The following is a 922,746-nucleotide window of genomic DNA, read 5'->3' on the forward strand; positions in this document are numbered from 1 at the left end:
CGTTGTTCGATCTGCTTTGGTATCGGCATAGTTACCTGGCAGTCATATTCGTTCTGCTGCTTCTTCACATGGCACATGATCAATTGATCGGTTCCGGAAACCTCCAGCATGATGTCCATAGACTCCTGATGTGCCAGTCCTGCTTCAGATGCTTGGTGTGCTGCAAGTGCCATACAGGCATTGCCACAGAACTCTCCTCCGGCCATTTCCAGGCGGGCCACAGCTTCCGGTCTCCTCGTTGGTTCAATGAATCCCACTTGTTCAGCGTAAACGTTATCATACGACATTAGACGAGTTGCAATATGATTGTATTTCTCTGCTGCATGATCCGTTTTAACCAGAATCGTCATGTTTTGGGTGGGACTGAACTTGATAAAATCGATCTCCTGTTTCATCGCAGCGACTACTCCTGTTCTTCTTTTTATCTAATAGTAATAATTACGATTAAAGGTCGAGAAAAATATAGCACATCTTTTTGGGGAGCGTCAACAAATATTTCCATTTAAAAAAATAAAATTTCATAATACCTTTAGCAGCACCTCCTGTAAGAAAACCCAAACAGAGCTGACGCTTCTACGCCAGCCCTAGCCATAATTACACCATCTGATAAGATTCAACGAATCGTCGTTCCTACCTCGCTCTCACTAAAAAAGGGAATACGAAAAACGGTTGCCGTCGAACGGAACCGTTTCGATCTGGATATGATCCAGTGATTCACTGTACTCATCACTCTTGATGTGCTTGCACATTGTGCAGTGCTTTCTCAGCCAGTGCAGCCAGAAGATGTGCTCCCAGCGACAGAGCCCGTTCATCCACATCAAAGCCAGGGTGATGCCACTCATGCGGGCCAGAGGTGCCCAGGAAGAGGAACAGGCCGGGAACTTCTTTTTGATAAAAAGAGAAGTCCTCACCTGCTGGAGAAGGTAGCGGTCTAAAACTGTTTAATCCAATCTCACTTGCAACTTGCTCCGCCGCAGATGCCAGAGACTCATCGTTGACCACGGCAGGAGGTCCCTGAATCCAGCGGACCGTAGCCCGTGTGCCATAGGCTGCCGCCACACCGGCGACTACCTGATTGAAACGCTCGCGAATCCGTGCACGCACTTTCTCATCAAAGGTACGCACTGTGCCATCGAGAATCGCTTCATCCGGAATAACGTTCCAGGCTGTGCCACTGTGGAGCTTGGTGACACTGATTACAGCACTCTCCTGTGCTCCCACATTGCGACTCACAATGGCCTGTAATGCCGTAACAATATGTGCGGCAACCACAATTGGATCAATGCCGGCTTCAGGCACAGCTGCATGGGTGCCTACACCTTCCACTTTGACAACAAAACCGTCTGCTGCTGCCATCAATGCGCCTTCCCGAATGCCCACCGTACCTACCTGGAGATCAGGCTTGTTATGCAACCCAAATACGGCCCGAACATCGGATAATGCGCCGCTCTGGATCACTTGCCGAGCACCCGTTGCTTTTTCCTCTGATGGCTGGAATATCAACCGTACTTTTCCCGGTAGGATGGACTCGCGCTGTTTCAGTAATCGTGCAGCACCGATCAGAATTGCCGTGTGTGCGTCATGTCCGCATGCGTGCATCTTTCCATCTACCTGGGAGGAAAATTCCAGCTTTGTCTCTTCCTGAATGGGCAACGCATCAATATCTGCTCTTAGGGCGACAACAGGACCGTCCCCTTGACCCACTTCAGCGACAAGCCCTGTCCGCAGCGCATATTCGTCTGCAATACGGACGCCTTCCTCTTCCAGCCAACTGCGAATGGCTGCCGTCGTCTCCTTTTCCTCGCCGGACAATTCCGGGTTACGATGCAGATGTCGCCGAATGGTGATTAATCTTTCCACGAATTCTTCCGCCCGTTCACCGTGAAGTTCATGCTCGGGGCCCTGTACTTGTTGGTCAGAATGCTGCTTGGGCTGTTCCAGATCACTTTTCATCACATGGCCTCCCATTCGTATATATTCACTGTTATATTAACTGCCTAACTCTATCCGATTGCAGCTTCCTGTTCCTTGGATTCCAGTGCAAATTCACTGAGTCCCTGCTCTGCCAGAATCTCACGCAACAATTCGAATGAACGAATTCGCTTGGTAAAGTCCCGTGTAGCTGTAGTCACAATGAACTCTTCCACAGCAAACTCCTGCTGGAACTTCAGCAGTGCCTGACCTACGCTTTCCTTCGTACCCCGGGTCACACTTGGCTCCAAAATCTCGATCCGATAGGTTTCGTTTGATTGACGGCCGAATTCTTCCGCCTGTTCCACAGAACCGACAGTGAGTACTTTCCCACTCTCCAGATGGATCTTCACCAGCATATGCTCGCTCGCAAGTCCTTCCGCTTCCTCCTCACTCTCGGCCACAATTAACGATATGGCTAGTGCAGCGTAGGGCTCTCGTCCCTGGGAACGATCAAATTGTTCACGATATACACGGATCGCTTGAAGCGCTACCTCTATATTACTGTTAATGAACAGTGAAAAGACATATGGGAGTCCCAGTTCCGCAGCCATGCCCGCACTATCGACACTTGCTCCAAGTACGTACAGCTCCGCTGGAATGTCCGACACTGGCGAAGCGCTGAGACCTGCAAGTGGATGCGACTGATCTTCAAGCGGCTCATTGTGGATGTATCGTTTCACCTGAACAATTTTCTCTTGAAGAGATGCGGCTTCCTGAATACCTTCCTGCAACGCCTGTGTCGAACGTGGTAACCCGCCTGGTGCACGACCGATTCCCAGGTCAACTCTTCCTGGTCCGAGCGCGGCGAGGATATTGAAATTCTCGGCGACTTTGTATGGACTATAATGCTGGAGCATTACTCCGCCAGACCCCAGCCGAATCCGCTTTGTATGCGCAAGCAAGTGGGAGATGAGTACTTCCGGGGAGGAACCTGCAACATGCCCTGAATCATGGTGCTCCGACACCCAGAACCGATGGAATCCAAGTTGCTCTGCCCGCTGTGCCAGCTCAATCGTATGCCGAAAAGCATCCACCGCCGTTTCCCCTTCATAGATGGGAGTCTGATCCAAAATGCCAACACGAATACTCATATCCTTCTCCTCCTTGATTGTGCTGAACCTCTGTTCTTGGATCACTATTAAGTTGAACTTGAGATCTTACACTTTATCACTCCGATTGCAGTACCATCTTCCGATCACGCTTCGCTTCTTCAGATTGGTTCTGCACTCTCCGTTTTGGTGTAAAAGTCAGATTCAACGTTAGACGCTCTATAACTTCCGCAGCAGTTCCCCGAAGGGCTCTGCCAATGGCGAATATTCTTCTTTTAAAGTAACGACGCTGATCTGCAACGATACACCTGCTACCTCATGTACCTGAATGGGGAACAGCTCCTGATTCTGCACTTCCTTCTTCACCGTGAGTCCCGGGAGAAAGGCAATGCCTGCCCCTTGCATAACCAGTTTCTTCGCCGTCTCCGAATTATCGACATGGTATGTAATATTCGGCGGATGTTCCAGCGAGTCGAAAGCCCGGTGAATGCGAAGCCAGTCCAGTGAACCACATTCGAAAAAGACCAGTTGCTCATTCCGGATAGCTTCCATGCTGACATGCCCGCTCTCAATGAATGGATGCCCTTTGTACACATAGAGCTGGATCGGATCTTCATAAAAAGCAACCGTACGGATCGCAGGATGCATGACCTTGCGGACAAAAGCAAGATCGATCTCCTGACCAAGCAGTTTGGCAATCAGCTGATCCGTCGTTGCGGTCGTCAATTTGATATTAATTTCGGGGTAAGCTTCCTTGATCTTGGGTAAAAAATCGGGAATGACATAGTTGGATACCGATACTGTACTACCAAGTCGAAGAGCATCCGGTGTTGATCGCCGTTGCTGAATCTTCTGCTTGCCCTTCTGAATCACTTGCAGCACTTGCTGCGCATATGGCAGGAATTTCCGACCTTCATCTGTCAGCACAATTTGTTTGCCAAGCCGATCAAACAACTTGCAGCCCAGCTCCCTTTCCAGTGACTGAATGCGAGCTGTGACCGAAGGTTGGGACAAGAAGAGTACTTCGGCAGCCTTATTGAAGCTTCCATAATGATTGATATATACAAATGCTTCAATATTCTCGATATTCATGAGCGCCTCCGTATCCACGTCCGCAGACGTTTGATTTTATATTGATTTATCCAATACGCTTACTTGGTTTTATGATATCGTAATCCCATCCTTTTCCAGTGTCAATATCAATTCATCCAGCGAGCGATCCAAACGTGTAGTCACATCTGCCGAGAGTACAAATTTTCCATCATCCAATCGCTCAATTCCCTGATCCACAGCATACACGCCACCCAAGATATGTCTTCCACCAAGGGCTGCCAGAACAGGTTTCAATACATAATCAATGGCGAGCAGATGAGCAATGGAGCCACCGATAACGAGCGGAAGTGTCAACTTGCCCCGCAACCCTTCTTGCGGAATCAGATCCAGGAACAACTTGAGCACTCCTGAGTACGATGCCTTGTATACCGGTGTAGCCACAATAACTGCATCCGCCGCTTCCACGACAGCAAGTGCATCACGAATGAATGAGCTGTCAAACCGGGCTTGCACCAGATCCTCAGCAGGCAGATCCACAACATGAATGACTTCAACGGTGATGCCTGCCTCCGTTAATTTCTGGCTGCTGTAATCCGTCAGACCTGTCAAACGCGAACGTTTGGAAGGTGATCCTGCAATAATGACAACATGTGACATGAATTTCTCCTCCTCAAGCGTAAACGGCTGTCGCCGTCCTCTGGTGGCACAGCTACCGTTTCGCAGTGAAATATAAAAATGGAAAGGGTGAAACTTATAAATTCTTATATTTTGGAATAGCGGTCAAGCCGCTCCTTTTACTTTAGGGTCCAGCCGATCGCGAATATCGTCTCCAATCAGATTAACCGCCAGTACAAACAACGTGATCGCCAGACCCGGGAACGTACATATCCACCAGGCAACCGTCAGATAACCTCTACCTTGCGAGAGCAATGCGCCCCAATCCGGAATTTCCTTCAACACCCCAAGTCCCAGAAAACTGAGTCCGGAGCCCGTCAGGATTGATGTCCCTACGCCCAGCGTAGCCATGACCAGCAAGGGTGACAACGAATGTGGCAGTACATGTTTCCAAAAAATACGGGTATTGGAACCGCCCAGTGAACGTGTTGCTGTAATGAAAGGGAGACCTTTGACTGATATGACCTGCCCACGCATCACCCGTGCGTAGCCCGGAATGGAGGAAACCGCAACAGCCAGTGCAATGTTCATCAGTCCTGGCCCAAGAGCAGCTGCAACAGACAATGCAAGGAGCACGCCGGGTACAGCCATCAGAATATCGACAGCCCGCATCGTGACAGTATCAACAATTCCTCCGGCATAACCGGAGATAATACCAAGCGCACTACCGACAATACCGCCCACTAGAACGGAAGCAAATCCAATGAGCAGCGAATCCCTGCTTCCATGCACAACCACACTGAAGATATCCCTGCCAAAATAGTCCGTCCCGAACAGATGCGCAGCAGAAGGAGCCTGCAGAATGGCATCCGTCATCATCTGAGTTGGATCATAGGGCGCAATCCAGCCCGGTACAATCGCACATGCCACGGTAAACACCACCACCAGCAATGCTACATAAAAGAATAATCGGGATACCGCGAATGAGACGCGATAACGCCAAGGGCGGCGATTCCACAGATGGATACGTCCTACACTGCCGGCCCATGCTTTTTTGTCACCAGCCAAAGGTTTCATGCTCATGAGCAACAACTCCTCCTTTCATACTCCGTGTCAGGACACTTCTGACTGTTCTATCCGATATCATGTTCGGACTGCACGCCGAACCCGGGGATCAATGTACGAATACGAGATATCCACCAGCAGATTCAAGACCACATAGATAATGGATGTAAAGAAAACAACCCCTTGCACCACTGGCAGATCCTTGGCCATTAGCGCATCCGCAATAATTCGGCCGATCCCCTGTCTGGAGAAGACGGTCTCCACCACAACGGTTCCCGCAAGCAGATCACCGATCAGCATGCCGATTACCGTTACAGCAGGAATAAGCGCATTACGCAGTGCATGGCTATACATGATGGCACGCTCCGAAAGTCCTTTAGCCCGTAATGCCACGATAAACGGTTCATTGATGACTTCCAGCATGCTGTTCCGCACCATTCGTACGATAAACCCTGCACCAACGAGACCCAGCGTAGCTGCCGGAAGAACCAGTGAGCTGAATCCGTCGGAACCCATCGCAGGGAACCAGCCAAGCTGTACTGAAAATAACAGGATGAGCAGTATCCCCGTCCAGAAGGTTGGCATGGAGATACCGAACAGTCCAACGAGCCTAGCGACGAAATCAATCACGCCATTGCGATGAATCGCAGACAGTACACCAAGTGTAATTCCAATCGTGATGGCAATGATTGAACTGAGTGCGGTCAAAGCCAGTGTCGCTGGAAAATGTTCCAGGATTTTGGGCAATACCGGATCCGAATTGATCATTGATTTGCCGAAATCCCCACGCAGCATATCACCAAAATAGTTCGCAAACTGGATGTAAAACGGCTGATCCAGTCCAAGCTGAACCCGCAGATTCTCGATCATCTCCGGGGTAGCCGAGGACGGGTCCAGCATGAGCAGAACCGGATCACCCGGCAGAAGATACATGATGCAGTACACCAGCACCGAAGCTCCGAAAATAACCAGAAGCGATGTTGCGAGTCGTGACAGTATCGTTTGAACCATACCGGGATATCTCCTTCCTGAATCTGGATTGGTCGTTCCTATAGTACGTGTTCAAAAAGACCAGTTTTCAGTACCGAGAAGATGGAATGAAGCTAGAAATGGAGTAGCGGAGCGTAGGAAACTACGTGAGCAACTGAAATGTTTCCGAAGGAAACATCCTTCGTAAGCCCCCCGCTTATTTCGGCTGAATTTCATATTCGATGCTGATCATGCCATTAGGCATGACTCGTAATCAAAAGTGGACTTTTTGAACAACCTCTGTTAGGGCTGAATGCGGACGTCGTTAAAGAGTGGATACCCCAGTGAATCAAACTTGATGCCTTCGACCTTTTTGGATGCAGCGACGGTATACGGGAATACATAGATCGGCAGAATTACCGCTTGCTCAATCAGGTATTGCTGGATTTGATTGTAGATCTGAACACGTTTATCAGGATCCGTCTCGACCGCTCCCTGCTCCAGCAATTCATCGATCTTTGGATCAGACAAACCGGACAATGTCGGGCGCTCGCCCTCTGCACTCGTATGATAGAAAGCGTACAAGGCATTAGGATCAGAATTGACCTGACTGTTGCCATAGAGATCATAATCCCAGTTCTGATAGATGACCGTTGCTACGTCTTTTGTAATCTCGACTTCAACAGCAATGCCAACCTGTTTCAACTGTTGCTGGATAATGGCGGCAATGTCATTGCGTTTCTCCCGATTGGGCGAACCATCGACATAACGCAGGATCAGTTTCTGGCCGTCTTTGGCACGAATACCGTCAGCGCCTTTCACCCAGCCTTGTTCATCGAGCAGCTGATTGGCTTTGTTGATGTCCGGGTTAATGCTACCTTCCAGCGATGCATCATAACCCAGGATTCCAGGAGACAGTGCGGACCATGCACGTTCGTAGTTGCCCAGATACAATGTTTTGACAATCGATTCCACATCTACAGCGGATTGTACCGCCTGCCTTACTTTCACATCATCCCAAGGCGCTTTGCGCAGATTGAAAAAGAGTGTGTATGGCAACCCAACCGTATTGGCCTGCAACAATTGCTGGTTCGGATCGTTTTTTAATGCAGCGATATTCTGCGGTGGAACCGTCTCGGCAGCGAGTACCTGACTACTCTGTACACTTCCGATACGCGTCGCTTCTTCCGGTACAATCTTGAATGTGATCGTATCCACATGGGGCGCGGCTTTATTTTCAACCGTCTCAGGTCCCCAGTTGTAATCCTTGTTTTTGGCAACGACGATATCCGCATTTTCATCCCATTTCACAAAGGTATACGGACCTGTGCCCACCGGATTTTTACCTAGCTGGTCACCATATTTTTGGGCAGCTGTAGGGGATACGATCCCCAGAAGTGCCTGGCTCAAGTTGCCAAGAAAGGCTTGTGATGGTGCTTCCAGATTTACCTTGATGGTATATTCATCAATGACTTCGGAGGAGCTATACGGTCTAATCAGGGCCAGAGAATTGGCAGCTTTGGTGGCCGGATCAATCACCCGGTCCAGATTGTATTTCACGGCTTCCGCATTAAACGGTGTACCATCATGGAACTTCACACCTTCACGCAGCTTGAACGTATAACTCTTGCCGTCCTCGGATACGCTCCATTCCGTGGCAAGCCACGGTTTGATGGAACCATCAGGCAGCTGCACAACCAGATTGTCGTAGATCGTCCGGATGGCACGCACCGTTACGGCAAGCCCACTGCGATGAGGGTCCAGCGTATCGGGTGAAGTTGCAAGTGCAAAAGTCAGGTTGCCTCCTTCGGCTTGCCCGGCCTGCCCCCCGCCTGATGCCTGTGCCGTACTGTTCGTGCTGCCTCCCGCCGCTCCGCAACCGGATAATACCATCACCAATACTGCTGCCAATGCCATATATTTCATCCATGAGATAGACCTGTTCATATCGCTTCCCCCTCTGTGTATACAGGTGTCATTAAATTGATGTTTATACCAATACTCTATATATCCTATGAGTTAAGTCGGTTTTAAGATAGTACGAAACGTAGTGATTACTTTAATACCGTTTGGAGAACACAACAGACAAAATCAAATGCTCGTTCGCTCCCTATCCGTTATGCCAAATCAGATACAACTTGCTTCTTCGCAGCCGTATAACGGTTAACCGGAATCTGTACCCCAAGGTTACCTCGCAATGTATCGTGTTCATAGTCCGTACGATACAGACCGCGTTCTTGCAGAATCGGAACAACCAGTTCCACAAAATCAGACAATCCACTCGGCAGTTCCGAAGCAATAATGAAGCCATCCGCTGCTTCCGTCTCGAACCATTCCTGAATCTTGTCAGCAACCTGCTCCGGTGTGCCCAGGAATTTGCTACGCGGTGTTGCTGCCCGCAGAGCCACTTCACGCAAGGTCAATCCCTGCTCTTTGGCATCCTTCTTGATCTTGTCGGTTCCACTGCGGAAACTGTTGCTTCCAATGCCATTCAGCTCCGGGAACGGTTCATCCAGCGGATATTGGGAGAAATCATGGTGTTCGAAGAAACGTCCAAGGTAATCCAGCGCTTTATCAATGGTAACCAGACTTGCGATCTCCTGATATTTCTGTTCAGCTTCCTCTTCCGTCCGTCCAACAATAGGATTGATGCCTGGCAGAATAACAATATCCTGTGAAGAACGTCCATAGGAAGCCGCCCGTGTTTTCACATCCTTATAAAATGCCTGTGCATCTTCAATCGTATCGTGTCCGGTAAAGACAGCATCCGCTTCTTGCGCCGCCAGCGTTTTGCCATCTTCCGATGAACCTGCCTGGAAAATCACCGGCTGTCCTTGCCGTGAACGGGCAATATTGAGCGGACCTTGTACGGAGAAAAACTCTCCTTCATGATTAAGCGTGTGCAGCTTGGATGGATCGAAGAAGACACCGCTCTCTTTGTCTCTCACAAAGGCATCATCTTCCCAAGAGTCCCACAACCCTTTGGTTACCTGTAAATATTCCGCGGCAATGCGATAACGTTCTGGATGCGAAGGGTGACTGCTCTTGCTATAGTTCTTCGCTGTACCTTCCAGCGGAGAAGTCACGACGTTCCAGCCTGCACGGCCATCACTGATCTGATCGAGGGAACCGAACTGTCTGGCTACGGTGAACGGATCACTATAGGATGTCGAGAGGGTGCCTACCAGTCCAATATGTGAAGTAACGGCAGCCAAAGCGGAGAGGATACTGATTGGTTCGAAGCGATTGAGGAAATGCGGAATGGATTTCTCGGTAATATACAGACCGTCTGCGATAAAGACCAGATCGAACTTGCCTTCCTCCGCTTTCAGTGCCTGACGTTTGTAGAATCCAAAGTTAACGCTGGCATCCGACAGAACCTCCGGGTGTCTCCATGTGGTGTTGCTTCCTCCAACCCCATGAATAATGGCTCCAAATTTCAAACTGCGTTTCGCTGTCATATGCACTCCGCCTTCCTTGGATTAGAATCTTCAAAAGAATGATCAAGGGCCAACTGAACTGATTACGTATGCGAAATAACTTAAAAGTTAACTATTCCTATGAGTTTGGTTTGTTTTAATTTCACAAATCTTATCACTGCCCCGTAAAAGGGTCAACAGCGTGACTAATAGATTTTTTCTATATGAACATTGAAGATGTAAATAAGACCATTTACATCCCAAGAGAGCTATAACTTATTGAACGTTCCGGCTGCTGTACAAATGCGATCTTGCATCATGCAGCAACCGGAACGGCTTGCTCCAAAGGTATATATCAACTCCCGTTAGACTGCTGCCGCTTCGTCCGCTCGTGCCAGAAGTTCAGCCAGCTTCTCCAGATCAGGTTCCAGCAAGGCTTCAAACTTGCCGTCCCCTCCCACTTCAATAACGGGTACATGCCGAATGCCATATTTTGCTTCAAGCACATCACGCAGCACGTCATTGCCCTGCACTTCAATGTTCTCAAAAGGCTGGTTTCGCTCTGTCAAAAATGCTTTCACTTCCCCGCAGAAATGACAGCCTGTTTTGCTCCACAGCACGACTTTTTTGGTTGATGATGACATCGACATACCTCCTGATTAGTTTTAAGATCAAGATCTGGGCGATTGAATATGAACGCCCTAGACCTTCAATTCCTATCTGTTAAATAAGAATTATGGCTCTAAATGTACTCCTGTGCCCTTCCTGCGTCAATGGATCTGCTAATAGAATAAACCTATAACCAAATAGAAAGATTAAATTATAAATTTGAAAGATGGCTTATTTTACAGGAATGAATCGCTATTGCTTCAGTAGTCTAGCTACCAACTCATATGTAATATTCGGATGCGGAATGAATCAGAGCGATTACACAGGGTACCGCTACATTTTCCATTCCGCATCATGCTGCTGATTCGCATAAACAGATCGCCTGACATTACAGATCTGGGTTCAAGAGTTGAGGTGGGGCGATAATGGGCCAGCCTTCTTCCATCGAATTCAGTTGGTCCGCAGACACGCTGATTATATTCCCAGAATGTACACCCCAACGTTCTGCCGCATAGACCGAAACAAATCGTCTCCGCTTGTCTCCGCTGATCTGATATCGAATCTCGGGTGCATCCACTGCGGCAACAATACTTCCTTCTGCCCAGCCATTGTGAGAACCATGAACCGCTGTCGTATGCACCTGTTGTGATTCCCTCGGCCATCTTTGCACGTCCCCCGCTGATATCAGTGCTTCTCCGGCAGGAATGGCGAGCAGGTCCGGTTTGGCAACCTGAACAGGAGATATTCCACGCGGTACAGGGATGTTCAACTTACGCCGCCGACCGCCAGTTAAAGTATAGACCTCTCCTTTGGCATCGGACAGGAACGAACCTTCCGGGTAGAAGTCATAACTGTGTCTGAACTGTAATGCTGGATCTTGGCTGCCCTGCGTTGAGATTCGCTGACGCGGATCCATTGGGTTTGTGTCACCCTCCTCTTGTTGACCGGATGGGGTACCAGAGGTTTGTTGTCTAGCCAAGCGGGAGGTTTCGGCAACCAGCGCATGGGGATCTCCCCACTTTTGGCTATAAAACTGCTCGTTATCCTTATTCACTACAGCAAAGTCTTGCTCACCCAAGGCTTTCATACTGACACTTCCGAAGTGGTGGATAAAAGCATCCCCGGCTACCGCAAGCTGGTATCCTGCCAGCTTCACCCGAATGATCCAGTCATCATCTTCGAAATTGCCCACCGCGTACCCTTCGTCCAGATAACCTACCCGTTCCAGCAGCTCCCGTGAGAACAGCCAGCAGAATCCGACCAGGCGATCGGTTATTCGATGTTTGTCTGCATCCGGACGATTATGTGTGGCGGCAAAAGGCCACATCTCTTCTACCTCACGGTACGGAACCTGAATCTGCTGATCCCCGCCAATATAGTTGGTCACCGGACCCACTACACCAATCTTCGGATCACTGGCAAGACAAGTCATCATGTTATCCAGCCAGCCTGGAGTAACGAGCGTATCGTTGTTCAACACGATGATATGTCGTCCTCTCGCCATCATCAGCCCATGATTGACACCTCCGGCAAACCCCCGGTTCTTATCCAGGGATGCCACCCTCACCATGCCGCCTTTGCGGAGCATGGCCTCGGCAGTTCCATCCTTGGAGGCATTATCCACAACAATGATTTCGAAAGGGGCAGGGGTATGTTTCTCGATACTGGACACACATTGCAGCACATACTCCCGCTGATTGTACGTGGGGATAATGATGCTAACTCCTTCAAAAACAAGACCAAACGAGCTCTGTCCCTGGCGGACACCTTCGTTGTATCCTCTGGTATACCCCTGTTTGTAGAGCCTGGCGCCTTTGGGTGTGCGCCTGCTTTTGCCTTTACGTCTGGATTTCCGTATTGAGCGACGACCTGCTGCATGCAGGACTGCCATGTCAGATCGCGAGACATCGTGTTGTGTGGCACGGCAGGCCGCTTTTTTTTCGCTGCTTATGCTGCCATTCCTGTTGTTTTCACTGCGGCTGTTGTCACTGTGAGTGCTGATATTTGGAGTGATGTTGTGATGACTGTGACCTTTTCGACGGACAACATTTCGAGCATTAACCTTGTTGTTACGACCATGACGTCCTTCCCCGCGCTGTTGATCGGGTGTGTTCATGTTGCTCCCTCCATTTCCACTTGTCCGTGAGGCCAACACGCACATAACCAGCCCCCGGACGGTCCACTAGAGTTGAAGCTCTCCTGTTACCAGTTTGTCAGCCAAATGTCCAAAATCCAGAGCGACCTTGCCGAGTTCACCTGCAATTCGCCGACACAGAATGACCGCCGGAATTCCCGCCGCCACCAACGCGATATCAAAAGCATGTTCTGCGGTTTGCTGCATCACCTTTGGAATATCCATGACTCCCGCCACAGAACCAATGATGCCTGTGACATGAATCCCCCGGTTATGCAGCAGTGCCGCAAGCTCTGGTGCCTGGCTGCCTATGAGCAGAACCCGCCGTCCTTGCAGTAAGGGCAACACCAGGCCGGACTGATGCAGACTGTAATTGATCGTGGAGCTGGTCAATTTCAACCGGGACCAGTCGATCCCGAAGTGGCGCAATACCGGGAATAACAGCCCCTGGAATGTCGGTGCCCGCGAGATCGGCACGCCAACCCAGTCGGCGGCCTGTATGGCTTCCGCAAGCATCGCGCGGATGTCGGGGGTTGAGCATGGCACCCCTGCATAGGGCAGAAACGGTGCCAGCTCCTGCACTTCGTGGCCTGGCAGCACCGTATCGGCTGCCAGCGTGAGCAGTTCGCCATCTCCGAGGCGAACGACAGACAAAGGGCGCTGCGCATCCAGCGCCGCCGTGATGTGTCCAGCCATCTCATGCGGGCTGGACAGCCGGGCCAGGCTGGGCGCGTATTGGCGGAATCCCGCCGCGATCAGATCTGCCGCCGCCACGGCAGGCAGAATGTGATCCGGCGGGATGTGCTGCGCCACCAGCGCCTCCCCGCCGGCGAATACGCCGTCGCGGTAGCCCTCGGCGTAGCCGCCGGGCACAGCCTCCGCCTGCACTGCGTGCTCCGCGGGCGGAGGCGGCAAGCCCTTCGCGCCGGCAGCGCCTCCCCGCCCTGCGGGGGCGACACCCTTCGGGTGTGTCGCCTGGCGCGGGGCGGGGCCAGCACCGCTGGCAGGCATCGCCGGTGGCGTGCTGGCTTGCGGTGCTGGCAAGGGCGCACGGCGCATCGCCGTGCGCTGCTTGGCGCGGGCAGCGGCACGCCGGCCCCGCGCTGATGCAGGCCTGCGCCCAGCAGTGGCCCGGCGCAGGCCGGCTTTGCCTTTGCCGGTGCGGCTGGCTCTTGCCGCTCTGCTCGCGCCCGCAGACCCAGCTTTGCCTGCTCTGCCAACAACACTGCCTGTGCTGCTCGCTTTCCTTGCAGCAGCCTTATGCGATGCGCCGGCAGATGTACCCGCTTTGATCGGGGTACTCCGTTTCCCTGACTTCACACCTCTGACCCCAGCAGACCCTGTACCTGCTGCTGCCGGAGTGCCACTGCCCATAAATACGGCCGGGTGGATGCCCCGGGGCTTACCCGACACGGAGGCCTTAGCGGCCCCGGTGCGTGTCACTACTCTCACGCCATTCCCTCCTTTGGCATGCACGAGGATTGTCGCTGCGCAAAGCGCCGGAGCATCCTTCCAGCTCCGGCGCAGAGTGTTCTGCTCCCATGGGGCACCGCACAGCGGCAGCATCAGTCGCATATATTTTAGGGCAATTGTCCTTTCATACGGACAGCTGCTTCCTGGAGCGATTCAAATGTACCTGCATCACTCCAGTATTTCTGCAAAATGTCGTATTCCAGTCCGCCAGCAGACGCGTAGTGATTATTCACATCCGTAATTTCAAGTTCTCCACGCGCAGACGGCGCAATGTTGCGAATCAGGTTAAATACATGATCGTCATACATGTATATGCCCGTCACACAATAAGAGGTTTTCGGGTGGCTTGGCTTCTCCTCAATGTACGAGATTCGCTCTGGATGCTTTGAATCAAAAACAGGCACCCCGTAACGTCGTGCATCATCCACCTCTTTGAGCAGAACTCGTGCTGTACCAGCAGGTTGCTGCATGTAACGATCCACATAAGGCTTCAGATCATCGCTGAAGAGATTATCACCGAGAAGCACAACGAATTTTTCGCCAGGAAGGATAAAAGTGGTCGCCAGATCCAACGCTTCCGCAATCCCGCCTGCCTTTTCCTGAATGCGATAAGTCAACTTGACCCCATGATCCGCTCCCCCACCAAGATACTCTGTATATAACCCGGCCGAATGTTTGTTGATTACAATCAATAGTTCATCAATGCCTGCCTGGCGGAGCCTGTCGATGCCATACATAATCATCGGATGTTTACCGACTGGAAGCAGATGTTTGTTAATGAGCCGGGTCAGCGGATACAGTCTAGTTCCTGTTCCGCCGGCAAGAATTACACCTTTCATTCCACGTTCCCTCCTTCATCGGATATGTCCATATATTCAAGCGGATCGACATGCCATTTGTTCATAAAAATCGAACGATTACGCTCAAGCAGCTGTTTCCACGCTACCGGATCTGTCTTCTGGAAGCTGGCACTTCCCTGATGGTGCACGAGAACATCTCCACATACCAGCAGGCGATATCCCTGCAATCTTGCTCTATAACAATAATCGTCATCCTCATAGTGTCCCGGAGAATATGCCTCGTCAAGCAGTCCAACCGATTCCACGACATCTCGTTTCATCAGCATGCACAGACCGACGATCCGGCGTACTTCCCTCCACCTTGAAGAATCCGCAACATTATTGGAATTGGCCAACTCCTGAAAATGTTCCATGTCCCGAAACTGCAGTTTAATCTGCTGGATGCCGCTTGCATAATTCGTAACAGGACCCGTGATTCCAATACTTGCGTCACTGTACAGAGCCGTTCGCAGGTTCTCCAGCCAACGGGGCGTGACCGTAACATCATTGTTCAACAGCAACAACTCATCCCCGCAAGCTGCACGAAGTCCAGCGTTACACGCTGCCGGAAACCCCCGATTGTCCGGGAACCTTACAAATCGAATTCGCTCCAGCGCACAATATTCAGCCGTTCCATCCGTCGAACCGTTATCTACCACGATAATTTCATATGACGCAGGATCGCCCGAGTATTGACGTATGGCATCGATGCAGGGCCTGATCAGATCCAGCCCATTGTAAGTTGGGATAATCATACTCGTCAGTGTCATTAGGCGTTCCTCCTGTAAGCGACTTCTACACGGGAGAGTGTATGTGCCTGGGCTGGATTCCAACCTGTACCCAGCAATGTAGCCAGTGCCTCCAGATGATCTCCGATGATCAATTTGGCGACATCATTCCCACTTCCCGTGTTACCAGGACGCAACCGATTGGAACGAATAACATCCACCTGACTTGGTGCCGAGACGTTCATTCCATGCTGAATAGCTAGACTTTGTGCCTTAGGTGGAACGGCCAGTGATGCTGGCTTCACGGTCTGAATCATACGACGAGATAATGCATGAGGCACGGCTGTCATGGAATTGGAACCCAGATCTGCCCTGCCTAATGTTCGGTTCAGATATGCTTTGATCCGGCTTACCTCATCCTGCCCTGCAAACGCAGGCAGCAAAGACGTCAAATTATTCAACGCCACATCCTGTCCCCGATCAACCGCGAACAGAAAGGGTGCAAGCTGTTCAGCCGATACGACCATATCTCCATCCACAAAAAGTACCGTCTCCGCATCCGTCATCTTGGCTCCAAGTGCCCGGCCCACATCATGTCCTGCCCGATCCGGTTCATAGATTACTGTAAGTCCCGGCTGCCTTAGTACCTGCTTCAAACTGTCATCTGTCGTTCCATTCAGTACCACAATAATATCCGTCAGAGGCAACCGCTTTAGTTGCAATAACACCTGCCCCAGTGTGTGTTCTTCATTACAGGCACAGACAATGGCAGCAGCCGAATGACGAAGAGGTAGTGGCACGATCTGGAATGAATGTCCCGAGGCCTGAGCATAACCTTGCATAAATGCCTTACCTGCCTTCAGAGCTAGCTCGAAATTGCTTAGCTCCGCAACGTTTGACGCGTGTGCATTCCATACGAGACGTGCATGTTCTTCTGATACTGTGTTGTTTGCCTTTGCCTCGCTTCCTGCAACTTGCCCCGCTTTCCACATCAAGTGCAGATTTACTGGGCCAGACTTTGCTCGGCTTCTTCTTTTTTTTTGAATATCTACATGTTTCTTGTTCCTATGACGCTTGTTCATTACTGTTCTTCCTGCTGTCGTTGGTCTACTTGTTGTCCGCCTGCGGCGGACAACCCCTGAACGTCCCTTCATTTCCTCACCTCCAGCATGCTGCATCATCCGATGCGACATGCTTACCTCGCCAGGTTGCGAACACGTTGCAGATCGGTATAACCTCCGCGGGGACCGAGCGTATCCGTAATCCACTTAATCGCTGCCATATGATCATTCAGTACCACTTGACTTAGCAGATCAGGTCCGCTTCGCTTCTTGATTCGTACTGCATTCATTCTACCCACAGGTACGTGATGAACAGCGCGTACCCGAAGTCCTCCGATCACTGCCTTCGCTTGTGCGAGTGGCGGAACTTCCAGTGAGGATATCCCCATGACCTCAAGCCCTTTTCGGCTTATTGCATGTGGAATTGCTGTCATGGATGCCCCCCGGAGATCGGATCTTGCGAGTATGCTGTTCAACATGTGTTTGGCCTCCACTACCGGATGAACGGGATGATGAGTGACCGGCCCATGGTAGTCGTTAAGCGCCACATCCGTTCCCTTCAGCACAGCCTTCACGTAAGGTGCAAGGTGCTCTGCGGGAATTGCGATATCTGCATCAGTAAATAACAATACCTGACCGCGCGCCTCCGCTGCGCCTACTTTTCGTCCTCCATCATGCCCCAGTGCTTCGGCATACGTGAGCACTCGTGCTCCAGCCCGTTTGGCTGCGTTTGCCGTACCGTCTGTTGAACCATTCACAACGACAAGCACTTCAGCATCACGGCATATCCGCAGCGCTTCACGGACAACTGCACCAATCCTTTTCTCCTCATTCATAGCAGGGATAATGACCGAGAGCATCGGTCCCTGAGAAACATCTCTGTGTGAAGGAGCATCACTCATGCCATTTTCCGCTCCATTCTCTCCTCCATCCTTAGCCTGTAACATCAGCTGTTTGGATGGAATAACGAACGTATAGGCCTTTGTACCCTTTTTGTGTCCAGACTTCCATCTTCGTTTCTTCAGCACTGTTTTTCTTCGTGTCACATTGGATCGGGTTGCATAACGTGCTGTGGTACGGGTTTTGCGCAACAGTTTCACCTCCCGCATTCGATCATCGGCATGCCAAGGGAGTACACGTTATTCTATGTATTCGTGGAGCAGTGGAAACGGCGTTTGTCCTTGCACTAAGCAGGTTCTCCCTGTGAACACGAGGGTACAGGCCTTTCTTTTAGACAAAATACGTCAAAATATGTGAAAAACGCTACCTCTCCCCTACTTCAGACACAAATTTAACAAAAATCTAAAATTGTATCTTTTCCAAAGTTTTACATTGTGATAATATACGTTCCAAGCAGTTTTATTTACAAAAATAACCTTGTGGTGAACATAAGTTCCCCTATATTTTTTAAATCAATTTATTGACCTTAGGTTGATTAGATTATGACCTCATTCACAGATCTTGTTAAGCAGATACATTCTACTCTTGAGAGGAGTGATGCCGTTCAGAACACACTGCCTTTGTCATTTACGTAAACCCGGATTGAACACCCCAGTTTTCCGTGAACGTATCTTCTACCTGCGCAATTGGACAACCCCCGGCTTTCTGAAAGAGGAACACAATAGACGATTCAACCTTCGGGTTGAACTGAATAAACGGTTATCCTTTTTGTTTGGTGTCGTGCTTAACACTTCCCGAGCTAAGGCCAAGCCGATTTTGTTCCAATCGTTTCTTGTCTCATTCCACGCTTCAGGTCTAGCCCCACGCTCCGCGCTGCCCAAGTTGCAGACGGAATTCCAACCGAGACTGGCATGAACATTTTCCAACCAAAAATAAGTTTAAGAATGGGAGAGTTTACTATGAAATTTGCCAAAGTTATGCCAACAATTCTTGGAGGAGCTCTTTTGCTCGCTTCCGTGTCCTCTGCTACTGCAGCTCCAGTGTCTGATCAATCCATTCTACTTCAGGCCCCTTATGCCTCTGAGGAGGGTATTCCATTGAACAGTGGAACAGATGACACTATCTTTAATTACCTCGGACAGCAGGAACAATTCCTGAATTCCGATGTGAAATCCCAGCTCAAAATTGTCAAAAGAAACACAGATACATCTGGCGTAAGACACTTCCGCCTGAAACAGTATATTAAAGGTATCCCGGTTTATGGTGCAGAACAGACGGTCCACCTGGACAAAACCGGAGCCGTGAGCTCCGCACTTGGCGATCTTCCACCGATTGAAGAGCAGGCCATTCCGAATGATGGTGTAGCCGAGATCAGCGGAGAAGACGCGATCCGTATTGCAACCGAAGAAGCAACCTCCCGGATTGGAGAGCTTGGTGCCGCGGAAATCACACCTCAAGCTGAATTGAACATCTACCATCATGAAGAAGATGGACAGACGTATCTGGTTTACATTACGGAAGTAAACGTACTGGAACCTGCCCCTCTACGGACCAAATATTTCATTAACGCAGTGGATGGCAGTATCGTATCCCAGTTTGACCTCATTAACTTTGCTACTGGAACAGGTACAGGTGTGCTTGGAGATACCAAAACCCTGACAACCACCCAATCCGGCAGCACCTTCCAACTGAAAGACACCACTCGCGGCAATGGCATCCAAACGTACACGGCGAACAATGGCTCCTCACTGCCTGGTAGCTTGCTCACGGATTCGGATAATGTATGGACCGATCGTGCAGGTGTAGATGCTCACGCTCATGCGGCTGCTACGTATGATTTCTACAAAAACAAATTCAACCGTAACGGTATTAATGGTAACGGATTGTTGATCAGATCAACCGTGCACTACGGCTCCAATTACAATAACGCCTTCTGGAACGGGGCACAGATTGTCTTTGGTGACGGCGATGGAACGATGTTCCGATCCCTGTCAGGTGATCTGGATGTTGTGGGCCATGAATTGACGCATGGTGTTATTGAATATACAGCCAACCTGGAATATCGCAATGAACCAGGCGCACTCAATGAAGCCTTTGCCGATATTTTCGGTAATACGATCCAAAGCAAAAACTGGCTGCTCGGTGATGATATCTACACACCTAACACTCCAGGAGATGCTCTGCGCTCCCTCTCCAACCCTACATTGTATGGTCAACCTGACAAATACAGCGATCGCTACACAGGCTCACAGGACAACGGCGGTGTCCATATCAACAGTGGTATCATCAATAAAGCCTATTTCCTTGCTGCTCAAGGCGGAACACATAATGGTGTGACTGTTACCGGAATCGGTCGGGATAAAGCGATCCAGATTTTCTACAGCACACTGGTGAACTACCTGACACCAACGTCCAAATTTGCCGCTGCCAAAACAGCTACCATTCAAGCAGCCAAAGATCTGTACGGAGCAACTTCCGCTGAAGCTACTGCTATTACCAAAGCATATCAAGCTGTAGGCCTGTAAAATCTTATTTTATTGTAATTGAACTTATAATGTACTCTTCATAATGGTAACAAAACGTTCAGACACCCCTCACCGTCCGAACGGATTAAGCTGATATCAATCAAAAGCGGTGTCCCGGACAACTCTGGACACCGCTTTTGTCATTTGTTTATTACGGATACAATCCTGCACTATCCTTGCGAAGGTCCCGCAGCAATCCATGACAACAATCCGTACGTATGCTTGCAATCTGCCGTACGTGACACTTCAAGAACCGCTTCATCCTCACTCTGCGAGAGCAGGGAAATCTGGAATCCCCGATCATTACTCATGCCCACAATCACATAATGTTCTGAAGCAAATGATTCTTCAAAAACAACAGTTACCTCTGTGCATACTTCACTCTCTGGCAGTACAAAAGCTTCCATCCCGAATTGTTGTACAACCGGTTGTTTGCTTACGCTGCGAACGGGCTGAAAGGCCAGATGTTTGACCTGAACTGCCCCCGATTGCAACTGGTTGCTGCCCACGGCATCATCACACAGATGCTCCTGTTTAATCGATTGTTCACTTAACATAAACTCCGTAGTTCCAGCGATCTCCTGTGACTGTTCTAGCTGTGGTTGCTGAGCCTGTTCTGCCGGCTCTGTTGTGAACAAAGCTGCCGGTAGTTCGCCAAGCTGATCTGTTTGGGATACCAGCTCTTGTTGTTGCTCCAGACCAGCACTCGGTAATGCCTCGACGATTACCTGCTGTGATTGCTGTACAACCTCATTTTCTGATTGAAGCAATCCCTCTTGTCTTTTGATAGCTGCCAGCTGCTCCAGCGTTTCTCCACTGAACTGACGAATCGCATTCCATATCTCTTCGCTCAGATGCGCTGGACCTACAATCCCCGCATTCAAATGATTAGAGGTAATACTCTGCTCACTCAGTTTGCTGCCGTTCACGCTGCCATCGGCCAATTTGGCACTGGTGACAGACCCATTTTGCAGATGAATCCCGCTTACTGCTTCCTCTTCCAGATGAGTTGTGCGAATACTGCGTTCCTGAATATGATCAGCAAGAATGGTTCCATCCTGGATATGACGAGTTTGCACACTTTTGTCGGCTATGTGGATAGCCGATACCGCACCTTCAAGCAATTTATTACCGTTTACACTGCCGTCAGCCATTTTGGCACTTGTTATGGAACCATTGTGCAGATGAATCGAACTTACCGATTCGGCTTTGAGGTGGGAGATCCCAATGCTTCGCTCTTGAATATGGTCAGCATGTATGGCTTTCTCTTGGATATGACGGGATTGCACACTTCCATTGGCAATATGGACATCCGACACCGCATCTTCAAGCAGTTTGTCGCTGCTCACACTGCCATCCGCCAGTTTGGCACTCGTTACAGATTCATTTTGCAGATGAACCGCACTTATTGCTTCCTCTTCCAGATGGAACGTACCAATGCTGTGCTCCTGAATATGATCAGCAAGGATCGCTCCTGCCTGGATATGGCGAGTTTGCACACTTTCCGACGCAATATGGCTCCCCAATACAGTATCTTCGAGCAATTTGCTGCCACTAATGCTACTGTCAGCCAATTTGGCACTTGTTACGGACCCATTTTGCAGATGAACCGCACTTACGGCTTCCTCTTCCAGATGGGCTGTGCCTATGCTTCGCTCCTGAATATGACCAGCATGAATAGCTCCTGCCTGAATATGCCCGGATTGCACACTTTCCGATGCGATATGAATCCCGGATACCGTACCTTCGAGTAACTTGCTGCCAGTTATACTGCCATCCGCCAGTTTGGCACTCGTTACAGATCCATTTTGCAAATGAATGGCACTTACAGACTCCTCTTCCAAATGTGCTGTGCCGATGCTCCGCTCTTGAATATGATCAGCATGAATGGCTCCTGCCTGAATCTTACTGGATTGCACACTATCGTCTGCAATGTGGATATCTGATACTGCTCCTTCGAGCAACTTGCTGCCGGTTACACTGCCGTCGGCCAACTTGGTACTTGTTACAGATCCATTTTGCAGATGAATGGCACTTACTGCTTCCTGTTCCAAGTGAAGCATGCCAATGCTGTGTTCCTGAATATGGTCAGCAAGGATTACTCCTGCCTGGATATGGCGGGATTGCACACTTTCAGAAGCGATATGGATTCCCGACACCGCATCTTCGATCAACTTGCTGCCGGTTACACTGCCGTCGGCCAGTTTGGCACTGATGACAGATCCATTTTGCAGGTGAATCGCACTTACTGCTTCCTCCTCCAGATGGGTTGTGCCGATGCTCCGCTCCTGAATATGGTCAGCATGAATGGCCCCAGCCTGAATATGCCCGGTTTGCACACTTTCGGACGCAATATGAACCCCCGATACGGTTCCTTCAAGCAATTTGCTGCCGTTGATACTGCCATCCGCCAGTTTGGCACTTGTTACAGATCCATTTTGCAAATGAACTGCACTTACAGACTCCTCATCCAGATGAACTGAGCCAATACTGCACTCTTGAATATGATCAGCAAGGATTGCGCCTTCTTGGATATGACGGGTTTGCACACTTTCATTGGCAATGTGAGTAGCCGATACGCTTTCTGCGGCTAATTTGCTGCCATCCACACTACCCGTTGCTAGTTTGGAGCGTGTTACAGATTCATCCTGCAAAATAATCGTACTTACCGCTTCTTCTTCCAGATGAGATGTTCCGATGCTGCGTTCATGGATATGATGAGGAAGAATTTCACCATCTTGAATATGACGGGAATGCACAGCTCCTTGCTGTAGGTGAACAGCACTTGTCGACTCTGCCTGAAGATGCAAACCACTGATCAAACCTGGCTGAAGGTGAGCCGCTGTAATGGATAAAGGTGCCAGATGGTCTGTTTCGACAGATCCAGGTGCCAAGTGATGCGATGTGACCACCTGTTCAGCAATATGCTCCTCATGAATGATGTCTGGCTTCAGATGCTGTGAGCTCACTACTTGAGTCCCCAAATGGTCAGATTTCACGCTGCCTTCAGCCAGATGGACGGATTGTACAACGGATGGCTGCAAGTGCTCGCTACCTACAGCAGCCTGTTGCAGTTCTGTCCCGGATACCGAGTCTGCTGTCAAATGGTCCGCACTTATGGAGCCATGTTGAAGTTTGTTGCCGGTAATACTGCCATCAGCAAATAATTCCGGCGAGCGTATTTCTTCCGACAAATGTTCCAGTGAAACGGCATGCTGCTTCAGGTGATATCCGCGGATGGTTCCTGCTGGAATATGTTTGGCGTTAATGCTCTCTGCCATAATTTTGGAAGAAGTCACGCTGCCGTCTGCCAGTTTAGCTGACGTGACAGCAAAATCCGCCAGTTTATCTGTGGCAACACTTTCTGGTGAGAGCTTGGGGGAGGTAACCGCATGATCTGTTAGATGAGGCGGAAAAATGGACCCGCCAGCCAGCTGGGCTGAAGTTACACTATCAATAGCCAATTTGTCTGTTGTGACCGCGGCCCGTGCAATCGCATCCGTTTCAACACTGCCCGGCTGAAGATGAGGTACACCTACGGCATGTTCTGTCAAGTGTTCCGATTTCACTGCATAAGGTCTCAGGGCCTCGGAACCCACGCTGCCTGGAGCCAGATGTGTCCCTGTGACTCCACCACTCGCAAGATGCGAGGATATAACACTTCCCGGGGCAAGCGCTCTGCTACTCACCGATGCCGTTCCAAGCTTTTCTGTTGTCACACTTCCATCCGCAAGTTTAACGTCTGTAACGGCAGCATCCTGCAATTCATACGTACCCACGGCCGACTCTGCAAGATGCCGCTCACACACCACGTCGTCTGCAAGAGCGTCTCCGGACACACTTCCGGCAGATAGATGAGCTGCCTCGATGCTTCCACTTGCAATGTGAATAGAGTGAATTGCGGAATTGTCCACATGTACCGGCGTAATTCCCCGATTTGCAATGTGTTCCGCACGAATGGACCCTTTGGCAAGATGTTTACCCTGTACGGCTTCATCCGCAATTTTGGAAGAAATGACGCTCTGATCAGAGATCTTGGATGCCGTAATGGACTGCTCCAGCAATTTTGCTGTTCCGACAGACTGGTCTGCCAGTTTGCTACTGGTTACTGCACCTTCTGTCAAATGCTCACTGCCCACTTCTCCATTACCAATCTGCTCCTTGCCAACGGAATGAGCTCGAATCTGACTTGATCCGATTGAACCGTCCAGCAGATGTCTTCCAGTTAGTGAACCCTCAGCTAAATGTCTTGTTTGTATGGATCCATCCTCTATCTGGTCACTTCCAATACTGCCATTTAATAGTTGTGAACGACCGACAGACCCTTCTGCCAGATGTGTCTGTTTAACAGCACCTGCCTGAATATGGTGAGACTCGATGGAGTGTTCTTCGATTTTGCTGCCTGTGACAGCAGCCTCACGAATTTTGGTTGTAGTCACTGCATCGTCAGCCAGTTTGGAGGTATTCACAGCTCCTCCCGTGAGATGCCTTGTATCCACCCCGCTAATCGCGATCTTGTCTCCAGTTACGGCATGATTCTTGATTAATTCTTCCGTTACCAGCATGCGGCTGAGATGTCTTGTGCTGATGGAACCGTCGGCAATTTTGGCCGAATCGATGGCCTGGTTGCCAAGCTTCTGAGAAGTAATACTGCCATCTCTGATTTTCTCGCCTGCAATAGAAGCATTTCGTATTTTGTGACCAGACACAGAACCGTCAATCAGGTGCTCCTCAGATACAGACGCTTCCGCAAGTTTCGCTGAAACAATGGCCCCGTCTGCAATGTGAATGCTGGTCACCGCATAATCCTGCAATGCTTCACTGCCGACCGCATCCGGTTTCAGCTTGGAGGCATCTACAGAGAAAGGAGCCAACTTGCTCTCCGTAACAGCAAATTCACTCAAGTCGTCCGTGTAGATGTAATGTCCGGTATGACCCGGCATCTGGTTCTGGTTCAGGATCTGCAGCCGGTCCTTGTTTGTTGTTTCTTGCTTGATGATACCCACCTCTTCTTCCAGAACAAGCGGAGCCACGCTGCTAACCTGAATCTGCTTATCCGAGCTATCTTCTGTCTCGATTTCCTTGCTATCAGACTCTACGGGTTCCGGCTTGATTTCGGCTTCGATCTCTAACTCTTCCAGCTCGTTTGTTGAAGCAGGTAGCTCCATTGAGTCGAATAGGAATTCTTCCGACTCCTGAACAACTCTCGAATCCCTTTTATTCGTATTCAAGCGTTCTTCCCTATTCACAGTGAAACCTGAGTTCATCTTGTCTGCCCGGCGATCAGTCAGTTCCAATTCCTTGTATTTCGGGCTCACATGCCGCAGTTTCGGCGTCGGAACCTTCTTTTTGCCATTTTTACTCATGCAGCTTGCTCCTTCCTCTAACGTTCGTCTCCGGCATCATATGCTTCCATATGGGCATCTGCCACTTCATTTATGACTTTTGCGGATTCCAGAGTACGAATGTACAGGCGTCAAGACAGGAAGGTTCGATGATCTTCGTGGAAATAGGCGTGTCAGGGCTGCAGAGGAAAGGCGGCTGTCCACGCCCCCGTCCCAGTCATGTCATAGGATATTATATCTAGGTCGTGTCTGAAAACTCGCTGAAGTGCATCTTTCACCGTCTTTTCGCCCCCTGCTGTGTCACTTTCCCTAGCCGTGCCCCGGCACGCCTGCGGAAAACCTCCTTGCTTGGAACGAAGATTCGGCAAAACCTGCTTCCTTCAGAGTTTTAGACACGCCTTGAGCAAGCACTAGTGCTTGGCGATGCATCTTACACACCGGTCTGCGTTATCGCGATGTCTGAGCCATGCGGTGACAGGCCGGCATTCCATGAATGGACGATCCATGGTCGCGATAACATCGAAGGAGGAACGGTCATGCTCCAAGAAACGATCGGCATTATGTTCGATTCACGCATGTACCGGGGGATACCGGCCGGAAGGACCGGTCAGGAATCACTCGCGAATTATGAACAGGCAGCGGCCAGTTATGGATTAACCCCCTGCTTTTTGAGGCTGGAAGATATCGATTCGGATCAAAAAACATGTCTTGCCTATGTAAAAAAAGAAGGCAGATATGTTCGCGAGCGCATGCCACTGCCCTCCGTCATTCATAACCGCTCACTCCAGCTTCGCCGGACGGAACAGCATCAGATTACCAAGCTGATGTTGCAGGGTATTCAGGTATTCAACGTTCGCAACCGGTACCGTAAAGATCACATTCATGACATGCTTCAGCAGGACCCCGCCTTGCGAGAACACTTGCCCCATGCAGTTAAAGCTACGCCAGAGTCTCTGGCCTATATGATGCAACAATATGATGACCTCGTCATCAAACCATGCAGCGGTAGCATCGGTCATGGGATTATGCGAGTCTTCGAGCGAGATGGACAGTGGAAACTAACGTGTGAGACGAAGGCGGCACGCAAAGGGTGGGCTACCTTCCGATTGAGCAAAGGACAGCTTCCTTCCGCCACCCTAAGGCGGATCTTTCGCCATGCTTACCTCATTGAAGAGCGTATCCCACTGGTACGTTATGAGGGCAGGCCAGTAGATTTGCGGGTATCTGTACAACGTGGCGGCGATGGTCTCTGGGGAATAACAGGCATGTTTGCCAAAGCGGCTCCTGCCCATACGTTTGTCAGCAATATCGCCCAGGGCGGTAAAGTCATGAAGCTCGCAGAGGCCCTTGGATTAGGGGAATCTGGCTTCGACTTGGCTCGACTGGAATACAGAATCGGACTCGTTGCACTTCGGATTGCTCAGAACCTGGCGGCCAGTCTGCCACATCTGGCTGATCTGGGTCTTGATCTCGGGATAACGCGCAGCGGCCAGATCTATTTTATTGAATGCAATGGACGGGATCAGCGTTACGGTTTTCGCAAGGCGGGAATGTCGGAACACTGGAAGGCAACGTACAGCAAACCGATGGCTTATGGGCGTCTGCTGCTGGAACAGAATTCAAGAATTCCGAGACAACCGCAGACATACGATAGGAGACTATATTGATTTCGTGTGCATTCTGTGTCAATATTATGCAGAACGGCCGGTCTTGCCGGCCTTGAAGTTCGCATTAACCCTAAGGGGGATATTCATGGCAAAAACGCTGTTGCGATTAATGACCGAGCTTTCTTCGCGCAAATGGATCTCCCGGACCGTGGGAGCCTTCTCCAAAAGCCGGGGAAGTAAGGCATTTATCCCTTATTTTGTCCGGACCTACGACATCCCTGTTCAGGAGGCCGAGAAAGACTGGAAGGAATACCGTTCACTGAACGATTTCTTTACCCGCAAATTAAAGCCGGGCATGCGCCCGTTGGAACTTTCAGAGCATGCACTGATCAGCCCGGTAGATGCCAAGATTACGGCAGCCGGTCCAATATCTGCAGGGACACTCCTGAATGTTAAGGGACAAAATTATACACTTGCTGAATTATTAAACCATTCTCCCCATCTGGAGAAGTACAAGCACGGGTACGGGTTCGTCCTCTATCTCAGCCCTCGCGATTATCACCGCATTCATGCACCTGTCAGCGGCCGCAAAATAGAGAGCGAACACATCAAGGGCAAAGTTTATCCCGTGAATGACTTTGGCCTGACCCATATGAGATCCGTGCTTAGTCGAAACGAACGACTCATTACGTATATCGCACATGATTACGGTGAAGTGGCGGTTGTCAAAGTAGGTGCGATGAACGTGAGTAGCATACAATATGCTGATACGGACACAAGTACCTGGGCACAAGGCGATGATCTGGCCTATTTTGAATTCGGTTCCACCGTTGTTCTGCTGACGCAGAGTGGCACATTCGAACCAAACCCGGGCTTACAGCCAGGCGATTCGGTCAAAATGGGTGCATTGCTTGGTCGTTTGAAACCGAAGAACTAATGAGTCCATACGCAAATAAAGAGGATGGCGCAACACCTGTAACCAGGTATTGCGCCATCCTCTTTATGAATTCATATTCATCCATATATACATGCAATACGAAGCCTCGCTCCGTCGTTATTGGTCTGCTGAGTTCTCCTCAAAACCACACATCTTGCAAGTCCTCTGCCGGTTTGAAGCGACGCAGACGGTTCCGGAAAATATTGCATCCCTTCGTAGAGCATCCCCGGTTGCGGACCCGACGTTTTCCGTTCATCACAAGTTCCCCCTTTTGGTCATCTGGAATGCTAGATAATTACCCTTGCATTCCAGACTTGAAACGGTTTCCTGTTTTTCTCATTAGAATTTTAACGAATCTCGGACGGGCTTTTGCCGGTATACTGCTTGAACTGACGACTGAAGAAGAAAATATCCCGGTAGCCCAGAGCATCCGCCACTTCGGTCACATTCATGCCGGTATGCACCAGCAGATGTTCCGCCCGTTCAATACGCATGCGGATAATATAAGATTGCACCGATGATCCCACCAGTTCCTTGAACTTGATCGAGAAGTATCGGGGCGATAAGCCAGCCCGCGCAGCCAGATCTTCCACCCGATGCGTAATCCCCGGATGCTGACGCACATAATTGGCGACCTCCTGGATGACATCGGACAACTGGTTGCTTACCTTTTTCTCCACAGGTTCTTCCGTATCAGCGCGAAGCAAATGAATCATCAATTGTTTCAGAATCAATCGGCTCTCTTCATCACGTCCGTACACATCCGATAAGAACAGTCTTACATAACGTGCCAGCAAGTGCTCAAACTCTACCGTTTCCTGTACCTCGCGATAGGACTGGGGAACGTCAGCAACAGGCACGTCCACATCAAAGTGAATATACGTAAGTACCAACGGTTTTTGCTTATTATGTGTTGCAGTAGGATGATCTCCTGGCCTGAACAAAAAACAACTCCCCTTGCCAACTTCATACGACTGGTCATTCAGTACAAGCGTTCCTTCACCACTCCATACATAAAATAAATCATAGTTTTGCATCGGTTTTTCCCGTTTCTGCCACTTCCAGCCCGGTTCACAGACAATTTTGGCGACAGCGGGCAAAATAACAAATGATGACGGCGATGCCTGCAGCATGTCGCCACTCCCCCTTGATAGTTAATCTCTCTGCATATGGCATCATTCTGATCTGAATCTCACTTCTTCAATCAAGGCCATATGTATTTCAGTATCTATAGAAATTGAACTAAAGAACATTTACACTTGCCACTTCGATGACAGAACAACCTTCCGATCGCTGTTATCCCCAGATTTTTTGATTCACTTTTACAAAGGTGAAAATCTGACGATAGCGTATGCTTCCGATGTAGCTTTCCTTCAGAAAGCTTTTAGGCGAACGCTCCGCTTCTTCAGGTTATTTCTGCCCTCTACGTTTTCGTGTAAATAATTTGTTCAACTTGTATAGCATGATTAAATACAACTTGCTCATATATGATCTCTGCTCCTACAGGAGCGAAATGTCTTATCCCATTATACAGCGGAATTCACCGAAACGAAAATGTGCACTTCTCCCAGGCTAGCCGCATTCGCCGGATTCCCTCTGTCATCTCTTCTTTCTCCAGATGTGCAAAAGCAAAACAGGCCGCCGGATGACCTGAAGTCAAACGATATCGCTCTGCATCACGGAACAATACGCCATCCTCCTCAGCAAGCTTTTTAAATCGCTGATAACTGTCCACATCCCCATTCCAGGTAGCGTAGATATGCAGTCCTGCATCACCAAGCTGCATCTTGAATGCTTCCGGCAACTGTAGTTCCATCTCTCGGACAAAAAAATCATGCCGTTCCCCATATAACCGGGTTAACCGCCGTAAGTGTCTCAGGTAACCTCCTCTGGTCATAAACTTTGCCAGTGCGCGTTGCTCCAGCAGTGCCGGAGGTACCGGTTCATACAACGCCTTGGCGGCAAGCAGAGGTTCTACCAGACCAGGTGGCAGGACGGCGTAGCCAAGTCGAAACGAAGCCACCATCGTTTGTGAGAATGAACCAACGTAGATGACGCGCTGTTCACGATCAAGCACTTTGAGGGGTTCAATTGGTCTTCCACCCCATCGGAATTCACTGTCATAATCATCTTCAATGATGACCGCATTCCGCTTTGAGGCCCAAGCAAGCAAGGCACGTCTTCTGTCCAATCCCAGCACGGCCCCTGTTGGAAACTGCCGGGTAGGGGTGACAAATAACGTCTGTGCCTCCCAAGGCTGAGGTATAATGCCTGCGGTATCCACCTCTGCCGAGATGATATGCCCACCACAGGACTTGACGGCATGGGCGATGCCTGGATAACCCGGATTCTCCAATACAACTGCTGTATTCTCCGTAATCAGCAGTTGAGATAGCAGGGTGATGCCTTGCATTGAACCACTGAACAATACAATCTGAGATGGTTCAGCCTGAATACCACGTGTCCATCTGAGATGGGAGGCGATGGCCTCACGCAGCTCCGGATCACCGGCTACACCGCTTGATTCTCGCCAACCACTGCGATGAACCGCAGCGAGTGCACTCTTCCACTCCCCTAACGGGAAATGTTCTGCAGGCATGCGCTGCATTTGAAAATTAATGACGGACGCCTTCGGTGAAGACATCTGAGTCCGCAGGATTTCATGTTGCGTATTCAACCTCTGTACTCGTTCGCCCCAGGGAGACAACTTGAGAACGGCTTCCTGTTTTTCATTTTCCTGAGTGGATAATGTTTCGGTGACAAATGTACCTCTTCCCCGATGTGCATGGACATAACCATCCGCAAGCAACATGTCGTATACCTGAGCTACCGAACCACGTGACATCTCATATTGCCTTGCCAACTCACGGGTGGAAGGAAGCCGCGTGCCTCCCACCAATGTGCCTGCATGAATGGCATCACGTAACGCATGGTACAGTGCCTCATACTTGTATCGATGCTGAAGTTCATAGGTATCCATCGGCAGCCACAATTCCATCATGCACCTCTCTTCATTTGTCTTCATCTGTTATCCCTGACTAATTGGCCTACTAAAGTGAATGTAAATTGGATCTATTTCATTGTCAATGTATGAACTATTGTTATCCATAAGATATGGCGTTCTATTATACATTCAATGATGGGGGAATACACATGAGACGGAAAGAATTCACAGTAGATGAAGAACAGGAAATTACCGCATTTCTGGATCAGTGCTCCTTCGGGTTTCTGGGCACGGTCAGCCCGGAAGGACAACCACGGGTTACACCGCTGAATTTCGTATATATGGACGGTTGCTTTTATTTCCACGGCAGTCTGGCTGGTGAGAAGATGAAACAGATCAAACAGGATTCGTCGGTCAGTTTCACAGTAGCTGAAGAGTTCTCCCTGATTCCATCCTACTTCAGTGATCCTGAGCTGGCTTGTCCGGCAACTTCTTTCTTCAAAAGTGTCATGGCCTTTGGTCAGGCTGAACCGGTTAAAGATCTGGACATCAAAGGTAAGGTACTGCAACGATTTATGGAAAAACTCCAGCCGCAAGGCGGATATGTACCCATTGACGCTACTGACTCGCGTTACACAGGAAACCTCAAAGCTGTAGCCGTAGTCCGAATTAGTCCTGAACGGATCAGCGCCAAGTTTAAATTTGGACAAAACCTCTCGAGTGAACGATTCGATCATATCAGTGGTGAACTGGAACAGCGCAATGAAGGAAGAGATGCCGAAACTGCTGAAATGATGCGGAAATACTGTCCATTTCATCAGCAATAAGTTTCATTTCTTGAGGATTACTCCAAGGTCGAATACAACGATAACCCACCCGAAAACCCTCTGCAACAACGCGGTAAAGTGATATAACTGTCATATTGCGTAATTTCCGTGACGGGGGCATGTCAAGGTGATATAATGTTAGGCAGTTGAATCACAAAGACTTGGAAGGATGAAAAGAATGAATCCACTGGCTGAACAGTTGAACGAAAGTATTCAGACAGGCAGCAGTCACGTCTACTCCATGCTGTCACAGCTTGGCAAAGAAATTTATTTTCCTAAAGAGGGGATTTTGAGTCAATCTGCTGAAGCAGCAAGCTTGGCCAAGACCCATAATGCCACGATTGGTATCGCCCTGGAGGGTGGTGTGCCGATGCATCTTCAGGTTATTCAGGAGAAGCTGTCTGCATTCCAACCAAAGGATCTGTATCCTTACGCTCCACCTGCAGGCAAACCTGAATTGCGGACCGTTTGGAGAGACAAGATGCTGAAGGAAACACCTTCTCTGGAAGGCAAAACGTTTGGCAATCCAATTGTAACCAATGCATTAACCCATGGACTAAGTATCGTAGCCGACCTGTTCGCCGATGAAGGGGACGCTGTCATATATCCGGATAAAAACTGGGAAAATTACGAGCTGACCTTCGGAATTCGTCGTCATGGCCAGTTGGTTCATTATCCCCTGTTCGATGATCAGTTGAACTTCAACAGTGAGGGTCTGCTTCAGGCTTTGCTTGATCAAAAGGACAAAGGTAAAGCGATCGTTCTGCTCAACTTCCCGAATAACCCAACAGGTTATACGCCTGGAGCCGAAGAAGCAGATGCCATTGTGAACACGATTCTTCAGGCAGCTGAAGCCGGTGTTAACGTGGTTGCTGTAACAGATGATGCCTACTTCGGACTGTTCTTCGAAGATTCCATTCATGAATCCCTGTTTGGCAAACTTGCCAACATTCATCCACGTGTGTTGACCGTAAAAGTGGATGGTGCAACCAAGGAAGAATTCGTATGGGGCTTCCGCGTTGGATTCATTACGTATGCCCATGAAGATGCAGCTGTTCTGCATGCATTGGAGCAAAAAACACTCGGTATTATCCGGGCAACGATCTCCAGTGGCCCGCATCCTTCCCAGACTTTTGTACTGGATGCGCTCAAAGCACCGGAGTTTGAAGCACAGAAACAGGAGAAGTTCGAGATTATAAAAGGCCGTGCCAATAAGGTAAAAGCCATTCTCGATAGCGGCAAGTATGGAGATGCATGGGACTATTATCCGTTCAACTCCGGTTACTTCATGTGCCTGAAGCTGAAAGAAGTTGGCGCTGAAGAACTTCGAAGCCATTTGCTGCACAAATATGGTGTGGGTACAATCGCGCTGGGTGAATCGGATCTTCGAATCGCCTTCTCCTGTATTGAAGAATCCGGGTTGGAAGATCTGTATGAAACCATCTATCGTGGAGTTCAGGATCTGCGGACGACTTAATTAACAGACCTGTACCCTAAATAATATAAGAACCCTTTGTATAACGGCGACGCTTCATGTCACTGAATATACGAAGGGTTCTTTTGTGTTTTATCAGCCCAAAAGCTTTAATTTCTGGCTTTACCGGGCATCGGCCCAATCAGCCTACCCCCATGGCACATAATATACGATGTACGCAAGGGCGTGCCAAACAACCACTTGAAAGGGGAATGACCATGTCTGGAGTTGAAGATACAAGAGGCGGTTATGGATGCGGCGGTTACGGCGGAGGATTTACAAACACAGGTGCTATTCTCGTTCTGTTCATCTTGCTCGTAATCATCACTAAATCGTTCCTCTGTTAGTACCAATACACACTTGCGCAGAACCAAGTGATCTGATTGCATGATTCCATTACAGCACAAAGAAGGGTATACCGGGATACAGCCCGGCATACCCTTCTTTTGTTATCTTTTGTACCTCTCACTGATGAACCCAATGTAATAATCCGAGTTGGTCAGGTGTCCGATCGTTTACTCGTCCTCTTCTTCCTTCAACCACTTGTTACCTTGCGAACGCCGCATGATCACAATCACCAGTATACCCAAAATAAGCGCTACTCCGGTGACAGTCAGTCCGCTTGCTCCGGCAGCCAGCATAGGCAACCACATGAGCAATGCAGCCAGTGCATGTAGATGGAATATGAATCCCAACACCTGAGAACGACGACTCTCACCCGAGATTGGATAGATCATAATCCAGAACGATTCACTATGACTGCGACGCAGCGCACCTAACTGAACACCTGCAAGCAACAGGAAGAACAGATACACCCCGACACCAAAGTAGCTGCCTGCTGTCCACCAGGATAGTAACATGCCCAGTACAACTAGGCGTAACACGATTGAGAACACTTCGGTTCGAACAAACGTTTTGGTTATCAAGTAACGGTAAGCTTTCCCTGCATTCCAGGGAAGACCACTCCCCAATTTGCTAAGCCAGCGACGCGAACTTACTTTCTGTCCGGATGAAGGTACATCCACAAACCAGCCAAGCGTCCGCATAACCCTGCCAGCCTGACCCTGCTCTACCTGAATCAGTCGTTCCCACGCTACACGATGTTTCACCGGTATACGCAAGGCGACGATGTAGACAACAGCCAGCAACAGCAGGAACCAGACGCTGCGCTGCGGTGGCTGCCACAGCCAAGCGCCAACCGCCAGCACTGCCAGAGCCCATCGCAAGAGACGATATCCTCTTGCCGCACCGACCTGAACCATTCTTAGCTCTTGCCATGCTCCATAACTGGACAACCCTTTCCACAGCAGCAGGAACACAATGAACCAGCCAAATGGCCGTGCATCCAGATCTGCTCTGACATAGAGCGGCCACAGTGTAACAAATACAAGCAGCAAGCCCAGAGTTTTATAGATGATGCCCCGGGCAAAGCTGTTCTTCAAATACTCCTGCATCCGGTATTCCTGTGGTCGCAGGAACACAATATCTGCCGGAAGCAGATATGTACGATAACTGCTAAACAGCACTAGTGGTGCCAGCAGCAGCAATGCAACCCAGCGAATCGGAAATTCCGCCGGAATGTTCTGGACAAACGATGTATACCAGGCGGAGAACGCAATGACAAGAAATAAAAAGACCATAGCTACACCGCTCTGGATCACATAACCCAGATAAGGAAGAATTCCGTTCCAGAATCCTGTGCGTCTTTGCTTCCATAGCAGCTTGAGATCCATGCTCAATCCCTGCCTTGTACGAGGGAATAGAACATGTGCTCCAGCGTGGCATCCGATTCCCCGAATTGGGAGCGCAGTTCATTCAGCGTCCCTTGAGCAATAACCTGCCCACGGTGCAGAACGATAAAACGATCACAGTAATTTTCAATCGTGGACAGAATGTGTGAACTGAGCAGGATGGATGATCCCGAAGCTTTCATCTCCAGCATAAAATCAAGCAAAGAGCGAATACCCAGCGGGTCCAGGCCCAGGAAAGGCTCATCAATAATGTACAGTGGTGGTCCTGCCACAAAAGCACACATGATCATGACCTTTTGCCGCATCCCCTTGGACAGGTGAGTCGATAAACTTGTACTTTTCTCATTCATACGGAACAGTTCCAGCAGTTTCTCCGTACGTTGTTTGAAATCAGCCTCTGACACATTGTACGCTCTTGCCGTAAACTCCAGGTGCTCCATCACTGTCATCTCATCATACAGTTCGGGTGATTCCGGTACAAATGCCATAGCCGATTGGTAGATCTGCGCATCCTCGTCCCGCTTCTTGCCCATCACTCGCACTTCGCCCTGTTGAGGGGTCATCAAGCCGAGGATATGTTTCATGGTTGTGCTTTTGCCAGCACCGTTTAAGCCGATTAGTCCGACCATCTCTCCACGTCCAACTTCCAGATTGATTCCGTGAAGGACTGGCCGTTTGGCACTATAACCTCCGCTTAACCCGCTGATTTGCAGAACAGGCGATTGAACGTTTTCCATCTATCCCTGCACCCCTTTCGTCAGATTCTATTCTTCGGAGCGTGGCGTTTTATCTTTACTCCACTTGGGTGCTCCTTTGTTTTTACGATCCTGGTCGCGCTCCGTGCGGCCTGTATTACCCGTTGGTTTGCTACCTGCCGGACGCGAATTGGAGATTGTAGCTTTGGTTCCCCCATTACGATTGCCCTGACCTGGTTTGCGATCTCTGGATTGTCCTGGTTTTCTGGAGAACGAATGTCCCTCAGGCCGCGTGTCCGGACGCGGGTCAGCCTCCAGTACTTTACCGCCAAAGAGTACACGTTCTGACAGTTCGATTCCGAGTTCGCGTGCGAATTTACGCATAATAAAGATCTGTGTTTCATCCACAATGGACAAAACGATACCCGAGCGTCCCATACGGCCTGTACGACCTGCACGGTGAACATAGTGCTCCGAGTCAAAGGCAGGGTCATAGTTAATGACCATTGGCAAGCCTTCAATATCCAGTCCTCTGGCAGCCACTTCGCTGGCAATCAGCAACTGAAGTTTGCCATTACGGAAGGCAGACAATACGTTACTGCGGGTCACTTTATCAGCATCCCCATACAGCGCAGCAGCGGACAAGCCCAGATGATTCATTTTTGCTTCAACTTCACCAATATCTTCAGTTGCATTCACAAATACGATCGCCCGATCCGGATTGTACTGTCTAACCAGACGACGCAGCATGTCAATTTTGTTACGGTTTTCTTCTACAAAATAATAATGCTCAAGGCCCGCAGCCGTAGCTCGATCCGGTTCAATTCCGATCTGAACAGGCTCTTTCATCTCACGCTTTGCGAGTCCAGCCGTATGCTCATCAATGGTTGCTGACAGGAAGATCAGCTGACGGTCCCGCAATGCGCTCTTGAGTACAAAGTTCACGTCACTTACGCCGCCAAGTTGGAACACTTGGTCCGCTTCATCGATAACAATGGTGGAAACGTTGTGCATTTTCAGTTTTTTGAGTGTAATCAATTCCTTCAGTCGTCCCGGTGTACCCACAACCAATTGTGGATGCTCACGTAGCTTCTCGATCTGACGTTTAGCCGCTGCACCTCCAATTAGACCCAATACGCCAATCTTACGTTCTTCCGCATAACGCTGCGCTTCACGTACAATTTGCATCGCCAGCTCTTGCGTAGGTGCAATAATGAGTTTCTGCGTACCTTTGATATCCATTTTGATGGATTGTAACAGTGGCAACAGATATGCCAGCGTTTTTCCTGTTCCCGTCTGGGATTTGGATACGACATCTCGGCCTTCCAAAATAACCGGGATCGTCTGAGCCTGTACAGGTGAAGGTTCGTTAATGCCATGTTTGGCCAAAACGGCCTCCAGATCCTGTTCCACGCCAATTGAAGCAAATGTTTGATTCGTCATGTATGTCCATCCTTTTAATTTATTCATTTTGATGTTAGCCTTGCTTGTACGGATATAAAACCGAAGCCTGTCATCACATTACCTTTCATTATATGCGAAAAAAGCCTGTGTACCAAATCTTATTCCAGAATTGTATGTATACACGCAAAAAAAAAGAAAAGCCCCTCGGCGGAGCCTTTCTTTCATTCCGTATATGATGCCTCGTATCACATTTACTTCTGATTCATTACACCGTGCGACAATCGATCTGCAAGACGAGGAAATAGCTGGTACAGCCATATGCCAGCAGAAGCAAGTCTTGGCAGATTCACTTCTTCCTTGCGCTTTTTCATCGCCCGAATCATATGACCCGCAACGTCTTCCGGTTTCAACATCATCCAGCGTACATTATTCACATAATTGCCAGAAGGGTCAGCCCGATGGAAAAATGGTGTATCAATCGGACCCGGATTAATCGTTGTCACCATGACGCCAGTCTTGCGAAGCTCTTGACGCAGCGCATTACTAAATCCGAGGACAGCATGTTTCGTAGCCGTATAGGAAGCGGATTTGGCTGTACCGATTTTGCCAGCCATGGAGGCCACGTTCACAATCTGACCTTTGCCACGTTCTAGCATTTGTGGAAGCACTGCTTTGGTGCAACGTACAATGCCCATGTAATTAACGTCCATCATCTCATCGAATTCCTGTACAGACATCTCTGTCATCGCTGCGAATTTCCCGTAACCTGCATTGTTCAGCAAAATGTCGATTCGTCCGTATTTATGCAATATCGCATCCACAGCTGCCTGAACCTGCTCACTATCCGTAACATCAAGTGTGAGTAATTCATGCGGCCCTTTCAGCGAGGCACCAATCTCTTCCAGCTTGTCCCGTGAACGGGCAGCCAGAATTGGGATGGCTCCTTCTTCTATCAGCATCTTCGCACACAGCGCACCGATACCACTCGATGCACCTGTGATAAACACTACCTGATCTTTCAGCATCCGTGATGTCCTCCCGTATTGAACACATATTGCCTTTTGAGGCGTATGGTTCTATTCTACGAGATCATGACCTGAATATCCATCTCACCAATGCCGTCCATCAGCAAAGGAATACTCAGTGCTTTCGTTGCACTAAATGTAGTCAGATGTTCGGACTTCATCACTTGTGGAGGTGTAATATCGACCACAACACCCTGGTTTGACAGGATCGTGCTGGCGTTACCACTGATCATATTCCCCAGTTCGGAAATCGCACTTTTGCTCATTTCATCCATTTCTGTAATGACAAAACCACCCATCATCGCAGATACAATTTTCAATGCAACTTGTTCATTAATTCCAAATACAATGTTTCCGCTAAGTTGTCCGGTCATTCCGATCACGATCCAGACATGGTCTGCAATGTACTCTACATTTTTCACGCCAAGACTCCCGGTGGAAGGCGAAACCTGGATGAGCTGTTCGAATACGTTCCGTGCCGATTCCAGGAAAGGATTAATCACTTCCGCTTTCACTGTCTATGTCCCCCTCGCACTGGGTTATTGGTCACACACCAAAAGTCCCATATTCATTAAATTTATTATACTTTATCACGTACAAGAATTCATTAAGAATTCGTTAAACCATGTGTACTATAATTTATCGTCATCCGTGGGGCAAATGTTTATAGCTGATTCTAGCGAATAAACAGCGCTTTTCACTTCTTTTGAAGAAAGCTTTTCGCTCGTTGTGCGTGGCATAAGGCATTTAGGACTTTATTACTGCTTTCTCACAACTGTAAAAAAAATCAAATTCTTGTATTCGCGTTTTTTTCACAGTCTCTTGAACTACTTTTGATCCTGATCATTACCTTCATTGCTCTGCTGTCCTGAATCACCTATAATTTAAGATAACGGAACAATAACCAGTTACGGGATTACATCACACCAAACACTACATAATCAAGAAATTTTGCCTGCAAGGAGGTCACCTATGAACATAAGCCAACTGGAGACACTAATTACCATTTCCAAAACGATGAGCTTCCGCAAAGCGGGAGAACTTCTGAACCTGACCCAGCCTGCCGTCTCGGCCCAGATCAAAAGTCTGGAGGACGAATTCAGCACCGTTCTTGTGGATCGAAACCAACCCGTTACCCTGACAGACCGTGGACAGGTATTCCTGGAGCACGCTGAACGGATGCTCGACATCGTTGATGAGTTGAAACAAAAATTGTCTGATCTTGATGAAACGCCTCAGGGACGTATCGTATTAGGCACAACAACTTCCATTGCTATTCAGATCTTGCCAAGGGTGTTATCCTATTTCCAAGATCAATTCCCGCTGATCAAAACCAGTATCCAGTCCCTTCCTTCATCACAGATCTATACCCAGGTCGAAAATGGTCTGGTTGATATTGGTATCGGTTATCTCACGGAGCGTAATCCCAACCTGAATACATCTGTGCTCTACTATGACACATTTGAACTCGTGGTATCTCCTTCCCATCCGCTGGCAAAGAAAAAACATGCTGCAGTGGATGTGCTCCGGAGTACACCATTGATTCTGCTGTCCCCTGATACCGTAGGACGAAGGTTTACGGAAACGATCTTCAAGAAACATAATATTGAACCTAATATTGTAATGGAGTTGTCGAGCAGCGAAGAAGTGAAACGGATGGTCGAGATTGATCTCGGGGCAGCTGTCATCTCCAAACAATCTGTTGCGCATGAGTTGCGTCAAGGTACATTGCGAATGATACCCTTAAGTGAGCTGGAGGTCAGTCACCCTGTTGGTGTCATCTATAAGTCCAGTCGATACCTTAACTCAGCAATGCAACAATTCATAAGTGACCTCAAAGGTATGCCGGAAACCCAATTCATCAGTTCAGAATGACAATGAGCCATGAGAAAGGAAGGATTCCATATGAAATTTGATCTTCATACACATCATTTTCGTTGTGGTCACGCAGACGGCAACATCCGCGATTATATAGAGGCAGGTATTAAGGCAGGACTTCAGGCCATCGGTATCTCGGATCATACGCCGTACTTTGGCAGTGAGCTTGAGCAGGCATTTCCCCGGATCGCAATGGGCAAGTCGGAATTGCAGCATTATGTGGAAGAAGTCCTTGCTTTGAAAGAAGAGTACGCTGGTAAAATCGATGTGCTGCTCGGCATTGAATCCGACTACTTCCCTGTTCATGCAGAATTGTACCGTACCACACTGGGACAGTATCCTTTTGACTATATTATTGGTTCAGTTCATCATACCGAGGATGTGAGTATCTTCAACAAAACCCGGTGGAATGGCCTAAGCAATCCTCGCAAAGTTGAAGTGAAAGAAAGCTATTATTCATTAATTCGGGAATCGGCTCGCAGCGGTATGTTCCAGATTCTTGGACATATTGATGCGATGAAAGGAAACTATCCACCTTTCTCCGATATTATCGCTGATCAGGCCATTGATGAAACGTTGCAGGTCATTGCAGAATCCAACGTAGCGATCGAAATTAACACATCTGGCAAAACCAAACTCAGCGGTGGCTGGTATCCCTCGGATGCCATTCTGGAACGCGCCCATCATTATGGAGTGAAGGTGACATTTGGATCGGACGCTCATAAACCACAGCGGGTTGCAGACGAGCTGGATGACGTTCGTACACGTCTCAAGGAGATCGGATTCACCGACTGGGTATACTTCAAGCAGAAACAGATGCAGGTTGTTCCACTGTAAAAAATAGCAAACTAAAAGGCCCCCACAGCGCGCTTGTTCACGCCGTGGGGGCCTTTTATTGCCCTATATAAGGAAATATAATTATATTTTACACGATAACGGAGAGGACAGAAATAACATGAAGAAGCGAAGCGGTCGCCTAAAAGCTTTCTGAAAGAAAGCTGCATCGGAAGCATACGCTATCCCCGGATTTCCCCTTCTAAAATATGGGAATCAAAAAAATCTGGGTATAACAGCGATCGGAAAGTTATTCTGTCATCGGAGTGGCCAGTGTAAATATTCCACAGTTAACTTATATGGACAAAAAAAATGAACCCGCTCGCGCGGGTCCCAACAGCATTATCTATTATCAAAAAGGGGGTCATGAGATAAGTTTACCCCCTGTCTGTTAGAGTTCAATTGCAACTATATTTCAATTGTGTAACAAATGATTGAAGTTCGATTCATTCACGTTTGACTACTCTTACTCTATGTCATTGCGGCTTGTCAGATACCAGGGTTTGCAGGTCTTTTTCCTGAAGCGGTCTGACGTATTGTTCCCGGTACATACTGTACACTTTAACATCCATCAGGGATTCGGATCCCTCGTCATCCTCATCATTCAGTCCGAACGAGGGAAGACTCCGCTCATAGGACATCCCTATTTTGCTTAGCACCCGTTGTGAAGATACATTGGCCTCATAACAACGTGCTTCCACCCTCCCCAGATGAAGATCGTCAAATCCAAACTGCAGCAGCCGCTGTACCGCCTCGGTAGCCACACCCCTGCCCCAACAGGACCTGTTCAGGATATAACCAATCTGTGCGGTACCATTCAGATCATTCCAGTGTTGGAATGAGGTGATCCCAATCACTTGTTCCTTGCCTCTCCAGCAGATCCCATAATGTAACGAATCCAGCTTGGCGCTGCTGCTCCGTATCTGGTTCAATAACCGTCTCGCTCGGATTGGCGTGGGCTGGCTTCCCCTGTTCACATATCTTATGACTTGAGGATCGGTAAAGAGTTCCGATAATGTGCTGTAATCACTTTGACGTAATGATCGCAGGACAAGACGCTCTGTCCACAAAGCCGGCAGACCTTGAACCAGCATTTTTCGGGTAAGCATGACAATCGCTCCTTTTGCCTAAACGGGCTCTAGTCCGGTAAGACAAGCATGCTCTGATGATGATCCGGCGTAATACCATTTGAACTGATCCACGAACTTTAGTATTCGCATTTTAGTATTAATATATTGCATCATTCAATTCCTCACGCTAAAAGGTCCAGATGCTGACTACTCCTGCAGCCCGCGATAGATACCCGTACGAATCTCACGAATATAGAAATCCAATGCAGGAACATTCGCCGACTGTGCAACCTGTACTTCTCGCTCAATATCATAAGGCACCCGCACAAATTGAACATTGAACGGGGTATTGTTATCGTTGCTGTCTTCACCCTCCAGAATACAGTAGGAAGCCTGGGGAAGATCGAGTGGATTACCAACACTGCCTGCATTAAACAGTAACTTGCCGTTCATATACTGCAAGTATGCGTTATGCACATCCCCATAACCTACAACATCTGCAACACCTTGCTCAGGCTCATCAGCCGGAGGATCAAACATTGCCAACCTCTTTTCCATCGCGTCCCACGGCTGGACACGATGGTATACACTTTGAGGTGAAGCATGGACCAGACGGATGGTGCGACCGCTCAGTTGAAATTGATGACTGAAGGGTAGGCCCGCCAAGTACGCCAATCGTTCCTCACCCAGCCGTTCTGCTTGCCACGTAAAGTTCTCATTGTCTTGGTTAACCGCAACCAGTTCATCCCAATTGCCACGGATAACAAGTTCGCACGTTGCTCTCACCTGATCCACAACCTGTACCGGTTCTGGCCCCTTGCCCACGAGGTCACCAAGACAAAAGATTCGCTCCACGCCACGACTTCGGATATCTTTTAACACTGCTTCCCAGGCAGTCATGTTGCCATGAATGTCGGATACAATCGCAATTCTTTCCATCTGGATAACCTCCATTCATGTTGAATCCTTTATGTTTTATATTCATCTTATATTCTTTTATGTGGTTGATCCTTTAAGCTCAAAAACCGTTAATTCTGGTCTGCACAGAAAACGAATGGGCAGTTGAGTCATGCCAAAACCACGATTCACATACACCGGCATCTGTGTCTGGGTGGTGTAATATACCCCCTGGACATCCGTGTAATACAATCCTTGAACATACTTGTGTGAACCTCGCGGAGTTGTCAGTGCCCCGATCCAGGGAAAACGTACCTGTCCACCATGGCTATGACCGGAAAGTTGTAATCCGAAACCATAGGGAGTGGCAATGTCGGCATAATCCGGTTCATGCATAAGTAACAATTTCCACACATCATGATCCAATCCCTTGATAGCTTGGGCAGGATCAGGCCTGCCTGTAAGTGCGTCATCCAGTCCAGCTATGGCCAGACGTTCGCCCCCTTGTTCAATCACCACATGTTCGTTCCGTAACAAAGTGAATCCAGCTTCACGGAACATGGTTGTCACTTCATTCTGCTGTCCGCCCCGATAATCATGATTCCCCAAAACAGCAAATTTGCCATACTTCGCTTTCATGGAGGCGAGTACCGGAATACATTCACGCATCGGCTCTGCTTCCCTCTCGACGATGTCTCCGGTAAAACAAATCAAGTCCGGTCGCTGCTCCTCAATCGTTGCTGCCAGCTTTTTCAGCTCTTTCACCCCGGTATGAAAACCAAGATGGGCATCGCTGAACTGAACTACACGCAAACCCTCAAATGCCTTTGGAAACTTCGGAAGTTTCAGCTCTACTTGCTTGATCTCCAGACGACGCGGTTCCCATAACCAGGCATAACCTCCTGTAAGCAAACTGGCACCCGCTGTCATCAAAACCATGCGCAATAAGAAACTTCGGCGAGAGGGATCATGATCCTTTTCTTCTCCAGGAAACACAGACTCTTCTGCACCTGATGCTTTGTGCGAGCGCTGGGACGGCGAGTTGTTGCTGCCCTGACGCGGTGTCTCTGCCATATCTCCCCCTCCTTCTACGCTCTTAATCCATCCCCTTAGTATATCATATTCTGCATGGGTAGCCCGGTTCCTCTGCTTCATTACAAAAAGAAGCCGGGATCTCCGGCATGTTGCTGCACGGGATCACGACTTCTTCTAAGTTGCAGATTACACTTCTGCACATGTTATGACGAGATTATACACCCAACCAGCGTTTGAACATATGCTTGGTCGTTTGTTTGTTCATTTCGGCAATGGAGGTTGTCAGTGGAATGCCTTTTGGACAGGATTGCACACAGTTCTGTGAGTTACCACAGCCCTCGATGCCTCCGTCTTCCATCAACGCTTCCAGACGATCGTCGGCGTTCATCTCCCCTGTTGGGTGAGCGTTGAACAGACGCACTTGAGACAGTGCTGCTGGACCGATAAAGTCTGTTTTCTCATTGACGTTCGGGCATGCCTCCAGACATACACCACATGTCATACATTTGGACAGCTCATATGCCCACTGACGCTTCTTCTCAGGCATCCGTGGACCTGGACCGAGGTCATAGGTACCATCGATCGGAATCCATGCTTTTACTCGTTTCAGGGCGCTAAACATCCGGCTACGGTCGATGACCAAGTCACGAACCACTGGGAATGTCTTCATCGGTTCGATACGAACAGGCTGTTCGAGCTTGTCGATCAGGGCTGCACATGCTTGACGTGGCTTGCCGTTGATGACCATGGAGCAGGCACCGCAGACTTCTTCGAGACAGTTGGAATCCCAGCAAACGGGAGCAATGGATTTGCCATCTGTATTGACCGGGTTCCGCTGAATCTCCATCAGGGCGCTGATCACATTCATGTTGGGACGGTACGGAAGCTCAAATTCTTCGTTGTACGAAGATGACTCCGGGCTATCCTGACGGGTGATGATAAACTTGACGGTTTTGTTGGCTGTAGCTTGTTCCGCCATATCGTAGTCCCCTCCTCTGGTGACGATGATTGGTGTTGCTGATACGCAAAGTTACTGGTTTGGTGCACGGGAGACGCTTCGTCAGCGGAATGCCCCTCTGATCGCTGTTATCCCCGGATTTTTTTGATCAACCCTTCCCAGGGTTAAAATCCGGTGATAAAGGCGAGCGCTTCGCTTCTTCTGGGCATTTCCGCTTCCTCCGCTACGCCGTGCACTGGGTCACTTTGCTGGAAACTGCACTCCATTCATGCTGGAGGCAGTATTGAAGTGCTGAAGCATCGCTAGGCGCTTTGCTTCTTCTGGGTATTTCCGCTTCTTCCGCTATGTCGTGCACTGGGTAACTTTGCTGGAAAACTGCACTCCATTCATGCTGGAGGCAGTATTGAAGTTCTGAAGCATCGCTAGGGCTTTGCTTCTTCTGGGTCTTTCCTTCACTTTGATGGCAGTAACTTTGAAGAAGCTTTGCTTCTCCAAAGTTGTCCTGCCTCTTCGTTCAGGTGCTTAATATTTAACTTTATAAATAAATCCGTGATATTTAATCCTTGGAGTAATCCCGGATACGTGGTGGGATCAAGGATACGTCTACTGGCTCGTACGAGATTTTCGGGCCTTCCTTCGACCAGCTTGCGATGGTCGTTTTCAGGAACTCTTCATCATTACGTTCCGTGAAATCCGGTTTGTAATGCGCGCCGCGGCTTTCGTTACGCAGCAGTGCACCGAGAGTCATTGCTTCTGCCAATTCAATCATGTTCCACAGTTGGCGAGTGAATGCTGCGCTTGGGTTATTCCAACCGGAGCTGTCATACATGTTGATTTTGCCATAACGCTCTTTCAATTCCTTGATCTTGCCAATCGTGGCTTCAAGCTTGTCGTTGTAGCGCACAACCGTCATGTTGGCTGTCATCCACTCGCCAAGCTCTTTATGAATGACATAGGCATTTTCCGTGCCCTGCATTTTCAAGATGCCTTCGTACTTGTCGCTTTGTTGTTTGGTGTGTTTCTCAAATACGGAAGATGGGATATCAGCGGACGACTTTTTGAGTCCTTTGATATATTCAGCCGCTTTTGGTCCAGCCACCATACCACCATAGATCGCAGATACCAATGAGTTTGCACCCAGACGGTTCGCACCATGGTATTGATATTCACATTCACCAGCTGCGAACAGCCCCGGAATGTTAGTCATTTGGTTGTAATCTACCCACATGCCGCCCATGGAATAATGGACTGCCGGGAAGATTTTCATTGGGATTTTACGCGGGTCATCACCCATGAACTTCTCATAGATCTCAATGATTCCGCCGAGTTTAACATCCAGTTCCTTCGGATCTTTGTGCGACAGGTCGAGATAAACCATGTTCTCGCCGTTCACACCCAGACCCATATCTACGCAGACGCTGAAGATTTCACGAGTCGCGATATCACGTGGAACCAGGTTACCGTAGGATGGATATTTTTCTTCAAGGAAGTACCAAGGTTTTCCGTCTTTGTACGTCCAGATCCGTCCACCTTCACCACGCGCGGACTCAGACATGAGACGCAGCTTGTCATCCCCTGGAATGGCTGTTGGGTGAATCTGAATGAACTCCCCGTTTGCGTAATTTACACCTTGCTGATACACCGCACTTGCCGCTGTACCTGTGTTAATTACAGAGTTGGTCGTTTTACCGAAGATGATCCCCGGACCACCACTCGCCAGAATAACCGCTTCTGCAGGGAAGGTCTGTACCTTCATCGTTTTCAGATCCTGAGCCACGATCCCGCGACATACGCCTTCATCATCCAAAACTGCCTGCAGGAACTCCCAGTTCTCGTATTTCGTAACCAGCCCCGCCGCTTCCCAGCGACGTACCTGCTCGTCTAATGCATAGAGCAATTGTTGTCCTGTTGTCGCTCCGGCAAACGCCGTACGGTGATGCTTCGTTCCCCCGAAACGACGGAAATCAAGCAAACCTTCCGGTGTCCGGTTGAACATTACGCCCATACGGTCCATCAAGTGAATGATGCCAGGTGCTGCTTCGCACATCGCTTTAACCGGAGGTTGGTTCGCAAGGAAGTCACCGCCGTATACCGTATCGTCAAAGTGTACCCATGGGGAGTCACCCTCACCCTTGGTATTTACCGCTCCGTTAATGCCGCCTTGTGCGCATACAGAGTGGGATCGTTTAACAGGAACCAGTGAAAATAAATGAACATGGACTCCGGCTTCAGCCGATTTGATCGCCGCCATCAATCCCGCGAGACCGCCGCCCACAATAATTACATTCGTTGATGCCATTGCTGTTCACTCCCTTATAAGTCAGCATTTATACGCTAAATGCTTAAATTAGAACTGTTTTTACTGCGTCAATCATCGAAGTAGCTGTTTGGAAATCAATGCTCCGGAAAGCAAATAGTGAAGCAATAAACATGATGGAAACAATAGCGAACAAGCTCATACATACGTAAGAGGATACACGTTGCGCACGCGGACCAACCGTAATTCCCCAGCTAACAAGGAACGACCACAGACCATTGGCAAAGTGATATGACGCCGCAACCACACTGATCATATATATCGCAAAGGTTATCGGATTCGTCACCGCATCATGTATGACGCCGCCAATCTCTTCATGGGATACATTACCCAGCGCAATCTGTACTCGCGTCTCCCATACGTGCCAGATGACGAATACAAACGTAATAATACCGCTTACCCTCTGTAACGTGTAGCGCCAGTTGCGCTCATTACCGTAACGCCCAACGTTAGGCTTGGCCTGATAGGCAATGTAAAGACCATAAACACCGTGATAGAACAACGGCAACCAGATAAGTAATGCCTCAATTACAATAACAAGAGGCAAACCGTTCAGAAATGCAACGGCACCGTAAAAAGCTTCTTTGCCGCCTTCAACTGCCGTGAAGTTCGTCACCAAATGCTCAACAAAAAACAAACTGAGCGGAATGACGCCAAGCAAGGAGTGCAGCTTTCTGGAGTAAAACCCTTTCATAAAATGTCGATCCCCTTTCGCTAAATACAACGTTTTCATAAATGATTTCACTTATCATGACACGAATCCTTTTCCATGAAAAGGTTCGACAAATTGTTCCGTTTTCCCCAGGTGTGAACAACTTGTGTCACGGTTCATGTTACTCCATTTTTTCTTATAAGGGAATTGCAATATAATTATTAAATGTTATAACCTATAGGTATAAGCAGTGAAACATTGGGTTTACGGGCTATACAACATGGAAAACGATTGAGCAAGGGCAAGAATCACATTCATGGAAAAGAGGTTATGGTTCATGTTTGAGGAGTTAAACGCATTTGCAGCGGTCGTGGAGCAGTCCAGCCTCAACCGTGCATCCAAGTTACTGAACTTGTCCCAACCCGCACTCTCACGCAAAATTGCCAAATTGGAGGATGAACTCGGGGTTGCCCTGTTCCACCGCCGTGGCAAACGGCTGGAGTTAACCAGTGTGGGCCAGTTCACCTATACCTACGCTGTAGAACAGAAGCAGCAACAACAGAAGTTCCTCACCATGCTGGCCCAGTATAAAGACGAAGAACAGAGCACCATTACACTCGGAGCCAGTCTGACGACGCTTCAAACTACGTTACCACCTCTCGTCAATGCCTTTATGGAGAAACATCCAAATGCCGAACTGAAACTGTTGACGGGAAAAACACATGAGATTGTGTCGTTTGTGCGTGACAAAAAAGCCGATGTGGGCATTGTCGCCTCCTCCATCAGTGAAGTGGGACTTAACTGTGTGCCGCTCTTTGACGATCACCTGGAACTGGTTGTGCCGCTTACACACCCCTTGTCCGGTAAGGAAGCCGGGATGGAGCATTTGCAGGATCTGCCGATGATCACGTTCTCCAAAGGCACCTGGTATCGCAAATTAACGGACGATCTCTTCCAGCGCTGTGCCGTGATGCCGGATATTCGCATGGAGATTGATTCCTTCGAAGCGATCATCCGACTTCTGCCTTCCGCCAAAGCTGCTGCTCTATTGCCCAAGTCATATCTTCGTCCACAATTGCTCGCGGACAATGATCTTGTTTCTGTTCATTTGCCTCAATTACAGCAGACCCGCAGAACAACTTGTATGATCTATGGGGAAAAAGAGGACCTCAGCGAGACCTCCAGACAATGGGTCAAGGAGACGGCTGCACTCTTTACAGCAAAGGCGCCATTGCCCTCACGGAGGGCTACGACGCCTTTGCCTTGATCTGAAAAAGCCAGGCTCTAACGTCTGGCTTCCATATTTAACTCATGATAATTATCAGCTCTCTTGGCTGATAACCTCTTCTTCAAATCGGTCGATATCTGCATTATTACCAATAATGACCATGATATCCCCCATTTGAAGCGAATCCAGTGCTGTCGGAGCAATAATGACCCCGGCTTCTTTCTGTAACGCTACAATGCTGCAACCAAAACGTACACGTGCATTCAGGGTCGAAAGGGTTTTGTTGTGCAGACACGCGGGAACCTTCATCTCGACAATACTGTAATCATTGGATAATTCAATGTAATCCAGCAAGTTCGGGGTAACCAGCTGGTGGGCAACCCGAATGCCCATATCCCGCTCAGGATAAACGACACGATCAATCCCCAGTTTATCCAATGCGCGTCCGTGAAGGACGGATATGGCCTTGGCCACGACCGTCTTGACGCCCAGCTCTTTTAACAGAATCGCGGTGAGAATGCTCGTCTGAATATCATCCCCGATAGCAACGATACAGCAGTCAAAATTTCGAATACCCAGGGAGCGTAACACTTCCTCATCTGTGGCATCGGCTACAACGGCATGGGTGACCAATTCACTAATGTCTTCGACGACTTCTTCATTTTTATCGATCCCGAGCACCTCGTAGCCGAGTTCCATTAATTCCTGTGCCAGACTGGAGCCAAACCGCCCAAGCCCAATCACCGCAAACTGCTGTGTTTTCATTGTTCTTCACGAACCCCTTATCCAAATCAATTTCAAAACTCACTAAAAATAGATTTATCCAATAATCATTTTGCCTTCCGGATACCTGTATAACTCTTTACCCTTTTTCTGCCCAAGTGCATACGCTAATGTAATCGGTCCAAGCCTTCCAGCAAACATCGTAAAACAAATCAGGAGTTTGCCCAATGTAGTCAACTTCAGCGTTAGTCCAAGCGATAATCCTACAGTACCAAAGGCCGATGTCGTTTCAAATAAGATCATCATAAAACTGGCTTCTTCTGTGGTACTCAGTGCCATCGTTACAGCTATGATGAACAAAAGCGCCAGCAATGTAATGGTAAGCGCCTTGAAAATCCGTTCCTGTACAAGCCGATAGCGGAAAAACACGATATCTTCACGTCCACGCATCATGGCGATGACCGCTCCAGCCATAATCATAAATGTCGTTGTTTTGATCCCGCCTCCGGTAGAACCCGGCGAAGCACCAATGAACATCAGAATGATCATAAAGAACTGTGTTGCCTGTCTCAGCCCTGCAATATCTACCGTATTGGCTCCTGCTGTTCGCGGCGTAACGGACTGGAAGAATGAACCGAGAATTTTGCCACCCCAGTTCAGGCCACCCAGTGTCCGTGGATTGCTGAATTCAAATACGAAAATGACAAGTGCACCAAACACAATTAACAATCCAGTCATTAACAGTACAACTTTGGAGTGCAGAGACAGCTTCCGCGTTTTGCGGTAATCCACCAGGTCTGACAACACCACAAAACCGATACCACCAGAGACAATCAGGAACATTGCTGTAAAATTAACCAACGGGTCATACACATAACCGGTTAAACTGCGGAAATCCCCAAACATATCAAAGCCCGCATTGTTGAACATCGAGATCGCATGCCAATAGCCATAATAGATCGCCTGCCCAACCGGCATGTCGAACGACCAGCGGATGGCAAACAGTGTGCCACATATGCCTTCGATAATGAGTGAGTAGATCACAACTTTACGAATGAGCCGGACGATGCCCTCCATCGTGCTCTGATTCATCGCTTCCTGTAGAATCAACCTTTCCCTGAGCGAGATCCGCCGTTTGAACGCAATGGCAACCAATGTGGACATTGTCATGAAGCCCAGTCCGCCAATCTGAATCAGAATCGCGATCACAACCTGACCCAGCACCGAGAAATGAGTCCCTGTATCGACCACAACCAAACCAGTGACACAAACAGCCGAAGTTGCTGTAAAGAGCGCATCAATAAATGCAAGACTGTCACCGTTACGGTTGGATGCCGGAAGCATTAACAACAGTGTGCCTACCAATATAATGCCAGCAAACCCTAACACAAGAATACGGGGTGGCGATAATCGCATCCATTGCACATTCAGTTTCACTTGAGTATCTTCCACCTCTTCTAAAATGAAAATAACTCCACACCCGTGGAGCCTTCTTCATTTGAAATGCTGTTCCCAAACGTTAAACAAGTATGATTCAGATTAAAACGACATATATAATGAAGTTGGAATATATCCTATTCGTTCCCTTGTTGGGCGAAAGACATGCGAATCATTGCACATTTGTTTCAAAATTATAAGCGCTGCGACGTTTGTAGACAAAACGTTTTTTGTGTAAATCGGATCGAATTCAGCCAAAAAGGGAAGAACTCAGATATGGCGACGGATGGATCAGATTCTTTCGGTCCTTTTCATTCATTTTCAAGGATTTACACCTGTTTTCGTTACATCATTGGCATTCGGTGCTTGGCCTGTGCTATGTTAACTTTAATATCCATATTAGTGCGTGTTCAAAAAGGGCGGTTTTCAGTACCAAGAAGATGGGATGAAGATAGAAATGGAGTAGCGGAGCGTAGATCGAGCTACGTGAGCAACGGACATTTCGGCTGAATTCCATATTCGATGCTGATGATGCCGTTAGGCAACCTTCGTAATCAAAAGCGGACTTTTTGAACTACCTCTATCAATAAAGGAGGAACACCATTACATGAATCCCTTAGGGCAGCCTTTGCAACTCAAGGCTAACTTCAAGCGGCTGGGGTTGCTTGCGGCGATTGGCCTGATTCTATTTTTTGTATTTCAGATCTTTCCTGCTACCTCATCACAAACGACAGAAATTTCGTCTACGTCCTTCATAACCAAGGAGCAGGCGAAGCAATCCGCACGATCATTCGCAGCTTCTGTGAATGACTATACACTGCCAAATGATGATGCAAAAACCCTGGTCACCTACCAGACACATTCGGATATCTACGGGTATATGGCCAAAACCAAACAACTTGATACCTATAACCAGAAATGGGAAACAAGCTATCCTTACGATGTATTCCGCGTTCGTTTGCCTGATCAACACAAAGGCGGATATCTTAATGTTGACGTACATATGAAAACAGGAAAAGTCGTCGGCTTCAAACGGGAACTGCCTTCTTCTCTCTATACTGCCATTGAGGCGGAGCAGGTTAGTGGACGAGTGACCACATCGCAAGTACTTGCTGAAGGCAATATATCTTTGGACGAGAAACAACAGCTTGCTGCTGGCGTTCTGACCGAATTCGGTTATGAAGTGCCGGCACTTCAACTGGAGACTCGCGATGGTGAAGCCGGACTGAAGTATGTGGATTCTGCAAAAGCCATTGGAGACTCCAAGCTTGAATTGAATTTTACGTTTGAAGAGGGTGCGGTACGATCCTTCGATCCTGGATTCTCTGTCCCTGAATCCCATACCGATTATGTGAAAGATCAAACGCGTCAAGCCAATTGGATGACCTATGGCGGCTATGCATTCCTGACCTTTGTTCTGGGCGTGCTGGCAATCATCTATAGCATTCTGACCCGAGCATATACGTCTTTCAAACGCGGGATCATTCTCTCGCTGGTGTATTTCGCAGCTTCGGTAATTGGTACGCTGAACATGATTCCACTCTTTCAGGCACAAGGGCTCTCCAGCTTCATGTTAGCGTTCCTGATGTTAATGCAGACGGGTATTACACTGGTCATGAGTGCAACCATCTATCTGTCCCTTGTTGCCGGTGACGGCATGTGGCGTAAAATAGGTCTGAACCCATGGCCTCGTGCGAAAGAACCCGGATATGGAAAATATGTACTTCACAGCATGGTTGCTGGTTACCTGTGGGCATTCATTCTACTGGGTGTGCAATCCATCCTGTTCTTCATTCTGGAGCGAAGCATCGGCACATGGTCAACGACGTCAGCAGATCAATCTACTTTTAATATGACCTATGCCTGGCTCTTCCCGATCATGGCCTGGATGGCCGGTATTGGTGAAGAAACTGTTTATCGACTGTTCGGCATTCGTATGATGCAAAAGATTGTGCGTAACACGTTTATTGCCTGTCTGATTCCAACCATCATTTGGGCACTTGGACACACATTGTATCCGATCTATCCAGTAATCACCCGTCCCATTGAGCTGTTGGTGATTGGATTGCTGTTCAGTCTGATCATGCTGCGTCACGGCTTCATTGCCGTTGTATTCGCCCATGTGATCTTCGACAGCTTGCTGATGGGACTCAGCTTGGTCTTTATGGGCGATGCCCTGAATATGGCTGCCGGACTCTTCTGGATTGTACTGCCGGCCATCGTTGGATATGTGGTCTACAAATTCAATCCAAAACAAAAAGAGAAGCCGTATGTTACGACTCCTCATCACGAAGTGCTGCAATAATCTGATTTGCCAGTTTGTCACCAATAGATAGAGGCCGGAAGTCTTCAACGCTGGCCTCTTTTATTTTGCGCAAAGAGCCAAAATGCTTCAACAACAACTTACGCCGCTTTTCTCCAATACCCGGAATGGCATCCAAACGTGATGTCACCATCGATTTGCCACGCTGTTCCCGGTGGAACGAGATCGCAAAACGGTGGACCTCTTCCTGTATCCGCTGCAACAGGTAGAATTCCTGACTATCCCGAGGCAGGGAGATGACTTCCGGTGGATTACCGATCATCAACTGCGAAGTCTTATGCTTCGCATCCTTCACCAGACCACATACCGGAATAAACAGCCCCAGCTCATTTTCCAAAATATCGACCGCAGCCGAGATCTGTCCTTTACCACCATCGACCACAATCAGGTCAGGCTGGGTCAGGTTTTCTTTTAATACCCGTTCGTAACGGCGACGGATGACCTCTCTCATCGTTTCATAATCATCCGGCCCTTCAACCGAACGGACCTTGTACTTCCGATATTCCTTCTTATCCGGTTTACCATCGGTAAATACAATCATGGCAGATACCGGGTTTGTACCCTGAATATTCGAGTTATCAAACGCTTCAATACGGTGAAGCTGATCCAATCCAATAAAACGTCCCAGTCCTTCGGCAGCTTTGGATGTACGTTCTTCATTTCGCTCAATCAAACGGAACTTCTCTTCCAATGCCACACGTGCGTTATCCACAGCCATCGTGATCATCTGGCGTTTCAATCCACGTTGCGGAATGAGCACTTTGATCTCCAACCACTCCTGTAAAGCAGCAGCAACCTGAGTTGGGTCTTCCAGTCCTGATGGAAGCTTTTCAGTTGAAGTAGTTGTATCCATTATTAGAGCATCCTCTTGCATACTGTCAGGTTGTTCACCTTCTGCCTCAGCGGAAGCTCCGTAAGTTGCACGAGTCTCAGCAACCAGTGGCTGGGAAGCGTTACTATGCTCCACTTGTCCCGCCTGATCGAACTCTACCGTAACTGCGGCAGGTACCGATCCATCAGTATCAGAACCCGTATCAACACTATCATTATCTGTTGCAAGATCCTTGGGCATTTCCGGCAACAAAATTTCTTGTGGCAATGCCGGATTATCGCTGTAATACTGTGTTACATAGGACATGAAGTCACTATACGCCTCACCGTAAAACGGGAAGGTTGATACGTGACGTTCAATCATTTTACCCTGACGCATATATAGAATCTGGACACACATCCAGCCTTTATCAATGGCAAAACCAAATACATCACGGTCTCTGGCATCGGCCATCGTAATTTTCTGTTTTTCCATCATCGCATCAATGGCGATTACCTGATCGCGCAGCTCCTTGGCACGTTCAAAATAAAGATCCTCCGCAGCCTCTTGCATCTTACGCTGCAAATCCTTCTTGATCTCTTCGTGACCACCGCTCAGAAATGAACCAATCTCTTGGGAAATCTGGTCGTACTGCTCCTTCTCAACTTCCTTCACACAAGGGGCAAGACACTGTCCCATGTGATAGTACAGGCACACTTCTTTGGGCATTACACCACATTTGCGCAGTGGATACATGCGATCGAGCAATTTTTTCGTTTGGTGTGCCGCATACGAGTTCGGATAAGGTCCGAAATATTTGGCTTTATCTTTCAGCACACGCCGGGTTACTTCCAGCCGGGGGTGCTTTTCATTTGTAATTTTAAGATATGGGAATGTCTTGTCATCCTTAAGCAACACGTTGTACCGCGGCATATGTTTCTTGATCAGGTTACACTCCAGAATGAGTGCTTCCATGTTACTGCCCGTCACGATATATTCGAAATCACGAATTTCAGACACCAGACGCTGGGTCTTTCCGTTATGACTGCCGATAAAATAAGAGCGTACGCGGTTCTTCAACACTTTAGCCTTACCAACATAGATAATGGTGCCTTCACTGTTCTTCATCAGGTAACATCCAGACATGTCTGGCAGCAAAGCGAGCTTGTGGCGAATCTGCTCCAATGCCTTCTCCTGATCCTGCAAATCATTGATGAATTGATCCATAATTCGGTGAATCCTCCTTCCCGAAAAAGCTGAAATCCTCACCTTACATGAGTTACTCCGATGACAGAATGACCTTTCGATCGTCGTAATTCACACGAACACTACGATAACAGAACAACCTTCCAATCGCTGTTATCCCCAGATTTTTTGATTCCCTTTTACAAGGGGAAAATCCGGTGATAAAGGCGAACGCTTCGCTTTTTCAGGTTTTTTCTGTTCTCTCCGCTATTGTGTGAGTAATTAGTGCAATACATATTAAAAAGTGAAACTCGGATAAAAATTGCAACGGCTATGCTTCTACAGTTCATTTCTGTCTTCTTCGTTAAACATGTAAATTTCCAGTTTCATTTTATATAAATAGTATACTTTATATTGTCCTATATAAAGGTATTCGACGCAAAACGCCCCCGGCATGTAAACCGGAGGCGTATGTGTAAACCTGTAAATTATTGGTGTTTTTCGATAATTCCTTTGAGCGCATCTTTCGAGTTCAGACCAACCACTTTATCTACCGGTTGACCGTCTTTGAAGAAGATCAAAGTTGGAATGCTCATTACGCCAAAGCGGGAAGCTGATTCCGGATTTTCATCCACGTTAACTTTAGCAATTTTCACTGCATCGCCAACTTCTGTGGACAGCTCTTCCAGGATTGGAGCGAGCATTTTACAAGGACCACACCAAGGCGCCCAGAAATCAACAAGAACCGTTCCTTCGCCTTCTACTTCAGCGTTGAAGGATTGATCGGATACGTTAACAATAGCCATGAAATTGTCCTCCTTATATATACTTACGGTTTTATTTTAACCTGTAACGTCGTGAACGACACTTCCAGTATAACACAGGTACGTCAAACTTGTGAATTGAACGCTGCAATGTTCATCTTCCCAACATCAAATCTTCACAATTACAGGATGTAGCATACTAACTGCAAAATCTTTACAAACGCTTTCTTTTCCAAGTATACTAAAATTACTCCGGGTTTCAGCCCCTCCCATACGGGCAAGCTGTTTCCCCATAAGGAGGCAATAACATGGATGCAAATGTGCGGATCAGCGACCCGCGTGAACATGTGAACGAGGAACCCCGCAACGATCTATTTGATCTGATCGCGGGTGTTGCCGGCATGGCTGGCCTGATGACAGTGATCTTTTTCGGTATGGTTATCTTCAAATTCCTCACCGAATAGGACACTCACAGGTCTCACGCAGGACCAGAAAAGCCCGGTTTTCGCGACAATGCGAAAGCCAGGCTTTTTTTGGGACTACTTTAGCTTTTGATTGCAATCAGCTCAGCTTCTAAATCAAAAGCTTCACCGATAATTTGAAGATTAACCTTGTCCAGAAATGTTTCGTTCAAAATAGATCGGTTCAACGTTTGCCGCGCTGATTCTCACCCCGAACGGAGATAACATCCACAAATGGACGAATACGGTCCATCAAACGTTGACCTTTATTCATTTCCTCGCCGTCCCGATTGGTGAAACTAAGATGTTTCTCCAGCCCATCCAGATTGTAATTGGACGTATAGAACGTTGGTTTGCGATTCATCCGATAGTTCAGAATGGACCCCATCACATGATCCCGAACCCAAGGGTTCAGATTCTCTGCCCCGATATCATCAAAGATGAGCAGATCACAACTTTTCAAAATATCCGTCATTTCCTTCAGCTTCTGCCCTTCACTAATCATGGATTTCAGATCCTCCACAAAGTCAGGCATATAAATAATGACACCCGTGTGGCCTGCAACCGCCAGTTCATGCAACAGGTAACACATCAGAAACGTCTTGCCTGTCCCGAATGTCCCTTCCAGGAACAGTCCTTGCGGAGATAATCCGTTCTCCTTGGTCTCCCTAATATAACGAAGCACCTGATTCACTGCCGGAGCACGCATCCGATCCTTGCCCATGATCTCCACGTCGTTGTATCCGGCACTGAGCGCACGCTCGTCCACATAGAAACTGCGAATGCGTTGCTTAATGATATGTTCATTTTGCCGGGCGATATGTTTGGAACAAGGCGCTTTTATATCTATGATTTCGGGTTTACCGTTAAAATGTTCTACTTCCAGTTTGCAAAAGTGGCCCTGAAAATCGTTAGGGCAGTTGTCGAGTCCTGGGCAATTCGCACAGTTCTTTGAGTCTTTGGCGTACTGAAACAGCTTGCTCAGATCGGTCATGAGCTGTGCATCTTGCAGTTCAGGATGACCTGCGCGGAATTCACGTACATACGGATTTTCCATCAATTCCGCCGCAATCCGCCGCGATTGCTCACGAAAGGCAGGGTTCAGCTGCTGAAGCAGTCCTCCCAAGGATTCCATGGCTTCAAGCCCCCTTAATGTTTCAATATAGAATGAACAATGAAGTGTACCTGTGACCATCTTGATGGCATAGGAACTTTCGATCATTTGCAATTCTACTGTTCATTCTATAGAAAAACAACCAATAACTCAACTCATAGATCTGGTAAATAGCGTAACCCTTCTGCCACCGTACGTAATGCCTAGTTTATAGTACACTTGCAGTCCTGTACCTTTTAGTGTGTGTTCAAAAGTCTGTTTTTCGACTCTTTAAACAACTTTGATCAGCGGCGCAAGCCGACAGTAACGATCTCGCATGAATCTGTCTGTATGTTCCATTCCTTGGTGGCAAATGATAATGTTGATGCCTCTTCTATGCTGTTGAGATGAAGTATTTCGCCCTCTTCCTCCAGGATGTTGCTTTTGTATGCCGTTTCGAATGGCTGCGGATTCGCTTGTGATGTTGCAAGCTTCAACGTGGCAGAGTCGGTGGTCATATTGAACCAGCGTAACATGACATCGCCGGAATCCTCATTTACCTTGAGTGAAGAAAATGCTAAACCGTCTCCTTGCCATGCAAACGGTGTGTTACTAGGTGTCAGATAACCTGGGTGTACTCCAGTCTGTGCCAGCGTCCAAGGAACCTGGAACTGATAGGCCTCGATATATGCACCTGACGCTGCACCATTGCCATCATGCGGAATGATCTCGATCTGAAATGTATGTTCACCAAGGCATTGTGCTTCAGGTGTCGGGAACAAACCCCAGTCTCCGAGTTCGCCCACAGCACGAAGCAGCGTTACGGCGATGGTGTTACGTCCATCTTGAAGGACTTCATATTCATTCAGACCCAGATTGGCTACGACCAATCCGGCGTCCTTTTCACTCACATCCACAAAATTCTGTTGATGCTGTGTATTGCTTGGATTTTGCCACTCCGGTGCAGGCTTGTTATCACGCGTTGCAACTTCGAACATGGAATCCACATGATGAACCCCAGATACCAGATCGGTTGGGAAAAGAGAACGTACCCGGTGATCCTTCGCCTGATTGTTGAAGGTTGTTTCTATTTGCACGCCTTTTCCACTACGACTAAGCGATACAACCGTGCGGATCTGGAGCGGAATCATTTTAGTTGAACGCTGGGCTTTACGGTATGGATAATAAATCAGCTCCCGTTGTTCCTGATCCAGCATCTCATCCGCAGACTCCGGTATTTCCCAATGATGAATCACTTCAAACGAGGCTAAGTATGATGTATCCTCTAGGACCCGAATCTCGGCCTGAAGCTCGTGTGTTGTTCGCGCCACTTCATTCTCTGGTTGCTTGAACATGTATTCATTACCGATATCACCCACATTTTCGTATACGCCAAGGTCCTTGTAAGTCCGGCCTGTCCGTTTATCTGTGAGTATGAATGAACCATTGTCTGCAATCGTGACGATCAAATATTGATTCTCCATGCCACGTTCACCACGCAACAAGGTATTTATTTTCGATGGAGAGCCACTCTTTGAATGATCCACAAAGTTGACCAATGCATAGGTTTTTAGTCCAAATGCAGCTACATTTTCTGTTTCAAAACGAATACGTACTCGCCGACAACTATACGGTTGGCGGAAGCGATCATCCGGCAGATCATAGCCAAATTGCAGACCCAGATCCTCCACCGTACATGGAATGGGGTTACCATTTTCATCTACAAGTACGCGGTCTGACAGGTCAACGGCTTTCATCTGCGTCGCCATCTCTTCCAACGTATGTCCATCCCGGAAATACAACCGAGCCGCGTCCAGTTCCATCTGAACTACACCGCTGCGTTCCCAACCCGTTGTATTAAATACCACAACAGGTCGAGCCTGCTCGCCGTAACGCTCAAATATGGAGGTATCGACAGCTGTAGTAATCTGGCTGGTGCTCTCTTCAATTAAAACCTCTGCTACATGACGGCTCTTATCAAACCGTGTCACCATCTCGCGATGCACCTCATCCACACTGCATCCACAGATGCTGTCATGCGGATGATTTTGCATCAGCGTTTTCCAGGCATACGTCAGTTGATCATGTGGATAGGCATGTCCAAGCAGATAGGCGTAGGATGCCAGGGGTTCAGCCACTTTTTCCAGCATAGTCTGGCCCAGCTGGTTCATCTGTTTCAGATACACACGAGCCGAGGCGGTGTTCACCAGGGTTCCCCAGCCATCGGTACGCTGACTGCGCAGTTCGCCTTTGACCGTGGACAGTTCATGTTCAGACGATGCTCTCAAAGCTTCCAGATAATTCGGAAAGTTGGAGTGAATGAACTCGATATCGGGATGTAATTGTTCAGCCATGCGAATCGCTTCTGGCAGATCTCGCTGAATCGGCTGGTGATCACATCCGTTCATGTACAACAACTCATTGGTCGATGCATATTTCTCGGCATCTGCAAGCTTGGTTTCCCAGAACTTGCGGGCCGATTCCTCGTCTACAGGAACTTCATTTCCGTTGGAGTACCAGTTGGCAAACAATACGCCGAGCACTTTTGATCCGTCTGGTCCTTCCCACATCAGCTCCGAGAAGCTTGATTCATATCCGGCATCCGATACCGTATTATTAAATCCCGTCGGCTTCACACCACGTCCAAAAAACACATTATCAATGCCTGATTGCTGCATCAGCTGTGGAGTCTGCCCGACCAATCCAAATGTATCGGGAAAGTAACCAATTTTCGAAGGGGTGCCGTAACGTTTGGCGTCCTTATGTCCAACCTGCATGTTGCGCACATTGGCTTCTCCGCTCGTCAGAAACGCATCCTGCAAAATGTACCATGGTCCAATCACAATCCGCCCATTGCGGATATGTTTCTCCAGTCGTTCCTTCTGCTCCGGTCGAACCTGAAGATAGTCATCGATAATAATCGTTTGTCCATCCAAATAAAAGCTTTTATAGTCCGATCCCTCATCAAGCTGATCCAACAGTGAATCGACGAGCCGAATAAGACGCATATGATGCTTCTCATACGGCAAGTACCATTCCCGATCCCAGTGGGTATGCGAAATAATATGTGCTCTCTTTTTTTTGGTCATCGTGTTATCCCACCTCTTTCCTCTTGTTGTACAATCTCAACCTCATCAGGGCGATACACCGCAGTCAGCTTTCCGGAAGTATCCGTGGCAAACAGCACCGAACGATTTTTCTCCAGTTGGAACGCATACGATACACCTGTACGTTGATCTCTCACATGAACTTCATGGTTAAAGGCAAACTCCGATACAAATACATACAGATTTCCTTTTGGAAAACTCAGCTTCCGGCCATAGATCCCTGCAATATCTCCGCCAGATATCCATTCTAACTCCTGTTCAATGCCCGAAATTTCAGTCGCATAACGATACAATTCAGCAAGTGGCTCGTCCCGTCCATTTAACTCGAGCGGCAGTGGAGTCCAGATTAATTTCCCTTTGCCCAAAGGCAGAACGTGTACTTCATCTGCTGTACCTTTATCCCCATGAAGCAACGTCTCCTTTGCCACCTCGGCGATACGACGCCGTCCATAGGTCACCCGGTGATTCACGCCATTAATATTCAGCAATTCTTCCCGTTGCACATTACCCAGACTCCGTTTGCCTACGATATGATCGGCCCGGTCAGTTGCCTTCCAGTATGCGTCCAGTCCCAGCGGCCCTGTAATGAGCAGGCTCGTGCCTTCCTTCTCCGCAAACGTGAGCAATTGTTGAAGTGCATCGCTCTCCATATTGTGCGGACTCGGTACGATAATCAGCTTCGGCGGCTGCTGCTCCAACGCTTCCAGATGATATTCGGATAACGCACGGAATGGAAATTTCAGATCATAAGACATCACGCGAGTAAGCTTTGTTGTGGCATCATAGGCGAGGGCACGGTTGGAGAAGTCATTGGAATACGGGAACACCACTGCAATATCCTCCAGATCGCGGTCTTCAAAGAGATCACGAATGCCATCCATGAATCGGCCAAAATCATAAGACACATCCGCCTCGGGTTTCTCCGTACCATCTGCACGAAGGGCCCCAATATGGGACTCATTGGCATTATCCATATAGAAGTTGGTGTTCCAGATCCATTGCACGGCGCCAGCGCCACCTGTCGAGAAAGCATAGGCGTACTTGCGTTCGAGAATGCCACGAAGCTCTTCTTCCGTACGTTTGGCTCGCCCATCCGGGGTTTCCACATACATGATGCCCGTCTCCTGAATGAGATTTGGTTTATGTGGCGTTTTAGCGAAAATACCATCCCAGATCAGATCATCGTTCAACCACCAGGAATGCACGGTTGTATAATCCACTTCACGTTCATAGAAGAACGGAGAAGGACGCTGTGCACCAAGGGCTTCGTCCTGTCCCACGGTAACCAGATGATTCGGTACCATATCCTTGATCGTACCTACAAGCTCTCTCGCCCAACCATTGTGCATCTCCATAGAGAAGAGACAATAATCGAGCCAGCGTGTTCCTTTTTTGGCCTTGTGCATGTCCTGTACATCAAAGTTAATCTCTTCTGCCTCCGGGATCACCGCGGCTGCAAAATTGGGGAGCTGTTTCGGTGACATGTTCCATGCCTCCTGCAACGCTTCAATCGTCTCATGACGTTGCTGAAGCCACTCGACATAAGCCTGCTGTTCATACGAATCTCTTGCCGAGCGTGGGCCAGCCGAGAAGATACGTACTGGATCAAACATCGATGGCTCGTTAATCAGATCCCAGTCCACATGTGTTGTATGCGTGTGACGACTAACGATGCTGCGGATAAAACGTTTCTGAGCCTCGACACTCTGCGGGTCCAAATACGGATTCGTGCCTTCCCATGTCTCTGGTGTAAAGGAGAAGAAAGTGAACGTGACCTGTAAGCCGTGACGTTTCGCCGTTAAAATAAATGCATCAATGGCACGAAGCACATCCTCTGCCATATGTCCGTCCACCTGCATCATGTTGCGATAGGCGGTCCAGATTCCCGTCCGAATCCAGTTAATGCCGGCTTTTGCCATCTGGGCCATGTCTCGATCCCAAACATCCGTATTCGGCAGAAACAGAAATTTCCGTGCCACATCGGAGGTCATGTAGGTCATGCCCACAACTGGGAGAGGACGTCCGTCTTTTACAAAATAGTCCCTGCTGCGGGTAATCACTTCCCCTTCTGCCAGCAGTGCAGCATCCTGTCCCCAGAAGCCTTGACGCAAGGTCCGAACTTCACCGTCAGGAGCCTGCGCGTGGCATACGATCCGATACAGCCCACTTTCAATGGATACCGGGAGAAGTATACGTTCGAAACGCTGCTCACCGGAAAGTTCCATCTCCAGTCGATGGCTCCATACCTTCTCCGTCGTGCCACTTGTGCGATCTTCATGCTCGACTGTTATGTCGAATGCCCACAGCTCGGACTCGGTAAGTCTGTTGCCTGCTCGCTGTAAAATCTGACCTTGAAGTGTGAGTACCGCCCGCTCATCTGGCTCATACGAAGCATAATTCGTTTTGAGGGATAACTCAGTTACACCTTGCGCACAGAATTGCGCCCATTTCACAATCTCGGCAGCGCCATCCTGCGTCCAGAATGAGGTGGTCAGCGGCAGATGTACAAACATCCAGCGTGAACCTACGAAAGTCCCGCGCGAGTTTTCCCACAGAACGACCGGAGCGGCGACACTGCGCCCGTCTTTACTCATGCCACGAAGCAATGGATAAATCTGCGTACTCATCGGTCCTGATGACCCCATCTGGTGGGGCAGATCACTTGTTTTGGTTGTATGTGGAACCAAATTCCATGTATCTGCCTTCTCAAACAGCCCCTCTTTCCCAGTGAGAAGCGGGATCTGTTCGGATGAAGTGTACGATTGCACATTGGCAGAAGATACGTTCAGTGCCTCATGAATATAGAGTTCCTGATGATACGCGGTCTGCTCGGACTCTACAACCCATGCCCCATTTTCATATCGAACCGGACGTTTGAAGGGTGCGCCCCACACACTGATCAGGCTTCCGCCCTGATGCAAGTAAGCTGCAATCTTCGTCCAGGCGGACTTGGGAAAATAGGGTGCATGCAGATTGACCAGACATCCTTCACCTGCTGTGGTCTTCAAAGCCTCTGCGAGTTCTTCGGCGTTTACAACGGTGATCTCTTTGACTGCTTTCCATGTATTCAGAGCCTGTTCAGTTGGAAAAGCACCATCCAATGGAAACGCAGGATCAGCGAAGATTATCAGCTTTTTATCATGAGGTTGCATACTCATAACAGGCCATCCTTCATGGATCTATAGACCAACTGGGAGAACAGGCTGTTGGACCATGCAAACCATTTTCGTGTAAAAATCGTTGGATTATCGGCATGGAAGCCTTCATGCATATAACCTGTATCTGCATCTGTCGCTTCAAGCATGCGAATAATCTCCAGTTTCTCCTCGGAAGACTGCGCAGTCAGTCCTTGCATGGACAAGCCCATATGCCAGATATAATTCGGCGGGGTGTGCGGGCTACCGATTCCTTTGGCAACCTTGCCTTCATAATAGAATGGGTTCTCTTTGCTCAGGGCAAAACGGCGCGTATTCTGGTAGATCGGATCATCCGCTGTGACGTAACCCAGATATGGGATGGACATGAGTCCCGGTGTACCCGCATCGTCCATGAGACAGTGGTTGCCATAACCGTCCGTCTCGTACGCATAGATCGGTCCAAATTCCGGATGACGATAAATACCATACAACTGAATGCCGTGATCCACGTCCTGCTCCAGATCCTTCAATTCCTGCAAAAGTTCCATATCCCGGAACACCCACTCGGCAAACTCCTGCATTTGACGCAGAGCGACAACCGCGAACATGTTGCCAGGGATATTGTAGTGGAAATCACACGCATCATCACTGGAACGGAAACCGGACCAGATCATCCCCGTGTAGTTGACTGGCATACCTTTTCCGTGATTGCGCAGGGAATCTGTTGGGATGCCGTTATTACGAGTAAAGCGATATGGAGATTGTTCCATGTGATGCTGTTCGACTTTGAACAGGTCCACAATTTTACGCATCGCTGCCTTGAAGCTTGAATCGAAAATGTCGGTCAGCTCGGTTTCCTTCCAATATAAATACGCCAAACGTACAACAAAACATAATGAGTCAATCTCAAATTTGCGTTCCCACACCCAAGGCGACATCTCGGTTTCGTCCGTGGTGTTCCAATGCCAGTCGTTAGCAGTCTCATTGAAGGCATTGGCATATGGATCGATGTGAACATACTGGATATGACGTTTAATCAGCCCACCAATAATGCGTTGCAGGTCCTCATCTTCTTTTGCAAACGGAATGTAATGTACCACCTGCTCCACGGAATCACGCAGCCAGGAAGCCGGAATATCTCCTGTGATCACAAACGTAGTGCCATCCTCCATCAACTTGGTTGTTGTTTCGATGGTATTGGGGAAGCAGTTTTTGAATAATTGAAGCAGCTTCGGTCGGTGAGCCAGTTTCTGTTCTGCTTCTTCGAGCACGGCCTGAATGGATTGTGGCAAAGCAACAGGTGGCATGGGTATTTTGGGTAATCTGAACTGTTCCATGGATGAGTGCAACTCCTTAAACAAATTGAATGGTATAGCTAAAAAGATAAACCCATTAACTGTACACTAGGACACTACGATTGCAGTACCATCTTCCGATCGCTGTTATCCCCAGATTTTTTTTGATTCCCTTCTCTAAAGGGAAAATCCGGGGATAAAGGCGAACGCTTCGCTTCTCCATCTGGTTCTGCACTCTCCGTTATGTGTACATGTTTAAGTTCATCTTATATAGCTCAAAAATATTTCAAAAAGGTTTACCGCAGTAGCACGGTTTGTATTTCGTAAGGTTTAAAAGATAATGTAATCTGGCCATTGGTATGGGCCAGTGGTTGGACGGGTTCTTCCAGTGCGTTGGAGTGATACGCCTGTTCAAAGGCATGTGGCCATTGCAATGTGATGGTTTCGCGTTTGCCTGATGATTCATAGAAACGAAGGACTGTTCCGTGCCCATCCTCTGCCATTTTGACCGTATCGAGAATGACGTGATTACTATTAAAGTTAATCCAGGAGCCTGTTGCTGGACTTACAGGTGCCTCAATTGCAGTTGTATCTGCAATTAGATCGACTCCAGTCCCTGTGCTTGGCTGTACCTGCTCTATCTGGTGCTCTTGTTGTATCTGACCCTTTTGTTGCACTTGGTTCACCTGCTGTACCGTCACCTCATGATTTAACTCGGCAGCCTGACGTACGGTGTGTGCAGTTCGCCAGTCACCGTCGTGTGGGTAGAGGGAATAGGTGAATTCATGTTCTCCCAGATCGGCTGTGCGATCAGGCCATTTGGGTGCACGCAGTAGGGACAAACGAATAGTGCTTCCCTGCACGTCGTACCCGTATTTGCAATCATTGAGCAGACTCACGCCGTATCCATATTCGGACACATCCGCGAAGCGATGTCCACAGACTTCATACTGCGCTTGTTCCCAGCTTGTGTTGCGATGTGTTGGGCGTTCCAGTGAGCCAAATGGAATTTCAAATGTTGCCTTGGAGGTCACCACATCAATCGGGAAACCAACTTTCAGAAGTTTGTGATTTTCGTTCCAGTTCACCTGTGTCTGGAAGTCGATACGTCGTGAATCATGATAAAAGACGATATCTTGTGTGATTTCCGATTGATGTAGCTTCCAATGGAAACGCAGGATATCCTTCGTTGTACCCGCCAGCACCAGCTTTTTCTCCAACAGTTCCACTTCGCCAGCAATCTGTTCTTCATAACGACTGTCGATATCCCATGCATCCCAAAGCGTTGGACGATCGTGGAAGAAGTGAAGTTGATTGCCTCGTTCACCCGGCTTCAACATCTCACGCTCTGCGGTTTTATCCCACAGGCGGGTGATCTCCCCACGTTCATTGAACTGCACATGATAAAAGGCGGTATCCCATGTATCATTAAAGGTTGGTTGTGCGGCAAGGGCGGTCATTTCCCGTACATTCGTTTCCCTTGTATTTTCCGGTACAAGCCAAATCGTTTTATATCCAAACGCCGGAATGTCTGTCACGAGAATAGACATGCTGCCATCCTCCCAATCCATCCGCAAGCGCTGGCCTTTTTCATCGATGCCGTAGCGATCCAAGCCATCCTGCACAGGAAGTTGAACGACTGCACTCCGTTTCCAGCCCAGGCTGTTGAATACAACATAGGCTACTGAACCTTCCGGTCCCTCTGTGTTGATACCCGTTGTCAATGCAGCAATGCCTTGATCCAGTCCGGTTCTGCCCAATTCAAATACCTGAACATATTCCTCATTCGAAGTGACGTAGGACTCCGTAATTGCCGAGCCCGGTATAATATCGTGGAATTGATTCAGCAAAATTAATTTCCAGCCTTCATGCAGTGCTGAACGCACTTCAGCTTCTGCATCTGCCTCCATATCTGGCAGAGCGAGTGTATTCCACAGCTCAGCTTCTCGATACAGAACCTCCGCTTTCCGGTTGTTACGCTTATTGCGCGCATGGGTCGTATAGGTTCCCCGATGTAACTCCAGATACAGATCGCCATGCCACTTCGGAAGTACAGGTTGCTCCTTTTCAATTCCGGCAAAGAAAGCTCCAGCTGTGCTATATCGGCTCGCAGGCTGACCTACCATCAGGTCTGCGCGATCCACATACTCCAGCATCTCGCGTGTTACACCACCGCCGCCATCACCGTGTCCGTATAGAAGCATATGCTCCGGATGAGTTGCTTTCTCACGGTAGGACTGCCAGTGATCATGAATGTCCTTCGGCAGGGTGTGTTCGTTAACCCCATGATTGAGGTAGGACAGGATCGGTGTGCCGTCAATACCCACCCAGTGGAAGAGATCGTATGGAAACACATTTGTGTCGTTCCATCCGAGCTTTGTTGTCATGAAATATTCCACATTGCCATGCTTCAAAATCTGTGGCAGGGAGGCACAATACCCAAACGTATCCGGCAACCATTCAATCTGTGATGTCTTGCCAAACTCCTCCATATAGAAACGCTGACCATATAACATCTGGCGAATCAGGGACTCCCCGCTCGGGATGTTCAGATCTGGCTCAACCCACATGCCGCCAACCAGTTCCCAGCGGCCTTCTACAATCCGCTGCTTCACCCGCGCGTAAAGCTCGGGATCATGCTCCTTCAGAAACGCATATAGTAAGGGTTGGCTCTGGGAATAAACATAGTCCGGATATTCATTCATGAGTGCATCCACGGTGGAGAAAGTACGGCTCGTTTTGCGTACCGTCTCACGTACAGGCCACAGCCAGGCAATATCAATATGGGACTGTCCCACCATATGCTCCAGACCTTCCGCGTTTCCGCCAATCTCACGCACATGATGCTTCAGATTATTCTCAATCTGACGAATACCCTCTCCCTGCTCAATCTCTTCTGCTGACATGCCTACAAATTGATCCATCGCACGATACACCAGTTCTAACAGGCGAACCCGCCGAAAGTCACTTTCCGGTAGCAACACAGCCGAATCACGGACAATAATGACGGTATACATCAGACTACGAACCGCTTCATTGGGTCTCACCAGCAAGCTCGTAATTGATGTGATTGGCGGCTGAATAACCGCCTGTTGATTCAACGGGTCTACAGGTTCAGGCACCGGATCAAACATCTCGATCTCCAGTTCTGGAGCGTTTCCGACTTTGGATGGATCAAGCGTGACGTAGGTATGATTGCGATCAAGGCCCTGATAAGAGTTCCCATTTACCCGAAGCAAGCCTTCTCCGCCTGTCTCAAATACAAGCCCATAAGGTGTTTGCTGCCATGTAGCAGGAATCTCCAAACGTGTTCTGAAAAAATAAGTCGTTCCCTGTTTGCTCGGAAAACGCTCAAAATCTTGCCCTTCGGGGTACTCACCCTGATCCTCATACTGTCCTGGCACATGATAATAAGCGCGGGTAATGTCCCAGTTGCGCAGCTGTAATTGCTCCAGCCACTGATGTTCGGACAACTCGCGAATAAATCGTCTGATACGTTCCAACGTCTTACGCCTCCCTTACAGTCAGTTCGGCTATTTGCGTATCGTTTACGCTGCTGCCGATATGAATATGGAATTGTCCAGGTTCAACGACAGGCTTCAAATCACGACCAATATACTGCAGCTGCTCGGCCCCGATGTGGAATTCCACGGTCTGTGTCTCTCCCGGCTCCAGGTTCACTTTTGCAAACCCCTTCAGTTCCTTGGCCGGACGAGTTAGTGAGCTGACCATGTCAGAGATGTACATCTGTACAACTTCTGCACCTGCATAACGGCCAGTGTTGGTCACATTCACCGATACCTTAACTGAATCACCAGCTGTCATGGACGCAGCACTCAGTTTCGGCTCGCTGTACTCAAATGTGGTATAACTCAGTCCGTATCCAAATGCATAACGTGGCTCCAAATCCTCTTCCAAATACCTTTTGCCTCGGGACCGTTTGCCGTTATAGTAGATCGGTAACTGACCGACATGCTTCGGAATGGAGATCGTCAATTTACCCGATGGATTCACATCACCGAATAAAATATCTGCAATGGCATGCCCGCCCTCTTGGCCCGGATACCACGCCTCCAGAATTGCATCGGCATGTTCATCCACCCAAGGTTCAGTGATGGGACGACCATTAATGTAAACAACGACAAGTTTCTTGCCGAGCTTGTGAATCTCCTGAATGAGTTCCAACTGTACTCCGGCAAGCCCCAACGTCATCCGGTCGATCCCTTCGCCACACTCCATATCATTCCAAGAATTATCGGACACATTGGAAGCACCCGTCTTCAGATCGATCGTTCCTTCTCCAAAGTCACGCGCACTGGAGCCACCAACCACCATAATGACTGTATCTGCCTGGCTGGCAACTTCAAGGGCACGCTCGAATCCTTCTTTCGAATCACCTTTGATCCGGCAGCCTGGTGCATATAACACCTGATCTGTACTGCTGTCACCAGTCAAAGGGCCAACAGAACTCTTCTCCGTTTGCCCATCCACATGATTAGCCAGCTTACTGCGAATCCCATCCAGTACCGTCGCCACTTTCGACTTCGGTTGCGGAGATGTGTAATCGCCCAGTTGATTGTAGGCCTGATCCGCATTTGGGCCGATCACAGCAATCCTGCCCACATTTGCTAACGAGAGAGGTAACGTGTCAGCCTCATTTTTGAGAAGTACAACCCCTTCCGCAGCCAACTGGCGTGCCAGTTGAATATGCGCTTCACTTCCAATTACTTCTGCTGCCCGATCGGCATCCACATAAGGCTGTTCGAATAAGCCCAGTCTGAACTTCAACGCCAGCACGCGAGAGGTAGCCTGATCCAGAACCTGCATATCAAGCTTGCCTTCTGCCACCGCCTGCACCAGATATTGCCCAAACATCTCACCGGACATTTCCATATCGATGCCTGCCTCAATCGCCTGTACGGAAGCTTCCATTCCATCTGCCGCGACATCATGCCCACTTGCCAGCATGTTGATCGCACCACAATCCGTAATGACCAGACCGTCAAAGCCCCAATCCTTACGCAAAACATCTTCCAGCAATTCCGTATTCACGGTGCAAGGCGTGCCATCAATTTCGTTATATGCTGGCATGATCGACGCAGCGCCCGCTTCCACCGCTTTGCGGAATGGATAGAGATCCACTTCCAGCAGCTCGCGCCAGCCCATATGTACAGGCCCTGCATTACGTCCGCCTTCTGAGCTGCCATAACCAACAAAATGTTTCAGCGTTGCCGCTACTGTATCTCCACGGTCAAGACTTTCACCCTGAAGCCCTTCTACGGAAGCAACTGCCAGCTCTCCAATGAGAAACGGATCTTCACCGAAACATTCCTCCGTACGTCCCCAGCGCGGATCACGCACAACATCCAGTACCGGAGAATAGGTGACCGCGCCACCTTGGGCACGTGTCTCCCTTGCTACTGCCTGGCACATCTCCCGATACAGATCCACATTCCAGGTGCTCCCCAGTAAAAGAGGGACAGGATAGACCGTTCCGTCAATAGCCATATGACCATGCGAGCACTCTTCCCCGATCAGAATGGGAATCCCCAGTCTGGAATGTTCTATTGCATAACGTTGAATCAGATTGACCGCCTCAGCGCCTTCTCTGGCGGATAGTCCATTTTCCAGCGTAACGCCCGTCCACGGATCTGCGCGAAGTGCACCATAGAGGGAGCCGATGCCCCCATTTTCCACTTGCTGTTTAAAGGACTCATTTAACGTGATGTTCCCTTGATCATTCGTATATGTTTGCCAGCCAAATGGCTGCGTAAGTTGGGCTACTTTTTCTTCCGTAGTCATCAGGCTAAGCAGGTGTTGTACCCGTTCCTCTACGGATTTGCTTTGGTCCTTATAAGTCATCAATCTGCATCTCTCCAATCCTATAACGTGATCCGGTTATTCTTTGACCGCGCCCACCGTCAGACCCTGTACGAAATAACGCTGGAAGAACGGATAAGCGAATATAATTGGCAACGTAGCAAGCACAACCATCGCCATTCGGGACGTATCCTGCGGAATGGACTGCATGGCTGCCAGACTCATCGAACTGTTAGCAGAGTTCTGCTGGATAAATTGAATACTCGACTCAATCCGCATTAACATAGATTGCAGTGGTACCAGATTCGGATTATCGATGTATAACAGCGCATTGAACCAATCATTCCAGTAACCGAGTGTACTGAACAACCCGATGGTTGCCAGTCCCGGCAAGGAGAGTGGAACCACGATTTTCATAAAGGTATAGAACTCACCGGCGCCATCAATCTTCGCCGATTCAATGACTGCATCCGGTACACTGGTGGAGTAGAATGTACGCAGGATCATAATATAGAAGGCATTCATCGCCAGCGGCAGAATCAGTGCCCATAACGTATCTTTCAACCCGAGCAGCTGGGATACGACCATATAGGTTGGAATCATCCCGCCGTTGAACAGCATGGTAAGAATTGCAAAGATGGAGAAAAATCTCCGATATCTGAAGCTCTTGCGGGAAACCGCATACGCATACAGCGACATGAGAATCAGACTGATGATGGTACCAAGTACCGTCACCAGGATGGTAACTCCATACGCCCGCAGTAGCGTGTCCCCACTCTGCCAGACAAACTGATATGCCGCGAGACTCCATTCTGCCGGAATCAGACGATACCCATCACGGGCCAGTGCTTTCTCGTCTGTAAACGAGATGATGACTACAAATATAAAAGGAAATACACAGATCAGAGCGAATAGACCTGCGATGATGTTCATGATCACGTTCCATCCGTTGGATACGTGGTGGAAGTCGCGTTTTTTAACGAGCCTTGCTTGAGCCATAGTGGTTCACTCCTTTCCCTGTCCTAGAATAGGCTGCTGTCTTTATCTACTTTGCGAACAACATAGTTGGAGATAATAACAAGCACAAAGCCCACCACGGATTGATACAATCCCGCTGCTGTACTCATGCCGATCTCACCACTAGTTTTCAAACCTCGATATACATACGTATCAATAACATTTGTCACGGAATATAGCGTACCCGAATCCCTTGGCACCTGATAAAAGAGTCCAAAGTCGGCATAGAAAATGCGGCCTACGGCCAGCAAGGTCATAATCGTGATGATGGGCGACAGCAACGGAATCGTAATATTGCGAATCTGCTGCCATTTGCTTGCTCCATCAATCATGGCTGCTTCATACAGTGATTTATCAATTCCCAGAATGGAAGCCAGATAGACAACGCTGCTATAACCGATGGTTTTCCATAACGCTACGAATACCAGAATATACGGCCAATATTTCGCCTCAGAGTACCACTGAATTGGTTCCATCCCAAACCAGCCGATAATCTGATTCAACATCCCGCGGTCCATGCTCAAGAAGCTGAATGCGAAGTAACCAACGATAACCCAGGATAGAAAATACGGCAGAAACATGCCGGTTTGATACAGTTTGGCGAGTCGTTTATTCACAAGTTCCGAGAGCAGGATTGCCAATGCCACAGCAAATACCAGTCCGAGGAAGATAATGGCGATGTTATAAAAGAGGGTATTGCGTGTAATGAGCCATGCGTCACTAGTGCTGAAAAGGAATTTGAAATTGTCCCAGCCAACCCATTCACTCTTCATCAGACTTGCCCAGAACCCTTCACGGCTGAATCGATATTCTTTGAAAGCAGCCACTGTACCCACGAGTGGCAAGTAGGAGAAGAAGAAGAACCAGATGGCGCCTGGTAGCACCATGAGCAACATGACTCGGTTTCTAATCAGGTTTTTCAAAAATGTAGTCATTGTGGAGATCCTCCTTCAGGCTTGAATGAAAAAGGACCGGACGCGATAAGCAGCCGCCCGATCCTTACGATGTACTGTTACTTGTTTTCCGCTCTCCAGGCATCCAGCTGGCTTTGGGCTTCAGCCATTACTTTCTCCAGTCCGGCTTGATTGAACTTCTCAATCACTTGATCCAGATTGGCTGCCGGGTCCAGTGTACCTGTCATCAGTGCTGCCCAATATTGCTCTTTCACGTTCTGTACCGCCGTCAGTTCGGACGATACATTGCTTGCATCAAAGTTAAAGCTGAGGATCGGGGAATTGACACCTTCAGCGTTAAACTTCTTGAACTCATCCCATTTGTTATCCGGGTCATTGCTGTTCAGATAGAGCAGCATGTTGTTCCCAAGGGAGTATGAAGGCATATCGTAGTTTTTCGATTCAGGCAGATTTTCCATATGCGTGTCATCCACTTTTTTGTAGTGTGTGCCCTCAATACCGGAGTCCACCATATTACGCAGCACAGGATCTGTATTGAGCAGGTTCAGGAATTCCATCGCTTTCTCCGGATATTCCGAGTTGGCCGAGATGGCCATGATGGAGCCTTGTACAGATGTATTCGTTATAATTGCTTCACTTGCAGGTGTTGAAACGACTTGATAACCGTAACTTGCAGACCATTGATTGTCCGCGAGCGGCTGAGTCTGTGCACGATCCAGGAACCAGTTACCCGATGTTGTCAGGTCGTTCGTGGAACCTGTTGTCGCCGCTTCTGCCGATACATAACCAGCCTTGTAGTATTTGTGCATCGTGGTAAGTGCTTCTTTCATTTCAGGTGTTTCCAGTATGTTTACAAGCTTATAGTCTGTTGTATCCAGCTTGATTGCCATTGGCAGATTCTGAATGACATAGTCATAAGGCACGTAAGGAACATAGTTTTTATCCATGGCAAATGGTGTTACACTCGCCTCGTTTTCCTTAATTGTTTTGAGCAGAGGCTCCAGACTGTCTAACGTACGAACGCCAGAGATGTCCAACTTGTATTTATCAACCAGCATTTGGTTAAAGCGCCATACCTCTTGTTGTGGCAACTCTTTGTTGGCTGGAATTCCGTAATTGTGTCCATCTACCTTGGAGCCGCTGAGGAATGCAGGATCAATGGTCTTGGTAAGATCCTGACCGTATTCAGCAAGCAGGTCATCCAGTTCGAGGAATGCACCTTTTCTGGCATTTTGTACATAATCGAATCCACCAGAAGAAGTGAACAGAATGTCCATTGGCTCACCGGATGCTACGTTAACCTGCATCTTCTGCGGGTAGTCACCCCAGTCAACCATCTTCATCGTTACCGTGGCATTAATTTTCTCTTTGGTATACTTGCTCACTTCTTCCATCACTTTGTTGACGTCTTTCTGAGGGGTACCGATGGTATACCAGATCAACTCTACCGCGTCATCTCCAGCTCCCCCGGATTCTGAAGCATCTTTGCTTCCTCCACAGGCACTAAGAACAAGTGTAACGGCCATTAACAATGCAAGAACGAGTGAGAAGCGTTTTCTTTGTTTACTCATTTCTTTGATCCTCCCTTTTCGTGTTCCCTTAGGCTCTACTTACTAACTGCTTTAACCTTATCGAATGAAAGCATTTACAAAAAGAAGATAAACTTAAGTTTTCGAGGTACAAATTAAAGAGAAATCGTCCTTGGGCATCTATTTTGTACCTATTTAAATAAATCGCTTACATGAAAGAGACATGCCGGGTAACGTATGCCATGATTTTCATCCATGCCATTCCTGTTCCCGATATGTCTCTTGGCTCTCTGTCCGCATGGTTGGATCTACCCGTCACCGAATTAACCAAACACCTTGAAATCAGTCGGTGAAATTCCTACATATTTGCGGAACTGTTTATAGAAATACCCCGTCTCCCAATACCCTACATTTCGGGCGATCTCATGTACCTTCAGATTGGAATTGCGTAGTTGCTCCTTCGCACGTTCAATCCGGTATTTGTTGATATATTCGGCAAACGTCTCCCCGGTCTCCTTATGGAACAATTGTCCCAAATACACCGGATGCAGATGATAGTGGGCACCCAGCAGCTTCAGGGAAAGTTCTTCTGCGTAGTGTTTGTCGATATGCTGAAGCACCTGGTTTACAATTGGATTTTTCAGATCCTGCAATAGGGATTGGATCGTCTGCGACCCAACCTGCTGAAGCGCCCGCACGAGTTCATCAAAAGTACCACTGTCCAGTACAAGTTGAAGCCCTTGTTGGTATATGGCAGACTCATCCGAGTGTTTGATGCTCTCCAGTTCCATTTTGAAGCGAATCACAACTTCCAGTGCGGTATTCTGTAACTCCCCAGGTGTAAGCCCATCGCGATGCTGTTCAAAATCCATGCGAATCCGGTCGGCAAGTTGTTCTGTATTGCGGGATAGAATGAGTTTGGCATACTCCCTCCATTCAATGAAAAAGGTCGCCGTTGAACTTCCGCACCTTTCCAGCATGGCATGGTCGATGACTTTAAGGTCGGGATAAATCATCACATACTGGAGTGCTTTTTTGGCCTCGGCATAACTGGTCGGCGCATGGTATAACCCTTTCATCAATCTGCCTGCTCCAATGCGTGCCGCCGGATGGGTTACGGTTATCTCATCAGATAATGCCTGCAAGCCATCCATCAACTTCTGTTCCTCGTCACTCGTACCCTGAATATTGGCAATAATGACGATGTCTCCATCGATATCATGAAATACGTTCAGATGGCGTCTGTCTCTCAGCATCTCTTCTACACGTTCAAACATGCCAGGTACTTGCCCTTTGTCACGCAGAATGGCCACAGCAACGTCCGGTGCATCCAGCGAAAGGTTCATGAACTGGGCACGTTCTTCAAATTCGGTAGCTGCAATCTGTCCCGTAAGCCATCGATGAAGAATGTTATCTTTCAGAATCTGGATGCCATACGCATCATCGGCTTGAGGTGATACCGTATGATCCAGCTTGGAGGCGGTGTTGCTCAGCGTGGATTCCAGTTCCTCTACATTAATCGGTTTGAGCAGATAGTTTTCAATCCCCAGCTGCATGCCTTCCTTCAGATATTCGAACTCATTGAAACCACTGAGGATAATGACCTTAATCTCAGGTTTCACTCGCCTTGCTTCCCGAATCAGGTCAAGACCATTCATGAGTGGCATGGATATATCCGTGATCAGAATGTCCACAGGCTGAGAAGAGAGCGCTTGTAACGCCGCTTGTCCATTGCCCGCATGACTAACAATTTCCATTCCAAACGAAGACCAGTCCACAATATCGTATAAACCTTCAATGATGAATGGCTCATCGTCCACAATAAACACCTTGTACATATTACACACCTGTCCCTTCTGTATGTGGATAACGCACCCTGATTCGTGTTCCTTCTCCGAGGGTGCTCTCTATGGTGATACCGAACTCTGGCCCATACAGGAAGCGCAATCGACTATGGACACTGCGTAGCCCGAACATCTGACCAGACTCTTCAGGACGTTCCAGTTCTTCAAGGATTTCCGTCAGGCGTGCCGGATCAATGCCTTTGCCATTATCTTTGACTTCCACTTGCACCACATTATCCGTCTCTTCCACAACAATGGATAATCGGTTATCCGAACGTTCTGTTTGAATGCCGTGTACGACATAATTCTCAATAATGGGTTGCAGCGAAAGTTTGACCACAGGGTGTTGATAATATGCAGCATCGATCTGGATCGTATATATGAAAATATCCTTGTAGCGGATTCGGAATAACTCCAGATACAAGCGGCAAGCTTCCATCTCATCCTTCAGCGTATAATTTTTCTTTTGCTGTACCAGGCTCTTGAACAATACGGATAAACTATAGATCATCTCGCCAACATCTCTCGCCCCTTGGGATATCGCCCTCATCCGAATCACTTCAAGCGTATTGTAGAGAAAATGAGGGTTGATACGCGCCTGTAACGCGACCAGTTCGGTCTCCTTCTGTTTGATTTCGGCTTTGTAGACCCGTTCAATGTACAGATTCAGCTCGTCCAGCATATCGTTGAAGCTATGTGAGATCTGCCCCAGTTCATCATCTCGCGGATCGTCGATTCGAGCCGTCAAATTGCCATATTTCACTTTTTGGGTGAAGCGGATAATTCGACGGGTTCGTTTGGCAAAGTTAATAATGAAAAATGCCGGAACCAGCACGGCAAACAAAATACATACGATACTGATCGAGATGATGGTATTGCGAATACCCGCATAGGTTTCAGCCATCTCTTCTACCGGAACGGTGCCAATGACCACATACCCCTGATCAGCGGAGACAAACTTGTTCACATACATGTTCTGCTCCTTTTTCATTGAATCCATATCCGTCTGATCAAACAGGGAATCGGCTACATTCACGTAGGGGTACTTCTTCCCGTAATAATGATTGTTGGAGTCAAATAACACTGTCCCTTTCGCCGATAACACCACGATGTCTCCCTTGAGATTACTCTCGTAGTTATCCAGCGCATTACCGATTCCCTCCGAGTCAAAGAAGACAAGAAATTGGCCCAGATTCCGAAGAGTCTGTGTATTGTTAATTGGTACGCGGATGGAGTAGATCGCAGGGTCCCATTGATTAACCTCTTTGCGAATCCAGTAGTTGGGTGCACTGATATTGGGCGTTTCCATCGCCATTACGTCCGGAATATAGGAATGAGCTACATTGGCGTCCAGCTTGCGGAACTGCTTGTGTTGATTAAAGGTAGACAGATCCTGCTGCTCAGCGCTATACAACATGAGTTGGTTAATCTGCGAATTGCGATCCATAATATTTTGAAAATGTTTCAACACATCGGCCGAATAGTCATCCTGATTGGCGTAATATCCATTGGTCATGTGCTGAACATATTCAGCGTACGAATGATTCATCAGATAAGTAATGTTGGCGGAAAGCGCCTCATTCTGATGCATATCCCTCACCATGTTTTGCACCGATTCATACTGCTGATGAATGTACCGATCCACATGTTCCATCGCCGCTTTCTGGATCGCCAGTTCCCGGCGAATCGTGGAGTCGGACACCGACAGGAAGATGATATAAGACAATGTAATGATCGTGACAATCGATATCATCGAGAAAATCAGGAGCATTTTCATAAACATATTATTTTTGAAGAAATTATTGTAAACGCTAACAATTTTCAATTCGCATGTTCCCTCCGATGCTGTTTTCCTGACTTGAATTATACCATCAGGCTTCTGACATTAACTTGTCACCTGCAACTTTTCTTTAGTTTATATCTGTGTTTCTTTAATTTCACCCTATTTAAAAACGCTTTCATCCACTATCGTTAACCATAAGTTTAGCTTTGTGTAAAAGAATACCTTACATTCATTCCACTTGAAGGAGGAACAGCATGACACGCAAACTCAAAGCAAAAGGCATCATTCCCAAGGTCACTGCCATGGTCCTGACTACGGCTCTGCTTGGACAAGTTGTTGCATCATCCGTTTATGCCGGAGACACGCTCCCTTACACCGGTGAAAGCGCCAAAGGGATGAATCAGCCCTATCAACACGGGTACACCTCGGCCCAGATTCTGAACTGGACACCAGAAAGTGATATCCATGGTGATCTCCTTCGTGCCCATGTTCCCTTGCAGCCCCGTAATGAAGCGTTCGCTGCCACACAGGCTTATCCTGAGCTTAGCCCGGACACCCAACTGTTCACAATGAGTGGTGATTATGGCAATGCATTCTTCGATAGCACACCTTATACCAATGAATTCAGCCAGTACCTCTTCAATTATTGGCAATATACAGACTACTACAGCTATTGGCACGGCATGGCCTCTGCGGGAGTACCTGAGGAGCTATACGATCCGAGTAAAGAGTGGACGGAGAAATACTTCGAGTTTGGCATTTTGAACATTCCGAATCCGGCCTACACCAATGCAGCCCACAAAAATGGCGTTAAGTCCATTGCTAACATCTTTTTCTCGGACAATGACCGCGGGCCACAAACCTATAAACAAATGCTGATCCAAGATGAAAACGGTAATTTCCCTGTGGCCGAGAAACTGGCCGAGATGGCAGAATACTACAACTACGATGGATATTTCTTTAATCAGGAAGAAGTTGCCCGGGGTGTAGCCCCTGAAGATATCGCTTCCTACAAGAAATTCATGAAATATCTAAGAGATAAAGGCCTGTACGTTCAGTGGTATGATTCCACCATCAATACAACAGGCAAAATTCAATACCAGAACCAATTCAATGGGCTCAACAGCCCCTTTGTACAAGATTCCGTTCTCGGCAGAGTCTCGGATTCCATCTTCCTGAACTATGTGTGGAACCACAAGATGCTCCGCGATTCCCGTGATCATGCCCTTAGCCTGGGACTGGATCCACTGGAAACCGTATTTGCTGGTGTCGAAGGTGGACATGACAAATTCGGCCGCTGGAAGCAATCCTATGACCTGCGCCATAACCTGGATGAGAACGGTCAACCGATGAACAGCATCGCGACATTAGGTGCCGACTTCACCCACAACGCTCTGGATGAAGAGATGGGCGATGGCAGCACCAATCATCGTGCGGAAGATGAGTACCAGTGGATGACCTTTGTACGTGATCGTGCCTGGTGGTCTGGTCCAAATCAAGACCCGACAGATGCACGTCGTAATGCGTCTGCCGATCTGTCGGATGTGTATGCTTCCGGTGCAAATTGGGATGGGATTGCCGCTTATCTGACCGAGCGTTCCGTCATCAACGGCTCCAATTTTGCAACCAACTTCAATACGGGCCACGGCCTGAAATATTATGAAGACGGTGCTGTCTCGAACGATAAAGAATGGTCGAATATCAACATTCAGGATATCCCTGTCACTTGGCAATGGTGGATGGATAGTAACGGTGACAAGCTCAGTGTTGATTTTGACTATGGTCCCTCTTATGAGAAAGGCGCAAGGTACAACTATGACTCCATTGGCGCGTTTAATGGCGGCAGCTCTCTCGTGGTGAACGGTACACTGAACGCGGAGAACTTCCTTCGCCTCTACAAAACCGACCTGTCCGTCAACGGACAATCGAAACTGGAACTGACGTATAACAAACCGTCGACTAGTGACGCTTCCTCCCTGCATGTTGGGTTGATCTTCGAAGATGATCCATCCAACGTGGTCAACGTAAATGTGCCTAATGCAGGCCAGCATACAGAAGGCTGGAAGACCGCTTCACTGGACTTGAGCGCCTATCAAGGCAAAACCATTGCCGCTATGGGATTATCTTTTGACCCGAATGGCAAAGCGATTGAGAATTACCAGATGAATATTGGCGAGATCCGCATTTCCGACGGTTCAGCGGCTGTACCGGATGCACCGACCGGATTCCATATTGCCAAAGCACTGACCAATACCGACGAACTGGTTGTCGCATGGGACATGAAAGACTATTCTGAGGTCAAACAATACAATTTATATGAAAATGGCGCCTATGTAGGCGGCGTGTATGATTCCACTTTTTATATCAAATCACTAAAACAGCCATCTGGTGAACTGTCTATCCGTGCGGTTGGTGCAGATGGTACCGAAAGTGAAGCAACCGTCCTGCCTTACGATCTGAATGCATCTGTTCAGAATATAGATGTGAAATTCAAAAAGAATGGCGATGCTATTGTAAGCTGGAAAAACCCGAAAAAGGCAAAAGAATCAGGCAAAGACAAAGATAAGAATACGGATAAGGACAAGGATAAAAATAAAGACAACGGTAAAGGCAAAGAGTCAATTCAGCTCACACTAGAAACAGAATACACGAAAGAACCTTTCACCAAGTCACTTCAGGTCAAAAAAGGAAAACAGTCTGCCGTCTTGACCGGACTTCCGACCAATGGTGAACATTACGTGCTGAATATCGCCATTGGCGGGCAGAACCCGGTTACCCATACCGGACAGCTCGCAGATCTTCAGATTACACCATACGCCAAGGAAAAGGTCACGGTAAAAGATGGAAAGTACACATTAGCCCTCCCGGATCTGGAGGACTGGTATAAGATCTATGTATATGAAAATGGGGTACCACGCGAGTTCGGAGTCACTTACGTTTCGCAGAAATTCCCGTATATCATTCGGGGAAGAACAAAGCTGAGCGAACTGACTTTCACGCCAGCGTCCAGCAACAGCTCTTTGAAGCTGGTCATTGAGGATTATGCAGGCAATCAGGCCGCTACGATTTTGAGATAATACTGCAAAGTATTTTTTTGTTCTCGTCTGCATAACAGTTGAGATAAAAACGTACAGCCCTTCACTTCCAAAAGGAAGTTGAAGGGCTGTTTTTGTTGATCTAACAATAAATATTCAACCCAACAGCTATTAAACAGCATTCCCGTTAGCATAGTCCTTCGGATGAAATTGAGGATAGATGCTTGCGCAACTGCTTTTTATCTATTTTATCCACGGCTGTTCTCGGCAAAGTATCCACAATGAACAGTTGAGTCGGCCATTTGTACGGAGCAAGGTGTGGCTCACAAAACGCCCGCACCTGCGTCAGATCCATACTTTCACCATCCTGTAACACGATGAAAGCGACAAGTTCCTCGCCTTCGTCAGGAAGAGGATGTCCGATTATGGCCGCCTCGCTTACCGACTCATGGCTCACAATAACATGCTCCACTTCGGCACAGAACACATTGGAACCGTCCACAATAATCATATCCTTCAAGCGATCAAACACATAAAGGTAACCTTCGGCATCCAGACAACCGACATCCCCAGTTCGAATCCAACCATCGGACATGGTCTCGGCAGTAGCCTCCAACTGGCGCCAATACCCCAGCATGGTCTGTTGACCTCGAACAACGATTTCTCCAGCCTCGCCCGTAACTGTCTCACTTCCGTCCGTATCTAATATCCGAACTTCGAAGGCCTGCTCACCTTGGGCAGCCAAGTCAGCAGGACGACCTACGGATCGAAGGCGATGGGGATCGCCCATATGCTGAGCAGGAAAAAGGCGGCTTATGGACATTCCACATTCCGCTTGTGAGTAGTTGTTCACAATGATAACTTCAGGAAATTGCGATACAACCTCCTGTAGTGTATCCGGGGAAATAATGGACCCTCCGCAGCCAATAAGCGATAGACTCTTCAAGTTTCTACCTCCTACGGATGCCTCGCGGGTAAGATCACGAAGCAGTTGGCCTACTGTGCTGAGTTGTGTAATCTGATCACGTTCAATAGCTTCCATAATGCGGTGTACATCCGCCGGGTATTCGTCTAGAAATACAAGACAGCCTCCGGCAGCCATGGTCGCCCACAGCTGGAACTGACCTACCAGATGGGACAAGTTGAGCACTAACACACGACGCTTGAGATCATGACCGAAGCCTGCAGAAGGCGTAAGTTGATTCCAAGCAGCCATACCACGATGCGAATGCATGACCCCTTTTGGCCGACCAGTTGTCCCACCCGTATAAATCAGGACTGCCCTATCGTCTAAACTTCGTTTGGAATGGTCTTTTGGAGAGAACGCAGGTTCCTGCTGTAAAAGAGCAGCGAGCGAACTGCTATTCGTCCCTTCTTCGTCTATCGTGAACAGTTTTGGACAATACCCAAGAAGCTTTACCGTGGCAATAGCTACTTTAGCATGTTGGTCATCATGAATAACCATATGTGGTTCTGCATCCTGAAATATGGCAGCGAGATCAGGTACTGTTAGCATAGGAGAAGGAACGAGTGGTATAGCGCCGATCCCAACTGCTGCATAAAACGCAACAACGAGCTGGGGATCTGGATCACCTAAAAGGGCAATACGATCACCGGCCCGGAGTCCTTCAACATACAGGGTATGACTGAATCTTTCAACCAGACCGTAAAGCTCCCCATAACTCATCGTTTGCCCATGTCTCATTAACGCAGGTTCCTCAGGGTACAGACTTGCTGCAATTGGCAATCGTTCGGATAGAAGCAAGCAATTACCCCCAACATTTAAATTTCCATTTCTCCGTTAAGAAAACTATGGAATAAAAAGAGAGTAGCATATATCTGGAATAATAAGTAATCATTATCCTCTATTAAAACCATAAATTCTCCTGATATTACAGTTCTGCTCACAGACGATCCTTGCCGTTAACCTACTTGCTAGCTTAATTAGGCAGATCAAATTTGGCTTCTTTCTAAACTGAAATACAACATTTCTGTTTATCATTACGTTTATTTAGGAAACGAGTACCCAGGAGGGGATTGTCATAAAAGTACAGACAATGCATTTTATTTTCAGTGTTGTAGCGTTATTTTTACTATCAGCTTGCGCAGGTGGTGTTACTGGCTCTAGCCAGCAGAATGAACCAGGTGAACCTTATCGTATGGCGTTGGAGGAGTTAATTTCAACAGATACGGCTCTTAATGAAAACATGGAGTATATCTCATTGGATTTTGATAAAGGAATTTCATTAAAGGATTCTGATAAGAAAAGCATTGACGATTACCTTCACAGCAAATATAACGTAAAAATTTATAACCTAACCTATGAAGAATTGATTGAAGAAGGACTGTCTGAACGGTCTGATAATACGCTAAAAGGGATTTTACTGAAAATTGAAAAGCAGGAGAAGCAATCAGATAATAACATTGCCATAGAGGTCAGTAAGTATCGTGCCAATGAGGGGTCGCTCTCTGCAAAAATAACTTTAACCTATGAGGAAGGTAAATGGAAAGTTGCTACTCATACTCCTACAAGGGAAAGTTAAGGATATAATTTTTTTCCAGTGAGAGTACTAGGAAAAGTTTACTATGACAATTATCGAAGTAGCCCTTTTGGGCTTTTTTTTGTCCGTATTTTCTGGAGTACATCCCCCCTAAAGGTATACCAATAAGGATTGTTAGCATTTTTGCACGATCCCTATTGTCATCCGTTAGTTCTAAACCGCAGTTGATTACGTCGATTCTTTGAGCATTAAGCTAACGTTTCTCGTTAGTATAATGAATTTCAATTATGCGTTTGAATAATTAATCGAGACCACTCCTGGTTAACTACGGAACGAAGGAGTACCCCAAGTACCCGAAGAAGAACTTCGGCTCGTGCTCCTAGTTTGTATCCTCCCATAGTTGAACGGAAAAGAAGTATCTTTATATACTAAAAGTGAGACCTTTACATCTAAAGTAATCTTCATCTCGTTTAACAAAAAGTTCATAACGTCTCTTTAACCATTTAAATAACCTACTCATGATGTTGATGTTTGTAATTATACATGTATGAGCGATCCGTTAGGACGTCCAAATTTTAAAAAAATAATCCCAACCTTTATTTCGCCTGGCACACTATATAATTGTCAGGAATTACAGATGCAACTATGGAGGCAAAAGATGGATTCAATTGGTAAAAACGGAAAAGAAGCAGCGGAAGCAATTCGGAGCTATGTCAAACCGATTTTCGGTTTTGCATTAAACCGGGTCAAGCAGCGGGCCGAGGCGGAGGATCTGGCTCAGGAGATTATGCTGCAGTTGTTGAAATCCTTCTCTGGGGTGCGGGACATTAGAAGCCTTGACGCTTACGTCTGGACGGTTGCTCGATACACTTGGGTGAATTGGTTGAAAAAGCGTGCACACGCTCCCCAAGCGATCGAAATCAACGGCATGTCCGAACTGTCGGCCGCCCCTTCTCGGGAACCGCTTGACCGGTTGCTGGTAACCGAAGCTTACCGCGAGCTCCGCCGAGAAGTCGCGTTTCTGTCCGACATCCATCGCCGGATCGTGGTCATGCATTACTACGACGAGCTTAAAATCGGCGATATCGCGATTGCTCTGAACATTCCTGTCAACACGGTGAAGTGGCATTTGAGCGAGGCCAAAAAGAAGTTACGGAAAGGGATGAAACGTATGCGTGCAACAGGAACTTTAAGTGTCAATCCGGTCAGCATGGGGGAAATGGGCCATTCCGGTTCGGCCGGCAGCCTGGGCGAAACCAACGATTTTCTTGGACGCGCCTTGGCGCAAAATATCGTTTACGCGGCTTATCATAAGGCGCGTACCGTACATCAAATCGCGGAGGAGCTCGGAATGCCGCCGTCTTTGCTGGAAGGCGAAGTCCGGCACCTGGCCGATTACAATTTTCTCATCCAAACCTCTCCCGGCAAATATCAAAGCAATACCATCGTCTGGGACCTCTTCGAGTTAGCCGTAGCTGGTCATCAATTCTGGCAAGATTGCGCCGCCGAAGTGGCCGATGTTCATTTCGACGCAATAATGGAAGTTCGCCGGCAAGTCGAGGATAGCGGAGTTTACGTTCCGGACGGCGACTATAATTTCCTGCTCTGGACCTTGCTGCCCAAGAACATCGAGGAGCAATCTTGGCGGAGCATGCCGGCTGGCGAAAACTTCGATGCGGTCGCACCAATGCGAAAGGACGGAGGTCAATATATTGCCTATGCGGCGTTAAATCGGAGCCACTATGCCGATCCGGGTTTTGATATGAGTAGTTACGTCACCTTCGGTCCGTCGCTCCGCTACGTCGAAGACTCTCCTTTATACTTGTGGCAATTCAATACGTACTGGAGCGACCGCCAGATGGATTGGCGTTTGCTGGAATATCGGAATGTCGAGATTTGTCATGCGTTCCAACAAGGGGAACTGCCCGACAACGAAGAGAACGCTGAGCAATATTCGTTCCTGCTGGAGAAGGGGTACATCCGCAAGACGAAGGAGGGGTACAAGTTCAATGCGGTCTGGATGGACTCTCCGCAAACGTTGGATCGGTTGAACAAAGCAATGCCGGATTTGTCCGCTCTGTATGCGCCTGCTGTCGGCAAGCTCTACGACAAAATGCTCAACCTGTTCCTGCAAAATCAGCCGAAGCATTTGGAGCCGCAGCTTGCTTACATGGTGAGAGGCAACACCGGCGGAGGCCGGCTTGTCGCTTATATTTTGAAGCATTTGATCGATAACGGGAAGTTAAAACCGCCGTTGCCGCACCAGCAGAAGACGATTTCAACCTGGATGGGGCCGGTCAAGTAAGTCAGTTCGGAAATGTATACGAAGAATAGCCGTTCCCGGATGGTGGCCGTTTTTACACAAAACTCTGTCTGTCCAACGAAGTGATTAGGACATCGCTATTTCACACGGCCCCCTCCTGAACGTATGGAAATGATTAAACGTAAAATACGTTTCTTCAGTTCAACTTATATAGCAAAAAGGCGAGTCTCCATTAATCGGAGGACTCGTCTTTTTGGCTTTATTAAAAATATTTAAGAAGTGCCTTTTTGCTTACTCGCCTGCATCTGCTGGGCAAATCGCATCATCTCTTCGAACTCTTCCTCGGATACGGCGTCTCCATCGGTGCTTATGTCTTGTACAATCGGAATTTCGGGCTTGGCTTTGGTTCCTTTGCCGTATGTACGGGTACGGGTTCCAGCTGCACCAGCAGCCTGTTTGCCTTTGACCTTGGCCTGATCACGAATATATTGAACAGCTTTCTCGTAAGAGTTCACCTGCTTGAGCAACATGTTGGAGGCGATCGCCTCAACGAAGTTACGGTTAATCCGCTGCTCGCCGCCGGATACAAGCAATGCCATCAAATAATGAATCAATACATTAATGACTTCACCCGGCAACTTGTAACTCAGATCAATTTTCTCAAATATATCGATGAGATTGTCCGGTACTGCACCTGGGAAGAACGTCTGCAGCAGACGTGTGTATGGCTCATTACGCAACATCATATTATATTGATGAATATCACACTTGGTCATAAATTGCGGAGGTACTTCGACGTAGTATTCCATCTGTACCCCATGCTCAACAGGTGGTTCACCGGAGTCCTCTTTCCGTTCAGGCTCCTCCATATGCTGTCTCAGTGCCACGACCTTGGCTGCCTGTACAGTCTGTTGTTCATGACGCTTCTTCGTCTGTCTGAACTGCATGCTCGCCTTATGCTGAAGATCATCCAGAATCAGCTGGCCCTGTGGACTGAAGATATCATCTTCGTCCAGGAGTCGGCATACATCCTGCACACTGAGGTTGAACTTATTCACTACATAATTTACAATGCCCAGTTGTTCGTGATCGAACCGCAATTGTTCTACATGGCGGCGATTGACGGACTCCCGCGGGAAACGCAAAATAATGTCGGCATAGTTCAAACTGTTTTCTTCCGCTGCATCGTTCGTGCCTGTCCGCTGAGCCGTAGTCGATACTTCCGACAATGCTTGCTCCAACTCGTAATCAATCACATGGGTATTCAATTCAAATATATCGTAAAAGGGAACGGAAATATTCTCTTTATTGGCTGCCGGATAAGGTGCGTCCCCATTTTCCACCGCCGAGAAACCGGAACGCAGGGAAAGGACAGCGAATTTGCCAATCTTGTCACGAAGCAACAGTGTCAAATGCTGTGTCCGGAAAAATTCTACCGGAGAGAGCGGCGGTTGCAGCTCATATTCGTAGATGTAATCATCATTTTCCGGTATATATAGCCGTGAAGTCTGAAGTAGCCCCACTGCCTCAAGCTTGGATGTCTGCTCTAACAAATATTTGCGCCCTTTCTCACTTGGCTCCAAGCCAAGCGTCATGAACAGCCTCCGTTGCTGTTCAAGCGGCGAATAACCGACCTGTTCACCGGGAAGATGCTGAAACAACAGCCGATACAAGCCAACCGCAAAAGCACCTACCATGGGCTGATATGCTCCTGTAAGCATACGGTCATCCAGGGCGCTAAGTCCAAACTCCCTGTATACGCAGTAGCGATGATGTTCAGTATAATGGTGCAGATTCTTCATGCGCATAGCCTGATCTCCTTCTCCCCAAAAGTATGTTTATCTATTCTATCATAAATGTCTGATCCTCAAATGCTCAAAAACAGGTAAAAAGATGGCCTGTTCTCGCTCCGTTTCGTCCTAGGTCGACATCATTCACGTTTTCGCCGAATTCAGTAAATTTCTAAATAAAAATGTCGAGAGCCGCTAGAATACTATAAAAGCTGTAGCCGCAGAATACAAGGGAATATCTAAAGAGAATGTTCTCCAGATGTATATGAAGTACAAGTGTACAATAATCCTTCTAATATAAATGAATAGCAAAAAAGCCTTCCCTTTGTAATCGTAAGCGTTTACGACAAAGACAAGACTTTCACGCGTTTACAGTGGCATGTGTTACCTCTTTCCAACAATCTAAAACATTCTGTACCCACCCAAACGCAACTTCTGGATCGTCCAGCCACTGATTATCGCACCAGCCAGTCCAGCGATGCCCGTCATATAGTCTACAAGCTGGAAAGAACCCAGATGTGACATCAGAGATGACGACTGATCCCATAGAGAGTACACAACAATAGGCAGAATTACAATAATGAACAGATAGGAAGGAAACCAGGTTGTCTTCATCAGCATGTTCAGAATGAAACCGATACCAAACATCATAACGAAGAATAATACCATCAATACCAACACAGGTATAAATTGCATCGGGCGACATTCACCTCTTCTTTCACACATTCAGGTTTCACTTCTGGATAGTAGTTAGTGTACCGCAAAAAATGTGGCGAAGCAACGAACTTTCTGGACAAATTTCCCTATATTTATACTCTGTTCATTTGCCCTTCTGCTTCATGTTGGGATACAATGTAAACGATAAAGCACTCACCCGTCCCTTATAGGGGATTTGGAAATATACCTTGCAGGAGGAACACAACCAATGAACGAAGCCGCATCAACACTGGAGGGCTGGTATGCCCTGCATGATTTTCGCTCGATTAACTGGGCCGCCTGGAAAGCAGCAGATGATGAGGAACGTGCTGTAGCACTGGACGAGCTGGAAGAATTCTGGAAGGAATGGAAAGAAGTCGAGAATTCATCCCAAGGAAGCACGGTCGTTTATACCGTAGTGGGACAGAAGGCTGACCTTTGCATGATGCATCTGCGTGAAACGCTGGAAGATCTGAAGGCTGTTGAGAACGCGTTTAACAAAACGATGTTTGCTCAGTACACGACCAAATCTTATTCTTACGTCAGTGTAGTGGAACTTAGTAACTACCTTGGCAAAGAAGGCGAAGACCCGATGCAGAATCCGGAGATTATTGCCCGTCTGAAACCAGTTCTGCCACAACGGCAATACATCTGCTTCTATCCGATGAACAAAAAACGTGAGCTGAATGACAACTGGTACATGCTGTCTATGGACGAGCGTCGCACCATGATGCGTAGTCACGGCATGATTGGCCGCAGCTATGCGGGTAAAGTAAAACAGATTATTACCGGCTCCGTCGGTTTCGACGATTGGGAATGGGGCGTTACGCTATTTGCGGATGACGCACTTCAGTTCAAAAAACTCGTCTATGAGATGCGTTTCGATGAAGTTAGTGCCCGTTATGGCGAATTCGGTTCGTTCTATGTGGGAAGTCTGTTGAACGAAGGAACACTGGAAGACATGCTTAAGCTGTAGAAACAGCACAAAGCACAATAAAGCACCGCGACATCTCCTGTAAAGGATATTGTCAGCGGTGCTTTATTATCTATCTATATTCTACTACCTCAAGCTTGATTTAGATCTATATTGTTTGAACTATTTATTTACACAAAAACGGAAAGGACAGAAAAAACCTGAAAAAGCGAAGCTACAAGCTTTCTGAAAGAAAGCTGCATCGGAAGCATACGCTATCACCGGATTTTCCCTTTAACAAAAGGGAATCAAAAAAATCTGGGGATAACAGCGATTGGAAGGTTATTCTGTCATTGAAGTGTATGTGTAAACATCTTTAGTTCAACTTATATCGTCTCTAATCCTCGTCCTCATCATCTACCGCTTTCAGCGATTCGAGGAATTCGGCTGTGGCCCGATCACGGTCACGCCCCTTCTCTTTAAGCCGCTCAATCGCAGGCATAATGAGAATATCCACTTCTTTCTGCACGATGTAGGCCAGATCATACTGATCCTGTTCCTCGAGATAACCACCGACCTGCATCAGGGCGTTGTAACGATCCAGCTCTTCACGTGTTAATAGTCCCCGGACCTGAACACTGCAATGTCTCATCCAAAAAACCGCCCTTTCTTCAGGACTAGCGGAATACCACCAATGATGAACAGATAACGCAGATCAACCAGCTTCTTCAGCTGAGCCGCTTTCCAGCCTTTGTATTTCTTGCCGCCTACAACGGCAATAGCTTCACCTTTACCCAATGAGGCAACCGTGCCTTTGCTCGTAAATACAAAAGGTTGTGGCTGTTTCTTGCGAATGGATGCCACAACGTTCTTGGCGCAGTTCACACCCTGCTGCATCGCAATCTGGGCTGTTGGTGGATAAGGCCGTCCTTCAGCGTTGAAGACAAGTGAATTATCACCAATGACATAGACATGCTCATGCCCTGGAGCACGCAAGTAGTCATCTACTTTCACACGTCCTCGCATCACTTCAAGACCTGCCTGTTCAAGCAGTGAGTTACCGCGAATACCGCCGGTCCATACGACTGTAGCTGCATCGAGCTTTTCACCTTCACCCACAATAACCCCGTCCGGGAGACATTGCTTGATTGGAACACCAATTTTGAAAGTAACACCCTTTTTCTTGAGCACATTCATTGCATGTTCTACCAATTCCGGGTCAAATCCAGGCAAGGCCGAAGGCGCTGCCTCTACATTATAGATGTGCACATGTTTCGGATTCACGTCGAACTCCTTGCACAGCTGTGGAATACGATCTGCAAGTTCAGCTACGAATTCAACACCACTGAAACCCGCTCCACCTACGACAAACCGAATACGATTTCGTTTGTTATCGTTTTTGTACATCGCAAATTGATATTCGATGTGTTCTCGAATCAGTCTGACCGAGTTAATGCTGCGGATTGTCATGGCGTGATCGAGCATCCCTGGAATACCGAAAGTCTCAGGCTCACCGCCTAGTCCAATAATCAGATAATCATAGGATAACGTGCCGTCCTCCAGAATAATCTTCCGATCCTGCAGACGAATCTCCTTCACGGACGACTTGACCAGATCAATCTTGAACTCATCAATCAGCTTGGAAATGGGCACTCTTGCATGCTCAATGGTATCCGTGCCGGCTGCCGGCATATGTAGATGTGTAGTAATATAATGATAATCATGCCGATTCACCAGTGTGACGTCGGCCTCGTTATAGTTCAATTCCTTCTGCAGCCGCTGGGCTGTCAGAATCCCGCCATAGCCCGCGCCGAGGATGACGATTTTGGGAATACTGCTCATGTCTATACCCCTTCCGGTTTCACTTGCATCAGCCCGATCTTGGGTGAGATACAAAATGCACATACTTACAAATATTGATGAGGTCTTGCCCATTATGACGACAAATGTTAACTTCGCGAATTTATTTAAACGTTTGCATCAATTTCATAACTCACTAAAAATGGATTTTATGAAACTAGATATCGACGTATCGAACCGTTTTGATCTATATCTAGACTTGATTGAAGCAACTAAAGGGTTTATGAAATTGATACGTTTGCACGCAAGTTATCGTTTCAAGTTGTGAAATTAACCACAAGATTCTACAAAACACGGGATCTGTCTCCATATTACATATTGACTCTAAATTAGACAAAAAAACACATAGTACAGGTCAAGGATATCTGTATTTCTAGTAAAGATCAAGGTTTTTTTTGTTATTTTTCATAACCTTTCATTTCCAATTTCATCCTATTCTCATCTGATCTTCATCAATTGTTCCCAGTTTCGTGACGCCGCTAACTTTGCAACCCTGAATACACCGTTTATAATAGGAAAGACAGTTCAGCACCCATGCCGGTTACGATACGTAGCCTGCACATTCTTTCTGTTAACTACCTATTAAAATATGAAAGGTGTTGTTGATTCTTGACTGCACAAAATTCCAGTCATGATATGACTGATTTACTTATTATCGGTGGAGGCCCTGCGGGTCTGTTCGCCGCGTTTTATGGTGGGATGCGTCAGGCATCCGTTACACTGGTTGAAAGTATGCCACAGCTTGGGGGACAACTTGCCGCTCTTTACCCGGAGAAATACATCTATGATGTAGCCGGATTCCCGAAAGTAACAGCTCAGGAACTGGTGAATAACCTGGTTGAGCAAATGAATCATTTTAACCCGAACATCCGCCTTGAAGAAAAGGTTGTATCGGTGGAGAAAAAGGATGAGCAACATTTCGTCGTGAAGACGGATGAGAATGAATATCATGCCAAAGCCGTCATTATTACAGCTGGTGTAGGTGCATTCGAACCACGTCGCCTGGAGCTTGAAGGTGCTGCCAAGTTCGAGAAGAGCAACCTGCACTACTTCATCAGTGATCTGAATGCCTTCGCTGGCAAAAAGGTACTGATCAGTGGGGGCGGTGACTCCGCGGTAGACTGGGCACTTATGCTGGAGCCTATCGCTGAGCAAGTAACGCTGATCCATCGCCGGGACAAGTTCCGTGCACATGAGCACAGTGTCGAAAACCTGATGAATTCCAAGGTGAATGTGGTTACACCGACCGAAATCACGGAACTTCATGGGGATGACACGATTACCAAGGTAACCCTTTCCCATGTGAAAACCAAAGAAACACAGGAAATCGAAGTAGATGACGTGATCGTTAACTTCGGATTTGTCTCTTCTCTCGGCCCGATTGCCGAGTGGGGTATCGAAATTGACAGCAATTCCATCGTTGTTGATTCCCGCATGGAAACATCCATTCCAGGAATCTTCGCTGCCGGAGATATCACAACATATCCGGGTAAACTGAAGCTGATCGCTGTCGGATTTGGCGAAGCTCCAACAGCCGTCAACAATGCGAAGGTATACTTCGATCCGGATGCCAAGTTGTCCCCAGGACACAGCAGTAACATGAAACGCTAGTTTTGCTGAAATAACATATATTGATACAAAAAAGGGTATCTTACTCCTGAGTGAATCCATATCAGGAGGGATACCCTTGTCTTATATATGCCCGCTGTGTAACGGTCTGGTTGTACCGGAGCAGGCTTGCCCCCACTGCCTTCAGGGACTGTTAGAATGCGGCAAATTGGATGATTACACCGGACCATACAGCCCCTACGTATTCCAAACTTCCTCTGACACGGCAGACGAAGTCGAAAACGTTTGCAATCATGTGATGTACTGTCACCATTGTCAGACGAGCACGCCATGGCCAGTCTCACTATGGGACTTGTCCGGAAACCTGTAACATTGCCTGCAATGAGGATCTCTAGTGAAGAATGGCAGATACGTCGGTACCCAGTTTGCGCTTATGGATTTCTGCCAACAGCAGTGCGATGAAATCTCGTTCGAGATTCAACTCAATCGCTTTATGGTAGGAATCCAACAACATCTCATCGGATAACATAGCCATTTCCCGCCACAACCTTTCCTTTTTTTTCCTCAAAACTATCATATCAGAGATTCATATAGAGAACAAGCGTTCTTGTTATCCACAACGATATGTGGAAATCCTGTGCATAGTTTGTTGATAATTGGAAAAAATGTAGAGTAATCAACGTGTATAGTGTGGACAATATTTATGCACAGGGAGTTTGTACTACTGTCAGAACGTTTATCAGCGTATTTTTTTTGGAATAAATTCATAGTTTCAAGACTTGTTGCGAGTAAATTACCCGGTAATGTAAAATTTCAAACGGTTTTCATACCGTTTTCTTTTATATATTATCGGTTTTTCTTGAATTTTCTTGAGTTTTCCCATTCATTTTCTATTGGGGTCTGGTATTCACTTCCAGAATCCAGATCTTGCCTGAATAATCCAGTCCATAATCAAATCCAAGCTGACCTACACCAGGGAACTGACTTTCCATAATGTACGTACATGTCAGTGTAAGTGAACGCATCTCCCGGCGTTTGTGCCGACCGGATATATGTGGCAGGGATAAACCAAGAGCTCGCCTTCCTGATAACATGGTGCCACCCTTGCTCAGATTCGTCACACAGAGTCCGGGACGAGCGAGTCGCCCTACTAATGAACGGAATACCCAGCCTCGTTGGGTTTTGACAACTTTGACTCTGTAATCAACAGGTCTCCCTTGAATTGTTGCCAGATGAATGCCTTGCTGGATCAAGTACTTGCGTCTAGCCTTTACACGCACCAGAGAGCGATACATCTGGCTGAAACTGGCGAAAGAACGGGTCGTTTTCATATGGGTGTATCGATAAGCTCCACCACTGGCCGATACCCGGATAACACCGTAACCTCCGCCTCCTACAATAGGTTTGACATACACCATTCCATAACGACTGAGCATTTGCAGCAGATTACCCGAGTTGAATGCCTTGGTCTGTGGGATATGGACAGCAGCTACCGGGTATTTCATCAGAGCCGCTGTCTTCCGCCATTTGCTTGCAAGTTGTCTCGACATGGGTTGATCTCCTTCCTTGAAACAATAGTCCTTCCTTATACATACTCAACAGAAGCCTTGCTTTCTTGGATGTCTGTCCACGGCAAAGGCCCCTTTTCCATGTAACCTGTCCCAGGGGTGATGGCGGAAACGGGAACAAGCGCCCGGTTTACTTTTCAAACAAGTCAATCTGTCGTATGCTACTAAGGAATGGCTTGGAAGGGCTTAAATATGAGGATCTAAGGAGCGTTAAGAACAAATGGAAGCATTTTTCAAATCACTTTATGGCGTAGCCTATTTTGCAATGTCGATCGTTCTGGTAGCTGTTACGGTACTTCTCTTTGTCACAGGTATTCGACTGTTTATGCAAAAGCGTAATCGCGGCTTTGCCGTGAGTTGTCTTATATTTGCCTGTTTCATCGTCTTTATCATTGTTGTTATGTTAACTACGCCCTTCTCTGCCACACCGCCGGGTTCACCGGAAGCCATGGCTGCCCTTCTTCACTTTGGGTAGTTGAACCTCTGTAGAAGGAGATGCTTATGACACGTACTAATGAAACCTTAGGAATTATTGATATCGGCTCGAACTCCATTCGTCTGGTTATCTATGAACTGGACCAAGACGAAGCCTATCGCATCATTCATGAAGACAAATACGCCGCTCGTCTGAGCAGCGTTGTTGAGTCCGATGGAACCATTCTGCGCCATTCTCTGGATAAAGCCATCACCATCTTGAGTCAATTCAAAGCGACCTGTGAAGCGTATCAGACCAAACTGATTCGCGCAGCAGCTACCGCAGCTATTCGTAATGCAAGCAATGTCCTGGAGATTATTGAATGGCTGGAGACAGAGACGGGGCTTACCATTGAATGTGTATCGGGAGATCGGGAGGCCTATTATGGGTTCCTTGGTGTCACTCAATCCATTGATCTGGCAGACGGTTACGTCGTGGATATTGGAGGCGGCAGCACAGAGATCACGGTCTTTCGGGATCGGAAAAGGTTACATAGCATCTCCCTCCCTATTGGTGCTGTGAATTCACATGCCCGTTACGGGGGCGAAGATCAGTGGACTGAGGAGAATGCAAATGCATTATGCAACGAAGTCACTGAGGCTCTCCGTGGACAGGATTGGATTCGTGAGCATCCTGGTCTGCCACTCATCGGACTTGGCGGCACAATGCGTACACTCGCCAAAGTGGAACAGAAGCGCACCCAGTATTCTTTGCCTGTCAGCCATCATTATGAGATCAGTGAGGAAGCGATGGAGAACATCGCTCGCTCCTTACCACATCTCACCTCGGCACAGCGCAAAAAGGTACCTGGGCTCGCCAAAGATCGCGCTGACATCATTGTGCCCGGCGTACTGATCCTACGAACTGTCTTCCAGATAATACAGGGAGATCGTTATGTGGTTAGTGGCGCGGGTCTACGAGACGGGTTGTTGCGTGATTACATGGCTGAAGGTCAGCCGGTCGTTCCGGACGCGCTGAAAGACAGTATCCGCAACTTTATCCATTTTGGTCCGCCTATTCCAGAGAAACGTCTGCAACGGATTCATCAGGATACGGTTACCCTGTATACGGCATTACAAGGTACCCCTCCTGATCAAGCAGATGCCCGAATCCTGTATGCAGCCTCCATGCTGCACATGGCAGGTAAACAGATTAACTATTTCCGTTATACACAGCACTCGGCCTATTGGATCATGAATTCAAGCATTTATGGACTTTCTCATCGGGAGACCATTCTAAGTGCCAGTGCAGCTGATTATCATCCCAAAAAAAGAACGCCCCAACTGCTGAATAAGCACCGGGACATTCTGAAAAACTCGGATGAGCGGCATGCTCATCGTTTAGGCTCTCTGCTGCGCGTAGCTGAAGCCATCAATCGATCCGAGAGCATCGCTGCGATCAAAGCAACAAAAGAAAACGACTCGCTGCAGGTGCAATTCACCTGTACAGCTGAGCCGTTACTGGAACTTGATGGCCTGGAAGAGGCCGTCAAGGATCTGAAGGAAGCCTGGGGAGTTACGTTAACGCACTCCATTCAGCAGGCTTCCAAGGGATAATACCCATGGCCTCCGTCTGACTTCTCAGCGGGGGCTTTTCATTTTCTACAAATACATAATTGCCACCAGGCATAAGTTGTCTCGCTTTGACATTATCCATAAGGGACAGATTAAGGATATCCACTAGCATCTTTTTCAGCTCTGGATCAAATACGGGACACATCAGTTCAATTCTTCGATTCAGGTTACGTGTCATCCAGTCTGCACTGGAGATGAATACATCGGGGTTGCCGCTATTTTCAAAATAAAACAACCGTGAATGCTCCAGAAAACGATCCACAATGCTAATGACCCGAATATTCTCACTGAGCCCCTCTACCCCCGGACGCAGACAACATACCCCACGCACAATCAGATCGATCTGCACGCCGGCTTGAGAAGCCTCGTACAATTCATCAATCATTTCCTGATGGGATAAGGAGTTGATCTTGGCAATGATTCTGGCAGGTTTGCCTTTCAGCGCATGCTCCGTTTCTCTACGAATCAGCGCAAACAGCTCATCCTTCATACCATCCGGAGCTACGCGGAACGCCTGCAATGCCTTCGGACCGGAGTATCCGGTAATCTCATTGAACAATTCGGATGCATCTTCCCCAATAATCGGATTAGAGGTGAACAGTCCCACGTCCGTATACACTTTGGCTGTACTCTCATTATAGTTACCGGTTCCTACATGAACATAACGTCTCAGCCCCTGCTGTTCCCTGCGTACGACAAGAATAATTTTGGCGTGGGTCTTGAGTCCAACCAGTCCATATACCACGTGACATCCGGCCTTCTCCAGCTTACGGGCCCAAGCAATGTTGCGCTCTTCATCAAACCGGGCTTTCAGTTCCACCACCACCGTGACCTGCTTACCACTCTCAGCGGCAAGTGCAAGTGCCGGAATAAGGCGTGAATCGCCATTGACCCGATATAATGTCATCTTGATGGCCAGAACTCTTGGATCTTCCGAAGCCTCCAATATAAAATCAGTGACCGGTTCAAACGATTCGTACGGATGGTGCACCAGTACATCGCGTTTGCGGAGCAGCTCAAAATGACTTTCTCTTGGCAGAAACTCAAGTGGGTAGACTGGCTTCACCGGACTATATTTCAGATGTGAGAAACTTTCCAGACTGTCCACGAATCCCGCCAGAAAACTCAGATCAAGTGGTCCATCAATTTCATATACCGGGTCGTGAATATCAAATTCATCCTGCAATTCCAATAAGGCATCCTGACGAAAATCCTTGCAGACTTCCAGTCGTACAGGAGCCCCGCGGCGTCTGCGTCGTAATTCTTTTTCAATAGCCTCAAGCAGATCTTCCGCTTCTTCTTCATTAATAAACAGATCCGCATTACGGGTCACTCTGAATTCCTGTGCAGCAAGCGAGATATATCCGCTGAAGAGCGTATGGATATGATGTTTGATAAGATCTTCAATCAGTATGAATGTTTTCTTTTTGCTATTCGCCCGAATGGGAGCCTGAACTACCCGCGGCAGATTGGAAGGCACCTGAACAATAGCCATAAACGGCTCGCCCTCTTGCTCCCCTTCCTTCTGTAACATCACGGACAAATAGACAGACTTGTTGTGTACCAGTGGGAACGGACGACTCTGGTCAATCGCCATCGGTGTGAGTACCGGAAAAATAATTTCATGAAAGTACTGGTCCATTGCGCGCTGCTGTGTCACATTAAGATCTGTATATTCCTGAATGTTCACGCCTTTCTTGGCGAGTAGACGAATGAGTTCACGATACGTTTTATACTGTTCGGCGACCATGGTCCCGGTTCGTTTGATCAATCTGCGGTACAATCCCGAAGGCGTGTATCCTGTAAAATCTTTTTGCGTGAATCCGGCCTTGATCTTCTCTTTTGTCTCTGCCACCCTTACACTGACGAACTCGTCCAGATTACTAGCGACAATGCCGAGAAATCTCATGCGTTCCAGCAGAGGCGTTGTTGGATCCTGGGCCTCCTGAAGTACGCGCCGATTAAATTCAACCCAACTCAAATCACGATTAACGTAGTTGCCTGTTTTGACGTCTCTATGCATGTATGGCCTCCGAATGTGTTGCATATCTATTCTTGGTTAGAAGTTCTCATATAATTGTACTATTCGTAATCAACATCAAGCGTCAGCGCAGTGTAAACGCTACGTAAAATTTATGTAAATGATACCTCATGGGCGCAACTTTTTCCATCCCTTTACAAAGGTCAATAGACAGAGTAAAGTGAAGTACAGTGTGATTTGGTCCGGTTGCTTGTTCTCATTCCAAATATAGTTGATCAAAGGAGTATATAATGAAATCCAACAAACCTAGAACATTACAAAAAAATATAGAGTTTTTCACGGCTGCACTATCCCAATGTATGGTAAGCGCATGGCAGGAAGACCCGGCTGGCGTCTATTGCGAGGTCGGTTGTGGCATTGTGGAGCGGATCAGTGAAGACAGCGTGCGCATCCGAAACAATGACGGAACAAAGAGCCATTATGCACGAGATATCACAATGTTCCAGACCGAAAAATAATTTTGCTTAAATACGTAAAAAAGACTAGCTTTCCCAAACAAGGTGTTGTATACTCTTGCCACAAGGAAAGGAGGTGCGTCAACATTTCTAATGTCATGTTGAACGTGTCCCTTACCCGATCCACTAGCTCAAATTAAAAGAGTCTGGTGGAGGCGCGGGATACGGATCAATGTTTCAAAAAGCGCCACGGGTAGAAAAGCCGTCTTCGGACGGCTTTTTGTTTTCTCTTTTTCTGTAGAGAGGTTGAGAAAACACCCAAAATATTGGAAATGGACCCTTTAGTAGAGTAAACCAGGATGGCTATAATTAGGATGCAACTCAACCTAAATCCGAGGAGGCATCTTGTAATGTTCAAAAATGTAAGGGGTTTCAAGACATCCATCATGTTGGCTTTTGTTTTGTTATTCACCTCGATCATGTTGCCCGCAGGTCAGCATGCCAGCGCAGCACCAAGTTTCGCCAAAGGAGCCGACATCAGTTGGGTTCCCGGAATGGAAGCCCAAGGCTACAAATGGAAAGATAAAAACGGCGTACAGCGCGACATCATTGATATTTTGAAAAAAGACTATCAAATCAACTCCGTTCGCATTCGAGTATTTGTTAATCCTTCGAATGATTATGGGAACGGTTACATGAATAAGGATCGTGCGGCTGCACTCGCACAACGTGCCAAGAATGCTGGCATGAGTGTGATGCTTACCCTGCACTATAGCGATTCCTGGGCAGACCCTGGTCAGCAAACCAAACCTGCTGCCTGGAAAAACTATACGTTCCAACAGCTCATGGATGCGGTATGGAACCACACTCGTGAAGTTATGACGGCGATGCAAAGCAAAGGCGTTACCCCTGACTGGGTACAGATCGGTAATGAAACAAGCAACGGTATGTTATGGGAAGACGGCAAAGCATCCACCAACATGAAAAACTATGCGTGGCTGGTGAATACAGGCCATAACGCAGTGAAATCCCTGAGCAGCGGCACCAAAACCATTGTGCATCTGGCAGGTGGGGATGATAACGCCCTCTATGTATGGAATATTGGTGGTCTGATTAATAACGGAGCTAACTTTGACATGATCGCCATGTCCCTCTATCCTTCAGCTTCCGGCTGGAACACTGCTGTGACAAATACGGTAAACAACGCCAAGGATATGATCAACCGTTATGGCAAAGAGATCATCATCTCCGAAATTGGCATGGACAATAACCAGGCTGCAGCTGGCAAAAGTTTTGTTGCCGCGATGAAAAACCAAATCCGCAATCTGCCAAATGGCAAAGGTAAAGGTGTATTCTACTGGGAGCCTCAAGCTACACCAGGATACAACAGTGGATATGGTAAGGGCGCTTGGCAGTCGAATATGATGCCAACTGTTGTCATGGAAGGATTTATTGACTAGGTACGTTGGGTAGAAGTGCGGGCTTTGGGGGGCAGCGTGGTGGGCGTTCCGGTGGCGGATCGTTCTTATGATCGCTGTTATCCCCAGATTTTTATGAATTCCCCTGATAAGGGGAAAATCCGGGGATAAAGGCGAACGCTCCGCTTCTTCAGAATCGATTCCGCCCCCTCCACTACGTTGCTGCTCCTTGAGACACTTCTAAAACCGTGTGTAGGCAAATGGATTAGGGTAATGAAGGGCATAAGGCGCTATTCCTGGTGGGAGTAGCGCCTTTTGTGTGTTTGCGGACAGCGTGCTGGGCGCTCGGGGGCGGATCGTTCTTATGATCGCTGTTATCCCCAGATTTTATGAATTCCCCTGATAAGGGGAAAATCCGGGAATAAAGGCGAACGCTTCGCTTCTTCAGAATCGATTCCGCCCCCTCCACTACGTTGCTGCTCCTTGAGACACTTCTAAAACCGTGGGTAGTCAAATAGACTAGGTAGCAAGGTAAAACAAGGGCTTGAGGCGCTGTTCCCGGGGGGATTAGCGCCTTTTGGCGATGAAGTGTGTTGAGGGGGCTGCCAGTTTCTGTTCCAGGGCGGATGGTTCTTATGAGCAGGCTAAATGCAGAATGGTTTTTTCGCTTACATATGAATATAATAAATAAATCATGCAGAACATCGGTTAGCTATTTTAAGAGCGGGGGAAAATGGATGAGTTTTTTAAAAGGGCTCGGTCAGTTAGCTGGGGAAGTTACCGGGAAAGTGTTGGGCGGCAGCGTGAGGGTTGTTGGTGAAATTGCGGGAAGCCCCTTTATCAAAGAAATTGGGAACGGCGTAGAAAAAGCTACGATTAATACAGGCAAAACCGTTGGACAACTGGCTAGTGGTACATATGATCTTGCCAGTGGTGCAATTCGAAAAGATGATACTGCCATAGACGCGGGGCTTGCCGATATTGGAGGTGCTGTAACCAATACTGCAAAAGGTGTAGCGATATCAGCAAAGTACGTATATAACAGCGGTAAAGATGTTGTTGTGGGCATGAAAGAGGAAGATAAGGACAGAGTGAAGCTTGGTGCCAAGAATCTTTTAGCTGCTGCTGCGGTAACAACACTCGCTGTCGGTGTCATTGATGCAGTTGATGGGGCTGAAGGTGTAGATACGTAGGATTTGGATTAGATCACCAATAACATAACAACTGAAGAAATACAGCCTAGCAGGGCAACCAAAATATGGAGAAAACTAAATGAGATTTTTTCAAGAAAAATCCGTTGTTTCTTCTGAATAAAACACGAGTAGATGAACACCGTAACCACAACGGGCAGATATAAATGAAGATCCGGACCATCCGTGCTCGGTAATAGTTTATTAATATATCCACCTATCGTCTCGTTGACCATCATGAACCCATATATAATACCGATTATCGCTGAAACTGCAAACTGAAATAGTATCTGAACTACAGCCTTCTTTACAAAGAATGGATCACGTTTGCGGTAACGGTTATTAACCATCATATATCTGTCGCCTCCTCGTTTTTCTATTACTCTTTTTGGTTACTATTTTTGATTACTACTCCTGTATTTTACCATAACGTTGATCAGCCTTCCTTTTTAGTTTTTATCGACCTATCGCTCCCCCACAAATAAAGAATTGCCCTCTCCACCTCATTGGCAGAAAGGGCAATTATGTCGATACCAGATACCTCTGTTCAGCTTACCTTAGCGAGTCTCGTAGCACGTATCGATGCGGCAGCGTATACGACAAGCGCTGTCCAGATGAGAGCGAAACCAACAAGCAGAACTGGCGAGACCGTTTCCTTGAACACGAACACACTCAGGATCAGCATAATTGTTGGCCCAATATACTGTACAAAGCCGAGTGTGGACAACGACATTCGAGCAGCCGCCCGTGCAAAGAATAAAAGCGGCAACGCCGTCACCACACCGGAAAGCAGCAGTTCGAAGAACATCGGTGCAGGCAACGTCCATGCCGTTGCTTTTCCTACAACGGCCAAGTAGATCCAGTAGCCGAGTGCGACGGGCAGAACTACAGCTGTCTCCGAAAATAAGCCCACTGAAGCGTCTTGCTTGATCTTCTTCTTCGCTAGACCGTACAAGCCAAATGACACGGCCAATGAGATCGCAACCCATGGGAAACGTCCGTAGTCGATAGCGATGATAAGCACCGCGACACCAGCGATGGCAATCGCGAGCCACTGTCCACGGTTTGGCTTTTCATGAAGAAAGACAACCGCCAGCAGCACATTCAGCAACGGGTTCAAATAATAGCCCAGACTTGTCTCAACGACATGACCGTTGTTAACCGCCCAAATGAAGATAAGCCAGTTAATAGCAATTAGCAGCCCACTCGCGGTAAGGGACAGCAGGGTCGAACGACTGGTCAGAATGCGTTTCATGTCACTCCAACGACGTTGGACGGCAACGAAAATCCCCATAAAGACAAATGACCAGACAACCCGGTGCGATAAAATCTCGCCTGCCGGTACATTTTCAAACAACTTCCAATACAGCGGGAGAACTCCCCACATGATATACGCAATGATCGCGTTGATTAATCCACTATTCATAACTGTATCCCCTCTTATTGCTCTGATATCTCAACGGATTATACGCCTCGATCCTCATTTAAGTAAAGGGGGTAATAGGTCATACAGGAATCCATGCCTAGTTCAAATGACTTTTTCTTTGAGCAAAATTCCCCGTTTAGCGCTACCAAATTATACTTTGCGCTTTTTCTTTCTTACTCTCATGATGAAGGTAAAGATCACCGCAAATACAACTACACCTACGATTAAGAAATCAATATCTTGTTCAAACATAAACCACATTTTGTGTTCTACGTTCACTTGTTGTTTTGGTGGAAATCCTTCCCCGAATAGCTCAGTTGCTTGGTTCAAATGATTCATTTCGATGGTCAAACTGCACGGACTACTGCTTAACTCGCCATCCATTTCGCTAAAGTATATTAAGTATTTGTTGCCTTCCTTAAAATCAAACCCCCAAGTGTAGTTAGTTGCAATAATGAGTTGAGAGTCAACTTCAGTATTCCAACTCCTTTCAGCCTCCACTAAAATATATCTAATTTTCTCTTTGGTCCCCGTAAACCCCTCTTGCTTTAAGTCGACCTTTATTTGCTTTACTTCACCATAAACAGCTCCATCATATATTTCTAACTGTTCTTGGGGGCTTCCCGATTCTACACATGACAAAGCGTTAACATCTTGTGCATTTGAGATAAAGAACACGCTAGATATAAAAAAAATTAACGTGATTATACGAAGCTTCAGTTTTTCCACCTTCTTCTCATAATGTTATTTCGTACATCTTTATTGACCTGTTTAACAGGAAAAATGTTGCATTTTCCCTTGCCGTTAGGTGAATAAACAACGAAGCAACCAATCGGACACAGTTGGTTGCTCCATTTGTCTTTATTAAGTTATTATTCAAGACTGATCTAAAAGAAATAAAACTAAGATATTTTTCTTACAGCAAACCATAGCTCAACAAAATTCAGTCCATCTTTACCACCAGTAATTTCAAATTCCATTCCGTCGACCTGTTCATATCCTGTAGTAGGAAGCCATTCAGAAAAGAATCGTCTATATAAGGTTTCAATGGTTGCATCGAATTTATCCCATGTAAAGGGATCAGAGGAAAAGATCGCCCACGTGTGTGCTGGTATCGTTATACTTGTGTAACCATCGGGTTTACTTGCTTCACCTTTAAATGCACACAACATGTATGGGAAAGTATCCTCCTCAGTTTTTTTGTAGCTACACACAGCATGCACTTTATGATAATTCGAATTCAAAGAGTTTGGTAGATCACCGGCATTTGCAGCAAGTCTTTCAACCTCGCCATTTTCGTGGCTTTGCTTCCATAATTCTGCTGGTGTCTCTACCCCGTTTAATTGAAACACTTTCTCAATTCCAAATATTTCGAAAGATTCTTTTGTTTCGATACGATAGTTCATAGGCTCTTCCCCTTTAATTGAAATAAGGAAGGAAAGCCGAGGATAGGCTTTGAGGGCAGTCCCTTCTTCACGAGCCATCGCTGGATTAACACCATGCAATGATTGAAAAGCTCTTGCGAATGATACCGGTGATTCATACCCATACTTTATGGCAATATCAACAACTCTCCTATCACTATTCTGCAATTCAATTGCAGCGAGAGTCAGCCGTCTTCTTCGTATATATTCCGCAAGTGAAACATTGGTAATGAACGAGAACATTCTATGAAACTGATGTAAAGAACAATAAGCACATTGAGCAACTTCCTTCAATTCGATCTCGCCGACTAAGTTCATTTCAATATAATCCAATGCCCGATTCATCCTCATAAGCCAATCCATCTCGTCCCTCCTCTCAACAAAAGTATAGTTTCGTTAGGTTTTCGTATCGCAACTATTTGTGCGCAATTAAGTTTCGTTTCCGTCGAAAGATATATGTTGAACATGTTGTCCGTTAGCTTTGACTTTTTAAGTACCGTATTTCTTTCTCCATTCTTCACTCCATATTTGAAAACTTTTTCCCGTTACTTCTTCCAATGTTTTACCATCCAACGAATATGGTGCCCCATCCATTGCTGCATTTGGGAAGGATGTCCCCCCTATAACTTTGCCTTCGCAAAGCAATATTGAAACTTTGGATTTACTATCGTCAAACGTTCCCAGAGGATGGTTTGTTACTGTAAAGCTATATACCGATATTTCCATTCCGAAATACTGTTCGGGTTCTACTTTTTGAACCCCCCATGTCTGTCTATATGGTATCGTTTCCGTTATCCCGTAGAGTAGTTTGTCTTTGTCTAGAGTGTATTTCTGAACTTGACCATCATACGAAGAAATTTTATAACCTTTTGCCTTAACATATTCTGTGGCAGTCTTTTGATCACCTGTGATCGTGAGCTCATCTGTACCCAACCTCGTGACCTCGTTATTGCACCCAGCAATGATAAAAAAAACTAGCCCCAATACAATACGGATAGGTTTAAAATACATCAAGTTCCCTCCAATGTGCAGAAGTATATTCATCATTTTGATGATTCGTTCATTTACTGGTTGCGTTATTCTGCCATTACATAAACTAGGAAACAGCCAATTCCTTTGATCAGGAGTTTCCTTGTTTTATTGTCCTGTTATTTGAATCACTTCTCTTTTTCAGTTCCCAATTGGATGTCTCCAAATGGTACGTATTTATTCAGTTCAACTTCTTTATATACGTGTACATAATTGACAGCAAAGGTTGGAAAAGGAGCCAATTCCTTAATTGTTAAGAGTTTCATTTCTTCTATCTCAGTCTCGTTCATACCCCAATAGGTTTGCCCCAAGGTTAAATGAGGATGATATTTATCCATTTCAAAGTAACGGTCTAAAAGTTCTTGTGATGGAGAAATCGCTTTTACCAAATTTCGATGTAACTCAATGATATTGCTCGTTTCAACACTAAGAAATGTAACAGCACTTCCAAACGATCCCGGTTCTGATAATGATAATTGAAAACTTGGCATTAAAGAGCATGTCTGTCTCACACTTTCTAACCAATGAAGATCAACGGTAAGACCACCCTGCGCTTTTACAGTGATATGAGGCTCGACTACATCATTAAGACGATTACTTGCCCAACGATCACGAAATGCCACAATCTTTTCTTTATAATCATCTGGAGGGGTAATTCCAATGAAGTATTTCATATTACCTTCACGTCCTTTACCAAACTAAATAAAGCTTAAAATCAAAAAGCAGCCGACCCTTTTGATCAACTGCCGAATGGTGTTCATTTCAGTAACGTTTCACTTTCCTCCAACATGAAACACACCGATTACGGTTTCACCATCCTTGTCATACAGTGGAATATCACGACCATCTGGTGATCTGCTGTTCTGTATTGCAATAGCTTCTTCAGGTGTTTTGGGTTGCTCGCCATCCATGTCTTTTTTCAGCAGATATCCGTCTGTACCATCCACACCAGTAGCCAAGATTAAATCAGGTTCCGTTTCTGGAGAAGTCGCATATGCGGCAGAACCATATGTCTGTCCATTCTTATTTTTCGGATAAAAAGAAGTGATGTGAAATTGATTCATCGTATCTTTAACGTTTGTATATTGGGATAACCCTGAACCACTCGATACACTAATCATAAAAACTACAAAGATCAATAATATAACTCCTTTAGAATACATCTTCACAACTGTTCACTCCCTTATACTTTTGAACTCGCAGAAATTCCAATGAAGAGAAGATGGTTTTCACATAATCACATTTACTACCCATCTTTAGAATAATATAACATATATTCAAAGGAGTAGTTGGAAGTAAGTTGAACGATAATCATCTAACCTGTCTAACGTTATTGCGGAACTTCCTCTTCGAAAACATAAAAAAACGGACACCGATCTGTGGAGATCAGCGTCCGTTTGTATGTCCCATATTATAATTTTAAAGTATTACTTCACTTCGCCAACAACGGTAAAGCGCTCATTTTTGTGTTGCGGGTTCTCGATCTCGTCTACCAAAGCAATGCTTTTGAAGTATGAAACTTACTCGTGTATGATTTTAAATAACGTTAACCGCGTTCTCCCTCACAGCATTCACCAAATCAACAAGCTGCTTTTGCTTCGTACTATCAAACAGCTTAATGAAACTTTGCGGTCGATCAAAAGGTGCCTTCATTAGAGAGGATGTAGCTTCAATATACCCATTCTCTGCTATATAATCAATCAACTTACGTACAAACACAATCTGTGCTTGCGTAAGAGACTGATCATTAATAAAAGTAGAGAATGCCTGCATCGCTGCTTCATGCTCCAGCTTGGCAATCTTACGAACAAGCAGGCCGAATGGCGTTTTCTTGAACTCACGTTCGTAATCTGATGCTGTGCCTAACTCACCAGTGAAGATATGCTCCAAGCTTTCATAATCACCCGCAGTTAATGGCAGATTGTTTCGCAGTTTATGAATCGCTAGATGATCCTTATTGTTCTCGATATACCGATTAACCTTCAATCTATAATTCTCAAAATCATACGCTGCACCCAGTGCTTCGCCGATACGTTCACCCAAAATCTCATCCTCAAGATTCGTATAGATGATCCGACTGCTACCTTCGTCCACTATAAACTTAATGAGATCACGCAGTTCTACACGAACCTTCTCAAAATCTAATATCCCTGACTCCGACCAAAATTCGTCTGTATCTATCGCTTTAATAAGCGTAATTTTAGCTTTAACCTGCGGAATAGTAGCCTTGGTTTGTAGTGCTTGACCCAACTCCACCAATTGCTTTTTATTACGTTTAAATTGTTTATTCGCTCCGAATGTACCGAGCATTAAGCCATACAAGAGATTGTCGAATCGCTTGGCATATTCATCACGATCATCCATAAATACTAAAGAAGCAAGATTCGTATTCAGTTCAAATACATCGGTCTCAGAGAGGCAGATAAATGCTTCTTTATGCTTAAACTTCTCAATGTATTGAAGCTGCATTTTGACCGAAATCAATTCAAGATTCAATGCATTAATTTGACTCCACACGTCATGAATGAGCTGCTCACGTAATGCTTGATACACTTCACCCATATAATCCATATGCTGCAACTGCTGAGTCAGCTTCACGCGTTTGGAAAAAATGAACTCGGACAAGCTCAATGTCTCTGCACCTTGTAAGCCTTCTTTATTTTGACGGAAGAACTCAAAGTTACTTAGATAATCAAAAATCATGAAATGAGTTTTATCCTGGCCTTCACCAAACAAGTCTTTCCTTAACCGCGTACCACGTCCAATCATTTGCCAGAACTTCGCTTTGGAGCGAATACGTTTGAAGAAGACCAGGTTCACGACCTCAGGCACATCAATCCCTGTATCCATCATATCAACAGAAACGGAAATATATGGTGCTTTATCAGCTAGTTTGAATTCATCAATGGATGACTGAGCATAGGTATCTTCATAGGTGATTTGGCGAATCAATTGACCATGATATTGCGGATATAGCTTATTAAAGCGTTGCACGATGTAGTTGGCATGCTTTTTATTTTGAGCAAAAATAATGGTCTTGCCGATGAGATCGCCACCGCTAACTTTTATACCACGAGTCATCAAATCTTCTAACACCCGATCAACCGTATTTTGATTGAAAATAAAATTATTGAGCGCCGGAGCTGGAATTTCCTCAGGCAGTTCACCGTCTTCATCAACAAAATCATCTTCATAACGGTTGCGGTCTTCTGGAGAGAGATCATCATACGTAATACCTTTCTCCAAAAATTTCGTTTGCACCTCAATATTGTAATAAGGAACTAATACTTTATCTTTCTCCACCGCTGTCTCATAATCATAGGCATAAGTAGGAACATCGCGTTCCATTTCAAAAAACTCATATGTATTACGGTCCACCTCTGACTTCGGAGTGGCTGTCAAACCTAACAATACAGCATCAAAATACTCAAATATGACTCGGTACTTTTTGAAAATACTACGATGGGCTTCATCAATAATAATCAGGTCAAAATGGGCAGGCGTATAGAGACGTTGTCCATCATCAGACCTCGCTGTATCAATGGCATTAAGAATCGTAGGATACGTCGAGAATACAATTCTTGCTAACCTATCATCTTTGTTGCTCAGCAAATTACATAGGGTCATATCTGGAAGGTATTGCTTAAAGTCGTCCTTCGCTTGCTTAACTAAGGACTTACGATCAGCTAAGAACAACACATTCGTCACATGCCCGCTTCGAGATAACACATCCGTTAAACTCGATGCCGTACGTGTTTTCCCTGTACCTGTCGCCATCACAGTAAGCGCCTTACGATGGCCTTCTTCAATATGCTTACCAACCGCGCGAATCGCTTCTTTCTGATAATAGCGGTCTGTAATTTTATCGTTAATGACGATTTGTTCTAGTGGCTTCTTTTGTGTACGTCGCTTGATTAGCTTTTCTAGATCATTGCGTGAGAACATGCCACTGACTCTGCGTTGAGGAGAAGATTGATCATCCCATACGTAGGTGTCAAAGCCATTGGTGTTGAACATAATGGGGCGCTGGCCATACTTGTGTTCTAGGCAATCCGCGTACAGCTTTGCTTGCTGCAATCCGACTAAGGGATTAACCGATGTACGTTTCGCTTCAATTAAAGCGAGCGGAAGCCCATCACGACCATAGAGCACGTAATCGACAAAGCCAACATTTTCGCCATTAGGCATGCCTTCCACTTTGACTTCTTCCCGAGCATCTTCACCCAAGGTCCAACCTAATAATTTAAGATCAACGTCAATATATTTCTTACGTGTGAGGAATTCTGAGATGTCTTGAGGGGTGAATGTTCGCTCTTCTATATGTTGCACTTTGTCTTGCGTTAATTGCTTGCTTAGTGCCTCCACCTGAGCACGAAGCTTTTCAATTTCACTTTCTTTCTCAGACAGAAGCCCTTGTGTTTCTTTAATCCGTCTAACATCTATATGAACCTGTTCTGTTGGAACCAACTGCTCAACAAAAACGCGTTCTTCATATTGATTCCCATAGCAGTAATCGATCCATTGAATAAACTCAAATAATGCGGCTAAGGCAAGCATAGCTTCACTATTGGTAATGTTCTTGTTCGTATGGACACCTAGATTTCCTAGCTTAATAATATATGGAAGCTTGCTCCACGTCTGTGAATCCACTTCGAAACGAAACGATGGCTCGTGTATTAATGACTGTAAATTATCTTTATACGGTGTCTGCATGGATTGATCTGCTGCATACACCCACTTTACCGCAAGTTCTAAAGCCTTCCGGCTCCCCACAGCGGACATCGCAGGAGATGTCGCACATACACGTTCAGCTTCTATACAAGCATGTGCAAACATCTCATATTGCGCTTGCACACTCAAAAATGTAAAATTTGCAGTCATTTCATTCACCTCTCTAATAATAATCGAATATAAAAGAACACTCTCATTGTTCTTGAAGACTATAAATATATGTTAAAAAAATCCGAAAAACCGGAAATTCTCTAGATAGATGAAATTTTGTGACTTCTTGCCTATCCTTGATAAAAAGTAGTTGTTTATCGCGAGAAGCTGTTGAATTTAAAGTTTCTCTATGCAAGCAAACAAACAAGTCAATTTGTATGTTAACCCCCTCTCTATTCTGGCTATATGATTTTGATATTCTCTCATATCTATATCCGAATTCAGAATATAAGGTTTTCTTAGCTACACGAGTTTTATATGCAAACAAAGCAAGTTGGATGTGTTCAGTTTCACTAAACCTGGTGAAAAATTGATTTTTTCTACTTGTTTCATTAATATCACGTAAAGTTAGATTTCCCTTCACCTCAATTACCATTAAACAATCTGCTGGATCTACTAAATAAAGATCTCCACCTAAACACCTTTTATACATATTTTTCCTACACACTAAAATATCACATTGATTGCTTCACTCTCCATCACAGACTATAAATCCACTAATAAACTCTAACATTCCAAATCTTTCTCGCAATTCTTTTATTAAAATATTCTCACCACAACGTCCCATTTCTGCATTATGATTTAAATATTCTGCGATAAAATACTTGCAAAATAAAATTTGCTCAGAGTACTCTTCATAAATTTTCAGAATATCTGATGCCAAGCCATTCACCTACTCTATTAATATTAAACTAATTAAAATATTGGCTCATTAAAGAATCGAAGAGCGTTTGGGTTTCTTCGATGGACTGCTTGACTAGAGATTTTTGTTCTTCAATTTTGGTTACGATGGATGCGAATTGGTTTTGTAGAGATAGTGGTGGAACTGGTAGTGTAAATTCCTTAATCATTCCTAAATTCAAATTTTTTTGACGCACGCCTCTACGATTGGACAAATAGGTATTCTTCATTATTTGACAAACATCATACATCCAATTAATGTTAATCTTATTTTCATTAACTATCAAATTGGCACACGCTTGATTTGAAGAAGAATCTTGAGTAAGTATGCCTAATTTAAATGCGGCGGTATCATACATACCTATCAACATGCTACCTTTAGGAAATATCTTCGCAGAACTTTCTTGAATAGCTTGCCCAGTTATTTTTTCAGTTGATTCATATAAATATCTAGCATTAAGCTCTCCAGCAGAAAACCAATTTATATTACCTGTAAAGTATTGTGCCTGACTTCTTGAAGGGGTGCCTCCGCTAGTTAACTTTCCAATACTTTCAAATTTCTGTATTTCCCAACCCATGTCATTCGTAACAGGATCACCAAACATGTCATAAAAAACAGACTGGATAAGCCCATCTAATTCGTCGAATTGTTTTTTCCGTAAAGCAAGAAGTTCAGAAACGGTATCAAGATTTTGGGCGATTCGTTTTTGAACTTCAAGGGGAGGGAGTGTCATTTCCAGCTCTTTTAGTGAAGTTACGTTAAAACTAGCTTGGTTAACAGATTTTTTTATTATCTTAGGAATTTGAATTTTAAATTGATCAGATAAAAAGAAATACCTACCAAATTTATAGTTTAATAGTTTACTATTTGATCTAAGACACAATAAATTCATTCCGTGAATTATTTTTTCATTCTCTTCTAATTCACAGACAGCACTTTTTCCTAAGTGTTTTTCACTATTAATATGTGACATAAGAATATCGCCTGTATGGAGAATGTAGTCTCTATATTTTTCTAAATCATTAATTCCTGCGTAACCCATTTTATTTCGATCTACTATTCCATTTGCAATTGTCTCTATTCTTGTAATCGGATACCCACCATCAATTTGACCTTGTTTTATGCTAACCCCATTACGTATAAAACTAAAGACTGACTTAAACTTCAAATATTTTGTCTCACTCACCAAGAAGCCCCCTTAGTTCCTGCATCTTAGAGGCAATCTCCTGATCTAGCTTCTCCAGACGATCCATAATAACCGCTGGAGCATCATATTCAACCTTCTCATATACAATCTCTTTATATCTATTAATAGATAGATCATAATCCTTATCTGCTATCGCGGCTTTATCAACCATAAAACTTTGTTCCGTTGGTTCATGGTCTAACTCAGCTTCGAGATTGTGGAATCGAGCTATAATATCCGGGATATCATTCGCTTCAATTGCCGCGCGCTTATCATCTAGCGAGTATCCATCCGCCTGCATATCATAGAACCATACTTTATCCGTACCACCAGCATCTGTTTTCGTAAAAATCATGATCGCTGTGCTAACTCCTGCATATGGCTTAAATACACCGCTTGGCATCGAGATGACCGCTTCCAGTTTATGATTCTCGACTAACTCTTTTCGAAGAGATTTATGAGCTTTCGTTGAACCAAATAATACGCCGTCAGGAACAATAGCAGCACAACGTCCACCTTTGCGAAGCATGCGTAAGAATAGAGCTACGAACAGCAACTCAGTTTTCTTCGTATTACAAATCGATTTCAAATTATCATTAATACTATCGGCATCCACCGTTCCTGTGAATGGAGGGTTAGCTAAAATCATCGTATATTCGTTAGAAATGCTATTTTGCTTCGAAACGCTATCTACATAGTCAATATTGGGGTTCGTAATGGAGTGGAGCATTAAGTTCATCGCAGACAGACGCAGCATCGTGCGGTCAGTATCGAATCCAGATACGATGTCACCTGCATACGTGTCCCATTGCTCCGTGGTCATCGTCGCTTCATATTGCTCACGAATATATTCAGCCGTTGAAACTAAGAAGCCTGCTGTACCACAAGCAGGATCACATACTCGATCATCTGGCGTTGGAGCCAATAAGCGAACCATTAAGTCACGAATATGCTTCGGTGTGCGGAATTGTCCATTTTGACCAGCAGTAGCAAGTTTGCCCAACATATACTCGTATAGATCACCCTGCATATCCAATTCTTTAATATCATGCTCATACAATTCATCTAATCCTGTAATCATCTTCTGCAAAACTTGAGGTGTAGGCATGAGGAAGATGGCATCCCGCATATAACGTGCGAATGCAGTCGTTGAGTCTTCGCTCATCCCTTTAATAAATGGGAAAACTTCATTACTAATCGTATCGAATATGATACGTGGATCTTTGTTCTTAAAATTACTCCAACGCATCGCCTGTCCAGCTTCTGTCTGAGGGAATATTTTCGGAAGCTTGTCGCCACCAAGTGCCTCAAAGCTTTCAGCAACTAAATCCTTCTCGTCTAATGAACGGATAAACATTAAGTACGTTAATTGTTCTATAACCGTCAGTGGATTCGATATCCCACCCGCCCACAGATCAGACCAAATTTTATCTACTTTATTACGAATTTCTCCTGTTAGCATATCTAGTTCCCGACCTCTCATCTGTAGCACATGTATACATTTTTTCAAAAAAAACAATATGAAATTAACTTTCTTAATAATACCATGATTGCGTAATTTCAACCAAACAACAAAGAATCTTTGTGTTTCAAAACGGAGAAGACCAGTAGACCTATATACCCCTGTTCGTTCAAAACTATGAATTTCCTGTACTTGCTCACAGCCGCACCTTTAGTAGCACAGGCCCATTGTGCTAATGTGTCCTTAACAGACAACATAGAGCACTTCATCCAATCGCCGATGAAGTGGTAACATTCACCAAAGTACGTCTGTTGATTTTACGAGTTATACGTACGACCGCTGATAAGCTACATGTCAGTTTATAAATAGGTCTCTATTCAGTAATCCGTGCCTGACAACTTGTGTGATTTTCGAAAACATAAAAAACGGACACTGATCTGTGGAGATCAGCGTCCGTTTGTATGTTCCATATTATCATTTAAAAGTGTTACTTCACTTCGCCAACAACGGTAAAGCGCTCGTTTTTGTGTTGTGGGTTCTCTATCTCATCAACCAAAGCAATCGCATAGTCTGCATAGCTGATGTAGCTGTTGCCTTCGCTATTCACGAGAATAACGTCGTTGCCTGCTTGATATTTGCCGGTGCGTACACCTTCTGGATTAAAGAATCCAGCCGGGCTTAAGAATGTCCATTGAATACCCGAAGATGCTTGCAGATCCTGCAAGTTTTGGCCTTGGTTCGTTGCAGTTGCTTTGTAAGCATCCGGGAATCCTGGGGATTCAAAGACACGCAATGTTTTGGACTCATCTGTGAACAGGCTTCCTGCTCCACCCACCACGATCATACGAGTGTTTGGTGCATCTTTCAGGATGTTGATCAACGCCTGTCCTACTTCCACATGCAGGTTTTCTTTACCAGCTGGAGCACCAAATGCATTTACAACCACATCAAACGCTTTAACATCTTCAGCTGTAAGATCAAATACATCTTTCTCCAGCGTATTCAGGCTTTTATCTTCCAATTTGGATGCATTACGAACGATTGCCGTTACTTTATGCCCTCTGTCTGCTGCTTCTTTCAAAATTACACTTCCTGCTTTGCCTGTTGCACCAATGATTGCAATGTTCATCATGATCTCTCCTTTAAATTATCGATATTGTTTATGTTTGAACTTTATATTGTAACTATAGTTGTTACAACTAAGTTTGTCAACCTTTTCTCTTTCCAAAAGGAATCCGTATTCAGCTGCGAACTCTTTTGTTAGAGTTATTGTGATAGTAAAAGGGCTCTTGACCTTGTTTTTTTAAAAGTACATTCTGTACAGTTTGTCCACGTGGGTGATGGTTCTGATCTAAGAGAAGACGGTCCAGTTGCAAGTTAAAGTCACATCGCTCAGGCACACATAACAAAATTCGTGTCAGAAATTCCAGCGCGTCCATGCAGCGCAAGCGAGTAACAAGCTCGGCCGTCATATGATGCACATTACCTTTAACATTATTCCCAATCGCTATCCCTCCACTCTCTCCGTCAATATACTGATTGGGATCATTCGGGTCCTGCTGAACTTCACGAAGCCATAATACATTCTCGTCGATGAAAAATATGTAGCGTTTGTTTAGTACACATCCATCGTAATGGTAGTACTCATCATCATCAAATGGTGCGATAGCAACTGAAGCATGTTCGAGGAGGTCATGGCTGTTCATAATTCAAATGCTTTCGTAATGATGATAAAAGCATAGATGAATTGGCTCATTTCTAACCATTCGAAGCAACATGAAAACTTCATTATTCCCTTGTTATGCGAAGTTAATATACTGATGATCACAATCATGATTTGTTCTCCCTTCCATTCTGGATATACTATTTCGGGCCCAGCAACTTCCCGCCTTATTCCTTCCTTTACGAGTGATTTTGTGAGAGATGATTCGTTCGAGTAAAACGTTGCAATTTTTAACAGTTTTACCTTCTAAGTAGTACTCAGAAAGTAAAACTTTTAAATGAATAATACTACTCTGGAAGTAGTACGTAAATAGTATTTACTGAAAAGTTTTACTCGCCGCGTGTGATCCTTTATAATTGTGTTGTGACTACTCCGAGGGGGCGTATCAAGTGTCAACTAATCAAATCAAATTTAACTTAAATGAAGTCCTTGCTGAGATCAGCACAACGCGAAATAAAGTAGCTGTCGAGTCTAAGACCCGTCCTGCTACGATCTTGGATCTCGCGAGTGGAGATACACGAACCATTAAGCTCGAAACAATGGTAGAAATATTGAACGCGATCAATCGTATTGCAAAGGAAAACGGAAGCACGCGTCAGTTCGGTATTGAGGCACTAATAGAATATATACCGCAAGACAACGAAGAAAGTGGTTAACAATACGATTTTTTTTGCGTGTGTTTACCTTTAGAATATGTATCCGGGGGACATACGTCACTGATATAAAGCGTAAAACTCCGGTTATTATCTACGTTGATCTACGAAAAAAGTTATAAAACTAGGAGCACTTCTTATAAAATCGCGCGGTAAAATTATTCATTTATCGACCAAACTCCGTCTGTGAACGCAGAAAAAGCCCACCTCCGAAGAGAAAAGCCGGGGTTTGCCTTTGAAATTCATGAACCAAATGAATTAAATATCGCTCTGGGGTGTTTTTTTGTAGTAAACGTTTTAATTCCGCTTAGTTCAGCAGAACAAGAGATTATTTCTAACTAGTTCGTTGTAAACACTAGAAAAAATACCATAAAATCAAAAAACATAATTAGAACAAGGCTGATACGCCGCAGAGGTCGTCATCTGGAACATATCAACAATCCTTATCCGGTAACCCCGCATCATCCTTCGTATGGAAGGATGATCCACAGCCTCATGTGGCCACTGCATTCGGGTTATGAATAGTCAATCTACATACGCGCTTTTTCGCAAGTGAGCGGGATTGTTAATGCGCAAAAGCTCGTTAACCAGGTTCAACCCTCATACAGTGTCTAAAAACAAGTATGAAAAAAGCACATCGTCAAAATATTACTTGAGAGATGTGCTATATTTATATGTTTACATCATTTAATTAAAAAGTTACAGAATCTAAATTTAATTCAACTGCAGTCTTTACGCGAGTTGCGAAGATCTTACTATCAGCACCATTCATAAAGGATTCTTCGCATCCTTCACATACATATACAGGAACATTAAAGACTGTAACTAATTTATCGCCCAATCTGCCTAATTTCGCCTTATGAGTAAGGATTGGATGCTCTCCACATATGCATTTTATGTTTGATGTTTGCATCGGTACCCCCGGCATGATAGTTGATAAAGTTGCACTCATAATGATTCCCTCCTTATTTAGTATATGCGCAGAATAAAAGTTTATACCTGTTTATCATAACATTATATAATAGTTACAGCAAGTATGAGACCACTGTCGTCTTTTATGAAAGCAATTGAGACTTCACCTTGAGAACCATCTACTTTAATACCTATGACAGTGAATGTAAATGTAGGCATCGATTGTTCCTTTATTTTATGGAATTTCAATTTTGCTTTACGCACATCATCAGCTTGTTTAATGACGTTTATAATATCATCGTAAAGCTCTTGTACACTGTCTCTATACCAGCCTCTCTTTTGCAACAGATCAGGATTAAGAGCATGGTCATCTGTTATGTGTTCAGACAGCCGTATTAGGTTTTCACCCAATGGATCATCAGATTGATCTAACCTTCCTTTTATTTCTGATAACACATTACTGATCTGGTCTTGATTTAAAGAAGCAATATCAACTCCATCTTTTCTTATGTATTCTGCTTTTTTTCTTAGTACATTTAGCGCAAGTGCATTAAATTGCTCTTCAGTTAATTCAATGACATCGTCAGTCGACACTGTAAACTCAATACCATCTCTAGTAGTTACTTTCTTCTCATAACCTTCTACAGATGAAATGATATCTCCACTTTCTGTAATTGTTTCTAAGTCCTCGGACACTCTCCTAATACCCCTTTCAACTTCCACAGATATTTAACGAAAATCTTATCATATATTGGAAAAAAGAGATAGTAAAACGATTTAACCATAGTCTCACTAGGACGTCTCTGAAAACTAATTAGTGATTCGATTTAAAAATGGCAGCCACGTATACAAATGACAAGAATGGTTTGGATAGCTTGCCGGACGAGTAGCTACGCGGCGAAAGTGTTTGATTCTAAGTGGCATTCTTTGTACAAAAACTAATTGACTTTCCATGGATTTAGACTGTTAGCTTTAAGTGGAATAACATAGGATGCCTGTTTGGCCTTAATCTAATTCCGAATAGCTTCTGAGCTACAAGCTGTGTCTTTAAGAATATAGCTTCATGTAATATCAAATTCCTGAAATAAATCTATCGCAAGAACGGAATCATAAACTCGGCCACCCATCAGAAGAAAAGCCGTATCGGATCCGATCGTATTTCATATACGAAATGTGGTCGCGAATAGTACTGACGTCGATATGCTCAATCAACGTGATATCCGGATGAAACTCATTAAGCCATTTCACGAAGTATCCGTAATGTTTCGTGTAAGCCTTAAGGCTCCTTTCGCATACCCCCTCCACCTTCTTCGCGCTGAATACAAAATCAAGCGCCTGTTCAAATGTAAGCTCCGGGAACAACTTTACATCACGCGCGCCGACCGGAGCACGTCGTTCTCGTTTCTTTAATGCCATAACAAAAAGACCTCCATAACGTAATTAGTACGAGACTAATACGCCATAGAGGTCGTGATTCACAACCCTGAAATGCCATTTCAAGGATTGATAACGTTCATCGTCCGGGGTTGTTAACCTACCGAAATACTTGCGCAATTCACAATCTGCATCGTTAAGGCTACCGTTACAGGCTTGCGTCCGTCATCCGTTACCGAATGCGCTCAAACCCGCGTCAGACTAACAATCCTTATCAGGCACACCCGCATCTTCCTTCGTACGGAAAGAAGATCCACAGCCACAAGTGGCTACTGCGTTCGGATTATGGATGGTGAACCCACCCGTCATACCGGACTCTTCAAAATCAATTTCGAGACCATCCAGATACTTCAGGTTTTCCTTCTCGACTACAACCTTCATACTCTGAATATCCATATACAGGTCCTCATCGGACTCTTTATCGTCAAAGCCCATGGCGTACGAAAATCCGGTGCAACCGCCCGGTGCTACGCCAAGACGCAGGAACATACCAGGTGTCTCTTGCTGTGCAAGCATCTCTTTCAATCTGTCAGCAGCCGTTTCGCTGATGTTAATCATGCCAGGTCACTCTCCTTTTTCATATAAGATCATGTTCAAAAAGGGCGCTTTTCAGTACCAAGAAGATGGGATGAAGATAGAAATGGAGTAGCGGAGCGTAGGCAAAACTACGTGAGCAACGGACATTTCGGCTGAATCCCATATTCGACGCTGAGATGCCGCTAGGCATCCTTCGTAATCAAAAGCGGACTTTTTGAACTACCTTTCATTAACTCTTCTTTAAATTATACTCCACCCCGTCAAGGGTCTCAAGTCATGTTTGCCTCTTTCCGCGTTCCCCCTGAACTCCTTTTTCTTCCCAGTGTATTGAACCCCCGCGACACGAGGTTTATAATGAATAGGTGGTCGCACTGAAATGTCGATATTTTGCCATGACTTATTCAGGTGACGATCATATATAGAGTTGTAATTTTTTTCACATTTCGAGACTGTCCGCAGTCCCCAATGCATATAGAGTCAAAAGACTCACTTTAATGAAAAAATTAGCTTTACGTACGCAGCACACGCTGCACCGGGTAAATAAGAGTTAGTCCATATAAGAAGGCGGCAGTTGACCGCATCTTTGCTATGTAGTTCTGTATACAGATCCTACACACAACTCAAATCCGGTTAAGAACAGGAGGAAACAGTATGTCTACATTGGTAACACCGTTCACAGACAAAAGAATGGCTGAAATCGTTGAGAAAGTGCAGAACGGCGTAAGGCTGAACGTAGAAGACGGCGTATATCTGTATGAAACAGATGATCTGCTAACTTTGGGCCAGCTGGCCAATGAGGCCAACTTGCGGAAAAATGGTAAGAAAGTATATTTCATCGAAAACATGAGTCTTTATTTTACGAACGTATGCGAAGCCCACTGCGCTTTTTGTAATTTCCGTAAAGACCAGGGTGAAGAAGGCTCCTATACATTATCCGGTCAGGAAATGATCGATTATGTGGAACAGCATATTCATCCAGGCGTACGTGAGTTCCATATCGTAGGCGGACATAACAACCATGTTCCTTTTCAATATTATGTCGATTCCCTGCGTGCTTTAAACGAGAAATATCCGGATGTTACGCTGAAAGCCTACACGGCAGCCGAGATTGATTTCTTCACCCGGATTAGCGGACTCAGTATCAAGGAAGTTCTGCAAGAGCTGCAAAAAGCAGGTTTGAAAACATTGACTGGTGGCGGCGCTGAGATTCTGTCGGATGAATATCGCAAAAAAATGCGTGTAGACAAAGCGAACGTGGATCGTTATCTTGAGGTGCACCGTACTGCTCATAACCTGGGCATGCGTACCCATACAACGATGCTGTATGGATCAATTGAATCCTATGAGGACCGCGTCAACCATATGGTGCAGATCCGTGAATTGCAAGACGAGACCAACGGATTCATGGTCTTTATCCCGCTTTCCATGCAGCCAAAAAGTAAAAACGCGAGCATTATGCGTCGTAACTCGGCTTATGAGGATCTCAAAACAATTGCGATCAGCCGTCTGATGCTGGATAACATCGATCATATCAAAGCATACTTCATTAACATCGGTCCACAGCTGGCTCAAGTTGCTCTTGGATTTGGTGCTTCGGATGCACACGGCACAATCGTTCGCGAACGGATTAGTCATGCGGCAGGTGCACTCACACCTGAAGGCCTTACACGTAAAGAGCTCATATGGCTCATTAAAGGTGCAGGACGTATTCCGGTAGAACGTGATACGTTCTACAATGAAATTCAAGTGTACGAATAGGATATAACTCCATTCACAACCAATATTGCACCAGCACCACTCCAGAACGCAGCTTTCATTATAGGGAGACGTTTGAATTCGAGTGGTGCAAACTGCTGATTAATATCTTCAATTTTCAATATCTACTTTTCAATTATTCAAATCATAACAAAAGGAGCAGCTATGTTATTGCATAGCTGCTCCACAGTTTACAGCCCCATTTCAGTGGGACTGATGCAGAAAGGAAGCCGAGTCATGAAAAATTTCGTCATTCTTGGAGGCGGTTATGGCGGCCTCACCATCATCAAGGAACTTCTGGAGGGTAAAATTCCATCCGATACACAAATTATTTTGGTGGACCGCAGCCCCTTTCAGGGATTAAAGACAGAATATTACGCACTCGCAGCAGGAACCGTATCTGATTATGACCTGCGTATCCAATTTCCAGTGAGCGATAAAGTCACTTACCGTTATGGAGAAGTTACTTCGATTGACCTGGAACAGCGTCAGATTGAATTTGAAGGCCAAGACCCGCTCGTGTACGACAAACTTGTCATTGGACTTGGTTGTACAGACCGTTTCCACAACACGCCAGGCGCCGAAGACTACAGCTGTACCATTCAGAGCTTTAGCAAAACACGCGAGACCTACCTGCGCCTCAATGAAGTCAAAGCCTATGGCAATGTGCATATCGTAGGTGGCGGATTAAGTGGTGTCGAGATCGCAGCCGAACTTCGTGAGAGCAGACCGGATCTGAACATCAGCATTTTGGATCGTGGTGAACGTGTATTATCTGCTTTCCCGCAACGTCTATCCGTGTATGTGCATGAATGGTTCAACGAACATCAGGTAGAGACACGCGGGCATATCGCCATTTCACGTGTTGAACCTAATGCCATCTATAACCGGGATGAACAGATTCTAACAGATGCTGTCGTATGGACTGCAGGCATTCAGCCCGTAAAAGTGGTACAGGATCTGGACGTAACCAAAGACCCTCAAGGACGTGTCGTCTTGAATGAATACTACCAAATCCCGGAATATACCGATGTGTATGTCGTTGGTGACTGTGCCAGTGTACCTTATGCACCTAGTGGTCAAGCTGCGGAAGTACAGGGTGAGCAGATCGCCCATATTCAGCATGCCCTCTGGAAAGGCGAAAAGCCCAATCCACATCCACTCAAGCTTCGTGGCACACTGGGTGCACTCGGCAAGAAATCTGGGTTTGGGCTGATGGGCAAAACGTCCATGATGGGACGTGTACCTCGTATTTTGAAAAGTGGTGTGCTCTGGATGTCCAAGCGCCATCTCGGTTAGTCGAGATCGAGCTCGTCCCAGACATCGGCTTCGGCAATTTTGGCCAGAATGGCGTTATATAGATCTTCCACTTTGTCCGTGATGACAACTTCACCATTCACCAGTGCAAAAGGAGTCATAGAACATTGGCCGCAGTTGGTGAGGCAGCCGTATTCAATCACGTCATAGTCTGGATTTTCTTCCAGTTGATCCATGACTTCATCTGTGCCAAAATGCATATTATTGGCACAAAATTCAATAATCGGTCTCATATAGGTTCACCTGCTTTGTTTGACCATTTTAATTTGTGGCCATTTGTAATATAATATAGGGGAAAGGAGTTGAAAAAAATGAGCGAAAACGCACAAAGCACCATGTATGATGAAGTAATTGATGTGCTTGACAAACTTCGTCCGTTTCTGCAACGCGATGGCGGTGACGTGGAACTGGTCGACGTGGAAGACGGCATTATTAAGCTGAAACTGGTCGGTGCCTGCGGCAGTTGCCCAAGCTCCACCATTACCTTAAAAGCCGGGATTGAACGTGCCCTTCTCGAAGAAGTTGAGGGTGTACAAGAAGTCGTACAAGTATTCTAATCAATCCTTCACGAAATAAACCTCAAGAGCCTTTCGCTTCGCATGAAGCGGAGGGCTCTTTTTTTTGTGCATATGCAGAGAGTCCATGTTCACAGTCAGCTTGACCCGTTTCCACGTACAACCCTTCAATTCACCTTTTAAGTATCCTCGCGCTGTATGGTCGGACGAATCGGATCAAGTCCTCCAGATACATCCATAATGTTGCCTGTTATAAAATCGGAATGATCAAGGCACAGATAAGTGATCACTCGCGCAATATCTTCACCGCTGCCTGGGCGCCCTCTTGGCGTTTCCTCGTCCGTTATGCCTGCCATCTCATCAATCGTTTTCTCTTTGTTAGCACCACGAATATCCCCTGGACATACCATGTTAACCGTAATGCCATAAGGAGCTTCCTCCACAGCAAGTGTCTTTGTGAACGAAACCAGACCTACCTTGGCAGCAGCATATACTGCACGATGAGGCCAAGATCTCGCTTCTCCAGCATGACTGAAGCCAAAATGGATAATGCGTCCCCATTGCTTGCGTCTCATCTCTGGCAATACACGCTGATCCAGTAACATCGGTCCCAACAGATTTCCCTGCACAAGCATCTGGACCTCAGCTTCAGAATAATCCGCAAATAATCGTCGTTCACGGACAAATGGACCCGCGTTATTCACCAAAATATCAATGCTGCCCAGGTTGCCTTCCACATGCTCAACCAATGAAGAGATATCTTCCACCTTGGATATATCAGCCTGAATGGCAATGCACCGCACACCCTTGGCTATAATCTGAGCCTTTAAAGCCTCAGCTTCTGTTCTGCTGTGTACATAGTTGAGGGCAATATGACACCCTTGATCTGCCAGACTGAGGGCCGTCATTTTACCAAGACCTTTGGCACTTCCCGTTATGAGGGCAATCTTTCCCTTCACGTTCATCCCCCTCTTCAAAGAGCAGTCACTATCCAGTATAAAAGATTTATCGTCCTGCTACAACTCGCTTATCCACAAGGGATTATCCACCTTTAATTCCAAATATATCTTGATTGAAAACAAACACCTATGGTACTGTCGAGGATATAACCCGAAAGGACCTCTACATGAATATGAAGAACAAAAGATGGATAGCATTTCTTACACTTTTAATGTTGAGTTTATTCACAATCTCTAGTGCCTTACAGGTATCAGCGGCAAGTGAGAATGAGCCAGCACCTGATGAGTACGATTGGATTACTGGACCAGCATCTGTCTCTCTGGACGGTAAGGCCACCCTGGAAGTCCCTGAAAGCCATTCCTATCTGGATAAGCCCAATACCCAACGCTCGATACTTAACAGTGATGGGAAGCCTAACGGGAATGAAATCGGAAGCCTAACCAGCAATAGCGAATTCGGCTCGTGGTATGTTGTGTTCGAGTACGTGAAGACAGGTCATATTCATGATGACGATCAAAATTTGAGTGCTGAAGAACTGTTAAGCAGTTATATCCGAGGCACAGAAGAAGAAAACAGAGAGCTTGATCCTGAATATAGAACGTACATAACGGGGTGGGAAATCGAACCGGCATATGACAGTACCAAACATCAGTTGGTTTACTCCCTTGGTTTCAAGAATGCTGTCCAGCAAACCATGGTGAATTACAATGTAAAACTCCTGACACGCGAAGGGTACATCACAGCCATTCTGGTTACAGATACGGCCAACTTTCAACAGAGCCGCCAGGCATTCGAGGAAACCGTAATTCATAAGCTTAGCATCAATGCAGGATACACCTATGAGGAGTACAATGCTTCGACTGACAAAACATCCACCATAGGGCTCAACAGTCTTCTGATGGGCGGGATCGGGTACACAGCTTCCCAGAAATTCAGTGCTCTTCTTTTGCTCAAAAAAGGATGGGCTTTGATCCTCGTTGTCGTCCTTGGGTTAATCGGTTGGATCAGATACAAGATCAAAAGCTCACACGGAGAAGAAGAAACACTCTCTCCCTCCGAGAGAACGTACCTGCAAGAAGCAGATGAGCAGCAGTATGCTGATCAGAATGAATTATCCTACTACCGCCAATCTGGGCGTCCATCCAACGCGGATAAACCGGAAAAACTCTGACTTATGTTGATCGCCACGTCAGCACAGATTAGGAAACATAAAATAAGCCGTATATCTCTTCAGAAGAGATATACGGCTTATTCTTAATAGCTTCACATCATATCATACATATCGTGAATTATTCAGTTGCAGGTTCAACTGCACCTTTATAACGTTCTTTGATGAATGTTTTCACTTCTTCGGAGTGCAAAGCAGCAGCCAGTTTTTGGATTGCATCTGCATCCTTGTTGTCCTCACGGGAAACGAGGATGTTCGCGTATGGGTTACCTTGCAGATCTTCGATCAGCAAAGCATCATTCGCCGGATTCAGGTTCGCTTCGAGCGCATAGTTAGCGTTGATGAATACCAGATCCGCTTCATCCAGTTGACGAGGCATCATGGCTGCATCCAGCTCAATGATATCCAGGTTCTTCGGATTGGCTGTGATGTCTTGAATCGTAGATGAGATATTTGTGTTGTCTTTCAGCGTGATAATGCCTTCCTTCGCAAGTAACAACAGTGCACGTCCACCATTGGATGGGTCATTTGGAATTGCTACTTTTGCGCCGTCTGCCAACTCATCCAAAGACTTAATCTTTTTGGAGTATCCACCAAAAGGTTCAACATGAACAGGTGTTACAGAAACGAGGTTGAATCCACGTTCTTTATTCTCTGTATCCAGATAAGGTTGGTGTTGGAAGAAGTTTGCATCCAATTTTTTGTCAGCAAGCTGCTGATTGGGTTGTACATAGTCGTTGAATGTAACGACTTGCAGACGAATACCTTGTGCTTCCAGTTCAGGCTTGATGCTTTCCAGAATCTCTGCATGTGGTGTAGGTGAAGCTCCAACTTTCAATTCAACCGTGCGTGGTGCACCTGCTGAATTGTCTGCGCCGCTATCGGCGTCCTTGTTGTTTCCGCAAGCTGCGAGAACCGCAATCAACATAAGACTAAGTAGAGCAAAAGACCATTTTTTCATGTGTAAAACCCCTTCTCTAATCATTTTTGTCATGTGGTGTCCGCATTATTGCATAACCATCATGTTATCTATGTGTTATTTCCTGGTGAAAAATGTAACCAAGCGATCTCCAGCCATCTGGAGAATTTGCACTAAGATGACCATAAATACAACGGAAATGATCATAATTTCATTCTGATAACGATAATACCCATAGTTGATTGCCAGCGTTCCTAGACCTCCACCGCCAACCATGCCCGCCATCGCCGTATAGGAGACAAGCGTAACAATGGTGATCGTTATACCCGCAAGCAGTCCAGGCAGTGCCTCAGGCAGTAACACCCGTCTTACAATCTGTCCGGTCGATGCACCCATCGACTGTGCCGCTTCAATGACACCCCGATCAACTTCTCGCAACGTCGTCTCCACCAAACGAGCAAAATAAGGAGCTGCTGAAATAACTAAAGGTGGTATAACACCTAACACACCTGTAGCAGTACCGACGAGTGAACGAGTGAACGGTATAAGAGCAACAATCAATATGATAAATGGGACTGAGCGCAAAATATTCACAATCAAGGACAATATAATGTACACCGTCCGTGACTTGATCGAAGCAGAACGGGCTGTCATGAACAGCAGCACTCCGAGCGGTAAACCAAAAATTACGGTGAACAAGCCTGATACACCCAAAATTTGCAGTGTCTCAATGGAGGCTTTACCAACCTCTTCCCAGCGAACTGTTGAAAAATCCATCTAACGAAGCACCTCCACATCAAGTCCCTCAGCGGTTAATTCTGATATCGTCCGATCAATCGCATTTGAATCACCCTCGAACCGAACGGTCAGCTGCCCATAAGGAACCTGTTTGATCGTAGAGATTGTTCCCTGCAGGATGGCAAAATCCACTCCTGTCTTACGTACCGTTCTGGACAAAATCGCTTCATATGTTTTGTTACCCAGAAAGGATATCTTCACAAGTTTGGAAGCAGCACCTGCCTGCAATTCAACGCCTGCATTTGCCAGAGCGGTCTCTTCCAGAGCAAGTCCAGCTTCATGGTCACGCATCATGAAGTCCCGCGTGATCGCATGCTGTGGCTTCAGGAACACGTCTGTTACAGGTCCTTGTTCCACAATGCCACCTTGATGAATGACAGCCACCTTGTCACAGATGTTCTGAATGACATGCATTTCATGTGTGATCAGCACAATCGTTAGGTTGTACTTTTCATTAATGTCGAGTAATAACTTCAGGATTGAATTTGTCGTCTGCGGATCAAGTGCCGAAGTAGCCTCATCACAGAGAAGTACATTTGGATCACTTGCAAGTGCTCTCGCAATCCCTACACGTTGTTTCTGGCCACCCGATAATTGAGCCGGATATTTGCTGCTGTGGTGCTCCAGACCAACCAGTGCAAGCATTTCCTTCACTTTGCGATCAATGGCTTCCTTGGGTGTATTCACAAGCTTTAGTGGAAAAGCTACATTGTCATATACCGTTGCCGAAGATAACAGATTAAAGTGTTGAAAAATCATTCCGATCTTGCGTCTCTGTTGCTGCAATTCGGTTTTGCTCAGTTCAGTCAGGTTAATTCCGTCAACCCATACCTCACCCTCCGTAGGCCGTTCCAGCAAATTAATACAGCGAATCAATGTGCTTTTGCCCGCTCCGGAATGGCCAATCACTCCGTAGATTTCGCCCTTTTGGATGCTCAAATTCAACTCGGATAACGCTGTTGTAGATTTTGTTCCTTTGCCGTACGTTTTCGTTAAACCTTTTAATTCAATCAATCGCACTTGCCCCTTTCCAACCACCTACATGTATCTTTACCCGATCTAAAGGAAAACTCCCCTTAAAGTACAAAAAAAGAGCCCTTTGCAGATACAAAGAGGGCTCTTCACGTGAAAGAATATACCTTCTCATCTGCCAAAATCGTGTCTTGCACCATTTTGTAGGAATTAGCACCTAACATCTATAACGAATGATACATGTATCATGTCATTACAAATCGGTTGCCGGGCTTCATCGGGCCTGTCCCTCCGCCGCTCTCGATAAGAAATATGTTGTTGTAGGATTTTATAAGTTCATGTAGTTTATGCTTTATAATGTGAACGTAACTTCCAAAAAATCAGTTATATCCGTGTAACATTCGATTGAAACTCAGTATATTCCAAGTATTCCGATTTGTCAAAGGGAATTATTTCTTTTCCATATTTTATTGATATAACTATAAGAGGCTGTTAACGTTTCACAGACCATATCGACACCCTGACGCATTTCCTGCACATGCTGATTCAGATCCTCCAATTTCACTTTACCTTGCAAGGTCTGGTGTAACTGCCACAGGTCATCGTGCATTTCTGAGTTCATGTAGTGAATTTCCATATTACGTCGTTTGCGCAGCTTGCTCATCGGCTCACGATAAGAGTCCTTGATCTGTATTAATTGCAACGCAAGATCATGATGTTCCCTCGCATAGTCGAACTGCCTTAACATTGTGAAATAAGAAAAATGCGCTTTGGTATTTGAAGTATTCAACTGGAATATTTCATTTAATACCGTGCCGACTTTATCCAGAATGGCAAAGCAGCGGATAAAGCCATCTTTGTAGAAATACACATACCGTGCATACTCGGCTTTTTCAGTCGGCGTCATATCATCCGTTGATCCTGCAACGACCTTTTTACGAAAATGAGCAGCAGCGAAACAGCTTTGCTCCAGTTCATCCAGTGAGGAGATGAGTCCCTGAGTCCACACATACAGTTTCCGATAGTCATGCGTGGGATCATGGTCCACATGCATTTGTCGTTGAAATAGCTCAAGCGTATGCGCCATTGCGTCCATCGCTGCCTTCAATTTACCTTCGTTTATACGTGGCTTTTCCCCCAACAACGTTCGCAGCATATCTAACCTCCTCTTTTCCAAATCAACAAGAATTCATCACCGTAAACGAAACATCATTCATTCCGTGTAATTGCTGCTTGCCATAGGTTGCCCTGATCCCTCTGACATCAAACAAAGTCCACCTGTCCAATGATGTACATCACTGGATGGTGGACTTTCATATTTAAAAACGATTAGCCGGGCGATGTAGCTTGTACACCAGGAAACTCATATACGTTAAGACTCCGAACAATATGGCGATATCCAGCATATGAGCAAGAGCTACGAACATGTATACTTCCGGACGGTTCATTGTCACCATCATGAAAATACCAATTACTACTTGCATCAGAATAAGAACAACGGATACCACGCCAAGGGTACGCATTTCCTTGTTGTCCGGATGATTACGGTAAGCGAAGTGACCCAGAATCGCGATAACAATCACGAGCGACGCAGCTGCTGCACGGTGAGCAAAAGCAACCGCTACCCCACCCGAAAGCTCAGGAATAATCTGACCGTTACAAAGCGGAAATCCAGAACATCCGCCGGCAGAATCCGTGTGACTCACAAATGCACCTGTGTATACCACGAGATATGTGTAAATGGTGGAGAACCAGACCAGATTCCTGAATTTTTTGCTAACCCGAGGGTATTTATTCAGGCGCTCCAATCCGCCATCTTTGGCCTCCTGCCTTATGCCCAGCGCCATCATTAGAGAACTGGCAAAAGCAATCAGTGCAAAACCAAAATGCAGTGCCATGACTGCTGAAGATTGGGAGAAGACAACGGCAAAAGCCCCCATGATTCCCTGGACGATAACAAATACCAGAGTTAAGAAAGAAAACAATTGCAGGTCACGGCGTGACTTGCCAAACCGCAGAAAAGCAACAAACGAGGCAATGGACAACAGTCCAGCCAGTGCACTTACAGCGCGATGGGAATATTCAATGAGTGAAGCCACAGTATGTGCGGGAACGAGTTTTCCGTTACATAAAGGCCATTCTGTTCCGCAGCCAAGGCCTGATTCCGTTTTGGTTACGATGCCTCCACCAAAAGTGGCCAGAAACATGACAAGACAGGTTAATACGGTTAACCATTTAAACAAAGTTAAGTGTTTCAATTTTTTCTCACCCGCTGTTGGTTTAAGATGGCGAAGAATATTCTCCGCTTGTTTCGGTACTTTGACACTTATTTCACAACTAAATTCATTATACCGGATAAAATGTTCATTGACGTCGCGCTTTGTGACAAAATGTTAACGTCTGGTGAAATAATGACCCGAAGGTCATTGAGGATATGTACAGAAACGTTTCTTACATAGAACGTGTCGAACACACAAACGCCATTTCCCTATTTCAAGAGAAATGGCGTTCTTTTTATTATACCCTTTTACAACATGAACCTGTCATACTTTTATATAAGTTCAATGAAACATTTACACAATAACGGAGAGGAAAGAAATAGCCTGAAGAAGCGGAGCTAAAAGCTTTCTGAAAGAAAGCTGCATCGGAAGCATATGCTTCGCCTTTATCCCCGGATTTCCCCTTTATAAAAGGGATCAAAGAAATCTGGGGATAACAGCGATCAAAAGGTTATTCTGTCATCGGAGTGCCTGTGTAAAAGTTGAGCTTGTATAACATTATTTATGAATCGTGTTGTACACCTCAACTGCGCGATCCAGGAACTGCTCAATCTCTTCTCTCGACTTGCGCAGCTTGTTCACATACCGTACGAGTTCGCGGCCATCTGTATACGCCACAAAGCTTGGAATGCCAAGAATATTCTGCTCTTCACTAACGGTTCCAACCTGATCCACGTCGACCTCAATTAAGGTCAGTTCACGTGCATATTTCTCTTCAACCTCAGGCATAAACGGATCGATGTATTTGCAGTCACCACACCAGTCTGCCTTGAATACGGCAATCGTCAAACGTGGGGATTGGATGGCTACATCAAAAGCCGGTTTGGAAGTAATCTGTTCCATTCGGTTCATCTCCCTTTCTGTACCTTGTCTTACCCTAAGTGAAGCAAATTGGCGAGTGGAAGTCAAATAATCAGCGCATACTTAGAATAACCACATGGTCTGTGAAATTAAACCCAGAACATCATGAAAGGATGTCACATCATGACTTCCACCAGAACCGATTCTTCCAGCGAACAACATCACGGGTCCCTCCTGCAGATGGTCCGTTCCATTCCGGGTGCTGCCCGGGAAATCTGGCGTGGCAAACAGGCTGCATGGCTAGCTTCTGCACAGCTTCGTCACCCTTTGCGTGACATCGAGTGGGATACAGATACGGCAGCTGCCTTACAGTCTGAGGTGGAGCGTTTGTTACCTGCCAGCAACAAATCTTTTGCACGCACGGACCAGGTTCAAAGCGCACTCGTCTGCGAAGAAGATTGCATCATTCTGGAAGAGATTAAGACACTGACTCAGGAGCACAATCGGAGTAATATCACCCGCACGGCAGCCTATCTGGAATGTTATGAGCAATATCCCGAACTGCATTGGGCACTACTGGCCCATATGGTCTCTCGCAACGGCGGATATCACATGACAGATCTTCAGAGTGACTTAATGCATAATCTACAGAATCAAAGCGATCGCGAGCATATGTATCGGCTGCTGGAGCGGTGCAATGCACTCATTTTCCAGGATGCATATCCACAGCTTCTGCTGTATATGAACAGTCGCCGGATCGGACGTAGCTGTTTCCATCTCTTGTCGCACTTTCACGTATCGGCGTTTATGACGCCGTTTTGGGAACGCTTTTGGCTGGAACGATGCAGTTCACTGCTAAGTGTGGCATTAATTATTAATGAGCAGAACTATATCGAGAGCCGGGTGGTGCAGCATCCTTATTTTCAAAAAGAAGTACTTTCCAAACCCGCATTCCATCTGCATAATCTGGCCGGTCTGAATCATATCGTCTTTCCTCTTGGACAGGGAGCAGGACTCGCAGGACGCGTCATTGAACATTTTGGCAAACTGGATGAGCGAATCATGTTTGGTAAAGGCCTATATGCACTATTGTTTGGCGTGGAGAAAGTACACACACAAGTGTTGGAGTTCGCACGCTTGGTTCCCCATCGTGGCTCGCGCGCTGAATATTGGCCTGGGCTGTTTACCAATCGTGAAGACGAGGCAGGGGAACATACACTTTATGCTCAGGAGCTAATGGATGAAGAATGGCTTCCAGAAGGGCAACGATTATATAGTCCGGAACTGCTCTCCGTATGGGGGGACACGCCTTATGAACCGATTACCAGACAGGACTGGCTTCAGACTCGGGATTGTCTCGGTTATCTGACGGCACCGCGTCGCCCATGGCTGTTTGAGATGAGTCACGAACACCGGTATGGCATGCTGAAAACAGCACTGGCTCATGATGCGAGAGCCATCACACACTAATGTTGAAGACTATATAGAGCAGGCAAAGACGGATGATGTGATATCCGATGTACCGCTAATCCTCGCTTGCTGGGCTAATGTCGAGTTCAGTCGCTCAGCTCTCCTTAGCTAAACAAAAAGCCCTGTCCGCTTCAATAGCAGACAGAGCTTGTATCCTATTTTCACAAAATATTGGAGCATGGATGATGCTCCTTGCATGTTTAACCTCTTTGCCCAGCTCCACGTTGAAGACGCATAAGTGGACGAAGAATTTTTTGCAGAATACGGGGGTAACTGCCCAGCTCGTCCTTGCGCAGTACACGCAGCACAACCATGAGAACCAGATACACCACCACAACAAGCACACCAACCACAAGGCAGGTAAGCAAGAAGGATACACGCGCTGGCAGGAACAGTCCAAAGATCGTATTCCCAATCCAGTTCGTTGCAAATCCTACACCTGCTGCAAGCAACACTGTAATGATAAATCCTTTCCAACGATCTCCCATGATGGAGAAATCAACGATTTTACGAAGGACCCGCAGATTCAGGTACGTGATGACCAAGAAGCAGAGGGCCGTTGCAATAATGATGCCGTAAATGCCGAAGATCGGCGCCAGAATCAGACTTGCGATCAGTTTGATCACAACACCTGCTGCGACACTGATCATCGTAATCCGCGGTTTCCCTACCCCTAGTAAAATAGAGTTGGTGGTCATCATCGTAATCTGGAAAATGGTACCGAATGTTAACAAGGCAATGATCGGCGTTCCATCCAGATTGGTAAACAGCAATCCGTTGACCGAATACGCTGCCGCACAAAGTGCAATGACAATCGGCATACCAGTCAGAATCGAAATGCGCAAGGCAAGTGTAACCTGACTTTTCAGATGCGCTTCATCCTTGCGGGCAAATGCTGCCGATATGACAGGCACCAATGATTGACTCAAAGCGATAGCAAGAATCGGAGGAATACCCGCAATACTTTGGGCTTTCGCACCCAGGATCGCAAGTACACCAGTCGCTTCTTCGAGTCCGATCTGGCCACTAAGCAGTGGTACCACAAGGGATGAATCGATGAAGTTAATGGCTGGAACCGCAAGTGAAGACAGCACAATTGGAATAGACAGCTTAAAGATATCACTGTAGATACCTCGCATCGGTAACTGCTCTGCACGCTCGTAATTCAATTGGGCCGCACGGTCGCTACGACGTAGCTTCAAGGTGAAGTACAGCATGACACCGAAGGCACCCACACTTCCTAATACCCCACCAAATGAAGCACCTGCAGCAATCGTCTGGTCATCATAATTCCATTGTAGCATGACATAAGCCACGATAATGGCTGTACCTACACGGGCGAACTGTTCAACAATCTGTGAAATACCACCCGCTGTCATGTTGCCGCGTCCTTGGAAATATCCACGCATCATCGCAATAGCCGGGAAAAGTAGTAACGCTGGAGCCAAGGCGCGAATGGCGCTGACCGACTCCGGTACTTTGGACACATACGTAGCATAATAAGGTGCCGCGAACCACAACAAAGCAGACATGACTACCCCGGCCACAGCGGCAAAGATCAGGGCTGCACGGTAGATCTGTTGGGCTTCACTCGCGCGTCCGAGCGCATAGCGTTCCGATACCATCTTACTAAGTGTACTCGGTATGCCCGCCGTTGCTACAGTTAACAGCATTAAATATACCGTATTGGAGATGGTAAACGATGCGTTACCGATATCGCCGAGGATATGCTCCAGCGGCACCCGTTGAACCAATCCGAGTACTCTTGCGATCAGTGCAGCGGCCGCCAGTATGAGCGTACCCCTAATGAATGTTTCTTTCTTAGACAAACGAATTCCCCTTCTTTCCTCCACACCGGACGTGCATCCCGTTGAAGCTAATCCTGAACGTTTAGGCGAATCTTACCACCCAGATAATAAAGAGAACAATCATGACGATTTGCAAAATAATTTTCATCACAGTACTCGTAAATAGCCCCACAACGGAACCAAATCCAACTTTCGACGCTTTGGAAGGTGAAGACCCTCCGATCAGTTCCCCGATAAATGCACCGATAAATGGTCCCAGCACCAGTCCAAATGCCGGAATGACAAATGGGCCAATGATAACACCAATGGTACTCAGCGTTGTTGATAACTTGGAGCCACCGAACTTCTTCACGCCCCATGCACTGACGACATAATCAGCCACAAACAACACAACAACAATCAGAATCTGAATGATCCAGAACCACACACCAAACGGATCAAAGCTGAAGAACCAGCCGTAGACCAGAAACGCGAAGAAAATCGCTACAGCACCAGGCAGTATGGGATATACCGTTCCAGCCATCCCCACTGCAAACAGCAGCACAATTAAAATCCAGGCAACGGTTGCGAGCAAAGGTTACTCCCCCTTCAAAATATGTTCACGGATCACTTCGACGATGCCGTCTTCATTGTTACTCGCTACGATCAGATCAGCCGCTTCCTTCACCTGCTCCTGCGCATTACCCATCGCTACACCAAGACCCACGGCCTCAATGACAGCCAGATCATTCAAACTGTCTCCGACAGCAACAACTTCGGACATCTCGATGCCCAGCAGCTTGCAGACTTCAGCTACACCACTGGCTTTGGATACGCCGGCAGGGTTGATCTCAATATTAACGGGTGAGGAGTTGGTCATTTGCAGACCGCCCATTTGTTGCAGTTCCATCATGATCTGGTGACGCACTTCATCCACTTCCGTATTGAAACCGAATTTCAACCATTCCAGACCTTCAATATTGTCCGTCCAGCGGTCACGATTGAAGAGTTCTTCCACGGAGTATGCCCAGTACCAGCTGTTATATTTCTCACCAATTTCCTGCATTTTGCGAATCAATGCCGGGTCCATCAGATGACGCATATGCAGATCATGCGGTGCTTTCCAGACCTCACTGCCGTTAACGGTAACCATCGGTGTCTCCAGCCCAAGCTGGACCGCATAAGGCATCGCGTGGAATACCGCTCTTCCCGTAGAAAGGCACACATGTACACCCCGACGAATGGCAATTTGAATCCACTTGGCGGTCTCCTGTGTAATTTCATGATTATCGTTAAGTAATGTTCCATCCATATCCAATGCAAGCAATTTGTATTTCAGTTCACTCATACAGTATTTCCTCCTAGGTTGTCTCTCTCCAAATTGAACTCATGGATATCCATTCAGGCACTACGCGGGCCCTTTCCGTTCCACAATGGTTCTCCAGTTCAACTTAAAGGTTCTCTTTATCTATTTTAAACATTCTTTCACAACAAGATCGCCCGGCATCCGTAAAACGGACGCTCCGGACGTCACAGCTAACGACATTTTACCACAGATCATCTGTATGCAACAAAATAACCCGTAATCGGCAGGATGACGCTACATTATCATTTATATTGCATATGTTATATCCGGTTGCCCTTGTAAAAGTAATACGATCAGATACGCAAAAACCGCCTGCGATGCAGACGGCTTCTTAAAATTTTGTTTATTCACCTGTTATCTACTTAAACTTCCATTACCTTGCCGCGAATTTGCGACGAGCGTAACGGAATACGATGCCATGTTTCGGTGACAGCAGCAGTGCAAGAACAAACAGAATTCCAGCAACAGCTACCATACAGCCCGCAATGGAAGCATCCAGGGCGTATGCCATGATGTAACCTCCAACCGAGGATGCTGCTCCGATTAGGACGGCATACAGAATCATTTTGCCCAGACGATCAGTGAGAAGGTAAGCCGCCGCCGCAGGTACAATCAGCATGCCCACAACGAGAATCGAACCAACACTTTCAAATGAAGCTACGGACGTCATCGAAACGAGTCCCATGAGCAGATAGTGGAACAGCACTACTGGAATGCCGCAGGCCGCAGCCAGCGCCGGATCGAAGGCACATAACTTGAACTGTTTGTAGAACAGCCCAATAACGACGAGGATGACTAGCAAAGTGATACCCAGCATCCAGACCGCCCTCGGCCCGACATCCGTACCTCCAAGGGTTAGCGTATCCCACTGTACATAAGCGATCTCACCGAACAAAACACAGTCCAGATCCAGATCAATATGCTGGGCGTTCAGACTAATCAGAATGACACCTACTGCGAAGAGTGCTGTAAACACAATTCCGATCGAGGCATCAGACGAGAGTCCACCCGCCTGCAAACTCTGTATGAAGAACACCGTCAGTAGTCCAAACACCGTTGCACCAAGTAGCATCCATAATGAATCTCTGGAACCGCTCCACAGGAAAGCAATCGCAATACCGGGGAGAACCGCATGGCTGATCGCATCACCGACCAGAGCCATTCGCCGCAGAATCAGAAAACAACCGAGGATGGCGCAGGCGGAAGAAACCAATACGGCCGTTAAGATAATCCAAAACGTTGCCATTATATCTCCCCCCGTTCCTGCTGATTTCGCTGTGTGGCGAGAGTCTGGAGTGTAGCCCGCTCTTCACGCATATACGCCGATTTTGCCTGAATACTACGCAAACGTCGAGCTAATAATCCACGACGCGGAGCCAGCAAGGCTGACCCGGCAAACAACACCGTAGCCGCAAGAACGGTTACAGGTCCTGTCGGCAGATTAGGTACAAGCGTACTGAAGATAGTCCCTGTTGCACCACTCAATGCACCAAATATGCCAGCCAATACCACCATCAGTGCGAGTGAGTCGGTCCAGCAACGTGCCGCTGCTGCTGGGGTTACCAGCAAGGCTGCAACAAGTACCACACCAACAGCCTGAATTCCGGCAACCACCGCGATCACCGTTAAGAGCAGGATAAGCTGCTCTAACATGGCAACTGGCAGTCCCATACCACGTGCAAATCCCGGGTCAAAACTCACCAGTTTGAATTCCTTGAACCAGGCAAGACAGGCAATCAGTAATACGAGACATACGCCACCCATGACATACACATCCGTCATGACCATAGATGCCGCCTGCCCAAACAAATATTTATCGAGTCCGCTTTGACTTCCGCTCGCCCCATGCTGGATGCGCGTCAGCATCACTACCCCAACCCCGAAAAATACGGTCAGCACAATTCCCATCGCCGCATCCTGCTTGATTCGGGAGTAGCGCGTAATCCACGAGATTCCGAAGGTAGCGACAATGCCAGCCACCAGAGCACCGAACAGGAACAATCCGACCGACTTCGTTTCCGTCAACATAAATGCAATACAGATCCCAGGCAGAGCAGCATGAGCAAGGGTGTCCCCCATCAGGCTCTGTTTACGAAGAAAGGTGAAGGAGCCAATAATTCCGCTACTGAATCCTAACAACAGACAGCCAAGCAATATCCAACGTGTATTGGGGTCAGATAAGATGGCAACGATCCAGTTCCACATGCACTACACCTGGCCTTTCTCCGTCCGGCTTCCGATCATCGCAATCCGGCCTCCGTACGTCTCTTGCAGTGTATCCGGTACAAATACTTCACTTGTCGGCCCACCTGCCACCAGTCGTCCATTGAGCAGCAGCACATGGTCGAAGTATTCCTCGACTGTCGCCAGATCATGGTGAACAACCAGTACGGTCTTGCCTTGTTTCTTCAACTGTTCCAAAAGCGAAATGATCGCTTTCTCTGTGGTGGCATCCACACCTGCAAATGGCTCATCCATGAAATACAAATCTGCGTCTTGCACGAGTGCCCGCGCCAGAAAGACACGTTGCTGCTGTCCACCGGACAACTGACTGATCTGGCGGTACATGTAATCACCCATGCCGACTTGCTCAAGGCAGTGTGCCGCCAGGTCTCGCTCCTTTTTCCCCGGACGACGGAACCAGCCTAGATGACCATACCGTCCCATCATCACCACATCGAGTGCATGCGTTGGAAAATCCCAGTCCACCGATTCCCGTTGGGGCACATAACCGATGCGGCGACGTTGTTCCCTGTACGATTGACCGAAGATCCGTACCTCTCCATGCATCTTCGGTACCAGTCCCAGAACAGCTTTGATCAGGGTCGATTTCCCCGCACCATTCGGTCCGAGGATTCCGATGAGTTGTCCTTCTGGGATATCGAAGGATACGCTGCTAAGCACCGGCTTTTTGTGATACGCAACAGCCAGATCCCTCACACTAAGAGGAGCCGATGTTGGCTGCGTTCCCTGCAAGTGACTGTTGTTCAGTTTCGTAGGAGTTTGTTTCAATAAAGTTGTATCTTCCATAATCCTGTACTCCTCTCTTCATGTGATTCATTATTTCAGTGCTTCTACAATCGTCTCAACATTGTGGCGAATCATACCGATGTATGTGCCTTCTTCCGTTCCCTCAGCCCCCATGGCATCCGAGAACAGTTCTCCGCCAATGCTGACCGTATGTCCTTTTTGAGCTGCTCCGGCAATGATGGCTTCCATCGCTTTTGCAGGCACACTCGATTCAACAAATACTGCTTTGATATGGTTATCTACGAGATAATCCCGCAGTTCGCTAACATCTTTTGCTCCGTATTCGGCTGCAGTACTGATGCCCTGAAGCCCCATCACTTTCATGCCATAAGCCTGACCGAAATATCCAAATGCATCATGCGCCGTAACCAATACCCGGCTTGCTTCCGGAATCTCCAGAATCTTCTCACGCACCTCTGCATCCAGTGCTTCGAGCTTCGCCAGATACGCCTCTGCCTGAGCCTTGTACTCTTCTGCATGGTCCGGGTCCGCCTCCACGAGCGTATCGCGTACGGCTTCTGCCGCATGCATCCAGTGGCTGACGTTAAACCAGACGTGTGGATCATATTCGGTGCCGCCTGTATCTTTGCCTGAGTGTAACTCCTCGACTGGAATAGTCTCTGTAACAGCAGTAACCAGCTTGCTTGAGGACATTTTCTCCAAAATGTCTGTCATTTTGCCTTCAAGATGCAGTCCATTATAGAAAATGACTTTTGCTTGTTCCAGCTTGCGAATATCACCTTGGGATGCCTTGTACAAGTGGGGATCAACGCCCGGGCCCATTAGCCCGGTAACATCAACATATGCCCCGCCTACCTCACGTGCTACGTCAGCGATCATTCCTGTTGTAGCGGTTACTTGTAGCTTGCCATCACTGCTTGTCTCTGCATCACTGGAACATGCCGTAAGTACAACAACCAGAACCAGAGCCGCTAGCGTAATGACCCCCCTCTGAATACTCCTCATTTTCACCATTAACAATTCAACCGACCCCTTTCCCTTTCCTAAAATACTTGTCTACATCTAATTTTGTTGTACAAGGTATTAAATTTTAATCAAGACTAATAATGTTTCCCTTGTGCAAATTTTATCCGAAGCCAAAAAAAAAGGCAAGGGATTATTTCCCCTGCCTGTCCAAATTCATATGTTGTTCACTTCATTAACCTGTTAGATGTGATGTAAAAGCGCTACATCTGCCTCGTTTCTTTTACATTACTCTTTGTCTTTCCCTTTGTCTTTCTTACCTTTCGGCGTTCCATCGAGACCATACACTTCATCATATGCATCGAAGATTTTCCGTGCTATTGGTGAAGCACTGACTGACCCGAATCCACCTTCAGGTACAACAACGGCGACAGCAAGCTTCGGATTATCTCGTGGTGCAAAGGCAATAAATACACCATTCTCTTTTTTGTTCGGTCCGGTTCCCTGCTCTGATGTTCCTGTTTTCCGAGCATAATCGTAAGGGAAACCGTCAAATGCACTTACTTTGGTAACCATTCCTTTGTGCACTTCATTCCAGTGCGCATCGGCAAAATCAACTTCATTAAGCACCTTAGGTTTGATCTCTTTCACCACATTGCCGTCCGCGTCACGTATTTCCTTCACCAGATGTGGTTCCATCCGCTTGCCCTTATTGGCAAGCATGGTGGTATATTGTGCGAGTTGCATCGTAGTGTACTTGGCTTGTTGCCCAAATGAGGCAAATGCCAAACGTGTTAGAGCTGATTCGTCTTTATTAGTATATTCTAGCCTACCCAGAAATTCGTTAGGCAGATCTACACCAGTGGACACACCCAAGCCAAATTCCTTCATGTGTTTGTCCCAGATATCAATTCCTTCCGAGCCATATTTGCTTAACAAACGTTTACCTACCATATCGATCATAAACGCATTGGAGGATTTCTCGATCGCTCTTCTCGCCGTGATAGAACCATTATACGCAGAATGTGAGTTCTTCACTTGTCGTCCGTCTTTCCCCAAGATAGCATATCCCTGATCGTGATAAGTCTGTCCTGCTGTAAATAATCCCTCTTTCAATCCAATCAGCACACTTAGCGGCTTGATTACTGATCCAAGAAGTATAACGGATTCCGCGCGACTAGGCTTGGCATCATTCGGTGGGAACGACTCGGTGGTTCCATTCCGGAACACATATTTGATTTTGTCATAATCCCAATCGTTCGGATCATAATCCGGCATACTCGCCATAGCCACCACATTCCCCGTATCCACTTCCATGGCTACTGCGTATCCGGTAATTGCCTTAGGGAGTCTGCGCAATTCGTCCGTTATTGCTTCTTGTGCGGCCATCTGAATTTCCTTGTTAATGGTGGAGACCAGACTGTAGCCTTTCTCCGGTGGTGTTTGTAACATCGTCCCATCTGGCAGATTACGTGCGTCAATATCAATGGACTGATATCCGCTTCGTCCACGGAGTTCTTCCTGGTATTGAAGCTCCAGCCCATCGAAGCCAACCTTTTCTTCTTCATGGTACACAAGACCAGGATCACGCTGGGTACTTGCCCCCTCACGGATGGCCTTATATTTGGCAATGGAATCTGGTGCTCGCTTGAACTCTCTTGTGTAACCCACAACCTGAACGGCTACACCATCCGGGTCATATTTTCTTATGTTTTCTTCCAGCACCATAACGCCCGGATAATCTGCTTTTTTCTCCATGAAAAAAGCAATTTCTTTGGTCGATAGATCCGATTTCACAAGCCTCGGCACATACCCAAACGTTTTCTGGTAATCCAGATCCAATCGTTTGATGATCTCTTCCCCGTCCGGCTGCTCTTTGTCCCCTGGATTAAACTGCTTAAACACAGCCGCCAGATCATGAGCCAGTTCCTCTGCTTCCTGTCTACGTTCATCATTCCGATAATCCTCATATAACAGCACATAGAGGGACTGTACAGGTTCGGAATAAGCCAGCGCGACTTTCCCTGTCGCATCATAAATGGGACCACGAACAGGTGCGAGTGGAATGTCTTTGGTATTACGACTCGTTTCCATATACGTCAGTTCAGGACCCTCCACAAATTGCACAAAGGCTAATCTGAAAATAAGGATACTGAATATGACAAATGCCGCGAAAAAAAACAGATTCAGCCTTGCGGTGGAAGGCTTGTTGACGGGTGTATCTTCCTCAGTCATGGGTTTCTTCCTCAATCGGTTAAACATGTTTTAAGCCTCTCCCGTTCCTCTATAAAAATAAAATACTTAATCCGTCTTGTGAACGCGTTCAATCCGATATTTAATCCTTTCTCAACCAAGTCTACCAAAGGTTAGCTGTCACGTCTTTCAATATTTAGTTACATTTTCGTAAACAGAACTTTTACACTACCCCATCTACCGATTTCAATGTAAACACTGACATATCAACGTTGTCCCGCTCTCCAGATCGCGTTTACCCTTCCCTTATATAAACGTGGTACAGCTCATATGGTTACATATTAATGCAACTAATTAGTTCACTCTTACGATCCATTCTCCACGTAAAAACAAAAAAGAGGACCCACGAAGGGTCCCCTCTGTAACCAATGCCTCACATTACTGTGTGCCTGATTCCGAATCTGAATCTTTATTTTTGTCCTTTTTCGGTACACCGTCGAGACCGAACTCCTCGTCATAGGCATCGAAGATCGCACGTGCAACCGGAGCCGCACTGCTCGATCCAAAGCCCCCTTCGGGGATAACCACAGCGACAGCAAGCTTTGGATTATTACGTGGTGCATAGGCGATAAATACACCGTTATCCACCAGTTTACCGCCTACTACCTGTGTCGATGTTCCTGTTTTTCTAGCAAAGTCATAAGGGAATCCGCTAAATGCAGATACCTCGGTTGCCATGCCTCGTTGTACTTCATTCCAGTAGGCATCGTTAAACTCCACCGTGCTGAGTACCTTCGGTTTTACTTTCTCGACCACGTTGCCTTCCGAATCCCGGAACTCTCTAACCAATTGTGGCTCCATCCGTTTTCCTTTGTTCGCCAGCATTGTCGTGTACTGTGCTAACTGCATGGTTGTGTATTTTCCCTGCTGTCCAAAGGAACCATACACGAGACGAGTCAGCGAGCTTTCCGTGTCGTTCATGTAATCCCGTATGCCCAGGAATTCATTCGGCAGATCAACCCCTGTAGATACACCAAGGCCGAACTGCTTCATGTATTCATCCCATTTGTCAATTCCGGTCGCACCGTATTTTGAGTACATCTTCTTCCCAATCTCATCAATCATGAATACGTTCGAGGAATGACGAATCGCATCACGAGGATACATTGCACCATACACATGCCCTGATGAGTTCTGCACTCTGCGATTGTCCCCACCAAAGGTCGTTGAACCTCTATCCGAATAAACCGTATTGGTAGTGAAGAAACCTTCTTTCAAACCGATTAAGACACTAAGCGGTTTGATGGTGGAACCGAGTAGCACGATCGATTCAGCTCGCTTTTTAGAGTCATCCGGAGGGAATGAACGAATCGTACCATTTTGATACACATATTTGATATCATCATACTGATCATTTGTGATACTGCCTGTTCTCCAGATGTTGGTATCATAATCTGGCATACTGGCAGCAGATACGATTTTCCCCGTATCCACTTCCATCGCAACTGCAAATCCGGTCTTGGCATTTGGATGTAATCGACCGGAAACCGGATTCCGATGAAGCCAACTCAACTGATCCAGAATGGCCTGTTCTGTTTTCACCTGAACGTTCTTGTTAATGCTGGAAATCAGGTCGTACCCTTTCTGCGGCGGGGTAGAACCTGCTACACCTTCAGGCAAATTACGCAAATCAACATCAACGGATGTATATCCACTTTTGCCGCGGAGAGCATCCTGATATTGCAGTTCCAGTCCATCAAAGCCTACAAATTCATTCTCTGTATACACCAGGCCCGGATCCGTTTGCGTTTTATTGGCCTCATCCACCTCTTTGTATTTGTTCAAGGACTTCGAACTTCTGAACTTTTTCAGATAACCGATGGTCTGAACCGCTACCGTATCCGGATCGTAGAATCGCACACTCTCTTCGACGATCTGAATACCTTTGAACTCGTCCTTATGTTGCAGGAAATAAGCTACCTCTTCCTCGGACAGATCACTCTTGATCAGACGCGGCATAAAACCGTTCGCTTTGCGGGAGTTCAAGTCCATCTCTTCTATAATTTTCTCCACTGTAAGTGACTCTGAATCCTTCAGCTTGTACTGTTCAAACACATCATGCAACCGGGTTGCAATATCTTGCACTTCCCCTATATTAGGACTCGGTTTCCCATCAACATCCCCATAGTTTTTATACAGCGTCAAGTATAGCGACTGAATGGGCTTGGAATAAGCCAGCTTCACTTCACCTGTAGAATCATAGATCGTGCCTCTCACAGGAGGAAGTGGTACATCCTTGGTAATGTTACTTGCTTCTTCCTGACTAAGCTCAGGCCCTTCGACAAATTGTAAAAAGGCCAAGCGTACAATAATAACGCTAAAAATAACAAAGGAAGCGAAGAAAAATACGTTCATTCGGTAACTGAAGCGCCGTTTGTCCGTAAGTTCATCCTTCTCATTGGAATGTTTTTTCATCCATCCTACCTCTTTCATGACTTGATGCATACCGCTCAAACTGATTCTCCGCGGCATGATAACCTGGCAACGTCGTCATATTCCGGACCCATGTCCGTTGTATTGCTAAGCTGATTGATCCTTTAGATGGGTGTCGGCAAAATTCGGAGGATTAAACCAGTCTCCACTGATCGCCCATGTCGGGTCAAGCGGAACCCAGCTCTCGGAACCACTCAAATACACCTCATTCCACGCATGCGGACCATACCCTCCCTGGCCGTTATAACCAAGTCCTGTAACAACTTTGACTTCAAGTCCTTGTGAACGGGCCATCACGGCATAAAGACGGGCATAATCAATACATACGCCTTTGCGTGTATCAAATGTATTCTGTGGATTTTGTTCATGCCATATGCCCTTTTGCTCATAGTCATCCACTTTACCATAGTCATACTGAATACGTGAACCTACCCAGTCGTAAAGCGCTCTTGCTTTGGCTTCATCTGTCGATTGGCCTTTGACAATCTCACTCGCTGCAGATTCAATATCCGTCGGAATATTGTGGTCGATGACTTCATATTTGCGTTGCAGGATGCCGCCCAGTTCCTTCTGCACAGCCTGCGTAAATACGGGTAGCTTGTCCTTGATAAACGTGCCGGACAACGGTTCGATAACCGATTTGGCCCCTTGCATATAGATCGGAGATGCTTCCACATATCGGCTGAACATGCTCCCAGGGTAAAGACTGACAATCATGAACAAAACTGCGATGACAATCATTCCGCGGACGGAGCCTATGATCGTGCCAATGAATGCACCCGTCAACCGACTAAACATACCTTTTGGCGCACTTTCCTCGGCTGACCTCTGCCTGCTGCTAAAAATAAATGAAGAGAGAAACCCGAGAATCAGTCGGATGAGTCCATAGCTAAGTACAAATAATACAGCGAACCGCATCAGCGGAAAATCTGCAATCGCCGTAACCAACGTATAATACATCTGTTCCCACCGGTTCAACTCACGGTTAGGCATGGCTGAAGCATACTCAGACAGCCACTGCTGTACATATGGCGCAAGCCACAACGTTAAACCGATCGACAACAGAATACCAATGACCGCCATAATGCCATCCATCAGGAACCCAAAGAGTCTGCCTGCTGAACGTGAAGCCCCTCTGGACCAACCCTGCAATAATGAAGCAGCCACAATCAGCAACAGCATAATCGTGATGCCATTCAATTCCTTCAGGCTGTCCAGCCAATTCTGCAGCACGTACCGATTCCCCCTTTACTACGATGCTGGTGCTGTTTTGTTCTCCTGTGCCTGTTCGACAAACGTACGTATAGTTTCATTGTCGAGTTTCCATTCGCCAAGTGAAATTCCGCGGAAGGTCACATCAACTTTATCCGATTGAGTTCTGCCCTTAATCTCCACATTGGGACTTGTGATGGTGAACGCTCCATCCTGTCCTTTGACGTATTTCGCTTTGGAAGCCTCCTTCAGCATCATGCTGGTTGCTTCCTTCTTCAATGTGTCCATCGTGCTGGATTGTACGTCTGTCACTGTCTGTTTGATCTGATCAATGGAGATGCCGCTGTATATCAGTAGAGCCGCAATAATGATGATGGCAATCGCCCATTTCAATACGGTTTTGACCACATTCAGAACAAAGAACAATATGATCAATGCAACCACGATCACCAGCCAGTTCTGCATCACAAACTCTTTGATTACTTCTATGTTCATGACTACACCTTCCGTATTAGAATTCATTCGTAACACTCCCGAATATTATACATGATTTCCGAAGCTGCTGTCAGCTAAGCCCTCTCCCTTAAAAATAAACGGTCTAAGTTCGTCCCGCCGGGCGTACAAGTAGTACCATGAGGTTCTGCCGGGCGAACGGGGAACACGTTCAAGACCTGTAGTTTGAACATGCATCGCTTAACAAGGAGGGGCTTATGTGAAAACGGCCATCTGGCTATACCTGTTTTTGTTCCTTGCCGTATTTGATTTGCACGCCCAGTATCCCATTCTGACTCCTTTTGCCATCTCGCTGGGAGCCGCCCCTACTTTCATTGGCTGGATGATGGGCATCTATTCCTTAACACATCTTCCTGGCAATCTGATTGCTGGAACACAAATCGATAAACATGGCAGTCGCCGCTACATTGTATTCAGTCTGCTCGGTGCAGGATTCATCCTGCTCCTGCAAGCCTATGTCCAAACACCATGGCAACTGCTGGCGCTGCGTTCCATCAGCGGTTTTGTACTGGCCTTCCTGTCTCCTGCTTGTCTCGCCCTGCTAGCACAGTTATCCAGCGATCCGGTGAAACAAGGGAAGTATATGTCGGGGCACGGGGTAGTACATACCCTCGCTTCTGTTGTATCGCCAGCAGCCGGTGCGATCATTGTGGGTTCCATGGGATTCTCGGCTACATTCTCAGGTTTGGGCTATCTGCTTATTCTCACAGGTGTCATTGCTTTCATGACCATGCCCCGTGGTATCGTCAAACAGCAGGAGAGAGTAACTGAACCTGCTAAACCTGACGCTTCACCAGCAGATGCCACAAGTGCATTCCTGCCGGTGTCCTGGCGATACTTTGCCTTGCCTCTGGTGATTGCCTGTGCCCAAGGGATTCTCTTCTTCGAATTACCCCTGCGGGGCGGAGGACAATCGTCCATCATGTCTACCGGACTGCTGTTCTCTATAATAAGTATTGGGGCACTCTTCACCCTCAGCATGTTATTTCTCAACCGGTATTCCCCCAAGCTGCGTCTGGTTGCGGGCGTGCTGTTAATGTCCTTGTGTTTTTTTGTGATGGCAGCCATTCCGCAAGTTCCGTTGTCTACTGTATTATTTGTACTTGGGATGTCCAAAGGCATCATCTTTCCAGCTATGGCAACCCTATTTATCCGTCTGAGCGGAGGAAGCAAGTTGGGCCGCATTTTCTCGTTGCAATCCATTGCCACCTCCATCGGCTCTTTCATCGGCCCCATCACAGCCGGGCAACTTCGTGTCGGGTTATCACCCTATTTCATCGCGTTTCTTTTGTTAATGATTGGTATGCTACTGCTTCCATACTATACATCCAGACGCGAAGCTCCCCTGTCCGATCCGAAAAGTATATTGAATTAAATTCCGATCAGACTCTGTGTCCTTACCGTAATGGCATCAATTAGGCCAGTATTTTCATTAGCTTTGCATCATTCCCCCATTTACAGCTAAACTATATAAAATGGACTAACGTTTTACACGTTAATAAAAGCTAACTGGGAAATCTATCTTTTACAATCACCGAAGGTTTTATCTTATTGAAGATCATTAAGGTTGAACAATTAGCCAAAAGTAGTGAAGGGGACGGAATCGATTTTGAAGAAGCGATAGCGTTCGCCTTTGTCTCCAAATATTAACTTTATAAAAGCAAATCAGAAATATATGGAGACAACAGCGATCGGAAGAACGATCCGTAACCGGAACGGCCACTAAAGCTATTACTGACCTAATGATGCATTTATGAAATAAGACCTCAAACTTGATGTGTTGTTCTATCCAGTTAGCAGTCGTGTAAAGAAAGGAGTCCATTTTATATAATCAGTCGATTTTCGCTGCAACATTTCCCGGGGAATGTCGACATAAGCTCTCGAACAAGAGGTGAATATCATGCCTATTCATGTCATTGTGGAAGGTAAGAATGACCGAAGCAAACTGAAACGTCTGGTTGGACCCGAAATCAACATTCTATGTACGTTTGGAACACTTAATTCCCTCAAGCTGGAGACTCTGCGCAAGCAGGTCGGTTATGATGAAGTCTTTTTATTTATGGATAATGACAGTTCCGGCAAAAAAATTAGAGGTGTACTTCGGGATGCTTTCCCGGATGCAGTACAGATGTATACACGACGAGGATATGCGGGTGTGGAAGGAACACCTGATGAGTATATCATTGCCCAGCTGGAGAAGGCCGGGTTAGAGACATACATCCAATACCCTGAACATCCTTCCTATTAAAATGAAATACCAAAAGGCTGCCTTTGGTTGGATATCCAACCAGAAGGCTGCCTTTACAGTATGATGATCAGATGATTATTCCTTAATCAGATTGCGAATATCCTCGGCAATGACAGCAGGCACAACGTCCTCTGTATTAAATGCATTATATACCTTGCGCAGCTGGTTGTTCTCATCCACCAGACCAATCATATTCATATGGGCAAAATCGTCCTTACTCTCCCCATCGATCAGGATCTGGAATGATTCCTTGGCAAACTGTTTGGTTTTGTCCATATCCCCTCGCAAGAAGTACCATCCGGAATAATCCGCGTGGAAACGGTCTGCAAACGTCTTAATCTTCTCTCTTGTATCGACTTTGGGGTCGAATGAAATAGATACAAATGAGACATCTTTACCAAAGGTATCGTCCTCTTTCAACAGATCCTGCACCTGGGATAACGTAAAGGTCGTAATAGGGCAGACATCCGGACAACTGGTGAAATAAAAGTAGAACAATCGGACTTTCCCTTGCGTATCCTCCAGTGATACTGTACTGCCATCTACATTTTCCATAGAAAAGGATTGGATTTCACGAATCTCTGGTAATTTTTCCTTACTGGCAAATACAGTGCCCCACATCAGATACACAGCCATAATCAGTGCTAGCCCGAGCAGCATCCATGTCCATTTGTACTTTTTCAGCATCTTCCTCGTCCCTTCTGTATCTCCTCTTATGAATACGCATACATATGTGAATCCAAAATCACGTTTGTTTCGCTTTATCCATCTACTGTGACATATGTATTCAAAGAAACCTACTTTTTATGAGATTCTATATTATTGTAACGGTTTAAAGGAACAATGCCCATAAATTATTTTAGCGTTGTATATCATTCGAATAGTATCGTACGTTCTCTGGCGATTTTCTCACTGTATCCGATATAAAGTTTATCATAGGAAATGTCAAAATAGTTTGACAAACTACGTACATTTATTGGGTATGGCACAGAAAATTGTCATAACTTTGAAATTAGGGATGTTTTGCATCCTGACAAACGGATATTATACACTATATATGGGTATCACCTAGATAGAGAAGTAATATGCCTTAGAACGATATACCACACAAAGGAGACGTTTATGGATACCTCTACACATTTTGTCATGGGGATTGGTCTAGCCGGTCTGGCTTATGTCGATCCTGTCGTCGCGGCGAGTCCCATGCTTGCAGCTGCGGTAATGGTTGGCACGATCGCCGGTTCCCAGGCCCCGGACATTGATACTGCGTTACGTCTCAAAAGCAACTCGCTTTACATTCGGAATCATCGGGGCTTGTCACACTCTCTGCCATTTCTCCTGTTATGGGTTTTGCTCATCACCGGCGTCATTGCACTGATATTCCCTGGTGTCCCTATTGGACACGTTGCCACCTGGACCGCTGTGGCCGTAGGCTTTCACGTATTCACCGATCTGTTCAACACCTATGGAACCCAAGCCGCCCGGCCTTTTACGGAACGCTGGATCGCCTGGAACATCATTCATATTTTTGATCCGTTTCTATTCACTACACATGTCATAGCTATCCTGTTATGGGCCTTTGATCTGATCGCCCCTGCACCACTCTTCGTTACGTTGTATAGTTTGACCGGTTTATATTATATATGGCGAACGATTGCTCGTGCACAAGCAGTCAGAAAAGTTAGACGTCTCGACAACAGCCCAGAGCAGGCAAGATACATCGTCATTCCAACGATATCCTGGAACCGCTGGCATGTGGTTAAACGAGTTGAGGACGGCAGTTATGTGATCGGTAAAATGGATGGTTCTAATCTGGTATGGAGTCTGCACGCCTCGTCTTCTACTCACGCGGCCGTTGCTGCTTCACGCAAATCGCCGGAAGTCAGTGCCTTCCTCTATTTCACCTCCTATGCGGTGGCAGAGGTTGAAGAACTGCCTGCTGGTTACAAGGTCCGCTGGGCAGATGTACGTTATCGACACCGGAAACAATATCCATTTGTCGCTGTGATTGTGATGGATCGGAATTTTGAGACGATTGATACGTATGTAGGCTGGTTAAGCGATGAGAAAATGGATAAAAAACTTTTATCTGCACGCCCTTGACGAAGTGAGCATGGCAAGGCACAATCAGACATAGGAACTGATACGCGAGAAAGCCCGGAGCGTTTCCGCTCCGGGCTTTCCGTTTATCCTGTTTTGTTGCTGTTGGTTAAAATAAATTATTTGCCAGACCCAGCCAGAGACTGCTCAGCGATTTGTACCAGACGTTTGGTGATATATCCACCCAAAGATCCTGTTTCACGGGAAGTGTAGTTACCATAGTAACCGTCTTGTGGGATAGTTACACCCAGTTCCTGTGCAGCCTCGATTTTCAATTGTTGCAGTGCTGAATTTGCCTGAGGTACCACCAAGTTGTTAGAACGAGATCCTTGAGCCATATTTATAATCTCCCTTCAATCTGTGTCTGTAATGTAATTGCAAGCTTGCAAGATTATTATGGCTCGTAGGCTACAGGTTATACGGAGTTTTACTAAATTTGTAGATGGAGGTTTTTCCCAATGAGTAAAGGCTTGTCTTTATGGTTCGCATTCTCTTCGATTATCTTGTTAACGGTTTCAGCAATTATGATCTCCTACTCCGGTTGGTTTGCTGCACTACTGTTTGTCCTGTCCATTGCCAACATTGGCTGGGGATTTGTGATTCGCGCCAAAAAAGAACGTCAGGAAGTTCGCTCGGCTGCTTCAGAGCCCACTTCTTGAGCAGGTCATTTGATAGTTCAATAATGAACACATGAATAAAGAGGAGTCCTTCAATAGGGCTCCTCTTTATTTATGTTAACTATTCATTGCATGAAATGAAGATCTTTGTTCAGGACTACTGTTTACGTCTCGGAACAAATCCCATACGTTCTTTAACTGCATCCAACGTTTGAGCAGCAACTTCTTCTGCACGACGGGCTGACGTATCCAGAACATCCGCCAATTCGCCAGACTCACGAATCTCATTATATCGTTGTTGCAGCGGTTCAATCACAGATACAACCACTTCAGCCAGTTCCTTTTTGAACGGACCATACATCTTGCCTTCATAACGCTCAGCTACTTCCTTAAGCGTCATACCTGCACATTCAGCATAAATACTCATCAGATTGCTGACTTCCGGTTTGTTTGCCGGATCATATACGACTTCACGTCCCGAATCTGTAGTAGCACGACTGATTTTTTTGCGAATAACATCCGGCGGATCCAGCAGGGCAATATAGCTGCCAGCGTTAGGGTTACTTTTGCTCATTTTCGAAGAGGCATCATCAAGTGACATTACCCGTGCACCCACCTGCGGGATATACGGATCTGGAATGGTGAAGTACTCCCCATAACGGTGGTTAAAACGTCCTGCCAGATCACGTGTCAGTTCCAGATGCTGCTTCTGATCTTCACCTACTGGTACAAGGTCAGCATTGTATAACAAAATATCAGCCGCCATTAATGATGGATACACAAACAGTCCGGCACCAACCGAATCTTTACCGGATGATTTATCCTTAAACTGAGTCATGCGTTCAAGCTCACCCATGGAGGTCAGCGTTGTCATCAACCAGCCCAATTCCGCGTGCTGCGGTACATGGGATTGCAGAAATACGTTAGATTTCGACGGATCAATGCCTGCTGCAATAAACAGCGCAGCTACCGCTTCCGACTGTTCACGCAATGCTGCTGGCTCCTGAGCCACGGTGATCGCATGAAGATCAACCACCATGAAATGACATTGATAGTCATGCTGAAGTTTTACAAAATTTTTGATTGCACCAATATAGTTGCCCAATGTGAGCTTACCGCTTGGCTGAATACCTGAAAGTACTGTTTTCATTACACATAACGCCTCCCTGATTGTATATAAAAAAACTCCTGCCATTCTCTGCGAACGCAAAAAGGCCCCACATCCGCAAGGGACGTGAGACCGTGGTGCCACCCTTATTCGCTTTTCTTCGATTGCTCCTGACCCTGAATCAAGTCAAGCCGAAGAAATGCCTTCATTGTTCCGTAACGTGGATTATACGGCAGACTCTAGTGGGGCAAGCCCATCTCTGGCTTAACCTGTTCAAACCTACACTCAAGGGTCCATTCGGTAAAGAGCTCACACCGGTTCACATCAACCACCGGCTTTCTGGAGAGGATTCTCTTGGCCTACTTATCCCTGTCATCGATTTCATGTCATTTAATTCTAATAAATGCTTTTAGAGTTCCATCTTAATGCGCACAGGCGTGAATGTCAAAATGAGTTGAACTTTTTTACCCGAGACATCAAAATCTGTTATGATGGAATTGCTTATCCTGTTGCCTGCTTCACACGAAATAGCGCAGGAAATCGCTGGCATGTACACAACGACACGCCTGCAGCAGTAGCTTCATCACAACTGCTTGCAGACAGATTTCAAGTGGGAAAAGGAGCATCGATATGAAACAAGTGACCAAAGGCCAATGGAATGGTTACGACACGTATATCCTACATAGCCGTGAATTGGAAATCACCCTGCTGCCGCGTCTTGGAAATAATATTATTTCGATTCGCGATTTAGTGCAGGACAGAGATGTCGTCCGCCGTCCGGATGAAGACGATCTTGCCTTTTATCTGCAGAAGCCGTACCATTTTGGCGTTCCTCTCCTGATTCCACCAGGGCGCATTCATCGTGGACAATTCGAATATGAAGGCGTTCGTTACCAGTTTGATCAGAACACGGCGAATGACAACCATATTCACGGTCTCCACCGTACCCAATCCTGGTGTGTCAGTGACATTGAGGAAGATGAAGACGGCTGTGCAATTACGACTGAATTACTGACCGAAAATGAAGAGCATTGGATGGCCCAATTCCCGATTCCCCTAAAACTTGAGATGACGTTCAGTCTGCAAAACGCTGTATTTAGCCAGCGTCTGAGAGTGACCAATCTGAGCTCAACGCCTGCTCCTTTTGGGATGGGATATCATACATGGTTTTTGTTAGACGGCAAACCTGCCGACTGGACACTGCAACTGCCTGTTTCCGGAATATACGGACAGAATGAAGAACAACTACCGACAGGTGAACTGGAGTCCCTGGGTGAATGGTCTGCTCTGAACGAAGGCATCAATTTGCAGGGACGTAACTGGGATACCCTGTTGAAAGCTACCGAAGGTGAACCGGCTACGGCTTACTTACGTAGGCAAGATGGATATACATTGAAATATTCAGCAGATGAAGCATTTTTCAAACATTGGGTTCTCTTTACCAAAGGTGAATCCGATCAGTTCTTGTGCATTGAACCGTACACTTGGCTCCCGGATGCACCTAATTTGGCTTTATCGGATGAACAAACCGGGTTGATTCGCTTGGAACCGGAACAGCCTGTTGAGTTATTTACACGTATTGAGGTTATACCTCCTACAGACTAAGCGAGCTGATCATGCTCTATTTTGCTTTTACGTATATCACCCTATATTTTGATATCCGAATACAACTTGCCGACCCGCATTGGGTCGGCTTTTTTATGTGTCCTGTGCACTGATAGTTATCCATATTTTCCCTTACGCCATATCATGTATATTTCCGTATTCTCTAACCATACTAACATCACCAACCCATAAGGAGGTGACACATATGTACGGAAGTCAAAACCAAGGTAGCGGTAGCCGCTCCAACAACCTGGTCGTTCCCCAAGCAACAGCAGCATTGCAACAATTGAAAATTGAAGCTGCTCAAGAGCTGGGTGTAACTATTCCACAAGATGGTTACTACGGTAACTATACTTCCCGTGAGACAGGTTCTCTGGGTGGATACATCACTAAACGTCTGGTGCAAATCGCTGAGCAGCAATTATCGGGTCGTTCGTAAGCTCGTAATTATTGCTTGAGCCTAAGCAGAATCCAAAAGTAAAAGCGGCCTTCTTCGGAAGTGCCGCTTTCTCTTGTGCAACGAATTATGAGCTCGACTCCATATCTGAATCCTTGTATGTATTGGTTCTAGGGTAACGAATCATCAGGCTCGCCATATTGTAATTAGACTCCATTGTTGCATCTACCAAAATCATACCTTGTCTTACTGTGAAGTCGTACGATATTTCGCCATGTGTCCAATTACGTTTGAATTTCAACGTCTCCAGTGCCATTGCCCGGAAAGAAGTTCTCTGGGTTTCGTTTAGCCCCCCTTCCTCCATATCCATCTGCCCATCTCGTCCAGCTATCGGATTATGTCGAATACCGAATTTCCCAATTACGTTGTTTCGTATTTGCACAAAAACTACCCCTGAATCTAACCCTGACAACTCATGATCAAGTTCTTTGAATACCAGATCCAACTGTCTCGCTAATGAAAGCTCATCAATTTTCATATTAACACTCTCCTTATATGCTTATAGTCCTATACAGCAAGGACTTACGACTCATTATATGACATCATATGTGCTCATTCAACAAAGAACGGCAAAGTTGGGTATTTCTAACTATGAATTGCACAATTAATTGCCATTCCACTCCCTTAAACTGAGCTTTTTCAATTAATTACGACAAAATCTTCGATAATCAAAAATGAGGATTCTGTACAAAAAAAGGCTGCAATCCTGTGTCTGTTAACACGGATTTGCAGCCTTTTCATATATATTCAACCTATTATATTCAACTTATTTTTCGGTTGCTGTCATCTGCAGAAACTGCTCAATATCGGCAATAACCAAGTCCGCAGCATTTTGCCAGAATTCCGGTTGTGTCAGGTCCGTACCCAGATGTTTCTGAGCAAGTTCTTCGACCGTCATACGCCCTGTATCCCGCAACAAATCATCGTATTTATCTGCAAATGCTGTACCTTCCTGCTGCGCTCTTGCATAGATTCCCGCACTGAACATATAACCGAACGTGTATGGGAAATTATAGAATGGCACACCCGTCAGATAGAAATGCAGTTTGGATGCCCAGAAATGAGGATGATCTGATGCAAGCACACCGCAGAACGCTTCCTGCTGGGCCTCCACCATTAATTTGGATAATTCATCCGCGTTGACCAAGCCTTTTTTGCGTTGTTCATAGAAACGATTCTCAAACAGGAAACGGGCATGGATGTTCATAAAGAAAGCCACACTTCGCTGTATCTTGTCTTCCAGCAAAGCCAGCTTCTCTTGCTCATCTGTTGCCGCCTGCACCAGGGCATCTGCTACAATCAGTTCAGCAAATGTGGACGCTGTCTCAGCCACATTCATCGCATAACGTTGATTCAAGGCAGGCAGCTCTTCCATAATGTGTTGATGATATCCATGACCAAGTTCATGCGCAAGAGTCGACACATTAGATGGTGTCCCAGAGAAGGTCATGAAAATTCGGGTTGCTTTGCTAAGTGGCAAAGACGTACAGAATCCACCTGGACGCTTGCCAGGACGGTCTTCTGCTTCGATCCAGCGTTTCTCAAAAGCCATCTCTGCAAACGAGGAAAGTTTAGGACTGAACTTGGCAAACTGTTCAACAATATTGATGGCTGCCTCATCGTAAGTGATTTTGCCACTCGATTTACCTACAGGTGCATCTACGTCGCTCCAGCTGAGCTTGTCTACCCCCAGCAGTTCTGCCTTGCGCTCCAGATATTGAACAAGCGCAGGTTTGGCACCGTTAATCACATCCCACATCGTATCCAGTGTCTGACGTGACATCCGGTTGATGGCCAGAGGTTCTTTGAGGATATCATCCCAGCCACGTTTCTCATATAACTTTAAACGGAATCCCGCGAGGTGATTCAGCGTGTCAGCACAGAAATCTTCGACATCGGTCCAAGCCTGCTCCCAGTCTGCGAATACCGTCTCGCGTACATTCCGATCACTATCACTCAGCTTGTTGGCAGCCTGTCCTGCGGAGAGCATCACCGTTTCCCCATCTTGCTCAAATGGAATGTTCACCTTGCTGACAATCGTGTTGTAGAATTTGCCCCAACCATGGTAACCATCCACACCCAGATCCAGAGCAAGACCTTCCAGTTCAGGCGACAGCTTCTCACGAGCCAGCGTGCGACTCTCGTTCAATACAAATGCCAGCGGCTGGATATCTTCCCGAGCAATCCAAGCGTCCCACACCAAATCCGATGTCTGACTGAGTGTATTATCAAACTTCGATTTGCTGCCGTTCAGCATCGCTGCAATAGAACTGATGGCGCCCTGAAGCTGCGTTGCCTTTTTGTCCTTCTGGTTTTGCGATGAGAGGCAGGATACAAACGCAGATCCTTCCGATATGCGGACATAGCAGCTTTGCAGCAGTTCCAAAATGGGATCAAATGCAGCCGTCTCTTCTAATGAAGTCGGTGCAGCTGTTTCGTTCAACAGATGTTGAAGTTTACGTACATCCTCTTCCAGTTCAATCAGATACGCAGCAAATGTCTCGGAGGAAGAACCTCCACTAAAAATGGACTCCAGGTCCCATACGGGGTGTAATGGCGTTTTCATTTAATAAGGCACCTCTCTCTATAAATTGGATGGTTAGGATTTGAATTAAAAACTGGTTTTCTGTGAGCCATATCTCTATACTAGAGAAATAGCTACAGAGGTTGTTCAAAAAGCCCACTTTTGATTACGAATCATGCCTAACGGCATCATCAGCATCGAATATGAAATTCAGCCGAAATGTCCGTTGCTCACGTAGTTTGCCTACGCTCCGCTACTCCATTTCTAGCTTCATTCCATCTTCTCGGTACTGAAAACCAGACTTTTTGAACATGTATTTATAGTAACTTTCAGGAGGTAAACGTATGAAACCTTTACAAGTATCGGCTGATACAGCCGTCAAATTAGCAGAATCCCTGGGCGTACCTTTGGAGCACCTGATGCACATGCCCCAACATATCCTGATGCAGAAGATTGCGGAACTCGCCAAACAAGAAACCTCCAAACCTTCCGCACCAGAAGGCGAACAAGAATGATTCCGTTTGAGAACAGCTGGCCTTACGATATTGTGATGGGAGACATCTATGTACAGCAATGTCCCTACTGTCACGCAAGCAACGTGCTGCTCCCCCTCAAACCCAAAGAGCTTGTGCTCATTCGCGAAGGCAAAAAGAAATTACTGGTCTTTCCCTGCTGTAATACAAGCATGACCGTGATCGACAACGACAGTGACTATTTGTTATCCAGCCGTCCTGTCCGTAACTAATGTAAGATCAACCTAGAGGGGGCTGCGCTTTGCAGCCTCTTTGTCTGTTTCCAGCATCTCTTCAGGGAGTTCCAACTTACTTGAAATCATCTGCTCACGCAGCACGGCCCACTGTTCCCTTGAAGCACGAATCATGGCCGCATCTGTGATCCGCTTGTCATGAATGACCTTGCTGAACCATTGCACTGCTTCATTAAACCGTCCTACCCTGCGGTTCAATTCCCCGAGCAAATACAACAGTTTGGCTTCATTGCCACCCGTTCCTTCACGTTCGAACACCTTCACATAGGCTTCCAGGCTAAATTCAAGAAAACGATGTTCCTGTGCATGGTCCTCCATATAACGATACAACCAAGCTATATGATGCAACAGACCAGCGACGACACGATCTTTCTCCCGGATAACCTGTGCGCACAGCAAGGCAAGCTTGTACGTTGCCAGCGCCTGTTCCAGTGTTCGTGCTCCGCTATAATCACGTTTAACCCAGCGGTTACCGATCTGTTCCTTAAAAGCCTTGCGCTGAGCATCATTTAGATGCTCCGTTGCGTTCTCCGTCGTGGCAAACCCGCACTGCGGACAGATGCGAACCACATAAAAATCTGGATTCTCCAGCTTGTAGTAAGCACAAAAATCCGAATCCGTCCGGTAGGGCCTTTTCAAACTCGGTCTTACCCGTGAGGTTTCATACTCGGTTTCGCAATAATGGCAGGTCACTTTCACCTTATACAGCGGCTCTAATTCCAATCTATTCCATCCCTCTCCCGTACGCTTGTAATCATATTCGGATCTACGGTGTATTCACAAAATGATGTGCAGGCCCGGATAAACGCTGCAGGATAAACGAATGCAAGGGCTCCTCCACACCAATCTGTGTTAAGGCTTGATCCATACATGCAAGCCAAGCCTCAGCCCGTTCAACCGTCACTTCAAAATGCATATGACGGGCACGCATCATCGGATGTCCAAACGCCTCGGAAAACAGCCCTGGTCCTCCAAAAAACTGAGACAAAAACATATACTGCTTGTCGATGACCGGCTGAATATCTTCCGGGAAAAGCGGAGCCAGCTGCTCATTCTGCTGAACGATCGGATAGAAAGCCTCGACCAATGCGCGAACACCTTTCTCACCGCCAAGATTGTCATAAATACTCAAACTGGGATTCATTCGTCTGATTCCCCTTTCTGATGTCGAATTTTGCCATATATTACACGTTCCGTGAACATTGTGAAAACAGTAACAATATCCAGGCCACAAAAGCCTTTATCTCCATTCTATCAAAAAAAACCAAAAAGTCCTATATAACATGAAATCATCAGGACATGTAACCTGCCATCTGTGTATAGGACCTTATTCAAAATGTAACACAAAAAAAGCGCCAACCGCTTGGGTTGGCGCACTAGATATTTCATTAATAACTCCGCCAGTCCTCTTCCTCAGAGCGTACCAGCGAGGCACGTATCACATATACAAAAGCACAGACCAGGATTCCGGTGACAAGACTCATGATCATCACTCCATCCGAATTGAATTCCACCTTGGAGACAATTAGGTGACGTTCAGGCGTTTTTCTCATTTTAGCACACATCACTCAAAAACACAGCCACTTTTGCAAGCGCTTTCTACGTATAATTTTGTACTGTTTGTCCACTTTTTTTCATATATTGATGGCAATAACACCACAGACTTCCGCACACCGACCATTCCAAAAATAAAGGAGAAGAATTCATGGCTGCTTCACAACGACTCACCCATGTCCTGGTCACACTCGCTCTCCTGACCCTTTGTGTGTTAATGGTCTTGTATCCAGCGGAAACCTGGCATGCAGGTGTACGCGGACTGTCCATCTGGTGGGACGTATTGTTTCCCTCCCTTTTTCCTTTTTTGGTGCTGTCCGAGCTGCTGCTCGGCTTTGGCATTGTTCATTTTCTAGGTACCTTGCTGAATCCACTGATGCGTCCATTGTTTCGTGTTCCCGGAAGCGGTGGTTTTGTATTTGCCGTGAGCTGTGCATCCGGTTATCCTACAGGGGCGAAACTGACCGCTCAGTTATGGGAACAAAAGCTGGTTACCCGGGAAGAAGGAGAACGGCTCGTTGCCTTCACTACATCATCCGATCCGATCTTCATGATTGGAGCGGTATCGGTTGGGTTCTTCCATAATGTCGCCATTGCTCCAGTATTGGTTGCGAGCCATTACGCTGCAGCTTTTCTGGTGGGTATGCTCATGCGTTTTCACGGGGGTACAGCAAAAGGCTCACACCCAGACAGTTCTTCTGGATCTCCATCGGAGGGGATACCTAGAAACAGACTGGTCCGGGCCATCTATGCGATGCATGAAGCAAGAAAAGCTGACGGACGTGCATTCGGTGAACTGCTGCGCCAGGCAGTCTCCTCATCCCTTCGCCTTATTATTATCGTAGGAGGGCTGGTTGTATTCTTCTCGGTCATGATGGAGCTACTTGTCCAGACCGGTTGGCTTGGCGGATTATACGGGATAACCGAGCAATTGTTACGACATAGCGGACTGCCTCCATCCTTATCTCCTAGCTTGGTCGGTGGGCTGTTTGAAGTAACGCTGGGGAACAAAGAGGCTGGGAGTGCCGGGGCATCCATCCCACTCGTCTATAAAGTAGCAGCAGCAGCCTTTGTTCTCTCTTGGGGTGGATTATCCGTCCATGCACAGATTATGAGTGTTCTTAGCAACACACCCATGAGATACGGTCCATTTCTATTTGCCAGAGCAATCCATGCGCTAATCGCACCTGTGCTGGTCCTGCTGTTATGGACACCCATGATGGGGCGTTCCTCTTCACCCGTTCTCATGGAGCCCGGTTTCATCCCATCGTTATCAACGTATACACCGGACTGGGGACTGATTTTCTTATCCGGAATGATTGTTTTTGTAAGCCTCATCGTGTTGTTGTTATTCCTTGCAATATTAAGTTCCATTCTCAAGCCTAGACGACATGCCAAAAAATAAGTGAACGATTCATCTATATTTAACTGAATATGCGCCCAAACGTTGTGTTCTTCCGCGGAATTGATTATCATCGGTAGTATAATGACCACAAAGGAGCTTTCATCTTGAGATACTATGTTCAAGACCGCGGAGACCAGTTATCGATTGATCTCAGTCAGCAGTTTCACGCGCTGGCGAAGGAAGAAGGGTTCAAGCTGGATGCAGAATCGCCGGAGATTGTTATCTCCATCGGGGGCGATGGTACGATGCTACAAGCATTTCACAATTTCATCGACCGCATTCCGGATATTGCTTTTGTTGGGGTTCATACAGGCCATCTCGGCTTTTACGCCGATTGGAAGAAGGAAGAATTACGCGAGTTAGTCAGGCTGATGAGTGGCAAGGGAGATCCGGAGCGTCTCAAACCACGTATTGTACAATACCCACTCTTGGAGCTTGAGATTCGTAAAAAGTCGGGGAATTCCTCTTACATCGCCCTTAATGAATTTACGTTAAAAGGTGTAGACGGTACCGTCGTAGCCCAGGTCGATATTAACGATGTGACATTTGAGATGTTCCGTGGGGATGGCATCTGTGTATCCACGCCATCAGGCAGCACGGCATACAACAAGGCCCTTGGCGGTGCCATGGTTCATCCAACCATCGAGGCGATTCAGATTGCGGAGATTGCATCGATTAATAACCGGGTCTATCGTACACTTGGTTCACCGGTTATTTTGCCCAAGCATCATCATTGTGATATTTTCTCCCGCAAGGATCAGCGGTTATTGATGACGATTGATCATGTGAATGTGATGGTGGAGGATCTGATCTCCGTCCGTTGTCAGGTATCCAGTCACAAGGTCAGTTTTGCACGTTTTCGCCCTTATCCATTCTGGAACCGGGTTCGCACGGCATTTCTTGACTAAAATAACACACCAAAAAAGCGGTCCTTCTCAGGAACCGCTTTTTGCTTTGGCTTGAGGTTGATCCTTGCTCTTCTGAAGCACAAAGTACGCACAGCCAAAGTTACAATATTCATTGATATAATCCACCATACTGGCGATTGTGGAATCCTTTGTCGCTTTTGGATGGTTATCACGGTAAAACCCTTTTAACCTCAGCTGGCTATAACCCCAGTCCCCGATAATATAATCATAACGCTCCAGCACTTCACTGTAACGATCACGGAAGACCTCTGGATTCCAGCCCTCTTTGTGGTTCTGGACGATTTCATAATTTTTGCCGCCGATCTGTACAATGACCGGTTCTTTGGGCTTTTCCTCAACTGATTCAACAACTGATTCCTGAACCGGCTCCTGGATCTGCTCCTGAAGTTGGTCCTGAATCTGTTCTGTGATTTTTTCTTCTTCCAATCCGGTATCCTCCATCACGCGTGTGTTGCCGCCTGTTCAGCATGTTTGGTAGCCGATTTCACCTGTTCATGCGCATGGTAGGAGCTGCGTACCATCGGGCCGGATTCGACGTGGCTGAACCCACGTTTTAATCCTTCCTGTTTCAATGCAGCAAACTCCTCTGGCGGATAATACTTTTCAACATACAGATGTTTCTCCGATGGCTGCAAATATTGACCAATCGTCATAATATCACAGTTCACCGCACGAAGATCATCCATTGTTGATAAAATTTCATTATATTCCTCACCTACACCAAGCATGATGCTTGATTTCGTAGGGATGTTAGGTTGCATTTCTTTGGCACGAGCAAGCAATTCCAGTGAACGTTTATATTTTGCCTTGGCACGCACTTTGTCTGACAACCGCTCAACCGTCTCAATATTGTGATTCAGAATGTCCGGTTTGGCATCCATTACAATCTGCAAAGATTCCCGATCGCCCAGAAAGTCTGGAATGAGTACTTCAACGCTGCACAATGGCAACCGTCGTCTTACGGCCTTCACGGTCTCTGCAAAAATCGTAGCTCCCCCATCCTTCAGGTCATCACGGGCTACACTTGTAATTACGCAGTGTTGCAGATTCATCTGCTCTGCTGCTTCCGCCACACGTTCTGGTTCCTGCAAATCAAGCTCCGTTGGCAAGCCTGTATTCACCGCGCAAAAACGGCATGCCCTTGTGCAAATGTCGCCCAAAATCATAAAAGTGGCCGTTCGATTGGCCCAGCATTCATAAATATTCGGACACCGTGCTTCCTCACATACCGTATGCAGCGTTTTGGAACGCATCATCGTTTTCATTTCCTGATAGTTATCGCCGGTTGTCAATTTGATCCGAATCCAATCCGGCTTCGGTTCTTTAACACGTTTAGCCAATGCATAAACCTTCTTTCTACTGAAGTTAGGCTGTTGCTCGGAACATATTATACCATGAAAGCGCTGGAAAAACCCCCATTTGTCACATCTTGTGCATTCATGCCCGATATGGACAATTTGTATAATTGGATTCCCCCCCAAGAGCTTACATGGATAAAATGAGAACTTTTGAAGAACGCTAACCTTTAGCTTGGTTCATCGGGTACCTTGTATCATTCTAATGGAAAGGGGCTGCATCCCAGTGCAACAACGCTTGACCTTCAGGCACACGTACCGCTTTTGGATCAAAACATTACTTGCAGGTACTCTGCTTCTCCCATTCTTGCCTGTTGAAGTTTACGGTGAACCCGCCCAGGCCGCTCCCAAACCACAGGCTGCCGAGTTAAAACCCGCAGAAATTTTCGCTGCACGTCGCCATTTATATGAAACCATTGGTCAGATGACCCAGATTCCCTGGTACAGGCTTGCCGCCATTGATCAGTATGAACGTACGATTACTCGTGCACACCCAAAGGATCGCAAGCATCCGGAGCGGCTTACGGGTATCTTCATGACCCCTCCGGCCTGGAGAGGATGGCTAAATCCCGATGAGACGGATCAACATCCGGAATCCATTCTTTTTTTCAAAGGATATGGACGGGATGGTTCAGGAGACGGTATAGCGGATGCCAACAATGATCAGGATGTGTTGTACAGCATGGCTTCTGTTATTCAAGGTTACGGGAACAAACAAGAGGACTTCAACATTGCCTTGTGGGAATATTATCACAACTCCCGTGCTGTGCAGCGGATACAGCAATTCGCGAAGTTATATGAGCATTTTGACAATCTGGATCTATTCGGACATGCCTTTCCGGTCCCACTCGGAACCAACTACTCCTATCGCAGTACCTGGGGGACAAAAAGAAGCTGGGGCGGTTATCGTATTCATGAGGGAACAGATATTTTCGCTCCGCATGGCCTGCCTGTACGCAGTACCTGTTACGGTGTCGTGGAGATCAAAGGCTGGAACCCGTTTGGCGGCTGGCGCATCGGAATTCGGGATTTGAACAACCATTATCACTATTACGCCCATCTTTCGGGTTTTGACAAAAGTGCACGCATCGGTGAAGTTGTGATCCCCGGTCAGGTTGTAGGTTGGGTTGGCAGTTCGGGTTACGGGAAACCTGGAACACAGGGCAAATTTCCTCCGCATCTGCACTATGGTATCTACCGGGACAGCGGACTGCACGAATGGTCGTTCGATCCTTATCCACAACTGAAACATTGGGAACAGGATGAACGCAAACAAAAGAACAAGAAAAGTAAGTGAGACGAGGATATGCACGATAAGTATTCGAAAAAGGGACCTCTTTAATAGAGGCCCCTTTTTCGAATGCTTAGTAATTCAAATTTGTGTGTATCATGGGTGCGCGTCCTTATTGAGCTGTAATCCCCCATTCACATCAGGCAGATCATCCGGCTCAATTTCTTCAAGTTCATTCCCTTGCAAATGGTCTGACGGCGTCTGTTGCTGGTTCTGGCTAGGGGGATTCGTAGTTACTCCATTACCGCTTGATACACCCGTATGACCTGATGGCAGCGCAATAGCTGGGGCATTACTACCGTTACTGCCCACTGGCTTGCCCTGATTATCGTAATAATACATTGGCACATCCCCGACAACCAAAAGGTAGGAAATCGGGATTTCCGTATCAACCGTTTCGGGTTCCATGTCGAAGGGCACCACGACCGCGACCTCAGCAATAATGTGAATGTACACTTCCACCAAAATCATGTTAATACCCGCATTCTGCTGACGGGTGTTCAGATCCACTTTGACAGCGCCTTGGGGCTCAATACGAACCGGTATACTCGGGCCAAATGAAGCCAACACCGGACTGCCCAGCGCCTGCCCCAGCGGGATTTTTTCTTTTAACATGTGTACATTCTGCAGCGTGGATTGCACAATATTCATCGTACTTGCGGTGATTCGCATATGCTCATTGTAGTTCAGCATGAAACCGGACACTTTCCCGGCGGTATCCGTCTTCCAGTCAATCAGTCCTTCGTTGGTTTTGCCATCTGCAACCTGTGCTGTAATCGCCTTGTTGATCGCTTCAGTCGCAATCTGCTTCACTCTGATCTTGGCCAAGTGCATGATGGGGGGCTTCATCTTTTTATCCACATAAGCAAAGCCCTGCATCAAACAAAACGCGGTGACCAATAAAATGATCAACCACATTTTGCGTTTGCCGCTTGGCGGCTTACGGCGTCTCCGGCTTCGCCATTTTCTTCTCATCATCGAAGTGTCCCTCCCCTACGGGATGAGCTATAGGCTATATGTTAACCTTATGCACCGTTGTCCCGAAAAAGAAGGACAGCACATGGACACTGGATAAAAAGTAACAACAACATGAAAGGGACAAGCACTCCTCATTGGCTAAACTAACCTCGAATCGGAAACTACATAAAAAGAGATAAAAAAACCTTTCACCCGCAGATTACTCTGCAAGGCGAAAGGTTTTATGTTCAGACCACCCAAAGATTCAGGCCATGTCTATCCTTTTATTTCGGAACAGATTCCCAGTCTTTCAGGAAACGTTCAATCCCGCTGTCCGTCAGTGGGTGTTTCCAAAGTGTCGGCAAAAGCGAACCCGGAATGGTGGCGATATGCGCACCGGAAAGGGCTGCATCCTCTACATGTTTGATATTGCGAATGCTTGCTGCGATAATCTCGGAAGGCAGATCATACATGTCCAGAATAAGACGCAGATCACGAATCAATTTCATACCATCCACCGCAATATCATCCAAGCGACCAACGAATGGACTGATGTAGGTTGCACCGGCTTTCGCCGCCATCAGGCCCTGTGCTGCAGAGAAAATCAGCGTAACATTGGTCTTAATCCCTTTTTGCGTCAACTCATGACAAGCGTACAGCCCATCTTCGGTCATCGGCAATTTAATGACTACATTCGGTGCCCATTCTGCAATTTCATAAGCTTCCTTCAACATATCCTCGGCTTTGAGACCGATGACTTCAGCACTGACCGGGCCTTTAACAACGCCACAGATCTCCTGAATGACTTCTTTAAATACGCGACCTTCTTTGGCAATCAAAGACGGGTTAGTCGTGACTCCATCCACCAGACCCAGACGTTCGATCCGTTTGATTTCTTCCACATTCCCTGTATCCAAGAAAAATTTCATGATATGTTCCCTCCACTTGATGAATTCGTAAACACGATATAAGTCATTACCCGATGTTCATCATATGTTAACAGTTATATATAAAATTAATTTTTCTCTACAGCGTGACCGCCAAATTCATTACGCAATGCTGCTACCACTTTACCTGTGAATGTGTCTGTTTCCAGGGAACGGTAACGCATTAACAAGGACAAAGCGATAACCGGTGTAGCGGTTTGAAGGTCAAATGCCGTTTCTACCGTCCAGCGTCCTTCGCCGGAAGAGTGCATTACACCTTTAATTTCGTCGAGGTTTGCATCCTTGGAGAAGGCACGTTCTGTCAGCTCCATCAACCAAGAGCGGATAACGGAACCGTTGTTCCATACGCGAGCCACTTGTTCGAAGTCGAAATCAAATCCACTCTTCTCCAATACGTCAAAACCTTCACCGATGGATGCCATCATACCGTACTCGATACCATTGTGAACCATTTTGAGGAAGTGACCGCTGCCCGCTTTACCAGCATACAGGTAGCCATTCTCCACGGAAGTATCTTTGAATGCCGGTTCAACGATTGCCCAAGCTTCCGGGTCTCCACCGATCATATAACATGCGCCATTACGTGCGCCTTCCATACCGCCAGATGTACCTGCATCCATGTAGTGAATGCCTTTAGGTTTCATCTCTTCGTAGCGACGGATGGATTCTTTGTAGTGGGAGTTACCCGCTTCAATAATGATGTCGCCTTTGGACAACAATGGGCTCACTTCAGCCAGCACAGCATCTACCACGTTGTGAGGGACCATGATCCACAATACACGTGGGGATTCGAGTGAAGCCACCATCTCTGCGTATGAAGATACGCCTTCAGCGCCGTATTCTTTCATTTCATTTACTGCTTCAGCGTTCAGGTCAAAAGCAACCACTTCGTGTTTGTGATCAATCAGGTTTCTACCCAGGTTCAATCCCATTTTTCCTAATCCGACAAGTCCAAGTTTCATTTCAAAATCCTCCTGTTATGAACAATGTTTAATTTTTATTTGCGTTCAAAATTAAAAATAAGTGCTTAACGTTTGGCGAAGTAACCGTTCCGGTCACGAATCGTTCTTTTGATCGCTGTTATCCCCAGATTTTTTGAATCTCCTATATAGGAGAAAATCCGGGGATAAAGGCGAACGCTATGCTTCTACAGAATCGATTTCGTCCCCTACACTACATTCTCAGCGTTCAAGCCAACCATTTTCAAAACTGAACAGCTAATCTATATTCAAAAATTTTCACGGCCTTCCGACAAATATAACCGGAAGGGCTTATGCAAAATTGGAACGGTATAATTCACAATAGATACTGTATATATCAGCATTTTGCACATTCGATCCAACTTGCTCCTGAGTACAAGCTCTAGGGGAATAAAACATTTCGTTCTATATCCTGTTGACTTGAAAAGGTTTGTTTGGATTTGTGCAAATGATTATTTGTGAGCAGAACGGATTGAACTGTTGTTTTTACTGTTGTGTTCTCTTATGCTCACTTTTTCGTTTCACTTACCACCAACGGTAGCCGTCTGCTGCGGTCAGACGATCTGCTGACTCTGGTCCATGCGAACCTGCGCTGTACGTATCCAGTGGCACGCTGCCCGCTTCGAATGCTTCCTGAATCGGTTGTACCCATTGCCATGCCAGCTCCACTTCGTTCCAGTGTGCAAAGAAGGTGGAATCTCCACGCATCGCATCAAAGATCAGATTCTCGTAAGCTTCAGGGATGTTACGTTTACCTGAGTTGAAGGTCATATGCATTGGTTCCACTTCACCATGGTTCAATGGATTCTTCGCATTTAATTGAAGCGAGATGCTTTCTCCCGGACCAATTTCAATCGTCAGCAGGTTAGGTTCCGTTGTATTTTCGGATTCATGACCGGTCTTCAGTGGTGCCTTGAACTCAACAACGATTCGGGTGGATTTCTCAGCCAGGCGTTTACCTGTACGGATATAAAATGGAACCTCGCTCCAGAATGGATCATCGATCCAAAGTCTTGCGGCAACATAGGTCTCGTTCTGAGATCCGGCTGGAATGCCAGGCTCGTCCAAATATCCAACAACCGAGGAACCTTGCAGCTCACCTGCTGCATATTGCGCACGAACAACTTCAGAAGCGATATTTTCTATTGTCAACGGACGAAGTGCTTCAGCAATTTTTTGCTTTTTGAATTGAATTTCTTCCGGTGTGCAACGTTTTGGCAAATGCAAACCAATCATCATCAGCAACTGAAGCATATGGTTTTGGAACATGTCACGAAGAGCACCACTTTGGTCGTAATACGCGGCACGTTCTTCAACACCCACCGTCTCACTAGCCGTGATCTGTACATTGGCAATATAACGGTTAGACCACAACGCCTGAATCACCGGATTTGCATAGGTGAGCGTCTCAATATTTTGAACCATCGGTTTACCGAGGAAATGGTCAATGCGATAGATTTCTTCTTCCGCAAAGGTATTGCTCAGTTTTTCGTTCAGATCACGAGCCGATTGCAGATCGTGTCCGAATGGTTTTTCGATAATCAGTTTCTTCCAGCCTTTGGTGTTACCCAGGCCACTTTCTTGAATGTTTAATGCGATTGGCTCAAAGAATTCCGGTGCCACCGACATGTAGAACATGCGGTTTTCAGGAATGTTAAGCTCTTGTTCACGCTGTTGAACCAGTTCCAATAGTTTGGTGTAATCTTCAAGCTTCGTATTATTTAAAGAACAATAACGGAAAGCTCCAATGAAATCACGAACCTGAGATGCTTCTTCCGGCGTCTGACGTGAGAATTCATGCAGTGACTTTTCAACATTCGCTTGGAAGTCCGTATCCGACAATTCACGTCGTCCCAATCCGATAACGGAGAAAGATTTCGGCATTTTCTGATCCATGTACAAGTTATATAATGCAGGGTAAATCTTGCGTTTGGCTAAATCGCCTGTTGCCCCGAACAGGACAAATGTCATTGCATCCATTGGAGTGCCTCCTGTGATCTGTGCAGTATAGTATATGATGTTGCAAAATGTTCAAATCCAAGCATGACAAAAGACGGAATAAGTGGGTGTGTTCCCCGCCTTGCCTCCGTTTATATAACAAGCCTGAATTCAACCATGGAACATTCCTTCTCTCCACAACCTGTGTTTAGGTTATAAATTGTAACCATTTGAATTAACGTTACCCATATTACACCTGTCGTCACAATTCGTCAATAATCGTGTCGAACCTGTGAACTCCAGTGTTTATAGGGTTTTTATTTGATGATAACGCTTTATGTGGTAACATTAAGAACAATTGGTATGTGACATTTTACACATATGGCCTGTGGACAAGTAGGTTACAATAAGTATACTAATGATATTACAAGCAATACTAAATCAAAGGAGTACAATCATGAGCGATGATGAGAATGCCAAGCAAATATGCACAAAAGTGGAACAATCTTATCAGATCATTGGCCGAAAATGGGTAGCCCTCATTATCCATGCGTTGATGGAGGAACCCAAACGTTTCAGTGAGATTCACGCTTATATCCCTGACTTGAGCAAACGTGTGTTAAATGAGCGAATGAAGGAACTGGAGGAAGAAGGACTTGTGGTTCGCCATGTGGTCACGGAACGTCCAGTTCGGACTGAATATATGTTGTCACGAAAAGGAACGGAACTGGGGAGAGCGCTAAGCGCCGTGGAACGTTGGGCTGATAAGTGGCTGTAACAGCTTGAGGAAAACCTTAATGTTTATTTAGCTTGAAGGTTACCGATGTGTAATCCCGGAGGTGAGTATCGCATTTAGCAACTGGCTAGTGCAATCCACAGCCGGGATTTATTTACTTCAAACGGTAAATACTAATTGTGTATAGAGACGTAATAACGCTATTATTTTGCAAACTAAAATAATGCTTGTTGCACCGTTCAAACTTTTTCCGATAATACAACGGGCTCGTCCCGGCAGATTTGCGAAATAACTGGATGAAATACATCCGTTCGGAAATCTGGCACGTCTGCCAATCTCCTCCACCGAAAATGTTATTATATATCAAGGCGTAAGTAGTCCTGCTTCAACCTTCGAGCTGTGACGTAATCCGTAATGCTGCTACCTGTCTCTTGATGAAAAATACGGTAAGCATACGATTTGGACAGGTGAACATCTGCCGCCATCTGGTCCAATTTGATCTCATATTTGAAATGCTTTTCAATCCACTACATCTTCTTCTCCGAGTGTCTCAAATGACGTGAATCCGCTAAATGTGAAAGCGTTTCATTTGCGCCTTCTTTCTGTTGATCCAACCGACTCAAAATCTGAAGCAAAACAGCACTGATTCTTCCTATTCTCCCTCACACGACTACGAGACTGATTGTAGCTCTCATCGATCCAATCCCTGACTATGGAGATTATGATCTTGAAGCGATTGCGAATTAAATGGATGGAAAAACCGGGGGTATTATTTTTTATGGTGATGTAGGTGTAATCGACCTAGTACAAAAAAAGATGCCCATTCTCACTTATGTGAGGAGCATCTTTTTCACGTAAAATACTACGAATCCAACTTGCTCCCGAGTGTAATACTCGAATCCTCGAAGTTGTCCACAGTCGTCTTTTTTTCATAAAAGTGTACGGCATGTTGCATAATTCCTTCTCTTGTGTAAAACGCGTCTTCCGACCCAAGTGGAAAAACAACCTTTTCTCCCGTACTTGCCGACTTATAGATACCCACAATCAGTTCAAGCGTATTCCGACCACTTTGGCCATCCACCAGAAGGGGAGATCCTGTCTCAATAGCATTTAACACATTCTCAACTTGCCCAGCGTGACCGACATGAATAACATCTGGTAATTCGTCGGCGAGCTTCTGAATCTGGTGTTCCAACTCTCGATTCGGTTCCGGAAATCCGTTATTCCGCGCGGTAGAAGCAACGACTTTCCAAGGTGCAGATACCCGGGCTTCTTTGCCCTGAAAAATTAACTGCTGCTCCTCTCCGTGATGTACGACGGAACTGGTAATCATGCCAAGCGCCCCTTCCTGGAAGCGAAGCATCGCCATGGATATATCCTCAACTTCGGCATTATCATGTGCCGTATTTGCCATCATCGCCTGTAGTTCCACTGGAGGTCCCATCATCCAGAGCATGGCATCAATATGATGCACCGCATGATTAAGGGTACAGCCTCCGCCTTCTTTTTCCCATGTCCCGCGCCACCACAGATCATAATAATTGTGGCCACGCCACCAGAACGAATCAACCTGCACATGTACAATCGGTCCCATCCGTTTACTGTCCAGCACACCTTTTAACTTCATCATTGGTGTCGTAAAACGATTCTGTGCTACTACGGATAACAACTTGCCACTTGCTTGCGATGCTCTCAACATCAGATCCGCTTCCTCCAGGGAAGAAGCCATCGGTTTTTCAACCAACACATGTGCACCTGCTTGCATGAAGTCACACGCAATGGGAGCATGCGTATACGGTGGTGTACAGACTGATACCAGATCAATGTTTTGGGCAAGTAACTCTGTGTAATCCGTGACAGCTTGTGCACCTTCCAGACCATATTCATTAATTCGCTTCTGTGCTTTTTCCACGTAGATATCGACCACAGCAACAATCTGACATCGCTCAGGGAACGCCATATATGCTGAGATATGTGCTCCACTAATTGCACCTGCTCCGATAATAGCCACTTTTAACATCGTTGCATACCTCCCTTATTCCCTTCACAATACACAATAATAAAGCGCTTTTATGCGTTCATCTTGTGCTAAAATAAAACTATCTTGCGCATGATAAGGGAGGCATTCATGAAGTCCATCTTTCTGGGAGAACAATTTAATCTGGTCTGTCGTCGTACATCCAACACTACGTCTCGCGAAGTGTTCCATGCTCATTCGCAGCTGGAGATAACCTATATTCACGAAGGATATGGGCAGTTGATAACCGAAGGTCAGGTTTTCTCCCTTGAACCCGGTATGCTCATGATTTTTCGACCTTTTCAATTGCACCACATCCAGATTCAAGTATCCAGACAGCAGCCTTTCATTCGAAATGTACTCATGGTTGAACTTGATCTACTGAAGGCACATTGGCCCCAATTTATCGTTACTCACGACTTCATACAGGATCTGCTGGAAGAGCAATCCCCCATTCAGCCCATCCGACTTGCTGCCACATCCCCACTCGTTGAACGAATGGAACAATATGCAGATTCGTATCCAGGTCTGCTACCTCACGAAGTAGAGGAGGATACACGCCTCTTTTTATTGGATCTGCTCGTACAACTTCGCTATCTTTGGCGGGAGGGGCAGCAACACCGCTCCCAAGATGTACTCTCGTCCAGTGCAAACGTTCTTCACCCTCATGCCGAAGCCATCATGCAATGGATTGAACAGCATTACCATGAGCCTTTTCGTTTGGGGGATATCGCAGATACACTTCATTTATCTCCCTATCATCTGTCTCATGTTTTCAAAAAAGCGACCGGAACCACAATCGTTGCTTATGCTCAAGCCACCCGCATTCGTCATGCCTGTGTGCTGCTCACTCGGTCCTCGCTCACCGTTCCCGAAATCGGTCACCGTGTCGGTATGACCAGCCCCTCTTACTTTTGCAAATTATTCCGTTCTACCACAGGCTCTACACCACATCAATATCGGCTGAAGGTGCAGGGGAGGAAGTAATGGATCACAACAACAAGAAAGAAGCGAAAGAATTCACTTCTCCGCTTCTGCTCCTCTTCACAGTTCACCCGATTCAACGCACATTGAGCTCCAACCGTTTCAAATAGGGAATTAGGCGTCTCTCTAGCTGCCTTAAATCATCCTTCTGTTCCGCTGACAATCGTTCCTCATGGGTACTTCCATCCTTGTCCATCACCATAACTTTGTATTTTTTCATTTGTTCATAGACAGACTTGAACTCACGATATTGTTCCTTGGTGAATGTCTTCTCTGCCTGTTCCAACTGTTCCGTCCAAAATTGCTGCTCGTCCATCAGTTTTTTGGAGGACCCTACACTCACAGCTTCCAGCTTCTCAAAAAACGGTTCCAACTCAGCTACAAGAAGGTTATATCGTTCCTGCTCCACTGTACTCCACTGCTCTGGATGCATATTGCCCTGAGAATCGGCATACTTCACGGCCATTTGCCCTAATTGCTTCAGCAAGTCCATATATTGAACAAATTCTTCTTCGCTGAAATGGGCCTTGGCCGTCTGCAGCTTTGCTTCCAACCTCATATAATCCTCAGCTGTTCCCCCCATAGCTTTGATATTCTCCTGCGAACCATATATTCCGTCTGCGAGATAGGTGTATCCTGCGTAGGCTCCGGTGGGAATAATGAGCACAACAGCTAATAGTCCAGTGATCAGCCATTTTTTTCGATTTCTTCTGATGTGCGAATTACTTCGAATACCATCCATCATTTTATGTTTAATCCTCGTAGGAACGGACCAGTCTTTGGTCTCTTCCTGGTAGGCTGTTCGCAACTGTTCATCGAGTTTCATGCAGATCCTCCACCTTTCCCCGCAACCTTGGATTCATCTTCTCTTTCTGTCTTAACTTCGCCAGCGCCGCATGTATGCGCGATTTTACGGTTCCAAGCGGAATCTCCAATATGCCAGCAATCTCCTCTTGCGTGTATTCATTCAAATAATGAAGTGTAACCACCTGCTGCAGCTTGTACGGCAAACGGTGCACCTGTTCCAGCAGAGGACGATTTGCCAGTTTGTTGACCAGATCAGTGGAAAAATCATATTCCATACCAACGTCAGATTTCTCGATCCGCTTGCCAAAACGAAACTGCATCAATCTTTTGCGTCGATAACTCTGAACCTGTCGCATCGTCACCCCCATTAACCAGGGACGAAAAGCACGCTCCGCATCATATCTCGCCAATGACCGATACGCCTGAATGTAAATCTCCTGTACGACATCCTCCGCGTCAGACTTGTCCTTGATGAGAAATCGCACAGTTTGATATATCCTCGTCACTGTTTTCTCATATAATTCTCCATATGCTTCTTCATGCCCCGTCCGTATTAACGTTACAAGTTCTATGTACTCATCTTGTTCACTCATTATCCATTCCCCTCCTCCTTACACTATATATTGGCATGCCAGCATCATATCGTTCGATTTATTTATTGAATGAGTAGGTATGGCTGAATCTGATACAAAAAGGTCCTCTGGTGTTTATCATGATATAATATAACTAATTTTGATATAATTGGAGGTTTTTCGTCTGAGTTATAAGATCCGCCTTTGGTCTTTTGATATTATCTTATTTCGATCATCGGATTTGTAATCGCCAGAAGTAACCTCGAGGCCTACGCCACGGTATACAGACTTATTGGGATCTTGGTTATCTTATCGTCTCTTTTTCTTTCGAAAGCGGATATAAGGGAGTAACTTAGCAGGGGTGGTCACTACTGTAATGAAACTTTTCAGCAAATTGTACTCAGAATATCTCCTGATTCCACGACCTCTACGTTTGTTGTTTTTATGGGGATGGATTGTTTTGTTTATTGTTGCTGGTACCAAATTCAGATGGTTCTACTTCCTACAATAAGCTGATTCAAAGAAGTCTGATCCCCTGGGACATAAAAAAAGAGCTGAGTCGTCATTATGACGTCTCGGCTCTTCTTTGATGCTCATCCTCTTCCTTACAGATAAAGATATAGGTAATCAACTCGAGCTAGCTTATACGTTCCTTTTTGAGGCATACTTTATTTGATATTCAGAAATTCATATCACTTGATCACCGCTTCTGAATAGTTCTACCTGTTCAAGTCTTGCCAGTACGTTGGCAAGGCTTTTTTCTCTTAAACATAAGTTGTTTGGCTTTGCTTATGTATTCTTTAGATTTTCTTCAGAAATATGCTCATTAATTCCTTAGTTTTTTTCATTATGATGTCAATATCAACAAGAGAGGAGGCAAAACAATGATCAGTAATACGATCTTAGAGCTACTTCATCAGTATGGTTATCTGATTTTTTATTTTGCCCTCTCATTAGGGCCTTTCGGTATTCCAATCCCAAATGAAATCACGATTATTAGCGGTGCCATTTTGAGTCACACGGGGGTTATCAATTCATGGATCACATACTTCTGTATTTTATCAGGACTATTAACAGCCATTACCTTTGCCTATTTTGCAGGGAGGTTATTTGGAACCAAGATAAAACACAGATTTCAACATCATAAACACTTCGTCAAGGCCGAACTGATTCTGAATAAAAGTGGCAATTGGGCAATGTGCATCGGTTTGTTCATTCCAATCGTGCGATATGTTCTCCCTTTGGTCATTGGACTGAGCGGCGTGCAGTATAGAAAATTTGCTCTCATCTCCTATTCCAGTGCTTTGTTATGGACCATAACGTATTTTACAGCGGGAATCTACTTCGGCGGTCCCATTCTTTCTACGCTTCAATTATTCCATTTCTAACTGGTTTGGATAACATACCATCACATATACGGAGGAACCACAAACATGAATTCCAATGAATCCATTTTATTTCTGAAAAGCTTTCTGCAAAGCCCTAAACATGTTGGCAGTGTCATACCCAGTTCCCGGTTTCTCGCCAGCAAAATGGTGAAGCAAGTCTCTTGGCTAGAGGCAAAAGCAGTCGCCGAGCTTGGATCGGGTACAGGTCCGATCACTCGTTATATTCATCAACAAGTACACGATTCCACCAAAGTCCTATTGTTTGAGATGAACGAAACGATGAGGAATACTCTTAAGACGACATACCCGGAGTTCTCCTGTTATGCAGACGCCGCTCGATTGGTAGAATCCATGAATCAAGAGGGCATTCAGCAACTGGATTACATTTTTAGCGGATTGCCGTTTTTCAACTTTGAGCCTGAATTAAGAAATACGTTGGTAGACCAGATCTATAAGGCACTCAAACCTGGAGGATTATTCATCGCCTTTCAATATTCACTTCAAATGAAAAAAACATTATCCGAACACTTTATCATCGAAAAAATAGAATTCGTGCCTTTGAATATACCTTCTGCGTTCGTTTATGTCTGTCGCAAAAAGGAAACAATTTAAACATTCCGGACTATCGTTTACACTGATGTTATCCAAATTTTTAAGGAGTGTTCAATTATGAATACCGTTCTTGTTGTTGATGATGAACCCGATATCCGGGATGTCATTCATGTCTATTTACGTAACGAAGGATATCATGTCATAGAAGCAGCCAATGGTGAGGAAGCGCTAAATATTATCAAAACAACATCGGTCCAACTCGTAATACTGGATGTCATGATGCCCATTATGGATGGAATCAAAGCCTGCTTCCAAATAAGAGAAGTATCACCCACTCCCATTATTATGTTATCCGCTAAGGAAGAAGACATTGATAAAATCACGGGCCTGACTACCGGGGCCGATGATTACATGGTCAAACCGTTTAATCCACTAGAATTGCTGGCTCGCGTTAAAGCTCAGTTACGACGTCAAACACTGATCGGAAAACCAGAATCCAATTCACTTATCCTGATCAAGGACCTTGTCATTGATACCAGTAAACATTCTGTGAAGCTCCAAGATAATGACATTTCGCTTACACCACTGGAGTTCTCCATTCTGGTGTTGCTTGCCAGCCATCCTGGACAAGTATTTAGCTCCGAGAAAATTTACGAAACCGTATGGAAAGAACCTTACGGGTATTCAGATAATACGGTGATGGTCCACATTCGTAACCTGCGAGAGAAATTGGAAGTAAATCCGCGGGAACCTCATTACATTAAAACGGTATGGGGAGTGGGATATAAAATTGATTAAACGATTACCACATTTTAAAAAAAAGATACAGATTAACATCCTATATCAAATGTTGATCAGTTTATTGATTTCGTTTGTTGGCTCTGTGGGTGTAAATAATATGTTGATCATAGCTGCCGCAAAAATTAGTGAAAGATTTAATTGGCCTTCGCTCCTCTACATTTTCCCTTACGTTCTAACACCAATCTTTATCGTAATTTTCACGTTATTTTTTTTGTTTTCCACACGAAAAATTGTGAGAGATCTCATTACATTAGAGCAAGGACTTCAAATCATATCTGAAGGAAATCTGAATTATAGGGTGCCCGTTAATCGACAAGATGAACTTGGACGCGTTGCTTCCAACATCAATCATATGACAGAACAGTTAAAGCAACAGATTGCTAAAGAACGCGAATTGGAGCAATCCAAGATGGACATGATCACTGGCATCTCACATGACCTGCGTACACCGCTTACCAGCATAATTGGCTATATTGAGCTTCTCAAATCAGAATCATTTCAAGACAAAGCAGAGTATGATCGTTTCATCCAAAATACCTATAACAAAGCAACGCATTTGAAGAAGTTACTCGATGATTTATTTGAATATACGCGTCTTAACGAAGTGAACACCCAATTGGATTTGAAAAATATTGACTTCTGTCAGCTATTGGACCAATTGTTGTTTGAATTCGAACCTTTAGCTCAGGAGCATGGGATTCGTATTGAAAAAACACTCGGTAATGCTCCAATCATGGTTTCCCTGGATAGTGATAAGATCGCTCGAGCCATCGACAATCTCCTCATGAATGCACTCAAGTATTCCTTTAAACCGGGCACGATTCATGTTCGAATGAGTGTGCAGCATAATCACGTTACCATTGAAGTAGAGAATAAAGGCATACCACTAACGATAGAACAAAAAAACAGACTGTTTGATCGCTTTTATAAGGTGGATTATTCGAGGAATAGCGAAGGTATTCAATCAGGATCTGGTCTAGGACTTTCTATTGCGAGAAATATTGCGGATTTACATCAGGGGACTTTAACACTAAAACATACGCGTAACGTATTTATATTCCAACTAAGCTTGCCTTCTAACATCCAGTGATACATCAATAGCATTGATAATGGAGGATACCGCGATGAAAACATTCGAACCACTTCTTTTTCTGCAAGGATTTCTGAGGAACCCCAAACGAGTAGGCAGTGTCCTCCCCAGCTCCAAATATTTGGCTAAGAAAATTGTCCAGTCTGTACGATGGGATGAGGTAAGAACCATTGCTGAGCTGGGGCCAGGAACAGGGGCCGTCACACATCTCATGAGAGCACATTTACCGAAATCTGCAACCGTGTTTTTATTTGAAAGAGACCCCAAAATGAGAAGTAATCTGAAGAAAACATATCCTGAATTCATGTTCCATTCCAATGCATCCTATCTATTAAAAAGGATCAATCAAGAATATATCCATCAGTTGGATAGCATCATTTGCGGACTGCCCTTTTTTAATTTTTCCAGAGAAATGAGACAAAACATCCTGTCACAGATCCATACAGCGCTCCGACCTGGAGGCACGTTAGTTTTATACCAGTACTCCCTTCATATGAGGAAACAATTAGCTGAGTTATTTGAGATGGAGAAAATTCAATTTGTGCCTTTCAGCTTCCCTCCTGTTTTTGTGTATGTTTGTCGTAAAAGACAAGATGAAGGACAACGTGTATCGATCGACTTGAGGAGGACTTGATTTATCCTCTTTATATGTTTAATGTCCTGTCTTGTCCTGTGAGGATCTAATTATGCGAGTCATCATCTTACGCGGCAACAACCGCGGCATAAACGCGATGAATCGGTTCCGAGCTCCAGGCATAATTAACGTCTTGCCACGTAAGAAGCCTCGATACCCTTCTTCGGCCACCTGTCCAGCTTCCATAATCGGACCCTGCAACATCTTCGAGACACCCATACCCGAACGATCCACAAATCCGGTAGATGTCAGACCTGGACACAGTGCTGTCACCGTAACACCAGTACCGTTTACTTCATTCTCCAAAGCTTCAGTGAACGATAGCACATACGCTTTCGTCGCATAATATACCGACATCATCGGTCCAGGGAAAAAGCCTACCAATGAAGCCACATTCATCACTCCGCCTTGTCCACGTTGGATCATATCCGGCAAGAATAGCTTTGTCATGACGGTTAAAGCCTTGATATTCACGTCAATCATATTAACTTCTTGTTCCATATCCGTTTCCATAAACGTCCCGAACAGACCGAAACCTGCATTGTTGACAAGATAGTCAACAACAATGCCCTTTTCCTTCAGCTCATGATAAATCTCCTGTGGTACCCCAGGTGCCGCTACATCTTTGGCAATAACCGTTGTCCGAATACCATACTTTTTCTGATACTCCTGAGCTAGATCCTGTATTTTACCCTCGCTTCGTGCTACCAGCACAATATGATGTCCACCTTTGGCAAACCGATTTGCTAACTCTTTACCGATCCCACCCGATACCCCTGTGATTAGAACTGTCTTTCTCATATCGTGACCTGCCTCTCTTTTCTATAAAATATGTTTCATCTGGAACATCAATTAGAATGAACATTCTATAATAGTAACAAATAGACTACCTTAGTATGAGATCCATGGATAGCATCGCTATACGAAGCAGTTTTTCCTTGGTCATCGAAGTCTTGGCCATCCCCCTTAACCCAATGCTTACGTTATGCAGATATTCCGCCAATACCTCGGCGTTGTACTCCGTTGTGAATTCACCTTCTTGTTGTCCCCACACCATAATGTCCTTGATTAGTTTCTCCGTATTTGCAAACATCTCCGTCGATCGGTGGTTCATGTCTTTATCACGTGCCGCCAATTCTACCGTCGAATTAACAATGAAGCAGCCTGATGCTGGAGATTCCTCTCCATGAATTAAAGAAAGAAATATAAACTGAAGTGCTTCCGTTGCCGTTTTAGAACGCTTTACGCCTGCTGCAAGAGCGGAGCTGATTTTGTGATCATACAGATCTACTGACTTTAGAAACAAGGTATGTTTATCACCAAATGTGTCATACAAGCTTTTACGATGAATTCCCATACGATTAACCAGATCCGTCATAGACGTCTTCTCATAACCTTGTTCCCAAAAAAGTCTCATCGCTTTATCCAGTACAACAGACTCTTCGAACTCTTTGCCTCTCGCCATTGCCTTCCCTCCTGTTCAGAAAACGAACATTAAATAGCATAAGCATGATCTTATCGAGCCTTTAAAAGGTAACAATGACTTTGCCCTGAGAGTGACCCGTGGACACTTTAATCAATGCCTTTTCAATGTCATCAAACGTATACGTAGAATCGATCGAAGGTTTAATGTCTTCTTTTTCTACAAGAGCTGTAATCTCTTGCAATTGAACTCCACTGGATTGCACAAATAAAAAACGATATTCATTTTGATTCTTACGCGCTAAAGAATCCAGGCGTGCACCTACGAGACCAAACAATGCTCTTTTCCACAACGGGAATTGACTGTCCACTGCAAAGCGATAATTGGGTCCTGCCTTCAAAGAGACTAATTTCCCCTGTGGTTTCAAAATGCTCAGTTCATCTTTGATCTCGTCCGCACCCAAGGTATCGATCACATAATCAATATTCGACAGAATATCAGCATACTGCTCGGTCTTATAATTAATGAATTTATCTGCTCCAATGGATAAAGTACGTGCTCTGCCCCGTTCACTGCCACTTGTAATCACCGTTAATCCCATAGACTTGGCAATTGGGATAGCCATCGCACCGAATCCCCCGGTTCCGCCAGGAATAAACAACTTTTTATTCGGTTCCGCTCGGAGCACATCATGCAATGCTTGATACGCGGTCAAGGCAGTAAGGGGTACTGCAGCAGCTTCGATAAAAGATAGATTTTCAGGCATCATGGATAAAGCATCCTCATGTACAGCCGCATATTCAGCAAAAGCACCAATTTTATTCAGAGGTAACCTTGTATAAACCTTATCACCCACTTTAAAATTCAAAACATCATCACCGACAGCTTCAATGACACCCGATAATTCATTCCCTAAAGTTAAAGGTAACGTATAGTCGGCAATCATCCGAACACTGCCATTCATATTCAAGATATCCAGTGGATTTACACCCGCTGCTTTTACTCTGACAAGAACCTCATGGCTCTGGATCTGAGGTGTCGCAATATCATTAATTTCCACCTGGATTTTTTTAGAGTATTTCTGTATTTGAACTGCTCTCATCATATATATCCTCTTCCTTTGCATATTGACTAGGAACATGGCGCGCAGTATTCAGTTGTACGCCATGCTCCATGCTTTGTGCTAGTGTAGCCCCTCTTGCGACTTTAATTCTTCCAACGTAGGGTAATCCGTGTAGCCCTTACTTCCCAATCCAAAGAATGTTGTCGTATCTGCTTCATTCAGTGGCGCACCTTGTCGAAGTCGTTCCACCAAATCTGGATTAGCTAAGGACCATACACCAACCGGTACCACATCAGCGAGACCACGATCTAAATCGACACTGAGATCCTCCAACGTTCTTCCAGCCCGATTGACCAACAATGGATTTTGCCAGATCGAACGAATGTCTTGGAGCAGTTGTTCATCTCCAAGATGCATAACATGAAGGTAAGCCAAATCCAATTGAGCCAATTCTTCTACAAGATAGCGATACAGTTCAGGACCTTGTTCGCCATCTTGAATTCCACCCAGTGGTGTGCCTGGTGAGATACGGAAGCCTGTCCGTTCTGCACCTATTTCCTTCACAATGGCTTTGGTTACTTCAATCGCAAAGCGAGCACGATTTTCAATAGATCCGCCATACTCATCTGTGCGTGTATTCGAATTTTCTCCTAAAAATTGATTGATCAAGTATCCGTTGGCCCCATGAATTTCAACGCCATCCGCCCCTGCTTCGATCGCTGCGGCTGCTGCTTTTCGGAAATCGGCAATGGTCGTTTGAATATCCTCCTGACTCAATTCCCGGGGAACGGGGATATCCTGCATCCCTGTAGCCGTAAACATTTCTACACCCGGTGCGATTGCTGATGGAGCAACCGGTTGACGATGATGCGGGGTATTGTCCGGATGTGACATGCGACCCGCATGCATTAATTGGATGTATACATATCCGCCAGCTTCATGCACCGCATCCGTTACCTTTTTCCATCCATCAATATGCTTATCGGTGTAGATGCCAGGTGACCACAAGTATCCCTGTCCATCATCGGAAGGTTGCGTTCCTTCCGTAATCAGAAGTCCCATCGTTGCGCGCTGAGCATAATAAAGTGCCGCCAACTCTCCAGGTGTACCATCTTCTTGTGCTCTACTGCGTGTCATAGGTGCCATTGCTAGTCGATGAGACAATTCCATGTTACCAATCTTTGTTTTACTCCATATCTTTTCCATTTGGATGTACTCCTCTTCTTATTTGAGATTTTGTAGATGTATCCTCTGGATTCTGCTGTATTAATTCAATTCTGAAATCACCGGGTAGATTGCACCTGTCAGCTGAAAATCATAGTTCTGATCTACAATCCCTACAACCACTTCATTGTGATCATACAGATCGATCATGAAGCCTGCCATTTCTTTAGCTGTGTGATATTTGGGCATATTCGCTTTGTAATCAAATCCTTCAGCATCTATTGATTTTTGCACAAATTCTGTTTCCGTGATCGCTGGTGCCAGGATCTTCGCTTTTAGTTTTGCACCTTTCAGTTCCAGTTCTTTGGCAAGACCTTCTGTGAAGGCACTAACGTAGTATTTCGATGCAGAATAAGCAACACTGCCTACAGCAATGGCATATCCGAGTGCGGATGAGACGTTGATCAATTGAGTGCCTTCCACATTCGCATAATCTCGCACATACAGTGTAGATAGAATGGTCAAAGATTCGATGTTAACACGCAGCATCGTCTCCACTTTATCCAAATTCTGTTCAGCAATGAACGAGCCTTCTCCGAGCCCTGCATTATTGATCCAAGTCTCAATCTGATATTCCTTCAAATCGTTATATAGCGTGTACGCCTCTGCGGTAACAGACAGGTCGCTTGTGTGTACGACAACATTCACTTTAGGATCGATACCCTGAATAGTCGATTTAAGTTCTTCAAGCTTATCCAATCTTCTAGCTACCAAAATCAAGTTTTTACCCCGTGCTGCAAATGCCAATGCTGTTTCATATCCAATTCCTGAACTTGCTCCTGTGATTACGGTGTATTTCATCTTATTCTCTCCCTTATATTCTTCAGATTAGTGTAATTTCAGTTTTTAGAACGATCGTTCTTTATTGTGCAAAAAAAAGTAGTTAGATCTAACTTGCTGTTAGCATATCATTTCTAGAACGAACAGTAAACAATTATTTTATATATAGAAAATATGCTTGGAACACACTTAAATGAGACTAAAATCACGCTATATATACCATTTTTTATATCATAAATTAAGAATTCCTATATCGTTTCATAAGTTCTTTAATTTAATAATCTAATGTCAGGCCGCTGGCCACAAGTATAACCATCAACCTTTCCTAGCTACGCTAATCTGAATTCGACATCATCCATGCCAGAAATTCTCCAAACGAATCGGATACCTTTTCAACCTCTTCAAATTCCGGCTCACATCCACGTACAATAGCCCCATTGTCGGTTGTTAAGTCAATGGCATAGAAGGAATATCCATCCTCCACAGACATTACGATCGGTAAGTGATGATCCCACCAGGCCGTTATCTCTGACTGCCAAATAGAATCACCCTCTGCTGCCTCCAAACTAAGCATTTCAAATTCATTCCATTGGAATGCGGTCTCCGTGCTATTGTTGAACTCAGCCTCACAAATAAACCAGGTTTGCTCATCCGGTGCAACGCATTTTTCAACTACATTTAGAAATTCTAAATATTCATCTGGAAGTCCTTTATATCTTGAAGTAATGCTGCTGTTTAAATGTGACTGCGAACCGGATTTACTCATTATGTCCCAGCCTTTTTCCCCGGCCCAAGTCATAAATTCCCTAAAGTGAGTGTTTCCTTTTCCATTATTCACTTCCAATTCATACACCTGCCCATCAGCTTAAGAAATAGAAACTATATCACCTATTCGGGATTTGAATGGAAAATCCCTGCTGTGGTGCTTCAAAAAGAAAGACAAAAAGACTGGGAACATGGCCCGAGAAAAGCGGCAACCAGGTTCCAGCCTTTGGTGAGTTGCGGAAAGTTAATTTTAGTTAGGGACAGTTAATTGGGAAATGGACAGGAATTATTAGTTAGTTAAATATCCGCTGTCTCATCGCCTCAAACAACAAAATCGTTGCCGCCATTGCCGCATTAAGTGACTCAGCCTGTCCTTGCATCGGAATCGTAATCGCATCATCCACCAAACGTGCCGTAGAATCCGAGATACCCTTGCCTTCGTTACCAATGACAAGCCATACCGACTGCGTAAAATCATAACTATAACATGAATGCTCTGCCTGCAAAGAAGTACTTACCAGCTTCACGCCCGCAGCCTTCGCTTCGGGAAGCAAGGATTCCAACTGGCCCTCCACAATGGGCAAATGAAACAATGACCCCATCGTCGAACGAATCGTCTTTGGGTTATACACATCAGCACAGCCCGCGCCAAGTACGACCCCAGCGGCTCCAGCTGCGTCCGCACTACGGATGATCGTCCCCACATTACCCGGGTCTTGAACTCCGTCCAGCACAACGACAAGCCCACGTGCTCCTGCGATCAGGCTTTCCAGTGGCTCACTGCCTTTACGCACAATCGCGAATACAGGCTGTGGCGTCATCGTATCCGTACATTTGGCGATAACCGCAGGAGATACACTAACCCACTCCACACGCTGAAGCGGGTTTTCAAGCCCGGCAAGCTCATTCGGTACGCCTTGCTCTCCATCGTACACAATACACTCCAGATCTGCTCCGGCGCGCAATGCTTCCTGTACCAGATGAATGCCCTCAATGATATATTTATGTTGACGGGTACGATGCTTTTTCTCCAGCAACTGCGCCCATTCTTTTACACGTGTATTTTGCGGTGATACAATATCCATCTTTCCATCCTTCCCATCTGCATCCATCACTTCGGATACGCAAGCTCCATTTTCGTCAAATGATCCTTGTGACCCACAATGATCAGCACATCTCCAGCTTCGATCCGATCCTCAGCGTACGGCGAGATGTTCATCGAGTTCCCACTGCGGATCGCCATCACGTTACAACCAAAACGTGCACGGATGTTTAATTCCATCAGGTTTTTACCGATCATTTGCTCGGAGGCTCTCATCTCCAAAATGCTGTAATCCTCAGATAACTCGATGTAATCCAGTATATTAGGCGAGGTCAGATGATGGGCTACGCGCAGTCCCATATCCCGCTCAGGATAGATGACTTTATCCGCCCCAATCTTCTGCAATACCTTACCATGAAGCTCATTTTGGGCTTTTACGATCAGAACGGGTACACCCATATCTTTCAATATCAGGGTTGTCAGAATACTCGCCTGTATATCTTCACCAATCGCCACAACGACAACGTCGAAATTCCGTATGCCCAGCGCACGCAGCGCTTCTTCATCTGTTGAATCTGCCGATACCGCATGGGTCACCACATTGGACATTTCCTGAGTCCGCTGCTCGTCCGCATCAATTGCCAGCACGTCGAATCCCATGCCACTCAGTGCATTGGCAACACTTGATCCGAATCGTCCCATACCAATTACGGCATACTGTTTCTTGGCCATTAGGGTCTTAACCTCCCGCTGCTCTTCAGCATGACGCATCATTACGGATACCCATGCTAACGTAAATAATCCTTCGTAGTATACCACAAAGCCCGATAAACTTGAATGCGCTCGCGCTTCCCAGGGAACAGTATTAGAGCAGCCGAATATACGAGGAGGGAATTGCGATGCCCATTACATTAAGCCTGCGTGAAGCGATTGTTCATAAAGTTCATGACAAGAGTGATGATCAGCTCCGGGAGATGATTGAAGGTTCAGTAGATGGACCGGAAGCTGCATTACCTGGACTTGGCGCCATTTTCGAGATGATCTGGAAGAACACAGAACCTGCCAAGCAGGAAGAACTCATTCAAATCGCGCAGGAGCATCTGCACACCATTCCCGTTCAACCGCTTCGCTAAGTGAAGCATTGGAGGGTAAGGTAACCATCATTACGTTTGTTCTGTCTGCAAAAGAAAGCTTTCCCTTATTCGGCTGGATCATACCCGCCTCCAGGTAAGGTGTATAGCAATAGATCCCTCCGCCAATTGGCGGAGGGATCTTATTTTTAACAAGCTATCTCATCACATGAGCTTGTCACGTTTAACTAATTTTTTAACAATTCCCACGAAATACTTTTGTCTTCACTTAAGGCGCAGTCTCCAGGAATTGAGCTGTAGGATTTTTATCCATAGCCGTTCTCATTGCGTACTCATTTTCGAAGAGCACTACATAATTTCCTTTTTTATCTTTTACAAGCGCAGAGTTAATCCGGAATTTGCTTGGGTCCAGATTCTCGTCCACGATCCAGCGAGCGAACTGATAAGGCATGCGTTGTAATAGTACGTCTACCCCATACTCGCCTTTCATCCGGTATTCAAATACCTCGAACTGAAGTTGACCAATTACGCCGAGGATAGTCTCGTCGAAACTTGCCGTCTGGAACACCTGAATGGTTCCTTCCTCCGTCAACTGATCAATTCCCTTTTGGTACTGTTTATGTTTCAATGCATTTTTCACAGTAACTTTGGCGAAAATCTCTGGGGAGAACGTTGGCAATTCCTCAAAAATAACTTCGCTGCCTTGGCTCAGTGAATCGCCAATCCGGAAAATACCCGGATCGAACAAACCGATAATATCGCCAGCATATGCCTCTTCGACAATATCCCGGTCTTGTGCCAGGAATTGCTGTGGCTGTGACAGCTTGATTTCTTTGCCCACACGAGTATGCTTCACACTCATTCCACGTTGGAACTTGCCTGACACAATACGAAGGAACGCAATACGATCCCGGTGTGCCGGGTTCATGTTTGCCTGAATCTTGAACACATAACCGCTGAATTTTTCATTCGTTGGCTGAATCTCTCCTGCCGTACTGCGACGTGGTTCAGGCTTCGGTGCCAGTTCCAGGAAGTTCTCCAGGAAAGTCTGTACGCCGAAATTGTTAATCGCACTACCGAAGAAAATAGGTGTCAATTCGCCGTGTTGAACTTTCTCCATGTCGAATTGGTCGCCCGCGATATCCAGCAACTCCAGATCCTGACACAATTGATCATGCAGGTATTCTCCTGCCATCTCACGGATAATCGGATCTTTGTAGCCATCTACCTTTTGTACTTTGATCGTTGAGTGATCGTCCCCTTGGAACAACTCCACCTGATTTTTCATCCGGTCATAGACACCACACAGCTCGCGACCTGTACCAATAGGCCAGTTCATCGGAACCGAACGAATACCCAGTACATTTTCAAGTTCTTCCATCAGGTCAAATGGGCTTTTACCCTCACGGTCGAGTTTGTTGATAAACGTAAAGATTGGAATGCCGCGCTTCGCACATACCTGGAACAACTTGATCGTTTGTGCCTCGACACCTTTTGCCACGTCAATCAACATCACCGCGCTATCGGCAGCCGTCAGTGTACGATACGTATCTTCACTGAAATCCTGGTGACCCGGTGTATCCAAAATGTTGACGCGATGATCCAGATAATCAAATTGCATTACGGAAGAGGTAACCGAGATCCCCCGTTGTTTCTCAATTTCCATCCAGTCACTTGTTGCGTGTTTGCTGGCTTTCCGAGCTTTTACCGTTCCCGCAAGGCGAATCGCGCCCCCGAACAGCAACAGTTTCTCGGTCAATGTAGTTTTACCCGCATCCGGGTGAGAGATAATGGCAAACGTCCGGCGTTTGTCCACTTCCTGTTGAAGAATATCATTTGCAGCTTTGCTCATAGGTTTAATCCCTTTCGTCCGTTCATTCACGTTAATCCGGCATGGCCGGTCCATCATTCAATCTTTATGCAATCCGGCGAGGCCGGTTGATTGTACACGAGTTTTTACGTACTAGGTTTTTACACACTAGATTAATTTTACACATTTACAATGGAGTTCATCCTCCTCAAATCTGTGCTTTCATGTATACCGTGAACTGCTTCTTAACCCAACTCTCCTATTGTACCATAATCTGTACCGAAAATAACCGATTACTACCGCAGATTCTTCTCTTTTCACTTGCAAAAAAAGCACCCTTCAGCCATTTCCATGGCATCCAGGCACTCCTCATTCATTTTTATTTATCGGTTTTAGAAAATCAATGCATCCAGCGCGTATTGTCCGCCACCTGTCAATGCCAGCGCTACACCAATCACCAGAATCGCGAGATTATATTCGAATCCGTTCTGTGTGGACCAGTATCCGTTCGCTCCATGGACTTTCACAATGGCAATGACCATCGTCAATGCAATCAGAATGCCACCTACTGGTGTAAGCAGACCCAGAGCCAACAGCAATCCGCCACCGAATTCCGCGAGTCCAGCCAGCAACGCCACCAATGCACCGGGCTTCATGCCCATCGACTCAAACCAGCCACCTGTACCCTTGATCCCGTAACCTCCGAACCAACCAAACAGCTTTTGAGCCCCGTGCGCCATGAACGACAATCCAATCACCAAACGAATCAACAACAATCCTACATCCAACATCATTTTCTTTTTCCTCCATTCGATATATACAAAATAGTATTCTTAGATTAAAGATATTATGCACATTTTTTCTTCATGATTCTCTGTGACGTAAACCCCTTCAACTGGTTTACATTTTATCTCATGAATGATAACTTATCCGAAACGTTTGCCCGAATGAAGTTTGTCATTTGCGTAACTCTTTAACTCATGTGTTGAGTATAAGTTACATACTTACTTTTTGTCAACAACTTAATTTAAATTACTTATTTCCTTATGATGGATACCTACCTTTTCCCCCACTAAAAAGCCTGGGTACACCGCAAAATTTGCGATTTCCCCAGGCTCAGTCATGTTGTGTATGTTGTTAATACTGTTGTTAATGCCCTTACCCTACCCTAACCATTCACTTGCCAGATCACGCTGTCCTCATCCTGACCATTCACCGGCCACCAGTGGAATCCGTCCTGCTCCAGCAGCTTATCTGTCGCTTCTGGCCCCCATGTTCCAGCAGGGTACGTATGAAGCTCTCCTTGATTCTGCCCCCAGGCTGCTGCAATCCGATCCACAAAAGACCAGGCTGTTGCCACTTCATCCCAACGGGTGAAGTACGTAGAATCCCCTTCTGCCGCATCGTGCAGCAGACGTTCATATGCTTCAGGCGAGTTAATTCCAATCATGCAGCTCTGACAGAAATCCATCGCGAGTGGCTGAATCTCGGAATCCGAGCCTGGTTTCTTGGCATTGATTTTGATATATATGCCTTCCATCGGATTCACCCGAATGACCAGCAGGTTAGGTTCGAGCTTATACTTTTTCCCAAGGTACACGTTGTTTGGCATCGACTTGAACTCAACTACGATCTCGGTCGTTTTCACCGGAAGTCGCTTGCCTGTCCGAATGTAGAATGGCACACCCGCCCAGCGGAAATTATCCACGAATACACGTGCTGCAAAATACGTCTCCGTATTCGACTGCGGATCAACCTTGTCTTCCTGGCGATACCCCGGAAGCTGCTTGCCACGGTACTCCCCTTCGGCATACTGCCCCCGCACAACGTTGTTGCTCACTTCCTCATCCGAGGTGAACGCCCGTAGAGAGCGTAATACCTTCACCTTTTCATCCCGAATGTCTTCCGGGAATAGGCGACTCGGCGGTTCCATCGCAATCATCGTCAGCATCTGGAGCATATGATTCTGCCCCATATCACGCAGTGCACCGGAGTGATCATAATAACCACCACGTTCTTCCACGCCTACCGTTTCACCAAGCGTAATCTGAACGTTGGCAATATGTTTGTTATTCCAGAGCGGTTCAAAAAAAGCATTTCCAAACCGAATCACTTCAATATTTTGCACCATTTCCTTGCCCAGATAATGATCAATACGATAGATTTCCTCTTCACGGAATACCTCACGAATCTGCTCATTCAGATGTTCGGCGGATTGCAGATCATAACCAAATGGTTTTTCGATCACCAAACGGTTCCAACCCTTACTTTCTAACATACCACCGTCCCGCAAACTGTACGAGACACTGCCAAACAGCTCAGGTGCCAGTGCCAGATAGAACAGCCGGTTCCCCGGCGTGTTAAACTTTGATTCCAGATGCTCCGTCTGCGCACGCAGCTCTTTGAATCCTTCCACATTATTGATATCCAGTGCTTTGTATTCAAAATGATCGACAAAAGCGTTCCACTCATCAGGTTCCCCCGCTGGATAACGGCAGAACTCTTTAATGGATTCATAGATGTCTTCCCGGAATTCTTCTGGGGACCTCGGACGACGTGCTACGCCAATAACCGCAAAGTCTTCGGCAAGCTTGCCTTCACGGTAAAGACTGTAGATAGCCGGAAACAGCTTCCGGCGGGCCAAATCACCCGTTGCTCCAAAAATGAAAAATACTGCGCCTGGTGTCTGTACTTCATCTTGCAATTGTTTTTCAACCATGGGCTCCTCTTTCTTCCGGGAAGATAACCTTCATGCTCTCCCCGAGCTATGTAATGGTGTTATATATGCACGACATACAACTGTCAATTACCAGCAAGTTCCTTCTTGGATGTGATGCCATTTTAGCATATCAACTGAATGGATGCACTATTTCAAACTCATTTTTCTGATAAAGATTCTCAATATTGGGTCCTAATTCATGAAAAAACCATTCCTTAATATTCAATCGTAATCACCGGAAACCCCACTGTAATTCGATTGTCGGCCTCGTCTCCAACCTGGTGAACTGCGAGTTGCATATTCAACATGTGCGAGCCACTCTTGATCGATAGGGGCAGCTCAGCCGCCTTATAAGAGACACTTCCGCTGGCTACATCTGTATAACGTTCAACTGAGGCGATATCCACCTTTGTGGACAGCTGTTTTTCGATCAGTTCCAGTTGCTGACTCGCATCATGTTCAGTAGCAGTAACTGCTGTACCTTGCACAGACATATTCCAGGTTGCCTTCATCCCTGAGTCTACAAGCAGTTGATCGACCTCTTCATGTAATGTCATTAATGCCTTCCGATCCGTGTGTGCATCCCCTGAGAGTTGTACGATGGCATAGTAACCATTGTCTCCTGTATCGACGACATTGACCAACATGCCTACGCCACCATTAGCTGTATCGACAATCTCTTCACTACGGTAAACATCATGACCCGTCTGGCGTACCCGCACAGGTTGTTCCAGTCCCAAGTGACCAGCCAGTAACACGGCCTGCGCTTGTGCATCTCCCTTGCCTTCTCCTTGCCATTTAATAACTAGACGATCCACATTATCAATCACGCTGTCAGCAGTATAGATTAACTGTTCCAGTTGGGCTGCTTTGGATTCATTCTTCTCTGCATATACCTGTGTCACACCGATAAGAATAATGATTGCCATTGCCAATATACCTGCTGTCATCCAACGATTTAACATTTGAATCCCCCGCTTCTTTCTTGCATTCTATGAATCTATCAACAGCATGCCCCTTTCGCATATTTGCTATACTTCTTCTGCACACAACAAAAAAGCCCCACCCGCCACTTGCATGGCAGATCAGAGCTTTCCATTCATCTTTTCTATATAAATTGAACTACACAATATTTACACTCGCCACTCCGATGACAGAACAACCTTCTGATCGCTGTTATCCCCAGATTTTTTGATTCCCTTTTTCAAGGTAAAAATCCGGGGATAAAGGCGAAGTTTATGCTTCCGAAGTAGCTTTCTTTCAGAAAGCTTTTAGCTTCGCTTCTTCAGGTTCTTTCTGTCCTCTTATCTATAACTTCCGCACATGAAAGCACGGTTCTTTGGCTTCATTATGTTATTACATATGATTCTTATTACTCTGCAAGTCCATTTTTATAAGCATAGATCGCGGCCTGTGTACGGTCGTCTACGCCCAATTTTGCCAGTAAGTTTGTAACATGGAACTTGACTGTTTTGATACCAATGATCAGATCATCAGCGATGTCCTGATTTGATTTACCTTTGGCGAGCAACCGCAGCACATCCATTTCACGGTCTGTTAATTCATCGTGCAAAGGAGCTGCTGCCTGTGGCTGCCGGAAGCGATTCATCATTTTCGAAGCCACCTGTGACTCCAGAACGGATTGCCCGCGAGCTGCTGCGCGAATCGCATCTGCCACTTCATTGGCTCTTGATGTTTTCAACAGATAACTGAATGCGCCTGCTTCAATGACAGGATACATTTTTTCATCATCCAAGTAACTGGTCAATACAATGACTTTGCACTCTGGATACATTTTAAGTACCTGACGAGTAGCCTCAATGCCGTCCATTCCTTCCATAACCAGATCCATCAGAACAACATCAGGCTTATATTCCTGTGCGAGCCGAATGCCTTCCTCTCCACTACCTGCTTCACCAACAACTTCAATTCCATCTTCGGTATCCAGTACCGCTGCAAGACCAATACGTACCATCTCATGATCATCCACGAGCAATACTTTGATCGACGTTTCCGTCTCCGTTTCGACTTCCGGTTCCATTGACATGTTCTTCCTCGCTTTCATCGTTCATCAAAGGTATCGTAATCTCAATCCGCGTTCCCTTACCAGGCGCTGTTACAAAATGTATGGCCCCGCCAATCTCCGTAACACGTTCACGCATGTTAGCCAGACCGTAAGAAGCTTGTTTATTCTCATCCAGATCAAAGCCTTGCCCATCATCACGAATCAATACCCGGATCGCATCAGTACGGCGCTGGATCCGTATCTCCATTTTTTCCGCTTTTGCATGCCGTAACGTATTGGACATAGCCTCCTGAACGATCCGGAACAGATGATTCTCGATGCCTTTGATCAGATCAATGTCTTCGTCCATTTCGAGCACAATGTCCATGGGTACTTTTGTTTTCAGTTCCATCACCAGATCACGCAGACCTTGTTCGAGATGTTTACCCTCCAGATAGACTGGACGCAGATGTAACAGTAACGCACGCATCTCGGACTGGGCTACCGAAGCCATCTCCTCAATCAAAGCCACCTGCCGCTGAGCACGTTCAAAATCCTTCTCCATCTTCCGTCCAACGGCCGTTGCTGTCATGGATATCGCAAACAATTGTTGCGATACCGCATCATGCAGTTCCCGTGCCAAACGTTGCCGCTCTTCCACAATAGCCGTAATTCTGGCTTGTTCAGCAAGCTGTGCATTATGAGTAGACAATCGCTGGAGCGTAGATATCTGATCTTCCCACTTTTTGCCGATTCGTCCGAGTTGCTCACTTAAACGGCCCACATCATCATCGCCCAGATCAGGTACAGTGCGTGATAGAGAGCCCTTCTCCCACAGTAGAAGTGTTTCCCGCAGCAGTTCAAGCCGGCGTTTAACCCGGTAACTCTGATAGAACCCAAAGACCGCACCAATCCCAATCAGAAGCAGCAATAAGGCCAGACCCGATTGAATCAGATGCCGCCAGCCTGTAAACGGAGCAAGATAACCATATGTATACAATACATACAAAATAACAGCTAGCACAATGAAAACCAGGAGGATCCCTTCACCCATACTTCGGGTTACCATGTCGGTATGTCGTTTTGTCTTCATCGGGGTCTCCTCCTTCTCTTCATCTATTTTACTACGGATTACTGATGTTTAGGTCGCCAACAATATAAGAAATGACAAATTTTGCTTTATGTTCACTGGATTCATATCCAGGCGTTCTCCATACTAATTTGTTCATCATGCCGCTATCTTGTTCTCCAAGAAGATTAATCCGGCCGAAAAGAACCGATGCTTCAATCTCCACACCATAATCTTCTGGTAGTGTAAGGCGAACATTACCCATAACTCCTTGCAGCAGCACAATTGTTTGTTTCTCCTCCGGAATCGAAAGAGATAGATCCGCGTTAACCTCACCTATGGCATGCCACAGACTCATACTACGTAACGTCCAGGATGATTGATCCCAGTAGTACCGAGCCATGAAATTCTGTTTCTTCATAACGCCTTCGTCCAGATGAATCTTTTTGTTTTTCGAATAAAAGTAAGCTAAAGAAGCCAGTACAATCAAAAATACAATCATTAAATTATCCAGCAATAACAGTGCCGCACCAATGCCAAGATACCGATGACCTTTGCGGGTATCCCCATTGCGGACTTGAAGCATTCCAACCGTTAACAGAATCAGTGCGGCAGCGGTCAGGAAGTTAATATTGTCATTCAATAACATCATTGTGCCAATAATCATAATGACAACTGCAAGCCATTTACTCTTTTGATTCATCCCCGCCGCACCTCCTCTGTAAGTTAATCTCTCTTTATTCAACGGAAAAGCCATACCAGGCAATGAAGTCCTGTATGGCTTAACTTTTGTTCTACCAACCGTACATTATACACGATTTATAGAATATCATATTGTCCACTAAGCGAACAGTTATTCTTTTGAAGTTCCGTTCGCTTCATTCTTGGAACCATTGCCCATTTTGTTTTTGAGGGCTTGTAATTGCTGATCCACTTTGAATTGTTTTTCCACATCTACAGGATTCGTATACGTGGATGATGTGTTGCGATAAGGTGCACGAGCTACGTCAGCTTCAGCTTCCAGCTGCATAATTTTCTCTTCCATGCGGTGGAATCCAAGTGATGCGCCGCCACTTTCGATCGAATGCAAGCTGTTGATAGAAGACATTTGTTTTTTAGCTTTTGCCATTTGTGCACGGGATACAAGTTCATTACGTTTGTTACGCATTTTGTAGAACTCATCTTTCATATCATGCAACTGTTGCAACAGATCTTTTGCTTGTGCTTCGGACTGTGCATGCAGTTCGCTGTACTCCGTAATTTTTTGATCAAAGTAGATTTTCTCTTCCAACAATTTGCGTGCCACTTCTTCCTGACCGTTAGACAGAGCAGCTTCTGCTTGGGACTCACGTTGTACCGAAGTACGCTCCGCTTCATCCAAACGTTGTTTCATGCGGCGCTCATTTGCCATTTGTTTAGCAACAGTTACCTCTGCCTCATGAATCTCAGCCTCCATATCACGCAAGTACTGGTTCAACATTACAATCGGGTCCTCTACTTTATCCAACATATCATTTACCGATGCTTTCGTCATATCCTTAATCCGTTTAAATACTCCCATTTTACTTTTCTCCCTTCTCGTAACGAGATAATTTTTGGCGAAGCTCTTCAACTTCTTTTTTCAGTGCTTTTTTCTCGATATCTTTCATCATGGAATCAAGTTCACTTTCTTGCGGTGCTCCTGCTCCGTAGGCGTTGTTGTCATAAGAACGGGGACCAGATTGAGGTCTGCCGTTGAATCCAGGGCCGGGACCGAAGTTACCAGGACCTTGTTGGTTGTGATTATTTTGAAAAGGACCTCTTGGTGGCTGATGATCATAGTTGTCGTATCCTCTGCCAGGACCAGGGCCTTGGCCCGGACCGTAGCCATATGGATCATAAGGCAGATACGGTTCTTTTGGTACCACCAGTGCTGCAATAAAGTATATTAACAACGACGTGCCGCCAGTTACGAAGATACTGATAACAAAGATGATACGCAGCAGGGTGGAATCCATTCCGATGGTTTCGGAAATTCCGCCGCACAAGCCGGTTAACATCCGGTCACGCGTTGAGCGGTATAATTTGCTCATGTGCTTGCTCCTTTCGTTTACTTGTATCCTCTTACGTTGGAATCATAAGCATATGGATCAACGTGATTGGATTCCTTTGGTACCACCAACGCAGCGATGAAGTAGATCAACAATGATGTACCTCCCGTAGCGAAAATACTGATGAAGAAAATGATACGTAGCAGCGTAGTACTCAATCCGAGATTTTCAGAAATGCCACCGATCAAACCTGTTAGCCTTCGATTACGCGCCGAGCGGTATAATTTATTCATTGTGACTACTCCTTTCTGTCATTGTTCAATTTTTGTCTTAAGCGTTCCAGTTCCTTATCCAGCGTAGAGGATGACATGCTGCCAGTCACTCCTGAACCATCTTGATTCATCCGCCGGATATCGCGGAGACTTTGTGCTTCATATTCGAGATCAGAGACTTGATCATCCAGTCGGTTGAACATACGGGGTACATTCTGACCGTTGTGATTGCCCCTCTGGTTCATACGTTGCTGTAACTGAATCGTCTGCATACGAGCGTAGTAATATTGGCGTTTGCTGTATACATTCTGATATTCAACCTTCAGCTGATCGATCTGTTCATCCAGCTCCTGTAATGCCGCATAACTTTGTGCATACAATTCATTGTACTGTTCCATTTTTTCCTCGTGGAGGATTTTCTCCTGCAAGGCCAGCTTAGCAAGATGTTCTTCCCCTGCTTTCAGAGCCATGGATGCCTGTTCTTCCCGTTTGTTCACCATACCTGCTGCCTGATCGGCTTGTTGTTTCATTTGTCTGGTATGGCTTGCATATTGATGACGAAGTTTCTCGGCTTCACCGATGTCTTGGCGGGTCGAGACCAGGAACTGATCAATCAGTTTGACTGGATCCTGACTTTGCTCCAAATGTTCGTTCAGATTGGCTACGGTAATATCCCGCATTCGACGAAATACACTCATTATGTTCTGTCCCTCCTTTTCATAATCGTGAAAGCTTAGTACCGTCCACGATGACTGCGGTTATTGCTTAGCATTGAGATACCAAAGATGATTAACCCGATCGCGATGATCGGTCCGATCAACCATGCTAGTTTACCCATCAGTGAGATGATACCGATGATGAGAACAATCCAGCCAAGCATCACATTCCCTCGTTTAACTCCGTAGTATCCCAGTGCAATCATCAGGACCGGAATCAGATAACCCATTAAGTGTCCAAGAAGTGGAGTTAACTTTCCGAAGAGGAGTAGTGCACCCAGCGCAATCAATACAATCGCCCAGCCATTTCCCTTATTCAATCTCATAATTGTTGTTCACCGCCCTTTCCATTCGTTCCTTTTAATGTGTTGAGTCATTTGTTCGTTTGTTTCTTGTTTTTTGTTTCCGTGTTTCTTGTTTAACCTTATGTCCTTATTCTAGGGGATTCCGCGACTTTTCAAAACAGACCGTGGACGGTTTTTCATCCTAGACTCAGGTCGGGGATCTAGTTGGACCTTTGTCTGTCCCTATATAAGACCAACGTTCCACCTAAGCTGAATAGCACTCCAGATACCTTCTATTACCCGTATTCAGGCTACCCTTTAGCAGATGTCGACCTGTAGAGAGAATGTTGTCCATGTCTCTATTTACGTTCACACTGCAATTTCGTTTCTCATGATTCCGTATTGGATAGTCAGTCCAAGCCATTTCTCTAACCTTTTCTGCAAAATCATCTATCAGCAATCCCTTATCTCTACTTCTATACACTTTTGTTAAATTACTTATTTATCCACATAAACAAAATTTAGATTGTTCTATATGTAAGCGTTTACTAAAATAGAAAGTGTTACTATTTCTAATGTCAGGGGTGGAACTGAAACTGTGCGACCAATCAGCTATCTCCATAAAATGATCATCTTCGGAATCCTGTTAAGCACCCTGCCCATTTTGTTAACGGGAATTGCCGCATTTATCTATTCATCAAACCAAACAGAGCTGCATCGTACGCAGGCTAACAGACAGTTGCTGGAACAAATGCAATCCAACGTAGAACACAAACTCGCTACAGTTAGTTATATGCTTGATCAGGCCGTTCGCTCTCCAGTAACCCTTCGCTCCCTGTCTGCTTCTTCTTCACTAGAGGGGAAAGGGCCTTTGCTTGCCGACAAGCTACAGAGCGAATTTCAGAATATGAGGTCATGGGAACCTTTGCTGGATATTACTCTGGTGAATCAATCTCAGAATTGGCTTATTGATCATGCCGGATTATATCGTAATACGGATTTTCCACTGGCTCTTCCCATGAAAGAATTGATATCGGATACGTTAACTTCTGGATGGCAGCTCTCCCCTTCATCGGTGTTCAGCAATGATGAGCGTTCACCCGGTACAGGCTGTATTTATCATATTGCCCTTGCGAGATCTATTCCGAATCTGAATACGTCTTCCGATGCTGCCCTGATTGCCGGAATCCCTGCCTGTTCTTTGCAAAACACACTAGGAGAAGCCTCCATAGGCAATGCTGCCTCAGGACTGATCATTTTGAATCGGGAACAACGTATCTTGGTCCATCCCGATCCTGTATACATTGGACAACCGTTGTCTGCCATTGGATTACAGGATCGGGATACGGAAGCCAACATAACCAAACTATCACCCATCACATTTTCAACAGGCTTTGAAAAACGGGAAGTTAAGATCGCCGATACACATTATTCTCTAACGTATAGCCCTTCTACCTTAAAAGGATGGACTTATGTTCTAATCTCACCTACGAATATTCTGACACAAGAATATATCGATATCGGATTGCACACCTTGTATATCAGTATCTTCTTACTTTTACTTTCATTATTACTCGCCTGGCTCGGCTCCAAGCGAATGCATGTCCCGATTCGTAAACTTTTAACCCAACTTGGTGACAACCATCTGTCCAAAGAAGGAAACACATTAGCTCAGCAATCACCACCATTTTCTGATGAGTTCGAACAGATCAGAGCAGGGGTCTCACAATTATCTGCCTCTCGCTCCCAATTAGAGAACACACTTAATGTGCATCTATTGCAGATTCGCAATCATTTTATGATGAATCTGTTCCAGGGTAAGATCCCTGTTCATACTCTTCCTGACACCCTGAGTGAATATGGCTACACGCATCAGGTTCGGGAATGGCAACAAATTGCTGTTATTACACTACAGGCCGATCTTGTTAATCATACAAAATATAGAGCTAGTGATCGTGACCTCTTATTATTCGCTATTCAAAATATATTGGAGGAAACCGTTGTGCATAACCAACAATTGCTTCCCATTGTGCTGGAACATACAGTAGTCACGGTGATTGGCACCGTGGAACAGGATCAGTTTATTTTTTCACAGCAGCTATATGTATTAACAGACCAGTTACAACAACAGATGGATAAGATTCTGGCTCTTCAAGTCAGTATAGGATTCAGCCAGTCGCACAGCTCTCTACATCACATCCCTCAAGCTTACACAGAAGCCTTGGAAGCACTGAGGCATCGGATGAAGCTGGGAACAGGCATTATTTTTCAATATGAGAACATAGATCATCACACTCCCACTTGGTCCATGACCTACCCGGAATCATTGGAATATTCGTTGATCCAAGCTATTCAAAGTGCGGATGAAGTCCAGGCCTCTGCTCTTCTGAAACAACTGCTTGAAGTAATCTTTGGTATGGAGGTTACACCCGAGGAGTATGAGGTGGCTCTTACGAGGCTGCTCACGCATATTTTGCAAATGACTCAGGAATCCGGCATACGACTCGGACAGATCTCCCAAGGTCGTGGCTCGATGTTTCATGAACTTCATAGTTTGCAGTACGCTGCTGAAGTTGAGGATTGGTTTAAATATCAAGTCATCTTGCCCGTCATTCAGGTTTTTAAAGCGAGACAATATGCCCAGTATCAGCATATATCTGAGAAAATGATTGCCATGATTCATCAAGATTATGATAAGGATCTGACGCTTGAGGAATGTGCCTTGAAGCTTCACTACAATGCCAACTACTTAAGTAGTGTTTTCCGCAAAGAGACAGGCTGTGCATTTAGTGAATATCTGACCAAGTACCGATTTAACATCGCTAAAAAATGGCTGGACGAAAGTGATCTAACCGTTAAAGATATCGCAGCACGACTTCGGTACAACAATCCGCAAAACTTTATCCGATCATTCCGTAAATGGGAAGGAATCACCCCCGGCCAGTATCGGGAGCGTAAGCAGAAAGCAGAAGTATCGAACATCTCTAAATAAACGAGGGTCTGGTTCAAAGCGGTCGATGAATTAGTGGCTTCAAAAAAGAGGGAGCACATAACCTGCTCCCTTCACTTACAACTTTACTTCTGCAATCTTAACTTCATATGTTTGACACGTGTATCTTCTTGTTTTGCAGTATGATGCTTCCTAGTGTCATCTTAGAGGTTAGACTACATTGTCCGTCTCAATTCCTGATTATTAGTACACTTGCCACGCTTATGCGATTTATCGCTTATCCTTAGTGCGAACTGTTTTCATATTGGGCTGTTCAAGTTGGATTAGAATTTTACCAAATCTTCCTCCACGTGAGAAGGTCACCGTACTATCCTTGTACGTATCGTTAATGTAATCCTCAGCCAATCTGAGGGAATCTTCATCCGATGGTAACTCATACGTATTAAGCCATTCTGGTAGCTTCTCGATAATCTCTTCCACCGGTACTTCAAATGAGTTAACTTCTCTCGTAATGATCATCGTATAAGAATAACCCTTCAAATACAGCAACTGTTGGATATACCCCATATCACCGGCCTTGTATGAAGAAGTTACCCCCAGTACATCCTTAAGTTCATCCATTAGTGTGTGTTCCTTCTGTCCCGCCATAGTACTTATATACACATACTTCCGGGCACAATTGATCGCCTGCTCAATCGTTTCCCAATCCGACATCGCCGGACACATGGATGCAAATGCAAAGTCATATTTCTTCTCCCAGCCTTTATCCTTAATGGAGATTTCTTCATATCGTTCGTTTACGATTTCGATTTTGGATTCCAGAGCTGGAGGTATCGTCTCTTTCATAAGGGAGACAAGCAACTCAGAAGGCTCAACTGCGGTCACACTTGCCCCCTTTTCCGCAAAAGGAATGGTAAATATGCCTGAGGCTGCTCCAATGTCCAAAATGGATAACCCTGCGAATTCCACACCCTGGTTTTCAATCCAGCCCATAATGCGTTCAGAACGCTGCTTTCCTTCTTCAGTGAACGACTGTGCATGATAATCCCTGGCCCATCGCTCAAAAGCTTCTTCTATATTAGAGGGGACGCTTTTCTTCTTATATTTTGAACTTCTCGGACGATTCTTCCATGCCTCTTCCCATACAGAAAGATCAAATAACAGATCGGTATCCGATACATTTTTTCCATTAGTCACTCTACTTCACTCCTCCATATTAAAGACTTTACTTATCTACAATATACTCAATATAATCATACGTCAATCTTTATTAACGTCCATCTTCTCTTACTCTAGATTTTCTTACTGCACATAAATCGTTTCATATAAAATAAAAATAGCCCTACACATTGCATAAGCAACATGTAGGGCTATTCAATATACCGGCGAGAGGACTCGAACCTCCACGGTTTCCCACTCGATTTTGAGTCGAGCGCGTCTGCCATTCCGCCACGCCGGCATATGCTGGAGGCGCCACCCAGATTCGAACTGGGGATAAAGCTTTTGCAGAGCTGTGCCTTACCACTTGGCTATGGCGCCATATTTTGGAGCGGACGACGGGAATCGAACCCGCGACCCTCGCCTTGGCAAGGCGATGCTCTACCGCTGAGCCACGTCCGCATAATGGCTGGGGATATAGGATTTGAACCTATGCATGACGGAGTCAAAGTCCGTTGCCTTACCGCTTGGCTAATCCCCAATAAAAAATGAAAAAACAAAGGGGCGATCGAGGGGAATTGAACCCCCGAATGCCGGATCCACAAACCGGTGCGTTAACCACTTCGCCACGACCGCCATAAAAGGTTATTTTCTAAAAATTTAATTGGCAGGGGCAGCAGGAATTGAACCCACACCAACGGTTTTGGAGACCGTTGTTCTACCTTTAAACTATGCCCCTAAAAACTGGTGGAGGATGATGGATTCGAACCACCGAACCCGTACGGGAGCAGATTTACAGTCTGATGCGTTTGGCCACTTCGCTAATCCTCCAGGATTACATGGTGCCGGCGAGAGGACTTGAACCCCCAACCTACTGATTACAAGTCAGTTGCTCTACCAGTTGAGCTACACCGGCATATTAAATTATTTTAAAAATGGTGGCTCGGGACGGAATCGAACCGCCGACACGAGGATTTTCAGTCCTCTGCTCTACCGACTGAGCTACCGAGCCATAATAAAGTCTAATCTTAATTCCTTACACTTTATATAGGGCATCAGTGCCATACAGCAGATGTAGTGAACAGTTTGCCTCATGTAAAGATTAAATGGCGGAACCGACGGGATTCGAACCCGCGATCTCCTGCGTGACAGGCAGGCATGTTAGGCCAACTACACCACGGTTCCAGATCACTTTCTCAAAGGAAAGTATAATTGCGGGGGCAGGATTTGAACCTGCGGCCTTCGGGTTATGAGCCCGACGAGCTACCGGGCTGCTCCACCCCGCGTCGTTATAAAGTTTATATGGTGGAGGCTGAGGGGATCGAACCCCCGACCCTCTGCTTGTAAGGCAGATGCTCTCCCAGCTGAGCTAAGCCTCCGAACAACACATTTATGATCATACCATAATCTTGTTGTAAAAATCAACTTCTTTTTTTGAAGTTATTATGACCCGTAGGGGATTCGAACCCCTGTTACCTCCGTGAAAGGGAGGTGTCTTAACCCCTTGACCAACGGGCCTTAATATTATGGCGGAGAGAGAGGGATTCGAACCCTCGAGACGCTTGTGACGCCTACACGATTTCCAATCGTGCTCCTTCGGCCAGCTCGGACACCTCTCCATATGGCTCCCCGAACAGGGCTCGAACCTGTGACAACTCGATTAACAGTCGAGTGCTCTACCAACTGAGCTATCAGGGAATATGCTTCAGAGATCGTTCTCTGAAAACTAGATTCGAAACGAAACACGCGAATTACAACTTGCTATTGGATAAGCCCTCGACCGATTAGTACTGGTCAGCTCCATGCATTGCTGCACTTCCACCCCCAGCCTATCTACCTCGTCGTCTTCAAGGGGTCTTACATACTGGGAAATCTCATCTTGAGGGGGGCTTCACGCTTAGATGCTTTCAGCGTTTATCCCGTCCGTACATAGCTACCCAGCGGTGCTCCTGGCGGAACAACTGGTACACCAGCGGTACGTCCATCCCGGTCCTCTCGTACTAAGGACAGCTCCTCTCAAATTTCCTACGCCCACGACAGATAGGGACCGAACTGTCTCACGACGTTCTGAACCCAGCTCGCGTACCGCTTTAATGGGCGAACAGCCCAACCCTTGGGACCTACTTCAGCCCCAGGATGCGATGAGCCGACATCGAGGTGCCAAACCTCCCCGTCGATGTGGACTCTTGGGGGAGATAAGCCTGTTATCCCCAGGGTAGCTTTTATCCGTTGAGCGATGGCCCTTCCATGCGGTACCACCGGATCACTAAGCCCGACTTTCGTCCCTGCTCGACTTGTAGGTCTCGCAGTCAAGCTCCCTTATGCCTTTGCACTCTTCGAATGATTTCCAACCATTCTGAGGGAACCTTTGGGCGCCTCCGTTACTCTTTAGGAGGCGACCGCCCCAGTCAAACTGCCCACCTGACACTGTCCCCGCACCGGATTACGGTACCAGGTTAGAACCTAGATACGATCAGGGTGGTATCCCAACGTTGCCTCCACGCAAGCTGGCGCTCACGTTTCAAAGGCTCCCACCTATCCTGTACAGATCGTACCCAAATTCAATATCAAGCTGCAGTAAAGCTCCATGGGGTCTTTCCGTCTTGTCGCGGGTAACCTGCATCTTCACAGGTATTAAAATTTCACCGGATCTCTCGTTGAGACAGCGCCCAAGTCGTTACGCCATTCGTGCGGGTCAGAATTTACCTGACAAGGAATTTCGCTACCTTAGGACCGTTATAGTTACGGCCGCCGTTTACTGGGGCTTCGGTTCACAGCTTCGGATTGCTCCTAACCACTCCCCTTAACCTTCCAGCACCGGGCAGGCGTCAGCCCGTATACTTCGCCTTACGGCTTCGCACAGACCTGTGTTTTTGCTAAACAGTCGCTTGGGCCTTTTCACTGCGGCCCCCTCGTGCTATTCACACTACCGGGGCACCCCTTCTCCCGAAGTTACGGGGTCATTTTGCCGAGTTCCTTAACGAGAGTTCTTCCGCGCGCCTTAGAATACTCTTCTCGCCTACCTGTGTCGGTTTGCGGTACGGGCACCATCACCTGGCTAGAGGCTTTTCTTGGCAGTGTGAGATCATGACCTTCGCTACTATAATTTTCGCTCCCCATCACAGCTCAGCCTTACAATGTGCGGATTTGCCTACACATCAGCCTTACTGCTTAGACGGACATCCATCAGTCCGCGTCACTACCCTACTGCGTCCCCCCATTGCTCATAACGGCTTACGGTGGTACAGGAATTTCGACCTGTTGTCCTTCGACTACGCCTTTCGGCCTCGCCTTAGGTCCCGACTTACCCTGAGCGGACGAGCCTTCCTCAGGAACCCTTAGGCTTTCGGCGGATCAGATTCTCACTGATCTTTTCGTTACTCATACCGGCATTCTCACTTGTATAATGTCCAGCGCTCCTTACGGTACACCTTCAACCCTTATACAACGCTCCCCTACCCCTGATGCAAAGCATCAAGCCATAGCTTCGGTGGTGTGTTTAGCCCCGTTACATTTTCGGCGCAGAGTCACTCGACCAGTGAGCTATTACGCACTCTTTCAATGATGGCTGCTTCTAAGCCAACATCCTGGTTGTCTGTGCAACTCCACATCCTTTCCCACTTAACACACACTTGGGGACCTTAGCTGATGGTCTGGGCTGTTTCCCTTTTGACAATGGATCTTAGCACTCACTGTCTGACTCCCGGAAGTAAGTCTATGGCATTCGGAGTTTGACTGAGCTTGGTAACCCTTGCGGGCCCCGCACCCAATCAGTGCTCTACCTCCACGACTCTGTTTTCCGAGGCTAGCCCTAAAGCTATTTCGGGGAGAACCAGCTATCTCCGAGTTCGATTGGAATTTCTCCGCTACCCCCACCTCATCCCCGCATTTTTCAACATGCGTGGGTTCGGGCCTCCAGTGCGTGTTACCGCACCTTCACCCTGGACAGGGGTAGATCACCCGGTTTCGGGTCTACGTCCACGTACTAAGTCGCCCTATTCAGACTCGCTTTCGCTGCGGCTCCGGCTCTTCACCTTAACCTTGCACGGGAACGTAACTCGCCGGTTCATTCTACAAAAGGCACGCCATCACCCCTAAAACGGGCTCTGACTTTTTGTAAGCACACGGTTTCAGGTTCTATTTCACTCCCCTTCCGGGGTGCTTTTCACCTTTCCCTCACGGTACTGCTTCACTATCGGTCGCTAGGAAGTATTTAGCCTTGGCAGATGGTCCTGCCGGATTCATACGGGGTTTCACGTGCCCCGCACTACTCGGGATCCGTCTCGGAGGGAACCAACTTTCAACTACAGGGCTTTTACCTTCTTTGGCGGGCCTTTCCAGACCTCTTCGCTTAACCGGTTCCTTTGTAACTCCATGTGAGACGTCCCACAACCCCAAAGAGCAAGCTCTTTGGTTTGGGCTTCTCCGCGTTCGCTCGCCGCTACTGACGGAATCACTATTGTTTTCTCTTCCTCAGGGTACTTAGATGTTTCAGTTCCCCTGGTATGCCTCTACACAACCTATGTATTCAGTTATGAGTAACTGGAAATTACCCCAGCTGGGTTTCCCCATTCGGACACCCCCGGATCAAAGCTTGCTTACAGCTCCCCGAGGCAGTTTCGTTGTTCGCCACGTCCTTCATCGGCTCCTAGCGCCTAGGCATCCTCCGTGTGCTCTTAGTAGCTTAACCATTTTGTTCCGGTTTCGGTCGCTCGCTTCCCTTGTTTTGCTTGCGCAAAGCCAAAAGTCGCTCTCACCCGATACCATCACAAAAGCAATTTAACTACCTTTATACACTTGACTTGTTTGCACAAGTTCAGCTTAAAGGAATGTTCTAATTCGCGTTTGTTTCGTTTCGATATCTAGTTTTCAAAGAACAAGCTCCATGCAAAAGCAAGCTGTTTGAGAGTTTGAGCTCTCAAAACCGAACAACGAGTGAGTGTTTTGCAGCTAAGCTGCGTATTTGAATGTTTCCGTTGCAGGAAACGATTCTCCATAGAAAGGAGGTGATCCAGCCGCACCTTCCGATACGGCTACCTTGTTACGACTTCACCCCAATCATCTATCCCACCTTCGGCGGCTGGCTCCTTGCGGTTACCCCACCGACTTCGGGTGTTATAAACTCTCGTGGTGTGACGGGCGGTGTGTACAAGACCCGGGAACGTATTCACCGCGGCATGCTGATCCGCGATTACTAGCAATTCCGACTTCATGCAGGCGAGTTGCAGCCTGCAATCCGAACTGAGACCGGCTTTGTTGGGATTGGCTCCATCTCGCGATTTCGCAGCCCGTTGTACCGGCCATTGTAGTACGTGTGTAGCCCAGGTCATAAGGGGCATGATGATTTGACGTCATCCCCACCTTCCTCCGGTTTGTCACCGGCAGTCTATCTAGAGTGCCCACCCGAAGTGCTGGCAACTAAATATAAGGGTTGCGCTCGTTGCGGGACTTAACCCAACATCTCACGACACGAGCTGACGACAACCATGCACCACCTGTCTTGAATGTTCCGAAGAAAAGGTACATCTCTGCACCGGTCATTCAGATGTCAAGACCTGGTAAGGTTCTTCGCGTTGCTTCGAATTAAACCACATACTCCACTGCTTGTGCGGGTCCCCGTCAATTCCTTTGAGTTTCAGTCTTGCGACCGTACTCCCCAGGCGGAGTGCTTAATGTGTTAACTTCGGCACCAAGGGTATCGAAACCCCTAACACCTAGCACTCATCGTTTACGGCGTGGACTACCAGGGTATCTAATCCTGTTTGCTCCCCACGCTTTCGCGCCTCAGCGTCAGTTACAGCCCAGAGAGTCGCCTTCGCCACTGGTGTTCCTCCACATATCTACGCATTTCACCGCTACACGTGGAATTCCACTCTCCTCTTCTGCACTCAAGTCACCCAGTTTCCAGTGCGATCCGGGGTTGAGCCCCGGGATTAAACACCAGACTTAAATGACCGCCTGCGCGCGCTTTACGCCCAATAATTCCGGACAACGCTTGCCCCCTACGTATTACCGCGGCTGCTGGCACGTAGTTAGCCGGGGCTTTCTTCTCAGGTACCGTCACCTTGAGAGCAGTTACTCTCCCAAGCGTTCTTCCCTGGCAACAGAGCTTTACGATCCGAAAACCTTCATCACTCACGCGGCATTGCTCCGTCAGGCTTTCGCCCATTGCGGAAGATTCCCTACTGCTGCCTCCCGTAGGAGTCTGGGCCGTGTCTCAGTCCCAGTGTGGCCGATCACCCTCTCAGGTCGGCTACGCATCGTCGCCTTGGTGAGCCGTTACCTCACCAACTAGCTAATGCGCCGCAGGCCCATCCCCAAGTGACAGATTGCTCCGTCTTTCCAGTTTCCTTCAGGCGAAGAAAACAATTATTCGGTATTAGCTACCGTTTCCGGTAGTTGTCCCAAACTTGAGGGCAGGTTGCCTACGTGTTACTCACCCGTCCGCCGCTAAGTATCAAGGAAGCAAGCTTCCTATCAACTCCGCTCGACTTGCATGTATTAGGCATGCCGCCAGCGTTCGTCCTGAGCCAGGATCAAACTCTCCAATAAAGTATTGAAAAGAGCGATAAGCTCATTTTGAATCTGACGAGATTAAAAATCTCATTTGTGCTCCAGTCGATTCAAGCCAAGGCTTGTCTCAAACTTTCGCGTTCATTCTGCAAGCAGAATGTTTACTCACTCGTTGTTCAGTTTTCAAAGATCAAACACGATTTGTTTTACTTTTTTTCGTCTCAACCAAGTTTCGGCGGCGACTTAAATAATGTAACACATTTCGTTTGTTTTCGTCAAGAACTTTTTTTGAGTTCTTTTTTGAAGCTTTAGTTCTTCACTTTTCCTCTGAAGAATTTATCGTTTGTTGACGATAATCTCGTTTAAGGAACGAAATATAATGTATCATATATCGTGAATGAGAGTCAACATCTTTTTATAAATTATTAAACAAACAAAAAAGGAAGGTTTCCCCTCCCTTATGTGATCAATATAATGTCAGGCCTCTGGAAAAGGTTATGCCTCAATCCAATACCGAATTTCCCGGCCCTCTCCTCCGATTGATGGCCATCCTGCCGATTCTTTTACAATAGAACGAAAGACCAGCTTACGTATTACCAAAGGCAGATCTTCTCGAACAAATCTTAACTGTGGATGATGAACAAGTTCATTCATGCTCCACGGCTCCTTGCGACTTCTTAACACACGCAGCAGCAGTTCTGAGCACTCACTCATTTTGGACATTACGGAAAACTCACAGGCAAGCAGGACAAGCTCTACTCGTTGCTCCAGCGTCTCCGAGCTTACGGTAAGCTCTTGATAAAGTTTCCATAAAGCGCGATCCAGATTCTGCACATGTGTCCAGACGGCATGATCCGGGTATATCCCCTGTTCAATCAATACAATTCTTGCCCAGTTCCCCAGAGCCTCTAATACATTGTAGTAGGCGTCTACAACATGACCTTCCTGAATATGACGTTTGGCCTCCACATACATTCTCAAGAAACTGGTGAATTCATGAAGCAGCTTCTGCTCACGCAATTCTGCCCCAAAGGTAGACAGTTCTTCTCGCAAATCACTTAAGGCGCTGTCCGCTTCCCAGATAATCTCACCTTCAATCAGACACTGGGTGAGATTATTATGATTCCCGGTTACTACACTACTCTTTAATTCATGACGGCTCGCATAGATCATCTGATAACGAAGATCACCATATCTGTAATGTCCGACCGTCGACTTCAATTGATCATCATTATGAACAACAAGTACTAATAATTCGAAATCTTGAATTAGGGAGCCGTGGAATCGCTCTCCCGGGTGGGAATAAGCGATAGCCCCAACTGCCCCTGTCTCTTCCGACTGTTCGGACAAAAAAGCAAGGTTCTTTAATTCCACGATTCCCTCCATACATTTCATGGCAGATAAGCGCCAAGTCAGTTATAATGTAATTCTACATCCAGACTGAAGTTTCCTTCTTTTCCAGGTCCAATACTACTCATACGATAGGAGCATTTTTCATGATTTTTAAATCAGCAAAAATTAATGCTTTTCGCACTTGGGGATTACTACTGACCATGCTAGGTATGGGCCTAATGATACTGGGAACAGCCGGGATTGTTTTCTGGGGACATGCAGGCAAGGTATTCGCAGCTGTAGGGCTCGTCATCGGACTGATTGCCATGATGGCCAGTCTAGCCATTTATTTCTGGGCGGGTATGCTCTCCACCAGCGCGGTACAAGTCGACTGTCCGGAATGCGGGAAGTTAACCAAAATGCTTGGCAAAACGGATCGTTGTATGTTCTGTCATACCATCCTCACCCTGGACCCTAATAAGGCCAACATGACCAGTCAACAACTGAAAGCGCCTTCTACACAAGCTCCCCCCACCGATGGTTAGCACGATATGATCTCCAACCGCTAAATGTCTTTTACCTTAATTTCATTGAAGAACAAAAAAAGGCCCGGTATGTTTACCGGACCTTTTTGGACTTGGCTTATAAGTGAGCCCTGATTGCAGTTATCAATAGCTAAAATATGAAATTAAGTTATAAGTTCTACGACCAATAAAACGGTATACTGTACGTATGATGGTATCCAATGAGAAACTTTGAACTTAGTGAAAATAAATTGGAGCAAGCAGACACTCTGAGTTCGAGTAAATTATTTCTGGTACCCGGCCTGCTTCAATACCTCCCATGCAGAAGCATTAGCAAAACTTCGATTCCATGCTGCTACTCCGCCCAGCTTCAGCGAAGCAATCAAATCCACACGCGCCTGAAGGGACACGGCATCTTCGATCCATATTTTCTTGGTAGCTCCGTCTTCCTTATATTCCACATAGTTCTGTCCACTTGCCTGATCCAGTTCAGGTTTGAGTTTCTTCTCTTGAATCAGCTCCACAATGGCATTCATGCCCACCGCTTTGGAAGACACTTTAACCTCACCCTGATCATTCGTCTCTTCCGTCCATATCCGGGTATAGAGCGGAACCGCCATGATCAACTTGTTAGAAGGGACTTCATCCTCCTCAAGTATGCGTCTCATGGAAGCCTCGGTCCAAGGCAGAGATGCTACCGAACCTGCCTTGGGACTGGCCGCCCAATGTTCATCATAAGCCATCACAATAACATAGTCTGCAAAAGAACCTAATGCACGGCGATCCAGAAAGGCAGACCACATCTCACTGTTTGATTTTGGTGTTACATCGATTGATAACATCAATCCATGTATACGAGCCATCGCCTTGATCTCGCGCACAAACTGCGTAATATTCGGCCCGTCATCGGTATACACGTTCTCAAAATCGATGTTGATACCATCCAGTTGATACGTCTGTGCATACTCTAACATTTGCTCAATAATATGAGTGCGTGTCTCGTAAGAAGCTACAGCTTCTTTTGTAACGTCCGGATCAAAGCTGTTATCCATGAGTCCCCATACTTCCATACCCGAACGGTGAGCCCAGTTCACATAAGCTTGGTTTCCCTTGCTTTTCACGGTGCCCTGTCCATCCGTAATATGAAACCATGTGGGGCTGACCACATTCACACCTGGCATTTTACCGATAGAGCCCACATCAGGCTGACGATTGTACACGGCTTCCCAAACCAGATTTACCGGTTTATTCTGCCACTTCTTCTCTACTGCAGTCAGCGTATACTTGGGCAAGTCCACCTTCTTTTTCTCGGTGAGGACAATATAATCATTATCTACATATCCGGCGTATCCATTATCGAGTTGAACAAAACTCTGTTTATCACCCGTCTGCCAAACACGTACCCGTGCATCCTTTTCCATGTCGGCAATGATTGGTGAGGATTCTCCCCCACGTTTATATAACGGCACCGTTTTGTCGGCTTTGGATGATAACGTATCAATCTCTGCATACTGTATCATGTCTCCACCACGCATCAGCAGCACAGCACCTGTTACTGAATCTTCCTGTACGGTTATGCCATATACTTCTTTCAAAGGTTTGAGCGGAATATAGGCTTCTCCGTCCTTAACCTCAGGCTTAACTGTCATAGGATAATCTTTGTGATTAAGTTCTGCTTGTGTGCTTCCATCTTTCATATGAAGGACTCGCTGAGGAGAGGCAATAATGATATCTCCCGATTCTGATTCATAACGTATGCCTGCATCAATCGCTTCTTGCAGCACATCTACAGGCAACTTGAGTTGATCTCCTGTACCCAGAGCGTCTCCATCCATCAGTTGCCCATCTACAAAAATAGGCTGGCTTCTTCCTACCCAGTCGGGGTCTTCATGGGTCTGGTTCAACCATACATTTGTTATAAGCCAGTAAGCCCCCCCGGCGATCAGACAAGCCCCGAGAAAACCGGGCCAAAATGAACGTCGCTTCTGACGTGTATATCTGCTTTTTCTACCCAAACGTCTACCTCCGTTAATTATGCTGATCATAAGGATGTGCGCATAAGTTGTTATAAAGATGAGCATTTTGCATAAATGCTAAAAAAAAAAACGTGAAGAATCCATACTGAATTCTGCACGTTAATATTGTAATTCAACTCTCTTAATCCCTGCAACTTTTGCAAACGCCATATACTTCCAATCGGTGACCGTGTACTTCGAATCCTGTACTAGACTCCGCCTGAAGCTCTACACTTTTGAGTGAAGGATAGCTGAAATCTTCAATCTTGCCGCATTGATCACAGATAACATGATAATGATCCGTCACATTGGCATCGAAGCGACTTGAATTATCTCCGTATGTCAATTCCCGGACCATGCCAGCTTCCAGAAACATCTTCAAATTATTATATACCGTTGCCACGCTCATACTGGGAAATTGGGGTTCAAGGGCTCGGTAAATTTCATCGGCTGTCGGATGCCCCATGGATTCCATCAGATAGTTCAATATGGCATGACGCTGGGGTGTAATACGGACACCGGTCGTTTTCAGATGCTCCAACGCATGTTGGACACGTGTTGCCATAAAACCCACCGCCTTACCTTTCATTCTCTGGTGAAGAGTAAGTTACCGTCTCCTCGCTCAGAGTTGATTCCCGGCCATTAAGAACGACAATCCATCTTTCATGCCGTGTAATCTTGCCAGTGTACATTTATTGTACGGCGATTACAAGTTTATTGTCAACGCGGCAGTCAAGGAACCTCTGTAGAATCCTCCTGGGAATTTGCTCCGTCTTCGGTTGTCTGTTCCAGATTCTCAGCCGTATCTTCAGAATCAGGTGTAACTGTTTCAGGCGTAGATACAGCCGGGTTACTCTGAATGGTGAGATCACTGTTGCCTTCAATTTTCACCCTGTACTCGCCCTCACCGAGCTGGCCTTCTATGGTTTTATTCTGTACTTTGAACGGCAGATCCGTACTTAGATCTCCATAACTGCTGGAACCCGCAAGACTATAGTCTCCACGATCAGGAAGTAATACGTTAATGGCTCCCACCGCACTGTACACATCCCAGTCCCCTCCGACTTTGGTAGATACGATGTTAATACTGCCATTAAGTGATTGGGCTTTGATTCCCAGATTGGCTCCATCCAGCGTAATATTACCGTTGCGTGTCTCTGCGATGAATTCACCAACGGAGTCCGCAATACTGATACTTCCCACTTGTGTAGCAAGATCTACATCGCCGGAAATACCGCGAGCCTTCATATCTCCACGGTTACTGTCCAGATCGACATTACCTATGGCGTTGGCTACAATGACATCCCCGTTCAACGTTTTCCCGGAGATATCTCCAACAGCATTGGTAATCCGGATACGTCCGTTACCCGTTTCGGCCAGTATGGTACTAATGGCTTCCGGACGGTTTAATAATATGGCTCCATTGGAAGTTCGAATATCCAGATTAAAACGACGATCATCCGGGATCGTTATGGTAAGATTCATACGCGGCTGCGTTTTTTCATTGTCTCCATACGTCTTGCCTGTAGCTTTGATATAAATCACTTTTGTACCATCGGCCTCTACAAAAGAGGCTGCTGCAACGGCCTTTGCCTGTACTTCCGTCGTCTGATCTACCCAGATCACCGTCCGTACTTCAATCTCATCCGTATCTCCGCGTTGTACCGAGATATCTCCGTTGACACCTTCAACCACTAGGTCTGACGTATCCATGCGAACAGGTACACGAATCGTGCCCTTATCCTCCATATATCCTGCCGCTTGACTGTAGTCCATGGATGCCGCTCCGAGATTTAGACTCACTCTATTCCATAAGTGCATGTAATGATCCTGCTCGGTGACGATAAATACGGAAGCTGCCAAAATCAGTGAGGTTAGAATGCCTTTGGCATCGGGTCTGAAACGCACTTTGATTTGCTCATCAGGATTGCTCGGGTTATCCGATTGCACCTTGTTTCTTCTGCGTGTCCACAGGAACAGCACAATATATTCAACACCCAAAACAACGAGCAAAAATGGCCACCAGTCCACCATCTCATATACGTAGTCAGTTCCCCACCGTTTATCCAAAATCAACAGCACACCGACCGCTATGATTAAGGCGGCAGCCGTATAGCGGCCAACCCGGACTTTACGGTTCATCACGTTCCCTCCTTGTATCGTTTCCACTACATTTTTTTCTTGTTCAACATCACCCAGAACTCACGACCAAACAGAAGCAAACCGCCTACGATCATGAGAACCGCAAATGAATATCCGCCGTACATGGCGAGAAGCTCTTGAAACCAACGTGGTTTGCGGAAAAACAGTACCATCAAAGACCCTCCCACAATCAGAAGTAATCCAAACGATATGCCTCTCTCCCAGACCATCATTGCATCTCGTGTAGAACGTTCATTGGATATCGGCTTGTCCGAAGTTGCCTGGGTTACGGCTCTACGTCTGCGCATCATGACCCAATCCGCAGATTGCAATACATCATATACATTGTAAAAGTAAATAACCGGAATACACAAAGCCAGTAAGATGAGCAATGGCACATTAATCTGTATACCAATAGATGAGAAGTACAACACTGCTGACAGATCAAGCAAAACAAGCAGCATAAAGGTCAAACCCCTCATGTACAATCTCAGATAAATATGACCCAGGCCAGGAATAATGGCACTCAGTAATCCCGCAATAAACTTGTGAGTCCGATTTCTGACCGGTTTGGTCTGAACTGTACGAGTATTTTGGTTCAATTGACGTCTCCGTTTCATAACATACTCCTCTCTTCTGATCTGACCTTCCGCTCTTCATGCATTTGGTTAGATAGTACCCTAAAGAGCAAGGAGAGTAACTGGAAGAAATATGGATATGACCAAAAACCCTCCGGCACTACTGGCCTGGGGAGGGTTGTAATTCATTATTCGATCGACACCTTGGTAACGTGTTCCCATTGTCTTAACTTGGATACCAAGCCTACCGTTTGGAAATCATGCGGTACCTGAACATGTAACACAATCTCAATTTTACGTTCAACCGACACCATCTCTGCATAAGCCAAGTCTTGTTCATTCACGGTAATTTTACGAATTTTGATCTTCTCCTGCTCCATACATGAAGACAGTTGTTCGAGAAAACCGGGTTCTGACAAGGTATGAAGTGTAACAACATGCAGTTTGTTCCCTCGTAGATACCTTAGCTCTAATTTGTTAAATACCCAGAGATTAAGCAATACCAGAACGGTGGATACGATAGAGGCAAAAAAGAATCCCGCACCTGCTGCGAGCCCAATGGCTGCAACAACCCAGATTGAAGCAGCTGTAGTCAGTCCGGTAATGGATTTTCCCGTGAAGAGAATTGTCCCTGCTCCCAGGAATCCGACACCAGTAATTACAGCAGTAGCCAGACGCGCTGGATCGATCCTTACATTTAATTCATTAGCAAAATCTTTAAAGCCATAAACAGACAACATCATAATCAGTGCAGAGCCAAGACATACCAGGATATGGGTACGCAAACCGGCAGCATGATTGGACCGTTCCCGCTCCAGGCCTACGAGCCCTCCAAGCAGCATAGCCAGCAATAATCGTAATAAAATGTGCCACTCATCAATGAACCAGGGATCGCCCAAAGTCGGTATTCCTCCTCAAGTTGTTAATATTATTAAAGTTTATTCTTGTGAAAAGTCGTTAATTCCACTCCAGGTGCAATCTGTGTGACCTCCACGGGATTAAAACCAAATTTGGTGTACAGATTCACTGCGGGCTGATTCAGCGTTCCTGTGGAGACGATATAACGCGGAAGATCCGCATGCTGTTCCAACACATACGTCATCAAAGAGGCCGCAATTCCCTTGCGAAAGTGATCCGGGTGCACCATCATTCGTGTAATGGTCAGTGTATTCTCCTCTTCCTCCGCTACAGCGACAGCCCCTATAAGCTCTCCGTCATCATGGATACTACCATAAAAACTCTCTCCACAATCCCGAAGTGTCTCCATCGTATCCATCAAAGGAGGAATCTCCTGAAATCCGATGATTTCAGCTTCCAATCGATAAGCTACATGTTGTAGTCTCCATAACTGTCCCAACGTCTCCAGATCACTCAGTGACAATGGTTGAATGTTCATATCCGTTCCCCCGTCCGAAATACATTTGTATCTATCAATACCAAAAAGAGGCTGTCACAGGGACGAGCCTCTTTCTGTCCGGCCTCACCGGAAGGATTAGCGGTTCAGTACATCTGCAAGCAGTTGGTTGGCTAGAGCGGGATTCGCCTTGCCTTTACTTTCTTTCATAACCTGACCAACAAGGAAGCCAATGGCTTTTTGTTTACCAGCTTTATAGTCTTCCACGGATTGAGGGTTATTGGCTACAACTTGCTCAACGATGGCAAGAATGGCGCCTTCATCACTAATCTGCACAAGGCCCTTCTCTTCAACGATCTGCTGTGGAAGCTTGCCGCTCTCCAGCATTTCCTTGAATACCGTTTTGGCGATTTTGCTGTTAATGGTGCCCTTCTCAAGCAGGCCAATCATCTCACCCAAGCCTTGACCTGTCAGTGGAACTTGAGTCACTTCAAGGTTGCTCGTATTCAGGTAACCCAGTAAGTCGCCCATGATCCAGTTGGATACGGACTTCGCATCCTGAGTGTATTTCAGACTATCTTCAAAAAGATCTGCCACAGCTTTGGAGGAGGTAATAACCTCTGCATCATAGCTAGGCAATCCATAATCAGCCGTGTAACGCGCCTTGCGCTCGTCTGGAAGCTCAGGTATGGTAGCTCTGATCCGCTCTTTCCAGGCTTCGTCGATATGCAGCTTCACGAGATCAGGGTCTGGGAAATAACGGTAGTCATGCGCTTGTTCCTTGCCACGCATCGACAGTGTTTTCCCTTGAGCTTCGTCCCAGCGACGCGTCTCCTGAACCACTTCACCGCCATCATCCAGAATCTCAGCCTGACGATATTGTTCATATTCCAGACCACGCTGAACACCACGGAAGGAGTTCATGTTTTTCAGCTCGGCTCTCGTTCCCAGCTTCTCCTGTCCATGTGGACGCAAACTGATGTTGGCGTCACAACGAAGTGATCCTTCCTCCATCTTCACGTCCGACACATCACAGTACTGCATGATCGCACGCATTTTTTCAAGATACGCACGCGCCTCTTCCGGAGAAGAAATCTCAGGTTCGGATACAATCTCAACGAGTGGAGTACCGACACGGTTAAAGTCCACCAAAGAAGCGTATCCGCCATCAATATGTGTAAGCTTCCCTGCATCTTCCTCCAAGTGAAGACGCGTGATGCCGATTCGTTTCGTTTCACCATTTACTTCAATATCAATCCAGCCGTTCTCACCAATCGGTTGATCGAATTGCGAGATCTGGTAGGCCTTTGGTGAATCGGGGTAAAAGTAGTTTTTACGGTCAAACTTGCTGACATCAGCAATCGTACAATTCAGGGCCATCGCTGCCTTCATGGCGTAGTCTACCGCCTGACGATTCAATACAGGCAGTACACCCGGATGTCCGAGACAGACCGGGCAGGTATGCGTATTCGGCGGAGCTCCAAAAGCTGTGGAGCAGCCACAGAAAATTTTGGAGTTAGTATGCAACTCCACGTGGACTTCAAGTCCAACGACCGTTTCATATTTAGATGCGGACATTTCTATATTCCTCCGTTCCGGGCAGTCTACAGCTGCGGACGCTGCTTGTGGAATTCTGTATTTTGTTCAAACGCATGCGCTACACGCAATACGGTTGTTTCATCAAAGGCTTTACCGATAATCTGCAGGCCAACAGGCAATCCATCCGAGAATCCACATGGAATGCTAACAGCAGGTACACCAGCAAGGTTAACCGGAATAGTCAAAATATCGTTCAGATACATCGTAAGTGGATCATCCACCTGTGAACCCAGTTTGAACGCCGTAGTTGGCGCAGTTGGTCCGATAATCACATCATATTTGGCAAATACATTGTCGAAATCCTGTTTGATCAAAGTACGTACCTTCTGTGCTTTCAGATAATAGGCATCATAGTACCCCGAGCTGAGTGCATACGTTCCGAGCATGATACGTCGTTTCACTTCTGGACCAAAGCCTTGACTGCGGGACTGATGGTACAGATCCAGCAAGTTATCCGGATTGTCAGCACGCACGCCATAACGTACACCATCAAATCGAGCCAAGTTGGAAGAAGCCTCTGAAGATGCCAGCAGGTAATACGTAGCCACCGCATATTCGGTATGCGGAAGGGATACTTCTTCCCATGTTGCCCCGAGCCCTTCAAGAACTTTCAATGCAGACAAAACTGTCTCTTTCACTTGTGGATCTACGCCTTCACCGATGTATTCTTTCGGAACGGCAATGCGAAGCCCTTTAACATCACCTGTCAGTCCACTCAAATAATCCGGGATCTCTACTTTTGCAGATGTCGAATCTTTGGCGTCATAACCAGCAATGGCATGCAATACATAAGCAGAATCTTCAACATTTTTCGTCAAAGGACCAATCTGATCCAGGGATGATGCAAATGCAACCAATCCAAAGCGGGAAACAAGTCCGTACGTCGGCTTCAATCCAACAACACCGCAATACGAAGCAGGCTGTCTGATGGAGCCACCTGTATCTGATCCAAGCGTGAAGTACGCTTCTCCCGCAGCCACAGCTGCTGCCGAACCACCGCTGGAACCTCCTGGAACACGATCAAGTGCCCATGGATTACGTACAGGGGAGAAACTTGAATTCTCATTGGAGCCGCCCATGGCGAATTCGTCCATGTTGAGTTTACCAATAGTTACGGTGTCCGCAGCTTTCAATTTCTCGACAACTGTCGCGTCATACACCGGGTCGAAATTACGAAGGAATTGGCTACCACACGTCGTGCGCAGTCCGTTCGTAACGATGTTATCCTTAATACCTACAGGCAGACCAAAAAGCAAACCTTTCTCCTCGCCGCTAACCAGACGGTCATCCAGTTGACGTGCACGAGCGCGTGCTTGTTCTTCATCCAGTGCCAAATATGCCTTAACTTTATCGTCATGCGCGCCAATGTTCTGATACGCCTGATCCACCAAATCGCTGACCGACAGCTCTTTGGCATGCAGCTTGTTATGTAACTCAGGCAACGATTGTTCAAATAAACTCACAGTTTTTGTCCTCCTTCCAGTTATCCGTTATTCCATTACTGCAGGCACTTTAAACTGCCCGTCTTCTTCTTCCGGTGCATTGCGCATCACCTGTTCAATCGACAGGCTTTCTTTGGTCTCATCTTCACGCATAACATTGCTTACGTGCAGAACGTGAGTGGTGGGCTCGATGTCTTCTGTATCCAGCTCATTCAGCTTTTCTGCATATTTTAAAATCGCGTTCAGCTGACCTGTCAGGGTCTGTTCTTCTTCAGCAGTCAAGTTGAGCCGGGCCAGCTTGGCCACATGCTGAACGTCATTATTCGAAATACTCATTAGCGGATGCCTCCTTCATTCGTTCTGATTCCCGAAACGACCTGAAACGAATCGCTCGTTTAACGGGCTAAAGTCTCAAGATAACTTTTTTCATTATAGGTGAGATAGTTCGACAATTCAATGCAAATGACCTGACAGGCTTCCGGGAAGCTAAAATCAAACTTATAAAATAAAAAAGAGCCGGCATCAGCCGACTCTTAAAATTCTAAATCCATGCACGCAGATTAACCTGCTTTATAAAATCCGCCTGTGACATAACATCGTTCGCGGTTTCCTCTTCCTCTTCCACAGCTTGAAAATCTCCGTTCATCAGATGATGAAACAGCTTCTCATTGTGTGTCGCAAGGGCGTAATCTATCAACGCTTCTCGCTCGACCCGCTCAGCTTCCTGCTTCAGCAGAACCTCTTCCAGATCGACGTCGCCGGATGGAACAAAAAAGTTCCGGTTTACCTGCGGCACTCGAAGCACGTAATCGAACGCATTGTCCGGATTCCGGTCATAAGCGATGATGAAACCATATTCCCCCACAGGAAGATTCTGCTCAAACGCATCCGCGACGATGACAACCTTCTCTCCTAATCGCAGCATCGTCTAACCTCCTGGTAGTCTATCATTAATATTTATTTGTATAGTCTACTAGAAAAGAATAACGATGTCTAGGAATACTAGAATTAAACAACATATTTGTGCAAAATCTTTTTTCCATTTTTAAAATGATGTTATTTCTGATTCCGTACACCTGGCTTGCGCTGTGATCGAATCACGACAAACCAATATATGATGAGCGGCGTAGGAAATCCTGTGATGCCCCATAATCCCCATAACCAAGGGAAACGTCCACGTCTGCGTGCGTCCTGAAAAATCCATGTGCCCTGAACCAGAAGAAAAATGCCAAGCAATGTAAGCCACAGTGGAGAAATCTCATCCAATGAATAATGCATTTTATTCATGATGAACCTCCTTCCGGCGCCATCCGGCCCAGATTACAACCAAAATCACCGCAACAGCTGTACCAAGAGCCTGAATTCCCAGATATAGAGCTGGAGCAGATACGAAAAATAATGCACTAAAGGTAATGGCAAGCAATCCAACCAACCAAAAACATATCATCTCAATCCAATTGGCTCGACGTCTAATCTGTCTCCGTTCCCTGACTTGGGCTTCAAGTGCACCCAAAGAAGGAATGCTTGTCGGCTCAAATGCATCATCCAGCACTTTCATGTGTTGCTGCAATCGTTCTACAACTTCTTGTTCTTGTGCATCATCTGATCTGCTCATCCTTACTCCAGCTCCTTTCTTAACTGACGGAGACCATAAGCTGTGCGTGACTTCACCGTTCCCGCAGGAATACCCAGCATTTCCCCGATCTCGTCATATCCGTATCCATAATAATGCTTCAGTAGCACTGCTACACGATGTTCGGGTGTCAGTCTTGTCATCGCATCCATGACATCTGTCCATTCTTCATTCCGAGTCTCAAGCTGCCAGCGGAATCGACGTACAGCCTGATCCCGAATGAGAGAAAGCCAGTTCTGTTCTCTCTTCTTACGTCTTGTCTTATCGATATAGATGCGAGTCGCAATGGTGATCATCCATGATGAAAAGGCAGACGTGCCATCATATCGATGGATATTTTCCATACAACGAATCATCGTATCCTGCACCGTCTCTTCTGCGAGGTTAGCGTCCATCGTCACTTTGACAAGATACTTATACACAAACGTGTAGTGACGTTGCAACAACGCTGCGAGTGCGCTATCGTCTCCCGATACTGCTCTGCGTACCTCTTCCAGCTCAGCTGCCTCTATCATGAAATCACCTGCTTCCCGTTCAATCTGGAGTTAATACGACAGGCTCTGCAAAAACGTTCAATGAAATCAAAAAAAATCAAACCCGACAATTTCCCGGGCAATCAGACTTGATTCCGGTAATCTTGCAGCTTGTCGAACCACGGTTGGTTGCGGGCTCCGTTTCTTAAAACACGGCTTGCCCATATATTCTGCTGAGACTTCACCACTTCATTGGCCACGCTAGGGTTATGTATTAAAGCTCGCTCAGTACCTGTTTCTCTTTTCCCACTTTCCAATATGCGACGGTTTTCTTCAATGATCGGATACTCGACACGCTGATTCAACGGAATAACTCTTGTTTTCTCCACTTTGATATTCCCCACTCTCATGATCTACTATTTCTTAAATTCATCGCTTTAAACAATCTGTACTTGCTGCTAACTTGCTATTGGTCTAAAACTGGCTTGTGATGAAGCGCATCTTGCATCTCTATGTAGCGTAAAAAAGGCTAATTCTGTGATAAAAAGGGGCTGAAAACAAAAAAAGAACGCAAACCGGGTATAGACCACAGTCTGCGTGCTTCGCGAGGTTGGGTGTTTCTTGGTAATGCTTCAGTTAGATGATGCCTTAACGCTTGTAACAACTAATTGCTATTCTAATGAAAAAGTTGTCACTTGTCCAGACTTTCTTCACATATCATGTCGGATTATCTTGCGGACACGTAAGGATTGTTCTGTTTCTCATAACCAATGGTCGTTTTGGGACCATGACCTGGATATACTTTCACTTCATCAGCAAAGGTGTAAAGCTTGTTCTGGATTGAATCAATCAGATCCCGTTCACGCCCTCCTGTCAGGTCCGTTCTGCCCACACCCATGCGGAACAGCACATCACCGGCAAACAGGTCGTTATCACAAAGCAAACTTACACTGCCTGGGGAATGTCCAGGTGTATGGAACACTTTAAACGTATGCCCAATCAGATTCAGCTTCTGCCCTTCGTCCATGGCATATTCAGCAGGATCTGTCGAAAGCGGTGGTGTCGCCTGCGGCCAATTCAAAGATCCATTTAATTTCGGGGTGGTGAGCCAGTCACTCTCCAAGTCATGAAGATAAACGGGACATCCCTTCAATTTACGGATCTCATCTACCCCGCCCATATGATCAAAGTGAGCATGAGTGAGGAGAATCGCTTCAATCTCCAAGTCTTGGATCGCCTTAAGCAGCGGCCCTGGATTCATGCCTGGATCGATAATGACGGCTTTACCCGGATCATCTCCTTGTAAGAGATACGCATTGGTCTGAAGCGGGCCTAGTGTAAACGTACGAATGTTAAGCATATCGGCTTAGTAACCCGAAATCAGTTCACGCAGCTCACGGATAATGGCCGCATGTGACTCCGTTCCTTCCCCATAACGTTTACCAATCTCTTGACGTGCTACAGCCAAATTTTCTTGATAATCTGCTGCTTCACGATCTGGATTAAGGCGTTTGAATTCAATCATGACTTCCTGTACATGCTGCGGACGAGGTCCCCACTGACCTAACACATGACCACCTGTATCTGCAAAAATAACGACTGGCACGGAACGGCCACCCATCGTCAGGAACTCATCCATCACTTCCGGATGGTTCTCCATGATCAGAACTTCAGTGGGGATTCCTGAGATTTCAAGCGCCTGGAACACAACCGGAATATTACGGACAACATCCCCGCACCAGTCAGCAGCCAGAATTAACACACGCAGATCATCGCGATGGTTCAGGCTCTCAAAGAACTCACGATCCTCTTCGTTCGACCAAGTAAAGCTATCATAGTTGGCCTGGAATTCACTTTGGTTCTTGGTCATACTCTCGATAAAATCTTTCGGTGGAAGACCTTTACCGAATTTGTGAGACAAGTTGGGTTTACCCATGACTAGACACTTCCTTTCTTTTTACGAACATTCATCCATTTAATAAGTACATAAACGATCATAAGGGCGAGAGCGACAAGCAAAATAGGCATAACATATGGTGCCGCTTTCTCATCAATATGCTTCCATTGATCTCCAAGAATCATCCCTAAATATATAAACAATGCAGTCCAAGGTATAACAGCGAGTGTAGTAAGCAAGATGAATTTGCCTGTGTGCATTTTCGTGATGCCAGCCGGGATGGAGATTGCATGTCTTACCACCGGAACAAAACGAGCCGTGAAAATGACACCTGTACCATACTTGCGGAACCACTCCTCGGAATGGTCGATGTGTTTTTTCTGGATGAGTATGTATTTACCGTAGCGTTCAAGCACAGGTCTGCCGCCATAACGGCCAATCCAGTAAATAAATAACTGGGCAATCACACCGCCCACCGTACCAAAAATCATAGCACCGAAGAAGTTGATATTACCTTGTGAAACGAGAAAACCTCCATACGCCAGCACAATTTCGCTTGGGATAACTTCCAACATTAATCCAAGCATGATTCCAAAGTACCCAAGACTTTGAATCCAATCGAACAATTGGCCAACAAGGTTATGAATAGCGTCCATCTCAACCCTCTTTCTCCATCCTGATTGGCGGTGCCCCTCCGCACCATGGATGTTCGTCCCTATTTTATCACAGGGCTGTGGACGTTGCTACTTCACGAGGTTGGGATAGTGTCCCGTTCGCAGCAGTCCGCATATGGTATGGGGAGAGGAGCGTGAGAAGATGTCACACAAGTCAATACCCGGTTCTCCGCCGGTCAAACATACGCAATCTGGTCAAAACCTTCCTTCCGCCAGAGGAATTCGCAGGGCATGCAGCAAGGAATTGTACCGGACAGCCAAAAGACTAAAAGTATATGTCTCTCCCGAACGGATGAAGCAGGCGGAAGAATATTATTACGGTAAGGTGATCACAAATCTGCTCTGGATTGGGGAGAATCGCGACAACCGCAAGAAATTATGTGAGTGGTGGAACAAGGATGTCAGTGCAGAGATCGCAGCGATGTGGGAAGTAGATGTTGAACCATTAAAAGATGCGTTTCAGCATGCATTTGGCGGTTATCGTCTGTAGATATGGAGGAATGAGGCAGATAGCTGTGTCTTCAAACCTACTGAAAGACGCAGCAAAGCTGAAGCGAATCTGAACATGTTAGGAACAGGCACGGGCACTGTGTCCTTAAACGTGTGATGTTAGTGCCTCCCTTCACGTACGAGCAAGCGATAGAGACAACATAAATGCGAATTGCTCACTTATGATGTAAAGCTTCGCTCTGGGCGGAATTCAGGGTCGTCCTCTGGCTTACGGATCGAGCAGAGCATGGAGCCGACCACCATGGGGAGCATGAACATAAGCTGAGAGTATATTTTCATGCTCATGCTCATGCTCATACTCATACTCAAGTTCAAGCCCATGAGCGGTAACGAATCTTAGGCGTCTTATTCGAGGATTTGAAGCACTCTTAGAAATCTAAGGAATCTGAGACACGTTATATCGGAATTTTTGGACTTTTATAGGGTTTTTGTTAGGGAATTTCCGGAAATAACGTGTCTGATGTTCCTTACAATTTAAAAGGAGGAGCTAAAGGCCAAATAAGACGTCCTGTGTTCCTTAGAAAATCGCATACCCATCCGCGAGGAGCAGCCAGCTTGGACTCCCAGAATTTTTAGACGTTGACATCCATCATCATTTCGCTTGGGTTAGCGTCAAGATCCAGCAGTGATTCAAGGGCTCCGCTTAGTCAACTCTGGAGTAAACGGAGGAGAAGAACCCGAAGCAAGCCTGCGCAGGTTCTCTCCATAGCCTGGAGCATGTTCTTCCAGTACAAAACGACGATCATTGCGAACGTTTCCTGCTTCCACTTCCTCAGCCAACAGTTGATACCGTTCATACATCTGTACACCAGCGGCGGCAGTCTGTCGGGCTCGATCCGTGAATCCTGCCTTCCATTCCCGCCGCGTTGCCTGCTCCATCCAATACAAAGCCGTGGATTGGCCAATGCCATCATACCGATTCAATGCGATCGCTTGTTCAAAATATTCTCCAGCTTGCTGTCCTTCGTCGAATTGGGCTGCCAATCGTCCCAGTTCGATGTAAATCTGAGGGTGCATCGGGGAATGGGACAAGCTGTTTAAAAGGAGTGTTTCTGCTTCTCGTACCGGGAGCGTTCGCGCAAAGGATATCACGATATCCGCTCGATTCGGGTTAGACTGAAGAGCAGCCATAAGATGCACCTTCTGCGCTGGAGTGCCATCCGGTTCAGACATCGCCTGACGGTACTGCACTTCTGCTACGGCATATCGAGAGGTCAGCCAGACTGTTCCACCAATCCAGAAAAGGATGATCATCACTGTGGATACCCTTATTAGCCGAGCAGTTACTCGCTGAAAAATATGAAAGAAGGAACGCATCGGGACAGCTGATGGGTGGGATTGGGTTGATAAATATCGCAAGAAAAGAGATCTGGTTTTAGATCTCAATTTAGATCCCGATTTGGATCTGACAGGAGTGTATTTCACAGTTACGCCGGATCGCTGGCCCCCCTCTGTTTCCGTCTTCAATGCGACTGCCCAAGCACCGAGCCAGATGAAGAGCATCCAAAATAATGTAAAGCTCCAGTCAAAGTCCATCACCCCATGCAGGCCAAAAACAAGCACGGATGGCATGAGCTGCGGTGCAAAATAAAAGATGCTTCGCAGGGTGAGGAGAAACCACCCTGCGACAAGCAGGATGCCGATCATGCCCGTGTCCAGGGCGAGATCGAGCAGGCCGTTGTGGACCTCGCCTCCAACATAAGGCGAGGATTGAATGGCGCGGAACATGTTGCGCCATGTATCCCCACCGTGGCCGAGCCATGCGGCCTCGGTCCACAGCTGGAGGGCGTCCCGCCACATCTGTAGGCGGGACATCCCAGTGCCGACACCCGCCGCGAGGCGATCGGCGGTGGAGGCCACGGCCATCAGTGCAGCGGCGGCTCCCGCCAGCACAATGGCCGTCAGAGCAGCGGCGCGCGGAGCCTTGGCGGCGCCGCTGTGCCATAGACGGCACAGCAGCAGCGTGCCGAGCAGCGCAGCTGCCCATGCCCCGGCCAGTGCCAGCAGGCCGGGCACGGGTGCAGGCGCCAGCTGGGCAGCAGCCAGCTGGCGGTACAGCCAGGCCGCGCACGCCAGTGGCGCGGCCATGGCCAGTAGCAGCGGCAGGCGGGCACCGCGCCGCTGCAAAGCAAAGGCGGCGACCGCGGCGCAGCCGGTCGCCAGCCAAGCGCCGCGCGACTCGCTCAGCAGGAGCGCGGCTTGCGCAGGCATGAGCGGCATCACTGCCGCGATGAGTCGCCCGGCCGGTACAGGCCGGGCTATGACTCGCGCGGTGGCTGTCAGCCGCTCCAATGCGTACATGCCAACAACGGCACCGTACGCATTCGGGTACTGCAATAGTCCGCCGAGCCTTGCTCCGGCGGAACTGATCTCGGGGTCAGCAGTCCGCATCACCCCGAAGGGCAGCGGCAATATCCCGCACACGGCAAAGATGCCGCTTAGCACAAGTAAGCCGCCTGCCATCTGCCAACCGCAGGCTAACCAACGCGCACCATTCGTGCGCGCAGCCAGTATTGCAGTGAGCAGCGTAAACATCGCAAGCAGGCTCCACCGCAGCATCTCATCCATGCTGCCCTGTTTACTCACTGAGCCTACCCATGCATGTAGCCCAAAACATGTCATCATCCCCAGCGGCCATAATACCCGCCACATTCCTGGAAATCGAAAAATTTTCTCAACGATTCGTTGGAGTCTCCCCCGACCCTGTCCCAATGACATGGGTATTCGTTCACTCGCCTTCTGCGGACGAATACCTACAAGGAAAAACAAAAACATAATCAATATGCTTCCTCCTGCGATCAAAAGGACAGGGTACAGATCCGCTGAATAGTACAGCCCTCGACTCAGACATCCTGCAAGCAGCAAGACAATGGAGAGTATGCCTACCCCAACAGTCCAACCCCATCCTGAATAACGTTTACACCTCAAACTTTGAGAAAAACGCCCTGACGCATCGGTCTGAATAGCTCCATTTGAATTATTTTTATCATCTTTTTTATACGTACCATCTTTGTTATATGTATCTTCCCTATTATATGTACTGTCTTTACTACCCTTACTGTCCCCATTACATAAGTCCCTGTTATCTACATATTCTGTACCATTTGCGTGGTGAGACCGTTCAAACGCCTGTTCCATCATTTCCTCATTCGCCGCATACCCTCGTCTATACTTTACAACTCCCTTATGCATTGTCCTATTCTTCATCCTTATACACCCTCCTTCCTTCCACCGCTCCATATGCATAACAAAAAGACAGAAGATCCCGATAACGGGTCCTTCTGCCTGATATACATCTGACAGTTATGATGTTGCTTGCTACGCAGTATGTGCATTGAATATCATTTTACATTCAGGGACCCTAATTGCAGTATGTCCCTGGATTGGCGTTGGCACACTCAGCAAAGGTCGCAATTTGCGGAATCTTGAACGGTTTCTTTGCTCGAATTTGATTTCCCATCGGCCTGCTTGCCATCGCCAGGAAGCAAATCGGCACAAGCCCGCTCCAAATATGGATCAGCATGAATGAAATCACGGAAAGCCGTATATTCATTCCACATCTCCGTCACTTCGCCAGCCTGACCGCGAACAGCACGAATCAATATGTTTTTAGGCGTATTCTCCATATCGATGAATTCAAGCAATTGTGTCTTGTATCCCATCAGATCAAGCAACTTGGCACGAATCCCATCCGTAGCCAGTGCGGAAAAACGTTCCTTGAGGATGCCATGGGACAACAACGGATTCATCACGGAAGCCTCTACTTGGTCAAACAGTTCATGCTGACAGCAAGGAACAGACAGAATAACAGAAGCCCCCCAACGAACTGCCTTCTCCAAAGCAGCATCGGTAGCTGTATCACAGGCATGCAGCGTGACAACCATATCCACTTCATTCAATTCATCGTAGTCCGCGATGTCTCCAACCAGAAACTTCAGATCGCCATAATGCAATCGATTAGCCAGATCATTACAGTGTTCAATTACATCTGCCTTCAAGTCCAACCCAATAATCTTGAGTGAACGCCGTTGTTGTACAGACAGATAATGATATAACGCAAATGTCAGATAAGACTTGCCACAACCAAAGTCAACGATGGTCAGTGGACGTCCTTCCGGCAGATGTGGTATGACATCCTGCACCATTTCGAGGAAACGGTTGATCTGTCTGAACTTGTCATACTTGCGGGCCAGCACACGACCTTCTTCGTTCATAATACCAAGTTCAACGAGGAACGATACGGGTACGCCTTCTTCTAATACATATTGCTTCTTGCGATTATGCGACAGATCCACCGCAGTTTTGGAAGCAGATTTGGTCAGAATGGATACTTTATATTTTTTGCTGATCAAAATTTGATAGTCTGCCTCGGTCGTACAGAGCAGCCCTTGACGAAACGTCTCTTCGCATAACAAAGTCATGCGCTCAGCCGCTTCAGCCGGAGTCAAATTCTCGTGCAGCACTTTGTTGTTATAATGAAATGCAAATTGATAATGCAGCTGATTCTTCAGTGTCACCGGCTTGACTTGCACTTTGGTATACGAGACATTGTCCCGTCTGCGCAGCTGGCTCCAGGTCGCTGTAATCAGCGAATTCTGTTCAAAGATGTCTTGTATAAGCTTTCGCAATGAATCCACGGGGTACATCTCACTTTCGATTTGGTTTGGTCAACCGTTACCATACCACAATTCCGTTCCCTCTCCAAGTAAAGGCATGTAACAGGCCTTGATCCAATCCATATTTTATGAGTTCATCTCTTGACGACTTAGTTCAGCTAGTCCCTCTTCAACTTCGTTCCGTGGCAGACCGCCCTGCTCCAGTTGTTCATCCGTGAGTGGGCTCAACCTTTCATAGAACGCCTGTACATCATCTCGGTAGCTCACCGGGAATTCAGCACCAAGCTGTAGCAGCCTGTACCAACTGTTCTCTGCCTGGTCATAACGCCCTTGTTGTTCACGATAAAGGGCAAGCTGTCTTTCGGTTCGAGCAGGGAGTTCATATTCTTTCGTAAGCCCCAACACACCCTCCACCCGTTCCGGTGCGTCCAACAACTTGGGATTAGCGCCATGATTCAATGCATACAGGTAAAAATGAAGTGATCTCATCAATCGAATGAGGGCGTCATCCTCTGCGTCCATTCTCTCCTGATCATCGATGCCTTCCACTTTGGCCTTCTCTTGATAGATGTAAGCCTCTTCTTCAATCAGCCTCGCGGCTTGCTGCAGATTATCTACCTCAATTATTCCGCGAAAACGGAACATTTCAATAACATCCTCTGCTGGCAATGAGTTCAGTAAAGATAAGTTCAACCCAAACTGCCTGCGCATCAACTCATCCAGTTCAGACAATGCCTCGGTGTGCTTACGCTGCTGTTTGAGCGTGAACACTTTGCCTATTGCTTCAGTCATTTCCTCCATCATGCGGAGCAGATAATCTTTTCTGAACATGCTGTATGCCCCCTCATCATTCGACCCTATACATTCAATCGTTCTCATATCGTTCCTTTATATTTATTTTAATTCATGCCATGACAAAAAGCCAAAAACAAGACACACGTGTCTTTGCTCTGGCCATGAACACACTAAACCCCTGCCTATCCCAAAGGGACGTGGCAGGGGCTCGGTTGAAATGGAACTGGGTACTCCTCCTCCACAAGAGGTTGAATCATCCAGGAACCAAACTATATTCTAATTATATCAACATAAATCACTTCATCAATTACTTCGATAATCCAGCCATAAATTGTTTAATGACCTGAATTAATTCTTCAGGAGCTTCATACATGCTCATATGACCTGCACCCGCAATCACGGCTTGCACGATATGTGGCTTGTCACTTGTAAATGTGCGTTCTGGCGGGATAACCGCATCCTTCTCTCCCGCAACCAGCAATACAGGTAAAGGTGTAGCCGATAACACATCGCGGCGATCCGGGCGTTCTCGCATAGCAAGTGCAGCACCAACAGCACCTTGAGGAGCAGTCTGGTATCCAATTTCCTTCACACGTGTTACATGCTTAGATAGCGATTCCACATGTTCCGGTGCAAACAGTCCGGGAACCAGTCCATCTACAAAATTCACGATACCTTCGGTCTGAATGGTGGATACAGCGCGCAGGCGTTTTTCCTTGGCTTCTTCACTGTCCGGATAGGCTGTCGAATGAATCAGACCAAATGCATTCAAACGCTCCGGGTGACGTTGTGCAATCGAGAGCGCAATGTATCCCCCCATCGAGTGTCCCAGAAGGACCGCTTTTTCCACATTCAACTCATCCATCAACTGTAATACATCGTTGCCCATCTGTTCGATGGTATAACTTCCTACAGGTGCATCTGTTTTTCCGTGTCCACGCAGATCAGGTACGATACAGCGATAACTGCGTGCCAGTTCAGGTACGACCTCATCCCAATACGATGAACTGCCACAGTATCCGTGGAGCAAAATGAGTGCTTCTCCCTTACCTTGTTCGGCATAACAAATCGTCGTTCCATCACACATCACTTTTTCCATATGAATCCCTCTCTCTGCGCGAATTAAATAATTCAGGTTGTATATTATTAAGCCTACATATCATGAATGAAACGTTTGTCTACATTTCCATGCTTCAATTGCGGCGTCTGCAATCGTTCGGGACATCCCCATGACCAAGTGAAGCGAGGTCATCTGCAAAATGGAATAGGGCCTTGGTCCATTCGCATTAACCACAGCTGCTACACTGTATTGTCCAACAGGGGGTAGCTTGCCTCCGACCGATTGGGCCGGAATGAGTGGGTTATTCGAGAGATAGTATGTACCTACCGCCTGCTTTGGACCCAGACATGCATCAATCGCTATGATGGCATGGTGTGCAGGAATAAGTGCCAATTTCTTTTCCAGCGTATCTGCATCACAAGGGGAAGACAGCGTGCCAATCACGTTCTCCATTCCGCTCTCTTGCAGTAAACTTCCTGTCAGTGGACCCAGAGCATCCCCGGTGGAACGATCAGTACCGATGCAGACAAACGTGATTTCAGCTGGAGAATGAAGTTGAACGATGTTTTTGAAAAATAAGACCAGATTCTCTGCAGGCACGCCTTTGCGGACTTCCCTTCCTTGATGGCGAACCATTTCTCGCTTATACGCTGCCAAGCTGTATTCCCTCCAGTGCACTCAGGTTTCCGTTAAATCCTGTTGTTGTATCCATCATTGTAACCGATGCTTGGTTTCCTCGCAAAAGCATTAGCCTGAGCGCTTCCAATCATGATACAATAACAAGAGTTTCCGATACGGAAGGGATGAACTTAACGATGGATTTAACACAAGCAACAGCAGCCAATATGGAATATATGATTGAAGCGATCAAAACCAAACTTCGTATGGCAAGCGGTGCCGCCATGCAAGCTTCTTCATTCCCACTTGAGAAATATGAAGATCTGTTTGACCTGTATGAAATGATTTTGAGCAAGGAACATCTCAGTATCTCTGAAGTGGAAGCTGTCGCTTCGGAACTGGGTAATCTTCGTAAATCTTAAGCCAAAAAAGGACCTGTTTTCCACATCACCGTGGGAACAGGTCCTTTTTCGCATGTTTATCCTTAAGGCAGGTCAACCAAAACAAATTCGGCAGGTTCACTGTCTGTACTCGTGATTTGCAGATCACAGCTTTTGCGAATTCGTGCGGCATCCCCCGGCTTGAGGTTGAAGTTACCATCCGAACAATGAATCTCCACATGTCCACTGATCAGGAAAAGATGTGTCCGTCGATCTTCGTGTTGCGGGTACATCAACTTTTTCCCGGACTCCAAATGGGACAGATAACAGGTTACATCCTGGGAAATAGGCAATGCGCCTTCGCTTCCCTCGCCCCCTTGCCCGGATACAATCGGACATAGACGATTCAAATGCTCCTGCGGCTCTATTCTCCGATTCGTATAGGAAGGTTTCAGCATACGCTCCGATGGCAAAAACCACATCTGGAGGAAACGTACCGGTTCATCCGCTGACGGATTGGTCTCGGAGTGTTCCACTCCCGTACCCGCACTCATCACCTGGACCGTTCCCGGTTCAAGCAATTGTTCTGTTCCCATACTATCCGTATGTTTGAGTGTACCTGATATGACATAACTGACGAGTTCAAGATCATGATGTGGATGTTTCTTAAAGCCTTCTTGCGGCATCAGCGTGTTTTCATTATGAGCCAACAGACAGCCAAAATGGGCATTGCTTGGATCATCATAATCCGCAAAGGAAAAGCTGAATTCACTGTGTATCCAACCTCGATCCGACGTGTGCCTTTCTTCCGATGTCACCACTTTAATCATGTTCATCCACCTCCAAGGGTTTAGAGCTGCCACATTACCGCGGCAGTCCATGCGTGTATATGAATTGTATAGATGAATACCAGTTGGTATGTCATCTTTACCCGGGGTCCGGCAACTCTAATCACGCCCCTTCTTAAGGTTATACGCTATCTTCAAGTGAGTGAAGAATGAACTCACTATCTGCATGACCTACAAGGGTACCCGCATCATTTCGGATGTCCGAAGGGAACACTTCAGCCAATCGTGCAATGGTTCTCTCATTGGAATAACCAATCTGTCTTAGGATGGATTGAGTGATGAAAGCCCACTCTTCCTCGGAACCATCAAGCACCTTGAAGGTGATTCCCAGTCTTTCTTTTTTCAGGCCAAAACCGAATACCCCCTTGAATCCACCCTTCGCTACAATGTTATTGTCTTCCAGCAGCACTGAATCTACACGCTCCGTGCCACCTACCATCAACGGATGTTCATTCATAGCTGATGTTATGGTCTCTACAGCTGTTCTTGTGGAAGGATCAGCGATAAGATCCGGACAAGCGAGCTTCAGATAAGCGTTCGACAATGCCGACAACGGCAAAGAAAATACCGGAAAGCCGCAGCCATCCGTCCCAAGCTTAATCTCTTTTTCCTCAATACCTGCCAGGTCGGCAAAGGTTTCAAGAATTTCTCGTTGTACCGGATGTTCCGGTTCAGCGTAACTGCCCAGATCAACCTGCTTCATCTGACTGTACCCCAGAATTCCCAGATGTTTTCCGGAGCAGTTGTGCAAGATGCGTCGTTTCTCTCCTTGTGCACGTAACCATTGATTACGGCTTTCTTCATTAAGCGGATAGCTTGGTGCACAGATCAGGCATTCTTCTCCCAATCCAATTTTACCGGATAACTGCTCCAGCACCCGAATGTGTTCCGGTTCCGAACGATGCGAAGAGGACATGATGGCAATCTCCTGTGCTGATAGGCCATAGTGACTGGCAATTCCTGCCCGAATACCTGGAATGGCTTGAAAAGGTTTGGCAGATGAGCGAGTGAACGCTCTAAAATGAGGGTCACCAGCCGAGTATACGATTCGGCCATACTCATCCGTAATACTTATGTGTCCGTAATGGGCGCATTCCATAACGCCTGCACGGTATTCTTTAATTAACAAGGCACTCTCCATGCGAGTTCTCTCCTTTGTGCTCCCGATTTCATCTCTGCTTTGCGTCACGACGCCGCATGGGATATCTTAAATAGTATAGTACAAAATCGACGTTTTTACAGTTTTTTCGACAGGCGTTTCGGGTATAGCTTTATCATCTATGTTCATCTACTACAATAACTGAAGGAGAAACTCATTATGCCGCGCAAAACGTATTCACCAGCCTCATTCAGTTCAAATTCCGGTACGTTATTACGTCCACTCTTCAACTGGGGGTTGGCTGGTCTGGCCCTCAGCGCATCGGTCGTATTTATCCTGGCAGGTCTGGGTGCCTGGTTGGGTGCTGATGTTATTATTCGTCTGGATGATCAAATTCAGCAATTATTTTATCTGAATTCAGATTCACGTCTTCATCTATTCCCTTACACTGCATTCATAACCGCACTGGGCTCATTCAAAATCTCTGCTGTGGCTGCAGGAGGTTTTGCTCTTCTTTTCTTCATTCAACGCAGTCCAAGGTTTGTTGTATATGGATATGCGCTCACGGGAAGTTTTGCCATGATGTGGATTCTGAACACCTTATTGAAGGAATTTTTCAGACGAAGCAGACCTGAACTGGATCATCTGCTGGTCGTTCACGGGTACAGCTTTCCAAGCGGACATGCCATGATCTCCATGGGCTTTTACGGCATGCTCTTTGTAATCTGGGCCATTGAACGACAGCGACATAACTCTTCCGGTGTGTGGCTTCCTGTTCTATGTGGTATTAGTTTTATTTTCTTGATTGGCCTCAGCCGGATCATGTTGGGCGTTCATTATCCTACAGATGTATTTACTGGATTTACTGCTGGATTGGCATGGATCTTCTGCATGGTTAAAGGCATTAAACAAAGCCACTAAAGAATCAATTCCTCTGATTTCCAGTTCATTCATCCTCATCTTTATTGTTTCACAGGGTTGCACGGGGTTTATATACGAAGTAAGCAAACGCGAACAGACAACATCCTACATCAAGTTTAAAGGAGGCGGTTGTTATGTGGGGCATCATTATCAGCATTGTGATGGCTGTCATCATCGGTTTGATCGGAGATGCACTTGCCGGTCACAACATGCCTGGAGGCATAATCGGTGCAATGATTGCCGGATTTGCCGGAGCCTGGCTGGGAGCACTCTTGCTTGGTAACTGGGGACCAGTTATCGGTAACTTTGCCATTATCCCTGCCATCATTGGTACAGCGCTCTTTGTTTTCTTGCTGGGGCTTGTGTCCAGACTGCTAAGACAGGCTGCCTGATTCGGGCAACAAGGTGTTCGTTGTTTCGTATTTGTTTCTTAAATTGAAGAAGGAGTGATTAGACATGAATAAAGCAGAAGAGCAATATCCTGTACAGACGGGTTCGACTTTCGCAAAAGGTATTTTCATCGGGGGTTTGCTGGGAGCTGCAGCAGCACTACTCTTTGCGCCTAAACCGGGACGTGAATTGCGTGGTGACCTTTCCGAGAAAGTGGGCATCGTTACTGACCGCACCAAAGAAGTGGCAACTGTTGTAGGTGACAAAGCCTCTGAACTGGCTAAAACGGTCTCTTCCAAAACTTCCGACATTGCAAAAACGGTAAATCAAGGCCGCAATGATGTAATGGACTCTGTGAGAAAAGCGTCCGCTGATGTGGCTAACGAAGCATCCCGTGCATCTGATGAAGTGGCTGCCGCTTCCGTTGAAGCGAAGGAAGATGCACGTAAAGAACTTAACTCGACTAGCCTGTAAGGCGATACAGATCGAGTGACTAATAGCCAGCTGCACTCCAGCTGGCTATTTTTTATCCAATGAGAGTTGAGGAGGACAAATAATATGAGTAAAGTTACAATCAACGGTAATACTCCAATTACGGGAGGAACACCGGCACAGCAGTATGATACAAGCGAGCACCCTTTTGAATTGCGTCATGAGGTAAAGCGATTGAACACCCGTCTGGACCAGATTGCGGACAGTCTGGAGAGAGCACAGATCAAGGATATTATTGAGAATTACAGCAGTCCCAAAAAGCGGATTATTACCAATTTTACAGCGGGCATGGCACGAGGTCTCGGTCTGACTGTGGGTACCTTTGTTGTTCTCGGTTTGCTGGCATTCATTCTCAGCCAATTCGTGAATATGCCAATTGTGGGCCAATATATCGCTGACTTGCTTGGTTATATTGAAGATTACAAAAACTAAGAGGACTAACCAACAGTAGGCTATCCCTTACGTTTTTCCGTTGCTCCTTTTTTCTCTGTCTCTTCAGCTGAAGGCTGTGAGGATTTCACTTTGAGCAGATCTCCTGTCCAGCCTTTCATCATCAGCCATACATACATGCTGATCATGCTTAAGATAATGACAACAAGGACCAGTACAACTCCCCATGATTTGTCGATAAAGGGCAGGTTCTCAAAGTTCATCCCCCATATCGCGCCAGCTGCCGTGGCAGGTATGAACACAGCAGTAACAATGGTCAGCGTCTTCATGATCTCATTGCCACGTACACCGGAGATCGCATTATCAATGGAGATTAACGTATCGATCTCTTTCTCGTAGTGACTAAACAAACGTTCCATTCGCTCTACTCGATGTTGGAGCTGCTGGAAATATCGATTTTCGTTGATTTCACTGAGATAAGCCTCATGGGCAGCAGCCATCAGTTCCGAATAGGGGATAAACAGATTGCTCCAGTATAACAGTTCAAATCGGGCGGCCAAAATCTGGTCCATTAAAGTTCGGGCATTGCGGGATTCCATCTTCCGTTCCAGATCACGCAGGTTCATCTCAAAATGATCCATCCCCACATGGTAGTAATGCAGTATAGCTCGAAAAAGTACAAACATCCCGTCCCTGGCTTCACTACATTGCTGTAACATATGGGCACGTTCATCCGTCTTCATAATGCCTCGTGTATTGTCATCCATATTCAAGGTAACCAGGTTATTGCGATCGACATAGAAAAACATCTGATTATCTTGACGTTTGTCATCTCTCTCATTCTTGACTGCATACAACAATGAACCAAATATGACTGGTTCTGTACCATTCACGAAACGGACGGACAAATAATTCGATTCCACTTCCGGAATCTTATGAAGCCAATACCGCATATCCGGAAACGCCTCTGTCAGCTCCCCCAACGCATCGTTCATGCTATCGGTGTCAGGCGCAACCCAATCCCACCATTGCCAATGGCCCGAGCAAGATAACTTGTCGCGGCGAGCTTCCAACTTGATTTGGTTCACAATCACAATATCCACTCCTGCACTCATGTTCTTCATTGCATACCCATCTTTTTGATCCCAAAAAGGACACGTATGCATTTCAGCGCATTGACGTGTCCTTCTTTATGCCGTACTCAACAACATTAGGGTTCCATTTTTCATAACATTGAAGCATTAGACATGATCTGTTTCAGTTTCTCTGTAGCTCGCTTCTGAATCCGAGATACACTCATCTGTGAAACACCAAGCTTCTGGGCAATTGCCCGCTGAGATTGGCCATCCTGGAATGCTAGAATAAGTACCTGCTGTTCTTGTTCCTTCAATTGTCCCAATGCCTGTTGCAAGTCCATCCGTTTTTCGACCGAATCATAGTCATTCACATCTGCACTGATCAGTTCTCCCAATGTTGCTGCACTGTCATCCTGAGATAAAGGAGAATCCAGTGATACATAGTGGTAACATTCCCGACCAGCCAGAACTTCAATTGTCTCTTCTGCAGTCAGATCAAGGTATTCAGCAATTTCGTTCACACCGGGTGAGCGCTCCAGCTTAACGGTTAACTCATCGATGGCATGTTGCACAAGGGCTCCCTTTTCCTTAATCCTCCGGGGCACCTGAATATACCAGGATTTATCACGCAAGTAGTTCTTCATATGACCGATCATGCTCTTCATGGCATAAGGTTCAAACGGAATACCTAGGTTGATATCGTATTGCTTAAGCAAACGAATCAAAGCCATCTGCCCGGTCTGATACAAGTCTTCGTATAGATCGGGGCGATTCCGAGCGATTTTACCTGCTGCCATCTTGACCATTGGTTCATATTTACGGATGAGAACTGTTGCAATTTCATTATCTAGGGTCTGCTGGTATTCCCAGATCAAACCTATAGCTTCAGACATGGACTCTGGGGGAGTCACTTTTTCATTCATACTTTCTCCTCACTTCTTGCAAGACGTTTTACGAGTACTACTTTCGTACCTTTGCCCGTCTCACTTTCCACACTGACATCATCCATCAAGGCTTGCATCAGGTAGAACCCAAGTCCGCCAATCTGTGCTTCCGTCAGTTCTTTGTCGTGTAGACCGGCACGTGACACAGCAGGGTTCATGTTCTCGAAGCTGGCACCTTCGTCCTTGACAATAATGGACAATGTTTCGCCATCCACTTCGAATACAACTTCAACCATGCCGCCTTCGTGTGAGTAGGCATACAATACAGAGTTGTTACAGGCCTCGGATACAGCAACTTTCATATCCTCAATGTCTTCGTAGGAAAATCCCATTTTGGATGCTACTCCATAGAGATTGAGTCTTACAATATCAACGTAATCAGCTGTCGCAGGTAAATTAAGGGTGACTCTTTGAACTTCTGCATTCATTCCTTTTTCGATCCTTTCCTATTGGGAATTCTTCTGTGTGACAAAGAATTTGGCGATGCCCGTCATGTCAAAAAGTTTCTGAATCTGCGCAGGAACTTCCTGTACTTCAAAGCGAGCTTCCATTCCATGTCTGGCCTTCAGAACAGATAACAGGATACCAATCCCTGTACTATCGATATACTTCAATTCTTTCATGTTAATCACAAGATCCTGTTCCTTGTTATCCACGAGCGGCTCCATCACCAAGCGGAAGTCAGGAGCAACCGACAAATCCAGTTCGCCAGTCAGATACACCGTACACACGCCGTCCTGAGTTTCAGTTCTTGCATTGAATTTTTCATTTTTATTTGTATTCATTAGACATCTCTCTCCTGATCAATGGTTTCCTTACCTAATAACCCAACTTCAGCACGAGTGAATCAGAAAGAAGTTTGGAAAATGTTTCAATTGGCCTGATTCATGGCTGAAGGGCCTGGGTCTAACATTTGTCGTTGTTTCTGAAACTGGGCTATTTTCTGTTTTACATTGCCCATTTTCACCGGTTTACTAATATAATCATCCATGCCGGCAGCAATACAGCGTTGCTGAATACCTTCCATCACGTTAGCAGTCATGGCTATAATGATTGGCTGATTAGACTGGGACAGACTCTCTCGAATCCGCCGTGTACATTCCAAACCGTCCATCACAGGCATCTGCAGATCCATAAACACATAGTCATAGGGATAACGGCTGCCGTTTACCATATCGAGTGCGCTCTGTCCATCTTCAGCAATGTCTGAGAGCAACCCCAGCTTACCAAGCATAATCGCCATCAACTTCTGGTTGATCGGATGATCATCCACAATTAATACCGTAGGATATTTATTCTCATTTTTCACATCCGTTGGTTTCTCTTCCCCGTTCCCCTGGACCAGTTCAGTTTCTACATAACGTTTCGCCTGAATTGTAAATACAAACGTTGCTCCCCGTTGCTCTGTTGTATCCAGATAGATCTGTCCACCCATCATTTCAACCAGAGTCTTGCATATTGCCAGTCCTAAGCCAGTTCCACCGTATTTACGTGTCATGGATGTATCCAGCTGGGAAAACGGCTGGAACAGGCGATCAACTTTGTCTGAAGCGATACCTATCCCGGTGTCTTTAACGGCAAACTCCAATGCCATTTCTCCATCCTCTTCTTCCTTAACTGACACGATCAGATAAACTCCACCCTGATCGGTAAATTTGATCGCATTGGCAATAAGATTCAAGAGAACCTGACGGAGCCTTGCCATATCTCCATAGATTAATTCAGGCACAGAATCTTCCAGGAAATAATCCAGTTCCAGATTCTTTTTGCCTGCTTCTGCAGCAAACAATCCCAACACTTCCCGAATACAGGAGACAATCTCAAAAGGATGCTCTTCCAGTTCCATTTTGCCGGATTCCATCTTGGTAAAATCAAGAATGTCATTGATAACCGTGACGAGTGCATCTGCACTGCGACGAACGATGTCTGCATATTCCTTCTGATCTTCCCTCAGTTCCGTCTCCATCAGCAGATCAACCATACCGATAACTCCGTTCATCGGTGTACGAATCTCATGACTCATCATTGCCAGGAACTCTGTCTTTGCATTGGCTGCAATTTCTGCTTCTTCCTTGGCCTGAATGAGTTGTTGGTTCATCTTCTCCAGTTCCTGTGTCTTCTGGTGAAGAAGCATGGTCTGTGTCTTCAAACGTTTATTGGTGATAAACATCTCCACAAAGCCCTCGATTTTGGATTTCAAAATCTGAGGAATAAATGGCTTAACCATGTAATCAATGGCCCCGGCTGAATATCCGGCAAACAAGTGCTCCGCTTCTCTGCTATTGGCAGAGATGAATATAATCGGCACATCCTTGGACTTGTCCCGTGCCTTAATTAACTTTGCTGTCTCAATTCCGTCCATTCCAGGCATCTGCACATCGAGAACGATAACCGCAAATTCGTCTTTTAGCAGACAGCGGAGTGCCTCTTCTCCGGAAGTTGCCTTAACGAGTTTATATTGTTCCGATTCCAGAACTGCTTCAAGAGCAAGCAAGTTCTCAGGGCGGTCATCTACCAATAATATGTGGATTGGTTCATTGAGCCCCATGGCTACCCCTAACCCCCTATTTGATCTTCCGGTATATTTTTTCGGTCCGGTCTAACGGCTCATAGGTATCACTGAACTCTGTAAAATGTATCGATTCTTTCGACCCCAGAACCAGAATACCAAAGTGGCTCAAGCTCTCATGAAACAGCCCATGCACATGGTTCCGCAGTTCATCATTAAAATAAATCATGACATTACGGCAAAAGATAACATTAAACTCGTTAAATGACCGGTCTGTTGCCAGGTTGTGCTCGGCGAAAATGATGTTCTTCCTTAGAAAAGGATGAAATATCACCGAATTGTATTTCGCTGTATAGTACTCGGAGAAGGCTCTGGTACCCCCTGCCTCCAAATAATTTGTAGTAAATAGTTTCATTTTCTCAATACCATATACGCCTTCTTTGGCCTGTTGCAAAGAGCGATCATTCATATCCGTTGCGTAGATTCTTGCCTTGTCATACAGTCCTTCCTCATGCAACATGATGGCCATGGAATAAACTTCCTCTCCTGTAGAACATCCCGCATGCCATATTCGGATATACGGGTAGGTTCTCAGGATAGGAATAATCTGTTCCCGAAACATTCGGAAAAGCGAAGGATCTCGAAACATTTCCGTTACAGGGATGGATAAGTTCTGTACAAAACGTTCAAACGCGGAACGGTCATGAAGAACACGCTCCTGCAAGCCGGATATGCTCTTAACACCTTCAGCATGTGCATGATGCCAGATTCTTCGTTTCAGGGATGGCAGTGCATAGTTTCTAAAATCATATCCATATAAACGGTGCATGCCTTCCAACAGCAACTCAATCTCGATCAGCTCGCGTTCTTCATCTTGCGGCATACGGACCAAATCTGCCCCCGTCTCGGTAGGTTCCCACGGTGTCATAAGTTCTCTCCACTTCTTCATTTGTTACTTGCGTATTCGTCGTATTGTCTTTCATTACCCAAACAATGAGCATACGAATAATGAACTTACGAATACAGCCATACGCGCATTAAGGATAACAATTGATCTGTCTGGATCGGTTTTTTCACATAATCAGATGCTCCGGCCTCAATACATTTGCCGCGATCCTCTTTCATGGCTTTGGCCGTAAGCGCAATAATCGGCAACTTTTCAAACTGCGGGATCTGTCTGATTCGTGTCATCGCTTCATAACCGTCCATCTCTGGCATCATCATATCCATCAGTACCAGATCAAATTCCGGATTTTTGTCTAAAATCTCCAAAGCCTCTCGGCCGTTCTCAGCAAACGTCACATCCATCCGATAGCCTTCAAGAACACTCGAAAGGGCAAATACGTTACGAATATCGTCATCTACAAGCAATATTTTCTTGCCTTCAAACAACGTTTCTTTGTTGTGTAGTTTCTGTAAGATTCGACGCTTGTCTTCCGGCAAATTGGCTTCTACCCGATGCAGGAACAAAGTGGTCTCATCCAGCAGACGTTCCGGTGACTTCACATCTTTGATAATGATGGATTCCGCATATTTGCGCAGCTTCATTTCTTCCTTGGAATCCAGTTCTTTGCCTGTATAAATTATAATCGGCAGATCGTTCAGATATTCATCATCGCGAATCTGGTCGAGCAACTCAAACCCGGTCATATCCGTTAACATCAGATCCAGTACCATACAGTCATAACGCTGGCTGTGTAATTCATTTAACGCCTCACTACCTGTCGACACAGCAGTGATTGCAACATCATCATGACCAATCAATTCAATAATGGCTTTACGCTGAATTTCATCATCTTCGACGATCAACAATCGTTTCAATTGATTCTCAGTATATGATTTGATATGTGAGAATGCTTTATCCAGTGAATCCTTGCTCGAAGGTTTTTTCAGATACGCAATGGCGCCCATCATCAGACCTTGCTTCATATCATCAATGACTGAAATCACATGAACCGGAATGTGGCGTGTTGCCGAACTGCTCTTCAGCTCGCCCAGAATGGTCCAACCATCCATCACCGGCAATTGAATATCCAGGATAATGGCATCCGGCAGATATTGACGTGCCATTTCAAGTCCTTTATCCCCTTGAAGGGCAACAAGTGCTTTGAAGCCTCTTCCTCTCGCCATATCCGTCAAAATATGTGCAAAGTTCACGTCATCCTCAATGATGAGCAGGATTTTGTCACCTTCCATCAGATTCTCCCGATCATCTTCGATCTGCGTGACATCTGGAGTATGGGAAGGAGAAAGATCTGTACCCACGCTACGCTCCGGATCAGGAGAGAGAATGGACTGATGACTTGAAAGCATGGTCCGTGCTTCGATGGACTTTTCATAAAGATCCTCTGAGGAAACAGCCGCTTCTCTTGAAGCACCTTCCTCCGCCAAGGCTTCCTCTTCATGATTATCCGGCAGGTATAAGGTAAAGCAGCTACCTTCTCCCTCGGATGATTCCACCTGTATTGCACCACCAAGCAAACGTGCCAGTTCCCTGCTAATGGACAATCCCAGACCAGTTCCACCGTATTTCCGACTTGTGGTCCCGTCTACTTGCTGGAACGCTTCAAAGATCAGATCCGTCTTGTCCGATGGAATACCAATGCCGGTGTCTTTTACACTGAATCCGAGATATTCCTGATTGGTGTTCATATAACCCGGCAGTTCTTCCGGTTTCATCCGTCGTCCAATTAGACTAACCGAACCTCGATTGGTGAACTTAAATGCGTTCGACAACAAATTCCGTAAAATCTGTTTGACGCGATGGCTGTCGGTGTACACCCATTCCGGTAGATCGCTGTCGAAATCAATATTCAAGTTCAGTTCCTTTTTGTTCGCCATCGGTCCAAAGTTCTGCTGAACAAAGCTGGTCAGCTCTTCCATTCGTACGGTCTCATAATTGATATCCATCTTACCTGCGTCCACCTTGGACAGATCCAGAATCTCATCAATCATCTTCAGCAGATCCGCGCCCGACATGTAGATGGTTTGCGCATATTCCTGCTGTTTGTCAGTCAGATTTCCACCTTTGTTCTCCGACAATAACTGGGACAATATGAGCAGACTGTTCAATGGTGTACGGAGTTCATGTGACATATTCGCTAAAAATTCGGACTTGTACTTGCTTGTCATCGACAGCTGTGTAGCTTGCTGTTCCAACTGTGTCTTCGTTTTCTCAATTTCGTCATTTTTCTCTTCAACTTCACGCACCTGCTCTTCAAGCGCCCGCGTCTTGGCAATGAGTTCCGTATTAAAATGTTCCAGTTCTTCCTGCTGACGCTGTAGCAACTCCTCAGATCGTTTAAGCGCCTCTGTCTGCTCCTCCAGATTCTCATTGGAACGACGAAGTTCTTCTTGCTGTGTCTGCAATTCTTCCGATTGAACCTGCAGTTCCTCAGTCAGTGCCTGGGATTCACGTAGCAGCTCCTCCACACGCAAACGACGTCGAACGTTGTTCAAAATTACGCCCAGGTTCATAATCAGTTGTGTGAATAACTGCTTGTGCAGTTCATTGAAACCTTCAAAGGAAGCCACTTCAACTACACCAATCAGTTCATCTTCAAACACGACAGGATAGATCATGATACCCGCAGCACGTGTTGAGCCTGAAGCTGAACCAATATGCACGTAATCTTCGGGCGTATTTTCCAGAATAATCGGTGTCATATCCAGCGCGGCTTGACCAATCAGGCCTTCCCCGATGCGATACATTTCCTTACCAACATCTTCGTTCTCTTCAAATGCGTATGCACCGTAACGTCTCAGTTCGTCGGGATGTTTCTCCTCATCGATCAGATAGACGACACCCAACTGAGCACCAAGCACAGGTGTGAACTCACTGATAAACATCTGTGAAATTTGGCGAATGGAGCCAATCCCCCGAAGCAGCTCCGGGACTCTTGCGATGTTCGAACTCATCCAGTTTTGATCCTGCTGAGCCTGCACATAAGCCCTCTCGATCTCCAGTTTTTCTTCCAGATCACTGGATACATCTTTGAACACACTGGCAATCTGACCAATCTCATCGGTTGATTTGACCTGTATGCGCCGAATGGTTCGGTAACGCCCTTTACCAAAGCTGGTAATCATCATAGATACAGTGTTCAGACCCCGTGTAATACTCGGCAGCACCCACAGAATGACACCCAATGCAAGCAACAACCCGGCAATCATGATACTTATCGTGATCTGTACTGCTCTCGTATACGCTTCGTTAGCGTTCTTGATCTCAGCATCAATCTCTTGGTCCTGATAACGTGAAAGAGCATTCAAACTATCCACAGTTTCTTTTTGCACCGCGAGTCCTGTTGAATTGCGGTAGTTATTCGCATCTTCTACCCGGTTTTGGGACATCAGGTTGATCTGTCTCGTTGCATAAGATGTATAAGCGGTCCACGCCGTATTCACACGATCCACCAGTTGATGTTCAGGTGCACTGTCTGCCCGGTTTCTCACTTCTGCGAGGTAACCATCCCCCCGATCCTTCATCTCCTTCAGGTCACCCTCAGCAGCATTAATCGAATTGTTCGGATTCAATAACAAGTTAGCCAGCACTTTGGCAATATCATTGACCTCTCCACGTGCAGCAGAAGTGAACCTTACTTTGAGATAACGTTCCTGATACATCTGATCAATCTGTTGATTACTGCTGTTTAACCGTTCATAACTCACAAACGTGAGCACGATCAAAATGGCCATCAGAGCGGTAAAACCAATCAGCAGTTTATTCCTGATCTTCATTCATCCCCCGCCCCTTTATTCAAAGTAATCCAGACCAGACATTTATCATCATCCCGCTCTTGGGGAATTTCGTCGTCAAAAAACATGGCCTGCATAGCAGCTTCATTCCACTGATGTGAGCCAGTCAGTTTTTCGATCAGGAATTCATGTTGTTCTTCCTGCCCGCCCTGAACAGCTTCCAATAATCCATCCGTATAGAGTGCAATATGCCCGTCACCCTCATAATGGATCGTTTGTGGTTCAATATCCATCTTGTCAAATAAACCAACAGGACAGCAGACGCTGTCAAATGTGGTGACACTGCCGTCGTTTCGGAAAAATAAAGCAGGTGGATGCCCCGCATTAACATAATCAATACGTTTCATCCGTGTATCAACGACCAAATAAATTGCCGTGAAATAATACTGCACCAATTGTTTTTCCAGATGGAGCTGGTTAAAACGACGGTTCAACTCCTGAATGACCTTCTCTGGATCCACATAAGTGGTAACCGTATCTTTTAACACAGAAGCGATAAACATGGTAAACAGGGATGAAGATATCCCGTGTCCCATCATGTCGAGCAGCAGTACTCCGTAACGGCCTTCCCCAAGGGGGTACCAAGAATACAGATCACCCGCAAGCTCAAAGGATGGTTTATAGATGGCATGCACTTGGAACAACGGGTCCCTAATTGCCGGACTTAATACAGCATTTTGGACCATCGCTGCCAACTTGAGCTCATCCTGAATACGTTGATCACGCTCTTTATGCCAATCCTTCTCCTGTTTCAAACGAAGTGCGAGTCGAATTCTGGCCATCAGTTCGACTTTATTAATCGGCTTGGTCACATAATCAGATGCACCAGCATCCAATGCTTCGGCAAGTTTCTTGGAGTCTCCGATGGCAGTCACCATAATAATCGGTATATCCTTCAGATTCTCAAATTTCTGCACAATACTGCAGGCTTCGATACCGTCCATCTCAGGCATCATCATATCTAGCAAAATCAGGTCAATATCCGACGGTCTTGGACGAAGTTCGTTGCTTTCCTCCCCAATTCCTAACACTTCAAACATTTCCATGGCGGAACTCGCCGTTACAATGTCACGATAGTTTTCTTTTTTCAGAATTTCTCGAATGATAATGACATTCGTCGGATTGTCGTCAACAATAAGTATTCTCATTGATATCTCCTTATCTGTGGCGTCCGGGTTTGTCGATTCTTATTAGGTTAAAACAAACGTTGATTATACAAATTTTGCATACAAAACGGCAGTAGACATAATAATTCCTAGTATAACTATAATCGTAAAAACAAAAAACTTCTATCAGTAAATGGCACCATCGTAGGGGAATATCCCCGCGACTCACCCTGTTTTTGCAGCGTCCTGATCCCGCTTCCAAACTTGCAAAAACATAGATAAGGAATGGGGAAAGCCCCATTCCTTATCTATGTTTTTGATTAAGCATTTTACATAAATGATTCAGAAGCTTGTCCATGTTCAGCAAACTTCAACTTATCGAGTTAATCTTTCTTTTTAGCAATAACGAGTACTTTACCCTTGTCGAGTTCACTCTCGTAGAAGTCCGCTTCGGCTTCGGTAAAGCCCATCGAAACAATTTTGGCCCGGAGTTCATCACCACGTGAGCGGAACAGATTCGCCAAGGAATCAAATACGCCTTCTTCCTTTATGCCAATTTCTTTGGCATCTGCTGTATCGGCAATTCGATCTGTACGATCCTTCTCATGGGCGAGAACAAAGATTTGATCAGCAAGGTATCCGGTAATCTGCAATTCTTTCACCGCTTCTACCGCCTGGACTCCGTTTTCTACCACTTTTGCATAAGCTTGCTCATTGGTTGAATTCATCGTTTCCACTCTCCTCTGATTTAATCTTCTGTATCGAGCTACTTAGTATATAACCATACTATATGGGTTTGAAACGATTTGGTAATAACCAATCCTAGGAAACTGTGTCATCAAAAAGATCAATGCCTTCAATCTGATGAGATCCTGACTTCATATATACCTTCAGAGCCTGGTCTCCACGGAGAAACACTTCTCCGTCCTCTGCCACATAATAAGGTTTCCCTAGAGCATGATGGATCGCTTCAATATTCATCTCAATTCTCTTTCCGTTTAACATGATGTGATTCTCAGATGCATCGATATGCACATATTGAATGACATCCGTATCTTCACACAAGCCAACCTTCACATCATGAAAGTGATATTCAGGACATCCCAGATAAGGATCTTCCTGCTTATGCCCCGGCTGGCCCTTATTGGCCAACAAATCATCCATGGTGTCATCCAGAGAAATGCCATTCAGAGTCCGAAAATGCTGGAAAGTCTCGGATCGATCAACAGCCAGAGTTACCTCTGACGCCTTCTCTTCCATTGCCGTCCATTGCATATCGTGAGCAGCGGGTACCGCTGCCGGTTGAACGGAAAAGGGAGAAATTACGCTAAACATCACAAGCAGTAGTTTCATCATGATTCTCACCCTTTCATCAGGTTCATCACCGCTCTGAAGGCTTCTTCATGGGTTACAAAGCGGTCATGTTACTTGCGCATCCGTTGCCATACGTTCGCTGCAACATCAACATACTTCATCCAGTTTTTCCCGCCCTTAGCTTCACCATTATATGTAGCTTCATAGGATTGCAGGGTACGATCCGTTGATGTAGCAGGCGGTGCAGTTACATGAACCGCTTCAGCATGCTTGGTCTGTTCAGCGTTGTTACGTTTGGTCTGAAATTTCGCCATCAGCGTTGTGGAAACTTGTTTGGCTGCTGCCGTCACTTCATTTAACACTTCTCCCAGATTTTCAACAGATTCCATAACAGGATCAATTTTTTTCATTTTGTGTTGTACATCCACCGTAATATCATTGGCATGTCTTACCGTCTGCTTCACTTCATAACTAAGTTCGTCAATGGTTTTCTGTACCTCCTGCAATGTCTGTGAGACATTGTCCAAAGAACCCTGAGCGGATTTCAAGGTACGAATTAAAAAGAATACCAGTACTGCAAATGCCACTGCAATCAGGGCCACGCTAATTTGATAGATCATAGAAGAACCTCTCTTTCCATATGTGCATCAGTTTGTTATTGCTATAGTTACCCGGCGATTTCCCGGACGAAACAATATTATATATCCCTTCATATATGCCTTCGCTTGGAAAAAAAACCAATGTTTCAAGCGGTTAGCACTCGGTTAAAGTTAGACTACACAAGGCGGTGAGGTGAACACAACTCACTCCACAATCAATTATACGAAAGGATGAATACTTATGTTGAAATGGTCTGTATTATTTCTAATTATTGCACTGGTAGCAGGTATTTTTGGATTCTTCGGTATTGTTGAAGCAGCTGCTTCAATCGCGAAAGTACTCTTCTTCATCTTTGTTGTACTGTTCGTAATCTCCCTGATTACGGGACGTAGCCGAATGCGATAACCTCAGGCTCTGATATGACTGAGTGTTTACTAAACGAAATACATACAAAAGCCGATCGTGCTCCCAAGCCGATTGGCTTTTGTGCGTTCAGGCATAGGTCAACTTTTCTATATTATGTATTGCACTCCCTTCTGCTTTATTCCAATCCGCTCTCGTATGAATCCCAAAAAAAACAGGACCTTCTTGAGATAGCCAACCCGGTTTTATCCCACTGAAGTATGATATTTACAGGCTTGCTATATACCCACATATGAGCCAGTTGACACTGGAGAATGCAAGAAAATATTGTTATAATTTGTGATTCATAAGGGTGCTTGCTTGGTTACTTGTAATCAGGACAACATTTTACATACCTACCGAGGAGGAAAAACAAAATGAAAAAAATCGTAAGTTTTGCCGCTGCTTTAACGTTGATGGGTTCGATGGCTGCCGCTGCGGGTGCTGAGGAAGCGGTTACTGGAACGGTAAATCCGGAAACAGGAACTGAGGCTACAACAACGACAACGACCACAACAACTCCAGCTGTTGAAGTGAACAAACCTGCTGTAGAAACAGTAGAAGGTACTGCTGAGACTGTAACAGGTACAACAGTAGACACTACAGGTGCAGAAGGTACTTCAACTACAACTGAAACGCCAGCTACGACTACAGATGAGAAAATGTTTGAAGAGCCACTCGTAAAACCAGGTGATGAAGTACTGGCACCAACGATGTTGCTGAACCTTCTGGAGCGCACTTGGTTCTATGATGCACCTAACGGTAAACCAATCGGTGCATTAGGTTCCCAAGTCATCGATACAACAGGTGAAGTGGTTGATGGATTCGATGGCGGCGAGTGGGTACAAGTATACACTTGGAAAGGCAAAGCGTGGATCCACGTTGCCATTCAATAACATCGTATAATCGTTCTAATGATAAGTAAAGAGGACAGCACGCACAATTGCGGCTGTCCTCTTTTCATTTTCCAAGATGTTCACTCCCTGTTCAAGGGTTCCTTGTGACTTCTTCCGTCTTTGGTTCCACATGTACATGTACATGCATGATGTTATGCGATCGCTTCAACCGCTCTTCAACACGGTCACAGATCTGATGGCCTTCAATCAAGCTTAGGCCTCCGTCCACTTCAATGACTACATCCACAAGTACATGACTGCCGTGCACACGTGCCTTCACGTCCTTGATCATCTCAACACCGGGAACGCGTGCTACGGAGGATCTGAGATCCGTCAGTTCCTTCTGGTCAAATCCGTCGGTAAGACGATGTGTAGAATCCCGAAAAATCTCCCAAGCCGTTTTGCAGATCAACAGACCTACAGCAATGGCAGCTACTTTATCCAGCCATGGAAGTCCAAACTGCGCACCTATAATTCCAATTGCAGCGCCTATGCTGACCCAGGCATCGGAACGATTATCTTTCGCCGCAGCCATCAGAGCCTGACTATTAATTTGTTTTGCCAGACGGTGATTGTAACGGTACACGCCTAACATCACCACAGCACAGACTACAGCCACCGCTGCCGCCCACAGGTTTGGAGCAACAAAGGCTCCTTCATACCAGGAGCGAACGGCTTCAACCAATACTTGCAGCCCAACCATAGCCATAATAAATGAAGCTACCAAAGCAGCAACCGTCTCCGCTCTAAAATGACCATAGGCATGATCCGAATCAGGTGGTTTCTGGGAGATCCGAAGCCCAATCAGTACAGCAATGGATGCTACAATATCTGTAAGGTTATTAAAACCATCGGCCAGCAAGGCGCTGGAAGCAAATAAATATCCACAGATCAGCTTAAAAGCGGACAAGACGAGATAGGCTACGATACTAACCCAAGCCCCTCGCTCCCCTTTTCGAATTTCTTCATAAGCGTTCAAACCGGGCGACACCCCTTTAACGTTTCGTATTACGGTTTTTCCATGTTACCAAATGCGGAGCGTGTGGGTCTACAGAAACAGTGTTGCCAGGTTGCATTGCTGTAGGCAAGCCGAAACAAAGTTGCCAGACGGCAGGGCTGTAGTTATTGAGAAAAAATGTTGGCCTGGGTAAAACCAAAGGTTTTGAGCATTTTATCAGGTTGCCCTTGTAGGGCTTTTGTAAAACGTATAAAATAGGTACATCCCGTCCAATCTGGACGGCTCACTGTAAGACCGGGAGGGAAATAACGATGAGCGAAAATAACGAACCGAAAAAGGTCAGTTTGCAGGATGCTATACGCCAAAAACTGGCGCAAAAGAAAGAACAAGCAAATTCTGGTAACCAATCCAGCGCCTACTTTGAAGGCGGACCTAAAGCGATGAAGAGTCAAAACAACAAAAAGCCTAACAACCAACGTCGCCGTACTGGTGGATCTTAGGTCTTAAAGCCGCCGAGAAACCATTGAATTACAAAAAGAACCGCAAGCCCTCTTCACAGAGGCTTGCGGTTCTTTGGTGTTCCTATAATCATGTGCCGCAGATGATGCTTAGATTAAGCTTCTACCGGATACATTTTATTGCGCAGTTCTTTGATTTCATCACTTTCCAGATATTCGTCATAGCTCATTTGGCGATCAATGATGCCTGTTGGCGTAATTTCGATAATCCGGTTAGCAATCGTTTGGATGAACTGATGGTCATGGGATGTAAACAGCATTGTGCCGTCAAAGTCAATCATACCGTTATTCAGTGCTGTGATGGATTCAAGATCTAAGTGGTTCGTTGGCTCATCCAGAATCAGTGCGTTTGCACCTGTCTGCATCATTTTCGCCAGCATACAACGAACCTTCTCCCCCCCGGAGAGTACGCTAGCCTTCTTCTGGGACTCCTCACCGGAGAACAGCATACGGCCCAAGAATCCACGCAGATACGTTTCATCCTGATCTTTCGAATACTGACGGAGCCAATCCACGAGAGTCATGTCTACACCGTCAAAATATTGGGAGTTGTCTTTCGGGAAATAAGCCTGAGTCGTCGTTATACCCCAAGTATATTCGCCGCTATCTGCTTCGGTTTCACCCATGAGAATATCAAATAACAGTGATTTGGCATTTCCGTTCGGGCCAACAAATGCAATTTTGTCACCTTTGTTCACCACAAAGCTCACATCATTCAACATTTTCACACCATCGATGGATTTGTCAATACGATCTACCGTCAGCAATTGTTTACCTGCTTCACGTTCAGGCTTGAAGTTGATAAACGGGTATTTACGGTTGGATGGACGAAGGTCATCCAATGTGATTTTGTCGAGTGTTTTCTTCCGGGAAGTCGCCTGTTTGGACTTCGAAGCGTTCGCAGAGAAACGTTGAATAAAGGCTTGTAGCTCTTTAATCTTCTCTTCTTTTTTCTTGTTGGCATCCCGCTGCAGAGCAAGTGCCAATTGGCTGGACTCATACCAGAAGTCATAGTTACCTACGTACATCTGGATTTTACCGAAGTCAATATCTGCGATATGCGTACATACCTTGTTCAGGAAGTGACGGTCATGGGATACCACAATAACGGTACCTTCATAATCCATCAGGAAGTTCTCCAGCCATTGAATGGATTCGAGATCCAAGTGGTTGGTAGGCTCATCGAGCAACAGGTTGTTTGGACGGCCAAACAACGCTTGTGCCAGCAATACACGGACTTTTTCGTTTCCGCTCAGCTCTATCATTTTTTTGTCATGCATGTCACGAACAATGCCAAGACCGATCAGGAGCGCCGCTGCATCTGGTTCAGCATCCCAGCCGTTTTGCTCAGCGAATTCCCCTTCAAGCTCACCTGCACGCAAACCGTCTTCTTCTGTGAAGTCTGCCTTCGCATACAAAGCATCCTTCTCTTTCATGATGGAATACAGACGACTATGACCCATAATTACCGTTTCGAGAACCGGATACTCATCATATTCAAAGTGGTTTTGCTTCAAAACGGCCATACGTTCGCCCGGGGTGATGTGCACCTCTCCCGAGTTGGCTTCAATCTCACCAGACAAAATTTTCAAGAATGTTGATTTGCCGGCTCCGTTGGCGCCGATCAGGCCGTAACAGTTCCCTGGCGTGAATTTGATATTTACATCTTCAAAAAGTGCACGTTTTCCGTAGCGGAGCGTGATGCCGCTTGTACTGATCATTAAGCATACCATCCTTTATTGGTTAATCTGCATACTGCATGAATAGCAAGTTGCGTAAATCATGGATTCAATATCCCGATGCCTATTCTGGCACCATATTATAACACAAAAAAGCGGCAAATTCGAAAATTGGCCGCTTTTTACTTATTAAAGATTTGGTAAATACACTGTTCATGCAGGCATATCCCTACATTAACATATTTGGCTCACTTTTGTTAGCCCCGTTTACCTTCCTCGTGGTGAATGCGGAGTGTCTCGCCATGACCAAGCACCCGAATCCGCTCTTTACCAATGCCTAGCCGTTCACGTTCGGCTTCCAGCCGATCCAGCGCTTCCTTGGGCGTATCATCCGCCAGCTTGAATGTGCCGTAATGCATTGGCACCATGAGCTGTGAGCCGGATTCAACGAACCCCTGCAGCGCTTCTTCGGGTGTCACATGCTGAGAAGTCATGAACCATTCCGGATCGTAGGCACCGATGGGCATCAGGGTAACACCAATGTCAAAGCGTTCTCCAATTGTTTTAAAACCCTGGAAGTAACCTGTATCACCCACAAAATACAACACAGGCGGACCGCCTGATGTTTTGGATGTATCGTTCTTCCCTGATTCCGTGGATGATTCATCCTGATTGCTCGTTGTTGCAGCACTTTCCGCTGCTGAAGTCGTTGCCGAATGATGCGATTCCAATACATAACCGCCCCAATGGGACGTATTGGTGTCAAACAACGTTCGGCGCGTCCAGTGCTGTGCAGGAACAAAAGTTATTTTGACTCCGCCAAGTGTCATATGATCCCACCATTTCATCTCCTGGCATCGATGGAATCCTTTGCGAATCATCTTGCGCTTGAGACCATCGGGTACGATCAGCAACGTCTTGGCTGTAATCAGCTTACGCAAGGAAGCCAGATGCAGATGATCATAGTGGGAATGGGATATCAGAATCACATCCAACGGTGGAATATCCTGAATCGGAATGCCGGGGGCACCGAGCCTTCGTTGAAATCCCATTTTTTCGGCCCACACCGGGTCAGTCACGATGTTCAATCCATAATATTGAATGAAAAACGTGGAGTGTCCAATCCAGGTAATACTTGTGTCATCCCGGTTGGCATGCAGATAATCCAGTTCAGGCGGGTGTTTGGGCACGGTGTAGGAGTAGTCCTTCACTTTGCTCCGCCGTTGCTCCCTCCATTGTTTGAATTCCTTCAGCGTTTTGTCCGTACTTACATTATCGATATTGTTATAACGGATTTTCGGCATGAAAGGGCCCTCCTCCCTTCCTCATTTCTTAACAACAGATTACCCCAAACGGGAATGGACGTACCAACCAATCAATCCTTTGGGTTCTTATATACGGCCAGATATATAAACAGAAAGACAATAGCAGCCGCAATGATCAGTGGAGGGGCGTACATAATGGTGAATGTCTCAAAAAAGCTCAATCCGGTTATACCGGGTATCCCCGTGACTCCCTCAGTAGTGACCATGAACAGACTCATCCTTTCTTTTTACCAGAATTACCGCGCACATAATTGGCATCAAACAGGAACAGCTTCATAATCAGCACAAGCGAAGGAATGAGCACGAGTAACCCCAGACTAAACGCTGTAATGAGCGCAATCCCCATCGTGCGATTCGTAAAGCCGTCGTAAATATTGATGTAAGGATACAATATGTACGGAAGGTGAGATCGCCCGTAACCATACCAGGCAAAGGCAAACTGAAGCATGACAGCAACAAAACACCAACCCAGATATTTACTTCTCCACACCAGCGACACAGCAATGACAAAACAAATAAACGAAGCGATGAACATCCACGAAATATTTACCATCTGCTCAAAGTGTTCGGGATTCTGTTTGTTAATCTGCAGAAAAGCCAGAAAGCTTGCAAAAATGGTAGGCAAACTCCAGAGCAGCGCGTACTCTCGAAGTACCTCATATGCCGGCTCATCCCCCGCCCGTTTTGCATAATAGGAAAGAAACATCGCCGAGATGTACAGCACACTAACCAGTGCAAGCAAAACAACCGACCAGGTATAGGGATTCGTTAAAAATTCACGCCAGCGAAAAAACACCTGATCGCCCACCTCTTCAATGATCCCGCCTTCGGATATCGCCAAAATGGTGGAAAATACCGCCGGAATCAGCAATCCCGTCGCCCCGTACAATGCCATATAGATCCGGCTGTTCTGCCCATGATTGCCATAGGTATTGTAGGCGTAATACACGCCCCGGATCGCAAGCAGTACAATGGCCAAGGAACCTGGAACCAGCAAAGCCGTCCCGTAATAAAAGGCGCTGTCCGGATAAAACCCGACCAGTCCGACCACAAAAAAGATCAAAAATACATTCGTCACTTCCCACACAGGAGACAGGTAGCGCTGAATGATGTTATGAATTTTGTTCTCATGCCCGGTCAAAATGCTATAAAAGCTGAAGAACCCGGCGCCAAAATCAATCGACGCAACGATCAAGTAACCGAACAAAAACGTCCACAATATTGCGATGCCTGCAATTTCGAAACTCAATGCACGATCCCTCCTTCAAGCCCCAGAGACTCTAGTTCCTTCTCTGCTTCCTTGTTGCGGAACAGCTTGCTGAGTACCCGAATGCACGAGAAACACAGGATCAGATACAGCAAGATGAACAACACTAACATCCATCCTACCGAAGTTGACGTCGTGGCCGCTTCCGCCACCTTCATATATCCGCGTAAGATCCAAGGCTGCCTGCCCACTTCAGCGAACATCCACCCCAACTCGATCGCAATCATGGCCAGAGGCCCCAGCAAGACGATGCCAAGCAACAGCCATTTGGGGTATGGCTTACGCCCTGGCAACCAGCGCCGCAATACATATAACACAGGAATCATCAGGATGATTACTCCCGTTGTGACCTTCAGGTCGAACATATAATGAATGGACAGTGGTGGCCTCAGATCCGCCGGAAATTCTTCGAGACCTTTCACTTCCGTATCGGGACGATTCCCCGCCAAAATGCTAAGTGCATAGGGAATCTCAATCGCGTATTTCACTTCATTGTTCTCATCCAAAATACCCCCATAGACGAGCGGTGCCTTCTTCATTGTCTTGAAATGCCATTCTGCGGCAGCCAGCTTCTCCGGCTGATATTTCGCCAGAAATTTACCGGAGGAGTCTCCGATCATGACGGTGCTGATGGCAAATACGAGCGCAGATACCGTCGTGAGTTTCAGTGCTTTTTTGTAATACACATGATCCCGTCCCCGGAGCAAACTAAAGGCGGCTATCCCCGCCAGGATACCTGCACTCAGGGTGTAGGATGAGGCGAGTACATGGGACACCTTGGTTGGCGTCGCCGGATTCAACATCGCAGCAATTGGATGGATATCCTTCATGATGCCATTAATCAGGGTGAATCCCTGAGGCTGGTTCATGAAGGAGTTCACCGTTGTAATGAAAATCGCAGATGCAGATGAGCCGAGAGCTACCGGAATCAACAGCAGCATATGCGTATATTTCTTTTTGAAACGATCCCACGTATAGAGGTAAATCCCAAGAAAGATCGCCTCTATAAAAAAGGCAAACGTCTCCATGAATAGCGGCAGGGCGATTGCCTGACCTGCTACCCGCATAAACATCGGCCACAGCAGACTGAGCTGTAATCCGATCGAGGTGCCTGTAACAACGCCAACGGCAACGGTGATGACAAAACCTCGCGCCCACCGGCGTGCCAGCAAGGTGTAATGCATATCATTGGTTCGGAGTCCTCGCCACTCGGCCAAGGCAATCATAAGTGGAACACCTACACCGATAGAGGCAAAAATAATGTGTACAAACAGGGTAAGGCCGGTTAGTATCCGGCTGAGCAAAACAGGGTCCAGGGATGACATGGTTACACTCCTCTTTCACATAATCGTTATGTACGACAGCAGTTCCTCTGCTTGAACATGTATCTCAATAACTCATGATTCGGATGATGCTCTTCACAACGGCATACAGCACAACCACAGCTGCAACCAGACAGACGATAATGAGTGTTTTCTCTTGTTTACGGAACATATACCTGCCGTCCTCCTTTTGCATGGGATGCAAATTATGGCTCTATAGACAGTTTGCAAAAGAAGTTGTTTTTTTATCCGGGGAAATTGAAAAACAAAAAAAAGCCTTTCCCCTTATCACGCTCACGCGCTGAAGGGCAAAGGCTCTATCCGTAGGTCTCGTACATAAACATTATTCATAAAAAAAGTGGAATACATTTCTTCATTCTTCATTAAATTCAGACCAATACGTCCTGCTTGGGCAGTCGAACCTTGAAGGTACTTCCTTTGTGCGGTGCAGATATAAAAGTCAGCGTACCCTTGTGATCCTCTACAATTTTACGGGAAATGTACAAGCCAATTCCTGTTCCACCAATCTGCCGATGATCCGAATTATCGACCCGATAGAATTTATTAAACAGCATGTCCTTCTCTTGCTCCGCAATACCTATTCCGTAATCACGCACATCAAGACATAACCATTCCTCTTCTTCCCATAACGTAATATCAATACGATCGGCTCCCGGAGAATACTTGACTGCATTGCCCACCAGATTATGTAGAACCTGAACCATCCTGTTCTGGTCAGCATAAGCAAAAAAGTCTCCATTAAACGTATGCACGTAGATACGTTGGGCAGACTTCATATTCCACTGTTCGGCAACCCCTTCTACCAACTCAACCAGCGGTACATACGTCATGTGGTAAGTCATACCTTCGTTGTCGAGACGTTGAATATCCAGTACATCATCGAGCAAACTGCTCAGCCGCTTGCCCTCCGAAGAGATGGTCTGCATGAATTCCCGCTGCTGAGCTGCCGGAAGGTCATACATCATCATGAGTTCCACATACCCCATTATGGTGGCTACAGGCGTTCGAAGCTCATGAGATACCACACTGATCAACTCATTTTTCATTCGATCCAGCCGTTCTTCTCCTGTCCGGTCACGGAACACCAGCAGAAACCCATGGTTTTTACCCGGGACATCCATCTGCTTCATGTACAAGGAAAATACACTTTTATCCACATTATTGAATATAAATTCGGTCTCGATAAACGCCGTTTCTCCATTCAGGAATGCTCTCGTCTGTTCCATCAGATTGAAGTTGTCCGTTAATACCATCGTATCAATCGCCTGCGCCAAATCCTCAATGGATCTTCCCATAAAATCACCCAAACCAAACATCTCTTCTATCCTTCGGTTGACGATGGTTATGGTCCCTGATCGATCAGACATCACGAGCCCTTCTCGTACGGATTCAATAAATTGCTCACTGATATCTCGCTGTTCCTGGATCGCAATCTTCTCATTGAACAACTCCGAGTTCAGCTTCTCCAGCGCAAGGGCATGACGTACACGATCTTCTTCTGCTCTGGTCCGCTCCGTAATATCCTTAATAAACAGGTTATATAATGTCTCATTTTTGCCCAACTGGATCTCAACAATTTTGTACTCAATCGGAAATACGGAACCATCCCGCCGGATACCTGAAATTTCTTCAACGATGGTGTATCTTTTACCTTCGACATATTCAAATCGCTCCAGCAAATTCTTGATCTCCTTGCAGCTGGCCCCTTGAAAAAGAGATGGTGCTTCCTTGTGCACGAGCACTTCTTCCCGACGCAATCCAAACATTCTTTCAGCCTCTGGATTAAACTCAACGATCAGCCCATTGGAGTCCACAGCGATAATCGCATCAATAGAGGATTCAATAATGGCACGTTTGACCTCTTCACTATTCTTGAGTTCCTTGGTACGCTCAATAACCCTGTCCTCCAGCGTTAACTTGTCGTGACGAATCTGTTCGAATTGTTCCAGCAGCACATCGGCCATTTTGCGCAAATTACCAATCAGGATCTGTACTTCGGTTACATGGCTGGTTGGCCACTCCATCTTCCCATTTCGAAACAGCAGTCTCGGAAGAGAGCCTGTCATTCGGGTCAGTCTTAACAACGGGCTAACAACCTTACTGCTGAGAGGAGCCGCTACGATCATGGAAGCCACGATGATGATGAACAGGGATTGCAGCGTGGTCAGATAAATGGATTCGATTCGGGGGTAATACTCGGACGAGTCAGTCACAATGAATACCCGATAAGGTGTTAACCTTGTCATTTCTGCTTCATAGATAAAAGAGGCTTGTTTCCAATGATTCAATACATCGCTGTAATGGATATTTGCGGAACTTAACAGAATGAGGTTATCCTTCGACTTCAGAAGACGGAATCTGTCCATGTCCAGATACTCGCCCACCTGTAGTGTATTCAAACCAGAAGCAACGACTGTATCATTGCGATTCAGCAGAATCACATTCACACCCAGTAGATGATGATAACGCGCCATATTCTGATCCATATTCTCAGAGGTAACGTACTCTTCATCAAGATCCTGAACAACCGCGGTTGCTGCATATTTCATATCACGTAATATGGCATCATTCATTTGACCCAATTGTCTGCGGCTATCTGCGGATAACAGTACGAGAGAAACAAATACCACAAAGGCGACTACGTATTTAAACGCAATTCTTGTTAGTGGAATGGTTCCCATGCGTTTTGACTTGTGTTCACCCGTGGTGATCCAAAAATCAACTACAATTCCCGCAATCAGCGCATTCACCATACCAATCACAGCAATATACATATACTCATACTTCAAATCGTCTATATTTAGACCCAACATAAAATGCCCGCCATAGATAACAGGAAGTAACATCACTACCCAAAAGACAGCATTAGCCTTGATTAAGCTGCCATTCTTCCAGCGGATCTGCCAACCGAGCATCCAAATTAATTCCATGAAGTGGGCAAGCATGACAGTTAAATTGTGCGGCACAATGCCGACAAAGACGGTATTCAGGAGATGGATAACTGTAAGGGTGACAAATCCATAGATGGCCCCATGCAAACGAAGAGCAATGAGTGCTGCCGCGCTACCAATCATAAACTGTACACCATAGAATAAAGTAAACGGAAAAATAGTGCTTAGTGAGCCCAGAATGATCAGAATGCTGGTCCCAATCCAGGGTATTCTCAGCTTCAACACGACCCAATCCAGCATTTGTCTTGCCTTTATACGATCCATAAGCAATTGCCCTCATGGATCATTTTTTCTTCTGTTTTCAACAACAACGTTGGTTCCCCCTATAAACTTAAGCGGATACAATATTACTTTTTTCCCCTTAACTCGTTCTGATCCATTATACTGTAATTAATACTTGGTGTAGCTTTGGGAAATTCTGATTGATCGGCAACCAAACTGCATTCATGCTAGAATATTGAAGTTCATTCAAAAAGCGTATTCTTTCTCTACATATACATCCTATATTTTGGGATAGAAACATTAAAAAATTTGCGGCATTTATTCGCAATTCACCTTGTTTTTTTAGCATTTTCTTAACATATTATTTTCACCAGGAGTGTGACCCTATGACTATCAAAGTACTTCTTATAGAAGATGAGAAAAATCTGGCCGACATGATTGCTTTCTTTCTTGAGGAGGAAGGATACATCACTGAACGGGTTCATCATGCCCGCGAGGCACTTCAACTGTTTCCACAATTCCAGCCGGATATTGTTGTAACGGATCTCATGCTTCCTGAAATGGATGGAAATGATCTCGTAGAAGCCTTTCGCCAGCACTCCACTGTGCCCATTCTGATGATCTCGGCAAGTACCATGCTAAATGATCGACTGCGCGCATTGCATAATGGTGCGGATGACTTTCTGTGCAAACCATTTAGTTTGAAAGAGTTGGATGCCCGGATTAAAGCACTGCTGCGAAGATCAATCATTTCCTATCAGGATAAACCGGTAAAAGAAGACAAGCAGGCAGAGGTTACTGGACATGTGAATGTGAATGAGTACAGAAGAACCCTGTTTGTGGATGGCGTTGAAATCGAGGTCACTCATATTGAGTTTGAGATTATGAAGGAATTGTACCGCAATCCGGGTAAAGTGTTCACCCGCAATGAACTGATGGATCGGATCAAAGGCTCCGAACGCGCCTATCTGGATCGTACCATTGATGTTCATATCTCAAGTCTACGTAAAAAAATTGAGCCTGACCCCAAGAACCCACGTTATATTAAAACGGTTTGGGGAACAGGCTATAAATATGTGATCTAATACGATCGTAACGATTAAAAAGTTAAACATTCTTTGGCCATATCTCTCTTTTATCTCATGGATAAGATGGGTGGTATGGCTATTTTTGAGTTATGGATAGACGAAGAATGAAACCAATTTTCCATATCCTTGATTAGTTGATTCGGGTCTTGCTCGTTCCAGAGAATCATCTTCATCTCACCCGTACCTGTAATTTCTTGCAGGTGACGCTTACGAATAAGGGATTGGAAATCCGTAATGACTAGTAACGGAAGTTGTGGCATAAAAGCCCGAATGGCATTTGCTGCTGACACCGCTTCTTCGGCAATCTGATAATCAACAATACAATAACGGGCATTTTCCCAACTTCCCCGATGTGTTTCTATCGCAGAACCAGATGTTGAGTCCTCAATCCAGTTCGTGAACAATTGAATAATATTCTCATATGCAATACGACGTTTTCCATCCGAGAGCACGGTAATGGGTTCCATAGGTATACCTCCAGTTGATTCTTATCTTTATTGTGCCAATTTTCGTTTAAAAATGTTTGTGCGTGAACATGAAAGAAGTGTTAACAAATTTCGCACTTCTTCACATTAAGTGTTAGACACGTCCACTTCACTTCTGGATGATTTCGCAGATTCCACACATTGATGTAAAATAGAGAAATACCCGTGTGGTTTAATTTACGGGAAGTTAAAGATGAATCTGGTACTATAGGAGGTTACATTGATGAATATTGTTTCCATTGAACCAACACCGAGTCCAAATACGATGATGTTACATCTCGATGAACGTCTGGAGGACGGAATTCGCAAAACATATACACTGGACAACGAACGATCTGCTCCGGCGTTCATTCGCCAGATGCTTCATATTCCCGGTGTAAAGAGTGTGTTCCACACAACAGACTTTGTGGCACTTGATCGTAAAGGGAATGCCGACTGGTCCGTTATCTTGGGCGAAGTCCAAAATCGCCTTGGACAGCACGGCATTGATCTGGACTGGATTGAATCCGAAGATGGTTCAGGCGAGCACTTCGGAGAAGCACAGGTATTTGTACAATTCTTCCGAGGTGTACCGATGCAAATTAGGGTCAAGGCCGGGGTCAAGGAAGAACGAATTTCGTTGTCAGACCGCTTTGTCAAAGCCGTAACAGAAGTCGCCAGTGCAACAATGATCAAAGAACGCAAACTGAGTGATTACGGTGTTCGATATGGTGAATTGCCTGATATTGCACGTGAAGTCGAGCAGGAATTGGAAGCCGCTTACCCGCCGGAACGGCTAGAGCAAGTCATTAAACAGGCCATTGAACATGGTACCAAATCCGAAGAGTTCGTCGAGCGCCGCCGTGAATTGGATGGAGCCGAACTTGAAGAGGCTCTGCGAAACGAAGACTGGAATGTTCGCTATGCGGCATTTGACAGCATGGAGCCTACGGCAGAAAGACTGCCTCTCGTAGCCCATGCCTTGCATGACAACAAAATGCAGATACGTCGCTTGGCTGTCGTATACCTGGGTGACATTCGTACACCGGAAGCGATGGAACTGCTGTATGAAGCACTTCAGGACAGTTCTCCTGCGGTACGCCGGACTGCCGGGGATACCTTGTCGGATATCGGTGATCCTGCCGCCACTCCAGCCATGACAGCTACGTTATCCGATAAAAGTAAACTTGTACGCTGGCGTGCAGCACGTTTTCTCTATGAGGTCGGAACTGAAGAAGCAGAGCAAGCGTTGCGCGTTGCAGCCGATGATCCTGAATTTGAAGTCAGCCTGCAGGCCAAGATGGCTCTGGAGCGGATCGAATCGGGCGAACAGGCTGCTGGAACGGTATGGCAGCAGATGGCTGGCCGTAATAAAAAAGAGGAATAGTCGTCTCTCAGACCTCACATCCAACAATTGTTATTGCACTGGAAAACCATGCGCGTTATACTGATTGTCTGTTTACTAAACAGGACACACGGTGTTAAGTTGTGTTGTTCATAATTTCATAGACAATAGATACACCTCATCCATTGATGGTGAGGTAGAGGTCGCGGGTGCGATCAGTACGCTGATGGAGGCGCTAAGGAGCCGCTTATGAGATCAGCCGAAAGGTGTACCCGCCGAAGCTCGCTGGACGTTCCTTATACGGTCCAGTGAGCTGGGGCTGCTGTCGAAAGGCGCAGAACTGTCACGGAAGTACATTTCCTTTATATAAAGGTATGAATTCTTCTGTGTTGAGCTATCTTAATCATCTGGGACATGGTGCGGACATTGAAATATTAAAGACCGCAGGCTGATGCCTGTGGTCTTTTTGTTTTTATGAATTCAAGTATCGCAAACATCAGTATATCGAATGAAGGAGTGTTCCCATGCAAGACCGCAATAACCCAACAACAACTGGACCTTCCCTGAAAAAAGGATTACGCGCACGCCATATGACGATGATCGCCCTCGGTGGCTCAATTGGTACCGGGCTGTTTCTCGCAAGTGGTACCGCCATCTCAACCGCAGGCCCTGGTGGAGCATTAATTGCCTATGTGGCCGTTGGCATCATGGTTTATTTCCTAATGACCAGCCTTGGTGAGCTTGCTACCTTTATGCCGGACTCCGGTTCATTTAATACGTATGCCGCACGTTTTGTCGATCCTGCTCTCGGGTTCGCCATGGGCTGGAACTTTTGGTACAACTGGGCGGTAACCATTGCAGCAGAGCTTGCTGCCGCTACTGTACTCATTAAATACTGGTTCCCCGACAGTTCATCCATGTTATGGAGCTTATTGTTCCTCGTGCTGATCTTTTCCTTGAACGTGTTGTCCGTTAAAGGTTATGGAGAGTCCGAGTACTGGTTCGCCATTATCAAAGTCGCTACTGTTATCATCTTCCTGGCCGTTGGTGTGCTCATGATCTTTGGTATTATGGGCGGAGAAGCCGTTGGTTTCAGCAACTTCACCATCGGTGATGCGCCCATCCATGGCGGATTCTTCGCTGTGCTTGGTGTGTTCATGGCTGCTGGATTCTCATTTCAAGGTACCGAGCTTATCGGAGTAGCTGCCGGTGAAAGTGAAAACCCGCGCGAGAATGTCCCTCGTGCAATTCGTCAGGTATTTTGGCGCATTCTGATTTTTTACATTTTGGCGATTACCGTGATCAGTTTGATCATCCCGTATACTCATCCGAATCTGCTCAAAGGTGACCTGGAAAATATCGGTGTCAGCCCGTTCACACTGGTGTTTGAGAAAGCTGGCCTCGCCATTGCGGCTTCCGTCATGAATGCCGTTATTCTGACTTCTGTACTCTCTGCCGGTAACTCAGGCATGTACGCTTCGAGCCGTGTTCTCTATGCCCTTGCCCGTGACGGTAAAGCCCCTCGTTTCTTGGGCAAGTTGAACAAAAAGGGTATTCCAATGAATGCACTTTTGCTTACAACAGCCGTTGGTATGTTGGCATTCCTTGCCTCGCTGTTCGGTGATGGGATTGTGTACACGTGGTTGCTGAATGCATCCGGTATGTGTGGTTTTATCACTTGGCTGGGTATCGCTATCAGTCATTATCGCTTCCGTCGTGCATACGTTGCACAAGGCAGGGATCTGAGCGATCTGCCTTACCGTGCACGCTGGTTCCCGTTTGGTCCGATCTTTGCCTTTGTCCTGTGTATCATCGTGATCATCGGACAGAACTATCAGGCATTCACGGGTGATCAGATCGACTGGAGTGGAGCCATCGTTGCCTACTTGAGCGTACCCCTGTTCCTGGTGTTGTGGCTCGGTTACAAATGGATCAAAAAGACCAAAGTGGTGCCGCTGCAGGAATGTGATTTCACACCTACCGATTCACCAACTGGTAAGCACTAACGAAGCAATATTTACACTTGCCACTTCGATGACAGAATAACCTTCCGATCGCTGTTATCCCCAGATTTTTTGATTCACTTTTACAAAGGTGAAAATCTGGTGATAAAGGCGCAGCGTATGCTTACGAAGTAGCTTTCTTGCAGAAAGCTTTTAGCTTCGCTTCTTCACGTTATTTCTGTCCTCTACGTTCTCATGTAAATGGTTAGTTTAACTTATACAGCTGATACGATTTAACTTCATATAAAAAAAACCTCCCCGTGGCGTTGCAGTCTTCCTACTGTAGCGAAACGGGGAGGTTTTGTTTGGATCGGCTTCCCCCTTCGAACATTTCTGTACGTCCTTTCGTCCCTGTCCATATTTTGTATAGGTCGGTAAGTAAAATAGAGAAAGGTATACTATTTTTCTTGGACAACGGGAGTTGATGTATAATGAAAAAATTCTCTATTCTGCTCGTTCTACTGGGCATCCTGATCATCAGCTTTCCTTTCCTGCGGGAAACGTATTATGACTGGCAGCAAACCCGTGTCATGAACGATCTGGAGCAATTGCAAAACGGCTTGTCTAAGCTTAATCACTCCTTCGAACAAGGCATGCAGGACGCAGCTTCCGCCGAGCCGACTACTGACAATACAGCTACAGTGCAAGAGCTCTCTTCGGATACGTTAGGGATACTATCAATTGACAAGATTGATGTCCGCTTACCGATTCTGGAGGGTGCAACGGAGGCTAACATGAAGGTAGCTGCAACCCATCTTGTTGAAACCACTAGTATCGGGAACAAAGGTAATGCTGCCATAGCCGCTCATCGCGCCCACAAAAAAGGACGACTATTCAATCGTCTGGGAGAACTCCAGATTGGTGATTCAATGGAAGTCACCCTGGCAGATCGAACGATTATCCAATACAAGGTAGATCAGATATCCGTTGTGGAGCCAACTGACTTATCTGTGCTGGAGGATCCCGGGCTTGGACAGGTCCTTACCTTGATTACCTGTGATCCACTCGTCAATCCAACACATCGCCTAATTGTAAGAGCTATTGCAGTGAAACCAAATGTTACGGGGACCTGATCCTCCCTAAATATCACCAAAAAATACCCTCTAGCATATTCACACGTCGACGCTAAGTCTTCGTAGTGATTGCTAAAGGGTATTTCTATCTCACACGATGAATTTTAGATACTGCGTGTTTCGATCTAGCGATGAAGCTGTTGTCTGCGGCGGAAGTACATGAATCCCGCGCTACCTAGCGCCATCAGCATCATGCCCACAGCAGTGTAAGCCATTGTGCTCTCTTCACCTGTTTGTGGCAGCATTCCCTGAGATCCAGAATTTCCGTTTGGCTGTGATGCAGAATTTCCATTGCCCTGTGATCCATCTGTATCCGTTCCAGCAGGAGGTGCAAGTGCACCATCCCCATCAGGTGCATCTGTATCCCCAACTGGAGGTGCAGTATCGTCACCGTTGGAATCGCCTGGTGTCGGTGTCACTACCCCGGAATCTTCATCTGTCGGACTTTCGCTTCCTCCCCCAGACTCTGTAGGTTCAGTTACAACCGTGCCTGGAACCGACGGATTTGGTTTTCCTGGTTCCGGAGTTACTGGTTTCTCTGGATCTGGTGTTACACCCGTAGTAGGTGTTCCCGGATTATAAGGTCCACTAGACCCACCACCCGATACCGGGATAGCTTGATTCGTTTTTTCCACAACTACAGCTTCGGTTTGTATGTTCGTAATTTCAAATGGTACGGGTGTTGTTTCCAACATGTATCCGTTAGGCGCTTTTATTTCAACCAACTGATATTTATTGATATCCAAGCCTTCAAGTACAATTTCACCTTGTTGATTGGTTGTCAGTGAAGCTTCATCTAGACCTGTTACCTTGTGGAATTCCCAATTCCCATTTGCATCCATCAATGCAGTTTGAGCTCGTAATTCAAATACAGCTCCTTGAAGGTGCTGAGTTCGGCCCGCATTGGTTTTAATCAATTTAACAGAACGATCATTTTTTTTATTTTCAATGGTTATTTGAGTTTCCGGTTTGATAATAGATACAAGGGTCTCCGGCTGTTCAATAACAAAGCCTTCTGCCTTGGTCTCTAACAATGTATATGAACCATAGTCCAAACCATCGAATTCAATGACCCCATTTAGGTCGGTTACTTTTGTATCGATGACAATGTTGGAACGATCACGCAATTCGAATTCAATTCCGCTTAATACGGACTTATCCTTGGCATTTACTTTGGTAACGACAAGTTTACCACCTGCACCCATTGCATTAGACTTCGTCAATGTAATACTCTCCGTCTGATTCTCTACAATCGTAAACGGAATTGGTGTAGCATCCAATTGATAAAACTCAGGTGCCGCGACTTCTACCAGCTCATAATCCCCTGGCGACAGTCCACCTTTGGCGATCTTCCCATCTTCCCCTGTCGTTAACTCATCGATTTTCTCTCGCGTTGCGCCGTCCTTGGAGTACAATTCGAAAGTTGCACCCTTAAGTGTCTTGGAGGAGTCCATCGCATCTACCTTGGTTAATTCAAACCCTTGACGAATCTTTTTATTTTCAATTTCAAAAGCGATATCCGCATCCTTGAATTCAATCGTTTTACCTGAGGCAGAGCCATATTCAGGATCAACCAAATATCCTGCCGGTGCAGATAATTCTTTTAACTTATAAGGTATACCGTTGGTTAGATTGTTTAATCGATAGTTTCTGGAGCTTTCAACCACACCATTCTCGTCCGTTGGGTTCAATGTTTCCAGAAGCGTAGTTCCAGACGCATTATAGATTGCAAATATTGCACCCTCCAGCGGAACTCCTGCATCACTGACTTTGTGAATTTTGATTTTGCCCAGACCTGTAGAGGCTCCTCCACCTGCTCCAGCCAAGGAAACTTTGATTCCCGACTGATTACCTTCCCCGATTACCGAGGAAGATTGGCCTGCAAATTCAACCTTATTCTCAATTCGGGCGCCATGATCGGCATTAATATAAGACTGATATTCCAAAATGAATGCAGTATGGATATCTTTCTTGAAGGTGAAGGTAAATGTATTGCCCTCCACGTCCAATTCATAATCAGCCGGATCAACAAGTCCAGCTTTGGTGGATACATTGCCTGAATTGTTGGCAGGTAAATTGGTTGCATATAATTTCAATGAATCAGCCAATAAAATCTGGTTCTCTGACAAGGTATCTGTTAATTGGTTACCCGCAGGAATGAAAGATTGACTTGGATTGATATTTACCGTCCATGATGCTTTATCCGTTGTACCTTCTTGCTTCCCTGTTTTGCGCACGTATACACCACCGTTGGCAGGTGTAACACTGGCTGATCTATTAAATCGTATTGCACCACCCTCACCATCCGTCAGAACAGCCTGGTTGGCATATGCGCCTGCGACAGAATATGGTCCATCCAGACTTGTTTGGTACTGAATGCGATAAGCCATTTTGCCCATGTTACCCAGATCCAACGCAAAACCCTTACCGTCCGGGTTCAACTGGAATTGACCAGGTGTGAGCAGAACCTCGCTACCTACAGCAGTAACATTATTGGCTCCCTGCAACTCTAACTCATGAACTTTCAATGAGCCGTCTACGAAAGATTGGTTTCCAGTGTAAGCATCCTTAAGGATTGCATCCTGAATATCAAACAAATTGTAGTTTACATCGATTGTCCAGGTGATCTTTTTATCTTTGGCGCTATATTCACCCTTTTTGTTACCATTTTGAATCGTGTAGTCTTGCGGTTTGACCGCAGCAGTTTTGGTAATCGCAGTCTGTTTTACATCAGACTCTTCCCAATCGATCTTGGCTGAGTTGCGATATTCATCATTCGTTGGCATACCCGCTGTGGGATCAAAGCTTGTCTTATAAGTAATAACATGCTCCGTACTGAGCGTTACGCCGTCCTTCAAGCGAAGTGAGAATCCTTTTTCATACGTTGGATCAGCCGGGTCTGGAGTCAGTTCAAAGTCCTCTTTGTTAACACCACTTACTTGAAGACTACCCGGAATCAGTTTCATATGTCTGCCTTCGTAATTGTCGGTGATGACGATATCCGTCATGTCCTGCAAATCACGGTTCAAAACAATCTGCCATTCGATTTCTTTTGTGTTGAAGTTTTCACTTTTTACACTCTTTGCAAAAATGACTTCCTGAACGTCTCTTCGGCCTGTTTTGGAAGTACCATCATACATGTTCACTGTGTTCGTAATGGTGTCGTTTGTATAAACACGATGAATAGATTGAGTATCATATTCGATCTCATAGGCCTTTGTAATATCGTTCTTAAAATGTAATTTGAATCCATCATCGAACCCTGTACCCATCGCTTCGAGTGTGTATTCATTCGGATTGATCAGTGTTCTATTCGAAGCCGCCCCACTTGCATTAATGTCCACTTGATACACTTTGACGGAATTGTTGATCAGTTGCTGTTTTGCCGTATCAAAGCGGTCTTCAATCCATGCATTCGTTTGCATAATTTCTTGCTGATTGTAGTTATATTGCACTTTCCATGTGACCGTCTGTGTCACCGGATCATACGCACTATCTTGCCCTGATTTGTTCAAAGGCTCATTAAAACTCACACGAACTCGGCCAATATCTGTTTCGTTGTGCTCACTCTGATCCGTTGTAAGCGCAACCTGGTTTTGATACTCCACGTTGGTGAACGGAGCAGTGGTTGGTGCTTTAACACTTGTTGTATAGGTTACACGATAGGCCTTATCTGTGTCTCCCAATTGAATTGGAAACTGTGGTTCCGTTTGAACTACTGGGCCTTCTTTTACAGATCCATTCAATTGCACTTCCAATTCGCGAATTTCGATATTGCCCTTGAGCTCCAGCTCTGCTGGGAACGTGTCTGCAAGAACAGCATTTTTCATTGCCTTCTCGCCTTGGTTAAAATCTACGGTCCATTTAATTTCATCCGAGTTGAAGTTATTTTTGTTTGCGCTTCCCGATTTCTTCAACTTATCTACGGCTGTGTTGGCAAAATGCACATCAATGATGCCCTGCCCCACGGAACTAAAGTCTATCTGTTGTTTCAAGCCATCTTCCATCTTGCTCTCATCGAACTTGATCCACACGTAGAAGTTACCTTCCAGCTTCGCATGCTCGATCAGTTCATTAAAGGTAAAGATGATTGTGCCATCTGGATTCACCACATACTCCCCAACACCGCCATCCAGATTACCCTTAAGCTGCGATCCGATGATGAATTTATCGGGCAAGTTAAAGGTGAACGTAGAGCCATCGCTGTAGTTGTGGTTGTCATCTGCAAGTCCCCATGTAAAGACTACAGCCACCTCATCCTGAATGCGTGGTCGAATATCTTTGATCATATCTCCTCTGACTTCAATCGTGCCATTCCCGTTGTCTTCTGGTGCCTGATTGTACATCTGCACACTGGTAATCAATTGATCTGTAATTACCGGACCTGCAGCTGCCATTGCTAAACTGCTCTGGTTGAGGTTTCCCTCCCCCTCTTCTTCCGGAGTGGCAGCAACGTCAACGTTGTTGACCTCTTCCGAATCTGCCAAACCTTCTTCTGATGCTGTATCGCTGATTGCACTGGCTGGCAAATTAGTTAATTCATCCTGAGCATGCATTGTTGGTATAAATATCCAACCCTGCATCATTTGCGTGACCAGTAACAGAGCAATGATCACTATGCTCACTTTTTTCCTCATTGTTTGCATATCCTCCTCGTACGTAGTGTTGGCATACGCCGAAGATTAGAATAGCAAAGCGACATATACAAAAAATAGACAACACCAAAATCCTCGTTTTTGAACACAAAATTGAACGCAAAATTGAACGCAAAAAAGGATACTCCTCAATCGGAGCATCCTGTTCAAACGGTTGTTACAGTGTCCAGTTAATTTTGACGCGCAGATCCGTAGTACCTTCCATTTTGGATACATAATAAGATATCGATTTCATGCCAAGCTGGTACAAATCCTGCAAATCTTCAATCAGTCCAGCCTCCGTACCCTTGTACCTGAACGTGAGCGAGGTTCCGCCTTCCTTCAGCTTACTCTGAACTTTGGTCTTCAGCGCAGCATGGCCTTTAACGGCATCCTGTTCGTCATACAGTGAATAGTCCAGAGCATGGTACAGCTTCTGATATGCGGCTTTTTTGCTATCTCCGGCCTTCACCAGCTTTAATAAAGCTTCTCGATATGGGGCTGGCGCAGCGGGGTACTTGCTTTTGCCTGTCCAGATATGGTCACGTGCCATCTCATCATCACTCAGCAAATAATAGCTGTGGCTAACCTTACCTTTGCGGTCAGGGGTAGGATCATCCCAAGTGGTGTCCATGTGATACCACTTGCCGTCCAGGTTCACGATATTCCAGGCATGAAGCTGCCCCCCTGCTGTACCTTCCACAATCCGGTTATCGATACCTACTCGCTCCAGCATCCGATAAGCCAGCAATGAATATCCCTGACAGACGGTACTGCCTGTAACAAGCCCGTCGTAGGCCGTATATTTCTTCAACGAAGTATCGTAGGAAAGGTTAAGTACAATCCAATCATGGATGACCTTGACCTTCTCATGATCCGTCATGCCTGGTTTGATGATTTCTTTCAACACGTTTGTGACTTTACGATTCACATAATCGGTCTGCTCCTTGGTCTCCCGATAGGAGAGAGTCACATGCACCTCAGCCGACACATTGGAGCCTTTATAATTAAATGCATAACTTTTAACGGTATATTGGATATAGGGGTCACTCTTCATTGCCTCATCGATGGAGGTTTGTAATTGTTTTTTGAGGCCTTTCACATTGCCTTTGTATGTAAAAACAAGTTCCTCCGTTCGCTGTGACATTGCGGTAAGCAAGGTCTGGCGCAAATCTGTTGCCGTGGATATATCTGATGTTCCTGATGCAGCATACAGTTGATCCAGATCAACCGTACGTGGTAACGCTACAGCAATCAGACAGCCTGCCAGCAGTATGGTGATAATTCGTTTCCCGTTCTTACCCATGAAAGGAACCCACCCTTCTTTGCAAAGTTCTCACGCCCTATTGTATCACAAAAGGCTCTGTCGTCATTGTAGTTTTGTCAAAGCAAATCAAAAGAGACCTTCTATGGAAGGTCCCTTTGATATCTTTAGTTCATTGAATCACGATTACCTGTTATCTTCATCCTATGATTCGTTTGGTCACGATATGAGTGGTTCATCATCTAATACAGACGATTACCACTCATAAACGTATCTGTTTTACCTTGAAGCTTCGCCAACCGTTCCAATACCTGTGACGCTTCAGCTACCGTCACTTTGCGTGCAGGCATGAATCGTCCTTCAATCGAAGGAAGCAATCCCAGCTTCAGACTCAGGGAGACCGCTCCCTTACTTGTAACGGCACTGGCATCCGCAATGTTGGGAAGATCGGATGGCAACGTATAGAATCCGGCCAGCTTCTCATAGCGTAAAATACGTACAAGCAGCACTGCCAATTCTTCACGTGTCATCTCTTCCTGCGGATTCAAATTCTGTTCAGGGTCCGCTCCGGCAAGCCAGCGCTGATCGATTAATGCCCGAACTGCCTTATAATACGGGCTGTCAGGTTTCACATCAGCGTATAACTTGTCATCTCCGTCCCCACTGTAGTACAGATCCATATTTGGATTAATCGCTCTTGCCAGATAGTTAAACCAATCTCCTCGGGTGATCACACGATCCGGGAATACGCGTCCCTGCTCATCAGCAAGCAATACGCCATGCTGTGTCATATTGCGTAAAGCTGCTTCGGCCACATGACCCAAGATATCCGTAGGTTCGGCTTTGGTTGCAGAGCTTGTGTCCCCGTATAAAAGCTTCCACTCTCCTGTGTTCGCATCCAGCGCTTCATAGTTGCCATAGATCGAATTCTCATCACGTGTGGGCATATAAGCAAGGTTCACCCCCGCTGGGATGACTTGACCACCGTTCATACCATATCCGCCATAACGGGAATATGCGAGGATCAGCTTGAACTCCTCCAGATAGAGTGCCTTGGCCTCTTCATAACTGATGGCTGGCTTAACATCTGCTGGCAGTTGTTCAGGCGTTGCCGCAATACGTGTATAGAACTCGTTAATCGTCCCGTTGTTTAACACCTGTACTTGTGCCGTATCTTCCTTAACCGGAATTCCGTTCAGATAACGCTGGAACAAAAATGTGCGAGCATCATCCACCTCAATCACGTTAGCCAGTCGGAACTGCTCCGTTGCGTCTGGAACTAGCGCAATCACCGTGTCCATCGCCAGTTTCTCAGCCTGCTTCCGGGTTACCAATTTGCCTGCCTTCTCCTCAGCCGGCTTCTCCTGTTCCATCTCCGGACCCATTCGTTGCATCATCGTATAACTGTAGATCTGCCCGGTAACTGCATCTACCTGTGCTGAGATATCCCGCATGAACATATAGGACATATTGGCACTTCGATCGCTCCAGCTCAGACTCCACACCTGATTGTTCGGACTTGAGTAATATCCCTTGCCCAACTGGTTATGCTCCAGCTTATAACCCTTGGGAATATCAAAGTTTGTTGCGACCCGATTGGCGGCCTGCTGAACATTTAACCTCGTACCATTGGCCGGGACAAAAGGCGTTACATCACCTTTCAACTTCTTATCCTGCTGCAAAGAATCTTCATCTACAGCTTTACCTGTTAATGTATTAATCCGTTCCAACGTATTGGCTTCAATCGGAATGATACTGATATTTTTGGGTGTATATGCAAGGTAATACTGCTGACCCTGTTTGGAAGATAGACGATCTTTGGCGATATAAGCCAGCTCCACATCGAACTGTTCTTCAAACTGCTGTCTGGCCTTCTCTTCTGAAGTTGCCGGTTTCGATGAGGGATACTTGGCTTCAATAGTACCTCGGGAGTAACCTGTCACCAAACCACTTTCATCCACATTAATGTAGACTGTCTCTGCGTCAGTTAACAATCCATCATGTTTTAACTGGTACCCGTATCGGTACTCTGTTCTGCCAAACAATGACTCTTGTTCGATGGAAGAATACAGATCTCCAAGCGGAGCATATTCACTTTCCTTAAGACCTGGAATCGCTTGGTACAACAGTGCCACGGCCTTTTCTTCAGCTTGAGCTTTGGTTAACTTCACATCTGATTCCGAGACATGTTTATCCAGGATATCCGACGGCAAATGTACACTTAACACTTCCCCTGTGCCTGCATGTACAGTTCCACTGAATCCCGAAGTATGATTGCCTTGTGTAATCTGGAACCCGATCTCCCACGCCTTGTATTCTGGCGGTGGATAGGAATTAGGTGAATCGAATCGTGCAGATGAGATCGTTGCTTTTTTTAATAATGGAAATAATTTCAGTATATTTTCACTGGCTTGCCTGGATGAGATTTTCGCTCCCTCAGGCACGTCATTGCTCGTTGCGTCTAGTTGTTCATTTTCCCCCGTTGTCGCTGCGGTCGACTGCTCTGCTTGCGCGGCTGATGCACTGCCTGCAAAACCTGGTGTTTGCGAAGCAAGCAGCAGTGTTGCCATCGCTGCGGTTGTTGCTTTGGTTGCGAACATTTTCAAACGTAGATTAAACTTCCAATTCAAACTCAAATCTGGACCTCTCCCTTCAATTTCATACAAAGAAGCATAACAAATAACCTCGCATGAATATTGCCAGTCTATTCTATGATACCATAAGCTTCCTTTTTAATCGTCGTTTTCGGGGCAATTTTACAAATGTGAATTTCTGCATATTGCTAATAACAGCAAAAAAAACGCCAATTACGTTGGCGTTTCCTCTGTTAGCCTGCACTCTTATGTAGGCTGAATCTACATTGTCAACTACTCGCTTTAGACGAATCGTTCAACTTCGCCTGACCTTGGACATGGGTTTTCAAAAATGGAATAACGGTGTCCCAGAAGGCGGGATCTTCCTCGGAACAACTGTGTCCTCCGCTGTTGACCCATAGATGTTCAACAGGCGGATCGGCTTTGGACATAAAATATTCAAGCTCACTCGGGGGAATGAAATTATCTCCCTTGGAGTGCACCATAAGCATCGGCAGTTGCATCCCCCTGCGCCGTTCATTCAGCATGATCACCGGATCACGCTGACGATAAGATTTCAGAGATTCACCCAGTCGCCAGAACCAGATTCTCGGAATTAACTGGGCCAGTGGAAACAAGGGCAGACGCCGGCGTCTCAGCTCTGAACTGACGATTACCTCAAATTGCGATGGCATCGAGTCCGTAATCACTGCTGATACAGGAATTCCCTCCGTCACTGCAAGAATCGTACCCAGTCCACCCAAAGAATGTCCAAGTACTCCGATGGCATCCGCATCAATCTCTGGTCGTGCAGTCGTATACTGCAATGCCGCCAGCAGATCATCCCGGAACAGGTAGGCAGATGCAGCACGAACCGGATCACTGGCCCCATGACTACGCACATCATACATAAATAAGGCATATCCAGCTTCCCAGATCGGACGTGCGTAACGAAGAACACGGGAGCGATTGGAGCCCCAGCCATGTGCAATAATAACGAGCGGCCATGGGTTCGGAATGTCGGCTCTGGCCGGGATGAACCAGCCATGCACCCGACCTCCCCCACTGTCAAAGGTCACATCCTCAAATGGCATTGGGGGTATCAGTGTGATTGGAATCTTCTTGGGTGTCTGGCTCTTTACCGCTGCCTTCCATAAACCACCTGCCGTTACTGCGGCCACGGCGAGCATGCCGCCTATCATTGTTTTAGCTTTCACAGGGCATCTCTCCTCTCCGAATTCTGGCATACATCCATCATAAAACAATAGAATGAACGGCACGTTAAGCGACATGGGTTTTTATGATAAAGATTGATCCAACAATTAATCTAAAGGCACCTTCATATATATACCCAAGTATACATATCCCTCATCTGATGCTGGAATCCTAGGCTTCAGCTGCTTCCACAAATCTCCGTGCACATGCTGCAATCTGCTCATGATCTCCTGCCACAAGAGCTTCTCGTGGTAAAAGTGCACTTCCCAGACCCACTGCAGCAGCGCCTGCTGCGTAATAATCAGCAATATTCTCCAGTGTGGCACCACCTGTTGCCAGCAGTGGAATATGATTCAGTGGAGCTTTGATCTCCCGCAGATACGGTATGCCCAGGCTCGCCATCGGAAACAACTTCACAACTCGTGCTCCCGCTTCATGGGCAGCGACAATCTCCGTAGGTGTCATGGCTCCAGGCCAGATCTCGACACCATGTTCTACAGCATATTCAATGACAGACAGATCGACATTGGGAGACACCAGAAATTGTGCACCTGCAGCGACGGCTTCCTTCGCCATCTGCACATTCAGTACCGTACCCGCTCCAACATAAGCCTTTCCTTCATGCCGCTCACGCCAGTCTGCAATAATATCATGTGCTCCAGGTGTGTTCAGTGTGACTTCCATCAGCCGGATGCCACCACCTGTCATACCTTGTCCAGCTGTTACTGCCGCTTCGCGGCTTATACCGCGCACAATCGCGACCAGCCTCGACTCCAATAGTACTTCCGTCAAATTCATATCCAGTTCCCCTTGATTCATCAATTCGGCAGCCGAAGACAGGCAATCATCGTCACCGCTTTTCCGTTATTCATTATTGTAAAGCATATCCTCTCCTGGATGAAATCATTTGATCCAATATTCACTTCTTCCTTTTAAAAAGACATTGAATTCAACTTGGCTTTGTAGTTAACCTGAAGGAAACAAGGGCAATCGCCAACGCCAACAGCAGGACCATACCACCAATCCACCCCAAATTTTGAACGGAATTGTATTTCACAACTACACCTCCCAATCCGGCACCGAAAGTCATACCTATGTTCATTACTGCCGTATTGTAACTCAGGACTGTTTCAGAAGACTGTGGTCTCAATGTTATCAAATAGAACTGATTCGCGGGCGTTGTTATCCAGGCAGCTGTGCCCCAAATCATGATGGTCAGAAGAATACCTATTGTGGAACCTGCTGTGATGGGCAAAATAAAGAGGGCACCAGCATGAATAATCAAACTGATTGGAATCGTGCGAACAGGTCCCCATCGATCTACCGCATAGCCACCAAGACGGGAACCTATGAATGCAAATACACCCAATACAAGTAACGCCGTACTAATCATTTCTATTGAAAAATCGGCTACTGAACTTAAAAGTGGAGCGATATAAGCAAATACCATGGTGTAACCCAGAATCCAGAAAACAGTCGTTAATAATCCGGTGATAACCTTTTTATCTTTGATAATCAATAATTGTTGCTTCAGGGAGAGAGACGGGTTACCCTCCATTCGAGGAATAAATCTGTACAACAGCATGAAATTAATAAATGCGATAATTGCAATCATGATATAAACGTAGTGCCAATCCATGTAGGCAGCAATGAAGGTACCAATCGGCACTCCTAATACCAATGAAACGGTGAATCCTGTGATGACAGTTGCAATGGCACTACCCTGTTTGCCAGAAGGAGCTAGTCTTGCAGCATAGTTCGTGGCTAGGACAAAATATAGACCACCACTCATGGCCAATACGATGCGTGAGAACATAAGCATGCCAAAGTTCAAACTGAAGAATGCAATGATATTTCCCAAGATAAAAATAAGCATGGAATACAGAAGTACTTTTTTACGTTGTAACTTGGAAGTCAGCATGACCAGAGCCCAGGCTCCCAATGCATGAGATAGTGCATATACGGTGACCAATTGTCCCGCTAATGAGATCGAAACCTGTAAATCGCGGGCAATGATATCTAAAACACCAGATACGACAAATTCGGCTGTTCCCACAACAAAGGCTCCTAAAGCCAATAAATAGATAATAAATGAATTCATTTCAGTCTCCTTTATTCAAAAGAATAGTGTGTGAAATCTTCTGGATATATTCGTTTGTTGAGTTTTTTTAATAGATATAAAAGACAAATTATATCTATTAAAAAAACAAAAAAATACTTAATGCATCATTGATATTTTACCGGCAATCGAAGATAATTTTCGATTTTTAAACACTTCTTCCATCTGTCCTTCGGCAGTGATCATGGTTTCTTGAATTAAGCATCCCTGTTTATGATGACAACAATCAAACAGAGAGGTTGTACCCTCAATGGCCTGGATGATGTCCAAAAACGTAAGATCCTCCCACTTCTCCTGAAGTGTATACCCGCCATGGGCACCAGATGAAGAATGAATCATCCCCTCTTTCGTCAATTTGGTTAAAATCTTGGACAGATATGTGGGTGAAACATTCTGCCACTTTGAAAGTTGCTGCACACCCACAGGTTTATCTGAATTGGATGCCGCAAGAAAAAGCATCGTGTGCAGGGCGTAATTGGTAGCTTTGGAATACTTCATCATCTCATTCCTCCCTAATAAAAGACTTAATATATCTACAATAACTCCTTTAATGCAATTACGTCAATAACCCCCTCTCATAAAAGTGGCACATTGCGTCCACTCTTTTATCAGAGGAGGCTCTTGTTACAAACAACTGTTCCAGCAATATCTATACCTACAGTTCCAATCTATATGCATGCTTTAGGCATTTTCCAATACGTTATCCTTCTCCAAATCTTTAAAGTATCGATCGTTATATAACATGCTTGGATGTGTTGGATGATAGGCGAGTGCGATATCATTATGTTCCCGGGCCTTGGCACGGTTACCCATCCGGTCATAACACACACATAGTTGCAGATGCGGCATCCAGGTCCAAGCTGCTTCATTCAGCACTACCATAGGGTCATCAGGACGTACAGCACGAGTCGCCTGTTCGTACCAGAACAGGGCCTTGCGATAATCTTCACGGTCGGCAAAATAACCACCCAATCGACAGCAAATCTCGGCTCTTGGCAAATCATAGGCAAATGATCGGAACAACGCCGTGACTTCCTGTTCCGGATGTTCAAGTGCAGCTTCACAATCCGCAATTTTCTGGCAAGCAGCGATCTGATCTTCCACCCAGCCCAATCCGGTATCCAGAAACTTCTCATAGTACTTCACCGCATCCTCATGCTGTCCATGGTCCTTCAGCTCATTACCGAAATAGTACAAGTCACGCGGCCCGAATTCCTCTCCGGCCTGTTCCCTTTTGCGATAGATCCGCAGATTACGATCGGTATACACCTTATCTTTCTTGTGGGTAACCGCTATATCACTATGCAGCAGATTGCCCGCTACAGCCAGATATTCATGGACCGCGCCAATCCAGCGAAATTGCCGATCCCGACGCACCAGACGATTCCGGCGCAGGCTGTAGGCTACCTTGCCATCTGCTGTGAATGACAGATTATAATCCATTGTAACACTATCAACATCCGGGTCCAGCGAACGTTTCAAGGCGATCAGTTTCGCCCGATCTTCCGGTTCGAACACATCGTCTGCATCCAGCCACAGAATATATTCACTCTTTGCCTGATCGAAGGCATAGTTGCGTGCTGCTGCAAAGTCATCCACCCATTCAAAATCAACGATACGATCCGTATATCTGGAAGCAATCTGACGGGTACGATCCGTTGATCCGGTATCCACGATTACAATCTCATCGGCGATACCGTTGACCGAGTCCAGACATCTGGCGAGGGAAGCTTCTTCATTTTTCACAATCATACACAGGGTAATACTGATCGTCTCCTCACCTCTTCTCGCCCTGCGATTAAAGGCGGAAACCCCTGGCAGTTCGGACAATCGATAGATGTGGTACGCAGGGAAATGAGTATCAACGAACAAACGAAAACCCAGTGCCTGAGCACGGATGCAGAAATGACGATCTTCGCCCCAGAAGGATACATTGGGAATCTGGTCATATGAGACTCCTGCTGCCAGAACATTTTTGCGAATAAGAGTACATGCCCCTAGCCCTCCAACTTCATAACAACCCGGGATCCGTAGCTGATTTAGAAAAGCAGTCGTTTGCGTGCCCTCGTCCTCCGTCTCGGTTCCGTCTACTGTTTTGCCACCGCGGCGAAACAAAGCATACTCATCTTGCAACCATACCTGCGGCATTTCCCTGGCATCCGGCTGCCAGCGGGTCCAAAAAATATTGGATACAATGTCTTTGCCACTCGATACAAGTTGCTCCAGCGTCCGCGGATGCAGCACCAAGTCAGAATCAATCAGGAACACCGCATCGTAGTGATTGTCGCGTGCATATTGCAATATGCGATTTTTCAAACCGGCTACACGCCAAATCTGCTCATCCTGCCAATAGTGTCCTCCCTCATCCTTGCTGTACACCCCTTTGTTGTCAGGACTACCGCTACCATGTTCATCTGCTTGAATAACCGTCCCTTCATGCAGAAGCACAAATTCATGCAATATATTCGATGCGGCTTCTTCCACGTTATCGTCAACAAACAGATAATCCGTCTTCACTGTTGTTCGTTCCAGTGCATGCAGAGAATCCAGAAATTCACGGAGCACCGGAGTTGTCTGGCGAATCGGGCTGGCGATCAGTATTCTTTCTTGCTCAAACGCTTCATGCTCTTCCGATTGGCGGGTTTCCAGCGAATTATCAGAACGTCTGGACGGTCGATGATTACTCTGGGTCTCATGTTGCTCCTCTTTTTGATGTTCTTTCTCATTCTCTTTTTCTTGTGAATTCAGCTCTATTTGAGGTTGGGATTCTTCTTGCGATTTGCGTAACGGTTCTTTCTTCAACGTGCTCACTCCCCCTCTCCTTATTCGAACCATGCCAACAGTCGTGGCTCTTGATCCAATATCGATTCGTACTGTTCCTTCCAACCGTATCTTGCTTCAGGGTCCAGTGTTTGATAGCGTTCATATTTGCGGATGCGGTCTTCTTCCCGCGCCCAACCATAGTGCTTCACCCGGGGAGCATGACATCCATAGGACCAATGCTGGATTGTTAACGGAAAACGACCACAATGCTGGGGTGTCTCCTTCCATTCATAGTTCATCCCCGGGTGATAACGAATCAGAAATGGCCGATAATAGGCATGCGCCTGCCAGAACTCATCTTCCCGGTAATGCGTCTCACTCCACATATCAAACAATCTGAAATAGATCGCATCTTCATTGCCACTGAGCAGCATATCCCGTACCAACCCAAAGTCACTGGTTAGAATCTCATCCGCATCCAGATTCAAAATCCACTCCGGATTGGTCGCCACCGTCTCTTCCCATTGTTGTTTTCTCAGGCTTACCTCGTCTGCAAAACGTGAAGCAGCGTTCTCCACTAATACGAGTGGAATACCGTCCAGAAGTTCCCTGCACAGCCCGACCGTTGCATCCGTACTTCCATCATCAATGATTACTGCGCGATCAATCCAGGGACGATGTCTCTCCAGTGCCTGCCTGAGATAACGATTCTCTTCATTACGAACGATCATCGATAAGGTAATATGTGGTCTTCCATGTTCCTCATGTCCATCCAAAGCTTCACCCCCATGCTCAAGCTTCTACCTATTAAAATGTCGGACACACGATGCCTGGACGAATCACAATCCTCTATTTCCAATCTATGCAGAGCCTGAATGCGGATATGCAGGCCAAAGAAACCTTTCATGGGGTTAATCTTGATGAACGACAAAAAAGCACCCGCCTTCGCGGATGCTTTTAAATGTAATCATAAGATTAATGTAGTGAAATAAATGAATTAACGGTATTCAGCCAAACGATCATTGAGACTACGAGTCTGTCCGTAGACTTCCTGGTACAGTGCGAACAGTCCATCATAGACGGCAACCGTTTCCGGGTTCGGCTCATAGGACTTCGCTGGACGAATAAACGCTGTTGCACATTCTTGCAAAGACGGGAACCAGCCACAGCCATAGGCAGCCAGCATCGCTGCACCCATCGCAGGACCCTGTTCGCTCTCCAGCTTCACAATCTTGGCATTGAAGACATCAGCCTGCATTTGCAACCAGGCTTCGTTCTTGGCACCGCCACCAATGGAGATGACTTCATTGACTGTTTTGCCTGCACCACGCAGAATATCAATGGACTCGCGCAGCGAGAAGGTAATGCCCTCCATCACCGCACGTCCAAAGTGCTCCAGCTTGTGCCCTGCATCCATACCGATGAAGCTGCCACGGATATTCGCATCCGGATGAGGGGTACGCTCCCCAACGATATATGGTGTGAACAACAATCCGTTGCTGCCCGCCGGAACCTGATCGATGCCCTGCAAGAGCACATCAAACGATTTGTCCGCTGCAAACGTATCCTTGAACCAGGACAGGCTATATCCTGCGGCAAGCGTTACACCCATAATATAGAAGGCATCTTTCTCTCCGTGGTTAAAAAAGTGTACTTTGCCTTCGAAGTCGAGATCTTTACGCTCTTCGTAGGAAAGCACAACCCCGGACGTTCCGATGCTGCACATCGTCTGTCCTTCACTCAGAATGCCTGCGCCAATGGCACCACACGCATTGTCCGCACCACCTGCATATACTTTCGTCGCAGTCGCCAGCCCCGTTTGATCCGCAATCTCAGGCAACAATGTGCCCACTTCCTCAAACGATTCCACAAGACGTGGACAAAGGGAGATCGGCAGCTCAAATGCTTCTGCAATCTCGTTGCTCCACTGCTTGCCTGCAACGTCCAGCAGCAAAGTTCCCGCTGCATCGGAATAATCCATAGCGTAATCCCCGGTCAGGCGATAACGTACATAGTCTTTTGGCAACAGGAACAAGGATGCTTGCTGTAACAATTCAGGCTCGTTCTCCTGAACCCACAGAATTTTCGGCAAGGTAAAGCCTTCCAGTGCACGGTTCCGGGCAATGCTTAACAGCTTGCCATCCAGCACTTTTTCGATCCGGCGGCACTGAGCCGTTGTGCGTGTATCGTTCCACAGGATTGCGTTACGCAGCGGTTTGCCTTCAGCATCTACCAAGACCAGTCCGTGCATCTGACCGGAGAAGCTCAATCCTTCGATTTCCGAAGGCTGCACGCCAGACACTTCCAGCAATTTACGCAAGGAAACAATGGTCTGCTCTACCCAATCTTCGGGATTTTGTTCGCTGTATCCAGCCTTGGGCTGGTACAACGGGTATGCCTCGGATGCTTCAAATGCCACTTTTCCTTCACGATTGACCAACACGGTTTTGACCGCGCTGGTTCCAAGATCGACGCCAATTACGTAACTCATAGGTTAACTCCTCTCGTTTGTAACAAGATTGTATAAATGAAACCTTTGATGCTCATATGGTCACTTCGTGATCAGAAAACCCTTGGATCGCCGTTACCCCCGGATTTCCTTTAATCCCTTTGACAAGGGAGAAATCCGGGGATAAATGCGCACGCTCCGCTTCCTCGGGTCCTTTCTGCTCACTCCGTTTTGCATGCACCATCTTAGACAACCATTTATATCAAAACAGTAAAAACATACTCGTTCTTATAACAGAAAGATTGATCCAATGACCTTGATTCGTCATTGGTTATAAATGAAACCTTGATGCTCATGTGGTCACTCCGTGATCAGAAAACCCTCGGATCGCCGTTACCTCGGGTCCTTTCTGCTCACTTCGTTCTGCATGCACCATCTTAGACAAACATTTATATCAAAAATTTTAAAAAATCGCGTTGTTTAACCAAAAAACCGCCCCCGTCTTCCCAAGGGAAAGTCGGGGACGGTCCGAATGTCATGCTTGTTCAGGCGTTCCATGGTACAAGCTAATCTTGTGCATAGGCAAGCTTGGATACTAATGATCAACACATATGAGTTGAGTAACCATCGGTGGTCGACGTTCACCAACCCTGCCTAATCCGCTATTAGTCAGCCAAGATGTACTGGTTGAGTTGTGCTCTCAGCAATTCCTGACGTCCGGATTGGTTTTTGCGTGGGCTTTCGTTGTTGAGTGCATACTCAGCAAGGGAAGCCAGTGTTGCTTTACCTGCAACTACATCTGCACCGATACCTTCGCTGAAGCTGCTGTAACGTTTTTCGATGAAGTCATCGAATACGCGATCTTCAATCAACTTCGCTGCTACTTTCAGACCTTTTGCATACGTGTCCATACCTGCGATGTGTGCCAAGAACAGATCATCAGCTTCGAAGGAACCACGACGTACTTTCGCGTCAAAGTTCACACCACCACGGCCGATACCGCCGTTTTTCAATACTTCATACATTGTCAATGTAGCATCGTACATATCAACCGGGAACTCGTCCGTATCCCAACCGATCAACATATCGCCTTGGTTTGCATCGAGGGATCCGAGCATGCCGTTTGTACGAGCAACGCGGATTTCGTGATCAAATGTATGACCAGCCAGTGTAGCATGGTTTGCTTCTAGGTTGAGTTTGAAGTGTTTGTCCAAACCGTATTTTTGCAAGAAAGCAATCGAAGTTGCTGCATCATAATCATATTGGTGTTTCGTTGGCTCTTTTGGTTTAGGCTCGATCAGGAATTGTGCATCAAAGCCAATTTCCTTCGCGTAGTCTACAGCCATGTGGAACATGCGAGCAATGTTGTCTTGCTCCAGTTGCATGTCTGTGTTCAGCAATGTGTCGTAACCTTCACGACCGCCCCAGAATACATAGTTTTCAGCGCCCAGGCGTTTACCAACTTCCAGACCTTTTTTGATCTGTGCTGCAGCGTGAGCATACACGTCTGCGTTGCAAGTGGATGCTGCACCAAACATGAAGCGTGGGTTCGAGAACATGTTCGCCGTGTTCCAGAGCAGTTTTTTGCCGCTGGATTTCATATGATCTTCAATCAGATCAACAATCGTATCAATGTTGCTGTAGAACTCACGCAGGTTGTTGCCTTCTGGTGCAATGTCCACATCGTGGAAACAGAAGAACGGGAGATTCATTTTTTCCAAAAATTCAAATGCTGCTTCCACGCGTACTTTCGCGAGGTCCAGACCCGAGTATTTATCCCACGAACGAACAGCTGTCTCCGCACCAAACGGGTCACTGCCGCCTGCAGTTAATGTATGCCAGTAAGCCATGCCAAAACGGAAATGTTCTTCCATCGATTTGCCGGCTACCACTTCTTCCGGATTATAATGTTTAAAAGCAAAAGGATTCTTGGAATCTTTACCTTCGAATGCAATTTTATTAACGGATTCAAAATAGGCCATGTGTAAAATGCCTCCTCAATAGTTTTAAGAAATCGTTTACACCGTTATCCTATCACATCGAATTTACTTTGTCTATTGGTTAAACAAAGTAAAAATAAAAATGTTTTTTACACGGTTGTTTACGCTATAATAGTCGAATAACTTGTTTCGGATGTGGGTCAGAACCCTTTTATCAGAAGAATAGGAGTGCCTTAATCATATGAAAATTACCGGAGACCAGATGCTGGTCAAAAAAATAAACAAGTCGATCGTTCTCGATACGATCCGGCGCCATGCCCCTCTTTCTCGCGCACGAGTGTCCGAGGTTACGGGGCTGAACAAAGCAACGGTATCCAACCTGGTTGCTGATCTAATCAGTGATGACCTGGTGCAGGAGATTGGCCCTGGGGAATCCAGTGGCGGACGTAAACCACTCATGCTGCTGTTCCGAGGGACATCAGGCTATGCAGTCGGTCTGGAACTCAGTGTGACCCACTTGAAAGGCGTGCTTACAGATCTGGAAGGACACATCATTACAGAGTACGCAGTGACCTTGGAACATCATGACGTGTCCTCTGTACTGGAGCAATTGAAATTGGCAGCAAAACAGCTCATTGAAGCAGCTCCTGCTTCCCCTCATGGAGTCATTGGTATTGGCATCGGGGTGCCCGGCATGGTGGATGAGGCAGGAACGGTCCTGTTTGCACCCAACCTGGGGTGGGAGAAGGTAACTCTGCGCTCGATGCTTGAAGAAGAATTTCAACTGCCTGTAACGATCGATAATGAAGCCAACGCTGGTGCTCATGGTGAGCTGAATTTTGGTGCTGGTATCGGTGTCCGTCACATGATCTACATCAGTGCAGGCATGGGGATTGGTTCAGGCATCATGGTAGATGGTGAATTATACAAAGGCGCGTGGGGCTACGCAGGAGAAACAGGCCATATGTCCATTGAAGCGGAAGGTCTGCCCTGCTCCTGTGGTAATCGTGGTTGCTGGGAGTTATATGCATCGGAAAAAGCCTACGAACACCCGGATCACCAGCTAAAATTACCTGCTCATACCACACGCGAACTTATTCATTATGCGGAGCAAGGCCACGAGGCTGTTCAAGAATTATACAACACGATTGGACGCAAACTGGGGATTGGCATTACCAATATCGTTAACAGTTTCAACCCGGAACGTATTATCATTGGCGGTCCGCTCTCTGAAGCAGGTCCATGGATTGAAACAGCGTTAAAACAAGTTGTCGAGGAACGTACATTACCTTATCACCGCCGCAGTTTGCAGATTGAATGGGCAGCTCTGGGCAGCCGTTCCACCCGCGTTGGTGCCGCTTACTCTGCGATATCCCAGTTTTTAGGTAAAATTAGGGTGTCTGTCTAATAACAGATGAAAATTGACATCATTTCGCCCCATTTCCTCCCTTTTTGTTAAAGAAATCCAGATGTATAATGGGGTTATGTGATTTTTGTCATGGCTGTGTGAATCAAGCTGTGTTAATTCCGATAACGAAACGGAGTGAAAAAAAGCGTGACCTACGTGGATACTTCAGATATCTCGGCGCAAATGTTTGTCACCGTCCTCCTGTTCCTGATTGTGCTTGCGCCCCTGTTCAGCCTTGGCATACTCCGATTGTTCCAGAGCAAAAAGAAGGCTGGTTTCATGTACATGCTGTCAGGATTGCTGGTGTATGTTGTATTTCAGACTTTCATGAGTATTTTTTTCTAGATGTAATTATTTGTTTTCATGCAAAATCCCCTTTCGCAGTAATTCATGGGTACACGTTATCATGTACTCTGATTACAGACGCAAGGGGATTTTTCTGCATATTTTTGCCCATTCTTAACATCGATGCTGAATTATGGACAACTCGAACTTTCTTTAAATCGTTCTTCAATCATATAAACGATATTCTGGATTGAGTACCTATATATTTAATACGTTTACGTTGTTTTGAGATCTGACCTCTGCAGAAGATAAGCAATGGAGTTTTTTGACTTACTCTTTAATCCTAGTTAACGGAACAAAAGTAGTCAAACCAGTATGTTTTTTTTACTTTTTCAATGTAAAATGATTGTTGGTTGGAAATTAATATTGGATTTACCACTAGATTAGAGAGGAGCTTTAATATGCTTAAAAAGACATCTGGTTTCCTGTTTGATTTTATACTTTGTTCTATTCTTTATTTTATTGGTATAACCCTACTATGGGGTATAGAACTGCAAGTTTATCCTATGATGAGTGTTAATCCAAAAGATTATATTTTGATATTCTTTGTAATTAATTCTTTGATAACTTTTCTTATTCATTCTAGATTTTATAATTTTGGAAATTGGTATACCTCACGAAAACTAATGATCAAATCCCGAACTAATAAAAAAGTAATGTCAGTTATTATTATAATGGCCTTAATTCCAGTTGTTTTAACTAGTATGTGAGCATGGATATCTCGTATATTCGCCTGCTCCCAGAAGCGAAAATGCTCCTCCTGATCTATAATCATGCTGCTTGTTCACCTCAATTATGCTCTGCGACTTAAGAAAATGATATCGCACTTCTGTACATCGGACAATTGCGAATGATGTTTGTGACCAGATACCAATCTATCCGATTCACTCATAGAAAACGCACAAAAAACCGTACCCTTCCGGGTACGGTTCTTTCTATATCCTAACGGCTCGCGAAAACCGGAATTGCATATGAATCGAAAATTTCTTTCAACACATGATGATCCAGATGATCAGCCAGATTTAAGCGTCCAATGCTTTGGCAAATTGGGTTTTATTCATACCCAGAATGCGGTGTTCACCAATGACAGTCAATGGCACGGCACGTACACCCATGTCCCATACTTGTTGTGCAAATTCATCGCTAGTTTCGATGTTGCGCTCTTCATAAGAGATACCTTTGTCAGCCAGGAACGTTTTTACGGATTTGCAGTTCGGGCAGTTCGTTGATGTATATACAATTACGTTTTCCATGTTTAATTCACCTCATATGGTTTTATATTAATCTATAGTTTGTTTGGAATCAGCTCATTCTATTACAGAACAACTGCGCTGTGCTCCAAGCTCTCAATGTATTTCTCTGTGTCCATGGCAGCCATACATCCGCTACCTGCAGCTGTAATCGCTTGTTTGTAACGTGTATCCTGAACGTCACCACATGCAAATACGCCTGGGATGTTTGTCTCGGATGTACCTGGTGTAGTCAGGATATATCCATGTTCGTCCGTAGTGATCTGTCCGCCAAGGAAACCAGTGTTTGGTGTGTGACCGATAGCTACGAATACGCCACTTGCCGGAATCACTTCTTCTTCACCTGTTTCGTTGTTTAACACTTTCAGTCCGGTTACGCCGTTGTCGCCAGCAAGTACTTCGAGTGGTGTACGGTTCAAAGCCATTTCTACTTTTTCGTTACTGCGTGCACGATCCTGCATGATTTTGGAGCCACGCAGTTCTTCACGACGGTGTACCAGTGTTACTTTGGAACCGAAACGGGACAAGAAGCTTGCTTCCTCAAGGGCAGAGTCGCCACCACCGATAACGATGATTTCTTTGTTACGGAAGAAGAATCCATCACATGTTGCACATGTGCTGACACCGCGGCCTATATTCGTTTCTTCGCCAGGGATACCCAGGTATTTAGCAGTTGCGCCTGTGGACAGGATCAATGTTTCCGATACGAGTTCACCCATACCTTCAACTTGAATCTTGAATGGACGCTCGCTCATATCGATGTTGTTCACCCAGCCTGTGCGGAATTCAGCACCGAAGCGCTCAGCTTGTTTACGCATGTTGTCCATCAGTTCAGGACCCATAATACCATCAGGGAAACCTGGGAAGTTCTCCACTTCAGTCGTTGTTGTCAGTTGGCCACCAGGTTGTGGTCCTTCAATAACGAGTGGGTTCATGTTGGCACGTGCCAGATAGATTGCTGCTGTCAGCCCTGCAGGGCCTGTTCCAATAATAATTGATTTATACATGTATAGTTCCTCCCCCGGGTTCTGCAAAAAGGTTAGACCCTCCGGCATCAAAAGCTTAGGCTTTTGCATACACTAGAACGAAAAGCCTACATCATGTCCACAAGTCCTGCCTGTGAAATGACAATGGCCCTATGCAGAAACGGAATTCTAATTTATAATCATTCTAATCTGTTGTTCATTATGATCTCTTTTATGTACGGTGTCAATGCTCGGCAGCGATTATGAAGAAGTCTTCATCAGGAGGGAAAATGGAAGCATGAACGATGCACTCATTGGCAGTTTTATATCAGCCATGTCTACCGGCCTAGGGGCCGTACCGATTCTATTTATGCGTAAAATATCACACCGTCTGCGTGATATCTTGCTGGCATACGCCGCAGGTATTATGACCTCAGCCTCGGTGTATAATCTCATTCCGGAAGCGCTTGGCCAATCGAATCTCTTTGTACTTGCATTTGGTATTATGCTTGGTAGCCTGGTTCTACTGGTGCTGGAGATGAAGATTCCACACGTCGATCTGGAGAATCCCGAGAAAATGCCTTTTAAAATTGAAACCAAAGCCTTCATGATTATTGCAGCCATCACCATGCATAATCTGCCGGAAGGGTTATCCGTTGGAGTCAGCTATGCAAGCTCGGATGAGAACCTTGGCAATCTCATTGCCTTTTCCATTGGATTGCAGAATGCGCCGGAAGGATTTCTGGTGGCCCTTTTCCTAGTAAACCAGAACATTGGCCGCTTCAAAGCGCTGGGTATTGCCACCCTGACCGGAGCGGTAGAGATTATTACAGCTATGATTGGTTACACCTTGAGCAGTCTCGTAGCTGGTCTTGTGCCTTATGGTCTGGCCTTTGCAGCCGGTGCGATGATGTTCATTGTTTATAAGGAACTTATTCCCGAGAGTCACGGCGATGGCAATGCACGTGTAGCGACGATGTCCTTTTTACTCGGGCTCATCACGATGATTGGTCTGACCGAACTGTTTTAATTGAAGACTAAAGAACCCGGCGAACAGTCCAAGACTGTCGACCGGGTTCTTTGTTTAGCCACAAATGAAGATTCCATGAAATTACTAGGATCGTCTGTCAGAGGTATTATGCCCTCTCCTGATCAGGATTGGATGAAACGAATCAATTCCGAATTGAATTTTTCCAATTCATCATAGAATGCACCATGACCACTCTCTTCAAAAGCAATCAGTTGAGACGAAGCGATGCCTTGGTGCATCTGCTCGGCGAACTCAAACGGACAGATCTCATCTTTTTTCCCGTGCAAAATGGCTGTTGGCACCTGAATGGAACTCAGGTCACCTCGCAAGTCCTCGTCCCGCAACGCAATTGCACTGCGAATGGTACCATAAGATGAAGCTTCCATGCCGAGGGCGTGGAACCAATCCATGAATGGCTGGCTGTGTTTCTTCGCGAAGAACATGCCACCAAACGTCTCCAGTAACTTCGGACGATCTGCGAAGATCGGCTCAATGATCTGCTCGTTCAACTGCTCTGGAGTCAATCCATACGGATATCCTTCACGCTGTGTGAACACAGGTGCAGCCGCAGATAACAAGGCCAGCTTGGAGACACCATGTCCCTTATGGCGAGCCATGTAATGTACTGCGATCGCTCCACCCATAGAGAACCCTGCGAGTACCGCGTCTTTCAGCTCCAGATCATCAATAACGGCACGAACATCGTCTGCCATGCGATCATAATCATATCCTGTGGAAGGCTTATCCGATAAGCCATATCCTCTAAAATCTATCGCGATGGCACGAATGCCATGGTTCGGCAGTACGTTCAATTGGTATTCAAACATTTTATAATTAACAGGCCAGCCGTGCAAAAAGACAACCGGGGTTCCTTCGCCAATATCTTCAACATATACTTTTACATTTGGTTCCACTTGTACATAACGTCCCATATTTCACAGCTCCCTTATTATCGAATCGTCTCTTCGAATCATTACCCGCTGACCCAAGGTTCAAACGTAAGCTGTTCCACCAGCCGCATACTACCAGCGAAACCAATTACTCATTTTCCTCTTCAAATCTTATTACCGTAGCAGTCTAAGCCCATTTAGAATAACCAGAATTGTACTGCCTTCATGACCTACCACACCCAGAGGCAATGCAACGCCTTGGAGGAAGTTACCAACAATTAAAGCCAGAATAACGGTGATGGCAAAAAACATATTCTGCTTCACCGTGCGCTGTGCTCGACGAGCCTGCCCAATCACCCAAGCGATCTCTTCAATGTTATCGTTCATAAGTACCGCATCAGCGACCTCCAGTGCAGTCCCGCTGCCGGACAATCCCATCCCCATACCCACAGTAGCTGCTGCAAGTGCCGGTGCATCATTGACACCATCCCCTACCATCAGCACAGGACCATACTGTTTGCGGAGTGCTTGTACCTGCTTCACCTTATCTCCAGGCAGCAAGTCTGCATAGACCATGCTTACTCCAGTTTCACGCGCAATTACAGAAGCTGATCTGGCTCGATCTCCTGTTAACATGGCAACTTTTACACCCATCGCTTCAAGCTTTTTCACTGCAGCTGCTGCCTGTGGCCGTACCGTGTCCCGCATCGCGATCAGCCCGACTAATTCACCATCAGCCATAACAGCAGATACGGTTTTTCCCTCCCCTTCAAGACGAGAGCATACATCACCCCACTCAGAAGATACTTTCACAGGGTTAACATCATGTTCATCTGAATCATCAACGTTAGCGTCCTTTATCTTCTCTAACTGCAACGATTCCATTACATTTGTTTTGCCAATGCTCCAGACCACATCGTTTACCGTTCCTTCGATGCCCCAGCCTGTTAGAGCCTGTACGTGCTCTGCTTCCTGAAGTGTAATGTTTTCCTTGTTCGCCTGATCTACGATGGCACGAGCCAAGGGGTGCATGGAGAGGTTCTCAATCGCCGCTACCGCAGCTAACAGCTGGGTACGATCTACATGTTCAGCCGTAATAATATCGGTGACTTGCGGGGTGCCCATGGTCAATGTACCTGTTTTGTCAAAAGCCACGACCCGCGTGCGAGCCATATTCTCCATATGGGCACCACCCTTGAAGAGAATGCCACGGCGCGCACTGCTGGACATCGCGGACAACATGACAGGCATGATGGCAGACACCAATGCACAAGGTGAAGCAACAACCAGAAACACCATCGCTTTATAAAATGCCTCATTCCATGTCCAGCCAAACACTAGTGGAGTTCCTGCAATGACAAGTAAGGTCACTATTACAACAATACGTGCGTAAATTCCTTCAAACCGCTCCATAAAACGCTGGGAATCCGGCACTTCTGCCTGCGCTTCTTCCACCATTTTAATGATTTTGCCAAACAGTGACCCTTCAGCCGATTTTGTAACCTCTACGTATAAAGCACCCTCCCCGTTTACCGTACCTGCATAGACTTCATCCCCCGCAACTTTGTCCACAGGCAGGGATTCTCCGGTGATGGACGACTGATTGATAAAAGAACTCCCACGGTACACGACACCATCTGCTGGGATGAGTTCTCCCGGTTTGACCAATAGCAGATCACCAGGTTGCAGATCATCAATAGCCACGAGGTTCATCTGTCCATCCTCAATACGCAGTGCAGTCTCTGGCTTCAGCGCCAGTAAAGATGAGATATCCATATGACTGCGCTCTGTCGCATAACTTTCCAACGCACCACTGAGTGCAAAAATAAAGATCAGCATCGCACCTTCATTCCAGTAACCGATGGCTGCTGCCCCGAGGGATGCTGCAATCATCAGCAGGTTTACATCCAGATCACGTTCCTTGACCAGTGTCTCGATGCCTTCCTTCGCTTTGGTCCAACCGCCAACGGCATACGCTACAATGTAGAGCATGATGGATAAGGTACCAAAATAAGGTGCAGTTCCCCAGGCAATCAGCATCAACAGCCCGCTGCCCAATGCAGATTGCATCTCTTTATTCTGCAACATGGCTCGGAAATCAGGCTTCTTGCTCCCATTGGAGCCGGGTGTTTGGGATGAGCGCTGTCCCGCTTGTTTCTGTCTGTGTAGTGGTTGATGTATCGCTTGCATATGAATCACGTTCCTTTCGAATGGTAGGTTTGCGGATGAAGAGTCTGCTAAATTCCGCTCCCAAAAATGAAGTTGTATTGAGAATGAGAGCCATTGTTAATGCCCTAAAAATGACACATGCTGCTGCGGGAATCCCGCAGCAGCATGGTTTTGTGAATGATTTTGACATAATCTCGAATGAGAATGATAATCATTTTTGCACTTATGCAATTGTGTTTACTCAATACAACTTTTAATCAGTATATGCCTGCGATCCACATTTGTAAATGGGCTTTTTTCGATGGATAGTCATACATGCGTGTTCAAAAAGACAAAAAGCCGCTGTCCCGGAGGACAACGGCTTTAACCATCTATTGATACTCATATGACCTGTTTATGGCATATCACTTAAGTGATTGTTTACACATCCACCCAAATGCCATTTACGCGCCTACACTTGCTCCCTGACTTGCTTTGATGGCTTGCTCCAGATCATAGATAATGTCTTGAATGTTCTCCGTACCCACAGAAAGACGAATCAACTCCGGATTAACGCCTGCTGCAGTTTGTTCATCTTCGGTCAACTGCGCGTGAGTTGTACTTGCCGGGTGAATAATCAGTGACTTGGAATCGCCCACGTTTGCAAGGTGAGAGAACAGTTTGACACTTTCAATCAACTTGCGACCCGCGTCCGCACCACCTTTGATGCCAAAGGTCAGAATCGCACCCTGCCCTCTTGGCAGATACTTCTGTGCAAGCTCATAAGAACCGTGGCTCGGTAGACCTGCATAACTTACCCAAGACACATCCTCATGTTTCTCAAGGAATTCTGCAACCGCAAGGGCGTTGCTACTATGACGCTCTACGCGCAGATGTAATGTCTCGAGTCCTTGCAGCAACAACCAGGAGTTGAATGGAGAGATCGTTGCACCCAGGTCACGCAGAAGTTGTACACGAGCTTTGATAATATAAGCAATCGGTCCAACCGCTTCCGTATATACAACACCGTTATAACTGGAGTCCGGCTCCGTCAATCCAGGGAACTTGCCACTTGCTTTCCAGTCAAATTTCCCGCTGTCCACGATAACGCCACCAATGGATGTACCATGACCGCCAATAAATTTCGTTGCAGAGTGAACGACAATATCTGCTCCATGTTCGATTGGACGAAGCAGGTACGGACTTGGGAATGTGTTATCCACAATCAAAGGAATTCCATGTTCATGAGCGATGGCTGCCACCGCTTCAATATCCAGTACATTCCCCTTTGGATTACCAATCGTTTCGGCATACAATGCTTTCGTTTTCTCCGTAATCGCTGCCCGGAAATTCTCAGGATCACTGGAATCCACAAATTTTACGTCCAGACCCAGTTTCGGCAAAGTCGTCGAGAACAGATTGTATGTACCTCCATACAAACTCGCCGAAGATACGATCTCATCACCTGCACCAGCAATATTCAGAAGTGAAAACGTAATGGCTGCCTGACCGGAAGCTGTAGCCAGCGCTCCAGCTCCGCCTTCCAACGCCGCAATCCGTTGCTCAAACACGTCGGTTGTTGGATTCATCAGACGGGTATAAATGTTGCCAAACTCTTTCAAACCAAACAAGTTAGCTGCATGCTCGGTGTCCTTGAATCCATAGGATGTTGTCTGATACAAGGGCACAGCTCGTGCGTTGGTGGTTGGATCAATCTCCTGGCCTGCATGAATTGCCAATGTTTCAAATGAAAGCTCACGTTCGTTTGACATAAATCTGAATCCTCCCTCAATGTATACGTTCTTTAAGTTCCTGATGTCTTCGCATGGTAGCGTATGTTTTCCATATTCTCTCACAAGATGTCGCATTTGAAAAGAATTATTTCCGATTTTTCCGATAAGAAATATTAAATATGTATATTATCAATTTCTGTACCAAAAAAACCTTTGCACTCGCAAAGGTTTTTCAGCTACTTTGGCTTCGGTATGCAATACCTCATCCTGGGTTTGGTTAGACCCGAACTGCACTCCATACTTCACGCAAATGTTTGGCCGCAGGTACAGCTTCCTCCGCAGTTACGCCTTCAAGTGAAATATCGATATGTGGCTTATACGTTTTTAACAATTCAAAAAATAACGGGTAATCCAGTATCCCTGCCCCAGGTACCGGATTGTACTTCTCTCCCTGTGCATCAAAGGCTACATCTTTGGCATGGATCACAATCATGCGCTGATACAGCGATTCCATCACCTCGCGCAAGAAAGCCCCTTGATCTGTTGCATGTGGTTGTTTGATCAGATTACACGGATCGAACAGCATCCCCAGATTCGATGAAGGAATCTCTTCAAACAAACGTGTCATATGTTCATGGGTATGAAGAGTATGTGTCGACACAGGCTCAATCGCCGCATGCACGCCCCATTTCTCCGCTTCCTCAGCCAACTCCTCAACCGTTTCTTTCAGCACACTCCACGCCTTCTCTTCATATCCATCCGGATGTGTATCCTGATAAGTGTCCAAGCCCCCGGTCTCCGTTGCAACCATGCTGCAACCAAAATCCCGGGCATAACGCAGATGCTCCTTGAATCGATCAATGTCCGCTCGTCGTCTTACCGGATCAGGGTCAATCGGATTAATATAACAACCCAGTACTGCAATCTTCACCCCGCGCTGGGCAAATTGATCTCCAATCTCATTCGCTAGCCCTGGGCTCAGCTTGCCATTCGATGAGTCCACATCGGATAATGCTTTGGCCAGCGCCAGCTGTACGGAATTAAATCCGTTATCCGCAATCGTCTGCGCAAGCTGTGCTGTAGGCTGTTTGCCAAATGTATGTGCCAGGATACCAAGTTTCATCTCACTGCCTCCCTATGCTAATCCGATTATCAAACGATTAACGTGCCATCCAGCCGCCATCGACATTCAGCACATGACCATTCAGATAATCCGAAGCGGCAGATGCCAGAAAGACAACCGGGCCTTTCAGATCTTCAGGTGTTCCCCAACGCCCCGCAGGAATACGGGCTGTAATATCCCGGTAACGATTCTCGTCCGCACGGATCTGGGTAGTATTATCGGTTTCCATATAACCAGGTGCGATACCATTAATCTGGATTCCTTTACCTGCCCATTCATTGGCGAGTGCTTTGGTTAAACCGGCAACGCCATGTTTACTGGCTGTATACCCTGGCACATTGATCCCACCTTGATAGGACAACATGGATGCAATATTAATGATTTTGCCACTTCCACGTTCAATCATATGTCTGCCTGCCAATTGGCTTAGGAAAAATACAGTGTTCAGGTTCAGACCAATTACATCATGCCAGTCCTGAACTGCATGATCAGCCGCAGGTGTGCGACGAATGATTCCGGCATTGTTGACGAGAATGTCAATTCTGCCCTGGAACGCAAGCGCCTGTTCGAACACAGCCGACAACTCATCTTCACGACTTAAATCCGCTTCAATCACATAAGCTTTGCGTCCGAGTGCTTCAATGGCACTTGCCGTTGCCGCAGGCTTGGAATAAGAGACCAGCACCACATCAGCACCTGCTTCTGCCAAACCAATGGCCATCCCTTGTCCAAGTCCTCCCGAGGTACCTGTCACCAATGCAACTTGTCCGCTTAAATCAAATGGGTTCATGAATGATTCCTCCGCATGGTTTTGATATGCAATCCTTAGATCCGTCCGTTCTTTAATGCCATGAATAATGAATGAGGTTAACTTTGATAATCCACTGTGACACCGCTCTGCTTGTATGAGGCAGCCGTCTCTTCATCCAAACGACTATCGCTGATAATATAGTCCAGTTCCGAACACTGGGCGAAAGTTCGCAGTGCAAATTGTCCGAATTTATAATGATCCACAACGCCGTATACTTGCTGCGAGGCAGATATCATTGCTTTTTTCAAAGGAACCAGATCTCCCGTGTATATGGATAATCCAAATTCCGGATGAAGGGCTGTCGTGGATATAAAGGCTTTATGAATGTTAAGACTGGATATAAACGCAGCCGTATCATCCCCAACCAACATATTCCGTACACGAGCCCCGCCAGGCACAACCAGTCGCACTTGCTCCTTTTTGGTCAACTCCGCAATGATGAATAGATCATTAGTCACCACCGTCAGCGGTTGATTATCGAGACGTTTGGCCATCTCTAGCGTAGTGCTGCCACCATCGAGGGCAACGATATCTCCAGGTCGAATGTAAGCAAGGGCACGTTCAGCAATCTCCGTCTTCTCCGTATGATGCTTCTCGGTAACTCCGCGGCTATTCAAGATGCCGTACTGGTCATTCTGAGCCAGCATAGCACCACCATGGACACGTACGAGTAACCCCATACTCTCCAACTTGTCGAGATCCTCTCGCACAGTCTTCCCCGTCACCTGCAACAACTCACTCAGAACACTGACGGTTACTTCCTGGCGTTCCAGCAGAGCCTCCATAATTTTTTCATGTCTTTTCAATGGATTCATCATAATCAACTTCCTATACCACCTGAGTTAAATGGTAGTTTCGCACTTACACTTCGGGTACAGAAAACCTTCCGATCACTCTTATCCCATATTTCCTTTGATCCCTTATTTAAAGGGAGAAATCTGGTGATAAAGGCGCACGCTTCGCTTCTTCTGGTCCTTTCTGTACCCTCCGTTCTAGTGTCTACCCTGTCAATTTAACTCAGACATCTGTAATTTATTATTTCAGGTCTTTCATCGCTACGCCGTCCATATCTTCGAACGTCTGGTTCTCACCAGCCATCGCCCAACAGAAGGTGTAATTGCTTGTACCCACACCACTGTGAATGGACCAGCTTGGGGAAATGATCGCCTGACGGTCGCGTACAACCAGATGGCGTGTTTCGTTCGGCTCGCCCATCATGTGGAATACAACGCCGTCTTCAGGAAGATTCCAGTACAAGTATACTTCGGAACGGCGATTATGGGTATGTGCAGGCATCGTGTTCCACATGTTACCCTTGTCGAGTTCGGTAATGCCCATCACCAACTGACAACTCTGAATTCCACCTTCTCCTTGGTGAATGTAACGATAGATCGTACGCTCATTGGAAGTTTCGATGCTGCCCAGATGATTCGGCTGAGCTTGTTCTTGCGTTGCTTTTACTGTTGGATAGGTGTGATGAGCCGGTGTGGATACAAAATAGAATTGGGCAGGTTGAGCCTTGTCACTGCTCGTGAACACAACTTCCTTCACCCCTCTACCGATGTAGAGACATTCCTTCGCTCCAATCTCATAACCTTGTCCGTCCGCTGTCACTGTTCCGTGACCACCGACATTAATGATACCGATTTCACGACGCTCCAGGAAAAAGTTCGTTCCGATATCTTTCAGGTTCACTTCAAGGGTAATGTCCTTGCTCTCAGGTACAGCCGTTCCCACAATATAACGATCCACATGAGAATACACCGTTACCAATTCATCGGTTGCAAACAGTTGCTCCATCAAAAATTCCTCACGCAGGCGAGATGTATCATACGTTTTCACTTCATTGGGATGTGCAGCATAACGATTTTCCATTATTAATCCATTCCTTTCGTCATTTAAATTAGTTGGGATTGAGTTTGATAATGTTCATATAAGTTCATTTTAGTTCATTATGTATCTTTTGTGTACCTTTATTTTCGAAAAAGTAATTTATGTGATAAAACATTTATGATTCTAACTGCCTTCGATATAATACAAGACATGGTCAGTCAAAGGAGAGATGCAAGTTATGGATTACCAATCGTGGATCGGAGTACCTACTCCTCCCAAGAAAATGGTTAGTACCACAGATCAGATTGTTCAGTTCACACAAGGCTTTCCAGAAGAATTTCGTCCCGACGCAAGATCCATTCCTCTCACCTTTCCGATGATATGGTGGCAACAGACACACTTACCCTGGATGGAGCTTCCTGGGAAAATTATGATCCATGGCCAACAATCGTTTACATACGAACGTAAATTGAAGTATGATGCAGCTTTATTTTACAGGATTGAACTTGCAAACGTACGCGAAACAACTGGATCTTTGGGGAAGATTCAGCTCCTTGATTGTACAATGAAGGTTACGAACGTCATGAAACAACCCGTACTCGTTGCTAACACCACATTAATACTTCTAGACTCTCCAGCGTTGCAGCCTTCGTACTCCGAACTCGAGCCTGTGTATCCGCAATATCCCTCGGAGATTTATTATCAATGGGATGGGAAACACCGTCTCTCATCTGGTGAACTCCTGTTCGACGCTTGTCTTGGAACCATAACCAGTTCTATGCTCATCGCCTATGCAGCCGCATCGAGCGATAACAACCCAATTCATCTGGATGTTCTCAAAGCACATGAAGCAGGTGCACCTCGCCGAATTGCACAAGGTATGCTTATCGGTGGCATGATTGGAAACCGACTACAAATGCTGGGGTTGGATAACTGGATTATATGCGATATAAAATACCGATTTCGCTCACCCGTGATGGAAGGGGACGTCGTCCGTGTCCTCGTGAGTGTCATCAACACGGATACCCTCTCCCATCTGGCATGCAGTATCACAGTCTATATTGAACATCGAGCGGGTGTTACTTCTAACTTGCTAGCCTATGAAGGATCCGTTCGTTACACGGCCCGTTAATCCCACTCTCCAATTCGGACATGACCCTTAAGCAGATTGCGGGAAATAATCATGCGTTGAATCTCGTCTGTGCCCTCGAAGATTCTCCATACTCGCATTTCCCGATACCAACGCTCGATCGGCAAGTCCTTCGAATATCCGATTCCACCAAAAATCTGAAGGACCCGATCCACAATATCGTTTGCTCTACCTGCACCGTACAACTTGGACATCGTTGCATGATGTCTTGCATCCAGCCCCTGATCCACCCTCCAAGCAGTATATAATACCAGCCATTTCAGAGCCTCCAGCTCAACCGCAGAGTCGGCAATCATCCATTGGATGCTCTGCCGACTTGCCAACTGCTCTCCAAATGTCGACCTTTCTTTAACGTAATCAATGGCCATATGGATCAGCCTGCCAGATGCACCCACAGCAATAGCCGGAATCACCCAACGCCCTCGACTGATCCACTGCATCGCTGTTGTTAACCCCTGCCCCTCTTCACCGAGCACATTTCCGTTTGGCACGAACACTTGGTTAAACGTAAGTACAGAAGGGCTTTTATCCCCACCCATCGTAGGAATCGGCTCTGACGTCCACCCCATGTCCCGGTCCACCAGAAAGCAAGTGATCCCTTTGCCCGGCTCTGCCTGGACATCAGTCACTGCAAAAACAATTGCAAAATCCGCCTCGTTTCCGTTTGTGATAAATACTTTCTCTCCATTGAGTACCCAACCATCCGCTACACGCTCAGCACTCATCTGAATTCGACTTGCATCGGAACCTGCCGAACGCTCCGTTATTGCAAAACAGGACTGTCTCTCGCCCGCAATAACGGGAAGCAAATACTTGTTCTGTTGTGCCTTGCTGTTGCAAAGGTACAGAATATTGTCCGCTTCCCCCCCGAAGACAAACGGAATACATGTGCGTCCTAGCTCCATTTTCAGGAGTGCACTAGTGACCGTCCCAAGATTTGCTCCCCCATACTCTTCTGGTGTCTCAATACCCCATAGGCCCTGTGTTTTCGCCTTTTGTTGAAGCTCTCTAATCTGTCTAAGTTCGATTCCGGGTCTTCCCTCACGCTCGTTACGCAATAAATCAGGTTCCAACGGAATCAGTAGCTCGTCCACAAAATGGCGTGCGGCGGATTGAATCTGCTTCTGTTGCTCTGTCAATTCAAAATTCATGTCAACCTCCCGTATAAAATGTCATCATTTGGGGCCAGAACAGCTGATCCATGATCACTTGAAAATTTCATGTTTCACAATTCCCCTTACTGCATACTGATGGTACAAGTCAATTAACTGATCTTCCGAAGGATGCTTGTAATACAAAACATCAAATTTCTCGTTAATACATTGGCACAAGATATCCAGGTCCGATGATGGTGTCTTATCTATAACCAACACTTCTCTATGGGCAGCTTCTGCCGAAATGGTCTGGATCAGTTCTGGGCCCTCGGCATAGACAACAATGATGCTGACAGGTAATCGATCCCCCTCGTAACCCTGATGTGCTCTTACAACCTTCTCAAAGCGAATATAACAATCCCACCATGATTTTCTAATCTCTGGGTCAAAAAATTCCTTTAAGATGCTTTGCGCCTGTACTTCAAACATCGGATGACATTCGAGGAAATAATCCAGATTCGTTTTCCAACCATCATAACGATTCTCATCAAACTCGGAAGGGTGAAAGATATGGAAGGTTAACGCTTTTTTGTTCAATACGAACGTTCCTCCAGCCTGTTGCAGACGATAGCCAAGCTCACTGTCTTCCAACCCCCATCCCTTGAACCCTTCGTCAAACATACCCGATCGGATCAGTACTTCTCTGTTTACCGAGAAATTGCAGCTGAAAGACAGATGCCACGCTGTACGGAATACGCTTCCATTTTCCGAAAAACGTTCCATGAGCTGAAATCGTTCATCTGCTTCTGATGATGTAATAGCAGCATGCACCCATCCCGGATTTAACGACGTTATATCGATGCTCTCTTCACCCAAATATCTTCGAAACCCTATGACAAGTTTCCCCTCGGCTAGCTTGTGCACTCTCAAATGCTCATAGATAAAGTCCGGTCCGGCGAGTTGATCTCCGTCAAGGAACACGATCACATCTCCATTCGAGATAGTAATCCCCTTGTTTCGTGCCGCTGCCCGACTTGATTGCTCCGTAGAAGGAATGTAATTATATCGTATAGGAAAATCATACGTAAGCCTGCCGATCATCTCGCCCGTGCCGTCTATAGACCCGTTATCGATAACTACAACTTCGTATTGATCGCCTTCACACAAACGCTGTCTCGATAAGGAAGACAAACAGGCCTGAATCACTTCTTTCTGATTATGCGATAGAATAATTACACTAGCTTTCATACGTATCTCCTCCCACATGCCGGACTACCTTTTTATTTGCGTTTGGCACCAATAATAGTACAAATCCCAGGAAGGCAAGTGCTGCCGAACAGGCAATCACTATTTTAAAACCAAAATAATTTCCGACTGCTCCGGCTAGTAATCCACCACCCATGGAACCAATGATGTTTGCATTGTTGTACAACGTTGTGGCCGTACCTGTCATTTTAGGAACCAAATCCTGAAAAAAAGTCATTCCAACTCCAAGTACAATCGCGATAAAAATGGCACTGAATATCTGGATAGCAATGATCTGCCATCCCGATTGGGTAAACCAAAATAGTGAAAAATAGGCGACTCCAAACAATCCCGCGCATTTCATAACTGTGATACTACCAAACCTTTTGGCCAGTATTCCCAAAATGATCATGGTGGGAACCTGCAAGGCTGCGTTAACTCCCGAGATCATGCCAACGTCCAACTTCCCGCCTTGCAACTCTTGCGTAACATATAAGGGAGTTACAATGCCCCCCATCGTATTAGCCAACTCAAATGCCATGAAAGCAAGTAATGAAAATACAATCTGCGGTGCCATCAGCAGGCGCTTGAAGCTACGTACTGAGTCAGATGATAATTCCGTTCCGCCCCCCGGTTCCCGACTCTCGTCTGCTCGAATCATCAGTACAAATACGGCAACGAGCATGTACATCAACGAAACAACCAGAAACAGGCCTGTGTACGAGAACTGGTAGATTATAAAAGACGCCATTACAGGACCAAGAATCCAGGCCAGAGACACCAGAGCTCGCAATACAGCCATAACAACGGTGACATCTTCACTCGCCTCCCTCTCGACTACTTCTCTCGCAAGAGCAAATAATTGCGGAAAGGCCGAGAATGACAAGGCCATGAAAGTACAGGAAACCAGCATTAACACAATGTAACTGTCCGTATTTGCATAGAATACATAGCCTACAGAAGCAGATACACATGATCCAACAATGATCCACTTGCGCACAGGCTTTTTATCGGACAATCGACTAAACAGCGTACTAATGATAATGCCGCTTAACGATCCACACGCCATAAAGATCCCTAATGATAAGGGGCTCATTCCAGCCCGTTCTACTCCGAATAATGGCATGAATGGTAGCGTTAATCCGTATCCCAAACCAATAAAAAAAATGCATACGGATAATAAAAGTAAGGCCGGGCTTCTCAGGACAACCAAAAGACTTTTCAATAGAACCTTGCCCCCTCTTTACAACAACCGACGAATGAGTTCAGCTGCACGCTCGGCTCCTCCGTACTGCGAAGTACAGACGTTTTCCTTCAGCGACATAGCCTTATCCATGTCTCCATTAGTCATCATCGCGTTAACAGTCTCAGCTAGAGCGGATCCCGTAACCTCATCTGGGGACATTACTCTGCCACCGCCAACGTCCTGTAACTGCTTGGCGTTAAACTCACGTTCTGCCCAGGTCGGAATGACCAACGACGGCGTGCCTGTTAAGATCGTCGTCATGCAACTTCCATGTCCGCCATGGTGAATCATGACATCGCTATGCTCGGCTGCCATAACTCCCGATACATATGAGGTGAAGTGTACATTAGGGGGAACTTCCACGCTGTCCCCTTCCAATGGATTAAAACCAGTAGCAATCAAAAGCTCCGTCGAAGTGTTACCGAGTGCTCTAACGGCTTCCCTGAAAATATGACCACCACTCTCCACACCCCATTCCACGAGACGACTTGTGTACACAAATACACGTGGCCTCCTGTCGTTGTCTGATTTCTTCAACCAGTTCGCAGGCATTCCTGTCTCATTTGTATCTCTCCATACCACGGGACCGATATATTCAATTGGAACGGGCAGCTTCCCGATCTGTACCGGATCAAAATCCGGTATGCTCGGAAGAAGGGCAAGATTACCCGCCAGAAATGTGAGAAGGTTGTCCGTTTCAGGCAGACCATACTCAACCAACGCTCCGTTCAACACATTCGTGACATCTGGTATGTCTCCATATAATCCATAATTCGTTGTAAAAGGAAGACCACCTGGAAGTGTGCTGGACTGATTCATAGAAACGAGAGGAATGTCCAGCTTACAGGCAATGAACGCTGCGGGGACACTCGAATCGGAAATAACAAGATCCGGTTTAAAACCGATGGTTACCCGTAGACGAGCTTCAAGCTCATTTCGCATGTAAACAGGGTCCGAGTACCCCATCATGGACAAAAAGTGATTCATATCCTTGAAGTTTGGGTGGAAAACCTGTCCCTTGGGAGCAGGAATAACTGGAATCGGAATATAGGTAAAACCCATCTGTTCCATCGCCACCCCGGCATTTCCCCAGATTGTGAACGCCACCTCATGTCCCATCTCTCGTAACTTTAGTGCTATGGGAAGACAACGATTCACTCTCCCCATCCCGGCCATCATCCCAATAAAAATGCGTTTTTTCTTCAACAAAATTTCCTCCATCAATTCGTATATTTCGGAAATAGTTCTACACTTTCACGTAGGCTGACAACACTTGCTCAAAGAGTTCGCCTGCTTCCCAACCGTTCTCCCTACTGGATTGGGTGGCAACTATACGGTGCTCTGGAGGGGACCACACACCGATCTTTCCACCATTAACAGAGAAGATCTGACCGGTAACCTTACGGCAACGCGGCAGACATAAGGAAAGCATCAATTCGGCCACATCTTCCGTTGAACCTACTTTCCAGTACTCGGGAAACGACTCACCTTTCATTTCGGCGGTCTGCTTCGCCCGTTCGATATAGGGCATTGTCATGTCAGTACGCGCTGCGGGAGAAACTGCATTCACATTAATGCCATAAGATTCAAGTTCCAGCGAAAGTGTCCACGTCATGCCTATCAATCCGGCTTTGGCAGTACTGTAATTTAATTGCCCGATCATTCCGGTCAAGCCCGCCACGGAGATCATATTAATAATGCTGCCTTCCCTTCGTTCCCTCATGCCCGGCAGAGCGGACCGGATACAAGCAAAGGCTCCCTTAAGATGCGAATTCAATACAAGATCCCACTCGGTTTCACTCATTTTATGGGCCATCTTATCGTGAACAACTCCGGCGTTGTTCACCAGGATATCAATCTTGCCAAATTCGCGAAGACCCTCCGATATGATGCGTTCACCACCGGCCATGCTTGCGACGGATTCAACGACCCCAATAGCGGTCCCTCCCTGATTCCGAATCAACTGAACAACGTCCCATACCCCACCTTCTTGTACACCGTTGACAACTATCTTGGCTCCTTCTTGTGCCATACGTATTGCGGTTGCACGCCCAATTCCGCGGCTGGAACCCGTAATGACTGCTACCTGTCCCTCTAACAACAACGGCTGTTTCCTCCTATTCGCACTTCTCCCACAATGATGCAAGCCCGATCCCGCCACCAATACCCAGTGTTGTGATTCCCCGAGCCCCCTTTATATGCCTCATCTCGTTGAATAGGCGTGTAACCAGGATGGCTCCCGATGCACCGAACGGGTGTCCAAGCGCCAGTGCCCCGCCCCCCACATTAACAATGTGAGTTGGAATATGCAGTTCTCTTAAAGAGGCCAGAACTTGTGAAGCGAACGCTTCATTGAATTCCACAAGATCAATGTCTTCCATTGCCAAACGATTTCGGCTGAGCAACTTGGTAACGGCAGGAACCGGACCGATACCCAAGTAGTTCGGGTCAACGCCCACTGCCACACTGTCGATAAATTTCATTAGTGGTGTAAGTCCTAACGATAATGCTTTTCCCATTGACATGATTAAAACGATAGCGGCTCCATCATTCAATGGACATGCATTACCAGCCGTCACTGTACCATCCTGTTCGAAAACAGATGGCAATGCTGCAAGCTTCGTAAGTGTTGTATTCGCCCGAGGACATTCGTCTGTATGAATGATTCTAAGTTGCTTACCCTCCGGGATAGACAATGGAACGATTTCGTTGTCGAAACGCCCGCTTTGTATTGAAGCAATCGCTTTCCTATGACTGGAAAGCGCATATTCGTCCTGGTCCATTCGAGTCACACCGTACTTCTTAGCAACGTTGTTAGCCGCCTTCCCCATATCCGGATCTCCGATCCATTCCGGAGAGAATCGTGTGCGAGTGATTACTTGAGGTACTACACTCCCGTACAGAGACAAGGGTTTCTCCAATCTCCAGGGTGCACGACTTGTGCTTTCGACACCACCAGCCAGATACACTTCCCCGGCACCTGATTGAATCAGCCTCGCTGCTAAATGAATGGCTTCAAGACCAGATCCGCATTGACGATCAATCGTCACGCCAGGGACCTCTACTGGGAGTTTGGCTTGTAACGCGGATAACCTGGCGATGTTACCTCCCCCGCCTACTGCATTCCCCAATAGAACATCATCAATGTCACCGGGAGGGATGGGAATTTCGCTTAAAATGGCCTGAATGACTTCTGCAGCCAGTATCTCCGGCGGTGTCTCCTTAAACATCCCCCCGTATTTGCCGATTGCAGTTCGCTTCGCGGAAAGAATAACAGGAATCAACATATTGTTCATATCTTTATTTTCAGTAACTCGTTCAGTTTTGTTCGCGAAATCTTTCCACTCGTTGTATAGGGGAAGGCATCCACCCGCATAATTTCCTTTGGACACTTGTAGGTAGCAAGCTCACGACGGCACAATGATACAATCTCATCATCACTAACCTCGCTACCCATTCTGAGCTTGATAAGTGCGCTCACCTTTTGGCCCCAGTATACATCGGGTACACCTACAACGATGACCTCCTCAATGCCTTCCAATGTTAACAACAGCTTCTCGATTTCCTCCGGATATATATTAAGCCCTCCGCTAATAATCATGTTTTTCTTTCGACCAACCAGATATAAATAACCTTCGGAATCTCGTGTTGCAAGGTCTCCCACAGTTGCCCATTCACCATGTACAACTTGGCTGGTTTCTTCCTCGGAACCATAATATCCGGCAAAGATCATCGGGCTCTTCACAAACAATTGTCCTACTGCGCCTTCGGTTACTTCCGTACTATCCGCTTCACGAATGGATACCTGCACACCGGCAAACGGTTTACCGATTGAATCAGGCTTATACCGATTTCCTTCCGGATCAAGTACTGTGACAAAGCTTAGCTCGGAGGCACCATAAAATTCATACAAACCTGCATTTTCAAATACCTCTGTCACCTTCCGTTTGGATTCTGGCGACCATTTATCACCTGACGTAATGAGAGATCTGACAGATGGCAGCGCAATAACTGAATCAGAAGCCATGAACGCTTTGTAGAGTGCTTCAAACATCGTAGGTACAAGATAAAGATGTGTAACCGCATGTGTTGCTAACGTCTCCAATACGTATTCCGCTCGGAATTTGCTTGTTAGATGGAATGTCCCGCCAATATACAACGTTTGAATGCACGCATATAACGTAAGTGAATAGACCAAAGAACCCGGTGCCAATACATGGTCTCCTGCATCATGCACGAATGTTTCACGCGCATATGCAAAGCTCTCGATCCATGAACGCTGAGAACGGAGATAGCCTTTCGGTCGTCCGGTCGTCCCGGAGGTATATCCCATGTAGAACAGGCTATCTTCAGTTGAGGATCGCTGTGGTTCGGCTTCTTCCCTTCTGAGAGAACGAGGTTCACCTGTATCCACAGTAATCACCCTTGTTGACGATGGAATATGAGGTATTCTGGCTTTGAACTCCACATCTATGACAAGCACACGAGGTTCACATTCATTAATAACCTCCGTCAGATTTGCATCGCTCCACTTGGGATCAAATACAGCAGCACACATTCCAATTTTGGTGGCTGCAAGAAAGTATTCGATCATCACGGCACTATTGTTCATCAGCAGGCCGACAAGAGGAAGTTCATCGGCTTCGAAATCTTCCTCAGTAGCCAGAATTGTATTTGCTGCCAGCTTTATTCCATGGTATAGCTCGGCGTACGAAATCTGCCGGGCATCATCAAAGATGGCAGTTTTCTCAGGATTCTGGGAAGCATGCATGCGTATCGCATCAGCCAGTAACATCATTTCACCTTCCTTACTGTATTAACTAAGGGGGTAGCCGGGAGCACTATCTCACCTGTTTTAACCAGATACAACCCTTTGTCCGATACACGAATATGCGGCAAATGTGAAGCTGTCAGAAATAAAAGAGAATACAGAGGATCACCAAATCGGTAACCGTGGACACGCATTTTCTCATTGAAATGATCCACACTAGCGCCGATTGATGCCACGCTCTCCAAGCTCATAGCTCCACTGAGAGGAAGAGGAATGTACAGTTGCTCCCCATCCACGAAATATACTAATATTCCTTCCCCGCGAACTTCCAACTCCTGAGACGCTTCGCGCATGGCAGACAGAGATCGCCCAAGTAAAAGTGTATCGTTCGAAGCGTTGTAAGTACTTGCTAATGCCTTGATCCCACACGCTAAACCTTTGATTCGGGTGTTAATCATCCAACTTCCGTTAACATCCAGCAATGTCATCCAGTTCTCATCCGTTTCTAATTCAGCTCGGGGATCAAAATGGTACGATTGGGTGATGACATCGTTCACCAGTTCAATACCGGTGTCGGTTCGAGTTTCCATCTGGTCCATCCTCAGGTTGACGATCGTTCGACGAGACGGAAAAGTGGAGCGCAACCAAGTGTGTATCTCTGCTTCATCTGGCTCTACTACTCGCCTTTGATTTTGGACCACCCACTCACCTCGTTGCAGGACATGTAGTGGATCAGGTTCATTTATGGAGGTTAAGACGTTCAAACAAGCCAGTCTGCCTGGTGCAATCCCGCCTAAGTCTTCATCCAGACCGTAATATACTGCCGGATTTAAGGTAGCAAGACGATAGGCATCCGCTACAGATATTCCCGTCTCCATACAGATCTTAATCATGCTGGCACAGCTCGTCCTCTCCACATAGTTTGGTGACGGGCCATCGCTGGTAAGCATCATTCGGTTCATATTGAACCGGGAATCACCTTTCATCCCTTTAAGGAGGTGTGGCAAATCAGGACGAATAGATGAGTATCGAAGAGAGGCGTATAGCCCCGCTTTTAATCGTCTAAGTACATCTTCGGCATGGAGAGCTTCGTGGTCAGCTGAGATGCCCGCTGCAGCCATAGTACTTATTTTTTCATAAGATACGCCCGGCAAATGTCCTTCCGCCCTCATCCCATGATGAGCCTTCGTTAGATAAAGTTGCTCTACCAATACTTCGTCGTTCGCCAGCAGTTTGGGCCATTCGGTCAGTTCCCCGCTCTGTATCACAAGGTTATGTTGTAGCCACTTGTCCATAGTCATTGGATCAGCTCGATCAGGACGGTCAATGTTACACCACCATAGGAACATATGGTGACTTGTCTCCTCCAGCTTCTCAATGAATGACAAAGCTTCAGTTCCTAGAAACGTTAACAAAGACAGATTATCATTAATGGACAAGACCGTACCCTTCTGTAACAGAGCTTCTCCCCATGTATAAGGATTGTACATTTGACATGGGTGTGCATGAGGTTCAATATATCCTGGAACAACAACATGACCTTTCTCCAATTCAACGACCTGGGTCTGGTCTGAAGTGGGTAGTTCCTTGGCTCCAACGTAGGCAATACGACTTCCGGACAGATAGATATTCGCTTGTTCAACTTCCCCTGTGTATACGTTCAAGTAAGATGCCTGTCTAAACCACATTGTCGCAGGCTGATCACCTTTAGATACTGAAATGAGTTTGTGATATTCATGTAGATTTGTCGGGTAAATCCTCATAGCTTACCTCACTTTCGTAATGCCAACAAAAGTGCGAAACAAAAAATGGATATGATCAGCACTTGATAGTCGAGCTTTTTGAAAGCTAACGTTCTCAGTTGCGTTCGATTCATGCCAGGGCTATATCCGCGTGCCTCAACGGCCAGTGAAGCGCTTTCGGCTTTCTGGAATGCTAACAGAAGGATAGGGACTACAATTGGGATAAAACTTTGCAGACGACGAACGATATTACCGGAATTAAAACGAACACCTCTTGCTCGCTGTGCCTTCATCACGTTGTCGGTTTCATTCAACAGGATTGGAATAAAACGGATCGTCCAAGAGATCATCAACGCAAATTCCTGTGTAGGAACACCCAACCGCTTGGTAGGCTTCAACAGATCTTCAATAGCCTGTGCGAGATCACCCAGCTTTGTCGTAAGTGTCAACAATGAAGCGATGACGAGAAGAAGAATGATGCGAATGGCTATATTACCTGCTTTAATGACACCCTCCTTGTAGATCGAAAACACTCCCGCTTCAAGCCATAACTGCCCCCCTTGTGTCAGAAAAATGTGAAACACAGATGTGACAATGACTATTAGCCAAACAGGTTTCAATCCTCTAACAATATAGGAGGGTGGTATTTGCGATATAGTGACTACACACACCACAAACACCGCAGACAATACGTATGAAAGCCATGAGTTCAACAGCATGACAGACAACATGAACAGGAACGCGATGACGAGTTTAGCTCTTGGATCAAGCCGGTGAATGATGGAGTTTCTGTGGACATACTGACCAATGATAAAGGATTGAGATAAGGACATAACTACAATTCCTTCCTCTGAAAAAAATCAGCAATATATGACAAAATCCATTCTTTCTTTACCGACTCCAGCTGCAATTCAACGTTCAATTTTACATTTATGGCTTCCACGAGCTGGAGCGCTTTAGGCAGCTTTAATCCCATATCTTTCAACTCAACTTGATATTCAGTGAACAATTGGAGCGGAGTCGTATGTCTTTGCACTTGACCACGTTCAAATATAATCACTTCTTCGGCGTACTCGGCAACAGTCTCCATATCGTGCGTCACCATAATGATCGTACTCCCCTGTTCCTGCTGCCAGGAACAAAAGAGTTCCATCAGCTGCTCTTTCCCTTCCGAATCCAACCCTACGGTTGGCTCGTCGAGAATAAGCACCTCCGGGTTCATCGCTAACACACTTGCAATTGCCACTCTCCGCTTCTCTCCGCCACTTAATTCAAACGGTGATCTATTGCAGAAAGATTCGTCCAGACCTACCATGTGTAATGCATCCAAGCATGTACTACGAACTTTTTCAGCTGACCAGCCCAAGTTCTTGGGACCAAAGGATATGTCTTTTATTACCGTATCCTCGAATAATTGATGCTCCGGAAATTGGAATACAATACCCACTTTATCGTAGAGAACGTACGTTTTCTTTCGATCGGTTGTCATTCGAAAATCCCCTATATCAACTGTTCCATTTGTAGGTTGCAGAAGCCCATTGAGCAGCTGTACAAAAGTTGACTTGCCAGATCCCGTTTTTCCCACAACAGCAAAAATGCGATTATCGCCCATGGTGAGTGTAATGTTGCTCAATACGTTGTTCTCCAGTGGTGTTCCAACATGATACGAGAAGTCCACTTCTTTTAGTGTAATTTGCATAAATCATCCACCAAATCTTCCAGAGTGAGTGCCGAAGAAGAGTGTAGCCCCTTCCGGTTCAGTGCCTCTCTTGCCTCGACAATAAAAGGAGCCGTTATCCCGGGAAAACGCCAGTATTCACCCTGAAACAAGGCCTCGGGCGATCCATCATAACAAATGTCACCCTGATCAAGTACAATAACCCTCGAAGATGCTGCAATCTCCTCTAAGTCATGCGTAATTGTTACAATCGTAATTCCTTGTTTATGCAACTCTCCCATCAGCAATGCAATCTGATCTTTGCCTTCCGGGTCGAGCATTGAGGTAGATTCATCAAAAACAATAACTTCTGGTCCCATAGCGAGAACTCCCGCAATAGCGATACGCTGTTTTTGCCCTCCTGATAACGAATATACATCAGAATTATAATAATTCAGCATCCCCACTTGGCTCAATGCCTCTGTTACATGACGCTCGATATCTTCAGTAGGGACACAAACGTTTTGCAGGCCAAAGGCGATATCTTCAAACACTGTAGATGCTACAATTTGATTCTCTGGATTTTGAAAGATCATTCCAATTCTCTGACGAATGATACTTAAATCATTTTCATTGGATGTCACATAATCATTAAAAGTTACTTGGCCTGTGGTTGGAAGGAGTAACCCGTTCATTAACCTAGCTATGGTGGATTTCCCTGCTCCATTCCTTCCAGCAAACGCCACATATTCACCAGAACGAATATGAAGGTTAATATCGTTTAACATTGTTGCTCGGTTTGCATAACCAAACGTTACATTGGAAAAATGAATCACTGTAGTACCTCCATCACTTGGCGCGATTTACTTGTATAGAAGTGCTTAAGAATGTGCAGTCTCTGAATATCATAATGTTAGACCCCCGGAGTTTGCCTTTTCGTATCCTGGATCATTGTAGGACTTACCTTGAGAATTCTAACAGCAATAAGTGAAGCAAGCACTGCTTTGAGCAGGTCACCTGGAATGAAAACAAGGTTGCCTATGATAGCCTGTGTAATTGGTACATCCGTTATAAAGGACAGGAATGGAATACCCACTGCATACACAACAAGGATTCCGCCCACGATGTTGCTCAGTAGAAAGTTCCAAAATTTAATGCCTGCAACGGATGTACGTTGAACTAACAACCCAATCACAAAAGCAGCAATCGGATAACTAAGAACATACCCGCCTGTAGGTCCAACCAGAACACCCAAGCCCCCTCTGCCACCGGACAACAATGGAGCTCCTAAACCGATCAGAACAACAAAGAGCAAGAGACTTACCCCTCCCAATCGAGCACCAAGGATACTGCCTGCCAGCATCACGCCCAGCGTTTGGACTGTAATTGGCACAGGTATAAATGGTAGTGGAATCGGAGGTAACAGTCCAAGTACTGCAATAACAGCTGCCATAATCGCAGTAAACATCATATCTTTAATCTTCACAACAAGGCCCCCAATATGAATTAGTTATTAACTACGCATCCTTTATGTTGAGTTTTTCCAAGTCTTATGTACTACTGTATTAAGAGAACCTTCCCCTCGATACCCGATTCAGCCGCTGCAATAGCCTGTTGTACATTCGTTAGTTCATACGTCGCCCCAATGTTTGTCATGACAAGCCTCCCTGCTCTGACCAACTCCATTACCTCATGAAATACCTGTTCCCAGCGTTCTTGCGTACAGCGTTCCACCCAATGTTTTAACCAGAAAAGTTTCACATGAACTTGTGTTCCCCGGGTAACTTCATGCCATAACGGTGTGATCCCCGAAAGCAGTCCTACACTGATGACCGTGCCATTTGGCTTAAGGCAACTCACCAACTGTTCCCCATCTGTCCCTCCAATACAATCCACGGCTGCATCAGCACCGCACCCCTCTGTTAATTCCGTGATCCTAGCCTGGAGCAACTCTTTCGTTGTATTGATAACAGAAACTGCTCCAAGACGATACAGTTCAGCAGTATGACGATCATCTCTCGTAAGCGCAATCAATTTAAATCCATAGATTTTTGAGATCTGTGCAAAGATTCGCCCGATTGCAGATCCCCCTGCATTCACAATCAGGGTATCACCATACGTAAGCTTAAGCACCTCTGTACAGATCAACCAAGCCGTAACCGGATTAATATAGAGCTGACTTGCTGAGTGATCATCGATATCATTCGGCACAATAATCGTATGTTGCTCCAAAGTCTTCACGACGTCCTGCCAAGTATTCTCACCTTTTAGTGGCAAGACACGGCGACCCAACATTTGATTGGAAACTCCCGGCCCTACTGCTTCTACCACCCCCACACCCTCAAACCCGGGAACAGCTGGTAATCGGGTACGATGCGGGTAAGCTCCTCGAACAGGAATAATATCGGAGGGATTAATAGGTCGAGCATACATCCTCACTGCTAATTCACCGGGGCCAGGGGGTATCACATCTTTTTCTTCCATACATAATACTTCACTTGGTTCGCCAAAACGATAATAACGGATTACCCTTGCTTTCATTAGTACATCTCCTAAAATAATTTTGCTAAAATTGCTCTAACTAAAATATTGAATATATTTCCAGAGTGTATAACAATAGTATCACTGGTAAATTATTTCATCAACGACTTATTATGATATAATACAACTTTTTTTTCATTAAAATATGCGATAACTTCTGCTTAGAAAAAAAAGAGCCCCACAACCTTGAATTCCAAGGTCGTGAAGCTCTTTCATCATATCAATTAATGTGCAACAGCATTGTTAAGCATAATCCAGATCGAACCAATTACGATGGTCATCATAATCAGCAAACCGAAGATAAGAGCCATCACATTCCAGCGTGGTTTCTCTGTTTCACGGATATGCATGAAGAAGAAGAGTTGAACCACAAACTGAAGTGCTGCCGTGCCAAGAACAACAATGAGTGTTCCTGTTCTTTCCATCATATCATTGAGAACCACCACAAGTGGAATGATTGTCAGAACGACGGACAGAATGAAGCCGATGACATAAGACTTCAGTGAACCATGTTGCTCATGACCGTGGGAATCATGTGAGTTGTGCTCTGACATCTACATCACCCCCATGAGATAGACGATCGACAGGAGGAAAATCCATACGACGTCCAAGAAGTGCCAGTACAAGCTGATGACGTTAATTTTACCGCGAGTAACATCGGTAATACCACGTTTTTTCAGTTGTAACATAAGTCCAATCATCCAGATCAGACCAAGCGATACGTGAAGTCCGTGAGTTCCCACAAGGGTGAAGAATGCGCCAGAAGCAGCACTCGTTGTAAAGCTGAACCCTTCGTGAATCAACTCAATAAACTCATATACTTCCAGTGCGATAAAGCTTGCACCCAGAACGGCTGTAACTGCCAGCCAACTGATTAATTGTTTTACTTTGCCTTGATTCATCGCCAGTACGGCTAGTCCGCTCGTAAATGAACTTGTGAGCAAGATAAACGTTTCGGCAATAACACCAGGCATTTTGATCAATTCAGACAAAATCGGTCCGCCCGCCGTATTGTCACGCAACACAATGAAGGTTGCGAACAATACGGAGAACAGGATAACGTCGGAAATCAGGAAGAACCAGAAACCGAGAATTTTCATTTCCTGTGGATCATGATGTCCATGGTCGTGACCATGTGCATGATTCTCACCGTGCTTAGCGGCTGCTTGAGCCATCTATACCGACCCCCTTAACGACGCTTCGGTACGTTTAATTTCGTCAACCGGAATGTAATAATCCGTATCATATGAGAATGAACGGGCGATCATACAGATCCCTACGCCAGCGAGTCCGAGAATTGCCATCCACAACCATCCGAAGACAAAGCCGAAACCGGCGATGAACCAGAAGACAGACATGATGAACGGAATTCCAGAGTTCTTCGGCATATGAATCGGCTCAAGCGGTTGCTCTGGCGGATAGATGCCTTTGGCACGACGTTCTTTCTCTTCCCACCACTCATCAATATCATCTCCGCGCGGTGTAACGGCGAAGTTGTATTCAGGAGCTGGTGAAGGAATTGACCACTCCAGCGTACGGCCATCCCATGGATCGGCGGAAGCTTTGAGTGATTTGTATTTGCGAATACCGTCTGCGATTTGTGCAACTTGGAACAGGAATCCGACACCCATCAGGAATGCCCCGATTGTGGATACGAAGTTCAGTTCCCACCAGCCAGTATCCCAGCCGTATGTGCTCAGACGACGTGTCATACCCATTAGACCGACAGCGTACTGCGGCATGAAGCAGACATAGAAACCAATATTCCAAGTCCAGAATGCCCATTTGCCCAGTTTCTCTTCGAGTTGGAAACCGAACATTTTAGGCCACCAGTAGTACAGACCTGCGAAGTATCCGAAGACAACTCCACCGATCAATACTTGGTGGAAGTGGGCAATCAGGAAGTAACTGTTGTGGAACTGGAAGTCAGCAGGAGCAACGGATAACAGAACGCCTGTCATACCCCCGACAATAAAGCACGGGATAAAGGCAAGTGTCCACATCATCGGAGTCGCCATGCGAATCCTTCCTCGATACATGGTAAACAGCCAGTTGAATATCTTAACCCCTGTTGGAATAGCAATCAACATCGTAGTTACGGCGAAGAATGCATTCACGTCTGCTCCGGAACCCATCGTGAAGAAGTGATGCGCCCATGTGAAGAAGGACAGGAAGCTGATGATCAACATCGCGAATACCATCGATTTGTAGCCAAACAGTTTTTTCCGTGAGAAGGTACTCACAATCTCGGAGAAAACACCGAATGCCGGCAAGACGACAATGTATACCTCAGGGTGACCCCACATCCAGATCAAGTTTATATACATCATTGGGTTACCGCCCAGATCAAGTGTGAAGAAATGCGCCCCGGCAAACCTGTCGAGGAATAACAATGCAAGTGTCACGGTCAAGATCGGGAAAGCAAACAAGATAATGATACAAGTGGAGAATACCGACCATGTGAACATCGGCATTTTCATCCATCTCATGCCTGGCGCACGCATTTTAATGATGGTAACCAGGAAGTTGATACCGGTAGCCAAGGAACCGATACCCGATATCTGTATACCCCATATATAGAAGTTCTGTCCTACCCCCGGACTGTGTGACAGCTCCGATAGAGGCGGATAACTCAGCCATCCTGCATCCGGTGAACCACCGATAACGAATGACAGGTTAAACAGCATTGCTCCCAGGAAGAATAACCAGAAGCTCAGTGCATTCAGGAACGGGAACGCAACGTCCCTTGCTCCGATCTGTAATGGCACGATAACGTTAAATAGACCAAACATAAATGGCATCGCCATGAACAAGATCATGATCGTACCGTGAGTTGTGAAGACCTGATTATAATGCTCAGGATTCAGAAATTCATTGTTAGGCATAGCTAGCTGAAGGCGCATCATTAGCGCATCCACACCACCACGGAACAACATGATAATGGAAGCAATGATATACATGATACCGATCTTTTTGTGATCGACAGTCGTTAACCAGTTACGCCAGAGCCAGCCCCATTTTTTGAAATAAGTTAGCACCGCTACAATAGTAATCATGGTAATTCCGATAGCTACCATCGCACCATAAATGAGCGGATCACCGGTTACGAAAAACTCCGATGCAAACTCTTTAAGTCCCTCTAACATTGGGGGCCTCCTTTCGAATCTTTAGTTAGCACTCTTGTCCTCGTCTTGATTGGACGTATCAGTTGCATTTTGAATGGCTCCAGAAGCTTCTTTTGAAGTTCCATGCTTACTGTGAGCACTTTGACCATCTACTACATACTTGGTCACAATATTTTGGAACAATCCTTCTGGGAAGGCAGAATAATAAGCAACGTTGCTTGTGCCTGGCTCAGCCAGTGCTTTGTAACCTTCTGTAGTCAACGCCTGAGAACTCTGTTTCACTTCAGCTACCCAATTGTCAAAATCTTCGTCCGATGTAGCATTCACATCAAAACGCATTTCTCCAAAATGCTCACCTGTGAAGTTAGCGCCTGAACCCCAGTACTTGCCTTCATGATCTGCCTGCAGATACAAGGTCATCGCCATACCCGACATCGTATAAATCTGTCCTCCAAGTTGCGGAATCCAGAATGAGTTCATCGGTGAATCCGCAGTGAGTTCAAATTTCACGGGCCGGTCTGCCGGAATATTCAACGTATTAACCGTTGCAATTCCTTGTTCTGGATACATAAACAGCCATTTCCAGTCCAGTGAAGACACTTGGATGGTAATTGGTGCTTTCTCGTGAGCCAACGGCTTCGAAGGTTCCAAAACATACGTGTAACGAATCGTTACAATTGCAAGTATTCCAATAATAATAATTGGAATGGTCCACCATACAACCTCCGCTTTGGTGCTATGAGCCCAGTTAGGTTCATATGCTGCTTTGTTGTCCGGTTTCTCACGGTAACGCCATACGATTACGGCAGCCAAAATGAGTACTGGCACAATAATGACAGCACACAAAATTGTCGAGATGACAATCAAATCTCTCTGCGAAGCGCCAATTGGCCCCTTCGGATCCAGAACAACGTACTGTCCGCCTGCCAGCATTGGCCAGACAATCAATGCAATTGTAACCAACGTCAGGACAACCGGAATGATAATCCGGATTAGCGACCTAGGTTTCTTGTTCATTTTGATCCCCTCTCCTTAAATTCGCTCATACTGAAAAATCAGTATACTACTCTCTTCCTACTAAAGATATCAGAAATGAACAACTTTTTTGTTCTTGTTAACAAATTTGTCGATTTTACACCTTAAATGTGTGAATTTTTTCTCACAAATCGCTTGCATGCTTGATATTTGTACTTCGTAATCTTTACACATCAAGTCACAAAATAAAACCCTTTGCAGTCCCGTTGAACAGTGTCAACGAATCCGCAAAGGGCTTTATTGACTGGATTCCGGGAACTTATCCAGTCTTATTATGAACGAATTAACGCAGGATTATAATCAATCGGCGCCTTCGTCTTCCCGGCGTGTATGAACAAGGCCAATCGCTTTGGCAATAACGTAAATAAACACACTACCTACAAGGAATCCAATACCAACCATCAAGCCAAGATTACGATCATTAAATTCGTTCAGATTGATCAGACACATGATCACTCCCGTAATGAGTGCGACCCATGCCAGAACTGTCATCGTCAAGACGGCGCGCCGCATATTTTTGTCTTTGCGCTCCAATTGGCTGACCATTGCTGTCTTCGATGCCATAGTAAACACTTCCTTTTCCCTTTTTGTAAGTGCTTTCCTTATACCAATATACCACATCAGTATGATTTTTAGTCAACAAATGTTCAAATTTTATTCGCAATTTGGACACTTTATTTTCATTTCGACCATTGACAAAACATTATTAAATTCTTTCATACTTCTTATAACCCAAAAAACGTCTCTTCATAACAGGAACTGCACTTGACCTTATGAAACCTTTATGAACTACTCATTTCCAACGGTAAAAACAAAAAAAAAAGACGGCACATTGGAATACTCCAATGTTACCGTCGTTCTCAGCTTTAATAAGGGAACCATATATAATGTGGACCTGCTCTACCCTTAAAACCTGCCACCCAAACTATTGGGGATTATGTTCGTTCCGTGTCTCCAACCAATTATTCTTGATGACGCTCTGATACCAGTAATAACTCTCCTTCGGTGTTCTCACGAGTGAACGATAGTCCATATGAACAAGACCAAAACGCATTCGGTAGCCTTCTGCCCACTCGAAATTATCCATCAGTGACCATGCCATGTACCCTTTCAGGTTAATCCCGTCATTAATGATGCGGTGAATTTGGGCCAAATGCTGCTCATAATATGAAATCCGGCGATCATCGTTAATCTTCCCGTTCTCCAGGTCATCATTGATGCAGGCACCATTCTCTGTGATATATACATCCACATTGCCGTACTTTTGCAAGTAATGCATAAATTCATACAAACCACGTGATTCCACAGGCCAGCCAATATCAGTTTTGGTGAGGCCCATATCAACTTCTTCCGATTGCAGAGCACCTGCCTCCGGATTGAAGCGATTGATGCCCATCGTGTAATAGTTAATGCCGAGCAGATCGATTGGTTGCGAGATAATCTCCATATCGCCTTCCTGAATTGGCACAGTAGCCCCCGCTTCTGCGAACCAATCCACCATAAACTGCGGATATGAACCTTTGTAGATTGGATCAAGGAACCAATCGGTATTAAGCGCAATTGATCGGTCACACGCAGCTTGGTCCTCGGGGGATTTGCTGTACGGCTCAGCCCAGCACACGTTCGGAGCAATACCAATCTGACCGGTTGTTCCCAAGCGACGGAAAGATTGAACAGCTTTACCATGAGCAACCAGCAATCCATGAGCAACATTGATTGAAGTTTGCAGGTCTTTGTTTCCTGGCGCATGAATCCCGAGAAGGTTCGACAGGAACGCGATACACCATGGTTCGTTGAATGTCAGCCAGAAGTTGATTTTGCCAGAGAATTCTTTGAAGATCACTTCGGCATATTTCACAAAAGCATCCACAGTTCTGCGGTTACCCCAGCCCCCGTCATCCTCCAGCGTTTGCGGAAGATCCCAGTGATACAGTGTGAGGAACGGTTCAATTCCAGCCTCGATCAATGCATCCACGAAGCGGTGGTAGAAGTCCAGTCCTTCCCGATTGATCTCTCCATCTCCGTCAGGAATAATGCGCGGCCACGCAATGGAGAACCGGTACGTATTAATCCCGAGTTTCTTCATCAGTTCGATGTCTTCCTCGTAACGGTGGTAACTGTCACATGCGACATCCCCATTGTCTCCGTTATATACCTTGCCAGGTGTGCGCGCAAACGTATCCCAGATGGATACCCCGCGTCCACCTTCCTGTGCCGCTCCTTCTATTTGATAGGAAGCTGTTGCTGTACCCCAGCGAAAATCTTGCGGAAATTTAAAAATCGTCATGGTTTACTCCTCCGTCTCATGATGACACGCGGATCGTCTGTCCTGCGGTCATGGTTAAAATAATTACATAATCGCCCTGAGGCGTAAGCTCTGCCTTGGCTTGTTCATGTCCTTCCACTCGCAGCGGATAAGCACTGCGAAGGGTCAACGACTCATTTCGATCTGCCTTAATAACCGCTGACACAAGCTTGTTGTCCGTCCACGTTATTGCTACCGTATAACCACCTCTTGCACGAAGCCCTTCAACACGACCTTGAGTCCAGAGGTCAGGCAATGCCGGAAGTAAATGTAACTCGTTCAAGTGGCTCTGCAACAACATCTCGGCCATGCCAGCCGTGCCTCCAAAGTTACCATCGATCTGGAACGGCGGATGGTCATCAAACAGATTCGGATGTGTGGACCGGGCCAGCAACGTGCGCACAAACTGATGTGCCTGGCTGCTATCCAGTAGTCGTGCATACAGATTGATCAACCATGCACAGCTCCATCCTGTATGCCCGCCACCTTGTGAGATACGACGTTCAAGTGATACCCGTGCTGCTTCTACCAATTCCGGTGTGTGTACTCGATTGATCTGCTCTCCCGGATACAGTCCATACAGATGGGAGACGTGACGATGCCCTGGCTCGGATTCGGCAAAATCCTTAAACCACTCCAGCAATTGTCCTTCGATTCCAATTCGGAATGGATAGAGTTTCTCCAGAGCCTCACTCCACTCGCTTGCCAACGACTCATCTATATTTAGTTGCTTCGAGGCCTCAATACAGCGGCTGAACAGTTCACGAATTAACGTCATATCCATCGTTGAAGCCATGGATATACTGCGTGCCTCCCCAGCATCTGTGAGAAACTTGTTCTCTGGTGAAGTGGATGGAATCGTAACCAGATAACCATCGGGCCCTTCCACCAGCCAATCGAGACAGAACAGCGCCGCCTCTTTCATGATGGGATACGCACGTTCCTCAAGAAAACGCTGATCCCCGGTAAATTGGTAATGCTCCCATAGATGCGAGGTCAGCCACACACCACCCATCGGCCAAAAAGCCCAGCTTGCATCTCCGCCTGTCGGTGTAGAGGTTCTCCAGATATCCACGTTATGATGGGCAGTCCATCCACGGGCTCCATACAGAATCCGCGCCGTTCTTCGTCCTGTATCACTGAGATCGGTCAGCATATCAAACAGCGGCTCATGACACTCACTAAGATTGCAGACTTCTGCCGGCCAGTAATTCATCTCCGTGTTGATATTGATTGTGTAATCACTATGCCATGGCGGCTCTACCTGATGGTTCCAGATTCCCTGCAGGTTGGCAGGCTGGCTGCCCGGACGCGAACTAGCCATTAACAGATATCTTCCATATTGAAAATAAAGTGCCTCCAGTCCAGGGTCTTGTTGCCCTGTCTGATAAGCCTGCAGCCGCTCATCTGTAGATAATTCGGCGTTAGCCGATACCCCTAAATCAATAGAGACTCTGTTAAACAACGCGCTATGATCCTGAATATGTCGGTCACCAAGCGCTTCCGCGCCATGTGTGGTCGCTTTGGAGATCATCTCCTTGCATTCCTCTTCCAATACAAGATGGTCCTTCACAGGCAAAACATCATAACTTTCAAAGGACGTAGCTGCTGCCAGATAAAACACAACCTGATCAGCACCCTGAATATGTAACTTGCCTTCCAGATTGGAGACCTTCACCTGATCACCAGATGCCGTAAACGCTACACGGACAGCATAAGCCGTCCCCCGATCCTCTTCATAGAGGACGGATTCCGGGTGATCCCTGAAGTAATTGGACTCCACATGACTTGGGCACCGACTAAACATGGTTAGAGCATCTCCCGAAGTCTCAACGCGATAAGGATGGAGACTGTCTAGCGTAATACTTACACTCACAGCGTCCTTCTGATCAGCAGTTAATGTGCAGACCATTAGATCATCCGAAGCACTGGAATACACTTCACGTACGTATTGAGTTCCTTCCAATGAGTAGGTTGTGGTTGCAATACCCGATTCCAGATCAAGCTCCCGTTCAAATGCATCATATGAAGGATCATCCAGACCCTCATGGTGCAATAAAAAATGACCCATCGGCTGGTAGGCCTCTACATCACGACCAAGCATTTCACGGTTCAACAAATCCTCAGCTTCACCATACTGCCCAGACATGATCAACTCTCGCGTCTGCTTCAAATACCGCTGACTGCTGTATTGAATCGTATCCCGTGGAAACCCTGACCATAATGTATCTTCATTGAGCTGAATTCGTTCATCTGCTGCGCCACCGTACACCATGCCTCCAAGACGGCCGTTTCCGATGGGCAATGCTTCTTCCCAGCGTTTTGCCGGTTGTTGATACCAAAGACGATTGATTTTAGTTTGTTTATTGTGTTGGGACATGATTAGCTCCTGTTCCTGAATCAGCTGTATATTCCTCATGACGTAAAACGTTTTCGGTAAGTGCTTACAATAATAAAATTATATGTGATTTCAAAATTTGCGTCAATGCAAATCATCACATCATTCCACAAAAAAAGGCCCCATATAGGGCCCCTTCCTTGTGTAACCATGGATCACAGACAATCCATATTATTTTACGTCTTTTCCTGTCCACAGAGAGACACGTTCCTTAACCCAAACCGTAAATTGTTTCTCCATTTCAACTGCACCCGCTTTGTCCAAATCAGCCAGTAAAGCATCATAGGTTGCATCAAAGTTGGCTGGTGTAGTCAGAACAGCTTCCGGAATCCGTTTACGGATGATATCCTGCGTTTTCTGGAACGTTACCTCATAGTCTGTACCGGAAGGTACGGACATGTTATACGCTGCGCCCCAATCCTTAACTGGCAGATCTTCTTCAGCCGGATAGAACTCTTTCCAAGTCGTGATACCATAAGCTTTCAGCGTTTCTTTCTCTGCAGCCGTGTAACCAGCTACAATCTGCTCAGGGAAGTTTGTTGTGTAGTAGTTATCCGTAGAATCTTTTACACCATCACCGTATCTTGCGCTAAATATGTTATACATCCCAATTCCTGTTTCCTTACTGAAATTGGAGTTGTCATTCGTTTTGCGGTCTTGAACGTCTTCTGGAATCACTCGTTTACCATCTTCTACGTTGTAATGTTCACCTTCGATACCCCAGTTTCTCAGAACTTGTCCTTCATCGGAAGCAAGCCAATCCATGAATTTGATGATACGCACTGGATCTTTGGCCGAAGTTGTAATCCCGATGCCATAACCGTCAAATCCGGCTGGTTGGAACGTATGATCCACAATCTCATCGTTAAGTGATACAGAGAAGTGAGCGTATGTGGCATCATCCTTACCTGATGATTTAAGCGCGTTCTCCGCTTCTTGATAGTTCCACTCTTGGTCAATCAGACCGAGGACACGGCCACTGGCAATTTTGGACTTGTATTGGTCATCCTTTTGAACAAAGGCATCTTTGTCCAGTAGGCCTTCATTGTACATTTTATTCAACCAGCGGAAATATTCTCTTTCCTCTGGACGTTTGTAGTGCAATTTGGCTTCATACGTTTCAGGGTCAATGTAATATTCACCATCATCCGGTGCACCTGTTGCCTGGAAAGCCGGGTTCGTTACCGTGATCATGATTTTCCAATCATCTGCATTCAATGTTAATGGAATGGTTGGTTGACCATCAATGGTTGGATGTTTTTCATAATAGGCTCTAAGTACATTCTCGTAATCCTCAAGTGTCTTCACTTCAGGGTATCCAAGCTCTTTCAATACTCTTTGCTGAATTTCAAATCCACCTGTAGCGTCAAACGTAACATTATCAACACCCATATTGGTTGGAATGGTATAGATCGCTTGATCTTCCAAACTGTATTTCAAACGGTTCATCTGTTCTCCATAGATTTTTTTCAGATTGGGAGCATGCTCCTCAATCAGATCCGTGAGATCCAGCATCGCGCCTGCATCCACAAGCTTAGATAAGTTACCTTTAGGGTAGATCATATCAGGAAAGTCACCACTGGCAGCCATTAGTGCAATCTTCTGGTTACCACCATCGTTTACATCATACTCTGCTTCAATGGTAACGCCTGTTTGCTCCGTAATCTTTTTACCAACAGCATCTTGCATCTTGTTCCAGGTCGGACTAGCATCCGCCCCGAAGAATGTAACTGTGATCGGTTCGGTTCCGCTGGACTCCGAAGTCTCTTTGGTTCCCGAATTCCCACAACCAGCTGTAACCAACATTGCACTTGCGAGCATCAACATTGCAAACGTCTTGGGTGTATTGCCTTTCATTTTGCCTCTCATTGTCTAGTTCCCCCTATTATTTATGAAGGTTTTATCTGTATAACAGGCTTTATGCCTGAGGATACCACTTTTTTGAATGCGCTTTCGGTATCGTTCATTCCGACGTATTTACTGAAGCTGACGTTTCGATTCTGCCAAAAGAAAGATTCTTCTTCTAACGGACGTAAAACGTTTTCGTAAATGGAATAAACCGCTTACTGAAAGTGCTTACATGATAGATTATAGGCTATCCATCTCCTCACGTCAACAATAAAAAAAGCCCTTTCTCAAGGGCTTTTTTTGCTATGAAAATCCTTAACTTTAATGCTTGGTTTTCAAGCTTATTTCACATCTTTTCCAGTCCAAAGAGCTACACGTTCTTTGATCCAAACCGTGTATTGTTTCTCCATCTCCACTGCACCCGCTTTATCGAGTTCAGCCAGAAGACTATCATATACGCTGTCGAAGTTCTCAGGTTTGGCAAGGATCGCTTCTGGAATACGTTTACGTACAATATCCTGTGTTTTCTGGAACGTTACGTTGTAATCCGTGTCAGATGGTACAGGCATGTTGTATGCTGCACCCCAATCTTTCAGCTTCAGATCATCGTCGGAAGGATAGAAATCTTTCCATGTTGTAATACCATAGGCTTTCAACGTTTCCTTCTCAGCGGCAGTGTAACCAGCTTGAATCTGTTCAGGGAAGTTCGTTGTATAGTAGTTATCCGTGGCATCTTTCACACCATCACCGTATCTGGCGCTAAATATGTTATACATGCCTACGCCTGATTCTTTGGTAAAAGCAGAGTTATCATTGGTTTTGCGATCCTGTACGTCAGCCGGAATGATGCGTTTCCCATTCTCGACTTGGTAATGTTGGCCTTCAACGCCCCAGTTTCTCAGGACCTGACCTTCATCGGAAGCAAGCCAATCCATGAATTTGATAATACGTACCGGATCTTTGGCCGAAGTTGTGATTCCGATACCATAACCGTCAAATCCTGTCGGTTGGAACGTATGATCCACAATATCCTTGTTCAGGGATACGGAGAAGTGGGCATATGTTTTGTCTCCACCGTTAGATGATTTCAAAGCATTCTCCGCCTCACCATAGTTCCACTCTTGGTCAATTAGACCAAGTACACGGCCACTGGCAATTTTGGATTTGTATTGGTCATCCTTTTGAACAAATGTATCTTTGTCAAGCAGACCCTCATTGTACATTTTGTTCAACCAACGGAAATATTCCTTTTCTTCAGGGCGTTTGTAGTGTAGAACGGCTTCATAGGTCTCAGGATTAATATAATACTCACCATCATCCGGTCCACCCGTAGCTTGGAATGCAGGGTTCGTTACCGTAATCATAATTTTCCAGTCATCTGCATTCAATGTTAACGGAATCGTCGGTTGACCATCAATCGTTGGATGTTTTTCATAATACGTTCTCAGTACGTTCTCGTAGTCCTCAAGCGTTTTTACTTCAGGGTAGCCAAGCTCTTTCAATACTCTTTGTTGAATTTCGAATCCGCCCCTAGCGTCAAACTCAACGTTATCTACACCCATATTCGTCGGGATCGTGTAAATGGCTTGATCTTCCAAACTGTATTTCAGACGGTTCATCTGATCACCATAGATTTTTTTCAAGTTGGGAGCATGCTCCTCAATTAGATCGGTCAGGTCCAGCATCGCGCCTGCATCCACAAGCTTAGACAAGTTGCCTTTAGGATAGATAATATCAGGGTAATCACCACTGGCAGCCATCAAAGGAATCTTTTGGTCACCGCCATTATTCACATCATACTCAGCTTCAATTGTAACTCCCGTTGCCTTAGTAATTTCTTGACCGACAGCATCCTTCATGTTATTCCAGTTCGGACTCGCGTCTGCACCAAAGAATGTAAAGGTCACTGGACTGGTTGTATCTCCGGAATCAACCGGTTTCTCTGAAGCGTTAGTTCCTCCTCCACTGCCGCTGCATCCTGCTGTAATTGCAAGAGCACTGGCTAACAGAAGCATTGCGAATGTTTTTGGTGTTTTGCCCTTCATGTGTAATCCCCCTTATGGATATTAATGAAGCTGTATATTTGTATAACAGGTTGACCTGCAAATACCGTAACCAGATGAAACAAATGTAATTTTCTTGTTTTTATAACATTAGAAGCGTTTTCTTGAAAATAAAAAAATGTTCTTCTTGCCTTATTTCCTCTTCATTCTGCAAATGTTTACTTTGAGATTCAGGTGTATGCCACGTGTTGTACAAGCAAATGTAAGTGCTTTCATAATTGAATAATAATCGCTCCTATATCCCTTGTCAATAGTGAATTTATAAAATTGAAAACGTTTTTTAGAAAACGTTTTAGATAAAAAAAGAACCCAAATATTCTGGGTTCTTTTTCGTTTTAGATCTGAATTGCTAATCGTTTATTTAGCCTCTTCACCGCTCCACAATTGAACACGGTTTTGAACGAGTTCTGTATATTGTTTCTCCATATCCTCTGCTCCTGCTTGGTTCACTTCTGCAATCATGCCGTCATAGATCGCATCGAACTGTTCAGGAGTACTCAGAATGGCTTCCGGGATACGTTTCCGAATGATATCCTGTGTTTTCTTGAAGATGACGTTGTAGTTGGAATCACCTGGTGTTGGCAGATTGTATGCTGCTCCCCATGGTTTGATTGGGAACTCATCTTCACTCGGGAACAGATCTTTCCACGTCGTAGCACCGTAAGCTTTGAGTGTTTCTTTCTCTGCATCGGAATATGCTGCCACGATCTGTTCAGGGAAATTCGTAGTGTAGTAGTTATCCGTTGAATCCTTCACACCGTCTCCATAGTGACCAGACATATTGGTGTACAGACCGATACCCGTTTCTTTCTGGAATACAGCTGCATTATTGGTTTTCTGATCCAGAATGTCGGCAGGAATGACACGTTTGCCGTCCTTCACTTCATACTGTTTGCCCTCAATTCCCCAGTTCATCAGCACTTGCCCTTCTTCAGAAGCCAGGTAATCGAAAAATTTGATCGTACGAACCGGGTCAGGATTCGATGTTGTAATCCCTACACCCCAACCGGATACAAAACCAGGGTCTTGGTAGGCATGATCCTTGATATCCTCGGACAGGGTTACCGGGAAGTGTGAATACGTTGCTTCAGTCTTACCAGCGGATTTCAATGCATTTTCTGCATCGGAATAACCCCAATCCTGGTCAATGACACCCAGAACACGTCCACTTGCAATTTTGGATTTGTATTGGTCTGTTTTCTGGATAAAGCTGTCCTGATCCAGCAATCCAGTGTTGTACATATGGTTCAACCAGCGGAAGTACTCTTTTTCCTCTGGACGTTTGTAATGCAGACTTGCTTCATACGTCTCTGGATCGATATAGTATTCACCATCATCCGGAGCTCCTGTTGCCTGGAAGGCAGGGTTCGTTACAGTAATCATGATTCTCCAATCATCCGCGTCCAGTGTTAACGGGATCGTTGGCTGACCATCAATCGTTGGGTGTTTCTCTTTGTACGCCTTCAATACATTCTCGTAATCCTGAAGTGTACGTACTTCCGGGTATCCGAGTTCTTTCAGTACACGGTGCTGAATGCCAAATCCACCACCTGCATCAAAGTACTTTTGGTCTACCGCATAATACGTTGGCAGCACATAAATAGCCTGATCTTCATTACTGTATTTCAACCGGTCCATGTAATTACCATACAGCTTCTTCAGATTGGGAGCATATTGGTCGATCAGATCTGTCAGATCGAGCATTGCTCCGGCATCCACCAGTTTGCTGAGTTCTCCTTTGGGGGAGACAATATCCGGATAGTCTCCGCTCGCCGCCATTAAGGATATTTTATCTTGACCACCACTAACGGCAAATTCACCGTTAAGGGTTATCCCTGTTTTTTCCGTAAGGACTTTACCTACTTCATCCTTCATGCCATTCCAGTTCGGACTGGGGTCAACGCTGAAGAAATCAAAAGTAAGTGGAGTTGTCTCTGCGCTTGTATCCTTGAACGACGTATCACTGCCGCTTCCTCCACCGCAACCTGCGAGTAAAGACATTGCAAGCACTGGTGCCAGTGCAATCTTCATTTTGGAACTTGCCATAATGGTAATCCTCCCTGTTTCATATGTCTGTCTTATCCGGGACTTTTTTGTCCCTGTCTATAGCTTCATGAATACCACACCGCAGCCCTATACGGTGAAGCGCAGACCACATGGCTGCGCTTCGGGTATCCTGATGCTTCATTTGTAGATGTACGGCCGCTCTATGTGGCAGCCTGTACCCAATTGTTTAACCTTTTACTGCGCCCAGTGTCATACCACCAACAAAGTACTTCTGAAGGAATGGATATACAATGAGGATTGGAACCGTTACAACGATCGTAATCGCCATTTTGATCGATTCCGGTGAAATCTGTGTCATTTGCTGCGCCATATCATTGGCATTTCGTCCAGCACCTGAGCCCTGCTGTGTACTTTGCAATACTTTCATCAGCTCATATTGGAGCGTGGTCAAATGTGCCTTTGAACCATTATACAGGTACGTATCGAACCACGCATTCCATTGACCTACAGCCAGGAACAATGCGATGGTAGCAAGCACTGGTTTACACAGTGGCAAGATGATTCTGTAATAGATTGTAAAGTCATTCGCTCCGTCCAGCTTCGCGGATTCCTGCAATGAGTATGGCAGGCCATCAATGAATGAACGGATAATGAACACGTTAAATGCACTGATCATGCCAGGCAATACATATACCCAGAATGTACCGATCAGGTTCAAGTCACGCATCAGAATGTACACCGGAATCAGACCACCGGAGAAATACATCGTGAGCGCGAGCGTTGTGGAAACAAATTTTCTAAGTCCAAAATCAGGTCTGCTCAGTGTAAAGGCGATCATGGATGAACTGATCAATCCGAGCACGGTACCTACAAGTGTACGCAGAATGGAGATCTGCAAACCTTGTAACAATCCATCATATTGGAAAATCGTTTTGTAGTTCTGTAATGTGAATTCGCGAGGCCACAAGTAAATTCCGCCACGTACTGTATCTGTCGAGTTATTGAGTGAGATGGCTAGTACGTTAAGGAATGGATAAAGTGTTACAACCAGCACCATGGTCATCGCGAGGATGTTGAATATATCGAACAGTTTATCGCCCCGAGTAGCATTGAATGCTTTGTTCGCCATAATGTCGTCCCCTCCCTACATGATGCTTTCTTTTGTGAATTTTTTGAACAAGCCGTTCGCAGTAAACAGAAGGATGATACTGACAACGGAGTTGAATATACCTATGGCTGTACCATACGAGAATCGTCCCATATTCAAACCATAATTGAGCGCGTATAGATCAAGTACTTCCGAGTAGTCTGTGACCAGACTGTTGCCAAGCAAGAACTGCTTCTCGAAACCGATACTGATAAGATGTCCAATCGACATGATGAAAAGTACAGAAATCGTGGTCCGTATGCCAGGCAGCGTAATATGCCACATCTGTCTCCAGCGGTTGGCTCCATCTACACGGGAAGCTTCATACAACTCATTGTCGATACCTGTAATCGCCGCCAGATAGATGATGGCATTCCAACCGGTTTCCTTCCACATATCTGAAGCGGTTACAATGTACCAGAACAAGTTCCCCTTGGCCATGAATTGGATTGGCTGATCGATAATGTTCAGTCCTACCAATAGATCATTGATAATCCCTCCATCGGTGGAGAGCATCTTCGTAATGATCCCGGCTACAACAACCCAGGATACAAAGTGAGGCAGATATGATACCGTTTGCACGGCACGTTTGAAGAACATGCCTCTCATTTCATTCAGGAGAATAGCGAAGAATATCGGTACGATAAAACCGACAACTAGTCCCATCAAGCTCATTGCAAGCGTATTACGAAGTACCAGATAGAAACGATCATCACTGAACAGCTCTACAAAGTGTTTAAAACCAACCCACTCTTGATCACCAAATGATCTGGCAGGTTTATAATTTTGGAAAGCCATCGTCCATCCCCATAGTGGCAGATAGTTAAATACGAAAACCCAAGCTACGAATGGCAATGACATGAGATAGAGATATTTCTGCTGTTTCATTCTGTCCCAAATTCCGTTCCGCCGATTCTTTAAAGGCGGTTTGGGGTCACTGCTTCTGTTCGCGGAAGCGGATTTTTTTGTTAGCGTTTCCATCTCCGTTCCCCCTCCTCTGTTTTATAAAATAATCATACTCGATAGAGCGTTTTCAAAATACCATCTGGATTTTAGAGAAAATCATATAAAAATTAGATATAGACATATATAATCAGACATTAATTCGTTAAAATCAGTGATAAATTATACTTTTAAATGATATAAAAGTAATATTAAGGTAAAATACTATTGGAAGTGGTAAATATCGAAAACGTTTTATAGTAATCGTTTACTTCAACTACATGTCATGCAAAAAGGACCCTTTCGGGTCCCTATGATTACAATGTAAATTGAATGGTTTGCAGTTTAACGATGCCGAGTAGTTGCGCTACGGATATGGAGGTTGCTGGACGGAATTGATCTCCATTCAGATAGGCAAGTATCTCCTTAAATAAGTAGGCGGCTTCCGGACGCTTCATTACAGCCAGATTGGCAAACGGAAGTGAGGATACCAAAATCTTGCCCTTCCCTACTTTTGCCTCAAAGGCATAAGCGAGTCGTTTGGCCCGATGGAAATGGTCCAGCACTTCGATCAGCGGCTCAACCCCGGGCAACGTATCCAAACATATCGCTGGTGTACCGTTCACCAAGTGATACCAATGCCAGTCCGAAGCCCCATCATGCGGGAAGGTGCCTAGTAGTGCTAGCCGATCTCTCAGATACATGCCCATCGTTGCACCAGGCTGCGTAGCAAACATCAGGTAATTCCAGAATACAGGCAGATACTTGGTCTCCACTGAATCATATAACCCTTCTGCGGTTGGCTGTAGCCAAACACTTCCCCCGTTGACCACATAATCAACGACATTGGGTGTTAACGACTGAACGATAACCAAGTCAATCTCCCGATTTTTCAACAACTGGAATCCATCGATGCGATCTACGCAATCATCATGCGCTTCACCTAGGAATGGCTTCAACTCTGCCACGGTATTCCAGAACCGATTCGAACTCGGATGAGACTGATAAAAAGGAAACGACCAGCCATGCCATACATTCGCTACAGTTCTTTCCAAATCGCCTGATATCAGCTCCGCCTCGATCCGAAAAGCTGCTGCCCCTTCATGAGGAGCGGTAGCGACGATACTTCCCAGTGATATGACAGACCCACATTGGATATTTCCGGTCTTCCATTCCCCTTCATTAAGTATCACATCATTGCTTATTAACCTCCACTGAATGACCGCGTCCTCAAGCGGCTCCTTACCGTAGTGAGAGATGCGTACATCGACATGAATGGATTCTCCGGCGTAAAATGTACGCTCTTTGCAGCTTAACAACAGCACCACATCTGCGTTGAAACACATGAATTCTTCTGGTGTTGTAATGCCTTTGTCATCCCAAAACACATCCAGAATGCCCGTCGTAGCATGTCCCTGTCCTGGAAAATCGCGAATGTCCAGAAGTTGTACGCCCGCAGCGTCCGGTGTTCGCCGAATCCGCTCCATGGCTTCTTTTAAGGAACGTACCAGATGGGTACCACTGACCTGTTGAAAATGCTCCAGATCCTCGATCATGCCTTTGTTTGTTAACGATTCTTCGATCGGTCGTAACCAGCTAGGACGCAATACGCCAGTATACTTCGCTCGCTCTTGGGGCCGCACATACATGGTGTACTGTGCATGTTCGTGCCCAATGACGGGATGCTCCGCGAGCCGAGTGACTGCATGATAGTCCAGCGTGGTATCCGGCACAGCAGAATATGCGGATTCCAACGGGGGATGCCAGTTCAACGACTGAATATAATAATCACCTTCCCGCCCTTGCGCCGGAAGCTGTCCAAAACCTGTATTGTCCGTATATAACCGGGTCGGGTCCATATCCCTTGCCCTTGAGACCAATGCATTGAGTTCTGGGTGGCCATTCGGACCAATAAGTTCATTCCCCATGGAGAACATGACGAATGAAGGATGTCTATGCAGCGACTGAAGCAACCCGTCCAGTTCTTGTGTCAGATAGGACAATACTTCAACTGGCGCAGACTGATCCGATTGCTCAAAGAAACGAGACCAATGGGGAAGTTCAGCCTGCACCAGCATGCCCGCTTCATCAGCAGCATCCCAGAAAGGCTCCGGCGCGCTCCACCCATGCAGTCGGACATGATTGAAGCCATACGATCTGGCGATTCGAAATTGCTGAAGATAATGCTCCTTGTCCCAGACGGGATAACCCGTCAGTGGAAAGATACAGCAATCGACGTATCCACGCAAATATACTGGTATCCCATTCAGTTCAAGCTGCTTCCCGTTTGTTGCAAAGGAACGTACACCAAACGATTGCTCCAGCCGATCCAGTTCCCGTTCACCGTCATAGAGACGGATCATAGCCTTGTATAATTCAGGAGATTCATCCGACCATCTTGCGATAGACTTTTCTGTTCCAAGTTCCAATCGCCACTGAGTTATTACAGCGTTACTTTCAGTTAAACCTGGTGAGCTTATATCCACATGTGATGGATCACTCAGATTCACATTACAACTATATCGATCAAGCCAGGTGCCGTCCGGTTGCTGGATATCCACATGTAATTGCATCGATCTAGCGGAATCATCTGCGGGAGCGCTTACAGTACAATCAATCAGAAGAGTTCCAGTTTCAGCATCTGGTTGAATACGTAACGTCTGTAATCGGCATGGGGGCAGACTGTCCAGATAAACACCACCCGTGATGCCACCCCAGGCTGTGGCCGTATGCAATGAATGAATATGGCTACCCGCCAGCGGAAGTTTCATCGTATTGTCCACGCGGATCTCCACACGATTCACTTCTCCCTGCTTCACCAGAGAGGTAACATCCCACTTCTGTTGATTCACCAGACTATCCTGCTGCCCGGCATACTGTCCATTGATCCAGAGATACGTTGTCCATCGGACACCTTCCAATCTGAATACATAGTGGCATCCAGGATCGTCTGATGGAACATGAACATCCTGAGCATACCAGGCTGAGCCTTCAAATTCGCGTACCTTGGTCCAAGTATCGAGCCTTTCGTATTCAGGCTCATCTCCGTATCCTTGCTCTTCCCATGAACCGGGAATCTGAATGGTCTCCCATGATGTATTTTTACACTGTGAAGGCGGTAATATCTCTTGTTCAACGAGTATATCGGACTCCAGATCCAAACAAAACTGCCATGTTCCATTTAAGTTCAATGTATGACGTACAGCGCCTATATCAGACAAATTCATATCGTATAGCCATCCCTTCATCTGGATTCTTGTAAATCCAGTCTAAAATGTGAAACATTCGGTGACCATTGCTTATCATGGGAAGTGCATGGACAATATGATGAATCTGGAATTTTCTCAGGAGTATCGAAAACGTTTTACACAATAGGCAGGGGCAAAGCCCAGCACTCCGTACTTATTCCTCGTTTATATCTGTAGCCGTTCCTTTAATTGATGATTGGGTTCTGGCCTGTTTGTAAGCGGAAGGGCTCTCCCCTACATACTTCTTGAATTTGCCGTGGAAGTAGTCCACATTAGCATATCCCACTCTCGCCGCGACCTGATGAACCTTCAGTCCTTCGTCCAGCAATTCCTTGGCCTTTTCCATACGAACCTTGTCCAGAAATGCATTGAAATACTCTCCAGTATGATTCTTGAACAACTTACCCAAGTAACTGCTGTTATAGTTAAACACTTCTGCTAGTACTTCAAGCTTGAGATTCTCGCCAGGGTTACGCTGGATAAATTCAATCATCTGTTTCAATACAGTATCCTTGCTTCCCCCACCCATACGTTGAATAAGTCGATTCAAATGTTCCGATGCCATGACTTTGAGATCAGACATTGTAAATTGATGATAGACTTCATTAATCAGAACCGAATGTTCCTGCATAATGGAGTGCATATGTTGATTCGTCGCCGCAAGCTTGTTGAACGCCAGGGAAAATACCTGTGAGAACGCCGTCTTGATCGCTTGCTCTGTTCGGTGATATGGAACAAGGCGCTCTTCCATCTCACCCAGCACCCGCATAACGGACTCACTACTGCGGATGTCTAACGCATAATACAGTTTGTCCGCGAGTTCGTCCTCAACTGGCTCATGTGCTCCGTCCACAGCTTCAACTTCTGGTCTAACAACGCCTTCGCCTTCGCTACCTTCAGTCCACAGAATGATGCGTTGCTCCGTGAACAAGAAGCGTTCCCCGAGTAAACGATTCGCCTGCGTGTATGACCGCGCAATTTCAGAAGTGGAATGTACAGGTTCTCCCGCAGCACCGTACATGTGAACCTCCCATTCTCCTAGCAGTCCTTCCAGCTCATCATACAGATTTCTTGCTGATGACTCGGATGTGATTATTTCCTTACTTAACAGCCCCAGACCAGAATGGAACGAGAATACAATGCCTCGGTCTTTATGGTCAAATGCTTCAATCAGTTTGCGTTTCATAACACTTCCCCGTTGCAGATCAGGGGTTACATGCATCTCAAGCAGCACAATCTGATAGTGAGGCCAGTGCAGCCCCAGGCTATCTTCTTCCATGCTACCCGCACCCTCCAGACTGTCAAAGAGCAAAGCCTCGATCTGATGCTCCCTAAAGACGGTATCTTCACCAGCATGACGTGCCATTGTCTCCCGTTCACGGGTCAGGATTGTAGCAATACGCTCCAGTTCACCAATAATCTCTTCTTCATCCACCGGTTTGAGCAGATAACCATCCACACCAAAACTGATGGCTTTTTTGGCATAATCAAAATCTGCATAACCACTTAATATCAAAAAGTGCGAATCCGGATGATTCCGGCGCACTTCTTCAATCACATCCAGCCCGGTCATACCGGGCATGCGAATATCAATAATCGTCAGATCAGGCTCCAATTCCTCAAACCGGGAGATGGCCTCACGCCCGCTGGCAGCTGTAGCGATGACCTGGAATCCGTATTTTTCCCACTCAATAATGGTTGTCAGTCCCTCACGTATGCTCGGTTCGTCATCCACCAAAAACACTTTATACATGTTGGTCCCCTCCTGCTGGCAAAGTGAAAGAAACCTCTGTTCCTTCCCCATATACACTCTTAATCTGTATTCCATATGGCTCGCCGTACGTCAATGTTAAGCGTTGATGTACATTACGCATGCCGATCCGACTCTTCTCCTGTTCCTCCGGTCCACAGATAAACTGCATCACCTCAGCCAGTCGTTCTGGCGTTATACCTGCACCATTGTCATCCACACGGATCTGCACGATGTTCTCTACTAAACGAATACTTATATGAACACGGACTGTGCCCTCTTTGTTCTCCAGACCATGGACAATCGCATTCTCAACCAAAGGTTGAATAATCAAAGGCGGAATGTACATCTTCTCCACCTCGGGATCGATATGGATCTGGAATGCAAGGCGGTCGCCGTAACGAAATTTCTGAATTTCCAAATAAGAACGTACCATTTCAAGTTCAGCCCGGAAGGTTGTTTTTCCACTGCCAATCTCCAGACTCTTGCGCATCAGCTTGCCCAACAGCCTGACGATGTTAGCAATCTCTGCTTCTCCCTTAATATGCGCTTTCATCCGAATGGACTCCAGTGCATTAAACAAGAAATGTGGATTGATCTGGCTCGCCATCATTTTCAGTTTAATCTCTTTTTGGGCGATTTCCAATTGATTGTTCTGTTCGGTCGCTTCTACCACCTGCGTCATGAGTTCATTGATACTTTTCACCATATAGTTGAACTGTCGTGATAGTTGCCCAATCTCATCGTTTCCATCAATTCGTGAAGTCACGTTCAGGTCTCCTAATGCAAGCTTGTTGAGGTGTTTACTCAGCCGGAGCAATCGATTGGAAGTGAGGAACGAGATGATATATACGAATAGTAGGGCGATCACCAGCACCAGTATAATAAAAATCATGCCGATCAAGCTGACCGTGTTGGCGTCTTTGACGATATTTTTGGTGGCAAAAACCGAAATCACCTTCAGGCTGTTCATACTCGATCCAGGGCCCAGCTCATCAATAACAATATTAGATGGTTCCCCCCGGAAATCACCCTCTATGGTGCCTTTCGCCTGATTCTGCAGATCAACGCCAAAATCAAGCTCGTCCAGCGTTTTTCCTACCAGTTCGGTATTCTTGGCTGCAACCACATACCCCTGCTCGTCCGTAATCATCGTCTCAAACTGTTCCTGACGCAATAATCCATTCAGCTCATCCTGATTGATCACAATCATCAACACGCCCTCGGTCCGATACTCGGCAAAAGGTACTTTGCGCACCAGGCTGAGCTTGTGTACAGGATTATCTTCCTTGTCTGGGATGTAGAACCACCCGATGCTGGTTGTTTTCAGTGCCTGTTGGTACCAGTAGCTCTCTTCCGTCTGCTTGTCTACCGGGATGAATTCGAGGTTGTTGATCAATGTTGGGTTAGTCGAGTAAAAACGAATGCCTGCTATCTCACGGTACAAACGCCTGTACTCCTGAAAGTCTTTGTATGCAAGATACGCTGAGGTTAACTCCACAACGCTCTTGTACCGTTTATTTACGATCTCCTTAAGATCCGCATTAAACATTAAAAGATTGGATATATCGGTTGGTACACGAAGCATGGTTGCCGTCTGGCTCTTGATCTTGTCCACATTGATGATCGTCTGTCCTATCGCATTGTCCAGGGCTTGCTGGCGAAAATAACTGGTCACAGCAAGACCAACAATCAGGACCGGAATCATGACAACCAGTACATAGGAAATGAGCAATTTATGCTTTAATTTGAGATTATTAGTGGTTCGTATCAACCTTTTCAACATGTCTGCACCTTCCGTCATCTGTATAAGCGCTTACATATAAACAGCAGGATCAGGATGTTCTGTCCTCAGAATTAATCATACCACAGAACCGTCAGAATTCGGATTGTCATTGCAATGGGTACTATATTGCCAGGCTGCAAGCCAACCTACCTCTAGTAGAAGAAGCCGCCATTAACATGGCGACCGGGCTTACCGAATTATTTTCTACTGACAGAAGTTTAGTGACTCCTAGATGGGCGAAATCCCTGTTGAAGTGTTGGAAAAGCAAAAAAAGGCACTCCCACGATTGGAAGTGCCTCTCAGTATCAGATTTACTCATATGTTATTAAGGACGAGGTGTACTTACCCCATTGAGGATCAGTTTAGGATGAATATCGGCGCTCAGCGAAGCGGAAACTGCACAATATTTTTCCTCAGCCATCTGGATGGCTTTCCAGATGCGATAATCCGGGATATCGCCATCGACTTTGAAGATCAGATCAATGGATGTGAAGCCTTTGGGCATCTCTTCACTGCGTGTGCCTTGCGCTTCAATCTCAATCGACTCAATTTTGTCCAGGAAAGCGTCCAGAATCATCGTAATATCGATTCCCATACAGCCCCCGAGACCCGCCAGCAACAATTCCATCGGGGTCGCACCCTTGCTGTCACCACCATAAGCAGCAGTGGCATCCATGCCAACGGCGTAGCCAGAGGGTCCTTCGGAAGTAAACGCGCGTTTGCCTTTCCATACGGTTGTTACATTCATGATGTTATCCTTCTTTCTTACAATAGTTTAAGTTCAAGCGAAAAAGGTTTGCACTTGCCACTCCGATGACAGAATAACCTTCCGATCGCTGTTATCCCCAGATTTTTTTAATTCCCTTCTTCAAGGGGAAAATCAGGGGATAAAGGCGCACGCTCCGCTTCTTCAGGTTTCTTCTGTCCTCTCCGTTCTTGTGCAAAAAGTTTAGTTGAACTGATATCGTTCATGACCTTAAATATCCGCTCCGAGTACGTTCGTTCTTCCGATCGCTGTTATCTTCATCAAAATTCAGTAATTTGTTGCAAGAAACGACGGGTGCGTTCTTGCGTTGGATGTTCAAAAAAGGCTTGTGGACTTGCTTCTTCCACAATTGACCCGTCCGCCATAAAGACGATTTTGTTCGCCACATTACGGGCAAACTTCAATTCATGTGTCACAACCAGCATCGTCATGCCTTCCTCTGCCAGTTCCTTCATAACGGAAAGCACTTCTCCGACCAATTCAGGATCAAGAGCTGAAGTTGGCTCATCAAACAGCATCACTTCCGGCTCCATCGCGAGTGCACGCGCAATGGCGACCCGCTGCTGTTGTCCACCGGACAATCGGGATGGATACGCATCCTGCTTGTCCGACAAGCCGACCCGATCCAGAAGAATCCGGCCGCGTTCAGCCGCCTCGTCCCTTTTGATTTTTTTCACCGTAACAAGGCCTTCTATCACATTACCCAGCACTGTCTTGTGCGGATACAGATTAAATTGCTGGAATACCATGCCGGTCTGGCGACGAATCTCCAGTACCCGGGCACGTTGGACTCGCAGCGGATCTGCGCTGTTGACCACAATGCCGTTCACTTCGATCTGTCCTCCGGACAGCTCTTCCAGCCCATTCAGACAGCGCAGCAAGGTACTTTTGCCTGAACCACTTGGGCCAAGCAATACAACAATATCTTTGGCATCGACATGCAGATCGATGTTCGTAAGTACTTCATTTTTCTGAAAACGTTTGGTAAGTCCAGTTGTTGTAATCATCGGTTCTCTCCTCCCATCAGTAAGCCCGGGCCAACCGGCGCTCCACTTGTTCCAGAATGGCCGAGAAGCCGATACTCATAATCCAGTAGATCACACCGATGGCCAGATAAAAAGGCATATTCAATGCATATTGGGATACCAGCAGTTGTGCTGAACGCAACAACTCGGTAACACCAATCGCCGCCACAAGTGATGTTTCCTTCAACATGCCAATAAACGTGTTCCCCATCGGCGGAATCGCAATGCGCACAGCCTGCGGGAAGATAATCCGTCTCATCGCTTGAGCCGGGGTCATTCCCGTTGCATATGCAGCTTCAGTCTGTCCTTTAGGCACAGCCTGAATGGCTCCACGGAACGTCTCCGATAGAAACGCACCTGCATTCAGACTCAGTCCCAGACATGCTGCGGTGAGTGATCCCAAGGTCACTCCATAATCGACCAATCCGTAATAAATAACGAATAATTGCACCAGCAGCGGGGTTCCCCGCATGATGGATACATAAAACCTTGCGATCAACCTAAGCCACATCGGTCCCTTCAGACGAGCAATCGCAACAAGCACCCCGATGATGAACGCAAAAAACATGGAGATCACAGTTACATACAGCGTATAATAAGCCCCCTTCAGAAAGAAGGGGATATTCTCAAATACCAGTTCCATGGGTCAAATCTTCCCTTCGCCTTGCAGGTTCATTATTGCGCAGGCTCTTCACCAAACCATTTTTTGAAAATGGTATTGTACGTGCCATCATCTTTCATGCCTTTGAGAGCATCATTTAATGCTGCTACAAGTTCCGGATTGTCTTTGCGAACAGCAATACCTGCCTGGTCACTCTTAATAGCTTCACCTACAGCTTTGATTTTCAATCCGTTGGCATCCACAATCGGTTTCAGAGCGTACATATTGTTGATTGTTGCATCAATCCGCCCAGCATTCAGATCTTTGAGTGAAGAGATGACATCGTCATAGGTTTTAATCGTGAAGTCTCCCACTTTTGGCAACACTTCATTACGCAGATATGATTCATCATTTGTACCCAGACCTACGCCAATCGTCTTACCTTTGAAGTCTTCCAGCTTGGTAATATCGTTATTGTCTTCTTTTACAATAATTTTAACTTGGTTCGTAATATACGGATCACTGAAATCCAGTACTTTCTTACGATCATCGGTAATCGTCATCTGGCTGATAATGGCATCAAGCTTCTTCGCTTGCAGACTTGGTGTCAGACCGGAGAACTCTTGGGATACAAATTCAACCTCTACACCCAGACGCTTCGCAACTTCACGTGCGATATCGGCATCATAGCCGTCCATTTCTTTCTTATCGTTCAGGAAGTTGTACGGTGCGTATGTGCCCATCATGCCCACTTTGATAACGCCAGCAGACTTGATTTGCTCCAGTTCATTGCTTGCCTGTGCACCATTTGTACTTCCATTGTCTGCTGCTTTACTTCCACAAGCACTAAGTACCAGCACGGTCATCAGCAGAATTGCTGTCAAAGACCAGCCTTTACGAGTTTTCGATCCATATGTGTTGTTCATTACGTTAACTTCCTCTCAGTCGTGTATTAATCTGGATGTACATTGGGTTACTTTATTGTGACTAAACCGCAGTTGTACCCATTATTCCCTGCTATTTGTTTAATCATGTGAATCTTATGTGCCTAGCAGTCCGTAAAACTCAAAGCTTGCTGCTTCAGTTGCCAGCGATGAAGCTGTCATGGCTGAAAATTTGCTGTGTAACTCATCGGAACCGAACAACCAGCGTGATATCATGCCTTCAATCATGCTTACCAATAGGGCTGCTCGAAGTGGAACATCCATGCCCTTAGGCAACATGCCGAGTTCGATGGCACGTTCCATATTGTGACGAAACGCAGTTTCCACGGCATTACGTGTCTCCTCGACCAGGCGTTGTACGGACTCTTCCGTCACGATGCCTTTGAGCAACAGTTCCATAAAATAACGATTCTGCGCGGCAAACAAAAACAAGTCAGTGAACAGCCTTTCTGATGCTTTCACCATATCCTCTACTGATCCGGCATCCTTGCGGTACCCTTGTCCAATCGACTCAAGTAACTTCTCCTTGCCCGTTAAGACAATCTCCGAAGCAATGGCTTCTTTACTCTTGAAGTGCCAGTAGAATGTCCCTTGCGCCACACCAGCCTCGCGGACGATATCGGAAATTTTCGTCTGATGGTAACCTTGGGTTGCAAAACGTTCCATCGCTATGCGTATTATTTGGTCCCGGCGTTCTTCACCGGGTTCCAAACCGTTAATTTTGGTCATTCATGTAACCCTCCCGATTGATCAGTCAGTCAGTTAAGTTATATCCTATGGGATAACTAGGTTTTTGTCAATATAGTTTTAAACAAATGGTTACAAGCATAAGTTGAAGTTGAGTGCATTTGTGATCATAATAGGTGATAGCCTTGTTCAAATGAACAGGCATGGTCAAGCAGGACAGCCTGTGCTGTCACCTGCATTTCAAGGAGGAAGAGAATTGGACATTATATCATCCATTATTATGGGCATCATCGAAGGTTTGACTGAGTTTTTGCCCGTGTCCTCTACTGGACACATGATTCTGACTGCCCATTTGCTGGGTTTATCGGAGGACAACGAGTCAGTCAAAACGTTTGAGGTGGTTGTTCAACTCGGAGCTGTACTTGCTGTTGTTGTACTGTATTGGAACAAATTCATTGATATGTTCCGCTTCACCGGAGGGAGCAGGCCTTACTCCCGCCGCCTCAATCTGGGACATATTTTCCTGGCGATGGTTCCTGCCGTAGTCATCGGACTTGTATTCCGCGACTGGATCAAAGCACATTTGTTTGGTCCGGAAACAGTGCTGTACAGCCTCGTTATAGGTGGTATATTGATGATCGTAGCCGAACGCTGGAGCCGGAAGAGTGGGCGGATTACTACCCATGATGTCGATGATATTTCCTACAAACAGGCATTCGCGGTGGGTATATTTCAGATCTTGGCGTTGTGGCCAGGCTTCTCCCGTTCCGGGTCAACGATCTCAGGCGGTCTCTTTGCAGGGGTAAGCCGTGTAGCCGCTGCGGAGTTCACATTCCTCGTGTCTGTGCCAATTATGATTGGTGCTACGGGATATGACCTGTACAAAAGTATCGATCACCTGAACGGCAGTGATTTCCCAATCTTCGCGATTGGATTCATCGCTGCTTTCATCGTCGCCATGCTTGCGATCAAGACGTTCCTGTCCATTTTGAAAAAATTGAGCCTGACCGTCTTTGCTGTGTATCGCTTTGTCTTGGCAGCCGTGTTCTTTATTATTTTGATGTAAGCATTACAATTCAAGTAATTAGACAGGCAAAATCAATGGCGGCCTCACGTTCCCTTGGGAAGCGAGGCCGCCATATTTTATATTGCTATACTTCCTTTACTTCATGTTTCTGTTGCTTCACGATTCTGTTACTGCTCCAGAGACAGGAACATCCGTAATTAGAAGAAGTCTGATTCTTCATTACTTCCTTCTTTAGTGGGTTGGATCATTGGTGATGCCGACTAGGTTTACTATGTATCATGGACAACCATATTTATGTTCACTTCTGAAAAGCAGTCTGGCTAGTACCACTCTTTTACTTGAAAGTTCCGGTGTTTCTTTCGACTCTTCAATCTCTCACGCAGATTATATCTATTCTCCTTTTGTTCCTGCAGCAATTGCTTCACCCCGATCATCAACAATCGGTATCTTCGGTCATCATTGTGACTTAATTGGTGCATTTCTTCAAAAATTTCATTCTTCATACGGATCTTGTTCACTCCAAATATTCAGTTTGTTCTCACAGTATACATGGGAGCACTGAACAAATTCTAAACAAGCGCTGTTTCTCAACTTCAGTTATTCAAATGCACATTTGAATGCACATCATGCGGGCTGGAATGAAACAGAAAAACCCCTTCCTGTCGCAGGACAAGAAGAGGTCTCCTTAGCTAAATTAATTAGACAAGCTGCTGAGTCTCGTACACTTAAACTTTGGATTCAAGCGTCTCCAGATACTCGGAGATTTGAGCAGGTGTTTTAGCCCATTTGCTATGCAGATGTGCGATTTTCTTGCCGTTCTGGAAGACGAGCAGGCTTGGAATGCCGCGTACACCATTCTCTTCGGCAAACGGCTGGAACTTTTCTGCATCCAGGGCATAGAAGGTTTTGTCCGTATGTTGGTCGATAACATCCCCGATAAAACGATCCAGGTTTTTGCAATCCGGACACCAGGTTGTATCAAATTTAATGACGGTAAAACCATCAGAGTTAATTGTATCCAAATATTGCTGTTCACTTTGAATTCTTTCCATATGTCTTCTCTCCCTTATATGTTCCTTTTTTGGCTGATCTTCATTGTACCTCGTATAGTTACAATTGAAAATAGGCTTAATGGAGTTAACGATGCTGCTTGTACAGATTAGCGGGACTGAGTTCTCGTATTTCCTGAATTTCCGCAGGGGTGAGTTCAGGCGAATTCGAAGCAGCAATATTATGCAACAACTGTTCTCTTGAACTGGCACCAGGGACAACAGCTGCTACGGCAGGATGGGATAACGCGTAGCGAATAGCCGTCTGAGCCATACTGCGTTGGTCTGTAACAAGACGACTTAGCCCTTGCCGAATGGTATATAGTTGCTCTGGCGTATAGTCCAGATAACCTTTGTCTGCCTTGGCAGATCCGGAATCGGCAAGCACACCGCTAGCTACTGGTCCACGGGCAATTACGCTGATCCCCTTTTGTTCCAATAAAGGCAGCACTTCTTCTTCCGCTCTGCGGTCAGCAATGCTGTACTGGTTCATCACACTGACGATGGCTGCCCTCTTTACATACTCCCGAATCACATTGGGACGAATGGAGGAAATTCCGTAATATCGGATAAGTCCTTCCTTCTTCAGTTCCTCAAACGCTTCGATCGTCTCTTCGATGGGGTCGTCCAAGGTCCCGCCATGTAGCTGATACAGATCGATGTAATCGGTCTGCAGACGCTTCAGACTTTCATGTACAGCCTGCTTAATGTAGGCTTTGGACGGGTCCCATGACCAGCCCTCTTTGCCAGGCAGACGACGATTACCTACTTTGGTCGCCACAATGACTTGGTCCCGACGCCCTTTAATAGCTTGTCCTACAATCTCTTCATTACGCCCTTCGTCATACAGATCGGCTGTATCCAACAGATTGACCCCATGATCCAGAGCCTCATGAACCAGGCCCACAGCGTGCTCCATTTCAGTTCCAAGTGACATACATCCCAGCCCAATCTCAGACACCATCAGTTCGGATGTACCCAGACGATTTTTCTTCATATGTGCATCTCCCTCCATACGTTCTGCAAGTATCCATTGTATCATTCTTGCTGGCAAAAATCGCATGCCTCACCGAAACAAAGGGTAGTTTTCAACTGCACAAAAAAACCTGGAACGACTTCATCTCCAGGTTTCTCGTGATCATCATTTAAATTCAATCGATAAACGAACTATCGCAATCTATTTCACTTCCACACGTGGTCTGGTTTTACTTGTTCCATTGGACGAATTGGGGTTTTTCATCATACCCGAGACAGTGCTAAACAGCTTATCTCTTGCTTGTTTGTTCCTCATCAGATAAGTCACACCTGCGCCGATAGCCGTCATGAGTATTCCTCTTCTTTTAGACATGTGCTTCTCCTCCTTCAGGATAAATGTACATCGTGTCTTGTTTGACAATTACCCTGTGGGAGCAAAACGAAACGAAGTACAGGCTTGATCGCAGAAAAAAAGATGACCTCCGAATTCAATTCAGCGGTCATCTTTCAATCGTCCTGTTGAAACATCAACCGAACGAGATAAATCATACAAGCTTTCGTACAATCAAGACATACGTCCATGTCCAATTAATCAGATGGCGTTGCCACATGGGTCATTTCTTCATGTTTGTAGGTCGAACCATCGGCGGTCAGATAAAAGTGTCCGATGGGATGCAGATCTTCATCCAATTCGTAGACAAGCGGAATGCCTGTCGGGATATTGAGCGCCATCACGTCTGCTTCGGACAATTGGTCCAGATGCATGACGAGTGAACGAAGCGTGTTCCCATGCGCAGAGATCAGCACTCTTTTGCCAGCAGACACCATCGGTTTAATCTCCGCATTCCAGTACTCCAGAACACGCTTCGAGGTATCCATCAGGTTCTCCGTAAAAGGGATGGTGCATCCGAGCCGCTTGTACTTGTCCAGATCCTGCACATATCGGTCATCGGTTTCGTCCAGTGCCGGGGGAGATACGTTCACGGATCGTCTCCATTCCTTTACTTGGTCTTCCCCATACTTCAGAGCAGTCTGCTGTTTATTCAGTCCTTGCAGCGCACCATAATGGCGTTCATTCAGCTTCCAAGTCTTCGCAATGGGAATCCACATGAGGTCCATTTCATCCAGCGCAATATCGAGTGTTCGGATAGAACGTTTCAGCACGGATGCATAGGCGTAATCAAAATCAAATCCCTGTTCCTTCATGATCTTCCCTGCTTTACGTGCTTCTGCGTAACCATCCGTCGTCAGATCCACATCAGTCCATCCGGTAAAACGATTCTCTACATTCCACATGCTCTGTCCATGGCGAATCAAAACAACTCTGTACATAAACGTGAACCCTCCTTCCATGGAAACATTACCCACAAGTCAAACTAATTAGCACAGTGAAACGTTCATCACATTAATAATATGGTGCCATCATCAGGTATACTACGACACCTGTAGAACTGACGTACAGCCAGATTGGCATAGTCCAACGTGCAATTTTGCGGTGTTTCTTCAATTGATTTGTCCAACCCCACACAAGTGTGAACAACGCCAATGGAACAATCAGGGCTGCCAGTATACTATGGGTAATCAGAATGAAGAAATAAATGGAACGAATGATGCCCTCGCCGCCGTATTTGGACGTCTCTGGTGAGAGGTAATGAAACGTCAGATAGGTCACGAGGAATAACAGTGTTGTTGAGAATGCAGCAAGAATAAATCGTTTGTGCAGCTTCACATTTCGCTTGATAATCGCAATAAGCGCTGCGAGCAGGAAGATAAAGGTAAAGCTGTTAAACACGGCATTAAACCGCGGCAACACCGTAATATCAAAGGTTACATCACCTTTGTAACCAATCGACGGTGCGAAGAACAATAATAAAATAATGACATTAGCGAGAATGGAAATCGTGATAATGATGCCTGCGAAATTTTTATTACTCGTCGGGGACTGAATGTTCCGCTCCCCTTTGTTATTTTTGCCCAATGCAAAATCCTCCTCATATCCTAACTTCTATGTTCTATATCATTATATCTCGCCAATTCCGGGCTGTTAAGTGACAACACTCTGAACAAAAGCCGCTGCGCCCCACTATAAAATGCCCCTTTATGGCCGTTTTCAATCAAATCCAAACCGGCTCCCATTTACCCGAGTCCGTATTTGTGGTATAATTAATGCAATTAATCACATACGCGTTGAAAACTGGAGGAGCCTGTCACCAAGGGCCCCTCTTTGTCTTTTTTCAGGCACAGAACGGCACTTTCTTAATGCCTTTCTGTGCCTTTTTGTCTGTTTGAAGCGGAGGATGGATCGCCCTTGGGCTGGTTAACCTATTGACGCTACTACTGGAGGGAAGAACACCTATGGAATTTATTTTGGTTCTTGCACTGATTTTAATCTTTACCAAACTCGCTGGTGATTTATCCGTAAGATTGGGTCAGCCATCGGTTCTGGGGAAACTGATTGTGGGTGTCATCCTTGGGCCTGCAATTCTCGGTTGGGTTCAGCAAAGTGATTTCGTACATTATATGGCTGAGATCGGGGTATTGCTGTTAATGTTCATTGCGGGACTGGAAACCGATCTGGAACAGTTAAAGAAAAACTGGAAGGCGGCCTTTGCGGTAGCGGTCGGCGGTATTATTTTGCCTTTTATCGGAGGATACGGTTCAGCCATAGCATTTGGTATGTCACAGACACACGCGCTGTTCTTTGGACTTTTATTCTGTGCTACTTCCGTCAGTATATCGGTTCAGACGTTGAAGGATATGGATCAACTCAGCTCTCGTGAGGGTACAACCATCCTTGGAGCAGCTGTCGTTGATGATGTCCTGGTCGTTGTCATTCTTGCCGTTATGATGAGCTTGCTGGGTACTGGTGGAGGAGACACTTCGATTTCTCTGCTTATCGGCAAGAAGCTGTTATTCTTTGTGATCATCATCGCTGCCAGCTGGTTCCTTGTTCCACGCATCATGAAGTGGATGGCACCACTGAAAGTTACCGAGACCGTCATTACTGCGGGATTGATTATTTGTTTTGGCTTCTCGTACTTTGCAGAGTGGATGGGTGTTGCTGGAATCATTGGTGCATTTGCCGCTGGTATCGCGATCTCCCAAACCAAATTCAAACATGAGGTTGAAACTAAAATCGAGCCGATTGCTTACGGAATATTTGTCCCGGTTTTCTTTGTCAGTATCGGCTTAAATGTCACTTTTGATGGTGTGGGTTCACAGATTTGGTTTATTGTTGTTATAAGCCTTATCGCTATTGTTACCAAACTTATCGGTGGTGGAGCTGGTGCCCGGCTGACCGGGTTCGACCGTTCCTCTTCTATTGCTATTGGTGCAGGCATGATCTCCAGAGGGGAAGTTGCTCTAATTATTGCTTCGACCGGACTTGCTTCGGGCTTGCTTGATTCGGAGTACTTTACCAGCGTTGTGATCATGGTTATTGTGACTACACTGGTTACTCCGCCACTCCTCAAAATCACCTTTGCACGTAAAAAAGGGGAGCAGCGGGTTGAAAAAGGAATTGAAGACTCTCATTTGAACGGGTGAGGTATGTCTCAGTTCAAAACTTAACAATAAAGATTCCATTGTGGCACTCTGAACTCTAGACTTCAGTTGTGTCCCTAGAATTACTATGAGTGTCTTGCGACTCAGGTAAGCTGTGTCTTGATGATATGCTGCACTTTTAGCTTTTCGCATTTGGCACACCCAAGGCATCCAGTCGTCACACATACTAACACGGTCTTGAAGCATCAACGGGCGTAAAATTCCTGAAATGTAGGCCGGCTGCGCCTTAAGAATAACCCTTCATTTTTTCTAAGGAACCCAGTACATCTTATTTGGTCCTCTGGCTCTCTTTTTCAATTGTAAGAAACATCAGACACCTTATTTCCCAAATTTTCATAACAAAACGCTGAAAATGGCTGTACATTCCGAAATAACGTTTCTCAGGTTCCTTACATTTCTGCGAGTGCTTCAACGCCCTGAATAAGACGTCTCAGATTCCTTAGCTCTTATTGCCCGCTCTACGCTTCTTTCCAAGCATGAGCAAGAGAAGACGCATACCCCGCGGTACGAAGAACTTAATTTAAATGTAAACAGCCTTGAAGGCGAGAATAATCTACTTTTACAGCGTCTATATCGCTTACTCGCACATTAAGGGACCCGTTCTCACACATTTAAAGTGTAGCACCTACTAGCTCGGAATACGTCCAGTCTCGTTCTGGCATTCAGACCTTGGCTTGAGATATCCTCTATTGGAAAAGGTATTGAAATCATTCCATATTTAAAGCTATACTTGATCTAGAAATGTAACATATTGGTCGTGAAGCACACGCCGCTTTGATCCATTCTCCCCTTCAACGCGAAGGTTGGAAATGGTCAGAGCGGCTTTTTGTATTTTGACATGACGAACTGAAGCCTGTTCACGTTCGTTTATTTTATTTTTAGAGGAGATGAAGACGATGAGCATTGATTTTGAGGAGGCTTACGAAGTTTGGATGCACTCCCTTCTGGAGAAGGAAACGAACCCCAGAGTGCTGTCCAGACTAGAAAATGGACTTGAACATGGCACATTTGAATTTTTGCGTTCAGTCTGGTTTCCGGTGATGAAAAACTTTAATCATTTGCAACCGGAATGGGAGGTACGGGACTTTCATAACGGCTATCGGTATCTGGATCTTGCATATATGCCAGGTAACGGCGTTAAAGGAGGTATTGAAATCCAAGGATACGGGCCACATGCCCGTGATCTGGATGTACGGCGTTTTAAAGATTTATGCTGGCGGCATTGTCTGCTAACGCTTGATGATTGGATTTTTCTGCCGATCGCGTATCTCTCCATTAAAGACGAACCAAAACGGTGCCAACAGCTTGTGCTCTCTTTTATGGGAAAATTCATTGCTACGGACGTTCCCACATCCTTAAATTGGCTAGAAGCCGAGACTGTTCGTTATGCCAGACGCATCATCCGTCCATTTGCCCCCTCGGAACTAGCAACACACCTGCGAATCACGGATCAACATGCTCGAAGAGTTCTTCACAGCTTGATCGATCAACAAGTATTACATGTCGCTAGTGGCGCTCAACGATATCGAACGTATATCTTACGAACATGAGACACTCTATTTCGCCGATATCGTACATATCCATTTTTTAACGAACTCAGGACACCTTATTGTGATGATATGGAGTAAATCAGGGCACTTTTTCGGGCTTTTTCGAGAAATAAGATTGCTGGGATTCGTTAGAATTCCAACATGCCTCTTATCTCGATAATAAGCTCACCTGAGTTCGTTAGAATTTTAGAAATGACTCCGAAACTTTTGGAGTTACTACTATTAAACCTAATTGCGAACCACTTTAGCTACTGGAGTGTCAGATACTTGCGTCACTAACGAGTTACATGGAGAGTTACATCGAGAGTTACATGGAGATTTAAACGGAGGAATAGCTCTGAGCTTGAGTTTACTTTAAATAGCTTGCGGGCTAGCCTACAACTCCAAGAATAAATTACTTGTAGTCGATTAAATCACTTAAAATGAGGTCCCCGACCATATATAGAAAAACAAAAAAAGACCACCTTACACTCAAGAGGTCTTCGATCTTTTCCTGTTGTTACAACAGGCTGTCCCATTTTAAGTTAACACGCCAACATAAAAACCAATCGAGATAAAGACAACACACCAGACGAATGCACCAATGCCCGATACAACTACGTACCTGCCAATTGCCATCTTGCTAATTCCGGAGAAACAACACATCAGATGACGAATGCCTGGAATGAAGTAACCCAGGATGATGGACCAATACCCATATTTGAGGAACCACGACTCCACCCTGCTGAATCGTTTGGCATTAACGCCAACCCACTTGCCGTATTTTTCAACCAGCGGCCTGCCCGCTTTTTTGCCAATCATGTAGCTAAGCAGCCCTCCGGTAAATGCGCCACCGAAACTGACGGCGATGGATACGGAGTAATTCAATACCGAGATGGAGGCGAGATAACCGACAAAAGTCATCATCACCTCATCCGGAATCGGCATGCCAATAACGCCGAGAGCCAGTAGTCCGTATATTGCGAAATAACCATATTGACCAATAAATTCTTTTGCAAATTCCATACTGACTCGCTCCTTATTTCGGTTCCACAATATCCTTCTCATGTGAGGCTAACACTTGTTTTAGAGACGGGAATCGGATTTGGCTCACCATGAGACCGGATAATACAATAATGACAAGATAGGCTACACCATGTGTGAAATAAGGACTCCAGAGTGCGAAAAAGGACATCAGACCTCCCGCAAATGTAATCGGCATTCCGACAAAACCACTGCTTGCTGTCTTCTGACAGTTATAACGGGCCAGACGCAAAGCACCGCAAATCGGAAACAATGCAGTCAGTGCCATCCCCAGCACACTCACTTCAATCATGGAATTCAGGTACAGAATCAGCACGGGTGCTGTTCCGAATGAAACTACATCCGCAAGCGAGTCCAAGGACTTGCCGAACTCACCCTCACAATGCAATTTACGAGCCGCATACCCGTCAAACAGATCAAAGAACATCGCTACCCATATCATCATCACAGCCAGGGCAAATTCACCATGAATAGCCATAATGACTGCCAGCATGCCTGAACTCAGATTCCCCAAGGTTAAAATCGATGGTAAAGACTTCATAATATTTGACTCCCTTTCGTACTAGGCTTTAGGAAAAATAATATAAAAACGGACTCCATCCGGTGTATTCTCCACTCCATAACTGCACCCATGCAGATCAAGAATCTGCTTCGCAATGGCCAGACCAAGCCCGGTCCCCCCCATTTTACGATTACGTGAGCGCTCTACCCGATAGAACCTCTCCCATATATACTGCCGCTCAGTTTCAGCTATCTGCTCGCCCTTGTTCTCAATGGAAATATGGACAAAACCTTCACGCCTGCTGATCTCAATAGTTATATCGGTATGTGGTATCGCATGACGTATAGCATTCATCATGATATTGAAAATAACTTGCTCCAGCTTGCTTCGGTCACCCTCAACCGTCTGTTCTGTTGTGGATACAAGCACCACATCCAATCCTTTGTCCTTCAGTTGCGGGCCCAGACGGCCGGCGATATCTTCAATCATGTCTGCCAGAGCAACAGCATCCGTATTCAATTGAACCGCTGAGGATTCCAGTCGCACCAGATCCAGCATCTCTTCAACCATCGTTTCCATTTTGATCGCCTCATCGGCAATGATCTCAATGTAACGCTCCCGTTTGCTCTCACTCACGCCATCTTTCAGCCCTTCAGAATATCCCTTAATAATGCTGATTGGAGTCTTAAGTTCATGTGATGCATCGGCAAAAAACTTGCGCTGACGCTGTTCAATCTCCTGCTTCATTTCCATATCTGTACGCATCTGCGAGTTGGCCTGCCTCAGCTCTTCCAGTGTCTGACCCAAGGTTCCCGATAAGGCATTGAGGCTGTTAGACAGACTCCCGATCTCATCATTACGCCGGATGGGTGATTTCACCGTGAAATCCAGCGTAGACATTTTCTTGGCGACATGGTTCAAGGCCAAAAGCGGCTTCGTTATAATTCGGGACAGGAGCAACGCCAGCAACAGAATCAATATAAATGCCCCTATGCCAAAATACGCATAGAACAAACGTGTTGCCTCATTCGCTTCCCTCATCTCCTGTAGAGAGGTGAGCGAAAAGATCAGTTGTTGCTCGGGTCCGGAACGATGCACTGGAGCAATGGTGATGACATTGCGAACACCGCTCCAGCTATCCATCCATTCTTCATTGAGCATTTTGCCATTCGCCAACGCAAGTTGGTCTTCGGTGGACAACGGGAACCGGCTATCCAGTGCTTGCACCAGCAGTCCCTGCCTTTGACTCCACGTTGCCAGATTGGGAAGAACGACCTCGGTTAATACGCCTGACCATTCCTTTACCGGTTCAATCGATTCCTGAAAACTTTCTGTTCCCCATGCGGCAGAAGTGGCATCCTGGATTTTGAATGGATAGACCATGGATTCGCTGGCCGGACCTTTCACCGTCAATTCTTGCCCATATTTCAGATGGGATGTGATCCAGCCAGCATTCTCACTATTGATAAACAAGGACAAGGACACTTTCACGTGACTTCCATCCTCTTGAAGCAACGTAATGTGGAACGGGTCATTAACCAATCTTCCGGTATTCGTCAAAATGACCAGATGTGATTGATTCTGACGCATGAACTTCCCGGTCTCCTTGGCTAGCTGTAAATCACTCCAATGCCCATTGGAGTATTGCTGTTCGAACTTGGACAGCTTTTTCTTCATACTGCTGACCTTTTGATGCTGATAGAAGTCGGGGAACCAGACCAACTGAGCAAAAACCGTCGTCCCATATAGAAGTACCAGACATCCTGCCATGACCAGGAAAAGCTTCATCGTTACGCCATTTCTTCTCATGCTTCTGCCTCGAAACGATATCCAGTACCAATCACCGTCCGGATACACTTGGCTTCATCACCCAATTTGCTGCGCAACTTCTTGATGTGGGTATCTACAACACGTGAGTCCCCTTCAAAATCAAATCCCCAGATCCGATTCAAAATGGCATCCCGGGACAACACAATGCCTGCATTACGTACCAAATAAAGCAACAGATCATATTCCTTTGGTGCAAGTTCCACTTCAATTCCGTCCTTCTCCAGACGTCTGGCCCATGGATCAAGGGTTACCTGTCCGAAGCGAATCACACCCTGCTCTCGTCCAAATGCACCTTCAACACGCTTCATTAATGTCTCTGCACGTGCAACCAGCACACGTGGACTAAACGGCTTGGTAACGTAATCGTCTACGCCCAGCTGAAATCCATGAATTTTATCGTCATCCTCGGACCGTGCAGTCAGCATGATAATAGGTACGGTGGATTGGGATCGAATATGCCCACATAACGTCCATCCATCCATTTCAGGCATCAAAACATCCAGAATAACCAGATCTACCTCATGCAGAGCCAACAGTTCCAGTGCCTGTACTCCATGTTCAGCTTCTATGACGTTCCATTGTTCTTTTATGAAATAATCGGCCACAATCTCACGAATGCGGCTTTCATCTTCCACCAGAAGCACTGTTCTGATCATGGCCGACTCTCCTTTTAGATTTCTGATGATAACATACCTATTCCATGTGTCGTTCATGTGTCCACACATGTTTTGGAATGCTCCCATGATATATACGATTAATATAAGCCAAAAGTTACTAATTTTTATAAAAATTCGCATAAAAAAGAAGCCATCAACGAGCAAGCTCCTGCTCATTGACAGCCACTTGAATGAAATCGAAGTGTGTTATCCAGAATTGATGCGCTACTGTGCGCTCCCTGGCAACACTTAACGTTGTTGCTCCAGACGGTGTGCCACATGCAGTGTCGGACCAACAAAACGGTTCAGCGGGAATCCGCCGGCAATCGCTTTGGTCACGAAGGCTTTACCTTCACGAACAGCCTCTTTCACTGAAAGACCACGAGCCAATCCTGCGGTAATCGCCGCAGACGTTGTGCAGCCCGCACCATGAGTATACCCGGAGCCGACAACATCGGCTTCAAACCATTCGTAGTTGGTTCCATCATAGAGTAGATCCATTGCTTTACCCGGGCTAATGACACCTCTGTCCTTGATCAGAACATGTTTCGAGCCATGGGCATGAATTGCTGCTGCCGCTGCTTCCATTTGTTCCTTGGAGCGAATAGGTCCGCTCTTCGCCAGTTGGGATGCTTCGAACAGATTAGGTGTAACCAGATCAGCACCTGGCAACAGGAATTCGATCATCGCTTCCGTATTTTCCGGTTGCAGTACTTCGTCTGTACCTTTGCAGACCATTACCGGATCGATAACGATCTGTGGCAGACCGCTGCGGCGAATATGTTTTGCTACCAGTTCAATAATATCTACAGAACCGAGCATACCTGTCTTCATTGCATCGAAACCGATGCCGTCCAGAACCGTGCGAAGCTGCGCTTCAACCACATTTAATTCAACAGGAAAGACTTGGTGATCCCATGTTTCGGGCTCCATTGCCACAACCGTAGTCAGTACGGTCATGCCATACACACCCAGCTCCTGAAAAGTTTTCAAATCAGCTTGAATACCTGCACCGCCGCTCGTGTCCGAACCAGCTATTGTTAATGTTTTTGGAATCGTCATGGTAGTTGCATTCTCCTTCGTGTCTCAGTTGACATTATCCTATCCCTTGTACGAGCGGATGTCAATGGCATCTGAAGCCATACAGAGCATGGTTTTCCGAATGATTCAGTTCACATCTTTTGTCTCCAGACGAACCATGGACATCGAAGCAATCCATATCCCTATTGCTCCAAGGGTCAGAGGGATAATAATAAGCGAATGAATGGAAACTTCCGACCCGTTGAATCCGGAGCAGACAATCGAAACCAGCAAAATGGACGAGACCATTGTAGTTGTAACAGAATGCTTACGCATACCGAAGAATAGGGGAATGAGTGCCATACACGCAGCCGATAAAGAACTTATACTGTACTTCACCAGAAGTCCCAATATATCCCGATTCGTCAGTGATTCAGGAATGAAGGAGTAGAATTGATTAACAATCAACAATAGTGAGCCCATGAACAGATCGTTAACCATAATCATCACAAATGTAAAACCAAACACGATAATCAATTTGGCAGCGATGATTTTATGACGCTGGATGGGATAGGTGAACATGACGTTCATCGTTTTATTTCTATACTCACTGATCACCAGCTTGGATAATAAAGCTCCTGCAAATATGATAAAGGTCGCTCTCACAAACGTATCAATAATCATAAAGGCGGTCTGGTAATCGGCATAGGCATAATCTTCTGCTCCCACATCCACGAATCCAATCATGATCAGGAAAAGAAGAATGGCTATGCTGGCAATACCTGCACCTGCAAAATTACGTGCAAAACGGTGCTTCCGCATCTCAAGTCTGATTAGTTTAAGCAACGTCTTCATCCCCTTTCACAAGCTTCATGAAGTGTTCTTCCAGGGAATGAGCCCGTTTGGATATCGATTCGATCTCAATGCCGTGTTGGATCAGCTTGGTGTTCAGTTCTGATGGAATAATTCCCGGATCATAGATGCGTAACGTTTGGTCATCAACCAGTTTATAATTACTCAAACCAAGCTGGTGTTCAATGACATAGGTCGCTTTGCGGATATCCACCGCCTGTAACTCGATGTACTCATTTTGACTTCCACGAATGCTCTCCATCGATACTTCCTCCACCAAACGACCGCCGCGAATGACACCAACTGTGTCCGCAATCTGCTCTATCTCGCCAAGAATGTGACTGGAGACCAACAGGGTAATGCGATACTCATTACTAAGGCGCTTGAACAAATCTCGCATCTCCCGGATCCCTACAGGGTCCAATCCGTTGATCGGTTCATCCAGAATGAGCAGTTCAGGTGTGGTTATAAGTGCACGAGCCAGTCCCAGCCTCTGCTTCATGCCCAAGGAGAAGTCTTTGACCGGTTTCTTGCCCGTATCCTTCAGCCCTACCATTTCCATCGTGTTGTCGATGATCTTTTTGTTGTAAAATCCCATGTATTCACAGTGAAGTTCCAGATTCTCGCGAGCAGACAGCCTATCGTAAAAAAAAGGGTATTCAATAATACTGCCCATTCGCTTCAGCACTTCATAGGAGGTCGGCGTAAGCTTCTCCCCAAACAGTTCAATCTCCCCTGTGGTTGGTTTGACGAGATTGGTGAGCATCTTCATGATGGTTGTTTTACCAGCACCATTCGGACCGAGGAATCCATAGATCTCACCTTGCTTAATATTCATATTGACGTTGGATACAACCTCCACCCCTTCATATACTTTGGTCACATCTATTGTTCGTGCGATATAATTCATCGTCCTTGTTCTCCTTTACGTCCCCTGTCCGGGTTCCTATATCTATATTGTAAAGAGAAAAGTCTTCTTTTTTATTAATCAAATCTTACAAAAACCTTAAGTCTGACCGGACACGCCAACGCAGGGTCTACCAAGCCTTTAAGGTAACCGAGAATACAGTCCGTTGATGTGGCACACTATGCAAGTGAATACTTCCACCCATCCGCTCAACTAGCCGTTTCGTAATGGTCAGACCCAGGCCGCTGCCTTGATAGAGTCGATTGCGGGAATCCTCCAGTGTATACATGCGTTCAAACACACGACTATGCTCGCTCTCAGGAATCCCTTTTCCTTGGTCCCAGATCTGTAACGTCACAGGTGCACCTATCGCATGATCAAGTGAAAGCCCCAGTACCTTACCATCTGCCCCGTATTTCATTCCATTGGTAATGAGATTATCCAGCACACGGTCCAATGCTTCTTCATTCGCTTGCACGAAGATATCACCCGCAGGTATCTCCAGCTCCACGTACAATCCCAGATTCGTCAACATCTCATAAAAGGAAAGCATCTTCAACCGGCATAGTTCACTTAAATTCACCCGACTAAGCACTAGCTCCGTGTCTCCAGATTCCAGCTTTGCCAGATCAAAAAAGGAATGGATCAAACGCAGCACTTCCTGCGCCTTATCTTGTATTTTCTCCGTCATAATCTTACGTTCCTGATCGGTCAGTGATGAACTGTGCAGCAAGGTCTCACTATAACCCATCACAACCGTGAGTGGCGTTTTCAGATCATGAGAAATGTTGGAGAGCATATTACGCATCTCCTTCTCCTGGTTCGTATAACCAGCCTTCGCGCGGTGCGCATAGTCCAGCAGCTGGTTCATATCTTTCAGAAGCTGGCTAACTTGATCATCACTGTTGAATACGAGTAAGCGCTCAAAGGTGCCTTGATCCAGGATATCGGATATTTTGTGATGAATATAGGACAGGTGTTGACTGCGTTTCCGCAATCTCATCCACAACCCAATGACTACAATGGCCAGAATAGCTGTTGTACTGGCAAAAATCAGTGTCATCCCTGCTCCGCCTCCAGCTTATATCCGATGCCCCAGAGTGTCTTGATATACTGGGGAGCCGAAGGGTCTGCCTCCAGTTTCTCACGCAGACGACGCATATGTACGTTAATGATATTTTCGTCTCCATAATAATGATCGTTCCAGACGGAAGCGTAGATCTGGGCCTTGGTGAACACTTTGCCAGGATGGGTAACCAACAGCTTCAGAATTCCAAATTCCTTGGATGTCAGTTTGACGGGTGTCCCTTCACGCTCCACCTCGTACGTCTCCATGTCAACTACAAGTCCTCCAATGTGAATACGCTGATCCTTAGCCACTTCAGCCACAGGCGGAGTGGTATAATTGGCGCGGCGAATCGCAGCTTTGATGCGGGCAGTCAGTTCTATTAACGAGAAAGGTTTGCTCAAGTAATCATCTGCACCGAACCCCAGACCTAATGCTTTGTCCACCTCCCCATCCTTCGCAGACAGAATGAGCACAGGTACCAGACTGACTGCCCGAATGGTTTGCAGCACATCCATCCCACTTTTGCGGGGCAGCATCAGATCCAGAATAACCAGATCATACCCGGGTTGTGACTGGCTGAACTGACGTTCTGCCTCTAAGCCATCATATGCATAAGTGACGTCGTAGCCCTCTTTTTCCAAGTACGGCCCGACCATCTCACTAATTGAACGATCATCTTCAACAAGCAACAAGCGGTGACTTAACACATGTTTCCCTCCAACATGAACAGTTTTCTTTATTACCTCACAGTTTGTTTGAATTGGCAATGACATACGAAAAAACCTGACAGGAGCACCACTTTGGTATAAGTGTGTTTCCTGCCAGGTCTATGAGTGTCTGTAGATCAATGCTGGTGCTTCTAGTCTCTATATCCGTTCTCGCTGTGTATCCAGCACAGCCCAATGGTTCCTGCACCTGCATGAATACTCACCACAGGAATAAACGGCATGATTTCGGTCTTTAATTTAGGGAGCAGATTGGCAATCTGCTTCTTGATCGTGACGGCTTCTTCCTGATTGTTCGCATGCATAATGCACACATGTTTTACTTTCTCCACATCCAGCTTGAGCATATCCAGCATGCGCTCTTTTGTCCGCTTGAACGTGCGAATTTTCTCATTCACAACCACTTTGCCCTCTTCAAATCGAAGCAGCAGATGGATCTTGAGCAGTTGACTGATGATCAGCTGTGTGCCCGACACCCGGCCACTGCGGTGAAGATGTTGAAGACTGGCCGGTATGAGGTAAAAGGACATGTTATCAATCATTTGTTCAATGTTTACTTTGATCTCGGCAGCTGAACATCCCTGCTTCTGCCATTCCAGTCCTTGCATAATCATCTCACGGTGAGGATAGGCACCTGCCTTCGAATCAATTGCGGTCACCGTCACTCCTGCAATCTCTGCAGCCTGCATGGACGTATGCAGCGTTCCGCTAAGCTCTGTAGAGCAATGAATCGTAATAATCTCATCGTACTTGTCTTTGAGCGACTCATACAGTTCAATGAATTCGCCAATGGGTGGCTGCGAACTGCTCGCACGTGAAGCCTCCGCAAGTTTCTCATAGAACATTTCAGATGTAATGTCATCGGTTTCCCGGTAACATTCCTCTCCAAATACGATGCGCAGCGGTACGATGTAGATATGATTTTGCTCCGCAAAAACGGGATCCAGTGTACTGGTACTATCAGTGACCCATGCAATTTTCTTCATGACATCCTTCTCTCTTGCCGGATTGTTCGTTCTGTATCTTCAATCGTCAAGCACAAGCCCGGCGGTTTATTTAAAATTTGAATATTTCACATTGTAAACGTTTGCGATACTACCTCTCAATTATAAATGAACGGACAGACCGTTGTCTTGTGGCGCAATCATGAACACCCCTGTTAATACCATTATTAGCTAAAAAAATGTCTTGCCTGTGAAGGAATAAATTGGTATGCTGTTGTCCTTCTCTCTTTTTCGCCTTGACTGAAGTGAACGGAAACGCCGTTCAATCCACTTATCGGAGGTGTCACATGCTTTATTTCACTCTGGCTTCCAAAGCCTACTCCCGGAATCTGCAATACCGCGGGGCACACATGGTACATAACTTGGCAAGCGCCATGTTTGGTTACATGTATGCCTGCCTCTGGATCGGCATCGGGGCCGACCATACTCTCGGAGAATACGGGACACAGGGGATGATCAGTTACATTGCGTTCACGCAATCCTCTCTCTGGATCTCGGGTTTTCTCACGAACGGATTGGGTATTCCCTTATCCGTCAGGACAGGGCAGATCGCACTGGATCTGATGAGGCCTGTTCATCTGTTCACCCACCTGATGGCACGCGAATGGGGGCAGATTGCCTACCAGTTCGTGTACAAAAGTATTCCGATCTACCTGCTCTTCTCCATTGTCTTTTCCCTACATTGGCCCTCAGACGTTTCAACACTATTCTATGCCGCACTTGGTCTTGCTGGCGCCGCATACTTGTCCATCTGCATGAACTACATCATTGGTGCCACGTCGATGTGGACCACGGAGTCCTCTTGGCTTCACTGGGGCAATCACGCGATGATGAATCTGCTGGCTGGTTTTTTCATTCCGCTGGAATGGCTACCGAACTGGCTTGAACAACTTGCCTGGATATCACCCTACCCTTTCCTGCTCTATGTACCTACCCGAATCTATCTTGGTTTCGAAGATGGCTCCTTGTTATGGGGAACCTTGCTTTGGTGTGTCTTTATGACGTTGATCTGTCTTGCCATCACCCAAGTGTTACGTCGTAAAGTGGAGGTACAAGGAGGATGAAACGGACTTCCTGGTTCAATTTATATAAAATGCTCATTCGAACAAGCATCCGCAGTCGGATGCAATACAAGTTCAATTTCATCATGGCGTCCGTACTGGCCGCTTTAATTCAGATCTCCGAGTTTCTGATGGTTGCTCTCGTGCTGCACAAATTCGGAGCAATTAAAGGCTGGTCCCTCCATGAGATCGGTTATCTCTTCGCCATCATGACGTTATCCAAAACACTGTATCGCACATTTGGCAATGAGGTTCACCATCTGGAAAAATACCTGGTTAATGGTGAGCTTGATCAACTGTTAACTCGTCCCATGCCCGTATTGCTGGCACTGCTGCCGCAAAACTTCCGCATCATGGCTGGGGAAGTCCTGCAAGGCGGGTTCATTCTCTGCTGGTCATTGGCAGGCATGATGCATAGCGGACAGATTGGCTGGATAGCCATTCCCTTCTCCCTGTTCATTATCCTGACCGGTGCAGTCATTCTCTTTTCCATCGGACTTGCTACCGCCACATTGGGATTCTGGACCACACGTATCGAGGAATTACAGACGATCACTGAAGATGCCGCTCGAACGGCTGCCCAATATCCGCTAACGTTATATCCCAAATGGATGTCTGGCATTCTGTTAACGGTGATTCCGGTGGGATTCGTCAACTACATTCCGTCACTGTACCTGCTACGGGGTGAAGGAGGAGCGTGGATTCTTGTTGCTGTTGCGGCGGTTGCCGTACTGAGTTTGGCTGCAAGTCTGCGTTTCTGGCAATTCGGCATGACCAAATATCAAAGTACAGGTAGCTAAGGAGGCGTAACGAATCATGAACATGATCACAGCAAGGCATCTGCAAAAGGAATTCAAAACTCCTGTTATTCGCGAAGGACGTTTCTCCGGTCTACGTACGTTATTTTCACGTGAATATGTGTCCAAGGAAGCGGTACGCGATATCAGTTTTGATATCGGCCCAGGGGAATTTGTGGGTTACATCGGTCCGAACGGGGCTGGCAAGTCTACCACGATCAAAATGCTGACAGGTATCCTGCACCCAACCTCGGGTGAGGTAAGGCTTGACGGTATGAACCCGCATCAGGACAGGCGCAGGACCGTTGGTCGACTAGGCGTTGTGTTTGGACAGCGCAGTCAGCTCTGGTGGGATCTGCCCGTGAAAGATTCATATGATATTCTGGCCGAGATGTACGGCGTTCGTGCCGAGGATAAAAAGAAACGACTGTCCCAGTTCGCCGAGCTGCTGGACCTTGAATCGTTCTGGGCCACGCCTGTCCGCAAGCTCTCGCTTGGACAACGCATGCGTGCCGATCTCGCAGCTTCCATGCTGCATGATCCCGAACTGCTTTTTCTCGATGAACCAACGATCGGACTGGATGTGAATGCAAAGCGGAACATTCGTCAATTTCTACGTACATTAAATGAAACGTTTGGCAAAACGATTTTGCTGACCACACATGACATGGACGACATTGAGCAGTTATGCAGCCGGGTCATGGTGATTAACAATGGTCAACTGACCTATGACGGTACGATTTCGTCACTTCGCGAAACCATCGGACTACCTACGCTGATTCGGGTAACGTTCCGAGGAGCGTTTCATATCCCGGATGTTGTGTCGTCCGCGATACATATTACTGGAGTGGAAGGACAGATTGTCACCGTCGAAGTGAACCGGAAGGAATGGAGCACAATGGACATTCTGAAACAGTTGGAGCACTGGGGTGAGATTGAAGATGTAGAGATGAAAGAACCCGATTTTGAAGATATCATTCATCGGGTGTATTAGTCGGCCCATTTTGTGAGGAAATAGGATGAAGACCTGTTCTTACGCCGTTACATGAAAGAGGGACATGGCGTACTGTAATAACGGAGGTGAAGCGTCATGCTTGTGACCAAACATGTCCTTCTAGCATCCACCGTACACGCTACTCCCTACTTCATTGTACGTGGCATGATGCCGGGACCCGTGATGTTCATTACATCCGGGGTTCACGGGAATGAAACGGCGAGTATGGCCGCTGCGCAAAAACTCGCAGATGATATTGCGACAGGTCGTCACGCCATTCAGCGAGGGCTGTTAATTATCGTGCCACGCGTGAACCAGCAAGCCTACGCTAAGAAAATCAGAGGCAAGCCAGATTTGAATCGTACGTTTCCACGTCGTATGTCAGGCAAGGCCAAGCATCCGCTCGCTGCGGCAGTTTTTCAGCTGGCGCGTGAACATCGGGCCGACTGGTGGCTCGATCTGCATGAAGCCAATGGCCTGTCACAGCTTAGTTCACGGGTGCTTGGACAGACGTTGATCACCAATCCCGGCAGTCGGACGATTCCAGCTTGCAGAAGAGTTATCGAACAGATGAATCGGTCGATTGCCATTCGTGATCGTCATTTTAACCTCAAGCAGCATGAATTGCCGGGATCTGCACGTACAGCGGCTTCAAGAGTATTACAAGCCCGTTCCGTCACGGTGGAGACCTGTTGGAGTCTGAAACGCTCGACCCGTATCAAGTATCAGACGAAGATTGTGCACCATTTTCTGCGTGAAGCGGGTATGTCATGATCAAGACTATTAAGATAGAACGAAAAAAACCTCCAACAGAGAGCGCCGAAGTACATCCTCAGGCGATCTCTATTGGAGGTGTTAAATTTTGTTCCTCATTTCCCATTACTCTAATGGCACTTCTGCGTTTATCTCTGCATCATGGCTTCCAGTATTTTATTACCCACAGGGTCTAGCGGCATGAGTGGATAAAGGTCTTTTTTAGTTATAAACTTGAATATCGCATCCAGATACTCATCCACAATAGAGGCTGATCCAAAACAATAATTGGACAATAATACGATGCCTATACCCTGTTCCTTATTTATAGCCAAATAACTGGAGAAACCAAATGTGCCACCGTTATGCCAGAGTATATTCTGATCCGAGATGTTATCACTAAACCAGGCGTAATGATGAGTTGAATCTCCAATCATCACAGGCATATGACTTTGTTGTATTGCAGAGGCTGGCGGATGATCTTCATTCAGATTGGCCTGTACAAATAAACTCATATCGTGAAGAGATGACTTGATCGCCCCTGCGCCTTCATGTACACCCGTATCCCAGTGAGGCATCTTTTTCCCCGTTGACGTATGTCCATCTACAAATCTGCCATTCTGTTCTGGATTCAGCATAGCTGCTGTCTCCGTCATCTTTAATGGACCTGTGATATATTTTTTCAGCAAATCATCATATGTACTGCCTGATACTTTACATAGGATATAGCCCAGTAAGCCCACGCCGGTATTGGAATACTCGAATGAACCCATCTGATCCGCAAAGTCAGCATCCGATAAAAAAGCAAGTAAATCATCCTCCGTATAATTTGAATACGGATTGTATCGATTTTTCTTCGAGGACAGGTTTGTGGCAACTCCGGGTAATCCAGACGTATGCGTCGCAAGACTTTTTAAGGTAACCTTATTCAAATAATCGTTTTTACCGTTGGATATGTACTTGCCAACCGTGTCATCCGTGGAAAGCTGCTGTTGACGCTCCAATTCTAATAGGAGGATCGATGTAAAAAGTTTGGTTACAGAGCCGATTTCGAACAACCTGTGTTCAGGAGCAGCCACACTCTTCTTTTTGGGATTGCCCAATGAATGATATTCGATATCTCCCTTTGTAATGATGCCAATCTCAAGATGCAGATGTTTCTTTCCTTTGATGTAATCGGATACAAAACCTTGTAAATCCCTCATAGAAAATGTTACTCCTTTTGTGGTGTGAATTTCATTATTGAAATTATTGAAATCACGTTAACCACCATTATGTATTGGCAAACTAAACTATGTATTCTTTCTAAATCTCCGATTCCCTGCTCAATAGTCCACGCCTGTTTTCTGCTAAACAGGAAAAGAGCCGCGATTACGGCTCTTTCTTCTGCACCCTGAACGATTGAATATAATTGTCGATATCGTCCTCCGGTGTATGCAACAGTCGTGCCAGATTAATCTGCAGCTGTTCCAGATGGTCAATATGCTTCTGAATGTCAGTAATGCGTTCGCGTACAAGGGTTTTTAACGTTTCCTTTTCCATGTCTTCCTGACTGAGTAACTGTAACGTATCCTGTATTTCCTTTAGAGAGTAACCCAGCGACTGGGCATCCTTAATAAATTTAATCTTCACCAAATAATCCTCAGTATACACCCGGTATCCGTTGGAGGAACGACCGGGAGCGGGCAGAATCCCGCTGTCCTCATAATAACGGAGGGTTGCCATACTTACACCGGTACGCTTAGCCAGCTCTCCTCTTGTCATGGTTTCCATAGATACTCTCCATCCTTCTGCTGGGTTATTCCGCTTTTTGGTGACGTAGCTTGGTATACTTGGTATCATAAGTGGCCTCAGGGAATTTAGATGAAGGGCCTTGCAACAACGGCTGCTCCTCCCCCTTCAAATAACGGTCAAAGAATGCCAGCGCATAGGATCTGGTTATATCCACATTATGTTCTGGCGTCATGCCTCTGGCAAACATTTTCGGTGAAATTAACGAAATATCCGTAAAGCTTTGATGAAATAAATTCTCCACTGTCAGATAATAGGTATCATTAAGACTGTTTGACATCACCCGATCCAAATCAGGCTCAAACTCGGGATAAAATACTTTATCCTTGGCAGTGGCGTCCGGGTCCAGACTTTTGGCTGTCCCACCCGACATGATATACATAAACGGCTGTTTCAAGTCTGTTGTGGATACTTTACCCCAGAAACCGCCTTCCAAACTAAGTCCTGCTTTGAAACGGTCATCCTGAGCCAGCGCTTCCGCCGTGGTTGCACCGCCGTAGGAGTGACCCAAGATACCGACAGAATCCAGATCAAGCCTGCCTTCGAGCAATTGATTCGGATCATGTGAATTCCACTGTGTGAGAGTGTCCAGTACAAAGCTAGCATCCTCTGCACGAATACCTATACCTTTTATATTATATTGATATAGTTCCCCTGACGTTGCAAATTCAGGGTCAGCCTGATAGGAGACTGCACGTCCATCGGGGAATGTCACTTGTGCTGACGTATAAGGGTGATCTATCCCCACCACAATGTAACCGTGGCTAACCAGCTCCTCAATCATCGTCATGCTCTGAAAACGGGCTGAGCGGATACCCGGCGAGAATAGCAAAACCGGATACTTGCTTTGGACGGCGGACATCTCAGCTCCTTGCACCACATGTGTTGGAATGGTATCCAGATAACTGAACACCTGAGACGGAATGCCAAACACCAGACTGATCGCTTCTCCCAGTTCACTAGGGTAATGCTCCAGCGGCAGCCCTTGGGCGGTTTTTTGATCCACCGGATACCACACATTAATCATAAGTTCGCGCTTATCTCCTGTCTCGGGTGTTTTGGTCTCTTCGCGAGATTCATCCACCAGGTGTTGAGAGAACGTGCCAATGGTATATGTGCCGGTTGGTTCAGGCATCGTAAAAGCAGGTAAGAGCCAGGTCAGTATGATTGAACCTGCACTGAAGGCCAGAACCAGGATCGATACCAGCGTCATTTTTATTCTTGAAAGACGGTTGGGTCTCCGCACGCTCTGAACATAACGATCACCGCGGTATGATTTCATGACTTGAATGATTAATGTAATGAATAATACAAGTGTGACGATATAGGTTGGTATCATCTGCACGCGAAATGAATTGATTAAGCCATGCAGAAGCACTGTCAGAACCAGAGCTGTGAGCGTCCCCATTGTCATTGCCCGGCGCTTCGGAAACACCAGTATGAGTACCGTAGCAGCTATGGTTACCAATACCAAAATCCATTCTAAAATTCTCATTATTCAGCCTCCAATATTTCTTGATAAAAAAAGAATAAACCTTGAAGTATACTTCAAGGTCAAGGCTGAATATATGCGAAAAATCGTAGACACACTGAAACACCCGGTAAATATACCGTACCACTTGGAAGAGCTTGCACGGTATATTCATCGGGTGAACTACAACGATTACTCCACGGTTACCTTTGTTCGAGGCATGGTATGCATCGCTCCTGAGGTTACATGCGCCTGAACGACATACACTCCGGGTTCCTGAAACGCATGTTTTACTTCATATACACCATCGCCTATAGATACAGCCTTCGTCGCTCCTCGAGATTCAAGTTCTTCGGCACTCATCATTCCTTGATCGAATGAAGGGGCTTCGGGTTCATCCTGCTCATTCCATACCTGAAACTGCACATGATCCGCATCATTTACAGGCTGTTCTCCCTGTGTCAGCTTGATCTGCAAAGCGACCTCTTCATTCACTTTTGCCTTATCCGGCATCATGAGTTTCACCCGGATCATCTCCGGCATCTCCCCAGAAGCAGATTGCTCCTCATAGGAGCAGCCAGCGACCAAGAGGATTAGCACCAGGAAGGGCATGAACCAACGAGCTTGTCCGCTCATCACCATCTATCCTTTCTTATTAAGAAGATTTTGGTGTTTTGCCGATACCCCACAGCATCACGATGATGATAATAAAGGCGATCAGTGCCAGTAATGGAATCGTGATGAAACCAAACCAGTTCAAATAGTCGGTATAACATGGAACCTTACCGCACGCGACGGCATTACCTGTAGCTGAAAAAATACGCTGGATCGTTACATGATATAACGAAATGCCACCACCGACGAAACTCAGTGGGAGTACGTATTTGGTGATGCCCACGTCATCCTTAAAGTAGGCAATGCCCAGCAAAATCGTTAGTGGATACATGAATATACGCTGGTACCAGCACAGATCACATGGAAGAAAGCCCTTGATCTCACTGAAATAGAGACTCCCCCCTGTTGCGATAACGGAAACGGCCCAAGCAACAAATAACCGGGTATCCACATTTCTCGCTGGACGCTCCGATTTTGATGATGTACTCATTCCTCTGTCCCCCTTTTCATTTTGCTTATACCAAATTATCATACATCATTCTAGACTCCATCGGCTATTCAAGCTGTTATGTAGGTCATTACTCGATGATTATACCAAATATTTGAACTTTTGGGTGAATACAAAAAAGCTGCCGTATGGGGCAGCTCTTTTGTTTGATTCATATGAAAACTTTATATTACATCGATTTAGTCAGCGTAATGGAACCATCTTTTTGTGCCCATTTCACGTCCCAGTTCAGAAGTTCAGCAATGAAGCGCAGAGGAACTTGCGTACGTCCATCTTTGTTTACAAATACAGTTGCACCCACATTTTTCTTCACGCCGTTTACTTCCATAACGTTGTTGTTCACCCAGAATTCAAGGGTATCATCGCCAGCCATTACCGTTACTTGTTGTGCTTTTTTGTCCCATTTCACCGTTGCACCGATACCTTCACTCAGGAAACGCAATGGAATGTATGTTGTGTTTTTCCAAAGCACTGGTGTGGTATCCATGTTGGTTGTTTTATCGTTAATTTTCAGCATTTTGCTGTTCAGTTGCATCCACACCGTTGTCATATCTGGCGCTGGTGCTGGTGTTGCTGGCTCTTGGAATTTGTCGTTGAATTGAGTCACGATGGCGTTACCCAGAGCTTGACCTACACCAAACATCACTTTGAAGCCTTCACGATTTGTTGTGTAAGAAGCATCATAGTTACCTGCTGCATATTGATTCAATACGTTTTGTACTTGATTTTCATGTGTTGTCAGTGCTTGTTGTCCTGCTGCTTTTGGCAGATTACCAGCTGTTGCAGAATCCAGGAATGTAGCGAACTCTGTTGTGAATCCAGCAATACGTTTCTCTACTGCTGCACGAGCAGTAGCATCGTTGTTTTTAACGGCTTTTACATAGTCGCTTTGTGCGTTAACGTGGTTCGTTACCCAAATTTTCTCGAAAGCATTGGCACCATCGTTACCGTAAACGGAAGCAATTGCTGCTTTGAAGTCAGCTGTGTTTCCAGCTTCAGTTGTAATCAGTGCGTTGGAAGCGGCTGTACGTCCATCAAATTGCTCTTGCATTTGCAGAGCCGAAAGTGCAAAGTGTTCGGAAGCCAAGTGGTTGAGTGCAGATCTCAGATCAGCTGCTTTTGTATCCGCTTTGGTATTTTCGAATTTCTCAGGCATTTGTGTCGTAATTGCTGTGGAGAGTGCTTTACTTACGTCGAACATTTCTTTGAAACCTTCACGGTAAGCCTTGTATGCATCAGCGTAATCTCCAGCTACATACTCATCAAATACTTTTTGCACGAGATCTTCATGTACTTTCAGCGCCTGTTTGGCTGCTGCTTTTGGCAACTTGCCTTCGGTAGCTGTGCTCAGGAATGTGGAGAACTCATCCACGAAACCGTTGATGTTTGCCTGTGCTTGTTTGATTCCAGCCTGGTTGCCCATTTTGGTTGCTTTCACCAGATCATCTGTGTATTTGTTATGAGCGCGGAAGATGCGTTCGAATTCTTTGGCACCTGCGTCACCGTATAGGGAAGCGATTGCTGGTTGCATATCCAGTGCATTCTGGTCGAGTGCTTTGTAGGCTGCATCTGCATCTTTTGCTCCGTCATAGGCTTTCGCCATTGCCGTTACGGCGAGTGCAAAGTGCTCGGACAACAGGTGGTCCAGGTTTGCTCTCAGGTCAGCCGCAGGTGTGTTCACGGATGCTTTCATCATGGTCATTGGTGTCTGTGGTGCGGCAGCTGCTCCAGCGATCCCCGGCATCAACAGTGTCAAGCTAAGTACAGGTGCGATAAACTTCTTCATCTTCATTTTCATTACGTGTTCACTCCTCGATTATGTTGTGTGTATAATTTCTTTCCTCGTCGTCGTCTTCATAGGGTGTAACGCAGGGTTCTCTATTCTGGATCACTCTGTGGGCAAAAAAAATTCACAGCTTTCAGTGAAGAAAGCTGCGAACGCCTGTTGTATCAAGGTTTTTTTGAATTAAAAAAATATAAAATTGTAGTGATCTTTCCGATTCAAGACCACATACATACTGTAATATAGATACTTCATTTTCCTTTATTTCTCAACTAAAGCTTACATCAAAGGTTATCCTGAAGTACAATAAGGACATATCATATTATTCGCGAAGGAGGTCCATTCATGACCTGGTTGCCTTATGTTTTAATTGTGGGTATTGCCTTGTTTGGAGGTATTGCTACCATGATCATCGGAAATTCCAAAGCCAATCAGACCAGCAACCCCGAATATGATCGCCGCACAAAGCAAAACCTTAGCAAACTTTCCTATGTATACGTTGGTGCGATTGTACTTGGTTTTGGCGGACTAATCCTCTATCTTTTTAACTAAAATGTTTCGATTCGGCAAAGAATACGTTCAACACACCAAGCAGCTTCCGTTTTCGTTCTACATTCTCCGTTTATATACACATGTTTACAAGTTGGAGATAATTCAGAATTATTCTGGATATGTTCGGGGTTTAATATAAAGCCATAAGGGACAGCGAGCCCATTAAACAAACCAAACCCCAACTTGAAGGAGAGATATAGGATGAAAAAAAACATGAAGAAATCCGTAGCAACGATGATGGTACTGGGCATGACTTTAACAGGAGCAACGGGTGTATTCGCCGGAACACAGCTGGAGAAAATCTCCGCATATCTTAACCATGGAATTAGCTTCAATGTCGATGGCGCGACTTACTCACCAACGGATGGCAATGGCAACAAACTTGCGCCAATTACTTATAACAACTCTACTTATCTGCCTGTACGTGCGCTTGCCGATGCACTGCATGTACCCGTATCCTATGACGGCAAAAAAGGACAGGTCATTATCGGCCAAGCAACAAGCAATCCATCAGCTTTGACAAATGTAACGTATAGCGCAGCACAAAAAGAGGCGATTCAAAAAGCTTTTGCACAATTCGATGGGTTCGAGACCGCTTATGCCCCTCAGCAGATGATCGCAGGTGACACGTTCAAAAGTGTAGGTGCGGGTGGCGACGGCGTCAGTTTTGTTTTCAACCATATGAAAGTGGATGTGTCTCCAAGAGATTATTCGGACGGTTATACGAGCAAAGACGTGAAACTGTCCAATGGCGTGATCGCCAAATGGTACACACCAGATCAAACGGGCATGCTCACATTCCAACTGGATGATCGCTACGTTACGCTTAGCTCCCCGGATCATAAGCTGAGCCAAGCTCAGTTGCAACAAGTCGCTGTCTCTGTTCAGAAAGCCAACAGCAACAATGAAGGGATCACTGCATTTGCAGATGTGAACTATAGCAAACAACAATTGGATAACATTCGCAAAGCATTTGCGAAGTTTGACGGGTTCACAACAGCCTATGCCCCACAACACATGGTTGCTGGAGATACGTTCAAAAGTGTAGGTGCGGGCGGTGATGGTGTAAACTTTGTTTTCAATCATATGAATGTAACGGTATCCCCTAAAGATTATTCGTTCAGCTATGATGGCAAAACAGTAAAACTGCCTAATGGCGTATCAGCCAAATGGTATACACCAGACCAAACGGATATGCTCACATTCAAGCTGGATGATCGTTATGTAACCATCAGCTCACCGAATAACCAATTGACTCACACTCAACTCGAGCAAATGGCGGTATCCGTACAAAAAGTGAAATAAACAAAAATAAACACACATCATTTCGGTCCCACTCTATGAGCTGGGGCTGATTTGATGTGTTTTTTGTATGCTCAAGCTTTGCAACAAAGGGCTCTTCCCCATCTGTATATGCAACTATAGCTTGATAGATACGTTTCGTCATAATTACAGTGTCATTTCCGTTAAACGAACAACCCTGCGATACATCATCGCATCCATCAAATCCTCCCAGTCAAGTTCGCTGGCATTCATGTCTCGATAATAGACCGCAGCAGCAGGCATGAAACCAACCAGCGGTCCTGTACCGCCACATATCAGGCTACCGCCGTCTCCGCCTTTGGGCATCACATCTCCAACCGAATCCAGTGTAAGCTCATACTTGTAGGGATCACCGGCAAATTGCACTCCGAAGAAATTTGGCAGTTCCAGATCATAGGGACAATCATCCTTTTCTTCAACACGTGAAGAGGCCGTCTCTGCTGATCCATCCACAATTTCATCCACGCCTTCCAGACTTCCAAAGTGCTTCAATCTCATCGTATAGTCGAAGCTGTCACCCCAGGGAAATAACGTGCGACAACCGCCGCCATAGATATACTCCCATTCGTCTTCAGTCAGCAAACCAAAACCCGCCGCAGCTTCCTCCCTCACAACGTCTTCCAACTCTATTCCTTCGTTGAACCACAGGATTCGGACTTCATTCTCACTTTGGCGAATCAGACGAAACTGTTGATGCAGTTCATATTCACGGATCTCCGACTGCTTAAACTGCTCCAGTGCTGAAGGGAAATCAGGATTTTCCTGTGCAAATGCTTCCTCCTTGGACACTTCAATCCAGCCAAGTGAGATCAGTTCGCATTCAACAAGCATCGGCGCAATGTTGACCGTTCTTACAGGCGACATTTGACTCGCCAGAAAAGAATCCACGTCCTCCACACCATACTCACTGACCGTTTCATGCAGGTCGGCTGATGTCTCTTCGTTCATACCATGCTGCCAACGATCCCAGCCGAGTGTTACTTGATCCCCAGGCACAAACACAAATCTCAGCCCATCCTCCGTAAATACACCTGTCTCTATTCGCTGACCAAACCGTTCAAATGTCTCGAGACCCTCATATACCATACCGTCTGGTAACTGACGAACAAGCTTACGCATCCAAGCCTCTTTGTCCTGAGCATTCAACCCCTGCCAGATGTCTCGTCTCAATGCTTCCATAACTTTCTCCACCCTCCTTATGCACATTCACTTTTCTAAAATGCTTTACTGGCTGGCACAGCACAATCTTACTTGTGTTGTTTACATTTTTATTTCTCTGCGGCCTGCAAAAGTTCCATCAATAATTCCTTCCGTCTTCCCTCGGCCTTGCGAGCAAGCGTTGAGAGCTTCTCCACTTTGCCAAAGATCGGATAGAGTACACGTTCCGCTTCATAATACTCAAGTTCTTGAATTTGTCTAACCAGCAGTTCGAGTATTTCCTCATTCTCCAGTTCGGGCTGAATCTTCAGCTTCAGACTATCGGTCGAACGACGCAAGCTGGCGACTAACGCAGGTATGGCTTGAGCCGTGACACCCTGTTGTTCTACAAATGCCGCAATGAACTTATCCTGAATCAACTGATGCTCATCATCCACTTCACCCATGTAATATTCAACCAACGGGAAATACTGCTCATCCACAAGCCCCAGTCCAAAGGTTGCATAACTGCCCGGCATACAGCTTTTCTCTCCCTCGGTATCCTCGTAGAACTCAAACTCCTGGATAGCCTCACGCGCATACTCTTCCAGAAGTGGATGCAACTCCGGGTACTCCAGTGCATTGGCAAAGAATCGGTGGGTATCCGACTTCGCAAGTCCTTTGATCGGCAAATACTGCTTTACGCTGGACTTGAGCTTGATCTTATAACTTTTCGGAAAGCCCTGTTTCAATAAATGAGTGATAAAGGTAAGTGCCTGCTGATAGGCACCCGGCTCTTCCTTACGAATGTGAATGGTCATCAGAGCAAATACATCATTTGCTTTGCATTCTACTTCTTCCGTTTTCACATGAATATCGTCCTTCGCATACGTCCCGCTACCTTCTGTCATCATGCTTGCTGCACGTTTGCTACCGAGTTGCTTCGCGAGCTCCAAGAAAGTCAGACCTTTGGATTTGCTATAACTGGGCTCAAAACGTAGAATCATGACCGCCGCGTATAATAGCAGATCGATTGGTTGAGTTTCGGATGTTTGCGCCTTCCCAGGCTCGTCCAAATGTTGGCCTTCCTGTGTCTCAACGTTCGACTCCAGCGTTGCTCCGGGCTTTAGTGAATACTCATTGGTACGATAAGGCGAAGACTGAACATCATAATACTGTGGCAAAAACTGATTCTCCGCCCATGCCGTCACCGCACGAGTTATCTCAGCACGATGTTCCGCAAGTGCCTCCGGACGACCCTGATTCAACTCTTGAATCCGGTCATACTGTCTGGTGGTCCATGCTACATCCAACTCAGGGAACAGCTTTGGATCGAGCAGATGACTTGTCAAAAAGAAGGATTCCAATGGCTTCGTTGGATATGTACTGTTCTCCAGATTCTTGTCTACATAGGTATGAATACGATCAAGGAGCAGCTTTCTTTTCTCTTCGTTTATCCATTCCAATAAAGTCAGTTGCAGCTTACCTTCGGTTGTTGGGAATTTCCCTCGCAAGGTGAAGCGGTAGTCAATCAACGGAGTATCTGCCAGCTTGTCCAATCTTTCCTGAACAACCTCAACAAGCTTAGGCCCGATCTCGTTCCGTACCTGTTCCTCGGTAAAGGCTCCTGCCTGCTTTGATTTCACATCATCATCATCATCCAAACCCAGATCTAGGCTGTCTACCGTGGTCCGTCCAGGTCTGTAATCCAGCACAATATCATTAAAAATACCCATTTGCAGCGTGGTTCGCTTCACAACACTTTCCAAGTCATCCCGCTTTTCCTGTTCATCAAACCATTCATGGATCGTCGTCATCATCTCTTCCATCGCCTGATCATAAAGTGTACTCATCTAATCTCCTGCCTTCCCATGCATCTAAAGTTCACCAACTACACTTGAACCTCTATTCATCCCGGATTAGTCCGAGGTATCTATGTTATAAATACGTATTGATGTTCGCATATTACCTATTATTTTACTCTCTCAAGTACAATCGGAACAATAAGGCTTACGCACGGTTGTTCGCTAGTCAAAGAGATCTACGGATTCCTTTTTTTTCATAACTATGTACGCTCTCGGTATGCCCTCGCTATCGTCATCCCCACGTTGTATAATCATTGTATTCCTTTTCAGGAGGTCTGACTAAATGAGCTACAGCAAATACTTCCCCTTGGAAAACTATTTGAATCAAGTTTCAATCACCCTTACATATGCAGAGCTTGAGGAGATTCTCGGATTTACGTTACCCCCTACAGCGTATAATCGCGAACAATGGTGGGTGAATAATTCCAATAATCATACACAGGCACTATCCTGGTTAAATGCCGGATGGAAGGTTGAGAATGTGATTCTAGGAAAACAAGTAACTTTTGTCCGCTACGAGTCATAATCGATCTGTACGATATAGATTGAACTAAAGGTTATTCACACTTACCACTCCAATGACAGAACAACCTTCCGATCACTGTTATCCCCAGATTTTTTTCATTCACTCTTACAAAGGTAAAAATCTATGGATAAAGGCGAGACTATGCTTCCGATGCAGCTTTCTTTCAGAAAGCTTTTAGCTTCGCTTCTTCAGGTTATTTCTGCCCTCTTCGTTCTCGTGTGAATGTTTTAGTTCAATATATATAGATTATTGGTATCCACTTCATAGGCTCTATTTTTCTTATCCTTGTTGTTTTTTGTCATTAAAATGCCTACTAAAAAAGCAGGGTAAACTGATGAATTCATCAGTTCTCCCCTGCTTTGTAAATTAATTAACTGTCTTATACCACTCGTTCACTTCGGCGGTAATATCATCGCCGCCCATGGATTTCCACTTCGTCACAAACGCATCAAATTCCTCAATGCCTACCTGACCATAGATGATCTTGCTGAACGTATCTTTCTCCAACTTGTCGATTGCGTCCTTCTTCATTTTCATCGTCTCGGTTGGTGCCCCGGTGAACTTATTCTTAATGGCGTTATCTTTATTCGCAACGACCACCTCAGCGGCTACAAATACTTCCGGTTTGTTGGCAATCTTCGTATTTTTCTCAAAAGGAGTCTCCGGTTCCTTGCCCTTCGCAAGTTCCGCCAGCGTATCCATCATGAGATTCGGAATCCGTGCACCATCATACGTAATCGTATATTTGAGTGGTGATACGCCGTCCTTCACTTCAGCTTCACCAACGACTTTGCCATCCACGATGTCATAATCATATCCTTGCGCGAAGCCATGTTCGAACTCGCTGCCCACTTCCGGATTAGCAAAGTTGTCGAATAGATAATTTTGATACGTGAAGAATATCTCCGGGTTCGCCATATCCTTGTTAATCAGTACAACGCCGTTACTTGCACCAGATCCATGTTGGTGGCTCTCGCCTGTTGGCCCGGTAGGTAAAGCAATGGCCTTGTACGTGGCACCGTCCACATTTTTCTTCACATCATCAATCGGCCAGTTTGGCATCCAGTGTGGTCCCACGATAATGCCTGCTTTACCTGCGGTGAACAGTTCTGCTGCCTTGATCTCATCATAGACACCCGCTTCTTTGGGCAGGTAACCTTTGGACAACCAATCTTTCATCGTTGCAAGACCTTCCTTCACACCTGGCTGAATGGAGCCATATTGCAGTGTTCCATCTCCGGCATCATTCCACTGTCCAGGCATGGTGTTGTACATGCCGAAGATCCAGCCGGATTCCGTCATCCAGGTATTGAGCGCATTTTTCATGCCCACGGTCAGACCATACGTATCTTTCTTGCCGTTCCCATCCGGGTCTTGATTCGTAAAAGCATCCATGACCGTAACCAGCTCATCCATGGTTTTTGGTTCTTCCAGTCCCAGCTTCTTCAGCCAGTCTTCCCGGATAAACATGACCGAATCGCCGTTGTAAGCATAATCGAAGATTGGAATGCCATAACGCTCGCCCTCATACATGTATGGATACCATTCCTCGGATGCTGATTCGGATGCCTGTTTCCATGTGTCCGAAGCATATTTGTCAAACAACTCGCCTGCATTGGCAAATTTGCCGGACTCAATTAATTCCCGGACCAGATTGTAGTCTCCCCGAATGGAGACGATATCCGGCAGTTCTTCGTTAGCGGACAGGGACAAGCGTAATTTCGTGTAAAATGCATCATTGGTCACCGATACAGCCCATGGCGTAGTCAGATCGATGCCAAGCCGTTCCTTGGCCCATTTGGTATGCACGTTGTTCTGGGCCGTTTCTCCATTCTTGAACTTCGTGTCATCATTCCAGGCCCGCAGATAACTCATCTGTACCGCCGGTTCATACTTCCCATCTTGCAGAGCAAGTGGTGCAGCGGCTTCCTTCGCCGGTTCTTCCTTGGCCCCCGAACTACATGCCGTTACAGCAACCATCGTGATTGCGAGCAATGCCGTCATCATTTTTCTATACATGAACTAACCCCTCCTCAGGTAACTTGGATACCCTTATGTGCCAAATGCACCTTACATGAAAAGGATAGTGCAGCCGGGGAGGCAAACATATATCACAATTTCAATGTTCATATTGATTTGTTAACCGTTCCGAAAATCCTGCGGGGTCAGTCCATAATGTTTGCGGAACACCTGAATGAAATAAGGCGTGTTGTTGTACCCCACTTCCTGACCGACTTCATAGATCTTCATCGCCGTATGTTTCAGCAAATGAACCGCACGTTCCATTCTGGAACGGATAATATAATCACTAATGCCTTCACCTGTGGATTGTTTGTACATTTTCGACAGATATACCGGGTGCAGATGCACCTCTCCGGCAATGACCTGCAACGATAGATCCTCACCCAGATGATGGTCAATCCATTGCTGCACCTGCCGAATCAGCGTTGATCCGGCATCCTGTCCCGCATCGCTTGTGCTCTCTGCCCACTGCTGCATTACAGACCGAGTCCACGTTTCCAGACTACGCAGCGAGATACCATATCCATCCTTGAGCAGCTGCTGGTATTGCTCGCCAAGCACTTCGGTTAACTGCCTTCCTTCCCGATGAGCCATATAGGAGAATGCTGCCGCCAGATAATGAAAAGCCACATACACATGCTCCGGGAACACACTGTTCGACAGTTCGGTAAAGATCTGATCAATCTTACGGTGTGCATCTTCCATGCGCCCCGCTTCCAGTAACGTCGTTAGACCCGGTGGTTCATACAGCGCTGCAAGAGACTTCAACGTGGCCCCATTGGTTCCCGCCGCCGCATTCAGATGTAATCCTTTGCCCGCCTCGGCCTGCTTGCGAAGTGCACTCACAGCTTGATGATATAGCTGCGACACCTGATCTGGGAAACGCCCCATACGACTAACGGACAGGGAAATGGTCGCGTTCAGATACTGCCTCACACTGTGGATCAACCGCTCTCCAAGTCGGCCCATTAACATTTCTGGTTCGGCCTGAGTTTGTTTGGGACTGGCCATGAAGACCAGATCATCATAGGCATCATCCGTATGGCAGAGATGATAGGTACTGCCGTAGATCTCTTCCACTACATTCGAGATGGCGTACTTCATCAATCGAAACGCTTTATGTGTAGGTTGATGGTCATCATACCGGATGAGCAACAGTTGCATTTTATCCTGTGGACGGAACCCGATCTCCAGTTGCTCCAGCTTGCCTTCGAGTTCAGCATCCGCAAATTTATGCCCTAACAATACATCCTTCATCAGCTCCGCCCGCTTCTCGGGTAGATGTTCCCTCACTGAATACATGGCCCGCTGATGCAGCATTTGTTTCTCACCCTCAAGGCGAATCTGCACGGCTGCCTGCTGCACGGATTCGATCAGTTCCTCATCCCTGACCGGTTTGAGCAGGTAACTGACTGTCCCATGTTTGAGCGCCTGCTTCGCATAATCGAAGGAGGCATGCCCCGATAAAATAATACATTTGGTCTGTTCCCACTTTTGCCTGATGTGACTGACCAGATCCAGACCGGACAGACCCGGCATACGGATATCCGTGATAATAATATGGACCTGATGTGATGCCATATGTTCCAGAGCTTCTTTGACTGAATAGGCTTTGAATACCTGCCCAATCCCGTGTTCTCTCCACGGTATCGAGACAGCGATCGACTCTACTGCCGAATGTTCATCATCCACGACCATCAGATTCATCATGCGGTTGTTCCTCCTCAAACCATCGAATTTCTACACTAAGTCCACCATAAGGAATCGCTCCAAAATGAAGCCCGGACGACAGCCCATATCGCGTAACGAGACGCTGGTGCACATTCCATGTGCCTGTTCCAATCTCCTCACCCATCGGTTCATTGATCTCCCGTTCCAATTCGGCAATCTCTTCCGCTGTCAGCGTGACACCATCATTGTCAACAAACAGGCTATATCTTGTATATGTCCGACCCTCAATATGTTCGGGTACCGCCATCCCTGTTACGACGACATGCCCACTGCCCTCCATCGGCTCAATGCCATGGATCACCGCATTCTCTACGATGGGTTGAATGAGCAGTCGCGGAATGTGAAGCAACATCAGTTGCTGCGGTACGGCAATCTCGTAGGTCAGCCGGTTGGTCCGCATCTGTTGAATGGACAAATAATGGTCCAGCAGCCGGATTTCTTCCTCTACTGTCGTCATATCATTCTCGCCCCGCGTAATGTAGCGATAGTAGTCTCCCAGACTTAGCGACATGGCAATAACGGCTTCACGGTTGCCGAGCTGGGTCATATTTTTGATATAAAACAGGCAATTGTACAGGAAATGCGGATTAATCTGTGATTGCAGATGTTTCAATGTCGCTTCCCGTGAGCGGATACGTTCCTCGTATACCTTCTCGATTAGTTCCTGAATCTGCTCTGCCATATGGTTGAAGCTCTGGGTGAGATACGCGAATTCATCACGAGAGTGATCGACCGGAATCCGTGTGGACAGCTGCCCTTTGCGAATCTGTTGTAGCCCTCTCATCAAGCGATGGATGGGCACCTGAACTTTTCGATACAAAAGCAGTGCGGCCCCGATACTCAGCACGAGCAGTAACAGAATGGAGGTAATAAACATATTTCGGCTCTTGTCCATTGGGGTCAGCAAATCATCCAATACCACAGGGTTCACGTATACCGCTTGCAGTTGTTTGGAGTGCACGTAACTGACCAGATATTGTTTACCGCCCACCTCCAATTGATGATTGCCTTCCCTCTCCGGCCCGTTAAAAGGCATATCACGCATGATCGCTTCGACCAGTTCGGGGTCCGCCGTACGGTTCAGCAACGGATCGTTACCTGGTACCAGCAAGAAGGGATCTCCTCCCTGCGTTTCTTTAAAATCATCCAACATGGCAACCACGTTCATCGGGTCAAAATTAATCTCCATCACCGTTCGCACGCCTGTATTCATCGGTTTTTCATTCCACTCGTAGTTATCCGTGAAAAAGTAGGTGAAACTCCCCTTCTCCAGCTGCCATTGGCCAGGTTGCGGGAACGTCAACATCTTCTCATCGTAGACCGTCCGGCTGGACATGGTGGATAACACAAGTTCCGCTTGTGGCAGGACAATGGTAATATCGTTCTTCCAGCGGCTGGTGGACTGGTACAACGATAATTTGTCGAGAATATCCAGATAGATACTGTTCTTCTCATATTGGCTGGTGGAGTCCGTCATGTAACGGTAATGCAGGATACTCGGATCTCGCAGCAATGTCAGGCCATACAGCGAGAGCTGCTCGATATTTTTATCCACCTGCGAACTGAAATAATTGAACTGGTTCAGACTCGACTGTTGTTTCTCTTCAACGACCATGTCCACATTTGCCTGATTCGCGTATGTATAGAGCAGCAGAATGGGTACGAGCAGGCAGATTAAAAGAATGACCGTCTTCGCAAATACTGTGAATTTCATTGTTTCACCCTGTCCCTGAATTTGAAGTCGTTCTACACCGAAGTCCTATTTTATATTGAAAACCCTTACATTTCTATATGATTTTATGTTCTCCCGTTTTCATGTGACTTGAAAACCTCTGTTTCCATCAACAAGTTAATATTTCAACATCCGCATTGAAATGTTGTTCTATAGTCGACCCTTCTCCGTTGCTATAATTCAGTTGCTCCACTCTGTGCAGAGGTTTGCTCGCCTCATGTTGCCTGGGCTGGACGAGATAAAGGAGGGACCCTGATGGCTATGGAACAACCGTTAACAACCAATACGCCGGTACGAAAAATGACACCCCATTCACGCAAACGTACCCGCTGGAATTTCAAACGCACATGGCCGCTGCATCTGATGCTGCTGCCTGCTGTACTCCTCACTTTACTGTTCGCCTATGTGCCCATGGGCGGCATTATTATTGCTTTTCAAGATTTCAAACCGTGGCTGGGATTCACTGGATCCAAATGGGTGGGCTGGGACAACTTCCGGTTCATGTTCGAATATCCCGACAGCGTTCAGGTCATCTGGAACACGGTGCTGATTGCTTCGATGAAAATTGTGGCCGGACTTGTGGCCCCCGTGGTGTTCGCCATTTTGCTGAATGAGGTTCGGAACTCTACGTTCAAACGTTTCTCACAGACCTTGGTGTATCTGCCCCATTTCCTGTCCTGGGTTGTCCTGGGCGGCATTCTGCTCGATATGTTATCACCGGAAGGTGGGCTGGTAAACCAGGTTTTAGCCGCGGCTGGTGTTGAACCGATCTTTTTTCTGGGAGATGGCGACTGGTTCCGTGTAACGGTGGTTGTCAGTGATGTGTGGAAGGAGTTTGGATTCGGAACGATTGTATTTCTGGCAGCACTGGCGGGTATTAACCCGGCATTGTATGAGGCTTCGGAGGTGGATGGGGCAACACGGCTTAGACAGACATTACATATTACCCTGCCTGCACTCGTACCGATGATTATCGTGGTAGGTACGTTATCGCTGGGCAACATCCTGAATGCAGGTTTTGACCAGATCTTTAACCTGTACAATCCGCTGGTATATGAAAAAGGCGATATTATCGATACCTTTGTTTACCGGATGGGGATTCTAAATGGCAAAATGAGCTTTGCCACCGCTGTTGGACTATTCAAATCATTTGTCGCGATGTTCCTGGTCATCTCTGCGTACCGGATGGCGTACAAAATCGCCAATTACCGTATTTTCTGAGGGGCATTTTGCATAAATCCAGACAGCGACTTTCAATAAGCAAGATAGAGATCGAAATGGTTCAGTTCGTCTATATCTTATACACGCGAGCGATTCAAATCGAATTATGCAAAATGCAAAGGAGGAATCAAGGTGTATCACAAAACAACCGGGTACCGTATATTCAATGGTTTTAACCTGATATTCATCGCGGCCGTCTCGATCCTGTGCATCCTGCCGCTGGTCCATATTCTGGCGGTTTCCTTCAGTGGTAAAGCGGCAGCATCCGCCAATCTGGTAACACTGTGGCCGATTGATTTTACGGTGGACGCCTATACCAAAACATTTGGTAACAGTAACTTTATCAGCGCACTCTGGATTTCAGTCCAACGTACCGTTCTTGGCACACTGCTCAGTATGACACTTGTTTTCCTGACGGCTTATCCGTTATCCAAGGAGAGTCTGCACTTTAAAGGACGTTCGTTATATGCGTGGTTTTTCATCTTCACGATGCTGTTCAGCGGGGGATTGATTCCGTCCTATATTTTGATCCAGAAGCTTGGATTGATGAATACGATGTGGGCTCTCATTTTGCCGGGAGCGGTGGCTGTCTGGAACCTGATTCTCATGATGAACTTTTTCCGCAACGTGCCAAAAGAGCTGGAAGAAGCCGCATTTATCGATGGAGCCAACCATATCACAACCCTGTTCAAAATCTATCTGCCTGTTTCCATGCCCGCCATTGCCACGATCTCCTTATTCACCATGGTAGGTCAATGGAATTCCTGGTTTGACGGTTTGATCTATATGAATGATGCTTCCAAATATCCACTCGCCACGTTAATGCAGACCATAATTGTACAGCAAGATTTCTCCAACATGAACGTGGATGCAACGCAGCTCCAGAACATGTCTCAACGTACGGTGAACGCGGCTCAGATCTTTATTGGGGCTCTGCCGATTCTGCTCGTATATCCGTTCTTGCAGCGTTTCTTCGTAAAGGGGATTGTGCTCGGGGCGGTAAAAGAGTAAGGCAAACACACGGAATCCCTTCTTGGAATTCTTTGTTCAGAAAGATCATGATTTCAGTTGATTCGAGATCGTTCTCCCGCGAGTTGCATTGTTATATTCATTAATTAACTCATCCAGCACCATGGATTGGCGAATAACCTCCGGATGCCATAGTTCCGGGTATTGAGCTGCAATCTGGTAGAGCCTTTGCCGTGCATGTTCGATACATTCCTGAATGGTTTCCGGATTATGTACCATACTCCCGCCCCCTGTTGTCCTTGAATATCATCATCCAAAAAAGACCATCTAATATAATATTCGGAACAAGAGGGGATTTGGATTACCCCAAAATTAAAATTTTGGTTATTTTTTCTTGTAAAAGTTATGATTAGCGTGGATCACATGAGTTGATGTGCATATATGTTCAATACAAATAAACCGGATCGGCTGCGCCTGTCCGGTTTTATTCCTGCTGAGTTTTTCAATTTTCTCTATCATGCTCCATTCATCTTAATCCAACATCCTTAAAACGATTGCCTATCGTCTCTGGAAAGACATGTTTAATGGCATCAATGGCACGTTGTTCCGTAGCCCCTGCCTTCCGGATAAGCTCAATTACTCTTTGCACACATTCCGGTTCTCTCGAATCCCAAGAGATGGAGTTGTCTATTTCCTCAATGATCATTGTGTACAGGTTTGCGAGTAGCTCATACTCGTCTATGACCTGGTCCATTTGAATGGACAGATGCTTAAGTCCTGCAACATAAGAGGCAATATCCAATCTTGATTTGGCATAATAGCGAAGTACAGTTGCCGCTTGTTCAGCGTCATATGTTCCTGACTGCAAAGCAGCAGCAACAGCGGCATACGCAGCCGCCCCACAGGCATAATCTTGGGGCGGCAGCATATAGTCATGAGTTTCCCATTTGTACACGGCCTGGATTAACGATTCCTTGCAGACTTCCCATAAATCGATAGGTGCACAGTCTTCCAGAACCTGATAATACCAGTAGGGTGTACTGTTCCTACCAAACGAATCATAGGGCAGACGAATGATTTCATCACCTTGACTTTCACAGATGAATAAGACCCGTTCCACATCATCATATCCAGTAACAATGACAAATTGATCGTGCCAGAGAATCGCACCTACGCCCCGGTCAATGGAAGCTTTGATATCCAGCAGAGCCTGCTTCTGATAGAGCGGAAAAGTCGGTTCAAATGAAAATCCACCATGTTGTCCCGTTGTCACACCAATGAAGTCTGCTGCGACAAAGTTCTCTGCCATCCAATTGTATGCGGAGATTGACTCTGACGTCAGACGCCGATCCACCACTAATCGGAATGCACTTGCTGTCATACCTGCAATCATGTGGTGTGGGAAAACCGTCCACTGTTTATGTAATAAAATGCGAAACAACGCATCTGTATATGCGCTCACACCGCTCCATGATCTATATTCATCAGCAAAACTCGCAGCTTGCGGGGATTGAAGCCAGTCCTGCAATACTACTTTTGTCGCCATCATCCTTCACTCCCTTCCCCTCTCATCCTATCGTGCGGAATGTGCTCCCCACCGTGGTATAGTGGACCTTTTACGGTCAGGATACTTCCTGGATATCACTCGAAAATAATCAATGGCCTGCTCTTCCAGTGCTTTCGCCTTCACGAGTACTTGTGCTAAATCTTCTGTGGTGTCTGGTCGCAAGACACATCTATTCTCCTGCTGAACCATATATCCTTTCATTTGGTCAATTAACGTCCCAAGTTGTTCATAACATGCACAAGCCTGGTCCAGTTCGTTCCATATCCCTCGAACACCCTGCAAATACATCCTTATTTCGGTTCGCGAATGGCAGAAGGATTCCAAAATATAACCTGCACCGGTTTCATCGAAATCCCCACTCCGCAGGGCCTCCACCCACACATCATATGCCTTTCTACCTGAAGTAATATTCTGATCAGGTAACAGACGATAGGGAATATCCCAATCCTCAATCGCCAGTCGCAGGGATTCCAGCAGCATCTGCTGTTCAGGGATACGGACCTGATCACCAAACACCTGACAATACCAAAATCCGGTAAAGTTCAAGCCGAAATTATCATATAGCAAAATCTGCGGTTCCTTGCTCCATCCGTCTTGCACATAAAAGATGCGGTCACTGTCATCATATCCATGAATAACACCGAACTCAGGAATCCAGTAAATCACACCAGTGCCTTCATCAATACTCCGTCTCACCCAGTTCACTGCATCCTGCTGGTAATAACCGAACGTGGAATGACGTGTACGTCCCCCATCCCAGATCGTGAATATCCCCAGGTTATCAATTCCGGGACGATGCGCTTCCCCCCATTGTCCATACGCTGTAACCGACATGGGAAGTAGTCTGCGATGCACCGACAGCTTAAAAGCCATGCCCGTATATCCGGCAAGTACAACCTTGGAACCTTGAAACTGGCCCGTATGGGTTAGTATCGCATGCAGACTATCCACGTATGATTTGGACTCCCGCTTCATGATGAGGTTATCTAAAATATTCTCAGCCAAGGACGGATCTTCTCCTCTCTATGCTGCTTTATTCCACGTTTTGCTTACGTTGTATCGCGAGCCTGTCAATTAATCCTTCTGCGCTTTGCTGAAGCTTGCGTCTAAGCCACCCAGGAGACAAAAGTTCCTCCCATTCGCTAATAAACAAATGCTGTAAGAAAGCATCCGTGTCATAAAATTCAATTGAATAAATCTGATCGTGCCTAGCCTGGATACGATACCCTTGCCATAGGTCCATTTGCTGCAATTCCTTCAAGCGAACCTCAGCTACAAACGGTTTACGCACAGGCAGTGGTTCTTCCCATCCACCTAGGAGGGTATCTGACCTGTACTCAAATCTCTCATCCAAGATCGATACATGAACAATGCCCTCCAAGCGAATCGCCACTTGCTGCACAGGATCTGCTTCATAACCCACCACGTAATCGGCGTTAAACTGGGATATCATCTTTAATGGACACAAGGAAAACTGCCGTTCTCCATCATGATCCCTGTAATGAATATGTATTCTGCGCAAGTCGGTTATGGCATGGGACAACAATTCAAAGAATTGCAGTTGCTTCGGTTGCGCCGAAAACACTGGGAGCTCACTACTTCCCATCTGTTGTTCCTCCAACGTAAAACGCTCCAGCAAATGCGCTACACGTTTCACCGCATCCGATTGATCATAATCGTAATGCCGGTAACGATGCGCCAGATATTTCAGCACACGCTGCTCTTCTTCGGTCATATACAAATGGGGCAATCGAAAAGTCTGATCCTCATAACAATAGCCCCGATATTTTGCCATATACACCAAAGGGGCTCGCAAGGAACTTGCCATATATTCAATATCACGCTGAGCCTGACGACGGGAGATTTCAAATTCACGGGCAAGCCAGCTGCTATTCGGAAAACGTCCACCCCGAATCTGTTCGTCAAACCAGTGAATCCGATGCATGTTACTCATCTTCCCGCCCCCATCTCATCCATTCTTAATATATTCGATTATATCAAAAGACATGGCCCGTTCCGAAGAACAGGCCAGTTATGTTATACATGTGCCTTATCCACTCTGGATTGCACGGCTTTGAAGCATTTCTTGCATACTTTCAGACTTGTACCGTCTGTTTTTGTTTGCGTATACAACAATTTAATTCGGGTACTGCTGCACACCGGGCATGTTCCCCGGCCCCTGGAAGGAAGACTCCACAAAACGCGTCCTCTTTTGGTTTTTGCCAATGGTTGTGAACCTCTTTTCGATATGGTTTGTGTGTTCACCGTTATTATATAGGGCATGGTACGACACAGAATGTCGCATCAGTATTAGAAGTATTTCAAAAAATAAAAATGTCCCCTCTTCGACCTGAAGAAAGGACAACATTTAGGAAGGATCTGTTCTCGACTGAGCTGCGGCCTGCAATAACGGTTGCAGGAGTCCTGGAAAGCGCGTTTCCAAATCATCGGATCGCAGGGTGAGAAAATGCTGTGTACCCTGCACTCTGACCCGAATGACTCCAGCTTCTCGCAGGGTACGAATGTGATGCGACATCGTTGACTTCACAACAGGTGCATGAAAATGACTGCACGGCTGTTCTCCGCTTCTCGCTGCTTCCGCAACAATCCCAAGACGGGTTGGGTCGCTCAACGCATACAATACGGAGGAAAGTTCAATATCTGACACCTGTGGATGATGTAAAATTTTCATACTGTAGTCCCCTTTTCTCAGACTATCCATTGTATTTTAACACAGATCCATGATATATTTCTAATGTTCGACACCAATCGAACTTTAATGATTTCGTTATGTAACCCCTGCCTGTTTGGCACGGGATTGACATCATACTACATTTTGCAAATGTTACACACCGTTTCTGAAATGTTGCGAAATACACATCACTCTAGGAGGTTTTTATGAACAACACCGCAACCGCATCATCAGGGGAACGGACTGGAATACAGGAAGGATTAATCGTAAGCTTGCTTGGCTTCACCGTTGTACTCGTTGTTATGAATACAATGATGTTTAATCTGGCCCTGCCCAAAATTGCAGCCGAATTTATGCTTACATCCGTCGCTTCCTCATGGATTGTTACAGGGTATTCCATTGTATTTGCCATTTCCTCGATTACGTTCTCACGTCTATCGGATTTCATACCTATTCGTACATTATTCACAACCGGGCTTACGTTACTTGGTGCGGCATCGGTTCTCGGGTTCTTCAGTAATCATTTCATCATTTTGCTCATTGCACGTCTGATCCAGGCTGCGGGTGCTGCTTCGGTTCCGGGGCTTGCCATTGTGCTGATTACCCGATACATTCCACATGATCGCCGGGGTAAATCGATGGCTGTCATCATGTCCGCCAGTTCGCTGGGGCTTGGACTTGGTCCCGTCATCGGCGGAAGTATCACACAATTTCTGGGTTGGCATGATCTGTTTATCGTTACAGGATTAACGTTATTCTTGATTCCTGTATTTTTCAAACTGCTTCCTCGGGAAACACCGCAAAAAGGTTCATTTGACCTGCTGGGTGCCGTGCTTCTCGCCATCGGTACTACGGGTGTGCTGTTATTCCTGACTTCCCGTCAGTGGTTCACTCTTGTTATCGGTGCTGCGGCACTGCTTCTGTTCTGGCTCCGAATTCGGCGCGCGGCAGATCCATTTGTTCAACCTGCTTTGTTCAAAGACAAAAAATATATGATGCTCAGCTCGCTGGGGATTGTATCGTACATTAATAACTTCTCAACGTTGTTCCTGTTACCTCAAATTTTGGCGCATCTATATGGACTGACACCTGCTCAATCGGGACTCGTCATCTTCCCGGGTGCAGTCGTGTCCATGCTGCTGTCCAACCGGATCGGCCGCATGATTGACCGACATGGCAATACGTTGCTGCTGAAGTTTGCCCCATGGCTACTACTGGCAGCTGCCGGATTGTTCGCTTTATTTGCAGACAATAACATCTACGCCATTATGGCCGTGTATGTCCTGCTTAGCGTTGGCTTCTCTTCCCTAACCACCAGCGTGTCCAATGAATTGTCTGGCAATCTGACCATGGATCAGGTGGGCGCAGGTATGGGACTGTTCCAACTTAGTCAGTTCTTCAGCGGTGCCTTCAGTGTTGCTGTCACTGGTGTAGCATTGACGGCGATGCAGAACATGCCACTGTCCTCAGCGTACACCAATATTTTCTGGGGCATGACTGTGGTCGCACTGGCATCCGTTATTTTCTCTCAGGTGTATCTGAGAATGCAGTCACGGAAACAAGCTGCTGCTTAATATGAAGCAAGTCATAAAAAAGGCCCATAAAGCGATGTTCGCTTTATGGGCCTTTTTGCAAATTCCGTAAGGTTTCCTAGACTCCTAACTCGCAACCAGAATCTTTACCATGTTATGCGCTTCTTGTTCTATACCTATAATTTCTCCAATTTTACTCAACACTCGGTTCAACATGTGATAACGACTATCCATATCCAGGTACTGACTTTTCAATGTCATATTAGCGGCGAGATTCCATCGTTGCGCAGCATATTCGTATGCTTCCACCAGTTGATGAATATCCGGATTATATGGCATTCCCTCTCTTAGGAAGTGGCCATACAAATATCTGTTATTACTTATGCCAGCCAAGTCGCCATACATATTGTCCAGATATTCTTCGGTCAACACTGATGAATCTTGCATATGCTGACGTGTAGAGTCTATATATCGTTCAATTGCAGGCAGGCCTACATGCGGATTAACTAATTCATACCACTCAACCTGATTAACCAGTTGCCCGGATTTTCCATCCATTATTTCATGATTTTGATGAAGCATATCGTAGAATTCTCTCTCTTTTACCTGTTGGACGGCACTCCCAACATCTAATATAGCATAACGATAACGCGTGCCCTCACGAATCAACGATGTCTGACCTAGATCAAGAGCTTCAAATAACGTCTGTTCATCCATATTGCCTTTCAAATGATAAAAATCATCAATAAACTCAAACTGTCCATCTGTATAGTCGGACAATACAATACAATGCGACGAATGAAGTAATTGATAGAGTGAATTATACTGCATATAAAATACATCAACCCATACAATAACTGCTTCTTTTTGCTGAAGCAACGTCATGATTTCCTTTATAACCTCGGCCCGATCATTTTTTCTGACGATATTCAAATCAATATGATGAATATGTTGAAACTCATTTTCAACCGACATATACGTGGGAACAAGCTTCGGGGTGCCCCTCTCCGGGTCTTCATGGTACATCATCCCGCATTGTTTCCACACTGCAAGAAAATTCGTAATTTGTTTATAGTTGAGAATGCTGCTTACACATAAGGTAAAGCAATCTTCACCTTCTTCATGTGCTTCTCTGGGCTGAATATTCATATACTCCACTCCTTCCCCAAGGTTAGTGCAAAGATATGCATGCATGGATTGTCCGGCAATAGGATCTTGTCAAATGAAATGGGTTCTTCGAGTGTAATCTTCTGAAACCAGATAATAGGCTGTTTGGATGTCAGTAAGGCCCCCTTTTGGGTACACACCCCACTACATTGAAACATCATTTCCTCATTATAATGTGGAACCGTCTCGGTCCAGTTGGTCAGGTCCAATGATGCTCTCCCCATCCGCTCTCCATTTCGTTCAAAATAAATGAATTCATGGTATGAACCATTATCTGCTGCACCCAGAATGTATAGTGTCGAATATAGATCGATAGGTACCGGAATGTGCTGGCTATCCAGTTCTATATTATTAAACGCCTGTCTGTGTAGAGGAAAATGAAACGGAACATCCTGCCATTGTACCTTCTCCTGATCAGGCAGTTCGTCTCCAGGGTACGAGGAACCAAAGGTCGTGAAATTACCAATTTGGTTTGCAGCAAGATAACTGAATCCATTGTTGTTATAGTGTTCTTCCAAATGTAGTGGACAATAGATGGTCATGTCATAAACCTCCTAGGATCGTTCTACTTATTTCAGGTGACCACTGACCCGATACCTTGACGCTGATCCTTGAATAACGTGTCATACACCTCATGTCGTCCAGCCAGCTCCAGATGAGTGCCCGTAGCAACGATCTCTCCCTGATCGAGCACAATAACTTGCTCGGCATCCTGAATAGCTGAATAACGGTGTGCGATTACAAGCACGGTCATATCTTCTGCGATCCCGCGGATCACCTCATTTATTTTCCGTTCCGAGTCATTATCCAGTGCAGATGTTGCTTCATCCAGAATCAGCATTCGGGGTCTTGTTAACAGCACCCTGGCAAGAGCCAAGCGTTGCTTCTGCCCTCCCGATAGCTTAATACTTGACTCACCCAGGATGGTATTATACTGGTCGGGCAACCCTTCAATGAAATCATCCAGTAAAGCCATACGACATACCTCTCGTACCTCTTCTTCTGTTGCCAGAGGCTGTACGAGTCTGAGATTATCCATGATGGACATACTGAACAAGGCATTCTCCTGCATAACGACCCCAATATGTTGATAAAGATATTCTGATCCCAAGTCACCAATGGGCTGTCCGTCAACAAGAATGGCCCCTTGCTGTGTTTCGTTCTGCCCCAGAATAAGTTTGATTAACGTGCTCTTCCCCGAACCACTTCTGCCTACGATAGCCGTATAATCACCGGGCTGGATGTTCAGATTAATCTCATGCAAGACATTACTTTGATTCTCCTGATAATGAAAGGAGACATCCCTGAATTCGAGATGCCCTTGGAACTCTGGCTGTAATGCGAGCTTTCTCTGTGGTGTAACCGGAAGTTCCAGCAATTCAACGATCCGTTCAATGGAAGGTGTCACATCATGGAGTTGAACATTGGAGGCATTAATTTCATTAATGTTGTTAATCATCTGTTGATAGTAGGTCAGAAAGACAAGCAATCCCCCGATCGTTAATTCCCCCTGAAAAATTAGCAAACCACCGATAAAATAAAGATTCATCTTATTAATAAAGTCATCCTGGAAGGTATAATACAGCTCATTGGCGTAGGTGTACGCCAGATGCCGGAACTTGATTTTTCCAAATCTCTTCCAATATCCCACAAACTTAATGGATTCTTTGCGCTGCATATTCAGTGCCTTGATTTCCTTCCAGTGTCTGAAGCTGTTCGATATCCATGTCTCATATTCTCCGGTAGTCTGACGGAATTCGGAGACCAGCGCCTTGGCCTTTTTGCCCAATCGGGAACTGATGACGAAGGAAATAGGTAGCATGATAAAACCCAGCAAAGCCATCTTCCAATTCAGCGACAACAGAATAACCGCATATGCCCCTACGCTGATCCATTTGAACGTATAATCAATCAAATGCAAAAAGATAAAGTCTTTGACCAGTGTGACGTCTCCATCCAGCCTGTTCTTCAGATCTCCCGCACTATAGCGCTCATATAAAGTCGGCTTCATGCGCACTAATCTTTTCCACATATTCAGTTGTAAATCCAACTTGGTCCGACCTAATAACCGGTTACTGAACAGGGTTTGCAGCCCCAGAGCGGTTGTCTCCAACGCAAATAAGCCCAGGTATCCGGAAAGGATATAGGGTAACATTCCAAGCTCCCGTCCAACCATGACATGATCAATGAGCAGCTTGTACAGATAAGGAATCATGAGGGCAATAGCGGTCAGGGCCAATTTCAGTGCACCCAGAATAAAGATTTGACGGTTCGCATTTTTGATAAACGGCTTAATCTGTTTAAACAGTGCATACCGGGAAGTTGACGGTGCCTTGGTCACGACATCAGTCCCTCCTTCCGGATGAAATCTTCTGCAAATAACTCACGGTAGTGCTCACTATTCTCCAGCAGATATCCATGTGTGCCTGTAGCTACAATGCGTCCCTCATGCACAACAGCAACCCGATCAGCATTCAGGATAGAGGATAAGCGATGGGCGATGACAATCGAAGCCCGATCCTTGCTCAATTGCTGCCAGGAACGCTGGACCGCTTGTTCAGCTTCATAGTCCAAAGCGGAAGTGGCTTCGTCGAATATAATCAATTTGGGTTGCTTTAGAAAAATTCGTGCAATAGACAGACGTTGCTTTTGTCCTCCAGAGAACTCCATTCCCCCTGCGCCAATAACGGTGTCCAGACCCTGAGGAAGCGAACGGATAAAGTCTCCAATAAAGGCCTGATCACATGCCTCCAACAAGTGGTCGTCATCCGCATGAGCGCTGCCAAGCATCAGGTTGTAACGAATGGTTTCGTTGAACAGTATGGCTTCCTGCTGCACGATCCCTACTCTCTTACGCAGTCGAGACAGAGCATAGTCATCTATATGCCTGCCGCCAATGCGAATCTGCCCTTCTTCCGGGGCATAGAAACCGAGCAGCATGTTCACAATCGTTGTTTTGCCCGAGCCACTTTTTCCTACAAGCGCAACGGATTCATGGGCACCGATCTCCAAGGTGAGACCGTTCAGCACATAGGGACCCTGTTCCTCATACCGAAACCTTACTTGCTCGAATGACGTCTCCCCATCTTCCATATCCACTTCCGAGTGACCACCGCTTCTTTCCGTCTCTTCATCCAGAAGTTCAAAGACTTTGCGTGACTGTACCGTCAGCTTGGGCAGATTCACAACCGCCTCGTAGATCATCATCATGGATTGATTATTCTTGGTCAGATACGACATAATGGCAACAAAGGCTCCTGCCGTAAGCTGTCCCTGAACAATAAGCACACCAGCAATGGCGTAGATAGACAGATCCGATAGCAAAAAAATAAATGCATTAGAGCGGGTCGACATCCATTTCATGACTTCTGTCTGATTGTCGAGACGAATCACATCTGCACTCTGTCCCGTAAACAGTGTAGTGACCCGTTTACCACTCCCCAACAAACGAATATCTCTCATGCCTTGAAGCATCTCCAGCATCCAGCTGACAAAATGCCCGTATTTCTCACGCAAAATCGTCTGCTGCTTGGTCATCTTACGATTAAAATACTGTGATACCCAGACCGAAACCGGAACTAACACCATCATGGCTAAGGCGATATACGGATTTAGATAAAACAAAAAAACAAACGATACCAGCAATTTCGTGAACGGAGCAGCCATCTGAAAAATGATTAACTCTATTAACTGCATGACAGAATCCGTGTCTCTTGTTAGACGTGTGACCAGATCACCGGTCTGGACTTTTTGAAAATAAGACGCTTTAAAATGAAGAATGCGATCAAATAAACTTTTTCGAATATCAAACAGAAATTTAACATTCAAATAAATCCAGATGGATTTAATGATCCAACTCAGAGCCCTTACACCTACATACAAAGCAATATAAGTCAAAATAACATAGCCGAAGAAATGAAGATTACGGTGATAGAACACTTCGTCGATCAAAATGGCAAAAATAAGCGGTCCAATCAGATCCACCACCACCATGATCAGCTCGCAAAACAGCATGGTAATCAAGCTGATCCGGTAAGGTTTGGCGAATGTACGGATTCGTTTGCTCAGTGAAATATTCTCCATGCCATCCTCCTCTAGGATATCCAGCTCTCAAGTACGGTCTGGCTCTGGGACTGTACCTCCGTAACAATCGAGATCTCGGTTGTATGGGAGGACTTCATCCGCTCCCCCAGCTCTTCATTCCATACACCTTCGGCTGTAATACGAGTGGTAGCTGATGTGGGGTCTTGATTAACCTCAAGAATCTGCGCAGCATAACGTTTACCCTGTTCTTCTGTGTACCAGATCAAGGAGTCGCCTTTCTTAAATCCCGAATCAGGCTTTTCTGTAAATTCAGCTATAATGTGTACTTTGGTGTTCTCCCCTTGCAGAGATTCAGCCACTGCACTTGCACTGGCGGTCTCACTGCGCAGATAGGAGGTCGTATGGAATTGCATGGCTAGTGTCACTAATGCGGTTACGGTTAATCCAATAATAACAAGTGCCGCCACGGGTAATTGAATAGAAAGCCTGAACCAGATCTGTCCTATTCGTCTAGTCCGGCTCATGTTCCGAATCTCCTTCAATGAGACTGACCAGATAATCCCTGAAATCGGCAATCGTATCGGTTTGCACAAAGGTCAATCGGTCGTCGTCTATTTCAATGTCGAATTCTTTCTCCATCTCAACCACAATTTTAATGTAATCGAGCGAATTCGTCCCCAGTTCGCCCCAGGCTTGATCCATCTGAGTATCCGTTCCACACGCCATAACCTTGTCGATGACCTGTATTATTCGGGTCTCCAATGTCATGATTTCACTCATTCAGATCCTCCCCATCATGTGAGATTTAGCCAACTCATCGTAATACTCCCGTTCAAGCAAGCTTATATTCCTGTATATCTCCGGGAGTTTATGAAACGATGTTGGTTTATATGAAGAAGTAAGCACGTACTTGGCCAGAACTGCGCGAATATCACTCCACTCCATGACAATACGCTCACGAATATGTGTCAATCTGGAATCCGCACCCGTTAGATTGGCACAACGATACACCTCTGCCTTTTTGGCACTAATCAATTTATGAAGCGAAATGACCCAATCCTCAGCCATTGAAGACACCAGTTGTTGATCATGAACAACGGCCTCGAACTGCGGCACACTCTCCACCAGCCTTGCCAAACTGCTCTCCACCCGCTCCTGTTGCTCTTCCATGTGACTCACATAGATCTGCCAGTATGCCTCCAACTGCTCCTGACTGGAATCTCTTCGATGTATCACCGGATTATGCTTGTTGTAGAACGTATAGAAGGTGTTTACTTCCATATTAAAATGATCGATATAACCATGATAACTGTCCATCAGATCCTGGTAACTGACGGTTCGTTCTTCATATGACAAGTTATCATGATGCTTATGCTCCATCACGGTAAACGTCTGGTTGATCGGATCAACACCGTATACAAGCCAGGTATGTGGAATATGCTTTTTGAGATAGGTATCATTGCGTATGGATGTGTAATAGACGTCAACCCAGACAATAACCGGTCTGGCATTCAGTACAGCTCGACTGACATCCTGTATAATGTCCTCGCTGATTTTCACCATTTCATAGCCAATGCCCAGATCGTCCAGAATGTCCGTATCTTTGCGGCAGGAGAAGAAACCATTCACAAGAAATTGCTCATTGTCAGACCATAGATACTCGTCCACATGATGGATGAAGAACGGATGTATGCTTTTTTTCTGCTGCAATACAATCGGGAATAAAGAGTTATAGAAACATAATTTGAAGAAGACATCGTTAAAAGGATGGTATCCATCGGAATGGGCTCCCCATGAATGCTCCATGCCTATAGATGATGATAACGTCTTGTTAACCTGTACAACGTCAGATGCCTGCCCGTTATTTTCACTTTCATCTGAATCTGCAAGCCCGGGATTATCTTTCAGAACCGTTGCAAGCATCCTTATGGTCGGATTGTCATACAAAATGGAAGGCAGTACCCGAATACCGAGATTCTCCAGTTCGACCTCCATTCGAATCACAAGCAGGGAGTGCCCTCCAAGCTGAAAGAAGTCGTCGTCGATACCGATCCGTTCCATTTCCAGTAATGTACACCAGACATGTACCAGTTGGTGCTCCAGCTCACTCTCAGGCGGTGCATAGTTCATTCCAAAATGTAAAGACTGCTTCTGGTTCAATAACTCTCGTGTATCTATCTTCCCGTGGATCGTCCGCGGCATATGTGATATTTGAATGTATTTTGAAGGCAGCATATATTCGGGCAACAATGACATCAGATATTGGCGAACATCCATGACATACAGCTCCGTATCTGCCACGATATAAGCGGTTAGCACCTTTTCACCTTCGACTCCAATCGTCAGTACAACACATTCGCCAATCGGACCGTAACGGTTCAGATGTCGCTCAACTTCTGCCAATTCAATCCGATGACCTCTGATTTTAACCTGCTTGTCCATCCTTCCCAGAAACAACACGCGGCCTTCCGCTGTCCACATCCCCGTATCGCCTGTGCGGAACATCCGCTCTCCTTCAACAAACGGTGACTCGGCAAACTTCTGATCCGTCAATTCCGGCAATCCTACATATCCTCGGGATACCCCTTTGCCTGAAATACATATTTCTCCGGGTACGCCCACGGGTAACATTCGTCCATGCCAATCTCCAATATGTACGAAATAACCCTGAATGGGGCGACCTACCGGAATCGGATCAACAGTCTCTGATGACAGCTTCTCATAGAGCGCACATACCGTCGTCTCCGTGGGACCATACGTATTGTATACATTGGTATAGGTGAGCAGATGTCCAATGTCCGCCATCTTCAACACATCCCCACCGCTGATAAAGGTGCGAACACTCGCAAGATTGGGCATCCGGTTAAGCTCCCTCAGAATATGAGGTGTAGTACTGACAAGGGTGACCTTGTGTCGGTCCAGTAACTGCACCAGTCCGTGAATATCTAACAGTTGTTCCCGCTGAACCACAACAAGTGTTGCCCCCGCAGTTAATGCAGGAAACACTTCCTCCATATAAGTATCAAAGGTACTGGCGGCTTGTTGAAGCACCTTGTCTGTTGAATTTAGTTGAAACTCGGCTTGAAAAGCGTTCACGTATGCACTCAGATTTCGTTGCTCTACTCCGACCCCTTTGGGCTGACCCGTTGATCCGGAGGTGTATAGAATGTATGCTAGACCACTCATATCAGGTAAGGTACTTAAACCACTTCCATCTTCTGCTCTCCATGGGGCATCATCCAGCTTAATCATTTCTATGCCTGAGCCTGAGGGCATAGCCAATGTCATCTCCTCTAGAGCCTGTTGTACCTCCGTTTCCAACTTTCCCGTCAGGAAAATACGTGCATCCGATTCCATTAAAATATGACGTATACGCTCCAGGGGATATTCAGGATGAAGAGGAATATAGGTTCCGCCTGCCTTGAACACTGCCAGGATCGTAATGATTAATTCCACGGAACCTGCCATCATGACAAGCACTGGACTTTCGGCAGTCACTCCAGAGGCAAGCAAGAGACGGGCCAGTTGATTGGATTGCTCCTCCAGGGACTGATACGAAATTTGGCGATCTCCCTCTATAACCGCAGTCTGGTTGGGTATTCTGTTCACTTGTTCAAGAAATAAAGTACAGACAGAACGTTCCTCTGGCAGGGAAGAACGTGGACTTTTGTTCCAGCTTTCCATGATTTCATTCTCCTCTTCCGAAGAAAGGAGCCAACTTATGGATAAGGGTTGGTCTGGTAAGGCTGTTGTCTGTTCCAGCAATCGTATGTAGTGGGAACATAAACGCTCGGGTTGACTGGGTTCAAGAGGTATTGCACCATAACGGAGGGTCATGTGAAGTCGTTGGTCTACGCGATCAAACTCCAGTGAACAATGGGTTCCTTCATCCAGAACAGGCTCCTCATGAATTCCTTTCATATACAAAACCGTCTTCAACTCGCACTCCTCGGGAAGTCGTCCCAGCTTCTCTGCCATCTTATCGTAAGGAAAATGCCAGTACGTTCGGGCCGACATGACTTCAGCCTTGGTATCCAATACCAGTTGTCTGAACGATGCTGCCTCGTCTACTTTTCCACGAATCGCAAGCAAGTGAGAACTGCGAAAATCCTCGACTTGTTCTGGAGTTAGAGGCATACCCAACAACACATTCTGGTGTCCGTAATAACGATACAACAGATGTTGAAATCCCGATAAAAGCAATATATACAACGCCAGATTCGATCCCCCGCTCATGCGGATCAATCTTGCGGACAGTTCATCTGGAAAGGAAAAGGAAAGAACCTGTACGTTTGGTTCCCCAGTCTGGATCGAAGGTTGTAGAATTCCGTCAAACAAAGTTCCTATATGAATATCGCCATCTAGTTGTTCCTGCCAGTACGTTCGTTCTTCCTTAAATTTATCACTCGACATCATAACATTGAGTAGATGGATATCCATGATCTCACCCCGAATACATAGTAAACCGGCACAACAAGTGTTGATCTCACCTGTCATGCCGGTTGATTGGTGTACACGCACTTGTTATGCCGTAGGAACTTTATCGTCACTCCACAAATAATACTGTCCCGTCTCGTCCAGGATCTGGTGGAACCAGTCATCCCGCTCTTCCTGCTCTACTTGTTTGGTTTCGAATATGGTACCCAGCCATTCCAGAGACAATTTCATCTGCTCCGTAGTCGGTGCCCGATCCGCTGCCTCAAGTTCTTCTTGAAGCTGCTGGATTCGTTTATAAGGCTCAACGACTCCTTTTTGATATTGCTCCTGATCCCAATTCCGGTTCGGTGTGGCTACCGCCGCGGCCATACATTTGGTCACTACCGTTGGTCTCGGTCTGGATACAACAGCCTGATCCAGCAACTCCTTCAATGCTTTGCGGTCCTCTTTCTGTCCATAGGCAAAAGACTTCATGCCCAGCTTGTCCAGCTCCACCAGTCCGCTCAGGACATTCTTTGGTCCAAGTTCAATCGTCAGCGTGACACCATGCTTTTTGAGATATTGCATCGTCTGTGTCCACTTCACCGGCTGGGATAATTGCCTTTGGAGCAGTCCCTTAATTCGCTCAGCTTCGGTATACGGAGTAGCGGTCACATTAGATACGACGGGCCACTTGAATGGGTGGAAACGATAATTGGCAAGTTCTACCGCAAGCTGTTCACCGGCCGGCTCCATCAAACGGCTATGAAACGGCGCACTCATCATCAACGGGGTCGTCTGGGCATCTTGATCCAGCAAGAGGGATTCAACTTGTTCAATCGAATCCTGATGACCGGATATGGCATACTGACCTGAAGCATTGTAACAGGAGATCGCAGACCAGGCCGTATCGGTTGACACTTGCTCACAGGCTCTGCGGATCATACCCTCATCTGCACCATCAATGATGGTCATTCCCCCATCTGCTTCATCTGCGATGAGTTCGGTCAATTCGCCACGCCGCTTGGTGATCCGCACAGCATCACCAAATGTCATGGCACCGGAGCATGTTAGTGCTGCATATTCACCCAGGCTGTGACCCGCGCAGAACTGCGGGTTGATCCCGATCTCCTCCATGTAGACACGATAGGCAACAACACTTGCTGTCAGCAATGCCGGCTGCATATTGGAAGGTTTGTTCAGATCAAACAGGCTGCCTTCAAAACTCATTTTGGCCAGATCAAAGCCCAGAATATGATTAGCTTCTTCATACGTTTGTCTTGCAATCTCGTACTGATCATAGAAGTTTTTCATCATACCTATATATTGGGAACCTTGCCCTGGAAACAGAAATGCTATTTTTTCCATTGATTGAACACCTCGCCTCTTAGATTGGGTTTACGCGATAACTTCCATGGACACATACGCAGGCTGATCCTGAATCATGCTTAGATCACTCTCAAACAAATAAAAATCTCCGTTCTGCTCAATCTCACGGAATCCAGCAAATTTGTAAGTGATCATCATCGTACGATTGCGATCTGTTGATACAAACTCGGCCTGCAAACGGACGTTCGCTTCCTTAGCCATACGCATCACATGATGCAGCAGCAACGTACCTGCTCCTCTAGACATAACGCGACAGGAGACCAGTAGTAGTTTAAGCGTCCAAACTTCGTCATTTAATTCGAGCAGAGCCAGTCCGATTTTTCCATATGTGCCGTACTTGTCCTCCAATCCTGCAATCAGCAGTTTGTGACGTGGAGAGTACCGGAATTGATCGAGTTCCTCGTAAGAGTAGGTATAACCTGTGGCATTCAGTTGATGTGTTCTCACCGTCAGTTCTTCTGCACGCTGTAGATCCCCTTCCTTCACCTCGGAGATCGTGAAGATCATGCCAAGAGAGGCCAGGAATTCATCTTGAGTACCTTCAAATTCCTCCTCCTTCTCATTGCGGGCAATATCATTCATGTACATCTTTCTGCGTAAGGCAGAATCCTCGGTAATGAAACGTGGGTTCATCTCATCCATATCCGTTAATTCAAGGTAGGCCAGCGCATCGATACAGAGCACGTCGGGGTGAGTGAATAATACTTCCTCCCGTTCGAAAGGCTGATCATCGATAAAGGCAATCGTGTCCATTCCGATATTGATGGACTCCACAATCGTTTTTACCGATCGGGATTTGGCATTCCAATTGATTTGTGGATAGATGAAATATTCACGCAATCCGAATTCTTCCAATTTGGCCATTGCCAGTTCATGATCGTTACGGCTGGCAACCGATTGTAGAATGCCACGTTCATCCAGTGTACGGATGACTTCTACAATATTTTCTTTCAGCGTGACCTCTTCATCCTCCAGCAAAATTCCGTTCCAAATGGTATGGTCCAAATCCCAGATCACACATTTAATTTTTTTCATGACAAAACAGCCTCCTCTTGTACGGATTCATGGGTACTCGCAGCGTATGAAGCAATAACCATCTCATGCATTTGTGTGGTGCCCTCAATAATCTCATTCACGCGGGCATCCCGATAGAAGCGCTCCACTGGATACTCCGCACTACAGCCCTTGGCTCCATGAATCTGTACCGCGCGGTGCGCTACCTTGTTGACCATATCAGCTGCATAATATTTAGCCGTCCAGGTCTCCATAATGGAATCCGGGTCCATTACTTCTTTCAGATAACCGGATTGATAACATAAGAGCCGCGCTGCTCTCACATCCACAATGATTTCTGTCAGCATTTTCTGAATTAACTGATTTTCCTGCAAAAGAGTTCCGAACTGACGGCGGCTGCCTGCATAACTCAGTGAAGCATCCAGACAGGCTTGTCCCAGTCCAATACAGCCCCAAGCTACGGTGTAGCGACCATAATCCAAACAATGCAAGGCTACCATGGAAACACCGATACCTGGGCTCCCTACCATACGATCCGGGCCAACATAACAATGCTCCAGATGCAGTTCCGCGAGCATCGAGCCTTTAACCCCCAGCATTCCGTTGATCGGCTGCGTCTTCAATCCCGAATTATTCCGTTCCACCAAGAATGCGGTTGGTTTATCATTCACTTGGGCAAAGATGAGAAACAGGTCAGCAAGCTGACCCATCGTGATCCACTTTTTCTTCCCGTTCAGCTGATACCCATCTCCATCCAATTCGGCAATAGTCTCGATGCTTTTGGCATCACTGCCCACTCCCGGTTCGCTCAGTCCAAAGGCTCCAATGACTTCACCCGAGGCCAGTCGTGGCAACCAATAGGACCGCATATCTTCGGAACCAAACTTCTGAATGGCTATGGCTACCATACCGTGAACAGTAAGCAGACTCCGGACGGATGAACATCCTCTTCCGATCTCCTCATTCAGCACCCCAACCGATATCGGATCAAGCCCCATGCCTCCATACTCCCTAGGAATCATGGAACCCAGATAACCGGAGGATTTCAGCGAATCGATAACCTCTGGATGAAGCCGTTCCTCTCTATCGTGCAAGCCTGCATATGGGACGATATATTGATTGGTAAATGATGCAGCATCCTGCTTGCATTGGAGCTGCTGTTCGCTCAATTCCATTTTCAACACGTTAACCTCCTTAGAATGGGACTGGATGAATGCAAACGGTACACTGGACTGTGGACCGAATCGGCTTCCTAAGAACTGACCATCTTGCTCTCAATAAGCTCAACGATGGCGTTAATGGACTTGAAGTTCTGCAAATCCAGATCTTTATTGTCGACACGAATGGAGAATTCCTTCTCCAGAAACATAACTAGTTGCATCGCAAACAACGAATTCACAAAACCAAGGGCAAAGATATCCTCGTCGTCCTGAAGCTCGTGCTTTTTGAAAAAACGACCCAGAAACTTGCGAACTCTACCTTTAACTTCTTCCATGTGTATTACTCCCTTTCCCTCATTAAAATGGTGTTTTGAATACGCAATAAAGCTTTTCATGCCATGAACGATTCATGCAGTTGATTAGTAACTATAGAAACCTTCCCCCGACTTTCTTCCAGTCTGTCCGGCGTGCACCATCTTTCTCAGTAAAGGACAGCAACGGAATTTCGGGTCCTGATAGCTCTCATACAGCACATCGAGCGAATCCACAACAGTATCCAAGCCGATTAAATCTGCTGTCTCCAGCGGTCCCATCGTGTGTCCATAACATTTCACAAAAATATCATCCACCTCACGTGCTGTAGCCACCTGATCCTGTAGAACAAAAGCAGCTTCATTCATAAACAGATGGGAAATCCGGTTCGAGACAAATCCGGGAAAGTCGTTAACCAGAATCGTCTCTTTACCGATGGATGACAATAGTTCAGTTACTTCTTCAATGGTACGATCCGAGGTGTGCATACCCTTGATCACTTCAACTGCTGATTTCAGGGGAACCGGATTCATAAAATGAGTACCAATGACCCGATCAGGCCGCTTGGTTAGTGCTGCAATTTTGGTAATGGAGATACACGAAGTGTTCACCAGAAATATGCATGCCTCATGACAGATCGGATCGATCAGGCTGTACACTTCCTTTTTGATGTCCCACTGTTCATTCACATTTTCAACGATAATATCAGCTTCACGAAGCATCTCCAGTTCCGTCGTCATATGGATGCGCTCCATGATGATCTCCGGGTCTTCCAGTCCCTCTACTTTCTTGAATAACCTCAGCATCCGGATATTGTTATAGATCTCTTCTCCAGCGCTCTCCAGCACTTCATCCTTGATATCCACCAAGACAACCTCATGACCTGTCTGTGCAAAACTCTGGGCTACACCGCGGCCCATCACGCCTGCTCCAATTACCCCGATCTTCTTCATTGTCCCTGTTCCTCCTGTTTGTGGGGGAGAGGCTATGCTCTCCCTGATCAGAAATTAAAATCAAGATCTTCTGAGGCCGTATCGTAAGAAACCAGCATATGCTTGCTGCTTTCCAGTTCAATCTCGCCAAGTTTTTGTTCCGGATGAAGCAATAACTGTTGCAGCAGCTCTACATAATCGTGAAGCATTTTCTCCGCCGTTTCCCGCTTGAAGAGCTTGGTACGATACTCCAGATTAAATCGCAGCTTGTCATGCTTCTCGATGATTTCGAGATACACGTCATAACGGCTTTCCGCAGCTCCAAACTCATATGGAGTCGTAGTGAATTTGCCCACAGTAACGTCCACTGTACCTACATTCTGAAGGGCAAACATCGCATCGAATAAAGGATTACGGTGTCTGTCTCTGTTCAAGTTAAGCTTCCGCACCAGGTCTTCAAACTGAAATTGTTGATTCTCATAAGACCTCAAGGCGCCTTCCCTAACTTCAGCCAGCAGCTCCAGGAACGTTTTCCCGGATTGTGGCTTGGTACGAATCGTGATGATGTTAATAAAAACACCAACGACATCCTCCAGATCGGCGTGAGATCTGCCCGCAATGGGAGAGCCCACAACGATATCCTCCTGATCTGCATATTTGGCCAGTAAAACGTTATATGCTGCAAGCAGCAGCATAAACAAGGTTGTTCCTGTCTTCGCAGCCATACGTTCCAGATCCATAGTCAAGGTTTCATTGCCGATAAACACGACCTGATCTCCTTCGAATTCATTAGCCAAAGGACGAGGATAATCGGTAGGCAATTTGAGCTGTGGAATGGAATCCTGATACAGGTTCAACCAATACTCTTCCTGTTTGAGCAGAGCACCAGAGGAGAGCAAGGCATTATGCCACACGGCATAATCTTTGTACTGAATGGTGAGTGGTTGCAGTTCACGCCCTTCGTACAGATCAATGATTTCCTGCATAATGATGTCCATGGACATGCCATCTGTGATGATATGATGCATATCAAAAAATACGGCGTGTACACGATCTGCAAGCTTAACCACTTCAAAACGGAATAATGGTGCCTGATCCAACTCAAAAGGTTTCACAAAACCAAGGAGCTTCTCGGTCAGTTGTTCCCGGGTACACTCTGAATAACCCACGTTGAAATCGACCTGATCCCATACCTTCTGATAAGGAATACCGTCCAGAATCTCAAACGAAGTCCGGAAGGATTCATGACGTTGAATCAGCTTGCGAATGATCTGTTCAAATGCCCCATGCTCAAAGTCCCCCTCCATGATGGAGGCTCTTGGTATGTTTGCATTGGTGTTTTGACCCTCCAGCCGGTCCAGAACGACGAATCTCTTCTGTGCAGAAGAGACTGGGTAATACGGTTGGGTCTCCACGCGAGTCAGAGCAGGCAGCGCTCCCACGGAATCTTCACCTATGGAAAGACCGTAAGACTCCTCCAGATAGGCAGCCGATTCCGCAATGGTTGGATACATCAGGATCTCTGCTGTGTTCACAAGAATCGACAACTCTTTTGTGAGACCATTGGCGATCTTGAGACCCAGAATGGAGTCTCCACCCAATTCATAGAAATCATCATAAATACTGAGTTCATTGACCCCAAGCGATTTACTCCATAGTCGGCCTAAGGCGCTCTCAATGACGGAATAAACTTCATCCATCCTGCCCAGCAACTTCATCTCGCCTGATGATTCATGTGAACGACTTGAATCTCCCTTACGTCCTGTCTCAATGGCCTCGCTAATATCGGAAGAAAACAGCATGAGCGGCATATCATCAGAAACATGCTGATAAATCCCTTCCCGGTTGAGTTCCCCGATCAGAACCTGGGTTATATCCTTGCGCATGGCTTCTTGCAGCCCTTGGATGCCCCGGGCTGTTGTGATCGCCTTGAATCCTCCATCTGAATTGGCATGAAAATCCCGGGCCATGCCGGTCTCTTTCCATGCTGTCCAGTTCACGGCAAGAGTGGACAAACCTGATTGCCTGCGATGAGCCGCGAACGAATCCATATAGGCATTAGCAGCGGTATAATCCCCCTGTCCAGGTTCACTAAAGAACGTGGTAGCCGTGGAGAACATGACAAAGAAGTCTGGCTGATCCGCACGTGTCAGCTGATCCAGACTCCATGTCCCCAGCACCTTAGGCCGCATAACGCGTTCAAAGGCTTCACGGTCTTTATTCATCAGGAAACCTTCGCCAGCCACACCAGCGCCGTGGATAATACCAGACACCAGACCATGTTGCTGTCTGATTTTGCTGAGCACCGAAGCAAGCTGAATGGGGTCAGCAATATCTACGCTGTATAGATGTACTTCTGTGCCCTGAGCTTCCATCTCTTTGATCCGTTGAATCTGAGCGGTTAACTTCGTTTCCTCACCTGAGGACAGCACCTCTTCCCATGTTGCCCGTTCTGGAAACGGTGAGCGGTTCATCAATACAAGTTTGATTTTCTCCGGCGCTAAAGATAGTGCACTCGCCGTCTCCATTCCAATTCCGCCTGTCCCTCCAGTAATGAGATACACACCGCCTTCACGCATGTGTATCGGTCGTTCCGGCAGCAAGGACATCGGGATTTCGCCCAACTCCTGAACATATCGCCGCCCCTTCCGGTACGCAGCAAGATATAACGTGTCCGGGTCGCGAATTTCCTGTAGCCATTGCTCCATCGGTGTCTCGGCATCAATATCAATGCTTCGGCAACGGAATTGATTCATCTCATGACAGATGGTCTTGCCAAGCCCAACCATGGGTGCGTGTTCTGGACGAATGTACAGCTCACTGCCCGTAACGCTTTGTGTACAAGATGTCACCAGTACCAAGTCGACCGGGCGTTTGAAATGAACCCTGGACATCGCTTTGGACAAATAAAACAGACTGTACACGCCACGATCAAGCGATTCTTCCAATTCCCCTACAGTACCTTCATCCGCATCCTGATCCAGTGCAAAGAAATGAAGAAGCTGCGAGATTTTATAAGGCTCTACCGCTCGGATTAACCGTTCATAATCTTCTTCACATGATCGAATGGTAAATTCGGCATTGGCTTGATTGGTGTAGGACTCTCCGCGGTAAACCTTGATCACAAGCCGGCCTTCCGCTTCCAGTTTCCCAGCTACGGATGTGGCTGTGCCATTTCTATCCATTAACATTACAACCGGTTCTGTACTGCCACCCTGTTGACCAATCGATATTCGATTCATTTCTTTCCACATAGCGGCATAGTGCAGAGGAGCCGGGACCTCTTCTATCGAGACCTCACGCAGCTGTGGACGTTCGGGAATGTTAATCCAGCAGCGCTTCCGTTCCAGCGGATACGCGGGCAAGCTGACTTTACGAGGGTGTTCACCTGCGTACAGTTCTTCCCAGTCCGCATCTGCTCCCTGTACATACAGATGGGCGATCTGCTTTAACAAATACTCCGACTCGCGTCCATCCTGTACAAAGCTCTGGATCGCTGAACGCATTAATTGGCTCAGACCCATTTTTTCCGATTCGGTCATTTCACCAGCAGCCTTATCCTTCTTGCTCTTGGGAACAGTCCGATGTTCACCGAACTCTACACCTAGTTGTGCAATGGATTGAAACGGTTTGTTCTCCAACTGTCTAAGCGTGTTCAGCAGCCCTTCCGTATCCCGCCCCATAAGTGACAACCGGAACGGGTAATGCCCTCGTCCCGTGCTTGCTGTACTGCAAATATCTGCGAGTGCAAATTGCTCGTTCCGTTCAAGCAGGCGAACATAGTCGGCAACCAGCCGCTGAAGTGCCTCTTCGGATCGGGCAGACAATACCAGCAAATGAGGACGTGCTGTTACTGGTGCAGATACGGGTATTGTCACCGGGGGTTCTTCCAGAATGACATGGCAATTCGTACCACTAATACCGAACGCACTGACACCACAGCGACGCGGTCCGTCCTTCACTTTCCACGGTCGTAATCGTGTATTCACATATACAGGCGATGCATGAAAATCAATATTCCGGTTCGGACGATTGAAATGAAGATTCGGCGGAATCACACCATGTCTGACAGCCAGTGCAGCTTTGATCAGACTGATCATGCCTGCTGCCTCAGAGGTATGACCCAGATTGGTTTTAATGGAACCGACCGCGCAGAATTGGCGTCTGTCCGTGAATTGTCGGAACGCATTTTGGATGCCTTTGATTTCAATCGGGTCACCCAGTGCGGTTCCCGTGCCATGCGTTTCCATGTAAGTAATGGTCTCGGGATGAATACCCGCCTGTTTCCAGGCCTTGGTGATGACTTCCTGTTGAGCCGCTGGATTGGGAGCCGTAATACCGGCTGAACTGCCATCCTGATTCATCGCAGTGCCTTTGAGAACGGCGTATACCTGATCCCCATCCCTCAAGGCATGATCCAGCCTTTTTAGCATCACTACCCCGATGCCCTCACCAAGCCCAGCACCATCGGAATCATCATCGAATGCCCGGGTCTTTCCATCACCGGACTCCAGTCCCTGGAGCATGTTTTCATTCTTTTTGGTGATCGGCATGGTTGAGATTTTGATTCCACCGACTGCGGCCATGCTACACTCTCCACTTAACAGGGCACGCGAAGCAATGTGCACCGCTGTGAGAGACGAAGAACAGGCCGTATCTACCAACATGCTTGGCCCTTTCAAATTCAACAAATACGATATGCGGGCCGGAATGATCGATGGTGTGTTACCCACCACAGCATCCGGCAGAGCACCCAAATCCGTCTCATATATGAATCGTGAATACATATCGACTGTGTTGGTTGAATAACCCAAATAGACACCGGTATCTGACCCGGCCAATTTCCCGCCGCCATAACCCGAATCTTCAATGGCCCTCCACACCGTCTCCAGGAAGAGACGTTGATTCGGATCTGTCAGACTGGCTTCCTTAGGTGATAATTTGAAAAATGAATAATCGAATAAGTCAATGTCTTCAATAAAAGCTCCCGCTTTGGAATCCAGTTCCGGGAGATCCAGCCTTGTATTTTGCAAATACCAGTCCAGATCCTGTTGTCTTCGTTCCGGGAGAGGACGGATATGATCTACCTTGCCTTGAATATGCTCCCAGAATTCGGATACATCAGTTGTGGAAGCTACATTCAGAGCCATCCCTACGATGGCTAAATCTCCTGACAAAGGTCCAGGCACAGTTTGTCCTGGACGCTGCTGATCTTGGGAACCTGCCTCTGCTTGCTCCGCAACATGCGTGGATTCCTGTTTTTCGCTGGTCGCATATGCATCATCTATATCACTCAATACAGGATTAGCGTCTTCTTCCGATTCACCATGTTCTTTGAAAATATATTCAGCCAGCTTATGGATCGTAGAAAATTCAAACAAATCCGTCACGGCAAGAACACCAGAGTACCTCTTGGAGAGCCCCGCGTGAATTTTCAGCAGCAGAATGGAATCCGCACCCAACTCAAAGAAATTCTCATAGATATCGATTTCATCAAATCCAAGAACTTCTTTGCATACGCTGGCGACATGGAGTTCGGTAGCCGTATATCCGCCCCCGCTCTTGCCTGATAATTTCACTTCACCATTTGAAGTGCTGCCAGCCTTCTTGGTCGACCTCGTTTTGGAAGCAGCGCTTTGCAGATATTCGGCCACTTTGCCGCTGAGTTCTGTTGACAACCGAACCTGCATTTTATCCAGCAAGCGAACGCCGCCTCCACTGAAGTTCAGTTGCCCGATCAGCACCCTGCGGATCGAAGAGTTCATCGCCTGTGCCAAACCCTGTATTGCCTCTGCCGTAAGGACCGTTTTGAAGATGGTGTCTGCGGTAAAACCGGCATCCACCGACATGCCCGTCTCTTTCCATGTGGTCCAATTCACGGTGAGCGTGCGTTTTCCTCTTAAGGTACGCTCATCAGCAAAGGCATCCAGGTAGGCATTGGCTGCCACATAGTCTGCTTGCGTTACACCACTGAACATCGTGGCTACAGAAGAGTACATCACAAAGAAATCCAGATCATCACTGCGGGTCAGTTCATCCAGATTCCAGGTACCATATATTTTGGATGCCAGCACTTCGCTGAATCGTTCTTCACTCCGATCCAACAGAAGTTGATCTCCTCCGACACCCGCCCCATGAATAATTCCATGAATGGCCCCATAACGTGTACGCATATCCCGAATCACCATATCCATGGCTTCCCAGTCAGCTACATCCGCACTGTACCAAGACACTTCTGAACCTTTAGCCTCCAGCTCCGTAACGGCTGTAATGAATCGCCGAAGCTTGGCTTGACCGGGCTGGTTCATCAAGTTCTCCCAATGTATACGATCCGGTATCGGGGTCCGATTGATCAGAGCCAGGCGCACAGGTGCTTTGGAAGCCAGAAAACGCGCAGTTTCCAGACCAATACCACCGCCACCCCCAGTAATCAGATATACGCCCTGATGGCGTACAGATAATGGGGTATCCTCAGCAACCTGCACACGCGTAAATTCTTCAACGTAACGTTGTCCACCACGGTACGCGACCAGATAATCCCCCTGACCTTCTGTCTCCAGCGCTTCCTCCATCCAGTCATCTGTGGCGGTGTCTGCATCTACGTCTATGGAGCGGAAAGAGATGGATGGATGCTCACGGCTCAATACCTTGCTTAGACTCAGGAATGGCGCATGTTCCGGCCGCTGAGCGGATTCGTCTCCCGTAATATTGTGGGCGTTCAATGCAATCAGTGTAATACCAGCAATCTCGGCAAAATCACTTCTCATCAGAGCACGCACTAAATAATACACACTGTACACACCTTGGCGCTGGCTGTTCTGCAATTCATTCAGACTGTGAATACCCGATTGCGGGGTATCCAAAGAACAGCCAACATGAATGATGTGATCCACCGACTTGTCCCGAAGGCTTGCGAAGAGACGGTCGTAATCCGCTTCCTCGTCACCAAGCGTATACCGATTGTCGCTCACATGTGCATAAGCAGAGCCCACTACAGCCCGGATTATATTCACGCCCGTGCGCTCAAGCACACGAGCTACAGAATCATCTGCACCAGGCTTGCCTTCAATCAGTAATACCGTTCCCGGTAAAACGGAGATCCCGCTGCCTGAACGTTTCCGTTCAGCAACTCTCCATTGCATCGTATAATGAAAATCTTCTGTCTGTTGAACAGGCACTGCTGCACCTCTATCGATACGACTCGAAACCAGATCCTCGGGCAGATCAATCCAGCAGCGATGGGATTCAAAAGGGTATACGGGCAGGCTGACCCGATGCACACCGGTACCTTTGTACAGTTCCACCCAGTTCACGTCTGCACCTTGTACGTATAACGAACCAAGTTCGGACACGCCAGCCTCATCAGTCCACTCGGAGAGGGTAACCTCTTGCGTAAGCTCCTGTACCCGTCGATCAAGCTTCTTCCGTGACGCTTCCGTCATATCACCTGGCTCAAGCTGTGATTTACTGGCAGGAACGATTTTATGCTCCCCGAAGCTAAACCAGGACTCAGGCTCATTCCACGTTTCCGCCAAAGATAGGACTTGCAGCTTCAGTCCCAGATCCGCGAGACTTTCTGCTACTACAGCCAATCGGAAGTTGTAGTGTCCTCTGCCAACACTCGCGGTATAACACAGATCCTGCAGATGACATGCAGGCGGTTTTTCCTGCATTAATCGGCTATATGTGGCGACCAGTTCCCGCAGAGCTGGCTCAGACTTGGCGGACAACACGACCAGCCCTTCCTTCGCATAAGAAGAGTCATCATCTGTAGCAACCGGGGCTTCTTCCAGCACCAGATGACAGTTCGTTCCGCTAAAACCGAAACTGCTTACTGCACAGCGCATCGGAGATCCTTTTGCTTCCCATTTGCGAAGTCTTGTGTTTACATACACGGGTGATGTCTTGAAGTCGATCTGTGCATTAGGTCTGTCAAAATGAAGAGATGGCGGGATTTCACGGTTTTTGATAACCAGTGCCGCCTTGATCAGACTGACCAGACCTGCCGCTTCATAGGGGTGACCAATATTCGATTTCACGGTACCGATCGGACAAAATTGCTTTTTATCCGTATACTTCTGGAAAGCAAGCTCTAAGCCTTCAAGTTCCAACGGATCTCCCAGCTTCGTACCCGTTCCGTGTGTCTCAATGTAAGACAGGGTCTCCGGGTGAATTCCGGCCTGATCCCACGCTCTTGATATCACATCGGCCTGGGCCTCCGGGTTGGGAGCGGTGATCCCAATAGAAGCTCCGTCCTGATTGATGGCGCTGCCTTTAATAACCGCATAGATCTGGTCCTTGTCCCTGAGCGCTTTGCTCAACGGTTTCAGTAATACCGTAGCAACCCCTTCGCTGATTCCAGCCCCATCCGATGAATGGTCAAAGGCTCTTGTTCGTCCATCCGATGCTTCAAGCCCCCCACGGTAATATTCCGTATCCAGTGGCATCAGGTTCACACGTAATCCACCGGCAAGTGCCATATCACAATCGCCATTCCGAATGGATTGGCAGGCGAGATGCACGGCAACCAATGAGGATGAACAGGCCGTGTCCACCACCATTGAAGGCCCCTTCAGATCCAGAAGGTACGAAATTCGTGCAGGCATCATGGCGGCAATATTGCCGACGGCTGCATCGGAAGTTAATTGAATATCGATGTCCTGAATCATTCGCAGATAGCTGTCCTTAATGTTGCTGGCGAATCCCAGATATACGCCTGTACGGCTGCCAGCCAGACTTTTCCCACCATATCCTGCATCTTCGAGGGCACTCCAGGCTGTTCGTAGAAACAGTCTTTGAAAAGGGTCCATCAGCGCCGCATCCCGCGGCGGAATCCGAAATAATTTGTAATCAAATTGGTCGATGTCTTTCAGATAAGAACCATCACTGTATTTGATGTCCTCTCCATATCCTGCATATTGGAGATATGCATCAATATTTTGACGACGAGAGTCCGGAAAATTGGCAATGGAATCACAGCGATCACGGATGTTGTCCCAAAACTGGCCAATATTGTCCGCGGACGGAAGCATGGCCGATATGCCAACAATGGCGATTCCCTCAGAGTCGTTCCGCCTACCCTCCGATTTCAATCCTTTGAGCAGCTGGCCAGCAACCTGCTTGTCAATTTTGCCCGCGGCTGCATTCTCAATAATCATTCTCAGCATTTGGCTTGTTTGGTTCATCGGGTTCTCCTTCCTCAACGATCCTCGAAGCTCTTGACTGCATCGTCAATGCTCAGACTACCGGCTTCAATATCTTTAAACAGCTGTTCAAAATCATCCACCGGTTGGACTGGCTCAGCAGCCGGTTTTATTTCCAGCTTGGTCATTACAAATTGGGATAGCGCATGTACACTGGTGTACGAAAATAGATGGATCAGTTTCATCTTGCCTGGATAGGCATCTTCGAGCAGAGAAAATAAACGGTTTAACAGGATGGAATCTCCGCCCAGATCAAAAAAGCTGTCGTGGATATCCAGTTCTTCAAAACCAAGTACTTCGTTATACATGCCTGCAATCTGCCGTTCGATGCTGTTGTAATCCTCGCCGTCTTTCCCTTTGAGCTCAACATGTGCATTCGCCGATTTGTTTCGTTTGGCTGCAACAGGAGCCACCTGCCGCGACTCTTCCAACTTCTCGGCTTCCTTCAGCCTGTTCGTCATCTCTTCCGAGAATCGGAATGGAAACTTGGTCAATAGCGCTTTGGCAAACCGTGGATGGTATGTAAATTCCCCGATTAACACACGCGGCACCTCTTTGTTCAATGCTGCCAAGAATCCGGCCGTTGCCTGTTCGGTCGGAAGGGCTTTCGTAATGGCGTCCACATTAAAACCGTAATCAACAGACATACCCGCTTCTTTCCAAGAAGACCAGTTGATAGACAAGGTCTTCAGACCACTTTTGCTGCGTGAGTAAGACAAAGCATCCAGATAGGCATTTGCCGCTGAATAATCCCCTTGTCCAACTTCACTTGACAGAGACAGACCGGAAGAGAAAAAGACCATAAAATCAAGCTCATCCTGCCGAGTCAGTTGGTCCAGTATCCAGGCCCCTTGCACTTTTGGATGAAGGACTTCGTCAAACGTTTCCTGGGTTTTGCGGATCAAATATCCAACCGCCGGTACCCCTGCACCGTGAATCACACCCGTGATGGACCCGTGCTTCTCCCTGACATCGGCCAGTACATCCTGCATCGCTGCATAATCCGACACATCGGCTGCATAACAGGATACTTCCGAGCCCTGTTGTTCAATCGCCAGGAAATTATGGAGAAGAGCCGCCATCTTGGGTTCAAGTTCGGGGTCCTTAAGAAGAGTCTCCCATTCCGATCTTACTGGAACTGGGGTGCGACCAATCAGTACAAGCTTAACGTCTGCTTGGGCAGCAAAGAATTTTGCCATTTCCTGACCAATCCCGCCTGTACCTCCAGTAATGACGTACACGCCATCTCTTTGGATATGGACAGGAGAATCCTTTAACTCATTGGCTGGGACTTCACCCAATTCCTCGATATATCGAACCCCATTGCGGTATGCAGAGGTATAACTCTGATTTTGGGAACCCATTTCCTGAAGCAGTTCAGCTACTCCTGTACTCTCGTCCAAATCAATGCTTCGACACGTAATATGCGGATATTCCAGGGCGAGTACTTTGCCCAGACCGTATAACGAGGCCGCTTCGGGAGAAAGCCGACTCTCTCCGGTTGTGACTTCGTAGACCTGTTCGGAGACCAGCATCATATTCAGCGCGCTGTCACTTCCGTGCTCAATCAAGGCACGAATCAGATAAAACAGGCTATATACCCCTTTTTGCTGACTTTGTTCCAAAGCCTGAAGTGTACGAATTTCCGTGGAAGCCGGGACTGCAAAGAGATGCACAATGTCACTGATGGACGTTTCTCCCAACGCTACAAACAACTCCCCAAAGTTGCCTTCCGAACCATTTACCGTAAATGATCCATCCGGTTCCTGATTGAAAGATTCTCCATAACAGACCTCAATCACTTGGCGCCCTGACTGCTTAAGGCGTTCAATCAATTCACTTCCCCGGTTACCCTCATCCTTCAAAACCAGCACTGCACCTGTTCCTTGAATCGGCTCCGGCTCTGTTAGATCTGCTCTCCTCCAGTTCATCCGATAGAATCGGGCTGGCGTCGGTTCTTCCGAGTCCGCATTGCTGTAATTCGCGATAGCGGCGGTACGAGCTGCCTCAGGAACTTCAAACCAGCAGCGAGTCCGGGTAAATGGATAGGTCGGCAGACTTGTTTTGCGTAGCCCGTCCCCTGTATATAGAAGCTCCCAGTTCAGTTCTGCACCCTTCACATAATGCAGGCCAATCCGGTCCAGAATATCCTGTTCGACCTGCTGACCTTTGCCTATCTTCGCCAGTTCCGGATTCAGACTCATAGACCGATGGCCCGTATGCCCTTCTTCTCCACCTATGGCTGGTGAATCTGGACGGTTTTGATCGTTGCTGACCTTGTGATAACCGTAATAAATCCCTGGACTTCGATGTACATTGGGTCCTACACTTTTGCTTAAATTCTCATCCGCCGATCCGATCATTCGTCCAGCCTCAATTAAGCGAAGCTGAAGCTCCTCCGCATCCTGCCCGGTGACCAGTAAACGGTATGAATAGTGGCCCCTTCCCGTGTTGGCGGTATAACATACAGAAGGTACATGCTGAGATTCAACTTGAGAGAGCACGTTAGCATATTCCGTAATCAGGGTCTGGAGAGCTGCCTCCGTTTTGGCCGATACGGTTAGAAGATGTCCTCCCTGCACTTCCTGCACTTTAACCGTAGTGGTCGGTGCCTCTTCCAGCACGATGTGACAATTGGTTCCACTGATACCAAATGCACTAACACCGCTACGTCGTGGTGTTGCATCGGTATCCCATTCCCGCAACCGGGCATTCACATAGACCGGGGAATCCGCAAAGTCGATGGCCCGATTCGGTCTGTGAAAATGTTTGGAGGCAGGAATCTGTTTGTGTTGCAGTGACAGAGCAGATTTGATCAAACCCACGACCCCAGCCGCCTCCGACAGGTGGCCGATATTGGTTTTGACCGAGCCGATCCCGCAAAATTGACTTTTACCGGTGTGACGCCGGAATGCCTGCTCAATCCCTTGTACCTCTAGGGGATCACCCAGCATGGTGCCACTGCCATGCGTCTCAATATAAGAGACCGTCTCGGGATCGATACCCGCATCTGCCCAGGCTTGAAGAATCGCTTCGGTCTGCGCCTCTGGGTTCGGGGCGGCGATACTAATGGATTTACCATCCTGGTTTACGCCATAACCTTTAATGACAGCGTAGATCTGGTCACGATCTTCCAACGCTTTATCCAGCGGTTTGAGCATCACTACTCCTGCGCCTTCACCAATGCCCGATCCGTCCGAATCGTCATCAAAAGCTTTGGTTCTCCAATCTGTCGACTCAATCCCGATTTTGATATGATCACTCTTTAAAGGAACCAGATTAATCTTGATTCCCCCAACGAGTGCCTGATCACATTGCCCCTCCTTGATCGCCTGACAGGCCAGTGTAATGGCCACCAGAGAGGATGAACAAGAGGTATCCACCACCATGCTCGGCCCTTTCAAATCCAGTAAGAAGGATAACCGACCAGCCGCTACAGAAGCCAGATTACCCACAAGCGAGTACGCAAAGGATTCCGGTTCCGCATCGTAGATAAAACGTGAGTACAAATCCCGAATATTGTTGGACAGGCCCAGATATACACCGGTACGACTGCCCGTCAGTTTTCCGCCTCCATACCCTGCATCCTCGATCGCCTTCCATGCCGTTTCCAGAAACAGTCTGTGGTTGGGGTCTGTAAGACTAGCTTCTTTGGGTGACATTTTAAAATAGGCGTAATCAAATTTATCAATCTCATCCAGATAGGCATTTTCATTAAATTGAATTTCGTCTGGCGACATGCCCAAATATTGCAGATACGACTGGATGTCCGGCACTCTGGATTCGGGAAAGGAACGAATGCTGTCCGTGCCACTGACGATGTTATCCCAGAATTCGACAGGAGATTCAGCCTGCGGCAGCTTCAAAGCCATGCCCACAATGGCAATATCTTTGGCAGCATTGGTTGACCCGGACGCCGTATAAGCGTCCTCTTCCGCTTTGAGCTTTTTGAGTAGCTGCACGGCCACAGTTTTATCCAAGCTTCCGTCTTGCAGATGTTCCATGACAAACTTGTATACACTCTCCACCACAGTTCCTCCTTTACAGGTTAATCAGGTTATTCAATGCCTGCTGCAGCGTAACGTCGCCGCTTTCCATCTGGTCGATTACACGCTTCAAATCCTGCTCCATGTCTTGTGGCTTCGAAGTAGACTTCTCATCCATAAAACGAGCCAACCTAGTAATATTGGAGTTCGCAAACAAATCCGTGACTTTGGTCAGACCAGGAAACTGCTGATCGATCCGGGACTGTACCTGTATAAGGACGATGGAATCGGCACCCATTTCGAAGAAACTATCCCCTACATTAATTTCATGAAAACCAAGCATCGTTTTACAGATGGTGGCGAGTGCCTTTTCAGTCGGTGTATAGGATGCATCTGATTTACCTGTCAAAACGACTTCTCCGTCAGGAGTCTCTGACGAGGATGCTAGAAGACGCTTGCTTGCCAGCTGCTTCATCCGTTGGTCCAGTTGAACGCGAATAGAGGAAGAGAGATCAAACGGACTTTTGGCCAGTGCGGATATCAATTGACCCTCATAATGAATCTGGCCAATAAGTACTCGGCGAACCGAGGATTTCCGCATCACCAGAGACAATTGATTCATCGCCTGCTCTGTCGGCATGGCTTTGAACAACGTATCTACAGCAAACCCGTGCTCGGCTGACATGCCGGTCTCCTTCCAGGTAGACCATTGCACAGTCAGTGTGCGCTTGCCCATCATCGATCTGTAGTCAGCATACGCATCCAAGTAGGCATTCGCCGCAATGTAATCCGCCTGTCCCGGGGCGCTGAAGACCGAAGCAATCGATGAATAGAGCACCATGAAATCGAGATGATCCTGTTCAGTAAGTCGATCCAATACCCAGGTGCCATGCACTTTGGGAGAGAAGACCTCGGTGAATCCTGCCTGAGAACGGCTTGTGATCATTTCAGAGCTTCCGACCCCTGCACCATGGACAATCCCTTTGATTTTCCCGAACGTAACCCGAAGCTGATCCAGAAGTACAAGCATGGCATCTAGATCCGACACATCTGCAGCATGGCAACTAACCTGATGTCCCCGGCTCTCCAGTTCACGAATAACTGTGATTTGATGAATCACTTTGAGTTTGGATTGTTCTGCAACAATGGCATCCCAATGCTCACGTGCAGGCATCGGTGTACGGCTGATTAATGCAAGATTTACTGGAGCATCGGAAGCCAAATACCGCGCGGTTTCCAGTCCAATTCCACCTGTACCGCCTGTAATGATGTATACACCATCGTTGTCAAAAACAAGTTCGTCTTCAGGAGGTGCTGATTCATTCAACGCTCTGAACTCCTGAACATACCGAGTTCCATTTCGATAGGCTACCTCATAATAGGAAGATGAAGTGCCGATCTCTTGCAGCAACAGATCCAGAGACGAACCTTCATCGATATCAATACAACGGCAATGAATCTGTATGTTTTCCTTAGTTACCACTCTGCCCATTCCAAAGGCAGAAGCCAGATGAGGTTTCATCCGCTCCGTACCGGTAATGGAATTGACCTCACGGGAAATCAGAACTAACTCGATGGGCTGACTCAGAGAACTGGACAACAACGCTCGAATAAACCGGAAGAACCCATACACACGTTCATTTAGAACAGACTCTAATGATTCCATGTCACTGGATTTACTTGCTGAATGTTCCTCACTACCAACACCGTTCAGATACACAATTCTTGAAAGTTGGTCTAGGCCCACCTGTTGCAGCACACGCTCATAGGCTTCCACTTGTTCCACATTTCGACTGTCCGGGTCAGATCGCAGAACATCCGTCTGAAGTACGGAATATACCTGCATCCCCGACTGCTCCATACGTGCCGCTATCTCAGCTGCATAATCGGACCCATCCAGAAGTACCAGTGTTGTGCCGTCGCTCACTTCGATCTGCTGATCGGAATCCCCTTTCGCTATCCCCTTCTGTTGCCATACCAGCTCGTAGGCTTCCGGTACCGCTCTGGTGCTCACTTGCGTGTATACCGAAGACTGCTCGGGAAGATCCACCCAGCAGCGTGTATTATCGTATGGATACAATGGAAGACTGATTTTACGAATTTCTTCTTCCCTGTACATCAGGCTCCAATCCACGTCACTGCCTGTGGTGTACAATTTGCATAATTCATGTAGTACTCCCGGATCTGAAGATTCCATGTATCGGGATAGGCACTCTCTACCCTCCTGCTTCAAAATGGACTTCTCCTGGCCCGTCAATTCGTAGTTCTTCCCTTCGTTCTTCTCTGTTACGACCTTATGCATTCCGTAATAGAGCTGATGCTCACCTACGGATTCGAGATCTGATGTAGCGAGTCGTCTCAGCTTCACGAGCAGATCGGACGTGTCCGTCACGCCAAAGGCGACACGATAAACATGATGCCAGCGCCCCGTATTCGCGGTATAACAGATGTTTTTGAGCGGAAGTTCCTGCTGACGTTCCGAGATAAAACGAATATAGTTATCAACCAGCGCAAGTAACGACTTGCGGCTCTTGGCACTTAGCGTGAATACTTCCACTTCTCTCGAAATCTTCCGCTCCTGAATAATAGGCGGCTCTTCCAGTACCAGATGGCAGTTGGTTCCGCTAAACCCAAAGGCACTGACTCCGCAGCGAAGCGGCTCGCCGTTTCCATCCCATGGTCTCGATTTCGTATTGACATACAACGGTGAATCCTGAAACGAAATGGATGAGTTGGGCTTATCAAAATGAAGCGTGGGTGGCAATATCCGATGTTTCAAGGCCATAGCCGCTTTAACCAGACTGCCCACACCAGCTGCTTCAAACAAATGGCCTATATTGGACTTGACCGAACCTATAGCAACAAACTGATTCTTGTCTGTATATCGGCGCAGGGCCGTAGTAAGTCCATCCATTTCAATTGGATCACCAAGTTTCGTCGCTGTACCATGCGTTTCCACGTAACCAATGGTAGATGGATCAATACCGGCATCCTGCCATGCCTTCACAATAACATCCGTTTGCGCTTCAGGATTCGGAGCCGTAATGCCAATCGAAGCTCCATCCTGATTAATGGCACTTCCTTTGATGACTGCATAAATATTGTCTTTATCTGCAATCGCTTTGCTTAGTGACTTCAATACCACGGCGGCTCCGCCTTCACCAAGCCCCGAACCATCTGCTTCCTGATCAAATGGCTTGGTTAATCCATCCGAAGACTCAATGCCGACTTTCAAATAATCATGATCCAACGGACTGAGGCTGATCCGTGCACCAGCGACAATCGCCATCTCGCAATCACCATTACGAATGGCCCGGCAGGCCAGATGGGTAGCGACAAGTGATGCAGAACATGCCGTGTCGATGACCATCGTAGGCCCCTTGAGATCCAGTGGATAGGCAATACGGGTCGGCATCATGGCTGTGATATTCCCTACAATGGACATCGGATATTGATAAGGATCAAGATCACAGATCATTTTGAGATAAGAATCGTTCAGGCTACTGGCAAAACCCATATAGACACCCGTATTTGTTCCTTCGATGCGTCCCCCGTAACCTGCATCCTCTACCGCATGCCATGACGTCTTCATGAATAACCGCTGAATCGGGTCCGTTAATCCGGCCTCCTTCGGAGACAAGCGGAAATATTTATAATCGAATTGATCAATATCATCCAGAAATGCACCCTGAAGGTACTGTACTTCTTTGTCCGAACCCAGTCTGGCATTCATCCATTGATGATAGGCATCCATGTCTTTTTTGCGTCCCTCTGGAAAATCCGTTGTACAGTCCACACCGTTCAGGATGTTGTCCCAATACTGCTCTGCCGTATCTGCCATTGGCATTTCAGCAGCAATCCCAATAATGGCGATGGCCTCATCCTCTTCAACAGTTGTTTTCTTTTGCTCCAGAGGAGCAGCAGCTTTTGCTTTTACAGCCGTCCCGTTACCCTGATTCACATGCAGAGCCAGCTTATGAATAGACGTGTGGGCAAATAAATGAGCAATCTTCACTTGACCCGGAAACTCCTCGTTCAGTCTTTCATGCATACGGATCAGCATGATGGAGTTGCCCCCGAGATCGAAGAAGTTATCGTAAATGTTGATCTCCTGATAGCCCAGTATCTCACTGTATATGCGCGCAACCTGCTGCTCGGTTTCCGAATAGCGACCTTCCTCATTCCCGGAAAGATCTACGGGCCCCGTATGTTTCTCCTGTGGTATGGTCCGGTTCGGACGATGTTGCGCTCCTTGGTCAGCGATTTCCTTGCTGCGCTTCACTCCGGCTTCCAGCTTATCGGACAACCGGAACGGGAACTGCCCAAGTGCAGCAAGATGTTTGCTTCCATAATTCATTGCACCGATAAACACTCGGGAGAGCCGTCTGCTCATGGCCGCTTCCATCGCTGCAATCCCATCCGTTGTCGGAATGGTCTTGAACATGCCATCCACATTGATCCCAAATTCCACGGACATTCCAGTTTCTTTCCACGATACCCAATCAATGGAGAGTGTTCTGCGTCCCTGTCCCGTCCTCCATGCCGCGAAGGAGTCCAAATAACAATTGGCAGCCGTATAATCGCCTTGTCCAATTTCACCGATGACAGATATACCGGAGGAGAACAATACCATAAAGTCCATGTCTTGATCTCGCGTCAGTTTCTCCAGAATCCAGGTTCCCTTCACCTTGGGTCCAAGAATGGTCTGGAACTCATCATCGCTTTTGCGATATAAAAATCCGTCTCCGGGAATACCTGCTCCATGAATAACACCATTTATATTTCCATAGCGGTGAGTGATATCCTGAATCACTTCCGTCATGCCCACAACATCGGCCAGATCCGCACTGTAATAATGAACGGTTGCACCCAATGCTTCCAGTTCAAGGATGCCTTGCATTTTGGTACAGCGGGAGTCTTGGCCTGTTTGCAGTATGCCTTCCCATTCTTCCTTTGCTGGAAGAAGTGTCCGACCAACAAGCGCCAGCTTCACTGGCTTCGAAGAAGCCAGAAACCGTGCTGCTTCCAGACCAATACCGCTTGTACCACCCGTCACAAGATATACACCATCTGGACGCACCTCGAAAGGCACGCTCTCACTTTCATTAAGGTCTATCTCTGTGAACGTCTCCGTATAACGCTGTCCTTCACGATACGAAACAGCATAAGCTTCACCGTTTATATGTCTTTCCCTGAGGATGTCCTCCGCACATATGGACTGATCCACATCTACAAATTTGCTCCGAATATGTCCATACTCCTGCTGGATCACCTTACCCAGTCCCATCAAGAGTGCATTATGAGGGGTGATCCTCTCTTCTCTGCCTGTGACGTGTCCGGCGTATTCAGCAATCAGGTTCAGATGAATCTCTTCGGCGAAGCCTTTGCTCATCAGTGCCTGAACCAGATAGACAGGTGAGTAGAAAGCCTCCTGCTGCCTGGCTTCAATAGATGCCAAATCTTCGGGATAGAATGAACTCCCCATCATGGACATATAGATGATTTCAGTAATTTCACCGTCTGTGTACATGTTTAATAGCTGCGAATAAGCTCCAGGCATATCTCCGCCAACTTCGTATTGGTCCTCCGATATTTGCTGGAACTGGTCACCCAGTCTCACATGGACTACCCGGCTGCCTTCGCCTTTCAGCCCAGCCGATAATTCCTGTTCCAGTTCGGTACCGTTACCGATAATCATTACTGTGCCTGAAGAGGAAGGTGCCGAGGTATCCGAAGTCGCATCCCCATGATCCTCTACCCAGCGCACCGTATGAAAGTAGTCTTTTAACGAAACAGCTGACGGGTCCTGAATATCAATCCAGCATCTGCTGGGCTCAAACGGATACGTAGGTAAGCTCAGCTTCTGAACCTGTCTCCCTTGATATAGCTGTCCCCAATCCATCGTTGCACCCTCGGCATAGAGTAAAGCCAAATCCCGGAGTGCTGTTTCATCCCACAAAAGTGGACTGGCAGCCAGTTCTTTGATCCGCTCTTGTGCCTGAGATGATTGACGTCTGGTGCGCTCACGTTCTTCCGAATCCATTCGCTCGGCTCCCGTAGGCTTAGGAGCAGGAGCACCGGCATAGACTCCTTCTTGTGTCTTCAATTGTGTCCAAGGCTGTTCCAACAAGTGGATCAGTTGAGCCGTATCCTCCACAAGCAGGGACAAGCGATGTTCATAATGTCCACGTCCTGTAGCTGCCGTATAACACACACTCGCAACAGGAGCTTCACGATTCTCCTTCAAGAAACGTTCATACCGCTGGAGCAATCGAACCAGTGCTTCTTCCGTCTGAGCCGAACACACAAACAGATGCTTGCCTGAACCCAGATTATCTCCCGGGTCTTTTACAGTAACAGCCGGAGCTTCCTCAAGCACGACATGGCAATTGGTTCCGCTGAATCCAAAAGCACTGACACCACATCTGCGCGAGATTCCCTCCTCCGCCTCCCAGGGTCGGAGTTGTGTATTTACATACACTGGTGTCTGCTCAAACCGGATGTTGCGGTTGGGTTTGGCAAAATGAAGGGATGGCGGGAGCTTCTGATGTTTCAAGGCCATCACCGCTTTGAGTAATCCTGTCACGCCTGCACATTCATATAAATGACCGATATTGGATTTCACAGAGCCGATCGCGCAAAATTGTTTTTTGGATGTAAACTGTTCGAAAGCGTTGGTAATCCCTTTAATCTCAATCGGATCTCCCAATTCTGTTGCTGTACCATGGGCTTCAATATAACGGATCGTCTCGGGGTCTATCCCCGCTTCTTCCCAAGCCTTCACGATCGCTTCCGATTGGGCCCGTGGATTCGGTGCGGTTAGTCCAATGGATGTTCCGTCCTGATTGGCAGCAGTCCCCTTAATGACGGCGTAGATATGATCCCCATCTTCAATGGCCCGACTTAACGGTTTCAGAAGAATGGCAGCCACACCTTCACCAACACCCGCTCCATCCGAGGCATCATCAAATGTCCGCGTCTCCCCGTCCGAGGACTCAATGCCAAATTGCTCATATTTATTAAAAACAGGGAGCGTATTCACCTTCACCCCACCCGCTATCGCTGCATCACATTCACCACTTCGGATCGACTGACAGGCCATATGGACGGCAACAAGGGATGAGGAGCATGCGGTATCCACCACCATGCTGGGGCCTTTCAAATTCAGCAAATAGGATATTCTTCCTGCCAGTACCGCCGTCACATTGCCCGTTACCGAGATGGAGATGGATTCCGGTTCTACATCGGCGATAATATTGGCATAATTATCTCGGGTGCTGCTGTAATATCCTACATACAATCCGGTATTGCTGCCGGATAACCTCGCACCTCCATAACCTGCATCTTCCACAGCTTCCCATGCTGTCTGGAGAAAAATTCTCTGGTCAGGACTCATCAGGGCTGCTTCTTTGGGTGTCAGCTTAAAATAGCGATAATCAAACTTGTCCACTTCATCCAGATAAGAGCCTTTAATAAAGCTCAACCCGTCTTCATCCTGCTGTTTGAAACGTACATATTTCAGAACATCCTCTTGTCTCGCTTCAGGGAACTCCACAATGGAATTCACTTTGTTCTCGATATTGCTCCAGAACTCCTCCACATGATCAGCCATGGGCATATGCGCAGAGATACCGATGATGGCAATATCTTCACGAGTGTTCTTTTTCTGCTGTTTCAACAGTGTGATCATATCAATCGCCGTTTTTTTGTCGATTTTGCCACCAGACGTATTCTCAATAATATATTTAAGCAACTGTTCCAATGTATCGTCCCCTTACATATCAGATATGTTTTAATCCTTTGAGCATATCCTCCATGCTGATCTTGCCATCTTCCAACTGATCAAAAAGAGAATGGACTTCCTCATCCAGTGCAATTGCACCACTTGAGGACACCTCTACCTGCTTGCTCTCCCGTTTATTGCCTGTTTTATCAGCCAGATATCCACCCAGTCTGTGCACAGACGGATGTTCGAACAGATCTGCAACGACGAGTACACCCGGGTACTGTCGGTCAAGTTGTGCATACATTTGTTTCACCAGAATGGAGTCAGCTCCAAGTTCGAAGAAACTGTCATGAATATGAATTTCATTAAAGCCCAGTACGGCTTGGCACACATCCGCAACCTGCTTCTCCCATGGAGTGTATTCTCCGTCATCCGCACCATTCAGTACGGCATCCTGTCGGGCTACACTTTGCGGGGTAACTGGAGCCTTCGGTGATGATGCCCGCTGTAAACGTGAATCAATCCAGCTCTCCAGTTCAGGAGAAAGTCTGAATGGATAGTTTCGGATCATCTTCAACATGCCACGGTCTGTTGACATCTGTCCTATCAATACACGTTCAATCTGACGCCCTTCCACCTGATCCAGCCACGCCAGAGCCTCTTTATTGGTCATGGCTTTGAATAAGGTGTCCACTCCGTACCCGGTTGCAGCAGCTGCGCCTGTTTCTTTCCAGGTAGACCAGTTGACGGTCATCGTTCCGTCCAACTCCCGGTTGCGGTAGGCTGCGTAGGCATCCTGATACGCATTGGCAGCGACATAATCCGCCTGTCCCGGCCCGCTGAATAACGTTGCAATGGATGAGAACATCACAAAAAAGTCTGGATTGTCCTCTCTGGTGAGTTGATCCACAACCTGGGTTCCTTGCACTTTAGGGCGTAATACGCATTCAGCTTCTTCTATCGTTCTGTCCTTAAGCGGATGATCTCCACCTACAGCGACCCCAGCCCCATGAATGACACCTGCAATGCGGCCGTATTGCTGACGCAGTTCACTCAGAATGACTCGCATGGATGCTTCATCTGAAATATCTGCTTGGTAAGAGAGAACCGTGGCCCCAGCAGCCTCCATTTGTTGCACAGATCGGATTTTCTGAACTAACGCATCGTTGGAATCTGCTGCTACAATGCTGTCCCACTCCCCTCGAGTAGGAAGCGCAGTTCTATTCACCAGCGCAAGTGTGATTCCCGGGTATCGCTCCGCAAGTTGTAATCCAATCTCCAGCCCAATACCGCCCAGTCCGCCAGTAATGAGATACAATCCGTCATTGCGAATCTTGTAGTCCCGCTTAGGATATTGACTAGGGTCCATCGCTTCAAACTGCTGAATGTAACGAGTGCCCGCACGATAAGCTACACCATAATCATCACTTTCATGATCCAGTTCGGCCAGAATATCCTGGAGCGAAGTTTCCGCATCCACTTGGATGGAACGGCATTGCAGACGTGAGTCTTCTTTGCGCCCAGCCAAACCCAGACCAAACATCAGGGCAGCCTGAGGAAATACATTTTCTTCGGTTCCGGTAATGGAATGGATTGGATTCGTCAACAACACCACATCAACAGGCTCCGACGATTTCGTACGGATCATTTCCTGAAGAAGATAGAAAAATGGATGAAAGGACTGTTGCTGTTGAATATAGATGATCTGGGTGATCATCAATTCTCCCAAGTGAGCCCATAATTGCTCCATGCTCTCACGCTGGTGTGAAATGACGTACTCCCCGGAAGATACTTGAAGGAATGAAGGTCCATCAAACACTTCAATGAGCTGACGACCCTGCTTCTGTAGTGCCTTACGCAGAGAGCGGTCCTCTCTTTTTTCATCCATAAAAATAACGACATGACCTTCCGATAACTTCCGATCTGAATTGCGTTCCGGTTCACAGACCCAGCCCAACTCATAATGGTGTATGTTCTCCATAGTGATGGCACTTGTCTTGGTTTGGGTATAAGGAGCAGATAGCTCAATCCAGCACCGATGAGCTTCAAATGGATACGTTGGAATGCTGATTCGGCGAACATCCTCACCCGAATACAGACTTGGCCAACTTACCTCCCCACCACCAAGATAGGTTTCACAATGATCCGTTAAATGCAGTTGATTCGACTCCGGGACTGGCTGCTCTCGAATGGAGTGCAACCCGTCTTCTTCAAGTGCAACCAGTTGGGCGAGCAACTCCTCTTTGCTTGAAGCAATCCGTACCAGACGGTGTTCATAATGGGTTCGGGATGTGCCTGCCGTGTAACATATATCTGCTAACGTGTGATCGGTTGTTTTCAGATACTTCGTATATTTGGATATATATTGTTGCAGTGATTGAAGCGTCTTCGCTGAAAGGGGGAACAGATACTCCCGCATCTCAGTTTCGCTGGTGGTTTCCACTGCACCCGCCTGCTCCAGTATGAGATGACAATTGGTTCCGCTGAAACCAAATGCACTGACACCCATACGCGCAGGTGCACCCTCAGCAGGCCAGATCCGGTTACGTGTATTCACATACACAGGCGTTCCACTAAAATCAATATTGCGATTGGGGCGATCAAAATGCTGAACCGCTGGTAAAATCCCTTTTTTTAAGGACAATACAGATTTAACAAGCCCTGTAATGCCAGCGCTTTCATACAAATGTCCGATATTGGACTTTACTGAACCGATAGCACAAAATTGCCTCTTATCGGTGTATTGCTCAAACGCCCCCTTAATGCCGTCGATTTCAATCGGATCCCCCAAGACAGTCCCTGTTCCATGGGTTTCAATATACGAAATACTTTCAGGGTCGACCCCCGCAGCTTTCCACGCCTTCACAATGACCTCACTCTGGGCTCTGGCATTCGGCGCTGTAATCCCCATGGAGTTCCCGTCCTGATTAATGGCACTGCCCTTAATGACCGCATATACCTGATCCTTGTCCTTGATGGCATCCTGAAGTGGTTTTAGCATAATAACCGCCGCACCTTCACCTATTCCGGAACCATCTGAGCTATCATCAAAGGGACGTGTCATGCCATTGGACGATTCGATGCCCATTCGGTAGTAATCCTTGTCCAGAGGAAGCACATTCAGTTTTACGCCTCCTGCCAGCGCCATGTCACACTCACCCAAACGAATGGCATTACAGGCATGATGGACTGCAACCAGAGATGAAGAACAGGCCGTGTCCACCACCATACTCGGTCCTCTCAAATCAAGAAGGTATGATAGACGGCTGGGTAAAATGCAAGACAAATTGCCTGTGACCGAGATCGGCAAAGACTGTGGTTCCACATCATGAATCATTTCTTTATACCGATAACCTTCCAGATCCGAGACCAATCCCACATATACTCCTGTGTTGCTGCCCGCCAGCTTCTCACTGGTATATCCTCCATCTTCAAAAGCGGCCCAAGCCGTCTCCATAAAGATACGTTGGGCCGGATTCATCAAACTGGCTTCTTTCGGTGTAAATCGAAAAAAAGGATAATCAAAGGTATCGATATGTTCCAGATAAGAACCGTCCAAGTATTGGGCATCTTCACCAGTGTTCATTTTACGAGAGATATAATTATCGGCATCCTGGCGTCGCTGCTCCGGCAGATCCCTCGTACAATCCAGACCATGTAACAAGTTATCCCAGAATTGTTCCGCATCATCTGCCAAGGGCATACGAACACTGAGTCCAACGATGGCGATATCACCCGGACGGATGGCAGTTGTAGTTGGGGCTGGAGGCGTCTGACCAGACGACTCCGTCTGATTGGTGTCACGAATACCCAGTTCACTGAAATCCATCAGTTTGTTTTTCATTATTTATCCCCTTTCAGCCGCTGGGCGGAGACTTTCAAACACTTTGGCAAGCATTTGATCATAGGTTCTGAAAAAAAGATTCCATTGAATGGTGTTCATTCGGGGTTTGCAATACATCGTTACCAGCATATTTCGTTTTTCATTTTGAATTTCACAGATGACATCAAACAGCTCCTCCAGCGCCACCCTGCCTCCACTGACATAATCAGCCTCATAGAATAGCGGACGAATGGCGACATGTTGTGATTTCATACCTGTTCTAACCAGATCCTGGATATGGTGACCAGGCTGTTCGTCTGCTGTATGTAAAGCTTGTTTCGCTATAACAAACAACTCATTAAAATCCTGTACCTCTTGCACATCCAGCGAAATGGAACTGATATGGTTCATTCGATAAATCAGTGTATAGACCGTAAGTTGTGGCTGATTGCCAATCTCCGTCAACAGATATGCGAACAAAGACCACAACCATTCCACAGGCGTGCAACCTGCAATTCTGGATAAGTCTCTGATTTCATTAAAGCGATCCTTCTCGATCCTGAATTCATATCGATGGTCTTGAAGGACCTGTCCTGTATTCTGCATGTAATCCAACGGAACAGGATAGGCTTCCAGTTCCATGCCTTCCTGATCTGCGATGAATTTCGCAAGTCTGGAGATCGTAGGATAGGCAAACATATTGGTTAACGTAATTTGAGCTGGATATAATTTTTCAAGTTGATTATAGATCTGAGCAAGAAGCAGCGAATCACTCCCCAAGTCAAAAAAGTTAATCGTGGTGGTGACTCCCGCATCGGCTCCCAGCACCACATGAAATACGTCCAGAATGGTTGCCTCCAGCTGTTCTATTGGTGTAATTTGCCGTTGATTCATTGGACACCTCACCTCCGTATAGGATCTACTCCATATAACTTGTTAATGTCTGATTGATCATGCTGGTAACCCGATGCATACTGCCTTCGAATAAATAAAAATGCCCCCCTTTGTATATCCGGGCGGCACTTCCTTGTTCCGTATAACCTCTCCAATGTTCTGCACAATCCAGAATGTAGCCCTCATCCTCTGCTCCGTTCAGTATCGTGATATCACATTGCAGTTTATAAGGCTTCTCTTCGTAAGTATACGTCTCATTCATCTCCAAATCCTTACGTAATATGGGGATGAACATATCCATAAGTTGCTGGTTCTCAAAGAACTCATCCGGGGTACCGCCCATTTCCTTAATGCGGTCTATGAACTGTCCTTCGGGCAAATGGTAATAGACCTGGTCTTTTTTATAATCCGGTGTCTCTCGCCCCGAGAAAAACATGTGTATGGGTTTCCTGAACTGCTCTTCATGCATTTTGTTATACAGTTCATAGATAATCAGACTTCCGAGACTATGTCCAAATAGAGCATATGGCTCCTCATCTGGCAAATCGCGATATATATAATCAAATACATCATCTACACTTTGCTGAATACTCTCATAGAGCGGCTTAGAGAATTTCAATCCACGTCCTGCAAGTTCAACAGGGTTCAGCACAATGGACTCGGATAACCCCTTTTTCCATTTGTTATATATTGATGCTGACCCTCCTGCATAAGGGACACAATATAATCGCATCTTGGCCATATAATCTCCTCTCCACTTACACGACTTCTCCCCATCTGATTGCTGTAGCGCAATAATACGTTCCAGCCCCAGCCCCAACCAACACGACACGGTCACCCGTTTTCAGTGCCCCTTGATTCACAGCCTCGGTCACCGCAATTGGCAAGCAAGCATTAGAGGTATACCCGTATTTTTCCATCGTCATATAGGCCTTTTCTTGTGGGATACCCAAGGCAACGGCCAGTTCTCTAATCAGATTACTGTTTGTTTGTGGGAAAATAAACAAATCTACTTCCCCCATATTCCATTTTACTTTGCGCAAAAGACGGTTCACGAGCCGCGGAATACCTCTGACCAATTGTTCATATAAATATCGACCATTGGACGTATAGACGGAAGCAGATCCATCAGAAATGTGTCCATAATGAACAGGCAGTGTTCCATAACTGATATCTTCCATATTCTCGTGATGCATAATTCCGTTCAGAAAAACGCTGTGATAGGAATCATTCTCATCTAATTCCTGTAAGACAAATGCCCCTGCTCCGTCTCCTACACTGGAACACGCTGCTCGATCCTGCCAATCAGTTACTTTCGAGTAGGTATCTGCGCCGATGACTAGAATATTGCTTATATCTTCTTCAGCCTGGAACGTATAATACGCATTCAATAATCCATAGCTGAACCCGGCACAACCCGCGCGGAGATCCAGACAAATGGCTTGGTCCGCTCCGAGCTTTTCCTTCACGAGAGCCGACGGATGAGGTATTAAACGATCCGGTGTGAACGTCGCCATAATGATCATATCAATATCCTCGACATCAATCGAAGCCTGTTCTATAGCTTGTCTCGCAGCTTCCAATGCCAAATCGCTGGTGTACTCATGCTCATGCGAAATTCTTCGTTCACGGATTCCGAGATTATGGTAAATCCAGTCCGCATTTGCGTTAATGTTCATAGCCTCCAGCCCCTGATTCGTTAACACGGATTCCGGCACATACATGCCAATACCCCGAATGGTCATTTTTCTCATGCATCACGTCTTCCTTTCCTGAATCTAAGGTGAGTAGCCCTCTCTGAAAACTATAAAAAATTTTTGAAGACAACAAAAAAACAGTTCAGCAGCTTACTCGCGCTGTACTGTCTCAGGAATACCTTTTTCAACAAAATGTAGTCAGGACCACTCCTAACTACACAGCTTCGCCCTGTTGATACACGTTGTGTATTTCAGAGTTTATGCATATGACTCCTTTGGTTGCATAATGTGCCTAAGCTTCATTCTGCTCCTCCGGTTTTGGTTGTCGTATGTGACCATAGCATATCTGAGTACATTATCATTTTTCTTGTTTTGCATATAAAATTTCAACACCCAAATCAACTAATCTGGGTTTATCATTACCTGTTAGGTGAAGCCATATCTTTGCTCTGCGCGTATGTCTGTCAATCTTCTTAATGATGCCTTCGTGTCCCATCAACGGGCCATCTAACACCACAACTTTGGTATTTTCCATATATACGGTTGAATAATCGATAATATCTTCCGGATTGATGAGGTTTAGCAATGTGGTCATTTCATGATCCGGGATTGGCGTGCAGCTTGCGTTAGTTCCCAGCATTTTAATGATATGAGGAATAGAACAGATTAAGTGGTAAGTTTCGGCGGTCATGTTGACTTGAATTAATACATAGCCAGGAAAGACCTTTTTGGTGCAGGCTTCAAAAATACCTGATTTCTTCTCCGGAACTTTTCTCTTGGGGACTAAAACTCGAATGGAGGTTCCTAGATACATATGTAGGTATTTCCTAATGACTTCTTCGCTTCCTGTGTGTACAAACAATGCGTACCAGTTCATGGCATCATCCTCTGATTAACAAATTAGCCAAGCGGAAATATACATATACATAAGAAAGAACAAAGACCCCAATTTTCAATTTGTGTAATAAAATGTATTTTATTTGTTGTAAGTATCTTAACTCATGACTTTTGGAACGTCAATGCTATTAATTCAATTTTATGTAAAATAACCTTACAATTCACATAAAACACTCACATTTTGTCTGATATCCAACTCAGGGACGTTACTCGTCTCCATTGTAACCAAAAAATCACTTACAGCATCAAGCATCTGTAAGTGATTATTATTCCATCCTTATACTATTCAAACAGGTCCAAACGAAGACGTTTCAAACTTGTATGTTTGATGTACCACTGGCCGTCGATTTTGACAAAAGTTTCGTGGTAATGCCCAAATCCGTGGAATGATTTGTTCTCATTGCCCTCCGGGAACGTGACCCAATCTTCCATTGGGGAGATGACCTTTGCTTCGTTCTCAGATACAAATTCAACTTCGGCGCTATGAACATGATGCACGGTTACGGCAACATCCACCAGATCACGGAATACTTGTACGATCGTATCACGGCCTGTTAATACCGGAATTGGATTGCCCTCTGTACTGAAATCGGCCACTGCATCCGGAGCAAACACATCGCCCAAAGTATCCCACTGCTTCGTATCAATATAGCGGCAATAACGTGCCTTGGTATTCCTAATATTTTCCAGCGCGAGCAATTGTTCCAGTCCTGTAATCGTTGATTGGCTCATGTGTTGTCCCTCCAGAGATGTAAAATGTGATGTAAGATTAGGATCATGTATGTATGCATACTATACCTTCCTTATTGTACCATTCGCCTTCTATTAGGTACAACGATACAAAAAAATCTTTCCTTACCTCTCGCGAGGTTGGGGAAAGATCACTTCTAGTGCAAGTTACAGGGAATGTGCACCCTTCATCTGAGAAGCCAGTTCTGACATCTTTTTATTGTTCAAAAAACTTTCCATCTCTTCTTCCGCCTGCACCATCACCTGCTGGATCAAACAGCCTGCGTTATGATTCTGGGAACATTCGAACAGGGACGCCTGACCTTCAATCGCATGAATGATCTCCAGGAAAGAAGGATCCGGATTTTTACGACTAAGCCGGTAGCCACCATTGGCGCCAGAAGTTGATTCGATCATGCCCGCCTTAACCAATTTGGTCAATATTTTGGACAGATAGGTTGGGGATACCTTCTGCAATTCTGCAAGTTGGTGTACACTAACCAGCTGTTCGGGGGCAGTACTTACAAGATGAAGCATCGTATGCAAAGCATAATTTGTCGCTTTTGAATATTTCATGAGGGCACCTCATTATACACGGATTTAATTTATCCATAATAGACTTGATTGAGCTCTGTGTCAAACCAATATACCTCAAGCACTGGCAACATCGAAAAGATACGGGTTAATTGTGATACAATCCGCGGTAATCCGTAGGTGTCATCCCCTCATGGGCCATGAACTGGCGGTTAAAATAACTGGCATTGGGATACCCCGCTTCCTCCGCGATTTGTCCAATGTTGGCCGTAGGCCGTTCGAGTAACCATTGCTTCGCCATCTGTAGTCGTGAACGAGTGATAAATTCCATGGGCGTCATCTCCACAGCACTCTTGAACATTTTGCAAAAGTAATACGAACTCACACCTGCGAGATCCGCCCAGTCCTGCAACAGGAAAGGTTGACAGGCCTCCTGCTGCATCTGTGGAAGAAGTGCAAGAACCCGATTCTCCGCCTTACTTGTGGTACGTGTGCTCTTTAAAGGTACTGCATGCTGCACGAACTCGGCGAGTACGGCATAGGTCAGTGTGGATAGCTGAGCCGGACGAAGCATCGTGTTCTGTTCGGCTTCAGTGAGCAAGGCCAGATGAGCCTCTTCCCAAGAGCTGCGTTGCCGCAGTGTCCACAATAGATTGCGATGCAACCCCCGCTCGATCATATAATCATGCAGACGTTCACCGTAAAAATGAACCCATCGTACATCCCATGGATCATCTTCACTACTATAATAATGCTGCCGCTGCTGCGGGAAATAGAGAAACGCCTGACCTGCGCGAAGCTCATGCACCACCCCGTCCACTTCCACATATCCCTTGCCCGAAGCGACGTAGTGAATATTAAAGTTGTTCAGTGCGCCGGCCTCACGCAACACGGCATGCTGGACGTGGTCCATATAATGTCCAACGGACTCGGGATAACAAAAATATGGAATATCCTGCAGGGTAAGCAATACGGTTTGTCTCATCATAGCCGGTTCTCCTTGATCAACAATATTGTGTTAACTAACTTCAATATATTATCATTTTAATTCATTGATCTATTCTTTATAATCACAATATACATTCATAAACGGGAGGATACAACACATGAATTTAGTTCGAAAATTGCGTTGGGGCATTCTTGGTAGCGCTAGCATTGCTGTGGAATCCGTCATTCCAGGCCTGCAGCAATCCGAGTTAAATGAAGTAACCGCGATTGCCAGTCGAGACGAAGATAAAGCCAAACAGACGGCCGAGAAACTTGGGATCGACAAGGCTTATGGCAGTTATGAAGCTTTGCTCGCTGATGATTCCATCGATGCCGTATATATCCCACTGCCGAATCATCTTCATCGGGAATGGACGATCCGGGCTGCTGAAGCAGGCAAACATATTTTGTGCGAAAAACCACTGGCTCTGACAGAACAGGAAGCTCAGGAGATGGTTCAAGCTTGTGCAGATGCAGGTGTGCATCTGGCTGAAGCATTCATGTACCGCCATCATCCAAGATATGAGCAGATCCGAGATATCATTGCCAGCGGTGAGATTGGTGAGATTCGTGGTATGCACAGCACATTTTCATTTAATAACTCCAATGCATCCGGTAATGTCCGCTTTCGGCGGGATTGGGGCGGAGGTGCACTGTATGATATCGGATGTTATTCCATCAGCGTAGCACGCCTGCTGCTTGGTCAAGAACCAAGTGCAGCCACTGTTATTGGCATGTTCTCCCCAGAGCATGATCAGGTCGATATGATGGCCTCAGGACTGCTGGAATTCGATAATCACATCGGCGTGACGTTTGACAGCAGCATGTGGGCAGCCTTCCGCAACACATTGGAGGTATTGGGATCCAACGGGATTATTGAAGTCCCTTCGGCATTTATCAGCGGACAGGACCGCAGTTCCAACTTCTATGTAACGGCTGGTGGTGAACGCAGAGAGATTGAAGTCCCGCAAGTGAACCACTACTCTCTACAGGGAGATGATATGGCACGTGCTGTACTTCAGGGCAAGGATCTGCGCTTCGCCCCTTCCGATGCGGTAGCTAATATGAAAGTACTGGAAGCTTGCCTTCGTTCAGCGGAAGAACGTACACGAATTACACTATAATTGAGAGGATGAACTGACTTATGGAATATATCGAAATTGCTGGTACAGGTAAACGTGTCTCCAGATTGATTAAAGGAACCGATTATTTCGTGCATAATGCCTACGATAAAGCAGCTACGAACATGGATGCTTTTCTGTCGATTGGCGGTAACACTGTAGATACAGCACATATCTATTGTGGTGGACAGAGTGAAGAAGTCCTTGGTCGTTACATGAAGGAACGTGGTAACCGTGACCAGATCGTCATTCTCACCAAAGGCGCGCATCATGACCAGAATGGGCCACGTGTGAACGCTGATGCCATCCGCAGTGACTTGATGGAAAGTCTGGAGCGTCTTCAGACAGATCACGTAGAGATGTATGCCTTGCACCGCGATGATCCCAATACCCCTGTCAGTGTTATTCTTGAAGCACTGAATGAACATATTGATTCCGGCAAAATCGGCGCAATTGGCGCCTCCAACTGGACCTGGCAGCGGCTCGAGGAAGCCAATGCATACGCTGCGGCGAATGGCCTGAAGGGCTTCACATTCAGCAGTCCAAATCTCAGTCTCGCCAAAGCAAACGAACCGTTCTGGGAAGGCTGTGTGTCAGCAGATGCAGAGACGCTGGCATGGCATGAGCAAACCAAACTACCATTGCTATCCTGGTCCTCCCAAGCGCGTGGTTTCTTCACTGGAAGATTCACACCTGAAGTTCGGGATAACGAAGATCTGGTGCGTGTATTCTACAGTGATGATAACTGGGAACGGTTGCATCGGGCTGAACAATTGGCTAATTCCAAGAAAACAACACCAATCCAGATTGCACTCGCTTATGTATTGAATCAGACGTTCCCAACCTGTGCGCTGATCGGAGCCCAGAATCAGGCAGAACTGCTCTCCTGTGACGAAGGATCACGCATCACGCTGACTCCTGCTGAAATCGCATGGTTGGATCTGGGCAGTGATGTACCGGCTGGCACCTAAAGAAAATTAATCATTCCATCAACAAATACAGAAGGACTTACCCCAGAGCACATCTCTGAAGGTAAGTCCTTTATATCGTAGATTAAGTCATATAGAATGTTAGAAATTGCAATGTCATTCGGTTGGATTACAGTTTAACGATCTGACCTGTTTTCTCGGATTCGAATGCTGCCAGGATCACTTGCAGGGAACGCAAGCCCTCTTCCCCGGAAATCGCTGGAGGTGTTTGGGTTACAATCGACTCTACAAATGCGTCAATGACACCACTCGGCACTTGTTTCTCGTTGGTAGCCATGGCACCAACTTTGTACGTCTCAACTGTACCATTGGTGAGCTCAACGATAACTTCATCGCCTTCCACTGTTCCGATCTTCATAACACCATTCTCGCACCACAGCACTGTACTGTTGTCTCCAGCTCTGTATTGTGTCCAGCTTGCTACGAGCGTTCCGATCGCTCCGCTCTTCATACGCAGCAAACAAGTTGCGTTATCGTCAACTTTAGTGCCTTCCTTGTGCAGTGTGCTGATGAAACCAGCCACTTCAGATACTTCATCATTCAGCAGATAACGGATGAAGTCGGATTTGTGCACGCCCAGATCGCCCATTGCGCCCATAATCGCTTCTTCTTTACGGAAGAACCAGCTTTCAGCTCCGTCCACACTCCATCCTTCCGGACCCGGGTGACCAAACGATGTACGGAAATTCAGGACTTTACCGAGTTTGCCGGATTCGAGAATTTCTTTTGCTTTTACGTGAGGAGGCATCAAACGTTGGTTGTGTCCAACCATCAAATACACGCCATTTTTCTTGGCAGCTTCGATCATTTGCTCGCCTTCTTCAGTGGAGACAGCCATTGGTTTCTCAACCAATACATGCTTGCCTGCATTTGCAGCAGCAATCGCCATTGGAGCATGCAGATAGTTAGGTGTACACACACTAACGGCATCCACTGTTTCGTTTGCAAGCAATTCTTCGTAACTGGAATACGCTTTACCGCCGTAAGTCTCGGCCATCTTCTCCGCACGCTCCACAACCGGATCGGCAAAAGCGACAAGTTCTACGTTCTCATTGGCAGCGTACTCTGGAATATGTCTGCGCTCGGCAATGGCTCCACAGCCGAATACAGCAACTTTAATTTTACTCATGTACATAAGTCTCCTTTGACAAATAGATTAACGTTTTTAGTTTAAGCTTGATGATGCACTTAGAACTGGTTCAGATAGTTTTCTTTCAGCCAGTTATAACTGTTGGATACGCTCTCAAGCGGTGGATTCTGACATACGTCCTGTTCCACGATCAGCCATTCCACGCCTGCATTTGTAGCCTCTTTAATAACAGCTGGCAAGTCAACCGAACCTTGTCCAAGTTCTAGTGTTTTCATCTGGCCCTGTTCGTCTTTGCTGAAGTCCTTCAGATGAAGCAGCGGCAAGCGGCCCGCATATTTATTAATATACTCGATCGGATTTTGTCCAGCAAATTGTACCCAACATACGTCCATTTCCACTTTTACCGCTTCCGGCGTCGTTTGAGCGAACATAGCATCAAAGGCATTCGCATCCCCAACCTGGCCATGGAATTCAAAGTCATGGTTATGGTATCCGAAGATCAATCCTTGTTTCGCAGCTTCAGCTCCATATTGTTGTAACTCAGCGAATAGCTTGGTCCATCCTTCTGCATTCTCAGGACGATCTTCTGGCATCAGGTAAGGACAAATGATATATTGTGCACCAATTGTTTTCAGGTAATCGATTTGTTTTTGCAAGTCTTCGCGCATCGCATGTAATGAAACGTGGCTGCTGAATCCTTTCAGTCCAAGTTCATCTAGTAGCGCTTTCATTTCCTCAGCTGGAATATCGCCATATCCGGCAAACTCCACACCTTCATATCCAAGGGCCGCTACTTTACGCAACGTACCACGAAAATCTGCTGCAGTTTCATCACGGAGTGTAAACAATTGCAAACCAATATTAAGTTTTTTCATGTAGGATACACCTCTGTTCTCAAATTTGCTTTCATTGCTCTATCTGGTATCATCCTAACGCAAAACAGGCTAGAATGAACATATACAATATAGTCAGAACATGAACTATCTGATCAAATTTTATTTCCATCATTTTGCATCTATTGAATGTAGCCCATTTGAATGTATGCAGGATGTACATATTGGGGGATTTTATCTTTGGATACGTTAGAGACATCTGTACTGATCTGTGACTACTCATACCACTATAAAGCGTTCACTCATAATATGAAGGGCGAGCTGCAAACCTATCTGTTCCGTCTGCAGACCGAAGGCTCGTGCAAAGTGTATGTACAGGATGAGGAATTCAGGATGACGAGCGGGGACTTGCTGCTCTTAAAGCCTGGTGACGACTACCATCTCGTTGTCGATGAACCACATAAGGAAGGACGTTTGTCCAGCGGAGATTATTATCTGTTCTGCGAGGGCAGCTGGATCGAGAACTGGTGGAAACGGCAGCATCGATCTACCGTGAGCCGAATTGGACTGGATGACAAGCTCATCAGCCTGTGGAGAAATATGTTACTTGAGAAACGTCGCGGGCCTCTTGAGGAAAATGCGGAGCTAAAGGATGCGTTACTGCGCGGATTATGTCTGTATATCGACCGGGCAATTAAAGAGAATATACAGACCGATCGGGCAGTTTCCTCTGCGCTGAAGTTAAAACGTTTTATAGAGGAGCATGCCACTGTTACGTTCAAGCTTGATGAAGCGGCTCGTTATGCGGGCCTCAGCCTGTCACGTGCAGTCCGTTTATTTAAGGAGCACTACAATCAGACCATGATTCAATATGCGATTGAGATCCGTTTGAATGCGGCATTGGAACGAATGAAATACAGTGAAATGACACTGGAGCATATTGCCGAATCCTGCGGTTTTGCAAGTTACTCCTATTTCCACCGGGTATTCCGGGCACACTTTGGTGTGTCTCCGGCGGAATATCTCAAATCCAAGCAGCATGAGCCTATCGATGATCTGGAGCATGTATGATGTTCAGTAATATTCAGTATCAGAAACCCATGACCTCAAAGAGGTTCATGGGTTATTTTGATACATTGAACTTTGATCAACTCTCAATACGACTGGAAGTCAGAACGTTTTTTATAAGAATGAAGTTCACTTCAATATTTTTTCATGTGACTCCCACAGAACAAGACTGTACAATCATAGAGACAGCCGTTTTACAAATTCATACATACCCATTAAATTCACATCTATCATACTGGAGCGATACATATGCTAACCCACCAGCGCAAAGTCCTCATCATTGAGGATGAATCAGATATTTCGCGCATTCTGCGAGATTATTTAACCAAAAATCAATATGAAACCGCCGTGGCAGCCACTGGACAAGATGGACTTCAGATTATGGAGCTTATTCAACCAGACTATATCATTCTGGACATTATGCTTCCGGACATGGACGGGATCGAGGTCTGTCGAGAGATCAGAAGGCGCAACAATATCCCCATCCTCATTCTAAGTGCCAGAGGCAGTGATACCGATAAGGTACTTGGTCTTGGCTTTGGAGCAGACGACTATATGACCAAGCCCTTCTCGCTGAGCGAATTGTTAGCACGAATTAATGCCCACTTCAGGCGTTATGACAGTATGACATCCGTTGGAGACAGAACAGATCTGTTGCATCTTGGAAACCTGGTGATTGATAAAAAAGCCTATAAAGTTACATTAAACGGATCGGAAGTTTCTATGTCTGCCAAGGAATTCGAATTACTTCATTACTTGGCAAGCCATAAGAATCAGGTATTCTCCAAAGCCCAGTTGCTCGACGCCATCTGGGGATATGCAACCTACGGTGATGAAAATACCGTAACCGTATACATTCGCAGACTACGTGAAAAAATTGAGGCAGATGCCTCGCATCCGACCGTTCTGAAGACGGTATGGGGTGTCGGTTACAAATTCAATTACGAATAAGTGAGATTGGAGGCACCCACATGTCATTGAACAGCTGGTCCAAACGCTGGTTGTTAACAACACTTGGGCTTCTCATTATTATCGTTTTAAGTATCCTTACACTGTCGATGATGCTGTTACAAGATCGAAATTCAGGCGAATCCAATCTGTCCCTGAATCAGGTTCGACTCAAGGTCAATCCAATCTTACTCGCTTTGGAGCAAAATCATCAGCATCTTAATGAACAAAATATTCGTGAAGTCATACGTTCCACCGCCAGAGAGACCGGGGTTCTGCTTACCTATCTAAACTTGGATGGAAAAGTCATTCTGTCCTCCGACCCCACCTCTGAAGGGACGCAAGCTAATCTGCGTAAAGCTCTTCATTATGATCTGCATCATGCCACTCAGGCCGCGGACGGTAACGATTTGCTTGATATTGCGTTTCCTGTGATGGACGGACCCACGGGAAGTCAGATCGGCAATGCCATCTTTTCAATCCCCCAAGCCATGGTTACGGTTCAGCAATCGATGACTTTTCCGGTTATATTGATTAGCGCACTCCTGCTCCTGTCACTGATTCTGAGCTTATTTCTATTCTGGATGAAACGAAAACTGGACAAACACCTGCTCTCTCCCATCCATCAATTGAAGCAACATGCGGAATCCATGCTTAAAGGCAATTATGAAGAAAAAATCCAGTACAACCGGAACGATGAATTGCTCGAAGTATATGCCATGTTTGATCTAATGCGCACGGAGATTAAACATATGAGCGAGCAGCGTATTCAGCAGGAACAAGCACAAAAAGAACTCATCACCAATATATCTCATGACATTAAAACACCAATTACCACGATAAAAGCATACATAGAAGCTATTGAGGAAGGACTATGCAACGATCAGGAGACGCTGATGGAATATATGGGAGTGATGCGAACCCATACGGATAAAACAGCCCGCCTTGTGGAGGATCTGCTGGTTCATGCACTTCAGGAATTGGGGCAAATTTCGGTGGAAACCCGTGAGATGTACAGTGGGCCTATACTGGAGACGATGTTGAAACCTATTGAACATGTTGTCCTAACAAAGGGGCTTATCTATAAAGGACCCAACTACATCCCCAATGTGTTAATCGCTATCGACCCCACTCGAATTGAACAGGTGATCTCCAATCTTGCCGCCAATGCCCTCAAGCATACAGTTCCAGGAGACACGATACGTATAGATATGGAACTGGAATCCGGACACTTGAAAGTGACGATTGCCGATTCGGGTCAGGGAATACGTGTACAGGACATGCCGTTTGTTTTTCAGCGTTACTTCAGAGGCCAGGCGAGTCATGCAGAACAACGTGTTCAGGAAGGTACAGGGCTGGGCCTTTCCATCTGCCAAAGCATCATTGAAGCACATGGAGGCCATATTTCCTTTACTAGTAAAGAAGGACAAGGTACAACCTTCCGGTTCTATCTGCCGATCTGCTGAGCACCCTCCACAGCTGTAATACTTTATTCATAATTTGATAAGGCTTCCTCAACATCCCTCCTCTAGAATGAATCCTATACTGCACTCGGGAGTGATTCAACTTGTCCAAAAAGGTGATTATCCGTGCACAGAATCTGTGCAAAACGTACAACAGCGGAAGTGAACAATATCATGCCATCCGTAATGTTGATCTCGACATCTATGAAGGAGAATTCACGGTCATCATGGGTAACTCTGGCTCTGGCAAATCAACCCTCCTATATCTGCTAAGCGGACTGGACCAGATCACAGCAGGTGAGGTCTATTTTCGCGACCAGCGGATTGACGCTTACAGTGAACGAGAAATGTCGAACTTCCGCACCCGCCGGATTGGTTATATCTATCAAAGTATCAATCTGGTCCCAGACCTTTCCATCAAAGAGAACATTGCTTTACCGGGATATATTGCAGGAAACAAAAAGAAGGACATCCTATCCCGCGCTGCTGAGTTGATGAATGCCATGGATATTGATGGACAGCGTAACCGCCTCCCATCCCAAACTTCCGGAGGACAGCAGCAACGAGCTGCGATTGCACGGGCTTTGATCAATTCGCCGGATATCATTTTTGCCGATGAACCGACCGGAAGCTTGAATATGGAACATGGCACAGCCGTTCTCGATATCCTTACAGATATGCATCGAAAAGGACAGTCTGTTGTTATGGTGACGCATGATATCAAGGCCGCCTGTCGGGCAGATCGCCTGATCTATATTCAAGACGGCAAGATTGGCGGAATCCTTGAGTTTGACACCTATGACGAACATCAAATTCAGGATCGTGAAGCGATTATCTTCGCTTTGGTTACGGGGAAGGAATAACGATGGCTGTCATATTTAAACTTAGCTTGTCGTATCTGAGTAGGAACAAAATACAAAATGCGTTGATTGCGCTGCTCCTGCTTCTCTCGACACTTCTTGTATCTACAGCTACTGTCATTCTGGCGAACACCGGCAATCAGTTTTATGAAATGCATACCCGAACCCATGGATCTCATCAGATCCTGACGTTTGAAAAAGGACTGAATGACCCTGACGCTGTGCACAACTGGTGGGCTTCTCAGGATGGAGTTCAGGTGTCCCCTTTGCTAACGTATCGTACATTTTCAGGCATCATTTTGAATGAAACTCACATCCCTAACATCTACCTGTACATGTTTAATACGCCTCCACCGCCATGGGGTGTGGATGAACTGATTTTCTCAAGCGGGACGCCCGACACAGTTCCCGAACAAGGCTCCGTCTGGATTCCAACGTCCATGGCGAATGCTTATCATATCTCGGTAGGTGATACCATTGGCTTCAAAACCGGCTCAAGCACACTTGAATTGAATGTATCGGGCATTGTCATCGATGTACCATACGGGGCACCCTTCTCCAATACAGCACGGGTCTGGATGAATCCTGCCGATTATCAACATGATCTCGCTACACTTGCTGGCAACGAGAATCGTATGATGGGCATCCATTTTAACGATTACAGCATGAATTCGGTGTATTGGGAACGGTACAATCGTGAGACAGGTATTCCGTTTCTGGAATCCAAAATGGAGTTCGAGGCCATTGCCTCTTTTTATCTGATCATCAATCAGGTTATTGGATTCATCATGATATTCATGGGTGTTGTCATGCTCTCTATCGCCCTGATGACCATCGGATTTACGATTGCGGATGCCATCCTGGCCAATTACAGAACGATAGGAATCCTCAAATCACTAGGTCTGACTTCCCGAAAAACGATAGGCACCTATGTTATTCAATATGCATTGATATCCATCGTAGCCATTATCCCAGGACTTGCACTCAGTATATGGATATCCAAATGGATCATTAATATTTCTGTATCCTCTCTTCGAGTGGGGAATCAGAACATTCCAGTCCATGGATTGGATGCGGCCATACTGTCCGGCGTACTACTATTTGCTCTAGTGATTCTGTTCACTGTGTTATATGCCAAAAAGGCACGCAGCATACAGCCCGTGCAAGCTATTCGTTATGGTATGTCGGAGACAGATCACGGCCGGATGGCTGGCAAAATGAATTCGCCATGGGCACACTGGATCGGATTTACACGACTGCCTGTCACCGCCGTACTTGGATTCAGACATGTGTTCAAAAACACCAAAAGCTCTGTTCTAACACTCCTGCTAGCCACCATGGCTTCCTCCGTACTTGTTCTGGGTTATGTTCTGCTGACCAGTATAACCGGAATTGAACAGACCGCAGCTAAATGGGGGTATGACAATGCCAATATCGCAGCAGTAGTCGTGAACAAAGGTAACTTTCCAAAGACTGTATTGAAACACACGTTAGAAGAGGATACAAGGATTAGCAATGCAGGCTGGCAAGGGAACACAACGGGTGTAATTAGCCCGGAGTCTTCTGCAACAGTGAAGGGCCAATCCCTCAGTCTCAACTTGAGTGTACTGGACGGGAGTTATCAGGAACTTGGATTCGAAACGTTAAAAGGGGGTAACCCACAACATGCGAATGAAATTGCCCTTGGTGTAAGTGTAGCCAAAACATCAAATAAAGATCTCGGTGATCTTATCGATATCTATATTGAAGGAGAAAAGCGTACATTCCTCATCACAGGCATCTATCAGGCGATCGCCAACATGTCTGTTTCAGGCAGAATCACCATTGATGCCATGAGAAGTGTGAACCCCGGTTATAGTGAATTTGATGTTATCTTCATCAATGTGAACGATATGGCACAAGCGGGTAAGGTTGCCTCTGAATTAAATGAGCAATTTAAAGATTTTGCTTCGGTAGTCACTCAGAAGACTTTGCTTGATTCGGTTTACGCGGAAGCCGCTAACATCCTGATCTATCCGATGAGCCTGATCGGATTGCTGTTTATCATTGTGACGTTCATCATTATTTTCAGTACTTGTAGAATCAATATCCGTAAAGAAAGCAGAACGTACGGGATATACAAATCGCTGGGAATGACATCTCGCCAAATCCGGTTGTCGCTCACCATGGGAATGTTCATACTGTCCTCCGTGGGAGCCATACTGGGTATTTTCGTCGGCGTATACCTGCTGCCTCTTCTACTCGAAATGGTCCTTTCCGGTTATGGTATCGTACAGCTTCCACTGATCCTGCATTGGGGTGGAATGGTACTGTTCACCTGTCTAAGCATCATTGCAGCCAGTCTTGGCTCGTGGTTCTCTTCGAGAATCATTCGGGAAGCATCGCCACGTATGCTGGTTATCGAATAATGTAATCAGAATGCCTTAACACAATAAAACAAGCCCTTCCATACCTCTATAGGATGTGGAAGGGCTTGTTATCATGATATGAACTAATTCCGCCATTTCTTCGCAAGTACACCAATCTGATGTGGCGTAGTACGGCAGCAGCCGCCAATAATTTGCGCGCCCGCAGCAACCCACTGTTCCGAAGCATCACTCATGCTGCCACATGTACCCTGTCCACTCCACGTCTTCGTCACTGCATCATACGTCTCACCTGAGTTCGGATACACAATAACAGGTTTGTCGCTGGCACGGCTAAGAATACTTACGGCTTCCGTCACCACTTCCATGGGAGCGCAGTTCAGGCCAATTGCCGCAACCTGCGGCTCGGAGCCAAACGTCTGTGCACATACCTCAAGCGGTGTGCCCTCGCTGATGCTTGTCCCGTCTTTTAAAGAAAATGATAACCAGGCATACGCATGAGGAAACTCCTTCAGTACATCAACCAGCACCTGTGCTTCCTGCAAGGAAGGAATCGTCTCAAACGCCAGAATATCAGCACCCGCTTCAATCAGCGCCGCCATACGTGGACGGTGAAATGCGGCAAGCGTCTCATCCGACACGTCGTAATGTCCCACATACTCTGAACCATCCGCCAGATAGGCGCCGTACGGACCAACGGAACCGGCAATAATTGGACGTGGACGAAGACTGTCTGCTTCGCGATCCCCTGTACGATCTGTTATGTTCTCCTCGTTCTCCTCGTTCTCCACGTTCTCGGAACGTACTGAAGGAGCTTTTACAAGCTGACCTGTCGAGCTTTCTCTCCCTACTACACCGCTCTGCACTTCTGCCCATACGTCATCTCTCGCCTGTACAGCCAGTTCCACCGTCTTCCGGATCAGCTCCAGTGCTGACTGTTCATCGATCCCTCTCTTGCGGAAACCATCCACCGTCGCCTGATAACTGGATGTAATCGCACAGTCGGCTCCTGCTCGAAAATAATCTGCATGGACCTGAACAATAACATCCGGATTCTCAAGCAACACACGAGCAGACCATAGTGGATCATCGAGATCACATCCATGCTGTTCGAGTTCCGTAGCCAACGCTCCATCCAGAATCATGACCGGATGTTCACGAAGGATCTGTTCCATGGGGTTAGTCTGTTGTTCTTGCGTCATGTACTTGTCCTCTTTTCTTATTCACACGTTCTGTCAGATAATAAGCAGCGTAACATACTGCGATAAACGGAACCCCACAATACAGCGCAATTCGCTGTGTCGGGTCAAAGGCAATACCTATGCATGAAGCCAGGCATAATATAAATGAAACAATTGGTACCACCGGATACAGTGGTGTGCGGTAGACCAGATCTTTGACCGCATGTCCTTCCCGGATATATTGTCTGCGGAACATGTATTGGGAAGCGCTGATGCTCATCCATACCGCAACGACAGCCAGACCTGAAATGGAAACCAGCGTAATATACACCGTACCTGGCGCAATGATGCTGGACAGCAAGGCCAGCGCACCACCCACCATACTAATCAGAAGTGCATTCAGCGGTACTCCGCTTTTGGTCAATTTGGCAAACCACGGAGAGATCGTTCTTTTGTCAGCCAGAGACCAGAGCATACGTGAAGATGCATACAGGCCTGAATTGGCAGCAGAGAGAATCGCCGTCAGAATAACAAAGTTCATAATGTCTGCTGCATAGGGTACACCCACCCGCTCCATTACCGCTACAAACGGACTTTCCAGTACACTGGCATCCGACATGGGCAGCAAGGCCGACAAGATAATAATCGTTCCGATGAAGAAAATAACCAAACGCCACAGCGTTGTATGAATAGCCTTTGGTATCGTCTTTTCCGGGTTCTCCGTCTCACCGGCGGCAATGCCGATTAACTCGGTGCCTGAGAAGGCAAAGTTTACAGCAAGCATGGTCATCAATATCGCTGTAGCCCCATGAGGGAACCACCCGGATGCGGTAATATTCGATAGAAATGGAGCCGGTCCAGAATCCGCCATGGGAATGAACCCAAACATGGCTGCGCCACCGATAATAATGAAGATTACGATAGTCACTACTTTTACAGATGAGAACCAGAACTCGGATTCCGCAAAAAATTTCACCGTTAGAGCGTTAAACAGAAAGATCATCAGTGCAAAAACCGCGCTCCATATCCATACGTTTACCGATGGGAACCAGCGCTGCATAAGCAATCCGGCGGCTGTGAATTCGGAGCCAAGCGCAACAGTCCAGGTTAACCAGTATAACCAAGCCACCGTGTAACCTGTTGCCGGTCCGATATATTTGGCTGCATAACTATGAAATGCTCCCGTCTCTGGCATATGAACAGACAGTTCACCAAGACAGAGCATCACCAGATATACAACGATGGCTCCGATCAGATAGGACAGAATGGTTCCCAGTGGTCCCGCCTGCTGAATGGTGTAACCTGAGCTGAGGAATAATCCCGTTCCAATGACTCCTCCGAGAGAGAGCATGACCACATGCCGTGCCTGCATTTTCCGCTGAAAATGCCCTTTGTCGTTGTTGTTCTCCATACCTGCTGCTCCCCTACTTCTTCATCCAGAAAAAACAAAAAAGACCCACTCTGCCTAAAGAGTGCGCCGTTACTGACAAATAAAAACAAACGCTCCTATCTATCAGGCTTTCACCCGCTGGAATTAGCACAGTATCCTTCAGATCTGTTGCTGAGGTTTCTAAGGGCCAGTCCCTCCACCTCTCTGGATAAGAAAATGATTTTTTACTAATATAGCGATCTATCATGAATGTGTCAACAATTAAATAATATATGGCACACCTCGCTATTCGGTGGAAGACCCCGGATTCGTGATGGTGGTCTTTACCTCATAGGTGATCGGCACGGTGCTAAAAATTTTATCCCAATCGTCTTTGACTTTTTTCCATGTTTTAGGTTCTTTAATACGCAAGCTATCCCGAAAATCCGCAACATCTACTTTATAGGTATGCTGCAGTTTGTATAACAACTGTCGAATCTGTTGTTTGGCAAGTTCAGCAAATTCTTTTTCCAATTCACTGAGATACGCACCTTTTTCCTCTTCCTCGGGAGCACGCCAATCCTCCATCAACCAGCCTTCGGATTCAGTTTTCACATGGAATGAAATATCATCGCCAACCACTTTTGGAATTATTGTTGTTTTTTTCTTCTTCATTTCATATACAACAGTGAACCCCTCTTTATTGTATGTCTTCAAGATACCTCCTTTTTCTTTAGGTCTGAGCCAAGATAGCCCTTCTAGATCCGTTTGGCTGAGTTCCCCGATGAATTTTGTTGTTTTCCCATCAAAGATACTGGCACCGGAGAACTTGTCCTCTCCATTGAAGTTCAGTACATTCTGGAGCAAAAAGCTGGAACCGGATTGCATTTGTGCATCTAATTTGGAGAGTAGAACGGGGTCCAGGATTTTATTGGACAAGTATGAATTACCGGTAATACCTGTAAGATAAAATGCTGGAATCCGGGAAGGATCATCTGAAGTCAGAACATCAACAGCGCGATGATGGCTAATCAACACCAGACAGTTAGGACGAATATCGTTATCCCGAAGTACAAAATCCAGCAGCTGGTCCAGACCATACTTTTTGGCGATATCCTTGGACACAACGATAACCTTCAGATGATGTCCGATGAGCGGATGATCTCGTCTCAGTGCAAACTGACGAAAGATTTGCAGCAAGGAATCTCCGGTAAGCTGTTCATTGGAATAGGACGTTTTACCAGAAGCAGGCGAACCGGATTGTTGGCTCTTCTGACTGCTGGAATTACCCGGAGCAATCTGTACCGTGGCTGTCACATTGTTCTGCTTGGAATACCCTCCTCCCTGATTGGCGATGTTCTCCTCAAATTCCGTCTCTTTGCCGATATCGATCCCGAGACCAACGTAGACACTTAGATCCTCTATCTCTCGACTGCTCCAACATCCGGATATCGTTAAGAGAATGCATAATACAGTGGCTAAGCGTAACAACATGCGGAATGTAATCATGCATGCTTGCCTCCTTTTTTGCGAATCAGACTTAACAACAGTAGTACCAGAGGTAAAATGCCAAACAAAAATACGGACACATTGCCTAGCATATCTCCTAGTACGAAGGTATCATCCACTGTTTTGGGTATCATTGCTGTCAGATAAATGAACGGCAGCAGGCCGTACATGATGCCTTTGATTTTTTTGGAACGAAACAAATCACGAATACCCACCGAAGCGCAGTAATGTGTAATTGCTGTAGTCGAAAAGATTTGCATAATCCAGATGACCAGCAATAAGGATTCAAAACGCTCGAATATCAGACCCTGGATTTCGAAGCTTCTTACCAAATCCAGCGTTGGCCAGGTTCGAGTTTTGATGCCATCGAGCGATAAACTGCCTATAACCATCACCACCGTGATCAAGTAGATAATAGTGGATATGAGTATCCCCCAGGTCATCGCTTTATTGCTCTTCTTCGGATTTTTCATATAGGCAGTCATGATTAACATCACCTCATAGCCCGTATAAGATAATAGTGAAGGCTTCAACCCTTGGAAAACGGGCATAATCCCATCACCGAGGACGGGTCTCAGATTGCCAATCTCGAATAGCTGATTACTAAGCAAAATTTCAATCACAAATATAATAATCGTAATCGGAAGGATGATCTCAAACACACGTACGATAACGCCAAGCCCGCCTGAAATCATATATACACCGATCCACATGAAGACCATCACAATCGCCCAGGTGGGGGTGCGTTCGAGCAGATACATCCCAGTCACTTCAGCCATAACTCTGATTTCGAATGCGGCAATAACTATGAAATACATAATCATAGACAATCCCAGTATGTAAGCAATCCAGCTGCCCGTAATCTCACGGGTGAACTGGAAGACGGTTTTCTCCGGAAATCTGCGACACAGGGTAACCAGAATTATTCCCACACCTATGATAATGAATCCAGATAGGATAATGGAAATCCAGACATCCGGTGTTCCGACAGCTTTGCTGGTCGTTCGAGGTAGTGTCAATATCCCGGCACCAAGCATGTAATTGACAATAATTACAACGGCCTGTGTCGTGGTTAGCTTTCCTTGGGAGCCATTCACTTAGTTCACCTCCAGACCTTCAGTAGATGGAATTCCATTTATTTTTTCCGATCATCATCGATCGGATTAGTCATTTTGGGACGCATTCTCATCATATTTAGCGGTGCACGGATAACAAAATCCTTCCATTCATTCATGTGATAGGGAACGGCTGGTGCAACATAAGGTACGCCAAAGCTTGAGAGTCGTGCCAGATGTGTACACACAAGTAGAAAGAACATAACCACGCCAAACAATCCGAGTACGGCTGCGCTGAACATAGCGGCAAATCGTAGAATCCTTAGCGTTAATCCCGCACTATAGACCGGAATCGTAAAGGAAGAGATGGCTGTTACCGCAACGACAATAACCAGAAATTGGCTTATTATTCCCGCTTGCACGGCTGCTTGGCCAATAATCAGACCTCCTACGATACCCATCGCTGGCGCAATCGGTTTGGGCAAGCGTATCCCGGCCTCCCTCAAGATTTCAATTGAAAGCTCCATGATGAGTACCTCAATAATTGAGGGGAATGGCACTCCGGTACGCGTTTCAATAATCGTCAATACCAGCTTGGTTGGAATAAGACCCGGATGGAACGAGATAAACGAGATATAGAGCGCAGGAGCAAGCAATGCCAGCATCGCGGCCATAAAACGCAGCACTCGCAAAAATGTTCCAGGAATCCAGCGTTCATAATAGTCCTCTGGAGACTGAAGCAACATGCTAAAGGTCACCGGTACAATTAATACAAATGGCGTTCCATCCAACAAAATTGCCACTCGGCCTTCCAGAAGGGCACCCATCACTCGGTCAGGTCTTTCCGTATTCAGTACCTGCTGAAAAGGACTCAGCGTATTATCTTCGATGAGTTGTTCCACATAACCTGATTCGAGCATTGAATCCATATCCATCTCTTCGATTCGCTTGCATACTTCTGCAACGAGATTTGGATCGGCAATATCCTGAATATAGGCTATCGCCAAATCTTTTTTGATCCGTGAACCCACTTCATACTTCTTAATAAACAGGCTCTGATCACTTCCATAACGACGTAAAATGCCTGTATTATCGCTTAATTGCTCTGTAAAACCAATACGAGGCCCACGAAGCAGTCCCTCTGACAAGGGTTCATTCATACCTCTTGTTTTGATCTTATGAGCTCCAATTAATAAAGCACCTGGCAAACCATCAACCAGCAGTGCATTTTTCCCAAACAACACACCAACTGCGAGTTCTTGGAGGGACTTCGTCTCCTCAACCAGACTGACAGGAAGTAATTGATCTTGCAGATATGCCGACAGTAAGTGTGCGTTGTCTGGATGAAGGAAACCCTCCTGCTTAAGTAGAGGAACACCTTCGAACATCAACGGTGTAATCAAGTGATCATCAACTAAGTCTTGATCTACCAGGCCTTCGGTATAAATGACCGCAGCCCGTGTATTCGTTCCCCTAATAATAAATTCCCGAATATGCACGTCTGCATTGAGTCCAAAGCTTTCTTTCACACTCGTCAGATTTATGCTGTACTTTTCGGTTAATTTAATATTGGCATAGTGGCCTGTTTCGGTCCCTTCACCCTGCCCTTTGGCTGCTGGCGAGATATCCTTCGAGGATATGGACGATGGCTTCGAACGAGAGAAGCTTCCGCGCTTAATGGCAGCATTGATCCAGCGCATGCTCAATGTAATACCAATTGGAATGATGAAGACCAAGAATGCCTGAATCCATATGGACCAATCCGGCACGTAGGATACAATTGTTGACCACATGTTCCCACCCCAACATTTCTCTGCATGACATAGCTGCAGGTATTCCCAAGTATTGTGTCCCCGTTTGATCACAATAATTCCCGTTTTTTTGAGTACTGAACGACAAAAAAACGGTTCCTGTGAAAGGAACCGCTATTACTATATATTGTTATACGATTCTGGTCACATGCTCCGCTTTGGCATCCAACAAGTGAGCTGAAGCAGCAATTGCTGTAAAATCATTCAATGCGATCTCAATCTGCTTCTGGCTCTGCTCCACATATTCTTCTACTTTTTTGGTGCCACCTGTGATATTGCCAATTTCCTTGGTTATTCCAGTCACGCTATCTCGAATCTCATTAATCGAACTCTCCACCATTGCGGATAGTTTCTTAACTTCCTTGGCCACGATATCGAATCCTCGTCCGTATTCTCCTGCATGTGCAGCCTCAATGGCAGCATTCAACGCGAGCAGTTGCGTCTGAGACGAAATCTCGCGTATCGTTCGTACCACGCCCTGAATCGATCCGGCCTGTTCCTGCAAATGAGTCAGCGTTGCACGGTTAGAAGTTGACACCTCTGAGATATAGGAGATACTGGACATCAATTCCTGACTGCGTTCAATACCTACATCTGCCTGCCCATTCAGTTCATGAGACATCGTTTTCAGCTCATTCACTACGACAGAAATGTTGTTCTGACGGTTGGTAATGTTGGTGGCGATTTTGGAGACACCCAGTATCTTCTGATTCGTCTCATCGTACACCGGCATATATGTCGCTTCAAGCCATACAGAATTCCCCTTTGCATCCTTGCGTTCAACCTTGTCCTGGAAGCTGACACCATTAAATATGCTATTCCAAAAAGCATCATATTCCGGAGTATTTGCAAATTGACCGAAGCACAGTTGCTGATGCTTCATGCCGTACATCTCATCTACCGTATATCCCATCGTCTGGGCAAAGACTTCATTCACGTAGGTTACCCGGCGATCCAGATCGAATCGAATGATAGCAAGACTTTTCTCCATCGCCTTGATGACCATTGCATCGGTGACAACATCTTTCTTTTCCATATCTAATATAGACACTTGATAACCCCCACAGTTCATTCCATAATAGACAGCCTTTAACTAGCAAAAAACAATCATAACAACATATGTATCCATCAGGTTCTAGATGGCTCTACTATGGATACCCGATTTGCAGCATTTTGGATCACCTGTTGTTATTTATTTTTATTGCAACCCTGTGAAGTCAAAATATATAGTTGTTCCTTCGTTTCAATGCTTCTTCAATATCCTGGATAAAAGGGTTCCATCAACATACTTTCGGAGCATATTCATCGTCCAGAAAAGAGACGTTATAACTTATCTTATCCGTAAAATATCTCTGTATCTACTAGTACGTATCGTAACATAAGGCAAAGAGGTATACACTTCTGTATTTGTAACGTATTTGTAACATAATTTCTGTTTTTTAATAACCGTTTAACCCCTATATACAAGAAAAACAGAACGATTTATCATGCGTCGTTCTGTTTCTTATCCAGTCTCATCTTTATTATTTTTTTCGTGGTGTCCAGCGCTTCGTTTCACTGTGATTTGGATACTGAATGCCCGCAGGATAAGAGATCAGCTCGATCAGCATCCCCCAAGGTGCTCTTCCATACACAAACTGATTGCCTTTCCCACCTTCAATATGACCGGTCAACGCCCCAGGCTCTGTTAGCAACACCCCGCCCGCTTCCTTGAAGTGTCGTGTAGCTTCTTGCATATCGTCCACATACAATGCCATATGCTGCAAACCATAATCCGATGCCCTAACTGGCTCTGATTGCGCTGTATTCGCGTACTGAAATAACTCTATACTAGCGCTCTCCCCGAGCGATAACATCCGAATATGAATAACCTTTGCTCCTGAACGCAGTCCTAATTTAAGCTCTGCCTCGGGTCCTTCCTGTGGGGGATCATCCGGCGTTATATGGTCATAGGCAAGTTGAGCTCCAAACGCCTGTTGTAGAAATAGTGTCGCCTGCTCCATGTCCGGTACAGTTATTCCAATATGGTCAATTCCTCTCGTAATCATGTTATCCCTTCTTTCCTTTATCCATTGAACTTGCTTGTACACAGCGACATCCGTACTTATATGATTTACACGAAAAGGGGTCCGCTTTAACATTGGTTGCTCGAACGACCTGTGTATAGAAACCGAAAAAAGAAGAGCGCATGATATCCATGGCTCTTCTTTTTTTGATGTTTTTAAGTTAGTTACAGGTTTACATACCGAGTGCTTAACCGGGGGCCTGAACTCATTTTAAAAATCGTGCACAGTGACACACAGCTGAATCGCAATGCCAAATGGGTCCCTTACAATACCGTATCCTGGGCTGAATTCATTTTGTTCATACGGTACCAGTATCTTCACGCCCTCATGTTGCATCAGAGAATGATACAGTTGATCGATGGTATCTTTATCCTTGGATTGAATACATAGTGACGTGCTGTTCCCCAGCTGCCATGCTCTCTCCGTGTCCATTGCTTCTTCCGCAATCATGACTTTGTTAACCCCAATCTCCAGCACCGAATGTGTAATATACTCATCTTGACCGGCAGGGTACTCGAAACCTGGGTTCATCTCCTTCATCTCTTTATAACTTTTCTTGAATATCACCTTGGCGCCCAGAAACTCCTCATAAAAAGCAATGGCTGCCGCCGCATCCCCGTTCATCGACAAAAATGGTATCACTTCAAAATTCATTATATTGCCTCCTTGTTCCTATTGGATTACACTTATCACTATAACAACGAAAGGTGCCAATCTATGGCACCATTAAGAGGGTTTGATATGAAAAAATCAGAACGTATGAACCAGATGCTACGCTTTATTAATCAAAAACAACAGTTCACCCTGCAAGATCTCATGCAGGAGTTCCAGATATCCAAACGAACCGCGTTAAGAGATATCGCTTCATTGGAAGAGTTAGGTGCGCCCATCTATGTCGAATATGGACGCTACGGCGGATATCGACTGCTGCAACAGATGCAGCTGCCTCCCATTTCGTTTAATACGGGGGAGCTTCATGCCCTTTATTTTGCGATGCAGGCTCTCCGCAGCTTCTCCAGCTTACCCTTTCAAGTCTCTTTCCGGACCATTCATGAGAAATTTATGAGCGCGTTATCCGACAAGCAACGACAGGATATTGAGAACATTCAACACCGGGTTTACTTCCAACATACCGAGCAGATCCGCGACAGTGCACATTTGGAGTTTCTGTTGATGGCTGCTGTTCAGAATATAGTGATCCAGATTACGTACGCTAATCAGCGTAGATCCTCTGATCAAAGGCCATCTTCTGCAAACACCAATATCCGCACCATTCAACCCATCGCGCTCTATGCCAGGAAAGGTTATTGGTATTGCCAGGCCTATGATCTGCAAAAACAAGCTTATCGTGTATTCCGCTGCGACCGCATCATTTCAGCCGAAACAACGGAGATTGAACCTTTAACTCATGTAAAGGAACTCTATTCACAGGATGCCCAATCCCTATGGAAACCATCGGAACAAGCAATTCCATTCAAATGCCTGATTGACGAAGCCGGGATGGAGCTATTCCAGCAAGAACATTTCCCATCTATGCAGATCATCGAGAAGATGGGACACATGTATCTTGTCGGTTCGTACGAACCTCACGAGCTTGATTTCATAGTGAGATATCTTGCAGGCTATGGTAAATCGATTAAGATTATGGAGCCCATCATCTTACAGAGAGCATTAAGGCAGTACTATCTGGACTTGTTGGATCATGTATAAAGATCATAATTCTATAGCCATTTTACTTTACATGCCTTTTAGCTCTGCTCCTGGCTAACTTTTAAACTTTTTTTATTGCCAATAGCAACTTGAACGATAATCTGCAACACGATGATGATAGCCAAACCATAAAATGCTTGCACAAAGCTGCCTGTTAGATCGCGGAGCCAACCAATCGCCAGCGGCCCAAGTGCTCCAAGAATGTAACCCCCAGATTGAGTCATAGCGGACCAGCTACTCGCTTCCTGAGCATTGTTTGTCTCATCAATCGGCAACATGAGTGCAATTGGGAACAGTCCACCTGCACCAATACCGAGCGGGATCGCCGCGAGCCACGGACTGACAGAGAGATTCAGCATCAGGACACCTGTTAACTCCAACATCGCACATCCAACAAGCCAGAAGACACGCCTTTGGTATCGGTGTACAAGCATGGGAATGAATAACGTTGAGGGCAGTGATATCAATGTAAATAACGTTTGGATGTTGCCAGCAGTCTCTTGGCTATATCCATGGCTCTGAATGGCTGGCGCAAGCCAGGCGGTTAATGAATAGAAGATCGCGGCCATCAGTCCGAAGAACAGTGTCAGCACCCATGCACGCCTGTTCTTCACCGGAAGTGGTGCATGAATGACAGCCGAAGTTTGTCCGGATTGTCTCTCTGTACGCGCAGACCAAGCTAATTTTAACCAGATCGGCAATGCAATGGCTGCGAGTAATGCCCATGTAGCCAAAGAACCTCTCCAAGATCCACCCAACGTCTGCTGAAGCGGAACCGATAATCCCACACTAATGCTTGCCCCCATCACCATTGCTGTAGAGTAGATGCCGACCATGGCTGCCACTCGGTTAGGAAAATACTGCTTTATGAAGCTTGACAACAGTGGCCCTGCCAATGCAATCCCTACACCTGACAGAAAAGAAGTGAACATCATCAACGGAGTTGCGCCTACGAACAATCGTAAACCCGTACCTATCCCGATGAGGATTAAAGCCAGCACAATGGCTCCTTCATTCCCCCACCTTCTACTTAGTCTTACAGAGAATGGAGCGAATATGCCCATACATAATACCGGTAGTGTAGTTAACAGACTGGCGGTCATGCCGCTCAAACCCAGATCATTCTGTATGGTACTCATCAGAGGAGAAATGGAAGTAATCGGTGGTCTTAAGTTCAGTGAAGCCAGAATAAGCGCCAATACAATATAAAAAAGTTTCATTATGAATCACCTCATGGGAGTAGTCTCGTTGCCTTCACCAAAGATCCTATTCTTTAATGACAAGATCTTCGGGTGGTGCACGAATTAAGTATAGGATCATTATAATGATTGAACAATACTATTGTTTCTATTAAAATGATTACTAAAACCAATGATTAGAGGTGAATTCATGGAGATTCGTCAAATGGAAAACTTTATTACGGTGTGTGAGGAGCTTCATTTTACACGGGCAGCTGAGAAACTTGGCATATCTCAACCTACGTTGAGTCAACAAATACGTGGGTTGGAAGATGAACTTGGTGTTCCTTTGTTTGACCGCGTCGGCAAAAAGATTGTGATGACCCAGGCAGGCACTCTGTTTCTGGAGCACTGTGTACAGATGATCCGGCATTTACAGAATACCCAGGATGCGCTTGCTGAATTTCGGAATGATCAGCGGGGACGATTGGTTATTGGTGTTCTTCCATCCGATTTGGATTACCGTATCACTCCGCTGCTCGTTGATTTTCATGCCCGATTCCCCAAGGTGCAATTGAAGGTTATCTCGTCGATCTATGTCGTAAATCAAGTGTTGGAAAATGAAGTCGACATCGGCATCGAGATCACGTCTGCCCCTGATAGCCGACTTATGCGCATTCCTTTGTGCAGTGAAGAATATGTACTCGTCGTATCCGAGAATCATGATTGGGCTGAACGAAGCACAATTGAAATTCAGGAGTTACGTGATATCCAAACGGTGATGTTCCCCGAAGGATTTACAGGCAGAGAATTGGTCGATGGCTATTGCCGTAAATATGGATTTAGCCTAAATACCATCATGGAGACCAGTTCGGCAACCTCCATCATTAGCCTGGTCAAAGCCAACGTCGGAGGAACACTGCTGCCTTACCCTCTGATCAAAGCCATGAATGAGCCCACGCTACGTTGCATCCGAATTACAGACGATCCGCCATACCGGCACTTTGAGATCATCCATCGGTCCGACCGTTACCTGACGCAATCGGCCAAGGCATTTATTGAGAAAACAATCGAGTATTTCAATCAAAGGTGAGATTAAAAGGAGGATGTTGAAATGATAATAAGAGAAGTTGGTTTGTTGACACATCAGGTCGAGGCCATAAAAGAGTTTTACGGTACACTAATGGAATTGAATCTTGTGGAGGATAATGCAACATGCGTTTCATTCCGTGCGGGGAACTCGGTCCTATCTTTCAAGAAGGCACCAGAACAAGAGAAGCCCTACTATCATGTAGCATTTACGATTCCAACGAATAAACTTGCTGATGCAAAAAGATGGGCTCAAGACCGTAACATTTCATTGCTATCCAAAGATGGACAAGATGAATTTTATTTCCCCTACTGGGATGCAACAGCCTTCTATTTTTATGATCCAAGCGGCAACTTGATGGAATTTATCGCTCACCATTCACTCGATAACGCAGTCGATGAAGCTTTTGAAGTGAAGCATCTGTTATGTATTAGTGAAATCGGTCTGCCCGTCGATGATGTTCCTGAGATGATGAACACATTGAATAAGCATTATCAACTTGAACCATTTGCCGGAGACGGAAAACAATTCTCCCCCACGGGTGATGCAGAAGGCATGTTTATTGTCATTGATAAACAGAAGCCTTGGTTCCCAGACGGGCGTATGCCTGGTGTATTTGCCACGGAGGTAAAAGTTGAAACTGGGCAGCCCGGTAGTCTGCGTATACAGGACGATATGTACTCGATTGAATCGATATGATGTAAGAACGTACTGAATGAAAACCTATAGAGGGACTTCCGGCTTAATACTTACCAAAACCATCCTCACACGTGATATTCGATTTAAGAATTTCGTACAGATTTTGTTTGGAATTCTCTAATTTATTTTGTATTTCTTCAATTTCTGATATTTTCGCTTGGATAATGCTTGCTTGATCATTACTTGAAAACCCATGTTTAGAGATCATAGATTGGATCTCATGGATCGTAAAACCAACAGCTAAACATTGTTTGACCACTTCCAGATGCTGAATAATGCTCTGCGCATATATTCGATAGTTATTATGATCTCTCAGCATATGTTCATCCGGGATAATACCTATTTTCTCGTAGTAACGAATCGTGGATATCGGAAGGTTTACATGGTTCGCTACTTCACTAATCTTCATATGTATTTCCCCCGTTTCTTCTTCTTGCTATAAAGTATACTTCATAGTTTACAATCCTCATAGTGAGACAGATGGAGATATAATTTATACCCTACTCTCACCAATATAGATATGAGGAGAGATTTCAATATGAACACAATTACTGGTCAATTCAACAAAACAAATGATTTTGATAACATCGTTTTGGAGCGCCATTCCGTTAAAGCCTACGACCCTGAAGTGAAGATCAGCCGCGAGGAGATGACCGAAATACTGGCGAAAGCTTCACGTGCCCCTTCGGCCATTAACATGCAACCTTGGCGTTTTCTTGTTATCGACAGTGCTGAAGGCAAAGAGAAGCTTGCACCACTGGCCTCTTTTAACCAGACACAGGCACTAACGTCTTCCGCTGTCATTGCCGTGTTTTACGATGCCAACAACGTTGAATACATGGAAGAGATTTTCAGCAAATCAGTGGAACTTGGGTACATGCCCCAAGACATCATGGATATGCAGATGCAGCAGGTAAAACCTTATTATGCGAACATAAACGCATCCGAATTGCGTGACATGAACCTCATTGACTCAGGCCTCATATCCATGCAACTCATGCTCGTTGCCCGTGCCCATGGTTATGATACCAACCCTATGGCCGGTTATGACAAAGGTCAAATCGCCGAAGCGTTCGGCATGGATAAAGAACGGTTCCAGCCCGTGATGTTGATCTCCATAGGTAAAGCAGCCAAAGATGGCTATCCTTCCTATCGTCTCCCGGTTGAAACGATTACAACTTGGGCATAATCAACAGCTACTCTCAAGACTAAAATGACTATGGATGATGCTAACATTAATTATACGTTCATAAACAAAGGGTCCTGATGACAACTGTCATCAGGACCCTTTGTTACATAACTTAAATACTTTTGTCAGGTGATAAAAAAGTCGTGAAACCACCACAAATTTTCATTACCACTTCCTCAATATACCGAATGTCGCATATAACGTGCTTAAATGATCCATTTTCACCCAAGCCGTGTAAAGGATTAGAAAATAATATCAATAGCCTCTAGCTCATCTTGCTCCTGTTCGGATTGCCCGTTCAGGGAAATATCCTTGAGCAGCACCGAAGGCTGTTCGCCAATTTGGGTGATGATCACGAGCAGGTCCTGAGCGAAATTGTCGATCAGATTGCGCGTAAACAACTTCGTTGCATATTCAAACTGCCCGTTCATTCCCTCATCCAGCAACGAAATGACCAAGGTAAGGTCAAATTGGGAAACCGCATGCGTTTCCGGATAAGATTCGATCTGGATATCCCCGAAGTTTTGAACGTTATCTTCCTTCGTTTCCAGCGCAAACATGACATCAAATACAGGATTGCGGCTTTGATCTCGCGGCACCTGCAGCTTTTTCACAAGCTCTTCAAACGGATAATCCTGGTGGTCGTAGGCCCCCAGCATCGTTTCTTTGACTTCGTTCAAGTAAACAAGGAACGTCTTCTCCCCGGATGGATAATGACGAATCGCCAACGTGTTGACAAACATTCCGATGAGCGGCTCCAGGTCGGCATGTGTGCGGCCTGAAACCGGTGTGCCTACAATGAAGTCTTCTTGTCCCGAGTACTTGCTGAGCAGGATTGAATAGGCCGCCGATAACACCATATATAGGGTAGCACCGTTCTCATCGGCAATGCGCTGCAAGTTGTCAGTCATCTGCTTGTCGATACTGAAAGGCAGCACATCTCCCTCAAAGCTGCGAGCGGCAGGTCTGACAAAGTCCGTAGGTAGCTCAAGCGTTGGCAGTTCACCTTCCAGCATGTCCAGCCAGTAGGCTTCCTGGCGTTTCAGCCGTTCTTTTACAGGTTCTGACTGCTGCCAAGTGGCAAATTCCTTGTATTGAATCCGAAGCGGTTCCAGCGTCTCACCGTTATACAGGCGTAGCAGCTCTTCGATGAAGATACCCATCGACATGCCATCCGTGACGATATGATGAATGTCCAGCATAAGCAGATGACGTTCCGCTTCCCATTCAACTAAGCCCACACGCAGCAGCGGCGGCTGCTCCAAATCAAAGACACGTACAAAGGCATCCGCAATGCTTTTCGTTTCACTTTCCGTCGCCTTTGTATACTCGACGGCAAACTCCAAGTCCGAATAAATCCGTTGTACCGGTTCGCCGTCGACCATTTCGAAGCCGGTTCGCAAAACTTCGTGACGAGCGATTAATCCTTTGAGCGCCGCCTCGAATTGATTCCGCTCCAAGCGCCCGACCAGAACCGTCATGCCGGACATGTTGTAACTAAGCTCGGCCCCTTCCATCTGCTGCTGGATATACAGCCGCTTTTGCACAGAGGAAAGCGGATAATACTCCCTTTTATCCAGAACCGGAATGGAAAGAAACTCCTGCTGCTCCAATCGGCTAATCACTTCAGCCATCGCTTCAATAGTCGAGTACCGGAATACATCGCGCAGTGGCAGGTCCACGTGCAGCTCCTTGTGCACCTTGCTGACCAGCGTCGTCGCACGCAGCGAGTGACCGCCGAGGTCGAAGAAGTTGTCCGTCACACCAATCGTAACTGACCCAAGCACGTCCTGCCAGATGGAGACCAGTTTCGTCTCCAGATCGGTGCGCGGCGCCACGTATTCGCGCCCTGCACTTGCTCCCTCTTCCGGCGCCGGCAGCGCTTTCCGGTCGATTTTCCCGTTTGGTGTCAGAGGTAAATGCTCCAGCTCCACAAAGTACGACGGGATCATGTAACCTGGCAGCTCGCTGGAGATCGCTCGTTTCAGGTCGGCCGCCGTCAGTTCGATATCCGTTGTGTAGTAGGCGCACAGCGCCTTTTGACCGTTCCCATCACTTCGAACCAGCACCACCGCTTCGCGTATACCTACCACCCGCAGCAGCTGCGACTCTATCTCACCCGTTTCGATCCGGTAGCCCCGGATTTTGGCTTGATTGTCGATCCGGCCGATGAAATCCACGTTTCCGTCCTCCATCCACCTCGCCAAATCTCCCGTGCGATATAACCGCTCACCCGCGGTGAAAGGGCTGTCTACAAACTTCTCTTCCGTCAGCTCTGGACGGTTCAAGTACCCACGTGCTACGCCAACGCCGCCGATGACCAGCTCGCCCAGCACACCGACGGGTACGGGATTCAGATGTGCATCCACGATGTAAAACTTCGCATTCAACCACGCTTTGCCAATCGGCACATGGCCTGTCTGCGGCAGTTTCGCCAATTCTTCGTCATAGAAACTGGAGTCGATTGCCGCTTCCGTCACACCATAGGCGTTAATGATGCGGAACGACGAGCCAAACCGCTCCTGCAAGGTACGGTAATCCGCTACACTGCAGCTGTCCGAGCTTGTGATCAACAGCTCCATACCGCTTAACTTTAGCCCCTGCTCATGCACGTATTCCATAAACGGCACGATCAGTGCTGGTGTTGATTCAAAGATCGTCACTTGCTCCTGCTCTATCCAGTGGTGCAGACGAGACGGATCAATCCGGTCGTCCTTCGGTACAATGACCATGGTGCCTCCGTTATACAACGTGCGTGCGATATCGCCCACGAAAACATCAAATGAGAAGCTTGCGAGTTGCAGCAGTCGCACCGGGAACTGATCCAACCGGTATTCCCGTCGGTAGCCCGCTGCCGTGTTCACTAGGCTGCGATGCTCGATCATCACGCCTTTTGGCTTGCCCGTCGTTCCCGACGTGTAGATGACGTACGCCAGATCCTCCGGACGGGCTTCATGGAAGCTGTCCATACCGACAACATCAACATCATTTGGATGACTCTCGCCATCACCGTTCACAGCCCCCGTTAGCTTGCCGTTGACTCGATCGGGAGCACTGTTGGAGCCTTGGCCAAAGTCCATTGGCACATTGCTTCGTTCCTCGCTGTATGACGTTTCGTCGTCAAGATACAGCACCGTCGCCAGTGCCAGTTCCTCTTCACCGAGCCAGGCTTCGGCACGCTCTCGCAGCGGCGTTTGCGTCAGCAGCACCTTCGCTCCGCTGTCTTCGAGCATAAACCGCACACGGTCTGCCGGATAATCCGGGTCAAGCGGCACATACGCCCCTCCCGCTTTCCAGACGGCCATCACGGCCACCAGCAAATCGACCGAACGCTCGGCGAGAATGCCAACAATCTCCTCCCGACCGATGCCGCTTGCGCGCAGCGTGGCCGACAGACGGTTCGCCCGCTCGTTCAGCTCCACATACGTCAGCCGATCGTTTTCGTAAACGACAGCTTCAGCTTCGGGCGTGTGTTCCGCCTGTTCCTCGAACAGTCGATGGAACGCTGCCATAGGAGCCTGTTCCGGTTGCGCAGGGTTAAACGCGCCGACAATCTGCTCTTTTTCCTCTGCCGTTAACAAGTTCAGCTCGGCAATAGTCGCCGACGGGTTGCAGAGAATGGATTCAAGCAGCTGCAAGTAGTGAACAGCCAATTTCTCCACCGTTTCGGTTTTGTATAGAGCTGTGGCGTATTCAAACAGATATTCCAAGCCGTCCTCAATCTCGGTGACGTCCAAGCTGAGATCGAATTTGGAAACAATTTCTTCGCTGGCATACGTCGACAGATGCAGTCCCGGAAGCTGAATTTCCACATTTTCTGTATTCTGCAAAGCAAACATCGTATCAAACAGTGGATGACGGCGTAGATCACGAGCCACGTTTACCTTATCCACCAGTTCCTCAAACGGATAATTCTGATGTTCAAAAGCACCAAGCGTTGTCTCCTTGATTTCCTTCAAGTAGTCAAGGAACGTTTTACCGGCAGCCGGGTAACTGCGGATGGCCAATGTATTAACGAACATCCCGATCAGCGGTTGAACGTCACTGTGATTTCTGCCCGCAATCGGCGTACCAACCACCACGTCTTCCTGACCTGAATATTTATGCAGAAGCACGTTATACGCCGCAAGCAGAACCATGTAAAGCGTTGCGCCGTTTTCAGCTGCAAGCCGTTTCAGACCTTCGCTTTTCTCAATATTCATAAACAATTGCAGCGTGCGGCCCTCATAGCTCTGCATAGCAGGGCGCGGATAGTCCGTCGGCATTTCCAGAACTGGCAGTTCTCCGCGGAACATGTCAATCCAGTAGGCTTCCTGCTTGGCAAGCTGCGTTTTCTGCTCGTCCGATTGCTGCCATACTGCATAATCTTTGTACTGAATGCGGAGTGGCTTGAGCGGCTCCCCGCTGTACAAGTGCACAAACTCTTCGATCAGTACGTCCATTGAAACGCCGTCCGATACGATATGATGTGTATCGAACATCAGGATGTGCCGGTCCGGCGCGAGTTCGGCAATGCCCACCCGCAGAAGTGGCGGCTTCGCTAGATCAAACGCACGAACAAATTGGCGCACCGTTTCTTCCGCCTGCTCCCCGCTGATCTGCACATATTCCACCTGGAAGGTGACTTCTTCGTAAATCCGCTGAACCGCTTCGCCTTCAACCATCTCAAAGCTGGTACGCAGCGTTTCATGACGAGCTACAAGCCCGCGGAACGCTTCTTCAAACCGCTGCCGGTTGAGTTGCCCTTCGAGCAGCATAGCTCCCGGTATATTGTAGCTCAGCTCGCCTCCTTCCAGCTGGTTCAAGATATAGAGACGTTTCTGCGCAGAAGAGAGCGGATAATACTCGCTAGGTTCCGCAGCCGGAATAGCCATAAACGAGCCGATCTCCAAATGCTCCATAGCCACAGCCATTTCCTCAACTGTCGAGTAGCGGAATACGTCGCGAAGCGGGAATTGGGCGCCCAGCTCCTTATGCATTTTGCTGACAAGTGTTGTCGCCCGCAGGGAGTGTCCTCCGAGGTCGAAGAAGTTGTCCGTTACGCCTACCGCCTTATCCCGAACTAGTACCTCCTGCCAAATGGCGGCCAGCTTCGCCTCCATTTCGGTGCGCGGCGCCACGTATTCGCGGCCTCCGCCTGCTCCCCCTTCCGGCGCTGGCAGCGCCTTCCGGTCAATTTTCCCATTTGGCGTTAGAGGCAATTGCTCCAGTTCGACGAAATACGATGGAATCATGTATCCCGGTAGCTCGCTGGAGATCGCCCGTTTCAAATCTGCCGCCGTCAAGCCTTCTTCCACTGTATAATAAGCGCACAACGCTTTCTGCCCTTCTTGATCTTCCCTGACAACAACGACCGCTTCCTTCACGCTATCTACACTCAGCAGCTTTGCTTCGACTTCGCCCGTCTCGATCCGGTAACCCCGGATTTTTGCCTGGTTATCGATCCGGCCGATGAAGTCCACGTTGCCGTCCTCCATCCACCGCGCCAAGTCTCCTGTGCGATACAGTCGCTCACCCGCGGTGAAAGGACTGTCTACAAACTTCTCTTCCGTCAGCTCTGGACGGTTCAAGTACCCGCGCGCCACACTGACTCCGCCGATAACCAATTCGCCCAGCACGCCGACTGGCACCGGGTTCAGATGTGCATCCACGATGTAAAACTTCGCATTCAACCACGCTTTGCCAATCGGCACATGGCCTGTCTGCGGCAGTTTCGCCAACTGCTCGTCATAGAAACTGGAGTCAATTGCCGCTTCCGTCACACCGTAGGCGTTGATGATGCGGAACAACGAGCCAAACCGTTCCTGTAAGGTTCGGTATTCCGCCACACTGCAACTGTCTGAGCTTGTAATCAACAGCTCCATACTGCTTAACTCTAGCCCCTGCTCATGCACGTATTCCATGAACGGCACGATCAGTGCTGGTGTTGATTCAAAGATCGTCACTTGCTCCCGCTCTAACCAGTAGTGCAGACGAGACGGATCAATCCGATCGTCCTTCGGTACAATGACCATCGTGCCGCCGTTGTACAACGTCCGCGCGATATCGCCCACGAATACGTCGAACGAGAAGCTGGCGAGCTGCAACAGCCTTACCGGAAACTGATCCATCCGGTATTCCCGTCGGTAACCCGCTGCCGTGTTCACTAGACTGCGGTGCTCGATCATCACGCCTTTTGGCTTGCCCGTCGTTCCCGACGTGTAGATGACATACGCCAAGTCCTCAGGACGGGCTTCATGGAAGCTGCCCATACCGACAACATCAACATCATTTGGATGGCTCTCATTACGGTCGTTCACAGCACCCGTCAGCTCGCTGGAGATCAGACCTGAAACCATGCTGGAGCCTTGGCCGAAGTCCATTGGTGCATTCGCTCGGTCTTCGCTGTATGACGTTTCGTCATCGAGATACATCACCTTCTCCAGTGCTAGTTCCTCTTCGCCGAGCCAGGATTCGGCACGCTCTCGCAGCAGCGTTTGTGTCAGCAGTACCTTCGCTCCGCTGTCTTCCAGCATGAACCGCACGCGGTCCGCCGGATAATCCGGGTCAAGCGGTACATACGCCCCGCCCGCTTTCCAGACGGCCATCACGGCCACCAGCAAATCGACCGAACGCTCGGCGAGAATGCCAACGATGGTCTCCCGGCCTATTCCGCTTGCACGTAGCGTGGTCGACAGGCGGTTCGCCCGCTCGTTCAGCTCCGCATACGTCAGCCGATCCTTCTCGTATACGATGGCCTCCGCTTCCGGCGTGCGTTCCGCCTGTTCCTCGAACAGTCGATGGAACGCTGCCACAGGAGCCACTTCCGGCTGCACCGGATTAAACACGCCGATAATTTCTTCTTTTTCCGCCGCCGTCAAAAGCTCTAACTCATGTACACGAACATTCGGATTAGCCGCAACCTGCTCCAATGCACGGGCAAAATGACCGTGGATCTGCCTGATGTCTTGCTCTCTGAATGTCAGTGCATTGTACGTAAACCGCAGCAAAATATGCTCTTCCGGAATGACGGTAATGTCCAGATCGTAGTTCGTTTGTTCCGGCGATTGGATATTAGCGATTTTCAGCGCTTCTTGTCCTCCGCCGACAACCTGCTCAATCTGTTCTTCCATCGGATAATTTTCAAAGACCATAATATGGTTGATCAAGTCGCGCTTTTGCTCGCTCAGCGACTGAATTTCGAAGAGCGGGAACGTTTCGTAAGCTCCCGATGTCAGCGCTTGATCCTGGGTTTTTCTCAAAATATCGGCTACCGTCTCCTCGGCTTTGCCTTGAATACGGACGGGGATCGTATTAATAAACAGACCGATCATGCTTTCGATACCCGGAATCTCCGCTGGACGCCCGGATACGACGGAGCCAAATACAACATCATCGCTGTTGTTGTATACCTGCAGAACCAGTCCCCATACGGTCTGCATGAATGTATTAAGCGTCACCTGATGCTGGCGCGCCACCCGCTCGATTTGCCCAGTCAGTTCCTTGCTGAGTTCCACATCGATTTCAGCCATTTCAAAAGTATGCTGTTTCAGCTGCGTTCTCTCCTGCGGCAGCTTGGTCTGCTGATCGTAACCCGCCAAATACTCCGACCAGTAACCCGAAGCTTTCGCTACATCTTGAGCTTCCAGCCATTCGATATATCGGGAGTACGAGGTAACCGGAGGAAGCTCCAGCGTCCGCTGCTCCTGGAACGCGAAGTAGGTGTCGAACACTTCCTTGATCATTAAGGACATGCACCAGCCGTCCAACAAAATGTGATGGTGACTCCAGATCACTTGGTAGGACTCGTCGCCCGTACGCAAAACTGTAACGCGCATCAGAGAGCCTTGAGCCAAATCGAACTTGTTCGCTTTATCCGCGCTGACAAAATCGGCTATCGTCTTCTCCGGGTCTTCATCGCTTACTAAGCGAATATCTTCGAAGTATACTTCACATTTCCGCTCGCGGAATACCACTTGAATCGGCTCGTCTCTCCAGCCGGTAATAAAGTTCGTCCGCAGCGCCTCATTTCGCTGTACCAGCGTATCCAATCCGCGGGTGAAGGCTTCCACATTCAGGCTTCCATACAGATCGAAGGTCACCTGTTCGAAGTAGGCTTCCGAATCGGCATCCAGCAAGCTGTGGAACAACATCCCTTTTTGCAGCGGGGTCAGGGTGTATACATTCTCCAGTTCGCCGAGTGCCGCCGTATGTTCGGACAGTCGCTCCAGTTCCTCCACCGTCACATCTGGAAGCAGTACGTCACTAGGCGTAAGTTCCGGCCGCTCTTTCGATACGCAATGGCTGATGACTTCACGCAAACTCGATTGAAGCAGGGTGCCCAAGTGTTCAACCGTCTCCCGTTGATACTGGGTTTCCCCATAACGGATCGTGAGTTCCAACATGCCTTCCGACACCATACCGTTGATATCGAGGACATAATTCATCACAGCATTCGGGCTTGAATCGGAGCCCGAACTGAACGGAGACGGCTGCGAGCCGCTGCTTTCGTAATCCTGGTCAAACTGACCCAGATAGTTAAAACTGATCTCCGGCTCCAAAACGAAGCGCTCTCCGTCACGCGGCGCCGACAAATAACGCTGAATGCCGTAGCCGATTCCTTTGTTCGGAATGCGGCGCAAGTTTTCTTTCACCTGTTTCACCTGATGACCGAGTGCCTGAGCGTGACCCGGCTCCAGAACAACAGGGAATTGGCTTGTGAACCAGCCTACCGTGCGTGTAATGTCCACATCTGGCAAAAGTTCTTCCCGGCCGTGGCCTTCAAGATTCACCAGCACGCGTTCTTGACCGCTCCAAGCTTGTACTGAGAGGCCCAGCGCAGCAAGCAGCAAATCGTTCATTTCTGTATGGTAAGCACGGTGTGCCTGCTTCAGCAGCTGTTCGGTTTCCTCCGCCGTCCAGCGGACAGTCACGATCCCGCTGTCCTTCAGCTTGGATCTGCCTTGTTCAAAATCTTTCGGAAGCGGCTCATAGGTCAATTGCTCGATATGCTGCCAATACGCTCTCTCACTTTCCATCGCCGGACCGTTCGCATAATCAGCGAGCTGTTTCGCCCACGTTTGGAATGAATCCGTTTTGAGCGGCAGACGGATCAGCTGCCCTTGTAGCGCCTGCTCATAGCCGGCAGCAAAATCCTCAAGCAGAATCCGCCAGGATACGCCGTCTACGACCAAGTGGTGGATCGCGATCAGCAGATGATCTCCATCCGCACAGCGGAACAAGCCGAGCTTCAGCAAAGGCCCTACCTGCAGGTCAATGCTGCGCTGAAGCTCGTTCGCCTTGGCTTCGATCGCCTGCGCGCAGTCCGTCATTCCGCGGAAATCGATCACTTCTAGGCTGTAGAGCTCGCCGTCACTTTCCTCGATGGCCCGGTTCCATGCCGCATACCCGCTCTCGGTCCGGCTGAAGACGAGGCGCAGCGCATCGTGATGCTCGGCCAGCTTCCGCACGGCCTGACGAAGCGCCGCTTCGTCATAGCCTTCCTCCCGGTACAGCATCACCGCCTGGTTAAAGTGGTGCAGCTCGGCGAACGACTGCTCGAAGAACCAGCGCTGAATCGGCGTCAGCCCCGTCTCTCCCGTAGCTGCCCCCTGATCGGCGCGTCTTAAGACCGACTGGAGATACGGGCTTAATTCCGCTACGGTCGGATATTTGAACAAATGCTTAATTTCCAGCTTGTATCCGGCCTGATATAGCCTGGACGACACCTGGATCGATTTAATTGAATCCCCGCCGAGCTCGAAGAAATTGTCCATCACGCCGATCGGACGACCCGTTCCCAGCACTTTTTGCCACACCGCAACCAACGTCTGCTCCGCCGCCGTCCGGGGCGCCACGTATTCCGTTCCAACGAGCATACTGCTTTCCGGTGCTGGCAGCGCCTTGCGGTCGAGCTTCCCGCTGTGTGTGAGGGGCATCCGCTCCAGCTGCACGAAGTAGGACGGAATCATGTACGCAGGCAGATCCTCCGCCAGCGCGCTTCGCAGCTCGCTCGCCGCAAGCGGCTTGTCCGCCACGAAGTACGCGCAGAGCTGCTTCTGACCGGCTTCGTCCTCTCTGGCGATGACAACCCCCTCTTGTACGGACGCCGCTTTCAGGACCTGCGCCTCCACCTCGCCGAGTTCGATCCGGTACCCGCGGATTTTCACCTGATGGTCGATCCGGCCCATATACTCGATGTTGCCGTCCGGCAGCCATCTGGCCAGATCGCCCGTCCGGTACATCCGCCCGCCCGGCGCGAACGGACACTCTACGAATTTCTCCGCGGTCAGCTCGGGACGGTTCAAGTAGCCTCTAGCCAGACCTTCGCCCGCGATGCACAACTCGCCCGGCACGCCGATCGGCTGCAGCGCTGTCGTCCCTTCCTTGACAATATGCAGCCGGATGTTCGAGATCGGCTTGCCGATCGGCACCGATACATACGCCTCTTCCGGTCCGCAATCGTAGTACGAGACATCAACCGTCGCTTCCGTAGGCCCATAAAGGTTGATCAGCTGCGCTTGATTCACGGATGACGAAATCCACTGCCAGAACCGGCTCACATGCGACGTCGCCAGCGCTTCCCCGCTTGCAAACACCCGTTTCAGCGAAGACAGCTTGTTACCCAGATCTTCGCTCGGCTGACGCTCGACATATTCGAGGAAGGCGTGCAGCATCGACGGCACGAAGTGCATCGTGGTGACGGCTTGCCGTTCGATCGTATCCAGAATCGTCTCGGGATTCTTCTCTCCGCCCGGCGGCAGCAAGCAAACTTTGGCCCCCGTCCAAGCCCACCAAAACAGCTCCCACACGGAAACGTCGAAGGTGATCGCCGTCTTTTGCAGAATCGTATCCCTGGAGTCGATCGGGTATGCATTCTGCATCCACAGCAGCCGATTGATCACCGGACGGTGCTCCACCATGACGCCTTTGGGCTTGCCTGTCGAGCCCGATGTGTAAATGACGTAGGCCAGATGCTCAGGTCCGCTGGCCAGCTCCAGATTCGAGCCGTCTTCGTCATACGCGGATGGATCGTTCAGATCGACGAGCGATAGATCACCAAGTGGCTCGGTCCCAGCAAATGACGCGCTTTCCCGCAAATGGCTTTGAATCAGCAGCAGCCTAGCGCACGAATCTTCGAGCATGTAGCGGATACGCTCCTGCGGGAATTGCGGGTCGATCGGCACGTAGGCGCCCCCGGCCTTCAAGATTGCATAGATGCCGACAATCATCTCCAGCGAGCGCTCGGCCATGATCGCGATCGGCTGATCGGCCTGCGCGCCAGAGGCACGCAAGGATCGCGCCAGCCGGTTCGCCCGCTCGTTCAACTCCCGGTAAGTCAGGCGGCTGTCCTCATAGACAACGGCCACCTGCTCCGGCGTTCGCTCTGCTTGCTCCTCGAACAGCTCGTGGATTGTTCTCTCTCTCCACGACTCATCCGCTTCCAAGCTTGGACCCTCTGAGGCGGATTGCTTCGCCAGAGCCGAAGACGACACGGCAAACCCGACCAGCAAATCATGCTTTTCGCTGTCCTTCAAGATGTTCAAATCCGAGATCCTCGCACCCGGCTGAGCTAGGATCGATGCCAAAAGCTGCTCGTAATGACCCGCCAGCCGTACCATCGTTTCCTGTCTAAACAACGAGGTAGCGTACTCGATCTTGCAAACTAGCTCGTTACCCTCTTCCACGATATCCAGGCTAAGATCAAACTTTGCTCTCTTTTCCTCGATGTCAAACAGCGACCATTGCAAGCCTTCCAGGGCTAAATCCAGGCTTTCGTGCTTTTGCAAAGAAAACATGGTGTCAAACAGCGGATTCCGGCTTAAATTCCGGCTCACCTGAAGAGCTTCTACCAGCTCCTCGAACGGATAGTCCTGGTGCTCGTAGGCTCCAAGCGTCGTTTCCTTCACATCCTGCAAGTAATCCAGGAACGTCTGCTCTGCCGTCGGACCCAAGCGAAGGGCCAGCGTATTTACAAACATGCCGATAATCGGTTGCAGGTCGGCGTGAGAACGAGCGGCAATCGGAGTGCCGACTACGATATCTTCCTGTCCCGCGTATTTATGAAGCAATACGGAGTATGCAGCCAGCAGAAGCATGTACAGCGTCGCCCCCGAATCTCCGGCAAGCCGTTTTAGAGCTTCGCTTTTCTCCGCATCCAGCGCAAACGTGAGCGTTTGACCGTCAAACTGCCGGACGGCTGGGCGGGAGTAGTCAAGAGGCAGCTCAAGAACCGGAAGCTCGGAGCTGAATACCCCGCGCCAGTATTCCTCCTGCCGTTTGATACGCTGACATTGCTCGTCGGATTGCTGCCAAACGGCGTAATCCTTGTATTGAATCCGTAGCTCCGGCAATTCTTCCCCATTGTAAAGCCCCACAAATTCGCGTAGCAGCACATCCATGGAAAGACCGTCCGAACCAATATGATGCATATCCAGCGCCAGCAGGAATTTCTCTTTCTCAAGTATGATCAGCAGGGCGCGCAGCAAAGGCGGCTGGGTCAAGTCAAAAGGCTGAATGAAACCTTCCAGAATGGCCGCGACCTGATCTTTGCTTGCTTGAAGCTTCTCGACCTTGAAATCTACGAGCGGATGAATACGCTGAACCGGCTCTCCATTCACGATTTCAAAACCGGTGCGCAGCATATCGTGCCGGGCCACCAAAGTAGTCAGCGCCTTTTCCACTTTGGCCTCGTTCAAAGTCCCTTTCAATTGCAAGGCGCTTGGAATGTTGTAATTCAGCTCCGAGCTATCTAGCTGGTGCAGGACATACAGCCTTTTTTGCGCAGAGGAAACTGGATAATATGCTTTCTCTTCCGCTTTTGGAATGGAGCTGTGCTCTGATTCTTCCAACCTGGCAATAGCCCCGGCCATCGATTCTACCGTCATATAGCGGAACACATCGCGCAGCGGAAGTTCAACGTTCATTTCCTTCCGAATCTTGCTGACAAGGTTTGTCGCCCGCAAGGAATGCCCTCCGAGCTCAAAGAAATTGTCCAGGACTCCAATGCCGGAGTAACCCAGCACTTCCTCCCAGATCTTCACAAGCTGGGACTCCGTAAGGTTACGAGGAGCTACGTATTCGACGCCCGTTTGCAGGCTACCTTGCGGCTCCGGCAGCGCTTTGCGGTCCACTTTGCCGTTCGACGTCAGCGGCATGCGCTCCAGCTGCACGAAATACGACGGGATCATGTATCCCGGCATTCCCTGTGCCAGCGAGGTTCTCATTTCGCTGACTGTCAGCGTCCGGTCTGCAACAAAGTAGGCAACAAGTGCCTTCTCTCCCTCGTTGTCCTGACGGGCGAGCACCACCGCTTCTTCCACGCCCTCCACGTTCAGAAGTTGCGTCTCGATTTCGTCCAGCTCAATCCGGTACCCGCGGATTTTGACCTGATGGTCGATCCGGCCAAGGTATTCAATGTTGCCGTCCGGTAGCCAGGCCGCCAAGTCACCCGAACGGTACAGTTTTCCCCCCTCCGCAAACGGGGAATCAACGAACTTTTCCGCCGTCAAATCCGGTCGATTCAGGTATCCTCTTGCCAGGCCTTCACCGGCCACGTACATTTCGCCTGCTACGCCGATCGGAACAGGACGACGGTTTTCATCCAGAACATACACGCTCAGCGTCGGGATCGGCTTGCCGATATTACTCTTTGCCGCCTCCATCTCGATCCATGTAATTTCCTTATACGTCACGTGAACCGTCGTTTCGGTAATACCGTACATATTGATCAGCTTTGTCTCCGGGTACTTCGTCTTGAAACCCTTGAGCAACAGCGGGCTGAGTGCTTCGCCGCCAAAGATGACGTTGCGAATCCGCAGATTGTACGGATGGTCCGCTAAAACCTCACGCAGCAGTTGGTAGAAATATGTTGGCGTCTGGTTCAAAATCGTGACCCGTTCGCGGCTCAGCAGTGCCAAGAACTCGGCTGGATTTTTCGCCGTAAGTGGCGGTACGATAACCAGCTTTCCTCCATTCAGAAGTGCTCCGTACATCTCCCAGACGGAGAAATCGAAGCAGAACGAGTGGAATAACGTCCACGTGTCGGACGGCCCAAAGTCGAACAGGTTCTTGTCGTTGAACAAAAGGCGCACGACGTTTTTATGCTCAATCAACGTGCCTTTGGGTTTGCCGGTCGTTCCCGATGTGTAGATGACATAAGCCAAGTTACCCGGGCCAGAAATTGGTTCCAGATTCGAAGCGTCCAGTGCATCAGCGGAGTCCGCCCCTTTGTGGCCCCAAACGAAATCGTCCAATTCAAGGCGCGTTCCTGCGAAATCGGTCTTCTCATGCAAATGCTTTTGAATCAGCAATAACGGTGCGCCCGAATCCTCAATCATGAAGCGGATGCGTTCCTCCGGGTAGTCGGGATCGACAGGCACGTAGGCTCCGCCCGCTTTGAGAATCGCCAGAATGCCGACGACCATATCAAGTGAACGTTCGGCCAGAATCGCTACCAACTGATCCGCTTCGACTCCTGTCTCCCGCAGCTTACGCGCAAGGCGATTGGATCGCTCGTTCAGTTCGTGGTAGCTCAGCTGCCGCTCATTCATGACGACGGCCACGTTATCCGGGTAAAGCTTCGCCTGCTCTTCGAACAAGCCATGAATCGTCTGCTGCCGTGGGTAGTCTGCCTCCGAATCATTAAAACCGCGCACCAGTTCACGGATTTCCTGCTCGGTTAGCATTTCCAGCGAAGCAATATCCCCTTCCGGCGCTGTTGCGATAGTTTCGAGTAGCTTGTCATAATGTCTGGCGAACCGCTCCGCGGTCTCCTGTTTATACAAAGCCGTAGCGTACTCCAACCGGCATTCGAGCTGACCATCCAGCTCCGAAATATCCAGAAGCAGCTCGAACTTGGACGTTCGGTTTTCCAACGGATAAAACGATTGCTCCAGCCCCTCGATGACAATTTGCTCATTCTCCGTATTTTGCAGAGAGAAGAACGTATCAAAGAGCGGATTCCGGCCGGTCGCGCGCGGAATATGAAGACTTTCCACCAAATCTTCGAACAAATAATTTTGGTGTTCAAAAGCCCCGAGTGTGATTTCCTTCATTTCTTCCAGGTACTTAAGGTACGGCTTGGAACGCTCCGGATGGCTGCGAATGGCAAGCGTGTTGATAAACATACCTACGATTGGCTGCACTTCTTCCTGCGTTCTTCCGGCAATCGGGGTTCCCACGATCAGATCTTCCTGACCCGAATATTTATGCATAAGGATCGAGTAAGCAGACAACAGCACCATGTACAGGGTCGTGCCCGTCCGTGCGGCCAGTTCTTTCAGCTTTTCCGTCCGTTCTTTCCCAATCTCAAACTTCACGGTCCGGCCGTCAAAACTTTGCACCGCAGGCCGCGGGAAGTCCGTCGGCAGTTCCAACACAGGCAGCTCGCCCGACAGCTGTTCCAGCCAGTACTCCTTCTGCGGCTGGATCAACTGCCCGTAGGCTTCGGAATGCTGCCAAACGGCATAATCTTTGTATTGAATACGCAACGGAGCCAGCTCCTCACCCCGATACAGGCGGCTGAACTCGTCGAAAAGCAATGCTGTCGAGATGCCATCCGAGACGATGTGATGCATATCAAACAACAGGATGTGGCGATCCTCGGCGACTTCGATCAGGCCGATGCGAAGAAGTGGCGGCTTAGTCAGATCAAACGGGTGATAGTATGTTTCCACCACATGGTCCACTTCTAGCTCGCTCGCCTGGAAATAGTCTACAGCAAACTCCACCTCGTCATAGATGCGCTGCACAAGCTCGCCTTGAACCTGCTCGATCCCGGTACGCAGCGTCTCATGGCGCTGAATCAACGCCCGGAATGCGTACTCTACGCGCGTGCGGTCCAGCTTGCCTTCGAGAAGAAGCGCCGCCGACATATTGTAGCTACGCTCGGCCGCGTCAAGCTGGCGCAGGACGTACAGACGCTTTTGCTCGGATGAAACCGGATAGTACTCGGTCTCTGCCGCCTTTGTAATCTCATAGGTTTCCTGCTGCTTTAAACCGCTAATTCTTTGGGCAAGCTGTTCGATCGTGGTGTAGCGGAAAACGTCCCGCAGCGGAACCTCGACTTGTAGCTCTTTTCGAATCTTGGAAACAAGCGCGGAAGCCCGCAAGGAATGACCACCCAGGTCAAAGAAATCGTCTTGGACTCCAACTCGCGCAATACCCAGCACCTGCTGCCAAATAAGAGCAAGTCTTGTTTCCAGCGTTGTGCGAGGAGCCACATACTCACGGCCGGCTTCTATCTCTCCGGTCGGCTCAGGTAGCGCTTTACGGTCAATCTTGCCGTTCGGTGTGAGCGGAAGCTGATCAAGAGACACCAACCGGGCCGGAACCATATGCGCAGGCAGCTCTTGTTTCAATTGGGACAGCAGATCGCTCAGTTGCAAGGAAACATCCCCCGCCACGTAACCGCACAAATACTTTTGCCCCTGCTCATCCGTACGGTCAGTCACCACAGCCTGCTTGACCCCCGGGAAACTGAGCAGGGCCGTTTCAATTTCGCCGAGTTCGATCCGGAACCCGCGAATTTTCACCTGATAGTCAATCCGGCCGATGAAGTCAACGTTGCCGTCTTCCAGCCAGCGGGCCAAATCTCCTGTTCGATACAGACGTTCGCCAGACATAAACGGGCTGTCTGCAAACTTCTCGGTGGTTAGGTCCGGACGGTTCCAATACCCGCGCGCCACCCCGGCGCCGCCGATGACAAGCTCCCCCGGAACCCCTACAGGAACCGGCTTTAACCCGGCATCTACAATGTAAAACCGGGCGTTCAGCCAGGCTTTGCCGATCGGCACATGACCCAACGATGGCAGCTTGTCCAGCGGCTCATCGTAAAAGCTGCTGTCAATGGCCGCTTCGGTAACGCCGTAGCTGTTGATGATGCGGAATTGTCCGCCGAATCTTTCCTGCAGCAATCGGTAATCGGTGACACTGCAAGCATCCGAGCTGGTAATCAGCAAATGCATGGAGCTGATGTCCAGCCCTTCTTCATAAATATGCTGCATGAACGGCAGGATAAGCGCAGGTGTCGATTCAAATACCGTAATGTTTTGGTCCCGAATCCAGCCGTATAAGCGGTTCGGATCAATCCGGTCATCCTTTGGCACAATTACCATCGTTCCTCCGTTATACAGCGTCCGCGCGATGTCTCCAACGAACACGTCAAACGAGAAGCTCGCCAGTTGCAGCAACCGCACCGGGAACTGATCCAACCGGTACTCACGGCGGTACGCATCCGCCGTATTCACGAGACTACCATGCTCGATCATGACGCCTTTTGGGCGTCCCGTCGTACCGGAGGTGTAAATCACATAAGCCAAGTCTTGTGGCGCACTGTCAGCAGATTCAAATTCCACGGCTGAGGTATCCCCGTTATACATCTGTTCATCGTCCATCGCATAGACAACTTGAAGCTTCAGCCGGTCATCGGCCAGCCAACCTCCGGCCCCCTCCAACAGATGACGCTGCGTAAGCAGCACCGATGCCTCGCTATCGCTGAGCATGTACTCAATCCGCTCCGCCGGATAATCGGGGTCCAGCGGTACATAAGCTCCGCCGGCTTTCCATACGGCGAGCACACCGACCAGCAGTTCCACCGAACGCTCCGCCCAGATCCCCGTAATCGACTCCCTTCCCACGCCCTGTTCACGAAGCAGCGCAGCCAGCCGCTCAGCGCGTTTGTTCAATTCGCCGTAAGTCAGCTTTTTGTCCATGTAAACAACTGCCGGGTGATCCGGAATGTCTCGGGCAAACTTTTCGACATACCGATGAAACGCTATTCCCTCGCTCAGTGCTGCCACCGGCGGGTTAAACACGTCCAGAATACGGTGTCTCTCCTCATCGCTCAACAGAGAAATCTCGCTCACCCGCAGTTCGGGAGTCTCAAGAAACTGGTCCAAAACGGTTACATACTGTTCCATAATGCGATCAATCTCGGTCGTCTCGAACAGGCCGGTACGATAGGAAGCATGGAGAATGACATGGCCTTCATTCAGCATATGGTCGAAGCGCAGCAGTAGATCGTCCATCTCGTGTCTAGCAAAGTGAGCCTCCAGACGTACCTTGATTTCTTCGTACTCCACGATTTTCAAAGGTAGATATTCCAGAGACGTGCGGAACAACTCCGAAAGATCGTTGCGGCCGTGTTGTTCGCGTAAATCCTGAATCAATTGGTTATAAGGATATTTCTGATGCCGCAGATCCGCCGTATTTTCCTTGGAAACCGTTTGGATCAAGGAAAGCACGGACCCAACTGGATTCAGACTAATCCGCGTAGCCACGGTGCTGACGAACATACCGATCGTTTCTTTTTCCTTCTTGCTCGTGCGATTGGCAAAAACCGTGCCGACTGGAACATCGGTGCTGTCGGTCAGCTTATACAATAAGACGTACATGGCGGACAAAAATAACGTATATAAACTAACCTGATATTGTTCGCTAAAAGCCAGAATGCGGTCATAGCGGGAACCATCCAAAGTGATGGAACGTTTATTCGATTCGCTACCAATCGAGAATGGCGGAACCGCTTTAATGCCGCTCGTTTCAGGCAAAGTCTTGTACTTGGTTAGCCAATATTCCTTGCCTTTTTGATAACGCTGCGATTGCTCATATTCATGCTCAGTTGAAATATAATCCAGATAGGATGGGGCCTGGTAACTGCTGAAGATGCCATTGCGCAGTTCCAGGTATTTTTCCATCACCGCATGCAACAAAGCAGTGACGGACAAGCCATCGGCGATGATATGATTTATAGTCAAATTAAGCCATACTTGGCCGTTCGCAAAATGGATCATCGTAAATTGATAGAGGTGTTCGTCGAACACACTCGCCGGTTTTTCGGTTACTTCTTTCACCCAAGCATAGAATTGTTCGGTTGTGCCTATTTCGAGGTGGCTTATCCTGGTTTGGACATTCTCCAGCTCTTCGAACCACTGCGTTGGATTTTGCATATCCCCGCTAATGCGGATTCGGAAAGCGTCATAGGTTTTGACAATCTCTGCCGCCGCTTGCTCAAGCAGCTTGGTGTCGATCTCGCCCGTAATCTGGTAGGTCGCGGAAAGCATCGTGATGGATGTGCCCGGATTCATAATTTCCATGAACCATATCCGGCGCTGGGCTTGCGTTAATCCATATTGCTTGTTCGTATTCTCTCTCACATCGACACACTCCCGTATTAGAGATTGTTTGTAGATAGGCTTTATACCTGAATATCAGCAGGAAGCCGCCCGCCGAAAAGCGGGTCTAGCCGTACAGCCGCGCGTAGTAACCTCCGAGCGCCAGCAGTTCCTGATGGCGGCCCCGTTCCACGACCGTTCCTTGATTCATGACCGTAATCAAATCCGCATGTTCCACAGTGCTGAGACGGTGAGCAATCAGAATGGTGGTGCGCCCCTTCATCAATACGTTCAGAGCTTGCTGTACCCAATGCTGGGATTCGTTATCCAATGCAGAAGTCGCTTCGTCCAGCAGTAGAATCGGGGCGTTTTTGAGAATCGCCCGGGCGATCGCAATTCGCTGCCTTTGTCCACCTGACAATGACGCTCCCCTCTCTCCCACTGGCGTTTTATACTGTTCAGGAAGTTCCTGAATAAAATGGTGAGCGTACGCCGCTTTGGCCGCTTCAACCACTTCTTCATCCGTTGCATCCGGGTTGCCATAGCGGATATTTTCCTCAATCGTGCCGGTAAACAAAAACGGTTCCTGCGGAACGTATGCAATCTGCCTGCGGATTTCTTCCAGCGTGTAATGGCCGAAAGGTTTACCCTGAAGCAGGATATCTCCGCTGTCCACAGGATAAAAACCGAGCAACAGCTTAATCAGCGTACTTTTGCCGCTGCCGCTGGCTCCCACGATCGCAGCGACCTGACCAGGAAACACCTGCATGGACATGTCGACAAGCACCTTTTTATCTGCCTGATAGGAAAATTCCACATCGCGAAACTCCACCGCAGCCTCCGATAAAAGCTCGCTACGAGAAGATCCCAAACGCTCCGGTTCCTCTTCCTCACTTAGTACCTCTTGAATCCGGTGAGCGCCCGCGAGCGAATTTTGGGTCATCGACAGAACCATCCCCAGGTTCAACAAGGCGTGCGTCAGATTCACTTGCAAAACTGCCAGAGCGGCGACACTTCCCATTCCCATCAATCCGTAAGCATAAAGAAGACTGCCGATGACGATGATGCCGCAGAACGTGACGTAGCTGATAAAATGGTTCACCGCAGCCTGCATACCGTTCTTCTTCGCCGTTTGCCGAAGCGTTTGCGTCATTTGCTCGTTCAACGCCTCGTACTGGCCGTAAATCGTGCGGATGCGGAACAACTTCACAATTTGAATGCCACCCATAAAATCTTTAAACTTTTCGGTCATTTTACCGAGCGTACGCAAGCCTTGTTCGGACAAAGCGCGGATATCCCGTGCAAATTTCAGGCTGACCAGAGAAGACAGCAGCAGAATGACGAAGGATACGCCAGCAAACCGCCAATCGATCACCGCCATAGAGACAATGGAGCCGATGCAGAAGACAACTTGAAGCAGCAAAACGAAGTAAACCTGCGAGAATGTAAACTCAACGGTCGTTACGTCGTTGTTCACTCGCGACAGCAAGTCCCCATGGTGGTTCTGCTCCAGGAATCTCGGCCGCACCCGGCACAGCTTGTCATAAAGACGTTTGCGGATATTCAGCACAGTCAGCTCGACACTGCGCTGGTATAAGTAAATGAACCAGGGAGAAATTATATTTTCCAGGAACAGGGCCGCGCCCAAAATAACAAAAGCTTCTACCATCAGGGACGTATCTCGGGACACGGCGAAATCAACCAAGTTATGTACGACCAAGCTGAAGGCGATCAGAAACAATGTCTGGGTGAGCGCCGTTACAGCAAGGCCAATCGCGTACTGGGTTTTGCGCTTGCGGTTCATAAACGTCAGCAAGTAGCCGAGTTCTTTCACTTGTGATAGCCTTCCGCCCTTTTTCATGTGTACGACACCTCCCTGCGTTCGGCAGACTCGGTAAACTCCTGGTAATACGACTGGGCGTACAGTCCCTTCCTCTCGAGCAATTGTTCATGAGTGCCCTTTTCGACAATACTTCCTTGTTCCATAACCCAAATTTCATCGGCGTTTTGTACCGTAGAGAGCCGGTGGGCAATAACCATGGTCGTTCTCTTCTTCATCAATACGCCCAACGCTTCCTGAACCGCGCTTTCCGACTCCGGATCAAGTGCCGATGTGGGCTCGTCCAACAGCAGAACGGGAGCATCCTTCAGAAACGCCCGAGCCATTGCAATGCGCTGGCGTTGCCCACCAGACAAAAACCCGCCGCGCTCTCCGACATACGTCTGGTAACCGTCCTCAAGCTGCAAAATGAAAGAATGAGCCTGAGCGGCTTTGGCGGCTTCGATAATCTCGTCCATCGACGCTTCTTGCCGCCCATAGCCGATATTTTCGGCGATCGTACCGCTAAACAAATATGAATCTTGGGTTACCACGGAAAAATGCGACCGAAGCTGCTCCGGATCTGCACCGTGGATCAGGCTTCCGAACACGCGGATCTCGCCCTGATCCTCCGGAAGTGGATAAAAGCCGCATACCAGCTTAAACACCGTACTCTTCCCTCCGCCGCTCGCTCCGACAAGTGCAATCGTCTTGCCTTCTGGCACAGAGAAGCTAACATTCCGCAGAATCGGGGAACTCTCTTCATACCCGAAGGTTACGTTCTGAAACTGGATGGGGGCGGCGCTCGCTTTTGGAAGCAAACGGCCATTTTCCGTTTCGGTCGGCTGCTCGACGATTTCGGAGACCCTTCTCAGGGCACCGGTCATTTCGAACGTGCGCGTGATGAGCTCGGGAATATGCTCCAGCGGCTCCAGACACAGATTAAGCAAGTACAGGAAGGCGATCAGTTCTCCCGCGCCTAGCTGCCCGTTGTAGATCAAATAGCTTCCGTAACTGACGGCGAAAATGATCGGGCTAATCATCAGCGTAGAAAGCAGCGGGTTGACCCAGGCTTCCCGCTTTTTCACGGCCAGCTTTTTTTGAGCCGTCAATTGTAGCAGCACTTGGTAGGAGCGAGATAACATACCGGATAGCAGGTAGCTTTTTACAATAGGCATCCCCCCAAGCGTATCCTGGAGGTTGACGTTCATTCGGCCCATGTTCGCTTGGGCTTCCTCCGTCAACTGTTCCAACTGCTTGCCGATCCATTGGGAAACCAGCAGTGCTACGGGAAATAACAGCAGGCTGTACAGCATCAGCTCCCATTGGAGATACATCAAATAAGCGAAACAGCCGATAAATAATAGCGGATGATAAAACCACTGGGCGAGGTCCCGAATCATAAATTGCTGGATGAGCTGCAGATCGTTGTTGATCCGCGACAACACGTCGCCGGAGTGCTGCTTTTCCAAATAGGGGACCGGGAGTTTGCCGATATGACGCATGACATGGTTGCGGATATCCTGCACCGCAGAGGCACTGCTTCGCTCCACACCAAAGCTCATGAAAAACTTCGCCGGCACACCGATCAAGATGACCACAAAGACCGTGTACACGATCGGCAGAACGATTGGCCCCGCCCCATTCTCGGCCTGTGTGGTCAGCTGCTCGACCAAACGTCCCGTCCATATCTCAATAACAGCGGCGGCAATTGCGGACAGGATACCGACGATCATCCAGCCTTTGTGACGGCTTACATAGGACATCAGCCAGCGGAACGCTTTCCAGGTGGCATAAGCGGTTCGGCGCTTGGAAGGCGCCGCTGTGCCTTGTCCTTGAACAGACGTCTGCCAGTCAGCTCCCATGCAGGACCCCTGCCTCCGCTTCGATCTGCTGCTTGATTTGCACTAAGATGTCACGGATGACAACGGCCGTTTCGTCCACGCGCGTGAGTTCCAGTAACTCCTCGTGTGCGCCCTCCAGCCGGTAATCGGCGTAAGCTTGCGTCGTTGCCCTCTGCCAAGACGGCAACTGGTGCTCCAGGCGGAACGCTTCACTGTCCTTCGCAATCAGTTCGTAAATCCGGGCAGTTATCGTTCCTGAATTAATAAGCTGCGCTTCGTACGTCAATGTGGCTTTGATCTTCCGATGAACACGCTCCCGCACGAGCGGATTGCTCATTAATTCCTTCTCTTCTTCGTCGAAATCCGCAAGCATCTCTTCAAGCTCTTTCTCAGACGTTTCATAAGGTGTGAGTGTGTCCTTAATCCACGAGTCCACCATGAGCATGTCCGTTACGGAGTACCCTCTTCTTTCCATCGATTTGGCTACCTCGAACGTCAGGTTGCCTCCGAAGCAGTAACCGAGCAACACGTAAGGTCCTTCAGGCTGGATACGAACAATCTCATCCACATAACGGTTCAGCATGGCCTCGTAATCGATGATATCGTCGATAAAATCAATGCCGTAAAGCACGAATCGGCCGTCTAGTCTGCTTGCAAGCTCTCGGTAACCGATGCCGAAGCCGCTGCCTGGAGGGAAGCAGAACACGTTCAGATCCCCTGTTTTATTTAGCTTAATGAAGGAGTCTCCCCCTTTATCCAGACCCAGATCCTCCTCTCCAAAAGCCATGGCTTCAACGGTTACATGATGGAATTGGCGATTCAGCGGTATCTCGATGCCCGTTTCATCGTAAACGGCTTGAACAAGCCTAATCAGACTTAAGGAATTGCCTCCCAGCTCAAAAAAGTTATCCTTTACGCCAACCTGTGGAATGCCAAGTGTATCCTGCCAGACACGGACAATCTTCATCTCGAGCAGCGTTCTCGGCGCGACATATTCCGTTCTTCCAGTGGCGGCTTCCTCTGGCGCGGGTAGCGCTTTGCGGTCGATTTTCCCGTTCGGGGTCAGCGGCATCCGCGAAAGCTGCACGAGGTACGAAGGAATCATATATCCCGGAAGCTGCTTAGCGAGCTGCTCCTTGAGTTCATGCGCCGCCAGCCTCGTTTCCGCAACGTAATAAGCAACAAGCTGCTTATGGCCGTTTGCGTCGTCGCGGGCGAGTACCACCGTTTCTTGCATAGCGGCGATCTTCAGCAGCTGCTCTTCAATCTCGCCGATTTCGATCCGGTAGCCGCGGATTTTCACCTGATGATCGATCCGCCCCCGGTATTCGATGTTGCCGTCCGGCAGCCAGCGGGCGAGATCTCCCGTCCGGTAAAGGCGTTCTCCCGGCACAAACGGATGTTCCACAAACTTCTCTGCCGTTAGCTCCAGATGGTTCAGGTAACCTCTCGCAAGCCCTACGCCTGCCACGCATAACTCGCCGTCCACTCCTGGAGGCACAAGCTGCAGGTGGGCATCCAAAATGAAAATCCGGTGATTGGACAGCGGGCGCCCGATCGGAATAACTCTGCGCTCCGGCTGCTGCTCATCTGCATCCCAAAGCGTCGTAACAATCGAAGCTTCGGTAGGCCCGTAAGCATTGAAATAGTGGACCTTCTCCTTCCACTGCTGTACAAATTCGGCCGATACCGCCGAACCTCCCGTTACAAGCTTCGTTAAGCTGGGAAGGTGGTCCGGGTTCAAATATGCGCTGTACGTCGGAGGCAAAATCGCCGCCGTAATCGCATGCTCGTTCATATAACTCTCGAACAGGCGGTTGTCGAGAATCGTCTCGGCCGTCGGGATGTACAAAGTCGCGCCAAAATAGAGCGCTTTGAACACTTCCCAGCAGGACGCGTCGAATGACAGGCTGGCGAATTGAACGATCCGGTCATGCTCCGTGATGCCCAGCCTGTCCGCGAACATCAGCTTCAAGCTGACCAAACCACGATGCTCCAGCATGACCCCTTTGGGTTTGCCCGTCGTACCTGATGTATAGATGACATAAGCCAGATCATTCGGACCGCTGGCCGGCTCCAGATTCGAAGCATCCAGCACACCAGTGGATTCCGCCCCGCTATCGCCCCAAACAAAATTGTCTAATTCAAGGCGTGTTCCTTCAAAGTCGGTCTTCTCGTGCAGATGTTTTTGAATCAGCAATAACGGTGCGCCTGAATCCTCGATCATGAAGCGGATGCGCTCCTCCGGGTAGTCGGGATCGACAGGCACGAAGGCTCCGCCCGCTTTAAGAATTGCCAGAATGCCGACGACCATATCAAGCGAGCGTTCGACCAGAATCGCTACCAGCTGGTCTGCTTCTACTCCTTTTTCCCGCAGCTTCCGCGCAAGGCGGTTGGATCGCTCGTTCAGCTCGCGGTAGGTCAATTGCCGCTCGTTCATGACGATGGCCACGTTATCCGGGCGATGCTCCGCCTGTTCTTCGAACAAGCCATGAATCGTTTTCCCCCGCTCGAACTCGGTTTCGGTGTCATTAAATCCCTTGAGCAGCATCTCCCTCTCGACTGGGAACAGCATATCGACTTGTCCAAGCTCCAGATCTGGCTGAAATAAAAGCATGGACAGCAAACGAACAAGATGGTCGGCCACCTGCTCCATAAATGCCCGCTCGTACCGCTGTCCGTCAAAGCTTATTTCCAGCTCGATGGAGTGGTTTTGGCGGTCGAAGCGAAAAACGGTATCAGCCGCCACACGGTTACTCAGCGGTCCCGGATGAATCGGGGCGAAGGATGCGATGGTGTTGACGACCGGGAGACCATGCCCCGTATAGTCCAAATGGAGCGGCTCCACCATTTTTCGAAAAGGCAGGTGCTGATGCTCCAGCGCCTCGCCGATGGAGCCTTTGATGCCCCCAAGCAGCGTTTTCAGCGTAGTCTGGCTGCTTACCGATGTCTTGATCACCAAGATGTCATGCGGCGGCGTCTCGCCCTGGTCTGCGCTATACGAAGGCATGCCGACCAGCACTTGGTCCCGCCCGGTATATTTGAACAGCAGGCTTTTGACTCCTGCCAAAACAATCATGTACAGAGCCAAATCCGAACCGCTGGCGAGGCCAATGATTCTCTCCGAGAGTTCGCTCGGCAGAGTACGATGAAGCAAGTCCGGCTCTGCCGCAGCTTCGCCACCCACAGATAATTTGGAGGATTGACTGTAGGGAAGGAAGCTCAGGCTATCATCTGCGTCAAACTTGCCGCTCCAGTACCGTTCTTCCTTTTCAAATAACGATTTCATTCGTACCTCCCCTAAAAATGAAGTGACCGCATACCCCGACGCAGGTCCGAAAGAGCTTGCTTTCGGCCTGCGCGTTTACGGGCTTGCATGTTGTTCGCGTTTTCCTTGGGATACACGCGCTGTCGCTTGATGACGGAAGCGCGCTTGTAACATTAGAATGCGAATTCGATCGTATCGACGGCACTCTTTGCGCCTGCCGCCGGTTTATGACATTCAATTCGGCTTAGCTCGAGTTGTGGATTTTCCGCAATTTGAGACAGTACCCGCAGGTAATCCTCAGTCAAGGTGCGGATCATCGTTTCTTTGAACAGCTTGGTGGCGTAGAAGAAGCCCCCGCTCAACGCCCCTTCGTTTTCATACATAAACAGCGTCAGATCAAACTTCGCTTCTTCCAATGGGTCAAGCTCGTAATTCTTCAGGCTGACCCCTTCCAGTTCGGCGTCTCGTTCTTCAATATTTTGCAAGTCGAAAACGGCATCGAACAACGGGAAGCGGCCCGGCTCCCGTTTCACATTCAACCGTTCCACGAGATCCTCGAATGGATAATCCTGGTTCTCAAAAGCACCCAAAGCCGTTTCCTTCACTTCTTCCAGGTAGGACAAGAACGTTTTGTCGCCAGACGGACGATTGCGGAGCGCCAGCGTATTAACAAACATGCCGATGACCCGCTCCAAATCGGCGTTAGTTCTTCCAGCCACCGGGGTGCCCACGATCAAGTCTTCCTGACCGCTGTACTTGGACAGCAACACAGTATAGGCCGCAAGCAGCACCATGAACAGTGTGCTTTCACACTCGGCAGCCAATTCGCGTAACTGCGCAGAGAGAGAAGCTTCGACGTCGAACTCCACATGCGCGCCTTCGTAGCTACGAACGGCAGACCGTTCGTAGTCCATCGGCAGGTCCGCCGTGGGCAGCTCGCCTTCGAAGGTTTGCAGCCAGTACGCTTCCTGCCGCCCGATTCGCTCTCGGTGGGCCTTCGACTGCTGCCAAACGGCATAATCCTTGTAATGAATGCGCAGGGGTGGCAGCTGTTCTCCGGCGTAGAAACTCGAGAACTCCTCCATCACAATCGCCATCGATACACCGTCGGACACGATATGGTGCATATCGAAAAGGAGAATACGCAGGTGCGGCTCCAGCTCGATGACCCCGGCGCGCAACAGCGGCGGTTGGCCGAGATCAAACGGACGAACGAAGTTGCGGACGATCTGCTCGATTTGATCTGAATCCTCTGTATCCGCTTGATGGTGCTCGATAGCAAAATCGACCTGTGGGTATATCCGCTGAACCACTTCGCCCTTCATCATTTCAAAACCGGTGCGCAGCGATTCATGCCGTGTTATCAATTTCCGCAAGGCGGCTTCCAACCGGTCTAAATCAAACTCACCTTCCACCTGCACCAGTTCCGGCATGTTGTAAAGCTGATCTGCTCCATCCAGCGTGTGCTGAATAAACAGCCGTTTCTGCGCGGAGGACAGAGGGTAATACTCTCTCTGCTCCGCTTGAGGAATGGCCTCATGCTCCCGCCGTTCCATCGGGGCGATCGCCTCGGCCATCGCCGCAATCGTCGAGTGGCGGAATACGTCGCGCAGCGGGAGGTTGACGTTTAGTTCCTTAAATACCTTGCCTGCCAGTGACGTCGCTCGCAGGGAGTGGCCGCCAATGTCGAAGAAGTTGTCGTAAACGCCAATCTGCTTCGTAAGCCCCAGCACCTCCTGCCAAATCACCGCCAGCTTCATTTCCAGCTCATTGCGCGGTGCGACATACTCCGTTCCACTTCCCGCTTCCCCTTCCGGCGCTGGCAGCGCCCTCCGGTCTATTTTCCCATTCGGTGTCAGAGGCAGACGCTCCAGCTCCACGAAGTACGACGGGATCATGTAACCCGGTAGCTCCTGTGCCAGGGCACTGCGCAGATCGTTCACTGCCAGCTTCGCTCCAGTATCCGGCGTGTAATACGCACACAGCACCTTCTGCCCATTCGCATCACTTCGAACCAGCACCACCGCTTCGCGCACACCTTCCACACGCAACAGCTGCGACTCGATCTCACCCGTCTCGATCCGGTAGCCCCGGATTTTTGCCTGGTTATCGATCCGCCCGATGAAGTCCACGTTGCCGTCTTCCATCCACCGCGCCAAATCTCCCGTGCGGTACAACCGCTCGCCCACAGCGAACGGACTGTCTACGAACTTCTCTTCCGTCAGCTCCGGTTGGTTCAAGTACCCACGCGCCACGCCGACGCCGCCGATGACCAGTTCGCCCAGCACGCCGACTGGTACGGGATTCAGATGTGCGTCCACGATGTGAAATTTCGCATTCAACCACGCTTTGCCGATCGGCACATGGCCTGTATGCGGCAGCTTCGTCAGCGCTTCGTCATAGAAACTGGAGTCGATCGCCGCTTCCGTCACACCGTAAGCGTTAATGATGCGGAACGACGAGTCGAAGCGTTCCTGCAAGGTTCGGTAATCCGCCACACTGCAGCTGTCCGAGCTTGTAATCAACAGCTCCATCCCGCTGAACTCCAACCCCTGTTCATGTACGTATTCCATAAACGGCACGATCAGCGCCGGTGTTGATTCGAAGATCGTCACTCGCTCCCGCACTATCCAGTAGTGCAGACGAGAAGGATCGATCCGGTCGTCCTTCGGCACAATCACCATCGTGCCTCCGTTGTACAGCGTCCGGGCAATGTCGCCCACGAACACGTCAAACGAGAAGCTGGCGAGTTGCAGCAACCGCACCGGGAACTGATCTAATCGGTATTCCCGCCGGTAACCCGCCGCCGTGTTCACCAGGCTGCGGTGCTCGATCATCACACCTTTCGGCTTGCCCGTCGTTCCCGATGTGTAGATCACGTACGCCAGATCCTCTGGGCGGGCTTCATGGAAGCTGTCCATGCCAACAACATCAACATCATCCACAACATCCAGATGGTTCCGATCCGCACCGTTCACAGCCCCCGTTAGTTTGCCAGAGACCCGACTGGAAGCCATGTTGGAGCCTTGATCAAAGCACATCGGAGCATTTGCCCGATCTTCGCTGTACGACACTTCGTCGTCGAGGTACAGCACCGACATCAGCGCCAGCTCCTCTTCGCGGAGCCAGGCCTCGGCACGTTCTCGCAGCGGCGTTTGTGTCAGCAGTACCTTCGCTCCGCTGTCTTCGAGCATAAACCGCACGCGGTCCGCCGGATAATCCGGGTCGAGGGGTACATACGCCCCGCCGGCTTTCCAGACGGCCAGCACGGCCACCAGCAAGTCCACCGAACGCTCGGCGAGAATGCCAACGATTGACTCCCGGCCGATGCCATTTGCACGCAGCGTGAGCGCTAAGCGGTTCGCTCGCTCGTTCAGCTCCACATACGTTAGGCGTTTATTTTCATACACAACGGCCTCCGCTTCCGGCGTACGCTCTGCCTGTTTCTCAAACAGACGGTGGAACGTAGCCGCAGGAGCCGCTTCTAGCTGCGCTGGATTAAACGCACTGAGAACTTGTTCTTTTTCCTCTGCTGTCAGCAAGTTCAGCTCGGCAATCTTCGCATCTGGACGGTTTACAATTGTCAGGAGCAACTGCTCGTAATGTTTTGCCAGCCGTTCAATCGTCTCCCTTTTGTAAAGAGCTGTCGCATATTCAAAGCTGTAATCCAAGCCGCCGTTCTCCTCGCCCACATCCAAGCTGATATCAAACTTCGCAGTATCAAGTACGCTCGGATAAGGAATCAGGCGAAGCCCTTCAAGCTCAAATTGCTCGTTCTCCGTATTCTGCATCGTAAACATCGTGTCGAAGAGCGGATTGCGGCTTAAATCACGGGTGACTTGCACCTTGTCCACCAATTGTTCAAACGGATAGTTCTGATGCTCAAAGGCACGCAGAGTTGTTTCTTTGACTTCGTTCAGATATGACAGGAAGGTTTTCTCCGAAGACGGATAACTGCGAATCGCCAGCGTGTTTAGGAAAATCCCGATCAACGGCTGCACATCTCCATGATTCCTTCCGGCAATCGGCGTACCAACGATTACGTCTTCCTGACCTGAATATTTATGCAAAAGCACGTTATACGCGGCAAGCAGCACCATAAACAGCGTCGTGCCCGTTTCCGAAGCCAGCTGTTTCAGGCCGCCGGTTTTTGAAGCGTCGAAGAAAAACTCCAGCGTTTGACCTTCGTAGCTCTGTACAGCCGGACGTGGATAGTCGGTCGGCATTTCCAGCACCGGAAGCTCGCCCTGGAACATGTCCAGCCAATACGCCCCCTGATGCTGAAGCCGTTCCTGCTGCTCCTGCGAATGCTGCCAAACGGTGTAGTCTTTGTACTGAATGCGCAGCGGCTCCAATTGCTCTCCACCATACAAACGCACGAATTCTTCAACAAAGATTTCCATTGAAACGCCGTCAGAAATAATATGATGCATGTCGTACATCAGAATATGGCGTTCCGGAGCCAGCTCAACAAGGCCTACCCTCAACAGCGGTGGCTTAGTCAAGTCAAACGGACGGACGAAACCGTGAACCACCGCTTCGACCTCTTGCTCATCCGCTTGATAGAACTCCACGGCAAAATTCACGTCCTGGTAAACCCGCTGTGATGCTTCTCCGTCCACCATTTCGAACCCGGTGCGCAACATTTCATGCCGCGCCACGAGCTTACGGAACGTTTCTTCGAACCTTGCCCGGTCCAAAGCACCCTCCAGCAGCATCGCTTCCGGCATGTTGTAGCTAAGCTCCGCAACTTCCAGCTGATTCAGAATAAAGAGACGTTTTTGAGCAAAAGATTGCGGGTACACCTCTCGGCCATCCGTCACCGGAATGGAAACAAATATCTGCTGATCCAGCCGAGAAATGGCGGTAGCCATGCTCTCGATCGTGGAATGGCGGAACACGTCGCGCAGTGGCAGATCCACGTTCAACTCTTTATGAATCTTGCTGACCAACGTTGTCGCGCGCAGGGAGTGGCCACCGATGTCGAAGAAGTTATCGTGAACACCAATCTTTTTCGCAAGCCCCAGCACCTCCTGCCAAATCGCCGCCAGCTTCGTTTCCAGCTCATTGCGCGGTGCGACGTACTCCGTTCCGCTTCCCGCTTCCCCTTCCGGCGCTGGCAGCACCTTCCGGTCTATCTTTCCGTTCGGTGTCAGAGGTAGACGCTCCAGCTCCACAAAGTACGACGGGATCATGTACCCAGGCAACTCCTGTGCCAGCGCCCTGCGCAGATCGTTCACTACCAGCTCAACTCCGGTATCCGGCGTGTAATACGCGCATAGCGCCTTCTGCCCGTTCGCGTCACTTCGAACCAGCACCACCGCTTCGCGCACACCTTCCACCCGCAACAGCTGCGACTCGATCTCCCCCGTCTCGATCCGGTAGCCCCGGATTTTCGCCTGGTTGTCGATTCGGCCGATGAAGTCCACGTTGCCGTCCTCCATCCACCGCGCCAAGTCTCCTGTGCGGTACAGCCGCTCACCAGCGGTGAAGGGACTGTCTACAAACTTCTCTTCTGTCAGATCTGGACGGTTCAAGTAGCCTCGTGCCACGCCGACTCCGCCGATAACCAGCTCGCCCAACACCCCGACCGGTACTGGGTTCAGTTGTGCATCCACGATGTAGAAATTCGCATTCAGCCACGCTTTGCCAATCGGCACATGGCCTGTCTGCGGCAGCTCCTTCAATTCTTCGTCATAGAAACTGGAGTCAATTGCCGCTTCCGTCACGCCGTAGGCGTTAATAATGCGGAACGATGAGCCAAAACGCTCCTGCAAGGTCCGGTAATCCGCCACACTGCAGCTGTCCGAGCTTGTGATGAGCAGCTCCATCCCGCTCAACTCCACCCCTTGCTCGTGCACGTATTCCATAAACGGTACGATCAGTGCTGGTGTTGATTCAAAGATCGTCACTTGCTCCCGCTCTATCCAGTGGTGCAGGCGAGACGGATCAATCCGATCATCCTTCGGTACAATGACCATGGTGCCTCCGTTATACAACGTGCGTGCGATATCACCCACGAACACGTCAAACGAGAAGCTAGCGAGTTGCAGTAGCCGGACTGGGAACTGATCCAACCGGTATTCCCGCCGGTAGCCCGCTGCCGTGTTCACCAAGCTGCGGTGCTCAATCATTACACCCTTCGGCTTGCCTGTTGTCCCCGACGTGTAGATCACGTACGCTAGGTCCTCAGGACGAGCTTCATGAAAGCTGTCCAAGCCAGTAACCTTCAGATGACTCGGATCATCGCTGTTCACAGCACCCGTCAGCTCGCCGGAGACTTTACCGGAAACCATGCTGGAACCAAGCGGTGCATTCTCCCGGTTTTCGCTGTATGACATTTCGTCGTCGAGGTACAACACCTTTGCAAGTGCCAGCTCCTCTTGGCTGAGCCAGGCTTCAGCACGCTCTCTCAGCAGCGTTTGTGTCAGCAGCACCTTCGCTCCGCTGTCTTCAAGCATAAACCGCACGCGGTCCGCCGGATAATCCGGGTCAAGTGGTACATATGCCCCGCCTGCTTTCCAGACGGCCAGCACGGCCACCAGCAGGTCAACCGAGCGCTCGGCGAGAATGCCAACAATCTCCTCCCGGCCGATTCCACTTGCGCGCAGCGTGGCCGCTAAGCCGTTCGCCCGTACGTTCAGCTCCGCATACGTCAGCCGATCGTTCTCGTATACAACGGCTTCCGCTTCCGGAGTGCTCTCCGCCTGTTCCTCGAACAGTCGGTGGAACGCGGCCACAGGAGCCACTTCCGATTGCATCGGGTGAAACGCGCCGAGAATCTTCTCTTTTTCCTCTTCCGTCAGCAAGTCCAGCTCAGCGATCTTTGCATTCGGATGGCTTACAATCGCCGCTAGCAAATGTCCAAAATGAATCGATAGCCGCCGGATCGTGCTTTCTTTATAAAGAGCCGTTGCGAATTCAAAGTTGCACTCCAGTCCGCCATTTTCTTCCGTAACATCCACACTCAGGTCGAACTTGGCCATACCATATTCGCTAGGGTACGGGGACAATTTCAGCCCTTCCAGCTCAAACTCTGACTCCTCCAGGTTTTGCAGGGAGAACATCGTGTCAAACAGCGGGTTGCGGCTCAAATCCCGGCTAACCTGCACTTTATCGACGAGTTCTTCGAACGGATAATTCTGATGCTCGTAAGCGCCTATAGTCGTTTCTTTCACTTCTTCCAAATACGACAGGAAGGTCTTCTCCGAAGCCGGATAATTGCGGATCGCCAGCGTGTTGACGAACATTCCGATCAAAGGCTGCGTGTCGCCGTGCGTTCTGCCCGCAATCGACGTTCCGACGATCAAATCGTCCTGACCTGTGTATTTATGCAAAAGCACGGTATATGCGGCAAGCAACACCATATATAGCGTCGTTCCTCTTTGAGCGGCCAGCTGTTTCAAGCCTTCGTTCGTTGCCTCGTCCACGAAGGAAGTCAGCGTATGTCCCTCATAGCTCTGTACAGCAGGACGCGGATAGTCCGTTGGCATTTCCAGAACCGGCAGCTCGCCCCGGTAACGGTCCAGCCAGTAAGCTTCCTCGCGTTTCAATTGAATTTTTTGCTCGTCCGATTGCTGCCATACTGCATAGTCCTTGTACTGAATGTGCAAAGGCTCTAATGACTCACCGCCATACAGACGAACGAGTTCCTCAACGAACACGTCCATCGAAACCCCGTCGGAGATGATATGGTGCATGTCAAACATCAGTAAATAACGATCGGCGGCCAGCTCTACGAGCTCGGCACGCAGCAACGGTGGCTTCGCCAAGTCGAAAGGTCGGATAAAAGCCTGCACGACTGCAGATGCTTCTTCCTCGTTCGCATGTCGACACACGACGGAAAAATCAACGCTCTCGTAAATACGCTGTACCGCTTCGCCTTTCACGACCTCAAATCCGGTTCTCAACGTTTCATGACGTTGGATCAGTCCGCGGAAAGCTTTCTCCAGCAGGCTATGGTCAATTGATCCTTCGAGTAGCAGCACACCCGGCATGTTATAGCTCTGCTCGGCTCCTTCCAGCTGATTCAGGATAAACAGCCGCTTCTGAGCTGAGGAAAGTGGATAATACGCTCTTGCGCCTACCAGCGGAATCGACGAGAACGAATGTTCTTCGATCCGGGAGAGGGCGAGAGCCATCTGTTCGATCGTTGAGTAGCGGAATACGTCGCGCAGAGGCAACTCGACGTTCAACTCCTGATGCACCTTGCTCACCAGTGTCGTTGCCCGCAGGGAATGGCCGCCCAAGTCAAAGAAGTTGTCATGAACCCCGATGTGCTCCAATCCAAGCACGCTTTTCCATATTTCAGCCAAGTTGGCTTCGAGCGGAGTCCGAGGCGGAGTATGTCCTTCGCCTGGCTGCAAGCTCTCCTCAGGTGCCGGGAGGGAGCGGCGGTCAACCTTGCCATTCGTCGTCAGCGGGAGACGCTCCAACTGGATCAGGTACGTCGGGATCATATAGGCCGGCAGTTCCTGAGACAGCACGCTCTTCAGCTCGGCCGCCGGAAGCTCACAGTCCGCTTCATAATAGGCGCAAAGCTGCTTTTCGCCGGACACGTTTTCCCGCGCAAATACTGTCGTTTTCCGAATTCCCTCCACTTTCTGAAGCTGAGTTTCGATCTCGCCCAGCTCTATGCGGAAGCCACGGATTTTCACTTGGTCGTCCGTTCGTCCCACATATTCAATCGTGCCGTCCGGTAGCCATTTCGCCAAATCCCCCGTCCGGTACATGCGCTCTCCTGACGTAAAAGGATTGTGCACAAATTTCTCCGCCGTCAGTTCCGGCCGGTTATTGTAGCCCCGTACCAAACCTTCTCCGCCGACACATAGCTCCCCGACCACGCCGATCGGTAGCAGCTTATTCCGGCTGTCGACGATATACACCGTCGTATTGCTGATTGGTCGTCCGATAGGAACGGTAAGCGCCGACTCATCAACGAAGTCGACCGGAAGGTACGTGGTAAATATCGTGCTTTCCGTCGGTCCGTATACATGGTTGAGCCTACCCGCTCCAAGATGGGCGAGTGCTTTACGTACATGACCAACCGAGACACGCTCTCCTCCAAACAAAATCGCCCGGACATCCCGGAAACAATGGACATTCACATCTACAAGCACGTTGAAGAAAGCCGTCGTAATAAACATGACCGATATGCGCTGGCGCTGGATGAGATCCGCCAGTAGACCAATTTCCAGCAACGTCTCGCGGGGAACCAGCACCAGCCGCGCCCCGTTGGTCAAAGCACCAAAAATATCGAAAATCGCTCCGTCGAACGAATAGCTCGAAAGCTGGAGGACATGATCGCGATTGGTGATGTCGATATAATTTGTATTTTGCACAACGCGCACGATGTTGCGGTGTGAAACAAGGTTTCCTTTTGGCTTGCCCGTCGTGCCTGACGTATAGATCACGCAGGCCAGATCTGTCGCTTCAATCCCTTGATTTAGGTTTGTTCCGTCCTCGTGATAGAAAGACTCGTCATCCAGTAAGATCACCGAGTCCAAACCCGCCAGTCGCTCGCACAAGCGGCTTTGTGTCAGCATGACCTGCGCTCCTGAATCCTCTATCAAGAAACGGATACGCTCCTCTGGATATTCCGGGTCAATCGGTACGTAAGCGGCTCCGGCTTTGTGTGCTGCCAGTATACCTATAACCATTTCGATGGAACGCTCAGCCATAATGGCGACCAGACGTCCTTGGGATATCCCGTGGCTACGCAAGGTACGGGCAAGGCGGTTGACACGTTCGTTCAGCTCCCGGTAAGTCATCTCTTGCTCATTCATGGAGATGGCGGCTTCATCCGGGATGTACTCCGCCTGCTCTTCGAACAATTGAATGAGCGTCTGCCCGCGCGGAAATTCCGTCGTGGTGTCGTTAAAACGTCCGAGAAGGTCGGCCTTTTCTGCCTCCGTCACAAGTTCCAGCTCGCCCACGGTAATTTCCGGGTTATCCGTTACCTGCTCCAGCAGATGCACGAGATGCCCCTTGAGCCGCTCGATGCTGTCTTTATCGAACACTTCGGCATTAAAGTCGAATCGAATTTCGATCTCGGTTCCCGGCATCACAGTCACGTTGAAGTTATAGTTCGTCTGCTCCTCCATCTGAACGTCAGCAATTGTCAGGCCGCCGTGCTGCTGGTCCCCCGCCTGCTCCATCTGCTCGTCCACCGGATAGTTCTCGAAAGCGATGATATGGTTGATCAGATTCTGCTTTTGCACGCTACGCGCTTGAATTTCATACAGCGGATAGTAATCATAACGCCCGGAATCCAGCGCCCGCTCTTGGAGCTTCGCCATCAGGTCGGTGAACACGGTGTCCACTTCGCTATTGACGCGGACCGGCACCGTATTGATGAACAGCCCGATCATAGACTCAATGCCCGGGATTTCCGCCGGTCTTCCGGCAACGACACTGCCGAATACGGCATCGTTTGTTCCGTTATATTTTTGCAGCATTACGCCCCAAACGGCTTGCAGCAGCGTATTGACTGTAACCAGGTGCTGTTTCGCCACCAGGTCCATCCGTTTGCTCAAGTCCTTGCCTAGTTCGGCGGTGACGTGATCAGCCATAAATCTGCCGCTCGGCGCTGGTTCCTTTTGCCCCGGAAGTACGGTTTGCCCTTCGTAGCCTGCCAGGAACGCTGTCCAATAGCCGGATGCCGCCTGATCGTCCTGTTTCTCCAACCATTCGATATAATCGCCATAATCCGATCCTTTACCTCCCGCTGGCTGCTTCCCAGAGGTCAGGGTCGAGTATATCTCAAACAACTCCTGCGTCAGTTGAGCCAGGCACCAGCCGTCCATTAAAATATGCTGGAAACTCCACAGAACGTGATAACTTTGCTCTTCAGTGCGCAGAATCGTAAACCGAACGAGCGCATCATGTTCCATGTCGAAGCCACGAAGCTTGTCCTCCTCGGCCTTTTCATCCAAGTAAGCTTGTTTCTCATGTACCTGCAAATGAAGCAGCTCTTCATATTCAAAGCCGACTGGCTTATCGTGGTATATGATTTGCAGCGGCTCGCCCGCTGGTCCATTCACAAAATTCGCCCGCAGCACCAGATGACGTTTTGCAAGCTCCATCCAGCTCCTCTCAAAAAGCTGGACGTCGAGCGCTCCCCGCATCGTAAACCGCGTCTGCTCAAAGTAAGCTGCCGTTTGCCGGTCAAGCGCGCTGTGGAACCACATACCCTTTTGCATCGGCGTCAGCGAGTAAATATTTTCGATTTCCCCGAGATGACTCGAGCGCTGGGCGATTTGCTCCAATTCTGTGATGGTCAAGCCTTTAAATTGCACGTCGCTTGGCGTCAATTCGGTGTTCTCTTTGCCTGCGCAGTGGGTAATGAGCTCTCGGAGACTTTGCTCAAGCCGCTGAGCGAAGGCTTCCATCGTTTCCTTCCGATACTGCTTCCGGCTGTAGCTGAGATCGAGCGATAAAGCACCGTCCAGCACCATACCGTTGATATCCAGCACAAAGCTGCGGGCCTGCCGGTCGCTAGCCGGGCTGCCACTGGAATAAGAAGATATGTCGATCTCTCCCTGGTTGACATCATCGTCGAACTGGCCGAGGTAGTTAAAATTAATTTCCGGCTCTGCGCCCCAAACCAAGCCTTCCTCCGATTTCGAAAGATAGCGGCATATGCCGTACCCAAGCCCCTTGTTCGGAATGCGGCGCAAGTTTTCCTTGACCTGTTTAATCTGATAGGTCAAATCCCGGTCAGTTTCCGGCTCTAGGACGACCGGAAACTTGGTCGTAAACCAGCCGACTGTACGCGTGATATCGATATCCGTTCCGATCGATTCACGTCCGTGTCCTTCGAGATTGATCCGCACCCGTTCGTGCCCCGTCCATTTGCGTAAGGCTATGCCGAGCGCCGTTACCAAAATATCATTCATTTCGGTGTTGAAGGCACGGTGAACCCGCTTCAGTAGCAGCTCCGTTTCTTCGGGAGCCAAACGGACAAACAGCGATTCGCTGTCCTGCTGCGTCGTAACGTCCGCCTCCATATCCTTCGGCACGGCCGGAACCTCCATTTGATCCACGGCCTGCCAATAGGCCCGTTCCTTCTCCATCTCCGGGCTTTGCGCGTAAGCAGCCAACTGCTCGGACCAAGTGCGGTACGCATCTGTTTTCGCCGGGAAACGAATTTCTTCGCTTTTGCCAGTCTGCTCGTAACCTAGAGCGAAATCCTCCATTAAAATGCGCCAAGACACGCCATCTACCACAGCATGATGAACCCCGAGCAGCAAATGATCACCGTCCGCGCACTGGAACAGTCCCGCCTTCATGAGGGGCCCGTTCTCCAGATCGATGCCCGCTTGAATGTCCGTTGCCTTCGCTTCCACAGTCTGCGTGGGATTCTCCGCATCTTTGAAGTCGAACACGTCCAGCGTGAACATCTCGTCTTCCTGAATCGCGCGGTTCCGTGCGCTAAACCCTTGTTCCGTTTTGCGGAACACCATCCGTAAGGCGTCATGATGCTCGGCCAGCTTTTGCAGCACCTGACGTACCATCTCTTCGTCGAAGCATTCCTTCCGGTACAGCATCACCGACTGGTTGAAATGATGCGGGTCCGCAAAGGAGCTCTCGAAAAACCAATGCTGAATCGGCGTCAGCGCCGTTTCACCCGTAATTTCGCCTTGATCAATGGTACGTCCGATCGGTATCACATGCAGGCTAAGCTGTGAGATCGTCGGATATTTGAACAAATCCCGGATTTCCAGCTTGTACCCGGCTTGATGAAGCCGCGAAGATACTTGAATGGACTTGATCGAATCTCCGCCCAGCTCGAAGAAATGATCCGTTACTCCAACGCGATCGGCGTTCAATACCGCCTGCCACACATCGGCAAGCGTCCGCTCGGCTTCATTGCGTGGAGCTACGTACTCGCCGCCGGTCAGTGCGTTTCCTTCCGGGGCAGGCAAAGCCTTGCGGTCGATTTTGTCGTTCGGGGTGAGCGGCATATGCGGAAGCTGAACAAAATGTGCCGGAATCATGTAATTCGGCAATTTTTGCGCCAGCGCGCTTCTCAGCTCGCCGAGCGTAAGAGGGAGACTAGCGACCAGGTAAGCGCACAGTTCTTGCCCACTTTTGCCTTCCCGCGCAATCACAATCGTCTCCTGCACCGAGTCGATCTTCAGAAGCTGCTCTTCAATCTCACCGACCTCGATTCGGAATCCACGGATTTTCACCTGATGGTCGATCCGGCCCAAATACTCCATATTACCGTCCGGCAGCCAGCGGGCGAGATCTCCTGTACGGTAAAGGCGTTCACCCGGCGCAAACGGATGTTCCACAAATTTCTCTGCCGTCAGCTCCGGCTGGTTCAGGTAACCTCTCGCAAGCCCCACGCCTGCAACGCACAGCTCGCCGTCCACTCCCGGAGGCACAAGTTGCAGGTGGGCATCCAAAATAAAAATCTGATGATTAGACAGCGGGCGCCCAATCGGAATGACTCTGCGCTCCGGCTGCTGCTCATCCGCATCCCAAAGCGTCGTAACAATCGAAGCTTCGGTAGGCCCGTAAGCATTGAAATAGTGGACCTTCTCCTTCCACTGCTGTACAAATTCGGCCGATACCGCCGAACCTCCCGTTACAAGCTTTGTTAAGCTGGGAAGGCGGTCTGGGTTCAAATGAGCGCTGTACGTCGGGGGCAGAATCGCCGCCGTAATCGCATGCTCGTTCATATAACTCTCGAACAGACGAGTGTCGAGAATTGTCTCGGCCGTCGGGATGTACAAAGCCGCGCCAAAATAGAGTGCTTTGAACACTTCCCAGCAGGATGCGTCGAAGGACAAGCTCGCAAATTGAACGATCCGGTCATGCTCCGTAATGCCCAGCCTGTCTGCGAACATCAACTTCAAGCTGACCAAACCACGATGCTCCAGCATGACCCCTTTGGGTTTGCCCGTTGTACCTGACGTATAAATGACATAAGCAAGATCATGTGGACCACTGGCCGCCTCCAGGTTCGAGCCATCGTCGCTATAGGCCTGCTTGTCATCTAGCGCCAATACGGTCCCTTCGAACGGGACTTGCTGTAACAGCTCTCTTTGAGTCAGCAGCAGCTGCGCGTTCGAGTTCTCCAGAATGTAGCGGATACGTTCTTCCGGGTACTCCGGGTCGATCGGCACGTAGGCACCGCCAGCTTTCAGAACCGCCAAAATGCCAATGACCGTCTCCAGCGATCTCCTAACCATCAAGCCTACCAACTGATTGGGTAGCACACCGACCAATCGTAGCGTACGCGCCAGCTGGTTTGCCCGTTCGTTCAACTCTGCGTATGAAAGCCGCTGCCCCTCAAAAACAACCGCAGTCGCCTCGGGTACACGCTTCGCTTGCTCCTCCACAAGCTGATGAATCGTCCGATCACGAGGATAGTCCTTCTCGGTATCGTTGAAGCTTTGTATTAATTGAAATTTTTCGTCCTCCGACAGCATATCCGCTCGCACAATGTCCAGCTCCAGCTCATGAAGCCCGACGGACAGCAGGCGATTCAGATGGCCGACGACCCGATTCATGAACTCGGAGTCATATAAGTGCTCGTTATATGACAGCGCTAGCTGTATCGTCCCGTTGGCTAAACTGAATTCAAATGAACAGTCTGTGACCACGTTTTGCCCAATTTCGTCCAGATGCAGCTCCTTAAGGGATACTAGCGTATGGACGAAGGGTATACCTTCTGCATATTGCAGATCCAGCTTCTCCGTCATTTTCAAGAACGGAATATGTTGATGCTGAATGGCTTCCGGCAAGGAAGTCCTCAGTTCGCTCAGAATCGTTTTAAAAGTTGCCCCCACCGAAAGCGAGTTTTTCAAAATGACCGTATGATTAACGGATCGACGCGTCTCCCCCTTTTTCGGCACAACCGGCATGCCGACCAGAATGTCTGAAGCTCCTGTATATTTATGCAAGAGTGCCTGAACACCTGCGAGCAAAATCATAAAAGCAGCCAGCGGAGCACCCTTGCTCATTTGAAGGACCCGCTGCGCCGCTTCCTCCGAAAGCGAACCGCCAACGGTTTTAACATTGGGCACCAGGGAGTTTGGAGATTTGCTGTAAGGCAACCGCGTCAAGGTATAATCGTCACTACCGAATTTTTCGTTCCAAAACAACGTTTCTTTTTCAAAAGCCATCTGGATCGTTCCCCTCTCTTCATCGGTAAAAGCAATCCGGCGGAGCATATGCCGAAGCAACGCTCCAGCCTCGCTCCTCTCTTTTTCAAACATCTGACAACAATATCAATGGCTTGCGCAACGTCACGCTTCGATTGCCCGGTTGATCGCATGCGTAAAGGACAACAAACATCGTTCTACGCAAGAGATGCGGCTGCTTCGGACTCCTCTGCTTCAATAAGATTGCCGCGGACGAGCCACCCGAAGACGGGATTTGGTTTAACATGGGTTTCGGAATTGGATTTGGGGATAGACGACAAGGAATGTTCCTCCTGTCGATGTAAGGCTTGCCGCAGGGTTCCGGCCGTCCAGCAGGAAGTCGACCGTACCTCCTGATTTGGTACCCGAGCTGCCTTTGACGAAGCCTATGTTTAAGGGGTATTGATACACTCTATGTACGATTTGATTATTCCCCCACAGCCCTGGTGTGGATAAGTAAAGATTCGGCTGCGGGGTAGTGAGCTTTTCCTGACGATTAAATTTAACGAGGGTACTGCATGAGGCTCAAAGAATGCTCCGTATGGCACGAACGGGACTTCGCTTGGATTGCCGGAGAATTCCATGCTGATTGACGTTACCGCAGGTAGCGTGAGGTGAAAGCGCTACCTTAACATCAAGTCCGCACGCCCTCCGGAAGGCACTTTCGTGCCTCTTGCCGGGGGCGACCATCGGCTTGGCCAAGCTTAGGTCGTTACTAGTAAATCCTTGGTCTCCTGAGAGATCACCTGCTGCATACTGGACTTGATAATGTCGCAGCCGGCGGCCAGATGCTCCATCGAGACGGTCAGCGGAGGCATGATCTTCAGCACACAATCTCCTCTGCCGGCTCTTTCAATGATGAGCCCGTTCTCGAAGCTGATATCCGCCACCCGCTTCGCCCCGGTTTCATCCATGAACCCCGAGACGTCAATGCCCCAGATCAGGCCGAGTCCGCGGATGGCGATGGACGGATGTAGAGGCTTAATTTCTTGATCAAGGAACGAGCGCACATATTCTTCCTTCTGCTTCACCTGAGCTTCCAGTTCGGTTCTGTCCCGGAACTCGAGAGCAGCCTTCGCGGCCACAAAAGCCAGCTGGTTGCCGCGGAAGGTGCCGTTGTGCTCGCCCGGCGTCCAGATATCCAGTTCGGGCTTCAGCAGCAGGAGGGACATTGGCAGGCCGTACCCGCTGATCGACTTCGACAGGGTAATGAGATCCGGCTCGATCCCCGCACGTTCGAAGGAGAAGAATTCGCCTGTCCGGCCGCATCCTACTTGAATCTCGTCTGTAATGAGCAGAATATCGTGCCTGCGGCAAATCTGCTGCAGCTCACGTAGCCACTGCGCGTCGACAACGTGAATTCCGCCTTCGGCTTGTACCGTTTCAAGCAGAATCGCGGCCGGCTTGTCGATTCCGGAGTGCGAATCAGTCAGGATATTCTCGATATAACCGAGCGTATCCATTTCTGCGAAAGCCCCGCTCGGGTGCGGCATGAACGTAACTCCGTCCAGAGGAAGCCCCGCCCCTTCTCTCATGGACTTGGAGCTTGTCGCCGACAGACTGCCGAGCGACATGCCGTGGAAGCCACCCATGAATGCGAATATTCCACTTCTCTTCTTCGCCTTGCGTGCGAGCTTCAGGGCCGCTTCCACCGCATTCGTCCCTGTTGGACCGCAGAATTGAAGCTTGTAATTCAGCTTCTTCGGCTCCAGGATCCGCTCGGAGAAGCTCTGGATGAATTCACGCTTGGCCATTGTATACATATCCAGACCGTGCATAATCCGGTCGGAGGTCAAGTAATCGAGAACCCGGTCTTTAATATAATCGTTGTTATGGCCGTAATTGAGTGCCCCGGCACCTGCAAAGAAATCAATATATGCTCTTCCGTCCTCAGAATATAAAAGGTCTCCCTTGGCCCGGTCGAATACCACCGGAAAGCTTCTGCAGTAAGATCTTACGTTGGATTCCAGCTTTTCAAAAATGCTCACTCGCTTCATCCTCCATCGGAATTGGGATAAGGTTGGCTCCATCTTTCTGAACCTTCCTTTCTAAACCTTCTGACGTCATGGAGCAACATATTCTAGGCTGTCATTTTCCACAATTGTTGGTCCCCACATGCCGGCTTGTTGGTAAGCCAGTATACTGGTCTCTCGCACACAGCTTGGATGGGTATAAAAAACCCTACAATTCCATTTATTAGAATAATAGGGAATAAGACCTAGGTTGAATTATATCAAAATTTACAAGAATGTATAGTGAAATTTTTGTTAAATATAGTCATTATATTGTTAAATTTGGTTCATAAAACATTATGTGTTAACATTTTTCGTTAAAAATAGTGAATGGAGAAGAAACGTTGGGCATGATTTGACATCAATCAAGGAATTCGACGAGTGTTGACATTCAGTCATTTAACAGGTAAATTTGGTATATATTCCCTTTAAATATTCTTTGCCGGTGTTCCGATTCCTTGCACTTTGTAATTTTCAACATGATTACCTGACCAATTTCTGAAAGCCTGGCTGGAAACTGGTCACAGCGTCCGCACGGATGGTAGCCGACATCGTTTTGTATCACGCCTTCTTCTCTACGCCTCTGTTAGAGTAAAGGGTAAATATATTCTGCTCCTCCTCGTCAAACCGTAGGTGAGGTTTTCCCTTATACGCTTTCCGATGTCCTTCACTCATTTACATGCAGATTACAATCGCGTTCTGAGTCCGAATTGAACGGTCAATAATTTTACTTCGCGTAATAAGCTTCTTCATCGAGCGCATTGTTGCTTCTTGGCATACCATTTTGTGAGTTGCTGAAAGATGTACCCGTCACGTTCAGTCATCTTCCTTTACCATTCAAATGATCTTTTATGCCCGATCCGCATCCTTCTTGGGGATATATTTGCACTTACGAGTTGCGAAGGTTAATGATTCTCTTTAAGAAGTTGATTACATTCGTGCACGAAGAATATTTCAAATGTGAGAATTACAAAAGGATACTCTTCCTAAGATACTTTATAATCTGATGGATTTTCGTCCAATGAATGACCGCAATTTACAATGAAAAAACACAAATAAGGTGGTTCTAATATTTAGAACCACCCTCCTGAAACATCAAAAAAGTCCTGATGACTTAGAGTCATCAGGACCATTATTTTGTCCATACTTTATTAGTTTACTGAATTCCTTACCTTACTCAACCGTTACACTTTTCGCCAGGTTACGTGGTTTATCTACATCATGACCCAGTGCCAGGGAAGCATAGTATGCCAGCAATTGCAGCGCAACTACAGACAAAGCAGGGCTAAGCAGTGGCAGCGTCTTAGGAATCGCAAACGCTTGGTCTACGGATTTCAGCAATGGTGCTACGTGCTCTTCATACGTAATTGCCAATACATCTGCGCCACGTGCTTTTACTTCCTTAATGTTGCTCACTGTTTTCTCAAGTACGTTCTCCTGCGTTGCCAGGGCAATAACAGGGATACCATCTTCGATCAATGCAAGCGTACCATGTTTCAACTCACCCGCAGCATACGCCTCGGAGTGAATATAAGAGATCTCTTTCAGCTTCAAAGATCCTTCTTGAGCTACTGCATAGTCAAGACCACGGCCAATGAAGAAGAGATGTTCATGTTTGGAGATTTGCTCTGCATATCCTTTAATTGCTTCCGCTTGCTCCAACATGGATTCCACTTGCTCAGGCAATGCTTGCATTGCTGCCAGCGTGTGTTCAATCTCTTCTGCAGATTGAGTACCACGAACTTGTGCAAGGTACAGACCAAGCAAGTTAAACGCGATCAATTGCGAAGTATACGCTTTGGTAGAAGCTACTGCAATTTCAGGACCTGCCAATGTTGCGATAACATCATCTGCATCACGTGCAATGGAGCTGCCCACTACGTTTGTGATTGCCAGTACATGTGCCCCATTGGATTGTGCTTCACGCAATGCAGCAAGCGTATCGGCAGTTTCACCGGATTGGCTCACTACGATTACAAGTGTATCTTTGTGCACGATTGGGGAACGGTAACGGTACTCGGAAGCCACATCTGTTTCAACCGGAATACGTACCAATTGCTCAATCACTGTACGTCCAACCAGACCTGCATGGTACGCTGTACCACATGCAATGATTTGAACGTTACGGATATTTTTGATTTGTTCTTCAGTCATTTTCAACTCAGGAAGTTGAACTTTTTTGCTTTCATTATCGATGCGACCCAGCATAGTATCACGATATGCTTTTGGTTGCTCATGAATTTCTTTCAGCATGAAGTGCTCAAATCCGCCTTTTTCTGCGGTTACAGCATCCCAATCGACACGAATCATTTCCCGAGAAATAAAGTTGCCTTCAATCGTCATCAATTCGACAGCATCATGTGTCAATACAGCCATTTCACCATCATTCAGAATGTACACGTTACGTGTATGCTCCAGAATTGCCGGGATGTCGGAACCAATGAAGTTCTCGCCTTCACCAATACCAATAATCAACGGGCTTGCTTGACGCACAGCTACGAGTTTCTCAGGCTCATGCTCTGTCAATACACCCAGTGCAAATGCGCCACGCAACAGCGTAATCACTTTTTGTACTGTTTTGACGATATCACCATTGTATTCACGTGCGATCAGGTGAGAGATAACCTCAGTATCTGTCTCGGAAGTGAACGTGTGACCTTGAGCCATCAATTCGTCCTTCAGATCCAGGTAGTTCTCAATAATACCGTTATGCACAACAGAGAACTTCTGGCTTCCATCTGTGTGTGGATGAGAGTTCTCATCCGATGGTTTACCATGAGTTGCCCAACGTGTGTGTCCGATTCCGGCATTACCTACCAGTGGTGCACCATCCAGCTTGGCTTCAAGGTTCGCAAGACGACCAAGAGCTTTCGTGATTTGCAGACCTTCCGGTGTGAATACTGCGATACCTGCAGAATCATAACCACGATACTCGAGTTTCTTCAATCCTTCGACCAATACCGACTGAGTGTTCTTATTACCAATATATCCAACAATACCGCACATAATTTATTTCCTCCGTTTGTATATGAATACTGTGTCACGAAGAGAAACAGGCAGAGGCGGCATATCGGAAAAATGAGTGATTGCCTAGCGTTTCATGAATACTTGGTACTTATTCAATTATCAATGATCAGAGCGACCTCGTGTCGCCCCGCTGTCATCATAAGCTGTAATGAATGCAATCATGAATGTACATCATTTTCCCGTCCGCGTACTGTTTACGCTCTTCACGCACATTCATTTGAATTTTAGTTTAACTCTTGCACCTGCACCGGCGCGTTGTGTGGACAGTCACCTATCCATTTTCCGCAATCCGGTTTACGGCTCTGGTGCTTCACCGGGAGGTCCCCGCCGAACAATCCGAACACCTCCACCTCGTCAGCTTGATTGCCGTTGATCTTAATCAGCGTTCTTCAACCTAGAAGAAATCCTGATCAACATCATCCCGCGCAACTCCAAGCTCTGGCGCTTGTATAACTGTAACCTTACGTTCCTCACTTTCTGTGTCTGAATGACGACTCCACTCATTATATGCACGTCAGGTCCATTTTGCAATGGAGCAAAGTACCTGTGACAATTTTAGCATATTTACCTACAATCCCGACCGGATAAACAGACCTATGGTCTCATCAGGCCGGGACGCAGGAATATCCATCTTTAGAGGAAATTCAAAAAGTCCGCTTTTGATTACGAATCATGCCTATTGGCATAATCAGCATCGAATATGAAATTCAGCCGAAATGTCCGTTGCTCACGTAGTTTCCCTACGCTCCGCTACTCCATTTCTATCTTCATTCCATCTTCTCGGTACTGAAAACCAAACTTTTTGAACACGCACTATATGTCCTAAATCCTGTTATATCATACCCTTTATACACAACAATTCCCTTTAGAAAACCGTATGCACATGGGATTTCTTCCGGTCCTATACCAGTTCTTTTTGCACTACATCTGCGATTTGAGACACAAATTGTTCAAGTTCGTCTTTATCTGGTCCTTCCGCCATAACACGGATCAGAGATTCAGTACCTGAAGCACGAACGAGTACACGTCCATTATCCCCGAGTTGTTGTTCTACTGTAGCAATAGCTTGCTCGATTGCAGCATTACCCTCGTATTTGCTCTTATCTTCAACACGCACATTCACCAATACTTGTGGGTACTGGGTCATTAGCGCTTTTAGTTCACTCAGTTTTTTACCGGAAGCCTTGAGCGTATCCACGAGTTGAATCGCAGTCAGCATACCGTCTCCGGTTGTATTGTAATCCAGGAAAATAACATGGCCAGATTGTTCTCCACCCAAGTTGTAACCGCCGCGACGCATTTCCTCCATCACATAACGATCACCTACTGCCGTTTTAGCTGTTTTCAGTGCAAGTTTCTCCGTTGCTTTGTAGAATCCGATGTTACTCATAACGGTCGATACAACAGTACTGTCCTTCAACTTGCCTGCACGATTCATCGCATCACCACAGATACACAGAATGAAGTCTCCATCCACCTCAGCGCCTGTCTCATCAATAGCAATCAGACGATCTGCATCCCCGTCAAAAGCAAGACCCAGATCTGCTTTATGTTTGAGCACTTCTTGTTTCAGGTTCTCTGGATGAGTTGATCCACATTGCTCATTAATATTCAGGCCGTTAGGCTCAGCGCCAATGGCAATGACTTCTGCACCTAGTTCACTGAACAATTTTGGTGCCAGTTCATAAGCTGCTCCGTTTGCACAGTCCAAAACAATTTTAAGTCCAGAGAACGATTCATTTACAGTCGTTTTCAGGAAATCAAGATAACGATAACGGGATTCTTCATCTGTCGTTACAGTACCCAGCCCGCCACCAACTGGCCGTGGCAATTGATCAGTCTCCGCATCCATCAGTTCTTCAATCCGGTTCTCTGTTTCATCAGAAAGCTTGAAGCCATCTCCACCAAAGAACTTGATTCCGTTATCCTCAACCGGATTGTGGGAAGCCGAGATCATCACGCCCGCGTCAGCTTTCAACAAACGTGCAATATACGCCACTCCCGGAGTGGATACCACGCCCAGACGGATCACATCAGCGCCAATGGACAGCAGACCTGCAACCAGTGCGGATTCCAACATCAATCCCGAGATACGAGTATCCATGCCGATAACCACTTTTGGTCTTTCCACACCACCTGCAAGCACGTAACCACCACAACGTCCAATGCTGTAAGCCAGCTCTGCCGTTAACTCTTTATTGGCAACCCCTCTTACACCATCTGTACCAAAATATTTCCCCATGATTTAACTCCTTCTATTCGCATCATATACGAGCACTATTATTATTTTTTTGAGAATTTTAAAATTAGAACGTTTACGGATTCGCGCCACTTTTACTGCCAGTACCGCTGTTATTATTATTTAAATTACCTCGACTGCTTGTGCTCCCCTGTTGACCCTGATCCTGAGTATCCGTATTCGATTCCGTTTCTTCATCATCAGGAACAGGCTCTGTTTCCCCATTTTCAACCTCGGCTGGTGTTGGGTCAGGTGCTACCGTTCCCTCGTCCGTCGGTTCTTCGCCAGGAGTGGTCGTGGTATCTTCAGCCTTTTCGCTAATTTTGACCGTCGCACTCAATGCAGTGGATGATTCATCCAGTTTGGCATAACGGGGCAGGTCGGCTTCAAGCTTGATCTCATGCGTTCCGACCGCAAGTCCAGCAAGATCCCCGGTTAACGTGAGATCATCACTACTCAGACCCTCAAGCATACTTGCTGAGCCTGTAAGTGTGAGGTTCAGACCGCCGCTTCGAGGCGTAACCAGCGTCCCTTCCAGTCCATTCCCCGCACCGGTAAGTGTGATGGGGACGTTCGGAAAGACTTTGGTTGTCTCCTCTGCCTCGTCAAATGGTGATATGGTTACCTTGATCTGAATCGAACTAGGCTCGATTTTCTCAAAACCGGAAGGCGGCGTCAAGTCCACGTTAACTGTCGATGTACCCGACTGATCAAACTGTGTAAGATCAAGGGTTACTTGGTCGTAGGACTGTATACCTGCAAGCGCATCCTCTGATCCATAAACCGAGACTTCTTTCACGTTTGGCTCTACCGTGGAGAGTACCAGGCCTTCCGGAAGCTGTCCCGAATATTTGATTCTTAAGGGTACAGATGTATAGGGCTGATTGACCGGAACTCGGACTTCAACCGTTTGAGGCGTTATAATCGCATTTTCAAGGACCTTGCCTTCAGCATCGTATGCTTGAAGTTTCACTTTTTTCTGTATGACATCTTCCTTGGCATCTTTCACGCTCACACTGCCCTGGACCTTCGCTACAGCCTCGAGTTGCCCTTCGGGCAGAGTTACCTTAACCGGCGTCGAAGGTTCAGTTACGGGCGTTCCAGCGCTGTATCCGGCGGATGGTTCCCCTTCGGGTACAATATTCACATTGAAGGATTTGGTGCCCAATTTTTCTACGTTCACCGTAACCATGGAAGGTTCCATGCTGACCACTTCTACCCCGGAAGGCAAATCAGGTACAAGTGGCAGTGTATTGGACCCATCTTTCACCTGACTCAGATCGACCAGTACCTTGTAATCGTCATTCGTAAAAATCGATGTTAGCATCGAGCGCTGTCCTTTAATCTCCAGCCGGACCTCATCCGTACTTAATGAAGTGAGCACATAGCTGTTGCTGTCTAATCCATAAGGTTGAACAGGCACCGTACGTTCCACAACCTTGTTGGTTGTCCCTGTTGTAATCGTAGGGGTGGTTGGTACTTCATCCAGATGAATCATGAACCAGAGCAACAGGCTCACCGCAAGCGCAAGTATTTTGGCAAAGTTATTATTGTTAAACCACTTATCCATTGTTACGTCCTCCCTTCCGTTTCCAGAAGGTTGTCCAGCCATTCTTTTTCAGATTGGATGTTGGGCGCAACTCCTCATACAGTTTGGCAATCAGCGATTCTTCCTTAATATCACGAACGACCTGTCCATTCATTGCCAGTGACACTTGTCCTGTCTCCTCGGAGACAACCAAACAGATCGCATCTGCAACTTCGGTAATCCCGATTGCTGCACGGTGACGTGTTCCCAATTCCTTACTGATAAAAGGATTCTCTGATAATGGCAAATAACAAGCTGCCGCCGAAATCTGTTTTCCCTGTATAATAACGGCTCCATCATGGAGCGGTGTACTTGGAATAAAGATGTTAATCATCAGCTCCGAGCTGACCAGAGAATGCATCTTAATGCCCGATTCCGTGTAATCGTTCAGACCTGTTTCACGTTCAAATACGACCAAAGCGCCAATTTTACGCCGTGACAAATAATTAACTGACTTAATAATCTCACCAATTAACACGGTTAGTTCTTCATCACTCGCTGCCGCTGAACGTCCAAACAGCTTACCGCGTCCCAATTGCTCCAGACCACGACGTAGTTCCGGCTGAAAGATAATGAAGACCGCAACGACACCAAACGTAAACATCTGGTTCATTAACCATTTGAGCGTATACAAGTTTAGCCACGTACTTAATGCCCAGATCAGCACAAGGAACAGAATCCCTTTTAGGAGCTGAACCGCACGTGTCCCCCGCACAAGCAAAATCAGTTTGTACATAATATAGGTAACGATCAATATATCGATAACGTCCTTAATGGACTCTGTCCACGTTAAGTCAGCAAAATAATTCATAAGCCAGCCCCCGCTATCCCCATTGATGAGTAAACCCTGATCTCATATTAACCCATTAGGATTTTATATAATCCTTTGTCTCCGCATTTTTGCATTATTTGATTTGTGCAAAATGCTTATCTATATGTAGTAGTATGTTCTCTTTAGTATCTAGGTTATAACGTTAACGTTCAGGTTGCAAGTTACGGCAGTCTCAAACTGCACATAAACATCACATTTACCATTAATTACAAAGTTTGCGTATAAAAAAAGAGTACCCCATGCAATCTGGAGGTACCCTGCTTGGTATATACCATTGAAGAATTTTACCCTGTTCTAGCGATAAGCCACTTCATTTACCATATTGGTTATTTTGTACCAGAACCAGTCCAGCGCCTGATCAATACTTTTCACCTGACCTGAAATATGCGCCGTTGAAGCCTGAAACAGTTGTCCGTCGATAACCGTCAGATTGCCGTTCACATCACCATATACTTGTGCGGTTCCATTTTCTATCGTAAGATCGCCAGCAATTGACTTACCTTCAGGAACAATAACCGTGTTACCCTGAATCACGATCTGGTCCAGATTATTTCCCTTAACAACCATTTCGTTATTCTGATTCCAGAAATTCAAGGCGCTAAAGAGCATCACGACCAAAAAGAAGGCTGCCGCCGTCAGCGCGGGATGTCCTTTGACCCATTTGAGCCATGCTTGCTGTCTCTTGGGCTGGGGCAGAGCATTCATAATTCGATTGGTCAGCTCATCAGAGGCAGACGGTGAATAGTGTTTCATGGCAAAGAGTAACATTTCCGTCTGTTCCAACTCTTTAAAGCGCATGCGACAATCCGGACAGATCACAAGGTGACTTTTCAGTTCAACCTTCTGGGCCGGGGACAACGACTCATCCAAACATTCATGCATTAAAGAGACGGCCGAGTTGCAATCCATATGAGAGCCAATCCTTTCTTAAATCACTTAGTCCATGTGCCATTAAAAAGCACGCATAAGACTTGCATACATTACATACGCATCCGTTTCGGATATGTTTCAAATAATTTCGCCCATATTTAAAGGCGCTTAACATTTATAACTTATACTCCAATTTTTTACGTAGAAAATCACGGCCCCGATGAACGCGTGTCTTGATCGTTGTTACGGGCATACCTGTCACATCACTGATTTCCTGTAGCGACAAGTCCTGTAAATATCTCAGAATCATAACGGACTTATACTTGGCTGGCAAACTGTCAATGGCCTCACGAATGAGTGTCTGCGTTTCTGACAGGAGAGCTTCACTCTCCGGTGTACGATCATCACTCGGGAGCATCGCATAACCATCAGATCCTTCCTGATCATTCAGTTCAGCATCCAATGAGTATGAAGGTTTCTTTCTGCGCAGTCGGTCAATACACAGATTCGTTGCGATCCGGTAGATCCAGGTTGAGAACTTCTGGTTCGGATCGTACTTCTCCATATTACGAAACACACGCAAAAACGTCTCCTGCACAACGTCTTCAGCTTCATGACGATTGTTCAGCATCCGGTATGCCAAATGAAATAGCTTGTCCTTATATAGTTCAACGATTTCTGCAAAGGCTCTCTGGTCGCCCTTGAGCACCAGTTTAATAAGCCTATTCTCCAAATTGTCCACCCTTATTCCCCCAGACATGCTGATGGGTCTTCCGTCTTCTGATACCCGTCCACACTTGTAATTCACCAATCAAATCGTAAATCAACTTTGGTCAAAAATCAAGACTGTATGACAAATATCCGCCAAAAACAGTAAAAACGGGAACTCCCGCAGGAGTCCCGTTTCATCTCTTACTCCGTAGAGCAGAGAATGGAGCTTTTTAGTTAACAAAGTAATGGGTACTTTGTTACATATAATTATTCAAATGCAGCAGTTCAATCATCAACCTGTGTTACGCAGTCCTGCAGCGATGCCATTGATTGTCAGCAACACTTCTCTGAGCAGTTCTGTATCATCCTCACCACGTTCACGCATATCTCTGAGCTCGCTCAGAAGTTGAACTTGCATGTAGGACAACGGATCTACATAAGGGTTACGAAGGCGAATGGATTCTTGAATAACCGGTACATCATCCAGAATTTCAGCTTCTCCGGTAATTTTCAGAATCAGCTCTTTTGTGAGCTTGAATTCGGCTTCAATCTGACCGTAGATGCGATCACGGGCTTCCTTGTTCGAAGTCATGGCTGAATATTCTTTGGCAATGACCAGATCTGCCTTAGCTACGGCCATCTGTACCGTATCAATTAATGTACGGAAGAATGGGAAGCTTGCATACATTTCTTTCAGGACAACCAGATTTTCCTCTTTATCCTGATAGTAACTTTGCAATCCTGTTCCTGCCGCATACCATGCCGGAAGCAGATAACGACTTTGAGTCCAGGCGAATACCCAAGGGATCGCTCTCAGATCTTCAAACTTATCACTATTTTTACGCTTGGATGGACGGGAACCAATATTCAGCTCACCAACCTCCGGAAGCGGCGTTGATTCTTTGAAGAAGGTGAAGAAGTCTGGATCACGGAAAATCAGATCCTGATATTTCGTCAGAGATACTTCCGAAATCTCTTTGATGATGCTGTCCCAATGACGTTCGGATGCTGACTCTTGCGGCTCAAGCCCATTAAGTGCTGCTGTGATTAGAGCCGAAGTTGCCTGCTCCAGACTGCGGTATGCAATCCCCTGAAGGGAATAACGGGAAGAAATAACCTCTCCCTGCTCCGTAATCTTGATGCCCCCACCAATCGTATGTGGTGGTTGAGCAAGAATACTGCGGTTGAGTGGCATGCCGCCACGTCCAAGAGCCCCGCCACGTCCATGGAAGAACTTCAGCTTAACGCCGTGTTCATTACCTACAGCCGTGATGGCATTCATTGCTACACGCAATTCCCAGTTTGCTGTAACCACGCCGCCATCCTTGTTACTGTCTGAATAACCAAGCATGATTTCATGCAGTTCATTCCGTCCTTTTACGCTTGCGCGGTATACAGGAAGGTTGAACAGCTTCTGCATAATGTCCGAAGCCGCATGTAGATCATCAATCGTTTCAAACAGCGGTACCGCTTGAAGTGTAGATACAACGTCACCGTTGTGACCTTTGGTGAATAAGCCCACTTCTTTGGCAAATACCATAACCTCCAGCAAATCACTTGCGCCCTGCGTCATACTGATCAGGTAACTTGTGATACAGCCGTTCCCAAATTCGTTCTGGGCACGCTTGATGGTACGGAAGACATCCAGACACTCTTTGGTTCCCTCCGTGTATTGGTGATAAGGAGAAGTAAGTGGACGTGGATCATCCAGCAAACGAGCAAGCAGATCGATTTTACCGTCTTCAGTCAGACGCGCATAATCCTCTACAATGTTCATTTTCGCCAAAATCTCAGACATCGCATTTTCATGTTCCTTACTGTGCTGACGCACATCCAATGCTGCGGTATGGAAACCAAACAACTCGACTTGACGAATCATTTTGCGAATGGTCGTATCTGCTACGTAATCGGCAAAATGATGGCGCAGACTTCGATCAATAATCATCAGTTCATCAATCAAATCCTGTGCGCTATGATAACGGTCAGGCTGACCTAATTTGTTTTCATCCAGTACATTGTTCAGCTTGGCAATCATATAAGCCAATTTGATGCGGTATGGCTCTTTTTCATTCCGCCAGATATCCACTTTTTTCAATGTAACAGAATTACGATCCTGCTCAATCGACTGCACCAGCTCATCCGATACATGAATGATGTTTGTGCTGAAGCTGAGATGGCCCATAAGTTCAATCATAATCCGTTGGTATTCACGCAAAGCAAGCTTGCGTTGCATCAACAGTGTCTGCCATGTTACATCTGAAGTTACCGAAGGATTTCCATCCCGGTCTCCACCGATCCAGGAACCGAACCGCAAATACGTCGGCACATGCCAGTCATGGTCAGGATAAAATTTGTTCAGGCAGCGTTCCAGCTCCTGATATACATCCGGAAGTACGTGGAACAACGTTTCATGAAAGTAATACATCCCGTTCCGCACTTCATCAAGCACAGTCGGTTTGCGGTCGCGAAGTTCATCTGTCTGCCAGAGTGTAATAACCTCATTCAGCAGCTTCTCACGCAACTGTTCACGTTCACGCAACGTCAGCGTAGGATTATCAAGTGACATGACATCTTCGGATATCCGTTTATGAATGTCCAGAATAACCCGGCGCATAGCTTCGGTTGGGTGAGCTGTCATAACGAGTTCCAACGACAAATCGTCGAGAATCTCTTCCACCTCTATATGAGACAGTCCACGTTCCTTAAGATCCTGTACTGCTTTCTCAATCGATCCTGGCTGCACAGCGTCCCCAGCAGAACGTTCATAATCCCGTTTACGCCGGATCCGATGGTTTTGTTCAGCAATATTAACTAATTGAAAATAAATAGCGAAAGCCCGAATAACCTGGTGACGATTGTCCGAGTCTAATTCCTGGATCATCGTTTTGAACTCTGCATAGAGTTCTGGCAGAAATTCTGCACGTAACGATTTGCTCGTTTCCCGAATCTTCTCAACGATATCTAGAAGCTCCGTGCCGCCTTGATGGACAAGAACTTCTCCGAGTATATTGCCCAGGAACCGCACGTCTCGCCGAAGCAGGTTGTTGGATTGGCTTTTGCTGGCGGTTACCATAGTTTCAGTCATGCTTATCCTCCCATCTGATCGTTCCATTCGTACACGTAAATTTGACACCTTCATAACATCATACAATAAAATGGTACGAAAATCTTTATTTTTCTACTAGAAAAAATGGGGATTATCCCCGATTTACAGCACAAAAACACGCTTTTTTATTCATTTTCTTGTTCTGCTTCAATTAATGGTCATATACTGTCGCATGATACCTTTTTCACGTACTTTAGATAAATCAAAAGTCTCATACCTATTCTTAAAAACTCATAAATATACAGTTCTTTTAGATATGATCCCATGTACCTGATATTAAGGTTAAACCGCATAATTTCATTGTTTGAGAACAGATGATATACAAAGAAACATGACCGGCAAAGCAAGCTTTTGTATACTTTACCACAGTGACGCAATAAATTAAAGGTGTAATTATAATTTTCTTCCCACTACAGTCTGCTTACTAGGCAAGTTTCTTATGTATGTTGTTATTCAATTGGACTCAAAGGTATATCTTAACAGACTTTTTCTACATATTGTACTTGTCTTCTTGGGCAGATTAATCTGTAGCTCTTACTAAAAAGGAGGAATCCACATGATGAAGAAAGGTACAACAATTATTGCTTCCGTGCTTCTGGTGGCCGCGATGGCTGGCCCTGCTGCTGCTGATGGTCATATGTCCAAAGGAATGGATACAACCGGCTCACGTGTCCGGTCTTATCAGGACACCAACTACATGGACCGCACAAACACTAATTCTAACATGAATATGAACATGGATGGAAACTACCGCAACAATGGTGACTATCGTACCAACAATGTTCGGGCAAACGCCACAACAACCGACCGTGACAACGGCATGGATTGGGGCTGGCTTGGTTTGTTGGGACTGCTTGGATTAGCGGGCATGCGTAAAAGAGTGACGGATCGCAACGAACGTTAAATTGTACTCACGTCACTATACAATAGCTGCTACGTCTTAGAAGCAGCTCATCCACAGAGGTAAACAGAAGAGCCAAGACCCCTTTACTATTAAAATAGGGAGGTCTTGGCTCTTTTTTAAATAAACCTGTATTATACTTTACATAAATTATAATATAAAATAACTGCTGATTATTTCGTTAAATAAAATAAAAAAGCCTCTGCATCTGCAAAGGCTCTTTCATTATATTCTGTAAGCGGGTGATGGGAATCGAACCCACGCTATTAGCTTGGAAGGCTAAAGTTCTACCATTGAACTACACCCGCGTAAACAAAAATCGGGATGACACGATTTGAACATGCGACCCCCTGGTCCCAAACCAGGTGCTCTACCAAGCTGAGCTACATCCCGATACTAAAAAAATAATGGCGCGCCCTGAGAGATTCGAACTCCCGGCCTTTTGATTCGTAGTCAAACGCTCTATCCAGCTGAGCTAAGGGCGCAAAAATATTGGAGCGGAAGACGGGAATCGAACCCGCGACCCTCGCCTTGGCAAGGCGATGCTCTACCGCTGAGCCACTTCCGCAAATAAAGGATGCGCGTGGAGGGACTTGAACCCCCACGTCAAAGACGCTAGATCCTAAGTCTAGTGCGTCTGCCAATTCCGCCACACGCGCATATGATGGTGAGTCATGAAGGGCTCGAACCTTCGACACCCTGATTAAAAGTCAGGTGCTCTACCAACTGAGCTAATGACTCATACTAAAATGGCTGGGGATATAGGATTTGAACCTATGCATGACGGAGTCAAAGTCCGTTGCCTTACCGCTTGGCTAATCCCCAATAAAAATATGGTGGAGGCTGAGGGGATCGAACCCCCGACCCTCTGCTTGTAAGGCAGATGCTCTCCCAGCTGAGCTAAGCCTCCAACTATATGACCCGTAGGGGATTCGAACCCCTGTTACCTCCGTGAAAGGGAGGTGTCTTAACCCCTTGACCAACGGGCCCCATTTCCAAAGCTCTCAACCGGGATCGAACCGGTGACCTCATCCTTACCATGGATGCACTCTACCTACTGAGCTATGAGAGCAAATGGCTCCCCGAACAGGGCTCGAACCTGTGACAACTCGATTAACAGTCGAGTGCTCTACCAACTGAGCTATCAGGGAATAATATGCATTTGCAGGGCAAATGCAATTCATCGTACAACGTCCACATGCAGAGCCTGTTTTCTATGTATGATGAAAGAGTTCGCTTGGCGGCGTCCTACTCTCCCAGGACCCTGCAGTCCAAGTACCATCGGCGCTAGAGGGCTTAACGGTCGTGTTCGGGATGGGTACGTGTGGAACCCCTCCGCCATCGCCACCAAACGCAACGCTTAGCTTACATTTCAGAGATCGTTCTCTGAAAACTAGATTCGAAACGAAACATGCGAATTACAACTTGCTAATTGGATAAGCCCTCGACCGATTAGTACTGGTCAGCTCCATGCATTGCTGCACTTCCACCCCCAGCCTATCTACCTCGTCGTCTTCAAGGGGTCTTACATACTGGGAAATCTCATCTTGAGGGGGGCTTCACGCTTAGATGCTTTCAGCGTTTATCCCGTCCGTACATAGCTACCCAGCGGTGCTCCTGGCGGAACAACTGGTACACCAGCGGTACGTCCATCCCGGTCCTCTCGTACTAAGGACAGCTCCTCTCAAATTTCCTACGCCCACGACAGATAGGGACCGAACTGTCTCACGACGTTCTGAACCCAGCTCGCGTACCGCTTTAATGGGCGAACAGCCCAACCCTTGGGACCTACTTCAGCCCCAGGATGCGATGAGCCGACATCGAGGTGCCAAACCTCCCCGTCGATGTGGACTCTTGGGGGAGATAAGCCTGTTATCCCCAGGGTAGCTTTTATCCGTTGAGCGATGGCCCTTCCATGCGGTACCACCGGATCACTAAGCCCGACTTTCGTCCCTGCTCGACTTGTAGGTCTCGCAGTCAAGCTCCCTTATGCCTTTGCACTCTTCGAATGATTTCCAACCATTCTGAGGGAACCTTTGGGCGCCTCCGTTACTCTTTAGGAGGCGACCGCCCCAGTCAAACTGCCCACCTGACACTGTCCCCGCACCGGATTACGGTACCAGGTTAGAACCTAGATACGATCAGGGTGGTATCCCAACGTTGCCTCCACACAAGCTGGCGCTCATGCTTCAAAGGCTCCCACCTATCCTGTACAGATCGTACCCAAATTCAATATCAAGCTGCAGTAAAGCTCCATGGGGTCTTTCCGTCTTGTCGCGGGTAACCTGCATCTTCACAGGTATTAAAATTTCACCGGATCTCTCGTTGAGACAGCGCCCAAGTCGTTACGCCATTCGTGCGGGTCAGAATTTACCTGACAAGGAATTTCGCTACCTTAGGACCGTTATAGTTACGGCCGCCGTTTACTGGGGCTTCGGTTCACAGCTTCGGATTGCTCCTAACCACTCCCCTTAACCTTCCAGCACCGGGCAGGCGTCAGCCCGTATACTTCGCCTTACGGCTTCGCACAGACCTGTGTTTTTGCTAAACAGTCGCTTGGGCCTTTTCACTGCGGCCCCCTCGTGCTATTCACACTACCGGGGCACCCCTTCTCCCGAAGTTACGGGGTCATTTTGCCGAGTTCCTTAACGAGAGTTCTTCCGCGCGCCTTAGAATACTCTTCTCGCCTACCTGTGTCGGTTTGCGGTACGGGCACCATCACCTGGCTAGAGGCTTTTCTTGGCAGTGTGAGATCATGACCTTCGCTACTATAATTTTCGCTCCCCATCACAGCTCAGCCTTACAATGTGCGGATTTGCCTACACATCAGCCTTACTGCTTAGACGGACATCCATCAGTCCGCGTCACTACCCTACTGCGTCCCCCCATTGCTCATAACGGCTTACGGTGGTACAGGAATTTCGACCTGTTGTCCTTCGACTACGCCTTTCGGCCTCGCCTTAGGTCCCGACTTACCCTGAGCGGACGAGCCTTCCTCAGGAACCCTTAGGCTTTCGGCGGATCAGATTCTCACTGATCTTTTCGTTACTCATACCGGCATTCTCACTTGTATAATGTCCAGCGCTCCTTACGGTACACCTTCAACCCTTATACAACGCTCCCCTACCCCTGATGCAAAGCATCAAGCCATAGCTTCGGTGGTGTGTTTAGCCCCGTTACATTTTCGGCGCAGAGTCACTCGACCAGTGAGCTATTACGCACTCTTTCAATGATGGCTGCTTCTAAGCCAACATCCTGGTTGTCTGTGCAACTCCACATCCTTTCCCACTTAACACACACTTGGGGACCTTAGCTGATGGTCTGGGCTGTTTCCCTTTTGACAATGGATCTTAGCACTCACTGTCTGACTCCCGGAAGTAAGTCTATGGCATTCGGAGTTTGACTGAGCTTGGTAACCCTTGCGGGCCCCGCACCCAATCAGTGCTCTACCTCCACGACTCTGTTTTCCGAGGCTAGCCCTAAAGCTATTTCGGGGAGAACCAGCTATCTCCGAGTTCGATTGGAATTTCTCCGCTACCCCCACCTCATCCCCGCATTTTTCAACATGCGTGGGTTCGGGCCTCCAGTGCGTGTTACCGCACCTTCACCCTGGACAGGGGTAGATCACCCGGTTTCGGGTCTACGTCCACGTACTAAGTCGCCCTATTCAGACTCGCTTTCGCTGCGGCTCCGGCTCTTCACCTTAACCTTGCACGGGAACGTAACTCGCCGGTTCATTCTACAAAAGGCACGCCATCACCCCTAAAACGGGCTCTGACTTTTTGTAAGCACACGGTTTCAGGTTCTATTTCACTCCCCTTCCGGGGTGCTTTTCACCTTTCCCTCACGGTACTGCTTCACTATCGGTCGCTAGGAAGTATTTAGCCTTGGCAGATGGTCCTGCCGGATTCATACGGGGTTTCACGTGCCCCGCACTACTCGGGATCCGTCTCGGAGGGAACCAACTTTCAACTACAGGGCTTTTACCTTCTTTGGCGGGCCTTTCCAGACCTCTTCGCTTAACCGGTTCCTTTGTAACTCCATGTGAGACGTCCCACAACCCCAAAGAGCAAGCTCTCTGGTTTGGGCTTCTCCGCGTTCGCTCGCCGCTACTGACGGAATCACTATTGTTTTCTCTTCCTCAGGGTACTTAGATGTTTCAGTTCCCCTGGTATGCCTCTACACAACCTATGTATTCAGTTGTGAGTAACTGGAAATTACCCCAGCTGGGTTTCCCCATTCGGACACCCCCGGATCAAAGCTTGCTTACAGCTCCCCGAGGCAGTTTCGTTGTTCGCCACGTCCTTCATCGGCTCCTAGCGCCTAGGCATCCTCCGTGTGCTCTTAGTAGCTTAACCATTTTGTTCCGGTTTCGGTCGCTCGCTTCCCTTGTTTTGCTTGCGCAAAGCCAAAAGTCGCTCTCACCCGATACCATCACAAAAGCAATTTGACTACCGTTTTTATTAAAACTTGTTTAACACAAGTTCAGCTAAAAAGGAATGTTCTAATTCGCGTTTGTTTCGTTTCGATATCTAGTTTTCAAAGAACAAACTTGTAAGACTTTTTTGGTGGAGCCAAGCGGGATCGAACCGCTGACCTCCTGCTTGCAAGGCAGGCGCTCTCCCAGCTGAGCTATGGCCCCATATAAAGTTTAAAGGTATAGATGGTGGGCCCTGGTGGACTCGAACCACCGGCCTCACCCTTATCAGAGGTGCGCTCTAACCAACTGAGCTAAGGGCCCACATTATATATACTATTTGAACCCAAAATGGGTTACGCTTGGCGGCGTTCTACTCTCCCAGGACCCTGCGGTCCAAGTACCATTGACGCTGAAGGGCTTAACGGTCGTGTTCGGGATGGGAACGTGTGGAACCCCTTCGCTATCGCCACCAAACGTTTGAGAGTTTGAGCTCTCAAAACTGAGCAACGAGTGAGTTGCTTGTGCTCTTCATTTCATCCACACCGAAGTGACGGACCGAAATGAATCGCTGTTGCAGGTTCTAAGAACCTGCATATTTGAATGTTTCCGTTGCAGGAAACGATTCTCCATAGAAAGGAGGTGATCCAGCCGCACCTTCCGATACGGCTACCTTGTTACGACTTCACCCCAATCATCTATCCCACCTTCGGCGGCTGGCTCCTTGCGGTTACCCCACCGACTTCGGGTGTTATAAACTCTCGTGGTGTGACGGGCGGTGTGTACAAGACCCGGGAACGTATTCACCGCGGCATGCTGATCCGCGATTACTAGCAATTCCGACTTCATGCAGGCGAGTTGCAGCCTGCAATCCGAACTGAGACCGGCTTTGTTGGGATTGGCTCCATCTCGCGATTTCGCAGCCCGTTGTACCGGCCATTGTAGTACGTGTGTAGCCCAGGTCATAAGGGGCATGATGATTTGACGTCATCCCCACCTTCCTCCGGTTTGTCACCGGCAGTCTATCTAGAGTGCCCACCCGAAGTGCTGGCAACTAAATATAAGGGTTGCGCTCGTTGCGGGACTTAACCCAACATCTCACGACACGAGCTGACGACAACCATGCACCACCTGTCTTGAATGTTCCGAAGAAAAGGTACATCTCTGCACCGGTCATTCAGATGTCAAGACCTGGTAAGGTTCTTCGCGTTGCTTCGAATTAAACCACATACTCCACTGCTTGTGCGGGTCCCCGTCAATTCCTTTGAGTTTCAGTCTTGCGACCGTACTCCCCAGGCGGAGTGCTTAATGTGTTAACTTCGGCACCAAGGGTATCGAAACCCCTAACACCTAGCACTCATCGTTTACGGCGTGGACTACCAGGGTATCTAATCCTGTTTGCTCCCCACGCTTTCGCGCCTCAGCGTCAGTTACAGCCCAGAGAGTCGCCTTCGCCACTGGTGTTCCTCCACATATCTACGCATTTCACCGCTACACGTGGAATTCCACTCTCCTCTTCTGCACTCAAGTCACCCAGTTTCCAGTGCGATCCGGGGTTGAGCCCCGGGATTAAACACCAGACTTAAATGACCGCCTGCGCGCGCTTTACGCCCAATAATTCCGGACAACGCTTGCCCCCTACGTATTACCGCGGCTGCTGGCACGTAGTTAGCCGGGGCTTTCTTCTCAGGTACCGTCACCTTGAGAGCAGTTACTCTCCCAAGCGTTCTTCCCTGGCAACAGAGCTTTACGATCCGAAAACCTTCATCACTCACGCGGCATTGCTCCGTCAGGCTTTCGCCCATTGCGGAAGATTCCCTACTGCTGCCTCCCGTAGGAGTCTGGGCCGTGTCTCAGTCCCAGTGTGGCCGATCACCCTCTCAGGTCGGCTACGCATCGTCGCCTTGGTGAGCCGTTACCTCACCAACTAGCTAATGCGCCGCAGGCCCATCCCCAAGTGACAGATTGCTCCGTCTTTCCAGTTTCCTTCAGGCGAAGAAAACAATTATTCGGTATTAGCTACCGTTTCCGGTAGTTGTCCCAAACTTGAGGGCAGGTTGCCTACGTGTTACTCACCCGTCCGCCGCTAACTATCAGAGAAGCAAGCTTCTCTTCAAGTCCGCTCGACTTGCATGTATTAGGCATGCCGCCAGCGTTCGTCCTGAGCCAGGATCAAACTCTCCAATAAAGTATTGAAAAGAGCGATAAGCTCATTTTGAATCTGACGAGATTAAAAATCTCATTTGTGCTCCAGTCGATTCAAGCTAAGGCTTGTTTCAAACTTTCGCGTTCATTCTGCAAGCAGAATGTTTACTCACTCGTTGTTCAGTTTTCAAAGATCAAACATTCAATTTAGTGCTGTTTTTCATGTTGTCGTCGTTTCAGCGGCGACTTTTATAATATATCATGTTGAAGTTCTCTTTGCAAGCATTATTTTTTCGATTATTTTCAATCGCTTTATTTTCATGCTTGTTTCCGTGAACCGCTCCTAAAAAAGGAACGAAAATTAATTTACCATATGAAATTAGAAAGGTCAACCCTTTTTCGACAAAAAGTATGAACCCCTCAGCAATTTCACATTCTCATAGTTCAGAGGTACAGCACCCGCTATGAAGAGCCGCACCTCCCTTCCACTACTGTAAATCGAATATATGACCAGCTTCAGCATTATGGCTTCGACTTTTTCAGCTTCCCACCTCTGGCGTACTTGGACAACTCTTTTGGCGGGGCAAAGCGTGCATACATGCGGAACACAGTCTTATATCGGCTCGCGATAGCATATTTGATCTCTTGGTCAAGACGATTATCACTTAGATCGAAAAGCATCTCATCTAATTCTTTACGCAGCACATAGTCTAGTTCCTTGCATTCCTTCTCGTTAAACAACATACCCAGCATTAGAGTTCTCCTTTTTGTGCATAGCCTCTTTATCACACTTACACAAGTTTCATGCAACACCCCGTGCATTCTCGCTTTTGTGGGTGCTGCTGAAACCCGTTTTATTGTTATGGTCAACTTTCTGAAAATTTATGAATGCCAACCATCACAAAATTTTATCCTCTCACCAGAGTATACGTAAGTGTGCTTTCGATGATTGCTGCAACAAGAAGCAAGATGACAACCCAAAAGGATGCCGTTAGCGTCCTATTCATGAATGCTCTCCACCGGGTACCCATCGTATTTCGCTTGTCACTTCCAAGTTGTGCAAGGCTTTTGATAACCAGACCACCAAACTTCAGTCCGAAGGCGCAAGCAATGATAATGACCGGAATCTCAATAATGCCATGCGGAAGTAAACCTTTAACCACAATGTCATAGAAGCTTGCTCCATAATTCATCGTGGTGTGCACCACAAATCCAAGGACCATCCCATTGATCAGCAGGAAGATGACAGGCAGAATTCCGAAGAATATACCGGCATAGATGACAAGTACACTTTTGATGGCATTATTGAAAAAGATAAACAGAAAGAAGTTCCATTGCACATTGCCCCCCTGCTCCAGCCGTTCACTGACTTCACGTAATCCTCCGATTTGGTTCAACAACAGTTCTTCCAGTGGCCCTGTACTCACCCATCCTGCCCCTATACCAACAGCAAACAAAACTACGGACCAGATTAATGCACTACGGATGGAACCAAGATCTTTAAGAAATGTACTGAATTTTAACATAATAACCTCCTGTAGAATCTAAAATGATGGACAAACAAGGATCAGTGACGAATAACTGGGCAGTACGAGCATACATTGGAGAGTAAACAAGCATTTCTTATGGGAGAGGGGCGCTTATTGAAATGAACTCGTTCTATGTATTTAGCGGCAAAAAGATTAAACGGTACCTGATTGTCCTCGTTGCTGCCATCTTTGCGATCGGTATTATCTATCTGGAGAGAGGCAATGTCTCCGTATTCTCGGAGGAAGCACCATCCGCCGTCTACAGCGTTCCAACCGAGAAGAAGGTAATCGCACTTACCTTTGACATTAGCTGGGGGGATAAACGGACAGAGCCGATTCTGAAAGTTCTTCAGGAGAATAAAGTGCAGAAGGCAACCTTTTTCCTTTCCTCCCCCTGGAGCAAGACACACCCCGAAATTGTTACTGCCATCAAAGAGGCAGGATATGAAATTGGCAGCCATGGTCACAGACATGAGAACTACAGCAGCCTGACTGAAGAAGAAATTCGCAAAGAAATTTCGACAGCTCATAGCATTTTAACCGATTTAACGGGAAAAGAACCGAAATTACTACGTCTGCCCAACGGGGACTTTGACAAGCGAGTGCTTCAGGTAGCCAATAGTCTGAATTATCAGGTTGTGCAGTGGGATACCGACTCCTTGGATTGGAAAAACCCTGGTGTACAGACCATTGTTGATCGCGTAGTAAGCAAGGCACATCCAGGGGACATCGTACTGCTGCATGCAAGCGATTCCTCCAAACAAACGCATGAAGCACTCCCTGTAATTATCGACAAGTTGAAAAATCAGGGCTATGAATTTGTTACCGTGTCTGAGTTGCTCAACCATTCCAGTGTGGAAGGTAAGGAAGTTCGTGACCAAGCCAGCGGTCAATGATTACTCAATTATGAGCTATAGCTCAAATAGGTGCTTAAAAGTTGAAAAGAGCTAACCAGGTTAGCTCTTTTTGGTATGTTTTTTGTGCAAAATGAATTCTATGCTCGGCTTTCTTTCAACTGTTCTGCCTTTCCACTTACACTCCGGTTCGTCGATACATCCACCAGCCTGTGCAATATCAGCATTTGGTATGCATTACATAGGAGCAAGGGAACCACAATAAATATGGTTGCAGCATTCACATCAATACGTAATACGCCGATCGTCTCCACTATGGTGACGGCAATCATGAAAAAGAGTGTAGGTACAAGCGCGGAGATATGAGTCAGCTTTACTTTAACGTAAGCGGTAACAATTGCAGCTGCCAAAATAATGATACCTAACACAATATCCGATATGCGTTCCCGGTCTCCCCCAACAAACAGGCGTAAAAACATCACGTCAAGCAGGGCTAACACCGTTAGTACAATCTGCACGATCTGCCAACCGCGCTTTGGAAATACACCTTTACCCATATAATTCAATATCAGATATGCAAAGAAACCCATTTGTGAATACACGCTGATCATAACCCCTGATCCAAATAAGATCAAAAGATACAGAAGAAAATCATTTAATCCATTTGTTTTCTCCCCGTTCACCAGCATCATAATCAATCCTGTACCCAATGCTCCCGCGGCCCCAATAAGCAAGGCTGTCCAAAACAGGAAAAACCATTTACGTAAATTCAAAAGTTTTCCACCCCCGAGTGTTTATTTTACCAACCTTCTCAGCAAAAAACCATCATTGCTCAACATATTTCCCCCTTTCCCATCACATACTACATCCAGTATCTAATCAAGGAGGGATTGTACACATGAAACGGCCTTTGTGGCAGCTATGCTGTGTCGTACTGGGGCTATCCGTCATGCTTGCCGGCTGCGGTTCAGATCAGAGTTCTTCGCCTCCTCAGGGCAGTTATAAAGAGATGAAAACAATGGTTGTAGATATTTTGAAAAGTGATGAAGGCAAGAAAGCGGTGGAGGAAGCTCTTACAGGTCAAAGCTCATCCAGCGGAAGCAGCGGTTCTGAAGAAGGCGGCGGTTCGGGTGGTGCTTCAGGATCCATTGGTATGAAAATGTTAATGCCTGTGCAATCTTCGGAACAAATACGTATTGCAGTAAAAGATACCATCACAGCTCCCGAATATAAGAAGGAATTCGAAAAGATCATGACCGATCCGCAGTTTGCGGGTGAATTTGCCAAAGTGATCAACGCACAAAGTAAACAACTTCATATGCAATTGATTAAAGATCCCACATATCAAAAGTCTGTTGAAGACATCATGAAGTCACCTGAGGTATCCAAGATGTTCATGGATATGACGAAGACTCCGGATTATCGTAAACAGACGATGACTGTCATGCAGGAAGTGATGCAAAACCCGTTGTTCCGCATGGAAGTACTCACTTTGCTCAAGAAGGTAGTACAGGACGAATTGCAACCCAAAGTGGAAAGTGGCGGAAAACAGGGGGAAGAGCAAGGCGGACAGCAAGACGGTCAGGGCGAAGGTGGTGGTGATGGCGGAGATGGTGGAAGCAGTGGAGATTCGGGCGGCGGATCATAAACAGTAGGTGTTAATACGCACCACAGATACTGAAAAGCCTGCATCCAAATGGACGCAGGCTTTATTTGTATTTATAACACTCATACCATTAGAATTTGGATTCAATGGACCGGGCAACTTCATCGTAGATAGCCCCTATACGGGAATCAGCTTTGTAAACCGAAGGTGAGAAATCAGGCTCGGAAGGATGATTATCCGGCGTGCCTAATGGAATCTGGGCAAGCAGGCTTGTATGCAGACTTTCCGCAAGTCTTCCCCCGCCTCCACGACCAAAGACATAATCCTTCTCTCCGCAACTGCCACACTCATAATAAGCCATATTCTCAACCACACCAAGTAACTCATGATCGGTCTGAATGGCCATTGCACCCGCACGTGCTGCGACAAAAGCTGCCGTTGCATGCGGCGTGGTAACGATGATTTCCTTACTCTGTGGCAACATCTGATGCACATCCAAAGCAACATCTCCCGTACCTGGTGGCAAATCCAGTAATATATAATCCAATTCGCCCCACTGGACATCCGTAAAGAATTGACGCAACATCCGACCTAGCATGGGTCCACGCCAGATTACCGGATTGTTCTCCCGAATAAAGAAGCCCATCGACATGACTTTGACGCCAAAACGTTCAACCGGTTGAATAACGCCATCTTCAACGACCGGATATTCTTCAATCCCCATCATGTCGGGTACACTGAAGCCATAGATATCCGCATCAATTAAGCCCACTTTCTTGCCTTGACGTGCCAAGGCTGCAGCCAGATTAACGGTTACCGTTGATTTACCAACGCCACCTTTACCACTGGCCACAGCAATAAAACGAACACCTGATTCAGGACTTAACAGCTCATGTCCATCCAGACCCGCTGCGTGACCTTTTACGAGCACTTCGTCCCGATCTGGCTCATTATCGGGTTGTCCCATATTCAGGCTCTCACGATCATGCTCAGAAGCTGCACGCACACGAATATGGGCATCCTTCATTCCGTGCTGGGACAACAGATTACGCGTTGCATCAGTCAAGGCTGTTGTATCCTCAGGTCGATTTTCCAGTGTCACTATGGTCAGAGCCACATGATTTTCTTTCACCATAATATCTCGAACCCATTCCAGTTCGGTCAGACTTACTCCCAATTGTGGTTCTTGTAATGGCTGTAATAGTTCAAGTATCTGTTCTTTTGATAACATCAGACAGCACCTCAGCTTTATCTATTGGCATGTAATTAGGTATGCTGATCCAATTATATCATTACCTTTCTTGTTCTGACTAACTTTTAGGCCGTTCTCCTGAGGAATATCTGAGAATTCCATTATAGATCGAAGCAGCTACCTTACGTTGATAAGCTTCGTCAGCAAGCATACGTGCCTCTTCCGGATGAGAAAGGAAACCCACTTCTACCAGCGCTGAAGGGATCTTCAGAGCCTGTAACAGATAAACCGTATTCACCGTTTTGGCGATCCGATCTGTATTCTCCAGGTTACGAACCATCTCTTGTTGAAGCAGATTAGCCAAACCTTCATTATCCGGATGGTTCGTTGTATAGAAAACCTGCGCTCCACTCCATCGGTTGGATGGGACACTGTTCATGTGAATGCTAATAAAGAGATCTGCTTGCTTATCCTCTATCCGCCGTACTCTTTGTTTCAGATCTTCCGTCTTTCGTTTGGAGTACCCCTTGGTGTCCGATTCCGCCAAATCAGTGTCTATTTCTCGTGTCATAACCACTAAGGCCCCTGCCTGTTGCAAATAATCTCTCACATACAGGGCGATAGACAGATTGATATCTTTTTCAATAACCCCCTGTTTACTTACCGCTCCTCCATCTGGACCTCCGTGTCCTGCATCAATGGCAATGACTTTACCCGCCATCGGCAAACTCCAATAACCTGACGTCTTAGCGGAAGGCAGTTCATAGGACATTACCGCCACTAACATGGCCAGTAGACAGAGACTCAGCATGACCCTTTTGATTGTTTTTAGCCTAATCCAGACTACAAAGTGTTTCCCCATATTTTTACGCATAAAAAAACCACCTCGTCCCTATAAATGACTCTAATCATCTATATGGGACAAGATGGACAAATATACCGCTAGGAGCGGACTTGCTCCGCCATTCCTTCAATCAGCACCTCAGCTACCTCAGGACGTGTAAATTCAGGTGGAGGGCACTGGCCGTCACGGAGCAACCCGCGTACTTTGGTGCCGGAAAGCGCCATATGATGTTCTTTATCATGTGGGCAAGTTTTGCTGGATGCCATGTTTCCACATTTGGTACAGAAGAAACTATGTTCGAAGAACAACGGAGTAATCCCCAGTTCCTCTGCTGTAAAGTTAGTAAAGATCTCCTGTGCTTCATATGTTCCATAATAATCACCAACACCCGCATGGTCACGACCAACAATAAAGTGGGTACACCCGTAATTTTTGCGAACCATCGCATGAAAAATAGCTTCACGTGGACCGGCATATCGCATGGCTGCGGGGAACACACCAAGAAACGCACGATCAGCCGGGTAATAGTTCTCCAGTAATACCAGATAACTCTTCATCCGAACATCTGCAGGTACATCGTCCGACTTCGTCTCTCCAACAAGCGGATTCAGGAAGAGTGCATCTACAATCTCCATAGCGCTCTTCTGAATGTATTCATGAGCCCGATGGACCGGATTACGTGTCTGAAAACCAACTACGGTCTTCCAACCCTTCTCCTGAAAAATCTTCCGGGTATCTGCAGGATCATAATAGAATTCTTCGAATTTCGAAGGTTTTGGACGGTTCAACACTTGGATTGGACCTCCTACGTATGTTGCAGGACGCTCCAACAGTTTTTTAACGCCCGGGTGCTCGGGATCATCTGTTTTGAATACACGCCGGGCTTCTTCACCCTGATCCACCTGGTATATACTTTGGACTTCGAGCAATCCATAAGTGACTCCATCTTGATCACCAACAAGTTTCACACGTTCACCAATCTGGAGGGATGCGGCTTGTTTATCGTCAACAGCAAGTGTAATCGGTATACTCCAGACTGTTCCATCGGCGAGACGCATGCGAGACACCACCGAAAGGTAATCTTCCTCATTCAAGAAACCTTGAAGTGGTGAGAACGCACCTACACCAATTAAATCCAAATCTGATATCGTCCAAGTATTAATACGCAAAGAAGAAAAGTTTTTACTGTCTTGTAACAATTGCTCCCGTTCTTCTCCTTGTACGATACGTTGAACCAACGTACCTCCATGAGGCAGAATCGATGTCATCTTGTCAGCTCCTTGTATATCTATTATTTATGAAGGCCACATTCCGTTTTATCATTACCAGACCAGCGTCCGGCACGTGGGTCCTCTCCAGGCATAACTTGACGTGTGCAATGCTCACAACCAATACTTGGGTAGTTCTGATCATGAAGAGGGTTATATACAACGTTATTGTCACGAATATATTGCCATACATCCTCAGTCGTCCAGTGAGCAATCGGATTAAACTTCATCAGGCCAAATTTGGAATCATACTCAACCTTCTTTGAGTTTGCACGAGTTGGTGCTTGATCTCTGCGGATACCTGTAATCCATGCATCATACTGAGAAAGAATACGTGTTAACGGTTCGACTTTGCGAATGTTACAGCACCCATTGGGATCAGACTTCCACAACTCTTCACCGTGCTCAGCTGCCTGCTCTTCTGGAGTAATCTTAGGTGACACACGTACAAATTCAAGGTTGTAGTTCTCCTGCATCTTATCACGTGTTTCGTATGTTTCTTTAAAGTGAAAATCTGTATCCAGATAAAAAATATCTGTGGATGGGCTGATTTTCTGCACCATATCTACAAGTACAACATCTTCTGCACCAAAGCTACATGCAAAAGTGATATTTGGGAATGTTTCAATAGCATACCGAATAATATCCTCTGGACTGGCATGTTCCAGTTCCTCTGCCTTCGTCCGTGCCAAATCTTCTTTCTCCAACAAGTTCATCTGTGAATTTCCCCCATTCTGCATTTCAATACACCTAAAGCCGACTAATCTAATATGAATTATGTTTAGTATAAATCTTTCATTGGGGATGTCAATGCCTGCCATATGGTAAAATAAATCAGTTTTTGACCCTTTTTGATTGCCGCTATTACACAATATTTTGGTTCAATTTATCCATTTCTCTGTTAATGAGATAAAAACAATGATATTGGCCCAGGTCATTAGACAGGTAAAAATACAACGCTTAGCCTGGGAAACCTTTGCTGTTACTGGGTTTGGACAGTTCTTGTCGTCAAGAACAACATCAAAAAATCACTGGGCGATTGAAGTTGAAGGAAGAAAAGCTAAAGTTTTAAGGGGAGCAGCTTTGCGGATTTTAGCTGTTGATATGTAAGGGACTTTTATCGTTTCCATAAGAAATACTGATAAGGTTTGCAATAAAGAATTAAGTGCAAAAACATTAAGCCTAGTGCATTCAAAAAATCCGGCGTGAGTTCTAATCGATGATTTTATAGGAGCTGTTATAAAATGTGTGGTGAGCGATGGGTATGAGAGTATTCAATGATCTAAACGATTAGAGAGGTTCAGTAGGATGTAGATGTATCAACGTACATATTATAGGACTGTATTGAGGGACATTAAGAGCACAATGAAAAGGCAATGAAGGAAAAATGCACAAGCACGGGGAGAGACATCAGAGATATGAGAGCTATCGCACAAACTAATATAATATATGGCGTAATATTCATGAATATATAAAAAAGCCTTTGACCGAGGCCAAAGGCTTTTAATATTAACGTTTGGAGAACTGAGGTGCGCGACGAGCCGCTTTAAGACCGTATTTTTTACGCTCTTTCATACGTGGGTCACGAGTCAGGAATCCTGCTTTTTTCAGGGATGCACGGTATTCCGGATCTGCTTTGAGCAGAGCGCGGGAGATACCATGACGGATTGCGCCGGCTTGACCGGAGATTCCGCCACCATGAGCAATAACAAGAACGTCATAGTTGTTGAGCGTTTCTGTCAAGTTCAGTGGTTGTTTTACAATCAGTTTGAGTGTTTCCAAACCGAAGTATTCATTAATATCACGTTTATTGATGACAATGCGTCCTTCACCCGGTACAAGGCGAACACGTGCTACCGAATGTTTACGACGACCTGTCCCATAGTATTGTACTTGTGCCATGAAACTGTCCTCCTTTTAATTAACCGCGAAGTTCGTAAACTTCTGGTTTTTGTGCTGCATGTGGATGCTCAGTGCCTCTGTACGCTTTAAGTCTCAACTTCATTTTCTCGCCCATGCGAGTTTTAGGAAGCATACCGCGAACAGCCAATTCCAACATACGCTCAGGTTTGTTTTTAACCATCTCTTCAGCTGTAGTTACTTTCAAACCACCTGGGTGCATTGAGTGACGGTAGTATTTTTTACCTTGCATTTTCTTACCAGTCAATACGATTTTCTCAGCATTGATGATAACAACGAAATCGCCAGTGTCCACATGTGGAGTGAATTGTGGCTTGTGTTTGCCGCGAATCAAAGCTGCTGCTTCGCTCGCCAAACGTCCGAGGGTTTTGCCTTCAGCATCAATGATGTGCCATTGGCGCTCAACTTCGTTAGGCTTCGCCATGTACGTAGTACGCATGAAAAGTTCCTCCTTAAAATGTTCAAAATCATCATTTTCATTTATCTTCGTTCGTTAAGTTATAACTTTAGGTGTTGATGGATTGTAAATTTGATGTGAAACTCTTAATTGGGGCTGTGGGAAAGCCATTAAGAAAACACAACTTTTATATTACATGATAGGCGATTAAATCGCAAGTGTTAATTAAGCTTTTCACTCACCAAATTCAATCTTTTTTGTATTCAAGATCCCAGAGCATTAAACCGCAGCTAACTGCAGTAGGTCCTGCAGCAGATCGATTACATGCAGCAATCATATTTGGTACATCAGAGGCTTTCCGTTTGCCCTCTCCGATCTCCAGCAGTGTCCCTACAATGATACGAACCATATGCTGCAAAAAGCCGTTACCACTCACATAAATGTGAATGACACCCTGATCGCGCGGATGGTCTCTGCACATTGATCGGTCCACTTCCATCCATGCTTCGTACACCGAACGGACATGATTCTCTTTCTGAGACTTGCGTGAAGCAAAAGAGGTAAAATCATACGTCCCTATGAAATGTCGTAAGCCCTCCTGCATTGCCATAATATCAAGCTTCGCATGATGATGATATTGCAGTCTTCTGTTGAATACATCCGGAAATTGATTCGCATTGACTGTATAACGATACGTTTTCTTTTTCGCTGCATAGCGAGAATGAAAATCAGCCGAAACTTCAATCGCATCAATAACGACAATATCGGAGGGTAATCTGGAGTTGAGTGCAATACACCAACGTTCAATCGGGATCTGGGACTCCGTAGGAAAATTGAAGATTTGTCTGCGGGCGTGAACACCTGCATCTGTTCGGCCTGAACCTGTAATTTTAACCTTCTCACCGGTTAAAGCACGAATCGCATCTTCAAGATGATCCTGAATGGTATTCCCACCCGGCTGTACTTGGAAGCCGTAATAGGCAGTGCCATCATAAGTTAACGTCATACATAAGTTTCGCATTAATACCACACCTTTGTTCCATACTATACATATCCCTATCCCGAACAGCAAAAGAAGCCCCTTACGGAGCTTCTATTACAGCACGAATTCCGAAATGAAGAGAAAAAAAGGGTTAATCCAGAATCGTTGATTCTGTCCCCTTTCCTCATCTCATCTGTTTTACGCGCGGTCTACCAGTTCCAAGTAAACCATTGGCGCTGCGTCACCACGACGAGGTCCCAGTTTCAAGATACGAGTGTATCCACCTGGACGCTCAGCGTAACGACCGGACAATTCGCTAAACAGTTTTTGGATTGCATCTTGCTCACCATCGATAGTTTCGCGGCGAACATAAGCTGCCACTTGGCGACGGGCATGAAGATCTCCCTTTTTCGCTTTAGTGATCAGTTTTTCAGCAATAGAGCGAACCTCTTTTGCTTTCGCTTCAGTTGTCTGAATGCGTTCGTATAAGAACAGGTCGGTTACCAGGTCACGGAACAAAGCTTTACGTGCGCTGGAATTACGGCCCAACTTTTGGTATGCCATTGTTTTCCCTCCTTCACTTCAAGCACTCGGCTGTCTATTCTTCTGTACGGAGTCCCAAACCAAGTTCCTCAAGCTTCTCTTGAACTTCTTCCAAAGACTTGCGTCCGAGGTTACGGACTTTCATCATGTCTTCTTCCGTTTTCGTAGTCAGCTCTTGCACGGTATTAATACCGGCACGTTTGAGGCAGTTGTAGGAACGAACAGAGAGATCCAGCTCTTCGATCGTCATTTCGAGTACTTTTTCTTTTTTGTCTTCTTCTTTTTCGACCATGATTTCTGCATCTTTCGCTTCGTCTGTAAGACCCACGAAGAGCATCAAATGCTCAGTCAAAATTTTAGCGCCGAGGCTTACAGCCTCTTCAGGACGAATACTTCCATCAGTCCAAACTTCCAACGTGAGCTTGTCATAGTTGGTCACTTGACCGACACGCGTATTTTCCACAGCGTAGTTAACGCGACTGATCGGGGTGAAGATGGAATCGACTGGGATGACGCCGATCGGCTGGTCATCGCGTTTATTCCGATCTGCCTGGACGTAGCCGCGACCGCGATTGGCAAAAATACGCATGTGAAGTCTCGAACCTGGTCCGAGCGTAGCAATGTGCAAATCCGGATTAAGGATTTCCACATCGGAGTCAGCACGGATATCTCCAGCCGTAATTGCTCCTTCGCCTTCAGCATCAATCTCGAGCACTTTCTCCTCGTCTGAATGAATCTTAAGCGACAAAGCTTTCAGGTTAAGAATAACCTCCGTTACATCTTCCATTACGCCAGGAACTGTAGCAAATTCATGCAGAACGCCATCGATTTGAACCGAAGACACTGCCGCACCCGGCAGTGACGAGAGCAAGATTCGGCGAAGCGAGTTTCCAAGCGTCGTACCGTATCCGCGCTCAAGCGGTTCTACTACGAATTTCCCATAGGTGCCATCATCGTTGACGTCTACCGTCTCAATTTTCGGCTTTTCGATTTCAATCACTGCAATACCCCTCCTTCAAAACGTCGGTCCTCTATGAAACATTTACCTTCTCTTGCGAAAACATGTAGTAGTATGCCTAAACAACCATTATTAGCAGATTGTGCCGGAAATATACCACACGCAGGGGCAAATCTCATTAGACACGACGACGTTTTGGAGGACGGCATCCGTTATGCGGGACTGGAGTTACGTCTTTGATCAGGTTAACTTCAAGACCAGCAGCTTGCAAAGAGCGGATCGCTGCTTCACGGCCTGCGCCTGGTCCTTTAACCATAACCTCAACGGCTTTCATCCCATGTTCCATTGCAGCTTTGGCAGCAGTCTCAGCAGCCATTTGTGCAGCAAACGGAGTCGATTTACGGGAACCTCTGAATCCGAGGCCGCCGGAGCTTGCCCACGAAATTGCGTTTCCGTGAGGATCCGTAATAGTAACGATAGTGTTATTGAAAGTGGAACGGATATGCGCCACGCCAGATTCAATATTCTTACGGTCACGACGTTTAGTACGTACGACTTTTTTCGGTTTAGCCATTTTCTCTTATCCCCCCTTATTATTTCTTCTTGTTCGCTACTGTACGACGAGGACCTTTACGAGTACGAGCATTCGTTTTCGTACGTTGTCCACGAACAGGCAGACCACGACGATGACGAACTCCACGGTAACAACCGATCTCCGTCAAACGTTTAATATTCAAAGAGATTTCTCGACGCAGGTCACCTTCTACTTTGACCTCTTTATCGATACTTTCACGCAATTTGCTGACTTCATCTTCCGTCAAATCACGAACACGAGTGTCCGGATTGATGCCTGTTGTGCTCAGAATTTTCTGGGAAGTCGTTTTACCGATTCCGAAAATATAAGTCAAGGCGATCTCAACGCGCTTATCACGTGGCAAATCCACACCAGATATACGTGCCATTTTACGCTACACCCCCTTCTTTAACCTTGTTTTTGTTTGTGTTTCGGATTTTCACAGATAACCATAACATTCCCTTTGCGGCGAATGACTTTGCACTTTTCGCAAATCGGCTTGACCGAAGGTCTTACCTTCATGTGAATTACCTCCTCAAAGTTTTGCTAAGCAAAACCCTCTTCGTAAGCATTGACCTTGTTCTACTATTGTAAAACCGGCTTCGAAGCTTTCGCAAGTTTTGCCGGGCAAAACCCGCTACATAAGCTTCACAGTTCATTGCAACTGTCTACTACTATTTACGGTAAGTTATGCGACCTTTTGTTAAATCATAAGGCGACAACTGAACAACTACTTTGTCTCCAGTCAGGATACGGATAAAGTGCATCCGCAGTTTTCCGGAAACGTGAGCGAGAATTTGATGACCGTTCTCAAGCTCAACCTTGAATGTTGCATTCGGTAGCGGTTCGAGAACCGTACCTTCCACTTCAATGACATCTTCCTTAGCCATTAGTCAGTCTCCTTTCTCTTCAGATTGAATGTTGGTGGATTCCAGAAATGAATGAACCGCGTAACGGAGCTTTCCATTTGTCACCCGACCACTCTCGTTTAAACTGTTCACAACCTCGCTGCTAATCATGGGCTGGAGCTCAAGATGAAGAAGATTCTTCTTCTTTGGTTGATCAAACTTACGTTTGTCTCCATCCGCAATATATACGAACTTACCGTCCGCTATAGCAACAATTACTGCGGCTTGGTCCGCATTGCGGCCTTTACGGATCTTCACAAGTTGACCGAGCTGCGGATTAGACTGACTGTTCATGCCTCATCACCTACGCATTCAGTTTCGTGAAAATTTCCATACCATCTGGTGTAACTGCTACGGTGTGTTCAAAGTGTGCACATAACTTACCATCAACCGTGACGACAGTCCAGTTATCTCCCAACGTTTTCACATACCGTCTACCTACGTTAACCATCGGCTCTATGGCCAGCACCATGCCCGCTTTAAGCCGTGGTCCCCGATCGGGAAGACCATAGTTCGGAATCTGTGGTTCTTCGTGCAGATCTGCGCCTATGCCGTGACCGACATATTCACGAACTACGGAGAACCCTTCATCTTCAATATATTTCTGAATCGCATGAGATATTGTAAACAAGCGAACGTCCGGTTTTACCAGCGCCAGACCTGCGTATAACGAAGCCTCGGTAACGTCCAGAAGACGACGGGCTTCTTCGGAAATACGGCCGACCGGATAAGTCCAGGCGGAATCTCCATGATACCCCTGGTACTGCGCGCCAATGTCAAACGTAACGATATCGCCCTCGTTCAACTTGCGTTTGCCGGGAAATCCATGTACCAACTCTTCATTGACTGAAGCGCACACACTGGCAGGGAAACCGTTATAACCTTGGAAAGACGGCACAGCTCCTTGACTGCGGATATATTGATCAGCCATATGGTCAAGTTCTCCAGTCGTAATACCGGGAGCGATATGCTCTGCCAAGAGACGATGCGTTTCCGCAACAATTCTCCCTGCTTCCCTCATCAAGCCCAGTTCCGTTTCGGACTTACCAATGATCATCAATTAACCTCTCAGTAAGGACACGATTTCTTGAGAAACTTGATCGATATCCTGTTCTCCGTTCATTTGACGAAGAAGACCTTTAGTCTCATAGAACGTGAGGAGTGGTGCTGTTTTGTTGATATACTCGTCCAGTCGTGTACCTACACTCTCTTCATTATCATCAGAGCGTTGATACAACTCACCAGCGCATTTATCACAAATACCTTCCTGCTTAGGCGGATTGAATACCACATGATAAGTGGAACCACAGTTTTTACAAATTCGACGACCCGTCAAACGAGCGAGCAATTTGTTGCGATCCACTTTCAGGTTGATTACATGATCGAGACCTGAGTTCAATCGATCCAGAATGCCATCGAGCGCTTCTGCTTGCGAAAGGGTTCTTGGAAATCCGTCCAAGAGGAAACCTTCTCTGCAGTCAGGCTGCTGCAAACGTTCTTCAACGATGCCAATGGTTACATCATCTGGTACAAGCAATCCTTGATCCATATATTCCTTGGCTTTCATGCCAATGGGAGTTCCCTGTTTGATCGCGAGACGAAATGCATCGCCTGTTGAAATATGGGGAATACCGAACTCTTTCACGATGACGTCTGCTTGCGTTCCTTTTCCTGCCCCCGGAGGGCCCATGAATAGGATGTTCACGTTATGTCACTCCCTCCAAGACTACCCTACATCAACAAACAGCACAATAGGTGCCGGCAAGTAAATCTTCACTCGACCGGTACCTATTGCCTATTTATTGATAAAACCTTTGTAGTGGCGTTTGATCAATTGGCTTTCGATTTGCTTCATCGTATCCAGCGCAACACCGATAACGATCAGGAGGGATGTTCCTCCAATTTGCGCAGATTGAGGCAAACCAGACAGTGCCCCCAAGATTACAGGCAGAACGGAAATGACTGCCAAGAACATGGCACCGGCCATTGTCAAACGAGTCATGACACGGGTCAGATATTTCTCGGTTGCTTTACCCGGGCGAATGCCTGGGATGTAACCGCCGTTCTTTTTCATATTATCAGCCATCTGCTGTGGATTCATCTGTACGAAAGTATAGAAGAATGTGAAACCGAAGATCATCACGACATACAACAACATACCCAGAGGTTTGTGTGTAGTCAGGTTCTGTCCGATCCACTGTGCCCAAAGGCGATCTGCCCAGAAGTTGGCGATGATCGTCGGGAACATCAACAACGATGATGCGAAGATGACAGGGATAACACCTGCTGCATTAATTTTCAGCGGGATATGTGTATTCTGTCCACCGTACATTTTGTTACCTACGACACGTTTAGCGTACTGTACCGGAATTTTCCGAATCGCCTGCTGAATGTAAATGACCCCTATGATGATCAACACAATAACAATTGCGATGATAACACCTTTAAGAATATTCATAAACAGTTGGTCAGGTTGAATGAAGTCGGATTCGATCGTTTGTTTGATAATGTTAGGCACCGTAGATAGGATACCCGCAAAGATCAAGATCGAAATCCCGTTTCCTATGCCCTTCTCGGTGATCTGCTCACCAAGCCACATCAGGAATGAAGTACCGGCCGTAAGTACAATCGCGATCAAGATATAATCTGCAAATGTAGCGTTAGGAATCATGTCTGTATTGTACAAGCGGTTGAATCCGATCGACGTACCAAACGCTTGAATCAATGCCAGGCCAATCGTTAAATAACGGGTCAATTGTGCAGATTTCTTCTTACCTTGTTCACCTTGCTTTGCCCACTCCGCTAATTTAGGAATAACGTCCATGGAAAGCAACTGTACTATGATAGACGCAGTGATGTAAGGCACGATCCCGAGCGCAAATATCGAGAACTGGAAGAGCGCTCCACCCGAGAACGTATTGAGAAGTCCAAAAACTTCTTTACCCGCAGAATTTGTCGCTTCGAACACGTCTTTGTTAACTCCCGGTACGGGAACAAAGGAGCCGATGCGGTAAATGATCAGTACAAAAAGGGTAAATAATACCCTTTTGCGCAGATCTTCAACCCGCCAGATATTCTTTAGGGTCTTGAACATTAAATCACCTCGGTTGTACCGCCGGCAGCTTCAATTTTCTCAATAGCAGATTGAGAAAACTTGTTAGCTTTAACAGTCAGCTTCACAGTGACATCACCGTTACCCAGGATTTTGATTCCGGATTTAGCGTTTTTAACTACGCCGTTCGTCATCAAGAATTCTGGAGTTACTTCAGTACCCGCAGCAAAACTGTTCAGGTCTTCAGTATTCACAACTGCATATTCTTTGCGAGTTGGGTTTACAAAACCACGTTTTGGCAAGCGACGATACAATGGATTTTGTCCACCTTCGAAGCCTGGACGTACTCCACCGCCAGAACGAGAATTTTGTCCTTTGTGACCGCGACCTGATGTTTTACCTGTACCACTACTTGGACCGCGACCAAGACGTTTACGTTCTTTGCGGGATCCAGGAGATGGTGAAAGCTCATGTAACTTCATCGTTCGTTGCACCTCCTTAAAGATTTGTGGGATTAACCCGATATTAAGCTTCTACTTCTTTAACAGCAACCAAGTGGCTTACTTTGTTAATCATACCACGGATGGCAGGATTATCGTTTTGTACCACTTTGCTATTGATTTTGCGCAAACCCAATGTTTTCACAGTTGTTCTTTGCGTCTCCGGACGTCCGATCAAGCTGCGGACGAGGGTAATTTCTAATTTAGCCATGAGAATTCCCTCCTTAACCCAGAAGCTCTTCGACGGATTTTCCGCGCAGTTTAGCCACGTCTTCAGCACGCTTCAAACGGGACAAACCTTCCAAAGTCGCATTGACCATGTTCATGGAATTCGAAGAACCCAGAGATTTTGTCAAAATGTCACCTACACCAGCAAGTTCGAGAACCGCACGTACAGGACCACCAGCGATAACACCAGTACCTTCAGATGCTGGTTTCAACAGCACGCGTCCTGCGCCGAACTTACCTGTTACCAAGTGAGGAATCGATGTTCCTACGAGTGGAACGTGTACAAGGTTTTTCTTAGCGTCTTCAATACCTTTGCGAATTGCATCAGGTACTTCGCCCGCTTTACCGATACCAGCTCCAACCCAGCCGTTGCCGTCGCCGACTACAACCAGTGCGCTAAAGCTGAAACGGCGTCCGCCTTTTACTACTTTAGCTACGCGATTAATATTTACAACTCTTTCAGTCAGTTCCAAAGTATTCGGATCTACACGCAAGTCGTTAACCTCCTTTTGAAAAATATCTTAAAACTCAAGTCCTGCTTCACGAGCCGCTTCAGCCAATGCTGCGATACGACCATGGTACAGATAACCGCTACGGTCAAATACGATGTTGGAAACACCTTTGTCTTTCGCACGTTTAGCAACGAGTTCGCCAACTTTACGAGCTGATTCAACAGATGCACCATTTTTGATGTCAGTGCTCAATTCTTTGTCTACGGTAGACGCGGAAGCGATTGTTACACCAGCAACATCATCGATGATTTGAGCATACATATGTTTACCAGAACGGAATACGTTCAAACGAGGACGTGCTGCCGTTCCTTGGATTTTCTTACGAACACGAAGGTGTCTTTTCAGACGAGCCTTATTTTTATCTGGTTTCGTAATCATCTCAAAGATTCACTCCTTTCAGGTTACCTCGCTGGCTTCAAAGCAGAAGCCACGGGGTATATTAGAAACACACGAAGCAAGCAAGCCGAAAGCCGCGCAAAGGCGGTAAGAGAAATCTTATTTCTTCTTACCGGCTTTACCTTCCTTACGGATGATACGCTCGCCTTCATATTTAATACCTTTACCTTTGTACGGCTCAGGTTCACGTACGGAACGGATTTTAGCAGCGTAAGCACCTACACGCTCTTTGTCAATTCCGCGAACGATGATTTTTGTATTCGAAGGTACTTCGAATTCGATTCCCGCTTCCGGTGTAATTTCAACCGGGTGAGAGTAACCAACGTTCAGAACGATTTTATCTCCGGATTTGCTTGCACGATATCCGACCCCAACCAATTCCAGAGATTTCGCGAATCCTTCAGTAACGCCGCTCACCATATTGTTTACAACGCTACGCGTTGTGCCGTGCAAAGAACGGTGAGTTTTGTTATCGGAAGGACGCACAACTGTGATTTCGTTATTTTCAACTGTAACCTTCATGTCTTTATGAAGCTCACGAGTCAAAGTTCCTTTAGGTCCTTTTACCGTAATAACGGTGTTGTCCAGGGTGATGTCTACACCACTTGGTACTGTGATTGGTTTGCGACCAATACGAGACATATGTTGCACCTCCTATCTTGTGACGTTATATTACCAAACGTAGCAAACGACTTCTCCGCCGGATTTCGATTGACGAGCTTCTTTGTCCGTCATGATACCTTTAGATGTCGAGATGATCGCGATTCCCAGGCCACCAAGTACACGAGGTACTTCGTTGCTTTTCGTGTAAACACGAAGACCAGGTTTACTGATTCTTTTCAGACCAGTGATAACGCGCTCGTTATTTTGACCGTATTTCAGGAAAACACGGATAATCCCTTGTTTGTTATCATCGATAACTTCAGCGTCACGGATGAAACCTTCACGCTTCAGGATATCGGCGATTTGTTTTTTCATTGTTGAAGCAGGCATTTCTACCGTTTCGTGACGAACAGTGTTCGCGTTACGAATACGAGTAAGCATATCTGCAATTGGATCAGACATAGTCATTGTGAGTTAACCTCCTTCCCGTTCAGGACTTTTTACCAGCTTGCTTTTTTCACGCCAGGGATCTGGCCTTTATAAGCTAATTCACGGAAACAAATTCTGCAAATTTTGAACTTTTGCAGGACCGAATGTGGACGTCCGCAACGCTCACAGCGTGTATATGCACGTACTTTAAACTTAGGTGTACGTTGTTGTTTAACTTTCATCGAAGTTTTTGCCACTTAGCCTGACACCTCCTAAATAATTTCGGAGAAAAGGGAGTCTTTCCAGACACCCGGAAACGTTATGCCAACATTACTTAACGAAAGGCATTCCCATTTGCGTAAGCAATTCACGGGACTCTTCGTCTGTTTTCGCCGTTGTTACAATGACAATATCCATACCGCGGACTTTATCAACTTTATCGTATTCGATCTCCGGGAAGATCAATTGCTCTTTCAGACCCAGTGTATAGTTACCACGTCCATCGAAAGCATTACTCGATACACCGCGGAAGTCGCGGACACGAGGAAGCGTTACGTTGAGCAGCTTATCTAGGAAGAAGTACATACGCTCACCGCGTAATGTAACTTTCGCACCGATAGGCATATTCTCACGCAGTTTGAAACCTGCGATAGATTTTTTAGCACGAGTGATTACAGGTTTTTGACCCGCGATCAGTTGCAAATCGTTTACTGCAGAATCCAACACTTTAGAGTTTTGGACAGCGTCGCCCACACCCATGTTGATAACGATTTTCTCGATTTTCGGCACTTGCATTACCGTTGTATAGTTAAACTTCTGCATCAAAGCAGGAGCGATTTCTTGCAGGTAACGTTCTTTCATTCTTGATGCCATGAATCATAGCCCTCCTTTCTCATTCGGTTCAATTAGTCGATAATTTCTCCGGAACGTTTAGCAACGCGCACTTTCTTACCGTTATCCAAAACTTTGTAACCTACACGGGTTACTTTTCCGCTCTTCGGATCGATGTGCATTACGTTGGAAACGTGAATCGGAGCTTCCTTCTCGATAATGCCGCCTTGCGGATTTTGCTGGTTAGGCTTCTGGTGTTTTTTCACCATGTTAACACCTTCCACAAGGACGCGGTTCTCACGAGGATAAGCAGCGATGACACGGCCTTTTTTACCTTTGTCTTTACCGCTGATCACCATAACCGTATCTTCCTTTTTAACGTGAAGTTTGTTGTTATGGGATTCCAGAACTTTTTTCACTCTTGGCATTTCGTACACCTCCTGTTTCTAACATCACGAGATTAAGCTTTAGATAACTTCTGGAGCCAAGGAAACGATTTTCATGAAGTCTTTATCGCGAAGTTCGCGAGCAACTGGTCCGAAAATACGTGTTCCACGTGGGCTTCTGTCTTCTTTTACAACAACCGCTGCATTTTCATCAAAACCGATGTAGGAACCGTCTTTACGACGTACAGAACGTTTCGTACGAACGACAACCGCTCTAACTACATCACCTTTTTTGACAACGCCGCCTGGTGTTGCTTGTTTAACAGAACAAACGATCAGATCACCGATTTGAGCTGTACGACGTCCCGTACCGCCGAGTACGCGGATACACATCAGTTCCTTCGCACCGGAGTTGTCGGCCACAGTCAAACGTGTAAATGGTTGAATCATTTAGTATTCCTCCTTTCAGCAATGCTGCTGATGCATTAGATGATAACCGCTTTTTCTACGATTTCAGTAAGTCTCCAGCGTTTATCTTTCGAAAGCGGACGAGTCTCCATGATTTTCACCGTGTCACCGATTTTCGCAGTGTTTTCTTCGTCATGCGCTTTGAATTTTTTAGTAACCTTAATGCGTTTATGGTACAAGTTGTGTTTTTTGTAAGTTTCTACAGCAACAACAATCGTTTTGTCCATTTTATCGCTGACCACTTTACCAGTTTGCACTTTACGTGCGTTACGTTCTTCGCTCATTGTTGGCCTCCTTCCTGATTACGGACGGATTGTCCATCCTATCCCTAATTAACCGATTCCCAATTCTCTCTCACGGATAATGGTTTTAGCACGAGCTATTTCTTTCCGCACATCACGGATGCGAGTCGGGTTATCCAGCTGACCGGTAGCTAATTGAAAGCGGAGGTTAAAGAGTTCTTCTTTAAATCCGGCAATCTTTTGCTCGATTTCAGCAGAGGTTAGGTTGCGAAATTCACTAGCTTTCATTTGCTTCACCACCCAATTCTTCACGTTTCACGAACTTCGTTTTGATTGGCAGTTTGTGAGCGGCAAGACGCATTGCTTCGCGTGCAATTTCCTCCGGTACACCAGCAAGTTCAAACATGATCTTACCTGGTTTCACTACTGCAACCCATTTTTCTACGTTACCTTTACCGCTACCCATCCGAACCTCGAGAGGCTTTTGAGTGATTGGTTTGTCTGGGAAAATTTTGATCCAAACTTTACCACCACGTTTGATGTAACGAGTCATCGCAATACGAGCCGCTTCGATTTGACGGTTCGTAATCCAAGCCGGTTCCGTAGCTTGCAGACCGTATTCGCCAAAGTTCAGAGTCGTTCCGCCTTTAGCTTGGCCTTTCATATGTCCACGTTGTTGCTTACGGTGTTTTACGCGTTTTGGTACCAACATGATTAGTTGCCTCCTTCCTTAGCAGCTTGTTTCTTAGCCGTAGGAAGAACCTCTCCACGATAGATCCATACTTTTACGCCGATAAGTCCGTAAGTAGTATGAGCCTCTGCTGTACCGTAGTCAATGTCAGCACGCAGTGTGTGCAGTGGAACAGTTCCTTCGCTGTAGCCTTCAGAACGTGCGATCTCAGCACCGCCAAGACGTCCGCCTACTTGAGTTTTGATACCTTTAGCACCGGAGCGCATAGTTCTTTGAATTGCTTGTTTCAGAGCACGACGGAAAGAAACACGACGTTCCAATTGTTGTGCAATGCTTTCAGCTACAAGAACAGCGTCCAAGTCTTGGTTCTTAATTTCAGAAATGTTGATGTGTACTTTTTTACCGCCAGCAATTTTCGTAATTTGGTTACGAAGATTTTCAACTTCCGAACCACCCTTACCAATAACCATACCTGGTTTAGCAGTGTGAATCGTTACGTTTACGCGGTTAGCCGCTCTCTCAATTTCTACACGAGATAAAGCGGAGTCTTTCAATTTATTTTTCAGGAATTCACGAATTCTCACGTCTTCCATCAAAAGATCACCGAAGTCTTTGCCTGCATACCACTTAGATTCCCAGTCACGGATAATTCCGACACGGAGTCCGACTGGATTTACCTTTTGGCCCACACATTTCCCCTCCTTCTACTTCTCAGATACCACCAAAGTAATGTGGCTAGTACGTTTGTTAATACGACTTGCACGTCCCATTGCACGAGGGCGGAAACGTTTCATTGTCGGTCCTTGGTTCACGTAAGCTTGCGAGATAACCAATTTGTTAACATCCAAAGAATAGTTATGTTCCGCATTCGCAATAGCGGAGTTAAGCAACTTCTCAACGATTGGAGAAGCAGATTTCGGAGTGTGACGGAGAATGGCAACCGCCTCACCTACTTGCTTGCCACGAATCAAGTCAACAACGAGTTGAGCTTTACGAGGAGCAATCCGGATAAACTTAGCATGTGCTTTTGCTTCCATTGTGTAACCTCCTTTCAAACATTAAAGATATTCATTTATCTTCTTGTTTTCTTATCATCAGCAGTATGGCCTTTGTACGTACGGGTTGGAGCGAACTCACCCAGTTTGTGTCCGACCATGTCCTCAGTTACATACACTGGCACGTGTTTACGACCATCGTAAACGCCAAATGTGTGTCCGATGAATTGCGGGAAAATTGTAGAACGACGGGACCAGGTTTTGATCACATTCTTCTTACCTGAAGCTTCCATCTCTTCTACCTTTTTAAGCATGTAGCCATCAATGAATGGCCCTTTTTTCAAACTGCGACCCATGTGGAGATCCTCCCTTCAAACATAGCTATTATGCATCCGCAGATGCCTCACGAAGTTATGCACAGTGTGTATTACTTCGTGCGGCGGCGAATGATGTATTTATCAGAAGCTTTATTTTTCTTACGCGTTTTGTAACCAAGTGTAGGTTTACCCCATGGTGACATTGGCGATTTACGTCCGATTGGAGCACGACCTTCACCACCACCGTGTGGGTGATCGTTAGGGTTCATTACTACACCACGAACCTCAGGACGTTTACCCAACCAACGGCTACGACCGGCTTTACCGATTTTGATGAGCTCGTGGTCTTGGTTACCTACAGATCCGATTGTCGCGCGGCAAACTTTCAAAATACGACGAACTTCTCCGGAAGAGAGACGAACGGAAACGTATTTTTCTTCTTTACCAAGCAATTGAGCTTCTGTACCAGCAGCACGAACCAATTGTCCGCCTTTACCTGGTTTCAACTCGATGTTGTGGATAACGGTACCTACTGGAATGTTTTCGAGTGGCAGTGCGTTACCGATTTTGATGTCTGATTCAGGTCCGGAGAATACTTGATCTCCAACTTTCAAACCTTTAGGAGCGATGATATAACGCTTTTCACCATCAGCATAGTGAATCAGAGCGATGTTGGATGTACGGTTCGGGTCATACTCAATCGTAGCAACGCGGCCCGGTATTCCATCTTTAGTACGTTTGAAGTCAATGATACGGTATTTACGTTTGTGTCCACCACCATGGTGACGAACTGTAATTTTACCTTGGTTGTTGCGGCCTGCTTGTTTGCTCAACGGGGCCAACAACGATTTCTCCGGCTGATTTGTGGTGATTTCCTCAAATGTAGAAACGGACATGTTCCGTCTTGCCGGGGATGTTGGTTTATACTTTTTGATTGGCACTGGGTTTCCCTCCTTACTTCAAAAATTCAATTATACAGTTTCAAAGAACTCAAGCGTTTTGCTGTCTTTTGTCAACGTTACAAACGCTTTTTTCCATTCGCTAGTATATCCGGAATAACGTCCGTACCGTTTCGGCTTAGCTGGAACACGAAGCGTGTTCACGTTTTTCACTTTTACATTGAAAATAGCTTCTACTGCCTTTTTGATCTCGGTTTTGTTTGCACGGATATCGACTTCAAATACATATTTCAAGTCGTTCATCATGTCAGCAGTACGTTCCGTAATAATCGGACGTTTTACAATATCACGAGGATCCTTCATTACGCGAGCACCTCCTCTACCTTCTGAACTGCTTCTTTCGTAATGATCAATTTGTCGTGCGAGAGCACGTCAAGAACATTAATACCGTCAGCAGCTACGAATTTCACGCCTGGAATATTCCGTGCGGAAAGAGCTACATTATCATCATAGCTAGGAGCTACGATCAAAGCTTTACGTCCCACTTTGAGGTTACTCAAGATGGCTGCAAATTCTTTAGTTTTAGGCGTACTCAACGTGAGAGCGTCCAAAACGATAATGTCATTGTCAAGCACTTTGGATGAAAGGGCTGATTTGATCGCCAAGCGGCGAACTTTCTTAGGCAGTTTATACGCATAGCTCCGTGGTGTTGGACCAAATACGATACCGCCGCCTTTCCATTGTGGTGAACGAATTGAACCTTGACGAGCGCGACCTGTACCTTTTTGTTTCCAAGGTTTACGTCCACCGCCACGAACTTCAGAACGTCCTTTTACTTTGTGGGTACCTTGACGAAGGGAAGCGCGTTGCATAAGAACTGCATCGTACAGAACGTGTTGGTTCGGCTCAATTCCGAAAACCGCATCGTTCAATTCAACTTCGCCTACTTGGCTACCATCTACATTGTAAACTGATACTTTTGGCATTTTGTGTTCCTCCTTTCTTCAGTGGTTATTTTTTCACCGTTTCTTTAACTCTAATGAGACTGTTTTTCGGTCCAGGAATGGAACCTTTCACGAGCAACACGTTACGCTCAGCGTCTACTTTAACTACTTCAAGACGTTGGATTGTAATAGTATCATGTCCCATGTGTCCTGGCAGGCGTTTGCCTTTAGGAACGCGGTTAGCTTGGATCGAACCCATTGAACCAGGGCCACGGTGGTAACGCGAACCGTGTGACATAGGTCCAGTGCTTTGTCCCCAACGTTTGATAACGCCGGCAAAACCTTTACCTTTAGAAATACCCGTTACGTCAACGAATTCGCCTTCAGCGAAAATGTCAGCTTTCAGTTCTTGGCCAACTTCATATTCTGCGATGTTGATACCGCGAACTTCACGAACGTAGCGCTTAGGGGCAGTGTTCGCTTTTTTAGCGTGACCTGCTTCTGGCTTGTTAGCATTTTTCTCTTTCTTATCGGAGTAACCGATTTGAATTGCTTCGTAGCCATCGTTCTCAATGTCTTTCTTTTGCAAAACAACACAAGGGCCTGCTTCGATAACCGTTACTGGAACGACGTTACCTTCAGGAGTAAATACTTGAGTCATTCCGAGTTTTTTTCCTAAGATTGCTTTCATGTTGACACCTCTTTTCCTTTATACATGGTCTTTGTTGTAGCTTATATTACAATTTAATTTCGATATCTACACCGGACGGCAGATCCAAGCGCATCAAGGCATCCACAGTTTGTGGAGTCGGGTTAACGATGTCGATCAAACGTTTATGTGTACGTTGTTCGAATTGTTCCCGAGAATCCTTGTACTTGTGCACCGCACGAAGAATAGTAATGATTTGTTTTTCAGTAGGAAGCGGAATCGGACCGGATACACCAGCACCCGAACGTTTTGCTGTTTCAACAATTTTCTCCGCGGATTGATCAAGAATTCTGTGGTCGTAAGCTTTCAAACGAATACGAATTTTTTGCTTTGCCATTTTAGTCCCTCCTTCTATCGCCCAATTTTTTATCGGACATACTCCGTGAAAATTTTCTAGCCACTCTCCCATGGCAAAGGGGCCGGGTGTGCCAGTAACCTCTCACATCATCGCAACGTCACAGAACAACATTCATTATTATATAGAAAAGATAGGCGTATTGCAAGCATATTTAAGAAAAACATTTAAACTTATCTTTTCTGATGAAATGACTTCGTTTATTGCAGTGTTAATCTTCAATATCCAGGCTGCCTTGCCAATCCTTCTAAACACGTAAATGATGTTCATTTCGTATGACGCAGGTTCCGAACTTTAAACATAATAAAAGAGTTCTCTATCCGATGTCGGATAAAGAACTCTTCCGAAGCTTCGTTACAATACAATGTTACTCGTTCCAGTACACTGTTACATATGCTTTATTCAGCGTTAAGCCAAATTATTTTTGGATAGATGCTACGGAACCGGCACCTACTGTACGTCCGCCTTCACGAATGGAGAATTTAGTTCCTTCTTCAATCGCGATTGGGGAGATCAGGGAAACAGTAACAGTGATGTTATCACCAGGCATTACCATTTCAGTACCTTCAGGCAAGTTGATGATGCCTGTTACGTCAGTTGTACGGAAGTAGAACTGTGGACGGTAACCAGTGAAGAATGGTTTGTGACGTCCGCCCTCTTCTTTAGTCAGAACGTAGATTTGAGCTGTGAATTCTGTGTGTGGCTTAACAGAACCTGGTTTTGCAAGTACTTGACCACGCTCGATTTGAGTACGGTCAACACCACGCAACAATGCACCGATGTTGTCACCCGCTTGAGCGGAATCCAACAATTTACGGAACATCTCAACGCCTGTTACAACGGATTTTTTAGTTTCTTCAGTGATACCAACGATTTCGATCTCTTCGCCGACTTTAACAGTACCACGCTCTACACGGCCAGTAGCAACAGTACCACGACCAGTGATGGAGAATACGTCCTCGACAGGCATCAAGAAAGGCTTGTCAGTTTGACGCTCAGGCAGTGGGATGTAAGTGTCGATCTCTTTGAACATCTCAACGATTTTTTGAGCCCATTCGCCATCTGGGTTTGCCAGAGCTTCACGAGCGGATCCACGAGTGATTGGAGTATCGTCACCTGGGAACTCATATTCGTTAAGAAGGTCGCGAACTTCCATCTCAACCAATTCCAACAACTCTTCGTCTTCAACCATGTCACATTTGTTCAAGAACACAACAATGTAAGGTACGCCTACTTGACGGGAGAGCAAGATGTGCTCACGAGTTTGTGGCATTGGGCCGTCTGCTGCGGATACTACCAAGATAGCTCCATCCATTTGAGCCGCGCCAGTGATCATGTTTTTAACATAGTCGGCGTGACCTGGGCAGTCAACGTGAGCGTAGTGACGAGTGTCAGTTTCGTACTCAACGTGTGATGTGGAGATTGTGATACCGCGTTCGCGCTCTTCTGGAGCTTTGTCGATTTGGTCGAATGCAATTGCAGCACCACCGTAAGTTTTGGACAATACAGTTGTGATTGCAGCAGTCAGAGTTGTTTTACCGTGATCGACGTGACCAATAGTACCGATGTTAACGTGGGGTTTATTACGTTCGTATTTAGCCTTTGCCATTTGAACGTGGCCTCCTTAAAATTATAATTTTATGTTTTCACTGAATGAAGTGCTCCGAATTTAATTCTTATGCACTTGCATCCAGTGTGAGAAAACTACTCGGTGCCTTTTGTTTTGGCAACGATTTCTTCAGCGATGCTCTTAGGAACTTCTTCATAGTGAGAGAGTTCCATGGAGAATACGCCGCGTCCTTGAGTACCGGAACGAAGAGTTGTAGAGTAACCAAACATTTCAGACAGAGGTACCTTAGCACGGATGATTTGAGCTCCACTACGGGAATCCATACCTTCGATGCGGCCACGACGGGAGTTCAACATACCCATTACGTCACCCATGTACTCTTCTGGAACAGTTACTTCTACTTTCATGATAGGCTCAAGCAGAACTGGTTTACACTTGTCTTTAGCCGCTTTAAGCGCCATAGATCCGGCAATTTTAAATGCCATCTCATTGGAATCGACATCATGGTAAGATCCGTCTACGATTGTAGCCTTAACGTCAACAAGCGGGAAGCCTGCAATAACGCCGTTTTTCATTTGCTCTTCAATCCCTGACAGTGCAGGTTGAATGTATTCTCTTGGTACGGAACCACCGACAACCTTACTTTCGAACTGGCTGCCTGTACCCGGCTCGAGAGGTTCGAATTCAACCCATACGTGACCGTATTGACCACGACCACCGGATTGACGTACGAATTTACCTTCAACGCGCGCTGGAGCACGGAATGTTTCACGGTAAGCTACTTGTGGTTTACCCACAGTAGTTTCAACCTTGAACTCACGACGCATACGGTCGATGATGATATCAAGGTGAAGCTCACCCATACCTGCCAAGATCGTTTGGCCTGTTTCTTCGTCAGTATGAGCACGAAGAGTTGGATCCTCTTCAGTCAACTTACCGAGAGCAACACCCAGTTTATCCTGGTCAGCTTTGGTTTTAGGTTCAACAGCGATTTCGATAACCGGATCAGGGAAGTTCATTGACTCCAGGATAACCGGATTTTTCTCATCACATAGTGTATCACCTGTACCTGTATCTTTCAAACCTACGGCAGCTGCAATATCACCGGAGTAAACTACAGTGATTTCTTGACGGCTGTTCGCATGCATTTGAAGGATACGACCGATACGCTCACGTTTGTTTTTAGTGGCATTCAATACATATGATCCGGATTGAAGAACACCAGAGTATACGCGGAAGAATGTCAATTTACCAACGTAAGGGTCAGTCATAATTTTGAATGCCAATGCGGAGAATGGCTCTTCATCGGATGACTTACGAATTGCTTCAGTTCCATCTTCAAGATGTCCCGTGATCGATGCAACATCTGTTGGAGCTGGCAAGTAGTCGATAACAGCATCCAACATCAGCTGAACACCTTTGTTACGATATGAGGATCCACAGATAACTGGGAAGATCTTAACATCTACAACACCTTTACGGAGTACGGTTTTGATCTCATCAATTGTGATCTCTTCGCCTTCCAGGTATTTCATTGTCAAATCTTCATCCAGTTCAGCAACGCGCTCAATCAACTCGTTGCGAAGTTCTTCAACTTGATCTGCAAACTCTGCAGGAATGTCGGTTTCTTCGATATCTTGACCAAGGTCATCTTTGTACATATGAGCTCTTTGTGCAACGATATCGATGATACCTTTGAAATCATTTTCAGCGCCGATTGGAAGTTGAATCGCAACAGCGTTCGCTTGAAGGCGATCACGCATGTCAGATACAACGTTCAGGAAGTCAGCACCGATGATATCCATTTTGTTTACATATGCGATACGAGGTACGCCGTACTTGTCAGCCTGTCTCCATACGGTTTCGGACTGAGGCTCAACGCCTTCTTTCGCACTGAATACACCAACTGCTCCGTCCAATACACGAAGGGAACGTTCAACTTCAACAGTGAAGTCAACGTGTCCCGGGGTATCAATAATATTAACGCGGTGGCCTTTCCAAGCAGCGGTAGTTGCAGCGGAAGTAATCGTAATTCCGCGCTCCTGTTCCTGTTCCATCCAGTCCATTGTCGCAGCGCCTTCGTGTACTTCACCGATTTTGTGCGTACGTCCTGTGTAAAACAGGATCCGCTCAGTTGTCGTGGTTTTACCCGCATCAATATGAGCCATGATCCCGATATTACGTGTATTTTTTAAGGAGAACTCTCTAGCCATGAAATGGGTCTCCCTTCAAAATTGAAGTTTTTTTATTGTGAACTGAATCCTACCAACGGTAGTGAGCAAACGCTTTGTTCGCTTCAGCCATTTTGTGCGTATCTTCACGTTTTTTAACGGAAGCGCCTGTGTTGTTGGAAGCGTCGATGATCTCAGCCGCCAAACGCTCTTCCATTGTTTTCTCACCGCGGTTGCGGGAGTAGTTCACGAGCCAACGTAATCCCAGAGCAGTACGTCTCTCTGGTTTCACCTCGATTGGTACTTGGTAGTTGGCACCGCCGACACGGCGAGCTTTAACTTCCAGGACTGGCATGATGTTCTTGATTGCTGCTTCAAATACTTCCATAGGGTCATTACCCGTACGTTCTTGAATCAACTTGAACGCATTATACAGAATGCTTTGAGCAACACCGCGTTTTCCGCCGATCATGATGCGGTTGATTAAACGAGTAACCAACTTGCTGTTATATAACGGATCAGGCAGAACGTCTCTTTTCGTAACTGGACCTTTGCGTGGCATGGATATCCCCCTTTCTTTCTTGTTCAGCAGATCCTGTACCTTCCAGACTTAGACCAGAAGGCTTTCAGGCTATCTGCCTATAATAGTTTAGGCTTTTTTAGCTTTTGGACGCTTAGCGCCGTATTTCGAACGAGCTTGCATACGGTTGTTTACACCAGCAGTATCGAGAGCTCCACGAACGATGTGATAACGAACTCCTGCAAGGTCTTTAACTTTACCTCCGCGGATCAATACCACACTGTGCTCTTGAAGGTTATGTCCGATTCCCGGGATATAAGCAGTAACCTCGAGACGGTTCGTCAAACGAACACGGGCATACTTACGAAGTGCAGAGTTTGGTTTACGTGGAGTCATTGTACCTACACGAGTGCAGACACCACGTTTTTGTGGGGCACTGATGTTAGTAGATTCACGTTTCAAAGCGTTGAATCCTTTTTGCAAAGCTGGAGATTTTGACTTCTCAACTTTTGCTTGACGTCCTTTACGAACCAGTTGGTTAATAGTTGGCATGTGATTGCCACCCCCTTCCTCAAATATTCATGTTTCTTTATAAACCTCTTTGCACTAAGTCCACAGACCCAGGCGGTTCATAAAAAGACAAATGAAAAGTTTTTGCCTTGGAGAATCCTTAAAAGTTCTCGGACAAAAACGTTCCTTACCCTATGATTTTACGACAGCAGCCATAGCTGCTCCTACTCCAATCCCGCAAGCCTTGCCGAGATTTTTCATTGTATCCACTTTCGTGCATTTTACATTGTGTTGTTCACACAAAGCAATGATTTTGGAAGTAAGCTGCGGATCACTATCTTCTGCGACATAGACTTCAGAAGCCATACCTGTCTGCACCATCCGCATGGTCTGTTTGGTACCTATTTTGACATGAGCATCTTGCAAGGCTTTTTCATTAGACATTGTGTATTCCTCCGAATAGAACCATGTACAATCAGCTGCCCACGCACCTTTGATATATTAGCATCTAGCGCAAGCATTGTCAATGCTAATCCTAAAACATTTTTTAAAAGTTTACGTACATCAGGATTCGTCCGCCTGTATCATACAAACGTCCGTCTCCTGACGCACAAAACTTTCACTCTCCTCTAATGAGGAGAAATATATTTAATCAACCGAAACTGGCTCAAGTTCTTCTACTGAAGATTGGCCATCTTCTGGCTCAGCAAATTTGATGCTGCGGTAACGGTGCATACCTGTACCTGCAGGAATCAATTTACCGATGATTACATTTTCCTTCAGACCGAGCAACTGATCGACTTTACCTTTGATCGCTGCATCTGTCAATACACGTGTAGTTTCTTGGAACGAAGCCGCCGAGAGGAAGGAGTCTGTTTCCAGGGATGCTTTCGTAATACCGAGCAGGATTGGTTTAGCAACCGCCGGCTCTTTATCACTAAGAATCGCAATTTTGTTAGCTCTTTCGTACTCATGCATATCCACGAACGATCCTGGCAACAGCGTTGTATCTCCTGCATCTACGATACGGATTTTACGCAGCATTTGACGGATCATAACTTCAACGTGCTTATCGTTAATTTCTACGCCTTGGTTACGATATACGCGTTGTACTTCCTGCAGAATGTAGTTTTGTACACCACGTATACCTTTAATCCGTAACATCTCTTTTGGATCAATGGAACCGTCTGTCAACTCGTCACCCGCTTCAACTTCCGCGCCTTCGCTTACGCGCACACGGGAACCGTAGGTAACGGCGTATACTTTGGATTCCGCTTCACCTTGAATTTCGATTTCACGACGATCTTTCGCTTCGCGAATCTCTTTAACCACACCATCGATTTCACTGATCGTTGCTTGACCCTTAGGATTACGAGCTTCGAACAACTCCTGGATACGTGGCAAACCTTGCGTAATATCGTCTCCGGCTACACCACCGGTATGGAACGTACGCATTGTAAGCTGTGTTCCTGGCTCACCAATGGACTGTGCTGCGATAATACCAACTGCTTCACCGATCTCCACGTGTTTACCAGTCGCGAGGTTGCGACCATAACACTTCTTGCAGACACCATGACTTGCACGGCAGCTGAGGACGGAGCGGATTTGCAATTTAGTAATACCTGCTTTGATAATCGCTTCTGCTTTATCGGAGTCAATCAATTCATTGCGACCTACAATGATTTCTTTCGTTTCCGGATGACGAAGTGTCTCGAAGCAGTATCTGCCTTCAATACGGTCGTAGAGATCTTCGATAACCTCTTTACCATCCTGGATACGACTTACCGTAAAGCCTTTATCTGTACCACAATCATCATCACGCACGATTACGTCTTGGGCTACGTCTACGAGACGACGAGTCAGGTAACCTGAATCGGCTGTACGCAGGGCTGTATCCGCCAAACCTTTACGCGCTCCGTGAGTGGAGATAAAGTACTCGAGTACCGTCAGACCTTCACGGAAGTTCGATTTGATTGGGAGTTCGATAATTCGACCAGATGGGTTGGCCATCAGACCACGCATACCGCCCAATTGGGTGATTTGCGATTTGTTACCCCGTGCTTTGGAGTCTACCATCATCATGATCGAGTTGTAACGATCCATGGACTTCATCAGAATCTCAGTGATGTCATCTTTGGATTTTGACCAGATATCAATGATACGGTCATAGCGCTCCTCATTCGTAATCAGACCACGACGGTACTGATTCGTAACGATTTGTGCTTTTTCCTCAGATTGTCTAAGAATTTCAAACTTCTCAGGAGGAACGATAACATCAGATACCGCAACCGTAATACCGGCACGTGTAGAGTATGTGAAACCAAGTTGTTTGATTTTATCCAAAATAACGGCTGTTTCCGTTGTGTGATAAATTTCAAAACAACGTGCAATGATGGAGCCGAGGTATTCTTTACCGACACCGCCAGCCAGAGGAGCATTCATAATAGCTTCTCTGAGATCAGCACCTTTTTCATATACAAATGAGTGATCTGCAGTACCTTGGTACAGGTTAGCACGAGTCGCATCATTGATATACGGGAAGCTTGCCGGGAAAATTTCATTGAAGATAATTTTACCGACAGTTGTCAGCAACATTCCTTCTTGTTGTTCTTCCGTGAAGCTTGTTTTACCAAGCGCCTTAACCGGAATAGCTACACGCGCATGCAGACCAGCAGTACCACGTTGGTATGCCGATACAGCTTCGTTAACTGTACGCAAGATCATACCTGTGCCCTTTTCTTCCTTGTTATCCATAGTGAGGTAGTAAGAACCAAGCACCATATCCTGGGAAGGAGTAACAACCGGTTTACCGTCTTTAGGGTTCAAAATGTTACCCGATGCAAGCATCAGGATACGTGCTTCCGCTTGAGCTTCAGCGGACAAGGGAACGTGCACGGCCATTTGGTCACCGTCAAAGTCGGCATTGTATGCCGTACATACGAGCGGGTGAAGACGAATTGCTTTACCTTCAACGAGAATCGGTTCAAATGCTTGAATACCGAGTCTGTGAAGCGTAGGGGCACGGTTCAACAGAACCGGATGCTCCTTGATTACTTCTTCAAGAACATCCCATACTTCAGGACTTACACGCTCAACTTTACGTTTTGCGCTCTTGATGTTGTGGGCAAGCCCTTTATTTACAAGCTCTTTCATAACAAAAGGCTTGAACAATTCAAGTGCCATATCTTTCGGCAAACCACACTGATACATTTTCAGGTAAGGTCCAACAACGATAACGGAACGACCAGAATAGTCAACCCGTTTACCGAGCAAGTTTTGACGGAAACGTCCTTGTTTACCTTTCAGCATGTGGCTGAGAGATTTCAATGGACGGTTACCAGGACCCGTTACCGGGCGGCCACGACGACCATTATCGATCAATGCGTCAACAGCTTCCTGCAACATCCGTTTTTCATTTTGCACGATAATATCTGGCGCGCCCAGATCAAGCAGACGTTTCAGACGGTTGTTCCGGTTGATTACACGGCGGTACAAGTCATTCAGGTCAGACGTTGCAAAACGTCCACCATCCAACTGTACCATTGGACGAAGTTCCGGCGGGATAACAGGAAGTACATCCATGATCATCCACTCTGGCTTGTTGCCGGAGTTGCGGAATGCTTCGATAACTTCCAGACGTTTGATTGCACGATTACGACGTTGTCCTTGCGCAGTCCGGAGCTCTTCTTTCAGGAACTCGAGCTCTTTGTCTATGTCAAGGTCTTGAAGTAATTTTTTAACCGCTTCTGCGCCCATGCCAGCATGGAAACCATAACCGTATTTTTCACGGTAGCTGCGGTATTCTTTCTCGGACAACAGCTGTTTTTTCTCCAGTGGAGTTTCTCCTGGATCAGTTACAACATATGATGCAAAATAAATAATCTCTTCAAGAGATCTTGGAGACATATCCAGAGCAAGACCCATACGGCTCGGAATACCTTTGAAGTACCAGATATGCGATACCGGAGCAGCGAGCTCAATGTGGCCCATCCGTTCGCGGCGTACTTTCGCACGTGTTACTTCAACGCCACAACGATCACAGACAACGCCTTTATAACGGACGCGTTTGTATTTACCGCAATGACATTCCCAGTCTTTTGTAGGGCCAAAAATCTTTTCGCAGAACAGCCCTTCTTTTTCCGGTTTCAACGTACGATAGTTGATCGTTTCCGGTTTTTTCACTTCTCCGCGGGACCAAGAACGAATTTTCTCTGGGGAAGCAAGCCCGATCTTCATGTATTCGAAATTGTTGACGTCCAACAAGGAGCAACCCTCCTTAACCAATTCCTGTAATCTAGGTTACGCCCACTCCGGCCGAAGCCGGAGCAAGACGTGAGCCTGATGAAAAACGCCGGTCATCATGCGCTCGAAGCGGTTTATTCCGCTCCGACCTCTGTACCCTCAAGGTTGAGGCTGAGCTTATCGCTCGCAGCGTCATCTTCATCGTCCATTTCTCTCATTTCAATCTCTTGCTCATCTTCACTCAAAATCTTAACGTCCATACCCAAGCTTTGCAGCTCTTTGATCAATACTTTGAATGATTCAGGAACACCTGGTTCCGGAACATTCTCACCTTTGACAATGGATTCATACGTTTTAACCCGACCAACAACGTCATCGGATTTAACAGTCAAGATTTCTTGCAGCGTATAAGCAGCACCGTATGCCTCAAGCGCCCATACTTCCATCTCCCCGAAACGCTGTCCACCAAATTGGGCTTTACCGCCCAATGGCTGTTGCGTAACAAGTGAGTAAGGACCCGTGGAACGGGCATGGATTTTATCATCAACCATGTGTGCCAGTTTGATCATGTGCATGACACCTACGGTAACTTCACGTTCAAACTCTTCACCTGTACGACCATCATACAGGACAGTTTTACCATTACGTTGCATACCCGCTTCTTCCATCGTATCGAAGACGTCATACTCCTTCGCTCCGTCGAATACAGGAGTTGCTACGTGAATACCCAGTTGCATCGCCGCCATACCCAAGTGAACCTCGAGTACTTGACCGATATTCATCCGGGAAGGTACGCCCAGTGGGTTAAGAACGATCTGAACCGGTGTACCGTCTGGCAGGAAAGGCATATCTTCTTCCGGCAAGATGCGGGCCACGACCCCTTTGTTACCGTGACGTCCGGCCATTTTATCACCCTCGGAAATTTTCCGTTTTTGAGCGATATATACACGAACGAGTTGGTTAACACCTGGAGGCAGCTCATCACCGTTTTCACGGGTAAATACTTTCACGTCTACTACGATACCGTCAGTACCATGTGGTACACGCAAGGAAGTATCACGTACTTCACGTGCTTTCTCACCAAAGATCGCATGCAAGAGACGTTCTTCTGCTGTCAGCTCTGTTACACCCTTAGGTGTTACTTTACCAACCAGAATGTCGCCAGCACTGATCTCAGCACCGATGCGGATAATACCGCGCTCATCCAAGTTACGCAACGCTTCTTCCCCAACGTTAGGGATATCACGTGTGATCTCTTCAGGTCCAAGCTTGGTATCACGTGCTTCTGACTCATACTCCTCGATATGGATGGATGTGTATACATCTTCCTTAACGAGTTTTTCACTGAGCAAGATCGCATCCTCGTAGTTGTAACCTTCCCAAGTCATGAAGGCAACAACAACGTTACGTCCCAGAGCCAATTCACCCATTTCCGTTGAAGGACCATCAGCGAGGATATCGCCAGCTTTGACAGCGGCACCTCTTTTAACAATCGGACGCTGGTTAATGCATGTTCCTTGGTTCGAACGCATAAATTTGTGTAATTTATATTTAACGATATCGCCTTTAACTTCCTGACCGTCCACTTCTTCAACACGACGGACCCAAATCTCGTTCGCAGTAGATCGTTCAATAATTCCGTCATAATCGGAGACAATACATACACCGGAATCTTTCGCGGCTTTGTGTTCCATACCTGTTCCCACAAGTGGTGCTTTAGGAATCAAAAGTGGAACGGCCTGCCGCTGCATGTTTGATCCCATGAGCGCACGGTTGGAGTCATCGTTCTCAAGGAACGGAATAAGCGCTGTAGCGACGGATACAACTTGCTTAGGAGATACGTCCATGTAGTCAACGCGCTCACTCGGCATCGTAAGGATGTTATCCGACTGTTTGTTATAACGTACAATGATCGCTTCTTCTTCAAATGTACTATCTTCATTCAGCTTCGCATTCGCTTGCGCGATAACATAGTTGTCCTCTTCGTCCGCTGTCAGGTAATCAATTTGCTCGGTTACAATACCTGTCTTCGGATCAACCCAACGATATGGAGCTTCAATAAAGCCATATTCATTCACACGGGCGAACGTAGACAAGGAGTTGATCAAACCGATGTTTGGTCCCTCTGGCGTCTCGATTGGACACATACGGCCATAGTGGGATGGATGGACGTCACGCACTTCCATACCTGCGCGCTCACGCGTCAAACCACCGGGTCCGAGTGCGGACAAACGACGTTTATGTGTCAACTCACCCAGCGGGTTCGTTTGATCCATAAACTGTGACAGCTGAGAGCTACCAAAGAACTCTTTAATGGATGCAATAACAGGACGTATGTTAATCAAGGCCTGTGGTGTAATTACGTTAGCATCCTGAATGGACATTCTCTCACGAACCACACGCTCCATACGGGACAAACCAATACGGAACTGGTTCTGCAGGAGTTCACCCACCGAACGCAAACGACGGTTACCCAGATGGTCAATATCATCCGTGCTACCAATTCCCTGCAGAAGGTTAAGGAAATAACTGATGGACGAAATGATATCCGCCGGCGTCACGTTTTTAACGGACTTGTCAATGATTCCATTGGCAATCAGTTTGACTACTTTACCATCTTCTGTTGGTGAAAATACATCGATCGTTTGCATAGGAACATCATTAGCATCCAGAACACCGTTACCCACGTGATACGTGCGGAAACCAACGCTCTTCTCAAGATACGGCATGATTTCATCCAACAAGCGACGATCCACCATTTGACCTGCTTCAGCAATAATCTCGCCTGTTTCAGCGTCAACAAGTGATTCAGCCAAACGCTGGTTAAACAAACGGTTTTTGATGTGAAGCTTTTTGTTCATTTTGTAACGACCTACATTAGCCAGGTCATAACGTTTTGGATCAAAGAAACGTGCTACGAGCAAGCTTTTCGCATTATCAAGCGTTGGAGGCTCGCCCGGACGAAGACGCTCATAGATCTCAATGAGTGCTTTCTCCGTGGAATCCGTGTTGTCTTTGTCCAGTGTGTTGCGGATATATTCGTCATTACCGAGCAGATCCAGAATCTCAGCATCTGTGCCAAAACCAAGTGAACGCAGGAGAACCGTAACCGGTATTTTACGTGTACGGTCGATCCGGACATAAACAACATCCTTCGCGTCCATCTCCAGTTCCAACCAAGCGCCGCGGTTAGGAATAACTGTAGCGGTATACGTTTTTTTGGCGTTTTTATCTACTTTGGTACTGAAGTAAACGCTAGGAGAGCGAACCAACTGGCTGACAATAACCCGTTCCGCACCATTAATAATAAATGTGCCCGTGTTGGTCATCAGCGGGAAATCTCCCATGAATACTTCCTGCTCTTTGACTTCGCCGGTTTCCTTATTAATGAGCCGGACTTTGACCCGAAGCGGTGCTGCATACGTAACGTCACGCTCTTTTGCGTCGTCTACTGTATACTTCGGTTCACCGAGACTGTAATCGATAAATTCCAAAATCAAGTTACCTGTAAAATCCTGGATCGGCGAGATATCCTGGAACATTTCGCGCAACCCTTCCTCCAAAAACCAATCATAGGATTTTTGTTGGATTTCAATCAGGTTCGGAACTTCGAGTATCTCGTTAATTCGTGCATAACTGCGCCGAGTGCGTCGACCATATTGAACAAGATGTCCTGCCAACTTAAACTCACCCCTCAATGTCTACTCACTTTAAAAATTTCGTTGCGAACCTCTGTTTGTAACCTTATAATGGTACACATACAGAGCAAAGCAATGCATCCACAAATAAAGAAAAGCCCTTACTCGAAATGTCGTTCGAAAAAAGAGCAACTTTGATCGGCGGATGTCTTTCCAAATCATTCTTATCCCCAGTTTGCCCAAAATGTACATATTATACGCCAAACGTAGGCATAATAAGCCCGTTCGGCGTAAAAAAAGGTTGACATTTTTAGTTAGCTAAAGCCAAGTAGGGCATCTTAATACTGACATTTTACAACTATACCACGACCTGAATTTCAAGTCAATAGTCCTATTGCAAAAAAAATGATCCCCTGCTTACTTTACAAACTCGGATTCAGCTTTTAGTAGATACCTCTTCCGATTTCACCGCTTTGAAAATCCGATAGCCTTTATCCTTCGTCACTTCTTCCACTCTTCCAAACAAAGATTCCAATTTTGCTTTCGCTGACGGGGCTCCTTGTTTCTTCTGAATGACAATCCACAACGAACCGCCTACCTTCAGATGGCGATGTGCCTGTTCGAAAATAGTATGAACCGTCTCTTTCCCAGCCCGTATAGGCGGGTTGGTTAGGATAACGTCAAAATCTTGCTTTTTTACTTCAGCCAGTAGATTACTTTGCAATACCGTAACATTGTTAATTCCGTTCGCTTTTGCATTTTCCCTGGAAAGTTCAACGGCTCTCTCGTTGATATCGATCATGGTGACATGCCCATCCGGTACAAGTTTGGCTGCTGTAAGACCCATGGGCCCGTATCCACAGCCCACATCGAGAACATGAGCCCCTGATGGCAACTCTATCGCATCAATCAATACTCTGCTGCCATAATCGATTCCGTTTTTGGAAAACACACCGGCATCCGTCACGAATCGCAGACTGAATCCGCGAAGAACCACTTCAGTTGCTCTGCGATCATGCGCCACTTGTGGTTTGTCCGAATAATAATGATTGGACATGCCCTCACTCACTTTCCATTTACAATTACAGCAACAAACCCCTTGATATATGTCAAGGGGTTTGTTGTTTTGTTCATTTAGCTTGTAATAGCTAAATTATTTAACTTCAACTGAAGCGCCAGCTTCTTCAAGCTTAGCTTTAACCGCTTCTGCTTCTTCTTTAGCAACTTTTTCTTTCAATGCTTTTGGAGCGTTGTCAACCAATTCTTTTGCTTCTTTCAGGCCAAGACCTGTGATTTCGCGAACTGCTTTGATAACGTTGATTTTGGAAGCACCAGCGCTAGTCAAGATTACGTCGAACTCGGATTGCTCAGCTTCAGCAGAAGCTACTGCACCTGCAGCAGCTACTGGAGCTGCAGCAGTTACGCCGAATTCTTCTTCGATTGCTTTAACAAGATCGTTCAATTCCAGTACAGTCATGCCTTTGATTGCTTCCAAGATTTGCTCTTTACTCATGAGTGAACCTCCATATATAATATTATTTTTTTTAATTCATTTGCCGCCTAAGCAGCATTCAGATCAAGTTGCTTACGCGCCTTGTTCTTCTTTTTCTGCAACTGCTTTAACCGCAAGCGCGAAGTTGCGCACTGGCGCTTGAAGCACGCTGAGGAGCATGGAGAGGAGTCCATCGCGGGATGGCAGTTCTGCCAATGCCTTAACTTCTTCTACTCCGATTACGCGACCTTCTACGACTGCACCTTTCAATTCCAGTGCATCGTTCTTTTTCGCGAAGTCGTTCAGAATTTTAGCTGGAGCCACAACGTCATCTACGCTGAATGCAATTGCAGTAGGACCTGTAAGAACATTTTCAAGTTCTGTCAGTTCTGCTGCTGCAGCTGCACGGCGAAGCAACGAGTTTTTCAGCACTTGGAATTCGATCCCTGCTTCACGAAGTTGCTTACGCAACTCAGTTACTTGGGCAACGTTCAATCCGCGATAGTCAACAACAACAGTTGTAACGCTCTCGCGCAATTTTGCTGTTACTGCATCAACGGATTCTTGTTTTGCTTGAATCACTTTTGCGTTTGCCAATCTGTACACCTCCTGATCAAATTTATCCCATTAAGAAAAGCCTCCGTAGAATCACGAAGGCTTGATATATACTCATCATCGATTTGCATCGTTCTAAGTTCTATAATCACACCTCGGCAGGAAATTAAGCCAAATGGCACCTACTGTCTACGGCAAGCATATTCAAATGTCAACGGTCAGTCACTCGGACTCACAACTTTTATATCTTATCAAAAACAGGACAAGCCTGTCAAGAGATATTATCTAAAAGCTGCTGCGTTCACGCGTGCGCCAGGGCCCATCGTGGAAGAAAGACTAACATTCTTCAGATAAACACCTTTTGCTGCCGCTGGTTTAGCACGATTCAGAGCTTCCATGAGAGCTTTGAAGTTCTCATTAAGTTGCTCAGAAGAGAAAGAAGCTTTACCAATCGGTGCATGAATTTGACCTGCACGATCCAGACGATATTCGATTTTACCGGCTTTAATTTCTTGAACAGCCTTAGTTACATCGAAAGTTACCGTTCCGGCTTTAGGGTTAGGCATCAGACCTTTACCGCCGAGCAGTCGGCCCAATTTACCTACTTCACTCATCATATCTGGTGTCGCTACGCAGACGTCGAATTCGAACCAGCCTTGTTGGATTTTGTTGATCATGTCTGCATCACCAACATAGTCCGCGCCAGCCGCTTCCGCTTCTTTCGCTTTGTCACCTTTTGCAAATACCAATACGCGTTGTGTTTTACCTGTGCCGTGTGGCAAGACAACAACACCACGTACAGCCTGGTCTTGCTTACGAGGGTCTACACCCAAACGAACTGCTGCTTCGATTGTTTCATCGAATTTTGCAGTAGCTGCCTTTTTCACAAGCTCTACAGCTTCTGAAGGCTCGTAAGTTGCTTCGCTGTCAATCAGCTTAGCAGCTTCCAGGTATTTTTTACCGTGTTTAGCCATGTTTTATTCCTCCTTTGTGGTGTTAGCGGATATACCTCCCACATCAACCGGTCGCGAATCGACCGGTTTTACGAAGCCATGTTTCTTATGAAAATTAGTCTTCGATGGTGATACCCATGCTGCGGGCAGTACCTTCGACCATACGCATAGCGGACTCAACGTCTGCTGCATTCAGGTCAGGCATTTTTGTTTCTGCGATTTGACGTACCGCATCACGTTTAACAGTAGCAACTTTTTTCTTATTCGGTTCGCCTGATCCTTTTTCAACTTTAGCTGCCACTTTCAACAGAACTGCTGCTGGTGGAGTTTTAGTGATGAAAGTAAAGGAACGGTCCTCGAATACAGAAATTTCAACTGGAATAATCAATCCCGCTTGATCAGCTGTACGAGCGTTGAATTCTTTACAGAATGCCATGATGTTGACACCTGCTTGACCCAAAGCTGGACCGACTGGTGGTGCTGGGTTTGCTTTACCTGCTGGAATCTGCAGTTTTACCATTTTAATAACTTTTTTCGCCATGATTGACACCTCCTTGCAAAATAGTGGTTAACGGGTTTTTCAACCCTCCCACAAGAAACTTGAAGAAACTATATCTTCTCCACTTGCGTGTATTCCAACTCAAGCGGTGTTTCCCGTCCAAACATGTTCACGTGCACTTTCAACTTGCTTTTCTCTACCAAAATCTCTTCCACGGAGCCTACGAAATTCGCAAAAGGACCGACTTTAATACGCACGGATTCCTTAATATCGAACTCAATTTTCGGCTTAGGTTCAACCATTCCCATGTGCTTCAGAATTTGTTCCACTTCTTCAGGCAACAATGCAGTTGGTTTGGACCCAGAACCTGTCGAACCGACAAATCCTGTAACCCCTGGTGTGTTGCGAACAACATACCAAGAATCATCCGTCTGTACCATTTCCACCAAGACATAACCGGGGTAAACTTTACGCATAACGGTTTTTTTCTTACCGTCCTTGTTTACCACTTCTTCTTCCATAGGAACAAGAACGCGGAATATCTTGTCTTCCATGCCCATAGACTCTACGCGTTTTTCCAAATTGGCTTTGACCTTGTTCTCATACCCTGAATAGGTATGAACGACGTACCATCTTTTTTCCATATCAAGCCACCGGAACCCTTCTTAAATAATCGCTTCGATCACAAAGGAGATGCCAATGTCAATGACCCAAAAAAACAGCGTCATAACCACAACAGTACCAAGTACGATCAATGTGTAGTTGGTCAGCTCTTTACGATTAGGCCAGCGAACTTTTTTAAGTTCAGCCCAGCTTTCTGAGAAAAAGGAAATCAGAGATTTGAAACTTCGTTTCACGCCGACACCTCCAAAAACTATCTGGTTTCGCGATGAGAAGTCTGCTCGTTACAAAACTTGCAAAATTTCTTCATCTCCATGCGGTCGGGGTGATTACGCTTGTTTTTTGTCGTAGTGTAATTTCTTTGTTTGCAGTTAGTACAAGCCAAAGTAATAATTACCCGCATGATGTACACCTCCCGAAGACTTCCACATTCAAGCAGAGTCTCTAAATTGATCCTGAAAAAAAGCCATAAATTTAGGCCTACCTAAAACACTTTATCACAAGGGTATAACCATGTCAATGAAAGAATAGTCTTTCATTCATTGGGTATTACTTCCTTACAACGTACATTCGTTTCTCATCTCTGTTTTTCTCTTCTCCTGCTTGGACCGAGCGATTACTAGTATAAACATTCTTAGATTTTATAAACTTGAGACACTAAAAAAAGACTCAAACACCGAGCCTTTTCCGTCAACGACAACATGTGTTTAATTATCTCGAACTTCCAGGTACTTTTCAAGTTTGCGCTTGACGCGCTGAAGTGCATTATCAATGGACTTCACATGTCTGTCCAAATCTACTGCAATCTCTTGATAAGATCTCCCGTCCAGATACAACATCAATACTTTACGTTCCAGATCACTCAGAATCTCGGACATTTTATCTTCCAGGCCCACAAACTCTTCCTGATTGATGATAAGTTCTTCCGGATCACTGACCTGGGTTCCACAAATCACATCGAGTAACGTACGATCAGACTCTTCGTCATAAATAGGCTTGTCCAGAGATACATAAGAATTAAGCGGAATATGTTTCTGACGTGTTGCTGTCTTAATCGCCGTGATGATCTGTCTTGTAATACACAGTTCGGCAAAAGCCTTGAACGAAGCCAGTTTGTCCCCTTTGAAATCTCGAATGGATTTGTAGAGGCCAATCATTCCTTCTTGAATAATATCTTCCCGGTCTGCCCCAATCAGAAAATAAGATCTTGCCTTGGCGCGTACAAAGTTACGATATTTGTTAATTAGAAACTCTAACGCTTCGCTTTCGCCTTCACGGAAAGCTTCGACAATGTCTTCGTCACTTTGGTAATCATACTTAGATAACATGATATCTTTGAGGTCGACACTCACAGACAATCCCTCCGGCTGCAACGCAAGGTACCCCGTTACTCTACTCTATGAAATATAGGATCAGTATATATGATGGTACCTCACACCGTCAACCACGCTCTGCCTAAAAAAGAACATCAATAACATAAATGTCAAGAGTTTCAATATTCTAAATTTTGTAAAAACGTGCTGTTATTCCCGGCGCCATCGCTCAAACTCTTTCAATACATCGGGACTTAACTTACCCCCGAGTGTGTTACGCGTGGTCTTCGCCTGATCTTCTTCCAGTCGTTTTTTTAATTCTTTTTCGTTCTGCTCAACTTCAATTAGCAACTCCCTTGCAGATACACGTAGCGCTCCCTGTCCAAAAATGACATGTTGCTCTACCATATCGCTCGTAGCCACATAGATTTGGCGTCTTCGCATGCTTAGTTCCCGAACGAGTCTCTCAATGCATTCGTCTGCCGTCTCTTTTTCCTTTGTAAAATAGATCTGCACTTTGCTCTGAGTAAAGGATTTACCGAGTCCAGGCACGAGGTAGGCGTCAAACACAACAATGACTCGACGGCCGGAGAAAGCCTGGTAGTCTGCAAGACGAAAGAGAAGCCTGTTACGTGCCTCTTCGAGCCCACTTTCCGCCAGTTTGGTTAATTCCGGCCAGTCGCCAATCATGTTGTACCCGTCTACAAGAAGCACATCACGGGAATCAGCCATACCTTCTATTCCTGCGCTTGACGCGAGCGGAGCACTTCGTACATGACAACCCCGGCTGCCACGGAAGCATTCAGGGAATTAATCTGACCTTGCATTGGTAGTTTGATCAGCACATCGCATTTCTCACGAATAAGTCGTCCCATTCCCTTGTTCTCATTTCCGATTACCAATGCCACAGGGCCAGTAAAGACTCCATTACCAAAGACACCTTCGTGAGCGGTGACATCTGTCCCTACAACCCATACACCTTCCTCTTTGAGGCGATCGATGGTCTGACCAAGATTACTTACACGAGCCACTGGCACGTACTCCACAGCACCTGCTGATGTTTTGGATACTGTCACGGTTACCGCTGCCGAGCGACGTTTCGGTACAATGACGCCATGCGCACCCGTGCAATCTGCTGTCCGCAAAATAGACCCCAGGTTATGAGGATCTTCAATCTCATCCAGCAGAATCAGGAAAGGATGCTCATTCTTCGCTTTTGCTGCGGCAAGAATGTCTTCTACCTCCACATAAGCGTAAGGTGCTGCTTGAGCAACTACCCCCTGATGCTGAATGCCTGGTACCGTTTGATCCAGCTTACGCTTGTCCACGTGTTGAATGACAATACCTAGTTTTTTAGCTTCCGAGATAATAGGTTGAGTCAGATGTTTCTGTGCTGTATCGGCAATCCATATTTTATTAATGGTCCGGCCTGAACGCAGCGCCTCCGTCACGGAGTGTTTACCGGCGATCCATTCTTCTTCCATCGTTGTTCGATCCTCTCTGTAATGCATTGTTTTGTTGAAATTTCTATTTTTTTGTCGACGATGGCGATTGTTGTTCCGCGTGCTCAATGCCAAGCCCGATCAGTTCAATCATGCGATCATGATGACCACTGCTATAGAGGTAACCAATGAGACATTCAAAAGCCGTAGCATGTCTGTACTCCAATACATCTGCATTTTTGGGTACACTACCCGACTTGGCATTCCGCCCTTGCCGGACGATATCCCGTTCTTCCTCTGTCAGTTCATCCTCAATCGTTGTAAGTATGCGGCTCTGTGCCTTCGCTGATACCAACCCGGTTGCACTACGGTGCAAATGATTGGGACGCATGTTTGCCTTCGACAACAGATATTGACGAACAGCTACCTCATATACCGCATCACCAATATAGGCCAGTGCAATAGGTGGAATCAACCTCGCAGGTCTGGAAGGAGGATAAGGGAACCACCCTCCCTCTGTGACCTGGTCCTGTTGTTTTGGTGTATTTGGATGTCCTTCGCTCATTTGCGCCGCCATCTCATGCCCTGCGCCGTATCTTCAAGCAGAATGCCACGTGCAGACAATTCATCGCGAATTTCATCCGCTCTTGCCCAGTTTTTGGACTTGCGCGCTTCTACACGCTCTTCAATCAGACGTTCTACTTCCTCATCCAGAAGTTCTGGCTCTGCGTCAGTATAAATGCGCAGTACAGCATTCAATTCACTGAACAACTCGAGGAGTGCGCGAATGTCTGCCGCATTAACCACTTCTTGTTGCAACAGTTGGTTGGCTTCCGCTGCCCACTCAAACATCGCAGTAATTGCATCAGGAGTATTGAAATCATCCTGCATCTTCTCGTGATACTGCTGACGAATTTGGTCGAGTCTTGCCGCAAACTCTGCTGTGATGTCCTGATCAACAGTTACTGCATTCAGACGATGGTTCAGGTTACCTACCGCATTTGCAATCCGGTCCACACTGTTCTGTGCCTGCTCCATCGTATCATCCGTGAAGTTCAATGGATTGCGATAGTGGGTAGACAACATGAAATAACGAATCGCTTCGCGTTTATATTGATTCCGCAAGTCTTTAACCAGAACTCCATTACCGAGTGATTTCGACATCTTCTCGTTATCAATCCGGATGAATCCATTATGCATCCAGTAGTTCGCAAGTGGTTTACCTGTTAATACCTCGGATTGGGCGCATTCGCACTCATGGTGCGGGAACTGCAAATCCTGTCCACCCCCGTGAATGTCCAGTGTATCCCCAAGGTACTCCCTAGCCATGGCGGAGCACTCAATATGCCACCCTGGTCGACCATCGCCCCAAGGACTGGACCAATAGATTTCACCTGGTTTTGCAGCCTTCCAGAGCACAAAATCTTCGGGATGCTCTTTGCGCTCGTCCACACCCACACGGATTCCAAATTGCAGCTCCTGCAGGTTTTGTTTCGAAAGTTTGCCATATTCGCTGAATTTGCCTGTGTGATAATAGACGTCACCGCCATTTTCATACGCAAATCCTTTTTCAACCAGCTCACGGATAAAATCAATGATCAGCGGCATGTTTTCCGTTACTCTCGGATTGCTGCTTGCCTTGGGAATACCCAATCCCTCAATGTCTTCATAATAGGCAGCAATAAATTTCTCAGCCACGTGAGGAACGTCTGTTCCAAGTTGTTCTGCTTTGCGAATCAACTTATCGTCCACATCCGTGAAGTTCACCACATAGTTCACATCATGTCCTGTCTGTTCCAGGTATCCACGAACCGTATCGAAAAAGATAACCGGGCGTGCATTCCCGATATGAATGTAGTCATATACCGTTGGTCCGCAGACATACATTTTCACTTTCCCTGGCTCTTGGGGAACAAATTCCTCTTTGGTACGACTCATCGTATTATAAATCTGAAGCGTCATGGTCACTTATCCTTTCATCCTATACTGCCTTTATTTATTGTATCACGTATCACGCACAGTCTCATTTTCACGGGCATTTTGCAGTGTACGTACTTCTTCCTGCAATCGTTCGAGTTCTTTTTGCATACCGCGCAAGGAGTCAACGACTGGATCGGGCAATTGCTGACTGAGGCGATCTACCCGTCGGCCATCCTGTTTAACAATTCTACCCGGTATACCTACCACGGTACTATTGGAAGGGACCTCCTTAAGCACAACGGAGTTCGCACCAATGTTACACTGATCCCCCACGCTAAATGAACCCAGCACCTTGGCTCCGGATGAGATAACCACATTATTACCAATGGTCGGATGTCTCTTTCCTTTTTCTTTCCCTGTTCCGCCCAGGGTAACCCCCTGATAGATCACGACATCATCGCCAATCTCACATGTTTCTCCAATAACGACGCCCATTCCGTGGTCAATAAACAACCGATTTCCGATCGTAGCTCCAGGATGTATCTCGATTCCTGTCATAAAACGGCTAACCTGCGAAATGAATCGGGCAACCGAGAACCATCTTCGCTTGTATAAAAAATGAGCGATCCGGTGTGCCCATATCGCATGCAGCCCTGAGTAGGTGAATACCACCTCAAACCAACCTCGGGCCGCCGGATCGTTTTCAAACACCGCCTGGATATCTGATCTGATCTTCTTGAACATGCTCGTTCCCCTCTTGTTCAGGTTCCCGTCCTCCGGCTTACCGGACGGCGCGTTCCTTGGTAGTGTACTGCACACTCGCCTAAACAAAAAAACGCCCCTGCAGCATTTAGCTGCAGAGGCGTTTATCGCGGTCCCACTCTGCTCGGTCCATTCTTAAATAGAATGAGCCCTCAAGCGGTTTGGTAACGGAAACCAATCGTCACAACCTATCCTAACGTTTTCCCATGTCATGATCGACAAAGGCGGGGCCGGATTCGGCTGTGCAGCTCACGGGCGCATTTCGACTGATGGACAGTGGATGGTTCACAGCCACCGCATCCAAAGAAATCTCTCTTTGCTACGGGACCATCCTCTCTGAATCTGTCCGGGTCAGTCTACTCCTCCCGATCTTTGCTGTTCTATTAGATAAATCATATCAATTATTCGTTGTGTTGTTATTATAGCGAAAAGGCCTCAGACTGACAACAGCCTCCTACGTAATCTATCCATCGTAGGACTGTGTTCAGATTCCAAATAAACGGAATGTCTTCGACTAAGATTATTTTACTTGTGCAAGCAAACGTTCGATCACCGTATCACGACCCAGAAGCACGATCGTTTGGTTCAAATCCCGTCCATGCGTCTGTCCAGTCAAGGCTACACGAATTGGCATAAAGAGCTGTTTGCCCTTAAAGCCGGTTTCTTTCTGTACTTCCTTGATCAATGCAGCCATTTTGCTTGGAGTAAACTCTTCGCTCGCCTGTACTTTATCCGCAAATGCCTTCAGTACAGTTGGCACCTGCTCCTCCGCAAGCACTGCTTCTCCTTCACTTTCAAGCTCCAGATTGGAACGGAAGAATACTTCCGACAATTCGACAATATCGGAGGCAGAATTCATCTGCTCTTGGTACAGGTGTACCAGCGTATAAGCCCATTCTTTTTGTTCAGCAGACAGCTCGGAAGAAATACGTCCAGCCTTTTGCAGATGCGGAATGGCCATTTCGGCAATACGTTCCGGGTCAGCATGTTTGATATAGTGGTTGTTCAAGTGCGCCAGCTTGTGGGTATCAAATACCGCAGGGCTCTTGGACAGACGTTTCGTATCAAAAATGGAGATCAGTTGCTCTTGCGAGAAGATCTCTTCTTCCCCTTCCGGCGACCAGCCGAGTAAGGAAATAAAGTTAAACATCGCTTCAGGCAAATAGCCGAGCTGATCATACTGCTCAATAAACTGGATAACGGACTCATCCCGTTTACTCAGCTTCTTGTGATTTTCATTCACGATCAACGTCATATGACCGAATTGCGGTGGCTCCCAGCCAAGCGCTTCATAGATCATCAGTTGACGCGGCGTGTTCGAGATGTGATCTTCCCCACGCAGGACGTGGGAGATCTTCATCAAGTGATCATCCACAGCAACGGCATAGTTGTATGTGGGAATGCCGTCTTTTTTCACAATGACGAAGTCACCGGATTCCTTGCTGTTGAACGAGATTGTGCCTTTAACCATATCATCAAACGTATATGTGCGCTCTTCCGGCACACGGAAACGAATACTCGCTACGCGGCCTTCCGCTTCAAACGCACTAATTTGCTCTGGAGTCAGGTCACGGTGTTTGCCAGAATAACGCGGCGTTTCTCCACGTGCGGACTGTTCCTCGCGCTCTTGCTCCAATTCTTCTTCCGTGCAGAAGCAACGGTAAGCCAAACCTTTATCCAGCAATTCCTGCGTATATTTACGATAGAGGTCCAGACGTTCCGTTTGACGGTATGGTCCGTATTCTCCGCCCACGTCAATACTTTCATCCCACTCAATTCCGAGCCATTTCAGGTATTTCAGTTGGCTTTCTTCACCACCGGCAATGTTCCGCTTCACGTCCGTATCTTCAATACGAATAATGAATTTACCGTTATTATGTTTGGCATATAAATAGTTAAACAACGCCGTACGGGCATTCCCGATATGCAGGTGTCCCGTTGGGCTCGGCGCGTAACGCACACGAATATCCGTGCTCATATGATCCCCTCCGTCACTAATTGATTGATGATATCACACACGTACAAGGCAAACAACGGATTGAGCGGCAATGCCCTCTCCCCGTCCCGGGAATCCCAGTTGCTCTGTTGTTGTTGCTTTCACGTTCACCAGTGTTACATCCGCTTCTAGTGCCTTGGCAATAACCTCAGCCATCTGTGGGATATAAGGAGCCATCTTTGGCTTCTGGGCAATAATCGTTGAATCAATATTCCCTAGCTTATACCCGCGATCCTTCACAAGCTGCCATACATGCTCCAGCAATTTCAGGCTGTCGGCATCTTTGAATTCCGGATCGGTATCCGGGAAGTGTTTGCCAATATCCCCAAGTGCCAGTGCACCCAAAATGGCATCACTGATCGCGTGCAACAGCACGTCTGCGTCCGAGTGACCCAGCAGACCTTTTTCATAAGGAATCGTTACTCCGCCAATAATACACGGGCGTCCCTCTACCAGCTGATGTACATCAAATCCCTGTCCTACACGTATCATCGCTTCTTCTCTCCCCCCAGCAAAAACGCAGCATATTGCAAATCTTCCGGCGTTGTTAATTTGATATTGGTATAATTGCCTTCCACAACCTTGACCGACATTCCCTGACGTTCAGCCAGCATGGCATCATCTGTTCCCAGAAATCCGTCCTGCTCAGCTGATTCGTAGGCGGAGAGCAGGGAAGAAAGACGAAAAGCCTGCGGGGTTTGAATGCTCCACAGACTGCTGCGGTCTGGCGTCGCCGTAACGACTCCTTCCGCATTCACTTGTTTGATCGTATCCTTCACGGGAACCGCTAGCACAGCTGCTCCACCACCGGAAATAGCGGCCGCCATGCATCCCTTGATCTGCTCATGGTTCACAAAAGGACGTACCCCGTCGTGAACGAGAACCCAATCCGTCCCAAGTGCCTCAAGGCCTTTATGGACAGAATGTTGTCTCTCTTTCCCTCCGGGGATAACACGGACATGTGAATCCAGTTGGTATTCTTTTACCCAATCCTGGCAGCGTTCAACATCTGCGGTTCCTGTGACCAGCACCATCTCGCGGATCTCGTCCAGCGCAGCAAATACCTCAAGCGTATGTATGAAAACGGGCTTGTCCTGCAGCAACAGAAACTGTTTGCTCTCGGTCGTCCCCATCCGGGTTCCGCGACCTGCTGCCACAATGACAACGCCCCACCCTTTATCCATGCCGCAATCCCTGCCTTGTCTGTCAGTTTATCGTCCAAAGATATACAATATCATTCAACGATACACTACCCATCATACCGCTTTATTGGGCTTTTTCCAACAGTTTCGGCTTGGCAAAAATCATTCGTCCCGCTGAAGTCTGCAACACACTGGTCACCAGCACTTCCATCATCATACCGATATACTCGCGTCCGCCCTCCACAACGATCATTGTGCCATCATCCAGATAAGCTACACCTTGACCATGCTCCTTGCCATCCTTGATGATCTGCACCATGATCTCCTCACCTGGCAGAACAACCGGCTTAACCGCATTGGCGAGATCATTAATGTTCAACACAGATACACCCTGGAGTTCGCACACTTTGTTCAGGTTAAAGTCATTGGTGACCACTTTGCCCTGAAGCACTTTAGCCAGTTTAACCAGTTTGCTGTCCACCTCGGAGATTTCCTCGAAATCCCCCTCGTAAATCAGGACTTTTACATCAAGTTCCTTCTGGATTTTGTTCAAAATGTCCAGTCCACGCCGTCCTCTGTTGCGCTTGAGCAGATCCGATGAATCAGCAATATGCTGTAACTCCTCCAGAACAAATTCCGGAATTACGATCGTGCCTTCAATAAATCCGGTTTTGCATATATCAGCGATACGCCCATCGATAATAACACTGGTATCCAGAATTTTATGTTCTTCCATCCGTCTATCCTCGTCCACCTCGGGATGACCCCATCGTCCAGACATCCAGAAGGCCCCCAGATCGTCTTTCTTCGCCATGGCAAGGGTATAACCGGAATAAGCACTAATCACCGTCAGCGCCACTTGCAGCACTTCTCCTGCCGTCCCCATCCATCCCACAACAGGGTAGAGCAACAAGGCCACGAGCAATCCTGCAACTGTACCTGCAGCACCTGCAGCCAATTCGTTCATAGGTACTTTTGCCAATGAATCAATTCCACTATGCAGCCTGTCTGCCATCAATGTTCCACCAATATTACATACAGCCATAAACATTACAGCTCCCAGCAGCGTCGATATACCAGCTCCCAGTAATCCTGCTGACTGAATCCACTCCGCCATCCATGGGACCGATTTTCCTGCCAGATGATATGCCGTGTAGCCGAACCATGCACCGCACAATCCTGTAAAAGTTAAAATGCCTTTTTTCCACATTAGTCCCTGCACCTCCTTCAATGTATCTTGATCTTTATATCCAGTATGATCCAATTCCTGAATTGCTAATCCCATCTGGAAGAACTTTTTGGAAATGTTGCAATCGTCAGTTGAAAGTAGGTAAATTATTGGCATATAATGAATTCAATTCATATCCCGAGGTGAGTGGCAAAATGAGTACGCTAAGTTTACAGGCTTTCCAGGATCAAGTTTCTGAACTGTTGTTGCGTCATCGCAGCCTGATTGATGTACTGTCCAAAACGGGACAAGCCGGAGCGTCTGTTAACCGTGCCGTGTCCAAAGCCATTACCGAATGCGGCTGCATCGAGCTGCACGCCACCAAGCAGAAATATGCCCCGGAGAGCGATATCGCTCAAACCAAGGGCCTGCTGGAAACGCATGTGGAAGGTGAGTTGTGTGAGAACTGCAGAGAGGTCATCAGCTCTGAGCTAGGGCGGAACCTGTTCTACATGTCGGCTCTCTGCAATCTGCTGGACATTAACATGGAAGAGGTCGTAAATCACGAATCACAGAAGTGTTCAACGTTAGGGATGTTTAATCTGTCGTAAGAAGATATGTATGTCGTCCGTAAGGGTTTCTTTTACCGTAAATAGATCTGAATAAACAAAAAGCACGCATTCTCCAGTTCAGGAGAGTACGTGCTTTCTTTGTATAGTGTCTGTTCCCAAGGCGACTTAACGATCGGAAGGACGGGAAGATTTCTCATCCTTGCGCTTTTTCGCCCGACTACGTGAGGCCGCTGTTCGCACATTATGCTTCATTCCATACAGGGCGTATAACACCAACGGAATAAAGATCAATTTGGATAACTGCTCCGGGAAAATAACGGCTACGGCTATGGCAAATAACACAACCCATGGTGCAATCCAGATTGCCTTGCGTGGCAAACCAACCTTTTTGAAATTGGGATATTTAAGCGAACTCACCATCAGATACGATAACAGCAACGTAGCAATCATCATGCTAACCGGGCCAATATCCTTATTGAACAAGGACAGTGTGGCCAGTACCCCGCCGGCTGCCGGTATCGGCAGACCTGTGAAGTACCCGGGAATTCCCGGACGAACATTAAATCGAGCAAGACGAATGGCTCCACAAATCGGAAAAGCCGCTGTTGCGATCCAGGCGAGAATCGGCATTGAATCTTGAAACGACACCATAAATATGATCAGGGCTGGTGCTGCACCAAAGGAAACCATGTCAGACAAGGAATCCAGTTCCTTGCCGAATTCACTTTGGGCATTAAGTGCACGTGCCACTCGGCCATCCAAACCATCCAGCAGCATCGCTACAATGACCATAATGGCAGCCAAACTGTAATTTCCATCAATCGCAAGCAAAATTGCCATCATTCCAAGAAACAGATTACCCAGGGTAAAGAGATTCGGAATGAATCTGGTTAGCATCGTTGTTTCACCTCATCCATTTCAAGCCTTTATATAGGCAAACCCTTACATCTGTCTGTCGATAAACATTTGCTCCTGCAAACGTTTGAGGCCTTCCTTAATGGTCCGGGCACGAACTTCACCAATACCGTCCACTTCGTCCAGTTCTTCAATTGTAGCCATAATAACATGAGGCAATTGTTCGAATTGATCCACCAGATTATGGATAATGACATTGGGCAGGCGGGGGATCTTATTTAATACCCGGAATCCACGAGGGGCAACCGAATCCTCAGAAGTAGCCGCTGATGATGGATAGCCGAGAAGACGGACAATATGATGTGCATCCAGCAACTCATCGTCCGACAATCTTTTCAGTCCCACGATAATTTCACGGATTTTGTCATCACTGTCGTCACGGGCATAGTCTTTATACAATAACCAGGCTTCTTCTTCCGTTGTACCCACAAGTTCTTCCATTTGCATGGAAATGAGTCGTCCCTCATTCCCGAGTTCATGAATGTACCGTTGGATTTCCGTTTTGATCCGCATCACCATTTCGGTACGCTGAATCACATTAACCACTTCAGGAATCGTTACTAATTCCTCAAATTCCGAAGCACTCAGATTCGTAAGGGACTGTGTTAATACCGCTTTGTATTTCTCCAGGGTTTGGATCGCTTGATTCGCTTTGGTCAAAATAACCCCGATTTCCTTGAGGGAATAACGAAGTGTTCCCTGATACAAGGTAATGATATTCCGGCGCTGTGATATGGATACGACCAATTTACCCGTTTGCTTTGCTACACGCTCTGCCGTCCGGTGACGAATCCCCGTCTCTGATGAAGAGATCGAAGAGTCCGGGATTAACTGGGTATTGGCGTAAAGAATACGCTTCAAATCCTCGCTAAGAATAATGGCTCCATCCATCTTGGCGAGTTCATACAGATAGTTCGGGGAGAAATCACAGTTAATCGAGAATCCCCCATCCACCACTTCCATTACTTCAGGGCTGTATCCTACAACAAGCAGTGCGCCCGTCTTGGCGCGCAGCACATTTTCCAGACCTTCGCGGAAAGGTGTACCTGGTGCGATCAGCCTTAACAACTCATTCATATTATCCAGTTGGCTCATATCTTTCATCTTGTTATGCCCCCTAATCTAAAGCAACCGCTAGTGCATCTGCCACGGTATTCACACCGATCAGTTGTATCCCGCGAGGATGTTTCCAGCCCTTTAAGCTTTTTTCTGGTAAAATGACTCGTTTGAAGCCCAGCTTTGCGGCTTCCTTCACTCGTTGTTCGGCCCGTGATACGGCTCGAACTTCACCTGTCAGACCGATCTCGCCAAAGATGACGTCGTCTGGCTTGGTCGGTACATCTCTCAAACTGGATGCAATGCTGACAGCAACCGCCAAGTCTACAGCGGGCTCATCCAACCGTACTCCACCAGCTACATTTAAGTATGCATCCTGGGTCTGTAAAAACATCCCCATCCGTTTCTCCAGCACTGCAATGATCAGATTTAATCGATGCAGATCTACCCCTGTTGCCATACGGCGGGGAGAAGGGAAATGGGTGGTTGAGATCAACGCCTGTAATTCCACGAGCAGAGGACGTGTCCCCTCCATACTGGCAACTACCGTTGAACCTGCTACACCCAGTGGACGTTCCGACAAAAAGAGTTCGGACGGATTGCCCACCTCACGAAGTCCATCCTCGCCCATTTCAAAAATACCAATCTCATTGGTGGAACCAAAACGGTTCTTCACCGCACGCAACAGGCGATACGTATGATGCCGTTCTCCTTCAAAATAAAGCACGCAATCCACCATATGTTCTAACATACGTGGACCGGCAATAGCACCTTCTTTGGTAACATGCCCCACAAGAACCGTTGCAATGCCTCTGCCTTTGGCAATCCGCATGAACCTTGACGTACATTCCCTTACCTGTGCTACACTACCCGGCGCACTGGTAACTTCGGGAAGATATACCGTCTGAATGGAGTCGATGACCAGAAAATGCGGCTGGATCTGATCCACCGCTTCCTCTACACGTTCCATATTCGTTTCACACAGTACATACAACTCGGCAGAGAGTGCCCCGAGACGGTCTGCCCGCAATTTGGTTTGCTTGACTGATTCCTCACCGGAAACATATAACACACGCAAACCCGAATGCGTCAAAGCATGAGACGTCTGCAACATCAACGTTGATTTACCAATACCCGGATCTCCGCCCACCAGAACGAGTGAACCCGGAACGATTCCGCCACCCAATACCCGGTTCAACTCTCCGATTCCAGTCTGTACACGCGGTTCCTGACCGCTATCTATATCTATGATAGGAAGCGGTTTATCTTTACTGTCAAACAGAGGAGAATTTCTCCCTTGTGTTTTGACCACCGTCTCTGTTTCTTCCACCATTGAATTCCATGACTGACAACCCGGACACTTACCGTACCACTTGGGGGCTTCATAGCCGCATTCCGTACATTGAAACTTGGTTTTAACTTTGGCCACTTCAGCACTCCTATAATTTAATTTTATAACAGCATTTTGCATTATTCGACGAATTTCACCCAAACTCCCTGACGTGCAGGGTTACTAAAAGTTTACCATTGTTTGAGATTTTTCGTAAAGGATTATCGCAAACTTTACACATGTTCCTGACATAATCATGTCCGTCTTCTGTCCAAATTGCAAAAAATCCTCCCCGGCCGAAGCCGAGAAGGATTTGATTAAGGATTATGGATCAATACAAGCTGAAGTTTAACTCCAAAGCTTGCTAAATATTATTTAGTTTCGATTTCCTCATTGGACGGAACGACCACGTCTTTTTTCGTAACAGACAGTGCACCGTTCTCTTCGTCGATGAGCAATGAATCCCCTTTGGTTACGTTACCTGTGAGCAACTCTTCGGACAATTTGTCCTCGATATGCTTCTGGATCGCCCGACGAAGCGGACGCGCACCGTAAGCTGGATCAAAGCCTGACTTCGCAAGGAAAGACTTGGCATTATCAGTGAGTTCGAAATCGACCTCATGTTCGAGCAGTCGTTTACGAAGTTCTTCACTCATAAGCGTAACAATTTCAGCGATGTGTTTTTCTTCGAGTGAGTGGAACACGATAATTTCATCAATCCGGTTAAGGAACTCTGGACGGAAGCTTTTCTTCAGCTCATCCATCACTTTCCCCTTCATGTTGTCATAATCTGCTCCTGCATCTACAACTGCAGTGAAGCCCAGTGTAGAGTTACGTTTGATCGCTTCGGCACCCACGTTGGATGTTAGAATGATCAGCGTATTACGGAAGTCAACGACGCGACCTTTTGAATCCGTCAGTCGACCATCCTCAAGCACTTGTAACAAGATATTGAATACTTCTGGATGTGCTTTCTCGATTTCATCGAGCAGGACTACGGAATATGGTTTGCGACGAACTTTCTCTGTCAGCTGGCCACCTTCTTCGTACCCAACATATCCTGGAGGCGCTCCGACAAGTCGGGAAGTCGAGTGCTTCTCACCATACTCGGACATATCAATCCGGATTACTGCATTTTCATCGCCGAACATCGCTTCAGCCAGAGCACGAGCAAGTTCTGTTTTACCTACCCCTGTAGGGCCGAGGAAAATGAATGAACCCATCGGACGTTTTGGATCTTTAAGTCCCGCACGAGCACGACGAACCGCACGGCTGACAGACTTCACTGCCTCATCCTGACCGATGACACGTTCATGTAGAATAGACTCCAGATTCATCAGACGCTGTGTCTCTTCTTCTTTCAGTTGGTTCACAGGAATTCCTGTCCAGCTGGCTACCACTTGTGCGATATCCTCAGGAGTAACCTCGGAATCGGTGCGACCTTGTTTCTCTTTCCACTGGTTCTTCGTTACATCCAGCTCTTCACGGATTTTTTGTTCCGTATCACGCAGAGCTGCTGCTTTTTCGAACTCCTGACTTTGAACTGCAGCGTCTTTTTCCTTACGGATATCTTCCAGACGGCTTTCCAGTTGTTTCAGGTTTGGTGGGATCGTGTAAGAGTTCAATCTTACTTTGGAACCCGCTTCATCAATCAGGTCAATCGCTTTATCTGGCAGGAAACGGTCTGTAATGTAACGGTCAGACAGTTTAACCGCCTGCACAATTGCTTCGTCCGTAATTTTCACGCGGTGATGCGCCTCATAACGGTCACGCAAACCGTGCAAGATTTGAATCGCTTCTTCCGGAGAAGGCTGATCTACAGTAATCGGTTGGAAACGACGCTCAAGCGCTGCATCCTTCTCGATGTATTTACGATACTCATCCAGCGTTGTTGCACCAATGCACTGCAATTCTCCACGGGCCAGAGCCGGTTTCAAAATGTTAGAAGCATCGATGGCACCTTCAGCTCCGCCTGCGCCAATCAAGGTATGCAATTCGTCGATAAACAGGACAATGTTACCTGCTTGGCGAATCTCATCCATGATTTTTTTCAGACGATCTTCGAACTCACCACGATATTTGGTTCCAGCGACTACAGAACCCATATCCAGGGTCATTACACGTTTGTCGCGCAATGTTTCCGGAATCTCATTTGCGATGATTTTTTGTGCAAGGCCTTCAGCAATCGCTGTTTTACCTACACCTGGCTCACCGATCAATACCGGGTTGTTCTTCGTACGACGGCTGAGCACCTGGATGACACGTTCAATTTCTTTACTACGTCCAATGACCGGGTCAAGGTTATTCTCTCTGGCGTATGCCGTGAGGTCACGTGCCAGACTGTCCAGCGTTGGTGTGCTGACATTGGCAGGTGTGCCATTATGGCTGGATACAGCTTCACTGCTGCCAAGCAATTGCAGCACTTGTTGACGTGCTTTGTTCAGGCTAATCCCTAGGTTATTGAGCACACGTGCTGCAACACCCTCGCCTTCACGAATCAATCCGAGCAGGATATGCTCTGTGCCTACATAAGTGTGGCCCAATTTACGAGCTTCATCCATAGACAGTTCAATTACTTTTTTCGCACGTGGCGTATATGCAATGTTGGTAGGTTGCTCTTGGCCACGGCCAATTAGCGTTTCTACTTCATCCTGAATTTTTTCCAATCCGAGTCCCAGGCCGATCAGTGCTTTGGCTGCGATGCCTTCGCCTTCACGAATGAGGCCGAGCAAAATATGCTCAGTACCGATGTTATTATGACCGAGACGGACAGCTTCTTCCTGCGCGAGTGCGAGCACCTTTTGGGCCCGTTCCGTAAATCTTCCAAACATCATATCTCCTGCACCTCCATGGTTTTGGATAAAACGAGGGTCATATAATGAAATAACCGTCGTATTCTTCATATCATTTTTGTTTGCAGCCATGCTGCGAATAAAGTCATTCGGCATTTGTACATGCCTTATTATATAAAAGCCGCAATGCGGCATGAAACCATAATTCAATACTATATCAGGCTAAACTAGGACTGCTTCGCTGCATTGATCGTATCACGAATCAACTGAGCACGGTATATGTCACGCTCATCTGTGCGCATATCTTCCCCGAATGTTTTCTGCAAAAATCCCGGCTGTGTCATCACATTCAATTCATTCATTACCGTGATGGACAGTCCATCCAACAATCCGAGATCCACGCCAAGGCGTACATCCGATAAGCGCTGTGCAGCTTCCTTGGAATCAACAATAGCTGCATGAGACAATATGCCATAAGAACGCATGACCCGATCCGTAATCCGAAGTCTGGAGTCGGTAATTAACCGTTCTCTCGCTGTACGTTCATGACCAATCATCTGTAACACAACACCATGCAGGTTCTCGATGACTTCCTGTTCGGTCTGTCCCAAAGTAATCTGGTTCGAGATCTGGAACAGGTTACCCATTGCCTCGCTACCTTCACCGTATATCCCTCTTACCGTCAATCCCACTTGGGAAACTGCGGTTAGAATACGGCCAATCTGTTGTGTCATCACCAGGGCAGGCAAGTGCATCATGACCGATGCTCTGACACCTGTACCTACATTGGTAGGGCAGCTAGTTAAGTATCCTCTGCGATCATCAAAAGCATAATCCACGTGCGCTTCAAAAGCATCATCTATTGCGGAAGCTTTCTCCCAGGCTTCTTTCACCTGGAACCCCGGATAGAGGCACTGGATACGAAGATGATCCTCTTCATTAATCATAATACTGACAGACTCATCCTCACTGAGAATAACCGCACCATTCCTGGATTCATTCGCAAGACTTGGACTGATGAGATGTTTCTCCACCAGCACCCGTTTGTCGAGTTCGTCAATATCGATCAGATCCAACGTATGAAAATCCCCAAAGGCATGAACGTCATCGTATTGAAGTACTTCGCTCAGCTTATTCAGCACCTCTTCCGATTGCTCATTGGAAGCCAGCATCGGAAACGGAACATGCTGAAGGTTGCGTGCAATCCGGACACGGCTGCTAATGACAATTTCGGAATCAGCCGCATCACTGCGCATCCAGTCGCTGAGCGCCTTATCTGTAAAGCGCAGATTAGGCATTACGCATCCCTCCTACTCATGACAAACTTTACTCCTGAGCTATTCCTTTTTCAAGTCCTCTGATCTGGTCACGGATCTGGGCCGCCTCTTCAAATTCCTCTTGTGCGATGCTCTCTTGTAGCTCACGCTTCAGATCAGCAATTTGCCGTTTCACCTTGATGCGACCACCAGCTCGTGCAGGCACTTTGCCTACATGGGACGTATTACCATGAACCCGCTTGAACAAAGGATCTAGACGACTGTCAAAATATTTATAACATGAACTGCAGCCGAACCGGCCTATCTTACTAAATTGTGCGTACGTCATACCACACTCTTCACATTGAAGAGCTTTTGCAGGTGGTGTTCCTGCCGATCCACTTTTGCCGGCTGGATCAAAATCAAGCAATCCGGACAACAAGTTGTGAATGGAAAACCCACCTGCTGTTCCAGGGATCATTTCCCCTTTTTCACGGGCACATGACTCACAAATATGGAATTCCGTCTTCTCTCCATTTACGATCTTCGTAAAATGAAGTGTCGCCGGACGTTTATTGCATTCTTGGCACAGCATATTGATGTACCTCCTTTGACCCCGATAGTTTTCATTTACCGAGCAAAGATATTAACATCGCCTTCAACATTCTGGCACGAATTTGATCCCGGTAAGGAAGTTTGACCAATATAACCTCTCTAGATACAGCAGCTCGCATCAACCCGGCTTCCCGCTTGTTCAAGAAGCGCGCTTCTTCCAATTGATAGATCAGACCTTCGGCAGCTGTCTGCCCGATCTCTTCACCAATACTATGGTGCAAATGATTATGCAGAGCTGATTGGGCCGGTAATTCAATGCGCTGTATGCGAACATAACCACCACCGCCGCGTTTACTCTCTACCAGGTATCCCTTCTCGAGTGTAAAACGTGTGCTGATGACATAGTTGATCTGGGAAGGTACACATGAGAATTGATCTGCCAGATCATTACGCTGAATTTCAACCATTCCTTCGGGACTTTCATGCAAAATACTCTTCAGATATCGTTCGATAATATCAGAGATATTACGCATCCAATCATCCTCCACTGTCTGAAACGTTAAGTCAATAAGGACCCACACGCCCCCACAGAGTACACCTTCTCTACCCATTTAACCAATCAGGGAAACAGCGAATCTTGCTTCCACAGGTGTCAACAGGAGAGCGAAGGAAGCACGAAGGTCCTTTAATATTCCCTTGATCCTCCGATGAAATGAATCCCGTATATTGGCGATCATGCATCAGATTGTAGAAAGAAAGCTACTTAAGTATTAAACCTTTAGTTGACTTTGACTTTCTTTGACTTTATAACCATTATAGCATATTTTGTGGTTTTGCCAAGTGGGGTCACTATTCATTTTTTACGATTTTACACGAAATATTCCCCGGACACAAAAAAACCTCCCCAAAATTGCTGGAGAAGTCCATTTGTCTTTCAATCACGCCGTATTTCTATATAAGCTAATCAAGTTAAATGGAGCAGTGGGAATAGTCATCAGAAGAAATCGAGCAAATAGGTTTCCCGTTCAGGAATCGCTTGTTCCAAAGCCTTGATTGCTGTGTTCGGTCCGTGAATTCTTCCGATTCGTGCCATTTCCGTGGGTCTGCGATATCCCATCAGCACCGCGGTAAGGGATTGAATATCCACCTTAATGATCTGATCATCAGTAATTGGCTCCGATGTTTTCCATATGGACGCTGTTCCGTTCATTGCCACGTTTAATTGCCATACCCCTTCATTCCATGGAGCGTGGGCATCCTCTACCTGAAGTACAATCTGCACCGGTGAGTCCTGGCTTGCAAATGGATACTGGGATATAAACTGCTCTACACTAACGATACGCGCCATAAAATAAGGTAGAATCTCCTGCTGAATCCGTGGGTTATCCAATTGGAAGGCAAGCGTGTCACTGGCAGGCGCCTGCAACGTAACTTCCTGGATCATGGAATCATGGTTAGCAATGAAGGTCCACAGCCCTTGCCTAGCCTCTTCATTCAGATAGATGATCTCTTTAATGGTAAACTTATTTTCCTTAACCTCATATAAAAGATAACCTTGTGCTGCATCAGCTTCATCGTAATATACAGCCTTCTGGCTGGCCCCATTAACAAGAACTGAATTCTCCCACCTTGCATCATCTCGAACCAGAGTTCCGTTATAACGCTCAGCATAAGCACTGTATACTTCCTTTAATATGCTGAGGCCCGGATCCCCACGCCGAATTGTTCCAGGTGTCTCTTTTTTCTGAGGCAAATGAGCTGTAGGTACTTTATAACGTTTAAATTCAACATACGTCTCCCATCCATACTTCCGATAGAAACCAAAAGAGAATGGATGCAAGAATGATATGCTCTGTTTGTTACGATTCATTTCTTCCAACGCATGCTTCAGCAGACCCGCTACCCAGCCTTTGCGTCTATACTCTGGCCAGGTGGCTACACCCGCAATACCGCCCATCTCGAACGATCTGCCATGAATATAGGTTTGAAAAGGAATGATGTGAAGTTTGGCTCCTAGCTGCCCGTCCTCATATACACCCCATATATCCTGTGACGAAAATTGACTGCGCCGTTTTTCTTTCTGTTCTTCACTCATTACTACTTGAAAAGCATATTCGGAGAGTGCCATCGCCGGTTCAAAATCATCTACCGTCAATTTCTGAATTTCCATGTTGTCCTACACCCCATTCGCTAGAGTTATATCAATCCAAATCATGGCCTGATATCTGATATATGTACCCCTTAGAGTGTGTCAGAGGATTCTTACAAAGTCAAATAAGAGATGCTTCCGCATCCCCTAAAATAAACAAATAAAAACCACCACCGAATAACATCGGCAGTGGTTCTTCGCTTGGCGGCGTCCTACTCTCCCAGGACCCTGCGGTCCAAGTACCATCGGCGCTAGAGGGCTTAACGGTCGTGTTCGGGATGGGTACGTGTGGAACCCCTCCGCCATCGCCACCAAACGCATAGCATAGCTTACATTCAGAGATCGTTCTCTGAAAACTAGATTCGAAACGAAACATGCGAATTACAACTTGCTAATTGGATAAGCCCTCGACCGATTAGTACTGGTCAGCTCCATGCATTGCTGCACTTCCACCCCCAGCCTATCTACCTCGTCGTCTTCAAGGGGTCTTACATACTGGGAAATCTCATCTTGAGGGGGGCTTCACGCTTAGATGCTTTCAGCGTTTATCCCGTCCGTACATAGCTACCCAGCGGTGCTCCTGGCGGAACAACTGGTACACCAGCGGTACGTCCATCCCGGTCCTCTCGTACTAAGGACAGCTCCTCTCAAATTTCCTACGCCCACGACAGATAGGGACCGAACTGTCTCACGACGTTCTGAACCCAGCTCGCGTACCGCTTTAATGGGCGAACAGCCCAACCCTTGGGACCTACTTCAGCCCCAGGATGCGATGAGCCGACATCGAGGTGCCAAACCTCCCCGTCGATGTGGACTCTTGGGGGAGATAAGCCTGTTATCCCCAGGGTAGCTTTTATCCGTTGAGCGATGGCCCTTCCATGCGGTACCACCGGATCACTAAGCCCGACTTTCGTCCCTGCTCGACTTGTAGGTCTCGCAGTCAAGCTCCCTTATGCCTTTGCACTCTTCGAATGATTTCCAACCATTCTGAGGGAACCTTTGGGCGCCTCCGTTACTCTTTAGGAGGCGACCGCCCCAGTCAAACTGCCCACCTGACACTGTCCCCGCACCGGATTACGGTACCAGGTTAGAACCTAGATACGATCAGGGTGGTATCCCAACGTTGCCTCCACGCAAGCTGGCGCTCACGTTTCAAAGGCTCCCACCTATCCTGTACAGATCGTACCCAAATTCAATATCAAGCTGCAGTAAAGCTCCATGGGGTCTTTCCGTCTTGTCGCGGGTAACCTGCATCTTCACAGGTATTAAAATTTCACCGGATCTCTCGTTGAGACAGCGCCCAAGTCGTTACGCCATTCGTGCGGGTCAGAATTTACCTGACAAGGAATTTCGCTACCTTAGGACCGTTATAGTTACGGCCGCCGTTTACTGGGGCTTCGGTTCACAGCTTCGGATTGCTCCTAACCACTCCCCTTAACCTTCCAGCACCGGGCAGGCGTCAGCCCGTATACTTCGCCTTACGGCTTCGCACAGACCTGTGTTTTTGCTAAACAGTCGCTTGGGCCTTTTCACTGCGGCCCCCTCGTGCTATTCACACTACCGGGGCACCCCTTCTCCCGAAGTTACGGGGTCATTTTGCCGAGTTCCTTAACGAGAGTTCTTCCGCGCGCCTTAGAATACTCTTCTCGCCTACCTGTGTCGGTTTGCGGTACGGGCACCATCACCTGGCTAGAGGCTTTTCTTGGCAGTGTGAGATCATGACCTTCGCTACTATAATTTTCGCTCCCCATCACAGCTCAGCCTTACAATGTGCGGATTTGCCTACACATCAGCCTTACTGCTTAGACGGACATCCATCAGTCCGCGTCACTACCCTACTGCGTCCCCCCATTGCTCATAACGGCTTACGGTGGTACAGGAATTTCGACCTGTTGTCCTTCGACTACGCCTTTCGGCCTCGCCTTAGGTCCCGACTTACCCTGAGCGGACGAGCCTTCCTCAGGAACCCTTAGGCTTTCGGCGGATCAGATTCTCACTGATCTTTTCGTTACTCATACCGGCATTCTCACTTGTATAATGTCCAGCGCTCCTTACGGTACACCTTCAACCCTTATACAACGCTCCCCTACCCCTGATGCAAAGCATCAAGCCATAGCTTCGGTGGTGTGTTTAGCCCCGTTACATTTTCGGCGCAGAGTCACTCGACCAGTGAGCTATTACGCACTCTTTCAATGGTGGCTGCTTCTAAGCCAACATCCTGGTTGTCTGTGCAACTCCACATCCTTTCCCACTTAACACACACTTGGGGACCTTAGCTGATGGTCTGGGCTGTTTCCCTTTTGACAATGGATCTTAGCACTCACTGTCTGACTCCCGGAAGTAAGTCTATGGCATTCGGAGTTTGACTGAGCTTGGTAACCCTTGCGGGCCCCGCACCCAATCAGTGCTCTACCTCCACGACTCTGTTTTCCGAGGCTAGCCCTAAAGCTATTTCGGGGAGAACCAGCTATCTCCGAGTTCGATTGGAATTTCTCCGCTACCCCCACCTCATCCCCGCATTTTTCAACATGCGTGGGTTCGGGCCTCCAGTGCGTGTTACCGCACCTTCACCCTGGACAGGGGTAGATCACCCGGTTTCGGGTCTACGTCCACGTACTCATTCGCCCTATTCAGACTCGCTTTCGCTGCGGCTCCGGCTCTTCACCTTAACCTTGCACGGGAACGTAACTCGCCGGTTCATTCTACAAAAGGCACGCCATCACCCCTAAAACGGGCTCTGACTTTTTGTAAGCACACGGTTTCAGGTTCTATTTCACTCCCCTTCCGGGGTGCTTTTCACCTTTCCCTCACGGTACTGCTTCACTATCGGTCGCTAGGAAGTATTTAGCCTTGGCAGATGGTCCTGCCGGATTCATACGGGGTTTCACGTGCCCCGCACTACTCGGGATCCGTCTCGGAGGGAACCAACTTTCAACTACAGGGCTTTTACCTTCTTTGGCGGGCCTTTCCAGACCTCTTCGCTTAACCGGTTCCTTTGTAACTCCATGTGAGACGTCCCACAACCCCAAAGAGCAAGCTCTTTGGTTTGGGCTTCTCCGCGTTCGCTCGCCGCTACTGACGGAATCACTATTGTTTTCTCTTCCTCAGGGTACTTAGATGTTTCAGTTCCCCTGGTATGCCTCTGCATAACCTATGTATTCAGTTATGAGTAACTGGAAATTACCCCAGCTGGGTTTCCCCATTCGGACACCCCCGGATCAAAGCTTGCTTACAGCTCCCCGAGGCAGTTTCGTTGTTCGCCACGTCCTTCATCGGCTCCTAGCGCCTAGGCATCCTCCGTGTGCTCTTAGTAGCTTAACCATTTTGTTCCGGTTTCGGTCGCTCGCTTCCCTTGTTTTGCTTGCGCAAAGCCAAAAGTCGCTCTCACCCGATACCCTCACAAAAGCAATTTAACTACCTTTATACACTTGACTTGTTTGCACAAGTTCAGCTTAAAGGAATGTTCTAATTCGCGTTTGTTTCGTTTCGATATCTAGTTTTCAAAGAACAAGCCAAATAGATGAAATTGTTTGGTGGAGCCAAGCGGGATCGAACCGCTGACCTCCTGCTTGCAAGGCAGGCGCTCTCCCAGCTGAGCTATGGCCCCTCAAATTCCATCAAAACTGAACAAATGGATAAGTAACTGTGTTGCTGTTGCAGGTTCTGAGACCTGCATATTTGAATGTTTCCGTTGCAGGAAACGATTCTCCATAGAAAGGAGGTGATCCAGCCGCACCTTCCGATACGGCTACCTTGTTACGACTTCACCCCAATCATCTATCCCACCTTCGGCGGCTGGCTCCTTGCGGTTACCCCACCGACTTCGGGTGTTATAAACTCTCGTGGTGTGACGGGCGGTGTGTACAAGACCCGGGAACGTATTCACCGCGGCATGCTGATCCGCGATTACTAGCAATTCCGACTTCATGCAGGCGAGTTGCAGCCTGCAATCCGAACTGAGACCGGCTTTGTTGGGATTGGCTCCATCTCGCGATTTCGCAGCCCGTTGTACCGGCCATTGTAGTACGTGTGTAGCCCAGGTCATAAGGGGCATGATGATTTGACGTCATCCCCACCTTCCTCCGGTTTGTCACCGGCAGTCTATCTAGAGTGCCCACCCGAAGTGCTGGCAACTAAATATAAGGGTTGCGCTCGTTGCGGGACTTAACCCAACATCTCACGACACGAGCTGACGACAACCATGCACCACCTGTCTTGAATGTTCCGAAGAAAAGGTACATCTCTGCACCGGTCATTCAGATGTCAAGACCTGGTAAGGTTCTTCGCGTTGCTTCGAATTAAACCACATACTCCACTGCTTGTGCGGGTCCCCGTCAATTCCTTTGAGTTTCAGTCTTGCGACCGTACTCCCCAGGCGGAGTGCTTAATGTGTTAACTTCGGCACCAAGGGTATCGAAACCCCTAACACCTAGCACTCATCGTTTACGGCGTGGACTACCAGGGTATCTAATCCTGTTTGCTCCCCACGCTTTCGCGCCTCAGCGTCAGTTACAGCCCAGAGAGTCGCCTTCGCCACTGGTGTTCCTCCACATATCTACGCATTTCACCGCTACACGTGGAATTCCACTCTCCTCTTCTGCACTCAAGTCACCCAGTTTCCAGTGCGATCCGGGGTTGAGCCCCGGGATTAAACACCAGACTTAAATGACCGCCTGCGCGCGCTTTACGCCCAATAATTCCGGACAACGCTTGCCCCCTACGTATTACCGCGGCTGCTGGCACGTAGTTAGCCGGGGCTTTCTTCTCAGGTACCGTCACCTTGAGAGCAGTTACTCTCCCAAGCGTTCTTCCCTGGCAACAGAGCTTTACGATCCGAAAACCTTCATCACTCACGCGGCATTGCTCCGTCAGGCTTTCGCCCATTGCGGAAGATTCCCTACTGCTGCCTCCCGTAGGAGTCTGGGCCGTGTCTCAGTCCCAGTGTGGCCGATCACCCTCTCAGGTCGGCTACGCATCGTCGCCTTGGTGAGCCGTTACCTCACCAACTAGCTAATGCGCCGCAGGCCCATCCCCAAGTGACAGATTGCTCCGTCTTTCCAGTTTCCTTCAGGCGAAGAAAACAATTATTCGGTATTAGCTACCGTTTCCGGTAGTTGTCCCAAACTTGAGGGCAGGTTGCCTACGTGTTACTCACCCGTCCGCCGCTAAGTATCAAGGAAGCAAGCTTCCTATCAACTCCGCTCGACTTGCATGTATTAGGCATGCCGCCAGCGTTCGTCCTGAGCCAGGATCAAACTCTCCAATAAAGTATTGAAAAGAGCGATAAGCTCATTTTGAATCTGACGATTCATTGTGAATCAAAAGTTACTATCCATTTGTTCAGTTTTCAAGGAACTTGTATGTCCGTTTATGTTGATGTTTGTCAACCGGACAGGAATCTTATCATATCATGTTAACTAACTTACTGTCAACACTTTGTTTTCGTCATCCTTCAAATGATTATGACAATCATTCGTTTGAAGCGACAAGAAATAATATATCACGTAGTGATTTATTTAGCAAGCATTTTTAATCAACCTTTTGATATCATCATATCTTCATCTACGCTGTCTTGTTTCCAACCTGTATTCGACAGATTAGCACATTCTCTGAACCCAAGATGGGATAACGATCCCTGCCCTTCTGTTGGTTTGAAGAAAGTGATCCAAAAACTCTATAATAAGGTATATAGGTATAGGGATAAGGTTAAGCAGTCAAGTGTACTACTTTCATAAGTAGCCTATGAACAATCGTATAACCATCTCGCATTGCACCTTTACACAGATCACGTACTCCATTCACAGCTAGCTATTACATATCCAAAGTTCTGAATAAACTCATTACTAACCTATATGGGGTGATCGCACTTGAAACAATGGTTGAAGAACAGACGCAAAGGTTACGGCAAAAAGTTGGTTTCCATCCATGCTTGGAATGCCTGGATTGTTGTGATCCTTGCTATTTCAGGTCTTATGCTGGTAGGCGGCTTTTGGCGCGAGATACTCGGAATTGGACGTGTCTGGTTAAAATGGCTACATATCATCGTTGGGCTAGCTATGCTGGCACCCGTAGTATATTACTTGATTTTGGCCGGAAAGCACTGGAAACAACTTCGAAATAGGCCTTGGCAAAGGGTAAACACCATCTTAGTTCTTGCGCTGCTGGTAGGTTGGCTACTCTCGGGTATTGTATTATGGCAGTTCAAGCTAGCTGGACCTCGATGGTCGAATGCTGCACTTTTGATCCATGACCTGCTGACTTGGGTGGGCTTACCTTATATTATCTATCACTCCATCACTCGGACCAAATGGTTAAAGGATCCTGCACGTCGTGCAGTTAAAACCACTACAACTTCAACACGAACTCAAAATACAGCTGATCCATCTGATTCAATATCGGATGAAAAAGAAACTCCGGCTGCTATATCTTCTTCCCAGTTTGATCGCAGTTCCGAGAGAGATCCCCTCAAATCAGAGGAGCGACCTCAACCATTGTATACACGACGAGCTTTCATCCGTTCTGCTGTGGGGGTTGGTCTCGCCGTGACTCTTGGTCCTACTTTTATATCCTGGGTAGGACGAAATCTCAAGATCGATAATAGTATTGATAGCATGCTGGAGAACGATCCTAACCGTATGGTTCCTCTGCCACAACCGCTGTCTGCCTCTTCACCTCCCATTGGAGGCGGAGCTGAAGGTCATTTCCGCGTATATACGGTTACGCCCATACCATCCTTCTCCAATGCTAATTGGTCTTTCCGAATTGATGGACTGGTTGAACGGGCACAGGTATGGAACTGGGAACAATTCGTGAAGCTGGCGCGTACCGTACAGGTTAGTGATTTCCACTGTGTAACGGGCTGGTCTGTATATAAAAATACCTGGGAAGGTATTTCTCTTGCACAGCTTTTGAAACAAGCCGGGGTCAAACCGGAAGCTCATAGTGTGAAGTTTTATTCCGGTGATGGTGTGTATACGGATGCCATTACGATGGATCAAGCACAAATGGAAGATATTATGGTCGCTGTCATGCATGATGGCAAACCTATCCCTGCTGATCTTGGCGGTCCGGTACGGCTCGTCATTCCTCAGATGTATGCCTATAAATCAGTAAAATGGTTGAATCGCATTGAACTCATCGACAGTGAACATATCGGTTACTGGGAAGAGCGAGGATATGACAAGGATGCATGGCTTACAGGCGCATCTCAACGCATTCCTAACAATTTAAGTGGGTCATGATCAGATAAGATAAAATTGGTGAGCGTTCATTCGTTGTAAAAGTAATTCAATAAATAGCAAAAGCCCCCGATCACATATTCGTGTCTTCGGGGGCTTTTTTTATATGAACTCTTTTGTTCATTTATCCTCTAACCCTGTGGGTTCAAAAGACGTACAAGTTCGTCCTCATCCTCAATCGTTGGAATGCCGAGATCATGAGCTTTGGTTAGTTTACTACCTGCCTTCTCTCCGGCAATAACCAAATCTGTCTTTTTCGACACACTGCCAGTCACCTTCGCTCCGAGCGCTTCCAGTCTTTGCGTTGCCTCTTCCCGCGTCAATTGATGCAGCGTTCCGGTCAAGACAACCGTTTTACCACTGAAGAAGGAATCTTCCACAACAGCAACGGCTGGTGCCTCAGGTGCCTGAGCTTTCACACCCAAGTTGAGCATTTTCTCAATTGCAGCCTGTGTAAACGGATCTGCAAAAAAGTTTACGATGCTCTCTGCCACAATACCACCGACGTCGGGTAGTTCAACCAGTTCTTCCACGGTTGCATTCATAATGGCGTGCAGATCTCGATAATGATCAGCGAGCATGCGCGTTGTCGATTTACCTGTGTTCGGAATACCCAGTGAGTATAAGAAGGAAGCCAAGTCTCTATCTTTACTAAGCTCAAGCGCAGCGATAAGGTTGTTCGCTTTCTTTTCCCCAAACCGCTCCAGCTTCACCAAATCATCAAACTGTAACGTATACAGGTCGGCAGGCTCACGTACGTTCAATTCATCATACAACTGAATCGCTGTTTTCTCACTGAACGTCTCGATGTCCATAGCATCACGGGAAGCAAAATGGGAAATACGTGCCACCGTTTGTGGTTTACACGCAAGTCTATTGTTACAGAACAGATGCGCTCCGCGTTGCTCCAGTGGGAATCCACATGCAGGACACTGCTCAGGGAAGACGATCTCCTCACCATCACTCTCCTCCGTCACTTTACCCAGAATCTCAGGAATGACGTCGTTGGAGCGACGGATAAAGACCCGTGTGCCCAGAGCAAACTTCAGATTTTTGCGCTCAATATCGCCGACATTGTTCAGAGTACAGTTCTGTACCGTTACCCCGGCAAGTTCAACCGGTTCTACGCGTGCCAGCGGAGTTACTTTGCCAGTACGGCCCACATTCCATACCACAGCGTTAAGAACCGTTGTGGTCTCTTCAGCCTCGAATTTATATGCCACCGCCCAGCGAGGGAACTTATCGGTATAACCCAACACTTCGCGGGTGCGCATGTCCGTAATTTTGATAACAGCTCCATCGATCAGATAGTCTAGCTGCCCTCGGTTCTCCTGAATCGCGGCCAGTTGTTCCATCACATCATCAAACTCATGGAAATAAGTAATCGATGGATTAACTTTGAAGCGGTTCTCACGCAGGAAATCCATCATCTGCTGATGATTGGCAAACTGAATGTCATCCGAATAACCTACATTATAAAAATAAGCATTCAACCGACGCTCAGCCGTCGCCTTCGGATTCAGGTTGCGGAGCGCTCCTGCTGCTGCATTACGCGCATTCTTGAGTGGCTCTGCCGCTGTCTCATTGTATCGGTCCAAGACAGACAGATTCATGATGCCTTCACCCTGTACTTCAATCGTACCGCTTGTGTAAGGAATTTTGAGCGGAACGGATCGGATCGTTCTTACCTGTGCCAAAATACCTTCACCTACGGTACCGTTCCCTCGTGTAGAGGCTTGCACCAACTCACCGTTGGTGTATGTCAGGTTCAGCGTCAATCCGTCAAACTTCAACTCAATGACATAATCTGGTTCCGGTAAAGGCGTATCGGGATTTTTACTGTTATAGTCATTAATCAGTTTTAGTACACGGGTATTCCAGCTCCGAAGCTGCTCAATATTCTGTGCTTTGTCCAGGCTCCATAAGGAGGATAAGTGGCGATGCGGGGTAAACCCCTTTAGCAGTTCGCCACCCACACGCTGTGTTGGAGAATCAGGCAGAACCATGCCGCTTTCCTGTTCCAGCGTAACCAGTTCATCGTACAGAAGATCATACTCCTTATCGCTGATCTGTGGCTGATCCATCGTGTAGTACTGATAATTATGCTGGTTCAGCTCGGTAACGAGTTGCTCCATCCGGTGCATCGGGTCCATACAGGGCCATCCCTCCGTTAATTTGATCTATGTAGAACGAACACTCCTATTGCACTGAACTGTGATAACAGATTAACTTTCCGATCGCTGTTATCCCCGGATTTCTTTTAATCCATTTTAAAAGGGTGGAAATCCGGGGATAAAGGCGAACGCTATGCTTCTTCAAGTTATTTCTGTTCTCTCTGTTATCGTACAAAAGGGGGTTTCGTTCTTATTCTACTTTTGTAATTGGGGCAAATCCGGCAAGCAAACGTTTCACACCCACCGGAGCCGGGAAGGCAATCTGCAGTTCGGTATCATTACCTGTCCCTTTGACCGCAACAATGGTGCCTGTCCCCCATTTGCCATGCTGCACTTTATCTCCTGCCTTGAATCCTGCTTCACCATCAGAAGCTACCGGCTTGGAAGCAGAGGATGGCGTAGAATATGTTGGGCGGGAGACACTTGTGGTCACACGCGAAGTTGGCGTGGATGAGGTAGCAGATGAACCGCTTTTACTTTGGTGATCGAACAGCTTGGTGCCACCACCGAAGTTACTTCCTCCACTAGAGCCTAACCCACGTCCACCATATGAGCCGCCTCCGCTACTTCCACGACGGTAACGATCACGAGCCATGGAGGTGTCTTCCTTCAGCTCATCCGGAATTTCATCCAGGAAGCGGGAAGGCGGGTTCGCAGTTGTACGTCCAAACAACGTCCGCATCTGTGCACAAGACAGGAACAGTTGCTCTTCCGCACGGGTGATCCCTACATAAGCAAGTCGGCGTTCTTCTTCCAATTCTTCATTGTCCATAAAGGCACGGCTATGCGGGAAGACCCCTTCCTCCATACCCACGATAAAGACAACCGGGAACTCCAGACCTTTGGCGCTGTGCATGGTCATCAGGGTAACCGCGTCGCTCTGATCCTCTTCATCATCGTTCATGCTGTCGATGTCAGCAATCAATGCAAGATCGGTGAGGAACGACACGAGCGTTTTGTCTTCATTATTTTTCTCAAATTCCATCGTTACCGACAGGAACTCTTCAATGTTCTCCAGCCGTGCACGGGATTCGAGTGTGTTTTCATTTTGCATCTCAAGACGGTATTGGCTCATCTCAAGAATCTTCTCGGTCAGTTCAGTTACAGACAGATACTCTACCATCTGATGCAACGCAGCGATCATGTCATAGAACTCCACCAGCGCATTCCGCGTACGACCAGCAAAACCAAGATCATCTACGACCTGAAGCACACGGAAAATAGAAATTCCACGCTCTCCTGCCGCAGCCGCGAGCTTCGCTACTGTTGTATCACCAATGCTACGTTTTGGTACATTAATGATCCGTGTAAGACTGATATCATCGTCGGGGTTGGATAACAGGCGCAGATACGCCAGAATGTCCTTGATCTCTTTACGATCATAGAACTTGATGCCGCCGACAATCTGATACGGAATATCAGACTTGATCAGAATTTCCTCTATAACCCGGGACTGAGCGTTGGTACGGTACAAAATGGCATGGTTCTGATAGGATTTGCCGTTCTTCACATTTTTACTAATCTCAGAGGTAACAAAATACCCCTCATCATGCTCGGAATCCGCACGGTACACCTTGATCTTCGAACCACCCTCTTTGTCCGTCCACAGTTTCTTCGGTTTACGCCCTGTATTCAGGCCGATCACTTCATTCGCTGCATTCAGGATATTGGAAGTAGAACGGTAGTTCTGCTCGAGCAAAATCGTGTTTGCTTCAGGGTAATCTTTCTCAAAGTTCAGGATATTGCTGATATCCGCCCCACGCCAGCGATAGATCGACTGGTCACTATCCCCTACAACGCAGATGTGGTGGTGGCTGTCAGCAAGCATGCGGCACAGCATGTACTGTGCACGGTTCGTATCCTGATACTCGTCCACGTGAATGTATTGGAATTTCTTTTGGTAAAAGTCGAGGACTTCCGGCACTTCCTTGAACAGTTGAATGGTCTGCATAATGAGATCGTCGAAATCAAGTGAATTGTTGGCTCTTAACCGTTTCTGGTACATCTTATATACCTTCGCCACAATACCCTCGAAATAGTCTCCCGACTGCTTCTCATATTGCTCCGGACTGATCAGTTCATTCTTGGCCGTGCTCATCATGGATTGAACTGCTTTGGGCTCGAATTTCTTGGTATCAATATTCTGGTCTTTCATACAGCTGCGAATAACAGATAATTGGTCCGATGAGTCCAAAATACTGAAGTTGGAGGTAAAGCCAATACGTTCAATATCACGACGCAAAATACGCACGCACATGGAGTGGAACGTGGATACCCATATGTCGCGGCCTTGGGAGCCACCAACTAGTTGGGATACACGATCTTGCATCTCACGGGCGGCTTTGTTCGTAAATGTAATCGCTAAAATGCCCCACGGGGGTGCCTTCCGTGTTGCAATGAGGTAGGCAATCCGGTGTGTCAGCACCCGGGTCTTGCCGGAGCCGGCTCCGGCCATAATCAGCAGCGGGCCATCCGTCGCCTCGACGGCTTGCCGTTGAGGGGTGTTAAGCCGTGCAACGGCATCATGTATATTTACAGGTTGCATGCATGCATGCTCCTTTCGTTGGTTGGTCTATAAAGCAAAATTAATAGGTTACACTTGCCACTCCGATGACAGAATAATCTTCCGATCGCTGTTATTCCCGGATTTTTCATCTACTTTTTCAAAGGTAAAAATCCGGTAATAAAGGCGAACGCTCCGCTTCTCCAGCTTATTTCTGTCCTCTTCGTTCTCGTGTAAAAATTAGTTTAGCTTATATTTAAAGGTAGTAAAAATACAAGAGAGAACACTTCGTTTCTGTGTAAACCTTACTCTTGTATACGAATTGCTTAATTAGTAAGGGCAAAGTTCTATTTTAACAGATCATAAGGGGAAAATGGGGGAATGGTAAACTAAACCGATTAAATGGTTCCTTTTACAGCCAACACCGTCTCAAGTGCCTTATTCAAATCGCTATACACAATATTACCTACCACGACGGTATCTGCCACCTGGGCAGCTTGCGTGGCTTTCTCCGGATCATCAATTCCGCCGCCATAGATCAGGTGTGCCCGATCCAGTTGTCTGTGCGTCTCACCAACAAGCTCCATATCTCCGAACGTTCCGCTGTACTCCATATATACAATTGGAAGATTGAGCAGACGCTCCGCAGCCTGGGCGTATGCCACCGCAGCTCCTGTCGTCAGATCCGTATCTGCACCAGTCAACCGCGCTACCGTGGAGTTTGCATTGAGCACAATATAACCCTCGGCAATCAGCAGATCCCATGGGATGAGATAACCGTAACGCTCTATGGCCTGCTGGTGGTGCCCAATCATCCATTTGCTGTCCGTTGCATTTAGGACCATCGGGATCAGATATCCGTCAAACCCGGGAACAACGGCCTCTAGATCGGATACTTCAAGCACACAAGGCAACTCATAGCGACGCACACGGGACATCAGGTCTACCGTGTTATCATAAGTAATTCCGGAAGATCCGCCGACGATAATTGCATCGGTCCCCGACATGCAGACCAGATCGAGTTCTTCGTCTGTAATTTCCCGGTCCGGGTCAAGCTTAAATACATGTCTCCACTGCTTAATCATGTCTATCAACGAACATTCCTCCAGAGGTTCTTCTGCATCCTAGAAAGCTTGTAAACTAAGTCTAAGTCAGCAGACAGTGAGTGTCAATGTTCGTATAAAAAGGGGAACAGGAAAACATGAATTTTTACGGTTTCCAGGCAAAACGTGTATTCATCTCATCCAGTTCTTGCTCTGTCAGCACGTCCGAGTAGACCCCGTACACGCCCCATTTCTCATAATTAGCCACTTGTTCAGTGTCATTGATGGTATGCACGTATGTGACTGAGCCTGCACTATTCAGCTTGGCCACGAAATTCTGGTTTACTTTATATTCCGGCATAGTCACGGCATCAATATCATTCTTTTGCACAAAATCAACAACCTGAGCTTCTGTATCCTGTGTGGCATATAACGTATAGATAATGGAAGGGAATGCATAGACTTCTTTCACCGTTTCGAGCATCGGTTCGTTATAGATCTGTACAACCACCCGGTCCAGCACGGATGGGTCATGTTCTTTGGCTGCATCCACGAGGGATCTTAACACCTGCTGAATATCCTCATCCTTCTGTTCCTTGGTGTCGGTTACGATATACATATCCGGATACTCGGCCAGTACATCTATAATGCCATCAGCATCCATGGGTTGATACATGCCTAAAATAGGCGTATTCATAAATTCATCATGTGTCAGTGCCCCGGCTTGTCTATCCTCCGGAAGCTCTTCGTCTTGTCCTAGCATTTTGCTCATATTAGCGGTCCATTCATGTCTGGCTACGGCTTTGCGATCCGAGGTTAACATAAAGTCGATCTCAAATACACGTGTGCCTTTCTCGTAATTGGCAATCATCGCTTCATAGGCGTTGGTATATGGTTGATCACGAATGCTGCCCATCGCATGGGCGATTAATCTATAAGCGGTAAATCCGTCCCGTTGTTCCTCACTCTCGCTTTCATAGGCGAAAAAGAGTGTGCCCACGGTAACGATCAGTAGTATTAACACGGCGGCAATGCGTTTCATATCACATTCACATCCTCAGTACCTTTTTGTTAGCTATCTACCCGAATTGATGAGGTGTAAAACAAAATAGCCGCCCGAGGCGGCTGTTAAATGGTGGGTGTAGTTTGGAAATAAAGCACGGACCCTCCACATGCTCAGTCCTTTTGCTGTACACTCAACTCTTTCAAAAACGCAATCAGCGCCTCACGCCAAGGTCTCAGAGGTTCCAGTCCGTTCGTTCGAATTGCCAAATGATCCATCACCGAGTATGCAGGACGAGGGGCTGGACGCGGAAACTGATCGGTTGTGCATGGCGTAAGTTCGGCTGTAGGCTCGAACCCACTCTGCTTATTGGCTTCTTCTTTTATTGCCTCTGCAAACTCGTACCATGTGCAAGTTCCTGAATTGGAGGCATGATAGATACCATATTTTTCACTTATGGAAAGGATATGAATGAATCGGGCAAGATCCACCGTATAGGTAGGCGAACCTTGTTGGTCATGAACAACTTGCAGTTGTGGACGTTTCTCCATAAGTTCCAGCATGGTTTTGACAAAATTACTGCCATACACGCCATACACCCATGATGTTCGAATGATAAACCATTGCGTACAAAAACTTTGAACCAGCCGTTCCCCGGCAAGCTTCGACTTGCCGTATACACTCTGCGGATTCGTTACATCGTACTCGCGGTAAGGTGTACTCCCGCTCCCATCAAATACATAATCGGTACTGATATATACCAGTTTTGCTTTCACTTTCTCGGCGGCAACCGCGATATTTCTAGTACCTGATGCATTAATTGCGTATGCTGTATCCTCATCTACCTCAGCCTGATCGACCGCCGTGTAAGCAGCGCAGTGAATAATGATGTGAGGCCGGAAGGTTGTAATCATATCTGTGCACTGCTGTTGATCGGTAATATCCATCTGGTTTTTGTCACAGGCCAATACCTGATGACCCTCTGCTTGAAAGGTCTTCACCACATCATAACCCAGCTGTCCTGCCGCGCCAGTCACCATAACTCTATAGTTCATTTGGACGAATCACCCATCCGCTTACCGTACTGAAGCTGAACATAGTCCTGATATGTGCCTGATTGAATTCTCGTCCACCAATCTTGATGTTTCAGATACCACTCGATCGTCTCCTTGATCCCTGTCTCAAAATTGTGTGCAGGTTGCCATCCGAGCTCTGTACGTATCTTGGTAGGATCTATACCATAACGTCGGTCATGTCCCAATCGATCCTGTACATATTGAATCAAACTCGCTGGTTTACCCAGTTGTTCCAATACGCTCTCCACAATGTAAATATTAGTACGTTCATTATTACCACCAATATTGTATACCTCTCCAGATTGTCCATTATGAATCACCAAATCAATCGCGCTACAGTGATCCTCGACATAAAGCCAGTCACGAATATTGAGGCCGTCACCATATACTGGAATGGCTTCATCATTTAATGCCCGGGATATAATCAGCGGAATCAGTTTCTCTGGAAATTGAAAAGGCCCGTAGTTATTAGAGCAACGTGTAATATTTACAGGAAGTCCAAAGGTTTCGTGATAAGCTCTTACGAGTAGATCCCCGCCAGCTTTACTTGCAGAGTACGGACTGTTTGGCATCAGAGGTGTATCTTCAGTAAATAAACCTGTTGCACCCAATGATCCATATACCTCATCCGTCGATACCTGAACAAATTTGGTGACCTGATACTTCTTTGCCGCATCCAGCAGAACCTGAGTCCCCATCACATTGGTACGCACAAAGATATCCGGGGACAGAATACTTCGATCCACATGAGACTCGGCAGCGAAATTCACAACCACATCGATGCCTTGAGAAAAAACAGCTTCCATCTGCTGTACATCTGCAATATCTGCCTTGATGAAGGTATATCGGGGATTGGACTCTACCGTATGCAAGTTCTCCAAGTTCCCTGCATACGTTAATGCATCCACATTGATAATTTCATAACTCGGATGTTCACGAAGCATATATAACACAAAGTTGCTGCCGATAAATCCGGCCCCACCTGTAACCAGTAGTTTCATGCTGTCTCTCTCCCTCTGCCTCCAGATACAGAAGTATCTGAAAAGTCTGATTAATTAGTCGAAATTCAGTTCAGCATCTTTCAGTAAAGGATGCTTCTGATCCTTCTCCGATAATATAGGTTTCGTCACAGGCCAATCAATGGCGAGCGCCGGATCGTTCCACAGAATTCCACGATCATGTTCAGGTGAATAATAGGCATCTACCTTATAAGTTACCCGGGAATTAGGCACCAAGGTACAGAATCCATGAGCAAATCCTTGAGGAACAAGCAGTTGCCGCTGGTTGTACTCACTTAGAATGACACTTTTCCATCGGCCAAAAGTAGGGGATGAGGTGCGGACATCCACAATCACATCATATATAGCCCCAGATATAACCCTCACCAATTTAGTCTGTGCTTTGGGCTGAAGTTGATAATGAAGCCCACGCAGAACACCTGCTTCAGCCGACAAGGATTGATTGTCCTGAATAAAGACGTGCTGTATCCCCTGTTCATGCAGAACCTGCTCATTATAACTCTCCATAAAATATCCACGGTGATCACCATAAACCTTGGGTTCCAATATGGCAGCACCATCCATAAACAGCGGAAGTACCTTCATGACATCCCTCCGTTTTGCTGTTGACATCATTTCTTCATATTGACTATGTATATGTACAGTGTCGGGTATGTGTTTGTTCATTGGCCTGTATAACCCTCATATTTACTCTTCCATAAAATAAATTAAAGCCCAGCCGCGATATCATTCTTCGGCTGGACTTCAAGGGCATGCGGAAAACCATTTATTGATTCTTTACGACCTGTTCCAAATACTTCAAGAGATCTTTCCGTAGATCCGGGCGTTGCAATGCGTAGTGAATCGATGTCTCAATAAAGCCCAACTTCTCACCAACATCATGACGCAATCCATCAAAGTGATATGCGAGAATCTGCCGCTGTTCATTCAATCGGGACAAGGCATCCGTAAGCTGAATTTCTCCCCCGACACCAGCAGATTGTTGACCTAGTATCTCAAAGATATCCGGTGTAAGAATATAACGTCCCATAATAGCAAGGTTCGAAGGGGAATCTTCGGTCTTTGGTTTCTCAATTAAGCGGCGGGCCCGAAAGACACGATCATCGGTAGGGGTCAGCAACTCTCCGTCCACTATCCCATAGCGGGATACCTCGCTCCAATCAACAGGCTGTACACCAACAATCGGAGATTGCAGTTCATCGTAGACATCGATCATCTGCTTCAGGCAGGGATGTTCCGCTTCCACAATATCATCCCCTAACAGGACGGCAAAAGGCTCGTTGCCGATAAACTTGCGGGCACACCAAATGGCGTGACCAAGTCCCTTCGGTTCCTTTTGACGGATATAATGGATATCTGCCATCTCGGAGGGTTTGCGTACTTCGTTAAGCAAGTCCCACTTCTGTTTATCCGCCAGATTCTGCTCCAGCTCAAAAGAGTAGTCGAAGTGATCTTCAATGGCGCGCTTCCCTTTACCTGTCACAATAATGATATCTTCAATGCCTGAAGCTACGGCTTCTTCAATAATGTACTGGATCGTTGGCTTGTCCACGATGGGCAGCATTTCCTTAGGCATCGCCTTGGTGGCAGGCAGAAACCGGGTACCCAGCCCTGCGGCTGGAATAATCGCTTTGCGAATACGCACACGAACCCACTCCTTTTGCTAAACAAGTTGAACTAAAGATTATTTACACTGACACTACGATGACAGAACAACCTTCCGATCGCTGTTATCCCCAGATTTTTTAATTCACTTTTACAAAGGTGAAATCTGGTGATAGCGTATGCTTCCGATGCAGCTTTCTTTCAGAAAGCTTTTAGGCGAACGCTTCGCTTCTCCATCTTTTTTCTGTCCTCTACGTTTCTCGTGTAAATGATTAGTTCAACTTGTATAGATTCATATATTTAATGATTCTTATTGCTACGATGCTTGGACTCCATTATACCATCAACAATTCGCGGATATCCTGTTCGGATAAGGTCGTCGATACTCCGTCTCCCGGTTCGATAACTTCGGCAATCAAGTCCTTCTTCCGCTGCTGGAGTTCCAAAATCTTCTCTTCGATCGTACCTTCGGTAACCAGACGGATAACTTGCACGACTTGTTTCTGTCCCATGCGATGGGCTCGCCCAATGGCCTGTTCTTCCACGGCAGGATTCCACCACAGATCATATAATATAACGGTATCTGCCCCTGTTAAGTTTAATCCGGTACCTCCAGCTTTCAGGGAGATTAAGAACAGTTCAGCTTCGCCCTCATTAAATCTGTGGCACATCTCAACCCGGCTCTGTGCAGGTGTCTGACCATCGAGGTAGAACAGATTCCTTCCCTGTGCCGCAAGGGTCTGACGAATCAAGTTCAACATGCTCGCAAATTGGGAGAAGATGAGAATTCGTTTCCCTGAAGCCAAACAATCCTCGACCGTTTCTAGCAACTGTTCCATTTTCCCGGAATCTCCTTGATATCCTTCCACAAAGAGGGCCGGATGACAACACAACTGACGCAAGCGCGTGATGCCAGCCAAAATTTTGATGCGATTCTTCTGGAATCCGTTATCCTCCATGTCCTTCGATGCTTCATCCTGAAGCTGGGAAAGGTATGCGGCGTACAGTTTCTTCTGTTCAACCGTAAGCTCTGACCGCTGTACCGTTTCAATTCGATCAGGCAATTCTTCCAACACATCCTTCTTCAGACGGCGCAGAATAAACGGACGGACCATCCGCGAGATCCGTTCCGGAGGAAGGTCGCGGAATCTTCTGTAACTTGGAAACAATCCAGGGAATACCGCTTCAAAAATGGACCACAATTCATCCAGTGAGTTCTCTACAGGCGTTCCTGTGAGTGCAAAACGACGCGGAGCTTGAATCTGTTTGACTGCCTGCGCGGTCTGAGAAGAAGCATTTTTAATTGCCTGAGCTTCATCCAGAATGAGCGTATGAAAGGTTCGGCCCAGGTAGGTATCCAAATCCCGTCTCAACAGAGGATACGACGTCACAATCACATCTGCCTCATCCATTCCAGAAAGCATATTGGCTCGCTCTTCTTTCTGACCGGCTGCGATCAGGACTTTCAGATGCGGGGCAAACCGTGCAAACTCATTAGCCCAGTTATAGGTTAGCGAGGCAGGCGCCACGACAAGTACCGGGGGATGAATGACCCTCGTTCGGATTGTCAGTCCATCCTGCTGCATCGTGGACCATAGGCCATCCGTATTCTCTGAATCCATCTTATCCAATGGGAGCCCAGTTTCGGAATCAATGTTGGAAGTCGCCAACGTTTCACCGCCCCGTAATGATCCGCTCTCCCGGTATTTATCAACGCCCGTATTGTCCATATTGTAGTCGGGCTTCTCCTGAAGAACCGCTGTGATATAGGCGATACTTTGCAACGTTTTGCCAAGTCCCATATCATCCGCCAGAATGCCGCCAAAACGATAATAAGCGAGGGTACGCAGCCACTGGTATCCACTGTTCTGATAATCCCGCAGGATGGGGGTCAGTGTCTCTGGCAATGCAAAATCCATCCGTTCGGGATCTCGCAGATCATCAAGGAAACGTTTCAGGGAGCCTCCCCACTTCACATGACCGGAAACTTCATCCCTGCCTGGCAATTGTAACGCCCGAACAGCTGGCAGCCGGATATGGCTGCTCTTGATGTCATCTGCTCCAAGTCCCAGTGAATCGGCCATATGAGCGAAACTGTCTGCACCTTCATTTTCAAGCGACAGAAAGATACCGCTCTTGAGACGGAAATACGGTTTCTTTTCCACAATGCGACGCATGAGTTCTTGAAGCTCCTGCTCGTCCACACCTTCCATCTCGAATGAAATCTCAAGCCAGTCCAGTCCTCTCCCCAAATCTGCTCGTACTTTCGGCGGTGTTGGATAGGATTGCACCATGGCCTTCACGGCGTTTGGCATATAGATGTCTACCTGTTTTTCAAGCTCAGGCAACAGATGATACATAACATCATAGATGGCATCTTCCCGTTCGCTCGCCCAGACACTACCATCACGTTCCAGGAAAGAACGATCGAGCCGTTCAATGAGATTCCGTTCTTTGTATCGATCACGCACCAAAATAACCTTTTTCTCTTCTTCATCTATTAAATACTCTGCAAGTGGATTAATAACCATGACCTCATAGTCGAATTCCAGACGCGCTGTAATACGTTCACGATAGAAGTCGATGTACAGCTTCGGTGAAAGTTCCGGTTCCGCGATCTGTTCACGCACCTGTGAATCAATGGACAGATGTCCAAGCGTACGCAGTTCTGGCACGACATGCTGTACGAATTCATCCACCTGCTGAGTCGAAATATCGATGCTTTCCTTGATTCCATACGACGTGAGCGCCCCACTCAAGTCCTCCAGACTTCGCATCTGCATCGGCTCCAACATGTGCAACTGCCCTTCCACCACAGCGGCATCATAAGCAGGGAGAAGAATCAGCTCACGCAGTCCGGAAATTTCAAGCTGATATCCTTCATTCACTCCCTGGGCGATCCGGTAAAATAAAGGAAGTACCCCCTCACCCAGTGTGAGTGGTCCATTGGCAAATCCCGTGCCCTCCATCCGGCTGTCGGCCTGTAGTAGTAATTCCAGCAATGGCTTCCATACGAGCGGAGCAATCAGTATATCCCGTCCGTCCGAAGCTCCCAGATAACCGGAGATGGATTGGCGATAGGCCTCCTCACTCTGTCTCATTCGAATAAGCATCGAGAGAATGGCCTGATCCTGCGGAGTGAAAACATGCATCAATGGATCATAGTGGAACAGTTTGGTAAATGACATGGGCTCGCCCTTCTCGATACAGTTCAGGAATTGCTTCACTTTCTGCACCACATACAGACGTTTGTTACCCACTTTCAATTCAAGAGCAAGTTTCCCACCACCCTTGTGAACCTGTATCAGCTTACATATAAACTGAACCTGCAATTCTTCCCGCAGGGAGGAACGGCTGACAGGGGCAGTGTATTTACGATCATTTCCATGCAGCGGTCTCCGATCCTTGGCAAACATGGACAGAATCTGATCCGCCGTACGGTAAGAAGGTTTATCTGCCGAGCGGCCCCACCCCGAAGCTGAGCTTGGACGACCTGCTTGGGCAAAGTGAACGGGCGGACGCTCTGGAGCATCATTCAGTTGCTCTCGTTGTGAAGCAGACTGTGGTCGCTCCCACATGCTCTCTTCGACCAACGTCCCAACTATGGACTTGGAACCTGAGCTGGAACTGGTATTGGCTCCTTGGCCTGTAGCAGGTTGAAGGGGTTTTCCAGAGGCAATCGTGGCATTACGCTCCTGCTGCTCACCCCATTCGTGAATAGCCAACAGGACAGCAGCGACATGTTTGCAATAGTCATAATGCCTGCCATCACCCGGACAACTGCAGCCTGCTACAACCTCACGCGTTCCATCTATATCCACGGTCACCTGATAGCGCTCCGATCCACGTACCTGAGCTTCATAATGAAGCTTGTCCTCACCGACCACCAGATTGGTCACCCTGCCAGATTGGTTATAATCTTCTCCGCGCTTGAATGCCGTGACCCCGCACAGCAATTTGATATCCATAATTGTGAATGGCGCCACGCTTCTTCGCCTCCTGTACATGATGTAAAAAAACCCCAAGAGCTCCGTAAAGCAGAGATTGGGGTTGCTTCATGCTTGATTGTAAATGTTGATGTAACATACAATCTGTTTATTTCACCAATTGACCACGTGTAACTCCCAGTTGGTTTGTTGCTTTGAGTGTTTTCCAAACTTGTGTACCACTGATCTCGCCGCGCAGTGCGCGGTTGTACAGATCGATAACTTCGCGTACCTGCTCCGGTGTCTCTTCCAGGAATTCCACACGGTAACGGGATACACCCAGATCCATAAAGTTGGTCAGATACTCGGCACCTGACTGTTCCACTGCATTGTACACGGTATTACGGCAACCTTCATCCACACGTACCGGGTGGGACATGCCAATCCGGTCTTGCAGTGATGCACGCTGTTCCTCACAAGGACGGCCACAGTTCGTGAAGTCCGTACCCTCACTCATGAACGTACAATACACACAGTGCTCGGTGTGGAACATCGGCAGATGCTGATGGATAACCACTTCGGTCTGACTTGTACGGGAGTGACCCAGCAAATCAACCATTTGTTGAATGTTCAGGTCATAGGATGGCGTAATCCAGTCACATCCGGCTTCCAGGAACAATTCTACTGCTTTGTGATTGGCGATGTTCAATGAGAAGTCGCCGATCAATTCCGGGTGCTTCGCATCCGGGTTCTCCATCCGGTGGCGAAGGTAGAAGTACAGTGCGCCTGTATTACGTACCAATACCGCATCTGGCTTCAGACGCAGGATGTTGTTATGATATCCGTTCTCCCCAGGCATATGAATACGCGGTGTTGCCAGCGCAATCTTGCGACCAGCGGCATGCACAGCTTCCACGGCTGCCGGGAACTGTTTGATAAACTCGAAGTCGGCATAGATCATACCGATTCCTGCTTCAATCGCTGCCTCCACTTGTGGCAGGCTGCGGCAGAGTGCGGTCAGTTCTGCTTGACCGCGAGCGACTGGCGATGCCGGTTTAACCGAATCGCCGTACACATCTACCGCCCGTTTCACGTAGACGGGTGGTTTAGGGCGTTCGCCCGCGAGTTGTTCTACCGCCTGACGGCGAATGTTATTCAACTCGCGCATTGGGATGATGACGTCACCGTGCAAGTTGACGTCCATTCCTTCCAACTGGAACACGGTGCCTCCCAGACGTCCGAACTGCTCTTCGAGCAATTCATGTGTCATTGGACGTTTCTGCGCGATGTCCAGTTCCATCTCGGAATCAATACGGACGGTCGTGCCTTTCTGTACGTCTGTCCACCATGTGCTAAGCGGCTGCCCCGGGCTGCCGATAACTTTTACTTTTACCGGGAATACGCGGTAAGGCTTCTCGGTCTCGAAGCTTTGACGAAGACGTTTGTCGAGCGCCGGGTCATTTGTTTTCCACACTTTGTCGCCAACTTTTACGCGGCGCAAATCCACGTCACTACGGCCTGGCACAACGTCAACGATCCAGCCCTCTTCGGCTTCGCCTTCGAGTTTTACGCCTTTGCGACGTACATCATATACCCGTCCGCCTTCTTCCTTCTGAGTCGGGTCTCCAGCGTCAAATACGATCCCGTCTCCACGTTTCACGGGTGCATCCAGCTTCAGGACCACACCATCACGCAACACTTGATCTACACGACCGAGGTAGACACCACGGCTTTTCGGGAACGTTCCATCCACCAGTTCTTTGTTGTTTGTACCGCTCAGGAAACCATGCGTGAATCCACGGGAGAAGCTTTGCTGCAATTCGCGAACTTCTTCCTTGCTTGGCGGCGTGTTATCTCCATCAAAATAACGGTCAATCGCTTTACGATATTTGCTTACTACGTTTGCTACGTATTCTGGCGTTTTGAGACGTCCTTCAATTTTGAAAGAAGTTACTCCTGCTTCGATCAGTTCCGGCATCAGATCAATCGCTGCCAGATCCTTTGGAGACAACAGATAAGCTACATCACCCATCGGTTTGTGCACCCCATCCACCATCAGATCGTATGGAAGACGACAAGCTTGTGCGCACTCTCCGCGGTTCGCCGAACGTCCTCCCCACATTTCGGAAGTCAGACATTGCCCCGAGTAGGATACACACAACGCACCATGAACGAATACTTCCATTGGAAGCTTCGCCTGTTCCCCGATCTTCTGGATCTGCTTCAGGTTGTTCTCCCGTCCCAGAACGACACGTTCCATATCAAACGGCTTCGTGAACTCGACCGCTTCCGGTGACGTAATCGTCATCTGTGTTGAACCGTGAATCGGGAAATCCGGTGAGATCTCGCGGATCATCTTCACCAAACCCAAATCCTGAACAATTACAGCGTCCACACCTGCATCGACACATGCATCAATCAATTCTTTCGCATCCGTCAATTCATTTTCAAAAATCAATATATTAAAGGTCAAAAAACCTTTTACGCCATAACTGTGCAAAAACGCCATAATCTCCGGCAGCTCGTCCATGCGGAAATTGTTCGCCCGTGCCCGTGCATTAAACTTTTCGACTCCGAAGAAAATTGCATCTGCGCCATTAGCTACCGCCGAACGCATACAATCCCAGTCACCAGCGGGTGCCAGAAGTTCAACGTCTTCTCTTCGTATTGTTGCTGTTTTCATGTAGATCCTCCCCATAACCGACTATCCGCCGGATTTCATCCCTATATCCTTAAACGCCTAAACATACCAAGCCTAAGACTGCACCTTATCGGGTACACCTGCATTGTCACGGTATTACAATATCTATCTATTATGTCTGTATTGCCTGAACTCCAAGCTTACAGTCATTCCTATTCATCAGATCAGCAGTCATAACTCCTGAACTAGTATAGTGTACCACTTCTGCACCGACTCTTCTACGTTTTCCTGAAAAAACCGTTTACCATTTTCATTTCCATTAAGATTTACACTAGACACTTCGATTGCAGTACCATCTTCCGATCGCTGTTACCCCCAGATTTTTTTATTTCCTTTTCTAAAGGGGAAAAATCTGGTGATAAACGCGCACGCTTCGCTTCTTCAGATCGGTTCTGCACTCTTCGTCCCAGTGTAAATATTTAATTTATCTTATACAGAAAACAAATAAGCCGAAAGGTCTTTTGACCCTCCGGCTCCACTACATTTATTTAATAAAAGTAAATGAGTTCACTGCTTTTTCCAAGGCGGCCGCCTGAACTTCTGTCTTGTTGGCATCGTTCAGACCACTTGTGATCGTATAGGTTGTTCCATCCTTTTCAAACACGATCTGCCGACCCGCATATGGCACGCCTTTGTCCAGTTCATGATACGTAAAGGAAAATGCAGGCACACCCGCAAACGTCAGCTCCTCACTGCGTAGCAGCTGGAAGTTTTTCCGCGTTTTGGTGGCTTCGGCATAAGCTTCTCTCAATTGGCTGACCGTCATCTCGATTGACTTGTCTTCACTCGCCGCAATGGAGAATTCTCCGCCCGTAAAGGTGTACACCACAGGTGAATATTCGAATCGATCACTGTAAGGTGTCCAGTAACGCGGAATATCCACACTGTATTTATAACGTTTGGACGTACGTGTAAGTGTCTTCGTTTTGTCTGTCAAATAAGGATCTTCATCCAGCTGACCGAAATTATCGGCAACCGTATCAAAATCAATCTCCACACTCTTCATGATCCGTTCAAACCATGCCCGATCTGCAACCTGCTCCTCAGGGAACGTATACTCTGCATAATATCGATACCCATTCTTCTGCAAAAGAACATCAAACTCGGTCTGCCAGCCCCCGCCAAAGTTATAACGGAATTCATTCACCTCGGCAGTCTCTCCCGAGATATCCATCGTATATGAGCCGATTGGCTCGTAACTCTCTGGTGTAAATGTCTCGCGCATCCACTTATCCAGTTGGCCACTCCAGTCTTTTACCGTTGTACCTGTCTTCGCCGATGTGACACGCCATTGCAGATATGCACCATCCTTGGCTTCATAGATCATCTGATTGTTATCCATCGACCAGCCGGCTGGAATCTTCAATTCAATACCATAGTCATCGTTCCACGCGGAGCGCATGCCATTATCTACGGTGGATAGATCCTTAATCGTTCGATCCGACTCTGCATAGGTTGGCTGGAATGAATTGAGTAGCGCTGCACGTTTGCCCAGATCTTTATAATTCAGGGCTTCGTAATCCGCGAGGTACACATCATATTGACGACCTTCACTCAGATACTGACGCATCTCCCATAACATGCCGTCTACATCTTTCACGATAATCCGTGCATAAGGTGTTTTGCCTTTCGACACCGCTTGACGATCCAGCACCGTATCTCCCGATTGTTTGGCCTCCTGGACGAGTTGCTGCAACAAATCATCCGCATCCAGAGCCACATCCTGATCGCTGACATACACTTCAAGATAATAACTGTTGTCCGCAGCGCCGAAAGTTATCATGCGCTCCTGCTCACCGGTCTGGAAAACCATAAGGTCTGCCGGGTAGTTAATGGACCAACCGTAAAAACTGTTGCCGATTCTGGTTTTGCCTTCATCCGGATGAATACCATCCTCATCATCCACCGAATCATCGGTTTGCAACAGACGAATGACCATTTCTCCGGAGCTGGTTGGAGCTAACGTCGCTCCGATACCGGCAGCAACCGGACGAAGTGGAACCATAAGTACACCATTCACCATCTTGGGAGCGACACCCATCTCATGTTTTACACCATCCACCCAGGCAATTGAACTGCCAATCGTTAGGGTGACCGTGTGAGGACCTTCCTTGATTTTAACAACATCATTTTTCTCCAGCCGGATTTCACTGCCAAATGCTTTCTTGAACACACCAACAGGCACCATCGTAACACCCTTGAACTTGTAAGGTTTAGCTATGGCCTGCTTATCGCCGTTAATGTAGGCGCTCGTGCTACCTGCTTTGACTCGTAGTTCACTTGTCGTCAGATCAGATGCCCATATAGGCAATGCCGCACCAATGGTCAGCATCCCGGTTAATACACCTGTGCTTAGCACACGTATCCATGACTTTTTCATTCCGTTCTTTCGTCCTCTCTCCATCCGGGCTGATCGCCGGGCTTTATTGTTCTTCATCTGCAAGGAACGCTTCATCTTCCTCGTCTACGATGTCTGCGCGATCAGCAAGCACCAACGTGCGGGTGACGATATCGCCATCCGTTTGCATCAACAGCTTTACCTTTTGTCCAGGCAGATACTTTTTGAGCAACTCATTGATATCCACTACTGAAGAGACACGTGTGCCCGCGACACTATAAAGGACATCACCCTCTTTGATTTTGGCTTTCTTGGCTTCAGGAGACAGTACGCCCGTAATCGTTAAGGGATCATCTGTAGGCAGGCCCACAATCGCAGACCAGCTTTCTTCCAACTGTAGTCCCAGACTTGCACGTTTTATTTTGCCATATTTAAAAAACTGATCGATGATATATTGAACGGTATCCACTGGAATCGAAAACCCCAAACTCTCTACGCCGACCGCAGAAAATTTCATGGAATTGATACCAACCACTTCACCCTTCAGGTTGACCAGCGGTCCTCCGCTATTTCCTGGGTTAATCGCCGTGTCGGTCTGAATCAACCGGTAGGTCGCCTCAACACCACGATTCAAGCCGCTAATTACCCCTACCGTTGCCGAGTTGCGCAAAGAAAAGGAAATCGGCGTACCCAAGGCAATCACCGTTTCTCCAACAGTGGTTTGTGAAGCTTTGGCGAAGCTCGCCGGTTTGAGTGATTTGGCATTGATTTTGATTAGCGCCAGATCACTTAGTGCATCACTGTATGTTTTCGTAATTTTGTATGTATTGCCATCCGTCGTTACGACCACGGGGTTCGTTAATCCGTCGACCACGTGAGCATTCGTTACAATCCATCCGTTCGACCGGATAATGACACCTGTACCATGTGCAAGATTATAACGGTCGTCTGATGTTGCACCGTCCTGCGCTTCGGTAGATTTCCCAATAATGCCTACGACGGAAGGAGATACCTTTTCGATCACTTTGGGAATGGCTTCACTTCCCTTGTACGTGTACGTTCCCGATTTGGCATCATATTGTCCACTTCCACCAACTGCCTTGAGCAGATCCTTGGTGTTCACATAGACTTGACCGTCTACCACCTTCGCTTGCATTGCCGCTTTGGATTCAGCTGCACCGGCCGTTGCCGCCACACTAATCGAGAGTACAGCAGCCATCAGTATGGCTATCCCCTTTTTACCCAACACGCTCATATTCTCACCTGACCCTCTCTATACATCCTTCTTGCGCGACTCGACATCGGATTCATCGCTGAATCTATTCTCTTTTTCTCTCATCTGCAATTCCGGTATCCCTCAATGTATCATACAGATTCTGGATATACAATTGTTTTAAGTCCTATTTTAGTAGAGAAGATAGAATCTTGTTCAATCGCTCCATATAAACGAAAAAAAACACCCTCCATGTCTCCCATGGAAAGTGTTCCTCCATATCTCTTTTGGCTTAAATTCCATTCACTTCAGCAGCATTCCTACTGAGCAAACCAACCCGTTATCATCGCATAGTCTGTCATCAGAAATACCAGTAGGCTGACTACTGCAAATCCGATCGCAAACAGATTTTTCTTCGGTGCCCGAAGAAGCCGAACAACTCCGATGAAAATCAGGATCGTAAATAAGATGACAAAAATATCAAATGCATTAAAATTCGATGTACTCGCCGTGGCAGCTTCTGCAAACAGCATGGATAGACAGACCTCCTTACCATAGTTGAACAGCTAACGCATACCCTAATATCTTCCTCTATGTTATCTGTACCCCGCTTGTAATGCAAGCCCTATCATCCATAAAAATGAAAAAAAGACAATTTGGCCGAATATTCCTGTAACGCTCGTCGCAATGCATATGTAAACACTTTCACGAAATAACCTTAGTCCGAAGGAAACACCTTGCATAATTCATAATGAAAGCCCTTCTTCTCAGAAGCAGAGCACATTAGATCGTAATCCAACGTCTTTACCTTTTCGAGAAGAAGGGCCAATACTGCCACTTCATATTGATATAACTACTGGTTAGAGGACCTTAGTCCACCAACTGCAGTGCCTTGCTCCGCTCGGTATCCCGCTCCAGAACCGGCTTCAAGTACTTGCCGGTATAAGAAGCTTCCACTTTAACGATATCCTCAGGTGTTCCGGTTGCAACAATGGTACCTCCACCGCTACCGCCTTCTGGACCCAGATCAACAACATAGTCTGCCGTTTTGATCACATCGAGGTTATGCTCGATCACTAGCACCGATTCCCCAGAATCAACCAGCCGGTGTAATACGTTCAGCAAACGGTCGATATCATCGACATGCAAACCGGTAGTCGGTTCATCGAGGATGTAGATGGTTTTCCCTGTACTGCGGCGATACAGCTCGGAAGCAAGCTTCACACGCTGGGCTTCACCACCAGACAATGTGGTTGCAGGTTGTCCCAGGTTGATATAACCCAATCCCACATCCATCAGTGTCTGCATTTTACGATGGATCTTCGGAATGTTCTCGAAGAATTGGGTTGCATCTTCAACCGTCATTTCCAGCACATCGGAAATATTTCTGTTTTTATATTTCACTTCAAGTGTTTCCCGGTTGTATCGTTTGCCTTTGCAGACTTCACAAGGGACATAAACGTCCGGCAAGAAGTGCATCTCGATTTTGATAATACCGTCTCCACGGCAGGCTTCACAACGTCCACCTTTGATATTAAAACTGAACCGGCCTTTCTTGTATCCACGTACCTTGGCTTCGTTCGTCTGAGCAAACAGATCCCGGATATCATCAAAGACACCTGTATACGTAGCCGGGTTGGAACGTGGTGTCCGCCCGATTGGCGACTGGTCAATATCGATAACTTTATCGATATGTTCCAGACCACGAATCTCTTTATGCTGACCCGGGCGCACCCGAGCACGGTTCAGATCACGTGCCAACGTTTTGTAGAGGATCTCATTGATCAATGTGGATTTACCTGAGCCAGACACACCCGTTACCGCAGTAAATACACCTACAGGAATCTTCACATTCAGATTCTTCAGGTTATTTTCTTTGGCTCCACGTACTTCCAACCAACGGTCTCCTACACTTCTACGTTCTGTACGAATCGGAATGAACTTGCGTCCACTCAGATATTGACCGGTTAAGGAGTTCTCATCGTTCATGATCTCCTCCGGTGTACCCTGTGACATGATGGTACCTCCGTGGATACCTGCACCTGGGCCAATATCAATAATATAATCGGCAGCCATCATCGTATCTTCATCATGTTCAACCACGATCAGCGTGTTACCAATGTCTCGCATGTGCGCAAGTGTTGAGATCAGACGGTCATTATCCCGTTGATGCAAGCCAATACTCGGCTCATCGAGAATATACAGCACACCCATCAGGCTGGAACCAATCTGTGTAGCCAGTCTGATCCGCTGAGCTTCCCCACCAGACAATGTTCCGGCAGCACGACTCAGTGTAAGATAATCCAGACCAACATTCACCAGGAAGCCGAGACGACTGTTGATTTCTTTCAGAATAAGCTTGGCAATCGTCTGCTCTTTCTCACTCAATTCCAATGAATCGAAGAATCGGCCAGCTTCACCAATGGACAAACTAGTCACATAGGCCATGTTGTGATCATTAATCGTAACTGCGAGACTTTCCCGTTTCAGACGCTGACCTTTACATGTACCACAAGGCTTCGCACTCATGTAACCCTCAATAAACTCACGGATACCTTCAGATGCTGTATCCCGGTAACGACGCTCCAGGTTATTCACGATACCTTCGAAGGTAACCAGTGCTTCCTTCCGTTGTCCAAAATCATTCTCATAGCGGAAACGGATTTTCTCCGTACCTGTTCCCTGTAACAACTTGTTCATCTGCTCAGCCGGCAGATCTTCGACAGGTACATTTTGCGGAATGTTGAAGTGCTCACATACTGACTTCAGGAACTGCGGATAATAGGTGGATGTGCCACCTGTCCAAGCATCAAAAGCTCCATCTTCGATGGTCTTAGTCCGATCCGGTACGAGCAGATCAGGGTCAACGATCATTTTGACACCTAACCCATCACAATCCGGGCAAGCCCCGAAAGGGCTGTTAAATGAGAACATCCGCGGTGCCAGCTCTTCAATACTGAATCCGCACACCGGGCAGGCAAAGTTGGAACTGAAGCGCAGTTCTTCTTCACCCATAATGTCTACCAGGAGTTGTCCTCCGGACAAATTAAGTGCCGTTTCAATGGAGTCCGCCAGACGCGCCTGTACATCATCCTTAACAACGATCCGGTCAACGACCACTTCAATCGTATGCTTTTTATTTTTCTCCAATTGAATATCTTCTGAGAGGTCACGCAGTTCCCCGTTCACCCGTACACGGACAAAGCCCTGCTTGGACACATCGGCAAATACACTTTTGTGCTCACCCTTACGACCAGAGATAATGGGTGCCAATATTTGTAGCCGGGTACGCTCCGGGTATTGCATAATGCGGTCAACCATTTGTTCTACGGTTTGGGAACTGATCTCTACGCCGTGGTCTGGGCAATGCGGATGACCCACACGTGCAAATAATAGACGCAGGTAATCATAAATTTCGGTCACGGTTCCTACTGTGGAACGCGGGTTACGGCTTGTTGTTTTCTGATCTATTGAAATGGCAGGAGATAATCCTTCGATGGAATCCACATCCGGTTTCTCCATCTGTCCCAGAAACTGCCGTGCGTAAGCTGACAATGATTCTACATAACGCCGCTGTCCTTCGGCATAGATTGTGTCAAAAGCCAGCGAGGACTTGCCTGAGCCACTCAGGCCGGTCAATACAACAAAGCGGTCACGTGGGATGGTAATGTCGATATTTTTCAGGTTATGCGCTCGTGCGCCTTTAATGACAATGTTATCGCTCGCCAATAGTATTCATCCTCTCAAATTTACTAATCCAAACCTTTAAAGGCTTTTCGATCCCTCCCAAACCCTCCCTTCCAAGGGAGGGCCCCAGAGGGCGCAGCCCTCTGGACACCCGAAACAAGCGGTGCAACCGTGAGGGGTCGGGTCTTGCTATGTGAAGGGTTGTCGTGTGCCCGCGGCTCCGTATAAGGTTCCGGCTCATTGCCGGAACCTTATACGGCCGCTCTACTGCGAGGGTGCGCTCTCGGCTTCGCCCTGGTCGCGTCAGGTCGCCATTGCCTTCGGCTCGGCTCCGAGGTCAACACTGGGGCACTCTCGACTCCCAATTGCTTTCCTATAAACCTTTTAACCAATTTCAACATTTCTATCAGTATAGACTTGATTTCAAGATTTCAACATCTCTTATTATCGGTAGATATCAACGATTTCCTTACTCAACAAGAGAACGGCCAATTGGCCGTTCTCTTGTTACAGATCCATCTTAACTGGAGCATATGAATGAGCAGTATCTTATTCAGCGCGAAGTTCCAGCAACGCATCGCGAAGCTCGGCAGCACGCTCAAACTGCAGGTTTTTGGCTGCGTCTTTCATCTCTACCTCTAGGCGCTGAATAAGTGCCTGGCGATCTTTCTTCGACATCTTCTCGGCTGCGCCTGTGAGATAGTCTTTCTTGGATTCGGCAACTTTGGTTGCCTCTATTACATCACGCACTTTTTTACGAATCGTCTGTGGTGTAATCCCATGTTTCTCGTTGTACTCGATCTGGATTGCACGACGACGCTCTGTTTCCTTTATTGCTTTATCCATCGAATCCGTCACTTTGTCACCGTATAGAATAACGCGACCCTCGCTGTTCCGTGCCGCACGACCAATCGTTTGGATCAGTGAGCGTTCGGAACGCAGGAATCCTTCCTTATCGGCATCCAATATAGCGACGAGGGATACTTCCGGCAGATCGAGACCTTCCCGGAGCAAGTTGATTCCGATCAGGACATGGAACACGCCCAACCTTAAATCACGTAAAATCGCCATCCGTTCCAACGTCTTGATCTCAGAGTGCAGATAACGAACCTTGATGCCAACTTCCTTCAGATAATCCGTCAGGTCCTCGGACATCTTCTTCGTTAATGTTGTAATCAACACACGCTCGTCTTTTGCAATCCGGTCGTTAATCTCACCGATCAAGTCATCGATCTGTCCCTTTGTTGGACGCAGTTCGATAATTGGATCAAGCAGACCGGTTGGACGGATAATCTGTTGCACCATCGTATCGGTATGCTCGATCTCATACGGGCCTGGTGTAGCCGATACATAGATGATCTGATCCATCTTGCCTTCGAATTCTTCGAATTTGAGTGGACGATTATCCAGCGCTGATGGCAGACGGAAACCGTGCTCAACCAATACCGTCTTCCGCGCTTGGTCACCATTATACATCGCACGGATCTGTGGCAGAGTCACGTGAGACTCATCAACCACGATCAACATGTCATCCGGGAAGTAATCCATCAGTGTGTATGGGGTATCGCCACGTTCGCGGAAAGTCAGCGGACCGGAATAGTTCTCAATCCCCGAACAGAATCCAACTTCCTTCATCATCTCGATATCGTACCGTGTGCGCTGCTCCAGTCGCTGAGCCTCCAGCAGTTTCCCCTGTTCACGCAACACCTCAAGACGCTCCTCGAGTTCACGCTCAATGTTCACCAGCGCAACCTTCATCGTCTCTTCTTGCGTTACGAAGTGAGACGCCGGGAAGATGGCAATATGTTCACGTTCACCAATCAGTTCTCCGGTTAACACATCAATCTCCGTAATTTTCTCGATCTCATCACCAAACAATTCAACCCGAATTGCATGTTCACCCTTCGAGGCAGGGAAAATCTCAACAACATCCCCACGAACACGGAACGTACCCCGCACAAAGTTAATATCGTTCCGCTGATACTGGATCTCTACCAGACGAGACAAAATCTGATTGCGCGGTTTCTCCATGCCTACCCGAAGTGACAGCAACATGCTTGAATACGAGTGCGGTGAACCCAAACCATAAATGCAGGAAACACTCGCTACAATGATGACGTCCCTGCGCTCAAACAACGAACTTGTCGCTGCGTGCCGCAGTTTGTCGATCTCTTCATTAATACTTGAATCCTTCTCGATATACGTATCGGAGGACGGGATATATGCTTCTGGCTGAAAATAATCGTAATAACTGACGAAATACTCAACCATGTTATTAGGAAAAAAATCTTTGAACTCACTTGCAAGCTGCGCTGCCAACGTTTTATTGTGTGCAATAATCAGCGTCGGACGTTGCAGTTGGGCTATCGTCTGGGCTATCGTAAACGTCTTACCCGTACCCGTTGCACCCAGCAGTGTCTGGTATCTCTTCCCCTCCTGAACACCCTTCACCAATTCTATAATGGCTGCAGGCTGATCACCTTGGGGAGAAAACTCTGACTCGATTTCGAACGTTTTGTCGCTCATTATAATATCGCTCATTGCCGTATCTCACCCTATCGTCTAAAATAATAGTCACTATATATTGTCGAAGTTCCCCGAATTTTCATATGGGAAAACTTATAGTAATAGGAATATTTGTTCCCGTTTAATTATACCTCGTTCGTTTTAGTGATGCAAACGTGAAATGAAGATAGGAGTGGGTTAATTTATGGATATTGCGACACTTATCGGTATTATTGCCGGAATTGCCGCAGTCATTAGCGGTTTTTTGTGGGAAGGCGGCCAATTGTCTGGTCTCCTGCAAAAAACGGCTGCTTTAATTGTATTCGGTGGAACGATTGCTGCTGTGGTTGCCAGTTTCCCGGCGCATCGCCTTCGTACGATTCCAGCTGCCCTGCGTATGGCTTTTGGACGTAACAATAATGATTCAGGCTTGTGGGTTGAAGAACTGGTGGAGATGTCTTCAATCGCACGCCGCTCAGGTGTACTTGCATTGGAACGCAAGGTTATGGATCATCCGCATCCATTTTTGCAAGACGGTATCCAGATGGTTGTTGATGGTACCGATCAGGATGTGGTTCGCCAGATCCTGGAGATGGAGATTGATTCCATTGAACAAAAACATGAGGGTTACGCCAAAATATTTGAATCCGCTGGTGGGTACGCTCCAACCATGGGGATCATCGGAACCGTGATGGGACTTATTCAGGTACTTGGCAGTTTGACCGATCCAACCGGACTCGGACCTGCCATTGCTGTTGCCTTTACCGCAACCCTGTATGGGGTCGCCAGTGCCAATCTTATCTTTTTGCCCATTGCCTCTAAGATCAAATCCAGAGGTGCCGATGAAGTACAGACCATGGAAATGCTTCTCGAAGGTGTACTTGCCATTCAGAACGGTGAGAATCCTCAGCTTGTACGCAAAAGACTGGAGTCCTTCACCCTTACGCATCGTCAGCATATACGCCCCCTAGCAAAGGAGGGATTGGATGAGTCGGCGCAGTAAACGGCGCGGAAAACGTGAAACTATCGATCATCGGGATCGCTGGATGATTACTTATGCCGATCTCATAACTCTGCTTTTGATCTTTTTTGTCATCATGTATGCCATGAGCAATCTGGATTCCGGTAAATATGACGTCGTTACTCAATCGTTACAAAATACATTTAATGCGTCCGACTCAATCCTTGAGCTTGGTGAGGGACTCGGTGAGAAACCCGGTCAAACGATTACAGAGACTCCACCATCCGAGGTGCAGGGTGAAGATCCTTCAGATGGTGAAGGAAACCCTTCCGATTCCGGGACTGCAACACCAGATAATGACAACAAGCCCCTCACAGAACGGGAAGAACAGTTCAGATCACAGGAGCAGGAATTGCAAAATCTGTTCAATGTGATTACCCAATATATCGAGGATAATAAACTGGAAAATCAGATTTTTGTTGCGGACAAGCCACAGGGCCTATCCATTACACTTAGTGACCGCTTCCTGTTTGATCAGGGACAGGCCGCTCTAAAGGACGGTGCAGCACCAACGCTAAGTAAACTTGCCAGCCTGTTCCGTGATCTGAACACCGTTGTCAGCATTGAGGGTCACACCGATAATGTTCCTGTGGGAGCAAACTCCGCCTATACCGATAACTGGCAGCTTTCCGGGGAACGTGCACTGTCTGTATTACGATTTTTTCTGGATACAGAGAAACTTAACCCGGACGGATTCCAGTATGCCGGATATGCGGATACTCGCCCAACGGGTGACAACACCACAGCGGCCGGAAGACAAAAGAACCGTCGGGTTGAAATAACGGTCCTGCGTCAACTCCAACCTTAATCATCAATATCTCACATAATGCATCATTCCTTATGCAAAGAAAGCACGCTCTAACTGAATTCAATTCAGCAGAGCGTGCTTTCTTTTATGTCGTATTACCTTATGCCTCTACTCCTGGCTGGCTAGGGCGTAGAATCGCAGAGCCAACAGTCAGTAAAATGGTAGCCATGCCAAACAAAATCAATAGTGGCAATGTGATATCCGACAATGTACCGCCAGCAGAGATCGTCTCCACTGCCTGAATGGCCCATTTCTGTGGAACAAAGTTGGCGAGCTTTTGCATATAATCCGGCATCAACGAGATCGGCCAGAAACAACCACCTATCATGCAGGTTGGCATAATGACAAGTGAATTCAGCATGTTGGCATTTTTGGGATTACGGATTAAACCTGCCACGGTACTCGCGATCCCCATGGAAACCAGCATGAATGCGGCCAAGATGATGAAATGAATGCCAAAAGGAATACCGGCATCATAATGCAGTAGCCACCTGCTGACTCCCAAAACGAGAACAATCTGAATCATGCCAATGACAAAGCTACCGAGGAAGTTACCAAGCGCAATCTCATATGCACGGACGGGTGCCGTATATACTCTGGCCATCGTACGTTTCCTGCGATCTTCCATTATCACAGCCACTGCACTGGTCAACAGCCCCATCATAAACATGATTGTAAATCCAGTCACATTGTTCAGGCCTGGCTTGGGATAGATCTGCAGATCGGTGACTTCACCAGCGACTTGATGTTTTCCTATCTCCTGTAAAAGCCGTTCAAATGGCTTCTGTGTACTCGATAGTATATCTGTCTCACTTGAGACAGGACCTGTTGCCACCTTAACAGCTGAAGCAGATTGTAACAATCCGCTCGTCAAACCTTCAACTGCTGCTCGTAGGGTATAGGAACTTTCACTCATACGCAGTTCCACCAATTGAATTTCGGTTGGCTTTCCTTGTAACAGATCCTCCGTATAATGTGCCGGAATGATGATGCCAGAACTTCCTTTTTGCTGAGCGATGGCTTCCTTCACTTCTGCTTCGTTTGTCATCGGTTTGAGCAGATACTCCTCCTTGTCAGCAAGTTCATGAATCATCCATGTCCCCGCCACCCCTCCATCCTCATTCACATAGGGAATAACAGTACGTGCAATCTGCTCGCTTCCAAAAAGAGCAACCGCTCCTGTAACCACCAGGCAAGGCAGAAGCAGAAACGTAATGAAGCCCATTTTACGGCCAAGTGTACGTCTAATCATCAACCAGGCGATGTGTAGACTATTCATATCGGTATCCTGCCTTTCTATAGATCAATCCTGAGATGAGCAGTAATACAGCGCATACTACGCCTAACATTAGAATGTTATACAGGATCTCAGCTACAGGTGCATCCAGCATCATTCTCAGAAAACTTTGGAGCGCCCAGTGGTTAACCGTAAATTGGCTAAGCCGTTGTACAAAATCAATCGGAATGGGCATGAACCCACCGCTGATGAATGTCATGGCAACGATGATACCTTGTAAGGTTGCACTGGCCGATGCTGTGCTTTTGCATACCAATGCCACGATTACGCCAAGAGTCATGGATGCCAGTGTGATGCATACACAAGTCAGCACAATATACCAAGGATGGGTTCCCCAATCCACACCGTAGAGCCAATATGTCATAAGGATGATCGTTGTTGCTTGTAAGAAAGCGAGCAGACTATTACCTGCAATTTTGCCAGCGAAAATAACTCCATTACCTATAGGCGCAGCCTGAAGGCGAATTAACGTTTTGTTATCACGCTCTCCAAAAAGGCTGGTACTGGTTGTCATGCCTGAGTACAACATGAACATTGCCAGCATGGAAGCTGCATAGTATTGGGAGGCACTATACGCCGTACCTGTCTTACCGGGATTAGTGACAGCAATGGAGGTTGAATTCGCCGTACCAGACTCCGAAGCAGAGGACATGGCAGCAATTACTTCCGGACCGAGCACTTTGGTAATCGCCATCTGTCGATTCCATTCATCCGTAAAACGTGTGAACAAAGTTTCACCCAAGGTATTAAGTGTGTTGTCCTTTCCTCGTATCCACTGTAACCTGGCCTCTTTCCCCATCATCACGTTTTGCTCAAAATCCGAAGGAATCATTACAGCAAAGTCCAGCTTGTCGGTACGCAGCGAATGAACGGCCTCTTCTTCAGTTGTAAAGTTCTGCACCTTGACCATCTCAGCCACTTCCGGGGATTCAACGAATGAATCCAGTGCTTGATTAACCGTACTTGATCCTCCACCAGATTCAGTACTCAAATGGATGATTCCCACACGTACAGTATCTGGAATAACATCATCCGCCGTACCCATCGTACTGGAAAGTGCCGTGCCCAATATAAAAATCAGTAACAACGGCAAAATAAACAGGTTTAACACCACAGATCGAATCTTAAGAATACGCCTTAATTCAAAGATGCAAATATGCCATATATTCATCTATTGTTCCCCCTAGTCCCGAAGCGTACGCCCGGTCAGATTGAGGAACAATGTTTCCAGATCTGGCTCTTCGACCTTGAGCGACTGAATGGCTACTTCATGTTTGCTGCAAATGAAGAGCAGATCCTGCAGATCCTGCTGTGCCGAAGGCAGCGTAATGGTCAGTGTATTCTCTGAAACGTCTACCATCCGTACGCGGGGGTGAAGTTTCAGTTCTTCCACGACGTCGGGACCGATACCGGAAGTGGAAAGCACTACTTTTTCCTCCGATGCTACCCGTTCTCTCAGCTCTGCTTCAGTCCCATAGGCAATGATTCGTCCCTGATCCATAATCGCAACCCGGTGACTAATCGCCGCCACTTCCTCCATGTAATGACTTGTATATATGATCGTTGAACCCATCTTGTTGAGTGTCCGTACCGATTCAAGAATATGATTCCGAGATTGCGGATCAATCCCAACTGTAGGTTCATCCATAATAATGAGATCCGGGCGATGTGTAATCGCACATGCGATGTTTAACCTGCGTTTCATACCGCCAGAGAAAGTCGAGGGGGCATCTTTTGCTTTATCCTGCAACCCTACAAATTCAAGGGACTCCTGCACTCTTTCCTTAAGCAATTTTCCACGCAGTCCATACAGTCTGGCAAAAAAGGTCACATTCTCCGCAGCAGACATGGTTTCGTATAAAGCCAGATCCTGCGGAACGAGTCCGATCTTGCGCTTTACTTCAAGCGGTCGCTCCTTGACCGAGATCCCATCTAATCTGATCTCACCCTGATCCATATTAAGGAGCCCTGCAATCATGCTAATGGTGGTACTTTTTCCTGCTCCATTGGGACCAAGCAATCCAAAAATCTCGCCTTTGCCAACACTAAGGTTCAAATGATCCACGGACAGCTTGCTGCCGTATCGTTTTACTACATGATCTACTTCAAGTATGCCCATCCCTTTTACGCCCCTTTTCCGTTTCGGCCTTCGCCGCTGGATTTCATAATTTTATTGTAACGGATCGCAATCTGTAGCGAAGGTACAAAAAGTCATGAATCGAAGGTGACTTAAGTCATCTCCTGATTCGAATGTTGCTTATGGTATAATCAAGGGCGCATTACCAAGAGATTTTCTACTCCACTTTTTATATAAAGGATGTCACAACCATATGCCGATGCGGTTTCTGCAATACGGATTAATTATCGTTCCAGCAGTACTGTACCTATTGATGCTGCCCTTGGAAAACGAAGCCGTCTACACCCTGTATATCATCATTGCGCTTGGACTCTCCGTGTGGAAAGATTTTAACCGTTCAAGTACACAGCAATGGCTGTTGCTTCTGGCCGAAATACTCTGGAACTGCTGGCTGATTGCTTCGTATGGACCATTTATGTTTTTCCTCTCTCTATCCGTGCTCTACGTGTATATATACAGACTAGAGGGAAGTCGCAGATGGTTGATGTTTGCAATTCAGCTTGTCGCTAACAATCTCGCTTTGCATTGGCATTATTTTGACCCACAGGCACCGCAGCCAGGGTTAACCACACTAAATACAACCGCCACTACATTACTCTCCCCAGAGACAACTGCGATGGTTCTTGGCAACCTGCTTCTGCTCATCACAGCGGCTCTGTCCTGGCAGGGATCAAGAACGGCGAGCAGCCGCGGACAACTGGAACAAGTCTATGACGAACTTCGCAGCAAACATTACGAGCTACAAGAAACTCGTGCGCAGCTGCTGTTATTTACAAAGCAACTTGAAGGAGTGGCTCAGGCAGAGGAACGTACCCGTATCTCCAGACAGCTTCATGATGATATCGGGCATCGACTGATCCGCACCAAAATGATGTCGGAAGCCGCCCTGCTGACCCTTCCCCTGAATATGGAACAAGGAACGGAAATGGTGAGACAGATTCGCGATCAATTGGCCGATAGTATGGATGATATGCGCAGCACACTACACAAACTGCAACCTAATTCCTATGCATCCGAAGCCTACGCCCTGGATCGTCTCCTAGAGGAAGTGGGCAGAGATACCGGCGTGAAGACAAATTATGAAGTTCATGGCCCATCCCATGTGCTGTATCCCAGCATACAAATTGTTTTGTTCAAAAATGCCAAAGAAGCCTTGACCAATGCCCTGCGACACGGAAATGCTTCTTCAATCACAGTAGAGCTGGTATTTGGGGATCAGGAAGTCCGTATGAGTGTAAGTAATGATGGCAAAATCAATCCTCATTCTTCCAAGCGAAACGGCATAGGACAGGAAGGGATGCTTCTGCGCACACAAATGGTGGGAGGAGTCCTGGAGATTCAATCGGCTTATCCGTATACAGTGATTACACGCATTCCAATAACGAACCAGATGGATATACTCTGAAAAAAGGAAGTGAATATTCTCATGTCCGAACGTAATGATGTGAACAACAAGAATGATTCAGGCCAGCTCCCACTTATTCGGCTGATTCTCGCAGACGATGATTACTTCATTCGTGAGAGCCTGAAAGTGTTGCTTGGACTGGACTCTGGCATTTTCGTTACAGGCACGGCCTCAAATGGGCAGGAAGCGTTGGAATTGCTTGAATCAGGGACGTCTGCGGACGTGGTTTTAATGGATATTCGGATGCCGGAATGTGACGGAGTTGAAGGTACCAAACGCATCAAGTCACGTTTTCCTGAAATCCAGGTGCTCATGCTAACTACTTTTGACGACGATGAGTATATTATTCAAGCATTACAGAATGGAGCAAGCGGTTATTTGCTCAAAAACGTCCCCCCCGAACGGATAATTCAAGGCATCAAGACCGTACATAACGGCGATATGTTAATCCATCCGGATATAGCCCGCAAATTGGCAGGCCTTCTTCGTCCTGCTGCGATTCCCCTGACACAGAACCCAATCGAAGCCTATGGACTGACTCGTATGGAGCTGGCGGTTGCCGAGGCCATATCGGAGGGGTTGTCCAATAAGGAAATTGCCGCCAAACTGTTCCTCAGTGAAGGCACCGTCAAAAACTATGTCACGGATATTCTCGGTAAGTTGAGCTTGCGTGATCGGACCCAAATCGCCATCTTTATGTTAAAACAGTAACAAAAAAGGTATTTCCCTTGCCTGTGACGGCGCTCGGAAATACCTTTTTCATTGCTTGATTTATGCAACATACTTCATCACGTATGCTTAGTTGTTACATCTCTATGGACCCTTTATCACTGCCCACAGGGGCTGGCGGTAACGCCAAGAGAGCTTCGTCCCTTTGTGGTTTTTTCAGACGGGCAAACAATTTGAGGTTGATGATATGGAACAACGTCAGTGGACGTAACCGAATCGCCCAAACCTCGTGATTGTCCGGTGCCATAATGACCCCAAGCTGATGATGCTCCCCTTCATAGATCGCTCGTTGCATGAACTTGCTTTCACCCTGGTGATTGCGAACCTCTAGTTTGCAAAAAGCCGGGTTCATCCGCAGGGCACGATGTAACTCTTCCGGTGAATGAACCAACTTACCATTCACCTTGTACAATGTCTCACCTGCTTCAATCCCCAAATCTGCAGCAGGACTCTCCGGAATAACAGCCAATACCTTCAACCCATGCTGCGGATGGACAAATACCGGACTGCGGTTTTGCTCTTCAAACGCGCTGTACCATACCAGAAATTCATGTCCAATAAATGCAATCAGCGCAGCAACCACCATGAGTGGAGACCACCATGCAGCAAGCAAACTGAACACAAGCAAAGTTGCCCCGTATATCATCAACCGCTTGGATGAGATCTGTACCTTTTGTCCCGGAAGCATACTCTGCGTTATCTCACCAAATCCGAGCATAATCGGCAACGCAACCAGCATGTAACTATGACCTGCATTCATCAGTGGATTCCATGCCAGCTCCGCGCCACCTCCTGTGACTGGAACAAGAATCAGTAGAGGAATGGCCCAGAACTGCTGCAGTTGATATCCCCCAACCAGTTTCCCGCGTTTTCCCTCGAAGAGAAGTGGTGATGCCATCGATACCCCCTGCATGCGTACCAACAAGGCTTCACCCATATGTAGAAGGGCAGCCAGGACAAGCAGTGCAGGCATATCCAGGGTACGTAGCGTTTCCGTGATAGTGCCCATCCAACCCGATGGTTGCCAACCTGAAGCCAGATTCAAACCAAATTGCAACACACCCAGTAACCCGGCCGCATAAGCAAAGCACAGATACCGGATACGGAATAAGGATAGAATTAATGTTGCAGCCCATATGCATATCAGGCTTCCCAGTGTAAGATGTGCACCGAGGAATAGGGACACAATCGAGACGATGGTACCAATGAGTATGCCTCCGAGCACCGCCCGAATCGTCTGTGTTATCGAGCTTTGCAAACGAACATGGAACAATTTACGCTCCTGCAGTAATTGACGATGATAGATCAGCGCAATCAGGATCACCGCAATATAATAAAACGGCTGAATAAACAACTGCAACAAAGCTTCCCCTAATGTAGTTAACCACGGCCATACCCATTCCATTGTGGTCGGTCACCCCTCTCTTTCAGCCGGTTCAGAAAAAAAGAAGGCTGAAAATCAGCCTTCTTTATGGCTTCGACACAGCGGACGAAATATCCTTCGAGACATTTTCGATCGCGCGTTTCAGCTGTGCATCATATTGAGGATTAGCAATACGTTCAATCAGAGCCGCTTCCAGTGATTCAGCGGTTTTCTCGTCAATCTGGCCTGTAGCCTGAATGCCTTTTTGCTTCTGGAATGCCTTGACCGCTTCTTCCGTCTTCTGGTCGTAGTATCCATCCACACGATCCGGTTTGAAATCGAGTCCTCTCAGCATCGTCTGCGCACTTTTCACATCCGAGCTATTGCTGTCATATTTCAGTGGTAACTTCTCTTTGTTAATCGGTGCCACCGAGAAATAATCCGGCTGGTCTACCGCAATATCCGGTTTGATTCCTTTTTCATGAATCCAGTCTCCGTTCGGAGTGAGCCACTTGGCAATGGTGATCTTCAGCAAGCTGCCATCACCCATCTGCTTGTCATAACTCGTCTGGACGGTTCCTTTACCAAAGGAGTTTTCACCGATCAACTTAGCACCTGCTGACTGTTGTAATGCACCGGCCAAAATCTCCGAGGCACTCGCGCTACCTTTGTTCATCAGGACTGTGACTGGATAAGCTTTGGCTGATCCATTGGACTTGCTTTGTTCCTTTTTGCCGTTCTTGTCTTCAACCTGCACAATAACCTTGCCTTTAGGAACAAACTGTTCAGCAATATCAATAACAACTTGCAATACACCGCCTGGGTCATTCCGTACGTCGATGACCAGACCTTTCATGTTCTGCTTCTCAAGCTTCGCCAACTCTTCCTTAAAGCGATCGCCTGTATTCAAAGAGAATTGAGTAATGGCAATAACGCCAATTCCGCCATCCTCCATGTGAGCATATACGGTCTCCAGATCAATATCATCACGTACAATCACAAATTCAATCAGCTCGGAAGATCCAGCACGTTTGACCTGTACCTTCGCTTCACTGCCCTTGGGACCTCTGATTTTGTTAACAGCCTTGTTCAGTTCCAAACCTTGCAAGGATTCGCCGTTGACCGACATAATCATGTCTTTTGCACGAATACCCGCTTTCTCGGCAGGAGATCCTTTGATTGGGGAAACAACAACAACGTTTCCATCCTGTGAGGATACCTCTGCGCCGATACCGGTAAATGAACCTTCGATCGACTCTTCAAACTGAGCAGCCGTTTCCTGCCCCATATAGTTGGAGTACGGATCACCAAGCGATTCCATCATGCCGTTGATCGCACCGTCAATCAATTTGGTCTGATCCACGTCTTTATAATAGTTGCTTGAGATCAAATCCATCGCAGTTTCAATCTTTTTCAAATCGTTCTTCTGCTGTGTATTGCCGGTTACACTAGCCAGCAAACCTTCGCCCGCTGTGGTTTGGTTTGCTATTCCCGGGTAAGTCATTAGTACCAGGGTTAGCAAACTACCGCCCAGGAGACCCACAATGACAAGCAGTAGCGCCGATCTTTTCTTCATCATCCGTTTGTCACCGCCTTTAGTTTTGAAGCGTGTCCGATTCCATTGTTGCCAGAATCCATTCCCTGAACATGCCAGCTTATTATATGTCTAGCTTGTACGGAATATGTTTTTTCCATTCGAACGATGGAGCAATAATTACAAATAGTTCATCGGATTTACAGCGGTACCGTTGTCTCTCACTTCAAAGTGCAAGTGAGGTCCAGTAGAGTTCCCTGTATTTCCTGACTCAGCGATGGTATCCCCTTTGCTTACTGTGTCTCCCTTGCTGACTTTGAATCCACCTTCGCGCAAGTGACCATATAACGTCCATAGTCCACCGCCGTGGTCCACAATAACCGTATAACCATAACCGCTATACCATTCAGCCATGATCACGATTCCGCCAGAAGCAGCGTGAACCGAAGTTCCCTGAGGAACAGCAAAATCGACACCGGCATGCATTTTACCCACTACGCCCGTAATTGGATGGGTACGGGGGCCGAATCCAGAAGAAATACGTCCTCCAGATACCGGTCTTGAGAAGATACCATTACCGGATGAATACGTGACCTCACTGCTACTATCCGAACTCACTCTAGTAGGCGCCTTGGCTGCAGCTTTCGCCCGAGCCGCTGCTGCGGCTTTTGCTTTGGCTGCGGCTGCTGCCTGCTGTTCACGCAATTTATTTTTCTCTTGAAGAAGTGCCGAACGTTTGCTGGCAATCTGCATTAATACATCTTCCTGCTCTTGTGTCAGCTCTTCTGACTCTTCAATTTTAGCATCATATGAAGCGAGAAGCACTTGCTTTTCCGCTTCTTTTTCATTCAATTGGGACTTGCGCTGTTTCTTCTGTGCATACAGACTCTTGGCTTCCGCATATTGCACATCCAGTTCTGCCTTTTTGTCCACAACCAGTTGCTTGTCCGCTTTGTGCTCATCCAGCAGATGCTGATCCTGATCCACAATCGTTTTGAGTGAATCCGCACGGGTCAGGAAGTCAGTGAAGCTAGTAGAGGACAACAATACATCCAGATAGGATACAGCACCGTCCGTATACATCAGGCGTACGCGTGACTCCAACAATTTTTCCCTTGCAACAATGCGTTCTTCTGCCGCTTGCAGATCTTTTTTTGTTGTACGGAGATCTTCCTCCGTGTTCTCGATCTGCAAGGATACACTCGCCAGTTCATCACTAACGACATTGATCTGTTCCATGACAACCTTCAGATAAGCGTTGGTTTTGTTCTTGTAATGCTGTGCTTCCTTTTTGTTGGAAGCCGCTTTTTTTTGCTCCTGCTTGGCAGAAGCGGCCTTGCTCTCCAGTTGCTGAATCTGTTGGTCAATATCGCTGATGCTACTCTTGGCATATCCGTCAGAAGGTTGAAGCGTCAAACTGGCCAATAACGTAAAGGCCAGCAGCGAAGCGGTTTTTTTCAAAATGATGATCCCCCATCCTATGATTTCACAAGAAAGCAACCTGCACAGGTGGTGAACAGCATGTTCTTTGCTTTCTTCAATCTTAAAAGACTCCGTCTTTCCTACATATCGTCAAACAGCGTCCATTAATGAACCTGCTTTACCATTCTTTTCGACATATTCTGCAATTCGATCGTTGAAAACAAAATTAAACGTTGAGTGATTTCCGAATGGACAGTGTACTTCCCAAAATACCTACCAGCACACCAAGTCCGATCAACAGTGTTCCAAACAGCCCCCAGATTTCGCCGAGCGGGATCAAGTTAAGCATCTGCATGAAAACATCCTGACCAATCGTCTTCATCAACTGGCTGTACCCAACAAACAGCACACCAACCGTAATGACAGAGCCAATAAATCCAATGAGTGCACCTTCAATAAAGAAAGGCCAGCGAATAAAGGTATTGGTTGCACCAACCAGCTTCATAATTCCGATCTCCCGGCGACGTGCCAGAATCGTTACGCGAATCGTATTCGAGATCAGGAACATGGACATGAGACCCAGTCCCCCGACAAAAATAAATCCGATGTTACGAACAAGCTTCGTAAATTTGAACAACACTTCCACCGTTTCCTTGCCGTAGTTCACTTTCATGATCGGCTTCTCCGGGTGTTTTTCGTTCAAAGCTTCGATTTTTTGCGCCACAAAAGTGACGGTTTCCGGTTCAATGACCTCAACTTCAATGGTCTCCGGCAGTGGGTTGTTGTCCACATCGAAACCGCTAAGCACGTTATCTGCACTCTCTCCAAGACGCTCACGGAACTCCTTGAGTCCTTCTTCCTTGGAAACAAAACGAATCTCACTTACTTCAGGCATCGCGCTGATTTCTTTCTCCAGTGTGTTACGCAGGTTCTCGTCCACATTCAGTTCGAGGAACGTGCTGATCTCCACCTGGCTATCAACCTGATTCGCCATGGAGTTCACATTGAGCACCAGCAACATAAACACACCAAGAATCAATAGCGACACAATGATGGACATGATGGAGGCCACAGACATCCAGCCGTTGCGGAATACGTTTTTGAATCCCTCCCGCAGATGGCGCAAGAGAGTACTAAAATTCATAACCGTATTCCCCTCTCATCTGATCCCGTACAATCTGTCCACGTTCAATCGCAATTACCCGCTTACGCATCGTATTCACGATATCTTTGTTGTGGGTTGCCATAACAATGGTTGTTCCCCGGAAATTAATCTCATCCAATAGTTGCATAATGCCCCACGACGTCTCCGGATCGAGGTTACCTGTAGGTTCATCCGCGATAATAACCGATGGGTTATTGACGATAGCCCGTGCAATGGCAATACGCTGCTGTTCTCCACCCGAGAGCTGTGAAGGTTCGCGATTTGCCTTACTCCGCAGTCCCACCAAGTCGAGCACTTCCATCACTCGTTTTTTGATATGACGCTTCGGTGCTTCAATAACTTCCATGGCAAATGCCACATTCTCAAATGCTGTCATCCGTGGCAGCAGACGAAAATCCTGGAACACAACGCCGATGTTACGACGCACATAAGGAATCTTTCTTGGCTTTAACTTACCAATATTAAATCCGTTAATGGATATTTGTCCTTTGGTCGGAACTTCTTCTCTGTACATCAATTTCATAAATGTCGATTTACCTGCGCCGGACGGACCGACGATATAGACAAATTCATTGCGGTCGATCTTCACCGACACCCCTTGTAATGCGTGGGTCCCATTGGCGTAGGTCTTCCACACGTCCTGCATTTCTATCACATCATCACTTCCTGCTCGCATAGTTAGCCATTATCATTTCGACACAATCCCGGCATTTCCTTTAAAAAGACCTGAATTTCATCAGGGAAAAATCCACTTCGTTCCTGTTTCAATGGTGAAGCATGGATTCATATGAAGTTTATTGTAACAAATTTGTTACCTATTGAGTACCCGAAAGTTTTCCTGCATTGGATCATATATATAGAAAGTGTTACAAAGTCGGGAACAACTGAAGTATAAAGGAGCGTACGGTTATGAAAAAAATACATTTGACGGTCATTGTTCTATTCTCCATCCTCTTGATCGGCTCCGCGTCCTATGGATTGTTGTATATGTACGTGAATCAGCCTGCCCTGCCCAAAAACGTTCACGTTGGCGAGATGCTGGTGGAGGGGAAGAATCGTAAGAACGTATTGCATGAATTGGATGAACAGATCCAAAAGCTGGAGGACTGGCCTGTCACCTTTGAAGTGACTGAACCCAACCCCCAGACGATGTCGTATAGCGCAGCTCAGGTGGGGGTGAGCTACAACGTTAACAGCTTGAAATCCGCGATACAACAGCTGGAGGAAGGTAACCTGTGGGAACGCGCTTATGCACGTTATCATTTTCCGAAAGAGTTCTCTCTCGATATGACCTACAACTCAAGACCACTCCAAGAACATCTCAGCCCTGCCTGGGAAAAAGAAACCTTCGGTACACCTGCGGACGCTGTTCGCCGCATTACCACAAGTGACAAAGTCCAGTATATCCCGGAAAAGGGCGTCCGCCGCATTGATTGGGATACACTCACAAGTCTCATTCAGACCAAGTTGCACCGAGATTTCAGTGTACTGAACCCGGATGAAAAACCAGCCCCATTGCTGATCCAGGTACCACTGTATACGCTGAAACCTGAAGTAACTCTTGATTCGCTGCGCCAGGAAGGCATTGACCGAAAGATCATCCAGTTCTCCACGGGTCTGGGCAATAGTAGTGAAGGCCGGATACATAATGTCAGCGCAGCAGCGGAAGCGATTAACGGCATGATTTTGCCACCAGATGCCACATTCGATTATGAGAAGGTCGTCCGTAAAGCTGAAAAGGAGTATGGGTTTCGTGAGGCCCCGGTCATTGTTAATGGCAGACTAACCCCCGGAATTGGCGGGGGAATCTGTCAGGTATCCAGTACGGTGTATAACGCAGCGCTATTGACGGGTCTTGATATTATTGAGCGTCGCAACCATTCCCTGCCGGTCAAATATTTGCCCAAAGGACTGGATGCCACCTTTGCCTCGGGAGCCATCAATTTTCGCTTCAAGAACAATACAGGAAAATCCTTACTCATTCATGCAGAGGTGAAGAACCATCAATTGATGGTGAAATTTTTCGGCACCTTCCCGGAGAATGTCAGCTATGCACTTGAATCTCGCACCATTGAAACATTAAGTGTTCCGGTAAAGTATGTGTCCAGTACGGTACTGCCTGATGGTGCACAGCAGGTGCTGCAAGACGGACAGCCTGGATATATTGTGGAGACGGTAAGAACCAAGAGGCTGGACGGCAAAGTGGTCGAATCCAAAACGATTACACGGGACACGTACAAAGCTCAGAATCGTCTAATTGCCCGCTCCGGTCATAGCAGCCTACCTGACCCACAAGGGCCTTCTGTGGTCGAGGACGGGATTAGCGATACGAAACAGCCTTAGGCTCCTTTTCTGAAGCAGCCAAAAGAGTTCAATCCGTAATTCATGCATTCTAGGATAAACTGATCCTACGAAAACAAAAAGACACACTTCCCGTCCCTTTTAAGGATACGCGAGAAGTGTGTCTTTTTATGGTTTAAGATATGTTATTCGAGTTTTACCAAGCTACGATCAGCTTTACTACCTTTAACTTATAGTTAGTTTACTGCATTACGGTTTAGTGACCGCCGGTGTATTCGCCTTGCTCTTCGCCTACAACCATCTTCTCTCTTCCCATGAAGAAGGAAGCGACCAACGCGAGTGCAGCCGGAATCACAGCCCAGGCAAATAACTGCACGATGGAAGAAGACAAGGCATGTGTGATGGTATCCAGCACCTGAGGCGGAATCGCCTGTCTGAGTTCTGGTGAGAGTAACGCATGCGGATCGGTCAGGTCCACTCCCTGCGGCACGCCACCCGCTGAAGCACCACCTGCTTCCGCAGCTGAACCAGCGAGAGCATCGTTCATTTTACGCGTAAATACCTGGCTCTGTACGATACCAAAGATCGTAATGCCCATCGTCATACCGAGGGACCGCAAAAAGTTAAGTGTGGAGCTTGCTGCTCCGCGCCTTTGCGGTTCAAATGCGTTCATGGCTGCATTGCTAAGTACAGAGAACGACGCACCGACACCCAGACCAACCATCACCATGTAGATACGTATCGTCCAAAGGGAAGAATTCTCATCCAGTGTGGTCAGCAATCCAAGTCCAATGACAAGTAAAGCTAACGTAGGGATCATGATATTGCGATACTTGATTTTGGTCATCAGCACCCCGCCCAGGGACGCCGTCACAACAGACCCAAGCATCATGGGCAGCAGCACAAGACCGGAGTTGGTCGCTTTACCACCGAGTACCCCCTGTATGAAGATCGGAATGTACACGGATGCTGTAATGAACGCCGCACCACTGAACATACCAATAACGTTACTGGACCAGTAGACCCGGTTGCGGAACATGCTGAAAGAGATGATTGGTTCTTTGGCTTTGGTTTCTGCAAAAAGGAAGAGCAGCGCTAATGCTACAAATCCGGCAAACAAGCCAAGAATCTGCCACGAACCCCAGGCAAATGTTTTGCCGCCCAGTTCCAGACCAAAGATCAGGCACACAACAGCACCGATCAGTGTTACAGCACCCAGCCAGTCGATCTGTTGGGATTGATGCTGATGGGATTCTTTATAAAAGAACGCAATGAACACAAATGCAATCAAGCCTAGCGGCAGGTTGATATAGAATACCCATTCCCATGTCGCATACTGGGTAATGTAAGCACCGAGCAGAGGTCCGAATACGCTGGAGAGGCCAAAGACGGCTCCAAACAATCCACCCAATTTACCACGAGATTCTGGTGCAACGACATCAAACATGATCGTAAAGGCAATCGGCACCAGGGCCCCCGCACCAATACCTTGAATCGCTCTGTACATCGTCAATTCCACAATAGACGTTGCCGTTCCGCACAGCGCTGAGCCAAGCATAAACACAATAATACCAAATACAAAAAACTTCTTCCGTCCATACATATCGGATAACTTACCGAAGATCGGCATCCCTGCCATCTCAGCCACCATGTACGCGGAGGTAACCCAGACGAACTTGTCGAGCCCACCCAGCTTCCCGACAATATCCCCCATAGCTGTTGCCACGATGGTATTATCCATCGAAGCCATTAGTATGCTGAGCAGTAACCCTGCCAGCACCAATCCAATACTGTTTTTACGTGCAGCCATTGTACTCAATCTCTCCATTCACGCTCTATTCATATGACTGCATTAGTATATCCGAAAAGAAGTCTGCGTTAATCAGTCCAAGGACCGATTGCTTTGCAGCAAAACTTCCGATTGCGGATGAATTTGCAGAGATGAACGGTATTCCACTGTACCAATCCGGCAGCCAGGACCGATTTTTATTTTATCGCCACGGACAGTCTCGGCCTCCGTATTCTCTAATTCAATGTCATCACCTTCGATAATCTGTGCCTTGAGAATTGATTTATTCCCCGTAAACAAGTCATTCAACCGGCCACTCTTCACCGAGATGATGGAACCACCCATTTCCTTGACCTCGGATGGACCCATGATTTTGAGCGTCATTTGTTCAGCGCTGAGCATCCCCGCTATCGTCAAACGCCCGTTCAGCTTGATATTTTCTGCCTGACAATCCCCTGACAGATGAAGTTCACCGACCACTTTTATATGCTCAGCTTTGGCATGCAGGCCAGATGCCTGGATTCCATCCTCACCACCGTTGCTGGCCTCTCGCTCTGTCAGAGTAAGGGTTCCGGTAATTTTAATATCTGTGGATTCAAGCGATCCGTATATGACCGATGTACCCGTACATTTGAATCGATCACAAGATAGATTGTCGTTAAAGGACGCGTCCCCTACGACCTTGATCTTGCCGTATACGCCACCAGAAGAACTGCCATCACCAACGATGCTGATATCCATTTTTTTGTCCAATGAACGCCCATGATTGTTATTCATGTCGATCCCATCCCTTTCTCTCCATATCCAAACTTTAAATTCGCTGACTGCTGCCCACCTTGGCATCCTGATCTACCTCAAGTTCACCTGAATACTCAACCAGTCTGATGTTACAGCCGCGACCGATAAGAATGTTACTCCCCCGCACAATGTCAGCTTCGGTATCTTCCAGCACAATCTCATCACCCTCAATTAAGGATGTCTTAAATGAAGGGGTCCCGCCCAGACCAATACTTTTCCAAAAGCCATTCTGTTGTTCCTTGCGACGAATATCGATACGCTCTCCGCCAATCTCTTTAGCCGAAGAAGATGTATGCAGCCTGATCTCCACTGTTCCCGCATTCAGTAAGCCGCTGATCTTAATATTGCCCCGTACATTCAGGGACTCACATTGGACATCCCCTTCAATATCGATCACACCGCCAATATCAATTCGTTCCCCATCTACTCTTCCACGTACGGTACACTTTCCGTTCACTTCAAGTTCAGGGCTATGGAGATCTCCGTTAATCGTCGTCATGCCATCCACCCGAACACGAGAACTGGTCAGAGGTCCATTCAACGTGCACATGCCGTTAATCGCTACACTCTCAGAGGTCAAAGCGCCGTGCATCTTCAATGTTCCATTCACTTCCATAGAGGTGCAGTCCAGGTTGCCGTTCACCTTAGCCATGCCATCGATAGATACACGGTGAAAATTCCCGCCTGCCGTTTGACTTATGCCAGCCACATTCAGATCATTCCGCTTATTCCGCTCTTCCATAGATGATCCTCTCCTTATCCCAATTTGAGTTTTAATTCTTCCATAAATGTTCCCATCGGCTGCCTAAGAACCACTTTCACACCATTGTCAAAATAAAACTCCGTTCCTGCTGTTACCAGCATGAATGAAGGAACACCCATCTTACGAATAAGCACGAGTTCGCTGGGTTTGCCTGTAAAACGATAATAATGTTCGGACATCACTTCGATCAGCAACGCACCCTCTTGCCGAGTAATATCTCCGCTCATTAACAGCTTATCAAGGACATAGAGCATCATAATCTGCTCCAAAGCATACAGCGGTTGTTCTCGACCTGCTTCTTTTAACAGATCCAGCGAGATCTGTGAAACAATGTTTCGCTCTAATAGTTGCTGTGCAGACATCTCTACTTCACCCAACGTAGGTGAGAACACGTCTGCCAGCTCATCCAGCGATAATCCGTCTTTCATATTGAGAATCTTGTCAATGCGCAGTAAAATCTGTTGTTTGGGAAAAAAAGTCTCTTGTCCGGTATAGGACGACTTCCGAATGAACCATTCTTCCGGAATGAGATTTTTCCGCTTCCAGCGGTACAACTGGCCGTATGAGATTCCTGTCAGGTCCAACAATTCTTTCTTGGAGATCAAATCATCCGTCATATATGGTCCCCCTTTTTATTGAAATGAGTGTAACATAACATTGTTATGTTGTAAATCAGATTGAAAAATCGATGATCAGATTACAGATTTCCACTTTAACCACTGGTGTGAAATTCTTTGTTTTCTACTGTAGATCTTGTTATTGCAATGGAAGCGTAATGCGTATAACCTGTTACATATAAACACTTTGGAGGCCTAGGCATCCGATTTTCATCCCATCGTCTCATGTCAGAACACTTGGTTAACGAACTTATGAAAGGGGTTTCTTATACTCATGGCACTTATTAAATGTGATTTTTACTCGGATACGCTCGGGCTTAGCACCAGCATGCATGTCATTCTGCCGCAACAAACCCACAATCAGATCGGTATGGAGAATGTGACTGGCAAAGGACTACACCCAACCCTGTACCTGCTGCACGGCCTGTCTGATGATGATTCCATCTGGCTGCGTCGGACTTCCATCGAACGTTATGTGGCCAACCTCGGGATCGCCGTTGTTATGCCACAGGTTCACCGCAGCTTCTATACAGATATGGTAGAAGGCGGACGTTATTGGAGCTTTATCAGTGAAGAACTGCCGGCACTTGCTCGTTCTTTCTTCCCACTCTCAGACCAACGGGAGGACAATTTCGTTGCCGGATTATCCATGGGTGGCTATGGGGCGTTCAAGCTGGCCCTTCGTAAACCAGATCAATATGCGGCTGCTGCCAGTTTGTCTGGAGCACTCGATATGTCTGCACATATGGATAGAAACGCATCCTCAGCATTGCAACAGACGGAGTTACAACGTATTTTCGGACCACAGGTGGCAGGTACAGAGAACGATCTGATCCATCTGTTAAAAGAAAGCCAATCTAGCGAAAGTCCTCGACCTTTGCTCTACCAATGCTGCGGAACGGAAGATTTCCTGTATGAGGATAATCAAACCTTCCGTCAAGCCTGTGAACAGACGAACTTCGAACTGACATACGATGAAGGGCCTGGTGAACATGAGTGGGGCTACTGGGATGCCAAGATTCAGGATGTATTGAAATGGTTGCCTTTACAAAAGCGCGATTAGTGGAGAATTGCAATGGAGCTACCAGGAGTAACTAAACTGGTACTCCGATAGTAGAACAACCTACCTTCCGTTCGCGGTTGAGTTCAATATATCTAGAGCACATCGCTGTACAACACAAAGAAGCAGGCCGTTGAGAACAAAGTTCTCTGGCCTGCTTCTTTGTGTTGTACTGTTGTATCTGTAAGTTTACCTTATAGTAGCGGTGGTATTAACCGCGGTTCGTAATCCATTGCTCGGTGATCTCCAGTACCTTCTCACTGCGTCCAATCGCTTCAGCAACTTGACCCGAAGCTGTCCCGCCGTAAACATTACGAGCGTTCACTACCGCTTCCGGTTGCAACACATCATAGATCCGGTCATCAAACAGTGGTGAGAACTGACGAAATTCATCAATCGTCAGATCCAGCAAATACTTGCTGTTCTGGATGCAGTACAGTACCGTTTTACCAATCACTTCATGCGCCTGACGGAAAGGCAAGCCTTCTCCCACGAGGAAGTCGGCAATATCCGTAGCGTTGGAGAAATCCTGGTTGACCGCTTGACGCATGCGATCCTTGTTCACTGTCATTGTCGCGATCATTGGAGCAAACAGTTGCAGCGCACCCTCCAGCGTCGCTACTGTGTCAAACATACCTTCTTTGTCTTCCTGCATGTCTTTGTTGTATGCCAGTGGAAGAGATTTCAGTACCGTCAGCAAACCGATCAGGTTGCCGTACACACGTCCTGTTTTACCACGCACGAGTTCAGGAACGTCCGGGTTTTTCTTCTGTGGCATGATGCTGCTGCCTGTGCAGAATGCGTCGTCCAATTCCACAAAACCAAACTCCGTGCTGCTCCACAATACCAGCTCTTCACTCAGACGGGACAAGTGAGTCATGATCAGCGAAGCCGCCGCCAAGAACTCAACGATAAAGTCACGGTCACTTACTGCGTCCAGACTGTTCTCGTACACGCCATCAAAGCCCAGTTGTTCCGCGACAAAATGACGGTCAATCGGGAATGTTGTGCCCGCGAGCGCACCTGCGCCCAGTGGCAGGATGTTAATGCGTTTGTAGCTGTCCATCAGACGCTCCGCATCCCGTTGGAACATGGATACATACGCCATCAGGTGATGTGCGAACAGAATTGGCTGTGCCCGTTGAAGATGCGTATAACCCGGTACGATGGTATCTAGGTTATCTTTTGCTTGTCCAATCAGTGCTTCCTGCAAGGAATGCAGCATGCCTACAAATCCAACCACGCGTTCGCGCAGGTATAGGTGCATATCTGTTGCAACTTGATCGTTCCGGCTACGGCCTGTATGTAATTTACCGCCTACAGGACCAATCGTCTCGATCAGGTTTTTCTCAATATTCATGTGGATGTCTTCGTCCGATACGGAGAATTCCACTTCGCCCGCACGGATTTTGTGCAGAACGGTGATCAATCCTTCTTTGATCGTCTCTACATCTTCCGCCGGAAGAATGCCGCATTTGCCCAGCATCGTCACATGGGCCAGACTGCCCTGAATATCTTCCTCAGCCAAAGCCTTGTCAAAATTGATCGATGCCGTATATTCCTCAACCAAATGATTGGTTTGTTTTGTAAAACGTCCTCCCCACAACTTGCTCACAGTGAGTACTCCCCTTTCGCTCATGGACAAAGCCGCTCCTGCCAGATGTGCAAGAACGGCCTGCCTTGTCATTTATATTGATATAGCTCTATAGATGCAGGTTGAAATTAGTTTTTGTTTTGCTCCACGCCGGAGTTTACTTTCAAACGCAGTGCATTCAGGCGGATAAAGCCTGTTGCATCACCTTGATCGTAGGCTTGCGTTGGATCAGCTTCCATCGTTGCGATGTCCGGATTGTAGAGACTGACAGGACTTTTAACACCTGCGCCGATGATGTTGCCTTTGTAGAGTTTCACACGAACTGTACCTGTAACGTTCTTCTGACTTTCAGTCACCAGCGCTTGCAGCGCCAGACGTTCCGGTGCGAACCAGAAGCCGTTGTAAACGAGTGTGCTGTAACGTGTGATCAGGCTATCACGCAGGTTCATCACTTCACGGTCCATCGTGATGGACTCCATTTTGCGATGTGCGGTGAACAAGATTGTTCCACCTGGTGTTTCGTACACGCCACGGCTCTTCATACCAACAAAACGGTTCTCAACCATATCTACACGGCCAATACCATGTTTGCCACCCAGCTCGTTCAGTTGCTCCATCACTTGCAGTGGGCTCAGGCGCTCACCGTTCAGTGCAACACAGTCACCTTGTTCGAATTCCAGTTCAACATATTCCGCTTGATCTGGTGCATCTTCAGGTGCACTGCTCAGCAGGAACATGTCTTTGTTCTCGTCCGCGCTTGGATCGAACCAAGGATCTTCGAGCACACCGCTCTCATAGCTGATATGCAGCAAGTTACGGTCTGTGGAGTATGGTTTAGCCGCAGAAGCGGTTACCGGAATACCATGTTTCTCAGCGTACGCGATCATCTCGGCACGTCCCGGGAATTGGTTACGGAATTCTTCCAGACGCCAAGGTGCAATTACGTTAATATCTGGTGTCAGCGCAGCCGCGTTCAGCTCAAAGCGAACTTGGTCATTACCTTTACCTGTAGCGCCGTGAGCGATGGCTGTAGCACCTTCTGCACGAGCGATATCCACCATGCGTTTAGCGATCAGTGGACGAGCGATACTTGTACCAAGCAGGTATTGTCCTTCATAAAGGGCACCAGCTTGGAACATTGGATAGATGAAATCTTTTGCGAATTCATCGCGCAGATCGTCAATGTATACTTTGGAAGCGCCTGTTGCCAGTGCTTTTTCCTCCAAACCGTCTAATTCATCCTTTTGTCCAATATCCGCTGTGAATGCGATAATCTCTGCATCATACGTTTCTTTCAACCATTTCAAAATTACAGATGTGTCCAACCCGCCTGAATACGCGAGTACAATTTTTTCCTTAGCCATGTTCAATGGTCCTCCCCAAGATCAGTTAAGTTAAACAGAGCCTTCATACACTGAATCCTACGAGCCAGAAAATCCTTCCGATCACTGTTATCCCCAGATTTTTTTCATCCCTTTATGACAAAGGGTAAAATCCGGGGATAAAGGTGAACGCTTCGCTTCTTCAGGCTTTTTCTGTCTCTCCGTGTTTGTGTATGCTTCTTATTTAATTAACTTTTTAAAGTACATTATAGATGAATCTATCATCGCGAAATCTGCGCCTAAAATCAACCCATAAAGGCAAATAGCATCTATTCGCTCATTAATGCAGCCATTAATGCTTTCTGTGCATGCAAGCGATTCTCCGCCTGATCAAAGATCAGGGAGTTCGGTCCGTCAATTACACCGGCACTCACTTCTTCGCCGCGGTGTGCTGGCAGACAATGCAAGAACATGTAGTCTGGCTTCGCGCCTTTCATCAGTTCCTCGTCCACTTGATATGCCGCAAATGCCTGCTCACGAATCTTTTGCTCTTCCTCAAAGCCCATGCTCGCCCATACATCCGTATACACGATATCTGCATCTTTGGCTGCTTCTTGTGCACTGTAGGTTACAATCACTTCAGAACCGCTCTCCTGTGCGATAATGCGCGCCTGCTCCACAACTGCACTATCCGGCTCATAACCTTCTGGCGTTGCGACAGCAACATGCATACCCATCTTCGCTGCACCGAGCATCAGGGAGTGTGCCATGTTGTTGCCATCTCCGATGTAGGCCATTTTCAGACCTGCCAGCTTGCCTTTGTGCTCCAGCACCGTTTGGAAGTCTGCCAGTACCTGACAAGGATGCGCTGCATCGCTCAGGCCGTTAATGACCGGAACATCCGCATGCTCTGCCAGTTCAGTTACATTATGGTGTCCAAAGGTACGGATCATGATGCCGTCCAGGTAACGGGACAATACTTTGGCTGTATCATGTGTTGTTTCCCCGCGACCCAGCTGGATATCATTTTTGCTCAGGAAGAGCGCGTGTCCGCCCAATTGGAACATACCCACTTCAAAGGATACACGCGTACGTGTGGATGATTTTTCAAAAATAAGTCCGATCGTTTTGCCTTTCAACGGTTGAAAAGGTACACCGCTTTTTTGTTTGCCTTTAATCTCAATTGCGAGATCAAGCAGATAACGAATCTCCTCTGCTGTGTAGTCCGTGAATTCGATAAAATCCCGGCCTCTCAGATCAATCTTCTGAATCTTTTCCGTCTGTTGTGCTGTCATGTATAATGTCCTCCTTATTTCCGGTTCCCTGCACCCGCATGGGCAGAAGAGAGCACCGTCAACACTTTGTCTCGATGCTTCTCGAGTTTATTCATTCCCGCCTTCTGCAATTTCACCGCGCGGCTACAGGGATTCATCATCTCGTTCTGCTTCGAGGCCGGGAATGGCCTCGAGACAGAAAGGTTATCATTTTTTTATGTTAGGCTTTCGCCGCTACGTGCTCTTCGATCAATGTGGCTACCAGCGATACTGCCTCGTCGATCTCTTCTTTGCTCACATACAGGTTCGGAAGCAAACGGATCACATTCGGTCCTGCAGAGACAAACAAAATCCCGCGTTTTTGCCCAGCAAGTACAATATCACCTACCGGCTCAGCACATTCGATGCCGACTAACAATCCCAAGCCACGAACTTCCTTCACAAAGGAATTACCCGCCAAACGATTCCGCAGGGAGCTCATCAGATATTCACCCATCTCCGCTGCACGCTCTGGCAAACGATCTTCCAGCATCGTTTCGATTGTTGCGATTACAACGGATGAAGCTAGTGGTGTTCCACCAAATGTTGTCGCATGGCTACCTGGCGTGAATGCATCCCGCAGGAAACCTTTACCCAACATCGCGCCTACAGGGAAACCACTGCCGATACCTTTGGCAACGGTGAACACGTCTGGCTCAATGCCATAATGTTCGTGCGCAAACAGTTTACCCGTACGTCCCATTCCTGTTTGTACTTCATCGACAATCAACAGCAACCCATGCTCGTCACACAATTTCCGTACATGTTTGACGAATTCCGGTTCAACCGGATATACACCACCCTCGGCCTGAACCATTTCCAGCATAATAGCTGCTGTGTTGGGTCCAATTACCGCTTCAAGAGCAGGGATATCATGCAAAGGTACAGTTACAAATCCGGCTGGCAATGGTAAAAATCCTTCTTTCACCTTATCCTGTCCGGTTGCTGTCAGCGTTGCGAGTGTCCGTCCATGGAAGGACTGGGCAAAGGTGATCACTTCATAGCGATCTGTGCCTTTCACCTTTTGGTGATAACGACGTGCAACTTTGATAGCTGCTTCATTCGCTTCGGCACCACTGTTGCAGAAGAAAACTGCATCAGCGCACGTATTGGCTGTCAGCAATGCTGCTGCTTTCTCCTGGCCTGGAATCTGGAACAGGTTGGACACATGCCACAACTCATCAATCTGAGCTTTCAGCTTGGCTCCAACTTTCTCCGGTGCATGGCCCAGGCTAGTTACAGCGAGTCCGCACATAAAATCGAGATAACGGTTGCCCTGGTCATCCCACAACCAGCTGCCTTTACCTTTGACCAGACTGATTGGATAACGCGCATACGTTTGGAAAAGCGAGCTTTCCGTCTGTGCGGCTGCACCTGTTGCTGTTGCGCCCGCTACTGCTGTGCCAGAACCTGGCTGTTCGTTGCCTTTTGCCATGACCATATCACTCCTTATTGGTTTGTGCACGCCTAAGGTGAATAAAACATAACACTAAACCTCTTCGATTGCAGTCCATCTTCCGAACGTATGCACACTTCCACTTCGATGACAGAACAACCTTCCGATCGCTGTTATCCCCGGATTTTTTTTATTCCCCTTCAATGGGGAAAATCCTGTGATAAAGGCGAGCTGATGCTTACGAAGTAGCTTTCTTTCAGAAAGCTTTTAGCTCCGCTTCTTCAGGTTATTTCTGTCCTCTCCGTTATGCATTTTTATTCTTCAGATTGGTTCTGCACCCTACGATATTGTGAGTGTAATATTAGATTTCTTATATAAAAAAGCCGTGCACATATTTTTTTATTTAAATAAGACTATTAAGACCCTAGCGTATCGAGCAAATTATTGCATACGGATGATTCTTGTTCCGATGATTTCTCCGCCGAGCACTCGGCTCAGGATTTGGGGTTCGCTGCCGTCTACGATGACGACCTCACGTACTTGGCCATGAATACATGCAATTGCTGCACGTACTTTGGGAATCATACCGCCATAGATTTCTCCGGTCTGGATCATGTCCTCAATCTCTTGTACAGATACGGATGGCAGTACTTTTTTCTCGCCGCCTACGTTCTTCATGATGCCTGGAACGTCGGTCACGACAATCATCCGACTTACGCCGAGATGAGACGCCACTGCACCGGCAGCTGTATCTGCATTTATGTTATAGCGTTGTCCAGTTGCATCTACGCCAACTGGTGCGATAACTGGCATGTATCCCATGTTCACGATGCCTTGGATAATCTCTGCGTTCACACCAGTGACATCGCCTACCCAACCGATCTCTGCGTGGTTTGTAACAGGTTTAGCCTGAATCAGACCACCGTCCACGCCAGACAAGCCTAGTGCACGACCGCCCACACGCTGAATCAGGCGCACGATCTGCTTGTTGATACTGCCTGCAAGCACCATCTCCACTACGTCCAGCACAGGTTCAGTCGTTTTGCGTAGGCCATTAACGAATTCGGTTTCGATACCAAGCTTCGCCAGGTTATCCGAGATCGCAGGACCTCCACCATGCACGATTACCGGTTGCGTGCCCTGAGACTGCAAATCACGCAGATCCGCAAAGAAAGACTCGGGCAATGCTGCCAGCGTGCTGCCTCCACATTTCATGACAAACATCTGTTTCTCTGTGCTCGCTTCCGTTGCGGTACTCTCGTTTGGCATTGTTGAATTCATGAGGGCAAGCTCCTATCATAGTAAAAATTATATTCAAAAAAATATAACACTTTTATACGGTCACAAAGCCTGGTAGGAGTCCATTCCGAATTCGGATTGTTCTTTCGATCGCTGTTGTCTCCAGGTATCTTGAATTATCCCTATATAGGGGAACACCCGGAGACAAAGGCGACCGCTCCGCTTCTGCAGAATCAATTCCGTCTTCTCCATTACTATCGCTATATGTCCAACACCAAACAACAAGTTTAAATTTCATTGATGATTTTTGAAACATCTCACGAAACAGCTTCACAATAGAAGACAGCTGTTTCGTAAAACCTTTACCCCAAAGGTTTATTACGTGCGGTATGCGGCGTTAATTCGGACGTAGTCATACGTCAGGTCACAGCCCCAGGCTGTTGCTGTTCCTTCGCCGTGGTGCAAATCCACCACGATGCGAACTGTATCAGTCTGCAAATAGGCCAATGCCGCTTCTTCGTCAAACACGACTGGGCGGGACTGCGCAAGTACCGAGATATCTCCCAAACGGATATCTACGGTATCCGGGTTCACCGGCTGTCCTGCACGCCCTACGGCTGCAATAATCCGTCCCCAGTTGGCGTCTGCGCCAAACATGGCGGATTTCACCAGACTGGAACCGATGACAGTTTTCGCGATTGCTTGCGCGGAATCATCACTTACCGCACCTGTAACTTCTACCTCAACCAGTTTGGTTGCTCCTTCGCCATCGCGAGCAATGGCTTTGGCCAGCACTTGGCATACATAGGTGAATCCAGCTGCAAAAGCGTCCCAATCCGGGTGCTCCATCGTCAGCTCTTCATTGCCTGCATATCCACTGGACATCGCTACCAGCATGTCGTTTGTACTTGTATCCCCATCGACTGTAATCATGTTGAATGTATGATTCGTTGCCTGGCGCAACAGGCGCTGCAACGCTTCTGCACCAATGACCGCGTCAGAGGTCATGAAAGCGAGCATTGTCGCCATATTCGGATGAATCATACCCGAGCCTTTGGCGGCTCCCGCAATCGTAACCGTCTTACCGTTAACTATAACGGAGACGCAAGCTTCCTTTTTTACCAAATCCGTTGTCAGAATCGCTTGTGAAAATTGCTCCGCCTCATTCGACTCCTTGCCCATATGCGCTGGAAGACCAGTAATGCCTGAATGTACAGCATCCATTTTGAGCAATTCACCAATGACACCTGTGGATGCCACAGCCACGTCTTCTTCTGCCACACCCAACTCACGCGCAGCCGCCGAACGCATCGCATAAGCATCTTCTTCCCCTTGTTGCCCTGTACATGCATTGGCATTACCACTGTTAACGATAACAGCCTGAAGGCGTCCGTTGCTCAAGCTTTCGCGCGTTACTTTGAGTGGTGCCGCCTGAAACACGTTCGTCGTGTATACAGCAGCAGCTGTAGCCGGTACATCACAGCGGATCGCTCCGATGTCATTACGAGATGTCTTTTTCAATCCGCAGTGAAGTCCACCAGCAGTGAATCCCCCAGGGGTTACAATTGTTCCGTTCTCAACCACGGTAAAAGTCTGTTGCTCCACATTCGTTCCCATATCATATCCCCCGTATGCGTTCAGCTATATGCTGATGATCCGCCTGCTTAACCTGATCCGTTCTCCCTAAGTGACTCCGAGAAAGCACTTTACACCGAATGTCCCAGTGCTCCTCCTGAATTCCAATCCCTTATGGATATACCGGTGTCATGTTCAGCCCGAGGTTCTCCTCCCATCCCATCATCAGGTTCATATTTTGAATCGCTTGCCCGGAAGCACCCTTCACCAGGTTATCGATGACCGAAATAATCGTTAAACGACCTGTGCGAGGATCCACCGCAAACCCGATATCACAATAGTTGGATCCATACACTTCCTTAGTAGAAGGCCAGATGCCCGGTTCACGTACACGTACGAAAGGTCGGTTCTCATAATATTTGCGGTACAAATCCACAATCTCCCGGTCGCTGTGTTCCCCAACGAGGTTTGCATACATCGTACTCATAATTCCACGTGTCATTGGCACCAGATGTGTTGTGAAAGTAACCGTAACAGGCGTTCCCGTTATATTGCCAAGCACTTGTTCGATCTCGGGAATATGTTGATGTTTATTCAGTTTATAGGCTTTGAAATTCTCATTCATCTCTGCATAATGATTTGTCAGACTTGTTCCGCGTCCTGCTCCAGATACGCCTGATTTAGCATCAATTATAATAGTAGAAGGATCAATCCAGCCTGCCTCTACTGCAGGGATCAGTCCAAGAAGTGTAGCCGTTGGATAACAGCCTGGGTTGGATATAAAATTCTTTCCCTTCACTTCTTCGCCATACACCTCAGCCATGCCGTATACCGCTTGTTCCAGCAAATCAGCTGAAGGCGCCGGATGTTTGTACCACTCTTCGTACACCGTTCCATCCTTAAGTCTGAAATCGCCAGACAGGTCAATCACCTTAAGTCCTGCTGCCAGCAGGCTTGGTACGAGCTTTGCACTTACGCCGGACGGGGTCGCTGTGAATACCAGATCCGCACGACTCGCAATTTCAGCCGGATCTACACCGTCGAGTGGCCTGTGAATCACGCCCGTCAAATGCGGAAATCCATCTGCGATGGACTCACCACTGCTCGATGATGAGATCACCGATGTGATTTCAACCAGCGGATGGTTCTGGAAAAAACGAATCAGCTCCACCCCGCCGTAGCCGGTGGAACCGACGATTGCTACTTTTAATTTGTTATTCACTCTCGCTCCCCCAATCTCGATGTATGCGCTACTTGTGCTATGTCCTTGCCTGAAGGATACTTGAACACAGCAATTCCGTCGCTTATATGCATATTTGTGTATTATTATACGACTCTGGTTATATAAATACAACACTCTATCATCAATTTCACATGGATTTACATCCAATCCGAACATATCTTTTTTAACATCCGGGACGAATAGGTATACATCTGTTAAAATACGTATTAGTAGGAAACATTACAATCAGGGTCTCATTCATAACTAACCTGCTAATCAAGGACATATGAATAGATTCATGATGGTCATAATGAGACGTGGGGGACTATAGTGCATATCGAATCCATTTTACTTATTGTACTCCTTGGCCTGAATATTATTTTTGCGGCAGCAGTCGTTTTCTTCGAACGGAAGGATGCCAGCGCTTCATGGGCTTGGCTGCTCGTCTTGAACTTTATTCCGGTGTTTGGGTTTGTACTTTATCTTTTAACCGGTCAGAACCTGACCCGATACCGGCTTTTCCAGTGGAAAGAACGTAAGAAGCTCGGGCTAGAGGAACGTATTGAAGCCCAGCTCACGCAGTTGCACGATAACCGCACCCCTTTCCGCAACCAAGCAACCGAGACTAGCCAGGACATGATCTATATGAACCTGAAGCAGAACGGTGCTCTGGTGACGGAAGATAATGCGGTCGAGATCATTACGGATGGAACAGATAAATTCCAGCGGCTCTTGGATGACATCGAAGCGGCCAAGGATCACGTGCACGTACAATACTACATTTATAGAGGCGACCGTCTGGGCAAAAGAATTCGGGATGCACTTATCCGCAAAGCGCGGGAAGGCATCAAAGTTCGTTTGCTGTATGACGCGCTCGGATCGCGGCGGGTATCCAAACGCTTTTTCAAAGAATTGCGCGAAGCAGGCGGTTTGGTTGAAGTCTTTTTCCCCTCCAAATTCAGTCTGATCAACTTGCGTATGAACTACCGGAACCACCGTAAGATTGTCATCATTGATGGTAACCTGGGGTACACAGGCGGGTTTAACGTTGGAGATGAGTATCTTGGCTTGAACTCGAAATTCGGTTACTGGCGTGACACACATCTGCGTATTCAGGGGAATGCCGTTCATGCGTTGCAGACCCGGTTCCTCCTGGATTGGAATGAAGCGTCCAAACAACACGACACACCCTACGTTCCAGCGCATTTCCCTCATATTGAGGGCACAGGAAAGATTGCCATGCAGATTGTCTCCAGTGGACCTGATGCAGAGACCGAGCATATCAAGAACAGTTACCTTAAGATGATTAACGGGGCCAAACATTCGATTCTGATTCAAACTCCTTATTTTATCCCGGATGCCAGTGTATTCGAAGCTATTCGTCTCGCGTGTCTGTCCGGCATTGATGTTCGCATCATGATTCCAAATAAACCCGACCATGCCTTTGTATATTGGGCTACGTTATCTTATATTGGTGAGTTGTTGAAGGTGGGCGCCAAAGTATTTATATATGATAATGGCTTCATTCATGCCAAAACACTTATCATTGACAGTTTGGTTGCATCCGTGGGAACCGCCAATATTGACTACCGCAGTTTCCGGTTAAACTTTGAGGTTAACGCCTTTATGTATGATGAAGCGATTGCGACAGCACTTGTACAAACCTTTGAGCACGACCTGCATGTATCGCGGGAAATGACGCTCGATGAATACCAAAAACGCAGTTTCATTATCCGCTTCAAAGAAGCCATTTCCCGTCTGCTATCTCCGATTTTGTAGCGGTCAATATTTATAGTAAAAAAACAGGCACATCCTCTCCCGTCATTTCGGAGAAAAGATGTACCTGTTTTTTTCTTGTCTTGAACTTCCAAACGTATGAGCATACGCGGCTCACTCATTAGTTTTCAACCCGTTCACACATGCTCTCCCCGCTTAAAACCTTCACCAAGCACTTCATGCGCGTTACTGATAATGACAAATGCTCCCGGGTCCACAGACCGGATCAACGCTTTAAGTCTTGGTACCTCATTTTGCCCAACCACGACCATCAGTACTGTTCGTTGATCATCGGTGTAACCGCCTTTGGCCTCCAGCTTCGTTAATCCGCGATCCAGGTCATCCAGAATCACTTTGCTAATCGCTTCGGTCTGGTTGGAGATAATATAAGCCACCTTGGAAAAGCCTAGGCCCATCTCAACGGCATCGATCACTTTACCAGTAACATACAACCCAATTAGTGCATAGAGAGACTGTTCCAATGACAATACAAAAGCAGCCATAATAATAACCGTAGCATCCATAATTACGACACACAATGAGTAACTCAGTCCACTGTATTTCTGTACGATTCTGGCAAGAATGCTCATGCCACCTGTTGATCCTCTACCTCGGTATACAATTCCAATCCCTAAACCAACACCAATCCCACCATACAGTGAACCAAGTAGCGGATTCGTTGTTGGGATGGCCCAATCCTTCGTGAGATAAACTAACAGTGGCAGGACAATACTGCCCAATACCGAGCGAACACCATACTGCTTGCCAATGAGCAGGAAACCCGCAATCAGCAGTGGAATGTTAATCGCCCATTGGGTATATGCCGGCTCCCAATTAAGCCATTCCTTGCCCAGAATTGATAACCCGGACACCCCACCCGAAGCGATTTGATTTGGTAATAAAAATAAATTAAAGGCCACTGCAATTAAAAACGAACCTACAATGATAGATACCGTATCCACGACGTTTCTCCATGGACCATTGAGTGGAATGAGGCTAGTTATCCTCTTTTTGCGATTATTGTGAAGTTGTGATCGTTGTTGCATGTTCTCGTGCTCTCCTTTTATGTGACTGATCAGTTGTTCGCTCATTTTTTCTATCCTATAAAATTATTCAAAAAAAAGCTCCCGTATACACCAGCATACGCCTACACGTATGGGTCCATACAGGAACTTATATTAATCGGTTTCTACTTTAATCTGGCTACGCAAATAACCATCGATGAATGCATCGAGGTCGCCGTCCATTACTGCCCCTGTATTTCCAGTCTCTACGCTTGTACGGTGATCCTTTACCATACTATAGGGATGGAACACATAGGAGCGAATCTGGCTACCCCATGAAATATCCGACTGATCTCCTCGGATTTCATCCAGCTGTTGTTTTTGCTCTTCAATTTTACGCTCATACAATTTCGAACGAAGCATCTTCATCGCCCGCTCACGGTTCTTGATCTGTGAACGTTCATTCTGACACGTTACAACTACACCTGTCGGAAGGTGGGTAATCCGCACGGCTGAGTCGGTGGTATTGATATGCTGTCCACCCGCGCCACTCGCACGGTAGGTATCAATCTTGAGATCCTCTGTTCGAATGTCCAATTCAATCGTATCATCAATCTCAGGAACCACATCACATGATACAAAGGACGTATGTCTACGGCCCGATGAGTCAAAAGGAGAGATCCGCACCAGTCGGTGTACACCCTTCTCGGCTTTCAGATAACCATAAGCATTGTGCCCCTTGATCGATAGCGTGACGCTCTTGATCCCCGCCTCATCTCCTGGCAGATAATCCAGCACCTCAACCTTGAAGCCACGCTTCTCGGACCAACGTGTGTACATCCGCAGTAACATTTGTCCCCAGTCCTGTGACTCGGTACCACCTGCGCCCGGATGAAGCTCTAGAATGGCATCCATCTTATCATACGGCTGGTTCAGGAGCAGCTGAAGTTCGAACTCTGCCACCTTGCTCACGATCGCTGTGACGCTTCTACCGATCTCTGCAGCGAGGTCTTCGTCGCCTTCCTCGTCAGCCAGTTCTACCATCATCACCGCATCATCGTAGTCCTGTTGGAGTTTGGTGTATTGATCCACAGATCCCTTCACCGCATTTAGCTCAGCGATTACGGATTGCGCCTTGTCACTATCATCCCAGAAATCCGGAGCAGACATCTTCACTTCGAAGTTGCCGATCATCTCTTGCTTCAGATCTAAGTCAAAGAGACCCCCTAAGGTTGGTTAGTTTCTTGCCTATTTCACGCAGGTCATGCTTCACATTTGGATCGATCATGTGCAATTCCTCTTTTCATTAAGATAAGCTCCCCGCATCCAGGGCATTCCTCCAGATCAAGTATCCGATGCGTTACCCTGGTGTTGAGACTACTGTTGTATCAGTATATCTCTTCCCCGTGATCATGGTCATATTATTATAACTATGCACCATTAATCGGTTTTGCATCCTTCACTTCATCCTATGGAATACCCGGCTGCAAGGAGCCATTCATGTCATTCGTGTATAAATGAACCCTTTAACTACTCTTGACCGTGGCAGTGTTTGAACTTCTTGCCACTACCGCATGGGCATGGATCGTTACGTCCGATTTGGTCAGAAACCTTCACTGGACGTTTCTCAGCAGGTTCACCACTTGTCGAGATCTGACTTTCCTCAACAACCGCTTGACGCTCCTGATTGCTCTCGATCTGTGCTCTCATCACATAAGTCGCTACTTCTTCTTGAATCGAAGCGATCATTTGATGGAACATCTCGAAGCCTTCGAACTGGTACTCACGCAGTGGATCTGTACCGCCGTAGGCACGAAGGTGGATACCTTGACGCAATTGATCCATTGCATCAATATGATCCATCCACTTGCTGTCTACTGCACGGAGCACAACCACTTTCTCGAACTCACGAACCATCTCTTCGCCAATTCGCTCTTCACGTGCATTGTACTTGTTCTGAACTTTCGTGAACAGGAACTCGATGATCTCTTCTGCTTCCTTACCCCACAGATCATCTTTAGTTATGGAACCATCGTCCAGCAATTTGCTGTTCATGTAATCAGCAACTTCCTGAAGCTCCCAGTTTTCCGGGATATCGTCACTACAATGTGCTTCAACGATACGTTCAATGGAAGGCTTGATCATATCCATAACGATTTGTTTGATATTTTCGGACTCCAGTACCTCGCGGCGCTGTTTATATATAATTTCACGTTGTTGGTTCATTACATCATCATATTGGAGAACGACTTTACGCACGTCAAAGTTGTTACCTTCAACACGCTTCTGCGCTGATTCTACTGCACGGGTAATCATCCGGCTCTCGATCGGTTGGTCTTCTTCAAAACCAAGACGCTCCATCATGTTCAATACATTGTCTGCACCGAAACGTCTCATCAATTCATCGCCCAGTGACAGGTAGAATTGTGTTGAACCCGGGTCACCTTGACGTCCCGCACGGCCACGTAGCTGATTATCAATCCGGCGTGATTCGTGACGCTCTGTACCGATGATATGAAGGCCGCCTACTTCAGCTACACCATCACCCAAGATAATATCTGTACCCCGTCCTGCCATGTTGGTTGCAATCGTTACTGCACCCGCTTGACCAGCTCCTGAGATGATCTCTGCTTCTTCCGCGTGGTACTTGGCGTTCAGTACCTGGTGTTTGACACCACGGCGTTTAAGCATGTCAGACAGGCGTTCAGAGTTCTCAATGGACACTGTACCTACCAGAATCGGTTGATTCTTACTGTGGCGTGCCACGATCTCTTCTACAACGGCATTGAACTTGCCATCGATGCTCTTATACACGACATCTGCCATGTCATCGCGTTTATTCGGACGGTTGGTTGGAATTTGCAGTACTTCGAGACCGTAGATTTTTTTGAACTCTTCTTCCTCGGTTTTCGCTGTACCCGTCATACCCGCAAGTTTACGGTACATCCGGAAATAGTTCTGGAAAGTAATCGTAGCAAGCGTCATGCTCTCATTTTGTACTTCAATGCCTTCTTTGGCTTCAATCGCTTGGTGCAATCCATCACTGTAACGACGTCCAGACATCAGACGACCTGTGAATTCATCAACGATCATGACTTCCTCATCACTGACCACATAATCCACGTCACGACGCATGATTGCATTAGCTTTCAAGCCCTGTACAATGTGATGGTTGAGAGTTACATTGGCATGATCATACAAGTTCTCGATACCAAATGCTTTCTCTGCTTTTGCCACGCCCGCCTCAGTCAACGCTACGGATTTCACCTTAATGTCTACCGTAAAGTCTTCTTCCGGCACCAAACGTTTCACAAAACGATCTGCTGCATAGTACATATCCGTCGACTTCTGAGCTTGTCCAGAGATAATGAGTGGCGTACGCGCCTCATCGACCAGGATGGAGTCTACTTCATCAATGATACAGAAGAACAATGGACGTTGTACCATTTGCTCTTTGTACAGCACCATGTTGTCACGCAGATAGTCAAAACCAAACTCGTTGTTCGTTCCGTACGTAATATCACATGCATATGCATGTTGTTTCAACGCATGGTCCATACCGCTGAGGTTAACCCCAACCGTCATGCCCATGAACTCATAGATTTGTCCCATTTCCTGGCTATCCCGTTGTGCCAAATAGTCATTGACTGTGACCACGTGTACACCTTTGGACATTAACGCGTTCAGATATACTGGAAGTGTTCCTACCAGCGTTTTACCTTCACCCGTTTTCATCTCGGAAATACGGCCTTCATGCAGAGCGATACCGCCCAGCATCTGTACATCGTAGTGACGTTTGCCCAGTACACGACGTGATGCCTCACGTACGGTTGCAAATGCCTCTGGAAGAAGCTCATCTGTTGTTTCTCCCTTTTCAATACGAGCACGGTATTCGTCCGTTTTACCTTTCAGTTGTTCATCAGACAACGCCTGAAATTGTGGTTCCAGTTTATTGATCACATCGACCGTCTTCATCAGACGTTTAACATCACGTTCATTCATGTCGCCGAAGATCTTTTTGACAAGTCCTAGCATGGTATACCCCTTTCGTGCAAAACAGAATAGACCCCCTGTTGCCGCCACGCGACACCATCGGATGGATGTTGCATCCACTTGCCCGGGGGTGACAAACAATATAAAAAGTAATATGGATGAATCAACTCCAGGCTTGCCAAGGGTTCCTCATGAAGCTGATTCGGTATTCAAACGGATTCGGTTATTAAAAAGTAGCCGAAGCCCGAGCCTTGCGAATCATGTTCATGGTGCTGTGCCTGTCATTGATTATGATTAGCGATCATTCGTTGACAATTCCTCATCAGGACAATGATTCTCTTTGCATAAATTGTAACAGTTTGTAAGGGCCGCCGCAACACGCCACGGCACACTTCTTTGAACTTATGAGACATATCAAATGGAGTTTAAGTGCAAAAAATCATAGTCGTTAGCGGAAGCATTCGATTGTCATGTTTCGTTTTGCAGGGTGGACAGCCCTGTCAACGAATTTTGATGGTAAATTTGGATGGAAATCTCAATATCCAGTTCTCGAATGTAGGTGTGCGAATATTTTCGTAACCATCGGAATCTGGTGGTAAAGTTGTACCGATTGTGATTCTTCATACTATCTATTAGACGCAGCAGCATAGGGAATAGTTTCACCATTTTATTTCCAAAGGTCATTTCCCAGCTCCTCTACGCACAAAAGAGCCCCATCCCCTAAGGGATGGAAGCTCTTGATAAATCTAACCCAGGAAACTACAGTTCCTGTGTTCATTATTATTTAGATATTCATATTCATATTCATATGCAAGTACGTTAAGATTAACCTTGTTCGATCAATCCGTACTTACCATCGTTCCGTTTGTAAACAACGCTAACTTCTTCACTGTCAATGTTGGAGAATACGAAGAAATTGTGACCAACCATGTTCATTTGGAGGATGGCCTCTTCCACGTCCATTGGTTTCAACATAAAGCGTTTCGTCCGTACGACTTCAAAATCATCGTCATCCGTGTCCGTATCCAGTTCAGCTGTAGCTACAGTACCTGTTGGATCTTCAACGAAGAGTGTCTTCAGGCTACCTTCCTGGCGGAACTTACGGTTAATTTTTGTTTTGTGTTTGCGGATCTGACGTTCCAGCTTGTCCACCACGGAGTCAATGGATGCGTACATATCGTCGCTCTCATCCTCAGCGCGTAGCACAATGCCTTTCAAAGGGATCGTCACCTCTACCGTATGCAAACCTCTCGTCGTGCTCAATGTAACAGCACCGTCAGAGTTAAGGGGTGCATCGAAATACTTCTCGAGTCTACTCAACTTTTTGTCGACATAATCCTTCAAAGCATCAGTAACCTCGATTTGTTGACCTCGAATACTTAAATTCATAGGGCACTCCTCCTTTTTCCTTTGCCACTTCATTATAACACGAATGTAAGCGCCATGTAAAAACTCCCGGTGACCGAATAATGACATCTGTTCAAGCCACATCTGCCAACGTAGGCATAACGCCATATTTCGCGATATTTCATCATATTCAGCCATAATCGAATATTTACTTGGTATGAATTATTAGGCGCTTGATGATGTAATTAACCCATTTTGAGCTTGCTCAATCTAATATGTAAAATGAACTTCAATCTATCTCTTGAATCTATTAAATTCAATAGAATAATGTTCCTCGGATGATCCTCAAATCTCTAATCTATTGAAACAAAAAAAGACCCCGGAAAGTACCGGAGTCTGATGCTAGCGATAATTCAATTTGGTAACCATCTAACCATATATGTAGGTCGGATTGTCCGGATGATTATAATTTGATTACGTTAGCTGCTTGCGGTCCACGCGCGCCTTCGACGATGTCGAATTCTACGGATTGACCTTCTTCCAAAGTTTTGAATCCTTCGGATTGAATTGCGGAGAAATGTACGAATACGTCGCCGCCATCTTCAGTCTCAATGAAACCGTAACCTTTTTCTGCGTTGAACCATTTTACTTTACCTTGCATGCACTAACATTCCCTTCGTCATCAAATGAAGTGAAGCTTTCGGCCTTAACCTCTGCCCACAATTCAGATAATACCATCCAAAGTTATCCATTGTCAATTGGAAAAGTAAATGTTTTCTTGGAATTTTTTGTAGATTAATTGGGGTTTGTGTTGAAAGGTGGGATATCTTGAATATATCAGGTAAATGGAGGGTTGGTAAGTCTATTTTCAGCTATCAATTATTGATCATTAATAGATTTCGTTAACAAAACTCCTTAGCTACCAATTGCAAAAAGTAGGATTTGATGGTGAGGGATTAAATTGCATGTTAAAATTTAGAATATATTCATCAGCAACCATAATTCATTTAACAAGGGGATATCAAAGTAATGATTCACTTACTACTGCGGAAACAAACATGGGGGGCTATGATCCTACTATTTATTCTTTTTTCCGGGATATTCGTAATAGCCACATCCGATCAAGCAGATGCTCAGGAGAATAAAATATCTGCAGAAGAACTAAAAAAAATCTGTCGCTTATCCTTCACACTTCGCGATGCATACCAAACGCAATATACAGTCTATATTTTTGCTCAAGATGAAAAAAAATCAACTCTAAAGGAGGAAGATTTCTGGACCAATAACAAACCCGGTGACATTACATATACAGGCACTTATCGCGCAGCTTTGTTGAAGAAAGGAGACTCTTACGGTACAGTACAATCCGCGGACCTTGATCTTCATTCTATTACCTTACCTCAAACCTGGCATTACACCATTAAGAGCAAGGATACGGGTACACCCGATATGCTACTCATCACAGAGTGGGGATCGTCCAACTTCAATCTAGCTAAACCATTCATCATACGTTCAGGCATATTGCAACCCTTAAAATTCGTAGATAATAAAGGTAAAAAGTTAAATGATTTTGATTTCTACCCTGCTGGCAGAGATGACGGCATACGTATGTTATCTGGTTCCCGAGTGCAATTCAAGTTCTATAATAACACTGTATTTAAATATGAGATAGAAACCTTCAAACTCAATATTAGTAAATTGGAGTTGCGTTTAAGTGACACTCGCTATGTTAATTTTAATCAGCCTAACTGGCCTAATTCAGGAATCGGAGATCGTGCCTATCTTGAAAATCTGAAGACATCTGTCATGAAAGGAACTCTGCCGAATCAGCCCAATATCAAGCTGGGTATGACCCACAAATCTCTGCTTAATACATTAAAAAAAGCTAAATTCAGAGAGAACGGCGAATGGGGAGCATATTACGTTTATTCGCAATACGCGATCGGTTTTAATTCTTACTTACATGAACTGAATAATGATTCAAAAGTTAAAGTCTTCAACCTGTTCTCAGAGAAACGTATTCTCTATCCCGAAATGGTTAAGCTGTGGCTAGGTAAACCTCAGAAAGAATATTTAAATGAAGCAGAAGGCGGATATGACATGATCTATAAATATGGTTCCCGCACACTATCCTTTCATTATCTCGAAGAAGATGAACAAATTCATCTGATTTCCATCTACTAGTTAAGCCAGACCGGGCATCGTTGGATTACAAAACTTAATCAAACTTCACGAATTCGAAGTTGTAGGAAACTGATTGTAGATGCCGATATAGAGTCAGTGAAATCTAACGCTAATAACATGTAACTTTCTACAGCAATTAATAATAAAAGCTCATCGTAAAAATTTACGATGAGCTTTTATTATTTGAGTCAACTTTTCCAATATTCAAATCCAATTTGAAACGTCTTAAATTATTTATAATACACAACAGAGGGGAATGTCTCTATCCCCTTGGCATACCAATAGTTCAAGCTACTCGCGAAATCAATAACCTTTTTCTTATCCAAGTCATAAACCAAGAGGTCCGGATCACCAAGCATATCAATTTCATCAAGTCTGCGAGGAGTTGTTCTGCCTTGAACATCTTCAAATGTACTCCAGCTGGAAGTAGGTACCCCAGAAACAAAATTAGAACGGAATGAGGTAAATAAAGTTCCTTTATCTAGAGTTATGAAAACAGCATTATCAGACTGCGCATATTGAGATGTATACTTAAGTGGAATTGTGACACTTTTAATCCGTACATCATCAATATCATGATTTATGGACGAATGAGCTCCACCGCTTGTAAAGGTATATTCCCTTGCCCATGTGAGATGAGCATTGATATTACTCACAGCCGAGGTATTCCCAATCTTTTCACCATTTACAGTAATATCGCCATTAGGATACTCCATCACTGCCGAGATTAGGTTTTCAGAGTACGAAGTAAGCTTCGCCGTATTGGCAGGATTACTCGGATCAGGAACCACAGAAGGATTCGCCATATTGGCATGGATGCTGTACGAGTCCCCTACACTGCCTGTAGACGTAACTCGGAGGCCCCAGTCACCTGCAGCTAAATCCGTTGCAAATCTGATCTCGCCTGCCTTGCCCCAAAATGGTGTTGGAGTTGCAGTTCCTGTATTCCAATCAATTGAATACAAATCAACTCTGTAATTAGCATTAGCAGATCTCAACTGTGTCAGGATTGTGCGATCAGTTGGCACACTAAAAAACCAAAAATCTGCTGGGTCAACTGCAGTCAAACTGTCACTAAAACTTATTCGATCGCCCGTCACGTTAAAATTGGACAGAATAGAAATCTCAGGACGATCAACCTCAATCTTTTTACCTCTAGCAAACCCTTTAGTTGAAAAACTTCCCTCAGGAAGTTCTAGCTTGGAGACATTGTTAGGCAGTTCAAACTGGACAGGCTTCGGACTCCCTTCATTGGTTTCAGCAGATTCTGCCCCTGCTGTTCCACTCCATGATCCACTTATTAATGTGAAGCCTAGTAAACATTTAGAAACTACTAATAATACTTTTTTCATAATAATTCTCCTTTTATGTATTTTCATAACAATTATATATTCGACAAAATCAGATACATTCCCTTCTTTTTATTACAAATAAAAACAAATAAAATAAAACCTGTATACATCGCTTGACTAATTAAGCCAAGCAATGCATACAGGTTTAGTAAAATAATCATTTCTTTTTGTCCATTAAAAAACTATCTGGTGTATAACCTGACTCATAAGCATTTCGCTGTGTTTTGGCTTGTCCTCGTTTATGCAACCAGTCCTGAGCTTCTAATCGCAGAACATTCATACGTGCTACAATTTCGTTGTCGTTGCCCAAGAGCTGTTCGATCTCTATCTTCTCGGTTACACTTGCGGGCTGGAGAGAAAACTGCTCCACAAGTCCATTAACAATCACTTGGCGCTCTTCAACAAAAGCTTCGAGTTGCTCATACTCAGCTTCATATAACACGTCCATGATATTACTTGTCAGTTGCTGTAACTGAGTCAGATATGACGATTTATCCATGAGCACTTTCAGTAGTGACAGGTGGCGCTTCCTGACCTGCAGCAATCTTAGAAGCTTGTAACCACGTTTCACGAAGATCCGTTAAATATCCTACTGCTTCTTCAGCTTTGGTCACATCTTTGCGAATGTTTGCCTCCACAAGAAGATAATTCGTGTATTCATATAATGAATGCAGACTCTTGGAAATATCATAAGAACGGTCCAAGGTGCTCATCAATTCACTAATGATGGTCTGAGCTTTCCCCAAATTCAGACTTGTCTTCTCATTATCCTTCTGGGTCAACCCATCAATAGCTGTCTTAACAAAACGAATTGCTCCATCATACAACATAATGACCAATTGCGCCGGATTTGAAGTCTGAACTGAGGATTGACGGTATTTATCATAAGGAGATGTAATCAAAAGTCTCACCCTTTATATTAAGATTGTCCTAAACTGGAAAAGAGACTGGACGACTGTGTTTGCATCTTGTTCATTGCCGCTTCCATCGCAGCAAATTGTTTATAGTATCTATCTTCTGTTCGTTGCAAGTTGGTTTGCATCATCAGAATTCGATTATTATAATCCTTCATTTTACGCCCCATGATGTTTTCATCACGGAATGCGCTGGTTACATCGGTTGTATATCTGTTGGTACCGGCACGTTGGTAGACTTTCTCAATCGCATTGGAGACCTTATCTGCCAATTTGTCGAACAAGCCTTCTTTAGGAGCGTTGGTTGGACCCTGGAATAGATCCAATGCAAGCTGTGGATTAGCACTAATCATCCCTTTAAGCTTTGTCTCATCCAATATAACTAACTTACCATTCTCTGAATAGTTACCCGTTGTAATACCCAAAGCACTTAATGGACCGAGTTTATCCGTGATCACTTGACGCATTTCGGACAATACTGTTTTAATGATATCGTCATTTTTTAGCAAACCACTTTTTGCCTTTTCGGTCCAAGTGTTGATCTCAGTTTCCTTCAATTCTTTCTTCTGTTCATCTGTCAGAGGTTTAAAGTCACGATATTTCGTCTCTTCAACCTTTGAATTCAGAGATTTAATAAGGCTGTTGTAATCTTCAATAAAGCTCTTGATGGATTCCAGCGCTTTATCTGGGTCACTTTGATTCTTGATAATGGTCGGAGTATCCACTCCATTCTTCGTCGTTACATCCATTAAGGTAATCTGTATACCATTAAGAGTGAATGTATTGCTCTTGATGTCTTTTAGAGGTTCATTGTTCACACTTACTATCGCATCTTGGCCTGCTGTAGACGTAAGTTGACCCGCAACATCCCCATAAGAGTTGATCCCTTTAAACAAATTCATAAATTCATAGGAGCCACCGCTCATCTTCAGTTGCTCACCGGACTGAGCAGCGATGGTTAATTTCCCGTCAGCAAAACTCGCGGTAGCTTTCGCATCACCGGAATTTATTTTGTCTACTACATCGGAAATTTTATCACTTTCATTGAAACTAAAAGTCTTTCCGTTCAAAACAAAACTATACGTTTTTGCAGGTGCACCTGGCTCTGGATCTTTACCACCACTCAGTTTGTATAGGTCAGCCAGTGTTTTATCACCGGTAACCCCTGAGCCTGCTCCATTGGTTTCGATTACCGTTTTTTTCGAGAAGAGGGCCAACACCGAGTTACCACCAGTAGGTGTTTCCACAGTCACCTTACTATCCAGCCCTCCTGTTTTGGAGGATATTGACAATTTACCTGTTATTTCATCATAAGTTGCAACTGCATTTGCCTGAGCATTGGAGTTAATGGTCGACACCAGTGTAGAGATTGAAGTCAACCCATTAAATAAAGATTTCCCGTCTTTATCAGTGAAACTTACACCATTAATTTTAATATCAAAACCTTTTTGGAGATAATTCGCCATATCTGCTGAACCCATCTTGGATAAGTCTACACCTTCCAAAGCAGCTAATGACGTAGAACTGCTTACTCCTTGTCCAAGACCAGACGTGGACTCCGTTGCACTTTTAGCCAGTTGAGTGACGCTTACCTTCATTTCAACTCCACTAGCGGTTGCTGACGCTTCAGCTTTGACCGCATCAGTGTTTCCCGTGACTGTTGCTTTGTTAGCGTTCAACGCAGTGGAATTCCCATATTTTGTAATTAACTTATTCGTTCCGAAATCATATAGTTTACTACTCAATTCACGATAGCTCTCCCGCTGCCATTGTAACAGTTGCTTTTCCTGATTGAGTTTGTCCAAAGGGACTCGCTTCGTTGCCATCATGCTTTTGACCATACTCTCAATATCCATGCCAGAAAATCCATTAACACGTGTAACCATTTCGCCACCTCCGTAATCTATATTTTCTCGTCAATCAAGATGCCGGCAATTTCCATCATCTTAGCAACTAAATCCAACGTTTTTTCTGGTGGAATCTCACGGAGCAATTCCCCTGTTTCTTTATTTAACACTTTGACCATAATATCATGTGTCTTCTCATGAATACTGATATCTAGTGTTGTTTCCGGACCTTGCAAGGCTTTCACCGCTCTATCAATGTTACGGATCAGCAGTTCTTCCCCTACAGATAAGTGCACACCCTGTCTTTCTTTAGCATAAGCTTCCTTCGCTGTCCTGATGTTTGCTGTGTCGGTTATTGCTTGAGAAGCGTCAACTGGGTGCTGCACCTCAGTCGCAGGTTTTGTTACAGATGAGGCAGCAGATAAGGAAAATTGAATATTCACCCTTGAATGACCTCCAACTTTTTCGCATTTATAATATATATCGGCGTATACGCGCCCCAGCTTTAGGTAATATGTAAAATCTAATAAAAAAACCTTGGATCAAAGATCCAAGGTTTAGTGTAGAGCTTGTTAAAATTAACGAAGCAATTGCAGAACGCCTTGCGGCTGTTGGTTCGCTTGCGCCAACATAGCTTGAGCTGCTTGAGCCAAGATGTTGTTTTTCGTTTGTTGCATCATTTCTTTCGCCATATCAACGTCACGGATACGGGATTCAGCAGCTGTCAGGTTCTCAGAAGCTGTTCCCAAGTTGTTGATTGTGTGCTCCAGACGGTTTTGTGTAGCACCCAGTTTAGAACGTTCGCTGGATACAGATGCAGTTGCTTTATCCAGAACTGCGATTGCTGCAGCTGCGCCTTCTTTAGTGGAGATGTTCAAAGCCGCTTCGCCTTTAACATCGTTTGTTCCATCTGTTACAGTGTTGTCTTTAGTGAAGCCAGCATCGCCAGCTTTACCAGTGATACCCAGAGCTTTGGAACGCATGTCATTAATGGACAAACTCATGGATTGACCAGTGTTAGCACCGATTTGGAAGGAAGTTTCAAAAGCTTTTTGAACTCCACCATCTTTGTACTCAATATTGTTACCTTCAACCCCACCCTTAGTAGCTGTGATCACTAAGTTATTGGCATTGTTAGTAAGTGTAACACCTTCAATTTTACTACCAACAGCATCTGCAATTGCCTTCGTCAAAGCATCAGCTTTATTAGTGTAAGTGGCATTTTCCAATGCTGTATCAATAGCTACACCAATTCCTGAGCCTTTGTATGCACCTTCACTAGCCTTATAAAACTCAACTTGTTGATTACCAATTGTAAACCCAGTTCCTACTAACTTCTGAAGGTTAGCATTAGTTGTAGCTGCATCTGTATTCTCTAATGAGCTAAAGTCAAGAGATTTAGATGCACTAACTGAAGTTGTTGTACCAACAGCTGCTGTTCCAGTTGTACCAAATGCTATTGTTCCTGTTTTTGCAGCTGCAGCTATATTTCCATCTGCACCATCAAATTTGCCGCCAGTTACTGCGGTAATAACTACGTCAGCACCTGCACCCGATACTGTATATTGACCTTTAAGTTGGTCATTCTCATTAATCATTGATGTCAAAGCTTCACGTAAAGATGCACCATTTGCAGCCGCATCAGCTGTAGCAGCACGAGCTACTTTTGCAGAATTAGAAGTAACATCATAGGCCTTGCCATCATTTGCAGCAGCACCGTTACTGCCAGTCGTTGTGAAGCCAACAGTTAAATCTTGGCCGTTCAAAGTGAACTTCAACGTATCCCCGTCAGCTGCAGCAGTACCAATAGTTGTAGTTTGTGCAACTGCAACTTTATTGGTTGCTCCACTTGCTAGTTTTCCATCAGCAAAAACTTTAGCTCCATCGAGGTTTGCTTTTCCGTCACCTTGCAACAATTTTTGAGTATTGAACTCAGTTGTGTTACCGATACGGTTGATTTCGGAAGTCAGAGCGTTCATTTCGTCTTGCAATGCTTGACGGTCGGAATCAGTGTTCGTTCCGTTAGCAGATTGGTTAGCAATCTCGCGTTGACGTTGCAGGATGGAGTGAGTTTCGTTCAAAGCACCCTCAGCTGTTTGGATCAAAGAGATACCATCTTGAGCGTTACGGGAAGCTTGGTCCAAACCACGGATTTGACCGCGCATTTTTTCGGAAATTGCCAAACCAGCAGCATCGTCACCAGCACGGTTGATGCGAAGACCGGAAGACAATTTTTCGATGTTTTTATTAGTGTTACCTGTGTTAATAGACAATTGGCGGTGAGTGTTCAACGCCGGTACGTTATGGTTGATAATCATTAGAGTATTTCCTCCCTGAAAATAAATTAGTTCCACATCCATGTGGTAAACGCCGCGACATTAAGGTCGGCCGCCCTGCCGAAGCAGCGTCTAAATTATATATCGACGGAAGGTGAGCAACTGTTTATAGCAAATTGGAATATTTTTAATCTTTTTTATTTTCTGTTTTTCTTAAACGCTCCATAAACGCTTCAATATTGGCTGCGAGAGGGGTAGCAGACTCCCTATTCGCTTCCTGAATGGATGCGTAGATCTCCTGCCGAAAGATATCAATATGCTTAGGAGCAGAAATACCGATTCGTACGGTATCCCCTTCTACAGCAAGCACAGTGACTTCAATATGATCTTGAATCACAATCGATTCGCCTTTTTTTCGTGAGAGTACCAGCATGTTAGACTCCACCCTTCACTGAGTTTGCTTCATCTTCGGCCCAGATGAGATGACGTGTCTCATAACTGGAATGATGGAGTACAACTTGTTTCCCTAGACGTTTTGCTGGATTAAGTACAACTGGAGCCAACAAGTTCATGGTAGATTTATTTGTGTCCGAATAAGTAGTCACCATAGAGAAAACAGATACCTGTTCTTCAATTCCTAATTCTTCCTTATCTACTTCACCCAATTCAAAACTATAATCAGGTACAAACATAAATGGACTAACCAGCAAGAAAGATATGCCTGGTTCACGCACAGACTGTAAATAACTGAACGGGGTATCTTCCCATGGAATTAACGCGTACTCCGTCTCTTCTTCAAATCCGGGTAACCCTTTAGGAAATTGATACAGATCTTCCTCTTTGACCTCTAGTTCTCCCCACATGCTTGTATGAATATGAATGGTAAACGCCTCCTTGGCGAAGAATTTATACAAAAAGAGCCATAGATGGCTGCATATCGAGACCGTCTATAGCTCTACATTATAACTTACAACCCGATATCTATGTCAGGTGGAGTATATTGAACTGACGCATACTGTTTCACATAAATATCAAGCTTGCCCCGTTGATATTCAATCTCGGGTTTGTTAACAATAACGTTCATTTCAGAAACGGCGGGTTGAAAGTTAATATCCGGTGGTCTTGTATCAACACGTGTCTCAACATTATCAAATGAAGCCGGAGTGCGCGTTTCAGGGAATGGCTGTGATTTCCAGTCCATGCCCACTATATTGGCAATTGTATTACCTGACTTATGGATCGCTGCCAATTGATTCCCCTGTTGAACGCGTTCAGCCATGTTTTGAAGAAATTGTTGCTGTATTCCAGAATATATTCGTGCGTTCATATCGATCATATTCCCGCCATTGTAAGCAGAGAAAGCCTTACTTTGATCTACACGAAGAATGATAGGATGACTCTCTACCGTTAGCTTGGCAGGTCTGGTGTTTAGCTGCACTTCTGCCTTAGGCTGACGAATAGAGTACTGACCAGGGTCAGCATCCATATTGAGAATGGATGGCGTTGTTCGAATCTGGACAACCGGAAGAGTCTTCACGGGTTAAGCCCTCCTTTTATCTCAGGAAGTCTACCAGAGAGGGAGAGATAATTTTAGCACCCGCAGATAAGGAAGCATTGTAGATATTTTCCTGTATTTTGGATTGCATCGCCAATTCAGCATAATCTGCATCCTCGACTTTGGCTTGCAGATCTGTCAGATTGATATTAAGGTCATCGAGACGCCCCATCATCAGATCAACACGGTTGGTTTTTGCCCCTAGCTCCGAACGAATTGCTAGCATCTTGTTCATTCGGGCATCTATATTATCCAGTTGTTTGGATAACGCCTCGGTATCCCCTTCTGTTAGAGCCTTCATAATGTTATTAACCGTTACGAATAGATTATCCTCTTCCGTTCCAGTACCAAATACCTCATTGCCATTCACATTGATGGGTAACTGTACACTCTCACCAACAATAAAGTTAATTTTACCCTTGTCCGTTACAATAGATGCAGCATTCGAAGTATCAAAGGACCCATCTGGATTGGTAGGAAACTCATAAGGTTTTACGTCATAGGTTTCACCGTTGAAGATATACTTGCCGTTCAGTTTACTATTAGATACATCAATTAGTTGTTCATTCAACTGTTTTACTTCCTCGTTAATGCTGTCTAGTGCAGATTGAGGATTAGTGCCTGTCGATCCCTGAACTACCAGTTCACGTAGGCGTTGAACAACGTTCCCAGCTTGATTCATAACGGTATCATTGAATTCCAACCAAGAAATAGCACTGTCTACGTTTTTCTGATACTGCTCATTGGAGGATAGCTCTGCACGATAACGAAGGGAGTACGTTATTCCTACCGGATCATCTGAAGGTTTGTTAATCTTCCGACCTGTAGCTAATTGGGTCTGGGTGTTATTCATCTGTTGTGCGTTCCGGTTCAGGTTCAATAGTAGCTGTGAACTGAGCATATTATTTGTTATTCTCATGGTCTGTTATGTCACTCCCTTCTATTATCTGCCTACTGTCCCAGTAGAGTTAATTAATTTATCAAGTAATTCATCATAAGTGGTCATAAATCGAGCGGATGCGTTATAGGCATGCTGAAACTTGATCATATTGGACATCTCTTCATCCAATGATACTCCGCTCACGGATTGGCGACGTGTCTCCACCTGCTCCACCAGAAATTCCGAGTTGGATGTCTGACGTGCGGCTTCCTGAGATTGCACCCCTAGCTGTCCAACAATGGCACTAAACTGTGCGCCAATAGCTGCATTACGCATGCCGTCAGCAGACTTCATTGGTGTATCTTTCAGATTGGCGAGCAAAATGGCAAGTGTATTATTACCTTTGATTACAGTCTCTGTGCCGGACGCATCTGTAGTACGCAAAGAAGTAGCAATTTTATTCGGATCAGCCAAAATTTCTGCGTTCAATGAGATATTGCCAGCTGTAATTGCTGTTCCACCATCTGTTGCTGTGAAGAAAGGTAGACCTGGGGTGGTTGTACCATCCATCGTATACCCCAGCTGATGCAGACCATTGAGTCCCTTTACGGTTACCTTCGTGTCTGTTGCTAACGCCCCCCCTGCAAGTCCTAAGGCATTCGTAGCAGGGATAACCGATCCTGCTGGAAGTATGATTTCAATATCACCATTTGCAAGCGTGTTAGCAAGTTCATCCATCTGCTTCTTATAATCACTTACCAACGTGTCTCTCGACTTAATCATGCCATGAACCTCACCATTAGTGAGTGTTCCCGCTGTATATGCTGTATTCAGAAAAGCAGGATCGACCGCCACTTGTACAGCCCCGCCTGTAACGAGTGCCTGTCCATTCATCTGAACCTGGTATCCTTGCGGAGAATCTGTAACGGTAACGTTCATTATTTTGGACAGCTTGTCCGTCATCAGATCACGTTGGTCGCGCAAATCGTTGGCATTGTCGCCAAGAGACTCGACTTTTACAATGGCACTATTGAGATTCGCAATGTTACCCAGGTAACCCTGGATCTCATTGCTTTTCACAGCGATGTTACTATCCAAATCCTGACTAAGCGCATCCAATTGGCGGCTAATCTGATTCATCGCATCCGTAAGAGCCAGTGTTGTTTCCTTGACAATACGACGTGCTGTAACGTCCTCAGGGTTTTTACTCAGATCGGACCATGATTTGTAGAAGTTATCCATAACCGTCCGAAATCCGGTGTTGGAAGGCTCGTTCACAATAGCTTCAAGTTTCTCAAGCGTGTCTCGTTGAATGGACCAACTCCCGAAGTTGGTGTTTTCATTACGATATTGGTCATCCAGAAATTTCTCGCGCACACGGGTAATAGAGTCGAACTCTACCCCTGTACCGAGCTGTCCTGGTGTAGTGCTGTGCAGAAATGCAAACGGCTCCATTGGAATGGATGCCTGCATGTTTACCTTTTGGCGTGAGTACCCTTCCGTGTTGGCATTGGCTACGTTATGACCTGTTGTGCTAAGAGCTGTCGTCTGTGTGAACAAACTGCGTTTAGCCGTTTCGATTGAATGAAATGTAGATGTCACTCTGGTTTCCCCCTAATTTAATCAGGCACGCGTGTCAAACAGACCGATTCGCCCTGGATTACCGTTCTTATCAGCAGGATGCTGATATGTGGCATCCTGTTCTGGCCGAGAAGCAAAGATGTCCATTGATAGATCAATAAACATCAACGATTGCTCGATCAGCTTTTGATTCAGTTGATTGATTTCTTTTAATTCATGCAGTGTTCCCGCCAGCTTCTTCTGGACTTCAAGCAATCGCAGTTTGTCAGCCGGATCAAAAATCAGCTTCGAGATCTCCGTAATGTTCAGGTTCAGCATGGACTTGATACCACGCTCCTGAAGCAATTCGTGAACTGCGCTCTGCCGTTCAATCTCCAATGGCTCCTGTTGTTTCATGAAACGGGATTCTTTGTTCAGAACGGCAATGAGTTCATCCACATCGTTTTTGACAATGACCTGTCTCTTGACCTCGCTGAGTGCCAGCATATCGCGGTGATTTTGTTCCATTTGCTGCAAAACTGCAATTAATCTGTCCAGTGCTGCCATTACGTGATCACCTATTCCTTATCAAAAGACTTAAAATACGGCAGCAGCTTGTCAGCAAGCTTGCTACTATCTACCTGATACGTTCCCGAACTCACCTGTTCCTTCAGTTCCTGTATCCGTTGTATGCGTCCTGCATCCTGTGTACGACTTTGTTCTTCAAGCATCTTCATCGCCTCCGGAGAAATGGATACTTCGTCCTTACGGCGGCTCTTCTTGGCATCAGCCTGCTGATTGGATTCAACGTTCCTTTGATATGAATTGATGGCGCCAATTCTACTCGGTTCATTGATTTTCATTTAACTTGCACTTCCTTCCAAATAGGGTTTTTAACGACGATATACGTTTTTCTTACTTTATCTTTATGTTATCAAAATGATTAGGAAAATAAAAAAAACCGATAATCTTTAATAAGTTTATCGGTACGTTTCAAAACATTTGTTATAGCAAGATCTGTATTTAAGACCTCGTTCCTATGAATCGCGTAGTTTGTCGACAGCATTGTAGGTTCGTCCGCCTACATTGTTGTTATCCTTCTGACCTACATCGCGAGCTGCACTAGCCAAGTCTTTCGTCAAACGATTACGACAAGAGTCACACATATGACCTTCACGAATCAATGTTCCGCATACTTCACAAGGATACATCATATTCGGGGCATTTTCGATGGAAATCCGTCCCTCACGGATGAACTTGGTAATGGTTTTGATCGAAACTTCTGTTGCATCAGATAGTTCCTGTATATTAGTGCCTTTATTTTCGCGCAAATAATCTACACAGATCTGATATTCCTGTTCCATTTCCTTAATACAGTTCGAGCATACATCTCGAAAATTCAACGCATATAATTTACCACAGCGAGGACAATTACCTAGATTCATCGCTAAAACGCCCCTCTCAAACTTCCATTTCCGAATAGATAATAACTATAGATTACCTTATTTTCTCTGATGAAGCCATAGTCTATTTGCAAAACAAAAAAGGGGGACAGGATGCACATATATGCAAACCCATTCCCCCTTATACATTACTAATTCAATGTTCTAATACTTAGTACAGAAGACCATATGCTTGTGTTCTGATCATTGAATGCCCGAATGCGATATTTATGCAAACTGGACGGTAACAGGTCAGAATGAATAAACGTTGTATCACTGACAATCGCCACAATTTGCCCATCGGCTTCAATTTCGTAAGACGAAGCTCCCCCAACCGAGTCCCAAGTCAGAAAAACGTTTGTTCTGTCCGAAGTTCCCTTCAGCACAGGTGTAGTTAATTGAGTCATTCCCGTTATGATCTCACTCCAAGCTCCCGCACCAGAAGCATTTTTGGCACGAATCCGGAAAGTATGCTCCGTATTTGGTGCAAGTCCGCTCTTCGTATAAGCTACTCCACTCACGGCAACCACCGTACCATCAATCTCCAGATCATACCCGGTAGCTCCAGTTACAGCACTCCATCTCAGCGCAATAGCCACTGTGGTTGCTGAGTTAATACTCAAGCCTGAGACACTTGCAGGTAACGTAGTTTGGGACAATATTGCTGTCCATGCACTCACATTAGTGTCGGTCAGGGCACGAATACGATATTTATGAATGGTTCCACCAAGTACTCCATTATGGACATACAAGAGATCACTTACAGTAGCAACCACTATGCCATCTGCCTCAATCTCATATTTTGTTGCACCAACAACTTCATTCCATGTCAGCGTAACTGAAGTTTCTTCAGGTACAGCTTTCAGCGTTGTTGGTACATTTAATTGGGTCGAGGCGGTTACAATCTCACTCCAGCTACCAATGCCAGCAGCATTTTTGGCACGAATGCGGAAGGTATGCTCTGTATTGGCTAGAAGTGCTGTTTTGGTATAGGCCAAAGCGGTTACTGCGACTATTTTACCGTCAATTTCCAGATCATATCCTGTTGCTCCCGTAACTGCATTCCACTTCATAGCAATGGCTACTGTTGTTGCAGAATTCATACTCAATCCGGTCACACTGCCCGGGAAAGTGTTTTGAGTCAAGACCGTAGACCAAGCGCTACTGTTCTTATCCGTTAATGCACGCACACGATAGGTGTGCGATGTTCCTGCAAGCAAATTACTATGAACATATGAGGGATCGGTTACTGTAGAAACAATTGTTCCATCTGCCTCAATTTCATATTTGGTTGCATCTTTAATATCAAGCCAATTCAAAGTAATAGCTGTTTCCTCTGATGTTGCTTTCAGAGCAGGTGTGTTTAACTGGGTTGTAACATCTGTTACATCTCCCCAAGCTCCAGCCCCAGCAGTATTTTTGGAACGAATACGGAATGTATGATCCGTATTGGCGATAAGTCCCGTTTTGGTGTAAACCACTCCACTAACAGGTACCACCGTGCCATCAATTTCAAGGTCATATCCCGTCGCTCCTGAGACTGCGTTCCACTTCAGAGCAACAGCTGTGTTCGTTACACTTGTTACCGTTAGCCCGGTCACAGAACCAGGCAACGTATTTTGTGTCAAGACCGCAGTCCAAGCTCCAACATTGGTTTCGGTCAGAGCGCGTACGCGGTATTTATGTGCTGTTCCAGCTATCAGATTATTGTGAGTATAAGTAGGCACCTTAACAGTACCCGCTAAGACTCCGTCCGCTTCAATCTCATATTTGGTTGCATCTTTAACTTCAGGCCATGTCAAGGTGAGCGCTTGTTCCTCAGAAGAAGCCTTCAGCACAGGTGTGCTAAGTAAAGTTGTGCCCTCTACAATCTCACTCCATATACTTGCACCTGCTGTATTTTTAGAACGAATACGGAACGTGTGATCCGTATTTGTCACAAGCCCACTCTTCGTATAAGCTACTCCCGTTACCGGTACAACTGTACCATCGATCTCCAAATCATATCCTGTTGCTCCCGTTACTGCCGTCCATTTCAATGCAATGGCTACGTTCGTAGCCGAGCTAATACTTAAACCAGTAACTGAAGCAGGTATCGTACTTTGCGTCACCACTGCAGTCCAGGCACCTGTATTAGAGTCCGTCAGTGCACGTACACGATATTTATGCGCCGTTCCTGGAAGCAAACTAGTGTGCACATATTTCGGTTCGCTAATTGTACCAGTAACGACTCCATCTGCTTCAATCTCATACTTGGTTGCATCTGTTACATCTGCCCATGTCAATGTAATCGCAGTGTCTTCCGAGGAAGCTTTTAGAACAGGGGTATTTAATAATGTTGTACCACTTACCTCATCACTCCATGCTCCGGCACCTGCCGCATTTTTGGAGCGAACGCGAAACGTATGATCCGTATTAGCCGCAAGTCCGGTCTTGTTGTAGCTTAATCCAGTAGCAGCTACAACTGTGCCATCAATTTCAAGTTCATAACCTGTTGCTCCGGTTACAGCATTCCATTTCAAAGCCATTGTTGTGTTCGTTACAGAGGTAATGCCCAATCCAGTAACTGAACCTGGTAGTGTATTTTGATTTAAGACAGCAGTCCAAGCCCCGTTGTTTGTATCTGCCAGTGCTCGTACACGATACTTATGCGCTGTTCCTGGCTGAAGACTTGAATGCACATATTTCGGCTCATTAACTGTTGCAACAATTGAGCCATCTGCTTCAATCTCATACTTGATCGCATCTGATACATCTGCCCATGTTACTGTAATAGCAGTCTCTTCCGAGGAAGCTTTTAAAACAGGGGTATTCAACAATGTCGTACCATTAATGACATCACTCCATGCTCCGGCACCTGCCGTATTTTTGGAGCGGACCCGGAACGTATGATTCGTATTGGCTGCAAGACCTGTCTTGTTGTATGTTAATCCACTTACAGCTACTACCGTGCCATCAATCTCCAAGTCATAACCCGTTGCTCCAGTTACGGCATTCCACTTAAGCGCGATAGCGACATTGGTTGCAGAGGTTACACTCAACCCTGTGACTGAACCCGGTAAAGTATTCTGAGTGAGAAGTGCAGTCCAAGGGCTAACGTTCATCTCCGTCAGGGCTCTTACACGATACTTATGCGTTGTTCCTGGAGCCAAACTCTCGTGTGTATAGACTGGCGCCGTAACCGTAGTTACAACAATACCATCTGCCTCTACTTCATATTTGGTTGCATCAGTAACATCTTCCCAAGTTAGTGTAATTACATCTTCTTGGGAAGATGCTTTCAGAACAGGCGTATTGAGTTGAGTCCTGCCACTTACCACGTCGCTCCACACACCCACACCTGCCGTATTCTTGGAACGGATACGGAACGTATGGTCCGTATTCGCTGCAAGACCACTCTTCGTATATGTTAAACCAGTAACTGGAACTACCACTCCATCAATCTCCAAGTCATATCCAGTGCTACCGGTGACTGCACTCCATTTCAAGGCAATTGTGGTGTTTGTTGTGGATGTTATACTGAGACCTGATACCGCTGCAGGCAATGTACTCTGCGTCAGGATTGCTGTCCATGCACTTGTGTTGGTATCCGTCAACGCACGAATACGATACTTGTGCGCTGTTCCTGGCAGCAATGCTGTATGGCTATAACTAGGTTCTTCTACTGTTGACACTACTGCTCCATCAGCCTCAATTTCATATTTCGTTGCGTCTGCTACATCAGCCCATGTAAGATTGATTGCAGTTTCTTCTGATGTTGCTTTCAAGACAGGTGTGTTCAACTGCGTTATTCCACTGATCAGATCACTCCATGCCCCTGCACCAGCGGCATTCTTTGAGCGAATACGGAAGGTATGATCTGTATTTGCTGCGAGACCATTCTTCGTGTAGGTTACTCCTGTTACAGGGACAACTGTTCCATCGATATCGAGATCATAACCTGTGGCTCCGGTTACTGCTGTCCATTTCACAGTTACAGCTGCATTGGTCGCTGCACTGACCACCAATCCATTAACGGAATCAGGCAACGTATTCTGTGATTTCACTGCCGACCATGCGCTAATGTTATTGTCACTTATAGCTCGTACACGATACTTATGTGCCGTTCCAGGTTTGAGCCCTGTGTGCGTATAGATTGAATCTGATATATCTCCAACGACAACGCCATCCGCCTCAACTTCATATGACGTTGCACCATCAACTGGTGACCAGATGAGAACAACTTCTTCTTGTGAAGGGTTGGACTGAATAACGGGTGTACTCATCTGGGTGATTCCTGTAGTTACATCACTCCAGCTTCCTGCACCACCAGCATTTTTAGGTCTGATTCTAAAAGTGTACTCTGTATTAGCTACAAGGCCAGTTTTACTATAAGTGGTGCCTGTTACAGCAACATTAGTGCCATCAATCTCCAAATCATATCCTGTAGCACCCTTTACCGCAGTCCAAGCTACCGTTAATTTATTGAATGTGGCATCAGTAACCGTCAGCCCGTTGGTACGATCAGGTACTGTTAACTGACTCACCATTTTACTCCACGCACTCTCATTGTTAGCCGAGAAGGCTTTTAGCACATAGGTATGCGTTGAATTCGCTTCAAGCCCTTCATGTACATAGGAAGTTACGTTTCCTAATTCAAATGGTGTACCACCATCAATCTGCAACTGGTAGCGATCTGCAGACTCAACCGCCATCCACTGAATCGTATTCTTGCCTTCCTCTGGCGTTACGGCCAAAACAGGTTTCTCAAGCAAGGTTGTTATTGCAACCGGCTCACTCCACTCACTAGCTCCTAGTCTGTTAATTCCACGTACTCTATAGGTGTATGTAGTATTGGGTGTAAGTGAAGAACGTGTATAATTGATTCCGTAAAAAGGCCCTTTGACTACGCCATTCTCTTCAATCTCATATTGAACAGCTTGTGGAGCAGCAGACCAATTGAGATTAATAGCTACATCACTGGCATCAGCCGCCAAATTAGCTGGAACAGCAGGATTTGTAGTAATAGGCTGTGTTGTCCCCGGCTCTTTTACAAAACTGAATGATTCTGCTTTCCGTATGTAATACGGATTCAGGTTAGATACAAAATCTACTACCGCTCCTGTATCGGCATTAATCACAAGACTTAACTGTGTAGCCTCATAGCTTTGCACATATCTTGGCGTAGTCATTCCAAATTCATCAACGGTGGAATTATTCCATACTCCAACATTGGTTCCGGATTGTCTGTATTCCATAGTCGTGTAATACTCCCATACCTCAGCAAAGTCGATGATAAAGGCATTGGTAACTTTACCGGCATAAGTAGATGTATAGGAGCCAAATGAAATCTTGGTTATGTCCTCAACTGCTCCATTAATCGATTGGCTTCTCCTAAAAGAATATCCTGATGTTGAAATCTCATATGATCTCACCCAACCCAGCTTAACTGATTTTTGATTCACCTGTAATTGGCCGTTGTTGTTGGTCAACACATATTGGTAATCATTACTTGATGAGACTATCCCGCTTCCTACTGCTGCATGTGCCCGGTTCCCCCCGTACACGCCAAACTGTCCGAATACCAGCATGAATACTAGTAGACGGACGGTCCATAAGTAAAATCCATTTTTTCTTTTTCCTGCGACCACTTTTGTTCTCCCCTTCAACAGATATGTTGTGCCACTCCCTATGCTGTCACCTGTGGTGAACGGCAAAACTATCTATTCTGCGCGAGAAAACCAATTCCTCTTTTTTACATGTAAAAAATTTCTTATTACACTTTCATTTATAATTTCATCAAACAACTATATTTCAAACGGAATAAATGGAATGGAGACACGCATTAACGTATCAATGATTAATAAAGGAACATATTTTCCTGTCTAGGATCTTGCCAGTGTCAGTGTGTAAATCTCGACCGGAATCTCCATGTGGAAGCCAGCATTTAGAATAACCCGCCCACAAGCGTCCAAGGTGCTGCCTGTTGTATATATATCATCAATCAGCAGGATCTGTATGGGTGTGGCATGCGATATGCCCATATGTGTTGGCAGATGAGATCCCTTGTATAGCTCTTCAATTAACTTCGTGCCATCCGGGTTGATGGAAAAAGCGTTCTTCATCGTTTCAATACGCTCACCACGTGATTTGAAGCTTTGTTTGGTGGTGTTGATCTGGCGCTGCAACAGATCCACGATGGGTAGGCGGCAAGCGGTGGCGAGCCCAGCAGCCAGCCGCTCCGCCTGATTGAAGCCACGCTCGGCGAGCCGCTCGCTGCTCACCGGGACATAGGTGACCGCGTCAGGCCGCCATTGCGGCTTCATTTTTTGAGCAGGCGTGGCGATATGAGCCACGTGAGCTGGGGGTTCTTTTGCCAAAGCAGAATTTCGTTCTTCGCTCATCGCTTGAAAGGCTTGAATCAACAGCGCGGTTAGGAGCGGCGCGTATCTTTCATGGCCTCGAAATTTGTACATGCCAATCCATTCTCTCATAAGAGCGTTGTACTGTACGGCGCTGCGGTTGGCGATAAAAGAACGGTTTTGCATGTGTGGACGAGCACAGTCCGGGCACCCAACACCCCGACCACAACGCAGGCAACGGATGGAACGGATCCATGGAATCTGCTTCACACAACGTGGGCATATGCCTGGATAAGTTGAAGACAGAATCGCTCGAGTGCCACATGTCAGACAAGTCGCTCCCGGTGGGGCGAGCAGGTGATGGAGACGCTGGGTCAGGTGTTGCGCGTGATCGGATATGTTACTGAGCCAGTTGAACATAGGGGGCATACCTCCAGTCTCGGGAATGTATTGTGATATGTGGATACGAACTGGGCAAAATTATGTCTTGGATGGTGGATGCAGGTAGCCTTTGCGACGAGCGATAGCGTTCATTTTCCGAATCTGGGCAACGGCCTTCACCTGTGAACGTGTCCGACGAGATGATGCAAAAACCACTCTACCCGCCGGGTCATCCATGGAACGCCCTGCTCTACCCGCCATCTGGACCAGTGACGCTTCATCAAAGAGACCATTGTCTGCATCCAATATAAAAACATCACTGCGCGGAATGGTAACGCCACGCTCCAGAATTGTTGTCGTTACGAGCAAACGAATTGTGCGTTCACGAAAGGCTGTAACTTTGCTAGCGCGATCAGGATCCTGAGATGAAGTTCCTTCGATATGGATTCCGGGAAAGGTACGACGCATCAGGTTCACAAACGCCTCAATCTGGGCAATACGTGTCACAAAGACAAATACCTGGGCGTCACGCTTCAATGAAATTTGGATGTTAGTCCTCAAGGCAGAAGGAAGATTTCGTTTCTTAATACATTCAGCAACGGTAACCATTTTTACCAATCTTGGCACGGGCAAAGGATGACGGTGGAAACGTACTGGAACTTTGGCATGATTGAGTTTCCCCCGTGCTGCTTCCCTCTGGAGCCGAGCAGGTGGTGTGGCAGATAGATAGACAAAATTCCCGTCCGGCTTACAGGAGGATGCTGCCGCGTGAGCGAGCATGGGATCGTTGTGATAGGGAAAAGCATCCAATTCGTCGATGATAACAAGATCAAACCCCTGATAAAAACGCATCAGTTGATGTGTGGTCGCAAGCGTGAGCTGAGCATCTTTCCAGCGTTCCTCACTGCCTCCGTAAAGGGTAGCGAGTGAGGTGTCCGGAAAAGCTTTGGCCAGACGCGGGGCTAGCTCCAGCACCACATCCCTGCGCGGCGTAGCGACCAGTGCTCGTCCACCGCGGTCCAATGTATGTTGGAGCAGGGGGAAAATCATCTCCGTCTTGCCGGCCCCGGTCACGGCCCACAGCAAGAACCGCCCCGGCCCATCCCCTGCGGGCGGCCGGGCCAAAAACGCAAGCGCCGCGGCTGCTGCCGCGCTCTGCGCTGCGCTAAGCCCCCACCGGGCGAGCCCGCCGCCGGTGGGGGCCAAGGCCGTGCCACGCGGTGCTTCGCCGCGTCGTGGCACGGCCCCTTGCGCTGCACTGCGTAGCAGCAGCGCACAAGCACGGCTGCGCCCGAGCGCGAGGCAAGCCTCGCAGTAGGCGCACGCCGCCAGGCCGCAGGCAGCGCAGGGTACGCGCTGCCTGGCTTTGCTGCCACAACGGTGGCAGCGGGGCGCGCTCCGCGCGCGTCCAAGCCACGCGTGCCGACGGCGCGTGGCAGGCCCTTCGAGGGCGGCTGTGATACTCAGCCGCCCGTGTAAGCGCGCGAGCTGCGCAGCCGCGCGCCACTCCCTTGGCGGCTGGGCGGTATCCGCCAGCAACGCCTCCGCCTCGGCCGCCAGTAATTGGCGGCCGCTGATCCGCTCAGCCAGCAGGGCCGCGCCCCGCTCCAGCTGAGCCCACTGCACGGCGGGATACGGCTCCGGCATCCCGCCTACCTGAATGCCACGCACAGCAGCACTCCCCGCTTTGCCCGCTATAACTTTTCTCGCCTCAACTTCCCCCGAGGCGAGTTCATATACATCCAGCTTCCGTGCAAGGTAGCTCTGCCATTCGTGCTGGCCCCACTGATCCATACCTCGCTCCATCTCAAAATGTTCAACCAACCAAGATGCCTGACTTAACGGCAACGCTGGATCCAACAACAACCAGCGCAGCACATGTCGCCCACGTCCCCCTTCTAGCCACCAAGCCACATCCACCCGAACATCGAGAGACAAGATCATGCTCCACCCTTCCCCTACACGGCACACATACAAAGCAACCTTCATTTACTCTCCTCCCCCATCGTACTTTCTCCTAAACGCAAAAAAAGCACATGCCAACCCGGCTGTTCGCCGGAGCATGTGCTTCATGTCCATATTCCATCTTCTTATGATTAATCTATTTATCACTATACCAATTGAATCTCTACTCTACAAATTCAACCATTCAAAAAATTTATTTCCCAACTCGAATTAGAAGTTGCTGATCAAATGCTGAACAACTTCTAACCAGACTATTATATATATCATTTAGATGAGCCTTATTCTACGGTGTACGTTTACTTCAATCATATTGGTCTGAAATGTCCAGGAACCGGTTATGTATTACTTATTTTGGAGATGCCTGAGAACATTCGATTATATCGATTAATCAACTCATCTAAAATTTCGGATTGCTTAATTACGATTGGATGTTGTAAACCATAAATTGCAACCAACGCGTGCAAACTTTCCCGTTCACGTTCCAAGTCACTTTCCTGATTGTTCACAACATATTTCATAGCATCCTCACCTCTATGAAATAGTGTAACCCCTTATGTAAAAACCAAGATTCATGTCAGATATACAAAAAACCTATAAGAAAATGAAATGTGGCCATCCTCTCACAGGTAACTCTCTATAATCTATAAAATAAGATCTACCAACCACCTTGACCATGAGAATTAGTCGTCAAAATTTCTGGCACTTCAGGTGGTACATTCTCCGTAGCAGAAGACGTATTAAATGGTACCACCATTGTTGTGATGGTAATTATGGTAGCAATGATTATGAATTTTATCTTCATCTCTCTTTTCGAACCTCCTTCAGCAGTGTAGTGTACTTATGAAGCTCTTCGTTTGTTGCTAAATGCCGAATGGAATCAAATGTACAGAACCCTCTGACCATACAAGCATCATTATTAATTCTAGCTGAGATTGCCAAACTATCCAGTATAAATTGAATCCCAACCCGAATCCGGTCTGAGTTTAGATAGTAATCCGCTACATCTGCCAAGAAATTCACGAACTGATCATCTATAATCTGATTGGTATAAGAACCCACCTTCTCATGTGTGATCATAAATGATGATATTGTGGTCTTAAAGCGCTCCAACACATGATCCATATTCATATTATAATTTAGTGCTGCCTTAATAAGCTTAAACAATCCACGTAGAATCTCATTTTCTTTTGTAGATAAATAATCCACATACTCATCTAAAATCTCAATTCTTCCTGCCATTATTTCAAAGAGGTACCTATTTGCTGTTGCCCACTCCCGAAACTGACTCTTTGTAAGCTCTGCCTCAAGATCATTCTCAATAATCCACTCGTGTTTTTCATAGCATGAGACGTAGTATAACGCCTGCTGATACTCATTCTTTTCTCCATATATTGATGCTATGATCAAATCCGAGTATAAAATATAACCAAACAAAGGTTTGGAAGGCTCCTGATAACTCTTCCCCCTTCTAATCCGTTGATGTTTGATCTTGTACTGCACCCTCGCCAGTTTGCCCATTCGTGTTGCCAGTTGCTCCGCTTTGTCCCAACGACGCAATGAGAGGTATAGATTCATCAGATCTTTCAGCGCATCCAGTTGATCCAACTCATTAAGGCGCACGACATACGGATCAAATTGCACAGCACATTCCAGATTATTCTGCTGATCATCATTAATCGAGAGCTTGAATATTCGATACTGACAGATCGCCAATCGTTCGGCATGCTGGTACCGTTCTCCTTCACACACCTTACGATATATAATTAATGCAGCTTCCGCACTCCCTTCGGCATTAAATGATTCGGCACAATCAAACAAAGGTTTGATATACGTAGGATTTTCCATCATTAGATCTACTGTTCTTTCAATACAATCGTTTTTACCAAGCTCTGCACAGCGTATGATAAACGGACGCAGTCGTCTCCAGTTCATTGTAGAATCATCAAACAACTCACTCACATACTGTTCATAAAAATATCCTTCTTTCAACCCCATATATTCTGTCATAATATCCAGGATTTTTACCGATATAGGCTGTGAACCATTAATCACTCTACTTAGCGTCCCAGAGTTAATGCCTGATTTCTCTGCAAAATGATAAAGAAGGATTTTGTTTTCCTCTATGTAATGTAAAAATTCTGTTCGGATCGTCTTATCTATTATACTCAAGAAGATACCCCCTTCCAGAAACACACTTTTCTCACGTCCAACATCCATTTTAAGTAATTATATGGTTTAATATACCATCGGTCAATATAATGGAAGAGTCTGCTTTCATTTTATAGGCCGATCTATCCCCTCTAGTACACTCACACCAATTCTTCTAATAACCAGAATCTTTCTATAAAATTGCGAAACTTTTTCCAATCTGAATCGTCTATACTTTTAAATTAAGAGTTCTGACTTCGAAAAGTTTATTTTAATATTCATGAACTCGTCAAAACCCAGACAATAACCATAGATTGCATAAAAACCCATTTTTAATTTAAAAGCAGACTTGGCTACAATTACAAAAAAAGACTACAGCTTCTGCTGTAATCTTTTCACTGTAGATCTGCGAAATGCTAATCCCATTTCCGTTCACATGATGATTTATTGCTCTGACTCACGCAAATCAATCAGGCGAAACGTGTGATCGGTCTGTGCTACCCGTTCAATATCAGCAGGGACAGCAGGCAGATAAGATGTCTCCATGCCTTGCCTTTGCATAAGCTTTTCAATAATCGTAATCGTTTCCGCTTCTGTACGATCAGCAACAACGGTTAATCTGAAGCTCTTACCACGGTATAACAATTCCCGGCAAAGTTCTCTTACAATGCCTTCGATCCGCCCTGCCTGATTGGAAGGGATGAGCAGGATCTGCTCGAAACCTTCAGATTCCGGACGGGAAAGATGGCGCTGGTGCATGGCATGAACGGCCATTGCCGCCAGGAAGTATATGAGCAGAATCATAGTCAGATGAGCAACCATGGCAACTGCACCTCCTCGGAAGGTCATGCTCACCCATGGCGAACATCCCTGTATACAACAAGTATATGCTGTACTTCCTGAAGGGTTACACTTGCATTTCCTATCACTCATATTCCACGCTGATCGACACCGGACGAAGAAAGACAGGCCAGGTCATTCATTCACGCCTAAGCTTGAACATATGTTCCGCACAGCCTTACACTTTGCTCATTTGCAGTGATAAAGTCCATTAACCCGCAGACCAATCCAACATTCTGGAAAGGGCGCGAGTGAACACCAATCTATACTTCGTCTAGGTTGAATCAACCAATGGACTGACTTACCGTAAGAATACTGCTTTACGAAAAATATAAGGTATTAGAGCGTAACCCAACCATATTTGATCGAATTGATAACAGCTTGCGTACGGTCGTCCACTTCCATCTTCTGCAGAATACTGCTGACATGGTTTTTTACTGTTTTTTCACTGATGAACAGGAATTCACCAATCATTTTATTGCTCTTACCTTCTGCCATCAAGCGAAGCACTTCAGCCTCACGACGTGTGAGCGGGTTATTGTCGCCAGCGACAAATTTAACACCTGCTTCCTTCGAAGCTCCTTCACTCATTGCCCCTGTTTCATTAAGGTACGTCATACGACGTAGTTGCATGATCAGTTTGCCTGTTACTTTCGGATGTATGAACGCATGTCCTTCATGCACGGAACGAATCGCATTGATCAGAGACTCTGCCTCCATATCCTTCAGCAAGTATCCGTTAGCCCCTTTACGAAGCGTCTCAAATACATAACTTTCATCATCATGAATGGACAAGATAATCACTTTGACATCAGGGAACAGCTCACGCAATTTCTCCGTTGCCTCAACCCCGTTTTCGATTGGCATGTTGATATCCATCAATACGATATCCGGTTTATCCTGATTGCAGAATTCGAGCACTTGAATACCATCGCCGCATTCACCGATGACCTCAATGTCGTCCTCCATATTTAAAATGCGTTTCAGTCCCTCACGGAACAGCTGATGATCATCAGCCAAAAGAACTTTAATCGATGCTTTACCAGTATCACGGTTTTCCATCATCCTGCTACTCCTTTCCCTTATCCACGTTTGTCGGGATATGAATCACTATTTTGGTTCCTTGATTTTCTGCGGATTCAATCTCTATTCTTCCTTCTAACAGTTCAACCCGTTCTCTCATCCCAATCAGACCGAAGTGGGTATGATCCTTGCTTTTCTTGGCAAGAAGCTCCGGTTTGAACCCAAGCCCATTGTCCTGAACGACAATTTTGACGAGCTGAGCCTGGTATGTAATTTCCACTACAACATAAGTGGGATAAGCATGCTTTGCAGCATTCGACAGACCTTCCTGCACGAGGCGGTAGATTGCAGCCTCCATGGCTGAAGATAAACGATGTTCCTTACCTCTTGTTTCAAAAAGCGACCGGATTTTCGTTTTTACCTCAAAATCCTGCACATACTTCCGAAGCGTTGGAATCAGTCCCAGATCATCCAGTGCCATAGGACGCAGATTGAAAATAACTTTTCTCATCTCTTCAAGACTGGAACGAACCTGGCCTTTCAAATCTACTATTTCGGCCTGGACCATCTTAAAATCCTGCTTAATGAGCATTCTTTCTACAATTTCCGTCCTAAGCACTAGATTGGCGAGCATCTGCGCAGGCCCGTCATGAATCTCACGAGCAATACGTTTCCGCTCTTCTTCCTGGGCCAAAATTATTTTCAAACCAATCATTTGTCGATTTTTGGCAGATTCGATGATCCGGGTCACTTGACCCAGTTCACCTGACAGGTACTCGAGTACAACACCCATCTGCGAACCGATGGTCTCGGCACGCTCCACAGAAGCTTCCACATTTTTGGCACGCTTCTGCAGATCATCCCGACGAGCCTTCAGATACATTTCCTTCTCACGATAAATCATCAGATCCAGCTGCAGCTGTGTTGCTTTCTCGTACGCCTGCTTGATATCATGTTCGGAATAACGGACAAAGTCGCGGCTAACCTCAGTCAGCCGGATCCGGGAACGGCGGTAGTTCAGCTCCAATTGATCTACTTTCTCGATCGTTTCCGCCGTCTCCTTCAGTACCGACTTTAACTCTTCGTTGAGTGTTTTCAGCTCATCGCGAGTTGCGTCCATAATTTCGAACATTTGATATTTGCTGTTTTCCATGACTTGTATGGCGTTTTTAATGACGCGGTCTATGGCATCGGCTTGTAAATCCACGTTTGTTCGACTCCATTTCTATCGTTTCCGGTATATATCATACCATATCACGATGAGATGGTAACGGTCTTCGTTTTCTGTTCCCATTTTACAGTCAGACCAAGTTGCTCGGAAACGAGTCTGAGCGGGACTAAAGTCCTACCACCCGTTACGTATGGTGCAACAGTTGCGCTCTGTCTTTTACCATTCAGAATGAATTCTTTCTGCCCTACAACCAAATCAATCAGCTTGCCACCACGTAATACCGTGATCCGCTGATTTTTGCTATCCCAGCTTGCCTGACCACCAAAAGCGTCCAAAACATGTTTGATTGGCACATACGTTGTACCATTTTTCAGGACCGGTGCTGCATCAATCACTTTTTTCGTTCCGTTCACGGTCATCGATTTCTGTCCAAGCACAAGCGAAGCTGTACCCGTAGGCAATCCGACTTCACTGGACTTGGAAGGCATCGTGAATGCGATATTGTCAAAAGCAACCGTACCTGATTTCGCACGCTCATCCTGACCTTCCTCCACGTTCACCACATAGACCCGCTTCAGCTTCGCCGGATAGGAGATGTTCAGTCCGTTCAGGTCCACACTCAGCTTCTTCCACCCGTTCCAGTCAATTGCCTTGGCGAGATCGGCATATACCGTTTTGCCATTGGCATCCGTGAATTCAGCACGTAGCCAGTTCAGACTTTTATCTCCCATAACATCCATCGACATTGATGTAGCTGCAGCAGATACCTCTCTACCGGTAGAGCCATTTAGTTGTGCATAAGCGTACATTTTGCCTGTTCCAGCAGTCATATCATAACCGAGTTGCAGTACATTGGAGCCGGCTTTTTCACCAGTTCCTGCAGTAACGGTGGCCGTACCAGTTACACCCGCTGCGTTCGTTGTGAAGTTAATCGGATAATTCACATTTTCGAAGTTTTCCCAGATCGTTTCGCTCGCAGAAGCCGAGAGTACCACGACTGTGCTGTAACCATCATAACGTCCAATCGCATATCCTACTTGTGCACCTGAATTGACGGAAGATACGGTTAATTGGTCAGCAGTCACTTTACCTTTGAATCCGATGAATTCCCATGTCAGCGAGTCTGCCGGAACCGTAACACTTTGTCCACTCTTCGTTGTTGCCGTTACAGGAATGGACATCGTTGTGCCTGCTTGGAGCGAACCGAGACCCGATCCTGCTGTCAGGGAAGCCAACTCACTTCCACCCAATACCGATACTTTAATCGAGGATGAAGCTCCATTGCTCGTTGCCGTCAGCGTTGCTGTGCCTGGCTTCACGCCTTTGATTGTACCGTTGCTGACACTCACGATGCTGTTGTTGCTGGACTTCCAGGACATGCTGATATCGCCTGTTGCGATCGGGTTGTAGTAGGTGTCATATCCTTTGGCTGTGTACTTGCCCTCTTGACCCACCAGCAACGTTTGGCTACCACTCACGGCAAAGCCCTTCAGTTTACCTACAGGAGCCGTAGAGAACACACCTAGCGTGTTTACAACCTGACGTTGCTCGGTGCCATACTCTGTGTTGAACGTCAGACCAGCGGTCTGCTCACCTAGCGGACGTGTTACCATCGTTGTGGAGCCGCCTCCGTCCAGATTCATGCCTTTCCAGACACCCACACTTGTCATGAAGGATTGCAGTTCCGTCAGCGACATCCCGCTGCTGTTACTGTTTTTCTCCGATGCAATGATGTAGACATACCGACCATCCTGGGAGTATCCTACTGCCGTTCTTGCACGAATGCCACCAATGCCGGAAGATGCGATATCACGGGAAAAGGAAGCTGCCTTTCCACCGTTCACCAAAATGGTATGACCGCCAATCATCATCTCCAGGTTACTAGGATCAACCGATTGCCCGGTTGTTTTGGCTTTTAACTTGTAATCCGCATCCAAGGTTTGCCCAACGGATAGATGGCTCATGATCCATGTCGCCGCTGTTCCATGCGCACGCAAAATGTACCCATCCTTCGGCACCGTCATGTTTAACGCTTTTTTATCCGAGATTTGGGTGATTACTCCGTTCTGCACGAGAACCTCTGTTGGGGTTGTGGAAGGATCATTTGGTCGTTTGCTCGATGTCCATGCCGGTGTATAAATATACATCGAGTTGGCATGACTATACTTCACCGCACCCGACTCTACCGTATAATCCTCTTTATTTATCCCACGCAAAGCAAAGGTTGAACCATCCTGTGCCTTCACTGTTCCGTCAAAAGAATACTCGTCGATCATCGGTTTGCCATCCTTGGTCACCGTGAGGGCATACATGCCTGACAGTTCGGATGGTGTGGAGACCAGCACGCCATCGGAGACCTGTCCACCAATTGGCGAGAGTTCCCCGGATACATTGAAGTAATCGCCATTTACAGCAGCTACTGCACCATTTTCCTTGGCCATGGCACCTGTGCTCTGTTTACTGTTCAGATTACCGCCCTTGCCTGTCATTACATCCAGCTTCACATATGGGTTCTGCAGATCCACCTGGACTACATCCGCCAGTACGTTGACCTTGGAACCGGAACGTGTTGTTGTATATCTGTATTTCATGAGCTTCGCACCCGAAGTCAGAATTTCTTCACTCAACTTGCTTGTATTCGTAGATGCTGCAGCGGCCACCGATTGCCACGAAGTGCCTGACCACATCTGCCCGCCTGCGCTCATCACCGGTGCAATCCAGATCACACCCGCCAGCGTCACAATCGCCCATTTCTTCACCTTACTGCCCTTAACGTCTTCCAGCTGTTTCTCATGTTTCCCCAGCATGTCTGAAACGTCTCTCCCATCTTGTATATCAATCTTAGACATCACGAACACTGCCAAGTAGGCAGCCGATAGCGAGATCTCTAGTATACTCTTCTATTAATAGACTGCTTTTTGTGGAAAAAGTTACGCCCCCAGCTAACTTTGAGGGGATTCTTGGCAAAAAGAAACCCATGTATGCAATTAGCTACTCATACATGGGAATTTATCTGTATACTGATATTCGTTATATTTTCAATTTAACTCTGGGAAATGAATTTCGGGTAACATTCGATTGGGGTCCTCTTCGTTCTCACTAATGTCATGATCATAACTATAATTCCAGTGCCCATTGGCGTAATCGAGGTAGATCAGCGCCTCATATATAGAATGGTTCTGCTCTATGTTCTCTGAGATGTAGCTCCATTCCAAGGTTGCATGAACAACAGCTTGGTTCTCCCCAAGAAACACGACTCGTTCATTAGACATATGATACGTAGTGTCTCCATACTCAAAGGAAGCTCTTGTAATGTGCTCCCATGTTCTCCATTCATCAACTGCATTTGCGTTCATTCGTTCAATATCAAATGGCGAAGTATATTTATACGTTAAATCAAAGTCTTTCTGATTAAACGCTCTATAATATTGCCTGAGGTCAGATAGGATATTTTGTTGCTTCTCATTAAAATTCTCTTTTATCATATGTACAGATTTATCGATATCTTCTGGAAGCGTAGTATTACTGGAAAGATATCGATCCTGAAGTATTTTCCACCGATTGTTCTCCTTTATAATTCGAAACACGACCTCATGTTGGTCATTTATTACCTGATTATTATGGATATATGTAACATACAATAATGCCTGGTTCGCAGATTCGTATGTAATGCTTGTTATATCTATACTGTAAATTCGATCAGGGATTTCGCTCACTTGGGGTGCAATCTTACTATCCGTCAGATAGGATCTCTGCATATGATCTGAAGCAAGTAATTTTACAGTGAAAGCTCTATCATATGTTGTTATCAAATCAAGTATCTCTTTCTCTTGACCATACCCATACTTTAGCATCCAAGCCGTGTTCGACTTTTGATCATACTTAACCGAGTGCTTGGTTAACCAGGCGGCATAACGGATAGGTAAAAAGAATTTTCCATCAATTTGAATACCCGGCCTTTGTAATTCGTAATAATCTCCCGATCCACTAATGTAACCATCATCCGGTAGGAAGATAAATTTTGATATCCCGATCTTAACTGAAATCTCTCGATCTACCACTGAGTAATCCGCTTGGTACCCCATTAGTTGAATAAACTCTCGAAATGGAACATACACCGTTCCTGATTTTGTCATCAGTTTAATGTCTGTAGGCTTTTCATTAACGTACAGTTGTATGGATTCTTTATTATTTTGAGCATAAGCCAGTGATGGTATAGATACTAACCCCAGAACGAGGACAAATACTAGCATTTTTTTAAGCAAATTTACACCCTCTATCCATGAAATTTATGACTTTATAATATAAAAAAGCGAAACCAACCAGTTGAACTTATTCCCCTGATCGATTTCGCTTCACTAAGATAAAAGAGCTAATTACTATTATAGATATCCTAACTTGTCCAAAACCCGTTTCAACATCACTGCTGCCTGAGCGCGAGTCGCGTTCCCTTGGGGTTCAAATGTTCTGGCTGTCATGCCTTGAATGATTCCCTCCTGCACCGCTTTGGCAACAGAATCCTTGGACTGGATTTTGTTGCTGTCCTTGAACTTGGATAGAGTGGTAGCAGCGGAAGATTGAAGAGAGACTGTTTTCCCACCGTAGTTCATCGCACGTACCATCATAAGCGCCATCTGCTCACGCGTAATGGGGCGATCCGGCTTAAACGTGCCATCGGTATTCCCCGTAATGATCCCCGCTTCAGCGGCAGCCCCGATATAGGCACTTGTCATACTTCCACTGCGAACGTCCCTGAAACGACTCGCTGCAGTTGGTTCTCCATTTAAACCCAGACCTCTGGCGACCAATTCAGCGAATTCTGCACGTGATATATTCTCATTTGGTCGATAGTAAGAACCATTTGGTGCATTAATAATCCATTTGGCAGAGAGTTCCTTAATAACTGCACTAGCCCAGTGTGATGTGGTGTCCGGATAATTAACAATATGGTTGACCGGAACTACCGATTGATTCCCATTCAGTTGTCCATGGACAACTACACTTCCTTGTGTATTTTTAAACGAGCTAGGTACGTTTGATAACATGAAGGTAACCGGATCAATATAAGTGAATCCAGATGTTACTGTAGAAGTACCTACTGGTAATTGCATGGATAACTGACTTTTCACTTTCTGCTCCACACGTTGATCGGTCGTACCATTACTGGCAAACAGGTACACATCCGTATAATTCGCAAGTTTCTGTGCTCCTGCACCTGCAATCAAGCCTTCCATCGTCCCCGATGAAGACACAGGTACCGTCTCTAACTGAACGTATAAGGATGGAACTGCTGCTCCTGTCGTAGCACTTGTGTTTGACGTTCCTACACTCCGACTCATAGCCGCCATATCTAAATTAGACAGTGGCACCGTCCAGAGAAGATCGCCATATTTCACACCAATAGTGCCTGTGCGATAACTTGCAGCAATCTGAGTCAGTGCATCTAATGGGAATCCAACATACGCAGCCGATTCACTGTCCGGAATCTCAAATACCACTGGCTGAGTCAATTTCCCGTTTGCTCCAGCGTATTCAAAGGACTGAATCAACTTGGTTGCATCCACGTTGAATTGACGAGTCGGGCGATTATAGTGGGACATCGCAGATACAGCAGAAGCCGTAGTATTATTCATCACAAGTAAAGACTGACCATAGCTCGTTGCATCCAATTCCGACAACCAGGAAGGACGGTTTCCCGACTGATTATTGTTCGAACTATTATTCGTCTGTTGTAACGTAAGTGGACCAAATGCTGTTATCGTGACATTCGACGCATCCCGTAACGGCACTGCCCCAGGTACATAACTCACCGTTCCCGTCTGAGTAGCTGTCGATGTTACTGCTGAAGTATCCACTTTCAACGTCACCACAGAGCCAGAAGCTGAAGCAGACAATACAGTTGTGGTTGAATTACCAATCACTACACTGAACTGAGATGCTGTTAGTGCAGCCTGGGACTGGATTGAATCACGGAAATTAATCTGAACCGTGTCTCCCTGAAGCGTAGCCGACAGGATTTTGCCATTTCCATATGTGTACGTTACTGGAGTCAGATTGAGATATCCTGCTGGGTTATTGTTCAGATCCGTTAATCGCAATGCTCCAGGTACATATGATAGAGATATATTTTGTGTATCCTTCACCGCTGAAGCCAGCGTTAACGTAACCAGATCATTTTCGATCTCGGAATCATTAACGAAGACTGGCTTACCATCGACCAGAACAGAATATTGGCTGTTGAGCGGTTTATTCGTCGTGTTCAGTGGTTCATTGTAACGCATCCATAACTTGTTACCACTCACCTCAGCACTCTTAAACTCAGGTGGTTTGGTATCAATTGAATTGCGGACATAGAAGCCGCTGAATCCAGCAAGAGCCTGTCCACGTGTATCTTTTACAGGCCATGAACCTGGCGTGTATGCAACCCGAACGACTTCACCATCCGTAATTGACCGACTAAGATTCAATGTAACCACAGAGCTGCCATTGATTGATATGCTATTGATGCCTACAGCCGACTGATCCGCAGTTACACTGAATTGTCTTGCCGCATCACTTGAAGTGATATATACCGTCTCAGGGTAGTACAACGTAATTGTACTGTAATACACGTTACCTTCTCGCGGCTTGGACATGACAGAATCTAAACCATTCTCCACATCTCTTGCGCCAAAAGCAGCCGCAGCATTGGAAGATTGATCTGTAAGACGATTACCTGTAGTACCGGGTGTATATGAAATCCGCACAACTTGTCCTACCGCTACACCCGTATCCAAGACAACATATACACTGTCACCTGAGATATAAATGGAGCTGACATTCCTCTTTTCACCATTTACAGTTACAGCATAAGTACTACTCAGCGAATTAGTGCTGTACAGCCACTCATCATACGTCAGGCGAATGGTGTTATTGCTATGCATCTTAGCATTCTTCAACACAGGTGCAGTTGTATCTGCACTTAATGTTTTAAAGGCCCATGATGTAGACCCATTAAGACCTGTAAATGTATTTCCTGCTTTATCACGAAACGTATTGGCTGGAATGTCTACCACATAATTTGTGTTGCTATCCAATGCGCTCGCAGGTGTAATCAGCAATTGTCTATTGTTTGAACTATTAATGGCTGTCTTGGATGCAACGGTTGCTCCATTTGATTTTTTGAGCGTTACATTCTGAATGTAATTCGGATCAAGTTCTTTGTTGAACGTAACTGTTAAATTTCCCGTTAATGGTGCATTGGTAGTACCGTTTGCGGGAGATACAGTAGATACCATGAGGGACGTCGGATCGGATATGATATTGAATCCCCAAACATTCCCACTAATTGCACTGATATCATTCTCATTTCTATCCCTCAAAAAACCTTCTGGCATTACGATGTAATATGTAGTGTTGTTGTTCCAGTTATTCGTGGGAACGATCGTAATCGTATTGGTTCCAAAACCTGTAATTCGAGTTGTTCCTGCATTTACTGGAATCTGCTCAAATACAGTACCACCAACTCTTCCCTGATAAATAATGAGATTCCCTCTACCTGCGGTTACCGGCTTATCGAAAGTCATCACTACCTTAGTTGAAGGAGATACCATTGCTGCGTTATCAGGAATTCTACTCACAAGGGAAGTTGAGCCTAGTCCCAGAGTGCTGAAGGTCCACTCTTTGTTAGTCAGTCCCGGAAATGGAGTATTGTCCGCGTAAACAAATGATTTATTATCTATCTCTACGTAGTATGTTGCTCCCGGTAGAGTCTTGCCCAGTGTAATCGTCACTCGTAGGCCAGTAGCTGGTACAGGTGTGTTGTCTCCCGCATCCGGTGTCGTAGGATCTGTAATCGGTGGTGTGGGATCAATCACGACTTGTTCACTGGATACCAGCACCGAACCCATCGTTGTATTGTCATCCAAACGTTTAATCAAGATTGAACTTTGTGTACCCGGTGCCTTCTGAACAGGTTTATCAAAATCAATAACGAATGGTACTGAACTATCCACATTCGTTCCTTTCACGGCAGGAACAGTATTCGTTATTCCATTTGCACTTAATACGTGTGCAGCATATGCTCCCTGTTCGACTCCACTCCAACCCGTAAGCCAACCTTGAGCGGTCAGCATAACAATTAAGATTCCGAGCATGCCTTTTCTTGCAATTCTCTTCAATTCCACTGATCTTCCCCCTTATCTGCATTTCTTCTCCTGTCTGATGTACAGACCTCATTATGTATTTCGGTTAGAGAAGGGATTTCATTTAGTTATTTGGGTATTTATTCCATAATTTTTCCTTTGTCCATGACAAGCAGTGAAATCGATGGAAGCAAAAAAAAGCCCTTAATTCCTTTAACGGAATCAAGGGCTTCATTACTTTTGAATCTAACTTACAGACCTGCTTGAGTTTTCAAAAGGTCTACTTTGTCCACTTGCTCCCAAGGTACATCCAGGTCTGTACGGCCAAAGTGACCGTAAGCAGCGGTTTGTTTGTAGATTGGGCGACGCAGATCCAGCATACGAATGATGCCAGCCGGACGAAGATCAAAGTTGTTACGCACAAGCTCAACCAATTTCTCTTCGCTGACTTTGCCAGTTCCGTATGTATCCACGTTGATCGATACCGGGTTGGCTACACCAATCGCGTAGGCGAGCTGGATTTCAACTTTGTCTGCAAGTCCTGCAGCTACGAGGTTTTTCGCTACGTAACGAGCCGCATATGCTGCGGAGCGGTCTACTTTTGTTGGATCTTTACCAGAGAACGCACCACCGCCGTGACGTGCATAACCGCCGTAGGTATCTACGATGATTTTACGTCCAGTAAGGCCTGCATCTCCCTGAGGTCCGCCAATAACGAAGCGTCCTGTTGGGTTGATGAAATATTTAGTCTGCTCATCCAGCAATCCAGCTGGAACGACAGGCAAGATTACATGTTCTTTGATATCTTTTTGGATCTGCTCCAGCGTAGTCTCTTCAGCGTGCTGAGTAGACACAACGATTGTATCAACACGTACCGGTTTGTCACCGTCGTATTCGATCGTTACTTGCGTTTTACCATCCGGACGAAGATATTCCAATGTACCGTTCTTACGCACTTCCGCCAGACGGCGTGCGATACGGTGGGATAATGCAATTGGTAAAGGCATGAGTTCAGGTGTTTCGTTCGTTGCAAAACCGAACATCAGACCTTGGTCACCTGCACCAATGTTTTCTGTTTCACGAGCGACTTGTTCCGGGTCACGGTTCTCAAGCGCTGCGTTAACGCCTTGGGCAATATCAGCGGACTGCTCATTCAGAGAAGTCAGAACTGCACAAGTGTTATAATCAAAACCGAACTTGGCACGTGTGTAGCCAATATCCTTAATTGTATTACGAACGATGGACGGAATGTCCACGTATTCAGAAGCTGAACTGATTTCACCGATGACAAGCACTAAGCCTGTGGCTACGGAAACTTCGCAAGCTACGCGAGCATTGGGGTCGTTTGCAAGAAATGCGTCCAATACGGCGTCTGAGATCTGATCGCAGATTTTATCCGGATGTCCTTCGGTTACAGACTCCGATGTAAATAGATGCCGGCCTTTAACAGACATGAAGTTTCAACCTCCCATAACTAGTAGTATGGCGATTGCCCGAACAAAACATGACAGCGATTCGTTCACTGTACCCTCGAAGCTTTCCAAAATGGAATAAGGACGCAGGGTCCGCAGTACCGAAGATAAGGATTTTTCAGGTAATTGCCTCAAACGAAAATCAACCTTTCCCTAGTGGAAAAGGTTGCATACCTCAAGTGCCATCTTAACGTATTTGTCAAGACGTGTCAAACGAAATGGGGTAAGGAAAATGCCCTATAAGTGCTGTTCTGCCTGGCGAATTAGCCTTTTGGTGATCTCTCCACCAACCGATCCATTCTCACGGGAAGTCAGATGTCCCCACCCTTTGTATTGCCCATAAGAGTGATCACTTACTTCACCCAGTTCAGATCCAAATTCTGTATCCGCACCAGCCAAACCTCTGCCACCATAACCTACATTGAGACCAAACTCTGCAGCAATCTCATACTTCATCTGATCCAGCATTTGACGACTTTCGGGTACCACTTTGCGATTGCTTCTAGCCATGGTTCCTGCACCTCCATTAATTGATTGTCAACAGTTATAGAGTGAGCAGGAACAAGGTTAGCTAGCCGTATTAATGTTTGTTATAACTGGGTAATCTGAGCAAATGAAAAGTATGACTAATGAATAATTCCTTTAACAGCTACAAATCCTATTTCAAAGTATATCCACCACGAACCATTACGGTTAGGCTATATTTGTTTCCTTCCAATACCGTGATCCCCCGTCCATCCCTTGGAAAAGAGAGCAGGTGATTGGTCGGCGCTGCCTGTCCATTCGTCAGGTCAATCCCGTCCGTCAGATCAGCTACACCATTCGTACCTTCACTGACGATCACAGCTTTACCGCTCCGTACAATGAACTCCGCGCCAGACTTGCCGATCAGCTGTTGACCCGGCTTCACGGTTACGATCTCAACGGCTTCAGAAGCGCCCGAGACCAGTGGAGGAAGTGATGTGTCTCCACCTGTGCTACCGGAGTTCCCGGTTCCTGTAGAACCGGTGTTGTTACCATTTCCTGCATTGCTGTCTGTTCCTGTATTGGTACTTCCTCCTCCAGTCGGGATCTTACCGCCCAAAGCCTGTTGGATCTGCTGATCTACATAACTCTTTGTTACAACCGGATCATCTGCTGTTCCTGGCTGGCTTGTACCTGCACCGATGGCTGTATTGCTGTATACCGACCCAACCCACACGCCAACACCAATCGCGAGAGCAGCAAGGGATACTTTCATATAAGGTTTCATGTGAATCATTTTCCTCCTCTGGTAATCTATTAACTTTAACTATAGAGAAAAAATAGACATGCGACAAGCAAAACCTCGCTTCCGTAGATGTGGAAGCGAGGTCTTAGCTTTAAAATATCTTAGTTTTCGTACAAATTACCGATTATTATTGGGATTATTAGAACCCTCTTCCGGGAACTCCGGGATGATCGGTTCTTCTTTAGGCAGTTTGGATACATCGTAACTATAGCCTTGTTCTGCAAGACGAATTCGTTGACCTTCGAAAACATCATACAAGGCTACGCGATATGAGCCACCACGTATTTTATCAAATACCGTATCATCAATACTCCAGTTGAGCGTCTGATTAATACCTGTCTTCAGATCAGTTCCTGGTGTGAGCTCTTTATCAAAGACTTTTCCTGACCCATCAGTTATAGACAGAATCAGCTTGTGTCCGTACTCTCCACTATCCACAGCTTCCTCCTGTGTTAAGGAGTAGATCATCTCAATCTGTACTGCCGTTCCACCTGTAAGGTAAGCTTTAATATTGCTGCCCGAGAATTTGAACGGATACAAGTCGATATCATTCAGAGAAGATAGAACAGATAATGATTTCGGCTGTACTTCAAATGACATGGCATTAACATAAGCCGTTGCATCACCTTCACCGGTGACAAACTTGTTATCAGCAACCCCTTCACCTACAATCAGACGCATATCAGATAATGTTGTTACACTCTTCGGCACTTTGGCCCAGAACGTAACGATACTCTTCTGACCTGGTCCCGGTACACGGTTTGCCTGCTTAGCTGTTGCTTTGTAATATTGACCATCTGCTGTTTTGTAGTATCCTACCAACTTCGCAAGGCCACTCTGACGCAGAGACTTATTCGTCATCTCGAATTCGGTGTATACAATATCGGACGAAGATCCCGGATATACATATGTTCTGCGTATGCCCAGCTCTGTTTCTTTATCTGCAGTTCCTTGAGTATAGGTTTTCCCTTCGCCTACATAAGAGAGGGGCTGAATTAAACCGGACGTACTAAGAGTAATCCAATCGTTCTTTTCTTCCTCACTTACTTTCTCCTGCAAAGTTAATTCCAGACGGCTCATATTGAGTTCAGATGGAATCTTCGTCAGGAGATAAGCTTCGGTGACCATACCAGAACCTAGTAACTTGCCGCCTTCTGCACGAATCAGCTTCGTATCTCCATCAATACGTGCAGAATCGATTGTGAACATCGCTTCCAGCTCAGGCAATTGAACCGTTTTGGTCGATGCATTACGGATGGTGACCTTGGCAGCAATAATATCACTGTCTGTCCAAGGAAGCCGTTGCAAGGAGCCAACAGATACACCGAATGTACCTTTACTATTTTTTATTACCGTTTCCGTTGTAAGTCCATCTCCAACCGTTATGGATTCAGGAATAGCATAGATACCAACCGGATAGGAGAACTCAAAGCCACTCGTGCCTCCGCCAGATGTTTCCCCTTCTTTGCTCTCATCTTTGGTTGTAGGTGTCATCGCATATAATTTGATTTTGCTGGTATCCCCATTCCCTTGGATCGTAGAGTTCAGTTTGATCGTTTTAGTCGCACCTGGCTTCAACTTCAGATCATCTAATGCCTTCGTCTCGATCGGATAGGAAGTTCCATCTTCTGTACGGATCTCTAATGCGTATTTGGGAACCTTAACTTCTTTTTTCCCTTGGTTCTTAAGGACCCACTGCATCGTTAGATCAAACTCTTCATCCTCACCACGGACACGAGCAGATTCCAATAGAGTCGATACAGGTTGTCCATCAATCGAGATGATATTCGGTTGATTCGCTACTACGTTTACATTCGTTTGGCTAGCTTCAGGAAGCTGTAATGCAGCCACTGGCAGAGCTGTCTTCTCTTCACCTTGTTCTTCCACTAGCAGTAATTCGGACTTTTCCAGTTTCAACGCTGTAGGCAAAGAAGCCATTAAATTTAACGTTTTATTGGCCTGTGCCTGAATGCTGACACCTGTACTATCCTTATCCGGGGTCAACGGATAATTCGTACCACCTGGTGTACGTAGAATCCACTTGATGTTTGGATTATCCAATAGCTTATAACTGATATTATTCAGGTTCACGCCAACTTTGACGTATTGTTTCTTATTCTCACTTGGATACACTTTAATCCCAGAGACTTTAACCTTGACGGCTGAATCACTCAGACGAACCGTCTTCGTTTTACCTACAGGTGTAGTGATGCTATATGATGTGGGAACATTGAATTTCCCCAGCGTGCTTTCATAATTCGGTTTACTGAAATCCCATTTTACAATCAGGAAGTTCAGATCACTCAATTTCACTTCACGTCCAACCTTCATAACATATGTGAGATCCACCGTGGAACCCGGTGATACCGTCTTTTTCTCCTGATCCTTGGCGATCAGCTTTGGAGAGAAGCTTGTTCCACCTTTTGTTTTCACTTTGCTCCAATAATCGAGCATCATCATCTGTGTGCTGTCATTATTTTTATACGTCAGTGTATACGTCACCGTATTCCCGTCGTCTTGCGACAAGATATTGACGTCGGTTAATTTCACGGTACTCCGTGCGGTTACTTTAACCGCAGGCACCTTAGCCAGGGTATGTACGACTTTGTTCGTGGTTGTTGTCTGTTGCTTCTTTGTTGTTGCGCTGTTATTTGTAGCAGGTTTACCTGAGTTAGCTGGTGTACTTGCGGCAGCTACTAAACCTCCACTTGAACTGATGAATAACATACTAGTTATCAAAGTCGTTATGACCTTTTTATGATCCACTTCCAAACCTCCCATAAGTTGCTTGTTGCTATATAGTATAAACGTTTGGGGGGGCGAGAAAGTTACGATGTTGTTGGTTTTGGATACAAAAAAACCAGAGAACCGAAGTTCTCTGGTTTAGTGATAAAAAATTAGTTGATTGCACCTGTAGTAAGGTTAACTTGTTCGTTGTTTACGATAAGTTTACCAGACAATGTGCTACCTGCTTTAATTGTATCAGCTCCCAGTTTAACTACGAGCACTTGGCTTGTAGTAGCACCTTGAGCAAATTGCAATTCAGCAGAATAGTTTTTAGTTGCTTCGGAATTAGTGATAGCAACTTGGTTCACAACTCCACTTGCAGCTTTGCTAAGTGCAACTCTTACTGTTGCTTGTTTAGCATCAACTCCACCTTCAAGTTCATAATCAGTAGTTCCAGTAGTAGGTAATGTACCAGTACCACCAACAACCGTATAAGGAAGGTCTGCTTTACCTTGAGCTACCAAAGCAATATCAGATGCTGTAGCAGTGGTATCAACTGTGATAGTTTTTCCGTCTGCACTGAACACAACTTGTTCTGTTCCAGGTGCAGCAGGTACTACAGTAAGAGCTACAGTAATGTTACCAGCTTCTCCTGCTTTAGAAGGAACTGCAGTAAAGCTCAATCCATTTTCATTGACTTTAGCAATAGTTGCTGCTGTAGCAGCATTATATGTTGCAGTACCAGTCACATCGTTATTTGTAGATGTAGAACTAGCAACTACAGTATATTTGCTGGATTCTGCAACCAATGGACCGTTAGTTCCAGCTGCTTTCAGATACTTAGCACCTTTTCTAACTTGCACAGTAACTGGTTGTTTCTCAGTAGCAGTAGCACCTTTAATAGTGATCATTACTTGATTGCCGTTAGCAATTTCTGCTTCAAAACCTTCACCCAGAACAAGTTCTTTTTCAGTTGCTTCATTAGTTACGATGAAGTCATTTCCGATTTGTGTTGCTTCTCCAGCCAAATTAGAAGAGAAAGTTACGTAGAACTCATCATCAGAATTTCTTTGTGCAACAACAGCACCATTAACAGGGATACCTACGCTCTGTACTTTAGGAGAAACATTACTGTTAACAGGTGAAGTTTGATCGTTAGTCAAATTCGTTCTGTTGTTAGAGTAAGTTTCAATGTTGTTGTTAGAAACCAATGTGATATTAGTGCTTCCACCTACATAGTCACGATCTGTTTTCAAAGTAACTTTGTTCTCATCAACAGTTACAGAGACAGGATATTGACCAGCAATACGGAAATCACTAGAGCTTGCATTAGCAATTACTTGGTTGAATTCCAGTTCGAAAGTTCTAGCATCTTTTTGAACTGCACCAGTCCATTGAAGACGATTGTTAGTAGCGTCATTCAATTCTTTAGTATTAATAGAAACGATTTGACCAGTTTTAGATTTCAAACCAGCTGCAGTAATGCTCTTAACAGTTCCAGCAGGACCAAATGTAACGCGTGTAGCATCGATGTTTTCAGGGAACTGAATAACAACAGATTTACCACCGTTTACAGCATTTACAGTTGCTTCTGTTGGCAATGCAATACTTTGCGCGTTTCCACCATTTTTAACGAAGGAAATGTAGTAGTTTCCTTTGTTATTCAAAGTAGACAGATCCATTTCTCTACCGAAGTTCAGTGTAACCTTACGTGTAGATTCATTGTAATCTACGAATTGAACAGATGGACTTACGCTATCATTAGCGATAAATGTTCCATTGTACTCAACCAAAGTATTTCTCAATGCAGTAGTGTCCTGCACATCTGCAACTTTAAGGTTATAAGTTCCTGTTTTCAGTTCGCTGAAGAATGTAACATAGAAGATTTTGTTAGAGCTATCAGCTGCAGTAACGTTATTTACTGGAACGTTATCACTGCCTTTTTTCACTGTGAAATACTTTTTATCAGCTGCACTTACAGCTTTATCAAAACGTACAGTCAAAGTGTTTGTACGATCACCGAAAGTAGTTTCAACTACTTGTGGACGAACCAAGTCAACTGTAGCGTTGATTTTGTGTTCTTTCACAGCATTAGCGTTACCAGAGTAGTCTTTTACTTCTACGAACAAAGTGGACTCATAACCTGGCAGGCGGTTAGCTTGATCAAACTCAACTTCGTAAACATTGGAAGCAACTTGTGTTACTTTACCAGTTTTCTTAGTGTCGCCTGATTTCCAGTAGAAGCTATCATTAGTAACGGAGTTAGGATCGATTTCTTCATCGAAAGTAACTGTTACTTTTTCCAATGTAGCAGAGATTTCAGATACTTTAGGACCTTCAGTATCAGCTGCTACAGTGAAGTCAGTTGTTGCAGCCAAAGATTTCAGACCAGCGAAGTCTTCAACCAGGGAAGTAGTCAATTTGTGAGCACCTTCAGAGATAGAACCAGTGAAGTCACGCAGAATTACTTCGCGTTGGTTAGCACCTTGAGTTACAGAACCAACAAAAGCTTTGTCATCCAATTGGAAGTTGCTGCTTGTTGGAGCTACAACTGGCTCGGAGAAAGTTACTTTGATAACTTTAGTTCCCAGAGCTTTAACTTCTGCTACTGTAGGCAGTACATTGTCAGAAGATGTGAAGGAAACTTCACCTTGTGGCAATACAGTACCAGTAGAAGATTTCACGTTTTTAACAACTACTTTGTAAGTTGTTCCTTGCGTGAATTTGCTGGATTCGTTCAACAACAGGCGAGCTGTTTTACCGTCAGCCAACAAAGTGATGGATTTGATTCCTTTGGAATTGCTGTCCACAGAGTAGTTGTTTTTGTCAGTTGCAGTAGCTTTATCTACTTTACCGTCAAAAGCAACGTCAACTTCTTTCAAGTTAACAGAAGAAGCGGATTGTACTTTAGTTGCAGCTTCTACAACATAAGTAACTTTTTCAGTGAAAGATTTTTCTTTGTAAGTAAATTTCACTTCAGTTTCTTTGTTAGCTTCAAGAGCTTTATCCAAAGTAACTTTTACAGTTTCGCCGTCGCTGATTTTGAATTCAACAACTTTTCCACCTTCAGTTACTGTGTAAGAAGTTACTTTCAAGCTTTGTGCTTCGTCAATTGCGTAAGCAGCGCCTACAAGCAATTCACGGGAAGCGTTAGCTGTGAAGTTAGTGTTTGCATCAACCAAACCAGCGTTGATTGCTGCTTGAACATAACCTTTAGCCCAAGCTGGAGCAGTGTTGTTTGTTTCAGCTGGGATTTCAAGATCCAATGCACGAGTCAGGATTGTAGCCATCTCGGACACAGTCACTTTACCGTTGAAGTCGAAGATTTTCTTCTCAACGTTTTTACCTTCCATGATACCAGCAGCAGTTACTGCTTCGATGTAAGGTACAGCCCAGTTTTTAGCTGTGTAGTTTTTGTCAGTGTAAGAAAGAGTTCCAGTGATCTCTTTCAGACCCAGCAATTTAGTGATAACTTTTGCAAACTCAGCGCGAGTCATGTCTTTGTCAAGACCTGCTGTACCATCCGGATAACCGTTGAAGATACCTTTTGCTTTCAATGCATCAAACTGTTGTTGCGGGGAAACTGCTGTGTCACCGAATGCTACAGATGCAAACATTGAGAATGCCATTGCTGTAGACAATGCTACGGATAAAATTTTCTTCATAACCTTTTTTTCTCCTCCTTGGGCGTTCATAACATTTGAATTTTCTTTTTTAATAGGGTCGCTCGTATTCCTCATATATTGTTGCACCCCCTTTCCAGAGTTGTGAGCAAGTTAATATAAATGATGTCTGTGAGCATATCACAGAAACTTGTAAACTAGTTTGTAAAGCAGAATCACACGTAAATAGAGTAGTTTCCTAATCCTACCTTACGTATTATACAATGGGTCTCTCGTGCCGTAAAGCAATTTTTTCTAAAAAATAGACAAGATTCTTCACGAGGTCATTCTTGGTAACAGGCCCAATGTTTTCGACTCTACACTTTAAACGCAGTAGATTTCAAAAAGTTGCGGATTGCACAAAAAAAGTTTTGATTTTTTTTATGTATAGGTACAGTGCGGGTATTGAAGCCATTCAAAACCTTTTCAAACCGTTGATACAGCAGTGAATCTGGAATTGTGATCTCTGTTTTGTCTGTGCTACCAACGTTTATCTATACCCGCAACTTCAACCTATGAAGCGACAAAATTCACAAAAAATAAAATAAAAAAGCACCCCTATTGGGATGCTTCTAGTGCAGTTCTGGAAATATAAGTTATTTAATCTTCATCGCGAGTTCAATAATTTGAGCACGCATATTTGGATCACTGTTCAATCTCAGATACATATCATCAATTGGTTGTCTGTTCTCACGGTACGTTTTCTCATGCTTCATCGTCGTGTGAGACCATTCAATCAACTCATTCTCAGCCAGAACCAGATTGTTATACGCATCATGGAAGCCAGTGGACTGTACAAGCCCTTCCATAACTTCCTGAGAGATCTCCTGAGTCTTGCGTGTATCTTCCAACTTTTTCTCCAGAATGACTGCCTGCTTCTCAAACTGTGTCTTTGCCTTCATGTAGCCCAGCTGGGCTTTCGAATAAATCGGTTTCATTAGCTAACTTCACCCTCTAGATCATTGTGTATTTACCGTTATTGTATCTTAAACTCTAGCAAATTACAAAAATAGTTATTGGTAATAATTCTGTTTCTTCTATTATAAAAGTATTCTATGTCCATTCATTGACAGCCATGAAAAGGACCTGCCCCTTTAGAGTAAGGGACAGGTCCTTCCTAAATTGCATCGATGTATCAAATGAATTAACTCAAGGTTTTAGGGAATACTTTTGTGCTCTTCTTGAGCAATTCTACTGCAATTTTACCCGCTTCTGCACGTGTCAGATTACCTTTTGGATTAAAAGCGAACTGTGGCTTCTTCTGACCTGCAACTGTGACTGGAGATCCCTCCATAATTTTAGCCTTCGTCACCGCTTGTATCGCTGGTCTTGAATAAGCTTCCATGCTTCCTGAGTCAATAAAGGATTTGGCCAATGCACTAGTTAACTTGCTATCATTGCTGGCTAACTTTAATTCAAGGGCTCTTGCGATCATTACAGCTGCTTGCTCTCTTGTAAGAGGTTGATCCGGACCAAAGTTTCCATCCGTAAGTCCTGATACAATACCCGCTCTGGCTGCCGTTTCAATACTTGCGTAGTCCCATGTAAATGAACTTGTCCCTGCTCCTACATCTGTAAATGTAGGTTTATTATCAGCAGTAATCGGCAAGTTCAATCCTTTGACGAGAATGGTAGCAAATTCGCCACGGGATGCACGATCATCTGTTCCGAATTGTTCGAAACGAATCGGTTGCATGAAACCTTTAGCATATAACGCATTCAGAATATTTCTAGCCCATCCATGATTCGTGATGTCGTTGTAACTTCTTCTTAATTTCATGACTTTATAATATCCGAACTGATCAAATGGCACAGTAACTGTGTGTTTCTTGGAATCCACTTCTCCACCAATTCGTTTCCACTCGCGTCCTGGTGTGTAATAGAAGACGGAAATAGTCGTTCCAGCATCATCTACTACATTTGAATCATAGGTCAGTGTCAATGTTCCACGCTGTGAAGGCTTGATTGTACGCTCCGCTGGTACTTTAACATCTCCGTATAGAGCGTCAGGTGTATACGGTCCGATACCATTTGTCGGCGCTTTATACGTTGTTGAATCTCTTGAACCATATTCTCCGAGACCACCGCTGACCCAATAAATATCAGAAATTGGACTGAAGTTCAATGTATCTCCTACAATGGCAGAAAATCTTCTGAAGTATTCTTCTTGTACATCGAAGTTTACTGGGTCACCCTCACCTCTCTCTGCACCTACGCCCATGACAGTGCCATAATCATTGCGACGCTCTACAATACCATTATTGGGATCTGCGATACCAAAGAGAAGTTTATTGTCTGGATAAAATTTCTTGATTCCGCGAATATCAGTACTTTCCATAACTGTACCTTTCGGGAAACTCAATTCCAGCTTTTTATTAAAGGCTGAATACTTATTAGCTACTTTCGGAGCCATGTATTGGGAATCTATACCTGGACTTGTTGTGTAGAATACATCAATAGTGTCAGTGGTTGTTACACCATCACGGTTAATGGTTAGTTTAATTTTATTAGATTTGTCCGGCTTCAACCCTACATAATCCAGGACAAAGCGATCTGTCTCTACACCTTGCAGCTTCTGTGCAGGTTCTTTATCAATGATAACCCCTGTTGCACCTTCTGCTTCGATGTCAAAATGAACAAAGTTCTTATTTACAACTACACGATCACCTGAAGTCGGTTTAGGTGATAAAATACGGTATCCAGTTACTTCTTTAACAATTTCAAGTTTCTGACTGGTCTTCGCTCCCGTCCGATTGAAGAGGTCTAGTGTATAGATATACGTTCCTGGTGTATCCATTTTCAGATTACGCAGACGAATAACAAAGTCCTGTTGGCGACCTGCTCTGTCAACTGTAACAGTACCATTATCCAGTGCATACTGAGGATCAATCTTTGCATTGTCCCAAGTTGCCGTGTTTCCATCTGGAATGTCCTGATCGAATATCTTCTGAGTCCCCATGCTCAAACTCATCCGTGTCGCACCTGCTCCGCGAATGACAATATCAAAGTTCTTCAAGCTGGTGGTGATTTTATTATCAGAATACACAAACTCTGGTGACATATTGAAAGCATCTTTGACCCATTGTGCATCCTGGTCTAATGGTTCAATAAATTCTGGTCGACCTTTCGTAATTGCAGGTTGGAAGTTTCGAATGTTCGAAATATTATTATCATTAATATAGATTCGAAGTTCCTTAGATACCTCTTTAAGTTGTCCGTTCTCATCCTTAGTTGTTCCTGTCAGCACAATTCGGTTCTCACCGAAAAATAACAAGCCATCGGGTTCTCCAATAGGAATGATCACGCTATTAATTGTTCCATCTGCCCCCAGGTTCAACTTGCGTGGGAAATCCGTATTTCCGCTACCCTCAGTAGAATATGCTTTTGTACCGTTGGCAAAAATTTCAGCTACAAAATATGGACTGCTAAGCGTATCAAATCCAATGTACTGACCCAGAATTGGAACGCCTGTGGCATTGTCTTTCAAATCATGAGTTTGACCATCAGTAAGATTTTCTACAGAGATAAAGCTCTTTGAAGCGAATGAAATCGTTGCATTCCGACCTGTGCTCGATCCGGAATACTTAAATTGAACAACTTGATTTCCCGTTTTGAACCCTTTAATCTCGTAAATATTTTTTGTAGTATCTGTCGCACTAAGCGGACCTACATGGTTCACGGTAATTGTGCTTGTTCCTCTAGGCAGATAGTCCGCAACCAAAGTTTTTGGATCACTCGGTGCTCTGCTAGTCTCCACTAAAATATAAAAGTTGGATCCACTTACGCTGGCACCATCAAGTGGTATTCCATCTGGAACAGTACCAGACCCATTGTAGTCTCTAAGATACTTCAATCCTGTAATTACAACTGCATCTTGTACATATTCAAAATTCATACTTGTTGTAACTTTTTTATCCCCATAGTCTACCGATAGACTATGATTCTGTAATCGGTCAGGAGCTCCGTTGAATGTGATCGGGTTAATATCAAAGGAAATTAGGACATAAGCCGGTGTGTTTTGTCCCACGCTAGGGATATGTTCCACATTTACATTACTTACACCCGTGTTCCCATTTCCATCGACATCAATGACCGGAACTTCAGTAACATCAGCTCCCGGAAGCAATAACTGTGCTTTCACATTGGCACTAGCAGGAGTGCCTCCATAGGTCGGTCTAGCTGATGAAAGCATACTCTGCGGCAGCCCGTTTGCACCTTCAATTAAATCCAACTGAGTGAATGGTTTTGTTTCATCATAATATAACAAAGAATAATTAAATACTTTCTTATCGACGCCACTCTCAATCGTCATTCTTAGGGTATTCTCACCTGATTTTAGTGTCAGTACCGGAGAGAAGAATGTACCATCCTGCAATAGTGATGTAGGCAGCTCCGAGCCACCATTCAACGATATCGTTACTTTGGATGAGTTCTGCGCAACACCTTGAATTGTAACTTCGCCGGTGTTAACCACAACCTGAGATCCCTCATTCAAGTTGAGGTTATCCGCTCCACCAAGGACTTGCAACTTCTCAATGTATGGGACGGAATCGTATAAAATATAAAAACTCTCAGAGCGTTCACTTGGTCCTTGGGAACCTGTAAACGTAATTTTATTCATCCCTGGGAACAGTGTAATGGTTGATCTAAACCGATTATCCGGTCGATTAGGATCAACAGTTACTACCCCTGGTGCAACACGTGTACTATCAGGAGTCCAAGTGTCACCTTTGAGATTCATCAGCTGAACATTCACACCGAGTGTTGAACCTGTAACATTGGTGAATGTTCCTGTTAAAACCTGTTCCTTTCCTGTAACAACAAAAGCTGATGTACGAGACAACACATCCGCATTGGCACTGTTTCCGCTCAACTTCAGTCCTACTGTATCTTTCAATTGGACATTCCCAGCATTGTCAGGAGTAAAGTAACTTGTCTGTCCCGCGGCCGATGCAACTGGTGCATAGCCAGCGGGAATCAGAGTTACTACCAGCGCTATCAGCATTAGCCAAACAATTGGCTTTTTCATACGCAGCATTAAATATCATCTCTCCTCTTTTTAAGTCAGTTACCTTTATATATCGGCAAAAGGTACCAATTATTTAGTAAAAATCTCAAAATAAACAAAAAACCTTATCCACTAGGGATAAGGTTGGGTCTGGAATAATATTCAAGAATAGCTGTAACCATTACATTTATCTATTTATGATTTCGAACGGGTCTCCGGATTCAACTTAACGCGCATGCGCATCAGGAAGTTAATAACCGGTCTTCTCGTTTTGCTAACAAGCCCGATAACTTCTGCTCCCACTTGGAGGAAGAACATCATGATACAGATGACCACAAATGTTACCCAATTCGCTTCAAACATGGCAGCAGAAGATTGGATAATCGCCAGAACTCCGAAGAATGCGGCAATTCCGTATATGATCAGTACCGTCTGACGGTGACTGAATCCAAGTTCACGCAAGCAGTGATGCAGGTGACCTTTATCCGGTGCGAAAATCGGTTTCCGTTGTACCGCACGACGGATAATCGCGAAGAAGGTATCCGAGAGCGGCACACCGATAATGATCAGCGGTGTAATAAAGGACACGATAGCAATTTGTTTGAATCCCAGCATGGACAGCATTGCCAGAGAGAAACCAAGGAATAGTGATCCGGTATCCCCCATGAAGATCTTGGCCGGGTGGAAGTTGAAGAATAGGAATCCGATAATACTACCCAGCAATACAAGACACATCAAGGCAATCATCATGTTACCCATCAGGAAGGACATCACGGCAATGGTACCAATTGCAATACCAGATACACCGGCTGCCAGACCATCCAGACCATCAATCAGGTTAATCGCATTCGTTACACCAACAATCCAGAAGATCGTCAGCGGAATGGATACCCAGGCTTCGAGTGAAGAGTAGGAATCCTGAAACGGAATGTTAACGAAATCTACCCGGATATTAAATCCGAATACAACGACAGAAGCAGCAACGATCTGACCAAGCAACTTCACTTTGGCTGACAGTTCAAACCGATCATCGAGTGCGCCGATCAGCACGATAATTGTCCCACCAATCAGAAACGCGCTGACAAAACTCATATCTCGAGTCGTGAACCATGCCGATACAAACGGAAGCAATGCAGCAACTGTAATAATAAAGGCCAGGAATATCCCCAGACCACCAAGACGAGGCATGATCCGTGTGTGTACTTTACGTGCATTCGGCGTATCCATCGCGCCAATGCGGACTGCGAACTTTTTGACAAGTGGTGTCAGGGCAAGAGCCAGTCCCATTGACACGATAAATCCAATGATAAAGATCGCTACCATTTGAACATTCGACCCCCAATTATAATACCTGTACGAAATTATAAATCCCCTGATCTCTTTTTATATATAAAAAATTATTTGTTAGTCACTTTTGATGAAAAATTTTGTTACACGATAACGGAGAGTGCAAGGAAAACTAGAGAAGTGTAACGTTCGCATTTATCACCGGATTTCATCCTTTGGAAAAGGATAAAAGGAAATCTGGGGATAACGGCGATCGACAGGTTGCCTTGCAATCGTAGTGCCAAGTGTAACGCTTCTGTTTTCATGGAGTGGCACACATGTAATCCGGAATGAATTATACGCTCATCACACCCGAAAAGCCATCCTCAATTTCTAGCAAAAACACGCATTTATCTCGCAATTACCTGTTTTTAACGGACTTTCGTCACGTTTTCTTTGTCACGCATCACCTTAACAGCGAATTTCGGAAGCGCAAGCATACGGCCAGCCCGGCTTGGTTCACGCAACAAGCGATAGAACCACTCCAGTCTTAACTTTTGGAACAGCATAGGCGCACGTTTGGTTTTGCCCGAAATCACATCAAAGCTGCCGCCAACGCCCATGGTTACAGGAACCTGTAGTGCATCTTTGTGTTTGTGAATCCACGGTTCTTGGGTGTCCGCCCCACGTGCTACAAACAACAGATCAGGTGCCGCTTCCCGAATAGAAGCGATGACCTGTTCATCCTCAGCCGGACCAAAATAACCGTCGCGATAACCCACAATTCGAATCGCCGGATATTGCTGTTGTAACCGAACTGCCGTTTCTTGAATCACCTCAGGGGTGGAACCAAGCAGATATACGCCCCATCGATAGTTTTCTCCAACACGCAGCAATTCATGTAAAAGCTCAAAACCCGGCACTCGCTCAGCTACAGGATCTCCACAATAGTTTGCAGCCCATACGACACCTGTTCCATCAGGAACAATCAATTCCGCAGCTTGCATGACTTCCATGATTGCGGGATTTTCCAATGCAGCCATGACCATAATTGGATTGGCTGTAATGACCTGATGTGGTGTCTGTTTGGACAGCACAGCTTCCTGGAGAACCTTTACCGTTTCTTTCATCGTCAGTTTGGAAAAAGGAATGCCGTAGATCGAAACGGTAGGTATTGATCCGGTCTGACTCATCTTTATCTCATCCTTTGCGGCCTAAATAGTTAATAATCTGCTGTGCAGGCACTCTGGCTTCCTGCTTCAGTTGGGTGATGCCTTCTTCATGTTCCTTCAACCACTGTGAACGTTGATCCAGCAGTCCAACAACAGTCTTGGCGAGTTTATCTCCATCGAGTGTATCCGTATTTCCTGCTGGTTCACTGTCCAGACGAAGCAGGAATTGATCAATTTTCGGATCATACGAGATACCCACCGGAGGCACATATTGCGAAGCTGCATAGATCAGACTGTGCAGACGCATACCGATGACGAGATCACACTTGCTGACTTCCTCCAGCATAAGCTGAGGGTCGGTCAGATCTTCTGTGATACTAATCTCGCTGCCTTTGCTGGTCACATCACCGAGCATTTCCATAAGGAATCGTGATGCCTGTTCATCCACTGGCAGATGAAATGGCAGAAAACGCAGGTGCACCGCTCTTTTGGAGCACAGCTTTTTCAATCCGGCGGCAATAGCCGTAAGTTCCTTTCGGTCTGACTCCCAAAAACGTACCGATACGCCGATCACAGGAAGCTTGGTATGTCCTCCAGTTGAAGGTTCCACTCGATTAGCTTGAGAAGCAGCATTTGCTGAGACAGCACCTACGCCCCTCTCAACTTTTGTTTCAGGTAATGGCAAACCCATTACGGGGTCGGGTACAACATGGATCTGATTCCACTGTAACCCGAGCCCACGCAGGTAATCTGCAGATTGTTCATCCCGAACGGATACATAGGTGCAGGCCTTAAAGACCGATTTGATCATCGGATTGAAAATTTTACGATTCACAGGGCCAATCCCCTGTGCATAGATAAACGTTGGTTTTTTCAGCCACTGGGCCAGCTTGATTACACCCAGATAATAAGGAATGGATTTCAGTCCAGTTGCATCCTGCAATAGGCTTCCTCCGCCACTAATTAACCCGTCGCTCTCCTTGAGTGCTTCACGGACCTCCTTCAATTTCATACGATGCACGGAGCGCACACCGTACATGGCGGTTGTTGACTCGGGATCACCCGAGAGAACAATAGGTTCAATCGTTATGTTCGACCTTTGGCTTTCCTCTTCCAGCGCTGTCAAAATCGACTTTAGCACCGCTTCGTCTCCGCTATTGCGGAATCCGTAATACCCCGAGATGACTAACTTTTGAGAAGTGGTGACCATTTTTTCCAACATCCTTCCGCTACTTGCCACACACCCACAGCAATGATACCGAAGATTAAGCCAAGTCCCAATCCCATCACTCCACGAATGAGTGACAATACAGCCGGCGTATGGATATGCGCGAACGTATCCACCATGGACAACTGTCCAATCGCTGCAATAATGAGCACAAAGATGACTTTACGATATTTTAAAGCGGCGAACACGCCAACGATAAATAGCGGGTGTCCCAGCATAAATTCTTTGAATCTCGGACGTACACCGAACGTATCTTCCAACGTGGTACGAAGGAACATCTCTAATGGTGTTACTGAACCCGAGTTGCCTGTACGGCTCAAGTAATAGTACCCAACAATGGCAGCAACAAGCGCCAAAACAACCATTAACACATTAATTGGCATACGAAGCATTTCTTTAATTTTCTTAATAGAGAATGAACCCGAGCCACGATAAAACACAATATAGATCGCTACCAGTGCCATAGGTGCAAAGTGCAACAGACTCACGCCGCGGAACTGGTTAATGACCAGACTGTACGTAATGCTGTTAAGCAACGCGATGACAAAAGGTACCGCCAGGAATGACAGAATCGAAGTTCTTACATATAAAACTAATGTCTGTTTCAAACGACGACCCGCAGATGCGTCGGGTTGACGCTGTTGCTGATAGTTCACTGTACGAACGGCCAGCACCATCGCTATGGTCGGCGCGGCGATTGCCACAAGCAAGGCAATTCCTTGTTCCAGCAGCGTTGGTTTCAAAAGGAACAATCCTGCACTGCCCACCAAAGTAACCACAAATGCGATCAAGGTCAGTAGTGGGATAAAATAAGAAACCATAAGTGCAATCATGGCAATTGCACCAACAAGAGCAACCAGCTTGGCATAACGCTGAATCGAAGAATCCTTAACTGAAAATGCCTCAGCTTGTCCTAGCTCGAATCCATGCTTCGCCATGCGTTCTACGGCATGACCCGGCTCACCCAGGCTGTTGATCAGATTCTCAATTGGATCTGTAATCATAGCCTTTGCTGTATTCCGGCTTGGTGATGCATTCATATAGAGCATACGAATGTTGCGATCCTTGGTTGCGAGAACAAAACGGTCAGCAATCGTATCTACGTCCAGATTGGCATCTCCATCACTAAGCGAGTACAGACGCGTAACGTTGTAATCCGTTTTATACGCAAGAGTCTGGAAACCAGACTGTGGTTTCTTCAAGTTCTCGATGGCTGCAAGACCAATATTGTGCTTGTTCAGCAACTGTGCGAATTGGTCGAGACTTTTCATCTCTTCATTATCATTGTACCCTTTCACAGCATCACCATCAAACAAGATGCGCTTTACGCCATTCTCTTCGAAGAAGGTAAGCAAGCGCTCCATCGATTCTTGGCTGTATGGCACACTGTCCGAGATCCGCGGCAAAATGTAGAAACCTTTATCACGTAGCATCTTCACGGCAACCGGATCGGGCTGCAAAGGCTGCATGTTGGCATTCTCGGGAGGAGTCTGCAATATTAAGCCGCTACGACCTTCATATTCCCATGGTACTACCGGAATCTGCCGATCAGCGAACGTATGTTCAATAATAGGGGTATACGTCTGTGCGTTTTCCTCTGATGTAAATAACACATACGTGTAATTTGCATTAGAAGGGATCACATCTTTGGTCAGGTTCGCGAGATCCTGGCCGTTATATACCATTAGTCGGCGTGTCTTTCTCAGCTCGTCCAATGTACTTTCGAACACAGCCATCGTTGTTACGCCTGCGTCTTTTAGACGAGTCAATTGTTCATTCATGAAATCTTGCGGATGTGCCTGATACGCTGAGATATCCAGCAGTCCTCGATAGTTAAAGACAAGCTCCACCTTTTTGGCAGAAGATTCTGTCTGCACCCGATCACTGATGACAGGGATGGACGCGACCAGACCGATAATAACGACGAGCCACAACCACTTCCGAGAAGCGTTATTCCAATAAAGCCATTTTTGACGCACTACATGTACCTCCTCAAGTGTTGGAACCAAATGCACGTTCAGCTCAAGTAATTCGTTCATTTAAACATTCATACAATAGGTTACAAACAGCTTGTGTCAACAAGCCCTCTTATATGCTAGAACCATCTACACTTTTATTTCAAAGAAAAACCCCTCCGCCAACCAACCTTACGGTGCGGAGAGGCCTTCTCATGTTCTTGCTCATTGTTGCATTCGTATTATTGTGCGTCTACACGCGACATCACTGTAGTCACCAGACGCTCGATCCGGCTTTCCGCATCTTCCAAATTCTCTCCACGCACGGCGAAGTATACTTTGATCTTCGGTTCTGTTCCTGAAGGGCGCAAGCAGAACCATGAACCGTCTGCCAAAATGAACTTCAGTACGTCCGCCTTCGGAAGACCGTCCAGACCAAGGGAGTAGTCCAGTACATCTTGTACAGCAATTCCCGCTACTTCTTGTGGCGGATTGGAACGCCAGTCCGTCATTTTGGCTTGAATCTGAGCCACGCCGTCTTTGCCTTTCAGCGTACGGGACTCCAGCTTCTCCAAGAAATATCCGAATTGGTTGTACAGTTCTTGCAAGACATCATACAACGTCTTGCCTTGGCTCTTATAATACGCAGCTGCTTCAGCAATCAGCATCGAGGCAAGGACAGCATCCTTGTCACGGGCATAGTTACCGGAAAGGTAGCCATAACTCTCTTCATATCCGAACAAAAATGTATGACTGCCTGTTGCTTCGAACTGGTTCATTTTTTCACCAATATATTTGAAGCCCGTCAGTGTGTTCATCACTTCTGCACCGTAATGTTCAGCAATAACAGCACCCATCTCACTTGTTACGATTGTTTTGACAACCGCACCATTGCTTGGCAGTGTACCTGTCTCTTGCAGGCGACTGAGCAGGTAATGTACCATAATGGCACCAGACTGGTTACCGGACAAGACGAAATATTTGCCATCATTGTCTTTCACGACAGCACCCATACGGTCTGCATCCGGATCTGTTCCGATCAGAATGTCAGCGCCTACGGATTCTCCCAGCTTCATTGCAAGCGTAAACGCTTCGCGTTCTTCCGGGTTAGGGGATTTCACGGTAGAGAACTCAGCATCCGGCTGTTCTTGTTCAGCTACAATGTGCACTTGCTCGAATCCGATCTGCTCCAACACGCGACGTACAGGGATGTTACCTGTTCCGTGAAGCGGTGTGTAAACGATTTTGAAATCACGGCCTATGCCGGATTGGATCAGTTCACGGCTCAGACTGCGGCTCGCTACGGTATCCACAAACGCTTGGTCTTGGTCTTCACCCAACCAGATCAGGAGTCCTTGAGCTTCTGCTTCTTCTTGCGTCAGCTTTTTCACGTCAGCAAGGGAAGGCACTTCCTGGATGTACTGAATGACTTTTTCCGCTTCATCCGGTACCAATTGACCGCCCTCATGATTGTAGACCTTATATCCGTTATATTCCGGTGGGTTATGGCTCGCTGTTACAACGATCCCTCCAGTTGCCTTCTGATGACGCACTGCGAATGACAACTCAGGAGTTGAACGCAGGGATGGGAACAGCTTGGCTACAATGCCGTTTCCAGCCAGTACAAGCGCAGCATCCAGTGTGAATTCAGGTGAAAAATGGCGGGAATCATGAGCAATGACAACAGAAGGTTTGCCTTCTTGGTCACCATGCTGCTCAAGCAAATAACGCGCAAATCCTTGCGTTGCCCGACCTACGGTGTAACGGTTCATCCGGTTACTTCCCGCACCAATGACCCCGCGCAATCCACCTGTACCAAACTCCAGGTTTCTGTAAAAACGTTCCTCCAGCTCTTTCGGCTGATCCTGCAAGTCACGAAGCTCCTGTTTCGTTGCTTCATCAATCGAAGCATCCTCCAACCATTGCTGCAACGTCTCTGCTGCTGCTGTGCTTAACTGTTCCATTCCGATAAACCCCTTCCGTCTATATAAATTCAGGTGTGCTGAGTTACTTCAACATCTTGCATCATTCGGTCCGTCTAAGTTCCTGCATGATGTCAATGCTCACGTATGTAATCAGCTTGGGTCAGACAGTGCAAACATGATCTCGCCTTCAGCGACCACTTTGTCGTTCACTCGGGCAGTTGCTTTACCTTTACCGATAGAACCTTTCAGACGTGTAATCTCCACTTCCAGAATCAACGTATCTCCGGGCACAACTTGTCCACGGAATCGGAAGTTGTCCAGTCCCGCCAAAAAGCCGATTTTGCCTTTGTTGCCTTCCAAATTCAGAATGGCTACCGCACCAACTTGAGCTAGCGCTTCTGTAATCAGTACACCCGGCATTACGGGATACTCTGGGAAATGACCAATGAAGAAAGGTTCGTTAATAGTTACGTTTTTCAAACCAACGGCACGTTTGCCATCCTCAATCTCTAGAATCTTGTCCACCAGCAGAAACGGGGGGCGGTGCGGGATGATTTCTTGAATCTGTTTGATATCGAGCACAGTGTAATCTCCTCTCGGGATGTTTATATGAGCGTTCTTCATCATGGATTTTTCATGTGCGCATAGGTGACCGTTACGGTTACGGATCGTTCTTTCGATCGCTGTTGTTTCCTAATGTTTCTGAACTATTTTTCAGATGGATAACATTAGGAAACAAAGGCGAGCGCCTCGCTTCTTTCGAACGATTCCGTTCCCTTCACTGACTTTAGTGCGGACATGGAAAACCTGATTATGATCAAGTCGAAGCTCATATAAAAGGTTTTTAATTTTAAATTTTGTATGGAAAGCATATTTTCGGTTAACACTAGTTATATCCTTCATGACTGCAGTAGTGAAGGTTAAGATAAGGGGTCTCTCTTCGCGATGACGAATGTCTTTCGCAGGGGAGGCCTCTTTTGTGACGTCAAACGTCATCCATCATTATACTGTTTTCAACGTCAAAAAGAAAACTCCTGCCTGCGCAGGAGTTTTCGCTTAACTCGTTACATTATGGAGCGAATACCAGATTATATACATGTTCCCATGTACTCCATTGCCATACGGAACCGATATCCTGTTTGCCCAGTACCACATATCCAGCTACCATTCCGCCAGCGAGGGCAAGAACAAGCAGGACCGGAACCAGGAACCATCTTGCGATGCGCCATCCACTCTTCTTCTTCTTGACTTCCTTTTTCTCCGGCTTACTGTTCTGCTGCTGTGTTTCTGTCATCACATTCACCTTTTACGCTCTCATATTGTTGGCAAGACCCAACATGGAATCACTTGAAGTTAGCGCCTTTGCCGCCAGCTGATATGTCCGCTGTCCTTGCATAAGCAAAGACATCTCCTGTGTCAGATCCACATTGGATTGCTCCAGAAATCCTGGACGAATCAATGCAGCTGCTTGACGTGTAGCTGCATCAGCGCCAAATACATCATCCTCGGTTAATCCCGCATCCAGTCCAAACAGGTTATCCGCATACTGTACGAGCCCCTCAGGGCGTTCAATGTCTACCACTTGCAGCTGTGCTCCAATGGTTGCATTTGCCGCATTACCGCGTCGGATTAACAGGTTGCCATTTTCATCAAAAGCAACTTTGCTATTATTCGGTGCCGTAATACGATTGCCTTGACGATCCAGGGCAAAGTGGCCTTCGCCATTGACCATCACCATCATATCAGGTGAATTCGGAGTAGGCTTAGGTCTTGTATCAGGTACAAAATGAAATGCACCCTGACGTGTCCACATTTTCTCCCCATTCGCTTCAACTGCAAACATCGCATTTCCTTCAATGGCCAGATCGGTCGGAAGGCCAGTCTCGTTCAAGGGGCCTTGAGACATATCCTTCGTTACATCTGCCAAACGAGCACCAAAACCGAGGTTATATCCCATCGGTGTGGAACGTCCATCCAGTTTGTACTTGTCCGGTTGTTGTTGAACCCGGGTCAGCACATCCTCGAAGGCCGCTTGCTTGCTCTTATAGCCTGCCGTATTCACGTTGGCAATATTATCGGAAATGACATCCAGACGCTGCTGTATGGCAGTCATGGAAACCTTGGCACTAATCATGGAATTATTCATTGGTGGTATACCCTCCCTTGTGTCCTGTCCACCCTCCCAAACCCTCCCTAGTAGGGAGGGCCCCAGATGGCGCTGCCCTCTGGACTCCCGAAACAGGCGGATTAGGTAAGTGGGGTACGATCTTGCTAAGTGACGGTGGTGTGTGTTCGCCGCGACTGCCCGACTATGATTCCCGCCATCGTTTCACATGGCTGAATCATAGTCGGGCACGCTCTTTATGCGGCGTGTAGCTCCGCGAGGTCTCTTCCTACTTTGCTTCGCAAAGGGCTGTCGAGACCGTCGCTTCGCTCAGGTACTGCTGCGCAATCCTCGCATAGGCTCGGCTGCGTCTACGCTCTTGCGCTCCGCGTGGTCTCTCCTTGCTTTGCTTCGCAAAGGGCTGTCGAGACCGTCGCTTCGCTCAGGTACTGCCACGCATTCCTCGCATAGGCTCGGCTGCGTCTAGGCTCTTGCGCTCCGCGGGGTCTCTTCCCTGCTTTGCTCCGCAAAGGACTGTCGAGACCATCGCTTCGCTCAGGTACTGCCACGCATTCCTCGCATAGGCTCGGCTGCGATTGGTTTGCGCTTCGCGTGAGCCTCTCTGCTTTGCTGCGCAAAGGGCGTTTGGCTCTCCGCTGCGCGGTTATATTTAAACGTCGGCGTTATACACGCCCGACTTCATTGACGGCTTTATCCAGACTGCGGTCGTAGAATTGTACGATCTTCTGGTTTGCTTCATACGCCCGGAATGCGGCGTTCATATCAACCGTTGCCTGTGAGGCATCAACATTGGAACCTTCCAGGTAACCCTGACGGATCTGCACATTATCACCAGCTGCCATCATCCGGGACGTTGCCCCGTTTGCATCGCTGAGACTGAAGTTGCCATTACCTTGACGAACCAGTTGATTCGGCTGGTCAATGACACTAATGCCAAGAGTAACCCCTGTCGGTGCACCCGTTGCTGCATCTACCAAACGGCCTTGCTCATCCACTTTAAATTGCTCCACAGAACCTGTCAACACTACAGGTTGTCCATTATTATCCAACACTTGTGAACCTGTTGAACTCAGCAATTGTCCCGTTCCAGTGATCTCGAAGTGACCATCGCGTGTGTATCCGGTGTTACCTTCTGCATCCTGAACTGTAAAATACGCCTGAGGCTGGTAAGTCACCGTGCCGTCGGCCCGTACAAATTTGCCTGATGCGTCAAACGGGACAGGTTGTCCAGTCTGCTGATCATTGACAGTCATATTGGATGAAATGGAAAAATCATTTTTCTGCCCAGTCTCCATAATGGTCCCCTGCAAATTCATGGACAAACTCTCTTCCGCGAACACCCCCGTGTTCAGCTTGCCCAGCCGCTTTGTTGGAAGATTTGCATCTCCGCCCACCAAAGTAATGAGCATTTCCGGGAAGGAACGGCTTACGCTGTTCACCTGTTTATATCCCGTGGTGTTCATATTTACGATATTCTGTGTTGCTGTGTCATGGCGGCGTTGTTGCGTAATCATTCCCGCAGTAGCGGTGTACAGACCTCTTAACATGAATTAACCCCTCTCCTCAAGCGCTTGACCTGCATCACAGGTTGGCTGCTTGTCCGTTCTGCTTCCCAAGCATGGCGAACCTTTGCTATTTATATCGGCAGATTAGAACTTTTTCTTAACCACCTGATCCAAATTATTAAGCATTATGCCTGTCCCCTTCACGACACAGTGCATTGGATCTTCCGCCACCCATACCGGTACATGCAATTCATTGGACAAAAGCTCGTCCAGTCCGTTCAGCAATGCACCTCCGCCAGTCAATACAACACCACGGTCGATAATGTCCGCTGACAATTCAGGCGGTGTACGTTCCAATACCGATTTGGCTGCCACGATGATGGATTGCACGGAATCCCAAAGTGCTTCCTGTACTTCATTTCCCGATATCGTTACGGTAACAGGAAGGCCGGATACCATATCGCGTCCGCGAATGTCCATCTCCGTTTGATGTCCACCCGGATGTACGGTACCAATCGCAATTTTGATATCTTCAGCGGTCCGTTCACCGATCATGAGCTTGTACTTGGCTTTGATAAACTTGATAATGGCTTCGTCGAACTTGTCCCCTGCGACTTTAATAGAAGAGGCGGTGACCACGTCGCCCATAGAAAGGACTGCAACGTCAGTCGTACCGCCGCCGATATCCACGACCATATTGCCGCTCGGCTGAAAAATATCCATTCCCGCACCGATCGCTGCCGCTTTCGGCTCTTCTTCCAGAAACACTTCTTTGGCACCGCTGCGTTCTGCCGCCTCACGGATGGCCTTCTGCTCCACGGAAGTAATGTTCGTTGGTGCACAAATCAAAATCCGAGGGTGGCTGTACCAGCTTCTTGCACCCACACGATTAATGAAATGTCTGAGCATCGCTTCTGTAATCTCGAAGTCCGCAATAACGCCGTCACGCAGCGGTCTAATGGCAACAATGTTACCTGGAGTACGCCCCACCATACGACGCGCTTCTTCCCCAACAGCAAGGACACGCTTCGTATCTCTTTCAATGGTCACGACGGAAGGTTCATCGAGGACAACCCCACTTCCTTTCACGTGAATAAGCACGTTGGCCGTGCCAAGATCAATACCGATATCCTTGCTAAACATAAAAGAGCCCCCAAAGTGATATTATTTGGTCAGCGTATCCTGTGAAAAAGAGTCCCTTATCACGTCACCGCTCGTTCGACAAAGTGCAACATATATATGTAAAAATCGGGCTGATAAGATGTCATAATTCGATCCTGTACCAGCATTTAACATATCATACTTCAGGGGAGGGATTCAATGCATGTGTGAGCTTTTTGGCCTACGTCTTTGTGAAGATGCTTACGATTTGGCGGAAGCCAACACCTCACGTTTCTTGCCACTCGTTTTTTTGTATTTAATTTTGGTCGCTTCACCGCCCCGCAAATGGCGGATGGACTTGTGATACTCCAAAATGTGTTTCACCTGGTCAGCAAGATCAGGGTTGATTTCCGGCAGACGCTCCGTCAGATCCTTATGCACAGTACTCTTTGACACGCCGAATTCTTTGGCTATGGTACGGACCGTATTCCTCGTCTCAACAATGCAGCGACCAATTTTGATGGTCCGTTCCTTGATGTAATCGTGCACGCTCCCGCCTCCCTACTGTGTGGATAGTTTGGTACATTATATGAGGAGCATGCCTATATATTCGCGGTTTAGAGGTGTGACAAGCTTCGAAGGTCCCATTATTTTCTGAAAAGCACAAAAAGAGCAGAGGTTTAACCCTCTGCCCGTCATGTTGCTGCGGTAAAATTCATTTATTTTTCCGGAAGATATCCTTGCGGGTTAACTGGCTGTCCGTCTTCGTACACTTCAAAGTGAAGGTGGTTGCCAAGCGTTTTACCCAATTCATTGACGCCAGCGGATGCAATCGCATCTCCCTGTTTCACTTCGTCGTCCTGTTTCACTTTGACGTCTGCCAAGCTTTGGTATACCGTTTTCAGGTTATCGCTGTGTGTGATTTCCACAACTTGACCTGTGAGCGGATTTTGCTCAACCCGGGTAACTTTACCGGCAAGCGCTGCTTTTACTTCAAACGTTTTGTTATCCCCACGTGCCAGATCCACACCTGTGTTCGGGATGAATGTATCATTGTACTGCACCATTGCCGCTTCATGTTCCTCGGTTGAAGCTTCGCTATCATAGAAAGGTTTTACTACCGAAATTTCAGACGGTACCGCTACCGGCCATACAAAATTCTCCGACTTTGCAACAACTTCCACACTTTCTTCTTCTCCGCCTACTGCTGTTCCTTCTGTACCCACCGATGCGCCTGTTTCTACTACCCCGCTAGCAGGGTCCGAGTTTAGCGTTTTGTCGCCTGTGCCCTGATAGACCCACACTAAGGTTAGTATAATGCCTGCTGCTGCGATGTAGGCTGCCGGGAAGACCCAGCGTTTGGACATTGCTCTTTTCCATGAAGAGGGCTGACTAGCCGGTACTCCTTGAGTTGTTTTAGGAGTTTCTTCTTGGTTTGTTTTTTTGTTTTGTTCATTCATGTTAATCACCTCAGTAACAAGTGTTACCGGGTGCAACTCTTTTATACACGCGCGACTCTAATTATTTTCACGGAGGTTTCAGAGAGTGCTATATATGGAGTGTGTGTGCAGCTAGTTGGTGCGCCGCTTCGGGGCCAGAAAACCTTTCGACCGCTGGTTACTACCAGATTTCTTCTATCACCTTCTTAAGAGTGAAATCCGGTAGTAAAGACGGACACTTTGTTTCTACAGGTCTTTTCTGTCCCCTGTGCTCCCCATACGCTAGCACTCTCCTCATATATAGCCGAATCTCGAAAGCTCCGGAATGGGTGGTTGGTAGACTGGTCTGGATTGGCTGTAGAGGCCAATCCTTCTATGAAGTGCATTTATCAGTGAGAGCGAAATGATATAGGATGTTACTGGATAATGCAGATTTAAAGTGCTCTAGGTTCGTTAAAGTGAGCTGTGAGATTAGAGATTGGTGATGCCGCATCAATAATAAATGTTCAATACAACATCTAGATCTTAAAGAAGCTGGCTCATGAATGGATACAGTATAGTTAGAAGTTGCTTGGTAGACAGGGAACATAAATCAATTTTTTAACCTTAGGGCTTGGAAACTTGATTTCAACGTTCTGGTTCTGGTTTGGCTTGCTTATTGCGAATGAGCATGTAGTGAATGGAAGTATCCACCATTTTGTTAGTGATTAGAATAATAATATATTTCTAACGAACTCAGGCGGCCTTATTGGCGGGGAAATCGCGGCTTAGGAATTCTAACGAACCATAGACACGCTAATTACTCTTTTGGGCGCTATTATCGGATCAATTCGGTGGTATGTCGTGATATAACGTGTCCGAGATTTTTTAGAATTTCCATTCGTTGTGATAACACCCAATAAGGTCTCTCAGATTCGTTAGCGCGCAACTGCTCTCATTCACATACATTTGTATACATTCGCACATACTCCTACTCATTCGAATTATTTCGCTTTATCCATCCGTGTTCATCTCTCCTACTTCGATGCAAGCATCTTGGATGCCTGTCCGAATGAAATGCCGGTATAGTAGTGTTTGAGAATTTGGGTGGCCGTGTGTCCCTCCTGCGCCATGCCGTTTGCTCCCCATTGGCTCATGCCAACCCCATGACCGTAACCGTACGTTGTAATCTGGATTTCGTCACCTGTGGTCTTCCAACTGAACTGGCTGGATCTTAATCCAAGCAGTTTACGAACTTCGGGTCCGCTGAATGTTTCACCTGCGATCTGCATTTCCTTAATCCGATGCCCTTTGGTTGTAGACAATACTTCCATCCACGATCCACCCTTCTGGGCGGTAACCGGAATGGCATCCAGGTTTAACTTCTGTAGAATATCATTACGCTTCATGGTGACGGTCTGCTTGAATCCTGGTGCCAGGTTTTTGTCCCACGGACTGTCTACACTTTGCAGATACGGCACGGCGTTCCCCCATACATCCTCAGCATTCTCGGTATACCCATTACTTGTGGAAAAAAAGGATGCGGTGATTGCCTTGCCCTGATATGTCATCACCGTATCTCGACTTTCGCGCACAGCCTGTTGTAGCTTCTCCCATTCCTTCGCCTTCCCTAGACGCGTCCAATCCGCTTTCACCTGGTCTGGCGGAATAAACACCTGATGGCTGACCGTATCCGTTACATCCGCCGCACCTGATGGAACACCGCTTGTATCACTCGCAGCTAACCTACGCACGATAAATGTACGAGCAGCTATTGCCTGCGCCTTTAACGCCTCCAGTCTGAATTCCGCTGGCATCTCAGCTGCCACAACCCCGGTAACATAGTCTTCCAATGGCAGATTCATCGTTGTGCCCGTTGCAGACAGGTATACGCGCACTTTAGGTTCAGGGTACGTAACAGGAACGGCTGGCGCAGGAGCTGGGGTTCTTGTACTGCTTGAATATGTTGGAGCAGGGATCGGCTTAGGTGATTCACTTGTCCGCGGCCATACCAGAATTACCGGAATCAGCAGCGCCATCGCCAATAAGGAAGATACAGCGGCAGCAGGTTGCCATCGCGTCGTATTACGTCCCCATCGGGGTTTTCGTCCAAATGTCCGCATTCGGCGACGCTTCACTCGGCGGAACTGGTCCAGCTCAATAACAGGTATATGAATATGCTCGGTTGTCTTTCGGTTCAGTTCATCTGCCGACACCCGTCCTGGATTGGATAATCTTGCAGGCTGTGATGGAACAGTCCTCAGGTTCAATGGGGCAGGCTTGTCTTTTTCCACTCCAGAAACGGTATTTCCCTCCGGCTCTTGCATACCTGGACGAGGGACAAGGGGTACCTTTACCTGTACACGAGCTTCTTTCATTCGAATATAACCCTCCGTTATCTATGGCCGGTCATGTGCCGGTCGTGTTGTTCAAATCCATAGTTTAGGTTATGAGCTGGCTTGATCTGATAGAACCTGATTTGAGAGAAACGAGGCCCTTTTCGTTATGTTCAATTTCTTGTTTTCTTTTGCTATGTACATCTTAGAAACGTTGATCTGTCGCTGAATACCAGTGTTAGCTGGAATCGACACTCTATATAAAGTACGCTCTTTCATTTGGTTCAGAATCGATACAGAATACGATGTTATGCTATACAAGTTAGGACCAGCTATTAATAGAATCAGGTATCAAATATCTCGTTGTCTTCTTAAAAGTAAACACAAAAAAAGCCAAGCCAGATGGCTTAGCTTTATCATTTTTTACAATATACGTTCCATCGCATTCATAATCCACACAACCGTGTGACTCATAATAGAGGGCCATATTTTTTCTATTCAATCCAGTGTTAAGCCAAAGTTGGTTGTACCTTAAACATCGGTACTTCTTTCTCCACTTTTTCACTTGGTGCTTTGGTTGCTTCCAGCTTAGGCTCATCAACCGAGATCCGATAGATGTCAGCGCCAAGTCCGTTAAGCTTCTCAGCGAGATGTACATAGCCACGGTCGATGTGATGAACACCGCCCACTTCCGTTGTACCTTCAGCAACAAGACCTGCAATAATGAGTGCGGCACCCGCACGCAAATCGGTAGCCGTTACTTTGGCACCCTTCAGTTTGGCATTACCTGTGACGATGGACGAACGTCCTTCAACTTTGATCTCCGCATTCATCAATTGGAATTCATCCACATGCATGAATCGGTTTTCAAAAACAGTCTCTGTCACGACACTTGTTCCTTCAGATGCAAGCAAGAGTGCCATCATCTGGGATTGCATATCGGTCGGGAATCCTGGGTATGGTAATGTTTTTACATCCACAGCTTTAAGAGGGCGATCTGCGATTACACGCACGCCATTCTCATCCGGTTGGATTGTAACACCCATCTCTTCAAGCTTCGCGATAACGGAGCCTAAATGATCAGAGATTGCACCTTCAATGTACACGTCACCACCAGAAATTGCAGCAGCAGCCATATACGTACCAGCTTCTACCCGATCCGGAATAACGGTGTGTGTTACGCCTGTCAGTTTCTCCACACCTTCGATGCGGATCACTCCAGTACCAGCACCACGTACGATGGCACCCATTCCATTCAGGAAGTTGGCAAGATCCACAATCTCAGGTTCTTTTGCCGCGTTCTCCAGAACAGTTACACCTTCGGCCAATGTTGCAGCCATCATAATATTTTGAGTGGCACCTACGGAAGCCACATCCAGATAAATTTTCGCGCCACGCAACCGACCTTGGCTACGAGCTTCGATATAACCTTGGCCCAAGCTGATCTCTGCGCCCATGGCTTCAAAACCTTTCAAATGCTGATCAATAGGCCGTGTACCGATGGCACATCCACCAGGAAGTGAGATTCTTGTATGACCCATACGAGTCAACAAAGGCCCCATGACCAGGAAAGACGCCCGCATTTTACTTACCCATTCATACGGGGCTTCACAGGAAGTAAGTTTCTCCGCATTTACGGTAATCACTTCGTCCCGGTATGTAACTCCCGCTCCCAGCGATTCCAACACCTTGTTAATCGTCATCACATCGTCTAGAGGAGGCGCGTCAATAATAACGCTTTGTCCTTCTTCCCCTAAGAGAGAGGCAGCGATGATCGGAAGAACAGAATTTTTAGCGCCGCTAACTTTGACACTTCCGGTCAACCTTTTGCCACCGCGGACGATAAATTTGCTCATCATGGTTCCCTCCGCGCTTTTATTCCCTTTTCTTCATTCCGGAATACGTAAGCCCCACTATGCTAGAAAGGACTGTTGCTGTGTGTGGAATTTCGACATATTCTGGCATATTGCCACAGATGTCTGTTCAGAAAAGAATTGGTTTTTATAATCCATATCAATGATACCATGTGCCGTGCGTCTTGCTATTCAGCATGTAAAAATCAGTGTCTTACAAGCCAGCAGAGCATCAGAACAGACAGAGTGGGATGGTTATTAGCCGGCATGAACCGGATATCCCGTTTATAACTACAAAATAAGTGAACAATTGTGAATTCCCTAACTTCCATCATAACATTGTTGAATTGTACGATACAAGCATTTTTACATAAAACATCTCAAATTCATCCAATTTTACGTCACATTTTTTTCTTAATTTCTTTACCGACAACTCATACTCTAATTGTTAACACAATTAATCGATGTTATTCGACAATGAGCAGCTTGAAGAACCTAACAGATGATTAACCAACCATCTCAACATTAAAACAAATTACGCAACATTTGAGTCCAGGACAAATAGTCAATGACAAAGCCAGCAACGGCATGCCCCAAAATGATGGCGAGCAACAAATGCAACAGTCTTCCCTGAGCACCTCGTGGCTGCCTGATGATTAAATCCAGTTTGAGATTTGTCAAAGCCCACCAAGACAACGCAATACATAACAGGGAGACGATGATTGAGACCAAGCCATTGGTGCTTAATGCTTGGTTCACCTGATTCGTCAGATCAGTATCCATATATTCTTTACCTCCACATTTGTTGCAGCGATCAGCATATCATATGCCCGGCACCCATAACTTGTTAGTATACTGGAATGTCTTAAGCACAACATACTGAGCGTACTGTCAGATTTACTCCTGCCAGGCAGGAATCTCCTGATGCCCAATCACCGAGCAGCAACAATGCGGCTGTGCATGACTATGGAATCTACTACGCAGCTTCCTGCTTCTGCTGACTCTATGGAATATAGGCTCTTTCATCATACATTGTCAATTACATTGATTTCCACTTCTAAAATATTTTAATTTTAAAATGCCGGGATTTTGTGACTAAAACGACATAAAAGAGCGCTATTTCGATATCGATTCTGTCATTTCCTCGGAAATAATTTAAATTTACTCATGAAAAAAATGGTTCTCTTAGTGGTAAATGCGCCCACTACTTTAGTCCTACACTCTATTCAAATAATCATAATCGGTGAATATTTTGCTTAAAATACTTCTGTTTACTGAAGGGATAGGATGGATTTGTGGTCAGCCCTTTTGATATATTCGATAAAACAATTCTATCAAACAAACTCAAAAAAGCCCGGCAGACTAAGCCGCCAGGCTTCCAAGAATCGTTTATTTGCCGAACACATTAATCCGGTTAACCGCTTTTTGCAGCGCAATCTCTGCACGACGGTGATCAAAGTGGTCCTGATTGCTTTGGCTTGCAAGCCGACGTTCTGCCCGCTCTTTCGCCGCACGCGCACGATCCACATCAATGCTTTCCGGGAATTCAGCACTCTCTGCGAGTACAACAACCTTATCTTTACGAACTTCGATAAACCCGCCACCGATAGCAACTCGTTTATTTTCTTTTCCGTTATGGATATAGATTGGTGCAATCTGCAAAGGTGTAACCATAGGAATATGACCTGGCAGAATGCCCAGTTCCCCTTCAATACCACGAGCCGTAATGCTATTCACCTGTTCTGAATAGACCAAACGCTCGGGTGTTACGATTTCCAACAAAAAGGTGCTCAATTCCATCCCTCCTGAAACTATCCGAAGGATAGCCCACATAAGGACAATCCTGGATTCAGACTAAACCAGTGTTTTGGCTTTCTCCACTGCCTCTTCAATTGTACCAACAAAGAGGAAAGCTGCTTCCGGAAGATCATCATACTTACCTTCGAGAATCTCTTTAAAGCTGCGCACCGTTTCTTTAACCGGAACGTATTTACCTGGAATACCGTTAAATGCTTCAGCAACGTGGAAAGGCTGGGACAAGAAACGTTGGATTTTACGAGCACGGTATACAAGCGCTCTATCTTCTTCACTCAACTCGTCCATACCCAGGATTGCAATGATATCTTGCAATTCATTGTAACGTGCCAAGATACGTTTAACGCCTTGAGCTACGCTGTAGTGTTCTTCACCTACAACTTCAGGGGACAAGATCCGGGAGCTGGAAGCCAGTGGATCTACCGCAGGGTAGATACCCATCTCGGAAATTTTACGCTCCAAGTTCGTCGTTGCATCCAAGTGGGCAAACGTCGTTGCAGGAGCCGGGTCAGTGTAGTCATCCGCAGGCACGTAGATGGCCTGGATGGATGTTACAGAACCTTTTTTCGTTGATGTGATACGTTCTTGCAGTTGACCCATTTCTGTTGCCAGCGTAGGTTGGTAACCTACCGCGGAAGGCATACGTCCAAGCAAGGCAGATACTTCTGAACCCGCTTGGGTGAAACGGAAGATATTATCGATAAAGAGCAACACGTCACGGCCTTCTTCATCACGGAAGTATTCCGCCATCGTCAGACCTGTGAGGGCTACACGAAGACGTGCGCCTGGAGGCTCGTTCATTTGTCCGAAGACCATTGCTGTTTTGTTGATAACGCCGGAATCACTCATCTCGTGATACAAGTCATTACCTTCACGTGTACGCTCACCAACACCCGCAAATACGGAGATACCGCCGTGCTCTTGTGCGATGTTGTTGATCAATTCCTGAATGGTTACCGTCTTACCTACACCGGCACCACCGAAGAGACCGATTTTACCACCTTTAGCGTAAGGAGCAAGCAAGTCGATAACTTTGATTCCTGTCTCCAGCATTTCTGCTTGGGTAGTCAGTTCATCAAATGCAGGTGCTGAACGGTGAATCGGGTTCTTGTGCTCAGCAGCTACGGCACCGCCAGTATCAATTGCTTCGCCGAGTACGTTAAATACACGACCCAGTGTTGCTTCTCCCACGGGTACAGAGATTGGTGCTCCTGTATCTAAAGCTTCCATACCACGAACAAGTCCATCCGTGGAGGACATCGCAATACAACGTACTCGGTTGTCACCCAGATGTCTCGAAGCTTCGAGTGTAAGGTTCACACTTACGCCGCTCTCACTTACTGTAGTGATCGTAATGGCATTGAGGATTTCCGGCAGACCGCCGCGATCAAACTCGACGTCAACAACCGGACCCATGATGCTCACAACGCGTCCTTTGTTCATCTTAACGTTCCCCTCCTACAAGCCTGCTACTTTTGCAAAAATAATGTACCGTTCGTTTATCTTTGCTCTGCAAGCCTTCATTAATAAAAAAACGGTTAGCCTTGTGCTGCGTTGGCACCTGCCACAATTTCCGTAATCTCCTGCGTAATCGCCGCTTGACGGGCACGGTTATAGGTCAATGACAAGTCGTTAATGAGTTTAGATGCATTTTTGGTTGCATTACCCATTGCCGTCATTTTCGCGCCGAGCTCACTTGCCTTACCGTTCAGAAGTGCACCATAGATCAGCGTTTCCGCGTAACGCGGAAGCAGAACCTCCAGTACAGCTTCAGCAGACGGCTCGTATTCGTAGCTTGCCGTTGGTCCTTCCGCAGCAGTTACCTCAGGTGTTTCCATCGGAAGAAGTTTTTCTACCGTAGGAATCTGGGTCAACGCATTCACAAAGCGGTTATAACAAATGTACAATTCATCAAATTCAGCCAGTTCAAACCCATGAACAGCTTCGTGTGCGATGGATTTGATGTCTGCAAATGAAGGCGAATCCGACAGATCCGTTGTTGTGGATGCCATCGCAATTTCACGACGTCTGAAGTAATCGCGTCCTTTACGTCCAATGACGAACAATTCGTAGTCATCCTGGGAGTTGTGGCGCTCTTTGAGCGTCTGATTAACCTGACGCAAAACGTTCGCATTGTATCCACCTGCAAGACCACGGTCCGATGTAATGATCAGGTAAGCTGTCTTTTTGACCGGACGGCTCTCCAGCATCGGATGCTGTATACCTTGCGTGCTTGATGCAATACTAGCTACAACTTCTTTCAGTTTCTCCGAATAAGGACGGGCTGCTTCCGCTTTTTCCTGCGCTTTACGCAGTTTTGCAGCAGCTACCATCTCCATTGCTTTGGTGATCTGCTTGGTGCTTTGTACGCTTTTAATTTGCCGCTTAATTTCGCGCATGCCTTTTGCCATGATTTCACCACCTTAAAGTTTTGACAAAGTCAAAACTACATCGTAAGCACAACCCTACTTTGACGGGGTCAAAGTTACTTCGTAAGCATCATCTTTTTTTGACAGAGTCAAAGTATTACATGCAGACATGCGGAATCGGTTAGACAACTCCGCACCTGCAGTCATTTATTTAGACAGAGACAGCAAAGCTCTTTCTGAACTTCTCAATTGCACCTTTCAGTGCATTTTCGTTGTCTGCAGTCAATTCTTTAGTATCACGGATGGATGCAAGAATTTCCGGATGACTGCTCTCCATGAAGGCAAGGAACTCACCTTCGAAACGAGTCACATCACCTGTAGGAATTTCATCCAGGAATCCTTTAACGGCTGTGTACAAGCTGACCACCTGTTGTTCTACGGCCAGAGGCTGGTTTACACCTTGCTTCAGGATTTCCATCATACGTGCACCACGATTCAGGCGAGCCTGAGTCGCTTTGTCCAGATCGGAACCAAACTGGGAGAACGCTTGAAGCTCACGATATTGAGCGAGGTCGAGACGCAGGGAACCTGCAACCTTTTTCATCGCTTTGATCTGAGCAGAACCACCGACACGAGATACGGAAATACCTACGTTGATTGCCGGGCGTTGTCCAGCATTGAACAAGTCAGCTTCCAGGAAGATTTGTCCGTCCGTGATGGAGATTACGTTCGTTGGAATGTATGCTGATACGTCGGAGGCTTGTGTTTCAATGAACGGCAGTGCGGTTAAAGAACCACCACCCAGTTCATCATTCAGCTTCGCAGCACGCTCCAGCAAACGGGAGTGCAGGTAGAAGACGTCACCCGGATAAGCCTCACGGCCCGGTGGACGACGAAGCAACAAGGAAAGCTCACGATATGCAGAGGCTTGTTTGGTCAAGTCATCATAGATAACCAGAACGTGCTCGCCTTTGTACATGAAGTACTCACCCATCGAACATCCGGAATACGGTGCGATGTACAAGAGTGGTGATGGATCGGAAGCTGCTGCAGTTACAACGATTGTGTACTCCATTGCGCCTTTACGACGAAGAGTTTCCACAACTTGAGCAACCGTAGACTGTTTCTGACCAATAGCCACATAGATACACTTCATGCCGCTACCTTTTTGGTTCAGGATCGCATCAATCGCGATGGATGTTTTACCTGTTTGACGGTCACCGATGATCAACTCACGTTGTCCACGACCGATTGGAACCATTGCATCAATGGCTTTGATCCCTGTTTGCATCGGCTCATGAACCGATTTACGATCCATTACGCCTGGTGCTTTACCTTCAACCGGACGGAATTCCGTTGTAGCGATTGGCCCTTTGCCATCTACAGGAATACCGAGCGGGTTCACAACGCGTCCAATCAATGCTTCGCCTACAGGCACTTGCATGATTTGGCCAGTACGTTTCACTTGGTCACCTTCACGAATATCGTAGTAAGGTCCCAAGATAACGACACCGACATTGCTTTCTTCGACGTTCATGGCGAGTCCCATAACACCGCTTGGGAATTCAACCAACTCGTTGGACATGACGTTCTCAAGTCCGTAAACACGAGCGATACCATCACCAACCTCGATTACCGTCCCGACTTCGACTACATCGATATCGGTCTTGTATTGTTCGATTTGGCTCTTAATTAATGTACTGATTTCTTCTGGTTTGATACTCAAGTGTCCTCACCCCAATCTACTGTACTCGTCTGTTAAAAGACTGCTCAAGACGTTCGAGCTTGCCAGCCAAGCTGCCGTCATAGATCGTATCGCCAATGGCGACTTTCAATCCGCCCAGCAGAGTCGGATCAACAATGTTCTCGATACGAATCTTTTTATTCACACGGCCACCGAATTCACGGGCTACCGCTTCTTTTTCTTCATCATTCAACGCATAAGTGGAGTAGACACGTGCATCAGCGATGCCCAGCGACTCACCTTGGATCTTCCGATAATCATTCAGCAAGTCTCCCAGCAATTCAACGCGTCCGCGTTCAATTAACAACAAAACTGTACGAAGGACAGGTTCGGATACCTTACCATCAAGACTTGAGTGAAGCACGTTCTGCTTGACTTCATCAGAGATATTAGGAGATACGATAAATTTCTCGATATCTGCATCTCCGGTCAATGCACTGACTACTGCAACCAGTTCCTGTTCAACCTCAAGCACCTGCTGTTGCTGAAGAGCAACTTCGAACAATGCTTTCGCATAACGCTTGGCAACTATCGTATCGCGGCTCATTGTCGGCCTCCTACCTCATTGAGGTATTGGTTCACAAGCTCTTCTTGTGCAGGACCGTTCTCAACTTCTTTTTTGATCAACTTGGATGCAATCTGAACGGAAGCTGTACCCAGTTCGCTGCGAAGTGCTGCGACTGCTTTGTTCTTCTCGCTCTCGATTTCGCGTACTGCATCGTCTTTCAGACGATTAGCTTCAGCTTTTGCATCAGCCAAAATCGATTCAGCTTGTTTGCCACCTGTTTGTTTGGACTGTTCAATGATGTCGTAAGCATCTTGACGTGCTTGTTCAAGAGCTTGTTTTTGTTCCTCCACATAGGCAATGGCCTGTTCCCGAGTCTGTGCAGCCTCATTCATCTGCGTCATCACGAGTTCACGACGTTTTTCCATAATGGAGAACAAAGGCCCGAAGGCATAACGGCTAAGCAGCCAATATAAAATTGCAAATGCAACAATCGCAAGAAGCGTATTTTCCCATATGAAACTCAATCTGTTCACTCCTTCCTGGAGGTATCCTTGAAACGTCATCCGTTAGAACGGACATTACCTAAAAAGAAGGCGCGGATGGCTATGGCCTTCCCCGCCAAACCTTTAAAATTTGATTAAGCCATACCGTAGAACATGAACGCGAGTACCACACCGATGATCGGCAATACCTCGATCAAACCTACACCGATAAACATTGTTGTTTGAAGAGTGGATTTTGCTTCCGGTTGACGGGCAATACCTTCCACCGTTTTGCTGATTACCATACCGTTACCAATACCTGCGCCAAACGCGCCCAGTCCTGCAACAATTGCTGCTGCGATTAATGCCATTGCTCCCATTTGTATATCCTCCTTAAAATGATAAATCGAATTTTTTATTGTTCAGCCTGGTGAAGAAATCTTCGTAGGGCTTGAAACTTAATGCTCGTCATGCGTCTCGATGCTCTGTGAAATGTACACCATCATCAAGATAACAAACACAAATGCCTGGATCGCGCCGATAAAGATACTAAAGCCTTGCCACACCATAAGTAGCGGAATCGCTGCAATAGCACCAAACACTTTGAATGTGGTCAGTTTCAGGATCGTTGCGATCAGTACCTCACCCGCGAAGATATTCGCGAATAGACGCATACCGTGTGTCAACAGCTTGGATGCCGTCTCAATCAAGTTGATTGGCAAGAACAAGGCGAATGGCTTGAAGTAATGCTGGAGATATCCTTTTGTGTTACGGAACAATCCAAGTCCATGAGATACAAGGAACGCTACAAGAGCTAGTCCCATCGTTACAGACAAGTCGGCTGTTGGTGATTTCCACCAGGCCAGTTCAACGTGTGGGTGTGCTTCAGGGTCCTTGGCATGCGCTTTTTCAAACGCCTCCACCGCTGTAACAATCGGCTTACCGAATACCTGTGCCTGATTAACATCTGTTACCTCAGATACAGCCACGAGCGGAAGGCCGAGCATGTTCCCTACAAAAATGAACATAATCATGGAAAGAGCGAGAGAGATAAAATGTTTACCTTTCTTCATATCCATTGTGCTGGAAATCAGATTGCGGACGAATTCTACTGCCCACTCCATAAAATTTTGCAGCTTGCCGGGATTTTCAACGGATAATCTCCGTGTTGCCAGTACAGCAAAAATAAAAACAATTGCACCTGTAACTACCAGCATCAACAGAACCGATAGATCCAGTCGAAATCCGCCAAGCATAATAATTGGAGCTTCATGCATATTTTTCTCACCCCTTTCTCGACTTGAAAGCTGCAGCCCTTAACATCATTCTGCTCTGCGGGAATAGACAATCCCTATAATCAATAAGGAATATTGTGCAATGACGAGACCGCCTGCAACCGCATATGTATTGAAGTACTGCGGAAAGCGCATCGATATGAATATACCGAGCACAGCGAATGCCGCTCTTGTCAAAAATCCCAAGTTGACACGCTTCAAGTTACCTTCTGCCGCATCATCAGACATTTTCCTTACTTTGTAGCCCAGGTAAAATGCATTGATCCAGCTAACTCCTGTACCCAGGGCCAGTCCCAAAGCAATTGTCTCCACACGTGGCATAAAGGCCGCTGCGAGAAAACAAATCATAAGAAAGTACATGACGAAAACAGTCATCGATCTGCGGTATCTGGTTAGTTCACTCATCACTTTCCCCCATGATTTTTTTCGCGATAAAGTAGATGCTTACACCGCCTGCCGCAAGAAAAAAGAGAACGCTTACGGCGATCCATATTCCGTTACCTCCGATGGTCTTGTCCAACCAGGAGCCAGCGTAATATCCGGCAACAGCGAGAATGGCAATCTCGATCCCAAAAGCTGTCACGAGTCCCATCGCTTTCCATACATTATCGTCATGGTTACGGGATGAATTTGGTTTGTTCGAATCGGCCATTTTCCACGCCACCCTTGCAATCCCAGTTAATTTTACTGAATGATGAGAGCCTTTGTCAATTGAATGATTTTAGCGTTTTAAAGGGGGAAACGACGGGAATACAGACCCTCAAAGCCCATAAACCCGCGTAAACCGTACAGTTTAACTGTATGCTTGCCCTTTATAAATCCGTCAGAAAAAATGTATTATTTTTTGAATTTTCTGTGAAATGATTCCGGACGTTCACTATTTACACCGAAATGATGCAAAATCGCATTGACAATTCTTTCCGAAGCATGTCCATCACCGTATGGATTGGCAGCCTGGCTCATGCTTGCATACAGGGTTTTGTCTGTGAGCAGAGCTTTGGTCCGTTCATACACACGTTCCTCTTCGGTACCTACCAATTCCAGCGTTCCGGCTTCAATACCTTCCGGGCGTTCTGTTGTATCGCGCAATACGAGCACAGGCACACCAAACGAAGGTGCTTCTTCCTGCAAACCGCCTGAATCGGTCAAAATCAAGTGAGTGTGCGGGTAAAAGTTATGCAAATCCACCACGTCTAGTGGATCAATTAATTGAATACGGGGATGATTCCCCAAGATCGCGTGAGCCGGCTCCTTCACAGCAGGACTTGGATGCACCGGGTACACGATGGCAATATCTTCGAATTCGTCGGCAATCCGTTTGACGGCCTGGAAAATGTTGCGGTGAGGCTCGCCTTGAGATTCACGGCGATGAGCTGTCATCAGCACAAGGCGTTTGCCTTGGGCCCAATCAAGTACCGGGTGTGTGTAGTCCTCCCGTACAGTATATTGAAACACATCTGTTACCGTGTTGCCTGTGACGTACGTACTAGACTCCGATTTATTTTCTTTGGCAAGATTGGAAGAAGACCAATCCGTAGGCGCAAAGTGTAGATCAGCCAGTACTCCCGTCAGCTGACGGTTCATCTCTTCCGGATATGGAGACAGCTTGTTCCACGTCCGCAGCCCCGCTTCCACATGTCCTACCTGAATCTGTTGCAGGAATGCTGCGTAGCTCGCTACAAAGGTAGTTAATGTATCCCCGTGAACCAGTACAATATCCGGCTTAGCTTCGGCTAACACTGGCTCCAGACCGCCAAGAACACGAATTGTAATTTCATTCAATGTCTGACGGTCCTTCATCACATCCAGATCATAATCGGGATGAATGTCGAAAACTTCAAGTACCTGATCCAACATCTGGCGATGCTGCGCAGTTACGCAAACAATAGATTCAATAGACTCAGGGTGTTTCTGCAATTCCAAAATAAGCGGAGCCATCTTGATGGCTTCCGGACGCACCCCGAAGATCGTCATGACTTTAATTTTGTTGGACATTCGAACAAAGCCCCTTTTCTATATGTTCATGTTCAAAAAGTCCGGTTTTCAGTACCAAGAATATGGAATGAAGCTAGAAATGGAGTAGCGGAGCGTAGGGAAAACTACGTGAGCAACGGACATTTCGGCTGAATTTCATATTCGATGCCGATGATGCCCTTGGGCATCCTTCGTAATCAAAATTGGACTTTTTGAACAACCTCTTACAAAGCATGCGATATACTTATTTAGTGCCGTATAGACGGTCTCCTGCATCTCCAAGCCCTGGAACGATATAACCATGATCATCCAGACGGTCGTCCAATGCTGCTACATAGATGTCCACATCGGGATGTGCATCTTGCACAGCTTTTACGCCTTCCGGTGCTGCAACCAGGTTCATCATTTTGATTTGGGTACAGCCACGTTTTTTGAGCACGTCAATAGCTGCAATTGCCGAACCACCCGTTGCCAGCATCGGATCAATTACAATCAATTGACGCTCTGTTACGTCTGTAGGCAGTTTGGTGTAGTATTCTACCGGTTGCAGTGTTTCCGGGTCACGGAACAGACCCACATGTCCAACTTTTGCCGCTGGCAACAATTTCACAACGCCATCCAGCATTCCGAGTCCTGCACGTAGAATCGGCACCAGTCCGAGCATACGTCCAGAGATGACTTTACCTTGTGTTGCAGCTACAGGTGTCTGTACATCAATCGTTTCCAGTTCAACATCTCTTGTAATCTCATAAGCCATCAACGTTGCTACTTCATCCACCAATTCACGAAAATCTTTCGTATTCGTACGCATGTCGCGTATAAACGTCAGTTTGTGTTGAATCAAAGGGTGATCACATATTACTAATTTTCCCATCTAATTTGTCCCTCCGGTAAGTTCTTCATGTTCAGCATTTCCAAATATACCTAGCCACCATTCATGGGCTCGATAAATCCTGTATATTATATCATCACCAACAACGAATTACACCATCAAAGGGCACCCAATCATTACAGATTACCGAATCCTATAAAAAACAGGACCGGAAAATGATCCATCCGGTCCTGTTTTGCTCCTGCTGTTATGTCGTTGAGAAAATGAAAATGATGAATACAATGGCACTCCGCCTACAGAATGATCCTTCGATCGCTGTTATCCCCAGATTTTTTTTATTCTCCTTTTAACAAGGGAAAAATCCGGGGATAAAGGCGAGCGCTTCGCTTCTGCGGTCTCATTCTGTCTGCTTCGTTTTTTTGTATCCCATTTTAAGAACATCTCAAATACAAACAGCATGAGCAAAGTTTTTTAGTATTTAAGATCGGTATAGAGCGGGAATTGGTCTGTCAGTGCAGTCACTTCTGCACGAGCTTCATCCAGCTTCGCTGTATCTTTTGGATTTTTCAGCGTTTTGGCAATGATCTTACCGATCGCTACCATCGCTTCTTCGTTCATGCCACGGGAAGTTGCAGCAGGTGTACCAATTCGAATACCACTCGTTACAAACGGGCTTGTAGGGTCGAATGGAATTGCATTTTTGTTCACGGTAATACCGATGGAATCAAGCACATGCTCAGCTTCCTTACCTGTGATGTTCACACTGCGTGTGTCGATCAGCATCAAGTGGTTATCTGTACCACCAGATACGATGTTCAATCCTTCAGCGATCAGTGTTTCAGCCAGAACCTGTGCGTTTTTTACGACATTCTCAGCATACGTTTTGAACGAAGGTTGCAAAGCTTCTCCGAATGCTACCGCTTTGGAAGCGATCACGTGCATCAGAGGTCCACCTTGGGAACCTGGGAATACGGCTTTATCAATCGCTGCTGCCCACGCTTTGCGGCACAGAATCATACCACCACGAGGTCCACGCAGCGTTTTGTGTGTAGTTGTTGTTACGAAATGCGCATGTGGAACCGGGTTTGGATGCAAACCAGCAGCAACCAGTCCTGCGATGTGAGCCATGTCCACCATGAACAAAGCGCCTACATCATTGGCGATGGAAGCTAGCTTTTCAAAATCAATGGTACGCGGATATGCACTTGCGCCTGCAACGATCAGACGAGGACGGTGTTTGAAAGCCGCTTTGCGTACTTCATCATAATCAATCAGGAATGTATCTTCCTGTACGCCGTATGCTACAAAGTTGTACAGCAAACCAGATGCGTTAACCGGGCTACCGTGTGTGAGGTGTCCACCATGGGCAAGGTTCATACCAAGTACAGTATCACCAGGTTTCAACGCTGCAAGATAAACTGCCATGTTCGCTTGTGCACCGGAGTGAGGTTGAACATTCACGTGTTCTGCTCCGAACAATTCTTTTGCACGATCACGCGCGATGTCTTCAACGATGTCCACATGCTCACAACCGCCATAGTAACGTTTACCTGGATATCCTTCAGCGTACTTGTTGGTCAGAACAGATCCCATTGCTTCGATTACTGCTTCACTTACGATGTTCTCGGATGCGATCAGTTCGATGTTGTTCTGTTGACGTTTCAGTTCAAGATTCATCGCTTCCAGTACTGCCGGGTCATTCTTGCGCAATTGTTCCATGATTAAATTCCTCCCAGTTATAAGTGAAGTTATAAAGTGAAACTAATGTTTACACGAAAACGGCGAGTGCAACACCAATCTGAAGAAACGAAGTGGTCGCCTAGAAGCTTTCTTTAGAAAGCTACTCCGGAAGCATAGGCTATCACCGGATTTCCCCTTTTAAATAGGGAATTAAAAAATCTGGGGATAACAGCGATCGGAAGATGGTGATGCAATCAAAGTCAGGAGTGTAACCCAATTAGTCTCGCTTTATATGTTAGTCACAAAATGTCGAATCTGGTTGTTCTTCCATACGATACACCGCGCGTTCGCCGCCAATCAACTTCGGACGGGTCAACGCTGTGGTTACACGAGCATCTCCAACATAGCGAAGCGCTGTACGATAGGGTACGGCTACATGCCGGAGATGCATCCCAATCATCGTCTCCCCAATGTCCAGTCCCGCATGGGCCTGCACATGTTCAGCCAGGCATGGATCGGTCAGCGAACGATATGCTGCGGATGCCATTGAACCTCCGGCCTTGGGCACGGGTACTGCACCAACCTCGGTCAATCCAAGTCGAGTAAGCACAGAACGTTCCATTACCAGCGCACGGTTCAGATGCTCACAACATTGGAATACCGTGTCAAAACCGAACTCTTCCTGCACCTCGCGTATACCCGCAAGAAGCTGCTGCGCCACTTCAATGGCACCACTCGTACCAATCCGAGCGCCTGCGACTTCACTTGTGCTTGTACCGATCACAACGATCTGTCCAGGCCCAAGCTGTCCGGCAAGCGCCAGTTCATGCAGAATAGACGCGGTCTGTTCCTGCAATCCGGGTTGTTCCGAATCTAACTCTATAGTCATCCTATTATCGCCTCCCGATAAAATCATGCCCGCTAACTCTTGGTTGTCCTTCGTATTCTTGCACGGCATCTCAGGTACTATTATAGCGAATAATCAGATGAAAGACGAAAAAAAGAGCAGTCTGCGGGTAACGCAGAATTGCTCTTTTGCCCAGGCGACCGGCCGTTTGTTCCGGTGCTCCATCGTGGTTATGCCCACTTCGTCGCCAGTTACACCGGATCCCTGTTTTCCCCTTCATCATAAAACAACCCGCGGCTAAAATCAACGGTTAATTTACATCACGTGTCCTATTTCTATAACCTGCCTCGCAGGATCAGAATTATCCCAGCTTATCCAAAAGCCGGTCCAATGCCGTCCGAATCTCAGCTGCAGCTATATTGTAATCATCACGACTTCCTCCAAACGGATCGGAGATGTCGAAACTTGGAATTCGTTGTCTAATCTCAATGGCTCGCTCACGCTCCGATGCCAGGATCTCTTGGCCAAGGGCACGTTTCATCTCAAGCGTTGCAAACAGGCTGTCCAACTCCTGAACATCACTTAATACCTGTTCATCATCCTCCACATATTCTTTCAATGTATAGGTTTTGTGGACTGAATCGGGAAAAACCTGCATGACATGTTGCTTATGACTCCGTGTTAATGTAAGAACCAGATCGGCCCAACCTACCAGGTTAGAGCTAAGCTGTGTGGAATGAGGTGGACCTTCAACGTTATGATCTCTCAAAACTGCTTCAGCATGTCGGGAGATCGGCATACCCGACGTTGCTGCCACACCTGCGGAGCGAACCTCTACCTGAATGCCACGCTCCGATGCCAATTTTCGCAAAAGCCCCTCTGCCATGGGGCTGCGGCACGTATTTCCTGTACACACGAATAAAATATGTTTCATTGTGTTAGCCTCCCCATTTTACATATGATGCGAATGATATGATATCTCAAGTTTTATTCTAAAATATAAACAAAAGTCCAAACGCAAGCAAGATTGCGCCACCAATAGCTTCGCCGTAATCCCCGAGATTCTGACTCACCCGACGGCCTAATAACAGCCCCATAACCGACATCACCCCGCCACAAACGCCGAAAGCAAGTACGGTCAAGATCAGATCACTGCTAAACATCCCTAAGGATACGCCAACGGAGAATGAATCCACACTTACGCTGAGGGAGAACAAAACAACGCCGAGCAGGGAACGGTGGTCCACCAGCTTTGTATCGCCTTCACGGAATGCATTCAGAATCATATGAGCACCCAGCAAAACAAGCAATCCACCTGCCGCATACGTCGTAATGTCACCGAGCAGGGAGCTGACGTATTTGCCCATATACATGCCGATGAGCGGCATGATGATATGAAATAGCGCCGTTACAATACTGATTCGCAATACATCCCGCAGCCGAATGCCCTTCATGCCAATTCCGATCCCGAGTGAGAACGCATCGAGGCCAAGCGCAATAGCCATGATCAAAATGGTTACCAACTGCCCTACATGGACAGACACATCCCACATCCCCATACCCCCAAGTCACGTAAAGGTTCTTGTACACGATATGCGGACAAGGACCTAAACATGACCGATGAAAGGCAAACGGCGACGGATCTCTGGTCAGATGCTGGCTTTATAGAATCTTGATTTTGTTTTGGAAAAAGAGTGATTACTCTCCTGACTGTATGATCAGGAGAGGTTATGAGGGTTGCTGGTTGCCAACTTGTATGAGTTGGTTCCCCGCAGCCTTGAGCAGCCGATTCATGACGGCTGCTCCCAGCCCTTCGCGTGAGCAGGCTTCAGCCACAATATATGTGGCGCCTTGCTCATCGCAACTGCGCAGCGCGGCGTATAGCCGGCGCGCTGCTTCTTCCAGCTCGCTGGCATCGCCCAGCGAGAACACGGCATCGGCGCGGTACTGCTCCGCGTGCTCGGCGAACGCCAGCACAGCGGTGCGCTCTCCGCGCTGCGCCGCCTCTGCGAGGGCGGCGCAGATCCAGGCCGCCACCGCTGTGGGCGGCCCCTCTACCACGCACAGCGCCCCTGCGGGTGCGTAGTGCGTGTACTTCATGCCCGGCGAGCGCGGCGCCGGGCTGCCCACGCCATCGGCCCCCTCCGCGAGTAGCGCGGGGTCCGTGGCGACACGGGCGGCAACGGCGGACAATTGTTCCGCCGTAATGCCGCCAGGGCGCAGGATGGTGACGGTACCGTCGTCACCGACCTGCACAACCGTGGACTCGACGCCCACCCCGGTGGGGCCGCCGTCCACAATGCCGCCGATGCGGCCATCCAGATCCTCGCGTACATGAGACGCGAGTGTCGGGCTTGGCCGCCCAGAGCGGTTGGCGCTTGGCGCAGCTACAGGGCATGCCGCCGCCGCGATTAACTGCAAGGCCACCGGGTGGTCCGGCATGCGCACGGCCACCGTGTCCAGACCGGCGGTGACACGCGGGGACACCGCCCCCGGCCTAACCGGCAGCACCAGCGTCAGTGGTCCCGGCCAGAAGGCCGCCATCAGCGCTTCCGCCGTTTCGTTCACTTCCGTGACCAGCGTATCCAACTGGTCACGGTGCGCGATATGCACAATCAGTGGATTGTCGGAAGGTCGGCCTTTAGCGACAAATACAGCCTCCACGGCTGCTGTGCTACGCGCATCAGCACCCAAGCCATAGACCGTCTCGGTCGGAAAGGCCACCGTCTGACCTTGACGAATGCAGGCTGCGGCAGCCTGCAAGTCGGCGAGCGCCTGTTGATCGGCGCTCCCCTTTTTCACATCCAACATTTCAATATTACCCAATCCGTGATCGTTCTCAGCGCTCACCAAGACACGTACATCCCACATCTCAGTGACCAGCTCTCCCGGAGCTTTCATATCACGTTCTTCTCTATCATCCCTCATCTCAGAGGTGTGTTGCACTGGTTCGTTTTCTCTGCTCATATATCATCATTCCTAAACTTCAAGTAGGTTAGTTCATATCCATATTCAATATAAGAGGTTGTTCAAAAAGTACGCTTTTGATTACGATAGATGCCTAGCGGCATCATCAACGTCGAATATGAAATTCAGCCGAAATAAGCGGGAGGCTTACGAAGTATGTTTCCGAAGGAAACATTTTGGTTGCTCACGTAATTTTCCTACGCTCCGCTACTCCATTTCTAGCTTCATTCCATCTTCTTGGTACTGAAAACCAGACTTTTTGAACACGCACTATAAGTAATTATAACATACCTGTCCCAACTCGGATGCCCTTCAAACTTCGCCCGGAAATTCACCACTAAATCATATCAAAAGGGCAGCTCCCTGAATCGAAGTCGCCCTTATTTTCAGTATAAATCCGTTGTTATGCGAACAATCCAGTCACCCAACTCCATAGTTTCACAGCCATATCCCACAGAAAGAATCTTGCTTCCGGTGTGTCTCCCTGCACAGATGCCTCTGCATCTCCTGGTTCAGCTGCAACGGCCGATACGGTTGAAGGTTTCGCCAGTGCATCCCCGGTCCCTGCATCAATGAAACACAGCGGCGGGAACAACACACACCACCAGTTCTGACCTTTGCCTTCGCCCAGTATGATTCGAACCGCTTCATAATCTCCGGCAGGATAGACGGTACCCCCATACAGCTTGGTCGGGAAAGGAACAGAACCCAGCTCCACCTGATACTCATAATTTAAACCGCGACTGGCCAACTCTTCTCCTACTCTATTCTCGATCTCGGACAAATGCTCACGAATAACCTTGCGCGCTTCATCTAGACTTTGCGGATTCTCCAGCTCGGCTACCCACTCGCCCATCTGAGCAACGACAGCATCCCGAATCTCGCGTTTCACCAATTGATCTCCTGGTGCATCCGAGTTTGCTAGAATACGCAAGCGAATTGATTGTTCTGGAATTGCTGTGGCCGCCACAGCTGCATCCGTTTTCTGACCTTCCCACATCATGATAATCAACATAAGACATACAATAATAAGTCCAATTTGCTTTACAATTCGTCTGCTCATTCCGTTCTCCCCCTCGGCTCTCTGATCACGTTGCCTGCAACTCTCTCATGTCTATCAGTATGCCCCGTAGAGACAGAAGTAAACCTAGCATTTGCAATAAATCTACTAAATCGTTTCTATGATTTACACTTTCTCACCTATCATGTTAAAAAGGCTGATCCGCACCTGGTTACAGGGCAAATCAACCTCTTCATTCCTATAAACGATCACGTTATACGTCCCACCGCTTTACTTTTCACCTACACCGACTCAACAGTTACACAGCACTTTTCTCTTTCTTGAGCATATTCCATAAACGTTCCGACAACCGGGGTTGTTGCTCTCCCATCAGAAGTTCATCCTCCTCTTCTTGCCCGTACAACTTAATGCTCATGACTACACCGATGCAAGCCATATTAATAAGCAAAGAGGTGCCGCCGTAACTGATGAACGGTAACGTAATACCTGTGAGTGGCATCAGTCCGAGAAACGCCCCCACGTTCTCAAACACCTGATACAACAACATTCCTATAATACCTACAATGATGACGGGTCCCGCGCAATCTCTACATGCCAGAGCAATCAGCACCATGCGGTGGATCAGGATAAAGTACAACAGAATCAGTACGGATGCACCAACAAAGCCAAACTCCTCTGCGATCACAACAAAAATGGAATCAGAATACGTATAGGGGACTCGTCCACTCTGAACGGATGTTCCTTGCAAGTAACCTTTGCCGATGATGCCCCCTGAACCGATGGCTAAACCTGCATTTTTTGTATGCCAGGAAGCTTTGGAGGTAGCCTCCTCCGGTACAAGCCAGGGATCAATACGCTCTGCCCAATGCTCACGTTTTATCTTTTCAAGAAAAGTGAATACTTCATCATGGTAGAAGGTATAGGCTTTGACAAAACCAAAGAACGCTACCCCCACAATCGCCAGTGCAATCAATGCGTGCTTCAGCCTCATATTTCCGATCCAGAATACCGCAGCCAGAATCACCACATACCCCAGCGCATTTCCCAAATCATTCTGAGCCATAACAAGGGCAAACGGAATAAACGCCCAACAGCCAATCGGCACAATATCTCTCCAAAATTTCAGTGTGCCTCGTTGTCTCTTCACGATCAAATGGGCGAGGAACAAAATCAGAATCATCTTGAACAGCTCTGCCGGTTGAAAAGAAAAGTTTTCGCCCAGCTTCAGCCAACCGTTGGCGTTATTGATTGAACTTCCCAGGACATTGGCCAGGATCAGCAGTATGATCCCCAAGCCATACAAATAAAACGCATATTTCACGTATAACTTGTAATTCACAAGCCCGATCACAAGCACCGCAATGAACCCGGCCACATAGAAATACATCGTTTTGACATGATGATTCGCCAGGTTGGCATCTGTCTGCGTTCCGCTATAAATCGCAAATACACTAATAATCATGAGCAACAGCATTACAAAAAGAATCACACCGTCCATCTTTTTCAACATTCTCAACATGACGCTGTCCATCCCCCTGAAATCTAGCATTCTATCATTTCCAATTGAACTCAATATTACTATTGTATAAAAATGGATGATAAAATGGAAATCTGGATGCTTCAGGATGACTATTAAACCATTCAATGGCCCGACTCACACTCTAAAAACAATAAAAACCCCAAAACATCCACCCCTTGTAACTTGGGTTGGTCTGTTCCAGGGTTTAATAGTTATATCGTTATTTACGCTTATACACATATATCTTACGTTCTGTTCACGAGAGTTATTGCTCTTGCTGCGACTGCTTCCGTCTGAACAACTTCATGACCATCTCAGTGATACTGAGTTGTTCTGACGAACCCAGGATATCTTCATTTTCTTCCGTATGAACTTTAATACTCATGACAACACCCATACTAAGCATGTTGAGCACAAGAGAGGTACCGCCGAAACTGATAAATGGAAGTGTGATCCCTGTTAATGGCATCAGACCGATAAACGGACCAATATTAACAAAAATCTGATAGAGAAGCATCGAAATAATACCTACAATCAGGTACGGCCCAGCCCGATCTTTGCACTCCAGTGCGATCAACACCAGCCTGTGAATCAGAATAAAGTAGAGCAGTAACAATACCGATGCTCCAACAAAACCGAATTCTTCACCAATCTGCACAAAGATGGAATCCGCATATGCGAGCGGTACTCGATTGGACTGGATTGTCGTACCTTCGAGATACCCCTTACCACTGATTCCTCCGGAACCGATGGCTAACTTGGCATTATAGGTCTGCCACAATACATCTCTGGATGTCTGTTCTGGCACGAGCCAAGGGTCAAACCGCTCAGCCCAGTGAGCACGTCCAATATCTTTGAGGAAATTGGCAACTTCATCATGATAATGAATATAGGCCTGTGTTCCACCAATAAAGGCAGCAACAGCAATCACGAAACCAATCAGTGCATGGCTGAATTTCACATTGCCAATCCACAACAGACCGACAAGAATGACTACATAACTCAAAGCATTCCCCAAGTCATTTTGAAGCAGAACCAACAACAAAGGAGGCAAAACGCACAGTGCGATCGGAATGACATCACGCCCGAAGAATAAGGGTCTGTTTTTCTTTCTCGCAAGCAGAGCAGACAGGAAAACGATTAAACACAACTTAAATAATTCCGCAGGCTGCAAACTCAGGCCAAATATGGATAACCAGCCTTGGGCTCCATAATACGTAACACCGAAAAAGTTAACGATAACGAGTAGCAGTAAGCCCACACCGTAGATATATAAATAGTTTTTGATGATCACTTTATAGTTAATCATGGACATTCCGAAGAATACGATGAAACCTATAATATAGAAAATCCCTGCCTTTTGAGGGTAGGATTCCCATCTCGGACGACCAAACGTTGTACTGTAAATCGATAAAATACTGATACCCATCAGAATAACGAGTATAAAGACAATAGAATAGTCTATCTTTTTAAATTTGTGCAGCATGTAATTATGTTCCCCCAAGCATTCAGAAATCTTCGGTATATCTCATTGTAGAGGATTTCACGGCAAAAAGAAAACCCGCGGAACCTTACATTTTCGTCACCTGTTCCGAAGTACGAACACCCAGGACATGCCGCTCGATTCCGGCAAGGTCCGGTACAATGATAATTTCCGGCCAATGTCCCGCCGTTTCAAGCAAAGCTGCGATGTCGCGAGCCTGCCCTTGGCCCAGCTCAAAACCAATGATCTGCGGCGGCGCAGGCAACAGCGCCAACTGCTCCAGCATGATACGGTACGGTGCAAGCCCGTCCGGACCGCCGTCCAGTGCCATGCGCGGTTCATGATCGCGCACCTCTTGTTGTAACCCGGCGATATCAGCCGCCGGGATGTATGGCGGGTTGGACACCAGGATGTCCACCCGTGCCCCGGCGAACGGGGCCAGCAGATCGCCTTCACGGAAGTCGATCTGTACCCCGTTCGCGGCCGCGTTCCGCGCGGCCACTTGCAGGGCAGCCGCCGAGAGATCCCCGGCGCCAACCCGCCAGCGCGGGCGCAGTGAAGCCATCGTCACCGCGATGGCGCCACTGCCCGTGCCGATATCGACGGCGAGCGGAGCGCCGTCGGGAAACACGCGGTCGGCTTCGCGTAGCACAGCCTCGACCAACAGCTCGGTCTCCGGCCGCGGAATCAGCACGGCCGGCGTGACCTCGAACGGCAGCCCATAAAATTCCTGGCTGCCGATAATGTATTGCGCCGGCTCACCCGCAGCCTTGCGCGTGACGGCGTCCTCCCAGCGGCTGCGATGCTCGCTGGGAAAAGGCTCCGGCTGCATCATGTAATACGCGGCGCCATAAACGCCGAGTACATGTTCCAGCAGCAGCCGGGCATTGTTTTGCGGCTCGTACACGCCGCACTTCTCCAAAAAAGAGGAAGCCTCCACGAAGGCTTCCCGACAGCTCTGTTCCGGCGTCATGACAAACTGCGCGCGGGTCACAGATTATTCTCCTCTATCCATCAACTCGGTCTGCTGAGCAATCGTCAGTGCAGACAAGATATCTTCAATCTCCCCGTTCATGATCTGATCCAGCTTGTGCATCGTCAGACCGATACGGTGATCCGTCACACGGCTTTGCGGGAAGTTGTACGTACGAATACGCTCACTACGGTCGCCCGTTCCCACTTTGCTCTTCCGCTCAACAGAGATCTTCGCTTCCTCTTCCATACGTTTCATATCGAAGATACGTGTACGCAGAACCTGCAACGCTTTTTCCTTGTTGGAGTTCTGTGATTTTCCATCCTGACATGTCGCCACAATTCCCGTTGGAACGTGCGTTACCCGTACTGCGGATTTCGTGGTATTAACCGATTGTCCACCTGCACCACTGGAACAGAACGTATCAACACGGATGTCTTTATCATGAATTTCGATATCAAAATCTTCGGCTTCAGGCATAACCGCAACCGTTGAAGTTGACGTATGAATTCGTCCGCCGGATTCGGTTGTCGGAATACGCTGTACACGGTGTGCGCCGCTTTCGTATTTCATTTTGCTGTATGCGCCACGTCCGTTGATCAGGAAAACAACCTCTTTGAATCCACCGAGATCATTTGTGTTAACGTCCATCAGCTCTACACGCCAGCCTTGTGCATCTGCATAACGTGTGTACATCCGATACAGATCTGCTGCAAACAACGCTGCTTCATCTCCACCAGCTGCTCCGCGAATCTCAACAATAACGTTTTTGTCGTCATTCGGATCTTTTGGCAGCATGAGTACACGAATCAATTCGTCCAGTTCCTTCTGGCGAGTGCTCAGTTCGTCAATTTCCATTTTGACCATTTCGCGCATCTCATCATCCAGTTTCTCACCCTGCATTTCCTTTGCAGCTTCGAGATCCTGACTTACCTGTTTGTATTCATTGTACGCTTCATAAGTTGGTTGCAGATCGGATTGTTCTTTGGAGTATTCCCGCAACTTTTTGTTGTCACTTGCCACATCCGGGTCACACAAAAGTTCGCTCAACTTGTCATAACGGTCGGCTAACGCCTGTAATTTATCCAACATGTATAGTCACCTCACACATTATTTTGTCCATGCAAATATCGTTTTTAATAATTATTTCGGTTTCATTATTCATAACATCTATAATCTATATTCCACAACGCACAGGATTCACACCGAATCCCCTGACCGCAGCATGTATTCACATTCCTGTATGATCGACGTATAACATCGCTACAACGTCATCAAATCCTTTACTTTTAAAGTGAAATCAAGAAATCGCGTACCCTGTATGAAACTCGCTTAAGCTCATCTGTTCAAGCGCGAATTTTAACGTGGTATACGACTCTTAATTATAGCATATTCTTATGGTTCTGAATAGTAACTGTTCCGCATGCGGATGAACTAATTTTTATAATTCAATTTTCTCAACTTTCACTCGTTGTCATTCCGCTGATGGATTCGCCTACCGAGAATGTTTGTAACAAATAGATCATTCAAGTTTATTTCTGATGTTGTAAAATATATACAAGGGCTCTATAATTCATAGTTTTGATATTTTAGTTTAGGAGGGAATGGATGCTATGAACTTAACACCAGCTGTTTTTCCAACAGAAAAATTAAAGATTGCTTTGGCACAATGTTCTTCGATCGACGGAAATATTGAAGAGAACGTTAATAGGGCTTATGAGATGATTGAAGAAGCTGGAAAAGAGCACGCCGATATTATCATGTTTCCAGAAAAATATCTGACGGGATATGTGCCAGAAATCGTAGAATCCAATGTAACTGAATATACACTCTCCATTAATGATGCGAGGATTGATAAGTTGCGTCAAGCATGCAAAAAGTACGGCATTTGGTCAATCATCGGAACCCCTGTAATAAGAGGCGAGGATGTGTTCATCTCTTCAGTTATAATAGATTCCAATGGACATGAAGTGGGTGTTTATGACAAGTCTCATTTATTTCAAACGGAGAAAGAAATGTTCTCAACCAATAATGAGCAGGTCATCATTAAATTAAAGGGCTGGAATATTGGGATGGCCATCTGTTATGACGCAGGTTTCCCTGAACATTCTCGTCTTTTAGCACAAAATGGCTGTCATTTATATATGGGTAGCTCTCTTTTTAGTAAAGGAATGGGGTACAAAGAGTCACGAGTATGGTTTCCTGCCCGCGCTCTGGATAATACGATATTTACAGCGATGTGTAATCACGTTGGAACAACCGGAGTCTGGGATACGTGTGGACATAGCGGTGTATGGAACCCTCTAGGTGATAATATAATTGATGCCTCGCAAGACAACGTTGAGTTGCTCATAGCTGAATTAGACCCCGATCTTCTTAATCAAGCTAGAAATGGCGAAAGAATGCTTGCGGATTCGTTTGATATAAATAAAGAACACTATTCTTTCAAGACTATTGTTGGTAACTAAGCAAACCTCGTATGAATTGAGCGTACATAAGTACATTACGATTGAGGTGGCCCCTTACATCGATACTAAAAACCCTACAATCTTCACAAGAAGATCGTAGGGTTTTGGTTATTGAATCTAAATATAAACGAGTAACAACTTATACGTTGAAACGGAAGTGCATAACGTCGCCGTCATTTACAACGTACTCTTTACCTTCAAGACGAAGTTGTCCGCGCTCTTTGGCACCGTTCATGGAACCCGCTGCAACCAGATCGTCGTAGGAAACCACTTCTGCACGGATGAATCCACGTTCGAAGTCGGTGTGAATGACACCCGCTGCGCCAGGCGCTTTGGTACCTTTGCGGATTGTCCACGCACGAACTTCCTGTACACCTGCTGTGAAGTATGTGTACAGACCGAGCAATTTGTAAGCCGCTTTGATCAACAGGTTCAGACCGGAATCCTCGATACCGAGTTCTTCCAGGAACATTTGTTTATCTTCGCCTTCCAGCTCAGAAATCTCTTCTTCAACCTTCGCACTGATTGGCACCACTTCTGCGTTCTCAGCAGCTGCGAATTCTCTTACTTTTTGCACGTAAGCATTGTTCGCCACGTCGCCGATTTCGTCCTCAGCTACATTGGCTGCGTACAGAACAGGCTTCAAGGTAAGCAAGTGCAGATCGCGCACGATCAGAAGCTCATCATCCGTAAGTTCCATGCTGCGTGCCGGCTTGTCATCGTACAGAACAGCCTTCACTCTCTCCAATACTTCTACTTCTTGAGAGGCAATCTTGTTGCCGCCCTTCATGTTTTTCTTGGAGCGATCGATTTTCTTCTCAACACTCTCGATATCGGCCAGGATCAGCTCCAGATTGATCGTCTGGATGTCGCTCACCGGGTCAATTTTACCGTCGACGTGTGTGATGTTCTCATCTACAAAGCAACGTACCACGTGTACAATTGCATCTACTTCACGAATGTGAGCAAGGAACTTGTTACCAAGACCTTCGCCTTTGCTCGCACCGCGAACAAGACCAGCGATATCTACAAACTCAAACGCCGTTGGTACTGTTTTCTTAGGTACAACGAGTTCTGTCAGTTTGTCCAGACGCTCATCCGGTACTTCAACAATCCCCACGTTAGGGTCAATTGTACAGAACGGATAGTTTGCCGATTCGGCACCTGCTTGTGTAATTGCGTTAAACAATGTAGATTTACCAACGTTAGGCAAACCCACGATTCCAGCTTTCAAAGCCATGTATATGACAACTCCTCATTGATTACTTGTTCGGTATGGATAATCCTATACATTATATATGACAAACCTCAAGGCATCAAGGAACTTCGCCAATTCGACCAGAGTCCCATACGCTTCCCGAAATCCCCGGTTACTGCGGATAATTCGTTTTGCGCAGATCTTAAGTTTTGCCTAGAATATCCGCTATTAGGTTTACCCTTTTATTTCCTTGTACATGGTTAGATCCGTTACCTCATATCCCATCTTGCGATATAGGCTGCTCGCCCGCACATTATGTCCAAAGACATGCAAACCAATGCGATCCACGCCAAGACTCAAGGCCGTCTGTTCAAGCGCCTGCATTGTCTCTGTTCCGTATCCCTTACCACGGTGCACTTCTTCAACCACGATATCCAGCAAAAAAGCATCTTTTCCACGACGATTATCCGTGATATTAAACCAGATATACCCTACATTTCCGTCCACAGGATGCACCAGATTGTAGAGATATGCTCCGGGTGTGTTCAAGCCTTCTGGCAGATAACGTTCATAAGATTCCTCCGCCAGTCGCTGCGCCTCTTCCTCAGCCCAGGTACCCGCTTCTACTTTTTCCTGTGCAAAATCCTTAATCGATCGAATGCAAAAACTCGAATAATCTTCCTGATTCATTGGAGAAAGTTCCATGTTGTTTACCTCCTTATTTCGAGTGATCTTAATTATGTATCATCTCTGTGCAGTCCTTTTTGCACTACTAGTATCTTATTGTATCCTGTTCTTCCGCTTAGCGCATAAAGTTATTCTGACGATTCGGTTTTCAATTTTCATATTTATCCATTTTAATCAAAACTTTTGATCTCATCCCATCGTTTATACCTCATAGGAAAGGAGTGGATCTTATTGAACACACGTCGCCGATTCTCCAAAAAGAAAATGATTATCTTATCCGCTATCATACTCGGAATCGCCATAGTCGCTTTTATGAGCTTTCTGAATGCAATGGATCCCTTTCGCCACTTAAGAATCACGATCCACAATCAGTCCGACTATGACCTCACCCATATTCAGGCCAGCCTGGTTCAAGGCGACAACTCGTTTAACAACAACGAGAGTGGCTCCACCTACATATTCGACAAGGATATTCCCAGCGGAGCAAACGTGAAATTCGCCCCGCAACTGAAACGTTCCGGGGAGGGGGTCGTCTCCTTGGCGTTCACGGACAGTCGCGGAAAAACCTATAACAAAACGGTTTGCGGTTATACGGAATACTTGTCCGGCAATTCCTACGTCACTGTAACCAATGAGAATGTCACCGTGAAAGAAGAATGTATGTAAAAGGTAGATCAGTCAATCATCAAATAAACATGCAATCTCCCTTTAGGAAGATTGCATGTTAGGGTCCTATTTTATTTCAACATCGTTTATCACCGTTAAAAGTTAGTAAAAAGAACTTTACGGGCCTTTTACTTCTTGCTATGCAATAGGTTATAGATTATCATTGCAGCCTCCTGTCGGGTTAGCTGCTTTTTAGGCATAAACTTCCGATCGGGGTATCCTTTCATAACAGATTCTTGAGTTACAAGACTGATACTATTTCTAGCCCAATTGGAGATCATTTGGTTGTCATCGTAAAGTGTGAATGATGATAATACATAACCTTGTTTTTTCATTACGTTCTCAATCATACTTGATGCTTCTTCTCTCGTAACGTCCACATTCGGTCTAAGCGAACCATCACTGAATCCTTTAAGTATACCTTGTTGTAATGCAGGAGTTATCTCCGAATAGTACCAAGAGTTAGATTGAACATCGTTGAATTCATTAATATAAGGAACCACAGAATTATATCCAAGGGCTCGTTTTAAGAAGATTGCAAATTCGGCTCTCGTCACTTTTTGATGTCCACCAAACGAACCATCGGAATAGCCTTTGACAATTCCCTTCTGTGCCAAGTAGATAATAGCCTCCTTCGCATAACTCTTTTCTATATCTCTAAAAGTAACACTTGCTGGATTTTTCACTTCTCCATTTGAACCCACAACTTGAGTATCAATTGTAATGCTGTCGTTTTTCCCCGTAACCGCACTAGGGAAAGGGATATTATTAACATTATGGTAAGGAGGAATAGGATAATTATATCCATATACCGTTGCACCACTTCCATCTGCTGGAGTTGTTACAGCAACCGTCTGCTTGCCAATGACCTCTTCTGATCCATCAGGTCTGACACGAACAGCGATGACATTATACTCATAATATTTATTTCGTTCGACGCCCACTTCACTAAACTGCAACTTACCGTTCACAGCAGTCACCATACCCTCATCACGTGTTTCTCCAGTGGCAGTATTCAAATACGTCTTACGATAAACACCGTTTCCTAGAGGTTCGTACTTCGTTTGTGGATTACGTTCAACGTAATGAACTGCTCCTTCAATAGGTTGATATTCAAAGGCAATCGTTGCGTTCGAGGCATTCATTGGAGCCACATTCATTGGTTGAGGTATGCCCGCCGTCTGCACTTCGATTGTACTAGATTCAACCTTTCCGTATTTGTTACTCGCTACAACCCGATAGGTATATGTTCTTCCTGGCTGGAGCGTGTACGCTATCATCGTATTTGAATGACCTGACCATACTTTACTCACTTGATCCTGGTAAATCTCATAATGGGTTGCTCCCTCCACCAGATTCCATTGTAGGTCCACTCTATTATCGTACACTCGATTGACTCTGATGTTAATTTGGCCTTTCGGTGCCACGTCCTCAGTCACCTTAGGTATCTTCACACTTTTAACTGCAGGAGGACCTTCATTGTCTCCGTCCCGGCCAATCACTTTATAGATGTATGTGGTGTCAGGTGTAACATTCCCATCCTCGTATGAGGTTGACTTAGTGATCGCTAAAGGCTGATCATTACGAGTAATCACATACTCTACTGCATGGTCTACCTTGCTCCACGTAAGTCTAACTTTGGTGGAATCCAGCGCTTCAGCTCGGAAATCTGGTGGATATGTAATAAAATTTCTAATTCCGATTGTAAATTTCGCTTCTTCACTGTAAACATCGCCTTTGCGAGCTACTAATGTATACTTAGTGATCGAATTAAAATTCACACCTTCATGCACATATTCTAAAAGCGGACCCTCATATAGAATTTCAGAACCACTCTTGAGAATATATTGTTCAGCACCTTCCACTGCATGCCACTGCAACCGAATCGCATTATTACCCACAGCACTCGACTGGGAGTATCTAGGACTATCTAGTTTCGTGATCACAGGTTCCCCATCAGCTAGCGTCGGAATAACGTAAGGATCTTCAGGAGTCCCCTGTCCTTTAAATTCCACATTATTTTTTAAGAAGGCTTTATATTTGAAGTTTTGTACCGCGCTGCCTGCTGCAACAGAGTTTATATGATTATTTGGGAATGCATCAGATCCAGTGGCTATCTCCGTAAAAACAGGCCCCTTATTACCATGTTTTGCATTTTCATATGTATTAGGATTAGCCAAAGCCAGACTGGATATCATCTGATTCGGACGATTAGGATCATTTAGAACAACCCCTGTATATTTCTCTAAATCCTCCTTGGTAACGATCCCTACAGGAGATGAATAGCCATGAACGTACTCCCCTGTATCAAACGCATTGACATTCCACCATAGCGTGTTAAAAGGAGACTGCTTGTCTTCTTTAATTTTATTTAGTTCATAGCCCACACTATCTGCGAACTTGGAATACAGGTCTACTCTCCATCTAGCACTATCACCTTGTGTATCAATGTATTTAGAAACGGTATTCTGAGAGATTAAGGTTTGATTATCCACGAGGTACCATTTACCGTATTGCTTAAGATCAACGACTGATCCAAACCCCGCCTTGGAAACTCCTAAAGTATAAGCATCCTTTGCAGGAGGCGTAATAATAAACTCGACTGAGTCTTGAGTGGAGTCTGTAGAATTCGTCCAAGCTAACTTGATCACATTTTTCTCACCTTGTTTCAAACCATTAATGAGAGCACTTGAGCTGGATTGGCTGTTCAGATCAGTATTTTTCACGTCATTGACGTACACCTCAGCCAGTACATTGGCATCTTGCTTGTAAAACAGACTGATCGCATTGCCATTCACAAGCCCCCAGTTTACATAAGCGAAGCCACCATTAACAATCTCTAATTCACCTGAAATTTTCCCCGTAAAATCAATTCTACCCGCATCATCGTAGATTGGCGCAGGTCCCTTCAATCTAACGAAGAGTAACTCTTGTTCTCCGTATTTTTCCCCGTCATAAGCGAGAACTCCGATCCTATATGTTTCATCTGGTGCAACTCTTGTTATTGTGTACGTTCTTATATTTTTATCCATAGCAACTTCTCGATTGACAGTAACAGCATATTTAGTTGCTCCGGGAACTTCATCCCAAGACACCGTTATGGAGTTTTCCGTTGTCGTTACCGTTACGTTAGGTTTCGGCAAATATGACGTAGTAATAGTGTCACTTATTGTTTCAATTGATGCAGACGTATTAGTCGTGTTGGTATTATACGAGTCTATAAAGTTATCACTCGACTTGGAAGACTCCGTAGTTATTTTATCTGTACGAGGCTCATAATTTGCATGAGCTACTTCTGTCCCTGCTCCTGAAATCAGTAGATTAACCAACAATAAATTAATAACTAGCATGAAAATTAATACGTTCTTGAACTTCATGTATGTATCACCTCTTAGAAATTGTGTTTAATGCCTCATATGTATGATCTTAAAAAACCTGCATTATTACTTTGGATATCTAAAACTTAAATATATACTTATAATTTCGAAATTTTAACTTCTAGTCTTGAATCAATCCATCCTTTCCTTAATTTCAAGTGAGTCTTCGTGCCTATAAAATTATTAAAAACCATTCCTTAAGACTCATCAATCATAAAGTGTAATGTATTAACAAACAATAAAAAATTTTACTTTGAATTAAATCTTCATCTTGTTATACATTACAAAAAAGCATGCCGTTGATTATCGACATGCTAAAAGTAATACACCAATATTAATCAATTGACTTGTCGCAGTCTACAGTTGAAGTGCCAAGTTCGGTCCATGAACCGTTCCACGTTTCCCTCACATTCTAACGAACCCGAGAGACACTATTCAGCATTTTTCCTGCGTTTTGAAAATCTAACGAACTATAGACTCGTTATTTACTCTTTCTTTGGCGTCATCCGCTGCAAATCGCAGTTTTCTAACCCATTAGCGTGTGTGAGATTCGTTAGATTCCCAACTAACGCCTATATTGCCAAATAAGGTGTTGCAGGTTCGTTAGCGGAAGTTGCTCCATCGGGCCCAGCGCATACTCTCACAAGTCAAAACTGTTCAGCAAGACTTCACCTCTGGTTTTATCTAACGCCGTTCCACCAGACGTGATGTCTGCTTCAGATCCTCAATCCGACCTGCACCAATGCCAAACATGACAGTACGAAGTTCAAACTCAACCTGTTCCAGCCGCTCATTCAGCGCATCATCGGAAGCTACTGCGGATTCGAGAAGAGATCGACCAAAACCAGCGAGATCCGCACCGAGCGCGAGGGCTTTGGCCGCATCCACGCCAGTGTGCAGTCCACCGCTGCCAATCAGGGCACCAGTAGGATTCAGCGCTCGTACTTCCTGAATACACTCCGCTGTCGGAATGCCCCAGTCGGCAAAAGCTTCAGCTGCTGCCCGGCGTACCGGGTTATTGTTGCGGTACTTCTCTACCTGCACCCAGCTTGTGCCCCCTGCTCCGGCTACATCAATGAACGCGACACCCGCTTCATATAGGCGTTGAGCCGTCACGCCATCGATGCCAAAACCTACTTCTTTTACGCCAACAGGTACGTCTAGCTCACGACACAAGTTTTCAATCCGCTGAAATAATCCGCTGAAGTTGGTGTTACCTTCCGGCTGAAAGACTTCCTGCAAGGTGTTTAGATGAAGCACGAGCATGTCCGCACCCGCAATATCTACAGCACGCTGGAAGTCAGCTGTTGTGAAACCATAGTTCAGCTGCACCGCACCCAGGTTGGCAATGACCGGGATGTCCGGTGCCCAGCGCCGCACATCGAAGGTACTTGCAAGTTCCGGCTGTTCTACGGCAGCCCGGATCGAACCTACGCCGAGCGCCCAGCCTCTGGCGTTTGCTACTCGGGCGAGGCGCTCATTGATGGCGCCTGTTGTTTTGCTTCCACCCGTCATCGAACTGATGAGCAAGGGTGTACGTACTTTTTTGCCAATAAACGAAGTCTCCAGATGCACCTCTTCAAAATCCAGTTCCGGCAGTGGGTGATGGCGAAACGCAAACCGCTCCATACCGCTGGTTACCCCTTCTCCTGCCACATTCTCCTCAAGACAGAGGCGCACGTGCTCTAGCTTCCGTTCTCCCGTAGCCACTTCGGGAAGCAGCCGTTCGCCGGCTCGCTCTTGTTCATTCATGATGAGACCTCCTATGTGAGAATCGTGCGGATCGACAGGATAACCTGCCCGTTCCTTACTTCTATGTATATACGTCTTTTGCAAAAGACAAAAACATTAATCCTATAAGCATTGCAGCTCAGCAGTTTAACTCTATCCAGTATAACGTTCCAAACCGGCTATTGAAAGGATGCCCCGACACCAAATGTCTCACTTAAATCCCGGAGCACCACTATCTCATACCTACTCAACAGCACGGATCATCTGTCGCATCTTCGAAGCTGGTTAGCAGAGACGATACACACGCACATGGATCAACAAAACACATTTTCACTCCATCATCTGCACAACAAACTTATCTCAAGATTTCCGATGCCAATTGCTCCCCAACAAGCTGTCCGGACAACGTCACTATCGGGGTTCCGCCGCCTGGATGTGTCGTTCCGCCGACGTACCAGAGTCCTTGTACATCTTTGCTTCGGTTGCCTGGTCGCATAAAGGTCTGCTTCACCGAGTTGGACGAGATGCCGTAGATCGACCCTTGATGCGCCAAGGTATCCCGTTCGATATCTCGCGGTGTGTACCGGATCAGCACATCGGATTCATTCAACCCGGTAATTCCCCGCGCTGCCAATTGTTCCAGCACAAACGCTCCGTAACGTTCCGTCTGCTGCTCCCAATTCCATGAATCCGACAAATAGGGGGCATTGACCAGAATGAACAGATTACTGGCTCCCACCGGAGCCATGCCCACTTCCGAATAACCGGAATAACAGATGTAGATCGTGGGATCGGCGGGCATTTTACGGTCACGGAAAATATGGTCGAACTCCGGTTCATACCGTTCCGGGAAAAAGACCGTATGGTGTAACAACGCATCATATTGCCTTCGCACACCTGCCAGCGTCACAAATCCTGAAATGGATGGCTCATACTTCTGTATGCGCGCATCGCTCATCTCTTTCCGGTGTTCCGGTGCGAGCAACAGTCGATTCACGCTAAGCACATCTCCATTGGCAACCACTTGATCTGCTTCGTGAGAGCCTTGATCCGTATCCACGCCTGCCACTTTGCCATTCCGAACAACAATCTGTCGGACCTCCGTGCCGGTAATGATTCGTACGCCTTTTTCCTGTGCCAGCCGGGTCATTCCTTCGATCAGTTGATAGGTTCCGCCTTTGACCCCGTAGATGCCGACTTCTGCTTCCACATGCCCCATCATGGCAAAAATGGAAGGCGATTGATACGGCGATGATCCCACATAGGTCGCGTACCGTCCGAACATAGCCAGCGTATGCGGATGTCGGAAATACGAGCGTAGCAGCTTATCCAGCTTCACCGTTGGCCGCACGCGGAGCAGGCTGCGCAGCATCTGAAGATTGTATTTGTCAGAAGGAGACAGCAGCAACTTACCCAGAAAATGACGATTGGCTTCCGCATACAGTGCAGCAGACTCATCCATAAACGCATCATAACGAGCCGCATCCTCCGGACTGTACGCAGCGATCTGCTCCTTCATCCACCCGCGATTACCTGACAAATCTACCACTGTGCCATCTGCAAATATATTACGTGTCCGCGGCTCTAACTCATATAATTGTACGTAATCTTCCATTGCTACACCCGCATGGTCGAAGACTGAACGAAAGGTCGATGGCATCGTGATTGTGCTCGGTCCACGGTCAAAATGATACCCGTCCCGCTCAATCTGCTGTAGCTTGCCACCTACGTGTTGCTGCCGTTCCAGAATCGTTACCTGCACACCTTGTGAAGCCAGTCGTATCGCACACGACAGACCTCCAAATCCTGCACCGATTATAATGACGTTACCTCTCAACTGTACCGCCTACCTTTCCATACATACCCCTTGCCGGAGCGGCCTGCCTGCCAGGAAGCGAATCCGATGGCAATGACACAGGCCATGCTGACTGGTTGCAGAAGGGCAAGCCACCAGGGTTGTCCGCCAGCATGATCCGCTACTCTTTTCACAGCCATACCTAATAATGTTCCTAACAATCCATACAGAATGGACATCGAACTGCCCATAAGGAGTCCAATAATCAATCCTAGTGGAGGCACAATATACATCAGTGTATACATCAACATCGTGCCCAGCAGCAGTACGTCTTTACGTCCCATACCTTCGTACATGTTTTTCTTATATCCGTTCCATACTTCTTCACCGTTCTGATACATGCGGGTATTCGTTACGTCATGCACGTCTGTCAGCATCACCGGATGACCTGCACGCTTAACCGCTTTGGCGAGACTCATGTCATCCACCAGATGCGCCTGAATGGCAGCATGACCACCGGAAGCTTCGTAACTGGAGCGATGAATCAGCAAAAAAGCCCCCGTAGCGGCCACAAACATCGGACTGGATGATCTGCGTATCATGAAAATGGGCAGATGACTGATGATGGTGAAGACCATCATGGGTACAACAAGCTTTTCCATCCACGTCTTCGTTACCTGATAAGGAAAACCGGTTACCAGGCCCCCGCTCTGCTCACACCCTGCCGCGAGAGTCTGCCGAATGGCACTTGGCTCCAGACGCACATCCGCATCCACGAACATATACCATTCTCCCTTGGCCTCCTGAACCAGCCTGTGGCACGCATGGGATTTCCCCATCCAGCCCTCAGGAAGATCGACACCATGCAGCAAACGCACACGTGCATCCCGATCCGCAATCGCTTGTACCATGGCCGCTGTCTCATCTTCGGAGCGATCATCCAGCACCAATACTTCCATCCGGAATCCTGACATATCGCTCGCGAGCACACTTTCCAGACATCCTTCGATATGTAGTCGTTCATTTCTGGCTGGAATCAGCACCGAGACCAGCAGGTCTGGTGGTTGTATTCGGTCTGCTCGGAATGAACGCACTTTGGGCAGACAGGAGACGTTCCATAGAGCGAATAGCAACTGTATGCCCAATATGCAGGTAAGCACAATCCAGAAGATTTCAGATGCATTCATGCTAACGGTTCACCCGCTTTCGTGCCGCATCGTATTTTTCACTTGTCGAACGTACATGACGAATCAGTGGAATCGCATCTGGCAAACTTCCCTGCCCCATCCGTATAAGCTCTGATCTATGATCGTCTAACTGCTGTTCCAGCACATGGCCGAGTCTGGCGGCAATCTCTTCACTCTTCAACGCCTTCCAGTCTTCCATCACAGCCGGGCCCGCCTGCATCGATATTTCCGGTAAATCATGCTGGACCATCCCATGGCACAAGGTTACCGGTACAGCAATGGCATTTGGAGAACGACGAAGTAACAATCCGATGCCTGGACGGAACTGAATCGGTCTGGCCTCCTGATGCAGAATTTCTCCTTGGGGAAAAATCCAGACCCTTTTACCTGAATCCAATAATTCACTGGTGTACTGTAGAGAGGTCCGAATACCGGACGCACTCTCCTTATTGATCGAATACGCACCCAATTTACGAAAAAAAGCATATTGCTGAAGCTGTTGCTCCTCCATCATCACATAATGATCACCCCGCGATGTCTGCCTGGCCGCATGATAGAGCAGCAGACCATCCCACCAGGAGCTGTGATTCATGAAATAGATCACCGGACGAGTCGCTTCAATCGGGGAGTTGTCCCTGATGTCCACCTGCGGGTCCAGTGACCCTGTGAGCGTGAAGGAGCGGAAGCGCCGACGTAGCAGATAATAGTGATTGTATAAGGCAAAAATACGATTAAACGGTTTTGATTTTACGGCGCGAATCATAGAGCCAGCTCCCTTCGGCAAGAAGCACACCAGCAATGGCGATGATAAAGCTGCCCGTAATCCCTTCCTTTAGAGCAAGCAGGCCGAACAGAAGAATAAACAGCTGATACAACCATTTTGCACGCAGCAATGAGCTACGGTCATTAGGCATGGCCGGAAGGAAAAGGGACAAGAATGCACCCATGATAAACCAGCTTATGTAATTGGACCACGGAACACCGTAGAATCCACCTGGGGCTTGCCACTCCCAGAATCCTCTTGCATGCGCAACAGGGTCGAGTACCAGATCAAGAACAATCGCCCAGAACCCGGTCTTCACTGCTCGAAGCAGTCTGCCAGTCCACGTTGAACCACCGCCACTTAACAGCGCCGAGTTACCCACCACTGCGATCCAGGCGAAACCCAGCGTAACTGGCACACTGAACAGATGAATCCCGAAGAAGTCTGAGTAGGCATACTCGCCAAAAGGCCAATGCGTATGAACGCCTACCCACTCTACGCCCATACCTCCAAGCCAGATAATCACAGAGGATATCCAGAGTCCGGGTTTCAGCCAGATGACTGACTGGTCGGACAGGCCTGTCCGATTACGCCCTTGATAGATCAGATCCAGCACATACAATGCGTAGAAGATTAGAAATAAACCATTTGAAAAAGATAATACGTCAGGCACACCGATCGTTAGCATCAAGGTTGCTCCAATGACATACCACGCCCAGTAAAGCCACTGGATCATCAGGATACCGCCGTTCGGGAGGCTTGATAGGCCAGCATCGGGTAACGTTTCACAATCGCACCCAGCATCTCCAGTTTCAATTCATCGCTAACATATGCCCGCTTGGTATATACGTCATAGTCGTTGCGTTCAACGGCGTGTAGAATGGTGGAGTAAAAGGCTGCTGCCAGCTCGATGGAAAATGCACTTTCCGTTGGGTACGTATCCAGACGATCCATGCCAATACGGAACCAGTTCAATGCTGCAGCTTTTAATTCATGAACAATGGCAATAAAACGTTCGTCCACAACCCCGTCTTCAAAGTCCTGCTCGGTGTAACCATGCTTCTCCATGATTTCCAGCGGAACATACCGACGCACTCTGGCCCGATCTTCACCAACATCCCGAATAATATTAACGATCTGCATCCCTTTACCCAAAGCAATCCCGTTCATCGCTACTTCTGCGCCGTTATCATCTCTCAATACAGGCAACAACATCTCGCCTACGGTTCCGGCCACCAGATAACAATAATGCTCCAGTTCCTGCATCGTTGTATAATGCGTTACTTTAAGATCTGTGAGCTGCCCTTCCATCTGACGGAAAAATGGCCCCTTATCCAGATGAGGGAAACTGCTGAACAACCATCTCAGTGCTGGCCAGATAAAGTGTCCTTCCGCATCGTCTAGCCGATCAAACAAATCATGGATCTCGTGAATCGTATATGGCGAATGTTCCGGCTCGTCTACACTGTCATCAATCATGCGGCAGAAGGCATAAATGACATATACCGCTTCCCGACGTGGACTTGGCAGCCCTCTAAAGGCCTGATAAAAAGAGGAAGAACCCTTTTGCATCAACTCTTCACACCTGCTCAAAATCGCTTCATTCATGTTCCCATCTCCTTCATGAGTTGATTGACGGCCATCCGTGCACTCTGCATTACAATCGGCACTCCGCCACCTGGATGTACAGATGCTCCTGCGGCATATAATCCCTTTATATTAGGGAATGGTTTGGGTTGCGGTCGGTATACACCGGACTGGAATAATACAGGTGCTATACCAAAGCTTCCGCCCCCATAGAGCCCGTCTCGCTCTGCGTCAGCGGGTGTACGTACCTTTTTCCACTTGATCGCTGCACGAAGTCCCGGGAATCCACGTTGCTCCGCTTCTTCCAGTACCCGTTCTGCCAATGCTTCACTCTCCTGATCCCAGTCGACACCTTCGGCATCTGGTACGGGAATGAGGAAATATAATACACTTTGTCCTTGAGGCGCTGCAGTTTCATCCAATGCGACCGGATTAAATACGTAAAATGAGGACTTTGCCGGAATGCGTCGCTGATTGAACACTTCCTGCAAACTGCCTTCAAGACTCGGTGGCAGGAAGAACTGGTGCGTCGTTGCATCTTCCCAGGTTTTGTCCACGCCCACATAGAGCAATACACATCCGGAAGAGGGACGATACGGTTTTCTTTTACGTGCTACCTCTGGTGATTGTCCAAGCAAACCTGATAGATGGGGGAAATCACCATTGTAGATAACTGCATCCACATTTTCTGCGCCTGCTGCCGTTTCTATACCTTCACACACACCATTTTTAATCTTGAGTCCGGTCACTTCCGAATTCAGCACGACACGCCCACCACGTGATATCAGTTCCTGTTCCAGAATAGCCGGCAATGCTGCATATCCACCTTTGACCATCCAGATGCCATATTCATGCTCTGCGTAAGGCAAAAGGGAATAGATACCTGGCGTTCCAAACGGTGATCCACCGATGTATAAACTTTGCAGAGAGTACGCATCAAGCAATTCCTCATGCTCAAAATAATCGCCTACCGCTTTCCGGACACTTTTGTGTGCACGCAATCTGCCCATGAGTGACATGAGCGAAGGGGTGAAGAAATCCCTTTTGCGCGGAAAAGCCCTTTCCAGAAACGCTGCCCTGCCTGCCGGAAACAACGTGTCCATATCTTTCATGAATCGTGAGAATCCCCGGCTCTCTCCCGGGAACAAACGTTCAATCTCCGCCGTCTGCTCTTCACGTGAGGTCATCTTGGTCATGACACGACCACTGTGGTAATGCACTCTGTATAACGGATCACAGCGAAGTAACTCAATCTTCGAACGATCTACGCCTGCTTCCTCCATTATGCCAAGTAACATCTCCGGCAACAGTACGATCGTTGGCCCCTGATCGATCCGATACTCGCCTTCCTGCTCATATCCAATGCGTCCGCCAACGCGGGAACCCCGTTCATACACGGTGACATCCCAGCCTTGACGGTTCAATAACAGTGCCGAAGTGAGTCCGCCAATCCCTGCGCCTACAATAGCGGCCCGCTTCATGAATGCCCTCTGGCTTCTGCCGTCTTCACATAAGAGGATGGCTTGGAACGTGTGCGTGCGTCCTCTTCCTGAATCAGTCTGACACTGATCCGTGCCGATTCGAAGATCGTGGGCAACCCGCTACCCGGATGTGTTCCGCCGCCTACCAGCCATACACTTTTCAACTCTTCAAACTGGTTATGGGGACGCAGATACATCATCTGACCCAGGTTATGTGCCATATTAAACGTTGCTCCGCGATACACATCTAGTTCAGTCTGCCAATCAAGTGGAGTGAACAGCATACATTCTTCAATACGGTTGCGTATGTCTGCCAGCTCAGGAATGCCTTCCATGCGTTTCATCATGGCCTCCTGCACATTCTCCCGTTCTGCCTCCCAATCAATATCTGCGGTAAGGTTAGGCGTAGGCATAAGAACATACAAAGCAGATTTCCCTTCCGGTGCCAGCGTCGAATCAAGTCTGGAAGGGTTATGAATATATAGAGATGGATCGGCTGATAACATTTTATGCTTTGTAATCTCATCAACGTTTAACCGGTAGTCCTCGGGAAAATAGATCGAGTGATGCGGCAGATCCACATCACCATCCACGCCCAGATACAGCATTGCTGTAGAGCAGGAATACTTTTTGCGTTTCATTTTCTCCGGGGTATATTTCTTAAGCACGCCTGGTTCAAACAGATGGTTAACCGCATGTGCAAAGTCGGCGTTCACCACCACATGGTCTGCTTCGATGCGTTCACCGTTCTCAAGCAACACACCTTCTGCACGACCATTGCGAACGATGACCTGTTTCACCGGGGTGGAAGTATGTATGCGTCCTCCGTATTCTTCCACGACATCGGCCATGGCTTGGAAGATCCGATTCACGCCGCCAATGGGGTGGAACAATCCGTAGTGATGCTCAATAAACGATAGTATGGTAAAGGTGCCCGGACAATCCCAGGCAGACATGCCAAGGTATTTGGATTGAAATGTAAATGCCCAGCGCAGACGCTCGTCTGTAAAATAGCGGGACAAGATTCCATAGACTGTATTGTGGACATCAAGCTTAGGTAGAGCTGTTACCGCATCCTTGCGCAAATAGTCAGTCAGCTTGCCAAAAGGACGACGGAGTAAAGGCATGACTTTGCCAAATTTCACTTCTTCTTCTTGCATGAACCGAAGGTAATTGTCTTCATTACCCGGAAACAATTCCTTAATCTGTGCAGCTGTATCTTCCCGATTACGAGAAGGCGTGAACACCTTATCACCAAAGTTCAGTGCGTACAGTGGGGTTAACTCTTTCATATGCACATAATCGGATAACTTACGTCCCACCACGTCAAACATCTCTTCAATCAGCTGAGGCATCATCAAAAATGTAGCACCGCGGTCGAATCGATATTCACCCAGTTCCAATCTGGCAGAACGCCCCCCGATGACTGGCTGTTTCTCATACACATCTACCTCGTACCCCTGACCGGACAATAACATCGCTGCTGCAAGTCCACCTGGACCTGCGCCAATGACAGCTGCACGTTTGCGTTGTTGATTCGGTATCATGCCACTCACCTTTCTATGTAGGGAATTCTATAGTTCTCTAGCCCCTAACCTATTATTAAACCGCCCAAGAATACTTTAAGCGGTAACTAGCAAAAACATTATACAAATATAATACAAATATTATACGAGCTTGTAAACCAAAAAATGACCCGTCGGTCAAAATACACTACTACTCCATTTATAAACACAAAAAACACCCTTTGATCACTTTCGTCAAAGGATGTCCTTTATACACTAACCTATTCATATCATTTGAGATTATGTTTAATTATTGGCCTGTCCAAACCGTGCACCAGGTGACCGCTCGGAGAGATATTCACGCTCCATCCACGACTGCCAGTCCGCAGAACTCTCCGGCATAATCCATTGCGGATAACGTGCATGCTCTGCACGCTCATAGCCTTTACCTCCAAGTACAAAGCGAATATGCGGGAACTCGTTCATAATCCGCTCGACGAGCTGATCACACCGTTCAAGAAGCCCTGGACTTGTGATCGACAGGCAGACCAACTTGATCTTCTGCTCCCGGATAATCGGGAAGATACCTTCTTCTGGCGTGTTCGCACCCAGATACAGTACTTCCGCTCCATTTTTGCGCATAAAGAGAGAGAACAGCAGCAATCCGACCTGATGGTGCTCCCCCTCCGGACACAACGCCAGAACTTTGGGCAGATGCGGATAGATCGGGAACAGATGGAAAAACTGATAAAACCGCTGTGATATCAGCTGTGTCATGAAGTGTTCCTGAGCCACCGAAGCCCTGCCTTGCTCCCATGCATCTCCAACCCGGACCAGAATGGGCACCAACACATGATAGAACATCGAGTCATACCCATACATGGTGAACCCAAAATCAATCAAACCATTGGCACGTTCACCCTGAAAGTTGTAGAGCGAGTCATAGATCTGATCAGCCATGCGTGCGTAGGCTTCTTCCATCGTAGGCACCGAAGCCATGATCGGCGTGGGCACAGCCTCGGGCGGATTTAATTTGTTTACTTTCAACATCCGTACCGCTTCCGAAATATTGGTCTGATGTAGCTCAACCTGTTCTTTCAACCAGCGCAGATCCGCAACATTCTCTTCGGTATACATTCGATAACCCGATTCCGTCCGTTCAGGGGTGACCGCACTATACCGATTCTCCCAAGCCCGGAGCGTCACCGTCGGGATACCGAGCATGGCAGCGACTTGTTTGATGGAATACACCTTATTACCCACTTTCTTTCCTAAATGTCCAGATTTCAAAGGTTATATCATTGGTTCCCCGTCCTTGTCAGGCATATGAAAACCCTAACATTCTACAAAAATAATACACTCATTATACACAACGCTCAGACACCTGTCGATTGCATACTGCCAATTTTGCCATATGCGTTTTACTGCTACATTCGTTATGCTAGCGGGTTCTCCTGCGTCAACGTTATCATCCGTGTGGTAATAGAAGTCAGCAAGTACAGAAGGGGGAGTCCACCGTTGGTCTCATTACGCCGCCATACATCAGACCGCAAGTCTTCACGCGGCAAATTTCCATACATACGAACAGGACTTGTCCTATTAGTCCTATGGCTCATCGCCGTCATGCTCTATCAGACCTACAAACCATTACCAGCGGGCATTTCCTACGAAAGTCCGGAGTATCGTGTGGATCAAGTCGAGTTCCTGCATGACCTCACTTATCCTTCCTCCGACGGACAGATGCAGCATGAACAACAGATATTCCAGCGCATGATGCAGATTGTCGAGGAAGCAGAGCAGTTTGTCCTGGTGGATATGTTCTTGTTCAATAATTATCAACATAAGGGACAGAACTTCCCACCTGTCAGTTCCGAATTTACCGAAGCGCTGGTCGCCAAAAAAAATCAACATCCTGATATGGACATCTGGTTTATTACAGATGAAGTAAATACCAACTATAACTCAGCACCCAATCCGTTGCTGGAACAAATGAAACAAGCAGGCATTCATGTGGTCATCACGGATGTGGACCCTTTGCGTGATTCAACTCCAGTATACTCTGCGGTCTGGCGGACCTTCTTCCAATGGTTTGGCCAATCTGGAGATGGCTGGATCAAAAACCTGATGGCCACGGATGGTCCGGATGTCACTGTGCGTTCCTATCTCAAGCTGCTCAATGTGAAGGCCAATCATCGTAAAGTTGTTGTTAGTGAGAAGACAGCGATTGTCTCTTCTGGCAATATCCATGATGCGAGTGCCTACCACTCGAATATTGCATTTGAAGTAACAGGTCCAATCATTGGCGATATTCTTCAGTCCGAGCAAGCTGTTCTAGACATCTCAGGCGGAGGCAAGGTTCCTGCCTACACAGCTCCTTCCTCGAATTCAAACACGGGAGATTTGCGAATACGCTATTTAACTGAAGGCAAAGTGAATGACGCTGTACTCCATGAGATCAATCAAGCTGGCAAAGGTGACACCTTATGGATGGGCATGTTCTATGTGGCCTCTCCGAAAGTATTGGAAGCCCTGCTGGAAGCCGCAAAACGAGGAACCGAGATCCGGCTTGTACTAGATCCAAATGAAAATGCTTTTGGTCAGGAAAAGATCGGGATTCCGAACCGTCCTGTCGCCGCTGAATTGCATGATAAATCCGACGGTAAAATACAGATCCGCTGGTATAACACCACCAAGGAGCAATACCATACCAAGATGATCTATCTTGCCAAAGCAACCGGAGATCATATTGTCCTAGGGGGTTCAACCAATTTCACCCCCCGAAACATGAATGACTACAATCTGGAGAATGATCTATGGGTTGCTGCACCTCCAGACAATAAGTTCACACTCGATATCGCGAATTATTTTGAGCGCATATGGAATAATAATGATGCCGAGTTCACGTTAGACCTGGATGAGTTCCAGGAGAAGACTACGTTTTTGAAAGGTATCCTATATAAGTTGCAACTGATTCTGGGTCTTACGACCTTTTGATCAGAAACCACATCCATACCTGTTATATCCGCCTGTACTCTACTGTGCAGGCGGATATTTTCATCTTGACAGGTGATGTAAAGTGTGAAAATATAATTACCTAACGACCGTTAGGAAGGTGATTGAATGACTGCACAATCCATTCGGGATGCAGCCCTGTTCCATTTTGCCAGAGATGGCTATGAGGGAGCTTCTCTGAAAGCTATTGCTGATGAAGTCGGGATTAAAAAACCGTCCATATATGCGCATTTCAGCTGCAAGGATGACTTGTTTTTACACACACTGGACTTTGCATTTCACGAGGTAAAACGGCACACACTGGAATATTTCCGCGATCATGCGGATCTGCCATTGGAGCAGAGGCTGAAAGGCTTGTTGATCTGGTTCGAACAAGAATACAATGCCCATGCTTCGGCTCGTTTGATGTTGCGTAATTGTTTTTACCCCCCCCTTTCTCTGTATGGCGAAGTGATGGATCAAGTGTATCCGTTTATCGATGGTATGGAACGCGCACTGACTCGTCTGTTGCAAAGGGCAATGCGTAATGAAGATATACCGCCCCTACCCGCGGAACAAGCCGCCATTGCATTTATGACGTTTCTCGACGGTATCACAGTGGAGATTATCTATGGAAGTTCCCGTCGGTACAAGAGACGGTTGGAAGCAGCCTGGCCTGTATTTTGGCATGGCATTCATCATTTGAACGACGAGGCACACAGCGTTGTGCCGGAAGGAGATTCAACAACATGAACCGCAACTGGTTATATGTATTTATCGGCGGAATTATTGAGATTGTCTGGGTAAGCGGGCTGAAACATGCCTCGAATGCCTGGGAGTGGACTTTAACGGGGATTGCCATCGTGATCAGCTTTGGACTGATCATTGCCGCTTCCAAAAGGTTGCCTGTGGGTACGGTGTATGCCGTCTTTACGGGAATTGGTACGGCGGGTACTGTCCTTACGGAAATGGTATTGTTCGGTGAACCGTTCCGCTTGGCCAAAGTATTGCTTATCGGGCTGCTGCTCTGCGGCGTAATCGGACTGAAGCTGGTTACGGATCAGCAAGAAGCCAAAGGAGGTGCAGTATAATGGCTTGGATGGCAATTGTAGGTGCAGGGATATGTGAAATTTTCGGCGTAATCGGTATTAATGGTGCTTCCACCAAGAAAGGATGGCCATACATCGTACTTATGCTGGTGTCGTTTGTGTTCAGCTTCTCGTTGTTGTCCTACGCCATGACGTCTATTCCGATGGGCACAGCGTATGCCGTGTGGACCGGGATCGGGACGGTCGGCAGTACGTTAACAGGCATGTTCCTGTTCGGTGAACGGAAAGAAGCGAAGCGTATCCTGTTTATCGCGATGATTTTGGTGGCAGCTGTTGGTCTGAAGCTCATCACGTAACGGAACAACTGAATTACACTCTTATATCTCCGATTGCAGTCCCACTTTCCGATCGCTGTTATCCCCAGATTTCTTTGATTCCCTTTGAAGAGGGATAAATCTGGTGATAAAGGCGAACACTTCGTTTCTTCAAGTCGGTTCTGCAATCTCCGTTATCGTGTAATTCTTAGCTTCCATTATGATATCTATTAAATCTTGTAATATAAATTAGACGACTTCGATCAGGAAGTCGTCTTTTTTGGAGAATGATATAAATAGGGAACCTCTTTATACTTTGCTACGTAAGAAAGGATGTCGTAATCATGAAAAAGTTATTGGCACGCATGGGCTCTTATACAGGGTATACCCTTCTGATCGGCATGGCCATCTTCTATCTTATCGCTCTAGTCGCCATTATTATACTCGCCTTGTACGCCTTCACTGGAGGAAACTAACTTATCCATTCTTGATACCTTATCCCTATCGTACATACAAGCTGTACCTTGTTACTTGCCGTGTATTCTTCCCTTTGATCAGTCTCTTTTCTCCGCTCTGATTTTCCAATTTACTCCCATTTGAATTCCTTCAACTAGATCGTTTATACTTAGTTTGACCCTAAAGTCAATTCAAGAACTCATAAGTTCCCTGATGAGGTGAAAGTATCGTTAATGAACCCTATACATGAGATGAATGAGAAGAAAAAACTCATCATTACTACAGCACTCAAGCTATTCTCGGCCAAAGGCAGTGCCGCAACCTCCATGCAGGAGATTGCAGAGATATGCGGGATGTCCAAGGGAAGCCTTTACCTTATATTTAAATCCAAAGAGGAATTGGAAGACAGCACGATGGAGTACTGTTTATTTACGCTCATAGACGAACTATCCCGGATCGAACATGAAGCTGACCTTACTCCGAGAGAACGTTCACACAAACAGATTGAGACACTGCTCGGCCATGTGTCAGAGCTAAAGGAATTTTTACGTGTGCAAATGCAAAGCATGATGATGAATGATGAGCCACATCGCAAGGAAAAATGCCATCCGCAGCATAAAGATCTGGAGGTCCTTACACTACACGGTTTCAAGGACAAACTGGAAGATATGTACGGACCGGAGATTGAACCCTATACGATAGATCTTATTTTGCTAATACAGGGTCTGTTCCTCTCCTACGTTAAGATCTGGTTTACGGAAATGCCTTCCCTTACCGTCTCCAAAATGGCAGCCAATATGCTGCAAATGATTGATTATGCAGCTTACGGATTGCTCGATCAGCGCCCTGCACCTTTGATTTTGTTGGAAGACTGGCCCGCATGGAATAGTGATCCAAACACAGACTCCACTGTGATGCGTCATCCCATTCACATCATCAAGCAAATGCAGGATATCGCTGGTTCCGATTTGCCCGCAGGGCAAACAAAGAATGATGTTCTCGAAACCATCGCCATCCTCAGACAGGAGATGATGGAATTCACACCGCGGCGTGCCATCATTCTCGGCATGATGCACAATTTGGAGAGCGTATCTGCCATCAAACCTTTGCACTCTGAGCTTAAGCACAGTCTGGATGCCAAGTATAGCCGGTTTATCCAGGCTAACTCGTCACACATATAAACAGGAGAAACAGAGAGGAGAAGAAACCATCGTATGAAAGGTATTATTAATTTTTCACTGAACAACAAGTTTGCGATTTGGATTCTGACGATTATCATCTCTTTCGCAGGTTTGTACAGCGGATTGACGATGAAACAAGAGACAATCCCGAACATCAACGTACCGTTTCTGAATGTCACTGCCATTGATCCGGGGGCTGCACCGGAGGGAATTGTTGAGGATGTCACGAAGCCGCTGGAAGTAAAACTACGCAATGTAGATGGCGTGAAGACGGTGACCTCCACTTCTATGGAGAACGCAGCATCGATCACACTCGAATTTGATTATGGAACAGATCTGACCAACGCAACTGCAACCGTTCGTGAGGCACTGAATGAAGTTCAACTGCCTGACAGTGTGCAGAAGCCGACCATTTCCAAGTTCAGCATTAACTCTTTCCCGGTTGTATCTCTGAGCCTGTCCGACAAGGACGGCGGTGACCTGGAACAATTGACACGACTGGTTGAATCGGATATTCAGCCTGCACTCGAAGACATTGACGGTGTAGCTCAGGTTCAGGTGTCCGGTCAATATGTAAAAGAAGTTCAATTGAAGTTTGACCAAGCCAAAATGGCCGAGCTGGGCCTAACGGAAGATACGGTAAACGGCATTGTTCAAGGTTCATCCATTCGTGTGCCCCTTGGACTGTTTGAACTGGATAAATCCCAGAAAGCCGTTGTTGTAGATGGCAACATCATCGACATCGATGATCTGAAAAACCTTGCCATTCCAGTTGTACCCGGCGGTGCCGGTGCTTCCGCAGGCAATGGTTCAAACGCAGCCCCACAAGGCTCTGGAGCACCAACTGGTGAAGCTGGTCAAGGTACCGCTCCAGGTGCTTCACAAGGAACGGACCAAGCCGCTGGTGGTAATGCCGGTGTAGGTAGCCCTTCAGCTGCTGCCAACGCAGCTGGTATCCCGACAGTAAAATTAAGTGAAATTGCCAAGATCGAAGTCATCGGTCAAGCGGAATCCATTTCCCGGACAGACGGCAAGGAATCGATTGGTATTTCCATTGTAAAATCCAACGATGCCAACACGGTTGATGTCGTTAACGCAGTCAAAGATAAAGCTGAAGAGTTGCAATCGCAGTTCAAAAATGCTGATTTGACTGTATTGCTTGACCAAGGTAAGCCGATTCAGGACTCGGTGAACACGATGTTGGGCAAAGCCGTTTTTGGCGCCTTGTTTGCCATCCTGATCATCCTGCTCTTCCTGCGTAATATTCGTTCAACCATTATCTCCATTATCTCGATCCCGCTCTCCTTGCTCATGGCATTGACTGCTCTCAATATGATGGATATTACTTTGAACATGATGACGCTGGGTGCGATGACGGTTGCCATCGGACGGGTTGTCGATGACTCCATCGTTGTTATCGAGAACATCTACCGCAGATTAACACTCAAAGGTGAAAGATTGAAAGGCCGTGAACTAGTCCGCGAAGCAACTCGCGAGATGTTTGTGCCAATCCTTTCTTCCACGATCGTAACTATTGCGGTATTCCTGCCACTGGCATTGGTAAGCGGCATGGTCGGTGAGTTATTCACGCCATTTGCACTGACCATGGTATTCGCTTTGCTGGCATCCCTGATCGTTGCCATTACCATTGTGCCGATGCTTGCGCACACCCTGTTCCGTGGAGGGTTGAAGAACAAACAGAATCACGAAGAAAAACCAGGCAAAATGGCGGAAGGTTACAAACGCTTGCTGAACTGGACCCTGTCACACAAACTCATCACCGTCAGTATTGCAGTGATCTTGCTGGTCGGCAGTTTGTTCCTGTACCCGTTCATCGGTGCAAGCTTCTTGCCAGAGCAACAGGATAAATATGTGACCATTACGTACAGCCCACAAACCGGAGCTTTGCGTGAAGATGTCGAAAAAGAAGCACTCGTTGCCGAGAAGTGGTTGCTGGAACAACCAGGTCTGGAGAAAATGCAATATTCCATCGGCGGAAGTAATCCACTGAGCAGCATGGGTGGCGGTGGTTCCAACTCGGCTCTATTCTATATTGAATATAACGAAGACACGAAAGACTTTACCAAAGTGAAGGAACAGCTTGTAGAAGGTCTGAAGAAAGAAGTTACCGTAGGTACCTGGAATGAGCTCGACATGTCCGGCGGTCTGGGTGGCAGTGGCTTGAGCCTGTCCATCTATGGCGATAATGTAGAGCAACTCAAACCTGTATCGGACGAAATTCTGAAACTGGTTGAAGCGGATAAGGATAATTTTGAAAAAGCAGATACAACACTTGCTGACACCTACGGGCAGTATACGCTCGTGGCGGATCAGGAGAAATTGAGTTCCCTGGGCCTGACTGCAGGCCAACTGGCGATGACGCTGAGCCCGGCACGGGAACGTCCTGTGCTTACGGAAGTCGATATCGATAACAAAACGTACAAAGTATATGTAGAGACAGACAACAAAACATTCAGCAGTATTAAAGAAATTGAGGATGAAACCGTCACTTCACCGCTTGGCATCGAAGTACCAATCAAAGATGTTGCCAAAGTAGAAGAAGGTACGTCCCCGAACTCCATCATGCAAATTGATGGTAAAGTTGTCGTACAAGTCACAGCCAACATCCTGGCTTCGGATGTAACGAAAGCTTCGAGTAACCTACAGGCTGAGATCGACAAGCTGGATCTGCCTGATGGCGTTGAAGTGAAGTTTGGCGGTACAACCGAACAGATTAATGATACCTTTACTCAACTGGGTCTCGCCATGCTGGCGGCCATCGCCATTGTATACTTCGTGCTCGTTGTTACATTCGGCGGCGGATTGGCACCATTCGCAATCCTGTTCTCCCTGCCATTTACGGTCATTGGTATTATGGTAGGTCTGTTCATCGCTGGTGGTACGCTCGACGTCTCGGCCATGATGGGTGGACTGATGCTCATCGGTATCGTGGTCACCAACGCTATCGTGTTGATCGACCGTGTTATTCACAAGGAAAAAGAGGGTATGCCTACCCGTGAAGCCTTGCTGGAAGCCGGTGCAACACGTCTGCGTCCAATTCTGATGACCGCTCTCGCAACTATCGGTGCCCTCTTGCCACTGGTAACGGGTCTCGAAGAGAGTGCGGGTATCATCTCCAAAGGACTCGGAATTACCGTAATCGGTGGTCTGATCAGCTCCACGCTGCTCACGCTGGTTATCGTACCGATTGTGTATGAGTTCCTGATGAAATTTAAAAAGAAAAGAATCGAAGATTAAGAAGTCGTTGATTGTACTCATGTAACGGTTCGAGTACAACTTAAATGTAGACTATAATATTAGCTTCTCGCCCCTTAGCGCATATTGGAATGGTTGAATTCCGATGTGATGTTAAAGGGCTTTTTTTTATGTAATTTACACGATACATAGACTGACATATAAATTCTTCACTTTAATCAAAATCACAAAAAGCACAGTCCCATTTGTCATTTGAAACAAATGAACGTTAGATTTCAGCCCATTGGCTGTAAATAGAATTATAATATGGATTAATTATGTAAGTTGACGGATTCCAGACTCCAGATAGATCACATGTGATTGGGGAAGGATGGTGGTTGTGTGGGGGAGACAACGCTTCATATTCAAGTCAGAGACATGTTAAAACGTCCTGTGTTTCGCAAGGCAGAAGTCCTGGCCAGTGATCGTGCGCTGGAGCGGTATGTTCGCTGGGTTCATATCATGGAGGTTCCCGAGGTGGGGGACTTGCTCAATGGCGGGGAATTGGTGCTGACAACAGGCATTGGCTGGCAGGAGGGTGAGCAGCAAGGCCTGTCTTTTCTGCGTCAGTTAATTGCACGTGGGGCTGCCGGACTCTGTATGGAACTGGGGGATCACACCAAGTTACAGCTCGGGGCTATGAAAGAAATTGCAGTAGCAGCTGATTTTCCGTTGATCTGGTTCCACGAACAAGTCCGTTATATCGATATTACGCAAGACTTGCATTTCACCCTGATTCGCAGTCATCAGCGGATGATCGCTGAACTCGATAGTCTCACCACCTCCTTTAACCAACTTCTTCTGAATGGAGATGGCGTACAACCTCTGCTTCGATTATTGTCACGAACAACCGGATGTGCCGTGGCGTTATATCCACTTGAAGGGGAAGCAAGTGCCGTTCCCTACTGCCCTCCAGAGCAGCTGGAGACTCGTCGGCAGGATTGGTTTTTGCAGCGGGAACATTTGGCGGGGGAGGATATTCCGAATTTAATGCAGCTGTCAGATAACACATTGGATGTGATCAGCATGCCTGTTCAGGCGTTGGACTACACCTTTGCCGACCTTGTGCTGATGCATCAAAAGCTGACGGATCAAGATTCAAGCATACCGATCAAACCTTCGGATGAATTCGTCATTCAGGCACTGGAACGATGCGCGGCCGCGATTGCTCAGGACTGGATGCGAACCAAATACATGGAAGAGAAACGCCGCTACAAAGAAGATATGTGGGTCATTGATTGGCTTAACGGACACCACTCCACGAAGGAAATCCATGAATATATATCTACCGTTAATCCCCTTCTCGCAACGAGCAAAGCCACTATTATTTTATTCGACAACAATCCAGCATACACAGATAGCCTCAGACTTCAGAAGTTGTTGATCCAACGTAACATCGTCGCCCGGTCGGTATTTGCTCGGGAGAACTTCACCCTCTACAGCACCGTTCTGAACCACCAGATCATTCTTATCATTCTCGACCCACTACCTGGATCTCAGCGCAAAAGCAGTCTCTGGCGCTGCATCGAACAGCTGCAGCAGCACGAGCAGGAACAGACCCACTGCCTCTTCTCAGGCTTGATCGGTATCAGTCATAACTGCACAGACCTCTCCCGTCTCAAGGATAGTCTGGAATCCGCGAAGGAGACACTGCGAATTCAGAAGGACATCGGTGTGATGCAGCAGCCCTTTTACAGTAATCTTCATTGTTACCGCATCATCGCTAATATGAAGCAGAGTGGCAATCTGGATGATTTCATCGAAGAATATTTGGGGCCGCTCATTCGTTACGACGTGGAGAAAGGAGGTCAGCTGCTGCGGACCCTCAAGCAATATTTGGTCCTGTGCTGCTCCAAGCAAGAGACGGCCACCGCTCTATATATCGTCAGACAGACACTGTATCACCGTTTGGACAAAATCGAAGCCCTTTTGGGAGAAGACTATATCCTCCCCGAGAAAAGGGTCGCGATCGAACTTGCCATCTACGCTTATGAGTACGTACACGGCCCGATCGCATGAAAAGCTTCAGTATGGTCTACGCTCCCCGTTGCTCCTGAAGCTGGCGAATCAGGATGTGACTGAACCACTTCCGTCCAGACGCCGTGCCTACGTATTGCTCTTGTTTCTCTTCGGGAAGATCCGGGTGCCCCCATATGACGTGAGCACCCTCCAGATGTTCCCGTACCGCATAGATCCGATAACCCTGTGCAACCATTCGCTCTATGACGATCCTCTCGGTCTCAAACACATCATGATCCGACATCAGCTTCTCCCTCCATTCACTGCCGTCACAGGATGTTTCATCGGTATGGGCGCGCCTGCATCATACTTGTTGCGCTTCACATATTGGCCTGCCCCTGCTGTTCCGGTATACTGCCGATCTCGAATGACATACTCCCCGCGGCACAACACCGTCACCGGACATCCCTGTACCTGCATACCTTCAAATGCACTGTAATCCACGTTCATATGATGCGTATCTGCCGAGATCACCCTGTTTACAGAGGGGTCAAAAATAACGATATCCGCGTCTGTCCCGACAGCGAGAGTCCCTTTCTGCGGAAATAGTCCAAATAACTTGCTCGCTCTTGTCGAACATAGATCAACCCACTGATTCAGTGTGATCCTTCCTTTGACTACACCTTCGGAATACAGAATGCTGAGACGATCTTCGATGACAGGCCCCCCGTTAGGAATTTTGCTAAAATCATCCTTGCCCAAGTCCTTCTGCCCCTTGAAATTAAACGAGCAATGATCGGAGCCAATCGTTTGCAGTTGACCACTTTTCAATGCATTCCACAGCACTTCCTGATGTGCTGCTTCCCGCAGCGGAGGTGACCAAACATACTTTGCACCCTCAAAGTCCGGCTGATCCATGATCGATTGATCCAGTGTCAAATACTGAGGACAGGTCTCCCCCCAGATCCGGTAGCCCATTTCACGCATACGCGCAATTTGCTCCACTGCTTCCGCACAGGTCACGTGCACCACATACAGCTGTGAATCCGCAAGTGCAGCCAGACGCGCCGCACGCCCTGTTGCTTCTCCCTCCAGCATGGATGGACGAGTCAGCGCATGATGAATCGGCTCCGTGCGCCCTTCGGCGAGCGCCTGTCGAACCAGCAGGTCAATGACATCCCCGTTCTCGGCATGAACCATGACGAGTGCGCCGTACTCTTTTGCCTTTTGCAACGTCTGGAAGAGAATCCCGTCATCGGCCTGAAACTGGTTTTTATACGCCATGAACACCTTGAAGGATGACACACCCTCTTCTTCAATGATCTGCGGCAGCTCTTCTAGCACCTGATCATTCATCTCGCCAATCATGAGATGGAAACCGTAGTCGATGGCAGCTTTACCCTCGGCTTTGGCATGCCACTCCTGGAGAGATTCGATTAATGGACGGCCTTTTTGTGTCAGACAAAAATCAATGATCGTTGTTGTACCGCCAAAAGCTGCCGCTGTCGTTCCCGTCGCAAAATCATCCGCCGTTACCGTTCCACCGAAGGGCATATCCAGATGCGTATGCGGGTCGATCCCGCCCGGAATGACATAACAGCCCGATGCATCTACAACCTCCATTCGTTCGTCTGGCACCAGTCCGATGCCAATCTGTGTGATTTTACCCTTTTCGATCAAAATATCTGCTTCAAAGGTATCCGACGCCGTGACCAACACACCATTACGAATCAATTTGCGGGTACTCATGATATCGCCTCCTTGGTTGATTGATCTCTAACCGATTGCAACATCGCAATCGCAGACTGACGTTCATTCCAGGTTACAGGTTCCTGCTCAGGCACAAGCTCAACCATCTCAATCGCCCCATCCACCGGGCAAACAATCGAACACAGATTACAGCCAACACAGTCCTCTTCCACCACTTCCAGATAGGAGCCGGACGGGTCGGTCAACATATCAATACACTGATGCGAGGTGTCCTCACAAGCAATATGGCATTTGTTGCAATTGATGCAGACATCGCGGTTGATGCGGGCGACCACTTTGTAGTTCAGATCGAGATTGCCCCAATCCGAGTAACGTGGAACCGTCTGACCTACCAGTTCTGCTACACTGCTCAGACCCTTTTCATCCAGATAATCGTTCAGCCCATCAATCATGTCCTCCACAATACGGAATCCATGATGCATCGCTGCGGTACATACCTGAACCCCTGTAGCGCCCATGAGCAGAAACTCTGCGGTATCCCGCCAATCAGATATGCCGCCTATGCCAGAGATTGGCACACCCACCTCCGGATTACGTGCACACTCCGCAACCATGTTCAGTGCAATTGGCTTCACAGCTGGGCCACAGTATCCACCATGCGCTCCTTTGCCGCCCACATGGGGCACGGTATTCCACGAATCCAGATCCACACCTGCCAGGGAGTTAATTGTATTGATCAGGGAGATCGCATCCGCGCCACCTCGTACAGCTGCCCGGGCTGTCGCCGTAATATCCGTGATATTCGGCGTGAGCTTCACAATCACCGGTGTGGTCGCCACTTCCTTCACCCACATCGTCTGTAGTTCGACCAGGTCAGGTTGCTGACCGGAGGCAGCTCCCATGCCACGTTCAGCCATGCCATGCGGGCAGCCAAAGTTCAGCTCCAGGCCATCGACGCCGACGGCTTCCACCTTCTTCACAATCTCATGCCACTTCTCCCGCGTAGGTTCCACCATCAGTGAAGCGATAACCGCACGGTCCGGGAAGCGTTTCTTGGTCTCGGCGATCTCCCGCAGATTCACTTCCAGCGGACGATCGGATATCAATTCAATATTATTAAACCCCGCCACCCGTTGCCCACCAAAATGGACCGCCGCGAAACGCGAGGATGTATTGATAATTGGCTCACCCAGCGTCTTCCACACCGCACCACCCCAGCCGGCCTCGAATGCACGCTGGACCTGATATCCCGTATTGGTTGGTGGTGCAGAAGCCAGCCAGAATGGATTGGGTGATCGAATACCTGCCAGATTAATGGATAAGTCAGCCATAACGATCCCTCCTTGGTGTTGTTTGAAATTACTATATAAGTTGAACTAAAGATTATTTACACTGACACTACGATGACAGAATAACCTTCCAATCGCTGTTATCCCCAGATTTTTTTGATTCCCTTTTCCGAAAGGGAAAATCCGGGGATAAAGGCGAACGCTTTGCTTTTTCAGGTTTTTTCTGTCCTCTCCGTTATCGTGTAAATGATTAGTTCAACTTATATAGTTACACTGGAATATTTGGTCGTGCTCAGGATCTCTGCGTAGTAAGGGTGTTTCTGGATAACACCTAAATTCTAACGAACCGTACACCTCTTATTGGACTCATTTGCGGCAATTTCAAAATCTAACGAATCGTAGAAAGCTTATATTACTGTAGTAGCTCATTTCGGCTTCATTTCAACAGGTGTTCGTCAACATAAGACGTGTGAGATTCGTTAGATTTTCCAATCCTCGGTAATTGCCACTATAAGGTGTGTAGGGTTCGTTAGCGTGTCAGGTACACGAGAATTTGATGTACCCACACTTCTTGCTCAGATCTGATCTACACCTATATCACTCTATCAGTCCCTTGCGCCCTCCCACCTTCGCCTCTCCTTGTACTCTCTCCTTACACCCTTTCATTGCACGGTTTCCGTGTACTCTCCACTTTTCCTTGTCTCGCTCACAACTCACGCCGTCTCTTCCACCTGTCCAGGCAACGCCTTCATGACTGCGGCGGCAGCCAGCTTACCCTGCTGTGCAGCCGAGACAACCATCGCCTCACCCTGGCCCTGACCAAAAATGACATCTCCTGCCGCATAGATCTGAGGATGCGAGGTACGATACGTATGCGGTTCGATCTCAACGACGCCCCATTGGTGACGCAGCCCAAACGCTTCGATTAATGGTAATAACCGATGCTGCCCAATAGCCCGGATGACCGTATCACATTCAATCATGAACTCCGATCCCTCGACAGGCGCAGGCAACGCGCGCCCACCACCAGACGGGGTAATTAGCTCCATTTTCACGCATTCCACAGCCTGAACCCGACCGTTCTCGTCTCCAATGATACGCTGCGGCATCGTAAACCAGCGGAACTCCACACCCTCCTGCTTGGCAAACGTATATTCAAACGCATACGCCGTCATCTGACTTTCCCCGCGCCGATATAACATCTGCACCCGCTCGGCACCAAGACGTACCGAACAAGTCGCTGCATCTATCGCCGTATTACCCGCGCCAATAACGGCGACCTTCAGACCATTCAAAGCGGGTGGAACACCTTGCTTGGTAGACTCCACCAGTTCAATCGCATCATAGACACCTTCCAGTGTCTCCCCTTCAATGCCCAGCATGGGTACTGAACCCATGCCACAGGCCAGAATGACCGCTTCATGTTGCTCCAGCAACTGCGAAGCAGGAATATCCACACCAATGCGCACCCCATAACGGATCTGCACACCAAGTGCCTCCACCTGCTCCACTTCCCATAGCGCAACCGATTCGGGCAAACGGAAAGATACGATGCCGTACGTATTCAACCCGCCGCCTTTGGGTTTGGCCTCGTAGATCGTCACCTCATATCCTTCGCGCCCCAGTTCACGTGCCGCCGACAGTCCTGCTGGCCCTGCTCCCACTACAGCGACGGTTCTCCCATTGGCAGGTGCTGCCTGGAATAACGGCTCATTCTTCGCCCGCACCCAGTCGGTGGCATATCGCTGCAAGTCACCAATCCGGATCGGCTTCGACGATTCGTTTAACACACATGCGCCTTCACAGAGCTCTTCCGTGGGACATACACGTGCGCAGCTGGCTCCAACCGGATTCGCATCCATGATGGTGCGGGCCGATCCTTTCAGGTGCCCTGTTGATATTTTGCTAATAAAAGAAGGGATATTAATGTCGGTTGGACAAGCCTTGATACATGGTGCATCGTAACAGTACAGACAGCGGTTCGACTCCTCCATCGCTTCCTTACCTGTCATGGCGGGTTTCATCTCGGCAAAACTACTCTCCCACCCATAATCGGATAACGTTGTTCCTGAGCTGTTCATCAATGTCATGCACCTCCTGAAGTTTGATCCGCGCAACTTCCAGCTACTTTTACAGACTAACCAGATGTTCGTACGTTTCCGGCCTGCGATCGCGGTAGAACTGCCACACATTACGCACCTCACGAATCATCTCCGTATCCATCTCGCCAATGACGACCTCATCCTGATCCCGGCTGCCTATCGCTACCATTCTGCCTCGCGGATCGACCAGGTACGACTGTCCATAAAATTCACCCATATTCCATGGCGCTTCCACGCCAACCCGGTTGATGGCCGCTACATAATAGCCGTTAGCTACCGCATGAGCAGGCTGTTCCAGTTTCCACAGATATTCCGATGTACCCGCAACCGTAGCGGACGGATTGAACACAATTTCTGCCCCTGCGAGCCCAAGCAATCGTGCCCCTTCCGGAAAATGACGATCATAACAGATGTACACACCCACTCTGGCGTAGGCCGTATCAAAAACCGGAAACCCAAGGTTACCTGGTTTGAAATAATACTTTTCCCAGAACCCATTCGTACCCTCACCTGCTTCCACATGCGGGATATGATGTTTGCGGTATTTGCCCAGATACGTACCATCCGCATCTATAACGGCTGCCGTATTGTAATACGAAGCAATGCCCTCCACCTCGTATACAGGTAAAATAATCACCACCACAAGCTCCTTTGCCAGCTCCTGAAAACGTCTGGTCGTCGGTCCTTCCGGCACCGGTTCAGCGGATGCATACCATTTGGGATTCTGCTCTGTGCAAAAGTACGGCCCATAGAACACTTCCTGCAACCCGATGATCTTGGCCCCTCTTGCAGCCGCTTCACGGACCAGCACAATGTGTTTCTGAACCGCAGCCTCCTTATGCACCTCAACGGGAGCTGAACCTTCAATCTCATGAGAAGCCTGGATTAATCCGATGCTGATTTTGCTCATAACGTCACAACGCCTCCTCAGGTAAAATGGTTGGTTGGTTCACTCCACTACACATCCTCCGAATGGTGCGATATAACACTTCCGTGCCGAGTCCAATATCCTCCGGGGAGGAATATTCGCTGGGATGATGACTGATGCCGTCCTTGCTGCGGACAAAAATCATGCCATAATCACACACAAGCGAAAGGGCCAACGCATCATGGAACGGACCACTCATCAGTTCTGGCAAAGTAACCCCAATCTCTTCCGCGGATGAACGAATCACCGACTTGATTGGCTCTGCACAATACCGCGGCTCACTATTCGTATCCTCTGTCAGCGAGTAGGTTAGACCATATCGGAAACTCACGTCATCCAAAATGTTCATCAATCGGGCTTCAAGCCGGTTCCTGCGCTCCATCTCCATGTCTCGTAAATCAACCGTGAAGCTGACTTCCTCCGGGATAATGTTACGCGAGTCTGGAAACACCCTCAGACTTCCCACCGTACCTACAGTTGGAGCTTCCGGGTCTTCTCTCACCATATCGTCAAAAGCCGCAATGACTTTGGCGCTACCTACCAGAGCATCATGCCGCATTCCCATCGGAACGGAGCCGGCATGACCCGCCATGCCTTTCATCGTCACCGTAAGCCACAACGGACCCGAGATGCCCGTCACCAGACCTACTGGTGCATTCATCGCTTCCAGCACCGGCCCCTGCTCAATGTGCAACTCCAGATAACTGCCTATGGAACCTGGCGGATAGATCGCCTCTTCAAAATCCGAAGGAGAACAGCCAAAGGCTTCCAGTGCCTCCCGGCGGGTCACTCCATTTTTATCCTGCCGCTCCAGTTCGCCTTCTTCCAACTGACCCGTTATGCCACGTGAGCCGAACAGGCCTTTGTTAAAACGGGAACCCTCTTCGTCGCAAAAGGCAATTATCTCAATTGACATTAGGGGCTGAATGCCATTTTCGATCAGGCATTGCACTGCTTCGAGCGCGCCTAGCACACCAATCGCTCCATCATATCGACCGCCATAAGGCTGAGAGTCGATGTGGGAACCAATCATGAGGAGCGGCAGCGCCTGATCCGCACCCTCCAGACGACCAATCAGATTGCCAAACGGATCAAGTCGCGTCGTCAGACCGGCATTTTCCATCCAGAGACGAACTTGTATGATGCCATCCATATCTTCCGGGGTCAGGGCAAGTCGGCAAACACCCGTCTCCGCGATTCGGCCAATCTGTGACAACTGCTCAATTCGCTCATTCAGCCGAAGCTGATTAATGAGTTTGCCTGTTGTGGTCTGCATCCTTCCTCGCCTCCTTGCGCTTATTTTCGCGTAATGATATGAAAATTTTCATCTCGCTTGCTAAACCGTAAACGTCTGTCGTACCTGTGTATGGCAACTAACCTGCGTCCAGACTACGTAGCGCAACGAGTAAACTTCCAGCGATCAGATCCAACTCATCCTCGGTGGTAACAAACGGTGGAGAGATCGTCAAAATGTTTGCAAACCCCGGTACGGTATCGCCGTTCTTGCCAATCAGGATGCCATCCCTTTTACAACTGGCGAGTACCTTCATTACTTTATCCGCCTCCGCAGGAGATCCGTCTGCTTCAATCAATTCAATGCCACAGGCGAATCCGAATGAACGGATATCCCCCACAATGGACAACTCCAGCAAAGGTTCCAGCTTCTCACGAAGCAGGTTTCCCAGTTCCTCCGCCCGGCTGACCAGATTCTCTCGTTCCAGAATCTCCAGATTCGCCAGTGCCACCCGGCAGGATACCGGATTCCCGCCAAACGTATTCACATGGCGAAAATGGGTATCCGGGCCGGGTTCCCGGAACGTGTCGTACAGATTGGCTCGCACCGCCGTTGCTGATAGCGGTGAATACGCACTGGTCATGCCTTTTGCCATCGTCACAATATCTGGCTGTACGCCATAGTTCTGATGACCAAACTTCTGCCCAGATCGGCCAAAACCGCAGATTACCTCATCTACAATGAGCAGCACGCCATAGCGCTGACAGATCTCTTGCACGGTACGCATATAATCCGGTGGGGGTACAATCATGCCGCCCCCTGTGATCACCGGCTCCATAATTACTGCGGCAACCGTCTCAGGACCTTCCCAACGAATCACCTCTTCATAGATGGTTGCACATTCGAGTCCGCATCCATCCTTGTTTCGTCCAAACGGACAGCGGTAACAATACGGTGGTGGAACATGAGAGAAACCTACGCCGAGTGGCTCGTATTTGATCTTGCGTGCGGCTTGCCCGGTGGCGCCCAGCGCTCCCATGGAGTTACCGTGATAGGCACGGTGACGGGAGATGAATTTGTGCCGAGTAGGCTCACCATTCTGATGGTGGTACTGACGGGCTATTTTGAAAGCCACCTCATTTGCATCTGAACCTGAGTTGGAGAAGAATATTCGATACTCCCCCTCCAGCCATTCATTCAGCTTCTCCGCCAGCAAAATCGCCGGTTCATGACTCTGCGTCATCGGTACATAAGCGAGTGCTTTCATCTGTTCGTAGGCACTCCTCGCAATCTCCTCCCGGCCATGCCCCACATTCACACACCACAGTCCCGACATCGCATCCAGATAACGCGTACCATCCTGATCGGTGATCCAACTACCCTCCCCACTCACTGCAATCATTGGATGATCGTTATGAGGCGAGATGTGATGCCATACGTATTTGCGATCTTTCTCCAGCCATTCTTCCTTCGTACCACCAAGCGGCTGAGGCTGCTGATCCACAGAACTCATTCGTCATCCTCCTCCACGCGCTTATTTCACCGCTTCTTCATAGATGCTTTTCTCCAGCGCTTCATCCAGGTTGGCGGCTTTTTTGATCAAGCCATAGTTCAGTGCAATATCCGCAGTTCGGGTAAATGACTCATCCACAAAGCTGCCAACTTGCTGTTCCGTAAATCCTTCCGGGCGAATCAGCTTTGCAATCTCTTCGAGCATCGTGACCTGATGCTCGCGGGTGGTGCTGCCATCCGTCACATTACTCATTACGATATCGACCGTCTCATCCTGTTGATCAATGGCGTAGTTCCAGCCTTTCAAAATGGCACGGGTCACTTTGACCGCAAGCTCACGGTTGCTGTCTACCCAATCTTTCTTGGCAATCAGCGTATCCTCTAGCATGCCAACACCGGCATCTTCAATGTTGAACACATCCAGATCGGATTCTTTCGTTCCACTTTCCAGCACAACGTGGTATTCGTTATAGATCGTCGCCGTAGCTACATCCACCTGATCGTTGAAAAACTGATCCATTGTGAACCCTTGCTTCACCAGTTCAATATCTTTCTTCGGATCCAGGCCATTCTTCTCCATGAACGCGAGCACCTGAAACTGCTGACTGCCAAACCAGGTACTGACCTTCTTGCCTTTCATCTGAGCGGGATCGGTAATACCTAGGGACTTCTTGGCAATCAAGCGATAGCTACTCTTCTGTGAGATCTGGGCGAGTGAGACGAGTGGCAGACCGTTATCCCGGCTGACCAGCAAACTGTCTACACCCGTAATGCCCACATCGGCCGCACCATTGACCACCTGCTGCTCTATCACGATATCCGGACCACCCGGAATAATCTCGGCATCAATGCCTTCATCTGCAAAAAAACCTTTTTCCTTCGCTGCATAAATCCCGGCAAATTGCGCCTGCGGCACCCATTTTAGCTGAATTTTCACTTTGGTTAACGGTTGATCTGCTTCTCCCGCCCCTCCTGAACTCGCAGCGACAGGCTCAGCCGCCGGCTCAGACTTCGTAGAACATGCGCCCAGCATCGTAACAACCAACAGGACCAATACCAGCAAACCCGGCTTCAACGTTTTGTACATGTACAGAACAACCCCCTGTTTATATACGATTTTTCTATCATCAGTCCGTGTTCAAAAAGTCTGCTTTTCAGTACCGTGGACTTTTTGAACAACCTCAATCACGTATTACGATCTATGGATGGTTGTTACCCTGATGTACGTTAGTGATCTGTGCGTGCACGATTCCACGGAATGAGTCGCTTTTCTGCCAGGACAACCGCTTCATACAACACAATGCCGAGCGCGGCGGCGATGACAATGCAGGACCAGGCCAAGGGCATGTTCGCCAGTCGAATCTGATCCGAGAGCAAGTACCCCAGCCCCTGGGAGGCGATGAAAAATTCACCCACAATGGCCCCGATAATACTGGTCGACATATTGATCTTCAGACCGGCGAAGAGGGAAGGTAGCGCATGAGGCAGTCTCAGCTTCCAAAAAAACTGCATCCTGCTCGCGGCAAGGCCACTCAGCAAATCACTGTACTGCGGCTGAATGGAAGTCAGTCCTTTGAACAGGCTGACAGCCATCGCTGCCATCGTAATCACTGTGACAACAGCAATACGGGACCAGATCCCATCACCAAACCAATTGTTCATAATCGGGGCAAGTGCCACAATCGGAACTGCGTTCAGTGCCGACAAAACCGTAACCGCAGCCCTGCCACTTGTTGGAAAGAATGATGCACCTGCCGCTGCCAGAGCACCCAACAATGAACCGATCAAAAAACCTCCCAGCATTTCGGTTCCGCTATACATCGCGTATCGAAAGAGCATATTGGCATTTTCCTGAATGGATGCCGCAATCGCAGAAGGCACAGGTAGTTGGTAGCTTTCCAACGAAAATATCCAATGAAACACCCTGAGCTGCCAGAGGGCGAGAAACAACATACCCGCACCCCAAGGAAGCATACTCAGTGCAACCGATCGTCCGCGAACGCCAGGGCCTAATCTGGCCTTTTCGGCTTGTCCCTGTTGTCCATAAATTTCCGATCCTGGGACAGCTGCCGTCTGCGGACCATTGAGGGGCATAGCCGCGCCAGTTACAGCAGCAATCGACACACCTTCATCACTTTTCCGGCTCAACACTCTACCTTCACTCATGTGGCCTGACCTCCTTTGGCCCTGAATTCAGGCTGCCAAGGGGTTAGCCAACGTTCAGCCAGACTGATGACCAGATACGAGATCAGGCCAATGCCAATGCTAAGCATGATGGTTGCCCAGAACATGCCAACTTGGGCATGGCCGTAATATAACGAACTGACCATCAGGACGCCGAGCCCGTTGGGGGCGCCCATCAATTCCACAACGATGGAGGAGGTCACCGCCAGCGGAGCAGCTATTTTCATACCTGAAAATAGTCCCGGCAGTGCTGAGGGCAGCAGGCATTTGATATATCGTGCAGTCAGTGAAGCTCCACAGGAACGCATCAGTTCCAGATGCTCTGGTGCTGCACTTTTCAATCCTTTTAACGTATGGATGATGATCGGGAAGAAAGTGACATACGCAGCCATAACAATCCGCGCCCACTCCGCATTGTGGATGATCCCGTACACAATTGGTGCGAGACCAATAACCGGAACCATCTGTGAGGAGACAACATATGGCGATAACGTGCGCTCCAGCCAGACAGCCGCGCTCATTAGCAGCGCCAAACCCAGACCCAGCAACGTTCCCCCTGCAAAACCAATGGCTGCATTGCCAAACGTGACAGCCCCCTGCTCTGCGAGCGTACTCGAGTAACGAAACAAGGCTGCAAGAACTTCGTGCAGATAAGGAAGGCGAGACGCCGCCTGCTGAGGTGACAGGAACAATTGGAGCATCCAGGCGGCTGCTTCCCACAGTACCAATACCGCTGTAATCCAGATGACAACCCAGGAACGATAACCCGGTTTAAAGAATCGCAGGGACATGAGATTCATCACGCTCCTCGTAGAAGCAGTTGCGGATGGTTGTAATCATGTGGTAGAAGGCTTCCGTTTCTCTCAGTTCACTATGACGTTCGGAAGACAGATTGACGGAATGAATGGAATGTACTTGCCCCGGATGTGCCGAGAGTACGATAATCCGGTCGGACAGAAATACGGCTTCGGGGATGCTGTGTGTGACAAAGAGGAAGGTCTTGCCTGTTGAGCGCTTGATCTCAAGCAGCTCCAATTGAAGCTTTTCTTTGGTGAATTCATCCAAGGCAGAGAAGGGTTCATCCATGAGCAGCAATGGCGGATCAAGCGCAAGTGCACGCGCAATGGATACACGTTGCTGCATCCCTCCACTGAGTTGCCATGGATAATGGTCGGCGAAGCGGGTTAGCCCTACCATTTCTAGCAGCTCACCACTAATGCGGCGGCACTCCTTCCGGCGGGTACCGAGTAGCTCCAAGGGCAATTCCACATTGTGACGAACCGTGCGCCAATCGAACAAGGCTGGTGTCTGGAAGACAATACCGAACTGTCGCTGTAGCCGAGCCCGCTCAGGCTCCTGACCTGCAATGCGAACGGTGCCTGAGGTGGGCTGAAGTAGATCACCCACCAGCCGGAGCAAGGTGGACTTGCCACAGCCGGAAGGGCCAAGCAGCGAGACAAACTCATTGGACTGGATCTGGAATGTAACATCCGACAAGGCAGTGACTTGTTGTGTACCTGTGCCAAAGATAACGGACACATGATCTACATCAATATGGCAGGCTTCGGCGACTGTAGCTGAGGGTGCGGAGGACATGGGCATTCTCCTTTGTGGAAGTTGTTTTCATTACACACCAAGGCTGAATGGGAGGTTTATATACATTAACGTAACAGGTTTTGCTTGTTAGATAATACTATATCGCTTTGGGCGGAGATTACATTATACAGTGTGTTTTGAGTATGGGCCTGTTCATGTTACACAATGTAAAATGAGATGGATTCTCAGATACATCCATGTGAGTTTTCTTCGTAGATAGCTAACATACATTTCACCTAACAACAAGCGCACAATCATTTGTATTTATTGATTAAATATTCGGAAAATATGACATATCCCCTCGTATTCTTGTTCGTTTTCTTGTATAAAGATTGAATAGAGAATCCAGAAATCGGGGTGGTCATGATGTTTGATTGGCTGGGATGGAGAAAAGGATTGCCGCTGTGGCGATCGTATCGGTTGAACGCACATATGAAGGAAGATGTGGAACAGATTTTTGAGGGAATTGCCGAAACGAGACGGCAGCTTATGATGGACTGGGCAGATGAACAATGGAATCACCTGGATCGTTTGCTTCAACAGATACAGTCGGTCCGATTACAAGATGTATTACAAGGTTCACAGCAACTAAGCAAACTAGATACATGGTTTCAATCCAGTTATATTCGAGCCGTAGACAGTACGGAGCTATTCATGCTGAACGAACAGAATCAGGTGGTATTCTCTACATATAAGAAACATATTGGACAGATCTATGAAGATTACGAAGCTTTAATTGGACCAGGATTGAAATACTCCAGAGCAGATCGTCATGGCAAAAAATGCTTGTATGGTCCATATTCTGATCCACTGACGTTGGATATTGGTCCCCGCTCGTCCGCTTTTCACGATGATGTCACCTTGCTGTTTATCTCCCCAATCCTGCAGGAAGGTCGATATGTCGGTTCATTATGCAGCCGTGTTCCTGGGGATGTACTCGGTGACCTGATCCAACGAGAATCAGGTCATATCTATCCCGATTCCGGTGACAATTACCTCTTTATGGCTGAGTCGATATTACGGCCCCATCTGCAACCCGGCACCGCCTTATCCCGAAGTCGATTCGAAGACCGTACCTTTACACATGGGGAAAATCTCAAAGATGGTGTCACCACCGAATGGGGTATCGTTTCCGTTAAGGAGCATACCGAGCTGGAACTCATGTTCACTGATCCATCGACCGGAGAACTACACCCCGGAGTAGCAAACACCATTCAGAATGGTTCCAATCTGTTCGTAGCCTTTCCCGGCTACTCGGATTACCGCCATATTTCTGTGATTGGCAAAGGCATCACCTTCCAGCTGCCACACTGTCCTGATCGCTGGGGCATGATGTGTGAAGGGGATCTGGAGGAAGTGTATCGGATACGAAGCATCGGCTGGCGCCAGTTCAATCAACACAGTCTCTTCACGCTTTTGTCAGGCGTTGCAGGAGCAGCTCTTGTCTATGCCTTCACTGGTAGTGGTTGGAGCGCGGCAGCAATGGCCGCTTTTAACGTGTTATTTGGATTCTTCACTGCATTACAGCTGCATCGCAGCCAATATCGACGGGTTCATGAAGACTTGCGTCGCATCAGCCGATTTATTCGAATTAACGCCGAAGGCAGGGGTGATCTGACCCAGCGCCTGGACACGTCTGCTTTTGCCCAAGACGAATCAGGTGAACTGGCGAAGTGGATCAACAACATGATTGACTCTCTGGAAGGCATTATGCTGAAGGTACAACTTGCCACGGTAGACGTTATGGACAACCAGTATCAGATGCGAACTTCAACAGAGACAACCCAAGGCACGACTGAACGTGTGAACCACAAGCTTGGTTCGATGATTCAGGCCATTCGCACCCAACTGGAAGATCTCGACCAGGCCAAGATCGCTGCTGATCACATGCGCATAACGCTGCAACAACTGGAGACCTCTGCTACCGAACAGATCAGCGTAGCCCAGCAGGAAGTGGAACGAATCGGCGATAAAATGACCCAAATCTCAGGAGCGGTATCCGATACTAACCGTACCATCCTGTCCTTCATGGATACCATGAAAGAGATTTACCGTGCACTGGCTGTCATTGATGAAATTTCAGCTCAGACCAACCTGCTGGCTCTGAATGCTACAATTGAAGCCGCACGCGTGGGCGAACATGGCCAAGGGTTCTCGGTCGTTGCAGGGGAAATCCGCAAGCTAGCCGAGTTATCTCGCTCTTCAACTGAAAATATTCATCAGATTCTGGACCGAATCTCAACGGCAGCAGGAGCTGCATCTCAATTGATCACAGAGGGTGATCAGGTACTGGCTGAAGGAACAACACTGGTTCAGGCCGCTTCGCAACTTCTGCAAAATGCTACTGCTGAAGAACCTGAGCGTACGCAAGTCGTGGATCAAGTGGTCATGCTGATGGAGAATATTGCTGCAATCAGCCATCAAAATCGGGCGACTTCCGCCGAGGTAGAAGCAGAGATGATGGAGCTGATCCGTGATATGTTGCAGGTTCAGCATTCTTCGCATAATGTGGAAGCCATTACGGTTTTTCTGCAACAGCTCGTGGGACAATTCCATCTGAATCACCCCGCCAAAAATGCTGTCATCTGACGTCATCGTTGACGCGGATTGGAGAAATAGCTAAAATTTGATGCAACTGTTCCTTTTGAAATTGTCGTATCATTTATAATAGAAGATTTCCAATCTGAACCGATGAAAGGGTGGTCTGCATGGAACTGCTTCAGGATTCATTTGGCCGGATACATGACTACATCCGTATTTCTGTTACGGACCGCTGTAATTTACGCTGTGTGTATTGCATGCCCGCAGAGGGTATGGAGTTTGCTCCACATGATGAGATTATGAGCTACGAAGAAATAGCACAGGTGCTGAAGGTACTTGCCCCGATGGGCATGCGCAAAGTCCGACTCACCGGGGGCGAACCGTTGGTACGCAAGGATCTGCATAAGCTCGTCAGCATGATCTCGGCAATTGACGGGATTGACGATATTGCCCTGACTACCAACGCTCTTCTGCTGGACAAACAAGCCCAGGCGTTGAAAGATGCTGGGTTGAACCGGATTAACATCAGTCTGGATTCCCTGCGCGCTGATCGCTTCTCCATGATTACCCGCGGCGGAGATGTGAACAAGGTGCTGAAAGGCATTGAAGCTGCAACTGCCGCTGGCCTTGCTCCAATCAAGCTGAATGTTGTGCTGATGAAGGGTATCAACGATGATGAGATCAAGGATTTTATTGCTATGACGATTGATCAACCTCTTCATGTGCGTTTTATTGAATATATGCCGATTGGACAGGCTTCGGATTCATGGCGCAAATCTTATTTGCCGCTGGAAGCCGTGACAGATGTATGTGCTGAAGCAGGCTGGACGGTAGAAAATACAAAAGGCCCTGCGGGCAATGGCCCATCACGAAATATGAAAATTGCGGGCTCCGAAGGCACATTTGGATTGATTCATCCCGTAAGCGATCACTTCTGTGACAATTGCAACCGACTTCGGCTGACCGCTGACGGACATATCAAAGCCTGCCTCTACTGGTCGGATGAGTATAATGTTCGCCGCTTCGTGGATGATCCGAATGCCATGGCGGCACTTTTCCTCAAAGCGCTGGGTACGAAACCAAAGAATCATGAGATGGCTCTGGCTTTGGAACAAAAAATGCAATCTCATACACCGACGGTACGCCGCATGTCCCAGATTGGCGGATAGCAACAGTACGCATATAACACAACCGCGCATTCCTGCGTATGGATATATATCTCCACCATCAGGATGACCTCTTCACACAACGGATGAGGTAACGCTGGCGCGGTGAACCCTTAGGTAAATCAGCATTCATAATGTGAAGTGGAGCGTGTCATAAGGAATAGGTGATAACTAAAGCAGACAAGAACATCATGTTCTTGTCTGCTTTTTCGTTATATTTTCATAAATTTCTGAAAAACTCCAATTCTCCTGTTTCATTTGTTAAAAATTTAATTAATATACGTTATGCCCTTATCAGGCCTTCAAGATTAACCTCATTCTGACGATGTATACAATACATCTAGATGATACACATACATTATAGGAGCTGAACCTTATTGAACATCGTTGAAGCACTCGTTGCAGCAAGTCCATATTTTAAAATTATGCTGAAAGAACACGATATCATGATTGCGGTAACCGACACGGAGAAGTTCTGGTATTATGTTCCCAGCAATGAACTCGATCTGGGTATCAAGGCAGGAGACCCCGTTTCCCTCGATGACCCTACACTCCGCCGGGCGCTTATACATGGGGAAACTTCAGCGAACCGTATTGATGCAAAATTTTATGGTACATCAATCAACTCGGCGGCCACCCCACTTCGGGATGAACAAGGAAATATCGTGGGCACACTTGCCATTGGTTTCTCTCTTCAGAACGAGGAAAAACTGGAGTACTTCACTGAATTGATCGGCGGTATCAGCGGAAAATTAACAGATATGGTGCAGACGGTAGCCGCCCAATCCGAGCAATTGACGGCATCTTCCACGCAGATTTTGGATAATACCCGCATGGCTGTGCAGAACTCAGGCGAAGTGAACAAAGTCGCCGCATTCATCCGTGAAATCTCAGAACAGACCAATCTGTTAGGCCTGAATGCAGCCATCGAAGCAGCCCGAGCAGGTGAAGCAGGCGCCGGATTTAGCGTTGTTGCATCTGAAGTGCGTAAACTTTCTACGGGTACCAAAGAAGCTACGGTGAATATCGAACGTTCCTTGAAGGATGTTCAGCATTCCATTCAGCAGATGGAGCAAGAGATCACATCCATCTCACAGTCTAGCAGCCAACAGGCTGTGATGGTAACCGAGTTCAGCGAGGTCATTGATCAGTTGAACAGTGTAAGCCGTGATCTGAAAGTGTTTATTGAATCCATGCTGCTGAAGGCAGAATAGATCCGATTACGATGACCTTAACTCAAATGACTAACCATATATAAGAGACGCTACACCAAAGCGTTATCGAGCACTACATGTTCCAACTCAATAACTAGATCAGCAGGTTATGCTGATCACCAAATTCAGCACTCATATTGAACTCCCTGCGCGATTAACGTCACGGGGAGTTTTTTTATTTTAAACAAGACGAGCCACATCACGGTCCTTCTATGAATAGATGAGCTTCCACAGCATCATAACCGCCAGTCCAACCATGACCACAGCGGACAACCGATTAAACACCAGACTGATGCGTCCAGTTCGATCCGTTCTGCCAATCACCCTGCCTGCGCCTGCAAGTCCCAAGAACCATATCCACGATACAGCCGCGGCTGTTAGGGCAAAATAAATGCGCTCCACCCCTTCATACTGAAGTGAACTGGTGCCAATCACGGCAACCGTATCCAGCAGAGCATGGGGATTGAGTAAAGATACTGATGCTGCGAACGCAATCTGTCGCCCTGCTGACATTACCGTTTGCGAACCTTCCACAGATTCGGACGACCTCCAGATACTCCAAGCCATATATAGCAGAAACAGGCTTCCTACTGCATACAACACATTCGCCAGAACTGGCCATTGCAGCAAAATGAGCGACACCCCTCCAACGGCTGCCCCGATCAACAACGTATCACTGATCCCTGCCGTTATTACAGCAGGCAGTGCATGTATATAACGCCTCTGGCTCATGCCTTGGTTAAAAATAAATACATTCTGCACACCCAGTGGCAAGATCAGGCCAAACGCCAGAACCACTGCGTGAATAACAACCTCCATCGCGCTTCCCCCTTATCTCTGTATTCCATAGTAGGGCAGATGATGGCCGACGTAACCAACCACTTGGATGGCATCAGACCCAACCAAATGATATAGTGTTTGTTACAAAGATAAACGGAGGTGATTCTGCCAGTTATGGAACGTTCTGATTCTCGGCTAAACATGGGATGGAAGCCGAATCCCTCTCTCGACTTGCCCTTGTATCGCCAGATTGAAGCCTATGTTCGGCAGAAAATCACAACGGGCGAATGGTCAGCAGGATACCGTCTCCCCTCACAGCGAATATGGGCTGAGTCCATGGGCGTAAACCGCAGTACATTGGTCACTGCCCTTGATAATCTGGCCGCCGCTGGTCTGATTGAAGGCAGACATGGCGGGGGAACTTATATTTCCGGCTCCGGTTGGCATGGTATGGCTCACGGAGCGATGCCCAATTGGAACGAAGCCATTGAGGAGGGCTGGTATTATCCCAACCTGCCCGAAATCCAGCAGATTAATCAGGCTGAATTCCGGCCTGGCATCATACGACTCGGTACAGGGGAGCTTGCCCCGGAACTGATGCCTCAGGATGCTTTTAACGACATTCTGTATGCCCTGTCCCATCGTTCTCATACACTCAACTACCTGGAACCTCAAGGAAGCCTGGAACTTCGCGAGGCTTTATCCGTCCATTTGCAGACTACCGGCATTCAGGCCTCTCCAGATTCCATACTAATCGTATCCGGCTCTCTTCAGGCGCTACACTTGATTTCGGTCGGACTGCTCCCTCGCGGATCAGCGGTTCTCCTGGAAAAACCGTCGTATCTCTATTCGATTCACGCCTTTCAGTCGGCAGGGTTGAAAATGAGTGGCATCCCTATGGATGACGAAGGATTGCATATTGCACGTCTGGAGGATGCTGCGCAGCATGTAAAAGATCAAGACCACATCTCGCTTCTCTATACGATCCCGAGCTTCCATAATCCCACCGGCTCTGTGATGGGTGATTACCGCCGGGAAGAACTGATGACCACCGCTCGAACACTAGGCATCTCCATACTGGAGGATGCCGCCTACAGTGATCTGTGGTTGGATACACCTCCTCCGTCATCACTGAAGGCGCGTGACCAGGAAGGAAGGGTGCTGCATATGGGCACCCTGTCAAAGGCAGTCAGTCCCGGTCTGCGCCTCGGATGGATGGTTGGGCCAGAGCCGGTCATTCGCCGTCTCGCAGATATCAAGATGCAGACCGATTACGGCACCAGTTCACTCGCCCAAGAAGCTGCTGCCCTATGGTTCGCCGAAGGACATCACTCTGGACATATGGAACGCCTTCGCCCTGAACTACGCAGACGCAGAGATATCATGCTGGAGTTGCTTCAACGTCACTTCCATGGGATTGCGGATTGGGAAATACCCGCTGGTGGATTTTACATCTGGCTGCAATTCACCGTATCCCCTCTCTCTATCCGCCAATTGTTCCATACCTGTCTGGAGCAAAACGTACTTATACACCCGGGTTATCTATATGACCGGTTAGATGCGAGTCACATTCGGCTCTCTTACGCTTATGCATCCCCTGACGAGATGGAGCGTGGATTACAATGCCTTGCAGAAGCTGTCCACAGACTTATAGACTCTGGCTCCTGACTTAGAAGAATGCTGTTTCCTGATTTCAACAACAAAAAACAGCCTTGACCTGGAAGGACCATGTCCTTCAGATCAAGGCTATTTGCGTAAGTTTCGTAAGTGTGTTCGAATAACAGAACGGGCAAACACCAGATGCGCTGCGGGATTCCTTTGAACGTTCTATCCTTTGACCGCACCCTCCGCAATACCCTCCATGATGAACTTCTGGAAGAACGCATAGATCAGAATAACCGGAATCGCAGTCAGTACCAGGGAGGACAGAATCAATGGCCATTCCTTATTATATTCACCAAACAGCATGTTTGTGGACAGAATCAGCGTATAACGATTCACATCGGTCAGCATGAGCAGTGGCAACAAGAAGTCATTCCAGATCCACAGGAAGTCCAGAATCGCGATGGTGACTGTGATCGGCAGCAAGAGTGGGAAGATAATCTGGAAGAATGTCTGGAACTCATTACATCCGTCCATCTGAGCTGATTCTTCCAATTCACGCGGAATGGACTTCACAAACCCGTGATAGAGGAAGATTGCCATGTTCACGCCAAGTCCTATATAGATCAGGGCCAATCCGTACGTGCTTCCTTGCACCCCCATGCCTTTGGCTACCCGTGTCAGCGGAATCATGATCGAGTGGAACGGCACCAGCATGGATGCAACAAACAGGAAGAAGATCAGGTTACTCAAACGTCCGGAGGTACGTGACAGCTTGTATCCCGCAAGTGAGGCACAGAATACGATTCCCCCAATCCCCAGAAAGGATACAATTGCCGAGTTCATGGAACTGCCCAACAGATTGATTTTGTTAAACGCGTCCGAATAATTCTCCCAGTGCAACGTTGTTGGTAGCGCGAGAAAAGATTGGAACATCTCACCCTGTGTTTTGAAAGAGTTCACAACCGCCATGTAGATCGGCAGCATAGCGACGAGAGAGCCCAGAATCAGCAGCAGTCGAATCAGATAACTGTTCAGTCGTTGCATCCTCATGCTTCCACCTCTTTCTTCTTCATGACGGTGATCTGGATGAGTGTAAAAATGAGTACGATGATGAACAGCACAACCGATTTGGCACTCGCATAGCCATATCTGAAGTTGTTGGAGAACGCTTCTTCATAGATATTCATCGTGATCACCTGCGTGGCCCGGCCCGGTCCACCACCAGTCAGTCCATACACCACTTCGAACACTTTGAATGCTCCGTTCAGCGTCAGGAAGAAACAGATGGTCACGGCATGAGTAATCATTGGCAACACCACATTGCGCAGTACCTGGAATGCGTTGGCCCCATCAATAACAGCCGCTTCTTTGAGACTTTTCGGCACACCCTGGAGAGCAGCCAGATAGATGATCATCATATACCCTACACCGTTCCAGAGCGATACGATCAGAATGGAGTAAAATGAAAACTTCGGATCACCCAACCATTGCTGGTCGAGGAACGAAAAAGCCAGTTTCTCTGCGAGCTGTGGCAGCACCTGAGAGAAGATGAATGTCCACATGAAAGCACTGATGATTGTACTGATCATGTTAGGCATGAAGAACAACGTCCGGAAAAGCCCTTTGCTGCGCGTTCGTGACTCAATCAACACAGCGAGCAGCAAGGCAATTCCATTTTGCAGAATCAGCATAAATATTACATATTTCATCGTGAACCACAGAGAGTTCAGAAAGTCGGGATCTTCTTTGAACAATTCCACAAAGTTGCCCAGACCGATAAAGCTGTAATCCTGATTGAGTCCGTTCCAATCCGTCAGACTATAGAACATGCCACTAAACGTGGGATACAGCAGGAAAATCGCATAGATGACAAAGGCAGGCGCAGTGAACGCGAGCAGTGACAGATACTTCTTGAACACATTCGTAGCCATTGGTTCTCCCCCTTTTCACTCGAAGCGGATGATTGTAAACGAGGGAACAAAGAACGTTCTGCCTGCCGTATCATCTGCTTGGAGACTGCGACGAAACAAAGTACCGCTAATTTGTTGACAAAACTCTCAGACCGTTGAGATTTGCCAACAAAAGCGGATACTCCATTCCTCACAGCTCCTTACTTGTTGACTTTGTTGTAGGATTTCCACGCCTTGTCGAGCGCATCGATAACCTGCTGTTGATTTAATTGCCCAGAGTAGTAGCCTTGCAACGCTTTGCCTGACTCGTCTTTCACCGCTTGAGGGAGGGATGGGTCCTCATAAGCTTTACCTTCACTCACATATTTCTGGGCATCGTCAACCCACGGGAAGCTCTTGAAGTCATGGATCTTGGCAATCGGATTGAACTTGAGCGCTTCGAAGAATGCACTTGAATCCTTGTCATCGAGAATGTAGTTCACGAAATCGAGTGCCACTTCTTTGTTTTTGCTAGATGACGATACTGCCAATGAAGTGGAGGTACTCAGATTGATTTTGGTATCATCCGGATTGTCATTGATCGGCATTGGTGCTACACCAAAGTTCAAGTCCGGGTTGGACTTCAGTATGGTTTCGGCAAACCATGGTCCCTGAATCCACATCGCGGCGCTTCCTGATGCGAAGGCTGCTGAACCATCATCTCCGCCCACTTCCAGCGCTTTGTCCGTTCCATTGGCATTGACGAGATCGAAGATATCAAACAATGCTTTCATATCGGAGAAGGAGCCCTGATCCTGATTCATCTTCTCCACGAAGTCTTTGTGCTCAGACTGAGTTAATGCACCCACCGTAAGTGGCAGGAATAATTGCGGAATCCAGGCTTCTTTGTAGGATAGTTCAAACGGTGTAATGTTGGCTGCTTTGAGTTTCTCCACGACCGCTTTCATTTCTGTTAACGTTGTTGGCACTTCCAGCCCTTGCTCTTCAAAAATATCTTTATTGTACAGATAGCCCCATGATACTGTTTCCAATGGAATAGCTACGATTTTACCCTCCGCATCCGTTATGGAAGGTTTAACCGAATCCAGCAGCTTATCGACAAAAGGTTGGCCCGACAGGTCTTCCAGATAACCAGCTTTGCTGAATGGTGGAATCTCATTGACTGCATGCAGGGCGAACACATCCGGTGCATCATTGGAGGCGAGGCGAGTCTTCAGAATCTGAGGTGCATTGTCCGCAGGTGGCATCTCCAGTTGCACGTTCACTTCAATGTTTTTCTCTGCTTTCTCCTTGGCTTTGAACTGTTCTATATATTTATCGTAATGTTCTTTCAGCCGAGGTTGTGCAACGAATACTTTGAGTGATACCGTGCTGCCTGATGCCGATTCCTCCTGCCCATTGTCCGTTCCTGCATTGGAACCGCAACCTGCGAGCAGAACACTGACCAGTACCGCACTTGCTACGCTTTTCCATACTTTCATCTCTTATGACCTCCCGGTGTGTAACTGGTTTGTCTTTCATAGGCTCATTATATATCAGAAAATGAAAGCGCTTCATTGGACAAAATTAGACTTGTGTATTGGATTATTTTAAACCTTAATCCTGCCGCAAATGCTCTCTCGAACGGCTCATTCCGTGCTACTGCCTGAATTGCCGGATATTCGAGCCTGTCCCTTCCGCATCTCCCCAGGTGAAACTCCGAAATGCTTCTTGAATACCCGATAGAAGTAGGACACATCCTCATAACCAGCCATCTCGGCAACATGCTTGAACGGAATCTGTTCATCCATCACCCATTCTTTCGCTCGCGTCATACGCAACTGGATAACATAGTCGGTCACATTAACCTCATACTCTTTCTTGAATACCTTGCTGAGATATTCCTTGCTGACAAAAAAGATCTGGGCGAGCTGCTCCAGCGTAATCATCTCCATACAGTGCTGCTCCATGTATTGCTTCACCTCATTCAGGTTCAGCTTGTTCTTGAACTTACGCTGCGCAATCAGCTGCTCCAAAGCCAGATAGTACGGAGTCGAAATCCATGCGATCGTGGATTCGATGGAAGCCAGCGCTGTTGAAGGAGGTAGCGCCGTTGCTTCGGGCCGCTCGTACAAGCCATTGGAGACGCACAATTCATCCAGCAAAGCCTGTAATTCATGAGCCACCCTTCCAAGCTGCCGAGGTCTGTTAATCTCGCATCGTTCCAGCTTCTGCTGTAATTGCTGGAACCACTCACGCAGACTCTGAACGTTCAGGTCATTAAACCGCAGGCGGGCCTGCTGCTGAAACAGGGAGAACTCACCTGCGAACGAAGATGGGTACGATTCCCATGATTCAGGTGCTGATTCAACCTTTTCCAATTCCTTTGCACATTTAGCAAGTACACCATTCAGTTCATCCGGATTCACCGGTTTGAGCAGATAATCTGCAGCCCGATGCCGGATCGCATGTTTTGCATAATTGAAGTCATCATACCCGCTCACCACGATCACCTTGATCTGTGGGTACTGTCCGCTCAGCGTCTGTAACAGTTCCACACCGTCTGTACCGGGCATGCGCATGTCCGTAATGATAATGTGAGGCTGATGCTGCTTGACCAGTTGTATGGCCTGCTCGCCATCCTCTGCCTCACCTGCAACGGTCATGCCGAGTTCATTCCAATCTCCGAGATTGCGCAAAATATCCCGGTTCCACGGTTCATCGTCCACCAGTAGCACTCTGTACAGTTCCTTTGTCACAAGGCTTCGCCTCCTGTATTGCAGGGGATTCGTACCGTAACGCTCGTCCCCTGTCCATATTCACTTTCCATGCTCATCCCGTATTCAGGTCCAAAATGCATTACCATTCGTGAGGCCGCATTGACCAGTCCAATACTTGTACCTGAACTCCACACCCGATCTGCCTGCCGGGTAAGCCGCTCCAGTCTGGATTTCATCTCCGTTAGTTTCTCAGCATCCATACCCACGCCGTTATCACAAATTCGAATGGTTACATCTCTAGGTTCACAGACCACCTCAATGCCCAGCTTCCATTCGCCCTGTTTCTTCTCCAGACCATGCAAAAATGCATTCTCCACAATGGGTTGCAAAGACAACTTGGGGATATAACACGCCCGAAGTTCTCCGGTGATCTCCAGTGTATATTCAAGCCTGCCGGCAAAACGCTGCTTCTGAATCAGCATATAATGCTCCAGCTGGTCCAGTTCAGACTGTAGGGGTACAAGTCCATCCGGCGCTCGCACAATATAACGAAACATCTCGCTTAAGGCTCGAATGACCTTGTAACTGTCTGCCGGTTTTTGCGAGTAGACCATGCCGCCAATCATCTGCAGTGTGTTTTGCAGGAAATGCGGATGGATCTGGGATTGCAGTGCTTTGAGCTCGGCCGTCTGCTTCTCCAGATTCATTAGATAGTTGTCGCGAATATGTTCCCGGATACGACTAGCCATGCCGTGCAGATTTTTCTCCAGCAGACCAATCTCATCTACCCGGCCACTTCGCACCACTTCCCTGTCCTTGATCAGTTGAATACCCTTCATGGAATTCGCCAGTCTGACAATGGGTTTCGATGTACGCCAGGCTACGAGCGCAGCTAGTCCTACAGAAATGACGGTTGCCAGGCCACCCACAACCAATCCATATTTCATCGTTTCCAAGGCACTTTCGTTAACAACATGGGCAGGTACAATCTTGATCACAAGCAGTCCTGACGGCTCAATGGAATGAAAGAATACGTACTCCTTGGCTGTACGGATAAACCCCGAACTTTCTTTTGTGCCTGCCAATTTCTCCAGTGCTTCCGCTGAAGGCTGAATATCCTGGTTTGGCTGATAGACCGGACTCCCCGTGCTGTCAGCAATGTATACCGCATAGTCACCCCGACTATCCAGCAGCTCCAGGGTCTGGTTGAACTCAGCCCACTTGACCTCCAGACTGATGGCCCCGATCTGTGCCTGATCCTCGAAGCGGTTCATGCTGCGGGTCATGTGAAACTTTTGCGGATCGTCCGGATCATTGATAATCGTAAAATCTTTATGTTGTGCAAAAAGCTCATGATATCCTTCCGGTATTTCCGATACCGCTTTGATGCGAGAATCCATCGAGTTGAAGGTGAACAAGGTGTCCAATTCCTTCAGGTACAGTTCAACGCCAAATACATAATTGCCAGCGGAATAGTATACACTGTTCAGCATATTGAACATGGCCTTCTGTTCATCGAACCGACTGGCCGCCGGCGCTTCCTCGTTCAACGCCAGATATTGATGCAATTCGTCACTGATCTGAATCGAATAGATAATGTTGTTCATGCGCGCGAACTGTTCACCCAGATAGATGGAGGCCCAGTTCATATTGGCTCGGTTGGTCTCCATAATCTCCTCTTCCATGGAAGAGCGGGTATTCTCAGCAGCCATAGCGGTCATGGCAATGACGGGCAGAACGGCCAGCAGCGTCATGGTAAGAATCAATTTATTGCGAATGCTACGTTTGAAAGGATCTATCAGCTTCCGATAACATTCGGTAAACACAGCGCATCCACTCCTGAGCTAAAATAGACAAACGCCCCAGCATGGAAGCTGAGGGCGCTTTGGTCTTTATATTCGTTTGGAAATGTTAAAATATCACGTTATACAATAGAATGAATGGTTACACGAGATCACTACGTGGTCAGAACAACCCTCTGATCGCTGTTATCACCGGATTTTTTTAATTCCCTTTTCTAAGGGGAAAATCCGTTGATAAAGGCGAGGTATATGCTTCCGATGCAGCTTTCTTTCAGAAAGCTTTTAGCTCCGCTTCCTCAGGTTTCTTCTGCCCTCTCCGTTAACGTGTACTTGTTGAATTCAACTTATATACCTATATTTATTATTTCCTATTATTGTTCGATAATCCGTATGCCCCATGGCTCCAGTTCGATCTTCTCTCCTTCAGCAATCGGGGTTCCTGCCAGAAGTTCAGTTCCTTTTCCATAAGCATTTACGAAGGATGTTGCCTCATCTGCATAATTGAAATAATAGCGAATCGTGTTCCCTTGATCGTTCACACCTGTCTTCACAATGATAGGAAAAGCCAGCTCCTGATCAGCTCCCCATACGCCCGCTTCCTTCATGACACGTTCCAACACCTTACGGATCACCGCAGAACTGGTATAACATCCGACATAGGTTGCTTTCCCTTTTCCATAGGCATTCTGGGTAATTGCCGCATATTCACCCCAATGTGGATGATCATACCAAGCGAGTACTTCAGCCGTTGTCGGCGTAATCAGTTCCATCCAGGTGTGAATTCGGTTCTGCTCCTCACCAACCTCGAATGGATCATCGCGCAGCGAAACATGTTTTGGCTCTACAAAAAGGTTATAACTGATCCCGCATGCCTCACTAATTAGCCCGGGCTGGCGGGTAGAGCGTACCTTGATATGCTCATTTGCAAATCCACTTTTGAACGAGTAGACGATATGTCCGCCATCCTCTACGAATTGATTCAATTTTTCCAGCAATGCATCCGAAGCAGCATACAGAGCAGGTACAACGAGCACATCATATTCCGCATAACTCTCAACCGATGGATCGATCAGGTCACAGCCAATGTTCATCTTGTACAATTCATCGTACATCCAGCGCACCACGTCATTGTAGTTCTTGTCACTGGTGAAGTTAAACCCAAACCACTTGATGGAAGTCAGGGCCTCATTGCTGAACAGCACGGCCACCCGATTCTTTTTCTTCAGATTCACAAGCTTAGGACTCAGTCTTGCAAAATCCCTACCAATGGTCTTCGCTTCGTTGTACACCGGATTCGGTTCGAAATCATGACTGAGCAATCCTTTCCAATACGTCTCAAAGGAATTGTGCAACGAATGCCAGTGCCAGTAAGCGACCATGTTCGCCCCTGAAGCCAGATGACTGAATGCCTGCAAACGCAGCTGTCCCGGATAAGGAACCCAATGCCAGAACGCCTGCGCTTCGGTCTCCAGTACCAGATAATTCGATTGTTTGGTCGAACGCGCCACATCCCCGCCGAATGAAATCTCAATGCCGGTCAGATCATCCTGGGAAGGATGGTAGATGTCCACACTGGTGATGTCAAAAGGTTTCGATGCGGCAAAATGGTCCACATCCCCTTGAATGCCGTAGGAATATCCACGCCAATCGAAGTCAAAGTTCTGGGTAACAAACTGTCCTTCCTGTTTGTATTCATTCACGATCCCCACTTGCCAAGCCAAAAAGTTGGTTACCAACTGTCGCTGGAACTTGGCAAATTCAGCACCCAGACTGCCGTTGATCGTTCCTACAACAGACGGGAAGTCCTCCCAGCTATTGATCCGATTGCTCCAGTAATCGAGGCCAAATTCCTTGTTGAGTTCATCCAGGGAGCTGAACTTGTTACGCATGTATTTCACGAATTGCAGTTGTACATTATCTCCAGCCGTATTGTAATGCTTCGTCTCGTTATCTGTCTGATAACCGATTACCGCTGGATGTGTGCTTACCCGAGAGATCAGCTTGCGGATGATCCGCTCGGCATAGAATAGATAGGTTGGATGTGTAATGTCCATGATCTGTCTTGCGCCATATTTGCCAGGTCCCTGTGAGGTTGTAGCCAGAACGTCCGGATGTTCCTTGACCATCCACGTTGGAACAGCATACGTTGGTGTGCCAACGATAACCTGAATCCCTGCCTCATGCATGGCATCCAACACGCGGTCTACGGAAGAGAAGTCAAATACACCATTCTGCGGTTCATGGGTACTCCAGGTTGATTCTGCAATGCGGACCACGTTAATCCCTGCATCCTTCATCATCTGAATGTCTTTGTCCAATCTTTCGTAAGGCATATATTCATCATAGTAAGCTACGCCATATAATAATTTGTCCATGATTTAATCTCCTTTTTAGGTGGAAAATATAATGATCTTGACGTGTGCAAGAGTTGACATATTCCAATCCATAATGGTAGCGTTTACATTATTATCGTTTGAAGAACTTAGATTGTTCAGCAACCACTTCAAACGCTGATGCGTTCCATGGATTAACCATGCTCACGTTAAACTAATTATAATGAAGTATACTACGGGTGCCGATTGTATAAGGCAAGTTGTTTTTACCCTTTTCCGAGGTGAATATGATGGATATGCGATCACAGCTCCGAGAAATGCCTCACCATACGCTGGCCCACTGGCTGCCTATTATCGACAGTAACATCAAATTCTATGGTGCTCACAGCCAACAAGTACCCTATGGATGGGCGATGCCCGAGGAATCACATCCTGGCTTTGAGATTATGTTGATCATCGAAGGTACGCAGGAGAGTGTGATTCATGGTTATACCTATACCGTGGAGGAAGGTTCCATTCTTCTCATTCCTCCCGGGTTCAAACATACGAATCAATGTGTAACCACGGAAGGCATGACTTATTTTAGCGCTCACTTTAATGTGGATGATCCAGTCTTCACCCTGAAGCTGATGTCACAGCACAGCCGAATCTACGCAGCAGGTACGGCAGATAATAAGAAGATGCGCGTTGTGTTGGAAAGTTGGATGGGCATGATTAACGTATCTGAGGCCTATACATCCACCGAAAAAATGATCATGCAGGCACGCATGTTTGAACTGTTCGCCCTGTTGTCCCAAGCCGCTGACAATGAACCGGAGGCCACCACTTCCGTTGCTACTTCACATGCACCAGCTCCAACAGCCATGCATTATGCGGGAGCTATAGCGGAGGCAATCAAGCAGGCATTCCATGCCCAGCTTCGAACCAAGGAAAGCAGCGTATCCACGGTCAAAGTAGAGCAGATTATATCCTCGTTTGGCATCAGCCCGGGATATGGTCTACAGGTCTTTCGCAAGGTGTATGGACGATCGCCCAGGGCTTACCTGTCCAGCTTGAAGTTGCAGGAGGCCAAAGTGCTGATCGAACAGCCAGAGCTGTCGCTCGGGGAAATTGCGTGGAAGCTCGGTTACACCCATCTGTCCCATTTCAGCAGACAATTCAAACGTTGGACAGGCCAAAGCCCGCTTCAATATCGCAATCATCATGCAGATGCATCAGGTGATCCTGTATCCTACAGATCGGAATCGAGTCCAGAATCTTGATTACGGATACGCTCGTACTCTTCCGGCGTGTTCATATTACTCGTTTGCATCGCTACTTGATGAACGCCCGCTCTTTCAAGCTCTTCCGCTTCGACATAACAGCAACCGATCTCTTCAAGCCATCGCATGACTCGAAGATGATCCTGTATCAGGCGCTGCTCGAGATCAGGGAGAACTCGTTTGTGGTAAGCCCCTGCAAGAGGGTGGACTTGTCCATCCACGCGTGGAACGATAGCAGAATAAGAGTCATGCGACTCGGCCAGCTTTTTTATCCCATCAAAAAAAGACGTTTGCAGGAGCGGCATATCGCAGGCGCAGACTAGATTCCATTCCGTACCGGAAGCCTCCAGTGCCGCGTGAAGACCGGCGAGTGGCCCCTTCCCCGGATAGTGATCCTGAACGCAGTCGTAGCCCATTGCACCGTAGGTTGTCACATTGGGTCCGGCAGCCACGATGATACGGGATACGGCGGGTCTCATGGCCTTTGTGACATGTTGCAGTACAACGGAACCATTCAGTTCCAGCATGGCCTTGTTGGTCCCCATACGACTGGATAATCCTCCTGCCAATATGATGCCTGTCCATTCACGCGTGTTCATGTTGTTATCCTCCCTCCTGGTAACGATATGTGTTTGACTGCATCAATTTCAAAACGTTCGCTATGCATTGAATCCCCTTTCAACAAATGATACATTGAACAATATGCATTTGAAAGGAATGGCTTAATTGGACAGACCTGCACCTTCAAGAGGCAATCCCTCATTGGTTTCTCTGAAACTATATAACTTTTTCATATATGGAGCCATCTCCATCTTTGCCGGATTCCTGCAACTTTACCTGCAAGAGATTGGTATGACCAAACTGGAGATTGGCAGTCTGATGGCGATTGGACCCTTTGTATCCTTGTTTGCCAACCCGTTCTGGGGTTTCTGGAGCGATAAATCTCGCAACATTCGCATCATTCTGATGATTATGATGGGAGGCACATTTGTGCTCGCCCAAGGTGTATTCTATGCGCCCACGTATACGTGGATCTATGTAGCCATGATTTTCTTTTATTTTTTTCAAAGCCCATTATTTGCTCAAACGAACAGTCTGATTCTCGGATATATCGATGGTACAACCCAAAAATTTGGGTCATTCCGGCTCTGGGGTTCACTCGGTTGGGCGCTGACTGCCGTCGCAGCCGGACCGCTCATTGACCGTTTTGGCATCGGCAGTGTATCCATTATATTTGCGTGCATGATTGCCACCGCCTTTGTATTATCCGTATTTCTACCCAGACAGCCGATCGCTTCGGATACACCGGTGGTTACTTTTCGGCGGTTTGGCAAAGTCATGTTCAATCCGTATTTTATGGCATTTATCGGCCTGGGTGTACTCGTATCGGTGCCTAATGCCATGAACAGTACGTTTATGTCACTATACATAGTAGAAATGGGTGGCGACAAACAGATGGTCGGCTGGGCCATCTTCACCTCATCCATTCTCGAAGTCGGCGTATTCCTGCTGCTCGATCGCTTGCTCAAACGCAAAATGAGCATGCTCCTGGCATCTCTCATTCTGATCAGTGTGCTGTTTGCACTTCGCTGGCAGCTCATGGCACTGGCTAACAACCCACTGGAGATTGTATTCATTCAGTTGATGCACTCCATTACGTTTGGTGGGTACTTCTATGTAGGTACGCAACTGACCATGCTGTTTATCCCAAGACCTTATCGTTCTTCCGGTCAAGCGGTCTACACAATGGCCTGGGGCGGTCTCTCCGGCGTCATTGCCGGTCTGTTCGGCGGCTGGTTGTTCCAGAGCTTCGGTGCAGAAATCATGTATAGCATTGGCGTATTCTTCTCGCTCATCGGCGCTGTTGGATTTAGCATCATGTGGTTATCGAATCGACGTAACGGCTATCAACCAGTTGTGTTGACAGAGATGGGTAATATGGATGAGGACAGATAATCTTTTGTTTGAAAAAGTTGAGAGATCGTTTTACACAAGAGCACTACGATGACAGAATACCCTTCTGATCGCTGTTATCCCCGGATTTTACCCTTTGAAAAGGGAATCAAAAAATCTGGGGATAAAGCGGAGCTGTAGTTCGTTCTATCATAATATGAACACGATGCTAGTTTCTCTATAGATTTTAACTAATCATTAAACTGAACAAACACATGCATATACTTATCTAATCCTGGAAAACCGGTTGTACCTTTGATATCCAAGAAATTCAGTTTTTCTTTCCAGTCCACTCTTTCTTGATCGGAGTCATCAGTCGAGAGTTCAAAAATATATGCTAAGACAAATGCATCCATACTCGAGATCCCGTGTTTCAATTGTACCCACTCTTGAGGGAGCACAACTTGATTGTTACCCGCTATGATTTCTTTGCCAGAGAAATTAAGAATCAGTTCTTGTCCTTCATTTTTAATCGTGGTTATTTTTTTCTTTCCATCCCATTTAAACGTTGCTCCAGATCGTTTAAAAACATCTTTCACTGGGATATAAATGGATTTATAAGTTGTTTTTGTTGCCTTTCCATCCTTTATGACACTTAGTTCAACTTTTTTTAGTGATGAATTGTACACATTCGCCGCACGTTCCTTAAAAGGTAGATCTATTAGGGATTGGTCCAAAGCAGCAGAGGCAACAGAGCCTACACAGACAGCTAAAGTTAACATCAACAATAAAGAAACAAATCGCTTCATCTTGATTCCTCCTTGAAATTATTGTTCACATTAACTTAAACGCCGAAAGTTGGAAAAATGTTTATTTAAGTATCCCGTTGTATTAATAATTATTTTTTGTGTATCCACGCAGAACCAGGACTTGTATTAGTACAACCTTCTTTATCAATTGCAGGCGCACAAGAAAAAGGCGTCTCCATTGGCTTATTGCCCTGGAGACGCCTTTTACGTTCATAGATTTAAGTTTACTGCTAACCTATCGTCCTACCTATGCGCTTCACATTATGCCTTCGGCAGTTGGAACGAGCTTTTCAGGGATACGACCCGGTTAAATACCGGACGTCCTGGTTCGGAATGTTTCGGATCTACACTAAAGTAACCGTGACGGAAGAATTGGAATTTATCCTGAGCATTCGCTTCTTTCATCTCTTGTTCCACATACCCATTAACAATCTCAAGGGAGTTCGGGTTCAATTGATCCAGGAACGTTTTCTCCGGTTGCTCTTCCACAACCTCAGCTTCAGCCCCAGCTACTGCCACTTCCACCTCTGCTTCCGGTGCTTCATCCAGGATCAACGGCTCGTACAGACGGAATTCAGCAGGTACCGCTTGAGTCGCTTCTACCCAGTGGATTGTTCCTTTGACTTTACGGCCAGTAAAGCCACTGCCGCTCTTTGTCTCCACATCATAGGTACAATGAATCTCAGTCACATTGCCTTCTGCATCTTTGATCACATCGTTACATTTGATGAAGTATGCATGTTTCAGACGAACTTCATTGCCAGGGAACAAACGGAAATATTTGTTCGGCGGATTTTCCATGAAATCGTCTTGTTCGATATAAATCTCACGAGAGAACGGAATTTGGCGATTACCCATCTCTGGGTTCTCCACATTGTTCTCTGCTTCAAGCCATTCCACTTGTCCTTCAGGATAGTTGGTGATGACCACTTTGAGCGGATGCAACACAGCCATCGTGCGTGGAGCTTTCAGTTTCAAGTCTTCACGTACAAAGTGCTCCAGCGTTTGCAGGTCGATAACTCCATAGTTTTTGGAAATGCCTGTCTCATATACAAAATCACGAATAGCTTCCGGTGTATAACCCCGGCGGCGCAGACCCGAAATTGTTGGCATACGTGGATCATCCCATCCATCCACATGTCCTTCATCTACGAGCAGTTTCAGCTTCCGCTTGCTTGTTACCATCTGGGACAGATTCAGCCGACCAAATTCATATTGACGTGGTTGGTTCTCCATCTCACACTCGGCAATAACCCAATCGTAGAATGGACGTTGATCCTCGAACTCCAAGGAGCAGAGGGAATGCGTTACACCTTCAATTGCATCTTCGAGCGGGTGAGCAAAGGCGTACATCGGATAGATACACCATTTGTCGCCCGTGTTATGATGGTGTGCATGTGAGATCCGGTAAATAACAGGATCGCGCAGATTGATATTAGGTGCAGACATATCGATCTTGGCACGCAGCACTTTCTCCCCGTTCTTGAATTCACCTGCACGCATACGTGTGAACAGGTCGAGATTCTCTTCCACCGAACGATCACGGTACGGGCTGTTCTTACCAGGCTCCGTCAGCGTTCCGCGCATTTCACGGATTTCGTCGGCGCTTTGGTCGTCGATGTAGGCTTTTCCTTTTTTAATCAACAAGACAGCACGGTTGTACATCTCATCAAAATAATCGGAGGCAAAACGTTTCTCGTTCCACTCGTATCCGAGCCATTTCACGTCTTCCTGAATCGATTGAACGTACTCTACATCTTCCTTGACCGGGTTTGTGTCATCAAAGCGCAGATTCGTTTTGCCGCCAAATTCGCCGCCCAGCGTAAAGTTAATCCAGATCGCCTTGGCATGGCCGATATGCAGATAACCGTTCGGTTCCGGAGGAAAACGGGTAATAACTTCCTGGACTTTCCCAGACCGGAGATCTTCGGTAATAATATTTTTGATAAAGTTAGGTGGGGTTGTACGATTGTCCACAGGTATCAAACCTTTCATGAATGGATTGGAGCCTTAGGGAATTGCAGCAATTCCGGCTATAATTCCTTAATAACGAAGTCATTTCCTGAAAAAATCTATTTTCTTGGAAAGTTTCGTACGCGTTTCATTTAAATATACCTTTAACGGGGGAGGAGTTCAATAAAGAACGGCACCAAAGTCAGGATTAGCCGTGCATAAATAGGCCCTAAACCATTTTGACGGGTTCGCTCGAATCATGTAGCATGATAGTAAAAACAAATTAAAGGGAGGGTTTCCCATTCCATCGAACTCGCTTAAACTGACCAAAGAACAGCAGGATGAAGCCATTCGCACCATCCAGTCGTATTTCGAAGAGGAACGTGGCGAAGAACTCGGCGATCTGGCCGCTTGGGGTGTCCTCGACCTGTTCATGACACAGCTCGCTCCCTACATATATAATCAGGCACTCCGTGACGCACGCACAACGGTCAATCAACGCATGGCCTCAATGGAAGAAGACCTGTTTGCACTGGAGCAAAAGTTACCCAAGACTTCCCGCTAATCCACTACAAATACGTGTTCAAAAAATCTGGTTTCATATTCGATGCTGATAATGCCGTTAGGCATGATTCGTAATCAAAAGTGGACTTTTTTGAACAACACTATACAAAGAAAGAAGGTTGCATTCATGTTTACCTATTCATTGGATGAATATACCGAACTCCGGCCACTGGCCATGGAACATACCAAACCGCTGTTTGAACTGACGGATCGCTCGCGGGATCAATTGAGACATTGGTTGCCATGGGTGGATCATGTGACAGAAGTGGAACACACCTCGAACTTTATTACCAACGCGTTAAAACAAGGTGCCGAGAATGGCGGATTCACCGCCGGAGTATGGTCAAAAGGGGATCTAGCCGGCGTCATTGGATTCCACGAGATTAACTGGACCAACCGCTCGGTAAGCATCGGATATTGGCTTGGCAAAGGTTTTGAGGGTCAGGGCTTGATGACAAGCGCTTGTCGCGTTCTGGTTGATTATGCTCTGGTGACCCTGGATCTGAATCGCGTCGAGATTCGCTCGGCAACAAATAACAAACGGAGTCGTGCTATCCCTGAAAGACTTGGATTTGTTCTCGAGGGTGTCATTCGTCAGGCAGAGAAACTGCCTAAAGGTTACGTGAACCATGCGGTGTACGGCATGCTTCAGCATGAATGGGAACTCTTGCGCTAATTCGCTTACATAATAAATCGGAGTGATCTCTCCCAACATAATGGATCAACACGAATACCCTCGATCTCCACGTAATGTGGTGACAGAGGGTATTTTATTGTATCCATGACTTTTATAGTGCTCGGACCATGCCACCATCCACGATCAATGAGGTTCCGGTAATGTACGTATTGGCCCCGGATAACAGGAACACCACCGCTTTGGCAAACTCCTCTGGTTGACCATAACGGCCCAGTGGAATCTCTTTACGGAATTGGTCAGATACCTCTTCCTCACTGATTCCGTTCTGCTCAGCCCGTGCTGCATCAAGCTCACGTATACGGTCTGTTGCAATACGTCCCGGCGCCACCGTGTTGATCAAAATTCCGTATGGAGCAAGCTCTTGAGACAAGGTCTTCGCCAATCCAAACACGCCGGTACGGAACGTATTGGACAGCACCAGACCCGGAATCGGCTGTTTCACCGAAGTTGAAGCGATATTCACAATGTGTCCTCCGCTTTCTTTCATATAAGGAAGAGCACCGCGAATCAGCCTTACATAACTGAGCACATTTAATTCAAATGCACGTTCCCAATCTTCATCCGTCAGTGACTCAAATGAACCCGATGGCGGGCCACCCGAATTGTTCACCAGAATATCAATCTGTCCGAACATTTCTGCTGTCTTGTGAATCAGAGCCTCAATATCTTCCTTGCGTGTCACATCGGTTGCACAATATTCCACACGTCCGCCACCACCAAGCGCCAGAAGCTCCTGCTTCACTGCTGCGAGCTTTTCTTCGCTCCGGCTGGCAAGCATGACGTCAGCACCTTCTGCTGCCAATTGAGCGGCTACCGCTTTGCCCAGTCCTCGACTGGAAGCCAGCACCAGTGCTTTTTTACCTTGAAGTCCCATGTCCATCGTTGTTCCTCCTCCTCAGCTAGTTTCTATTTGGTCTGGATAAAATAACCCATAAGAATATCGTCCACATACTTGTCTTCGATATAAAACTCGGACACCAGCCTGCCTTCCGTCACAAATCCACACTGTGTATAAAACGTGATGGCTCCCGGATTGCTGGAAAGTACACGCAGCCTGAGCTTGCGAACGCCTTGTTGGGCCGCATGCTGCTTAATGGCATCCATCATAGCTGTGGCAATGCCACAACGCCGATCATGGGGATGAACTGCAATATGAATCTCGTAGACATGACGGTTGACCGGCATACCTGTGGCTGGCTGAAAGCCCACATAACCACATACCCGCTCTCCCTGCACCGCAATCAATTGACTGCCTGGCGGGCAATGTTGCAGATATTGTTGCCTGGAACGCCATTGCATCGGTGCAGGAGAGGTGTATTTGTCCCATACCAGGGCATCCAACTCCATTAGCTGGGCTGCATCTTTAATCTCGGATGGACGAATCGTAAATGTATGGCTGGTAAGCATATTGATTCAACCTTTCGTGCTATAGTCGACAACGCTGTACGTTATAACGTCGGGAGATTTAAGAAATTAAGAGAGTTAAGAAATTTAAGAAACTTAGAAATACGTTGTTCGTTTGCTTCACTGTTTACATATGTTCGTTCTATATATTGTAGCATAGCCTCAGCTTTGACTAAAATTCCACTCGGTATTGAACCTTTTCGCAAAATGAAATAAACACTTAACCTTGCCGTAACGTCATGGTTTATACTGATTCGATAAGGAGGGGGATGCATGATGAACATCAAAGAGGCAGCAAGCAGGCTTGGTATATCGGCGAGAGCCATTCGTTTTTATGAGGAAAAAGGATTAATTCTCCCCGCCAAACAGTCCAGTAACGGGTATCGCACATACACCGAGAATGATATCTGGCGGCTTCAGACCATTGCTGCGCTGCGTGAGATTGGCATGTCGCTACAGGATATTACACATGCGCTCGGAGAGATTGATCAAGGGAATCAGCAGCGGCTGGAAGAATATCTGGAGCTGCAACAGGCCGTCATGTATGCCCAGTGGATTGAGCTCAAACGTATGATGGATACAACCCAGCGCATGATTGACCTGAATCGTCAGGACGGCCCGTTGGATGTCAGCCATCTGCACGATCTCGCAGACAGTGCCCGTCGCCTGCGTGAAGCACGGCAGAACTGGCATGATCGGTGGAATTATGACATGCAGGCAGCCATCCATGATCAGCGAGTGCAGGCAGAAGGCAGAGTCAGTACTGAACACCCCAATTCAGAGGACAGGCATCATTCGGCCAACCCCTCGCCTATAAGCGATGAGAATGAAGTTTCACATCCAAACCATAATGCAGGTCATTCCACGCCGGGCGATTCCAATGATACGGTACAGTCTTCCTTTTATCTGTATCACAACTATGACGAAGCGCTCGAACAGACAGCTCATTGGATCTCTCCCGCCCTTGGTGAGAAAGGACTTGATATTGGTACAGGCACAGGTAATCTGGCTGGGAAACTGCTACAGCACGGCGCAGACATGACTGCAATCGACCAATCCCGGGAGATGCTACGCAGATGTCGTACCAAATATCCTGAGATGCATGTGAAACTTGGTAATTTTCTGGCGTTGCCTTTTACCGATCATTCCTTCGACTTTGTTGTATCCAGCTTTGCTTTCCATCATCTAAGTCCAGATCAGCAACTATTGGCTTTACAGGAGATGCAGCGGGTATTAACCTCGCGTGGACGTATCGGTCTAACGGATCTGATGTTTGTTGATGCGACTCACCGTGATTCCTATATTCGGCAGGCAGAAACCACAGGATACGAGGAACAGCTGCGCGCCTTACGCGAGCGTCACTTCCCTCTGCTGGATGAGCTATGCGGCTGGCTGGAGCAACAGGGCTACGTAACAAAACATGTGCGGCATAATGAGCTGTTGTACACGTTGCTGGCGGTCCCGCTGCGCTAGTGGATTATGAGCATATGCCAAAAAGGCCATCCCGCCTTGATTAAAGGAGGATGACCTTGGTGTACATCATGCTATGAAATTACATATAGATATCAACAACCGTACGCTCAGTTGCACTGCGTGCTTGTCTGAACTCATCCAGTGAGATGCTTACTCCGCCTTGACGGTAACGGTTCGCTGTACGCTCAGTACGAATGTCTTTGCCATTCACCGCTACACGGCTCACAGCACCTTCGTTCAAGTGATAGATAAACGTCACCGGCTCACCCGCATACTCAAATTCGAATTGCATGCCGTTCAGCTCAGCTGGCAATACCGGGTCAATGACCAGATCGCCGCCCTCTTGACGAATGCCAAGTGCATTGGAGATCAGCTGGTTCATGTAGATTCCAGGGCCGCTGGAGTAGATTCTCCATCCGCCTTTCACTTGTACAGTCCCTTTACGAAGCTGGTCAAAATGCTCCTGTGCCTCGTAACGCGTATTAAACTTACCGTCCGAACTACTGAAGTATGAGTTCGCTTGGCGAATCTCCGCGTTAGGTACAACCTCGCCGATACCAACCGGGTTGATCATCGCGAGACCATTCCACACCTGATCTGTCTTACCCAGCTTCGCCATCGCTTCCACGTAACGGATATGGGCGTGCACATATTGCAAACCAATCTCACGTCCGAAGTTGGACGCTTGCTCTGCACGTTTGAAGTGTGTGCTTACACCACCAGCATATTGAGCTGGACGATTCATCAGACGCACGCCATCCGGGCATAGGAACTGCTCACGGATCAAGGCATAATGTGATTCTGCTTGCTCCGCATTCAATAATTCACCGATCATGCTGCGCGTCATTGGCAACAGTCGATATTGAATGCCTGTCTCTGTGTCTGTTGGATGAAGCATCAGCTTCGCTTGGTCCGCTTCTTCCATGTATACAAAGCCTGGAATCACATCTGTGCCCAGCATGTAACGGTTAAAGTCCTCACGGATGCCTTGAGCCAGCACGTCAAGCTCCTGTGCAAAGTCCGCATCCTTGAATTTCAGCGCTTGCGAGAGCACATTCACGGACTGATACGTCAATGCCACCGTCCAACTGCTTACCATGTATTGCTTCAGCTGTGCATTGGCTGGTTGGAGCGTATCATCCCAGTCACCATCGCCGTAGGAAGACAGGAACGTATCGTGCAGGAAGTGCGAACGGATATATTCGATCTCTTTTTTCGCGTGATCCAGTACCGTTGCCGTCTCTTCCGTGAACCCGAAGCTATGCTTGACGGTATAAGGTACTTTCTCATCCAGGATTGCATAGTCGCGAGTCGCTGTCAGGTAGTCCGCCAATACTTTCAACGGCCAAACGATGATATCGCCATGACTTTCTTCCTGTTGAATCGCAAAGTATTTATCAAACATGAACCATTGCGGCCAGTTGCCATCATCTTCGTATTGGTGAGTGTAGACCATTTTGATGATATCGCGAACTTGCTCATATTTCTGTGTTGCCATAAAGTACTCCACCGGACCTTGACACACATCCCGTGTACCCCAAGCCGCGCCGCCATACTGCTCCAAACCGTGAGGCACGGAGTAGTGAACCAGCATGTTGTGTGTGTACCACCAAGCTAGCGCATTTACTTTGAACAAATCCTCAGCACTCTGACCTTCGCCACGGGACAAACGGAACCCGTTCATCACACCTGCGAAGAACTCGCGGTATGCCTGCACTTCCTCTTCAAACGTCAGGCTTGAACCTGCTACCACACCGCTGTCCGCTTGGCCTTCCAATACCCCTTGTACCTTCAGCGTCCATTCAGCACTTGCTTCCAGACTAAGCGTAACCAGTGATGCGGAACCACTGCGGATACCACTTGCCAGCAACGTTTCGTCCCCTACATTTACAGCTGCGCCATCGACCGACATACGGTATTGCAGATCTGGATACGTTCCTGCACTAATCGCTTGTGGATCAGCCTTGAAGATCAATGTATCGCCGTCCTGCGTCATATGCAGCGGATACTCGTATTCATTCACATTCATCGTAATCTGGTTTGTTACCAGGTAACGGTATGCTGTGCCACTTGTGGAGCGTACGTTCATGCTCACTTCGGTGGTGTGTGCCCCTGTATAGTTCGTTACGATGATCGTATCGGATGCCGTTTTGTAGATCCAACGTACATAGTTGAAGCCAATTTCGAACAGGGAAGGCATCGTCAGCAGACGATATTGTCCGTCCATTTCCACATAGATGCGTTGTCCCGCCGTTTTCGGCACGTTTAATGCATTGCGAGCATTACTGATCATTTTATTAAAATTGGTGTTACCAATAACGAGTTGTGAGTTGAAAATACCGTACATATATGATGTTGTCGTAATAACCTGTGCTCCAAGTTGCACGTTGCCACCACTCATCAGAATGTGACCGTGTGGACGCTCTACGAGCAATTCTTTTGCTTTCAGAACGATATGTTCATAGCTGCCTGTGAAGAAGGATAACAGTTCCTCACCACTGTGCTCTTCCTGATGACGATCAGGGAACAGATCATGAATCTCATCTTGTGTCAGATCGAGTGTTACCAGCGGTTCACCCAGGAAGGAGGACAGTTTCACCTGTTCCAACGTATCGCCGTTTTCCACAGTCAGAGCCTGTACTTCATTCCATGCTGCTGTAACTTCATCTCCGAACTCCAGTGCAGAGATTCCTTCAGCATGATTAGGCTTCGCCAGTCCATAGAAGACCACCTGAGCTTCTCCGTTCAGATTCAGCAGTTCAGATTGCAATGCCGTATAGGCAAATTCATACTGATATGTCTCATTTGCCAGCGTTGGGTGATTCAAACTCTCTGGTTGATTCGTTTCCTTGTATGACAGACCGAAGAATTGGAATCCATCTGTGGAGTAACCAACTGCTTTGGTCAGGGAACCTTGTTGCATATATGGAAATGCACCGCCCTGAGGCTGGTTTTGACGGGAACAAACGACATAGCCTTTCGCCTCATCTTCAAACACCGTATGGTCAATGTATTGTGACAGATAAGCCTCATTACTGCGTACCGCACCTGGATCTGCAAGCCCAACATCCTGTCCGTATACCACATCTACGTTATGTTGTTGTCCTGTGAGCTTCACATCCCAGAACCATACACCTTGAGGTGTAGCTGTAAATACGACCTGATAGCCAATGCCTTTTTCGCTACCTTCCAGCTGGACTGTGCCCTCCCAGATCAACTGGTTGCTGGATTGTGCCTTGCTTGTAATCACCTTGCTGTTCGAACGTACACCGAGCAACGGGAACGAGCTGATATTCTCTCCCTCATGTACACGCAGGTACAGGTTGTTCAATGATCCATCAATCTGGTTGCTGAGCAACTGGTTTAACATCGTTGTACCGGATGTAGCCTGGTATAGGTCGCCACTGTTCAAAAAGGTAAAGGATAACTCTCCGGCACTTAACCGGATCGGTTCATTAATCATCGTTGTCATAAGGTTCACTCCTTGAATTAGTTAAAATCGAAACGTTTCGATAAATTTGAAAAATAATAGGGGCCTCTTCAAACCGGCTTTTTACAGCCCGTCCGGACGATAACCCCATCATTAAACTTTTACTTCAGCATGCAGGCAGTTCTTTGTTGTTCAGACTCGGTCTAAACCGAACGTACAGAGCTGCGCTCGATCATATTAATCGTTAACGTATATGAAGGGTCAACCGCTTCGCCATTGAGCATCTGGAATAACAGATGTCCGGCGAGCGACCCGGCTTCATGCTTCGGCTGGCGTATCGTTGTCAGCGGTGGATGCACATATTCGGACAACTGAATATCATCAAAACCGATCACGGAAATATCATTTGGCACCGATACACCACGCTCTTCCAATGCCTTCAGGCCACCAATCGCCATCTCATCGTTACCGTAAAATACCGCTGAGGGAAGATCGCCCTGCATGATCATCATTTTGGTTGCACTGTATCCGCCCTCACGTACAAAATTACCGCTCAGACGCCATTTGGACTTTTCTTCAAGTCCCGCTTCCCGCATCGCTCGCAGATACCCTTGGTAACGGAGCGCGTTGTCATACGAGTTGGATGGACCGCTGATATAAGCAATCTTCTGATGTCCAGCCTGGATGAGGTGGCGGGTAGCAAGGTAACCGCCCTGCTCTCCATCCACCAGCACGTTGACTAGATGGTCACTCGACAGCTGACGATCCATCACAATGATCGGAAAACGATGACCGGCAGATTCTACCAGAATATCATCATGAATGTTATGCGCCAGAATGATGGCTCCATCTACTCTTTTTTCACGCAAAAATCGCACTGCCGTTGAATCCCGTCCACCCATGGAGCTGCAAGCAATCAGGTCATACCCGTTCGCGAGGGCTACATCCTGTACACTACGGATCAATTCCGAGTAATATGGGCCCGACAGATCGGTCAGGATCAAAGCGATCGTGTTTGTCCGGCTCCGTTTCAGGTCCATGGCAAAGCCGTTCTTGCGGTAATTCAGTTCTCGTGCTGCCTCAAGCACTTTAGCCTTGGTCTTGGCACTAACCTTGCTATCCCCGCTCAGCGCATAGGAAGCAGTCGAGAGTGCTACACCTGCCAGCTTTGCCACATCCTTAATCGTTGCCATTCCACGTTCGCTCCTTCTAAACTAAAACAAATTCAAGGTTACCCACATTTTATACGGTACATGGTTAGAACAACCACTAAATCCTTCATTATCGTTTATTAATCTTTATACATATCATTGCGATGGATGTCAATCGAAACGTTTCGAGGTGTTCTCAAAAAAAATCCTCGTTCCCATCCTTATGGGGCCACGGTTGAATGCGTCCCATTCCAATCCATACCATTAGTGATGGTCATGACACGTCTTTCAATCTGGCGCTCTATAAACAGTTCGTGCCTAATACAATGAAACTGGCAGTAAACGCCAGATTGAAACGTTTCGACATTTTCATTATAGTCGGTGTTGATAGCGATTTCAACCACTTTATCTATTTTTCAAATAAAAAGTTGATTTGTTCAATCTGTCCATCCACGTCACTCCGTTTATAGTATATACTGCATAATAGTCGAGATCCGAGAATTACGCCAGTACACCAGGGGCATGAGACGAATACTGTCCCTGCTGACTTATGTAAGGAGACAGTTATCTAATGAATATTTCCAAGCCTATTTATCATAAAAAATCGCTGTCCCGTCCCATTTCCTTGCAGAAGATTCAGTCCGTACCTGTTGCCCACTTCAAGCCGTGCCATCTGGTGCAGCTTCACGACCGCGAGGCATTCTCCCGCATAGATGAGATGTGGAGCACTCTTCATGTGCTATACGTCATTACTGCTGGCCAGGCCAGGCTGATCAGTACAGAGGGTAAACTGACATTAAATGCAGGCTGTGCAGTCGTTCGGCAAGCTGGAAACCTGCTTCAGCACGAGAACAAGCGCGGCTCCCTGTCGCCAGTACAGGGCATTGCTATTGCTTTTGATTCCACTGAAAATGAACAGCTGTTCTGGCCGTTCGGGATACCAGTTCCCATTGCGAGTCGCACTCTCACCGACAGGGCAGTAGAGCTGGTTCAAGCCAGTACGGCAGGCCGTGATTCCAGCCCCTTCAGGCCACATATGCTTTTTTATGAGTTACTGGATATTTTACGGGATCATGTGGCTCATTCTGCTCATGAAGATCACTCTTGGCTTGATGCCGTGCTTAGACATATCCATCAGATGTATACCCATCCGTTGACCCGCGAACAATTGGCTAGGGATGCAAATGTGAGTCCTGAGCATTTTTCGCGGGAGTTCAAGAAACATACAGGTCTTACGTTTGTTGAATATGTGACCCGTCTCAGGATCCGGATGGCTCAGGAGCATCTGTTGTTCGCGAACCCTACGCTACAGGAGATTGCACAACTGACAGGCTACAGGGACACCTTTTATCTAAGCCGCAAATTCAAACAGATGGTTGGATCAGCACCAACACACTACCGGAAAATGCCCAAAAGGATTGTATCTTTGACTTACAATTATACGGCCTCACTTCTGGCACTGGGCCACACTCCCCACATGGGCGCCGTAGCAAGCTGGATGGAAGAAAAAATGTGTGCGCATGATCATGATGGTCATGAGCAATTTGAGCGACATTCCGAATATGAGCTGGTTAAACATACGGATCTGATTGCAAACGCTCAGCCCGATGTCATTGTCGGGTATGCACCGCATCCCGCTTCCGATGAACTACGTCTGATTGCACCGACCATTCTGATGCCCTTTGAGGAAATCGATTGGCAGGAGCAGCTTCTTTTTTTGGGCAGAATTACCGGGCTTGAGTCCAATGCACAAGCGTTGTTAGATCAATATCATCAACTGGAGCAAGAAGCCAATCATACGTTAGACCAACAGATGGAAGGAACACGAGGGTCCGCCGTTTGCATGTTTATGATTGGAGAAGACGGGGCTTATATCTACGGTCATGGCTGGGGCAGAGCCTCTCATGTGCTGTATCAATCACTGGGCTTCACTCCACCCTCACGTATGGAGCAGGATGGACAGTTACTTACGGGGTACGTTCATGTTCCGTTGTCCGAGATCCACTTGTATGCCGCAGATCACATGTTTGTCGCCTTCCCTGAGGAACCTGCCAAACGAAAAATGCTGGATAACCTGCCGAATCAGGAATCCTGGGGCACCCTATCCGCCGTTCGTGAAGGACGTGTATACGAGATTGATGCCGACATGTTCTATGGATTTGATCCCTTGTCCGTTATGGAGCAGTTGCAGCATATCATGCGTCACCTCACATCATAATTGTCCATGCAGTAGTGATCATAGTTGTCCATGTACAAATATCACATCTTCCTCTATGTTATTAATGAGAATAATAATCATTATTGATTATACACAGGGGGAACAAAAATATGTTTGCTGCAAAAAAACGCTTTTCCGGCTTTCTTCTTATGCTCGCCATCATTATGATTCTGGCTGCATGTAGTAGCGGAACAGGCTCGACTGCCACTGAACAGACTTCGGCAGCGGGAACCGAAGCAACAACAGCCTCTTCCGAGACGAACACAGACACGTCGTCCGGTTCAGACAATTCAAGTGCTACACGGATCTACAAGTCATTAAGCGGAGATGTTGAAATTCCGGCTGAACCGAAACGAATCGTTACCGATATGTACGTAAGTGATCTGCTCGCACTGGGTGTGAAACCCGTTGGTGCTGTTCAATATTATTTGGAAAACCCGTTCTATGCAGATCAGGTAGCGGGCATAGAGAGTATTGGTGATCGGGCGGCGGTATCCATGGAGAAGGTTGTTGCCTTGAACCCGGATCTGATCATTACCTACTCTGATCAGGCCAGCGAAATTGAGAGTTATCAAAAAATCGCACCGACCGTGGTCATTCCGTATGGTACTTTCACCAATGTACACGACGAAATCCGGGGATTCGGAGAGCTGATGAACAAATCCGAAGCAGCCGAAGCTTGGCTGAAAACGTACGATGAACGGATTGAAGCCGCTCGCGCTAAGGTGAAAACAGTCATTAAACCGGAGGAAACCTTCTCCATCCTTGAAGTATCCGACAAAAGTTATTATGGATATGGAGACAATTTTGGTCGAGGAGGACAAGCGGTCTACAGTGCTTTGCAACTTGCCCCACTCGAAATCACCAAAAAAGAACTGATGGGTGATACCCAATGGAAAGAAATTTCGCGTGAAGTTGTTGGTGATTATGCAGGGGATCATATCTTCTTAACCGTTGGAGAAAACACCAAAAATTACCAAGGTGATTCCATCTGGCAATCCCTGCCGGCTGTGAAAAACAATCAGGTGTATGAGTTGCTGGAAGACCGTTACTGGTACTTCGACCCAATTGCGATTCAAGGTCAGGCTGAGGAATTCGCCAATATGATCGTAGAACGTGCCGAGCAAAACCGTAAATAACATAAGCATGAATACAGGTGTCCGGACAGGCTAATCATCCTGCTCGGGCATTTATGTCATATTGAGGAGGACTTACATATGCTTCGCCGTTTTATGTCTTATTATCGTCCTTACAAAAGACTCTTTATCTTGGACTTCTCCTGTGCCATCGCTGCCGCTCTGCTGGAGCTGGCCTTTCCACTCGCCGTTAACCGGGTGGTCGATCAACTGCTTCCGGCTGGCAATTGGTCCATGATCTTAGCGGCGTGTGTCGGGTTGCTCGGCATCTACCTGCTCAGTTCCTTTTTCCATTATGCAGTGACCTATTGGGGCCACAAGCTTGGTATTAACATCGAATCCGATATGCGGCGTGAACTGTTCCAGCGTGTACAGAAACAGTCCTTCCGCTTCTTCGATAACAATAAGACCGGGCATCTGGTCTCCCGCATGACCAACGATCTGATGGATATTGGTGAGATCGCGCATCATGGACCCGAGGATCTATTCATTGCCCTCATGACACTCGCTGGAGCTTTCGGGATTATGCTGGGGATCAACTGGCAGCTCGATGTGATGACGTTCATCATTGTGCCGCTGATGATCTACCTGTCGCTGTATTTCAGTCGCAAAATGTCCAAGGCGTTCAAGCGCATGTTTGCGGATATCGCCGATTATAATGCAAGGGTTGAGAACAATGTGAGCGGCATCCGTGTGGTACAAGCTTTTGCCAATGAAAAACATGAAGTAGGACGTTTCGTTGAGAACAACGAACGTTTCCGGCTTACAAAACTAATCACCTACCGTATTATGGCCTGGAACTCTTCACTCAGTTTTATCCTGATGAAATTTGTATCGCTGTTTGTACTGGTATGTGGAACCTGGTTTGTCATTCAAGGCAGTATGACCTACGGGGAATTCATCGCTTTTGTGATGCTCTCCAATGTATTCCTCGGACCGATCGAGAAGATTAACTCTGTCATCGAGACGTATCCCAAAGGCATCGCCGGATTCAGACGTTACCTGGAGCTTCTTGAAGCTGTACCGGATGTAGAAGATACACCACAAGCGAAACCGATTCCGGATGTCAAAGGAGATATTGCTTTCCATAACGTTACCTTTTCTTATGGAGAACACAAACCTACGCTGTCTCAGGTCAATCTGGATATCCAGACAGGCCAGACGGTTGCTCTGGTTGGACCTTCGGGCGGAGGTAAAACGACGTTATGCAGTCTGATCCCGCGTTTCTACGATGTGGATGCAGGACATATCTCCATCGATGGCATTCCGGTGAAGGACATGACGCTGGAATCACTGCGCTCCCATATCGGGATTGTGCAGCAGGATATTTTCCTGTTTGATGGAACGATTCGAGAAAATATTGCATACGGCAAACTGAATGCTTCCGATGAGGAAATCTGGCAAGCCATTCGCCGGGCCCAATTGGAAGAGCTGGTACAATCCCAGCCAGATGGACTGGACACCATGATCGGTGAACGTGGCGTGAAATTGTCCGGCGGACAGAAGCAACGTTTATCCATCGCAAGAATGATCCTGAAAAACCCACCTATTCTCATTCTGGATGAAGCAACATCCGCACTCGATACCGAGACTGAAGCAGCCATTCAGCTGGCCTTATCTGAACTAGCTCAGGGACGTACGACATTGGTGATTGCCCATCGACTGGCGACCATCAGACACGCCGATCGCATCGTAGTCGTGGAGAACGGCACCGTCGCTGAACAAGGAAGTCATGAAGAACTTCTCGCGCGTCAAGGCTCGTACAGCCGACTGCATCAAGCCCAGTTTGGTTAAAGGCAGGGCTTAAAAGTGAAACCAAGTGGTTTGTAGGCTTAAACACATGGTCACAACAACAGAACAACCTTCCCTCTGTCCTAGAGTGAAGGTTGTTTTATTTTTACTATTCGTTATATAAATTGAACTACATATTTACACGAGAACGCAGAGGACAGAAATAACCTGAAGAAGCGGGAGCGTTCGCCTTTATCCCCGGATTTTACCCTTTGAAAAAGGAAATCCAAAAAAATCTGGGGATAACAGCGATCAGAAGGTTGTTCTGTCATCGAAGTGGCAAGTGTAAATGGCGTTTAGTTCAATTTATATAACTACCCACCCAGAATGGCATTCGCCCGCTCACGGAAATCCTTCGCCGCCTGCTCAGGCGTAATTTTGCCAAACAACAGGAGATCGTACAACTCACGTAACACCGCAGTGACCTCTGGCGCACCTACAGGATCAGGCGGGTCCATCTGAGTGCTGTTATCCGCAACCCAATCGATATAATCAAACACCTGCGCCAGCTCCGGTTCAACCACCAGCTTCATCCGCTCTTTGACACTGGATGAGACAGGCACACCCCGCTCCCCTTTGAGCAGCAGATTGGCATCCAAATCATTCACAAAAAAGCTGATGAACTTGGCTGCCTCTTCCTTATGTCTGGAATTGCCCGCCATGGAGAAAAACATGCCTGGCTTCAAGAACAATCCATCCTGGCTGTTTGGCCCAGGCATTGGGGAGATGGTTAAGGGTTTGCCATAACGCTGAGCGGTGCTGATAAATTGGTTGGAATACCCCCAGCTAAACAAAGCCTCTCCCAGATAAAACGGGTCGTTATCAGGCTGGCCAATGTCTGATGTCCAGATATCCGGTGCAAAAATAAGTTTCTTTTCCGCGAGCTTCTGCATCCTGCCAAAGTACTCAATAAACAGCCCATCATCCTCATATCCCAATCTCTTGCCATCCTCGGCGTACAGCTTGGAACCATACTGTCTCAAGTAATACGCGAAAAACTGTTCCGGCGTGAAATAGGTTCCCAGATAGATGCCTTTCCCGAGCAATTGTTCGCCCATCCGGTCAAAATCCGCCCATGTCCACGTATCCGTTGGCAATTCAATATCATTGGCCCGTAACACTTCCGGATCATAGATGCTGAGCATGGCGTTAACCCCTAAACTGAGACCATAGGTTTTTCCATTCAGGCTACCACTCTCCAACTGTTCCTTCTCAATATCCGTCGTGTCAATCAGTCCGTTCTGCATGTACGGCGTCATATCCTCCAACAGTTGCAGCGAGCTGTACTGGGACAGATAGGAAATGTCCATCTGGATAATGTCGGGCAACGCATTGCCTGCTGCATGTGGGGCAAGTTTTCTCCAGTATTCATTGAAACTGCTATATTCGTATTCGATGTTCACATGTGGATTCAACTTCTCATACAGGTCGATAACGGCAATCGTTGCATTGTTGCGGAACTCTCCACCCCACCAAGCGATTCGTAGCGTTATCGGCTCTTCTTCCACAATCATGCCTGGCCTTTGATCCAACTGGTTCACGCAGCCAGGAAGAGTCAGCATAAGGCAGAGCATGCCTATCATTCGCATCCATCTTCCCATAACTTCTCCTCCTTACCTGGTGATGGGGGTGGCAGCAGCACTGTTACTCTCGTTCCAAGCCCCGGCTTACTTTCCAGCAGAACATCATATTCTTCGCCAAAAGCCAGACGTACCCGCTCCCTGATATTCAGTAGACCAATACCTGTGCCTCTGGTCTTCACTTCACCGCGCAGCACCTGTTCCACATATTCGGGTTCCATGCCGGGGCCGTGATCCTCCACGATAAGAGCCAGCTTGCCACCTGATATCTCGGCATACACTCGAATCAGACATGATCCAACCTGTGGTTCCAAACCGTATTGAATGGCATTCTCCAGGAGTGGCTGTAGGGTCAACTTTGGAATGGCACACCCCAGATAAGGAGCGGGCACATCCATACGGAAATCCAGCCGTTGCCGGAAACGGTAGGTCTGAATGGTGATGTAATGATTGACGATCTCCAGCTCTTCCGCAATGGTAATGATATTTTGTTTGAAGCTGATGGAGGAACGCAGCAAATATCCGAGTGATAGCACCATACTGGAGATTTGCTCCTGCCTGTTCTTTTTGGCGAGCCAATGGATCGAATCCAGCGCATTATACAGAAAGTGGGGATTGATCTGCGCCTGTAGCGCCTTGAACTCCGTTTCTTTAATGACCAACTGGCTTGCATAATTTTCTTTGATCAATCTATTAATATGTGTAATCATCATTCGATACGTACGCTGTAGTAACCCCAATTCATCCATGTGCTGGTGCGTTGGAATGGAGAGATTGGCGTCTATGTTCTCCAGATCCCCATACTGAACCTCCTTCATCTGACTGATGAGCTGCCTGATCGGCCTTGTCAGACTGCGTGCGAACACCATACCAAGCGCGAGAACAACCAGAATGGCGATAAGATAAACGACGATCAGTATATTTTTCAACCATATAATGCGTTCAAAAATTTCATCATAAGAGGCCATATTATAATACACCCAGTCGGTGTATGCGGATTTCTTCTGGGAAAGAAATATCTCCCTCCCATCCAGATTCTTGATCTCATATCCCCCACTGCCTGGAAGTGGATTCAGTCCGGCGGACACCGCTTCTGGAAGCTGGCGATAAGGATACACCACATCACTACCTGCTTTTAAAATAATGTCACTGTCCTGGCTATCGATGCCCGCATACTCCTCGACGAGTCGCTCGATATTAATACGCAGAAACAGTATGCCTACCGGTTCCAGGGTCATCGGTTCATAGGCTCGCACTTGACGCACCATAACCAGCATCGGGTCATCGTCATCCGGGTATAACCAGCGCACTGCACCATTGGCCTGCTCCGCAGCCGCAATCATCCGATCATATTTTTCCTGAGATACGGTTAGTGTCTCGCCATATTTATTGACTCTTCCCCTGGAATCAATCAGATGAACGGACTGCACATATCGTGCAGCCCCACTAATATGCTCCCATAGCCGATCCGTGATCTTTTTTCGTTCAATAAAGCTTGAATATGCGCTATCGTCATCCAGCAACGACTTCAAGGCTCTTTGAATCTGCGTATCGGAGATCATGTTTAATGATAACGCTTCCAACTTCTGAAGTTCAACATCCACTGTAGACGAAGAAAGGTTCAGAAGTCGGGACGACTTATCAAACAGCTGTTTGTCATACTCCGAGTACGTATAATACAAGGACCCAAACGCGAGGATGATGACAAACGCCATCATGAACATAATCATCAGAAACATTTTCATTTTGATGCTGAGTTTGCGGTAGGCTGTCATGACCAAAGCGCTCCTTTGAACCACGTGATACTACTAGGTATATCACATACAGGAAGGTTTCCCCAAAGTTTTAGCGCTCGATTTCTCACGTATTATTTAGACTGATATCGATCATACGCAGCCTGATGAACCTCAATCGCCCGGTCAATATCCATGCTCTTGATTGTTTCGACCATCTTGTCAAATTCGGTGATCGGTTTCTGTCCGCTAATAATGGCAGTCATCGTTTCATTCAAATACGTATTCACCTGACTCATGATGGATGTACTTGTGGTCACCTCATCTGTTGACAAACGAATTGGAGGAAGCGTTAATGCTGAGCTTGCTTTCATCCATTCCGCGTTCGCCGCACGCTGTCCGTCGTCAAATAATAGTGCATCCAGATAACGGCTATCCTGATTGATCGGACCGTCCATAATGGATAAGGCATAGGAAGCCAGTGCCTGATCATACGTCAGACCGTTCGGATTATCAATGATGGTATCTGTGAATTTGACACCTTCCCCGTCACGAACATAGCTGTCATTTTCGATACCAAAGTTGAACAGATCACTACCCTCTTCGCTATAGTTGTAGTCCATCCACTGAACAATATATTTCAATTTGTCTTCGTCTGCGGAAGCCGTAATAGCCTCACCATAAGACAACACTTTAGCGTCCAGATTAAATGTCGCATACGAAGTTCCATCCGGAGATACAGGCCATGGTACACCCGTCACGTTAAAGTTCGGATCCGTATCTCTCATCAGATTGAAGTATTTCCCCATGCCGCTGAACACACCACCCTGATATGCGCCTGCCAGATTGCTGGTGACCTTGTAATCGAAAGCTTTACCGTCATTGGTCATGATCTCGGGATCAATCAGCCCTTCTTTGTACCACTTGGCCATGGTCTCCAAGAAATCACGGTATCCCGGCTGAATCGGTCCAAACTCCACCTTGTCTCCATTCATCTGGAAACCACCAATGACACCAAATGCCGCGGCAAAATCATGGAGCTTGGTCAGGTTTCCCGGTCCCCAGTTTCCGGTGAATGGTAGCTCATCTGGCTTGCCGTTGCCGTTAGGGTCCTGTTCCTTAAATGCCTTAAGCACCGTATACCACTCATCAATGTTGGTAGGTACTTTGAGATTTAATTTATCAAGCCAGTCCTGGCGCATAATTAAACCTGAAGTGGCATTCAGCTTCAATGCATCCAGCTTCAGCAGCGGGAACATATAGATCGTTCCATCGTCGAGTGCAATCTGTTTTTTCACATCCGGATCGGATTCAATAATCCGCTTTAAGTTCGGTGCATAACTGTCGATCAGTTCGTTCAATCGAATGATTCGACCATCCTTGATCATTTTTTCCGGTCCGCCAACGGCATCTGCCCAGTTATAATAAATGACATCCGGTAGCTCTTTCGTGGAGATCAACAGATTGAATTGGTCACGCTGTTGTCCAAGCGGAGGATGTGTGAACTTCACTTTTATGCCTGTCAGCTTCTCCTTTTCCTTATAAGCCGCCATATCGCCAAAATTGTTCAAGGAAGCTGTCAGTTTGGCATCATTGGCGCGCCAGTAATCAATGGTAAATGGCTCACTTGTAATCGGTAGCGGAATCTCGGTTAATGCCTGAACCGCAGGTTCTGTTCCTTCTGCTGGCTCTGCGTTACCTGGTTCATTATCACCTGTACAGCCCGCCAGTAAAGACATGGTAAGTAGCGATGACAACAGGATGGACCCCATTCTTTTTTTCACGTAATTCGCCTCCATAGGATACATTTTTTATTGTTTCACAGCACCGATTAGAGCGCCCTGAACAAAATAACGTTGGATGAACGGATATACCAGCATGATCGGCAGTGTGGAGATAATAATAGTCGCATATTTGATGTTCTCCCCAATGGCAAAGCCGGTATCGGCGCCAGCGCCCATGGCCTCTGTACTGCTGCTGATCAGAATATCACGCATAATAATCTGGATCGGATACAACTCCTGACTGCGCAGGTAGAGCATCGGTCCGACATAATCATTCCAATGGTCAACCGCATAATACAGCATCATGACCGCCAGGATTGGCTTTGACAAAGGCAGTACAATTCGGAACAAAATCAGAAAGTCATTGGCACCATCAAGCTTCGCCGATTCGATCAGACTGATCGGGATGCCTTCAAAGTTTGTTTTCATAATGAGGAAATAGAATGTGCTGATGGCACCCGGAATAATAAGCGCAAAACGGGTATCCACCATGCCCAGATTCTGAATCAGCAGAAAAGTCGGAATCATACCCCCACCGAAGAACATCGTGAACGTAATTAATTTCATCAGCGTTTTTCTGCCCATCAGATCACCGCGTGACAGCCCATATGCAGCCAGTGAAGTCATGAGCAGATTAATGGCGGTACCCACCACAACATAGAACAAGGTGTTCATATATCCCGTATAGATGCGAGTATCCTGAAATACCGACTTGTACGCTCCCAGCTGAAAACCTTCAGGAATGAGCATCAGTGAACGGGAACGCAGCATCTGGTCCGGGTCGCTGATTGAAGAATTGAACACGTACAGCATCGGGTACAAGCATAAAACCATGATCACCAAGAGCAGCAGTGTATTAAATACATCAAAAAGTCGTTCCCCTATAGACTGTTTCATCGCTTCACCTTCCGATTACCATAGACTGGTTGAGTTAAGCTTTCTGCTGATCGCGTTTGCGATAATGAGCAGCGCGAAATTAATGACGCCGTTAAATAGTCCGATGGCGGTTGAATACGTATAGTTCCCCTCCAAAATACCGGATCGATAAACAAAGGTGGATATGACATCCGATGTCTCATAGGTCGGTGCTGTTTGCATCAGCAATATTTTCTGAAAATCCGCATTCATGACCGCCCCCATACGCAAAATTAACATGATCACAATCGTGGGCATAATGCCCGGCAGTGTAATATGTAACAGCTGTCTCCAGCGGCCTGCGCCGTCAATTTTGGAAGCCTCATACAACTGAGGATCAATACCACTTAGTGCTGCCAAAAAGATAATCGAGGCCCAGCCTGCGCCCTGCCATATGTTGGACAGGATGTACATCGGACGGAACATATCTTTTTCCGCCAAAAACATAATTGGCTGCAGATCGAAAAAGTCACGAATGACGTTAAATAACCCACCGTCCAGAGATGAGAACGTTTTCAACATTCCAACCACGACGACAACCGAAATAAAATGCGGCATATAACTGATGGTCTGTACTGCACCTCTGAACCACTTCTTCCGGACTTCATTCAGTAGCAGTGCTAGTAGAATCGGAGCCGGGAAACCAAACACAATACTGTAAAAACTTAAAATCAGTGTGTTCTTAATCAGTCGCCAGAAATAATAACTTTCAAAAAACATGGTGAAGTTGTCAAATCCGACCCATTCCCCTGCCAAGATTCCTTTGATCGGGTTGTAGGATTCCTGAAATGCCATCAGTAGCCCGTACATTGGCCCATAGCTGAAAATCAGATAGTAGGCTACCACAGGAACGAGCATCAGATAAACGTATCTGTTGCGGACAAGTTCCTTTTTCACCGAACTCCATTTGCCAGCTGGCTTCAAACGCCCAGGTTCAATCCCCCGGCTTCGATTCAGCTCCATCCACTCAACCTCCACTCTCGATGTTCATTCACTAACATGACACTTCTAATGATAGAAGCGAGCGCCTTTTCTTCCCATGCTCATTTCCGATAAATGGATGTTCAAAACCGAGTTCCGTCCGACAAAAAAAGACCCTGCTGCCGATGAATGGCGTACAGGGCCCGATCACAGATTAGATGTAGATCGGATATAAAGATTAGCTATGTAGAAGCGCAGCAACGCTGTCTTAGGGTACTTTTTTATACTCGGAAGGGGAGAAACCCGTGTATTTCTTGAACATTTTGCTGAAATACGGCCAGTTGGCACCAAAGCCTGTCTGTTCGGCAAGCGAGGATACAGTGCAGTTCCCGTCCTGCTCCAGAAGCTCCAACGCTTTACGGAGGCGGTAGCTTAACACATAGTTCGTAAATTTCTCACCAGTTTCTTTTTTGAACATTTTGCCGATGTAGTCTGGATTCATGTATATTTCCCCAGCGATGGACTGGAGTGTTAATGTCTCGTCCTTGTAGCGTTTCTCTACCAACTGTTTCACACTGCCTACCATCTGCGATTGTCTGGAGCGATGTTGATCATAGCGGCGCAAGGTGATTTCTTTGGCAACGGCAAGCAGAAACTGTTGAAAAGAATGCAGGGTGCTGGATTCAATCATGCCTGGCAACTGGTCCATATACCTTTTCATCTCGGCAGTGCCACTGAGTCGAATCATCTCCATAAACATCTGAATAAGATAGGACTTCGTTTGGGATATATCGTATCGCAAGCTGGCAAGCAGCTGAAACATCCGGTTCAGCTCTGATCCAACTTCCTGCCAGTGTCCCGCCTTGATTGCAGTAACCATCCGCTCCGGATCGTATTCGAATTCAGGAAGAATGCGTTCTCCGGGAGAGTAAATATCCCGTTCCATAATGAGACTGCCCTCACCGAGGTAAAAGCGGTAATTGAGATAAACCAGCGTCTGCATGTACAAATGGCGTGCCTGCGAGAGGTCTCCTGGCTCGCTTAGTGCTATCGTGAGATCATCATGATAATATCGGGTAAATGTGGCGCGAATCTCATCGATATTATGGAACAACTGCGTTTCAGACAACTTGTCCTCCATAATTAGTAACACATGCCTTCCAACCGTGGCACTTAATATTGGATTGTGAAAAATATCTTCGGCAATGTTCTTCACCGCGAACAAGTGCAAATACTCATGATCCCCCTCAATCTCTACCAGTAGCAACCGCACACGTTGATCCTGAAACTGTACATCGAATAATTCCTCGAAATACTTCCATTCCTTGACCCCGTATGTTCTGTTCGTGACTAGCTCTTTCAGAAAATATTCCTTGGCATGCGGCAGTACACGCTCCAGATTATATTGGATCGACTGCACAAAACGCTCCTGATCGGTTAGCTCCCGCTTCTCACTGACCAATTCACTAATAGCCTGTACAAGATGCTCTTCACTGCAGGGCTTGAGCAAATAGTGCTTCACCCCATACTGCATGGCCGTTTTCGCATATTCGAACTCCGTAAAACCCGTGAGCATGATAAACGAGATATGCTGATACTTCTCTGCCACAGCTTCAACCAGCTGTAACCCATCCATTCCCGGCATGCGGATGTCCGAGATGATGATATCCGGGCGTTGCCGCTCAATTGAAGCAAGCGCTTCCAATCCATCTTGAGCAATGCCGATCAGTTCTGTTCCTAATCTGGACCAGTTCACCACACTGGAGATCCCGTCCGAGATCATAAATTCATCATCAACCAGCAAAACCTTGTACATCGTATGCATCCTCCTGCCTTTAACCAGTTCCATTCTATTATATGGGCATTATGCACAAATAGAGGGGAGGACATTGAATGACATGGAATTGCACCCTAACAAGTCTGATTGTTGAACATTTGTATCACGTGTGATGTTATTGGCTACAGAATCATGGTTTGTGCTGTTCCTTTGATCAAACCAAACAACCTTCACCCTGCCACAGGGTGAAGGTTTGCCGCTACTATGCAAATGCGGGCTATATAGGTGACTTACATGCCCGGATCGATTTATTTTTTTACTGCGTGAATGAAATGTATCGTTTCAAATGCCCTTAGATGATCGATTCGATCCTGGAAAAACTGTTCCTGAATTGCCTCGGGAGTCAGATGCTCATAAATAAGTAGCCCTGCTTCATCAAGCAAGGCCTCCATCTCCGCATATGCGTACCCGGATTGCATCGGCTCACCACCCATTGCAGCCAATTTAACCATATTTTCAACCCGATTAAACATTCCTTTTTCCTCAAAAAGGTGCTCATCTGCATAATCCAGAACTATAGAGCTTCCGGTTGGCAGGTTCGCAAACACATGACGAATCACGTTAAACAGATCATTCTGGGGCAAATAATACGAAACACCCAAGAGACTAGCCAACGTCTTCCGTTTCTTCAAACCTTCAATAGTCAAGCTGTCATTCGAAAGCTCACGCGTAAAATCCATGGGTACAAAGTGAAGATTGTCCGGAATAGTCAGCTCAGCCTGATTCAGCCGCTCTTTCTTGAATTGCTGTGTAGCCGGATAATCCACTTCAATGATATCCAGCGTGTCCTCCAATTCCGGATGCCTCAAAGCAAACGTATCCATCCCGGCGCCAAGAATGACTACCTGCTTCAATCCCAACGCGACTTCATGCAAAAGTACATGCTCACAGTAAGCGGCTCGAGCCAGAGTTATTGGAGATAACTGTACCTGGGTAATCCATTTTAGAACCTTTTCCGGGTCGTCCTTGAGCTCGTGAGCCATATCCGGGTTGAAAAAATAAATGCCTCTAACCATGTTATTGCTGATATCTGAAAACTCTTGAGGAGAGATCAGCAATTTCGCCATAAAATCATCGAAAATGAGGGGTGTGTCATGTTGGCTGTGATAGGCTCGGCCAAAAGTCGAAATCAATGATGTGATACTGGATTCATTTTGCTTCATACTTATTCCTCCCGTACAAACAAAAATAAGATTCCCCTGGCCAGGAGAATCTTATTATATACGGAATATTTTTATATGTAAATTATAGCATAAATACATTTTTTTGTCAACCATAATTTACGTATGAACAGACAGTTTACAGTGGATTTACCGTCCACTTCAACTCGTTCTTCCTTCCGCATCCTATCCAACCCGATGAGATCTGTTAGGCGTCCATTCCATACTCCTTCACTTCACGATTACGGTTCAACACTGCATGCAACACAAAACCAAGTACCGCAATAGCTGCTGTGCCTGTTGCCAGCCACGCTACCGGAATAAGTCCCTGTTTGTCATACATGACCCCCATCGCATAGGGCCCGATAACCCGTCCAACCGCACCGATCCCACCCGATATCCCGATGTAAAAAGGTGCCGCCCTGCCCGCATGCTCCGAGATAAATGCAGGCGTTGCAGGGGAGATCAACATCTCTCCAAACGTGGCCAATACCATTGCGAGCACCATGCCCGGATAGCTGTACATGGTAATCATCACAATGTATGCCATGCCATAGAATACCGCACTCGCCGTCATCTGGGCAGTGGAGGTACGGGCCATGGTCCGTTTCACCCAGCTGGTAAAAGGTTGGCCCACAAAGATCAGCACCCCGTTCAGGGTCCAGAGCAGACCGTACATTCTTTTTTCCATACCCTCAGAGATGATATACGGGGAAACACCTGTGTTCCAGATGGAGTTGCCGAATAACAGGAAGAGTACGCCCAAGCTCATAAACAGATATAGTCGGGTATTCCCCAGCAATGCCCAGACGCCCGGCCCATCGGGGACGGTTTTCCGTTTGGTCAGATGTACTTCCCCCTGATCCGGTTCAACCCGCGACAGATAATACCAGAAGAAAATTGCAAATCCGGCTGAGGTCACCCCGTTCAGTACAAAGCTGAGGTGATAGGAAAAGTCAGCCAGAAAACCGCTCAACGCCGTACCAATCGCCACCCCGATATTGTTCGCCACATAGATAATATTGAATAATTCACCGCGTCGCTCCGCAAACCGGAAGCCAATAAAGGCTTGAATCGCTGGTAGCGACAATGAACTGAACAGCCCAATCCAGCCCATGGCACATATAAATACGACCCAATACGCACTAATCCACGGCAACGCAAACAAACCTAACGCATTAAGCGCCAGTGAACCAATGATCAGCTTCTTCACGCCCACCCGATGGTACAACGAACCACCAAGCAATTGTCCAAAGATGCCACCCAGGGACTGAATGAGGATTACAAAACCCGCGTTGGCCATCGTCCGTCCAAGTTCATCAAATACATACATGGTGGTCAGCGGCCACATCAGTGCACTGCCGGTTGCGTTAACCAGACTTGCTAATAAAAATATTCTCACTTCTTTTGGATAGTTATCCAGCCATCTCATCATCTCTAGTTCATTCTCCTTAGTACCTCTGCACATACAAATGGCCATAAAAAATAGACCTTTGCCCTGACGGCATAACCATAACCAGCCAGAGCGAAGGTTTTATGAAGTGTTACATCAATTGCTCTTTAATCCTGCTCAAATTCTAGCCTTTGTTCATCTTACCTCAAAAAAATCACGCCGCAAGCACACTCATTGACGCTTCACTTCAACAGTGGCCGAGAAGAAGGTAGCCCCGTTCCCCATGTCCGACAACCGATTGGACGTCAGTGAATTCGCCCGCTGCTTCTTGCCGTCACCATCCCACCATAAGCCTTGGCTAATCACTGTTCCCGGCAGCATGGCTTCACTCACCTTGGCGGTAAGTTCAATGCGCCCACGATCATTCCATACGACCACTGCATCTCCATCCTCTAGGTTTCTACGGATGGCGTCCTCGGGGTGTATCTGCAATAGAGGCATCTTTTCCAAACGCTGATGTTTGGCTGAATTACCAAAGGTGGAGTTCAGGAAATTATGGTTTGGCGGCGACAGGAACATCAATGGATACGTATCGGCAGGTCCAGCCGGATTCTCCCCATCGTATCCTTCAACCAGAGCACTATAGGTAGGGAGCGGCGGAAGCCCTCTCTGTTCCATCGTCTCGGAATACAATTCAATTTTGCCTGAAGGTGTGGGCAGCTGATCCAGATATGCAGCATATGGCGTCATATCCAGCTTCACGAATCGATGTTCCTTCAGTCCTTCCAACGTGACCCCATTCATGTAGGGGTTGCCTGTGCCCTGAAGTGCGTTCTCAATCATCTGTTCCGGTGTTTCTCCGAAGATTGCAGGATCGTACCCCATAGCCTGCCCAAGCAGTGAGAACAGTTCCACATTGCTCTTGCTCTCCCCAATCGGTGCAATCACCGGCTCTTGCAGATGAACGTACTGATGCCAATAAGAGGTGTACAGGTCCGTCGCTTCAAATGAAGATGTGGCTGGCAATACGATATCTGCATACTTCGCCGTATCCGTCATGAACAGATCATGCACAACCGTGAACAGATCCTCCCGTGCAAAACCTCGCTCCACCCGCTCGGTATCCGGTGCCACCACCAGTGGATTGCTGCAGTAAACCATCATCGCTCGGATTGGCTGCTCTGCTTCCAGCAACGCTTCACCAATCCGGTTCATGTTCACCACTCGCGGCTCGGGATTCTGCCGGAGCTCCGGACGTTCGAGCGCGTCGCTATTTGTGCTCGCGTAGCTGTTAGTGCGAACGGCACCGCCGCCTTGCTTCAGCCATTGCCCTGTAATAGCAGGCAGACATGCAACGCTACGCACGTTCATCCCCCCATTATCATGGTGCTGGAGGCCATTACCGATGTGAATATGGGCTGCCTGTGCGTTGCCGTATAGTTCGGCCAGCTCCACAATGGTTTCCTCCGGCACGCCCGTAATGCGTGCAACACGTTCAGGGGTGTAACTGCGGACATGATCACGTAGTGCCTCATGACCTATCGTATACTTTTGCATAAACGCTTCATCCGTTAGTCCCCGTTCGAACAACACATGCATTAATCCTAGCGCCAGTGCACTGTCCGTGCCCGGATACAGCGGAATAAACCAGTCGCCCCACTGGGCCGTGCGATTGCGATGAACGTCGATGACGACGATCTTGGCGCCTTTCTTGCGGGCTTTCTCCGCCAAAACGACCTGGTGCATATTGGTACTGACGATATTGCCACCCCACACCAGGATGAGATCCGCATGCTCCGTATCTTCCGGCACCGTTCCCCGATTGGCGCCCATCGTATATTTCCAGCCGGTATTTCCAGCGGAGTTACAGATCGTCTGCTCCAGTACACTCGCACCAAGCGCATTGAAGAAACGCCGATCCATACCGTCTACGCCGAGAATGCCCATGTTACCGTAAAAGCTGTAGGGCAGGATGCTCTCCGGGCCGTAGGTTTCGGACAATTCAGTGAATTTGGTCGTAATCTCACGAATCGCTTCATCCCAACTGATTCGTTCAAACTTGCCTTCGCCTTTGGCTCCTACACGTTTCATCGGATATTGTAGACGCTCGGGGTGATATACCCGCTCGGTCATATTTCTGACTTTATTACAGATGGCACCCTTAGTTATGGGATGATCCGGATTGCCTGCCACCTTCACAATTTTGCCGTTCTCTTTATGTAATAACAGACCACAAGTGTCCGGACAGTCGAGCGGGCACACCGCCGCAAATATACCATTCTCCTGATCGATCATCGTAAGGCTCCCCTCTTTAAAAGCTATCCCTATATCATATCTTCTTCGAGGTTATCGCGTAAAGAGAACAGTATGTTTTTGCTTCATATTCGCCGCTATAGCGGCTTTAAATTATTTTCAAAAAAATGTTTTTGAGTTTGATTCAACTTCAGAATTCAGGGGTAAATTAAAAATAAGGCATTAGGCTAGTGTTTCCCCACTTCCTCCTCATGCCATATCATGGACCACTCCCGAAATTCGCCATGAACAGGTTTCGTTCCCCCGAACCTTGTCATGGCGAATTTATTTTGCGTTAAAATCCAATAAGGACACCACAAAAAAACGATCCCGCCCTGCTCCATCACAGCATATTCGCCATTAATCGAACAAGACCCGAATCGTCTTCTCTTCTATAATACGTGCACACATGCTACGCTGTGCCCGCTATGCTTGTTTGCTCAACATTACTCTAGCCTCCGTCTCCATAGGTTCGATCGACGTCGCCATCTCTGGTTTCACTTTTGGCTCGGCTTGGCGCAGGTACACCACCCAATAGGCTGCAGCTACAAACAGAGCACCACCAGTCAGATTCCCGAGCCATACCGGAATGAAATTCATCACATATTGACCCCACGAATAATGTCCTTCAAAGATTGCCGCCGGGATGAGGAACATATTGGCCACAACGTGCTGGAATCCAATCGCCACAAATGCCATCGTTGGAAACCAAATGCCCAGTACCTTGCCACTCATCGTATCCGAAGCATAAGATAACCACACGGCCAGCGCGACCAGCCAGTTACAGCCGATGCCAGAGATGAAAGCTTGCAGGAAGCCGTCATGCAGCTTATGCCCAGCCATATCCACCACTTTTGCCAGATATACACCCTCTCCGGTCAGACCCAGCACATGTCCAAACGCGTACGCGACAAACAAAGCTCCAACAAAATTACCAATCGTCACTAAGGTTAGATTTTTCAACATACTACCCACAGATAATTTTCGTGCAATCGTTGCAAGTGGAACTGCCATCATGTTACCCGTCAGCAGCTCGCCACCACCTATGAGTACCAAGATTAATCCAACCGGGAACACTGCTGCTCCAATCAGATTGACCAGACTCCCCCACTCTGCTGGCGCAGAAGCAATTACCCGAATATCCAATAGAAAACCCAGCGCAATAAAAGCCCCTGCCAGAAAACTAAGCACCAGTACAGAAGACACCGGATATTGAGCCTTCTTCTTGCCTGTTTGCGCCGTATATTGTGCAACCTCAAGAGGTGTTTTTGCTGCCATATCATTCATCCTCTCCTTCATTGTTCATCATTGGATAAAACCATCTGAAATTCATTAGTTATGCGTTGAATACCACATCCTAATTGTATCTCGGTCCTAAACATAACTTTGTGCAAATTATCACAATGTTACTTAAAAAGATACTTTAAGAGTGTCTTGGAATAGTTATGACAGCAAGAGTGTAGTAAGGCCTTTTGTAGCTAAAACAACAAAAAAGAAGACTGACGATATACTCGCCAGTCTTCTCTTTCCTTTATAATCGTCCGCCTTGTTTCGTAATCTTGGCAGTTATCGCACAGCTCTTATTTACGGACAAGCATGACTTATCTTTGTATGGCGTTTATCAAGATCGCTGTTCAACCATCTATTCTGCTTCCTTACACCATTGCTGGTGCTTTTACTTCTATTGGAGGCAGTGCTTGCAGACCAGCCGTGTTCAGGAAGTTCCATGGTTTGTTGTAATGTGGCTGGAAGAAGAAGTCGATGAAGGCCAGCTCATCTACGGTCATATTGTTTTGGATGCAGACCGAGATCGTATTAATCGATTGGGTCAGATCAACCTGAGACATCACCTGTGCTCCAACGATCCGACGAGTAGCCTGCTCATATACTACTTTGAGCAACAGTTTCTCAGCCGTTGGCATGAACTCCGGACGGTAGCTGTCTTCCAGTACCACGGATTCAACAATCAGGCCTTCGTCAGCAGCAGACGTTTCCGTCATCCCGGTACCCGCGATATTTTGCTCATAAATTTTGATACCCGATGTTCCTTGTGTACCCATATACGGTGTCGTAGGACGAACCAGGTTACGGGCTACGAGTGTACCCATCCGCACCGCGTTTGTTGCCAGTGGAATGTAAGATGCTTTGCCCGTTGGGTTGTAATGAATAGCACAGCTGTCACCCGCAGCAAAGACGTCTTTTTGACTCGTTTGCATGTATTTATCCACGATGATTGCGCCGTTTGGCAGCATATCCACTTGGCCTTTGAGCAGTTCGGTATTTGGACGGAAACCAATGCACAGAATAACCAGATCGGTTTCGAACTCTCCTTTGGACGTGATCACCTTAGTTACTTTGCCATCTTCACCAGTAAACTTCTGTACCGTTTGACCAAGAGCCAGCTTGATGCCGCGTCCAGTCAACGTATCTTCAATCGCATCCGTGAATTCAGGGTCCAAGTATTTGTTCAAAATACGGTCCACACTGTCGATCAGGGTAACTTCCTTGCCGTTCATCTGGAAAGCCTCAACCAGTTCTACGCCAATATATCCTGCACCTACAACGGTAACACGTTTGGCATCTTTGGCTTTTTCAATAATCGTGTTGGAATGATTGTAGTTTTTGCAAAGTAAGATGTTGTCCATCTCGATGCCTTCAAGCTTCGGAACGACAGGCCATGACCCCGTTGTCACGATCAGTTTGTCAAACGTATCTTCAAATTCTTCCCCGGTTTGCAGGTTTTTAGCCTGAAGGGTATGGCCCTTGGCATCTACTGCTGTTACTTCATGAAGCATCTTGGTTTCAACACCAAGCTCTGCCAGTTGATTAGGCGAAGAATAGAACAAACCGTCAGGGTCTTTCACAACCCCACCTACGTAGAGCGCAATGCCACAAGATAGGAAGGAGATATTGTCATTGCGCTCATACACCGTGATGGTAGCATCCGGGTACAATTTGGCGGTATTTACGATGGCTGCGGTTCCTGCGTGTGTACATCCGATAACTGCGATTTTCATTAAAAGTTCCTCCTCGAAATATATAAATGAGTTTGAATATAAGGTTGTTATGGTTGTGAAACATTTCACTTCTTGTTCGAAACTGTGTATGTGATTTATTTCACTTTATACACTCATTATAATGTGATATTTTTCACATTGCAATAGGTTGAGCAAAAAAAGTTTGTCGAAGGAGGTCATTTCCCTGTATTTAAGCCTTTCTTCCCTTCATTGTATTGATTTCATTGTCCCCGGATTTGGGCGGGTTTATGCTATGTAATGGCTTCCGTGATCCCTGTATGAACACAGTGTGGACGTATAAAGTTAGAGGCGTCTCCTGCCTTCATGTTTGACTTATACAAAGAATAAATGGCTTCAATTTTCATTACAGGGTTGATTTCATGGATCCAACTCCTACCTGTGAAGAGAATAAATCCACGTATATAAAATAATCTAAGAAGCCTGTCCTTGCTTATGCAAGGACAGGCTTCTCAAACGTTCTTGTATTAACCGAGCAATTTCTCGATATCTGCAATCATTGTCTCCGGAGATTCTTTCGGTTCAACACGACCTACCACTTCACCTTCACGGTTAACAAGGAACTTGGTGAAGTTCCATTGGATGTCGCTTGTTTCACCTACGCCAGGTTGTTGCTCCTTCAGGTATTGGAACAGGGGATGAGTGTCCTCACCATTCACATCTACCTTGGCAAACACCGGGAAATTCACACCATAGTTAATCTGGCAAAATGATTCCGCTTCCTCACTTGTACCTGGCTCCTGCCCTCCAAACTGGTTACAAGGGAAACCCAGTACAACCAAGCCTTGATCGCGATAACGATCATAGAGCTTTTGCAATTCACCGTATTGCGGGGTCAGCCCACACTTGCTGGCTGTATTGGCAATGACCAATACTTTACCTTGATACAGATCCAGTGAGACTTCTTGGTTCGCGGTGGTTACCGCCTGATATGAATATACGGACATGACTGATTCCTCCCATGACATATGTTGGTTTGGGCTGTTGCGAGCATGTTGGCATAACCAACGGACTCACAGCCTGTCCTATTATTATAGACCTGATCCAATGCGATTACCAAATCCCGGGTCTACCCCTTCCCTTTGCTACCATGCGTTGCAAATTCCCCATGAATGCAAAAGAGCCGCGTGCAATAGCGCACAGCGGCTTCATTCTATAATGTAAGGACCACATATGGCCCATTTCGTTAACTTCCTGTCGCTTGGACACGTGGTTCTGCCCGTCCTCCAGCATGAACCATCGCACTGTTCATGACCAGCTGCTCTGGCGTCTTCGATTGCTGGCGTTCGCCTGCAAGAGCGTAAGGCAAGCAGAGCGGTACACCGGAACGCGGATCAATCACGATATCTGCTTCAATGTTGAATACTTCACGAAGTACATCTGAGTTCATAACTTCCACAGGTGAACCATGAGCGATGGCTTTACCTTTTTTGATACCAATCATGTGATGTGCGTAGCGGGAAGCATGATTCAAGTCATGCACAACCATAACAATGGTACGGTTGGCTGTGGCATTCAGTTGCTCCAGTAATTGCAATACTTCGAGCTGGTGAGCCATATCCAGGAATGTAGTCGGCTCGTCCAGGAAAAGGATATCTGTTTCTTGGGCAAGTGCCATGGCAATCCAGGCACGTTGACGCTGTCCACCGGACAGTTGATCAATCGGACGATCATGGAATTCAGTCATGGCTGTCACTTCGATAGCCCATTCAATCATACGTTTGTCTTCCGCACGCATGGAGCCAAATCCTTTTTGATAAGGAAAGCGACCATACGATACCAATTCAGTAACGGTAAGACCTTCAGGGGCTGTTGGATTCTGTGGCAAAATCGCAAGTTGCTTGGCAACTTCACGCGTGGACTGTTTATGGATGGACTTCCCGTCGAGCAATACATTACCTGCTTTTGGAGCCATAATACGTGCCATCGTTTTCAGGATGGTTGACTTCCCTGAACCATTGGCTCCAACAAGTGCTGTAATTTTTCCTTGGGGGATCTGAATATTCAGATCCTCTACAATTAGTCTTTCCTCATAAGCGATATCCAGCTTGGTCGTCTCCAGACGAAACATGCGATCATCCCTCTCTCATTTATCCCGGTTATGTAATCCGGCTATGACAACAAAAACGAAATTGTAATTCTGTGATTTCCGACGCAAATATCTTCTACACTAAAGATACTGATAATCATTATCATTTGTCAACATAAAAAACCAAATTTTCTTCTCTTTTCGTGCTTTATTTGGTCTTTCTGTAGCAGAAATCCCGCTCTTTCCCCAAGTACACATGAGATCTTTTCTCATTCATTCCGCGCACTTTATCACTTCTGACTGTCTTTCAAACTCTTGAATCGCAAATTTTGTGTCTGAATTGTGAATGTGCGAGTTTTTTTAATGTGTTTGCTATATCCGCCATATCAAATAAAAAAAGATGACCTTGAAATCTAAAGTTCAAGGTCATCTCACATACGCTCGTTTAATAAGGTATGAAGTCAGCATTTTTCATTATTGGATCAAAAGACACTTAATGAATCTATGCAACATGCTCATATAAAATAACTTACAGCTTCGGCTGAGGCATCAATTGGATTACAGTCATATTGCCCTGCGTACTCTTCACACTGGCAATACTCTCGGCATCCATATTCGCTGGAAGATCGATCTGCAATCCATACGGATAGAGACGATCTACCTCTCCAATAGACATCTGTGCAGGAGTGTTCGCATCCTGTTCATTGGATACAGATGTGTCAGGCGATGTGGAACCAGTAGCTTGATCGGCATCCGTACCTTGATCCGTGTCTCCACTCGCAGCATTAGACGATGCATTCGTCCCTGTATCCGTTGTTGTATCAGTAGCAGGATCTGAAGTGGAATCACCCGATGTTGAAGGATCGGCCTGCTGATCGCCATCCTCCGTCTGCTCTATGTTTCCCGCTGAAGAACCATCCGTGCTTCCTTCGGAAGTACTTCCTGAGCCACCATCGGAAGGAACTTGGTTATCTGGCTCCTCATTCCGATTAAAGCTCTCCCACTTACCTGTAGCATCCAACTCCTGCGTGTTGCCATCTTTCATCGTCAATTGCAGCGGGCCTTGCTCAAACTCAGTGCTTCCCGTATCATTCCTGAAACGGATCACCAGTTGGGCAGGTGATTGCGTACCCTCCTGTTCACTCGCAGGAATCATATAAGCAATCTGCTCCGCGAGCTGCACCTCCGGTTCAGCCGGTATGACAGGCTCCTGGGTAGAAGGAGGGGATGCCGCTGGCGGCTCTACAGAATCTTTCATCCATGCATATGTACCGCCAGCAATACCCAGAACCAGGATCAAGAGGATTAATCCAAACAGATTTTTCCTTTTACCCGTTAGCATCCGCACCAGTGGAGAGGACAATTCCGTCTTCGCACGGTCATAGACCGGCTTCATTGTCTTGCTGGCTCTCACATAATACGGTTTGAAAGCTGACTTCGACTTGAAAGCTTCACGGTCATGGGCTTTGAAATACGCCACGATGGCATCCGCATATCCTTTATGCGCATTGGAACCCCGGACAAACATCCGATGATCTCCTGACCATTCGAAGAATGGATACAGCCCTTCAGCACGACTTGCATTGGTGCGGATGAATTCAATCAGGCCAGGATAATCCAACCGATTGCTGCCGCTTCCTCCCCGATAAAAAGCCATCGGCAAAGCTTCATATGCCGCAATCCCCGGATGAGCCTGCAGCTCTCCGGCAAGCCAGCGACGCGTCCAGCGTTGAAGTTCATTGCGTTCTGCCAGGGAAAGTGCCTCCAATGCCTCTTCTTCATTCCCCTCGCCACTAAGCCACACTCTCGCAGCCAGCATCATGTTCGTTCGAGCAGATACATCAGAACCCTGACTTGCCGCCCAATCCCGAACCTCATTGCCATGCTGCAAAATATCAATGCTTAATAGCTGTTCACGGTTAACCCGTTCCAGATCCAGATCCTGAATCATAAACAGGTTAATGACATAAGCAAGCTTGTCTGCAAGGCGGGTTAACTCCTCCTGATACGCCGGATCTTGACTGGCAGACGGAGATCCCTCTTTGCGATTAGGGCGGGCTGTAGCTTCAGATTGACCAATTCGTGCCGTAATGCCTGTATCATAGGTGAAATCAGCGGATACTCGATCCAGTATGCTAACACGCTGAAGCGCTTCATTCGCAGACTGTACCGGATTAGGCGCAGAACATAACCGTTCACGCAGCTCATTGGCTGTCCGCTCCTGCAAGAAGCTGTAGTGGATCGCAGATGGATGGGACGTTACCCATCTTCGGATCACTTCCACAACGTTCGCTGCCGATTCCGTGCGTTTCAGCTGATTGTCCAGATAAGGCTCGAACAACAGCTTAGTGAGCGATTCATTGGCCAGCACTTTATCAAAGAAAGCCCGATTCAGCTGCGGATCCCGATCCAGCACAGCATACAATTCCTGCACAGCACGCATACGCTTCTGGGCGCGGGCATTATTCACACCGTAGATAAAATAGTCCACTATCCGGGATTGCACCACGGGCGCGGCAACACTGAAATATTCGCCAATGCGAGCTGCGACGTCTTCTTCGGGTACGTTCTCACGCTTCACGCTGTCCAGTTCCCTGCTGAGCAAGGTCAGGAACAGCTCGTTCAGACGGGAACGTTGCTGTAATCCACCATCCGGCTTCAAATAGGTCAGCAAGCCACTCAGGACATGACTTTTGTTATCCAGATACAGGTCTTCCATGCCTTGTTCAAGACCATAGAACACCGCAAGTTCGCCATAGGCTTCAATGGAAAGTTCCCGCCCAGGTTCCATGCCGGACAACATTTCATCCGCAAACGTATAGAACGCATCCGCCGCCGCAGGTTCCTGCAATAAGGCCCAAGCGAATTCTGCATAAGGTAACTTCGCCACAGATGCATCCGCATGTGTCACTCTGCCGGATACCAGATCAAAGGTGAAATCCTTCTCCGTATTCCGGTCTTTCGGACGTAACGTCCCTCGCTCAACAAACTGGACGTGGATGCCCTTCTTGGCCTGTGGCTCCTTGGCAAACGTCATGAATCCCAGCTGCCGCCGGAATGCGTATGGTAAAGCCGTGTACAGCAAACGTAACAATCCTTTGGCCCCTGCGGTCAATTCCTCTGCGGGAAGGTCCAGAGCAATGTATACTTTTCTGCGTGTCGCTACAGACTGCATTACCGCATAGAGCAGGCGCTTGAACAGCACTTCGTTCATCTTCAAGGTGCTCAGCACTTGGGTGGGTGATCCTACGCCAGCATCGGTCGCCCCACCCTGTCCGCTCCTAGGTGATATAGGCAATTCAGCAAGTGCTGGCAGAACTGTACCTTGTTCGATGTCATAGGACGTGGCGAACACGGCATCCAGCCAGCCGCCTTGTTTCATCTGCTCTTCCGAGCGTTCGGGAGACAAGACGTAATTATGTGCAAAAAAGGCACTGCGCAGCCCGGTGAAATCCGCAGACTGGTACACATTTTGCCCAAGGATTGTCTCCCCACTCTCCAGATGAAGCAGGTGAATGGCAGCCGGAAACTTCGTCTCGTCCTTCTCGCTACGGCCTGTTAGCTCCGCTGGAGCATCATAGACACAGTAGGGGTGAAGCACTTTTTTGATAAAAGAAGGGTCCAGTCCCGGCGATGCCGCAACCGTATCAAACCCCTCTGTTGTGCGAAACACCCCGCGCCGCTCTCGGGTATACAACTGTTGTTCAATGGGCGGGGTTACGGAAGAACGCATCATCCCACTCTCCCCTCAATGTACTTCAGCTTGTACAATAGCCATAAGAAGGGTTCATCCACGCGAATCGGACTAACCACACCCTGCAATTTCATATCCACCGGATTGCTACCCAGCGCAGAGACTGCGAAATAGGCTGTATCCTTGAAGTACACATCCATCGTGCCCTTGAATGGGCGATCCACCTTCTCGATAAAACGCCGGATCTCCCCGTCGATATTCTCGAACTCGGTTAAGTCGAACCAATCGCGGTGCACCATGTTGCGGAAGACATTACTGTTGGATTTGATATAATCCCCCTCTTCATCCTTGAGGGAATGCAGCATGTCGCTTTTGGTGAGCACAACCGCTGTTGGAATATTGGTCTTGGCTTTGTCCTGGTACGCGATAAAATCTCCAAACATCGTCAGCACCACATCACGCGGCTCATCGTATCGTGGTGTCCACTCTCCCGGCTCGTTGCCAAGGTTAATGCGGATTTTGTCCCGAATCGAACGAATCTGAAGCGGGTCCACCATAAACAGAATGCCTGCCGAGTTCTTGATGTGCTGCCCGTGAAGTCCGAGATAATCCTGCTCCACCATACCTTCACCCGCAACGTCGAAGAAAACCAGTGTCAGCGGCGCTTTATCTTCGTCCTTGAACACAAATTGGAAGATAAACGGCTCCTGCAGTTTCTCCTTCTGTGTGGAATCCAGCAGATCCCCCCGTTCAAACAACGGTTCTTCATAATCCGCACGGAACCGGCGGCTGATCTCCGCATTCAATGGCATGCAAGCCGCGTCAAAATGATCGGCCGTATAATGCTGCAATGTATGAATTAATGAAGTCATGTAGACGGATTTACCTACCTGGGATGCACCAATGATGGATATGATATTGCTCGGTGCTTTACCCGCCGTAACAGGCAGCTCGTTATGACATTGCGGACACAAGCGGCGACGCGTAACGACACCATACCGATCGTTCAGCCCCATCACGATGTTATCGGAATAAATACGGTGTTCCTCCGGTACATCATGGGGTGCCAATACCGCCTCCATATCAAATACCGTGTCGAGTCCGAACCTTTCGCGATACCGATTCAACTTCGCATCTTCCCCGAGTGCGTAGTCCTCATCATCATCACGGTGATGGGCAGCGCGGAACACCACCTCTTCCGGTGAAAACTTGCTGAAACAATAAGGGCATACAATATCATAAAACAGCGGACGTTCCTCCGGCTGTTGTCTCTTCAAAAACCGACTAAAAAAGCTCATAGCCACTCCCCTCCCCTGATCAGTCAGACTAAGGTGATATACACTTGCACTACGATGACAGAGTAACCTCCCAATCGCTAGTCCAACTATCTAGTCTGATATAAGCCGATAGGCGGCTCCATATTTCGGTCCATCCGTGAAGAATAATCGCACATAATCATCCTTGGCAACTTCAACGGGCGGCATCTCATTTCTTCCGGGAGCAAAATCACTCACAAAAGGGTACACCGTACCATCTTCCTTATTCAGCGGAACCCCGCCCTGTTTGCGAACATAACAGAGGGCTTCCTTTGGAACAGGTACTTCCGCTGTGACGGTGATCAATACACTTTTTCGTTTCTGAAAAAAACCGCTCTTGTAGCGAATGGAAAAGCGGATATCCGCCTTCCCTGCGCTTGCAATCACCATGTTGTCCTCATCTCGTTGACGGATCAGCACAGGCCCATCTTCCTGCATCTGACACACATAAACCGTGTACTTGATGGCACCAAAACCTGTAATCCGATCCGTGTAACCATTGCTCGCCTTATATTCCTCTCTCGTGTACAGCTTCAGCTTGCCCTGTGCAGGCTCTTCCCCGGTACGATCATCGCTCATCATATCCAGCTCCAGCCGTTCCACATACACAGCTTCTACCCGTTCCGGCCAGAGCCAGCGAAGTGTACAACGCCCTTCGTCCACCGCAAGTGTCAGTTTTCGAATCAAGGGTGTCGAAGGGTCTGCATCCGTAAACCGCATTTCCATTGACCTCCCGACGTTAGAATCCTTTGCTGCGTGTATCTCTTTGTCTCTGACCAAACCCTTCGGCAGAAGAAGTTCCGCCGCCAGCTTCACGACGACCCCTGCTCTTCCGCGGCGTGTTCTCCTTAATCGGAACAATCCAGGAGAAGAGGGTCAATACGCCAGACAAAATGAGCATCGCACCAAGACGTACGAATGTATCCCCCACGTTCGAACCGTCGAGTCCCCACTCCAGCAGAAGCCCTGCCAGTAGACCCGACACCGCACCGCCTATACCAAAGCTGAGCGCGAGATGACGGTTATCAAACACGAGTCCGAGTGACACACCCAGCGCCACGCCAATCAGTAACACTGCTGCTACACGGAAAATCGCCAGATAAACGCTGTGCTCCATCATGCCTGTACGCTCCGTTACCAGCGTCCGTTCATCAATCGTATCGTAGATCTGCTGGAATGCCAGATTCAGACCTCCGGAATCTGGTACATCATAGTACATGCCGCCCGTTTGCTGAGCAATATTACGCAACAGATCCGTACCTGATGGGTCCACCAGGCTTAGGCCGACTGTATTAATAGAGATCTGTTCGTTGTTATATTGGGACAAAATATCGGTCGTGTCCGCTTCACTGAAGCCATCGGATAACAAGATGACGACGGTACCGCGTTTCGGGTCCTGTTTGCCCTGAATCTGCTCCATGCCTTCCCGCAGCACGGCATCAAAATTGGTGCCGCCCGAAGTCGTGACAATGCCATCGATTTTGCTATAAACCTCATTCTTGGCCGCTTCACTATCCAGCGCAATAAACGGCTGTAACAACTGCGGTTGGTCATCAAACGTAATGACAGCTACCTGTTTGTCACTCTCCATTTGGCTGATCAGTGTCTTGGCTGCTTCAAAGCGTCCGTTATCCGGATCTGTCTCGCTCATGCTGCCCGAGTTATCGATCATCAGTACGATGTCCTTCACTTGCTTCACACCGCCCGGATTGATCTGATACAACAATTGCAGGGCGAGTCCAACAACAAATAACAGAGCCAGTGTTGCCGGAACAAGCAATTTCCACGACAGTCCCAGATACCGGAGCTTCCATGAAGCGCCATTCAGCTTGGGTGAGATCATCTCTGCGATCAAACAGAACAATCCAACGCTCAGTGCCAGTACGCCAAAGTATAATCCCATCAGCAACAGACGTGGCATCTCCCCAAGCCATTGACGCAGCATGATTTCTCCTGCCGCAAAGCCCACTGCCCCGCCAATCAGGCTGAACAGGACCAGGAGAAGATTGATTTTTCGCTGCATGTCTACATGCATCCTTTCCATACCAGCCGTAAACAGGCTGAGTTAATACAAGATTGGTGCTGGGTGTCAGGACACCGCCGGCGTCTTAACGAATGGGTGACAACTTTTCCACCAGACCAGCGGGGTGAAGTTCATAGCCATTCTCCGTGTACGAGTCATAATATACCTTGCCGTTCCGATACACCATGAGATCCTCCAGATGGAAACCGCCCATCAGATTCAGCTTCTCCACGCCACTACTGCGTTCTTCGTACACCACACCCAACTTGTAGATACGTGACGTCTCTTCGGCATGTGCCGCGTAGTCCATGAAAGCACTATGATGGTCACCAAAGAAATACTTCTCTTCATATCGATGTTCCTGCGTATAATCGAATACCCGGACCCGAACAACCGCCTGATCCTCCAGCGTGTGGTACAACCTGCGGAACAGATCATCGCGGGTTAATACATCTTTATCTCCGTAGGCAATCGTGACATTCGCCCGCTGCAACAGTTCTTCTTCAAATGGCAATCGCAATGGCTCGGCCGTAAGCAGCAACGAGTGACATACCTCCATCAGTCGTTTCAACAGACGGTCATCGCCTTCTGTGGCAAGCCGGTTCATGTCTCCCATGTAACGGTCCTCAAACCATACATCCCGTCCGCGTTTGGCTTCCAGGTCGATGATTAGCTCTTCCGTCACTTTGCCGTAGTACTCCATCACGTTCTGGCCGATGTATTCATCGGCAGCAGCGATACTTTGGGCAGCTGTCTCTCGCAGTGTGCGTTCCAGCACTTCAAGTGCTGCTGTGACGTGACGACTAAAACGATGAAGTTCTTCCATCTCCGTATCGTAGATACGCAGCAGATGTAATTCATTTTCCAGTCGCAGTAATTCTACCTTTGGTACATACACTCGCTCCAGCATGCAGTCAATCAGATTGCGCACATTCTGTTTATCACGGAACAACGCTCGTTTGAACGACTGATCTTCCACTCGCTCTTGCTGACGTTGCTCCAGCAGAGCACGTGCCGATTCAAGCTGCATCGATTTATCCCGAATCAATCCGAGCAGCGCTTCACGCACACTGCCAGGCTCACTGTCACTCCAGGCCGCCCACTGGAAGTAACCAACCTCTGGATGCTCCGCGCGGGAATGTTCAGCATGACGGCGCAGGGAACCGCTAGAGCTGCGCTCGCGCACACGCTCTTCGACAAGACGGACAACGTTATCGCGGAAGTACGCTTCGGCTCCTTGTCCAAACAACGCTCTCTCCGCTTCACGAAGTGAGAGCAGCTTCAGATCAGAGAAACTGACGTTATGCGTCATGATGCCACTCATGCCACTAACCAGATCTTCATAGGGTAGCAGGCCTTCGACTTTGCGTTCCACCGAGGCCGCGTCCAGTCCAAAGAAAGATAGCTTGTCCTTAATGCTCCAGTCCGGCTCCTGCCGCATGCGTGCGAGCAGATACCGATACATGTGATATAACACCGCCAGTGCAATCGGCTTGTTTGGCCGCCTGATCTCGGCAAAACCCGCGCTGGCATAACCATGCTGATCAGAGGTGGTACGAATATTGTTTTTAAAAGATGTATTGTTGTACGTGTTCGCTCCCGTGCTTGAAACGCTACCCGAGTGATCCACATCCTGCTTCCTGTTCTTCAGCAGGCAGATGCGGCAGATGATCTCGGCATTTTCGATCCAGCCACCGGGAACGCCGGTTCCACGCTCATTTTTGTCGGACAACAGATATACCAGATCAAACAACGGTGACGCGGGATGTGTAACCGGAATGGAGATCCCATCCTCCGTCACCAGCAGCTTACCGCTGAACGTGTAGTCCAGCGACTGCATATAATCCAGTTCCCGCAGAAAAGCGAGGCCTGCTGCGCTGGCATACCCGAAGGAATCCACCTGTTCCATCTCGCTGACCAATACATGCAGATCCGTCTGCACCGACTTGAAGGCTTGGGACAAAATGGTCTCCGTCAGCTTAGTGAGCTCTGGCAACAATACATTCAACGGATCATCCGCTCTGGTTACCACCGTAACGTAAATCCGATCAAATGACGAGTATAACCGTCCATATTCGGCAATTCGGTTACTGACCCGACGAAGCGTACGATTCAGATCGTAGAGCGCCTGATCCGATTCGTGGAAACTGCGGTGTACATCCTTGCGCCGTGTTTTGGACGGTCGCTCCGTCTGCCCAGCGGACAGAGGTAAGCGGTGACAAGTCACCTGCCCATCATCGGACGAGCCAATATTCCTCTTTTCACCCGGATGCTCTTTCTGATCTTCTGTACCAATCTGAACGTAGACCACACCGTCTCCGTTATCCCATTTCAGCCGATTGATCTCCTGCACAGCAGACACTGCAGGTGCAACCAGATCACCCACAAACAGGAACAGCGCCGGGTAATGGATACTGCTGCGTCCATCACCCAGGCTGCCTTGACGCTCCTGCTCTATTGCATACTGCGCTGCATACTTCTCCAGATCACGCTTCAGGGTATTGTTCGAATTGAACTCCATCCCGGCCGCCATCTTACTTCAGCCTTCTGCGAATGTCGTTCAGCTTGGACGACATCGTTCTGTAGAACTGATAGATGTCTTCTCCGTTAGCCAGTTCTACCCGCTCGTATTCGAGACGATCGCGCGATTCCATGAACAGCGCAGCCAGATCATCCAGCTTTGTCAGCAGTGGGGTGATATCCTCAGAAGCTGTAAGATCGTTATCGCGGCGGGAGGCTTTGCGCAGCAATGTACTGCGATCCTTCTCTGCCAGACCGCGGAAGTTGCCAAACACTTCATACTCGGCAAAGTTACGGCTCTTCATCAAGTTTGCGAACGGCTCCCATGCGTCTTCTTCCGGGTCACGGTCATAGACGTAGAGGGCACCTTTTTTGACGATGGTGTCAGTATATAACGCTTCGATGAAGCGGTCATACCACTGCTCTTCGTCCTGGTACTGGGCAAGAATGCCTTCGAGTTCGGCGACTTTTGCCGAGATGGCATTCATCTTCGCCAGTTCCTCACGTACGCGCGCGATCAGCTGCGGAGAGCGTACCAGGTTTTCTTTGGCCATATCTTCATTAATACTGCCGAAAATATCCTTAACTCCCACACGTGGCAACCCTTCGGATTGCAGACGTTTCAGCTCGATCACCGCCCGCTTCACTTCGCCGAGGTTCGGCGTGGTGGACGTGAGACGCATGTCGTAGGCTCCCAGTTTGGCAGACAAATCAAACGCTTCTGTTGTCACAATCGCATACCGGTTGCTTGTATTCTCATCAATGGATTTGGCTGTCACAATGTTGTATCCAAGCGCCTGCTCGAATTCGTTACGCACACGGGCATTATACTGCTTCACGCGGGCGTTCTCATACACATCTCCCCATGATTTCTCTGGAATCGGAGACGGCAGATAGGTCCAGTTGTTTTTCTCCGTTTGCACCAAGTGACGACCAATGCCTTCTTTGTCCAAAATGGTACGTTCATAACTTTCCTCATATACTTTGAGCGGTGTATAGACAAAGAGTGGTACCCCGTTGCGGGTGTTCAGCCAGAATATCCGGTTACGCACTTCACTTTCCTTGACGGTAAAATGAGATTTACCTACCGCATTGTTCTGATAATTGCGAATCCCTTTCAGAATGCCTGGCGCCTGTGCCGGTACCGATACAAATCCCCATGAAGGGAAATGCAGACTGCCTGTACTGTTGCTCAGATTGAACACCGGAACAGCCTCATCATCCAGTTTTCCAGCAATGAAACGTTCCACGAATTTCTCAACCGACTCATCCTGACCATATTTGATCACCAGGAAATCTTCCATGGAACGGGTAATCAGATCACCGAATTTCTCACTCAGGAAGTCGGAGATGGAGCTGACGATATCAATCTCGTTTTCTTTCACCCATTGGCTGGAGTTTTCTAGCAATTCACGAGAGAAGTCACGGATCAGATCATCTGTATCACGCTTATCCAACAGCCCGTCCACCACACTGACGATATCCGGTACACTTACAACGTTCCAGTAATATGTTTTGTTGCCTTTGTGATCGGCTTGTTCCTCGCCGCGTGTCAGCAGATCACCGTTCTTGGCAAATATCGAGCTAAGGGCATTCAGCGTTTCGGTAAATACGTTATAAATGCGGCTGTTTTCCTGGTTCAGCAACTCATACAGATCTTCATAGAACTCAATCATCTGATCGTTACGTTCCACGTCTGCGTGCAGCCAGTACTCATGAATTTTTGCTTCAATATAAGCATTCTTTTTCTTCTCTTTGGAGACAAAAGCACTCTTCGCATCGCCCAGTTTCTCTTCGGACTGCTCCTGAGCTGCTTCAATATCACGCGGAATGCGGAAGGCATTCTCACGCAGCGTTTCGATGTACGACTGAATCATCTTCAGTACACAGAAACCTTTTTCCGTATAAATCAGACGGGAGACATAGAACGGACCTTGTTCGGGATGCAAAAACATACGCCGGATCTGTTCAGTGAACTGACCCGCAATCTCGCCTGGCAGTTGTTTCTTCGCCTTGATATATTCTTCACGGGCACGCGCCAGGAAGTTCTGTTCCAGTTCGGTGTCCATATTCACAACCTGTGATTTCACCACGTTGCCATAGGATAAACGCTCACTGTTCTGATAACCAGGCAGCGGCTCTGGCACGCGCGCTTCAAAGGATTTGACCACACTTTCGAGATCAATGCCCAGCTTGCGGGCAAATTTCTCGGTATCCTCCTGATTCGGTGCTTTGGAGAACATGGTGTTCATTTTGTCGAACATGCGATACGCCAGATAGGTTGTCATCTCTTCGATTGGCAGTACAGCCGAAGATGCACCGATGATGTTGTAATCATAGTTAGCCGGGTACACCTTGTTCATCTGTGCAATGTTGGTCCGAATGTTGCTGATATAGTCATGGATCGCAAACTCCTCACCCGACTGCTTCTCCTCACTTGCCATGAAGTTGGTAATGTTCTCGGCCGTGACGTTCATGCAGTAATCGTAGGCGTTCTCCAGCAATTTGCCTTCGGTATTCGTAGCAGAGATTAGATGACACAGGTTAAATGGAGGCAGTGGTGAGTTGACGGTTAAAATATTGCCGTACTTCTGTGTAAACCGCTCACCGCGGCTATCCACGTTCATCCAGTAATCCAGCTCTTTGAGCGCAGCATATCCGTTTTTACGAATGTATTCACGAGTGTGTTCACTCAAGCTTTTGTTGGACAGGTTCACATCTGGCGTGAACAGATATCCCAGCGTATTCACGCGGTCAATCCCGGCAGAGCCGTGATCACGTTCGATAATGCCGCGCACAATATAGGAAATATCGAGGAAACAGCCGCTGCCTGTACCGCCGGACAGACCTGTCAGCAGGAACACCATCAGTTTTTTGTTGGTGCCTACGGATAGTGTTTTGATCTTTTTATCGATAGCCTGTACGACCTGATTAATCTTGGTGAACAGGAGCAGACGTCCAGCCTGACGCACCCCTGCAGCGCCGTTCATGCCGTCCGTAATGCTCAGTTCGGGAGACAGCCAGTCCGTAATATACGGTTCAAGCACGCTGCGGTTCTGTAGAAGTCCGCCAATCTCAGCATTGGACAGTAGCACGAATTCATTAATCGGATCAAGTCCGATCCCTTTATACTTTTTGGCACGATCCTGTTCGTTTGTCTCAAAAGCCAGAAACTCCACATTGTCCGGCTTGTCCATTTTTTTCTTGGATACCGGGTCCTGTGGCAACTTGAAACGACGGTTGATCTGATATTTGAGACGCAACAACGCATCAATTCCCGTTCCTCCCAAACCAATAATCAGAATGGGATTATCAATCGTATCAACTCTGATCTTCTCACTGACAATACCTCCGCCAAGTGATACATCCAGTTGCTGAATATGTTCTCTAACAATCGGTTTCATTCCATGTCCTCCCTTTAGTTAGACCAGTTGGCACAAACTCATTACACTTGCCACTCCGATGACAGAGTAACCTTCCGATCGCTGTTATCCTCAGATTTTTTTGGTTCCCTTTTCTAAAGGGAAAAATTTGAGGATAGCGTATGCTTCCGATGTAGCTTTCTTTCAGAAAGCTTTTAGGCGAACGCTTCGCTTCTTCAGGTTTTCTCTGTCCTCTGCGTTCTCGTGTAAATGGATTAGTTCAACTTATATAGCTTACATTCATTTAGCTATAATCCTTCACACCAAATACTCGATCAAAATCGTTTTGTCCGCCTGTTGCAGCGGGATGCTCAGTCGGTCACCGTTCTTCAGTTCAACGCCTGAGCTTGCATCGACTGCACGACCGGATTTCTCCAACGTACCGCCTGCGGTGTTACGGATTATAATTCGATCCCCATTGCTGGGCGTGAATACATATTTTTCGGTTTCCTTCAGCTCAGGGTCCAGTTGCAACAACTGATGCAGATGAAATCTACCGCGGAAGGATACCAGCTTTTTATATTGTGGATATGACTTGTCTCCTGTGTTCTCATCACGAATCTCCACAACCATCTGGCCTACAAATCCCCGGTTTTTGCGTTTCAGCCAGCCCATCAGGAACCATGCTCCAACACCTACGACAATCAGAGCTATAACACCCAGGATGACAGGTAACCAAGGAAACGGCTTATCCTGTTCACCGCCTGACGTTGTTGGTTGAGATCCACTTCCGGCTGCTCCGCTAGCGTTGATCGTGATTGGCTCACTTTCACGGTAGAAGCTGTCTTCTTCCGCACGGATGACTAATTCATAGTTATGATTGTCTGGTACTTCAAACGTTCCGGCAAAACCAGAACCTGTGTTTTCCAGCGGTTGTTCTTCACTTTTGCCTGTATCCACATCTTTCACAACCAGCGTGGCCTTCATATCCTTATACAGGTCATTATCCTGAAGCGGCTGACCGCCATTCTCCAGTTTGGCTGCAAGATCAACCTTGTCTCCTTTGGTATAGGACTTGGTCTTAATTGGGTCCACAACGAGCTGAAGATCATAGTTGAACAACAGGTTGATATCGATGCTGTCTTTCGGAGCCCCTTTTACCCGAAGTTTCCAGTCTCCTTCTTGGGGTTTCAACAGCTTCACGAGTGAATAACTCTTCGACGTCGAGAGCTTGGCTGCGTCCGATTTCAGGTCTACAGCTTGTCCAGAAGGGTCCGTCAATTGCACTTCCACCGGCTTCGAAGACATGATCGAAATGTTTGCTTCCAATACACTGTCATTCGGTACATTCACGGTAACTTCCTGATAACTGCCGTTTCCCGTTACAGAGGGCAGCTTCACCACATTCAGTTTGGCATGATCGGCGAAGATCTCACTCAGAATCTGTGGCAGATCATCCGGCGTATCGGTAATGAATGATTTACCTCCAGTCTGCTGAGCCAGGTCTGCGAGTGCATTCTTGTTCAGCTTGCCATCGGCGTTCAATCCAATCGTATACACCGGAATACCCTGATCCTGTGCTTCCTTCACGGCTTTTGCCAGGTCAGCATCAGATTGTGCCTGTGTACGGCCTTTGGTTTTGTTAAAGTCATTGTTACCATCCGCCAGCAGCACGATCATTGGCGAGTGGGATGGGTCTGCACCATGATTCAGTATGTTCACGGCTTCGGCGACACCAACTGAGACATCGGTATATGGCCCCCGGCCGAGCTGATCAATAAAATCTTTCAGGCTACTCTTGTCCGCATCGGACTGAATCTCCAGCATAGCCTTTTCCCGCTCCACCTGATCGGTATAAGCGACAATCCCTACCTTGTCCCCCTGGACGGGCAGCATATCAATAAACATTTTCATGGCTTCATTACTGATCTTGTCACGGTCACTTGTATTCATCGAATTACTTACATCGGCTACAAGTACCGCATCGATTCCGCTTGTCTGTGCCTGAGCCGCTGCAGCTTGTGGCAGCAACGCTTGAGGTAACAGTAGCGTTAGAATTGCCAGCAGAACCATCGTTCCACTAAGCCAGCGTATTTTGCGTGTCCGCAGCATTGGGTGTACTCCTTCACGTTTGAGATTAAAATGGGAATAGTTTATTATAGGCGTCAAGCCTTAAGGAAATCTTAACAGTCTACTAACAAATTCTGAAAAGCACCCCTATCTTGAGTTACAGTTTTGTAATGACTGACAAAAATCGACGATTTCATGCCTTGAACTGGCACAAAAGTACCAACTATGGAAATATGATATAGTTATTGCCAGCAAACTGCAATATAACAGCGCTTGTTCACCAAGCCATAGAAGGGAACGGATTATGGTTACATACGGATGCCTCGCCATATTGTTTCTTTTTGTCATTATAAAGGTAACTGCACTCCAGCTTCATCGGCGGAAACCAATCTCCCGCGAAGACACGGATCGTACCCTCTACACTATTCTGAATGGTGAGCGTGATTGAGCATGAGTACTAAACTAGTTGTATCCATAAGACCATTTCATCGAACGACCTATGCCTATGAAAAGTTGCAAGTCTGCTCACGTTGTGGACAGTACACCTGCCTGTGGGAAGAGGAGTGCACGGCCTGTGGCCGGGGTACCTTGAATTCCGTTCAAGCGAAGGCAACTTCCCGTGTGAAACGCCGGATTGCACGCGACTTGTTCATTACGATATTGTTCGGTGTAGCTGCTACCTATTTCGGTGAGACCATAGATCAGACCATGGCGGCAGCCAGCATTTCCCTGCTGCTTCTGGCCTTACTGATCTTCATGCAGAAACGTTCATTCGAGGTAGAGCAGCAGCGCGAGTTGAAGCGCACGTTACAACAGGATGAGGAACTCATCCGCCAGGGTATTAACCGCAACTGGGCTCTGGTCGCCGAAGCTCGAAAGCAGGATGAAGCACTTGCCTATGAGATGCTCCGCGAGATCGGCTCACTCGTCTACAATGACCGGATTCGACTGCAGCAGGTTGCGCTGTTACAATCCTTTGTCCTGCGTAGTGACATGGATTTGCAACTCAAGCCCTTGCTGCTACGCAGCTTCGAGCGGCTGCTCGCTGAATATATCGGTGAGATTGCTCGGCTCAAGCCGGATTTGATCCGGGAAGATGCGATTCGTTATATCGCAACCTATGAAGTGAACATTTTACAGCTCCACAATGGAATTCAGATACTTACAGCCGTAGCTGCTGCTGCCGTGCGCAAGAGCAAATATATTGAGTTATTCCCTAGTCTTATTACCCGCTACGCCCGCTTTATGCCCAAGGATCGCTTCATGAGACTTTATCACACGATTGAACGCTATCCGAGCAAGGCACGAGGGGGATTGGCCGAGTCGGTAGGTCGGGTGTATAACGAGAAATATCGGGATCAATATGCAGATGTTCAGCTGTAGGGATGATATATTGAGAAAGAAAAACGTAGTTTAGTGCAAACTCACTCCCTGTATATAGACGAATGCAATTTCATCCATCCCTGCATGCGCGTCAGCACCACAGATCGAAGGTTATGCTTCTAATGATATAAGAATTAATCCAAAAACACCCCATCCTTAGGTCTAGGATGAGGTGTTTTGAATTTTATGGCAGTCTGCCACGTGCTAAACGCAGTACACGAAAAAAAAGGAAAAACTACATGGGGAATACCTAAATGGCATCTTCCATGGACCAAGCAGGCGCGCAAACAGGCACTCGCAGATGACAAAAAGAATAAGCGGAAATGAGCATCTGTCCTGGTGAAAAAGGGCCGCGACGTGGTTCCGTCGCGACCCTTGATCTGAGGGTTGGGTACATCCGTACCCGAACCCTCTCATATGTGCCATGCCAAACCCTGTGGCATGGCATGTTGCCTGCGCAATTGCGGCTGCATCGCCGCTTGCGCCAAGGCTTTACCGTCCGCGACGAGAATCGCGACGGTCGCCCTTCGCCGGTCCGCGTCCTGCGGATTCCGGACGGCGAGAGCCTTCGCTGCTGCGCCCGGAGGTGCGCTTGTCGGCACTACGGCCAGCCCAGCCGCTGCTAGCTGCACCGCGTCCGCCTTGACCCGCTGCACCACGACTGCTGTCGCTGCTGCGCGCGGAACCACGACCTGCGCTGCGCTCGTCGCCACTGCGACCCGCACCGCGTCCACCTTGACCTGCTGCTCCGCGACTGCTGTCGCTGCTGCGGCCACCGCTACGACCACCACTGCGTCCGCCTTCACTGCGGCCACCTTCGCCACCGCGGGAACCACGCCCCCCACGTCCGCCATCTCTGCGATCGTTACGGCCTGCACCGCGACGGGCACTACCAGTTCCGGAAGAGCGTCCGCCTGAACGTTCGTCATCCCCCTGACTGTTGATGGAACGTCTAGCTGCTCCAGTCGAAGCAATTGGACCTTCGCTTGTCCACTGAATACGGGACAGCTTCTGGTCGATACCTTGCTCAATACGTGCAAGTTCCGGTCTGTCGTGCTCTGTTGCAAACGTTACAGCAAGACCTGTACCGCCTGCACGGCCCGTACGACCAATCCGGTGAATATAACTTTCCGCATCATGCGGCATATCGTAGTTAAATACATGCGTGACGCCTTCTACATCAAGTCCGCGTGCAGCTACATCTGTAGCAACCAGCACTTGCAGTTTGGCATCACGGAACGCTTTCATTACGTTCTCACGCTTGGATTGGGACAGATCTCCATGAAGTTCATCACTTGCATAACCTGCTTCACGCAGATCTTGGTTCAGCTTGGATGCACGACGCTTGGTCCGACAGAAAATAATCGCCAAGTATGGGCGATACGTATCAATCATGCCGCGAAGTGCTTCTAATTTACCACGATCCGTGCATTCCAGCACTTGCTGGCGAATTTGTTTGATCGGAATAACAGATTGAGAAGATACTTTTACATCTTCCGGATCTTTCATGTAGGTCTTCGCCAGGTTGCGAATGCCCTTAGGCATCGTTGCTGAGAACAGCATTGTCTGACGTTTATGTGGTAGCTCGCTAAGAATCGTCTCCACATCGTCCAGGAAGCCCATGTGCAACATTTGGTCAGCTTCATCCAGCACCAGTTTTTTCACATTATCCAGCTTCAACGTGCCACGGCGCAGGTGATCCAGCAGACGACCCGGTGTACCAATAACGATCTGGGTACCGTTCTGCAATTTACGCAGTTGCTTGTCCACATCCTGCCCGCCGTATACGGCAAGCACGTGCAGTTTATCGTCGTTTGCCGTGAGCTTCTTCGCTTCTTCCGTAATTTGCAGCGCAAGCTCACGCGTAGGCGCAATAATCAGCGCTTGCGGAGAACGGTCGGATACGTTAATTTTCTGAATAATCGGCAGCAAAAATGCCAGCGTTTTCCCTGTTCCTGTCTGTGCCTCAGCGATAATATCGCGTCCACCCAGCAGTACCGGAATCGAACGCTCCTGTACCGGAGTCGGCACGGCGATGCCCTGATGTTTCAGGATCTCGCACCATTCCGGGCGAATGCCCAGTTGTTCAAAGTTTGCCAATCGTTACACCTCTGTATATTCATTTAGATAAGTCCATTTCATAATGACTCAGTATCAGTATCTGCCATCAAGACTAGTTTTCCTTAGTTCAATCATGATTATGAAATGAATTTTTTAAAAAGCAATCCACTCGTTGCTCTTCTTCTCCATACCCTGTAGTTTACACGTTAGTCAAGCAAAACAAAAGGGGATACAGCGTTACACCCCCAACTTGTAGCACAAAATTTCCAAGATCCGCGTGACTTGTATCGACCAAGTGAGTTTGAGGATGGTTTTGACAGAGAGTGTGAGGTTGGTTTTGACAGAGAGTGTGAGGTTGGTTTTGAGAGTAACTATAGGAGCCCCTCTGAGAATGATGATGAGTGGAGTAAGCTAAAGCGCTAGCTCGAAGTATGACCCTGACTCTGTAGAATGGGGTTGAGGATTGAACTGCACATGGTCAGGCGGAGTTTATAGCGGGTTACACTGTCTAATGACACTCCTTGAGAAAGATGTATTGGTTCGTTATGTTCATAATCCTTGGATAGTTTAGAGATTTCGTTGAGATTGAGATAGCTGCTATGATTCTATAAATTGTTGTACAGGATATTCTGAAACAGATCAAAAGGAAGCTATTTTGCAAAAGTTTCAGGAATTGAAAGAGTACCTCACATAACTCCGTACATTGAGATCAAGATTCAAGATTTCTCGTGGTTCAAAAATAGCTCTAACGCTGAACCTCCCACGTACCACTGATTCTAACGAATCCAGGGCACCCTATTACGCCAATTAAAGCCGTTTGGATTTTCTAACGAACTCCAGTCACTTAATTACTCGGAAATACCCGCGAAACGGCATCAGTATAGGTGAAATCAGCAAAATAAGATGTCTGAGATTCGTTAGAATAATGAAAACATGAAATAACCCCATATAAGACGTGCCAGGTTCGTTAGATTCTACACACTCTGAAGGACACAAGCTTGAGCACAATAACATCAGCTACAGTAATAACAACATTTACTAGAACCAGAACACCAACTACAAAAACTAGAACTAGGAACAACAACAACAACCAGCACTACCTATACTTCTACTAGAACTATTACTACAACTTCTACTTCTATTTCTATTTCTATTTCTACTACAACTACCACTACCACCATTAGAACTACTACTACTTCTACTTCTTCGTTCTTTTTCTGTTCTCTTCTTCACTGTACACACCACACACTCTAATAAAAAAAAACAACGACGCCCTCTCCCCGACTTACATTGGGAAAAAGTGCGCCGCTGATAAAAAGTATATTTTTATGTTATCTACTACATAGGGCTGTCGCATGTCTGCTCAACACTACTTTAGGACAGTAGCCTTCATAACTTTATTACTTGTTTAGATCCTTAATTCCAGATTTACTAAACCGTTCATTTTTCACCTTGTCCGCGTAACTATAGTCAGACATTGCACCTTTGAACAACAACCTTCGTTGCAACCAAGTTACGAACCGTGCCCTCCAGCTGTAGCAAACCCACTCCGTTCAAGAATGCGAGTGCTCTCCTCGTTTAACCCGCGCAGGTGCACGGTTTTGCCAAGCTTCGCGTATTTGAACTTCACTTTGCCGATAGCCACAACCGCAGTGTTATCCCAGATATGTGACCCTCCGAAATCAATCGTGATCTCCTTCGGATCGGCCTCTGCATCGAACTCATCCACGAATCGGGACGAAGAACCAAAGAAGAATGGTCCGTGAACCCGATAAACTTTCTGCCCTTGCTCTTGGCTCGCCTGTACACGAATCTTGGTCTGTTTCCAGCCAAAATGCAGCACACTGAGCACAACGCCGACCATAACCCCGATCGACAGATCGTGGGTATAGACCACAATTGCCACCGTCACGATCATGACAAAGGCTTCCGCGCGCGGCACGCGAGTTATATTTTTGATAGAACTCCAGTCGAATGTCCCGATACACACCATAAACATCACACCGACGAGTGCCCCCATCGGTACCTGTTTCACCACACCGCTAAACAGCAGCAACAGGATCGCGAGAAACGCACCCGCAGTAAACGTAGATAATCTTCCACGTCCGCCAGACTTCACATTAATGACCGACTGCCCAATCATCGCACAGCCACCCATGCCGCCAAACAAACCGTTCACAAAATTTGCAATACCCTGACCACGCACTTCACGGTTCTTGCTGCTCTTGGTCTCGGTCATCTCATCCACGATGGTTGCGGTCAGCAGGGATTCCAGCAAACCAACCAGTGCCATGGTGAATGAATAAGGCAGCAGAATCATCAGCGTGTCCCAAGTCCACGCAATATTTGGCAAGTGGAACATCGGCAGAGTGCTCGTTATATTCCCCATGTTTCCTACCGTTCTTACGTCCAGATGGAACACCACGGTAATAATCGTCATCACGATGATCGCAATCAGTGGAGCTGGAACGCCTTTGAAAAACCGTGGCAAAATATAAACGATCGCCAGCGTGCCCGCTACCATCGCATACATAATCCAGTTCGCTCCCGTGAAGTGGGTTAACTGCGCCATAAAGATGAGTATAGCCAGTGCGTTAACGAATCCGGTCAGTACCGAATGAGGCACAAACGTAATAAACCGTCCAACCTTAAATATGCCCAGTAGAAACTGGATAATGCCCGTCAAAATCGTCGCCGCAAAAAGATATTCCACGCCATAATCCTTGACGAGTCCAACCATCAGTACCGCCATGGCACCGGTTGCCGCCGAGATCATGCCTGGTCTTCCACCAGCAATCGAGATCACAATCGCAATCGTAATCGAAGCGTATAATCCGACCATCGGATCAACACCCGCAATGATGGAGAACGCAATGGCTTCCGGAATTAACGCCAGCGCTACCGTAATGCCTGCCAGCACGTCTCCGCGAATGTTGCCAAACCATTGTTGTTTTAAAGTATTCATATGTTCTTGCCGTTCCTCCTACGTGTATTCCTTATAATGGACAATCCCGCTGAACAGTAACGGAAGCCGTTCACACTAACCATCTACCCAGGACAGCACAAAACAACGGATTCCTCTCCGCGTCATTCACCTATGCTCATCCCTGAGTTGCATCATTATTTACCATCCATATTGCTTTGAAGGGTTAATATGCACTCATGTCTTTTCCGTTCCAGTGTGTACCGCTGGTGTTCCATTACTGCCTCAGTTGTCTTACTCGTGCGACATCAGGAGCTGATCCTGATGCCAATAGGTTTTCCCCTCTCAGAAAAACCGGGTCCGTTAATGTACTGACCTATTATTATAGTCACAGGACCGGATATGTACTAATACAGTTAAGGCGAAAAAACAAAACCTTTTCTTCTATTATCTTAATCTTTCTATAATTTACTCACCAATTCTCTATTCACAAAAAAATAACCCGCAAAGATCCTTTGGAGAAAGTCTCTTTACGGGTATTCTTGTGATGTAATGCTGTTGCTAGAACCTTCCCGATTTGAATATCGAATAGAGCAGGAAAGCCACCATCAGAATCGCCACCAGGAAACCAATCTCAATGACCGGAATATCCCACAGCATCGTGGACTGATGACTGATCGACGAACCGATAATCAGGCCCACCATAATGATACAAAAGGCAAGTAACACAATACTGAAAGACAGCCGATTACTAATCTGGTCCATTCTGCGCATGAGTGCATCCAGTTCAGGGACACTAATCTCCAGTCTCAGCTTGCCTTTGCTAATAATGGATGATAATTGCCTTAACTGCCCTGGCAGACCAATGACACTCTCGGCCATATCGGCCGCACTGCGGAACAACCGATTCTTGATTCTTCCGGCACTAAAACGTTCCTTGATCAGCTTCCGCCCAAAAGGCTCGGCCATATCTACAATGCTCAGGGAAGGATCGAGATGTTCAATTACACCTTCCATTGTAAGCAACGACTTACCGAGCAGCAGAATATCGGCAGGCATGACAACCCGGTGCCTCTGGGCTACGCCGAATAAATCATTCAATGCCTGACCCACACTAATCTTGGAAAAGGGAATATCGTAATATTTGGTACGTAACTTGTCCAAATCCACATGAAGACCACGCAGGTCCATGTCATCTGGCATCATGCCGAGCTTCTCAATCGCCCGGATCATACTGTCTGTATCTTTGCGCATTAATCCAATAATAAGCGAAGCGAGCTGTTGTTTCATCTCATCACTCAGACTGCCCACCATACCGAAGTCTATAAAAGCAAGACGTCCATCCTTTAATACCATCAGATTGCCCGGATGTGGGTCAGCGTGAAAGAATCCCTGAATAAAGATCTGATTTAATAATGAATCCACCAGCCGCTCGGCAATGTTATTCAGATCATGACCGCGTCTGACCAGTTCTTCACGATCATTGAGCTTGATACCTTCGATATACTCCATAGTGAGCACACGGGACGAAGTCTGATCCCAGTAAATTGCCGGGATTTTGACCTTGTTGTCCTGTTGGTACTGCTGTGCAATCTTTTCCGTATTGCGGCCTTCGACTGTATAATCCAGCTCGGCCATCAACGCCTGAGCGTATTCTTCGACCATTTGCGGAATCTGATATTGCTTCACCCAGTCCCAGCGCTTCTCGGCCATGGCTGTCAGCTCACGCAAGATATCCAGGTCACGCTGCACAATACGCGATATGCCCGGCCGCTGAATCTTGATGGCTACCGATTCACCGCTTTGAAGTTTGCCCAGATGCACCTGTCCAATGCTGGCCGCAGCTACAGGGGTATCCTCGAACCGGGAAAAGATCTCCTCCAGCGGTGTATCCAATTCCTGTTCCAAAATACCCCGTGCCGTCTCGGAAGAGAACGGCGGGACCTGATCCTGCAACTTCACCAGCTCACGAATGACAGACTCAGGCAACAGATCTGCCCTTGTGCTTGCGAGTTGCCCCAGCTTGACGAAAGCTGGCCCCAGCTCCTGCAGCACAAGCCTGATGCGTTCACTCAGCGTTTTGGTGGTGTGTGCTTCACGCGACATCCACCGTCTGGGCAGAGCCAGCAGCTGGAACAAGCCCAGCTCCTCGACCATATAACCGAAGCCATGACGCACTAGCGCCATGGCAATTTCACGGTATCTGCCGACATGTTTGATTCGCACTGCCATCTACTCGATCTCGTTTCCTTTGAGAGGAGGAGGAACTTCAAGTGGAGCTGGGGATTCATCAGGATGAAGCTGTGGTGAGTGGCCCAGTTCGGCAAGTTTTTTCTCCAGAACGGCAACGCGCTGTTCCAGACTGGTTACATCACTTTCGGATGCCACACCAGCTTCCTGAAGCACACGCTTGACCTGTTCTTGAATCACTCTCTTGAACTGGCCTTGTTCTTCATCGCCCCGTTCCAGCAGACGTTCAACCAAAGCTTTGGATTCACCGGGCGCAAGTTCCCCGCGCTTGACCAAATCATCCACGGTTTTCTCAATTTTTTCTTTGCTTACGACAGTAAGACCAAGCCCTAACGAGATCGCCTTTTTGAACAAATCGCTCATTTTTGTCATCCTCCTCTTCGTTGATCTCTATATTATACCCCTTATACTCTGCATGCAAAAATGTCAGTCCGATCAGACGTAACGCGCAGCCCATTTGCCTGCTTGCAGAAGTAACTTCCGGTACGTTTCGTGTGCAAAAGACGGCACATGGTGACCCGGCATCAGATAAACAATACGCCCAACACCATATCGATGAGCCCAAACCGCAGGCTTTGGTCCATCTTCGGATTGATATTCTAGCAATATCTTCGTTTCGGCAAAAGAACCAAATTCGAACTGATACGGCTCTTCTTCCATTGTGAAATTCGAAATGCCCTCCGTCACGGGATGGCTTTCCGCCGTTACAGTGAATTCAAGCGGTGCATACGCCGGATGATGCAGGAACTTGGCACCGATCATCTGTTTGAGCTCATAACGATTTTGGAGCGAAATGCCGTTATGTATAATGACCAGTCCACCCCCATTACTTACATAGGACAACAAACCTGCTGTCTGCTGTGGAGAGACTTTCCCCTTCCAATCGTCCATGTATGAGATACATACATCAAACCCGGTTATATTTTCTTGCAGCAGCATATTCCGATTCTCACTGCACTGCACAGTCATAGTATCATGAAAAATTCGGCTAATCTCCGCATCCACCCCCTGAAGCGGGTGCCAATCCGGATGTGTATAATCGCCAAGTAGTAATGCTTTTTTACGATGATCCATTCAATTAATCTCCTTTCTTGTTCACCTCACTGTATAAAACCAACTACCAGGGGAGCTTCTCTCCCTTGTAGTCCACATATGCGGGCTGATCTCCTTTAAACTGTTCATGGCGGTCGATAAGTACTGCGATATGCTGTGCAGATTGCTCGGGCGTGAGATCCGCAGCAACATCCAATTCGCCCCTCATATAACTCTGTACCCAACCGGGATGCACAAGCATCACTTGTCCGCCTTCATCCTTCAGACCATTGTGCACAAGACGGGCCTGCATGTTCAAAGCAGCTTTGGACATACAATAGGCATACCACCCATCCCGACTGCATTGCTCTATACTTCCAGCCTCGGAAGAGATATCAACAATCAGCTTGACCTGTCCTTGAAGAAGGAGGGGTAACAGGGAATGAGTCACACGCAGTGTACCTAAGGTGTTCACATTAAATACTTCAGCCATCTCCGCCATATTCAACGGCCCGCGGATATGATCCGTAATACTTCCTAGTATAGCCGCATTATTGATCAGCATATCCAAATGATTCGTATCCAGCTTCAATGTCTCCGTGAACAGAGCTACCGACAGGTCGTCCGCGATATCCAGTTCGATGGCGCGCAGATGGTCAGGATATCCTTCTGCAAGCATACGAATTCCCTCGGAATCTTCCACGTCCAGACCGGCCGCATACACGAGATACCCTCTCTTCAGCATCTGTGCCGTCAAAGCCAATCCCAATCCCCGGGCAGCTCCCGTTACACATACGGTTCTCATCATGATGTCCCTCCCTCGCATAATGATTCTGTCTTTTATTCATTCCACATATTCATCTGAAAACCTTTAATTCAGAATAGGATCGCCAACTTCACGACCAAAGACTCAGGAGGTAAAAGCGAGATTAGAGCCATTTTGCTTATTGAATTCAGCTATCTATTTGAGCTATAAATAGCTGCTATTATCTCTGCATATCTCGCTCCTGCCGATAGGCTAAACAATGCTCCACCCATCTTCGAGCGGCTGCCGGGTAAGAGCCCAGATGAACGTGCGTATACCCCGCCACGATGTTGCCTGCGGCATATCCCTCTTGCTTCAAGCCACACATCCCCTTGGTCTCATACGCATAAGGAATCGTTTCTTCATCACGATAGGTCATTGTCGAATAATGAAATTCATGACCCCGAAGTACTTCACCCTTTTTCATCAAAAAGGAATCCCGAACGCTACTTGCTTCACGGTAGCCAAGCGCAGCGCGCTTCTTCTGCATCTGCACCTGTGCGGGGATAATGCCCGCCATGTCGAAAGTAACTCCCTCTCGGTCGGTCAACGTTTCTCCAAGCACCATGTAACCACCACACTCGGCAAATAAAGGCATGTTGGATTGTACTGCCTGTCGAAGTCCTTCCAAGAACCCTTGGTTACCGGCAATCTCTGCTGCAAATTCCTCTGGAAACCCGCCGCCCAAATAGACGCTATCCACATCCGTTGGAATACCTTCGCCAGCAAGAGGACTGAAGTATTGTAATCGGGCCCCGGCTGCTTCGAGCAATTCCAGATTATCGGGATAATAGAAATTAAATGCGGCATCGCGCGCAACGGCAATGACAGGCTGTACCGCATATGATACATGTCGATTATTAACGTGGATCACTGAATCGAATTGTGAATCGTAATTGGAGCCTGATTCAGCATTAGCCGAATCCGTGTGGGCAGTCGTGGCAGGACTCACTTCTTCTGCATTTAACGGCGGGGCGCTTGCCGCCAGTCCCAGCAGAAGATCCAGATCAGTGCCTTCCATCAGCACATCGGCAGCCCGCTGAAATAATGGCTCCAGTTCACCGCGCTCAATGGCAGGCACCAGCCCCAGATGTCTCTCCGGGATGGACATGTCTTCGTCCCGCTTCAGCCAGCCAACCACAGGAATGCCGCACATCTGCTCAATGGCTTTTTGCACAATGGTATAATGACCCGCACTTCCACACCGGTTGACGATCACTCCGGCAATATTTAATTCAGGCTCCAGCTGTTGAAAACCCAAGACAATCGCGGCCGCACTGCGAGCCATGCTGCGTACGTCCACAACCAGAATCACAGGGGTCTGCGTGACCAGAGCAATCTCTGCAGTTGAGCCTGTATTGCTGAGAGGATCTTTGCCATCGTAGAGGCCCATTACGCCTTCAATAATGGAAATATCATGTCCCGCCGATGCCTTCTCGAACGTATCTCTCACATACTCAGGCGATGTCATCTATGCATCCAGATTACGTGACGGTCTCCCCGTGACGGCGGTATGGTATGTCGGATCAATATAGTCCGGGCCGCATTTGAACCCCTGTACACTCAAGCCACGCTGAGCGAGTGCCCTCATTAGCCCCAAGGTTACTGTCGTTTTCCCTGCACCACTTCCGGTGCCTGCAATGATCAGTCGGGGTCTGGCATTACGATCTGCAATGGTCATCGTCATTTCCACCTTTTCTTCGATATAACAAAAGCCTCTGATCGAAGCACTATCAAGGATGTACATTCGTGTTTTAGTTGTAACGTATAAATTCTATAATCTAAACAAAACCGCATCATATAGCGATGCGGTTAAGATTAATGCACACTTTTTATTCATGAAGCGACGCCAAAAGCTTTTTGTCGAACTGATCTAAAAGCAGGCCACTAATCTCTAATCTTGGCCGCACGCCCTGCTGCAAAGTAACGCCCAAGCTCAACGATGAGTGCTCCCATCTTCTCTTCCTCCGGAATGACCAGTGCCTCAATGCCTTCTTCACGCATAGAGTTTGCTGTAACTTTACCTACAGACGCAGGAATTACACCTTGTCTGAAGGCTGCAAGCAACGGCTCAAGCTTGTCCTGGGAAGCCGCATATTGCGTCAGAAATCTAACCTGCGGTCCACTTGTGAACGCAACAGCATCTACCTCGAAATTTAGAATTTCATTCAATAACTGTTCCAGTTCTGCCTCTTCTGGCGGTACATGGCGGTAAGGAAGCACTTGTCTGACGATGGCACCTTGTTCTTCCAACCATGCAACGATTTTGGGAGCTGTCTCCCCATGAAGCTGCAACATAACCTTTTTCCCTGCGAGATCATGTGGGGTGAATTCTCGGATGAGCCCGTCCGTGCTACCGTCATCATCTCGTACCAGCGGTGTTAGCTTGCGCTTTTTGAGCGCATTCACCGTCTTGTATCCCCTTGCCGCAATTGAGGATTCCGATAACACATCCAACAATTGGCCTGCCACTTCCATATCCTCAGCCATTTCAAATAATGCATCCAATCCCATACCCGTAGTTAACACCGCCCAGTCTGGCGGGTCTGAGATCCAGGATACCAGCCCATCCCTGATACTCCGATCATCCAGGAATACGGTCCCCTGTGCCGGTCGCACAAGCGGGATTCCACCCATTTTTTCAACCAGTATGGACATTTCTTTCGATTTTCGTGGTCCTGTCAATGCTACACGCACACCTGCCAAATGTTGAGCCATTCATGTTCCCCCCGTTAGTTCAGCCGAATGTTCATCAGTCTGACTACAGTATACAGGGTACTTCTGTGGAGGGAAACTGTACTTTCCCTCTTTTTGCCCGTTCATCTATAAGGATTTTTGATGGGATGTATCAGGAAGGCTGGAGTTCTCCTCCATGAGAATCTTTCCGTCTTTTCTCTCCGTCCTTCTCCGAATCAGCCGATTTTTGTTCCGGCTCATGCTTCTCTTTCTTTGGCTGGTCTCCCGATCTCTGTTGGGTAGATTCTTTTTTATCCTTTTTGCGAGGACGAAGGAAAAGAAACAGCACAATAGGGAACAGTACTTCAAAAACAATGGCAACCCATGTCCATTCCCGAGTAAAACGATTGAGCTGAATGGCATTTCGGAAGAACCAGAATGCACAGACAAATCCGACGAGGGCAATCGGACCTGTCAACACCTTTCCCGATACGTTCGGAATGATTCGCTTCAATCCCCAGCAGACAAAGTACAGGTCAAATGCAATCTTCGTGATCATGGTAGGCAAGGTTGCCGCTGCCAGCGCAAGGTCAAACCGATCCAAGAAATCACTGATTTGCAATTGTCTTGCCAGTTCATAGGAGGGATACACCAACCTTGAAGCGATAGGAACTCCAATGGAGGTAATGGTCTCCACAAGGATTAGCATCATCAGGAGTGCAGAGAGGATAATACCTGACACAACCGATTTATATCGAAAATCACTGCCTTTGATAACAAAAGGCAATGCAATCATCTCTCCGTAAAACGAAAATATGTACCAACTCCCCTTGCCCACTCCCGTAACATCAACGTGAAAATACGGCATCAAATTATCCATATTGATCTGTTGAATGAGCATGAAAGGCACAATCACGGAGTTTAAGAGAAACAATGTCACATACAACTCCGACATACCGATTAAGGAGCCGAGCCCACCTCTGACGATAAAAACTCCCATAACGATCAATGATAACACAATGATGGAGATGGGCGTGGTCTCTAACAAAGTTATGCTGATATAATCCCCCGTTAACCGGATATCCCTCGCAAACACAAAGAAAAAAAACAAAATGTACATCAATCCTGCGAGCCTTCCCAAAAAGGGGAATCGCCCAGCAAGGGCTTGAAATAGATCCTGATCCGGAAATCTCCGCTGGACCCGACTTAACATCCACATGGATGCAAGCATCACTACGACTACAGGTATATACGAGAGATAAGCGTGTTGTTCCGCATAGTAGATAGCTTGCGCGTGAGGCTGAATTAACGTTCCTGAAATACTGAGCAGCAGCACGAGCAGGATCATCTGACGGTGTGTCACTCTCTGATTCATGATATACCTCCTTTCCCTCTTGCGATCTCGCAAACTTAATGCATCCTGTCCACAACCTAGGGCAGTGGCAGTAAGCGCTGGATAACGTGGCTTATCCATACCGACACAAATAAGGTTTTGCTTAGATTAGTCACATAGAACCAAATGCCTGTAGCCACTGCTATCAAACTATAGGATAGCCAGCGATTAATGGCAGCTGCCTGTTTCAAATGTCTGAAATCCATCAAAATGACTACGATTACCATGGCCAGGAAGGTAAATAAGAGTGGTTTAATCATGTACAACTTCATCCTCTCCGACGCCAATTGGTTTATTGCTCACCCCAACGTTTTCAATAATGACATGGGGAGTAACCGTCACCTCGACTTCAGGGTATATGTCATCCCAGCGATCCTTCATCGTGTCCCACTTGGCCGGCAGATGTTGATGAATGGATCGACCGATTCCAAGAATGTCCGCATGATATTTCCCCTGAACCAACCGGACACCTTCCTCGATATCCAATTTTATTTTCTCGTGAATGGCTTCATTTATCTTCTGAATCTCATTCTCACGTCGGTCACCATAATTGGATTCGTTATCTACGAGAACTCCCTTGGCATATAATTCAATATTCACGGTGACCTTATCAGCCTTGATACTGGGATGTAGTGAAGCGTTGTTCTCGTTCAACTTGATGAACATATCTCCATCTCCGCCAGGAGCTTTAACCATAATCTCCGGCGCATTGGCTTCGCCCATAGCAAGAATGAGCGCATCAGCTGGAGCTTTGTCAATCATGCCAACCAACTTATCTTTCTTGAAGATGGCCAATCCATCCAGCTTGATGTTTGTTTTGGCGTCCTTCCACCCTTTTGGAACATTGGTCACTTTCGAAGCGACCGGCAGGAATGGATCCACACCTTCACTAAGAATGGCATCTATAAATGTTTTAAGTGAACGTGGATTACGCATATTGAGGAAACACAGTTCCCGCACCATCTCGGATGGAAACTTCTCTATAGGTGCATCCGTATCCATGACTTCATATGCTGCACCTTTTGTGACCACTGGCAATGCAGAGAATCGGTTCAGCGGATACCGCGTAAACAGATCAAGCATGGAGGCCACGCCATCCCGGGCAAGCTCCTCACCAATAAGCATCGTACGGCGATGCGCATAGTAGATTCTTCGTGAGAGTTCCTTTTGACCTTCAATAGACGTACCATGCAATGATTTGGCTGTATTGGATAACATGAACCAGGATTTATCCCCACTCGTGCCGCCTCCGCCTCCTTCACTACCGGAAGAACCGGATTGTCCCGGCAGAGCAATCTGAAGACTGGATCTGTAATTGTCCCCCTCCTTATCGACAGCAATACCAATCACAAAGGCAACATCGTTAATCTCCTTACGATCCCAGCAACCTGAAATAAAAGTGGTACATAACAACAGCGCTATCACTGCCCGGTACTTATATATGAACTGCATGGGTTCACCACCCTTCCTCAGCTTCAGGGGAACCGTTGATCTTTTCGGTCATCCGTTTCTGATCCCGATGTACCGTAGAAGGACGATTGATCATTTTCCACCATGGCACACGAATGAGAATGTCTTTGGTATCTGTTTTACTGTACGGGCTAAGACCGGAGAGATATGGGACACCGAACGAAGTCATCTGTGTCAGATGTACCGAGATCAGAACCAAGCCGATGACGATGCCATATAGTCCAAGCATACCTGCCAGTAACATGATCGGAAATCGGAGTAGACGCACCGTAATCGCGAAGTTAAATCGCGGGATCGTGAAGGAAGCTATTCCTGTCATGGATACGATAATAACCATCGGTGCCGATACAATACCCGCCTGAACTGCTGCCTGTCCGATCACAAGTGCACCGAGGATACTGACTGCCTGACCCACTGTCTTGGGTAACCTGACCCCCGCTTCCCGGAGAGCTTCGAACGACAGTTCCATGATGAGGGCTTCCACCAAAGCCGGAAAAGGAATAGCTTCCCGTGCACCCGCAATACTCAGAATAAGCGTGGTGGGCAACATGTCCTGATGAAATGTAGTGATGGAGATATAAAGCGCCGGCAGAAAAAGAGCGATGGCTACGAACAGGAAGCGAATCCACCGCACCAGATTACTGATGAAGAATCGCTCGTAATAATCCTCGCTGGCTTGCAGCATCTGCCACATCGTGACTGGAGCAATCAGCGAAAATGGGGTTCCATCTACCATAATGGCAAAGCGTCCTTCCAACAGATTGCCTGCAACGGTATCCGGCCGCTCCGAATAGTGCATCTGAGGGAAAGGGGAATACGGATGATCTTCAATCAATTCCTCGATATAACCCGTCTCCAGGATGCCATCAATATTGATTTTTTCCAGACGTTTCTTAACATCTTGAATCGTTTTTGGATCGGCAATACCTTCCAGGTAGGTCAGCACAATATCTGTCTTGGTGTCTGTTCCAAGGGTCATACTCACCATCTTGAGAGCAGGTGTTTTCAGCTTGAACCGCAATAAGGCCGTATTCACACGGAGCGTTTCGGTAAATCCCTCCCGCGGTCCCCGAATCACGGATTCTGTCTGCGGTTCCTCCACACCACGTCTGACGCCACCTTTGACATTGAACATCCAGGCTTTGTTACTTCCATCGATCACCAGAAGGGCAGAGGATGCCAGCACCCCTTCTGTCGCAGCAGCCCAGGTATCCACTCGCTTCACCTGTGTTAGCTCAACGGTTGTATCATCCAGTGGAACATCAGGTTCATCTGTACGTTGCTGCACCAGCCCTCGAATAATCGGTCGCAGCATGTGTTCCTGGATATCAGCCGAATTGACAATACCTTCAATATAGACGAGAAGTCCTTTCACTTCAGGCGTAATCATGACGTTGCGAAAAACCACATCAGAACAATCGGAGAATATCTCCTTTACCGCCTTAATCTGAGTTTCATGTACTGCACTAATTGGCTGCCGAAGAAAAGGCGGGGACGGCAGTCCCAAAGGAATATGTTTTTTTTCTTCTGAAGCTCGTCCCGGTTGTCCGGACTTGTCTTTCCCAGATGTTTTGTCTGCCATATGCCGCCCCTCCATTCTTGTTTTTATACAAGGTAGCTTGTGCCAGACAGCAGGGAATTATGTGGTCTTTTTTGCAAAATTACGATTAAATTCTCTGAGTTTTCAGACAGCAAAAAGGCCTCTGTATTTAACAGAGACCTCTGGGATGTTCCAAGTTCTATAGGTACTTATAAGTTAATCCGCAAAATAATCTTCAGGCACATAACGAATCTCCGACTTCGCATAGATGCTTAGCGTGTGACTCTCCCTGTCGTATACTACCCGTTCACCATCTACGTAATACCAGTGTTTCAAAAGGGGCTGATCCTTGCGTTGGACGAATCGAAATACGTTCAGTTCCTGTCTAAGCTCCATAATCTGTTCCACAATCTGCTCGTCCAGACCCGTAACGGTAAATATGAAACCTGTACCCTCCTGTTGGAACCGATAGGACAGCGAATCTGTTTTGCTATTAGCTAATCCTCGTCCGGTCACCGCATGTTTAACCATAAACCATTCCTGTTGCGCCATACGTGTATATCCTCCTTCATCTTGGAGTTCATTTCATCAGCCATCTACGGCAAATCAATAATCATATAGAACGTATCTTCGTTTCCTTGCAGTTCAATTGAATCCTGCTGTTCCACACGAGCCGTGTCGCCTTCGTTCAACAGGTACTCTGCGTCCAATCCCAGCTTGCCTTCGATGGAGAAAATGTACATTCGGCGGCCTGCATCCTGATTAAAGGTTAACGTTTCGTCTTTGGCTAATCGGCCAAGGTAGATCGTCATATCCTGATGAATGGTCGCAACTCTTGGTCCCCCATCTGGGGATACAATCGGCACGAGTGCTCCTGCCAATGCCGCTGGATCAAATGATGTCGTCTCATAGGAGGGCTCCAACCCTTTTGTCTGTGGCATGAACCAGAGCTGAAGCAAACGTACTTCTTCGGTATCGGATGCATTATGTTCGGTATGAATCATGCCACTGCCTGCTGACATCCGCTGGATACCGCCAAAGCCTGTAACGGCTACATTGCCCAGATTATCTTCATGTCGCAACTTGCCGTTCAGTACGATCGATACAATCTCCATATCACTATGCGGGTGAGCTCCAAAACCGCGACCAGGCGCAATCACATCGTCGTTCGCTACCCGCATCGGTCCAAACGCCGTATTCTCCGGGTCTTGGTATTCTCCGAAAGAAAAGCTGTGACTACCACGGAGCCAGCCTCGATCGAAGCTGGAGCGGGCATCGGATGGAATGACGTTAATCATAAAATGCATCCTCCTTATTTTTTCTTAGTTGCATACTTATTCTCATTGTAACAAACCTCAGGCATGTCGTCCAAACGAAAAAAGTTCTCTACTGATCAGCCCGGTTCGCAAATCAATTCCCGAACCGGCCTGGCCAATAAAGAACCTCGTTACAGGACTCATCCTGCACTTCATTATTTTTAGCAATCGTTAGTCAAATCAAGCACTCACATTCTGGCGAGCGTTCCCCTGTCTGGAGAACAGATAATCCACGGCCAGGAGGCGGCTTCCTGTGAAGAGCAGTGTCAGGGAACCCGCAAGAAGCAGGTAATCTAACTCGGTACCACTCAGGAACGGCTCACCCACTTTGGCTGTAAACAGAACGCCAACCATCACGATGGCAAACAGGGCAGCAAACACACGTGTTCCCAGACCCAGAATCATCGCTGCACCACCTACCAACTCAATGATGGCTACAACGGATGCAAGAAATCCGGGAATACCAATGCTTTCGAAAAAACCTACCGTACCGCTGATTCCACCTTCAAATTTACTCCAGCCGTGCAATACAAAGATCAAACCGATCATAATCCTTGAGAAAAGTAATCCAATCTCTACACTTTTATTATTCATGTTCATCTTCCTTCCTCATTATATTCGACTTCACATGTAGCCCAATTAATCTATCCGATGGACCAAACAAACAAGATAGACAGCAATAGAAAAACAGTAGCCGACATCAGAACAGCATAACGTGGCAACCTCAGCGTCACGTCCTGTTCTGGGTCCAGCAGACGTGAAATGCGGACATTCACCGACGTATCCGCAAATGAGGATTGAACGGTCAGTTCTTTGGCCCCCCAAGGTTCAGGACAAGCACGGAGCAACTTGAGCAAAGCACTGCCAATGCCTGCCACATTGCCTGTACGCTCAATGGCCTCATTGTCTGCCAGAATTTCTCTAACAATATTGTAATGTTTCGAAGTATGCTTCAATACGGGAATATACGGCATCATGATTGCAAATACCGATAACAGTGTTGTCTTCAGTGGGTCACGGTGCCACAGATGATGGACTTCGTGGTACACAACTGCAGTCTCCTCTTCTGCATCCAGCATCGTCAGAAGCCCCGTGGAAAGTACGATGCAAGGTCTCCATAGACCAATTGTAAATGCAACCGGAGAATGCTTGTCCACCACAATGAATCCCGGCTGTCCGAGATGGTGATACTTGGACTCCAGTTCGCGAGACAATGCACGCACCTCCATGGAGCGAAGCTTACGTACGGCTGCTCTGGTTTTCATCATACGCACCATTAACAACCAGCCTGTTCCCGCAAATGTCAGCAATACCAGTGCCAGCAGGAAATGTCCCACAGATAACCATCCCAGTCGACTCATCCAATGATTGCAGAGCCAGAGCAGGTTAAACGGGATATCCCAGCCAAAAATTTTGTACATCGCGTACATGAACATCTGCATGAACACGAGTAACGGAATGCCAAACCCGACGGTAAACAAAAGTTTCGAGCGGGTCTTCCACATCTTAATCGCTATCCTTTTTCCATTGTTTGATCTTCTGTTCCAAGCGTTCAATCAGACCCGCATCTGCTTCGTCCAGCGCATCCAGCATATGATTCAATGCCAAAGCTCCGAATTCATCCACCAACTCATGTGACAGTTCCTTGGATTGGTCGTTCATAAACTCCTCCTTGCTCTGTACCGGTTGGTACAAAGATGTTCTGCCCTTTTGTGACTTTCCGAGAAGTCCCTTGTCTACGAGCCGGTTCATCACGGTCATGACTGTATTAAAATTGACGTCTTTGTCTTGTTCAAGTGCGGTCTGCACTTCACGGATGCTACTGCCAGGATGAGCCCATAAAATGTCCATAATCTTGGCTTCCAGCGGACCGAAAAATCGGTTGAGCCCACGCTCACCCACTTTGAAATTGTGTATTCTCATTTTCTGACACCCCTCACACTACCCATTGTAGTGCCATCAAATGAGAAGTCAACCTCTATGTCAGCTATTTTATGTAAATGATTTGTAAATTTGTTTTCCATTTCAGTAAAAAAGGCCAAAGACCGGGAGTTCCGCACGTTCGCGGTTCTGCCCGGTCTTCAACGAATATTAGTCCGTATGATGTTGTAGAACATGGTCAAAATGTGCTTTATTTCCCATCCTGTGACGGCATATGTGCAGAAATATCCACGCCGAGTCCATGAGCCAAACGTCCGCCAAGCTGCCCATCCGCCCGGAAGAAGTGGCACAGGGCACGCATTTGAATATCAACAGATACCCCCTTAAGGTCATTGATCAGATTATCAAGCAAACGCTGCTGCTCTACAGGAGTAAATGAACGGAAAAGTTCACCTGACTGCGTGTAATCATCCGTCTTCTCGATTTTCTCTCTTGTAACATGCCCTTGTAACGGAACCTGACTGTCCCGGTATGCCGGATCTTCTTGCGGGCTGTTTCCTGAACTGTTGGGTTCATAGTTCACCGGAGATGGGTCCTGATTCACATTCATGAGTCCATCACGCTGATGATTACGAACGGGTGCGTACGGGCAATTCACCGGAATTTGCAAATAGTTCGGTCCAAGCCGATGACGCTGTGTATCTGGATAGGAGAATAGGCGTCCTTGCAGCAATTTGTCTTCGGAAGGCTCAATTCCGGGTACAAGCGCACTAGGAGAAAAGGCCGCCTGCTCCACTTCAGCAAAGAAGTTTTGCGGATTCCGATTCAGGGTCATGGTCCCTACCGTATGGAACGGCAATACATCTTCAGGCCAAGTTTTGGTTGGGTCGAGTGGATCAAAAGCAAAATCATCCATTTGCTCCGGCTTCAAGAGCTGTACCTGAAGCTTCCACTGCGGGTACTGCCCGTTCTTGATATGTTCATGCAGGTCCCGGGTAGCATGGTTAAAGTCTTGCCCCTGTACCTCGGCAGCTTCCTGACGAGAGAAGCCTCGCACGCCTTGTGCAGACTCCCATTTGTATTTCACATAGTGGACCTGTCCCTGTGCATTAATCCATTTGAAAGCATGTACGCTGAAACCATCCATCTCCCGATAACTTGCTGGTGTGCCCAGATCAGAGAACAACCAGGTCATCATATGTGTTGATTCCGGTGAGAGGGTCATAAAGTCCCAATATCGGGCAGGTTCCTGAATGTTTGTATCCGGAGCCGGCTTCAAGGAATGCACCATATCAGGGAACTTCATCGCATCACGAATGAAGAAAACGGGCAGATGATTACCGACAATATCATAGTTGCCTTCCCGTGTGTAAAATTTGACGGAAAATCCACGTGGATCTCGTGCAGTCTCTGGTGATCCCGTACCATGAATAACGGTTGAAAAACGAACCAGCACATCCGTCTCCGTACCTGGATCTTGTAGGAAGTCAGCTGTTGTATAAGCCTTCATACTCTGCTCCAGCGTGAATACACCATGAGCTCCGGCACCTCTCGCATGTACGACTCTTTCGGGAATACGTTCACGGTCAAAGTGGGCTATTTTCTCAATGAGATGGTAGTCTTCAAGCAGTGTCGGCCCTCTTCTGCCTGCTGTGCGGGAATTCTGGTTGTCACCTACAGGTGCGCCCTGATTTGTTGTCATACGTTCTGTCATCATGTCGTCCTCCTCTAATGGGTCTCACGGCTGTTATATATCTACTATTAAAATCATATTCGGCTTCGGTTTAAATATACATTTAGACTTGATCTAACTGTTAAATTGATTCTAACATGTCCCACTCTGCTCTTGCATGAGGTTCACATGAGATTAAGATGAGGTTCTTCAACATTCATGAATGAACTATGAACATGTTTTAAGGGAATGATTCTGATCTGCCTATCTATTAGGTAGTACCCGAAAAAGCATGAAGTGAAAGATAAAATTTGGGCAAAAAAAAGCGGACTAATCCGCCAGGCGGTAGCCCACTCCTCTTACAGTGACAATATATTGCGGCGAAGATGCGTTATCGCCCAACTTTTTGCGCAAGCTTTTGATATGAACATCGACCACATTACTTCCACCCGTAAAGTCCGTCTCCCAGATATCGCTGAGCATTTCCTCACGGGAAATGACTGCACCTTTGGCATCAATCAGCTTGAGTAACAGATCATATTCGGTCTTGGTTAGATGAATCCGGTTATTATCGCGCTGTACACTCATCCGTTCACGATCAAGCCACAAATCTTTAAATCCGATACGGTGTCCTTCCTCAGGCAAAAAACCACGGTTGGGCAGAGCAGGGCTGTTGCCAATCATGCGCTGCACCCGGTAAAGTGCTTCCTGCGGGCGTGCAGGCCACACCAGCAACTCCTCCTGAAGCATCGGTCCACTTGCACTGCCAATCATCTTCTCACCAACCAGATACAGACAAGGGGTTGTGTGCTCAGCCTCACGATTCAATCGGCTGCTAATGCCGGCAAATGCATCGATCGTTCCAGCAACAGACAGATCATAGATCAACAGATCAAAGACAAGACGCTCATGCAGGTCCGGTTCCCAGCGATGGAAGACCAGTACATCAAAGCAGCTATCCGTTAAGGCCTTTACCAGTTCATGAACCTGCCCCGGCATCGGGCTGATCAGAATAACACGCCGTGTAACAGGACAATTGTCCACAAGGGGTGTTGAGTCAGACAAGGCTGGTTTAACCCTTAGGGGTAAACGGCGGCCAGGCAATTTTATTTTCACTTGATCCGTTTGTTTCTGCATTCCCCGCAGACACCTCCAAAGACCACATGAGCATGATCGATTGCATATCCGGTTTCTTCAGCTACCTGTTTCATCCATTGTGGAGGAACCTCTGTCATCACCTCGTCCACTTTGCCGCACACTTCACACATAATGTGCTGATGATCATCCATACGGGCATCGTACCGGCTTGCTGTCTCTCCGAGTTTAAGTTCCCGTATCAATTCTTTGTCCGTCAGATAACGAAGAGAATTATACACCGTACCATAGGCCAGATTATATCCTTGTTCCACGAGTCGATTCATGACATCAGCAGCTGTCGGGTGATCCTCTGAATGGCGCACCACATCATATACCGCTTGCCGTTGTATCGTCAGATTTAAAGTTCTCACAACCATTTCTCCTTTATTATTGATCCATTTTATATGAAATCAGACACTGATCTTCTACTTATGATGGTCTTCCCAAAAAGAAGGAATATATTTTGATTTAGATTAAGTATAAATCTCATTGCATATTGAAGTCAATGTCACTCTAACATCCTGTATATGCAAATAAACCACCTTTACCAGCAATCCCCTCATAAATTTGGGATAATATGGTTCGCTACAGCACCACTTTTCAGATAAAATATAGGGATGTGCGTAAAAAGGGGGAATGTCGGTTGTTTAGCACTTTTTTCATTAATATCTGTGTCATGATTACGTTTATGTATGTGTCCGGGATCATCGCAAAGTTCTATAGTATCCGATTGCCTTTTCCCTCGTTACGTGTTCAGTTGATCGGCGGCTTATTATTCGGTATATATGGCACAGTACTCATGAACTATTCATTCCCTCTGAACGAAACTACGATTGTAGATCTACGGCATCTGGCCATCGTTACCGCAGCGGTATATATGGGAGGATTGGCTTCGGTCGTTACGGGACTCATGATCTCGATCATTCGTATTCTGATGTTCGGCTTATCATCCTCTGCCATAGATGCAGGTTTTGTCATGACTCTGATCGGACTGTCCGGTGTATACTTCGCCTATGCTCCCTGGTCCAGACTGACCAAAATAATTACAATGAATCTGCTTGGCATGACATTAATCTTTATCATTCTTATGTTGAACACGGACAGCATGAATTCATTAATGAAGATATATCCGTTACAAATGACCATTTCTTTTGCCGGTGGAATATTTATCTATTTCATTGCAGAATTCATTAATAAATCCAATGAAATGTTATTTCTATTGGAAAAAAGAGCTTCTACCGATCATCTTACCAACCTGAGCAATCGACGACAGTTCGAAAAATCACTTCAACTGGAACTTCAGCGTGCGCGGGATTACCAACAGAAGCTTTCCTTGCTTGCCATTGATATTGACCGATTCAAAAAGGTAAATGATACCTATGGTCATTCCGCCGGCGATGCTGTCCTGAAGCAACTTGGACAACTGCTCGTTGAACATGCACGTTCTGCTGATATCGTATCACGAAATGGTGGGGAAGAATTCGCCATTCTCTTGCTCGACTGTGGACACCGTCAGGCCGTGGCTACCGCCGAATCTATACGACAGGCTGTAGAGAAATACCATTTTGCTCTGCCTGACGGGCACACGACACGTCTAACCATCTCCATTGGTGTAGCCGTGTACCCCGATCATTGTGATGATCATGACGATGATGACTTCTTCGAACAGGCCGATCGTGCTTTATATGAAGCCAAGAATACAGGGCGTAACCGTGTGTGTGCCTTAACTTTTCGCTCCTTGCCTCTTACACTTTAAAGTAAGATCTAACCTTTCAATAATCTATCCTTTCAACGCTCCAAAAAAGGGATGTCTCGTTCGCCTATTCAGGCGCACAGGACATCCCTTTCTTTATAGATCATTGCATATCATCTCAGCTTGTGTGCTGACAGGAGATCAAGCAAGGATACTCTCAATCTCCTCCACAATGGCAGCATCCAGCTTCACGCCAGATGCAGCCGCGTTCTCTTTTACCTGCTCGGGACGACTCGCCCCTACAAGTGCACTGGATACATTGTTCTGGCGCAGAATCCAGGCAAGGGCCAGTTGGCCAACCTTCAGATCCAGCTTGTCCGCCACTTCAATCAGTTGACGAACTTTCCCGATACGATCCGCATTGATCTTTCCTTCGTCCCATCCTAGCTTGGCAGCACGGCTATTCTCTGGGATATCGGAAACGGACGTATATTTCCCGGTCAATAGACCTTGAGCAAGCGGGGAGTATACAACTTGTCCGATGCCTTTACGCTCACCGAGCGGAATAATTTCATTTTCGATATAACGGTCAAACATGTTGTACACCGGCTGATTGACCACGATACGATCCAGAAGCAAACGATCTGCTGTACCCAACGCAGCTTCCATCTGAGCCGCTGTCCACTGGCTGACGCCTACATATAACACTTTGCCTTGGCGTACCAGATCATCGAGCGCGCGGAGTGTTTCTTCAATTGGTGTTTCGGTATGATAACGATGGCAGTAATAGATATCCACATATTCAACGCCTAGGCGCTTCAAGCTGGCTTCACATTGCTCCTTGATATGTTTGCGAGACAACCCCTGGTCATTCGGACCATCACCCATTTTGCCAAATACTTTGGTTGCAAGTACATAAGAGTCACGGGAATATGCTTTGAGCGTCTGCCCCAGCAGTTCTTCTGCCGCACCCCGTTCGTATACATTGGCAGTATCAAAAAAGTTAATGCCTTCATCAAATGCAGTTTCAATTGATTTCACCGCATTCTCACGTTCCACATACCCTCCGTACGTCAGCCAGCTTCCCAGGCTGATCTCGCTTACTTTCAGTCCGCTTCCACCTAATCTGCGATAATCCATTGATTGCATATCCTCCTCTGTTGGTTATAAAGATGAAGTTCACTTTCTATTGTAACGTAACCAGCTCGGAATAAAAGGGCTTTGGCTCAGAAAATGGAAAATGAAAAAAAGCGCACCTATAAGGTGCGCCGAATAAAGATCTATGATCATGATCTAAGGCAAAGTAATGCTCAATGCATTCAACAGATCAGCCTGTCTGACCGGCTTGGTCAGAACAGCATCAAAGGCTTCTGCTTCATGCAATTCAATGTGCATACCATAAGGAACAAGAACAATGACGGGCAGATTCTCCAGGCGCTGTTTCAGTTCATGTACAAAATCAACCGCGCCGCCTTCCATTAATCCCATATCCACAACGGCTACATCCGGCATGAATCCTTCCTTGATCCAATCATGCGCTAATGTCACACCCGAGGTCATGTGTACATCCATCTCCCACCTACGCATCAGGGAAGAGACACCTTGCAAAATATCAGGGTCCTTGGCAAGCAACACCTTTTTCCCTTTTAACCGTTGCTGAACACTTGCGAGTTGAGGTAACTCCCAGTATCTGCGCAATGGAAGGGAGATGTTGAATTCCGTCTCATTTTCCTTCACACTACTCACCTGAATACGGCCATGCATGAGAATGGCAAGATTCTGGCTTACAGCTAAACCTAGATTGCTTCCAATCAGTTTTTGGATATTCAAATTTTCATCTTGGCTGTTAAAGGTTGGTGTCTTCTTGTCCGATAACATCTGACCCGTGTACTTCACCTTGAGTTGAAGTGTACCGGTCTCCTCCAATTCTTCTCCGTTCACCACTGCTGTGATCAGAACGGAACCTTCACGCGTTGAATCGAGAGCATATTGAATGACGTGTGCAAGCAACTGTCCAATCTTGACTTCATCCCCAACAAACACTTGAGATACATTCAGTTCAAGATTTAATCCCAGCTCAATGTTCTTGCCCGTCGCAATCCCGGCATAGAGATACACGGTATTCTCAATGGTGCCTACCAGATCAAACGGATCATCATGTATAACCGTTTTACCTGCTTCATTAATGTTGAAATTCATCATATTATTCAGCAAGGAAAGCAGAATATTGCCGCTTGTCTCAATCATGTTCACATATTCGGACTGCTCCTCAGGCATATCCGGTGTGCGCATCAGATCTGTCAGTCCCAAAATACCGTTCAAAGGATTGCGAATCTCGTGACTCATTAGCTTCAACATCTGTGTTTTGGTCATAGCCTCAGATTCGGCACGTTCTTTCTCTGCCTGGAGCTGTTCTTGCATTTGTTCCGAATCACTCAATTTCTGCTCCTGAACATGCAACGTGCTTTCCAGATCAACAACATAACCCAGGAATACAGCCATTGCCTTCAGTGTCTTCATATCGGTTTCGCTGATCACATAACCAGGATCATCCATCAGACAGATGGTGCCAAATGTTTCGCCCGATCTTCTCATAATAGGCACGCCCACGAAGAAGCGATTGCCAAGTCCGCTCGTAACGCCCATGGATCGTGTCATCGGATGTTCACATGTATCCGGGATCGTAAGAACGCTACCGTTGTCTCTTAATACCAGGCTGCAATATGAATCCGTAAATGGAAGTGCACTGCCTTTAACAACTAACTCTTCCGTACGATTAAAGGCCTCCAAAATGACATTGGTCACCCCGTCATTCGTGGCAACAAAGATGGTATTGACCTTCAATATACCACTTAATACGTCTACGATATGGGCCGCAGCTTCCTTTATATCTTCATAGAAGCCTCTTGTAATGCCTTCTGCCGTCCCCATGATTCACCCCTCTTATCTAAGCTGCACTTTCAAATCTGTATTTCAGAATGTTTAATCACGTACAGGGGTCATCAAAAATCCGAATAGCTGTCACAATCTATACTTATATGATTAACACCGTAGAAGTATAAGAGAATCATACTCCCTGCCTATTGCCCATTTGTGGACAAAAGCAGGTCTTAAACGGATGGTTTAACGACCGCGAATTCATTGCAACTCGCCTTTTCAGCTTGATTAAAGTCCATCTTGTCCGACTTCGGATATTATACTTGCAGAATAACTAGAAATTATACGCTTCCGCTCAGACTTTGGGAACCTTTATCCGTAGCAATTAAAGGAAAGTCCACTTTGTTCAGTAAGCTGTGTGATCATTATCACACCCAAAAAACCACATATAGTTTATAAATGGATAAGACGAATCTACATATAGTATTTAACGTGAATTGAATGATAACCAAAATCATTTTAGGAGGAACCTTACATGAACATGCTTGAGTATGCCACCCCACTGGCATCCGATCTATTATCCGACCTGGGAAGACGAATTATTGGCGCAGAAGACGCCGATACGCTGAGGGAAAATGCGAATCTGAACGGGGATTCCTTCAGTGGTAAGATGAGCAGGCTCGGTTCGGAGACCGCCAAGTGGCATGCTCTGCGTCATGTGTTGCCGGAAGAGCTTGCCCAAGCTGTGGAGAATGGGGATCTGTATGTACACGATCTGGATCAGTATGCACTTGGAACGACCAACTGTATCTTTATCCCGTTTGACCGTCTCCTTGCTGCGGGTTTCAACACAGGTAACGGATCGGTTCGCACACCTCAGACGATCATGTCTGCCATGGCTCTGGTTGCGATCATCTTCCAATCCCAGCAGAACAGTCAATATGGCGGTGTATCGGCCAATAAAATTGACTGGGATCTGGCCCCTTATGTACAGCGATCGTTCCGCAAACACTACCGCAAAGGGCAACGGCTCTTTGGTGAAAATGTTCTGATCGGGGATGAACAGCTTCATCTGGATAGCATCGAAGCGAAGAATCAATGTCCGCGGGCATATGCCTTCGCCTATGAAGAGACTGAATTGGAGACAGGACAAGCTGCTGAATCACTGATTCATAACCTGAATACGATGAGCAGCCGGGCGGGTGGTCAGATTCCATTTACTTCACTGAACTATGGATTATGTACTTCTGCGGAAGGACGGTTGGTATCACGCTCGTTGCTGGAAGCAACCATTCGTGGCCTGGGCAACGGGGAGACTCCCGTGTTCCCTCAACATATTTTCCAATGTAAACAGGGGATCAATCAGGCTCAAGGAGAGCCGAACTATGATCTGTTCCGGCTCGCAGTCACCTGTTCATCCCGGCGGATGTATCCTAACTTTGTCAATGTGGATGCCTCTTTCAATCTGCCTTTCTATCATCCGGAAGATCCGGATACGATCATTGCAACTATGGGATGCCGCACACGTACACTGGCTGACCGGTTTGGTCGCAATCGTCAAAGTGGTAAAGGTAATCTGTCCTTCAACACCATTAACCTCGTGAAGCTCGGCATCCGGTTTGGCATCTGCCAAGGTGCAAGAGCTGTCGCTGACCGAGCCGGATTCTATACTGCTTTGGAGTCAGTTATGCATAATGCCGCTTCCGGCCTGTTGCACCGCTACCGAATTCAGACATTGCAGCCTGCCAAGGCATCGGACTTCATGATGCGGGAGGGTGTATGGGAAGGTGGAGAACAGCTTGGCCCGAACGAGCCGGTTGCCGAGCTTTTAAAGCATGGAACATTATCTCTTGGTTTTATCGGACTCGCGGAATGTATGACAGCTCTCTATGGGCGCCATCATGGGCAGGACCCTCATGTACATCGCGAAGCGCTCAACATTATTCGGACCATGAGAGAGTTCTGTGACCGGATGAGCGAGCAGCATAACTTGAATATCACCCTGTTTGCCACACCTGCTGAAGGGTTGTCCGGCAAATTCACGAAGATCGACAGAGAGCGTTATGGCATTATTCCCGGAGTGAATGATCGGGAGTATTATACGAATTCATTCCATATCCCGGTCTACCACACGCTTCCAGCATATCGGAAGATTGAACTGGAGGCACCGTTCCATACGTTATGTAACGCGGGTGCAATCTCCTATGTGGAGCTTGACGGAAACGTTCGGGCCAACACCGCAGCTTTCCTGCGGATCGTACAGTATGCACTGGCGCAGGATATCGGTTATTTCTCCATTAATCATCCAATTGATCGCTGCCCTGCATGTGGTTATGAAGGCGTCATTGGGGATGTATGCCCAAGCTGTGAAGCCCATGAGAACCATGTACACTTCCAGCGGTTACGCCGCGTAACTGGCTATCTGACCGGAGATTACAAAGTACGCTTCAATGCTGCGAAGCAAGCCGAAGTGCGGGATCGGGTGAAACACCGGTGAATCTATATGGTTACATCCCGGAATCGGTGAATGAAGGAATCGGCCTGCGTGCCGTGTTGTTCATCAGCGGATGCCGTCACGCCTGTCCGGGCTGCTTCAGTCCGGATTCATGGAGCTTTCGAGCGGGTGAGCCCTTTACAGAGGAGCGGCAGCAGCAGATTCTGCATGAAGTGACGACCCATCCATTGCTGGATGGCGTTACGTTGTGTGGTGGTGATCCCTTTTTCTCGGCAGCAGAATGTACGTCTTGGGTCCAGCAGCTCCGCGCTGCACGTCCTGATCTGACGGTATGGGCCTACACGGGATTCGAATATGAAGAACTGATTACCGACCCTGCAAGAGCGGAGCTTGCCCGGTTGTGCGATGTGATTATTGACGGTCGATACGTTGAAGCGGAGCGTGATGTTTCCCTTCCCTTCCGCGGCAGCCGGAATCAGCGTTTGATTGATGTCCGTGCAACACTAGCCACTCGAACCATCGTTACAATGCAGCTCAGTATGCTGTAAACATTGGTTTTATTCCCCTCACCAACTAACAAGGCACTGGTCCCCAGCGGACTCGTGTCTTGTTGGCGTATAGCGGTCTTCTTTAAGAAATAGGTTTTATCCATTCTCTCTATTTTCTTCTCTATTGCATGACGATATATAATATAGGTAGTTATTAAGTTAGCATTTAAAATTTAACCGTTTACATAAGGTAACCAGGGAGGAATCATCTTTTATATGGATATTGTTCAAGCATTAATTACATGTATGCCTTTCTTTCGAGATACGATTCGTCAGGATGTAACCCTCTCCGTGATTGATCATGAGAAATTCCTATATTTCTCAGCAGGGGAATCGTTAAAACAACTGAATTATCAACCCGGCGACCCTCTATTGGATGGAAATCGAAATTTTGCTGATCTCAACGGCGGTACAGTCAAACGATTCGATCACTACCCTAAAGATTTATTCGGTGTTCCTTTTGACGTGGCTTTTATCCCCATTAAAAATGAAAAAGGTGAAGTCATCGCCCTGTTTAATCTGCTCTACAGTATGGATGACCAAGACCAGTTGCAACAGCTCATGGATGCTACCGAAAATCTGACTAACCAGTTAATTGACAGTGTACAGCATGTAGCTGCACACTCCGAGGAACTCAGTGCCACAACCGAAGAGATCCGGAACAATTCCAAACAAGCCGTACAGAAATCAGGCAATGTCACTCAGGTCGCCAGTTTCATTCGTGAAATCTCCGAACAAACCAATCTGCTTGGCTTGAATGCTGCCATTGAAGCTGCTCGTGTAGGGGAAGCTGGTGCAGGTTTTGGCGTTGTTGCCAAAGAAATTCGCAAACTGTCTGTGGATACCAAAGAAGCAACGGCACGTATTGAAGATTCTCTTCTCTCGGTTCGGCAATCCATTCAAGGCATGGAGAATGAACTTGGTGAGATCACTGCAAGCTCCCAAGAGCAGGCTGAACTCGTAAACAATTTCATGAGCACAATTGAGCAACTGAATGAAACCAACAAACAATTGAAGCAATTTGTGCAAAAAATGATTACGTTTGACGGAAAATAAAAATACGTTTAATGGACAATACAAGCACGGTTCATATCATAGAAATTTGTATAATTCGTTTCCTACCGCTCAGGGGATTTATGCAAAATGGTCATTAAACAACAAACTAAGCCTCCGAATAAGTTCGGAGGCTTTTTCATGAGTTATTTGACTTAACGAATCTCAAAGTGACTGATGCGCACACCCGCAGACAACACAATGTATACATCCTGCGCACCTGATGCACCTGTGAGTTCCGCCTTCACGGTAGACCACTGCTGGGCTTCACCTTGTGCCAGTTCCACACGTCCTGCGAGCGTACCGTCTGGTGAACCGAGTCGAACTTCCAACACAGCGCCTGCTTGTTCCACGGATACACGAGCTTCAATTGCTGCTGCCCCACTACCCAGATCGGCATCCTTAAAGGCAATCCATCCTTGCTCACCAACTACACGGACAGCACTTCCGCCCTCTTTGCTCTCATCCAGATCAACACCCAAGTATGCATCATAATTCTCGGCACGAGTAGCCACACCCAGATTACGGGCAGGGATCGTCTCTCCTTCTACCGTCAGGTCTGCAACCAGCTGAACATCGGAGGATGACTTGGCAAGCATAATAGAGTAAGTTCCACCTTCCACGACATACCGATCACGAGTTACATCCCAGATTTCCAGTTCCTGAACAGGCAAAGTAAAGCTGACCTTCGCTGTAGCTCCCGCTTCGATATGAAGACGACGGAATCCTTTTAACGTTTTGAGTGGACGTTTCACCCGGGATTTGCCTGCACGAACGTACAACTGAACAACCTCGTCACTGGCAATTGAACCCGTATTGGTTACATCTACAGTTACCGTAACGCTGCCCTCTATACCCACTTGAGCTGGGCTAAGTTCCAAATTGCTGTATTTAAACGTTGCATACGTCAGACCATGTCCAAACGGATACAATACATTACCTTCAAAATATTGATACGTACGACCGGATTGAATGATATCGTAATCCTTGATGTCGGTCAGTTGATCTGCTGATTGTACCCATGTCATGTTCAAACGGCCTGCTGGCGCATAGTCGCCATAGAGTACGTCTGCTACTGCGTTACCCAGTTCCTGTCCTGCGTGTGAAGTATACAATACCGCCGGGATGTTCTCCTGAACCCAGTTGGATGTGAACGGATAACTACCCACGATGACAACTACCGTGTTCGGGTTCGCGGCATAGACCGCCTCAACCAGACGTTGCTGGGATTCGGCGAGATCCAGACTTGGACGGTCAATCTCTTCTTTACCATTTACAAGCGGATTATTACCAACAAAAACAATCGCCGTTTCCGCAGCCTTAGCCGCTGCTACCGCTTCTTCAAGTCCGTTCACAATCACATCCTGCTTGAACGTCTCTGTGGCACCAAAGGTTTTCAGTTCTTCGGACACTACTAATGCATCGTTTCCACCATTAGGTGCAGTCACCGTTTTGCCATTCCAAGTGGTCAGACCTACACTGCCGTCCTGTTGTGGCAACAGGTGGAATACTTCCTTCACGAACCAGCCGTACACTTCATCAGCGGAAGCCGTTACGGTCTCTTCATCTGTTGTCAGATATTTGCCGTTGCTTTCGGCCTGCAAGGTATAACTTCCGAAGCCCCAATCGGACACCATAAATTTCTCCGCTTCTCCCGAAGCAATCACAGGTGATTTCTCACCTTCTGCCAGTCCAATTTTCTTCCCATTGGCTACGGAAGTTAACGTAATACGATCATTACCATCCTTGAACGCCACTTTGTCGCTGCCTACTTTGCCACGGATCGCCTCAAGTGGGGATACGTTATACGGCATGGTGCCTGCATACCAGTCACGATAGACGGTTCCACCCAATTGACCAATCACAGCCACTTTACCTGCTTTTGTTTTGTCCAGCGGGAGCGTGCCTTTGTCGTTTTTGAGCAATACCACTTGTTCTCTTGCGGCTCTGAGCGACAGTTCTTTTGCTTTCTCCGTCATCATGGACTCTTCACCGATCGCAGCGTACGGGTTGCCTTCTTCCGGATCGAACTCACCCAGACGGAAACGCACACGGAATGTATTGAACAACGCTTTGTCGATGTCATCCATCGTGAGTGTACCTTGTTCCAATCCTTCACGCAGTGCCTGTTTGGACAGCTCAGCATCATCGGTGATGCTATCAATTCCGGCTTTAACAGACTCTACCGTACCTGGTGTGTGGGAATCATAGTATTTATGATCATTCTTGATGCCCATTACGTCACCTGCATCACTGACAACGAAACCATCCATGCCCCATTCACCTTTGACAATCTCGTTCACAAAAGGATGCAACAACGCTGGCGTACCATTAATAGAGTTGTACGCCGTCATCATGGACTGTGCGCCGCCTTCCTTAAATGGCTTCTCAAACGCCTTCAGATAATACTCACGCATGTTACGTGGATCAATGCTGGACGAACCGCTTCCACGATCAACTTCGTTATTATTCGCAAGGAAATGCTTCAATGTAGCGACCGCTTTGTAATACTTCGGATGGTCGCCCTGAATTCCTTTCACCAATGCTGTTGTCAGCTCGGCTGTCAGTTCCGGGTCTTCACCATACGCCTCTTCATTCCGTCCCCAGCGCGGGTCACGTTCCATATCCACTGTAGGTGCCCACAGCGTAAGACCGTTCACTGCCGGATTTCGTTTATAAAATACACGTGCCTCGTCTCCGAGCACGGAGCCAATCTCCTTCATCAGATCCGCATCCCATGTGCATGCAAGCCCCACCGGTTGTGGGAAAGATGTTGCTTCTCCAAGCCAGGCCAAGCCGTGGGCCGCTTCTGTACCGTGTTTGTATGCAGGCACACCCAGGCGGTCTACTGCCGGCTGATATTGCAGCATGGATTCAATTTTTTCATCTTCCGTCAAGCGGGATACAAGGTCCTTCACCCGAGTGTCTAACTCTAGTGCTGTATCTTGAAACGGATATTTCGTTTGGTTGGTCGTCATATAGAATCTCCTTTGGTTATCGGTAGTTAATTAAAATGATAGCGAATACATATCTCAAGTAAAAACGGGGGTTAATTCGGATGAAATATTTCTTCCGATGGATCAATTAATCCTTTTAGAATCAACGTTTACAGGTGTAAAAATAGATCTCCTTTTCAAAACCTAAAACGATTTCGGTAATCTTATCATATAGCATGTTTAACAAAAAAAACAGAGGTTCTGTGCAGGAAATTGTGAACATCCCCTCTGCAAAATCTGAACAACACCGTTTTTTCCTGGCATAGTCTGGCAATCATGAATAAGAGTACAACGATGTGCGCTGAACAACATCCCATGCGATAGATTGAAGATAATCAAGGAGGAAAAAAAATGAGCGACAATCAGCAGCCCAAGACGGGTCTGCCCCCGGTCCCCGAATCACTTTGGCGTGCTACGCATGAATTCGATAGCTATCCGAAACTGACAGAAGATATCACCGCGGATGTAGCGATTATTGGTGCCGGTATTGCCGGGATCACTACAGCCTATCTGCTCGCGCAGACGGGTATGCGTGTAGTCGTGCTGGAGGCTGGAAAAGTATTGGATGGCACGACCGGTCATACCACGGCCAAGGTATCTGCACAGCACGGTGTCATATTTGATGAAATTATGCATCACTTCGGACAAGAACAGGCTCGGATGTACTATGAAGGCAATGCCGATGCCGCCAAGTGGATGCGCAATCTGGTGAAGGAAAAACAGATTGATTGCCAGTGGGCAGAGGAAGATGCCTACGTCTACATTCAATCAGAGGAAAACATTAAAAAACTGGAGATCGAGCTGACCGCCTATGGCAAACTCAATATCCCTGGTGAGTGGGTAGACCCACTCCCTATTCCAGTTCCCGCAAGGGCAGGCATTCGCATGCCGGGTCAGGCACGATTTGATCCGCTGGCCTACCTGCACTACTTGCTCGATTCCGCTGTGAAACAAGGTGTACAGATCTACGAGCATACGACAGTTACGGATGTAGAGGAAGATGCTTCACTACATGTCAGAACTTATGGAGATGGCCCATCCGTAACAGCGGAACATATTGTCGTGGCTTCTCATTTTCCCGTCTATGATCCCGGATTTTATTTCACACGATTACACGCCGAACGATCCTACGCTGTATTAGTCGAACCGGAGAAACCCTATGTGGGCGGCATGTACATCTCGGACGATACACCTTACCGCTCCTTGCGTACCGTCTTACATAACGGGAAGGAACACATCCTTTTTGGCGGCGAAAATCACAAAACTGGACAAGGCATCTGTACCTTCGGTCACTATGAACGCCTAGAGCAGTTCGCAGCGGAGACATTTGGCATTCGCAACATCCCTTTTCGCTGGTCAGCCCAGGATCTGATCTCCATCGACAAGGTGCCTTACATCGGACCGATTACCGGAAGACATGAACGAGTCTATGTGGCGACCGGGTTTGCCAAATGGGGAATGACAACTGGCACGATGGCAGGACACCTTCTTGCAGATCGCATCACTGGACGTGACAACCCTCATGCTGCCATATTCGATCCGGCAAGATTCAAGGCCGATCCTGGTATGAAACACTTTATTGTGGAAAATGTGAATGTAGCCAAGGAATTAATCTCCGGTAAAGTAGGCATTGTGCACAAAAAGGTTAGCGATATTGGTGAAGACGAAGGAGCCGTCGTTCGTCATAATGGCAAACGTGCTGGCGCCTACAAGGACACCAGTGGCAAGCTGTTTCTGGTGGATACCACCTGCACCCATCTGGGTTGCGAAGTCGAATGGAACGAGGGCGAGCGTTCGTGGGATTGCCCATGCCATGGTTCCCGCTTCGATTATGCAGGCCATGTCATTGAGGGCCCTGCTGTGGAAGACCTTAAAGTTCTGGATGCACAAGAATAACCGACATTTAGCGATTAACTTGTAACCAAAGAAACAAAAGTTCATCTCACAGACCGGATCGGAATCCGCCTTCAGACGGAAGTAACCGATCCGGTTTTTGCGTATGCTGAATTATAGCTAAACAGACAGCTTCAGCTAAGCATCAGTATTAAACGAACTTATTATCGATCAATCGTGATACGGAACTATTTTAAAGTCACTACCTTGCATTAAACAGTACTGGATGCTATGATGACTTCACCACTACTGAACAATATACACTAGCGATAAATGAAGCTACGAAGGAGGAACCTGTGTGAATGTGAACATCCAGTTCAAAAAAGGAGTATTGGAGCTGTGCGTCCTGGTATTAATTAACCGGCAGGATCGGTATGGCTACGAACTGGCTCAGGCGGTCTCCAAACATATCGAAGTTGCTGAAGGTGCACTGTATCCCTTGCTTCGCCGGCTTGTAAATGACGGTTACTGCACCACCTACCTGCAAGAATCAAGCGAAGGACCGCCGCGCAAGTATTACCGACTATCCGATACAGGTCGCGACTACATGACGGCACTGACGACAGAATGGAATGAATTTGTGCGCAATGTCGCAAATCTGATTGAGGAAGGAATCCCCAATGAATAGACAACAATTTATGAAAGCCATGGAAATTCATCTACGGCCGATGGACCCATTCGAACGGGCTGAGTTGCTCGCCGACTATGATCAACATTTCGAGCTCGGACTACGAGAAGGCAAGCTGGAAGAAGAGATCGCTCGGGAACTCGGACAGCCGGAAGAAATCGCCAAGGAAGCACTCGGTGATCGTTATGACATGCATACGCCGGGTTCAGATGCGTTCTATGCACCGACGTATCGCGAGATGCGGTCACCCAGAAACAGCACCAGCGCCACTCGCAAATTTTTCACAGCCATCGGCCTGTTGTTCCTGAATCTGATCCTTGGCATTCCTCTTGGTCTCATGATGTGGTCGGTATGGCTTGTTATTGCCAGCCTTTCCTTGCTGGTAGTGGCTCCTGTAGCAGCAGTTGTGGACTTTGTATTCCTGGGCCAACTCGATAAACCGGAAATTTTCGTTGCGATTGGCGCTTTCGGTGTCGGCATTTTGTTTGCCATCGCATCGAAGTATGTCTTTAGAGCCTTCAAAATCGTCACTCTTCAATATATTAGATGGAATAAAAACACGATGAAAGGAGATGTTTCCGCATGAGTACCAAAAAATGGCTTGCGCTTGCCGTGATATGTATCGGAATAGGTTTGCTCGGGACATCCATCTATGGCGTTCAGTTCGGGGATGAACGGGAGCATTATTCCAAACGATGGGATTTCAAAGAAGATGAATTGCAGAACATTATCATGAATGCTAATTTCAGTGCAGATATTGAATTTGTCATAAGCCCCGATTCGAATGGTTATATCGAAGTGGATGGTAAATGGGACCCTGCCATAGTCAAAAGCTTCGAACAAGCCACCTTATCCAAAGGCACATTCCAACTGGCTCAGACAGCACGTGAACGATTGCAAATTTTCACCTTGTACTGGAATGAGCAAGACTCCACAATAACCGTTGCTCTGCCTGAAGGACACCAATTAAATGAGGTTAAGCTGGACTCCTCTTCAAGTGAATGGGATCTGACAGGTCTAAATGCCAATCAGCTTGAGCTGAACAACACCTCAGGTTCCATACGTCTGGAAAACATCAAGGCGCCCAATATTGAATTGGTTCTAACTTCTGGCGACATTAACGCTTCCATGATTAATGGAGACATGACCGTGAAACAGACATCCGGAAGTTTTACGGCAGATCAGATTGCCGGTCATGTAAACAGTAAGATTAAATCAGGAGATATTGAGATTACTGAATTAAACGGCGCAGCTGATGTTCAATTCACTTCGGGTAGCATTCATATTGAACAGTCCCATTCCGCCCCGATTAATGCGTCTGGAACATCAGGAGATATTTTCATTCAAGCTGCACCTGATTTTGACGGAATCTACGACGCTAAGGCTACTTCCGGAAGTGTCGATGTACCTGAATCGCCAATGGTGAGCCGGGAAGTGATCAAGGCCCGTACTTCTTCTGGCAGCATCGAGATTACCAAATAGTGATGAAGCCAATTTCCGAACTGTGGGTAATAATAGTATAATTGAATGCTAGTCCATTTCTAAGGAGGAATTACCCACATGGAACTTAAAAATAAAACAGCGATCATCACAGGTGCCGGAAAAGGTATCGGCCGTGCGATCGCTGAAGCTCTTGCCAAAGAAGGAGTGCACCTCGGCCTTATTGCACGTACCGCTTCCGATCTTCAGGCTCTGCAACAGTCTCTGAGTCAAGAATACGGTGTGAAAGTAACCAGTGCAGTAGCAGATATCTCGGATCGCACGCAGGCCGAAGCCGCTGTAGCAGCCATCGAGATGGAACTCGGTGCGGTGGATATCCTTATCAATAATGCAGGGATCGGAAAGTTCGGAACGTTCATGGAGATGGAGCCGGAAGAGTGGGAGCGCATCCTGCATGTTAACGTTATGGGTACATATTACGTTACACGCGCTGTCCTTCCGAGCATGATCAAGGAAAGTAGCGGCAGCATTATCAATATTGCTTCCACTGCAGGTGAGCGCGGATTCGCTACAGGTTCGGCATACTGCGCGTCCAAGTTTGCATTGCTTGGCATGACCGAATCTCTGATGCAGGAAGTGCGCAAGTCCAACATTCGTGTAACGGCACTGACTCCAAGCACCGTTAATACGGAGCTTGCGACCAATGCCGGACTGAAAATTGGCGACGAAGATCGCATGATGCAAGCGGAAGATGTAGCTGAACTTGCACTCGCAACGCTCAAGCTGTCCGACCGTGTCTTCGTTAAAACAGCAGGCATCTGGACAACTAATCCACAATAGACAGGTGCTTCTGACCTTTCTAAGGAATCTCTCGCACCTTATTGTACTCTTTTGCAGGAAATGAGAAACGTAACGAATCACTGCGAGGTTATCTCGCCAGAATTCTGTGGAATGTAGCCAAATTACACACACAAGAGTGAAATAAAGCGTCTGAGATTCGTTACATCTCGATATCTGCTTAAAATCATCTAATAGGGCTCACTCAGTTCGTTAGAAATATAAAAGGACGTTTCCCATTGTACATGTATGCAGGTTCGCATGTTCATGACTTGGGAGCGTCCTTTTTTATTTTATAAATGATCCAGACCCAATTCTTTGGACACCGCAATGAGCACCACCGCAGGTTCCTCTCCGATATTGGTCACTTCATGGGGCACGATCGCATTCCAGGTAAACGAATCACCCACTTCAAGAACTTCCACATCTTCGCTTTGCTCCGCACGAATCTTGCCCTGCAACACCAGATGGCTTTCCTCTCCGGCATGTTTGCTAACCCCGGTCGATGCACCTGGCGGTAACTCCACAATGGACATACGCATCGCACCTTTGGCTGTAAGCTGCTGCACTTTGATCTGTCCGCTTCCTGCTGTCGTCTCCTTACGCTCGTTCTTGCGTACCACGTTCATCCGTTGCTCCGGTGTCAGCAGCAAATAGGGCAGTGGCACTTCCAGATAATCCGCAATACTTTCAAGCGTAGCAATGGAAGGTGACGTTTTGTTATTTTCCACGTTGCTGATAAAACCTTTGGACAACCCCGTGCCCTCGCACATCTGCATGATCGTAATCTGTTTCTGTTTGCGGATCGTACGAATAGCCAAGCCAATATCCATATCGCGTCCCTCCCCTTCTCTATATAAGACACCAGACGTAAGCTTAGCTACTTCAGGTTATCTATTCGGCCCTTGTCTCAACAAATATAATTCGATTGCCAAACGGATCCGTCACAGTCATTTCTCTTGATTGCCAAGGGGTCTCCTCTATACCGGGTCTCGCATTTTTGTACTCTTTCTGACGAAGTGCACCATGGAATGTATCCAAGTTATCTGTTTCCACGCGCAAGGCAGCTCCAGGTGTACAATCTCCATGATGTTCGGACAGATGAATCACGATGGAATCGAGTGAAATCTGCATATATAAGGGCATATCTTGCTCAAATCGATGTTCCCAATCCAATTGGAAACCCAGGTATTCAAGGTAGAACTCTCTAGCTTTATTTTCATCAAATATTCTCAGAATAGGCACGATACGCTTTAACATCCTGATCACGTCCTTGGAAATAAGATATGAACCATGCGCAACGACACTTCTTTTAAATCCATTCAAGGTTTCTTATAAACAACATATATTCATCATACAAAAAAAGTATTGACCCTACAATGAAACCATGATAAATTTTGTTCATAAATAAGAATATTTATTTCATATTGGTGAACTTTATCGTCAAATCGATATATTAACTCAATCCTAATCAGGTGGTGTTTTCAATGAATTCTCCTTATATACATGAAATCCGATTACCGTCTCATTACAATCCAGATCAGCGTTATCCCGTGATTTTCGCCTTACATGGGATGGGATCAGATGAACAGGATATGCTTCGTTTAATGGAGCCTATGCAGTCTGATTTTATTATTGTTGCCATCCGTGGGCCTATCGTTCAGGGTAGTGGTTATGCTTATTTTCAGATTAAAAGCATTGGCAACCCCATCCGTGAATTGTATGATGCCTCCGTGCTGGGACTGCAACAGTTGATTGTTGATCTGTCCGCCAAATATGCTATTGATCCCAAGCGGCGTTATATCGCCGGATTCAGCCAGGGCGCCATTATGGCGATGACTTTATCGCTGGTGATTGGAGATGCAATTAAAGGCATTGTAGCGATGAGTGGGTACATCCCGCAATTTGTGAAAGACGAGTACATGCTACACCCCGATTCGGAGCTGTCTGTGTTCATCTCGCATGGAGATCAAGATCATCTATTCCCGCTGCAACTGGGCGAAGATAACGCCAATTTCTTCCGTCAACACACCAATCACGTCACATATGTACCTTACAACGGTGGACACCAGGTGACCCCCGAACTATATCAACAATTCCAACACTGGCTTCGGACGGATGCAAATCTGACTACCGAAGACCCGAAAGGACTGAATTCATAATGATGCCATCTCTGTTTATTGCTCACGGTGCCCCATCACTGGCACTGGAGGAGAATGTGTACACCGAATTTTTGCAAAAACTTGGACAGGAACTGCCGAAACCCAAAGCAATTGTGTTATTCTCTGCTCACTGGGAATCCACAACTCAGCTTGTATCCTCGGTAGCCAACTATGAGACCATTTATGATTTCGGCGGTTTCCAGCCCGAGCTGTATCAGATCAAGTACCCGGCTCAAGGACAGGCAGAGACCACAGCCGAGGTGGAACGTTTATTCACAGAAGCCGGGATTCCGGTACAGACCGATGACGTTCGTGGACTGGATCACGGCGCTTGGGTCGTTCTACGCCTGCTCTACCCAGATGCGGATATTCCTGTAATTGCCTTGTCCGTGAATCGCTATCTGACAGGTGAGCAGCAATATCAGGTCGGACAAGCGCTCGCTTCCTTGCGTGAGCAAGACATTCTTGTCATTGGCAGTGGAGGAACCGTCCACAATCTACGTCGATTGAACTGGGAAAGTAACGGCGTTGACCCGTGGGCATCAGAGTTCGACAACTGGCTGCATGACAAGCTGGTGAGCTGGGATACGGAGTCTCTCTTCTCCTATGATAAACTGGCACCTTCAGCTCAAGCCGCCGTGCCTACGCCGGAGCATTTTGTACCGCTGTTACTCGCCATGGGTGCGGGAGATCAGAACAAACGTGCATCGCTCCTGTTCAAAGCCTATCAGTATGGCAATCTGAGCTTGTCCTGTTGGAAGTTTGATTAAAGAGGACTATGTAAAACGAACTAAAGTATTTACACTCGCTACTCCGATGACAGAACAACCTTCCGATCGCTGTTATCCCCAGATTTTTTTATTTACTTTATATAAAGGTGAAAATCTGGTGATAAGCGTATGCTTCCGATGTAGCTTTCTTGCAGAAAGCTTTTAGGCGAACACTTCGCTTCTTCAGGTTATTTCTGCCCTCTACGTTTTCGTGTAAAAGATTAGTTTCATTTATAAAGCAGATTAAAAATGTAGCGTGGGTTACAGGGATCATTCCTGTTGCTCACGCTTTATTTGTTGTTAAGAGTGACTGCCATGATGGATGTACATAATCGATTGTGATGGAGCTAAGTGTGCTGATATGCAACAACCGTCCTTGAATAATGAGACCATTGTAGTATGAAAGCAAGGACTCCGGTTTCTTGTGTGCTTTTCCGGATTATAACTATAATATGAGGTGAAATTAGAATCAGTTTGCGCGCATATCACTCACCATATTATCTGAATAGTTCATACGGAGGGAATTAGATGCCAGAACAGCGTATATATGAATTGATGGAAGAACTGGATATGTTGCTGGAGGAGAAGGTACAAGATGAGGAGAACCGGGAGCTCTTGGAGGCATATCGCGAGTTTGAAGGCGTGACGGATGAGCAGCTCGACGCATTCGAGCGTGAACAAGGTATTCGATTACCTGCTGATTTTCGTGCGTTTTATAAACGTAAAAATGGGAGTGGTTATGGCTTTCACGTCTTGTACCCAAGCCTTGAGGAAGGACGGGAATCCGAGCCATTTTACCTGTTATCCCTGGAAAAAATCCAAAAGGAGCAGTACACGCTGGTGGAGAACCGCATGGATGATTATTTTACCGAAGAAGAGATCCGTGAGCTTGATCCCCGAATCAAACCCTACCTTTTTCAAAAGAAATGGATCACGTTTGGCATGCTTGGAGGTGGTTCGCTGTATCTGATGTTCGACTTTGATCCGACAGAGCAAGGAACGGTTGGACAGATTATTATGTACGTGCATGACCCAGATTTTGTATATTATGTCGCTGGGACGTTTACGGAACTATTGGAACAATCCAACCGCAATTTACGTGCCTTGGAAGCCATTGAGTACTGAAATGCGCATAATGATATGACCTTTTTTGCATAATGCTGGGATATGTCAAAGCGGTTATAATAACATTTAGTGGAAATGCACATGCTGTATAGATAAGACTGCCTTTTCTACACCTAATACATTGATCTGGGAGGAACATACGAAGTGGCTGAACAACCGAAGTCTGAGAGCTTTATGTCTCTCATCAAAAAAGGAAACACATCCTCCGCCGTAGCGATGGCAGGTAATGCTGTTCTTGCTGTGTGCAAAGGGGGAGCCTTCCTATTCAGTGGCAGTGGTGCCATGTTCGCTTCGGCGATGCATTCACTCGCTGATGCCATTAACCAAGGGTTTGTCTTTGTCGGAAGTGTGTTGTCCGAGAAAAAACCTACACGCCGCTTCCCGACCGGATTCGGACGGGTCATTAACATTTTCTGTATGATCGCCGTTATTGTTGTTACCATTATGGCGTATGAAACGATCCATGAAGGCATCCATCTTTTGCAGCATCCTGTTGGTCATACCGGTGGTCTCTGGATTAACATCGGAGTGCTTGTTCTGAACATTGTCATTGACGGGGCCATCCTGATCAAAGCCATGAAGGAAATTCTAAAAGAAGCACGCGCACCCAAAGCCGCCGGATTTGCCTTGGTCCCTGCTGCCATTAAAAATGTAGGCCGTGCTGCGCCACCAACCCGTCTCGTATTCTACGAAGATGTTGTAGCAGTACTCGGTGCTCTGCTTGCATTGATCTCTGTCGTAGTAATTGCATTGACCAACTTTGCATTGCTCGATGGCATTGTGACAACGATTATTGGATGTCTGATGATCGCTGTAGCCTTCCGTGTCGGTTACGATAATATGATCGGATTGATCGGTGTTGCGGCTCCGCAGGATATTGAGGACAAAGTGTCCCAGACTATTCTCGCAGACACACACGTTGCTGACATTCAGATGATGCGTATCATTCAGGAAGGCCGTTATTATCATGTCGAAGGTCTGATTGAGTTGACCAAAGGACTCAGTCTTGCCGATGCGGATGACATCAAGTTCCGTATTCAGGAGAAACTGATGACAAACCCCGACATCGCCGACGCTGCCATCTCCATTATTGAGGATGACGGTGTGAACAGCTGGGGCAAGAAACATTCGGATGTGGTGAAATAACAAGCTTCGTTTTGGATGACTCAGCTTTACCATTCAGTAGTTGCTCAATTTAAGTTTAACTGTTGAATAAACAATCAACGAATCGTATATTCTTAATAACAGATCTCGCCCGCACCTCTGCTTATGCATGTGGAACAGGGCGAGACATTTTTGCGTTATGGGGGTATTTTCCTTGCCAGATGATGTTCAGCTACGTGAAATGAAAGCGCATACTACATATGAAGAACAGCTCGAAAAGTTTAAAAACCGAAAAATGACAATTGAAAATGATGTAGAAGCAATTACAATCCTGAAACGCATTCACTATTACAGGTTTACTGCATATGCCTTAACTTTTAAACAGGATACCTCGGACAACTACATTGAAGGAACGACTTTCAACAAAGTGTATAAGCATCATTTGTTTGATGCAGCCCTTAGAAATCACTTTATGAAGATTGTCGAGTACATCGAGATTGCCTTAAGATCACAAATTCCATACAAGCTCGCCCACAAGTATGGTGCTCTTGGATATACGAATGCCGCTAATTTTTCTAAAATTCAATTTCACCAACGCTTTATGGAGGATTTGCAAAAATGCATTCAAAAACAGCACAAAGAAGTGCTTATTGCTCATCATAGAGAGAATTACCAAGATAGATATCCTATCTGGGCGGCCTTTGAAGTTAGTACAATTTCTATGATGTCCTCACTCTATAAAAATTTAAAAACGTCTGACAAAAAATCTATTGATCGAGAATACTACCCTTCTCGAAACATAAGTTATAGGGAACTTGAGAACTGGTTCCACGTCTTAACTGTTTTTAGGAATAGATGTGCTCACTACAGCAGACTTTTTAATTATAGAATCCCTGTTACCATAAGATACACACGAAATGATGAATTATTAGGCTTAGACAAAGCCTTTCTTTTTGGAGCTATCTACAATGCGAAGTACCTGATAAAGGATAGAACAATCTGGGATAGTTGGGTGACTGAGCTATCCTCATTAATCGAAGCTTACACTATAGTTGATATATCCCTTTTGGGATTCCCTACAAACTGGGAGCATCTGCTACGAAAGCAATGATAATTCTCTCTTGCAACATGCAAGCCTAAATCACATTTTTCTGTGTAACTTGTTCACCACCGTTTGGCACAGATTGTTTGCATGAAAAAACGACTGAGTATCTTTCGAACCTAGACTTTGGTCTAGGTTCATTTTAACTCCAAAGACGGAGGATAGAGTTTTCCAGTTCATGGTATGCTGTGAATAACGAAAGTAATTGCTCTACATACAACCGTTCGGAAAATTGATCTTGTATTAAGAAGGAGAGATATTATGGCTAAACGTACGATCCTTGCGCCTGTTCTCATTTTGCTGGGCGTGTACCTGATTCTGAACCAGGGAGGTTCACTCGGTCCGGGTACAATCTTCGCTACATTCTGGCCCACGTTATTCGTGATCCCACTCGGGCTGTTCTTCCACTGGCTCTACTTCTCCATGATTGGCAGAGGTGTTGGACTACTGGTTCCTGGTGGCTTGTTGCTCACGGTTGGTATCGTCTGTCAGATCGCTATGCTGTTTAACAACTGGGGTACGATGTGGCCGGGCTTTATCCTGGCTGTTGCTGTTGGTTTGTTCGAATTGTATTGGTTTGGTGGTCGGAACAAATGGTTGCTGATCCCCATCAACATTCTAACAGTTATATCGCTGCTGTTCTTCGCTGTGATGTCGATTGGCTCGATGCTGAGCAGCTTGAGCTTTATCCAACCGTTCGTGGCAATTGTGTTGATTATGGGTGGGGCATGGATCATGGTGGGTCGCAAAAAACGCATGTAGTGGCAATTATATAAGATGAATGGGGTGCGATTAACTGAGTCACTGCGGTGACAGCACAACTTCGGATCGCTGTTATCCCCGGATTTTTTTGAATCCCATCTAGCAATGGGAAAATCCGTTGATAAAGGCGACCGCTTCGCTTCCTTCGTTTGTTCTGTCCCCTCCGTTAACGTGTGATCTTAAATGTTCATCTTATATGGCACTTCAAGCGCTATTGCTCTGAAGTAAGTAATAAAAAAGGGGTGCTGCTCGTCATTCAAATGAAATGACGAGCAGCACCCCTTTTTGTCTTTTTTGCAATCTAACGAAATGTGCACACGTTATTGGCGGTTATTTGCTGTGCATTTTAAACTCCAGGAACAGGTCGTTATAATGTGAGAGCATTTTTTTACCCAGATTATCGTAGACCTCCAGCTTACCTGTCAGTGTCTCGTCTGGATAGAACCGTTCATCCTCGGAGACGTCCTCTGGTAGCAGCTTAAGTGCCTCGGCGTTTGGTGTGGAATATCCGACATACTCCGCATTGCGAGCGGCATGATCCGGGTCCAACATGAAGTTGATAAACTGGTGTGCCCCTTCAATATTACTCGCTGTTTTGGGAATAACCATGTTATCGAACCAGAGGTTCGAGCCTTCTTCCGGCACCATGTAATCCAGCTTGTCGTTCTCATCCATAATCTCGGACGCATCTCCGGACCACACGAGTCCAACCGCAGCTTCCTCGTTCGCAAGCAGCATCTTGATCTCGTCTCCGACAATTGCTCTGACGTTTGGTGTCAATGTAGACAGCTTCTTCAGCGCTTCTTGCAGATGATTTTCGTTGGTATCGTTCAAGGAATACCCGAGACTGTTCAATCCCATACCAATGACTTCGCGTGCACCGTCAAGGAGCAGGATTTGATTTTTCAAGCGCGGGTCCCACAGGTCATTCCAGCTATCAAACGTTAATCCATCCACCAGTTCGGGATTGTACACAACCCCCACCGTTCCCCAGAAATAAGGGATCGAGTACTTGTTGCCTTCGTCAAAGGACAAGTCCAAGAACCGCGGATCGATGTTGCTCAGGTTAGTCAATTTGCTGTGATCAATTGGAACGAGCAGGTCTTCCTCTTTCATTTTGCTAATCGCATATTCAGAAGGAATCGCCACATCAAACGTGGTTCCCCCTTGCTCAATCTTGGTCAGCATCGCTTCATTGGAATCAAACGTCTGATAGATAACCTTAATGCCTGTCTCGTCCTCAAACTCCTTGAGCAGATCAGGGTCGATATAATCGCCCCAGTTATAGATGGTCAGCGTGTTGCCGCCAGAATACCCCTGACTCTTATTCAGATACGAAGCCAGGATCATCAGGGCAAACGCGGCCACAAAAACAATCGCAAATGTCCGTACCAGTTGCTTCATGGACGCAGCCCCTTTCCTCCGGGTGGTATCCGTGTTGCACGGCGGTTAATGAAGTAATATCCAACCACCAGCAGCACCGTGAGCAGGAACAAGAGGGTTGATAGCGCGTTGATTGACAACGATACACCCTGCCTTGCTCTGGAGTATATTTCTACAGAGAGTGTGGAGTATCCATTACCCGTGACGAAGAATGTTACTGCAAAATCATCGAGCGAGTACGTCAAAGCCATGAAGAATCCGGCAAAAATACCCGGTTTCACGTATGGCAACACCACACGCGTCAGAATCTGCCATGATCCAGCGCCCAGATCCCGTGCCGCATCCATCAGTGTCGGACTCATCTCCTGTAGCTTCGGCAGTACCATGATGACAACAATCGGCACACTGAACGCAATATGAGACAACAGAACCGAAGTAAAGCCCAGTTTGATGCCAATCATGGTGAACAGGATCAGGAATGACGCACCAATGATGACATCCGGACTAACGATGAGCACGTTATTGAGTGACAGTAGCGTGTTCTTGGTCCGTTTGCGACGCACATGGTAGATCGCCAGTGCTCCTGCTACACCAAGGATCGTCGAGATCGCTGATGACAGGAGCGCAATGATAAATGTATTCAGCACAATGATGAGCAGCCGAGTATCAGCGAACACCTCTTTGTACCATTCAAGCGTGAATCCTTCGAAGCTGCGCATGTGGCCGCCACTATTGAAGGAATAGAAGATCAGATACGCAATCGGTGCGTACAATATGGCGAATACAACGGCTAGATAGACGTTAGACAGCTTTCCGTTTCTTCCCATTACGCACCTCCTTCTTGCCTGATCCAGTCAGGAACATAATAATCGCCATCGCAATAATCAAAAAGACGGCAATCGTTGAACCCATCCCCCAGTCCTGGGTGACGAGAAAATGCTGTTCAATCGCTGTTCCCAGCGTAATTACACGGTTCCCCGCAATGAGGCGGGTAATCATGAACAGAGACAGCGCAGGAATAAATACAGCCTGACAGCCTGATTTTACTCCACTAATCGTCAGTGGAAAGATAACCCGGCGGAATGTCAGCCACGATGAGGCTCCCAGATCACGCGCCGCATAGATCAACGATGGATTCATCTCTTCCAGCGCATTGAAGATCGGCAGAATCATGAATGGAATGAAGATGTACACCGAGACAAAAATAAAGCTGAAATCGGTGAACAAAATCTGCTGTGTACCAATACCCACCACTTCAAGCAGGGAGTTGGTCAGACCGTACGTTCCGAACAGGCCGATGAAGGCGTACGCTTTTAGCAAAAGATTGATCCAGCTTGGCAGAATGATCAGTAGCAACCATAGCTGCTTGTGCTTCGTCCGGGTCAGCATATACGCCGTTGGATACGAGATCAGCAGTGAGAACGCCGTAATCAGAAATGCATACCAGAACGAACTGAGCGTCATCTGCAAGTACACCGGTGTGAAGAATCTGGCGTAGTTGCCAAACGTGAAGTTACCCTCCACATCGAAGAACGAATAATAGATGACCAGCAGAACCGGCGCCACAACAAACAACACCATCCATAATACATATGGAATCAGATACGCATTGCGTGTGCTGGCCTTAGTCTGCATGAGCGGCCTCTTGGTAGGCTTCGAGTCGTTTGTCGAACTCTTCTTCGGTCTCGTTAAAGCGCATGACGTGTACCGCTTCCGGATCAAAATACAGTCCAATCCGTGCGCCTACAACGGCTTTCTTGGTTGAATGAACAAGCCACTCATTGCCCGCATCATCGTACGTGGATATCTCGTAATGCACCCCGCGGAATAACTGGGAATCCACATTGACCTTGAGTTTGCCTTGGTCTTCGGTTGTAATCTCCAGATCCTCTGGGCGAATGACAATCTCTACCGGCTCGTCCCGCTGGAGACCCTGATCGACACACTCGTGCTGTGCGCCAGCGAATTCCACCACAAAGTCCTGCTTCATTTTGCCCGATACAATGTTCGATTCACCGATAAAGTCTGCTACAAAGCGGTTAATCGGCTCATCATAGATATCATTCGGTGTACCGCTCTGTTGAATCACGCCGCCATTCAGGACAAAAATCTCGTCGGACATCGCCAAGGCTTCTTCCTGATCATGCGTAACAAAGATAAACGTGATGCCCAGTCGCTGTTGCAGCTCCCGTAGCTCGTACTGCATTTCGGTCCGTAATTTCAGATCAAGTGCCGAAAGCGGCTCGTCCAGTAGCAGAATTTCAGGTTCGTTCACAATCGCGCGTGCAATCGCGACACGTTGTCGTTGTCCGCCGGACATTTCGCCAATTTCCCGGTTTTCATACCCGGATAGATTGACGAATTTGAGGGCTTCCAACACTTTGCTGCGAATTTCAGCCGTTTTCATCTTTTTGATCCGCAAACCAAAGGCTACGTTCTCAAATACATTCAAATGTGGAAATAATGCATAATCCTGAAATACGGTATTCACCTGCCGCTGGTGGGCAGGCACTCTGTTGATGAGCGCACCGTTAAAATAAATACTGCCCTGTGTCGGCTCCGCAAAACCGGCAATCAGCCGCAATATCGTTGTTTTCCCGCAGCCCGATGGGCCAAGAAGCGTATAAAATTTACCCCGCTCAATCTCAAAGCTGACCGCCTTCAATACGGCTTCATCCTGATCGTATTGCTGAGTCACCGCTTCGAAGCGGATAATCGGTTGTTGTTCTGACATGCTTCACATCGCCCCCTTATACTTGAGGTACCTCTTAAGTCTGTACACTTTTCGTTCATGCATCCTTATAGATAACCCATCTATTATATATGATTCAGGTATATCCGCAATGGTTTTGATGTAAACGCCGCGTGTCATTTCTTCTTATTTTCAAAAATTCTGCATACATTACGGGTAATGTCGATAATACGTACCCATATGGAGTAAATGAAGGATTTTAGGATTCCATTTTATGTGTGAGAGGAGTCTTGGCTCTTGGATATTCGTCGTAACCTGCCTTTGCTGATGACCATTTGTTTCTTAAGTCAGATGGGCGGATTCATGATCCTGCCCCTATTTCCTTTGTTTATTGAAGAATTCGGCCTGTCCGGCTGGATGATGGGGGTTATTTTTGCACTCTTTTATGTGGGGAAAGTAATTGGTGGCGTTCCAGCAGCGGCAATTTATAAGAAACTAGGTGGTAAAAAGGCTCTCATCCTGATGCTGATCCTGCTGGCTGGCTGTATGGGCGGCTTCGCGCTGTCTACTGCTGCGGTGTTATTCGGCCTGCTCCGACTTCTACAGGGGCTCGCTTCCACGGGCCTTACCGTGGTCGTACGTTCCATCATCGGAGATGAGGGTAATGTAGACAACCGCGGCCTGTACAATGGATATATCAGCAGTAGTGAGGGCGGCGGCATGGTGCTCGGTCCGGTCATAAGTGGCTGGCTCGCGCTGCACTGGCCATTGTCGGTGCCTTTTTTACTCGTTACCGTATGTTGTCTGATGGCCGTGGTCGCTGCGATGGGGATGAAGACAACGGCACAAGCTAGAGCTAATCATGAGTCTGGGGATACGCTAAGTGATCATCTATTAGAAGATCCTTCGGGTGTTGTTAAGCAGGAACCTCTGGTCAACTCAGCACACCCGGTGCTCCACACGGATGACACCCCTCCTTTACCTTCAACAACATCTGATGCACTGCATACGCAAGCTGCGGATACCTCCTTAACCTCCCAATCCAACCAAGCTCCCGAATCAACAACAACTGGCCCATACACAGGGTTCACCAGGCGGCAACAGCTTGTTGGCTACGGTACGGTACATTTTCTGGAGATGAGCGCCTATGCCGTATTTCTCACCTATTTTGCACTGTATGCAGCTCACATCATGCATTGGGACCCGTTTGCCACCAGTCTCGCCTTCACCGTCTCCGGGATTTCTACGCTTGCCGCTGCTCCCTTTGTTGGTTATCTCTCTGACCGGATGGGCGATCGTCTGCTGCTCTGCATGCTTGGCATGTTCCTGATTGGAATCGAAGTTGTTGTATTTCTAAGCACGTCCTCTCATCTATGGGTCTACGTTGGCATGCTGATTGGCGGGGTTGGCGGTGCATGTTACATGGATTCGTTCTTTGCTCATATTGGTGATCATACCCCGGACGAGAGTCGAAGTTCTGTCATAGGCAAAATTGTCTCTGCTGCCGAGATCGGCTCCATCGTGTCTCCACTGGTTGCAGCGCTACTTATGGAAGTTGGCTCGCTGTACTCCGTGTTTGTGTTTAATCTGGTGCTGATTGCTGTTGCCATTGTAGTTCAGGCTGTGATGCGCAGTCGATATCGATTGAAAGAGGGGTAGTTCTTCGTTTGATAAAAAAGGATCACAAAAAATAACCCGTCTGCACAATTTAGTGTGCAAACGGGCATTTCATTGGTGCATCTCCGGCCTGCGGCTGGTGATTCTCTACCTGTGCATTCTGCTGCTCACTGCTTCGCAGTTCTGCGGCAGATGCCACGCCATCTTTCAGGGTATACGCCTGATCCTGACGGAAAAAGTTCGGCTTCACGATCTCATTACGATAGGAGCTGTGGAAAATATGTGTTGTCGCCGGGGACACTGGCGGAATCAGCCACACCCAATCTCCGGTCAGTTCACGCCCAGCCTTCTCTTCCCGCTGTTCAAATAAATCGAACTGCGCTGCTGCTGTGTGGTGATCCACAATGCTCACGCCTGCTTTTTTGAACGAATACAGCACAGCCACATTCAGCTCCACCAACGCCCGGTCCTTCCACAATGTCGTTTCACTCGACGTATTCAATCCAAATGCTGCCGCCACCGCAGGCAGTTTGTTATACCGGAACGTATCCGCCAGATTACGGGCGCCGATCTCGGTACCCATATACCAACCATTGAATGGTGCTGCTGGATAAGATATACCGCCAATCTCCAGTCGCATATCAGCAATCATCGGCACACCGTACCAGCGCATGCCCAGCTCGGCAATTTCCACTTGCTCCGGATGTTCAATAAGAACTTCCACAATCTCTTCTTCTGGCACAACATACCACTCTGGGGCTTGTCCTTGTGCCTGAATAATGAGCGGTAACACATCATAGGGGCTACCTGCCCCTTGCCAGCCAAGTGACATCGCCGCCTTGGTCAGCTCCACCGAAGCAGGATCTCCGATAATACCTTGCTCTGTCTCATATCCCGCATAACGAATAAGCTGATGATTCCAGAGGCGTACCGGAGTTCCATTCGGCCCAGCCGGTGGAAGGATGGTAATCATCGGAATTACTTTGCCACCGTTGGATGCTACATGGATATGATTCAGCACAGCTTCCGCTGCCGTTCCTGCCGTATCAGCATGACGGGCGTCCACGATGCGAAGTTTATCCCAGAACAGCCGCCCGATGCAGCGGTTGCTGTTTCGCCATGCCATTTTACAACCCTGCTCCAATTCCTCAGTGGTATGCACATAAGTACCGGTTACTTCGATCTCTCCCATAACGGCAACAAGCCGGGCCTCTGCGTCTTCACGCGAATGGCCCAGCTCTTCATAACATGTATATATAAACCGTTCAGCTTCTTCCTGCAATTGTTCCAGGTCTGACCGCATTGTTCATTCCACCATTCTGTACATCTTGAATGCCATCATTATACGGCAAGCGCACCGGATTTGTAAGCGAACGGACACTTTGTTCACGGACTCTACATATCGTTGTCAGGATGTAGGGTGACTTTGCTTATTTGCCCAGAAATGCGGTTAACATCCAGACCTCTTTATCCAGGGCAGCGGTGAATCCAATCAGCATATCTTCTGTTGCATTATCTTCCGCTTCTCCTGCTTCGTGAATGCCTTGACGAATCACTTCCACCATCGTGTGCAAATCAGCAACCACCGACTCTACCATACGTTCAGCAGACAACCGGCCTTGTGCCTCTTCAATCGGAGAGAGACGCAGCTGTTCAGTCATCGTAGCCACCGGACGTCCACCAATAGCAAGCAAACGTTCTGCAACTTCGTCCATATTTGCCGTAGCCAAATTGTACAGTTCTTCGAATTTGGCATGCAGTGTGAAGAAATGTGGTCCTTGGACATACCAGTGGAAGTTATGCAGTTTCGTGTACAATACGGACCAACCTGCGATCTGACGGTTCAGGACCTCTTGAAGTGCTGTGGCATTGTTAGCAAAAGTGTTGTTTCTAGTTTGGATTGTGCTCATGGAATTTATCCCCTCTCGAATATAAAAATAGAATTTGAATTTTATAATGGATTGCTTTGATTCGCTTCTTTTAATTTAGACTTAATCTAAATCTTGTTTTAATTATAACACCGCATATCCTGTTTGGGAAGGCTTTTGCACTGTCTTGTAAATGAAGATTCCATGAAGTACAGCTTCATAGAAACGTTGGCACACACAACTAACAAAATTGATGAATGTAAGCAAACTGTTCCTAAACGATTGGAGCTATGATAGACTCATCTGATCGTATTATCCATAAATTAGTGAAATAGGATGATACCCATCATAAAGATAGTTACCATTATAGGAAGTTAACTTAGTCACTATTGCGGAGGTAAACATGAGGATATTTCAATTTAAACAAGAGTCAGGGAAGAAGATTACCAAATTTGATTCTAATTTCGTAATGTCACGTATAACGCAGACCAACAAAGCAGCTCATATCGGATGTATGCATTTAGCTGAGGGTGGGGTCATAGGTTATCACCAAGCTGTAGTTCCTCAACTCCTTTTAATCGTAAGCGGAGAGGGTAGGGTTAGAGGGGAAGCAAATGAATACATCAAAGTTCGTTGTGGCGAAGCGGTTCTCTGGGATAAACATGAATGGCACGAAACCAAAACAGAAACTGGACTCATGGCAATTGTAGTTGAAAGCGAAGAGTTAGACACCTCATTAATGATGCCTTTATAGAAGGTATAATATAAAAAAGCAGACCTGCACCTAAGACGGTAACAAGACTGCTCCTTTAAACATAAATCTCCTTAAGCTTGAACAAACTCAAAAGTCAGAATACGACTGATCTCCTCATAGCTCGAAGCTACAAAATGAGGTTGATGATCGGACTCCGGCAGCGCCTCCCGATGGTTGAACCAGATGACTGTCCACCCCGCATCGACCGCACCTACCACATCATTACGCCACGAGTCGCCAATGTAATAGCTGGAACCGGCATCTGTCCCGGACTGCTTACTCACATATTCAAACAACCTGCGATCCGGCTTCGCATAACCAGTTGTACCGGAGATGAAGACCAGATGCTCGTCCACGAGACTGAGCACATCCAGTGCTTCAAGCTTGCGGCGCTGATGCTCTCCTTCTCCATTGGTGATTAGACCGACAGTATGACCTTCTGCCTGAAGCCTTCTGATTAACGCATACGCTCCTTCAAAAGGTACAATCTCAAACTGTCTGCTCAGATACTGTGCTTGCAGTTCTTCAGCCTGTCCCAATTGTAAGGGGAGTCCAAACTCTTCCATCGTCAGCTCAAACCTCCGACGGCGCATTCGCTCCACCGCATCCGGTTCTGGTACAGCGGACAGATCTTCTTGTGCAGACAACCAGTCACTATAATAGCGAAAACGGTGATATGCCTCAGCATAAGGAAAATCATCTGGCAGGCCAAGAACATCCTGTAATGCGCCACGAAGCGGCTGCAAGTGATCATATAAGGTGTCATCCACGTCGAAAAATATGGTTTTAGCATTATTTATTTCATTCATAATAGTTGTCTATCCTCCTGCTTCTGCGTCCAAACATTCTCTTCTTACTATATATGTATTCATTTGTCCCGTCCAAAGGAGGATTTCTTGCAGCCCTATCCAGCTTAAACCATAGCCACAGACCTCTGTCTGGCAAAGAAGCATTAAATAGTCATTCTTATACATAAAAACACCCCATTTCACAACTCATGGTCATGAAATGGGGTGACGCTATTTTTTAATAAACTCTATTCTACAATCAACGATACAACCTTACCTGCATTCACATCAATCAGGCCATGGTCCGTAATCTTTAGTGCCGGACTTACCGCAAGAGAGTGAGTACTGATCGACATGATCGGGTTGTAATGTACATACCCGAGAGACAACATTGCTGCTCTCAGTTCCTTCACTTGATGCGACACCACTGCAAGTGGTTCTTCCGTCAATATTCCACCTACGGGAAGTTCCAGATGGGACAGCACCTTGCCATCTTCCACCACACAGAACCCACCCTGGCTCGAAATCACTGTGTTAGCTGCCAATATCATATCTTCACGATTACGTCCTACAACCAGCAGGTTGTGATTGTCATGTGAATATGTCGTTGCAATAGCACCACGCTTGATGGTGTCTCCACCGATCAGACCATGTGCACGATTGCCGTTCACACCATAACGTTCAAAGGTCGCGATCTGCGCATATCCGCTTTCTTCCCATAACAATTCACCATCCGAAGACTGAACTGGTCCAATATGCTCTTCAACAAAAGTAGAACCATCCTTCACCATCATGACACGGCATTGGTATTCACCTTCACCAGCGAGATCAACACCTGATCCACTGACTTTAGGATCTGACAATTGAATCGCAAAATCTGCTACGCCCAGCTTTTCCAACTGTACGCTCTTATAGAAGTGAGGTGGGAACTGCCCGGTTATGCGCTCCTGCTTATACGGTTCGTAATCGTCATAAGCTTTGCGGCCGTTTTTGTACACCTGATCAATAGAGAGATCATTCAAGTTGGATACCAACACATAATCGGCCACTTTGCCCGGGGCCACGCTGCCACGATCGGTCATTTTCATCCGGGAAGCAGGGGTAGATGTTGCGGCGTAGATCGCATCTTCCGGACGCATCCCCATCTGAATCGCTTTACGTACGATATGATTCAGATGACCATGCTCCACCAGTGAATCCGGCATCACATCATCCGTTACAAAGCAGAAATGCTGCGCCACATCATGTTGAATCAGGTACTCCATGACTTCCGGGGTCATTGATTTCTCCTGAATTTCAATAAACATACCTGCCGCAATCCGCGCCTGTAATCCCTCAATGCTCTGATGAGTATGATCGGAATCGATACCTGCGTAGATCAGTTGATGCAGATCGAGTCCAAGCAGTTTCGGTGTATGTCCTTCGATCACCAGATCGGGATAGTTTTTGCGAATATGCTGTAAAATCTGGTTTGTCTTGCACTCGGGATCACGGATGACATCGACATAGTTCATGATCTCGCCCAGACAGATGATCTCGCCAGTGGCGAGCAACAAGTCCATATCTTCAATTTCAATCGAACCGCCTGTTGTCTCCATCGGGGTTGCCGGAACGGAACTCGGGATCGCATAGAACATATCCACTGTCGTCTCCCGACTCACAGCCATCATCTCCTGCACACCCTCCAGCCCGAACACATTCGCCATCTCATGCGGTTCTGCGACAATGGACGTTACCCCGCAGCCAATCAGACCATGGGAAAAGGTTTCCGGTGTCACCATTGTACTTTCGATATGCAGATGGATATCGATCAAGCCAGGAATCATGTATCTTCCCCGCGCATCAATGACTTCGTCTGCCTGAATCATCTCAGGTCCGCCGGGTCCAACATATAGAAATCTGCCGTCCAATACAGCGACGTTGTTCATTTCAAACCGTTTATAATAACTGTTATACACATGTACATTTACAATCAGTTGATCTGCACGCATGGGGCATAATCTCCTTCTTCACAAGCATTTCACCACGATGCGAACCGGACAATGAACCTGCACTTTAATCTGCTGTACTGCACATGACTGCGCACCACTGCCATCGTCCGGAAATCATCGCATAAATTGCCTTCTTTACTGCTCTTATTTCTTAAAGCTACTCGCTACATTCACGACTACTCTACCAATACAAGCTTGTCCTGTGGGAAGATCAGGCTAACATGTTGCCCGCTAAGGTATGGTGTTTCCATCTCTTGATTTGCTGTAAAGTCACCGAGTTCCGTCTCGATCACATACTGATAACTGCGTCCCAGATACGTGCTGACCTTGATAATGCCCGGCAAGGCGTTCACCACATCCGCAGAAGTATCTCCACTAACGATCAGATCATCCGGGCGAATTGCACCTTTGCGTGCACCGGGACGTGCTGTTCCGGGATGCGCAGTTGCTGTAAAAGTTCGTCCACCTGCGCTCAATGTGATTAATTCACCTGCATCACTGCGCTCCGCGAATTCAATGAAATTATGGAACCCGATAAATCGTGCTACAAACTCCGTTGCCGGATATTTGAAAATGGTTTCCGGGCGGTCGAGCTGCTCGACCACACCTTTGTTCATAATCGCTACCTGATCCGAGATCGAGAAACACTCTTCCTGGTCATGAGAGACATACAGCGTTGTGATGCCCAACTCTTGCTGAATACGGCGAATCTCCACCCGCATGTTAAGGCGCAGGTTGGCATCCAGGTTACTGAGTGGTTCGTCGAACAAGAGCAGGTCAGGTTCAATGACCAATGCACGAGCAATGGCTACACGCTGACGCTGTCCACCGGACAGTTCTTGTGGAAAACGTTTCTCAAATCCATTCAGGTTAACGACTTCCAGGATTCGCATCACACGGGAAGAGATATCCTTGTCTTTCACCTTGCGCATCCGCAGGCCAAAGGCCACGTTGTCATAGACAGACAGATGCGGGAATAACGCATAACTCTGAAATACAAATCCAAAGTTCCGCTTGTTCGCCGGAACCTTCGTATAATCCTTGCCGCCGAACATAAACTTGCCCTGTGATGCTTCCAGAAATCCGGCGATGAGGCGCAGCGTAGTTGTTTTGCCGCAACCGCTCGGTCCGAGCAGGGAGAGCAGTTTACCTTTTTCCAGCTCCAACTGAAAATCCTTCAGGATTGTCTGCTTATCGTATGCCACGGATACGTGGTCTAATGTCAGCAATGCCATAGCGTTCTGCGCCTCCAATTAACGTTTAGTAAAGTATGAAAATCCGCCCATGATCCGTTCGATCACGAACATTAAGAGTCCGGTCAGTACCATCAACAGCACGGAAATCGCTGCAATCGTTGGGTCAAAATAATTCTCCACATACGTCAGCATCTGGATCGGTAATGTGCTTACCCCTGGTCCGGTCATGAACACCGAGATGTCCACGTTGTTGAAGGATTCCAGGAAAGCAATCAGCACGGCAGCGATAATTCCTGAGCGGATGTTGGGAAGCACGATCGTGAAGAACGTTCTTACCCGTCCCGCACCAAGACTCAGCGCAGCTTCTTCCACTGCAAAGTCAAAGCTCGACAGACTCGACGCGATAACCCGAATGATAAATGGAAGCATGATAATCGTATGACCGATCAACAGTCCGAGATACATCGGCAGATGGTAGATTACGATCAGGTATTTCATCAATGTAAAACCAAGCACGATTCCCGGGATCAGTACCGGGGACAGGAACAGTGCGTTCAGCACGGACTTGCCTTTGAAATCGTAACGACTAAGTGCATACGCAGCCGGAACTCCGAGCACCAGTGCCAACAAGTTTCCCAGTAAGGAAATGATGATGGACGTCTGGAATGTGCGGAGGAAACCGCCTGTGTTGAAAATATTCTCATACCAGCGGAAGGAGAACCCTTCCGGCGGAAATTTGAGTACCGTTCCCGGTTCAAACGAAGTGACCGATATGATCAGAAGCGGGCCCAGCAGAAAGATAAAGACCAGCAGACTGAACAGGCCCAGCCCGATATGTTTCTCCCGCATATGTCTACCCCTTCGGATTTAAAGTTTTGGCCATTTTGTTCATGACACCAACCACGACAAATGTAATCACAATCATAATCGCGGCAACAACCGAGGCCAGATACCAGTCGTTGAGGGTCATGGCGTTCTGATACAGGAACGTAGCAATTACACGTTGCTTGCCTCCAAGGAGGGCAGGTGTGGTATACGCCGTCAGGCTTCCGACAAAGACAAGCACGGCTCCGATCACAAGTCCTGGCACAGCCAGCGGGAACACGACCCGGCGGAATGCCGTAATGCGCGATGCACCCAGACTTTGTGCTGCTTTGAGCAGGTCACCGTCAATGTTCTCCAGCACGCCCACCAGAGAGATAATCATCAGTGGCAGGAACAGATGCGTCAGACCAATCATCATCGCTGCTGGTGTATACAGAATATCCAGCGGCTTGTCCACGATACCCAGACCAACAAGGGTGTTATTGATCAACCCTTTGCGTCCAAGAATGATCATCCAGCTAAACGAGCGCACGACCGGGCTCGTCAGCAGTGGGAAGATCGCCAGTGCCAGCAAAATACCTTTGCGGCGCGGCGCTTTCTGTGAAATATAATAAGCTGTCGGGAATCCGAGCACCACACAGACGATAGTGGTGACCACGCTGACTTGCAGCGTCGTAAGCAATATTTTCAAAAAGTATGGGTCTCTGAAAAAATGCATGTATCCTTCAAACGTGAAGGAGTTTTCTTGGAAAAACGTCGACCCGATCGTCAGGACAATCGGAATGATCATAAATGCCGCCAAAAACACGAATCCCGGCAGCAATAGCCAGTAGATTACTGATTTCTTCATCGCGATACTCCTGACTTGTAATTTAATTCGAGATTGATACTTGAGTACTCCGACTGCAGTACCGTCCTTCGATCCCTGTTATCCCCCGATTTTTTGATTCATTCTCATAGGTGAAATTCGGGGAATAAAGGGGAACGCTTCGCTTCTCCAGATCGGTTCTGCACTCTCCGCAATCGTATAAATATCTTATTGGGCAGAGCAACTACGCGTTTAATGCGTTGATAAACAGTTCAAGGAATGCTTCCGCATCTACAGTTTCGCAGACGAGGGTGTTGGGCTGCTCGCCCAAACGGTTTTGGAAGTCACATACCATCTGGCCATCGCACAGGCGGCTGGCGGTTTCGACATCGACATAATACGATTTACGTCCTACCAGTTCCGGGGCTAGGGCTACGCCCACGGCTAGTGGATCATGTAAAGCGCAAGCGCGGACGCCGTTCATTTGTTCGTAACGGTTGATGTAAATCTCCGTGCTTTGAGCAACGTATGCGCGCAGTGCAGGATCAGTGAGACGCTCAATCGTTGCTTCATTCAGCAATGTTTGACGCGTCACATCCAATCCGACTTGGGTAAGCTTCTCGATGCCTGCGTGCAGTACGATGCGTGCGGCCTCTGGATCAGCGTATGTGTTGTACTCGGCGGTTGGTGTAATGTTGCCATGTCCACGAACTACGCCACCCATGAAGATGACTTCCTTCAATAAAGAAGGTAATTCAGGACACTTCATCAGCGCGAGTGCCAAGTTCGTTAAGGGTGCGGTCATGATTAATGTCAGTTCGCCCGGATATTGCTTGGCTTGTGCCACGATAAAGTCTGGCGCAAAACCTTCCTCGGCTTTCTTAGACACGGCCGGATCAGGTAGCGCACCGCCCAATCCGTCCTGTCCATGTACCCGGTGTTCATAATGCGACTTGCGAGTGAGCGGCCCAGCTGCTCCGGCAATGACCGGAATTTCAGGTGCACCCGCGAGTTCAAGAATTTTACATGTATTCTCTGTTGCCTGCTGGAGTGATACGTTCCCACAGACTGTGGTGATGCCGAGAATGTCCAACTTCCGACTTTTGACGGCCAGCAAAATCGCCAGTGCATCGTCAATCCCCGTGTCCACGTCCAGAATGATGCGATTTTGCGCTTCACTCATCCGTTCTCAACTCCTATGCGGTGATATGGTTGCTTGCTGCAAATGATAAGTTGAACTAAAGAATATTTACACTTACCACTCCGATGACAGAATAACCTTCCGATCGCTGTTATCCCCAGATTTTTTTGAATCCCTTCTTCAAGGGGAAAATCCGGGGATAAAGGCGAACGCTTCGCTTCTTCACGTTATTTCTGCCCTCTCCGTTCTCGTGTAAAAAGTTTAGTTAAACTATATAGGATCAAAGATAACTATTTAGTCGGTTACTTTTTATTGTGCAATCTCACGGTTCCAGCGATCTGTCCAGCCTTTAACCTGTTGATTCACGAATTCCATATCCAGCTTGTTCAGCTTCTCCACAACTTCAGCGCCGTATGTTACGCCTTCTGCTTCTTCAGCAGTCAGTTCAACCTTTGTATTAACCGGGGAATCGACTTTAGCTTTGGCAGATTTTGCTTGTACATCCTGGCTAAGCTGCCAGTTGATGAACTCTTCAGCCAGCTCTTTGTTTTTGCTGCCCTTCACGACATTGATTGTGTTCATCACGGCATATGCACCTTCGCTAGGTGTAACAAACTTTGCATTAGGCACGGCTGCTTTCAGATCTTTGAAATACATTTCCATGATCGGTCCGCCCGCAATTTCTTCTTGGGAGAACATGTTCACGAACTCGGACGTTTGGCTATAGAATTTCACCACATTGCTGCTCAGTTTTTTCAGTTCAGCAAATGCCGCATCTTCATTAAACGTATCGTTTCCAGCTACACGGGAAGCTGCATCCACAACCATTGGGCCTGCTGTTGCCGTAATATTCGGGATGGTCAGGTTACCTTCGAACGCCGGGTCCCACAGGTCACTCCATGAAGTCACTTCTTTGGATACGAGATCCGGGTTATAAGCGATACCGAGCTGTCCAACCGTGTAGGCTGGGCCATAATCTTCACCAAGTGGTGCTTTGGCAATATCATAAATGTCATTTACATTTGGAATTTTGGAGCGGTCGATTTTCTCAAACAGACCTTCATCGATACCTTGTTGTGCATAGTAATCAGACAGGTAGATAACATCGACATTTGATGTTCCTTGACGAATTTTGTTCAGACGTTCAGCATTATTGCCGACTTCGAGCACGATGTCTACATTATGTTCTTTTTCGAATGGACCAAATACTTCTTCATTGAAGAAATCTTCAGAGAAGCCCCAAGTGGAGATAACCAATTTGTTCGCTGCGGTTCCCCCACTCCCTGATCCGCCTGTTGCATCATCCGTGCTGCTGCCACAACCTGCAAGTAATACCGATGTCATTGCCACTGCTGCCAAACCGCTAATCCACTTTTTCATCATGATCCTGATTCCCCCTGATATATGTGATGTGTATGAAAAAACAAAAAGAAAAGTGCTCTTGTATAAACAAGAACACTTTTCTTCGTAAACAAAGGAAAGCGACACCCGCTGCCGGTACATCATCGGTTTCTGCTTCAGAATCAATCCAAAGACAGACGCCATCATATGAAATTGTACGGAACCTGATCATGAATCCGGGCCATAACCTCTGTATACATCAACAAGAATCAATCCTGCCGATCCATCCTAGGCCTGTTCCAGAATCACATTTGTGATCGCCCACTGAGTGGACGCATCATAATCCCGTAATATAGCTTCAATTGGCAAACCCATGTGTTGCTCGAGCTTCTCCCGGAATTTCTTCTTATATAAGACAGACATGCGGAAGTCCACTTCCAGCTTTAAGCCGGGGGCCTCCCCTTCCAGGGCGTCAGAGCGCGGTGAACGTCGGTGCTTCGCGTAGAAGGTCACAATATTCTGGTCAATGGTCACTCTCAGGAGAGTGGTGCCAAATCCGAACAGTTCCTTCGAGATTTCGTTATAATACTGGCACATCTTCTTCTTGCTCTCATTGCTGTCCAGTAGTTCCATGAACTCACCCACATCTCTTACTACCGTACATTCGACGTGTTAACACGATTGATTATACATAAATATACGATCATAGGCAACCCAAAAGATATAGTTAACATGAGAATAACACATAAAAGCGAACGATGAGACATTAACAGCCAAAAACAATTCGTCTTAAACCACAGTGAATTTACATTAATATGCCTGCATGTCATTCCTATACTATTGTTGCTTCTATACTCCGTTTTCATACACAGGATTCGAGGCCTTTGTTTCAACTTTCCCTAAATGGGTACTAATTCCTGCGAAACATAGACAAACTTCGTCATTAACCGTTAAAATGAGACACAATGTTGACATGTTTTTATTTTCTAGAAATTGGAGGCTTATACCATGAAATGTCCAGTATGTAATCACGAAAATGGAGATGCCCATTTTTGCGAGAGGTGCGGCTCTAATCTAACGCAAACAACCTCATCACCAACTCCTGTACCGAACTCGGAATCTGCTGCTTCCGAACCCGAATATACCCGTTGGTCCAGCACGCAGGCTACCTCTTCCCAGGCATCCGTTCCATCCAACACACCATCCGTCTCCATTCACAAGGAACAGGCGAGAGAATCAACAGGTACCAATGACCATGCTTCTGCAGGAGACAATAGCTCCAATCAGTGGAATAATATTGTGCAGAATGAGAAAGTTCAGCAAGCCAAAGAAGTAAGCAAACAGTATCTATCCTATTTCCTCAGTGTATTGGCCCGTCCTTATCAGACGATGAAAACCGTTGGCGACCAGCATTCCCTAAACGGATGGCTAACGATGGCGCTAATTGCAGTTCTATCTTCTACATACTTCTTAATTACCTTTAGTCGCATAGGCATGGACGGCTTGTTCATTGGTGGATTTTTAAGACCGCTGTTGTTCACCGTCATTATCCTGATTGCCTCTATTGCACTGATGTACGCTATTCTGAAGATTGAAAAAATAACCTTCCGTCCCAAAACACTGGTTGCCCAGTTTGGTACATTGCTTGTTCCTGCTGTCGTATCCCTTGTTCTGGCGAATCTGTTTATTATCATCTCGTATTCCATCGCGATCTCATTGCTTGCTGTCTCGTATATCATTATCTTTGTTGCTCTGAATTCGGTGCTGTTCCAGTATCCACTGAATCGTACCAAAGCAGCCATCGACAGCATGTACAGTGTGCTGATCGCCAATGTGGTCGTGTTCTTTATTCTGTATCGATTGTTGGGTGAGATTATCATTGGGCTGATCCGCTTGATGCTTTCACCGTTTGGTCGTCTGTAAAATAATTCAGTTGGAATAAAGCTGTTTACACTCGTTACTTCGATGACAGAACAACCTTCCGATCGCTGTTATCTCCAGATTTTTTTATTCACTTTTACAAAGGTGAAAATCTGGAGATAAAGGCGAACGCTTCCGCTTCTTCAGGTTCTTTCTGTCCTCTACGTTTCGTGTAAATGGTTATTTCAATAAATATAAATCTTACTGACTCTTTGGATTTATATTAAGGCCTTCCTTGCTCATGCCGGGAAGGTCTTTTTTTGTTTTTCCAAGGCAGCATTGCACGGAGCATGTATCATACACTATAATGTGTAGTGCAACAGGTATGTTCTTATTTACGTAATAAACCAATCCAGAAACTCCTGTTACGTAATGTGAGGATTCTTCGTTGCCATCAACACTACATTATGTAGTGTATTAATCACTCATTTTACAAAGAAAGCAGAGGAACTCTCTATGGACATGACTCATATGCAAATGGAGCACGAGACAGGTACATCCTACCTGTGGCTCATCGTAGGTGTAATTGTATTGCTGTTCTCCATCGCCGCCTATATCTGGGCATCACGCACACAGGGCAAAATTCTGGGCCACATGAAAAAGAAAGAGCGGGCAGACATCCATAAAAAAAGTCGATCCCTTCGGCTGGCTGCACATGTAATGATGGCAGTGTCGATTATTACGTTTGGCCTGTTCTTCATGCAAGGGGCAGGTAAAACATATAATGTAGCTGATCTGGAGTCCAACGCGACAATCGACGTGACGG

General features: G+C 47.0%; 732 protein-coding genes, 29 tRNA genes, 9 rRNA genes, 1 pseudogene, 4 riboswitches and 2 other annotated features (2 of these 777 cut by a window edge). Of the genes and pseudogenes, 148 read left to right on the forward strand and 623 right to left on the reverse strand.

Annotated elements, in window-relative coordinates; genetic code table 11:
* The 16 genes from NSQ20_RS25845 to NSQ20_RS25920 all read right to left on the reverse strand — a co-directional run.
* On the reverse strand, positions 1 to 395 hold the beginning of the coding sequence (locus NSQ20_RS25845) for a diaminopimelate epimerase (RefSeq protein WP_036605821.1). The gene continues 466 nt to the left of window position 1, outside the view; only the first 395 of its 861 coding nucleotides appear in the window; the start codon lies at positions 393 to 395; its stop codon lies off the left edge, out of view.
* A 331-nt stretch (positions 396 to 726) separates the two neighbouring features.
* Positions 727 to 1,953, reverse strand: a complete 1,227-nt coding sequence (locus NSQ20_RS25850) for an amidohydrolase (protein WP_036673428.1) — start codon at positions 1,951 to 1,953, stop codon at positions 727 to 729.
* 50 nt (positions 1,954 to 2,003) lie between these two features.
* Positions 2,004 to 3,065, reverse strand: a complete 1,062-nt coding sequence (locus NSQ20_RS25855; protein ID WP_036673426.1) for an LLM class flavin-dependent oxidoreductase — start codon at positions 3,063 to 3,065, stop codon at positions 2,004 to 2,006.
* Positions 3,066 to 3,242: 177 nt separating this feature from the next.
* A complete protein-coding gene (locus tag NSQ20_RS25860; protein ID WP_036673424.1) occupies positions 3,243 to 4,115 on the reverse strand; it encodes a LysR family transcriptional regulator in 873 nt (290 codons plus the stop codon).
* A 69-nt stretch (positions 4,116 to 4,184) separates the two neighbouring features.
* Complete coding sequence (gene ssuE / locus NSQ20_RS25865) at positions 4,185 to 4,733, reverse strand: NADPH-dependent FMN reductase (protein ID WP_340031179.1); 549 nt, start codon at positions 4,731 to 4,733, stop codon at positions 4,185 to 4,187.
* Between the two features lie 123 nt (positions 4,734 to 4,856).
* The gene (locus NSQ20_RS25870) at positions 4,857 to 5,774 is read right to left on the reverse strand and encodes an ABC transporter permease (protein WP_340031180.1); all 918 of its coding nucleotides are present in this window, start codon (positions 5,772 to 5,774) and stop codon (positions 4,857 to 4,859) included.
* Positions 5,775 to 5,834: 60 nt separating this feature from the next.
* Entirely contained in the window at positions 5,835 to 6,767 is a 933-nt protein-coding gene (locus NSQ20_RS25875) for an ABC transporter permease (protein ID WP_076253262.1), read from the reverse strand.
* A gap of 261 nt (positions 6,768 to 7,028) precedes the next feature.
* Entirely contained in the window at positions 7,029 to 8,672 is a 1,644-nt protein-coding gene (locus NSQ20_RS25880; protein WP_340031181.1) for an ABC transporter substrate-binding protein, read from the reverse strand.
* Between the two features lie 170 nt (positions 8,673 to 8,842).
* Complete coding sequence (locus NSQ20_RS25885) at positions 8,843 to 10,186, reverse strand: LLM class flavin-dependent oxidoreductase (protein ID WP_047841256.1); 1,344 nt, start codon at positions 10,184 to 10,186, stop codon at positions 8,843 to 8,845.
* Positions 10,187 to 10,509: 323 nt separating this feature from the next.
* Positions 10,510 to 10,788, reverse strand: a complete 279-nt coding sequence (locus NSQ20_RS25890; RefSeq protein WP_036605813.1) for a glutaredoxin family protein — start codon at positions 10,786 to 10,788, stop codon at positions 10,510 to 10,512.
* 353 nt (positions 10,789 to 11,141) lie between these two features.
* Complete coding sequence (locus tag NSQ20_RS25895) at positions 11,142 to 12,869, reverse strand: glycosyltransferase family 2 protein (protein WP_179086549.1); 1,728 nt, start codon at positions 12,867 to 12,869, stop codon at positions 11,142 to 11,144.
* Between the two features lie 66 nt (positions 12,870 to 12,935).
* Positions 12,936 to 14,462, reverse strand: a complete 1,527-nt coding sequence (locus NSQ20_RS25900; RefSeq protein WP_340031182.1) for a GT-D fold domain-containing glycosyltransferase — start codon at positions 14,460 to 14,462, stop codon at positions 12,936 to 12,938.
* 5 nt (positions 14,463 to 14,467) lie between these two features.
* The gene (locus NSQ20_RS25905) at positions 14,468 to 15,199 is read right to left on the reverse strand and encodes a sugar phosphate nucleotidyltransferase (RefSeq protein ID WP_076329021.1); all 732 of its coding nucleotides are present in this window, start codon (positions 15,197 to 15,199) and stop codon (positions 14,468 to 14,470) included.
* Positions 15,196 to 15,969: a glycosyltransferase family 2 protein gene (locus tag NSQ20_RS25910; protein ID WP_047841258.1), complete on the reverse strand. Its 774-nt coding sequence runs from the start codon at positions 15,967 to 15,969 to the stop codon at positions 15,196 to 15,198. The genes NSQ20_RS25905 and NSQ20_RS25910 overlap by 4 nt, the downstream gene beginning before the upstream one ends.
* Positions 15,969 to 17,081, reverse strand: a complete 1,113-nt coding sequence (locus NSQ20_RS25915) for a glycosyltransferase family A protein (protein ID WP_179086548.1) — start codon at positions 17,079 to 17,081, stop codon at positions 15,969 to 15,971. Before NSQ20_RS25915 ends, NSQ20_RS25910 begins: the two co-directional genes overlap by 1 nt.
* A gap of 41 nt (positions 17,082 to 17,122) precedes the next feature.
* Entirely contained in the window at positions 17,123 to 18,079 is a 957-nt protein-coding gene (locus NSQ20_RS25920) for a glycosyltransferase (protein ID WP_051449921.1), read from the reverse strand.
* A gap of 406 nt (positions 18,080 to 18,485) precedes the next feature.
* On the opposite strand from NSQ20_RS25920, the gene NSQ20_RS25925 reads away from it, so the two are divergent.
* Positions 18,486 to 18,803: a hypothetical protein gene (locus NSQ20_RS25925; protein ID WP_127547053.1), complete on the forward strand. Its 318-nt coding sequence runs from the start codon at positions 18,486 to 18,488 to the stop codon at positions 18,801 to 18,803.
* A gap of 44 nt (positions 18,804 to 18,847) precedes the next feature.
* Positions 18,848 to 20,413, forward strand: coding sequence for a M4 family metallopeptidase (locus tag NSQ20_RS25930; RefSeq protein WP_076329020.1), 1,566 nt, complete (start codon positions 18,848 to 18,850; stop codon positions 20,411 to 20,413).
* A gap of 170 nt (positions 20,414 to 20,583) precedes the next feature.
* On the opposite strand, the gene NSQ20_RS25935 is transcribed toward NSQ20_RS25930, so the two are convergent.
* Entirely contained in the window at positions 20,584 to 25,779 is a 5,196-nt protein-coding gene (locus NSQ20_RS25935) for a WIAG-tail domain (RefSeq protein ID WP_076329019.1), read from the reverse strand.
* A 515-nt stretch (positions 25,780 to 26,294) separates the two neighbouring features.
* Here NSQ20_RS25935 and NSQ20_RS25940 point away from each other — a divergent pair.
* Both NSQ20_RS25940 and asd read left to right on the forward strand, forming a co-directional pair.
* The gene (locus NSQ20_RS25940) at positions 26,295 to 27,425 is read left to right on the forward strand and encodes a YheC/YheD family protein (RefSeq protein ID WP_076329018.1); all 1,131 of its coding nucleotides are present in this window, start codon (positions 26,295 to 26,297) and stop codon (positions 27,423 to 27,425) included.
* 85 nt (positions 27,426 to 27,510) lie between these two features.
* Positions 27,511 to 28,302, forward strand: coding sequence for an archaetidylserine decarboxylase (gene asd, locus NSQ20_RS25945; protein ID WP_047841263.1), 792 nt, complete (start codon positions 27,511 to 27,513; stop codon positions 28,300 to 28,302).
* Between the two features lie 347 nt (positions 28,303 to 28,649).
* On the opposite strand, the gene NSQ20_RS25950 is transcribed toward asd, so the two are convergent.
* Both NSQ20_RS25950 and NSQ20_RS25955 read right to left on the reverse strand, forming a co-directional pair.
* Positions 28,650 to 29,435 (reverse strand): AraC family transcriptional regulator, encoded by a 786-nt coding sequence (locus NSQ20_RS25950; protein WP_036605807.1) that lies wholly within the window; start codon positions 29,433 to 29,435, stop codon positions 28,650 to 28,652.
* A gap of 407 nt (positions 29,436 to 29,842) precedes the next feature.
* Positions 29,843 to 31,300 carry a PLP-dependent aminotransferase family protein gene (locus NSQ20_RS25955; RefSeq protein ID WP_076329017.1) on the reverse strand — a complete coding sequence of 486 codons (1,458 nt, stop codon included), beginning with the start codon at positions 31,298 to 31,300 and terminating at the stop codon, positions 29,843 to 29,845.
* A gap of 155 nt (positions 31,301 to 31,455) precedes the next feature.
* Here NSQ20_RS25955 and NSQ20_RS25960 point away from each other — a divergent pair, with 155 nt between their 5' ends.
* The 3 genes from NSQ20_RS25960 (at position 31,456) to NSQ20_RS25970 (ending at position 33,894) form a co-directional block, all read left to right on the forward strand.
* Complete coding sequence (locus tag NSQ20_RS25960) at positions 31,456 to 32,073, forward strand: pyridoxamine 5'-phosphate oxidase family protein (protein ID WP_076329016.1); 618 nt, start codon at positions 31,456 to 31,458, stop codon at positions 32,071 to 32,073.
* Between the two features lie 178 nt (positions 32,074 to 32,251).
* Positions 32,252 to 33,550 carry an aminotransferase class I/II-fold pyridoxal phosphate-dependent enzyme gene (locus NSQ20_RS25965; RefSeq protein WP_076329015.1) on the forward strand — a complete coding sequence of 433 codons (1,299 nt, stop codon included), beginning with the start codon at positions 32,252 to 32,254 and terminating at the stop codon, positions 33,548 to 33,550.
* Between the two features lie 215 nt (positions 33,551 to 33,765).
* On the forward strand, positions 33,766 to 33,894 hold the full coding sequence (locus NSQ20_RS25970) for a hypothetical protein (protein WP_017692471.1): 129 nt from the start codon (positions 33,766 to 33,768) through the stop codon (positions 33,892 to 33,894).
* A gap of 168 nt (positions 33,895 to 34,062) precedes the next feature.
* Here NSQ20_RS25970 and NSQ20_RS25975 read toward each other — a convergent pair whose 3' ends face one another.
* The 5 genes from NSQ20_RS25975 to NSQ20_RS25995 form a co-directional block, all read right to left on the reverse strand.
* The gene (locus NSQ20_RS25975; RefSeq protein ID WP_047841267.1) at positions 34,063 to 35,280 is read right to left on the reverse strand and encodes an ABC transporter permease; all 1,218 of its coding nucleotides are present in this window, start codon (positions 35,278 to 35,280) and stop codon (positions 34,063 to 34,065) included.
* Positions 35,281 to 35,282: 2 nt separating this feature from the next.
* Positions 35,283 to 36,035 (reverse strand): ABC transporter ATP-binding protein, encoded by a 753-nt coding sequence (locus NSQ20_RS25980; protein WP_076329013.1) that lies wholly within the window; start codon positions 36,033 to 36,035, stop codon positions 35,283 to 35,285.
* A gap of 27 nt (positions 36,036 to 36,062) precedes the next feature.
* Positions 36,063 to 37,436, reverse strand: coding sequence for a DEAD/DEAH box helicase (locus tag NSQ20_RS25985; RefSeq protein WP_076329012.1), 1,374 nt, complete (start codon positions 37,434 to 37,436; stop codon positions 36,063 to 36,065).
* A gap of 212 nt (positions 37,437 to 37,648) precedes the next feature.
* Entirely contained in the window at positions 37,649 to 38,422 is a 774-nt protein-coding gene (locus NSQ20_RS25990) for an SDR family oxidoreductase (RefSeq protein WP_340031183.1), read from the reverse strand.
* A 56-nt stretch (positions 38,423 to 38,478) separates the two neighbouring features.
* Positions 38,479 to 38,937, reverse strand: coding sequence for a chemotaxis protein CheX (locus NSQ20_RS25995; RefSeq protein ID WP_036605799.1), 459 nt, complete (start codon positions 38,935 to 38,937; stop codon positions 38,479 to 38,481).
* 457 nt (positions 38,938 to 39,394) lie between these two features.
* On the opposite strand from NSQ20_RS25995, the gene NSQ20_RS26000 reads away from it, so the two are divergent.
* Both NSQ20_RS26000 and NSQ20_RS26005 read left to right on the forward strand, forming a co-directional pair.
* On the forward strand, positions 39,395 to 40,297 hold the full coding sequence (locus NSQ20_RS26000; RefSeq protein WP_036605798.1) for a LysR family transcriptional regulator: 903 nt from the start codon (positions 39,395 to 39,397) through the stop codon (positions 40,295 to 40,297).
* Positions 40,298 to 40,327: 30 nt separating this feature from the next.
* A complete protein-coding gene (locus NSQ20_RS26005; RefSeq protein WP_036605797.1) occupies positions 40,328 to 41,137 on the forward strand; it encodes a histidinol-phosphatase in 810 nt (269 codons plus the stop codon).
* A gap of 473 nt (positions 41,138 to 41,610) precedes the next feature.
* Here the strand turns inward: NSQ20_RS26005 and NSQ20_RS26010 are convergent, their stop codons facing one another.
* The 6 genes from NSQ20_RS26010 to NSQ20_RS26035 all read right to left on the reverse strand — a co-directional run bounded on the left by NSQ20_RS26010 (position 41,611) and on the right by NSQ20_RS26035 (position 48,105).
* Complete coding sequence (locus tag NSQ20_RS26010) at positions 41,611 to 42,243, reverse strand: GNAT family N-acetyltransferase (RefSeq protein WP_051446915.1); 633 nt, start codon at positions 42,241 to 42,243, stop codon at positions 41,611 to 41,613.
* A gap of 168 nt (positions 42,244 to 42,411) precedes the next feature.
* Positions 42,412 to 43,143, reverse strand: coding sequence for a metallophosphoesterase family protein (locus NSQ20_RS26015; RefSeq protein ID WP_036605796.1), 732 nt, complete (start codon positions 43,141 to 43,143; stop codon positions 42,412 to 42,414).
* A gap of 57 nt (positions 43,144 to 43,200) precedes the next feature.
* Positions 43,201 to 44,175, reverse strand: a complete 975-nt coding sequence (locus NSQ20_RS26020; RefSeq protein ID WP_036605795.1) for a metallophosphoesterase — start codon at positions 44,173 to 44,175, stop codon at positions 43,201 to 43,203.
* 175 nt (positions 44,176 to 44,350) lie between these two features.
* The gene (sdhB, locus tag NSQ20_RS26025; protein WP_036605794.1) at positions 44,351 to 45,115 is read right to left on the reverse strand and encodes a succinate dehydrogenase iron-sulfur subunit; all 765 of its coding nucleotides are present in this window, start codon (positions 45,113 to 45,115) and stop codon (positions 44,351 to 44,353) included.
* Between the two features lie 535 nt (positions 45,116 to 45,650).
* Positions 45,651 to 47,393 carry a succinate dehydrogenase flavoprotein subunit gene (gene sdhA / locus NSQ20_RS26030; protein WP_036605793.1) on the reverse strand — a complete coding sequence of 581 codons (1,743 nt, stop codon included), beginning with the start codon at positions 47,391 to 47,393 and terminating at the stop codon, positions 45,651 to 45,653.
* 43 nt (positions 47,394 to 47,436) lie between these two features.
* Entirely contained in the window at positions 47,437 to 48,105 is a 669-nt protein-coding gene (locus tag NSQ20_RS26035; RefSeq protein WP_036605792.1) for a succinate dehydrogenase cytochrome b558 subunit, read from the reverse strand.
* Between the two features lie 295 nt (positions 48,106 to 48,400).
* Between NSQ20_RS26035 and NSQ20_RS26040 the strand changes: the two genes are divergently transcribed.
* Positions 48,401 to 49,330 (forward strand): LysR family transcriptional regulator, encoded by a 930-nt coding sequence (locus NSQ20_RS26040; protein ID WP_036673385.1) that lies wholly within the window; start codon positions 48,401 to 48,403, stop codon positions 49,328 to 49,330.
* A gap of 54 nt (positions 49,331 to 49,384) precedes the next feature.
* On the opposite strand, the gene NSQ20_RS26045 is transcribed toward NSQ20_RS26040, so the two are convergent.
* Entirely contained in the window at positions 49,385 to 50,056 is a 672-nt protein-coding gene (locus NSQ20_RS26045; RefSeq protein WP_017692455.1) for a TrkA family potassium uptake protein, read from the reverse strand.
* Positions 50,057 to 50,110: 54 nt separating this feature from the next.
* Entirely contained in the window at positions 50,111 to 51,451 is a 1,341-nt protein-coding gene (locus tag NSQ20_RS26050) for a TrkH family potassium uptake protein (RefSeq protein WP_155985006.1), read from the reverse strand.
* Positions 51,452 to 52,058: 607 nt separating this feature from the next.
* Here NSQ20_RS26050 and NSQ20_RS26055 point away from each other — a divergent pair.
* Positions 52,059 to 53,756, forward strand: a complete 1,698-nt coding sequence (locus NSQ20_RS26055; protein WP_036605790.1) for a type II CAAX endopeptidase family protein — start codon at positions 52,059 to 52,061, stop codon at positions 53,754 to 53,756.
* Here NSQ20_RS26055 and uvrC read toward each other — a convergent pair.
* Positions 53,725 to 55,812, reverse strand: a complete 2,088-nt coding sequence (uvrC, locus tag NSQ20_RS26060) for an excinuclease ABC subunit UvrC (protein WP_036605789.1) — start codon at positions 55,810 to 55,812, stop codon at positions 53,725 to 53,727. The genes NSQ20_RS26055 and uvrC overlap by 32 nt on opposite strands.
* Positions 55,813 to 56,258: 446 nt before the next feature.
* Positions 56,259 to 56,576, reverse strand: coding sequence for a thioredoxin (gene trxA / locus NSQ20_RS26065; protein ID WP_036605788.1), 318 nt, complete (start codon positions 56,574 to 56,576; stop codon positions 56,259 to 56,261).
* A gap of 266 nt (positions 56,577 to 56,842) precedes the next feature.
* On the opposite strand from trxA, the gene NSQ20_RS26070 reads away from it, so the two are divergent.
* The gene (locus tag NSQ20_RS26070) at positions 56,843 to 56,998 is read left to right on the forward strand and encodes a hypothetical protein (RefSeq protein ID WP_017692450.1); all 156 of its coding nucleotides are present in this window, start codon (positions 56,843 to 56,845) and stop codon (positions 56,996 to 56,998) included.
* 181 nt (positions 56,999 to 57,179) lie between these two features.
* Here NSQ20_RS26070 and dnaI read toward each other — a convergent pair whose 3' ends face one another.
* The 11 genes from dnaI to NSQ20_RS26125 form a co-directional block, all read right to left on the reverse strand.
* A complete protein-coding gene (gene dnaI / locus NSQ20_RS26075; protein ID WP_076319793.1) occupies positions 57,180 to 58,130 on the reverse strand; it encodes a primosomal protein DnaI in 951 nt (316 codons plus the stop codon).
* A gap of 263 nt (positions 58,131 to 58,393) precedes the next feature.
* Positions 58,394 to 61,177, reverse strand: coding sequence for an alpha-mannosidase (locus tag NSQ20_RS26080; protein WP_340031184.1), 2,784 nt, complete (start codon positions 61,175 to 61,177; stop codon positions 58,394 to 58,396).
* A complete protein-coding gene (locus NSQ20_RS26085) occupies positions 61,174 to 64,353 on the reverse strand; it encodes a beta-galactosidase (RefSeq protein WP_340031185.1) in 3,180 nt (1,059 codons plus the stop codon). Before NSQ20_RS26085 ends, NSQ20_RS26080 begins: the two co-directional genes overlap by 4 nt.
* Positions 64,350 to 65,669, reverse strand: coding sequence for a glycoside hydrolase family 125 protein (locus NSQ20_RS26090; RefSeq protein WP_340031186.1), 1,320 nt, complete (start codon positions 65,667 to 65,669; stop codon positions 64,350 to 64,352). The genes NSQ20_RS26085 and NSQ20_RS26090 overlap by 4 nt, the downstream gene beginning before the upstream one ends.
* A gap of 254 nt (positions 65,670 to 65,923) precedes the next feature.
* On the reverse strand, positions 65,924 to 69,130 hold the full coding sequence (locus NSQ20_RS26095) for an alpha-mannosidase (RefSeq protein ID WP_340031187.1): 3,207 nt from the start codon (positions 69,128 to 69,130) through the stop codon (positions 65,924 to 65,926).
* 4 nt (positions 69,131 to 69,134) lie between these two features.
* Positions 69,135 to 71,489, reverse strand: a complete 2,355-nt coding sequence (locus NSQ20_RS26100) for a glycoside hydrolase family 3 N-terminal domain-containing protein (RefSeq protein WP_340033063.1) — start codon at positions 71,487 to 71,489, stop codon at positions 69,135 to 69,137.
* A gap of 36 nt (positions 71,490 to 71,525) precedes the next feature.
* Complete coding sequence (locus NSQ20_RS26105) at positions 71,526 to 72,446, reverse strand: carbohydrate ABC transporter permease (RefSeq protein WP_340031188.1); 921 nt, start codon at positions 72,444 to 72,446, stop codon at positions 71,526 to 71,528.
* A gap of 23 nt (positions 72,447 to 72,469) precedes the next feature.
* The gene (locus NSQ20_RS26110; RefSeq protein WP_036605780.1) at positions 72,470 to 73,399 is read right to left on the reverse strand and encodes an ABC transporter permease subunit; all 930 of its coding nucleotides are present in this window, start codon (positions 73,397 to 73,399) and stop codon (positions 72,470 to 72,472) included.
* A gap of 77 nt (positions 73,400 to 73,476) precedes the next feature.
* Positions 73,477 to 74,949, reverse strand: coding sequence for an ABC transporter substrate-binding protein (locus NSQ20_RS26115; protein ID WP_036605779.1), 1,473 nt, complete (start codon positions 74,947 to 74,949; stop codon positions 73,477 to 73,479).
* A gap of 281 nt (positions 74,950 to 75,230) precedes the next feature.
* On the reverse strand, positions 75,231 to 76,745 hold the full coding sequence (locus NSQ20_RS26120) for a response regulator transcription factor (RefSeq protein WP_338706974.1): 1,515 nt from the start codon (positions 76,743 to 76,745) through the stop codon (positions 75,231 to 75,233).
* Position 76,746: 1 nt separating this feature from the next.
* Positions 76,747 to 78,534: a sensor histidine kinase gene (locus NSQ20_RS26125; protein ID WP_338709001.1), complete on the reverse strand. Its 1,788-nt coding sequence runs from the start codon at positions 78,532 to 78,534 to the stop codon at positions 76,747 to 76,749.
* A 254-nt stretch (positions 78,535 to 78,788) separates the two neighbouring features.
* Here NSQ20_RS26125 and NSQ20_RS26130 point away from each other — a divergent pair, with 254 nt between their 5' ends.
* Positions 78,789 to 81,611 carry an endo-beta-N-acetylglucosaminidase gene (locus NSQ20_RS26130; protein ID WP_338706976.1) on the forward strand — a complete coding sequence of 941 codons (2,823 nt, stop codon included), beginning with the start codon at positions 78,789 to 78,791 and terminating at the stop codon, positions 81,609 to 81,611.
* A 145-nt stretch (positions 81,612 to 81,756) separates the two neighbouring features.
* On the opposite strand, the gene NSQ20_RS26135 is transcribed toward NSQ20_RS26130, so the two are convergent.
* The gene (locus NSQ20_RS26135) at positions 81,757 to 83,334 is read right to left on the reverse strand and encodes a class I adenylate-forming enzyme family protein (protein ID WP_340031189.1); all 1,578 of its coding nucleotides are present in this window, start codon (positions 83,332 to 83,334) and stop codon (positions 81,757 to 81,759) included.
* A 292-nt stretch (positions 83,335 to 83,626) separates the two neighbouring features.
* Here NSQ20_RS26135 and NSQ20_RS26140 point away from each other — a divergent pair, with 292 nt between their 5' ends.
* Both NSQ20_RS26140 and NSQ20_RS26145 read left to right on the forward strand, forming a co-directional pair.
* A complete protein-coding gene (locus NSQ20_RS26140; protein ID WP_076319803.1) occupies positions 83,627 to 84,112 on the forward strand; it encodes a hypothetical protein in 486 nt (161 codons plus the stop codon).
* Positions 84,113 to 84,728: 616 nt separating this feature from the next.
* Positions 84,729 to 86,375 (forward strand): RNA polymerase sigma factor, encoded by a 1,647-nt coding sequence (locus NSQ20_RS26145; protein ID WP_076319804.1) that lies wholly within the window; start codon positions 84,729 to 84,731, stop codon positions 86,373 to 86,375.
* Between the two features lie 230 nt (positions 86,376 to 86,605).
* Here the strand turns inward: NSQ20_RS26145 and NSQ20_RS26150 are convergent, their stop codons facing one another.
* Together NSQ20_RS26150 and NSQ20_RS26155 are read right to left on the reverse strand one after the other, a co-directional pair.
* Positions 86,606 to 88,141: a helicase DnaB gene (locus NSQ20_RS26150; RefSeq protein ID WP_211082976.1), complete on the reverse strand. Its 1,536-nt coding sequence runs from the start codon at positions 88,139 to 88,141 to the stop codon at positions 86,606 to 86,608.
* Between the two features lie 384 nt (positions 88,142 to 88,525).
* Positions 88,526 to 88,819, reverse strand: a complete 294-nt coding sequence (locus NSQ20_RS26155; RefSeq protein WP_036673352.1) for a YuiB family protein — start codon at positions 88,817 to 88,819, stop codon at positions 88,526 to 88,528.
* A gap of 229 nt (positions 88,820 to 89,048) precedes the next feature.
* Between NSQ20_RS26155 and hemQ the strand changes: the two genes are divergently transcribed.
* Positions 89,049 to 89,795: a hydrogen peroxide-dependent heme synthase gene (gene hemQ, locus NSQ20_RS26160; protein ID WP_211082975.1), complete on the forward strand. Its 747-nt coding sequence runs from the start codon at positions 89,049 to 89,051 to the stop codon at positions 89,793 to 89,795.
* Positions 89,796 to 90,129: 334 nt separating this feature from the next.
* On the opposite strand, the gene NSQ20_RS26165 is transcribed toward hemQ, so the two are convergent.
* Entirely contained in the window at positions 90,130 to 90,384 is a 255-nt protein-coding gene (locus NSQ20_RS26165) for a hypothetical protein (RefSeq protein ID WP_036605767.1), read from the reverse strand.
* Complete coding sequence (locus tag NSQ20_RS26170) at positions 90,381 to 91,574, reverse strand: NAD(P)/FAD-dependent oxidoreductase (protein ID WP_036605766.1); 1,194 nt, start codon at positions 91,572 to 91,574, stop codon at positions 90,381 to 90,383. Before NSQ20_RS26170 ends, NSQ20_RS26165 begins: the two co-directional genes overlap by 4 nt.
* Positions 91,575 to 92,201: 627 nt before the next feature.
* On the opposite strand from NSQ20_RS26170, the gene NSQ20_RS26175 reads away from it, so the two are divergent.
* Positions 92,202 to 93,203 carry an NAD(P)/FAD-dependent oxidoreductase gene (locus NSQ20_RS26175; RefSeq protein ID WP_036605764.1) on the forward strand — a complete coding sequence of 334 codons (1,002 nt, stop codon included), beginning with the start codon at positions 92,202 to 92,204 and terminating at the stop codon, positions 93,201 to 93,203.
* A 76-nt stretch (positions 93,204 to 93,279) separates the two neighbouring features.
* Positions 93,280 to 93,531 (forward strand): hypothetical protein, encoded by a 252-nt coding sequence (locus NSQ20_RS26180; RefSeq protein WP_076319806.1) that lies wholly within the window; start codon positions 93,280 to 93,282, stop codon positions 93,529 to 93,531.
* A 21-nt stretch (positions 93,532 to 93,552) separates the two neighbouring features.
* Here the strand turns inward: NSQ20_RS26180 and NSQ20_RS26185 are convergent, their stop codons facing one another.
* Complete coding sequence (locus tag NSQ20_RS26185; RefSeq protein WP_017692430.1) at positions 93,553 to 93,696, reverse strand: sporulation histidine kinase inhibitor Sda; 144 nt, start codon at positions 93,694 to 93,696, stop codon at positions 93,553 to 93,555.
* 355 nt (positions 93,697 to 94,051) lie between these two features.
* The gene (locus tag NSQ20_RS26190) at positions 94,052 to 94,711 is read right to left on the reverse strand and encodes a YheC/YheD family protein (protein ID WP_076253234.1); all 660 of its coding nucleotides are present in this window, start codon (positions 94,709 to 94,711) and stop codon (positions 94,052 to 94,054) included.
* 238 nt (positions 94,712 to 94,949) lie between these two features.
* On the opposite strand from NSQ20_RS26190, the gene NSQ20_RS26195 reads away from it, so the two are divergent.
* Together NSQ20_RS26195 and NSQ20_RS26200 are read left to right on the forward strand one after the other, a co-directional pair.
* Positions 94,950 to 95,204: a hypothetical protein gene (locus NSQ20_RS26195; protein WP_017692428.1), complete on the forward strand. Its 255-nt coding sequence runs from the start codon at positions 94,950 to 94,952 to the stop codon at positions 95,202 to 95,204.
* A gap of 26 nt (positions 95,205 to 95,230) precedes the next feature.
* Positions 95,231 to 96,760, forward strand: a complete 1,530-nt coding sequence (locus NSQ20_RS26200; protein ID WP_340031191.1) for a Ppx/GppA phosphatase family protein — start codon at positions 95,231 to 95,233, stop codon at positions 96,758 to 96,760.
* Here NSQ20_RS26200 and ppk1 read toward each other — a convergent pair.
* Positions 96,720 to 98,801 (reverse strand): polyphosphate kinase 1, encoded by a 2,082-nt coding sequence (gene ppk1 / locus NSQ20_RS26205; RefSeq protein WP_340031192.1) that lies wholly within the window; start codon positions 98,799 to 98,801, stop codon positions 96,720 to 96,722. The two genes, NSQ20_RS26200 and ppk1, sit on opposite strands and share 41 nt — an antisense overlap.
* Positions 98,802 to 99,049: 248 nt before the next feature.
* Here ppk1 and NSQ20_RS26210 point away from each other — a divergent pair, with 248 nt between their 5' ends.
* The 3 genes from NSQ20_RS26210 to NSQ20_RS26220 all read left to right on the forward strand — a co-directional run bounded on the left by NSQ20_RS26210 (position 99,050) and on the right by NSQ20_RS26220 (position 101,825).
* Positions 99,050 to 99,277, forward strand: a complete 228-nt coding sequence (locus NSQ20_RS26210; protein WP_017692425.1) for a hypothetical protein — start codon at positions 99,050 to 99,052, stop codon at positions 99,275 to 99,277.
* Positions 99,278 to 99,660: 383 nt separating this feature from the next.
* On the forward strand, positions 99,661 to 100,674 hold the full coding sequence (locus tag NSQ20_RS26215; protein WP_051446931.1) for a glycosyl hydrolase 53 family protein: 1,014 nt from the start codon (positions 99,661 to 99,663) through the stop codon (positions 100,672 to 100,674).
* 695 nt (positions 100,675 to 101,369) lie between these two features.
* On the forward strand, positions 101,370 to 101,825 hold the full coding sequence (locus NSQ20_RS26220) for a hypothetical protein (RefSeq protein ID WP_101314224.1): 456 nt from the start codon (positions 101,370 to 101,372) through the stop codon (positions 101,823 to 101,825).
* An 8-nt stretch (positions 101,826 to 101,833) separates the two neighbouring features.
* Here NSQ20_RS26220 and NSQ20_RS26225 read toward each other — a convergent pair whose 3' ends face one another.
* The 14 genes from NSQ20_RS26225 to NSQ20_RS26290 all read right to left on the reverse strand — a co-directional run bounded on the left by NSQ20_RS26225 (position 101,834) and on the right by NSQ20_RS26290 (position 115,678).
* Entirely contained in the window at positions 101,834 to 102,175 is a 342-nt protein-coding gene (locus tag NSQ20_RS26225; protein ID WP_340031193.1) for a hypothetical protein, read from the reverse strand.
* 194 nt (positions 102,176 to 102,369) lie between these two features.
* Positions 102,370 to 103,248 (reverse strand): EamA family transporter RarD, encoded by an 879-nt coding sequence (rarD, locus tag NSQ20_RS26230; protein WP_340031194.1) that lies wholly within the window; start codon positions 103,246 to 103,248, stop codon positions 102,370 to 102,372.
* A 150-nt stretch (positions 103,249 to 103,398) separates the two neighbouring features.
* Positions 103,399 to 103,977 carry a hypothetical protein gene (locus tag NSQ20_RS26235; RefSeq protein WP_340031195.1) on the reverse strand — a complete coding sequence of 193 codons (579 nt, stop codon included), beginning with the start codon at positions 103,975 to 103,977 and terminating at the stop codon, positions 103,399 to 103,401.
* 173 nt (positions 103,978 to 104,150) lie between these two features.
* On the reverse strand, positions 104,151 to 105,035 hold the full coding sequence (locus NSQ20_RS26240) for an AraC family transcriptional regulator (protein WP_340031196.1): 885 nt from the start codon (positions 105,033 to 105,035) through the stop codon (positions 104,151 to 104,153).
* A gap of 126 nt (positions 105,036 to 105,161) precedes the next feature.
* The gene (locus NSQ20_RS26245; RefSeq protein WP_127548288.1) at positions 105,162 to 105,683 is read right to left on the reverse strand and encodes a hypothetical protein; all 522 of its coding nucleotides are present in this window, start codon (positions 105,681 to 105,683) and stop codon (positions 105,162 to 105,164) included.
* Positions 105,684 to 105,829: 146 nt separating this feature from the next.
* Positions 105,830 to 106,375 (reverse strand): 2'-5' RNA ligase family protein, encoded by a 546-nt coding sequence (locus NSQ20_RS26250; protein ID WP_340031197.1) that lies wholly within the window; start codon positions 106,373 to 106,375, stop codon positions 105,830 to 105,832.
* Between the two features lie 99 nt (positions 106,376 to 106,474).
* Positions 106,475 to 106,840, reverse strand: a complete 366-nt coding sequence (locus NSQ20_RS26255; RefSeq protein ID WP_340031198.1) for a hypothetical protein — start codon at positions 106,838 to 106,840, stop codon at positions 106,475 to 106,477.
* Between the two features lie 397 nt (positions 106,841 to 107,237).
* Complete coding sequence (locus NSQ20_RS26260; protein WP_340031199.1) at positions 107,238 to 110,582, reverse strand: DEAD/DEAH box helicase family protein; 3,345 nt, start codon at positions 110,580 to 110,582, stop codon at positions 107,238 to 107,240.
* A gap of 43 nt (positions 110,583 to 110,625) precedes the next feature.
* Complete coding sequence (locus NSQ20_RS26265) at positions 110,626 to 111,018, reverse strand: hypothetical protein (protein ID WP_340031200.1); 393 nt, start codon at positions 111,016 to 111,018, stop codon at positions 110,626 to 110,628.
* Between the two features lie 93 nt (positions 111,019 to 111,111).
* Positions 111,112 to 111,306, reverse strand: coding sequence for a hypothetical protein (locus tag NSQ20_RS26270; protein WP_340031201.1), 195 nt, complete (start codon positions 111,304 to 111,306; stop codon positions 111,112 to 111,114).
* Positions 111,307 to 111,334: 28 nt separating this feature from the next.
* On the reverse strand, positions 111,335 to 112,510 hold the full coding sequence (locus tag NSQ20_RS26275; protein ID WP_340031202.1) for a restriction endonuclease subunit S: 1,176 nt from the start codon (positions 112,508 to 112,510) through the stop codon (positions 111,335 to 111,337).
* On the reverse strand, positions 112,503 to 113,972 hold the full coding sequence (locus NSQ20_RS26280) for a class I SAM-dependent DNA methyltransferase (protein ID WP_340031203.1): 1,470 nt from the start codon (positions 113,970 to 113,972) through the stop codon (positions 112,503 to 112,505). Before NSQ20_RS26280 ends, NSQ20_RS26275 begins: the two co-directional genes overlap by 8 nt.
* A gap of 487 nt (positions 113,973 to 114,459) precedes the next feature.
* On the reverse strand, positions 114,460 to 115,101 hold the full coding sequence (locus tag NSQ20_RS26285) for an NAD(P)-dependent oxidoreductase (RefSeq protein ID WP_127548304.1): 642 nt from the start codon (positions 115,099 to 115,101) through the stop codon (positions 114,460 to 114,462).
* Between the two features lie 112 nt (positions 115,102 to 115,213).
* Complete coding sequence (locus NSQ20_RS26290; protein WP_340031204.1) at positions 115,214 to 115,678, reverse strand: hypothetical protein; 465 nt, start codon at positions 115,676 to 115,678, stop codon at positions 115,214 to 115,216.
* A 406-nt stretch (positions 115,679 to 116,084) separates the two neighbouring features.
* Here NSQ20_RS26290 and NSQ20_RS26295 point away from each other — a divergent pair, with 406 nt between their 5' ends.
* A complete protein-coding gene (locus tag NSQ20_RS26295; RefSeq protein WP_340031205.1) occupies positions 116,085 to 116,351 on the forward strand; it encodes an XRE family transcriptional regulator in 267 nt (88 codons plus the stop codon).
* A gap of 688 nt (positions 116,352 to 117,039) precedes the next feature.
* Here NSQ20_RS26295 and NSQ20_RS26300 read toward each other — a convergent pair.
* From NSQ20_RS26300 to NSQ20_RS26315, 4 genes are all read right to left on the reverse strand, one after another.
* Positions 117,040 to 117,300 carry a YgiT-type zinc finger protein gene (locus NSQ20_RS26300; RefSeq protein WP_315937866.1) on the reverse strand — a complete coding sequence of 87 codons (261 nt, stop codon included), beginning with the start codon at positions 117,298 to 117,300 and terminating at the stop codon, positions 117,040 to 117,042.
* Between the two features lie 62 nt (positions 117,301 to 117,362).
* Complete coding sequence (locus NSQ20_RS26305) at positions 117,363 to 117,956, reverse strand: hypothetical protein (RefSeq protein ID WP_340031206.1); 594 nt, start codon at positions 117,954 to 117,956, stop codon at positions 117,363 to 117,365.
* A gap of 411 nt (positions 117,957 to 118,367) precedes the next feature.
* The gene (locus NSQ20_RS26310) at positions 118,368 to 118,676 is read right to left on the reverse strand and encodes a hypothetical protein (RefSeq protein WP_340031207.1); all 309 of its coding nucleotides are present in this window, start codon (positions 118,674 to 118,676) and stop codon (positions 118,368 to 118,370) included.
* A gap of 219 nt (positions 118,677 to 118,895) precedes the next feature.
* A complete protein-coding gene (locus tag NSQ20_RS26315; RefSeq protein ID WP_036605753.1) occupies positions 118,896 to 119,252 on the reverse strand; it encodes an iron-sulfur cluster assembly accessory protein in 357 nt (118 codons plus the stop codon).
* Positions 119,253 to 119,882: 630 nt separating this feature from the next.
* Between NSQ20_RS26315 and mqnE the strand changes: the two genes are divergently transcribed.
* Together mqnE and NSQ20_RS26325 are read left to right on the forward strand one after the other, a co-directional pair.
* Positions 119,883 to 120,989 carry an aminofutalosine synthase MqnE gene (gene mqnE / locus NSQ20_RS26320; RefSeq protein WP_047841294.1) on the forward strand — a complete coding sequence of 369 codons (1,107 nt, stop codon included), beginning with the start codon at positions 119,883 to 119,885 and terminating at the stop codon, positions 120,987 to 120,989.
* 234 nt (positions 120,990 to 121,223) lie between these two features.
* Positions 121,224 to 122,285 carry an NAD(P)/FAD-dependent oxidoreductase gene (locus NSQ20_RS26325; RefSeq protein WP_036605751.1) on the forward strand — a complete coding sequence of 354 codons (1,062 nt, stop codon included), beginning with the start codon at positions 121,224 to 121,226 and terminating at the stop codon, positions 122,283 to 122,285.
* Here the strand turns inward: NSQ20_RS26325 and NSQ20_RS26330 are convergent.
* Positions 122,282 to 122,536 (reverse strand): YuzB family protein, encoded by a 255-nt coding sequence (locus NSQ20_RS26330; protein ID WP_036605750.1) that lies wholly within the window; start codon positions 122,534 to 122,536, stop codon positions 122,282 to 122,284. The two genes, NSQ20_RS26325 and NSQ20_RS26330, sit on opposite strands and share 4 nt — an antisense overlap.
* 78 nt (positions 122,537 to 122,614) lie before the next feature.
* On the opposite strand from NSQ20_RS26330, the gene NSQ20_RS26335 reads away from it, so the two are divergent.
* A complete protein-coding gene (locus NSQ20_RS26335; protein ID WP_017692412.1) occupies positions 122,615 to 122,860 on the forward strand; it encodes a NifU family protein in 246 nt (81 codons plus the stop codon).
* Between the two features lie 137 nt (positions 122,861 to 122,997).
* On the opposite strand, the gene NSQ20_RS26340 is transcribed toward NSQ20_RS26335, so the two are convergent.
* Positions 122,998 to 123,777, reverse strand: coding sequence for an SDR family oxidoreductase (locus NSQ20_RS26340; protein ID WP_307416185.1), 780 nt, complete (start codon positions 123,775 to 123,777; stop codon positions 122,998 to 123,000).
* Between the two features lie 173 nt (positions 123,778 to 123,950).
* Here NSQ20_RS26340 and NSQ20_RS26345 point away from each other — a divergent pair, with 173 nt between their 5' ends.
* A complete protein-coding gene (locus NSQ20_RS26345) occupies positions 123,951 to 124,949 on the forward strand; it encodes a DUF2167 domain-containing protein (RefSeq protein ID WP_340031208.1) in 999 nt (332 codons plus the stop codon).
* A gap of 118 nt (positions 124,950 to 125,067) precedes the next feature.
* On the opposite strand, the gene NSQ20_RS26350 is transcribed toward NSQ20_RS26345, so the two are convergent.
* From NSQ20_RS26350 to NSQ20_RS26375, 6 genes are all read right to left on the reverse strand, one after another.
* Entirely contained in the window at positions 125,068 to 125,907 is an 840-nt protein-coding gene (locus NSQ20_RS26350; protein ID WP_036673328.1) for a MetQ/NlpA family ABC transporter substrate-binding protein, read from the reverse strand.
* A 75-nt stretch (positions 125,908 to 125,982) separates the two neighbouring features.
* Positions 125,983 to 126,642, reverse strand: coding sequence for a methionine ABC transporter permease (locus tag NSQ20_RS26355; protein ID WP_340031210.1), 660 nt, complete (start codon positions 126,640 to 126,642; stop codon positions 125,983 to 125,985).
* A complete protein-coding gene (locus NSQ20_RS26360) occupies positions 126,643 to 127,677 on the reverse strand; it encodes a methionine ABC transporter ATP-binding protein (protein ID WP_101314217.1) in 1,035 nt (344 codons plus the stop codon).
* Between the two features lie 126 nt (positions 127,678 to 127,803).
* Positions 127,804 to 127,945: riboswitch (SAM riboswitch) on the reverse strand.
* A gap of 129 nt (positions 127,946 to 128,074) precedes the next feature.
* Positions 128,075 to 128,791 carry a Cthe_2314 family HEPN domain-containing protein gene (locus NSQ20_RS26365; protein ID WP_076253223.1) on the reverse strand — a complete coding sequence of 239 codons (717 nt, stop codon included), beginning with the start codon at positions 128,789 to 128,791 and terminating at the stop codon, positions 128,075 to 128,077.
* 163 nt (positions 128,792 to 128,954) lie between these two features.
* A complete protein-coding gene (locus tag NSQ20_RS26370) occupies positions 128,955 to 129,893 on the reverse strand; it encodes a heme A synthase (RefSeq protein ID WP_036605745.1) in 939 nt (312 codons plus the stop codon).
* Positions 129,894 to 130,412: 519 nt separating this feature from the next.
* The gene (locus NSQ20_RS26375) at positions 130,413 to 130,757 is read right to left on the reverse strand and encodes a thioredoxin family protein (RefSeq protein ID WP_017692403.1); all 345 of its coding nucleotides are present in this window, start codon (positions 130,755 to 130,757) and stop codon (positions 130,413 to 130,415) included.
* Positions 130,758 to 130,898: 141 nt separating this feature from the next.
* On the opposite strand from NSQ20_RS26375, the gene NSQ20_RS26380 reads away from it, so the two are divergent.
* A complete protein-coding gene (locus tag NSQ20_RS26380) occupies positions 130,899 to 132,185 on the forward strand; it encodes a DUF2515 family protein (RefSeq protein ID WP_340031211.1) in 1,287 nt (428 codons plus the stop codon).
* Between the two features lie 200 nt (positions 132,186 to 132,385).
* Here NSQ20_RS26380 and NSQ20_RS26385 read toward each other — a convergent pair whose 3' ends face one another.
* The 11 genes from NSQ20_RS26385 to NSQ20_RS26435 all read right to left on the reverse strand — a co-directional run bounded on the left by NSQ20_RS26385 (position 132,386) and on the right by NSQ20_RS26435 (position 145,712).
* A complete protein-coding gene (locus tag NSQ20_RS26385; protein ID WP_074096383.1) occupies positions 132,386 to 134,014 on the reverse strand; it encodes a polysaccharide biosynthesis protein in 1,629 nt (542 codons plus the stop codon).
* A gap of 61 nt (positions 134,015 to 134,075) precedes the next feature.
* A complete protein-coding gene (locus NSQ20_RS26390) occupies positions 134,076 to 134,516 on the reverse strand; it encodes a DUF456 domain-containing protein (RefSeq protein ID WP_047841365.1) in 441 nt (146 codons plus the stop codon).
* 54 nt (positions 134,517 to 134,570) lie between these two features.
* On the reverse strand, positions 134,571 to 135,320 hold the full coding sequence (locus NSQ20_RS26395) for a Cof-type HAD-IIB family hydrolase (RefSeq protein ID WP_047841303.1): 750 nt from the start codon (positions 135,318 to 135,320) through the stop codon (positions 134,571 to 134,573).
* 391 nt (positions 135,321 to 135,711) lie between these two features.
* Positions 135,712 to 136,584: a metal ABC transporter permease gene (locus NSQ20_RS26400; RefSeq protein WP_076328977.1), complete on the reverse strand. Its 873-nt coding sequence runs from the start codon at positions 136,582 to 136,584 to the stop codon at positions 135,712 to 135,714.
* Positions 136,584 to 137,543 (reverse strand): metal ABC transporter permease, encoded by a 960-nt coding sequence (locus NSQ20_RS26405; protein ID WP_340031212.1) that lies wholly within the window; start codon positions 137,541 to 137,543, stop codon positions 136,584 to 136,586. The genes NSQ20_RS26400 and NSQ20_RS26405 overlap by 1 nt, the downstream gene beginning before the upstream one ends.
* 3 nt (positions 137,544 to 137,546) lie before the next feature.
* The gene (locus tag NSQ20_RS26410) at positions 137,547 to 138,368 is read right to left on the reverse strand and encodes a metal ABC transporter ATP-binding protein (RefSeq protein WP_235193917.1); all 822 of its coding nucleotides are present in this window, start codon (positions 138,366 to 138,368) and stop codon (positions 137,547 to 137,549) included.
* Between the two features lie 30 nt (positions 138,369 to 138,398).
* Complete coding sequence (locus tag NSQ20_RS26415) at positions 138,399 to 139,343, reverse strand: zinc ABC transporter substrate-binding protein (protein ID WP_076319827.1); 945 nt, start codon at positions 139,341 to 139,343, stop codon at positions 138,399 to 138,401.
* 237 nt (positions 139,344 to 139,580) lie between these two features.
* Positions 139,581 to 141,527 carry a penicillin-binding protein 2 gene (locus NSQ20_RS26420; protein WP_340031213.1) on the reverse strand — a complete coding sequence of 649 codons (1,947 nt, stop codon included), beginning with the start codon at positions 141,525 to 141,527 and terminating at the stop codon, positions 139,581 to 139,583.
* Positions 141,528 to 141,923: 396 nt separating this feature from the next.
* The gene (locus tag NSQ20_RS26425) at positions 141,924 to 143,960 is read right to left on the reverse strand and encodes a penicillin-binding transpeptidase domain-containing protein (RefSeq protein ID WP_076319829.1); all 2,037 of its coding nucleotides are present in this window, start codon (positions 143,958 to 143,960) and stop codon (positions 141,924 to 141,926) included.
* 105 nt (positions 143,961 to 144,065) lie between these two features.
* Positions 144,066 to 145,211 (reverse strand): transglutaminase domain-containing protein, encoded by a 1,146-nt coding sequence (locus NSQ20_RS26430; RefSeq protein WP_036605735.1) that lies wholly within the window; start codon positions 145,209 to 145,211, stop codon positions 144,066 to 144,068.
* Between the two features lie 18 nt (positions 145,212 to 145,229).
* On the reverse strand, positions 145,230 to 145,712 hold the full coding sequence (locus NSQ20_RS26435) for an ATPase (RefSeq protein WP_174806458.1): 483 nt from the start codon (positions 145,710 to 145,712) through the stop codon (positions 145,230 to 145,232).
* Between the two features lie 190 nt (positions 145,713 to 145,902).
* On the opposite strand from NSQ20_RS26435, the gene NSQ20_RS26440 reads away from it, so the two are divergent.
* A complete protein-coding gene (locus NSQ20_RS26440) occupies positions 145,903 to 147,078 on the forward strand; it encodes an MFS transporter (protein WP_047841308.1) in 1,176 nt (391 codons plus the stop codon).
* Positions 147,079 to 147,603: 525 nt separating this feature from the next.
* Positions 147,604 to 147,951, forward strand: coding sequence for a toprim domain-containing protein (locus tag NSQ20_RS26445; protein ID WP_036605733.1), 348 nt, complete (start codon positions 147,604 to 147,606; stop codon positions 147,949 to 147,951).
* Positions 147,952 to 148,026: 75 nt separating this feature from the next.
* Here NSQ20_RS26445 and NSQ20_RS26450 read toward each other — a convergent pair whose 3' ends face one another.
* Positions 148,027 to 148,638, reverse strand: a complete 612-nt coding sequence (locus NSQ20_RS26450; protein WP_340028396.1) for an SCO family protein — start codon at positions 148,636 to 148,638, stop codon at positions 148,027 to 148,029.
* A gap of 435 nt (positions 148,639 to 149,073) precedes the next feature.
* On the opposite strand from NSQ20_RS26450, the gene NSQ20_RS26455 reads away from it, so the two are divergent.
* Entirely contained in the window at positions 149,074 to 150,054 is a 981-nt protein-coding gene (locus tag NSQ20_RS26455; RefSeq protein ID WP_036605731.1) for a metal-dependent hydrolase, read from the forward strand.
* Positions 150,055 to 150,170: 116 nt separating this feature from the next.
* Here the strand turns inward: NSQ20_RS26455 and NSQ20_RS26460 are convergent, their stop codons facing one another.
* A complete protein-coding gene (locus NSQ20_RS26460) occupies positions 150,171 to 150,389 on the reverse strand; it encodes an alpha/beta-type small acid-soluble spore protein (RefSeq protein WP_017692386.1) in 219 nt (72 codons plus the stop codon).
* A gap of 120 nt (positions 150,390 to 150,509) precedes the next feature.
* On the opposite strand from NSQ20_RS26460, the gene NSQ20_RS26465 reads away from it, so the two are divergent.
* A complete protein-coding gene (locus NSQ20_RS26465; protein ID WP_017692385.1) occupies positions 150,510 to 150,710 on the forward strand; it encodes a hypothetical protein in 201 nt (66 codons plus the stop codon).
* A 115-nt stretch (positions 150,711 to 150,825) separates the two neighbouring features.
* On the opposite strand, the gene trpS is transcribed toward NSQ20_RS26465, so the two are convergent.
* Positions 150,826 to 151,818 carry a tryptophan--tRNA ligase gene (gene trpS / locus NSQ20_RS26470; RefSeq protein ID WP_036605729.1) on the reverse strand — a complete coding sequence of 331 codons (993 nt, stop codon included), beginning with the start codon at positions 151,816 to 151,818 and terminating at the stop codon, positions 150,826 to 150,828.
* A gap of 75 nt (positions 151,819 to 151,893) precedes the next feature.
* Positions 151,894 to 152,161: a binding site (T-box leader), on the reverse strand.
* 245 nt (positions 152,162 to 152,406) lie between these two features.
* On the opposite strand from trpS, the gene NSQ20_RS26475 reads away from it, so the two are divergent.
* Both NSQ20_RS26475 and NSQ20_RS26480 read left to right on the forward strand, forming a co-directional pair.
* Positions 152,407 to 153,381, forward strand: coding sequence for an aldose 1-epimerase (locus NSQ20_RS26475; RefSeq protein WP_036673298.1), 975 nt, complete (start codon positions 152,407 to 152,409; stop codon positions 153,379 to 153,381).
* Between the two features lie 205 nt (positions 153,382 to 153,586).
* Positions 153,587 to 153,820 carry an alpha/beta-type small acid-soluble spore protein gene (locus tag NSQ20_RS26480; RefSeq protein ID WP_047841310.1) on the forward strand — a complete coding sequence of 78 codons (234 nt, stop codon included), beginning with the start codon at positions 153,587 to 153,589 and terminating at the stop codon, positions 153,818 to 153,820.
* 85 nt (positions 153,821 to 153,905) lie between these two features.
* Here NSQ20_RS26480 and NSQ20_RS26485 read toward each other — a convergent pair whose 3' ends face one another.
* Positions 153,906 to 154,316 (reverse strand): O-methyltransferase, encoded by a 411-nt coding sequence (locus NSQ20_RS26485; RefSeq protein ID WP_076319832.1) that lies wholly within the window; start codon positions 154,314 to 154,316, stop codon positions 153,906 to 153,908.
* Between the two features lie 288 nt (positions 154,317 to 154,604).
* Complete coding sequence (locus NSQ20_RS26490) at positions 154,605 to 156,404, reverse strand: M3 family oligoendopeptidase (protein WP_340031214.1); 1,800 nt, start codon at positions 156,402 to 156,404, stop codon at positions 154,605 to 154,607.
* A 302-nt stretch (positions 156,405 to 156,706) separates the two neighbouring features.
* On the opposite strand from NSQ20_RS26490, the gene NSQ20_RS26495 reads away from it, so the two are divergent.
* On the forward strand, positions 156,707 to 156,877 hold the full coding sequence (locus NSQ20_RS26495) for a YycC family protein (protein WP_074096390.1): 171 nt from the start codon (positions 156,707 to 156,709) through the stop codon (positions 156,875 to 156,877).
* Complete coding sequence (locus NSQ20_RS26500; RefSeq protein WP_017692378.1) at positions 156,874 to 157,107, forward strand: hypothetical protein; 234 nt, start codon at positions 156,874 to 156,876, stop codon at positions 157,105 to 157,107. Before NSQ20_RS26495 ends, NSQ20_RS26500 begins: the two co-directional genes overlap by 4 nt.
* Positions 157,108 to 157,119: 12 nt before the next feature.
* On the opposite strand, the gene NSQ20_RS26505 is transcribed toward NSQ20_RS26500, so the two are convergent.
* The 3 genes from NSQ20_RS26505 to NSQ20_RS26515 all read right to left on the reverse strand — a co-directional run bounded on the left by NSQ20_RS26505 (position 157,120) and on the right by NSQ20_RS26515 (position 158,681).
* A complete protein-coding gene (locus NSQ20_RS26505) occupies positions 157,120 to 157,851 on the reverse strand; it encodes a DUF2225 domain-containing protein (protein ID WP_036605724.1) in 732 nt (243 codons plus the stop codon).
* Positions 157,852 to 157,894: 43 nt separating this feature from the next.
* Complete coding sequence (locus tag NSQ20_RS26510; protein WP_036605723.1) at positions 157,895 to 158,272, reverse strand: globin; 378 nt, start codon at positions 158,270 to 158,272, stop codon at positions 157,895 to 157,897.
* Between the two features lie 244 nt (positions 158,273 to 158,516).
* Positions 158,517 to 158,681: a hypothetical protein gene (locus NSQ20_RS26515; protein WP_155984997.1), complete on the reverse strand. Its 165-nt coding sequence runs from the start codon at positions 158,679 to 158,681 to the stop codon at positions 158,517 to 158,519.
* Positions 158,682 to 158,833: 152 nt separating this feature from the next.
* Here NSQ20_RS26515 and ylbJ point away from each other — a divergent pair, with 152 nt between their 5' ends.
* Positions 158,834 to 160,087 carry a sporulation integral membrane protein YlbJ gene (gene ylbJ, locus NSQ20_RS26520; protein WP_076319834.1) on the forward strand — a complete coding sequence of 418 codons (1,254 nt, stop codon included), beginning with the start codon at positions 158,834 to 158,836 and terminating at the stop codon, positions 160,085 to 160,087.
* 104 nt (positions 160,088 to 160,191) lie between these two features.
* Positions 160,192 to 160,995: an NAD kinase gene (locus tag NSQ20_RS26525; protein ID WP_036673293.1), complete on the forward strand. Its 804-nt coding sequence runs from the start codon at positions 160,192 to 160,194 to the stop codon at positions 160,993 to 160,995.
* Between the two features lie 27 nt (positions 160,996 to 161,022).
* On the opposite strand, the gene NSQ20_RS26530 is transcribed toward NSQ20_RS26525, so the two are convergent.
* Entirely contained in the window at positions 161,023 to 161,442 is a 420-nt protein-coding gene (locus NSQ20_RS26530; RefSeq protein WP_235200693.1) for a YutD-like domain-containing protein, read from the reverse strand.
* Positions 161,443 to 161,456: 14 nt separating this feature from the next.
* Entirely contained in the window at positions 161,457 to 162,356 is a 900-nt protein-coding gene (gene lipA, locus NSQ20_RS26535) for a lipoyl synthase (RefSeq protein WP_017692371.1), read from the reverse strand.
* 241 nt (positions 162,357 to 162,597) lie between these two features.
* On the opposite strand from lipA, the gene NSQ20_RS26540 reads away from it, so the two are divergent.
* Complete coding sequence (locus tag NSQ20_RS26540) at positions 162,598 to 163,668, forward strand: peptidoglycan DD-metalloendopeptidase family protein (protein WP_076319835.1); 1,071 nt, start codon at positions 162,598 to 162,600, stop codon at positions 163,666 to 163,668.
* Positions 163,669 to 163,758: 90 nt separating this feature from the next.
* On the opposite strand, the gene yunB is transcribed toward NSQ20_RS26540, so the two are convergent.
* The 4 genes from yunB to zwf (NSQ20_RS26560) all read right to left on the reverse strand — a co-directional run bounded on the left by yunB (position 163,759) and on the right by zwf (NSQ20_RS26560) (position 168,526).
* On the reverse strand, positions 163,759 to 164,640 hold the full coding sequence (yunB, locus tag NSQ20_RS26545) for a sporulation protein YunB (protein WP_051446910.1): 882 nt from the start codon (positions 164,638 to 164,640) through the stop codon (positions 163,759 to 163,761).
* A 263-nt stretch (positions 164,641 to 164,903) separates the two neighbouring features.
* Entirely contained in the window at positions 164,904 to 165,548 is a 645-nt protein-coding gene (fsa, locus tag NSQ20_RS26550; RefSeq protein WP_036605718.1) for a fructose-6-phosphate aldolase, read from the reverse strand.
* Between the two features lie 86 nt (positions 165,549 to 165,634).
* Positions 165,635 to 166,528 (reverse strand): phosphogluconate dehydrogenase (NAD(+)-dependent, decarboxylating), encoded by an 894-nt coding sequence (gnd, locus tag NSQ20_RS26555; RefSeq protein WP_017692367.1) that lies wholly within the window; start codon positions 166,526 to 166,528, stop codon positions 165,635 to 165,637.
* Positions 166,529 to 167,071: 543 nt separating this feature from the next.
* A complete protein-coding gene (gene zwf, locus NSQ20_RS26560; RefSeq protein ID WP_076319836.1) occupies positions 167,072 to 168,526 on the reverse strand; it encodes a glucose-6-phosphate dehydrogenase in 1,455 nt (484 codons plus the stop codon).
* A 415-nt stretch (positions 168,527 to 168,941) separates the two neighbouring features.
* Between zwf (NSQ20_RS26560) and NSQ20_RS26565 the strand changes: the two genes are divergently transcribed.
* Positions 168,942 to 169,262, forward strand: coding sequence for a helix-turn-helix domain-containing protein (locus NSQ20_RS26565; protein ID WP_036605715.1), 321 nt, complete (start codon positions 168,942 to 168,944; stop codon positions 169,260 to 169,262).
* Between the two features lie 820 nt (positions 169,263 to 170,082).
* Here the strand turns inward: NSQ20_RS26565 and NSQ20_RS26570 are convergent.
* Positions 170,083 to 171,240, reverse strand: coding sequence for a Gfo/Idh/MocA family oxidoreductase (locus NSQ20_RS26570; RefSeq protein ID WP_076319837.1), 1,158 nt, complete (start codon positions 171,238 to 171,240; stop codon positions 170,083 to 170,085).
* A gap of 108 nt (positions 171,241 to 171,348) precedes the next feature.
* Between NSQ20_RS26570 and NSQ20_RS26575 the strand changes: the two genes are divergently transcribed.
* A complete protein-coding gene (locus tag NSQ20_RS26575; RefSeq protein ID WP_076319838.1) occupies positions 171,349 to 172,224 on the forward strand; it encodes an AraC family transcriptional regulator in 876 nt (291 codons plus the stop codon).
* A gap of 73 nt (positions 172,225 to 172,297) precedes the next feature.
* Here the strand turns inward: NSQ20_RS26575 and NSQ20_RS26580 are convergent, their stop codons facing one another.
* Together NSQ20_RS26580 and NSQ20_RS26585 are read right to left on the reverse strand one after the other, a co-directional pair.
* Positions 172,298 to 173,047, reverse strand: coding sequence for a DUF3600 domain-containing protein (locus NSQ20_RS26580; RefSeq protein ID WP_076319839.1), 750 nt, complete (start codon positions 173,045 to 173,047; stop codon positions 172,298 to 172,300).
* On the reverse strand, positions 173,034 to 173,621 hold the full coding sequence (locus NSQ20_RS26585; RefSeq protein WP_076319840.1) for a sigma-70 family RNA polymerase sigma factor: 588 nt from the start codon (positions 173,619 to 173,621) through the stop codon (positions 173,034 to 173,036). The genes NSQ20_RS26580 and NSQ20_RS26585 overlap by 14 nt, the downstream gene beginning before the upstream one ends.
* A gap of 863 nt (positions 173,622 to 174,484) precedes the next feature.
* On the opposite strand from NSQ20_RS26585, the gene NSQ20_RS26590 reads away from it, so the two are divergent.
* The 5 genes from NSQ20_RS26590 to NSQ20_RS26610 are packed head-to-tail and all read left to right on the forward strand — an operon-like array spanning position 174,485 to position 178,065.
* Positions 174,485 to 174,988 carry a DedA family protein gene (locus tag NSQ20_RS26590; RefSeq protein ID WP_076319841.1) on the forward strand — a complete coding sequence of 168 codons (504 nt, stop codon included), beginning with the start codon at positions 174,485 to 174,487 and terminating at the stop codon, positions 174,986 to 174,988.
* Positions 174,989 to 175,033: 45 nt separating this feature from the next.
* Complete coding sequence (locus NSQ20_RS26595; protein ID WP_076319842.1) at positions 175,034 to 175,600, forward strand: methyltransferase domain-containing protein; 567 nt, start codon at positions 175,034 to 175,036, stop codon at positions 175,598 to 175,600.
* Positions 175,601 to 175,657: 57 nt separating this feature from the next.
* Positions 175,658 to 176,338 carry a response regulator transcription factor gene (locus NSQ20_RS26600; protein ID WP_076319843.1) on the forward strand — a complete coding sequence of 227 codons (681 nt, stop codon included), beginning with the start codon at positions 175,658 to 175,660 and terminating at the stop codon, positions 176,336 to 176,338.
* Between the two features lie 49 nt (positions 176,339 to 176,387).
* Positions 176,388 to 177,431 carry a HAMP domain-containing sensor histidine kinase gene (locus NSQ20_RS26605; protein WP_340033064.1) on the forward strand — a complete coding sequence of 348 codons (1,044 nt, stop codon included), beginning with the start codon at positions 176,388 to 176,390 and terminating at the stop codon, positions 177,429 to 177,431.
* A gap of 34 nt (positions 177,432 to 177,465) precedes the next feature.
* Positions 177,466 to 178,065, forward strand: coding sequence for a methyltransferase domain-containing protein (locus NSQ20_RS26610; RefSeq protein WP_076320415.1), 600 nt, complete (start codon positions 177,466 to 177,468; stop codon positions 178,063 to 178,065).
* Between the two features lie 18 nt (positions 178,066 to 178,083).
* On the opposite strand, the gene NSQ20_RS26615 is transcribed toward NSQ20_RS26610, so the two are convergent.
* The 8 genes from NSQ20_RS26615 to NSQ20_RS26650 all read right to left on the reverse strand — a co-directional run bounded on the left by NSQ20_RS26615 (position 178,084) and on the right by NSQ20_RS26650 (position 185,133).
* Positions 178,084 to 178,866 carry an SDR family oxidoreductase gene (locus tag NSQ20_RS26615; RefSeq protein WP_076320414.1) on the reverse strand — a complete coding sequence of 261 codons (783 nt, stop codon included), beginning with the start codon at positions 178,864 to 178,866 and terminating at the stop codon, positions 178,084 to 178,086.
* An 85-nt stretch (positions 178,867 to 178,951) separates the two neighbouring features.
* Positions 178,952 to 179,530 (reverse strand): TetR/AcrR family transcriptional regulator, encoded by a 579-nt coding sequence (locus tag NSQ20_RS26620; protein WP_076320413.1) that lies wholly within the window; start codon positions 179,528 to 179,530, stop codon positions 178,952 to 178,954.
* A gap of 61 nt (positions 179,531 to 179,591) precedes the next feature.
* A complete protein-coding gene (locus tag NSQ20_RS26625; RefSeq protein ID WP_340033065.1) occupies positions 179,592 to 180,590 on the reverse strand; it encodes an NADP-dependent oxidoreductase in 999 nt (332 codons plus the stop codon).
* Positions 180,591 to 180,671: 81 nt separating this feature from the next.
* A complete protein-coding gene (locus NSQ20_RS26630; protein WP_076320411.1) occupies positions 180,672 to 181,757 on the reverse strand; it encodes an alkene reductase in 1,086 nt (361 codons plus the stop codon).
* A 60-nt stretch (positions 181,758 to 181,817) separates the two neighbouring features.
* Positions 181,818 to 182,576, reverse strand: coding sequence for an SDR family NAD(P)-dependent oxidoreductase (locus NSQ20_RS26635; RefSeq protein ID WP_076320410.1), 759 nt, complete (start codon positions 182,574 to 182,576; stop codon positions 181,818 to 181,820).
* 313 nt (positions 182,577 to 182,889) lie between these two features.
* Positions 182,890 to 183,393 (reverse strand): SMI1/KNR4 family protein, encoded by a 504-nt coding sequence (locus NSQ20_RS26640; protein ID WP_179088731.1) that lies wholly within the window; start codon positions 183,391 to 183,393, stop codon positions 182,890 to 182,892.
* Positions 183,394 to 183,613: 220 nt separating this feature from the next.
* The gene (locus NSQ20_RS26645) at positions 183,614 to 184,405 is read right to left on the reverse strand and encodes an RNA methyltransferase (protein WP_338707006.1); all 792 of its coding nucleotides are present in this window, start codon (positions 184,403 to 184,405) and stop codon (positions 183,614 to 183,616) included.
* Positions 184,406 to 184,431: 26 nt separating this feature from the next.
* Entirely contained in the window at positions 184,432 to 185,133 is a 702-nt protein-coding gene (locus tag NSQ20_RS26650) for a TrkA family potassium uptake protein (RefSeq protein WP_076254620.1), read from the reverse strand.
* Positions 185,134 to 185,261: 128 nt separating this feature from the next.
* Between NSQ20_RS26650 and sspI the strand changes: the two genes are divergently transcribed.
* The gene (sspI, locus tag NSQ20_RS26655; protein WP_036673259.1) at positions 185,262 to 185,495 is read left to right on the forward strand and encodes a small acid-soluble spore protein SspI; all 234 of its coding nucleotides are present in this window, start codon (positions 185,262 to 185,264) and stop codon (positions 185,493 to 185,495) included.
* A gap of 226 nt (positions 185,496 to 185,721) precedes the next feature.
* On the opposite strand, the gene NSQ20_RS26660 is transcribed toward sspI, so the two are convergent.
* The 12 genes from NSQ20_RS26660 to NSQ20_RS26715 form a co-directional block, all read right to left on the reverse strand.
* A complete protein-coding gene (locus tag NSQ20_RS26660; protein ID WP_338709003.1) occupies positions 185,722 to 187,305 on the reverse strand; it encodes a peptide chain release factor 3 in 1,584 nt (527 codons plus the stop codon).
* A 350-nt stretch (positions 187,306 to 187,655) separates the two neighbouring features.
* Complete coding sequence (locus NSQ20_RS26665; RefSeq protein WP_024634146.1) at positions 187,656 to 188,054, reverse strand: DoxX family protein; 399 nt, start codon at positions 188,052 to 188,054, stop codon at positions 187,656 to 187,658.
* Between the two features lie 377 nt (positions 188,055 to 188,431).
* The gene (gene zwf / locus NSQ20_RS26670) at positions 188,432 to 189,982 is read right to left on the reverse strand and encodes a glucose-6-phosphate dehydrogenase (RefSeq protein WP_076328936.1); all 1,551 of its coding nucleotides are present in this window, start codon (positions 189,980 to 189,982) and stop codon (positions 188,432 to 188,434) included.
* Between the two features lie 215 nt (positions 189,983 to 190,197).
* Complete coding sequence (locus NSQ20_RS26675) at positions 190,198 to 190,947, reverse strand: YwmB family TATA-box binding protein (protein WP_076328935.1); 750 nt, start codon at positions 190,945 to 190,947, stop codon at positions 190,198 to 190,200.
* Between the two features lie 407 nt (positions 190,948 to 191,354).
* Positions 191,355 to 192,023 (reverse strand): response regulator transcription factor, encoded by a 669-nt coding sequence (locus NSQ20_RS26680; protein WP_091020933.1) that lies wholly within the window; start codon positions 192,021 to 192,023, stop codon positions 191,355 to 191,357.
* Complete coding sequence (locus NSQ20_RS26685) at positions 191,965 to 193,080, reverse strand: sensor histidine kinase (RefSeq protein ID WP_036605687.1); 1,116 nt, start codon at positions 193,078 to 193,080, stop codon at positions 191,965 to 191,967. Before NSQ20_RS26685 ends, NSQ20_RS26680 begins: the two co-directional genes overlap by 59 nt.
* Before the next feature lie 31 nt (positions 193,081 to 193,111).
* Positions 193,112 to 193,759, reverse strand: a complete 648-nt coding sequence (gene liaF / locus NSQ20_RS26690) for a cell wall-active antibiotics response protein LiaF (protein ID WP_036605686.1) — start codon at positions 193,757 to 193,759, stop codon at positions 193,112 to 193,114.
* Positions 193,760 to 193,909: 150 nt separating this feature from the next.
* On the reverse strand, positions 193,910 to 194,617 hold the full coding sequence (locus tag NSQ20_RS26695) for a PspA/IM30 family protein (RefSeq protein WP_017692315.1): 708 nt from the start codon (positions 194,615 to 194,617) through the stop codon (positions 193,910 to 193,912).
* 1 nt (position 194,618) lies between these two features.
* The gene (locus NSQ20_RS26700) at positions 194,619 to 195,128 is read right to left on the reverse strand and encodes a PspC domain-containing protein (RefSeq protein WP_340031215.1); all 510 of its coding nucleotides are present in this window, start codon (positions 195,126 to 195,128) and stop codon (positions 194,619 to 194,621) included.
* A gap of 17 nt (positions 195,129 to 195,145) precedes the next feature.
* Entirely contained in the window at positions 195,146 to 195,379 is a 234-nt protein-coding gene (locus tag NSQ20_RS26705) for a PspC domain-containing protein (protein ID WP_036673255.1), read from the reverse strand.
* 5 nt (positions 195,380 to 195,384) lie between these two features.
* Positions 195,385 to 196,056: a PspA/IM30 family protein gene (locus tag NSQ20_RS26710; protein ID WP_017692312.1), complete on the reverse strand. Its 672-nt coding sequence runs from the start codon at positions 196,054 to 196,056 to the stop codon at positions 195,385 to 195,387.
* 35 nt (positions 196,057 to 196,091) lie between these two features.
* A complete protein-coding gene (locus NSQ20_RS26715) occupies positions 196,092 to 196,400 on the reverse strand; it encodes a hypothetical protein (RefSeq protein WP_036673253.1) in 309 nt (102 codons plus the stop codon).
* A gap of 556 nt (positions 196,401 to 196,956) precedes the next feature.
* On the opposite strand from NSQ20_RS26715, the gene NSQ20_RS26720 reads away from it, so the two are divergent.
* Positions 196,957 to 199,350 carry a helix-turn-helix domain-containing protein gene (locus NSQ20_RS26720; protein ID WP_340018514.1) on the forward strand — a complete coding sequence of 798 codons (2,394 nt, stop codon included), beginning with the start codon at positions 196,957 to 196,959 and terminating at the stop codon, positions 199,348 to 199,350.
* A gap of 228 nt (positions 199,351 to 199,578) precedes the next feature.
* Here the strand turns inward: NSQ20_RS26720 and NSQ20_RS26725 are convergent, their stop codons facing one another.
* From NSQ20_RS26725 to NSQ20_RS26815, 19 genes are all read right to left on the reverse strand, one after another.
* Positions 199,579 to 200,505 carry a methyltransferase domain-containing protein gene (locus NSQ20_RS26725; protein WP_340018515.1) on the reverse strand — a complete coding sequence of 309 codons (927 nt, stop codon included), beginning with the start codon at positions 200,503 to 200,505 and terminating at the stop codon, positions 199,579 to 199,581.
* Between the two features lie 183 nt (positions 200,506 to 200,688).
* Positions 200,689 to 200,767: transfer RNA gene (locus NSQ20_RS26730), tRNA-Leu, on the reverse strand.
* A gap of 6 nt (positions 200,768 to 200,773) precedes the next feature.
* A tRNA-Cys gene (locus tag NSQ20_RS26735) sits at positions 200,774 to 200,847 on the reverse strand.
* Positions 200,848 to 200,853: 6 nt separating this feature from the next.
* Positions 200,854 to 200,928, reverse strand: a tRNA-Gly gene (locus NSQ20_RS26740).
* Positions 200,929 to 200,932: 4 nt separating this feature from the next.
* A tRNA-Gln gene (locus tag NSQ20_RS26745) sits at positions 200,933 to 201,007 on the reverse strand.
* A 22-nt stretch (positions 201,008 to 201,029) separates the two neighbouring features.
* Positions 201,030 to 201,102 (reverse strand) — tRNA-His (locus NSQ20_RS26750).
* A gap of 29 nt (positions 201,103 to 201,131) precedes the next feature.
* Positions 201,132 to 201,205: transfer RNA gene (locus tag NSQ20_RS26755), tRNA-Trp, on the reverse strand.
* 6 nt (positions 201,206 to 201,211) lie between these two features.
* Positions 201,212 to 201,297 (reverse strand) — tRNA-Tyr (locus NSQ20_RS26760).
* Positions 201,298 to 201,306: 9 nt separating this feature from the next.
* Positions 201,307 to 201,382, reverse strand: a tRNA-Thr gene (locus NSQ20_RS26765).
* A gap of 20 nt (positions 201,383 to 201,402) precedes the next feature.
* Positions 201,403 to 201,478, reverse strand: a tRNA-Phe gene (locus NSQ20_RS26770).
* A 95-nt stretch (positions 201,479 to 201,573) separates the two neighbouring features.
* Positions 201,574 to 201,651 (reverse strand) — tRNA-Asp (locus NSQ20_RS26775).
* Between the two features lie 27 nt (positions 201,652 to 201,678).
* Positions 201,679 to 201,752, reverse strand: a tRNA-Met gene (locus NSQ20_RS26780).
* A gap of 17 nt (positions 201,753 to 201,769) precedes the next feature.
* Positions 201,770 to 201,845 (reverse strand) — tRNA-Val (locus NSQ20_RS26785).
* A 67-nt stretch (positions 201,846 to 201,912) separates the two neighbouring features.
* A tRNA-Glu gene (locus NSQ20_RS26790) sits at positions 201,913 to 201,984 on the reverse strand.
* A gap of 9 nt (positions 201,985 to 201,993) precedes the next feature.
* Positions 201,994 to 202,085 (reverse strand) — tRNA-Ser (locus tag NSQ20_RS26795).
* Between the two features lie 3 nt (positions 202,086 to 202,088).
* Positions 202,089 to 202,164: transfer RNA gene (locus NSQ20_RS26800), tRNA-Asn, on the reverse strand.
* A 66-nt stretch (positions 202,165 to 202,230) separates the two neighbouring features.
* Positions 202,231 to 205,156: ribosomal RNA gene (locus NSQ20_RS26805) — 23S ribosomal RNA — on the reverse strand.
* 309 nt (positions 205,157 to 205,465) lie between these two features.
* A 16S ribosomal RNA gene (locus NSQ20_RS26810) occupies positions 205,466 to 207,018 on the reverse strand.
* The 16S and 23S rRNA genes sit together here with 15 tRNA genes alongside, the layout of an rRNA operon.
* A gap of 456 nt (positions 207,019 to 207,474) precedes the next feature.
* Positions 207,475 to 208,353, reverse strand: a complete 879-nt coding sequence (locus NSQ20_RS26815; protein ID WP_036667991.1) for a nucleotidyltransferase-like protein — start codon at positions 208,351 to 208,353, stop codon at positions 207,475 to 207,477.
* 122 nt (positions 208,354 to 208,475) lie between these two features.
* Here NSQ20_RS26815 and NSQ20_RS26820 point away from each other — a divergent pair, with 122 nt between their 5' ends.
* Positions 208,476 to 208,856 (forward strand): DUF2614 family zinc ribbon-containing protein, encoded by a 381-nt coding sequence (locus NSQ20_RS26820; RefSeq protein WP_017692307.1) that lies wholly within the window; start codon positions 208,476 to 208,478, stop codon positions 208,854 to 208,856.
* A gap of 263 nt (positions 208,857 to 209,119) precedes the next feature.
* On the opposite strand, the gene NSQ20_RS26825 is transcribed toward NSQ20_RS26820, so the two are convergent.
* The 17 genes from NSQ20_RS26825 to NSQ20_RS26905 all read right to left on the reverse strand — a co-directional run bounded on the left by NSQ20_RS26825 (position 209,120) and on the right by NSQ20_RS26905 (position 222,624).
* Positions 209,120 to 210,850: a glycosyl hydrolase family 18 protein gene (locus NSQ20_RS26825; protein WP_340018516.1), complete on the reverse strand. Its 1,731-nt coding sequence runs from the start codon at positions 210,848 to 210,850 to the stop codon at positions 209,120 to 209,122.
* Positions 210,851 to 210,992: 142 nt separating this feature from the next.
* The gene (perR, locus tag NSQ20_RS26830; protein ID WP_026081471.1) at positions 210,993 to 211,415 is read right to left on the reverse strand and encodes a peroxide-responsive transcriptional repressor PerR; all 423 of its coding nucleotides are present in this window, start codon (positions 211,413 to 211,415) and stop codon (positions 210,993 to 210,995) included.
* A 167-nt stretch (positions 211,416 to 211,582) separates the two neighbouring features.
* A complete protein-coding gene (locus tag NSQ20_RS26835) occupies positions 211,583 to 212,992 on the reverse strand; it encodes a DUF4097 family beta strand repeat-containing protein (protein ID WP_076253605.1) in 1,410 nt (469 codons plus the stop codon).
* 26 nt (positions 212,993 to 213,018) lie between these two features.
* The gene (locus tag NSQ20_RS26840; protein ID WP_083684937.1) at positions 213,019 to 213,612 is read right to left on the reverse strand and encodes a hypothetical protein; all 594 of its coding nucleotides are present in this window, start codon (positions 213,610 to 213,612) and stop codon (positions 213,019 to 213,021) included.
* A gap of 146 nt (positions 213,613 to 213,758) precedes the next feature.
* Positions 213,759 to 214,469 carry an MgtC/SapB family protein gene (locus NSQ20_RS26845; protein ID WP_017692302.1) on the reverse strand — a complete coding sequence of 237 codons (711 nt, stop codon included), beginning with the start codon at positions 214,467 to 214,469 and terminating at the stop codon, positions 213,759 to 213,761.
* 32 nt (positions 214,470 to 214,501) lie between these two features.
* Positions 214,502 to 214,966 carry a GNAT family N-acetyltransferase gene (locus NSQ20_RS26850; protein ID WP_340031216.1) on the reverse strand — a complete coding sequence of 155 codons (465 nt, stop codon included), beginning with the start codon at positions 214,964 to 214,966 and terminating at the stop codon, positions 214,502 to 214,504.
* Between the two features lie 96 nt (positions 214,967 to 215,062).
* Entirely contained in the window at positions 215,063 to 216,502 is a 1,440-nt protein-coding gene (gene gatB, locus NSQ20_RS26855) for an Asp-tRNA(Asn)/Glu-tRNA(Gln) amidotransferase subunit GatB (RefSeq protein ID WP_047841558.1), read from the reverse strand.
* A gap of 26 nt (positions 216,503 to 216,528) precedes the next feature.
* Complete coding sequence (gatA, locus tag NSQ20_RS26860; RefSeq protein WP_340031217.1) at positions 216,529 to 217,986, reverse strand: Asp-tRNA(Asn)/Glu-tRNA(Gln) amidotransferase subunit GatA; 1,458 nt, start codon at positions 217,984 to 217,986, stop codon at positions 216,529 to 216,531.
* 27 nt (positions 217,987 to 218,013) lie between these two features.
* Positions 218,014 to 218,301, reverse strand: coding sequence for an Asp-tRNA(Asn)/Glu-tRNA(Gln) amidotransferase subunit GatC (gene gatC / locus NSQ20_RS26865; protein ID WP_036607033.1), 288 nt, complete (start codon positions 218,299 to 218,301; stop codon positions 218,014 to 218,016).
* Positions 218,302 to 218,506: 205 nt separating this feature from the next.
* Positions 218,507 to 218,890, reverse strand: coding sequence for a hypothetical protein (locus tag NSQ20_RS26870; protein WP_024631336.1), 384 nt, complete (start codon positions 218,888 to 218,890; stop codon positions 218,507 to 218,509).
* Between the two features lie 131 nt (positions 218,891 to 219,021).
* On the reverse strand, positions 219,022 to 219,252 hold the full coding sequence (locus NSQ20_RS26875; protein ID WP_179088694.1) for a hypothetical protein: 231 nt from the start codon (positions 219,250 to 219,252) through the stop codon (positions 219,022 to 219,024).
* Positions 219,245 to 219,580, reverse strand: coding sequence for a YxlC family protein (locus tag NSQ20_RS26880; protein ID WP_036607022.1), 336 nt, complete (start codon positions 219,578 to 219,580; stop codon positions 219,245 to 219,247). The genes NSQ20_RS26875 and NSQ20_RS26880 overlap by 8 nt, the downstream gene beginning before the upstream one ends.
* Positions 219,581 to 219,582: 2 nt before the next feature.
* Positions 219,583 to 220,113, reverse strand: a complete 531-nt coding sequence (gene sigY, locus NSQ20_RS26885; RefSeq protein ID WP_036607020.1) for an RNA polymerase sigma factor SigY — start codon at positions 220,111 to 220,113, stop codon at positions 219,583 to 219,585.
* 101 nt (positions 220,114 to 220,214) lie between these two features.
* On the reverse strand, positions 220,215 to 220,460 hold the full coding sequence (locus NSQ20_RS26890; RefSeq protein ID WP_162158954.1) for a hypothetical protein: 246 nt from the start codon (positions 220,458 to 220,460) through the stop codon (positions 220,215 to 220,217).
* A 338-nt stretch (positions 220,461 to 220,798) separates the two neighbouring features.
* On the reverse strand, positions 220,799 to 221,431 hold the full coding sequence (locus tag NSQ20_RS26895; protein WP_036607016.1) for an MBL fold metallo-hydrolase: 633 nt from the start codon (positions 221,429 to 221,431) through the stop codon (positions 220,799 to 220,801).
* A gap of 6 nt (positions 221,432 to 221,437) precedes the next feature.
* On the reverse strand, positions 221,438 to 222,007 hold the full coding sequence (locus NSQ20_RS26900) for a thioredoxin family protein (RefSeq protein ID WP_017692292.1): 570 nt from the start codon (positions 222,005 to 222,007) through the stop codon (positions 221,438 to 221,440).
* A gap of 2 nt (positions 222,008 to 222,009) precedes the next feature.
* The gene (locus NSQ20_RS26905; RefSeq protein WP_340018521.1) at positions 222,010 to 222,624 is read right to left on the reverse strand and encodes a DedA family protein; all 615 of its coding nucleotides are present in this window, start codon (positions 222,622 to 222,624) and stop codon (positions 222,010 to 222,012) included.
* 160 nt (positions 222,625 to 222,784) lie between these two features.
* Here NSQ20_RS26905 and NSQ20_RS26910 point away from each other — a divergent pair, with 160 nt between their 5' ends.
* The gene (locus NSQ20_RS26910; protein WP_036607010.1) at positions 222,785 to 223,132 is read left to right on the forward strand and encodes a hypothetical protein; all 348 of its coding nucleotides are present in this window, start codon (positions 222,785 to 222,787) and stop codon (positions 223,130 to 223,132) included.
* A 650-nt stretch (positions 223,133 to 223,782) separates the two neighbouring features.
* On the opposite strand, the gene NSQ20_RS26915 is transcribed toward NSQ20_RS26910, so the two are convergent.
* The 5 genes from NSQ20_RS26915 to yyaC all read right to left on the reverse strand — a co-directional run bounded on the left by NSQ20_RS26915 (position 223,783) and on the right by yyaC (position 230,280).
* Complete coding sequence (locus NSQ20_RS26915) at positions 223,783 to 226,359, reverse strand: O-antigen ligase family protein (protein WP_340018522.1); 2,577 nt, start codon at positions 226,357 to 226,359, stop codon at positions 223,783 to 223,785.
* 191 nt (positions 226,360 to 226,550) lie between these two features.
* Positions 226,551 to 227,798 carry an SAM-dependent methyltransferase gene (locus NSQ20_RS26920; RefSeq protein ID WP_047841566.1) on the reverse strand — a complete coding sequence of 416 codons (1,248 nt, stop codon included), beginning with the start codon at positions 227,796 to 227,798 and terminating at the stop codon, positions 226,551 to 226,553.
* Between the two features lie 96 nt (positions 227,799 to 227,894).
* Positions 227,895 to 228,599 carry a DUF6483 family protein gene (locus tag NSQ20_RS26925; RefSeq protein WP_076253599.1) on the reverse strand — a complete coding sequence of 235 codons (705 nt, stop codon included), beginning with the start codon at positions 228,597 to 228,599 and terminating at the stop codon, positions 227,895 to 227,897.
* Positions 228,600 to 228,870: 271 nt separating this feature from the next.
* The gene (locus NSQ20_RS26930) at positions 228,871 to 229,662 is read right to left on the reverse strand and encodes an alpha/beta hydrolase (protein WP_036607004.1); all 792 of its coding nucleotides are present in this window, start codon (positions 229,660 to 229,662) and stop codon (positions 228,871 to 228,873) included.
* 60 nt (positions 229,663 to 229,722) lie between these two features.
* Positions 229,723 to 230,280: a spore protease YyaC gene (gene yyaC / locus NSQ20_RS26935; protein WP_081745863.1), complete on the reverse strand. Its 558-nt coding sequence runs from the start codon at positions 230,278 to 230,280 to the stop codon at positions 229,723 to 229,725.
* A 158-nt stretch (positions 230,281 to 230,438) separates the two neighbouring features.
* Here yyaC and NSQ20_RS26940 point away from each other — a divergent pair, with 158 nt between their 5' ends.
* On the forward strand, positions 230,439 to 230,663 hold the full coding sequence (locus NSQ20_RS26940; protein ID WP_017692283.1) for a DUF1128 domain-containing protein: 225 nt from the start codon (positions 230,439 to 230,441) through the stop codon (positions 230,661 to 230,663).
* A gap of 62 nt (positions 230,664 to 230,725) precedes the next feature.
* Here the strand turns inward: NSQ20_RS26940 and NSQ20_RS26945 are convergent, their stop codons facing one another.
* Positions 230,726 to 231,451, reverse strand: coding sequence for a pirin family protein (locus NSQ20_RS26945; protein WP_036607001.1), 726 nt, complete (start codon positions 231,449 to 231,451; stop codon positions 230,726 to 230,728).
* Positions 231,452 to 231,590: 139 nt separating this feature from the next.
* Complete coding sequence (locus NSQ20_RS26950) at positions 231,591 to 232,610, reverse strand: asparaginase (protein ID WP_036668003.1); 1,020 nt, start codon at positions 232,608 to 232,610, stop codon at positions 231,591 to 231,593.
* 177 nt (positions 232,611 to 232,787) lie between these two features.
* Here NSQ20_RS26950 and NSQ20_RS26955 point away from each other — a divergent pair, with 177 nt between their 5' ends.
* From NSQ20_RS26955 to NSQ20_RS26970, 4 genes are all read left to right on the forward strand, one after another.
* Complete coding sequence (locus NSQ20_RS26955) at positions 232,788 to 233,489, forward strand: phosphatase PAP2 family protein (RefSeq protein ID WP_051449537.1); 702 nt, start codon at positions 232,788 to 232,790, stop codon at positions 233,487 to 233,489.
* Positions 233,490 to 233,623: 134 nt separating this feature from the next.
* On the forward strand, positions 233,624 to 233,881 hold the full coding sequence (locus NSQ20_RS26960; protein WP_017692278.1) for a GlsB/YeaQ/YmgE family stress response membrane protein: 258 nt from the start codon (positions 233,624 to 233,626) through the stop codon (positions 233,879 to 233,881).
* A gap of 64 nt (positions 233,882 to 233,945) precedes the next feature.
* Positions 233,946 to 234,353: a YtxH domain-containing protein gene (locus NSQ20_RS26965; protein WP_036606997.1), complete on the forward strand. Its 408-nt coding sequence runs from the start codon at positions 233,946 to 233,948 to the stop codon at positions 234,351 to 234,353.
* 84 nt (positions 234,354 to 234,437) lie between these two features.
* Entirely contained in the window at positions 234,438 to 234,803 is a 366-nt protein-coding gene (locus NSQ20_RS26970) for a DUF5665 domain-containing protein (RefSeq protein ID WP_017692276.1), read from the forward strand.
* A 20-nt stretch (positions 234,804 to 234,823) separates the two neighbouring features.
* Here NSQ20_RS26970 and NSQ20_RS26975 read toward each other — a convergent pair whose 3' ends face one another.
* From NSQ20_RS26975 to NSQ20_RS27025, 11 genes are all read right to left on the reverse strand, one after another.
* On the reverse strand, positions 234,824 to 235,876 hold the full coding sequence (locus NSQ20_RS26975) for a magnesium transporter CorA family protein (RefSeq protein ID WP_081745867.1): 1,053 nt from the start codon (positions 235,874 to 235,876) through the stop codon (positions 234,824 to 234,826).
* A 110-nt stretch (positions 235,877 to 235,986) separates the two neighbouring features.
* Positions 235,987 to 236,760, reverse strand: coding sequence for a sigma-70 family RNA polymerase sigma factor (locus NSQ20_RS26980; protein ID WP_036606995.1), 774 nt, complete (start codon positions 236,758 to 236,760; stop codon positions 235,987 to 235,989).
* On the reverse strand, positions 236,757 to 237,209 hold the full coding sequence (gene rsbW / locus NSQ20_RS26985) for an anti-sigma B factor RsbW (protein ID WP_036606993.1): 453 nt from the start codon (positions 237,207 to 237,209) through the stop codon (positions 236,757 to 236,759). Before rsbW ends, NSQ20_RS26980 begins: the two co-directional genes overlap by 4 nt.
* 18 nt (positions 237,210 to 237,227) lie before the next feature.
* Positions 237,228 to 237,566 carry an STAS domain-containing protein gene (locus NSQ20_RS26990; protein ID WP_036606989.1) on the reverse strand — a complete coding sequence of 113 codons (339 nt, stop codon included), beginning with the start codon at positions 237,564 to 237,566 and terminating at the stop codon, positions 237,228 to 237,230.
* Between the two features lie 86 nt (positions 237,567 to 237,652).
* A complete protein-coding gene (locus NSQ20_RS26995) occupies positions 237,653 to 239,329 on the reverse strand; it encodes a response regulator (protein ID WP_036668004.1) in 1,677 nt (558 codons plus the stop codon).
* Between the two features lie 16 nt (positions 239,330 to 239,345).
* Positions 239,346 to 240,218, reverse strand: coding sequence for a protein-glutamate O-methyltransferase CheR (locus NSQ20_RS27000; RefSeq protein ID WP_036606984.1), 873 nt, complete (start codon positions 240,216 to 240,218; stop codon positions 239,346 to 239,348).
* A gap of 86 nt (positions 240,219 to 240,304) precedes the next feature.
* Entirely contained in the window at positions 240,305 to 244,030 is a 3,726-nt protein-coding gene (locus tag NSQ20_RS27005) for a response regulator (protein WP_036606982.1), read from the reverse strand.
* The gene (locus tag NSQ20_RS27010) at positions 244,027 to 245,196 is read right to left on the reverse strand and encodes a fused response regulator/phosphatase (protein ID WP_036606980.1); all 1,170 of its coding nucleotides are present in this window, start codon (positions 245,194 to 245,196) and stop codon (positions 244,027 to 244,029) included. Before NSQ20_RS27010 ends, NSQ20_RS27005 begins: the two co-directional genes overlap by 4 nt.
* Before the next feature lie 341 nt (positions 245,197 to 245,537).
* Positions 245,538 to 245,882 carry a general stress protein gene (locus NSQ20_RS27015; protein ID WP_017692267.1) on the reverse strand — a complete coding sequence of 115 codons (345 nt, stop codon included), beginning with the start codon at positions 245,880 to 245,882 and terminating at the stop codon, positions 245,538 to 245,540.
* Positions 245,883 to 245,976: 94 nt separating this feature from the next.
* Positions 245,977 to 246,510: a hypothetical protein gene (locus tag NSQ20_RS27020; RefSeq protein WP_036606978.1), complete on the reverse strand. Its 534-nt coding sequence runs from the start codon at positions 246,508 to 246,510 to the stop codon at positions 245,977 to 245,979.
* 68 nt (positions 246,511 to 246,578) lie between these two features.
* Positions 246,579 to 247,088, reverse strand: a complete 510-nt coding sequence (locus NSQ20_RS27025; RefSeq protein ID WP_036606976.1) for a DUF948 domain-containing protein — start codon at positions 247,086 to 247,088, stop codon at positions 246,579 to 246,581.
* A 220-nt stretch (positions 247,089 to 247,308) separates the two neighbouring features.
* Between NSQ20_RS27025 and NSQ20_RS27030 the strand changes: the two genes are divergently transcribed.
* Both NSQ20_RS27030 and NSQ20_RS27035 read left to right on the forward strand, forming a co-directional pair.
* A complete protein-coding gene (locus NSQ20_RS27030; protein ID WP_017692264.1) occupies positions 247,309 to 247,473 on the forward strand; it encodes a DUF1328 domain-containing protein in 165 nt (54 codons plus the stop codon).
* Positions 247,474 to 247,847: 374 nt separating this feature from the next.
* Positions 247,848 to 248,366, forward strand: a complete 519-nt coding sequence (locus NSQ20_RS27035; RefSeq protein WP_143781127.1) for a hypothetical protein — start codon at positions 247,848 to 247,850, stop codon at positions 248,364 to 248,366.
* 91 nt (positions 248,367 to 248,457) lie between these two features.
* Here the strand turns inward: NSQ20_RS27035 and NSQ20_RS27040 are convergent, their stop codons facing one another.
* Positions 248,458 to 249,345, reverse strand: coding sequence for a cation diffusion facilitator family transporter (locus tag NSQ20_RS27040; protein WP_036606974.1), 888 nt, complete (start codon positions 249,343 to 249,345; stop codon positions 248,458 to 248,460).
* A 290-nt stretch (positions 249,346 to 249,635) separates the two neighbouring features.
* On the opposite strand from NSQ20_RS27040, the gene NSQ20_RS27045 reads away from it, so the two are divergent.
* Complete coding sequence (locus NSQ20_RS27045) at positions 249,636 to 249,824, forward strand: hypothetical protein (protein WP_017692261.1); 189 nt, start codon at positions 249,636 to 249,638, stop codon at positions 249,822 to 249,824.
* A gap of 113 nt (positions 249,825 to 249,937) precedes the next feature.
* Here the strand turns inward: NSQ20_RS27045 and NSQ20_RS27050 are convergent, their stop codons facing one another.
* The 6 genes from NSQ20_RS27050 to NSQ20_RS27075 form a co-directional block, all read right to left on the reverse strand.
* Positions 249,938 to 251,563, reverse strand: coding sequence for an ATP-binding cassette domain-containing protein (locus NSQ20_RS27050; protein WP_036606972.1), 1,626 nt, complete (start codon positions 251,561 to 251,563; stop codon positions 249,938 to 249,940).
* Positions 251,564 to 251,778: 215 nt separating this feature from the next.
* Complete coding sequence (locus NSQ20_RS27055; RefSeq protein WP_076319639.1) at positions 251,779 to 252,825, reverse strand: MBL fold metallo-hydrolase; 1,047 nt, start codon at positions 252,823 to 252,825, stop codon at positions 251,779 to 251,781.
* A 71-nt stretch (positions 252,826 to 252,896) separates the two neighbouring features.
* On the reverse strand, positions 252,897 to 253,052 hold the full coding sequence (locus NSQ20_RS27060; RefSeq protein WP_165790098.1) for a hypothetical protein: 156 nt from the start codon (positions 253,050 to 253,052) through the stop codon (positions 252,897 to 252,899).
* Between the two features lie 8 nt (positions 253,053 to 253,060).
* Complete coding sequence (locus NSQ20_RS27065; RefSeq protein WP_036606967.1) at positions 253,061 to 254,095, reverse strand: cytochrome d ubiquinol oxidase subunit II; 1,035 nt, start codon at positions 254,093 to 254,095, stop codon at positions 253,061 to 253,063.
* The gene (locus NSQ20_RS27070; RefSeq protein WP_076319640.1) at positions 254,092 to 255,438 is read right to left on the reverse strand and encodes a cytochrome ubiquinol oxidase subunit I; all 1,347 of its coding nucleotides are present in this window, start codon (positions 255,436 to 255,438) and stop codon (positions 254,092 to 254,094) included. Before NSQ20_RS27070 ends, NSQ20_RS27065 begins: the two co-directional genes overlap by 4 nt.
* A 386-nt stretch (positions 255,439 to 255,824) precedes the next feature.
* On the reverse strand, positions 255,825 to 258,671 hold the full coding sequence (locus NSQ20_RS27075; protein WP_340018524.1) for an ATP-binding protein: 2,847 nt from the start codon (positions 258,669 to 258,671) through the stop codon (positions 255,825 to 255,827).
* Positions 258,672 to 259,015: 344 nt separating this feature from the next.
* On the opposite strand from NSQ20_RS27075, the gene NSQ20_RS27080 reads away from it, so the two are divergent.
* Positions 259,016 to 259,714 (forward strand): response regulator transcription factor, encoded by a 699-nt coding sequence (locus NSQ20_RS27080; RefSeq protein WP_017692253.1) that lies wholly within the window; start codon positions 259,016 to 259,018, stop codon positions 259,712 to 259,714.
* Positions 259,715 to 259,764: 50 nt separating this feature from the next.
* On the opposite strand, the gene NSQ20_RS27085 is transcribed toward NSQ20_RS27080, so the two are convergent.
* Positions 259,765 to 260,184 carry a hypothetical protein gene (locus tag NSQ20_RS27085; protein WP_340018525.1) on the reverse strand — a complete coding sequence of 140 codons (420 nt, stop codon included), beginning with the start codon at positions 260,182 to 260,184 and terminating at the stop codon, positions 259,765 to 259,767.
* Between the two features lie 241 nt (positions 260,185 to 260,425).
* Here NSQ20_RS27085 and NSQ20_RS27090 point away from each other — a divergent pair, with 241 nt between their 5' ends.
* From NSQ20_RS27090 to NSQ20_RS27100, 3 genes are all read left to right on the forward strand, one after another.
* Positions 260,426 to 261,568, forward strand: a complete 1,143-nt coding sequence (locus NSQ20_RS27090) for a virulence factor (protein WP_127546582.1) — start codon at positions 260,426 to 260,428, stop codon at positions 261,566 to 261,568.
* 147 nt (positions 261,569 to 261,715) lie between these two features.
* A riboswitch (Lysine riboswitch) is annotated at positions 261,716 to 261,931 on the forward strand.
* A gap of 119 nt (positions 261,932 to 262,050) precedes the next feature.
* Positions 262,051 to 263,532 (forward strand): amino acid permease, encoded by a 1,482-nt coding sequence (locus NSQ20_RS27095; RefSeq protein WP_340031218.1) that lies wholly within the window; start codon positions 262,051 to 262,053, stop codon positions 263,530 to 263,532.
* A gap of 428 nt (positions 263,533 to 263,960) precedes the next feature.
* Positions 263,961 to 264,602 (forward strand): class D sortase, encoded by a 642-nt coding sequence (locus NSQ20_RS27100; RefSeq protein ID WP_340018527.1) that lies wholly within the window; start codon positions 263,961 to 263,963, stop codon positions 264,600 to 264,602.
* Positions 264,603 to 264,727: 125 nt separating this feature from the next.
* On the opposite strand, the gene NSQ20_RS27105 is transcribed toward NSQ20_RS27100, so the two are convergent.
* From NSQ20_RS27105 to xylA, 11 genes are all read right to left on the reverse strand, one after another.
* A complete protein-coding gene (locus NSQ20_RS27105; protein ID WP_340031219.1) occupies positions 264,728 to 269,239 on the reverse strand; it encodes a collagen binding domain-containing protein in 4,512 nt (1,503 codons plus the stop codon).
* 175 nt (positions 269,240 to 269,414) lie between these two features.
* On the reverse strand, positions 269,415 to 270,542 hold the full coding sequence (locus NSQ20_RS27110; protein WP_036606951.1) for a transglutaminase domain-containing protein: 1,128 nt from the start codon (positions 270,540 to 270,542) through the stop codon (positions 269,415 to 269,417).
* 200 nt (positions 270,543 to 270,742) lie between these two features.
* A complete protein-coding gene (locus NSQ20_RS27115; protein ID WP_076328897.1) occupies positions 270,743 to 273,136 on the reverse strand; it encodes an S-layer homology domain-containing protein in 2,394 nt (797 codons plus the stop codon).
* 227 nt (positions 273,137 to 273,363) lie between these two features.
* The gene (locus tag NSQ20_RS27120; protein ID WP_245838369.1) at positions 273,364 to 274,290 is read right to left on the reverse strand and encodes an alpha/beta fold hydrolase; all 927 of its coding nucleotides are present in this window, start codon (positions 274,288 to 274,290) and stop codon (positions 273,364 to 273,366) included.
* Between the two features lie 169 nt (positions 274,291 to 274,459).
* On the reverse strand, positions 274,460 to 275,086 hold the full coding sequence (locus NSQ20_RS27125) for a bifunctional 4-hydroxy-2-oxoglutarate aldolase/2-dehydro-3-deoxy-phosphogluconate aldolase (protein ID WP_047841586.1): 627 nt from the start codon (positions 275,084 to 275,086) through the stop codon (positions 274,460 to 274,462).
* Positions 275,087 to 275,237: 151 nt separating this feature from the next.
* Entirely contained in the window at positions 275,238 to 276,389 is a 1,152-nt protein-coding gene (locus NSQ20_RS27130) for an MFS transporter (protein WP_036606945.1), read from the reverse strand.
* 117 nt (positions 276,390 to 276,506) lie between these two features.
* A complete protein-coding gene (locus NSQ20_RS27135; RefSeq protein WP_127546709.1) occupies positions 276,507 to 276,905 on the reverse strand; it encodes an Rrf2 family transcriptional regulator in 399 nt (132 codons plus the stop codon).
* 183 nt (positions 276,906 to 277,088) lie between these two features.
* Complete coding sequence (locus NSQ20_RS27140; RefSeq protein ID WP_340031220.1) at positions 277,089 to 279,218, reverse strand: glycosyltransferase; 2,130 nt, start codon at positions 279,216 to 279,218, stop codon at positions 277,089 to 277,091.
* Positions 279,219 to 279,229: 11 nt separating this feature from the next.
* Entirely contained in the window at positions 279,230 to 279,946 is a 717-nt protein-coding gene (locus NSQ20_RS27145) for a glycosyltransferase family 2 protein (RefSeq protein ID WP_340031221.1), read from the reverse strand.
* Between the two features lie 221 nt (positions 279,947 to 280,167).
* On the reverse strand, positions 280,168 to 281,661 hold the full coding sequence (gene xylB / locus NSQ20_RS27150; protein ID WP_076319649.1) for a xylulokinase: 1,494 nt from the start codon (positions 281,659 to 281,661) through the stop codon (positions 280,168 to 280,170).
* A 623-nt stretch (positions 281,662 to 282,284) separates the two neighbouring features.
* A complete protein-coding gene (gene xylA / locus NSQ20_RS27155) occupies positions 282,285 to 283,601 on the reverse strand; it encodes a xylose isomerase (protein ID WP_036606941.1) in 1,317 nt (438 codons plus the stop codon).
* Positions 283,602 to 283,800: 199 nt separating this feature from the next.
* Between xylA and NSQ20_RS27160 the strand changes: the two genes are divergently transcribed.
* Both NSQ20_RS27160 and NSQ20_RS27165 read left to right on the forward strand, forming a co-directional pair.
* Positions 283,801 to 284,967: an ROK family protein gene (locus NSQ20_RS27160; protein ID WP_076253581.1), complete on the forward strand. Its 1,167-nt coding sequence runs from the start codon at positions 283,801 to 283,803 to the stop codon at positions 284,965 to 284,967.
* A 147-nt stretch (positions 284,968 to 285,114) separates the two neighbouring features.
* Positions 285,115 to 285,312 (forward strand): hypothetical protein, encoded by a 198-nt coding sequence (locus tag NSQ20_RS27165; protein ID WP_017692236.1) that lies wholly within the window; start codon positions 285,115 to 285,117, stop codon positions 285,310 to 285,312.
* A gap of 1,022 nt (positions 285,313 to 286,334) precedes the next feature.
* Here the strand turns inward: NSQ20_RS27165 and NSQ20_RS27170 are convergent.
* The gene (locus tag NSQ20_RS27170) at positions 286,335 to 286,565 is read right to left on the reverse strand and encodes a glutaredoxin family protein (RefSeq protein WP_036668031.1); all 231 of its coding nucleotides are present in this window, start codon (positions 286,563 to 286,565) and stop codon (positions 286,335 to 286,337) included.
* A gap of 62 nt (positions 286,566 to 286,627) precedes the next feature.
* Entirely contained in the window at positions 286,628 to 287,569 is a 942-nt protein-coding gene (gene trxB / locus NSQ20_RS27175) for a thioredoxin-disulfide reductase (RefSeq protein ID WP_036606934.1), read from the reverse strand.
* 256 nt (positions 287,570 to 287,825) lie between these two features.
* On the opposite strand from trxB, the gene NSQ20_RS27180 reads away from it, so the two are divergent.
* Complete coding sequence (locus NSQ20_RS27180) at positions 287,826 to 288,557, forward strand: ZIP family metal transporter (protein WP_036606933.1); 732 nt, start codon at positions 287,826 to 287,828, stop codon at positions 288,555 to 288,557.
* A gap of 122 nt (positions 288,558 to 288,679) precedes the next feature.
* Here NSQ20_RS27180 and NSQ20_RS27185 read toward each other — a convergent pair whose 3' ends face one another.
* The 7 genes from NSQ20_RS27185 to kduI all read right to left on the reverse strand — a co-directional run bounded on the left by NSQ20_RS27185 (position 288,680) and on the right by kduI (position 297,137).
* Positions 288,680 to 289,489, reverse strand: a complete 810-nt coding sequence (locus NSQ20_RS27185; protein ID WP_127546588.1) for an alpha/beta hydrolase — start codon at positions 289,487 to 289,489, stop codon at positions 288,680 to 288,682.
* Between the two features lie 132 nt (positions 289,490 to 289,621).
* Entirely contained in the window at positions 289,622 to 291,637 is a 2,016-nt protein-coding gene (locus NSQ20_RS27190) for a heavy metal translocating P-type ATPase (RefSeq protein ID WP_340031222.1), read from the reverse strand.
* A gap of 422 nt (positions 291,638 to 292,059) precedes the next feature.
* Positions 292,060 to 293,367 carry a homocysteine synthase gene (locus NSQ20_RS27195; RefSeq protein WP_036606925.1) on the reverse strand — a complete coding sequence of 436 codons (1,308 nt, stop codon included), beginning with the start codon at positions 293,365 to 293,367 and terminating at the stop codon, positions 292,060 to 292,062.
* Positions 293,368 to 293,605: 238 nt separating this feature from the next.
* Positions 293,606 to 294,451 carry a sugar phosphate isomerase/epimerase gene (locus tag NSQ20_RS27200; protein ID WP_100529836.1) on the reverse strand — a complete coding sequence of 282 codons (846 nt, stop codon included), beginning with the start codon at positions 294,449 to 294,451 and terminating at the stop codon, positions 293,606 to 293,608.
* Between the two features lie 37 nt (positions 294,452 to 294,488).
* Entirely contained in the window at positions 294,489 to 295,241 is a 753-nt protein-coding gene (gene kduD / locus NSQ20_RS27205; protein WP_036606921.1) for a 2-dehydro-3-deoxy-D-gluconate 5-dehydrogenase KduD, read from the reverse strand.
* A 77-nt stretch (positions 295,242 to 295,318) separates the two neighbouring features.
* Positions 295,319 to 296,077, reverse strand: coding sequence for a DeoR/GlpR family DNA-binding transcription regulator (locus NSQ20_RS27210; protein WP_340033066.1), 759 nt, complete (start codon positions 296,075 to 296,077; stop codon positions 295,319 to 295,321).
* A 220-nt stretch (positions 296,078 to 296,297) separates the two neighbouring features.
* The gene (gene kduI / locus NSQ20_RS27215) at positions 296,298 to 297,137 is read right to left on the reverse strand and encodes a 5-dehydro-4-deoxy-D-glucuronate isomerase (RefSeq protein ID WP_036606918.1); all 840 of its coding nucleotides are present in this window, start codon (positions 297,135 to 297,137) and stop codon (positions 296,298 to 296,300) included.
* Between the two features lie 196 nt (positions 297,138 to 297,333).
* On the opposite strand from kduI, the gene NSQ20_RS27220 reads away from it, so the two are divergent.
* The gene (locus NSQ20_RS27220) at positions 297,334 to 298,227 is read left to right on the forward strand and encodes a MaoC/PaaZ C-terminal domain-containing protein (protein WP_340031224.1); all 894 of its coding nucleotides are present in this window, start codon (positions 297,334 to 297,336) and stop codon (positions 298,225 to 298,227) included.
* Here NSQ20_RS27220 and NSQ20_RS27225 read toward each other — a convergent pair.
* From NSQ20_RS27225 to NSQ20_RS27385, 33 genes are all read right to left on the reverse strand, one after another.
* The gene (locus NSQ20_RS27225; protein WP_036668047.1) at positions 298,224 to 299,396 is read right to left on the reverse strand and encodes an acyl-CoA dehydrogenase family protein; all 1,173 of its coding nucleotides are present in this window, start codon (positions 299,394 to 299,396) and stop codon (positions 298,224 to 298,226) included. The genes NSQ20_RS27220 and NSQ20_RS27225 overlap by 4 nt on opposite strands.
* Before the next feature lie 54 nt (positions 299,397 to 299,450).
* On the reverse strand, positions 299,451 to 300,587 hold the full coding sequence (locus NSQ20_RS27230; protein WP_076319657.1) for a glycosyltransferase: 1,137 nt from the start codon (positions 300,585 to 300,587) through the stop codon (positions 299,451 to 299,453).
* Positions 300,577 to 301,809: a sugar efflux transporter gene (locus tag NSQ20_RS27235; RefSeq protein WP_036668049.1), complete on the reverse strand. Its 1,233-nt coding sequence runs from the start codon at positions 301,807 to 301,809 to the stop codon at positions 300,577 to 300,579. Before NSQ20_RS27235 ends, NSQ20_RS27230 begins: the two co-directional genes overlap by 11 nt.
* Positions 301,810 to 301,827: 18 nt before the next feature.
* Positions 301,828 to 303,036, reverse strand: a complete 1,209-nt coding sequence (locus NSQ20_RS27240; RefSeq protein WP_076319658.1) for a nucleotide disphospho-sugar-binding domain-containing protein — start codon at positions 303,034 to 303,036, stop codon at positions 301,828 to 301,830.
* A 40-nt stretch (positions 303,037 to 303,076) separates the two neighbouring features.
* Complete coding sequence (locus NSQ20_RS27245; protein ID WP_076319659.1) at positions 303,077 to 303,934, reverse strand: SDR family NAD(P)-dependent oxidoreductase; 858 nt, start codon at positions 303,932 to 303,934, stop codon at positions 303,077 to 303,079.
* Positions 303,935 to 303,947: 13 nt separating this feature from the next.
* Positions 303,948 to 305,126, reverse strand: coding sequence for a thiolase family protein (locus tag NSQ20_RS27250; protein ID WP_305955693.1), 1,179 nt, complete (start codon positions 305,124 to 305,126; stop codon positions 303,948 to 303,950).
* Positions 305,123 to 306,628, reverse strand: coding sequence for an AMP-binding protein (locus NSQ20_RS27255; RefSeq protein WP_083669899.1), 1,506 nt, complete (start codon positions 306,626 to 306,628; stop codon positions 305,123 to 305,125). The genes NSQ20_RS27250 and NSQ20_RS27255 overlap by 4 nt, the downstream gene beginning before the upstream one ends.
* Positions 306,625 to 308,289: an adenine deaminase C-terminal domain-containing protein gene (locus NSQ20_RS27260; RefSeq protein WP_179088695.1), complete on the reverse strand. Its 1,665-nt coding sequence runs from the start codon at positions 308,287 to 308,289 to the stop codon at positions 306,625 to 306,627. The genes NSQ20_RS27255 and NSQ20_RS27260 overlap by 4 nt, the downstream gene beginning before the upstream one ends.
* 83 nt (positions 308,290 to 308,372) lie before the next feature.
* The gene (locus NSQ20_RS27265) at positions 308,373 to 309,176 is read right to left on the reverse strand and encodes an energy-coupling factor transporter transmembrane component T (protein ID WP_076319663.1); all 804 of its coding nucleotides are present in this window, start codon (positions 309,174 to 309,176) and stop codon (positions 308,373 to 308,375) included.
* Between the two features lie 2 nt (positions 309,177 to 309,178).
* Complete coding sequence (locus NSQ20_RS27270; protein WP_036668054.1) at positions 309,179 to 310,042, reverse strand: energy-coupling factor transporter ATPase; 864 nt, start codon at positions 310,040 to 310,042, stop codon at positions 309,179 to 309,181.
* The gene (locus NSQ20_RS27275; RefSeq protein ID WP_076319665.1) at positions 310,027 to 310,836 is read right to left on the reverse strand and encodes an energy-coupling factor transporter ATPase; all 810 of its coding nucleotides are present in this window, start codon (positions 310,834 to 310,836) and stop codon (positions 310,027 to 310,029) included. The genes NSQ20_RS27270 and NSQ20_RS27275 overlap by 16 nt, the downstream gene beginning before the upstream one ends.
* 77 nt (positions 310,837 to 310,913) lie before the next feature.
* Positions 310,914 to 311,486 (reverse strand): biotin transporter BioY, encoded by a 573-nt coding sequence (locus tag NSQ20_RS27280; RefSeq protein WP_036668056.1) that lies wholly within the window; start codon positions 311,484 to 311,486, stop codon positions 310,914 to 310,916.
* A 71-nt stretch (positions 311,487 to 311,557) separates the two neighbouring features.
* Complete coding sequence (locus NSQ20_RS27285; RefSeq protein ID WP_076319666.1) at positions 311,558 to 312,541, reverse strand: zinc-dependent alcohol dehydrogenase family protein; 984 nt, start codon at positions 312,539 to 312,541, stop codon at positions 311,558 to 311,560.
* Between the two features lie 224 nt (positions 312,542 to 312,765).
* The gene (gene cyoD, locus NSQ20_RS27290) at positions 312,766 to 313,095 is read right to left on the reverse strand and encodes a cytochrome o ubiquinol oxidase subunit IV (protein ID WP_036606914.1); all 330 of its coding nucleotides are present in this window, start codon (positions 313,093 to 313,095) and stop codon (positions 312,766 to 312,768) included.
* Positions 313,096 to 313,716 (reverse strand): cytochrome o ubiquinol oxidase subunit III, encoded by a 621-nt coding sequence (gene cyoC / locus NSQ20_RS27295; protein ID WP_036606911.1) that lies wholly within the window; start codon positions 313,714 to 313,716, stop codon positions 313,096 to 313,098. It lies immediately after the preceding gene.
* Positions 313,717 to 315,687, reverse strand: coding sequence for a cbb3-type cytochrome c oxidase subunit I (locus tag NSQ20_RS27300; RefSeq protein WP_036606909.1), 1,971 nt, complete (start codon positions 315,685 to 315,687; stop codon positions 313,717 to 313,719). It lies immediately after the preceding gene.
* Positions 315,688 to 315,708: 21 nt separating this feature from the next.
* Entirely contained in the window at positions 315,709 to 316,683 is a 975-nt protein-coding gene (gene cyoA, locus NSQ20_RS27305) for a ubiquinol oxidase subunit II (RefSeq protein WP_036606906.1), read from the reverse strand.
* Positions 316,684 to 317,001: 318 nt separating this feature from the next.
* Positions 317,002 to 317,265 (reverse strand): hypothetical protein, encoded by a 264-nt coding sequence (locus NSQ20_RS27310; protein WP_036606904.1) that lies wholly within the window; start codon positions 317,263 to 317,265, stop codon positions 317,002 to 317,004.
* 361 nt (positions 317,266 to 317,626) lie between these two features.
* Positions 317,627 to 318,988, reverse strand: a complete 1,362-nt coding sequence (locus NSQ20_RS27315) for a GH1 family beta-glucosidase (RefSeq protein WP_036606902.1) — start codon at positions 318,986 to 318,988, stop codon at positions 317,627 to 317,629.
* 16 nt (positions 318,989 to 319,004) lie between these two features.
* On the reverse strand, positions 319,005 to 321,386 hold the full coding sequence (locus NSQ20_RS27320) for a glycoside hydrolase family 95 protein (RefSeq protein WP_036606900.1): 2,382 nt from the start codon (positions 321,384 to 321,386) through the stop codon (positions 319,005 to 319,007).
* Positions 321,387 to 321,575: 189 nt separating this feature from the next.
* The gene (locus tag NSQ20_RS27325; RefSeq protein ID WP_036607083.1) at positions 321,576 to 323,261 is read right to left on the reverse strand and encodes an ABC transporter substrate-binding protein; all 1,686 of its coding nucleotides are present in this window, start codon (positions 323,259 to 323,261) and stop codon (positions 321,576 to 321,578) included.
* Positions 323,262 to 323,593: 332 nt separating this feature from the next.
* Positions 323,594 to 325,297 (reverse strand): ABC transporter substrate-binding protein, encoded by a 1,704-nt coding sequence (locus tag NSQ20_RS27330; RefSeq protein ID WP_036606898.1) that lies wholly within the window; start codon positions 325,295 to 325,297, stop codon positions 323,594 to 323,596.
* A gap of 375 nt (positions 325,298 to 325,672) precedes the next feature.
* Positions 325,673 to 327,361 (reverse strand): ABC transporter substrate-binding protein, encoded by a 1,689-nt coding sequence (locus tag NSQ20_RS27335; protein WP_036606896.1) that lies wholly within the window; start codon positions 327,359 to 327,361, stop codon positions 325,673 to 325,675.
* A gap of 187 nt (positions 327,362 to 327,548) precedes the next feature.
* Positions 327,549 to 328,451, reverse strand: a complete 903-nt coding sequence (locus tag NSQ20_RS27340) for a carbohydrate ABC transporter permease (RefSeq protein ID WP_036606894.1) — start codon at positions 328,449 to 328,451, stop codon at positions 327,549 to 327,551.
* Positions 328,452 to 328,466: 15 nt separating this feature from the next.
* Positions 328,467 to 329,450, reverse strand: a complete 984-nt coding sequence (locus NSQ20_RS27345; RefSeq protein ID WP_036606891.1) for a sugar ABC transporter permease — start codon at positions 329,448 to 329,450, stop codon at positions 328,467 to 328,469.
* Positions 329,451 to 329,728: 278 nt separating this feature from the next.
* Positions 329,729 to 332,638 carry a glycoside hydrolase family 2 gene (locus tag NSQ20_RS27350; protein ID WP_036606889.1) on the reverse strand — a complete coding sequence of 970 codons (2,910 nt, stop codon included), beginning with the start codon at positions 332,636 to 332,638 and terminating at the stop codon, positions 329,729 to 329,731.
* A 175-nt stretch (positions 332,639 to 332,813) separates the two neighbouring features.
* Positions 332,814 to 334,412, reverse strand: coding sequence for a response regulator transcription factor (locus tag NSQ20_RS27355; RefSeq protein WP_036606887.1), 1,599 nt, complete (start codon positions 334,410 to 334,412; stop codon positions 332,814 to 332,816).
* Complete coding sequence (locus tag NSQ20_RS27360) at positions 334,405 to 336,195, reverse strand: histidine kinase (RefSeq protein ID WP_076328874.1); 1,791 nt, start codon at positions 336,193 to 336,195, stop codon at positions 334,405 to 334,407. Before NSQ20_RS27360 ends, NSQ20_RS27355 begins: the two co-directional genes overlap by 8 nt.
* A 325-nt stretch (positions 336,196 to 336,520) precedes the next feature.
* Complete coding sequence (locus tag NSQ20_RS27365) at positions 336,521 to 336,943, reverse strand: OsmC family protein (protein ID WP_036606882.1); 423 nt, start codon at positions 336,941 to 336,943, stop codon at positions 336,521 to 336,523.
* A gap of 278 nt (positions 336,944 to 337,221) precedes the next feature.
* Positions 337,222 to 337,968, reverse strand: a complete 747-nt coding sequence (locus NSQ20_RS27370) for an amino acid ABC transporter ATP-binding protein (RefSeq protein ID WP_036606880.1) — start codon at positions 337,966 to 337,968, stop codon at positions 337,222 to 337,224.
* A gap of 16 nt (positions 337,969 to 337,984) precedes the next feature.
* Positions 337,985 to 338,629: an amino acid ABC transporter permease gene (locus tag NSQ20_RS27375; protein ID WP_017692207.1), complete on the reverse strand. Its 645-nt coding sequence runs from the start codon at positions 338,627 to 338,629 to the stop codon at positions 337,985 to 337,987.
* 32 nt (positions 338,630 to 338,661) lie between these two features.
* The gene (locus NSQ20_RS27380; protein WP_036606877.1) at positions 338,662 to 339,513 is read right to left on the reverse strand and encodes a transporter substrate-binding domain-containing protein; all 852 of its coding nucleotides are present in this window, start codon (positions 339,511 to 339,513) and stop codon (positions 338,662 to 338,664) included.
* Between the two features lie 114 nt (positions 339,514 to 339,627).
* Complete coding sequence (locus tag NSQ20_RS27385; RefSeq protein ID WP_036606875.1) at positions 339,628 to 340,260, reverse strand: TetR/AcrR family transcriptional regulator; 633 nt, start codon at positions 340,258 to 340,260, stop codon at positions 339,628 to 339,630.
* A gap of 238 nt (positions 340,261 to 340,498) precedes the next feature.
* Between NSQ20_RS27385 and NSQ20_RS27390 the strand changes: the two genes are divergently transcribed.
* Positions 340,499 to 341,284 carry an undecaprenyl-diphosphate phosphatase gene (locus tag NSQ20_RS27390; RefSeq protein WP_047841678.1) on the forward strand — a complete coding sequence of 262 codons (786 nt, stop codon included), beginning with the start codon at positions 340,499 to 340,501 and terminating at the stop codon, positions 341,282 to 341,284.
* A 281-nt stretch (positions 341,285 to 341,565) separates the two neighbouring features.
* Here the strand turns inward: NSQ20_RS27390 and NSQ20_RS27395 are convergent, their stop codons facing one another.
* From NSQ20_RS27395 to NSQ20_RS27420, 6 genes are all read right to left on the reverse strand, one after another.
* Entirely contained in the window at positions 341,566 to 341,748 is a 183-nt protein-coding gene (locus NSQ20_RS27395) for a hypothetical protein (protein WP_036606873.1), read from the reverse strand.
* Between the two features lie 222 nt (positions 341,749 to 341,970).
* Positions 341,971 to 342,297, reverse strand: a complete 327-nt coding sequence (locus NSQ20_RS27400) for a thioredoxin family protein (protein ID WP_017692202.1) — start codon at positions 342,295 to 342,297, stop codon at positions 341,971 to 341,973.
* 85 nt (positions 342,298 to 342,382) lie between these two features.
* Positions 342,383 to 343,291, reverse strand: coding sequence for an aldo/keto reductase (locus NSQ20_RS27405; protein WP_036668075.1), 909 nt, complete (start codon positions 343,289 to 343,291; stop codon positions 342,383 to 342,385).
* A 180-nt stretch (positions 343,292 to 343,471) separates the two neighbouring features.
* Positions 343,472 to 343,642 (reverse strand): hypothetical protein, encoded by a 171-nt coding sequence (locus tag NSQ20_RS27410; protein WP_338707038.1) that lies wholly within the window; start codon positions 343,640 to 343,642, stop codon positions 343,472 to 343,474.
* A 215-nt stretch (positions 343,643 to 343,857) separates the two neighbouring features.
* Positions 343,858 to 344,601 (reverse strand): 2,3-diphosphoglycerate-dependent phosphoglycerate mutase, encoded by a 744-nt coding sequence (gene gpmA, locus NSQ20_RS27415; protein ID WP_339195605.1) that lies wholly within the window; start codon positions 344,599 to 344,601, stop codon positions 343,858 to 343,860.
* 73 nt (positions 344,602 to 344,674) lie between these two features.
* Positions 344,675 to 345,247: a DUF420 domain-containing protein gene (locus NSQ20_RS27420; protein WP_340031225.1), complete on the reverse strand. Its 573-nt coding sequence runs from the start codon at positions 345,245 to 345,247 to the stop codon at positions 344,675 to 344,677.
* A 377-nt stretch (positions 345,248 to 345,624) separates the two neighbouring features.
* On the opposite strand from NSQ20_RS27420, the gene NSQ20_RS27425 reads away from it, so the two are divergent.
* Both NSQ20_RS27425 and NSQ20_RS27430 read left to right on the forward strand, forming a co-directional pair.
* A complete protein-coding gene (locus NSQ20_RS27425) occupies positions 345,625 to 346,815 on the forward strand; it encodes a cation:proton antiporter (RefSeq protein ID WP_338707039.1) in 1,191 nt (396 codons plus the stop codon).
* Between the two features lie 914 nt (positions 346,816 to 347,729).
* The gene (locus NSQ20_RS27430; RefSeq protein WP_076319680.1) at positions 347,730 to 348,383 is read left to right on the forward strand and encodes a transcriptional regulator; all 654 of its coding nucleotides are present in this window, start codon (positions 347,730 to 347,732) and stop codon (positions 348,381 to 348,383) included.
* Positions 348,384 to 348,902: 519 nt separating this feature from the next.
* Here NSQ20_RS27430 and NSQ20_RS27435 read toward each other — a convergent pair.
* From NSQ20_RS27435 to NSQ20_RS27480, 10 genes are all read right to left on the reverse strand, one after another.
* On the reverse strand, positions 348,903 to 349,388 hold the full coding sequence (locus NSQ20_RS27435) for a DedA family protein (protein ID WP_036606861.1): 486 nt from the start codon (positions 349,386 to 349,388) through the stop codon (positions 348,903 to 348,905).
* A gap of 13 nt (positions 349,389 to 349,401) precedes the next feature.
* Complete coding sequence (gene pssA / locus NSQ20_RS27440; RefSeq protein ID WP_036606859.1) at positions 349,402 to 349,947, reverse strand: CDP-diacylglycerol--serine O-phosphatidyltransferase; 546 nt, start codon at positions 349,945 to 349,947, stop codon at positions 349,402 to 349,404.
* A gap of 21 nt (positions 349,948 to 349,968) precedes the next feature.
* A complete protein-coding gene (locus NSQ20_RS27445; protein WP_338707040.1) occupies positions 349,969 to 351,717 on the reverse strand; it encodes a HAMP domain-containing sensor histidine kinase in 1,749 nt (582 codons plus the stop codon).
* Entirely contained in the window at positions 351,714 to 352,394 is a 681-nt protein-coding gene (locus NSQ20_RS27450) for a response regulator transcription factor (RefSeq protein ID WP_036606855.1), read from the reverse strand. Before NSQ20_RS27450 ends, NSQ20_RS27445 begins: the two co-directional genes overlap by 4 nt.
* 249 nt (positions 352,395 to 352,643) lie before the next feature.
* Entirely contained in the window at positions 352,644 to 353,456 is an 813-nt protein-coding gene (thiD, locus tag NSQ20_RS27455) for a bifunctional hydroxymethylpyrimidine kinase/phosphomethylpyrimidine kinase (protein ID WP_017692191.1), read from the reverse strand.
* A 105-nt stretch (positions 353,457 to 353,561) separates the two neighbouring features.
* Positions 353,562 to 354,260 carry an ABC transporter permease gene (locus NSQ20_RS27460; RefSeq protein ID WP_076319681.1) on the reverse strand — a complete coding sequence of 233 codons (699 nt, stop codon included), beginning with the start codon at positions 354,258 to 354,260 and terminating at the stop codon, positions 353,562 to 353,564.
* A complete protein-coding gene (locus tag NSQ20_RS27465; RefSeq protein WP_036606847.1) occupies positions 354,253 to 355,176 on the reverse strand; it encodes an ABC transporter ATP-binding protein in 924 nt (307 codons plus the stop codon). Before NSQ20_RS27465 ends, NSQ20_RS27460 begins: the two co-directional genes overlap by 8 nt.
* 127 nt (positions 355,177 to 355,303) lie before the next feature.
* On the reverse strand, positions 355,304 to 356,236 hold the full coding sequence (locus tag NSQ20_RS27470) for a sensor histidine kinase (protein WP_338707043.1): 933 nt from the start codon (positions 356,234 to 356,236) through the stop codon (positions 355,304 to 355,306).
* Positions 356,233 to 356,949, reverse strand: coding sequence for a response regulator transcription factor (locus NSQ20_RS27475; RefSeq protein ID WP_282320191.1), 717 nt, complete (start codon positions 356,947 to 356,949; stop codon positions 356,233 to 356,235). Before NSQ20_RS27475 ends, NSQ20_RS27470 begins: the two co-directional genes overlap by 4 nt.
* Positions 356,950 to 357,101: 152 nt before the next feature.
* Positions 357,102 to 357,953 (reverse strand): DegV family protein, encoded by an 852-nt coding sequence (locus NSQ20_RS27480; RefSeq protein ID WP_036606840.1) that lies wholly within the window; start codon positions 357,951 to 357,953, stop codon positions 357,102 to 357,104.
* 305 nt (positions 357,954 to 358,258) lie between these two features.
* Between NSQ20_RS27480 and NSQ20_RS27485 the strand changes: the two genes are divergently transcribed.
* The 4 genes from NSQ20_RS27485 (at position 358,259) to NSQ20_RS27500 (ending at position 361,597) form a co-directional block, all read left to right on the forward strand.
* Positions 358,259 to 359,035, forward strand: coding sequence for an ABC-2 family transporter protein (locus tag NSQ20_RS27485; RefSeq protein WP_036606839.1), 777 nt, complete (start codon positions 358,259 to 358,261; stop codon positions 359,033 to 359,035).
* Positions 359,032 to 359,832: an ABC-2 family transporter protein gene (locus tag NSQ20_RS27490; RefSeq protein ID WP_124118164.1), complete on the forward strand. Its 801-nt coding sequence runs from the start codon at positions 359,032 to 359,034 to the stop codon at positions 359,830 to 359,832. The genes NSQ20_RS27485 and NSQ20_RS27490 overlap by 4 nt, the downstream gene beginning before the upstream one ends.
* Positions 359,833 to 359,854: 22 nt before the next feature.
* Positions 359,855 to 360,823, forward strand: coding sequence for an ATP-binding cassette domain-containing protein (locus NSQ20_RS27495; RefSeq protein ID WP_338709005.1), 969 nt, complete (start codon positions 359,855 to 359,857; stop codon positions 360,821 to 360,823).
* A 96-nt stretch (positions 360,824 to 360,919) separates the two neighbouring features.
* Entirely contained in the window at positions 360,920 to 361,597 is a 678-nt protein-coding gene (locus tag NSQ20_RS27500) for a succinylglutamate desuccinylase/aspartoacylase family protein (RefSeq protein WP_338707044.1), read from the forward strand.
* Between the two features lie 128 nt (positions 361,598 to 361,725).
* On the opposite strand, the gene NSQ20_RS27505 is transcribed toward NSQ20_RS27500, so the two are convergent.
* The 6 genes from NSQ20_RS27505 to NSQ20_RS27530 form a co-directional block, all read right to left on the reverse strand.
* Positions 361,726 to 362,781, reverse strand: coding sequence for a serine hydrolase domain-containing protein (locus tag NSQ20_RS27505; protein WP_338707045.1), 1,056 nt, complete (start codon positions 362,779 to 362,781; stop codon positions 361,726 to 361,728).
* 166 nt (positions 362,782 to 362,947) lie between these two features.
* Positions 362,948 to 363,349, reverse strand: a complete 402-nt coding sequence (locus tag NSQ20_RS27510) for a MerR family transcriptional regulator (protein WP_036606833.1) — start codon at positions 363,347 to 363,349, stop codon at positions 362,948 to 362,950.
* Between the two features lie 25 nt (positions 363,350 to 363,374).
* Positions 363,375 to 364,862, reverse strand: coding sequence for a lipase (locus NSQ20_RS27515; protein WP_338707046.1), 1,488 nt, complete (start codon positions 364,860 to 364,862; stop codon positions 363,375 to 363,377).
* A 168-nt stretch (positions 364,863 to 365,030) separates the two neighbouring features.
* Positions 365,031 to 365,474, reverse strand: a complete 444-nt coding sequence (locus tag NSQ20_RS27520) for a FixH family protein (protein WP_282320186.1) — start codon at positions 365,472 to 365,474, stop codon at positions 365,031 to 365,033.
* A 19-nt stretch (positions 365,475 to 365,493) separates the two neighbouring features.
* Positions 365,494 to 365,943 (reverse strand): disulfide oxidoreductase, encoded by a 450-nt coding sequence (locus NSQ20_RS27525; RefSeq protein ID WP_047841622.1) that lies wholly within the window; start codon positions 365,941 to 365,943, stop codon positions 365,494 to 365,496.
* A 187-nt stretch (positions 365,944 to 366,130) separates the two neighbouring features.
* On the reverse strand, positions 366,131 to 367,759 hold the full coding sequence (locus NSQ20_RS27530; protein ID WP_340031227.1) for a copper amine oxidase N-terminal domain-containing protein: 1,629 nt from the start codon (positions 367,757 to 367,759) through the stop codon (positions 366,131 to 366,133).
* 330 nt (positions 367,760 to 368,089) lie between these two features.
* Between NSQ20_RS27530 and NSQ20_RS27535 the strand changes: the two genes are divergently transcribed.
* Together NSQ20_RS27535 and NSQ20_RS27540 are read left to right on the forward strand one after the other, a co-directional pair.
* Entirely contained in the window at positions 368,090 to 368,296 is a 207-nt protein-coding gene (locus NSQ20_RS27535) for a hypothetical protein (RefSeq protein WP_017692174.1), read from the forward strand.
* Between the two features lie 201 nt (positions 368,297 to 368,497).
* Positions 368,498 to 369,601, forward strand: coding sequence for a hypothetical protein (locus NSQ20_RS27540; RefSeq protein WP_340031228.1), 1,104 nt, complete (start codon positions 368,498 to 368,500; stop codon positions 369,599 to 369,601).
* 144 nt (positions 369,602 to 369,745) lie between these two features.
* Here the strand turns inward: NSQ20_RS27540 and NSQ20_RS27545 are convergent, their stop codons facing one another.
* Positions 369,746 to 370,798: a hypothetical protein gene (locus NSQ20_RS27545; RefSeq protein WP_340031229.1), complete on the reverse strand. Its 1,053-nt coding sequence runs from the start codon at positions 370,796 to 370,798 to the stop codon at positions 369,746 to 369,748.
* An 89-nt stretch (positions 370,799 to 370,887) separates the two neighbouring features.
* Positions 370,888 to 372,609 (reverse strand): DUF6138 family protein, encoded by a 1,722-nt coding sequence (locus NSQ20_RS27550; protein WP_340031230.1) that lies wholly within the window; start codon positions 372,607 to 372,609, stop codon positions 370,888 to 370,890.
* A gap of 295 nt (positions 372,610 to 372,904) precedes the next feature.
* On the opposite strand from NSQ20_RS27550, the gene NSQ20_RS27555 reads away from it, so the two are divergent.
* On the forward strand, positions 372,905 to 373,147 hold the full coding sequence (locus NSQ20_RS27555) for a hypothetical protein (protein ID WP_340031231.1): 243 nt from the start codon (positions 372,905 to 372,907) through the stop codon (positions 373,145 to 373,147).
* Between the two features lie 366 nt (positions 373,148 to 373,513).
* Here NSQ20_RS27555 and NSQ20_RS27560 read toward each other — a convergent pair whose 3' ends face one another.
* The 3 genes from NSQ20_RS27560 to NSQ20_RS27570 form a co-directional block, all read right to left on the reverse strand.
* Complete coding sequence (locus NSQ20_RS27560; protein WP_076328860.1) at positions 373,514 to 375,166, reverse strand: extracellular solute-binding protein; 1,653 nt, start codon at positions 375,164 to 375,166, stop codon at positions 373,514 to 373,516.
* 120 nt (positions 375,167 to 375,286) lie between these two features.
* Entirely contained in the window at positions 375,287 to 376,879 is a 1,593-nt protein-coding gene (locus NSQ20_RS27565) for a response regulator (protein WP_340031232.1), read from the reverse strand.
* Positions 376,854 to 378,614, reverse strand: coding sequence for a histidine kinase (locus NSQ20_RS27570; RefSeq protein WP_076319695.1), 1,761 nt, complete (start codon positions 378,612 to 378,614; stop codon positions 376,854 to 376,856). The genes NSQ20_RS27565 and NSQ20_RS27570 overlap by 26 nt, the downstream gene beginning before the upstream one ends.
* Positions 378,615 to 378,932: 318 nt before the next feature.
* Between NSQ20_RS27570 and NSQ20_RS27575 the strand changes: the two genes are divergently transcribed.
* Together NSQ20_RS27575 and NSQ20_RS27580 are read left to right on the forward strand one after the other, a co-directional pair.
* The gene (locus NSQ20_RS27575; protein ID WP_340033067.1) at positions 378,933 to 379,853 is read left to right on the forward strand and encodes an ABC transporter permease subunit; all 921 of its coding nucleotides are present in this window, start codon (positions 378,933 to 378,935) and stop codon (positions 379,851 to 379,853) included.
* Positions 379,854 to 379,985: 132 nt separating this feature from the next.
* The gene (locus tag NSQ20_RS27580) at positions 379,986 to 380,864 is read left to right on the forward strand and encodes a carbohydrate ABC transporter permease (RefSeq protein ID WP_036606808.1); all 879 of its coding nucleotides are present in this window, start codon (positions 379,986 to 379,988) and stop codon (positions 380,862 to 380,864) included.
* A 45-nt stretch (positions 380,865 to 380,909) separates the two neighbouring features.
* On the opposite strand, the gene NSQ20_RS27585 is transcribed toward NSQ20_RS27580, so the two are convergent.
* The 6 genes from NSQ20_RS27585 to NSQ20_RS27610 all read right to left on the reverse strand — a co-directional run bounded on the left by NSQ20_RS27585 (position 380,910) and on the right by NSQ20_RS27610 (position 385,081).
* Positions 380,910 to 381,101 carry an aspartyl-phosphate phosphatase Spo0E family protein gene (locus tag NSQ20_RS27585; protein ID WP_036606805.1) on the reverse strand — a complete coding sequence of 64 codons (192 nt, stop codon included), beginning with the start codon at positions 381,099 to 381,101 and terminating at the stop codon, positions 380,910 to 380,912.
* Between the two features lie 247 nt (positions 381,102 to 381,348).
* Positions 381,349 to 382,371 carry a hypothetical protein gene (locus NSQ20_RS27590; RefSeq protein WP_340031233.1) on the reverse strand — a complete coding sequence of 341 codons (1,023 nt, stop codon included), beginning with the start codon at positions 382,369 to 382,371 and terminating at the stop codon, positions 381,349 to 381,351.
* 24 nt (positions 382,372 to 382,395) lie between these two features.
* A complete protein-coding gene (locus NSQ20_RS27595; protein ID WP_340031234.1) occupies positions 382,396 to 383,394 on the reverse strand; it encodes a hypothetical protein in 999 nt (332 codons plus the stop codon).
* A 28-nt stretch (positions 383,395 to 383,422) separates the two neighbouring features.
* Entirely contained in the window at positions 383,423 to 384,343 is a 921-nt protein-coding gene (locus NSQ20_RS27600; RefSeq protein ID WP_340031235.1) for a WYL domain-containing protein, read from the reverse strand.
* Positions 384,344 to 384,426: 83 nt separating this feature from the next.
* A complete protein-coding gene (locus NSQ20_RS27605; protein ID WP_074096524.1) occupies positions 384,427 to 384,615 on the reverse strand; it encodes a hypothetical protein in 189 nt (62 codons plus the stop codon).
* Positions 384,616 to 384,757: 142 nt separating this feature from the next.
* A complete protein-coding gene (locus NSQ20_RS27610) occupies positions 384,758 to 385,081 on the reverse strand; it encodes a helix-turn-helix transcriptional regulator (protein WP_340031236.1) in 324 nt (107 codons plus the stop codon).
* Positions 385,082 to 385,287: 206 nt separating this feature from the next.
* On the opposite strand from NSQ20_RS27610, the gene NSQ20_RS27615 reads away from it, so the two are divergent.
* A complete protein-coding gene (locus NSQ20_RS27615; RefSeq protein ID WP_076319698.1) occupies positions 385,288 to 386,655 on the forward strand; it encodes an MFS transporter in 1,368 nt (455 codons plus the stop codon).
* Positions 386,656 to 386,739: 84 nt separating this feature from the next.
* On the opposite strand, the gene NSQ20_RS27620 is transcribed toward NSQ20_RS27615, so the two are convergent.
* The 23 genes from NSQ20_RS27620 to NSQ20_RS27730 all read right to left on the reverse strand — a co-directional run bounded on the left by NSQ20_RS27620 (position 386,740) and on the right by NSQ20_RS27730 (position 431,524).
* Complete coding sequence (locus tag NSQ20_RS27620) at positions 386,740 to 387,762, reverse strand: BtrH N-terminal domain-containing protein (RefSeq protein ID WP_036668109.1); 1,023 nt, start codon at positions 387,760 to 387,762, stop codon at positions 386,740 to 386,742.
* Entirely contained in the window at positions 387,759 to 388,322 is a 564-nt protein-coding gene (locus NSQ20_RS27625; protein ID WP_036668110.1) for a hypothetical protein, read from the reverse strand. Before NSQ20_RS27625 ends, NSQ20_RS27620 begins: the two co-directional genes overlap by 4 nt.
* 32 nt (positions 388,323 to 388,354) lie before the next feature.
* A complete protein-coding gene (locus NSQ20_RS27630) occupies positions 388,355 to 390,121 on the reverse strand; it encodes an ABC transporter ATP-binding protein (protein WP_338707058.1) in 1,767 nt (588 codons plus the stop codon).
* A complete protein-coding gene (locus tag NSQ20_RS27635; protein ID WP_036668111.1) occupies positions 390,118 to 391,863 on the reverse strand; it encodes an ABC transporter ATP-binding protein in 1,746 nt (581 codons plus the stop codon). Before NSQ20_RS27635 ends, NSQ20_RS27630 begins: the two co-directional genes overlap by 4 nt.
* A gap of 11 nt (positions 391,864 to 391,874) precedes the next feature.
* Positions 391,875 to 392,348: a hypothetical protein gene (locus NSQ20_RS27640; RefSeq protein ID WP_036668112.1), complete on the reverse strand. Its 474-nt coding sequence runs from the start codon at positions 392,346 to 392,348 to the stop codon at positions 391,875 to 391,877.
* Positions 392,335 to 392,604: a phosphopantetheine-binding protein gene (locus tag NSQ20_RS27645; RefSeq protein ID WP_051449549.1), complete on the reverse strand. Its 270-nt coding sequence runs from the start codon at positions 392,602 to 392,604 to the stop codon at positions 392,335 to 392,337. The genes NSQ20_RS27640 and NSQ20_RS27645 overlap by 14 nt, the downstream gene beginning before the upstream one ends.
* On the reverse strand, positions 392,605 to 396,264 hold the full coding sequence (locus NSQ20_RS27650) for a non-ribosomal peptide synthetase (RefSeq protein ID WP_076319702.1): 3,660 nt from the start codon (positions 396,262 to 396,264) through the stop codon (positions 392,605 to 392,607).
* Positions 396,265 to 396,348: 84 nt separating this feature from the next.
* Positions 396,349 to 397,608, reverse strand: a complete 1,260-nt coding sequence (gene fabD / locus NSQ20_RS27655) for an ACP S-malonyltransferase (RefSeq protein WP_036668114.1) — start codon at positions 397,606 to 397,608, stop codon at positions 396,349 to 396,351.
* Between the two features lie 30 nt (positions 397,609 to 397,638).
* A complete protein-coding gene (locus NSQ20_RS27660) occupies positions 397,639 to 398,664 on the reverse strand; it encodes an HAD-IIIC family phosphatase (RefSeq protein ID WP_076328853.1) in 1,026 nt (341 codons plus the stop codon).
* Positions 398,661 to 399,818, reverse strand: a complete 1,158-nt coding sequence (locus NSQ20_RS27665) for an acyl-CoA dehydrogenase family protein (RefSeq protein WP_235193722.1) — start codon at positions 399,816 to 399,818, stop codon at positions 398,661 to 398,663. The genes NSQ20_RS27660 and NSQ20_RS27665 overlap by 4 nt, the downstream gene beginning before the upstream one ends.
* A gap of 77 nt (positions 399,819 to 399,895) precedes the next feature.
* Positions 399,896 to 400,138 carry an acyl carrier protein gene (locus NSQ20_RS27670; RefSeq protein WP_036668118.1) on the reverse strand — a complete coding sequence of 81 codons (243 nt, stop codon included), beginning with the start codon at positions 400,136 to 400,138 and terminating at the stop codon, positions 399,896 to 399,898.
* An 84-nt stretch (positions 400,139 to 400,222) separates the two neighbouring features.
* Positions 400,223 to 401,068 carry a 3-hydroxyacyl-CoA dehydrogenase NAD-binding domain-containing protein gene (locus NSQ20_RS27675; protein WP_036668119.1) on the reverse strand — a complete coding sequence of 282 codons (846 nt, stop codon included), beginning with the start codon at positions 401,066 to 401,068 and terminating at the stop codon, positions 400,223 to 400,225.
* A gap of 47 nt (positions 401,069 to 401,115) precedes the next feature.
* A complete protein-coding gene (locus NSQ20_RS27680; RefSeq protein ID WP_340031237.1) occupies positions 401,116 to 410,232 on the reverse strand; it encodes an SDR family NAD(P)-dependent oxidoreductase in 9,117 nt (3,038 codons plus the stop codon).
* Between the two features lie 14 nt (positions 410,233 to 410,246).
* The gene (locus NSQ20_RS27685; RefSeq protein ID WP_340031238.1) at positions 410,247 to 414,278 is read right to left on the reverse strand and encodes an SDR family NAD(P)-dependent oxidoreductase; all 4,032 of its coding nucleotides are present in this window, start codon (positions 414,276 to 414,278) and stop codon (positions 410,247 to 410,249) included.
* 13 nt (positions 414,279 to 414,291) lie between these two features.
* Positions 414,292 to 421,998 carry an SDR family NAD(P)-dependent oxidoreductase gene (locus tag NSQ20_RS27690; RefSeq protein WP_340031239.1) on the reverse strand — a complete coding sequence of 2,569 codons (7,707 nt, stop codon included), beginning with the start codon at positions 421,996 to 421,998 and terminating at the stop codon, positions 414,292 to 414,294.
* 19 nt (positions 421,999 to 422,017) lie between these two features.
* Positions 422,018 to 425,806 carry an SDR family NAD(P)-dependent oxidoreductase gene (locus NSQ20_RS27695; RefSeq protein ID WP_076319710.1) on the reverse strand — a complete coding sequence of 1,263 codons (3,789 nt, stop codon included), beginning with the start codon at positions 425,804 to 425,806 and terminating at the stop codon, positions 422,018 to 422,020.
* A 3-nt stretch (positions 425,807 to 425,809) separates the two neighbouring features.
* Positions 425,810 to 426,679, reverse strand: a complete 870-nt coding sequence (locus NSQ20_RS27700; RefSeq protein ID WP_036668121.1) for an acyl carrier protein — start codon at positions 426,677 to 426,679, stop codon at positions 425,810 to 425,812.
* 25 nt (positions 426,680 to 426,704) lie between these two features.
* A complete protein-coding gene (locus NSQ20_RS27705) occupies positions 426,705 to 427,421 on the reverse strand; it encodes a thioesterase domain-containing protein (protein WP_083669910.1) in 717 nt (238 codons plus the stop codon).
* A 16-nt stretch (positions 427,422 to 427,437) separates the two neighbouring features.
* Entirely contained in the window at positions 427,438 to 428,433 is a 996-nt protein-coding gene (locus NSQ20_RS27710) for a ketoacyl-ACP synthase III (RefSeq protein ID WP_036668122.1), read from the reverse strand.
* A 301-nt stretch (positions 428,434 to 428,734) separates the two neighbouring features.
* Complete coding sequence (gene loaP / locus NSQ20_RS27715; RefSeq protein ID WP_036668123.1) at positions 428,735 to 429,253, reverse strand: antiterminator LoaP; 519 nt, start codon at positions 429,251 to 429,253, stop codon at positions 428,735 to 428,737.
* Positions 429,254 to 429,555: 302 nt separating this feature from the next.
* Complete coding sequence (locus tag NSQ20_RS27720; RefSeq protein ID WP_074096526.1) at positions 429,556 to 430,005, reverse strand: nuclear transport factor 2 family protein; 450 nt, start codon at positions 430,003 to 430,005, stop codon at positions 429,556 to 429,558.
* 165 nt (positions 430,006 to 430,170) lie between these two features.
* Positions 430,171 to 430,578 carry an Rrf2 family transcriptional regulator gene (locus NSQ20_RS27725; protein WP_017692155.1) on the reverse strand — a complete coding sequence of 136 codons (408 nt, stop codon included), beginning with the start codon at positions 430,576 to 430,578 and terminating at the stop codon, positions 430,171 to 430,173.
* A gap of 106 nt (positions 430,579 to 430,684) precedes the next feature.
* Positions 430,685 to 431,524 carry a helix-turn-helix domain-containing protein gene (locus tag NSQ20_RS27730; RefSeq protein ID WP_036606789.1) on the reverse strand — a complete coding sequence of 280 codons (840 nt, stop codon included), beginning with the start codon at positions 431,522 to 431,524 and terminating at the stop codon, positions 430,685 to 430,687.
* A 118-nt stretch (positions 431,525 to 431,642) separates the two neighbouring features.
* Here NSQ20_RS27730 and NSQ20_RS27735 point away from each other — a divergent pair, with 118 nt between their 5' ends.
* Together NSQ20_RS27735 and NSQ20_RS27740 are read left to right on the forward strand one after the other, a co-directional pair.
* Complete coding sequence (locus NSQ20_RS27735) at positions 431,643 to 432,647, forward strand: Gfo/Idh/MocA family oxidoreductase (RefSeq protein WP_076319711.1); 1,005 nt, start codon at positions 431,643 to 431,645, stop codon at positions 432,645 to 432,647.
* A 20-nt stretch (positions 432,648 to 432,667) separates the two neighbouring features.
* On the forward strand, positions 432,668 to 433,615 hold the full coding sequence (locus NSQ20_RS27740) for an aldo/keto reductase (protein WP_076319712.1): 948 nt from the start codon (positions 432,668 to 432,670) through the stop codon (positions 433,613 to 433,615).
* A gap of 127 nt (positions 433,616 to 433,742) precedes the next feature.
* On the opposite strand, the gene NSQ20_RS27745 is transcribed toward NSQ20_RS27740, so the two are convergent.
* Both NSQ20_RS27745 and NSQ20_RS27750 read right to left on the reverse strand, forming a co-directional pair.
* On the reverse strand, positions 433,743 to 434,762 hold the full coding sequence (locus NSQ20_RS27745; protein WP_036668128.1) for a Gfo/Idh/MocA family oxidoreductase: 1,020 nt from the start codon (positions 434,760 to 434,762) through the stop codon (positions 433,743 to 433,745).
* A gap of 59 nt (positions 434,763 to 434,821) precedes the next feature.
* Positions 434,822 to 435,598 (reverse strand): sugar phosphate isomerase/epimerase, encoded by a 777-nt coding sequence (locus tag NSQ20_RS27750; RefSeq protein ID WP_340031241.1) that lies wholly within the window; start codon positions 435,596 to 435,598, stop codon positions 434,822 to 434,824.
* 198 nt (positions 435,599 to 435,796) lie between these two features.
* Here NSQ20_RS27750 and NSQ20_RS27755 point away from each other — a divergent pair, with 198 nt between their 5' ends.
* From NSQ20_RS27755 to NSQ20_RS27775, 5 genes are all read left to right on the forward strand, one after another.
* Entirely contained in the window at positions 435,797 to 436,627 is an 831-nt protein-coding gene (locus NSQ20_RS27755) for an AraC family transcriptional regulator (RefSeq protein WP_036668130.1), read from the forward strand.
* A 246-nt stretch (positions 436,628 to 436,873) separates the two neighbouring features.
* Positions 436,874 to 437,575: a response regulator transcription factor gene (locus NSQ20_RS27760; protein WP_076328844.1), complete on the forward strand. Its 702-nt coding sequence runs from the start codon at positions 436,874 to 436,876 to the stop codon at positions 437,573 to 437,575.
* Between the two features lie 20 nt (positions 437,576 to 437,595).
* Complete coding sequence (locus NSQ20_RS27765; RefSeq protein ID WP_340031242.1) at positions 437,596 to 439,038, forward strand: ATP-binding protein; 1,443 nt, start codon at positions 437,596 to 437,598, stop codon at positions 439,036 to 439,038.
* 101 nt (positions 439,039 to 439,139) lie between these two features.
* Entirely contained in the window at positions 439,140 to 439,898 is a 759-nt protein-coding gene (locus NSQ20_RS27770; protein WP_340031243.1) for an ABC transporter ATP-binding protein, read from the forward strand.
* Between the two features lie 2 nt (positions 439,899 to 439,900).
* On the forward strand, positions 439,901 to 442,303 hold the full coding sequence (locus tag NSQ20_RS27775) for an FtsX-like permease family protein (protein WP_036606768.1): 2,403 nt from the start codon (positions 439,901 to 439,903) through the stop codon (positions 442,301 to 442,303).
* Between the two features lie 83 nt (positions 442,304 to 442,386).
* On the opposite strand, the gene mmuM is transcribed toward NSQ20_RS27775, so the two are convergent.
* The 8 genes from mmuM to NSQ20_RS27815 all read right to left on the reverse strand — a co-directional run bounded on the left by mmuM (position 442,387) and on the right by NSQ20_RS27815 (position 451,906).
* Entirely contained in the window at positions 442,387 to 443,463 is a 1,077-nt protein-coding gene (gene mmuM, locus NSQ20_RS27780; protein ID WP_340031244.1) for a homocysteine S-methyltransferase, read from the reverse strand.
* The gene (gene mmuP / locus NSQ20_RS27785; RefSeq protein WP_340031245.1) at positions 443,441 to 444,853 is read right to left on the reverse strand and encodes an S-methylmethionine permease; all 1,413 of its coding nucleotides are present in this window, start codon (positions 444,851 to 444,853) and stop codon (positions 443,441 to 443,443) included. Before mmuP ends, mmuM begins: the two co-directional genes overlap by 23 nt.
* 92 nt (positions 444,854 to 444,945) lie before the next feature.
* Positions 444,946 to 445,047: riboswitch (SAM riboswitch) on the reverse strand.
* Between the two features lie 70 nt (positions 445,048 to 445,117).
* Complete coding sequence (locus tag NSQ20_RS27790) at positions 445,118 to 446,320, reverse strand: Ger(x)C family spore germination protein (RefSeq protein ID WP_076253520.1); 1,203 nt, start codon at positions 446,318 to 446,320, stop codon at positions 445,118 to 445,120.
* Complete coding sequence (locus NSQ20_RS27795; RefSeq protein ID WP_076253519.1) at positions 446,317 to 447,417, reverse strand: spore germination protein; 1,101 nt, start codon at positions 447,415 to 447,417, stop codon at positions 446,317 to 446,319. The genes NSQ20_RS27790 and NSQ20_RS27795 overlap by 4 nt, the downstream gene beginning before the upstream one ends.
* Positions 447,418 to 447,455: 38 nt before the next feature.
* Positions 447,456 to 449,168, reverse strand: a complete 1,713-nt coding sequence (locus tag NSQ20_RS27800) for a spore germination protein (RefSeq protein WP_036668138.1) — start codon at positions 449,166 to 449,168, stop codon at positions 447,456 to 447,458.
* A 148-nt stretch (positions 449,169 to 449,316) separates the two neighbouring features.
* Positions 449,317 to 450,237: a PAS domain-containing methyl-accepting chemotaxis protein gene (locus tag NSQ20_RS27805; RefSeq protein WP_235200715.1), complete on the reverse strand. Its 921-nt coding sequence runs from the start codon at positions 450,235 to 450,237 to the stop codon at positions 449,317 to 449,319.
* A 472-nt stretch (positions 450,238 to 450,709) separates the two neighbouring features.
* Positions 450,710 to 451,234 carry a VOC family protein gene (locus NSQ20_RS27810; RefSeq protein ID WP_339195680.1) on the reverse strand — a complete coding sequence of 175 codons (525 nt, stop codon included), beginning with the start codon at positions 451,232 to 451,234 and terminating at the stop codon, positions 450,710 to 450,712.
* Between the two features lie 228 nt (positions 451,235 to 451,462).
* On the reverse strand, positions 451,463 to 451,906 hold the full coding sequence (locus NSQ20_RS27815; protein WP_036606754.1) for a VOC family protein: 444 nt from the start codon (positions 451,904 to 451,906) through the stop codon (positions 451,463 to 451,465).
* Positions 451,907 to 451,993: 87 nt separating this feature from the next.
* Here NSQ20_RS27815 and NSQ20_RS27820 point away from each other — a divergent pair, with 87 nt between their 5' ends.
* Positions 451,994 to 452,962 carry a YafY family protein gene (locus NSQ20_RS27820; RefSeq protein WP_339195683.1) on the forward strand — a complete coding sequence of 323 codons (969 nt, stop codon included), beginning with the start codon at positions 451,994 to 451,996 and terminating at the stop codon, positions 452,960 to 452,962.
* Between the two features lie 38 nt (positions 452,963 to 453,000).
* Here NSQ20_RS27820 and NSQ20_RS27825 read toward each other — a convergent pair whose 3' ends face one another.
* Entirely contained in the window at positions 453,001 to 454,182 is a 1,182-nt protein-coding gene (locus tag NSQ20_RS27825) for an MFS transporter (protein ID WP_339195686.1), read from the reverse strand.
* A 169-nt stretch (positions 454,183 to 454,351) separates the two neighbouring features.
* Here NSQ20_RS27825 and NSQ20_RS27830 point away from each other — a divergent pair, with 169 nt between their 5' ends.
* The gene (locus NSQ20_RS27830) at positions 454,352 to 455,233 is read left to right on the forward strand and encodes a LysR family transcriptional regulator (protein WP_339195689.1); all 882 of its coding nucleotides are present in this window, start codon (positions 454,352 to 454,354) and stop codon (positions 455,231 to 455,233) included.
* Between the two features lie 21 nt (positions 455,234 to 455,254).
* On the forward strand, positions 455,255 to 455,929 hold the full coding sequence (locus NSQ20_RS27835; RefSeq protein WP_339195692.1) for a hypothetical protein: 675 nt from the start codon (positions 455,255 to 455,257) through the stop codon (positions 455,927 to 455,929).
* A gap of 43 nt (positions 455,930 to 455,972) precedes the next feature.
* On the opposite strand, the gene NSQ20_RS27840 is transcribed toward NSQ20_RS27835, so the two are convergent.
* Positions 455,973 to 456,338 carry a MerR family transcriptional regulator gene (locus tag NSQ20_RS27840; RefSeq protein WP_339195694.1) on the reverse strand — a complete coding sequence of 122 codons (366 nt, stop codon included), beginning with the start codon at positions 456,336 to 456,338 and terminating at the stop codon, positions 455,973 to 455,975.
* Positions 456,339 to 456,467: 129 nt separating this feature from the next.
* Here NSQ20_RS27840 and NSQ20_RS27845 point away from each other — a divergent pair, with 129 nt between their 5' ends.
* On the forward strand, positions 456,468 to 457,118 hold the full coding sequence (locus NSQ20_RS27845; RefSeq protein WP_339195696.1) for a nitroreductase family protein: 651 nt from the start codon (positions 456,468 to 456,470) through the stop codon (positions 457,116 to 457,118).
* A gap of 242 nt (positions 457,119 to 457,360) precedes the next feature.
* Here NSQ20_RS27845 and NSQ20_RS27850 read toward each other — a convergent pair whose 3' ends face one another.
* The 14 genes from NSQ20_RS27850 to ppc form a co-directional block, all read right to left on the reverse strand.
* Positions 457,361 to 476,254, reverse strand: coding sequence for a non-ribosomal peptide synthase/polyketide synthase (locus tag NSQ20_RS27850; protein ID WP_340031246.1), 18,894 nt, complete (start codon positions 476,252 to 476,254; stop codon positions 457,361 to 457,363).
* A gap of 85 nt (positions 476,255 to 476,339) precedes the next feature.
* A complete protein-coding gene (locus NSQ20_RS27855; protein ID WP_076320418.1) occupies positions 476,340 to 478,073 on the reverse strand; it encodes an ABC transporter ATP-binding protein in 1,734 nt (577 codons plus the stop codon).
* Positions 478,070 to 479,896, reverse strand: coding sequence for an ABC transporter ATP-binding protein (locus NSQ20_RS27860; protein ID WP_076320419.1), 1,827 nt, complete (start codon positions 479,894 to 479,896; stop codon positions 478,070 to 478,072). Before NSQ20_RS27860 ends, NSQ20_RS27855 begins: the two co-directional genes overlap by 4 nt.
* Positions 479,886 to 483,164 (reverse strand): non-ribosomal peptide synthetase, encoded by a 3,279-nt coding sequence (locus NSQ20_RS27865; protein WP_340031247.1) that lies wholly within the window; start codon positions 483,162 to 483,164, stop codon positions 479,886 to 479,888. Before NSQ20_RS27865 ends, NSQ20_RS27860 begins: the two co-directional genes overlap by 11 nt.
* Before the next feature lie 152 nt (positions 483,165 to 483,316).
* Positions 483,317 to 498,373 (reverse strand): amino acid adenylation domain-containing protein, encoded by a 15,057-nt coding sequence (locus NSQ20_RS27870; RefSeq protein WP_340031248.1) that lies wholly within the window; start codon positions 498,371 to 498,373, stop codon positions 483,317 to 483,319.
* 83 nt (positions 498,374 to 498,456) lie between these two features.
* A complete protein-coding gene (locus NSQ20_RS27875; RefSeq protein ID WP_340031249.1) occupies positions 498,457 to 498,579 on the reverse strand; it encodes a hypothetical protein in 123 nt (40 codons plus the stop codon).
* A 423-nt stretch (positions 498,580 to 499,002) separates the two neighbouring features.
* The gene (gene ectB / locus NSQ20_RS27880; protein WP_036614038.1) at positions 499,003 to 500,286 is read right to left on the reverse strand and encodes a diaminobutyrate--2-oxoglutarate transaminase; all 1,284 of its coding nucleotides are present in this window, start codon (positions 500,284 to 500,286) and stop codon (positions 499,003 to 499,005) included.
* A 1,197-nt stretch (positions 500,287 to 501,483) separates the two neighbouring features.
* Positions 501,484 to 503,316 (reverse strand): glutamine--fructose-6-phosphate transaminase (isomerizing), encoded by a 1,833-nt coding sequence (glmS, locus tag NSQ20_RS27885; RefSeq protein ID WP_036614040.1) that lies wholly within the window; start codon positions 503,314 to 503,316, stop codon positions 501,484 to 501,486.
* A gap of 922 nt (positions 503,317 to 504,238) precedes the next feature.
* Positions 504,239 to 505,579, reverse strand: a complete 1,341-nt coding sequence (gene glmM / locus NSQ20_RS27890; RefSeq protein ID WP_017692121.1) for a phosphoglucosamine mutase — start codon at positions 505,577 to 505,579, stop codon at positions 504,239 to 504,241.
* A 73-nt stretch (positions 505,580 to 505,652) separates the two neighbouring features.
* Positions 505,653 to 507,146, reverse strand: coding sequence for a CdaR family protein (locus NSQ20_RS27895; RefSeq protein WP_051447345.1), 1,494 nt, complete (start codon positions 507,144 to 507,146; stop codon positions 505,653 to 505,655).
* The gene (gene cdaA, locus NSQ20_RS27900; RefSeq protein ID WP_340031250.1) at positions 507,139 to 507,975 is read right to left on the reverse strand and encodes a diadenylate cyclase CdaA; all 837 of its coding nucleotides are present in this window, start codon (positions 507,973 to 507,975) and stop codon (positions 507,139 to 507,141) included. The genes NSQ20_RS27895 and cdaA overlap by 8 nt, the downstream gene beginning before the upstream one ends.
* A 315-nt stretch (positions 507,976 to 508,290) precedes the next feature.
* Positions 508,291 to 508,905, reverse strand: coding sequence for a zf-HC2 domain-containing protein (locus NSQ20_RS27905; RefSeq protein WP_036614042.1), 615 nt, complete (start codon positions 508,903 to 508,905; stop codon positions 508,291 to 508,293).
* A gap of 136 nt (positions 508,906 to 509,041) precedes the next feature.
* Positions 509,042 to 509,608 carry an RNA polymerase sigma factor SigW gene (gene sigW / locus NSQ20_RS27910; protein WP_036614044.1) on the reverse strand — a complete coding sequence of 189 codons (567 nt, stop codon included), beginning with the start codon at positions 509,606 to 509,608 and terminating at the stop codon, positions 509,042 to 509,044.
* Positions 509,609 to 509,869: 261 nt separating this feature from the next.
* Positions 509,870 to 512,662, reverse strand: a complete 2,793-nt coding sequence (gene ppc, locus NSQ20_RS27915; RefSeq protein WP_036614045.1) for a phosphoenolpyruvate carboxylase — start codon at positions 512,660 to 512,662, stop codon at positions 509,870 to 509,872.
* A gap of 577 nt (positions 512,663 to 513,239) precedes the next feature.
* Between ppc and NSQ20_RS27920 the strand changes: the two genes are divergently transcribed.
* On the forward strand, positions 513,240 to 513,587 hold the full coding sequence (locus NSQ20_RS27920; protein WP_036614046.1) for a WGxxGxxG family protein: 348 nt from the start codon (positions 513,240 to 513,242) through the stop codon (positions 513,585 to 513,587).
* Positions 513,588 to 513,821: 234 nt separating this feature from the next.
* On the opposite strand, the gene NSQ20_RS27925 is transcribed toward NSQ20_RS27920, so the two are convergent.
* The 19 genes from NSQ20_RS27925 to NSQ20_RS28015 form a co-directional block, all read right to left on the reverse strand.
* Positions 513,822 to 513,892 (reverse strand) — tRNA-Gly (locus tag NSQ20_RS27925).
* Positions 513,893 to 513,903: 11 nt separating this feature from the next.
* Positions 513,904 to 513,977: transfer RNA gene (locus NSQ20_RS27930), tRNA-Pro, on the reverse strand.
* Positions 513,978 to 513,992: 15 nt separating this feature from the next.
* Positions 513,993 to 514,069 (reverse strand) — tRNA-Arg (locus tag NSQ20_RS27935).
* An 8-nt stretch (positions 514,070 to 514,077) separates the two neighbouring features.
* Positions 514,078 to 514,152, reverse strand: a tRNA-Gly gene (locus NSQ20_RS27940).
* Positions 514,153 to 514,162: 10 nt separating this feature from the next.
* A tRNA-Leu gene (locus NSQ20_RS27945) sits at positions 514,163 to 514,243 on the reverse strand.
* A gap of 6 nt (positions 514,244 to 514,249) precedes the next feature.
* Positions 514,250 to 514,325: transfer RNA gene (locus tag NSQ20_RS27950), tRNA-Lys, on the reverse strand.
* Between the two features lie 9 nt (positions 514,326 to 514,334).
* Positions 514,335 to 514,409 (reverse strand) — tRNA-Gln (locus NSQ20_RS27955).
* A 9-nt stretch (positions 514,410 to 514,418) separates the two neighbouring features.
* Positions 514,419 to 514,494: transfer RNA gene (locus NSQ20_RS27960), tRNA-Val, on the reverse strand.
* 7 nt (positions 514,495 to 514,501) lie between these two features.
* Positions 514,502 to 514,573, reverse strand: a tRNA-Glu gene (locus NSQ20_RS27965).
* Positions 514,574 to 514,583: 10 nt separating this feature from the next.
* Positions 514,584 to 514,656, reverse strand: a tRNA-Thr gene (locus NSQ20_RS27970).
* A gap of 3 nt (positions 514,657 to 514,659) precedes the next feature.
* Positions 514,660 to 514,735, reverse strand: a tRNA-Asn gene (locus NSQ20_RS27975).
* 84 nt (positions 514,736 to 514,819) lie between these two features.
* A 5S ribosomal RNA gene (gene rrf, locus NSQ20_RS27980) occupies positions 514,820 to 514,936 on the reverse strand.
* Positions 514,937 to 515,016: 80 nt separating this feature from the next.
* A 23S ribosomal RNA gene (locus NSQ20_RS27985) occupies positions 515,017 to 517,942 on the reverse strand.
* Between the two features lie 208 nt (positions 517,943 to 518,150).
* A tRNA-Ala gene (locus NSQ20_RS27990) sits at positions 518,151 to 518,226 on the reverse strand.
* Between the two features lie 22 nt (positions 518,227 to 518,248).
* Positions 518,249 to 518,325 (reverse strand) — tRNA-Ile (locus NSQ20_RS27995).
* Between the two features lie 36 nt (positions 518,326 to 518,361).
* A 5S ribosomal RNA gene (gene rrf / locus NSQ20_RS28000) occupies positions 518,362 to 518,478 on the reverse strand.
* A gap of 158 nt (positions 518,479 to 518,636) precedes the next feature.
* Positions 518,637 to 520,189: ribosomal RNA gene (locus NSQ20_RS28005) — 16S ribosomal RNA — on the reverse strand.
* Positions 520,190 to 520,668: 479 nt separating this feature from the next.
* Complete coding sequence (locus NSQ20_RS28010) at positions 520,669 to 520,899, reverse strand: hypothetical protein (RefSeq protein WP_017692114.1); 231 nt, start codon at positions 520,897 to 520,899, stop codon at positions 520,669 to 520,671.
* Between the two features lie 155 nt (positions 520,900 to 521,054).
* Entirely contained in the window at positions 521,055 to 521,672 is a 618-nt protein-coding gene (locus NSQ20_RS28015) for a stage II sporulation protein M (protein WP_036607221.1), read from the reverse strand.
* Positions 521,673 to 521,794: 122 nt separating this feature from the next.
* Here NSQ20_RS28015 and pdaB point away from each other — a divergent pair, with 122 nt between their 5' ends.
* Complete coding sequence (gene pdaB, locus NSQ20_RS28020; RefSeq protein WP_036607219.1) at positions 521,795 to 522,571, forward strand: polysaccharide deacetylase family sporulation protein PdaB; 777 nt, start codon at positions 521,795 to 521,797, stop codon at positions 522,569 to 522,571.
* Between the two features lie 98 nt (positions 522,572 to 522,669).
* Here pdaB and NSQ20_RS28025 read toward each other — a convergent pair whose 3' ends face one another.
* Positions 522,670 to 523,302: a KinB-signaling pathway activation protein gene (locus NSQ20_RS28025; RefSeq protein ID WP_036607218.1), complete on the reverse strand. Its 633-nt coding sequence runs from the start codon at positions 523,300 to 523,302 to the stop codon at positions 522,670 to 522,672.
* Between the two features lie 125 nt (positions 523,303 to 523,427).
* Here NSQ20_RS28025 and gerD point away from each other — a divergent pair, with 125 nt between their 5' ends.
* Entirely contained in the window at positions 523,428 to 524,177 is a 750-nt protein-coding gene (gene gerD, locus NSQ20_RS28030) for a spore germination lipoprotein GerD (protein ID WP_339195714.1), read from the forward strand.
* 88 nt (positions 524,178 to 524,265) lie between these two features.
* On the opposite strand, the gene NSQ20_RS28035 is transcribed toward gerD, so the two are convergent.
* From NSQ20_RS28035 to NSQ20_RS28050, 4 genes are all read right to left on the reverse strand, one after another.
* Positions 524,266 to 525,366: an Mrp/NBP35 family ATP-binding protein gene (locus tag NSQ20_RS28035; RefSeq protein WP_036607214.1), complete on the reverse strand. Its 1,101-nt coding sequence runs from the start codon at positions 525,364 to 525,366 to the stop codon at positions 524,266 to 524,268.
* Positions 525,367 to 525,445: 79 nt separating this feature from the next.
* Positions 525,446 to 526,201 carry an N-acetylmuramoyl-L-alanine amidase CwlD gene (gene cwlD, locus NSQ20_RS28040; RefSeq protein WP_036607212.1) on the reverse strand — a complete coding sequence of 252 codons (756 nt, stop codon included), beginning with the start codon at positions 526,199 to 526,201 and terminating at the stop codon, positions 525,446 to 525,448.
* A 68-nt stretch (positions 526,202 to 526,269) separates the two neighbouring features.
* A complete protein-coding gene (gene sat / locus NSQ20_RS28045) occupies positions 526,270 to 527,439 on the reverse strand; it encodes a sulfate adenylyltransferase (protein WP_340031252.1) in 1,170 nt (389 codons plus the stop codon).
* Positions 527,440 to 527,462: 23 nt separating this feature from the next.
* Positions 527,463 to 528,155 (reverse strand): phosphoadenylyl-sulfate reductase, encoded by a 693-nt coding sequence (locus NSQ20_RS28050; RefSeq protein WP_076320297.1) that lies wholly within the window; start codon positions 528,153 to 528,155, stop codon positions 527,463 to 527,465.
* Positions 528,156 to 528,357: 202 nt separating this feature from the next.
* On the opposite strand from NSQ20_RS28050, the gene NSQ20_RS28055 reads away from it, so the two are divergent.
* Positions 528,358 to 528,549, forward strand: a complete 192-nt coding sequence (locus tag NSQ20_RS28055; RefSeq protein ID WP_100528519.1) for a hypothetical protein — start codon at positions 528,358 to 528,360, stop codon at positions 528,547 to 528,549.
* Positions 528,550 to 528,948: 399 nt separating this feature from the next.
* Here the strand turns inward: NSQ20_RS28055 and rpsI are convergent, their stop codons facing one another.
* The 59 genes from rpsI to NSQ20_RS28350 form a co-directional block, all read right to left on the reverse strand.
* A complete protein-coding gene (gene rpsI / locus NSQ20_RS28060) occupies positions 528,949 to 529,341 on the reverse strand; it encodes a 30S ribosomal protein S9 (protein ID WP_017692105.1) in 393 nt (130 codons plus the stop codon).
* Positions 529,342 to 529,360: 19 nt separating this feature from the next.
* Positions 529,361 to 529,798 carry a 50S ribosomal protein L13 gene (gene rplM / locus NSQ20_RS28065; RefSeq protein ID WP_024633564.1) on the reverse strand — a complete coding sequence of 146 codons (438 nt, stop codon included), beginning with the start codon at positions 529,796 to 529,798 and terminating at the stop codon, positions 529,361 to 529,363.
* A gap of 205 nt (positions 529,799 to 530,003) precedes the next feature.
* Positions 530,004 to 530,777, reverse strand: a complete 774-nt coding sequence (truA, locus tag NSQ20_RS28070) for a tRNA pseudouridine(38-40) synthase TruA (RefSeq protein ID WP_076216861.1) — start codon at positions 530,775 to 530,777, stop codon at positions 530,004 to 530,006.
* A gap of 159 nt (positions 530,778 to 530,936) precedes the next feature.
* A complete protein-coding gene (gene rplQ, locus NSQ20_RS28075; protein WP_017692102.1) occupies positions 530,937 to 531,302 on the reverse strand; it encodes a 50S ribosomal protein L17 in 366 nt (121 codons plus the stop codon).
* 34 nt (positions 531,303 to 531,336) lie between these two features.
* A complete protein-coding gene (locus NSQ20_RS28080; RefSeq protein ID WP_017692101.1) occupies positions 531,337 to 532,281 on the reverse strand; it encodes a DNA-directed RNA polymerase subunit alpha in 945 nt (314 codons plus the stop codon).
* Positions 532,282 to 532,417: 136 nt separating this feature from the next.
* Positions 532,418 to 532,813: a 30S ribosomal protein S11 gene (gene rpsK / locus NSQ20_RS28085; protein WP_017692100.1), complete on the reverse strand. Its 396-nt coding sequence runs from the start codon at positions 532,811 to 532,813 to the stop codon at positions 532,418 to 532,420.
* Between the two features lie 19 nt (positions 532,814 to 532,832).
* Entirely contained in the window at positions 532,833 to 533,201 is a 369-nt protein-coding gene (rpsM, locus tag NSQ20_RS28090) for a 30S ribosomal protein S13 (RefSeq protein WP_036607200.1), read from the reverse strand.
* Positions 533,202 to 533,221: 20 nt separating this feature from the next.
* Positions 533,222 to 533,335 (reverse strand): 50S ribosomal protein L36, encoded by a 114-nt coding sequence (rpmJ, locus tag NSQ20_RS28095; protein WP_003333770.1) that lies wholly within the window; start codon positions 533,333 to 533,335, stop codon positions 533,222 to 533,224.
* A gap of 152 nt (positions 533,336 to 533,487) precedes the next feature.
* A complete protein-coding gene (gene infA, locus NSQ20_RS28100) occupies positions 533,488 to 533,703 on the reverse strand; it encodes a translation initiation factor IF-1 (RefSeq protein ID WP_017692098.1) in 216 nt (71 codons plus the stop codon).
* 3 nt (positions 533,704 to 533,706) lie between these two features.
* Complete coding sequence (locus tag NSQ20_RS28105) at positions 533,707 to 534,015, reverse strand: KOW domain-containing RNA-binding protein (RefSeq protein ID WP_282320141.1); 309 nt, start codon at positions 534,013 to 534,015, stop codon at positions 533,707 to 533,709.
* A 10-nt stretch (positions 534,016 to 534,025) separates the two neighbouring features.
* Positions 534,026 to 534,778 carry a type I methionyl aminopeptidase gene (map, locus tag NSQ20_RS28110; protein WP_340031253.1) on the reverse strand — a complete coding sequence of 251 codons (753 nt, stop codon included), beginning with the start codon at positions 534,776 to 534,778 and terminating at the stop codon, positions 534,026 to 534,028.
* A gap of 3 nt (positions 534,779 to 534,781) precedes the next feature.
* Positions 534,782 to 535,426 carry an adenylate kinase gene (locus NSQ20_RS28115; protein WP_036607188.1) on the reverse strand — a complete coding sequence of 215 codons (645 nt, stop codon included), beginning with the start codon at positions 535,424 to 535,426 and terminating at the stop codon, positions 534,782 to 534,784.
* A gap of 90 nt (positions 535,427 to 535,516) precedes the next feature.
* Positions 535,517 to 536,815, reverse strand: a complete 1,299-nt coding sequence (secY, locus tag NSQ20_RS28120) for a preprotein translocase subunit SecY (protein ID WP_017692094.1) — start codon at positions 536,813 to 536,815, stop codon at positions 535,517 to 535,519.
* Complete coding sequence (gene rplO, locus NSQ20_RS28125) at positions 536,815 to 537,255, reverse strand: 50S ribosomal protein L15 (protein ID WP_017692093.1); 441 nt, start codon at positions 537,253 to 537,255, stop codon at positions 536,815 to 536,817. Before rplO ends, secY begins: the two co-directional genes overlap by 1 nt.
* A gap of 43 nt (positions 537,256 to 537,298) precedes the next feature.
* A complete protein-coding gene (gene rpmD, locus NSQ20_RS28130) occupies positions 537,299 to 537,484 on the reverse strand; it encodes a 50S ribosomal protein L30 (RefSeq protein WP_017692092.1) in 186 nt (61 codons plus the stop codon).
* Between the two features lie 13 nt (positions 537,485 to 537,497).
* Positions 537,498 to 537,995 carry a 30S ribosomal protein S5 gene (gene rpsE, locus NSQ20_RS28135; RefSeq protein ID WP_017692091.1) on the reverse strand — a complete coding sequence of 166 codons (498 nt, stop codon included), beginning with the start codon at positions 537,993 to 537,995 and terminating at the stop codon, positions 537,498 to 537,500.
* A 27-nt stretch (positions 537,996 to 538,022) separates the two neighbouring features.
* The gene (rplR, locus tag NSQ20_RS28140) at positions 538,023 to 538,391 is read right to left on the reverse strand and encodes a 50S ribosomal protein L18 (protein ID WP_017692090.1); all 369 of its coding nucleotides are present in this window, start codon (positions 538,389 to 538,391) and stop codon (positions 538,023 to 538,025) included.
* A gap of 117 nt (positions 538,392 to 538,508) precedes the next feature.
* The gene (rplF, locus tag NSQ20_RS28145) at positions 538,509 to 539,051 is read right to left on the reverse strand and encodes a 50S ribosomal protein L6 (RefSeq protein ID WP_017692089.1); all 543 of its coding nucleotides are present in this window, start codon (positions 539,049 to 539,051) and stop codon (positions 538,509 to 538,511) included.
* 30 nt (positions 539,052 to 539,081) lie between these two features.
* A complete protein-coding gene (gene rpsH / locus NSQ20_RS28150) occupies positions 539,082 to 539,480 on the reverse strand; it encodes a 30S ribosomal protein S8 (RefSeq protein ID WP_017692088.1) in 399 nt (132 codons plus the stop codon).
* 32 nt (positions 539,481 to 539,512) lie between these two features.
* A complete protein-coding gene (locus tag NSQ20_RS28155) occupies positions 539,513 to 539,698 on the reverse strand; it encodes a type Z 30S ribosomal protein S14 (protein WP_013312154.1) in 186 nt (61 codons plus the stop codon).
* A 73-nt stretch (positions 539,699 to 539,771) separates the two neighbouring features.
* Complete coding sequence (gene rplE, locus NSQ20_RS28160; protein WP_017692087.1) at positions 539,772 to 540,314, reverse strand: 50S ribosomal protein L5; 543 nt, start codon at positions 540,312 to 540,314, stop codon at positions 539,772 to 539,774.
* A 32-nt stretch (positions 540,315 to 540,346) separates the two neighbouring features.
* A complete protein-coding gene (rplX, locus tag NSQ20_RS28165) occupies positions 540,347 to 540,700 on the reverse strand; it encodes a 50S ribosomal protein L24 (protein ID WP_017692086.1) in 354 nt (117 codons plus the stop codon).
* A gap of 39 nt (positions 540,701 to 540,739) precedes the next feature.
* Positions 540,740 to 541,108, reverse strand: a complete 369-nt coding sequence (gene rplN / locus NSQ20_RS28170; protein WP_340031255.1) for a 50S ribosomal protein L14 — start codon at positions 541,106 to 541,108, stop codon at positions 540,740 to 540,742.
* A 35-nt stretch (positions 541,109 to 541,143) separates the two neighbouring features.
* A complete protein-coding gene (gene rpsQ, locus NSQ20_RS28175) occupies positions 541,144 to 541,410 on the reverse strand; it encodes a 30S ribosomal protein S17 (RefSeq protein WP_017692084.1) in 267 nt (88 codons plus the stop codon).
* 48 nt (positions 541,411 to 541,458) lie between these two features.
* Positions 541,459 to 541,656: a 50S ribosomal protein L29 gene (gene rpmC / locus NSQ20_RS28180; protein WP_017692083.1), complete on the reverse strand. Its 198-nt coding sequence runs from the start codon at positions 541,654 to 541,656 to the stop codon at positions 541,459 to 541,461.
* A complete protein-coding gene (gene rplP / locus NSQ20_RS28185) occupies positions 541,646 to 542,080 on the reverse strand; it encodes a 50S ribosomal protein L16 (RefSeq protein ID WP_017692082.1) in 435 nt (144 codons plus the stop codon). The genes rpmC and rplP overlap by 11 nt, the downstream gene beginning before the upstream one ends.
* A 2-nt stretch (positions 542,081 to 542,082) precedes the next feature.
* A complete protein-coding gene (rpsC, locus tag NSQ20_RS28190; RefSeq protein WP_036607182.1) occupies positions 542,083 to 542,748 on the reverse strand; it encodes a 30S ribosomal protein S3 in 666 nt (221 codons plus the stop codon).
* A gap of 15 nt (positions 542,749 to 542,763) precedes the next feature.
* Entirely contained in the window at positions 542,764 to 543,096 is a 333-nt protein-coding gene (gene rplV / locus NSQ20_RS28195) for a 50S ribosomal protein L22 (protein ID WP_036607180.1), read from the reverse strand.
* A 35-nt stretch (positions 543,097 to 543,131) separates the two neighbouring features.
* Complete coding sequence (gene rpsS, locus NSQ20_RS28200) at positions 543,132 to 543,410, reverse strand: 30S ribosomal protein S19 (protein WP_017692079.1); 279 nt, start codon at positions 543,408 to 543,410, stop codon at positions 543,132 to 543,134.
* 71 nt (positions 543,411 to 543,481) lie between these two features.
* Positions 543,482 to 544,312 carry a 50S ribosomal protein L2 gene (rplB, locus tag NSQ20_RS28205; protein ID WP_017692078.1) on the reverse strand — a complete coding sequence of 277 codons (831 nt, stop codon included), beginning with the start codon at positions 544,310 to 544,312 and terminating at the stop codon, positions 543,482 to 543,484.
* Between the two features lie 30 nt (positions 544,313 to 544,342).
* Entirely contained in the window at positions 544,343 to 544,633 is a 291-nt protein-coding gene (rplW, locus tag NSQ20_RS28210; protein WP_017692077.1) for a 50S ribosomal protein L23, read from the reverse strand.
* Positions 544,633 to 545,256, reverse strand: a complete 624-nt coding sequence (rplD, locus tag NSQ20_RS28215) for a 50S ribosomal protein L4 (protein WP_017692076.1) — start codon at positions 545,254 to 545,256, stop codon at positions 544,633 to 544,635. Before rplD ends, rplW begins: the two co-directional genes overlap by 1 nt.
* 25 nt (positions 545,257 to 545,281) lie before the next feature.
* Positions 545,282 to 545,905: a 50S ribosomal protein L3 gene (rplC, locus tag NSQ20_RS28220; RefSeq protein ID WP_017692075.1), complete on the reverse strand. Its 624-nt coding sequence runs from the start codon at positions 545,903 to 545,905 to the stop codon at positions 545,282 to 545,284.
* A 46-nt stretch (positions 545,906 to 545,951) separates the two neighbouring features.
* The gene (gene rpsJ / locus NSQ20_RS28225) at positions 545,952 to 546,260 is read right to left on the reverse strand and encodes a 30S ribosomal protein S10 (protein WP_017692074.1); all 309 of its coding nucleotides are present in this window, start codon (positions 546,258 to 546,260) and stop codon (positions 545,952 to 545,954) included.
* Positions 546,261 to 546,696: 436 nt separating this feature from the next.
* Positions 546,697 to 547,887: an elongation factor Tu gene (tuf, locus tag NSQ20_RS28230; protein ID WP_017692073.1), complete on the reverse strand. Its 1,191-nt coding sequence runs from the start codon at positions 547,885 to 547,887 to the stop codon at positions 546,697 to 546,699.
* Between the two features lie 95 nt (positions 547,888 to 547,982).
* On the reverse strand, positions 547,983 to 550,061 hold the full coding sequence (gene fusA / locus NSQ20_RS28235; protein ID WP_036607177.1) for an elongation factor G: 2,079 nt from the start codon (positions 550,059 to 550,061) through the stop codon (positions 547,983 to 547,985).
* Positions 550,062 to 550,110: 49 nt separating this feature from the next.
* On the reverse strand, positions 550,111 to 550,581 hold the full coding sequence (gene rpsG / locus NSQ20_RS28240) for a 30S ribosomal protein S7 (RefSeq protein ID WP_017692071.1): 471 nt from the start codon (positions 550,579 to 550,581) through the stop codon (positions 550,111 to 550,113).
* Positions 550,582 to 550,668: 87 nt separating this feature from the next.
* A complete protein-coding gene (gene rpsL, locus NSQ20_RS28245) occupies positions 550,669 to 551,091 on the reverse strand; it encodes a 30S ribosomal protein S12 (RefSeq protein ID WP_017692070.1) in 423 nt (140 codons plus the stop codon).
* A 150-nt stretch (positions 551,092 to 551,241) separates the two neighbouring features.
* A complete protein-coding gene (locus NSQ20_RS28250) occupies positions 551,242 to 551,493 on the reverse strand; it encodes a ribosomal L7Ae/L30e/S12e/Gadd45 family protein (protein WP_036607175.1) in 252 nt (83 codons plus the stop codon).
* A 204-nt stretch (positions 551,494 to 551,697) separates the two neighbouring features.
* Positions 551,698 to 555,312, reverse strand: coding sequence for a DNA-directed RNA polymerase subunit beta' (gene rpoC, locus NSQ20_RS28255; RefSeq protein ID WP_036607173.1), 3,615 nt, complete (start codon positions 555,310 to 555,312; stop codon positions 551,698 to 551,700).
* A gap of 113 nt (positions 555,313 to 555,425) precedes the next feature.
* Positions 555,426 to 558,971, reverse strand: coding sequence for a DNA-directed RNA polymerase subunit beta (gene rpoB, locus NSQ20_RS28260; RefSeq protein ID WP_036671573.1), 3,546 nt, complete (start codon positions 558,969 to 558,971; stop codon positions 555,426 to 555,428).
* Positions 558,972 to 559,365: 394 nt separating this feature from the next.
* On the reverse strand, positions 559,366 to 559,986 hold the full coding sequence (locus NSQ20_RS28265) for a class I SAM-dependent methyltransferase (protein WP_036671575.1): 621 nt from the start codon (positions 559,984 to 559,986) through the stop codon (positions 559,366 to 559,368).
* A gap of 96 nt (positions 559,987 to 560,082) precedes the next feature.
* Positions 560,083 to 560,442, reverse strand: coding sequence for a 50S ribosomal protein L7/L12 (rplL, locus tag NSQ20_RS28270; protein ID WP_017692065.1), 360 nt, complete (start codon positions 560,440 to 560,442; stop codon positions 560,083 to 560,085).
* A 72-nt stretch (positions 560,443 to 560,514) separates the two neighbouring features.
* Positions 560,515 to 561,018: a 50S ribosomal protein L10 gene (gene rplJ / locus NSQ20_RS28275; RefSeq protein WP_047841127.1), complete on the reverse strand. Its 504-nt coding sequence runs from the start codon at positions 561,016 to 561,018 to the stop codon at positions 560,515 to 560,517.
* 23 nt (positions 561,019 to 561,041) lie between these two features.
* Positions 561,042 to 561,189 (reverse strand) — a sequence feature (ribosomal protein L10 leader region).
* Between the two features lie 68 nt (positions 561,190 to 561,257).
* The gene (rplA, locus tag NSQ20_RS28280; protein WP_017692063.1) at positions 561,258 to 561,950 is read right to left on the reverse strand and encodes a 50S ribosomal protein L1; all 693 of its coding nucleotides are present in this window, start codon (positions 561,948 to 561,950) and stop codon (positions 561,258 to 561,260) included.
* A 94-nt stretch (positions 561,951 to 562,044) separates the two neighbouring features.
* A complete protein-coding gene (rplK, locus tag NSQ20_RS28285) occupies positions 562,045 to 562,470 on the reverse strand; it encodes a 50S ribosomal protein L11 (protein WP_017692062.1) in 426 nt (141 codons plus the stop codon).
* 68 nt (positions 562,471 to 562,538) lie between these two features.
* Entirely contained in the window at positions 562,539 to 563,072 is a 534-nt protein-coding gene (gene nusG / locus NSQ20_RS28290; protein WP_036607165.1) for a transcription termination/antitermination protein NusG, read from the reverse strand.
* A 21-nt stretch (positions 563,073 to 563,093) separates the two neighbouring features.
* Positions 563,094 to 563,285 (reverse strand): preprotein translocase subunit SecE, encoded by a 192-nt coding sequence (gene secE / locus NSQ20_RS28295; RefSeq protein ID WP_017692060.1) that lies wholly within the window; start codon positions 563,283 to 563,285, stop codon positions 563,094 to 563,096.
* A gap of 17 nt (positions 563,286 to 563,302) precedes the next feature.
* Positions 563,303 to 563,452 (reverse strand): 50S ribosomal protein L33, encoded by a 150-nt coding sequence (rpmG, locus tag NSQ20_RS28300; RefSeq protein WP_072735843.1) that lies wholly within the window; start codon positions 563,450 to 563,452, stop codon positions 563,303 to 563,305.
* 304 nt (positions 563,453 to 563,756) lie between these two features.
* Positions 563,757 to 564,401, reverse strand: coding sequence for an RNA polymerase sporulation sigma factor SigH (gene sigH, locus NSQ20_RS28305; protein WP_017692059.1), 645 nt, complete (start codon positions 564,399 to 564,401; stop codon positions 563,757 to 563,759).
* A 171-nt stretch (positions 564,402 to 564,572) separates the two neighbouring features.
* Positions 564,573 to 565,094, reverse strand: a complete 522-nt coding sequence (locus tag NSQ20_RS28310; protein ID WP_036607162.1) for an NYN domain-containing protein — start codon at positions 565,092 to 565,094, stop codon at positions 564,573 to 564,575.
* Positions 565,095 to 565,099: 5 nt separating this feature from the next.
* Positions 565,100 to 565,846, reverse strand: coding sequence for a 23S rRNA (guanosine(2251)-2'-O)-methyltransferase RlmB (rlmB, locus tag NSQ20_RS28315; RefSeq protein WP_017692057.1), 747 nt, complete (start codon positions 565,844 to 565,846; stop codon positions 565,100 to 565,102).
* A 43-nt stretch (positions 565,847 to 565,889) separates the two neighbouring features.
* Positions 565,890 to 566,369, reverse strand: a complete 480-nt coding sequence (locus NSQ20_RS28320) for a Mini-ribonuclease 3 (RefSeq protein ID WP_339195741.1) — start codon at positions 566,367 to 566,369, stop codon at positions 565,890 to 565,892.
* On the reverse strand, positions 566,366 to 567,766 hold the full coding sequence (gene cysS / locus NSQ20_RS28325; RefSeq protein ID WP_340031256.1) for a cysteine--tRNA ligase: 1,401 nt from the start codon (positions 567,764 to 567,766) through the stop codon (positions 566,366 to 566,368). Before cysS ends, NSQ20_RS28320 begins: the two co-directional genes overlap by 4 nt.
* Before the next feature lie 42 nt (positions 567,767 to 567,808).
* The gene (gene cysE, locus NSQ20_RS28330; protein WP_036607155.1) at positions 567,809 to 568,468 is read right to left on the reverse strand and encodes a serine O-acetyltransferase; all 660 of its coding nucleotides are present in this window, start codon (positions 568,466 to 568,468) and stop codon (positions 567,809 to 567,811) included.
* Between the two features lie 538 nt (positions 568,469 to 569,006).
* The gene (gene gltX, locus NSQ20_RS28335) at positions 569,007 to 570,464 is read right to left on the reverse strand and encodes a glutamate--tRNA ligase (RefSeq protein WP_036607153.1); all 1,458 of its coding nucleotides are present in this window, start codon (positions 570,462 to 570,464) and stop codon (positions 569,007 to 569,009) included.
* 33 nt (positions 570,465 to 570,497) lie between these two features.
* Entirely contained in the window at positions 570,498 to 570,974 is a 477-nt protein-coding gene (gene ispF / locus NSQ20_RS28340) for a 2-C-methyl-D-erythritol 2,4-cyclodiphosphate synthase (protein WP_340031257.1), read from the reverse strand.
* Positions 570,971 to 571,666: a 2-C-methyl-D-erythritol 4-phosphate cytidylyltransferase gene (ispD, locus tag NSQ20_RS28345; RefSeq protein ID WP_340031258.1), complete on the reverse strand. Its 696-nt coding sequence runs from the start codon at positions 571,664 to 571,666 to the stop codon at positions 570,971 to 570,973. The genes ispF and ispD overlap by 4 nt, the downstream gene beginning before the upstream one ends.
* 82 nt (positions 571,667 to 571,748) lie before the next feature.
* Positions 571,749 to 572,834 carry a PIN/TRAM domain-containing protein gene (locus NSQ20_RS28350; protein ID WP_047841132.1) on the reverse strand — a complete coding sequence of 362 codons (1,086 nt, stop codon included), beginning with the start codon at positions 572,832 to 572,834 and terminating at the stop codon, positions 571,749 to 571,751.
* A 173-nt stretch (positions 572,835 to 573,007) separates the two neighbouring features.
* On the opposite strand from NSQ20_RS28350, the gene NSQ20_RS28355 reads away from it, so the two are divergent.
* Positions 573,008 to 573,403: a hypothetical protein gene (locus tag NSQ20_RS28355; RefSeq protein ID WP_017692049.1), complete on the forward strand. Its 396-nt coding sequence runs from the start codon at positions 573,008 to 573,010 to the stop codon at positions 573,401 to 573,403.
* Positions 573,404 to 573,529: 126 nt separating this feature from the next.
* Here the strand turns inward: NSQ20_RS28355 and pssA (NSQ20_RS28360) are convergent, their stop codons facing one another.
* The 12 genes from pssA (NSQ20_RS28360) to NSQ20_RS28415 all read right to left on the reverse strand — a co-directional run bounded on the left by pssA (NSQ20_RS28360) (position 573,530) and on the right by NSQ20_RS28415 (position 588,684).
* The gene (pssA, locus tag NSQ20_RS28360) at positions 573,530 to 574,261 is read right to left on the reverse strand and encodes a CDP-diacylglycerol--serine O-phosphatidyltransferase (RefSeq protein ID WP_017692048.1); all 732 of its coding nucleotides are present in this window, start codon (positions 574,259 to 574,261) and stop codon (positions 573,530 to 573,532) included.
* 45 nt (positions 574,262 to 574,306) lie between these two features.
* A complete protein-coding gene (disA, locus tag NSQ20_RS28365) occupies positions 574,307 to 575,383 on the reverse strand; it encodes a DNA integrity scanning diadenylate cyclase DisA (protein WP_036607144.1) in 1,077 nt (358 codons plus the stop codon).
* 13 nt (positions 575,384 to 575,396) lie between these two features.
* Positions 575,397 to 576,764 (reverse strand): DNA repair protein RadA, encoded by a 1,368-nt coding sequence (gene radA, locus NSQ20_RS28370; RefSeq protein WP_036671578.1) that lies wholly within the window; start codon positions 576,762 to 576,764, stop codon positions 575,397 to 575,399.
* A gap of 272 nt (positions 576,765 to 577,036) precedes the next feature.
* A complete protein-coding gene (locus tag NSQ20_RS28375) occupies positions 577,037 to 579,499 on the reverse strand; it encodes an ATP-dependent Clp protease ATP-binding subunit (RefSeq protein ID WP_036607223.1) in 2,463 nt (820 codons plus the stop codon).
* Between the two features lie 185 nt (positions 579,500 to 579,684).
* Positions 579,685 to 580,755, reverse strand: coding sequence for a protein arginine kinase (locus NSQ20_RS28380; RefSeq protein ID WP_339195757.1), 1,071 nt, complete (start codon positions 580,753 to 580,755; stop codon positions 579,685 to 579,687).
* Between the two features lie 28 nt (positions 580,756 to 580,783).
* Positions 580,784 to 581,308 carry a UvrB/UvrC motif-containing protein gene (locus NSQ20_RS28385; protein ID WP_036607138.1) on the reverse strand — a complete coding sequence of 175 codons (525 nt, stop codon included), beginning with the start codon at positions 581,306 to 581,308 and terminating at the stop codon, positions 580,784 to 580,786.
* A gap of 31 nt (positions 581,309 to 581,339) precedes the next feature.
* The gene (locus NSQ20_RS28390; protein WP_036671579.1) at positions 581,340 to 581,801 is read right to left on the reverse strand and encodes a CtsR family transcriptional regulator; all 462 of its coding nucleotides are present in this window, start codon (positions 581,799 to 581,801) and stop codon (positions 581,340 to 581,342) included.
* Positions 581,802 to 582,262: 461 nt separating this feature from the next.
* Entirely contained in the window at positions 582,263 to 583,438 is a 1,176-nt protein-coding gene (locus NSQ20_RS28395; protein WP_076320296.1) for a GNAT family N-acetyltransferase, read from the reverse strand.
* A 178-nt stretch (positions 583,439 to 583,616) separates the two neighbouring features.
* Positions 583,617 to 583,733: ribosomal RNA gene (rrf, locus tag NSQ20_RS28400) — 5S ribosomal RNA — on the reverse strand.
* 79 nt (positions 583,734 to 583,812) lie between these two features.
* Positions 583,813 to 586,738 (reverse strand): 23S ribosomal RNA (locus NSQ20_RS28405).
* Positions 586,739 to 586,948: 210 nt separating this feature from the next.
* A tRNA-Ala gene (locus tag NSQ20_RS28410) sits at positions 586,949 to 587,024 on the reverse strand.
* Positions 587,025 to 587,131: 107 nt separating this feature from the next.
* Positions 587,132 to 588,684, reverse strand: a 16S ribosomal RNA gene (locus NSQ20_RS28415).
* 600 nt (positions 588,685 to 589,284) lie between these two features.
* On the opposite strand from NSQ20_RS28415, the gene NSQ20_RS28420 reads away from it, so the two are divergent.
* The gene (locus tag NSQ20_RS28420; RefSeq protein ID WP_340031260.1) at positions 589,285 to 590,658 is read left to right on the forward strand and encodes a molybdopterin-dependent oxidoreductase; all 1,374 of its coding nucleotides are present in this window, start codon (positions 589,285 to 589,287) and stop codon (positions 590,656 to 590,658) included.
* A 128-nt stretch (positions 590,659 to 590,786) separates the two neighbouring features.
* On the opposite strand, the gene ligA is transcribed toward NSQ20_RS28420, so the two are convergent.
* From ligA to uvrB, 15 genes are all read right to left on the reverse strand, one after another.
* Complete coding sequence (gene ligA, locus NSQ20_RS28425) at positions 590,787 to 592,808, reverse strand: NAD-dependent DNA ligase LigA (RefSeq protein WP_340031261.1); 2,022 nt, start codon at positions 592,806 to 592,808, stop codon at positions 590,787 to 590,789.
* Positions 592,809 to 593,019: 211 nt separating this feature from the next.
* Entirely contained in the window at positions 593,020 to 595,374 is a 2,355-nt protein-coding gene (pcrA, locus tag NSQ20_RS28430) for a DNA helicase PcrA (protein WP_036667702.1), read from the reverse strand.
* 356 nt (positions 595,375 to 595,730) lie between these two features.
* A complete protein-coding gene (locus NSQ20_RS28435; protein WP_340031262.1) occupies positions 595,731 to 596,426 on the reverse strand; it encodes a heptaprenylglyceryl phosphate synthase in 696 nt (231 codons plus the stop codon).
* Positions 596,427 to 596,541: 115 nt separating this feature from the next.
* Complete coding sequence (locus NSQ20_RS28440; protein ID WP_253503571.1) at positions 596,542 to 597,417, reverse strand: phosphatidylinositol-specific phospholipase C/glycerophosphodiester phosphodiesterase family protein; 876 nt, start codon at positions 597,415 to 597,417, stop codon at positions 596,542 to 596,544.
* Positions 597,418 to 597,551: 134 nt separating this feature from the next.
* The gene (rfbD, locus tag NSQ20_RS28445; protein ID WP_036667706.1) at positions 597,552 to 598,433 is read right to left on the reverse strand and encodes a dTDP-4-dehydrorhamnose reductase; all 882 of its coding nucleotides are present in this window, start codon (positions 598,431 to 598,433) and stop codon (positions 597,552 to 597,554) included.
* Entirely contained in the window at positions 598,430 to 599,455 is a 1,026-nt protein-coding gene (gene rfbB, locus NSQ20_RS28450) for a dTDP-glucose 4,6-dehydratase (RefSeq protein ID WP_036667707.1), read from the reverse strand. The genes rfbD and rfbB overlap by 4 nt, the downstream gene beginning before the upstream one ends.
* Positions 599,456 to 599,509: 54 nt before the next feature.
* Complete coding sequence (gene rfbC, locus NSQ20_RS28455; protein WP_036667708.1) at positions 599,510 to 600,058, reverse strand: dTDP-4-dehydrorhamnose 3,5-epimerase; 549 nt, start codon at positions 600,056 to 600,058, stop codon at positions 599,510 to 599,512.
* Positions 600,059 to 600,239: 181 nt separating this feature from the next.
* On the reverse strand, positions 600,240 to 601,118 hold the full coding sequence (gene galU, locus NSQ20_RS28460) for a UTP--glucose-1-phosphate uridylyltransferase GalU (protein ID WP_036667709.1): 879 nt from the start codon (positions 601,116 to 601,118) through the stop codon (positions 600,240 to 600,242).
* Between the two features lie 295 nt (positions 601,119 to 601,413).
* On the reverse strand, positions 601,414 to 605,064 hold the full coding sequence (locus NSQ20_RS28465; RefSeq protein WP_162163186.1) for a DEAD/DEAH box helicase: 3,651 nt from the start codon (positions 605,062 to 605,064) through the stop codon (positions 601,414 to 601,416).
* Positions 605,065 to 605,173: 109 nt separating this feature from the next.
* Complete coding sequence (locus tag NSQ20_RS28470; RefSeq protein ID WP_017692029.1) at positions 605,174 to 607,687, reverse strand: U32 family peptidase; 2,514 nt, start codon at positions 607,685 to 607,687, stop codon at positions 605,174 to 605,176.
* A 502-nt stretch (positions 607,688 to 608,189) separates the two neighbouring features.
* Entirely contained in the window at positions 608,190 to 610,085 is a 1,896-nt protein-coding gene (locus tag NSQ20_RS28475; protein ID WP_340031263.1) for a stalk domain-containing protein, read from the reverse strand.
* Positions 610,086 to 610,128: 43 nt separating this feature from the next.
* The gene (locus NSQ20_RS28480; protein WP_340031264.1) at positions 610,129 to 611,298 is read right to left on the reverse strand and encodes a trypsin-like peptidase domain-containing protein; all 1,170 of its coding nucleotides are present in this window, start codon (positions 611,296 to 611,298) and stop codon (positions 610,129 to 610,131) included.
* Positions 611,299 to 611,576: 278 nt separating this feature from the next.
* Positions 611,577 to 611,789, reverse strand: coding sequence for a hypothetical protein (locus NSQ20_RS28485; protein ID WP_017692026.1), 213 nt, complete (start codon positions 611,787 to 611,789; stop codon positions 611,577 to 611,579).
* Between the two features lie 337 nt (positions 611,790 to 612,126).
* The gene (gene uvrA / locus NSQ20_RS28490; protein WP_282320133.1) at positions 612,127 to 614,985 is read right to left on the reverse strand and encodes an excinuclease ABC subunit UvrA; all 2,859 of its coding nucleotides are present in this window, start codon (positions 614,983 to 614,985) and stop codon (positions 612,127 to 612,129) included.
* 507 nt (positions 614,986 to 615,492) lie between these two features.
* Complete coding sequence (gene uvrB / locus NSQ20_RS28495; protein WP_338707140.1) at positions 615,493 to 617,484, reverse strand: excinuclease ABC subunit UvrB; 1,992 nt, start codon at positions 617,482 to 617,484, stop codon at positions 615,493 to 615,495.
* A gap of 169 nt (positions 617,485 to 617,653) precedes the next feature.
* Here uvrB and NSQ20_RS28500 point away from each other — a divergent pair, with 169 nt between their 5' ends.
* Positions 617,654 to 618,451, forward strand: coding sequence for a flagellar motor protein (locus NSQ20_RS28500; protein ID WP_036612388.1), 798 nt, complete (start codon positions 617,654 to 617,656; stop codon positions 618,449 to 618,451).
* Positions 618,435 to 619,277 carry a flagellar motor protein MotB gene (locus NSQ20_RS28505; protein ID WP_338707142.1) on the forward strand — a complete coding sequence of 281 codons (843 nt, stop codon included), beginning with the start codon at positions 618,435 to 618,437 and terminating at the stop codon, positions 619,275 to 619,277. The genes NSQ20_RS28500 and NSQ20_RS28505 overlap by 17 nt, the downstream gene beginning before the upstream one ends.
* A 100-nt stretch (positions 619,278 to 619,377) precedes the next feature.
* Here NSQ20_RS28505 and NSQ20_RS28510 read toward each other — a convergent pair whose 3' ends face one another.
* From NSQ20_RS28510 to NSQ20_RS28520, 3 genes are read right to left on the reverse strand one after another with little or no spacing between them, the layout of a single operon-like run.
* Entirely contained in the window at positions 619,378 to 620,556 is a 1,179-nt protein-coding gene (locus NSQ20_RS28510; RefSeq protein WP_340031265.1) for an ABC transporter permease, read from the reverse strand.
* A complete protein-coding gene (locus tag NSQ20_RS28515) occupies positions 620,549 to 621,745 on the reverse strand; it encodes an ABC transporter permease (protein WP_338707144.1) in 1,197 nt (398 codons plus the stop codon). The genes NSQ20_RS28510 and NSQ20_RS28515 overlap by 8 nt, the downstream gene beginning before the upstream one ends.
* Positions 621,746 to 621,757: 12 nt before the next feature.
* Complete coding sequence (locus NSQ20_RS28520; protein WP_076319181.1) at positions 621,758 to 622,693, reverse strand: ABC transporter ATP-binding protein; 936 nt, start codon at positions 622,691 to 622,693, stop codon at positions 621,758 to 621,760.
* Positions 622,694 to 622,904: 211 nt separating this feature from the next.
* Between NSQ20_RS28520 and NSQ20_RS28525 the strand changes: the two genes are divergently transcribed.
* Positions 622,905 to 624,116, forward strand: a complete 1,212-nt coding sequence (locus NSQ20_RS28525) for a sensor histidine kinase (RefSeq protein WP_340031266.1) — start codon at positions 622,905 to 622,907, stop codon at positions 624,114 to 624,116.
* Between the two features lie 21 nt (positions 624,117 to 624,137).
* Positions 624,138 to 624,827: a response regulator transcription factor gene (locus tag NSQ20_RS28530; protein ID WP_076319183.1), complete on the forward strand. Its 690-nt coding sequence runs from the start codon at positions 624,138 to 624,140 to the stop codon at positions 624,825 to 624,827.
* A 94-nt stretch (positions 624,828 to 624,921) separates the two neighbouring features.
* On the opposite strand, the gene NSQ20_RS28535 is transcribed toward NSQ20_RS28530, so the two are convergent.
* From NSQ20_RS28535 to ftsE, 5 genes are all read right to left on the reverse strand, one after another.
* Positions 624,922 to 626,250, reverse strand: a complete 1,329-nt coding sequence (locus tag NSQ20_RS28535; protein ID WP_076319184.1) for a PDZ domain-containing protein — start codon at positions 626,248 to 626,250, stop codon at positions 624,922 to 624,924.
* A gap of 64 nt (positions 626,251 to 626,314) precedes the next feature.
* Positions 626,315 to 627,787 (reverse strand): S41 family peptidase, encoded by a 1,473-nt coding sequence (locus NSQ20_RS28540; RefSeq protein ID WP_237177463.1) that lies wholly within the window; start codon positions 627,785 to 627,787, stop codon positions 626,315 to 626,317.
* 135 nt (positions 627,788 to 627,922) lie between these two features.
* Complete coding sequence (locus NSQ20_RS28545; RefSeq protein ID WP_036612408.1) at positions 627,923 to 629,203, reverse strand: M23 family metallopeptidase; 1,281 nt, start codon at positions 629,201 to 629,203, stop codon at positions 627,923 to 627,925.
* 187 nt (positions 629,204 to 629,390) lie between these two features.
* Positions 629,391 to 630,308, reverse strand: coding sequence for a permease-like cell division protein FtsX (gene ftsX, locus NSQ20_RS28550; protein ID WP_047840643.1), 918 nt, complete (start codon positions 630,306 to 630,308; stop codon positions 629,391 to 629,393).
* The gene (gene ftsE / locus NSQ20_RS28555) at positions 630,298 to 630,984 is read right to left on the reverse strand and encodes a cell division ATP-binding protein FtsE (protein WP_024631580.1); all 687 of its coding nucleotides are present in this window, start codon (positions 630,982 to 630,984) and stop codon (positions 630,298 to 630,300) included. The genes ftsX and ftsE overlap by 11 nt, the downstream gene beginning before the upstream one ends.
* 254 nt (positions 630,985 to 631,238) lie before the next feature.
* On the opposite strand from ftsE, the gene NSQ20_RS28560 reads away from it, so the two are divergent.
* Positions 631,239 to 632,672 (forward strand): VanW family protein, encoded by a 1,434-nt coding sequence (locus tag NSQ20_RS28560; RefSeq protein ID WP_340031267.1) that lies wholly within the window; start codon positions 631,239 to 631,241, stop codon positions 632,670 to 632,672.
* Positions 632,673 to 632,886: 214 nt separating this feature from the next.
* On the opposite strand, the gene NSQ20_RS28565 is transcribed toward NSQ20_RS28560, so the two are convergent.
* The 4 genes from NSQ20_RS28565 to NSQ20_RS28580 form a co-directional block, all read right to left on the reverse strand.
* Positions 632,887 to 634,440, reverse strand: a complete 1,554-nt coding sequence (locus NSQ20_RS28565) for an MDR family MFS transporter (RefSeq protein WP_076319186.1) — start codon at positions 634,438 to 634,440, stop codon at positions 632,887 to 632,889.
* A gap of 72 nt (positions 634,441 to 634,512) precedes the next feature.
* A complete protein-coding gene (locus NSQ20_RS28570) occupies positions 634,513 to 635,196 on the reverse strand; it encodes a hypothetical protein (RefSeq protein ID WP_340031268.1) in 684 nt (227 codons plus the stop codon).
* Positions 635,197 to 635,230: 34 nt separating this feature from the next.
* Positions 635,231 to 635,959, reverse strand: a complete 729-nt coding sequence (locus NSQ20_RS28575) for a polymer-forming cytoskeletal protein (protein ID WP_127551501.1) — start codon at positions 635,957 to 635,959, stop codon at positions 635,231 to 635,233.
* A 14-nt stretch (positions 635,960 to 635,973) separates the two neighbouring features.
* Complete coding sequence (locus NSQ20_RS28580; protein WP_036612427.1) at positions 635,974 to 636,597, reverse strand: YhbD family protein; 624 nt, start codon at positions 636,595 to 636,597, stop codon at positions 635,974 to 635,976.
* A 274-nt stretch (positions 636,598 to 636,871) separates the two neighbouring features.
* Between NSQ20_RS28580 and NSQ20_RS28585 the strand changes: the two genes are divergently transcribed.
* Positions 636,872 to 637,660 (forward strand): alpha/beta hydrolase family protein, encoded by a 789-nt coding sequence (locus tag NSQ20_RS28585; protein WP_340031269.1) that lies wholly within the window; start codon positions 636,872 to 636,874, stop codon positions 637,658 to 637,660.
* Positions 637,661 to 637,868: 208 nt separating this feature from the next.
* Here the strand turns inward: NSQ20_RS28585 and argH are convergent, their stop codons facing one another.
* From argH to argC, 7 genes are all read right to left on the reverse strand, one after another.
* Complete coding sequence (argH, locus tag NSQ20_RS28590) at positions 637,869 to 639,272, reverse strand: argininosuccinate lyase (RefSeq protein ID WP_036612430.1); 1,404 nt, start codon at positions 639,270 to 639,272, stop codon at positions 637,869 to 637,871.
* 107 nt (positions 639,273 to 639,379) lie between these two features.
* Positions 639,380 to 640,615: an argininosuccinate synthase gene (locus NSQ20_RS28595; protein ID WP_017692004.1), complete on the reverse strand. Its 1,236-nt coding sequence runs from the start codon at positions 640,613 to 640,615 to the stop codon at positions 639,380 to 639,382.
* A 287-nt stretch (positions 640,616 to 640,902) separates the two neighbouring features.
* Complete coding sequence (gene argF / locus NSQ20_RS28600) at positions 640,903 to 641,868, reverse strand: ornithine carbamoyltransferase (RefSeq protein WP_340031270.1); 966 nt, start codon at positions 641,866 to 641,868, stop codon at positions 640,903 to 640,905.
* 199 nt (positions 641,869 to 642,067) lie between these two features.
* Positions 642,068 to 643,321, reverse strand: a complete 1,254-nt coding sequence (locus tag NSQ20_RS28605) for an aspartate aminotransferase family protein (RefSeq protein ID WP_076319191.1) — start codon at positions 643,319 to 643,321, stop codon at positions 642,068 to 642,070.
* A gap of 402 nt (positions 643,322 to 643,723) precedes the next feature.
* Positions 643,724 to 644,563: an acetylglutamate kinase gene (gene argB / locus NSQ20_RS28610; protein ID WP_017692001.1), complete on the reverse strand. Its 840-nt coding sequence runs from the start codon at positions 644,561 to 644,563 to the stop codon at positions 643,724 to 643,726.
* 336 nt (positions 644,564 to 644,899) lie between these two features.
* Positions 644,900 to 646,138, reverse strand: coding sequence for a bifunctional glutamate N-acetyltransferase/amino-acid acetyltransferase ArgJ (gene argJ / locus NSQ20_RS28615; protein WP_340031271.1), 1,239 nt, complete (start codon positions 646,136 to 646,138; stop codon positions 644,900 to 644,902).
* Between the two features lie 130 nt (positions 646,139 to 646,268).
* Positions 646,269 to 647,318 carry an N-acetyl-gamma-glutamyl-phosphate reductase gene (argC, locus tag NSQ20_RS28620; RefSeq protein ID WP_340031272.1) on the reverse strand — a complete coding sequence of 350 codons (1,050 nt, stop codon included), beginning with the start codon at positions 647,316 to 647,318 and terminating at the stop codon, positions 646,269 to 646,271.
* A gap of 330 nt (positions 647,319 to 647,648) precedes the next feature.
* Here argC and cls point away from each other — a divergent pair, with 330 nt between their 5' ends.
* On the forward strand, positions 647,649 to 649,097 hold the full coding sequence (gene cls, locus NSQ20_RS28625) for a cardiolipin synthase (RefSeq protein ID WP_340031273.1): 1,449 nt from the start codon (positions 647,649 to 647,651) through the stop codon (positions 649,095 to 649,097).
* A 134-nt stretch (positions 649,098 to 649,231) separates the two neighbouring features.
* Here cls and NSQ20_RS28630 read toward each other — a convergent pair whose 3' ends face one another.
* From NSQ20_RS28630 to NSQ20_RS28650, 5 genes are all read right to left on the reverse strand, one after another.
* Positions 649,232 to 650,140, reverse strand: a complete 909-nt coding sequence (locus NSQ20_RS28630; RefSeq protein ID WP_036612451.1) for a YitT family protein — start codon at positions 650,138 to 650,140, stop codon at positions 649,232 to 649,234.
* A gap of 132 nt (positions 650,141 to 650,272) precedes the next feature.
* A protein-coding gene (gene prfB, locus NSQ20_RS28635; RefSeq protein ID WP_101313559.1) for a peptide chain release factor 2 occupies positions 650,273 to 651,386 on the reverse strand; the annotation gives its coding sequence in 2 pieces (ribosomal slippage) (positions 650,273 to 651,313 and positions 651,315 to 651,386; 1,113 coding nt in all).
* 242 nt (positions 651,387 to 651,628) lie between these two features.
* On the reverse strand, positions 651,629 to 654,133 hold the full coding sequence (gene secA / locus NSQ20_RS28640; RefSeq protein WP_036667733.1) for a preprotein translocase subunit SecA: 2,505 nt from the start codon (positions 654,131 to 654,133) through the stop codon (positions 651,629 to 651,631).
* Positions 654,134 to 654,916: 783 nt separating this feature from the next.
* Complete coding sequence (gene raiA / locus NSQ20_RS28645; protein ID WP_036667734.1) at positions 654,917 to 655,480, reverse strand: ribosome-associated translation inhibitor RaiA; 564 nt, start codon at positions 655,478 to 655,480, stop codon at positions 654,917 to 654,919.
* A 421-nt stretch (positions 655,481 to 655,901) separates the two neighbouring features.
* Complete coding sequence (locus NSQ20_RS28650; RefSeq protein ID WP_024631599.1) at positions 655,902 to 656,099, reverse strand: cold shock domain-containing protein; 198 nt, start codon at positions 656,097 to 656,099, stop codon at positions 655,902 to 655,904.
* A 368-nt stretch (positions 656,100 to 656,467) separates the two neighbouring features.
* Here NSQ20_RS28650 and NSQ20_RS28655 point away from each other — a divergent pair, with 368 nt between their 5' ends.
* A complete protein-coding gene (locus NSQ20_RS28655; RefSeq protein ID WP_340031274.1) occupies positions 656,468 to 657,622 on the forward strand; it encodes a hypothetical protein in 1,155 nt (384 codons plus the stop codon).
* A 230-nt stretch (positions 657,623 to 657,852) separates the two neighbouring features.
* Here the strand turns inward: NSQ20_RS28655 and NSQ20_RS28660 are convergent, their stop codons facing one another.
* The 69 genes from NSQ20_RS28660 to prfA form a co-directional block, all read right to left on the reverse strand.
* Positions 657,853 to 658,974 (reverse strand): hypothetical protein, encoded by a 1,122-nt coding sequence (locus NSQ20_RS28660; RefSeq protein WP_340031275.1) that lies wholly within the window; start codon positions 658,972 to 658,974, stop codon positions 657,853 to 657,855.
* 157 nt (positions 658,975 to 659,131) lie between these two features.
* Positions 659,132 to 659,473: a flagellar protein FliT gene (locus NSQ20_RS28665; protein ID WP_282320109.1), complete on the reverse strand. Its 342-nt coding sequence runs from the start codon at positions 659,471 to 659,473 to the stop codon at positions 659,132 to 659,134.
* Complete coding sequence (fliS, locus tag NSQ20_RS28670; RefSeq protein ID WP_074096610.1) at positions 659,466 to 659,876, reverse strand: flagellar export chaperone FliS; 411 nt, start codon at positions 659,874 to 659,876, stop codon at positions 659,466 to 659,468. Before fliS ends, NSQ20_RS28665 begins: the two co-directional genes overlap by 8 nt.
* 17 nt (positions 659,877 to 659,893) lie before the next feature.
* The gene (gene fliD, locus NSQ20_RS28675) at positions 659,894 to 661,774 is read right to left on the reverse strand and encodes a flagellar filament capping protein FliD (protein ID WP_340031276.1); all 1,881 of its coding nucleotides are present in this window, start codon (positions 661,772 to 661,774) and stop codon (positions 659,894 to 659,896) included.
* A 17-nt stretch (positions 661,775 to 661,791) separates the two neighbouring features.
* Positions 661,792 to 662,178, reverse strand: coding sequence for a flagellar protein FlaG (locus NSQ20_RS28680; protein WP_076319198.1), 387 nt, complete (start codon positions 662,176 to 662,178; stop codon positions 661,792 to 661,794).
* Between the two features lie 135 nt (positions 662,179 to 662,313).
* Entirely contained in the window at positions 662,314 to 664,095 is a 1,782-nt protein-coding gene (locus tag NSQ20_RS28685; protein ID WP_340031277.1) for a flagellin, read from the reverse strand.
* Positions 664,096 to 664,198: 103 nt separating this feature from the next.
* Complete coding sequence (csrA, locus tag NSQ20_RS28690) at positions 664,199 to 664,444, reverse strand: carbon storage regulator CsrA (RefSeq protein WP_074096614.1); 246 nt, start codon at positions 664,442 to 664,444, stop codon at positions 664,199 to 664,201.
* 1 nt (position 664,445) lies between these two features.
* Positions 664,446 to 664,925: a flagellar assembly protein FliW gene (locus NSQ20_RS28695; RefSeq protein WP_340031278.1), complete on the reverse strand. Its 480-nt coding sequence runs from the start codon at positions 664,923 to 664,925 to the stop codon at positions 664,446 to 664,448.
* Positions 664,926 to 664,978: 53 nt separating this feature from the next.
* Positions 664,979 to 665,548, reverse strand: coding sequence for a DUF6470 family protein (locus NSQ20_RS28700; protein ID WP_143781096.1), 570 nt, complete (start codon positions 665,546 to 665,548; stop codon positions 664,979 to 664,981).
* Positions 665,549 to 665,564: 16 nt separating this feature from the next.
* The gene (gene flgL / locus NSQ20_RS28705; RefSeq protein WP_340031279.1) at positions 665,565 to 666,485 is read right to left on the reverse strand and encodes a flagellar hook-associated protein FlgL; all 921 of its coding nucleotides are present in this window, start codon (positions 666,483 to 666,485) and stop codon (positions 665,565 to 665,567) included.
* A gap of 24 nt (positions 666,486 to 666,509) precedes the next feature.
* The gene (gene flgK, locus NSQ20_RS28710) at positions 666,510 to 668,048 is read right to left on the reverse strand and encodes a flagellar hook-associated protein FlgK (protein WP_340031281.1); all 1,539 of its coding nucleotides are present in this window, start codon (positions 668,046 to 668,048) and stop codon (positions 666,510 to 666,512) included.
* 21 nt (positions 668,049 to 668,069) lie between these two features.
* Complete coding sequence (locus NSQ20_RS28715) at positions 668,070 to 668,573, reverse strand: flagellar protein FlgN (protein WP_340031282.1); 504 nt, start codon at positions 668,571 to 668,573, stop codon at positions 668,070 to 668,072.
* A gap of 11 nt (positions 668,574 to 668,584) precedes the next feature.
* Positions 668,585 to 668,869, reverse strand: a complete 285-nt coding sequence (flgM, locus tag NSQ20_RS28720; RefSeq protein ID WP_047840678.1) for a flagellar biosynthesis anti-sigma factor FlgM — start codon at positions 668,867 to 668,869, stop codon at positions 668,585 to 668,587.
* Positions 668,870 to 669,043: 174 nt separating this feature from the next.
* The gene (locus tag NSQ20_RS28725) at positions 669,044 to 669,451 is read right to left on the reverse strand and encodes a TIGR03826 family flagellar region protein (protein WP_074092501.1); all 408 of its coding nucleotides are present in this window, start codon (positions 669,449 to 669,451) and stop codon (positions 669,044 to 669,046) included.
* A gap of 149 nt (positions 669,452 to 669,600) precedes the next feature.
* A complete protein-coding gene (locus tag NSQ20_RS28730) occupies positions 669,601 to 675,078 on the reverse strand; it encodes a fibronectin type III domain-containing protein (protein ID WP_340031283.1) in 5,478 nt (1,825 codons plus the stop codon).
* A 234-nt stretch (positions 675,079 to 675,312) separates the two neighbouring features.
* Positions 675,313 to 676,218 carry a ComF family protein gene (locus tag NSQ20_RS28735; protein WP_340031284.1) on the reverse strand — a complete coding sequence of 302 codons (906 nt, stop codon included), beginning with the start codon at positions 676,216 to 676,218 and terminating at the stop codon, positions 675,313 to 675,315.
* A gap of 51 nt (positions 676,219 to 676,269) precedes the next feature.
* A complete protein-coding gene (locus NSQ20_RS28740) occupies positions 676,270 to 677,412 on the reverse strand; it encodes a helicase-related protein (protein WP_340031285.1) in 1,143 nt (380 codons plus the stop codon).
* Positions 677,413 to 678,470: 1,058 nt separating this feature from the next.
* Complete coding sequence (locus NSQ20_RS28745; protein ID WP_340031286.1) at positions 678,471 to 678,653, reverse strand: aspartyl-phosphate phosphatase Spo0E family protein; 183 nt, start codon at positions 678,651 to 678,653, stop codon at positions 678,471 to 678,473.
* Between the two features lie 280 nt (positions 678,654 to 678,933).
* Positions 678,934 to 680,304, reverse strand: a complete 1,371-nt coding sequence (locus tag NSQ20_RS28750) for a helix-turn-helix transcriptional regulator (protein WP_340031288.1) — start codon at positions 680,302 to 680,304, stop codon at positions 678,934 to 678,936.
* Positions 680,305 to 680,727: 423 nt separating this feature from the next.
* A complete protein-coding gene (locus tag NSQ20_RS28755; RefSeq protein WP_036612497.1) occupies positions 680,728 to 681,105 on the reverse strand; it encodes a hypothetical protein in 378 nt (125 codons plus the stop codon).
* Positions 681,106 to 681,462: 357 nt separating this feature from the next.
* On the reverse strand, positions 681,463 to 682,185 hold the full coding sequence (locus tag NSQ20_RS28760) for a response regulator transcription factor (RefSeq protein WP_026081439.1): 723 nt from the start codon (positions 682,183 to 682,185) through the stop codon (positions 681,463 to 681,465).
* 7 nt (positions 682,186 to 682,192) lie between these two features.
* Positions 682,193 to 683,353, reverse strand: a complete 1,161-nt coding sequence (locus NSQ20_RS28765) for a sensor histidine kinase (RefSeq protein ID WP_192135010.1) — start codon at positions 683,351 to 683,353, stop codon at positions 682,193 to 682,195.
* 47 nt (positions 683,354 to 683,400) lie between these two features.
* Positions 683,401 to 686,124: a stalk domain-containing protein gene (locus tag NSQ20_RS28770; protein ID WP_340031289.1), complete on the reverse strand. Its 2,724-nt coding sequence runs from the start codon at positions 686,122 to 686,124 to the stop codon at positions 683,401 to 683,403.
* Between the two features lie 231 nt (positions 686,125 to 686,355).
* Positions 686,356 to 687,582 (reverse strand): stalk domain-containing protein, encoded by a 1,227-nt coding sequence (locus NSQ20_RS28775; RefSeq protein WP_340031290.1) that lies wholly within the window; start codon positions 687,580 to 687,582, stop codon positions 686,356 to 686,358.
* 117 nt (positions 687,583 to 687,699) lie between these two features.
* Positions 687,700 to 691,482, reverse strand: a complete 3,783-nt coding sequence (locus tag NSQ20_RS28780) for a SwmB domain-containing protein (protein ID WP_340031291.1) — start codon at positions 691,480 to 691,482, stop codon at positions 687,700 to 687,702.
* Positions 691,483 to 691,691: 209 nt separating this feature from the next.
* Positions 691,692 to 692,894 (reverse strand): methionine adenosyltransferase, encoded by a 1,203-nt coding sequence (gene metK / locus NSQ20_RS28785; protein ID WP_036612510.1) that lies wholly within the window; start codon positions 692,892 to 692,894, stop codon positions 691,692 to 691,694.
* Between the two features lie 255 nt (positions 692,895 to 693,149).
* Positions 693,150 to 693,422 carry an alpha/beta-type small acid-soluble spore protein gene (locus NSQ20_RS28790; RefSeq protein WP_017691962.1) on the reverse strand — a complete coding sequence of 91 codons (273 nt, stop codon included), beginning with the start codon at positions 693,420 to 693,422 and terminating at the stop codon, positions 693,150 to 693,152.
* A 148-nt stretch (positions 693,423 to 693,570) separates the two neighbouring features.
* Positions 693,571 to 694,164: a hypothetical protein gene (locus tag NSQ20_RS28795; RefSeq protein WP_036667757.1), complete on the reverse strand. Its 594-nt coding sequence runs from the start codon at positions 694,162 to 694,164 to the stop codon at positions 693,571 to 693,573.
* Positions 694,165 to 694,299: 135 nt separating this feature from the next.
* On the reverse strand, positions 694,300 to 696,948 hold the full coding sequence (locus NSQ20_RS28800) for a hypothetical protein (RefSeq protein ID WP_340031292.1): 2,649 nt from the start codon (positions 696,946 to 696,948) through the stop codon (positions 694,300 to 694,302).
* A 131-nt stretch (positions 696,949 to 697,079) separates the two neighbouring features.
* Positions 697,080 to 700,649, reverse strand: a complete 3,570-nt coding sequence (locus NSQ20_RS28805) for an S-layer homology domain-containing protein (RefSeq protein ID WP_340031293.1) — start codon at positions 700,647 to 700,649, stop codon at positions 697,080 to 697,082.
* Between the two features lie 518 nt (positions 700,650 to 701,167).
* Complete coding sequence (locus NSQ20_RS28810) at positions 701,168 to 701,509, reverse strand: hypothetical protein (RefSeq protein WP_036612519.1); 342 nt, start codon at positions 701,507 to 701,509, stop codon at positions 701,168 to 701,170.
* Between the two features lie 206 nt (positions 701,510 to 701,715).
* Positions 701,716 to 705,609 carry an S-layer homology domain-containing protein gene (locus NSQ20_RS28815; RefSeq protein ID WP_036612521.1) on the reverse strand — a complete coding sequence of 1,298 codons (3,894 nt, stop codon included), beginning with the start codon at positions 705,607 to 705,609 and terminating at the stop codon, positions 701,716 to 701,718.
* A 165-nt stretch (positions 705,610 to 705,774) separates the two neighbouring features.
* On the reverse strand, positions 705,775 to 706,902 hold the full coding sequence (locus NSQ20_RS28820; protein ID WP_036667762.1) for an MraY family glycosyltransferase: 1,128 nt from the start codon (positions 706,900 to 706,902) through the stop codon (positions 705,775 to 705,777).
* Positions 706,903 to 707,276: 374 nt separating this feature from the next.
* Positions 707,277 to 708,038 (reverse strand): WecB/TagA/CpsF family glycosyltransferase, encoded by a 762-nt coding sequence (locus NSQ20_RS28825; protein WP_076319213.1) that lies wholly within the window; start codon positions 708,036 to 708,038, stop codon positions 707,277 to 707,279.
* Positions 708,039 to 708,045: 7 nt separating this feature from the next.
* Positions 708,046 to 709,227: a polysaccharide pyruvyl transferase CsaB gene (gene csaB, locus NSQ20_RS28830; protein WP_340031294.1), complete on the reverse strand. Its 1,182-nt coding sequence runs from the start codon at positions 709,225 to 709,227 to the stop codon at positions 708,046 to 708,048.
* The gene (locus tag NSQ20_RS28835; RefSeq protein ID WP_340031295.1) at positions 709,203 to 711,224 is read right to left on the reverse strand and encodes a DUF5693 family protein; all 2,022 of its coding nucleotides are present in this window, start codon (positions 711,222 to 711,224) and stop codon (positions 709,203 to 709,205) included. The genes csaB and NSQ20_RS28835 overlap by 25 nt, the downstream gene beginning before the upstream one ends.
* A gap of 218 nt (positions 711,225 to 711,442) precedes the next feature.
* Positions 711,443 to 713,164: a phospho-sugar mutase gene (locus tag NSQ20_RS28840; RefSeq protein ID WP_340031296.1), complete on the reverse strand. Its 1,722-nt coding sequence runs from the start codon at positions 713,162 to 713,164 to the stop codon at positions 711,443 to 711,445.
* Between the two features lie 111 nt (positions 713,165 to 713,275).
* Complete coding sequence (fabZ, locus tag NSQ20_RS28845; RefSeq protein WP_036613058.1) at positions 713,276 to 713,707, reverse strand: 3-hydroxyacyl-ACP dehydratase FabZ; 432 nt, start codon at positions 713,705 to 713,707, stop codon at positions 713,276 to 713,278.
* Positions 713,708 to 714,194: 487 nt separating this feature from the next.
* Complete coding sequence (locus NSQ20_RS28850) at positions 714,195 to 714,419, reverse strand: DNA-directed RNA polymerase subunit beta (RefSeq protein ID WP_017691949.1); 225 nt, start codon at positions 714,417 to 714,419, stop codon at positions 714,195 to 714,197.
* Positions 714,420 to 714,431: 12 nt separating this feature from the next.
* Positions 714,432 to 715,271: a flagellar hook-basal body protein gene (locus NSQ20_RS28855; RefSeq protein ID WP_047840695.1), complete on the reverse strand. Its 840-nt coding sequence runs from the start codon at positions 715,269 to 715,271 to the stop codon at positions 714,432 to 714,434.
* A 641-nt stretch (positions 715,272 to 715,912) separates the two neighbouring features.
* Complete coding sequence (locus tag NSQ20_RS28860) at positions 715,913 to 716,797, reverse strand: flagellar hook-basal body protein (RefSeq protein ID WP_340031297.1); 885 nt, start codon at positions 716,795 to 716,797, stop codon at positions 715,913 to 715,915.
* Between the two features lie 102 nt (positions 716,798 to 716,899).
* A complete protein-coding gene (locus tag NSQ20_RS28865; RefSeq protein WP_036612542.1) occupies positions 716,900 to 717,898 on the reverse strand; it encodes a rod shape-determining protein in 999 nt (332 codons plus the stop codon).
* A gap of 219 nt (positions 717,899 to 718,117) precedes the next feature.
* The gene (gene spoIIID / locus NSQ20_RS28870; protein ID WP_024632710.1) at positions 718,118 to 718,405 is read right to left on the reverse strand and encodes a sporulation transcriptional regulator SpoIIID; all 288 of its coding nucleotides are present in this window, start codon (positions 718,403 to 718,405) and stop codon (positions 718,118 to 718,120) included.
* A 170-nt stretch (positions 718,406 to 718,575) separates the two neighbouring features.
* Positions 718,576 to 719,316, reverse strand: coding sequence for a M23 family metallopeptidase (locus tag NSQ20_RS28875; RefSeq protein WP_076254018.1), 741 nt, complete (start codon positions 719,314 to 719,316; stop codon positions 718,576 to 718,578).
* A gap of 995 nt (positions 719,317 to 720,311) precedes the next feature.
* On the reverse strand, positions 720,312 to 721,652 hold the full coding sequence (gene spoIID, locus NSQ20_RS28880; RefSeq protein ID WP_339195825.1) for a stage II sporulation protein D: 1,341 nt from the start codon (positions 721,650 to 721,652) through the stop codon (positions 720,312 to 720,314).
* Between the two features lie 467 nt (positions 721,653 to 722,119).
* Positions 722,120 to 723,466: a UDP-N-acetylglucosamine 1-carboxyvinyltransferase gene (murA, locus tag NSQ20_RS28885; RefSeq protein ID WP_017691942.1), complete on the reverse strand. Its 1,347-nt coding sequence runs from the start codon at positions 723,464 to 723,466 to the stop codon at positions 722,120 to 722,122.
* Positions 723,467 to 723,988: 522 nt separating this feature from the next.
* Positions 723,989 to 724,246 carry a DUF1146 family protein gene (locus NSQ20_RS28890; protein WP_017691941.1) on the reverse strand — a complete coding sequence of 86 codons (258 nt, stop codon included), beginning with the start codon at positions 724,244 to 724,246 and terminating at the stop codon, positions 723,989 to 723,991.
* 606 nt (positions 724,247 to 724,852) lie between these two features.
* Positions 724,853 to 725,257 carry a F0F1 ATP synthase subunit epsilon gene (locus NSQ20_RS28895; protein ID WP_036612555.1) on the reverse strand — a complete coding sequence of 135 codons (405 nt, stop codon included), beginning with the start codon at positions 725,255 to 725,257 and terminating at the stop codon, positions 724,853 to 724,855.
* Positions 725,258 to 725,317: 60 nt separating this feature from the next.
* Positions 725,318 to 726,721: a F0F1 ATP synthase subunit beta gene (atpD, locus tag NSQ20_RS28900; RefSeq protein ID WP_036612557.1), complete on the reverse strand. Its 1,404-nt coding sequence runs from the start codon at positions 726,719 to 726,721 to the stop codon at positions 725,318 to 725,320.
* Positions 726,722 to 726,816: 95 nt separating this feature from the next.
* A complete protein-coding gene (atpG, locus tag NSQ20_RS28905) occupies positions 726,817 to 727,689 on the reverse strand; it encodes an ATP synthase F1 subunit gamma (protein ID WP_036612560.1) in 873 nt (290 codons plus the stop codon).
* Positions 727,690 to 727,858: 169 nt separating this feature from the next.
* Positions 727,859 to 729,373 (reverse strand): F0F1 ATP synthase subunit alpha, encoded by a 1,515-nt coding sequence (gene atpA / locus NSQ20_RS28910; protein WP_036612563.1) that lies wholly within the window; start codon positions 729,371 to 729,373, stop codon positions 727,859 to 727,861.
* A gap of 16 nt (positions 729,374 to 729,389) precedes the next feature.
* Positions 729,390 to 729,938 carry a F0F1 ATP synthase subunit delta gene (locus tag NSQ20_RS28915; RefSeq protein ID WP_036667767.1) on the reverse strand — a complete coding sequence of 183 codons (549 nt, stop codon included), beginning with the start codon at positions 729,936 to 729,938 and terminating at the stop codon, positions 729,390 to 729,392.
* A complete protein-coding gene (atpF, locus tag NSQ20_RS28920) occupies positions 729,935 to 730,423 on the reverse strand; it encodes a F0F1 ATP synthase subunit B (RefSeq protein ID WP_036612568.1) in 489 nt (162 codons plus the stop codon). Before atpF ends, NSQ20_RS28915 begins: the two co-directional genes overlap by 4 nt.
* A 113-nt stretch (positions 730,424 to 730,536) precedes the next feature.
* The gene (gene atpE / locus NSQ20_RS28925; protein ID WP_017691934.1) at positions 730,537 to 730,761 is read right to left on the reverse strand and encodes a F0F1 ATP synthase subunit C; all 225 of its coding nucleotides are present in this window, start codon (positions 730,759 to 730,761) and stop codon (positions 730,537 to 730,539) included.
* 78 nt (positions 730,762 to 730,839) lie between these two features.
* Complete coding sequence (gene atpB, locus NSQ20_RS28930; protein WP_017691933.1) at positions 730,840 to 731,658, reverse strand: F0F1 ATP synthase subunit A; 819 nt, start codon at positions 731,656 to 731,658, stop codon at positions 730,840 to 730,842.
* Positions 731,659 to 731,703: 45 nt separating this feature from the next.
* On the reverse strand, positions 731,704 to 732,081 hold the full coding sequence (locus tag NSQ20_RS28935) for an ATP synthase subunit I (RefSeq protein WP_017691932.1): 378 nt from the start codon (positions 732,079 to 732,081) through the stop codon (positions 731,704 to 731,706).
* Complete coding sequence (locus NSQ20_RS28940) at positions 732,074 to 732,328, reverse strand: AtpZ/AtpI family protein (protein WP_017691931.1); 255 nt, start codon at positions 732,326 to 732,328, stop codon at positions 732,074 to 732,076. Before NSQ20_RS28940 ends, NSQ20_RS28935 begins: the two co-directional genes overlap by 8 nt.
* A 185-nt stretch (positions 732,329 to 732,513) precedes the next feature.
* Complete coding sequence (gene wecB, locus NSQ20_RS28945; RefSeq protein ID WP_036667768.1) at positions 732,514 to 733,671, reverse strand: UDP-N-acetylglucosamine 2-epimerase (non-hydrolyzing); 1,158 nt, start codon at positions 733,669 to 733,671, stop codon at positions 732,514 to 732,516.
* A gap of 223 nt (positions 733,672 to 733,894) precedes the next feature.
* Complete coding sequence (gene upp / locus NSQ20_RS28950) at positions 733,895 to 734,524, reverse strand: uracil phosphoribosyltransferase (RefSeq protein WP_017691929.1); 630 nt, start codon at positions 734,522 to 734,524, stop codon at positions 733,895 to 733,897.
* A 429-nt stretch (positions 734,525 to 734,953) separates the two neighbouring features.
* The gene (gene glyA, locus NSQ20_RS28955; RefSeq protein ID WP_164783303.1) at positions 734,954 to 736,201 is read right to left on the reverse strand and encodes a serine hydroxymethyltransferase; all 1,248 of its coding nucleotides are present in this window, start codon (positions 736,199 to 736,201) and stop codon (positions 734,954 to 734,956) included.
* Positions 736,202 to 736,457: 256 nt separating this feature from the next.
* The gene (locus NSQ20_RS28960; RefSeq protein ID WP_076254013.1) at positions 736,458 to 737,051 is read right to left on the reverse strand and encodes a TIGR01440 family protein; all 594 of its coding nucleotides are present in this window, start codon (positions 737,049 to 737,051) and stop codon (positions 736,458 to 736,460) included.
* A 141-nt stretch (positions 737,052 to 737,192) separates the two neighbouring features.
* Positions 737,193 to 737,274: riboswitch (ZMP/ZTP riboswitch) on the reverse strand.
* Positions 737,275 to 737,370: 96 nt separating this feature from the next.
* A complete protein-coding gene (locus NSQ20_RS28965) occupies positions 737,371 to 737,943 on the reverse strand; it encodes a low molecular weight protein arginine phosphatase (RefSeq protein WP_036612575.1) in 573 nt (190 codons plus the stop codon).
* Positions 737,944 to 738,001: 58 nt separating this feature from the next.
* Complete coding sequence (locus NSQ20_RS28970) at positions 738,002 to 738,562, reverse strand: manganese efflux pump MntP family protein (protein ID WP_036667772.1); 561 nt, start codon at positions 738,560 to 738,562, stop codon at positions 738,002 to 738,004.
* 175 nt (positions 738,563 to 738,737) lie between these two features.
* Positions 738,738 to 739,820, reverse strand: a complete 1,083-nt coding sequence (locus tag NSQ20_RS28975; protein ID WP_339200073.1) for an L-threonylcarbamoyladenylate synthase — start codon at positions 739,818 to 739,820, stop codon at positions 738,738 to 738,740.
* Positions 739,821 to 740,379: 559 nt separating this feature from the next.
* Entirely contained in the window at positions 740,380 to 741,039 is a 660-nt protein-coding gene (gene spoIIR / locus NSQ20_RS28980) for a stage II sporulation protein R (protein WP_339195833.1), read from the reverse strand.
* Positions 741,040 to 741,295: 256 nt separating this feature from the next.
* Positions 741,296 to 742,516, reverse strand: coding sequence for an FtsW/RodA/SpoVE family cell cycle protein (locus NSQ20_RS28985; RefSeq protein WP_339195837.1), 1,221 nt, complete (start codon positions 742,514 to 742,516; stop codon positions 741,296 to 741,298).
* Between the two features lie 265 nt (positions 742,517 to 742,781).
* On the reverse strand, positions 742,782 to 744,002 hold the full coding sequence (locus NSQ20_RS28990) for an FtsW/RodA/SpoVE family cell cycle protein (RefSeq protein WP_076319224.1): 1,221 nt from the start codon (positions 744,000 to 744,002) through the stop codon (positions 742,782 to 742,784).
* Between the two features lie 85 nt (positions 744,003 to 744,087).
* Positions 744,088 to 744,972, reverse strand: coding sequence for a peptide chain release factor N(5)-glutamine methyltransferase (prmC, locus tag NSQ20_RS28995; protein WP_339200074.1), 885 nt, complete (start codon positions 744,970 to 744,972; stop codon positions 744,088 to 744,090).
* Positions 744,973 to 744,996: 24 nt separating this feature from the next.
* Positions 744,997 to 746,064: a peptide chain release factor 1 gene (prfA, locus tag NSQ20_RS29000; RefSeq protein WP_017691918.1), complete on the reverse strand. Its 1,068-nt coding sequence runs from the start codon at positions 746,062 to 746,064 to the stop codon at positions 744,997 to 744,999.
* 521 nt (positions 746,065 to 746,585) lie between these two features.
* Here prfA and NSQ20_RS29005 point away from each other — a divergent pair.
* Positions 746,586 to 747,440 carry a carbon-nitrogen hydrolase family protein gene (locus NSQ20_RS29005; protein ID WP_051447271.1) on the forward strand — a complete coding sequence of 285 codons (855 nt, stop codon included), beginning with the start codon at positions 746,586 to 746,588 and terminating at the stop codon, positions 747,438 to 747,440.
* 139 nt (positions 747,441 to 747,579) lie between these two features.
* Here NSQ20_RS29005 and ychF read toward each other — a convergent pair whose 3' ends face one another.
* Entirely contained in the window at positions 747,580 to 748,680 is a 1,101-nt protein-coding gene (gene ychF, locus NSQ20_RS29010; RefSeq protein ID WP_339195840.1) for a redox-regulated ATPase YchF, read from the reverse strand.
* A gap of 192 nt (positions 748,681 to 748,872) precedes the next feature.
* Complete coding sequence (locus tag NSQ20_RS29015) at positions 748,873 to 749,343, reverse strand: GNAT family N-acetyltransferase (RefSeq protein ID WP_036612595.1); 471 nt, start codon at positions 749,341 to 749,343, stop codon at positions 748,873 to 748,875.
* Positions 749,344 to 749,556: 213 nt separating this feature from the next.
* On the opposite strand from NSQ20_RS29015, the gene NSQ20_RS29020 reads away from it, so the two are divergent.
* A complete protein-coding gene (locus NSQ20_RS29020) occupies positions 749,557 to 749,991 on the forward strand; it encodes a hypothetical protein (protein WP_036612598.1) in 435 nt (144 codons plus the stop codon).
* 128 nt (positions 749,992 to 750,119) lie between these two features.
* On the opposite strand, the gene NSQ20_RS29025 is transcribed toward NSQ20_RS29020, so the two are convergent.
* The 10 genes from NSQ20_RS29025 to NSQ20_RS29070 all read right to left on the reverse strand — a co-directional run bounded on the left by NSQ20_RS29025 (position 750,120) and on the right by NSQ20_RS29070 (position 764,668).
* Positions 750,120 to 753,368, reverse strand: coding sequence for an S-layer homology domain-containing protein (locus NSQ20_RS29025; protein WP_339195844.1), 3,249 nt, complete (start codon positions 753,366 to 753,368; stop codon positions 750,120 to 750,122).
* A 684-nt stretch (positions 753,369 to 754,052) separates the two neighbouring features.
* Positions 754,053 to 755,120: a type 2 isopentenyl-diphosphate Delta-isomerase gene (gene fni, locus NSQ20_RS29030; RefSeq protein WP_339195847.1), complete on the reverse strand. Its 1,068-nt coding sequence runs from the start codon at positions 755,118 to 755,120 to the stop codon at positions 754,053 to 754,055.
* Between the two features lie 334 nt (positions 755,121 to 755,454).
* Positions 755,455 to 756,936, reverse strand: coding sequence for a phytoene desaturase family protein (crtI, locus tag NSQ20_RS29035; RefSeq protein WP_315370814.1), 1,482 nt, complete (start codon positions 756,934 to 756,936; stop codon positions 755,455 to 755,457).
* Complete coding sequence (locus NSQ20_RS29040; protein WP_315370813.1) at positions 756,933 to 758,081, reverse strand: glycosyltransferase family 2 protein; 1,149 nt, start codon at positions 758,079 to 758,081, stop codon at positions 756,933 to 756,935. The genes crtI (NSQ20_RS29035) and NSQ20_RS29040 overlap by 4 nt, the downstream gene beginning before the upstream one ends.
* 1 nt (position 758,082) lies before the next feature.
* Positions 758,083 to 758,844 (reverse strand): lysophospholipid acyltransferase family protein, encoded by a 762-nt coding sequence (locus NSQ20_RS29045; protein ID WP_036612609.1) that lies wholly within the window; start codon positions 758,842 to 758,844, stop codon positions 758,083 to 758,085.
* Positions 758,813 to 759,580 (reverse strand): carotenoid biosynthesis protein, encoded by a 768-nt coding sequence (locus tag NSQ20_RS29050; RefSeq protein WP_127549021.1) that lies wholly within the window; start codon positions 759,578 to 759,580, stop codon positions 758,813 to 758,815. Before NSQ20_RS29050 ends, NSQ20_RS29045 begins: the two co-directional genes overlap by 32 nt.
* Positions 759,580 to 760,452 carry a phytoene/squalene synthase family protein gene (locus NSQ20_RS29055; protein WP_127549019.1) on the reverse strand — a complete coding sequence of 291 codons (873 nt, stop codon included), beginning with the start codon at positions 760,450 to 760,452 and terminating at the stop codon, positions 759,580 to 759,582. The genes NSQ20_RS29050 and NSQ20_RS29055 overlap by 1 nt, the downstream gene beginning before the upstream one ends.
* The gene (gene crtI / locus NSQ20_RS29060) at positions 760,449 to 761,912 is read right to left on the reverse strand and encodes a phytoene desaturase family protein (RefSeq protein ID WP_315370812.1); all 1,464 of its coding nucleotides are present in this window, start codon (positions 761,910 to 761,912) and stop codon (positions 760,449 to 760,451) included. Before crtI (NSQ20_RS29060) ends, NSQ20_RS29055 begins: the two co-directional genes overlap by 4 nt.
* Complete coding sequence (gene crtI, locus NSQ20_RS29065; RefSeq protein ID WP_315370811.1) at positions 761,909 to 763,459, reverse strand: phytoene desaturase family protein; 1,551 nt, start codon at positions 763,457 to 763,459, stop codon at positions 761,909 to 761,911. Before crtI (NSQ20_RS29065) ends, crtI (NSQ20_RS29060) begins: the two co-directional genes overlap by 4 nt.
* Positions 763,460 to 763,723: 264 nt before the next feature.
* Positions 763,724 to 764,668, reverse strand: coding sequence for a MerR family transcriptional regulator (locus NSQ20_RS29070; protein ID WP_339195853.1), 945 nt, complete (start codon positions 764,666 to 764,668; stop codon positions 763,724 to 763,726).
* A 267-nt stretch (positions 764,669 to 764,935) separates the two neighbouring features.
* On the opposite strand from NSQ20_RS29070, the gene NSQ20_RS29075 reads away from it, so the two are divergent.
* The 8 genes from NSQ20_RS29075 to NSQ20_RS29110 all read left to right on the forward strand — a co-directional run bounded on the left by NSQ20_RS29075 (position 764,936) and on the right by NSQ20_RS29110 (position 774,682).
* Positions 764,936 to 766,411: a phospholipase D family protein gene (locus tag NSQ20_RS29075; protein WP_315370810.1), complete on the forward strand. Its 1,476-nt coding sequence runs from the start codon at positions 764,936 to 764,938 to the stop codon at positions 766,409 to 766,411.
* A gap of 126 nt (positions 766,412 to 766,537) precedes the next feature.
* On the forward strand, positions 766,538 to 767,161 hold the full coding sequence (locus NSQ20_RS29080; protein WP_315370809.1) for a TetR/AcrR family transcriptional regulator: 624 nt from the start codon (positions 766,538 to 766,540) through the stop codon (positions 767,159 to 767,161).
* Positions 767,158 to 767,499, forward strand: coding sequence for a multidrug efflux SMR transporter (locus tag NSQ20_RS29085; protein WP_017691902.1), 342 nt, complete (start codon positions 767,158 to 767,160; stop codon positions 767,497 to 767,499). Before NSQ20_RS29080 ends, NSQ20_RS29085 begins: the two co-directional genes overlap by 4 nt.
* The gene (locus NSQ20_RS29090; RefSeq protein ID WP_017691901.1) at positions 767,499 to 767,813 is read left to right on the forward strand and encodes a multidrug efflux SMR transporter; all 315 of its coding nucleotides are present in this window, start codon (positions 767,499 to 767,501) and stop codon (positions 767,811 to 767,813) included. The genes NSQ20_RS29085 and NSQ20_RS29090 overlap by 1 nt, the downstream gene beginning before the upstream one ends.
* 302 nt (positions 767,814 to 768,115) lie before the next feature.
* Complete coding sequence (locus tag NSQ20_RS29095; protein ID WP_280523080.1) at positions 768,116 to 768,247, forward strand: hypothetical protein; 132 nt, start codon at positions 768,116 to 768,118, stop codon at positions 768,245 to 768,247.
* A 213-nt stretch (positions 768,248 to 768,460) separates the two neighbouring features.
* Positions 768,461 to 769,408 carry a TetR/AcrR family transcriptional regulator gene (locus NSQ20_RS29100; protein ID WP_282320065.1) on the forward strand — a complete coding sequence of 316 codons (948 nt, stop codon included), beginning with the start codon at positions 768,461 to 768,463 and terminating at the stop codon, positions 769,406 to 769,408.
* Positions 769,409 to 769,441: 33 nt separating this feature from the next.
* Positions 769,442 to 772,666 (forward strand): efflux RND transporter permease subunit, encoded by a 3,225-nt coding sequence (locus NSQ20_RS29105; protein ID WP_340018649.1) that lies wholly within the window; start codon positions 769,442 to 769,444, stop codon positions 772,664 to 772,666.
* A gap of 339 nt (positions 772,667 to 773,005) precedes the next feature.
* A complete protein-coding gene (locus NSQ20_RS29110) occupies positions 773,006 to 774,682 on the forward strand; it encodes a PucR family transcriptional regulator ligand-binding domain-containing protein (RefSeq protein ID WP_340031298.1) in 1,677 nt (558 codons plus the stop codon).
* Positions 774,683 to 774,698: 16 nt separating this feature from the next.
* Here the strand turns inward: NSQ20_RS29110 and NSQ20_RS29115 are convergent, their stop codons facing one another.
* From NSQ20_RS29115 to NSQ20_RS29165, 11 genes are all read right to left on the reverse strand, one after another.
* Positions 774,699 to 774,926, reverse strand: coding sequence for a hypothetical protein (locus NSQ20_RS29115; protein ID WP_340031299.1), 228 nt, complete (start codon positions 774,924 to 774,926; stop codon positions 774,699 to 774,701).
* Positions 774,926 to 776,371, reverse strand: coding sequence for a dihydropyrimidinase (gene hydA / locus NSQ20_RS29120; protein ID WP_076319239.1), 1,446 nt, complete (start codon positions 776,369 to 776,371; stop codon positions 774,926 to 774,928). Before hydA ends, NSQ20_RS29115 begins: the two co-directional genes overlap by 1 nt.
* Entirely contained in the window at positions 776,368 to 777,663 is a 1,296-nt protein-coding gene (preA, locus tag NSQ20_RS29125) for an NAD-dependent dihydropyrimidine dehydrogenase subunit PreA (RefSeq protein WP_076319240.1), read from the reverse strand. The genes hydA and preA overlap by 4 nt, the downstream gene beginning before the upstream one ends.
* Positions 777,664 to 778,334: 671 nt before the next feature.
* On the reverse strand, positions 778,335 to 779,702 hold the full coding sequence (locus tag NSQ20_RS29130) for an NAD(P)-dependent oxidoreductase (protein ID WP_076319241.1): 1,368 nt from the start codon (positions 779,700 to 779,702) through the stop codon (positions 778,335 to 778,337).
* A 49-nt stretch (positions 779,703 to 779,751) separates the two neighbouring features.
* Positions 779,752 to 780,633 carry a nitrilase-related carbon-nitrogen hydrolase gene (locus NSQ20_RS29135; RefSeq protein ID WP_076319242.1) on the reverse strand — a complete coding sequence of 294 codons (882 nt, stop codon included), beginning with the start codon at positions 780,631 to 780,633 and terminating at the stop codon, positions 779,752 to 779,754.
* Positions 780,634 to 780,637: 4 nt separating this feature from the next.
* Positions 780,638 to 781,927 carry a M20 family metallo-hydrolase gene (locus tag NSQ20_RS29140; RefSeq protein WP_076319243.1) on the reverse strand — a complete coding sequence of 430 codons (1,290 nt, stop codon included), beginning with the start codon at positions 781,925 to 781,927 and terminating at the stop codon, positions 780,638 to 780,640.
* A gap of 97 nt (positions 781,928 to 782,024) precedes the next feature.
* Positions 782,025 to 783,398 carry an aspartate aminotransferase family protein gene (locus NSQ20_RS29145; protein WP_076319244.1) on the reverse strand — a complete coding sequence of 458 codons (1,374 nt, stop codon included), beginning with the start codon at positions 783,396 to 783,398 and terminating at the stop codon, positions 782,025 to 782,027.
* A 21-nt stretch (positions 783,399 to 783,419) separates the two neighbouring features.
* On the reverse strand, positions 783,420 to 784,484 hold the full coding sequence (locus NSQ20_RS29150) for an ABC transporter substrate-binding protein (RefSeq protein WP_076319245.1): 1,065 nt from the start codon (positions 784,482 to 784,484) through the stop codon (positions 783,420 to 783,422).
* Between the two features lie 140 nt (positions 784,485 to 784,624).
* Positions 784,625 to 785,563 (reverse strand): ABC transporter permease, encoded by a 939-nt coding sequence (locus tag NSQ20_RS29155; RefSeq protein ID WP_245838293.1) that lies wholly within the window; start codon positions 785,561 to 785,563, stop codon positions 784,625 to 784,627.
* The gene (locus NSQ20_RS29160; protein WP_076319246.1) at positions 785,560 to 786,372 is read right to left on the reverse strand and encodes an ABC transporter permease subunit; all 813 of its coding nucleotides are present in this window, start codon (positions 786,370 to 786,372) and stop codon (positions 785,560 to 785,562) included. Before NSQ20_RS29160 ends, NSQ20_RS29155 begins: the two co-directional genes overlap by 4 nt.
* Complete coding sequence (locus NSQ20_RS29165) at positions 786,353 to 787,177, reverse strand: ABC transporter ATP-binding protein (RefSeq protein ID WP_076319247.1); 825 nt, start codon at positions 787,175 to 787,177, stop codon at positions 786,353 to 786,355. The genes NSQ20_RS29160 and NSQ20_RS29165 overlap by 20 nt, the downstream gene beginning before the upstream one ends.
* A gap of 363 nt (positions 787,178 to 787,540) precedes the next feature.
* On the opposite strand from NSQ20_RS29165, the gene NSQ20_RS29170 reads away from it, so the two are divergent.
* From NSQ20_RS29170 to NSQ20_RS29180, 3 genes are all read left to right on the forward strand, one after another.
* Positions 787,541 to 789,766 carry a methyl-accepting chemotaxis protein gene (locus NSQ20_RS29170; protein ID WP_340031300.1) on the forward strand — a complete coding sequence of 742 codons (2,226 nt, stop codon included), beginning with the start codon at positions 787,541 to 787,543 and terminating at the stop codon, positions 789,764 to 789,766.
* Positions 789,767 to 789,885: 119 nt separating this feature from the next.
* Positions 789,886 to 790,887 carry a GTP 3',8-cyclase MoaA gene (gene moaA / locus NSQ20_RS29175; RefSeq protein WP_076253648.1) on the forward strand — a complete coding sequence of 334 codons (1,002 nt, stop codon included), beginning with the start codon at positions 789,886 to 789,888 and terminating at the stop codon, positions 790,885 to 790,887.
* Between the two features lie 374 nt (positions 790,888 to 791,261).
* A complete protein-coding gene (locus NSQ20_RS29180; RefSeq protein ID WP_124116569.1) occupies positions 791,262 to 792,098 on the forward strand; it encodes a methyl-accepting chemotaxis protein in 837 nt (278 codons plus the stop codon).
* Positions 792,099 to 792,308: 210 nt separating this feature from the next.
* Here NSQ20_RS29180 and NSQ20_RS29185 read toward each other — a convergent pair whose 3' ends face one another.
* Positions 792,309 to 792,917, reverse strand: a complete 609-nt coding sequence (locus NSQ20_RS29185) for a LysE/ArgO family amino acid transporter (protein WP_340031301.1) — start codon at positions 792,915 to 792,917, stop codon at positions 792,309 to 792,311.
* Positions 792,918 to 793,052: 135 nt separating this feature from the next.
* Between NSQ20_RS29185 and NSQ20_RS29190 the strand changes: the two genes are divergently transcribed.
* Entirely contained in the window at positions 793,053 to 794,546 is a 1,494-nt protein-coding gene (locus NSQ20_RS29190; protein ID WP_340031302.1) for a PLP-dependent aminotransferase family protein, read from the forward strand.
* A 159-nt stretch (positions 794,547 to 794,705) separates the two neighbouring features.
* On the opposite strand, the gene NSQ20_RS29195 is transcribed toward NSQ20_RS29190, so the two are convergent.
* From NSQ20_RS29195 to NSQ20_RS29220, 6 genes are all read right to left on the reverse strand, one after another.
* The gene (locus tag NSQ20_RS29195) at positions 794,706 to 795,533 is read right to left on the reverse strand and encodes a carbohydrate ABC transporter permease (RefSeq protein ID WP_047840740.1); all 828 of its coding nucleotides are present in this window, start codon (positions 795,531 to 795,533) and stop codon (positions 794,706 to 794,708) included.
* Positions 795,530 to 796,414, reverse strand: a complete 885-nt coding sequence (locus NSQ20_RS29200; RefSeq protein ID WP_047840741.1) for a sugar ABC transporter permease — start codon at positions 796,412 to 796,414, stop codon at positions 795,530 to 795,532. The genes NSQ20_RS29195 and NSQ20_RS29200 overlap by 4 nt, the downstream gene beginning before the upstream one ends.
* 179 nt (positions 796,415 to 796,593) lie before the next feature.
* Positions 796,594 to 797,874 carry an extracellular solute-binding protein gene (locus tag NSQ20_RS29205; RefSeq protein ID WP_047840742.1) on the reverse strand — a complete coding sequence of 427 codons (1,281 nt, stop codon included), beginning with the start codon at positions 797,872 to 797,874 and terminating at the stop codon, positions 796,594 to 796,596.
* A gap of 147 nt (positions 797,875 to 798,021) precedes the next feature.
* Positions 798,022 to 799,131 carry a response regulator gene (locus NSQ20_RS29210; RefSeq protein WP_340031303.1) on the reverse strand — a complete coding sequence of 370 codons (1,110 nt, stop codon included), beginning with the start codon at positions 799,129 to 799,131 and terminating at the stop codon, positions 798,022 to 798,024.
* Positions 799,128 to 800,918 carry a sensor histidine kinase gene (locus NSQ20_RS29215; RefSeq protein WP_340031304.1) on the reverse strand — a complete coding sequence of 597 codons (1,791 nt, stop codon included), beginning with the start codon at positions 800,916 to 800,918 and terminating at the stop codon, positions 799,128 to 799,130. Before NSQ20_RS29215 ends, NSQ20_RS29210 begins: the two co-directional genes overlap by 4 nt.
* A gap of 347 nt (positions 800,919 to 801,265) precedes the next feature.
* Complete coding sequence (locus tag NSQ20_RS29220; protein ID WP_340031305.1) at positions 801,266 to 803,269, reverse strand: beta-galactosidase; 2,004 nt, start codon at positions 803,267 to 803,269, stop codon at positions 801,266 to 801,268.
* A gap of 254 nt (positions 803,270 to 803,523) precedes the next feature.
* Here NSQ20_RS29220 and NSQ20_RS29225 point away from each other — a divergent pair, with 254 nt between their 5' ends.
* Positions 803,524 to 804,489: an AraC family transcriptional regulator gene (locus NSQ20_RS29225; RefSeq protein ID WP_340031306.1), complete on the forward strand. Its 966-nt coding sequence runs from the start codon at positions 803,524 to 803,526 to the stop codon at positions 804,487 to 804,489.
* On the opposite strand, the gene NSQ20_RS29230 is transcribed toward NSQ20_RS29225, so the two are convergent.
* The gene (locus NSQ20_RS29230) at positions 804,459 to 805,088 is read right to left on the reverse strand and encodes a molybdenum cofactor guanylyltransferase (protein ID WP_340031307.1); all 630 of its coding nucleotides are present in this window, start codon (positions 805,086 to 805,088) and stop codon (positions 804,459 to 804,461) included. The two genes, NSQ20_RS29225 and NSQ20_RS29230, sit on opposite strands and share 31 nt — an antisense overlap.
* A 163-nt stretch (positions 805,089 to 805,251) precedes the next feature.
* On the opposite strand from NSQ20_RS29230, the gene NSQ20_RS29235 reads away from it, so the two are divergent.
* Positions 805,252 to 806,445 carry an MFS transporter gene (locus tag NSQ20_RS29235; RefSeq protein ID WP_036667790.1) on the forward strand — a complete coding sequence of 398 codons (1,194 nt, stop codon included), beginning with the start codon at positions 805,252 to 805,254 and terminating at the stop codon, positions 806,443 to 806,445.
* Positions 806,446 to 806,633: 188 nt separating this feature from the next.
* Here NSQ20_RS29235 and NSQ20_RS29240 read toward each other — a convergent pair whose 3' ends face one another.
* The gene (locus NSQ20_RS29240) at positions 806,634 to 807,191 is read right to left on the reverse strand and encodes a stalk domain-containing protein (protein WP_340031308.1); all 558 of its coding nucleotides are present in this window, start codon (positions 807,189 to 807,191) and stop codon (positions 806,634 to 806,636) included.
* A 261-nt stretch (positions 807,192 to 807,452) separates the two neighbouring features.
* A complete protein-coding gene (locus tag NSQ20_RS29245; RefSeq protein ID WP_127548964.1) occupies positions 807,453 to 809,186 on the reverse strand; it encodes a glutamine--tRNA ligase/YqeY domain fusion protein in 1,734 nt (577 codons plus the stop codon).
* A gap of 280 nt (positions 809,187 to 809,466) precedes the next feature.
* Here NSQ20_RS29245 and NSQ20_RS29250 point away from each other — a divergent pair, with 280 nt between their 5' ends.
* On the forward strand, positions 809,467 to 809,709 hold the full coding sequence (locus NSQ20_RS29250; RefSeq protein WP_244988428.1) for a DUF2164 domain-containing protein: 243 nt from the start codon (positions 809,467 to 809,469) through the stop codon (positions 809,707 to 809,709).
* Positions 809,710 to 809,835: 126 nt separating this feature from the next.
* Complete coding sequence (locus NSQ20_RS29255; RefSeq protein WP_036612698.1) at positions 809,836 to 810,384, forward strand: GNAT family protein; 549 nt, start codon at positions 809,836 to 809,838, stop codon at positions 810,382 to 810,384.
* A gap of 112 nt (positions 810,385 to 810,496) precedes the next feature.
* Here NSQ20_RS29255 and NSQ20_RS29260 read toward each other — a convergent pair whose 3' ends face one another.
* Positions 810,497 to 811,285, reverse strand: a complete 789-nt coding sequence (locus NSQ20_RS29260; RefSeq protein ID WP_036667794.1) for an SDR family oxidoreductase — start codon at positions 811,283 to 811,285, stop codon at positions 810,497 to 810,499.
* Positions 811,286 to 811,311: 26 nt separating this feature from the next.
* Positions 811,312 to 811,812 carry a GNAT family N-acetyltransferase gene (locus NSQ20_RS29265; RefSeq protein WP_036667795.1) on the reverse strand — a complete coding sequence of 167 codons (501 nt, stop codon included), beginning with the start codon at positions 811,810 to 811,812 and terminating at the stop codon, positions 811,312 to 811,314.
* A 270-nt stretch (positions 811,813 to 812,082) separates the two neighbouring features.
* Between NSQ20_RS29265 and NSQ20_RS29270 the strand changes: the two genes are divergently transcribed.
* Positions 812,083 to 813,282, forward strand: coding sequence for a methyltransferase domain-containing protein (locus NSQ20_RS29270; RefSeq protein ID WP_340031309.1), 1,200 nt, complete (start codon positions 812,083 to 812,085; stop codon positions 813,280 to 813,282).
* 79 nt (positions 813,283 to 813,361) lie between these two features.
* Here the strand turns inward: NSQ20_RS29270 and NSQ20_RS29275 are convergent, their stop codons facing one another.
* Entirely contained in the window at positions 813,362 to 816,754 is a 3,393-nt protein-coding gene (locus NSQ20_RS29275; protein ID WP_340031310.1) for a cellobiose phosphorylase, read from the reverse strand.
* A 161-nt stretch (positions 816,755 to 816,915) separates the two neighbouring features.
* Entirely contained in the window at positions 816,916 to 817,905 is a 990-nt protein-coding gene (locus tag NSQ20_RS29280) for a LacI family DNA-binding transcriptional regulator (protein ID WP_127548952.1), read from the reverse strand.
* Positions 817,906 to 818,434: 529 nt separating this feature from the next.
* Here NSQ20_RS29280 and NSQ20_RS29285 point away from each other — a divergent pair.
* The 3 genes from NSQ20_RS29285 (at position 818,435) to NSQ20_RS29295 (ending at position 823,011) form a co-directional block, all read left to right on the forward strand.
* Positions 818,435 to 820,081, forward strand: a complete 1,647-nt coding sequence (locus tag NSQ20_RS29285; RefSeq protein ID WP_340031311.1) for an AraC family transcriptional regulator — start codon at positions 818,435 to 818,437, stop codon at positions 820,079 to 820,081.
* Between the two features lie 110 nt (positions 820,082 to 820,191).
* Entirely contained in the window at positions 820,192 to 821,220 is a 1,029-nt protein-coding gene (locus NSQ20_RS29290) for an ABC transporter substrate-binding protein (protein WP_340031312.1), read from the forward strand.
* Between the two features lie 78 nt (positions 821,221 to 821,298).
* Positions 821,299 to 823,011 (forward strand): ABC transporter ATP-binding protein, encoded by a 1,713-nt coding sequence (locus tag NSQ20_RS29295; RefSeq protein ID WP_340031314.1) that lies wholly within the window; start codon positions 821,299 to 821,301, stop codon positions 823,009 to 823,011.
* 311 nt (positions 823,012 to 823,322) lie between these two features.
* Here NSQ20_RS29295 and NSQ20_RS29300 read toward each other — a convergent pair whose 3' ends face one another.
* The 20 genes from NSQ20_RS29300 to NSQ20_RS29395 all read right to left on the reverse strand — a co-directional run bounded on the left by NSQ20_RS29300 (position 823,323) and on the right by NSQ20_RS29395 (position 856,714).
* Positions 823,323 to 824,609, reverse strand: a complete 1,287-nt coding sequence (locus tag NSQ20_RS29300) for an ABC transporter substrate-binding protein (RefSeq protein WP_340031316.1) — start codon at positions 824,607 to 824,609, stop codon at positions 823,323 to 823,325.
* Positions 824,588 to 826,363 (reverse strand): sensor histidine kinase, encoded by a 1,776-nt coding sequence (locus NSQ20_RS29305; protein ID WP_340031317.1) that lies wholly within the window; start codon positions 826,361 to 826,363, stop codon positions 824,588 to 824,590. Before NSQ20_RS29305 ends, NSQ20_RS29300 begins: the two co-directional genes overlap by 22 nt.
* Positions 826,364 to 826,455: 92 nt before the next feature.
* On the reverse strand, positions 826,456 to 828,105 hold the full coding sequence (locus tag NSQ20_RS29310; RefSeq protein WP_340031318.1) for an ABC transporter substrate-binding protein: 1,650 nt from the start codon (positions 828,103 to 828,105) through the stop codon (positions 826,456 to 826,458).
* Positions 828,106 to 828,132: 27 nt separating this feature from the next.
* Positions 828,133 to 829,002, reverse strand: a complete 870-nt coding sequence (locus NSQ20_RS29315) for a carbohydrate ABC transporter permease (RefSeq protein WP_036667808.1) — start codon at positions 829,000 to 829,002, stop codon at positions 828,133 to 828,135.
* Positions 829,003 to 829,017: 15 nt separating this feature from the next.
* Positions 829,018 to 829,983 (reverse strand): ABC transporter permease subunit, encoded by a 966-nt coding sequence (locus NSQ20_RS29320; RefSeq protein ID WP_017691858.1) that lies wholly within the window; start codon positions 829,981 to 829,983, stop codon positions 829,018 to 829,020.
* A 226-nt stretch (positions 829,984 to 830,209) separates the two neighbouring features.
* Positions 830,210 to 831,757, reverse strand: coding sequence for a response regulator (locus NSQ20_RS29325; protein ID WP_340031319.1), 1,548 nt, complete (start codon positions 831,755 to 831,757; stop codon positions 830,210 to 830,212).
* A 269-nt stretch (positions 831,758 to 832,026) separates the two neighbouring features.
* On the reverse strand, positions 832,027 to 832,941 hold the full coding sequence (locus NSQ20_RS29330) for a class I SAM-dependent methyltransferase (RefSeq protein WP_340031320.1): 915 nt from the start codon (positions 832,939 to 832,941) through the stop codon (positions 832,027 to 832,029).
* Positions 832,942 to 833,146: 205 nt separating this feature from the next.
* Entirely contained in the window at positions 833,147 to 834,370 is a 1,224-nt protein-coding gene (locus NSQ20_RS29335) for an MFS transporter (RefSeq protein WP_026081431.1), read from the reverse strand.
* Positions 834,371 to 834,562: 192 nt separating this feature from the next.
* On the reverse strand, positions 834,563 to 836,626 hold the full coding sequence (locus NSQ20_RS29340; RefSeq protein WP_340031321.1) for a molybdopterin oxidoreductase family protein: 2,064 nt from the start codon (positions 836,624 to 836,626) through the stop codon (positions 834,563 to 834,565).
* 423 nt (positions 836,627 to 837,049) lie between these two features.
* A complete protein-coding gene (locus tag NSQ20_RS29345) occupies positions 837,050 to 837,901 on the reverse strand; it encodes a formate/nitrite transporter family protein (RefSeq protein ID WP_036667815.1) in 852 nt (283 codons plus the stop codon).
* A gap of 377 nt (positions 837,902 to 838,278) precedes the next feature.
* A complete protein-coding gene (locus NSQ20_RS29350; protein ID WP_340031322.1) occupies positions 838,279 to 839,640 on the reverse strand; it encodes an FAD-dependent oxidoreductase in 1,362 nt (453 codons plus the stop codon).
* 485 nt (positions 839,641 to 840,125) lie between these two features.
* A complete protein-coding gene (locus NSQ20_RS29355) occupies positions 840,126 to 840,605 on the reverse strand; it encodes a glutathione peroxidase (protein WP_047840764.1) in 480 nt (159 codons plus the stop codon).
* A gap of 239 nt (positions 840,606 to 840,844) precedes the next feature.
* Entirely contained in the window at positions 840,845 to 841,729 is an 885-nt protein-coding gene (locus tag NSQ20_RS29360; RefSeq protein WP_036612750.1) for an ABC transporter ATP-binding protein, read from the reverse strand.
* A gap of 487 nt (positions 841,730 to 842,216) precedes the next feature.
* Positions 842,217 to 845,423: a hypothetical protein gene (locus NSQ20_RS29365; RefSeq protein WP_340031325.1), complete on the reverse strand. Its 3,207-nt coding sequence runs from the start codon at positions 845,421 to 845,423 to the stop codon at positions 842,217 to 842,219.
* Complete coding sequence (locus tag NSQ20_RS29370) at positions 845,420 to 846,679, reverse strand: hypothetical protein (RefSeq protein WP_024632789.1); 1,260 nt, start codon at positions 846,677 to 846,679, stop codon at positions 845,420 to 845,422. Before NSQ20_RS29370 ends, NSQ20_RS29365 begins: the two co-directional genes overlap by 4 nt.
* A 90-nt stretch (positions 846,680 to 846,769) precedes the next feature.
* The gene (locus NSQ20_RS29375; protein WP_062836882.1) at positions 846,770 to 847,417 is read right to left on the reverse strand and encodes a hypothetical protein; all 648 of its coding nucleotides are present in this window, start codon (positions 847,415 to 847,417) and stop codon (positions 846,770 to 846,772) included.
* Between the two features lie 19 nt (positions 847,418 to 847,436).
* On the reverse strand, positions 847,437 to 848,720 hold the full coding sequence (locus NSQ20_RS29380; RefSeq protein WP_340031327.1) for a vWA domain-containing protein: 1,284 nt from the start codon (positions 848,718 to 848,720) through the stop codon (positions 847,437 to 847,439).
* Positions 848,721 to 848,805: 85 nt separating this feature from the next.
* Positions 848,806 to 851,253, reverse strand: coding sequence for a transcription initiation factor TFIID (locus tag NSQ20_RS29385; RefSeq protein ID WP_340031329.1), 2,448 nt, complete (start codon positions 851,251 to 851,253; stop codon positions 848,806 to 848,808).
* 1 nt (position 851,254) lies between these two features.
* A complete protein-coding gene (locus NSQ20_RS29390; RefSeq protein ID WP_091036105.1) occupies positions 851,255 to 854,644 on the reverse strand; it encodes a tubulin-like doman-containing protein in 3,390 nt (1,129 codons plus the stop codon).
* 276 nt (positions 854,645 to 854,920) lie between these two features.
* Positions 854,921 to 856,714, reverse strand: coding sequence for a VWA domain-containing protein (locus tag NSQ20_RS29395; protein ID WP_076328712.1), 1,794 nt, complete (start codon positions 856,712 to 856,714; stop codon positions 854,921 to 854,923).
* Positions 856,715 to 856,976: 262 nt separating this feature from the next.
* Here NSQ20_RS29395 and NSQ20_RS29400 point away from each other — a divergent pair, with 262 nt between their 5' ends.
* Positions 856,977 to 857,120 carry a hypothetical protein gene (locus tag NSQ20_RS29400; RefSeq protein WP_179086527.1) on the forward strand — a complete coding sequence of 48 codons (144 nt, stop codon included), beginning with the start codon at positions 856,977 to 856,979 and terminating at the stop codon, positions 857,118 to 857,120.
* 2 nt (positions 857,121 to 857,122) lie between these two features.
* Positions 857,123 to 858,055, forward strand: coding sequence for a hypothetical protein (locus NSQ20_RS29405; protein WP_076328711.1), 933 nt, complete (start codon positions 857,123 to 857,125; stop codon positions 858,053 to 858,055).
* 492 nt (positions 858,056 to 858,547) lie between these two features.
* On the opposite strand, the gene NSQ20_RS29410 is transcribed toward NSQ20_RS29405, so the two are convergent.
* From NSQ20_RS29410 to NSQ20_RS29505, 20 genes and pseudogenes are all read right to left on the reverse strand, one after another.
* Positions 858,548 to 860,155 carry a DEAD/DEAH box helicase gene (locus NSQ20_RS29410; protein WP_074092592.1) on the reverse strand — a complete coding sequence of 536 codons (1,608 nt, stop codon included), beginning with the start codon at positions 860,153 to 860,155 and terminating at the stop codon, positions 858,548 to 858,550.
* Between the two features lie 1,474 nt (positions 860,156 to 861,629).
* Positions 861,630 to 863,081 carry a SulP family inorganic anion transporter gene (locus NSQ20_RS29415; RefSeq protein WP_340031332.1) on the reverse strand — a complete coding sequence of 484 codons (1,452 nt, stop codon included), beginning with the start codon at positions 863,079 to 863,081 and terminating at the stop codon, positions 861,630 to 861,632.
* Between the two features lie 519 nt (positions 863,082 to 863,600).
* Entirely contained in the window at positions 863,601 to 865,271 is a 1,671-nt protein-coding gene (locus NSQ20_RS29420) for an AarF/UbiB family protein (RefSeq protein ID WP_036667829.1), read from the reverse strand.
* Positions 865,272 to 865,652, reverse strand: a complete 381-nt coding sequence (locus tag NSQ20_RS29425) for a phasin family protein (RefSeq protein ID WP_076328709.1) — start codon at positions 865,650 to 865,652, stop codon at positions 865,272 to 865,274. It lies immediately after the preceding gene.
* A 72-nt stretch (positions 865,653 to 865,724) separates the two neighbouring features.
* Entirely contained in the window at positions 865,725 to 866,363 is a 639-nt protein-coding gene (locus NSQ20_RS29430) for a ThuA domain-containing protein (RefSeq protein WP_074092596.1), read from the reverse strand.
* Between the two features lie 43 nt (positions 866,364 to 866,406).
* Positions 866,407 to 867,129, reverse strand: a complete 723-nt coding sequence (locus NSQ20_RS29435; RefSeq protein ID WP_235193706.1) for an SDR family oxidoreductase — start codon at positions 867,127 to 867,129, stop codon at positions 866,407 to 866,409.
* Positions 867,130 to 867,307: 178 nt separating this feature from the next.
* Positions 867,308 to 868,813: pseudogene (locus NSQ20_RS29440) on the reverse strand (cobyrinate a,c-diamide synthase).
* A 200-nt stretch (positions 868,814 to 869,013) separates the two neighbouring features.
* Positions 869,014 to 869,844 carry a uroporphyrinogen-III synthase gene (locus tag NSQ20_RS29445; RefSeq protein WP_340031334.1) on the reverse strand — a complete coding sequence of 277 codons (831 nt, stop codon included), beginning with the start codon at positions 869,842 to 869,844 and terminating at the stop codon, positions 869,014 to 869,016.
* A gap of 130 nt (positions 869,845 to 869,974) precedes the next feature.
* Entirely contained in the window at positions 869,975 to 871,177 is a 1,203-nt protein-coding gene (locus tag NSQ20_RS29450; RefSeq protein WP_340031336.1) for an endospore germination permease, read from the reverse strand.
* 56 nt (positions 871,178 to 871,233) lie between these two features.
* Positions 871,234 to 871,455, reverse strand: coding sequence for a hypothetical protein (locus tag NSQ20_RS29455; protein WP_036612790.1), 222 nt, complete (start codon positions 871,453 to 871,455; stop codon positions 871,234 to 871,236).
* The gene (locus NSQ20_RS29460) at positions 871,448 to 872,647 is read right to left on the reverse strand and encodes a Ger(x)C family spore germination protein (RefSeq protein ID WP_051449524.1); all 1,200 of its coding nucleotides are present in this window, start codon (positions 872,645 to 872,647) and stop codon (positions 871,448 to 871,450) included. Before NSQ20_RS29460 ends, NSQ20_RS29455 begins: the two co-directional genes overlap by 8 nt.
* Positions 872,648 to 872,651: 4 nt before the next feature.
* Positions 872,652 to 874,247 (reverse strand): spore germination protein, encoded by a 1,596-nt coding sequence (locus NSQ20_RS29465; RefSeq protein ID WP_076328704.1) that lies wholly within the window; start codon positions 874,245 to 874,247, stop codon positions 872,652 to 872,654.
* 174 nt (positions 874,248 to 874,421) lie between these two features.
* Positions 874,422 to 874,757: a hypothetical protein gene (locus NSQ20_RS29470; protein ID WP_036667838.1), complete on the reverse strand. Its 336-nt coding sequence runs from the start codon at positions 874,755 to 874,757 to the stop codon at positions 874,422 to 874,424.
* Between the two features lie 44 nt (positions 874,758 to 874,801).
* Entirely contained in the window at positions 874,802 to 875,503 is a 702-nt protein-coding gene (locus NSQ20_RS29475) for a pirin family protein (RefSeq protein WP_076328703.1), read from the reverse strand.
* 198 nt (positions 875,504 to 875,701) lie between these two features.
* Positions 875,702 to 876,115 carry a DoxX family protein gene (locus NSQ20_RS29480; protein WP_100528505.1) on the reverse strand — a complete coding sequence of 138 codons (414 nt, stop codon included), beginning with the start codon at positions 876,113 to 876,115 and terminating at the stop codon, positions 875,702 to 875,704.
* A gap of 50 nt (positions 876,116 to 876,165) precedes the next feature.
* On the reverse strand, positions 876,166 to 877,026 hold the full coding sequence (locus NSQ20_RS29485; RefSeq protein ID WP_036667841.1) for a M56 family metallopeptidase: 861 nt from the start codon (positions 877,024 to 877,026) through the stop codon (positions 876,166 to 876,168).
* Position 877,027: 1 nt separating this feature from the next.
* A complete protein-coding gene (locus tag NSQ20_RS29490) occupies positions 877,028 to 877,444 on the reverse strand; it encodes a BlaI/MecI/CopY family transcriptional regulator (RefSeq protein WP_036612800.1) in 417 nt (138 codons plus the stop codon).
* Between the two features lie 208 nt (positions 877,445 to 877,652).
* On the reverse strand, positions 877,653 to 879,116 hold the full coding sequence (locus tag NSQ20_RS29495) for a catalase (protein ID WP_340033068.1): 1,464 nt from the start codon (positions 879,114 to 879,116) through the stop codon (positions 877,653 to 877,655).
* A gap of 288 nt (positions 879,117 to 879,404) precedes the next feature.
* Positions 879,405 to 880,211: a winged-helix domain-containing protein gene (locus NSQ20_RS29500; protein WP_036612804.1), complete on the reverse strand. Its 807-nt coding sequence runs from the start codon at positions 880,209 to 880,211 to the stop codon at positions 879,405 to 879,407.
* Positions 880,187 to 880,582: a transcriptional repressor gene (locus tag NSQ20_RS29505; RefSeq protein ID WP_036612807.1), complete on the reverse strand. Its 396-nt coding sequence runs from the start codon at positions 880,580 to 880,582 to the stop codon at positions 880,187 to 880,189. The genes NSQ20_RS29500 and NSQ20_RS29505 overlap by 25 nt, the downstream gene beginning before the upstream one ends.
* Before the next feature lie 272 nt (positions 880,583 to 880,854).
* Between NSQ20_RS29505 and NSQ20_RS29510 the strand changes: the two genes are divergently transcribed.
* Positions 880,855 to 881,967 carry a diguanylate cyclase gene (locus NSQ20_RS29510; protein WP_076319286.1) on the forward strand — a complete coding sequence of 371 codons (1,113 nt, stop codon included), beginning with the start codon at positions 880,855 to 880,857 and terminating at the stop codon, positions 881,965 to 881,967.
* 138 nt (positions 881,968 to 882,105) lie between these two features.
* On the opposite strand, the gene NSQ20_RS29515 is transcribed toward NSQ20_RS29510, so the two are convergent.
* Entirely contained in the window at positions 882,106 to 883,044 is a 939-nt protein-coding gene (locus NSQ20_RS29515) for an aldo/keto reductase family protein (protein WP_047840782.1), read from the reverse strand.
* Between the two features lie 153 nt (positions 883,045 to 883,197).
* Positions 883,198 to 884,835 (reverse strand): histidine kinase dimerization/phospho-acceptor domain-containing protein, encoded by a 1,638-nt coding sequence (locus NSQ20_RS29520; protein WP_053061374.1) that lies wholly within the window; start codon positions 884,833 to 884,835, stop codon positions 883,198 to 883,200.
* A 481-nt stretch (positions 884,836 to 885,316) separates the two neighbouring features.
* On the opposite strand from NSQ20_RS29520, the gene NSQ20_RS29525 reads away from it, so the two are divergent.
* From NSQ20_RS29525 to NSQ20_RS29535, 3 genes are all read left to right on the forward strand, one after another.
* Positions 885,317 to 887,278 (forward strand): anaerobic ribonucleoside triphosphate reductase, encoded by a 1,962-nt coding sequence (locus NSQ20_RS29525; RefSeq protein WP_051447284.1) that lies wholly within the window; start codon positions 885,317 to 885,319, stop codon positions 887,276 to 887,278.
* A complete protein-coding gene (nrdG, locus tag NSQ20_RS29530; protein WP_036667845.1) occupies positions 887,275 to 887,784 on the forward strand; it encodes an anaerobic ribonucleoside-triphosphate reductase activating protein in 510 nt (169 codons plus the stop codon). Before NSQ20_RS29525 ends, nrdG begins: the two co-directional genes overlap by 4 nt.
* A 216-nt stretch (positions 887,785 to 888,000) precedes the next feature.
* Positions 888,001 to 888,840, forward strand: coding sequence for a methyl-accepting chemotaxis protein (locus tag NSQ20_RS29535; RefSeq protein ID WP_036612816.1), 840 nt, complete (start codon positions 888,001 to 888,003; stop codon positions 888,838 to 888,840).
* A 152-nt stretch (positions 888,841 to 888,992) separates the two neighbouring features.
* Here the strand turns inward: NSQ20_RS29535 and NSQ20_RS29540 are convergent, their stop codons facing one another.
* Positions 888,993 to 891,815, reverse strand: coding sequence for a glycoside hydrolase family 3 C-terminal domain-containing protein (locus tag NSQ20_RS29540; protein WP_340031339.1), 2,823 nt, complete (start codon positions 891,813 to 891,815; stop codon positions 888,993 to 888,995).
* 369 nt (positions 891,816 to 892,184) lie between these two features.
* Here NSQ20_RS29540 and NSQ20_RS29545 point away from each other — a divergent pair, with 369 nt between their 5' ends.
* The 5 genes from NSQ20_RS29545 (at position 892,185) to NSQ20_RS29565 (ending at position 896,634) form a co-directional block, all read left to right on the forward strand.
* Positions 892,185 to 893,729, forward strand: a complete 1,545-nt coding sequence (locus NSQ20_RS29545) for an FAD-dependent oxidoreductase (protein ID WP_340031340.1) — start codon at positions 892,185 to 892,187, stop codon at positions 893,727 to 893,729.
* Between the two features lie 295 nt (positions 893,730 to 894,024).
* The gene (locus NSQ20_RS29550) at positions 894,025 to 894,354 is read left to right on the forward strand and encodes a PadR family transcriptional regulator (protein ID WP_036667851.1); all 330 of its coding nucleotides are present in this window, start codon (positions 894,025 to 894,027) and stop codon (positions 894,352 to 894,354) included.
* On the forward strand, positions 894,347 to 894,940 hold the full coding sequence (locus tag NSQ20_RS29555) for a DUF1700 domain-containing protein (protein ID WP_340028185.1): 594 nt from the start codon (positions 894,347 to 894,349) through the stop codon (positions 894,938 to 894,940). Before NSQ20_RS29550 ends, NSQ20_RS29555 begins: the two co-directional genes overlap by 8 nt.
* Positions 894,937 to 895,836 carry a DUF4097 family beta strand repeat-containing protein gene (locus tag NSQ20_RS29560; RefSeq protein ID WP_340031342.1) on the forward strand — a complete coding sequence of 300 codons (900 nt, stop codon included), beginning with the start codon at positions 894,937 to 894,939 and terminating at the stop codon, positions 895,834 to 895,836. The genes NSQ20_RS29555 and NSQ20_RS29560 overlap by 4 nt, the downstream gene beginning before the upstream one ends.
* Before the next feature lie 78 nt (positions 895,837 to 895,914).
* Positions 895,915 to 896,634, forward strand: coding sequence for a 3-ketoacyl-ACP reductase (locus tag NSQ20_RS29565; RefSeq protein WP_036612827.1), 720 nt, complete (start codon positions 895,915 to 895,917; stop codon positions 896,632 to 896,634).
* Between the two features lie 290 nt (positions 896,635 to 896,924).
* Here the strand turns inward: NSQ20_RS29565 and NSQ20_RS29570 are convergent, their stop codons facing one another.
* Entirely contained in the window at positions 896,925 to 897,464 is a 540-nt protein-coding gene (locus NSQ20_RS29570) for an XRE family transcriptional regulator (RefSeq protein ID WP_036612829.1), read from the reverse strand.
* Positions 897,465 to 897,525: 61 nt separating this feature from the next.
* Complete coding sequence (locus tag NSQ20_RS29575; RefSeq protein ID WP_036612831.1) at positions 897,526 to 897,891, reverse strand: glyoxalase superfamily protein; 366 nt, start codon at positions 897,889 to 897,891, stop codon at positions 897,526 to 897,528.
* 227 nt (positions 897,892 to 898,118) lie between these two features.
* On the opposite strand from NSQ20_RS29575, the gene NSQ20_RS29580 reads away from it, so the two are divergent.
* The 6 genes from NSQ20_RS29580 to NSQ20_RS29605 all read left to right on the forward strand — a co-directional run bounded on the left by NSQ20_RS29580 (position 898,119) and on the right by NSQ20_RS29605 (position 903,656).
* Positions 898,119 to 898,793, forward strand: a complete 675-nt coding sequence (locus NSQ20_RS29580; RefSeq protein ID WP_036612833.1) for an alpha/beta hydrolase-fold protein — start codon at positions 898,119 to 898,121, stop codon at positions 898,791 to 898,793.
* Positions 898,793 to 899,563, forward strand: a complete 771-nt coding sequence (locus NSQ20_RS29585) for a class III extradiol ring-cleavage dioxygenase (protein ID WP_036612835.1) — start codon at positions 898,793 to 898,795, stop codon at positions 899,561 to 899,563. Before NSQ20_RS29580 ends, NSQ20_RS29585 begins: the two co-directional genes overlap by 1 nt.
* A gap of 528 nt (positions 899,564 to 900,091) precedes the next feature.
* Positions 900,092 to 900,688, forward strand: coding sequence for an SMI1/KNR4 family protein (locus tag NSQ20_RS29590; protein ID WP_036612838.1), 597 nt, complete (start codon positions 900,092 to 900,094; stop codon positions 900,686 to 900,688).
* Between the two features lie 144 nt (positions 900,689 to 900,832).
* Positions 900,833 to 901,834, forward strand: a complete 1,002-nt coding sequence (locus tag NSQ20_RS29595; RefSeq protein WP_143781100.1) for a cation diffusion facilitator family transporter — start codon at positions 900,833 to 900,835, stop codon at positions 901,832 to 901,834.
* Between the two features lie 172 nt (positions 901,835 to 902,006).
* Positions 902,007 to 902,903, forward strand: coding sequence for an Abi family protein (locus tag NSQ20_RS29600; protein ID WP_036612840.1), 897 nt, complete (start codon positions 902,007 to 902,009; stop codon positions 902,901 to 902,903).
* A gap of 252 nt (positions 902,904 to 903,155) precedes the next feature.
* A complete protein-coding gene (locus NSQ20_RS29605) occupies positions 903,156 to 903,656 on the forward strand; it encodes a hypothetical protein (RefSeq protein ID WP_036612842.1) in 501 nt (166 codons plus the stop codon).
* Positions 903,657 to 903,986: 330 nt separating this feature from the next.
* Here NSQ20_RS29605 and NSQ20_RS29610 read toward each other — a convergent pair whose 3' ends face one another.
* Genes NSQ20_RS29610 through NSQ20_RS29625 form a run of 4 tightly spaced genes read right to left on the reverse strand, consistent with a single transcriptional unit; the run spans position 903,987 to position 907,773 of the window.
* Positions 903,987 to 905,060 carry an ABC transporter substrate-binding protein gene (locus NSQ20_RS29610; RefSeq protein WP_036612844.1) on the reverse strand — a complete coding sequence of 358 codons (1,074 nt, stop codon included), beginning with the start codon at positions 905,058 to 905,060 and terminating at the stop codon, positions 903,987 to 903,989.
* Positions 905,057 to 905,866 carry an ABC transporter permease gene (locus NSQ20_RS29615; protein ID WP_036612847.1) on the reverse strand — a complete coding sequence of 270 codons (810 nt, stop codon included), beginning with the start codon at positions 905,864 to 905,866 and terminating at the stop codon, positions 905,057 to 905,059. Before NSQ20_RS29615 ends, NSQ20_RS29610 begins: the two co-directional genes overlap by 4 nt.
* Complete coding sequence (locus tag NSQ20_RS29620; protein WP_017691799.1) at positions 905,841 to 906,674, reverse strand: ABC transporter permease; 834 nt, start codon at positions 906,672 to 906,674, stop codon at positions 905,841 to 905,843. The genes NSQ20_RS29615 and NSQ20_RS29620 overlap by 26 nt, the downstream gene beginning before the upstream one ends.
* Positions 906,664 to 907,773, reverse strand: coding sequence for an ABC transporter ATP-binding protein (locus NSQ20_RS29625; RefSeq protein WP_036612848.1), 1,110 nt, complete (start codon positions 907,771 to 907,773; stop codon positions 906,664 to 906,666). The genes NSQ20_RS29620 and NSQ20_RS29625 overlap by 11 nt, the downstream gene beginning before the upstream one ends.
* 255 nt (positions 907,774 to 908,028) lie before the next feature.
* Here NSQ20_RS29625 and NSQ20_RS29630 point away from each other — a divergent pair, with 255 nt between their 5' ends.
* Complete coding sequence (locus NSQ20_RS29630; protein ID WP_340031344.1) at positions 908,029 to 909,390, forward strand: MFS transporter; 1,362 nt, start codon at positions 908,029 to 908,031, stop codon at positions 909,388 to 909,390.
* Between the two features lie 49 nt (positions 909,391 to 909,439).
* Here NSQ20_RS29630 and NSQ20_RS29635 read toward each other — a convergent pair whose 3' ends face one another.
* Both NSQ20_RS29635 and NSQ20_RS29640 read right to left on the reverse strand, forming a co-directional pair.
* Positions 909,440 to 910,651 (reverse strand): nitric oxide synthase oxygenase, encoded by a 1,212-nt coding sequence (locus NSQ20_RS29635; RefSeq protein WP_340031346.1) that lies wholly within the window; start codon positions 910,649 to 910,651, stop codon positions 909,440 to 909,442.
* Between the two features lie 127 nt (positions 910,652 to 910,778).
* Complete coding sequence (locus NSQ20_RS29640) at positions 910,779 to 911,258, reverse strand: Dps family protein (RefSeq protein WP_179088680.1); 480 nt, start codon at positions 911,256 to 911,258, stop codon at positions 910,779 to 910,781.
* 361 nt (positions 911,259 to 911,619) lie between these two features.
* Between NSQ20_RS29640 and NSQ20_RS29645 the strand changes: the two genes are divergently transcribed.
* The gene (locus NSQ20_RS29645; RefSeq protein WP_340031348.1) at positions 911,620 to 911,970 is read left to right on the forward strand and encodes a cupin; all 351 of its coding nucleotides are present in this window, start codon (positions 911,620 to 911,622) and stop codon (positions 911,968 to 911,970) included.
* Positions 911,971 to 912,041: 71 nt separating this feature from the next.
* Here the strand turns inward: NSQ20_RS29645 and NSQ20_RS29650 are convergent, their stop codons facing one another.
* The 8 genes from NSQ20_RS29650 to NSQ20_RS29685 form a co-directional block, all read right to left on the reverse strand.
* Positions 912,042 to 912,779: an HAD family hydrolase gene (locus NSQ20_RS29650; protein ID WP_340031350.1), complete on the reverse strand. Its 738-nt coding sequence runs from the start codon at positions 912,777 to 912,779 to the stop codon at positions 912,042 to 912,044.
* A 227-nt stretch (positions 912,780 to 913,006) separates the two neighbouring features.
* Positions 913,007 to 914,749 carry an adenine deaminase C-terminal domain-containing protein gene (locus NSQ20_RS29655; RefSeq protein WP_340031352.1) on the reverse strand — a complete coding sequence of 581 codons (1,743 nt, stop codon included), beginning with the start codon at positions 914,747 to 914,749 and terminating at the stop codon, positions 913,007 to 913,009.
* 176 nt (positions 914,750 to 914,925) lie between these two features.
* Positions 914,926 to 915,984, reverse strand: coding sequence for an ABC transporter ATP-binding protein (locus NSQ20_RS29660; RefSeq protein WP_340031354.1), 1,059 nt, complete (start codon positions 915,982 to 915,984; stop codon positions 914,926 to 914,928).
* Positions 915,985 to 916,002: 18 nt separating this feature from the next.
* Positions 916,003 to 916,794 carry an ABC transporter permease gene (locus NSQ20_RS29665; RefSeq protein ID WP_017691790.1) on the reverse strand — a complete coding sequence of 264 codons (792 nt, stop codon included), beginning with the start codon at positions 916,792 to 916,794 and terminating at the stop codon, positions 916,003 to 916,005.
* Between the two features lie 4 nt (positions 916,795 to 916,798).
* Entirely contained in the window at positions 916,799 to 917,620 is an 822-nt protein-coding gene (locus tag NSQ20_RS29670; protein ID WP_036612869.1) for an ABC transporter permease, read from the reverse strand.
* Between the two features lie 202 nt (positions 917,621 to 917,822).
* Positions 917,823 to 918,761 carry a nucleoside hydrolase gene (locus NSQ20_RS29675; protein WP_340031356.1) on the reverse strand — a complete coding sequence of 313 codons (939 nt, stop codon included), beginning with the start codon at positions 918,759 to 918,761 and terminating at the stop codon, positions 917,823 to 917,825.
* A gap of 267 nt (positions 918,762 to 919,028) precedes the next feature.
* Complete coding sequence (locus NSQ20_RS29680) at positions 919,029 to 920,099, reverse strand: ABC transporter substrate-binding protein (protein WP_338709011.1); 1,071 nt, start codon at positions 920,097 to 920,099, stop codon at positions 919,029 to 919,031.
* Positions 920,100 to 920,348: 249 nt separating this feature from the next.
* Positions 920,349 to 920,693 (reverse strand): Na-translocating system protein MpsC family protein, encoded by a 345-nt coding sequence (locus tag NSQ20_RS29685; protein ID WP_017691786.1) that lies wholly within the window; start codon positions 920,691 to 920,693, stop codon positions 920,349 to 920,351.
* A 375-nt stretch (positions 920,694 to 921,068) separates the two neighbouring features.
* On the opposite strand from NSQ20_RS29685, the gene NSQ20_RS29690 reads away from it, so the two are divergent.
* Together NSQ20_RS29690 and NSQ20_RS29695 are read left to right on the forward strand one after the other, a co-directional pair.
* Complete coding sequence (locus NSQ20_RS29690) at positions 921,069 to 921,983, forward strand: zinc ribbon domain-containing protein (RefSeq protein WP_076328685.1); 915 nt, start codon at positions 921,069 to 921,071, stop codon at positions 921,981 to 921,983.
* A gap of 453 nt (positions 921,984 to 922,436) precedes the next feature.
* Positions 922,437 to 922,746: the 5' end (the start) of a DUF3105 domain-containing protein gene (locus NSQ20_RS29695; RefSeq protein WP_340031358.1), read on the forward strand. It continues 428 nt past the right edge of the window; 310 of the gene's 738 nt are visible here — the first part of the coding sequence; it begins with the start codon at positions 922,437 to 922,439; its stop codon lies off the right edge, out of view.

Origin of the sequence: Paenibacillus sp. FSL K6-1122 (assembly GCF_037977015.1) — a bacterium.
Classification (GTDB): Bacteria; Bacillota; Bacilli; order Paenibacillales; family Paenibacillaceae; genus Paenibacillus; species Paenibacillus amylolyticus.

Bases quoted from the DNA above. Each gene is read 5' to 3' on its own strand.
- NSQ20_RS29545 (WP_340031340.1), top strand. From the start codon at position 892,185: ATGAGCGACAATCAGCAGCCCAAGACGGGTCTGCCCCCGGTCCCCGAA.
- NSQ20_RS27255 (WP_083669899.1), bottom strand. From the start codon at position 306,628: ATGATGTTACTGGCTGATGCGATACGCATGCATGCTTCCCAGAATCCT.
- NSQ20_RS28970 (WP_036667772.1), bottom strand. From the start codon at position 738,562: ATGTGGGATGTGTCTGTCCATGTAGGGCAGTTGGTAACCATTTTGATC.
- fsa (WP_036605718.1), bottom strand. From the start codon at position 165,548: ATGAAATTTTTCTTGGATACAGGGAATGTGGAAGAAATCAAACGGATC.
- NSQ20_RS25880 (WP_340031181.1), bottom strand. From the start codon at position 8,672: ATGAACAGGTCTATCTCATGGATGAAATATATGGCATTGGCAGCAGTA.
- NSQ20_RS27550 (WP_340031230.1), bottom strand. From the start codon at position 372,609: ATGAGTACACTTTATGATCAGGCGATGGAAGAGATGATGACGACGATC.
- spoIIR (WP_339195833.1), bottom strand. From the start codon at position 741,039: ATGAGCAGACGAATTGTAAAGCAAATTGGACTTATTATTGTATGTCTT.
- NSQ20_RS26970 (WP_017692276.1), top strand. From the start codon at position 234,438: ATGAGTAAAGTTACAATCAACGGTAATACTCCAATTACGGGAGGAACA.
- NSQ20_RS28485 (WP_017692026.1), bottom strand. From the start codon at position 611,789: ATGCTGTTTGCAGAAGCTGCCACGGCGAGTACATCGAATTTTAATGCA.
- NSQ20_RS29080 (WP_315370809.1), top strand. From the start codon at position 766,538: ATGACTGCACAATCCATTCGGGATGCAGCCCTGTTCCATTTTGCCAGA.
- rplP (WP_017692082.1), bottom strand. From the start codon at position 542,080: ATGTTGGTACCAAAACGCGTAAAACACCGTAAGCAACAACGTGGACAT.
- NSQ20_RS29415 (WP_340031332.1), bottom strand. From the start codon at position 863,081: ATGAATACTTTAAAACAACAATGGTTTGGCAACATTCGCGGAGACGTG.
- NSQ20_RS27250 (WP_305955693.1), bottom strand. From the start codon at position 305,126: ATGAACAATATGTTGATTCCTGTTATTCTTTCCGCGAAGCGAACTGCA.
- NSQ20_RS26150 (WP_211082976.1), bottom strand. From the start codon at position 88,141: ATGCGCATGAAGAATCTGCACCATTATACTGAACATCATCGCTACTGC.
- NSQ20_RS29015 (WP_036612595.1), bottom strand. From the start codon at position 749,343: ATGGAACTTTCTCCAATGAATCAGGAAGATTATTCGAGTTTTTGCATT.
- NSQ20_RS27640 (WP_036668112.1), bottom strand. From the start codon at position 392,348: ATGAGCCGGACTAGACGAATAGGACAGATCTGGTTCAGGCTTTCTATT.
- NSQ20_RS27625 (WP_036668110.1), bottom strand. From the start codon at position 388,322: ATGACCATCTATTGTCCACTACATTTGGAAGAACACTATAACAACAAT.
- NSQ20_RS25990 (WP_340031183.1), bottom strand. From the start codon at position 38,422: ATGCTGAAAGATCAGGTAGTGTTTATCACAGGTGCATCGAGTGGTATC.
- NSQ20_RS29590 (WP_036612838.1), top strand. From the start codon at position 900,092: ATGCCAGAACAGCGTATATATGAATTGATGGAAGAACTGGATATGTTG.
- NSQ20_RS29450 (WP_340031336.1), bottom strand. From the start codon at position 871,177: ATGAATCAGAGAGTGACACACCGTCAGATGATCCTGCTCGTGCTGCTG.
- NSQ20_RS29360 (WP_036612750.1), bottom strand. From the start codon at position 841,729: ATGTTTCGTCTGGAGACGACCAAGCTGGATATCGCTTATGAGGAAAGA.
- liaF (WP_036605686.1), bottom strand. From the start codon at position 193,759: ATGAATCAAAAGAGTAAATGGCTTGCAGTTGTCATTATGATTATTGGC.
- NSQ20_RS27330 (WP_036606898.1), bottom strand. From the start codon at position 325,297: ATGAAGGGCAAAACACCAAAAACATTCGCAATGCTTCTGTTAGCCAGT.
- rlmB (WP_017692057.1), bottom strand. From the start codon at position 565,846: ATGGAAGAAGAATGGATCGCCGGTAAACACTCCGTGACGGAGGCGCTG.
- NSQ20_RS26145 (WP_076319804.1), top strand. From the start codon at position 84,729: ATGGATTCAATTGGTAAAAACGGAAAAGAAGCAGCGGAAGCAATTCGG.
- NSQ20_RS27775 (WP_036606768.1), top strand. From the start codon at position 439,901: ATGGCTGTCATATTTAAACTTAGCTTGTCGTATCTGAGTAGGAACAAA.
- tuf (WP_017692073.1), bottom strand. From the start codon at position 547,887: ATGGCAAAGGCTAAATACGAACGTAATAAACCCCACGTTAACATCGGT.
- NSQ20_RS27195 (WP_036606925.1), bottom strand. From the start codon at position 293,367: ATGTCAAACGAACGTGAGCTTTCATTTGAAACATTGGCAATTCATGCA.
- NSQ20_RS29260 (WP_036667794.1), bottom strand. From the start codon at position 811,285: ATGGACATGGGACTTCAAGGTAAAAAAGCACTGGTGCTGGCTTCCAGT.
- NSQ20_RS27865 (WP_340031247.1), bottom strand. From the start codon at position 483,164: ATGAAATCGTTATTTGAAAAGGAAGAACGGTACTGGAGCGGCAAGTTT.
- NSQ20_RS29480 (WP_100528505.1), bottom strand. From the start codon at position 876,115: ATGAATAATAAAAGTGTAGAGATTGGATTACTTTTCTCAAGGATTATG.
- rpmC (WP_017692083.1), bottom strand. From the start codon at position 541,656: ATGAAAGCTAGTGAATTTCGCAACCTAACCTCTGCTGAAATCGAGCAA.
- NSQ20_RS26190 (WP_076253234.1), bottom strand. From the start codon at position 94,711: ATGTCGAGACAACTTGCAAGCAAATGGCGGAAGACAGCGGCTCTGATG.
- NSQ20_RS27490 (WP_124118164.1), top strand. From the start codon at position 359,032: ATGAAACGGACTTCCTGGTTCAATTTATATAAAATGCTCATTCGAACA.
- NSQ20_RS29665 (WP_017691790.1), bottom strand. From the start codon at position 916,794: ATGCGGGAGAAACATATCGGGCTGGGCCTGTTCAGTCTGCTGGTCTTT.
- NSQ20_RS26365 (WP_076253223.1), bottom strand. From the start codon at position 128,791: ATGCTGCGAACGTTGTTGGGGGAAAAGCCACGTATAAACGAAGGTAAA.
- NSQ20_RS27430 (WP_076319680.1), top strand. From the start codon at position 347,730: ATGAGCATTGATTTTGAGGAGGCTTACGAAGTTTGGATGCACTCCCTT.
- NSQ20_RS29205 (WP_047840742.1), bottom strand. From the start codon at position 797,874: ATGAAAGTATGGAAAAGCGTAGCAAGTGCGGTACTGGTCAGTGTTCTG.
- hemQ (WP_211082975.1), top strand. From the start codon at position 89,049: ATGAACGAAGCCGCATCAACACTGGAGGGCTGGTATGCCCTGCATGAT.
- NSQ20_RS26245 (WP_127548288.1), bottom strand. From the start codon at position 105,683: ATGTATTTTAAACCTATCCGTATTGTATTGGGGCTAGTTTTTTTTATC.
- NSQ20_RS29105 (WP_340018649.1), top strand. From the start codon at position 769,442: ATGAAAGGTATTATTAATTTTTCACTGAACAACAAGTTTGCGATTTGG.
- NSQ20_RS27355 (WP_036606887.1), bottom strand. From the start codon at position 334,412: ATGTATAAAGTGTTTTTGGTGGATGACGAACCGAGCATACGTGAGGGA.
- NSQ20_RS26495 (WP_074096390.1), top strand. From the start codon at position 156,707: ATGAAACCTTTACAAGTATCGGCTGATACAGCCGTCAAATTAGCAGAA.
- NSQ20_RS27180 (WP_036606933.1), top strand. From the start codon at position 287,826: ATGAACGATGCACTCATTGGCAGTTTTATATCAGCCATGTCTACCGGC.
- NSQ20_RS26515 (WP_155984997.1), bottom strand. From the start codon at position 158,681: ATGAGAAAAACGCCTGAACGTCACCTAATTGTCTCCAAGGTGGAATTC.
- NSQ20_RS26085 (WP_340031185.1), bottom strand. From the start codon at position 64,353: ATGAGTATGCAACCTCATGATAAAAAGCTGATAATCTTCGCTGATCCT.
- NSQ20_RS29375 (WP_062836882.1), bottom strand. From the start codon at position 847,417: ATGCGGTTTACGGATGCAGACCCTTCGACACCCTTGATTCGAAAACTG.
- NSQ20_RS26260 (WP_340031199.1), bottom strand. From the start codon at position 110,582: ATGACTGCAAATTTTACATTTTTGAGTGTGCAAGCGCAATATGAGATG.
- NSQ20_RS29520 (WP_053061374.1), bottom strand. From the start codon at position 884,835: ATGGGGACGGCAGAAGGCATTACAAGAGGCTTCTATGAAGATATAAAG.
- NSQ20_RS29385 (WP_340031329.1), bottom strand. From the start codon at position 851,253: ATGGCGGCCGGGATGGAGTTCAATTCGAACAATACCCTGAAGCGTGAT.
- NSQ20_RS26500 (WP_017692378.1), top strand. From the start codon at position 156,874: ATGATTCCGTTTGAGAACAGCTGGCCTTACGATATTGTGATGGGAGAC.
- NSQ20_RS29655 (WP_340031352.1), bottom strand. From the start codon at position 914,749: ATGCGTGCAGATCAACTGATTGTAAATGTACATGTGTATAACAGTTAT.
- NSQ20_RS26055 (WP_036605790.1), top strand. From the start codon at position 52,059: ATGAATCCCTTAGGGCAGCCTTTGCAACTCAAGGCTAACTTCAAGCGG.
- NSQ20_RS28990 (WP_076319224.1), bottom strand. From the start codon at position 744,002: ATGCTGCACAAATTTAAAAAGATAGACTATTCTATTGTCTTTATACTC.
- crtI (WP_315370812.1), bottom strand. From the start codon at position 761,912: ATGAAGCGGGCCGCTATTGTAGGCGCAGGGATTGGCGGACTCACTTCG.
- sat (WP_340031252.1), bottom strand. From the start codon at position 527,439: ATGACATCGATTCTGCCTCATGGAGGTACGTTGGTTCAACGTATCGTA.
- NSQ20_RS28390 (WP_036671579.1), bottom strand. From the start codon at position 581,801: ATGCGTAATATCTCTGATATTATCGAACGATATCTGAAGAGTATTTTG.
- gatB (WP_047841558.1), bottom strand. From the start codon at position 216,502: ATGTCCGCATCTAAATATGAAACGGTCGTTGGACTTGAAGTCCACGTG.
- NSQ20_RS27810 (WP_339195680.1), bottom strand. From the start codon at position 451,234: ATGATTACGAGAGGAATTGACCATATTGGAATAACTGTACCGGACATG.
- NSQ20_RS27050 (WP_036606972.1), bottom strand. From the start codon at position 251,563: ATGATCAGTACAAGCGGCATCACGCTCCGCTACGGAAAACGTGCACTT.
- NSQ20_RS26355 (WP_340031210.1), bottom strand. From the start codon at position 126,642: ATGGATTTTTCAACAGTTCGCTGGGAAGAGGTTGGTAAAGCCTCCATT.
- NSQ20_RS25910 (WP_047841258.1), bottom strand. From the start codon at position 15,969: ATGACACTGACGAGTATGATTATCCCAACTTACAATGGGCTGGATCTG.
- gerD (WP_339195714.1), top strand. From the start codon at position 523,428: ATGAAACGGCCTTTGTGGCAGCTATGCTGTGTCGTACTGGGGCTATCC.
- NSQ20_RS26405 (WP_340031212.1), bottom strand. From the start codon at position 137,543: ATGTGGAACTGGATCGTTGCCATCTTATCTGACCCCAATACACGTTGG.
- NSQ20_RS27565 (WP_340031232.1), bottom strand. From the start codon at position 376,879: ATGATGAATCTGATGGTCGTGGATGATGAACATTCGGCAGTAGAGTCG.
- NSQ20_RS28940 (WP_017691931.1), bottom strand. From the start codon at position 732,328: ATGGCCGATTCGAACAAACCAAATTCATCCCGTAACCATGACGATAAT.
- NSQ20_RS29390 (WP_091036105.1), bottom strand. From the start codon at position 854,644: ATGAAACCGATTGTTAGAGAACATATTCAGCAACTGGATGTATCACTT.
- crtI (WP_315370811.1), bottom strand. From the start codon at position 763,459: ATGATACCGAATCAACAACGCAAACGTGCAGCTGTCATTGGCGCAGGT.
- NSQ20_RS27670 (WP_036668118.1), bottom strand. From the start codon at position 400,138: ATGGAAGAAGTTAAAGGTAGAGTTCGCAAGTTTCTGGGTCGTTTTTTC.
- NSQ20_RS28890 (WP_017691941.1), bottom strand. From the start codon at position 724,246: ATGGATACTGATCTGACGAATCAGGTGAACCAAGCATTAAGCACCAAT.
- NSQ20_RS29095 (WP_280523080.1), top strand. From the start codon at position 768,116: ATGAAAAAGTTATTGGCACGCATGGGCTCTTATACAGGGTATACCCTT.
- NSQ20_RS25890 (WP_036605813.1), bottom strand. From the start codon at position 10,788: ATGTCATCATCAACCAAAAAAGTCGTGCTGTGGAGCAAAACAGGCTGT.
- rplN (WP_340031255.1), bottom strand. From the start codon at position 541,108: ATGATTCAACCATTTACACGTTTGACTGTGGCCGACAACTCCGGTGCG.
- NSQ20_RS27335 (WP_036606896.1), bottom strand. From the start codon at position 327,361: ATGGCAAGTTCCAAAATGAAGATTGCACTGGCACCAGTGCTTGCAATG.
- NSQ20_RS26130 (WP_338706976.1), top strand. From the start codon at position 78,789: ATGACACGCAAACTCAAAGCAAAAGGCATCATTCCCAAGGTCACTGCC.
- rpsL (WP_017692070.1), bottom strand. From the start codon at position 551,091: ATGCCAACTATTAACCAACTGGTTCGTAAAGGACGTCAAGCAAAAGTT.
- NSQ20_RS26210 (WP_017692425.1), top strand. From the start codon at position 99,050: ATGAAATCCAACAAACCTAGAACATTACAAAAAAATATAGAGTTTTTC.
- NSQ20_RS27075 (WP_340018524.1), bottom strand. From the start codon at position 258,671: ATGGATCGTATAAAGGCAAGACAAATGCTGGATTGGGTCGTGTTGAAG.
- NSQ20_RS28585 (WP_340031269.1), top strand. From the start codon at position 636,872: ATGGCACTTATTAAATGTGATTTTTACTCGGATACGCTCGGGCTTAGC.
- pssA (WP_017692048.1), bottom strand. From the start codon at position 574,261: ATGCTAACCAGATTCATTCCGAATCTCTTTACCCTGGGTAATCTGTTT.
- NSQ20_RS29605 (WP_036612842.1), top strand. From the start codon at position 903,156: ATGGCTAAACGTACGATCCTTGCGCCTGTTCTCATTTTGCTGGGCGTG.
- NSQ20_RS28915 (WP_036667767.1), bottom strand. From the start codon at position 729,938: ATGAGCCGCGATACGATAGTTGCCAAGCGTTATGCGAAAGCATTGTTC.
- NSQ20_RS27310 (WP_036606904.1), bottom strand. From the start codon at position 317,265: ATGGCATCGAAGACAGCAATGGTCAGCCAATTGGAGCGCAAAGACAAA.
- NSQ20_RS28725 (WP_074092501.1), bottom strand. From the start codon at position 669,451: ATGAATCTAGGTAATTGTCCTCGCTGTGGTAAATTATATGCGTTGAAT.
- NSQ20_RS26110 (WP_036605780.1), bottom strand. From the start codon at position 73,399: ATGACTACATTTTTGAAAAACCTGATTAGAAACCGAGTCATGTTGCTC.
- NSQ20_RS28935 (WP_017691932.1), bottom strand. From the start codon at position 732,081: ATGAGTGAACTAACCAGATACCGCAGATCGATGACTGTTTTCGTCATG.
- NSQ20_RS25965 (WP_076329015.1), top strand. From the start codon at position 32,252: ATGAATCCACTGGCTGAACAGTTGAACGAAAGTATTCAGACAGGCAGC.
- NSQ20_RS27530 (WP_340031227.1), bottom strand. From the start codon at position 367,759: ATGAAAATGAAGATGAAGAAGTTTATCGCACCTGTACTTAGCTTGACA.
- rplK (WP_017692062.1), bottom strand. From the start codon at position 562,470: ATGGCGAAAAAAGTTATTAAAATGGTAAAACTGCAGATTCCAGCAGGT.
- NSQ20_RS29470 (WP_036667838.1), bottom strand. From the start codon at position 874,757: ATGGCGCAACAGGAATGGTTTATGGTTAAACATGCGGTGACCGGACGA.
- NSQ20_RS27125 (WP_047841586.1), bottom strand. From the start codon at position 275,086: ATGAATTTGACGGAAGTACTATTGGAGTCGAGGCTGGTCGCGATTGTG.
- argB (WP_017692001.1), bottom strand. From the start codon at position 644,563: ATGAATTCAACAATGCCAAACGAGAGTACCGCAACGGAAGCGAGCACA.
- NSQ20_RS26070 (WP_017692450.1), top strand. From the start codon at position 56,843: ATGGATGCAAATGTGCGGATCAGCGACCCGCGTGAACATGTGAACGAG.
- atpE (WP_017691934.1), bottom strand. From the start codon at position 730,761: ATGGGAGCAATGGCATTAATCGCAGCAGCAATTGTTGCAGGACTGGGC.
- NSQ20_RS26680 (WP_091020933.1), bottom strand. From the start codon at position 192,023: ATGGAACCGGAAGTCGAAACGGAGACGGAAACGTCGATCAAAGTATTG.
- NSQ20_RS26315 (WP_036605753.1), bottom strand. From the start codon at position 119,252: ATGATTAACATCAGCGAAACGGCTGCTGACAGATTGAAAGAGATGCTT.
- rplA (WP_017692063.1), bottom strand. From the start codon at position 561,950: ATGGCTAAACACGGTAAAAAATACCTGGAAGCTGCTAAGCTGATTGAC.
- NSQ20_RS28470 (WP_017692029.1), bottom strand. From the start codon at position 607,687: ATGAAAACAGCAACAATACGAAGAGAAGACGTTGAACTTCTGGCACCC.
- NSQ20_RS29155 (WP_245838293.1), bottom strand. From the start codon at position 785,563: ATGAGTGAAGGTAGAGTGTTGAGCCGGAAAAGTGATGAAGGTGTGTCG.
- NSQ20_RS27370 (WP_036606880.1), bottom strand. From the start codon at position 337,968: ATGATTACAACAACTGGACTTACCAAACGTTTTCAGAAAAATGAAGTA.
- NSQ20_RS26820 (WP_017692307.1), top strand. From the start codon at position 208,476: ATGATTTTTAAATCAGCAAAAATTAATGCTTTTCGCACTTGGGGATTA.
- NSQ20_RS27800 (WP_036668138.1), bottom strand. From the start codon at position 449,168: ATGTGGTCAACAATTGTATCCTACGTGCCGGATTGGTCCATATGGATT.
- NSQ20_RS29650 (WP_340031350.1), bottom strand. From the start codon at position 912,779: ATGAATGAAATAAATAATGCTAAAACCATATTTTTCGACGTGGATGAC.
- NSQ20_RS27320 (WP_036606900.1), bottom strand. From the start codon at position 321,386: ATGTCCCAACACAATAAACAAACTAAAATCAATCGTCTTTGGTATCAA.
- NSQ20_RS29135 (WP_076319242.1), bottom strand. From the start codon at position 780,633: ATGAGCAAAATCAGCATCGGATTAATCCAGGCTTCTCATGAGATTGAA.
- NSQ20_RS26285 (WP_127548304.1), bottom strand. From the start codon at position 115,101: ATGAACATTGCAATCATTGGTGCAACAGGCAAAGCAGGAAGTGTAATT.
- NSQ20_RS28655 (WP_340031274.1), top strand. From the start codon at position 656,468: ATGATTCACTTACTACTGCGGAAACAAACATGGGGGGCTATGATCCTA.
- NSQ20_RS26585 (WP_076319840.1), bottom strand. From the start codon at position 173,621: ATGAGTGAACAAGATGAGTACATAGAACTTGTAACGTTAATACGGACG.
- pdaB (WP_036607219.1), top strand. From the start codon at position 521,795: ATGAACTCGTTCTATGTATTTAGCGGCAAAAAGATTAAACGGTACCTG.
- NSQ20_RS26895 (WP_036607016.1), bottom strand. From the start codon at position 221,431: ATGCTTAACATTCGTACGTTTACACTAGGCCCGCTTCAGACCAATGCG.
- NSQ20_RS26510 (WP_036605723.1), bottom strand. From the start codon at position 158,272: ATGAATCCCAGTTTGAGTATTTATGACAATCTTGGCGGTGAGAAAGGT.
- NSQ20_RS28685 (WP_340031277.1), bottom strand. From the start codon at position 664,095: ATGGATGTGGAACTAATTTATTTTCAGGGAGGAAATACTCTAATGATT.
- NSQ20_RS28320 (WP_339195741.1), bottom strand. From the start codon at position 566,369: ATGAGCGAAGGACATCCAAATACACCAAAACAACAGGACCAGGTCACA.
- NSQ20_RS25885 (WP_047841256.1), bottom strand. From the start codon at position 10,186: ATGACAGCGAAACGCAGTTTGAAATTTGGAGCCATTATTCATGGGGTT.
- NSQ20_RS25935 (WP_076329019.1), bottom strand. From the start codon at position 25,779: ATGAGTAAAAATGGCAAAAAGAAGGTTCCGACGCCGAAACTGCGGCAT.
- NSQ20_RS27105 (WP_340031219.1), bottom strand. From the start codon at position 269,239: ATGAGGAAAAAAGTGAGCATAGTGATCATTGCTCTGTTACTGGTCACG.
- NSQ20_RS27390 (WP_047841678.1), top strand. From the start codon at position 340,499: ATGGGCATCATCGAAGGTTTGACTGAGTTTTTGCCCGTGTCCTCTACT.
- NSQ20_RS29295 (WP_340031314.1), top strand. From the start codon at position 821,299: ATGCTTCGCCGTTTTATGTCTTATTATCGTCCTTACAAAAGACTCTTT.
- nusG (WP_036607165.1), bottom strand. From the start codon at position 563,072: ATGGAAAAAAGATGGTACGTCGTTCATACCTATTCAGGGTATGAGAAC.
- mqnE (WP_047841294.1), top strand. From the start codon at position 119,883: ATGTCTACATTGGTAACACCGTTCACAGACAAAAGAATGGCTGAAATC.
- NSQ20_RS28510 (WP_340031265.1), bottom strand. From the start codon at position 620,556: ATGAATAGTCTACACATCGCCTGGTTGATGATTAGACGTACACTTGGC.
- NSQ20_RS27575 (WP_340033067.1), top strand. From the start codon at position 378,933: ATGACACCCCATTCACGCAAACGTACCCGCTGGAATTTCAAACGCACA.
- NSQ20_RS27555 (WP_340031231.1), top strand. From the start codon at position 372,905: ATGAGCTACAGCAAATACTTCCCCTTGGAAAACTATTTGAATCAAGTT.
- NSQ20_RS29145 (WP_076319244.1), bottom strand. From the start codon at position 783,398: ATGAGTTCTGTGGATCAGCAGCCTCAGCCGCTTGGTGGTACGAAGGAA.
- NSQ20_RS27645 (WP_051449549.1), bottom strand. From the start codon at position 392,604: ATGAGTGAAATCATGACATTGGAGACCCGAATAATACAGGTCATCGAC.
- rpmJ (WP_003333770.1), bottom strand. From the start codon at position 533,335: ATGAAGGTAAGACCTTCGGTCAAGCCGATTTGCGAAAAGTGCAAAGTC.
- mmuP (WP_340031245.1), bottom strand. From the start codon at position 444,853: ATGGAGAACAACAACGACAAAGGGCATTTTCAGCGGAAAATGCAGGCA.
- NSQ20_RS28630 (WP_036612451.1), bottom strand. From the start codon at position 650,140: ATGCAACAACGATCACAACTTCACAATAATCGCAAAAAGAGGATAACT.
- zwf (WP_076328936.1), bottom strand. From the start codon at position 189,982: ATGGTTGAAAAACAATTGCAAGATGAAGTACAGACACCAGGCGCAGTA.
- NSQ20_RS27765 (WP_340031242.1), top strand. From the start codon at position 437,596: ATGTCATTGAACAGCTGGTCCAAACGCTGGTTGTTAACAACACTTGGG.
- NSQ20_RS27185 (WP_127546588.1), bottom strand. From the start codon at position 289,489: ATGGGACGTTATGTACAAGTGGAACCAAATGTAAAAGTATATGTTGAA.
- cysE (WP_036607155.1), bottom strand. From the start codon at position 568,468: ATGTTCAAGAAGATCAGATCAGATATCCAGGCGGTGTTTGAAAACGAT.
- NSQ20_RS29585 (WP_036612835.1), top strand. From the start codon at position 898,793: ATGATGCCATCTCTGTTTATTGCTCACGGTGCCCCATCACTGGCACTG.
- NSQ20_RS28595 (WP_017692004.1), bottom strand. From the start codon at position 640,615: ATGGCTAAGGAAAAAATTGTACTCGCGTATTCAGGCGGGTTGGACACA.
- NSQ20_RS27600 (WP_340031235.1), bottom strand. From the start codon at position 384,343: ATGAGTAACATGCATCGGATTCACTGGTTTGACGAACAGATTCGGGGT.
- NSQ20_RS29275 (WP_340031310.1), bottom strand. From the start codon at position 816,754: ATGACAACGATGATTAATGAACCGATCCGGTTAAGTGCCGGAGAGTTA.
- NSQ20_RS28440 (WP_253503571.1), bottom strand. From the start codon at position 597,417: ATGAAACGCATTGCCGCCGTGTTAATACTACTGATCGTTACCGTGGGC.
- NSQ20_RS27620 (WP_036668109.1), bottom strand. From the start codon at position 387,762: ATGAATATTCAGCCCAGAGAAGCACATGAAGAAGGTGAAGATTGCTTT.
- NSQ20_RS26910 (WP_036607010.1), top strand. From the start codon at position 222,785: ATGTCACACAAGTCAATACCCGGTTCTCCGCCGGTCAAACATACGCAA.
- NSQ20_RS27375 (WP_017692207.1), bottom strand. From the start codon at position 338,629: ATGGAACTGGTATTTGAGAATATCCCCTTCTTTCTGAAGGGGGCTTAT.
- rpsJ (WP_017692074.1), bottom strand. From the start codon at position 546,260: ATGGCAAAGCAAAAAATTCGTATTCGTTTGAAAGCTTACGACCACAGA.
- truA (WP_076216861.1), bottom strand. From the start codon at position 530,777: ATGCGAAACTTATGTATGACGTTAACTTATGATGGCACTGCCTATTAC.
- secY (WP_017692094.1), bottom strand. From the start codon at position 536,815: ATGTTCAAGACCCTAAAGAATATCTGGCGGGTTGAAGATCTGCGCAAA.
- NSQ20_RS26215 (WP_051446931.1), top strand. From the start codon at position 99,661: ATGTTGGCTTTTGTTTTGTTATTCACCTCGATCATGTTGCCCGCAGGT.
- NSQ20_RS28035 (WP_036607214.1), bottom strand. From the start codon at position 525,366: ATGTTATCAAAAGAACAGATACTTGAACTATTACAGCCATTACAAGAA.
- NSQ20_RS29635 (WP_340031346.1), bottom strand. From the start codon at position 910,651: ATGCGGTCAGACCTGGAACAATTGCAGGAAGAAGCTGAACGGTTTATA.
- loaP (WP_036668123.1), bottom strand. From the start codon at position 429,253: ATGAACTGGTACGCATTGTTTGTACACACAGGAAGCGAAGAAGTCATT.
- NSQ20_RS26975 (WP_081745867.1), bottom strand. From the start codon at position 235,876: ATGAGTGCAGGAGTGGATATTGTGATTGTGAACCAAATCAAGTTGGAA.
- infA (WP_017692098.1), bottom strand. From the start codon at position 533,703: ATGGCTAAGGAAGATGTCATTGAAGTGGAAGGTACGGTTCTCGAACCG.
- gatC (WP_036607033.1), bottom strand. From the start codon at position 218,301: ATGAGTATTTCGAATAATGACGTTCAGCATGTGGCCAAGCTGGCCCGG.
- NSQ20_RS27160 (WP_076253581.1), top strand. From the start codon at position 283,801: ATGAAAATTACCGGAGACCAGATGCTGGTCAAAAAAATAAACAAGTCG.
- NSQ20_RS29565 (WP_036612827.1), top strand. From the start codon at position 895,915: ATGGAACTTAAAAATAAAACAGCGATCATCACAGGTGCCGGAAAAGGT.
- NSQ20_RS26915 (WP_340018522.1), bottom strand. From the start codon at position 226,359: ATGAAGAATAGGACAATGCATAAGGGAGTTGTAAAGTATAGACGAGGG.
- upp (WP_017691929.1), bottom strand. From the start codon at position 734,524: ATGGGAAAATTAGTAATATGTGATCACCCTTTGATTCAACACAAACTG.
- NSQ20_RS26170 (WP_036605766.1), bottom strand. From the start codon at position 91,574: ATGAGCAGTATTCCCAAAATCGTCATCCTCGGCGCGGGCTATGGCGGG.
- NSQ20_RS28755 (WP_036612497.1), bottom strand. From the start codon at position 681,105: ATGGTTGCTCATCTGACTATGATTCTGCTCATATACTTCCTGGCGGCA.
- NSQ20_RS26990 (WP_036606989.1), bottom strand. From the start codon at position 237,566: ATGAATACAAATAAAAATGAAAAATTCAATGCAAGAACTGAAACTCAG.
- NSQ20_RS28865 (WP_036612542.1), bottom strand. From the start codon at position 717,898: ATGTTTAGCAAGGATATCGGTATTGATCTTGGCACGGCCAACGTGCTT.
- NSQ20_RS29315 (WP_036667808.1), bottom strand. From the start codon at position 829,002: ATGAAACAGTCTATAGGGGAACGACTTTTTGATGTATTTAATACACTG.
- rpsG (WP_017692071.1), bottom strand. From the start codon at position 550,581: ATGCCACGCAAAGGTCCAGTTACGAAAAGAGACGTTCTGCCTGATCCG.
- NSQ20_RS26330 (WP_036605750.1), bottom strand. From the start codon at position 122,536: ATGAGACCGATTATTGAATTTTGTGCCAATAATATGCATTTTGGCACA.
- ligA (WP_340031261.1), bottom strand. From the start codon at position 592,808: ATGGACCCGATGCACCGGATGGAGCAACTCGTTACCGAGCTGAACCAG.
- NSQ20_RS28825 (WP_076319213.1), bottom strand. From the start codon at position 708,038: ATGAGTCAGACCGGATCAATACCTACCGTTTCGATCTACGGCATTCCT.
- NSQ20_RS26080 (WP_340031184.1), bottom strand. From the start codon at position 61,177: ATGACCAAAAAAAAGAGAGCACATATTATTTCGCATACCCACTGGGAT.
- NSQ20_RS26870 (WP_024631336.1), bottom strand. From the start codon at position 218,890: ATGCTGCGATTAGGAGAGAAGGTTGTCATCGTCGCGGATGCGTTTGAG.
- NSQ20_RS27090 (WP_127546582.1), top strand. From the start codon at position 260,426: ATGAATATTGTTTCCATTGAACCAACACCGAGTCCAAATACGATGATG.
- rplC (WP_017692075.1), bottom strand. From the start codon at position 545,905: ATGAAAGCAATCTTAGGAAAAAAACTCGGAATGACTCAAGTATTTACT.
- NSQ20_RS26040 (WP_036673385.1), top strand. From the start codon at position 48,401: ATGTTTGAGGAGTTAAACGCATTTGCAGCGGTCGTGGAGCAGTCCAGC.
- NSQ20_RS29050 (WP_127549021.1), bottom strand. From the start codon at position 759,580: ATGATCCAGTGGCTTTACTGGGCGTGGTATGTCATTGGAGCAACCTTG.
- cwlD (WP_036607212.1), bottom strand. From the start codon at position 526,201: ATGCGTAAAAATATGGGGAAACACTTTGTAGTCTGGATTAGGCTAAAA.
- rpsS (WP_017692079.1), bottom strand. From the start codon at position 543,410: ATGGGTCGCAGTTTGAAAAAAGGGCCATTCATTGATGGCTACATGCTT.
- NSQ20_RS28565 (WP_076319186.1), bottom strand. From the start codon at position 634,440: ATGGCTGCACGTAAAAACAGTATTGGATTGGTGCTGGCAGGGTTACTG.
- NSQ20_RS27825 (WP_339195686.1), bottom strand. From the start codon at position 454,182: ATGAAACTTTTTTATATTGTATTGGCGCTTATTCTGGCTTCACTGAAC.
- NSQ20_RS29420 (WP_036667829.1), bottom strand. From the start codon at position 865,271: ATGGCAGTGCGAATCAAACATGTCGGCAGATACCGTGAAATTGCCATG.
- NSQ20_RS28535 (WP_076319184.1), bottom strand. From the start codon at position 626,250: ATGGAATGGGTATGGCCGTGGTTAACTACATTAGGGGAAGCTTTGTTG.
- NSQ20_RS27080 (WP_017692253.1), top strand. From the start codon at position 259,016: ATGACTATCAAAGTACTTCTTATAGAAGATGAGAAAAATCTGGCCGAC.
- NSQ20_RS29355 (WP_047840764.1), bottom strand. From the start codon at position 840,605: ATGTCCGTATATTCATATCAGGCGGTAACCACCGCGAACCAAGAAGTC.
- NSQ20_RS29200 (WP_047840741.1), bottom strand. From the start codon at position 796,414: ATGGCTACGAATGTGTTCAAGAAGTATCTGTCACTGCTCGCGTTCACT.
- NSQ20_RS28580 (WP_036612427.1), bottom strand. From the start codon at position 636,597: ATGACGGATGATTTGATCTCCAAGAAAGAATTGTTGGACCTGACAGGA.
- cyoD (WP_036606914.1), bottom strand. From the start codon at position 313,095: ATGTCAGAGCACAACTCACATGATTCCCACGGTCATGAGCAACATGGT.
- NSQ20_RS27560 (WP_076328860.1), bottom strand. From the start codon at position 375,166: ATGTATAGAAAAATGATGACGGCATTGCTCGCAATCACGATGGTTGCT.
- sspI (WP_036673259.1), top strand. From the start codon at position 185,262: ATGCCCATTACATTAAGCCTGCGTGAAGCGATTGTTCATAAAGTTCAT.
- NSQ20_RS29365 (WP_340031325.1), bottom strand. From the start codon at position 845,423: ATGATGCGTTCTTCCGTAACCCCGCCCATTGAACAACAGTTGTATACC.
- NSQ20_RS27610 (WP_340031236.1), bottom strand. From the start codon at position 385,081: ATGAAAATTTTACATCATCCACAGGTGTCAGATATTGAACTTTCCTCC.
- NSQ20_RS27435 (WP_036606861.1), bottom strand. From the start codon at position 349,388: ATGGAATTTGCAAAAGAATTTATTGGTCAATATGGTTATTTCGCAATA.
- preA (WP_076319240.1), bottom strand. From the start codon at position 777,663: ATGGCTGACTTATCCATTAATCTGGCAGGTATTCGATCACCCAATCCA.
- NSQ20_RS29400 (WP_179086527.1), top strand. From the start codon at position 856,977: ATGGTTACATACGGATGCCTCGCCATATTGTTTCTTTTTGTCATTATA.
- xylA (WP_036606941.1), bottom strand. From the start codon at position 283,601: ATGGCCTATTTTGAATCCGTTAATAAAATTGCATTCGAAGGTAAAGAT.
- NSQ20_RS26620 (WP_076320413.1), bottom strand. From the start codon at position 179,530: ATGGCGAGAGGCAAAGAGTTCGAAGAGTCTGTTGTACTGGATAAAGCG.
- NSQ20_RS29675 (WP_340031356.1), bottom strand. From the start codon at position 918,761: ATGAGTGAAGCGCAAAATCGCATCATTCTGGACGTGGACACGGGGATT.
- NSQ20_RS26195 (WP_017692428.1), top strand. From the start codon at position 94,950: ATGGAAGCATTTTTCAAATCACTTTATGGCGTAGCCTATTTTGCAATG.
- NSQ20_RS27735 (WP_076319711.1), top strand. From the start codon at position 431,643: ATGAATTTAGTTCGAAAATTGCGTTGGGGCATTCTTGGTAGCGCTAGC.
- NSQ20_RS28850 (WP_017691949.1), bottom strand. From the start codon at position 714,419: ATGACAGAAACACAGCAGCAGAACAGTAAGCCGGAGAAAAAGGAAGTC.
- NSQ20_RS27385 (WP_036606875.1), bottom strand. From the start codon at position 340,260: ATGACCAAAATTAACGGTTTGGAACCCGGTGAAGAACGCCGGGACCAA.
- NSQ20_RS29515 (WP_047840782.1), bottom strand. From the start codon at position 883,044: ATGGATTATCGCAGATTAGGTGGAAGCGGACTGAAAGTAAGCGAGATC.
- NSQ20_RS27395 (WP_036606873.1), bottom strand. From the start codon at position 341,748: ATGAAGAATGAAATTTTTGAAGAAATGCACCAATTAAGTCACAATGAT.
- NSQ20_RS26715 (WP_036673253.1), bottom strand. From the start codon at position 196,400: ATGAGATTGAATAAGGGAAATGGCTGGGCGATTGTATTGATTGCGCTG.
- NSQ20_RS29130 (WP_076319241.1), bottom strand. From the start codon at position 779,702: ATGAACAGCTCAGGAACAACGTTATCCGATTATGGGTGGGAGAGTAGT.
- NSQ20_RS28505 (WP_338707142.1), top strand. From the start codon at position 618,435: ATGAGTCGGCGCAGTAAACGGCGCGGAAAACGTGAAACTATCGATCAT.
- NSQ20_RS28010 (WP_017692114.1), bottom strand. From the start codon at position 520,899: ATGCTGGGTATGTTGTTTAACGAGAAGGAATGCAAGGAACTAGACTAT.
- NSQ20_RS29560 (WP_340031342.1), top strand. From the start codon at position 894,937: ATGAGTACCAAAAAATGGCTTGCGCTTGCCGTGATATGTATCGGAATA.
- NSQ20_RS26400 (WP_076328977.1), bottom strand. From the start codon at position 136,584: ATGGCAACGTTTTGGATTATCTTAACGGCCGTATTGGTTTCTTCCGCC.
- ppc (WP_036614045.1), bottom strand. From the start codon at position 512,662: ATGACTGAAACTATGGTAACCGCCAGCAAAAGCCAATCCAACAACCTG.
- cyoC (WP_036606911.1), bottom strand. From the start codon at position 313,716: ATGGCTCAAGCAGCCGCTAAGCACGGTGAGAATCATGCACATGGTCAC.
- NSQ20_RS28375 (WP_036607223.1), bottom strand. From the start codon at position 579,499: ATGATGTTTGGAAGATTTACGGAACGGGCCCAAAAGGTGCTCGCACTC.
- trxA (WP_036605788.1), bottom strand. From the start codon at position 56,576: ATGGCTATTGTTAACGTATCCGATCAATCCTTCAACGCTGAAGTAGAA.
- NSQ20_RS26705 (WP_036673255.1), bottom strand. From the start codon at position 195,379: ATGAATAAATTATACCGCTCGGCGCGTAATCGAAGGCTAACAGGTTTG.
- NSQ20_RS26035 (WP_036605792.1), bottom strand. From the start codon at position 48,105: ATGAAAGGGTTTTACTCCAGAAAGCTGCACTCCTTGCTTGGCGTCATT.
- NSQ20_RS29660 (WP_340031354.1), bottom strand. From the start codon at position 915,984: ATGGCATTGCTGACATTAGACCACGTATCCGTGGCATACGATAAGCAG.
- NSQ20_RS28715 (WP_340031282.1), bottom strand. From the start codon at position 668,573: ATGGCAGCACTGGACAGATTAATTGCAGTTTTGCAGCAAATGGAACAA.
- NSQ20_RS27480 (WP_036606840.1), bottom strand. From the start codon at position 357,953: ATGAAGAAAATTGCATGGGTCACTGATAGTACCAGTACACTGGATCCC.
- NSQ20_RS27920 (WP_036614046.1), top strand. From the start codon at position 513,240: ATGATGAAGAAAGGTACAACAATTATTGCTTCCGTGCTTCTGGTGGCC.
- NSQ20_RS29405 (WP_076328711.1), top strand. From the start codon at position 857,123: ATGAGTACTAAACTAGTTGTATCCATAAGACCATTTCATCGAACGACC.
- moaA (WP_076253648.1), top strand. From the start codon at position 789,886: ATGGAACTGCTTCAGGATTCATTTGGCCGGATACATGACTACATCCGT.
- NSQ20_RS26425 (WP_076319829.1), bottom strand. From the start codon at position 143,960: ATGAAAAAACATTCCAATGAGAAGGATGAACTTACGGACAAACGGCGC.
- NSQ20_RS25855 (WP_036673426.1), bottom strand. From the start codon at position 3,065: ATGAGTATTCGTGTTGGCATTTTGGATCAGACTCCCATCTATGAAGGG.
- NSQ20_RS27740 (WP_076319712.1), top strand. From the start codon at position 432,668: ATGGAATATATCGAAATTGCTGGTACAGGTAAACGTGTCTCCAGATTG.
- glmM (WP_017692121.1), bottom strand. From the start codon at position 505,579: ATGGGGAAATATTTTGGTACAGATGGTGTAAGAGGGGTTGCCAATAAA.
- NSQ20_RS27665 (WP_235193722.1), bottom strand. From the start codon at position 399,818: ATGGAATTGAGCGAACAGCAGCTCCAATGCAAGCAGGATGCTGCATCA.
- rfbC (WP_036667708.1), bottom strand. From the start codon at position 600,058: ATGAAGGTACTTCCGCTGTTTATGGATGGTGCTGCCATATTGGAACCC.
- NSQ20_RS26940 (WP_017692283.1), top strand. From the start codon at position 230,439: ATGGATTTAACACAAGCAACAGCAGCCAATATGGAATATATGATTGAA.
- NSQ20_RS28310 (WP_036607162.1), bottom strand. From the start codon at position 565,094: ATGGCTGATTCCCGTGATGTGCTTCTTGTAGACGGGTACAACATGATT.
- NSQ20_RS25900 (WP_340031182.1), bottom strand. From the start codon at position 14,462: ATGCGACTGATGCTGCCGCTGTGCGGTGCCCCATGGGAGCAGAACACT.
- NSQ20_RS28805 (WP_340031293.1), bottom strand. From the start codon at position 700,649: ATGAGGAATACGAGCGACCCTATTAAAAAAGAAAATTCAAATGTTATG.
- NSQ20_RS26125 (WP_338709001.1), bottom strand. From the start codon at position 78,534: ATGTTTATGAAAATGCTCCTGATTTTCTCGATGATATCGATTGTCACG.
- NSQ20_RS26665 (WP_024634146.1), bottom strand. From the start codon at position 188,054: ATGTTGGATGTAGGATTGTTGTTGATTCGTTTGGTGATTGGATTGTCG.
- dnaI (WP_076319793.1), bottom strand. From the start codon at position 58,130: ATGGAATCCTTGGGAGGACTGCTTCAGCAGCTGAACCCTGCCTTTCGT.
- perR (WP_026081471.1), bottom strand. From the start codon at position 211,415: ATGGCAACACGTGTCCAACATGCGTTGGAGCATCTGAAAACGACCGGT.
- NSQ20_RS29500 (WP_036612804.1), bottom strand. From the start codon at position 880,211: ATGCAGAAACAAACGGATCAAGTGAAAATAAAATTGCCTGGCCGCCGT.
- gnd (WP_017692367.1), bottom strand. From the start codon at position 166,528: ATGAAACTTGGACTTGTCGGATTAGGAAAAATGGGATTGAACCTGGGT.
- NSQ20_RS27450 (WP_036606855.1), bottom strand. From the start codon at position 352,394: ATGATCAGAACAGTGCTTCTGGTGGAAGATGAAAGCCGCATTCGTGAG.
- NSQ20_RS27680 (WP_340031237.1), bottom strand. From the start codon at position 410,232: ATGAACCAAACAAGCCAAATGCTGAGAATGATTATTGAGAATGCAGCC.
- NSQ20_RS29040 (WP_315370813.1), bottom strand. From the start codon at position 758,081: ATGAATGCATCTGAAATCTTCTGGATTGTGCTTACCTGCATATTGGGC.
- NSQ20_RS26455 (WP_036605731.1), top strand. From the start codon at position 149,074: ATGGATACCTCTACACATTTTGTCATGGGGATTGGTCTAGCCGGTCTG.
- NSQ20_RS28810 (WP_036612519.1), bottom strand. From the start codon at position 701,509: ATGAAACCGATTTATTCGAAAGCCCAGCTGGGCTACATGAAGGCAAAG.
- rpsH (WP_017692088.1), bottom strand. From the start codon at position 539,480: ATGACTATGTCTGATCCAATTGCAGATATGCTTACTCGTATTCGTAAC.
- NSQ20_RS26625 (WP_340033065.1), bottom strand. From the start codon at position 180,590: ATGAGAGCAGTTCAAATACAGAAATACTCTAAAAAAATCCAGGTGGAA.
- NSQ20_RS26840 (WP_083684937.1), bottom strand. From the start codon at position 213,612: ATGAAACGGAGACGTCAATTGAACCAAAATACTCGTACAGTTCAGACC.
- murA (WP_017691942.1), bottom strand. From the start codon at position 723,466: ATGAGCAAATTTATCGTCCGCGGTGGCAAAAGGTTGACCGGAAGTGTC.
- rpsK (WP_017692100.1), bottom strand. From the start codon at position 532,813: ATGGCTAAACCGAAAAAAGTCGTACGTACTAAACGTCGTGACCGTAAG.
- NSQ20_RS29285 (WP_340031311.1), top strand. From the start codon at position 818,435: ATGAATATTTCCAAGCCTATTTATCATAAAAAATCGCTGTCCCGTCCC.
- NSQ20_RS27410 (WP_338707038.1), bottom strand. From the start codon at position 343,642: ATGTCTAAAAGAAGAGGAATACTCATGACGGCTATCGGCGCAGGTGTG.
- NSQ20_RS28480 (WP_340031264.1), bottom strand. From the start codon at position 611,298: ATGAGCGTGTTGGGTAAAAAGGGGATAGCCATACTGATGGCTGCTGTA.
- sigY (WP_036607020.1), bottom strand. From the start codon at position 220,113: ATGATAGAGGCAGCTGAGCTGGAAGAGGTACGCAGAGCAGTATCGGGA.
- prfA (WP_017691918.1), bottom strand. From the start codon at position 746,064: ATGTTGGATAAATTACAGGCGTTAGCCGACCGTTATGACAAGTTGAGC.
- NSQ20_RS26240 (WP_340031196.1), bottom strand. From the start codon at position 105,035: ATGGATTGGCTTATGAGGATGAATCGGGCATTGGATTATATTGAAATG.
- NSQ20_RS27015 (WP_017692267.1), bottom strand. From the start codon at position 245,882: ATGAATTCAACCAATGAGCAAGCTTATGCAAAAGTGGTAGAAAACGGA.
- NSQ20_RS26090 (WP_340031186.1), bottom strand. From the start codon at position 65,669: ATGGAACAGTTCAGATTACCCAAAATACCCATGCCACCTGTTGCTTTG.
- NSQ20_RS27585 (WP_036606805.1), bottom strand. From the start codon at position 381,101: ATGGTACATAATCCGGAAACCATTCAGGAATGTATCGAACATGCACGG.
- NSQ20_RS29540 (WP_340031339.1), bottom strand. From the start codon at position 891,815: ATGACGACCAACCAAACGAAATATCCGTTTCAAGATACAGCACTAGAG.
- NSQ20_RS29615 (WP_036612847.1), bottom strand. From the start codon at position 905,866: ATGGGAAGAAACGGAAAGCTGTCTAACGTCTATCTAGCCGTTGTATTC.
- NSQ20_RS27300 (WP_036606909.1), bottom strand. From the start codon at position 315,687: ATGTTAGAGGGACTTAAAGAGTTTGCATCGGAGTTTTTCGTAACCGGT.
- NSQ20_RS29340 (WP_340031321.1), bottom strand. From the start codon at position 836,626: ATGATCGATCAGGAGAATGGTATATTTGCGGCGGTGTGCCCGCTCGAC.
- NSQ20_RS29350 (WP_340031322.1), bottom strand. From the start codon at position 839,640: ATGAAAATCGCAGTTATCGGATGTACACACGCAGGAACCGCAGCCATC.
- NSQ20_RS26300 (WP_315937866.1), bottom strand. From the start codon at position 117,300: ATGAGTGCAACTTTATCAACTATCATGCCGGGGGTACCGATGCAAACA.
- NSQ20_RS27870 (WP_340031248.1), bottom strand. From the start codon at position 498,373: ATGTTTGAAAAAGAGAGGAGCGAGGCTGGAGCGTTGCTTCGGCATATG.
- NSQ20_RS26480 (WP_047841310.1), top strand. From the start codon at position 153,587: ATGTACGGAAGTCAAAACCAAGGTAGCGGTAGCCGCTCCAACAACCTG.
- NSQ20_RS29265 (WP_036667795.1), bottom strand. From the start codon at position 811,812: ATGCTTACCAGCCATACATTTACGATTCGTCCATCCGAGATTAAAGAT.
- NSQ20_RS28975 (WP_339200073.1), bottom strand. From the start codon at position 739,820: ATGTTGGATGTGAAAAAGGGGAGCGCCGATCAACAGGCGCTCGCCGAC.
- NSQ20_RS26685 (WP_036605687.1), bottom strand. From the start codon at position 193,080: ATGAAGACAAAACGACATACCGACATGGTAACCCGAAGTATGGGTGAA.
- NSQ20_RS27130 (WP_036606945.1), bottom strand. From the start codon at position 276,389: ATGAATTCATTTATTATCTATTTATTGGCTTTAGGAGCCTTTGTTGTG.
- rpsQ (WP_017692084.1), bottom strand. From the start codon at position 541,410: ATGAGCGAAGAACGTAACGCACGTAAAGTGCAAACTGGTAAAGTGGTC.
- ispF (WP_340031257.1), bottom strand. From the start codon at position 570,974: ATGATACGTGTAGGACAGGGATTTGATGTACATCAGCTGGTAGAGGGA.
- NSQ20_RS27760 (WP_076328844.1), top strand. From the start codon at position 436,874: ATGCTAACCCACCAGCGCAAAGTCCTCATCATTGAGGATGAATCAGAT.
- NSQ20_RS27505 (WP_338707045.1), bottom strand. From the start codon at position 362,781: ATGAGGGATTTACAAGGTTTTGTATCCGATTACATCAAAGGAAAGAAA.
- NSQ20_RS27835 (WP_339195692.1), top strand. From the start codon at position 455,255: ATGATAATAAGAGAAGTTGGTTTGTTGACACATCAGGTCGAGGCCATA.
- rsbW (WP_036606993.1), bottom strand. From the start codon at position 237,209: ATGAATGCAGAAGTTCAAAGAGTCACCCTTAATTTACCTGCGACAGCT.
- NSQ20_RS27725 (WP_017692155.1), bottom strand. From the start codon at position 430,578: ATGAAATATTCAAAAGCGACAAATTATGCTTTGCATACGATGCTTCAT.
- NSQ20_RS28525 (WP_340031266.1), top strand. From the start codon at position 622,905: ATGCCGATGCGGTTTCTGCAATACGGATTAATTATCGTTCCAGCAGTA.
- NSQ20_RS27085 (WP_340018525.1), bottom strand. From the start codon at position 260,184: ATGGAACCCATTACCGTGCTCTCGGATGGAAAACGTCGTATTGCATAT.
- NSQ20_RS26900 (WP_017692292.1), bottom strand. From the start codon at position 222,007: ATGGGTAAACCCAACTTGTCTCACAAATTCGGTAAAGGTCTTCCACCG.
- NSQ20_RS29240 (WP_340031308.1), bottom strand. From the start codon at position 807,191: ATGAAGCGATTTGTTTCTTTATTGTTGATGTTAACTTTAGCTGTCTGT.
- NSQ20_RS26020 (WP_036605795.1), bottom strand. From the start codon at position 44,175: ATGGCAGAGACACCGCGTCAGGGCAGCAACAACTCGCCGTCCCAGCGC.
- NSQ20_RS26570 (WP_076319837.1), bottom strand. From the start codon at position 171,240: ATGTTAAAAGTGGCTATTATCGGAGCAGGTGCAATTAGTGGAGCACAT.
- spoIID (WP_339195825.1), bottom strand. From the start codon at position 721,652: ATGAAAGAAGCTCGTGTACAGGTAAAGGTACCCCTTGTCCCTCGTCCA.
- NSQ20_RS26650 (WP_076254620.1), bottom strand. From the start codon at position 185,133: ATGCGTCATGCTGAAGAGCAGCGGGAGGTTAAGACCCTAATGGCCAAG.
- NSQ20_RS27500 (WP_338707044.1), top strand. From the start codon at position 360,920: ATGCTTGTGACCAAACATGTCCTTCTAGCATCCACCGTACACGCTACT.
- sdhB (WP_036605794.1), bottom strand. From the start codon at position 45,115: ATGGCGGAACAAGCTACAGCCAACAAAACCGTCAAGTTTATCATCACC.
- NSQ20_RS26875 (WP_179088694.1), bottom strand. From the start codon at position 219,252: ATGAATAAAATGCATTATTCATTGGATGAGATTTCTCCACTGTGGCTT.
- NSQ20_RS29525 (WP_051447284.1), top strand. From the start codon at position 885,317: ATGAACATGCTTGAGTATGCCACCCCACTGGCATCCGATCTATTATCC.
- NSQ20_RS26695 (WP_017692315.1), bottom strand. From the start codon at position 194,617: ATGGGAGTATTTAAACGGATTAAGGATATGACGAAAGCATCGGTAAAT.
- NSQ20_RS25950 (WP_036605807.1), bottom strand. From the start codon at position 29,435: ATGCTGCAGGCATCGCCGTCATCATTTGTTATTTTGCCCGCTGTCGCC.
- NSQ20_RS29475 (WP_076328703.1), bottom strand. From the start codon at position 875,503: ATGATTAACGTCATTCCATCCGATGCCCGCTCCAGCTTCGATCGAGGC.
- NSQ20_RS25905 (WP_076329021.1), bottom strand. From the start codon at position 15,199: ATGAAAGGTGTAATTCTTGCCGGCGGAACAGGAACTAGACTGTATCCG.
- NSQ20_RS28960 (WP_076254013.1), bottom strand. From the start codon at position 737,051: ATGACTATAGAGTTAGATTCGGAACAACCCGGATTGCAGGAACAGACC.
- NSQ20_RS26645 (WP_338707006.1), bottom strand. From the start codon at position 184,405: ATGGATATTGTATCACCGCAAAATACACGTGTAAAAGAATGGGCGCAG.
- NSQ20_RS27895 (WP_051447345.1), bottom strand. From the start codon at position 507,146: ATGGATAAGTGGTTTAACAATAATAACTTTGCCAAAATACTTGCGCTT.
- NSQ20_RS27010 (WP_036606980.1), bottom strand. From the start codon at position 245,196: ATGAGAATACTTATTGTTGACGACAATCCGACGAATGTCATTATCATT.
- rplD (WP_017692076.1), bottom strand. From the start codon at position 545,256: ATGCCAAAAGTATCAGTTTACAATGTAGATGGTAGCCAAGTAGGCGAA.
- NSQ20_RS28815 (WP_036612521.1), bottom strand. From the start codon at position 705,609: ATGCTGCGTATGAAAAAGCCAATTGTTTGGCTAATGCTGATAGCGCTG.
- NSQ20_RS27845 (WP_339195696.1), top strand. From the start codon at position 456,468: ATGAACACAATTACTGGTCAATTCAACAAAACAAATGATTTTGATAAC.
- NSQ20_RS27020 (WP_036606978.1), bottom strand. From the start codon at position 246,510: ATGATGAAACTACTGCTTGTGATGTTTAGCGTAATTTCTCCCTTTTCC.
- NSQ20_RS26460 (WP_017692386.1), bottom strand. From the start codon at position 150,389: ATGGCTCAAGGATCTCGTTCTAACAACTTGGTGGTACCTCAGGCAAAT.
- ftsX (WP_047840643.1), bottom strand. From the start codon at position 630,308: ATGAATTTTAGTACTCTCTTGCGCCATCTGCGGGAGGGATTCAAAAAC.
- NSQ20_RS29620 (WP_017691799.1), bottom strand. From the start codon at position 906,674: ATGCAGACTAAGGCCAGCACACGCAATGCGTATCTGATTCCATATGTA.
- NSQ20_RS29115 (WP_340031299.1), bottom strand. From the start codon at position 774,926: ATGTCGGATCATGATGTGTTTGAGACCGAGAGGATCGTCATAGAGCGA.
- NSQ20_RS26445 (WP_036605733.1), top strand. From the start codon at position 147,604: ATGCCTATTCATGTCATTGTGGAAGGTAAGAATGACCGAAGCAAACTG.
- NSQ20_RS27445 (WP_338707040.1), bottom strand. From the start codon at position 351,717: ATGAGAAGAAATGGCGTAACGATGAAGCTTTTCCTGGTCATGGCAGGA.
- NSQ20_RS27470 (WP_338707043.1), bottom strand. From the start codon at position 356,236: ATGACACTGATTTTTGCCAGTACAACAGCTATTCTGGCCATTGTAGTC.
- NSQ20_RS27750 (WP_340031241.1), bottom strand. From the start codon at position 435,598: ATGAAAAAACTTAATATTGGTTTGCAATTGTTTACACTCCGTGATGAA.
- NSQ20_RS27285 (WP_076319666.1), bottom strand. From the start codon at position 312,541: ATGAAAGCAAGGGTAATCCGTTATTATCGTTTTGGCGAACCAAGTGAA.
- NSQ20_RS26220 (WP_101314224.1), top strand. From the start codon at position 101,370: ATGAGTTTTTTAAAAGGGCTCGGTCAGTTAGCTGGGGAAGTTACCGGG.
- NSQ20_RS28265 (WP_036671575.1), bottom strand. From the start codon at position 559,986: ATGTCCAATCATTATTATTCGGACAAACCACAAGTGGCGCATGATCGC.
- NSQ20_RS27570 (WP_076319695.1), bottom strand. From the start codon at position 378,614: ATGAAATTCACAGTATTTGCGAAGACGGTCATTCTTTTAATCTGCCTG.
- NSQ20_RS27055 (WP_076319639.1), bottom strand. From the start codon at position 252,825: ATGCCGAAAATCCGTTATAACAATATCGATAATGTAAGTACGGACAAA.
- NSQ20_RS29045 (WP_036612609.1), bottom strand. From the start codon at position 758,844: ATGATTCGCGCCGTAAAATCAAAACCGTTTAATCGTATTTTTGCCTTA.
- NSQ20_RS25925 (WP_127547053.1), top strand. From the start codon at position 18,486: ATGCCGTTCAGAACACACTGCCTTTGTCATTTACGTAAACCCGGATTG.
- NSQ20_RS29345 (WP_036667815.1), bottom strand. From the start codon at position 837,901: ATGGCAGCAAAAACACCTCTTGAGGTTGCACAATATACGGCGCAAACA.
- rfbB (WP_036667707.1), bottom strand. From the start codon at position 599,455: ATGAAACTACTGGTTACAGGTGGGGCCGGATTTATCGGCAGCAACTTT.
- NSQ20_RS26310 (WP_340031207.1), bottom strand. From the start codon at position 118,676: ATGGCATTAAAGAAACGAGAACGACGTGCTCCGGTCGGCGCGCGTGAT.
- rplQ (WP_017692102.1), bottom strand. From the start codon at position 531,302: ATGGCATACCAAAAGTTGGGCCGTAATTCCAGCGCACGTAAAGCTTTG.
- NSQ20_RS29640 (WP_179088680.1), bottom strand. From the start codon at position 911,258: ATGAGCACAATCCAAACTAGAAACAACACTTTTGCTAACAATGCCACA.
- NSQ20_RS27425 (WP_338707039.1), top strand. From the start codon at position 345,625: ATGGAATTTATTTTGGTTCTTGCACTGATTTTAATCTTTACCAAACTC.
- NSQ20_RS28650 (WP_024631599.1), bottom strand. From the start codon at position 656,099: ATGCAAGGTAAAGTAAAATGGTTCAACGCAGAAAAAGGTTACGGTTTC.
- NSQ20_RS29085 (WP_017691902.1), top strand. From the start codon at position 767,158: ATGAACCGCAACTGGTTATATGTATTTATCGGCGGAATTATTGAGATT.
- csaB (WP_340031294.1), bottom strand. From the start codon at position 709,227: ATGGTCACCACTTCTCAAAAGTTAGTCATCTCGGGGTATTACGGATTC.
- NSQ20_RS29325 (WP_340031319.1), bottom strand. From the start codon at position 831,757: ATGTACAAGGTTTTGCTGGTTGATGATGAATTTATGATCTCGGACGGG.
- NSQ20_RS27590 (WP_340031233.1), bottom strand. From the start codon at position 382,371: ATGATGGCGACAAAAGTAGTATTGCAGGACTGGCTTCAATCCCCGCAA.
- NSQ20_RS28735 (WP_340031284.1), bottom strand. From the start codon at position 676,218: ATGCCCCCTATGTTCAACTGGCTCAGTAACATATCCGATCACGCGCAA.
- NSQ20_RS29670 (WP_036612869.1), bottom strand. From the start codon at position 917,620: ATGAAGAAATCAGTAATCTACTGGCTATTGCTGCCGGGATTCGTGTTT.
- NSQ20_RS26945 (WP_036607001.1), bottom strand. From the start codon at position 231,451: ATGATTAAAGTGGTGACATCGGAAGAAAGGCACACGTCGGATCGAGGT.
- raiA (WP_036667734.1), bottom strand. From the start codon at position 655,480: ATGAATTTAAGTATTCGAGGTCAACAAATCGAGGTTACTGATGCTTTG.
- NSQ20_RS28055 (WP_100528519.1), top strand. From the start codon at position 528,358: ATGATATTGGCCCAGGTCATTAGACAGGTAAAAATACAACGCTTAGCC.
- NSQ20_RS27405 (WP_036668075.1), bottom strand. From the start codon at position 343,291: ATGAAGAAAAATCGTCTGGGTACATCCGAACTGATGGTGTCTGAGATT.
- NSQ20_RS29645 (WP_340031348.1), top strand. From the start codon at position 911,620: ATGAGGATATTTCAATTTAAACAAGAGTCAGGGAAGAAGATTACCAAA.
- trxB (WP_036606934.1), bottom strand. From the start codon at position 287,569: ATGTATAAATCAATTATTATTGGAACAGGCCCTGCAGGGCTGACAGCA.
- NSQ20_RS26835 (WP_076253605.1), bottom strand. From the start codon at position 212,992: ATGAACCGTAAAGTCCGGGTTGGCCGCTATACGGCTGCCGCCTTAATC.
- rplF (WP_017692089.1), bottom strand. From the start codon at position 539,051: ATGTCTCGTATTGGTCGCAAACCAATCACAGTACCAAGTGGTGTAGAC.
- NSQ20_RS28500 (WP_036612388.1), top strand. From the start codon at position 617,654: ATGGATATTGCGACACTTATCGGTATTATTGCCGGAATTGCCGCAGTC.
- NSQ20_RS29495 (WP_340033068.1), bottom strand. From the start codon at position 879,116: ATGACAGAACGTATGACAACAAATCAGGGCGCACCTGTAGGTGACAAC.
- NSQ20_RS27035 (WP_143781127.1), top strand. From the start codon at position 247,848: ATGAAAAAAATCGTAAGTTTTGCCGCTGCTTTAACGTTGATGGGTTCG.
- NSQ20_RS27025 (WP_036606976.1), bottom strand. From the start codon at position 247,088: ATGATCTATCAAATTAGCGTGGCCCTGATTGCAGTGGCATTTGCAGTA.
- NSQ20_RS26345 (WP_340031208.1), top strand. From the start codon at position 123,951: ATGAAGAACAAAAGATGGATAGCATTTCTTACACTTTTAATGTTGAGT.
- NSQ20_RS25860 (WP_036673424.1), bottom strand. From the start codon at position 4,115: ATGAATATCGAGAATATTGAAGCATTTGTATATATCAATCATTATGGA.
- NSQ20_RS28875 (WP_076254018.1), bottom strand. From the start codon at position 719,316: ATGAATGAACAAAACAAAAAAACAAACCAAGAAGAAACTCCTAAAACA.
- atpB (WP_017691933.1), bottom strand. From the start codon at position 731,658: ATGCATGAAGCTCCAATTATTATGCTTGGCGGATTTCGACTGGATCTA.
- NSQ20_RS26395 (WP_047841303.1), bottom strand. From the start codon at position 135,320: ATGAGTGAACTGAAATACAAATTGCTTGCATTGGATATGGATGGAACA.
- NSQ20_RS27905 (WP_036614042.1), bottom strand. From the start codon at position 508,905: ATGGATTGCAACTCGGCCGTCTCTTTAATGCATGAATGTTTGGATGAG.
- NSQ20_RS29395 (WP_076328712.1), bottom strand. From the start codon at position 856,714: ATGCTGCGGACACGCAAAATACGCTGGCTTAGTGGAACGATGGTTCTG.
- rplX (WP_017692086.1), bottom strand. From the start codon at position 540,700: ATGCCAAGAGTGAAAAAAGTTCTGGAATCCCATAACAACAAACTTCAC.
- NSQ20_RS28540 (WP_237177463.1), bottom strand. From the start codon at position 627,787: ATGATGAAGAAAAGATCGGCGCTACTGCTTGTCATTGTGGGTCTCCTG.
- kduD (WP_036606921.1), bottom strand. From the start codon at position 295,241: ATGAACCCATTTGATTTAAGCGGACAAGTTGCATTGGTGACAGGTACC.
- NSQ20_RS28475 (WP_340031263.1), bottom strand. From the start codon at position 610,085: ATGAAAAAGTCATGGATACGTGTGCTAAGCACAGGTGTATTAACCGGG.
- cysS (WP_340031256.1), bottom strand. From the start codon at position 567,766: ATGACGCTTCAGATTTATAATACGATGAGTCGTACCAAAGAGGAATTT.
- yunB (WP_051446910.1), bottom strand. From the start codon at position 164,640: ATGATGAGAAGAAAATGGCGAAGCCGGAGACGCCGTAAGCCGCCAAGC.
- NSQ20_RS25895 (WP_179086549.1), bottom strand. From the start codon at position 12,869: ATGAACACACCCGATCAACAGCGCGGGGAAGGACGTCATGGTCGTAAC.
- NSQ20_RS27060 (WP_165790098.1), bottom strand. From the start codon at position 253,052: ATGGTCACTACTGAGGGAGTCACGGGGATACCCGGTATAACCGGATTG.
- NSQ20_RS29300 (WP_340031316.1), bottom strand. From the start codon at position 824,609: ATGGGAAGATGGATGCGAATGATAGGCATGCTCTGCCTTATGCTGACT.
- asd (WP_047841263.1), top strand. From the start codon at position 27,511: ATGGCAAAAACGCTGTTGCGATTAATGACCGAGCTTTCTTCGCGCAAA.
- NSQ20_RS25985 (WP_076329012.1), bottom strand. From the start codon at position 37,436: ATGACGAATCAAACATTTGCTTCAATTGGCGTGGAACAGGATCTGGAG.
- NSQ20_RS28395 (WP_076320296.1), bottom strand. From the start codon at position 583,438: ATGGAAATTCAGAAATTGACGGTAGATGATTTTGAACCGGCGATGGCA.
- fusA (WP_036607177.1), bottom strand. From the start codon at position 550,061: ATGGCTAGAGAGTTCTCCTTAAAAAATACACGTAATATCGGGATCATG.
- NSQ20_RS29305 (WP_340031317.1), bottom strand. From the start codon at position 826,363: ATGACAGCCTACCGCAAACTCAGCATCAAAATGAAAATGTTTCTGATG.
- atpD (WP_036612557.1), bottom strand. From the start codon at position 726,721: ATGAACAAAGGACGCGTTGTGAGCATCATGGGTCCGGTTGTTGACGTC.
- NSQ20_RS26005 (WP_036605797.1), top strand. From the start codon at position 40,328: ATGAAATTTGATCTTCATACACATCATTTTCGTTGTGGTCACGCAGAC.
- NSQ20_RS29245 (WP_127548964.1), bottom strand. From the start codon at position 809,186: ATGAAAGGTTTGATACCTGTGGACAATCGTACAACCCCACCTAACTTT.
- NSQ20_RS26380 (WP_340031211.1), top strand. From the start codon at position 130,899: ATGACTTCCACCAGAACCGATTCTTCCAGCGAACAACATCACGGGTCC.
- rplW (WP_017692077.1), bottom strand. From the start codon at position 544,633: ATGAAGGATCCTCGTGATATTGTAAAACGTCCGATTATTACGGAACGT.
- NSQ20_RS28015 (WP_036607221.1), bottom strand. From the start codon at position 521,672: ATGTTAAAATTCAGTACATTTCTTAAAGATCTTGGTTCCATCCGTAGT.
- NSQ20_RS29445 (WP_340031334.1), bottom strand. From the start codon at position 869,844: ATGGCTCAACATTTGGCAGGTGTGCGTGTAGCATTGACAGGACCACGA.
- rplL (WP_017692065.1), bottom strand. From the start codon at position 560,442: ATGAGTAAAGAGCAAATCTTGGAAGCAATCAAAGGCATGACTGTACTG.
- NSQ20_RS29690 (WP_076328685.1), top strand. From the start codon at position 921,069: ATGAAATGTCCAGTATGTAATCACGAAAATGGAGATGCCCATTTTTGC.
- NSQ20_RS29090 (WP_017691901.1), top strand. From the start codon at position 767,499: ATGGCTTGGATGGCAATTGTAGGTGCAGGGATATGTGAAATTTTCGGC.
- NSQ20_RS26165 (WP_036605767.1), bottom strand. From the start codon at position 90,384: ATGAGACATTGCAGTGTTCAGGTCCGGGGACTATTAACACGTGAAGAG.
- NSQ20_RS26450 (WP_340028396.1), bottom strand. From the start codon at position 148,638: ATGCTGAAAAAGTACAAATGGACATGGATGCTGCTCGGGCTAGCACTG.
- NSQ20_RS26950 (WP_036668003.1), bottom strand. From the start codon at position 232,610: ATGGAGAGTGCCTTGTTAATTAAAGAATACCGTGCAGGCGTTATGGAA.
- rplV (WP_036607180.1), bottom strand. From the start codon at position 543,096: ATGGAAGCAAAAGCACATGCTAAGTTTATCCGGATTGCTCCTCGTAAA.
- NSQ20_RS29140 (WP_076319243.1), bottom strand. From the start codon at position 781,927: ATGCAGACCACAACAGGCAAACTCATTAATCAGCTTCGGCTGAATGAG.
- NSQ20_RS27260 (WP_179088695.1), bottom strand. From the start codon at position 308,289: ATGTGGTTTAGACAGGCATCTTACTTGAACGTATACACAGGGGAAGTT.
- NSQ20_RS29255 (WP_036612698.1), top strand. From the start codon at position 809,836: ATGTTTACCTATTCATTGGATGAATATACCGAACTCCGGCCACTGGCC.
- xylB (WP_076319649.1), bottom strand. From the start codon at position 281,661: ATGAGTTACGTAATTGGCGTCGATCTTGGAACCAGCGCGGTCAAAACC.
- NSQ20_RS26155 (WP_036673352.1), bottom strand. From the start codon at position 88,819: ATGCAATTTATACCTGTGTTGGTATTGATGGTATTATTCTTCGTTATG.
- gltX (WP_036607153.1), bottom strand. From the start codon at position 570,464: ATGAGCACGGATATTCGTGTGCGTTACGCGCCGAGCCCAACGGGACAC.
- NSQ20_RS27495 (WP_338709005.1), top strand. From the start codon at position 359,855: ATGATCACAGCAAGGCATCTGCAAAAGGAATTCAAAACTCCTGTTATT.
- NSQ20_RS27110 (WP_036606951.1), bottom strand. From the start codon at position 270,542: ATGGGTAAGAACGGGAAACGAATTATCACCATACTGCTGGCAGGCTGT.
- NSQ20_RS27325 (WP_036607083.1), bottom strand. From the start codon at position 323,261: ATGAAAGGCAATACACCCAAGACGTTTGCAATGTTGATGCTCGCAAGT.
- rplE (WP_017692087.1), bottom strand. From the start codon at position 540,314: ATGGCATCAAGAATGAAAGAACGTTACCTGCAAGAAATCGCTCCTGCT.
- NSQ20_RS28050 (WP_076320297.1), bottom strand. From the start codon at position 528,155: ATGAACTTGTTGGAGAAAGAAGATTTGGCACGGACGAAGGCAGAGGAA.
- NSQ20_RS29580 (WP_036612833.1), top strand. From the start codon at position 898,119: ATGAATTCTCCTTATATACATGAAATCCGATTACCGTCTCATTACAAT.
- ssuE (WP_340031179.1), bottom strand. From the start codon at position 4,733: ATGTCACATGTTGTCATTATTGCAGGATCACCTTCCAAACGTTCGCGT.
- uvrC (WP_036605789.1), bottom strand. From the start codon at position 55,812: ATGGATCAATTCATCAATGATTTGCAGGATCAGGAGAAGGCATTGGAG.
- hydA (WP_076319239.1), bottom strand. From the start codon at position 776,371: ATGAGTACCCGCAAATTGATTCGTAATGGTGTGTTGGTCACGGCGTCG.
- NSQ20_RS27520 (WP_282320186.1), bottom strand. From the start codon at position 365,474: ATGAGCGGACAAGCTCGTTGGTTCATGCCCTTCCTGGTGCTAATCCTC.
- NSQ20_RS26960 (WP_017692278.1), top strand. From the start codon at position 233,624: ATGTGGGGCATCATTATCAGCATTGTGATGGCTGTCATCATCGGTTTG.
- NSQ20_RS28860 (WP_340031297.1), bottom strand. From the start codon at position 716,797: ATGTTAAGAGGTCTGTACACCGCTACTGCGGGAATGATTACGCAACAA.
- NSQ20_RS27210 (WP_340033066.1), bottom strand. From the start codon at position 296,077: ATGAATCCATTGAAAAGACATGAAAAAATTATGGAGGCTCTGCTGGAA.
- NSQ20_RS27820 (WP_339195683.1), top strand. From the start codon at position 451,994: ATGAAAAAATCAGAACGTATGAACCAGATGCTACGCTTTATTAATCAA.
- atpG (WP_036612560.1), bottom strand. From the start codon at position 727,689: ATGGCAAAAGGCATGCGCGAAATTAAGCGGCAAATTAAAAGCGTACAA.
- NSQ20_RS26965 (WP_036606997.1), top strand. From the start codon at position 233,946: ATGAATAAAGCAGAAGAGCAATATCCTGTACAGACGGGTTCGACTTTC.
- NSQ20_RS26630 (WP_076320411.1), bottom strand. From the start codon at position 181,757: ATGGAAAAGATATGGAGTAAAACAAAGATTGGTAACATGGAATTGTCT.
- NSQ20_RS27675 (WP_036668119.1), bottom strand. From the start codon at position 401,068: ATGAAGAAGATCGGGGTAATTGGAGCAGGCGTGATGGGCCGCGGTGTA.
- NSQ20_RS26955 (WP_051449537.1), top strand. From the start codon at position 232,788: ATGCCGCGCAAAACGTATTCACCAGCCTCATTCAGTTCAAATTCCGGT.
- NSQ20_RS26015 (WP_036605796.1), bottom strand. From the start codon at position 43,143: ATGGAAAGAATTGCGATTGTATCCGACATTCATGGCAACATGACTGCC.
- NSQ20_RS27540 (WP_340031228.1), top strand. From the start codon at position 368,498: ATGAAAAAAAACATGAAGAAATCCGTAGCAACGATGATGGTACTGGGC.
- NSQ20_RS25930 (WP_076329020.1), top strand. From the start codon at position 18,848: ATGAAATTTGCCAAAGTTATGCCAACAATTCTTGGAGGAGCTCTTTTG.
- NSQ20_RS26410 (WP_235193917.1), bottom strand. From the start codon at position 138,368: ATGGAAGATACAACTTTATTGAAACAAACTCCTACGAAACTGAACAAC.
- NSQ20_RS27380 (WP_036606877.1), bottom strand. From the start codon at position 339,513: ATGAACAACACATATGGATCGAAAACTCGTAAAGGCTGGTCTTTGACA.
- NSQ20_RS25870 (WP_340031180.1), bottom strand. From the start codon at position 5,774: ATGAGCATGAAACCTTTGGCTGGTGACAAAAAAGCATGGGCCGGCAGT.
- NSQ20_RS26265 (WP_340031200.1), bottom strand. From the start codon at position 111,018: ATGGTAATTGAGGTGAAGGGAAATCTAACTTTACGTGATATTAATGAA.
- NSQ20_RS26250 (WP_340031197.1), bottom strand. From the start codon at position 106,375: ATGAAATACTTCATTGGAATTACCCCTCCAGATGATTATAAAGAAAAG.
- NSQ20_RS29320 (WP_017691858.1), bottom strand. From the start codon at position 829,983: ATGGAGCTGAATCGAAGCCGGGGGATTGAACCTGGGCGTTTGAAGCCA.
- NSQ20_RS27360 (WP_076328874.1), bottom strand. From the start codon at position 336,195: ATGTTGAAAAGGTTGATACGAACCACTAATAATCTCAAATTAAAGCAT.
- NSQ20_RS29185 (WP_340031301.1), bottom strand. From the start codon at position 792,917: ATGGAGGTTGTTATTCACGCAGTGGTTCTGGCGTTTGGCCTGATCTTG.
- NSQ20_RS26415 (WP_076319827.1), bottom strand. From the start codon at position 139,343: ATGGTGAAAATGAGGAGTATTCAGAGGGGGGTCATTACGCTAGCGGCT.
- NSQ20_RS27710 (WP_036668122.1), bottom strand. From the start codon at position 428,433: ATGAGAAAAATGACCATTCGGGGTATTGGCATGTATGTGCCGGAATCC.
- NSQ20_RS26390 (WP_047841365.1), bottom strand. From the start codon at position 134,516: ATGGCTGGAACGGTATATCCCATACTGCCTGGTGCTGTAGCGATTTTC.
- NSQ20_RS26280 (WP_340031203.1), bottom strand. From the start codon at position 113,972: ATGCTAACAGGAGAAATTCGTAATAAAGTAGATAAAATTTGGTCTGAT.
- NSQ20_RS26490 (WP_340031214.1), bottom strand. From the start codon at position 156,404: ATGAAAACGCCATTACACCCCGTATGGGACCTGGAGTCCATTTTTAGT.
- NSQ20_RS27345 (WP_036606891.1), bottom strand. From the start codon at position 329,450: ATGGAAACGCTAACAAAAAAATCCGCTTCCGCGAACAGAAGCAGTGAC.
- NSQ20_RS27660 (WP_076328853.1), bottom strand. From the start codon at position 398,664: ATGAAAAAAATTAAATGTGTGATCTGGGATTTGGACCATACCATTTGG.
- NSQ20_RS28665 (WP_282320109.1), bottom strand. From the start codon at position 659,473: ATGGATAAATCGTCATATCTGACTCAGTTACAGCAACTGACAAGTAAT.
- NSQ20_RS25955 (WP_076329017.1), bottom strand. From the start codon at position 31,300: ATGGAATTGTGGCTGCCGATGGATACCTATGAACTTCAGCATCGATAC.
- NSQ20_RS26335 (WP_017692412.1), top strand. From the start codon at position 122,615: ATGAGCGAAAACGCACAAAGCACCATGTATGATGAAGTAATTGATGTG.
- NSQ20_RS27840 (WP_339195694.1), bottom strand. From the start codon at position 456,338: ATGAAGATTAGTGAAGTAGCGAACCATGTAAACCTTCCGATATCCACG.
- NSQ20_RS29380 (WP_340031327.1), bottom strand. From the start codon at position 848,720: ATGCAGCGAAAAATCAATCTTCTCCTGGTCCTGTTCAGCCTGATTGGC.
- NSQ20_RS27200 (WP_100529836.1), bottom strand. From the start codon at position 294,451: ATGAAACTTGGTATCCTGGCACATACATTTGGCAAACAGCCTACAGCA.
- NSQ20_RS26595 (WP_076319842.1), top strand. From the start codon at position 175,034: ATGAATTCCAATGAATCCATTTTATTTCTGAAAAGCTTTCTGCAAAGC.
- thiD (WP_017692191.1), bottom strand. From the start codon at position 353,456: ATGACGATTCCAAAAACATTAACAATAGCTGGTTCGGACACGAGCGGC.
- NSQ20_RS28840 (WP_340031296.1), bottom strand. From the start codon at position 713,164: ATGGAACAGTTAAGCACAGCAGCAGCAGAGACGTTGCAGCAATGGTTG.
- pcrA (WP_036667702.1), bottom strand. From the start codon at position 595,374: ATGCAACCTGTAAATATACATGATGCCGTTGCACGGCTTAACACCCCT.
- NSQ20_RS28965 (WP_036612575.1), bottom strand. From the start codon at position 737,943: ATGAAACATATTTTATTCGTGTGTACAGGAAATACGTGCCGCAGCCCC.
- NSQ20_RS25960 (WP_076329016.1), top strand. From the start codon at position 31,456: ATGAGACGGAAAGAATTCACAGTAGATGAAGAACAGGAAATTACCGCA.
- NSQ20_RS27000 (WP_036606984.1), bottom strand. From the start codon at position 240,218: ATGACACCGTGGGAACCTACCGAGACGGGGGCAGATTTGGTCCGTATG.
- NSQ20_RS26565 (WP_036605715.1), top strand. From the start codon at position 168,942: ATGAGCGATGATGAGAATGCCAAGCAAATATGCACAAAAGTGGAACAA.
- NSQ20_RS27525 (WP_047841622.1), bottom strand. From the start codon at position 365,943: ATGAGTACATCATCAAAATCGGAGCGTCCAGCGAGAAATGTGGATACC.
- NSQ20_RS26930 (WP_036607004.1), bottom strand. From the start codon at position 229,662: ATGGAAAAAGTGATGTGTGATGGAACGACGATTTGTTATGCCGAACAA.
- NSQ20_RS25850 (WP_036673428.1), bottom strand. From the start codon at position 1,953: ATGAAAAGTGATCTGGAACAGCCCAAGCAGCATTCTGACCAACAAGTA.
- NSQ20_RS28355 (WP_017692049.1), top strand. From the start codon at position 573,008: ATGAGTACGCTAAGTTTACAGGCTTTCCAGGATCAAGTTTCTGAACTG.
- NSQ20_RS27400 (WP_017692202.1), bottom strand. From the start codon at position 342,297: ATGGAAAGAATTCAAAGTGAACAGCAATATTTGGATACAATTAACTCT.
- NSQ20_RS29270 (WP_340031309.1), top strand. From the start codon at position 812,083: ATGATGAACATCAAAGAGGCAGCAAGCAGGCTTGGTATATCGGCGAGA.
- NSQ20_RS28385 (WP_036607138.1), bottom strand. From the start codon at position 581,308: ATGCTGTGCCAAGAATGCAATAAACGTCCGGCGACACTTCATTTTACG.
- map (WP_340031253.1), bottom strand. From the start codon at position 534,778: ATGATCATTGGTAAGTCCGAAACGGAACTGGGCTTGATGAGGGAAGCA.
- NSQ20_RS28520 (WP_076319181.1), bottom strand. From the start codon at position 622,693: ATGGGCATACTTGAAGTAGATCATGTAGTAAAACGATACGGCAGCAAG.
- NSQ20_RS29190 (WP_340031302.1), top strand. From the start codon at position 793,053: ATGGAACGTTCTGATTCTCGGCTAAACATGGGATGGAAGCCGAATCCC.
- NSQ20_RS28790 (WP_017691962.1), bottom strand. From the start codon at position 693,422: ATGGCTAGAAGCAATCGCAAAGTGGTACCCGAAAGTCGTCAAATGCTG.
- NSQ20_RS28560 (WP_340031267.1), top strand. From the start codon at position 631,239: ATGAAAAAAATACATTTGACGGTCATTGTTCTATTCTCCATCCTCTTG.
- NSQ20_RS27095 (WP_340031218.1), top strand. From the start codon at position 262,051: ATGCAAGACCGCAATAACCCAACAACAACTGGACCTTCCCTGAAAAAA.
- NSQ20_RS26375 (WP_017692403.1), bottom strand. From the start codon at position 130,757: ATGGAACAGATTACTTCCAAACCGGCTTTTGATGTAGCCATCCAATCC.
- NSQ20_RS26000 (WP_036605798.1), top strand. From the start codon at position 39,395: ATGAACATAAGCCAACTGGAGACACTAATTACCATTTCCAAAACGATG.
- NSQ20_RS28530 (WP_076319183.1), top strand. From the start codon at position 624,138: ATGTCCGAACGTAATGATGTGAACAACAAGAATGATTCAGGCCAGCTC.
- NSQ20_RS25875 (WP_076253262.1), bottom strand. From the start codon at position 6,767: ATGGTTCAAACGATACTGTCACGACTCGCAACATCGCTTCTGGTTATT.
- NSQ20_RS29430 (WP_074092596.1), bottom strand. From the start codon at position 866,363: ATGGATCATCGTAAAAAAGCATTACTACTTGGCGATTATACACATCCG.
- rplO (WP_017692093.1), bottom strand. From the start codon at position 537,255: ATGAAGTTACATGAGCTTTCACCATCTCCTGGATCCCGCAAAGAACGT.
- NSQ20_RS27635 (WP_036668111.1), bottom strand. From the start codon at position 391,863: ATGGAGAATATTTCACTGAGCAAACGAATCCGTACATTCGCCAAACCT.
- NSQ20_RS29680 (WP_338709011.1), bottom strand. From the start codon at position 920,099: ATGAAAAAGTGGATTAGCGGTTTGGCAGCAGTGGCAATGACATCGGTA.
- NSQ20_RS29425 (WP_076328709.1), bottom strand. From the start codon at position 865,652: ATGAGCGATTTGTTCAAAAAGGCGATCTCGTTAGGGCTTGGTCTTACT.
- NSQ20_RS27190 (WP_340031222.1), bottom strand. From the start codon at position 291,637: ATGCAAGCGATACATCAACCACTACACAGACAGAAACAAGCGGGACAG.
- NSQ20_RS26995 (WP_036668004.1), bottom strand. From the start codon at position 239,329: ATGGGGCTCAATGAACCAATCCACATATTATTGGTAGATGACCGCCCT.
- ppk1 (WP_340031192.1), bottom strand. From the start codon at position 98,801: ATGCATAGAGACGTCAAAACAGGCAACTACGTTAATCGTGATTTGAGT.
- rpsM (WP_036607200.1), bottom strand. From the start codon at position 533,201: ATGGCACGTATATCTGGTGTGGATTTGCCACGTGATAAGCGCGTTGAG.
- rplR (WP_017692090.1), bottom strand. From the start codon at position 538,391: ATGATTACGAAACCAGATAAAAATAAGGCTCGTCTGAAAAGACACCTT.
- NSQ20_RS29570 (WP_036612829.1), bottom strand. From the start codon at position 897,464: ATGGATATTGGCTTGGCTATTCGTACGATCCGCAAACAGAAACAGATT.
- NSQ20_RS26850 (WP_340031216.1), bottom strand. From the start codon at position 214,966: ATGAACATTCAACCATTGTCACTGAGTGATCTGGAGACGTTGGGACAG.
- NSQ20_RS27100 (WP_340018527.1), top strand. From the start codon at position 263,961: ATGAAAAAATTCTCTATTCTGCTCGTTCTACTGGGCATCCTGATCATC.
- NSQ20_RS27220 (WP_340031224.1), top strand. From the start codon at position 297,334: ATGGATTACCAATCGTGGATCGGAGTACCTACTCCTCCCAAGAAAATG.
- ylbJ (WP_076319834.1), top strand. From the start codon at position 158,834: ATGGCTGCTTCACAACGACTCACCCATGTCCTGGTCACACTCGCTCTC.
- NSQ20_RS29100 (WP_282320065.1), top strand. From the start codon at position 768,461: ATGAACCCTATACATGAGATGAATGAGAAGAAAAAACTCATCATTACT.
- NSQ20_RS28350 (WP_047841132.1), bottom strand. From the start codon at position 572,834: ATGTGGAAAAAAGGCATTTTAACTTTTACAGGATTGTGCGGTGCATGG.
- glmS (WP_036614040.1), bottom strand. From the start codon at position 503,316: ATGTGCGGTATTGTTGGATATATTGGTAATAAGAACACTCAGTCGGTA.
- NSQ20_RS29195 (WP_047840740.1), bottom strand. From the start codon at position 795,533: ATGAGGATGCAACGACTGAACAGTTATCTGATTCGACTGCTGCTGATT.
- NSQ20_RS28770 (WP_340031289.1), bottom strand. From the start codon at position 686,124: ATGCTGGGGAAACATGAGAAACAGCTGGAAGACGTTAAGGGCAGTAAG.
- NSQ20_RS26100 (WP_340033063.1), bottom strand. From the start codon at position 71,489: ATGACTTATAAGGACCAAAGCAAATCCGTAGAGGAACGGGTACAACAC.
- NSQ20_RS27815 (WP_036606754.1), bottom strand. From the start codon at position 451,906: ATGAATTTTGAAGTGATACCATTTTTGTCGATGAACGGGGATGCGGCG.
- NSQ20_RS29490 (WP_036612800.1), bottom strand. From the start codon at position 877,444: ATGAGAATACACAATTTCAAAGTGGGTGAGCGTGGGCTCAACCGATTT.
- NSQ20_RS29370 (WP_024632789.1), bottom strand. From the start codon at position 846,679: ATGAGCTTTTTTAGTCGGTTTTTGAAGAGACAACAGCCGGAGGAACGT.
- NSQ20_RS29290 (WP_340031312.1), top strand. From the start codon at position 820,192: ATGTTTGCTGCAAAAAAACGCTTTTCCGGCTTTCTTCTTATGCTCGCC.
- NSQ20_RS26465 (WP_017692385.1), top strand. From the start codon at position 150,510: ATGAGTAAAGGCTTGTCTTTATGGTTCGCATTCTCTTCGATTATCTTG.
- NSQ20_RS25940 (WP_076329018.1), top strand. From the start codon at position 26,295: ATGCTCCAAGAAACGATCGGCATTATGTTCGATTCACGCATGTACCGG.
- NSQ20_RS29685 (WP_017691786.1), bottom strand. From the start codon at position 920,693: ATGGAACTACTGGACAGCAATGAGAGCAAGAAGAAGATGTGCCAGTAT.
- rarD (WP_340031194.1), bottom strand. From the start codon at position 103,248: ATGAATAGTGGATTAATCAACGCGATCATTGCGTATATCATGTGGGGA.
- NSQ20_RS26475 (WP_036673298.1), top strand. From the start codon at position 152,407: ATGAAACAAGTGACCAAAGGCCAATGGAATGGTTACGACACGTATATC.
- NSQ20_RS26045 (WP_017692455.1), bottom strand. From the start codon at position 50,056: ATGAAAACACAGCAGTTTGCGGTGATTGGGCTTGGGCGGTTTGGCTCC.
- NSQ20_RS28985 (WP_339195837.1), bottom strand. From the start codon at position 742,516: ATGTTGAGAATGTTGAAAAAGATGGACGGTGTGATTCTTTTTGTAATG.
- NSQ20_RS29555 (WP_340028185.1), top strand. From the start codon at position 894,347: ATGAATAGACAACAATTTATGAAAGCCATGGAAATTCATCTACGGCCG.
- NSQ20_RS25980 (WP_076329013.1), bottom strand. From the start codon at position 36,035: ATGGAAAACGTTCAATCGCCTGTTCTGCAAATCAGCGGGTTAAGCGGA.
- NSQ20_RS29455 (WP_036612790.1), bottom strand. From the start codon at position 871,455: ATGATTAAACCACTCTTATTTACCTTCCTGGCCATGGTAATCGTAGTC.
- rpmG (WP_072735843.1), bottom strand. From the start codon at position 563,452: ATGCGGGTAATTATTACTTTGGCTTGTACTAACTGCAAACAAAGAAAT.
- NSQ20_RS29610 (WP_036612844.1), bottom strand. From the start codon at position 905,060: ATGAAGCAACTGGTACGGACATTTGCGATTGTTTTTGTGGCCGCGTTT.
- wecB (WP_036667768.1), bottom strand. From the start codon at position 733,671: ATGTCCAACAAAATTAAAGTCATGACGATCTTCGGGGTGCGTCCGGAA.
- NSQ20_RS27315 (WP_036606902.1), bottom strand. From the start codon at position 318,988: ATGACGATTTTTAAATTTCCGCAAGATTTTCGCTGGGGTACAGCAACA.
- NSQ20_RS29025 (WP_339195844.1), bottom strand. From the start codon at position 753,368: ATGAAGTTCAAGAACGTATTAATTTTCATGCTAGTTATTAATTTATTG.
- NSQ20_RS28745 (WP_340031286.1), bottom strand. From the start codon at position 678,653: ATGAAATATGTTGTGAACAATCAGGAAAGTGACTTGGAACGTGAACGG.
- NSQ20_RS27070 (WP_076319640.1), bottom strand. From the start codon at position 255,438: ATGTCATCCCTGGACCCTGTTTTGCTCAGCCGGATACTAACCGGCCTT.
- fliD (WP_340031276.1), bottom strand. From the start codon at position 661,774: ATGGTTACACGTGTTAATGGATTTTCTGGCATGGATATTGAGAGTATG.
- flgL (WP_340031279.1), bottom strand. From the start codon at position 666,485: ATGAGAATAACAAATAATATGCTCAGTTCACAGCTACTATTGAACCTG.
- NSQ20_RS27650 (WP_076319702.1), bottom strand. From the start codon at position 396,264: ATGGATATCCATCTACTCAATGTTATGATGTCGAGTGATAAATTTAAG.
- NSQ20_RS28820 (WP_036667762.1), bottom strand. From the start codon at position 706,902: ATGGTAGCGATCTTTATCATTGGATTTATCGTGTCAATGGGACTGGCT.
- NSQ20_RS29170 (WP_340031300.1), top strand. From the start codon at position 787,541: ATGATGTTTGATTGGCTGGGATGGAGAAAAGGATTGCCGCTGTGGCGA.
- NSQ20_RS28760 (WP_026081439.1), bottom strand. From the start codon at position 682,185: ATGGAAAACCGTGATACTGGTAAAGCATCGATTAAAGTTCTTTTGGCT.
- NSQ20_RS28250 (WP_036607175.1), bottom strand. From the start codon at position 551,493: ATGTCTAATGAAAAAGCCTTGCAAGATGCTCATGTCAAAATAGGTACC.
- NSQ20_RS27615 (WP_076319698.1), top strand. From the start codon at position 385,288: ATGAACAACACCGCAACCGCATCATCAGGGGAACGGACTGGAATACAG.
- NSQ20_RS28795 (WP_036667757.1), bottom strand. From the start codon at position 694,164: ATGAAACCTTATATGAAAGTATCCCTTGCTGCTCTCGCGATTGGTGTT.
- secA (WP_036667733.1), bottom strand. From the start codon at position 654,133: ATGCTAGGACTTGTCAAAAAGATCTTCGGCGACATGAATGAACGTGAT.
- NSQ20_RS26200 (WP_340031191.1), top strand. From the start codon at position 95,231: ATGACACGTACTAATGAAACCTTAGGAATTATTGATATCGGCTCGAAC.
- NSQ20_RS26575 (WP_076319838.1), top strand. From the start codon at position 171,349: ATGAAGTCCATCTTTCTGGGAGAACAATTTAATCTGGTCTGTCGTCGT.
- NSQ20_RS27790 (WP_076253520.1), bottom strand. From the start codon at position 446,320: ATGATTACATTCCGCATGTTGTTACGCTTAGCCACTGTATTATGCATT.
- NSQ20_RS26605 (WP_340033064.1), top strand. From the start codon at position 176,388: ATGTTGATCAGTTTATTGATTTCGTTTGTTGGCTCTGTGGGTGTAAAT.
- NSQ20_RS26420 (WP_340031213.1), bottom strand. From the start codon at position 141,527: ATGACTGAGGAAGATACACCCGTCAACAAGCCTTCCACCGCAAGGCTG.
- NSQ20_RS27225 (WP_036668047.1), bottom strand. From the start codon at position 299,396: ATGAATTTTGAATTGACAGAGCAACAGAAGCAGATTCAATCCGCCGCA.
- csrA (WP_074096614.1), bottom strand. From the start codon at position 664,444: ATGCTGGTACTCTCACGAAAAAAAGGCGAATCGATTGTGATTCAAGAT.
- NSQ20_RS26980 (WP_036606995.1), bottom strand. From the start codon at position 236,760: ATGAATGAAAAAGTGACTCCCCCAGAGTCCATGTCTGAAGCTATAGGT.
- NSQ20_RS26225 (WP_340031193.1), bottom strand. From the start codon at position 102,175: ATGATGGTTAATAACCGTTACCGCAAACGTGATCCATTCTTTGTAAAG.
- NSQ20_RS29165 (WP_076319247.1), bottom strand. From the start codon at position 787,177: ATGTCCTCCGCACCCTCAGCTACAGTCGCCGAAGCCTGCCATATTGAT.
- NSQ20_RS27535 (WP_017692174.1), top strand. From the start codon at position 368,090: ATGACCTGGTTGCCTTATGTTTTAATTGTGGGTATTGCCTTGTTTGGA.
- rplM (WP_024633564.1), bottom strand. From the start codon at position 529,798: ATGCGTACTACGTACATGGCGAAGCCTAACGAAGTTGAGCGCCAATGG.
- NSQ20_RS26600 (WP_076319843.1), top strand. From the start codon at position 175,658: ATGAATACCGTTCTTGTTGTTGATGATGAACCCGATATCCGGGATGTC.
- NSQ20_RS26120 (WP_338706974.1), bottom strand. From the start codon at position 76,745: ATGTACAAGGTGTTTATTGTGGACGATGAGCCATTCATCATTGAAGGT.
- NSQ20_RS26290 (WP_340031204.1), bottom strand. From the start codon at position 115,678: ATGAACAGCCATGACCTCCTCGAACATGCTTCAGTTGCTATCGCACCA.
- NSQ20_RS26140 (WP_076319803.1), top strand. From the start codon at position 83,627: ATGCATTTTATTTTCAGTGTTGTAGCGTTATTTTTACTATCAGCTTGC.
- NSQ20_RS26115 (WP_036605779.1), bottom strand. From the start codon at position 74,949: ATGAGTAAACAAAGAAAACGCTTCTCACTCGTTCTTGCATTGTTAATG.
- NSQ20_RS29230 (WP_340031307.1), bottom strand. From the start codon at position 805,088: ATGAACACGCGTGAATGGACAGGCATCATATTGGCAGGAGGATTATCC.
- NSQ20_RS27695 (WP_076319710.1), bottom strand. From the start codon at position 425,806: ATGAAAAACAAACTGATGGATTTCAGTGAACTGGGTATTCGTGACACC.
- ispD (WP_340031258.1), bottom strand. From the start codon at position 571,666: ATGGATAAAGGGTGGGGCGTTGTCATTGTGGCAGCAGGTCGCGGAACC.
- NSQ20_RS26010 (WP_051446915.1), bottom strand. From the start codon at position 42,243: ATGCTTACCCGAAAAATGCTGGTTCAAGGTCTGCCGGCTTTGTGGACA.
- NSQ20_RS28575 (WP_127551501.1), bottom strand. From the start codon at position 635,959: ATGGAAGAGCGGAATAAGCGGAATGATCTGAATGTGGCTGGCATAAGT.
- NSQ20_RS27005 (WP_036606982.1), bottom strand. From the start codon at position 244,030: ATGAAGATCAGGAATAAACTGCTGATTGGTTTTACCGCTCTGATGGCC.
- NSQ20_RS27515 (WP_338707046.1), bottom strand. From the start codon at position 364,862: ATGAGAATTTTAGAATGGATTTTGGTATTGGTAACCATAGCTGCTACG.
- NSQ20_RS26580 (WP_076319839.1), bottom strand. From the start codon at position 173,047: ATGAAACTCGATGAACAGTTGCGAACAGCCTACCAGGAAGAGACCAAA.
- NSQ20_RS27340 (WP_036606894.1), bottom strand. From the start codon at position 328,451: ATGGCGAACAAAGCATTCAATGCTACTCGGGGCGATAAACTGTTCGAT.
- kduI (WP_036606918.1), bottom strand. From the start codon at position 297,137: ATGGAAAATCGTTATGCTGCACATCCCAATGAAGTGAAAACGTATGAT.
- NSQ20_RS29160 (WP_076319246.1), bottom strand. From the start codon at position 786,372: ATGTCCCTGCGATTCTTTAAACCGGGTTATCGTTCCTGGGTTGTCATC.
- NSQ20_RS28105 (WP_282320141.1), bottom strand. From the start codon at position 534,015: ATGAACAGTCAGTCTAATCCGCAGCTCGGTCAACTTGTGAAGATCCGT.
- fni (WP_339195847.1), bottom strand. From the start codon at position 755,120: ATGAATGAACAAGAGCGAGCCGGCGAACGGCTGCTTCCCGAAGTGGCT.
- NSQ20_RS27860 (WP_076320419.1), bottom strand. From the start codon at position 479,896: ATGGGAGCTGACTGGCAGACGTCTGTTCAAGGACAAGGCACAGCGGCG.
- NSQ20_RS27230 (WP_076319657.1), bottom strand. From the start codon at position 300,587: ATGAAAGCTAGTGTAATTATTCTATCGCATAATCAGAAAGAAGTGATT.
- NSQ20_RS27700 (WP_036668121.1), bottom strand. From the start codon at position 426,679: ATGAATCAACGGCAAATTACACCAATAGAACAGCTGGAGGCAACCATT.
- NSQ20_RS27270 (WP_036668054.1), bottom strand. From the start codon at position 310,042: ATGCAAATTACACTAAAAGAAGTGGACTTCTCGTATCATGTTGGAACA.
- NSQ20_RS26700 (WP_340031215.1), bottom strand. From the start codon at position 195,128: ATGAGCAAATTATACCGCTCAACGCGTGACCGGATGTTAACCGGCTTG.
- NSQ20_RS26325 (WP_036605751.1), top strand. From the start codon at position 121,224: ATGAAAAATTTCGTCATTCTTGGAGGCGGTTATGGCGGCCTCACCATC.
- NSQ20_RS26485 (WP_076319832.1), bottom strand. From the start codon at position 154,316: ATGAAAATTGATGAGCTTTCATTAGCGAGACAGTTGGATCTGGTATTC.
- NSQ20_RS27170 (WP_036668031.1), bottom strand. From the start codon at position 286,565: ATGGAAAACGTAATTGTATATACATCAACGAACTGCCCGAACTGCAAA.
- NSQ20_RS26615 (WP_076320414.1), bottom strand. From the start codon at position 178,866: ATGAGAAAGACAGTTCTAATCACAGGGGTATCGGGTGGGATCGGTAAA.
- cyoA (WP_036606906.1), bottom strand. From the start codon at position 316,683: ATGAACAAGAAACCTAGGTCGCTAATCCGGATTATCATTCCGGTTGTC.
- NSQ20_RS25970 (WP_017692471.1), top strand. From the start codon at position 33,766: ATGTCTGGAGTTGAAGATACAAGAGGCGGTTATGGATGCGGCGGTTAC.
- NSQ20_RS26675 (WP_076328935.1), bottom strand. From the start codon at position 190,947: ATGTTAAATCGTTGGATGACAGCAGGTATATTGGCAATGGCAATCATT.
- glyA (WP_164783303.1), bottom strand. From the start codon at position 736,201: ATGGAACAATTGCGCAAGAATGACCCGGCAGTACTGGAAGCGATGAAT.
- NSQ20_RS26880 (WP_036607022.1), bottom strand. From the start codon at position 219,580: ATGAGCAGATCAGATGATGCACAAGAACAAGAAGTTGTAGAACGATTG.
- sdhA (WP_036605793.1), bottom strand. From the start codon at position 47,393: ATGGCATCAACGAATGTAATTATTGTGGGCGGCGGTCTCGCGGGATTG.
- NSQ20_RS29535 (WP_036612816.1), top strand. From the start codon at position 888,001: ATGGATATTGTTCAAGCATTAATTACATGTATGCCTTTCTTTCGAGAT.
- NSQ20_RS27745 (WP_036668128.1), bottom strand. From the start codon at position 434,762: ATGAGTAAAATTAAAGTTGCTGTATTCGGCTGTGGAGCCATTGCCGAG.
- NSQ20_RS28515 (WP_338707144.1), bottom strand. From the start codon at position 621,745: ATGAATATATGGCATATTTGCATCTTTGAATTAAGGCGTATTCTTAAG.
- NSQ20_RS27265 (WP_076319663.1), bottom strand. From the start codon at position 309,176: ATGTCCTTATCTCAATCCTTTATCATTGGTCAGTATGTCCACAGAAAC.
- NSQ20_RS26105 (WP_340031188.1), bottom strand. From the start codon at position 72,446: ATGGCTCAAGCAAGGCTCGTTAAAAAACGCGACTTCCACCACGTATCC.
- NSQ20_RS26925 (WP_076253599.1), bottom strand. From the start codon at position 228,599: ATGTTCAGAAAAGATTATCTGCTCCGCATGATGGAGGAAATGACTGAA.
- NSQ20_RS25915 (WP_179086548.1), bottom strand. From the start codon at position 17,081: ATGAAGGGACGTTCAGGGGTTGTCCGCCGCAGGCGGACAACAAGTAGA.
- NSQ20_RS27705 (WP_083669910.1), bottom strand. From the start codon at position 427,421: ATGGCCAAGATGCGATTATATTGTGTCCCTTATGCAGGAGGGTCAGCA.
- NSQ20_RS26635 (WP_076320410.1), bottom strand. From the start codon at position 182,576: ATGAAATACACCGTAATCACAGGAGCAAGTTCAGGAATTGGATATGAA.
- NSQ20_RS29460 (WP_051449524.1), bottom strand. From the start codon at position 872,647: ATGCAGTTCATATATAAGTACCGGGCAGTGATAGCGCTGTTGTTATGT.
- NSQ20_RS29280 (WP_127548952.1), bottom strand. From the start codon at position 817,905: ATGGCAACGATTAAGGATGTGGCAAAGCTGGCAGGTGTAGCACTCTCG.
- NSQ20_RS26710 (WP_017692312.1), bottom strand. From the start codon at position 196,056: ATGAGTGTATTTCGTCGAATGCGGGATATTACCGTAGCCAATCTGAAC.
- NSQ20_RS28855 (WP_047840695.1), bottom strand. From the start codon at position 715,271: ATGAATAATTCCATGATTAGTGCCAAGGTTTCCATGACTGCCATACAG.
- NSQ20_RS27030 (WP_017692264.1), top strand. From the start codon at position 247,309: ATGTTGAAATGGTCTGTATTATTTCTAATTATTGCACTGGTAGCAGGT.
- NSQ20_RS27485 (WP_036606839.1), top strand. From the start codon at position 358,259: ATGCTTTATTTCACTCTGGCTTCCAAAGCCTACTCCCGGAATCTGCAA.
- NSQ20_RS27855 (WP_076320418.1), bottom strand. From the start codon at position 478,073: ATGAAAAAGGGCGGAAGGCTATCACAAGTGAAAGAACTCGGCTACTTG.
- NSQ20_RS27365 (WP_036606882.1), bottom strand. From the start codon at position 336,943: ATGAATGTAACAACCGTATGGAAAGGCAAACGCGCGTTTACTTCCGAA.
- NSQ20_RS29150 (WP_076319245.1), bottom strand. From the start codon at position 784,484: ATGTACAAAACGTTGAAGCCGGGTTTGCTGGTATTGGTCCTGTTGGTT.
- NSQ20_RS27730 (WP_036606789.1), bottom strand. From the start codon at position 431,524: ATGATGAGACAAACCGTATTGCTTACCCTGCAGGATATTCCATATTTT.
- NSQ20_RS27045 (WP_017692261.1), top strand. From the start codon at position 249,636: ATGAGCGAAAATAACGAACCGAAAAAGGTCAGTTTGCAGGATGCTATA.
- NSQ20_RS28570 (WP_340031268.1), bottom strand. From the start codon at position 635,196: ATGAATAACAATCATGGGCGTTCATTGGACAAAAAAATGGATATCAGC.
- rpmD (WP_017692092.1), bottom strand. From the start codon at position 537,484: ATGGCTAAATTAGAAATTACCCTCGTCCGCAGCTTGATCGGACGTCCG.
- NSQ20_RS27545 (WP_340031229.1), bottom strand. From the start codon at position 370,798: ATGGAAGCATTGAGACGAGACATCTGGCAGGGGTTGAATGCTCAGGAC.
- NSQ20_RS27510 (WP_036606833.1), bottom strand. From the start codon at position 363,349: ATGGAAACCATGACAAGAGGAGAGCTGGCTAAGCGTACCGGTGTAAGT.
- zwf (WP_076319836.1), bottom strand. From the start codon at position 168,526: ATGGATGCAATGACATTTGTCCTGTTCGGGGCAACAGGCGATTTAGCC.
- NSQ20_RS29220 (WP_340031305.1), bottom strand. From the start codon at position 803,269: ATGGACAAATTATTATATGGCGTAGCTTACTATGATGAATATATGCCT.
- NSQ20_RS29055 (WP_127549019.1), bottom strand. From the start codon at position 760,452: ATGAATGAAGCGATTTTGAGCAGGTGTGAAGAGTTGATGCAAAAGGGT.
- NSQ20_RS29435 (WP_235193706.1), bottom strand. From the start codon at position 867,129: ATGATGAGAACCGTATGTGTAACGGGAGCTGCCCGGGGATTGGGATTG.
- rpsI (WP_017692105.1), bottom strand. From the start codon at position 529,341: ATGGCACAAGTACAATACTATGGGACAGGTCGTCGTAAACATTCGGTA.
- argF (WP_340031270.1), bottom strand. From the start codon at position 641,868: ATGACAGCACAACAGACGGAAAAGATTCAGAAGATTGATCTGAGAGGC.
- NSQ20_RS27830 (WP_339195689.1), top strand. From the start codon at position 454,352: ATGGAGATTCGTCAAATGGAAAACTTTATTACGGTGTGTGAGGAGCTT.
- rfbD (WP_036667706.1), bottom strand. From the start codon at position 598,433: ATGAACTATAGAGTTATGGTGACTGGCGCGGCAGGACAGCTGGGTTAT.
- metK (WP_036612510.1), bottom strand. From the start codon at position 692,894: ATGTCTGTTAAAGGCCGGCATCTATTTACATCGGAGTCTGTAACCGAA.
- NSQ20_RS29330 (WP_340031320.1), bottom strand. From the start codon at position 832,941: ATGAAGCAAAATGAATCCAGTATCACATCATTGATTTCGACTTTTGGC.
- gpmA (WP_339195605.1), bottom strand. From the start codon at position 344,601: ATGTACAGAGTTGTTTTGATTCGCCATGGACAGAGCATGTGGAATGTA.
- NSQ20_RS28605 (WP_076319191.1), bottom strand. From the start codon at position 643,321: ATGGCAAAAGGCAACGAACAGCCAGGTTCTGGCACAGCAGTAGCGGGC.
- NSQ20_RS26660 (WP_338709003.1), bottom strand. From the start codon at position 187,305: ATGAGCAAAGCTGCAAATGATATTCTTCAACAGGAAGTGGACAAACGC.
- trpS (WP_036605729.1), bottom strand. From the start codon at position 151,818: ATGAAAACAGTACTTTCAGGTATTCAGCCAAGCGGTAAGCTCACATTG.
- NSQ20_RS26610 (WP_076320415.1), top strand. From the start codon at position 177,466: ATGAAAACATTCGAACCACTTCTTTTTCTGCAAGGATTTCTGAGGAAC.
- NSQ20_RS28660 (WP_340031275.1), bottom strand. From the start codon at position 658,974: ATGAAAAAAGTATTATTAGTAGTTTCTAAATGTTTACTAGGCTTCACA.
- prmC (WP_339200074.1), bottom strand. From the start codon at position 744,972: ATGACGCCGGAACAGAGCTGTCGGGAAGCCTTCGTGGAGGCTTCCTCT.
- flgM (WP_047840678.1), bottom strand. From the start codon at position 668,869: ATGAAAATCAATGAACCGAGTAGAATTGGCGCCATCAATTCATATCAA.
- NSQ20_RS26920 (WP_047841566.1), bottom strand. From the start codon at position 227,798: ATGTACCCCGTGGATTCATTGCGAAAGCTTATACAAGACATCTTTGAA.
- ychF (WP_339195840.1), bottom strand. From the start codon at position 748,680: ATGGCTTTGAAAGCTGGAATCGTGGGTTTGCCTAACGTTGGTAAATCT.
- mmuM (WP_340031244.1), bottom strand. From the start codon at position 443,463: ATGACGCAAGAACAACAGACTAACCCCATGGAACAGATCCTTCGTGAA.
- NSQ20_RS29625 (WP_036612848.1), bottom strand. From the start codon at position 907,773: ATGTCAGAACAACAACCGATTATCCGCTTCGAAGCGGTGACTCAGCAA.
- NSQ20_RS29575 (WP_036612831.1), bottom strand. From the start codon at position 897,891: ATGTTAAAGCGTATCGTGCCTATTCTGAGAATATTTGATGAAAATAAA.
- NSQ20_RS28380 (WP_339195757.1), bottom strand. From the start codon at position 580,755: ATGCCTAATCTGCGCTTTACAGATAAGGCGCTCAGCGACTGGATGCGC.
- NSQ20_RS29335 (WP_026081431.1), bottom strand. From the start codon at position 834,370: ATGAGATGGCTGGATAACTATCCAAAAGAAGTGAGAATATTTTTATTA.
- NSQ20_RS26185 (WP_017692430.1), bottom strand. From the start codon at position 93,696: ATGGCTATGTTATCCGATGAGATGTTGTTGGATTCCTACCATAAAGCG.
- NSQ20_RS29005 (WP_051447271.1), top strand. From the start codon at position 746,586: ATGAACTTAACACCAGCTGTTTTTCCAACAGAAAAATTAAAGATTGCT.
- NSQ20_RS29485 (WP_036667841.1), bottom strand. From the start codon at position 877,026: ATGTGGAAGACCCGCTCGAAACTTTTGTTTACCGTCGGGTTTGGCATT.
- NSQ20_RS26905 (WP_340018521.1), bottom strand. From the start codon at position 222,624: ATGGACGCTATTCATAACCTTGTTGGCCAATTGTTCGATTGGATTCAA.
- NSQ20_RS29225 (WP_340031306.1), top strand. From the start codon at position 803,524: ATGCGATCACAGCTCCGAGAAATGCCTCACCATACGCTGGCCCACTGG.
- cdaA (WP_340031250.1), bottom strand. From the start codon at position 507,975: ATGAATTATTTTGCTGACTTAACGTGGACAGAGTCCATTAAGGACGTT.
- NSQ20_RS26435 (WP_174806458.1), bottom strand. From the start codon at position 145,712: ATGAATTCTAATACGGAAGGTGTAGTCATGAACATAGAAGTAATCAAA.
- NSQ20_RS26350 (WP_036673328.1), bottom strand. From the start codon at position 125,907: ATGAAAAAATGGTCTTTTGCTCTACTTAGTCTTATGTTGATTGCGGTT.
- NSQ20_RS27135 (WP_127546709.1), bottom strand. From the start codon at position 276,905: ATGAAGTATTCCAAAGCTACCAATTACGCCCTGCACACGATGCTTTTT.
- NSQ20_RS26590 (WP_076319841.1), top strand. From the start codon at position 174,485: ATGATCAGTAATACGATCTTAGAGCTACTTCATCAGTATGGTTATCTG.
- NSQ20_RS27465 (WP_036606847.1), bottom strand. From the start codon at position 355,176: ATGAATTATATCGCACGAACAATAGATGTGACCAAAGTATATGAAGGG.
- NSQ20_RS27350 (WP_036606889.1), bottom strand. From the start codon at position 332,638: ATGAATTTGTCTGATATAGGCGCTGTACGTCATACATTGAACTTAAAT.
- pssA (WP_036606859.1), bottom strand. From the start codon at position 349,947: ATGAAGTCTTTACCATCGATTTTAACCTTGGGGAATCTGAGTTCAGGC.
- disA (WP_036607144.1), bottom strand. From the start codon at position 575,383: ATGAAAGATATGAGCCAACTGGATAATATGAATGAGTTGTTAAGGCTG.
- fabD (WP_036668114.1), bottom strand. From the start codon at position 397,608: ATGGAAAAAATAGCATTTCTGTTTCCAGGGCAAGGTTCCCAATATATA.
- uvrB (WP_338707140.1), bottom strand. From the start codon at position 617,484: ATGAGCGATATTATAATGAGCGACAAAACGTTCGAAATCGAGTCAGAG.
- NSQ20_RS29465 (WP_076328704.1), bottom strand. From the start codon at position 874,247: ATGGCAGACAAAACATCTGGGAAAGACAAGTCCGGACAACCGGGACGA.
- argJ (WP_340031271.1), bottom strand. From the start codon at position 646,138: ATGGGAACGAATGTGGAGCAACAGACTTTTACCGTGGTTGAGAACGGA.
- NSQ20_RS25975 (WP_047841267.1), bottom strand. From the start codon at position 35,280: ATGGATCTCAAGCTGCTATGGAAGCAAAGACGCACAGGATTCTGGAAC.
- NSQ20_RS27720 (WP_074096526.1), bottom strand. From the start codon at position 430,005: ATGAGCCAATCAACGATTACAGGACTGGAACAATTGCTCGCGCTGGAA.